The sequence below is a fragment of the Streptomyces sp. CA-278952 genome (genome assembly GCF_028747205.1).
Lineage (GTDB): Bacteria > Actinomycetota > Actinomycetes > Streptomycetales > Streptomycetaceae > Streptomyces.
Genome location: NZ_CP112880.1, coordinates 1887939 through 2810684, shown reverse-complemented (window position 1 = coordinate 2810684; position 922746 = coordinate 1887939). Strand labels below are relative to the sequence as shown.

807 protein-coding genes, 8 tRNA genes, 12 pseudogenes and 2 riboswitches (2 of these 829 running past the window's edge) are annotated in these 922746 nt (G+C 71.6%); of the genes and pseudogenes, 477 read left to right on the top strand and 350 right to left on the bottom strand.

Going from position 1 to position 922746, the window contains the following annotated elements; all coding sequences use genetic code 11:
* Positions 1-711, top strand: partial view of an aminoglycoside N(3)-acetyltransferase gene (locus N7925_RS12220; protein WP_274343876.1) — the 3' portion only. It extends 99 nt beyond the left edge of the window; the window shows 711 of its 810 coding nt (coding positions 100-810); the start codon falls outside the window, past its left edge; it ends in the stop codon at positions 709-711.
* A gap of 190 nt (positions 712-901) precedes the next feature.
* The gene (locus N7925_RS12215) at positions 902-1069 is read left to right on the top strand and encodes a hypothetical protein (RefSeq protein WP_265599681.1); all 168 of its coding nucleotides are present in this window, start codon (positions 902-904) and stop codon (positions 1067-1069) included.
* A gap of 12 nt (positions 1070-1081) precedes the next feature.
* On the opposite strand, the gene N7925_RS12210 is transcribed toward N7925_RS12215, so the two are convergent.
* Positions 1082-1558 carry an RDD family protein gene (locus N7925_RS12210; RefSeq protein ID WP_274346441.1) on the bottom strand — a complete coding sequence of 159 codons (477 nt, stop codon included), beginning with the start codon at positions 1556-1558 and terminating at the stop codon, positions 1082-1084.
* A 514-nt stretch (positions 1559-2072) separates the two neighbouring features.
* On the opposite strand from N7925_RS12210, the gene N7925_RS12205 reads away from it, so the two are divergent.
* The 4 genes from N7925_RS12205 (at position 2073) to N7925_RS12190 (ending at position 5290) form a co-directional block, all read left to right on the top strand.
* The gene (locus tag N7925_RS12205) at positions 2073-2255 is read left to right on the top strand and encodes a hypothetical protein (RefSeq protein ID WP_274343875.1); all 183 of its coding nucleotides are present in this window, start codon (positions 2073-2075) and stop codon (positions 2253-2255) included.
* Between the two features lie 336 nt (positions 2256-2591).
* Entirely contained in the window at positions 2592-3980 is a 1389-nt protein-coding gene (gdhA, locus tag N7925_RS12200) for an NADP-specific glutamate dehydrogenase (RefSeq protein WP_265599679.1), read from the top strand.
* A gap of 153 nt (positions 3981-4133) precedes the next feature.
* Positions 4134-4706, top strand: coding sequence for a hypothetical protein (locus N7925_RS12195; RefSeq protein ID WP_274343874.1), 573 nt, complete (start codon positions 4134-4136; stop codon positions 4704-4706).
* Positions 4707-4840: 134 nt separating this feature from the next.
* Positions 4841-5290: a helix-turn-helix domain-containing protein gene (locus N7925_RS12190; RefSeq protein ID WP_274343873.1), complete on the top strand. Its 450-nt coding sequence runs from the start codon at positions 4841-4843 to the stop codon at positions 5288-5290.
* Between the two features lie 280 nt (positions 5291-5570).
* Here the strand turns inward: N7925_RS12190 and N7925_RS12185 are convergent, their stop codons facing one another.
* A complete protein-coding gene (locus tag N7925_RS12185; protein WP_265599676.1) occupies positions 5571-6485 on the bottom strand; it encodes an alpha/beta fold hydrolase in 915 nt (304 codons plus the stop codon).
* Between the two features lie 105 nt (positions 6486-6590).
* Between N7925_RS12185 and N7925_RS12180 the strand changes: the two genes are divergently transcribed.
* Complete coding sequence (locus N7925_RS12180) at positions 6591-7298, top strand: TetR/AcrR family transcriptional regulator (RefSeq protein WP_265599675.1); 708 nt, start codon at positions 6591-6593, stop codon at positions 7296-7298.
* Between the two features lie 10 nt (positions 7299-7308).
* Here N7925_RS12180 and msrA read toward each other — a convergent pair whose 3' ends face one another.
* Both msrA and N7925_RS12170 read right to left on the bottom strand, forming a co-directional pair.
* Positions 7309-7974, bottom strand: a complete 666-nt coding sequence (gene msrA / locus N7925_RS12175) for a peptide-methionine (S)-S-oxide reductase MsrA (RefSeq protein WP_274343872.1) — start codon at positions 7972-7974, stop codon at positions 7309-7311.
* 77 nt (positions 7975-8051) lie between these two features.
* A complete protein-coding gene (locus N7925_RS12170; RefSeq protein ID WP_274343871.1) occupies positions 8052-8951 on the bottom strand; it encodes a LysR family transcriptional regulator in 900 nt (299 codons plus the stop codon).
* 98 nt (positions 8952-9049) lie between these two features.
* On the opposite strand from N7925_RS12170, the gene N7925_RS12165 reads away from it, so the two are divergent.
* Positions 9050-10267, top strand: coding sequence for an MFS transporter (locus N7925_RS12165; RefSeq protein ID WP_274343870.1), 1218 nt, complete (start codon positions 9050-9052; stop codon positions 10265-10267).
* A 97-nt stretch (positions 10268-10364) separates the two neighbouring features.
* Here the strand turns inward: N7925_RS12165 and N7925_RS12160 are convergent, their stop codons facing one another.
* Positions 10365-11468: a hypothetical protein gene (locus N7925_RS12160; protein ID WP_265599673.1), complete on the bottom strand. Its 1104-nt coding sequence runs from the start codon at positions 11466-11468 to the stop codon at positions 10365-10367.
* A 67-nt stretch (positions 11469-11535) separates the two neighbouring features.
* On the opposite strand from N7925_RS12160, the gene N7925_RS12155 reads away from it, so the two are divergent.
* Positions 11536-12681: a cystathionine gamma-synthase gene (locus tag N7925_RS12155; RefSeq protein ID WP_265599672.1), complete on the top strand. Its 1146-nt coding sequence runs from the start codon at positions 11536-11538 to the stop codon at positions 12679-12681.
* Between the two features lie 73 nt (positions 12682-12754).
* Here the strand turns inward: N7925_RS12155 and N7925_RS12150 are convergent, their stop codons facing one another.
* From N7925_RS12150 to N7925_RS12135, 4 genes are all read right to left on the bottom strand, one after another.
* On the bottom strand, positions 12755-12946 hold the full coding sequence (locus N7925_RS12150) for a DUF1059 domain-containing protein (protein WP_265599671.1): 192 nt from the start codon (positions 12944-12946) through the stop codon (positions 12755-12757).
* 70 nt (positions 12947-13016) lie between these two features.
* Positions 13017-13274: a hypothetical protein gene (locus tag N7925_RS12145; RefSeq protein WP_274343869.1), complete on the bottom strand. Its 258-nt coding sequence runs from the start codon at positions 13272-13274 to the stop codon at positions 13017-13019.
* A complete protein-coding gene (locus N7925_RS12140) occupies positions 13271-13795 on the bottom strand; it encodes a sigma factor-like helix-turn-helix DNA-binding protein (RefSeq protein WP_265599669.1) in 525 nt (174 codons plus the stop codon). The genes N7925_RS12145 and N7925_RS12140 overlap by 4 nt, the downstream gene beginning before the upstream one ends.
* A gap of 207 nt (positions 13796-14002) precedes the next feature.
* Complete coding sequence (locus N7925_RS12135) at positions 14003-14356, bottom strand: PRC-barrel domain-containing protein (protein WP_265599668.1); 354 nt, start codon at positions 14354-14356, stop codon at positions 14003-14005.
* A 337-nt stretch (positions 14357-14693) separates the two neighbouring features.
* On the opposite strand from N7925_RS12135, the gene N7925_RS12130 reads away from it, so the two are divergent.
* On the top strand, positions 14694-14873 hold the full coding sequence (locus N7925_RS12130) for a hypothetical protein (RefSeq protein WP_274343868.1): 180 nt from the start codon (positions 14694-14696) through the stop codon (positions 14871-14873).
* A 224-nt stretch (positions 14874-15097) separates the two neighbouring features.
* On the opposite strand, the gene N7925_RS12125 is transcribed toward N7925_RS12130, so the two are convergent.
* Positions 15098-15628: a MarR family winged helix-turn-helix transcriptional regulator gene (locus N7925_RS12125; protein WP_274343867.1), complete on the bottom strand. Its 531-nt coding sequence runs from the start codon at positions 15626-15628 to the stop codon at positions 15098-15100.
* Between the two features lie 157 nt (positions 15629-15785).
* On the opposite strand from N7925_RS12125, the gene ilvA reads away from it, so the two are divergent.
* The 4 genes from ilvA (at position 15786) to N7925_RS12105 (ending at position 19891) form a co-directional block, all read left to right on the top strand.
* Entirely contained in the window at positions 15786-17015 is a 1230-nt protein-coding gene (gene ilvA / locus N7925_RS12120; RefSeq protein ID WP_274343866.1) for a threonine ammonia-lyase, read from the top strand.
* Between the two features lie 147 nt (positions 17016-17162).
* Complete coding sequence (locus N7925_RS12115; RefSeq protein ID WP_265599664.1) at positions 17163-18185, top strand: ATP-binding cassette domain-containing protein; 1023 nt, start codon at positions 17163-17165, stop codon at positions 18183-18185.
* Positions 18182-19045: an ABC transporter permease gene (locus N7925_RS12110; protein ID WP_274343865.1), complete on the top strand. Its 864-nt coding sequence runs from the start codon at positions 18182-18184 to the stop codon at positions 19043-19045. Before N7925_RS12115 ends, N7925_RS12110 begins: the two co-directional genes overlap by 4 nt.
* Positions 19046-19075: 30 nt before the next feature.
* The gene (locus tag N7925_RS12105) at positions 19076-19891 is read left to right on the top strand and encodes a DUF899 domain-containing protein (protein ID WP_274343864.1); all 816 of its coding nucleotides are present in this window, start codon (positions 19076-19078) and stop codon (positions 19889-19891) included.
* Positions 19892-20058: 167 nt separating this feature from the next.
* On the opposite strand, the gene greA is transcribed toward N7925_RS12105, so the two are convergent.
* Both greA and N7925_RS12095 read right to left on the bottom strand, forming a co-directional pair.
* Entirely contained in the window at positions 20059-20556 is a 498-nt protein-coding gene (greA, locus tag N7925_RS12100; RefSeq protein WP_265599661.1) for a transcription elongation factor GreA, read from the bottom strand.
* A gap of 184 nt (positions 20557-20740) precedes the next feature.
* A complete protein-coding gene (locus N7925_RS12095) occupies positions 20741-21157 on the bottom strand; it encodes a DUF4307 domain-containing protein (RefSeq protein ID WP_265599660.1) in 417 nt (138 codons plus the stop codon).
* 235 nt (positions 21158-21392) lie between these two features.
* On the opposite strand from N7925_RS12095, the gene mca reads away from it, so the two are divergent.
* Together mca and N7925_RS12085 are read left to right on the top strand one after the other, a co-directional pair.
* The gene (mca, locus tag N7925_RS12090; protein WP_265599659.1) at positions 21393-22274 is read left to right on the top strand and encodes a mycothiol conjugate amidase Mca; all 882 of its coding nucleotides are present in this window, start codon (positions 21393-21395) and stop codon (positions 22272-22274) included.
* Position 22275: 1 nt separating this feature from the next.
* Positions 22276-22515, top strand: a complete 240-nt coding sequence (locus N7925_RS12085; protein WP_018956094.1) for a hypothetical protein — start codon at positions 22276-22278, stop codon at positions 22513-22515.
* A gap of 243 nt (positions 22516-22758) precedes the next feature.
* Here the strand turns inward: N7925_RS12085 and N7925_RS12080 are convergent, their stop codons facing one another.
* From N7925_RS12080 to N7925_RS12070, 3 genes are all read right to left on the bottom strand, one after another.
* Positions 22759-25980: a tetratricopeptide repeat protein gene (locus N7925_RS12080; protein ID WP_274343863.1), complete on the bottom strand. Its 3222-nt coding sequence runs from the start codon at positions 25978-25980 to the stop codon at positions 22759-22761.
* 156 nt (positions 25981-26136) lie between these two features.
* The gene (locus tag N7925_RS12075; protein WP_274343862.1) at positions 26137-27192 is read right to left on the bottom strand and encodes a DUF4190 domain-containing protein; all 1056 of its coding nucleotides are present in this window, start codon (positions 27190-27192) and stop codon (positions 26137-26139) included.
* Positions 27193-27576: 384 nt separating this feature from the next.
* Complete coding sequence (locus tag N7925_RS12070; protein WP_274343861.1) at positions 27577-27843, bottom strand: hypothetical protein; 267 nt, start codon at positions 27841-27843, stop codon at positions 27577-27579.
* 380 nt (positions 27844-28223) lie between these two features.
* On the opposite strand from N7925_RS12070, the gene N7925_RS12065 reads away from it, so the two are divergent.
* From N7925_RS12065 to N7925_RS12055, 3 genes are all read left to right on the top strand, one after another.
* Complete coding sequence (locus tag N7925_RS12065) at positions 28224-30272, top strand: type I restriction-modification system subunit M/S (RefSeq protein ID WP_274343860.1); 2049 nt, start codon at positions 28224-28226, stop codon at positions 30270-30272.
* Between the two features lie 143 nt (positions 30273-30415).
* Positions 30416-30817 carry a DUF4357 domain-containing protein gene (locus N7925_RS12060; protein ID WP_274343859.1) on the top strand — a complete coding sequence of 134 codons (402 nt, stop codon included), beginning with the start codon at positions 30416-30418 and terminating at the stop codon, positions 30815-30817.
* A 122-nt stretch (positions 30818-30939) separates the two neighbouring features.
* Positions 30940-31191 carry a hypothetical protein gene (locus N7925_RS12055; RefSeq protein ID WP_274343858.1) on the top strand — a complete coding sequence of 84 codons (252 nt, stop codon included), beginning with the start codon at positions 30940-30942 and terminating at the stop codon, positions 31189-31191.
* Positions 31192-31288: 97 nt separating this feature from the next.
* Here N7925_RS12055 and N7925_RS12050 read toward each other — a convergent pair whose 3' ends face one another.
* Positions 31289-31855, bottom strand: coding sequence for a Uma2 family endonuclease (locus N7925_RS12050; protein ID WP_274343857.1), 567 nt, complete (start codon positions 31853-31855; stop codon positions 31289-31291).
* A 172-nt stretch (positions 31856-32027) separates the two neighbouring features.
* Between N7925_RS12050 and N7925_RS12045 the strand changes: the two genes are divergently transcribed.
* Positions 32028-34049, top strand: coding sequence for a thioredoxin domain-containing protein (locus N7925_RS12045; RefSeq protein ID WP_274343856.1), 2022 nt, complete (start codon positions 32028-32030; stop codon positions 34047-34049).
* A 90-nt stretch (positions 34050-34139) separates the two neighbouring features.
* On the opposite strand, the gene trhA is transcribed toward N7925_RS12045, so the two are convergent.
* Positions 34140-34832 (bottom strand): PAQR family membrane homeostasis protein TrhA, encoded by a 693-nt coding sequence (gene trhA, locus N7925_RS12040; protein ID WP_265599654.1) that lies wholly within the window; start codon positions 34830-34832, stop codon positions 34140-34142.
* 223 nt (positions 34833-35055) lie between these two features.
* On the opposite strand from trhA, the gene N7925_RS12035 reads away from it, so the two are divergent.
* Complete coding sequence (locus N7925_RS12035) at positions 35056-36891, top strand: phosphoenolpyruvate carboxykinase (GTP) (RefSeq protein WP_274343855.1); 1836 nt, start codon at positions 35056-35058, stop codon at positions 36889-36891.
* A gap of 157 nt (positions 36892-37048) precedes the next feature.
* Here N7925_RS12035 and N7925_RS12030 read toward each other — a convergent pair whose 3' ends face one another.
* From N7925_RS12030 to N7925_RS12000, 7 genes are all read right to left on the bottom strand, one after another.
* A complete protein-coding gene (locus N7925_RS12030; RefSeq protein ID WP_265599652.1) occupies positions 37049-37699 on the bottom strand; it encodes a hypothetical protein in 651 nt (216 codons plus the stop codon).
* A gap of 49 nt (positions 37700-37748) precedes the next feature.
* Positions 37749-39368 (bottom strand): substrate-binding domain-containing protein, encoded by a 1620-nt coding sequence (locus N7925_RS12025; RefSeq protein WP_274343854.1) that lies wholly within the window; start codon positions 39366-39368, stop codon positions 37749-37751.
* An 84-nt stretch (positions 39369-39452) separates the two neighbouring features.
* Positions 39453-40733, bottom strand: coding sequence for a toxic anion resistance protein (locus N7925_RS12020; protein WP_274343853.1), 1281 nt, complete (start codon positions 40731-40733; stop codon positions 39453-39455).
* Between the two features lie 68 nt (positions 40734-40801).
* A complete protein-coding gene (locus N7925_RS12015) occupies positions 40802-41890 on the bottom strand; it encodes a hypothetical protein (RefSeq protein WP_416222982.1) in 1089 nt (362 codons plus the stop codon).
* Between the two features lie 158 nt (positions 41891-42048).
* Positions 42049-42447: an SCO4983 family protein gene (locus tag N7925_RS12010; protein WP_265599648.1), complete on the bottom strand. Its 399-nt coding sequence runs from the start codon at positions 42445-42447 to the stop codon at positions 42049-42051.
* A 115-nt stretch (positions 42448-42562) separates the two neighbouring features.
* Positions 42563-43774: a pyridoxal phosphate-dependent aminotransferase gene (locus N7925_RS12005; RefSeq protein ID WP_265599647.1), complete on the bottom strand. Its 1212-nt coding sequence runs from the start codon at positions 43772-43774 to the stop codon at positions 42563-42565.
* Positions 43775-44047: 273 nt separating this feature from the next.
* The gene (locus tag N7925_RS12000) at positions 44048-44860 is read right to left on the bottom strand and encodes an arylamine N-acetyltransferase family protein (RefSeq protein ID WP_265599646.1); all 813 of its coding nucleotides are present in this window, start codon (positions 44858-44860) and stop codon (positions 44048-44050) included.
* A 181-nt stretch (positions 44861-45041) separates the two neighbouring features.
* Here N7925_RS12000 and N7925_RS11995 point away from each other — a divergent pair, with 181 nt between their 5' ends.
* From N7925_RS11995 to N7925_RS11985, 3 genes are all read left to right on the top strand, one after another.
* Positions 45042-45371: a hypothetical protein gene (locus tag N7925_RS11995; RefSeq protein WP_274343852.1), complete on the top strand. Its 330-nt coding sequence runs from the start codon at positions 45042-45044 to the stop codon at positions 45369-45371.
* A 156-nt stretch (positions 45372-45527) separates the two neighbouring features.
* Entirely contained in the window at positions 45528-46001 is a 474-nt protein-coding gene (locus N7925_RS11990; RefSeq protein ID WP_274343851.1) for a winged helix-turn-helix transcriptional regulator, read from the top strand.
* A gap of 140 nt (positions 46002-46141) precedes the next feature.
* Positions 46142-47002 carry a S1 family peptidase gene (locus N7925_RS11985; RefSeq protein WP_274343850.1) on the top strand — a complete coding sequence of 287 codons (861 nt, stop codon included), beginning with the start codon at positions 46142-46144 and terminating at the stop codon, positions 47000-47002.
* A gap of 74 nt (positions 47003-47076) precedes the next feature.
* On the opposite strand, the gene N7925_RS11980 is transcribed toward N7925_RS11985, so the two are convergent.
* Positions 47077-47946 (bottom strand): TetR/AcrR family transcriptional regulator, encoded by an 870-nt coding sequence (locus tag N7925_RS11980; RefSeq protein ID WP_274343849.1) that lies wholly within the window; start codon positions 47944-47946, stop codon positions 47077-47079.
* 85 nt (positions 47947-48031) lie between these two features.
* Between N7925_RS11980 and N7925_RS11975 the strand changes: the two genes are divergently transcribed.
* On the top strand, positions 48032-48892 hold the full coding sequence (locus tag N7925_RS11975; RefSeq protein ID WP_274343848.1) for a siderophore-interacting protein: 861 nt from the start codon (positions 48032-48034) through the stop codon (positions 48890-48892).
* Positions 48893-48908: 16 nt separating this feature from the next.
* Here N7925_RS11975 and N7925_RS11970 read toward each other — a convergent pair whose 3' ends face one another.
* Positions 48909-50552, bottom strand: a complete 1644-nt coding sequence (locus N7925_RS11970; RefSeq protein WP_274343847.1) for an N-acyl-D-amino-acid deacylase family protein — start codon at positions 50550-50552, stop codon at positions 48909-48911.
* Between the two features lie 51 nt (positions 50553-50603).
* Entirely contained in the window at positions 50604-51941 is a 1338-nt protein-coding gene (locus N7925_RS11965) for an alanine racemase (protein ID WP_274343846.1), read from the bottom strand.
* A 134-nt stretch (positions 51942-52075) separates the two neighbouring features.
* On the opposite strand from N7925_RS11965, the gene N7925_RS11960 reads away from it, so the two are divergent.
* The 5 genes from N7925_RS11960 (at position 52076) to N7925_RS11940 (ending at position 57743) form a co-directional block, all read left to right on the top strand.
* Positions 52076-53305, top strand: coding sequence for a sugar kinase (locus N7925_RS11960; protein ID WP_274343845.1), 1230 nt, complete (start codon positions 52076-52078; stop codon positions 53303-53305).
* Entirely contained in the window at positions 53302-54060 is a 759-nt protein-coding gene (locus N7925_RS11955; RefSeq protein WP_265599637.1) for an IclR family transcriptional regulator, read from the top strand. The genes N7925_RS11960 and N7925_RS11955 overlap by 4 nt, the downstream gene beginning before the upstream one ends.
* Positions 54061-54066: 6 nt before the next feature.
* Entirely contained in the window at positions 54067-54477 is a 411-nt protein-coding gene (locus N7925_RS11950; RefSeq protein ID WP_265599636.1) for a RidA family protein, read from the top strand.
* A gap of 344 nt (positions 54478-54821) precedes the next feature.
* The gene (locus N7925_RS11945) at positions 54822-56297 is read left to right on the top strand and encodes a GntP family permease (protein ID WP_274346440.1); all 1476 of its coding nucleotides are present in this window, start codon (positions 54822-54824) and stop codon (positions 56295-56297) included.
* 126 nt (positions 56298-56423) lie between these two features.
* Entirely contained in the window at positions 56424-57743 is a 1320-nt protein-coding gene (locus N7925_RS11940) for an Nramp family divalent metal transporter (protein WP_274343844.1), read from the top strand.
* A 194-nt stretch (positions 57744-57937) separates the two neighbouring features.
* Here N7925_RS11940 and N7925_RS11935 read toward each other — a convergent pair whose 3' ends face one another.
* Positions 57938-59668 (bottom strand): chitinase, encoded by a 1731-nt coding sequence (locus N7925_RS11935; protein ID WP_322784786.1) that lies wholly within the window; start codon positions 59666-59668, stop codon positions 57938-57940.
* A gap of 731 nt (positions 59669-60399) precedes the next feature.
* Between N7925_RS11935 and N7925_RS11930 the strand changes: the two genes are divergently transcribed.
* The 16 genes from N7925_RS11930 (at position 60400) to N7925_RS11855 (ending at position 75824) form a co-directional block, all read left to right on the top strand.
* Positions 60400-61266, top strand: a complete 867-nt coding sequence (locus tag N7925_RS11930; RefSeq protein WP_274343843.1) for a hypothetical protein — start codon at positions 60400-60402, stop codon at positions 61264-61266.
* Positions 61267-61576: 310 nt separating this feature from the next.
* Positions 61577-62284, top strand: coding sequence for a Flp pilus assembly protein CpaB (cpaB, locus tag N7925_RS11925; RefSeq protein WP_265599633.1), 708 nt, complete (start codon positions 61577-61579; stop codon positions 62282-62284).
* 7 nt (positions 62285-62291) lie between these two features.
* The gene (locus tag N7925_RS11920) at positions 62292-63605 is read left to right on the top strand and encodes an AAA family ATPase (RefSeq protein WP_265599632.1); all 1314 of its coding nucleotides are present in this window, start codon (positions 62292-62294) and stop codon (positions 63603-63605) included.
* A 189-nt stretch (positions 63606-63794) separates the two neighbouring features.
* Entirely contained in the window at positions 63795-64136 is a 342-nt protein-coding gene (locus tag N7925_RS36165; protein ID WP_416222981.1) for a septum formation initiator, read from the top strand.
* Positions 64133-64540 (top strand): TadE/TadG family type IV pilus assembly protein, encoded by a 408-nt coding sequence (locus N7925_RS11910; protein WP_265599630.1) that lies wholly within the window; start codon positions 64133-64135, stop codon positions 64538-64540. The genes N7925_RS36165 and N7925_RS11910 overlap by 4 nt, the downstream gene beginning before the upstream one ends.
* Positions 64541-64638: 98 nt before the next feature.
* A complete protein-coding gene (locus tag N7925_RS11905) occupies positions 64639-65976 on the top strand; it encodes a CpaF family protein (RefSeq protein ID WP_265599629.1) in 1338 nt (445 codons plus the stop codon).
* A 10-nt stretch (positions 65977-65986) separates the two neighbouring features.
* A complete protein-coding gene (locus N7925_RS11900) occupies positions 65987-66931 on the top strand; it encodes a type II secretion system F family protein (protein WP_265599628.1) in 945 nt (314 codons plus the stop codon).
* Between the two features lie 21 nt (positions 66932-66952).
* Positions 66953-67840 carry a DUF5936 domain-containing protein gene (locus tag N7925_RS11895; protein WP_265599627.1) on the top strand — a complete coding sequence of 296 codons (888 nt, stop codon included), beginning with the start codon at positions 66953-66955 and terminating at the stop codon, positions 67838-67840.
* A 133-nt stretch (positions 67841-67973) separates the two neighbouring features.
* Complete coding sequence (locus N7925_RS11890) at positions 67974-69410, top strand: sensor histidine kinase (protein WP_265599626.1); 1437 nt, start codon at positions 67974-67976, stop codon at positions 69408-69410.
* A 14-nt stretch (positions 69411-69424) separates the two neighbouring features.
* Positions 69425-70459: a response regulator transcription factor gene (locus N7925_RS11885; protein WP_265599625.1), complete on the top strand. Its 1035-nt coding sequence runs from the start codon at positions 69425-69427 to the stop codon at positions 70457-70459.
* Positions 70460-70663: 204 nt separating this feature from the next.
* The gene (locus N7925_RS11880; protein ID WP_097866639.1) at positions 70664-70894 is read left to right on the top strand and encodes a hypothetical protein; all 231 of its coding nucleotides are present in this window, start codon (positions 70664-70666) and stop codon (positions 70892-70894) included.
* Entirely contained in the window at positions 70894-71502 is a 609-nt protein-coding gene (locus N7925_RS11875; RefSeq protein WP_265599624.1) for a pilus assembly protein TadG-related protein, read from the top strand. The genes N7925_RS11880 and N7925_RS11875 overlap by 1 nt, the downstream gene beginning before the upstream one ends.
* A 29-nt stretch (positions 71503-71531) precedes the next feature.
* Positions 71532-72152: a hypothetical protein gene (locus tag N7925_RS11870; protein ID WP_274343841.1), complete on the top strand. Its 621-nt coding sequence runs from the start codon at positions 71532-71534 to the stop codon at positions 72150-72152.
* Positions 72153-72181: 29 nt separating this feature from the next.
* Positions 72182-72802 (top strand): OmpA family protein, encoded by a 621-nt coding sequence (locus N7925_RS11865; RefSeq protein WP_274346439.1) that lies wholly within the window; start codon positions 72182-72184, stop codon positions 72800-72802.
* A gap of 345 nt (positions 72803-73147) precedes the next feature.
* Entirely contained in the window at positions 73148-74734 is a 1587-nt protein-coding gene (locus N7925_RS11860) for a hypothetical protein (protein ID WP_274343840.1), read from the top strand.
* A 169-nt stretch (positions 74735-74903) separates the two neighbouring features.
* The gene (locus N7925_RS11855) at positions 74904-75824 is read left to right on the top strand and encodes an aldo/keto reductase (protein WP_265599621.1); all 921 of its coding nucleotides are present in this window, start codon (positions 74904-74906) and stop codon (positions 75822-75824) included.
* Positions 75825-75878: 54 nt separating this feature from the next.
* Here the strand turns inward: N7925_RS11855 and N7925_RS11850 are convergent, their stop codons facing one another.
* Entirely contained in the window at positions 75879-76604 is a 726-nt protein-coding gene (locus N7925_RS11850; RefSeq protein ID WP_274343839.1) for a haloacid dehalogenase type II, read from the bottom strand.
* Between the two features lie 298 nt (positions 76605-76902).
* Between N7925_RS11850 and N7925_RS11845 the strand changes: the two genes are divergently transcribed.
* Both N7925_RS11845 and N7925_RS11840 read left to right on the top strand, forming a co-directional pair.
* Positions 76903-77496 (top strand): hypothetical protein, encoded by a 594-nt coding sequence (locus tag N7925_RS11845; protein WP_274343838.1) that lies wholly within the window; start codon positions 76903-76905, stop codon positions 77494-77496.
* Between the two features lie 87 nt (positions 77497-77583).
* Positions 77584-78783: a hypothetical protein gene (locus N7925_RS11840; RefSeq protein WP_274343837.1), complete on the top strand. Its 1200-nt coding sequence runs from the start codon at positions 77584-77586 to the stop codon at positions 78781-78783.
* A gap of 29 nt (positions 78784-78812) precedes the next feature.
* Here the strand turns inward: N7925_RS11840 and N7925_RS11835 are convergent, their stop codons facing one another.
* On the bottom strand, positions 78813-79217 hold the full coding sequence (locus N7925_RS11835; protein ID WP_265599617.1) for a DUF192 domain-containing protein: 405 nt from the start codon (positions 79215-79217) through the stop codon (positions 78813-78815).
* Between the two features lie 104 nt (positions 79218-79321).
* On the opposite strand from N7925_RS11835, the gene N7925_RS11830 reads away from it, so the two are divergent.
* The 3 genes from N7925_RS11830 (at position 79322) to N7925_RS11820 (ending at position 81874) form a co-directional block, all read left to right on the top strand.
* The gene (locus N7925_RS11830) at positions 79322-80347 is read left to right on the top strand and encodes a prepilin peptidase (RefSeq protein WP_274343836.1); all 1026 of its coding nucleotides are present in this window, start codon (positions 79322-79324) and stop codon (positions 80345-80347) included.
* An 80-nt stretch (positions 80348-80427) separates the two neighbouring features.
* The gene (locus N7925_RS11825) at positions 80428-81279 is read left to right on the top strand and encodes a class I SAM-dependent methyltransferase (RefSeq protein WP_274343835.1); all 852 of its coding nucleotides are present in this window, start codon (positions 80428-80430) and stop codon (positions 81277-81279) included.
* A gap of 148 nt (positions 81280-81427) precedes the next feature.
* A complete protein-coding gene (locus N7925_RS11820; RefSeq protein WP_274343834.1) occupies positions 81428-81874 on the top strand; it encodes a hypothetical protein in 447 nt (148 codons plus the stop codon).
* A 191-nt stretch (positions 81875-82065) separates the two neighbouring features.
* Here the strand turns inward: N7925_RS11820 and N7925_RS11815 are convergent, their stop codons facing one another.
* Positions 82066-83259, bottom strand: coding sequence for a winged helix DNA-binding domain-containing protein (locus tag N7925_RS11815; protein ID WP_274343833.1), 1194 nt, complete (start codon positions 83257-83259; stop codon positions 82066-82068).
* Positions 83260-83614: 355 nt separating this feature from the next.
* Positions 83615-84664: an L-glyceraldehyde 3-phosphate reductase gene (mgrA, locus tag N7925_RS11810; protein ID WP_274343832.1), complete on the bottom strand. Its 1050-nt coding sequence runs from the start codon at positions 84662-84664 to the stop codon at positions 83615-83617.
* A gap of 262 nt (positions 84665-84926) precedes the next feature.
* Here mgrA and N7925_RS11805 point away from each other — a divergent pair, with 262 nt between their 5' ends.
* From N7925_RS11805 to N7925_RS11790, 4 genes are all read left to right on the top strand, one after another.
* On the top strand, positions 84927-85688 hold the full coding sequence (locus tag N7925_RS11805) for an isoprenyl transferase (protein ID WP_073741104.1): 762 nt from the start codon (positions 84927-84929) through the stop codon (positions 85686-85688).
* A gap of 393 nt (positions 85689-86081) precedes the next feature.
* Complete coding sequence (locus N7925_RS11800; RefSeq protein WP_026290223.1) at positions 86082-87404, top strand: PhoH family protein; 1323 nt, start codon at positions 86082-86084, stop codon at positions 87402-87404.
* A 389-nt stretch (positions 87405-87793) separates the two neighbouring features.
* The gene (locus tag N7925_RS11795; protein ID WP_274343831.1) at positions 87794-88519 is read left to right on the top strand and encodes a transglycosylase SLT domain-containing protein; all 726 of its coding nucleotides are present in this window, start codon (positions 87794-87796) and stop codon (positions 88517-88519) included.
* A gap of 167 nt (positions 88520-88686) precedes the next feature.
* On the top strand, positions 88687-90069 hold the full coding sequence (locus N7925_RS11790) for an AI-2E family transporter (protein WP_274343830.1): 1383 nt from the start codon (positions 88687-88689) through the stop codon (positions 90067-90069).
* 76 nt (positions 90070-90145) lie between these two features.
* On the opposite strand, the gene N7925_RS11785 is transcribed toward N7925_RS11790, so the two are convergent.
* Together N7925_RS11785 and N7925_RS11780 are read right to left on the bottom strand one after the other, a co-directional pair.
* Positions 90146-90679, bottom strand: a complete 534-nt coding sequence (locus N7925_RS11785) for an alkyl hydroperoxide reductase (protein WP_265599609.1) — start codon at positions 90677-90679, stop codon at positions 90146-90148.
* A 12-nt stretch (positions 90680-90691) separates the two neighbouring features.
* Positions 90692-91246, bottom strand: coding sequence for a peroxiredoxin (locus N7925_RS11780; RefSeq protein ID WP_007452441.1), 555 nt, complete (start codon positions 91244-91246; stop codon positions 90692-90694).
* A 133-nt stretch (positions 91247-91379) separates the two neighbouring features.
* On the opposite strand from N7925_RS11780, the gene N7925_RS11775 reads away from it, so the two are divergent.
* Positions 91380-92366 (top strand): hydrogen peroxide-inducible genes activator, encoded by a 987-nt coding sequence (locus tag N7925_RS11775; protein WP_274343829.1) that lies wholly within the window; start codon positions 91380-91382, stop codon positions 92364-92366.
* 64 nt (positions 92367-92430) lie between these two features.
* On the opposite strand, the gene N7925_RS11770 is transcribed toward N7925_RS11775, so the two are convergent.
* The 5 genes from N7925_RS11770 to N7925_RS11750 all read right to left on the bottom strand — a co-directional run bounded on the left by N7925_RS11770 (position 92431) and on the right by N7925_RS11750 (position 97432).
* Entirely contained in the window at positions 92431-94818 is a 2388-nt protein-coding gene (locus N7925_RS11770; protein WP_274343828.1) for an ABC transporter permease, read from the bottom strand.
* Positions 94815-95501, bottom strand: coding sequence for an ABC transporter ATP-binding protein (locus tag N7925_RS11765; protein WP_274343827.1), 687 nt, complete (start codon positions 95499-95501; stop codon positions 94815-94817). The genes N7925_RS11770 and N7925_RS11765 overlap by 4 nt, the downstream gene beginning before the upstream one ends.
* Positions 95498-96022: a PadR family transcriptional regulator gene (locus tag N7925_RS11760; RefSeq protein ID WP_018956160.1), complete on the bottom strand. Its 525-nt coding sequence runs from the start codon at positions 96020-96022 to the stop codon at positions 95498-95500. The genes N7925_RS11765 and N7925_RS11760 overlap by 4 nt, the downstream gene beginning before the upstream one ends.
* Positions 96023-96179: 157 nt before the next feature.
* Positions 96180-96464, bottom strand: coding sequence for a hypothetical protein (locus N7925_RS11755; protein ID WP_274343826.1), 285 nt, complete (start codon positions 96462-96464; stop codon positions 96180-96182).
* On the bottom strand, positions 96461-97432 hold the full coding sequence (locus tag N7925_RS11750; protein WP_274343825.1) for an SPFH domain-containing protein: 972 nt from the start codon (positions 97430-97432) through the stop codon (positions 96461-96463). The genes N7925_RS11755 and N7925_RS11750 overlap by 4 nt, the downstream gene beginning before the upstream one ends.
* Before the next feature lie 239 nt (positions 97433-97671).
* On the opposite strand from N7925_RS11750, the gene N7925_RS11745 reads away from it, so the two are divergent.
* Positions 97672-99906: a transglycosylase domain-containing protein gene (locus N7925_RS11745; RefSeq protein ID WP_265599602.1), complete on the top strand. Its 2235-nt coding sequence runs from the start codon at positions 97672-97674 to the stop codon at positions 99904-99906.
* Positions 99907-100002: 96 nt separating this feature from the next.
* Here the strand turns inward: N7925_RS11745 and N7925_RS11740 are convergent, their stop codons facing one another.
* The 3 genes from N7925_RS11740 to N7925_RS11730 form a co-directional block, all read right to left on the bottom strand.
* On the bottom strand, positions 100003-101910 hold the full coding sequence (locus N7925_RS11740) for an ATP-binding SpoIIE family protein phosphatase (protein WP_265599601.1): 1908 nt from the start codon (positions 101908-101910) through the stop codon (positions 100003-100005).
* A 384-nt stretch (positions 101911-102294) separates the two neighbouring features.
* Positions 102295-102981: a cytidylyl-2-hydroxypropylphosphonate hydrolase gene (gene fomD / locus N7925_RS11735; protein ID WP_265599600.1), complete on the bottom strand. Its 687-nt coding sequence runs from the start codon at positions 102979-102981 to the stop codon at positions 102295-102297.
* Positions 102982-103127: 146 nt separating this feature from the next.
* A complete protein-coding gene (locus N7925_RS11730; RefSeq protein ID WP_265599599.1) occupies positions 103128-104543 on the bottom strand; it encodes a class II fumarate hydratase in 1416 nt (471 codons plus the stop codon).
* 105 nt (positions 104544-104648) lie between these two features.
* Here N7925_RS11730 and N7925_RS11725 point away from each other — a divergent pair, with 105 nt between their 5' ends.
* Positions 104649-106202 (top strand): ricin-type beta-trefoil lectin domain protein, encoded by a 1554-nt coding sequence (locus N7925_RS11725; protein ID WP_265599598.1) that lies wholly within the window; start codon positions 104649-104651, stop codon positions 106200-106202.
* Positions 106203-106327: 125 nt separating this feature from the next.
* Here the strand turns inward: N7925_RS11725 and N7925_RS11720 are convergent.
* From N7925_RS11720 to N7925_RS11695, 6 genes and pseudogenes are all read right to left on the bottom strand, one after another.
* Positions 106328-106624 (bottom strand): annotated as a pseudogene (locus N7925_RS11720) (AMP-binding protein); the annotation flags it as partial.
* A gap of 40 nt (positions 106625-106664) precedes the next feature.
* Entirely contained in the window at positions 106665-107399 is a 735-nt protein-coding gene (locus N7925_RS11715) for a thioesterase II family protein (protein WP_265599597.1), read from the bottom strand.
* Between the two features lie 82 nt (positions 107400-107481).
* Positions 107482-108783: a M18 family aminopeptidase gene (locus tag N7925_RS11710; protein ID WP_265599596.1), complete on the bottom strand. Its 1302-nt coding sequence runs from the start codon at positions 108781-108783 to the stop codon at positions 107482-107484.
* Entirely contained in the window at positions 108780-114599 is a 5820-nt protein-coding gene (locus N7925_RS11705; protein WP_274343824.1) for a MupA/Atu3671 family FMN-dependent luciferase-like monooxygenase, read from the bottom strand. The genes N7925_RS11710 and N7925_RS11705 overlap by 4 nt, the downstream gene beginning before the upstream one ends.
* Positions 114596-117877, bottom strand: a complete 3282-nt coding sequence (locus N7925_RS11700) for a type I polyketide synthase (protein ID WP_274343823.1) — start codon at positions 117875-117877, stop codon at positions 114596-114598. The genes N7925_RS11705 and N7925_RS11700 overlap by 4 nt, the downstream gene beginning before the upstream one ends.
* Positions 117822-119312: an MFS transporter gene (locus tag N7925_RS11695; RefSeq protein ID WP_274346438.1), complete on the bottom strand. Its 1491-nt coding sequence runs from the start codon at positions 119310-119312 to the stop codon at positions 117822-117824. The genes N7925_RS11700 and N7925_RS11695 overlap by 56 nt, the downstream gene beginning before the upstream one ends.
* Positions 119313-119394: 82 nt before the next feature.
* Between N7925_RS11695 and N7925_RS11690 the strand changes: the two genes are divergently transcribed.
* Positions 119395-120396, top strand: coding sequence for a LuxR C-terminal-related transcriptional regulator (locus tag N7925_RS11690; RefSeq protein ID WP_331616551.1), 1002 nt, complete (start codon positions 119395-119397; stop codon positions 120394-120396).
* Between the two features lie 62 nt (positions 120397-120458).
* On the opposite strand, the gene N7925_RS11685 is transcribed toward N7925_RS11690, so the two are convergent.
* A complete protein-coding gene (locus N7925_RS11685; protein ID WP_274343821.1) occupies positions 120459-122129 on the bottom strand; it encodes a fumarate hydratase in 1671 nt (556 codons plus the stop codon).
* Between the two features lie 194 nt (positions 122130-122323).
* Here N7925_RS11685 and N7925_RS11680 point away from each other — a divergent pair, with 194 nt between their 5' ends.
* Both N7925_RS11680 and N7925_RS11675 read left to right on the top strand, forming a co-directional pair.
* Positions 122324-123016, top strand: coding sequence for a DUF1707 SHOCT-like domain-containing protein (locus tag N7925_RS11680; RefSeq protein WP_265599591.1), 693 nt, complete (start codon positions 122324-122326; stop codon positions 123014-123016).
* A 194-nt stretch (positions 123017-123210) separates the two neighbouring features.
* Entirely contained in the window at positions 123211-123585 is a 375-nt protein-coding gene (locus tag N7925_RS11675; RefSeq protein ID WP_265599590.1) for a WhiB family transcriptional regulator, read from the top strand.
* A gap of 105 nt (positions 123586-123690) precedes the next feature.
* Here the strand turns inward: N7925_RS11675 and glpX are convergent, their stop codons facing one another.
* The gene (glpX, locus tag N7925_RS11670) at positions 123691-124722 is read right to left on the bottom strand and encodes a class II fructose-bisphosphatase (protein WP_265599589.1); all 1032 of its coding nucleotides are present in this window, start codon (positions 124720-124722) and stop codon (positions 123691-123693) included.
* A 158-nt stretch (positions 124723-124880) separates the two neighbouring features.
* Here glpX and N7925_RS11665 point away from each other — a divergent pair, with 158 nt between their 5' ends.
* Entirely contained in the window at positions 124881-125429 is a 549-nt protein-coding gene (locus N7925_RS11665; protein WP_265599588.1) for a DUF4245 domain-containing protein, read from the top strand.
* Positions 125430-125573: 144 nt separating this feature from the next.
* On the opposite strand, the gene N7925_RS11660 is transcribed toward N7925_RS11665, so the two are convergent.
* From N7925_RS11660 to N7925_RS11645, 4 genes are all read right to left on the bottom strand, one after another.
* Positions 125574-126164: a malonic semialdehyde reductase gene (locus N7925_RS11660; RefSeq protein ID WP_265599587.1), complete on the bottom strand. Its 591-nt coding sequence runs from the start codon at positions 126162-126164 to the stop codon at positions 125574-125576.
* 229 nt (positions 126165-126393) lie between these two features.
* Positions 126394-126639: an exodeoxyribonuclease VII small subunit gene (locus N7925_RS11655; protein ID WP_274343820.1), complete on the bottom strand. Its 246-nt coding sequence runs from the start codon at positions 126637-126639 to the stop codon at positions 126394-126396.
* A 246-nt stretch (positions 126640-126885) separates the two neighbouring features.
* On the bottom strand, positions 126886-128097 hold the full coding sequence (xseA, locus tag N7925_RS11650) for an exodeoxyribonuclease VII large subunit (protein ID WP_274343819.1): 1212 nt from the start codon (positions 128095-128097) through the stop codon (positions 126886-126888).
* A gap of 207 nt (positions 128098-128304) precedes the next feature.
* Complete coding sequence (locus tag N7925_RS11645; RefSeq protein ID WP_274343818.1) at positions 128305-129804, bottom strand: APC family permease; 1500 nt, start codon at positions 129802-129804, stop codon at positions 128305-128307.
* 93 nt (positions 129805-129897) lie between these two features.
* Between N7925_RS11645 and N7925_RS11640 the strand changes: the two genes are divergently transcribed.
* Both N7925_RS11640 and ppgK read left to right on the top strand, forming a co-directional pair.
* On the top strand, positions 129898-130887 hold the full coding sequence (locus N7925_RS11640) for a 4-hydroxy-3-methylbut-2-enyl diphosphate reductase (protein ID WP_199787771.1): 990 nt from the start codon (positions 129898-129900) through the stop codon (positions 130885-130887).
* Between the two features lie 38 nt (positions 130888-130925).
* Positions 130926-131675 carry a polyphosphate--glucose phosphotransferase gene (gene ppgK / locus N7925_RS11635; RefSeq protein ID WP_274343817.1) on the top strand — a complete coding sequence of 250 codons (750 nt, stop codon included), beginning with the start codon at positions 130926-130928 and terminating at the stop codon, positions 131673-131675.
* 52 nt (positions 131676-131727) lie between these two features.
* Here ppgK and N7925_RS11630 read toward each other — a convergent pair whose 3' ends face one another.
* Positions 131728-132288: a DUF6542 domain-containing protein gene (locus N7925_RS11630; RefSeq protein WP_265603835.1), complete on the bottom strand. Its 561-nt coding sequence runs from the start codon at positions 132286-132288 to the stop codon at positions 131728-131730.
* 319 nt (positions 132289-132607) lie between these two features.
* Between N7925_RS11630 and ychF the strand changes: the two genes are divergently transcribed.
* Positions 132608-133696: a redox-regulated ATPase YchF gene (ychF, locus tag N7925_RS11625; RefSeq protein ID WP_010063336.1), complete on the top strand. Its 1089-nt coding sequence runs from the start codon at positions 132608-132610 to the stop codon at positions 133694-133696.
* Positions 133697-133828: 132 nt separating this feature from the next.
* Here the strand turns inward: ychF and N7925_RS11620 are convergent, their stop codons facing one another.
* Positions 133829-134221, bottom strand: coding sequence for a hypothetical protein (locus N7925_RS11620; protein ID WP_053930387.1), 393 nt, complete (start codon positions 134219-134221; stop codon positions 133829-133831).
* Complete coding sequence (locus N7925_RS11615) at positions 134221-134472, bottom strand: hypothetical protein (protein ID WP_187742185.1); 252 nt, start codon at positions 134470-134472, stop codon at positions 134221-134223. Before N7925_RS11615 ends, N7925_RS11620 begins: the two co-directional genes overlap by 1 nt.
* A gap of 166 nt (positions 134473-134638) precedes the next feature.
* On the opposite strand from N7925_RS11615, the gene N7925_RS11610 reads away from it, so the two are divergent.
* Both N7925_RS11610 and N7925_RS11605 read left to right on the top strand, forming a co-directional pair.
* Complete coding sequence (locus N7925_RS11610; protein ID WP_274346437.1) at positions 134639-134914, top strand: type II toxin-antitoxin system VapB family antitoxin; 276 nt, start codon at positions 134639-134641, stop codon at positions 134912-134914.
* Positions 134911-135326: pseudogene (locus N7925_RS11605) on the top strand (PIN domain nuclease). The gene N7925_RS11610 and the pseudogene N7925_RS11605 overlap by 4 nt, the downstream one beginning before the upstream one ends.
* A 2-nt stretch (positions 135327-135328) precedes the next feature.
* Here N7925_RS11605 and N7925_RS11600 read toward each other — a convergent pair.
* Positions 135329-135595 (bottom strand): annotated as a pseudogene (locus tag N7925_RS11600) (type II toxin-antitoxin system RelE family toxin); the annotation flags it as partial.
* Positions 135596-135649: 54 nt separating this feature from the next.
* Positions 135650-136414, bottom strand: a complete 765-nt coding sequence (locus tag N7925_RS11595) for an alpha/beta fold hydrolase (RefSeq protein WP_274343816.1) — start codon at positions 136412-136414, stop codon at positions 135650-135652.
* Positions 136415-136764: 350 nt separating this feature from the next.
* On the opposite strand from N7925_RS11595, the gene N7925_RS11590 reads away from it, so the two are divergent.
* On the top strand, positions 136765-137754 hold the full coding sequence (locus N7925_RS11590; RefSeq protein WP_274343815.1) for a LuxR family transcriptional regulator: 990 nt from the start codon (positions 136765-136767) through the stop codon (positions 137752-137754).
* A gap of 34 nt (positions 137755-137788) precedes the next feature.
* Here N7925_RS11590 and N7925_RS11585 read toward each other — a convergent pair whose 3' ends face one another.
* From N7925_RS11585 to N7925_RS11545, 9 genes are all read right to left on the bottom strand, one after another.
* A complete protein-coding gene (locus N7925_RS11585) occupies positions 137789-139150 on the bottom strand; it encodes a uracil-xanthine permease family protein (protein ID WP_274346436.1) in 1362 nt (453 codons plus the stop codon).
* Positions 139151-139272: 122 nt separating this feature from the next.
* Complete coding sequence (locus tag N7925_RS11580; RefSeq protein WP_274343814.1) at positions 139273-140496, bottom strand: ATP-grasp domain-containing protein; 1224 nt, start codon at positions 140494-140496, stop codon at positions 139273-139275.
* A 50-nt stretch (positions 140497-140546) separates the two neighbouring features.
* Positions 140547-141833 carry an ATP-grasp domain-containing protein gene (locus N7925_RS11575; protein ID WP_265599577.1) on the bottom strand — a complete coding sequence of 429 codons (1287 nt, stop codon included), beginning with the start codon at positions 141831-141833 and terminating at the stop codon, positions 140547-140549.
* A 3-nt stretch (positions 141834-141836) separates the two neighbouring features.
* The gene (locus N7925_RS11570; protein ID WP_274343813.1) at positions 141837-143072 is read right to left on the bottom strand and encodes an ATP-grasp domain-containing protein; all 1236 of its coding nucleotides are present in this window, start codon (positions 143070-143072) and stop codon (positions 141837-141839) included.
* 87 nt (positions 143073-143159) lie between these two features.
* Positions 143160-144461, bottom strand: coding sequence for an MFS transporter (locus N7925_RS11565; protein WP_265599575.1), 1302 nt, complete (start codon positions 144459-144461; stop codon positions 143160-143162).
* A gap of 141 nt (positions 144462-144602) precedes the next feature.
* On the bottom strand, positions 144603-145655 hold the full coding sequence (locus N7925_RS11560) for an isopenicillin N synthase family dioxygenase (protein WP_265599574.1): 1053 nt from the start codon (positions 145653-145655) through the stop codon (positions 144603-144605).
* Between the two features lie 17 nt (positions 145656-145672).
* Entirely contained in the window at positions 145673-146233 is a 561-nt protein-coding gene (locus N7925_RS11555; RefSeq protein WP_265599573.1) for a TIGR00730 family Rossman fold protein, read from the bottom strand.
* A 35-nt stretch (positions 146234-146268) separates the two neighbouring features.
* Positions 146269-147069 carry an FAD-dependent thymidylate synthase gene (thyX, locus tag N7925_RS11550; protein ID WP_265599572.1) on the bottom strand — a complete coding sequence of 267 codons (801 nt, stop codon included), beginning with the start codon at positions 147067-147069 and terminating at the stop codon, positions 146269-146271.
* A 74-nt stretch (positions 147070-147143) separates the two neighbouring features.
* On the bottom strand, positions 147144-147335 hold the full coding sequence (locus tag N7925_RS11545; RefSeq protein ID WP_265599571.1) for a hypothetical protein: 192 nt from the start codon (positions 147333-147335) through the stop codon (positions 147144-147146).
* Between the two features lie 214 nt (positions 147336-147549).
* Here N7925_RS11545 and N7925_RS11540 point away from each other — a divergent pair, with 214 nt between their 5' ends.
* Positions 147550-147987 carry an NfeD family protein gene (locus N7925_RS11540; protein ID WP_274343812.1) on the top strand — a complete coding sequence of 146 codons (438 nt, stop codon included), beginning with the start codon at positions 147550-147552 and terminating at the stop codon, positions 147985-147987.
* Positions 147988-148058: 71 nt separating this feature from the next.
* A complete protein-coding gene (locus N7925_RS11535) occupies positions 148059-149168 on the top strand; it encodes an SPFH domain-containing protein (RefSeq protein WP_265599569.1) in 1110 nt (369 codons plus the stop codon).
* Positions 149169-149419: 251 nt separating this feature from the next.
* Here N7925_RS11535 and N7925_RS11530 read toward each other — a convergent pair whose 3' ends face one another.
* The 3 genes and pseudogenes from N7925_RS11530 to N7925_RS11520 form a co-directional block, all read right to left on the bottom strand.
* Positions 149420-149668, bottom strand: coding sequence for an SCO4226 family nickel-binding protein (locus N7925_RS11530; protein ID WP_265599568.1), 249 nt, complete (start codon positions 149666-149668; stop codon positions 149420-149422).
* Between the two features lie 198 nt (positions 149669-149866).
* Positions 149867-152575 (bottom strand): glycosyl hydrolase family 65 protein, encoded by a 2709-nt coding sequence (locus N7925_RS11525; protein WP_274343811.1) that lies wholly within the window; start codon positions 152573-152575, stop codon positions 149867-149869.
* 215 nt (positions 152576-152790) lie between these two features.
* A pseudogene (locus N7925_RS11520) lies at positions 152791-153036 on the bottom strand (threonine synthase); the annotation flags it as partial.
* Positions 153037-153264: 228 nt separating this feature from the next.
* Between N7925_RS11520 and N7925_RS11515 the strand changes: the two are divergent.
* Complete coding sequence (locus tag N7925_RS11515) at positions 153265-154851, top strand: S8 family peptidase (protein WP_265599566.1); 1587 nt, start codon at positions 153265-153267, stop codon at positions 154849-154851.
* 127 nt (positions 154852-154978) lie between these two features.
* Here the strand turns inward: N7925_RS11515 and N7925_RS11510 are convergent, their stop codons facing one another.
* The gene (locus tag N7925_RS11510; RefSeq protein WP_274343810.1) at positions 154979-156409 is read right to left on the bottom strand and encodes a glycoside hydrolase family 18 protein; all 1431 of its coding nucleotides are present in this window, start codon (positions 156407-156409) and stop codon (positions 154979-154981) included.
* Between the two features lie 380 nt (positions 156410-156789).
* Between N7925_RS11510 and N7925_RS11505 the strand changes: the two genes are divergently transcribed.
* The 5 genes from N7925_RS11505 to N7925_RS11485 all read left to right on the top strand — a co-directional run bounded on the left by N7925_RS11505 (position 156790) and on the right by N7925_RS11485 (position 162013).
* Positions 156790-157542: a GntR family transcriptional regulator gene (locus tag N7925_RS11505; RefSeq protein WP_274343809.1), complete on the top strand. Its 753-nt coding sequence runs from the start codon at positions 156790-156792 to the stop codon at positions 157540-157542.
* A 289-nt stretch (positions 157543-157831) separates the two neighbouring features.
* Positions 157832-158032 carry a hypothetical protein gene (locus tag N7925_RS11500; protein WP_047178584.1) on the top strand — a complete coding sequence of 67 codons (201 nt, stop codon included), beginning with the start codon at positions 157832-157834 and terminating at the stop codon, positions 158030-158032.
* Between the two features lie 192 nt (positions 158033-158224).
* Positions 158225-158629, top strand: a complete 405-nt coding sequence (locus N7925_RS11495; RefSeq protein ID WP_274343808.1) for an NUDIX hydrolase — start codon at positions 158225-158227, stop codon at positions 158627-158629.
* 149 nt (positions 158630-158778) lie between these two features.
* Entirely contained in the window at positions 158779-159222 is a 444-nt protein-coding gene (locus N7925_RS11490) for an ATP-binding protein (RefSeq protein WP_274343807.1), read from the top strand.
* A 223-nt stretch (positions 159223-159445) separates the two neighbouring features.
* Positions 159446-162013: a SpoIIE family protein phosphatase gene (locus N7925_RS11485; RefSeq protein ID WP_265603833.1), complete on the top strand. Its 2568-nt coding sequence runs from the start codon at positions 159446-159448 to the stop codon at positions 162011-162013.
* Between the two features lie 76 nt (positions 162014-162089).
* Here N7925_RS11485 and N7925_RS11480 read toward each other — a convergent pair whose 3' ends face one another.
* A complete protein-coding gene (locus N7925_RS11480; protein ID WP_274343806.1) occupies positions 162090-162803 on the bottom strand; it encodes a PspA/IM30 family protein in 714 nt (237 codons plus the stop codon).
* 100 nt (positions 162804-162903) lie between these two features.
* Positions 162904-164943: a TPM domain-containing protein gene (locus N7925_RS11475; protein ID WP_274346435.1), complete on the bottom strand. Its 2040-nt coding sequence runs from the start codon at positions 164941-164943 to the stop codon at positions 162904-162906.
* A gap of 467 nt (positions 164944-165410) precedes the next feature.
* On the opposite strand from N7925_RS11475, the gene N7925_RS11470 reads away from it, so the two are divergent.
* Positions 165411-166988, top strand: a complete 1578-nt coding sequence (locus N7925_RS11470) for a glycosyltransferase (RefSeq protein WP_274343805.1) — start codon at positions 165411-165413, stop codon at positions 166986-166988.
* 8 nt (positions 166989-166996) lie between these two features.
* Positions 166997-168508, top strand: coding sequence for a DUF6056 family protein (locus tag N7925_RS11465; protein ID WP_274343804.1), 1512 nt, complete (start codon positions 166997-166999; stop codon positions 168506-168508).
* 7 nt (positions 168509-168515) lie between these two features.
* Here the strand turns inward: N7925_RS11465 and N7925_RS11460 are convergent, their stop codons facing one another.
* The 3 genes from N7925_RS11460 to N7925_RS11450 form a co-directional block, all read right to left on the bottom strand.
* Positions 168516-169340, bottom strand: coding sequence for a tyrosinase family protein (locus tag N7925_RS11460; protein WP_274343803.1), 825 nt, complete (start codon positions 169338-169340; stop codon positions 168516-168518).
* Positions 169341-169356: 16 nt separating this feature from the next.
* The gene (melC1, locus tag N7925_RS11455; protein ID WP_265599557.1) at positions 169357-169788 is read right to left on the bottom strand and encodes an apotyrosinase chaperone MelC1; all 432 of its coding nucleotides are present in this window, start codon (positions 169786-169788) and stop codon (positions 169357-169359) included.
* A 358-nt stretch (positions 169789-170146) separates the two neighbouring features.
* The gene (locus N7925_RS11450) at positions 170147-170833 is read right to left on the bottom strand and encodes an SDR family NAD(P)-dependent oxidoreductase (protein WP_274343802.1); all 687 of its coding nucleotides are present in this window, start codon (positions 170831-170833) and stop codon (positions 170147-170149) included.
* Between N7925_RS11450 and N7925_RS11445 the strand changes: the two genes are divergently transcribed.
* Together N7925_RS11445 and N7925_RS11440 are read left to right on the top strand one after the other, a co-directional pair.
* A complete protein-coding gene (locus N7925_RS11445; RefSeq protein ID WP_274343801.1) occupies positions 170832-171206 on the top strand; it encodes a TetR family transcriptional regulator C-terminal domain-containing protein in 375 nt (124 codons plus the stop codon). The genes N7925_RS11450 and N7925_RS11445 overlap by 2 nt on opposite strands.
* Positions 171207-171475: 269 nt before the next feature.
* Positions 171476-172171, top strand: coding sequence for a DUF4232 domain-containing protein (locus N7925_RS11440; protein ID WP_274343800.1), 696 nt, complete (start codon positions 171476-171478; stop codon positions 172169-172171).
* 49 nt (positions 172172-172220) lie between these two features.
* Here N7925_RS11440 and N7925_RS11435 read toward each other — a convergent pair whose 3' ends face one another.
* The gene (locus N7925_RS11435) at positions 172221-173231 is read right to left on the bottom strand and encodes a TY-Chap domain-containing protein (protein WP_274343799.1); all 1011 of its coding nucleotides are present in this window, start codon (positions 173229-173231) and stop codon (positions 172221-172223) included.
* A 106-nt stretch (positions 173232-173337) separates the two neighbouring features.
* Here N7925_RS11435 and N7925_RS11430 point away from each other — a divergent pair, with 106 nt between their 5' ends.
* On the top strand, positions 173338-173787 hold the full coding sequence (locus N7925_RS11430; protein WP_274343798.1) for a PaaI family thioesterase: 450 nt from the start codon (positions 173338-173340) through the stop codon (positions 173785-173787).
* A 48-nt stretch (positions 173788-173835) separates the two neighbouring features.
* Here N7925_RS11430 and N7925_RS11425 read toward each other — a convergent pair whose 3' ends face one another.
* A complete protein-coding gene (locus tag N7925_RS11425) occupies positions 173836-174351 on the bottom strand; it encodes a TetR/AcrR family transcriptional regulator (protein ID WP_265603831.1) in 516 nt (171 codons plus the stop codon).
* Between the two features lie 147 nt (positions 174352-174498).
* Here N7925_RS11425 and N7925_RS11420 point away from each other — a divergent pair, with 147 nt between their 5' ends.
* Positions 174499-175362: an alpha/beta fold hydrolase gene (locus tag N7925_RS11420; RefSeq protein WP_274343797.1), complete on the top strand. Its 864-nt coding sequence runs from the start codon at positions 174499-174501 to the stop codon at positions 175360-175362.
* A gap of 134 nt (positions 175363-175496) precedes the next feature.
* Here the strand turns inward: N7925_RS11420 and N7925_RS11415 are convergent, their stop codons facing one another.
* Entirely contained in the window at positions 175497-176279 is a 783-nt protein-coding gene (locus N7925_RS11415; RefSeq protein WP_265599551.1) for a D-Ala-D-Ala carboxypeptidase family metallohydrolase, read from the bottom strand.
* A gap of 355 nt (positions 176280-176634) precedes the next feature.
* Between N7925_RS11415 and N7925_RS11410 the strand changes: the two genes are divergently transcribed.
* Entirely contained in the window at positions 176635-177546 is a 912-nt protein-coding gene (locus tag N7925_RS11410; RefSeq protein WP_274343796.1) for a MerR family transcriptional regulator, read from the top strand.
* A gap of 82 nt (positions 177547-177628) precedes the next feature.
* Positions 177629-177754 (top strand): annotated as a pseudogene (locus N7925_RS36080) (IS630 family transposase); the annotation flags it as partial.
* 16 nt (positions 177755-177770) lie between these two features.
* Here N7925_RS36080 and N7925_RS11405 read toward each other — a convergent pair.
* A complete protein-coding gene (locus tag N7925_RS11405; RefSeq protein ID WP_274346434.1) occupies positions 177771-178148 on the bottom strand; it encodes a nuclear transport factor 2 family protein in 378 nt (125 codons plus the stop codon).
* Positions 178149-178733: 585 nt separating this feature from the next.
* Between N7925_RS11405 and N7925_RS11400 the strand changes: the two genes are divergently transcribed.
* Positions 178734-179327 (top strand): hypothetical protein, encoded by a 594-nt coding sequence (locus N7925_RS11400; RefSeq protein ID WP_274343795.1) that lies wholly within the window; start codon positions 178734-178736, stop codon positions 179325-179327.
* A 129-nt stretch (positions 179328-179456) separates the two neighbouring features.
* On the opposite strand, the gene N7925_RS11395 is transcribed toward N7925_RS11400, so the two are convergent.
* From N7925_RS11395 to N7925_RS11375, 5 genes are all read right to left on the bottom strand, one after another.
* Positions 179457-180128 (bottom strand): class I SAM-dependent methyltransferase, encoded by a 672-nt coding sequence (locus N7925_RS11395; protein ID WP_274343794.1) that lies wholly within the window; start codon positions 180126-180128, stop codon positions 179457-179459.
* Between the two features lie 118 nt (positions 180129-180246).
* Positions 180247-181122, bottom strand: coding sequence for a Vgb family protein (locus tag N7925_RS11390; RefSeq protein WP_274343793.1), 876 nt, complete (start codon positions 181120-181122; stop codon positions 180247-180249).
* Between the two features lie 40 nt (positions 181123-181162).
* Positions 181163-182071, bottom strand: coding sequence for an alpha/beta fold hydrolase (locus tag N7925_RS11385; RefSeq protein ID WP_274343792.1), 909 nt, complete (start codon positions 182069-182071; stop codon positions 181163-181165).
* A gap of 143 nt (positions 182072-182214) precedes the next feature.
* Positions 182215-182433 (bottom strand): DUF397 domain-containing protein, encoded by a 219-nt coding sequence (locus N7925_RS11380; protein WP_265599544.1) that lies wholly within the window; start codon positions 182431-182433, stop codon positions 182215-182217.
* Entirely contained in the window at positions 182430-183269 is an 840-nt protein-coding gene (locus N7925_RS11375; protein WP_274343791.1) for a DUF5753 domain-containing protein, read from the bottom strand. Before N7925_RS11375 ends, N7925_RS11380 begins: the two co-directional genes overlap by 4 nt.
* Positions 183270-183362: 93 nt before the next feature.
* Here N7925_RS11375 and N7925_RS11370 point away from each other — a divergent pair, with 93 nt between their 5' ends.
* From N7925_RS11370 to N7925_RS11355, 4 genes are read left to right on the top strand one after another with little or no spacing between them, the layout of a single operon-like run.
* Positions 183363-183623, top strand: a complete 261-nt coding sequence (locus N7925_RS11370; RefSeq protein ID WP_265599542.1) for a hypothetical protein — start codon at positions 183363-183365, stop codon at positions 183621-183623.
* The gene (locus N7925_RS11365; RefSeq protein WP_274343790.1) at positions 183620-184081 is read left to right on the top strand and encodes a hypothetical protein; all 462 of its coding nucleotides are present in this window, start codon (positions 183620-183622) and stop codon (positions 184079-184081) included. The genes N7925_RS11370 and N7925_RS11365 overlap by 4 nt, the downstream gene beginning before the upstream one ends.
* Before the next feature lie 4 nt (positions 184082-184085).
* Complete coding sequence (locus N7925_RS11360) at positions 184086-184562, top strand: hypothetical protein (RefSeq protein WP_265599540.1); 477 nt, start codon at positions 184086-184088, stop codon at positions 184560-184562.
* 22 nt (positions 184563-184584) lie between these two features.
* Positions 184585-184968, top strand: coding sequence for a hypothetical protein (locus tag N7925_RS11355; protein WP_274343789.1), 384 nt, complete (start codon positions 184585-184587; stop codon positions 184966-184968).
* A gap of 105 nt (positions 184969-185073) precedes the next feature.
* On the opposite strand, the gene N7925_RS11350 is transcribed toward N7925_RS11355, so the two are convergent.
* From N7925_RS11350 to N7925_RS11320, 7 genes are all read right to left on the bottom strand, one after another.
* Positions 185074-185286 carry a hypothetical protein gene (locus N7925_RS11350; RefSeq protein WP_274343788.1) on the bottom strand — a complete coding sequence of 71 codons (213 nt, stop codon included), beginning with the start codon at positions 185284-185286 and terminating at the stop codon, positions 185074-185076.
* A 153-nt stretch (positions 185287-185439) separates the two neighbouring features.
* Positions 185440-185661, bottom strand: a complete 222-nt coding sequence (locus N7925_RS11345; protein ID WP_265599536.1) for a hypothetical protein — start codon at positions 185659-185661, stop codon at positions 185440-185442.
* Between the two features lie 281 nt (positions 185662-185942).
* The gene (locus tag N7925_RS11340; protein ID WP_274343787.1) at positions 185943-187403 is read right to left on the bottom strand and encodes a glucoamylase family protein; all 1461 of its coding nucleotides are present in this window, start codon (positions 187401-187403) and stop codon (positions 185943-185945) included.
* 329 nt (positions 187404-187732) lie between these two features.
* The gene (locus N7925_RS11335) at positions 187733-188953 is read right to left on the bottom strand and encodes a glycoside hydrolase family 1 protein (protein WP_274343786.1); all 1221 of its coding nucleotides are present in this window, start codon (positions 188951-188953) and stop codon (positions 187733-187735) included.
* Positions 188954-189047: 94 nt separating this feature from the next.
* Positions 189048-190001: a carbohydrate ABC transporter permease gene (locus tag N7925_RS11330; RefSeq protein WP_274343785.1), complete on the bottom strand. Its 954-nt coding sequence runs from the start codon at positions 189999-190001 to the stop codon at positions 189048-189050.
* Positions 189998-190969: a carbohydrate ABC transporter permease gene (locus N7925_RS11325; protein ID WP_274343784.1), complete on the bottom strand. Its 972-nt coding sequence runs from the start codon at positions 190967-190969 to the stop codon at positions 189998-190000. Before N7925_RS11325 ends, N7925_RS11330 begins: the two co-directional genes overlap by 4 nt.
* A gap of 2 nt (positions 190970-190971) precedes the next feature.
* Complete coding sequence (locus N7925_RS11320) at positions 190972-192216, bottom strand: sugar ABC transporter substrate-binding protein (RefSeq protein WP_274343783.1); 1245 nt, start codon at positions 192214-192216, stop codon at positions 190972-190974.
* 279 nt (positions 192217-192495) lie between these two features.
* Here N7925_RS11320 and N7925_RS11315 point away from each other — a divergent pair, with 279 nt between their 5' ends.
* The 3 genes from N7925_RS11315 (at position 192496) to N7925_RS11305 (ending at position 194735) form a co-directional block, all read left to right on the top strand.
* Complete coding sequence (locus N7925_RS11315) at positions 192496-193521, top strand: acetylxylan esterase (protein WP_274343782.1); 1026 nt, start codon at positions 192496-192498, stop codon at positions 193519-193521.
* A gap of 304 nt (positions 193522-193825) precedes the next feature.
* A complete protein-coding gene (locus N7925_RS11310; RefSeq protein ID WP_032793318.1) occupies positions 193826-194011 on the top strand; it encodes a hypothetical protein in 186 nt (61 codons plus the stop codon).
* Positions 194001-194735, top strand: coding sequence for a hypothetical protein (locus N7925_RS11305; protein ID WP_274343781.1), 735 nt, complete (start codon positions 194001-194003; stop codon positions 194733-194735). The genes N7925_RS11310 and N7925_RS11305 overlap by 11 nt, the downstream gene beginning before the upstream one ends.
* Before the next feature lie 89 nt (positions 194736-194824).
* Here N7925_RS11305 and N7925_RS11300 read toward each other — a convergent pair whose 3' ends face one another.
* Entirely contained in the window at positions 194825-195895 is a 1071-nt protein-coding gene (locus tag N7925_RS11300) for a LacI family DNA-binding transcriptional regulator (protein ID WP_265599528.1), read from the bottom strand.
* 380 nt (positions 195896-196275) lie between these two features.
* On the opposite strand from N7925_RS11300, the gene N7925_RS11295 reads away from it, so the two are divergent.
* From N7925_RS11295 to N7925_RS11235, 13 genes are all read left to right on the top strand, one after another.
* Positions 196276-198717: an ABC transporter family substrate-binding protein gene (locus tag N7925_RS11295; RefSeq protein ID WP_274343780.1), complete on the top strand. Its 2442-nt coding sequence runs from the start codon at positions 196276-196278 to the stop codon at positions 198715-198717.
* 389 nt (positions 198718-199106) lie between these two features.
* The gene (gene typA / locus N7925_RS11290) at positions 199107-200981 is read left to right on the top strand and encodes a translational GTPase TypA (protein ID WP_265599526.1); all 1875 of its coding nucleotides are present in this window, start codon (positions 199107-199109) and stop codon (positions 200979-200981) included.
* A 680-nt stretch (positions 200982-201661) separates the two neighbouring features.
* Positions 201662-203281 carry a peptide ABC transporter substrate-binding protein gene (locus tag N7925_RS11285; RefSeq protein WP_265599525.1) on the top strand — a complete coding sequence of 540 codons (1620 nt, stop codon included), beginning with the start codon at positions 201662-201664 and terminating at the stop codon, positions 203279-203281.
* A 128-nt stretch (positions 203282-203409) separates the two neighbouring features.
* Positions 203410-204339, top strand: a complete 930-nt coding sequence (locus N7925_RS11280) for an ABC transporter permease (RefSeq protein WP_265599524.1) — start codon at positions 203410-203412, stop codon at positions 204337-204339.
* A complete protein-coding gene (locus N7925_RS11275; RefSeq protein ID WP_265599523.1) occupies positions 204332-205285 on the top strand; it encodes an ABC transporter permease in 954 nt (317 codons plus the stop codon). Before N7925_RS11280 ends, N7925_RS11275 begins: the two co-directional genes overlap by 8 nt.
* Positions 205286-205296: 11 nt before the next feature.
* Positions 205297-206355, top strand: coding sequence for an ABC transporter ATP-binding protein (locus N7925_RS11270; protein ID WP_265599522.1), 1059 nt, complete (start codon positions 205297-205299; stop codon positions 206353-206355).
* Entirely contained in the window at positions 206348-207490 is a 1143-nt protein-coding gene (locus N7925_RS11265) for an ABC transporter ATP-binding protein (protein WP_265599521.1), read from the top strand. Before N7925_RS11270 ends, N7925_RS11265 begins: the two co-directional genes overlap by 8 nt.
* 164 nt (positions 207491-207654) lie before the next feature.
* On the top strand, positions 207655-209289 hold the full coding sequence (locus tag N7925_RS11260) for a peptide ABC transporter substrate-binding protein (RefSeq protein WP_274343779.1): 1635 nt from the start codon (positions 207655-207657) through the stop codon (positions 209287-209289).
* 107 nt (positions 209290-209396) lie between these two features.
* Positions 209397-210320 (top strand): ABC transporter permease, encoded by a 924-nt coding sequence (locus tag N7925_RS11255; protein WP_018956260.1) that lies wholly within the window; start codon positions 209397-209399, stop codon positions 210318-210320.
* Positions 210313-211290: an ABC transporter permease gene (locus tag N7925_RS11250; RefSeq protein WP_265599519.1), complete on the top strand. Its 978-nt coding sequence runs from the start codon at positions 210313-210315 to the stop codon at positions 211288-211290. The genes N7925_RS11255 and N7925_RS11250 overlap by 8 nt, the downstream gene beginning before the upstream one ends.
* 13 nt (positions 211291-211303) lie before the next feature.
* Positions 211304-212281 (top strand): ABC transporter ATP-binding protein, encoded by a 978-nt coding sequence (locus tag N7925_RS11245; protein WP_274343778.1) that lies wholly within the window; start codon positions 211304-211306, stop codon positions 212279-212281.
* Positions 212271-213479 carry an ABC transporter ATP-binding protein gene (locus N7925_RS11240; protein WP_274343777.1) on the top strand — a complete coding sequence of 403 codons (1209 nt, stop codon included), beginning with the start codon at positions 212271-212273 and terminating at the stop codon, positions 213477-213479. The genes N7925_RS11245 and N7925_RS11240 overlap by 11 nt, the downstream gene beginning before the upstream one ends.
* Positions 213480-213719: 240 nt before the next feature.
* Positions 213720-214142: a hypothetical protein gene (locus N7925_RS11235; RefSeq protein WP_274343776.1), complete on the top strand. Its 423-nt coding sequence runs from the start codon at positions 213720-213722 to the stop codon at positions 214140-214142.
* Between the two features lie 33 nt (positions 214143-214175).
* Here the strand turns inward: N7925_RS11235 and N7925_RS11230 are convergent, their stop codons facing one another.
* Positions 214176-216302: a prolyl oligopeptidase family serine peptidase gene (locus tag N7925_RS11230; protein ID WP_265599515.1), complete on the bottom strand. Its 2127-nt coding sequence runs from the start codon at positions 216300-216302 to the stop codon at positions 214176-214178.
* 182 nt (positions 216303-216484) lie between these two features.
* On the opposite strand from N7925_RS11230, the gene N7925_RS11225 reads away from it, so the two are divergent.
* From N7925_RS11225 to N7925_RS11210, 4 genes are all read left to right on the top strand, one after another.
* A complete protein-coding gene (locus tag N7925_RS11225) occupies positions 216485-216679 on the top strand; it encodes a hypothetical protein (RefSeq protein ID WP_097870105.1) in 195 nt (64 codons plus the stop codon).
* Positions 216680-216767: 88 nt separating this feature from the next.
* Entirely contained in the window at positions 216768-217733 is a 966-nt protein-coding gene (gene mshB / locus N7925_RS11220; protein ID WP_274343775.1) for an N-acetyl-1-D-myo-inositol-2-amino-2-deoxy-alpha-D-glucopyranoside deacetylase, read from the top strand.
* A complete protein-coding gene (locus N7925_RS11215) occupies positions 217730-218203 on the top strand; it encodes a DUF6113 family protein (RefSeq protein WP_274343774.1) in 474 nt (157 codons plus the stop codon). Before mshB ends, N7925_RS11215 begins: the two co-directional genes overlap by 4 nt.
* A gap of 175 nt (positions 218204-218378) precedes the next feature.
* The gene (locus N7925_RS11210; RefSeq protein ID WP_265599512.1) at positions 218379-220520 is read left to right on the top strand and encodes a hypothetical protein; all 2142 of its coding nucleotides are present in this window, start codon (positions 218379-218381) and stop codon (positions 220518-220520) included.
* Positions 220521-220735: 215 nt separating this feature from the next.
* Here the strand turns inward: N7925_RS11210 and N7925_RS11205 are convergent, their stop codons facing one another.
* Positions 220736-221320 (bottom strand): sugar O-acetyltransferase, encoded by a 585-nt coding sequence (locus tag N7925_RS11205; RefSeq protein ID WP_274343773.1) that lies wholly within the window; start codon positions 221318-221320, stop codon positions 220736-220738.
* Entirely contained in the window at positions 221317-222555 is a 1239-nt protein-coding gene (locus tag N7925_RS11200; protein WP_274343772.1) for an MFS transporter, read from the bottom strand. Before N7925_RS11200 ends, N7925_RS11205 begins: the two co-directional genes overlap by 4 nt.
* A gap of 212 nt (positions 222556-222767) precedes the next feature.
* Between N7925_RS11200 and N7925_RS11195 the strand changes: the two genes are divergently transcribed.
* The 5 genes from N7925_RS11195 to N7925_RS11175 all read left to right on the top strand — a co-directional run bounded on the left by N7925_RS11195 (position 222768) and on the right by N7925_RS11175 (position 230626).
* The gene (locus N7925_RS11195) at positions 222768-223745 is read left to right on the top strand and encodes an ArsR/SmtB family transcription factor (RefSeq protein WP_265603829.1); all 978 of its coding nucleotides are present in this window, start codon (positions 222768-222770) and stop codon (positions 223743-223745) included.
* A 277-nt stretch (positions 223746-224022) separates the two neighbouring features.
* Positions 224023-226722 (top strand): class III lanthionine synthetase LanKC, encoded by a 2700-nt coding sequence (gene lanKC / locus N7925_RS11190; RefSeq protein WP_274343771.1) that lies wholly within the window; start codon positions 224023-224025, stop codon positions 226720-226722.
* 42 nt (positions 226723-226764) lie between these two features.
* A complete protein-coding gene (locus N7925_RS11185) occupies positions 226765-226896 on the top strand; it encodes a SapB/AmfS family lanthipeptide (protein ID WP_018956281.1) in 132 nt (43 codons plus the stop codon).
* 74 nt (positions 226897-226970) lie between these two features.
* On the top strand, positions 226971-228794 hold the full coding sequence (locus tag N7925_RS11180) for an ATP-binding cassette domain-containing protein (protein WP_274343770.1): 1824 nt from the start codon (positions 226971-226973) through the stop codon (positions 228792-228794).
* Positions 228794-230626, top strand: a complete 1833-nt coding sequence (locus tag N7925_RS11175; protein WP_274343769.1) for an ATP-binding cassette domain-containing protein — start codon at positions 228794-228796, stop codon at positions 230624-230626. The genes N7925_RS11180 and N7925_RS11175 overlap by 1 nt, the downstream gene beginning before the upstream one ends.
* On the opposite strand, the gene N7925_RS11170 is transcribed toward N7925_RS11175, so the two are convergent.
* The 3 genes from N7925_RS11170 to N7925_RS11160 all read right to left on the bottom strand — a co-directional run bounded on the left by N7925_RS11170 (position 230595) and on the right by N7925_RS11160 (position 233482).
* Complete coding sequence (locus N7925_RS11170) at positions 230595-231200, bottom strand: response regulator transcription factor (RefSeq protein ID WP_265599506.1); 606 nt, start codon at positions 231198-231200, stop codon at positions 230595-230597. The two genes, N7925_RS11175 and N7925_RS11170, sit on opposite strands and share 32 nt — an antisense overlap.
* A 271-nt stretch (positions 231201-231471) precedes the next feature.
* Positions 231472-232353, bottom strand: coding sequence for a transglutaminase-like domain-containing protein (locus N7925_RS11165; protein WP_265599505.1), 882 nt, complete (start codon positions 232351-232353; stop codon positions 231472-231474).
* Between the two features lie 100 nt (positions 232354-232453).
* Positions 232454-233482 (bottom strand): GNAT family N-acetyltransferase, encoded by a 1029-nt coding sequence (locus N7925_RS11160; protein WP_265599504.1) that lies wholly within the window; start codon positions 233480-233482, stop codon positions 232454-232456.
* Between the two features lie 117 nt (positions 233483-233599).
* On the opposite strand from N7925_RS11160, the gene fdxA reads away from it, so the two are divergent.
* Both fdxA and dapC read left to right on the top strand, forming a co-directional pair.
* Positions 233600-233920 (top strand): ferredoxin, encoded by a 321-nt coding sequence (fdxA, locus tag N7925_RS11155; protein WP_007446848.1) that lies wholly within the window; start codon positions 233600-233602, stop codon positions 233918-233920.
* 165 nt (positions 233921-234085) lie between these two features.
* Entirely contained in the window at positions 234086-235180 is a 1095-nt protein-coding gene (gene dapC / locus N7925_RS11150; protein WP_274343768.1) for a succinyldiaminopimelate transaminase, read from the top strand.
* Positions 235181-235282: 102 nt separating this feature from the next.
* Here the strand turns inward: dapC and N7925_RS11145 are convergent, their stop codons facing one another.
* On the bottom strand, positions 235283-235738 hold the full coding sequence (locus tag N7925_RS11145; protein ID WP_274343767.1) for an ATP-binding protein: 456 nt from the start codon (positions 235736-235738) through the stop codon (positions 235283-235285).
* A 290-nt stretch (positions 235739-236028) separates the two neighbouring features.
* Complete coding sequence (locus tag N7925_RS11140) at positions 236029-236955, bottom strand: hypothetical protein (protein WP_265599501.1); 927 nt, start codon at positions 236953-236955, stop codon at positions 236029-236031.
* 61 nt (positions 236956-237016) lie between these two features.
* Here N7925_RS11140 and dapE point away from each other — a divergent pair, with 61 nt between their 5' ends.
* Both dapE and N7925_RS11130 read left to right on the top strand, forming a co-directional pair.
* Entirely contained in the window at positions 237017-238096 is a 1080-nt protein-coding gene (gene dapE / locus N7925_RS11135) for a succinyl-diaminopimelate desuccinylase (protein WP_274343766.1), read from the top strand.
* 107 nt (positions 238097-238203) lie between these two features.
* Positions 238204-238989 (top strand): TIGR00730 family Rossman fold protein, encoded by a 786-nt coding sequence (locus N7925_RS11130; RefSeq protein WP_265599499.1) that lies wholly within the window; start codon positions 238204-238206, stop codon positions 238987-238989.
* Between the two features lie 367 nt (positions 238990-239356).
* Here N7925_RS11130 and folP read toward each other — a convergent pair whose 3' ends face one another.
* Positions 239357-240229 (bottom strand): dihydropteroate synthase, encoded by an 873-nt coding sequence (folP, locus tag N7925_RS11125; protein WP_265599498.1) that lies wholly within the window; start codon positions 240227-240229, stop codon positions 239357-239359.
* Positions 240230-240304: 75 nt separating this feature from the next.
* On the opposite strand from folP, the gene N7925_RS11120 reads away from it, so the two are divergent.
* Together N7925_RS11120 and N7925_RS11115 are read left to right on the top strand one after the other, a co-directional pair.
* On the top strand, positions 240305-240757 hold the full coding sequence (locus N7925_RS11120) for a DivIVA domain-containing protein (RefSeq protein WP_274343765.1): 453 nt from the start codon (positions 240305-240307) through the stop codon (positions 240755-240757).
* Entirely contained in the window at positions 240754-241350 is a 597-nt protein-coding gene (locus N7925_RS11115) for a DNA-3-methyladenine glycosylase I (RefSeq protein WP_265599496.1), read from the top strand. Before N7925_RS11120 ends, N7925_RS11115 begins: the two co-directional genes overlap by 4 nt.
* 7 nt (positions 241351-241357) lie before the next feature.
* Here the strand turns inward: N7925_RS11115 and N7925_RS11110 are convergent, their stop codons facing one another.
* A complete protein-coding gene (locus N7925_RS11110) occupies positions 241358-242170 on the bottom strand; it encodes an enoyl-CoA hydratase/isomerase family protein (protein WP_265599495.1) in 813 nt (270 codons plus the stop codon).
* A gap of 315 nt (positions 242171-242485) precedes the next feature.
* On the opposite strand from N7925_RS11110, the gene N7925_RS11105 reads away from it, so the two are divergent.
* Positions 242486-242653 carry a DUF3117 domain-containing protein gene (locus N7925_RS11105; protein ID WP_003966491.1) on the top strand — a complete coding sequence of 56 codons (168 nt, stop codon included), beginning with the start codon at positions 242486-242488 and terminating at the stop codon, positions 242651-242653.
* 144 nt (positions 242654-242797) lie between these two features.
* Here the strand turns inward: N7925_RS11105 and N7925_RS11100 are convergent, their stop codons facing one another.
* Positions 242798-243463: an O-methyltransferase gene (locus N7925_RS11100; RefSeq protein ID WP_265599494.1), complete on the bottom strand. Its 666-nt coding sequence runs from the start codon at positions 243461-243463 to the stop codon at positions 242798-242800.
* 250 nt (positions 243464-243713) lie between these two features.
* Between N7925_RS11100 and sigE the strand changes: the two genes are divergently transcribed.
* The 5 genes from sigE (at position 243714) to N7925_RS11075 (ending at position 248852) form a co-directional block, all read left to right on the top strand.
* Positions 243714-244403, top strand: a complete 690-nt coding sequence (sigE, locus tag N7925_RS11095; protein WP_003966488.1) for an RNA polymerase sigma factor SigE — start codon at positions 243714-243716, stop codon at positions 244401-244403.
* Complete coding sequence (locus tag N7925_RS11090) at positions 244400-245449, top strand: anti-sigma factor family protein (protein ID WP_274343764.1); 1050 nt, start codon at positions 244400-244402, stop codon at positions 245447-245449. Before sigE ends, N7925_RS11090 begins: the two co-directional genes overlap by 4 nt.
* A gap of 89 nt (positions 245450-245538) precedes the next feature.
* Positions 245539-247446: a S1C family serine protease gene (locus N7925_RS11085; RefSeq protein ID WP_274343763.1), complete on the top strand. Its 1908-nt coding sequence runs from the start codon at positions 245539-245541 to the stop codon at positions 247444-247446.
* 119 nt (positions 247447-247565) lie between these two features.
* Positions 247566-248066 (top strand): sec-independent translocase, encoded by a 501-nt coding sequence (locus N7925_RS11080; RefSeq protein ID WP_265599491.1) that lies wholly within the window; start codon positions 247566-247568, stop codon positions 248064-248066.
* A gap of 126 nt (positions 248067-248192) precedes the next feature.
* On the top strand, positions 248193-248852 hold the full coding sequence (locus N7925_RS11075; RefSeq protein WP_274343762.1) for a hypothetical protein: 660 nt from the start codon (positions 248193-248195) through the stop codon (positions 248850-248852).
* Positions 248853-248909: 57 nt separating this feature from the next.
* Here the strand turns inward: N7925_RS11075 and N7925_RS11070 are convergent, their stop codons facing one another.
* From N7925_RS11070 to N7925_RS11060, 3 genes are read right to left on the bottom strand one after another with little or no spacing between them, the layout of a single operon-like run.
* Entirely contained in the window at positions 248910-250043 is a 1134-nt protein-coding gene (locus N7925_RS11070; protein WP_265599489.1) for an Mrp/NBP35 family ATP-binding protein, read from the bottom strand.
* A 43-nt stretch (positions 250044-250086) separates the two neighbouring features.
* The gene (locus tag N7925_RS11065; RefSeq protein ID WP_274343761.1) at positions 250087-250647 is read right to left on the bottom strand and encodes a DUF1003 domain-containing protein; all 561 of its coding nucleotides are present in this window, start codon (positions 250645-250647) and stop codon (positions 250087-250089) included.
* On the bottom strand, positions 250637-251923 hold the full coding sequence (locus N7925_RS11060) for a magnesium transporter MgtE N-terminal domain-containing protein (RefSeq protein ID WP_274343760.1): 1287 nt from the start codon (positions 251921-251923) through the stop codon (positions 250637-250639). The genes N7925_RS11065 and N7925_RS11060 overlap by 11 nt, the downstream gene beginning before the upstream one ends.
* A 245-nt stretch (positions 251924-252168) precedes the next feature.
* Between N7925_RS11060 and N7925_RS11055 the strand changes: the two genes are divergently transcribed.
* A complete protein-coding gene (locus N7925_RS11055; protein WP_265599486.1) occupies positions 252169-252939 on the top strand; it encodes a hypothetical protein in 771 nt (256 codons plus the stop codon).
* Between the two features lie 28 nt (positions 252940-252967).
* Here N7925_RS11055 and N7925_RS11050 read toward each other — a convergent pair whose 3' ends face one another.
* Together N7925_RS11050 and N7925_RS11045 are read right to left on the bottom strand one after the other, a co-directional pair.
* A complete protein-coding gene (locus N7925_RS11050; RefSeq protein WP_274343759.1) occupies positions 252968-253504 on the bottom strand; it encodes a hypothetical protein in 537 nt (178 codons plus the stop codon).
* 34 nt (positions 253505-253538) lie between these two features.
* Complete coding sequence (locus N7925_RS11045) at positions 253539-254666, bottom strand: magnesium and cobalt transport protein CorA (RefSeq protein WP_274343758.1); 1128 nt, start codon at positions 254664-254666, stop codon at positions 253539-253541.
* 445 nt (positions 254667-255111) lie between these two features.
* Between N7925_RS11045 and N7925_RS11040 the strand changes: the two genes are divergently transcribed.
* Positions 255112-255696 carry a suppressor of fused domain protein gene (locus N7925_RS11040; protein ID WP_265599483.1) on the top strand — a complete coding sequence of 195 codons (585 nt, stop codon included), beginning with the start codon at positions 255112-255114 and terminating at the stop codon, positions 255694-255696.
* Positions 255697-255709: 13 nt separating this feature from the next.
* Here N7925_RS11040 and N7925_RS11035 read toward each other — a convergent pair whose 3' ends face one another.
* Entirely contained in the window at positions 255710-256948 is a 1239-nt protein-coding gene (locus tag N7925_RS11035; protein WP_274343757.1) for an MFS transporter, read from the bottom strand.
* Between the two features lie 180 nt (positions 256949-257128).
* Here N7925_RS11035 and N7925_RS11030 point away from each other — a divergent pair, with 180 nt between their 5' ends.
* The 3 genes from N7925_RS11030 to N7925_RS11020 all read left to right on the top strand — a co-directional run bounded on the left by N7925_RS11030 (position 257129) and on the right by N7925_RS11020 (position 259619).
* Positions 257129-257806 (top strand): DUF6758 family protein, encoded by a 678-nt coding sequence (locus N7925_RS11030; protein WP_274343756.1) that lies wholly within the window; start codon positions 257129-257131, stop codon positions 257804-257806.
* Between the two features lie 163 nt (positions 257807-257969).
* The gene (locus tag N7925_RS11025; protein ID WP_274343755.1) at positions 257970-258836 is read left to right on the top strand and encodes a PHP domain-containing protein; all 867 of its coding nucleotides are present in this window, start codon (positions 257970-257972) and stop codon (positions 258834-258836) included.
* A gap of 177 nt (positions 258837-259013) precedes the next feature.
* Positions 259014-259619 carry a MarC family protein gene (locus N7925_RS11020; protein WP_026290252.1) on the top strand — a complete coding sequence of 202 codons (606 nt, stop codon included), beginning with the start codon at positions 259014-259016 and terminating at the stop codon, positions 259617-259619.
* A 119-nt stretch (positions 259620-259738) separates the two neighbouring features.
* Here the strand turns inward: N7925_RS11020 and N7925_RS11015 are convergent, their stop codons facing one another.
* Positions 259739-259891 carry a hypothetical protein gene (locus N7925_RS11015; protein WP_097870088.1) on the bottom strand — a complete coding sequence of 51 codons (153 nt, stop codon included), beginning with the start codon at positions 259889-259891 and terminating at the stop codon, positions 259739-259741.
* A gap of 207 nt (positions 259892-260098) precedes the next feature.
* Between N7925_RS11015 and N7925_RS11010 the strand changes: the two genes are divergently transcribed.
* The gene (locus N7925_RS11010; RefSeq protein ID WP_265599479.1) at positions 260099-261010 is read left to right on the top strand and encodes an NYN domain-containing protein; all 912 of its coding nucleotides are present in this window, start codon (positions 260099-260101) and stop codon (positions 261008-261010) included.
* Positions 261011-261079: 69 nt separating this feature from the next.
* Here N7925_RS11010 and N7925_RS11005 read toward each other — a convergent pair whose 3' ends face one another.
* Together N7925_RS11005 and N7925_RS11000 are read right to left on the bottom strand one after the other, a co-directional pair.
* On the bottom strand, positions 261080-261937 hold the full coding sequence (locus N7925_RS11005; RefSeq protein ID WP_274343754.1) for an alpha/beta fold hydrolase: 858 nt from the start codon (positions 261935-261937) through the stop codon (positions 261080-261082).
* A gap of 161 nt (positions 261938-262098) precedes the next feature.
* Positions 262099-264354, bottom strand: a complete 2256-nt coding sequence (locus tag N7925_RS11000; protein ID WP_274343753.1) for a DEAD/DEAH box helicase — start codon at positions 264352-264354, stop codon at positions 262099-262101.
* A gap of 450 nt (positions 264355-264804) precedes the next feature.
* On the opposite strand from N7925_RS11000, the gene N7925_RS10995 reads away from it, so the two are divergent.
* A complete protein-coding gene (locus N7925_RS10995; protein WP_274343752.1) occupies positions 264805-265551 on the top strand; it encodes a ferritin-like fold-containing protein in 747 nt (248 codons plus the stop codon).
* 7 nt (positions 265552-265558) lie between these two features.
* On the opposite strand, the gene N7925_RS10990 is transcribed toward N7925_RS10995, so the two are convergent.
* From N7925_RS10990 to N7925_RS10975, 4 genes are all read right to left on the bottom strand, one after another.
* Positions 265559-265831 (bottom strand): hypothetical protein, encoded by a 273-nt coding sequence (locus tag N7925_RS10990; protein ID WP_265599475.1) that lies wholly within the window; start codon positions 265829-265831, stop codon positions 265559-265561.
* 211 nt (positions 265832-266042) lie between these two features.
* Positions 266043-266270 (bottom strand): DUF3107 domain-containing protein, encoded by a 228-nt coding sequence (locus tag N7925_RS10985; RefSeq protein WP_010061602.1) that lies wholly within the window; start codon positions 266268-266270, stop codon positions 266043-266045.
* Between the two features lie 140 nt (positions 266271-266410).
* Positions 266411-267052 carry a TetR/AcrR family transcriptional regulator gene (locus N7925_RS10980; protein WP_265599474.1) on the bottom strand — a complete coding sequence of 214 codons (642 nt, stop codon included), beginning with the start codon at positions 267050-267052 and terminating at the stop codon, positions 266411-266413.
* 167 nt (positions 267053-267219) lie between these two features.
* The gene (locus N7925_RS10975; RefSeq protein WP_274343751.1) at positions 267220-267435 is read right to left on the bottom strand and encodes a hypothetical protein; all 216 of its coding nucleotides are present in this window, start codon (positions 267433-267435) and stop codon (positions 267220-267222) included.
* A 111-nt stretch (positions 267436-267546) separates the two neighbouring features.
* On the opposite strand from N7925_RS10975, the gene N7925_RS10970 reads away from it, so the two are divergent.
* The 7 genes from N7925_RS10970 to moeZ all read left to right on the top strand — a co-directional run bounded on the left by N7925_RS10970 (position 267547) and on the right by moeZ (position 276617).
* Positions 267547-268512 carry an alpha/beta fold hydrolase gene (locus N7925_RS10970; RefSeq protein ID WP_274343750.1) on the top strand — a complete coding sequence of 322 codons (966 nt, stop codon included), beginning with the start codon at positions 267547-267549 and terminating at the stop codon, positions 268510-268512.
* Positions 268513-268520: 8 nt separating this feature from the next.
* Positions 268521-269975 carry a DUF3152 domain-containing protein gene (locus N7925_RS10965; protein ID WP_274343749.1) on the top strand — a complete coding sequence of 485 codons (1455 nt, stop codon included), beginning with the start codon at positions 268521-268523 and terminating at the stop codon, positions 269973-269975.
* Between the two features lie 231 nt (positions 269976-270206).
* Positions 270207-271991: a DUF3492 domain-containing protein gene (locus tag N7925_RS10960; protein ID WP_274343748.1), complete on the top strand. Its 1785-nt coding sequence runs from the start codon at positions 270207-270209 to the stop codon at positions 271989-271991.
* 97 nt (positions 271992-272088) lie between these two features.
* The gene (locus tag N7925_RS10955) at positions 272089-273255 is read left to right on the top strand and encodes a hypothetical protein (protein ID WP_274343747.1); all 1167 of its coding nucleotides are present in this window, start codon (positions 272089-272091) and stop codon (positions 273253-273255) included.
* Positions 273256-273507: 252 nt separating this feature from the next.
* A complete protein-coding gene (locus N7925_RS10950; protein WP_003966459.1) occupies positions 273508-274473 on the top strand; it encodes an NAD-dependent epimerase/dehydratase family protein in 966 nt (321 codons plus the stop codon).
* The gene (locus tag N7925_RS10945) at positions 274461-275339 is read left to right on the top strand and encodes a spherulation-specific family 4 protein (protein ID WP_274343746.1); all 879 of its coding nucleotides are present in this window, start codon (positions 274461-274463) and stop codon (positions 275337-275339) included. The genes N7925_RS10950 and N7925_RS10945 overlap by 13 nt, the downstream gene beginning before the upstream one ends.
* Positions 275340-275438: 99 nt before the next feature.
* On the top strand, positions 275439-276617 hold the full coding sequence (moeZ, locus tag N7925_RS10940; RefSeq protein ID WP_265599467.1) for an adenylyltransferase/sulfurtransferase MoeZ: 1179 nt from the start codon (positions 275439-275441) through the stop codon (positions 276615-276617).
* 100 nt (positions 276618-276717) lie between these two features.
* On the opposite strand, the gene N7925_RS10935 is transcribed toward moeZ, so the two are convergent.
* The 3 genes from N7925_RS10935 to N7925_RS10925 all read right to left on the bottom strand — a co-directional run bounded on the left by N7925_RS10935 (position 276718) and on the right by N7925_RS10925 (position 283081).
* A complete protein-coding gene (locus N7925_RS10935; RefSeq protein WP_265599466.1) occupies positions 276718-278313 on the bottom strand; it encodes an alpha/beta hydrolase in 1596 nt (531 codons plus the stop codon).
* A 117-nt stretch (positions 278314-278430) separates the two neighbouring features.
* Positions 278431-280023 carry an alpha/beta hydrolase gene (locus N7925_RS10930; protein WP_274343745.1) on the bottom strand — a complete coding sequence of 531 codons (1593 nt, stop codon included), beginning with the start codon at positions 280021-280023 and terminating at the stop codon, positions 278431-278433.
* A 208-nt stretch (positions 280024-280231) separates the two neighbouring features.
* Complete coding sequence (locus tag N7925_RS10925; protein ID WP_274343744.1) at positions 280232-283081, bottom strand: lysylphosphatidylglycerol synthase transmembrane domain-containing protein; 2850 nt, start codon at positions 283079-283081, stop codon at positions 280232-280234.
* Between the two features lie 221 nt (positions 283082-283302).
* Here N7925_RS10925 and N7925_RS10920 point away from each other — a divergent pair, with 221 nt between their 5' ends.
* The 5 genes from N7925_RS10920 (at position 283303) to nudC (ending at position 293744) form a co-directional block, all read left to right on the top strand.
* Positions 283303-283893 (top strand): MGMT family protein, encoded by a 591-nt coding sequence (locus tag N7925_RS10920; protein ID WP_274343743.1) that lies wholly within the window; start codon positions 283303-283305, stop codon positions 283891-283893.
* Between the two features lie 231 nt (positions 283894-284124).
* Positions 284125-287646 (top strand): ATP-dependent helicase, encoded by a 3522-nt coding sequence (locus tag N7925_RS10915; protein WP_274343742.1) that lies wholly within the window; start codon positions 284125-284127, stop codon positions 287644-287646.
* 55 nt (positions 287647-287701) lie between these two features.
* Positions 287702-291187 carry an ATP-dependent DNA helicase gene (locus tag N7925_RS10910; RefSeq protein WP_274343741.1) on the top strand — a complete coding sequence of 1162 codons (3486 nt, stop codon included), beginning with the start codon at positions 287702-287704 and terminating at the stop codon, positions 291185-291187.
* 10 nt (positions 291188-291197) lie between these two features.
* A complete protein-coding gene (locus N7925_RS10905) occupies positions 291198-292592 on the top strand; it encodes a dipeptidase (protein ID WP_265599460.1) in 1395 nt (464 codons plus the stop codon).
* Positions 292593-292787: 195 nt separating this feature from the next.
* Positions 292788-293744: an NAD(+) diphosphatase gene (nudC, locus tag N7925_RS10900; RefSeq protein ID WP_274343740.1), complete on the top strand. Its 957-nt coding sequence runs from the start codon at positions 292788-292790 to the stop codon at positions 293742-293744.
* 79 nt (positions 293745-293823) lie between these two features.
* Here the strand turns inward: nudC and N7925_RS10895 are convergent, their stop codons facing one another.
* On the bottom strand, positions 293824-294078 hold the full coding sequence (locus tag N7925_RS10895) for a glutaredoxin domain-containing protein (protein ID WP_006127421.1): 255 nt from the start codon (positions 294076-294078) through the stop codon (positions 293824-293826).
* A gap of 260 nt (positions 294079-294338) precedes the next feature.
* Between N7925_RS10895 and N7925_RS10890 the strand changes: the two genes are divergently transcribed.
* The 5 genes from N7925_RS10890 (at position 294339) to N7925_RS10870 (ending at position 298263) form a co-directional block, all read left to right on the top strand.
* Complete coding sequence (locus N7925_RS10890) at positions 294339-296564, top strand: ATP-dependent DNA helicase UvrD2 (protein ID WP_274343739.1); 2226 nt, start codon at positions 294339-294341, stop codon at positions 296562-296564.
* A 167-nt stretch (positions 296565-296731) separates the two neighbouring features.
* A complete protein-coding gene (locus N7925_RS10885; protein WP_274343738.1) occupies positions 296732-297061 on the top strand; it encodes a hypothetical protein in 330 nt (109 codons plus the stop codon).
* Between the two features lie 176 nt (positions 297062-297237).
* Positions 297238-297606, top strand: a complete 369-nt coding sequence (locus tag N7925_RS10880; protein ID WP_007460056.1) for a WhiB family transcriptional regulator — start codon at positions 297238-297240, stop codon at positions 297604-297606.
* Complete coding sequence (locus tag N7925_RS10875; protein ID WP_274343737.1) at positions 297603-297962, top strand: hypothetical protein; 360 nt, start codon at positions 297603-297605, stop codon at positions 297960-297962. The genes N7925_RS10880 and N7925_RS10875 overlap by 4 nt, the downstream gene beginning before the upstream one ends.
* A gap of 97 nt (positions 297963-298059) precedes the next feature.
* Complete coding sequence (locus N7925_RS10870) at positions 298060-298263, top strand: hypothetical protein (protein ID WP_265599455.1); 204 nt, start codon at positions 298060-298062, stop codon at positions 298261-298263.
* 20 nt (positions 298264-298283) lie between these two features.
* On the opposite strand, the gene N7925_RS10865 is transcribed toward N7925_RS10870, so the two are convergent.
* Positions 298284-299747, bottom strand: coding sequence for an ABC1 kinase family protein (locus N7925_RS10865; protein ID WP_274343736.1), 1464 nt, complete (start codon positions 299745-299747; stop codon positions 298284-298286).
* Positions 299748-299811: 64 nt separating this feature from the next.
* Complete coding sequence (locus N7925_RS10860) at positions 299812-300972, bottom strand: ThiF family adenylyltransferase (RefSeq protein ID WP_265599453.1); 1161 nt, start codon at positions 300970-300972, stop codon at positions 299812-299814.
* Positions 300973-301234: 262 nt separating this feature from the next.
* Between N7925_RS10860 and N7925_RS10855 the strand changes: the two genes are divergently transcribed.
* From N7925_RS10855 to N7925_RS10840, 4 genes are all read left to right on the top strand, one after another.
* A complete protein-coding gene (locus N7925_RS10855; RefSeq protein WP_274343735.1) occupies positions 301235-301858 on the top strand; it encodes a M48 metallopeptidase family protein in 624 nt (207 codons plus the stop codon).
* Positions 301859-301978: 120 nt separating this feature from the next.
* Positions 301979-303616, top strand: coding sequence for a TerD family protein (locus N7925_RS10850; protein WP_274343734.1), 1638 nt, complete (start codon positions 301979-301981; stop codon positions 303614-303616).
* 11 nt (positions 303617-303627) lie between these two features.
* A complete protein-coding gene (locus tag N7925_RS10845; RefSeq protein WP_097935650.1) occupies positions 303628-304308 on the top strand; it encodes an AIM24 family protein in 681 nt (226 codons plus the stop codon).
* A gap of 19 nt (positions 304309-304327) precedes the next feature.
* A complete protein-coding gene (locus N7925_RS10840; RefSeq protein WP_265599450.1) occupies positions 304328-305083 on the top strand; it encodes an AIM24 family protein in 756 nt (251 codons plus the stop codon).
* Between the two features lie 79 nt (positions 305084-305162).
* Here N7925_RS10840 and N7925_RS10835 read toward each other — a convergent pair whose 3' ends face one another.
* Together N7925_RS10835 and N7925_RS10830 are read right to left on the bottom strand one after the other, a co-directional pair.
* Positions 305163-305702 (bottom strand): NUDIX hydrolase, encoded by a 540-nt coding sequence (locus tag N7925_RS10835; protein ID WP_265599449.1) that lies wholly within the window; start codon positions 305700-305702, stop codon positions 305163-305165.
* Positions 305699-307180 carry a zinc-dependent metalloprotease gene (locus N7925_RS10830; RefSeq protein ID WP_274343733.1) on the bottom strand — a complete coding sequence of 494 codons (1482 nt, stop codon included), beginning with the start codon at positions 307178-307180 and terminating at the stop codon, positions 305699-305701. The genes N7925_RS10835 and N7925_RS10830 overlap by 4 nt, the downstream gene beginning before the upstream one ends.
* A 190-nt stretch (positions 307181-307370) precedes the next feature.
* Between N7925_RS10830 and N7925_RS10825 the strand changes: the two genes are divergently transcribed.
* From N7925_RS10825 to N7925_RS10815, 3 genes are all read left to right on the top strand, one after another.
* A complete protein-coding gene (locus N7925_RS10825) occupies positions 307371-308522 on the top strand; it encodes an SDR family oxidoreductase (protein ID WP_265599447.1) in 1152 nt (383 codons plus the stop codon).
* A 106-nt stretch (positions 308523-308628) separates the two neighbouring features.
* Positions 308629-309090: a molybdenum cofactor biosynthesis protein MoaE gene (locus N7925_RS10820; RefSeq protein ID WP_215104556.1), complete on the top strand. Its 462-nt coding sequence runs from the start codon at positions 308629-308631 to the stop codon at positions 309088-309090.
* A gap of 399 nt (positions 309091-309489) precedes the next feature.
* Positions 309490-310605, top strand: coding sequence for a YlbL family protein (locus N7925_RS10815; RefSeq protein WP_274343732.1), 1116 nt, complete (start codon positions 309490-309492; stop codon positions 310603-310605).
* Between the two features lie 48 nt (positions 310606-310653).
* Here N7925_RS10815 and N7925_RS10810 read toward each other — a convergent pair whose 3' ends face one another.
* Positions 310654-311214: a PPA1309 family protein gene (locus N7925_RS10810; RefSeq protein WP_265599446.1), complete on the bottom strand. Its 561-nt coding sequence runs from the start codon at positions 311212-311214 to the stop codon at positions 310654-310656.
* A gap of 135 nt (positions 311215-311349) precedes the next feature.
* Between N7925_RS10810 and N7925_RS10805 the strand changes: the two genes are divergently transcribed.
* The 4 genes from N7925_RS10805 to N7925_RS10790 all read left to right on the top strand — a co-directional run bounded on the left by N7925_RS10805 (position 311350) and on the right by N7925_RS10790 (position 316984).
* The gene (locus N7925_RS10805) at positions 311350-314385 is read left to right on the top strand and encodes a UPF0182 family protein (protein WP_265603828.1); all 3036 of its coding nucleotides are present in this window, start codon (positions 311350-311352) and stop codon (positions 314383-314385) included.
* 42 nt (positions 314386-314427) lie between these two features.
* Positions 314428-314501: transfer RNA gene (locus N7925_RS10800), tRNA-Met, on the top strand.
* 226 nt (positions 314502-314727) lie between these two features.
* On the top strand, positions 314728-316800 hold the full coding sequence (locus N7925_RS10795; RefSeq protein WP_274343731.1) for a tetratricopeptide repeat protein: 2073 nt from the start codon (positions 314728-314730) through the stop codon (positions 316798-316800).
* A 110-nt stretch (positions 316801-316910) separates the two neighbouring features.
* Positions 316911-316984, top strand: a tRNA-Met gene (locus N7925_RS10790).
* 104 nt (positions 316985-317088) lie between these two features.
* On the opposite strand, the gene N7925_RS10785 is transcribed toward N7925_RS10790, so the two are convergent.
* Complete coding sequence (locus N7925_RS10785; protein WP_265599444.1) at positions 317089-317508, bottom strand: Fur family transcriptional regulator; 420 nt, start codon at positions 317506-317508, stop codon at positions 317089-317091.
* 171 nt (positions 317509-317679) lie between these two features.
* On the opposite strand from N7925_RS10785, the gene N7925_RS10780 reads away from it, so the two are divergent.
* On the top strand, positions 317680-319149 hold the full coding sequence (locus N7925_RS10780) for a catalase (protein WP_265599443.1): 1470 nt from the start codon (positions 317680-317682) through the stop codon (positions 319147-319149).
* Between the two features lie 142 nt (positions 319150-319291).
* Here N7925_RS10780 and N7925_RS10775 read toward each other — a convergent pair whose 3' ends face one another.
* Together N7925_RS10775 and hisN are read right to left on the bottom strand one after the other, a co-directional pair.
* Complete coding sequence (locus N7925_RS10775) at positions 319292-319690, bottom strand: CBS domain-containing protein (RefSeq protein WP_265599442.1); 399 nt, start codon at positions 319688-319690, stop codon at positions 319292-319294.
* Between the two features lie 198 nt (positions 319691-319888).
* The gene (gene hisN / locus N7925_RS10770) at positions 319889-320689 is read right to left on the bottom strand and encodes a histidinol-phosphatase (RefSeq protein ID WP_018959156.1); all 801 of its coding nucleotides are present in this window, start codon (positions 320687-320689) and stop codon (positions 319889-319891) included.
* Positions 320690-320813: 124 nt separating this feature from the next.
* Here hisN and N7925_RS10765 point away from each other — a divergent pair, with 124 nt between their 5' ends.
* A complete protein-coding gene (locus N7925_RS10765) occupies positions 320814-321434 on the top strand; it encodes a TetR/AcrR family transcriptional regulator (RefSeq protein WP_265599441.1) in 621 nt (206 codons plus the stop codon).
* On the opposite strand, the gene N7925_RS10760 is transcribed toward N7925_RS10765, so the two are convergent.
* From N7925_RS10760 to N7925_RS10745, 4 genes are all read right to left on the bottom strand, one after another.
* A complete protein-coding gene (locus N7925_RS10760; protein ID WP_010061553.1) occupies positions 321391-321714 on the bottom strand; it encodes a DMT family transporter in 324 nt (107 codons plus the stop codon). The genes N7925_RS10765 and N7925_RS10760 overlap by 44 nt on opposite strands.
* Positions 321715-321873: 159 nt before the next feature.
* A complete protein-coding gene (gene rsgA, locus N7925_RS10755) occupies positions 321874-322890 on the bottom strand; it encodes a ribosome small subunit-dependent GTPase A (RefSeq protein WP_274343730.1) in 1017 nt (338 codons plus the stop codon).
* 3 nt (positions 322891-322893) lie between these two features.
* A complete protein-coding gene (gene aroA / locus N7925_RS10750; RefSeq protein WP_274343729.1) occupies positions 322894-324246 on the bottom strand; it encodes a 3-phosphoshikimate 1-carboxyvinyltransferase in 1353 nt (450 codons plus the stop codon).
* Between the two features lie 104 nt (positions 324247-324350).
* A complete protein-coding gene (locus tag N7925_RS10745) occupies positions 324351-325064 on the bottom strand; it encodes a M50 family metallopeptidase (RefSeq protein WP_274343728.1) in 714 nt (237 codons plus the stop codon).
* A 53-nt stretch (positions 325065-325117) separates the two neighbouring features.
* Between N7925_RS10745 and N7925_RS10740 the strand changes: the two genes are divergently transcribed.
* The 7 genes from N7925_RS10740 to N7925_RS10710 all read left to right on the top strand — a co-directional run bounded on the left by N7925_RS10740 (position 325118) and on the right by N7925_RS10710 (position 330893).
* Positions 325118-325933 (top strand): SOS response-associated peptidase, encoded by an 816-nt coding sequence (locus tag N7925_RS10740; protein WP_265599437.1) that lies wholly within the window; start codon positions 325118-325120, stop codon positions 325931-325933.
* Between the two features lie 63 nt (positions 325934-325996).
* The gene (locus tag N7925_RS10735; RefSeq protein ID WP_265599436.1) at positions 325997-326638 is read left to right on the top strand and encodes an alpha/beta hydrolase family protein; all 642 of its coding nucleotides are present in this window, start codon (positions 325997-325999) and stop codon (positions 326636-326638) included.
* 324 nt (positions 326639-326962) lie between these two features.
* Positions 326963-327619 (top strand): sigma-70 family RNA polymerase sigma factor, encoded by a 657-nt coding sequence (locus N7925_RS10730; RefSeq protein ID WP_007458152.1) that lies wholly within the window; start codon positions 326963-326965, stop codon positions 327617-327619.
* Positions 327616-327936, top strand: a complete 321-nt coding sequence (gene rsrA / locus N7925_RS10725) for a mycothiol system anti-sigma-R factor (RefSeq protein WP_265599435.1) — start codon at positions 327616-327618, stop codon at positions 327934-327936. The genes N7925_RS10730 and rsrA overlap by 4 nt, the downstream gene beginning before the upstream one ends.
* A 298-nt stretch (positions 327937-328234) precedes the next feature.
* Complete coding sequence (locus N7925_RS10720; protein WP_018959149.1) at positions 328235-329230, top strand: tetratricopeptide repeat protein; 996 nt, start codon at positions 328235-328237, stop codon at positions 329228-329230.
* Between the two features lie 115 nt (positions 329231-329345).
* Positions 329346-329984 (top strand): peptide deformylase, encoded by a 639-nt coding sequence (def, locus tag N7925_RS10715; RefSeq protein ID WP_018959148.1) that lies wholly within the window; start codon positions 329346-329348, stop codon positions 329982-329984.
* 171 nt (positions 329985-330155) lie between these two features.
* Positions 330156-330893, top strand: coding sequence for a D-Ala-D-Ala carboxypeptidase family metallohydrolase (locus tag N7925_RS10710; protein ID WP_265599434.1), 738 nt, complete (start codon positions 330156-330158; stop codon positions 330891-330893).
* Between the two features lie 61 nt (positions 330894-330954).
* Here N7925_RS10710 and N7925_RS10705 read toward each other — a convergent pair whose 3' ends face one another.
* Positions 330955-331935 carry a helix-turn-helix domain-containing protein gene (locus N7925_RS10705; protein ID WP_265599433.1) on the bottom strand — a complete coding sequence of 327 codons (981 nt, stop codon included), beginning with the start codon at positions 331933-331935 and terminating at the stop codon, positions 330955-330957.
* 81 nt (positions 331936-332016) lie between these two features.
* On the opposite strand from N7925_RS10705, the gene N7925_RS10700 reads away from it, so the two are divergent.
* A complete protein-coding gene (locus tag N7925_RS10700; RefSeq protein WP_265599432.1) occupies positions 332017-332232 on the top strand; it encodes a hypothetical protein in 216 nt (71 codons plus the stop codon).
* Here the strand turns inward: N7925_RS10700 and N7925_RS10695 are convergent.
* The 7 genes from N7925_RS10695 to N7925_RS10665 all read right to left on the bottom strand — a co-directional run bounded on the left by N7925_RS10695 (position 332229) and on the right by N7925_RS10665 (position 340987).
* Positions 332229-333245, bottom strand: a complete 1017-nt coding sequence (locus N7925_RS10695; protein ID WP_018959144.1) for a ribonucleotide-diphosphate reductase subunit beta — start codon at positions 333243-333245, stop codon at positions 332229-332231. The genes N7925_RS10700 and N7925_RS10695 overlap by 4 nt on opposite strands.
* On the bottom strand, positions 333245-335659 hold the full coding sequence (locus tag N7925_RS10690) for a ribonucleoside-diphosphate reductase subunit alpha (protein ID WP_265599431.1): 2415 nt from the start codon (positions 335657-335659) through the stop codon (positions 333245-333247). The genes N7925_RS10695 and N7925_RS10690 overlap by 1 nt, the downstream gene beginning before the upstream one ends.
* A gap of 136 nt (positions 335660-335795) precedes the next feature.
* A riboswitch (cobalamin riboswitch) is annotated at positions 335796-335919 on the bottom strand.
* A 64-nt stretch (positions 335920-335983) separates the two neighbouring features.
* Positions 335984-336493 (bottom strand): GNAT family N-acetyltransferase, encoded by a 510-nt coding sequence (locus N7925_RS10685; RefSeq protein WP_265599430.1) that lies wholly within the window; start codon positions 336491-336493, stop codon positions 335984-335986.
* 87 nt (positions 336494-336580) lie between these two features.
* The gene (locus N7925_RS10680) at positions 336581-337258 is read right to left on the bottom strand and encodes a hypothetical protein (RefSeq protein ID WP_265599429.1); all 678 of its coding nucleotides are present in this window, start codon (positions 337256-337258) and stop codon (positions 336581-336583) included.
* Positions 337259-337393: 135 nt separating this feature from the next.
* Positions 337394-337597 (bottom strand): YbdD/YjiX family protein, encoded by a 204-nt coding sequence (locus N7925_RS10675; RefSeq protein ID WP_265599428.1) that lies wholly within the window; start codon positions 337595-337597, stop codon positions 337394-337396.
* On the bottom strand, positions 337594-339819 hold the full coding sequence (locus N7925_RS10670) for a carbon starvation CstA family protein (protein WP_274343727.1): 2226 nt from the start codon (positions 339817-339819) through the stop codon (positions 337594-337596). Before N7925_RS10670 ends, N7925_RS10675 begins: the two co-directional genes overlap by 4 nt.
* 175 nt (positions 339820-339994) lie before the next feature.
* A complete protein-coding gene (locus N7925_RS10665) occupies positions 339995-340987 on the bottom strand; it encodes a helix-turn-helix transcriptional regulator (RefSeq protein WP_265599426.1) in 993 nt (330 codons plus the stop codon).
* A 479-nt stretch (positions 340988-341466) separates the two neighbouring features.
* Here N7925_RS10665 and N7925_RS10660 point away from each other — a divergent pair, with 479 nt between their 5' ends.
* From N7925_RS10660 to N7925_RS10610, 11 genes are read left to right on the top strand one after another with little or no spacing between them, the layout of a single operon-like run.
* Positions 341467-341877, top strand: a complete 411-nt coding sequence (locus tag N7925_RS10660; protein WP_265599425.1) for a hypothetical protein — start codon at positions 341467-341469, stop codon at positions 341875-341877.
* Positions 341874-342875 carry a glycosyltransferase family 2 protein gene (locus N7925_RS10655; protein ID WP_274346433.1) on the top strand — a complete coding sequence of 334 codons (1002 nt, stop codon included), beginning with the start codon at positions 341874-341876 and terminating at the stop codon, positions 342873-342875. Before N7925_RS10660 ends, N7925_RS10655 begins: the two co-directional genes overlap by 4 nt.
* Complete coding sequence (locus N7925_RS10650) at positions 342872-343945, top strand: lysylphosphatidylglycerol synthase domain-containing protein (protein WP_274343726.1); 1074 nt, start codon at positions 342872-342874, stop codon at positions 343943-343945. The genes N7925_RS10655 and N7925_RS10650 overlap by 4 nt, the downstream gene beginning before the upstream one ends.
* Positions 343942-345390, top strand: coding sequence for an aspartate aminotransferase family protein (locus tag N7925_RS10645; RefSeq protein WP_265599423.1), 1449 nt, complete (start codon positions 343942-343944; stop codon positions 345388-345390). Before N7925_RS10650 ends, N7925_RS10645 begins: the two co-directional genes overlap by 4 nt.
* Positions 345378-346424 carry an NAD-dependent epimerase/dehydratase family protein gene (locus N7925_RS10640; RefSeq protein ID WP_265599422.1) on the top strand — a complete coding sequence of 349 codons (1047 nt, stop codon included), beginning with the start codon at positions 345378-345380 and terminating at the stop codon, positions 346422-346424. The genes N7925_RS10645 and N7925_RS10640 overlap by 13 nt, the downstream gene beginning before the upstream one ends.
* A gap of 17 nt (positions 346425-346441) precedes the next feature.
* Positions 346442-347566: a UbiA prenyltransferase family protein gene (locus N7925_RS10635; protein WP_274343725.1), complete on the top strand. Its 1125-nt coding sequence runs from the start codon at positions 346442-346444 to the stop codon at positions 347564-347566.
* 28 nt (positions 347567-347594) lie between these two features.
* Positions 347595-348626, top strand: a complete 1032-nt coding sequence (locus tag N7925_RS10630) for a glycosyltransferase family 2 protein (RefSeq protein ID WP_274343724.1) — start codon at positions 347595-347597, stop codon at positions 348624-348626.
* Positions 348623-349771 (top strand): endonuclease/exonuclease/phosphatase family protein, encoded by a 1149-nt coding sequence (locus N7925_RS10625; protein ID WP_274343723.1) that lies wholly within the window; start codon positions 348623-348625, stop codon positions 349769-349771. The genes N7925_RS10630 and N7925_RS10625 overlap by 4 nt, the downstream gene beginning before the upstream one ends.
* A complete protein-coding gene (locus N7925_RS10620; RefSeq protein WP_274343722.1) occupies positions 349768-350925 on the top strand; it encodes a glycosyltransferase family 4 protein in 1158 nt (385 codons plus the stop codon). Before N7925_RS10625 ends, N7925_RS10620 begins: the two co-directional genes overlap by 4 nt.
* On the top strand, positions 350922-352073 hold the full coding sequence (locus tag N7925_RS10615) for an endonuclease/exonuclease/phosphatase family protein (protein WP_274343721.1): 1152 nt from the start codon (positions 350922-350924) through the stop codon (positions 352071-352073). The genes N7925_RS10620 and N7925_RS10615 overlap by 4 nt, the downstream gene beginning before the upstream one ends.
* Complete coding sequence (locus tag N7925_RS10610) at positions 352030-353040, top strand: aldo/keto reductase (RefSeq protein ID WP_274343720.1); 1011 nt, start codon at positions 352030-352032, stop codon at positions 353038-353040. Before N7925_RS10615 ends, N7925_RS10610 begins: the two co-directional genes overlap by 44 nt.
* A gap of 91 nt (positions 353041-353131) precedes the next feature.
* On the opposite strand, the gene N7925_RS10605 is transcribed toward N7925_RS10610, so the two are convergent.
* Entirely contained in the window at positions 353132-353896 is a 765-nt protein-coding gene (locus N7925_RS10605; protein WP_274346432.1) for a GntR family transcriptional regulator, read from the bottom strand.
* A 279-nt stretch (positions 353897-354175) separates the two neighbouring features.
* Between N7925_RS10605 and N7925_RS10600 the strand changes: the two genes are divergently transcribed.
* The 4 genes from N7925_RS10600 (at position 354176) to N7925_RS10585 (ending at position 358996) form a co-directional block, all read left to right on the top strand.
* On the top strand, positions 354176-355474 hold the full coding sequence (locus N7925_RS10600; RefSeq protein ID WP_265599415.1) for a sugar ABC transporter substrate-binding protein: 1299 nt from the start codon (positions 354176-354178) through the stop codon (positions 355472-355474).
* A 115-nt stretch (positions 355475-355589) separates the two neighbouring features.
* Entirely contained in the window at positions 355590-356597 is a 1008-nt protein-coding gene (locus tag N7925_RS10595) for a carbohydrate ABC transporter permease (protein WP_265599414.1), read from the top strand.
* Complete coding sequence (locus N7925_RS10590) at positions 356594-357457, top strand: carbohydrate ABC transporter permease (protein ID WP_265599413.1); 864 nt, start codon at positions 356594-356596, stop codon at positions 357455-357457. Before N7925_RS10595 ends, N7925_RS10590 begins: the two co-directional genes overlap by 4 nt.
* Before the next feature lie 9 nt (positions 357458-357466).
* Positions 357467-358996 carry a glycoside hydrolase family 3 protein gene (locus tag N7925_RS10585; protein ID WP_274343719.1) on the top strand — a complete coding sequence of 510 codons (1530 nt, stop codon included), beginning with the start codon at positions 357467-357469 and terminating at the stop codon, positions 358994-358996.
* A gap of 337 nt (positions 358997-359333) precedes the next feature.
* Here the strand turns inward: N7925_RS10585 and nagB are convergent, their stop codons facing one another.
* Complete coding sequence (nagB, locus tag N7925_RS10580) at positions 359334-360119, bottom strand: glucosamine-6-phosphate deaminase (protein ID WP_274343718.1); 786 nt, start codon at positions 360117-360119, stop codon at positions 359334-359336.
* 246 nt (positions 360120-360365) lie between these two features.
* Here nagB and N7925_RS10575 point away from each other — a divergent pair, with 246 nt between their 5' ends.
* Positions 360366-361448 (top strand): SIS domain-containing protein, encoded by a 1083-nt coding sequence (locus N7925_RS10575; RefSeq protein WP_265599411.1) that lies wholly within the window; start codon positions 360366-360368, stop codon positions 361446-361448.
* 557 nt (positions 361449-362005) lie between these two features.
* The gene (locus N7925_RS10570; RefSeq protein ID WP_265603826.1) at positions 362006-363472 is read left to right on the top strand and encodes a sensor histidine kinase; all 1467 of its coding nucleotides are present in this window, start codon (positions 362006-362008) and stop codon (positions 363470-363472) included.
* Between the two features lie 171 nt (positions 363473-363643).
* Here N7925_RS10570 and N7925_RS10565 read toward each other — a convergent pair whose 3' ends face one another.
* Complete coding sequence (locus N7925_RS10565) at positions 363644-363901, bottom strand: WhiB family transcriptional regulator (RefSeq protein ID WP_003953983.1); 258 nt, start codon at positions 363899-363901, stop codon at positions 363644-363646.
* 319 nt (positions 363902-364220) lie between these two features.
* A complete protein-coding gene (locus tag N7925_RS10560) occupies positions 364221-365189 on the bottom strand; it encodes a diacylglycerol/lipid kinase family protein (protein WP_274343717.1) in 969 nt (322 codons plus the stop codon).
* A gap of 405 nt (positions 365190-365594) precedes the next feature.
* On the opposite strand from N7925_RS10560, the gene N7925_RS10555 reads away from it, so the two are divergent.
* Complete coding sequence (locus N7925_RS10555; protein WP_274343716.1) at positions 365595-366044, top strand: hypothetical protein; 450 nt, start codon at positions 365595-365597, stop codon at positions 366042-366044.
* Between the two features lie 22 nt (positions 366045-366066).
* Here the strand turns inward: N7925_RS10555 and N7925_RS10550 are convergent, their stop codons facing one another.
* The 5 genes from N7925_RS10550 to N7925_RS10530 form a co-directional block, all read right to left on the bottom strand.
* Positions 366067-367023, bottom strand: a complete 957-nt coding sequence (locus N7925_RS10550) for an RNA polymerase sigma factor SigF (protein ID WP_416222885.1) — start codon at positions 367021-367023, stop codon at positions 366067-366069.
* Positions 367020-367433 carry an anti-sigma regulatory factor gene (locus N7925_RS10545; protein WP_003966375.1) on the bottom strand — a complete coding sequence of 138 codons (414 nt, stop codon included), beginning with the start codon at positions 367431-367433 and terminating at the stop codon, positions 367020-367022. Before N7925_RS10545 ends, N7925_RS10550 begins: the two co-directional genes overlap by 4 nt.
* A gap of 335 nt (positions 367434-367768) precedes the next feature.
* Positions 367769-368698 (bottom strand): 1-aminocyclopropane-1-carboxylate deaminase/D-cysteine desulfhydrase, encoded by a 930-nt coding sequence (locus N7925_RS10540; protein ID WP_274343715.1) that lies wholly within the window; start codon positions 368696-368698, stop codon positions 367769-367771.
* Positions 368699-368763: 65 nt separating this feature from the next.
* Positions 368764-369960 (bottom strand): globin domain-containing protein, encoded by a 1197-nt coding sequence (locus tag N7925_RS10535; RefSeq protein ID WP_274343714.1) that lies wholly within the window; start codon positions 369958-369960, stop codon positions 368764-368766.
* A 95-nt stretch (positions 369961-370055) separates the two neighbouring features.
* Positions 370056-370502, bottom strand: a complete 447-nt coding sequence (locus N7925_RS10530; RefSeq protein WP_274343713.1) for an RrF2 family transcriptional regulator — start codon at positions 370500-370502, stop codon at positions 370056-370058.
* Between the two features lie 176 nt (positions 370503-370678).
* Here N7925_RS10530 and N7925_RS10525 point away from each other — a divergent pair, with 176 nt between their 5' ends.
* The 6 genes from N7925_RS10525 to N7925_RS10500 all read left to right on the top strand — a co-directional run bounded on the left by N7925_RS10525 (position 370679) and on the right by N7925_RS10500 (position 376178).
* Positions 370679-372085: a family 2B encapsulin nanocompartment shell protein gene (locus N7925_RS10525; protein ID WP_265599405.1), complete on the top strand. Its 1407-nt coding sequence runs from the start codon at positions 370679-370681 to the stop codon at positions 372083-372085.
* A gap of 91 nt (positions 372086-372176) precedes the next feature.
* The gene (locus N7925_RS10520) at positions 372177-373220 is read left to right on the top strand and encodes a family 2 encapsulin nanocompartment cargo protein polyprenyl transferase (protein WP_265599404.1); all 1044 of its coding nucleotides are present in this window, start codon (positions 372177-372179) and stop codon (positions 373218-373220) included.
* 89 nt (positions 373221-373309) lie between these two features.
* Entirely contained in the window at positions 373310-373966 is a 657-nt protein-coding gene (locus N7925_RS10515; protein ID WP_274343712.1) for a GNAT family N-acetyltransferase, read from the top strand.
* On the top strand, positions 373963-374631 hold the full coding sequence (locus N7925_RS10510; protein WP_265599402.1) for a DUF6304 family protein: 669 nt from the start codon (positions 373963-373965) through the stop codon (positions 374629-374631). The genes N7925_RS10515 and N7925_RS10510 overlap by 4 nt, the downstream gene beginning before the upstream one ends.
* Before the next feature lie 219 nt (positions 374632-374850).
* A complete protein-coding gene (locus N7925_RS10505; RefSeq protein WP_274343711.1) occupies positions 374851-375819 on the top strand; it encodes a DUF1648 domain-containing protein in 969 nt (322 codons plus the stop codon).
* A 2-nt stretch (positions 375820-375821) separates the two neighbouring features.
* On the top strand, positions 375822-376178 hold the full coding sequence (locus N7925_RS10500) for a GntR family transcriptional regulator (protein ID WP_265599400.1): 357 nt from the start codon (positions 375822-375824) through the stop codon (positions 376176-376178).
* 173 nt (positions 376179-376351) lie between these two features.
* Here the strand turns inward: N7925_RS10500 and snpA are convergent, their stop codons facing one another.
* A complete protein-coding gene (gene snpA / locus N7925_RS10495) occupies positions 376352-377005 on the bottom strand; it encodes a snapalysin (protein ID WP_274343710.1) in 654 nt (217 codons plus the stop codon).
* Positions 377006-377320: 315 nt separating this feature from the next.
* Here snpA and N7925_RS10490 point away from each other — a divergent pair, with 315 nt between their 5' ends.
* From N7925_RS10490 to N7925_RS10470, 5 genes are all read left to right on the top strand, one after another.
* On the top strand, positions 377321-378274 hold the full coding sequence (locus N7925_RS10490; RefSeq protein ID WP_274343709.1) for a LysR family transcriptional regulator: 954 nt from the start codon (positions 377321-377323) through the stop codon (positions 378272-378274).
* Between the two features lie 173 nt (positions 378275-378447).
* Entirely contained in the window at positions 378448-379446 is a 999-nt protein-coding gene (locus tag N7925_RS10485; RefSeq protein ID WP_274343708.1) for an NAD-dependent epimerase/dehydratase family protein, read from the top strand.
* A gap of 115 nt (positions 379447-379561) precedes the next feature.
* Complete coding sequence (locus tag N7925_RS10480) at positions 379562-381196, top strand: choice-of-anchor A family protein (RefSeq protein WP_274343707.1); 1635 nt, start codon at positions 379562-379564, stop codon at positions 381194-381196.
* 33 nt (positions 381197-381229) lie between these two features.
* The gene (locus N7925_RS10475) at positions 381230-381580 is read left to right on the top strand and encodes a DUF952 domain-containing protein (RefSeq protein ID WP_274343706.1); all 351 of its coding nucleotides are present in this window, start codon (positions 381230-381232) and stop codon (positions 381578-381580) included.
* Positions 381577-382458, top strand: a complete 882-nt coding sequence (locus N7925_RS10470; protein WP_274343705.1) for an SDR family oxidoreductase — start codon at positions 381577-381579, stop codon at positions 382456-382458. The genes N7925_RS10475 and N7925_RS10470 overlap by 4 nt, the downstream gene beginning before the upstream one ends.
* Before the next feature lie 15 nt (positions 382459-382473).
* Here N7925_RS10470 and N7925_RS10465 read toward each other — a convergent pair.
* The 14 genes and pseudogenes from N7925_RS10465 to sodN form a co-directional block, all read right to left on the bottom strand.
* Positions 382474-383300: pseudogene (locus tag N7925_RS10465) on the bottom strand (DUF1266 domain-containing protein).
* Positions 383301-383343: 43 nt separating this feature from the next.
* On the bottom strand, positions 383344-384018 hold the full coding sequence (locus N7925_RS10460) for a response regulator (RefSeq protein WP_265599393.1): 675 nt from the start codon (positions 384016-384018) through the stop codon (positions 383344-383346).
* Positions 384015-385349, bottom strand: a complete 1335-nt coding sequence (locus N7925_RS10455) for a sensor histidine kinase (RefSeq protein WP_274346431.1) — start codon at positions 385347-385349, stop codon at positions 384015-384017. The genes N7925_RS10460 and N7925_RS10455 overlap by 4 nt, the downstream gene beginning before the upstream one ends.
* Before the next feature lie 28 nt (positions 385350-385377).
* Positions 385378-386562: an acyltransferase family protein gene (locus N7925_RS10450; RefSeq protein ID WP_274343704.1), complete on the bottom strand. Its 1185-nt coding sequence runs from the start codon at positions 386560-386562 to the stop codon at positions 385378-385380.
* On the bottom strand, positions 386559-387524 hold the full coding sequence (locus N7925_RS10445; protein ID WP_274343703.1) for an alpha/beta hydrolase: 966 nt from the start codon (positions 387522-387524) through the stop codon (positions 386559-386561). The genes N7925_RS10450 and N7925_RS10445 overlap by 4 nt, the downstream gene beginning before the upstream one ends.
* 245 nt (positions 387525-387769) lie before the next feature.
* A complete protein-coding gene (locus N7925_RS10440) occupies positions 387770-388642 on the bottom strand; it encodes an alpha/beta fold hydrolase (protein ID WP_274343702.1) in 873 nt (290 codons plus the stop codon).
* 213 nt (positions 388643-388855) lie between these two features.
* Positions 388856-389059 (bottom strand): DUF397 domain-containing protein, encoded by a 204-nt coding sequence (locus N7925_RS10435; RefSeq protein ID WP_265599389.1) that lies wholly within the window; start codon positions 389057-389059, stop codon positions 388856-388858.
* A gap of 5 nt (positions 389060-389064) precedes the next feature.
* Entirely contained in the window at positions 389065-391686 is a 2622-nt protein-coding gene (locus N7925_RS10430; RefSeq protein ID WP_265599388.1) for an ATP-binding protein, read from the bottom strand.
* Positions 391683-392096, bottom strand: a complete 414-nt coding sequence (locus N7925_RS10425; RefSeq protein WP_274343701.1) for a hypothetical protein — start codon at positions 392094-392096, stop codon at positions 391683-391685. The genes N7925_RS10430 and N7925_RS10425 overlap by 4 nt, the downstream gene beginning before the upstream one ends.
* 463 nt (positions 392097-392559) lie before the next feature.
* Positions 392560-392871, bottom strand: a complete 312-nt coding sequence (locus N7925_RS10420) for a hypothetical protein (RefSeq protein ID WP_265599386.1) — start codon at positions 392869-392871, stop codon at positions 392560-392562.
* The gene (locus N7925_RS10415; protein ID WP_265599385.1) at positions 392843-393421 is read right to left on the bottom strand and encodes an RNA polymerase sigma factor; all 579 of its coding nucleotides are present in this window, start codon (positions 393419-393421) and stop codon (positions 392843-392845) included. Before N7925_RS10415 ends, N7925_RS10420 begins: the two co-directional genes overlap by 29 nt.
* Before the next feature lie 249 nt (positions 393422-393670).
* The gene (locus N7925_RS10410; protein WP_274343700.1) at positions 393671-393850 is read right to left on the bottom strand and encodes a hypothetical protein; all 180 of its coding nucleotides are present in this window, start codon (positions 393848-393850) and stop codon (positions 393671-393673) included.
* An 86-nt stretch (positions 393851-393936) separates the two neighbouring features.
* Entirely contained in the window at positions 393937-394245 is a 309-nt protein-coding gene (locus N7925_RS10405; protein ID WP_265599383.1) for a hypothetical protein, read from the bottom strand.
* Between the two features lie 242 nt (positions 394246-394487).
* Complete coding sequence (gene sodN / locus N7925_RS10400) at positions 394488-394883, bottom strand: superoxide dismutase, Ni (protein ID WP_003966342.1); 396 nt, start codon at positions 394881-394883, stop codon at positions 394488-394490.
* 188 nt (positions 394884-395071) lie between these two features.
* On the opposite strand from sodN, the gene sodX reads away from it, so the two are divergent.
* The gene (gene sodX, locus N7925_RS10395; protein WP_265603824.1) at positions 395072-395500 is read left to right on the top strand and encodes a nickel-type superoxide dismutase maturation protease; all 429 of its coding nucleotides are present in this window, start codon (positions 395072-395074) and stop codon (positions 395498-395500) included.
* Here sodX and N7925_RS10390 read toward each other — a convergent pair.
* The gene (locus N7925_RS10390) at positions 395413-396033 is read right to left on the bottom strand and encodes a CGNR zinc finger domain-containing protein (RefSeq protein WP_274343699.1); all 621 of its coding nucleotides are present in this window, start codon (positions 396031-396033) and stop codon (positions 395413-395415) included. The two genes, sodX and N7925_RS10390, sit on opposite strands and share 88 nt — an antisense overlap.
* An 88-nt stretch (positions 396034-396121) precedes the next feature.
* On the opposite strand from N7925_RS10390, the gene N7925_RS10385 reads away from it, so the two are divergent.
* The 3 genes from N7925_RS10385 (at position 396122) to N7925_RS10375 (ending at position 398389) form a co-directional block, all read left to right on the top strand.
* Positions 396122-396883 carry a class I SAM-dependent methyltransferase gene (locus N7925_RS10385; protein WP_265599381.1) on the top strand — a complete coding sequence of 254 codons (762 nt, stop codon included), beginning with the start codon at positions 396122-396124 and terminating at the stop codon, positions 396881-396883.
* A 214-nt stretch (positions 396884-397097) separates the two neighbouring features.
* Positions 397098-397586, top strand: a complete 489-nt coding sequence (locus N7925_RS10380; protein ID WP_274343698.1) for a SigE family RNA polymerase sigma factor — start codon at positions 397098-397100, stop codon at positions 397584-397586.
* Positions 397583-398389 (top strand): hypothetical protein, encoded by an 807-nt coding sequence (locus N7925_RS10375; protein ID WP_274343697.1) that lies wholly within the window; start codon positions 397583-397585, stop codon positions 398387-398389. Before N7925_RS10380 ends, N7925_RS10375 begins: the two co-directional genes overlap by 4 nt.
* 90 nt (positions 398390-398479) lie before the next feature.
* Here the strand turns inward: N7925_RS10375 and N7925_RS10370 are convergent, their stop codons facing one another.
* The 3 genes from N7925_RS10370 to N7925_RS10360 are packed head-to-tail and all read right to left on the bottom strand — an operon-like array spanning position 398480 to position 401200.
* Complete coding sequence (locus tag N7925_RS10370) at positions 398480-399244, bottom strand: amino acid ABC transporter ATP-binding protein (RefSeq protein ID WP_274343696.1); 765 nt, start codon at positions 399242-399244, stop codon at positions 398480-398482.
* Positions 399241-400209 carry an amino acid ABC transporter permease gene (locus N7925_RS10365; RefSeq protein ID WP_265599378.1) on the bottom strand — a complete coding sequence of 323 codons (969 nt, stop codon included), beginning with the start codon at positions 400207-400209 and terminating at the stop codon, positions 399241-399243. The genes N7925_RS10370 and N7925_RS10365 overlap by 4 nt, the downstream gene beginning before the upstream one ends.
* 28 nt (positions 400210-400237) lie before the next feature.
* Complete coding sequence (locus N7925_RS10360; RefSeq protein WP_265599377.1) at positions 400238-401200, bottom strand: ABC transporter substrate-binding protein; 963 nt, start codon at positions 401198-401200, stop codon at positions 400238-400240.
* 526 nt (positions 401201-401726) lie between these two features.
* On the opposite strand from N7925_RS10360, the gene N7925_RS10355 reads away from it, so the two are divergent.
* The 6 genes from N7925_RS10355 to N7925_RS10330 all read left to right on the top strand — a co-directional run bounded on the left by N7925_RS10355 (position 401727) and on the right by N7925_RS10330 (position 407036).
* Entirely contained in the window at positions 401727-402980 is a 1254-nt protein-coding gene (locus N7925_RS10355) for an NAD(P)-dependent malic enzyme (RefSeq protein WP_265599376.1), read from the top strand.
* A gap of 223 nt (positions 402981-403203) precedes the next feature.
* Positions 403204-404172: a zinc-binding dehydrogenase gene (locus N7925_RS10350; RefSeq protein WP_274343695.1), complete on the top strand. Its 969-nt coding sequence runs from the start codon at positions 403204-403206 to the stop codon at positions 404170-404172.
* Between the two features lie 88 nt (positions 404173-404260).
* On the top strand, positions 404261-405694 hold the full coding sequence (locus tag N7925_RS10345) for a cellulase family glycosylhydrolase (protein ID WP_274343694.1): 1434 nt from the start codon (positions 404261-404263) through the stop codon (positions 405692-405694).
* Entirely contained in the window at positions 405672-406211 is a 540-nt protein-coding gene (locus tag N7925_RS10340; RefSeq protein ID WP_274343693.1) for a GNAT family N-acetyltransferase, read from the top strand. Before N7925_RS10345 ends, N7925_RS10340 begins: the two co-directional genes overlap by 23 nt.
* Positions 406212-406242: 31 nt before the next feature.
* Complete coding sequence (locus N7925_RS10335) at positions 406243-406452, top strand: sigma factor-like helix-turn-helix DNA-binding protein (protein ID WP_006127526.1); 210 nt, start codon at positions 406243-406245, stop codon at positions 406450-406452.
* On the top strand, positions 406452-407036 hold the full coding sequence (locus N7925_RS10330) for a Clp protease N-terminal domain-containing protein (protein WP_274343692.1): 585 nt from the start codon (positions 406452-406454) through the stop codon (positions 407034-407036). Before N7925_RS10335 ends, N7925_RS10330 begins: the two co-directional genes overlap by 1 nt.
* Before the next feature lie 225 nt (positions 407037-407261).
* Here N7925_RS10330 and N7925_RS10325 read toward each other — a convergent pair whose 3' ends face one another.
* Both N7925_RS10325 and N7925_RS10320 read right to left on the bottom strand, forming a co-directional pair.
* Positions 407262-408326 carry a PadR family transcriptional regulator gene (locus N7925_RS10325; protein WP_274343691.1) on the bottom strand — a complete coding sequence of 355 codons (1065 nt, stop codon included), beginning with the start codon at positions 408324-408326 and terminating at the stop codon, positions 407262-407264.
* Position 408327: 1 nt separating this feature from the next.
* The gene (locus N7925_RS10320) at positions 408328-409185 is read right to left on the bottom strand and encodes a DUF4097 family beta strand repeat-containing protein (RefSeq protein ID WP_265599370.1); all 858 of its coding nucleotides are present in this window, start codon (positions 409183-409185) and stop codon (positions 408328-408330) included.
* A 162-nt stretch (positions 409186-409347) separates the two neighbouring features.
* On the opposite strand from N7925_RS10320, the gene N7925_RS10315 reads away from it, so the two are divergent.
* Positions 409348-410175: a hypothetical protein gene (locus N7925_RS10315; protein WP_274343690.1), complete on the top strand. Its 828-nt coding sequence runs from the start codon at positions 409348-409350 to the stop codon at positions 410173-410175.
* Positions 410176-410203: 28 nt separating this feature from the next.
* Here the strand turns inward: N7925_RS10315 and N7925_RS10310 are convergent, their stop codons facing one another.
* The 5 genes from N7925_RS10310 to N7925_RS10290 form a co-directional block, all read right to left on the bottom strand.
* Complete coding sequence (locus tag N7925_RS10310; protein ID WP_003966321.1) at positions 410204-410389, bottom strand: DUF6104 family protein; 186 nt, start codon at positions 410387-410389, stop codon at positions 410204-410206.
* 116 nt (positions 410390-410505) lie between these two features.
* Positions 410506-414306 carry a multifunctional oxoglutarate decarboxylase/oxoglutarate dehydrogenase thiamine pyrophosphate-binding subunit/dihydrolipoyllysine-residue succinyltransferase subunit gene (locus N7925_RS10305; protein ID WP_274343689.1) on the bottom strand — a complete coding sequence of 1267 codons (3801 nt, stop codon included), beginning with the start codon at positions 414304-414306 and terminating at the stop codon, positions 410506-410508.
* Between the two features lie 281 nt (positions 414307-414587).
* On the bottom strand, positions 414588-415664 hold the full coding sequence (locus tag N7925_RS10300; protein WP_274343688.1) for a HAMP domain-containing sensor histidine kinase: 1077 nt from the start codon (positions 415662-415664) through the stop codon (positions 414588-414590).
* On the bottom strand, positions 415661-416398 hold the full coding sequence (locus N7925_RS10295; RefSeq protein WP_003966317.1) for a response regulator transcription factor: 738 nt from the start codon (positions 416396-416398) through the stop codon (positions 415661-415663). Before N7925_RS10295 ends, N7925_RS10300 begins: the two co-directional genes overlap by 4 nt.
* Positions 416399-416631: 233 nt before the next feature.
* Positions 416632-417360, bottom strand: a complete 729-nt coding sequence (locus tag N7925_RS10290) for a spermidine synthase (protein WP_416222978.1) — start codon at positions 417358-417360, stop codon at positions 416632-416634.
* A 326-nt stretch (positions 417361-417686) separates the two neighbouring features.
* Between N7925_RS10290 and lon the strand changes: the two genes are divergently transcribed.
* Positions 417687-420107 (top strand): endopeptidase La, encoded by a 2421-nt coding sequence (lon, locus tag N7925_RS10285; RefSeq protein ID WP_265599366.1) that lies wholly within the window; start codon positions 417687-417689, stop codon positions 420105-420107.
* Between the two features lie 101 nt (positions 420108-420208).
* Here lon and N7925_RS10280 read toward each other — a convergent pair whose 3' ends face one another.
* The gene (locus tag N7925_RS10280) at positions 420209-420961 is read right to left on the bottom strand and encodes a polysaccharide deacetylase family protein (RefSeq protein ID WP_274346430.1); all 753 of its coding nucleotides are present in this window, start codon (positions 420959-420961) and stop codon (positions 420209-420211) included.
* 367 nt (positions 420962-421328) lie between these two features.
* Between N7925_RS10280 and N7925_RS10275 the strand changes: the two genes are divergently transcribed.
* Positions 421329-421811 (top strand): MarR family winged helix-turn-helix transcriptional regulator, encoded by a 483-nt coding sequence (locus tag N7925_RS10275; protein ID WP_265599365.1) that lies wholly within the window; start codon positions 421329-421331, stop codon positions 421809-421811.
* 28 nt (positions 421812-421839) lie between these two features.
* Here the strand turns inward: N7925_RS10275 and N7925_RS10270 are convergent, their stop codons facing one another.
* Positions 421840-422634 carry a protein phosphatase 2C domain-containing protein gene (locus N7925_RS10270; protein ID WP_274343687.1) on the bottom strand — a complete coding sequence of 265 codons (795 nt, stop codon included), beginning with the start codon at positions 422632-422634 and terminating at the stop codon, positions 421840-421842.
* Between the two features lie 363 nt (positions 422635-422997).
* On the opposite strand from N7925_RS10270, the gene N7925_RS10265 reads away from it, so the two are divergent.
* The 5 genes from N7925_RS10265 to N7925_RS10245 are packed head-to-tail and all read left to right on the top strand — an operon-like array spanning position 422998 to position 429084.
* Complete coding sequence (locus tag N7925_RS10265) at positions 422998-426258, top strand: sensor histidine kinase (RefSeq protein ID WP_274346429.1); 3261 nt, start codon at positions 422998-423000, stop codon at positions 426256-426258.
* Positions 426255-426746 carry a roadblock/LC7 domain-containing protein gene (locus N7925_RS10260; protein ID WP_026290733.1) on the top strand — a complete coding sequence of 164 codons (492 nt, stop codon included), beginning with the start codon at positions 426255-426257 and terminating at the stop codon, positions 426744-426746. Before N7925_RS10265 ends, N7925_RS10260 begins: the two co-directional genes overlap by 4 nt.
* Positions 426743-427159, top strand: coding sequence for a DUF742 domain-containing protein (locus N7925_RS10255; protein WP_003966308.1), 417 nt, complete (start codon positions 426743-426745; stop codon positions 427157-427159). The genes N7925_RS10260 and N7925_RS10255 overlap by 4 nt, the downstream gene beginning before the upstream one ends.
* Entirely contained in the window at positions 427140-427790 is a 651-nt protein-coding gene (locus N7925_RS10250) for a GTP-binding protein (RefSeq protein WP_265599362.1), read from the top strand. The genes N7925_RS10255 and N7925_RS10250 overlap by 20 nt, the downstream gene beginning before the upstream one ends.
* Positions 427791-427848: 58 nt before the next feature.
* Positions 427849-429084: a styrene monooxygenase/indole monooxygenase family protein gene (locus N7925_RS10245; RefSeq protein WP_274343686.1), complete on the top strand. Its 1236-nt coding sequence runs from the start codon at positions 427849-427851 to the stop codon at positions 429082-429084.
* A gap of 71 nt (positions 429085-429155) precedes the next feature.
* Here the strand turns inward: N7925_RS10245 and N7925_RS10240 are convergent, their stop codons facing one another.
* From N7925_RS10240 to N7925_RS10220, 5 genes are all read right to left on the bottom strand, one after another.
* Complete coding sequence (locus N7925_RS10240; RefSeq protein ID WP_274343685.1) at positions 429156-430499, bottom strand: C40 family peptidase; 1344 nt, start codon at positions 430497-430499, stop codon at positions 429156-429158.
* Positions 430500-430676: 177 nt separating this feature from the next.
* On the bottom strand, positions 430677-433472 hold the full coding sequence (locus tag N7925_RS10235; RefSeq protein WP_274343684.1) for an outer membrane protein assembly factor BamB family protein: 2796 nt from the start codon (positions 433470-433472) through the stop codon (positions 430677-430679).
* 103 nt (positions 433473-433575) lie between these two features.
* The gene (locus tag N7925_RS10230; protein WP_265599358.1) at positions 433576-433863 is read right to left on the bottom strand and encodes a hypothetical protein; all 288 of its coding nucleotides are present in this window, start codon (positions 433861-433863) and stop codon (positions 433576-433578) included.
* 4 nt (positions 433864-433867) lie between these two features.
* Entirely contained in the window at positions 433868-434644 is a 777-nt protein-coding gene (locus tag N7925_RS10225) for a TetR/AcrR family transcriptional regulator (RefSeq protein WP_265599357.1), read from the bottom strand.
* Positions 434645-434738: 94 nt separating this feature from the next.
* Entirely contained in the window at positions 434739-435674 is a 936-nt protein-coding gene (locus N7925_RS10220) for an AurF N-oxygenase family protein (protein WP_265599356.1), read from the bottom strand.
* A gap of 265 nt (positions 435675-435939) precedes the next feature.
* Between N7925_RS10220 and N7925_RS10215 the strand changes: the two genes are divergently transcribed.
* From N7925_RS10215 to N7925_RS10205, 3 genes are all read left to right on the top strand, one after another.
* Positions 435940-437052, top strand: coding sequence for a ferritin-like domain-containing protein (locus tag N7925_RS10215; RefSeq protein WP_274343683.1), 1113 nt, complete (start codon positions 435940-435942; stop codon positions 437050-437052).
* Positions 437053-437144: 92 nt separating this feature from the next.
* Positions 437145-438044 (top strand): ADP-ribosylglycohydrolase family protein, encoded by a 900-nt coding sequence (locus tag N7925_RS10210; RefSeq protein ID WP_274343682.1) that lies wholly within the window; start codon positions 437145-437147, stop codon positions 438042-438044.
* A gap of 114 nt (positions 438045-438158) precedes the next feature.
* The gene (locus N7925_RS10205) at positions 438159-439040 is read left to right on the top strand and encodes a hypothetical protein (RefSeq protein WP_265599353.1); all 882 of its coding nucleotides are present in this window, start codon (positions 438159-438161) and stop codon (positions 439038-439040) included.
* Positions 439041-439147: 107 nt separating this feature from the next.
* On the opposite strand, the gene N7925_RS10200 is transcribed toward N7925_RS10205, so the two are convergent.
* The 9 genes from N7925_RS10200 to ligD all read right to left on the bottom strand — a co-directional run bounded on the left by N7925_RS10200 (position 439148) and on the right by ligD (position 449852).
* Positions 439148-440251: an amidase family protein gene (locus tag N7925_RS10200; RefSeq protein WP_274343681.1), complete on the bottom strand. Its 1104-nt coding sequence runs from the start codon at positions 440249-440251 to the stop codon at positions 439148-439150.
* Between the two features lie 38 nt (positions 440252-440289).
* Positions 440290-441747: a penicillin-binding transpeptidase domain-containing protein gene (locus tag N7925_RS10195; protein WP_265599351.1), complete on the bottom strand. Its 1458-nt coding sequence runs from the start codon at positions 441745-441747 to the stop codon at positions 440290-440292.
* Positions 441744-443123 carry an FtsW/RodA/SpoVE family cell cycle protein gene (locus tag N7925_RS10190; RefSeq protein ID WP_274343680.1) on the bottom strand — a complete coding sequence of 460 codons (1380 nt, stop codon included), beginning with the start codon at positions 443121-443123 and terminating at the stop codon, positions 441744-441746. The genes N7925_RS10195 and N7925_RS10190 overlap by 4 nt, the downstream gene beginning before the upstream one ends.
* A 169-nt stretch (positions 443124-443292) precedes the next feature.
* Entirely contained in the window at positions 443293-443793 is a 501-nt protein-coding gene (locus N7925_RS10185; RefSeq protein ID WP_265599349.1) for an SH3 domain-containing protein, read from the bottom strand.
* A gap of 92 nt (positions 443794-443885) precedes the next feature.
* Positions 443886-445268 carry a sensor histidine kinase gene (locus N7925_RS10180; RefSeq protein ID WP_274343679.1) on the bottom strand — a complete coding sequence of 461 codons (1383 nt, stop codon included), beginning with the start codon at positions 445266-445268 and terminating at the stop codon, positions 443886-443888.
* 17 nt (positions 445269-445285) lie between these two features.
* Positions 445286-446011 (bottom strand): hypothetical protein, encoded by a 726-nt coding sequence (locus N7925_RS10175; RefSeq protein ID WP_274343678.1) that lies wholly within the window; start codon positions 446009-446011, stop codon positions 445286-445288.
* A gap of 226 nt (positions 446012-446237) precedes the next feature.
* Positions 446238-446555 (bottom strand): zinc-ribbon domain-containing protein, encoded by a 318-nt coding sequence (locus N7925_RS10170; RefSeq protein ID WP_265599346.1) that lies wholly within the window; start codon positions 446553-446555, stop codon positions 446238-446240.
* Complete coding sequence (locus N7925_RS10165) at positions 446552-448738, bottom strand: HEAT repeat domain-containing protein (protein ID WP_274343677.1); 2187 nt, start codon at positions 448736-448738, stop codon at positions 446552-446554. Before N7925_RS10165 ends, N7925_RS10170 begins: the two co-directional genes overlap by 4 nt.
* A 223-nt stretch (positions 448739-448961) precedes the next feature.
* Entirely contained in the window at positions 448962-449852 is an 891-nt protein-coding gene (ligD, locus tag N7925_RS10160) for a non-homologous end-joining DNA ligase (protein ID WP_274343676.1), read from the bottom strand.
* A gap of 78 nt (positions 449853-449930) precedes the next feature.
* On the opposite strand from ligD, the gene ku reads away from it, so the two are divergent.
* Positions 449931-451109 carry a non-homologous end joining protein Ku gene (gene ku, locus N7925_RS10155; protein WP_274343675.1) on the top strand — a complete coding sequence of 393 codons (1179 nt, stop codon included), beginning with the start codon at positions 449931-449933 and terminating at the stop codon, positions 451107-451109.
* A gap of 213 nt (positions 451110-451322) precedes the next feature.
* Entirely contained in the window at positions 451323-453353 is a 2031-nt protein-coding gene (locus N7925_RS10150) for a serine/threonine-protein kinase (RefSeq protein ID WP_274343674.1), read from the top strand.
* On the opposite strand, the gene N7925_RS10145 is transcribed toward N7925_RS10150, so the two are convergent.
* From N7925_RS10145 to N7925_RS10125, 5 genes are all read right to left on the bottom strand, one after another.
* A complete protein-coding gene (locus N7925_RS10145) occupies positions 453322-454995 on the bottom strand; it encodes a hypothetical protein (RefSeq protein WP_274343673.1) in 1674 nt (557 codons plus the stop codon). The two genes, N7925_RS10150 and N7925_RS10145, sit on opposite strands and share 32 nt — an antisense overlap.
* A 130-nt stretch (positions 454996-455125) precedes the next feature.
* Complete coding sequence (locus N7925_RS10140; protein WP_274343672.1) at positions 455126-455752, bottom strand: hypothetical protein; 627 nt, start codon at positions 455750-455752, stop codon at positions 455126-455128.
* A 314-nt stretch (positions 455753-456066) separates the two neighbouring features.
* Positions 456067-458481: a UvrD-helicase domain-containing protein gene (locus N7925_RS10135; RefSeq protein WP_274343671.1), complete on the bottom strand. Its 2415-nt coding sequence runs from the start codon at positions 458479-458481 to the stop codon at positions 456067-456069.
* Positions 458478-465587, bottom strand: a complete 7110-nt coding sequence (locus tag N7925_RS10130) for a DEAD/DEAH box helicase (protein WP_274343670.1) — start codon at positions 465585-465587, stop codon at positions 458478-458480. The genes N7925_RS10135 and N7925_RS10130 overlap by 4 nt, the downstream gene beginning before the upstream one ends.
* A gap of 188 nt (positions 465588-465775) precedes the next feature.
* Positions 465776-466018, bottom strand: a complete 243-nt coding sequence (locus N7925_RS10125; RefSeq protein WP_274343669.1) for a GntR family transcriptional regulator — start codon at positions 466016-466018, stop codon at positions 465776-465778.
* Between the two features lie 362 nt (positions 466019-466380).
* Between N7925_RS10125 and N7925_RS10120 the strand changes: the two genes are divergently transcribed.
* The 3 genes from N7925_RS10120 (at position 466381) to N7925_RS10110 (ending at position 467511) form a co-directional block, all read left to right on the top strand.
* On the top strand, positions 466381-466557 hold the full coding sequence (locus N7925_RS10120; RefSeq protein ID WP_274343668.1) for a hypothetical protein: 177 nt from the start codon (positions 466381-466383) through the stop codon (positions 466555-466557).
* Between the two features lie 346 nt (positions 466558-466903).
* Entirely contained in the window at positions 466904-467182 is a 279-nt protein-coding gene (locus N7925_RS10115; protein ID WP_274343667.1) for a hypothetical protein, read from the top strand.
* Positions 467179-467511 carry a hypothetical protein gene (locus tag N7925_RS10110; RefSeq protein ID WP_274343666.1) on the top strand — a complete coding sequence of 111 codons (333 nt, stop codon included), beginning with the start codon at positions 467179-467181 and terminating at the stop codon, positions 467509-467511. Before N7925_RS10115 ends, N7925_RS10110 begins: the two co-directional genes overlap by 4 nt.
* 98 nt (positions 467512-467609) lie before the next feature.
* On the opposite strand, the gene N7925_RS10105 is transcribed toward N7925_RS10110, so the two are convergent.
* From N7925_RS10105 to N7925_RS10095, 3 genes are all read right to left on the bottom strand, one after another.
* Positions 467610-473165: an Eco57I restriction-modification methylase domain-containing protein gene (locus tag N7925_RS10105; protein WP_274343665.1), complete on the bottom strand. Its 5556-nt coding sequence runs from the start codon at positions 473163-473165 to the stop codon at positions 467610-467612.
* Between the two features lie 52 nt (positions 473166-473217).
* Complete coding sequence (locus N7925_RS10100; RefSeq protein WP_274343664.1) at positions 473218-476322, bottom strand: DEAD/DEAH box helicase; 3105 nt, start codon at positions 476320-476322, stop codon at positions 473218-473220.
* 190 nt (positions 476323-476512) lie between these two features.
* Entirely contained in the window at positions 476513-477856 is a 1344-nt protein-coding gene (locus N7925_RS10095; protein WP_274343663.1) for a serine/threonine-protein kinase, read from the bottom strand.
* Positions 477857-478171: 315 nt separating this feature from the next.
* On the opposite strand from N7925_RS10095, the gene N7925_RS10090 reads away from it, so the two are divergent.
* The 4 genes from N7925_RS10090 (at position 478172) to N7925_RS10075 (ending at position 482403) form a co-directional block, all read left to right on the top strand.
* Positions 478172-480019 carry a DUF262 domain-containing protein gene (locus N7925_RS10090; RefSeq protein WP_274343662.1) on the top strand — a complete coding sequence of 616 codons (1848 nt, stop codon included), beginning with the start codon at positions 478172-478174 and terminating at the stop codon, positions 480017-480019.
* On the top strand, positions 480003-481034 hold the full coding sequence (locus N7925_RS10085) for a CBS domain-containing protein (protein ID WP_274343661.1): 1032 nt from the start codon (positions 480003-480005) through the stop codon (positions 481032-481034). The genes N7925_RS10090 and N7925_RS10085 overlap by 17 nt, the downstream gene beginning before the upstream one ends.
* Positions 481035-481260: 226 nt before the next feature.
* The gene (locus tag N7925_RS10080; protein ID WP_274343660.1) at positions 481261-481584 is read left to right on the top strand and encodes a hypothetical protein; all 324 of its coding nucleotides are present in this window, start codon (positions 481261-481263) and stop codon (positions 481582-481584) included.
* A gap of 255 nt (positions 481585-481839) precedes the next feature.
* Complete coding sequence (locus N7925_RS10075; protein WP_265599336.1) at positions 481840-482403, top strand: hypothetical protein; 564 nt, start codon at positions 481840-481842, stop codon at positions 482401-482403.
* Positions 482404-482526: 123 nt separating this feature from the next.
* On the opposite strand, the gene N7925_RS10070 is transcribed toward N7925_RS10075, so the two are convergent.
* A tRNA-Arg gene (locus N7925_RS10070) sits at positions 482527-482598 on the bottom strand.
* A gap of 211 nt (positions 482599-482809) precedes the next feature.
* Between N7925_RS10070 and N7925_RS10065 the strand changes: the two genes are divergently transcribed.
* From N7925_RS10065 to N7925_RS09940, 26 genes are all read left to right on the top strand, one after another.
* Positions 482810-483223, top strand: a complete 414-nt coding sequence (locus N7925_RS10065; protein WP_050360406.1) for a response regulator — start codon at positions 482810-482812, stop codon at positions 483221-483223.
* Positions 483224-483361: 138 nt separating this feature from the next.
* Positions 483362-484642, top strand: coding sequence for an ArgS-related anticodon-binding protein NrtL (gene nrtL, locus N7925_RS10060; RefSeq protein ID WP_274343659.1), 1281 nt, complete (start codon positions 483362-483364; stop codon positions 484640-484642).
* Between the two features lie 33 nt (positions 484643-484675).
* On the top strand, positions 484676-486067 hold the full coding sequence (gene lysA, locus N7925_RS10055; protein WP_265599333.1) for a diaminopimelate decarboxylase: 1392 nt from the start codon (positions 484676-484678) through the stop codon (positions 486065-486067).
* Positions 486068-486215: 148 nt separating this feature from the next.
* Positions 486216-487571: a homoserine dehydrogenase gene (locus N7925_RS10050; RefSeq protein ID WP_265599332.1), complete on the top strand. Its 1356-nt coding sequence runs from the start codon at positions 486216-486218 to the stop codon at positions 487569-487571.
* Positions 487572-487577: 6 nt separating this feature from the next.
* On the top strand, positions 487578-488648 hold the full coding sequence (thrC, locus tag N7925_RS10045; RefSeq protein WP_274343658.1) for a threonine synthase: 1071 nt from the start codon (positions 487578-487580) through the stop codon (positions 488646-488648).
* A gap of 413 nt (positions 488649-489061) precedes the next feature.
* On the top strand, positions 489062-489979 hold the full coding sequence (gene thrB / locus N7925_RS10040) for a homoserine kinase (protein ID WP_265599330.1): 918 nt from the start codon (positions 489062-489064) through the stop codon (positions 489977-489979).
* 391 nt (positions 489980-490370) lie between these two features.
* Positions 490371-492440, top strand: coding sequence for a transcription termination factor Rho (rho, locus tag N7925_RS10035; protein ID WP_274343657.1), 2070 nt, complete (start codon positions 490371-490373; stop codon positions 492438-492440).
* A gap of 245 nt (positions 492441-492685) precedes the next feature.
* Positions 492686-494413: a trypsin-like serine protease gene (locus tag N7925_RS10030; protein ID WP_265599328.1), complete on the top strand. Its 1728-nt coding sequence runs from the start codon at positions 492686-492688 to the stop codon at positions 494411-494413.
* A gap of 265 nt (positions 494414-494678) precedes the next feature.
* On the top strand, positions 494679-495782 hold the full coding sequence (locus N7925_RS10025; RefSeq protein ID WP_274343656.1) for an LCP family protein: 1104 nt from the start codon (positions 494679-494681) through the stop codon (positions 495780-495782).
* A 153-nt stretch (positions 495783-495935) separates the two neighbouring features.
* Entirely contained in the window at positions 495936-496160 is a 225-nt protein-coding gene (rpmE, locus tag N7925_RS10020) for a 50S ribosomal protein L31 (protein ID WP_018958997.1), read from the top strand.
* A gap of 155 nt (positions 496161-496315) precedes the next feature.
* Positions 496316-497392 carry a peptide chain release factor 1 gene (gene prfA / locus N7925_RS10015; protein WP_265599326.1) on the top strand — a complete coding sequence of 359 codons (1077 nt, stop codon included), beginning with the start codon at positions 496316-496318 and terminating at the stop codon, positions 497390-497392.
* 46 nt (positions 497393-497438) lie between these two features.
* Positions 497439-498284, top strand: a complete 846-nt coding sequence (gene prmC, locus N7925_RS10010) for a peptide chain release factor N(5)-glutamine methyltransferase (RefSeq protein ID WP_265599325.1) — start codon at positions 497439-497441, stop codon at positions 498282-498284.
* A 52-nt stretch (positions 498285-498336) separates the two neighbouring features.
* Entirely contained in the window at positions 498337-498984 is a 648-nt protein-coding gene (locus tag N7925_RS10005) for an L-threonylcarbamoyladenylate synthase (RefSeq protein ID WP_007447713.1), read from the top strand.
* Positions 498981-499622, top strand: coding sequence for an arsenate reductase/protein-tyrosine-phosphatase family protein (locus N7925_RS10000; protein WP_228924070.1), 642 nt, complete (start codon positions 498981-498983; stop codon positions 499620-499622). The genes N7925_RS10005 and N7925_RS10000 overlap by 4 nt, the downstream gene beginning before the upstream one ends.
* A gap of 151 nt (positions 499623-499773) precedes the next feature.
* Positions 499774-501060 (top strand): serine hydroxymethyltransferase, encoded by a 1287-nt coding sequence (gene glyA, locus N7925_RS09995; RefSeq protein WP_274343655.1) that lies wholly within the window; start codon positions 499774-499776, stop codon positions 501058-501060.
* Between the two features lie 132 nt (positions 501061-501192).
* Positions 501193-502581 carry an MraY family glycosyltransferase gene (locus N7925_RS09990; RefSeq protein ID WP_265599322.1) on the top strand — a complete coding sequence of 463 codons (1389 nt, stop codon included), beginning with the start codon at positions 501193-501195 and terminating at the stop codon, positions 502579-502581.
* Positions 502582-502848: 267 nt separating this feature from the next.
* Positions 502849-503289, top strand: coding sequence for a hypothetical protein (locus N7925_RS09985; protein WP_274343654.1), 441 nt, complete (start codon positions 502849-502851; stop codon positions 503287-503289).
* 200 nt (positions 503290-503489) lie between these two features.
* Entirely contained in the window at positions 503490-504317 is an 828-nt protein-coding gene (atpB, locus tag N7925_RS09980; RefSeq protein WP_274343653.1) for a F0F1 ATP synthase subunit A, read from the top strand.
* A gap of 94 nt (positions 504318-504411) precedes the next feature.
* Entirely contained in the window at positions 504412-504648 is a 237-nt protein-coding gene (gene atpE, locus N7925_RS09975; RefSeq protein WP_003966254.1) for an ATP synthase F0 subunit C, read from the top strand.
* A gap of 37 nt (positions 504649-504685) precedes the next feature.
* Positions 504686-505222, top strand: a complete 537-nt coding sequence (locus N7925_RS09970) for a F0F1 ATP synthase subunit B (RefSeq protein WP_003966253.1) — start codon at positions 504686-504688, stop codon at positions 505220-505222.
* Positions 505219-506034 carry a F0F1 ATP synthase subunit delta gene (locus tag N7925_RS09965; RefSeq protein ID WP_265599319.1) on the top strand — a complete coding sequence of 272 codons (816 nt, stop codon included), beginning with the start codon at positions 505219-505221 and terminating at the stop codon, positions 506032-506034. The genes N7925_RS09970 and N7925_RS09965 overlap by 4 nt, the downstream gene beginning before the upstream one ends.
* Before the next feature lie 135 nt (positions 506035-506169).
* Entirely contained in the window at positions 506170-507741 is a 1572-nt protein-coding gene (atpA, locus tag N7925_RS09960) for a F0F1 ATP synthase subunit alpha (protein WP_265599318.1), read from the top strand.
* Between the two features lie 3 nt (positions 507742-507744).
* Entirely contained in the window at positions 507745-508662 is a 918-nt protein-coding gene (locus N7925_RS09955) for a F0F1 ATP synthase subunit gamma (protein WP_265599317.1), read from the top strand.
* Positions 508662-510104 carry a F0F1 ATP synthase subunit beta gene (atpD, locus tag N7925_RS09950; protein ID WP_265599316.1) on the top strand — a complete coding sequence of 481 codons (1443 nt, stop codon included), beginning with the start codon at positions 508662-508664 and terminating at the stop codon, positions 510102-510104. Before N7925_RS09955 ends, atpD begins: the two co-directional genes overlap by 1 nt.
* 109 nt (positions 510105-510213) lie before the next feature.
* Positions 510214-510588: a F0F1 ATP synthase subunit epsilon gene (locus N7925_RS09945; RefSeq protein WP_003966248.1), complete on the top strand. Its 375-nt coding sequence runs from the start codon at positions 510214-510216 to the stop codon at positions 510586-510588.
* A 133-nt stretch (positions 510589-510721) separates the two neighbouring features.
* The gene (locus N7925_RS09940) at positions 510722-511168 is read left to right on the top strand and encodes a DUF2550 domain-containing protein (protein ID WP_026290719.1); all 447 of its coding nucleotides are present in this window, start codon (positions 510722-510724) and stop codon (positions 511166-511168) included.
* A 246-nt stretch (positions 511169-511414) separates the two neighbouring features.
* Here N7925_RS09940 and N7925_RS09935 read toward each other — a convergent pair whose 3' ends face one another.
* From N7925_RS09935 to N7925_RS09925, 3 genes are all read right to left on the bottom strand, one after another.
* Positions 511415-513286: a glycoside hydrolase family 18 chitinase gene (locus N7925_RS09935; protein ID WP_265599315.1), complete on the bottom strand. Its 1872-nt coding sequence runs from the start codon at positions 513284-513286 to the stop codon at positions 511415-511417.
* Positions 513287-513439: 153 nt separating this feature from the next.
* Positions 513440-514102, bottom strand: a complete 663-nt coding sequence (locus N7925_RS09930) for a response regulator (protein WP_265599314.1) — start codon at positions 514100-514102, stop codon at positions 513440-513442.
* Positions 514099-515304, bottom strand: coding sequence for a sensor histidine kinase (locus N7925_RS09925; protein ID WP_274346428.1), 1206 nt, complete (start codon positions 515302-515304; stop codon positions 514099-514101). Before N7925_RS09925 ends, N7925_RS09930 begins: the two co-directional genes overlap by 4 nt.
* Before the next feature lie 150 nt (positions 515305-515454).
* Here N7925_RS09925 and N7925_RS09920 point away from each other — a divergent pair, with 150 nt between their 5' ends.
* On the top strand, positions 515455-516027 hold the full coding sequence (locus N7925_RS09920; RefSeq protein WP_274343652.1) for a hypothetical protein: 573 nt from the start codon (positions 515455-515457) through the stop codon (positions 516025-516027).
* 2 nt (positions 516028-516029) lie between these two features.
* Here the strand turns inward: N7925_RS09920 and N7925_RS09915 are convergent, their stop codons facing one another.
* Positions 516030-516602: a cob(I)yrinic acid a,c-diamide adenosyltransferase gene (locus N7925_RS09915; protein ID WP_265599312.1), complete on the bottom strand. Its 573-nt coding sequence runs from the start codon at positions 516600-516602 to the stop codon at positions 516030-516032.
* A gap of 266 nt (positions 516603-516868) precedes the next feature.
* Here N7925_RS09915 and N7925_RS09910 point away from each other — a divergent pair, with 266 nt between their 5' ends.
* The 3 genes from N7925_RS09910 (at position 516869) to N7925_RS09900 (ending at position 521148) form a co-directional block, all read left to right on the top strand.
* Entirely contained in the window at positions 516869-517717 is an 849-nt protein-coding gene (locus N7925_RS09910; protein WP_274343651.1) for a 3-hydroxyacyl-CoA dehydrogenase family protein, read from the top strand.
* Positions 517718-518009: 292 nt separating this feature from the next.
* Complete coding sequence (locus tag N7925_RS09905) at positions 518010-518333, top strand: STAS domain-containing protein (protein WP_003966237.1); 324 nt, start codon at positions 518010-518012, stop codon at positions 518331-518333.
* 298 nt (positions 518334-518631) lie between these two features.
* Positions 518632-521148, top strand: a complete 2517-nt coding sequence (locus N7925_RS09900; protein WP_274343650.1) for an ATP-binding protein — start codon at positions 518632-518634, stop codon at positions 521146-521148.
* Positions 521149-521229: 81 nt separating this feature from the next.
* Here the strand turns inward: N7925_RS09900 and nucS are convergent, their stop codons facing one another.
* A complete protein-coding gene (gene nucS / locus N7925_RS09895) occupies positions 521230-521901 on the bottom strand; it encodes an endonuclease NucS (protein WP_265599309.1) in 672 nt (223 codons plus the stop codon).
* A gap of 274 nt (positions 521902-522175) precedes the next feature.
* On the opposite strand from nucS, the gene N7925_RS09890 reads away from it, so the two are divergent.
* The gene (locus N7925_RS09890; RefSeq protein WP_018958973.1) at positions 522176-522568 is read left to right on the top strand and encodes an SCO5389 family protein; all 393 of its coding nucleotides are present in this window, start codon (positions 522176-522178) and stop codon (positions 522566-522568) included.
* A 132-nt stretch (positions 522569-522700) separates the two neighbouring features.
* On the opposite strand, the gene N7925_RS09885 is transcribed toward N7925_RS09890, so the two are convergent.
* Positions 522701-523750, bottom strand: a complete 1050-nt coding sequence (locus N7925_RS09885) for an LLM class flavin-dependent oxidoreductase (protein WP_265599308.1) — start codon at positions 523748-523750, stop codon at positions 522701-522703.
* A 212-nt stretch (positions 523751-523962) separates the two neighbouring features.
* On the opposite strand from N7925_RS09885, the gene N7925_RS09880 reads away from it, so the two are divergent.
* Positions 523963-524292: an ATP/GTP-binding protein gene (locus tag N7925_RS09880; RefSeq protein WP_265599307.1), complete on the top strand. Its 330-nt coding sequence runs from the start codon at positions 523963-523965 to the stop codon at positions 524290-524292.
* A 60-nt stretch (positions 524293-524352) separates the two neighbouring features.
* On the opposite strand, the gene N7925_RS09875 is transcribed toward N7925_RS09880, so the two are convergent.
* The 7 genes from N7925_RS09875 to mce all read right to left on the bottom strand — a co-directional run bounded on the left by N7925_RS09875 (position 524353) and on the right by mce (position 534028).
* Positions 524353-525207, bottom strand: coding sequence for an ABC transporter permease subunit (locus N7925_RS09875; RefSeq protein WP_274343649.1), 855 nt, complete (start codon positions 525205-525207; stop codon positions 524353-524355).
* Positions 525204-526340 (bottom strand): ABC transporter ATP-binding protein, encoded by a 1137-nt coding sequence (locus N7925_RS09870; protein ID WP_274343648.1) that lies wholly within the window; start codon positions 526338-526340, stop codon positions 525204-525206. The genes N7925_RS09875 and N7925_RS09870 overlap by 4 nt, the downstream gene beginning before the upstream one ends.
* A gap of 130 nt (positions 526341-526470) precedes the next feature.
* Positions 526471-527250, bottom strand: coding sequence for an ABC transporter permease subunit (locus N7925_RS09865; protein ID WP_265599304.1), 780 nt, complete (start codon positions 527248-527250; stop codon positions 526471-526473).
* 5 nt (positions 527251-527255) lie between these two features.
* Positions 527256-528260 (bottom strand): ABC transporter ATP-binding protein, encoded by a 1005-nt coding sequence (locus N7925_RS09860; RefSeq protein WP_274343647.1) that lies wholly within the window; start codon positions 528258-528260, stop codon positions 527256-527258.
* An 84-nt stretch (positions 528261-528344) separates the two neighbouring features.
* Positions 528345-529283 carry a cellulose-binding protein gene (locus N7925_RS09855; RefSeq protein ID WP_018958966.1) on the bottom strand — a complete coding sequence of 313 codons (939 nt, stop codon included), beginning with the start codon at positions 529281-529283 and terminating at the stop codon, positions 528345-528347.
* A 220-nt stretch (positions 529284-529503) separates the two neighbouring features.
* Positions 529504-533397, bottom strand: a complete 3894-nt coding sequence (scy, locus tag N7925_RS09850; RefSeq protein WP_265599302.1) for a polarized growth protein Scy — start codon at positions 533395-533397, stop codon at positions 529504-529506.
* A 202-nt stretch (positions 533398-533599) separates the two neighbouring features.
* Positions 533600-534028, bottom strand: a complete 429-nt coding sequence (gene mce, locus N7925_RS09845) for a methylmalonyl-CoA epimerase (RefSeq protein ID WP_265599301.1) — start codon at positions 534026-534028, stop codon at positions 533600-533602.
* Between the two features lie 175 nt (positions 534029-534203).
* Here mce and N7925_RS09840 point away from each other — a divergent pair, with 175 nt between their 5' ends.
* Both N7925_RS09840 and meaB read left to right on the top strand, forming a co-directional pair.
* The gene (locus N7925_RS09840; protein WP_265603817.1) at positions 534204-535379 is read left to right on the top strand and encodes an acetyl-CoA C-acetyltransferase; all 1176 of its coding nucleotides are present in this window, start codon (positions 534204-534206) and stop codon (positions 535377-535379) included.
* A gap of 82 nt (positions 535380-535461) precedes the next feature.
* The gene (gene meaB / locus N7925_RS09835; protein ID WP_265603816.1) at positions 535462-536406 is read left to right on the top strand and encodes a methylmalonyl Co-A mutase-associated GTPase MeaB; all 945 of its coding nucleotides are present in this window, start codon (positions 535462-535464) and stop codon (positions 536404-536406) included.
* Positions 536407-536565: 159 nt separating this feature from the next.
* On the opposite strand, the gene N7925_RS09830 is transcribed toward meaB, so the two are convergent.
* Both N7925_RS09830 and N7925_RS09825 read right to left on the bottom strand, forming a co-directional pair.
* Positions 536566-536985, bottom strand: coding sequence for a DUF7919 family protein (locus N7925_RS09830; RefSeq protein ID WP_274343646.1), 420 nt, complete (start codon positions 536983-536985; stop codon positions 536566-536568).
* Positions 536986-537091: 106 nt separating this feature from the next.
* The gene (locus N7925_RS09825) at positions 537092-537832 is read right to left on the bottom strand and encodes a PepSY domain-containing protein (RefSeq protein WP_274343645.1); all 741 of its coding nucleotides are present in this window, start codon (positions 537830-537832) and stop codon (positions 537092-537094) included.
* A 117-nt stretch (positions 537833-537949) separates the two neighbouring features.
* Here N7925_RS09825 and N7925_RS09820 point away from each other — a divergent pair, with 117 nt between their 5' ends.
* On the top strand, positions 537950-538612 hold the full coding sequence (locus N7925_RS09820) for a response regulator transcription factor (RefSeq protein ID WP_265599298.1): 663 nt from the start codon (positions 537950-537952) through the stop codon (positions 538610-538612).
* On the top strand, positions 538609-540063 hold the full coding sequence (locus tag N7925_RS09815; RefSeq protein ID WP_274343644.1) for a sensor histidine kinase: 1455 nt from the start codon (positions 538609-538611) through the stop codon (positions 540061-540063). Before N7925_RS09820 ends, N7925_RS09815 begins: the two co-directional genes overlap by 4 nt.
* Positions 540064-540076: 13 nt before the next feature.
* Here N7925_RS09815 and N7925_RS09810 read toward each other — a convergent pair whose 3' ends face one another.
* From N7925_RS09810 to N7925_RS09795, 4 genes are all read right to left on the bottom strand, one after another.
* A complete protein-coding gene (locus N7925_RS09810; RefSeq protein WP_265599296.1) occupies positions 540077-540553 on the bottom strand; it encodes a MarR family winged helix-turn-helix transcriptional regulator in 477 nt (158 codons plus the stop codon).
* 149 nt (positions 540554-540702) lie between these two features.
* The gene (locus tag N7925_RS09805; protein WP_274343643.1) at positions 540703-541467 is read right to left on the bottom strand and encodes an AIM24 family protein; all 765 of its coding nucleotides are present in this window, start codon (positions 541465-541467) and stop codon (positions 540703-540705) included.
* Positions 541464-542114: an AIM24 family protein gene (locus tag N7925_RS09800; protein WP_265599294.1), complete on the bottom strand. Its 651-nt coding sequence runs from the start codon at positions 542112-542114 to the stop codon at positions 541464-541466. Before N7925_RS09800 ends, N7925_RS09805 begins: the two co-directional genes overlap by 4 nt.
* Complete coding sequence (locus N7925_RS09795; protein WP_265603815.1) at positions 542114-542746, bottom strand: AIM24 family protein; 633 nt, start codon at positions 542744-542746, stop codon at positions 542114-542116. Before N7925_RS09795 ends, N7925_RS09800 begins: the two co-directional genes overlap by 1 nt.
* Positions 542747-542969: 223 nt before the next feature.
* Here N7925_RS09795 and N7925_RS09790 point away from each other — a divergent pair, with 223 nt between their 5' ends.
* The 4 genes from N7925_RS09790 to N7925_RS09775 all read left to right on the top strand — a co-directional run bounded on the left by N7925_RS09790 (position 542970) and on the right by N7925_RS09775 (position 547559).
* The gene (locus N7925_RS09790) at positions 542970-543320 is read left to right on the top strand and encodes a DUF3817 domain-containing protein (RefSeq protein WP_003966215.1); all 351 of its coding nucleotides are present in this window, start codon (positions 542970-542972) and stop codon (positions 543318-543320) included.
* Positions 543317-543610: an MTH1187 family thiamine-binding protein gene (locus N7925_RS09785; RefSeq protein WP_265599293.1), complete on the top strand. Its 294-nt coding sequence runs from the start codon at positions 543317-543319 to the stop codon at positions 543608-543610. The genes N7925_RS09790 and N7925_RS09785 overlap by 4 nt, the downstream gene beginning before the upstream one ends.
* Positions 543611-543791: 181 nt before the next feature.
* Positions 543792-545600, top strand: coding sequence for a glycosyltransferase family 2 protein (locus N7925_RS09780; RefSeq protein WP_274343642.1), 1809 nt, complete (start codon positions 543792-543794; stop codon positions 545598-545600).
* A 3-nt stretch (positions 545601-545603) separates the two neighbouring features.
* Positions 545604-547559, top strand: a complete 1956-nt coding sequence (locus N7925_RS09775) for a galactose oxidase-like domain-containing protein (protein ID WP_274343641.1) — start codon at positions 545604-545606, stop codon at positions 547557-547559.
* Between the two features lie 24 nt (positions 547560-547583).
* Here N7925_RS09775 and N7925_RS09770 read toward each other — a convergent pair whose 3' ends face one another.
* Entirely contained in the window at positions 547584-548633 is a 1050-nt protein-coding gene (locus N7925_RS09770; RefSeq protein WP_265599290.1) for a glycoside hydrolase family 6 protein, read from the bottom strand.
* Positions 548634-548761: 128 nt separating this feature from the next.
* Entirely contained in the window at positions 548762-549745 is a 984-nt protein-coding gene (locus N7925_RS09765; protein ID WP_265599289.1) for an ArsR/SmtB family transcription factor, read from the bottom strand.
* 83 nt (positions 549746-549828) lie between these two features.
* Here N7925_RS09765 and N7925_RS09760 point away from each other — a divergent pair, with 83 nt between their 5' ends.
* The 4 genes from N7925_RS09760 (at position 549829) to N7925_RS09745 (ending at position 554019) form a co-directional block, all read left to right on the top strand.
* On the top strand, positions 549829-551313 hold the full coding sequence (locus N7925_RS09760) for an MFS transporter (protein ID WP_274343640.1): 1485 nt from the start codon (positions 549829-549831) through the stop codon (positions 551311-551313).
* A 10-nt stretch (positions 551314-551323) separates the two neighbouring features.
* A complete protein-coding gene (locus tag N7925_RS09755; protein WP_007448021.1) occupies positions 551324-551833 on the top strand; it encodes a MarR family winged helix-turn-helix transcriptional regulator in 510 nt (169 codons plus the stop codon).
* 67 nt (positions 551834-551900) lie between these two features.
* Positions 551901-552227: a DUF3817 domain-containing protein gene (locus N7925_RS09750; protein ID WP_026290710.1), complete on the top strand. Its 327-nt coding sequence runs from the start codon at positions 551901-551903 to the stop codon at positions 552225-552227.
* Positions 552228-552318: 91 nt separating this feature from the next.
* Positions 552319-554019 (top strand): acyl-CoA mutase large subunit family protein, encoded by a 1701-nt coding sequence (locus N7925_RS09745; RefSeq protein ID WP_265599287.1) that lies wholly within the window; start codon positions 552319-552321, stop codon positions 554017-554019.
* A gap of 7 nt (positions 554020-554026) precedes the next feature.
* On the opposite strand, the gene N7925_RS09740 is transcribed toward N7925_RS09745, so the two are convergent.
* Complete coding sequence (locus N7925_RS09740) at positions 554027-554653, bottom strand: TetR/AcrR family transcriptional regulator (protein WP_265599286.1); 627 nt, start codon at positions 554651-554653, stop codon at positions 554027-554029.
* 452 nt (positions 554654-555105) lie between these two features.
* Here N7925_RS09740 and N7925_RS09735 point away from each other — a divergent pair, with 452 nt between their 5' ends.
* The 4 genes from N7925_RS09735 (at position 555106) to N7925_RS09720 (ending at position 559368) form a co-directional block, all read left to right on the top strand.
* A complete protein-coding gene (locus N7925_RS09735) occupies positions 555106-556077 on the top strand; it encodes a tetratricopeptide repeat protein (RefSeq protein WP_274343639.1) in 972 nt (323 codons plus the stop codon).
* Positions 556078-556742: 665 nt separating this feature from the next.
* Positions 556743-557396, top strand: coding sequence for a DUF6230 family protein (locus tag N7925_RS09730; RefSeq protein ID WP_274343638.1), 654 nt, complete (start codon positions 556743-556745; stop codon positions 557394-557396).
* Between the two features lie 96 nt (positions 557397-557492).
* The gene (locus N7925_RS09725; RefSeq protein ID WP_265599283.1) at positions 557493-558044 is read left to right on the top strand and encodes a DUF6114 domain-containing protein; all 552 of its coding nucleotides are present in this window, start codon (positions 557493-557495) and stop codon (positions 558042-558044) included.
* Positions 558034-559368, top strand: a complete 1335-nt coding sequence (locus tag N7925_RS09720) for a hypothetical protein (protein WP_274343637.1) — start codon at positions 558034-558036, stop codon at positions 559366-559368. Before N7925_RS09725 ends, N7925_RS09720 begins: the two co-directional genes overlap by 11 nt.
* Before the next feature lie 102 nt (positions 559369-559470).
* Here the strand turns inward: N7925_RS09720 and pyk are convergent, their stop codons facing one another.
* The 3 genes from pyk to pta form a co-directional block, all read right to left on the bottom strand.
* Positions 559471-560898, bottom strand: a complete 1428-nt coding sequence (gene pyk / locus N7925_RS09715; protein ID WP_265599281.1) for a pyruvate kinase — start codon at positions 560896-560898, stop codon at positions 559471-559473.
* A 104-nt stretch (positions 560899-561002) separates the two neighbouring features.
* Entirely contained in the window at positions 561003-562214 is a 1212-nt protein-coding gene (locus tag N7925_RS09710) for an acetate kinase (protein WP_274343636.1), read from the bottom strand.
* A 53-nt stretch (positions 562215-562267) separates the two neighbouring features.
* Positions 562268-564349, bottom strand: a complete 2082-nt coding sequence (pta, locus tag N7925_RS09705; RefSeq protein ID WP_265599279.1) for a phosphate acetyltransferase — start codon at positions 564347-564349, stop codon at positions 562268-562270.
* A 330-nt stretch (positions 564350-564679) separates the two neighbouring features.
* On the opposite strand from pta, the gene N7925_RS09700 reads away from it, so the two are divergent.
* Positions 564680-565705 (top strand): ATP-dependent 6-phosphofructokinase, encoded by a 1026-nt coding sequence (locus N7925_RS09700; RefSeq protein ID WP_265599278.1) that lies wholly within the window; start codon positions 564680-564682, stop codon positions 565703-565705.
* Between the two features lie 76 nt (positions 565706-565781).
* Here N7925_RS09700 and N7925_RS09695 read toward each other — a convergent pair whose 3' ends face one another.
* From N7925_RS09695 to N7925_RS09685, 3 genes are all read right to left on the bottom strand, one after another.
* Positions 565782-566486 carry a helix-turn-helix domain-containing protein gene (locus N7925_RS09695; protein WP_274343635.1) on the bottom strand — a complete coding sequence of 235 codons (705 nt, stop codon included), beginning with the start codon at positions 566484-566486 and terminating at the stop codon, positions 565782-565784.
* Positions 566487-566667: 181 nt separating this feature from the next.
* Complete coding sequence (locus tag N7925_RS09690; RefSeq protein ID WP_265599276.1) at positions 566668-567342, bottom strand: response regulator; 675 nt, start codon at positions 567340-567342, stop codon at positions 566668-566670.
* Positions 567339-569087: a sensor histidine kinase gene (locus N7925_RS09685; RefSeq protein WP_274343634.1), complete on the bottom strand. Its 1749-nt coding sequence runs from the start codon at positions 569085-569087 to the stop codon at positions 567339-567341. Before N7925_RS09685 ends, N7925_RS09690 begins: the two co-directional genes overlap by 4 nt.
* A gap of 161 nt (positions 569088-569248) precedes the next feature.
* Between N7925_RS09685 and N7925_RS09680 the strand changes: the two genes are divergently transcribed.
* The 4 genes from N7925_RS09680 (at position 569249) to N7925_RS09665 (ending at position 573536) form a co-directional block, all read left to right on the top strand.
* The gene (locus N7925_RS09680; RefSeq protein WP_265599274.1) at positions 569249-570613 is read left to right on the top strand and encodes a cation:dicarboxylate symporter family transporter; all 1365 of its coding nucleotides are present in this window, start codon (positions 569249-569251) and stop codon (positions 570611-570613) included.
* Positions 570614-570884: 271 nt separating this feature from the next.
* On the top strand, positions 570885-572183 hold the full coding sequence (locus N7925_RS09675; protein ID WP_265599273.1) for an LAETG motif-containing sortase-dependent surface protein: 1299 nt from the start codon (positions 570885-570887) through the stop codon (positions 572181-572183).
* 69 nt (positions 572184-572252) lie between these two features.
* Positions 572253-572579, top strand: a complete 327-nt coding sequence (locus N7925_RS36160; protein WP_265599272.1) for a MerR family DNA-binding transcriptional regulator — start codon at positions 572253-572255, stop codon at positions 572577-572579.
* Positions 572580-572630: 51 nt separating this feature from the next.
* Positions 572631-573536, top strand: a complete 906-nt coding sequence (locus N7925_RS09665; RefSeq protein ID WP_265599271.1) for an NAD(P)-dependent oxidoreductase — start codon at positions 572631-572633, stop codon at positions 573534-573536.
* A gap of 93 nt (positions 573537-573629) precedes the next feature.
* On the opposite strand, the gene glgB is transcribed toward N7925_RS09665, so the two are convergent.
* The 4 genes from glgB to N7925_RS09645 all read right to left on the bottom strand — a co-directional run bounded on the left by glgB (position 573630) and on the right by N7925_RS09645 (position 581498).
* Positions 573630-576053, bottom strand: a complete 2424-nt coding sequence (gene glgB / locus N7925_RS09660) for a 1,4-alpha-glucan branching enzyme (RefSeq protein ID WP_274343633.1) — start codon at positions 576051-576053, stop codon at positions 573630-573632.
* A gap of 69 nt (positions 576054-576122) precedes the next feature.
* The gene (locus tag N7925_RS09655) at positions 576123-577544 is read right to left on the bottom strand and encodes a maltokinase N-terminal cap-like domain-containing protein (RefSeq protein ID WP_265599269.1); all 1422 of its coding nucleotides are present in this window, start codon (positions 577542-577544) and stop codon (positions 576123-576125) included.
* Between the two features lie 232 nt (positions 577545-577776).
* Positions 577777-579483 carry a maltose alpha-D-glucosyltransferase gene (treS, locus tag N7925_RS09650; protein WP_018958927.1) on the bottom strand — a complete coding sequence of 569 codons (1707 nt, stop codon included), beginning with the start codon at positions 579481-579483 and terminating at the stop codon, positions 577777-577779.
* Positions 579480-581498, bottom strand: coding sequence for an alpha-1,4-glucan--maltose-1-phosphate maltosyltransferase (locus N7925_RS09645; protein WP_274343632.1), 2019 nt, complete (start codon positions 581496-581498; stop codon positions 579480-579482). The genes treS and N7925_RS09645 overlap by 4 nt, the downstream gene beginning before the upstream one ends.
* Before the next feature lie 700 nt (positions 581499-582198).
* On the opposite strand from N7925_RS09645, the gene glgP reads away from it, so the two are divergent.
* Positions 582199-584868 (top strand): alpha-glucan family phosphorylase, encoded by a 2670-nt coding sequence (glgP, locus tag N7925_RS09640; protein ID WP_265599266.1) that lies wholly within the window; start codon positions 582199-582201, stop codon positions 584866-584868.
* A 157-nt stretch (positions 584869-585025) separates the two neighbouring features.
* Here glgP and N7925_RS09635 read toward each other — a convergent pair whose 3' ends face one another.
* Positions 585026-587071, bottom strand: a complete 2046-nt coding sequence (locus tag N7925_RS09635) for a M4 family metallopeptidase (RefSeq protein ID WP_274343631.1) — start codon at positions 587069-587071, stop codon at positions 585026-585028.
* Between the two features lie 364 nt (positions 587072-587435).
* The gene (locus N7925_RS09630; protein WP_274343630.1) at positions 587436-588056 is read right to left on the bottom strand and encodes a TetR/AcrR family transcriptional regulator; all 621 of its coding nucleotides are present in this window, start codon (positions 588054-588056) and stop codon (positions 587436-587438) included.
* A gap of 155 nt (positions 588057-588211) precedes the next feature.
* Between N7925_RS09630 and N7925_RS09625 the strand changes: the two genes are divergently transcribed.
* A complete protein-coding gene (locus tag N7925_RS09625) occupies positions 588212-589363 on the top strand; it encodes an FAD-dependent oxidoreductase (RefSeq protein WP_274343629.1) in 1152 nt (383 codons plus the stop codon).
* Positions 589364-589559: 196 nt separating this feature from the next.
* A pseudogene (locus N7925_RS09615) lies at positions 589560-589784 on the top strand (isochorismatase family protein); the annotation flags it as partial.
* A gap of 78 nt (positions 589785-589862) precedes the next feature.
* Here N7925_RS09615 and N7925_RS09610 read toward each other — a convergent pair.
* Positions 589863-591743, bottom strand: coding sequence for an ABC transporter ATP-binding protein (locus N7925_RS09610; protein ID WP_274343628.1), 1881 nt, complete (start codon positions 591741-591743; stop codon positions 589863-589865).
* Positions 591740-593704, bottom strand: coding sequence for an ABC transporter ATP-binding protein (locus N7925_RS09605; protein ID WP_274343627.1), 1965 nt, complete (start codon positions 593702-593704; stop codon positions 591740-591742). The genes N7925_RS09610 and N7925_RS09605 overlap by 4 nt, the downstream gene beginning before the upstream one ends.
* A gap of 164 nt (positions 593705-593868) precedes the next feature.
* Here N7925_RS09605 and N7925_RS09600 point away from each other — a divergent pair, with 164 nt between their 5' ends.
* The 4 genes from N7925_RS09600 to N7925_RS09585 are packed head-to-tail and all read left to right on the top strand — an operon-like array spanning position 593869 to position 597602.
* Positions 593869-594786, top strand: a complete 918-nt coding sequence (locus N7925_RS09600; protein WP_274343626.1) for an ABC transporter ATP-binding protein — start codon at positions 593869-593871, stop codon at positions 594784-594786.
* A 1-nt stretch (position 594787) separates the two neighbouring features.
* Entirely contained in the window at positions 594788-595588 is an 801-nt protein-coding gene (locus tag N7925_RS09595) for an ABC transporter permease (RefSeq protein ID WP_274343625.1), read from the top strand.
* A gap of 14 nt (positions 595589-595602) precedes the next feature.
* On the top strand, positions 595603-596955 hold the full coding sequence (locus N7925_RS09590) for a sensor histidine kinase (protein ID WP_274343624.1): 1353 nt from the start codon (positions 595603-595605) through the stop codon (positions 596953-596955).
* Positions 596952-597602: a response regulator gene (locus N7925_RS09585; RefSeq protein ID WP_274343623.1), complete on the top strand. Its 651-nt coding sequence runs from the start codon at positions 596952-596954 to the stop codon at positions 597600-597602. The genes N7925_RS09590 and N7925_RS09585 overlap by 4 nt, the downstream gene beginning before the upstream one ends.
* Positions 597603-597616: 14 nt before the next feature.
* Here N7925_RS09585 and glgX read toward each other — a convergent pair whose 3' ends face one another.
* Positions 597617-599875: a glycogen debranching protein GlgX gene (glgX, locus tag N7925_RS09580; RefSeq protein WP_274343622.1), complete on the bottom strand. Its 2259-nt coding sequence runs from the start codon at positions 599873-599875 to the stop codon at positions 597617-597619.
* Between the two features lie 152 nt (positions 599876-600027).
* Between glgX and N7925_RS09575 the strand changes: the two genes are divergently transcribed.
* From N7925_RS09575 to N7925_RS09540, 8 genes are all read left to right on the top strand, one after another.
* The gene (locus N7925_RS09575) at positions 600028-601269 is read left to right on the top strand and encodes a L,D-transpeptidase (protein ID WP_265599255.1); all 1242 of its coding nucleotides are present in this window, start codon (positions 600028-600030) and stop codon (positions 601267-601269) included.
* A gap of 216 nt (positions 601270-601485) precedes the next feature.
* Positions 601486-602733, top strand: a complete 1248-nt coding sequence (locus N7925_RS09570) for a L,D-transpeptidase (protein WP_274343621.1) — start codon at positions 601486-601488, stop codon at positions 602731-602733.
* A 95-nt stretch (positions 602734-602828) separates the two neighbouring features.
* Positions 602829-603596 (top strand): enoyl-CoA hydratase/isomerase family protein, encoded by a 768-nt coding sequence (locus N7925_RS09565; RefSeq protein ID WP_274343620.1) that lies wholly within the window; start codon positions 602829-602831, stop codon positions 603594-603596.
* A 275-nt stretch (positions 603597-603871) separates the two neighbouring features.
* Positions 603872-604387, top strand: coding sequence for an ATP-binding protein (locus N7925_RS09560; protein ID WP_265603814.1), 516 nt, complete (start codon positions 603872-603874; stop codon positions 604385-604387).
* A 416-nt stretch (positions 604388-604803) separates the two neighbouring features.
* Entirely contained in the window at positions 604804-605676 is an 873-nt protein-coding gene (locus N7925_RS09555; protein WP_274343619.1) for a polysaccharide deacetylase family protein, read from the top strand.
* 39 nt (positions 605677-605715) lie between these two features.
* On the top strand, positions 605716-605931 hold the full coding sequence (locus N7925_RS09550; protein ID WP_265599251.1) for an EF-hand domain-containing protein: 216 nt from the start codon (positions 605716-605718) through the stop codon (positions 605929-605931).
* Between the two features lie 175 nt (positions 605932-606106).
* Positions 606107-607174 (top strand): CopD family protein, encoded by a 1068-nt coding sequence (locus N7925_RS09545; RefSeq protein WP_274343618.1) that lies wholly within the window; start codon positions 606107-606109, stop codon positions 607172-607174.
* A gap of 93 nt (positions 607175-607267) precedes the next feature.
* The gene (locus N7925_RS09540) at positions 607268-607924 is read left to right on the top strand and encodes a ScbR family autoregulator-binding transcription factor (RefSeq protein ID WP_274343617.1); all 657 of its coding nucleotides are present in this window, start codon (positions 607268-607270) and stop codon (positions 607922-607924) included.
* Positions 607925-607959: 35 nt separating this feature from the next.
* On the opposite strand, the gene N7925_RS09535 is transcribed toward N7925_RS09540, so the two are convergent.
* The 12 genes from N7925_RS09535 to N7925_RS09480 form a co-directional block, all read right to left on the bottom strand.
* Entirely contained in the window at positions 607960-609435 is a 1476-nt protein-coding gene (locus N7925_RS09535) for a carboxylesterase/lipase family protein (RefSeq protein ID WP_274343616.1), read from the bottom strand.
* 41 nt (positions 609436-609476) lie between these two features.
* The gene (locus N7925_RS09530) at positions 609477-611771 is read right to left on the bottom strand and encodes a peptidoglycan recognition protein family protein (protein ID WP_274343615.1); all 2295 of its coding nucleotides are present in this window, start codon (positions 611769-611771) and stop codon (positions 609477-609479) included.
* A gap of 231 nt (positions 611772-612002) precedes the next feature.
* Positions 612003-612869, bottom strand: coding sequence for a terpene synthase family protein (locus tag N7925_RS09525; protein WP_416222884.1), 867 nt, complete (start codon positions 612867-612869; stop codon positions 612003-612005).
* A 582-nt stretch (positions 612870-613451) separates the two neighbouring features.
* A complete protein-coding gene (locus N7925_RS09520) occupies positions 613452-614873 on the bottom strand; it encodes an NADase-type glycan-binding domain-containing protein (RefSeq protein ID WP_443032341.1) in 1422 nt (473 codons plus the stop codon).
* A 4-nt stretch (positions 614874-614877) separates the two neighbouring features.
* Positions 614878-615453 (bottom strand): phage tail protein I, encoded by a 576-nt coding sequence (locus tag N7925_RS09515; protein ID WP_265599245.1) that lies wholly within the window; start codon positions 615451-615453, stop codon positions 614878-614880.
* Positions 615450-617411 (bottom strand): putative baseplate assembly protein, encoded by a 1962-nt coding sequence (locus N7925_RS09510; protein WP_274343613.1) that lies wholly within the window; start codon positions 617409-617411, stop codon positions 615450-615452. The genes N7925_RS09515 and N7925_RS09510 overlap by 4 nt, the downstream gene beginning before the upstream one ends.
* Complete coding sequence (locus N7925_RS09505; RefSeq protein ID WP_274343612.1) at positions 617411-617860, bottom strand: GPW/gp25 family protein; 450 nt, start codon at positions 617858-617860, stop codon at positions 617411-617413. Before N7925_RS09505 ends, N7925_RS09510 begins: the two co-directional genes overlap by 1 nt.
* The gene (locus tag N7925_RS09500) at positions 617857-618174 is read right to left on the bottom strand and encodes a PAAR domain-containing protein (protein ID WP_265599242.1); all 318 of its coding nucleotides are present in this window, start codon (positions 618172-618174) and stop codon (positions 617857-617859) included. The genes N7925_RS09505 and N7925_RS09500 overlap by 4 nt, the downstream gene beginning before the upstream one ends.
* Positions 618175-618271: 97 nt before the next feature.
* A complete protein-coding gene (locus N7925_RS09495; RefSeq protein WP_265599241.1) occupies positions 618272-620053 on the bottom strand; it encodes a VgrG-related protein in 1782 nt (593 codons plus the stop codon).
* Positions 620050-620772, bottom strand: coding sequence for a CIS tube protein (locus N7925_RS09490; RefSeq protein ID WP_274343611.1), 723 nt, complete (start codon positions 620770-620772; stop codon positions 620050-620052). Before N7925_RS09490 ends, N7925_RS09495 begins: the two co-directional genes overlap by 4 nt.
* Positions 620773-620821: 49 nt before the next feature.
* Positions 620822-621247: a phage tail protein gene (locus tag N7925_RS09485; RefSeq protein WP_265599239.1), complete on the bottom strand. Its 426-nt coding sequence runs from the start codon at positions 621245-621247 to the stop codon at positions 620822-620824.
* 91 nt (positions 621248-621338) lie between these two features.
* On the bottom strand, positions 621339-621854 hold the full coding sequence (locus N7925_RS09480; protein WP_265599238.1) for a hypothetical protein: 516 nt from the start codon (positions 621852-621854) through the stop codon (positions 621339-621341).
* Positions 621855-622959: 1105 nt separating this feature from the next.
* Here N7925_RS09480 and N7925_RS09475 point away from each other — a divergent pair.
* The gene (locus N7925_RS09475) at positions 622960-623088 is read left to right on the top strand and encodes a hypothetical protein (RefSeq protein WP_274343610.1); all 129 of its coding nucleotides are present in this window, start codon (positions 622960-622962) and stop codon (positions 623086-623088) included.
* Between the two features lie 1506 nt (positions 623089-624594).
* On the opposite strand, the gene N7925_RS36070 is transcribed toward N7925_RS09475, so the two are convergent.
* From N7925_RS36070 to N7925_RS09450, 5 genes are all read right to left on the bottom strand, one after another.
* Positions 624595-624753 (bottom strand): DUF6760 family protein, encoded by a 159-nt coding sequence (locus N7925_RS36070; protein ID WP_003966147.1) that lies wholly within the window; start codon positions 624751-624753, stop codon positions 624595-624597.
* On the bottom strand, positions 624750-625256 hold the full coding sequence (locus N7925_RS09465; protein ID WP_274343609.1) for a hypothetical protein: 507 nt from the start codon (positions 625254-625256) through the stop codon (positions 624750-624752). Before N7925_RS09465 ends, N7925_RS36070 begins: the two co-directional genes overlap by 4 nt.
* Entirely contained in the window at positions 625253-625693 is a 441-nt protein-coding gene (locus N7925_RS09460; RefSeq protein WP_010060032.1) for a phage tail protein, read from the bottom strand. Before N7925_RS09460 ends, N7925_RS09465 begins: the two co-directional genes overlap by 4 nt.
* Positions 625694-625755: 62 nt before the next feature.
* Positions 625756-627300, bottom strand: a complete 1545-nt coding sequence (locus N7925_RS09455) for a phage tail sheath family protein (RefSeq protein ID WP_265599235.1) — start codon at positions 627298-627300, stop codon at positions 625756-625758.
* A gap of 703 nt (positions 627301-628003) precedes the next feature.
* Positions 628004-629305, bottom strand: a complete 1302-nt coding sequence (locus N7925_RS09450; protein ID WP_265603812.1) for a COG1470 family protein — start codon at positions 629303-629305, stop codon at positions 628004-628006.
* Between the two features lie 241 nt (positions 629306-629546).
* On the opposite strand from N7925_RS09450, the gene N7925_RS09445 reads away from it, so the two are divergent.
* The 5 genes from N7925_RS09445 to N7925_RS09425 all read left to right on the top strand — a co-directional run bounded on the left by N7925_RS09445 (position 629547) and on the right by N7925_RS09425 (position 637707).
* Positions 629547-630311 (top strand): helix-turn-helix transcriptional regulator, encoded by a 765-nt coding sequence (locus tag N7925_RS09445; protein ID WP_265599234.1) that lies wholly within the window; start codon positions 629547-629549, stop codon positions 630309-630311.
* A gap of 169 nt (positions 630312-630480) precedes the next feature.
* The gene (locus N7925_RS09440) at positions 630481-633774 is read left to right on the top strand and encodes a hypothetical protein (RefSeq protein ID WP_274343608.1); all 3294 of its coding nucleotides are present in this window, start codon (positions 630481-630483) and stop codon (positions 633772-633774) included.
* Positions 633771-634475, top strand: coding sequence for a DUF4255 domain-containing protein (locus tag N7925_RS09435; protein WP_274343607.1), 705 nt, complete (start codon positions 633771-633773; stop codon positions 634473-634475). Before N7925_RS09440 ends, N7925_RS09435 begins: the two co-directional genes overlap by 4 nt.
* Positions 634472-636598, top strand: a complete 2127-nt coding sequence (locus N7925_RS09430; protein WP_274343606.1) for an ATP-binding protein — start codon at positions 634472-634474, stop codon at positions 636596-636598. Before N7925_RS09435 ends, N7925_RS09430 begins: the two co-directional genes overlap by 4 nt.
* A gap of 116 nt (positions 636599-636714) precedes the next feature.
* A complete protein-coding gene (locus N7925_RS09425) occupies positions 636715-637707 on the top strand; it encodes a DUF389 domain-containing protein (RefSeq protein ID WP_265599230.1) in 993 nt (330 codons plus the stop codon).
* Positions 637708-637914: 207 nt separating this feature from the next.
* Here the strand turns inward: N7925_RS09425 and N7925_RS09420 are convergent, their stop codons facing one another.
* Positions 637915-639909, bottom strand: a complete 1995-nt coding sequence (locus tag N7925_RS09420; protein WP_274343605.1) for a heavy metal translocating P-type ATPase — start codon at positions 639907-639909, stop codon at positions 637915-637917.
* Positions 639910-640004: 95 nt separating this feature from the next.
* Between N7925_RS09420 and N7925_RS09415 the strand changes: the two genes are divergently transcribed.
* Complete coding sequence (locus N7925_RS09415) at positions 640005-640391, top strand: ArsR/SmtB family transcription factor (RefSeq protein WP_265599228.1); 387 nt, start codon at positions 640005-640007, stop codon at positions 640389-640391.
* A 644-nt stretch (positions 640392-641035) separates the two neighbouring features.
* Here N7925_RS09415 and N7925_RS09410 read toward each other — a convergent pair.
* The gene (locus tag N7925_RS09410) at positions 641036-642538 is read right to left on the bottom strand and encodes a SulP family inorganic anion transporter (RefSeq protein WP_274343604.1); all 1503 of its coding nucleotides are present in this window, start codon (positions 642536-642538) and stop codon (positions 641036-641038) included.
* 396 nt (positions 642539-642934) lie between these two features.
* Here N7925_RS09410 and N7925_RS09405 point away from each other — a divergent pair, with 396 nt between their 5' ends.
* Positions 642935-643372, top strand: coding sequence for a MerR family transcriptional regulator (locus N7925_RS09405; RefSeq protein WP_265603811.1), 438 nt, complete (start codon positions 642935-642937; stop codon positions 643370-643372).
* A 264-nt stretch (positions 643373-643636) separates the two neighbouring features.
* Positions 643637-645898 (top strand): excinuclease ABC subunit UvrA, encoded by a 2262-nt coding sequence (locus tag N7925_RS09400; protein ID WP_265599226.1) that lies wholly within the window; start codon positions 643637-643639, stop codon positions 645896-645898.
* A 43-nt stretch (positions 645899-645941) separates the two neighbouring features.
* On the opposite strand, the gene N7925_RS09395 is transcribed toward N7925_RS09400, so the two are convergent.
* Genes N7925_RS09395 through N7925_RS09375 form a run of 5 tightly spaced genes read right to left on the bottom strand, consistent with a single transcriptional unit; the run spans position 645942 to position 651062 of the window.
* On the bottom strand, positions 645942-647222 hold the full coding sequence (locus tag N7925_RS09395; RefSeq protein WP_265599225.1) for an activator-dependent family glycosyltransferase: 1281 nt from the start codon (positions 647220-647222) through the stop codon (positions 645942-645944).
* Between the two features lie 27 nt (positions 647223-647249).
* On the bottom strand, positions 647250-648563 hold the full coding sequence (locus N7925_RS09390) for a cytochrome P450 family protein (protein WP_274343603.1): 1314 nt from the start codon (positions 648561-648563) through the stop codon (positions 647250-647252).
* A 14-nt stretch (positions 648564-648577) separates the two neighbouring features.
* Positions 648578-649474 carry an alpha/beta fold hydrolase gene (locus N7925_RS09385; RefSeq protein WP_274343602.1) on the bottom strand — a complete coding sequence of 299 codons (897 nt, stop codon included), beginning with the start codon at positions 649472-649474 and terminating at the stop codon, positions 648578-648580.
* Between the two features lie 27 nt (positions 649475-649501).
* Positions 649502-650572 carry a methyltransferase gene (locus N7925_RS09380; protein ID WP_265599222.1) on the bottom strand — a complete coding sequence of 357 codons (1071 nt, stop codon included), beginning with the start codon at positions 650570-650572 and terminating at the stop codon, positions 649502-649504.
* A 52-nt stretch (positions 650573-650624) separates the two neighbouring features.
* Positions 650625-651062, bottom strand: a complete 438-nt coding sequence (locus N7925_RS09375) for an ester cyclase (protein ID WP_274343601.1) — start codon at positions 651060-651062, stop codon at positions 650625-650627.
* A gap of 181 nt (positions 651063-651243) precedes the next feature.
* Between N7925_RS09375 and N7925_RS09370 the strand changes: the two genes are divergently transcribed.
* On the top strand, positions 651244-652104 hold the full coding sequence (locus N7925_RS09370) for a class I SAM-dependent methyltransferase (RefSeq protein WP_274343600.1): 861 nt from the start codon (positions 651244-651246) through the stop codon (positions 652102-652104).
* On the opposite strand, the gene N7925_RS09365 is transcribed toward N7925_RS09370, so the two are convergent.
* The 5 genes from N7925_RS09365 to N7925_RS09345 all read right to left on the bottom strand — a co-directional run bounded on the left by N7925_RS09365 (position 652082) and on the right by N7925_RS09345 (position 657095).
* A complete protein-coding gene (locus tag N7925_RS09365; protein WP_331618197.1) occupies positions 652082-653071 on the bottom strand; it encodes an acyltransferase domain-containing protein in 990 nt (329 codons plus the stop codon). The genes N7925_RS09370 and N7925_RS09365 overlap by 23 nt on opposite strands.
* Positions 653072-653105: 34 nt before the next feature.
* Complete coding sequence (locus N7925_RS09360) at positions 653106-654161, bottom strand: ketoacyl-ACP synthase III family protein (protein ID WP_265599218.1); 1056 nt, start codon at positions 654159-654161, stop codon at positions 653106-653108.
* Positions 654158-655372 (bottom strand): ketosynthase chain-length factor, encoded by a 1215-nt coding sequence (locus N7925_RS09355; RefSeq protein WP_274346427.1) that lies wholly within the window; start codon positions 655370-655372, stop codon positions 654158-654160. The genes N7925_RS09360 and N7925_RS09355 overlap by 4 nt, the downstream gene beginning before the upstream one ends.
* A 71-nt stretch (positions 655373-655443) precedes the next feature.
* Positions 655444-656712 carry a beta-ketoacyl-[acyl-carrier-protein] synthase family protein gene (locus N7925_RS09350; RefSeq protein WP_265599217.1) on the bottom strand — a complete coding sequence of 423 codons (1269 nt, stop codon included), beginning with the start codon at positions 656710-656712 and terminating at the stop codon, positions 655444-655446.
* Positions 656709-657095 (bottom strand): antibiotic biosynthesis monooxygenase family protein, encoded by a 387-nt coding sequence (locus N7925_RS09345; protein ID WP_265599216.1) that lies wholly within the window; start codon positions 657093-657095, stop codon positions 656709-656711. Before N7925_RS09345 ends, N7925_RS09350 begins: the two co-directional genes overlap by 4 nt.
* Before the next feature lie 183 nt (positions 657096-657278).
* On the opposite strand from N7925_RS09345, the gene N7925_RS09340 reads away from it, so the two are divergent.
* A complete protein-coding gene (locus N7925_RS09340; RefSeq protein ID WP_265599215.1) occupies positions 657279-658064 on the top strand; it encodes an SDR family NAD(P)-dependent oxidoreductase in 786 nt (261 codons plus the stop codon).
* Positions 658065-658094: 30 nt separating this feature from the next.
* Positions 658095-659036 (top strand): aromatase/cyclase, encoded by a 942-nt coding sequence (locus N7925_RS09335; protein WP_265599214.1) that lies wholly within the window; start codon positions 658095-658097, stop codon positions 659034-659036.
* Positions 659037-659145: 109 nt separating this feature from the next.
* Here N7925_RS09335 and N7925_RS09330 read toward each other — a convergent pair whose 3' ends face one another.
* From N7925_RS09330 to N7925_RS09315, 4 genes are read right to left on the bottom strand one after another with little or no spacing between them, the layout of a single operon-like run.
* The gene (locus N7925_RS09330) at positions 659146-659901 is read right to left on the bottom strand and encodes an SDR family NAD(P)-dependent oxidoreductase (RefSeq protein ID WP_265599213.1); all 756 of its coding nucleotides are present in this window, start codon (positions 659899-659901) and stop codon (positions 659146-659148) included.
* Between the two features lie 9 nt (positions 659902-659910).
* Positions 659911-661275 (bottom strand): activator-dependent family glycosyltransferase, encoded by a 1365-nt coding sequence (locus tag N7925_RS09325; protein ID WP_274343598.1) that lies wholly within the window; start codon positions 661273-661275, stop codon positions 659911-659913.
* 7 nt (positions 661276-661282) lie between these two features.
* Complete coding sequence (locus N7925_RS09320; protein ID WP_265599211.1) at positions 661283-662782, bottom strand: NDP-hexose 2,3-dehydratase family protein; 1500 nt, start codon at positions 662780-662782, stop codon at positions 661283-661285.
* Positions 662783-662784: 2 nt separating this feature from the next.
* Complete coding sequence (locus tag N7925_RS09315; protein ID WP_274343597.1) at positions 662785-663231, bottom strand: nuclear transport factor 2 family protein; 447 nt, start codon at positions 663229-663231, stop codon at positions 662785-662787.
* 225 nt (positions 663232-663456) lie between these two features.
* Here N7925_RS09315 and N7925_RS09310 point away from each other — a divergent pair, with 225 nt between their 5' ends.
* The 6 genes from N7925_RS09310 to N7925_RS09285 all read left to right on the top strand — a co-directional run bounded on the left by N7925_RS09310 (position 663457) and on the right by N7925_RS09285 (position 668935).
* Complete coding sequence (locus N7925_RS09310; protein ID WP_265599209.1) at positions 663457-663711, top strand: acyl carrier protein; 255 nt, start codon at positions 663457-663459, stop codon at positions 663709-663711.
* Positions 663712-663770: 59 nt separating this feature from the next.
* Entirely contained in the window at positions 663771-664568 is a 798-nt protein-coding gene (locus N7925_RS09305) for an SDR family NAD(P)-dependent oxidoreductase (RefSeq protein WP_274343596.1), read from the top strand.
* 92 nt (positions 664569-664660) lie between these two features.
* On the top strand, positions 664661-665488 hold the full coding sequence (locus tag N7925_RS09300; RefSeq protein WP_265599207.1) for a VOC family protein: 828 nt from the start codon (positions 664661-664663) through the stop codon (positions 665486-665488).
* 53 nt (positions 665489-665541) lie between these two features.
* The gene (locus tag N7925_RS09295; protein ID WP_265599206.1) at positions 665542-666753 is read left to right on the top strand and encodes a cytochrome P450; all 1212 of its coding nucleotides are present in this window, start codon (positions 665542-665544) and stop codon (positions 666751-666753) included.
* 228 nt (positions 666754-666981) lie between these two features.
* Positions 666982-667800, top strand: a complete 819-nt coding sequence (locus tag N7925_RS09290) for an AfsR/SARP family transcriptional regulator (RefSeq protein WP_265599205.1) — start codon at positions 666982-666984, stop codon at positions 667798-667800.
* Positions 667801-667822: 22 nt separating this feature from the next.
* On the top strand, positions 667823-668935 hold the full coding sequence (locus tag N7925_RS09285; RefSeq protein WP_265599204.1) for a DegT/DnrJ/EryC1/StrS family aminotransferase: 1113 nt from the start codon (positions 667823-667825) through the stop codon (positions 668933-668935).
* 2 nt (positions 668936-668937) lie between these two features.
* Here N7925_RS09285 and N7925_RS09280 read toward each other — a convergent pair whose 3' ends face one another.
* From N7925_RS09280 to N7925_RS09270, 3 genes are read right to left on the bottom strand one after another with little or no spacing between them, the layout of a single operon-like run.
* A complete protein-coding gene (locus tag N7925_RS09280; protein ID WP_265599203.1) occupies positions 668938-669861 on the bottom strand; it encodes an NAD-dependent epimerase/dehydratase family protein in 924 nt (307 codons plus the stop codon).
* 7 nt (positions 669862-669868) lie between these two features.
* Entirely contained in the window at positions 669869-670507 is a 639-nt protein-coding gene (locus tag N7925_RS09275) for a dTDP-4-dehydrorhamnose 3,5-epimerase family protein (RefSeq protein ID WP_265599202.1), read from the bottom strand.
* 58 nt (positions 670508-670565) lie between these two features.
* Positions 670566-671786 (bottom strand): acyl-CoA dehydrogenase family protein, encoded by a 1221-nt coding sequence (locus tag N7925_RS09270; protein ID WP_265599201.1) that lies wholly within the window; start codon positions 671784-671786, stop codon positions 670566-670568.
* Between the two features lie 162 nt (positions 671787-671948).
* On the opposite strand from N7925_RS09270, the gene N7925_RS09265 reads away from it, so the two are divergent.
* Both N7925_RS09265 and N7925_RS09260 read left to right on the top strand, forming a co-directional pair.
* Positions 671949-672728, top strand: coding sequence for a cyclase family protein (locus N7925_RS09265; protein WP_265599200.1), 780 nt, complete (start codon positions 671949-671951; stop codon positions 672726-672728).
* Positions 672729-672781: 53 nt separating this feature from the next.
* A complete protein-coding gene (locus N7925_RS09260) occupies positions 672782-674011 on the top strand; it encodes a class I SAM-dependent methyltransferase (protein WP_265599199.1) in 1230 nt (409 codons plus the stop codon).
* Positions 674012-674089: 78 nt separating this feature from the next.
* Here N7925_RS09260 and N7925_RS09255 read toward each other — a convergent pair whose 3' ends face one another.
* The 3 genes from N7925_RS09255 to drrA all read right to left on the bottom strand — a co-directional run bounded on the left by N7925_RS09255 (position 674090) and on the right by drrA (position 677581).
* Entirely contained in the window at positions 674090-675634 is a 1545-nt protein-coding gene (locus N7925_RS09255; RefSeq protein WP_265599198.1) for an FAD-binding protein, read from the bottom strand.
* Between the two features lie 106 nt (positions 675635-675740).
* Positions 675741-676592, bottom strand: a complete 852-nt coding sequence (locus N7925_RS09250; RefSeq protein ID WP_265599197.1) for an ABC transporter permease — start codon at positions 676590-676592, stop codon at positions 675741-675743.
* Positions 676589-677581, bottom strand: a complete 993-nt coding sequence (drrA, locus tag N7925_RS09245; RefSeq protein WP_274343595.1) for a daunorubicin/doxorubicin transporter ATP-binding protein DrrA — start codon at positions 677579-677581, stop codon at positions 676589-676591. Before drrA ends, N7925_RS09250 begins: the two co-directional genes overlap by 4 nt.
* Positions 677582-677814: 233 nt before the next feature.
* Here drrA and rdmE point away from each other — a divergent pair, with 233 nt between their 5' ends.
* Positions 677815-679434 carry an aklavinone 12-hydroxylase RdmE gene (gene rdmE / locus N7925_RS09240; protein WP_274343594.1) on the top strand — a complete coding sequence of 540 codons (1620 nt, stop codon included), beginning with the start codon at positions 677815-677817 and terminating at the stop codon, positions 679432-679434.
* On the opposite strand, the gene N7925_RS09235 is transcribed toward rdmE, so the two are convergent.
* On the bottom strand, positions 679403-680428 hold the full coding sequence (locus N7925_RS09235; RefSeq protein ID WP_265599194.1) for a helix-turn-helix transcriptional regulator: 1026 nt from the start codon (positions 680426-680428) through the stop codon (positions 679403-679405). The genes rdmE and N7925_RS09235 overlap by 32 nt on opposite strands.
* 317 nt (positions 680429-680745) lie before the next feature.
* Here N7925_RS09235 and N7925_RS09230 point away from each other — a divergent pair, with 317 nt between their 5' ends.
* Complete coding sequence (locus N7925_RS09230) at positions 680746-681336, top strand: response regulator transcription factor (RefSeq protein WP_265599193.1); 591 nt, start codon at positions 680746-680748, stop codon at positions 681334-681336.
* Here N7925_RS09230 and rfbB read toward each other — a convergent pair.
* The 3 genes from rfbB to N7925_RS09215 are packed head-to-tail and all read right to left on the bottom strand — an operon-like array spanning position 681315 to position 684650.
* Positions 681315-682328: a dTDP-glucose 4,6-dehydratase gene (gene rfbB, locus N7925_RS09225; RefSeq protein ID WP_265599192.1), complete on the bottom strand. Its 1014-nt coding sequence runs from the start codon at positions 682326-682328 to the stop codon at positions 681315-681317. The genes N7925_RS09230 and rfbB overlap by 22 nt on opposite strands.
* Positions 682325-683392, bottom strand: a complete 1068-nt coding sequence (locus N7925_RS09220; protein WP_274343593.1) for a glucose-1-phosphate thymidylyltransferase — start codon at positions 683390-683392, stop codon at positions 682325-682327. Before N7925_RS09220 ends, rfbB begins: the two co-directional genes overlap by 4 nt.
* 25 nt (positions 683393-683417) lie before the next feature.
* Positions 683418-684650: an MFS transporter gene (locus N7925_RS09215; RefSeq protein ID WP_274343592.1), complete on the bottom strand. Its 1233-nt coding sequence runs from the start codon at positions 684648-684650 to the stop codon at positions 683418-683420.
* Between the two features lie 78 nt (positions 684651-684728).
* Here N7925_RS09215 and N7925_RS09210 point away from each other — a divergent pair, with 78 nt between their 5' ends.
* Positions 684729-684995, top strand: coding sequence for a BTAD domain-containing putative transcriptional regulator (locus tag N7925_RS09210; RefSeq protein WP_274343591.1), 267 nt, complete (start codon positions 684729-684731; stop codon positions 684993-684995).
* A 57-nt stretch (positions 684996-685052) separates the two neighbouring features.
* On the opposite strand, the gene N7925_RS09205 is transcribed toward N7925_RS09210, so the two are convergent.
* The 4 genes from N7925_RS09205 to gcvT all read right to left on the bottom strand — a co-directional run bounded on the left by N7925_RS09205 (position 685053) and on the right by gcvT (position 689597).
* Positions 685053-686438, bottom strand: coding sequence for an L-serine ammonia-lyase (locus tag N7925_RS09205; RefSeq protein WP_265599186.1), 1386 nt, complete (start codon positions 686436-686438; stop codon positions 685053-685055).
* A gap of 256 nt (positions 686439-686694) precedes the next feature.
* The gene (gene glyA / locus N7925_RS09200) at positions 686695-687954 is read right to left on the bottom strand and encodes a serine hydroxymethyltransferase (RefSeq protein ID WP_265599185.1); all 1260 of its coding nucleotides are present in this window, start codon (positions 687952-687954) and stop codon (positions 686695-686697) included.
* A 19-nt stretch (positions 687955-687973) separates the two neighbouring features.
* Positions 687974-688351: a glycine cleavage system protein GcvH gene (gcvH, locus tag N7925_RS09195; RefSeq protein ID WP_007457159.1), complete on the bottom strand. Its 378-nt coding sequence runs from the start codon at positions 688349-688351 to the stop codon at positions 687974-687976.
* A 130-nt stretch (positions 688352-688481) separates the two neighbouring features.
* Positions 688482-689597 (bottom strand): glycine cleavage system aminomethyltransferase GcvT, encoded by a 1116-nt coding sequence (gene gcvT / locus N7925_RS09190; protein ID WP_274343590.1) that lies wholly within the window; start codon positions 689595-689597, stop codon positions 688482-688484.
* Positions 689598-689770: 173 nt separating this feature from the next.
* Positions 689771-689868, bottom strand: a riboswitch (glycine riboswitch).
* Positions 689869-690044: 176 nt separating this feature from the next.
* Between gcvT and N7925_RS09185 the strand changes: the two genes are divergently transcribed.
* The 10 genes from N7925_RS09185 (at position 690045) to N7925_RS09140 (ending at position 700467) form a co-directional block, all read left to right on the top strand.
* A complete protein-coding gene (locus tag N7925_RS09185; RefSeq protein ID WP_274343589.1) occupies positions 690045-690737 on the top strand; it encodes an AAA family ATPase in 693 nt (230 codons plus the stop codon).
* Between the two features lie 70 nt (positions 690738-690807).
* A complete protein-coding gene (locus tag N7925_RS09180; RefSeq protein WP_274343588.1) occupies positions 690808-691578 on the top strand; it encodes an enhanced serine sensitivity protein SseB in 771 nt (256 codons plus the stop codon).
* Positions 691579-691760: 182 nt separating this feature from the next.
* On the top strand, positions 691761-692588 hold the full coding sequence (locus tag N7925_RS09175; protein ID WP_416222883.1) for an enhanced serine sensitivity protein SseB C-terminal domain-containing protein: 828 nt from the start codon (positions 691761-691763) through the stop codon (positions 692586-692588).
* Positions 692589-692840: 252 nt separating this feature from the next.
* A complete protein-coding gene (locus tag N7925_RS09170; protein WP_274343587.1) occupies positions 692841-694511 on the top strand; it encodes an ABC transporter substrate-binding protein in 1671 nt (556 codons plus the stop codon).
* A gap of 85 nt (positions 694512-694596) precedes the next feature.
* The gene (locus tag N7925_RS09165) at positions 694597-695601 is read left to right on the top strand and encodes an ABC transporter permease (RefSeq protein ID WP_265599180.1); all 1005 of its coding nucleotides are present in this window, start codon (positions 694597-694599) and stop codon (positions 695599-695601) included.
* Between the two features lies 1 nt (position 695602).
* On the top strand, positions 695603-696565 hold the full coding sequence (locus N7925_RS09160; RefSeq protein ID WP_265599179.1) for an ABC transporter permease: 963 nt from the start codon (positions 695603-695605) through the stop codon (positions 696563-696565).
* Positions 696566-696571: 6 nt separating this feature from the next.
* Positions 696572-697564, top strand: a complete 993-nt coding sequence (locus N7925_RS09155) for an ABC transporter ATP-binding protein (RefSeq protein ID WP_265599178.1) — start codon at positions 696572-696574, stop codon at positions 697562-697564.
* On the top strand, positions 697561-698814 hold the full coding sequence (locus N7925_RS09150) for an ABC transporter ATP-binding protein (RefSeq protein ID WP_274343586.1): 1254 nt from the start codon (positions 697561-697563) through the stop codon (positions 698812-698814). The genes N7925_RS09155 and N7925_RS09150 overlap by 4 nt, the downstream gene beginning before the upstream one ends.
* 29 nt (positions 698815-698843) lie before the next feature.
* Positions 698844-699515: a trimeric intracellular cation channel family protein gene (locus N7925_RS09145; protein WP_274343585.1), complete on the top strand. Its 672-nt coding sequence runs from the start codon at positions 698844-698846 to the stop codon at positions 699513-699515.
* A 79-nt stretch (positions 699516-699594) separates the two neighbouring features.
* Positions 699595-700467: a thioesterase family protein gene (locus N7925_RS09140; protein ID WP_265599175.1), complete on the top strand. Its 873-nt coding sequence runs from the start codon at positions 699595-699597 to the stop codon at positions 700465-700467.
* 9 nt (positions 700468-700476) lie between these two features.
* Here N7925_RS09140 and N7925_RS09135 read toward each other — a convergent pair whose 3' ends face one another.
* Positions 700477-701298 (bottom strand): MerR family transcriptional regulator, encoded by an 822-nt coding sequence (locus N7925_RS09135; protein WP_274343584.1) that lies wholly within the window; start codon positions 701296-701298, stop codon positions 700477-700479.
* Positions 701299-701342: 44 nt separating this feature from the next.
* Positions 701343-702227, bottom strand: a complete 885-nt coding sequence (locus N7925_RS09130) for a DUF2268 domain-containing protein (protein WP_274343583.1) — start codon at positions 702225-702227, stop codon at positions 701343-701345.
* 345 nt (positions 702228-702572) lie between these two features.
* On the opposite strand from N7925_RS09130, the gene N7925_RS09125 reads away from it, so the two are divergent.
* Positions 702573-703742 (top strand): cysteine desulfurase family protein, encoded by a 1170-nt coding sequence (locus N7925_RS09125; RefSeq protein ID WP_265599172.1) that lies wholly within the window; start codon positions 702573-702575, stop codon positions 703740-703742.
* Between the two features lie 41 nt (positions 703743-703783).
* Here the strand turns inward: N7925_RS09125 and N7925_RS09120 are convergent, their stop codons facing one another.
* Positions 703784-704521 (bottom strand): N-acetylmuramoyl-L-alanine amidase, encoded by a 738-nt coding sequence (locus tag N7925_RS09120; protein WP_265599171.1) that lies wholly within the window; start codon positions 704519-704521, stop codon positions 703784-703786.
* A 61-nt stretch (positions 704522-704582) separates the two neighbouring features.
* Between N7925_RS09120 and mnmA the strand changes: the two genes are divergently transcribed.
* The gene (gene mnmA / locus N7925_RS09115; protein ID WP_274343582.1) at positions 704583-705719 is read left to right on the top strand and encodes a tRNA 2-thiouridine(34) synthase MnmA; all 1137 of its coding nucleotides are present in this window, start codon (positions 704583-704585) and stop codon (positions 705717-705719) included.
* A 63-nt stretch (positions 705720-705782) separates the two neighbouring features.
* Here the strand turns inward: mnmA and N7925_RS09110 are convergent, their stop codons facing one another.
* Positions 705783-706586 (bottom strand): alpha/beta fold hydrolase, encoded by an 804-nt coding sequence (locus N7925_RS09110; RefSeq protein ID WP_274343581.1) that lies wholly within the window; start codon positions 706584-706586, stop codon positions 705783-705785.
* Between the two features lie 74 nt (positions 706587-706660).
* Positions 706661-706996, bottom strand: a complete 336-nt coding sequence (locus tag N7925_RS09105; protein ID WP_265599168.1) for a DUF427 domain-containing protein — start codon at positions 706994-706996, stop codon at positions 706661-706663.
* 89 nt (positions 706997-707085) lie between these two features.
* Here N7925_RS09105 and N7925_RS09100 point away from each other — a divergent pair, with 89 nt between their 5' ends.
* The 3 genes from N7925_RS09100 (at position 707086) to N7925_RS09090 (ending at position 708833) form a co-directional block, all read left to right on the top strand.
* Positions 707086-707625, top strand: coding sequence for a TIGR00730 family Rossman fold protein (locus N7925_RS09100; RefSeq protein WP_274343580.1), 540 nt, complete (start codon positions 707086-707088; stop codon positions 707623-707625).
* A 230-nt stretch (positions 707626-707855) separates the two neighbouring features.
* The gene (locus N7925_RS09095) at positions 707856-708434 is read left to right on the top strand and encodes a hypothetical protein (RefSeq protein WP_265599166.1); all 579 of its coding nucleotides are present in this window, start codon (positions 707856-707858) and stop codon (positions 708432-708434) included.
* Positions 708435-708563: 129 nt separating this feature from the next.
* The gene (locus tag N7925_RS09090; protein WP_265599165.1) at positions 708564-708833 is read left to right on the top strand and encodes a hypothetical protein; all 270 of its coding nucleotides are present in this window, start codon (positions 708564-708566) and stop codon (positions 708831-708833) included.
* A gap of 141 nt (positions 708834-708974) precedes the next feature.
* Here the strand turns inward: N7925_RS09090 and N7925_RS09085 are convergent, their stop codons facing one another.
* Complete coding sequence (locus N7925_RS09085; protein ID WP_265599164.1) at positions 708975-709589, bottom strand: pyridoxamine 5'-phosphate oxidase family protein; 615 nt, start codon at positions 709587-709589, stop codon at positions 708975-708977.
* Entirely contained in the window at positions 709586-710770 is a 1185-nt protein-coding gene (locus N7925_RS09080) for a globin domain-containing protein (RefSeq protein ID WP_274343579.1), read from the bottom strand. The genes N7925_RS09085 and N7925_RS09080 overlap by 4 nt, the downstream gene beginning before the upstream one ends.
* Positions 710771-711319: 549 nt before the next feature.
* Here N7925_RS09080 and N7925_RS09075 point away from each other — a divergent pair.
* From N7925_RS09075 to N7925_RS09000, 16 genes are all read left to right on the top strand, one after another.
* Complete coding sequence (locus tag N7925_RS09075) at positions 711320-712840, top strand: PP2C family protein-serine/threonine phosphatase (RefSeq protein ID WP_274343578.1); 1521 nt, start codon at positions 711320-711322, stop codon at positions 712838-712840.
* Positions 712837-713208: an STAS domain-containing protein gene (locus N7925_RS09070; protein ID WP_265599161.1), complete on the top strand. Its 372-nt coding sequence runs from the start codon at positions 712837-712839 to the stop codon at positions 713206-713208. Before N7925_RS09075 ends, N7925_RS09070 begins: the two co-directional genes overlap by 4 nt.
* Positions 713209-713394: 186 nt before the next feature.
* Entirely contained in the window at positions 713395-714084 is a 690-nt protein-coding gene (locus N7925_RS09065; protein ID WP_265599160.1) for an SDR family oxidoreductase, read from the top strand.
* Between the two features lie 64 nt (positions 714085-714148).
* Positions 714149-715177 (top strand): methionine synthase, encoded by a 1029-nt coding sequence (locus N7925_RS09060; RefSeq protein WP_274343577.1) that lies wholly within the window; start codon positions 714149-714151, stop codon positions 715175-715177.
* Between the two features lie 32 nt (positions 715178-715209).
* On the top strand, positions 715210-717441 hold the full coding sequence (ligA, locus tag N7925_RS09055) for an NAD-dependent DNA ligase LigA (RefSeq protein ID WP_274343576.1): 2232 nt from the start codon (positions 715210-715212) through the stop codon (positions 717439-717441).
* Between the two features lie 350 nt (positions 717442-717791).
* On the top strand, positions 717792-720038 hold the full coding sequence (locus tag N7925_RS09050) for a putative bifunctional diguanylate cyclase/phosphodiesterase (RefSeq protein ID WP_274343575.1): 2247 nt from the start codon (positions 717792-717794) through the stop codon (positions 720036-720038).
* 105 nt (positions 720039-720143) lie between these two features.
* Positions 720144-720440 (top strand): Asp-tRNA(Asn)/Glu-tRNA(Gln) amidotransferase subunit GatC, encoded by a 297-nt coding sequence (gene gatC / locus N7925_RS09045; protein WP_003966094.1) that lies wholly within the window; start codon positions 720144-720146, stop codon positions 720438-720440.
* Positions 720441-720445: 5 nt separating this feature from the next.
* Positions 720446-721948 (top strand): Asp-tRNA(Asn)/Glu-tRNA(Gln) amidotransferase subunit GatA, encoded by a 1503-nt coding sequence (gene gatA / locus N7925_RS09040; RefSeq protein WP_265599156.1) that lies wholly within the window; start codon positions 720446-720448, stop codon positions 721946-721948.
* Between the two features lie 5 nt (positions 721949-721953).
* Positions 721954-722187 carry a hypothetical protein gene (locus N7925_RS09035; RefSeq protein ID WP_030589646.1) on the top strand — a complete coding sequence of 78 codons (234 nt, stop codon included), beginning with the start codon at positions 721954-721956 and terminating at the stop codon, positions 722185-722187.
* A 17-nt stretch (positions 722188-722204) separates the two neighbouring features.
* Entirely contained in the window at positions 722205-723713 is a 1509-nt protein-coding gene (gene gatB / locus N7925_RS09030; RefSeq protein WP_274343574.1) for an Asp-tRNA(Asn)/Glu-tRNA(Gln) amidotransferase subunit GatB, read from the top strand.
* A gap of 191 nt (positions 723714-723904) precedes the next feature.
* Positions 723905-726013 carry a phosphocholine-specific phospholipase C gene (locus tag N7925_RS09025; RefSeq protein WP_274343573.1) on the top strand — a complete coding sequence of 703 codons (2109 nt, stop codon included), beginning with the start codon at positions 723905-723907 and terminating at the stop codon, positions 726011-726013.
* 194 nt (positions 726014-726207) lie between these two features.
* The gene (locus N7925_RS09020; protein ID WP_274343572.1) at positions 726208-728469 is read left to right on the top strand and encodes an MMPL family transporter; all 2262 of its coding nucleotides are present in this window, start codon (positions 726208-726210) and stop codon (positions 728467-728469) included.
* On the top strand, positions 728447-729004 hold the full coding sequence (locus N7925_RS09015; RefSeq protein WP_274343571.1) for a GNAT family N-acetyltransferase: 558 nt from the start codon (positions 728447-728449) through the stop codon (positions 729002-729004). Before N7925_RS09020 ends, N7925_RS09015 begins: the two co-directional genes overlap by 23 nt.
* Positions 729005-729075: 71 nt before the next feature.
* The gene (locus N7925_RS09010) at positions 729076-729780 is read left to right on the top strand and encodes a hypothetical protein (protein ID WP_274343570.1); all 705 of its coding nucleotides are present in this window, start codon (positions 729076-729078) and stop codon (positions 729778-729780) included.
* Positions 729781-730006: 226 nt separating this feature from the next.
* Complete coding sequence (locus tag N7925_RS09005; protein WP_215104823.1) at positions 730007-730183, top strand: hypothetical protein; 177 nt, start codon at positions 730007-730009, stop codon at positions 730181-730183.
* A gap of 95 nt (positions 730184-730278) precedes the next feature.
* On the top strand, positions 730279-733428 hold the full coding sequence (locus tag N7925_RS09000; protein ID WP_274343569.1) for a helix-turn-helix transcriptional regulator: 3150 nt from the start codon (positions 730279-730281) through the stop codon (positions 733426-733428).
* 15 nt (positions 733429-733443) lie between these two features.
* Here N7925_RS09000 and N7925_RS08995 read toward each other — a convergent pair whose 3' ends face one another.
* The 3 genes from N7925_RS08995 to N7925_RS08985 all read right to left on the bottom strand — a co-directional run bounded on the left by N7925_RS08995 (position 733444) and on the right by N7925_RS08985 (position 736132).
* Entirely contained in the window at positions 733444-733764 is a 321-nt protein-coding gene (locus N7925_RS08995; RefSeq protein WP_274343568.1) for a DUF6191 domain-containing protein, read from the bottom strand.
* Positions 733765-733802: 38 nt separating this feature from the next.
* Positions 733803-735014 (bottom strand): PQQ-dependent sugar dehydrogenase, encoded by a 1212-nt coding sequence (locus tag N7925_RS08990; protein WP_274343567.1) that lies wholly within the window; start codon positions 735012-735014, stop codon positions 733803-733805.
* A 161-nt stretch (positions 735015-735175) separates the two neighbouring features.
* Positions 735176-736132, bottom strand: a complete 957-nt coding sequence (locus N7925_RS08985) for an aldo/keto reductase (protein WP_265603808.1) — start codon at positions 736130-736132, stop codon at positions 735176-735178.
* 330 nt (positions 736133-736462) lie between these two features.
* Here N7925_RS08985 and N7925_RS08980 point away from each other — a divergent pair, with 330 nt between their 5' ends.
* The 10 genes from N7925_RS08980 to N7925_RS08935 all read left to right on the top strand — a co-directional run bounded on the left by N7925_RS08980 (position 736463) and on the right by N7925_RS08935 (position 751252).
* Positions 736463-737410 (top strand): 2-hydroxyacid dehydrogenase, encoded by a 948-nt coding sequence (locus N7925_RS08980; RefSeq protein WP_265599147.1) that lies wholly within the window; start codon positions 736463-736465, stop codon positions 737408-737410.
* A gap of 466 nt (positions 737411-737876) precedes the next feature.
* A complete protein-coding gene (locus N7925_RS08975) occupies positions 737877-740699 on the top strand; it encodes a putative bifunctional diguanylate cyclase/phosphodiesterase (RefSeq protein ID WP_274343566.1) in 2823 nt (940 codons plus the stop codon).
* 217 nt (positions 740700-740916) lie between these two features.
* A complete protein-coding gene (locus N7925_RS08970) occupies positions 740917-742788 on the top strand; it encodes an acetolactate synthase large subunit (RefSeq protein WP_274343565.1) in 1872 nt (623 codons plus the stop codon).
* Positions 742789-742810: 22 nt separating this feature from the next.
* Entirely contained in the window at positions 742811-743338 is a 528-nt protein-coding gene (gene ilvN / locus N7925_RS08965; protein ID WP_003966072.1) for an acetolactate synthase small subunit, read from the top strand.
* Between the two features lie 110 nt (positions 743339-743448).
* On the top strand, positions 743449-744450 hold the full coding sequence (gene ilvC / locus N7925_RS08960; RefSeq protein ID WP_265599145.1) for a ketol-acid reductoisomerase: 1002 nt from the start codon (positions 743449-743451) through the stop codon (positions 744448-744450).
* Positions 744451-744743: 293 nt separating this feature from the next.
* A complete protein-coding gene (gene serA, locus N7925_RS08955) occupies positions 744744-746336 on the top strand; it encodes a phosphoglycerate dehydrogenase (RefSeq protein WP_265599144.1) in 1593 nt (530 codons plus the stop codon).
* A gap of 219 nt (positions 746337-746555) precedes the next feature.
* Positions 746556-749036: a Tox-REase-5 domain-containing protein gene (locus N7925_RS08950; protein ID WP_274343564.1), complete on the top strand. Its 2481-nt coding sequence runs from the start codon at positions 746556-746558 to the stop codon at positions 749034-749036.
* Between the two features lie 125 nt (positions 749037-749161).
* Positions 749162-749860: a hypothetical protein gene (locus tag N7925_RS08945; protein ID WP_274343563.1), complete on the top strand. Its 699-nt coding sequence runs from the start codon at positions 749162-749164 to the stop codon at positions 749858-749860.
* Positions 749857-750387: a hypothetical protein gene (locus N7925_RS08940; RefSeq protein ID WP_274343562.1), complete on the top strand. Its 531-nt coding sequence runs from the start codon at positions 749857-749859 to the stop codon at positions 750385-750387. The genes N7925_RS08945 and N7925_RS08940 overlap by 4 nt, the downstream gene beginning before the upstream one ends.
* Before the next feature lie 82 nt (positions 750388-750469).
* Entirely contained in the window at positions 750470-751252 is a 783-nt protein-coding gene (locus N7925_RS08935) for an isoprenyl transferase (protein ID WP_097872023.1), read from the top strand.
* A 19-nt stretch (positions 751253-751271) separates the two neighbouring features.
* Here N7925_RS08935 and N7925_RS08930 read toward each other — a convergent pair whose 3' ends face one another.
* Positions 751272-752420, bottom strand: coding sequence for a PucR family transcriptional regulator (locus tag N7925_RS08930; RefSeq protein ID WP_274343561.1), 1149 nt, complete (start codon positions 752418-752420; stop codon positions 751272-751274).
* Positions 752421-752611: 191 nt separating this feature from the next.
* Between N7925_RS08930 and N7925_RS08925 the strand changes: the two genes are divergently transcribed.
* Both N7925_RS08925 and pruA read left to right on the top strand, forming a co-directional pair.
* Positions 752612-753538: a proline dehydrogenase family protein gene (locus N7925_RS08925; RefSeq protein WP_274343560.1), complete on the top strand. Its 927-nt coding sequence runs from the start codon at positions 752612-752614 to the stop codon at positions 753536-753538.
* A gap of 80 nt (positions 753539-753618) precedes the next feature.
* A complete protein-coding gene (gene pruA, locus N7925_RS08920; protein WP_274343559.1) occupies positions 753619-755250 on the top strand; it encodes an L-glutamate gamma-semialdehyde dehydrogenase in 1632 nt (543 codons plus the stop codon).
* A 171-nt stretch (positions 755251-755421) separates the two neighbouring features.
* Here the strand turns inward: pruA and N7925_RS08915 are convergent, their stop codons facing one another.
* Positions 755422-756132, bottom strand: a complete 711-nt coding sequence (locus N7925_RS08915; protein ID WP_274343558.1) for a nitroreductase family protein — start codon at positions 756130-756132, stop codon at positions 755422-755424.
* Between the two features lie 201 nt (positions 756133-756333).
* Here N7925_RS08915 and N7925_RS08910 point away from each other — a divergent pair, with 201 nt between their 5' ends.
* Both N7925_RS08910 and N7925_RS08905 read left to right on the top strand, forming a co-directional pair.
* A complete protein-coding gene (locus N7925_RS08910) occupies positions 756334-757404 on the top strand; it encodes a S1 family peptidase (RefSeq protein ID WP_265599135.1) in 1071 nt (356 codons plus the stop codon).
* 170 nt (positions 757405-757574) lie between these two features.
* Positions 757575-758126 carry a GNAT family N-acetyltransferase gene (locus N7925_RS08905; RefSeq protein WP_265599134.1) on the top strand — a complete coding sequence of 184 codons (552 nt, stop codon included), beginning with the start codon at positions 757575-757577 and terminating at the stop codon, positions 758124-758126.
* Positions 758127-758141: 15 nt separating this feature from the next.
* Here N7925_RS08905 and N7925_RS08900 read toward each other — a convergent pair whose 3' ends face one another.
* Positions 758142-759125 (bottom strand): MDR family NADP-dependent oxidoreductase, encoded by a 984-nt coding sequence (locus N7925_RS08900; protein ID WP_274343557.1) that lies wholly within the window; start codon positions 759123-759125, stop codon positions 758142-758144.
* Here N7925_RS08900 and N7925_RS08895 point away from each other — a divergent pair.
* The 4 genes and pseudogenes from N7925_RS08895 to N7925_RS08880 form a co-directional block, all read left to right on the top strand.
* Positions 759054-759492: pseudogene (locus N7925_RS08895) on the top strand (LysR family transcriptional regulator substrate-binding protein); the annotation flags it as partial. The gene N7925_RS08900 and the pseudogene N7925_RS08895 overlap by 72 nt on opposite strands.
* A 230-nt stretch (positions 759493-759722) precedes the next feature.
* On the top strand, positions 759723-759854 hold the full coding sequence (locus tag N7925_RS08890; RefSeq protein ID WP_274343556.1) for a hypothetical protein: 132 nt from the start codon (positions 759723-759725) through the stop codon (positions 759852-759854).
* 110 nt (positions 759855-759964) lie between these two features.
* Positions 759965-761008, top strand: coding sequence for a 3-isopropylmalate dehydrogenase (locus N7925_RS08885; protein ID WP_274343555.1), 1044 nt, complete (start codon positions 759965-759967; stop codon positions 761006-761008).
* A 256-nt stretch (positions 761009-761264) separates the two neighbouring features.
* Positions 761265-762368: a branched-chain amino acid aminotransferase gene (locus N7925_RS08880; protein WP_274343554.1), complete on the top strand. Its 1104-nt coding sequence runs from the start codon at positions 761265-761267 to the stop codon at positions 762366-762368.
* 99 nt (positions 762369-762467) lie between these two features.
* Here the strand turns inward: N7925_RS08880 and N7925_RS08875 are convergent, their stop codons facing one another.
* Positions 762468-762974 carry a hypothetical protein gene (locus tag N7925_RS08875; protein WP_274343553.1) on the bottom strand — a complete coding sequence of 169 codons (507 nt, stop codon included), beginning with the start codon at positions 762972-762974 and terminating at the stop codon, positions 762468-762470.
* Positions 762975-763135: 161 nt separating this feature from the next.
* On the opposite strand from N7925_RS08875, the gene N7925_RS08870 reads away from it, so the two are divergent.
* The 6 genes and pseudogenes from N7925_RS08870 (at position 763136) to N7925_RS08850 (ending at position 771115) form a co-directional block, all read left to right on the top strand.
* Entirely contained in the window at positions 763136-764179 is a 1044-nt protein-coding gene (locus N7925_RS08870) for an agmatine deiminase family protein (protein ID WP_274343552.1), read from the top strand.
* Entirely contained in the window at positions 764176-764823 is a 648-nt protein-coding gene (locus N7925_RS08865; RefSeq protein ID WP_265599129.1) for a TetR/AcrR family transcriptional regulator, read from the top strand. The genes N7925_RS08870 and N7925_RS08865 overlap by 4 nt, the downstream gene beginning before the upstream one ends.
* 308 nt (positions 764824-765131) lie before the next feature.
* Positions 765132-766739, top strand: a complete 1608-nt coding sequence (cimA, locus tag N7925_RS08860) for a citramalate synthase (protein ID WP_274343551.1) — start codon at positions 765132-765134, stop codon at positions 766737-766739.
* A 222-nt stretch (positions 766740-766961) separates the two neighbouring features.
* Positions 766962-767108: pseudogene (locus N7925_RS36155) on the top strand (ABC transporter ATP-binding protein); the annotation flags it as partial.
* Between the two features lie 83 nt (positions 767109-767191).
* Positions 767192-769675: a glycoside hydrolase family 3 N-terminal domain-containing protein gene (locus N7925_RS08855; protein ID WP_274343550.1), complete on the top strand. Its 2484-nt coding sequence runs from the start codon at positions 767192-767194 to the stop codon at positions 769673-769675.
* 57 nt (positions 769676-769732) lie between these two features.
* Positions 769733-771115, top strand: a complete 1383-nt coding sequence (locus N7925_RS08850; RefSeq protein WP_274343549.1) for a hypothetical protein — start codon at positions 769733-769735, stop codon at positions 771113-771115.
* 172 nt (positions 771116-771287) lie between these two features.
* Here N7925_RS08850 and N7925_RS08845 read toward each other — a convergent pair whose 3' ends face one another.
* The 3 genes from N7925_RS08845 to N7925_RS08835 are packed head-to-tail and all read right to left on the bottom strand — an operon-like array spanning position 771288 to position 773310.
* On the bottom strand, positions 771288-771968 hold the full coding sequence (locus N7925_RS08845) for an SMI1/KNR4 family protein (RefSeq protein WP_274343548.1): 681 nt from the start codon (positions 771966-771968) through the stop codon (positions 771288-771290).
* On the bottom strand, positions 771952-772278 hold the full coding sequence (locus N7925_RS08840) for an SCO4225 family membrane protein (RefSeq protein WP_443032144.1): 327 nt from the start codon (positions 772276-772278) through the stop codon (positions 771952-771954). Before N7925_RS08840 ends, N7925_RS08845 begins: the two co-directional genes overlap by 17 nt.
* Before the next feature lie 27 nt (positions 772279-772305).
* Positions 772306-773310, bottom strand: a complete 1005-nt coding sequence (locus tag N7925_RS08835) for a YdcF family protein (RefSeq protein ID WP_274343547.1) — start codon at positions 773308-773310, stop codon at positions 772306-772308.
* A gap of 27 nt (positions 773311-773337) precedes the next feature.
* Here N7925_RS08835 and N7925_RS08830 point away from each other — a divergent pair, with 27 nt between their 5' ends.
* Positions 773338-773628, top strand: a complete 291-nt coding sequence (locus N7925_RS08830; RefSeq protein WP_274343546.1) for a hypothetical protein — start codon at positions 773338-773340, stop codon at positions 773626-773628.
* Between the two features lie 61 nt (positions 773629-773689).
* Complete coding sequence (locus N7925_RS08825) at positions 773690-773923, top strand: hypothetical protein (protein WP_274343545.1); 234 nt, start codon at positions 773690-773692, stop codon at positions 773921-773923.
* A 149-nt stretch (positions 773924-774072) separates the two neighbouring features.
* On the opposite strand, the gene N7925_RS08820 is transcribed toward N7925_RS08825, so the two are convergent.
* Positions 774073-775071 (bottom strand): ornithine cyclodeaminase family protein, encoded by a 999-nt coding sequence (locus N7925_RS08820; protein WP_274343544.1) that lies wholly within the window; start codon positions 775069-775071, stop codon positions 774073-774075.
* A gap of 111 nt (positions 775072-775182) precedes the next feature.
* A complete protein-coding gene (locus N7925_RS08815; protein ID WP_265599119.1) occupies positions 775183-775797 on the bottom strand; it encodes a TetR/AcrR family transcriptional regulator in 615 nt (204 codons plus the stop codon).
* 94 nt (positions 775798-775891) lie between these two features.
* On the opposite strand from N7925_RS08815, the gene N7925_RS08810 reads away from it, so the two are divergent.
* On the top strand, positions 775892-776959 hold the full coding sequence (locus N7925_RS08810; protein ID WP_274343543.1) for an NAD(P)-dependent alcohol dehydrogenase: 1068 nt from the start codon (positions 775892-775894) through the stop codon (positions 776957-776959).
* Between the two features lie 29 nt (positions 776960-776988).
* Here N7925_RS08810 and N7925_RS08805 read toward each other — a convergent pair whose 3' ends face one another.
* Positions 776989-777576, bottom strand: a complete 588-nt coding sequence (locus N7925_RS08805; RefSeq protein ID WP_265599117.1) for a TetR/AcrR family transcriptional regulator — start codon at positions 777574-777576, stop codon at positions 776989-776991.
* A 140-nt stretch (positions 777577-777716) separates the two neighbouring features.
* On the opposite strand from N7925_RS08805, the gene N7925_RS08800 reads away from it, so the two are divergent.
* The 3 genes from N7925_RS08800 (at position 777717) to N7925_RS08790 (ending at position 780038) form a co-directional block, all read left to right on the top strand.
* Positions 777717-778598 (top strand): NAD(P)-dependent oxidoreductase, encoded by an 882-nt coding sequence (locus N7925_RS08800; protein WP_274343542.1) that lies wholly within the window; start codon positions 777717-777719, stop codon positions 778596-778598.
* Between the two features lie 130 nt (positions 778599-778728).
* Positions 778729-779601, top strand: coding sequence for an AraC family transcriptional regulator (locus N7925_RS08795; RefSeq protein ID WP_274343541.1), 873 nt, complete (start codon positions 778729-778731; stop codon positions 779599-779601).
* 194 nt (positions 779602-779795) lie between these two features.
* Positions 779796-780038, top strand: a complete 243-nt coding sequence (locus tag N7925_RS08790; protein ID WP_274343540.1) for a hypothetical protein — start codon at positions 779796-779798, stop codon at positions 780036-780038.
* A gap of 73 nt (positions 780039-780111) precedes the next feature.
* On the opposite strand, the gene N7925_RS08785 is transcribed toward N7925_RS08790, so the two are convergent.
* Together N7925_RS08785 and N7925_RS08780 are read right to left on the bottom strand one after the other, a co-directional pair.
* On the bottom strand, positions 780112-780390 hold the full coding sequence (locus N7925_RS08785; RefSeq protein ID WP_274343539.1) for a DUF397 domain-containing protein: 279 nt from the start codon (positions 780388-780390) through the stop codon (positions 780112-780114).
* Between the two features lie 89 nt (positions 780391-780479).
* Positions 780480-781226 (bottom strand): annotated as a pseudogene (locus tag N7925_RS08780) (helix-turn-helix domain-containing protein); the annotation flags it as partial.
* Between the two features lie 113 nt (positions 781227-781339).
* Here N7925_RS08780 and N7925_RS08775 point away from each other — a divergent pair.
* On the top strand, positions 781340-781753 hold the full coding sequence (locus tag N7925_RS08775) for an ATP-binding protein (protein ID WP_274343538.1): 414 nt from the start codon (positions 781340-781342) through the stop codon (positions 781751-781753).
* 75 nt (positions 781754-781828) lie between these two features.
* Positions 781829-782812 (top strand): NAD(P)/FAD-dependent oxidoreductase, encoded by a 984-nt coding sequence (locus N7925_RS08770; protein ID WP_274343537.1) that lies wholly within the window; start codon positions 781829-781831, stop codon positions 782810-782812.
* A gap of 21 nt (positions 782813-782833) precedes the next feature.
* On the opposite strand, the gene N7925_RS08765 is transcribed toward N7925_RS08770, so the two are convergent.
* Positions 782834-783004, bottom strand: coding sequence for a hypothetical protein (locus N7925_RS08765; protein WP_265599110.1), 171 nt, complete (start codon positions 783002-783004; stop codon positions 782834-782836).
* Between the two features lie 354 nt (positions 783005-783358).
* Between N7925_RS08765 and N7925_RS08760 the strand changes: the two genes are divergently transcribed.
* A complete protein-coding gene (locus N7925_RS08760; RefSeq protein ID WP_018960114.1) occupies positions 783359-783625 on the top strand; it encodes a GlsB/YeaQ/YmgE family stress response membrane protein in 267 nt (88 codons plus the stop codon).
* A 157-nt stretch (positions 783626-783782) separates the two neighbouring features.
* Complete coding sequence (locus tag N7925_RS08755; RefSeq protein WP_265599109.1) at positions 783783-785306, top strand: catalase; 1524 nt, start codon at positions 783783-783785, stop codon at positions 785304-785306.
* Positions 785307-785463: 157 nt separating this feature from the next.
* Here N7925_RS08755 and N7925_RS08750 read toward each other — a convergent pair whose 3' ends face one another.
* Positions 785464-785937 carry an NUDIX hydrolase gene (locus tag N7925_RS08750; RefSeq protein ID WP_265599108.1) on the bottom strand — a complete coding sequence of 158 codons (474 nt, stop codon included), beginning with the start codon at positions 785935-785937 and terminating at the stop codon, positions 785464-785466.
* Positions 785938-786044: 107 nt separating this feature from the next.
* Between N7925_RS08750 and N7925_RS08745 the strand changes: the two genes are divergently transcribed.
* Positions 786045-786662, top strand: coding sequence for a GNAT family N-acetyltransferase (locus tag N7925_RS08745; protein WP_274343536.1), 618 nt, complete (start codon positions 786045-786047; stop codon positions 786660-786662).
* Between the two features lie 145 nt (positions 786663-786807).
* Positions 786808-787224 (top strand): VOC family protein, encoded by a 417-nt coding sequence (locus N7925_RS08740; RefSeq protein WP_274343535.1) that lies wholly within the window; start codon positions 786808-786810, stop codon positions 787222-787224.
* A 298-nt stretch (positions 787225-787522) separates the two neighbouring features.
* On the opposite strand, the gene N7925_RS08735 is transcribed toward N7925_RS08740, so the two are convergent.
* Positions 787523-788095 carry an MSMEG_1061 family FMN-dependent PPOX-type flavoprotein gene (locus N7925_RS08735; protein ID WP_274343534.1) on the bottom strand — a complete coding sequence of 191 codons (573 nt, stop codon included), beginning with the start codon at positions 788093-788095 and terminating at the stop codon, positions 787523-787525.
* A 247-nt stretch (positions 788096-788342) separates the two neighbouring features.
* Here N7925_RS08735 and N7925_RS08730 point away from each other — a divergent pair, with 247 nt between their 5' ends.
* The 4 genes from N7925_RS08730 (at position 788343) to N7925_RS08715 (ending at position 792572) form a co-directional block, all read left to right on the top strand.
* The gene (locus N7925_RS08730) at positions 788343-789410 is read left to right on the top strand and encodes a FecCD family ABC transporter permease (protein ID WP_274343533.1); all 1068 of its coding nucleotides are present in this window, start codon (positions 788343-788345) and stop codon (positions 789408-789410) included.
* Positions 789407-790495 (top strand): FecCD family ABC transporter permease, encoded by a 1089-nt coding sequence (locus tag N7925_RS08725; RefSeq protein WP_274343532.1) that lies wholly within the window; start codon positions 789407-789409, stop codon positions 790493-790495. The genes N7925_RS08730 and N7925_RS08725 overlap by 4 nt, the downstream gene beginning before the upstream one ends.
* An 85-nt stretch (positions 790496-790580) precedes the next feature.
* Positions 790581-791432 (top strand): ABC transporter ATP-binding protein, encoded by an 852-nt coding sequence (locus N7925_RS08720; protein ID WP_265603806.1) that lies wholly within the window; start codon positions 790581-790583, stop codon positions 791430-791432.
* A 108-nt stretch (positions 791433-791540) separates the two neighbouring features.
* Positions 791541-792572 carry an iron-siderophore ABC transporter substrate-binding protein gene (locus N7925_RS08715; protein WP_274343531.1) on the top strand — a complete coding sequence of 344 codons (1032 nt, stop codon included), beginning with the start codon at positions 791541-791543 and terminating at the stop codon, positions 792570-792572.
* Between the two features lie 105 nt (positions 792573-792677).
* Here the strand turns inward: N7925_RS08715 and N7925_RS08710 are convergent, their stop codons facing one another.
* The 3 genes and pseudogenes from N7925_RS08710 to N7925_RS08700 form a co-directional block, all read right to left on the bottom strand.
* Positions 792678-793298 carry a YceI family protein gene (locus N7925_RS08710; RefSeq protein WP_274343530.1) on the bottom strand — a complete coding sequence of 207 codons (621 nt, stop codon included), beginning with the start codon at positions 793296-793298 and terminating at the stop codon, positions 792678-792680.
* Between the two features lie 239 nt (positions 793299-793537).
* Positions 793538-794704 carry a DNA gyrase subunit B gene (locus tag N7925_RS08705; RefSeq protein ID WP_274343529.1) on the bottom strand — a complete coding sequence of 389 codons (1167 nt, stop codon included), beginning with the start codon at positions 794702-794704 and terminating at the stop codon, positions 793538-793540.
* 365 nt (positions 794705-795069) lie between these two features.
* A pseudogene (locus N7925_RS08700) lies at positions 795070-795207 on the bottom strand (mycothiol transferase); the annotation flags it as partial.
* Between the two features lie 195 nt (positions 795208-795402).
* Between N7925_RS08700 and N7925_RS08695 the strand changes: the two are divergent.
* Complete coding sequence (locus N7925_RS08695; protein WP_265599099.1) at positions 795403-795927, top strand: hypothetical protein; 525 nt, start codon at positions 795403-795405, stop codon at positions 795925-795927.
* An 83-nt stretch (positions 795928-796010) separates the two neighbouring features.
* Here the strand turns inward: N7925_RS08695 and N7925_RS08690 are convergent, their stop codons facing one another.
* Positions 796011-796682, bottom strand: coding sequence for a peptidoglycan-binding domain-containing protein (locus tag N7925_RS08690; RefSeq protein ID WP_443032143.1), 672 nt, complete (start codon positions 796680-796682; stop codon positions 796011-796013).
* 165 nt (positions 796683-796847) lie between these two features.
* Entirely contained in the window at positions 796848-798059 is a 1212-nt protein-coding gene (locus N7925_RS08685; protein WP_274346426.1) for a glycoside hydrolase family 64 protein, read from the bottom strand.
* A 386-nt stretch (positions 798060-798445) separates the two neighbouring features.
* Here N7925_RS08685 and N7925_RS08680 point away from each other — a divergent pair, with 386 nt between their 5' ends.
* From N7925_RS08680 to N7925_RS08670, 3 genes are all read left to right on the top strand, one after another.
* On the top strand, positions 798446-802315 hold the full coding sequence (locus tag N7925_RS08680) for an endo-alpha-N-acetylgalactosaminidase family protein (protein ID WP_274343527.1): 3870 nt from the start codon (positions 798446-798448) through the stop codon (positions 802313-802315).
* A gap of 265 nt (positions 802316-802580) precedes the next feature.
* The gene (locus tag N7925_RS08675) at positions 802581-804164 is read left to right on the top strand and encodes an acyl-CoA carboxylase subunit beta (protein WP_274343526.1); all 1584 of its coding nucleotides are present in this window, start codon (positions 802581-802583) and stop codon (positions 804162-804164) included.
* A gap of 70 nt (positions 804165-804234) precedes the next feature.
* Positions 804235-804438, top strand: a complete 204-nt coding sequence (locus tag N7925_RS08670; RefSeq protein WP_030076048.1) for an acyl-CoA carboxylase subunit epsilon — start codon at positions 804235-804237, stop codon at positions 804436-804438.
* Positions 804439-804515: 77 nt separating this feature from the next.
* On the opposite strand, the gene N7925_RS08665 is transcribed toward N7925_RS08670, so the two are convergent.
* From N7925_RS08665 to N7925_RS08630, 8 genes are all read right to left on the bottom strand, one after another.
* Positions 804516-805097, bottom strand: a complete 582-nt coding sequence (locus N7925_RS08665) for a GTP-binding protein (protein ID WP_014048542.1) — start codon at positions 805095-805097, stop codon at positions 804516-804518.
* Entirely contained in the window at positions 805078-805734 is a 657-nt protein-coding gene (locus N7925_RS08660) for a DUF742 domain-containing protein (RefSeq protein ID WP_265599095.1), read from the bottom strand. Before N7925_RS08660 ends, N7925_RS08665 begins: the two co-directional genes overlap by 20 nt.
* Positions 805735-805824: 90 nt before the next feature.
* Positions 805825-806238: a roadblock/LC7 domain-containing protein gene (locus N7925_RS08655; RefSeq protein ID WP_030125847.1), complete on the bottom strand. Its 414-nt coding sequence runs from the start codon at positions 806236-806238 to the stop codon at positions 805825-805827.
* Between the two features lie 10 nt (positions 806239-806248).
* The gene (locus tag N7925_RS08650; RefSeq protein WP_274343525.1) at positions 806249-809494 is read right to left on the bottom strand and encodes a sensor histidine kinase; all 3246 of its coding nucleotides are present in this window, start codon (positions 809492-809494) and stop codon (positions 806249-806251) included.
* Positions 809495-809855: 361 nt separating this feature from the next.
* On the bottom strand, positions 809856-810437 hold the full coding sequence (locus N7925_RS08645; RefSeq protein ID WP_003966011.1) for a GTP-binding protein: 582 nt from the start codon (positions 810435-810437) through the stop codon (positions 809856-809858).
* Complete coding sequence (locus N7925_RS08640) at positions 810418-810825, bottom strand: DUF742 domain-containing protein (protein ID WP_003966010.1); 408 nt, start codon at positions 810823-810825, stop codon at positions 810418-810420. The genes N7925_RS08645 and N7925_RS08640 overlap by 20 nt, the downstream gene beginning before the upstream one ends.
* Before the next feature lie 135 nt (positions 810826-810960).
* Complete coding sequence (locus tag N7925_RS08635) at positions 810961-811374, bottom strand: roadblock/LC7 domain-containing protein (RefSeq protein ID WP_006127850.1); 414 nt, start codon at positions 811372-811374, stop codon at positions 810961-810963.
* Between the two features lie 9 nt (positions 811375-811383).
* Positions 811384-815202 carry a sensor histidine kinase gene (locus N7925_RS08630; protein ID WP_274343524.1) on the bottom strand — a complete coding sequence of 1273 codons (3819 nt, stop codon included), beginning with the start codon at positions 815200-815202 and terminating at the stop codon, positions 811384-811386.
* 584 nt (positions 815203-815786) lie between these two features.
* Here N7925_RS08630 and N7925_RS08625 point away from each other — a divergent pair.
* From N7925_RS08625 to N7925_RS08585, 9 genes are all read left to right on the top strand, one after another.
* Positions 815787-815969, top strand: coding sequence for a hypothetical protein (locus N7925_RS08625; RefSeq protein ID WP_265599092.1), 183 nt, complete (start codon positions 815787-815789; stop codon positions 815967-815969).
* A gap of 94 nt (positions 815970-816063) precedes the next feature.
* Positions 816064-816849 (top strand): fumarylacetoacetate hydrolase family protein, encoded by a 786-nt coding sequence (locus tag N7925_RS08620; protein WP_265599091.1) that lies wholly within the window; start codon positions 816064-816066, stop codon positions 816847-816849.
* Positions 816842-818356: a glutamate--tRNA ligase gene (gene gltX, locus N7925_RS08615; RefSeq protein ID WP_274343523.1), complete on the top strand. Its 1515-nt coding sequence runs from the start codon at positions 816842-816844 to the stop codon at positions 818354-818356. Before N7925_RS08620 ends, gltX begins: the two co-directional genes overlap by 8 nt.
* A gap of 98 nt (positions 818357-818454) precedes the next feature.
* Positions 818455-819174, top strand: a complete 720-nt coding sequence (locus tag N7925_RS08610) for an HAD family hydrolase (RefSeq protein WP_265599089.1) — start codon at positions 818455-818457, stop codon at positions 819172-819174.
* A gap of 87 nt (positions 819175-819261) precedes the next feature.
* A tRNA-Gln gene (locus N7925_RS08605) sits at positions 819262-819333 on the top strand.
* A gap of 38 nt (positions 819334-819371) precedes the next feature.
* A tRNA-Glu gene (locus N7925_RS08600) sits at positions 819372-819444 on the top strand.
* A gap of 62 nt (positions 819445-819506) precedes the next feature.
* A tRNA-Glu gene (locus tag N7925_RS08595) sits at positions 819507-819579 on the top strand.
* A gap of 12 nt (positions 819580-819591) precedes the next feature.
* Positions 819592-819663: transfer RNA gene (locus N7925_RS08590), tRNA-Gln, on the top strand.
* 20 nt (positions 819664-819683) lie between these two features.
* A tRNA-Glu gene (locus N7925_RS08585) sits at positions 819684-819756 on the top strand.
* Between the two features lie 198 nt (positions 819757-819954).
* Here N7925_RS08585 and ndgR read toward each other — a convergent pair.
* Positions 819955-820671, bottom strand: coding sequence for an IclR family transcriptional regulator NdgR (gene ndgR / locus N7925_RS08580; RefSeq protein WP_003966003.1), 717 nt, complete (start codon positions 820669-820671; stop codon positions 819955-819957).
* A gap of 174 nt (positions 820672-820845) precedes the next feature.
* Here ndgR and leuC point away from each other — a divergent pair, with 174 nt between their 5' ends.
* The 4 genes from leuC (at position 820846) to N7925_RS08560 (ending at position 824015) form a co-directional block, all read left to right on the top strand.
* Complete coding sequence (leuC, locus tag N7925_RS08575) at positions 820846-822273, top strand: 3-isopropylmalate dehydratase large subunit (RefSeq protein ID WP_274343522.1); 1428 nt, start codon at positions 820846-820848, stop codon at positions 822271-822273.
* Positions 822274-822275: 2 nt separating this feature from the next.
* Positions 822276-822869 (top strand): 3-isopropylmalate dehydratase small subunit, encoded by a 594-nt coding sequence (gene leuD, locus N7925_RS08570; RefSeq protein ID WP_274343521.1) that lies wholly within the window; start codon positions 822276-822278, stop codon positions 822867-822869.
* Positions 822870-822973: 104 nt separating this feature from the next.
* Positions 822974-823201: a hypothetical protein gene (locus N7925_RS08565; RefSeq protein WP_026291031.1), complete on the top strand. Its 228-nt coding sequence runs from the start codon at positions 822974-822976 to the stop codon at positions 823199-823201.
* Positions 823202-823343: 142 nt separating this feature from the next.
* The gene (locus tag N7925_RS08560) at positions 823344-824015 is read left to right on the top strand and encodes an HU family DNA-binding protein (protein WP_265599086.1); all 672 of its coding nucleotides are present in this window, start codon (positions 823344-823346) and stop codon (positions 824013-824015) included.
* 119 nt (positions 824016-824134) lie between these two features.
* Here N7925_RS08560 and N7925_RS08555 read toward each other — a convergent pair whose 3' ends face one another.
* Both N7925_RS08555 and cofC read right to left on the bottom strand, forming a co-directional pair.
* Positions 824135-824338 carry a hypothetical protein gene (locus N7925_RS08555; protein WP_265599085.1) on the bottom strand — a complete coding sequence of 68 codons (204 nt, stop codon included), beginning with the start codon at positions 824336-824338 and terminating at the stop codon, positions 824135-824137.
* A gap of 10 nt (positions 824339-824348) precedes the next feature.
* A complete protein-coding gene (gene cofC / locus N7925_RS08550) occupies positions 824349-825035 on the bottom strand; it encodes a 2-phospho-L-lactate guanylyltransferase (RefSeq protein ID WP_274346425.1) in 687 nt (228 codons plus the stop codon).
* A gap of 149 nt (positions 825036-825184) precedes the next feature.
* Here cofC and N7925_RS08545 point away from each other — a divergent pair, with 149 nt between their 5' ends.
* From N7925_RS08545 to N7925_RS08535, 3 genes are read left to right on the top strand one after another with little or no spacing between them, the layout of a single operon-like run.
* Complete coding sequence (locus N7925_RS08545; RefSeq protein WP_274343520.1) at positions 825185-825937, top strand: lysophospholipid acyltransferase family protein; 753 nt, start codon at positions 825185-825187, stop codon at positions 825935-825937.
* A complete protein-coding gene (locus N7925_RS08540) occupies positions 825934-826944 on the top strand; it encodes an NAD(P)H-dependent glycerol-3-phosphate dehydrogenase (RefSeq protein WP_265599083.1) in 1011 nt (336 codons plus the stop codon). The genes N7925_RS08545 and N7925_RS08540 overlap by 4 nt, the downstream gene beginning before the upstream one ends.
* Before the next feature lie 34 nt (positions 826945-826978).
* On the top strand, positions 826979-828154 hold the full coding sequence (locus tag N7925_RS08535; RefSeq protein ID WP_274343519.1) for a D-alanine--D-alanine ligase family protein: 1176 nt from the start codon (positions 826979-826981) through the stop codon (positions 828152-828154).
* A 19-nt stretch (positions 828155-828173) separates the two neighbouring features.
* On the opposite strand, the gene N7925_RS08530 is transcribed toward N7925_RS08535, so the two are convergent.
* Together N7925_RS08530 and N7925_RS08525 are read right to left on the bottom strand one after the other, a co-directional pair.
* Complete coding sequence (locus N7925_RS08530) at positions 828174-828662, bottom strand: DUF3515 domain-containing protein (RefSeq protein WP_265599081.1); 489 nt, start codon at positions 828660-828662, stop codon at positions 828174-828176.
* A gap of 20 nt (positions 828663-828682) precedes the next feature.
* Positions 828683-828916 (bottom strand): Lrp/AsnC family transcriptional regulator, encoded by a 234-nt coding sequence (locus N7925_RS08525; protein WP_006127869.1) that lies wholly within the window; start codon positions 828914-828916, stop codon positions 828683-828685.
* Between the two features lie 219 nt (positions 828917-829135).
* Between N7925_RS08525 and N7925_RS08520 the strand changes: the two genes are divergently transcribed.
* Positions 829136-830116, top strand: coding sequence for a thiamine-phosphate kinase (locus tag N7925_RS08520; protein WP_265599080.1), 981 nt, complete (start codon positions 829136-829138; stop codon positions 830114-830116).
* A 36-nt stretch (positions 830117-830152) separates the two neighbouring features.
* Complete coding sequence (gene thiD / locus N7925_RS08515) at positions 830153-830974, top strand: bifunctional hydroxymethylpyrimidine kinase/phosphomethylpyrimidine kinase (RefSeq protein ID WP_265599079.1); 822 nt, start codon at positions 830153-830155, stop codon at positions 830972-830974.
* 85 nt (positions 830975-831059) lie between these two features.
* Here thiD and rpmB read toward each other — a convergent pair whose 3' ends face one another.
* Complete coding sequence (gene rpmB / locus N7925_RS08510) at positions 831060-831245, bottom strand: 50S ribosomal protein L28 (RefSeq protein WP_003965989.1); 186 nt, start codon at positions 831243-831245, stop codon at positions 831060-831062.
* Positions 831246-831501: 256 nt separating this feature from the next.
* Here rpmB and N7925_RS08505 point away from each other — a divergent pair, with 256 nt between their 5' ends.
* The 9 genes from N7925_RS08505 (at position 831502) to mutM (ending at position 840846) form a co-directional block, all read left to right on the top strand.
* Entirely contained in the window at positions 831502-833202 is a 1701-nt protein-coding gene (locus tag N7925_RS08505) for a DAK2 domain-containing protein (protein ID WP_274343518.1), read from the top strand.
* Positions 833203-833259: 57 nt separating this feature from the next.
* Positions 833260-835536, top strand: coding sequence for an ATP-dependent DNA helicase RecG (gene recG / locus N7925_RS08500; protein WP_274343517.1), 2277 nt, complete (start codon positions 833260-833262; stop codon positions 835534-835536).
* 138 nt (positions 835537-835674) lie between these two features.
* Positions 835675-836259: a 16S rRNA (guanine(966)-N(2))-methyltransferase RsmD gene (rsmD, locus tag N7925_RS08495; protein WP_274343516.1), complete on the top strand. Its 585-nt coding sequence runs from the start codon at positions 835675-835677 to the stop codon at positions 836257-836259.
* Positions 836260-836285: 26 nt separating this feature from the next.
* A complete protein-coding gene (coaD, locus tag N7925_RS08490; protein WP_007448181.1) occupies positions 836286-836765 on the top strand; it encodes a pantetheine-phosphate adenylyltransferase in 480 nt (159 codons plus the stop codon).
* 117 nt (positions 836766-836882) lie between these two features.
* Positions 836883-838013, top strand: a complete 1131-nt coding sequence (locus N7925_RS08485) for an ATP synthase F0 subunit B (protein ID WP_274343515.1) — start codon at positions 836883-836885, stop codon at positions 838011-838013.
* Positions 838014-838173: 160 nt separating this feature from the next.
* Positions 838174-838845 (top strand): YceD family protein, encoded by a 672-nt coding sequence (locus N7925_RS08480; RefSeq protein WP_265599074.1) that lies wholly within the window; start codon positions 838174-838176, stop codon positions 838843-838845.
* A gap of 2 nt (positions 838846-838847) precedes the next feature.
* Entirely contained in the window at positions 838848-839021 is a 174-nt protein-coding gene (gene rpmF, locus N7925_RS08475; RefSeq protein ID WP_003965982.1) for a 50S ribosomal protein L32, read from the top strand.
* A gap of 19 nt (positions 839022-839040) precedes the next feature.
* Positions 839041-839865 (top strand): ribonuclease III, encoded by an 825-nt coding sequence (rnc, locus tag N7925_RS08470; RefSeq protein WP_274343514.1) that lies wholly within the window; start codon positions 839041-839043, stop codon positions 839863-839865.
* A 120-nt stretch (positions 839866-839985) separates the two neighbouring features.
* Entirely contained in the window at positions 839986-840846 is an 861-nt protein-coding gene (mutM, locus tag N7925_RS08465) for a bifunctional DNA-formamidopyrimidine glycosylase/DNA-(apurinic or apyrimidinic site) lyase (protein ID WP_274346423.1), read from the top strand.
* Here mutM and N7925_RS08460 read toward each other — a convergent pair.
* Both N7925_RS08460 and N7925_RS08455 read right to left on the bottom strand, forming a co-directional pair.
* Positions 840819-841205 carry a winged helix-turn-helix transcriptional regulator gene (locus tag N7925_RS08460; protein WP_265599071.1) on the bottom strand — a complete coding sequence of 129 codons (387 nt, stop codon included), beginning with the start codon at positions 841203-841205 and terminating at the stop codon, positions 840819-840821. The genes mutM and N7925_RS08460 overlap by 28 nt on opposite strands.
* 86 nt (positions 841206-841291) lie before the next feature.
* The gene (locus N7925_RS08455; RefSeq protein ID WP_274343513.1) at positions 841292-842245 is read right to left on the bottom strand and encodes a CAP domain-containing protein; all 954 of its coding nucleotides are present in this window, start codon (positions 842243-842245) and stop codon (positions 841292-841294) included.
* Between the two features lie 232 nt (positions 842246-842477).
* Between N7925_RS08455 and N7925_RS08450 the strand changes: the two genes are divergently transcribed.
* The 4 genes from N7925_RS08450 (at position 842478) to N7925_RS08435 (ending at position 849155) form a co-directional block, all read left to right on the top strand.
* Entirely contained in the window at positions 842478-842759 is a 282-nt protein-coding gene (locus N7925_RS08450; RefSeq protein ID WP_026291025.1) for an acylphosphatase, read from the top strand.
* 437 nt (positions 842760-843196) lie between these two features.
* Entirely contained in the window at positions 843197-843409 is a 213-nt protein-coding gene (locus tag N7925_RS08445) for a hypothetical protein (protein WP_003965973.1), read from the top strand.
* Positions 843410-843731: 322 nt separating this feature from the next.
* On the top strand, positions 843732-847520 hold the full coding sequence (locus N7925_RS08440) for an AAA family ATPase (RefSeq protein ID WP_274343512.1): 3789 nt from the start codon (positions 843732-843734) through the stop codon (positions 847518-847520).
* 216 nt (positions 847521-847736) lie between these two features.
* On the top strand, positions 847737-849155 hold the full coding sequence (locus N7925_RS08435) for a sugar porter family MFS transporter (RefSeq protein ID WP_265599068.1): 1419 nt from the start codon (positions 847737-847739) through the stop codon (positions 849153-849155).
* A 42-nt stretch (positions 849156-849197) separates the two neighbouring features.
* Here the strand turns inward: N7925_RS08435 and N7925_RS08430 are convergent, their stop codons facing one another.
* Positions 849198-850175, bottom strand: coding sequence for an LLM class flavin-dependent oxidoreductase (locus N7925_RS08430; RefSeq protein WP_274343511.1), 978 nt, complete (start codon positions 850173-850175; stop codon positions 849198-849200).
* A gap of 215 nt (positions 850176-850390) precedes the next feature.
* Here N7925_RS08430 and ftsY point away from each other — a divergent pair, with 215 nt between their 5' ends.
* Positions 850391-851599 carry a signal recognition particle-docking protein FtsY gene (ftsY, locus tag N7925_RS08425; protein WP_265599066.1) on the top strand — a complete coding sequence of 403 codons (1209 nt, stop codon included), beginning with the start codon at positions 850391-850393 and terminating at the stop codon, positions 851597-851599.
* Between the two features lie 88 nt (positions 851600-851687).
* On the opposite strand, the gene N7925_RS08420 is transcribed toward ftsY, so the two are convergent.
* Entirely contained in the window at positions 851688-852335 is a 648-nt protein-coding gene (locus tag N7925_RS08420; protein ID WP_265599065.1) for a bifunctional DNA primase/polymerase, read from the bottom strand.
* 452 nt (positions 852336-852787) lie between these two features.
* On the opposite strand from N7925_RS08420, the gene nsdA reads away from it, so the two are divergent.
* The 5 genes from nsdA to ffh all read left to right on the top strand — a co-directional run bounded on the left by nsdA (position 852788) and on the right by ffh (position 860495).
* Positions 852788-854263 carry a transcriptional repressor NsdA gene (gene nsdA, locus N7925_RS08415; protein ID WP_265599064.1) on the top strand — a complete coding sequence of 492 codons (1476 nt, stop codon included), beginning with the start codon at positions 852788-852790 and terminating at the stop codon, positions 854261-854263.
* Positions 854264-854649: 386 nt separating this feature from the next.
* A complete protein-coding gene (locus tag N7925_RS08410; RefSeq protein WP_265599063.1) occupies positions 854650-856002 on the top strand; it encodes an ammonium transporter in 1353 nt (450 codons plus the stop codon).
* A complete protein-coding gene (locus tag N7925_RS08405) occupies positions 855999-856337 on the top strand; it encodes a P-II family nitrogen regulator (protein WP_007452846.1) in 339 nt (112 codons plus the stop codon). The genes N7925_RS08410 and N7925_RS08405 overlap by 4 nt, the downstream gene beginning before the upstream one ends.
* Positions 856338-856366: 29 nt before the next feature.
* Positions 856367-858826, top strand: coding sequence for a [protein-PII] uridylyltransferase (locus tag N7925_RS08400; protein ID WP_274343510.1), 2460 nt, complete (start codon positions 856367-856369; stop codon positions 858824-858826).
* A gap of 121 nt (positions 858827-858947) precedes the next feature.
* Complete coding sequence (ffh, locus tag N7925_RS08395) at positions 858948-860495, top strand: signal recognition particle protein (RefSeq protein ID WP_265599061.1); 1548 nt, start codon at positions 858948-858950, stop codon at positions 860493-860495.
* A gap of 76 nt (positions 860496-860571) precedes the next feature.
* Here the strand turns inward: ffh and N7925_RS08390 are convergent, their stop codons facing one another.
* Positions 860572-861456 carry a methyltransferase domain-containing protein gene (locus N7925_RS08390; protein WP_274343509.1) on the bottom strand — a complete coding sequence of 295 codons (885 nt, stop codon included), beginning with the start codon at positions 861454-861456 and terminating at the stop codon, positions 860572-860574.
* Between the two features lie 451 nt (positions 861457-861907).
* Between N7925_RS08390 and N7925_RS08385 the strand changes: the two genes are divergently transcribed.
* From N7925_RS08385 to N7925_RS08305, 17 genes are all read left to right on the top strand, one after another.
* On the top strand, positions 861908-862501 hold the full coding sequence (locus N7925_RS08385) for a hypothetical protein (RefSeq protein WP_265599059.1): 594 nt from the start codon (positions 861908-861910) through the stop codon (positions 862499-862501).
* A 157-nt stretch (positions 862502-862658) separates the two neighbouring features.
* Positions 862659-863099 (top strand): 30S ribosomal protein S16, encoded by a 441-nt coding sequence (gene rpsP, locus N7925_RS08380; RefSeq protein ID WP_018960735.1) that lies wholly within the window; start codon positions 862659-862661, stop codon positions 863097-863099.
* Positions 863100-863101: 2 nt separating this feature from the next.
* Positions 863102-863341: an RNA-binding protein gene (locus tag N7925_RS08375; protein ID WP_003965959.1), complete on the top strand. Its 240-nt coding sequence runs from the start codon at positions 863102-863104 to the stop codon at positions 863339-863341.
* 121 nt (positions 863342-863462) lie between these two features.
* Positions 863463-864053 carry a ribosome maturation factor RimM gene (gene rimM / locus N7925_RS08370; RefSeq protein ID WP_274343508.1) on the top strand — a complete coding sequence of 197 codons (591 nt, stop codon included), beginning with the start codon at positions 863463-863465 and terminating at the stop codon, positions 864051-864053.
* Entirely contained in the window at positions 864053-864874 is an 822-nt protein-coding gene (trmD, locus tag N7925_RS08365) for a tRNA (guanosine(37)-N1)-methyltransferase TrmD (protein ID WP_265599057.1), read from the top strand. The genes rimM and trmD overlap by 1 nt, the downstream gene beginning before the upstream one ends.
* 130 nt (positions 864875-865004) lie before the next feature.
* Entirely contained in the window at positions 865005-865355 is a 351-nt protein-coding gene (gene rplS / locus N7925_RS08360) for a 50S ribosomal protein L19 (RefSeq protein WP_265599056.1), read from the top strand.
* 65 nt (positions 865356-865420) lie between these two features.
* Positions 865421-866191, top strand: coding sequence for a signal peptidase I (gene lepB / locus N7925_RS08355; RefSeq protein ID WP_265599055.1), 771 nt, complete (start codon positions 865421-865423; stop codon positions 866189-866191).
* A complete protein-coding gene (lepB, locus tag N7925_RS08350; RefSeq protein ID WP_274343507.1) occupies positions 866184-867260 on the top strand; it encodes a signal peptidase I in 1077 nt (358 codons plus the stop codon). The genes lepB (N7925_RS08355) and lepB (N7925_RS08350) overlap by 8 nt, the downstream gene beginning before the upstream one ends.
* The gene (lepB, locus tag N7925_RS08345) at positions 867163-868065 is read left to right on the top strand and encodes a signal peptidase I (RefSeq protein WP_274346422.1); all 903 of its coding nucleotides are present in this window, start codon (positions 867163-867165) and stop codon (positions 868063-868065) included. Before lepB (N7925_RS08350) ends, lepB (N7925_RS08345) begins: the two co-directional genes overlap by 98 nt.
* A 50-nt stretch (positions 868066-868115) precedes the next feature.
* A complete protein-coding gene (gene lepB, locus N7925_RS08340) occupies positions 868116-868871 on the top strand; it encodes a signal peptidase I (RefSeq protein ID WP_274343506.1) in 756 nt (251 codons plus the stop codon).
* A complete protein-coding gene (locus tag N7925_RS08335) occupies positions 868868-869356 on the top strand; it encodes an NUDIX hydrolase (protein ID WP_274343505.1) in 489 nt (162 codons plus the stop codon). The genes lepB (N7925_RS08340) and N7925_RS08335 overlap by 4 nt, the downstream gene beginning before the upstream one ends.
* A 64-nt stretch (positions 869357-869420) precedes the next feature.
* The gene (locus N7925_RS08330; protein ID WP_003965949.1) at positions 869421-869729 is read left to right on the top strand and encodes a DUF2469 domain-containing protein; all 309 of its coding nucleotides are present in this window, start codon (positions 869421-869423) and stop codon (positions 869727-869729) included.
* Between the two features lie 158 nt (positions 869730-869887).
* Entirely contained in the window at positions 869888-870247 is a 360-nt protein-coding gene (locus tag N7925_RS08325) for a YraN family protein (RefSeq protein ID WP_265599051.1), read from the top strand.
* Positions 870247-871869 (top strand): YifB family Mg chelatase-like AAA ATPase, encoded by a 1623-nt coding sequence (locus N7925_RS08320; protein WP_274343504.1) that lies wholly within the window; start codon positions 870247-870249, stop codon positions 871867-871869. Before N7925_RS08325 ends, N7925_RS08320 begins: the two co-directional genes overlap by 1 nt.
* A 299-nt stretch (positions 871870-872168) precedes the next feature.
* The gene (gene dprA / locus N7925_RS08315) at positions 872169-873281 is read left to right on the top strand and encodes a DNA-processing protein DprA (protein ID WP_416222976.1); all 1113 of its coding nucleotides are present in this window, start codon (positions 872169-872171) and stop codon (positions 873279-873281) included.
* 254 nt (positions 873282-873535) lie between these two features.
* Positions 873536-874372 carry an RNA polymerase sigma factor WhiG gene (gene whiG, locus N7925_RS08310; protein WP_265599049.1) on the top strand — a complete coding sequence of 279 codons (837 nt, stop codon included), beginning with the start codon at positions 873536-873538 and terminating at the stop codon, positions 874370-874372.
* 105 nt (positions 874373-874477) lie between these two features.
* Positions 874478-875035, top strand: a complete 558-nt coding sequence (locus N7925_RS08305) for a TetR/AcrR family transcriptional regulator (RefSeq protein WP_018960723.1) — start codon at positions 874478-874480, stop codon at positions 875033-875035.
* Here the strand turns inward: N7925_RS08305 and N7925_RS08300 are convergent.
* Positions 875025-875714: a murein hydrolase activator EnvC family protein gene (locus N7925_RS08300; protein ID WP_265599048.1), complete on the bottom strand. Its 690-nt coding sequence runs from the start codon at positions 875712-875714 to the stop codon at positions 875025-875027. The two genes, N7925_RS08305 and N7925_RS08300, sit on opposite strands and share 11 nt — an antisense overlap.
* A 323-nt stretch (positions 875715-876037) precedes the next feature.
* Here N7925_RS08300 and rpsB point away from each other — a divergent pair, with 323 nt between their 5' ends.
* From rpsB to N7925_RS08255, 9 genes are all read left to right on the top strand, one after another.
* The gene (rpsB, locus tag N7925_RS08295; RefSeq protein ID WP_274343503.1) at positions 876038-876994 is read left to right on the top strand and encodes a 30S ribosomal protein S2; all 957 of its coding nucleotides are present in this window, start codon (positions 876038-876040) and stop codon (positions 876992-876994) included.
* 99 nt (positions 876995-877093) lie between these two features.
* Positions 877094-877930, top strand: a complete 837-nt coding sequence (tsf, locus tag N7925_RS08290; protein WP_265599046.1) for a translation elongation factor Ts — start codon at positions 877094-877096, stop codon at positions 877928-877930.
* Positions 877931-878091: 161 nt separating this feature from the next.
* Positions 878092-878868, top strand: a complete 777-nt coding sequence (gene pyrH, locus N7925_RS08285) for a UMP kinase (protein ID WP_265599045.1) — start codon at positions 878092-878094, stop codon at positions 878866-878868.
* Between the two features lie 122 nt (positions 878869-878990).
* Positions 878991-879548 (top strand): ribosome recycling factor, encoded by a 558-nt coding sequence (gene frr, locus N7925_RS08280; protein WP_018960718.1) that lies wholly within the window; start codon positions 878991-878993, stop codon positions 879546-879548.
* Positions 879548-880633: a phosphatidate cytidylyltransferase gene (locus N7925_RS08275; protein ID WP_265599044.1), complete on the top strand. Its 1086-nt coding sequence runs from the start codon at positions 879548-879550 to the stop codon at positions 880631-880633. Before frr ends, N7925_RS08275 begins: the two co-directional genes overlap by 1 nt.
* A gap of 109 nt (positions 880634-880742) precedes the next feature.
* The gene (rlmN, locus tag N7925_RS08270; protein WP_018960715.1) at positions 880743-881849 is read left to right on the top strand and encodes a 23S rRNA (adenine(2503)-C(2))-methyltransferase RlmN; all 1107 of its coding nucleotides are present in this window, start codon (positions 880743-880745) and stop codon (positions 881847-881849) included.
* 285 nt (positions 881850-882134) lie between these two features.
* A complete protein-coding gene (locus N7925_RS08265) occupies positions 882135-883229 on the top strand; it encodes a thiamine ABC transporter substrate-binding protein (protein ID WP_274343502.1) in 1095 nt (364 codons plus the stop codon).
* Positions 883230-883309: 80 nt separating this feature from the next.
* Positions 883310-884962, top strand: a complete 1653-nt coding sequence (locus tag N7925_RS08260) for an ABC transporter permease (protein ID WP_274346421.1) — start codon at positions 883310-883312, stop codon at positions 884960-884962.
* Positions 884963-884967: 5 nt separating this feature from the next.
* Positions 884968-886017 carry an ABC transporter ATP-binding protein gene (locus N7925_RS08255; protein ID WP_274343501.1) on the top strand — a complete coding sequence of 350 codons (1050 nt, stop codon included), beginning with the start codon at positions 884968-884970 and terminating at the stop codon, positions 886015-886017.
* Here the strand turns inward: N7925_RS08255 and N7925_RS08250 are convergent.
* Positions 886014-886265, bottom strand: a pseudogene (locus tag N7925_RS08250) (response regulator transcription factor); the annotation flags it as partial. The gene N7925_RS08255 and the pseudogene N7925_RS08250 sit on opposite strands and share 4 nt — an antisense overlap.
* Positions 886266-886744: 479 nt before the next feature.
* On the opposite strand from N7925_RS08250, the gene N7925_RS08245 reads away from it, so the two are divergent.
* The 3 genes from N7925_RS08245 (at position 886745) to N7925_RS08235 (ending at position 889061) form a co-directional block, all read left to right on the top strand.
* A complete protein-coding gene (locus N7925_RS08245; protein WP_274343500.1) occupies positions 886745-887296 on the top strand; it encodes a hypothetical protein in 552 nt (183 codons plus the stop codon).
* The gene (locus N7925_RS08240; RefSeq protein ID WP_274343499.1) at positions 887293-888501 is read left to right on the top strand and encodes a glycosyltransferase family 4 protein; all 1209 of its coding nucleotides are present in this window, start codon (positions 887293-887295) and stop codon (positions 888499-888501) included. The genes N7925_RS08245 and N7925_RS08240 overlap by 4 nt, the downstream gene beginning before the upstream one ends.
* 104 nt (positions 888502-888605) lie before the next feature.
* Entirely contained in the window at positions 888606-889061 is a 456-nt protein-coding gene (locus tag N7925_RS08235) for an SRPBCC family protein (RefSeq protein ID WP_018960709.1), read from the top strand.
* Between the two features lie 43 nt (positions 889062-889104).
* On the opposite strand, the gene N7925_RS08230 is transcribed toward N7925_RS08235, so the two are convergent.
* The 4 genes from N7925_RS08230 to N7925_RS08215 form a co-directional block, all read right to left on the bottom strand.
* The gene (locus tag N7925_RS08230) at positions 889105-890265 is read right to left on the bottom strand and encodes a hypothetical protein (RefSeq protein WP_274343498.1); all 1161 of its coding nucleotides are present in this window, start codon (positions 890263-890265) and stop codon (positions 889105-889107) included.
* Positions 890247-890984: an ABC transporter ATP-binding protein gene (locus tag N7925_RS08225; protein WP_274343497.1), complete on the bottom strand. Its 738-nt coding sequence runs from the start codon at positions 890982-890984 to the stop codon at positions 890247-890249. Before N7925_RS08225 ends, N7925_RS08230 begins: the two co-directional genes overlap by 19 nt.
* A gap of 215 nt (positions 890985-891199) precedes the next feature.
* Positions 891200-892579 (bottom strand): aspartate aminotransferase family protein, encoded by a 1380-nt coding sequence (locus tag N7925_RS08220; protein WP_274343496.1) that lies wholly within the window; start codon positions 892577-892579, stop codon positions 891200-891202.
* Positions 892564-893055, bottom strand: a complete 492-nt coding sequence (locus N7925_RS08215; RefSeq protein WP_228923198.1) for an Lrp/AsnC family transcriptional regulator — start codon at positions 893053-893055, stop codon at positions 892564-892566. Before N7925_RS08215 ends, N7925_RS08220 begins: the two co-directional genes overlap by 16 nt.
* Before the next feature lie 177 nt (positions 893056-893232).
* On the opposite strand from N7925_RS08215, the gene N7925_RS08210 reads away from it, so the two are divergent.
* Together N7925_RS08210 and N7925_RS08205 are read left to right on the top strand one after the other, a co-directional pair.
* On the top strand, positions 893233-894672 hold the full coding sequence (locus N7925_RS08210) for a gamma-aminobutyraldehyde dehydrogenase (protein WP_265599037.1): 1440 nt from the start codon (positions 893233-893235) through the stop codon (positions 894670-894672).
* 191 nt (positions 894673-894863) lie between these two features.
* A complete protein-coding gene (locus N7925_RS08205; RefSeq protein ID WP_265597406.1) occupies positions 894864-896027 on the top strand; it encodes a polyamine ABC transporter substrate-binding protein in 1164 nt (387 codons plus the stop codon).
* 35 nt (positions 896028-896062) lie between these two features.
* Here the strand turns inward: N7925_RS08205 and N7925_RS08200 are convergent, their stop codons facing one another.
* The 6 genes from N7925_RS08200 to N7925_RS08175 form a co-directional block, all read right to left on the bottom strand.
* Complete coding sequence (locus tag N7925_RS08200; RefSeq protein WP_265603799.1) at positions 896063-897277, bottom strand: serine hydrolase domain-containing protein; 1215 nt, start codon at positions 897275-897277, stop codon at positions 896063-896065.
* Positions 897278-897427: 150 nt separating this feature from the next.
* Complete coding sequence (locus N7925_RS08195; RefSeq protein ID WP_274343495.1) at positions 897428-898090, bottom strand: response regulator transcription factor; 663 nt, start codon at positions 898088-898090, stop codon at positions 897428-897430.
* Positions 898087-899286, bottom strand: coding sequence for a sensor histidine kinase (locus N7925_RS08190; protein WP_265599035.1), 1200 nt, complete (start codon positions 899284-899286; stop codon positions 898087-898089). Before N7925_RS08190 ends, N7925_RS08195 begins: the two co-directional genes overlap by 4 nt.
* Complete coding sequence (locus N7925_RS08185; protein ID WP_274343494.1) at positions 899286-900083, bottom strand: SAM-dependent methyltransferase; 798 nt, start codon at positions 900081-900083, stop codon at positions 899286-899288. Before N7925_RS08185 ends, N7925_RS08190 begins: the two co-directional genes overlap by 1 nt.
* A gap of 81 nt (positions 900084-900164) precedes the next feature.
* A complete protein-coding gene (locus N7925_RS08180) occupies positions 900165-900878 on the bottom strand; it encodes a glycerophosphodiester phosphodiesterase (RefSeq protein ID WP_274343493.1) in 714 nt (237 codons plus the stop codon).
* A 22-nt stretch (positions 900879-900900) separates the two neighbouring features.
* Complete coding sequence (locus N7925_RS08175; RefSeq protein WP_274343492.1) at positions 900901-901935, bottom strand: adenosine deaminase; 1035 nt, start codon at positions 901933-901935, stop codon at positions 900901-900903.
* 120 nt (positions 901936-902055) lie between these two features.
* Between N7925_RS08175 and N7925_RS08170 the strand changes: the two genes are divergently transcribed.
* Positions 902056-902766: a DUF4190 domain-containing protein gene (locus N7925_RS08170; protein WP_274343491.1), complete on the top strand. Its 711-nt coding sequence runs from the start codon at positions 902056-902058 to the stop codon at positions 902764-902766.
* A 212-nt stretch (positions 902767-902978) separates the two neighbouring features.
* Here N7925_RS08170 and N7925_RS08165 read toward each other — a convergent pair whose 3' ends face one another.
* On the bottom strand, positions 902979-903536 hold the full coding sequence (locus tag N7925_RS08165; RefSeq protein WP_265599032.1) for an NADAR family protein: 558 nt from the start codon (positions 903534-903536) through the stop codon (positions 902979-902981).
* Between the two features lie 207 nt (positions 903537-903743).
* Between N7925_RS08165 and N7925_RS08160 the strand changes: the two genes are divergently transcribed.
* The 8 genes from N7925_RS08160 to N7925_RS08125 all read left to right on the top strand — a co-directional run bounded on the left by N7925_RS08160 (position 903744) and on the right by N7925_RS08125 (position 913571).
* Positions 903744-905258, top strand: a complete 1515-nt coding sequence (locus N7925_RS08160; protein WP_274343490.1) for a gamma-aminobutyraldehyde dehydrogenase — start codon at positions 903744-903746, stop codon at positions 905256-905258.
* A 62-nt stretch (positions 905259-905320) separates the two neighbouring features.
* Positions 905321-906568 (top strand): ABC transporter substrate-binding protein, encoded by a 1248-nt coding sequence (locus tag N7925_RS08155; protein ID WP_274343489.1) that lies wholly within the window; start codon positions 905321-905323, stop codon positions 906566-906568.
* 131 nt (positions 906569-906699) lie between these two features.
* Complete coding sequence (locus tag N7925_RS08150) at positions 906700-907854, top strand: ABC transporter ATP-binding protein (protein WP_274343488.1); 1155 nt, start codon at positions 906700-906702, stop codon at positions 907852-907854.
* Entirely contained in the window at positions 907851-908792 is a 942-nt protein-coding gene (locus N7925_RS08145; RefSeq protein ID WP_265597398.1) for an ABC transporter permease, read from the top strand. The genes N7925_RS08150 and N7925_RS08145 overlap by 4 nt, the downstream gene beginning before the upstream one ends.
* Positions 908792-909595, top strand: coding sequence for an ABC transporter permease (locus N7925_RS08140; protein WP_265597397.1), 804 nt, complete (start codon positions 908792-908794; stop codon positions 909593-909595). The genes N7925_RS08145 and N7925_RS08140 overlap by 1 nt, the downstream gene beginning before the upstream one ends.
* Positions 909596-909618: 23 nt before the next feature.
* On the top strand, positions 909619-911037 hold the full coding sequence (locus N7925_RS08135; RefSeq protein WP_274343487.1) for an NAD(P)/FAD-dependent oxidoreductase: 1419 nt from the start codon (positions 909619-909621) through the stop codon (positions 911035-911037).
* Between the two features lie 147 nt (positions 911038-911184).
* Positions 911185-911679 carry a hypothetical protein gene (locus N7925_RS08130; protein WP_274343486.1) on the top strand — a complete coding sequence of 165 codons (495 nt, stop codon included), beginning with the start codon at positions 911185-911187 and terminating at the stop codon, positions 911677-911679.
* A gap of 68 nt (positions 911680-911747) precedes the next feature.
* Positions 911748-913571 carry a chitinase gene (locus N7925_RS08125; protein ID WP_274343485.1) on the top strand — a complete coding sequence of 608 codons (1824 nt, stop codon included), beginning with the start codon at positions 911748-911750 and terminating at the stop codon, positions 913569-913571.
* Here the strand turns inward: N7925_RS08125 and N7925_RS08120 are convergent.
* Both N7925_RS08120 and gabT read right to left on the bottom strand, forming a co-directional pair.
* Positions 913522-914376, bottom strand: a complete 855-nt coding sequence (locus N7925_RS08120; RefSeq protein ID WP_274343484.1) for a phosphatase PAP2 family protein — start codon at positions 914374-914376, stop codon at positions 913522-913524. The two genes, N7925_RS08125 and N7925_RS08120, sit on opposite strands and share 50 nt — an antisense overlap.
* Positions 914377-914534: 158 nt before the next feature.
* Positions 914535-915875, bottom strand: coding sequence for a 4-aminobutyrate--2-oxoglutarate transaminase (gene gabT, locus N7925_RS08115; protein WP_274343483.1), 1341 nt, complete (start codon positions 915873-915875; stop codon positions 914535-914537).
* 253 nt (positions 915876-916128) lie between these two features.
* Between gabT and N7925_RS08110 the strand changes: the two genes are divergently transcribed.
* The 4 genes from N7925_RS08110 to N7925_RS08095 form a co-directional block, all read left to right on the top strand.
* Positions 916129-918525 carry an ATP/GTP-binding protein gene (locus N7925_RS08110; protein ID WP_274343482.1) on the top strand — a complete coding sequence of 799 codons (2397 nt, stop codon included), beginning with the start codon at positions 916129-916131 and terminating at the stop codon, positions 918523-918525.
* Positions 918526-918752: 227 nt separating this feature from the next.
* Positions 918753-920327 (top strand): PucR family transcriptional regulator, encoded by a 1575-nt coding sequence (locus tag N7925_RS08105; RefSeq protein WP_265599023.1) that lies wholly within the window; start codon positions 918753-918755, stop codon positions 920325-920327.
* 217 nt (positions 920328-920544) lie between these two features.
* Positions 920545-921990 (top strand): aldehyde dehydrogenase family protein, encoded by a 1446-nt coding sequence (locus tag N7925_RS08100; protein ID WP_274343481.1) that lies wholly within the window; start codon positions 920545-920547, stop codon positions 921988-921990.
* Between the two features lie 260 nt (positions 921991-922250).
* A protein-coding gene (locus N7925_RS08095) for an acyl-CoA dehydrogenase family protein (RefSeq protein WP_274343480.1) crosses the window boundary here: on the top strand, positions 922251-922746 show its 5' end (the start). The gene runs 1460 nt beyond the window's last position; 496 of the gene's 1956 nt are visible here — the first part of the coding sequence; the start codon lies at positions 922251-922253; its stop codon lies off the right edge, out of view.

Below are 922746 nucleotides of genomic sequence, written 5' to 3'. Positions count from 1 at the left end.
CACTCCTCCCTCAGCTCGCTCGGCTGGGTCTGCGGCGGTCCCGTTGCCGTTGTCATGGCACTGCTCGATGTTCTCGGCGACGAGGGCACCCTGGTCGTTCCCACGCACTCGGGAAACAACTCCGATCCGGCGTACTGGGAGAGCCGGCCCGTGCCCGAGGCGTGGTGGGCGGACATCCGTGCGGCGATGCCGCCCTTCGACGCGCGCACCACACCCACCCTTGGCGTCGGTGTGGTCCCGGAGACCGTCCGGACCTGGCCGGGCGCTCTCCGCAGCCGCCATCCGCAGACGTCCTTCGCCGCCGTGGGTCCGAGCGCCGCCGACATCGTGGACGGCCACGCGCTCGACTGCCGGCTCGGCGAACGCAGCCCCCTCGCACGGCTCGAGGAGCGCGGAGCGCGGATCCTGCTCCTGGGCACGGACTTCGCGTCGTGTACGGCGTTTCACCTTGCCGAATACCGGATTCCAGGGCTCAAGGTCGACAACTCCTTCGCGGTCATGACCGCCCAGGGTCGCCGTTGGATGACGGTGCGCGACACCGCGGTCTCCGACGACCGCTTCGATGAGCTGGGGGCGGCCTTCGAGAGGGACAACACGGTGGGCAGAGGAGAAGTCGGCGGTACTGTAGGCCACTTGTTCGGACTGGCTGAAGCGGTTGCCTACGCCGAGGAGTGGCTCGCCGGGCATCGGCCGCGTGCCGCCAGGGTCTGACCGCCGCGTTCCTCGTCACCCGGTCCGTGGAACACTCCGGCAGGTGTCTCACTGGATAAGCTGGATAACTCCGCGCCGCCTGGGTGCCACCGCCGCCCTGTACGCCGTCTTCGTCTGCGGTTGGTACCTCGGTCAGCCTCTCCCTCATGTGGGCTGCCACGATGAACCGCCGGCCGCGTTCGATGAGCCGATGACGATCGGGGAACCCGGGGACTTCTCCGACGGCTTCACCCGAGCGGCCCGCGACGTCGGGCAGGTCGTCACCTCCGATCTCGTCTCGATCAGCGTGATCGCCCAGTGCGACCCGTACACCGCCGACCCCCGCCTCGTCGCCTGGATCGTCGGCGACTGGCGCTGAAGGGAAGCCTTCTCACCTGAGGGTTCGACGCAGCAGGCTCAAGTCCGTACGCCCCCGCATCGCCGCCCGGTACGACCGCAGATCGCTGCGTCGGACCTGGCGTACGCCCGCGAGGTCCTCGGGCGTCTCGGAGCGGCGGCCCGGGGCCCGGTCGGGGGCGTCGGCCGCCGCCGGGCCGCGGAGCAGGTGCCAGGGCCGGCTCGGCAGCCAGAGGAGCCCGTACAGCCACCGTCGCACCAGCAGGCGGAATCCCGGCCTCCCCGCGTCGGGCAGCCGGATCACCCGCACCCCCATGATCAGCTTTCCGGCGCTCGCCCGGACCGCCATCGTCAGCAGCACCTGGTTGGCGAACGACAGCGTGACCAACTGGACGACCAGCAGGGCGACCGCGTGTCCTGTTCCGCCCGAGTTCAGGCAGGACCGCACCAGGAGTCCGACGGCCAGCAGGCAGAGGTAGCTGTCGAGGCCGACCGCCAGGTAGCGCCGCATGCCGCTCGTGCCCTTGGGGACGCGCGGCTGCCCCCGGGGTGCGGGGGTGGCGTACGCCGAGCGGGCGTACGCCGGGTACGCCGCCCGGGGAAGCGTGCCCCCGTGCAGGGGCCGGCCCGCTGTCGTGGGCGGGGCCGGCCGGGGGCGAACGGCGCCGCTCCCGGCCGGGCGTACGCCGTACAGCGCCCGCAATTCGTCAGGAGGCTGCCCTCGCCGACGCCCCCACGGCTTCGTCATGGGGGCATCATGACTGATCGTCAGTCGGGGTGTCCCTGTTCCTGGCGGGTAACTCCGCTGCCCCGGTTTCGTTTTCACGGGACCCTTACGGTCGCCTCCCACCGGCCGCACGCGCGCCTTCCCCGTGGCCCGGGCCATGGTCCCGTTCGCCCCCGGCCCGCCCGCTCGCGGGGGCGGGGTGCAGCCTGCTGCACCCCGATACGGGGGCCTGCTCCCTCCTCGCGGCGCGCTCCGGCCGACAGGCTGGACGCATCACCGAACACGGAGGCATCCCATCATGAAGTCCTTGCTCTGGCTCATCCTGTCCGCCGCGCTCGTCGCCAACGTCTTCCTCGGTTTCGCGGTCGACAGGAACGGCCTCGAAACGGCCCTGAGCGTCGTCTCGGGCGTGGTCGTGCTCGCCTCCGGGGGCGGGCTCTGGGTGCTGCGAGGCTCCCGCGAGAGTCGACCCGGAGTGTGACCTTGGCCACCCTGAGGGAGGTGGCGGGGGCGGTGCATCCGAGCCGCTAGGGACGCCGGAACGCTGGGCCGGGGCCTGCTCCGGGTCCTGCGCGGCGGCCCGGGCGCTGATCAAAACGGCTGAACATGGCCAATATATGGATGGTCCTCGAAGATCATCGGACCGCACGGGACAATCGGATCGTACGACGGTCCTGCGTATCACCCTGCCGGGCGTCGGCCGCGTGGTCCTCCCGGGAGGGAGTCCATGGGGCTCCGGCGGGGGAGGCGGACCGGTGGCGTTCCCCGGGGCGGGGGCGTCGACGCGCACGAGCCGACCACGGAAGGTCTTGATCAGATGCCGGTCATCCCCGACTCGCCCGACTCCACCCGCACGCACGATGCCGCGGCCCGCGTCATCGAGCCGCTCTACGCCGAGATCCTGCGCCGCAACCAGGGTGAGCAGGAGTTCCACCAGGCGGTCCGCGAGGTCCTGGAGACGCTCGGGCCGGTGCTGACCCAGCGCCCCGAGTTCATCGACGCGCGCATCATCGAGCGCGTATGCGAGCCCGAGCGCCAGCTGATTTTCCGGGTGCCGTGGTCGGACGACTCCGGCGACATCCACGTCAACCGCGGCTTCCGGGTGGAGTTCTCCAGTTCGCTCGGCCCCTACAAGGGCGGGCTGCGCTTCCACCCCTCGGTCAACCTCGGCATCGTGAAGTTCCTCGGCTTCGAGCAGATCTTCAAGAACGCCCTCACCGGCATGCCCATCGGCGGCGGCAAGGGCGGTGCGGACTTCGACCCCAAGGGGCGGTCCGACGCCGAGATCATGCGGTTCTGCCAGTCCTTCATGACCGAGCTCCACCGTCACCTGGGGGAGTACACCGACGTCCCGGCCGGTGACATCGGCGTGGGCGGCCGCGAGATCGGCTACCTCTTCGGCCAGTACAAGCGGATCACCAACCGTTACGAGTCCGGCGTCCTCACCGGCAAGGGCCTCGGCTGGGGCGGCGCGCAGGCCCGTACGGAGGCCACCGGCTACGGCACGGTCCTGTTCACCGCCGAGATGCTGCGCAGCCGTGGCGAGTCGCTGGAGGGCCAGACCGTCGCGGTCTCCGGCTCCGGCAACGTGGCCATCTACGCGGTCGAGAAGGCCCAGCAGCTCGGCGCGACCGTGGTGACCTGCTCGGACTCCAGCGGCTACGTCGTCGACGAGAAGGGCATCGACCTCGCCCTCCTCAAGGAGATCAAGGAGGCCGGCCGGGGCCGGGTCTCGGAGTACGCCGAACGGCGCGGCGCGCACGCCCGGTTCGTCCCCGGCACGGGGGTGTGGTCGGTCCCCGTGGACGTGGCCCTGCCCTGTGCCACGCAGAACGAACTCCACGAGGCCGACGCGCTGGCCCTCGTGCGCAACGGGGTCAAGGCGGTCGCGGAGGGCGCCAACATGCCCACCACCCCGGAGGCGGTCCGGGTGTTCCAGGAGGCGGGCGTCGCCTTCGCCCCCGGCAAGGCGGCCAACGCGGGCGGGGTCGCGACGAGCGCGCTGGAGATGCAGCAGAACGCGTCCCGGGACTCGTGGACCTTCTCCCACACCGAGGAGCGGCTCGCCGAGATCATGCGGCACATCCACGACTCCTGCTACACGACCGCCGAGCGGTACGGCAGCCCCGGCAACTACGTGGTGGGCGCGAACATCGCGGGCTTCGAGCTGGTCGCGGACGCGATGCTGGCGCAGGGTCTGATCTGACCGTACGGGGCGAGGCGTCGGCGCCGATGTGGTCGCCGCCGCAACCGCTGCCCCGCCCGGGTGAGGCCGCCAAGTGCGGTCTCCCCCGGGCGGGGGAGCAGGTTGGCTCGCTCGGGGGATTCCGCGTCGTGCCTGCTCCGCGAGGGTGGAGTCATGACGATGAAGATCGTGCACCGGCCCCCGTCCGTCAGTGATACCGAGCGGCCCGTTCCGCGCTGGGCGATGCGCCTGGCCTACGCGTTGCCGCTGCTTCTGCTGCCGGCGTGCCTGTGGCGGCTGCCCTTCGCTCTGCACTTCACGATGGGGCAGGAGGCTCAGGAGGGCAGTCTGCCTGCCTACTGGCTGAGCATCCCGTACGTTCTCGGGCTCAGCGTGCTGACGGAAGTGATCGCGCTCCTGACGATCGGGCTGGTCCGGGGCTGGGGAGAGGTTGCGCCCGCCTGGATACCGCTCATCGGCGGCAGACGCGTCCGGCCGATGGCGGCCGTCGTCCCCGCCGTGCTCGGCGGCCTGATCCTCACCTTCCTGTTCACCGCCGTCCCGCTGGGCGACGGCCGCGACCTCACTCTCTACGGCGTCGTCGACTCCGTCGGGTACTCCAACGGAGTCTGGGAGGCTCTGGCGACGGCGTGCGTCACCCCCATCGCCGCTTGGGGGCCCATCACCATCGCCCTCGCGATCGCCTACTACCGGCGACGTCGAACCGCCGTCGCTGTGGCGGGGTGACCGCGCATCGTCTCCTCGAACCGTCCGTCCCCCGGTGTCGGCCGTCTGTCACGCGACTTCACCACCAGCAGATCCGCCCGGAGCGCAACGCCCGACCCGTGCCGGGGCGGCGCCGCGCTCCTAGGCTGGGGACGGTGAGCATCCGAGCGACGAACCAGGCCGACGTGATCCCTCTGCGCCCGCTCCCGGCGGCGGCACCGGCTCTGCCCCGGGAACCGCTCTGGCGTGACCTCGTCGGGGAGGTGCTGCGCCGCGAACGCCAGGCCCAGGGGCGGACGTTGAAGGACGTCGCCGAGGCGGCCCGCATCTCCATGCCGTATCTCTCCGAGGTGGAGCGGGGGCTCAAGGAGGCCTCCTCGGAGGTGCTGGCCGCCGCGGCCCAGGCGCTCGGCCTGAGCCTTGCCGACGTCCTGGCGCTGGCGGGAGAGCGGCTGGTCAGCCTCACGGCCGCGCGGTCCCGGTCGCGTTCGCTCGGGTCGGGTGTGGCCGGCGGCCGCCGGTCCGTACGGTCGACCGGTCCGGCGGGTTCGGTCGGTGCGATGCGTCCGTCGGGCCCGGTGGGCGGCGTACTGCTGGCCGCCTGAGCCGAGTGGGCGTTGCGCGGTCGCCTGGCCCGAGAGGAGGCTGCGCGGACGTCTGCGCGAAGGGACGTTGCGCGGTCACCTGGCCCGAGAGGGTGTTACCCGGTCGTCTGACCCGCGGGGTGTTACGCGGTCGCCCGCCCCGGGGGCATGGGGTGCTACGCGGTCGCCCGCCCCCGGGGGCATTGCGGGCGGTCGCCCGGGCCGGGAGAGGGTTGGTGCGCGGAGCCGTCGGGCCCCGGGGAGGGCCGGTACGCGGAGCCATCGGACCCGGGTAGGCCCGTTACGGGCGGTCGTCGACCCTCGCGGCCCGGTCCGCGAGTGCCCGTACTTCGGCGGCCACGGCGGCGTGCCGCTCGCGCGGGATGTCGTGGCCGACACCGGGCTGGAGGACGAGTCGGGCGTCGCGGATCGCCGCGGCGGTGGCCCGGCCCGCGGAGGGCTTGAGCACCGGGTCGTCCGTGCCGTGCAGCACCAGTGCGGGGACGCGCAGTTCGGCCAGGGGCGGACCGTTCCAGGGCGCCCCGATCTGGCGGGACTGGGCGTCCGGGTCGGCGATGCCGGTGTCCACGTCAGCGGTGATCCGCTCCAGGGCCTCCGCCTCGTCGAACGGGTAGCCGGGCGACGCGACGATCCGGGCCACCGCGAGCCCGGCCGCGATCCGTTCCTCCCGGTTCCGGGCGGGCTTGATGCGGGCGAACTTCGCGAGCGTGCCGAGCCGTACATGGCGGAAGGCTCCCAGCCCGCCGACATCGCTGGGGAGGGCGGCGGACGAGGTGAGCGTGCGCACCCGGCCCGGGTGGCGCAGGGCGACGCGCTGGGCGACGACGCCGCCCAGTGATTGCCCGAAGAGGTGCGCCGACTCCCAGCCGAGCGCGTCCATGACGGCGACGGCGTCGTCGGCCAAGTCCTCGGCGGTGTAGGCCGCACTTCGGCCGGCGGCCAGGGCGGCGAAGGGGTTGCCCCGGGCGGTGCGCTTCGGCACCCGGGTGGACTCTCCCGCGTCCCGCTGGTCGTAGCGGGCGACGGCGAATCCGGCGTCGGCGAAGGCCGCGCACAGCTCCCCGGGCCACCAGTGCCGGGAGACCGCGAGACCCATCACCAGGAGCAGCGGTTCGCCGTCCGTGCCCTCCCGGAGCCGGTCGTGGGCGAGCTCGACCGCACCGTTGCGGGCGAAGCGGCGTTCGGTCCAGGTCATGGCGGGCTCCTCCGGTGGACGACATTACTGCGAACGATGTTCGCGGTATTAGACTACAGCCAGTTCCGGAGCCCGGACGAGGGCACTGAGGGAAGGTGGCGGACCGTGGCCGATCGCGAGACCCGGCCGACGACCGTCTGGTCGCGTCCCGAGCGGGGTGCGCGCGGCCCCGCACCCGAACGAAGCCGCACCCAGATCACGGCGGCGGCCCTCGCCCTCGCCGACGCGGAGGGCCTGGCTGCCGTGTCGATGCGCGCGCTCGCACAGCGGCTGGGCACGGGGCCCGCCTCGCTCTACCGCTACGTGGGGAGCAGGGACGAGCTGCTGGACCTCATGGCGGACGCGGTCGCGGGCGAACTGGACCTCTCCGGGCCCACCGGCGGCGACTGGCTGGACGATCTCGTCGGCCTGGCCCTCCAGTCCAGGGACGCGCACGTCCGGCACCCGTGGCTGGCCGATCTGAACGACCGGCGCGGCGAGGTGCTGGGCCCGCACGCCATCGACTACCTCGACCACGCGCTCGGGATTCTGGCCCCCGCGCCGGGCACGGCCGGGCAGAAGCTGGAGGCCATCGGTCTCCTCGGCGGCCTGGCCGTTCTCTTCGCCCGCCGCGCGACCGGCGCGACGGGCGGCGGCGACCCGTCCGCCCAGGCGGCCCACCTGGCCGCCGTCGCCGCCGAGGGCCGCCACCCGCACCTGCTCGCCGCCCTCACCTCGGCCGGCGCACCGCCGGCCGACCGGGACGCGCTGTTCGTCACGCTGCTGCGGCGGCTGCTTCCGGCGATGCTCGGCCAGGGGGCGGCGCAGGAGTAAGGTCCCGGGATCAGCCCTCGGCCGGGGCCACGCCGATCGGGCACGAGACGCCCGTCCCGCCGATGCCGCAGTAGCCGCCCGGGTTCTTTTCCAGGTACTGCTGGTGATGCGCCTCCGCCGGCCAGAACGGGCGGCCGTCGGCCGGAAGGATCTCCGTGGTGATCTCCTTGTGGCCCGACGCCGTCAGGACCTTCTGGTACGCCGCACGGGAGGCGTCGGCGGCCGCTGCCTGGGCGGGGGAGTGGGTGTAGATCGCGGAGCGGTACTGGGTGCCCACGTCGTTGCCCTGGCGGAAGCCCTGGGTCGGGTTGTGCGACTCCCAGAAGAGCTTCAGCAGTTCCTCGTACGTGACGACGGCCGGGTCGAAGACCACGCGTACCGCCTCCGTGTGCCCGGTCAGACCCGAGCAGGCCTCCTCGTACGAGGGGTTCTCCGTGTAGCCGCCCTGGTAGCCGACGAGCGTCGTCCAGACGCCCTCGGTCTGCCAGAACTTCCGCTCCGCACCCCAGAAACAGCCCAGTGCGAAGTCCGCCACCTCCAGGCCCTCCGGATACGGGCCCACCAGGGGGTTGCCGAGGACCGTGTGGCGGGAGGGGACGGTGAATTCGGGGACGGGGCGGCCGCGCAGGGCCTGCTCCGGGGTGGGGAGCTCAGGGGTGCGGTGGTTCAGGAACATGCGGGGGCTCCTCCGGGGGGTCGGTGTTCGGTATGTACAACACGGGAGCGGCCGCCGGGATTCCGGGCGGTGGCCGCTCACCCGGCGGCACCGGCGACGTCCGCCAGCGCCCGGGCGAAACCACGCGTCCGGGCCGTCTCGTGGTTCCGGTGCCACACCAACGCGAGTGAGGAGTCCGGGAGGCCGGTGACCGGGACGAAGGCCACCGCGTGACTGCCGTAGTAGTCCGCCGTCGGGTCGCACAGCAGCATGGCGCCCCGGTCCGCCCGCACCAGGGCCAACGCCTCCTGCAGGCTGCTCACCGCGGGCCCGGCCGGGATCGCGCGGCCGCCGGGCGTGACGACCGGGGCCTGGGCCAGCCGCCAGTACTCCGGGGCCGCCCCGGCGACGCCGATGAGCGGGCAGCCCGCCAACTCCTCCGCTTCGATGCCGGGGCGGCGCGCGTACGGGTGCCGGTCGGAGACGGCGAGGGTCAGCGGCCGGGCCGAGAAGACCGGACCGATCACCAGCGCGTCGTCCCGGACCGGCATCAGCACCACCGCCGCGTCCACCTCACCCCGGTGCACCGCGCCGAACGGGTCGGAGAGCGGGATCTCCACGATCTCGGCTGCGCAGTCGGGATGCCCGTCCCGGAAGGCCGTGACCGCCCGCAGCAACGCGTCGTTCGCCGTGCCCTGGAAGCCGACCCGGAACACGCCCCCCAGACCCCGCGCCACCTCCCGCACCTCGTCGATCGTCGTGACGATCGCGTCGAAGGCGGGACGCAGACCCGTGTGGAGCTGTTCGCCGAGCGGGGTGAGCCGGACCCGGCGGCTCGTCCGGTCGACCAGCCGGCCGCCGATCCGGCTCTCCAAAGCCCGCAGCAGCTGGCTGATCCGGCTTTGGGAGAGGTAGAGGCGCTCTCCGGCCCGGCCGAAGTGGAGCTCCTCGGCCAGCGCGAGGAAGGCCTCCAGCTCCCGGATCGCCGGGTTGCTCATGCGCCCCCGCCTCCCCGGTCCACATCGATGAGTCCAGCTCATAGAAGGATGAGAGTCCGGTCGTTGTTCCCGTCCACCGCCCCCGGTTGGCTGGAGGCATGACACAGGCTCACGCATCCTCGACCGCCCCGGCCGCCCGGCCGGCGCCCGCACCCAACGGCTGGCCGGGGGTGGTGGCCCTCGCGCTCGGCACGTTCACGGTGGTCACGTCCGAGATGCTGCCCGTCGGGCTGCTCACGCCGATGGGCCGCTCGCTCGACGTCCCGGAGGGCGTGGCCGGTCTGACGCTCACCATCAGCGGTCTCGTCGCGGCCCTCTCGGCCCCCGCCCTTGTCCCGCTGCTCGGCCGCGCCGACCGGCGTGCGGCCCTGTGCGTGCTGGTCGCGGTGCTGGTCGTCGGCAACCTCGGTGCGGCCTGGGCACCGGACTTCGGGACCATGGTCGCCGCCCGCGTCCTGGTGGGCGTCGGCATGGGCGGCGTCTGGGCCGTCGCGGCCGGGCTCGCGGTGCGCCTGGTCCCGGCGAAGTCCGCCGGCGCCGCCACCTCTCTGGTCTTCAGCGGCATCGCCGTCGCGTCCGTCCTGGGCGTACCCGCCGGAACGTACCTCGGCGATCTCGCGGGCTGGCGTGCCGCGTTCCTGGCGGCCGCCGCGCTCGGGGCCGTGGTGCTGGTCGCGGCGGCGGTCCTGCTGCCCCGGCTGCCCGCCGAGCGGGCGGTTCCGCTCGGCGGGGTGCTGCGGCTGACCCGCGACCCCCGGCTGCGGACCGGTCTCCTCGTCGTCGGCTTCCTGGTCACCGGGCACTTCGCCGCGTACACCTACGTCAGGCCGGTCCTGGAGGACGTCTCCGGCGTCGGCGCGGGCACGATCGGCGCCCTGCTCCTGGTGTACGGGGTCGCCGGCGTGGCCGGGAACTTCCTTGCCGGGGCCGGAGCCGCCCGCACACCGCGCACGACGCTGCTGGTGATCGGCGCGGTCCTGGCGCTCACCCTGGCGGCTCTGCCGTGGCTGGGCGGCTCCCCGGCCCTCGCGGCCGTACTGATGGCGGTCTGGGGCCTCGGCTACGGCGGTGTCTCGGTGGCCACCCAGACCTGGGTGCTGCTCGCCGCGCCCGACGCCCGCGAGGCGGCCTCGTCGCTCTTCGTCGCGGTCTTCAACGGCGCCATCGCGCTCGGGGCGCTGGCTGGTGGGCTGGTTGCGGACGGCATCGGCGTCACGGCGGCCATGGGGACTGGCGCGGCTCTCGTGGCCGGTGCGCTGGTGACCACGGCGGTCGGCAGGGCCCCAGCACCCGGACCCGCACCGGCCGGGCCGTGATCCCGTACGGATCGATCCGCGTACGGGGTGACCACCAGGAGAGCAGGGGACCAGGACCGGGAGACCAGAGGACCAGGAGACCAGGGGACCTGGAGTCTCAGTGCGGCAGCGTCGCCGGGCTGCCGCCGTTCGCCTCGTAGCCGGCGACCGCCAGCGCCCGGTAGACCGTGTACTGCGCGGCCGGGTCCGCGTCCGCCGTCCACGGCAGCGCGCCCACGTGGCCGTCGATCCGGATCAGCTGGTGCATCGCCTCCGACCAGCGCTCCATGTGGACCAGGAACAGCACCAGCAGGTGGCGCACATGGGCCAGCATCGGGTCGTCCGGGCGGGCCGCGTGCACCGCGAACATCGCGCCCTCGACCGCCTTGGTGACCACCTGGCCCCGGTAGAAGCCCTGCACGAGGTTGACCTCCGGCAGGTGCTCGTACACCGCGAACAGCGGCAGCGCCGCGAGCAGCGAACCCCGCGGGGCGCGGGCGGCGGCGGCCGTGGCGAAGGCCTCGGCGTCCTTGCGGGAGCCGTGCCACCTCTCGGAGTGGAAGTGCAGCGCGGCGATGTGCGCGCCCATGTGGGCCGGAGCCCGGTCGATGATCTTCGCCCAGAGCTGGTCGAACTGCTCGGGGGTGTAGCCGAGTCCCCGGGCCACCGCCAGCTCCACGATGTACGGGACGGGGTCGCCCGGCGCGAGGAGGGCCGCCTCGCCGCAGACCGTACGGGCCTCCTCCAGGATGATCCGGAAGTCGTCGCTCCCCGCCGCCGAGGACCGCCACGCCTGCTGCACCAGGAACTCCGCGTGCACCGCCGCACCGCCCGCGTCCTTCGGGGACTCCGCGCGCCAGTTCCGCAGCCACGCGCCGCCCTCCCCGGGCCGCCGCGCCAGCTCCAGCGAGGCCGCGCCCGCGAAGGCCTGGATCCGCTGCCAGCGCACCTCGCCGTCCTTCGGCGTCCCGGCGAGCAGCTGGGCGGCGGCCCGCCAGTCCTGGGTGCCCTGGACGACGTCGAGCACGTCCAGGAGGTCCTGGTCGGGTCCGGGCATCCGGACGTCCAGCTCCTCCTGGCGGGCGAAGCCGTACGTGTCCGGGTCGGCGGCGTCCGGCGAACCGGGGGCGACCTGACGGATACCGCCCCGGCGGCGCATGACCCAGGGGCCGATGACCGCCGCGAACAGGCACATCGCGAGCAGGAACAACAGAATCTCCATGACCCCATTGTCACCGGAGCGGCGAGTGGCCGGTAAGGGCCCTCTCCACGAACTACGCTCGGGCCTCATGAGCGACCAGCACAGTTTCGAAACCCTCGCCATCCACGCGGGGAACACCGCGGACCCCCTCACCGGCGCGGTGGTTCCGCCGATCTACCAGGTCTCCACGTACAAGCAGGACGGCGTGGGCGGACTGCGCGGCGGCTACGAGTACAGCCGCAGCGCCAACCCGACCCGCACCGCCCTGGAGGAGAACCTCGCGGCCCTCGAAGGCGGCCGCCGCGGCCTCGCCTTCGCCTCCGGCCTCGCCGCCGAGGACTGCCTCCTGCGTACGCTGCTGACCCCCGGCGACCACGTGGTCATCCCGAACGACGCCTACGGCGGCACGTTCCGGCTGTTCGCGAAGGTCGCCTCGCGGTGGGGCGTGGAGTTCTCGGTGGCGGACACCTCGGACGTGGCCGCCGTACGGGACGCGCTCACCCCGCGGACCAAGGCGATCTGGGTGGAGACCCCGTCCAACCCGCTGCTCGGCATCACCGACATCGCCGCCGTGGCGCAGGTCGCCCGGCAGGCCGGGGCCCGCCTCGTCGTCGACAACACCTTCGCCTCGCCCTACCTCCAGCAGCCCCTCGCGCTCGGCGCCGACGTCGTCGTGCACTCCACCACCAAGTACATGGGCGGCCACTCCGACGTCGTCGGCGGCGCGCTCGTCGTCAGCGACCCGGAACTCGCCGAGGAACTGGCGTACCATCAGAACGCCATGGGCGCGGTCGCCGGACCCTTCGACGCCTGGCTCGTGCTGCGCGGCATCAAGACCCTCGCCGTCCGCATGGACCGGCACACCGAGAACGCCACCAAGGTCACCGACCTGCTGACCCGGCACCCCAAGGTCTCCCAGGTCCTCTACCCGGGCCTGCCCGGACACCCCGGCCACGAGGTCGCCGCCAAGCAGATGAAGGCGTTCGGCGGCATGGTGTCCTTCCGCGTCGCGGACGGCGAGGAGGCGGCGGTCGAGGTCTGCAACCGGGCGAAGCTCTTCACGCTCGGCGAGTCCCTCGGCGGAGTGGAGTCGCTGATCGAGCACCCGGGGCGGATGACGCACGCCTCCGTCGCGGGCTCCCTGCTGGAGGTCCCGGCCGACCTGGTGCGGCTCTCCGTCGGCATCGAGAACGGCGACGACCTGATCGCCGACCTCACCCAGGCGCTGGGCTGACCCGGCAGAAGTGAAGCCGACCCGGCAGAAGTGAGAGGGGCGCCCACCGGAACCGGTGGGCGCCCCTCATGCGTCAGACGCCCACCTTCTCGTCCTTCAGCATGGCCCTGACCTGCTCACGCAGTTCGGGGCCGTCCTCGTGCCCGTGGACGGACGCGGCGTGCTCGCTCGCGGCCCGGACGACCTCGTCCTCCTCACCGGAGAGGGTGAGGGTGCAGTTCATCTCGCTCGGATACTCGCGGCAGTCCGCGATCTTCCTCGTCATCACGGCCTCCTCGGCTCGTTCGACGGCCGACCCCACCAGCGTAGGCCCGCCGCCCCCGGACCCCAACGGCTCACCAGCCCTCCAACGGGGGAGTGACCTGCGCGGGCTCGGTCTCCCACGGCTGCTCGACCCCGGCCCAGACGAGGAACGCCGCGAACGCCACGGCCAGCAGCCAGAACGCCGTCCGCCGCACCGCCCGGCGCAGCCGCAGCCGGCGCCCGCCGCGCCGCACCGCCCGCGCGGCCAGGCCGGGCGGCAGGGCCGGGTGCGGGCCGTCCAGCATCCGGCGGACCTGCTCCTCGCGCGGGTCCCGGCGGTCGGCGCTCACGGTGCCGCCCGGGAGCCCGGGGCCGGCCGCGGCCCGGCCGTACCGTGCGAGGGCGCCCGCCCCGGGCCGACGGCGCGCCGCGGCGCGCGCAGCGCCGCCACCGCCCGGGCGCACACCGCGCGGATCCGGTCGCCCGGCAGCCCGAGCAGCGCCGCCGTCTGCTCCTCGCCGACCTCCTCGTACACCCGCAGGACGAGAACGAGCCGTTCGACGGGGGTCAGCCCGTCCAGCGGACCGCCGCGCGGTCGCTGGTGGCGCCGGGCCTCCCGGGCGAACCGGAGCACCAGCTCCCGGCGGGCCAGGTCGTAGGGGTCACCGCCGCGCAGCCCGTCCCAGTCGGCGTACGTACGGGCGAGCGCCGCGTGCAGCAGCCGCTCGGCCCGCCCATACGCGCCCGGCGGGTGCGACGGTTCGCCGGTGAGCAGCGTCGCCGTGTGCAGCAGACGACCGCCCGCGCCCGCCACGAAGGCCTCGAACTCCAGGGCGCGGAGCCGGTCCCGGTGGGTCGCCCGCTCTGCCATGGACCACATACGAGCCCCGGCGCACCGCCCCGGTCAAGAGTCCGGACGCGGTCGGGGCGGGAAGGGCCGGGTTCGCGGCCCCCCCCGGGGCACTGCACGCAGACCCTTCGTCGCAACGAGTGGTGACGGGTGGCGTACTCGGCGGACGGCGGGCGGGGCGGGACGCCTGATGCGTCCCGCCCCGCCCGCCGTGCGTACTGCGTCGCGTCAGACGCGGCGGTGGCGGCCGTAGTACTCGCCGGTCGTGCGGTGAAAGTCCGTGTCGCCGATGTGCTTGTCCTTGTCGAATTCCGGAGAGTCCTTGACCTGGTCCTTGGTGAGGTCGAGGTAGACCTTCTTCTCATCGCTGTCGATCCGGTTCACCGTGCCCGCCGGGAGCAGAACGTGCTTACCGAGAATCCACACGCCGGTGTCGACCACCAGATACGAGGACGTGACGTCGTCGGAATGCTTGTCGACCTTGCCGATGCTGCCGTCCGTCGCCTCGACCTTGTAACCGATCAGGTCGGTGCCGACGGTGTGGCCGACGCTCGGCTGATAGCCCCACAGGTTCTCGCTCATGGGAAGCTCCTTCGTTCGTAGAGAAAACAATGAACGTATTCAGGGCGGCCTTCAGGAGCGTGCCGAAACGGTTCGCTCTCTCGTTCCGGCGAAATTCCTTTGCTTCAGCAACCGCTGATCAGCCTCGTGCCCCGGGTCGTCCGGGATACACCTCCGAAATCGGTTGTTTTCCGGTCCGGTTTCAGGGAAGCCGGGCGCCTGCTCGAAGTCTGTTCACCGGATTACCGGACTCGTTGATCGACTCCGACGCGCGGTGAGCTTTTCTCCAGGGGGCGTCGGGGCCTACCTCTCCCGATGTCGGGCACACGGAGGAAACCGCTCGGAAGGAGCCACTCACATGCTGGGTATAGCCGCCGCAGTACTGTTCTTCATCGCGTTCCTCATCAACGCGGCCGACATCTCCACCAACGACGTGTTCGCGTCGGGCAACGTGATGCTGCTCGGCCTCCTGCTCCTGGCCCTGCACGTCGCGGGGGTGGGCGCCGGCAGCCGGATCGGCGGTTCGCGCAGGCGCTGAGGCACCCCGCAAGGCACGGCCGGCCCGGCCGCACGGCCAGAACTCTGGACCGTGCGGCCGGGCCGTGCTGTTCCTTCGGCCAACCGAAACGCCCGAGTGCGCTCACCGGACAGTGCTCTGCCGGTCGCCTTCCTGCTGGCACGCGAAACTCATCGAGGGCGAGGGCGAGGACGACGCGCCTGACGCTCGGGTGCCCCCCGGGGCTGACCGCCGCCCGCGCCCCGTCAGTCGGACTGCGGCGGCTGGTACGCGGCCTGCCGGGCGGCCAACGACCCGTTGAAACGGGTGAGCAGGGCGCAGAACGTGTCCCGCTCCTCCTGCGACCAGCCGTCCGTCACCTGGGACATCAGCTCGCGCCGCGAAGCCCGGACCTCTTCCAGCCGGGCCTGACCGCGCGGCGAGAGCTGGAGCACCACGGCCCGGCCGTCCTCCGGATGCGACGTGCGTTTCACCAGACCGGTGTCGACGAGCGGAGCGACCTGTCGCGTCACCGTCGAGGAGTCGATGCCCATCCCGGCCGCCAACGCCTTGACGCCCATCGGACCTTCCCGGTCCAGCCGGTTCAGCAGCAGGTACGCCGCCCGGTCCATCGAGTTGCGGACCTGGCCGACACCGCCGAGGCGGGTCTGCTCGGCACGGCGGGCGAAGACCGCCACCTCATGCTGGAGGGAGTCCAGCAGGCGGTCGGGGCCCGGGTGTTCGGGGACGGCGCCCCCGGAAGGAGGCGCAGCAGTCGTCATGTCCTGAGGGGGCATGGCCGGGGGCTCTCTTCGTGCGGTGTCGGATGGGTGGGGGACAGAGTACGCGGCCCCGGGGCAACGCGTACCAGTGCCGCACAAACCTGCGGACACCACCGCAGGCCGCCATGAGACAAGTCTGCCGCGCCCGGTCGGAGCTGCAAGACTTGCGGACATGAGCTTCCGCGCGACCGCCCGCCACCCGGCCCTGATCCTCGACGACGTCCGGGGCGCGCAGAAGATGCTGTCCGGGGTGGCCCGGGTGACCGCGCTGGAGGGCAGCCGCCATCTGACCGAGCTGGTCGGCTCCCCGGTGCACCTCAAGTGCGAGAACCTCCAGCGCACCGGCTCCTTCAAACTGCGCGGCGCGTACGTCCGGATCTCCGGCCTCACCCCGGTGGAACGAGCGGCCGGGGTGGTCGCCGCCAGCGCCGGGAACCACGCCCAGGGCGTCGCGCTGGCCTCGTCGCTCCTCGGCGTACGCTCCACGGTCTTCATGCCCGTCGGGGCGCCCCTGCCCAAGGTCGCCGCGACCCGGGAGTACGGGGCCGAGGTGCGGCTGCACGGCCAGGTCGTCGACGAGACCCTCGCCGCCGCCCGGCGGTACGCGGAGGAGACCGGCGCGGTCTTCATCCACCCCTTCGACCACCCCGACATCATCGCGGGCCAGGGCACCGTGGGGCTGGAGATCCTGGAGCAGTGCCCCGAGGTCCGCACGATCGTCCTCGGCGTCGGCGGCGGCGGGTTCGCCGCGGGCGTCGCCGTCGCGGTGAAGGCCCTGCGCCCCGACGTCCGGATCATCGGCGTCCAGGCCGAGGGGGCCGCCTGCTACCCGCCGTCCCTGGCCGCCGGGCACCCCGTCTCCCTCGACTCCCCGGCCACGATGGCCGACGGCATCAAGGTGGGCCGGCCCGGCGACGTACCGTACCGGCTGATCGAGGAGCTGGTCGACGAGGTCCGCACGGTCACCGAGGACGAGCTGTCCAGTGCGCTGCTGCTCTGCCTGGAGCGGGCCAAGCTGGTCGTCGAACCGGCCGGGGCCAGCCCGGTGGCGGCGCTGCTCAGCGACCCGAAGGCGTTCCGGGGGCCGGTGGTGGCCGTGCTGTCCGGTGGCAACGTCGACCCGCTGCTGATGCAGCGCATCCTGCGGCACGGGATGTCCGCCGCGGGCCGCTACCTGAGCCTGCGGCTGCGCCTCACCGACCGTCCGGGGGCGCTGGCCTCCCTGCTGGCCGCGCTGACCGTGGCCGACGCCAACGTCCTCGACATCAGCCATGTGCGCACCGACCCGCGCCTCGGCCTGACCGAGGCGGAGGTCGACCTGCATCTGGAGACCAAGGGGCCGCAGCACTGCGCGGAGGTCGAGGCGGCGCTGCGGGCGGCGGGCTTCCGGGTGATGGGCTGAGGCGGTCGCACGGGGGACCCACCGCGCGCCGGGCGCCGGGGATACGCCCGTTCACCGGGCGGCGGCGGCCCGACGATCCTAGGATCGGACCGGAAGGCCGCCGCCGGCGACACCATCACCATCCGCGAGTGACGGGGGAGCCCCTCCATGCCAGGTGCGATCCACGCCGAAGGTCTGGTGAAGACCTTCGGTGACGTACGAGCCCTCGACGGCGTCGATTTCGACGTCCCCGAAGGCACGGTCCTCGGACTGCTCGGGCCCAACGGCGCGGGCAAGACCACCGCCGTACGGGTGCTGACCACGCTGCTGCGCCCGGACAGCGGCACCGCCGTCGTGGCCGGCATCGACGTACTGAAGAAGCCCAACGAGGTACGCCGCTCGATCGGGCTCTCCGGGCAGTTCGCCGCGGTCGACGAGTACCTGACCGGCCGGGAGAACCTCCAGATGGTCGGGCAGCTCTACCAGCTCAGCGCCCGGGACGCGAAGGCCCGGGCGGGCGTCCTGCTGGACCGGTTCAACCTCGGCGACGCCGCCGACCGCACCGCCAAGACGTACTCCGGCGGTATGCGCCGACGCCTCGACCTCGCGGCGGCGCTCGTCGTGTCGCCGCCCGTGATGTTCATGGACGAGCCGACGACCGGCCTCGACCCGCGCAACCGGCAGCAGCTCTGGGACGTGATCGAGGACCTGGTGGCGGGCGGCACGACGCTGCTGCTGACCACGCAGTATCTGGAGGAGGCCGACCGCCTCGCCCACGACATCTGCGTCATCGACCACGGCAAGGTCATCGCCCGCGGCACCTCCGACCAGCTCAAGGCCCGCACCGGCGGTGAGCGCGTCGAGGTCGTCGTGCACCGCCCGGACGAGATCGAGCGCGCCCGGTCCGTGCTGACCGCCCTCGGCAAGGGAGAGGTCGCCGTCGCCCAGCTCTCCCGCAAGCTGACCGCCCCGGTCAGCGGCGGGGCCAAGCTGCTGGCCGAGATCATCCGCGACCTGGACGCCCAGGGCGTGGAGATCGACGACATCGCCCTGCGCAGGCCCACCCTGGACGACGTCTTCCTCTCCCTCACCGGCCACGCGGCCGAGGTGCGCGAGAACGGGGACGAGGAGCCCGACGGAGCCGTAGCGGAACGTTCCCCCGACTCCCGGAGCAAGGAGGACACCCGGTGAGCGCGATCGCCAAGGACGCCCCCTCGTTGGTCCCCCGCCCCGCCGGGGGCGTCACGCAGTCCGTGAAGGACTCCCTCGTCGTCGCCAAGCGGAATCTGATCCGGATGACCCGGATCCCCGAAATGGTGATCTTCGGGCTGATCCAGCCGATCATGTTCGTGGTGCTCTTCACCTACGTCTTCGGCGGCTCCATCAGCATCGGCGGCTCGACCGACCCGCAGCTGTACAAGGAGTTCCTGATGGCGGGCATCTTCGCCCAGACCGTCACCTTCGCCACCGCGGGCGCCGGCGCGGGTATCGCCGACGACATGCACAAGGGGCTCATCGACCGTTTCCGGTCGCTGCCCATGGCCCGGGGCGCGGTCCTCACCGGACGGACGCTCGCCGACCTCGTACAGACCACGCTCACCCTCGTCGTGCTCGCGCTAGTCGCCCTGATCGTCGGCTGGCGCACCCACGAGAACATCGGCAAGGTGATCTGCGGCTTCCTGCTGCTGCTCCTGCTCGGCTACGCGTTCTCCTGGATCGGAGCGCTGATCGGCCTGTCCGTGCGCACCCCGGAGGCGGCGACCTCCGGCGGTCTGATCTGGCTGTTCCCGCTGACGTTCATCTCGAACGCCTTCGTGCCGGTCACCGGCATGCCGACGTTCCTCCAGCACGTCGCCGAGTGGAACCCCTTCAGCGCCACGGTGGCCGGGGCCCGCGAGCTCTTCGGGAACACGATGCCGGGCGTGCCGAGGTCCGTCACCGGGGCCTGGCCGATGGAGCACCCGATCCTCGCCTCCATCATCTGGTCCGTGCTGATCATCGTGGTCTTCCGCACCCTCGCGGTCCGCAAATACCGCTCGGCCGCCGTCTGACGCCCGCCACGCGACCCCACGGAGGCAACCATGACCAGCACTCCGGACGACCCGGCCACCGGCCTGCCCGGCGCGCCGCCCGTCGTCGACCGGGCCACCTGGCAGGCGGCCCGGGACGAGCTCCTGGTCCGGGAGAAGGCCCACACCCGCCAGGGCGACGCGCTCGCCGCGGCCCGCCGCCGGCTGCCGATGGTGGAGGTCGACGGGACGGCCGAGGTCGTCGGACCCGAGGGCCCGGTCCCGTTCCTCGACCTGTTCGAGGGCCGCCGGGAGCTCGTCGTCTACCAGCACATGTGGTACGACGGCGCACCGCACCAGGGCCAGTGCGAGGGCTGCACCGACGCGGTCTGGCACATGAGGGACGCCGTCTACCTCAACGCCCGGGGCGTCTCGTTCGCCGTCGTGACCACGGGCTCCTGGGACGAGGTGGCCGCCTTCACCGCGTTCATGGGCTATACCCAGCCCTGGTACTCGGTGCGGGGCCTGGACGCGCCGATCGGCGGCGAGATGGGACACCTCGCCTGCTTCCTGCGCGACGGCGGGCGCGTGTTCCTCACCTACTCCACCACGGGCCGCGGAATCGAGGCGGCCAACGGCTCCTTCGGCCTGCTCGACCTGACGCCCTACGGCCGCGGCGAGGCGTGGGAGGACCGGCCCGAGGGCCGGCCCGCGATCGGCCGGGTCCGCGACGGCTATCCGGGCGAGGCCGGCCAGGCCTGCTGGTACTGGCGCACCGACGCGGACGGGACCGCGAGCTGGGGCCCGGCCAGCCGCCCCACCCCGCAGTGGACCCGCCCCGGCGCGACGCCCGAGAAGACCCTCGGCCGCACCGGCGACTGCTCCTGACCCGGCCCGCGGGAACGGCCCGGGTGCGGACGGCGGGGGCGGGGAGCCCCGTCCCCGCCGTCCGCACCCAGGCCAGGGGACCCCGGCCGTCCGGCGTACACGACGCACGGGAGCCCCGGCCGTCCGTGGCCGGGGCTCCCGTGTCGTTCCGTCGTGATGCGGCCGGATCAGCCGGTGTAGGGCTTCGCCGCCAGGATCTTCACCGACGCCGTCTTGCCGTTCGGCAGCTCGTAGTCCGCGTCGTCGCCCGTCCGCTTGCCGTTCACGCCGAGGCCGAGCGGGGACTGCGGGGAGTACGTCTCGATCTCCGTGCTGGCGTACTCACGGGAGGCGAGCAGGAAGGTCAGCGTGTCGCTCTCATCGCCGTCGAAGGCGATCGTGACGACCATGCCGGGCTCGACCACGCCGTCGTCGGCCGGCGCCTCGCCGACCTTCGCGTGCTCCAGGAGCTGGGTCAGCTGGCGCACCCGCAGCTCCATCTTGCCCTGCTCCTCCTTGGCCGCGTGGTACCCGCCGTTCTCCCGGAGGTCACCCTCCTCACGGGCCGCCGCGATCTTGACGGCGATCTCCGTGCGCGCGGGACCAGACAGGTGCTCCAGCTCGGCCTTGAGCTGGTTGTACGCCTCCTGCGTGAGCCAGGTGACGTTCTCGCTGGTCTGGGTCACAGGTGCTCCTCGTCGGTGCTGGGAATACAAAGCATCGCCCTACCCAGAAGCATGTGCTTCTCCGGGTGGGCGAAACCACGAGCCTAACAATTCCGCAGGAAAAGGGGGAGAAGGTAAACCGTCACACCCCTCAACCGGCCGATACGACCCGCGTCGCCGCAGGTCACAGGGGGTGCGAAAGGGATCAGCCGGTCGGGCCGTCGTCGGCGGTGCAGCCCATCGGCTCGACCGCGGTCGCCCTGGACCGGGTCACCACGGTCACGACCTCGTCGATCCGGTCCTCGGCCCGGTCGAAGCGGACCTCCTTGCGGCCCACCTCGGAGCCGTCCTCGCTGAGCGCCCGCACCAGGCAGTAGCCGTGGCCCTCGCGGTCCTTGCGGACCTCCAGGTGGACATCGGCCCGGGCGTCGGAGACGACCTTGAACTTGATCATCTCGGCGCTGATGCCCTGGCCGCCGACGTAGTCGAAGCCGATCCACCCGATCACGCCGAGCATGGCGACGCCCAGGACCGATCCGACGATCTTCAGCTTGCGGTCCGCACGCTGATCCTCGGTCCGGCCGTACCGCCCCTCGGGCAGGGCCTCGCGAACCGTCGTCATGATCGTTCCCTCCGGACCGGGCATCGAGGAATTTTCCGGCCCCTCGTTCAGTCACTATAGAAGCCGCCCGCCCGGCGTCCGACCTCGCCCCACACCGATGCCGCGCGGGCGCGGCATCTCTTGAGACAGAGACCCGACCGGCTTCGACAGCGATCCGGACCGGCTTCCGCAGCGACCCGGATCGACCTGACCGACCCATGATCGACCAGAGCGACCAATGACTGAGGATCGAGCTTTGACTGAGCAGCTGCGACTGATGGCCGTTCACGCCCACCCCGACGACGAGTCGAGCAAGGGCGCGGCCACCATGGCCAAGTACGTGTCCGAGGGGGTGGACGTGCTGGTCGTGACCTGCACGGGGGGCGAGCGCGGCTCCATCCTCAACCCGAAGCTCCAGGGCGACGCGTACATCGAGAAGAACATCCACGAGGTGCGCAAGAAGGAGATGGACGAGGCCCGGGAGATCCTGGGCGTCCAGCAGGAGTGGCTCGGTTTCGTCGACTCGGGGCTGCCCGAGGGCGACCCGCTGCCGCCGCTGCCCGAGGGCTGCTTCGCCCTGGAGGACCCCGAGGTCGCCGCGGGGCGCCTGGTGGCGAAGATCCGCGCGTTCCGGCCGCAGGTCATCACCACGTACGACGAGAACGGCGGCTACCCGCACCCCGACCACATCATGACGCACACGATCTCGATGATCGCGTTCGACGGTGCGGCCGACGCGGAGCGGTTCCCGGAGGACGAGTTCGGCCCCGTCTGGGAGCCGAAGAAGCTCTACTACAACCAGGGCTTCAACCGGCCGCGCACCGTCGCCCTGCACGAGGCGCTCCTCGCCCGGGGCCTGGAGTCCCCGTACGGCGAGTGGCTGGAGCGCTGGGAGGAGTTCGAGCGCGTGGAACGCACGCTGACCACGCACGTTCCCTGCGACGAGTTCTACGAGATCCGCGACAAGGCGCTCATCGCGCACGCCACGCAGATCGACCCCGAGGGCGGCTGGTTCCGGGTCCCGATGGACATCCAGCGCGAGGTGTGGCCCACCGAGGAGTACGAGCTGGCGAAGTCTCTGGTCGATACCTCCCTCCCCGAGAGCGACCTCTTCGCGGGCATCCGCGACAATGCCTGATATGTACGCGACCCAGGCACTGACGCACCTCGTCCCGCTCGCCGCCGAAGAGCTCGACAAGAACAAGGTCACCCCCGGCGTCCTCGGCTTCCTCGTCTTCGCGGCGCTCGCCGTCGGCGTGTGGGCCCTGATGAAGTCGATGAACCGCCACATGGGGAAGGTCGACTTCGAGGAGGCCCCGGACCCGGACGCGGTGGCCGCCGAGCCCGCCGCCGACGGGGCGGCCGCGACCCGGAAGTAACCCGCGCCGGGGCCGCGCGTACGGAAAGGGCGTCCGGCCCCGGTGCCGGACGCCCGTCGGCCCCTGACGGGCGGGCGCCGGTCTCCGACGCCCGCCCGTGCAGGTCCGCCCGTGCAGGTCCGCCTGCGTAGGTCCGCCTGCGTAGGTCCGTCCGGGCCGTCCGCCCCGTCATGCCCGCCGGTCATGCCCGACCGGGCCACGGCCGCGTCGTGACATGACAGGCGTGGCGTCACGGGGGTGTCGTCACGGCCGGGCCGGCTCCGACGCGACGCCCATGATCTGGCCGGCGGCGCGGGTCGGGGTCAGCCCGAGCCGCCACGCCTGCCAGCCGTCCTCCAGGTCCACGCCCCGCTCCAGCGCCACCGCGAACGCCGCCGCGGACTGCTCCAGCCTGCCGTCCCGCGCCGGATGCCGGGCCTCCATCAGCTCGGCCAGCTCCTGCTGCGCCACCACCGTGCCCACCTCGATGCCCCCGGGCGAGGCGTACGGCAGCAGCGTGCAGCGCAGGAACCGGGCCCAGTCGCCGCCCCGCGCGTCCCCGTACGAGGCGAACAGCTCCGCCGCCTCACCGCACAGCTCCAGCGCCTGCGGCGCCCGCCCGTTGCCCGCGTCGATCAACGCCAGCTCCACGCACGCCCACGCCTCCCCGTACGGCACCTTGATCCGCCGGAAGTCGGCCCGCGCGTCCATCAGCAACTGCCGGGCGAACCCCGAATTGCGCAGGTTGCCCGTCTGCGCGGCCCGCTGGTCCCGGGTGACCCGGCCCGAATGGTGCCGGGCGCACGCCAGCCCGTACACGTCCCGCATCCGCGAGAACATCGTGCGGGACCGCTCCAGCTCACGCACCGCCTGATCGGTGTCCCCCTCCTCCTCCAGCGCCTGCCCCAGGTAGTACAAGGTCCAGGCCTCGCCGCGCGCGTCCTCGTTGTCCCGGTGCCGGCCCAGCGCCTCGCGCAACTGCTCCAGGGCGGCCCCCGGATCGCCGTCCACCAGCCGGGCCCGGGCCAGCTGGGTGAGCGCCCACGCCTCGCCGCGTCCGTCGCGGGTGCGCCCGTACAGCCCCAGGGCGATGTTCAGCGCCTCCTCGGCCGGGCCGACCTCGCCGGTCCGCAGCCGCACCTGCCCCAGCTGGAACTGCGTCCAGGCCTCACCGTGCAGCGACTCGCCCTCCCGGTGCAGCCGCAGCGCGTCGGCCAGCAGGGTCAGCGCCCGCGCCAGATCGCCCCGGTCGCGCTCCACGGCCGCCAGGGCGTGCAGGCTCCAGGCCCGGTCCTCGGCCTGCGCGTCGGACGACTGGAGCGCCAGCGCCTCGCCGAGCCGGGCCGCCGCCTCCGTCAGATTGCCCTGGTGGTGCAGGGTGATGCCCAGCGAGCACAGCGCCAGCGCCTCGCCCGCGTCGTTCTGCGCCTCGTGGTACAGCCCGACTACGGACGACAGCGTGGTGCGGGCCTTGTCCAGCTCGCCGAGCTGCCGGGCCGCGATACCCGTACGCCACTGCACCGACCGCTCCAGCAGACCCTGGTCCACGGCCTGCGTCAGCTCGCTGATCTCACCCAGGCGGTACAGGTCGCCGCGGAGCAGGCAGTAGTCGCACAGCGCGCCCAGCAGATGCAGCACCGTGCCCTGGTCGACGCCCTCCGTGTGCCGCAGCGCCGCCGTGATGAAGCTCGACTCGTCGTCCAGCCAGCGCAGCGCCGAGTCCAGCGAACCGAAACCGTGCGAGCCGAACTGCCCGGCGCGGGTCGACATCTTCCCGTCGACCATCCGGATCACCGCGTCGGCCAGCTCCGCGTAGTTCGTCAACAGCCGCTCCTGGGCCGCCGCCCGCTCGGCCGGTTCCTCCTCGTCCAGCAGCCGGGCCAGCGCGAAGGCCCGCACCAGATCGTGCAGCCGGTAGCGCGACCCCCGTACGCGGGTGAGCAGCCCCGCCCGGGCCAGCACGGTGAGCAGCCGCTCCGCCTCCTGCTCGTCCGCCGCGAGCAGCGACGCCGCCGCTGCCGCCCCCAGGCTCGCCCGGCCCGCCAGCGCGAGCCGCCGCAGCAGCCGTCGGGCCTGTTCCCCCTGGTCGGTGTAGCGCAGCCACAGCGCCCGCTCCACCGGGTCCACCGGACCGTACGCCCCCAGGTCCTCCGCCAGCGTGTGCCGGCTACGGGCCCCCAGCGCGGAACCGGCCACCCGCAGCGCCAGCGGCAGCCTGCCGCACAGCTCCACGACGGCGTCCGTGGACGGGTAGTCGTACGGTCCGGGCTCCTCCTCATCGGCCACCTCGCGCAGCAGCTCCTCCGCACCCGCCGCGTCCAGCGGGCCGACCGGCAGGTGGTGCACCCAGGCCGGCAGGTCCTCGGGCAGCTCCAGCGGCTCCCTGGCGGTGACGATCACCAGGCTGTCCGAGCGCTCCGGGACCAGGGTGCGGACCTGCCCGGCGTCCGTGGCGTCGTCGAGCACGATCGTGACCGGCGTCCCCGCGAGGTGCTGGTGGTACAGCTCGGAGAGCCGCCGCACCTGCTGCTCGGCCGAAGCGCCTTCCCTGAACAGCAGCTGCTCGCGCGGCGCGCCCAGCCGGTTCAGCAGGTGCAGCAGGGCGTCCCGGGTCGGCAGCGGGCTCTCGCCGACGACCTGGCCGCGCAGATCGACCACGCACGCGCCCCGGAACTGGTCCTTGAGCGCATGGGCGGCCCGCACCGCGAGCGCCGTACGCCCCGCCCCCGGCTCACCGTGCAGCACGACGACCGTCGGCCGGGTCTGTGTCGAGGCGCGGGCCGCGTGCACCCACTGGGCGATCCGCGCCAGCTCGGCCCGCCGTCCGGTGAACGGCCCCTCCGCCTCAGGGAGATGCCCGAAGGACTGCTCCAGCACCACCCGGGTGCGGGCCGCCGCGCTACGGTCCCCGCCGCGCAACTGCCGTCCCGCCGCGGCGGTCCGCTTCTTCGGGGCGCGCGCGGCGGGTGTCAGCATGCGCTGCTGGTCCAGGTACGGGCGGATGCCCCGTACCTCCAGGGCGGTCAGCCACTGGAGACGCAACTGCTCGGCCCCGCCCGGCTGTCCGGCCGCTCCGGCACGGCGGTGGGCGGCCGGCCAGTGCGAGGCGGTCGCCCTCGCCACGGTCGTCGCCGTGCCGGCCACCGCGACCGCCGCGCCCGCGCCGAGCGCCAGGCCGGTGTTCGCGCCGAGCGCCAGATCCGCGCCGAACGCGGCAGCGGCGGCGACTCCCGTCACCAGCAGCGGCGTTCCGAGCGTCGCTCTGCTGAACCGCTCCGAGAGGGGGCGCTCACCCGCCGCCACCGAATCCAGCGCCCGCGTGTACGCGGCGTACTCCTCGCCCGCGCCGGCGGCGATGGTGTCGAGCGCGGCCCGCGCCCGCGACATCAGCGCCCCGGCATCGGTCCGTCCGCCGGTGCGCCGCGTCTCCTCCTCCACGGCACGCACCAACAGCCTCTCGGCTTCCGCCCGATGGCTGTCCCGCATATGTGTCCCCCTCCGAGTGCCGCGCTCCGGACCTCGGGTTCCGGAGCGTCGGATACCAAGCGCCAGATACCGAGCGTCGGGGTCAAGTGTCCTGCGTGGCGCTCCCCGGCGCGAGGGGCACAGGGCAAGGGGAGGGTCAAGCCGTGGGCGGACGGCTCATCCCCGCTGCTCCCCGCCGTCCCCCTCCTCGTCCTCCACCGGCAGCCCCAGGACGAGGCGGGCCTCCCACTCCTCCCCGGAAGCGTCCTCGTCGCCGCCGTTGTCCCAGCGCTTGTCGAACTCCGTCAGGGTGGGGGCCCTCGATGCGGACCGGTGGATGCCGGAGAGGGCGTCGAGCCGGTTCGCGAGCGCGATGACCGGGCCGCGTGCCCGGGCCGGGAGGCCGTCGATCGCGCGCAGCAGCTTCGCCGATTCGGCCCCGCCTTCCGCCATCCGGACGGCCCACGCGGTGGCCGCGGCGAGGTCGGTGTCCACCTTCTCGGAGGCGCTGAACCAGGCTTCGGACGAGGGCCGCATCGCCTCCAGGTACGCCAGTTGACCGGCGTCCCAGGTGCCGGGGTCCTGCCGCAGCGAAGCCTCCGGCAGACCGGCCTCCGAGCCCAGCCAGCACCGCACGGTCCGGTCCCCGCCGGTCGTGCTGACCGACTCCGGGTAGTAGAAGGAGAATTCGACGGCCGGCAGGGTCCAGGTGTCCGGCGCGAAGTCGTGGAGCAGAGGCACGCAGCCCTCGAAGGCCTCCGCGGCGATGGCGACGGGGTCCGAGATGGCGTAGTCGCCCTTCAGCCGGAACGTTCCGTACACCTCGGCCGGATGAGGTCCGTCGCACGGCACGATCTCGACGGACGGGTCCGTCATCCGCTCGTCCCCGCGCTCCTGGGTGGAGAACAGCCCGCCCGCCGGTGCGAAGCAATCCCCGGCCTTCAGGTCGAACAGGGTTCCGGTCTTCGGAGCCCGGGGGCCGAAGAGGCTCCCGCCCTCCTCCGTCCACGCGGTGAACCGCACCCCGCCGATCACCAGCAGCAGGGCGGTCAGCGTGACCACCGCCCCGCCGACGGCCGTTCCCGCAACGGCCATCCCCTTGCCGCGCTTGCCGCTTCGGGAGATGCGCACCAGTGCGACGATCCCGAGGACCAGTCCCAGCGGCGCGAGGCAGACGAGCAACGACAGCACGAGCGAGGCGACGGCGAGGCCGCTGAGCGGGGGCCGGGGCACCGGCGGGCAGGGCGGCCCGTGCGGGCCCGGCGCGGACGGCGTGGATGGCCCGGAGGGCAGTGGGGAAAGCGGCGGCACGGTCATGGTCCTGTGCCCTTTCGTCCGGTAGGCAGCGCAGGCATCCGTGTGGGGCCGGGGTGCCGGAACGGTAGCACCGCGCACCTCCGCGTCCGTGTCCACCCACCCCCTGCCACCAGCGCATTCCCGCCCGGGGCGTTCGAGGGGGCGAGGAAGGGGGACGTGCCGATGCTGCTCAGCGTCGAGTACGCCGGCTGTCACGGGCGTCAGTGGACTCGCGAACCCGATAGCCGGGGCCGCGCTCACACTTCTTTGATGATCACGCCTTCCCCCAGAGCTTTCGACCAGTCGTCGTCGGCTGCTCCCTCACGCGGCGCCCCGCTCGATATCCTTCACGTCTCCGAACAGCTCGCGACGTGCGGCGTCGATCTCCTGCTCCGTGAGCGCGCCGTGCTCTTCCTCGTGGGACGCCACGATCTCGGCGAGCCCGTCCATGGCGAGCTGGTGCCGGACGGCCTCGGTGACGTAACTGGACAGCCCGCAGCGGCCGGTTCCGGAGCGGAGCTCGCTGACCAGCTCGGCGGGCATGGACACGGAGATGTTCTCGGTAGCCCACGCTCGGGTCGGCTTCATGCTCCAAGCGTAGGACGAGCTCTCTCTTACATCGGGAGGACTGTTGAGGCGGTGTCTTGGCTCCCGTGCTCTCCACCCCGGGTCCCACTCACGGGGGTGACCTGCGTCACGTGCTGCCCTTTCGTCGACGCCTTGTCGCCGCAGCTCCGCCGAGCGGGTCGACGTCTGGACCTGCCCTTTGCCTTGCAGGTAGATGCGCAGCCTGACTGCGCACAGAGTCGATCAGAGGTTCACCGGGCGAGTTCTTCGCCTGGTTCGGCACAGTTGGCGGCTACTCTGAGAGCCATGCCGCACCTCGACACATTGGGGCTGGCGACTGGCGGGTGAACGAGGAGTGCGCAGTTTCGCTGCGCATTTGGTCGGCGAGAGAAGAGGTATTCGTGAGCGAAGAAGGTGCAGACCCGGCGGCAGAGGTCGCCGACCGGTTGTGGCGGGCGTACGCGCCTTACCGGCGCGGCCGGGGTACGACCGGCGACCTCGACGCGATGCTGGCGATCCTGATGCTCGCCGCATTCGCGGAGGAGGAAGGTCAAGCTGAGGACGATTTCGTGAAGCGGTGGAAACGAGCCTCGGCGGAGGCCGTCGTCGGCTTCTCCCCGGCGACCGACCTGCGGGGGGCTCTGCGGGAGGCGGCCCGGCGTCCGGGTTTTCCGCTGCTCTCGTCGGCCGACCTCGACATCGACTTCGGGAGCGGGCCGGACGATGCCGCCTGGATGACGGCTTTCGTCGCGGCACTGAGCCGGAGCCCCGGCCTCGGAGAGGTCACGGTGGCCGACGTCTGTGAGCTGTTGCTCCAACGGCACGCGGAAGAAGGGGCTTTGCCGGGAGGGGAGTTCTACACGCCGCGCGGCGTCGCTGATCTGCTCGTGGATCTGGCCGCCCCCCGTCCGGGAGACCGGATCATGGACCCGGCCTGTGGTGCCGGAAGCGTGCTCGCGGCTGCCGCTCGGCATCTGGCCGAGCAAGGGCCGGTCGGTGACAACTCGTTCGAGGCGTACGCGGTGGATCGGGGCAACGTGCGCCCGGCCATGCTGAACCTGGCCCTGCACGGGGTGAGCGTGCCGCAGGTGGAACCGGCCGATCCCGCGAAGCTGTTGCGGGACCGGAACCTGGGGCGTGTCGACCGGGTGCTGAGCAATCCGCCGTTCAATCAGCGAATCGACGCGTGGGAGCAGCGGCAGTTCATCGTGCCACTGGAGTCGAGTGCCGCCTTCGCGTGGCTGCAGCTTGCCTGGTCCCAACTGAAGGAAGGCGGGATCGCGGCGGTGGTGATGCCCGCGCGGGCGGCCTGGGCGGGAGGAGCGGAGGCGCTGATCCGCCGGGAGATGGTGGCCCGGGGTGCGGTTCTCGCGGTGATCGCCCTGCCGGCGTGTCTCTTCGCGGGAACCAACATCGCCGTGCACATCTGGGTACTCGGCCGAGGGCGCAGGTCCCGTCCGGTACACCGAAGCGACTCCGTGATCCTCGTCGATGCGCGCGGTGTGGGACGCCGGTTCTCGGAGCGGCACCGTGTGCTGTCGAGCGAGGACGTCGGTCGCATCGCGGAACGCTTCCGGCTCTGGTCCGAAACCTCGGAGGAGGTGGACGAGCCGGGTTTCTCCCGATCGATCGCCTACGCCGAACTCATCGAGAACGCCGGCAATCTGGATCCGCGGTCCTACCTCAGAACGGAGAGTGGACCGGGTGGAGCCACGGACCTCAGCGCCGTACTGGCCGACTTCGAGCGGCGCAACCGCGAGACATCGGAACTCGGGGCGGAACTGGCGCAGATCGTCGGCGCACAGGACCAGCTGGCGCAGGACGGCTTCCGACGCCAGAACCTGCTGCTGAAGGACGTGGTGAGCGGAGAGGCGACGGTCGCCGGTCGTTCCGTACGCCTGCTCGCGGGGCCTTCGGGGAGCCTTATCCGGGCCCAGGACTACGTGGAGGCCGACGGGGTTCCTGTGGTGATGCCGAAGGACATCACGGACATGGGCTTCACCGTGGGCGGCATCAAGCGCATCTCCGAGCAGCATGCCGAACGGCTTGACCGCTTCCGGCTGCACCGGGGTGACGTCGTGGTCGCCCGACGGGGTGACCTCGGGCGATGTGCCGTGGTCGGAGAAGAACAGCAGGGCTGGGTCTGCGGCACCGGCTGCTTCGTGATCAGCCCTCCCGACACCGTCGACTCCCGCTACTTGGCGGCGTTCCTGCGCAGCCCCGAAGCTCGGGAGTGGCTCGACACGCATGCGACGGGGAGCCTGGCGCTGCGGACCATCTCGCTCGATGTGCTCGGGACGCTACCTGTCGCCCTTCCCGATCTCGACACCCAGCGGTCCATCGGCGAAGCCATGGCGAGCTTCGACGCCCATGAGCGGAGGCTGCTGGACCAGTTGGCGACGACGCGGGACATCCGCAGCAGGGCGCTGAGCAGCTTCCTGGTGAGATGAGGCGCCCTGACCTCCGTCCAGCACCTCCAACACTTCTCCTTAACCGCTTGCGATCGAAGTGGACCTAAGTCGCTCGTACTGCTTAACATCGAAGCGAAGTCAAGGCGTCCCGCTGGGGGAGGCCGTCAACGTCAGGACTGCACATGGCCACGCTGAGTATCCACTTCGACCCCGCCGTCATCGCCCGACTCGTGAGCGCGAGCGGTGACGACGCCATTCACGTCACCCTGTCCCTGGGCGAAGGAGCTGTTTCTGCGCAGGCCGCTCCGGTGATTCCCCAGGGACCCCTGGCCGGGCTGATGCGCGCCGGCCTGCTCGAACCGGGGACGGTGCTCACGTTCCGTCAGCGTCGCGCCAACAGGCTGGGCCGTGCCGTCGTCACTGCCGAAGGTCAGCTCGTCGTCGACGGGCACTCCTCCCCCTTCCCCTCGCCGTCGAAGGCCGCGGAGGCCGTGACCGGCAACGTCATCAACGGCTGGACCCTGTGGCGGACGCCCGAAGGTTCCACGCTGGATCAGCTGCGACAGGAGCTGGATGCCGAGTAGCCGTCCACACGGCCCCGACCACGGGGCGTCGAACTCGTTCGTGAACCATGCCGTTTGCTTGCACCCGCCGCCGAGGCATCTCGTTCCGGCAGCGGGCTTCGAACCCGGGGGGCTCCTTGTACGTGACCTTTGACCTGATCACCGCCCTCGTCGTTGCCGGGGCCTTCACGGCCGCGGCGCTCGTCTACCGGCGGACCGCGCCGCCGGAGGGTGCGACGACCGCTCTGTCGAGAGGCGAACGGCTGGCGCTCGCCCTTGGCGCGGCGGCGACCGTCATTGTGATCGGCGGCTACCTCGGGAGCGGGTTCCGAGGTATCGAGCACGCCGTGGACACACAGTCGGCGGGAGCCGTGAAGTCCGGGGCCGGCCGGTAGGTGGCGCCGACGGCCGGAGGGCGCCCCGGGCCAAAAGCTTGCCCGGGGCGCCCTCCGGCCGTCGTTTCTCCCGCTGCATGCCGTGAGCAGAGTGACGTCACATGACCCCGAGATCGACCGTGACGGAGAAAGGTGCGGTGGCCTTCACCGAGCCGGTAAACATCTCGCCGTCCCTGTACGCCTTGGTCGCGGGGTCGAGGACGTAGGTGTAGACGATCGGGATCCCGGTGGCGGCCTGCTCGACCCGCCAGTAGAAGGGGATGCCGGCCTTGGCGTACTGGTCCACCTTCACGATCCGGTCGGTGGTCTCCGAACCGGGCGACACGACCTCGACGACCAGGAGTACGTGCTCGGGGCGGGTAGGCGTGAGATCGATGGTCTCCGCCCGGTAGACGATGACGTCCGGGCGGCGGTTGGTGAGGGGAACGTCCTGCAGGCGGACGTCGAAGTCCGTGTCGGCGTTCCAGTCCGGGCCCGCGGCGGCGTCCAGGGCATTGGCCAGGATCCGGGCCAGCCGGTTGTGTCGCTTGGAGGCGCTCGGGCTCACGACGACCATTCCGTCCACGATCTCGATGCCGGCGCACTGCTCCTCGGACCAGGAGTCGTACTGCTCCGCGCTGATCTGGGTGTGCATCCATGCGGGCGCCACCATCTCGGTGGTCATGGTCCACCTCCTTCGAGAAGCCTCGGCAGTCCCTGCACTGCTGCGCCCAGCCTACTGTTCCGAGGTGTCGACCCGCCCGGCTTCGGAAGCGCACCCCTGTCCCACCTGCCCGTTCGCTCCCCGCCCCGTGGCGCGCGGGTGTCGCGGAGGAGGGTGCGCGAGGATTGGGCCCATGGCCAACCGACTTGCGCAGACCACCTCCCCGTACCTCCGCCAGCACGCCGACAATCCCGTCGACTGGTGGCCCTGGTCGCCCGAGGCCTTTGAGGCGGCCAGAGAACGGGATGTGCCCGTGCTGCTCAGCGTCGGGTACGCCAGCTGCCACTGGTGCCATGTGATGGCGCACGAGTCGTTCGAGGACGAGACCGTCGCCGCCTACCTCAACGAGCACTTCGTGCCGGTGAAGGTCGACCGGGAGGAGCGGCCCGACGTCGACGCCGTCTACATGGAGGCCGTCCAGGCCGCGACCGGGCACGGCGGGTGGCCGATGACCGTCTTCCTCACGCCGGACGCCGAACCCTTCTACTTCGGGACCTATTTCCCGCCCGAGGCCCGGCACGGCTCGCCCTCCTTCCAGCAGGTCCTGGAAGGTGTGGTGGCCGCCTGGACCGACCGGCGCGAGGAGGTCGCCGAGGTCGCCGGGCGGATCGTCGCGGACCTGGCGGGGCGTTCGCTGGTGCACGGTGGTGACGGGGTGCCGGGGGAGCAGGAGACCGCGCAGGCGCTGCTCGGGCTGACCCGGGAGTACGACGAACAGCACGGCGGGTTCGGGGGCGCGCCCAAGTTCCCGCCGTCCATGGCGGTGGAGTTCCTGCTGCGGCACTACGCCCGTACGGGGGCGGAGGGGGCGTTCCAGATGGCCGCCGACACCTGTTCGGCGATGGCCCGGGGCGGGATCTACGACCAGCTCGGCGGAGGCTTCGCGCGCTACTCCGTGGACCGGGAGTGGGTGGTGCCGCACTTCGAGAAGATGCTGTACGACAATGCGCTGCTCTGCCGCGTGTACGCCCATCTGTGGCGTACCACCGGGTCGGACGAGGCCCGGCGGATCGCCCTGGAGACCGCCGACTTCATGGTCCGGGAGCTGCGGACCGCCGAGGGCGGCTTCGCCTCCGCGCTGGACGCGGACAGCGAGGACGAAGACGGCAGGCACGTCGAGGGCGCCTTCTACGTGTGGACGCCCGCCCAGCTCCGTGAGGTGCTGGGCGAGGACGACGCCGCCTTCGCCGCCGCGTACTTCGGGGTGACGGAGGAGGGGACGTTCGAGGAGGGGTCCTCCGTGCTCCGGCTGCCGGGGAACACGGGGCCCGTGGACGCCGCCCGGGTCGCGGACGTACGGACCCGGCTGCTGGCGGCCCGCGAGGAGCGGCCGCGCCCGGGGCTGGACGACAAGGTGGTCGCCGCCTGGAACGGGCTCGCCATCGCCGCGCTCGCCGAGACCGGCGCCTACTTCGACCGGCCCGACCTGGTCGAGCGCGCCACCGAGGCCGCCGACCTGCTGGTCCGGGTGCACCTGGGCGAGGTGGCCCGGCTGACCCGCACGTCCAAGGACGGGCGCGCCGGCGACAACGCCGGGGTGCTGGAGGACTACGCCGATGTCGCGGAGGGTTTCCTCGCGCTGGCGGCGGTGACCGGGGAGGGCGCCTGGCTGGAGTTCGCCGGGTTCCTGCTGGACATCGTGCTGGAGCAGTTCACCGGCGAGGGCGGGCAGCTCTACGACACCGCGCACGACGCCGAGCAGCTCATCCGCCGGCCCCAGGACCCCACCGACAGCGCCACCCCGTCCGGGTGGACGGCAGCCGCCGGCGCGCTGCTCTCGTACGCCGCGTACACCGGGTCCGAGGCCCACCGAACGGCTGCCGAGGGCGCGCTCGGTGTGGTGAAGGCGCTGGGGCCGCGCGTGCCCCGGTTCGTCGGCTGGGGCCTCGCGGTGGCCGAGGCGCTGCTGGACGGGCCCCGTGAGGTCGCCGTCGCCGGGCCGGTCGGCGGGGAGCTGCACCGGACGGCGCTGCTGGGGCGTGCCCCGGGCGCGGTGGTCGCGGCCGGCGAGGGTCCGGGGGCGGGGGCCGAGTTCCCGCTGCTGGTGGACCGGCCGCCGGTGGGCGGGGAGCCGACCGCGTACGTCTGCCGGCACTTCGTGTGCGACGCGCCGACGACCGACGCCGGTGAGCTGGCGGCGAAGCTGGGCGGCTAGGCGTCTTTCGAAAGTCCCGCCTGTGAGCAGAAGGGGAGGGGCCGGTCGGCGATGCGACCGGCCCCTCCCCCCCCCGTACCCCCTCCGTGCTCATCCGTGCTGGTACGCCACCATCGAGATGCCCACGTAGTGCGCGACGAAGGCCGCCAGCGTCAGTGAGTGGAAGACCTCGTGGAAGCCGAACCAGCGCGGCGACGGGTTCGGCTTCTTGATCCCGTAGATCACACCGCCCGCGCTGTACAGCAGCCCGCCGACCACGACGAGGACCAGAACCGCGATGCCGCCGGTCCGCATGAAGTCGGGCAGGAAGAAGACCGCCGCCCAGCCCATCGCGATGTAGCACGGGGTGTAGAGCCAGCGCGGTGCGCCGACCCAGAACACCCGGAACGCGATGCCCGCCGCCGCGGCCGCCCAGACCGCCCACAGCAGGGGCCGGGCGGTGGACTCGGGGAGCAGGAGCAGCGTCAGCGGGGTGTAGGTGCCCGCGATGATCAGGAAGATGTTCGCGTGGTCCAGGCGGCGGAGCACCGCCTCGCCGCGCGGCCCCCAGGTGCCGCGGTGGTAGACCGCGCTGACGCCGAACAGCAGACAGGCGCTGAGAACGTAGACGCCGCAGGCGATCCGGCCCACCGTGCTGTCGGTCAGGGCGATCAGGGTGATCCCCGCGATCACCACCGCTGGGAACATTCCGGCGTGCAGCCAGCCGCGCATACGCGGTTTGACGGGGACGGGGTCGAGTACGACGGGGCCCGGGGTCTGCGCGCTAGCGGCGGCGTCAGTCATATCCGCATGCTACCTACGCCACCGTAAGTAGTGGATTTGGGGCGCAAATGAGTGGCGATGCTCACGTGTGAGCCCCCCTGGACATATGGGCGGAACGGCCGGATGATCAAATGAGTGCAGTCGGCACCGGATGAGCGCCAGGGGAATTCGAAGGGTACGAAGCATCCGGGTCGCAGCCCCCACGGGGCCCCTCGACAACTGACACCCTCAACTAGGAGCGATCGTGGCGCGCGACATCGCGGCTCCCCTCACTGTCCCCACCCACCACCAGGAGCTGGTCTCCTGGGTCGACGAGATCGCAGCGATCACCCAGCCGGACCGGGTGGTCTGGTGCGACGGCTCCGAGGCCGAGTACGAGCGCCTGTGCGGGGAGCTCGTGGCCAAGGGCACGTTCACCAAGCTGGACGAGATCAAGCGGCCGAACTCGTACTACGCCGCGTCCGACCCGAACGATGTCGCCCGCGTCGAGGACCGTACGTTCATCTGCTCCAAGGAGGAGAACGACGCGGGTCCGACCAATCACTGGAAGGACCCCGCCGAGATGCGGGACGTCTTCACCGGTGGAGACGGTGTCTTCCGCGGGTCCATGCGCGGCCGCACCATGTACGTCGTGCCCTTCTGCATGGGGCCCGTCGGCTCGCCGCTCTCCGCGATCGGCGTCGAGATCACCGACTCCGCGTACGTCGCCGTCTCCATGCGCACCATGACCCGCATGGGCCAGGCCGTCCTGGACGAGCTGGGCACCGACGGCTTCTTCGTGAAGGCCGTCCACACCCTCGGCGCCCCCCTGGCCGAAGGCGAGCAGGACGTCCCGTGGCCCTGCAACACCACCAAGTACATCTCGCACTTCCCCGAGGACCGCGAGATCTGGTCGTACGGCTCCGGCTACGGCGGCAACGCCCTGCTCGGCAAGAAGTGCTACGCCCTGCGCATCGCCTCCGTCATGGCCCGCGACGAGGGCTGGCTCGCCGAGCACATGCTCATCCTGAAGCTCACGCCGCCGCGCGGTGAGGGCGAGGCCCCCAAGTACATTGCGGCCGCGTTCCCCTCGGCCTGCGGCAAGACCAACCTCGCCATGCTGGAGCCGACCATCCCCGGCTGGACCGTGGAGACCATCGGCGACGACATCGCCTGGATGCGGTTCGGCGAGGACGGCCGCCTCTACGCGATCAACCCCGAGGCCGGCTTCTTCGGCGTCGCGCCCGGCACCGGCGAGCACACCAACGCCAACGCCATGAAGACCATGTGGGGCAACTCCGTCTTCACCAACGTGGCGCTCACCGACGACGGCGACGTCTGGTGGGAGGGCATGACCGAGGAGGCGCCCGCGCACCTCACCGACTGGAAGGGCAACGACTGGACCCCCGAGTCCGGCACGCCCGCCGCCCACCCCAACGCCCGCTTCACCGTCCCCGCCGGACAGTGCCCGATCATCGCGCCCGAGTGGGAGGACCCCAAGGGCGTGCCGATCTCCGCGATCCTCTTCGGCGGTCGCCGCGCCTCCGCCGTCCCGCTGGTCACCGAGTCCTTCGACTGGCAGCACGGCGTCTTCCTCGGGGCCAACGTCGCCTCCGAGAAGACCGCCGCCGCCGAGGGCAAGGTCGGCGAGCTGCGCCGCGACCCGTTCGCCATGCTGCCGTTCTGCGGCTACAACATGGGCGACTACATGAACCACTGGGTCAAGGTGGGCGCCGACAAGGCCGATCAGTCGAAGCTCCCGAAGATCTACTACGTCAACTGGTTCCGCAAGAACGAGGCGGGCAAGTTCGTCTGGCCCGGCTTCGGCGAGAACAGCCGCGTCCTGAAGTGGATCGTGGAGCGACTGGAGGGCAAGGGCGAGGGCGTCGAGTCCCCGATCGGCATCCTGCCGGCCAAGGGCGCGCTCGACACCGAGGGCCTGGACCTCTCCGAGGCCGACCTCGACTTCCTCCTCACGGTCGACAAGGAGGTCTGGCGCGAGGAGGCCGCCCTGGTCCCCGAGCACCTCAACACCTTCGGCGACCACACGCCCAAGGAGCTGTGGGACGAGTACCACGCCCTGGTGAAGCGCCTGGGCTGAGCCCGGCAACCCCACCGAACCCCGCGGCCGGGTCCGTCGGACATCCGCCCTGACCTGTGGGGCCGAACGACCCGCCGCGGTACGGGGCCCGTCCTCGCCGACAGCCCCGGAGGGCCTGTCCCCGACCAAGGACACCCTCCCGGCCCCCGGAACCCCCTCACGGTTCCGGGGGCCGCCCCATTCCCGCGGGAGGCGTGCGCCGCAGGCCGCCCCCGCCCCGGTCCTCCAGGTACTTGGTGTGGGACCGCTGGCGCAGCTCCTCCGCCTCCCGCAACCCGTCCACCAGCCCCTCGGCCTCCCCGTGCAGCAGCTCCACCTGCCGCTCCAGCTCCTCCTCCGGAGCCCGCGCGCCCGGCGCGAGCCGCGTCCACCACCGGGTCCGCAGATACGCGTCGACGGACTCCGGAACGTCCCTGCGCACCGCCCGCGCCACCACGTGCAGGCCCTCCGGATCGTCCGCCAGCGCCTCCGCGGCCCAGCCGGGGGCCAGCAGCCCGTCCAGCAGGCCGGTCAGCGCGGTGAGCCGTTCCGTTGCGGCGGCCGGCAGGTCCACCCGGTCCAGATACGCCCGCAGGGTCACCAGGTCGGCCCGGAGTTCGTCCAGCCGGGACGACGGGTCATCGAACGCGGGGGCGGGCGGCCGGGGCGGCGGGGCGAGCAGCGCGCCCGCCCCGTACAGCCCGCCGACCACCACCGGCCAGTACGCCCCGGCGAACCCGGTGAAGGTGAGGACGAGACCGACGAGGGCCGCGGCGCCACCGGTCAGATTCCGGGTCGATTCCAGATAGCCGACGACCCGGGCCGCCACGGATCGGCCTGCGCCCCTGCTCCTCCTGGTACCGCCCCTGCTCCTGCTCCTACTGGTAGCCACGGAGCTCCTCGAACGCCCCGTCCAGCGAACCGGGACCCTCCTCCTTCGTCCCGTCGAAGAGCCGGCCGCCGGTCAGAGCCGCGATCGACTCCAGTTCCGAGCGGTCGGAGTCGCCGAAGACGATCGGGAACACCGGGGTGACCCGACGGGCGGCGGGCAGCGCCCGGTAGAACGCCGCGAACTCCGCCGCCGACCGTCCCGCCGTGTTCTCGCCGTCCGTCATCAGCACGATGGAGGTGAACGCGGACTCGGTGTCCGGGCCGAGGTGGTCGTAGGCGGCGGCGAGCGACGAGTAGATCGCGGTGTCCCCCTCGGCCGTCAGCGCCGCGGTGTCCGCCCGGATCGCCGCCGGGCCCGCCTTCGGGTCCGCCGGGTCGACGGTGTGCGTGCGGACCTGTTTGACGGAGGACCCGAACGGCAGCAGCGTGACCTGTTCGCGCTCCCGGAAGCCGCCGGTCAGCCCGTTGAGCGCGGACTTCAGCCGGGCCAGCCGCGCGCCCTCCATCGACCCCGAGGTGTCCAGCACGTACACGGTCCGCGACGGCCGCCGCAGCCGGTGCTCGTACGAGGACAGCAGCCCGTCCGCGACCGACCGCGTACCGGGGAAGGGCAGCTCGCGGCGCTGCTCGGGGGAGAGCGGATCGGCGGGGCGCGCGCCGGCGACGACCGGCCGGCGCAGCGTCAGCGCGGTGATCTCCCGCTGCACGGCGGTGGACCGGAAGTGCTCGGTCAGGGTGCGCACGGCGTCCCGGGCGTCGGGTGTGGCCCCGGTGAGGGCGCTCAGCGGGTAGTCGGCGGTCACCACCCCGTCGCGGGGGCGGATCACCGTCAGCCCGGCGCCGGTGTCCCGGTTCAGGGACAGCAGCACCGACTCGTAGTTGATCAGCGCGTCCACTGTGGAGCGCCGGGCGTACGCGGAGGCCAGCCACCCCGAGGAGCCGGAGGTCAGCCGCTGCCCGGCGAAGAACTCCTTCAGCTTCGGCCCGGCCTCGCGGACGTCGGCGTCGGTGAGCGCCGCCTGTGCGCCGGAGAGCCCGGACGCCACCGAGATCAGCGCGGCGAAACCGGAGTTGGAGCGGCTCGGGTCGGTCATCCCGTACGTCAGGTCCCCGGCCGCGACCGCCCGGTGGACCTGTGCCCAGCTGACCGTCCCGGCATCCCAGCCGAGCCGGCGTACGGTCTCGGGCCGCACCCCGAGGGCGACCGGAGAGGCCATCAGCGGGGTCTCGGAGGCGATCCTGCGGGCGGCCTCCGGGTCGAGCCGCAGATAGTCGTTGGACGACAGCCACACCGCGTCGAACGCCCCGTCCGCCTTCCCGGACGCCAGGCGCTCCACGGCGTCCAGCGTGCCCGCCCAGGTCGGCCGCACGGTGATCCCCGTCGCCTCGCGCGCCTTCTCCAACAGGGGTTCCATGTCGCTGAGTTCGCTGGAGGCCAGCACTCGGACGGTCCCCGTGCGGGGCCGCCCGTCGTCGCCGCCCCGGCCGGTGTCCCGCCCGTGGTCCCGGTCCGTCGTGCAGGCGGCGAGCGGGGCGATCAGGGCCGCGGCCAGCAGCGTGAGGAACGCGCGCCGGACCGGGGAGCCCTTCTTCGGCCGGCTGTTCATGAGTGGCCCCCGTCCGGCGTTGCATCCGTCGCGTGGCTGTTCATGAGTGGCCCCCGTCCAGTGCCGGATCCGCCGCGCGGCTGTTCATGAGCGGCCCCCGTCCAGCGTTGCGTCCGTCGCGCGGCTGCGCTCCAACCGGACGCCGGCCTGCTGGAGTTCGGTGGTCAGTGACTCCACGGTGGCCGCCATGGCGCCGGTCGCCCGCGCCTTGTACGTGTCGATGGCGTCGAGCGTCGCGTAGATCTGCCCGAACGCGGTGCGCAGGGTCTCGACGCCGACCGCGGGGTCGGCCGCGATGCGCTGGATCTCCCCGCTCTGCGTGGCGAGCATCTCCGCGTTGCCCCGGATGAGGTCCTCGGTGGTCGAGCGCAGCACCTGCACCTGCTCGGTGACCCGGCGCTGGTTCTCCAGCGCCGAGGACAGCATCACCGCGATCCGCAGCGCGGACACGGTGGTGGTGGCCGCCCGGTCGACGCCCTTGATCAGCTCGTCGTTGTTGCGCCGCACGACGTCCATCGCCAGGTACCCCTGGGCACAGACCGCGATCTGGGTCAGCAGGTCCTGGTGTTTCTGCCGCACGGGAAAGAGGACGTCGGCCCGCAGCGCGTCCGCCCGCGCCGTCTCGCCCGCCGCCTCGGCCTCCGCGACGCGCCGTTCCACCACGCCGTCGAGGGCCTCGGTGAGCACCGCGTACTCCTGGAGCTTGCCCATGGATTCCCAGAGGCGGGTGCGCTCGGTGTGCAACGCGGCGTTGTCGCGCCGCAGTTCGTCCTGGCCGCCGCGGAGCGAACCGACGATCCGGTCGAGAGTCCCCCTGGCGGAGGCGTACTTCGCGACGTGGTCGCGCAGCCGGCGCCCGCCCGGCAGCCGGGACAGCAGCCGACGGGCCCCGCGTCCCGGGGTGTCGCGCGGATCGAGGTCCTCCACCGTGCGGCGCAGCTCGACCAGCGAGGCCCCCACCCGGGCCGGGGCGTCGCCCTCGCCGGAGGCGAGCGCGCGGACGGTGCGGTCCAGCATCCGGTTGGACTGCTGGGCGGCGCCGCGGATGTCGCCCTGCCCGAGCGCGGCGATCTCGCCGACCCGGGCGCCGAATTCGGGGGAGCGGGCGTCGAGTTCGGCGAGGCTCTCGACGTACTCCTCGGCGCGCCGGACCAGGTCGGCGCGCACGGCCTCCGCGACCGGGACGAGCCCGGCGGCCTGCTCGGCGCGGATGGGGGTGACGGGTGCGGGCGGGGTGAGCACGAGCGGGGTGGTCGGCGGGTCGTACGGCTGTCGAGGGTACTGGGGTCCGGTGTGCTGGGATCCGGCGTCCTGGGGCCCGACGTTCTGAGATCCGGCATTCTGGGATCCGGCGTTCTGAGGCATGGTGGAGGTCTCCTGTGCTGCGGGTGCGATACCGGGGGACAGGGCGCGTGCCGCGGGGCCGGGCGTCGTCAGCCGCGCGCCCGCCGTGCCATCGAGCGCAGCACCTCCGCGGTGGGCACGGGTGCCTGGCGTACGCCGGTCAGCCGCTGGTCGATGTAGGCGGTGTGATCCGCGGTCGCGGTGATGAACTCGGCCGCCGCGCCCTGGGGCCGGAAGCCGTGCCGTACCGCCAGCTTCCGCAGCCCGGCGTCGGTGGCCAGCAGCTCGCCGAGCTCACGGCCGTGGTCCGTCAGCGGTACGAGGGTGTGGTCGCTGGACACCGTGGTGTCCGGGTAGAGGACGACGAGGTCGCCGATCTCCTGCCGCTGACTGCTCATCAGGAGCGACGCCACCTGCGACTCGTAGACCAGCACGAGGGGGTTGCCCACTCCGCTGATGAAGTCGCGGAACGGTGCGTCGCTGCTCGTCTGCTGCGCGCCCTGTACCTGGACGAGCTTGCGCATGAGGGGTGCGGTGCGCTCCACGGACTTCGCGTCCGCGGCGACCCGGCCGCCGTCGGCGACGTAGGAGGCGGCGGCGAGGTAGAGCGCGCCGGAGTTGGAGGTGACGGGGTCGGTGCTCGTGATGAACACCGTGCCGCTCAACTCGGCGTGACCGGAGGCTCCCTCGAGCTGCTGCCAGGTCCGGTCGTCCTCGGCCGCCGCGAGGTAGGGGCCCATGAGCAGTGTCCCCTGCGTGGTGAACTTCGACCCGCCGGCGGCCCGGAGCCGGGCCAGCCCGTTGTCCGCGAGGACCTCGGCCGCGTTGCGGTGGGCCACCACGACGAGCGGCGAGTAGAACGGCCGCAGCGGGCCGCCCAGGGCATCGGCTCCCCGACGCAGCTCGTCGGCCGGGGCCTTGGAGCCGGGGAAGGCGAAGTCGTGGCCCTTCAGGGGCAGTCGGTCCATCGCCCAGGACCCGGAGGTCTCCGTCCGAACGGTGAACCCCTTGTCCGCGAGGGCCTTCACGGTGTCGGGGTCGGCGAAGAACTCGGCCTTCTCCGACCCGATCACTCCGCGCACGGTCCTCACGGCGGTGCCGCTGTCCCCGCTGTCGCGGCCCAGGGCGACGGCCGCTGCCACACCGGCGATCAGCACGACCGCCAGGACGATTCCCACGATGCGTCTCACCCGCGCAGCGTGCTCGCGGAAACCCACATTCCGGACCGAGTTGGGTGGACGGAAGATGAAGGGGTCATCCCAGAACGCAACGGCCCCGGCGGAGCAGGGCCGTGGCACCCGGTCCGCGCGCCTCGACGGCACGCGGACCGGGGCCGTCAGTGGGCGCCGACCAGCTGCCCGGAGAGGGCGGGGTCGGCGAGGGCCGCCGTGTGGGCGTCCATCCGTAGCGCGGAGAGGATGGCGGCGGTCGTGTCGGCGCGGGACGCCGCCACCAGCAGGGCGCGGCCCGCGAGGGCGTGCGCGCGGCGGTGGAGGGCTGCGGGGGCGGCTTCGGTCAGGCCGGCGTGCCGGGCGGGCGGGGCGCCGCGCAGCCGGGCCACCTGCTCGGCGATCCGGTCGCCCGCCGGGGCCAGGCCCAGCTCGTCGGTGACCGCGAGGAGGGCGGCCAGGTGCCCGGCGAGCTGGATGTCCAGCTCCTCCTCGCGGCTGCGGTGCGGAAAGTCCGCTTCGTCGGCCGGGGTGTGGACCGAGGGGCTGCGGATCGGCTCGTACATGGATGGCCTCCCGATGGTGCGTGGATCCATCCTACATTGGAATGAGTCTAAAGTTGTGCACGTTCCGGAGGGGTGGTGGTCCTCCGCCCCCCCGACATGATCCAAACGAAAGACCCTAGGGCTGGCCGTAACCGTCCAGGAAGGTACCGATCCGGGTCACCGCGTCGGTCAGGTCCTCGACCGTCGGCAGCGTGACGATCCGGAAGTGATCGGGCTCGGGCCAGTTGAAGCCGGTGCCGTGCACGACCATGATCTTCTCGGCCCGCAGCAGGTCCAGCACCATCTGCCGGTCGTCCTTGATCTTGTAGACCTTGGGGTCGAGCCGGGGGAAGAGGTACAGCGCCCCCTTCGGCTTCACACAGGTCACCCCGGGGATCGAGGTCAGCAGGTCGTACGCCACATCCCGCTGCTCCAGGATCCGGCCGCCCGGCAGCACCAGGTCCTGGATCGACTGCCGGCCGCCGAGCGCGGTGGCCACCGCGTGCTGCGAGGGCATGTTGGCGCAGAGCCGCATGTTGGCGAGGATCGTCAGCCCCTCGATGTACGAGGTGGCGTGCGCCTTCGGTCCGCAGACGGCCATCCAGCCGGAGCGGTAGCCGGCCACCCGGTAGTTCTTGGAGAGCCCGTTGAAGGTCAGCACCATGAGATCCGGGGCCAGCGCCGCCGTCGGGGTGTGGGTCGCGCCGTCGTAGAGGATCCGGTCGTAGATCTCGTCGGAACAGACGATCAGGTTGTGCCGCCGGGCGATCTCGGCGAGACCGCGCAGCATCTCGTCGTCGTACACCGCACCGGTCGGGTTGTTCGGGTTGATGATCACCAGGGCCTTGGTGCGGTCGGTGATCTTCCGCTCGATGTCCGCGAGGTCCGGCATCCAGTCGGCCTGCTCGTCGCACCGGTAGTGCACGGCCGTCCCGCCCGCCAGCGAGACGGAGGCGGTCCACAGCGGATAGTCGGGGGCCGGTACGAGCACCTCGTCGCCGTCGTCCAGCAGCGCCTGCATCGACATCTGGATCAGCTCGGAGACGCCGTTGCCCAGGTAGATGTCCTCGACGTCGAGGTCGATCCCCTTGGTCTGGTAGTGCTGCACCACCGCGCGGCGCGCGGACAGCAGGCCCTTCGCGTCACCGTAACCGTGCGCGCCCGCGACGTTGCGCAGGATGTCCTCGAGAATCTCCGGCGGGCACTCGAACCCGAACGCGGCGGGGTTGCCCGTGTTCAGCTTGAGGATGCGCTGACCGGCCGCTTCCAGCCGCATCGCCTCCTCCAGCACGGGACCCCGGATCTCGTAACAGACGTTGGAGAGCTTCGTGGACTGGATGACCTGCATGTCCGCGAGCTTACGGCGGCGTTTCGCGAGGTGCGCGGGGATTGCTCCCGGCGTACTCCCTTCGGGGAGCCTCCCCGGCCCGCCCCGTCTTCCATCGCCATGCCCGCCGCCGCCCCGGACCGTGGGATCGCCCGGTCGGGGCGGCGTCGCGGCTTGGAAACGGGGCGTGGGCGGCCGGAACGGGTGAGATGCGCCACGCGGGTGCCCGCGCCGGGGCCGGGACCCTGTGCCGAGCCCGACCGGGCCGGCGCGACCGTTCCGGCCGCCGGGTCGTCACTCCGGCAGCCGCGTGCCCTCCGGGAGCCGGATGCCGAAGTCGTCCGCCAGGACCCGCAGCGCCTCGTCGCCGTCCCTCAGCTGCCGCTCCGTGATCGTGCCGTCGTCGGCCGTCTCCACCAGGTCGAGCCCCGACAGTGCCAGGTGGGAGCCGATCCGGGTGCGCTGCGCGTACACCGCCTGCCGGAACGGCGAGCGCGGGTGCGTCGCGATGTGCCAGTTGATCACCTCGTAGTCCGGCGCCTCGAACGGCTCCAGGGTGAACGAGTACTGCGGCTCCCACGAGCCGCCCTTCTCCGCCCGGAGCTCCCACATCGGCAGCGGGCCGTCGTGCGCGACGTGGACGAGCCGGTGGTGGCGCGGGGCGTCGAACAGCTCGGCGTTCTCCACCAGCTCGATCGGCTCCAGCAGGGCGCCGGTCGCCCCGAACCCGACGTCCGCCAGATACGGGTGCGGCTCGCCGGCCACATCCACCCGCATCAGCATGTGCGTACGGGGCCGGATGTCGCCCGGGGCGGCACCCAGCACCACTCGGGCCGTCAGCGGCGTCACGGAGAAGCCGATCTGCCTCAGCGCGGCGGAGAAGAGGGTGTTGTGCTCGTAGCAGTACCCGCCGCGCCCCCCGTGCACGAGCTTCGCCTCCAGGTCGGCGAGTGCCAGTGACGGGGCCGAGCCGAGGACGGCCTCCAGGTTCTCGAACGGGATGCCGATCAGGTGGGCGCGGTGCAGGGACCGCAGAACCTCCAGCGTGGGGCGGGGCTTTCCGGTCCAGCCGATGCGGGCGAAATACGCGTCCAGGTCGAGAGTCATACCCCGACCGTACGCAGCCGGGGGGCGGGCGCGCCTCCGACCACGGACCGAGGTGCGCGACCGCACGGCCTCGGTCCCGGGACCCGGGACCCCGGGTCCGCGCAGGTGGCGGGAGGTGCGGCTCGCTCAGATATTGCTCAACTCGGGTGAGAGCCGGGCCGGGCCGGGTAGCGGTGGCCATATGAGCATGTTCCGGAAAACCCAGCCCCTCGCCGTACTCGTCCTCCGAGACGCCCCCGATGTCGTCGCCGGGCTCCGGCGCGCGCTGGAGACCGCCACGGACTCCGAGCGCCCCGGACTGGAGCATGCCCTCGTCCTGGCCGAGGACGCCGCCGCGCGCCCGGACGCGGAGCTGCGCGGCCGGTGGGTGCGGCAGCGGCTCGCCGCCGCGGGACACGAGGGGCCGGTGGGCTCCGTGGAGGCCATCAAGGTCCTGCGCCGGGCCGAACCCGGTCTGACGCTCCTCCAAGCGGTGACGTACGCCAGGGAGGCGGAGGCGGCGGAAGCCTGAGGCGAACGGGGTGGAAACCTGAGGCGGGCGGGGCGGAAGCGGCATGGTTGTCGGACGTGCCGCTTAGGCTGGTCGAAGGTGCCGGGGGGCGACAAGTACCCACTGCGGAGTGGGTGGTCACCTCGCGGCCGGCGACCAGGCAGGGGAGGGGGGACGATGCGGATCGTACGGAGGCCGGGGGCTTTCGTCTGCGGGATCGACGCGGCGATGGACGTGATCGGCGGCAAGTGGAAGGTGCTCATCCTGTGGGCGTTGAACGAGCGGACCTGCCGCTTCGGTGAGCTGCGCCGGGCCGTGACCGGGGTGACCGAGAAGGTGCTCAGCTCCCATCTCAAGGAGTTGGAGGACGACGGCATCGTGCACCGCGAGGTGTATGCCGAAGTGCCACCGCGCGTGGAGTATTCGCTCACCCCTCTGGGCCTCTCGCTGAACGCCGCGCTGGAGCCGCTGGGGCAGTGGGGGCGCGACCACATCCGTCGCGACGCGGAGGAGGCCCGAGACGACGGCTGTCTCGGCGCGGAGGAGGCCGGAGTCGATACGGGAGTCGCGGTCGCGGTCGAGGCCGGAGTCGGCGCCGGGGCCCGGGCCCGTAGCGGCGCCGCTCCCGAGGCCGTGGCGGGGCTGAGGTAGCGACAGCCGCGGCTGCGGCTGTCGCCCGGAACCGGCCCCTGGCGAGGGGCCCCTTGTGATGGCCTGACATCTGCGCCAACATGCGCATGTCAAAAGCCGGAAGATCTCCGGCCCTTGGCATCACTGGAGGGGACCCCCACATGAACAAGCCTCTCGTCGGTGCGTTTCTCGCTGCCCTGCTCCTGGGGGCGGGTGCCGCGCCCGTCGCCGCAGCCGCACCCGCGCCGCAGACACAGGAAGCCGCGCCCAAGGCCGGCCCCGCGGCGAAGGCCGTGACCTTCGCCGGGACCGTAGCGCTCAGCAACTGCTCGGGCTCGGTCGTCCGTTCCCCCGACGCCGCCCCCACCGACCCCGCCCTCGTGCTCTCCAACGGGCACTGCATGGAGTCCGGCTTCCCGGGTCCCGGCGAGGTCGTGGTCGACCAGCCGTCCTCCCGGACCTTCACCCTGCTCAACGCCTCGGGCAGGGGTGTCGGCACCCTGAAGGCGAGCAAGATCGCGTACGGCACCATGACCGACACCGATCTCTCGCTCTACGAACTCACCAGCACCTACCAGCAGATCGAGAACAACTACGGCATCCGGGCGCTGGAGCTGGAGACCGCCCACCCGACTGCGGGTACCGCCGTCACGGTCGCCTCCGGCTACTGGAAGCGCACCTACAGCTGCGACATCGACGGCTTCGTCCACCAGCTCAAGGAGGGCCGGTGGACCTGGAAGGACTCGGTCCGCTACACCCCGGAGTGCCGGACCATCGGCGGTACGTCCGGCTCGCCGGTGATCGACGACGCCACCGGCAAGGTGGTCGCCGTCAACAACACCGGTAACGAGAGCGGCCAGGAGTGCACGGACAACAACCCGTGCGAGGTCGACGAGAACGGCGAGGTGACCGTCCGCGAGGGCATCAACTACGCGCAGCAGACGTACAACATGGTTCCGTGCATCGGGGCCGGCAGCACGATCGACCTCACCCGTGAGGGCTGTGCGCTGCCCAAGCCGTAACCGGAGCGACGGCAGCGGTCAACGGTGAATCCGGCGCGCGCCGGGCGGCCCCGACCCCTTGAACCCGGGGCGCACTATCGGGGCCGCCGGGCGCGCGCCGCCTCGATCCCGTCCAGCAGCACCCCGAGCCCCACCCGGAACGCCTCCCGGGCCTCCCGCTCCGGATACGGCATGGCCCCCGCGCCCTCTCCTGCGCCCGCGCCCTCTCCTGTACCCGCGCCCTCTCCCGCGCCCGAGCTCTCTCCCGTCCCCGGGTACGGCTCCACCGGCCCGTCCGCCTCCAGCCGGCTCACGGCGGGGAACCGCTCCGCGAAGTCGGGGACCAGCTCCATCAGGGCCGCCGAGCGCGCCGCCCACCACTCCTCGTCGGAACTCCCGGTCGCCGCCGCGGCCAGCCGTGCGTCGGCCACCACCTGCGCCGACCCCCGTAGATACGGGTACAGGGTCCCCACCAGCCGCCGCAGCGACCCCGCATCGAGGCCGGTCGCCCGCAACAGGACGACCAGCGCGTCCAGGCCCGCGTACTCGTGCGGTCCCAGCACCGGGCGCGCCTGCGAGACCTGGAGTACCCAGGGGTGCCGGACGTAGAACTCCAGGATCTCCCCGGCCCAGGCGGTGAGCGCCGCCCGCCAGTCCGCCGGCTCCGGCCGGGCGGCGGGGAGTTCGGCGTGGACGGCGTCGTACATCAGGTCCAGCAGCTCGCTCTTGCCGGGGACGTAGGTGTAGAGCGCCATCGCCGTGCGCCCGAGCCGGTCGCCGACCGCGCGCATCGACAGGGCCCCCATCCCCTCCGCGTCCGCGAGCGCCACGGCGGCCGTCACGATCGCGTCGACGCTCAACCGGGGCTTGGGGCCCGGGGCGCCGTGCGTGGGGGGCGGGGTGTCCGCGCGCCACAGGAGGGAGAGGGAACGGTGCGGGTCGCCCTGCCCGGCGAAGACCACCACTTGCGACTCCTTACGGCGTAAAGTAACGTCCGGCGGGTAATCCATTACGCCGTAAGCTATCAGCGTGGGAGAGAGGTCGGGCACGATGAGCCAGGCACTGCCGGTCACCTGGGTGCGGGTCACGGACGTCGAGCGGATCACCCCCGCCACGGCCAGGATCGGCTTCACCGCCGACGAACTTCCCGGCCTGCTGGAGGACCGCCCCGACCAGCAGCTGAAGCTCTGCCTGCCGCGCGCCGGGCAGACCGTGCCCCGGCTGCCGGAGCCCGAGCCGGAGCCGGACGCGGATGACCCGTACGGCATGCGCTGGTACGAGGCGTTCCTCGCGATTCCGGAGGCGGAGCGGCCCTGGATGCGCAGCTTCACCGTCCGCTCCTACGACCGGAGACGCAACGTGATGACCGTGGACTTCGTGCTCCACGGCGACGGCGGCCCCGCCTCCCGCTGGGGTGCGGCGGCCCGGGCCGGCGACGTCCTCGGCATGGTCGGCCCGTCCTCCCTCTACGCCCGCCCGCTGCCCGCCGCCCGGCGGATGCTCCTCGCCGGGGACGAGACGGCGCTCCCGGCGATCGCCACGGTGCTGGAGGCGCTGCCCGCCGGAACCGCGGCCGTGGTCTTCGCCGAGGTGGCGGAGGCGGAGGAGGAGCGGGAGCTGCCGTCCGCCGCCGGTGGGTCCGAGGTCCGGTGGGTGCACCGGGACCGGGGCGGCTCGCTGGTGGCGGCGGTCCGGGAGGCGGGACCGGAGCTCGACGGGGTGGACGCGGCCTGGGTGGCGGGCGAGTCCTCCGCCGTCCGGGCGCTCCGCCGCCATCTGGTGGAGGAGCGCCGACTGCCCAGGGCCGCCGTCGAGTTCAGCGGCTACTGGCGCCGCGCGCTCACCCAGGACGACGCCCCCACCGAGGAGGACCTCGCCTGGGCGGCGGAACGCGCGGCGGACGCTCCGTAGACGTCGCGAGGAGCGCTCAGGCGGCCCCGGCCCCCGCCCCCGCCCCGGCCCCCGCTCCCCGGACCGCCCGGCCCGCCAGCACCGAGGTCCGCCTGCCGTCCTCGATGACGAACCGGCCGTCGATCAGCACATGCGGGATGCCGACCGGGAGCACGCGCGGCTCCTCGAACGTGGAGCCCGCCGCCACCGTCTCCGGGTCGAACAGCACCAGGTCCGCGCGGTACCCCTCGCGCACCAGGCCCCGGTCGGTGAGCCGCAGCCGGGCCGCCGGGCGCGAGGTCAGATGGGCGACGCACTCCTCCATCGAGAGGATGCCCAACTCCCGGACGTACCGGCCGAGATACTGCGGGAACGTGCCGTACGCCCGGGGGTGCGGCTTGTCGCCCTGGAGGATGCCGTCGCTGCCCCCGGTGTGCACCGGGTGCCGCATGATCTGCTGGACGTTCTCCTCGTGGCCCACGTGCTGGAGGATCGTCGTCCCGAGCCGGTCCTCGGTGAGCAGCCGCCGGGCGGTCACCCAGGGCTCCTCGCCCCGCAGCGCCGCCGACTCCGCCACCGTGCGCCCCACGTACGCGGCCAGGTGCGGTGCGCCGACGCCGGAGATCTCGATGGTGTCCCACTCGATCGGCACGCCGTGGCAGCCGTCCGAGCCCAGCACCTCCAGGTGGTGCCGGATCCGCTCCGTGCTCTCCGCGTCCGCGAGCCGGGCGAGGATGGCGTCCGGCCCGCCCTCGCTCGCCCAACTCGGCAGCATGGCCACCAGCGTCGTGCAGCCCGGGGTGTACGGGTAGGTGTCGAGCGAGATGTCGGCCCCGGCGGCGAGCGCCCCGTCGAGCAGGGCGAGGAGATCGGGGGCCCGGCCCTTGTTCACGCCGAAGTTCATGGTGGCGTGGGCGAGATGCAGGGCGCACCCGGCGCTGCGGGTGAGCCGCACCATCTCCTCGTACGCCTCCAGCGCACCGGCCCCGTAACTGCGGTGATGCGGGCAGTAGTAGCCGCCGTGGCGGGCCACCACCCGGCACAGCTCGGTGAGTTCGGCATCGTCCGCGTACATCCCGGGCGTGTAGGTGAGGCCCGAGGACATGCCGACCGCTCCCTCCCGCATGCCCTGGTCCACCAGCTCCTTCATCCGGGCCAGTTCGGCGTCGGTGGCGGGCCGGTCGTCCCAGCCCACCGCGTACATCCGGACCGTGCCCTGCGGGATGAGGTAGGCGGCGTTCACCGCGATGCCCCGGCCGCCGAAGTTCCGGTCGAGGCGGTCCAGATAGCCGCCGACGGTGCGCCAGTCGAAGTCGATGTCGCTGCCGTCGCCGTTCCAGCCGGTGATGGAGCGCCGGACCTCGGCGAGGGTGCGGTCGTCGGCCGGGGCGTACGACAGCCCGTCCTGGCCCAGCACCTCCAGGGTGACGCCCTGCGCGGCCTTCGCGCTGTGGTCGGGGTCGCGCAGCAGCGCCAGGTCGCTGTGGGCGTGCATGTCGATGAAGCCGGGGGCGAGCGCGAGGCCGTCCGCGTCCACGGTCCGGGTGGCGGTGGGGCGGGGGCCGGGGGAGCCCTCGGGGTGGATCTCGGCTATGCGGCCGCCGTCGAGGGCCACATCGGCACGGTAGGAGGGTGTGCCGGTGCCGTCGACGACGAGCGCGTCACGCAGGACCAGGTCCATGGGTCGCCTTTCCGATCGGGGAGGGGGCAGGGATGTCTCGGGCCCGCGGCTCTAGAAGAACGTGCGGATGTAGTCGGTGACCGTGCCGTCCGCCGTGACCAGCGGGATCAGCTGCCACTTGTCGAAACTGGTGCAGGGGTGCGAGAGACCCATGCCGACCCAGTCGCCCACCTCCAGCTCCGTGCCCGCCTCCGTGCGCACCCAGGTGTGCTGATCGGAGAGGCCGGTGACCGTGACCCCGGTGGCGGTCCTGACCGAGCCGTCCCGGCCGGAGCGGACCACCTGCGCCTCGGGCAGATCGAGGTCGTACGCCGCGTCGCGCTTGCCCGCGTTCAGGAACGCCTGCTCGCCGGAGGGGCGGGAGACGACCTGCGCCCAGAGGCGGAAGGCGGGCTCCAGCGCCCCCTCCTCGGGGACGCGGTTGAACGGGGTGAGGTGCTTGTAGTGCCCGTCGTCGTGCGAGACGTACGCGCCGGAGCGGAGCAACTTCAGCACCGGGGCGCTCAGTTCGGGGATCTCCGCGAAGGCGTCCGCGACCGCGTCGAACCAGGCGCTGCCGCCCGCGCTGACGACGATCTCCTCGGCGCCGGAGAACCGGCCGGCCGCGTCGAAGTCGGCCGCGAGCCCGACGAGTCGCCGCAGCCACTCCCGTACCCGCTCGGGGGAGGCGTCCGGCACCTCGCCCTCGTACCCGGCGACGCCCACCAGCCGCAGCGAACCGGCCGCCGCCACCGCGTCGGCCACCGCCGCGCAGTCGGCCTCGGTGCGGGCCCCGGTGCGCGCGCCCACGCCCGCGCCCAGCTCCACGACCACGTCGACCGGGCGGGTGGCGCCCGCCGCGCCGAGGGCCGTCTCCATCAGCTCGACGCCGCGCACGGAGTCGACGTAACAGACGAAGCGGAACCCCGGGTCGGCGGTCATTTCGCCGGCCAGCCAGCGCAGGGCGACGGCGTCGACCAGCTCGTTGGCGAGGAAGATCCGCCCGATGCCGTACGCCCGGTAGACCCGGGCCTGGTGGGGCACGGCCGCCGTGATGCCCCACGCGCCGCGCTTCAGCTGGTCCACGAAGAGCTGCGGGGACATGGACGTCTTGCCGTGCGGGGCGAACGCGAGGCCGTGGCGCTCGGCGTACGTCTCCAGGAGGTCGAGGTTGTGGGCCACCGACTCGGCGGAGAGGGCGAGGACGGGGGTGGTGAACCCGCCGGTGAAGAGGTTGCGGCGTTCGGCGGCCAGCGCCCCGACCGTCAGGCCCTCCGCGTCCGGCGGCAGGGCCTTGAAGCGGTGGTCGACGCGTTCGTCGGCGAGGCCGGACGCCAGGGACGCGGGGGAGACGCCGGGGGCGGAAGGCGCGGGGGCGGCGGTGTGGCCGGTGGGGCGTTCGGCTGCCAAGGGGAGCTCCTCGAAGTTCGTTGCAACATATGCAACACCCATTGCGTATATCGCTCAACGCTGTCTAACATCCGAGCCGATGCCCGGTCAATGGTGACCACCGGCCCGCACGCCGATCAGTGAGGAGCCCTCCAGTGCCCGGACCCGCAGCAGGGACGGCCGACGCCGCCACGAGCACCGATGTCGTCTGTCTCGGTGAGTCCATGGTGACGTTCCTGCCCTCGCAGCCCGGCCGCCTCGCCGACGTGCCCTCCTTCGGGCGCGGGATCGGCGGCGCCGAGTCCAACGTGGCCTGCGCGCTCGCCGCCGCCGGGCACCGGGCGGCCTGGGTCGGACGGGTCGGCGCGGACGGCTTCGGCGACCACCTCGTCGAGACGATCGCGTCGTACGGGGTCGACACCTCGGCCGTCCGCCGGGACCCGGTCCGTCCGACCGGCATCTACTTCCGCACGGCGACGGACCGCGGGACCGACACCCACGAGGTCGCCTACTACCGGGCCGGGTCCGCCGCCTCCGCGATGTCCCCGGACAACGTGCCGTACGAGGACCTCCTCGCGGGCCGCGTCCTGCACCTGTCCGGGATCACGGCCGCGCTGTCCGCCGACTGCCTGGCGCTGCTGCGGGAGCTGACGGCCGCGCGGCCGGGGCGCCCGTTGGTGTCGTTCGACGTGAACCACCGGCCGCATCTGTGGCGGGGCGGCGACGCGGACGCGTCCGTGCTGCTGGAGCTGGCCCGCCGCTCCGACCTCGTGTTCGTCGGCGAGGACGAGGCGGAGGAGGCGTGGGGGATCGTCGGCGCGGAGGCGATCCGGGCGGCGCTGCCGGAGCCGGCCGTGGTCGTCGTGAAGCGGGGGAGCGCGGGCGCGACGGTGTTCGCCTCGGGGCTCCGCCCCGGACCCCGCTCCTCAATCGCCGGAGGGGCTGAGAATGCCCCGGCCTCGCGCTCCGCGGAGGGCGGAGTGGCTGAGAATGCCCCGGCCTCGCGCTCCGCGGAGGGCGGCGGGGCCGGGAATGCCGCCGGGGCAGGCTCGACGGGTGCCGGCGGGGCCGAGTCCGCCGCCGACACCGTCACTCTCGTCCCCGCCCTCCGCGTCGACGTCGTGGCCGCCGTCGGGGCCGGGGACGCGTTCGCCGCCGGGTTCCTCTCCGCCACCCTGCGCGGGCTGCCCGTGCGGGACCGGGTCCGGCACGGGCACCTCATGGCCGCCGCCGTCCTCACCGTCCCCGGCGACCTCACCGACCCGCCCGCCCGCGACCACGCCGACCGCCTCGTGGCCCTCGACGACGAGGGCTGGGGGAGACTTCGTCTCGGCCCCGGCTGGACCGCAGCCGACCGGGCCGCCGAGGAGGTACGCACACCATGAGCCAGACCGTCGACCGGGCACTCAGCATCCTGCCGCTGCTCGCCCAGGGGCCCGCCGACCTCGGCCAGGTCGCCGAGCGGCTCGGGGTCCACAAGTCCACGGCGCTGCGTCTGCTGCGTACGCTCCACGAGCACGGCCTCGTCTACCGCCAGGAGGACCAGCGCTACCGCCTCGGCGCCCGGCTCTTCGCGCTCGCGCAGGAGGCCGTCGAGAACCTCGACGTACGCGAGATCGCCCACTCCCACCTGATCGCGCTGAACGACCGGTGCGGGCACACCGTCCACCTCGCCGTGTACGAGGAGCAGGAAGTCCTCTACATCGACAAGGTCGAGAGTCGCTACCCGGTCCGGATGTACTCACGGATCGGCAAGCCCGTCGCGATCACTGTCGCGGCCGTCGCCAAGCTGCTGCTGGCCGACCTCACCGAGCCCGAGCGGCGCGTCATCGCCGAGAAGCTCGACTACCCCATGTACACGTCCCGTTCGACGCCCAACGCCGCCGCGTTCCTCAAGGAGCTCGCCGTCGTCCGCGAACAGGGATGGGCCACCGACCTCGGTGGCCACGAGGAGTCCATCAACTGCATCGGCGCCCCCATTCGCGGCGCGGACGGGCGGGTCGTCGCGGCCATGTCGGTGTCCGCACCCAATGTGGTCGTCACGGCCGAGGAACTCCTCACCCTGCTCCCGCTGGTCCGGCGCACCGCCGAGACCATCAGCCGGGAGTACTCCGGCACCACCCGACCCAAGAAAGCCTGATCAGCCATGACCGAGAAGACCGCCCTCACCCCCTCCACCCACACCGCGCCGCCCGCGAAGTTCTCGCACGGCGTGAAGAAGGGGAACATCCTCCAGGTCGCCGGCCAGGTCGGCTTCCTCCCTGCCGTGGAGGGCCAGGCCCCGACGCCCGCCGGCCCCACGCTCCGCGAGCAGACCCTCCAGACCTTCGCCAACGTCAAGGCGATCCTGGAGGAGGGCGGCGCGAGCTGGGACGACGTGATGATGATGCGCGTCTACCTCACGGACGTGGACCACTTCGCGGAGATGAACGAGATCTACAACACGTACTTCTCCGAGCAGAACCTCAAGGAGGCCCCCTCGGCCCGCACGACGGTCTACGTCGGCCTGCCCAAGGGTCTGCTCATCGAGATCGACGCCCTCGCGGTGCTCAGCTGACCACCCGGGTCCGCCGACCACTCGGTCCGCCGACCACCCGGGTCCGCCGACCACTCGGTCAGTTGACCACTCGGTCCGCTGACCACCCGGGCCCGCTGACCATCTCGGTCAGTTGACCACCCCGGCCACGCCGTCCCCTCGGTCGGCCGACCCCTTCGGTCGGCCGACTGCCCCGGCCCGCCGACCGCCCCGGCCCGCCGACCCCCGCCCCCTGATCGCAGGCCCCCGCTGATCGCTTCGCCCCACCCGCAGGACCGCTCCAGCACGCCGTACGGCACGGCGCCCCGCTCCCCGGGGGCGCCGTGCCGCGCTCCCCCCTGCCCTCCAGCACCACCGGAGTCCCCATGCTGCTCGCCGCCACCCCGCCGCCGGTCGAGGCGCCACCGCACACCGGTGGCCTGCTCCTCCTGATCGACGGCACCGCCGGACTGCTGACCATCGCCGCCCTCGGCATCGCCCTCCTGCTCTTCCTGATCATCAAGGTCAGACTCCAGCCGTTCGTCGCCCTGCTCGCGGTCTCCATAGCCGTCGGCCTCAGCGCCGGACTCTCGGTCACCGAACTCTTCGGCACCGTGCAGAAATCCGCCGCCGTCTCGGTCATCGAGTCCGGCATGGGCGGCATCCTCGGCCACGTCGCGATCATCATCGGGCTCGGCACCATGCTCGGCGCGATCCTCGAAGTGTCCGGCGGAGCGGAGGTGCTGAGCGCACGCCTGCTGAACGCCTTCGGCGAGAAGCGCGCCCCGCTCGCCATGGGAATGACGGGCCTCGTCTTCGGCATCCCGGTCTTCTTCGACGTCGGCATCTTCGTCCTCGCGCCGATCGTGTACGCCGCCGCCAAGCGCTCCGGAAAATCGATCCTGCTCTACGCGATGCCGCTGCTGGCGGGTCTGTCGATGACCCACGCGTTCCTGCCGCCGCACCCGGGGCCGGTGGCCGCCGCCGGACTCTTCAACGTCTCGCTCGGCTGGGTCATCCTGATGGGCGTCGTCGTCGGCATCCCGTCGGTCATCGCCGCCTGGGCGTACGCCGCCTGGATCGGCAAGCGGATCTTCGTCGACGTACCGCAGGACATGGTGGAGGCCGCCGCGGAGGCCAAGGCCGCCGTCGCCGCCGAACAGCGCGCCGCCGGGGTCACCCCGCACGAGAAGCCGGTCCCGCTCGGCACGGTCCTCGCGATCATCGGCACCCCGCTGATCCTGATCCTCGCCGCGACGTTCTCCTCCATCGCCCTGGACCCCTCCACGCTCCGCTCGGTGGTCGAGTTCTTCGGCAACCCGTTCGTCGCCCTGACGATCGCCCTGTTCCTCGCGTACTACCTGCTGGGCATCCGGCGCGGCTGGTCCCGCAAGTCCCTGGAATCGGTCTCCACGTCCTCGCTCAAGCCCGTCGGCAACATCCTGCTGGTGGTCGGCGCGGGCGGCATCTTCGGCGCGGTCCTCAAGGGCAGCGGTATCGCCGACGCGCTGGCCGACACCTTCAACGACGTCGGCCTGCCGGTCATCCTGCTCGCCTGGCTGATCTCGGTCGTCCTGCGCGTCGCCCAGGGCTCGGCCACCGTCGCGATCGTCACGACGGCCGGCATCGTGGTCCCGCTGGTCGAGGGCCAGGGCCTGTCCCAGCCCCACCTCGCGCTGATCATCATGGCGATCTCGGCGGGCTCGATCTTCGCCTCGCACGTGAACGACGGCGGCTTCTGGATGGTGTCGAAGTACTTCGGCATCAGCGAGCGCGACACCCTGAAGTCCTGGACCGTCCTGGAGACGGTGCTCTCGGTCGCGGGCTTCGTCGTCGCGGCGCTGCTCAGCCTGGTCATCTGATCCCGCCGGGACAGGCGGGACAGCCCTTGGCGAACCGGCACACACGGGGTCGTTCCCCCTCCCCGTGTGTGCCGGTTCCGTGCGCGCCCCTTGTGCTGTCCCGCCGATTACGCTTCCTTGATCGGCATGGCGGAGACAAGCGCAACCACAGGGACAGGGGAGCCGGCCTCCCGACCACGTAAGTCCAGCTGGAAGTACATCGGCCCCGGCATCGTCGTCGCGGCGACCGGGGTCGGGGCCGGCGACCTGGTCGCGACGCTGATCGCGGGCAGCAAGTTCGGATACACCCTGATGTGGGCGGCGGTGATCGGCTGCGTCGTCAAGATCTCGCTCGCCGAGGCGGCCGGCCGCTGGCATCTGGCGACCGGCCGGACGCTCTTCGACGGCTGGCGCAGCCTGGGCCCCTGGACCACGGTGTACTTCGCGGTCTACGTCGTGCTCTGGGGCTTCATCTACGGGGCGACGGCCATGTCCTCCAGCGCCCTGCCCATCGTGGCACTGTTCCCCGACGGTCCCGGGCTGAAGTTCTGGGCGATCGTCACCGGGCTGATCGGGCTGGCCTTCGTCTGGTTCAACCGGTACGCCGTCTTCGAGAAGGTCATGACGGTCCTGATCGGCATCATGTTCGTGGTGGTCGTCTACGTGGCCGCCCGCGTCGTGCCGGACGTCGGGGCCTCCTTCGCCGGGCTGCTGCCCGTGCTCCCGGACGGCTCGCTCCTCTACACCCTCGGGCTGATCGGCGGCGTCGGCGGCACGATCACCATGGCCGCGTACGGGTACTGGGTCAACGCCAAGGGCTGGAGCAACTCCTCCTGGATGAAGGTGATGCGGCTCGACAACCGGGTCGCCTACATCACCACCGGGGTCTTCGTCGTGGCGATGCTCATCGTCGGCGCCGAGCTGCTGCACGCCTCGCAGGTCGCCCTCACCTCCGGCGACCGCGGGCTGATCGACCTGGGCAAGGTGCTGGAGGACCGTTTCGGCGCGGGCACCGCCAAGCTCTTCCTGGTGGGCTTCTTCGCCACGTCGTTCTCGTCGCTGATCGGCGTCTGGCACGGGGTCAGCCTGATGTTCGCCGACTTCGTGGAGCGGTTCCGGGCTTCGGCGGTCGGTGCGGCGGAGACCGAGGGGCACGAGGGGCACGAGGGTCCGGGTGTCGCGGAGCGTCGGCAGCGGTCGCTGCCGTTCCGCGCGTACCTCCTGTGGCTGACCTTCCCGCCGATGACCCTGCTCTGGCTGGACGAGCCCTTCGGTCTGGTCATCGCCTACGGGGTGCTCGGCGCGTTCTTCATGCCGTTCCTCGCACTGACCCTGCTCTGGCTGCTCAACTCCTCCCGTACGCCCGGGGAATGGCGCAATGGATGGCTCAGCAACGGGATGCTCGCCCTGTCCGGGCTGCTGTTCGTCGTGCTGTGCGTCCAGCAGGTGCGCGAACTGCCCTGGTGATCCCGGGCCCTGGTGATCCCGGGCCCTGGTGATCCCGGGCCCTGGTGATCCCGGGCCCTGGTGACCCCGGGCCCTGGCGACCCCGTGACCGGTGACCCGGTGGCCTGGCCCTGGTGACCGGGTGGTCGCCGACGTAACGCCGCAGCGCCGCCGGGGGAGCGGCGGCGCTGCGGGTTCCGGGTGGTGCGGTGTCGCTACGGCAGGCTGCGGACGTGCGGTCCGACCGCCTTCGACCAGGCGAACCCGGCCGTCGCGTCCCAGTTCGTCGACCAGGTCATCGCACCGCGCAGCGACGGGTAGGTCTTGGACGGCTTGAACGAGCCGCAGTTGGTGCCCTTGGTGAGGCAGTCCAGCGCCGCGTTCACGATCGACGGGGAGACGTAGCCGCTGCCCGCGCCGCGGGTGGAGGCGGGGACGCCGATGCCGACCTGGGACGGGTCGAGACCGCCCTCCAGCTGGATGCAGGCGAGCGCGGTGAGGAAGTCCACCGAGCCCTGCGAGTAGACCTTGCCGTCGCAGCCGAGCATCGAACCGCTGTTGTAGTACTGCATGTTGACGACGGTCAGGATGTCCTTGACGTTGAGCGCCGTCTTGAAGTACTCACCCGACGTCGACTGCATGTCGAGGGTCTGCGGGGCCATCGTGAGGACCAGCCCGGGGCCCGCCTTTGCCGACAGCTGGCGCAGCGCCTTCGTCATGTAGGTGGCGTTGAGGCCGTTCTCCAGGTCGATGTCGACCCCGTTGAAGCCGTAGTCCTGCATCAGTGCGTACACCGAGTTGGCGAACGCGGTGGCGGAGGCGTCGCTGTCGACGCGGACCGTGCCCAGCTCGCCGCCGATCGAGATGATGACGTTCTTGCCGGCCGTCTGCTTGGCCTTGATGTCCGAACGGAACTGGGCGTCGGTGTAGCCGTTCAGCCCGGCGGTGTCCAGGTTGAAGGTGACCGCGCCCTGGGTCGCCGTGGCGTCCGCGAAGGAGACCGCGATGATGTCGTAGTCGGCCGGGACGTCGCTGAGCTTCTGGACGGCCGCGCCGTTGTTGAAGTTCTGCCAGTAGCCGGTCACCGCGTGCTTGGGCACGGAGGGCCCGGGGCCGGGGCCCGTACCCTCCTTGGCCGTACGGGCGCTGACGGCGGCCGACTTGACCGACTCACCGGCTGCGTTGGTGGCGCTCACCGAGAACTGGTAGGCGGTGTCAGCGGTGAGCCCCGTGACGGTCGCCGAGGTTCCGGTGGAGGTGGTGGCCTGCACACCGTCCCGGTACACCTTGTAGCCCGTGGCGCCGGAGACCGCGTTCCAGGTCAGGGCGACGGAGGACTTGGTCGTGGCACCTGCCGCGAGGCCCCCGGGAGCCGCCGGGATGACCGGGCCGGGCTCCTCGCCGCCACCGCCGTCGGGGCCGGTCACCTCGAAGTCGTCGGCGAGGTAGGCGGCCTGCCCGTACCAGCCGTGGGTGTAGACGGTCACCGAGGTGGTGTTCGCGCCGGTCTTGAAGCTGGTGGACAGCTTGGTCCAGGTGGCGGAGCCCGGCGTCCAGGTGGAGACGTCGGTGGTTCCGGTGCCGCTCACGCCGAGGTAGGCGTAGCCGCCCTGCACCCAGGAGGAGAGCGCGTACGTCGAGTTGGGCTTCACCTTGACGGCCTGCGAACACTTGGCGTTGTCCTGGCCGGCCGGGGTGGCCTTCAGCGCCGACGTACCCCCGTGCACGGGGGAGGAGACGACGGTGCCGCTGTTCCCGGCGCAGGTCCAGTTGGCGAGGCCCGACTCGAAGCCCGCGTTCTTGGCGTTGTTGACGTCGGCGGCCTGGGCGGTGCTGACGAGTCCCGTGACGGTCAGGGCCGCGGCGGCGATGACGGCCATGGTGCCGCCGAGGACGGGACGGGAGCGACGACGCCTTCTGCGACTGCTGCCTGCGGAGCGTTCCACTGGTTCCTCCGTGGGGAGTTGGTGGCCTGGCGGGGGTCGTGCAGGAGTGCCGGACGGACGACGGGCGGCCGGGGCTGCACGGGGTGGGCCGGGCGGGTAGCGGGGATGTCGTACGGCGGTGGTGCAGGGGGTATTGAACCGGGGACGTTGAACACGGGGTGTCCGGCCGGGGGCGGTGGCCACCGCTTGGCGCATAAAACTGGTCCAGACCAATCAAGTTGTCAAGACCTCTGGCGGTAAAACGCCTTGAGCGAACGTGGGTGCGAGGTCGCGCCGCGGGGCGCCCGAGGCTCCGGCAGGGTGCCGGGGCGGTTCCCGGCGGGGTTCTCTCCGCCGGGAACCGCCCCCGCGACCGCACATCGCCCCCCGCACGGGTGATCTTGTGGGAGATCTTCCGGCGGTCACGGAAACGCCCTTACGAAAACGAGGCCGACGCCTCGGAATCCAGGCTGACGTGCGCGAATGGATACCTGATCGAGAACCGGACACAGGCTTCGGTAACGCTCCGCAATGACAGCGGAGTTGGACGGAATCGATTTCGTCCCGTTTAGCACCCGGGCCCCGTAGGAACGGTGTTCGTATGATGCCGTACTGGTCTCCGATAACTGTTCTCTGCCTGGTGAGACGTGGCTAAAGTGCTGGGTCAGGAGCACGGAGCAGGAGCGATTGCGGCCGACGTCCCCACGTCGACCGGAGCCGAAACGGGGAAGAGCGTGCCGACCGCAATAGCAGTGACGAGCGCAGACCTGGTGCTGCCGCCCACCGACCAGCAGACGCCGACCGCCGCTCTGCTCCAGGCCCCCGAGGCCCAGGCGCTGGAGCTGGCGATCGGCGACATGCACCTGCTCCTGGAACAGCACGGGTATGTGATCGCCCTCTATCCCTCGGGCATCCGGCCCGAGCACGAGCGTCGCCTCCACTCCATCCGCTCGGTGCTGGAGAGCGACCGGATCGCCCTGGTCAAGGTGGACCTCCCGCCCCTCGGCCTCGCCGTACTGGTGCGCCAGCTCCGACAGTTGTCCATCTGCGACTTCAGCCCCGGGGTGGTCGCCTCCGCCGCCCGGCTGCTCTCGCACTACATCTACGCGGGTGCACTCCTCAACTCCGTCGCCCGGCTCGACCGGGTCCCGGTCAGCCTCAAGAGCCACGCCACGTCCTGGGTCCCCGGATCCCAGTTCGCCGTGCTCGCCGGTCCCGAGTCGCAGTTGGTGAAGGTGGGCCCGACCGTCGAACCGCCGACGGGACCGGATTTTGGTACGCATCTTCTGGTCGCCAAAGGGAATCTGCAGTCGGACTGGGTACGGGAGACCCTCGCGCCCGCCTGGAAGGTCCAGGCCATTCACGATGCCACGGTCCCGTCCGACTCACCGCGCTGGTGGGGCACGGGAAAGCTGGTGGAGTTCGCCGCCCATCTCCCGGACCTCGCCGTGCTCTACCAGTTGGTCTCCTCCGTGCGTCGGGAAAAGTGCCACTGGTGTGCCATGGAACTCATCGGCGACCGCTGCGCATTCTGTTCCGCTCCTCTCGCGGCTTCGGAGAACCGCGCGCTCCCCACCGGTGTCCTCCACCACGGGGCCGGCGAATCACCGGGCCCCTAGCGAGACCGCTCCTCCCCGCAGGACCCGCTCCTCCCGGTTCCTGCCCGCACTGCCCGTACCCGTTGTACCGCCCGTACTGCCCGTACTGCCCGTACGAGACCGCCCCCGCTCCGATCGGCCCGCAGCAGCGCTCCACCGCAGATGTAAGCGCGTAACCGCCCCACTTCCACCGTTCCACCGCTCCACAGCGCCACCGCAGATGTATGCGCGTAACCGCTGCACCGCGCAGCACCGCACAGCACAGCACCGCACCGCTCTCTCTGTCCGCAGTCCGTCCCACGCATCCGATTCGAACGAGGTTGTCCGGACCATGAACTCCCGCCAGCGCCGCGGCGTGATACTCCTGCTCCTGTCGGTCCTGTGTGCCTTCGCGGCCTTCGCCGGCGTGCTCTCGGTGATCAGCGACGTCAACTCGAAGGTCGGGCCCGAGGTGACGGCGTACCAGCTGAAGACCAACGTGGCTCCGTACACAGCCCTGAACAGCGGCCAGTTCGAGAAGATCAAGATGCCCAAACGCTGGCTCTCGGAGAACGCCGTGACCGACCTGCGGGAGGTCGAATCGAAGATCGCGGTCACCGAGCTCCGCGAAGGCTCCCTGCTCCAGTCGGACATGATGGTCCGCAAGCCCGAACTCCGCGCCGGTGAGCAGGAGATCGCCATCATGATCGACGCATCGACCGGCGTCGCGGGCAAGATCACACCGGGCGCGACGGTCAACATCTACGCCACGTTCGCCGGTGAGGAGCAGGGCGACGCGGCCCAGTCCAAGGTCATCGTCTCCAACGCCAAGGTGCTGGACGTCGGCGAGCTGACCGCCCTGGACCCCAGCGCGGACGACCGGGGTACCCGGGCGACCGAGGCCGTGCCGATCACCTTCGCCCTGAACACGCTGGACACCCAGCGCGTCGCCTACGCCGAGTCCTTCGCGGAGCACGTGCGTCTCGCGCTCGTCGCCCCGGGCAGCGACGGCACCATCCGTCCGGGGGACCGCACCTACACGCTCGACAAGGACAAGTGAGGATGGGATGACCACCAGAATCCTCCCCGCCGTCGGTGACCTCGACGCGGCCCGATCCGTCACCACCCTGCTCAGCCAGCTGCCCGACGCCGAACCGGCGACCCCGGTCGGCGACTCCACCCAGCTCATCGACACGCTGGCCCGCCTCGCGGGCGAGGCGATCGACGAGCTGCCCGAGGTGGTGCTGGTCCACGAGCGGATCGGCCCGGTGCCGGCTCTGGAGCTGATCCGGGAGGTGTCGATGAGGTTCCCGTCCGTCGGCGTCGTCATGATCACCGCGGACGCCAGCCCCAGCCTCTTCGCCGACGCGATGGACTCCGGGGCGCGCGGCCTGGTCACCCTGCCGCTGAGCTACGAGGAACTGGCCAACCGCGTCCAGGCGGCCGCCCAGTGGTCCTCCGGCGTCCGACGCCACCTCACCTCCGCGAACGACGTCTTCACCGGCCCCGGCGGCACGGTGGTCACGGTCACCGGCGCGAAGGGCGGCGTCGGCGCGACCGTCACCGCCATCCAGCTCGCCCTGGCCGCCCAGGCGTCCGGCAACACGGTGGCGCTGGTGGACATGGATCTCCAGACCGGGGACATCGCCTCGTTCCTCGACGTCCAGTTCCGCCGCTCCCTGGTCGACCTCGCCCTGATCACCGACATCTCGCCCCGGGTGCTGTCGGACGCGGTGTTCTCCCACTCCACCGGCCTCGCCCTGCTCCTCGCCCCCGGCGAGGGCGAACGCGGCGAGGAGGTCAGCGACCGCTCGGCCCGCCAGATCGTCAGCGCGCTCCGTACCCGCTACGAGATCGTCGTCATCGACTGCGGCGGCCAGATGAACGGGGCCAACGCCGCGGCCATCGAGATGGCGGACGTGGCCCTGCTGGTCACGACCCCGGACGTGATCGCGGTGCGCGGCGCGAAACGCATCGTACGGATGTGGGAACGGCTCCAGATCCGCAAGGCCGAGGAGACGGTCACCCTCGTCAACCGCTTCACCCGCAACACGGAGATCCAGCCGCAGCTGATCCAGAAGATCACCGGGACCCGGGTCGCCTCGGCGGCGATTCCCGCGAACTTCAAGGAGCTCCAGGCGTCCATCGACTCCGGACGCCTGCACGAACTGGACGCCAAGAGCACGGTCAAGCAGGCGCTCTGGGGCCTGGCCGGAGAGCTGGGCATCGTCAAGGAGAGCGCGACGGCGAAGAAGAGCGGCAGCGCCCTGGTCAAGCGGAACAGCGGCGCTCCGAAGAACGACCGGGGCTCGATCGGACGCCCGCGCCGCCGGCGCGACGGCTCCGGCCGCGGACTCGGAGACTCCGAGGGGACACGTTGAGCGATGACCACCACAAGGACGGCACGAAGCGGCATACGGGGGCGGATCGCCGTCCTACGTGACCGCCGGAACGGGAACGGGAACGGGAAGCGGACCGGCGACGGGGCCGGGAACGGGACCGGGAACGGGGCCGGGGCCGGGACCGGGCACCGGACCCGAAGGCGGGACTGGGACCGCGGACAGACCGCGATCGAGTTCCTGGGCATGACCCCCTTCATCATCCTGATCATGCTCGTGCTCTGGGAGTGCGCCCTGATCGGCTACACATTCAGCCTCGCGGGCAACGCGGCCGACGTGGGCGCGCGCAAGGGCAGCGGGGCGGAGTACGGGGCGAGGGCGGCGTGCCGGGAAGGCGCGATGAAGGACCTCCCCGACGCCTGGGCCGACGAGGCGTCGGTGCGGTGCGGCGGCGGCAGCGGCCTGTACGAGGCCACGGTGAAACTGAAGGTCCCGGTGCTGGTGCCGGGCCTGTTCGACCTCGACACCGAGATCACCGGCAAGGCCGGATCCCCGAGGGAGGATCAGCGATGACGACGCATCCGTACAGCGGGCGCGCCCGTTTCGCGCGCGCGAGGGGCGACCGGGGCCAGGTCGCCATGGAGTACCTCGGCTTCCTCCCCCTGCTGCTCCTCGTCGCGATGGCGGCCATCCAGCTGGGCCTGGCCGCGTACGCCGCCAACCAGGCGGGTACGGCCGCACGCGCCGGAGCCCGTACGGAAGCCAGCGTGGACGCCCGGGGCAGCGGTCGGTCCAACGCCCGCGACGCCGTGAGCGACTGGGTGGAGGAGGGCGGATTCCGCTACCGCAGGAGCGGCGGCCAGGACATCACGGTCACAGTCCGGGTCAAGGTGCCCTCCGTGGTGCCCGGACTGGACGACTGGTGGGCCGAGCGGAGCACGACCATGCCCAACGAGAAGTCCCGGACCGGTTTCTGACCTCCCACCCCCACCCCCACCTACGGCCCTGACCGGGGCCGGACCGACCGCACCTGCCGGACCAGCACCGTCCGTGAACACCGAGGAGAGTTACGCCGATGAGCCTGCGGGCACGCATGACCGCTCCTGAGGAACAGGCCGGGGCACGGGAGGACGGCCACCTGGTGGCCACCTACCGGGCCAAGCTGCTGGAGGAGATCGACCTCGCGGAGATGTCCTCGCTGGCCGCCGCCGACCGGCGGGCCCGGCTGGAGCGCGTCCTCGGCCACATCATCAGCCGCGAGGGCCCGGTCCTCTCCACCGTCGAGCGCTCGCAGCTGATCCGCCGCGTCGTCGACGAGGCGCTCGGACTCGGCATCCTGGAACCGCTCCTGGAAGACGCGTCCATCACCGAGATCATGGTCAACGGCCCCGACCAGATCTTCGTCGAGCGCAACGGCAAGGTCGAACAGCTCCCCATGCGCTTCGGTTCCCACGAACAGCTGATGCAGACCATCGAGCGGATCGTGTCGACCGTCAACCGCCGGGTCGACGAGTCCAACCCGATGGTCGACGCCCGCCTGCCCAGCGGTGAACGTGTCAACGTGATCATCCCGCCGCTCTCGCTGACCGGTGCGACGCTCACCATCCGGCGGTTCCCGCGCTCCTTCACGCTCCAGGAGATGATCGGCTTCGGCTCGCTGGACGAACAGATGCTGGTCCTGCTCGCCGGACTGGTGCAGGCCAAGCTCAACATCATCGTCTCGGGAGCCACCGGCACCGGCAAGACGACCCTCCTCAACGCGCTGTCCGGGCTGATCCCGAACATCGAGCGCATCGTCACGATCGAGGACTCCGCCGAGCTCCAGCTCCAGCAGAGCCACGTGATCCGGCTGGAGACCCGCCCGGCGAACGTCGAGGGCAAGGGCCAGATCACCATCCGCGACCTGGTCCGCAACTCGCTGCGTATGCGCCCCGACCGCATCGTCGTCGGTGAGGTCCGAGGCGGCGAGTCCCTCGACATGCTCCAGGCGATGTCCACCGGTCACGACGGTTCGCTGGCCACCGTGCACGCCAACAGCGCCGAGGACGCGCTGATGCGTCTCCAGACCCTCGCCTCGATGTCGGAGGTCGAGATCCCCTTCGAGGCACTGCACGACCAGATCAACAGCGCCGTCGACGTGATCGTCCAGCTCACCCGGCACGCCGACGGCACCAGGAAGATCACCGAGATCGCCGTCCTCGACTCGCACGGCCGCGACCCGTACCGCATCGTCACGGTCGCACGGTTCAACGCCCAGCCGATGGCCCCCGACGGCCGCATCTACGGCGACTTCCAGTACCTCCCGCTGCCCCGGAAGCTCGCCGAGCGCCTCTACCTGGCCAGTCAGCCCATCCCGCAGGCGTTCGGCGTCGCCCAGTCCGCCGAACAGCTCGCCACCCGAGAGGCCAACTAGGTACCGAGCCATGGACAACGTCAACCTCCCCCTGGTCACCGTCGGCGTCACGCTGCTGGCCTGCGTCCTCGGCGTGATCGGCCTGCACGCCTACTCCGGCGGCAAGGCCGACCGCGACGCCCTCGTCGACCGGCTCTCCCACGTCGGGCAGATCCCGGAGACGGGCCGCCGCCGCCGCTTCAAGGGTTTCGACCGCAGACTGCGCGCCACCGCGCTCGGCCGGAGACTGGAGCTGAAGCTCGCGGCGACCGGCATGGACATCACACCCGGCGAGTTCTTCGTCTACGCGCTCGTCGCGATGGCGGGGCTCTGGATGATCGCCTCCTCCCTGCTCGCCGCGTTCTTCGGCCCGGTCGCCGCCCTGATCGGTCTCTGGGGCACCAACGCGTTCCTCAACTGGCAGCGGGTCAAGCGCACCGAGCGCTTCATCAACCAGCTCCCCGAGCTCTCCCGGATCCTCGCCAACGCGACCCAGGCGGGCCTGGCCCTGCGTACCTCCCTGTCGATGGCGGCCGAGGAACTGGAGGACCCGGCCGGCGAGGAGCTGGCCCGGGTCGCCAGGCGGCTGGCCGTCGGCGAGCCCCTGGAGGACGCGCTCAGCGAGCTGACCGACCGCCTGCCGTCCCGCGAACTCGTCGTTCTCGTCACCACGCTGGTTCTCTCCAACCGGGCCGGCGGTACGGTCGTCAGCTCGCTGCGCAACCTCACCGAGACCCTGGAGGAGCGCAAGGAGACCCGCCGCGAGGTCAAGACCCAGCTCTCCCAGGTCACCGTGACCGCGTACGCGGTACCCCTCTTCGGAATCGGGGCGATGCTGCTGATGAACGCGGTCATGCCCGGGGCGCTGGACCGCATGACGGGGGCGTTCTTCGGCCAGGTGGCGGTGGTCGTGGCCATCGCTCTGTACGCCATCGGCTTCATGGTTATCCGCCGCCTGTCCCGTATCGACGTCTGACGAGCTGGGAGAAGAACCGCCATGGACCTGCTGCTAGCCCTGGTCGTCGGCCTCGCCGTCTACGGGGCCATCCACGGCATCCGGATGTACCGGGCCGACGCCAAACTCCCCAGCGATTTGGCCGTCGCCCTGGAGTCCGGGGCCTCCCGCACCAGTGCGGTCGGCTCCGGCATCGACCGCCTCGGCATCCGCTGGGCCCCCTTGGTGCTGCGGATGATGGGCCCCAAGGCCGTCAACAAGAAGCGCCGCCAGATCGACCTGGCGGGCAACCCCGGCGGCCTCACCCTCGACCGTTACGCGGCCCGCCGCGCGGTCTACGGAGCGCTGGGCCTCCTCGGCGCGTTCTCGATGCTCCTGCGCGGCCAGTTGTTCCTGGCCCTGCTGATGGTCGCCTTCGGCCTGTTCTGGGTGGAGGCCGGGATCTGGTCGGCGATCCGAGTGCGCCGTGAGCACATCGAGCGGACCCTGCCGGACTTCCTCGACGTGCTGGCCGTCGTCGTCTCCGCCGGGCTGGGCTTCCGGCAGGCGCTGGACCGGGTCGCGGAGAAGTACGAAGGCCCCTGGTCGGACGAGCTGCGCATCACCCTCCGGCAGATGGACATGGGCGTCAGCCGCCGCCAGGCCTTCGAGGAACTGCGCAGACGCAACGACTCCGAACAGGTCGCCATGTTCGTCACGACGCTCCAGCAGGGCGAGGAGCTGGGCGCGCCGATCGTCGAGACGCTCATTCAGATCGCCAACGACATGCGCCGCACCGACGCCCAGAACGCCCGCCGCAAGGCGGCCAGGGCGATCCCGAAGGCCACGTTCGCGGTGACCACGTTCCTCCTTCCCGGCACTCTCGTTCTTCTCACTGTCGGATTCGTCTACGGAGCCAACGTCGACTTCTCGTTCCTCACGGGGGGCTGACATGAACGACGGGCGGGATGGGGACGGAACTCCTACGTTCCGGAACGCCCGCTGAAGCCGGAGGCCGGACTTACGGAGCACGAGTGATCCGGTGCACGAGTGATGCGGGGCACGAGACGGAGGTGACAGGCACATGGCATACCAACTCAGCAACGCCCAGCCCGGACTGGCCGCCGAGCTGGCCCGCGCCCACGCCGGCACCCCGGCCCGCCCGGCCTTCGCCATCCAGGTCAACGCGCTGCAGGCGATGTGCCGCCAGGTCTTCGGCTTCCGCCTGGCGATGATCGCCATAGCGACCCCGTACGCCATCAGCCGCACCGCCCCGGGCCTGCCCACCTGGTTCGTCGGTTCGGCGATCCTGGTCACCTTCATGGGCTCGTACCTGCTGTTCCGGGACTGGGAGCGGTTCGGCCCGGTGCTCCTGCGCCACCCCTGGCTCCTGGCTGTCGACGTGTCCTTCGGCGCACTGCTGCTGATCACGGCGACCCCCGAGTCGACCCTCGCGTACGTCACCGTCTGCACCCCGCTGCTGGCCGGCCTGGTCCAGGGCTGGCGCGGTGCGGCGGTCTTCGCGGCGCTCCAGGTGGTCATCGTCTTCGGCGTGTACGCGAGCGTCCCGAAGCTGGAGCCGGGCGGGGCGCCGGCCCTGCTCCTGCCCGGTTTCTGCGTGATCGCCGGGGCGGTCGGTGTCACCCTGCGCAATCTCCTCCTGCGCTTTGGGACAGCCACCCAGGCGCTCACCGAGACCCGGGCGCGGCTGGCGGTGAACGAGGCGGTGGAGGGCGAGCGCACCCGCCTGGCCCGGGAGATGCACGACTCGGTCGCCAAGACCCTGCACGGTCTGGCGCTGGCCGCCGACGGGCTGGCGGGCTCGGCCGGCCGCATGGACCCGCCCACCGTGAAGCTCCAGGCGGAACTGGTCGCCCGCGCCGCCCGCCGGGCCGCCGCGGAATCCAGGGAACTGCTCACCGACCTGCGCCGGGAGCAGGGCCTGGAGGGCGGCGTCGACCTGGTCGCGGAACTGGCGGCCCAGGCCCAAGACTTCACCGACCGCCACCCGGTCACGGCCACCTTCCGCCGCCTCGCCGAGGAGACCCCGGTCCCGCCCGTGCCGCAGGCGGTCGCCCGGCAACTCCTCACCGTTGCCTCCGAGGCACTGGAGAACGCCCACCGCCATGCCGGCCCCTCGTATCTGATCGTCCTCGCCGGCGTGAAGGGCGACATGCTTCGCATCAGCGTGTACGACGACGGGCGCGGCCTCCCCGCCGGAACGACGCTCGACACCCTCCGCAGGGCCGGCCACTTCGGCCTCGTCGGCATGGTGGAGCGGGCCGCCTCCATCGGGGCCCGCATCCGGATCGGCCGAGGGAACGCGGAGAAGGGCACGGAGGTGCGGGTGGAGCTCCCCCTGGCGGCGCTGACGAGCCCGGCCGCCGGGGAGAACACCCCGTCGGCCTCCCTGCCCACCCCGGCGCAGTCGCCCGCCCCACCGCCCGCGTCTTCGCCACCGCCCTCGCCGTCGTTTGTGCCCGAGAGCGTCTCGACCCCCCGCCCGTCACAACGACCCTGAGAGGAGGTCGCAGCATGCCGGACGATGTCTCCACTGCGCCGAACCACGGCGGGGCGGCGGCTCACCACCCCGCCCCCCAGCACACGTCGTCGTACATCCCACTCACCCCGGCCCCCGGCCCCGCCGGAGAGCCCGGACACCAGCACACTGCGATCCAGCACCCGGCCGCGCCGACTTCGTACCCCGCGTTCGGAGGGCCCACGGCATCCCCCTTCCCGCAGGCGCCTGCAGCTCCCGAGTCAGCCCGGCTCCGGGTGGTGATCGCGGACGACAACCCGGTGGTCCGGGCGGGACTGGGCGTCCTGCTCTCCGGCCGGGCCGACATCCAGGTCGTGGCAGAGGCGGAGGACGGCCGCGAGGCCTACGAGAAGACGTTCCAGCACCGCCCCGACGTGGTCCTGCTCGACGTCCGGATGCCCGGCGTGGACGGCATCTCGGCTCTGCCTCACCTGGTCGGCATCGCGCCCGTGCTGATGCTGACGTACAGCCGCGAGAGCGAGATCGTCCACGAGGCGCTGCGCCTGGGCGCGGGCGGCTATCTGGTGCACGGCGAGTTCACGGCGGACCAACTCGTGCGGGCGGTACGCGACACGAAGGACGGCCGCGCGAACTTCACCGCCACAGCGGCCGACGCCCTGCTGGCCCACATGCGCACGGGATCGTCCCCGCCCCGGGGCGCCCTGCCCGAGGGGCTTGGACCGGCGCTGACGGCAGCGCCCGTACCCGTGCACGCACCTCCACGCCCCCTCGAAACTTCGGGAAGTCTTTCGCAACTGCAACCTTCTGTGGGACAGTCTTCTCTGTCCGGGGGGTCGGCGCTCGCCCCCAATAGGCAACAGTACAAGCTGAGTTCGCGGGAGGTGGAGGTCATGGACCTGATTGCGTCCGGAATGAGTAATCAGCAGATCGCCGCCACCTGCTTCATCAGTGAGAAGACGGTCAAGAACCACATCAACCGCATCTTCACGAAGCTCCACAGCACCACCCGCAGCGAGGCGATCGCCCACTGGCTCGGCACCGCGTCCCGGACCTCCGGGGGGCAGCCATGACCGAGCGATCGCGCAACGAGGCGAAACTGAACGCCTTTTGGGCCCGGAAATGGGCCCACGGGCCCTCTGGGCGAGCGATAATTCCCCCCTATGTTTCTCGCGTCGCCCACGGTACCGGCCGGGAGGAAGCCGGTACCGAGGACGGCACCGCAAGAACGTGCGAGTCGGCCGGCAATCGGTCGGCCGAACCCGGAGGGGAACACCATGTCGGACATCACACTGAAGACCGTCATCCGCGTCAACGGCTGGGCCAACACCGCCGTCAGCAGCATCCAGAAGCGCTACGCGGCGAAGGACCGAGGTCAGACGGCGTTCGAGTACCTGGGCATCGTCCTGGTAGTCGTGGCGATCATCGGGGCGATCGTGGCGACGGGCATCGGCGGAGCGATCTCGGCGCGTATCCGTGGACTGGTGGATTCCATCACCGCCCAGTGATGACCGGTCGTTCCCACCGCGACGGAGGGCAGGCCTTCCCCATCTACATCATGATGGTGGCGACCCTGCTCTTCCTTGCGTTGGCCTTCTTCGCCGTCGGCAAGGCCTCCGCTCTGCGCAACAGTTCCCAGGGAGCGGCGGACGCCGCCGCACTGGCCGCCGCCCAGAAGGCGCGGGACAATTTCGGGACGGGATTCTACGCCTCGCTCCCCGGCAACACCCTGGACATCTTCCTGGGTGTGTCCTTCGTTCCGCCCTGCGCCGCCGCGGAACGGCTGGCCACCGCCAATGAGGCCGACACGACCCTCTGCGAGCCGGCGTACGGGTACCTGCGCGACCTGATCAAGGTCGAGGTCGAGGGCCGGAAGCCGGTGAACTCGTCGGTGCTCCCCGGTTCGGAGAACACGTTCGCCAAAGCCGAGGCGACCGCCCTGATCGAGTTCCGCTGCCCCAATCCAAAGGCCATCGACGCTAACAGCGACGGAGTCCAGGACCTCTTCATCTTCACGTGCCGAAACGGCGAGATCGTCGAGATCCCGCCCGCCAGCCCTCCACCGTGGGAGAGCGTGAGCAGGACTCTCTTCGACGTGCGTTTGGCCGACCAGTGACAGCGAGCGATGAGTAGAGGAAACGGATCATGAGCATTCGGCACACCACGACGGGCCGGAGGGCGCTGGCGGCTGCCGCCCTGATAGCTGTTTTCGGCCTGGCCCTCACTGGCTGCGGCGACGACGCCAGCAGCGACGAGGCCAAGCAGGGTGGTGAGAACTCTGCGGCACCATCCGCACCGGCCTCTCCTTCCGAGGCCGAGGATGGCGACCAGCAACCGGACACGGCTGTCGGCGAGAACGTGAACCCGAATGCCAAGCTGGCGGAAGTCCGCAGCAGCGGACTCGTCATGACGATCCATCATGTCCAGCGCGATGCGGGTGGCTTTGTCACGCTGCAGGCCTCGATCACGAACGAAGGCACGGAGTCCAGGAACACGACCGCGTGGGCCGGCACGGAGTCGGCGCTTCTCGCGAAGAACCCCAACTCGGTCGCCGGAGCCACGCTTGTCGACAAGATCGGCAAGAAGCGCTACTACATCCTGCGTGACACCGAGAGCCGCTGCCTGTGCACGACCGGCATTCCGCCTCTTCTGGCCGGGAAGACCACTTCTGTGTTCATGCAGTTCCCCGCACCGCCGAGTACGACAACCGAGGTCGACTTCACTCTGCCAACGTTCGCCACCACGTCGGTAAAGATCTCCGGGTGACGGCGGACATGACGCACACACGCACCCGCATGGGGTCGGCCGGGCTGACGGCTGCTTCGTTTCTCGTCGCTGCGAGTCTCACGCTGTTCGGAAGCACCCCCGCCCTGGCCGACGACAACCCCAGCGTCCCTCCCGGCACGGAGGCCCAGTCCGTCCCACCGGTACAGGTGGATCCCAATGACCCCGACTTGAAGATGCCGGACGGGGGCACGCTCGGACCGTCGAAGGTCCTCGACATTGTCCAGGTCGTCGAGGACCTCGGAGGCGAGGAACGCCGCGAGGACAGCAACGCCGACATCAAGTTCGCGCTCCAGGCCGAAGTCCTCTTCGGCAAGGACAGCGCGAAGCTCGGCTCGGCGGCCAATGCGCGTATCGCCGCGATCGCCGCCGAGATCAAGAAGCAGAACGCGACCAAGGTCCGCGTCTTCGGCTTCACCGACGACCTCGGCTCCTCGGCCCACGGCGACGTCCTGTCCAAGCAGCGCGCCGACGCCGTGCACGGGGTCCTGTCGAAGGAGCTCGGCGCCACGATCACGTACGAGATCCGGGGCTACGGCGAGCAGTACCCGATCGCCAGCAACAGCAACGAAGAGGGCCGCAAGAAGAACCGCCGCGTGGAGGTCTCCTTCCCGCGCGGCGCGGGGTCCTGACCTCCTCCGCACCCCACGGGAGACGGCCCGGCCCGGCACGCGACGACCATCGTGTGCCGGGCCGTTCGTCGTCACGGCGGACGGCCCGGCCGGAGGTCCGTCAGGGCCGTAAACCGGCCACATTCTCTCCGAGCCCGTCACCCGAACGGCGGACCGTCGTTTGCGTTGTGGATCAAACACATCCCCTACGGACAAGAACACGGTGGGCCCGTTGTGCGGCCGGGCCGTAATCAGGACCGGCGGCAGGTGCGGCGGGATGGGACACGCCGTGCGCCACGGACACATGGGCCAGCGGGGGTGCCGGGTGCCGGGGTGCCGGACGAAACAGGCGTCGAGGAGGGTGTGATGGGTGTGGAGGCCCACGCGACGAACGAGCGGGTGACGGGACGCACATGGACGGTGCGGCTGGACCCTGTCGGCCGCGGCCGGGCGGACGTACGCGTTTCGTGCAGCCGTCCGGCCTGCGCCGCGCAGGTGCTGCCCTCCGCGGCCGTCGGCCGTACGGCGGCGGTCGAGCACCTCAAGGCCCACCTGCGCGCGGACCCGGCCCCCCGCCCGTCGGCGTACTGCGCCTGCCGGGCCACGGAATGCCACACCCACATCCGCCCCGCCGGACCGCGTGAGCGCCCCGCGCCCTGGAGGTGCGGCGGCGCGGTCGTCCTGGCCGTCGTCACGGACCGGGAAGGGCGCTGGTGGCAGGTGATGGAGTGCTGCTCGCGCTGCGCCGCCGCGCATCCCACCGCGAAGATCGCCGCCACCGCCCCGGCCCCCGACCGGACGGCCCCTGCCGGCGCCTCCCGGGCTGCGGCGGTCCCCGCGCCGGCGGTGTCGGCCGTCGGCCCCCACTTCTCGCACACCGCTTCCGGGGCTTTCGGGGCTTCCGGGGCAGTTGCCCCGCACGAGGTGCCGGCTCCCCGGTCCGAGAGGCCCCCACGGCCCCCGAGGCCGGCGCGGCAGCGCGCCCGGCGGGGGAGGATCGCGCAGCGTTTCGTCCCGCACGACCTGCGGCCCATCACGCTGCGGGACGAACTCACCGAACTCGGCGAGCTCTTCCGCGCCTACCAGCAGCGCGCCGAACCCGACCTCGCGATGCTCGCCGACCTCCACGCCCGCAAGGCGAAGGCCTTCAGCGCCTGGGCCGAAGTCACCGCCGACACCGGACTGCGCCTCGACGCCCAGCGAGCCGAACAGGCCGCCGCCACCGCCCGTCTCCAGCATCTGCACCGCATCGGGGAGGCCCCGGAAGGCGAAGAACCGGCTGTGGCCCGGCTGCTGACCGCGCCCGCCCAGTGGGATCACGCACGGGCCGTCCTCGCCCACGTGGCCGACGACGCGCCCCTGCCGGGGTCGGAGGCCCGCCTGCTGGTGGTGATGCTGACGCTGCGTACCGCGCAGTCCGGTACCGGCAACCTCGTCGGGCAGGACCTCAAGGGGCTGCCCCTGACGGAACCCGAGGACCTGGTGGAGCAACTGCTGGAGTGCGGCTGGCTGAAAATCGCCGGTACGGTCGAGGAGCTGATCGCCTCCCGCCCGGAGAACCCCACCCGCATCGACGTGCCTTCCCTGACGCCCGACGAGAGCGACCCGGGCCCGTTCACCTTCGGCAGGAAGATGCGCCCCAAGCTCAGCGGCTGGGCCCAGCGAGTCGTCGGCGAGAAGAAGCTCCGCAAGGCCAAGACCACGGCCGACGCCCGCCTGCTCGCCCTGGCCCTGGCCACCGGCGTCACGGCCGACGGCCGACTGGGGCCCGAGGGCGAGGGCCTCGGCGTGGAAGCCCTCTCCTCCTGGTGCGCCATCGCCCCCGGCGACCTTCGGGAGCTGGTGGACCGGCTGACCGCGGCGGACTGGCTGACAGAGGCGGTCGCCACCGACACCGTCCTCACCGGCCGGCTGACCGAACGCGTCCTCCCACTCACCTGCCCGTTGGTCTGAGAGCGGAAGCAGCCCACGGCTTCGCCCCCTGCGCCGGCCCCGGCCTCTCCTCCGGCGCGGACGCCGCGACGCCCGCCGGGCCCTCCGGCCCCGGGGCGACTTCCAAGGCGGCGTTCCGCGCTCCGCTGAACCATCGCCGGCGCCACCCACTCCCGGAGATCATCCAGGCATGACATCAGAGACGATCACCGCCGCCGCTTCGGGCACCTGGACCCTGGGCGACCTCGTGGTCAACCGGATCGGGCTCGGGACGATGCGGTTGCCGCAGCAGGGCGAAGCGTTCGACGTCGACGCGGTGCCGGGCGACCGGAACCGTGCGCTACAGGTGCTGCGCCGAGCCCGCGAACTCGGCGTGAACCACCTCGACACCGCCGCGTTCTACTTCTCGCGACTCCGCTCCGCCAACGAGCTGATCAACAGCGCGCTCGCCCCGTACCCCGACGACCTGGTCATCACCACCAAGGTCGGACCGTGCCGCGACTCCTCGGGCGAGTGGCAGACCCACGCCACGCCGGGACAGCTGCGCGGGCAGGTGGAGGAGAACCTCCGGCAGCTCGGCCGCGACCACCTCGACGTGGTGAACCTGCGCATCGTGGGCGCCGATTCGATCGCCGAACGGTTCGGTGCCCTGGCAGAACTGCGCGAAGCTGGCCTGATCCGTCACCTCGGCCTTTCCAACGTCGGCCCCGCACAGCTCGCCGAAGCGCGCGCCATCGCCCCGGTGGTCTGCGTGCAGAACATGTACGGGCTCGGGTCCCCGCCGGACCAGGACGCGTTCCTGCGAGCCTGCGGCGAGCAGGGGATCGCCTTCGTGCCCTTCTACTCCATCGCGGGCGCCGGGCGCGACGCGGGCGCCTCTCCGGACGCCGCCGACGACGACACGCTGCTCACCGTCGCCCGCACGCACGGCGCGAGCACGGCGCAGATCCGGCTGGCCTGGGCGCTCCACCGCGGACCCCACGTGCTCGCCATCCCCGGCACCGGCAACCCGGACCACCTGGCCGCCAACGTGGCCGCCGGAGCCCTGCGGCTGTCCGACGACGAACTGACCGCCCTGGAAGCCCTCCACCGCAACGGAGGCACTGGCTGACCGGCACTGCCTGACCGACCCTGATCGACGGGCCCCGCACCCCCCGGGACGTCCTTACGACACCCCCAGTTGTCCCGCCAGATCCGCCAGACCCTCCGCGTACAGGTCGAACCGGTCCGCGGAGGTGGGCGGGTCGCCGACCGGGCGGGCCACATAGGCCGTGCGCAGGCCCAGCGCCTGCGCGCCGCGCAGGTCCCAGGAGTGGGCGGCGACCATCAGCAGGCGTTCCGGCGGCGCCCCGGCGACGGTGACGGCCAGCCGGTAGACCGCCGGGTCCGGCTTGTAGGCGCGGGCGTCCTCGGCGGACAGCGCCTGGTGCCAGCGCAGTCCGGCGTGGGCGTTCAGCTCCAGCAGCGCCGTCCGGCTCGCGTTGGAGAGGCCGATGAGCGGGAAGCGCCCGCCGATCCGGGCGAGCCCCGCCACGGTGTCGGGCCACGGCGGGAGGCGGCGGGCCGCCCGGGCGAGCGCCTCCACCGCTGCCGGATCCTCGACCCCGGCGGCCTCCGCGACGAGCCCGGCGGCCTCCCGGTCGAGGAGATCGCTGGGCAGGTAGGGCCGGTCGCCGTAGAGGACGCGGCGCTGCTCCCGCTCGATGTGCCGCTGCCACAGCAGCAGGAGCCGCTCGGTCCCGGCGGCGTCCGGGGCGTCCGGGGCGTCCGGGGTGCCGGGGGTGCCGGGGGACGGGTCGAGCGCACGGATGCCGGCGCGGAGTCCGGCAGGTTCGTCGACGAGCGTGCCGAGTACGTCGAACACGACGGCGTCGATCTTCAGCTCTGCCATGGTGAGGGTCTCCTCCAAGGTGGGCGTCGGTCCGAACAACACCACAAGCCCCGCATCACATGCCCTGGTGAAGGTGAAGGTGCAGGTGGAGGTGGAGGTGGAGGTGGAGGTGGAGGTGGCGTGGGGTGCCGGGTCGTGCCGGCCGTTCCGCTTGGGGCCGCCGGTGGGCCCGTGGGCCCACGCCGCCACGGCCGCGGCTCGGTACGCTCGGATGTGACGGTGGTCGCCGACCACGACGCCGCGAAGAATCGCGATGGAAGAACCGCGATGGAAGAACCGCGATGGGGGTGGGGCGTCGATGGATGCCGGATTCTTCTACTCGTACCACCTGGGCTGGACCCCGCTGGACGCCCGGACGCTGCTGGGCGACCTGGAGGCCGAGGGGCTCCGCCCGACGCACCCGGTCTCCGGCCGCACTGTGCTCGTCAGTCTCGACTCCGCGTCCCTGGGCGCCCGTTCGCCCGTCACCCGCGAGCAGTTGCTGTCGATCGCCGGACTCCAGCGGCTCCGCGAGGTCGGATTCCGGTTGTGGACCGACGGGGGCCTCGACCTCCTGGTGCGCATCCGGCAGGCCCGGGCCGGTGTCGTCGCCGTGGAGTTCTCCGTGGGGGAGCTGCCCGAGCCGGAGCGGGAACACGCCGTGAGTGCCATCCGGCGGACCGTCGGACGGGCCTCCGTGCTCTGCATCGGCTTCGTCGTCGACCGGAGCGGGGCGACGGCCGCCACCGACTGGGACGGCGTCGTCATCGAGGGCGACGCGCACCTCCACTCCTGGCCGGACGCCGTCGCCGTACGGGACGAGACGGCCGCCCGCCACCCGCAGCTGGCCGTCATGGACGGGGTGGAGATGTCGCCGTGGAAGGTGTACGGGAACGAGGTGCTCGGCGTCTGAGCCGGGCCGCCGCGCACCCCCGGACGCTCCCCGGGCCCCGGCCCCCGGTGCGGAGGGATGCCCGCCGCCGACGTCATAATCGGCCGTATGTCCGATCACCAGCTCCGCGCCCGGCCGCCCGCCGGTCCGGCCCCGGGCCCCCGCACCCCCGGGTCCCGGGCCGCCGCCGCGCTCCGGGCCGCCGCGCCCGCGCTCGCGGTCTACGCCGCCGCCCGGGCCCTGGGGCTCCTGGCCTTCTGGGCAGCCGCGTCCGCCGCCGGCAAGGACCCCCTGGGGCCGCTCAGCGGACGCTGGGACTCCGTCTGGTACCAGCGCATCGCCGAGAACGGCTACCGCTACACCGTCACCCTCCCGGACGGCTCCGTCCACTCCGACCTGGCGTTCTTCCCCCTGCTCCCGGCCCTGGAGCGATCCATCTCCGAGGTGGCCCCGCTCACCCTCGGCGGCGCCGGACTCCTGGTCGCCTGGACGGCCGGGCTGCTCGCCGCCTGGGGCATCTACGCCGTCGGCGCTCAGCTGCGCGGACGGCGTACGGGGGTGGTGCTGGCCGCCCTCTGGGGGGTGTACCCGACGGCGTTCGTCCAGTCGATGGCGTACACCGAGACCCTGTTCACCGCGCTCGCCGCCTGGGCGCTGTATGCCGTCCTCACGGGCCGCTGGATCGTGGCGGGCGCGCTCTGCGTCCTGGCGGGGCTCACCCGGCCCACGGCGGCGGCGCTCATCGCGGCGCTGGCGATCACCGCGGCCGTCACCCTCGTACGGGAGTACCGCGACGAGCGCCGCGCCGGCCCGGTGCTGCGCCGCAACGCCCGGATGATCGCGGGCGTGGCGCTCGCACCGCTGGGCTGGCTGGCGTACGTGGTGTTCGTGGCCGTCCGCGAGGGCAGCCCGTTCGCCTACTTCGACGTCCAGGCGCAGTGGGGCAACAACATCGACGGCGGCCGCGCGCTCGCCGCCTTCATCGCCGGCCTCCCGTGGCCCGCCGCCCTCGGCCTCTGCGCGGCGCTCGGGCTGCTGGGGTGGCTGGTGGTGCTGTGCGTACGGCAGCGGCAGCCGCTCCCGGTGCTCGTCTACGCCCTCACGATCGTCGTCATCTCGCTGATCGGCGCCGGGTACTTCGGCTCCCGGCCGCGCCTGATGATGCCCGCGTTCCCCCTGCTGCTCCCGCCCGCCGTCGCCCTGCTGCGGCTGCGCACGACCGGGCGTACGGCCGCCGTCCTCGCCGTCCTGGCCTGCGCGTCCGCCGCCTACGGGGCCTGGACCCTGCTGGGCGCGGGCCCGCCGTAGCCCGCTCCCACCGGCGTCGCGCCGCGTTCTCAGGCTCCAGAACCTGACGCCCCGGGCGCCCCGGAGGCGGGGGCCGTCGCCCGCAGCTCCACCCGTACGCCCGGCCGCACCCCCCACCGCTCCATCGCCCCGGCCTCCGCCTCCACCACGTGCCGGGCCCGGGGCCGGGGCAGCCCGAGGCGGCCGGGCTTCATCGTGCGGACGGCCAGGACCGTGAACCTCCGGTCCAGGTACGCCACATCGATGGGGAACCGCATCCGGAAGGTGTGCACACTCCCGCACGGGGTGAGCATCATCGCCCCCTCGATCCCGTCCCGCCCGAGCAGCCCTTTGCTACGGGCCCGGTACGAGGCCGCTATCCGCAGCGGCACCTCCCGGGCCCCGGAGTCCGTGCCGACCGTGAGCGTCCCGTCGCCATCGCGCCATGTCCTCATGGGCACCGACCGTAGCCCCCGGCGGACCCGCCCGGGTCCGATACGGCCGCGCTTGGGCCCCCGGACCCAAGACCCCTGTTACCACGGCCCATTAGGGTCGTTCCGTGGACGCCGTGCTGCTCGCCCTCGCCGCGGTCTGGGGTGCCGTCACCGGACTGCTGATCCCGCGTGCCGCGTACCGGTTCGCCGTCGAGCCGGAGGAGCCCTGGCGTACGGCGTGCCCCGCCGGGCATCCACTCACCGGCCCGGTCCGCGGCTGGCTGGGACCGGCCCGGTGCGCGCCCTGCGCCGCCGCCCCGGGTACGCCGGGCGCGCCCGGGGCCCACACCGGCACGGGCCCCGAGAGCGGCCTGCCGAGCAACGACCGACCGGGCACCGGACCCGGGGCGGCCTCCGCCGAGGCGGGCCGCGACATCGGGCCCCCCGCCTCCGGTGAGGCGGGCCGCAGCACGGGGACCTCCGCCTCCGCCGAGGCGGGCGGCGGCACGGGGGCCTCCGGGCCCACCGAGGCGGGCCGCGACACCGGAACCTCCGTTCCCGCCGAGGCGGGCCGCGACACGCAAGCCCCCACTCCCGCCGCGTCCGCCGCGTACGCCCCCGGTGTCCTCGCCCCCCTGGTCACCGTGGCCGCCTGCGTCGCGCTCGCCGCCGCCACCGGGGGCAGGCCCGAGCTCGTCGGATGGCTGGCGCTGACCCCCGTCGCCGTGCTCCTCGCCGTCGTCGACCGGCGGGTCCACCGGCTGCCCGACCCGCTGACCCTGCCCCTGGCGGCCGCGGCCGTCCTGCTGCTCGGCGGCGCCGCACTGCTTCCCGGGCACGCAGGCTCCTGGACCTCCGGCCTGCTGGGCGGTCCGGCCCTCGGCGGCTTCTACTTCCTGCTCTTCCTGATCAACCCGAACGGGATGGGCTTCGGCGATGTGAAGCTCGCCCTCGCCCTGGGCGTGGCCCTCGGCTGGTACGGCTGGACCGTGCTGTTCGTGGGCGGGTTCGCCGGGTTCCTGTTCGGGGCGGCGTACGGACTCGCCCTGGTGCTCCTGCGCCGGGCGGGGCGCAGGACCGGCATCCCGTTCGGCCCGTTCATGATCGGCGGGGCGCTGACCGGCCTGCTGCTGGGAGCCCTGGCCGGGTGAGAACGGCCCGCCTCGTGCGGGCGCCCGCACGGGCGCGGAATCCGTTCGCGTGCTCCGGGGCCGCCTGACACGATTCCCGTATGTCCGAACCATCCGAACCTGTCCCCGGCCCTGCCCCCGTTCCCGGCCCTGCCCCCGTCCCCGCACCCCTCCCCTTCGACTCCGCGGCCTCCCGCGACCGGTTCGAGGCTCTCGTCGCCGAGGCCGACGCCGTGTCCGTGGACGGCTGGGACTTCTCCTGGCTGGAGGGCCGGGCCACCGAGGAGCGCCCCTCCTGGGGGTACGCCCGTGCGATGGCCGACCGCCTCGGCCGGGCCCACGCCGCGCTCGACCTCCAGACCGGGGGCGGCGAGGTCCTGGCCGCCGCACCGAAGCTCCCCCCGGTCACCGTGGCCACGGAGGCCTGGCCGCCCAACATCGCCCGCGCCACCGCCCTCCTGCACCCGCTCGGGGCGGTCGTCGTCGCCGACGAGGACGAGCCGCCGCTGCCCTTCGGGGACGCCGCCTTCGACCTCGTGGTCAGCCGCCATCCGGTCACCACGTGGTGGGAGGAGATCGCGCGGGTCCTCACCCCCGGCGGCACGTACTTCTCGCAGCAGGTCGGCCCGGCCAGCGTCTTCGAACTCGTCGAGTACTTCCTCGGCCCCCAGCCGCCCGAGGTCCGCCGCGGCCGGCACCCGGAGGACGCACGGGCCGCCGCTACGGCGGCCGGACTCGACGTGGTCGACCTGCGCTCCGAGACCCTGCGCACCGAGTTCCACGACATCGGCGCGGTGGTCTACTTCCTGCGCAAGGTGATCTGGATGGTCCCCGGATTCACCGTCGAGCGGTACCGGCCCCAACTGGCCGCACTGCACCGGCAGATCGAGGCGGAAGGACCGTTCCGCGCCCGCACCGCCCGCTTCCTGATCGAGGCCCGCAAGCCCCGGTGACGGCGGCCGGGACCCATCCGCCGGTCAACCCGCGTCCCCCGTACGCCAGTTCAGCCTTGCCCCGGAGGCAACGGGATCGTGCGGGCGGCCGTCCTACTCGACGGGACGCACGCACAGCGGAGGGCACAGCGAAGGAGGAGGAGTGGTCATGACCCTGGAGAGGGAAGACTGCGCGGCGACTGCCGGGCGGGCGCGGCACGGCAACGCCGACTGGCTCACGGGGGCCAGGATCACCGCCGTCCTCGGGGTCTACTACCGGCCCGAGGGCCGGGCGGGCGAGCCGGAGGCCGTCGAGTTCGTCCTCTCGGACGACCAGTCCGTCCTGCTGACCTGCGCCTCCGACCGGACGCTGCACGTCACCCCGGGCGCCTGGCCGAGGCTGCCCGACTGGTGCGTACCGGCGAGCCGGTGGCAGCACGCCCCGCCCGCGCTCCTCCCGCCGGTGCCGCCCGGGGGAGCGTGGACGGTCGTGGGCACCCAGGAGCTGAGGGATGCCGGCGGGGAGGTGCTCCAGGCCGTCATCCGGTGCGAGGAAGGGGACTTCGTGGTGGTCGCCGGGGACACGATGGCCATCCGCTTCGAGCCCCGGCCCTGACCCGCGAGCCCGCCCCTGACCCGCGAGCCCCGCCCCTGACCCGCGAGCCCCGCCCCTGACCCGTGAGCCCATCCCTGACCCGTGAGCTCCGCTCCTGCCCCGTGAGCCGCGATCCTGCCCCGCGAGCCGCACCCCCGACCCGCACACGCCCACGCACCCCCGTACACCCCGAGTGGACCCCGCCCCGGCGTCTACGCGTGGGGCCCCACCGTCACCGGGCCGACCGTCAGCTCCGCCGCCCCCTCCATGATCGCGGCGACCCGCTCCACCTGCTCCTCCAGCGCGCGCAGCCCGGCCGGCGGCAGGGGCTCCAGCGGCTCCACCGTCACCGCGATCCGGCGGCCCGAGCGGCGCAGGTGCCAGACGCCGGCCACCGTGCCGTCCACCAGCAGCACCGGGAAGTTCCCCGCCTGCCCGCCCGCGAGAGCACGCTCGTACGCCGCCCCCGGGAACAGCCGCTCACGGGGCTGGGAGGCGATGGTGAACGCGTCGAAGTACGGGAGCAGGCGCACGCCGCGCACCGGTGACGCCGGGAAGTCCGTGTCGCCCGCGACCACCCACGCCGGACCCGCGTCAGCGAACATCACCTCCTCGATCGCCCCCGCCGCCGCCAGCGCGGCGAACTGGTCGGCCGCCCAGGGCTTCGGCGCGGCGAGCCAGCGGGCGAAATGGGCGGAGGTGGCCGGCCCGTACGCGCGCAGATACCGCTCGATCAGGGCGGCCGGCGCCCCCGGGCCGGGCAGCGGGGTGCACCCGGGGTTGGTGTACGTCGCCTTCCGCCCCCGGTTCGGGGCGTAGACGAGGGCGCCGCGGTGGCCGGCCAGGTGCAGGACCTGCCGCCAGCGCGGCCACATCGTCTGGAATCCGGGCATCACCAGGTCCCCGGCCCACGGCCCGGTCCGCGCGACGACCTCCTCGGAGAGCTCGTCGATCGTGAGCTCCGCCCCGGTCAGCGTCTCCGCGACGGCCGCGACGACGGCCTCCACCTGGTCCGGGGTCATCCGGGCGTCCTTGGAGAAGGGGTTCGTGGCCGCCGGCACGGCGGACAGGGCCCCGGTCCACAGCGGCAGGTCCGCCGCGGGCAGCAGGTGGACCGTGCCGCGCGGTCCGAACGTCTTGACCAGGGTCCGGTCGGTCCACAGGGCCGTACGGACGTCCGTGCGGGTCAGCCCATCCCCGCGCAGCCCCACGGACAGCTCGGCCGCCGAGAGCACCTGGGCGTGCGCGCCGAGCATCGAGGCCACCGCCGCGCCGGGGGTGGCGCTGGGCGACGCGGTGGCGGCGGCATCCGGGTGGAGGTGCTGGCGGCCCAGCCTCCGGGCGTTCGCCCCGGTCCAGCTCACGGTCGCTGTCGCTGTCGCTGTCGTGCGGGATCGTGTCGTCATGCCGTCGAAGGTAGAGCCCTCAGAGGTCAGGTTCCGTCTTTTACGACTTCGGCGGCGTCAAGTCGATGCCGTACCGCGACCCCTCGATACCGGGGCCGATATCGGGGCCGATAACCGGGGCCGATACCGGGCCGACACCGGCGCCGATATCGGGCGGCTCCAGGGGCTCGACCGACGTCCGCAGCCCTGCCCGAGCGCAGTCCGGTGAATCCGGAGAGTAATGGTGGAGTGGCGCGGCACGCGACAGTACTTACGAAGGGTTATGGTGGAAGCCCCCCCTCGGGCCGGTCCGTATCCCCCCCACGGACCGGCCCGTTTTTTTACGGGCGGACCGGCCCGTCTTTACGCGCCGACGTCAGCTGCGACCGGCCCAGATGTTCGTGCCCGCCGTGTCCACGGCGAAGGCGTCGATCTCCTTCAGCTCGTCGGCGGTCAGCGCCGGGCCCGCGAGGGCGGCCACGTTCTCCTCCAGCTGTTGCACGCTCGACGCGCCGATCAGCGCCGAGGTCATCCGGCTGTCGCGCAGCACCCACGCGATGGCGAGCTGGGCGAGCGACTGGCCGCGGCCCCGCGCGATGTCGTTGAGCCCGTTCAGGCGGCGGACCACCTCGTCGGAGAGCAGGCCCGGGTCGAGCGACTTGCCCTGGGTGGCGCGCGAGCCCTCCGGAATGCCCTTCAGGTACTTGTTCGTGAGCAGGCCCTGTGCGAGCGGCACGAAGGAGATGCAGCCCATCCCGGCCGCCTCCAGGGTGTCGAGCAGCCCGTCGTCCTCGATCCAGCGGTTGATCATGGAGTAGGACGGCTGGTGGATCAGCGCCGGCACGCCCATCTCCTTGAGCAGGCCGGCCGCCTCGGCGGTCTGCTCCGCGTTGTACGAGGAGACGCCCACGTACAGGGCCTTGCCCTGCTGAACGGCGGACGCCAGGGCGCCCATCGTCTCCTCGAGCGGGGTGTGCGGGTCGAAGCGGTGCGAGTAGAAGACGTCGACGTAATCGAGGCCCATCCGCTTCAGGGAGGCGTCGAGCGAGGACAGCAGATACTTCCGGGAGCCCCACTCGCCGTACGGGCCGGAGTGCATCAGATAACCGGCCTTGGTGGAAATGACCAGTTCGTCACGGTACGGGGTGAAGTCCTGGGCGAAGAGCTTGCCGAAGTTCAGCTCGGCCGAGCCGGGCGGCGGGCCGTAGTTGTTGGCCAGATCGAAGTGGGTGACCCCGAGATCGAAGGCGCGGCGCAGGATCGCCCGTTGGGAGTCCAGGGCCCGGTCGTCGCCGAAGTTGTGCCACAGGCCCAGCGAGAGGGCGGGCAGCTTGAGGCCGCTGCGCCCGGTCCGGCGGTACTCCATGGAGTCGTAGCGCGAACCGGCGGCGCGGTAGGAGAGGTCGGGGGAGAGGTAATCAGTCACGTTTCATTCCTTATCACGGAGTTGTGACAGACCGGGTTGGGCCCTCGTGACCCGATCGCAGTAATGTGGCGGCTTCGGGGAATGCCGATGTGCGGCGCGGCGAAGGCCCGCGCGGCCGTGCCAGTGGTAGGGGCGCGGACCGCCGAGGGATCGCGCGGGCGGCGCAGACCGCGCGGCGATCCCCTGCGGGGGACGGCCCCCGGACCCCCGGCGACGGGGAGGGCGGGCCCCTGGCCCGTACGGAACCGAGAGGGTGAACGCAGTGAACTTCCGCGACCTGGTGTACAGGCTCTACGCACGCCGGGTGGGAGGCCGCCTGGACCACGACCAGGTGCCGAAGCACATCGGGGTCATCCTCGACGGCAACCGTCGCTGGGCCAAGGCGTCCGGCGGCTCGGCCGTGCAGGGCCACCAGGCCGGTGCGGACAAGATCTCCGAGCTGCTCGGCTGGTGCAGCGAGACCGATGTCGAGGTCGTCACCCTCTGGATGCTGTCCACGGACAACTTCGACCGCCCCGAGCACGAGCTGAAGCCGCTGCTCGGCATCATCGAGAACACCGTGCGCAACCTCGCCGCGGACGGGCGCTGGCGCGTCCACCACGTCGGCACGCTCGACCTGCTTCCGCCGGAGACACAGTCGGTGCTCAAGGAGGCACAGGAGGCGACGTCCGACATCGACGGAATAATCGTCAATGTCGCGGTCGGCTATGGCGGCCGCCAGGAGATCGCGGACGCGGTGCGCTCCCTGCTCCTGGAGCACTCGGAGAAGGGCACGACCTTCGAGGAGCTGGCCGAGGTCGTCTCCACCGACCTGATCTCCGAGCACCTCTACACCCGGGGCCAGCCCGACCCCGACCTGGTGATCCGGACGAGCGGCGAGCAGCGGCTCTCGGGCTTCATGCTCTGGCAGAGCGCCCACTCGGAGTACTACTTCTGCGAGGTGTTCTGGCCGGCCTTCCGCAAGGTCGACTTCCTCCGGGCGCTGCGCGACTACGCCGCACGCCACCGCCGCTACGGGGCCTGAGGCTTCCTGGAACACGCCTCCTGCCCCGCGTCCCCGATGGCTCCCCTATATAGGGGAGCCATCGCGTATGTGAGGGGGTCACCCCGCGTCCACCGGGACTTCTCCACACCGTGTCATATGCGGCGGCATGGCTTCGCGCGGAAGAGGGAATACCCCTGTCAGGTCGACATCCGGTCATCAACCAGGCGGATGTCGCAGCCAAGTGAGCGGTGCCAAGACCGCTCGCCCGGGAGGCCCTTTGCACACGAAGGACCGTAGACAGTCTGCGGCCGACGCGGTGGCCGTGGTCCGGCCCGCGCACAGGGGCCCGATCCCGGTCCGTCCTCTCCCTTCGGGAAGCTCCGCGACCGTCTGTCGCACTCCCCGACCTCGTCCGAGGGGGTACGTCCTTCCGTGGTGACCAGCAGCAAGCGCCGCATGCCCGACCGGCGCACATACGTTCTCGACACCAGCGTCCTGCTGGCCGATCCCGGTGCCATGGCCCGCTTCGACGAGCACGAAGTCGTGCTCCCGATCGTGGTGGTCACGGAACTGGAGGCCAAACGGCACCACCCCGAGCTCGGATACTTCGCCCGGCAGGCCCTGCGCCTGCTGGACGATTTCCGGGTCCGGTACGGCCGGCTGGACGCCCCGATCCCGCTCGGGGATCTGGGCGGGACGCTCCGTGTCGAGCTCAACCACTCCGATCCCGGCGTCCTGCCCGCCGGCTACCGGTTGGGGGACAACGACTCACGGATCCTCGCGGTCGCACGCAACCTCCAGGCCGAGGGGTACGACGTCACGGTCGTCTCCAAGGACCTGCCGCTCCGGATCAAGGCCTCCTCCGTGGGCCTCCTCGCCGAGGAGTACCGCGCGGAGCTCGCCATCACGGACTCCGGCTGGACCGGCATGAGCGAACTGTCCCTCGCCGGGGAGCAGATCGACCTGCTGTTCAGCGAGGAGACGCTGTACGTCCCCGAGGCCGCCGAACTGCCCGTGCACACCGGTCTGGTCCTCCAGTCCGAGCGCGGCAAGGCGCTCGGCCGGGTGACGGCCGAGGGCAACGTACGGCTCGTGCGGGGCGACCGGGAGGCCTTCGGCATCCACGGGCGCAGCGCGGAGCAGCGGATCGCCCTCGACCTCCTCCTGGACGCCGACGTCGGCATCGTGTCGCTGGGCGGCCGGGCCGGCACCGGCAAGTCGGCGCTGGCCCTCTGCGCGGGCCTGGAGGCGGTGCTGGAGCGCCAGCAGCACAAGAAGGTGATGGTCTTCCGCCCGCTGTACGCGGTGGGCGGGCAGGAGCTCGGCTATCTCCCCGGCAGCGAGGCCGAGAAGATGAGCCCCTGGGCGCAGGCGGTCTTCGACACGCTCTCGGCGGTCGCCGGGCGCGAGGTCATCGAGGAGGTGCTCGGGCGCGGAATGCTGGAGGTCCTGCCGCTCACCCACATCCGCGGCCGGTCCCTGCACGACGCTTTCGTGATCGTCGACGAGGCGCAGTCGCTCGAACGGAACGTCCTGCTGACCGTGTTGTCCCGCATCGGGGCGAATTCGCGTGTCGTGCTCACCCACGACGTCGCCCAGCGGGACAACCTCCGGGTCGGCCGGTACGACGGAGTCGTCGCCGTCGTCGAGAAGCTGAAGGGCCATCCGCTGTTCGCCCACGTCACGCTCACGCGGTCGGAGCGTTCGCGGATCGCCGCGCTGGTGACCGAAATGCTGGAGGAAGGCCACATCTGACGCGCATGCCCCTTTGATGCCGCCCGGCGAGCCAAGGAGCTTAGCCGGGCGGCATGGTGCTGCGCCGTCATTTCCGAAAAACCGAGGGGCCAAACGGGGTGTGACCTTTCCCACGCGAGACAGAATTGCCTCCCGGCGCTCCCGTCCGGCAGAGTCTTGCTTCCGTCAGGCCCCGCATACGGCACTTGGGCACCTCCAGAGGCGCCACGCACCACACAACTCAACACGAGACGTCCGTATGCCGCCCGCGAGCACCACGCGGCAGCCCCCTCACCGGGGTTGCCCATCGGGCCCGTGCCTCCCGTGACCCACGCAGTAGGGAGGCCAGTGTCAGGGGCACGAACGCGCCCGCGAGGTCACCTAAGCGGGCGATGCTGGAAGGACACCATGTGAGCCGGATCTCGGTCCGGGGGTTCGCCGTGGCATCCGCCACCGCGGTCACCACCGTTGGCGCCGTCGTAGGCGTTGCTGCGGGCGGCACACCTGCCGCCGACGACAACAACAACTTCGAGGCGGCCGCAGCCGACACCACGCTGCTCGCAGACATCCCCGCGGGCCAGCAGGCCCAGGTCCAGACCGCTTCGCTGACGCAGCAGGCCGATGCACAGGCCTCCGCCGCCGACGCCGCCGCGAAGAAGTCGGCCGAGGAATCGGCCCGCATCCAGGCCGCCAAGGACGCCAAGTCCAAGAAGCAGGCGGCCGAGGACCGGGTCGAGGCCGAGCGCGAGGCGGAGAAGAAGAAGGCGAAGGAGAAGGAAGACGCCGAGCGCGCCAGCCGTTCTTCCACCCGCGACGCCGCCTCGTTCTCCGCGCAGGGCTCCTACAGCGTGGCCGACGTGAAGGCGATGGCCCGTCAGATGGTCCCCGCGGACCAGTTCCAGTGCTTCAGCAACATCGTGAACCACGAGTCGACCTGGAACTACCGCGCGAGCAACCCGTCCTCCGGGGCGTACGGGCTCATGCAGGCGCTCCCGGGTCACAAGATGTCGTCCGCCGGCGCCGACTGGCAGACCAACCCGGCCACCCAGATCAAGTGGGGCCTCAGCTACATGGACAACCGTTACGGCAGCCCGTGCGGCGCCTGGTCCTTCTGGCAGGCCAACAACTGGTATTAGAGGGAGCGGGCGAAGTCCACGGACCCGCCCTCTCAACCCCGCGAGGCCCCCCACCGTCCGGACGGTGGGGGGCCTCGCGCGTGTACGGTCGCATCCTGGCGGTACCGGGGAGCGTGGGGAAACGCTGAGGAGCGCTGGGTGGCGAAGATGGGGGAAGGAAAGCAAGCATGTCGAAACTACCGGGATGGCTGGGCCGCTTCGGGTCCAAACTGACGGAGCTGGGTGCGCGGCTGGACGAGCGGCGGGCGCGCGCCGCCGCCGATGACGACGACGACCCCCTCGCGTCGCGAGGGGGGCCCGCCGCCCCGGAGGCCGACGACGCCGGGCAGGTGCCCGCGCCGCCCTCGTACGCCCCCTCGGTCGCCGCCAAGCCCGATCCGGTGGCGGCGATCCCGTGGGGGATGCGGGTCGCCGCCGAGGCCGGCTGGCGCCTCCTCGTCCTCGCGGGGACGCTCTGGGTGCTGATACGGGTGATCAGCGCGGTCCAGCTCGTGGTGCTGGCCTTCGCCGCCGCGCTGCTCGTCACCGCGATGCTCCAGCCCACCGTGGTCCGGCTCAAGCGGTTCGGGCTGCCCCACGGGCTCGCCACCGCCGTGACCGCCGTGCTCGGGTTCGTCATCATCGGACTGGTCGGCTGGTTCGTGGTGTGGCAGGTGATGGAGAACCTCGACACGCTCTCCGACCGGGTCCGCGACGGCATCGACGAGCTGAAGCGCTGGCTGCTCGACAGCCCCTTCCACGTCACCGAGTCGCAGATCAACGACATCGCCAAGAACCTCAACGACACCATCGGCACCAACACCGAGGAGATCACCTCCGCCGGACTCCAGGGCGTCACCGTGATGGTGGAGTTCCTCACCGGGCTGCTGCTGGCGATGTTCTCCACGCTGTTCCTGCTCTACGACGGCCGGCGCATCTGGGAGTGGTCGCTCAAACTGGTGCCCGCCGCGGCCCGCCCCGGGGTCGCCGGCGCCGGACCGCGCGCCTGGCGCACCCTGACCGCGTATGTGCGCGGCACGGTGCTCGTCGCCCTGATCGACGCCCTCTTCATCGGCGCCGGCCTCTACGTCCTCAATGTGCCGCTCGCCGTGCCCCTGGCCGTCTTCATCTTCCTGTTCGCCTTCGTCCCGCTCGTCGGCGCCGTGGTCTCCGGGGCGCTCGCGGTGGTCGTGGCCCTGGTCACCGAGGGAGTGTGGACCGCGCTGTGGGCGCTGGTGGTGGTCCTGGCGGTGCAGCAGATCGAGGGCCACATCCTGCAGCCGTTCATCCTCGGCCGCGCCGTCCGGGTGCATCCGCTCGCGGTGGTCCTCGCCGTGGCGACCGGCGGGCTGGTCGCGGGCATCGGCGGCGCGGTGGTCGCCGTACCGCTGGTCGCCGTGGTCAACACGGTGGTCGGCTATCTGCGCTCGTACGCGGAACCGGGCGAGCGGGGCGGCCACCACGGGGCCACCGCCCTGTCGATGAGCCCGGCGCAGGCCGCGCCCGCGCCCCCGGGGCCGCAGAACCCTCCGGGGGAACCCGCGCCGGAGAAGAAGCCTCCGCAGGAGTAGGGAGACGAAAAGAAGAGCCCCGGGGACGGTCGGTCGTCCTCGGGGCTCTTCTCGTATCAGGGGTGGTGCGGTGTCACTACTCGGCGAGTACGGCCTCGGCGTCGAGGGTCACACCGACCGCCTGGATCACCGAAGCGACCTTGACGGCTTCCTGAATGGTCTCACGGTCCACGCCGGCCTTGCGCAGCACCTGCTCGTGGGAGTCCAGGCACTGGCCGCAGCCGTTGATCGCGGAGACGGCGAGCGACCACAGCTCGAAGTCGACCTTCTCCACGCCCGGGTTGCCGATGACGTTCATCCGCAGACCCGCGCGGAGCGTGCCGTACTCCGGGTCCGACAGCAGGTGCCGGGTCCGGTAGAAGACGTTGTTCATCGCCATGATCGCGGCCGCCGACTTCGCCGCGGTGTACGCCTCGGCGGAGAGGTTGGCCTTCGCCTCGGGCTCCAGCTCGCGCAGCACCTTCGGCGAGCGCGAGGCGATCGCGCAGGCCAGCACGGTGCCCCACAGCTGCTGCTGGGGGAGGGCGCTGTTGCCGATGACCGAGCCGAGGTTCAGCTTCAGGTCCTTGGCGAAGTCCGGTATGGCGGACTTCAGTTCGTCGAGAGCCATGTCGGTATCAGCTCACTCGCCCGAGAGGAGCGCGACGGGGTCGAGGGTGTTCTCGCCCTTGGTCCAGTTGCACGGGCACAGCTCGTCGGTCTGCAGGGCGTCGAGGACCCGCAGGACCTCCTTGGGGTTACGGCCCACGGAACCGGCGGTCACCATCGTGAACTGGATCTCGTTGTTCTGGTCGACGATGAAGACGGCGCGCTGGGCGAAGCCGTCCTCGCCCTCGATGCCGAGGTCACGCATGAGCTCGTGCTTCGAGTCGGCCAGCATCGGGAAGGGCAGGTCGGTCAGGTCCGGGTGGTCCTTGCGCCAGGCGTGGTGCACGAACTCGGAGTCACCGGAGAAGCCGAGGACCTGGGCGTCGCGGTCCGCGAACTCCTCGTTCAGCTTGCCGAAGGCGGCGATCTCGGTGGGGCACACGAAGGTGAAGTCCTTCGGCCACGCGAAGACGATCTTCCACTTGCCCTCGTAGGTCTTGTGGTTGATCTGCTCGAACTCCTTGCCGCTCTCCAGCGAAACACAAGCAGTCAGGTCGAACTCGGGGAACTTGTCACCGACAGTGAGCACGCGCTCTCCTTGCAACGTCTGGAATTCCCCTTTTGGGGGCGTTCCTGAGGGTTGGACGAACCCCACCATGGCACAGAGTGCATTGATCACGGAAATAGCTACACTCGGTCGAGATGATCGGAGGTGCCTATCAGTGGGCCAGGGTAATCAGGGCATACGCCCCAAGCAGTCCGGTAAGCCGGCCGGCAAGCAGCCGAGCCTGTCGCAGCTGCGTGCCTTCACGGCGGTGGCGGAGCATCTGCACTTCCGGGACGCGGCGGCAGCAATCGGGATGAGTCAGCCCGCACTCTCCGGAGCGGTGTCCACCCTGGAGGAGGCACTGGGTGTCCAGCTCATCGAGCGTACGACGCGCAAGGTGCTGCTCTCACCCGCGGGGGAACGGCTCGCGGTGCGGGCCGGAGCGGTGCTGGAGGCCGTCGCCGCGCTGATGGAGGAGGCGGAGGCGGTCCGGGCCCCGTTCACCGGAGTGCTCCGGCTCGGCGTGATCCCGACCGTCGCCCCGTACCTGCTGCCCACCGTGCTCCGCCTCGTCCACGAGCGTTACGCGGACCTCGACCTCCAGGTGCACGAGGAGCAGACCTCCTCGCTGCTCGAAGGGCTCGCCGCCGGGCGGCTGGACCTGCTGCTGCTCGCCGTGCCGCTCGGAGTGCCGGGAGTGACCGAGATCCCGCTCTTCGACGAGGACTTCGTGCTGGTCATGGAGCAGGACCACTGGCTCGGCGGGCGGGCGGACATCCCGCGCGACGCGCTGCGCGAACTGCCGCTGCTGCTCCTGGACGAGGGGCACTGCCTGCGCGACCAGGCCCTGGACATCTGCCGTGAGGCGGGCCGCACCGAGGGCGCGCCGGTGACCACGACCGCCGCCGGGCTCTCCACCCTGGTCCAGCTGGTGGCCGGCGGGCTCGGGGTGACGCTGCTGCCCCGGACCGCGGTGACGGTCGAGACCGGCCGCAACGAGGCGCTGTCCACCGGGTACTTCGCGGAGCCGGCGCCCACCCGGCGGGTGGCGCTGGCGATGCGGACGGGGTCGGCGCGGGGCGGCGAGTTCGAGGAGCTCGCGGCCGCCCTGCGCGAGGCGATGGAGCCGCTGCCGGTGCGGCTGGTGGCGGAGGGCGTTTGAGAGCGCGCGTACGGCCGGGGCCCCTGTTCCCAGGAGCCCCGGCCGTACGCGGATCAGGCGGGTGTCACTCGGTGCGCAGTCCGTCCGGGCGCATCATGCGCCACAGCGGCGGCAGCGACAACAGGGTGACCAGCAGGATCAGCGCGCCCCCGACCCCCGCCATCGGCCAGAACAGCCACCAGTCGGAGACCTCCTTCTCGATCAGGCGGACGAGCATCGCCCCGAGGCCCAGGCCGCCCGCGACCGCCACCGCCAGACCGAGCGCCACCGGCACGGCGGTCTGCCACAGCACCGACCAGCCGAGCGTGGAGCGCCGGGTGCCGAAGGCGACGAGCACCGACAACAGCCGCCTGCGCTCACGCAACTGCTCCACCTGGGAGACCAGCATCGACAGGGCGATCAGCAGCAGCACCGCGCTCGCGCCCACCTGGAGTCCGGTCTGGATGCTGGCGTACTGGCGGTCGCGCTCCACCGACTGGATCGTGACGAAGCGCATTCCGGGATCGATCCTGGCCGCCGTGTTGCGTACGTGCTCGGCGACGTCCGGCACGCTCCGGTCGACCCGGATCTGGCTGGTGATCGTCGCTCCGGGCAGCTTGCCCGCGTCGATCGCACCGGTGGTGGCCATGATCCCGTAGTGGGTCTCGCCCATCGGGTCCTCGCGGCCCTGCACGGTCGGGGAGCCGGCGGGCAGCGTCCACCGCACCAGCTTGTTCCCGTAGCCGATCTCGACCTCCTCGCCCTTGCGGGCGGTCTCGTCGATCCAGGCGGTCATGTCCTTGTCGCCCGGCGGGTGGACGACGAACGTGTCGCCGTCCACGCAGGCGTCGATCCGGGCCAGCTCGCGCAGGGTCTCGCAGGTGCCGACGGTCAGCGAGGTGGTGGGCTGCACGTCCTCGTCGGCGTAGACGCCGGGCTTGGACGCGTACGCCGCCACCGATCCGATGACCACCTCCACGCCCTTGGTGGCGCGGAACTGCTCGACGGCCGAGGTGGCAGCCTCGCCGGTGACGTCCTCGGAGTACCCGGCGAACTGGGCCCGCGTCGGGTCCTGGCCGGTCATCCGGTTGAAGTCGGCGTTCATCGAGGCGAACAGCATCTGGAGGGCGACCGCCCCCGCCACCGCCACGGTGACCCCGCTGACCGCGCGGGACGCGGCCCCGCTGCTCAACTGGAGCCTGCGGGTGGCGAGCTGCCAGGGCACCGGGCCGCCGCGCAGCCGGTGCACACACGCCTCGACCAGCCAGGGCAGCAGCAGGGCGAGCCCGAACAGCACCAGCACGGCGCCCGCGGTGATCGGGAACGGGTTCACCGGGGCGTACTCCTCGACCCGGCCCCAGAGCGCGAGCACCACGAGACCCGCCAGCGGCACCGGCAGCCGCCACCACAGGCGGCGTCCCCGCTCGCGCCCCCGGCGCACGACGCCGAGCGGCTCGATCACCACGGACCGCATCGCCACCAGGGTGACGAGGACCGCCGTCAGCGGCACGGCCACCGCGATCAGCGACGCCAGTCGGAGGTCGGGCGCCAGGTCGGCCGGGAACGCGCTGACGTCCCAGATCTCCACCGCGCCGACGAACTGCCGGCCCACCAGGAAGAACGTCAGGCCGAACAGCAGCCCGAGCAGCGCGCCGAACAGCGCCTCCCCGGCGGCGATCCGCCGGGTCGTCCGGATGTCCGCGCCGACCAGGCGCAGCGCGGCCAGCCGCCGGTCGCGCCGGTCGCCGCCGAAGCGCACGGCGGTGGCGATGAAGATCGCGACCGGGGCCAGCAGCACGACGCAGACCATGATGACGAGCACGATCAGCAGGGGCGGGAGGGGAACGCCCTGGCGCTCGTCGCCGTACGCGGCGATCCGGTGGCCGCCGTTGGCCGGCGTCAGGGTGTCGCTGCCCGCGTAGTAGAGGAGTTCACCGGGGGAGAGCAGCCCGGCGTCCCCGACCGTGCCGGTGATCCTGTACGGCAGCCGCTCCCGCAGCAGCTCGTTGCCGGGCTCGTCGAGCAGCTCCCGCAGGGCGGGGGAGACGACCATCGTGTCCGGTGCGGGGAAGCGGTCGAGCCCCGGAGGCAGGACGGGCTTCGAGCCGTCGGGGCGCATCAGATAGCCCGAGACGGTCCGGTCGTGGTACTCGGTGGACGTGTCGATCCGCAGCACCGAGCTGTCCGACTTCGGGGCGTTCGCGTCGGGGAAGTCGGAGATCCGGGCCTCGCTGCGGGTCTGGTCGCGCGCGTTCCGCTCGTCGAGCAGATGCGGTACGGAGGAGGCGAGCAGCAGGAGGGCGACGCCGAGGCCGACGCCGACGGCGGTCAGCAGCGTACGGACCCAGCCCTCGCGGCCCCCGGCGGCGGCGAACCGGATGCCGAGGCCGAGGTCGCGGAGGGTCACCGCGCCCCGCGAGGGCGCTGCCGGACGCGGTGGCGCCACGGGCCGCTTCTCTTCGAGCAGCGTCATACGGCGTGCTCCATGTCGCGGGCCCGGCCGTCGCGCACGGTGACGTCACGGTCGGAGTAGGCGGCGACGCGGGCCTCGTGGGTCACCAGAACCACGGCGACGTTGGCGGAACGGGCGGCCTCGGTGAGCAGCTCCATCACCCGCTCGCCGTTGAGGGAGTCCAGCGCGCCGGTCGGCTCGTCGGCGAAGATCACCTTCGGCGACGCCGCCAGCGCACGGGCCACGGCGACCCGCTGGCCTTGTCCGCCGGAGACCTCGCCGGGACGCTTGGCCCCGAGGCCGTCGACCTCCAGGCGCTCCATCCACTCCAGGGCGGTGCGCTCGGCGGCCTTGCGCCTGACGCCGTTCAGCCGCAGCGGCAGGGCGACGTTCTCCACACAGGTCAGCTCCGGGACGAGCTGGCCGAACTGGAAGACGAAGCCGAAGTCGCTGCGCCGCAGGGCGCTGCGCTCGGCGTCCGACATCGCGGACAGCTCGCGGCCCGCGTAGGTGATGGTGCCGGAGTCGGGCGTGATGATCCCGGCCAGGCAGTGCAGCAGGGTCGACTTGCCGGAGCCGGAGGGGCCCATCACGGCGACGACCTCACCGGGGTGCACGGAGAACGACGCGCCGTCCAGGGCGGGCGTCGAGCCGTAGGTCTTGCGCAGACCGTGCGCGGCGAGAAGGGAGCCTGCGGGAATCACGGGGCCACCACCTTGGCGAGCTGGTCGAGACGGGCGGAGGTCAGTTCCAGCCAGCGCAGATCGGCTTCCAGGTGGAACAGGGCGTGGTCGCAGATCAACTGGTCGGCGAGGTCGCCCTTGCGCTTGCGGTCGGTGAGGACGCGCATCATCCGCAGGTGCGCCGAGCGCTGGGTGTCCAGCAGATCGGCCGCGCTGCGGCCGGTCAGGAGCGCCAGGACGACCTTGGTGTAGAGCGTCGACTGGAGGTAGGGCTCCGGCTTCTCGGGCTGGGCCAGCCAGTGCGAGACATCGGTGATCCCGGCGTCGGTGATGGCGTACCGCTTGCGCTCGGGGCCTCCTTCGCTTTCGACGCCGTCGACCTCGACGAGTCCGTTCTTCAGGAGCCGGGACATCGTCGAATAGACCTGGCCGTAGTGGAGCGGGCGGTCCTGGCCGAACTTCTCGTCGAAGGTCCGCTTCAGGTCGTAGCCGTGTCGGGGGCCGGACTCCAGGAGCCCGAGGAGGGTGTGACCGATAGACATGAGCGGAACTGTACACGGTGTGTATACCTGCCGTGTATACGCGTCCGGAAAGCGACCCCGGCCCTTGGGCGGGACCGGGGTCGAGGTGCTACGGGGTGCCTTGGGCGGTCGCTCCCGGGGGTTGCGGCGCGCTCGCCCCCGGCAGCGGAGCGTCGCCCTACGGTGTGCTCGCTCCGGGCTCCGGCGGGCCTGCCGGCCCCTCCGGCGGCTGTTTGGGCGGCCGCCCCCGGCGGGCGATCGGACGCGCGGCCCCCGGCAGCCGGCCCGCCTCCGCGAGCGCCCGGCGCAGCAGGAACTCGATCTGCGCGTTGGCGCTGCGCAGTTCGTCGGCGGCCCAGCGGGCGAGTGCGTCGTGCACCGCGGGGTCCAGCCGCAGCAGCATCTGCTTGCGCTGCCGCGACCGGGACGCGGGTGTCCGCGGGGGAGGCGTCTGGTCGGTCACTGGTAGAGGGAGCCCGTGTTGAGGACCGGCTGGGCCGCGCGGTCACCGCACAGCACCACCATCAGATTGCTGACCATGGCCGCCTTCCGCTCGGAGTCCAGCTCCACGATGTCCTGCTCGGCGATCCGGGCCAGGGCCATCTCGACCATGCCCACCGCGCCCTCGACGATCTGCTGGCGGGCCGCGACGACCGCGCCGGCCTGCTGGCGCTGGAGCATGGCGGAGGCGATCTCGGGGGCGTACGCGAGGTGGCTGAAGCGCGACTCGATGATCAGGACGCCGGCGGCCTTCACCCGGGCGGTCAGCTCGACGGCCAGCTTCTCGGTGATCTCCTCCGCGTTGCCCCGCAGGGAGAGGCCGTCCTCCTCGTGGGCGTCGTACGGGTACTCGATGGCGATGTGCCGTACGGCCGCCTCGGTCTGGGTGGCGACGAACTCCAGGAAGTCGTCGACCTCGAAGAGCGCCTGGGCGGTGTCCTCGACCTTCCACACGACGATCGAGGCCAGCTCGATCGGGTTGCCGTAGGCGTCGTTGACCTTGAGGACGGCGGTCTCGTGGTTGCGGACACGGGTGGAGATCTTGCGGCTGGAGGTGAGCGGGTTGATCCAGCGGAGCCCGTCGGCGCGGATGGTGCCGACGTACCGGCCGAAGAGCTGGATCACCCGGGCCTCGCCCGGAGCGACCATCTTCACACCGCTCATGCAGAAGAACGAGGTGATCACCACGAGCACCCCGGCGATGAAGAGCGGGACGCCGACCGCGTTGTTCCCGCCGGCCCCGATCACCCCGCCGACGATGGCGAGACCGACTCCGGCGAACACCCCGACGACGGTCAAAAGCAGACCGACGCCGCCCGGGATGGAGTGTGCGGTGACCTCCCTGACCTGGGGTGCGGGCAGGTCGGGGGCGTCGATCGCGAGATCGTCGGCCGGTGCGCCCAGGCGGTGGTCGTCGTGCTGTGCGGTCATGGGATCCCCCGTTCGGCGCGGTCTCGTGCCGCGCTATCAATGTGATTACACATTAATGGTTCTCGCAACCTTGTCCACCTCTGGGGAGTCGGTTCCTAGGGAACGGGTGCTGATTCTCACGTCCGTAAAAGACCGGATCGCTTGTCTTTTGTCCCCGTCGGCGGTGTTAGCTGGCAGGTCTGAGCGAACTGAGGAAACCGAGCGAGCCGGTCGAGCAGAGAAGCGGGAGCAACACACCAATGGGTCGAGCGGATGCGCGACGAGCCCAGGCGCGGGAGTCGCGCCGGGCCCCGAAGAGCGGCGGCATACGCAGACTCTTCACGTGGAAGAAGCTGCTGGGCGCGGCCTTCGGGATCGTCCTGCTGGGCATGGGAGCCTTCGGGGCGCTCTACGTGTACGTCGACGTCCCCGCCGCCAACGCCATGGCGGAGCGGCAGAGCAACGTCTACCAGTACAGCGACGGCACGGTCCTCGCCCGGACCGGCAAGGGCGTCAACCGCCAGATCGTCGACCTGGACGAGGTGCCCCAGAAGGTCCAGCACGCCTTCGTCGCCGCCGAGAACAAGTCCTTCTACAAGGACCAGGGCGTCGACCTGAAGGGCACCACCCGCGCCCTCCTCAACACCGTCAGCGGCAAGGGCAAGCAGGGTGGCTCGACCATCACCCAGCAGTACGTGAAGAACTTCTACCTGACGCAGGACCCCACCGTGAGCCGCAAGCTCAAGGAGCTGGTGATCTCGCTCAAGGTCGACCAGCAGGAGTCCAAGGAGAAGATCCTCGCCGGGTACATCAACACCGCCTACTACGGGCGCGGCGCGAGCGGCATCCAGGCCGCCGCCCAGGCGTACTACGGCGTCGACGCCAAGGACCTGAACGTCTCCCAGGGCGCCTACCTCGCCTCCCTCCTCCAGGCCCCCAGCCAGTACGACTGGAACACCGCGACCGACACCGGCAAGAAGCTGGTCAAGGAGCGCTGGGCCTACACCCTGCGCAACATGGTCGAGATGAAGTGGCTGACCGAGTCCGAGAAGGCCGGCCTGGAGTTCCCCGTCCCCCAGAAGCCCAAGCCCGCCCAGGGCATGGAGGGCCAGGCCGGCTACCTCGTCGAGGCCGCCAACAAGGAGCTGGACAAGCAGGGCGTCTCCGCCGCCGACCGCGACGCGGGCGGCTGGACCTTCACCCTCACCGTCGACAAGAAGCGCCAGAAGGCGCTGGAGAAGGCGGTGGACGACCAGCTGGAGTCCAAGCTCGACCGCGAGGGCAACAAGGTCGACGCCACCGTCCAGGCCGGCGCCACCTCCGTCGACCCGAAGACCGGCAAGGTCGTCGCCCTGTACGGCGGCGAGGACTACATCAAGCACTACATCAGCAACGCCACCCGCCAGGACTACCAGCCCGCCTCCACCTTCAAGCCGCTGGTGCTCGCCTCCGCCCTGGAGAACGAGTCGAAGACGCAGGACGGCAGCCTGATCGGGCTCAACACGGTGTACGACGGCACCAGCAAGCGGCCCGTCGTCGGCAGCGACACCCCGTTCGCCCCGCAGAACCAGGACGACCGCAGTTACGGTCCGGTCTCCGTCCAGAAGGCATTGAACAGCTCGGTCAACTCCGTCTTCGCGCAGATGATCGTCGATGTGACGCCCGCCGCCGTCAAGGAGACCGCGCTCGCCCTCGGCGTACCGGACAAGAACTTCCCCGAGCGCCCCGCCGTCACTCTCGGCACCATGAACGCCTCGACCTGGGACATGGCCGGCGTGTACGCCACGCTCGACAACCACGGCCGGAAGGTCACCCCGCACATCCTCCAGTCCGCCGAGCACCGCGACCGCACGGTGAACGCCGAGAAGCCCAAGCGGGAGCAGGCCATCAGCCGCGCCTCGGCCGACACCGTGACCAAGGGGCTCACCGGGGTCGTCGACGCCGGTTCCGGGGGCGCGGCCAACAGCCCCGCCTACGACGCGGCGGCCAAGACCGGCACCTCCGAGGACAACAAGTCGGCCTGGTTCGCCGGGTACACCCCGGAGCTGACCACGGTCGTGGCCCTCTTCGGCGAGGGCGACGGCGGCCGCAAGCAGGTCTCCCTGACCGGTACGGCCAACTCCGGCCGCGCCAGCGGCAGCGGCTTCCCGGCCAGGATCTGGGCCGACTACACCCTCGGCGCCCTCGGCGGCGGGTCCGACAAGACGTTCGACCTCCAGGACGTGGAACGCGGCGAGGTGCCCGCCCCGCCGACGCCGTCCGACACTCCCTCCGAGGAGTCCACCCCGTCCGAGGAGCCGTCCCCGTCGGACAGGCCCTCCGAGACGCCGAGCGAGACGCCCAGCGACACCCCGTCGTCGTCGACGCCGCCGCCTCCGCCCAGCAGCACGCCCCCCACCTCGCCCTCCACGAGCCCGGAGGTGCCGCCCCAGCCCGGGGAGGACGACGGCCGGCCGGGCGAACGGCCGAGCGGCAACGGACTGCTCGGCGAGTGAGCCACTGACGGCAGGACGACATGACGGTATGCGTGTGGGGCGGGCCCGGAGGCCCGCCCCACACGCATACCGTCGGCCGATTCGCGACGGAGGCGGTTACTGCCCCCGGGTCGCCATCTCGAACCAGACGACCTTGCCCGTCGAAAGGCGCGTCGCCCCCCACCGCCGGGCCAGCCGGTTGACCAGGAACAGCCCGCGCCCGCCCTCGTCCGTCTCCCGCGCCCGGCGCTGCCGGGGCAGCTGCGGGGAGTCGTCGCCGACCTCGCAGCGCAGGATGTCGGTCCGCAACAGCCGCAGCGTCACCGGCCGCTCCGCATAGCGCACCGCGTTGGTGACGACCTCGCTGACCAGCAGCTCCACCTCGTCCGCCAGGTCGTCAAGGCCCCAGCGGCTCAGCGCCCGCCGGGCCAGCCGGCGGGCCCGGCCCGGAGCCGCGTCCTCCGGCTCCAGGTACCAGTACGCCACGTCGCTCGGCGCGATCCCGTCGAAGCGGGCGGCGAGCAGCGCGATGTCGTCGTCCCGGTCACCCGGGCCGAGCATGTCCAGCACGTCGTCGCAGAGGGCCTCCAGCGGCGGCGAGTGGTCCGGGCCGGTGAGCTGCGCGGTCGCCGCGAGGCGCTCCCGCAGCTGCTCGATGCCCGTCCACACGTCCCGCAGCCGCGACTCCACCAGACCGTCGGTGTAGAGGAGCAGCGTGGCGCCGGCCGGGGCGTCCAGCTCGACGGCCTCGAAGTCGACGCCGCCCACCCCGATCGGGGCGCCCGGCGGCACCACCAGCACCTCGGCCCGCCCGCCCAGGTGCAGCAGCACGGGCGGCGGGTGTCCGGCGTTGGCGATGGTGATCCGGTGGGCGACCGGATCGTAGACCGCGTACAGGCAGGTCGCCATCCGGTCGCTGCCCAGGCGCTGCGCCTGCTCGTCCAGGTGGTGCAGGACCTCCTGCGGCGGCAGGTCGAGCTGCGCCAGGGTCTGCGCCGTCGTCCGGAGCTGGCCCATGATCGCCGCCGACGTCATGGAGTGGCCCATCACATCGCCGACGACCAGCGCGACCCGGCTGCCGGGCAGCGGGATCGCGTCGTACCAGTCCCCGCCGACCCGGGCCGTCTCGGCCGCCGGGAGGTAGCGCGAGGCAAGCCGGACGCCGGTGGGCTGGGGGAGCGAGTCGGGCAGCATCGTGCGCTGCAACTCGTCGGCGATGTAGGCCTCGCGCCCGTACAGCACGGCCTTGTCGATGCCGAGCGCGGTGTGCGTCGCCAGTTGCGCCGCGACCAGCAGATCGCTGGCCTCGAACGGGGTGCGCTCGGTGCCGCGCACGAACACCGCGGCCCCGATGACCCGGCGCCGGCCGCGCAGCGGGGCGAGGATCGCCCGGTGCCCGGTGGGGACGGACCGGCCGGGGCCGAGCAGCTCCGGCAGGGCGGCCCGCGCCGCCGCGGAGTCGCCGAAGACCGGCCGCACCCCGCGCAGCACCTCGGCCAGCGCACCGCCCGCCCGCACCTCGCACAGCTCGGCGGCGGGCATCAGGTCGGCCTGCGGGTCGAGGATCAGCGGACGCAGCCGCTCGGTCTCGGAGCCGGACGCCTCGCCGCCCTCCTCGCCGCTGACGCGCAGCCGGTCGCTGCGGCGCAGCCGCAGGACGAACGGGCTCACCGGGCGCTCGTCGCCCACCGGGAGCGGGTCGCGCAGATAGACCAGGATCGCGTCGGAGAACGTCGGCACGCTGGCCCGGCACAGCCCGAGGACGATCTCGTCCAGGTCTATGCCCCGGGCGATCCGCCGGGTCGCCGCGCCGACGAAGCGCAGCCGGTCGCCCTCGCGGCGGGTGGCCGCCTGCGCCTCGGAGACGGCGGCCGCTCCTGGACCGGGGTTCGGCGCCGCGGCCGGAGCCGGGACCCCGGCAGCGGAGGCCGCGGCCGCGGCGTCCTGCTGCCGGGGCCGGGTGCGCTCCTGCTGCCGGGCCGCCAGAGGCTGCCGGCCTTCGTGGGAGGTGGGGTGCTCCGTCACGCGTGGGATTCCGTCCGTCCGGGCCGGTTGTATGAGGCAGTCACCTCGTGGGGCGCTACTGTGCCCCGGCAAGCGCGGGAAGAACAACGGCTGTCACCGGATGCCCCCGATGAAGGGGCCGAAACCGAGCGTCTCGGAGATGGCCGACAGGCGACCCCTCCGGCGGCGGACGCGGCGAGAGGGCAGCGGACAGCGTGCACGTCTCCACCCCCTCGTAGTGGCTTCCGCGACCGAGCGGAACGTCCGGGTCCGTGGCCCGTCCCTCCGCGCGACCGGTGTGGTGACTTGTGGTCAGTTCCGGTGTGGTGCCCGCTGGTTGCGGCGATCAGCCCTCCGTACGACCGGACCTGCCGACCGGACCGCCCGAAGGGTCTCTCCAGGGTCTCACGACGGCATACGGGCAGGGGTGCGGTCCCAGTCATCCGGCAGCGGCGGCACCTGCCACCGGGGATCAGGCCGCCAGTGCTCCCAGCCGTCCCGGAACGGCGCCCCCCACCCGGTGATCACCTCGACCGCCGCGCGGCCCGCCTCCCGGACCCGGGCCGCGGTCTCCGGGTCCATGAGACCGACGCGCTGAGCCTGGGCGAACTCGTCCTCGTCGAGCCATTTCCAGCTCCGGTCGGGGTTCACGGAGATGTCGAGAAAGTGATCCTCGGAATCCACCCCTCCGGACCACCGGGTCCGGGGCTCCTCCAGATTCACGTACCAGTTGCGGAACATCCAGCCCCGGTCCCAGAACAGCCACACCGACCACGGGTCCCCGGGCCTGGCCAGCTTCAGCACCCCTGAGCCGAACCAGGTCGAGCGGGCCGTGGTGCGCGGCGCGGTGTAGCGGGTGGCCAGCGGCTCGGCGTGCACCTGGGTGCCGTCGGCCAGCACCGGCCGCACGCATTCGGTGCCGGGCGCCATCCAGACGGCGAGCAGCTCGTCGGTGTCCTGGACGACGGTCACCGGACGGCAGATGTGCACGGGCGGGACGCCGGCCGTCCGGTGGGCCCGGCCGTTGTCGCGGTAGCGCCAGAGGATCTGGTCCCCCGGCGCCCAGCGTGCGCACTCTCCCGTACCTGTCATGGAGGGATCTTACGAAGGGCTTCCCCCGGCCCGCTGCGACTCGGGTCACCCGGCCCGGTCCCGGTCCGCCGGACACTCTCAGATCGCACCGGGCACTCCCGGGCGGCGCCGGGCCCCCAGGGATCACCCGGCGCCCCGCCCCGCGCTCACGGGCGCGTCATCCGCAGCACGTCCAGCGCCTCGTCGAGCTGCTCCATCGTCAGGTCGCCGCGCTCGACGTACCCCGAGGCCAGGACCGTCTCGCGGATCGTCGTCCCGTCCTTGAGGGACTTCTTGGCGACCTTCGCCGCCTCCTCGTAGCCGAGGTACTTGTTCAGCGGGGTCACCACGGACGGCGAGGACTCGGCGTAGGCGCGGGCCCGCTCCACGTCGGCGATGATGCCGTCGACCGTGCGGTCGGCGAGCAGCCGTGAGGCGTTGGCCAGCAGCCGTACGGACTCCAGCAGGTTCTTCGCGATGACCGGGAGCATGACGTTCAGCTCGAAGTTGCCCGCGGCGCCGGCCGTGGCGACCGTCGCGTCGTTGCCGGTGACCTGGGCGGCGACCATCAGGACCGCCTCGGGGATCACCGGGTTGACCTTGCCCGGCATGATGGAGGAGCCGGGCTGGAGGTCGGGCAGCGCGATCTCGGCGAGGCCGGTGCGCGGGCCCGACGCCATCCACCGGAGATCGTTGCAGATCTTCGTCAGCGAGACGGCGATGGTCCGCAGCTGGCCCGAGGTCTCCACGAGCCCGTCCCGCGCGCCCTGCGCCTCGAAGTGGTCGCGGGCCTCGGTGAGCGGCAGCCCGGTGGCCTCCGCGACCTCCGCGATCACGGCGGCGGAGAAGCCGGGCGGGGTGTTGATGCCGGTGCCCACCGCCGTACCGCCGAGCGGCAGTTCGGCGAGCCGGGGGAGGGAGGCGCGCAGCCGCTCCACGCCGTAGCGGATCTGGGCCGCGTAGCCGCCGAACTCCTGGCCGAGGGTGACCGGGGTGGCGTCCATCAGATGCGTACGGCCGGACTTCACGACCTCCGCGAATTCGGCCGATTTCCGCCCCAGGGATTCCGCCAGGTGGTCCAGGGCGGGGATCAGGTCGGCGGTGACGGCGGCGGTGGCCGCGATGTGGATGGAGGACGGGAAGACGTCGTTGGACGACTGGGAGGCGTTCACATGGTCGTTGGGGTGGACCTCGCGGCCGAGGCGCTCGGTGGCGAGGGTGGCGATCACCTCGTTGGTGTTCATGTTCGACGAGGTGCCCGAACCCGTCTGGAACACGTCGACCGGGAAGTGCTCGTCCCAGCGGCCCGAAGCGACCTCGGCGGCGGCCTCCTGGATCGCGGCGGAGATGTCCGGATCCAGCACCTTCAGCTCGGCGTTGACCTTGGCCGCCGCGCCCTTGATCCGGGCCAGCGCCTCGATGTGCGCCCGCTCCAGACGCTGCCCGGAGACGGGGAAGTTCTCCACCGCCCGCTGGGTCTGGGCGCGCCACTTGGCGCCCGCGGGGACCTTCACCTCACCCATCGAGTCGTGCTCGATGCGGAAACCGCTGCCACCGGGCATGTCACCTGACGTGTCGACCATGGTGTTTAAACCTCCTGAAAAAGATGAGCACTTCTCTTGTTCCATGTATTCCCAAGTCGCCTACCGACCAGTAAATACCGGGGGTAACCACTACCGGGAGGCGCAATGAGGCGCACCAGCACCAGAGTTCGAGGGCTCGGAAGCCTTCGCCGGCTTCGCTGTACGGTCGCGGCCGCAGTCGCTCTCGCGGCCGCCGTCGGCGGTATGGCCGCCGCCGGCCCCGCGGGCGCGACGGAGTCGGGTACCAGCTCTATCGCATCCACCCCTCTCCCGCCCGCGCTGGAAGCCGTCCGGGCCGCCGAGGCCACCCAGCTGTACGGGAGCCCCGCCGAGCGGCCGCTCGGCGACCGCAGGACCGGGCTGATCTCGCTCGGCGACAGCGAGATCTCCGGCGAGGGCGTCGGCACCTACGACCCCGGCACCAACGGGCCGGACAACTGGTGCCACCGCTCACCGGACGCCGCCATCCACCGCACGGGCATCGCGGCGGACGTCACGTACAACGTCTCGTGTTCCGGCGCCCATACCGGAAACATCAAGATCGGCGGAAACAAGCAGTACGCCGATGAGCTCGTGCAGAGCGACAGCCTCGCGATCAAGGCCCGCAACACCCGGATCAAGATGATCGTCCTGGTCGCCGGGGCCAACGACGACCTCCAGTTCGGCCCGGTCATGACCGACTGCGTGGTCCGCTACATCAGCCTCCAGGGCCCCTGCGAACCGAAGTACGCGGGCGGCTGGCAGGCCCGCGTCGACGCCCTGGTCCCCAAGGTCGAGCAGACCGTCCGCGACCTGCGCACCGTCATGACGGACGCCGGGTACGGAGACGGCGACTACAAGCTCGTCCTGATGGGCTACCCGAGCCCGATCGGCCCGGACTTCCGCGACAACCCGAAGTTCCCCGGCAAGCTCATCTGCGGCGGACTCGGCTACGACTCCGACACCGCCTGGGGCCGCAACACCGCCGTGCCCGCCTTCCAGGTCGGCATGCGCAAGGCCGCCGCCGCCACCGGAGCCACCTACCTCGACAACTCGCGGCTCTTCCACGGCCACGAGGTCTGCACCGAGAACACCTGGGCGCGCGGGCTCTTCATCGACGTGAGCAAGCCGGGGCTGCCCGACGAGAACTCCGTCCGGCAGTCCTTCCACCCCAACGCGGCCGGCCACCGGGCCTTCGCCTCCTGCCTCACCCAGCTGTACGACTCCGGGCTGCGCGAGGCGGGCTGCGCCGACCCGGCGAGCACGGGGAACCCGGTCCTGACGCGAGCGGCCTTCGACGACCTGTTCACCCCGCTCAGGAACGAGGCGACCGGGACCTGCGTGGACGTCCCCGCCTCGGTCACCCGTAACGGCACGGCGATCGGCGGCTGGGACTGCCACGGCGGGCGCAACCAGAACTGGTGGTACGACGCCGGTACGCAGACGGCCCGCACCGCGCTCAGCCACGACCGCTGCCTGGACGTGCCGGGCGCCGAGTACGACACCGGCGCCACGCTCGTCGTGTGGGACTGCTCGGGCGCGGCCAACCAGAAGTTCGTCCGGCAGGCGGACACCCTCCGCCCGGCCGCCGCGACCGGCCTGTGTCTGACGCTGGCGGGGGCCAAGGACCCGCTCAGGCTCCAGACGTGCGACGGCGGCGCGAACCAGCGCTTCGTGTAGCCACCGCGTGCGAGGGGGCGGCCGGCGCGGTGCGGTCGCCCTCTCGTCACCCGGGCGAGCGTGCCGATCCGGATCGCGTACAGCGAATGGCCGCCCAGGTCCCAGAAGCCGTCGTCCGGGCCGATCCCGGCCGGGTCCAGGGGATGCGGGACGAAGCGTTCGGCGGTCAGGGTGGGCCGGTTCGGATACCCCAGCGCCACGCCCGCCCCGCCCCCATGGATCTCCCCGGGCGCACCCGGCGGCACCGGCCGCCCTTACGTGTCCAGGACCCGGTCCAACCAGCCCACCAGGGGCCGCCCCACCGACCGGGAACCGGCGAGCGCCTCGCTGCGGGTCACCGTGGCCGCCGTGACATGGACCGTGGTCTCGGTGATCCCGTACATGTTGACCAGCCGGCAGCGGTCCTCCGGGTGCCGGTCGAATCAGCCCAGCAGCGGGCGGGTGTTCCGCCGCCGGCGCCCGTCACCGGCCCCTTGCCGCCCGCACCTCGGCGGCCACCAGCTCCAGCAGCTCGCCCGGCCGCTCGGTGAGATACATGTGCCCGCCAGCCGGCTCGGCCACGGTCAGCTTCCCCGTCGTCGCCCGGCCCCACTCGGCGGCCTCCGCCGCCCCGACCAGGGTGTCCTCCCGCCCCCGGACGGAGATGACCGGGACGCCCAACGGCCGCTCCGTGGACGGTACATACGTCTCGTGGAGCCGGACGTCCGCCCGGAGCGCCGGCAGCAGCAGCTCCCGCATCTCCGGGTCGGCCAGCGCCGGGTGGTCGTACCCGGCGAACGCCCGGACCCGGGCGGCGAACTCCTCGTCGGGCAGCCCGTCCGCCCGGTCCGTGCGCGGCGTCCACGGGCCGGGCGCACCGCTGACCACGAGCGCGGCCAGGCGGACCGGCCCGCCCGACCGCTCGATCCGGTGCGCCAGTTCGTACGCGAGGACCGCACCCATGCTGTGCCCGAACAGGACCACCGGGCCGCCGCTCCCGTCCTCTCCACCGAGGGCCGCTGTCACCTGCGCGTACGCGTCGTCGACGGCCGGGGCCGCCGAGGTGTGGGCGGGCTCGGGGAACCGCTTCTCGCGGCCCGGCAGCGACACCGGGAGGATCCGCAGACCCTCCGGGGCCAGCTTCTGCCAGGGCGTGAAGAAGGAGGGACCCGCCCCGGCGAAGGGCAGGCAGATGAGGACGGTCTCTTCGTCGGCCACGGTCGTTCCTGTTCTCTTCTCTTCTGTTCTTCTCTTCTGTTCTTCCGGATGCCGCGCCCGTCGGTGGGGCCGGGCGGGCCTGTCAGTCCCCGACCATGATCGTGGTGAGGATCGCGGCGAGGTAGCCCGGGTCGCGCACCCCGCACAGCTCGCGCGCCGAGTGCATCGACAGGCCGGGCACCCCGACGTCCACCGTGGTGACGCCGAGGCGGGCCGCCGTGAGCGGGCCGATCGACGTGCCGCAGGGCATCGCGTTGTTGGAGACGAACGGCTGCCAGGGGGCCCCGGCCCGCTCGGCCGCCGCCGTGAACACCGCGAAGCCGGTGGAGTCGGTGGCGTACCGCTGGTTGACGTTCACCTTGACCGTCGGGCCGCCGTTGGGGATCGGGCGGTGGTCGGGGTCGTGCCGCTCCGCGTAGTTGGGGTGGACCGCGTGCGCCATGTCGGCGGAGACGCAGAACGCGCCCGCCAGCGCCCGCGACCAGTCTTCGTCGCTGCCGCCGCGCGCCGACACGGACCGCGACAGGATCCGCTCCAGCAGCGGGCTCTGCGCACCCGTCTCGGAACCGCTGCCGACCTCCTCGTGGTCGAAGGCGGCCAGCACCGGTACGAAGGAGGGCTGCGTGGCCCCCGTCGCCGCGTCCACCAGCGCGGTCACCCCGGCGTGCACCGAGACCTGGTTGTCCAGCCGGGACGCCACCACGAATTCCTGGTCCAGGCCCAGATATCCGGGCGGCTGGACGTCGTGCAACATCAGGTCCCAGCCCAGCACATCCGCCGGGTCCTCCCCGGCGGCCGAAGCGACCCGGCGCAGCAGCTCGCCCTCCCGCGGGTCGCCCAGCGCCCAGATCGGCGCGATGTGCCGCTGCCGGTCCAGGGCCACGCCCTCGTTCACCGAGCGGTCCAGGTGAATGGCCAACTGGGGCACCCGCAACAGGGGTTCGTCGATCTGTACGAGCCGGCTGCGCGGGGCGCCGTCGGGGCCGCGCAGGGCGAGGCGGCCGGAGATGCCCAGGTCCCGGTCGAGCCAGGTGTTCAGCGGGACCCCGCCGTAGATCTCCACACCGATCTGCCGCCACCCCGAAGTCCCGGTGTCCGGCGCCGGTTTGATCCGCAGATTGGGGGAGTCGGTGTGGGTGCCGACGATCCGGAACGGGGTGTGGGCGGGCGCGCCCTCGGGGACGTACCAGGCGATCAGCGCACCGGCGCGGCTGACGAAGCAACCGCCGGTCGCCCCCGTCCAGTCGTCCGTGCCGCGCAGTTCGCGGAACCCGGCCTTCTCCAGACGCTGGGCCGCACTGGCCACCACGTGGTACGGGGAAGGGCTGGCGGCGATGAAGGCGAGCAGGTCGTCGGTGTGGCTGCGGTGGGGGGCCGGAGTCATACGGCGTCCGCCTTTCCGGTGTTCGGCAGTGACTGGGAGGGTGACGGTCCGCCGGGCTGGTCGGGCCCGGCGCTGGCGTCCCCGGCTGAGCCTCCGGAGCCTCGGCCCGGAGGCCCCTGCCGGGGGCGCTCCCCGAGGAGTTCCCGCACCGGCCGGTCGGGCCGGGCGCTGAACTCCGCGAGCAGGTCGGTGTACGACGCGAGAAGGTCGTGGGCGGTCGTGTGGTCCCACAGGTCGGTGGAGAATTCCAGGAACGTTCGATAACCCTTCGCGGGGTCCCGTCGCGGCGCAAGTCCGAAGCACAGTTCGCTGCGGGAAAGCGGCGGTGCCAGATCGGCCACCTCGACCCGGAGCCCCGGGATCTCGATGTCCGTGTCGACGGAGTTCTGGAACGCCAGGACGTGCGGAACCCGGTCGGGGACGCTGACTGCGCCAGCGTCCCGCATGGCCTGCATGATGCGCGCGGTGGGCAGCACGTGCGCCATGGCACCGAGCGCGCCCGCGCCCGTACGGACCGCGAGCTCCGCGCAGGTCTCGTCAAGATTGGCTGAATCCAGTCGTACGCGGACCATCACCGCGGTGGACGTCATCGCCACGAGCGACTCCGAAGCGGTGCCCTCGCGGTTGGCGTACGGCACGCTCAGCAAGGTGTCCTCCTCTCCCGACAGCCGGGTTAGGAACACCCCGAGGGCCGCCGCCGCGACCGCGAACGGGGTGGTGCGCCGTTCGGCCGCCAGCTTCTCCACCGCCGCCCGCACCTCACCCGTCGCGATGCCGCGCACGGTGTCCCCGTGCCCGCTCAGCTTCTGCGGGCGCGGCCGGTCCGTCGGTACGGGGACGGCGGACGGCACCCCGTCCAGGTAACGGGCGCAGAACGCGGCCCGCTCCGCCTCGGCGCCGGGATCGTGCCGCTCCCGCTGCCACCGGGCGTACCCGGGCGCCTGCATCGCCGGATCGGGCAGACCGTGCGGGACGCCCGCGGCGGCCGCCGTGTAGAGCGCGGCGATCTCCGCGAGCAGCAGGGACAGCGACCAGCCGTCGGCGCAGACGTGGTGCAGAACGAACATCAGCTCCCAGCGGTCCTCCTCGACCCGCAGCAGCCGCGTCCGGGGCTGGAGCGACCGCCCCAGGTCGAAGGGGGCCGCCGCGTCGGCCCGGCACAGGGCGTCCGCCCGGGGCCGCCGCTCGCCGGCGGGCAGCCCGGTCAGATCCTCCACCGGCAGTGCCACCGGCTCCGGTGCCAGCACCTCCTGCCACCACGTCCCGTCCGGCGCCCCTTCCTGCACGAACCTGGTCCGCAGCCCGTCGTGCCGGGCGACCAGCTCGGTCACGGCGGATCGCAGGGCCGCCGGGTCCAGCGCCCCGGTGAACGTGATGCGCGTCGGCACGTTCCATACGGCGGGGTCGGGCATGGCGTGGTGCCCGGCGATCATCCGGGCCTGCTGGTCGCTGACGCGGGCACGGTCGACGACGGCCACGACGCCCGTGTCCGGCCCGCCTGTGTCCGGCCCGTCCGTGTCCGGCCTTTCCGTGTCCGGCCTTTCCGTGTCCGGCCCGTCCGTCTCCTGGTCGCCCGCCAACTGCTCGGTCATGGCCCGCAGGGTGGCGTCGGCGAAGAAGTCCGCCAGCGGGTAGTCGACGCCGAGCGTGTCCCGGACCCGGTTCACCAGGCGGATCGCGGCGATGGAATTGCCGCCCAGGTCGAAGAAGTTGCCGTCGGCGGCGAAGCCCGGCCGGCCGAGGACGGACTCCCAGACCTCGCGGAGGAGCACGGCGGTGCCGGAGGCCGTCCGCGCGCCCGGCTCCGTCCTGTCCGGCTCCACCGGGTCCGGCTCCACCGGGTCCGGCTCCGTCATCGTGTCCAACCGCTCGTCCAGCTCGGCGAGATACCCCTCCGCCGTCGCCGCGTCGAACAGGTCCGCGTCGTAGCGCAAGCGCAGCCGCAGGCCCCCGTCCTGCACGTGGGTGGCCATCAGAGCCAGCTCCAGCGGTGCCGACTCCGTCCCGGCCGCCACGCCCTCGGCCCGCAGGCCCGGCAGGTCGATTCCGGCCAGCGCCGCCCGGTCGAGGTCGACCGAAACGGTCACCAGGGGGCGCGGGTTCCCCGGGTCGGGATGTACGGCCGCCAGGAGCGCGTCCAGGTCGACCCCACTGTGCTCGTCCGCCGCGAAGAGCGCCTGCCCGGTGGCCCGTACGGCCTCCGGCGGCGAGGTCGCGTCGGTGGCGGACAGCGGCAACGGCAGCAGCGCCACATGGAACCCGACCGTGTCCGCCGTCGCGGGCGGCCGCCGCCCGAACGTCGTGCCGAGCAGGAACGCGTCCTGCCCCGACCGCCGTCGCAGCACCAGCTGCCAGGCCGTGCACAGCGTGGCGAAGAGGGTCACGCCCTGCTGCCCGCTCCACTCCCGCAGCTCGTCGGCCCGCTCCCGGCCCACGGTCCGGGCCACCGCCCCGCCGCGCCCCGCCACCCGGCGACCGCGCGGCCGGTCCGTGGGCAGGACCAGCACCGGCGGCCGGTCGCCCAGCAGCTCGCGCCACCAGGCCAGGTCGGCCGCGTCGGCCGGAGGCTCGGGGGCTGTGACGGTCGTCCCGGCGGGACGGTCGAAGGCCGGCGTCCGGCCGGCGCGGGCCGCCGTGTACAGCTCCTGGAGGTCCCCGGCGATCAGCGCCGCCGAGTGCGCGTCCGTGATGATGTGATGCGTACCGAGCACCAGGACGTGGTCGTCCTCGGCCAGCCGCAGCAGCCGGGGCGTGAACAGCGGCCCCCCGGCCAGGTCGTAGGCCCGGCCGCTCTCCTCGGCGAGCAGCGCCCCGATCGCCCGCTCGGCGTCCTGCCCCCGGGCGTCGGTCACCGTCAACGGGATGCGGAGCCCGTTCCGCACGACCTGGACGACGCCCGTCTCCTCCTCGGCCCGGAACACCGTCCGGAGCCCCGCGTGCCGCTCGACCAGGCCGTCCACCGCCGCCCGCAGCGCCGCCACGTCCAGCGGACCGCGCAGCCGTACGGCCCCCGTCTCGTTGTACGCCGCAGGGTTCTCCATCAGCTGCGCGGCCAGCCACAGCCGCCGCTGCGCCGAGGTGGCGGGCGCGACCGTGTCCTCGGGCCGGGCGTCGCGCTCCTTCGTGCGGCGGCGCAGCACGTCCAGGCGCTCCAGCCCCGACCGCAGCCGCTCCCGGTCCATCCCGAAGTCGACCAGCGCGGCGATCTCGTCCACCCCGGCCCCGTGCAGCGCGTCGACGAACGGGGCGACGCTCGACGGCGTGCCGATCAGCGCCCGCTGGTCGCAGTAGCGGTCGTACGCCCGGCGGAACAGATAGTCCAGGTCCTCCTCGCCCGCCGCCGCCACGTCCTCGCGCCGGGACCCCGCGGCGGTGGCCGCCGAGCGCATCAGCAGCGAGGACCGCAGATACCGCACCATCGGCTCCAGCGCCTCGGCCCGGGCGGTGGCGTGGTCGTCGCCGAGATACGTGTGCACCAGCACCGTCACCCGCCCGGCCGCCGGGTCGAGCCCGCACTCCGCCCGCGTACGCCGGTAGTGCGCGATGTTCGCGGCCAGCTCGTCCACGGTCTGGCTCATCAGGTTGGTGACGACCCCGAGGCCGCGCCGGGCCGCCTCCTCGTACGATGCCCGCTGCCCGGAGGTGGCCAGGAAGAACGGCGGCTCCTGCTGCACCGGGCGCGGCCGGATCCGGATCTCCGCCTCCGCGCCCTCGCCCGTGCGCCGGCGCACCGCCTCCCCGCGCCACAGCCGGCGCACCTCGTCGAGGTGGTCGAAGGCGATCCGCCGCCGGTCCGTGAACCGGTCCGGGTGCAGCACGAAGTCCCGGGCGTGCCAGCCGGTGGCGCAGCCGATGCCGACCCGGCCGCCGGAGAGGTTGTCCACCACCGACCACTCCTCGGCGACCCGCACCGGATCGTGGAGCGGCAGCACCACCGAGCCCGCGTTGATCCGGATCTTCCCGGTCTCCCGGGCCACGGCGGCGGCGAGCACGGCGGGGTTCGGGAAGATCCCGCCGAAGGAGTCGAAGTGCCGCTCGGGCAGCCAGACGGAGGAGAAGCCGTGCTCGTCGGCGAAGCGCGCGGTCTCCAGGACGGTGTCGTACGCCTCGGGGACGCCGCTCCCGACGGCCTCGCCGCTCCCGTCGCTCTCGCCGGCCTCGCCGGTCTCCGGATAGTCGCCGAAGAAGTAGACGCCGAAGTCGGGTGCGGGACGCCGTGCTTCGGCCCGCTTCACCGCGGCCGGACGGGCGGACCGGGGGAAGAACCCGCCGTCGCGCAGCTCCCGCAGCGAGCCCTCCACCGCCTCCGCGACCCGGCTCACGTCCTCCTCCGTGTGGGCGGTGGAGAGGTAGAAGCTGCGCCACTCCCATACGTACACGCCGCGCAGTTGGAGATGGTGGTAGAGCAGCTCCAGGTCGGCACGGTGCCTGAAGCGGAACATCGACCCGAAGTGGGCCAGCTCCAGCGGGAATTCCTCGTCGCGGAAGAAGGCGTTGAGCCGGTCCGCGAGCGCTTGGGTGCGGGCGTTCAGCCCGCTCTGGAGCCCGGGCCCCCGCTCGGTGAGGTGGGTGAGCACCGCGCGGGCCGCCGCCATCGACAGCGGATGCTGCATGTACGTGCCGCCGATGAACGTGGTCTCGCACGAGGGGCCGCCGGGCTCCCCGTACCGCCAGAACCCGCCGTCCACCCCGTCGAGCAGATCCGCCCGCCCCGCCACCGCGCCGATCGGGAAGCCGCCCCCGAGCGCCTTGCCGTACGTGGCGAGGTCCGGCACCACCCCGAAGTGCTCCTGCGCGCCGCGCGGGTGGGGGCGGAGCCCCGTCAGCATCTCGTCGAAGAGCAGCACGATGCCCCGCCGGGCGGTGAGTTCGCGCAGCGAGCGGACGAACTCCACCGGCCGCAGGCCCGGGTTGCGGCACTGCACGGGCTCGACGAGGACGGCCGCGATGCCGTCCCCGAGGGCGTCGATCGTCTCCAGGGACTCCTGGGCCCCGTACTCCAGCACGATCAGCTCCGCCACCGCGCTGGCCGGGATGCCCCGGGAGACGGGCACGGCGTGCTGCCCGGGCCCGCCCGGCCGGCCGAGGACGGAGTCGATGTGCCCGTGGTACGAGCCCCGGAACATGACGACCTTGTCGCGCCCGGTGGCGGCGCGGGCCAGCCGGATCGCGGCCGAGTTCGCCTCCGTACCGGACGAGGCGAAGGCGACCCGGTCCAGGCCGGTCAGCGAGGCGAGCAGGGCCGCGGCCTCCCCGGTGTCGGGGGACCGGGGGCCGAAGCGCAGCCCGTCGACGAGGTGGCGGCGCACGGCGTCGGTGACGGGCTCCGCCTCGTGGCCGAGGAGGAGCGCGCCGAACCCCATGGTGATGTCGGTGTAGGTGTTGCCGTCCACGTCGGTGAGCCGGGAGCCGTGCGCCGAGCGGGCCGCGACCGGGTAGAGCATCTCCTTGGTGGCGTCCCGGAACCCCACGACGGCGCGGCTGTCGGCCAGCACCGAACGGTGCCGCTGGGCCAGCTCCTTCGAGGTGCGGGTGCGCTCGGTGAACCGCCGGACCAGGGAGGCGGTGTGGGCCCGCTGGGCCTCGTCGGCCCCCGCCCCGGCCATCCCGCCCGCCGCGTCCACGACCAGACGGGGGCCGTGGGCGGCCTCCCCGGCGGTGGGCTTCGTGTCCTCCGGCGCGACCTGGCGGCGGGCTTCCGCGAGCCGGGCGGTGAGCGCGCGGGACAGCTCCGCCGCCCGGGCCACGGCCGCGGCGGCGGCCCCACCGATGGCGGCGTCCGGACCGGCGGCGACTTCGGGAATCTCCGCGCTCATCGGGCGTCCGTCCCGGTGGTGCGGGCGGTCAGCAGAGCGACGGCGTCGGAGAGCTGGGTGAGCATCGCGGTCTGGGTCTCGGCCAGTTGGCGTATCTGGTCGGACAGGGCGGCGACCTCGGCCCGGGTGGCGTAGACGGGTGCGTCGGTGACCGGCGCGGGCGTGGGGGCAGGCGTCGGCCCCACGGACACGGGTGCCGCCGGAGCTCTCCGCCCGGCTATCAGCGCCGCCGTCAGCCGGGGCGTGCCCGCCTCCTCCAGGACCTCCCGCATGCTGATCTCCGTGGAGAACTCGGCCTCCAACTGCCGCACCATCCCGATGAGCTGGAGCGAGTCCGCGCCGAGGCCGACGAAGGTGCGGTCGGCGGCGACCTCGTCGGGCCGGTGGCCGAGATGGCGCGCGGTCAGCTCCAGCACCCTGTCCAGTACGGCCTGTTCGGTCATGCGGTCCTCCGGGGAGCGTGGGGATGAGTGAGCGGCCCCGCCGGTCGGCGCGGGCAGCTCCGTGCGCCAGGTGGGCGACGTGGGCGAGGTGGGCGAGGTGGGCGGGCCGGGCGGTGCCGGGGGCGTGTACGGGGCCGGGCCCCTCCAGTGCGACCGGCGCTGGAAGGGGTACGTGGGCAGCCGCACGCGCCGGCCGCCGCAGCGGTCGAGCAGCGCGGCCCAGTCCACCCCGGCCCCACCGCAGTGCAGCGCGGCCACCGCCCGCTCCCACCGCAGCGTCGGTACGCAGACCGCGTCCGGCAGCGACCGGCGGACCAGGCCCGTCAGCACGGCCGACGGGCCCAGCTCCAGCAGCAGCGGGGAGCCGGCCTGCGGCGAACCGTCCTCGGGCGCCCTGGCCAGCCGGTCCAGGACGGCGGCGAAGTCGGCCGTGCGGCGGGCCTGTGCGACCAGGTGAGCGGCGTCCGGCCGCCACCCGACGGGGCGGACCGTGCCGTCGATGCCGTCGACGAACTCCGTCCGCAACGGCCGCAGTTCCGCCTTGTCGGCCAGCACCCGGAACTCCTCCAGCGCCGGGTCGAGCAGCGCCGTGTGGAACGCCCGGTCCACCGCCAGCACCTCGTACGCCTCGCCTCGCGCCGCCAGCAGCACCCGTGCCGCGTCCACCGCCTCCGGCGGGCCGCCCAGAACGTGGTGCCCGACGCCGTTGACCACGGCGAGCTCCAGCCCGGGGACGGCGGCCAGCAGCTCGCGCACCCGGGCCCGGGGGACGAACGCGGAGACCATCGCGCCCGGGGCCGCCCGCTCCAGCATCAGCCGCCCGCGCCCGCAGACCAGCCGCATCGCGTCCTCGGTCTCCAGCGCCCCGGCCACGCACAGCGCCGCGTACGCGCCGACGCTGTGCCCGGCGACCCGGGCCGGGGTGATCCCGAGCCGTTCCCACAGCCGGGCCTGGGCGATCTGGAGGGCGAACAGGGCGGGCTGCGCGAAGGCGGTGTCCCACCGCTCGGGGCCCTGCCCGCCGACGATCCGGTCCAGGAAGTCGTTCTGCCCGGTCTCCTCCTCGTACACCCGGGCGCAGACATCGAGCACCTCGGCCACCACCGGGAAACGCGCGGCGAGTTCCGTGCCCATGCCCGGATGCCCGCCGCCCTGGCCGCTGAAGAGGAACACCGGCCGCCGCTCCCGTACGCCGTCGGCGACCCCGGTCGTGTACGTCTCGCCCTCCGGCGCCCCGGACAGGAACGCGTCGAGACCGGCCACCGGGTCCGCACCCGTGACGACCAGCCGGTGCGGCAGGAGCCGCCGCCCGAGGGCGGTGGTGGTCAGCAGATCGGCGGGGGAGGGGGGCGACCCGCCCGCCAGCCGGTCCCGCAGGGCGGCGGCGTACGCCCGGAGCGCGTCCCCGTCCGCGGCCGAGAGCGGCAGCAGTGCGGGCACGGGCACATCGCCGGATGCCGACGCGTTGCGCGGGGCCTCCGGCGCCTGTTCCAGGATCACATGAGCGTTCGTACCGCCCATGCCGATGGAGTGCACACCGGCTCGCCGCACCCCCGCCAGCGGCCAGGCCCTTTCCCGAACCGGCAGCAGGAACGGGCTGTCCTCCACCGCCAGCGCCGGGTTGGGCCGGGAGAAGTTCACCAGCGGCGGGACCACCCCGTGCCGCAGCACCTCGACGGCCTTGATCAGCCCCGCGAGCCCCGCCGCGCTGTCCAGGTGGCCGATGGCCGGTTTCGTCGAGCCGAGCGCGCAGAAGCCGGTCCGGTCGGTGTGCGCGCGGAACGCCTCGGTCAGGGCGGCGAACTCGATCGGGTCGCCCTTCAGCGTGCCCGTGCCGTGCGCCTCCACGTAGCCGATCGACGCCGCGTCCACGTCCGCCGCGCGCAGCGCCCCGAGCACCGCGTCCCGCTGCCCGGCGACCCCGGGGGCGGCGAAACCCCCTCTCCCCGTACGGTCGTTGGTCGTCTTGTCCGAGCCGTCGTTGGTGACCGCCGAGCCCAGGATCACCGCGTGCACGGTGTCGCCGTCGGCCAGCGCCCGGGCCAGCGGTTTGAGGAGGACGGCGGCGGCCCCGTTCCCTCCGACCGTGCCGTCCGCGTCCGCGTCGAAGGCCCGGACCGTGCCGGTGGGGGAGAGGGTGGAGCCCTTCACCGGGACCTGGCCGGTGACTTCCGGCAGATGCAGGGCGGCGGAACCCACCAGCATCAGCTCCGCGTCCCCGGCGCGCAGCGCCTGGCAGGCCAGATGGACCGAGACGAGAGCGCTGGAGCAGGCCGTCGAGACGGTCAGCGCGGGGCCGGTCAGACCGAGCCGGAAGGCGGCGCGGGTGGCGGTGAAGTCGGGGTAGTTGCCGACCTGGACCTGCTTGGCGGTCATCCAGTCGCACGAGCCGGCCTCCGCCGCCAGGTTCTCCGCCAGATAGCTGTGCAGTGAGTACAGGCGGTAGCCGGAGCTGCCGTACACCCCGATCCGCAACGCGCCGCCGTCGCCGCCCGCGCAACGGCCCTCACCGCCCGCGTAACCCCCGTCCTCCAGGGCGTGGAAGCAGCACTCCAGGAAGAGCCGCTGCTGCGGATCGGTCAGCTCCGCCTCCCGCCCGCTCATCCGGAAGAACCCGGCGTCGAAGCCGTCCACGTCCGCCAGGAGCGCGCTCGCCCCGCCGAACCCCGGTCGCTCGTACTCCGCCGCCGGGACCCCCGCCGCGGCGAACTCGGCCCGGGTGAAACGGCGTACGTGGCCGGTCCCCGCCCGGATGTCGCGCCAGTACGTCTCCGGGGTGTCAGCCCCCGGAAACCTCAGCGCCGTCCCGATCACCGCGATCCGGTCGTCCCTCAACGGCCTCTTCCTTTCGCAACCCCGCACGCCCCGCACGCCCCACCCGTCCCGCCCGCCGCACTCCCGCCACCCTCAGCAGGAACACCACGGCGACGACGATGGCGGCGCCATGGGACCAGCCCACCACGGCCAGCGGGGAGAACCGGTCGAGGGCCGCCGCCACAAGGATCATGCCGACGCCGAAGCCGAGGTTCTCGAAAGTGGCCGAAAGACCGAAGGCGTGGCCGCGCAAGGTGGCCGGAAGTGTCTGGAGATGCGAGGTGTACGCGACCTCGGTGAGGCCGTCCGCAGCCCCCGCGATCAGCGCGATCACCGCGGTCACGGCCAGCGGGAACCCGGCGAACGCCGCGATGAACGCCGCCGACATCACCACCGTGCCGTAGCCGAATCCGAGCGCCCCCACGGAGCGTCCGGTGCGCTGCGCGTACCGCTGGATCACCTGCTGGGCCCCGATGTTGCCGAGCGCCCACACGCACCAGAACGCGCTGACGAACACCGCGGGGTTCGACGTGTCGAGCGAGGTGGAGTAGATCGGCAGCGCCGCGTTGTGGGACGAGGAGCCGAACGCGTCGACCCCGCGCAGGGCCACCATCAGGCCCATCCCGGGTGCGGCGGCCAGCGCGAGGAAGGCCACGGGCCGCCAGCGCCTGCCGCCCTTCGCGGACGCGGCGCCCGGGGCGTCCTTCCCGGCCCCGGAGCCCTCGGCGGCGGTGCCGTCCGCTCCCTTGCCGTCCGCTCCCTTGCCGTCCGCTCCCTTGCCGTCCGCTCCCTTGGCGGCGTCCGCTCCCTTGCCTCCGGCGATCGGCAGCAGGGCCACCGTCACCGCGCAGGCCACGAACGTCGCCATGTCGACGACGAAGGCCGCCGTGTACCCCACGAGGGACACCACCACGCCCGCCGAGGCGAACCCCGCCACCATGGCCAGCGAACGGCCGGTGATCGAGAGGGAGTTCGCCCAGGCCCTGCGGTCCTCCCCGACCATCTCCGGGATCGAACTGCGCAACGCCACCATGAACAGCGTCCCGCACGCCCCGATCACCACCGAGACGGCCATCAGCGCCCCGGTCAGCAGACCGTCCGGCGCCAGGATGAGCACCAGCATCACGGAGCCCTGCCCGACATTGGCCCACAGCATGATGCTTTTCGCGCTGAAACGGGCGAGCAGACCGCCCACGACCAGACCGGCGACGAATCCGGAGGCGAGCCGCACCGCCATGAACAGCCCCATGGCCAGCGCCCGGCCCGTCGTCTCGTAGACGAAGAGATTCAGCGCCACCATATTCAGGAAAGTGCCGTAGGAAGACACCGCGTATCCGGCGACGAGGAATCGAAAGCGGCGCTCGGAGACCGCGGTATCCCGGGCCTCCTGAGCTTCCCGGGACTTCCGGGCACCGCCGTCCGCCTCGTCCGCCTTCGGCCCGTCCGCACTGCCCATTCCAGATGTCACCCGGACATACTCGTCGAGCACGGACGCCGGACGGGGGCCTCACGATTGCACAAAGGTAATCTGCATCCTTGTGAAGGACGATCATTCCCCCTCACCGGTATGTGATTGCCGTGAATCACCCTCGGACCGGTCGATACCGGAACAACCCTGCGAGGCGGCGCTCGCGGCCTATCGCCGTGCGCTGACGGAGGGCTGCCTCCCGGCCGGCGCCGCGCCCCCCTGCCTGCGGTCGCTGCACCTGGTGGTGGCCGACCAGGAGTCACCCGGCTACCTCATCCCCGTACCGCCGGAGACCGCCTCGTTCGCCGCGCTCGCCCCGATCGAGGAGGCGATCGTCGAGCAGCGCCGCACCCTGCGCTCCGCCCGCGCCACCCTCGCCGCCTTCGAGGGGCTCTACGCCGAGATGCACCGGCAGGAACGCCCCGTCCTCACCCGGCTCTCCGGCACGGCCGTCATCGGCAAGGCCCTGGACGCCGGGGTCAGCGGCTGCCGCACCGAGGTCCGCACCGCCCACCCCGGCGGCGGGCGGCCCGCCCACGTCCTGGAGCAGTCGCTCCCGCGCGACCTGGGCAACCTGCGCCGCGGCATCCGGCAGCGCACCCTCTACCAGCACACCGTCCGCTCGGATCGCACCACGCTCGCCTACATCGAGCAGGTGACCGCCGAGGGCGCCGAGGTCAGGACCCTCGCCGAGGTCGCCGACCGGTTCATCGTCTTCGACCGGGACCTCGCCCTCATCCCGTTCTCCGACGAACCGCACACCGCCCTGCGCGTCCAGCACCCGTCGCTGGTCCGCTTCCTGGTCCGCCACTTCGACGAGGCGTGGTCCCGCGCGGTGCCGGTCCGCCCCGAACGCGCGCCGCTGCGTACCCCCGTCGTCACCTCCGACCTCCAGCGCACCATCCTCCAGGCCGTCGTCAACGGTGAGACGGACGCCGCCATCGCCCGCCGGATCGGCATGAGCCGCCGCAGCGTCGCCGAGCACATGCGCAAGGTCTCCGAGCAGCTGGGCAGCAACAGCCGGGCGCAGCTGGGGTATCTGGTCGCGACATCGGGTCTGCTGGACGGCTGAGAACGCGCGGGAGGGCCCGTCCGCGCGGACGGGCCCTCCCGGTGGCGTCCACGGAGCGTGGGTCAGCCGAGACCCGGCCCCCGCACCGGAATGCTGGTGAACGTCGGAGCGGGGGCGGGCTCGGTGAAGAAGTCGTTGCCCTTGTCGTCGACGACGACGAACGCGGGGAAGTCCTCGACCTCGATGCGCCAGACCGCCTCCATGCCGAGCTCCTCGTACTCGACGACCTCGACCTTCTTGATGCAGTCCTGCGCGAGGCGGGCCGCGGGGCCGCCGATCGAGCCGAGGTAGAAGCCGCCGTGCGCGCCGCAGGCGTCGGTGACCTGCTTGCTGCGGTTGCCCTTGGCGAGCATCACCTTCGAGCCGCCCGCCGCCTGGAACTGCTCCACGTAGGAGTCCATCCGGCCGGCCGTCGTCGGGCCGAAGGAACCGGAGGCGTACCCCTCGGGCGTCTTCGCCGGGCCCGCGTAGTACACCGGGTGGTCCTTCAGGTACTGCGGCATCTCCTCGCCCGCGTCCAGCCGCTCCTTGATCTTGGCGTGCGCGATGTCGCGGGCCACGACCAGCGGCCCGGTCAGCGAAAGCCGGGTCTTGACCGGGTACTTGGTCAGCTCGGCCAGCACCTCGTCCATCGGCCGGTTGAGGTCGATCTCCACGACGTCCCCGCCCGCCCCGTCGAGGTGCTCGTCGGTGGTGTCGGGGAGGAAGCGCGCCGGGTCCGTCTCCAGCTGCTCCAGGAAGACGCCCTCGGCGGTGATCTTCGCGGTGGCCTGGCGGTCGGCCGAGCAGGACACGGCGATGGCGACCGGCAGCGAGGCCCCGTGCCGGGGCAGCCGCACCACGCGCACGTCGTGGCAGAAGTACTTGCCGCCGAACTGCGCGCCGATGCCGATCCGCTGCGTCAGCTCGAAGACCTTCTCCTCCAGCTCCTTGTCCCGGAAACCGTGCCCGGTGGGCGAGCCCTCGGCGGGCAGCTCGTCCAGATAGTGCGCGGAGGCGTACTTGGCGGTCTTCAGCGCGAACTCCGCCGACGTGCCGCCGACCACGATCGCCAGGTGGTACGGCGGGCAGGCCGCGGTCCCCAGCGAACGGATCTTCTCCTCCAGGAACGTCATCATGGAGGCCTCGTTCAGGACGGCCTTCGTCTCCTGGTAGAGGAACGACTTGTTGGCCGAGCCGCCGCCCTTCGCCATGAAGAGGAACTTGTACGCGCCGCCGTCGGTCGCGTACAGCTCGATCTGGGCCGGGAGGTTGGAACCGGTGTTCTTCTCGTCCCACATGGTCAGCGGGGCCATCTGCGAGTAGCGCAGGTTGAGCTTGGTGTACGCGTCGTAGATCCCGTGCGACAGGGCCTCCTCGTCACCGCCCTCGGTCAGCACGTTCTGCCCGCGCTTGCCCATGACGATCGCCGTACCGGTGTCCTGGCACATCGGCAGGACACCCGCGGCGGCGATGTTCGCGTTCTTCAGGAGGTCCAGCGCCACGAACTTGTCGTTGGAGGACGCCTCCGGGTCGTCGACGATCCGCCGCAGCTGCGCCAGGTGGGCCGGGCGCAGGTAGTGCGAGATGTCGTGCATCGCCTCGGCGGCCAGGGTGCGCAGCGCCTCCGGGGCGACCTCGAGGAACGTCCGGCCGCCGGCCTCGAAGGTGGAGACACCCTCGGCGGTCACCAGACGGTACGGCGTGGTGTCCTCCCCCAGGGGGAGCAGATCGGAGTACGCAAACTCTGCCATGACGGCCATTCCTCACTCGGTGACGGCGGCTGACCTCCCTCGGGCAGCGCATCCACCAGGGTAGAGCGCCGCCCCCGGGAGGATCCTGTGAGGTAAGGCTCACCTGGATCCCGCCCCCGGAAGGCGGGTGCGGGGCCGGGGCGCGCCGGTTGGAGGGGTAGTCGCGATCTATCGCGTTTGGGTACGCTGGGGCGGTGGACCTAGAGAAGCAGCCCCAGCAGCCCCACGCGCCGGCCGCCCGGCCGCCCGCCGAAGCCCTGGACGGCGATGGCATCCGCGCCTCCGACGCCGACCGCGACCGGATCGCGGACATCCTGCGGGAGGCGATGGCCGAGGGTCGTCTGACGGCGGACGAGCACGCGGAGCGGATCGACCTGGTCTACCGGGCCAAGACCGTCGGCGAACTCCAGCCGCTGGTCCGGGACCTGCCCGCCGCCTCCGGCTCCACGGCCCGCCCGGACTCCCAGCCGTACGCCTACGGCCCCGAGGCCCCCGACGGCCCCGCGGACAATCTCGTCGCGGTCTTCAGCAGCGCCAACCGCAAGGGCCGTTGGCGGGTCGGCGGCCGGACGAACGCCTTCGCGCTCTTCGGCAGCGTGGAGATCGATCTGACCGAAGCGCTTTTCGGCCAACGCCTCACCGTTATCAATGCGACGTCCATCTTCGGCAGCGTCGACGTCCGGGTGCCGGAGAACATTTCCCTGCGCGGCAACGGCACGGGCGTCTTCGGCAGCTTCGAAGTGCGGACGCTCGAATCGCCGGACCCGGAAGCACCGGTCGTCGTGGTCAACGGCTATTCCGTGTTCGGCAGCGTGGAAGCCAGGCCGAAGCGGGGCAAGTTCGTCGCTGACCTCCAGCAGCGGCTGCGCAAACATCTCGGCCACTGAATACGGCGGGGGCGCACGACATACGGCGCATACGGCGGGGCGCACGACCTCCGGTAATCGGCCATAAAGCCGCGGGGGCGCATTCCGGTGCACCGCGCGCTGGTGCCACGCAGTGCATAGGCGTACGCACAGCGGGTAGGGAGTGCTGCATCGACTCTCGCTCGCGAAGCCGTAGCCGTCGTCAGGAGTAGACCGTGCTGCAACCGTCGCATCAGCCTCTGCAGTTCGCCGCCGTTCCGGCCCAGCGGACCCCCGCCCGGGAGGACGACGCGGGCCCCTGGCATTCCGATGCGGCCTGCCGCCGCGACGAGGCCGGCCTGTTCTTCGCCCCGTCGAAGGAACCGACCGCTGCCCGGCTGGCCCGCGAGGAGGCCGCCAAGCGGGTCTGCGCCCGGTGTCCGGTCATGGTGGAGTGCCAGGAGCACGCGCTGATGCAGCCCGAGCCGTACGGGGTGTGGGGCGGGCTCACCGCCGCGGAGCGCCGGGTGGCGCTGGCCCGGCGGCGACGGCGGGACGTCGAGCTCACGGCCGCCGCGACGGCGCCGGAACACATAGCGGCGGCGGGCTGAGCCGGTCCCCGCCCGCGGGATTCGCGCACGTACGGGGGGAGGGGTGTGGGGAGCGATGGCCCGCTCCCCACACCCCTCCCCGTTCCGGCAGCCGTTCTGGTGGGACTACTTCGCGCGGTCGAAGTCGATGGCGCTGTAGGCGCGCAGCTTCGACAGCCGGTGGGTCGAGGAGATCGACCGGATCGTGCCGGACTTGGAGCGCATCACGATCGACTCGGTGGTCGCCGTCTCCGCGCGGTACCGCACACCGCGCATCAGCTCACCGTCGGTGATCCCCGTCGCCACGAAGAACACGTTGTCGCCGCTGACCAGGTCGTCGGTCGACAGCACCCGGTCCAGATCGTGGCCCGCGTCCAGCGCCCGCTGCCGCTCCGCCTCGTCCTTGGGCCAGAGCTTGCCCTGGATGACGCCGCCGAGGCACTTTATGGCGCACGCCGAGATGATGCCCTCGGGCGTCCCGCCGATGCCCATCAGCAGGTCGACGCCGGTGCCCTCGCGGGCCGCCATGATCGAGCCCGCGACGTCGCCGTCGGAGATGAACTTGATCCGCGCGCCCGTCTCCCGGATCTCCTTGACGATGCCCTCGTGCCGGGGCCGGTCGAGGATGACGACCGTGACGTCCTCGGGCGTGGAGTTCTTCGCCCGCGCCACACGCCGGATGTTGACCGACACGGGCGCGTTGATGTCGACGAAGTCCGCCGCCTCGGGCCCCGTCACCAGCTTGTCCATGTAGAAGACCGCGGACGGGTCGAACATCGCGCCCCGGTCGGCCGCCGCCAGCACGGCGATGGCGTTCGGCATGCCCTTGGCGTTGAGCGTGGTGCCGTCGATCGGGTCGACCGCGATGTCGACCTCGGCGCCGGTGCCGTCGCCGACCCGCTCGCCGTTGAACAGCATGGGGGCTTCGTCCTTCTCGCCCTCGCCGATGACGACGACGCCGTTCATCGAGACGGTCGAGACGAGGGTCCGCATGGCCTTCACGGCGGCGCCGTCGGCGCCGATCTTGTCGCCGCGGCCCACCCAGCGCCCGGCAGCCATGGCGGCGGCCTCGGTGACCCGGACCAACTCCAGGGCCAGGTTGCGGTCGGGGGCCTCCGGGGAGACCTCCAGGTGGGACGGCAGATGATGCTCGGACATCGGAGCGCACCTTTCTGTACGGCGACGACCGGATATGAGGGTGCTGTGACTCTATCGGTAGGTCGATAAAATGAGCAGGCCGGGTCACGCATGAGCGCTTCCGGGGGTGCTGCCCCGAGCGGCACCCTGCGGCCGGGCGTGTCAGGCCGCGTGCCACCATGGATCCCGTGGCAAGCAAGCGAGGCAAGCAGACAGTCCGGGACATGCTCCTGTCGACCTTGGTGATCGCCGCCTGCGCGGGCGTCATCTACCTGTTCATCCCGAAGGACGAGCACGCCGATCCCCTCAAGGCCGTCGACTTCACCGTGGAGCTGGCGACGGTGCGGACCGCCGCCCCCTACCCGGTGGCCGCGCCCGAGGGGCTGCCGAAGGAGTGGAAGGCGACCTCCGTCAGCTACGACGACGCCGCGGGCGACGCCTGGCACCTGGGCTTCCTCGACGCGGACCGCAGGTACGTCGCGGTCGAGCAGTCCACCGCTGCCGCGGGCACGTACGTCCCCGAGGTCAGCAGGAAGGCCAAGGACACCGGGCGCACCGAGACGGTGGCCGGCGCGGAGTGGCAGTACTGGGAGGGCGCGAAGTACAACGCCCTCGTCCTGCCCGGCAAGGGGCACACCACGGTGGTGACCGGCTCGGCTCCGAAGGAGAGCCTGGTCGAGATGGCCGCCGCACTGAAGACGACGCCGCCCGCCGCGCCGGCTTCCTGACGCGCGACCCGCGCCGAACCGCGTACGCGAAGGGCCCGGAACACCAAGTGCACTTCCTGGTGTTCCGGGCCCTTCGCATGCGGGCGGCCAGGCTCGGCCGCCAAGGATCCGGACGGAGTCGTCGACTCGGGCGGAGTCGGGGACTCAGACGGTCGTGACGACCTCGTCGAAGGAGAGGCGCGGGCTGCGCGGGAACCAGGCGTCCTCGCCCGGCTTGCCGATGTTGACGACCATCAGCGGGGCGTGGTCGTCGTCCAGGAACTCCTTCTGGATGCCCGCGGCGTCGTAGCCGGTCATCGGGCCGGCGGCCAGGCCGGCGGCGCGGACGCCGATGATGAAGTAGGCGGCCTGGAGCGCGGCGTTGAGGCCGGCGGCCGACTCGCGGACCGGGCGCTCCGAGAAGAACATGTCCTTGGCCTGCGGGAAGTGCGGGAGCAGCGCCGGGAGCTCCTCGTGGAACTCGTTGTCGGCGGCCAGGATCGCGACCAGCGGGGCCGTGGAGGTCTTCGGCCGGTTGCCCTCGGCCATGTGCTGCACCAGGCGCTCGCGACCCTCGGCGGAGCGGACCAGGACGACGCGCAGCGGCGACTGGTTGAAGGCGGTCGGCCCGAACTTGACCAGGTCGTAGACCGCCTGGATCTGCTCGTCGGTCACCGGCTCGTCGGTGAAGGTGTTGGCGGTACGGGCCTCACGGAAGAGGAGGTCCTGGGCGGCGGGGTCGAGAACGAGGGACATCTGGTGCAAACCTTCCGAACGTACGCGGTGGGGACAGGACCCGAACGTACGCCAGAGATAGGTTAACTTTCAACTAAAACTGGCCGGGAGTGATCCATTGCACAGTACATCTGTCTTGCGCGACGGCCCCGGGCCGGAACGCGGACGCCCGCCCCCGCACCGGGCCGCCACCACCGCGCCACGGCGGACCATCACCGCGCGACCGCTGGGCACGCGGGCGTTCGCTCGCTCAGCCTTGGTCGTCGTCCTCCTGCGGGCGGGCCAGGGCCGCGTCCAGCCGGGCGCGGGCGCCCTCCAGCCAGTGCCGGCAGACCTTCGCCAGCTCCTCGCCCCGCTCCCACAGGGCCAGCGACTCCTCCAGCGTCGTGCCGCCCGCCTCCAGCCGGCGTACGACCTCGATCAGCTCGTCCCGCGCCTGCTCGTACCCGAGCGTGCCCGTGGCGGCAGCCGCCGTCGTCCCGTCGTCGTCCGTCATGTGATCCACCCTAAGCGTGAGCTGTTACGACACTGTGGGCGCTGCGGCCCCTGCGATACGGCCGCCCGGCCGCCCTGTTTCCCGGTTCCGGCGGGCGTGGCGCCCGGGCCGTCCCGTTTCCCGGTTCCGGCGGGCGCGGCTCCCGGGCCGTCCCGCTCCCCGGTTCCTCGCGGGCGCGGCTCCCGGGACGCCCCGGCCCCCGGCCCCTCGCGGGTGCGGACGTCCGGCCTTCCCGCTCTCCCGGCCTCATCCGTCCACCCGCACCGTGAACTCGCCCTCCGACACCCGCGCCCGCAGCGGCTCGCCGGGCGCCCCGGCCTCCTCGGGGGAGCGGACCACGTGCCCGTCGGGCCGCTGGAGCACCGCGTAGCCCCGCTCCAGGGTCGCGGCCGGCGACAGCGAGACGACCCGGGCGAGCGTGTGCGACAGCTCCGAATCGGCCCGGTCCAGCAGATGGCCCAGCACCCGGCGACTGCGCCCCAGGAGCGCGTCCACCTCGGCCTCGCGCTCGTCCACCAGCCGGTGGGGCCGCTCCATCGCGGGGCGGCCCAGCGCGTGCGCGAGCCCCCGCTCCTCGCGGTCCAGCAGCCCCCGTACGGTCCGCAGAGCCCGGTCCCGCAACTGCCGCACCCGCTCCATCTCCTCGCCCACGTCGGGGACGACCTTCTTGGCCGCGTCCGTGGGCGTGGAGGCACGCAGATCGGCGACCAGGTCCAGCAGCGGCGAGTCGGGCTCGTGGCCGATCGCGGAGACCACCGGCGTACGGCAGGCGGCCACCGTCCGAATCAGCTGCTCGTCGGAGAACGGCAGCAGATCCTCGACGCTGCCGCCGCCCCGCGCCACCACGATCACGTCGACCTCCTCCAGCGCGTCCAGCTCCTCGACCGCCTGGACCACCTGGGCGACCGCGTGCACCCCCTGCACGGCGGTGTTGCGGACCTCGAAGCGCACGGCGGGCCAGCGGCGGCGGGCGTTCTCCAGGACGTCGCGCTCGGCGGCGGAAGCACGCCCGCAGACCAGCCCGACGAGCTGCGGCAGGAACGGCAGCGGCTTCTTGCGGTCCAGCGCGAAGAGCCCCTCGGCGGCGAGCGACTTCTTCAGCAGCTCCAGCCGCACGAGCAGCTCACCGATGCCGACCGGCCGTATGTCCGTCGCCCGCAGCGACAGCTGCCCCCGGGGCGCGTACCACTCGGGCTTGGCCAGCACGACGACGCGCGCGCCCTCCGTCACGACATCGGCGATCCGGTCGAAGACCTGCCGGAAACAGGTCACGCTCACCGAGATGTCGTGGGACGGATCGCGCAGCGTCAGGAAGACGACCCCGGCACCCGGGCGCCGCGACAGCTGGGTGATCTGCCCCTCCACCCAGATGGCGCCGAGCCGGTCGATCCAGCCGCCGATGAGCCGGGACACCTCACCGACGGGCAGCGGCGCTTCCGCGGACGTGTTGAGAGCCATACGGGCGAGCGTATCGGCAGCCACCGACAGGCCCCTGCCCCCGCGCGGAGGCCAGCGTCCGCGCACCACGCGAAGCCGCACGGAACGCGAGCCGTACAGAACGCGGAGCCGCGCACCACGCGAAGCCGCGCACCACGCGAAGCCGTACAGAACGCGAAGCCGTACAGAACGCGAAGCCGTACGGGGCACGAAGTCCGAGCAGCCGCCCTACGGGACCGGGACCCCCTTCCCCGCGCCGCCACCACCCGGGCCCTCCGTACCGCCCCGGCGGCCCGTCCCCTGCACCGCCAGCACCACGAGCCCCACCCCGAGCCAGCAGACACCCACCACCTGGGAGGACGTCGTCGCCTCCACGATGACCGCGACCAGCACCCCCGCCCCGACCACAGGGATCAGCACGTGCCGCCACCACACCGGCGGGCCCTCCATCCGGCGTACGGCGAACCAGCCGACCACCGACGCGTGCAGCAGGATGAACGCCGTCAGCGCGCCGATGTCCACGACGGAGACCAGATGGTCCAGGCCGTCGTCGCGCCGGGCCGCCCACACGGCGGCCACCAGCGTCACGATCGCCGCGCACAGGATCGCCACCCGCGGCACACCCGACGACGGGTCGACCTTCGCGAGGAAGTGCGGCAGGCGCCGCTCCCGGGCCATCGCGAAGACCAGCCGCCCGGCGGCGGCCTGCCCCGCCAGCGCGGCGAACGCGGCGCCGATCGCCTTGCTGACCGCCACCAGGTCATGCAGCCAGGTGCCCACCGAGGCGTCCACCGCGTCGTAGAACGCCGACCCCTGCGCCGCCGGGTCCGCCGCCAGCTCCGCCGAGCTCACCGGCTCCAGCAACGCCGCCAGATACGACTGCGCCACGAACAGGACGCCGGCCAGCACCAGACAGAACAGCACCGCCCGCGCCACCTTCTGCGAGCCGCCCGTCACCTCCTCGGCGAACGAGGCGATGGCGTCGAAGCCCAGATAGGAGAGCACGGCGATCGACACGGCCCCCAGCACCGCCGTCATGGAGAACCCGGAGTCCCCTGTCAGCGGCGTCAGCCAGCCGCGCTGCGCCCCGTCCCGTACGAGGACGACCGCGGCCGAGACCATGAAGACCAGCAGCACCACGATCTCCATGGCCAGCACCGCGAAGCCGACCCGGGCGGCCGCCCGCACGCCCCACAGGTTGAGCAGGGTGGTCACGAGCACGGCGAGCGCGGTCCACACCCACCGCGAGACCTCCGGGACCAGCGCGTTCATCGCGATCCCGGAGAAGAGGTAGGCGACGGCCGGGATCAGCAGGTAGTCGAGCATGGCCATCCACCCGGCGATGAACCCCGGCCCTTCCCCGAGCCCCTTGCGGGCATACGTGAAGACCGATCCGGCGAAGGGGGCGACCCGCACCATCTGGGCGTAACTGAAGGCGGTGAACCCCATGACCACCGTGGCCACCACATAGACGAGTGCGACCGCGCCCTCGGACTTCGCGTCCAGGGTGCCGAACACCCCGACCGGGGCCATCGGGGCGATGAAGAGGAGCCCGTAGACGACCAGATCCCGGAATCCCAGCGTCCGCCGCAGCCTGCCCGATTCCGTACTGCTGCCCTCACCGCCGCCCGAACCGTTCCCAGCCCCGCTGCCTGAGCCGTTCCCAGCCACGCCGCCAGAACCGCTCCCCGTTCCGCTGCCCGAACCGCTCTCCGGCACCGACGCCATCGCCCCTCCATCACCATCCGTCATTTCTCACGAACGCAACGTGACCAGTCTCCCGACCCGGCCGTCCTCGCGCCTGTTCGCCACGGCCTTACGATGGGACGCATGACTGCAACTCCTGCCCGCCGTGTCCTGCTCGCCGCTCCCCGTGGCTACTGCGCGGGCGTGGACCGTGCCGTGATCGCCGTCGAGAAGGCCCTGGAGCAGTACGGGGCCCCGATCTACGTCCGCCACGAAATCGTGCACAACAAGTACGTCGTGCAGACCCTGGAGAAGAAGGGCGCGATCTTCGTGGACGTCACCGCGGAGGTGCCCGAGGGCTCCATCGTGATGTTCTCCGCGCACGGAGTCGCGCCCACCGTCCACGCGGAGGCCGCCGAGCGCAAGCTCGCCACCATCGACGCGACCTGCCCGCTGGTCACCAAGGTCCACAAGGAAGCCGTCCGTTACGCCAAGGAGGACTACGACATCCTCCTGATCGGCCATGAGGGGCACGAGGAGGTCATCGGCACCTCCGGCGAGGCCCCCGACCACATCACGCTGGTCGACGGCCCCGAGGACGTCGCGAACGTCGAGGTCCGCGACGAGTCGAAGGTCGTCTGGCTCTCCCAGACCACCCTGTCCGTCGACGAGACGATGGAGACGGTCGACGCCATCAAGGCGAAGTTCCCCAACCTCCTCTCGCCGCCCAGCGACGACATCTGCTACGCCACGCAGAACCGCCAGATCGCGGTGAAGAAGCTCGCCGAGGACGCCGAACTGGTCATCGTGGTCGGCTCCAAGAACTCCTCGAACTCCATTCGCATGGTCGAGGTCGCCCTGGACGCCGGAGCCCCCGCCGCCCACCTGGTCGACTTCGCCGACGAGATCGACGAGGCCTGGCTGGAGGGCGTGACCACGGTCGGTCTGACGTCCGGCGCCTCCGTCCCCGACGTCCTCGTCGACGGTGTCCTGGAATGGCTCCAGGAGCGCGGTTACGCGGACGTGGAGACGGTGAAGACGGCCGACGAGTCGATCACGTTCTCCCTCCCCAAGGAGCTGCGCCGCGACCTGCGCGCCGAGGCCGCCGCCCTTTCCGCCGAGTAGCCGGGCAAGGGGCCCGGGCTGCCCGTACCGTGGGTTCCATGGAGATCTTCGGCGTGGACATCGGCGGATCAGGGATCAAGGGCGCTCCCGTGGACCTGGACCGCGGAGACCTGGCGCGGGAGCGCCACAAGGTGCTGACACCGCACCCGGCCACGCCCGAGGGCGTGGCCGACGGCGTGGCCGAGGTCGTAGGTCACTTCGACTGGACGGGCCCCGTCGGCATCACCTTCCCCGGGGTCGTCACGGACGGCATCACGCGTACCGCGGCCAATGTCGACAAGGGCTGGATCGACACGGACGCCCGCAGGCTGCTGGGCGAGCGGATCGGCCAGCCCGTCACCATCCTGAACGACGCGGACGCGGCCGGGGTCGCCGAGATGACCTTCGGAGCGGGCAAGGGCCGCGCGGGCACGGTCATCATGCTGACCTTCGGCACAGGCATCGGCAGCGCGGTCTTCACCGACGGCCTGCTCGTCCCCAACACCGAGTTGGGCCACCTGGAACTGCACGGCCACGACGCGGAGAAGCGCGCCTCCACGAAGGCCAAGGAGGACGAGGACCTCAGCTGGCAGCACTGGGCGCACCGGGTCCAGAAGTACCTGCTGCACGTGGAGATGCTGTTCTCGCCCGAGCTGTTCATCATCGGCGGAGGGGTGAGCCGCAAGGCGGAGAAGTTCCTGCCGCTGATCGAGAAGGTCCGGGCCGAGATGGTCCCGGCCCAGCTTCAGAACAACGCGGGCATCGTGGGAGCGGCGATGGCGGCGGGCCAGGCACACAGCCAGGGCTGAACGGACCGGACGGCGCCACGGGCACCGGCAGCGGAGACGGGCCGAGCGCCGTTCAGGGCCGCTGAGGAGGACGGGCCACCGCGCCCGCTCCGCTCGCCCCGGCCTGTACGGGCTTCGCCGCCGCGGCCCCGGCGGCGGCCCGGGGCTCCCGCTCGGGTGCGGCGCCACGCCCCTGCGCCAGCACGTACCGTCGCCGGGCCCGCATGTGGCGCACCTTGCGTACGGAGGCGATGAGCCCCGCGACCAGCGTCCCGCCGTACAGCCAGCCGGCGTGCACGGCGAGGGCGGTGACGAGGCCCATGGTCTGCCCGCCGAACCCTTCGGACCCCCCGGAAATCGGGAACACTCCGACGGCGAAGGCGATGGGCACGCTGATCGGCGCGGTGACCAGGTCGGCGGGCCGGACCCAGAGGGCGGTCAGAGCGCTGACGGGCAGGAAGAGCAGCCCGAAGACGAGCTCCGAGCTGTCGAACAGCAGCCGGTCGACGCAGGCGAGCACGAACATGGTGAGGGCGGCGAACAGCCCGGCCCCGATCCCGGTGAGCCGGGGGTTGGGGAACCGCCGCAACGCGAGAACCACGGGCGGCACGCTGCGCACCCGTACCCGGTACACGGCGGAACTCTCGCCGCCCGCCCGGCCCGGCGCGGGCGGGGCGGGCGCGGCCTGCGGGGGCTGCCTGCGCTGCGGGGGACGTGTCCTGTGCTGCTCCACCTGCACAACGTAGGTCGCGGGGGGCGGGGAATCAGGCGTTGGACACGCGCTTTGGCCGACCTTGGCGTTGCGTTCGATGTCACACGGCCGAAAGGCGCACTGTCCGGGCCCGCGGGGCAGGCCCGTAAACTGGAGAATCGGTCCACTCCGGGACCCGGCCGAACAGCCGAGCCGGACCCGGCCGCCCCTGACCCCCTCCTCACTCCAGGAAGTCGCCAAAGTGTCGCTCACGATCGGAATCGTCGGTCTGCCGAATGTCGGCAAGTCGACCCTGTTCAACGCCCTGACCAAGAACGACGTGCTGGCGGCCAACTACCCGTTCGCCACGATCGAGCCGAACGTCGGCGTGGTCGGCGTCCCGGACCCGCGCCTGAACAAGCTCGCGGAGATCTTCAGCTCCCAGCGGCTCCTCCCGGCGACGGTGGACTTCGTCGACATCGCCGGCATCGTCCGGGGCGCTTCGGAGGGCGAGGGCCTGGGCAACAAGTTCCTCGCGAACATCCGCGAGTCCGACGCGATCTGCCAGGTCATCCGGGCCTTCAAGGACGAGAACGTCGTCCACGTCGACGGCAAGGTCTCGCCGAAGGACGACATCGAGACGATCAACACCGAGCTGATCCTCGCCGACCTCCAGTCCGTCGAGAAGGCCGTCCCCCGCCTGACGAAGGAATCCCGCCTCCAGAAGGAGAAGGTCGCGGTCCTCGCCGCGGTCGAGGAGGCCCAGAAGATCCTGGAATCCGGCCAGACCCTGTTCGCCGCGGGCATCACGGCGGCCACCGAGAAGGGCCGGCTCCTCCACGAGCTGCACCTGCTCACCGTCAAGCCGTTCCTGTACGTCTTCAACGTCGACGAGGACGAACTGGTCGACGAGGACTTCAAGAACGAGCAGCGCGCCCTGGTCGCCCCCGCCGAGGCGATCTTCCTGAACGCCAAGATCGAGTCCGAGCTGATCGAGCTCGACGACGACGAGGCGCTCGAACTGCTCCAGTCCATGGGCCAGGAAGAGCCCGGCCTCGCCACCCTCGGCCGCGTCGGCTTCGAGACCCTGGGCCTCCAGACCTACCTCACGGCAGGCCCGAAGGAAGCCCGCGCGTGGACCATCAAGAAGGGCGCCACGGCCCCGGAGGCGGCCGGTGTGATCCACACCGACTTCCAGAAGGGCTTCATCAAGGCGGAGATCGTCTCCTTCGCCGACCTGGTGGAGACCGGCTCGGTCGCCGAGGCCCGCGCCAAGGGCAAGGCCCGCATGGAGGGCAAGGACTACGTCATGCAGGACGGGGACGTGGTGGAGTTCCGCTTCAACGTCTGACTGGCAGTCAAGGGATGCGCCCGGCCCGCTCGTTGGTGGGTCGGGCGCAGGTGTACGTCCGCGTGGAGTCCTTGTGCCGCGAAGCGCTGAGGTGTTGGTGACGGGTCTGGTTGGTGCGACTGCGGTCGGCGTTCAGACTTTGACGACCTCTACGGCGGGGCCGCACAGGAGCGTCAGGTCCTCGGGATCGGAGGTCAGGACGGTGACCGGCTGGGGTGCGGTGCGGGCGATGACGGCGAAGGCGGCGTCGATGGCGTACTTGTGGCCGTGGAGGCGGTGGCTGCGCAGGAGGGCTGCGGCCTGATCGGTGATCTCCTTGGTGACGTCGTGAACGTCGACGCGGGAGAGGACCCACTTGATCCGGGCGGGGTGAATGCGCTCGTAGTCGGCCTCGAGGGTGGTCATGGCGCTTGTGGCCACGCGGATGCCTTCCTCCGATGCCGCTTGGATCAGGGCCATGACGGTGCGGTCCTTGCGGTAGAGCTTGGAGAGGCCTTCGCTGTCGAGCAGTAGGGTGCCGGGCATCAGGCTGCGGCCCCGCCGACCTGCCGGTGGTCATGGCGCAGCAGCGCGCGGGCGGCTTCGACCTCCTCGCGGGTGAGCTCGTCATTGTCGGTCGCGAAGTCGGCGACGATCTCCCGGAGCTTGTCCATGGCGACCCGTTGTTCGAGGGCTTCGGCGACGTAGGAGGAGAAACCACCGGGCCCGACGTGGGCGCGTACGGCTTCGGCGAGGTCCTCGGGCAGGCTGATCGAATACTTCTTGCTACTGCTCATGGTGCCCATGCTACCGGTGGTCGTAAGTCTCTGGGTGTACATGGTCGTGGCCGCGCGGACGGGTATCCGTCCGGTCCGCAGAGAGTCCGCAGGACACCCGTAAGCACGCGGATGCGCCGCCGGTGCCTGGTTCCACTCTGATGGGCCCTCCTGGGACTGCGAGCCGATCGTCGCGGGGAGCGCAGTCGGCCGTGCCCGGGTTCGTTCTTGCCGGCACGAGGAGATCGTCGAGCAGGCGATGCGGGTGTATGGGGCGAGGACGAAGGCCGCCGCAGTGCGGGCGGCCATGCAGGAGGGGGTGAGGCTGCGGCTGCGCCGGGAGCTGTTCGATGCCCTGGACGATGGTGAGTTTGATGACGTGTTCGCGGAGATCCGGTCGCAGACGGGGCCGCGGAATCCGGACGGCTCGCTTAAGCGCGAAGACGGGGCTTCGGCGGCGTGAAAGGGCGCTACCTCATCGACAAGTCTGCGCTGGCCCGCCGGGTCAAACCGGCAGTGCGGGCGCGGCTGGATGCACTGGACCGCGATGGACTCCTAGCAGTGTGCGCCCCGACCGAGTATGAGGTTCTGTACTGGGCGCGTGGAAAGCCCGAGGCGCTGCGCCTGCGTACCCTGCTCCGTGGCTTCGACTACTTGCCCTGCAACGACGAGGAGTTCGAGCAGGCGCTCGCGATCCAGGCGCTGGCGCTGAACGCTGGCTTTCACCGGGCGCTGTCGCCGGCCGACGTCCTCATCGCGGCAACCGCAGAACGGCATGGGCCACGGTCCTGCACTACGACGGCGACTTCGACATGATCGCCTCGGTGAGCGGGGTGCAAGCCGAGTGGGTCGTGGAGCCCGGCACCGCCGACTGACCAGTGTGGTACATCGTGGAACGGTGACCGACGCTGATGACCCACACGAGCACTTCGCCGTTGTCCACGGTGTAGATGTAGATGATGCGGTAGTCCCCGACTCCGAGGTGGCGGCGATCGGGCTGGGAATCGAGCGCGGTGGTGTCGAAGCCGAACGGGTCGCTTTCCCGTTCCGTCAGCTTGGTCAGGATGCGGAGCGCGGTGTCGCGCGGAATTGTGCGGAGTTCGGCTAGGGCTTCCGGGTGGAAGACGGTGCGGTACTCACTCACTTGCCAGGCTCGGTCCGGCCCCCGGTGCGTCCTCCGCGGCCCCGCCCATCCCGGCTATGCCGCGAGCGCCTCCGCCGTGGCGCGGGCGAACGCCTCGTGGTTGTCCAGCATGATGTTGTGCCCGCAGTCGGGAATCGCTACCACTCTCACGCCCGCCGCTTCGAGCAGCTCCGCTCCGCGCAGCGGGCCGATGCTTTCGGGCAGCACATAGGTGCGCGGGATCCGCAGGTCGGTGAGCAGTGTTCGCAGGGGCGGGACACCGCCGCGTGCGAGGTGGACCGCGCTGCGGTGCAGGGCCTCCAGGCCCGCCAGGCGCATCGTGGACCACCAGTGGGCGCCGACGGCATCCCGGACCTCCTGCCAGCCGCCCGCCAGGAACTCCTCCTCCGTGAAACGGGCGATGCCCGCGCTGCCCGGGCCCGGGGCGGGGGTGACCGGGTCGAGATTGGCGTCCACGAGGACGAGTCGGGAGACCAGGTGCGGGTGTCGGGTGGCCAGGACGATGGCCACCGAGCCGCCCATGCTGTGCGCGATCAGCTCGGCCCCCACCACGTCGGCGGCCTCCAGCGCCGCGGCGAGCGCGTCGGCGTGCGCGTCGAGTGTGTAGGCGAAGTCGCCCGGGCGGTCGCTGATCCCGAATCCGAGCATGTCGATCAGGAGAGAGCGGCGCCCCGCGAGCAGGGGGTGCGCCGCGCTTTCCGCGAAGTAGGCGGGTGAGGTGGCGCCGAGCCCGTGCACGTAGACGCGGGAGGGCTCCGCCCCCGGCAACTCGACCCACCGTATCCGGTCACCGCTAGGTGTCGCACTGGCGCTACGCACAGCCTGGATCTCCCGCACTCGAACTCGTTGGAAAAGGCGAGGCTACCCGTCGGGCGCCGCGTCCGTCGTGGATCGTGCGGTGCTTGCCGCCCGGATTCCGCCCCCCGGCCGGTGAATGATTCGGTCAGGACGGCAGCCACGGTTCGTTCAACATTCATAAGTCGCCCTGCGCGATCCACGGCCGGTCCGGTGGGCCACCTTGATCCGAGGGCGTCAGAGGGATCTTTTACCAGCTCCTAACCCTTGGTCGGGGAAAGTGCAGGCACCCTGTGGGAATCACGTGTCAACGATGTTGCGACATATGTTTCCGATGAGGAGTAAACGTGCGTCATCCCTCCCCGATAACCGCGGTGGACACGGAAGTCATCGCTCTGAGTGATGAAGCCCGTGCCCTGTACATCGGACTGCTGAGGCAGGACGGGGTGGAGCGGGGTCCGTCCCGGGGGCCCGGGGAGGAGGCGGTGAGCGGTGGCGGGGCGGCGCAGGAACTGGTCGCCCTGGGGCTGGTGGCCCGCTCCGAACTGGGTCCCCAGCGGCTCAGCGTGGTGGATCCCCAGATCGTCGAGGCGCGTATGGGTTCCGCGTTGCGGTCGAAGGCGCTGCTTCTGCTGGAGCAGGCGGCCGACCTTTCGGAATTTCTCAGTCCGCTTATCGCGGTTGCCCAGGAATCCGCCGTTGCGCATTCCGGTGAGCCAATTGTCCACCTCGAGGGGAAGGCGGTGATCAGCGCCTTCATCAGCAGTACCGTGAATCAGTGCGGCGAGGAACTCCTCACCGCGCAGCCGGGTGGCGGCCGGGCGAAGGCCACCCTGTCCGCGATACGGGCGGAGACGGCCTCCCTGCTCGACCGGGGAGTATCCGTACGGACGCTGTATCAGCACACGGCCTGGCATGACGGTCCGACCCGGGACTACGTCTCGGATATGACCGAACTCGGGGCGGAGGTGCGGACGTTGGACGAATTCTTCGATCGTCTCGTCATCGCGGACCGACGTATTGCCTTCATCCCCGCGGACGCGGGCAGGGATCGCGCGGTTATCATCCGCGACCCCGCCATCGTCCGTTTCCTGTCGGATGTGTTCGACAGGAATTGGCTGCGCGCCAAGGTGTTCATGGGATCCCGCACCCCGCAGGAGTCCATGGAGATCAGTTCCGCGTTGCGCGAGACCATCATCCGGTGCCTCGTCGACGGAGACAGTGACAGCGAGATAGCCAAGCGGATCGGGTTGAGCACCCGCGCTTACGCCTCGCATCTGGCGAAGCTGAAGGAGGAGTTCGGCGTGGAGACGCGCTTTCAGCTCGGCTACTCCCTGGCCCTGAGGGGGAGGGGCGATGCCTGAGACCCGCCCCGGACAGCTGGCCGGCCACGGAGGATCAGGCGGAGATCCTTTCCTTTGCGGGGGTGGGGGCGGGGGTGGGGGCGGGTTCGGTAGCCGTGGTCGCGTACGGCGGCGGTACGGCCGGGACGTCCACCGGTCGAGCGGGGGGCCTGCGTCGAGCCAGGGCCATCGCGTGATAGCCGACCACGGTCACCACGGTGCCGAGCGCGATGCCACTGACGGAGAAGCCGTCGGTCACCTGGATCGACACCCCTCCGATGCCGACGATCAGACCCGCTGAGATGGGGACGAGGTTCGCCGGGACGGCGAAGTCCACGCCCGCCTTGATCCAGATCCTGACGCCGAGCAGTCCGATCATGCCGTAGAGCACGACGGTGATGCCGCCGAGCACTCCACCGGGGGTCGCGGCGATGAGCGCGCCGAACTTGGGGCAGAGACCGAACAGCAGAGCGGTGATCGCGGCCATCCAGTAGGCGGCGGTCGAGTACACCCGCGTGGCCGCCATCACCCCGATGTTCTCGGCGTAGGTCGTCGTCGGCGCACCTCCCACGGAGGAGGCGACAGCGGTGGCCAGGCCGTCCGCGAAGATCGCTCTGCCCAGGCTCCGGTCCAGGTCGGCACCCGTCATCTCGCCGACCGCTTTGACATGGCCGGTGTTCTCCGCGACGAGCGCTATCACTCCGGGCAGGACGAGCAGGATCGCCGAGGTGGTGAAGGTCGGCGCGTGCAGAGTGGGGAGACCGAACCAGTCGGCGGACGAGACGCCCGTGAGGTCCACCCGGACGTGCTCGGTGACCTTCCCGGTCGGGTCGGCGGCGGTGATCGGACCCGAGACCCGGTCCAGTACCCACGACAGGGCGAAGCCCAGGACGAGGCCGATGAACACGGCCAACCTGCCCCAGAAGCCGCGCAGCAGCACACCGGCCGCGATGACCGCGGTCATGGTCGTCAGCGCCACCCACTGGTCCTGCGGCCAGTAGATGTCGGCCACCACCGGAGCCAGGTTGAGCCCGATGAGCAGGACCACCGCGCCGCTGACCACGGGCGGGAACACGCGGTTGACCGCCGTCGGCCCGGCGAGGTGGACCAGTACGCCGACGAGGGCGAGCACCAGGCCGGCGACCAGGATGGCGCCGGTGACGGTGGCCGTGCTGCCTCCGGCCGCCTTGATGGCCGCGACGGCGCCGACGAACGACGCGCTGGTGCCGAGGTAGCTGGGGATCTTGCCCTGGACGACGAGCAGGAAGATGATCGTGGCGACACCGGACATCAGGATGGCCAGGTTCGGGTCGAGCCCCATGACCACCGGGAAGACGAAGGTCGCGCCGAACATCGCCACCACGTGCTGGGCTCCGAAGCCCAGTGTGCGGGGCCAGGACAGCCGTTCGTCGGGCATGACCGCCGCCCCGGGCCGCGGGGCGCTTCCGTCGCCGTGCAGACGCCAGCCGAGCCCGAGTCTCTCTGTCAGCTTCACCAGTTGTCCCTTGTCGAGGATGTCGGTACCGATCGGTTGCGCGGTCATCCCAGCGGGTGGCCGCTGACCGTGACCTGGGCCGCCACCTGGGCCAGCCGCCGGTCCACGGTCGGCACGTCGTCGCCCACCACGATCCCGAACCCGGCCCGGCCCAGGAACTCACGGGGCGGGAGACGGAGCTGTGCGCCCGGTTCGCGGACCTGCCGTACGGTGCGCAGCCACGCGGAGTCGGCGAGCTCGCCCGCCACGCTGATGCCGTCCAGCACCAGGTCCCGCTGTGGGTAGAGGAACTGGATGCCCACCAGTTGGTCGGTGGGCCGCACGGATCGCGGAGCGGAGCCGCAGGCCACGGAGGCGGCGATCTCCCCGGCGGAGAGACCTGGCGCGGACAGCTCCGCGAGGTAGGGGATCAGTTCGCCGCCGAGCCGGCCGTTCACCTCGATGACCTTGGGGCCGTCGGCGGTGAGCATCAGCTCGGTGTGGGTCAGGGACCGGTCCACTCCGAGGGCCAGGTTGGCCCGTTCCACCACATCCCGTACGGCACGCCGCGTCGCCGGATCCAGCACCGGGCCCGCGACGTGTCCGACCTCTTCGAAGAAGGGCGGGTAGCCCGTCCGCTTGAGAGCGGTGACGTACGGGTGCACCTCGCCGTCGAGCACCCAGCTGTCGACGCTGATCTCCTCGCCGACCAGGAACTCCTCGATGAGCACCTGCCGGTCGACGACCGAGCTGAACTCCGAGTCCTGGGCCAGGGTCACCGCGGCGCGCAGATCGGCCTCCGAACGCACCACCTGCACACCGATGCTGGCTGCCTGGGCGCGGGGCTTGACGACCACCGGGTAGCCGAGCTCCGACGCGGCCCGGAGCGCCTCCTGTGCGGTGGAGACCAGCTGGAACCTGGCGGACGGCACGTTCTGGGCGGCGAAGACGGTCCGCTGCACGGCCTTGTCCCGGCAGGCTTGTGCGGCCTCGACGGGCATGGTGGGCACACCCAGTTCGGCGCCGACCGTGGCGGCGAGCACGACGAGCTTCTCCTCCCAGGTGAGCACGCCCGCCACGGTGCGTCCGTGTACGAGGTCACGGACCGCCTCACCGACGGCCTCGGGGTCGTCGAGGTCGGCGACGCGGTGGTCGGTGACGAACGGAAGCTGCCAGTCCACCTCGCCGCGGTTGAGGAGCAGCACGTCGCAGTGGTGCGCCAGCCCCTTGAGTACGTACTGCCGGAACTCCTGGTAGCCGGATCCGATGACGAGCACGGTGTTGCGCACGCTGAGACTCCTGTGGGTCGAGTAGGGCCCGGCGAGCAGCCGGGGTGATGTCAGACGGCTGCCGGAGTCGCGGCGCGCGGACGCTCGCGGTGCACCACGGAGACGATCTGGTCGAGCACGGCGGGTTCGAGGAAACCGTGCTCGGCGTCCAGCGCCTTCAAGATGGGCGGCAGCCGGTGCGCTTCGCCGAGCTCACTGGTGATCACGATGTTCGGCAGGACGGCGTCGCCGATGTGGTAGCTGATCGCGCGGACCAGACAGAGGTTCTCCGCGATGTCGCGGTGGAGCTCTTCCGTGAAGGCCCGTACGGGGAACTGCAGCGCCATCCTGCGCGTGGCTCCCGGGTCCTCGGGGAGGGACGCGGGCCAGTCGCCCTGTGCCATCGAGACCAGGCAGTCGTAGGTGTTGAGCCCGGATCCGGCGATCGACAGGGTGGTGGCGCCGGACACGCGCGGGTTGATCTCCAGGACGTGGTACTCACCGTCGACGTAGATCATGTCGAGGTCGATCGCGCCGGTGATGCCGAGCGTCTCGCACAGCCGCACGAGCGAGGCGGCGACGGGCCGGAACGCCTGGTCCGCCTCCTCGCGCGGTGCCACGTAACGCAGTCGGCCGAAGGTGGCCGTCGGTCCGTCGCCCGCGGGGCCCATCCATAGCATGGGCTGGACCACGTAGCGTCCGGGGGCTCCGACGATCTCCACGGAACACAGTTCGCCGGCGACGAACCGTTCCAGCATGAGGTTGCCGTCGTAGGGGCGGTCCAGATACGCGCGGAGGTCCCGCGCGTCCCGCAACACCTGCATGCCGTTGCCCAGACAGTCCCACAAGGGCTTGGTGATCAGCGGGAATCCCAGGGCCCGCGCCCGCAGCAGGACGACGTCGCGGTAGGCGGGGACCACGAGATTACGGTCGTTCAGGAGGTCCCCGTCGGCGAGGATCGCCGGCGGGGTGGTCAGTCCGTGCGCGGCGAGGAGCTGCTTGGTCTCCCATTTGTTGGACAGGAGATTGACGGTCTCCAGGTCGTGCATGACCATCGGGATTCCGTGCTGGGCGAGCTGCCGCTTGACGACGGCGTCCCGCAGGGCGTTCTCGTCCGGGATGGACAGGGAGATCACCGCGTCCGGGCGCCACTCCAGGAGTGCGTCGACCAGCGCCCCGGGGGATATGGCGGGGTCCACCTTCTCCGATTCGCCGGGGAAGTCACCGGGACCGCAGTGCCCGTCGGTGTAGAAGATCTTCACCTGGATCGCATCGCGTGCCAGCCGGGCCCGCAGCTCGTTCAGGTAGGGGTCTGCCTGCTGGATCTCGATGGAGCGCAGGAAGGCGATGCGTGACATGTCTCAGTTCTCCAGATCGATGGAAATTCCAGCGACTACGTCGTCGGCGAGCTGGTTGGCCTGCGCGGGCGAGCTCGCCCTGACGATCACGTGCCCGATGCGGGTGAACCTCTCGTAGTCGTTGCCGATCCGGTCGCCGGGCGCCGCGTAGGACTGCAGGGCGACGACCCCCTTGGTGGGGTGGGCGCCGCTCAGGCCGCTGAACACCCCGTGCTCCGGGGTGCTGATGAAGCGGATCGCGGCGGCGCCGGTCCGCAGGGGGCGGGTGTCCGGCCGGCGGCCGATGGCGGCCTGGACATAGCTGCGGGCTTCGCTGATCCCGGTCGCGTGTTCGACGACCTTCATGATGTGTCCGCCGGGCGGTCGGGCCCCGACCTCGATGATCCGGGGGCCGTCCGGGGTCACCTTGAGCTCGGTGTGCGTGACGCCGTTACGTACACCGAGCGCGGTCAGCCCCTGCTCGACGACGTCGAGGACCGAGGCCCGGGTCGCGGAATCGAGCTGGGCCGGCACCGTGTGCCCGGTCTCCTCGCAGATCCCGCCGCCGGTGGTGAACTTCTGAACGATCGCGAGGTGGTCGAAGGCGCCCTCGAACGCCACGGTCTCGATGCTGAACTCCGGTCCTTCGAGGTACTCCTGGACCAGCACCGTCGTGTCGAGGGGGATGCCGTAGGGGAATTCGAGCGACCACTGTCGTGCCCGCTCGAATGCCTCCGGCAGCTCGTCGAGGGAATCGATGACCGCGACGCCCACCGACCCCGCGTTCTCCGCCGGCTTCACCACCAGCGGGAACGCGAGCCGGCCGGCACGGATGCCCGCGGCCGCGGCGTCGACCGACGTGGCCGCGACGCAGAGCGGGCTGGGTACGGCGTACTTGCCGAACAGCTCCGCCATGCTGCCTTTGTTGCGTACCGCGTCGGCACGATCCACATCGTGACCGGGCAGCCCCAGCCGTGCGGCCAGTCGCGTGGCCAGCGGAGAGAGGAACTCCCAGCCGACGAGCACCCCGGAGATGCCCTGGGTGGTGCAGTAGAGCTCCAGCTCCTCCAGTGCTGTCTGCGGGGAGCGGAAGTCGGTGAAGACGGTGCCGGTGAACTTCTTCCTCAGGCCGTCGGAGTAGCGGTCGTACACCTCCGAGTGGGTGGCCAGGTGGACGGACACCCCCAGGTCACGGGCAGCGTCGACGACGTCTTCCGCCGCACTGCTCTCCGCTCCGAAGAGCAGGACACCTCTGGTCACGATGGGTTACCCCAGTTCCGGGATCGGTTGGATGGATTACGGACGGGTCCGGGTGGATGGATGTGCGGGCCGTCCGGTGCTGTCGCGCTAGCCGGCCGCGCCGGACGGAACGGCGTCCTGTCCGGCGGGCTCCCCCTGCGGGGCGAGTTGCCGCGGCAGGCCCCGGACGGCCGGGATCGCGATCACGCTGAGCGCGCAGAGCACCAGCCAGGGCGTCCTCGGCCCCGCGCTCAGCAGCGTGGTGAACAGCCACGGGGCCAGTGCCATGCCGAGCGTCCAGGAGAGCTGAAACACCGCCAGATAGCGCCCGAGTGCGTGGGGCGGAGCCAGCGCGACGCTGAGCTCTCCCAGGCCGGGCGAGGCCAGGATCTCTCCGGCCGTGAAGATGATCATCCCCAGGAACAGGCCCGCGATGACGGCCCCTTGCGGCATACCGTCGAGCAGGGCGTAGATACCAAAGGCCAGCGCGTCCAGTGCGGACGCGACAGCGATCACCTTCGTCAGCGGGTGGCGTTCGATCAGCCGGGTGGCCACCGACTGCCCGCCGATCACCAGCGCGCTGTTGACGATGAGCAGGACGCCGACGAGCCAGGTGGGGGCGGAGAGCGCGTCCACGACGTAGATGGCCAGCAGGAAACTGAGCACCATCGCGGCCAGGACGAAGACCACGTTCACCGCGACCAGGCGCAGATAGACATGGTCCCGCAGGACCAGGCGGTAGCTCGCCTTCGGCGTCTGCTCCGCGCCGTGCGCGCCCGCCACGCCCTGCCCCTTCTCCCGCGGATGCCAGGTGGCGATGAGAACGCCGGCCACGGCGTAGGACAGTGCGCAGCCGATCACCAGGACGCGCAGGCCCGCGGTCCCCGAGGTGCTGGTGGCCAGCGCCGCCACCGCACCGCCCACGCCCAGCCCGACGTTCCGGATGACCCGGATCAGGCCGAACCACCGGGTGCGGTCCCCCTGGTGAGCGGCCAGGGAGACCAGGGCGCTGTTGGCGGTCCAGAACATCGCGGTGCCGAACTGCACCGCGACCCCGGTCGCGACCACCTGCCAGGAGTTCTCCACGAAGAGGAAGGAGAAGAAGGCCACGGCGCACAGGGCGTTGCCGACGATGACGACGCGTCGTGCCCCGTACCGGTCCATCAGGGGCCCCACCACAGCCGGTGCGGGGAGCGTGAGCAGTCGGGAGAGGGTGAGCGCGGTACCGACCGCCACCGCGGACATGGCGGTGGTGGCGGTGAAGTAGACCAGTTGGAAGGCGAGCAGCAGGCCGTTCCCGGTTCCCTGGATCAGGCTCGCCAACAGGAAGTTTCCGGAACCGCGGATCTCGGGGAACCCGAACCGGGACAGTCTGCTCGCAGCGGGCGGGGCGGCGGCGGCCGAGGGCATGGCGAAGGCCTTTCTGGTGACAGGAGGGATGGGCCGGGCCTGGCACGGCGTGGCCGCCGCCGTTCCCGGCGGATACGGAGACGGATACGGGAGCGGAAGCGGAAGCGGATGCGGAGACGGATACGGGAGCGGATGCGGGAGCTACGGGGCCCCGTAGGCCTTGCGGAACTTCCCGGTGATGTACGCGCCCGAGCGCACCGGCAGGTGCCTCGGCGGGTTCTCCGGTCCGGTGCACGTCGGAATGCATTCGATGACCGCGTCGAAGTTGGGCTGGTGGAAGAACGGGATCGAGTACCGTTCGGTCCCGGCGAGCTCCGCGGGCGGGTTGACGACCCGATGCACCGTGCTCACCCACTGGTTGTTGGTCCAGTTGGCCATCAGGTCGCCGATGTTCACCACGAACGAACCGTCGATGACGGGGACGTCGAGCCAGTCCCCGGTCTTCGACTGGACCTGTAGCCCTCCGGTGCCGTTGTCCTGGTACAGGATGGTGAGGCTGCCCCAGTCGCTGTGGACGCCCTTGCGCAACTGCCCCGGCTCGGGCGGCGTCTCCTGCGCCGGGTAGTAGTTCGCCGTCATATTGGTCATGTGCTGGTCGATCTTGTCGTCGAACCAGTCCTCCGGAAGGCCGAGGCCCAGGGCGAAGAGCCGCATGATGTGCCCGGCGAGGTCCTCCATCGCCGCGTAATAGGCCAGATAGGCATCGGAGAAGCCGGGCAGCGCCGGCCAGCGGTTCGGGGACCGCAGCGCGGGGTCGGCGTGCGCGGGCAGGGACCGCGCCCCGTGGCTCTCGCCGAGACGATTGACCGTGTACGTCTCGGAGATGTCCGGCAGGGCCCGCTCCCGCTCGACCGCCGCGTCCTCGTTCGAAGCGGCGAGGCTGCCCTTCCGGCCGAAGCCCCGCATCAGCGGATCCCCGGGATCCGCCAGCAATTCCGCCTTCTCGTGGGCCGGCAGCGAGAAGAACTCCCGCGTGGCCCGGTACATGTCGGAGATGGTCGTCCCAGGAACTCCGTGCCCGACGATGACCAGGAATCCGCTGGTGCGGCACACCTTGTCGATGGTCGCGGCCAGTTGTTCCCGGGAGCCGGCGGATCCCGAACGGGATCCGCTCAGGTCGAGGACCGGAACGTACCCGTCCACGACGGTGATGAGCGCTGCTGTATCGCGTATCTCTTCTTCCATGACGGACATCGCTGCCACCTCTCAGATCATCCCCACCGGGGCGGCGGGGCTTTCCACTGCTGGATCACTTCGAACAATTCCGCGGAATCGGCGACGGAAGCGAGCGTCCCGGCTTCCTCGGGGCGGAGGAATCCGCTGACCGACATGCGGTTCGTCATCCGCACCAGGCGGTCCCAATAGCCGTCGGTGTTCAACAGCACGACGGGTTTGTCATGGTGACCGAGGACCAGCCAGGCCCATACCTCGAGGATTTCCTCGATCGTCCCCACGCCGCCCGGCAACGCCACGAAGCAGTCGCCCAGGTCGGCCATGAGCTGTTTGCGTTCATGCATGCTGTCGACGACACGCAGGTCGGTCAGTCCGAGATGGGCGACCTCCGCGTCCACGAGGGACTGGGGAATGACGCCGGTCACCCGTCCGCCCGCGGCCAGGGCGGCGTCGGCCACCACGCCCATCAGGCCGACGGCCCCGCCGCCGTAGACGATCTCGTGCCCGGCAGTCGCCAGATCCCGGGCGAACCGTTCCGCGGCTTCGCGGTAGACGGTGCGGTTGCCCAGCGCCGATCCCGCGTACACAGTGATGCGCATACGACCATTCCTCCGTCTGTCAGGGGCCGGCAGCGTCAGGGGCTGACGCGTCCGCAGCGCTCGTAGGACGCGTGTGTCAACGGCATGAGCCGCGCGAACTCGGCCTCCATCTGCTCCGCCACGATCTCGATCTCGCGCTGAGGATGGGATACGTACGTGGCGTCCGCGCGGTTGGTGCGGAGGCCGAGGAAGTGCATCAACGACCGCGCGTTGCAGGTCGCGTATACCGTCGAGAACGTGGCCACCGGAAGAACCATGCGGGCCAGTTCACGGGCGATACCGGCATCGAGCATCTGCTGGTACTCGCGGAACGCGGCCCGATAGGCGGTGCTCGCCGACAGCGACAGCAGCTCGTAGTCCTCCTCGCTGCCGGGCACGTACTTGTAGTGCCCCGGCTTTCCCTCCTGCTTGAGAAGCCGGTCGCTGTCCGGAACGTAGAAGACGGATTCCAGATTCTTGTAGCGCGCGCTCTCCTCGTTGAACGACCACATACGGTGACGCATCATGTGCCGGATCACGAAGATCGGGGCGTTCACCAGGAACGTCATCGAGTTGTGCTCGAAGGGGCTGCCGTGCCGGCTGCGCATCAGGTACTGGATGAGCCCGGCCATGTAATCGTCGCCGCGCTCCTCCCGGTGGGCCTCCTCGCCGGCGGTGGAAACGCGGGCCGCCCGGATCACGCCGAGGTCCGACGCGGTGTGATCGACGAGCTCCACGGAAATCTTGCTCCGAAGCTCGATCTCCGGACCGATCTCCGGACCGATCTCCGGACCGATCTCCGAGCCGATTGCACGGTCAGCGGCGAATTCAGCCGGGGTGAGTGAACTGATCGTCATGGTGATGCTCCTCCTGGGAATTCCTACGGAAGCGATCTACGGCACCTACGGGAGCGTTCAGAGTTCGTCGGTGGTCACGGAGCCGGTGTGTCCCAGCCGTGATCGGCGGGCGTGGTGCTGATCCGTACCGATGCCGGCGCCGACATGGCCGACGTCGCTTCGCTCCCGCCGGTGGCGCCCCCCGCCACCAGCAGCGCGCTCATCACGGCCACGCTCGCGGCCGCCAGGGCCGCACTGACCACTCGTACGTATCTCTGCTGACGCATCTTTCGGTCCCCCCTCGAATACTTCGCACGGGGGCTGTCCCCCCGGCCTTGATTCTTCGGCAGGCAGAGAAGATCAATAAGGTCACACCTGTGCAGTGCACAGATCGGAACCCGTCTCCGACGCGTTCCGGTCGCAGATCGGGCGGGGCGAACGGTTCCCTGCGGGGCAGAAGGGGTAAGTAGCTGAATAAGTCCCCTTGGGGAGGCTGATTCGATGCCGTGGTTCGCTTGGCTGCTGGCCGCCGCGGCGCTGGGCGCTGCGGAGTTCTTCACTCTCACACTCGTTTTCGGATTGCTGGCCGGCGCGGCGCTGGTCACCGCCGTCGTGGCCGGAGTGGGCGTCGGCCTGCTCGGCCAGCTCGTGGCGCTCGGACTGGCGGCGGCAGCGGGCCTCGCCCTGGTCCGCCCTGTCGCGCTGCGGCACCTGGCGCAGGGGCCCCTGACCTACGAGGGCACCGACGCGCTGATCGGCAAGCGGGCCGAGGTCATGCAGGAGGTCACCGCGACCCACGGCCTGATCAAGGTCTCCGGCGAGGAATGGTCCGCCCGCGCTCTCGACGAGAGTCTGGTGATTCCGGTGGGCGCTCTGGTGGACGTCATGGAGATCGAAGGCGCTACAGCCGTCGTGTATCCCCGCGAGCTCCTTCCGTGAACGGCTGAAGCGCGGTGCGGGTGTACGCGGGAGAGGATCGTGGGGGGACGTAGAGGGACGTAGGAGGAAGAATGGATCCGGTTGTCATCCCGATTCTTGTGGCGGCGATCGTCGTCGTCTTTCTCGTGGCCGCCACCGTACGTATCGTCCCGCAGGCGCGCCGCTACAACATCGAGCGGTTCGGCCGGTACCGCCGGACGCTGCAGCCCGGCCTGAACTTCGTCCTGCCGGTGGCGGACCGGATCAACACCAAACTCGACGTGCGCGAGCAGGTGTATTCGTCCGACCCCAAGCCGGTGATCACCGAGGACAACCTCGTGGTCAACATCGACACCGTGCTCTATTACCAGATCACCGACCCGCGGGCGGCGGCCTACGAGGTCGCCGACTATCTGCACGCCATCGATCAGCTCACCGTGACCACCCTGCGGAACGTCATCGGCAGCATGGACCTGGAAGGGACGCTCACCTCGCGTGAGGAGATCAACGCCCGGCTCCGTGCCGTCCTCGACGACGCGACCGGGAAGTGGGGCATCCGGGTCAACCGCGTCGAGATCAAGGCCATCGATCCGCCGAACACCATCAAAGAGGCGATGGAGAAGCAGATGCGGGCCGAGCGTGACAAGCGCGCGGCCATCCTGCACGCCGAGGGCGAGCGGCAGGCCAAGATCCTCACCGCCGAGGGCACGAAGCAGAAGGACATCCTGGAGGCGCAGGGTACGCAGCAGGCCATGATCCTCCGGGCGGACGGCGAGTCGAAGGCGGTGGAGCTCGTCTTCCAGGCCGTCCACCGCAACAACGCCGACGCGAAGGTCCTGGCCTACAAGTATCTGGAGACGCTCCCGCATCTGGCGCAGAGCGACAACAACACCTTCTGGGTGATCCCGGGCGAGCTGACCGAGGCGATCCGCACCGTCACCAGCGCGTTCGGCGACCAGGCGTCGGGCACCGGCCCCCCGCCGGGTGCGCAGCGCGAGGACGCGACCGACGCCGACGCCTCCGACAAGGACCATGTCGGGGCCCCGGAGGTCGAGGCGAACTCCACGCTCGCGCTGGACGCCGTCGCGGCCGCCGACGAGGCCGCGAAGCAGGCAGCCGTCGCCGTGAGCGACGCGAAGGCGGAGGCGGAGGCCGCGGGAGAGACGCGGTTGCCGGGGCGGGGGCAGGCTTCCGGCGATTGAGTTCGGGCCGAGGCGGAAAGTGGTGCCGGAAAGTGGTGATCGGTCGGGCAGGGCGTGCTGGTGGCGGGAGACGAGAGACGCGGTCCGGCGTCATCCGTGCCGAACCGCGTCTCCGCTTCGCCGCCCGAGGACCCCGGCGCACGTCGCCGCCCGAGGACCCCGGCGCACCCCGTCGCGGCTCATGCCGCCGGACCTCATGCCGCGGGACCCGGGACGGAGGGTGTCCCCGTCATCGGCGTCGCGCGTCCTGGTCACACCGCCAGCGGCACCGCGTGGATCTCGTCCGCCGCGTGGCCCGCGCGCTCGTGGATGCGCTGGACCGCTTCCGCCGAGGGCGCCGTGGACAGGCAGTAGACCGTGCCGGATCGCGGGTCCGCCCAAGCGTTCTCGAAGTGCACGCCCTCCTCCTTCTCGATCGCGGCGTCGGCCGCGTGGGCTTCCTTCAACTGCTCGGACGTGATGCCCTTCATGCCCCGATGGACATCCATGTACATGCCCATGATGCGTACACCTCCGGATGCTCGGTTCTGGCCCCTCTTCCATGCTGCACCTGATGCCGGGCACGGGCGCGCGGGGGCTCACCGGTGCGTCGTCGCCAGGACCGCCAGGCGGATCCTGCTCGGGAGGCCCGTCCTGGTCATCACTGCCGCCACCTGCGAAACGGCCGCCCGGGCGTGACCTCGTCGGGCCTGCGCGCCCTACCGCCCCTGCGCCGCCACCCGCAGTTCCGCCAGGCCCGCCGGCTTCTCCGGGTCCTCCGAGCGGACCGTCACGCGGACCTTGCGTGCCGTGTCACCCGCCAGGTAGGGACGCCAGAAGCGGCCGTCGAGAGAGGTCTCCACGGTGTGCGAGGCGGGGGCGGTGTCGCTCCAGGCCGGGGTCACGGAGGCGAGCCGGAGGGGCCTGGCCCCCAGGTCAACCGTCAGGGCTCCCTCCGCGCCGTCGGGGGACCAGGACGTCGCCGGCGCCCCGTCCACCGCCGCCTCCGCGTACAGGCCCGGGGCCTCGGACGTCGCCGACACCGGGCGGCAGCGCGCCACGTCGGCCGTCGGGGTCAGGTCGGGGCGCCGGGTGGGAAGCTCCAGCGTCGAGGAGAGGCGGCGCGGCCCCTTCGCCGTGTGGACCGTGAACGGGGCGCCCGACGTCAGGCGGATGGTGGTCGTCCGGGGGCCGATCGCCACCTCGTACACGGCGTCCCGGTACCGCAGGCCCTTCAGCGTGACGCCCTCGTGCAGTTGGGGCGGCAGCGTCGGATCCAGGCGCACGCCGTCCTCGCGGAGCCTGAGCCCCGTCAGGCCGTGCGTGAACACCTGGAGGAGTCCGCCCTTCCCGGTCAGGAAGTCGTCGGCGGGGAAGCCGGACAGCGGGTCCTCGGCGCCCGCCTTGTCGCCGCGCGCCTCGGAGAAGAGCTCGTACGGACCCCGCATGAAGGGGCGTACCGCGCGCTGGAGGTAGGTGTACGCCGAGCAGCCCGGCTCCCCGATCGCCGCCGCGTCGATCGCGTGGACCGAGTCCGTCATCGCCGGTCCGTCCGGGTCGGTGCGGGCCGCGTAGTAGTCCAGGGTGGCCGCGGCGGCGCCCGGCTCCATCGGCCACTCCAGCGGGTAGGTCAGCAGGACGGTGTCCGCCTGCTTGATCGTGGAGCCGTTGTAGCCCGCGTACTGGAGGAAGACCTTCTTCTCCGCGTCGTACGGGATCCGCAGGCCGTCCGCCACCCTGTTCCAGGCGGCGGGCGGGCTCTGGCCGAGGATGCGGGCGGCGCGGGTCGCGTTGCGCAGCGCGGTGGCGGCGACCGCGTTGGTGAAGACGCCGTCGTCGACACCGTTGCTGTACTCGTCGGGGCCCGCCACGTCGTTGACGGAGTAGCTGCCGTCCGCGTTCGCCGTGGCGCGCGACTCCCAGAACTCGGCGATGCCCCGGAGCAGGGGCCAGCCCCTCGACGCCAGCCAGTCGCGGTCGCCGGTGGCGAGGTAGTACTGCCAGACGGCCAGCGAGACATCGCCCTGGAGGTGGTTCTGGGTCAGACAGTGCGGCGGGTCCCAGCTCTGGCACTCGGAGTCGAGGCGGCCCCGGCTCGCGCTGGTCCAGGGGTAGAACAGGCCCCGGTAGCCCAGCTTCTCGGCGTTCGCGCGGGCCGCGTCCCGGGTGCGGTAGCGGTATTCGACGACCGAGCGCGCCAGCTCCGGTCGGGTGGCGAGGAGCCCCGGGAACATCCATGTCTCGGCGTCCCAGAACACCATGCCCGCGTAGTTGTCGCTGGTCAGACCGGCCGGGGCGATGCTGTCGGAGGAGCCGCGCCGGGTGCTCGCCAGCAGGCCGTACTGGGCCGAGCGCAGCCAGCCCTGGAGCCGGCGGTCCCCCGGGACCAGCACATCGGCGGACCAGGCCTCGCGCCAGGCGGCCTCGTTGGCCGCGAAGACCCGGTCCCAGCCGCGCCGCGCCGCCCGGTGTGCCGCCTCGCGGGCGTCCTCGGCCGGGGCGCGGGAGGTCAGGGCGGTGTCGACGCCGACGTACTTCTCGAACGTGTACGTCCGGCCCGCGCGGACCGGGGTCGCCGCCGAGGGCGTACGGCCCCCCGGCCGCAGGCTCTCGACCACGCCCGAGCCGCGCCGCATCGTCTGGGCGACGGCCCCCTCGATCCCGGTGCCCCGTGTCCGGAACGTGCCGTCCTCGCGGAGCGTGATCCGGCGCGCGCCCCGGTCGTCGAGCCGGCCGGTGACGGTCGCGGTGCCGCTCCAGCGCGGCGTCATCCGCAGCCGTACGGCTCCGGTGTGGACGTCGGACCGGTCGGCCAGCACCTCGTACACGAGGTCGCTGGCCCGGCCGTCCGCCGTCGTCCACCGCAGGGAGGTGCGCACGAGGCCGCAGGAGAGGAAGACCGTCTGCCGGTAGTGCGAGACCCGGCCGGCCGGAGTGTCCGGGCCGAGGGTCTCCTCGCCCACGCCCACATCGATGTTCGTCCAGCTCGGCAGCGCGGCGATCACCTCGCGGCCCTCGGAGACGGCCTTGTCCCGGGCGTAGAGCCCGGAGACGAACGCGCCGTCGTAGCGGGGGGTGTAGAGCGGCCAGCCGGTCTTCTCGCCGGTGGCCGCGTAACCGGCGCCGGCCGGGGGGACCCGGTGGCCGAGGTAGCCGTTGCCGATGTACGGGTCGTAGCCGGCGGCCTCCCCGAAGCGGGTGGACGTCGGCGCCCAGGAGGTCCCGGGGCCGCCCTGACCGGCCGTCATGCCGCAGGCGGGCACCGCCGGGTGCGGGGACGGGGGCGGTGCGGGGGAGCCGGACGGGTGGGCGGGGCCCGGCAGCGGTACGGGGCCGGGGGTTCCGGTGGCGCCGGCGAGGGGCGGCAGCGGTGCGATCAGGGCGGCCGCGACGAGGGGCGCGAGGACGGAGATGCGCGAGAGGCTCACAGGACGAAGGTAGGGACGCACGGGTGCGGTCGGCCGTCACGGCACGCACGGCCCCCGCACCGGGCGTCCGTCCGACCGCCGGATGGAGCAGATCCCGCGCGCGCCCTCACCCCGCCGTGTCCGTTCTCGGGTCGGCGGAGGGGCGTGGTCTTCCCACCCCGATCCGGGTGGTCTTCCCACCCCGATCCGCCGGGCGCGCGGCGGGCGGGGGATGGCGTGAGCGGGACGAGCGGGGTGCGACCCTCGCCCAGGGAGATCGGCGGGGCGGCGAGCGGCAGGAATTCCTCGTAACGCCACAATGAATCGGCCCGCCCGGACAGCGCGTTCGGCGCCACGCCCCGCGCGGGGGTGAAGTCGAGGTCCCAGGGGCCCCGGCAGACCGGGCAGCACCAGGTCAGGGCGGTGATCTCGGACCGGGTCCCGTCCCGCGGGCAGTGAGCGGCCGTCAGGCCCGCCGGCATGTCAGGCGTATGACAGATGAATGACACGCGTACGGAACTCCTCAAGGCACCCTTGTGAGTTCGCCATGGATCGGTCAATCTTTCGCTGGCAGCAGGGCACGCGGCTCACCGGACGACGCAGAAAACGGGGCGTTCGGCCGACTGATTTGTCATGCCCCTGTCGGGAGTCGTCGTGTGGCTCCGGCACCACCCCCCACCAGAGCACCGCCTATGAGGAGGACCCCTCAGATGTCAGTGACGCGTCACACCCCCCAGGCCCGTCGAAGACTCGCCGCAGCGACCGTCATAGCCACCGCAGCCGCTGTCGCACTGGCCACAGCCGCCCTCCCGGCCACCGCGGCCGAGCGCGCACCCGAAGGCGTGATCCTGAACGCGGACGCCCCCGGCACCATCAGCGACAGCTACATCGTCACGCTGAAGGACTCGGCCGCGAAGTCCGACTCCGCCCAGGGCAGGGCCCTCGCGAAGAAGTACGGTGCGGGCATCGAGCGCACCTACCGCTCGGCCCTCAACGGCTACGCGGTCGAGGCCTCGGCCGCCGAGGCGAAGAGGTTCGCCGCCGACCCGGCCGTCGCGTCCGTCTCGCAGAACCGCACCTTCACGGCTTCCGCCACCCAGAACAACCCGCCCTCCTGGGGCCTCGACCGGATCGATCAGCGGAGCCTGCCGCTGGACCAGCGCTACACCTACCCCGACAAGGCCGGCGAGGGCGTCACCGCGTACATCATCGACACCGGGGTGCGCATCAGCCACAGCGACTTCGGCGGCCGGGCCTTCAACGGCTTCGACGCCGTGGACAACGACAACGTGTCGCAGGACGGCAACGGCCACGGCACGCACGTGGCGGGCACCGTCGCGGGTACCGCGCACGGCGTGGCCAAGAAGGCCAAGATCGTCGGCGTGCGGGTGCTGAACAACAGCGGCTCCGGCACCACCGCAGGGGTCGTCGCGGGCATCGACTGGGTGACGGCCAACGCCGTCAAGCCGGCCGTCGCCAACATGAGCCTCGGCGGCGGTGCGGACTCGGTGCTCGACGCCGCCGTGCGCCGGTCCGTGGCCTCCGGCATCACCTACGCCGTCGCGGCGGGCAACGAGTCGACCAACGCGAGCACGAAGTCCCCGGCTCGCGTCGCCGAGGCGATCACGGTGGGCTCGACGACCAACACCGACGCCCGCTCCAGCTTCTCCAACTACGGCTCGATCGTGGACATCTTCGCCCCCGGTTCCTCGATCACCTCGTCGTGGCACACCGGCGACAGCGCCACGAACACCATCTCCGGCACGTCGATGGCCAGCCCGCACGTAGCCGGCGCCGCCGCCATCTACCTCGCCGACAACCCGGGCTCCACCCCCGCCCAGGTCTCCGCCGGACTGGTCGCGGCCTCCACTCCCGGGGTCGTCACCAACCCGGGCACCGGCTCGCCGAACCGGCTCCTGTACGTCGGTCCGGGCGGCACCACCCCGCCCCCCGGCAAGAAGTTCGAGAACACCACCGGGTACGCGATCAACGACAACGCCACCGTCGAGGCGCCGGTCACCGTCACCGGAGTCACCGGTAACGCCCCGGCCGCGCTGAGCGTCCCGGTGAACATCTCGCACACCTACATCGGCGACCTGAAGATCGACCTGGTCGCGCCCGACGGTTCGGTCTACAACCTGAAGGCGTACGGCTCCGGCGGCAGCAGCGACAACGTGGTCACCACGTACACCGTCAACGCCTCCTCCGAGGTCGCCAACGGCACCTGGAAGCTCCGGGTCAGCGACAACGCGAACGCCGACACCGGCCGGATCAACAGCTGGGCGCTCCAGTTCTGAACACGCTCGTCGAACCACTGAACCACTGAACCACTGAACCGCTGAGTCCCGGAAGTCGGGCCGGGGCGGCCGCGTGACGCGGCCGCCCCGGCCCTCTTCGGTGTCAGCGCCGGTGTCAGCGGCGGTCTCAGCGGCGGTTGAGCCCGCGGTCGACCGCGGTGATCAGCTCACCGTTCTCGGTGTCCCCGTCCAGAGACCAGAACATCGCCCCGCCGAGACCCTTGTCCCGGATGTACTCGGCCTTCGTGCGGAGCACCTGGGGGTCGTCGTACGTCCACAGCGTCGTGCCGTCGAACAGCCACGCGTGGCCGTTCTTCACATCACGGTGGACCTTGTACGTCCCCGACGCGGCCAGCTGCTTCAGGACCTTGTAGTCCTCGTAGCCCGCCGCCCAGGTGGCCGGAGCCGGGCCCGTGGCCGGCCGGCCCATGCCCGTGCCGCCGCCGCTGACTCCGGTCCAGCCCTGACCGTAGGTCGGCATGCCCATCACGAGCTTGTGCCTGGGCGCGCCGCGGCGTACCCAGTCGCGCACGGTCTGATCGACGCTGAAGTCGTTCTTCGCGTACAGGGCCGACTGCTGGGCCGTCTTCTTCTCGCCGGAGACGTGGTAGTCGTAGCCCTGGATGTTGACGAAGTCGAAGTCCTTCATGAGGCGCTTCACGTCGAAGCCCGCGTCGATTGCCTTCGGGTTGGCCGCTACGTAGGCCGACAGGTCGTAGTGGACCGGCTTCGGTTTCCCGTGGCCGTGGCCGTGGCCGTGGCCGTGCCCGCCCTTGCCCTTGGCCGCCTTCTCCTTGGCCTTCGCCTGGCTCTTCGCGTAGGCGTCGAGCTGGGTGCGGAACTCGTGGATCAGGGCGGTGAAGTTCTTCTTGTCCTCCGGGCGGAAGACGGTGCCCTCATTGCCCGCCGAGCCGGGCCACTCCCAGTCGACGTCGATGCCGTCGAAGAGGCCGGCCGCGGCGCCCTGGCCGCCGCGGGCCCCGTCCACCGGGAGGTTGCCCTTGATGTACAGGTCGAGGCAGGAGGCGACGAGGGCCTTGCGGGAGGCCGCGGTGCGGGCCGCGTCGGAGAAGTGGGTGGAGTAGCTCCAGCCGCCCAGCGAGATCATCACCTTGAGGCCGGGGTGCTTGGCCTTCAGCTCGCGCAGCTGGTTGAAGTTGCCCGCGAGGGGCTGGGTGTCGGTGTCGGCGACGCCGTCGACCGAGCCCGCCGCGTCGAGCGGACGGGCGTAGTCCGCCCAGGCGTCGGCCTGGCCGGGGATGTTGCCGGTGAAGCACTTGCCCTCGGCGTTGACGTTGCCGAAGGCGTAGTTGATGTGGGTCAGCTTGGCCGCGGCCCCGCTGGTGTCCAGGTCCTTGACCTGGAAGTCCCGTCCGTAGACGCCCCATTGGGTGAAGTAGCCGATGCTCTTGTACGCGGGGCGGTGGTGGCCCTTGTCGCGGTCGCCGCCGTTGCTCCGGTCGTGGTCGGCGCTGGCCGTGGCCGCGGGTGCGATGCCGCCCAGCAGGGCCAGGGCGACGCCGGCGGTGGTCATTCGGGACAGGTTTCTTCGGCGCATGAGGCTCGTTCCTGTGCGTGATCCGGTGCGGAGGGAAGGCGGGAGGGAGCAGAAGGACAGCGGAGGGAAAGCGGAAGGAAGTGCGGCGGCCGTGCTGTGCACAGGAATGTATTGGTCTGGACCAGAAATGTTCAAGAGTCCGGGAGTTGTGGCCTTCGGCGGTGGCGTCGGTGCGGGGATGTCGGCGCGGCCGTGTCGGCGGGTGCGGCGGTGGGCAGGGTCGAGTCGGAGAACGTCCGGGACTGATCTGGTGTCCGTGCTCGATGTATGCGTGGACCGTCATAAGGTCATCACAATGAGTGAAACTATGGCCTATGCTTGCGGTGCACAACCCACGGTTGTCAGGCTGTCGCAGACTGTCAACCTGTTGGGAGTGGCCTGTGGCTTTCGGTGAGCAGCCCGCCTATCTGCGCGTGGCGAGCGATCTCAGGGAGAAGATCGTCAACGGCGCGCTGCCGCCCCATACCCGCCTGCCGTCGCAGGCTCGCATCCGGGAGGAGTACGGGGTCTCGGACACCGTCGCCCTGGAGGCGCGGAAGGTCCTGATGGCGGAGGGGCTGGTCGAGGGGCGCTCCGGCTCCGGCACCTACGTGCGCGAGCGTCCCGTGCCCCGCATGATCGCCCGCTCCGGCAATCGGCCGGACGGAGGGGCCAGCCCGTTCCGGCAGGAGCAGACGGCGGAGGGGGCGCGTGGGACGTGGGAGTCCCGCAGCGAGCAGGAGGGGGCGAGCCCCGAGACCGCCGAGCGGCTGGGCGTCGAGCCGGGTGACCGGGTCATGCGTACGCACTACGTCTTCCGGGAGGCGGGGGAGCCGGTCATGCTCTCCACCTCTTGGGAGCCGCTCGCCGTCACCGGCCGGACGCCGGTGATGCTGCCGGAGGAGGGCCCGTTGGGCGGCTGCGGGGTGGTCGACCGGATGGCCGCGATCGACGTCGTCGTGGACAACGTCGCCGAGGAGGTCGGCGCGCGCCCGGGGCTTGCGGAGGAGCTCCTGGCGCTGGGTGGCGTGCCCGGTCATGTGGTCATCGTCATCGGGCGTACGTACTACGCCTCGGGCCGGGCCGTGGAGACGGCCGACGTGGTGGTGCCGGCGGACCGGTACCGGGTCGCCTACCACCTGCCGGTGCGATGAGGTGAGTCGCGTACCGCCTGCCGCGGGATGAGGTGGGTCGCGTACCACCTGCCGGTGCGATGAGGTGAGATGACGCCCCGTCGGGCCGGCCCAGGGGCGCCGGCCGGGGGGCGTTGGGTCACGAGGGGGCGCATTCTGCGGGTGCGCCCCTTTCGTGATGGCCGGATGTGTATCTCTTTGTGTAAACCCGCCTGCACTGAGTGAAGGTCAGGCGTACGCTCGGGCATATGCGTACTGCGGTTTCCTGGGGATCCTTAGAGACGTGCACGCCGGTGGGGAGAGGGGCGATATGCGAGGGAGCGACACGATGAGCGACAGCGGCGCCGTGCTCCCTTGGCAGGTGATACGGCAGGACGACGGCGGCAATCGCTACCGCGTGGGCAGGTACGCCACGCAGGCCGAGGCGCAGAAGGTCGCCGACGGCCTCGACGACCGCCATCGCCACCAGGTCTACCGGGTGGAGCGCGTGGGGCAGGGCACCAGACCCTGACGCGGTGGACGGCCCGTGGGGCCCCGGGAGGCCGTTCCGTGGCTCCCGGGGCCCCACGGCCTCCCCCTGGGTGCTTGCGCGCCCCCTCTGCCCCGCCTCCGCCCCCGCGTTCCGTGCTCCGGCGGTCCGGGCGGTAGGGTCCCGCCCGGACCGGGGCGCGGAAGCCGCCGGAGGCGCGGCGAGCGGGGCGGAGTGGTGACGGTGCTGATCGACACGGTGGCGTGGGTGCGGATCGAGGGCGGCAGGATCCTCTGCGCGCGGCCCCGGGGCAAGGACGTCTTCTACATCCCGGGCGGCAAGCGCGAGGGTGCGGAGACCGATCTGCAGACCCTCCTGCGGGAGATCGAGGAGGAGCTGACGGTCGGCCTGATCCCGGAGACCGTCGTCCACGCCGGGACGTACGAGGCCCCCGTGGACGACCGGTGCGGCGCCGCCGTCGTGCGGATGAGCTGCTATTACGGCGATTACCGCGGGACGCTCGCCGCGAGCAGCGAGATCGAGGAGATGGCGTGGTTCTCCTTTGCCGACCGGGCCCTCGTGCCGCCCGTGGACCAGTTGCTCTTCGACGACCTCAGGGCGGCGGGTGCGCTCAACTGATCCCCGGCCGTGGCGCGCGTGAGAACTGCCCCGCCTCTGCACCCGTCTGCATCAAACGGCGGGTTGCGCGGTAGTGAGCAACAAATGGTGGGTATGGGCTATTTAGTCCCCATTTGCATAAGGGGTGAGCCCGTGGTCGTCCCTGGGAAGTGATCGGCGTGATCGATACCGAAGGCGATTGCGCCGAGTGGGCCTTCCCCGCCGAACCCGGCTCCGTGCGGAGCGCCCGGCACGCCGTCCGGGGTGCGCTGGGTTCCTGGGGCCTCGACGCCGCGGTGGGTGACCTGGCGGTCCTGCTCGTCAGCGAGCTGGTGACCAACTCCCTCCGGTACGCCTCCGGACCCATCGGCGTACGCCTGGTCCAGTCGCCCGCGGACGGGGGCACTCCGCCCGCCGACTTCGCTCCCCCGGCCCCGGTTCTGCGGGTGGAAGTCTCCGATCCGCTTCCGGACCCACCCACCGAACGCAGTGCGGGACCCGACGACGAAGGCGGCCGAGGACTCCAGCTCGTGGCCTGTTCCGCGCGTCGCTGGGGGACCCGGCGCGGAAAGAGTGGCAAGATGGTGTGGTTCGAGCTGGCTCTCCCTGGTTAGGAGAGTGGAGGGACGCACAGCGATCACCAGAGGTCGGGCAGGACCTGGCTGAAAGGGACTGAGACCTTGCTGTGATCGTGAACGCCGTGTCGGTCGGGGCCGTAGTGCTGAATACTGCGGGCAGGACCGGTCCGGTGTGTGAGCTGGAGGGGACGGTCGCGTGAGCGAAATACCTGGGACAACGGGTCAGGTCGGTGATGTCGTCGGGACCACGGGCGACGTCGTGTGGCAGAGCAGCCCGCCCGGCTCGATCTACGACTACATCAGGGTCGCCTCCTTCTCGATCGGCCCCGACGGTCTGATCGAGCAGTGGAGCAGCCGGGCCGCCGGTCTGTTCGGCATGTCCTCGACCGAGGCGATCGGTCGCGACCCGGTGGATGCCTTCATGCCCGCCGAGCTGCGCTCGGACGGTCATCGGAGGGTCGGCGAGATCCTCGACGGCAAGGAGTGGACGGGTCTCGTCCCGTTCCGGGTGCCGGGTGAGGGCGGGGCGCACGGCGTCGCCGAGGTCTATGTGATGCCGAGCCTGACGGGCCAGAGGGAGCGGGCCGCGCTCTGTATCGTCGTGGACGTCCGGGCCCTGCGGCGCATCGAGACCGACCTCGCCGCCTCTCAGGCCATATTCGGCCAATCTCCCTTCGGCTTCGTGCTGTTCGGCACGGACTTCGCCGTCGTCCGGGCCAACCAGCGGTTCGCCACGGTCTTCGGCGGCGCGGCCGACGACCACCGCGGCCGCACGGTGGAGGACTATCTGCCGCGGGCCGAGGCCGACCGGCTGTCCGCCACGCTGAAACGGGTCCTGGAGACCGGGGAGTCGGTCACCGACCTCCAGCTCGTCGGCCCCGCGCCCGGCGGCACCGAACGCCGCCACTGGTCCATGAACCTCTACCGGGTGCACAGCGGGGCCGGCCGTCCCGTCGGCGTCGCCGGCCTCGCCACCGACGTCACCCGCCGGCACATCGCGGCCCGCGAGGCGGCCAGCGCCCGCCGCAACCTCGCCCTCCTCAACGAGGCCAGCGCCCGCATCGGCAATTCCCTGGACCTGGAGACCACCGCCCGCGAGCTCCTCGACGTGGCCGTCCCCGGCTTCTGCGACCTCGCCGCCGTCGACCTCTACCAGGGGCTGCTCACCGGCGAGGAGGCCGCTCCCGGCAGTTGGGCGCCCGCCCACCGCGAATCCGCCGGAGGCTCGGCCGAGCTGCGCCGGGTGGCCCACGCCAGCGCGGTCGCCGACGCCCTGCCCACCGCCGTGGCCGGCAGCGGGCCCCCGGGCCCGGACGATCTGCCGCCCGCGCTCGGCTCCGTCCACCGCTTCCCGTTCGGCTCACCGTGCGCCATGGCGCTGCGCTCCGGCCGGGTCGAGGACGTCCCCGGTGACGAGATGGGCTTCGTGCAGTCGACGCTCGCCGTGCCGATGGTCGCGCACGACACCGTCGTCGGCCTCGTCCAGTTCTCCCGTACGAAGGGCAGCGAGCCGTTCGGGGAGCGCGACCGGGCCCTGGCCACCGAACTGGCCGCCCGCGCCGCCGTCTGCATCGACAACGCCCGCCTCTACCGCCGCGAGCACGAGCGCGCCCTGATCCTCCAGCGCAGCCTCCTGCCCCCCGGCGACCCGGAGGCCGCCGGCCTCGACATCGCCTGCCGCTATCTGCCGGGCAACACCGCCACCGAGGTCGGCGGCGACTGGTTCGACGTGATCGAGCTGCCCGGCCACCGCACCGCCCTCGTCGTCGGCGACGTCATGGGCCGCGGCCTGCGCGCCGCCGTCGCCATGGGCGAACTGCGCACCGCCGTGCGGACCCTGGCCCTCCTCGACCTGGAGCCCGCCGAAGTGCTCTCCGCCCTCGACGAGGTCGCCCGCGGCCTCGGCTCCCCGGGCGCCGGCGAGCGCAGCGCGGGACTCGGCGGCAGCGGGGGAGCGCAGTGGCCCTCCCGCGCCGCGCAGAAGTCCCGCGAGGCGGACCTCTCCGAGGTGTATCTCGCGACCTGCGTGTACGCGGTCTACGACCCGGTCACCCGGCGATGTACGTTCGCCAACGCCGGGCACCTCCCCCCGGCCGTCGTCGAGCCCGGCCGGCCCGCCCGGCTCATCGACGTACCGCCGGGCATGCCGCTGGGCGTCGGCGGCGAGCCGTTCGAGGAGGTCGAGGTCGAGCTGGCGGAGAACGCCCTGCTCACCCTCTACACCGACGGCCTCGTGGAGTCCCGCGACCAGCCCCTGGACGAGGGCCTGGACGCACTGCGGGCGGTCCTCACCGGTCCGCAGATGGAGCTGGAGGACGCCTGCGACCACGTCCTCAGCACCCTCGACACCCGGCACGGCGAGGACGACATCGCCCTGCTGATGGCCCGCATCCAGGGGCTCCCCGAGGAGGCGGTCGGGGACTGGACGCTGCCGCGCGAACCCCGCTCCGTGGGGCGCGCCCGCGAGCTGGCCCGCTCCCAGCTGGTCGCCTGGGACCTCGACGACCTGGTCGACACCACCGAACTCCTCGTCAGCGAGCTGGTCACCAACGCCCTGCGCTACGGCGAGGGCGAGATCAGGCTCCGGCTGCTGCGCGACCGCACCCTGGTCTGCGAGGTGTGGGACGCCGGTCTCGTCCAGCCGCGCCGCCGCCGCGCCCGCGAAACCGACGAAGGCGGCCGCGGCCTCCAGCTCGTCGGCCTGCTCAGCGCCGCCTGGGGCTCGCGCCGCACCCCGCGCGGCAAGACCGTCTGGTTCGAACTGGCCCTGCCGGACGGGGCCCCGGCCGCCGAACTCTCCGTGGAGCAGCTCCTGAGCATGTACTGAGCCCGGCGAGGCTCGGGAGGGCACGGGACCCGTCCGGACCGCCAGGGGCACTCGGCCGCTCCCGGCGCACCCCGCGTCACGCGCCCGTCTTCAGGGCCGCCAGCCGGGCCTCGACCTCCGCGCTGTCGCCCAGGCTGTCCAACTCCTCGAACTGGGCGTCCAGCGAGGAGGCCGCCAGCTCCTGCTTCCCCAGCGCCTTCGCCTCCTCGCGCCGCACCTTGTCCTCGAAGCGGCCCAGCTCGCTCGTCGGGTCCAGGACGTCGATGTTCTTCACGGCGTCCATCATCTGGTTCTGCGCCTGCGCGGACTTCGAACGCGCCACCAACTCGTCGCGCTTGGCCTTCAACTGGGAGAGCTTGCCCTTCATCTGGTCGAGCCCCGACTTCAGCTTGTCCACCACCTCGCTCTGCGAGGCGATCGTGGGCCCGGCCGTCTTCGCCTCCTGCTCGGACCGGAGCTGGCGGCCGAGCGCGACCTTCGCCAGATTGTCGAACTTGTCGGCCTCCGCGACCGACCCCGCCCCGCGCAGCTCGTCGGCCTTCCGGCTGGCGGCCAGCGCCTTGCCGCCCCACTCGGCCGCCGCCTCGACGTCCTCCTTGTGGTCCTGCTCCATCAGCCGGAGGTTGCCGATGGTGGACGCGACCGCCTGCTCGGCCTCCGCGATGTTGTTCGTGTAGTCGCGGATCAGCTGGTCCAGCATTTTCTGCGGGTCCTCGGCCTGATCGATGAGAGCGTTGATGTTGGCCTTCGCGAGCTGGGTGACGCGGCCGAGGATGGTCTGCTTGGACATGGGATGGCTCCTTGGAAATCGATGCGGGTCATGTGCTGTGGTCCTGCCTGCCTGCCTGCCTGCCTGCCTGCCGGTCGTTCGGACCTGCCCTGCCGGTCGTTCAGAAGCGGCCGCCACCGCCCCGGCGGCCCCGTGTTCCGCCCCCTCCGAAGCTGCCCGGCCCGCCCCCGAACCCGCCGGACCGGCCGCCGCCGAAGCCGCCGCCGAGGCCCCCGCCCCGACCGCCGCCCCCGAACAGCCCGCCGAGGAGGATGCCGCCGAGCACGGCCCCGCCCATGCCGCCACCTCCGCCGTGCAGGGAGCCGGGCCCCTGCATACCGCCGAAGCCCCGGACGTCCTGCTCGGCCAGGCTCATCGCCTGCCCGGCCAGCGCGTCCGCCTGCCGCGCCTCGGCCAGCGCTCCCTGCGCGTCCGTGGCCGACAGCTCCCGGGCCCGCTCCCACCGCCGCTGCGCCTCCGCGAGCCGGGTACGGGCCTGGCTGCCGACCGCACCCCGGTGGGTCGTGATGTAGTCGGCCGCTGCCCCGATCGCGGACCGGGCGGTGAGCATCGCCTGATCGAGGAGGGAGCGGGCCTTCGCCTCGCCCCGCTCCTGGTCGCGGGCCCCCGCCAGCGACTCGTCCAGGGCCGCGTCCGCCTCCTCCACCCGGCGCAGCGCGTCGATCGGGTCGTACGGTCCCGCGGCCGTCGCGGCCCGGACATCGCCGAGCACGGCCTGGGCGCGGGCGATCCGGCCGCGCAGATCGGCGGTCGACGCGCCCTCGGCGGTCCCTTCGAGCAGCCCGCCCGCGTCCGCGAGGTCGGTCTCCGTCTCGGTCAGCGCGGCGGGCAGCTTCCGCGCGGCCTCGCCCAGCTCCGCCGCCCGCCGGTCCACCGAGTCCAGCAGCGTGCCCGCCTGGCCCACCGCGCCCTCGGCTCCCCGGATGTACACGGCGGCCCGGGAGTTCTCGCCGCCGTCGACCGCCGTACGGGCCTGCTCCACGGCCGAGGCCGCGAAGACGAGCCGGTCCTTCGCCTGCTCGACGTCGGCCGCCACGGGTGCGGCGGCGCCCTCCCCGTACCGCGCGCGCAGCCCGGCGGTGCCCGACTCGGCCGCCGCGACCCTCCCGGCGAGGTCGCGGTGGGTGGCGTCCACGGTGGCCAGGGCCTGCGGAGCGGTACGTTCCAGGGCGCGCAGCCGGTCGAAGTCCTCGGCGACGGTGTCCAGGCCCTCGTTCGCGGTCGCGCACCGTCGCAGGATCTCCTCCAGCATCCGGCGGCGGGTCGCGTCGTCCTCGGGGAAGGCGTCGTCGAGCTGCTGACGCAACCGGAACGACCGCGTCAGCTCGTCCTTCGCCCGCGTGACCGCCTCGGTGAAGGGCTTCGCCGCCTCCTCGCCGAACTGGGCGGTGGCGAAGCCGAGTTCCTCCTCGCTGGTGCGCACCGCGTCGTCGGTGTCCACCAGCACCTCCTTGGCCTGCCCGTCCAGCTCCGGCAGCGGCGTCGGCGGCTCCGGCGCACCGCCCGCCTCCGCGCCCCGGCCCCAGCCGGTGGCCGCCGGGGTGGTGCGGGTCGCCGTGCGCCGTCTGCGCCGGGCGTACGCGTAGGCGCCGACCGCGCCCACGCCCACCACGACGGCCACCGGAAGAAGGAAGTCGCGGGCGCCGGTGGAGTCGGAGCCGCTCGTTCCGGGGTCGGCGGGCCCCGGCGTGATGGCGGGGGCGGTCACCGGGCGTCCTGCCAGTACGGAGCCGTAGCCGTCGGCCGCGCCGATCGCGGCCCCCGCCCAGTCGTTCTCCCGCAGCGCGGGTTCGATCGCGGTGCCCGCCACGTTCCGCAGCTGTTCGTCGGTGAGCAGGGAGCCGGCGTCGACGGAGTAGGCGTACTGCCGGTCGTGGGTGGCGACGGAGAGCAGCACGTCGTCCTGGCCGAGACCGTTGCGGTTGGCGGTCTCGTCGCTCCACGTCTGTCCGGACCGGCCGGAGAAATCACGTACGTACACCACGAAGAGCTGGACGCGCTCGTCGGCGTACAACCGGTCGAGTGCGTCCCCCACCTGCCCCGTCCGGTCGCCCAGCGCCTCCACCCGGTCGGTGATCTGCCCGTCGCGGGACAGCTCGACGGGGTCGTCGGCGCGGGCGGTCGCGGCGGCGGGGAGCACCAGCCAGCACACGGCGGACAGCAGGGCGAGGAGGCCGGCGAGGGGCCCGGCGAGCAGGCCGGTGAGGCGTGGTCCCGTGGGAGACCCGGCGAGAGGACCGGTGAGCAGGTCGGTGGGAGACCCGGTGAGAGGCCCGGTGGACCGGCCGGGAAGCCGGGCCCGGCCCGGAAGCCGGGCGCTGCCGGGGGCGGTGCTCCGAATCCGTGGCAGTCGAGGAGATGTCACCTTTGCGAGGCTATGTGCGCTTTTTCACCCCCGCGACCCGGCGTTCTGCCGACCAGCGTCGGCTGTTCGCATGAATGGGCGAGGGAAAGAGACACCCCCGCGCGTGTACGGAGAGACGGAGGTCGCCGCCCGTCGTCAGATGGGGCGGACGTGGCGCGTTCCGGGGCCCGGTGCCGGAGGCCGCCGGTGCCGCGCCGGGGAGGCCCGGCACCCACGAGGGGCCCGAAGTCCGGAGGTGGTGTGTGACTGGCCTTCAGCTGTCGGTCGTGGTGCCGTGTTTCGACGAGGCCGAGGTGATCGAGGCCTTCCACGCCGCCCTGATCGGCGTCCTGGAACCCCTCGGGGACAGTTTCGAGATCTGTTACGTGGACGACGGTAGCCGGGACCGCACCCGCCTCCTGCTGAGCGCTCTCGCCGCGCGCGACCCACGGGTCCACTACACCGCCTTCAGCCGCAACTTCGGCAAGGAGGCCGCCATGCTCGCCGGCCTCCGCATGGCACGGGGAGCGGCTGTGGTGATCATGGACGCCGACCTCCAGCACCCGCCCGAGCTGATCCCCCGCATGCTGGAACTGCACCGGCTCGGCTACGACCAGGTCATCCCGCGCCGCGACCGCGCGGGCGAGGGCATGCTCCGCACCACCCTCAGCCACACCTACTACGCGCTCGTCCGCCGCTGCATGGACGTGGAGCTCATCGACGGGTCGGGGGACTTCCGGCTGCTGTCCCGGCGGGCGGTGGAGAGCGTCCTGTCCCTTCCCGAGAGCAACCGCTTCTCCAAGGGGATCTTCTCCTGGATCGGCTTCGACACGGTCACCTTCCGCTACCGCAACAGCGAGCGGGTGGCGGGCCGGTCGAAATGGGGCAGCAGACGGCTGCTGAACTACGGCATCGACGGACTGCTCTCCTTCAACAACCGTCCGCTCCGCCTCGCGATCTACACCGGCTTCTGGGTCTTCGTCTCGGCCCTGGTCTACGCCCTGTGGACGGTCGTGGGCGTCGCCCTGCACGGCGCGGACACCCCCGGTTACGCCACCCTCCTCACCGCCGTCGTCGCCCTCAGCGGCATCCAGCTGGTGACGCTCGGGGTCATCGGCGAGTACGTGGGCCGCATCTACCACGAGGCGAAGCACCGCCCGCCCTACGTCGTGCGGGAGACCGACGCGACCCGACGGGCGCTGCCGGACAGCCCGCCGCCGCGCCCGCGACTCACCGGAGGTCCGGGCGAACGGGCCACCACCACCACCGCCACCACCGCCACCACCGCCACCACCGCCGCCCCCGCCCCCGTCGCGGCGGCCGGAGCCCCCGCCCCGGCCGTCGTGACCGGAGCCCCCGCTACCGGAGCCCCCGGCCGGTCCCGCACCGCCCGCCAGTTCGGCAGCTTCGTCCTCATCGGCTGCGTGAACACGGCCGTCTACCTCGGGATCTACGCCTCGCTGAACCGCTGGATGCCCTACCTGACGGCCCATGTCATCGGCTACGCGGTCAGCATCGTGTGCTCGTTCCTGCTCAACTCCTACGTCACCTGCCGGACGAGGCCGACCTGGCACGCGTTCGTCCGCTATCCCCTCTCCAGCCTGGTCAACCTGGTGGCGTCCGGAGCGCTGCTCTACGGGGCGGTCAGCGGTCTCGGGATGGACAAGAACCTCGCCGCGCTGGCAGCGGGCGTCCTCGTCACCCCGGTCTCGTTCCTGCTGGCCCGATGGGCGATCACCTCGGGCCGGTCCAAGGCCGCCACGGCGGTGCCGAAGACCGAACCGCTGCCCGGCCGTCCGGCACCGGAACCGCTGCCCACCCGCTCGTCCCAGGAGGGGTGACGTCCGCGATGTCCGACGACGTTCCCGTGACCGCCGCCCCGGAGAGACCCCGGAGGGGCGAGGAGACGCCGGACCCGGCCGGGCGCCCCTCGGACCGCCCCTGGACCGCCCTCTGGGTGAGCGCCCTCGCGCTCCCGCCCCTCGCCCTGCTCGCCGCCGCGTCCTGGTTCGGGCGGTGGGTGAGGCCCGGCGCGGACGACTGGTGCTTCCTGCCCGCCGTACGGGACGACGGCATCACCGGCCTCGTGGGGAAGTTCTACTTCGACGACAACGGGCGGGTCGCCAACGCCCTCCTGGTCGGCGCGTACGCGAAGTTCCAGGTCGCCGGACACCAGTGGTTTCCCCTGATCAGCGGGGTTCTGGTGCTCGCGGTCCTCTGGACGGTGGCCGCTGCGGCCCTGCGCCGGGCCCGGCTGCGCACCCCGCGCGGGCTGCCGCTCCTGCTCGCGGCCCTGACCACCGCGCTCTTCCTGTTCGTCACGCCGAACACGTACAAGACGTTCTACTGGCCTGCGGCGTCCGTCTCGCACACCCTGCCGCCCGTCCTGGCCTGCGCCGCCCTGATCCCGTTCCTGCTCGCCCGCTCCCGCCGGGGGCAGGCCCTCGCGCTCGCCGTCGCCGCGCTCATGGGCGCCTTCCTCGCCACGCTGTCCGAGGAGACGGCGATCGTCGTCGTGACGGTGCTCGTGACCGCGCTCCTGCTGTCCGGCCGCGTCGTCCCCGCCCCCGACCGGAGGTTCGTCCGGCGCTGGTGCGCGGCGGGGATCGCCGGGACGGCGGCCGGGGCCGTCGTCCTCATCACCTCACCCGGCTCCCTGCGCCGAAGGGAGCGGTTCGGCGCGGAGACGACCTCCCTGCTCGCTCCCGACTCCCTCGCCGCGTCGCTGCGCGCATTCGCCGAGATCGCCGTCACCGTGGCCACGACCTGGCAGTACGCCGGGGCTGTCGCGGCCGGCGTACTGCTGGGGCTGCTCTGCCGACGGGCGGACGGGACACCGCCCCGCCCGCCCGCGCACAGCCCCCTGCTCGCCGGCGCCGGAGTGCTCGCGATCCTCGTCTCCGGCTACCTCTGCACGGTCATCGCCTATCCGGTGTTCGGCGACCGGGTCAGCGACCCGGGCGCCAACCGGCTGTGGAACGACTACCTCCTGCTGTACGTGATCCTGCTCGTCGGCGCGGGTGCCCTGCTGGGCCTGGCCCTGCGCCGGCACACCCGCCGCACCGCCCCGGCGAAGGCGGTGTGCGCCGCGCTCTGCGTCCTGGTCTGTGTCGGCCCGGCCGTGGCGCTCACCGACCTGGAGACCGCGATGCGGGCCCGGGCCGAGAAGTGGGACGCCCAGGACCGCCGGCTCCGTGAGGGAGCGAAGGCAGGGAGCCGCGTACTGCCGTACGAGCGCCAGGTGATCAGCAACATGCTGGAGCCGTTCAGCCAGGGCGGGCGTTCGTACTGGCCCGGCGGCTGCGTCGCCGACCTCTACGGGCTCGACCGCGTCACGGACGGGTCGAGGGACGCTCCGTGACGAGGGCTCAGGCGTACGTGTAGAACTGCGTGTGGTCCAGCATGCTCTGCGGGGTCGTGTTCGGCCAGGGCGGCATGGTGTCGTTCAGGTCGATCACATCGACCGTCCCGCCGGCGGGGAGGTACTCGGCGCTCGCCGGATGGAGCGCGTGCCAGTCCGCCCAGAGCTTGTCGACGAACGAGTGGTGCAGCCAGAACACCGGATCGTTCGGGGAGACGCTCGTCTCCATATGGCCCCAGACCCAGGTGTGCACACGGTTGTGCATGCTCATGTATCCCGCGGACCCTTCCAGCGTGGAGCGGAAGCCCGCCGAGCCGTCACGGAAGGGCGGGGAGTCGTACGTGGGCATGGCGAGGGCGGCGTCGACGTCCGACCGGGGCGGGAGCGAGGGAACGCGGTAGGCGAGGTTGCGGGCGAGGAAGGCGCGGCTGTCGACCGAGACGTTGATCGTCCAGTCTCCGCCGGAATGCGCGAAGGGCCCGTCCATCACCTGGTCGTCCAGGGGGCGTCCGGTGCCGCCGAGGAAGTCCGGCGCCCAGAGCGAGGAGCCGACGGTGTTGTCGGCGGTCCAGTCCCAGTAGGGGATCGAGACCGACGCGTCGATCTTCTGGAGCTCGTTCTCGAAATCGATGAGGAACTTGCGGTGCCAGGGCAGGAACGACGGCCCGAAGTGGCCCACGTACACACCGGAGTTCATGTCTATCGCGAACCGCGTGCGATGGGCGAGGACGAATTCGTCGTACACCCCTGTGCGTTTGACCTCCAGTACCGCGTCGACGAAGGCCTTCTTCTCGGGGGCCGTGAGGTTCGCCTGGTTCTTCCGTACGGTCATGGCTGCTGCTCCCGAGTCAGGCGGTGGGGTCGAACGGAACGACGACGGCGCCCTTGAGCGAGATGACCGCGGTGCGAGCGGCCTCCAGCGGGGTCGCGAATCTCTCGTAGTGGTTGATCGTGCTGCTCCAGCCGCTCTTCCCGTGCCGCATCACGGGAAGCTCGCGGCCGTCGATCATCACGCGGTAGTCGGCGTCGTGCCCGCCGTGCCCGCCGTGCCCGGCGTGCGCGGGGGAGTCGGCGTTGGCGCCGGCCTCGGCGGGCGTGCCCTGGATGCGGCGGCCCTTGAAGACCTCGTCGAAGGAGCCGGGTGCGCCGGTCCCGCCCCCGGAGCTTTGGGCCTCGGCCGCCACGGTGTCCGTGGACGCGGCGGCCATACCGACGAGCGCTCCGCTCGCGGCGACGCCGATGGCGGCCCCGAGGGCCTGACGGCGGGTGGGTCTGAGCATGGCGGATGTACCCCCGGAACATGGTGGAGGCGGCCCCCCTGGTCGTTGTCCGGGGCCGCCGTGACCATGTCTACACGGGGGTGACCGTCCGCATAAGCAGGGAAAAAAGGGTTGGGTCTCATACGGACACGTCTTCACGGACATAGGGCGGACTCAGCGGGACGTGGAGGTGTCACCTGCTTCCCGTTCCGCTCCGCGTCGGTGCCTGAGGCGTCGGAGGGCGCAGGACTTGCCGCGCAGGTGCCCTGCCTGTGAAGGATTTGCGGTATCCGTCGCGCCGTCGCCCAGCGGAACGATCATCTGCGCATGGCTGGAAGTAGGAGTGCGCGCTCGCTCCGGGGAGGGTGTTCTCGCCCGCCTACCAGGGCAGTTCCCCGGTCTCGTCCTGGAGGGTTCCGGTCGGGCCGTCCGCGTCGAGCGTCGCGAAGCGCACCACGACACCGGCGCTCTCCTCGGGAGAGCGTCCGATGCCGAACTCCGCGGGCATGTCCGTGGCGGTGGGGCCGGGCTCGACCGCGTTGAACTTGATCCCCGGCTGGGACTTGGCGTACTGGACCGTCAGCATGGTGGCCGCCGCCTTCGAGGCGGAGTAGAGCGTCAGCGGCAGGCCCGACTCCGGCCGGTCGGGGTTGTTCACGGCCCAGAACGACCCCGCGCTGCTGGAGACGGTGACCACGGTGGGGTTCGAGGACTCGCGCAGCAGGGGGAGCGACGCCTCCGTGACGCGGACGATCCCGACCGCGTTGGTGTCGAAGACGCGCAGGGCCTTGGGGCCGTCGATGTCTCCGTGCCCCAGGGCTCCTGCGTTGTGCACGAGGACGTCGAGCCGCCCCTCGGCCGAACCGATCTTCGCCAGCGCGCCGTTCACCGAGGCGTCGCCGGTCACGTCGAGTTGGACGAACCGGCCGCCGAGGGTCGCCGCGGCCTTCTCGCCCCGCTCGGCGTCACGCGCGCCGATGTAGACGGTGTGGCCCAGCGCGAGAAGCTGCTTCGCCGTCTCGAAACCGATGCCCTTGTTGGCTCCGGTGATCAGGGTGACGGTCATGAGGCTTCCTCCAGGGAGAGGCGGTCCCGAGCGGGCCGCCGGAATCCTCCAGGGCACTCTGCGGACCACCACCCGCCCGGCCGGCCCGCAGGGGTGTCTGGGCGTCCGGGGCGCGCTGGTCGCGAGCGACGCCGGGCAGGAGGTCCGCGACCTTCTCGCCGCCTGGCGCAACGACAGCTGCGGCCGCGTCCAGGAACGGTTCCGGCGAGCCGTCGACGAGGGAGACCTGCCTCCGGAGGCGGACCCGGGGCTCTTGGCCCGCTATGTGACCACCCTGGCGTTCGGCATCGCGGTGCAGGCCGCGAGCGGAGTCTGCCGCGACGAGCTGCGGGAGATGACCGAGGCCGCCCTGCGGGCCTGGCCGCCTGCATGAGGGCGGCCTTCGCGACGGCCGCCTCCGGGGCGGCGGTGGCCGCGGGGTCCGGGCAACCGGACTCGTTCCGTCCGTCGGGTGACGGTTGCGTGCGGACCGAGCGCCCACGCCGTGATCATGTCTTCGGTCTGTGACAGCGCTGTCCTGGAACGGCACACGGGGGCCCCTTTGGCTTTTCGACCCCTCATAGTGATCAAGGAACACCCGGGCGGTCGCACTCGCTTCGGTGCCACGGCCACTCTCACGCTCACGACCCCCAAGGGGATCTCATGTTCGGCAACCGTCGCAAGTCCTTCATCGTCTCCGCTGCCCTCGTGGGCGGCGCCCTGTTGATGACGGCGTGCCAGGACACGGAGGACGGCGCGGCGGCGGGTCCCTCCGCCACCAACGTGCCCGCCGCGGACGTTTCCGGGGCCGACGCGGCCGGGACCGACGCCTCGAAGGGTGCCGACAAGGGCGCCGAAGAGGGTACGGAGCAGGGTGCCGACCAGGGGTCCGGCGCGAAGGACGGGGGCAGCGCGGAGGGCTCCGGCGCCGACGCGGGCGACGGCACGAAGGTGCCGGTCCAGCAGACCTGCGGCGCCAACGACATCTCCTGGAGCACCCGGTCCGAGAGCCAGGCCGGCGGTTACATCCTGGTCATGGCGAAGGCCAAGCAGGGGATCACCTGCATCCTGCCGGCCGCGCTCCCGACGGTGGCGTTCGGCTCCGACGGCACCCAGGCGGGCCCCGCCGAGCAGGCCGTCGGCGACGCGGTCACGCTGAGCGGCTCCACCACCGCCTACGCCGGGGTGAACCCGAAGACCACCAACACGGACGGCGGCAAGGAGCTGGACTCCATCATCGTCGGCGTCGGCAACGAGGACCCCGACCCGGTCTCCCTGAAGGTCGGCACCATCACGGTCGACAAGCCGGTCGTCACCAACTGGCACACCGCCCCGGCCGACGCCGTTCCCTCCGCCTGAGAGAACGGACGCCGGGCCGGAGCGTTGATCGGGAGACGTCGATCCGCTCCTACTCGGCGGGCTGGTGGACGCGGCGGAGTCCCAGGTCCGGCAGGTCGAGGTGGAAGCCGCGCCCGCGACCGGTCATGGTGCCGTCGTAGGAGAGGTCGTCCAGGCCGACGCCCAGGTGCCGCAGTTCCTCGACGAGCATGCGGGCCCCCGTCGCGGCGTGCGCCGGTTCGTCCATGGCGTCGGGGAAGCGACGTTGCCAGACCGAGGCGGAGGAGTCCCAGCCGCTCCGCGCCAGCCGGTCGGGGTCGGCCGCCTCCGGTTGGTGCAGATAGCCGGTGGCTTCGATGACGAGACCCAAATCCTGGCTCCAGCACTGGACGAAGCGCTGCGGATCGTCGGCGGATCCGAGGTGCAGGATGAATGCACCGGGGAAGAACGGGGTGTCGTGGTCGAGGGAGCGCAGGGTTTCCGCCAGGCGCTTCTCCACGTCTTCCCATGTGGTGCCGGAAGCGGGCGGCACGGTCGGCAGGCCCGCCTGCTCGGCGGCGCGCCAACGGCCCCGGGAGTAGCCGCTTCCGGCGGCGTCGGCGTCCGCGTCGGGAGGCAGGAGTTCGAGGCTCACCTCGCCCTCGTCGTGCGTGTGCACGAGGAGGCAGGCGCCGGGGAGTCGCCACAGCATCCACGGGCCCGAGTCGCCTCCCCACATCGTGGGCGGGCCCAGCTCCTCCTCCATGACCCACCAGGCGGCGCGGACGAGGCCGGCGGCGGAGCGTATGTCCTCGGCGGGCAGGTCGACGACGCGTACGTTCACTTTGCGCACCTGCTCGGGTGTCGAGGCGTCGGCGATCACCGTGCCGTAGCCGCCCCAGGGCCCCTTCCGGGGAGCGAATCTGCGCCAGACCTGGCCCACGACCTCCTTGGGCTCCCGGAGTTGCCAGCCCAGCTCCGATGTGGCGTGCTCGAAATCCGACAGGCTCCACGAGCCGAAGCGGAGCGGAGTGACCTCGCGCACCAGCTCGCGGAAGATGTCGTCGTCGAGCCAACTGCCCCGGGGGATCGTGTTCTCCATCCGGCAGACAGTAGTGGCCCGGTGGTGACGGGGCTCCGAGAGGCCGATGTTGACGGATCGGTTCCCGGGAGGCGACGCTCACCGCAACAGGGATGAGAGGTGAAGCATGGAGGCACACGCCTCGCAACTCGCGTTCGGGCAGCAGATTCTGGATGCCCAGCCCTTCAGCGTCCTGCTGGGCGCGCGGCTGACGGCCTTCGGCGACGGGGCGGCGGTCCTGGAGCTGGACGTACGGGACGAGCTGCGCCAGCAGAACGGCTTCGTCCACGGCGGCGTCCTGAGCTACGCGGCCGACAACGCCCTCACCTTCGCGGCGGGCGCGGCCGTCGGCCCGTCCGTCCTGACCGCCGGCTTCACCATCGACTATCTGCGCCCGGCCCGGGGCGAGGCGCTGCGCGCGCGGGCCCAGGTAGTCCGCCCCGGCCGTACCCGGGTCGTCTGCCGCTGCGATCTGCTGATGGTGGACGCCGAAGGGGTGGAGACGCTCTGCGCGGTGGCCCAGGGCACGATCGCCGTCGCGGCCGAGAGGCCGCCGGAGCCGACCGCGGCCGGGTGACCCCGGCGTACCCCTTTCCGTTCGGATCGCCGCAACGGGATATCGAGATCAAGGAGTGGCGGGGCCGAACAGCTCGTCCAAGTGATGGCGCAGGACGTCCAGAGCCGCCTTGCCGGTGCGCTGGCCGCCCAGCACGCTGGAGCCGAGGCCGTTGACCATGGCCATCAGTCCGGCCGCCACCATGGCGGGATCCTTCTCGGGGCCGACAGCGCCGGCTTCCTGCGCCAAGCGGAGCTGCTTGGCGAGGAAGCCCTCCAGCAGGGCGGGTTGGGGGGTGGCGTGCTCTTCCAGCGAGCTGTCACCGAGGACGAGCACGTAGTAGGCGGCGTAGATCCGGGTGATCCGACGGCTCTCCTCGTCGGTCGGCAGGACGCTGGAGAGGATGGCAGTGACCGTGGAGCGTGGTCGCGGCGGAGAGCCCGCCTCGCGGACCCACCGGTCCATACGGGCCTGGAGCTGGGTGCCCAGCCGGGCTAGGGCGTCCAGCACCAGGGCTTGCTTGGTCGTGAAGTAGTACTGCACCAGTCGAAGGGAGACGCCCGCCTCGGCGGCGACCGCCCGCATGCTCACCGACTGGAGTCCCTCGGTGGCGGCGATACGCAGCAGAGCCTCCGCGATCTGTTTCCGACGTTCCTCGTGATCGACGCGCGCGGCGATGGTCCGGCCTCCCGGTAGTGGTACACGTGTACCAAGTCATGATACGTCTGTACCATGAGCATAGGCGAGTTCAGGAACGACAAGACCCGCGAGCGTTTCCACGCCGTTTACGGACGCCTGCTCGGCCAGCTCTGGCCGGGCCCCAGGGACGCCTTCGACCTGCCGACATCCTTCGGTACCACCCGCGTCCACCGCGCCGGGCCACCCTGCTCCGACCCGGTCGTCCTGCTGTCGGGCGCCAACGGCAACTCCCTCATGTGGCACCGGTACATTGAGCCGATCGCCCGCCATCACACGGTGATCGCCGTTGACACGGTCGGTGAGCCGGGCGCCAGCATCCAGAGCGCGCCCCTGACCGGCGCCGAGGACGGCGCCCGCTGGCTGGAGGAGGTACTCGCCGGGCTGGAGGCCACCGCCGCCCATGTCGTCGGCTGCTCCTACGGGGGCTGGCTGGCGCTCGGCCATCAGATGCACCACCCCGGCCGCGCGGCCGCCCTCACCCTGGTGGAACCCGCCGGATTCGCCGACCCCGGGCGTCGCTTCTACGCCTGGCTCATCGCCGGCGGTCTGGCGGGCATGGCGCCCCACATGCTGAGGCCCAGGCTTTCCCGCTGGGTCGGCAACAGCGCCATCCTGGAGACCGAGCTGATGGAACTGGGACGGGCCTCCATCGGGTTCCGGCGCACCCTTCCACCGGCTCGGGTCTTCACCGACGAGGAGGTGCACCGGGTGCGCGTCCCCTCGCTCTTCCTGCTGGGGGAGCAGAGCTCGCTGCACGACGCACGCCGGGTCGCGGAGCGGGTGGGAGCCCTCGTACCCACAGCCGAGGTGGAGGTCGTGCCCGGTGCGAGCCACGCCCTGCCGACCGACGATCCGGAGCTGGTGGCCGCCCGTATCCTGCGGCGCGCGGCGGAATGACAGCGTTTCCTCCGCGGCAGCAGAACTGGAAGTGACCGAGCGCTACTAGTAGCCCGGCACGAGGTACGGGCACGAGTGCGGGGGCCTCCGGTCCGCTGACCGGAGGCCCCCCGGGCTTCATGGGACCGCGGGCCTCAGATGCCGCAGCTGGGCGCGGACCAGAAGCGGCCGCTGCCCCCGGCGACGTGGGTGTGGTCGTTGTGACCGGGGTAGCCCGGGCCGAGGATCTCGGTGAAGCCGTGGTTGCGCGCCGCCTGGGCGAGGGCGCAGAAGCCCTGGGCGCCCGCGCCGAGGTCCGCCGCGTGCCCGTACAGGTGGCGGCTGTTGGTGGCCCCGCCGACCGCGCTGTTGCAGGACACGCTGCGGAAGCCGCCGTTGACGGTGATCGGCCGGTCCCCCATCGCGTGCCGCATGGCCTGGAGCTTCCACATGGTCACCAGGGCGTTGGCGCGTGCCGTGCCGGCGCTGACCTTGCCGCCGGACCAGTCGGAGTTGCAGCGGTTCAGCTCGGCGTAGGTGAAGTTGACCGGGGTGCAGTCGTCGTCCTGCAACGCGTAGATCTTGCTGAACGTCTGGGCGCCGGCGATGCCGTCGGCGGCCAGCCCGTACGCGGCCTGGAAGCGCTGCACGGCCGCCTTCGTGGCCGGGCCGAACGCCCCGTCGATGGCGATCTGGTTCCCGGTGCCCGGATAGCCGGCGACCCGGATCTGGAGCTGACGTACGGCTTCGCCGCTGGAGCCTTCCTGGAGCGTGCCGCTCCAGGTGTAACAGGCGTCGGCCGTACCGACGTCACCGGCCGACGCGGAACCGGGGGCCGGGGTCGTGGACGGGGTCGCGGAGGCGGTCGCGGTGCCGCCGAACGCGAGGGCCGCGCCCGCGAGGGCCGAGAGGAGGAATCCGATGGGGCGTGATCGCATGGGGGCTACACCTCATTGTCGTCAAGCTGTGCAGGGGGATTCCGAGCCTCGGACGCAACGCGGAGGGTGTCAAGGTCATGTCAACATGCTGCCAGGGGTCCGGCCTCGTGGCGGGGTGACAGGATGGGAGTATGGCGATAAATCGACCATGGGCGGGGCTTCGCGCTGACCTGCGGGTAGCGGAGTCATCGGTGTACGACCGGCCGGCTTCGAGGTAGTCCTCGCCCAGACTGCTCAGCCCCCCCGCACGGGACGCAGAGGCAGACCGGAGGCTGCGGTTGCACCTTCCGTAGCGGTATGTGGTCCGGTGGGTCTACGTCCCGGTACCGGTCCCTCGCGAAGAAGGTCCCTGCTCATGCATTCGTCCTTTATGCCACCCCGCCGGATCAAGATCGGTGACGCGGCGGCCTTCGCCGGCAGCACTCCGCGGGCGATTCGCCACTACCACGAGATCGGCCTGCTCCCGGAGCCCGAGCGGGGCGGCGACGGCCGCCGCCGCTACGGCTACGAGGACATGATCAGCCTGCTGTGGATCCGCAGGACGGCCGACGCGGGGATCGCCCTGGACGACATCCGTGACGCCTTCACGACCGGCACGGCTCCCGCCGGTGCGGAGAGCGGAGAAGGCATCGCGGGCATCCTGGAGCGGTTGGAGGAAACCCTCGCCGAGCGGGAGGCGGAGCTGCGGCGGCAGCGGGCCGCCGTGCAGCGGATGCGCACCGAAGGCAGCCGGATGGGCCTGCTTTCCGACCTTGTCACCGGCCGCCTCAAGAGCCTGCCCGAAGGCTCCCTGCGCCCGGCGGACCTGGACACCCTGCTGGTCACCGAGCGGATCTTCGGCCCACTCGGCGCGGCGGTCCAGGCCACCCGCTTCATCGCCCTGGCCACGCATCCCACCCTGCGGCAGGAATCCGACCGCGTCGACGACGCCGAGGAAGCACTCGACGACAGCGTCGCCGTCGATGATCCGCGGGTGGCTCACGTCGCCGCCGAGCGACACGCCTTCGAGTGCGCGCTGGACGCCTTCATCGAGGAGTCCGGCCTGAGCGAGGAGGACGAGGCCCTCTGCGACGCCTGGGAGGCCGCGCACCCCGAAACCGCTGACGGTGGCGAGAGCGAGGCCGATCCCGGCTCCGGGGGGCGGGAGGCCGACTCCATGAGCGTGCTGGACGCCGTCGGCAAGATGCCCTACGACTTCTCCCCGGCCCGCCTGCGCAGTATGGAACTGGCCGTAGAGCTCTCCGCGCACGACGCCCCCGGTGCCTAGTGCTGTGACCGCGTAGGTTCGCCGGGTTGGTGGTCGTGACGGTCCGATGCGTGGTGACGTCCAAGCGGCTGCTGGAGGCGCGGTGGCTGAGCCCGCCCGTGTGCGCAGCCTGACCGGCAAGGAGGGGCAGCGGCTGAAGCAGATCGTGCGCCGGGGCAGCGCGAGTTCGGTGCGCTACCGGCGGGCGGCGATGCTGCTCGCTTCGGCGGCGACAGAAGGGCGACTCAGGAGGCGGACGGCTCGATCTCCCCCGCGAAGACGATGACCTGGTCGATGAGGCTCCGCCGCAGATGCACGACGTCCGTTCCCGCCAGGCGGGGGCCTCCATCCGGCGTCGTGAAGACCCACTGGTACCGGGCCCATTCGTCCGGCATGTCCACCGCTGAGCAGCGCACCATCGTGCCGGTTCCCGCCGGGTGGCGCCGGATGTCCAGCACGAACTGCTCGACCGCCGCGATTCCTTCGCTGCGACCCAACGGCCCCCAGAAGACCACGTCCGAGGTCAGGGCCTGGGAGAGCAGGGCAGTCACATAGCTGTCGTCCGAGGCGTTGAACGCGGAGATGAACGTGTCGATCGCGGAGCGTGCCGTCTCTTCCTGCATGCCCCAGTAATACCAGCCGCCGTTGCGCATGCGCTCGTCCCGCGAGCCGCCTTCCGATCGCGGTGGACCATCCCGGTCACGGGACCAGTGCCACATCAGGCAACCCTCGCCGGGCAGTTCACGACGCGTGAACTGATTCCCGCACAGGGGCGGGCTGGTGAGGCATACGCGTCGTGTCATGCGCCCAGTCGCGCGCGAATGAGGGTGTCGAGTCGCTGCCATGCCGGGGACGAGGCGTTGATGGTGCTCTGGTTGAGGGCGGGGATCTCGGATGCCGCGCCCAACTGGGGCGGTTCGTCGGATCCATAGCGTTTGCGCGTCGCCTTGGTGATCCGGCGGGCGAGGGCGTCGAGGCGGGGATCATCGGTGTCGAGGTCGTGTGCGTGGTCGTAGTCAGGAAGAGCTGCCGTAGCGCCGGGTCGGCCAGGATCTCGGTCTGGTCGCGGAACAGTGTGATCGCACGGTCTGGGTGGGGGGCGAACAGGGCCCGCCCCGGGCCGGAGGTCGCCGGAGCCGTGATCTGATCGACGGAAGTCACCGGGCAGCTCCTGCCGTCGCCAGGGGACCGTGGTCCAGAATCGAGGCATGGACGTCCCCGAGCTGCTGGAAGCCGCATCCCTGCTGGTTCCTGAGAGGATCGCCACCGAGAACGACATCACGGTGAACGACGTCTGGGAGTACCTCGTTCACGACGAGTGGGAAGTAGCCCTCGATCTGCTGGAAGAACTCGGCGACGTCCACCAGCTTTCGCTCAGCTTCTGGGAAACCCTGGCCACCGCAGCCGAACAGATGCGACTGGAGAAGAGCGCGGCCTGGTGTCACTGGCGCGGTTACGAGACCCGCCACGGGATCATCCGAGCCGATCTCACCCTCCGCCCGGCCGCTGAAACACGACGACAGACGCCCATCTCCGGCGCCGGCGTCCTGCGGCCGATGTGGAACATCGGCCACCGAACCGCGACCGGCGCACCGGCTCTCAACACCGCCCGGCTCTGGGCGGAGTTCACGCCCTTCCTGGAGCCCGGGGGACACGCCGCGGTACGACTCGCACCCCTGGACCCCTCGCAGTGGCAGCACCTTCAGCCCGGCCAGGTGATCACCATGCACGAGAACCGATCCGTGGCAGGCGCGGCAGTTGTCCTGGAGATCCAGCGTCCCTCGGCCACGGTCACCACATAAGAACGAGCGCCGTTGACTCGTGCCGTTGGCGCGGAGAACGTCCAGCTTCTTCCACGCGCTGTCCGGCCGGTTCGACTCGGGCAGCCCACGACCACCTCTCGGCGTGGAGGGCGAGGGGCCCGGGGTGGCTCAATCCGTAAGGGGCAGGCGCTGATTCCAGACCAAGGTGTAGCGCCAGAACAGCCGCCGGCGCAGCCGCGCGCCGGGCAGCACGCGGCGGGCCTCGCGAACGATGTCCGGAAAGGCGGTGGTCGCCGGTCGGGTCGGTGCGGTCATGGCGACGGGGCGCGGCGCTCTGCGGCCCTTGTTCTTGAACCAGGCCATGGCGATGTTCGACGGTACGGCGACCGCGTCGATCAGGTAGTCGCTCCAGGACTGCGGGCGGTAGAGGCCGACGACGATCAGAGTGCCCCCGGGAGCCAGGTGCTCGCGGAAGCGGGTGAGTGCGTCGGTCAACGGCATGTGGTGGATGGCGGCGACGCAGGTGATGACGTCGTACAGGCCGGACGGTACGTCCTCCAGCGTGTCCCCGACGGAGAAGGTCACCGGAACCCCGGGAGCGGTGCGCTCCCGCGCGCGGTCGACGATGGCGGGGTCGGCGTCGATGCCGTGCGCCGCTTCGGCCCGGGTGGCCAGCAGCCGGGCGAGGTCGCCACTGCCCGATCCGACGTCCAGGGCGTCGGCGAAACGCCCGGGGAGCCGGCGCAGGATCCACCGGTGGTAGTGGGCGTTGTGATCCCACGGGTGGGCGGCGTGGAACCGGTCGAGTGCGCGCAGGACGCGGGGGAGTACGGCCGTCATGAGGTGAGTCCATCAGAGCCGAGCCGTGGCCCGTGGCGGGGGAGCGCCGTCAACCGCTCGACCGGGGCACCGGCCGACCCGGGGGTCGGTAGACGTCAGGACGTCCTTCCTCCTGTGGCTACGGTTCAAGCCGCGCGACCCCTCCCGTTTCGAGGGCCGCCCACAGAGCGCCGTCGGGACCCAGGGTGATGCCGTGCGGCTCTGACGACGGTGACGGCAGACCGTACTCGGTGATCTTGCCGCTCCCGGTGATGTGGCCGATGCTGTTGGTTCCCCATTCGGTGAACCAGCAGTCTCCGGTGGAGGCCGCGACGATGGCGTGGGGCTTGGCTGTGCGGTCGGGCAGCGGGAACTCCTCGACCGTGCCGTCCACCGAGATCCTGCCGATCTGGCCTGCCGCGATCTCGACGAACCACAAGGCGGTGCCGTCGCTGGTGATACCCACGGGTGCAGCGCTCGGGGTGGGGAGCGGGTGGATGACGATGTCTCCGTGGACAGTGATGCGGCCGATCGCGTTCGCCTGGTTGAGGGTGAACCACAGGGCCCCATCAGGGCCTGCGGTGATCGCCGAGGGATAGGCGCCGACACAGCGAAGGGCGTACTCGGTGATCTCTCCCCCGCTGGTGATGCGGCCGATCCGGTCGGTGTTCATCTCCGTGAACCACATCGCGTCGTCCGGGCCGGCGGTGATCCCGAAGGGGCCGCTGTCGGGCGTAGGCACGGGGAAGGACTCCGTTTCACCGTCGACGGTGATCCGGCCGATCCGGTGGTCCTGGGACCGGGTGAACCACAGTGCTCCGTCGGGCCCGGGGGTGATGACCGTAGGGCGACACCCGGGCGATTCCAGGGGGTACTCGGTGAGTTCGCCGTCGAGGGTGAGGCGTGCGATGCGGCCGCTGTGCGCGAAGGTCAGCCACAGTGCGCCGTCGGGTCCGGTCGCGATGCCGTACGGACCGGCGCCCTCGTCTGCCACGGACATCTCGCTTACGGCCACGACAACTCCTTGGAGGGGCGGGGTGGGGATGGGCTGGGGATCAATCGACGTTCCCGACCGATGCCGCAGCTCGGTCCGGCAGCAGGTCGAGAATGATCGCGGCGAGGTCGGCGGGCCGGGTCATGGGGATGTTGTGGTTCGAGCTGATGTCGGTCAGCCGGCGGCCGGGGGCGGCGTCGACGACGGCACGCACTTCGTCGCGTCGCGAGGCGTAGAAGCCATCCTCGGCCAGCACGATCGTCGTCGGACAGGTGAGGCGGTCATACACCTCGATGCTCGGGAAGATCTCCGCGTCGGGTTCCACGGCGGTGACGGTCGCGATCTCCTCGATGGCCGGTCGCCGTACCCACCGGTGGCCGCGGCGCAGGAAGGAGCGCCGCGTGACCTCCTCGACGAGTCCGTGCCGTGCTCCGGCGTTGAGCCAGTCCCCTCCGGCCTCCCGCGCGCATCGCTCGACATAGGCGTGCATCTGGTCGTCGTCCGCTTCCCAGCCGTAGCGGAACATCGCCCGCAAACGGTCCGCCGCCTCGGTGGTCCGGGCGGCGGCGTGCTCGGCGAGTGACGCGTTACGGTCATCGAGCACCACACCGTCCACGATGCAGAGGGCGGCCGGTTCCACGAGGCCACTGGCAGCGGCGGCCGTCACGGCGTACCCGCCGGTGGAGTGGCCGACCAGCACGGGGTGGTCCCAGCCCAGGGCGGTGACGACGCCACCGAGGTCTCGCCAGTACTGCTCGGGTCCGGTCGAGTCGAGCAGGGTCTGCCCGTGGCCGCGCAGGTCGATGGCGACCGGGTGACACGCGCTCACCAGACGGGACGCCACATCGGCCCAGGCGGCGGCGTTCTGTCCGCTGCCGTGGACAAGTAGCACCCCCTCGCCGTGGCCGCCGAAGTCCACACCCGAGAGAACGCCGTCCACGACGGGGAGTTCGATCTCCGTTCCGATCATCACCGCACCCTTCTTACCGGAAGCCAACGAGTGCAACCGCTTTTCCGCCAGGAGGTCCGCGCGGGGCGGGGCAGGTTGCCTGCCCGGACAGCGGGACGCCCCACCGCGCGGGCACGGTGGGGCGTAGCCAAGCGGGGAGGCGGTCAGGCGCGGGTGTCGAAACCCCCGGCCTTGACGCCCGCCACGAAGGAGGAGAACGCCTCGGCGGCGACGGCCAGGGCCGGGCCGCCCGGGTTCTTCGAGTCGCGTACGGGGACGGTGCCGGTGGCGGACGCGGTGCGCGGGGCCCACTCAACGCAGGTGCCGCCGTTGTCACTGTAGGAGGACTTGACCCACTGCGGGGTCGTGGATTCGGTCGTCACGGGGTGCCCTTTCGATGCTGGTGGATCATGTCCACCGTATCTGTCTGCGACAGAGACACGGCCTGCAACTGATGGTAGGACCTCACCATCGGGATGACAGAGCTGAGTTCACGGTCCAGGTGCCCCTGCGTCTCGGACTCGACGTACGAGACCACGGACCGGTCCTGAAGTGTCAGCAGATTCACCGCGCGATTGAAGGGCCGCTGCTCACCGATGCCGAAAGGGGCGATCTGCAGCATGGTGTGGGACTGCGCGGCGAAGTCGATCAGATACTGCAACTGGGCATCCATCACGGCAGGACTGCCGATCGGTCGGCGGATGCAGCTCTCGTCCAGCACCGCGATGAGCATCGGCGGCACAGTGCGTAACAGGGCGCCCTGGCGCTCCATGAGTAACGAGACGCGCTGATCACCCTGTTCGGGGGTGATGACCCCTCGATCGACGGCCCCGCTCGCCAGCGCCTCCGCGTACTCCCGGGTCTGCAACAGCCCCGGGATGACGCCCACCTCGAACAACCGGATCTCCGCCGCCCGGCCCTCCAGCGCCACGTACTCCGGGAAGCCCTGCAACAGCACGCCGTGCTTGATCTTGCGCCACTCGCGCTCGAACGAATCAGCGGTCCCCGTAAAACTCATCGCCACGTCAACAGCGATCGAGAACTTGCGGGTTGGGGACTTGTGGCACAATTCCACCCCGGAAACATGCCGCCCCGTGTAGCCGATGCGCGCGCCGAGGTCGTCCTGTTTCCAGCCCCGCGCTTCGCGCTCCCTACGCAGACGTGCTCCGTAGGCCGCCTCCGGGCCCCCGTCAGGGTTGACTTCCTTGCGGTTGACCAACGTATCCCCCAGGTTCGAAACGTTGAAGACGTCTCCACGCTAGGCCACGCTGAGTCGCCCCGGTAGTCATTCGGCTACAGAGAGGAGCGAACGGTGTACGGCGAGAACGCCAGCTCGAATACGGAGCCATCCCCACACGTCCCGGCCCCCGGGACCCTCCTCGTGGACACCAGTCGCGGTGACCGCGTGGGGGAGTTCCGGGGCGTCGCCGGTCCGTACTGGTCCCTCCGGCCGGTCGCCGGTGGACGCGAGTGGGAGGTCGAACCGCGTTACGTTCGCCCCGCGTTGCTCATGGAGCAGCTACGGGCCCGCACCGCGCGGCTCAACGCCCGCAGCCGGGGCGAAGTGCTGTGAGGGCGACGGTTTCGGCCCCGGGCCGCGAGAGGAATCCGGACTACGTCGCGGCCGTCACGGTGACGGTCAGCGGCCGGGCTCTCCCGCTCGGCGGAGTCGCCCTGCCGAACCGCCGGCTCGTTCTGCGCTGGCTCCGGCGGCAGGCCCTGCGGCTGGCGGACGGGCACGGGCGCGATCCGGCCCCGGCCGCTGCGTGGCACGGTGCGAGGGACGTCCGGCCGGTCACCTTCCACGGTTCCGATGCCCCCGAGGCGCTCCGGGCGTGGGCGGGCGGCCACGGCAGCCAGGACCACGCCATGAGCGCGCTGGCATCCGGGCTCCCTGCCCTGCTCACCGTGGTCGACCCCTTCGTGGGGCTGCGCGTCACCCTCGGCGGGTGGCCCGTGGATCTGTGCGGGTGGGCGGCGGCGGCAGCCTCGGTGTACCGCCCGTGCCCGCCCCGTACGGAAGGGGTCTGACCCCGTGCTGCAATGCACCGCCGTAACTCAAGTACCTTACGCCGAAGCTCTGCTGGCGCTCGCCATGATGGAGGGCGGGCCCGTGCACCCGCCCGATGTCCTCGACCAGGACGACTTCCTGCTCTGCGAGCTGGCCGACCACGACGAGACGGCCGAGCACGCCGCGCACCTGTGGACGGCGGACGTGCTGGACGACCGGGACCTGTGGTTCCTCTGGTCGGGGACCGGCGCCCACCGCGTCCACCGGCTCGACACGGTGCGGCTGTGCCCCGCCGTGCTCCGCGAGCTGGCGGCCCGCACGGTCACCACGTGCGCGTACTTCGACCACCACCCCGGGCCGCACTCCTTCTCCGTGAGCGACCCCCTCGGCGACCTCATCGCCGACCACGTCCACAGCGAGGTCCGGCGACTCGTCTCCGAGGACGACGCTCCCGGCGCGGCGCCCGATGCCCCCGACGTACCCGACACCGACGCGCCGTGACGGCGACCGGAGGTTCCACCCCATGAACCAGTGCACTGCCGTGGCCCTGCTGCCGCCCCCGGAGTTCCTGATCCGGCTCGCCGCTCCCGGCGGCAGCCGCCCGGAGGCCGGATACCTCCTCTGCGAGCTGGCCGCCGACCACGAAGGCGACGACCACGCGACGGTGCTGTGGGACGACGACGCGAACCGCACGGCCGTCTGGGCCCGTTGGAGTGGCGAGCGGGCGACTCTGTCGGAACTGGCCTGGTGCGGCGCGATCGACCCCCGGGGCGAGGACGCGTGCGGACTGTTCGCCGGTCACCCCTCCGCCCATGCCTGGGACATCGTCGATCCGACGCTCGCGGCAGTGGACGCGGTCCTCGCTCAGGAGTGCCCGCATCTCCTGCGGCGGCGCGGTGTTGTGTGATGGGCCGTCATCGCGGGCTTTCCCTGAAGGAGGCTCCTGCGGCGACGGCCCGGGCCGTGGGCCGAGGCCGTCGCCGGGTCGCCGGAAGCGGGGCCGGCTTCGGGATCAGGCTCGGCCGGTGATCTGGCCGACCCTCTGCTTCATCGCCTTGTCGTCGTAGATGGTGATCGTCACCGTTCTGCCCTCCGGGATGTCCAGGTTCACCTTCTTGACGTCCCAGGCGTTGGACGTGCCCGGAGGCGAGTACAGCCCCCACTTTCCGCCGCCAGGATCACCGAGGGCCGGGTCGGGGACGCGGCCCGGGTCGAGGGGCAGCACGACCACTCGGCCGCACGCGCGATCACGTACGACAGGGACACCTACTCACCCATGGTCGAAGCCCCCTACCCCGCTGCACCTTACTTATCGTTGCCTTCTCGTTGGTCATGCGGCAATACCTTTCCGGTCATCTCGCGCCAACTCGGCTGGCTGTCAAGCGCGCCCACTCTTCCCTCTTTGAATGAAGAAGTAGCCGATGACGGAAACGCATCCGATGATCGCCAGCAGTCCCCACCCTCCGCTGTTGCCGGAAGCGATCAGGAAAACAGAAAGGGCGATACCCGCGACTGCGAATGCGGCGGCGAACTGAACATACCGCTTGACGACGGCGCGCTGCTCCGTCGTCCATCCGACGTGCGGCTCTGACATCTTCATTCCCCGCGTGTGCCCTCGGGTTCGCTGGTGAATCCCATGTCCACTCCGGACGTTGAGATGGCGGACAGGCCGAGGAGTCCGTTGGGGAGAAAGGTGCCGCCCTGGGACGGAGCCGTTCACCGCGGCCGAGTGGCCGGACTGCCGGGTGGGCCTCGAACAGCGCATCGCTCGTGACCCCGCACACCGGCAGCCGGCCCCCGTGACGCGGTAGCGCGCCTCTCGCTCGGCCGGCTGCCGTCATCCGGCCCGCTCTCCTCGTGAAGGACAGGCCGGCCGCGACCTCAGATCGAGAACCGCTCCCGCTCCAGCAGCGGCCGCACCCGGGACCGGAAGCCGCCCGTGCGGAACGGCTGCTGGAGCAGGCCGGGCCGCAGCTCCTGGGCGAGGGCCGCGACGATCATTCCCTGGTCCAGGGCGAGCATGAAGTCGCTGACCCGGCCCGTGGACACGTTCACCGAGTCCCGGAAGCCGAGTCCGTCCGCGTACGCGCCGAAGTCCCGCTCCAGCGCCCGCAGATTGGCCACCGCCTCCCGGCCCGCGAACGGCAGGGCCAGGAAGGAGGCGTGCGGGGTGACGACGCCGTTGGTGAACGCCGAGGGCGGCGGCAGGGGTTCGCCGTCCGTGGTGTGCGTGCGGTCGGTGTTGGAGGCGTAGCCGTCGACCGCCATGCCGAGCGCGTCGACCCCGTACTCCTGGTAGCCGTCCTCGGGAACGTTGGCGGGGGAGAAGCCCCAGTAGCCGTACTCCGCCTCCCGCAGCCCGTGGTCGATCTGGCCGCGTACGTAGCGGTGGTGGGTCGCGCCCCACGCGCGCGGCGACCACTGCTGCTCCGGTACGAACAGCGGCACCATCAGCGCCTCGAACATCGAGCCGCCCCAGGTGGGGACCACCTTGCGGCCGCGGTGGGTGTAGTGCCCGTTCCAGACGCGTACGCCGTCGACCGTGACGTAACCGCCGCCCGGCTTCTGCTCCTGCTCGTGCTCCGGCAGCATCGTCCGCAGCAGGTGCCAGTAGTGGTCGCCGGGGAGCGAGCCGTCCGCGATGCCGAGGTAACTGGCCATGCGAGGCTCGGTGTTGAGCGCGCCGTAGTGGTGCGGGGTCGGCTCGTCCGTGTCGGTCCAGACGCCGCCGCGCAGCTGGCCCGGGCCAGCGACCGGGTCGGCCGGGTCGTAGGGAGTGTAGAAGAAGGACCAGTCGGCCGTGGCCAGGATGCGGTTGATGCGGGGGCGCAGCGCCGGGGCCGCGTCGGCGGCTATCCGCAGGCCCGTCACCAGCCAGGCGTTGTCGACGGATGACAGGAACGGGCGGACCGGGTCGCCGGTGCCCGGCCACTGGGTGAGCACCGAACCGTCGTGCGCGTCGTACCAGTTGAGCCAGAAGCCGTGGTGGCGTTCCAGCTTCTCGACGGCGGCGACGGTACGGGTCAGGGCGCGGGTCATCGTGCTCTCGCGGATCACGCCGAGGCCCGCGGCCGCAACCGTCGACCACAGGCCGCAGCCGATGTTGGTCGGTGAGGTCTGGGTGGACTGGGCGGGGGCTCCGGGGCCACTGAGGTCGATCTTGTCGGTGACGAGGCCGAAGTCGGTCGTCATCGCCTCGATCGAGCGGTACGTGTCGCGGAACCAGGTCTTCAGGAGGCCTGGGTCGGCGGGGGCGGCGACAGCCGCCGGGGCGGTTACGGCTCCGAGCGACAGGGCCGCGGCCCCGGTCCCTGCGGCGGTGAGAAACGTGCGACGGTCCATCGTTCCGGCTCCTGGTGGCAGAAGGGGGAGGGGAAGGGCAAGTCGTGGTGTTCGGCCGTGCGGAGATACTGCGGGGGACGCGAAATCGTGCGGGCGTCCGGAGTCGGGCGGGCGCGCGTGAGGTCGCGCCGGGCTTCGGGGGTGTGCGGGCGCGCGTGAGACCGCGCCGGGCGGGCTGGGTTGTGCGCGGGATGCGAGGTCGCGCCGGGTGTGCGCGGGCGTGGTGCCGGGGGGGCCGGGGCCGGCGGTCGTCAGGATCCGCCGGCCCCCGCCCACCCGAGGGAGCCGTCAGGTGGCTCCCCGTACGGAGGGGCAGCCCCGGGGGTGAATCAGGCTGCCGTGCGCGGGAGTTCGCGGGTGCGGCCGAGCGAGCCCAGCCACTTCGCCGAGTCGCGCGGGGTGCGCTCGAAGGTCTCCCAGTCGATGGCGATCAGGCCGAACGTGGCCCTGTACGTGCCCCATTCGTAGTTGTCCAGGGCGCTCCACGCCAGGTAACCCCTGATGTCGATGCCGTCGGCCAGCGCGGCGGCGACCTCGTCCAGCGCACCCGCGTAGTAGTCGACGCGGCGGCTGTCGTCGGCGGTGGCGATGCCGTTCTCCGTGACGATCAGCGGGACGTCGCCCACCACCTCGGCCGTGTGGCGCAGCGCCTCGCCGACCGCCGTCGGGTAGTACTCCCACGTCGTCAGCGTCCGCTCGACGTCGTCGGCCGCCGGGATCGGTCCGTCGGGGCCGATCCGCGTACGGGTGTAGGACTGCACGCCGATCCAGTCGTCGCCGCGCGCCGCCTCGATGAAGACGTCCTCGCGCGGGTGGCGGTAGGCGGCGGTGACGTCCTCCGCGCCGGGGAGGGCCTGGTAGACCTGGTTGGCGATGGTCCAGCCGACCTGGATGCCCGCGTCCAGGGCCCGGACCTCCTTGACGGCCGCGTGGTGGGCGGCGATGACGGCCACGGTCGTCTCGTCGTCGGGGGTGGGCAGGCCGGCGGGCGGGAAGCTGTTGTCGCCGCGCTTGGCCTGGCCCGCCATCACGGCGACCATGTTCGGCTCGTTGATCGTGCAGACGTGCGACACGCCCTCGGAGATGACGGGGGCGCAGGCCGCCACGTACCGGGCGAACAGCTCCACCGCGCCCTCGGCCGTCCAGCCGCCGCGCGCCTCGAACCACTGCGGGACGGTGAAGTGGTGCAGGGTCACCATCGGGCGCAGGCCGCGCGCGATCGCACCCTCCACCATCCGCCGGTAGTGGGCCAGTTCGGCGCGGGAGAAGCGGCCTTCGACCGGCTCGATGCGGGCCCATTCGAGGGAGAAGCGGTAGTCGGTGAAGCCGAGGGAGGCCAGCAGGTCCATGTCCTCGGGCCAGCGGTGGTAGCTGTCGCAGGCGTCCAGGCTCGGCTCCGCGATGTGGGTCCCCGCGGCGTGCTCCTTGACCCACCAGTCGCTGTTGGTGTTGTTGCCCTCGATCTGGAAGGCGGCCGTGGAGGCGCCCCAGAGGAAGCCCTCGGGGAACGGGACGGGGTTCTTCTGGTTCGGAGCAGGGGTGTGTGTCATCGCGACATGTCTTTCTGGTGGTGGTGAGGGGTGTGGCCGCGCTCTGTTACGGGGCGGGGTGCGGCCTCGTACGTGAAGTGCCCGGGCGGACGCGTTACTTCATGCCCGCCGTGGCGATGCCCTGCGTGAAGTGCCGTTGCAGCGCGATGAAGACGACCAGCACCGGCAGCACGATCAGGAAGGCCCCGGCCATCAGCATCCCGTTGGAGCCGCCGGCCTTGTTGGGGTCGGTGGCGAAGGTCGCCAGGGCCACCGGGAGGGTGTATTTGTCGGGGTCGTTGGTCGCGATCAGCGGCCAGACGAAGTTGTTCCAGGAACCCAGGAACGTGAAGATCGACAGGGTCGCGAGGGCGGGCTTCACCAGCGGCATCACGATCCGCCAGAAGATGTACCACTCGCTCGCGCCGTCCATCCGGGCCGCCTCCAGCAGCTCGTCCGGGATCGACTGCATGAACTGGCGCATCAGGAACACCCCGAAGGCCCCGGCGGCGAACGGCAGCACCAGACCCGCGTAGCTGTCGATCAGCTGGAGCTTGCTCATCAGCACGAACAGCGGCAGCAGCATCAGGTTGCCGGGCACCATCAGCGCGCCGAGCACCAGGCCGAAGACCTTGTTGCGGCCGACGAAGTTCAGCTTGGCCAGGGCGTAGCCGAGCATCGAGCAGAAGACCAGGTTCGAGACGGTCACCAGGACCGCCACGATCACCGAGTTCATGAAGTACAGCGGCAGGTCCAGCTTGTCGAGCAGCTGCCGGAAGTTCTCCAGGGTCCACTCGGTGGGGATCCACACGGGCGGGCTGGCCGACAGCTCGCTCTGCGTCTTGAAGGCGGAGAGACCCATCCAGAGGAAGGGCGCCGACATGACCAGCAGGCCGAGCGAGAGCAGGACGTAGACCAGGCGGCGGGAGACGTTCCGCTGCCCGCCGTTGTTCTTCTTCCCGCCGTTGTTCTTCCGGTCGTTGGTCGTCCCGCCGTTGTTCTTCGGGGGAGTCGGCGGTGCGTCGCTCTTCAGGGGCTCGACCGCCGCGTTGCCGCTGGTGGCGCTCATTTCGTGTTGTCCTTCAGCAGTCGGAGCTGGAGCACCGTGATGCCCATGATCACCACGAAGAGGACGTACGCCATGGCGCTCGCGTAGCCCATGTGAAAGAAGTTGAACCCTTCGCGGTACATGTTCAGCGAGACCGTGAGGGTCGAGTCGGACGGGCCGCCCTGGGTCATCACGAACGGCTCCTCGAACACGTTGAGATAGCCGATCGTCGTGATCACGGTGGCGTAGAGGAGGGTCGGACGCAGGAGCGGGACCGTGATGCCCCGGAACTCCTGCCAGACGCTCGCGCCGTCGAGCTTCGCGGCCTCGCGCACCTCGGTGGGGATCGCCTGGAGGCCCGCGATGAACAGCACCATCACCGTGCCGACGTTCCGCCAGACCGCCATGACGATCAGCGACGGCATCGCCAGCGTCTCGGAGCCGAGGAAGTCCGGTGCCGTCCAGCCCACTTCGGAGAAGAGGCCCGCGATCAGCCCGTCGCTCGGATCGAGGACGAACCGCCAGACGACGGCCACCGCGACGATGGTGGTGACCACCGGGGCGTAGAAGCCGACCCGGAAGAACGTCCGCGCCCGGTCGATGCCGTTGTTCAGCAGAACGGCGACGACCAGCCCGATGCCGATGGTCAGCGGTACGCCGACGACGACGAAGTACCCTGTGTTGAAGAGGGACTTGAGAAACTTCTCGTCGCCGAAGAGGTTGACGTAGTTCTCGAACCCGATGAAGTTCGCTTCCCACGGGCGCGTCACGTTGCGCAGCCCGAAGTCGGTGAAGCTCATCACCAGCGTGGCGAGGATCGGGAACGCCATGAAGACGGTGAACAGGACGAGGAACGGGGTGGAGAACAGCCAGCCCGCCGCGTTCTGCACGCCCATCGACGGCTTGCGGCCCCGGCTGCCCCCGGTGGCCGGGGACGGTGCGGTCCCGGCCTTCCGGGGCCCTCGGGCCTTCTCGGTCGTGGTGCTCATGGCTACTGCTTCACGAGGCCTTCGATCTCGGACTGCGCGGTCTTCAGCGCGTCCTCGGCGGAAGCCTTGCCCTGCGTCACCTTGGCGATGGCCTGGTCCACCTTGTCGGTGATCTCGGTCCAATTGGCCAGGGACGGGGAGGACTTGGCGGTGTCCATCTGCTTCTTGAAGATCTGGAGGTCGGCGTCGTCGGCGAGCGCCCCGGACTCCCACGCCGAGGTGTTGGCGGGCAGGTCCTTCGTCCGCTCGTACCAGTCGGCCTGGCCCTTGGTGTCGGTCAGGTACGTGATGAACTCGGTGGCCGCGGCCTTGTGCTCGCTGTCCTTGGAGACGACGAGGGAGGAACCGCCGGCCATGGAGGTGGAGGAGGCGTCCGCCGGGACGTTGGCGATGGCCCATTTGCCCTTGAGCTGCGGCTGGCCCTCGTTGAGGAGCGTCACGTGCCAGGGGCCGCCGAAGAACATCGGGACCCGGCCGTTGCCGAAGTCCTTCACCACGTCGTAGCCGGGCTGCACGGACTTGTTGGAGAGGCCCTTGTCGAAGTACGAGCCGTACTCCTTCAGCGCCTTGACCGCCTCCGGGCTGTCGACGACGGCCTCGCCCTCGTCGTTGACGATCTCGCCGCCCGCCGAGTACAGGAAGGAGTAGAAGTTCTGCACGGTGTCCAGGCCGCTGGGCTGGATGGACAGCCCCCACTTCGTACCGGCCTTCTCCTGGTACGCGGTCGCCAGGTCCTTCAGGCCCTTCCAGTCGGTCGGAGCCTTCGTCACGCCCGCCTTCTCGGCCAGGTCCGTGCGGTAGTAGAGGACGCGGGTGTCGACGTACCACGGCACGCCGTAGGCGGTGCCGTCCACCTCGCCCTGCTCCCAGCCCGCCGGGAAGAAGTCCTTCTTGTCGAAGGCCTTGGTGTCCACCGGCTCCAGCACGCCGAGCTCGGCGAACTCGCCCAGGTAACTGCCGCCCATCTGCGCCACGTCGGGCAGGGTGCCCGCCGCCGCTGCCGAGACGAGCTTCTGGTGGGCGACGTCCCAGCCGATCGGGGTCACCTTCACCGTGATGTTCGGATTGGCCTTCTCGTAGACCTCGGCCACCTCGGCGAGCTTCTCGCCCTCGGCCCCCATGGCCCACACGGTGAGCGTCTGCTTCTCGTCCGCCGCGACGTCGCCGCCGGAGGAGCCGCAGGCGGAAAGGGTCACGGCGAGCGCGAGCGCTATGCCGGCGGGGGCGGTTCTGGCGATGCGGGACATGGGAGGGCTCCTCCTTGAGCAATCCGGATGCTGCGCGATGTATGCGCTGCCTGTAAGCGCATACATCACTCTGCGCCAGTCCTTCGGGAATCCGCAAGAGGGTGCTGGGTCACACTCGTGCAACGTGCTCGACACCCTGACGCCTTGTGGTTGAACCGTAAACGCACTGTTTGTGGAAGAACAGGCGATGTGACCGATTCGTCGTTGGGGGTCGACGTCGTGGGGGCCGATGCCGGGGGCACACCCGGCGTCGGCGTGGTCGGCGTCTACCCTCGCGGCATGGCCTCATCCGTCGCCTTCTCCCACGGCTTCCCGTTCGACCCGGCCTACGGGTACGACGCGCCGGACGCCCTGCTCGACATCCCCGCCCCGCCCGCCCCCGTCGACTTCGACGCCTTCTGGCGGGGCCGGTACGCGCGAGCCCGCGCCGTCGACACGCGGCCGGTCCTCGGCCCGGTCGAGGAGGAGCGCGACGGCCTCCGGATCCACGGCGTGACCTACACCTCCGTGGGCGGCGTCCGGCTCGGCGGCTGGCTCGCCCTGCCCGCCGAGGGGCCCGTCCGGTACGGCTTCGTCGTCGGGCACGGCTACGGCGGCCGCCAGGCGCCCGGCCGCGACCTTCCGGCGCCGCTGTCCGGGGCGGCCGTGATCCTGCCGTGCGTACGGGGCATGGGGGAGCGGGGCCGGGCCGACTCCCTCCCGGACCTGGCCGACGCGCACGTCCTGCACGGCATCGGCTCCCGCGAGTCGTACGTCATCGGCGACTGCGTGGCCGACCTGTGGTGCGCCGCCTCCGCCCTCACGGCGCTCGCCCCGGAGCTGGCGGGGGCCGGCCTCCCGGGCGGACCCCGCCTCGGCTACCTGGGCGAGAGCTTCGGCGGCGGACTCGGGGCCCTCGCGCTGCCCTGGGACGACCGCTTCGGCGCGGCCCAGCTCACGGTCCCCACCTTCGGCAACCACCCGCTGCGGCTGACCCTGCCCTGCGCGGGCAGCGGCGAGGCGGTCCGGGCGCACCACCGCGAGCACCCCGAGGTCACGGATGTCCTGCGCTACTTCGACGCGGCGACGGCGGCGACCCGGCTCACCCTGCCCACGCTGGTCGCGGCCGCGCTGTTCGACCCGTGCGTGCCGCCGCCGGGGCAGTTCGCGGTGCACAACGCGCTGGCCGGCGAGCGGGAACTCCAGGTGCTGACGGCGGGGCACTTCGCGTACCGGGGCATGGTGGCCGAGGCGGCGGAGCTGGACGCGAACCGGGCGCGGTTCTTCGGGGAGCGGCTGACGGCGGGGCCTGATCCGGTGGCCTGAGGACCCGGTCGCCCGGTCGCCCGGCGGGCCCGGCTGACTCATGGGCTGGTGCGTCGTCCGATGACGGCCGTCAGCGGGGGCCCCGACCATGAGGGCCGTGTCGTGTCTTCGTGCCAGGTATGGCGGCGCAGTCGCCTGCCGGAGCGCCCCGCAGCTCCGAGCAGCGTCCCGCCCTCACATTGCGGACGGCAGGGGTTACGGGTTGCGGAAAGTTCGGCTCTTGTGGGTGACTTTGCCCCAGAGAGACAGCACAGCTGTCAGTGGTCCCTGCTTGACTGAGGCCATCGAACCCAGGGAGCGAGTTATGCCGACTGTGATCCATAGGACGCGCAGCGAGCTTGAGGCCCAGCGTGAGCAACTGTTGGCCAGCGTGAACATGACCTACGACGAGCTCGCGGAACGTGCTGCCACCTACAGCCTCAGCATGAACGAGCTGGACGTGTGGCACACGATCGAAGGTCTCGACTACCTTCTCGAAGGTGACTGCTGAAGAGGCCAAGGCCCTCGACGTGTCGGCGGCGGATTTCGCTGACCAACTGACTGCCCTGACGCGGGGTGTCCTCGGCGAGGACACCCCGCGTTTTCATGCAATCAACACGGGTTCCAAGATCAGGGTCTCGCCGATACGGGAGGACGAAGTTCTTCAGCGCATCCCGGTCAGTATCGGTGGGGAGCAGCGTCTCAGCCTCATGGTCCGGTTCTCCTGCTGTTGGGACGGGTCCAGCACGTTCATGGCTACCGACCAGGCCGACGTGCACGTCTTCTACGCCGGGAGCCCCGACCCGTTGTTTCGCTTTGAATACGTGCGGCGGAGCAAGGAGCCGCCGGGCGCTCACGTGCAGGTGCACGCGCATCGCGATGAGGTCGCATACCTTTTGCGGCTGGCGGTGAAGGGGCGTCCGAAGCAGAAGTTCAACAGGCTCCCGCGCTTGGCGGAGTTGCACTTGCCGGTTGGCGGGCACAGGATGCGCCCGGCGCTGGAGGACGTGTTGCTTTTCCTGAAGCGGGAGTTCGCGATCGACACGGTCGACGGCTGGAAGGCCGTGATCGATGAACATCTGCGCAGTTGGCGGCTGATGCAGCTGAAGACGGCAGTCAGGGATGCCCCTGACTCGGCCGCCCAGGTTCTGCGCAGCCTTGGGTACACAGTGGTCGAGCCGGTGGTGCCTGGCGCGCGCCAGGCGTCGGACGAGGTCAAGCTGTTCTGGCCCTGACGCTCAGGCATGCCGTGCGGAGCCGCTGAGTACCTGCTCGATCCCGGCCGCCCGCCCCGGGCGCGGCGCCTGCGGGGCTGCCGGGCGGCTCAGCCGCAGCCGCAGCTCGCGCGGCGGGTCACGGAGACCGGCAGCTCCAGCGAGACCGGGGCGCGGCCCGGGTCCGCCAGGCGCTGCACCAGCAGTTCCACCGCCTGCTCGCCCAGCTGCCGGATCGGCTGCCGGACGGTCGTCAGGGGCGGGCGGACGATCCGGCTCAGCGGAATCCCGTCGAACCCGGTCACGGCAATGTCCTCGGGCACCCGCACGTCCCGCCGCTCCAGCGCCTGGAGCGCGCCGACCGCCATCTGGTCGTTGGCGAACAGCATCGCCTCCGGCCGCTCCACCCCCGTACCCTCCGACCGGTCCAGCAGAGTGCCCGCCGCCAGCGCGCCCTCCGCCTGCGTCATCATCCCGGCGCGCAGCTCCGGCCGGGAGGGCACCGGAAGGCCCGCGTCCCGGCACCCCTCCTGGAACCCCCGGAACCGGGCCTCGGCGTCCGGTGAGTTCTCCTCGCTGCCGATGAACGCCAGCCTGCGCAGCCCGTGGTCCTCGATGAGGTGGCGGGTCAGTTCCCGTTCGCCCTCGGCGTTGGCCACCACGATGTGGTCCAGGTGGTCGATCTCGCGCGGCCCGGCGAGCATCACCACGGGCAGCCGGCGCGATATCACCTCCAGGTCCTCGGTCGGAACGGTCCGCGCCAGTACGGCGAACCCGTCGACCCGCCCCGCGACCTTCGCCACCAGGCTCTCCGGCCCGCCGTCCAGCGAGGCGGCGATCAGCAGGGCGTAGCCGTGCCGGCGGGCCGCCCGTTCCATGCCCCGGATGATCTGGTCGGAGTAGAGCATGACGGCCTGGTCGTCGTCCGCGTCGCTCGCCGCCGCGGCGGTCTCGGCGTCCGGGTCCGCGTAGTCGGGGAAGCAGAGCCCGAGCACGCCGGTCGTCCGGCTGGCCAGGCCCCGGGCGCTGCCGGACGGTACGTACCCCAGTTCGCGGGCCGCCTCCATGACCTTCTCGCGGGTCTGGGCGCGTACGGAATCGGGGTTCCGGTAGACCCGGGAGACCGTGGCAATGGAGACGCCCGACCGCTCGGCGACGTCGTACACCGTGGGGGCGCTCACTCGACCGACCGTCCGCTTCTTCTTCCGTAGCGCCGCGCCTGGCGCGTGTGCTGATACCGGGCCGGCGGCCTGCTCGCCTGCCGATGCGATCACGAAGCCCGTGAAAGCGCATTCACCCTAGAGCGTGGGCCGCAGGGGGAGCAAGGCCGTCCGCAGTCGCGCCGAGCGTGCGCAGGGTGCCGCGCGACCCGCGGGAGCGAAACGTTCCTCCGGCCGGGTGAGCTTGCGCCCGCCGCCCGCCGTGTCTGCGCCCCCTCGCGCGAGGGGGCGTTTCAGTGGGTGGAAGGAATCAGTGTGATCAACTGCAAATGCCACCACATACGCACTATCCGGTCCATTCCGGTACGGGGTGGTCCGGGCCGGCCCCGGAGGTATCAGCCATGTCCCACGTCGGCGTCCCGCGCGGGACGGTTCGAAAGCGTCGATCACTCGCGCTCCTCACGACGGGGGTGCTCACGATCCCCGTGCTGGCCGGCTGCACCTCCGCCAGCGAGGAGACCTCCCGGGGCGTGCCCCAGGACATCGCGCCCACCGCCCGTCAGGCGGTCGCCGACGGTTCGACGGTGAACTGGGCGGTCGACGCGCTGCCCGCCACCTTCAACGTCTTCCAGGCCGACGCGGACAGCGCCACCACCCGGATCACCGGAGCCCTGCTCCCGACGCTCTTCCCGATGGACAGGTCCGGGCAGCCGAAGCTCAACCCGGACTACCTGGAGTCCGCGAAGATCATCGAGCGCGAGCCGAAGCAGGTCGTGCTCTACAAGCTCAACCAGCAGGCGGTGTGGAGCGACGGGCGGGAGATCGGGGCCCCCGACTTCGTCGCCCAGTGGCGCGCGCTCCGGGGCAAGGACTCCGCTTTCTGGACCGCCCGCAACTCCGGATACGAGCGGATCGAGAAGATCGAGCGGGGCGCGGACGACCTCCAGGTGCGGGTCACGTTCTCCAAGCCGTACGCGGACTGGCGCTCGCTCTTCTCGCCGCTCTACCCGAAGGAGGTCACCGGCTCGCCGGACGCCTTCAACGACGGCGCGCGCACCACCCTGAAGAACACCGCCGGGCCGTTCGTCCTGCGCGGGGTCAGCAAGGCCAAGGGCACCGTCACGCTGGCCCGCAGTCCGCGCTGGTGGGGCGACAAGGCCAAGCTGGACACCCTCGTCTTCCGGGCCGTCGCCCCCGAGGACCGCACCGAGGCCCTCGCCGACGGCACGGTGGACGTCGCCGACATCGACGCCGCGACCGCCGACCGCATCGCGCTCGCCCGCCGCGACCGGGGCAGCAACGGCCAGCCGCTCGCCCACGGCCCGGGCTCCGAGACCACGCCCGCCGCGGCCCTGCGCTCCTGGGCCCTGGCGCACGGTTCCGACGAGGAGGCCGCGGAGATCGCGCAGGCCGCCCGGGAGAAGAACCGCAAGGCCGTCGTCGCCTACACCGCGGAACAGAAGGCCCTGCGCGACTTCGCGGTCCGCAAGTCCCTGGAACCCGCCTACACCCAGCTCGCGCTGAACGGCGAGTCCGGCCCCCTCGCCGACGACCGGGTCCGGCGGGCGGTGGCCCGCGCCCTGGACCGCGAGGAGCTGGCCCGGACGGTGCTGGGGCCGCTGGGCCTTCCGGCGAAGCCGCTCGGCAGCCACCTCGCCCTCGCGGGACAGCCCGGCTACAAGGACGGCAGCGGGGCGCTCGGCGACCAGAACACCAAGGAGGCCCAGGCCCTGCTGGCGGACGCCGGCTGGACGAGGGGCGGCGCGGCGCAGCCGCCCAAGGACACCAAGGCAGGCAGCGAAGCGGAGAAGAAGGGCGACCAGGGCGAAGAGGGCGACGCCGAGGGCGCGAAGGAAGGCGCGGAGAAGAAGACCGCCGAGGGCGCGAAGAGCGAGAAGGCCGGGCAGGACACCGAGGAGAAGGCCGAGAAGAAGGAAGCGGAGAAGGGGAAGACGGAAGCGGAGAGGGAGAGGGCCGACCAGGCCTCCGAGGACAGCGCCGCCTCCCGTGACGAGGGCCTCTACATCGTCGGCCAGGACAACAAGCCCGGCGCCCACGCCCCCGCGCAGGCCGCCTCCACCGGCGGCGCCTCCGCCGTCCACGTCCTGGCTCCCGGCCGGACGGCCGCCGCCCAGAGCACCGCCCTGCGCCGCCAGGCCGGCGCCCTCGGCGAGGACGGCGCCGTCGCCGCCCAGGACAAGCAGCCCGGGGGAGCCGCCGGGGCGTACGCCCCCGTCGGCACCGCGGCCCCGGCGCCCGCCGCGGCCAAGGGGCAGCTTGGCAAGGACGGCAAGGCGCTGACCCTGCGCTTCGTCCTCCCCTCCGGACCCGGCTCCCAGTCGCTGCGCAGCGTCGGCGACAAGATCGCGGTGATGCTGGAGAAGATCGGCATCGGCACGGAGATCACCAAGGTTCCGGACGAGAGCTACTTCAAGGACCACGTCGCCTCCGGCGCGTACGACCTGGCGCTCTACTCGTGGCCCGCCACCGCCTACCCGGCCACCGACGGACGCCCGATCTACGCCAAGCCGGAGCCCGCGACCGACGGGTCGCTCCTCGTGGAGCAGAACTACACCCGGGTCGGCACCGACCACATCGACCAGCTCTTCGACCAGGCAGCCGCCGAACTCGACGAGAAGGCGGCGCGGGAGCTGCTGAAGCAGGCGGACGCCCGGATCTGGGCCGCCGCCGGATCGATTCCGCTCTTCCAGCGCCCGCAGCTGGTCGCGGTCGACAAGAAGCTCGCGAACGTCGGGGCGTTCGGTTTCGCGGCCCCCCGGTACCAGGACATCGGGTTCAAGAACCGGCAAGCGGCAGGTTCCCCCGCAGACCGCAAGAAGTAGCGGTCAAATACCACACCCCCGCGCCGCCAAGCTCAGATGCACCTCAAAACCCTTGCCCGCCGGTTCGCCCGGCGGGCAGTCTGGTTTCAACCCTGACCCGGGCCGTTCATCGCTTCACCGCTCCTCACCCCCCCACCAAGCTCCACCACAGCTCCACGACAGCTCCGCCTGAATCCGGCCACGACGATGGCCCGGTTGCACCTTGACAGCGGCTGAATATCGTCTGAATCACACGGGAAGACCGCGTCCGCGGATCGGTCCGGGAAGCCCGGTCTGCCCCGGGCCCGTACGATGGGACGAGCCGTGGCGTGCCGCCCGGCGGGCGTACGAGGACTCGAAGACCGACTGAGACGCCTGATCCCACGATCTGAGAGAAGCGCAAGCCACCCATGCCCACGCGCCACGACATCCGTAACGTAGCCATCGTCGCCCACGTCGACCACGGCAAGACCACGCTGGTCGACGCCATGCTCAAGCAGGCCGGAGCGTTCGCCGCCCACGCCGCCGAGCACCTCGACGACCGCATGATGGACTCGAACGACCTGGAGCGTGAGAAGGGCATCACGATCCTCGCCAAGAACACGGCGGTGAAGTACCACCCCAAGGAGGGTGGGACCCCGATCACGATCAACATCATCGACACCCCCGGCCACGCCGACTTCGGCGGCGAGGTCGAGCGCGGTCTGTCGATGGTGGACGCGGTCGTGCTGCTCGTCGACGCCTCCGAGGGCCCCCTGCCCCAGACCCGCTTCGTGCTGCGCAAGGCGCTGACGGCCAGGCTGCCGGTCATTCTCTGCATCAACAAGACGGACCGCCCGGACTCCCGGATCGCCGAGGTCATCGACGAGACGTACGACCTCTTCCTGGACCTGGACGCCGACGAGGACCAGATCGAGTTCCCGATCGTCTACGCCTGCGCCCGTGACGGCGTCGCCTCGCTGACCAAGCCCGAGGACGGCACCTCCCCGCCGGACAGCGACAGCCTGGAGCCGTTCTTCAGCACGATCCTCTCCGCTGTCCCGGCCCCGGAGTACGACGAGGACGCCCCCCTCCAGGCCCACGTCACCAACCTGGACGCCGACAACTTCCTCGGCCGTATCGCGCTCTGCCGCGTCGAGCAGGGCGAGCTGCGCAAGGGCCAGACCGTCGCGTGGATCAAGCGTGACGGCACGATGTCCAATGTCCGCATCACCGAGCTGATGATGACCGAGGCGCTCACCCGCAAGCCCGCCGAGAAGGCCGGCCCGGGCGACATCTGTGCCATCGCCGGTATCCCGGACATCATGATCGGCGAGACTCTGGCCGACCCCGAGAACCCGATCGCGCTGCCGCTGATCACGGTCGACGAGCCTGCCATCTCGATGACCATCGGTGCGAACACCTCGCCGCTCGTCGGCAAGGGGGGCAAGGGCCACAAGGTCACCGCCCGGCAGATCAAGGACCGTCTGGACCGCGAGCTCGTCGGTAACGTCTCGCTCCGTGTCCTGGAGACCGAGCGCCCGGACGCCTGGGAGGTGCAGGGCCGTGGTGAGCTCGCTCTGGCCATCCTCATCGAGACCATGCGCCGCGAGGGCTTCGAGCTGACGGTCGGCAAGCCCCAGGTGGTCACCAAGCAGATCGACGGCAAGACGCACGAGCCGATCGAGCGCATGACCATCGACTCGCCCGAGGAGCACCTCGGCGCCATCACGCAGCTCATGGCGACCCGTAAGGGCCGCATGGAGACGATGACGAACCACGGTTCGGGCTGGGTCCGCATGGAGTGGATCGTCCCGTCCCGCGGCCTCATCGGCTTCCGTACGGAGTTCCTGACCCAGACCCGCGGTACGGGCATCGCGCACTCCCTGTTCGAGGGCCACGAGCCGTGGTTCGGCGATCTGCGCACCCGGCACAACGGTTCGCTGGTCGCGGACCGCGCGGGCGTCGTGACGCCGTTCGCGATGGTCAACCTCCAGGAGCGCGGTGTCATCTTCACCGAGGCCACCACGGAGGTCTACGAGGGCATGATCATCGGCGAGAACTCGCGCGCCGACGACATGGACGTGAACATCACCAAGGAGAAGAAGCTCACCAACATGCGTGCGGCATCCGCGGACACCACCGAGAACGTGGTGCCCGCGCGCAAGCTCTCCCTGGAGCAGTCCCTGGAGTTCTGCCGCGACGACGAGTGCATCGAGGTGACCCCGGAGACCGTGCGCATCCGCAAGGTCGTCCTGGACGCCAAGCAGCGTGGCCGCACGGCCTCGCGCGCCAAGAACGGCTGACACCACCGGACCGAACGGCTGACGTCAGGTCCGTAGTACGGCTGACGTCAGGCCCTTACGGCTGACACGTGCCCCCTGGGCCGTGAGGACCGCCCGGAAGCCCCCTGAGGGCTTCCGGGCGGTCCTGTGTGCCCCGACCGGGAGCCGAGGGAGTCCCGGGGAGTCCCGGGGGAGTCGAGGGAGCCGCAGGGGGTTCCGGAAGGCCCCGCGCTTCCCGGAGCCGCGCACTCCGTATGAGGAGACGCCCAACGCCCTCCCGAGGTCCGCCGGACGGCCCGTCAGCACAGGCATTGACAGGAGGCCCGGCTCACCACGGACACTGTGGTGGGCCGGGCCTTCGTCAATCTCTTTTTCTGACCAAGGTGTCCGGATATCGGGGGTCGCTCTCCGGAACATGTGTTAACAGTCCGTTTCGGGCGTGTCTGTCTGGGATCGCTTTGTCCGGATTTCGGGCACGCAGAGGGTGCTGATGTTGTCAAACCGAGACCCTTTAAGTGTGGTTTACAGCCCGGCCGTACTCAATAGTTGGCTCCATTGAGCTCGGGTCAATGGGTCACGCACTGTGGGGAGTGCCGACTCACGAGCACACTCGGGGCACTGAACGATCACCGTCAGGGGTGTCGGTGAATCTCTCCAGTGCCCCTCTTGTAGTCAAAAGTGGACTCATGAGGAGGAAACCCATGCGCGGTGCCAAGAGCGCCAAGTGGGTCGCGGGAGCGGCCGTCATCGCCCTGGCCGCGACTGCCTGTGGCGGAAGCGACAGCAGCGACGAAGGCAAGAAGAGCACGTCGGGCCAGCCCGCCGGTTACGTCTCGATCGACGTCGGTGAGCCCCAGAAGCCTCTGATGCCGGCCGACACGAACGAGAGCAACGGCTCCTACGTCATCCAGTCGCTGTTCACCCAGCTGCTGGACTTCGACGACAAGGGCGAGATCGTTCTCACGAACGCCGAGTCCGTCGAGTCCGAGGACTCCAAGACCTGGACCGTCAAGCTCAAGGCCGGCTGGAAGTTCCACAACGGCGAGGCCGTGACCGCGCAGTCGTACATCGACGCGTGGAACTGGTACGCCAACATCGAGAACAAGCAGCAGAACGCGTTCTGGTTCTCCGACATCGCGGGCTACGCGGACGTCCACCCCGAGAAGGGTGCGCCGAAGTCCAAGGAGATGTCGGGTCTGAAGGCCGTGGACGACACCACGTTCACGATCGAGCTGGCGGAGAAGGTTCCGTACTTCAACTACAAGCTCGGTTACGCGACGTTCGCGCCGCTGCCCAAGGTCTTCTACGACGACCCGAAGGCGTTCGGCCAGAAGCCGATCGGCAACGGCCCGTACACGTTCGAGAAGTGGACCCACAAGAAGCTCATCCAGGTCAAGGCCTGGGACGAGTACCAGGGCCCGAACAAGGCTGCCAACAAGGGCATCCAGTTCAAGAACTACTCGACCGTCGAGGCCGCGTACTCCGACGTCATCTCCGGCAACCTGGACATGATCCGCCAGGTCGGCCCGCGTGACCTGCCCAAGTACAAGACGGACCTGGGCGACGGCGCGATCGAGCAGCCCTACGCCGCGATCCAGACGCTGGTCCCGGCGTTCTACAACGCCACGTTCAAGGACATCGACCCCAAGGTCCTCCAGGGCCTGTCCATGGGCATCGACCGCGACACGATCACCAAGACCGTGCTGAACAACACCCGTACCCCCGCGACGAGCTTCACGCCGCCGCAGGTCAAGGGCAACCAGCAGCTCGAGTCGGACTTCCTGAAGTACGACCCGGTCAAGGCCAAGGCCCTCATCAAGGAGGGCGGCGGTGTTCCGGAGAACAAGTTCACCATCCAGTACAACGCCGACGGCGGGCACAAGGAGTGGGTGACCGCGGTCTGCGAGTCCATCCGCAACGCCACCGGGGTCGACTGCGTGGGCGACGCGAAGCCGGACTTCCCGACCGACCTCGAGGCTCGTGACAACAACCAGGTCAAGGGCATGTACCGCGGTGGCTGGGTCGCCGACTACCCGGTCAACGTGAACTTCCTCAAGGAGCTCTACCACTCCAAGGCGGAGTCGAACAACGGTCGCTTCGCCGACAAGGAGATCGACGAGCTGATGGCCAAGGGCGACAAGGCGGACTCCCTGGAGGAGTCGGTCGCCGCCTACCAGGAGGTCGAGAAGGCGCTCGTCGAGAAGATGCCGGCGATCCCGCTCTGGTACTACCGCATCAACGGCGGCCACGGAAAGAACGTCGACAACGTCAAGGTCGACTTCCACGGTGACCTCGAACTGACCGGCGTCACCACCAAGTAACGCCTGCGGGTCATTCCCCAACTGGCCGTCATCCGCCCGTGCTGCCCCTCAGCACGGCCGGAGGCGCGGGGGTCGCCTCTGCGAAGAGGCGGCCCCCGCGCCGCAGTTATCCCCACACGGAGGCACCCATGGGGCGCTATGTCGCACGACGACTGCTCCAGATGATCCCGGTCTTCCTCGGGTCGACCCTGCTGGTCTTCCTGATGATGTACGCACTGCCCGGCGACCCCGTCAGAGCACTTGCCGGTGAACAGCACGTAGATGCATCACAGATCGCCGCTCTGAAGGCCCAGTACGGCCTCGACCAGCCGATCTGGCAGCAGTATTTGAACTACCTGGGCAATCTGTTCCAGGGTGACCTCGGCGTTCAGATCGGGACACAGCGTCCGGTCGCCGAAGTCATCTCCGACGCCTACCCGATCACCGTCAGACTGGCGATCTTCGCCTTCGTCTTCACGGTCGTCGCCGGGATCTCGCTCGGCATCGTCGCGGGCCTCAAGGCCGAGTCCCTCCGGGACCGCGGTCTGCTCGGTCTGACGCTGGTGCTGATCTCCATGCCGTCCTTCGTGCTGGGCTTCCTCGTTCAGTACCTCTTCGCGTTCCAGCTCGGCATCGCCAAGCCGAACGTGAGTCTCGAACCGACCAGCACCGAGTTGATCATGCCGGCCATCGTGCTGGCATCGCTGTCACTCGCGTACGTCGCCCGCCTCACCCGTACCTCGGTCGCCGAGAACATGCGCGCCGACTACATGCGTACGGCTGTCGCCAAGGGCCTGCCGCGCCGCCGCGTCATCGGCGTCCACCTGATGCGCAACTCGCTCATCCCGGTCGTCACCTTCCTCGGCACCGACATCGGCGCCCTGATGGGCGGCGCGATCGTGACCGAGGGCATCTTCAACATCAAGGGCGTCGGATCGCTCGTCTTCGAGGCTCTGGGCAAGCGTGAGGGTGCCACCGTCGTCGGCGTCGTGACGCTGCTCGTCGTCGTCTATCTCATCTGCAGCCTGCTCGTCGACCTGCTCTACGCGGTCCTGGACCCGAGGATCCGGTATGCCTGACACCACCGCACTCAAGAGCACCGACGCCTCGGCCACCCCGGTCGACGCGCCGCCCGCCACGGACGCCGGCCCCGCGCCGGGCAAGCCGCGCAGCCTCTGGTCGGACGCCTGGCACGACCTGCGGCGCAACCCGCTCTTCATCATCTCGATGGTGCTGATCCTGCTGCTCGCCGTGATGTCGATCTTCCCCGGGCTGTTCACCAGCGCCTCGCCGAGGGAAGCCAACCTGGCCGAGCACTACCTCCAGCACCCGAACTGGGGCCACTTCTTCGCCCCCGACTGGCTCGGCTACGACGGACAGGGACGCTCGATCTACGCGCGTCTCGTCTACGGCGCCCGCGCCTCGATCACCGTCGGCGTCGTGGTGACCCTCGCGGTCACCATCACCGGCCTGGTCATCGGCATGCTCGCCGGTTACTTCGGCGGCTGGATCGACACGATCCTGTCCCGCATCACCGACGTCTTCTTCGGCGTCCCCTTCATCGTCGGCGCCATGGTCATCCTGACCAGCTTCGAGAAGCGCTCGGTGTGGGTCGTGATCCTCTCGCTGGCCTTCCTCGGCTGGACGTCGATCGCCCGTGTCGCCCGTGGCTCGGTCATCACGATCAAGCAGGCCGACTACGTGGTCGCCGCCAAGGCGCTCGGCGCCTCCACCTTCCGGATCCTGACGCGGCACATCCTGCCGAACGCCATCGCTCCGGTGATCGTGGTCGCCACCATCGCGCTCGGCGGTTACATCGCCGCCGAGGCCACCCTGTCGTTCCTCGGCATCGGCCTCGCCGAGCCGACGGTCTCGTGGGGCATCGATGTGTCCGCTGCGAAGGACCAGCTCCGCAACGCGCCGTACGTCCTGGTCATCCCCTCGGTGATGGTCTCGATCACGGTGCTGTCCTTCCTGATGTTCGGCGATGCGGTCCGCAACGCCCTCGACCCCAAGATGCGCTGAGGGAGGCGTTCGTGACCACCATCGACAAGACGGCTCACGTCCCCGCACCGCGGGAGTCCGTGAGTGGCGACGGTCCACTGCTCGACGTCCGTGACCTGCACGTGGAGTTCCACACCCGCGACGGTGTGGCCAAGGCGGTCAACGGTGTGAACTACACCGTCAGCGCCGGCGAGACGCTCGCCGTGCTCGGCGAGTCCGGCTCCGGCAAGTCCGTGACCGCGCAGACCATCATGGGCATCCTCGACATGCCGCCGGGGAAGATCACGCAGGGCGAGATCCTCTTCCGCGGCCAGGACATGCTGAAGATGTCCAACGAGGAGCGCCGGAAGATCCGCGGCCGCAAGATCGCGATGATCTTCCAGGACGCGCTGTCCTCGCTGAACCCGGTCCTCTCCGTCGGCTACCAGCTCGGCGAGATGTTCCGTGTGCACCAGGGCCTCTCCAAGAAGGAGGCCAAGACCAAGTCCATCGAGCTGATGGACCAGGTCAAGATCCCGGCGGCGGCCGCCCGTATCGCGGACTTCCCGCACCAGTTCTCCGGCGGTATGCGCCAGCGCATCATGATCGCCATGGCGCTGGCCCTGGAGCCGGACCTGATCATCGCGGACGAGCCGACCACCGCGCTCGACGTGACGGTGCAGGCCCAGGTCATGGACCTGCTGGCCGAGCTCCAGCGCGAGTACAACATGGGGCTCATCCTGATCACCCACGACCTCGGCGTCGTCGCCGACGTCGCGGACAAGATCGCCGTGATGTACGCGGGCCGGATCGTGGAGACGGCCCCGGTCGGCGAGCTGTACAGCCGCCCGGCGCACCCGTACACCAAGGGCCTGCTGGAATCGATCCCGCGCCTGGACCAGAAGGGCCAGGAGCTCTACGCGATCAAGGGCCTGCCGCCCAACCTGACGCGTATCCCCGCGGGCTGTGCCTTCAGCCCGCGCTGCCCCATGGCACAGGACATCTGCCGCACCGACGTCCCGCCGCTCACTCCGGTGACCGAGCAGGACGGCCTGGAGCTCGTCGGCCGCGGCAGCGCGTGCCACTTCTGGAAGGAGACGATCCATGGCTGAGCTCAAGAAGGAGCCCGTGGACGCCACCCCGAACGTCTCCGACGTGGAGACCGTGGACGCCGTGACCGAGGCGGAGGCCGTAGCCGCCATCGACGCGCCCGTCAGCCAGGGCGAGCCGATCCTCCAGGTGCGGAACCTCGTCAAGCACTTCCCGCTCACCCAGGGCGTCCTCTTCAAGAGGCAGATCGGCGCGGTCAAGGCCGTCGACGGGATCTCCTTCGACCTGTACGCCGGTGAGACCCTCGGCATCGTGGGGGAGTCCGGCTGTGGCAAGTCCACGGTCGCCAAGCTCCTGATGACGCTGGAGCGGGCCACCGCCGGCGAGGTCTTCTACAAGGGCCAGGACATCACCAAGCTGTCCGGCCGCGCGCTGAAGGCCGTGCGCCGCAACATCCAGATGGTGTTCCAGGACCCGTACACCTCGCTGAACCCGCGGATGACGGTCGGCGACATCATCGGGGAGACCTTCGAGATCCACCCCGAGGTGGCCCCCAAGGGCGACCGGCGCCGCCGCGTCCAGGAGCTCCTGGACGTCGTCGGGCTGAACCCGGAGTACATCAACCGGTACCCGCACCAGTTCTCCGGCGGTCAGCGCCAGCGCATCGGCATCGCCCGCGGCCTCGCGCTCAACCCGGAGATCATCATCTGCGACGAGCCGGTCTCCGCGCTCGACGTGTCGGTGCAGGCACAGGTCATCAACCTGATGGCGAAGCTCCAGGACGAGTTCAACCTGTCCTACCTCTTCATCGCGCACGACCTGTCCATCGTCCGGCACATCTCCGACCGGGTCGGCGTCATGTACCTCGGCAAGATGGCCGAGATCGGTACGGACACACAGATCTACGACCACCCGACGCACCCCTACACCCAGGCGCTGCTGTCGGCGGTCCCGGTCCCCGACCCGTCGGCCCGTGAGGGACGCGACCGGATCATCCTGACCGGTGACGTTCCGTCACCGGCGAACCCGCCCTCGGGCTGCCGCTTCCGCACCCGGTGCTGGAAGGCGGAGGAGCGCTGCGCGACGGAGGAGCCCCTGCTGGCGATCCCCGAGCGTTTCGTCGCGGGAACCACTCCCGCCACGCACGAGTCGGCGTGCCACTTCGCCGAGGAGCGCGACGTCGTGCACGCGGCGTGATCGCCGGCGGTTCCTGAACGGCGGATGCCCGGTTCCCCGAGGGGGACCGGGCATCGTCGCGTCCGCTTCGCGTCCCGCCCGTACGGGGTAAGCCCGCATGCGATACATGGCGTCATGGGGTGGTATGAGGCATTGAGCTACTCGATGACTCTAGGAGGCACTTCATGCGCGGAGCCACACAGGTCAGGTGGGCCGCATGTGCGGTGGCCGTCGCCCTGACAGCCACGGCCTGCGGTGGCGGTGGCGGTGACGACGGCGGCAGCGGCGGCGCCGACGGCATCGTCAGCTCCTCCTGGGGAGACCCGCAGAACCCGCTGGAACCCGCCAACACCAACGAGGTCCAGGGCGGCAAGGTCCTCGACATGGTCTTCCGCGGCCTGATCCGCTACGACCCGAAGACCGGCGAGGCCGAGAACATGGTCGCCGAGTCCATCGACTCGACGGACTCCCAGAACTTCACGATCAAGCTCAAGGACGGCTGGACGTTCTCCAACGGCGAGAAGGTCACCGCCAAGTCCTTCGTCGACGCCTGGAACTACGGGGCCGCGCTGAAGAACAACCAGAAGAACGCCTACTTCTTCCAGTACATCGAGGGCTACGACAAGGTCCACCCGGAGTCCGGCTCCGCCTCCGCCGAGACCCTGTCCGGCCTGAAGGTCGTCGACGACCTGACCTTCACCGCCAAGCTCACCCAGAAGTTCTCCCTGTGGCCTGACACCCTCGGCTACTCCGCCTTCGTCCCCCTGCCCAAGGCGTTCTACGACGACCACGACGCCTGGCTCTCCAAGCCCGTCGGGAACGGCCCGTACACCATCGAGTCGTACGCCAAGGGCTCCTCGATGAACCTGCGCAAGTGGGACGACTACCCGGGCGACGACAAGGCCAAGAACGGCGGCGTCGACCTCAAGGTCTTCACCGACAACAACACCGCCTACACCGACCTGACGTCGGGCAACCTCGACCTCGTCGACGACGTGCCCGCCTCCCAGCTCCGCAACGTCGAGGCGGACCTCGGCGACCGGTACATCAACACCCCCGCCGGCATCATCCAGACCCTGGCCTTCCCCTTCTACGACAAGGAGTGGGACACCGACGACGCCCGCAAGGTCCGCCAGGGTCTCTCGATGGCGATCAACCGGCCGCAGATCACCGACCAGATCTTCCAGAAGACCCGCACCCCCGCCTCCGACTGGACCTCCCCGGTCCTCGGCGAGGAGGGCGGCTTCAAGAAGGGCCTCTGCGGCAAGGAGTGCACGTACGACAAGGCCGCGGCCAAGAAGCTGATCGACGAGGGCGGCGGCATCCCCGGCGGCCGGCTGAAGATCTCGTACAACGCGGACACCGGCTCCCACAAGGAATGGGTCGACGCCGTCTGCAACAGCATCAACAACGTCATGGGCGACAACAAGGCCTGCGTCGGCGGCCCCGTCGGCACCTTCGCCGACTTCCGCGCCCAGGTCTCCACCCAGAAGCTGAAGAGCGCCTGGCGAGCGGGCTGGCAGATGGACTACCCCCTGATCCAGAACTTCCTCCAGCCGCTCTACTACACCAACGCCCCGTCCAACGACGGCAAGTGGAGCAACGAGGAGTTCGACGGCCTGATCGACAAGGCCAACGCCGAGACCGACAAGGCGAAGGCCGTCACCACCTTCCAGGACGCGGAGAAGATCCTCGTCACGGAGATGCCGGTCATCCCGCTCTGGTACCAGAACGGCAGCGCCGGCTACTCGGACCGGGTCGACAACGTCGCGCTGAACCCGTTCAGCGTCCCGGTCTACGAAGAGATCACCGTCAAGTGACGCACTGAGCGACGCGGACGGCCGGGACGCCCGACACCAGCGCCCCGGCCGTCCGCGCACCCGCACCCCTCGCCCGGACCCGCAAGCCCCAACCCCCGGAGCCCCTCATGGGACGTTATGTGATCCGGCGGCTGCTGCAGATGATCCCCGTCTTCTTCGGCACCACGCTGTTGATCTTCCTCATGGTGAACGTGATGGGCGACCCCATCGCGGGCCTCTGCGGCGACCGCCAGTGCGACCCGGCCACCGCCGCCCAGCTGCGCTCCGAATTCGGCCTCGACAAGCCGGTCTGGCAGCAATACCTCACCTACATGGGCAACGTGTTCACCGGCGACTTCGGCACCGCGTTCAACGGGCAGAAGGTCACCGAGCTGATGGCCACCGCCTTCCCGATCACGATCCGGCTCACCGTCGTCGCGGTCGTCTTCGAGGTCGTCATCGGCATCAGCCTCGGCGTCGTCACCGGACTGCGGCGCGGCCGCCCCGTCGACACCACCGTCCTCATCCTGACGCTGGTCGTCATCGCCGTCCCGACCTTCGTCACCGGCCTGCTGCTCCAGCTCCTCCTGGGCGTCAAGTGGGGCATCATCAAGCCCTCGGTCTCCGCCGACCCCACCTTCGACGAACTGCTCGTCCCCGGGCTGGTCCTCGCCTCGGTCTCGCTCGCCTACGTCACCCGGCTCACCCGGACCTCGATCGCCGAGAACGCCCGCGCCGACTACGTACGGACCGCCGTCGCCAAGGGCCTGCCCCGCCGCAGGGTCGTCGTACGGCACCTGCTGCGCAACTCGCTGATCCCCGTCGTCACCTTCATCGGCACCGACGTGGGAGCCCTGATGGGCGGGGCCATCGTCACCGAACGGATCTTCAACATCCACGGCGTCGGCTACCAGCTCTACCAGGGGATCCTGCGCCAGAACTCCCAGACCGTCGTCGGGTTCGTCACGATTCTCGTCCTCGTCTTCCTGGCCGCCAACCTGATCGTCGACCTCCTGTACGCCGTACTCGACCCGAGGATCCGCTATGCCTGAGCCGCAGTCATCGGACGGAGCGATCTCCCCGGCGGGAGCCGGCGGCCCCACGGACCTCGCCATGGCGGAGGGCGCCAGCCTGGAGAAGAACCCGGCCGGCCCCGACGGCACGGGCCCGGCCGGCAAACCCCGCAGCCTCTGGTCCGACGCCTGGCGCGACCTGCGGCGCAACCCGGTCTTCATCATCTCCGCACTGGTCATCCTCTTCCTGGTGACCATCTCCATCTGGCCCTCGCTCATCGCGAGCGGCGACCCCCTCCAGGCCAACCTGGACGACGCCCAGAAGGGCTCCGAGCCCGGCCACCCCTTCGGCTTCGACCCCCAGGGCCGCGACGTCTACACCCGGGTCGTCCACGGCACCCGCACCTCGGTGACCGTCGGCATCTGCTCCACCCTCGGCGTCGCGATCCTCGGCAGCGTGCTCGGCGGCCTCGCCGGCTTCTTCGGCGGCTGGTGGGACTCGATCCTCTCCCGCCTCACCGACGTCTTCTTCGGTATCCCCGTCGTCCTCGGCGGCCTGGTCTTCCTCTCCGTCGTCACCAGCTCCACCGTCTGGCCCGTCGTCGGCTTCATCGTCCTGCTCGGCTGGCCCCAGATCGCCCGCATCGCCCGCGGCTCGGTCATCACCGCCAAGCAGAACGACTACGTCCAGGCGGCCCGCGCGCTCGGCGCCTCCAACTCCCGCATGATGCTCCGCCACATCACCCCGAACGCCGTCGCCCCGGTCATCGTCGTGGCGACCATTGCGCTCGGCACCTACATCTCGCTGGAGGCGACCCTCTCGTTCCTCGGGGTCGGCCTGAAGGACCCGGCCGTCTCGTGGGGCATCGACATCTCCGCCGCCGCCAACTACATCCGCAACGCCCCGCACATGCTGCTCTGGCCCGCCGGGGCGCTGGCGGTCACCGTGCTCGCTTTCATCATGCTCGGCGACGCGGTGCGCGACGCCCTCGACCCCAAGCTGCGCTGAGGAGCCGGTTGCCATGTTGCTCGAAGTGCGCGATCTGCACGTGGAGTTCCACACCCGCGAAGGCGTCGCCAAGGCCGTCAACGGGGTCAACTACTCGGTGGCCGAGGGCGAGACGCTCGCCGTCCTGGGCGAATCCGGCTCCGGCAAGTCCGTCACCGCCCAGGCGATCATGGGCATCCTCGACATGCCGCCCGGGAAGATCGCCGACGGGGAGATCCTCTTCAAGGACCGGGACCTGCTGAAGCTCAAGCCGGAGGAGCGGCGGAAGATCCGCGGCCAGGAGATGGCCATGATCTTTCAGGACGCCCTGTCCTCGCTCAACCCGGTCCTCACCGTCGGCCAGCAGCTCGGCGAGATGTTCGTCGTGCACCGCGGCATGTCCCGCAAGGACGCGAAGGCCAGATCGGTCGAGCTGATGGACCGGGTCCGCATCCCGGCCGCCAAGGAACGGGTCGGCAACTACCCGCACCAGTTCTCCGGCGGGATGCGCCAGCGCATCATGATCGCCATGGCGATGGCCCTGGAACCGTCCCTGATCATCGCCGACGAGCCGACCACCGCCCTCGACGTCACCGTCCAGGCCCAGGTCATGGAACTCCTCGCCGAACTCCAGCGCGAGCTGAACATGGGCCTCATCCTGATCACCCACGACCTCGGCGTGGTCGCCGACGTCGCCGACAAGATCGCCGTCATGTACGCGGGCCGCATCGTCGAGACCGCCCCCGTGCACGACATCTACAAGGCCCCCGCCCACCCGTACACCAAGGGCCTCCTCCAGTCGATCCCGCGCCTGGACCAGAAGGGGCAGGAGCTCTACGCGATCAAGGGCCTGCCGCCCAACCTCACCCGCATCCCGCCCGGCTGCGCCTTCAACCCCCGCTGCCCGCAGGCCCGGGACGTATGCCGCAGCGACGTGCCGCCGCTCTACGAGGTGGACGAGCGGCGCCGGAGCGCCTGCCACTTCTGGAAGGAGACGCTCGATGCACGCTGACCGCGACGAGAGTGCGGGGACCGGCGGCGGCGCGGCCGGCTCCACCCTGCTGTCCCAGGCCCGGCAGGACGCCGTCACGCCGTACACGGAGGGCGACCCGATCCTCCAGGTACGCGGCCTCGCCAAGCACTACCCGCTGACCCGGGGCGTCCTCCTCAAGCGGCAGATCGGCGCGGTCCGGGCCGTCGACGGCGTCGACTTCGACCTGTACGCCGGCGAGACGCTGGGCATCGTGGGGGAGTCGGGCTGCGGCAAGTCGACCGTCGCCAGGATGCTCGTCCACCTGGAGCGCCCCACCGCCGGCGCGATCCGCTACAAGGGCGAGGACATCGCGAAGCTGTCCGGCCGGGCGCTGAAGGCCGTGCGCCGCAACATCCAGATGGTGTTCCAGGACCCCTACACCTCGCTGAACCCGCGGATGACGGTCGGCGACATCATCGGGGAGCCGTACGAGATCCACCCCGAGGTCGCCCCGAAGGGCAGCCGACGGCAGAAGGTGCAGGACCTCCTGGACGTCGTCGGGCTCAACCCGGAGTACATCAACCGCTATCCGCACCAGTTCTCCGGCGGTCAGCGCCAGCGCATCGGCATCGCCCGCGGCCTCGCCCTCAACCCGGAGATCATCGTCGCCGACGAACCCGTCTCCGCGCTCGACGTCTCCGTCCAGGCGCAGGTCGTCAACCTGCTGGACCGGCTCCAGGCGGAGTTCAGCCTCAGCTTCGTCTTCATCGCCCACGACCTCTCGATCGTCCGGCACATCTCCGACCGGGTCGGCGTGATGTACCTGGGCCGGATCGTGGAGATCGGCTCCGACGCGGAGATCTACGACCACCCCACCCACCCGTACACCCAGGCGCTGCTCTCCGCCGTCCCCGTACCGGACCCGACGGCCCGCGACCACCGGGAACGGATCATCCTGCACGGCGACGTCCCCTCGCCCGCCAACATCCCCTCGGGCTGCCGCTTCCGCACCCGGTGCTGGAAGGCGCAGGAGCGGTGCGCACTGGAGGTTCCGCTGCTGGCGGTCCCCGCGGAGTTCCGGCACGTCGACACCCCGGCCCGGCACGACTCGGCGTGCCACTTCGCGGAGGAGAAGCGCGTGGTGCCGCCGGAGGGCAAGCGGGAGGCCCCGGGGCCCGCGCGGCCGGGACCGGAGCCCGGGGAGAGGCCGGGGCGCACCGAGGGTGAAACGTCATGAGGTCGCGTCGGACGCGTTAACAAGCAGGCAACTCCGCCGTCGCCGCACCGATATACGAACGCCCCATGCTGAACAGCGTACGGCCGTGCGGGTGCCGTGGTCCGGCCGGAGCGTCGTCTTGTCGCTCCGGCCGGTCGCCCGCCGCTTCCGGCCCACCCCTCCGAACGCCTTGTTCATCCGGGTTCATCGGCCGGGCCCCTGACCGGCCCGCTGACCGAGGGACCTCCCGGCTGGGTCTCCGTGACGCACGTCCTGGTGTTCCTGGCGGCGGCCGTCGGCGCAGTCGCCGGTGCGGCACACGCGCGCCCCCTCGGCCTGCTCGCGGGCGGGTTCGTGCTCTCCTCGGGCGTGCTGGGCACGGCGCGCATCATCCACTACGAGATGTACGAGCACTTCCTCGACGCGGACATCGAGGCGCAGCTGAACATGCTGACCTCCTTCTCCGCGCTCCTCGCCGGACCCCTCGTGCTCCTCGTCCTCGCCCGTAAGGGCGTCGGGCGCACCCCCGCCGGTGGTGCCCCGGGCCCGTGGGGCGGCAGCGGACCGTGGGGCGCCCAGCCCCCCCGGCAACCCGCCGTACGGGGCTCCTGGTCAGCCGCCCGCCCAGGCTCCCGGCTTCGGGCCCCCGCCCGCCTCCCCGCCGCCCCGCTGGTGAGCGGATGACGGGGAGGACGGGCCGGGCCGGCCGGGTGCCGCTCAGGCTCCGGTCAGTCCCAGCGACCGCTTGAGGAAGTCGACCTGGAGCAGGAGGAGGTTCTCCGCGACCTGCTCCTGCGGCGTCATGTGCGTCACCCCGCTCAGCGGCAGCACCTCGTGCGGACGCCCGGCGGCCAGCAGCGCCGAGGACAGCCGCAGGGCGTGGGCGACCACCACGTTGTCGTCGGCCAGGCCGTGCACGATCATCATGGGCCGGACCTCGGCGGCGGGCTCGGAGAGACCGTCGTCGGTGAGCAGCGAGTTGTACGCGTACACCTCGGGCTGCGTCGCCGGGTCGCCGAGATAGCGCTCGGTGTAGTGGGTGTCGTACAGCCGCTGGTCCGTCACCGGAGCGCCCACCACGGCCGCGTGGAACACGTCGGGCCGCCGCAGCACCGCGAGCCCCGCCAGATAGCCGCCGAAGGACCAGCCGCGGATCGCCACCCGGGACAGGTCGAGCGGGAACCGCCCGGCGAGCCCGTGCAACGCCTCGACCTGGTCCTCCATCGTCATCACGAGGTTGTCCCGCACCGCCTTCTCCCAGCCCGGCGAGCGGCCCGGCGCGCCCCGCCCGTCCGCCACGACCACCGCGAAGCCCTGGTCCGCGAACCACTGCGAGGTCAGATGAGCGTTGTGCGCGGCGACGACCCGGCGGCCGTGCGGACCGCCGTACGGATCCATCAGGACCGGAAGGGGACCATCCGCCTCCTGGTAGTCCGAGGGGAGCAGCACGGCGCACGGAATCCGCCGTGCGCCCCCCTCGGTGAGCGTCACGCGGGCGGAGAGCACCGGCTCCTGGGCGAAGCTCGGGATCCGGGCCAGCCGCTTGCCGTCCCGCACCGCCCACGCGGCGGCCCCGGGCTCCTCGGGAACGGCCGAGACCAGGACCGCAAGATTGCCCGAGCGGACCGCGGAGTGCACACCCACCCCTTCGGAAATGCGCTCGATTCCCAGTTCGTTCACCCGGTACACATGGATCTGCCCGATCTCCGGCTCGACCGCGTCCTCACCGGCCACCGCCGAGACCAGGATGTCGGACTCCCCGATGTCCAGCACCGACTGGACGTGCAGCTGCGCCCCCGTGAGCAGCCGGTCCCCGACCGCCAGCACCCGCGCGCCGCCCTCGTCGACGATCCGCACCAGCCGCCCGTCCGGCGCCCACGCGGGCACCCCGGGGAAAAGATCCAGCCACACCGGATCCTCGTCGACATGCACGATGCGGGTCGCACCGCTCTCCGGGTCCACCGCCAGATACTGCTGGCTGCGCTGGTCCCGGGCCTGGACCAGCAGCAGCGGGGCGCCCGCGGAGGACCAGTGCACCTGGGCCAGGTACGGGAACGCGGCCCGGTCCCAGACCACTTCGGTACGGGCCCCCTCCAGGTCCATGACGAAGAGCCGCACCTCGGCGTTGGGCGTGCCCGCCGCCGGGTAGGCGATCTCGGCGGGCCGGCGCTCGGGATGCGCGGGATCGGCGATGTACCACCGCTGTACGGGGCTGTCGTCGGCCCGCGCGACCAGCAGCCGGTCCGACTCCGGCGACCACCAGAAACCCCGGTAGCGGTGCATCTCCTCGGCCGCGATGAACTCGGCCAGACCGTAGGTGACATGAGAGTCCTCCGGCTCGGCCAGCGCCCGGTCACCCTCGCCCCCCGCGCCCACGACCCGCAGCGCGCCCTTGGCCACGTACGCGACGTGCCGGCCGTCGGGGGACGGGCGGGGGTCGATCACCGGGCCCGGCACCGGCAGCGCCCGCGCGGTCCCGGCCCGCAGTTCGGCCACGTACACCTTTCCGGACAGGGCGAACGCGGCCAACTCCGCGGCCGCGTCCACCGCGTAGGAGACGATGCCCGACGAACCCTCCCGGGTCCGCTCGCGCCGGGCCCGCTCCTGCGCCGACAGCTTCTCCGCCGCGCCGCCCAGCAGGACTTCGGGATCGGCCGCGACGCGCTCCTCGCCGGTCGCCGGATCGAGGACCCAGAGCCGGGTGGTGCGGTCCGTTCCGGACGTCGACCGGAGGAAGATCACACGTGTCTCATCCGGTGAGACGGTGAAGGCGCGAGGTGCGCCGAGAGTGAAGCGCTGGGTCCGTGCTTGCTGGCGGGGAAAGGACAGCTTCTGCGAGGTCATGACTCCGAACTTAGCTCCGAACTCCCCTGTGCGGCGCGGTTCGTGCGCCCCTCGTGCTGCTGTGCCCCGACCAATGCGTTGGCACGGAAAGTTATGATCCGTAGCGCTAGGTGGGTAGGAACCTGCTGACTTCGCATACCCCCGTTCCGACCGTCCGAACGTACCGATGGAGGTGAACCGCCGTGGCGCTCTCGATTTCGGCGGTAGTGCTGCTGGCGATCATCGTCTTCCTGCTGATCCGGAAATCCGGGCTGAAGGGAGGGCACGCGGTGGTCTGCATGCTGCTCGGGTTCTACATCGCGAGCTCGTCGGTCGCACCGACCATCTCGGACCTGACGACCAACGTGGCGGGGATGATCAGCAGCATCAAGTTCTGACCGCGCCGGGGCGGGCCGGGGGGCCGAGGAGGCGCGGGGCACGGGGCGCGGGGGCACGGGGGGCCTCGGGGCTCGTAGGGTGGTCCCCATGAAGGACCTCCCCGCCCGCCGTCTGCTGCTGGTGCACGCGCATCCCGACGACGAGTCGATCAACAACGGCGCCACCATGGCCAGGTATGCCGCCGAGGGCGCCCACGTCACCCTGGTGACGTGCACGCTCGGCGAGGAGGGCGAGGTCATCCCGCCCGCGCTCGCCCGCCTCACCGCCGACCGGGACGACGCGCTCGGCCCCCACCGCGTCGGCGAGCTGGCCGCGGCGATGAAGGAGCTCGGCGTCGACGACCACCGCTTCCTCGGCGGGGCCGGCCGCTACCGGGACTCCGGAATGATGGGCGCCGAGCAGAACGGCCGCCCCGGCTCCTTCTGGTCCACCCCGGTGGACGAGGCGGCGGCCCACCTCGTCGAGGTGATCCGCGAGGTCCGCCCCCAGGTCCTGGTCACCTACGACCCGGACGGCGGCTACGGCCACCCCGACCACATCCAGGCCCACCGCGTCGCGATGCGCGCCGCCGACCTGGCCGCCGACCCGGCGTACGGTACCGACGCGCCGCACGCCATCGCGAAGATCTACTGGAACCGGGTGGAGCGCGCCGTGGCCGAGGCCGGCTTCGAGCGGCTGCGCGCCACCGCCCCCGGGGCCTTCCCCGGCATCGCCTCCGTGGACGACGTCCCGGGCGTCACCGACGGGGAGCGGATCACCGCGGAGATCGACGGATCGGCGTACGCCGGGGCCAAGTCGGCGGCGATGCGCGCCCACGCCACCCAGATCGCGGTCGACGGCCCGTTCTTCGCCCTCTCCAACGACCTCGGTCAGCCCCTGCTGACGACCGAGTACTACCAACTGGTGCGGGGCGCAGCGGGCGTGCCCGCGGGGACGCGCGAGGGCGACCTCTTCGCGGGCCTGTCTTCCGCCACGGCCGCCACGGCCGCCACGGCCGCTGCGGACGTTATGGACTTTACGGACGCCCCGGGTGCTGCGGGAGGCACCGAGTGAGCGGGAACCCGGGCAAGGGCCGCGTCCGCGCGGGCTCCTCCCCCGCGCCGCGGCGGAACGCGCCGCCCAGGGAGTCCGAGCCCACCGGTATCGCGGCCCGGCCGAACCCGGCCCGGATCGCCGCCTACGCGGGCCTCGCCGTCCTCGGCGTCCTGGTCGCGATCGCCGGCGCACTCGTCCAAGCCGCCTGGTTCCCGGGCGGGTTGATCATCGCGCTGGCGGCCGCCGCGGGCCTCTTCTACGGCGGCCGGATCCTGACCCGCACCCAGATCGGCGCGCTCGCCCCGGCGGGGGGCTGGTTCATCACGGTGTTCCTCCTGCTGAGCGGGCGGCCGGAAGGCGACTACGTCTTCGGCGACGAACTCGGCCTGGTGCTGTTCATGCTCGGCGGGACGGCCGCCGCTGTGATGTGCGCCACCACGTCCAAAGTGCCGCAATCGGCCATCCACAGCGGCCGGTCCGGTACGTGAAGTGCCAAGTCCGGGTCGGGAGAGACCCCCACAGGTGTGATGCACGGGTGGAGGTTTCACCCGGTCGAGGAGTGTCCGACGGCGGCGGCCAGTATGGTGGTGCGCGCGCCGAGCCGTCCCCTGGCCTGCGGCATGGGGGAAGTACGGGCGGCGGAGCCAATCGGGAGAACCTGCTTTGAGTCGTGAAACTGACAGTTCGTCCTCCGGGCCCCAGGGCCGCGGCGGAGCCGCGTATCCCTCGGGTACGCCGCCGTACGGATCCCGCCAGTATCCGTCGCTCCATCCGTCGCAGGACGGCTCTGACGAGAACCCGGAATCCGTGGCTCCGCCCCGGCCCGAGGAACCGAAGACCGAGACGACGCTGACGACGCGCATCCGGATCAACATCCCCGGGTCGCGTCCCATCCCGCCGGTCGTGATGCGTACGCCGATGGCGGAGAGCGACATCACCGGCGGCCGTCCCGACGCGGAGCGCACCGGCGCCACCCCGCGCCCCGGCACGCCGCCGCCCGCGCCCGGACCCGCGGACCGTTCCGCGGGCCCGAACGGCGCGGCGGCCGCGGACCGGCCCCGGGACGGCGGCCCTTCCGCTGACCCGACGCGCGGCGAGAAGCCGGGCCGGGAGAAGAGCGGCAGCGACTGGTTCGCTCCGCGCAAGGCCCCGGCCGCCGGGCCGGGAGCAGCCGCTCAGGGCACCGGAGCGCCCGGCGCCCCCGGCGGCGCTCCTTCCGGCCCCGGCGGTGCCCAGGCCCCCGGCATGGGCGGCCCCGGCGGCCCCGGTGGCGGGTCCGACGGTGACGCGGGCCGCTCGCGCCCCGACCTGCCGTACTTCTCGGACGCCCCGCAGTCCGGCGGCGGTCCGGGCACACCCGGCCCCGGCCCCGACCGCAGCGCGCTCGACGGCTACGGCACGGAGCCCCCCGGCGGAGGCCCGCGTTCCACCCCCGGCCTCGGGGTGCGTCCGCCCGGCCCCTCCAGCCCCTCCGGCCCCACCGCGGGACCGGTCACCGGCAGCTCCTCGCTGACCCCGAACCTCGACGGCGTCCCGGGCCACGGCGGCCCCGGCCCGATGGTGCCGGGCGTCCCCGGCGGGGTACCGCCCCGGATGTCCGACGACACCGCGATCCTCACGCGCCAGGCGGCCCCGACGCCCGAGTCCGGCCCCGGCCATGTCTCGGGCTCCACACTGACCAGCGGCATCCCCGTGGTGCCCAGCGAGCCCCGTGTCGCGTTCCCGGGCGGCCCCGGCGGCCCGGTGGCCGGCGGACCTCCGGGCGGCCCCGGCGGTCCGGGCGGACCCGGTGTTCCCACGCCCGGCCCCGCCGCCCCGCGTCCCGCGTCCCAGGCCGCCGCCCCGGCCCCCGCGAAGAAGGGCCGCTCCAAGCTGGTCCTCCTCGGGGTGCTCGCGGTCGTGCTGCTCGGCATCGCGTACGGGGCGGGCCTCCTGCTGAACCACTCCGAGGTGCCCAAGGGCACCACGGTGCTCGGCGTCGACATCGGCGGCGGCACGAAGGAGGAGGCGGTCACCAAGCTCGAAGCCGCCCTCGGTGAGCGGGCCAAGACGCCCCTGACGCTGTCGGTGGACGGCAAGGAGGAGAAGCTCGACCCCGAGAAGGCCGGTCTCACCCTGGACAGCCAGGAGACCGTGCGCGGCGCGGCGGGCAGCGACTACAACCCCGTCTCGGTGATCGGTTCGCTGTTCGGCGGGGAACGTCCCGCCGACCCGGTGATCCCGGTCGACGAGGAGAAGCTCGGCGTGGCCCTGACCGATCTGGCGGGCGCTTCCGGCTCGTCCAGTGACGGCACGATCCGCTTCGAGCCGAACAAGGCCGTGGCGGTGCCGGGCAAGCCGGGCAGGACGCTGGACGCCGGCCAGTCCCTGATCTCGGTCCGGGACGCCTACCGCGCCCAGGTGCAGACCGGGCAGGGCCGGCTGGTCGAACTCCCCGTCACCACCAGCGAGCCCACCATCACCAAGGCCGAACTGGACCGGGCGATGAAGGAGTTCGCCGAGCCCGCCATGTCCGGCCTGATCACGATCAAGGCCGGTCCCAAGGAGATCCAGTTCGGCCCGGCCCGGTCGCTGCCGCAGATCCTCTCCATGAAGCCCGTGGACGGCCGACTGGTCGACGTCTACGACAAGCAGGCGATCGACAAGCTCCTGGACGGCGTCTTCGACGGCATCATGGCGGTCAAGGGCGACGGCAAGAAGCACCAGGTCGGCGCGGACGACGTGGCCCAGGCGATGAAGACCGCCCTGGCCGGGAAGACCCCCGCCGAGCGCACGGTCACCATCGACCTGACCGGCCAGGGCTGACGCCCGGACCGGACAGCCGCGCTCCACCCCTCCGCCCCCGCCCGGGAACGTATCCGGCCGGGGGCGGAGCCGTCGGGGGGCGGGCTCCGGGCCGGTTCCGGGCCGGTCCCGGGCCGGTCCCGGGCCGGTCCCGGGCGGGGCTTCTCCCCGACTTCGTCATCTCCGGGCCCCGTAGCGCCCGGGTGCGATGTGCGCCCCGCGCAGCGCCCGACGGGTTACGCCTCCGTCTCGCCGATCTTCCGGATCACCCGGGCCGGGTTGCCGACCGCCACCACGTTTCCGGGCAGGTCCTTCGTGACGACCGCCCCCGCCCCGACCACGGTGTTCTCGCCGATGGTCACCCCGGGGCAGACGATCACCCCGCCGCCCAGCCAGACGTTGTCACCGATGGTGATCGGCTGCGCGGCCTCCCACTTGGCGCGGCGCGGCTCGGGGTCGATCGGGTGGGTCGGGGTGAGCAGCTGGACGTTCGGGCCCATCTGGACGTCCGCGCCGATGGTGATGCGGGCGACGTCCAGGAGGACCGCGCCGAAGTTGATGAACGTCCGGGGGCCGATGGCGGTCTGGTAGCCGTAGTCGACGCGCAGCGGCGGCCGGACCTCGGCGCCCTCGCCCAGCTCGCCGAGGAGCTCGGCGAGGGCGGCGCGCCGGGCCTCGGGGTCGGCGGCCGAGGTGGCGTTGAAGCGCTCGCTGAGCACGGCCGCGTGCCGGGCCTCCGCCGCCAGTTCGGGGTCGTCGGCGAGGTAGAGCTCGCCGGAGAGCATGGCTTCCTTCTGGCTGCGCCTGGTCTCGTCGCTCATGTCGTCTCTTCCGTGCGGGGTGTACGGGACGCTCGCGGTGATCCGTCCGCTACCGGCAGTCTGCCCCCGATGTCCCCGGACCGGTCGCGCAGCCCCGGGGCCAGGGCCAGCGTCACCGCCACCGAGAACCCCGCGACCGCCGCCATGCCCGTTGCGGGGGAGGTCAGCTGGGCGATGCCGCCCGCCACGGCCGCCCCCACGCCCTGCATCGCGAGCATCCCCGAGGAGCTGAGCCCGAGCGCCTGGCCGCTCAGCTCCTGCGGGGTGAGGGCCATCAGCCGTTCCTGGAGCAGCAGACTCGCGGCGAAGCCCACGCTCGCCAGGACGACCGCCGCCAGCGCGAGGGGCAGCTCCGGACGCAGCGCGAAGAGCAGATAGGGCGCGGCGAGCAGCAGCCGGAGCGGGGACCCCAGCCGCGCCCGCCACCGTGCCGAGACGAACCGCCCGACCAGCGTGTCCCCGGCCAGCATGCCCAGGGCCCCGCCGGCGAAGAGGAGCCCGGCGTGCCCGGGCGCGTACGCGACGTACAGGGACTCGGCCCCGACGACGAGCCCGTTGGGCACCCACAGCGCCAGGAACACGTACCGGCGCGGCGTGGACGACCAGAGCAGCGCGTTCGTCCGCCGCGTCTCCCGGACCGACGGGCGGCCGGTGGCCCGGGGCGGCCGGGCGGTCAGCCCGAAGCGGGTCACGGCCGCCGCGACGACGTACAGGCCCGCCCCGATCAGCAGCGTGCCGCGCGCCGAGAACACCGTCACCAGCAGCCCGCCCACCGCGAACCCGCAGATCTGCATCGCGCCGCCCGTCATGTTGAGCACGGAGCGGCCGAGCAGGAACCCCTCGCGCGGAACGATCTCGTTGAGCAGCCCGTACCGTACGCCCCCGCCCGGTGACGAGGCCGCGCCCACCACCAGCAGGACGGCGAACGCGGCCCACAGCGGCAGTCCGGGAGCGGCCTGGACGCAGGCGGCCCCGGCGGAGAGCAGCGCCAGGGCGGTCAGCGCGGCGCGCGGCGGCAGCCGGTCCGCCGCCGACAGCAGGGTGAGCGCCCCGGCCACCTGGGCCAGCGACGGGCCGAACATCGCCAGGGCCGACAGCAGGGGCGAGCCCGTCCGCGTGTACACGAGGGTGCCCAGCGCCAGACCGGTCGCGGTCTGGGCGGCCGTCTGCACGGAGACGGCGGCGAAGAAGGGGGAGAACTCCGGGGTCCGGAACAGTTCGCGGTAGGTGCGCATGGGGTGGAGTCTCCGGACACCGTCGCCGGGAGCGTTACTGTTTCGCGCGGACGCGAAAGCCCGGACGGGCGGGCGGCGCGGCGGCGGTGGAGCTGGAGGCCGACGGAGAGCGGGGCGGCGCGGCGGCGGTGGAGCCGGAGGCCGAGTGAGACTGGGGCGGCGCGCGACGGCGGTGGAGCCGGAGGCCGACGGAGAGCGGGGCGGTGGGGCGCGTGGGCTGGTGGCAGGTCGGTGCGGACACGCTCGCGAACAGTCGGTTCGTCGTCTCGCCCCTCGCGGAGGCCGTCGCGAGTCTGCTGGTCCTGGAGCGGGCCACCGCCGCGCATCCGGGTGAGCGCGCCTGGCTGGAAGCCCACCTGCCCGCGTACCGGCGGTGGAAGGCCGACCACCCGGTCTCCGCGCTGGTGATCGGCTCCGCCCTCGCGCCCCGGTGGAACGCCGACTTCCTCGTCCCCGCGCCGGCCCCCGCCCCGCCCGGCCAGGCCCCGCCCTCCTTCGCCGACGAGCTGGTGCCGGTCCGGGCCACCCCGCCCGGCCGGGCCCGCTCCGAACTGGCCGAGGCGGTGGGCGGGCCGCTGCCCGCCGCGCTGGACCGGGACGACCTGGCCGAGCGCGCCGCCGACGCCGTGGAGTGGGTCTGGACGCACACCGTGCTGCCCGACTGGCCGAGGCGGCGGCAGGTTCTGGAGGCCGATGTGGTGGCCCGTTCGGCCCAGTTGGGCCGTGGCGGCTGGGCCGAAGCGGTGAACGGCATGCGCCCCGGAATCCGTTGGCTGGGCGGCAGCCGGCTCCAGATCAACACCCACGACAATCCGCCCCGCGAACTGGGCGGCGCCCAACTGCTGTTCGTTCCGGTGACCCCGTACCAGTCCTGGGTCTGCTGGGACATTCCACGCCGGTACGGGCTGGTGTACCCGTGCTCCGGCGCGCTCGCCGAGGCCGGGAGCGTTCCCGTGCCCGCCGCCCTGGGCGCGCTGATCGGGCCGGCGCGGGCGGTCGTCCTGCTGCTGCTCGCCTCCCCGCTCAGCACGACGCAGCTCGTCGCGCTGACCGGGCAGGGGCTGGGATCGGTCGGCCGCCATCTGCGGGTCCTGCTGGACGCCGGACTGGTCCGCCGCCGTCGCGCGGGCCGCTCCGTGCTCTACTTCCGCACGGAGGCGGGGGACGTCCTGGTGCGCGGCGCGGGCTGAGGTGGGGGACGTGCTGCTGCGCTGCCCGGCCTGAGCGGGGGACGTCCTGGTGTGCGGCGCGGGCTGAGCGGAAGGCGAGTGCGCTCCCTGCACGCCCCCGCGCGCCCCTGGTCCGCACCCGCCCCGGGCTGGGTGGCAAGCGGATACCCATCAGTACGCGATGCGCTCCGCATGGTTGGCGCGCACGTACGAGTCGTGACAACAGTGACTATGGGCGCCACTCATCGTTGTGACAACTTCTCTCTCGCCACGAAAGAACCGAGCGAGGGGACCGTGCGTGAATCCGGAGTACGCCGCGTACTGCCAGGCGGACCGCCGCTTCTACGACGCACCCCACCGCTCCCCCGGACCGGGCGGAGCCGCCGACGAGGAGCGCTCGTTCTACGCGCCGCTCCGTGGCGACGTACCCGACGGCTGGACACGCACCCGGCGCGGCGACTGGCTCGCGTACAGCCCCGACGGCCTGCGGCTGCCGCCCCAGGGCTGGAAGATCCACGTCTCGGCCGCCCTCGACAACGCCGTTTCGGTACTGGAGCGGGTCGTCGCCCACTGCCTGGAACACCGGCTGGCCTTCAAGTGCGTGCCCAGCGCGGGACTGTTGACCCTGCGGAACGCCAAGTACGCGGACCGGGCCGGCAGCGGGAAGTTCATCACCGTCTACCCGCCGTCCGACGAGGCGTTCCCGGAGGTGTGCACCGCCCTCATGCGGCTGCTGGAGGGCGAGCACGGCCCGTACATCCTGAGCGACCTGCGGTGCGGGAACGGGCCCGTGCACACCCGGTACGGGGCGTTCGCCGCCCGCTTCTGCTCAGGTCCTGACGGGCGGCCCGTGCCCGCCGTCGCCGATCCGCAGGGCCGGCTCGTCCCGGACGACCGGGGCCCGTCCTTCCGCGTCCCCTCCTGGGTGACCCCGCCCGCCTTCCTGGTGCCGCACCTCGAAGCCCGCGCCGCCGTGGGCCTCGCGGACCTCCCGTACACCGTGGAGAAGGCGCTGCACTTCTCCAACGGCGGCGGGGTCTACCTCGGCCGCGACACCCGCACCGGCGAGCAGGTCGTCCTCAAGGAGGCGCGGCCGTACGCCGGTCTGGCCGCAGACGGGGCGGACGCCGTGGCCCGGCTGGAGCGCGAACGGGCGGCCCTGGAGCAACTGGCCGGACTGGACTGCGTGCCCGCCGTACGGGACGTGTTCGAGGTCGGCGACCACCACTTCCTGGTCCTCCAGTACATCCCCGGCGCCACCCTCAACACCGTCTTCGCCCGCCGCTTCCCGCTCGCCCGGCAGCACCCGTCACCTGAACTGCTCGCCGAACACGCGTCCTGGGCGGCGGAGTTGTACGGGCAGGTCGAGCGCGCCGTCGAGGCGGTGCACGACCGCGGCATCGTCATCAGCGACCTGCACATGAGCAACGTCATGGTCGACGAGGAGAACGCGCGCATCGTCCTGCTCGACTTCGAGGCAGCCTCCCCGGCCGCCGAACGCCGCCGCCAGATCGTCGCCAACCCGGCCTTCGTCGCCCCGCCCGACCGGCGCGGCGCCGACATCGACCGCTACGCGCTGGCCTGTCTGCGGCTCGCCCTGTACCTGCCGCTCACCACCCTGTTCGGCATCGACCGCAGCAAGGCCGCCGGTCTCGCCCGGGACATCGCCCGCGTCTTCCCGGTCACCGAGGAGGAACTGAGGCCCGCCGTCGCGGAGATCCTGCGCGACACGGGACAGCCCGGGGCCGGCGTCACCGCCGTGCCCGCTCCCTTGGCCGCATCCGCATCCGCATCCGCATCCGCATCCGCATCCGCATCCGCATCCGCATCTGTATCCGTTCCCGTCCCCGGCGACTGGCCGCGCAGCCGTGACGCGATGGTCCGGGCCATCACCGCCTCCTGCACACCGGAGCGCGAGGACCGCTGCTTCCCCGGGGACATCGCCCAGTTCGCCACCGCCACCGGCGGCCACTCCTTCGCGTACGGGACGGCCGGAGTGCTCTACGCCTTCCACGAGACGGGTGCCCCGCCGTGCGAGGAGGCCGAGGACCGGCTCCTGCGGCACGCCAAGGACCCGGCGTCCGGCAGCCCCCTCGGCTTCTACGACGGGCTCACCGGCATCGCCTGGACCCTGCACCGGATCGGCCGTACCGCCGAGGCCGCCGACCTCCTCCGGATCATCCTCGACCAGCCCCTGGAAGGCCTCGCGCCCGGCCTCCACAACGGGTACGCGGGCATCGGCCTCGCCCTCGACGACCTGGCCCGCACCGCCTCCGCCACCGACGCCCCGGCGCTGTCCGCCGCGGCCGCCCGCTGCACCGCCCTCGCCGTCAGCGCGCTCGTCGACGGACCGCCGTCGCCCCGCACCGGGCTGCTGCACGGCGCGAGCGGCATCGCCCTGCTCCTGGTGCGCCGGTACGCGACCACCAAGGACCCCGCCCTGCTCGACCTGGCGGCCACCGCCCTGCGCCGCGATCTGGAACGCTGCCGGACCGGCGACGAGGGCGAACTCCTCGTCGTCGAGGGCAAGCGGCTGATGCCGTACCTCGGTTCGGGCAGCGCCGGCATCGCGGCCGTCATCGACGCCTTCCTGGCCCACCGCCCGGACCCCGCGCTCGAAGCGGCCGGCCGCGCCCTCCTGCCCGCCGCGCTCTCCGCCTTCTACGTCCAGCCCGGACTGCTCCGCGGCTCCGCCGGCCTCCTGCTGCACCTCGCGGCCACCCCGCTGTGCGACGAGGCCGACCGGCAGCGCGCGATCGCCCGCCACACCGGCCTGCTGGGCAGCCACGCGCTCGCGTACGGAGGCGGACTCGCCTTCCCGGGCGAGCAGTTGATGCGCCTGTCGATGGACCTGGCCACCGGGACCGCCGGCATCCTCCTCGCCCTGGGCGCCGCGCTCGGCACCACCACCGGACTTCCCTTCCTGCCCGCCGCCCCGGCGGCGCACCCCGGCCGCGCGAGCGGCCCCATGAACCGGCCCCACCAGGGGTCGTCGTAGCACCACCGTTCAGCACCACCAACGTCCCCGAAAGGACACATCATGGCGCTTCTCGACCTTCAGGCAATGGAGACCCCGGCCGAGGACTCCTTCGGCGAGCTCGCCACGGGCAGCCAGGTCTCGCTGCTGGTCTGTGAGTACAGCTCCCTCAGCGTGGTCCTCTGCACCCCGTGACCCGCACCGGCCGGCCCATCGGTGATCCTCACCGGTGGGCCGGCCGGCCCACGTGCACCCGGAAAGGCCACCCCGTGCGGCTGCACCCACGCCCGGGCACGGAGTCCGGCACCCGGCGGCTCGCCCGGCAGCACCCGGCGGCCCTGCTCGGGCTCCTCCTCTGCTCCACCGGCGGGGCGCTCGCCGCCCTCGCCCTGCCCGCCGCCCTCGGCCACACCGTCGACCGGCTCGTCGCCGGCGGCCCCGTGCCCTGGTCGGGACTGCTGCTCTGCGCGGCCCTGACCCTCGCCGAGACCGGGTTCGACGCGACGGCCGCGGTGACCGGCACGACCACCACCGCCAAGCTCACCGCGTCCCTGCGCACCCGCACCGCCGCCCGGATCCTGGCCGCCGAACCCCGCCGCGCCCTCGCCCTGCCCACCGGCGACCTCACCGCCCGGCTCACCGCCCGCACCGCCGACGCCGCCTCCGCGCCCGTCACCGCGGCCGGAGCCGTCTCCGGCGTCCTGCTGCCGCTCGGCGCGATCGTCGGCCTCCTCCTCATCGACCTCTGGACGGCCGCCGCCCTCCTCCTCGGCGCCCCCCTCCTCGTCGCACTGCTGCGCGCCTTCACCCGCCGGACCGCCGACGCCGGGGCCGACTACCAGCGCGCCCAGTCGCTCATCGCCCACCGGCTCACCGAGGCCCTCGACGGCGCCGACACGATCCGTGCCGCCCGCACCGGCGCACGCGAGCACCGCCGTGTCCTGGAACCCCTGGCCGCCCTCGCCGTACACGGCAGGCGCACCTGGTCCGTGTACGGGCGGGCCGTCGGCACCAGCGGCCTCCTGCTGCCCCTGCTCATGCTGCTGGTCCTCGCGGTCGCCGGCCTCCGGCTCGGCGCGGGCGCGATCGGCGTCGGCGACCTGGTCGCCGCCTCCCGCTACGCGAGCCTCGCCGTCGGCATCGGCGCCCTGACCGGAGCCCTCGGCGCCCTCGCCCGCAGCCGCGCCGCCGCCCGGAGCCTGGAGCCCCTGCTCACCCTCGCACCGCTGCCGCACCGCGGCCTGGGCCCGGCGCCCGGCGCCCCCGGACACCTCGAACTCCGGGACGTCGGGGTCGAAGTCGAACAGGACGGCAGCCCGCTGCTGACCGGTGTGCACCTCACCGTCCCCGGCGGCACCTCCCTGGCGGTCGTCGGGCGTTCCGGCTCCGGCAAGTCGGTGCTCGCCGCGGTCGCCGGGCGGCTGCTCGACCCGGACACCGGAAGCGTGCTGCTGGACGGCGTCCCGCTGGACGGCATGGAACCGGACCGGCTGCGCCGCGAGGTGGCGTACGCCTTCGCCCGCCCGGCCCTCCTCGGCGCCACCGTCGAGGACACGATCGCCTACGGGCCCTGGACCGCCTCGCCCGAAGCCGTACGCGACGCCGCGCGCGCGGCCCGCGCCGACGGGTTCCTCGCGCTGCTCCCGTACGGCTACGCCACCCCGGTCGCCGACGCCCCGCTCTCCGGCGGCGAACGGCAACGCCTGGGTCTGGCCCGCGCGTTCGCCCACCCCGGCCGCCTGATGATCCTCGACGACGCGCTGTCCAGCCTCGACACCGTGACCGAACACCACGTCCGGCGCGCGCTCGACGCGCGGGCCGGGCACTGCACCCGGATCATCGTCGCCCACCGGCTGTCCTCGGCCGCGCGGGCGGACCGGGTCGCCTGGCTGGAGGACGGCCGGATCCGCGCGACGGGCCGCCACGACGAACTCTGGGCGGACCCGGACTACCGGGCGGTCTTCCGCACGGACACCAGCACGGATACCAGCACGGACACCAGCACGGACACCAGCACGGACACCCCCGCCGAGGGCGCCGCGCCCGCGGGCCGCACACCCGTGACGCCGACCGCCGGAGCGGAGGCCCCCTAATGGCCGACAGCGCGCACCCCCGGCGCGACGGGCGAAAGCACGGCGCACGCCCCCGGCGCGAGACGTCGCTGCGGCGCGTCGGCCGTGAGGCCCGGCCCTTCCTGCGGGCGAGGACCGGTGTGATCCTGCGGTTGGCCGGCTGGTCCCTGCTGGAGTTCGCCCAGACCTTCCTCGGCGGCTTCGGGGTCGCCCGCGCGCTCGACGACGGCTTCCTCGCCGGACGCCCACCTACCGGCCTCCTCTGGCTGGCCGTCGCCGCGGTCGCCGTGCTGCCGTCCGTGCCCGCCGCCCGAGGAGTCTTCGGCCGGCTCGCGGACCTCGTGGAGCCGCTGCGCGACGGGCTGGTCCGGCGCGCCGTGTCCCGGGCGCTGTCCGGCGCGCTCGACCGGGCCGGCGACGTCAGCACCCGGTCCCTGTCGCAGGTCACCCATCAGAGTGAGATCGCCCGCGACGGCTGGGCCGGACTCGTCCTGACGCTGCGCTCGTTCGTCTTCACGGCGGCCGGGGCCGTCGCCGGCCTGCTGGCCCTCTCGCCCGCCCTCCTCCTGATCGTGCTTCCCCCGCTGGTCCTCGGGGCCGCCCTGTTCCTCGGCACGCTGCCGCCGATGGCCGCCCGTCAGCGCGACTACCTCGCCGCCGACGAGGCGTACGCCGCCCACGCGGGCCTGCTCGCCGCCTCCGTACGCGACATCGCCGCCGCCGGGGCCGCCGAACGGTCGGTGGCCGAGTCCCGGGCCCTCGCCGAGGCGCAGCTCGTCGCCTCCCGTTCGCTGGCCCGCTGGTCGGGCGTACGGGTGCTGGCCCTCGCCGTCTGTGGCCGGTTCCCGCCGCTCCTGCTGCTCCTGGGCGCGCCCTGGCTGCTGCGGAACGGACTCACGCCGGGCGCGCTGGTCGGCGCGCTGACCTATCTCACCCAGGCGCTCGCCCCCGCCGTCCAGGCGCTGATGACCATGCTGGGCACCGCCGGGGGCCGGCTCGTCGTGGTCCTGGACCGGTTCACCGACGCGCCGCCACCGCCCGCCGACGACCCGCCGCCACCCGCCCGGGAGGCCGCCCCGCCGCCGCGCGGGACCCCGGTCGCCGAGCTCCACGAGGTCAGCTTCGCGTACGGGCCCGGCGCCCGGCCCGTCCTGGACCGGCTCTCCCTGACGATCGGGGCGGGGGAGCACCTCGCGGTCGTCGGCCCGAGCGGCAGCGGCAAGTCGACCCTGGCCGCCGTCCTCGCCGGGACCGAGCGGCCCACCGGGGGAGCGGTGCGATGGCGGGGGCGGCCGGTGCGTCCGGCCGACGCCACCTCCGTACGCGTCCTGCTGCCCCAGCACGCCTACGTGTTCAGCGGCTCGCTGCGGGACAACCTCCGCTACCACCGCCCCGACGCCCGCGACCGGGAGATCGCGGCCATGGCGGACGCGCTCGGCCTGGACGGGCTGCTCTCCCGGCTCGGCTCCCTCGACGCGGCCGTCGAACCGGACCGGCTCTCCCAGGGCGAACGGCAGCTGATCGCCCTGGGCCGGGCCTACCTCGCCGCCCCGCCGCTGCTGATCCTCGACGAGGCGACCAGCCGGCTCGACCCGGCCGCCGAGACCCGTGCCGAGCTGGCGTTCGGGGCGCTGCCGGGCGCGCTCGTCGTCGTCGCCCACCGGCTCAGCTCGGCCCGCCGCGCGGGACGGACCCTGGTGATGGACGGCCCGCGCACCCAGTGCGGCACCCACGGTGAACTCCTGGGCTCCTGCACCCTCTACCGGGACCTGGCCGGCCTCTGGGAGCCGGAGGACGAGGAACGGAAGGGGCGGCGCGGCATCAGATCCACCCCGCCTCCTTCGCCCGTCTGATCGCGTCCAGCCGATTGCGCGCCCCGGACTTCCGTATGGCGGCGGCCAGGTAGTTGCGGACCGTCCCCGGCGTCAGGTGCAGCCGACCGGCGATCCCGGCCACGGTCTCGCCCCCCTCGGCCATCGAGAGCACGCTCAATTCCCGCGGCGATAACGGCATGTCGGCCACCTGGAGAAGGCTGAAGGCCAGCGACTCGTCGATGTGCCGCCCCCCGTCCGCCAGTTTGTGCATCACCTCGGACAGGTCGTCCACCGGGCGGTACTTGTCGATGTAGCCGAGCGCCCCCGCCTCGTACGCCCGCCGCAGGCCGCTCGGCCGGTCGCTGCGGGTGAGCACGGCGAGCGGAAACGGCTCGCCGTGCGGCGTGGTCACCGTCTTCACCTCGTCGAGGACGTCCAGTGCGCCCGGACAGTCGAGGTCGGTGAGGAGTACATCGGGGCCCGGCCCGCTCAGCGCGGCACGTATCGCACCGCGTTCGGCGGTGCGGACCTCTATCCCCCGCCCCGTGCCGAGGAGCGACGCCAGCGACGCGCGCCACAACGGCACGGTGTGGACCAGCAGCACGGTAGTCATCAGTCTGCCCTCAGCTTTTCTCTTCCGGCCCCGCCCGACGCGGAATGCGACGGGCCGTACGCATCCGGTGACGGGTATCCAGTTGAGCGCATGGGCATTCGCGTAGGACGACAAACGGGCTGAATACCGCTCCCGTTGGGCGCGGAAGGGGGCGTGCGGATGTAGAACGGGAGCGCACATCGCTCACGGACCCATCCGTCTCGCCACCGCACGGACACCGGAAGGGCCGGCGGCGGGCAAATTTCCGCCGCATTCCCGCCGGACGGCCGGTTCAGTTCAGCAGGGCGCGCGCGGCGTGGGCCTTGCGCCGGATGTTCTCGGCCGTCGTCGGCTCGATGCCGTCGAGGATCTTCGCGTATTCCTCCATCTCCGCCGCCCCGCGCAGGAATTCACCGCGCTGGACCAGGAGCTGGGCGCGCTCGAAGCGGAGCCGGGCCGGATGCGAGGGCAGGAGCAGCGACAGCTCTACCGCCCACAGGGCCACATCCGTGCGTTCGGGCCGGGCCGCCGCCCACGCCCGGACGTTGTTCAGGATCCGCAGCACGATCTCCAGTGGCCGCGCGGGCGTCATCATCGACGGCTCCAGGGCCGCTCCGGTGGCCCCGGTGACCAGCAGCTCCGCGTCCTGACCGGTCAGCGGCGCGCCCCCGGCGAACGGATCGGCCAGCACCGGGTGCTCCCGGTCGCCGAAGCCGACCACGAAGTGACCGGGCAGCGCCACCCCGTACACCGGTGCGCCCGCCCTCCTGGCGACCTCGATCCAGACGACCGACAACAGGATCGGCAGGCCCCTGCGGCGGCGCAGCACCTGCTGGAGCAGCGAGGAGTCCAGCCGCTGGTAGTCGACGGAGGAACCGCCGAAGCCGCAGCGTCCGCCCAGCAGTCCGGCCAGCGCCGAGGCCCAGGCGGCGGGGGAGCGGGAGCCGTACGGCAGCAGTCCCGCCAGCCGGTCCAGCTCGATCTGCGCGGCGTCGATGCCGTACGGGTCGGGGACGGCCTCCCCCGCAGTCACCGGGCGGACCTCGGCCGGGCCCACCGGTCCGGCCTCCGCGCCCAGCAGCAGACAGAGGAGGGCGAGGTCCGGCCGCTCGGACCGGGCCTCCTCGGCGAACTGCCGCCGCCGCTCGGCCGTTCCGGAGTCCAGCGCGCTCATATGCGACCCATGTCCCTGTCCCTCGTCCCTGGCCCTGTTCCTGTCCCTGCTCATGCGCGTCGATCCGCCGGAGGGCCCGGCGCGGGGCCACCGGCGCCCGTCACGCCGAGCGGTAGTGGTGGTAGCGGTGGTGGGCCGCGAAGCCCATGCCGTCGTACAGCGCCCGCGCCCCCTCATTGTCCTCCTCGACCTGGAGCCAGGCCGCCGAAGCGCCCTCGTCCAGCGCCCGGCGGGCCAGCGCGGCCATCACGGTGGTGGCGAGACCTTGCCGCCGCCGCTCCGGGGCGACCTCGACGGCCATGAACCCCGCCCACCGGCCGTCCACGACACACCGCCCGATCGCGGCCGGCGGGGCGGCCGGATCCGTGTCCGGGGCCCCTGCGTCCCCGGTGGACCCCGGCAGCGTGGCGAACCAGACCGAAGGGCCGCTGCCCAGCACCCGCGGCACATGGGGGCCGGGGGTGGAGAAGCGCTGGTAGCGGGCGAGCCAGGCCGCGTCCGGTTCGCGGGCCAGACGGACCGCCCGCACCTCCGCCCGAAGGTCACCGACCGGCGCCAGCGCGGCGATCCGCACCTCCGCCGAGACCTCGCGGCGCCAGCCGTGCCGCTCCAACTCCGCGCACAGCAACTCCTGCGTGCCCTCGGCCCCGGTCGCCGTCTGGACGTACGCGGGCAGGCCCCGCTCCTCGTACCAGTCCCGGACCCGTCCGAGCGCCTCGCCCACCGGCAGCCCCGGATCGCCGAGCGGCAGCGCGGAGTTGGCGCGCCGGGTGAAGCCCCCGGCGGCGCGCAGCCGCCAGTCGCCCAGCGCTTCGCTCTCCACGGGCTGCCAGGCGCGCGCGGTGACGGGGGCCAGCTCCCCGAAGGAGGCGGCGGGACCGCGGCGGCGGGCCGGGGCAGGGGGAACGACCTTGCCCGCGACCAAGGAGGATTCCACGATGTGGACGGATTCTCCGCTCTTTCGTGTGATCGAGAGCACATCGCTGTTCCATGATGTGAGCACCCCGACCACGTCGGTGAACTGCGCGTCCGTACCCCCGCCGTCCGTCCGGCGTCGAACGGACACGCGTTTGCCCACGTCAGCGGGTGTGATGCTGACTTCCAGCCGTCCGCCGATGGTGAATTCCACAGCTCTGTCCGCCCCTCCTGTTCGGATCGTGCCCGAGAACGGAGATACTAGAGGCGGGCATCGACGACGCCGCGCTCCCGCGCGAGAGCCAACGCCCTACCGAGGAGGAACGACAGCGTGACCTACGTCATCGCGCAGCCTTGTGTCGACGTGAAGGACAAGGCCTGCATCGAAGAGTGCCCCGTCGACTGCATCTACGAGGGTCAGCGGTCCTTGTACATCCACCCGGACGAGTGCGTCGACTGCGGAGCCTGTGAGCCGGTCTGCCCGGTCGAGGCGATCTTCTACGAGGACGACACTCCGGAGGAGTGGAAGGACTACTACAAGGCGAACGTCGAGTTCTTCGACGACCTCGGCTCTCCGGGCGGTGCTTCGAAGCTCGGTCTGATCGAGCGCGACCACGCGTTCATCGCCGGACTGCCGCCGCAGAACCAGTAAGCGGCGGCACCACGCGCGCGGCCCGGTCCCGTACGGCTTGTCACCGTGCGGGACCGAGGCGTTTCCCGTACGTCCGGGGCCGTTGCCGCCGCGCGTCCGTTCCGCCGCCCCGTCCGTTCCGCCGCCCCGCCGCCCCGTAGAGAACACCCGAGAAAGCAGAGCGCCGTGTCCGCAGTCTCCTCCCGCCTCCCGGTCTTCCCCTGGGACAAGCTCGCGCCCTACAAGTCGACGGCCCAGGCCCATCCGGACGGCATCGTGGACCTGTCCGTCGGCACCCCGGTCGACCCGGTCCCCGAGCTCATCCAGCGGGCGCTCGTCGCCGCCGCGGACAGCCCCGGCTATCCGACGGTGTGGGGCACCGAGGCCCTGCGGGACGCCCTCACCGGCTGGGTGGAGCGCCGCCTCGGCGCGGTCGGCGTGAGCCACGCGAACGTGCTGCCGGTCGTCGGGTCCAAGGAGTTGGTGGCCTGGCTGCCGACGCAGCTCGGGCTCGGAGCGGGCGACAAGGTGGCCTACCCCCGGCTCGCCTACCCGACGTACGAGGTCGGCGCCCGGCTCTGCGGAGCGGAGCCCGTCGTCTACGACGACCCGACCGAGCTGGACCCGGCGGGGCTGAAGCTGCTCTGGCTCAACTCGCCCTCCAACCCCACCGGCAAGGTGCTGTCGAAGGACGAGCTGACCCGGATCGTCGCCTGGGCGCGCGAGCACGGCGTGCTGGTCTTCAGCGACGAGTGCTACCTGGAGCTGGGCTGGGACGCCGAGCCGGTGTCGGTGCTCCACCCGGACGTCTGCGGCGGCCACTACGACGGCATCGTCGCCGTCCACTCGCTCTCCAAGCGCTCCAACCTGGCCGGATACCGGGCCGCGTTCATCGCGGGCGACGCGGCCGTCCTGGGCGAGCTGCTGCTCATCCGCAAGCACGGCGGGATGATGGCGCCCGCCCCCGTCCAGGCCGCGGCCGTCGCCGCGCTCGGCGACGACGTGCACGTGTCCGAGCAGCGCGCCCGCTACGCGGACCGGCGCCTCGCCCTGCGCGCGGCGCTGGAGGCGCACGGCTTCCGGATCGAGCACAGCGAGGCGAGCCTCTACCTGTGGGCGACCCGCGACGAGCCGTGCTGGGAGACCGTGGCGTACCTCGCTGAGCTCGGCATCCTGGTGGCGCCCGGCGACTTCTACGGCCCGGCGGGCGCGAGTTTCGTCCGGGTGGCGTTCACCGCGACCGACGAGCGGGTGGCGACGGCGGTCAAGCGCCTGTCCTGACCTCGGTCGCCGCCGCGCGGCGGCGCGACGCGCCGAGGGCCTCGGGAGTGCGCACTCCCGAGGCCCTCGGCGCGTTTCCGGTGCTGCGGGTGCTGCGGTGGATCAGCCGCCGATCGGCAGACCGCCCAGCGGGAGGCCGCCCTTGGTCAGGGAGTCGGTGGGCAGGCCGCCGCCGAGCGCGTCCGTGGGCAGGCCGCCGCCAGCGGCCTCGGCCACGCCGCCCACGGCCTGGCCCGCGTTGCCCGCGGCCTGGCCGGCGGTCTCCTGGGCGGCCGGGATGGCCACCCCGGCGGACTTGCCGATGGTCTTGCCCGCGGCCGGGACCGCCGTGCCGACGAGGCGGCCGCCGGTGTCGCCGGCCGCCTGGGTGCCCTGCTGGACGGTGCTGTCCACGGTGCTGCCGAGACCGGCGCCGTCCAGCGCGGTCAGTCCGCCCAGGTCCGGGGTCGCCGGGAGCTCTGCGGCGCTCGCGGCGCCGGCCGCACCGACCACGGGGGCCGCGCCTGCGGCGATCAGCAGCGCGGCACGAGCGATCCGACGGGTCAGGGGGAGGGACATGATGCTCCTTCAGCGGGTTGTGCACGGATCTGTCTGTCCGGTGATCGGACGCAGTGACAACCGCTTGGGGGGAGGGGGAGGTTGCGGTGGGCGAAGGTAAAGACTGCGTAATGGGTCCGATTATCCGCAGCGGAAGAACCCGGGCAAACGATCCATACCGCCGCAGCCCGATGAACCGTCACTTCCCTTGCGCGGCAAGGGAACGGGGGCAGGTCCCCGAGGTTGCGCGGAGTCGCCCGGGACACGTCCGGGGCCATGCCGACCAGGGTCCCTACGGGTGACGGGGCGTACTACTGAACGACCCGGATCCTGACCGCCGTCGTGCCCGATTCCTTACCCTTCGCGCGTTCCGTCCGCCAGCCCGAACCGGCGTCCCAGACCCGGTCCGCGTAGCTCACGCGCTCGATCCGCAGGGCCTCGGACTGTGCCACGGCCCAGTGCGCCAGCTCCCAGCCCCGCTGCGGAGCGCCCTTGTCCTCGGACCGCGCCGAGGCCGCCGGGACCGGCACCGAGACGGTCGACGCCGCGGACGCGCCCGCGGCCACCGCGCCGGGCAGCACATCCTTGCCGAAGGCGCGCACCAGCTCGGTCCGCACCCGCGCGGCATCCCCCGGGCCGTCCGCCGTGGCCGTCGACGGGGTGCAGTTCAGCGAGGCCGGCCTGCGCCCGGTCAGCGCGGCGGCCAGCAGGGCGGCGTCCGGCTCGTGCTTCGCGTACGCCTGCGGGAACCCACTGCGCTGCACGCGCTGCGCGGCCACGGTCAGCGGGAGGCGCGAATAGCCCGGCACCTCGGCCAGGCCCTCGTAGAACTTCTCCGACGAGTAGACCGGGTCCATGATCTGCTCCACGGTGCCCCAGCCCTGCGAGGGCCGCTGCTGGAACAGGCCCACCGAGTCCCGGTCCCCGTAGTCGATGTTGCGGAGCGTGGATTCCTGGAGCGCGGTCGCCAGCGCGATGGTCACCGCCCGCTCGGGCATGCCCCGGGTGGTGCCGACCGCGGAGATCGTCGCCGCGTTGACGGCCTGGGCGAGGCTCATCTCGTAACGCTGCGTCCCGTCCCCGTCCCCGTCCTTCGCCTCCACCACACAGCGCGGCGGATTCTTCGACCCGGACGAGTCGTACTGCACGGCCAGATAACCGCCCAGCGCCGCGAGCACGGCGAGGGCGGCCCCGTAGCGGAGGAGGCGTCGTCGGCGAGGGCTGGCTGTCCTGGGCACGGGCCCACCGTACTGGAGGGTCCGGCCCGGGCCGCCACCCAAGTCCCTTAGGGTCGGGCCCATGGCCGACAGCACCCTTGACCTCACCCTGGACGGACCGGCGCTCACCGCCCGGCTCGTCGACTTCCCCTCGGTCAGCGGGGAGGAGAAGGCCCTCGCCGACGCGATCGAATCGGCCCTGCGCGCCCTGCCCCACCTCACCGTCGACCGCCACGGCAACAACGTCGTCGCCCGCACGGACCTGGGCCGCCCCGAGCGCGTCGTCCTCGCCGGGCACATCGACACCGTGCCGATCGCCGACAACGTCCCCTCCCGCCTCGACGGGAACGGGATCCTCTGGGGCTGCGGGACCTCCGACATGAAGTCCGGCGTCGCCGTCCAGCTCCGGATCGCCGCGACGGTCCCCGAGCCCAACCGCGACCTGACGTTCATCTTCTACGACAACGAAGAGGTCGCCGCGCACCTCAACGGCCTCGGCCACATCGCCGACGCCCACCCCGAATGGCTCGCCGGGGACTTCGCCGTGCTGCTGGAGCCTTCCGACGGCGAGGTCGAGGGCGGCTGCCAGGGCACCCTCCGGGTCCACCTGCGGACGGCGGGGGAGCGGGCCCACTCGGCGCGCAGTTGGATGGGCTCCAACGCCGTCCACGCCGCCGCCCCGATCCTGGCGAAGCTCGCCGCGTACGAGCCCCGCCGCCCGGTCATCGACGGCCTCGAATACCGCGAGGGCCTCAACGCCGTCGGCATCGAGGGCGGCGTCGCCACCAACGTCATCCCGGACGCCTGCACCGTCGTCGTCAACTACCGATACGCCCCGGACCGCACCGAGGAGGAGGCCGTCGCCCACGTCCGCGAGGTCTTCGCCGACTGCGGCGTGGCCGAGATCGTCATCGACGACCACTCCGGCGCCGCCATGCCCGGCCTCTCCCACCCCGCCGCCCAGGCGTTCATGACCGCCGTCGGCGGCACCGCCCGGCCCAAGTTCGGCTGGACCGACGTCTCCCGCTTCGGCTCGCTCGGCGTCCCCGCGGTCAACTACGGACCCGGTGACCCGATGTACGCCCACAAGCGCGACGAGCACGTGGCGGTCGCGAAGATCACCCACTGCGAGGACCGGCTGCGCTCCTGGCTGACCGGCTGACCGCCCGACGCACGGCATTCCCCCGTACGTAACCTCCGCCGATCTACGCTGGCCGTACGCAGTACGACACGACCCAGCGCGACGCGGGTCGGTGGAGGGAGCGGAACATGGGCAACGCCGAAGACGCACGGATCCCCGAGGGTGCGGAGGTTCCCGAGGGAGCGGTCAGCCCCGAGGAACAGTGGCTGGGCCCGGTCCTGCGCCGCAGGGAGCAGGTCCAGCCCGGCACGACCGACCAGCGGCTGCTGGACTCCGAGGGCGACTCCGAGTGGGTGCACACCGACCCCTGGCGGGTGATGCGCATCCAGTCGGAGTTCGTCGAGGGCTTCGGCGCACTCGCCGAACTGCCGAGCGCGATCAGCGTCTTCGGCTCGGCCCGCACCCCGGACGGATCACCGGAGTACGAGGCCGGCGTCCAGCTCGGCAAGGCACTGGTCGACGCGGGCTTCGCGGTGATCACCGGCGGCGGCCCGGGCGCGATGGAGGCCGCCAACAAGGGAGCCCGGGAGGCGAAGGGCGTCTCGGTCGGCCTCGGCATCGAGCTGCCCTTCGAGTCGGGCCTCAACCCGCACGTCGACATCGGCGTCAACTTCCGCTACTTCTTCGTCCGCAAGACGATGTTCGTGAAGTACGCCCAGGGCTTCGTGGTCCTCCCCGGCGGCCTCGGCACCCTGGACGAACTCTTCGAGGCGCTGACCCTCGTCCAGACCGGCAAGGTCACCCGCTTCCCGATCGTCCTGTTCGGCACGGCCTACTGGGGCGGCCTGATCGACTGGCTCCGCGACACGGTGGTGGCCCAGGGCAAGGCCTCGGAGAAGGACCTGCTGCTCTTCCACGTGACGGACGACGTGGAGGAAGCGGTGACGCTGGTCACGAAGGAGGTCGGCCGCTGACCTCAGCCCCCGGCACCCCGAGCCCGCCAGGCCACCTCAAGCCGACCCGGCCACTTCAAGCCCGTCCGGCGATTGAGGACATCTTTCGACCTGGGGGCACCTCCGGGTCGAGCCGGCCACACTCAGCCCGCCCGGCCATACCTAGCCCGCCCGGCCACCCCAAGCCCGCCCGGCGCTTGAGGGCATCTTTTCGGCCGATCCGGCCACCTCGAGCCTGCCCGGCGCTTGAGGGCGTCGTGTCGGCCAGTCCGGCCGAACCCAGCCCGCCCGGCGATTGAGGGCATCCTTTCCAGCCCCTCCGGCGCTTGAGAAGCGGGGCCCGGGGGCAAGCGCCCCCGGACCCCGCCCGCCGCGGGCAGGCGGCGACCTACGCCAACCCCCTCCGCGCCACGGCCGGCGCCCGATGCCCGGCAACGGACGCCACCATGTCCAGGACCTGCCGCGTCTCCGCCACCTCGTGCACCCGGTACACCCGCGCCCCCAGCCACGCCGAGACCGCCGTCGTCGCCAGCGTGCCGATGACGCGCTCCTTCACCGGCCGGTCCAGCGTCTCGCCCACGAAGTCCTTGTTGGACAGGGACACCAGCACCGGCCACCCGGTCTCCGCCATCTCCCCGAGCCGCCGCGTCGCCTCCAGCGAGTGCCGGGTGTTCTTCCCGAAGTCGTGCCCCGGATCGATCATGATCCCGTCCGGCCGCACCCCGAGCTCCACCGCCCGCTCGGCCAGTCCCACGGTCACCCGCAGGATGTCCGCCATGACGTCCTCGTACGCGATCCGGTGCGGCCGGGTCCGCGGCTCCGCGCCGCCCGCGTGCGTGCACACGAGGCCCGCCCCGTACCGCGCGGCGACCTCCGCCAGCTTCGGGTCCACCCCGCCCCACGCGTCGTTCAGCAGATCGGCCCCGGCCTCGCAGACCGCCTCGCCCACGTCGTGCCGCCAGGTGTCCACGCTGATCACCACGGACGGGTGGCGGCGGCGGACCTCGGCGACGAACCCGACCGTGCGGCGCGCCTCCTCCTCGGCGCTCACCTCCTCGCCGGGGCCCGCCTTCACCCCGCCGATGTCGATGATCGCGGCACCCTCGGCCACCGCCTGCTCGACCCGGGCCAGCGCCGGCTCGTCCCCGAACGTGGCGCCCTGGTCGTAGAAGGAGTCCGGGGTCCGGTTCACGATCGCCATGATCACCGGCTCATGCGGACCGAACTCCCGCCGCCCCAGCCTGAGTGCACCGCTTCGCATCCCGTGTTTCCTCCTCAGATAGCCCGCTTGCGACCCTAAGGCCTCACCGGGCCGGCCCCGACTTGTCCGTGCCGCATGGCACGATCGGAGCCGGACGAGGTTTCCGCCCCCGGGGAGATGCGCGTGTTCTGGTTCTTGCTGCTCACGATGGTCGTGGTCGTCACCGCGGTCACCCTCGCGGTGGTCGGAGGCGGTGGGAGCGCCGTGCTGCAGGACGTCCCGCCCGACCGGTTCACCGATCCGCTGCCCGCGACCCGCCCGGTCGGCCGGGCGGACATCGAGGCGCTGCGCCTGCCCATGGCCCCCCGCGGCTACCGGATGGCGGACGTCGACGAGGCGCTGTCCCGGCTCGGCGCCGAGCTGGCCGAGCGCGACGCCCGGATCGCCGAGCTGGAATCCGCCCTGGCCGGGGTGCAGGCCGCAGCGGTGACGACGGGCACCGACCTCTTCAAGCAGCCGGGCGACCGGCCCGCGGAACCGGGCGGCCACGCGAACAGCTCGGGCCGCGCCGAGGAGGACGGGCGATGAGCGGCGCGGCCCTGGCCGCCCCCGACGGCGGGCTGCGCTGCCCGTGGGGCCTGTCCGCCGAGGACTACCTCGCCTACCACGACAACGAGTGGGGCCGGGCCGTCCACGGGGACGACGCCCTGTTCGAACGGCTCTGTCTGGAGGCCTTCCAGTCCGGGCTCTCCTGGATCACGATCCTGCGCCGCCGCGAGACCTTCCGTACCGCGTTCGAGGGCTTCCGGATCGAGGCGGTCGCGAAGTTCACCGACGCCGACCGGGAGCGGCTCCTGGCCGACCCGGGGATCATCCGCAACAAGGCCAAGGTCGACGCGACCCTCGCCAACGCCAAGGTGCTCGCCGACTGGTCGGAGGGGGAGCTGGACGAGCTGATCTGGTCCTACGCCCCCGACCCGGCCGGCCGGCCCGCCCCGCGCGGTCTCTCGGACGTCCCGGCCGTCACGCCGGAGTCCACCGCGCTCGCCAAGGCGTTGAAGAAGCGCTCGATCCGCTTCGTCGGCCCCACCACCGCCTACGCGCTGATGCAGGCCTGCGGACTGGTCGACGACCACCTCGCGGACTGCGTGGCGCGCGGCGGCGGGGCGGCGCCGCGCTGAGCCGCGGCTACTTCCCGAGGTAGACCGGCTTCTCCTTGGCCAGGAACGCCTCCACCGCGATGGTGTGGTCCTGCGACGCGCCCGCCCGGGTCTGGAGTTCGTCCTCCTTCTCCAGCGCCTCGGCGAGCGTGTGCCCGGCGCCGTACGCCATCGACTCCTTCAGCGCCGCGTACGCCACGGTGGGACCGTCCGCCAGGGCCCGGGCCACCGCCGCCGCCTCATCGGCCAGCTCGGCCGCGGGGACGACCCGGTTGACGATCCCCAGCTCGTACGCGTCCTGCGCGGAGACCGACCGCGGGAAGAACAGCAGATCGGCGGCGCGGCTCTGCCCGATCAGCCGGGGCAGCGTCCAGGACACGCCCGAGTCGGCGGTGAGTGCGACGCCCGCGAACGAGGTGTTGAACGAGGCGGTGTCGGCGACCACCCGGTAGTCGGCCGCGAGCGCGAATCCGAACCCGGCCCCCGCCGCGACGCCGTTCACCCCGGCGACGACCGGCTTCGCCATCCCGGTGATCGCCCGCACGATCGGGTTGTAGTGCTCCCGCACCGTGCTCAGCGCGTTCCCGGCGCCCGCCTCGCGGGTGGCCGAGAGCGTGGCGACGTGCTCCTTGAGGTCCTGGCCGACGCAGAAGGCGCGCCCGGTGGCCGTGAGCAGCACCGCCCGGACCCCCGCGTCCGCCGAAGCCGCCAGCAGCGCGTCCCGCAGCGCGATCTTCGCCGCGGTGTTCATGGCGTTCATCGCGCCGGGTCGGTTGATCGTGATCGTCGCGAGACCTTCGCTCACGTCGTACAGGACGGTGTTCGCCGGCTCGTCGGCCATTCCGGTATCCCCTCGCTGCTCGGGCATCGTTGCCACTGCAGGCAAGCATGGCCGATCCTGAGCTGGGCAGAGATGTGACCTGCGTCTAACAATTGGCTCTCACCTGGGGGTCCGGGGCGGCGCAGTATCGCAGCCGGATCGCCGAATTGGGTGGTTTTGAGAGAGCGCGTTGCGCAAGCGATGCACACCGATGTTGGTCATCGGGGTCATTGATGCGGGATAATGGCGAAGAAGCAATGTGTTCGATGCCGGTGAGGCAGCGCCTGTCATGGGGCCGCCGGTTGCGATGAGCTGGTTTCAGGAAGGGGAACGAGCATGGCGGCCATGAAGCCGCGGACGGGCGACGGCCCGCTCGAGGTGACAAAGGAGGGGCGGGGCATCGTCATGCGCGTTCCGCTCGAAGGCGGCGGTCGGCTTGTTGTCGAGCTGACTCCGGACGAGGCCGATGCCCTCGGCGACGCGCTGAAGAAGGTCGTCGGCTGACGCGGAACGCCCATCACCTTCACCACTGCCCGGTACGGATTCCGTACCGGGCAGTGGTGCGTTCTGACGAGGATCTACGCGCTCACCGCGGGGGTCTCCGCGCTCGCCACAGGGTCTCCGCGCTCACCGCGGGGGTCTCCGCGCTCAGCCGCGCCGGACCGCGCAGAGCAGGCCGTCGCCGACCGGCAGCAGGGTCGGCATCAGCTCCTGGCTCTCGCGCACCGCCCGCAGGAGGTCCCGCAGCCGCAGCACCTCGGCCGGCTGGGCCGCGGAGTCGACCGTGCGGCCGTCGGCGAAGACGCCCTCGAAGCAGACCAGCCCGCCGGGCCGCAGCAGGCGCAACGATTCAGCGAGCACATCGAGACTCTCCAGCCGGTCGCCGTCGCAGAAGACGAGGTCGTAACCGCCGTCCGCGAGCCGGGGCAGGACGTCCAGGGCGCGGCCGGGGATGAACCGGGCCCGGTTGGTGGCGAAGCCCGCCTCGCGGAACGCCGCCCGGGCGAACTGCTGACGCTCGGGCTCGGGGTCCACCGTGGTCAGGACACCGTCCGGCCGCATTCCGTGCAGGAGATAGATGCCGGACACGCCGGTGCCCGTGCCGATCTCCGCCACCGCTTTGGCGTCCGCGGCGGCTGCCAGCAGGCGCAGCGCAGCGCCGGTGCCCGGTGACACCGAGCGAAGCCCCAGCTCGCGAGCCCGCTCCCGGGCCCCGTGCAGTGCTTCGTCCTCGGCGACAAAGGCGTCGGCGAACGCCCAGCTCGTCTGCCGGTTGGCGGTAATGACCCTCTCCTGACCCCGTAGTTGGCGCAACGGTGACTGTATCCGCTGGACCCGGGAACCCGCAGATGGGACCGGGCGTTGTGCAAGCAGTGGGGAAAGCGCAGTGACCGGGTCCGCGGATCGGACCGGCGAGCTGCGGGAAAGTCCCGGGCGACGCCCGGCCCCAGCAGGGAAAAAGGCTTATCCGGAGCTAACGGGCGAGGTGGCTATGGTAGGGGCTCCACTGGACACCACCAGAGCCGATAGGGGAGGTGCGGCTGCGCCTGTGGACCGGGGAGGGATGCTGCGACGTCTTCTCAGGTCGGCCGGTGAGCCGAAATCCGTGACCAACATTGCTGACCGTTCTTCCGAAGACTCCGCACCGACCGCGACCTTCGCCTCTGATGCGGATTCTCAGGCGTGGACCCCGCCCTCATGGGAAGAGATCGTCAGCACGCACAGCGGCCGTGTGTACCGCCTCGCCTACCGGCTGACGGGAAACCAGCACGACGCCGAGGACCTGACCCAGGAGGTCTTCGTCCGGGTGTTCCGCTCGCTGTCGACGTACACACCCGGCACCTTCGAGGGCTGGCTGCACCGCATCACGACCAATCTCTTCCTGGACATGGTCCGGCGCAAGCAGCGCATCCGCTTCGACTCGCTCGGCGACGACGCGGCCGAGCGCCTGCCGAGCCGTGAGCCGTCCCCGCAGCAGGTCTTCAACGACACCCACTTCGACGCCGACGTGCAGCAGGCGCTGGACACCCTCGCGCCCGAGTTCCGTGCGGCCGTGGTCCTCTGCGACATCGAGGGCCTCAGCTACGAGGAGATCGCCGCGACCCTGGGGGTGAAGCTCGGCACCGTCCGCAGCCGTATCCACCGCGGCCGCTCGCACCTGCGCAAGGCGCTCAAGCACCGTTCGCCCGAGGCCCGCGCCGAGCAGCGCTCCCTGGCGGACGCGGTCCTGGCAGGGGAGGGCGGAACGGCGTGAGCGGCACAGGACCCACCCCCGCGGAAGCGCATCTGGGGGACCGACTCGCCGCGCTGGTCGACGGCGAGCTGAAACACGACGCCCGTGAGCGGGTCCTGGCCCACCTGGCGACCTGCGCCAAGTGCAAGGCCGAGGCCGATGCCCAGCGCCGCCTCAAGAGCGCCTTCGCCATGTCCGCCTCACCCTCGCCCTCCGAGGGCTTCCTGGCCCGGCTACAGGGCCTTCCCGGGGGCTCTGGCGGTGACGACACCGGCTCCGGCGGACCGTTCGGCGGCCGAGGGCCCTTCGCCGACGAGTTCTTTCCCGGGCTGCGGCCCTCCGGCGGCAGCACCCGCGCCGACACCGCGCCCTCGCCCCTGGACGGCTTCGGATACCTCCCCGCCACCCACGGCTCGACCGCCGTGCTGCCCGGCGGCCCCGCTTCCGGTTCGGTCTTCCGCATACACGAGGTGGCCCGCGACGCGGACCGCTCGCCCTGGCGCGGGCGGCGCTTCGCGTTCGCCGCGGCCAGCGCCGTCTCCCTCGCGGCCATCGCGCTGGGCGGCACCCTGCCGCTGGACTCCGGCCCCGAATCCTCCCTGCGCGCCGAGGGCGCCGGGAACAACGCCACCCCGCTCGACGCCGCGACCCGCGCCGAGAACGGCGCGAAGGCGGTCAGCCGCCGGGGCGGCGGCGCCCTCGTGGTGACCGGCGACGGCCGGGCGGCCGAGCGGCCCGCGTCCGGCACGGCCCCCGCCGGGACGAACCGGGTGCCCTCGACACTCACCGGTGCGACACCGGTGGTTCCGGCCGCCACCCCTCCGGCCGACCGGCAGGGGCCGCCGACCGCCCCGCCGCTGTTGGGCGTCCAGACCACGGGCGGGCACCCGTTCACCTTCCCCGTGCTGAACGTGTCCGTGTCGCCGCTGATACGCCCGGCGGTGTCCGGCACCCCGCTGCTGGCGGCTGCCCTCGGCAGCGGCCAGGCGCCGAAGACAGGGCTCTCCCCGGTTCCCTCGGGGCCGCCCGCCAACGATCTGGCGAGCCCGCTTTCCCCCCGGCCCTGACCGGACCCTGCGCGGGGATTCGCAAACCTGGTTGAATTCCGGAGAGGGACGCCTCGGTGGGGCGTACAGAGGCCAGTTGCGGGGAGAGCATGGACGACGGGAAGCCCACCGGGCCGCAGGCGAAGTGGTGGAGCCGCCCCACGGCGGGGCGCGCCGACCGCACGGAGCCGGACAGCGGGCCGGCCCCGTCGGACGCTCCGCCGGCCGAAAACCGGGAGCCGACGCCCCCGGCCCCGGCCACGCCCCCGGACGCCGCCTCGCCCCCGGCCCCGGACAGCATGACCCCGGCTCCGCCTTCCGACGCCGCCGACCGCCCGGCGGTCCACGGCGGCCAGGAGGTTCCGCGTCCCCGCCCTTCCGGGGCACCGCTGCACGAGCCCGACGAGTACAGCACCCCGCCCTACGGCGGCCCCGGCCCCTGGGCGCCCGCCCCGCCGGTGCAGCGGCCCACCCCCGCCCACGGCACCGTCGTACCGCCGGGGGCCGGAGCACCGGCCCCGCAGTACGCCGCGACGAACGGCGCCGGAACCCCGGCCCCCGCGTCGGCCCCCGCCCCGGCCCCGCAATCCGCGCCCGCCGACGGCTTCACGCCCCCGCACGCCCAGCCCGCCGACGGCTTCGCACCCCCGCAATCCGCGCCCGCCGACGGCTTCACGACCCCGGGGCCCCATGCACAGCCCCAGGCACACGCCGCCCACGCACCGCACCCGCCGCAAGGAGCCCCCGGGCAGCCACAGGGAGCCCCCGAGCACCAGGGGCAGCACCCCGCAGCGCAACCGCACGCGCAGCAGCACACGCAGTGGCTCCAGTACGACCCGTGGGGCGCTCCCGGACAGCCGCTGACCCGGCCGGGACCCCCCGAGGGCACCGAACCCGGCCGCAGGAAGAAGCGCCGGGGCGGAGCCTTCATGGGGGTGCTCCTGCTGACCCTGGTCGCCAGTGGCGTCGGCGGCGGCGTCGGCGCGTACATCGAGCGCAACGGCGGCCTGACCACCGTCGAGCTGCCGCAGGCGGGCCGCGACACCGGCGACCGGGCCCCCGAGAGCGTCGCGGGCATCGCCGCCAGCGCCCTGCCCAGCGTGGTCACCCTGCACGTCAGCGGCACCGCCGAGTCCGGCACGGGCACCGGCTTCGTCCTCGACGGCCAGGGCCACATCCTCACCAACAACCACGTCGTCGCCCCGGCCGGGGCGAGCGGGGACATCACCGTGACGTTCAGCAGCGGCGAGACGGCCTCCGCCGAGCTCGTCGGCAAGGACAGCGGCTACGACCTCGCGGTCGTCAGGGTCCGCGGGGTCTCCGGGCTCAAGCCCCTGCCCCTGGGCAACTCCGACAACGTCCAGGTCGGCGACCCGGTGGTGGCCATCGGCGCCCCCTTCGACCTCTCCAACACGGTGACCTCGGGCATCATCAGCGCCAAGCAGCGGCCGATCACCGCGGGCGGCGAGAAGGGCGACGGCAGCGACATCAGCTACGTCGACGCCCTCCAGACCGACGCCCCGATCAACCCGGGCAACTCCGGCGGGCCGCTGGTCGACACCCAGGCCCACGTCATCGGCATCAACAGCGCCATCCGCGCGGCCGACAGCGCCCGGGGCCCCGAGGCGGGCGGCCAGTCCGGCTCCATCGGCCTCGGCTTCGCCATACCCATCAACCAGGGCAAGCGCGTCGCCGAGGAGCTGATCAGCACCGGCAAGGCCACCCATCCGGTCATCGGCGTCACGCTGGACATGAAGCACACCGGCGACGGGGCCAAGGTCGGCACCGAAGGCGCAGACGGCGCGCCCGCCGTCGCGAAGGACGGCCCCGCGGCCAAGGCGGGCATCCGCTCCGGCGACGTCATCACCCAGGTCGAGGGCCAGCGGGTGCACAGCGGCGAGGAGCTGATCGTGAAGATCCGGGCCCACCGCCCCGGCGACGAGCTCGACCTCAAGCTGACCCGCGGCGGCGAGGAGCGGACGGTGACCCTGACGCTCGGCTCGGCGAGCGGCACGTGACGTCCACCGCGAGGTACCGCCCGGACACCTTCGACAGGTACCTTTGAGCGGTCCGGGCGGCTGGGAGACCCGGGCCGCGATCGCACGGAGAACACGCGGAGAACACGAGGAGCAACAAGGTGTTCAATGACATTGGCGCACTGGAGCTGTTGACGCTCGGGGTGCTGGCCGTGCTGGTCTTCGGCCCGGACAAGCTGCCCAAGCTGATCCAGGACGTCACGCGCACCATCCGTAAGATCCGCGAGTTCTCGGACAGCGCCAAGGAAGACATCCGCTCGGAGCTGGGCCCGCAGTTCAAGGACTTCGAGTTCGAGGACCTCAACCCCAAGACGTTCGTCCGCAAGCAGCTGATGGACGGCAACGACGACCTGGGGCTGAAGGAGATCCGCGAGAGCTTCGACCTGCGCAAGGACCTGGCCGACGTCACCGACGCGGTCAACGGGCGCACCCCGACCACGTCCGATACCGCCAACAGTGCGGCGAACGGCTCGGCGGGCGCGTCGGCCGACGGCTCGGTGACCAGCCTCACCAAAACCGGCGACACCGCCCCTGACCTGCTGAAGAAGACCCCGCAGCAGACGCAGCCCGAGCGCCCGCCGTTCGATGCGGACGCCACCTGACCCCCGGTCAATCCCGACTCGTCCGGACGGTATGGCTATTCTCCATCTGTCCGGTTGCGAGGATGCCCAAGCCCGCGGGGGGCGGGCCGCTCCGGATCCTGACTGATCGAGGAGGCGGCCGCGCAGATGGAGACGACGAGTCGGATTGATACGGACGGTGTCCCGGGCACGGCCACGGCGGAGGAGGTGCCGGCGACGCGGCGTACCGTCGACGGCTACCGGGAAGCGACCTTCCCCTGGTACGGCCTGGACGAGGCCTTCACCGGCCCGCGCTGGCTGATGCAGGTCGGCACCGCGGCGGACGGCACGGTGCAGCACGGTGCGACGGGGCACGGCGACGAGCCGTCGGTGAAGTCGGACGGCTCCACCGACAAGGAGCGGTTCGCCGCGGTGATCACCGTGGCCGCGAGCCCGGTGAGACGCAGCGGTGACGGCACGGGCGTGCTGGACGCCACCACGGTGTCCTCGGCGGCCTGGCTCGCGGGCTCCGGCCTGCTGGCGTACACCTGGCCGCCCCAGATGGACCACACCCTGCGCGACGACTGGCTGGACCAGCAGACGGAGACGGCGTTCACCCTCGCCGACGACCTCGGCAGCGCGCCCTGGTCGACGCTCTCCCTCCCGGTGGACGGGGTGCCGGTGGAGTTCCACTACCGCGAGTCCGAGTTCGGCTGGATCCTCGCCGGATCCGCCCACGAGGGCGTGCACATCGGGGCGTACGGGCGGGGGATGAGCGCGTACGGGCTCGGCTTCGCGGCCATCAAGGACATCGAGACGTACGCGTAGCGACGCACACGGGGCGGGCCGGTCGACCACCGGACCGCCCCGTGTTCCGTACAGGCGTCAGAACTTGTTGCGCGGGGTGATCCCCAGCGACATGCCCGACAGGCCGCGCTGGCGGCCGCCCAGCTTCTGGGCGATCGAGCGCAGCGCGCTGCCGGCCGGGGAGTCGGGGTCGGACAGGACGACCGGCTTGCCCTCGTCGCCGCCCTCGCGGAGCCGCAGGTCGATCGGGATCGAGCCGAGCACCGGCACCTCGGCGCCGACCGTGCGGGTCAGCCCCTCGGCCACCCGTGCGCCGCCGCCCGAGCCGAACACGTCGACCATCTCGTCGCAGTGCGGGCACGGCATGCCCGACATGTTCTCCACCACGCCGACGATCTTCTGGTGGGTCTGCACGGCGATCGAGCCGGCCCGCTCGGCCACCTCGGCCGCCGCCTGCTGCGGGGTCGTGACGACCAGGATCTCCGCGTTCGGCACGAGCTGCGCGACCGAGATCGCGATGTCGCCGGTGCCCGGCGGCAGGTCGAGCAGCAGGACGTCCAGGTCGCCCCAGTACACATCGGCGAGGAACTGCTGGAGCGCCCGGTGCAGCATCGGACCGCGCCAGACCACGGGCGCGTTGCCCGGGGTGAACATGCCGATGGAGATGACCTTCACGCCGTGTGCGGACGGCGGCATGATCATGTTCTCGACCTGGGTGGGCTTGCCGTCCGCACCGAGCATCCGGGGCACGCTGTGCCCGTAGATGTCCGCGTCCACGACGCCGACCTTCAGTCCGTCGGCCGCCATCGCCGCGGCGAGGTTCACCGTCACCGAGGACTTGCCGACGCCGCCCTTGCCGGAGGCGACCGCGTACACCCGGGTCAGCGAGCCGGGCTGGGCGAAGGGCACCTCCCGTTCGGCGGTGCCGCCGCGCAGCGAGCTCGCCAGGTCCTTGCGCTGTTCGTCGCTCATGACGTCGAGGGTCACCTCGACCCGCGAGACGCCCTCGACCCGGGCGACCGCCTCGGTCACGTTCCGGGTGATCGTCTCGCGCATCGGACAGCCGGAGACCGTGAGATACACCGTGACAGCGACTACACCGTCAGGATCGATCTCGACCGATTTCACCATGCCCAGCTCGGTGATCGGGCGGTGGATCTCCGGGTCGTTCACTGTCGCCAGTGCCTCAAGCACCGCGTCTTCCGTAGCCATACGGACGATGTTACGGCGCGGAGCACTACGGGCGGGTAGCCCTTCAGCGGTCGCCTTCGTCACTCTCGGCCGGGGACAGCACCTGCCGGTCCTCCATGTCCCTCACCATGTCCTGGAGTTCCGAGCGGATCCAGTCCCGGGTGGCGACCTCGCCCAGGCCCATACGCAGGGCCGCGATCTCCCGCGTCAGGTACTCGGTGTCGGCGATGGAGCGCTCGTTCTGCTTCCGGTCCTGCTCGTGCGTGACCCGGTCGCGGTCGTCCTGCCGGTTCTGCGCCAGAAGGATCAGCGGCGCGGCGTAGGAGGCCTGGAGCGACAGCATCAGCGTCAGGAAGATGAACGGGTACTGGTCGAAGCGCAGGTTTTCGGGCGCGAAGATGTTCCACAGCACCCAGAGGATGATGATCAGCGTCATCCAGACGATGAACCGCCCGGTCCCCAGGAAGCGCGCGATCCGCTCCGAGAACCGGCCGAACGCCTCCGGGTCGTACTCCGGCAGCAGCCGCCGACGCGGGTCCTTCGGCTGGTCCAGCCGGGTGCGCGGGGGCCGCACCAGGCCCGAGGCGCCGGTCGACGCCGCCTTCGCCCGATCCTCACCCGCCATGAACGATCCCCTCCTCCCCGTGCAGATCCGTCTCGCGCCAGTCGTCCGGCAGCAGGTGGTCCAGGACGTCGTCCACGGTCACCGCGCCCAGCAGCGAACCGGTCTCGTCCACGACGGGCACCGAGACCATGTTGTACGCGGCCAAGTAGCTGGTGACCGTCGGCAGCGGGGTGTCCGGCGGCAGCGGCACCAGGTCGCTGTCGACGATCGAGCTGACCAGGGTGAACGGCGGGTCGCGCAGCAGCCGCTGGAAGTGCACCGTGCCCAGGTACTTCCCGGTCGGGGTGTCATCGGGCGAGCGGCACACGTACACCTGCGCGGCGAGCGCCGGGGACAGGTCCGCCTGCCGCACCCGGGCCAGCGCGTCGGCCACCGTGGCGTCGGGCAGCAGCACGATCGGCTCGGTCGTCATCAGACCGCCCGCCGTCCGCTCCTCGTACGACAGCAGACGGCGGACATCGGCGGCGTCGTCCGGCCGCATCAGCGCCAGCAGCCGTTCCTTGTCCTCCTCCGGCAGCTCGGAGAGCAGGTCGGCCGCGTCGTCGGGGTCCATCGCCTCCAGGACGTCGGCGGCCCGCTCCTCGGCGAGCTTGCCGATGATCTCCACCTGGTCGTCCTCGGGCAGCTCCTCCAGGACGTCGGCGAGCCGGTCGTCGTCCAGGGCGGCGGCGACCTCCGCCCGCCGCTTCGGCGAGAGGTGGTGCAGGGCGTTCGCCACATCGGTGGGCCGCAGCCGCTCGAACGTGGCGACCAGACTCTCCGCACCCTGGCCGTGCTCGTCCAGCGAGAAACCGCTGACCGCCGACCACTCCACCGTCAGCGTCTCGCCCTTGCGGCGCAGCGCCCCGCCGCGCCCCTTGCGGACGAAGTACTTGTCGATCTCCCAGTCGCGGCGGGCCGGCAGCTGCTGGATGGCCACGTCCAGGACGGTGACCTCCTCACCGTCCTGGTCATGGCCGTCCACCAGCCGCACCCGCCGGTCCAGGAACTCGCCGAGGACGAGACGTTCGGTGGGCCGCTGTTCGAAGCGCCGCATGTTGACGACGCCCGTGGTGATGACCTGGCCGGACTCGACGCCCGTCACCCGGGTCATCGGCAGGAAGATCCGCCGGCGGCTGATCACCTCGACCACCAGGCCCAGGATGCGCGGCGGGCGTCCGCCCACCCGCAGCATCGCCACCAGATCGCGGACCCGGCCGACCTGGTCCCCGTTCGGGTCAAAAACGGGCACGCCGGAGAGGTGCGAGACGAAGACCCTGGGGGTGACCGCCGCCATCCTCGGCCTCCTTCGTCCGTCCGTGTCCACTGTGTCGTCCTGTGCCGCGGGACGGTCCGCGCCCGGCCGTCCCGGCCCGACGCCGCCGACCAGCGGATTTCGCCGGTACGCCGGGATCAGGCTAGCCCTTAACCCCGCACCGCGCCCCGGCGGACCGGTCCGTACGGCTGGCTGCCGGGAGGCAGGCGCCGCCCGGGTACGCTGCCGTCTGCCACCCCTGATCGCAGTTGAGAGGCAGTGCGCCCGTGACCTCTTTCGCCCCGGCCGTGCGGAACCATCGCCGGACCGCTCTCGCTCTCGTGCTGTGCGGGGGGCTCACCGCGGCCCTGGCCGCCTGCGGCACGGAGGAGGACCCGGACAAGGGGACCAACGGCGTCGCCAGACTCTCCGCCGCCGAGATCGACGAGAAGGCCAGAGCGGCGGCCGGAGCGGCGAGCGCCGTACGCCTGTCGGGCACGCTCGTCAGCAAGGGCGGCACCTACCGGCTGGAGATGAGGCTCAACGCGGAGGGCGGCATGGGCTCGGTGACCTCCAAGCAGCAGAGCTTCGCCCTGCTGCGGGTCGACGACGAGCTCTACCTGAAAGCCCCCGCGGAGTTCTGGACCCACGAGGAGAGCGGCGGCGGCGAGGGCGGCTCCTCCGACGTTACGGCCGCCGACAAGCTGGGCGGCAAGTACGTGAAGGTCCCCGAGGGCGACCCCAGCTACCGCCAGCTGCGCGGCTTCACGGACAAGAAGGTCCTGCTCGACGGGCTCCTCGCGCTGAACGGAAAGGTCAGCAAGGGCGGCCGGGACACGGTAGCCGGGCAGCGCACCATCCAGATCCTGGGCGGCAAGGGCGAGGGCGGGGCGTTCGACGTCTCGCTGGAGGACCAGCCGTACCCGGTCCGGGTGGCCCGGGGCGGCGGCGGGGGCACGGTCACGCTGGCCGACTGGGGGCAGGCCTTCCCGCTGGAGGCACCCCAGGAGGACGACACCGTCGACTACGGCGGCCAGCTCCCCAAGTCCTCCGGCTGAGCTGGGACCCGGACCGCGGGGCCCTGGCTCAGCGCTTCCCGCGACGCTTCAGCAGCAGCCGGGGGAGCGCCGCGGGGGCCGGCCGGCGGGTGGTGGCCCCGGTCGGCAGCGGAACGGCCGCCAGCGAGGTGTCCGGCAGCGCGGTGCTGACGGTGTCGGGCGTCAGCCGCACCACGGTGCACTCGCGCGCCCACCGCTCCGTCATCGACTCGGCGTCCGGCGCGTTCAGCCGCTTGCCCTTCAGCTCGGCGACCGCCGCCTCCCACTCCTCGGAGTGCGGCGGGAGGAAACGGCACACCGCACTCCAGGCGACGATCCGGCCGCCCTTGTCCTTGCTCCGTACGGTCACCTCGGCGCGGCCGCCGTCGGCCAGGCCCTCGGGCAGCGGCTGCTCGCCGGGGCCGCCGCCGACCAGATGCGCCGCGCCGTCGTGCCAGACGTGCCAGACGGCACGGGCCGGCCCGTCGCCCCGCACCCAGACGAGACCGGACTTTTTCGTGGCCTCCTCGACGAGGGCCCTCTCCAGCAGGTCGGCGGCGGCATCGGGCGCGGCGGCGTCAGTCATGGGCGCGAGCTTACTCAGCGGCCGGCCCGGGGACTCAGAGCCATCCGTTGCGCTTGAGGATGCGGTGGATGGAGAAACAGACCACCCCGATGACGCCGAGCACCAGCGGATAGCCGTACTTCCACTGGAGCTCGGGCATGTGGTCGAAGTTCATGCCGTAGACACCGCAGATCATCGTCGGCACGGCGATGATCGCCGCCCAGGAGGTGATCTTGCGCATGTCCTCGTTCTGCGTGACGGTCGCCTGCGCCAGATTCGCCTGGAGGATCGAGTTCAGCAGTTCGTCGAAGCCGAGGACCTCCTCCTGGACCCGGGCGAGGTGGTCGGCGACGTCGCGGAAGTACTTCTGGATGTCGGGGTCGATCAGCCGCATCGGGCGCTCGCTCAGCAGCTGCATCGGCCGCAGCAGCGGCGAGACGGCCCGCTTGAACTCCAGCACCTCGCGCTTGAGCTGGTAGATCCGGCCCGCGTCCGAGCCGCGTGGGCTGCCCTTGGCCGGGGTGGAGAAGACATCGATCTCCACCTCGTCGATGTCGTCCTGCACCGCCTCGGCCACCGCGATGTACCCGTCGACCACATGGTCGGCGATGGCGTGCAGCACGGCGGAGGGGCCCTTCGCGAGCAGCTCCGGATCGTCCTGGAGGCGGTGGCGCAGGGCACGCAGGGAGCCCTGGCCGCCGTGCCGGACGGTGATGACGAAGTCCCGCCCGGTGAAGCACATCACCTCGCCGGTCTCCACGACCTCGCTGGTCGCGGTCAGTTCGGCGTGCTCCACGTAGTGGATCGTCTTGAAGACGGTGAACAGCGTGTCGTCGTAGCGCTCCAGCTTGGGCCGCTGGTGGGCGTGGACGGCGTCCTCGACGGCCAGCGGGTGCAGCCCGAACTCCCGGGCGATGCCCGCGAATTCGGCCTCGGTCGGCTCGTGCAGGCCGATCCACGCGAAGCCGCCCTCCTCCCGCACCTGGAGCATCGCCTCGTGCGGCGTCGGGGTCGCGGGCGTCACCAGCCGGCGGCCGTCGCGGTAGACGGCGCAGTCGACGACGGCGCTGGAGGCGGACGGGTCGCGGGTGGTGTCGTACGCGCTGTAGGGGGTGCTGTTCTTACGGAGGGACGGGCGCAGGGACGGGCGCACGGCGGCGCGCAGGTCACGGATCATCGACATGGCTGGCTCCTTCACGGAGGGCCGTCGGCGAGGGCGTGGAACAGCCCGGAACGAGGACGTGTGCTCACGTCCGCAAAGCGGGCGGCACCGCGCGGGCGCGATGACGGCGTTCGCTACAGACAGGCAAAAACGAAGGGCTCTTCCGTCGCGCGAACTGCTGTCGGGGAGTCATCCGGATACGACGGCGATGTCGGCACCGGGCGACCGACGAGGCGTCGGATCAACGGGAAATACGAGGCGCGGAAGAGCGGTTGGTACTGCACGGTCGACTTGGATCCATAGCAGTCCCCACCTCCTCCGGCCGGTCCCCCGTGGGGGACGACATGTCGTCGGGACGAAGAAGAGCAACGCTTCTGCGTGCTGTCCCGACCGGCGGCCAGGCTATCAGCCGCCCAAGGCCCAATCCCGTACTTTGCCCGTTCCCTACGCGATCTATGCTCGCGGGATGGCAGAAATTCTCGCTCTGGTCGAGGCCCGGCTCATCTCCGCCCTCGGGGAACCGGACGCCCGCGCCGACGTGACGTTCCTGGGCACCGACCGCATCGAGGTGCTGCGCTTCCTCGACGGCGACGTGGTCCGCTACGCGACGCTCGGCATGTCCGGCCGGCCGATGGCCGATCCCACCTCCCCGCTCGCCGACCCGGTGAAGGGCCCCCGCGCCGAGCTGATCCTCTCGGTACGGAGCGGCCTCGCCGACACCGACCAGGTGCTGCGCCCGCTCGCGGTGCTGGCCGCTTCCCCGCAGGTCGAGGGGTTGATCGTGGCCGCCGGCGCCTCGCTGGACCTGGGGGAGCCGCTGTGGACCGGGGCGCCGTTCACCTCGGTGCTGGTCGCGGAGTCCGGCGGGCTGGTGGAGGACCTGGAGCTGGACGAGCCGATGGACCCGGTGCGCTTCCTGCCGCTGCTGCCGATGACGCACAACGAGGCCGCCTGGAAGCGGGTGCGCGGCGCGCAGGAGCTCCAGGAGCGGTGGCTGACGCACGGTACGGACCTGCGTGACCCGCTGCGCACGTCCGTACCGCTGGACTGACCGGCCCGGCAGGTCAGTCGGCGAAGACCGCCACGCCGTCCTCCCGCGCGTGGACCGGCTCCAGCTCCTCGGCCTCGTGGGTCAGCGCCGTGCGCCGTACGCCCACGACGGCCGCTCCGACGAGGGCGGCGAGGGCGGCCACCACGAACGGGATGTGGCCGTCGGTCCACTCCTCGATCTTCGGGGCGAGGAAGGGGGCGGCCGCCGCGGCGAACCAGCGGACGAAGTTGTATCCGGCGCTCGCCACCGGGCGCGGCGCGTCCGAGACCCCGAGGGCCAGTTCGGTGAAGACGGTGTTGTTCATGCCGATGAACGCGCCGGAGACGATCGTGGCGACGACGGCCGTGCCGTGGCTGCCGTATCCGAGGACCAGCAGGTCGACGGCGAGCAGCACCAGGGAGGCCCCCAGCACCTTCAGGGAGCCGAAGCGGCGCTGGAGAGGCGGGGCGACCAGCACGGAGAAGACCGCCAGCAGCAGGCCCCAGGCGAAGAAGACCGCGCCGGACTTGTACGGGGTCATGTCCAGCACGAACGGCGTGAAGGCCAGGATCGTGAAGAACGCATAATTATAGAAGAACGCCGAGGCCGCGACCGAGGCCAGTCCGCCGTGCCCCAACGCCTTCACCGGGTCGAGCAGTGAGGTTTTACGGGCGGGCTTCGGCTGCTCCTTGAGGAACGCGGCGATGCAGAGGAAGCCGATCGCCATCAGCGCCGCCGTGCCGAAGAAGGGGTAGCGCCAGCTGGCGTCCCCGAGCAGCGCGCCGAGCAGCGGCCCGCATGCCATGCCGAGGCCGAGCGCCGACTCGTACAGCAGGATCGCTGCCGCGCTGCCGCCCGCCGCCGCCCCGACGATCACCGCGAGGGCGGTGGAGACGAACAGGGCGTTGCCCAGGCCCCAGCCGGCCCGGAAGCCGACCAGTTCGGCGACGGAGGACGAGGTGCCGGAGAGCGCGGCGAAGACGATCACGAGGGCGAGGCCGGCCAGCAGGGTCCTGCGGCCGCCGATGCGGCTGGAGACGAAGCCGGTGACCAGCATCGCCAAGGCGGTGATCAGGAAGTACGAGGTGAACAGCAGCGACACCTGACTCGCCGAGGCGTCCAGCCCCTGGGCGATGGACGGCAGGATCGGGTCCACCAGGCCGATGCCCATGAAGGCCACCACCGAGGCGCCCGCCGTGGCCCAGACGGCCTTCGGCTGGCGCAGAATGCCGCCCCTCGTCGCTCCTTCGTCGAACGGATCCACTCCCTGCACGGTTTCTCTCCTTCTCCTCCGGCCCTCCGGAGTTCTTCGGCTCCGGATCGATGATTAGGCACAGAATAAGTTAGGCAAGCTAATAAGTGCAAACTACATCTATTCTTCCCGGTCAGGACCACGCTGCGGACGGGTGATCGTCCTTGACGCGAAGACCGGCGGGGAGGACGGTTGGTCCCTATGAGGGGCGAACCCAGTTGCCCGAAGTGCGGTGGCCGGGTCAGGGCGCCCGGTCTCTTCGCCGACGCCTGGCAGTGCTCCGTGCACGGCCAGGTCCACCCGATGCAGCCGGTCATCCCGCCGAGCGTCGAAGGCCTCGGCGTCGTGGTGCACCGTGCCCAGGTCCCCGTCTGGATGCCCTGGCCGCTCCCCGTGGGCTGGCTGTTCACCGGGGTCGCCAGCGCGGGCGACGACCGCAGCGGCGGCCGCGCGAGCGCCGTGGCCTGCTCCGGGCCCGGACCGCTGGGCGGAATGGGCGAGCTGCTGCTGGTCGCCGAGGAGCTCGGCGTCGGGCTCGGCGCCCGGTACGCCGGGATCGACGGCCCGGACCCCGGCCTCCACCTGGACGTCGACTCCGCCCCCGACGCCAAGGTCCACGCCGCCGGCCGCCCCACCCCCCTCTGGCACGTCAGGAACGCTCCGTCCGACCGCGCCGTCTTCGCGGGCGAGGCGCGCGGGCTGTGGCTGTGGGCGATCCTGTGGCCCGAGCAGTCAGGGCTGCTGATGTACGACGAGCTGGTGCTCACCGACCTGCGGGACGCCGGGGGAGAGGTGGACCTCGTCCCCTGCGGCGCCCTCACCCCCCGCCTGCTCACCGCCCCCGAGACGCCGCCCCGGCAGGCGACGGGCGAACGATAGCGGCGGCGAGCTCGGCAGGCAGCGGGCGCGGCCGGCGTCGGGCGCTGCCGGCCTCGGGCTCGGCGCGGGCCGAGAGCGGGGTCGTGGGCGGCCGGAGGCCCGGCGCGCGGCGGTTATCCTTGAGCGGTCCCCCGTCCGCCCGCGAGCCCCGGAGTCAAGCGTCGTGCGCATCGACCTGCACACCCACTCCACCGCGTCGGACGGCACGGACACCCCCGCCGAGCTGGTCGCGAACGCCGCCGCCGCGGGGCTGGACGTCGTCGCGCTCACCGACCACGACACCGTGGGCGGACACAAACAGGCCATCGACGCGCTGCCCGAGGGGCTCACCCTCGTCACCGGCGCCGAGCTCTCCTGCCGCGTCGACGGCGTGGGCCTGCACATGCTGGCCTACCTCTTCGACCCCGCCGACGCCGAGCTGGAGCGCGCCCGGGAACTCGTCCGCGACGACCGGGTGCCGCGCGCCCAGGAGATGGTCCGCAAGCTCCGCGCCCTCGACGTCCCCATCACCTGGGAGCAGGTCGCCCGCATCGCCGGGGACGGTTCGGTCGGTCGCCCGCACGTCGCCGCCGCCCTCGTCGAACTCGGCGTCGTACCCACGGTCTCCGACGCCTTCACGCCCGACTGGCTGGGCAACGGCGGCCGGGCGTACGCGGAGAAGCACGAGTTCGACCCCTTCGAGGCGATCCGCCTGGTGAAGGCGGCGGGCGGCGTCACCGTCTTCGCCCACCCGGCCGCCGTCAAACGCGGCGCGGTGGTCCCCGAGTCCACGATCGCCGCCCTCGCCGAAGCCGGCCTCGACGGCGTCGAGGTCGACCACATGGACCACGACGAGCCCACCCGGGCCCGACTGCGCGGCCTCGCCCGCGAACTGGGGCTGCTCACGACCGGCTCCAGCGACTACCACGGCACCCGGAAACCCGTCGAGCTCGGCGCGTGCACCACCGACCCCGAGATCTACGGCGAGATCACCCGGCGCGCCACGGGAGCCTTCCCGGTGCCGGGCGCCGGCGGAGCCGGTCTCCGCTAGGCGGCTCCGGCGCGTCACGACCGGACAGCCGGCTCCTGGGCCCCGCCCCCTTTCACCGCACCACCTTCCGCACTCCCCGCGCGCTCCTGTGCGTACCGCCGCGTGCCCGACACGGCGACGGCCGCCGCCCGGACCCCGCGCTCCCGTACCGCCCGCTCTTCTCTCGCAAGGCTCACTGTGTTCGACGTCGCTGTCTTCGGATCCCTTTTTCTCACCCTATTTGTGATCATGGACCCGCCCGGGATCACGCCGATCTTCCTCGCGCTCACCGCGGGCCGCCCCGCCAAGGTGCAGCGCAAGATGGCGCTCCAGGCGGTCATGGTCGCGTTCGGCGTGATCGCCGTCTTCGGTCTGCTCGGTCAGCAGATCCTCGACTATCTGCATGTCTCCGTGCCCGCCCTGATGATCGCGGGCGGACTCCTGCTGCTGCTCATCGCGCTCGACCTGCTGACCGGCAAGACGGACGAGCCGACGCAGACGAAGGACGTCAATGTGGCGCTCGTACCGCTGGGCATGCCGCTGCTGGCCGGGCCCGGCGCGATCGTCTCGGTCATCCTCGCGGTCCAGCACGCCGACGGCGTGGGCGGCCAGCTCTCGGTGTGGTCCGCGATCGTCGCCATGCACGTGGTGCTCTGGCTCGCCATGCGCTACTCGCTGGTCATCATCCGCGTGATCAAGGACGGGGGCGTGGTGCTGGTGACCCGGCTCGCCGGCATGATGCTCTCCGCCATCGCCGTCCAGCAGATCATCAACGGCGTCACCCAGGTCATCCAGACCTCCTGAACCCGCTCCCCGCGCACCACAGCGCCCCCGCACGGACGTTCCGTGCGGGGGCGCTTCGTCTTTAGCGGCGCAATGCGGTGAGGCGCGGGGCCTCGTCAGGCGTCATGGGCCCAGATGCGTTACGAAGCCGAGCTGTCGGCCGGCCGGATGTAGAGGCGCTGGCCTGTCGCTGCGGCCTGCTGCACGATCCGGTTGACGGAGGCGGCGTCCACGACGGTGCTGTCCACGGCGGTACCGTCGACGTCGTCGAGTCGCATGATCTCGAAGCGCATAGGGCTTCCCTTCGTCTGATCCTCCTGCTGGAGAACTGCTGGCGCCGGTGGGGCGTCCCACCGGCAAGACTAGGAACGCGAGGCTTCCCTCGCGTTCCACGTGGGTTACAACGGCTTGCCCGCTGCAAACATTCCCTACGCTAAGGAAATTTTTTGGATGTCTAAGTACCCGTCGGTAGTCACACCACCACAGACCATGAGGTTCGCATGAACGAGGCGGACCCGCGGTCCGTCGGCGGAGCCGGTATCGGCGCCCGCCTGGACCGCACCAACGAGCTGCTCCAGCGGATGCTCATCGAGGTCTCCAAGACCCCGTCGACGCACGCCATCTTCGTGGACGCCGGCTATGTGTACGCCGCGGCCGGGCTGCTCGTCACCGGCACCGAGGACCGGCGCTCCTTCGACCTTGACGCGGAAGGGCTGATCGAGGCCTTCATCGACAAGGCCCGCACGATTTTCGCCGACAGCAGGCTGCTGCGCGTCTACTGGTACGACGGGGCCCGCCGCCGCATCCACACCACCGAGCAGCAGGCCATCGCCGAACTCCCCGACGTCAAGGTGCGGCTCGGCAACCTCAACGCCAACAACCAGCAGAAGGGCGTCGACTCGCTCATCCGCACCGACCTCGAATCCCTCGCCCGGCACCGGGCCATCAGCGACGCGGCGCTCGTCGGCGGCGACGAGGACCTGGTCTCGGCGGTGGAGGCCGCCCAGGGCTACGGGGCGCGGGTGCACCTCTGGGGCATCGAGGCCGCCGAAGGGCGCAACCAGGCCGAACCGCTGCTGTGGGAGGTCGACAGCCAGCGCACCTTCGAGCTCGACTTCTGCCGCCCCTACGTCACACGCCGGCCCGTCACCACGTACGAGGACGACAGTCCGGCCCCCTCCCGGGAGGACGTCCGCTTCGTCGGCGCACAGATCGCCGCCGCCTGGCTCGCCGCGCGCGGCCGGGAGTCCCTGGCCGACCTGCTGCCCGGCCACCCCTATCTGCCGGGCTCCGTCGACCAGGACCTGCTGGTGGAGGCGGAACGCCTGCTCCAGCACTCGCTGCGCGGCCACGCGCACCTGCGACGGGCGCTCCGCGACGGCTTCTGGCAGCACCTGCAGTCGCAGTACTGACGGAAGCGGGGCGGCCGGTGGCGGCGCCTCCGACGGCCGGCGGGACGCGTCGGGGGCGCCGTCGGCGCGTCAGGCGGCCGGCAGACCGTCCCAGAACGCGGCCAGCGCCTTCGCGGTCTCCCGTGGGCGGGCGGTGTTGGGGGAGTGCTCGGCGCCGGCGATCGTGGTGCGGTGGGCACCGAGACGCCGCGCCATGGAGTCGAACAGCTCCACCGGCCACACGTCGTCGCGCTCCCCGGACAGGACGTGGACGGGCAGCCCGACGGCGGCCAGCTCGTCCACCCGGTCCGGTTCGGCGGCCAGCTGGGCCCCGGTGGCGATCAACTGGGCCGGGTGGTGGGCGAGCCAGCGGTGGCGCATGTCCGCACCGTCGCCGGTGTCCGCGTCCTGCGGCGGATCGAGCGCCCGCATCGCCTCCCACACCTCGTCCATGGACAGCACGGACAACGCGTCGCTCAGCATCTTCACCTTGTCCCGCTGGGCCGCGACGACCGCAGCGGGCCCCGAGGACATCAACGTCAGCGAGCGGAACGGGGTGGCGTCCAGCAGCACGGCGGCGCGGGCGATCTGACCGCCGAGCGAGTGCCCGAGCAGATGCGGCCTGCCGTCCCCGCCGCCCAGAGCCGCCGCCTGGGCCAGCACGTCGCGGGCCAACTCGGACTGGGCGTAACTCTCCTGGCGGTCCGTCCCCTTCGATTCGTACTGCCCCCGGCCGTCCACCGCGACCACCCGGTAGCCCGCCGCGCACAGCGGCTCCAGCAGCGCGATGAAGTCCTCCTTGCTGCCGGTGTATCCGGGCAGCATCAGGGCGGTTGCCCGCTCCGGGGTACGCGGTACGGCGTCCAGGACGGCGAAGTCGCCGCGCTCGGTCTCAAGGACACGGGCGCGGGCACAGGGCGGCGGGGCGAAGGTGGGCGGGCGGCTCATACGACGAGGCTATCCCCGCCGCACTCGTCCACGCCTCACCGGGCAGCTCATCCGGCGAGAGCGCCGGGAGGCCCTCACGGCGGCACCGGGCAGCGGAAACGGCTCCGGCCCCCGCGTGTGCGGGGGCCGGAGCCGTAGGTGGTGCCGGGTCGCCGTGAGCGTCAGCTCTCGGTCGTCGTCGCCGACGCCTTGCCCGCCGGGCGGGTGGCGCGACGGCGGCGCGGCTTCGTCTCGGCGGCGGCCTCGCTCACCACGGCCTCGGCCTCGGAGACCACGGCGGCCTCCTGGGTCGCGGTCGAGGTGACGCTGCGGGTGGCACGGCGGCGGCGCGGCTTGGCGTCCGCCTCGGCGGCCGGGGCCTCGACGGCGGGCTGCTCGGAGGCGACCGCCTTCGCGGTGGCCTTCTTCGCCGTGGCCTTCGCGGTGACCTTCTCCGTGGTCTCCTCGGTCTCCGCGGTCTCCGCCTTCGCCCGGGACTTGGTCGTCCTGGCCGCCCGGGCCTTCGGCTCGGCCGACGTGGCCGCGGCCTTCGGCTCCGACTTGGCCTTCGTCGTGGCGCGGGCCGGACGACGACGCGTCTTCACCTCGGGCTCCGGCTCGGCGGCCGGGGCGATCTGGAAGTCGACCTCGTCGGCCGGCTTCACGATCCGGGTGCGGCGGCGCGGCTTGAGCGCCTTCGGCTCGGCGACCGGCTCCGCGACGCCCGCGGCGACGGCCACGGTCTGGAACTCGGCCGCGGCCGGTGCGGCCGGAGCCGCGGCGACGGGCGAAGCCGTCTCCTCGGCCACCGGCTTCACGGCGGCGCGGCTGCGACGGCGGCGCGGCTTGGTCTCCGGCTCGGCCTCGGCGACCGGCTCGGCCACCTGGGCGGCCACCGGAGCGGCCTCGATCACGGGCGCGGCCTCGACCACCGGAGCGGGAACCACCGGAGCCTCGGCGACCGCCACGGCCGCCTCGGTGACGGCCTCGGGGACGCTGACGCGGGTACGGCGGCGACGGCGCGGCGTACGCGGCGCCTCGTCGGACGCCCCGTCACCGGCCGGTGCGACCGGAGCGGCCTCCTTGGCGGGTGCGGGCACCGTCGCGGCGCCCTCCTCCGCGGAGCCGCCACGGGTGCGGCGGCGCTGCCGCGGCGTACGGGTGCGGGGCTCGCGCTCCTCACGGGCGGGGGCCGGTGCGGCGGCCTTGCGGCCGCGGCCGCCGGTCTCGCCGAGGTCCTCGACCTCCTCCGCCCGCAGACCGGCACGGGTCCGCTCGGCGCGCGGCAGCACACCCTTGGTGCCCGCCGGGATGCCGAGCTCCTCGAAGAGGTGCGGCGAGGTGGAGTACGTCTCGGGCGGGTCCGGGAACTTCAGGTCCAGGGCCTTGTTGATCAGCTGCCAGCGCGGGATGTCGTCCCAGTCGACCAGCGTGATCGCGATGCCCTTGGCGCCCGCGCGGCCGGTGCGGCCGATGCGGTGGAGGTAGGTCTTCTCGTCCTCCGGCGACTGGTAGTTGACGACGTGGGTCACACCCTCGACATCGATACCGCGCGCGGCGACGTCGGTGCAGACCAGCACGTCGACCTTGCCGTTGCGGAAGGCGCGCAGCGCCTGCTCGCGGGCGCCCTGGCCGAGGTCGCCGTGGACCGCGCCGGAGGCGAAGCCGCGCTTCTCCAGCTGCTCGGCGATGTCGGCGGCCGTGCGCTTCGTACGGCAGAAGATCATCGCGAGCCCGCGGCCGTCGGCCTGGAGGATGCGGGAGAGCATCTCCGGCTTGTCCATGTTGTGCGCACGGTAGACGTACTGCGCGGTGTTCTTGACGGTCGTGCCCTCGTCGTCGGGCGACGTGGCGTTGATGTGCGTCGGCTGCGACATGTAGCGGCGGGCGAGACTGATGACGGCACCGGGCATGGTGGCCGAGAACAGCATCGTCTGGCGCTTGGGCGGCAGCATCGTGATGATGCGCTCGACGTCGGGCAGGAAGCCCAGGTCCAGCATCTCGTCGGCCTCGTCGAGGACGAGCCCGCGGATGTGGGAGAGGTCGAGCTTGCGCTGGCCCGCCAGGTCCAGGAGACGGCCCGGGGTGCCGACGATCACGTCGACGCCCTTCTTGAGGGCCTCGACCTGGGGCTCGTACGCCCGGCCGCCGTAGATCGCGAGAACGCGGACGTTACGGACCTTGCCGGCCGTGAGCAGGTCGTTGGTGACCTGCTGGCACAGCTCGCGGGTGGGGACGACGACGAGCGCCTGCGGCGCGTCGGTCAGCTGCTCGGGCTTGGCGCGGCCCGCCTCGACGTCGGCGGGGACGGTCACGCGCTCCAGGAGCGGGAGACCGAAGCCGAGCGTCTTGCCGGTGCCGGTCTTGGCCTGGCCGATGACATCGGAGCCGGAGAGCGCTACGGGGAGCGTCATCTCCTGGATGGGGAAGGGGGACATGATGCCGACAGCCTCAAGGGCTTCGGCCGTCTCGGAAAGAATACCGAGGTCGCGGAACGTAGTCAGGGTGCTGCCTCTTCTGTGAGACGCGGTCCGAGGCGAACGCTGGGGGTCGTACCGTGCCGGGGTTGGTCATCCGGCCGTGGATGGGCCGGGTGGCGCGGGACCACTGCCGTCGCTCGAGCGCTCGTGCCGCTGAGGGGGCCCCTCAGCTGCGGTCGCACGTGTCGTACGCACCGCGTGGAGGGCTGTCGGGTCGGAGCCGATCGGGCCACCGACCGGGCATCCTCATTCAAGGGCGCGCCTCTGGCACAGCAGAGTGCTCAGTAAGCGCAATACCACTGTACCCCGGATTCGCGCATGTGTGTTGGACGAATTCATCGGAACGGTATGAGGGCCCCGGCCGACCAGGCCCTTCCGCCCTGCGCCGAGCGGGCTATCGTTCCGTTCATGGAGACGCCTGACCACGCCATTGAGACCCCCGCCGAAGCTTCCGCAGCCACCGGGATCGCCGCCCAGGACTGGGCCACCGCGGCAGCCGACCCGCAGTACCGCGCCGCGGTCGTGGACCTGCTCGGCGCCCTCGCCTACGGGGAGCTGGCGGCCTTCGAGCGGCTGGCGGAGGACGCGAAGCTCGCGCCGACCCTCGGGGACAAGGCGGAGCTGGCGAAGATGGCCACCGCCGAGTTCCACCACTTCGAGCAGCTCAACCAGCGGCTCGCCGCCGTGGACGAGGACCCCACCGCCGCGATGGAGCCGTTCGCCAAGGCGCTCGACGACTTCCACCGCCAGACGGCGCCGTCCGACTGGCTGGAGGGCCTGGTCAAGGCGTACGTCGGCGACTCGATCGCGAGCGACTTCTACCGTGAGGTCGCGGCCCGGCTGGACACGGACACCCGGTCCCTGGTGCTGTCCGTGCTCGACGACACGGGCCACGGGAACTTCGCCGTGGAGAAGGTGCGCGCCGCGATCGAGGCCGACCCGCGGCTCGGCGGACGGCTCGCGCTGTGGGCGCGCCGGCTGATGGGCGAGGCGCTGTCGCAGGCCCAGCGGGTGGTCGCCGACCGCGACGCCCTCTCGACGATGCTGGTGGGCGGCGTCGCGGACGGCTTCGACCTGGCCGAGGTGGGCCGGATGTTCTCCCGGATCACCGAGGCCCACACCAAGCGGATGGCCGCGCTGGGACTGGCCGCGTAACACCCCGCTACTGGGCCGCCGCCGACCGGGCGAGGCGGCGGCCGCGTGGTCGGATCAGGAGCGACAGCGTCACCGCCCCGACGGACACGGCTCCGATCAGCGTCGTCAGGACATGGCCGGTACCCAGTGCGGCATGCGTCAGATACGCGCCGAACAGGGCACCCAGCGCGCCGGTGAGATAAACCGCACGGCCGGACGGCAGTCGGTCGGCCAGTGATCGGAGCGCCGCCCAGGACAGGGCGAGTCCGAGGACGGCGGCGCCGAAGGATTCCCAGATCACGGAGGATCACCTCGCGGGGGTGTGCGGGGCGGGCAAAACGGTCGTAGGCGGTACTACCCCCAGCCTGTGGGGAGCAACCCTCCAGCGGACCGTTCCGACCCGTACGGGAACCGGGGCGGGCGGAGGCCCGCACCCGAAGCACCCGACGCGGGAGCGGCCCGGCGGGGACTTCCCCCGCCGGGCCGCTCCTGTGATCCATGCGTTCGGTGGACTACAGCGCCCCGAACCCCACCCGCCGGGTGGTCGGCTCACCGATCTCCACATACGCGATCCGGTCGGCCGGCACCAGGACCTTGCGGCCCTTGTCGTCCGTGAGGCTGAGCAGCTCCGCCTTGCCGCCCAGTGCCGCGGCGACCGCGCTCTCGACGTCCTCGGCGGAAAGCCCGCTCTCCAGAACGATCTCGCGGGGCGTGTGCTGCACCCCGATCTTGACCTCCACGGCTATGTCCCTCCGACGGTCAGTCCTTGCGCGGCGAACCGCGCCGTACGCAGCCACATTAGCCCGGCGGGAGCAGCGCTCACGGCCCGACCGGCAACGCCCGCAGCGAACACGGCGTCAGGCGTTCCCCGCCGGAGGGCTCACATCTGCTCGGCGCCGTGCAGCGGGAAGCCCGCGATGCCCCGCCAGGCCAGCGAGGTGAGGAGCTGGACGGCCGTGTCGCGGGGGATGGTGGACCGGCTGGAGAGCCAGTAGCGCGCCACCACCTGGGAGACGCCGCCGAGGCCCACGGCCAGCAGCATGGACTCGTCCTTGGACAGGCCGGTGTCCCCGGCGATCACGTCGGAGATGGCCTCGGCGCACTGGAGGGAGACCCGGTCGACCCGTTCGCGCACGGCGGGCTCGTTGGTCAGGTCGGACTCGAAGACCAGCCGGAACGCGCCGCCCTCGTCCTCCACGTACGCGAAGTAGGCGTCCATGGTCGCCTCGACGCGCAGCTTGTTGTCCGTCGTGGAGGCCAGCGCCGTGCGCACGGCCTGGAGCAGGGACTCGCAGTGCTGGTCGAGCAGGGCCAGGTAGAGCTCCAGCTTTCCGGGGAAGTGCTGGTAGAGCACGGGCTTGCTGACTCCGGCCCGCTCGGCGATGTCGTCCATCGCGGCGGAGTGGTAGCCCTGCGCGACGAAGACCTCCTGTGCGGCGCCCAGCAGCTGATTGCGCCGGGCGCGGCGGGGAAGGCGTGTACCCCGCGGGCGCGCGGCCTCTGTCTGCTCGATGGCTGTCACGCCGCCTCCCAAATATGTGTTCCAGCACAGCCGGTCCGTGCACGCTGCGCCGTACAGCCATCGTACTTTTGGGTAACCCGGGTGTGCGCGGCGCGGACGCAGAATTTCATGGACCGGACGGCTGTGGAAGCCACAGTTCTCCCTGGTCGTGAGCAAACCGGGGCGTACTACCGGTAATCGTCCTCATCCAAGGGAATCACCCTGCGCTGTTCCGCCACATCGGCCTCATTGGCGGTGTCCGGATCGACGCTCTCCGCCCGTTCGTCGTCCTCGGGCAGGACATCCGTACGCTGCTCGGCGGCGTCCGCCTCCGGGGCCTCGGGCCCGGCCGCTTCCGGTTCGGCGTTCTCGAAGGTTTCCGGGTCGCTCGGGTCGACCGTCATGTCGCAGCTCCCTTCCTTCCCTGAAGCGTAGGAGCTACCCGCCTGCCCCGCGATGCGGCCTGTGATGGCGAACACATGAATGGTGGCGTGATCGTCTCGTAACATTGCCGCATGTCTTCGACCGAGCTGCCGGGTGCCCAGGCCGCCGCCGCCGCGGTGGCTCCCACGGTCAGTGCCGTCCGGGTCGCCGACGGTGAGCGGCTGCGCTCCGTGTCGCTGCCGGGGATCGGCCTGAACGTCCGCTGCCGGCCGGGCGACCGGACCGGACTGCCCCCCGCGCTGTACGTGCACGGGCTCGGCGGCTCGTCGCAGAACTGGTCCGCGCTGATGCCGTTGCTGTCCGACCTGGTCGACGGCGAGGCGGTCGACCTGCCCGGATTCGGGGACTCGCCGCCGCCGGACGACGGCGATTACTCGGTGACCGGACACGCGCGTGCGGTGATCCGGCTGCTGGACGCGGAGGAGCGGGGGCCCGTCCACCTGTTCGGCAATTCGCTGGGCGGCGCCGTCGCCACCCGAGTCGCCGCCGTCCGCCCCGACCTGGTGCGCACCCTCACCCTGATCTCGCCCGCCCTGCCGGAGTGGCGGGTGCAGCGACCCGCCGTCCCGACCGGTCTCCTCGCGGTGCCGGGAGTCGCATCCCTGTTCGCCCGGCTGACGAAGGGCTGGACGGCGGAGCAGCGGACGCGCGGAGTCATGGCACTCTGTTACGGCGATCCGGCACAGGTCTCCGACGAAGCCTTCCGCAACGCGGTGGCCGAGATGGAGCGACGGCTGGAGCTGCCGTACTTCTGGGACGCGATGACGCGTTCGGCCCGGGGCATCGTCGACGCGTACACCCTGGGCGGCCAGCACGGACTGTGGCGCCAGGCCGAGCGGGTGCTGGCACCGACCCAGCTCGTGTACGGCGGACGGGACCAGCTCGTCTCGTACCGGATGGCACGCAGGGCGGCCGCGGCCTTCCGCGACGCCCGGCTGCTGACGCTGCCCGACGCGGGGCACGTGGCGATGATGGAGTACCCGGAGGCGGTCGCCCAGGCGTTCCGGGAACTGCTGGACGATTGCGGCGGGAGCTGATCCGGGGCGTGGGACGACACAGTCGAAAGGGCTCCGGGGCGATCCGCCCGGACACGGCCGCAACGGAACCGGGCGGCGAGCGCGCCGCGGCGAGGCCCCTACCCGGCGGCGGCCGGCGCAGGCGGACCGCTCCCGCGCCGACCGGTGACGGGCAGGGCCCGTTCTCCCCCGACGCCCCGCAGGTGCGCGGCGGCCACCCCGAACAGCGTGAGCAGGGCGGCGGCTGGGGCACCGGATCGGTACCCCGCTACGGCCGGGAGTCCGGCGCCCCCGCGCCCCGCAGCGCCCCCCATCCCCGTCCGCCCCACCAGGACGAGGGCCGGTCCTCCGGTCCGGACAGCCGACCCGCCGACGCCCGGCCGTATCCCGGCGGGCCCGCCGGGCCCCAGGACGCCGCCCGGCAGCAGGCCGTGGCCCGCCAGGTCTCCGCCCAGCGCGCGGCCCAGCGCGCCGCGGACGGCCGGGCGGCGCGGCAGCCGACGCCCGCCGGCGCCTCGGTGCCGGGCCCGCGCCGGGAGTTCGTCGACGCCTTCGACGCCGACGCGCCGCCGGCCGGAACTCCGGACGGCGTGGACGGCACCGACACCGGCACCGGCGCCGATGCCGGGGAGCCGGACGAACCCGCCGCGCCCCGGGGCGGCAGGGGGCGGACGTTCACCGGCATCGCCGCCGCCGCGGTGACCACCGTGCTCGCGGTCGTGGTGGCCGGACAGGTCGCCGAGGACTCCGGCGACCGTGCGGCCGCCGCGCGCGCCGCCGATGCGGAGCGGCAGGACCCGGGCGCCGACGCCTCGCGCTCCGACGCCCGCCCGACCCCGGGCCGGCCCAAGCAGCCCTCGGCGAAACCCGAGGTCAAGCCCTTCTCGTACGCGGAGAAGATGGCGCAGCCGTTTCCGCTCGCCGCGGACCTGAAGGCGAGCGGCACGTTCGAGGCGGTGCCCGGGCTCGCGAAGGCCCCGGGGAAGGGGCAGAAGCACCGCTACCGGATCGATGTGGAGAAGGGCCTCGGCCTCGACGCCGGCCTGTTCGCCGAAGCCGTGCAGAAGACGCTCAACGACGACCGGAGCTGGGCGCACAACGGCGCGATGACCTTCGAGCGCATCTCGTCGGGGACCCCGGACTTCGTGATCACGCTCGCCAGCCCCGGGACCACCGGCGACTGGTGTGCCAAGTCGGGTCTCGACACCACCGTCGACAACGTCTCGTGCGATTCCGCCGCGACCGACCGCGTCATGATCAACGCCTATCGCTGGGCGCAGGGCGCAGCCACCTTCGGCCCGGACAAATTGCTGCCCTACCGTCAGATGCTCATCAACCACGAGGTCGGCCACCGGCTGCGCTACAACCATGTGAACTGCCGCACCCCCGGCGCCCTGGCTCCGGTCATGCAGCAGCAGACCAAGACCCTTGAGATCGACGGCATCAAGTGCAAGCCCAACCCCTGGGTTCACCCCACCGGTTGACCTGGCACGCGTCGGCCCGTGAGGGGCTGGCCCGGGCCTGACTCTCCGTAACAGCCGACCGCTGTATCGCGACGCAACGCGACCGGGGCGGGAAAGTTACGACGGTTCACCCCTTTCGGTGGTGCGACGGACAACCGTCCGTCGCACCACCGGCGTATCCGCTTACGGTCGTCCCGCTGCGAGTCGCCATTTCAACGGCGGCCGCCCACAAGGGAGATCGGGGGTGTATTCGTGCGGATCGGACTGCTCACCGACGGTGGTTATCCGTATGCGACCGGTGAGTCCGGACTCTGGTGCGACCGACTGGTGCGCGGGCTGCCGCAGCACGAGTTCGACCTGTTCGCACTGAGCCGCTCCGCCCACCAGGAGGGCCAGGGCTGGGTCCGGCTGCCGCCCCAGGTCGGCCGGGTGCGCACCGCGCCGCTGTGGACCCCCGAGGACGGCACCCTGCGCGGCAGCGGCGAACGCGGCCTGCTGGCCCGGCTGGTGACCGGGGGCGAACAGTCCTACGGGCGGCGCGACCGCCGGCGATTCACCGACCGCCTCACCGCCCTCGCCACCGCGATCTGCGCCCCCGACGAGCCCGGTACGGGCGCGGGCGAGGGCCCCGGCGCCGGGCTGTTCGCCGAAGGGCTCTACGGCCTCGCCGAGCTGGCCCGCGAGCGCGGCGGACTCCATCTCGCCCTGCGCTCCGAGGACACCGTCCGGATCCTGGAGGCCGCCTCCCGCGCCCGGGGCGCGGGCCGCACCGTGCAGAGCGCCACCGTCCCCGACCACCTCGCCTTCGCCGCCGAGCTGGAACGCGCGCTGCGACCCCTCTCGCTGGACTGGTACGACCAGGAGAGTCTCGGGGCGGTCGACCTCTGCCATGCGGCCTCCGGGGGAGCGGCCGCGCTTCCGGGGCTCCTGGCCAAACGCTTCTTCGGGGTGCCGCTGCTGGTCACCGAGCACGGCGTCCCGCTGCGCGCGCACTACCTGGCCGCCTGCGACACCCCGTACGGAACCTCCGTGCGCGCCCTCCTCGCCGGATTCCACGGCCGTCTCACCACCGAGGTCTACCGGCAGGCCGCGATCGTCACCCCCGGCAACACCCACGTCCGCCGCTGGCAGCAGCGCTGCGGAGCGGACCCCGCCAAGCAGCGCACGGTCTACCCGGGCATGGCGGCCGAGCGGTTCGGCCGGGTCGGCGAGGACGCCGAACGCCTCGCCGCGGCGGACGGGGGCGCCGGCGGCCCCGACACGCTGGTCTGGGTCGGCCGGATCGAGCCCGCCAAGGACCTGATCGCCCTCCTCCACGCCTTCGCCGAGGTCCGCCGCGCCGAGCCCGGTGCCCGGCTGCGCGTCTTCGGCGCCCCGGCGGACGGCGACGAGGCCACCACCTACCTCGCCCACTGCACGGCCCTGGCCGCCCAGCTCTTCCCGGACGAGGCCGCCGGCGCGCACACCGAGGGCGTCAGCCCGGTCACCTTCGAGGAGATCGGCGGCCCCGAAATCCCCGACCTCGCCGAGGCCTACGGCGCGGGCGGCGTGATCGTGCTGTCCAGCGTCGTCGAGGGCTTCCCGGTCAGCCTCGTCGAAGCCATGTTCTGCGGTCGGGCCACCGTCTCCACCGACGTGGGAGCGGTCGTCGAAGTCATCGGCGGCACCGGCCTGGTGGTGCCCCCGCGCAACCCCAAGGCGCTCGCCGACGCCTGCGTCGCACTGCTGCGCGACCCCGAGCGTCGAGCACGCCTGGGGGCCGCCGCAAGGGCCCGCGCGCTCGAACTCTTCACCGTCGAACAGAACCTCGCGGCATTTCGCGGCATTTACCTGGAGCTGATCTCGCGCACCCCGGTGCGCCGCGAGGCCGACTCCGTGGACGCCGACGGCAACCCGCTGCCCTTCGCCACCCCGCCGGAAGCCCGCCTCCTCGGCCACTGGACCCAGCCCGGGCGGCACCTCCGTCCACGGCCGGCCCCGGAGCCCGCGGGCGTCTGCGCGATCGCGTCCGGACCGGTGGGAGGCGGCGATGCGTGACTACCCGGCCTTCCACGAACCGGCCTTTCACGAACCGGTCCTCCATGAAGCGAGCTTTCCCGGCCCCGGAGGCCGCCCCGACCACGGAGACCCCTCGATGACCCGTCCGGACGACCCGGCGAATCCCGCTGCCGCCCCGGAACGCCCTGCGGAGATCCGGCCCCGCACCCCGGCGCGCCGGGCGCCGGGCGCCGCCGCCCGCCGGGGTCCGGCCGACCCGGTGAAGTTGCTCCTCCACCACCACCGCGACCTGTGCGAACGGGCCGTGGACCCCCTGGACATCGCCGCCGGACTGGAGGCGCACGGCATCACCGACCGCACCGCCGCCCGCTACCGCCACCGCGACGTCTTCGCCCTCGCCGAGGAGCTGTACGCCCGCATGCCGCCCCGTACGCGGGAGCCCGCAGCCGGCGGGTCCCCCGGCCCCGGTCCCGACACCGACGCGCGGGCCACCTGGACGCTCCTCGCCCTGCTCCCGGGCGCCGCCTGCCTGGCGACCGCCGGGGTGCTCCGGGTCACCGAGGGCGTCCTCGGCGACGGGACGCGGGCCCTCGTCACCGTCGTCGGCGCCGTCCTGGCCTGCCTGGCGCTCCGGGCGTGCCTGGGCCGCGGCCCCCTGCGCGCCCCCGAAGGAGCGGGCCGCGCCGGGATGTACGGCTGCTGGCTGCTGAGCTACGCGGTCTACGGCGAGGAACTGCTCGCCCAGGTCATGACCGGCGGCCCGGACGGTCCGTGGGACGGCACCCCGGCCCCGCTGCTCGGCCTGGGCGCCGCCGTCGCCCCGGCCGCCTGGTGCGCCCATCTCTTCACCGTCCACGCCCACCGCAGACTGACGGGCTCCCGCGCCCTGGAGGAGTTCGGCGCGGGCGTGCGGCCCCTGCTCCTGGCGGCCGTCACCCTCTTCGTCGCCGCGCTGCTGCCCCTGCTGTACCTGGCCGACCTCGGTCTCGGCGGAGGCACGCCCGTCGCGGCCGCCGCCCTCGGGGTCCTGTTCTTCGTGGCCCGGCTGCTCGCCGCGCACGGGCTGCCCGAGCCGGGCACGGTCGCGCTCGCCGCCGCCTGCGCCGTCGAGGCCGGGGCCCTGGCCCTCGTCCTCGCCGCCCGGCTCCCCGGACTCGAACCCCTCGCCCAGCCCGTGAACGCCCTCGTCTCGGCGGGCGGGATTGGAGCCGTCTCCGCCCTCGCCTGCGGCGGGGCCGCCGTCGGCCTGCTGCTGCACGCGGCGTTCGCGCTCTCCCGCGCCTCCGCCCACACCCGGACCTGAGCCGGCCCCACCGACGTACCACCGCACGACCCACCCACGAACCACCGCACGACCCGCCCACCGACCACCGACCACCGCACCAGCCACTCCGACCGTTCCACCGCTTCACCGCTGCACCGTCCCACTCCCGCGGAGCCGACGTCGCGGGAGAGTCCAGCACCGCACGACCGACTCGATGACCTAGGAGAAACCCGCCATGACCCCCCAATCCCCCGCACCGGCAGTGAGCCGTCGGCACCGAGGCGGTGCGCGATGAGGGTGCTGCTGCTCGGAGCCAACGGATTCCTCGGCCGCTTCGTCGCCGACCGTCTGCTCGCCGATCCGGCCGTCCATCTCACGGCTCTGGGCCGCGGCGACGACGCCGACGTCCGGTTCGACCTCGCGGGCGGCAGCCCCGGGGCGCTCACCCGCTTCCTCGACGCCGTCCACCCCGGAGTCGTCGTCAACTGCGCGGGCGCCACGCGCGGCGGTGCCCGCGACCTCACCCGGCACAACACCGTCGCCGTCGCCACCGTCTGCGAGGCCCTGCGCCGCAGCGGCTGCGGGGCGCGGCTCGTCCAGGTCGGCTGCGCCTCGGAGTACGGGCCCTCGCAGCCCGGGTCCTCCACCGCCGAGGACGCGGTCCCGCGCCCCGGCGGCCCGTACGGCGTCAGCAAGCTCGCCGCTACCGAACTGGTCCTCGGCTCCGGCCTCGACGCCGTCGTCCTGCGGGTCTTCTCGCCCGTCGGCCCCGGCACCCCCGCCGGCTCGCCGCTCGGCCGGCTTGCCGAGGCGATGCGCCGGGCCATGCAGTCCGGCGACGGCGAGCTGAAGCTCAGCGGTCTCGGCGTGCAGCGGGACTTCGTCGACGTACGGGACGTGGCGCGGGCCGTCCACGCCGCCTCGCTCTCCGCCGCCCAGGGCGTCGTCAACATCGGCACCGGGCGGGCCGTCCGCCTCCGCGACGCCGCCGCCGTCCTGGCGAGAGTCGCCGGGTACGCGGGCGCGCTCCACGAGCTGGACACGCCCCCCGCGCGCCTGCCCATCGGGGCTCCGCGCACCTCCGCCGAGTCCGTCATGGAGCACCTCGCCGCCACCCCGTCTCCCTATCCCGACGGCTGCGGCGCTTGGCAGCAGGCCGACGTCCGCACCGCGCGGGACCGGCTCGGCTGGCGGCCCCGGATCAATCTGGAGGAGTCTCTGGCGGACATCTGGATGGAGGCGGCGTGCCGTATCTGACCGCTCCCACCGCCGCCCGCCGCACCGCGGGCGGTGAACAGCTCGGCTTCGGCGTCCCCGGCTACGCCCACCCGCTGCTCGCCCCCGCCGAATGGGCCGAACTGGCCCGCCCCGGCACCCCGTTGCACTGGGCCGTCCTCAACATCGCGGACGGCCCCGGCTCCCGGCCCGACCCGCACTGCCTGGAGGCGGCGGGCAGGCTGCGCAACGCCCGCGAACGCGCCCTGCACGGCGGCTCCCCGGACGACACCGTCCGGGCCTCCGGCGGGAGGCTGCTCGGCCACCTCGACCTGGCCTGGGGCGAGCGGCCGTTCGAGGAGCTGATCGCGGACGCCCGGTCCTTCATCGACTGGTACCGGATCGGTGGCTTCTACCTCGCGCGCTGCCCCGCCGAGCGGGCCGAGCTGCCGGCCGTCCGCAGGCTCACCGGTACGCTCCACGCCCTGCTGGCGGCCGGCGACAGCGCCGACGACGGGGGCCGCCTGGTGCTGGGCCACGGCACGCACCCGTATCCCGGGTACGCGGAGGCGGCCGACCAACTGGTCACCTTCCAGGGCCCGTGGACCGACTACCGCTGGTCCCAGGTGGCCGAGTGGACGGCCGACTACCCACCGGAGCGGTTCGCCCACCTCGTCCACGGGGTGCCGCGCACCCACCTGGAAGAGGCCATGCGCATCGCCCGCTGGCAGGGCGCCGGGACGATCTTCTTCACCGACCGGAACGACCGGAACGACCGGAACGACCGGAACGACCAGGAGGGCCGAGGCAACCGGGACGGCCGAAGCGGACAAAGCGACCCATTCGCGGCGCTGCCCAGGTACTGGGACGAAATCGTCTCGCGGATCGGACCTGGTATCTCGGAATGAGAAGGGGCGTGGCAGTGTTACGGGGAGAACAACCGTACGTAGTCGACCGTAAGAAGTCGGTCTACGTAGAATCCGACCACCTGCATTGTTGAGGTTCCTGTGTCGCTGCCACCCCTGGTCGAGCCAGCTGCTGAGCTCACCGTCGACGAGGTCCGCAGGTACTCCCGCCACCTGATCATCCCGGATGTCGGGATGGACGGACAGAAGCGTCTGAAGAACGCCAAGGTGCTGTGTGTCGGCGCCGGCGGCCTCGGCTCGCCGGCCCTGATGTATCTGGCCGCGGCCGGTGTCGGCACGCTCGGCATCGTGGAGTTCGACGAGGTCGACGAGTCGAACCTGCAGCGCCAGATCATCCACAGCCAGGCCGACATCGGCCGGTCCAAGGCGCAGTCCGCCAAGGACTCGGTGCTGGGTATCAACCCGTACGTCAACGTGGTCCTTCACGAAGAGCGGCTCGAAGCCGAGAACGTGATGGAGATCTTCGCGCAGTACGACCTGATCGTGGACGGCACGGACAACTTCGCCACCCGCTATCTCGTCAACGACGCCGCGGTGCTGCTGAACAAGCCGTACGTCTGGGGCTCGATCTACCGCTTCGACGGCCAGGCCTCCGTGTTCTGGTCCGAGCACGGCCCCTGCTACCGCTGCCTCTACCCGGAGCCCCCGCCGCCGGGCATGGTTCCCTCCTGCGCCGAGGGCGGCGTGCTGGGCGTGCTCTGCGCGTCCGTCGGCTCCATCCAGGTCACCGAGGCCATCAAGCTGCTCGCCGGGGTCGGCGACCCGCTGGTCGGCCGCCTGATGATCTACGACGCCCTGGAGATGCAGTACCGCCAGGTCAAGATCCGCAAGGACCCCGACTGCGCGGTCTGCGGCGAGAACCCCACCGTCACCGAGCTCATCGACTACGAGGCCTTCTGCGGCGTCGTGTCCGAGGAGGCGCAGGAGGCGGCGCTCGGCGCGACGATCACTCCCAAGCAGCTCAAGGAGTGGATCGACGGCGACGAGAAGATCGAGATCATCGACGTCCGCGAGAAGAACGAGTACGAGATCGTCTCGATCCCCGGCGCGAAGCTGATCCCGAAGGGCGAGTTCCTCATGGGCACCGCCCTCCAGGACCTCCCGCAGGACAAGCGCATCGTCCTGCACTGCAAGACGGGCGTCCGCAGCGCCGAGGTCCTCGCGGTCCTCAAGTCCGCGGGCTTCGCCGACGCGGTGCACGTCGGCGGCGGCGTGATCGGCTGGGTCAACCAGATCGAGCCCGAGAAGCCGGTGTACTAGCACCGTCCCGTACGGGAGAGGGGCCCGGTCCGCGCACTGCGGACCGGGCCCCTCCGTGTGCCGCCTCTCCGTGTGCCGCCCCTCCGTGTGTCCGGCCGGGCTAGGAGCAGGTCTTCCCGTCCTCGGGGACCTTCCCGTCCAGGAAGTAGTCGTCGATCGTCGAGGTCACACAGTCGTTGCCGCCATAGGCCCCGTGCCCCTCGCCCTTGTTGGTCAGCAGGATGCCGACGCCCTTGCCCAGCTCGTCCGCCATCCGCCGCGCCCCCTCGTACGGGGTCGCCGGGTCGCCGGTCGTCCCGACGACCAGGATCGGGCCCGCGCCAGGCGCGCTGGTCTCCGGTGTCTCGTGCTCCCCCTCGACCGGCCACTGGGCGCACCAGCCCACGGTGTCCCAGGCCAGGAACGGGCCGAAGACCGGTGACAGCTTCCGGAACTCCGGCAGCAGCGCACGGGCCTCGTCCACGGTGGGACGGGACGCCGAGTCGGCGCAGGAGATCGCCCGCTGCGAGTGGCTCTGGGTGTCGTAACGCCCCTGCTCGTCACGGCCGTTGTACGAGTCGGCGAGCCGGAGCAGACCATTGCCCGTTCCGGCGTTCTCCGCCTCGTCGAGCGCGGCCGTCAGGGCGGGCCAGCCCGACTCGGAGTACAGCGGGGTGACGATGCCGGTGATGGCGAGCGATTCGCTCAGTTCGCGGCCCGAGTCGGTCGGCAGTGGGCTCCGGTCGATGCGGGCCAGCAGCCGGGCGATGCGCTCGGAGCCCGCCTCCGGGTCCTGGCCGCGGTCCTCGAGGTAGTTCTCCAGGGCGCGTTGGAAGCCCGTGGTCTGGTTGCGGGCGTGCCCGGTTCCGTCGGCCGTCGGGTCGACGACCGCGTCCAGCACGGTACGTCCCACCGTGTGCGGGAAGAGGTGCGCGTACGTTCCGCCCAGCTCCGTACCGTAGGAGAAGCCGAAGTAGGACAGCTTCTCGTCGCCCAGGACCTCGCGGATCAGGTCCATGTCGCGGGCGGCGTTGACCGTGCCGACGTGCGGCAGGATCGCGCCCGAGCGGCGCTCGCAGCCGGCGCCGAAGTCCGCGGCGTCCTCGATGAACGCCGTCTCCTCGGCCGCCGTGTCCGGAGTCAGGTCGACGCTCCGGTGGGCCTGCTCCTGCTCCTTGTCGGTGCGGCAGCGCACCCCGGCGCTGGCCGCGACCCCGCGCGGGTCGAAACTCACCAGGTCGTAGCGGGAGTTGAGCTTCGCGTACGTGTCGGCCGAGCGCGGCAGTGTTCCGACGCCGGATCCGCCGGGGCCGCCGAAGTTGAAGAGCAGCGAGCCGAGCCGCCGCCCCTTGTCACGGGCCTCCTTGCGGACCAGCGCGACGGAGAGCGTCTCCCCCGACGGCTCCGCGTAGTCCAGCGGTACGTCCACGCTCGCGCAACGCCAGGCGGAACCGGGGGCCTCGCCGGCCCCCGGGGCCGGGCAGCGCTTCCAGTCGAGGCGCTGCGAGGTGAGGGCGGAGGGCAGCTCCGGTGTCCTGGGGGCGTCCTTGAGGTCCGTCGGCCCGGGCGCGGCGGAGGCGTCGGCGGGACGGCCGCCCGCCGGATCGCTCGCGTCCGGCTCCGAACGCAACAGGCCGCAGCCGGCGAGCACTCCCACCGCGAGGAGGGCTGCTCCTGTCGAGACGGCGGCCCGCTGGGCACGACGGTGCGCACGCATGATCCGGCTTCCCTCCCCTGGGGGGCGTCCTGCCCGAAGCCGGTGGTGACGCGTCGGGCGGCTGTGATGTGCGGCCATGCTAACCGCCTTGCGAGACACGGGAGTCGGGGGCCGGGGTCACCCGCAGACGGTGCCGGACTTCGGCACCGTACCGTTCAACAGATAGCCGTCGACCGTCCGTTGGACACACGCGTCCTTGCTGTTGTACGCCCCGTGCCCCTCGCCCTCGTAGGTGAGCTCGACGCCGACGCCCTTGCCCAGCTTCTCCACCATCGCCTTCGCGCCCGCGTACGGGGTCGCCGGGTCACCGGTGTTGCCGATGACCAGGATCGGGGCGGAGCCGGGGGCACGCACGTCCGGGGTCTTCCAGGCGCCCGCCACCGGCCAGCCGGTGCAGCTCATCAGGCCCCAGCCCAGGTAGTCCCCGAACAGCGGGGACGCCTTGCGGAACGCGGGCAGCGCCGCCTTCGTCTGCTCCAGGGAGAACCGCTGCGAGCTGTCCGCGCAGTTGATGGAGATGTTGGCGGCGTTGGAGTTGTCGTACTGCCCGTCCTCCGAGCGGCCGTTCAGCGAATCGGCCAGGGCGAGGAGCAGCCCGCCGTTCCCGCCGCCCGCCTCGTCCAGGCCCTGTTCCAGCAGCGGCCAGGTCTCCTTGGAGTACAGGGCGGACGCGATGCCGGTGGTGGCCAGCGTCTGCGTCAGCGCCCGGTCGCCGAGTCCGTCGACGGGCTCCTCCTCCAGCTCGGCCAGCAGATCGGCGATGCCCTGCTCGACCTCCTGCTGGGTGGCCCCGGGCAGCGCGCAGTCGTCGCGTTCCGCGCAGTCCTTCGTGAAGTTGTCCAGGGCCAACTGGAAGCCCTGGGCCTGGCCGATGGCGGACTGCTCGGCGTCCTTCGTGGGGTCGACCACCGCGTCGAAGACCGCCCGGCCGACCTTGTCGGGGAAGAGGTGGGCGTAGACGCCGCCCAGCTCGGTGCCGTACGAGATGCCGAAGTAGTGCAGCTTGTCGTCGCCCAGCACCGTGCGCATCAGGTCCATGTCGCGGGCGGCGTTCGTCGTGCCCACGAAGGGGAGTTCGGGGCCGGAGTTCTCCTCGCAGTCCGCGATGAAGTCCTTCTGCCCCTGGACGAACTGCTTCTCCTCGGCCGCGTCGTCCGGGGTGGAGTCCTCCTGGTAGAAGGCGTCGAGCTGGGCGTCGTCGGCGCACTCGACGCCCTCGCTGCGGCCGACCCCGCGCGGGTCGAAGCTCACCAGGTCGTACCGGGTGCGGAGCTTGTCGTACTCGGTGCCGAACGCGGGCAGCGTAGCGACGCCGGACGCGCCGGGTCCGCCGAAGTTGAACACCAGCGAGCCGATCCGCCGCTTCTGCTCCTTGGCCTTCGCCCGCACCAGCGCCAGTTCGATCGTGCGGCCGTCCGGCTCCGCGTAGTCGAGGGGCACGTCCATGAAGGAGCACTCCCACACCACACCGCCGGGCAGCGGCGACGGCGACTCGCCGCCGCCCTGGGCCGAGTTCGGGGGCGGGCACGGGGACCATTCGAGCTGCTGCGAAGCCAGATCGTCGGCGGTGGAGGACGGAGAGGCGGTCGAGGCCCCGGTGGGCGTCGAGGACCCCTCCCCGTCACCGTCGTCCGAACAGGCGGCCAGCGGCAGCAGCACGGTGGCGGTGGCGGCGAGGGCGGCGGCACGCAGGGCGGGGGAAGTCCTCATGTCCCCATCGTGCGGCGGGGCGCCGGGGAGCGCGGCCGGGCACGGTCCATGCGGGTGGCGGAGGCCCGCTCCCGCCGCCGGGCCACGCTCGGCCACAGCTCGCCCGCGGGGGCCCGGCGGCGGGTCCGCTCACCCGGCCCGGGCCTCCGGCTACAGCTCGCCCGCGGGGGCCCGGCGGCGGGTCTGCTCGCCCGGCCCGGGCCTCCGGCTACAGCTCGCCCTTGCGGGTGAGCTGGTTGAAGGCGATCCACCCCGGCAGCACCGGCAGCCACAGGGTCATCACGCGGTAGAGCAGCACCGCAGGCGCCGCGACCTCCGCCGGCAGGCCGACCGCGATCAGGCCGAGCGTCAGCGCGCCCTCGACCGCGCCCATTCCGCCCGGGGTCGGGGCCGCCGAGCCGATCGCGTTCCCCGCCAGGAAGACCACCGCGATGCTCGCGTAGCTCAGCTGGGGCACGTTTGGGCCGCTGAACGCCCGGATCGAGGCGTCCAGACAGAGCACGAACAGGCCGGTCAGCAGCAGCATGCCGCTGATGCCCGTCAGCAGCTTCTGCGGCCGCTGCACCACGTCCAGCATGCGCGGCACGACCCCGGCGAACAGCGAGCGCACCCGCGTCACCACGAACTTCCGCAGGAACGGGACCGCCGTCACCACCAGCACCAGCACCGCGACCGTCAGCAGACCGGCGATCACCGTCCGGGACGGGGTCAGCGAGTCCGGGGTCCGCTCCGTCCCGGTGAGGTATCCGAACAGCGCCAGCAGCATGATGTGGGCGCCGAGCCCGAAGAGCTGCGAGGCCCCGACGCTCGCCACCGCGAGCCCGGGGCGCACCCCGGCGCGCTGGAGGAAGCGGGTGTTCAGGGCCACGCCCCCGATGGCGGCCGGCGCGACGATCTTCACGAACGAGCCGGCCACCTGCGCCTGCACGGTCTTCGAGAACGGCACCCGCTCCGGGACGAAGCCCAGCAGACTCATCGCCGCCGCCACGTAGCTCAGCGCCGAGAAGCCGAGGGCGGCCGCCACCCAGCCCCACTCCGCCTGCTCCACGACCACCCCGAAGTTCGCCTGGGTGACCTGCGAGATCAGGAAGTACGCGGCAATGGCCCCGGCGATGAAGCTGAACAGGGTGCGCGGTTTGATGCGCTCCAGGCGGACCGGTTCGACCGGGGCCTGCGGACGGATCAGCAGCACCTGACGCCGGATCTGGGCGAGCAGATCCTCCTCGCGGGCCTCCTCCAGCGCGTCGTCCACGGCGCGCTTCTCGGCCTGCTTCTCGGTGCGCAGCGACTTGCGCTCCGCCTTCTGGTCCGCCTTGAGGTCTGCCTTGGGGCTCGTCCTGGGGCCCGCCTTCTGCTCGGCCTTCGGGTCCGCGCCGAGATCCGGGAGAGTCCCCCCGGCGGACTCCGCCGCGGACTCCCCATCGGACTCCGCGGCGGCCTGCGCCTTCGCCTGCTTGGCCGCCTGCGAGGCCTCCACCGCCGCTTCCCGCTCGCGCTGCGAACGCTCGCGGGCGATCCGGCGCAGCGTCGCCCGGGTGGAGCGGCTCAGCGCGATCGGCTGGAGCAGCGGCAGACAGTCCGCCACCGCGTCCGGGCCGAGCACGGCCAGCGCCCCGGCGACCGACCGCTCGGCCCCCACCCGCAGCCCCAGCGTGGTCAGCAACTGGGCCACGTCCATCCGCAGCACCAGATCACCGGCGGCGATCTCACCGCCGCGCAGATCCGTCACGAACGCCCTGCCGGAACGATCCACCAGGAGCGCGTCACCGGTCAGCCTGCGGTGGGCGATCCGACGTGACTGGAGGGCCTTCACCTGACGCCAGGTGCCGCGCACCAGATCGTCGGTGATCTCCTCGTCCTCCATCGAGTCCAGCGTCCGGCCGCCGATGTGCTCGTAGACGAGCATCACCGCGTCGGGGCCCAGCTCCGAGGTGGCGATCAGCTTGGGGGCGTTCGCCCCGGCGGCGATGGCCGCGTACGCGAGCAGCGCCTCCTGCTCCAGTGCCTGGCGCAACGACTGGATCGAGCGCCGCTGGGTGATCCCGCGCAGCGTGAGCCGACGCCAGGCCCGGTAGAAGAACCCCTGGGCCTGCTGTTCCCGGTCGACGACGGTGACGTCCAGCGGGGGGCCGTCCTCCAGGGTGACCAGATAGCGCCGCCCCCGGTCGTTCTGGTCGGCGTGGTCCTGGGCGTCCTCGGTACGCATCGCCGCGACCGGACGGAAGCCCACGTGCCGCAGCCCCGCCATCAGGTGCTGGCCGGTGGGGCGGACGTTCGGCGAGCCGACCGCGTACAGCGTCCCGTACGCCACGGTCCAGCCGATCAGCACGGTGAGGATGATCGAGAACGGGGTGGTGTACCCGCCCACCAGCATCGCGAACGCGTCGAGCAGCAGGACCACCCACAGCACCACGCGCCAGCGAGGCCGCCGTGCCATCCCGACCGCCGTCATGTACGCGATGACCGGCGCGAGATAGCCGTGCACCGGGTCGGTCAGCCCGCCGGCCGTCTGCGGCTGGGTCAGCGCGTCCTGGATGGTGCCGGGCGCGGACCGCGAGACCCAGAGGTCGGTGGCGAGCGTCACCCCGTGGGCGAGCACGGCCGCGAGCACACCGTCCGCGATGCGCAGCCCGTCGCGTTTGATGAGGCGTTCGATGGCGAAGGCGACGGGCACCAGCAGCACGGCGATGCTGGACACCAGACCGGCGATCTTGATCAACAGATCGGGCGCCTGTTCGGTGCCCTTGGAGATGTCGTCCTCCAGGCCGGTGGTGGTGCCCTGGGCGAACGCGGCGATCGAGAACAGGACCGCGATCGCGAGCACCCCGATGAGCAGCCGCATCAGGTCGGAGGGGCGGTGCACCCGGGCGGGGAGCAGCGGCTCGTCGCCGGAGACCCGGTCGGTCAGAGCGGCCTCGGCCGAGGCCAGGGTGGAGCCGGCCGGATGTCCGGTGGTGGACGCCGTGGGGCCGTCGGCACGGGGCGCTCCGGAGGACTCGGAATCACCCTGAGGGCGCTCCCCGGCATCGGAGGCGTCCGCCGCCTTCGGTGGCTGCACGCCCTGCTCCTTCATCGCCTCTGGTCCGTCTTCGTGTTCTGGTATCACCGGTCACCGCCCGCATGATGGTGGCACGGCCCGTAGACAGAGGAGGGCATCAGGGTGCATCGCACGGGCGCGGGAAGCGCAACATACGCTCCTTTCCACCCGTGCGCACGCGGTGTGCCCGGACGGTTACCGTTCCGGCCGGGCTGTCGGTGGCGTACGGCAGGATGGGGCGGATGAGCCAGGACCAGACGGACGAGGGCGGGTCCGGCACCGCCCCTACCGGCACCGCCCCTACCGGCGCCGAACTGCCGGAGTACGCGGAGCGCGTCCTCGATGTGACCGACCTGATCCCACCCGGCCGGGTGATGACGTACGGCGACATCGCGGAGTGGCTGGGCGAGGGCGGACCCCGCCAGGTCGGCCGGGTCATGGCGCTGTACGGATCGGCCGTGCCGTGGTGGCGCGTCGTCCGCTCCGACGGGACCCTGCTCCCCACCCACGAGCTGCGGGCGCTGGACCACTACCGCGCCGAGGGCACCCCGCTGCGCGAGGCGTCGCACCGGGCGGAGGGCCATATCCCGCGCATCGACATGCGGCGCGCCCGCTGGGACGGTGGCGTGCGACCGGACGGCGGCGGCGGTGAGAGCGGGCGGACGGGGGCCGCGCCTGACGAAGGGCGCGGTGCGGGCGGTGACGCCGGCGGTGACGTCAGCGGTGACCCGCGTGGTGCGGGGGGTGAGGCGCGTGGTGCGGGCGGTGACGTCGGCGGCGCGGGCGGCCGGGGCGGCCGTGCGGGCGGTCGGGGCGAGAAAGCTCACACCTGACAGCTTCCGCCATCGGCCCCCGGCGGATACGGCCCCACGCGGCAGCGCACGTGACGGCGGCAGCGCACGTGACGAGCGACGCGGCACAGCCGCTGCCTCCCGTGCCGTCGCTGGCGTAGCGTCGTCATCGCGCGGCACGCTCCGCCCCTCCCCTCTTTCCCGTCTGCACCGACCCCGTCCCTCATCCATCACTCGTACACCCGCGTACACCCACCAGGACCGGCGATCCACGTGAGCTCCTCCTCCACCCGGCACAGTCCGCACCGTGAGTCACGGCCGCGGACCACGGGTGCGTACCGCCTGGTCCGCACTCCGCCCGGTTCCGTGGATCCCCCCCTCCTGGACGCAGGCCAGCGCACGGTGGTTGACCACCCGGGCGGCCCGCTGCTGGTCCTCGCCGGGCCCGGCACCGGAAAGACCACCACCCTCGTCGAATCCGTCGCCGCGCGGGTCAACCGGGGCACCGACCCCGCCCGCATCCTTGTCCTCACCTTCAGCCGCAAGGCCGCCGTCGAGCTGCGTGACCGGATGGCCGCCCGCCTCGGGGCGGCCCGGGGACCGCAGGCCACCACCTTCCACTCGTACTGCTACGCCCTGGTCCGGGCCCACCAGGACGCCGATCTGTTCGCCGATCCGCTGCGCCTGCTGTCCGGACCCGAACAGGACGTCACCGTCCGCGAGCTGCTCGCGGGCCAGCTCGACCTGGAGAAGGAGGGCCTGGCCCACGTCCGCTGGCCGGACGAGCTGCGGTCCTGCCTGACCACCCGCGGCTTCGCCGACGAGGTGCGCGCCGTGCTCGCCCGCAGCCGTGAACTGGGCCTCGGCCCGGACGCGCTGGCCGCCTTCGCCCGCCGCACCGGCCGCCCGGACTGGACGGCGGCGGCCCAGTTCCTCGCCGAGTACCTCGACATCCTCGACGCCCAGGGCGTCCTGGACTACGCCGAGCTGGTGCACCGCGCGGTCCTGCTCGCCGAGCGCCCCGAGGTGGCGGAGCGGCTGGCCGGGAGCTACGACGCGGTGTACGTCGACGAGTACCAGGACACCGACCCGTCCCAGGTGCGCCTGCTGCACGCGCTGGCGGGCAACCGGGGGCGCGCGCCGGGGTACGCCGAGGAGCGCGGGGCGACCGCGCGCGGCGGGCGGACGCTGGTCGCCTTCGGCGACCCCGACCAGTCGATCTACACGTTCCGGGGCGCCGACGTGAACGGCATCCTCGACTTCCCGGACACCTTCCGCCGGGCGGACGGGGGGCCAGCGCCCGTGGGCGTCCTCACCACCTCCCGCCGCTCCGGGGCCGGACTGCTCGCGGCGACCCGGCTGCTCACCCGCCGGATGCCGCTGACCCGGCTGCCCGCCGACATGGTCCGCGCCCACCGCGACCCGGCCGCCGTCCGGGACGGCGGCCAGGTCGAGACGTACACCTACCCGACCGCGTCCACGGAGCTGGAGAACATCGCGGACCTGCTGCGCCGCGCCCACCTGGAGGACGGGGTGCCGTGGCGGGAGATGGCCGTGCTGGTACGGGCCGGAGGCCGCTCGCTGCCCGCCGTGCGCCGCGCCCTCACCTCCGCCGGAGTCCCCCTGGAGGTCGACGGCGACGACCTGCCGCTGCGCCATGAACCGGCCGTCGCCCCCCTGCTGACAGCGCTGCGGACGGTGGCCGCGGCGGCGCTGCACACTGCCCGCGCCGACAAGGAGCTGCACACCGTCCGCGGCGGCGAGGAGCCGCACACCGTCCGCGCCGACAAGGAGCCGGACACCGCCCGCGCCGACGAGGAGCTGCACACCGTCCGCGGCGGCGAGGAGCTGCACACTGCCCGCGGTGACGCGGAGCCGGACACCGCCCGCGCCGACGAGGAGCCGGACGAAGCGGAGGCCCCCTGGCTCGACTCCGAGACCGCCCTCACCCTTCTCACCTCCCCGCTCGGCTCCATGGACGCCGCCGACCTGCGCCGCCTCGGCCGGGCCCTGCGCGACGAGGAGCGCGCCGCCGGGATCAGGGTGCCCGCCCCCTCCGACGCACTGCTGGCCCGCGCCCTCGCCGAGCCGGAACGACTCGTCACCCACGACCCGGCGTACGCCCACGGCGCGCAGCGCCTCGGCGCGCTCCTGCGCAAGGCCCGCGAACTCCTCGAAGGCGGCGGCACCGCCGAGGAGGCCCTGTGGGCCCTGTGGAACGGCACCCCCTGGCCCGGCAGGCTGGAGCGGGCCGCGCTGCGCGGCGGGGCGGGCGGGCGCAACGCCGACCGCGATCTCGACGCGGTGTGCGCCCTGTTCGAGACGGCCGCCCGCGCCGAGGAGCGCACCGGCGGGCGCGGGGCCCTCAACTTCCTCGAAGAGGTCGACGCCCAGGACATCGCCGCGGACACCCTCTCGCGGCGGACCGCCCGCCCCGACGCCGTACGCCTGATGACCGCCCACCGGTCCAAGGGCCTGGAGTGGCGGCTCGTCGTCGTCGCCGGGGTCCAGGAAGGCGTCTGGCCCGACCTGCGCCGCCGGGGCTCCCTCCTGGAGGCCGACCGGATCGGCCGCGACGGACTCGCCGAACCCCTCACGCCGGGGGCCCTCCTCGCCGAGGAACGCCGGCTTTTCTACGTCGCTGCCACCCGCGCCCGCGACCGCCTCGTCGTCACCGCGGTGAAGGCCCCCGCCGACGACGGCGACCAGCCCTCCCGCTTCCTGACCGAGCTGGGCGTCGAACCCCGCGACGTCACCGGCCGACCCCGCCGCCCCCTCGCCGTCGCCGCGCTCGTCGCCGAGCTGCGCGCCACCACGGTCGACCCGGCCGCCTCCGACGCGCTGCGCGAGGCCGCCGCCCACCGCCTCGCCCGGCTCGCCGCGCTCACCGACGACGAGGGGCAGCCGCTGGTGCCCGCGGCCCACCCGTACCGCTGGTGGGGCCTGGAGGAGCCGACCCGCTCCGCCGTTCCCCTCCGCGACCGCGACCAGCCCGTCACCCTCTCCGGCAGCGCGCTGGACCAGCTCGCCAACACCTGCGCCCTCCAGTGGTTCCTGGGCCGCGAGGTGAAGGCCGACGCCCCGGCCACCGCCGCCCAGGGGTTCGGCAACGTCGTCCACGTACTCGCCGACGAGGTCGCCTCCTCCCGTACCCCCGCCGACCTGGACGTCCTCATGGAACGCCTGGACTCCGTGTGGAACGGCCTCGCCTTCGACGCCCCCTGGAAGTCCGAGCAGGAGAAGGACCACGCCCGCGCCGCCCTGGAACGCTTCCTGCACTGGCACGTCCTGGACCGGGGCGGCCGGACGCCCACCGCGAGCGAGCACGACTTCGACGTGACGCTGGAGGCGGGCGAGTACACCGTCCGCATCCGGGGCTCGATGGACCGGGTCGAACAGGACGCCGAGGGCCGGGCGTACGTCGTCGACTTCAAGACCGGCAAGGGCGCGCCCACCAAGGACGAGGTCGCCGCCCACCCCCAGCTCGCCGTCTACCAGCTCGCCGTCCGCGAGGGCGCGGTCGACGAGGTCTTCGACGGCCACCGCCCCGAGCCGGGCGGAGCCGAGCTGGTCCAGCTCCGTCAGCCCGCGCCCAAGAAGGAGGGCGGCGACGCCTTCCCCAAGGTCCAGGCCCAGGAACCGCTGGCGGGGGAGTGGGTCTCCGGCCTGCTCGCCACCGCCGCCGGAAAGGTCCTGGACGAACGCTTCACCCCCACCACCGGCACCCACTGCGCCCACTGCGCCTTCCGCGCCTCGTGCAGCGCGCAGCCGGAAGGCCGGCAGGTGGTGGAGTAGGGCCTTTCGTGGGCATCGGCCCGGGTTGTCAGTGGCTCCGGTTACCGTTTCTCACGTGTCCCCACGTATCACCGATCCCGAGCAGCTCAAGGAGCTCCTCGGGATCCCGTTCACCCCGGAGCAGACGGCCTGCATCACCGCGCCGCCCGCCCCGCAGGTGATCGTGGCCGGGGCCGGGTCGGGCAAGACCACGGTGATGGCGGCCCGCGTGGTCTGGCTGGTCGGCACCGGACAGGTCGCGCCGGAGCAGGTCCTCGGCCTCACCTTCACCAACAAGGCAGCCGGCGAGCTGGCCGAGCGCGTCCGCAGGGCGCTCATCGCCGCCGGGGTCACCGACCCCGACGTCATCGACCCGGACAACCCCCCGGGCGAACCCACCATCTCCACCTACCACGCCTTCGCCGGCCGCCTCCTCACCGAGCACGGCCTGCGCATCGGCCTGGAGCCGACCACCCGCCTCCTCGCCGACGCCACCCGCTACCAGCTCGCCGCGAAGGTGCTGCGCGAGGCCCCGGGCCCCTATCCGGCGCTCACCCGGTCCTTCCCCACCCTGGTCAGCGATCTCCTGGCGCTCGACGGGGAGCTGTCCGAACACCTCGTCGGGCCCGGCGCGCTGCACCGCCACGACACCGAGCTGCTGAGCGCCCTGGAGCACACGAAACTCAGCAACGCCGACCTCCGCAAGATCCCCGAGGCCGCCGAGGCCCGCCGCTCCCTCCTCGGTCTCACCGAGCGCTACCGAACCGCCAAGCGCAGCCGCGACCTGCTGGACTTCGGCGACCAGATCGCCCTCTCCGCCGAGCTGGCCCTGACCCGGCCCGAGGTCGGGAAGATCCTGCGCGAGGAGTTCCGGGTGGTCCTCCTCGACGAGTACCAGGACACGTCGGTGGCCCAGCGGCTGCTGCTCTCCGCGCTGTTCGGAGCCGGCCCGGACACCGCCGCCACCGGCCACGCCGTCACCGCCGTGGGCGACCCCTGCCAGGCGATCTACGGCTGGCGCGGCGCGTCCGTCGCCAACCTCGACGACTTCCCCGAGCACTTCCCGCATGCCGACGGTACCCCCGCCACCCGCTACAGCCTCAGCGAGAACCGGCGCAGCGGCGGCCGGCTCCTCCAGCTCGCCAACAGTCTCGCCGGACCCCTGCGGGCGATGCACGAGGGCGTCGAGGCGCTGCGCCCCGCCCCGGGAGCCGAGCGGGACGGCATGGTCCGCTGCGCCCTGCTGACCACGCACACCCAGGAGATCGACTGGCTCGCCGACTCCCTCGCCCACCTCGTGCGCACCGGCACCCCGCCGGGCGAGATCGCCGTCCTGTGCCGCACCGCCGGGGACTTCCCCGAGATCCAGGCGGCGCTGGTCGCCCGGGACATCCCGGTCGAGGTCGTCGGCCTCGCCGGGCTGCTCCACCTGCCCGAGGTCGCGGACCTGGTCGCCGTCTGCGAGGTCCTCCAGGACCCGGGGGCCAATGCCTCCCTGGTCCGCCTCCTCACCGGACCGCGCTGGCGCATCGGCCCCCGTGACCTCGCGCTCCTGGGCCGCCGCGCCCGCCTCCTCGTGCACCGGGCCGGCCACGCGGACGACGCCGACCCGGACCAGCGGCTCGCGGACGCGGTCGAGGGCACGGACCCGGCCGAGGTGATATCGCTCGCGGACGCGCTGGACACCTTCCTGGTCGTGGGGGACGCGGCCGACGACGGGCTGCCGTTCTCCGCCGAGGCACGCGTCCGCTTCGCCCGCCTCGCCCGCGAGCTGCGCGACCTGCGACGCTCGCTCGCGGACCCCCTGATGGACGTCCTGCACCGGGTCCTGGCCACCACCGGCCTCGAGGTCGAGCTGTCCGCGTCCCCGCAGGCGCTGGCCGCCCGCCGCCGGGAGACCCTCGCCAACTTCCTGGACACCGCGGCCCGGTTCGCCTCCCTGGACGGCGAGGCGACCCTGCTCGCCTTCCTCGGCTTCCTGCGGACCGCCGCGCAGTACGAGAAAGGCCTCGACAACGCGCTGCCCGGCGGCGAGAACACCGTCAAGGTCCTCACCGCCCACAAGTCCAAGGGCCTGGAATGGGACGTCGTCGCCGTACCCGGACTGGTCACGGGCCAGTTCCCGAGCGACCGGGCCCGCGAGGCGTGGACCGCCCAGCCCCAGGTGCTCCCGCACGCCCTGCGCGGCGACGCGGAGACGCTCCCGGCCCTCGACACGCACGACGGCCTCGACGCCAAGGGGATCAAGGCGTTCAAGGCGGAGATGAAGGAGCACCAGCACACGGAGGAACTGCGCCTCGGCTACGTCACCTTCACCCGCCCCCGCACCCTGCTCCTCGGCTCCGGCCACTGGTGGGGCCCGACCCAGAAGCGGACGCGGGGCCCGTCCGCCTTCCTCGACGCGCTGTACGAGCACTGCGCGGCGGGCCACGGCGAGATCGAGGCCTGGGCGGACGAGCCCGCGGAGGACGAGGAGAACCCGGCCCTCGCGGACCGGGACGCCGACCTGGCCTGGCCGCTCCCGCTGGACGCCGACGCCCTCGCCCGCCGCCGCGCCGCCCGGGACACGGTGCTGGCCCACCTGGAACGGCTGGCCACCGGTGAGCCTGCGCACGAGCCCGATGAGGCACCGGCCGATGACACACCGGCCGACGAGGAACTGCCCGACGAGGAGCCGTTCGACGCGGAGCCGCTCGACGAGGAGCCGCTCGACGAGGACTGGGACTGGGACGCGCTCCCCACCGAACGCCCCCCGGGCGCACCCGGGACGGCACCGGACCCGGCACCTGACACCGCACCGCACCCGCCCCCGCACATCCCGGCCGCCCGCCACCCCCAGGAGGCTGGTCCCGCGGAACGGCTCACCCCCGAGGAGGCCCGCACCCTCGCCTCCTGGGACCGGGACCTGGACTCCCTGGCCGGGGAGCTGCGCCGCGCCCGCGCCACCGTGCGCGAGGTCCTCGTGCCCGCCGCGCTCTCCGCCACCCAGCTGCTGCGCCTGGCCGAGGACCCCGACGCCTTCGCCCGGGAGCTGGCCCGGCCCATGCCCCGCCCGCCCCAGCCCGCCGCCCGCCGGGGCACCCGGTTCCACGCCTGGGTGGAGTCGCGGTACGAGGAACTGCCGCTGCCCATGCTCGGCCCCGACGAACTGCCCGGGGGCGACGAGAGCGACGCGGAGATCGCCGACGAGCGGGACCTCGCCGAGCTGAAGGAGGCGTTCGAGCGCACCGCGTACGCCCGGCGCACGCCGTACCGGGTGGAGACCCCGTTCCAGATCACCCTGGCGGGCCGCGTGATCCGGGGCCGGATCGACGCCGTCTACCGCACGGGCGACCAGTACGAGATCGTCGACTGGAAGACCACCCGCCACCGCACCGCCGACCCGCTCCAGCTCGCCGTCTACCGGCTGGCCTGGGCCGAACTGCACGATCTGCCGCTCGAAGAGGTCACCGCCACCTTCCTCTACGTACGCAGCGGGGAGACCGTCCACCCGCAGGGACTGCCCGGCCGGGCCGAGCTGGAGCGGATCCTGCTGGACGAGCCGGCCCCCGGGGACGGATAGGCTCAAGAGCATGAGCGAGACCCCGGACAGCGCCGTCCGTACGTACACCGAACAGCACCGCGCAGCCTTCCTCGACGACCTCGCGGAGTGGCTGCGCATCCCGTCCGTCTCCGCGCAGCCGGAGCACCACGGGGACGTACGGCGCAGCGCGGAGTGGCTGAGCGCCAAGCTCGAGGAGACCGGCTTCCCGGTCACCGAGATCTGGGAGACCCCCGGAGCGCCGGCGGTCTTCGCCGAGTGGCCCAGCGAGGACCCTCACGCCCCGACGGTCCTGGTCTACGGCCACCACGACGTGCAGCCCGCCGCCCGCGAGGACGGCTGGGCGACCGACCCGTTCGAGCCGGTGATCCGGGACGGCCGTATGTACGGACGCGGCGCGGCCGACGACAAGGGCCAGGTGTTCTTCCACACCCTCGGGGTCCGCGCCCACCTCGCGGCGACCGGCCGCACCACCCCCGCCGTCCACCTCAAGCTGCTGATCGAGGGCGAGGAGGAGTCGGGCTCCCCGAACTTCCGCGCCCTGGCCGAGCAGCGGGCGGACCGGCTCGCCGCCGACGCGGTGATCGTCTCGGACACGGGCATGTGGGACGAGGACACCCCGACCGTCTGCACCGGCATGCGCGGCCTCGCGGAGTGCGAGATCGAGCTGTACGGCCCCGCCCAGGACATCCACTCCGGATCGTTCGGCGGAGCCGTCCCCAACCCGGCCACCGAGATCGCCCGCCTCGTCGCCGCCCTCCACGACGCGGACGGCAAGGTCGCGATCCCCGGCTTCTACGACGGGGTCACCGACCTCACCGACACCGAGCGGGCCCTCTTCGCCGAGCTGCCCTTCGACGAGGCCACCTGGCTGCGCACCGCGAAGTCGGGGGCCGCGGCCGGCGAGGCCGGGTACTCCACGCTGGAGCGCGTCTGGGCCCGCCCCACCGCCGAGGTCAACGGCATCGGCGGCGGCTACCAGGGCGCCGGCAGCAAGACGATCATCCCCTCCTCGGCCCTGGTGAAGATCAGCTTCCGGCTGGTCGACGGCCAGGAGCCCGACCGCGTACAGCAGGCCGTCCGGAGCTGGGCCGAGTCCCGTATCCCGGCGGGCGTCCGCCACCGGATCGCCTTCCAACCGTCTACCCGCCCCTGCCTCACCCCGCTGGACCACCCCGCCCTGAAGGCGGTGGCCCGCGCGATGGGCCGGGCCTTCGGGAAGAAGATCCTCTTCACTCGCGAAGGAGGCTCCGGGCCCGCCGCCGACCTCAGGGACGTGCTCGGCGCGCCCGTCCTCTTCCTCGGCATCTCCGTACCCTCCGACGGCTGGCACGCCCCCGACGAGAAGGTCGAGCTCGACCTGCTGCTCAAGGGTGTGGAGACGACCGCCCACCTGTGGGGCGAGCTGGCCACGGCACTGCGCTGAAATGCCCGCAACTGCTGAACGCTCGGAACCATCGAACGCCCGGGGAACCGCTGAACGCCCGGAACCGCCGAATGCACGGACCCGCCGCATGCCCGGACCTGCTGAACGCCCGGAACCGGAACTCCGCTGAATCCTCTGCACACCCTCCACGTACCTGTGCACACCCGATCCACCCAGGGGGAGTAGGAAGCACCTGTGAGCACCTTCGACAACGCCACCGCAGACCGCCCGATCGGCCTCACCGCGCCGAGCGGCATCGACCGCGCGGCACACCACCGCCTCGACGAGGCGTGGCTGGCCGTGGCGTGGAGCCACCCGACGACCCGCGTCTTCGTCGTCTCCGGCGGGCAGGTGCTGATCGACGACACCCCCGACGGGGGCACCGAGATCGTCATGACCCAGGCCTTCGAGGCCCCGGTCACCGAGACCCACCGGTATTTCCTCGGCACCGACGAGAACGGCGTCAGCTACTTCGCGCTCCAGAAGGACTCGCTGCCCGGCCGCATGGACCAGTCGGCCCGGCCCGCGGGGCTCCGCGAGGCGGGACTGCTCCTCGGCCCCCGCGACGCGGGCCTGATGGCGCACGCCGTCGCCCTGGAGAACTGGCAGCGGCTGCACCGCTTCTGCTCCCGCTGCGGCGAGCGCACCGTCATCGCGGCGGCCGGCCACATCCGCCGTTGCCAGGCGTGCGGCGCCGAGCACTACCCGCGCACCGACCCGGCGGTCATCATGCTGGTCACCGACGACCAGGACCGGGCCCTGCTGGGCCGCCAGGTGCACTGGCCGGAGGGCCGCTTCTCCACCCTCGCCGGGTTCGTCGAGCCGGGGGAGTCGATCGAACAGTCCGTGGCCCGCGAGGTCTACGAGGAGGCCGGGGTCACCGTCGGCGAGGTCGAGTACATCGCCAGCCAGCCGTGGCCGTTCCCCTCCAGCCTGATGCTCGGCTTCATGGCGCGGGCGACCACCTTCGACATCACCGTCGACGGCGAGGAGATCGAGGAGGCCCGGTGGTTCTCCCGCGAAGACCTCACCGCCGCGTTCGAGTCCGGCGAGGTCATGCCCCCGTTCGGCATCTCGATCGCGGCCCGCCTGATCGAGCTCTGGTACGGCAAGCCGCTCCCGAGGCCCGGCAGCGCGAAGCGGACCGACTGAGCACCCCCGGACACACCACTGCCCCCGGCGGTGCCGGGGGCAGTGGTACGCGCGACGGGCGGTCGTCCATCGGCCGGGATCAGGCGGCGAGCGCCTGCTTCACCTGGGCGAGGGACGGGTTCGTCATGACCGACTCGGTGCCCGAGGGGGCCACGATCAGCAGCGTGGGGACCGTCTGGTTTCCGCCATTCGCCTTCTCGACGAACGCGGCCGACTCCGGGTCGTGCTCGATGTTGACCTCGTTGTACGCGATGCCCTCGCGGTCCATCTGGCTCTTCAGCCGACGGCAGTAGCCGCACCAGGTGGTGCTGTACATCGTCACAGTGCCCGCCATGTCGCTGGCGCTCCTTCGTCTCGTCCGTACGCTGCGCGGCCGGCAGCGTCACTCGCGGTCAGGCCGCTGTCGCGGCCCTTCCGTATGGATAAGGAACGTACGGGACGCGGCCACCATTCCCACCACGCCCCCGTACCGGCCGTCCGGCCCTCGTACCGGCCCTCGTACCGGCCCCCGTGCCTCGGTAGCCGGTACGACGAATACCTCACCCCTGTGGACAACCGCCGCATCCGCCCCCTGGGACCTGGCAGCATGGCGGGGTGACAGCAGCAACGCACTCCACCCTCTTCCCTCAGGTCCCCGAGACCCCGGACGCCGTGCTCGACGGGCTCGACCCCGAGCAGCGCGAGGTGGCTCTGGCCCTGCACGGACCGGTGTGCGTGCTGGCCGGAGCCGGTACGGGCAAGACCCGCGCGATCACGCACCGCATCGCGTACGGGGTGCGTGCGGGCATCCTCCAGCCGGCCACCGTGCTCGCCGTCACCTTCACCAACCGGGCCGCCGGAGAGATGCGCGGCCGCCTGCGCCAGCTCGGCGCGACCGGCGTCCAGGCGCGGACCTTCCACTCCGCCGCCCTCCGCCAGCTCCAGTATTTCTGGCCGAAAGCAGTCGGTGGCGAGCTGCCCCGGCTGCTGGAGCGGAAGGTGCAGCTGGTCGCCGAGGCCGCCGCCCGCTGCGAGCTCCGGCTCGACCGCAACGAGCTGCGGGACGTCACCAGCGAGATCGAGTGGGCCAAGGTCACCCAGACCGTCCCCGCCGACTATCCGGCGGCCGTCGCCAAGACCCAGCGGGACGCCCCCCGCGATCCGGCGGTCCTCTCCCAGATCTACTCCACGTACGAACAGCTCAAGCGCGACCGCTCGGTGATCGACTTCGAGGACGTGCTGCTGCTCACCGTCGGCATCCTCCAGGACCGGAGCGACATCGCCGAGCACGTGCGCGGCCAGTACCAGCACTTCGTCGTCGACGAGTACCAGGACGTGAGCCCGCTCCAGCAGCGGCTGCTCGACCTCTGGGTCGGGGACCGGGACGATCTCTGCGTCGTCGGCGACGCCAGCCAGACGATCTACTCCTTCACCGGGGCCACCCCGGACCACCTGTTGAACTTCCGCACCCGCCACCCCGGGGCGACCGTGGTCAAGCTGGTGCGGGACTACCGCTCCACCCCCCAGGTCGTCCACCTCGCCAACGGCCTGCTGAGCCAGGCCCACGGCAAGGCGGCCGACCACCGGCTGGAGCTGGTCTCGCAGCGCGACAAGGGGCCCGAGCCCGTCTACGCGGAGTATTCCGACGAGCCCACCGAGGCCGAGGGCACCGCCCGGCTGATCCGCGATCTCGTCGCCGCGGGCGTGCCGGCCGGCGAGATCGCCGTCCTCTACCGCGTCAACTCCCAGTCCGAGGTCTACGAGCAGGCACTCGCGGACGCCGGGGTGCCCTACCAGCTGCGCGGCGCCGAGCGGTTCTTCGAGCGGGCCGAGGTCCGCGAGGCGGGCACCGCCCTGCGCGGCGCGGCCCGCGCCGGAGGCAACGACTCGCTCCTCGACGGTGCGGAGGACCTGGCCGCCCAGGTGCGGGCGGTGCTCTCCACCAAGGGCTGGACCAGCCGGCCGCCCGCCGGGTCGGGAGCCGTGCGCGACCGCTGGGAGTCGCTGGCCGCGCTGGTGCGCCTCGCGGAGGACTTCGAGACGGCCAAACCGGGGGCGACCCTGACCGACCTGGTCCGGGAGCTGGACGAGCGGGCGGCTGCCCAGCACGCCCCGACGGTCCAAGGGGTGACCCTGGCCTCGCTGCACTCGGCGAAGGGCCTGGAATGGGACGCCGTGTTCCTGGTCGGCCTCACCGAGGGCATGATGCCGATCGCCTACGCCAAGACCGACGAGCAGGTCGAGGAGGAGCGGCGCCTGATGTACGTCGGCATCACCCGCGCCCGCGTCCACCTCTCGCTCTCCTGGGCGCTGTCCCGGTCACCGGGCGGCCGCGCGAGCCGACGGCCGACCCGCTTCCTGAACGGGCTGCGCCCGGGCTCGACGGCCTCGGGCGCGCGGAGCGGGGCCGGCGGGGCCGGCGGCGTCGGAGGGATCGACCGGGGGACCGGCCGGTCCGCCGTCGGGCGGACCCCGGCCGTCGAGCGCAAACCCAGGAGCCCGGTGCGCTGCCGGGTCTGCGGACGCACGCTCACCGACGCGGGCGAGATGAAGCTGATGCGCTGCGAGGAGTGCCCCTCGGACATGGACGAGGCGCTGTACGGGCGGCTGTACGACTGGCGCGCCGCCCAGGCGGCCCTGCTGGGGCAGCCGGACTTCTGCGTGTTCACCGAGAAGACGCTCATGGCGATCGCCGAGGCCGTGCCGTCCACCGAGGGCGAGCTGGTCGTCATCGCCGGCGTCGGCAACCGGAAGCTGAGCCGCTTCGGCACCGATGTTCTGGCCATCTGCGCAGGTGAGGCGATGGATGGCGAGTCCGAGGAGGGCGCGGACGAGACCTGAGTGAAACTCGTCCAGAAAATAGTTTGCGCCCGCCCCAGTCGTCACCATAGGTTCTTAACCACGGGAACAGCGACTTCTCTGAAGCCCTGAATCCGTGCTGTACTTATCCGAATACGCAGGACCGGTCCCGGCCGGTCCCCCTGAGACGCCGAGAGGAGGCGATTGAAGTGATCAGCATCATCGAAACCCAGAAAATGACCGATCTCTCGGTCGTCTCCGCCTGCTCGCTCGGCCTCACCCGCTCCTCGGTTGCCTCGCTTCGCGCCACCGGTCTGTCCGGCGTCTCCGCCGTCCGTCCGCTGTCCCTGGTGAGCCTCCCTGTGACGCGGGAGCGTAATGAGCGACCGATCGAGGCACCGGCGGCAGCAGTAGCGAAGGCAGCACAGGCTCAGGCCTATGCCTTTGCGGCAGCCGGTGCCGGAGCCGATAAGCAGACGCAGCACCACCGCACGATGTGGGCCTTCCGTGGGCCTGAACCCTGGAGCGATCCAGCCTGATCCAGCATCAGGCCGGCGCCTTCAGGGCCGCGGAACCCCACTCGGGATCCGCGGCCCTTTTGTTTTGTCCGAACGGACGGGACGGAGCGAAGGAGCCTCGGGACAAGCAGGACCTGGTACCAGCAGCCGCCAACCGGCCAACAGGCCGGCACGACCAGACGAGGACACCACCCACCGTGCACATCGAAACGCACGCCCCGTCAGTACCGCTTTCCACCCCGATCTCGCCGCCCGGCTCCACGGAGGACTCCGCCTTGACCCCGCTCACCACGCTCACCGCGCTCGACGACGCCATCGAGAACCTCGGCGTACCCGTCCCCTGCCGTTCCTACGACCCGGAGGTCTTCTTCGCCGAGTCGCCCGCCGACGTCGAGTACGCCAAGTCCCTCTGCCGCACCTGCCCGCTCGTCGAGGCCTGCCTCGCCGGGGCGAAGGACCGCCGCGAGCCGTGGGGCGTCTGGGGCGGCGAGCTCTTCGTCCAGGGCGTCGTCGTGGCCCGCAAGCGTCCGCGTGGCCGTCCGCGCAAGAACCCGGTCGCAGCGTGACCGCGACCTGTGGGGTCCCCGCCCCCCCACGCAGGCTCCGCCTCGGAACGATCGACCGTCCCCAGACCCATGACCCCCGGAATCAGGCACCGATGATCACCCCCACGAAGGAGCCCGTCGGCTCCGCCACCCCCGACGTCACCATCATCGGCGCGAACGACTCGCGTCAGAACAGGACCCGCGAAATGCAACTCATCCCAGAAGCCATGGCGCGTGCGCATATGCGCGACCGCCTGCGGGAGGCCCAGGAGGACCGCCAGTCGGCCCGCCTGATCGCCGCCCGCCGGATGCAGCGCCGAGCGGAGCGCGCCTCGCTGCGCGCCCGCCGCGCGCTGGCCATGGCGGTCATGCACTGACCGTGCACCATCACGTCACCGCGGGGCCGTCCGGACACGGACGGCCCCGCGGTGCGTTGTACCGCCGCCCATCCGGTCACGGGGATATCGTCAGAAGGTGGACGAGGAGACCCATCCCCCCGAACAACCCGCCGCACACAGCGTGGTGTGCGCCCGCTGCGGCACCGCAGCCGAGGGCGACGCAGCCCCTTTGACCTGGCTCTGTTCCGTGGAGGACGGACATCGTCTCCTCTTCTGCGAGGGCTGCGCCCGCCTCCACCTCCGCGCGATCGAGAGCCGCCTCGACTCACTCTGGTGGTGACCGAGGCTCCCTGACCTCTCCTACCCCTGAACGGGCTCCCCCTCCGGCTCGCCCTCCTCCTCGGCGTACTCCGTCCCCTCCACCTCGGCGTCCTCCTCGGCGTCCTCCGCGAGGAACCCCGGCAGCCACGCCTCGAGCTCGTCGCGCAGCCGGACCGTCGCGCCCAGCTGGCACAGCACCCCGATCGTGCTGAGCGTCACCCGGTGGATGAGGACGTAGGAAGGCGGGAGATTCAGCTGCCGGCCGAGCTGATGGGCGGGGGAGCGCGGATCGGCTATCCGGGCCGCCTGTTCACGGATCCAGCCCCGGCTGAAGGTGAACTCCTCCACCTGCGTGGGCTCGATGATCGGGAGCAGATAGTCGAGCACCGCGTCCGGGTCCAGGTCGATCGACTCCTTCACGAAGCCCTCTTCCCGCAGCAGCCCGTAGACCCCCGCCGCGTCGCCCTCCAGCGTCAGCCGCAGGGAGTCGCCGATGGTCCGCGGCAGCCCGCCCGGCAGCCGGTCGACCGTGCCGAAGTCCAGCACCCCCAGCCGCCACGACCCGAACGAACCGCCGGCCCCCTCCGTATGCTCCGCGCCCTCCGTATGCTCCGCGCTCTCCGGCGCCGGGGGCAGCAGCCGGAAGTTGCCCGGATGCGGGTCGGCGTGCAGCAGGCCGGTGCGTGCCGGACCGGAGAAGAGGAAGCGGGCCAGCAACTGTCCCGCACGGTCCCGCTGTTCCGCCGTCCCCTCCGCGATGACCTCGGACAGCGGGATCCCGTCGATCCACTCCGTCACCAGCACCTGGTCGGACTGGTGCACCACCTGAGGAACCACCACATCCGGGTCATCCTCGAACTCCGCCGCGTGCTCCTGCTGCGCCCGGGCCTCCAGCTCGTAGTCCAGCTCCTCCGAAACCCGGTTCCGCAGCTCCTTGATCAGTGGCTTGACGTCCATCCCCGGGACCAGCGGGCCGAGCAGCCGGGCGAAGCGGCTGAGCTGGGCGAGGTCGGAGAGCAACGCTTCTCCCGCGCCGGGATACTGCACCTTCACCGCGACCTCGCGGCCGTCGTGCCACACCGCCCGGTGCACCTGCCCGATCGAGGCGGCAGCCGCCGGCGTGTCCTCGAACTCCAGGAAGTACTCCCGCCAGTCCTCCCCGATCCGTGTCGCGAGAACCCCGTGGACCGTGCGCGCGGGCAGTGGCGGCGCGGCCTCCTGGAGCTTGGTCAGCGCGGCCCGATACGGGCCGGCGACCTCCTCGGGCAGGGCCGACTCGAAGACGGAGAGGGCCTGGCCCAGCTTCATGGCCCCGCCCTTCAGCTCGCCCAGGGTCTTGAACAACTGGTCCGCCGTGCGCTGCTGCACCTCACGGGCGACCAGCTCGGCCGACTTTCCACCGATCCGCTTGCCCAGACCCCATGTGGCACGGCCGGCGAAGCCGAGCGGAAGCGCGGCCAGCTTGGCCGTACGCGTAACCGCCTTCCGGGGAAGATCAGACATGTGCCCCTCCAGTTCCCAGACTGCCGTGCCGCTCGTGCCTCCGGGATCTCTCCGGCGACGGCGGTCACCCCGCCATTGTGTCCTGCGCCGGAAGAGCCCCGGAGGGCCGTTCCCTCATAGCGCCCCCGGCCGCCCCGCAGGAGCAGTCCGCATGCGGGCCGATCGGCTCGGAACGCCAGTCCAGCAAGGGCAGAGCGGCCTCCCAGCGAGCTCCGGTACAGGCGGGGAGGTCCCCGTCCAGAAAGGCCAGGGCATGTGCCGCGGCGAGACCGGCGACCGCCGTCGCGAGCCCCAGATCGCAGGCGGGCACGGCTCCCCGCCGCCCGGAACGCCACTGCGCCAGCATCCGGGGCCACTGCGGATCCCGGTCCGCGCGGTGCAGCTCCAGGCAGCCCGCGCACCCGGTGCCCCCGGGGAGAACGAGAGGCCCGACCACCCCGGTGGCCTCGATCACACCCGCATAGAGATGGGGAGTGCCCGACGCGATCCAGGGACCGGCCGTGTCCGGGACGGGCGCGTACACCGCGAGGCCGTCCCGGGGAGCGACGACGATCAGGGACAGACCGGGCTGCCCGGCGCTCCCCGGCAGGTCGGCCGCCGCTCCGTCCGTCCTCGCCTGCCGGGGAGCGGGCCCGGGCGCGCACCGGCGGACGAGCCGGCGGGCCGCCACGTCGCGCCGTTCCCCCACGGCTGCCGGGGGAAGCCCCCCGGGCGCCACGTCCCAGTGCTCGGCCCGGCCCCCGTCGAGCACTTCCACGTGCCCCACTCCGGCGCCCGACAGCACCGAGGCGATGGAGGCCCCGACCCGGCCCGCTCCCCGAACCTGGACCCTCATCGCCCGCCGGGCCGCCATCCGGCGCGTGCCGCCGCCCGGCTCGGGACGGACGACGGACAGGGAGGCCACATCCGGACGCTGGCGGTCCATCACCTCGGCGCGCCGGCACAGGACATCGGCCCCCGGACCGGCCGACCGCGGGTCGTCCAGGAGCCCGGCCTCCGCCAACCGAGAGAGCAGAGTCTCCACATGACGCTCCGACAGGTCCAGGGCGCGGGCCTCCTCGTGCAGCAGCGGCAGCCCTCGCGTGCCGTCGAGCAGTTCCAGGAAGCTGCCCGTGGCGAGGTCCACCGGCCCGAGCGTCACGGCATGTGCGGGTGTCACACCGAATTGCACGGTGTTCCGTCCGCGCCAGGCGCGGCGCAGTGCGGGCTTCAGCATCGGATACATGACTTCTCCCCCCGAGCGGTGTCGCGGGCACAGCTGTGCCCACAGACCGGTTGATCCACGGGTCTATCCGCGGGACCTCTGCCAGAATGCGGGTCCGCCCCGAACCGCGCCCGGAGTTGTCCACAGGCGCAGGTCATTAGTCATTCAAGCCTTTGGTCGTTCAAGCGTGTGGTTGTGCGCCTGGTGCGTGCCGGGGCGCGGATCTCCGCGAACCGTTCCCGGGGGCGGGACTTCCCCCACGGACAGCGGGTAACGTCGTGGCGTGTCCGCCGACCCGTCGTCCGGCTTCGCCGGGGAGACCCCCGTGCCCAGCGCCGGAAGCCATCAGCGCAGCGCGGCAGCCCCTGCGGCCCGCGCTTCGGCGACGAGCGCGGTCGAGGTCCGCAGGAGCACCCGGCGCAGGAGAACGGTCTCCGCGTACCGCGAGGGCGACCGCACGATCGTGCTCATCCCCGCCCGGATGTCGGAGGCGGAGGAGCGGCGCTGGGTGGGCGTGATGCTGGACAAGCTCGCCGCCCAGGAGAACAAGCGCGTCCTGGGCGACACCGAACTCGTCGAGCGTGCCGGGCGGCTGTCCGCCCAGTATTTCGACGGTCGCGCCAGGCCCGTCTCGGTGCGCTGGGTGACCAACCAGAACACCCGCTGGGGCTCGTGCACCCCTGCCGAGGGCAGCATCAGACTCTCGCACCGGCTGCAGGGCATGCCGGAGTACGTGATCGACTACGTACTCCTCCACGAACTGGCACATCTGCTCGTTCCCGGACACGGTCCCGGGTTCTGGCGGCTGCTGGAGGCCTATCCGCGCACCGAGCGCGCCCGGGGGTACCTGGAGGGCGTCGTGGCGGCCGATCGGCTGCCCCACCTGCCCGCCGCCCGCGAGGAGTGACCGGGGCCGGTCGCTTTCGCCGATTCTGTACCGGGTGTGTACCGGCTTGGTCCGATGTCGTCGTTTGCGGTTAGCCTGACGCGACGCATTTACCTTCTGGATGGGGGACGGTCGTTACGCATGGCCAGGGAATTCCAACGCGGCCACAAGGCCAAGATCAGTGATCTCACGCCGGGGACGGATCTGTACGTAGGCGTGCAGATCGCGGCCCCGGGGCTGACTTTCGACATCAGCTGCTTCGGCCTCGACGCCCATGAGCAGCTCTCCGACGACCGGTACTTCATCTTCTTCAACCAGCCGAAATCGCCCGAGGAGTCCATTCAGCTCCTCGGCGCGCAGTCCGGTGACACCGAGTCCTTCCGCGTCACGCTCGACCGCATTCCGGCAGCCATCCAGAAGCTTTCCTTCACCGCGACGCTCGACGGTTCCGGGCAGATGTCCCAGATCGGTCCGGGATACATCCGCATCGTCGCGGGCGGCGAGGAAGTGGTGCGATACGCCTTCACCGGGTCGGAGTTCACCACCGAGCGCGCTGTGATGCTCGGTGACTTCTATCTGAAGGACGTCTGGCGCTTCGCCGCCGTCGGCCAGGGCTTCGACGGCGGTCTCGACGCGCTCCTGAAGAACTTCGGGGGCGAGGTCGCCGAGGAAGAGGCGCCGCCCGCCGCCGCCCCGGCCGCCGTTCCGGGATTCGCCCCGCCGGCCCAGGCCGTAGCGCCCCCCGCCTTCGGCGCGCCGCCGGCCGCCCCGGCTCCGCAGCCCGCACCGGCCTTCGGCGCCCCGTCCGCGCCCACGCCGCCGCCCGCACCGCAGCAGCCGATGCACGCGGCGCCGACGATCGCGGCCCCGCTGGCTCCCCAGACGCCGCGGGCGCCCCAGGCCCCGTCCCCGTACGGCCAGCCCCAGCAGCCGCACCAGCCGCACCAGCCCCAGTGGGGTCAGGTCCCCGGCCAGGGTGCGCCGCCCGCCGCTCCGTTCGGCCAGCAGGCCCCCGCTCCCTACGGCCAGTCGGCGCCGGCCCCGTACGGCCAGCAGCCCCCCGTCGGCATGCCGCCGGGTGTCCCGCAGGGCGTGCCCCAGGGAGTACCGGCCACGGGCGCGGGCCTCCAGGCGGCTCTGCAGCCGTACAAGGAGACCGCGACCGGGCAGCGCTGGACCCCGCAGAACCAGCAGCTCATGCGGGTCGACCTGACCATGGGCGGATCCGGGGTCCTGGCGCGCCAGGGCAGCATGGTGATGTACCAGGGCAAGGTGGACTTCGGCTACAAGAGCGCCGGGTTCGTCGGCCGCGCCGTGGGCAATGCCACCGGCCAGGAGATGCAGCTGATGCGCTGTACCGGCCGCGGCCAGGTCTTCCTCGCCGAGGAGGGCTCGCACCTGCATCCGATCGAGCTGCAGGGCGATGCCATCTGCGTCTCCGCCGAGAGCGTCCTCGCCTTCGACGAGTCCCTCCAGTACGAGGTCCGCAGGGTCGAAGGGCACGGCATCCCCGGCGGAGCCCTGTTCACCATGCAGTTCCAGGGCACCGGCACCGTGATCGTGAAGACCCACGGCACCCCGGTCGTCCTGCCGGTCACGCCCACCACGTTCGCCGACTGCAACGCGGTGGTCGCCTGGTCGGCCGCCTCCCAGGTGATCGTCTCCAGCCAGGTCCGGCTGCGCCGCAACGCCTACCCCGGGCACAGCGGGGAGACCGTGAACCTCCAGTTCCGGGGAGCCCCCGGCAACTTCATCGTCGTCCAGCCCTACGAGGTCTGAGGGAGCCCGTCATGAACCAGCAACTCGCGGGCTTCGCCCCGACCCCTGTCACTGCCCGTATGGAGAACCACGGCAAGACCATGCTCAAGGTCGCCATGGCCTCCGGGCAGGACCTCTTCGCGCGCACCGGCTCGATGGTGGCGTACGAGGGCTTCATCCAGTACGAGCCCAACCCGCCCGCCGCCCGGCAGATCGCCTCCCAGTGGATCACCGGCGAGGGCGCGCCCGTCATGAAGTGCTCCGGCGACGGACTGCTCTACCTCGCCGACTACGGCGCCGACGTGGTCGTCATCAACCTCGACAACGACTCCATCTCCGTCAACGGCACCAACCTCCTCGCCTTCGACGCCCACCTCACCTGGGGCGTCGAGAAGGTCAAGGGGCTCGCCAAGTTCGCCGGACAGGGTCTGTGGAACGTCGTCGTCCAGGGCACCGGATGGGTCGCCATCACCTCGCGCGGCACTCCGATCGTCGTCGACTGCGGACGCGGCGAGGACGAGACGTACGTCGACCCGGACGCGCTCGTCGCCTGGTCCCCGAACCTCAAGGTGAAGGGCAAGCGGAGCTTCAAGGCCGGATCGCTGATCGGCCGCGGCAGCGGCGAGGCGTACCAGATGGCCTTCTCCGGCCAGGGCATCGTCGTCGTCCAGCCGAGCGAGGACAGCACGGACCGGCTGCGGATCCGGAACTGACGGGGAGGGAGAACACATCATGCAGAGTCCGCTTTTCAGCCACACCGAGCAGCAGACCCAGGACCGCTACGCGATCCAGAACCCGCAGCTCCTGCGCGTCTCGCTGACCGGCCACGACGACGTGCTCGCCCGCAAGGGCGCCATGGTCGCCTACCAGGGCCTGATGGACTTCGACGGGGAATACCAGTCCCAGGGCCAGCGCCGCGCCCGCGCGAACACCGGCGAGGGCCTCGACCTGATGCGCGTGTCCGGCCAGGGCACCGTTTACCTCGCCAACCTCGCGCAGTACATCCACGTCGTGGACGTCGACCGCGAGGGGATGACCGTGGACAGCTCCTACGTCCTCGCGCTCGACTCCTCCCTGCATACCGAGGTCATCGCGGTGGACAGCCAGTACGGGATCTCCGGCAGCGGCAAGTATCAGCTCAACATCTCCGGCTCGGGCAAGGTCGCCCTCATGACCTCGGGCCAGCCCCTGATGATGCAGGTCACGCCCGAGAAGTACGTCAACGTCGACGCGGACGCGATCGTCGCCTGGTCCAGCTCCCTGCGTGTGCAGATGCAGGCCCAGACGCACTCCTCGGGGGTCATCAGGCGTCGCGGCAACACCGGAGAGGGCTGGGAGCTGAGCTTCCTCGGCCAGGGCTTCGCCCTGGTCCAGCCGAGCGAGGTCATGCCTCCGCAGAACGCCCAGATCGGCCAGGGCGCCCGCGCCCAGCTCGGCATGGGCCAGCAGGGCTCCCACGGCCAGAACCAGAACAACGCCTGGAACTGATACCGGCGCCCACAGGGCACAGCGGTAAGGGGCGGCCTCCAGAGAGGCCGCCCCTTACGCATATCCATGCGGCCTGCCGCTACAGCCGGGACCGCGTCGCCTCCAGGAGGCGCACGACGGACGCGTCGGCGACACCGGGCACGTCCGCGTAGCCGAACCAGCGCAGCTCCAGGGACTCCTCGCTGATCCGCTCCGCCGCTCCGGGCGGGGCCAGCGCGGCGTACTGCACATCGAGGTGCCAGTTACAGGGAGACGGAATCGGGTGCCGGTCCAGCCGGACCGGTCCGCCGGGCAGCAGGGTGAGCCCCGTGATGCCTGACTCCTCCGTCGCCTCACGGAGCGCCGCCGCCTCCAGGGTGGCGTCCTGCTCCTCGCAGTGGCCGCCCATCTGGAGCCACATCCGGAGCTTCCGGTGCAAGGTCAGCAGAACCTTCCCCCGCTCCGGATCGATCACCAGGGCGCTCCCCGTCAGATGCCCGGCCCGGCACGCCTTCCCCATGCCGTCCTCGTGCTGTGCCAGGTGATCCAGATAGGCCTGACGCAGCTCGGCCTGGTCACCTGCCTCGTCCCCGGGGGCGTACGCCTTCAGTACGAGGGTGGCATCGTCGTGCAGGGTCACTGGTCGCGGCCGTCCTTGCCGTCCTCGTCGCGCTTGCCCTCGCCCTGATCGTCGGCCTCGGACTCGGCGGCCTCCGGGGCCTCGGAGGCTTCCGGGGCCTTCGGCTTGCCGGAGCGCCCCTGTGCGGCCTCGCCGAGCATCTTGTCCAGCTCGGAGAAGTCGGCCTGCTCGTGATGGACGAAGCCGTCCGGGTCGTCCAGATCGTGGGCCGTCGGCAGCATGTCCGGGTGGGCCCAGAGCGCGTCCCGCCCCTCCAGACCCCGGGCGTCCGTGAGCGAGGCCCACAGGCGCGAGGCGTCCCGCAGCCGGCGCGGGCGCAGCTGGAGACCGATGAGCGTGGCGAACGTCTGCTCGGCCGGACCACCGGAGGCACGGCGCCGGCGCATCGTCTCGCGCAGCGCGTCGGACGAGGTCAGCCGGGACTTCGCAGCCTCGTGGACCACCGCGTCCACCCAGCCCTCCACCAGCGCGAGAGCCGTCTCCAGACGGGCCAGGGACGCCTTCTGCTCGGGCGTGTCCTCCGGCTGGAACATGCCCTGCTGAAGGGCGTCCTGCAACTGCTCCGGCTGTGAGGGGTCGAACTGGCCGACGACATCCTCCAGCTTGCTGGTGTCGACCTTGATGCCGCGGGCGTACGCCTCGACGGCGCCGAACAGATGCGACCGCAGCCACGGCACATGAGCGAAGAGCCGCTGGTGAGCGGCCTCGCGCAGGGCCAGATACAGCCGGACCTCGTCCTGCGGGACGCTGAGGTCCTTGCCGAACTTCTCCACGTTCAGCGGGAGCAGCGCGGCCTTGCCCGCCGGTCCCAGCGGCAGCCCGATGTCGGTGGAACCGACCACCTCACCGGCCAGCACGCCCACGGCCTGCCCGATCTGCTGGCCGAACATGGCGCCGCCCATCGACCGCATCATGCCGATCAGCGGGCCCGCCATGGCCTGCATCTCCTCGGGCAGCACATCGCCCATCGCCAAGCCCACCCGCTCGGCCACCGGGTCGACCAGCTGCTGCCAGGCCGGCAGCGAGGCCTCGACCCACTCCGCGCGGCTCCACGCCACGGTGGAGACCGAACCGGACGGCATCGACGTCACGCCGTCCAGCCACAGGTCCGCCAGCCGCAGCGCCTCGTCGACCGCCGTGCGCTCGGACGGGCCCACACTGGCGTCCTTGGAGCCGTCCGGGGCGCCCTGTGAGACCGTCTGGCGGGCGATCTGCTTGGCCATGTCCCAGTTCACGGGACCGCCCTCGTAGCTCAGCATCTGACCGAGCTGCTGGAAGGCGGCGCCGAGATCGTTCGGATTCATCGAGCCGAACATTGCGGCGAACGGGTTGTCCCCGCCAGCTCCCGGCCCGAATCCGAACGGGCCCCCGGGCCCGCCCGCGCTCTGCCCACCTTCGGTGGGGTCCTTCTTCTTGCCCTCGTCGCCGTTCTCCGGCTCCTCCGGCGGAAGGCCGAATCCGAATGGGGTGTCACTCACGGGTTTCCTCGGCTCGTAGGGCCGCCGGCTCGAACCGGCGGCGACTGCCCGACATCACCATCCAGCGTAGACACCACGCCCGCTTCGGGCCTCAGTGCTCCGCCGACTCCCGGCCTGCGGCAGGATGGACGCCACCTGGTACGTACGCGTCATTCGGGTACGTACTGAAGACAACCGCTGGAGACGCCCGGTGAGTTCCCCAGATCCGCAGGTTCGCGCAGCGCGAAACCTGACCGACCCCTCGCCCGAGAGCACACCCGAAACGAAACGCCCCAGGACCCCCAGAAACCGGGGCCCCGTCGTCGCGGTCACCGGTGCCGCCACCGGCATCGGCGAACTGCTGACCGCCCACCTCGCCGCATCCGACGCGATCAAGCAGGTCATCGCGATCGACGAGCGCCGGGGAGAGGTCTCCGAGGCGACCTGGCACATTCTGGACGTACGGGATCCGGCGATCGCCGAGAAGCTGCGCGGCGCGGACGTCGTCGTCCACCTGGCCCTCGATCTCGACCTGGAGACCGACCCCGCCGCCCGCAGCGCGTACAACGTACGCGGCACCCAGACCGTGCTCACCGCCGCGGCCGCCGTCGGGGTCCACCGGGTCGTGCTGTGCACCTCGGCGATGGTCTACGGGGCGCTCGCCGACAACGATGTGCCGCTCTCCGAGGACGCCGAGCTGCGAGCCACCGCCGAGGCCACCGGGGTCGGCGACCTCCTGGAGATCGAGCGGCTCGGCCGCCGGGCCCCGCGCGCCCACCCCGGGCTCAATGTCACCGTCGTGCGTCCCACCGTCCTGGTCGGCGGCACCGACACCGCCTTGACCCGCTACTTCGAGTCTCCGCGCCTTCTGGTCGTCGCCGGATCGCGCCCCACCTGGCAGTTCTGCCATGTCGAGGACCTGGTGACGGCGCTGGAGTACGCCGCCCTGGAGAAGATCGACGGCGAGTTCGCGGTCGGCTGCGACGGCTGGCTGGAGCAGGAGGAGGTCGAGGAGCTCAGCGGGGTGCGCCGGATGGAGCTGCCCTCCGCCGTCGCGCTCGGGGCCGCCGCCCGGCTGCACCGGATCGGCCTCACCCCGTCCCCGGCCGGTGACCTGGCGTACACGATGCACCCCTGGGTGGTCAGCGTCAGCAGGCTCCACGACGTGGGGTGGCGGCCGAAGTGGACGAACGAGGAGGTGCTCGGAGCCCTCCTCGAAGAGGTCGAGGGCCGCCACACGCTCGCCGGGCGCCGCCTCGGCCGCAAGGACGCCACCGCCGCTGGAGCGGCCGGAGCGACGGTCGCCCTGCTCGGCGCTGCCGCCGTGGTGCGCCGTGCCCGCAAGGCCCGCCGCCGCATCTGACCGCTCGGCCGCGCCCGAGGCCCTGTAGGAGGCTCCAAAGCGGCCGGCCGGCCGCCGGAAGAACAAGCAATTCCGGGATGTCGGAGCCGTACGGCACGATGGGAGCATGGCACCCACCCACGACCACCCCGGCGAGCACGCGGCGGCCGATCCCATCCGGCTGCTGGCGATCCGGGACACCCCGCTCTCCGTCGACGAGGTCTTCCGCGCGGTCGGCGACGACGCGGCGGGCGGCATCGCGCTCTTCGTCGGCACCGTGCGCAACCACGACGCGGGGCAGGACGTCGGCGCGCTCGGCTATTCCTGTCACCCCTCGGCCGAGGACGAACTGCGCCGAGTGGCGGAGAAGGTCGTCGCCGACCACCCGGTCCGCGCACTGGCGGCCGTCCACCGAGTGGGTGAACTCGAGGTGGGCGACCTGGCCGTGGTCGTCGCCGTCGCCTGCCCGCACCGCGCCGAGGCCTTCGACGCCTGCCGCAAGCTCATCGACGACCTCAAGCACGAGGTTCCGATCTGGAAACACCAGCGCTTCTCGGACGGTACGGAGGAGTGGGTCGGAGCCTGCTGAGCGCAAACCGGACCGGGGCGCATCAGCCCCGATTTGCGTAACCGCACCCCCGCCATGAGCGTTGGTCTTCCGGATCGTTAATCTGCTGATCGGGCATCCGGTCGCTCATGGGGTAGGGAGGTCGTGATGGCGGCACTCGCTTGGCTGTTGATTCCACTTTTCGCTGCTGTCGGTGGTGCGATATGGGCGAGTTGGGCTGCCCGCAATCGCACGACCGGCGATGTCACCGAACTCGCCGGCTACGCCAGGTTCCGTGACGCGATGGAGAAATCGCACTCCGGTTCCGGGGCTCTCTGAAGACCGACGCACGCCGCGTGACCACCTTCCGCCGCGTTCCGGTCTCCCCGTACGGACCGGCCCCGGCGGTGCACTGACAGGCCCTTCCCGTACTGTCGTTCCATGCCACGCAGCACCGCGACGATGCTCGCCTCCGCCCTCGTCCTCATCGCGCTGCTCTGCGCAGGCGTGCTGATCAAAGTGCCGTATTCGGAGATGTCCCCCGGACCGACGGTGAACACGCTGGGCGACGCGCGTGGCGAGCCCGTCCTGCAGATCTCCGGTCGCAAGACGTACCCGGCGTCCGGGCACCTCAACATGACGACGGTCCGCGTCACCGGGGCGGAGTACCGGATGAACATCTTCGAGGCCGTCTACGGCTGGCTGGCCCACGACAGCGTCGTGGTGCCGCACGACACGCTCTACCCGGACGGCAAGACCGAGGAGCAGTCCACCCAGGAGAACGCCGAGGAGTTCAGCCAGTCCCAGGAGAGCGCCAAGGTGGCCGCCCTGGAGGAGCTGGACATCCCGGTCGCCACCCAGGTCGTGGTCTCCACGGTGGTCAAGGGCAGCCCCTCCGAGGACAAGCTGCACGCGGGCGACGTGATCAAGGCCGTCGACGGCACCGCGGTCAAGGAGCCCGGCGACGTCGCGAAGCTCGTCACCAAGCACCAGCCCGGCGAAGACGTCACCTTTACCATCATCCCGGCGAAGACCGCCGCCGCGGCCGAGAAGGCCGGGCGCGCCCCCGAGGGCGGCGAGGAGATCACCATCAGGACCGCGAAGGCCCCCGCCGCCGAGGGCGACGGCGAGGGGGGCGGGAAGGACCGGGCGATCGTCGGGATCAGGGCCGGGACGGACCACACGTTCCCGTTCGAGATCGACATCAAGCTCGCGGACGTCGGCGGGCCGAGCGCCGGCCTGATGTTCTCCCTCGGCATCATCGACAAGCTCACCCCGGGTGACCTGACCGGCGGCAAGTTCGTCGCGGGCACCGGCACCATCGACGACGCGGGTACGGTCGGCCCGATCGGCGGCATCAACATGAAGCTGGTCGGGGCCAGGAACGCCGGCGCCCGCTACTTCCTCACCCCCGACGACAACTGCGTGTCGGCCGCCGCCGACACGCCTGACGGGCTCACCCTGGTGCGGGTCAAGACCATCGAGGACGCCACGAAGTCGATGGAGCAGATCCGTACGGGGAAGACCGCGGGCCTGCCGAGCTGCTCGACCGGCTGACGGCCGCGCCGCCCGGGAACCGTACGGCGGCCCCGGGCAGCGGCCCGATCAGGACTCGAACGTCGCCGCCAGCGCCTCGGCCAGGCCGGGCACCAGACCGGAGCCGGTCAGCACCTCGGTGGGGGAGTCCTTCTCGCGCAGCCGTACGGCGGACTCGCGGGCCCCGTCCCGCAGGACGGCCACGGTCATCCGCACCTCCTGCCGGTCGGGGTGCTTGGCGACCCACTGGGTCAGCTGCTTGTCGTTCAGACCCTCCGGCACGGAGGTCTCGGCGGACGGCGGCAGCATCAGCCGTTCCACCGTCATGGCGCAGCCGACCACGGCGTCGGGCCAGGCGATCGTGCCGAGGAAGTCGTCGAGCGCGGTGCCCGGCGGAAGTTCGTCCTGCTCGATCGGGGTGAGTGCGGCGACGGAGGAGCTGGGGTCCTCCAGGCCCAGCTGACGGGCGAGACCGGGCTCCTGGACCCGCAGCTGTGCGGTGTCGACCAGGGCGAACAGCCGGGCGGGCTGGTCCCAGCCGAGGTTGGAGGCATAGGCGTCGATTTCGAGGACGGCGACGGTGAGCGGACTCGCGGCCATCGGGGGTCCTGCGGGGGAAACGTTGGGCATGGGCAATATCCTGCCTCCTTCCGCCCCGGGAACGGGAACTAGGTAAAGCCTCAGTAAGTTGCATAGGTGGGCTCCAGGATCGCTGGGCCCGTCCACACGACCGCGAACTACGAGGTGCGCACGTTGGCTTTCCAGATGCCGGACCGCGGCGGAGGCCCGACCGGGCCACGGATCAGAGTCGGCCGCCCGTCCCGGCGCGCCCGTACCCTGCTCATGACTTTGGGTGTCCTGGCGGTTCTCGCCATGGCCTTCGTCATGTTCGCCGGGTTCTGGACGGACTGGCTCTGGTACAGGTCGGTCGCGTATTCATCCGTCTTCACCACCACCCTGTGGACCAAGATCGGGCTGTTCCTCGTCTTCGGACTGCTGATGGCGATCGCCATCGGTGTGAACATCTGGCTCGCGCACCGGCTCCGGCCGCCGCTGAGCGCGATGTCTCTGGAGCAGCAGAGCCTGGACCGCTACCGGATGAGCATCGCCCCCTACAAGAAGTGGGTGCTGCTCGCCGTCACGGCGCTCGTCGCGCTGATCGCCGGAGCTTCCGCCTCCGGCCAGTGGCGTACGTGGCTGCTGTACGTCAACGGCGTGCCGTTCAACCAGAAGGACCCCCAGTTCGGGCTGGACGTCGCCTTCTTCGCTTTCGACCTGCCGTTCTACCGCTTCCTGCTGGGCTTCGGCTTCGCGGCGACCGTGCTCTCGCTGATCGCCGCCGCGCTGACCCACTATCTGTACGGTGGGCTGCGCATCACCAGCCCCGGCGCCCGCGCCACCGGGGCGGCCACCGGCCACCTCTCGGTACTGCTGGGCATCTTCGTCTCCCTGAAGGCCGTGGCGTACTGGCTCGACCGGTACGGGCTGGCGGTGAAGTCCAGTGACTTCAAGGCCGCGGACAACTGGACGGGCCTGCGGTACGTCGACGCCAACGCCTACCTCCCGGCGAAGACCATCCTGTTCTGCATCGCGGCCATCTGCGCCGTGCTGTTCTTCGCGACGCTGTGGCGCCGCACCTGGCAGCTCCCGGTCATCGGCTTCGGCCTGATGGTGCTCTCGGCGATCCTGATCGGCGGGCTCTACCCGGCGATCGTGCAGAAGTTCCAGGTCCAGCCGAACGAGCAGGCCAAGGAAGCGGAGTTCATCAAGAAGAACATCAATGCCACACGCGACGCGTATGACATCGATGACGCCACGGTGGACGACTACGAGGGCCAGGCGACGACGGAGGACGACACCAAGCTGCGGGCGGCGGCCAGCACGGCCGCCAGCTACCGGGTGATGGACCCCAACGTCGTCTCCCCGGCCTTCCAGCAGCTCCAGCAGCGGAGGAACTACTACCAGTTCCCCAAGACACTGGACGTCGACCGCTACAAGGACAAGGACGGCAAGGAGCAGGACACCGTCATCGGTCTGCGTGAGCTGAACATCCAGGGCCTGCCCAAGCGGAACTGGATCAACGACCACTTCACGTACACCCACGGCTACGGCGCCATCGCGGCCAAGGGCACCACCACCGGGACGAATCCGACGGGGTCTCCGGACTTCAGCGAGTCGGGGCTGCCCACCACCGGTGAGTTCGGCAAGTACGAGCAGCGGATCTACTACGGCGAGAACACCCAGCAGTACTCCATCGTCGGCGGGCCCCAGAAGGAGCTCGACTACGAGGAGGACGGCGAGAAGACCACCAGCTACAAGGGCGACAGCGGGGTCAACCTCTCCAACACCTTCAACCGTGCCGCGTACGCGGTCTCCTTCAGCGAGCCGCAGATCATGTACTCGGGAGCCATCGGTGAGGGCTCGCGGATCCTGTACAACCGCACGCCCAAGGAGCGCGTCGAGGCGGTCGCCCCGTGGCTGACCATCGACGGCGACGCCTACCCGGCGGTCGTCGACGGCCGGATCCAGTGGATCGTCGACGCGTACACCACGAGCAACGGCTATCCGTACGCGTCCCGGACCACGCTCGGCGACACCACGGCCGACTCGCTGACCACCAACCAGCGCGCGGTCGTCGCCCAGCAGAACCAGGTCAACTACATCCGCAACTCGGTTAAGGCCACCGTCGACGCCTATGACGGCAAGGTCAAGCTCTACGAGTGGGACACCAAGGACCCGGTCCTCAAGACCTGGCGCAAGGCGTTCCCGGGGACGGTCGAGTCCCGCGGGGAGATTCCGCAGGAGCTCATGGACCACCTGCGGTATCCGCAGGACCTCTTCAAGGTCCAGCGCGAGCTGCTCACCCGCTATCACGTCGAGGACCCCGCGCAGTTCTACAGCGGCAGTGACGCGTGGCAGGTGCCGGACGACCCGACCAACAAGGAGCCCGGCTCCGTCCCGCCGTACTACCTGAGCATGAAGATGCCGGGCCAGGACGAGCAGCAGTTCTCGCTGACCACCACGTTCACTCCCCGAGGGCGCCCCAACCTGGGTGCCTTCATGGCGGTGAACGCGGACGCGGCCAGCAAGGACTACGGCGAGATGCGGCTGCTACGGGTCACCTCCACGGTGAAGGGCCCCGGCCAGGTACAGAGTGAGCTCAACGGCAACGAGGACGTCGCCACGTTCGTGCGGGACCTCAAGGGCACGGACTCCGACATCGAGTACGGCAACCTGCTGACGGTGCCGCTCGAAGGCGGCTTCCTCTACATCGAGCCCGTCTACACGCGCGGTGGCAACCAGAACTACCCGCTGCTGCGCAAGGTGGCCGCCTCGTACGGTTCGAAGATCGTCTTCGAGAACAGCCTCGGGGAGGCGCTCAACGCCGTCTTCGGGGTCGAGGACGACGGGGCCACGCCACCGCCCGACACCGAGGAGCCGCCGGGCGAGACCGATGAGCCCCCGGCCACCGGCAGCGCGGCGCTCAAGAAGGCCATCGCGGACGCCCAGAAGGCGTACTCGGACGGTGAGAAGGCGCTGCAGGAGCAGGACTGGCCGGCCTACGGCAAGGCCCAGGAGGCTCTTCAGGACGCCCTGGAGCGAGCCGCCGCCGCGCAGCCCAAGGCGGGCAGCGAGGGGGACAAGGCCGACGGCGCCGAGAAGCCGGCGGACGACGCCAAGCCGGACAGCTCGGCCGAGCCCGCGAGCGCCGGGAAGCCGGCGGACGCGGAGAAGGCGGATCCGGCGAGGAAGCCGGATGCGGCCGAAGGAGCCGAGAAGGGCTCCGACCAGGGCAGCTGAGAAGAGTCCACCCCGCGTCGTGGTACGGTTTGAACACAACGACGCGGGGTGGAGCAGCTCGGTAGCTCGCTGGGCTCATAACCCAGAGGTCGCAGGTTCAAATCCTGTCCCCGCTACGGAAAAGACGAAGGCCCGGATCCCAAGGGATCCGGGCCTTCGTCGTGCCTGTTGTGCGTGCAGGCCGTGTCGGTCCCAAGCTGGGGGCGTGAAGTGCGGTTCGCTGGGCACCAGTTGCTTCCGAACGTGTTTGACTTGTCTCCCTGTGGGCATGTCGACAAAACGCTGTAGTGACCTTACTGCCCGCGATATACCAGGTGTACGCGGGTTACAGGTGGTGCGACGATGGTATTTATGGGGGACAGGGCAACTCTGTTGGAGACAGGGCGGTTTGTGCAGCAGCGCGGCCAAGATGGTGAAAGCGCGGTAGACGCGGCTTTCGCTGCTGCCATCGCCGGGGCGGGCGCACCGGTCCAGCGGACCGGCGCCATCGACGCGAGCGCCATCGTGACCGCGTCCGACGAGGACACCACGGACGCGGTCGACGCCGCGGACAGCGCCGAGAGCGAGGCGCGCCACCGGCGCGCCGCCGACGCGGGGGACACCGCGTCCATGAGCGTCCTGGGCGCGCTGCTGCTGCGCCGTGGCGAGCTGGACGGCGCCGAGCGGTATCTGCGCGCCGCCACCGCCGACGGGGACCGCGCCGCCGCGAACAACCTGGGCGTCCTGCTGCACCAGCGCGGCTACCCGGACGAGGCCGCCGGCTGGTGGCGCATCGCCGCCGTGGCCGGATCCGCCGCCGCCGCACACGCGCTCGGCCGGCACTTCCGCGAGCGCGGCGACGAGCCCGGCGCGGAGTACTGGCTGCGCCAGTCCGCCGAGCAGGGCCACGCGCTGGGCGCGTACGCGCTGGCCGACCTGCTGGAGCACCGCGGCGACGTCGGCGCCGAGCGCTGGCTGCGCGCCGCCGCGGAACAGGGGCACCGTGAGGCCGCCTACCGGCTGGCCCGCGCCCTGGAGCGGAAGGCCGTCAAGGACCCGCACGAGGCCTTCGGCCTGGGCAGGGGCACCGCTTCCGGGCGAACCGGAACGGGCCTCGGCCTCCCCGTCGCCCCGCCCGCACCCCCGTATGACGGACGGGCGACGGGTACCGCGGGCACCAGGAGCGCGGCCGACGGCGACAGCCCCGTGGCGGGACCCGCCGCCGGCCGGGTCGGCGAGGCCGAGCAGTGGTACCGCCAGGCCGCAGCCCGGGGCCACCGGCGCGCCGCCCTGCACCTCGGCGCGATCCTGGAGCAGCGCGGCGAGCTCAAGGAGGCCGGACGCTGGTACCTCACCTCGGCCAAGGACGGCGAGCCGCGCGCCGCCTGCGCGCTGGGCTTCCTGCTGCGCGACGCGGGCGACGAGGAGAGCGCCGCCGTGTGGTGGCTGCGGGCCGCCCAGGACGGCGACGGCAACGCCGCCAACGCGCTCGGCGCGCTGCACGCCGCACGCGGTGAGCAGCAGACCGCCGAGCGCTGGTACCGGGCCGCCATGGACGCGGGCGACGTCAACGGGGCGTACAACCTCGGGCTGCTCTGTGCCGCCCAGGACCGCACCCCGCAGGCCGAGCAGTGGTACCGCCGCGCCGCGTACGCCGGGCACCGCGAGGCCGCCAACGCGCTCGCGGTGCTGCTCCTCCAGGCCGGCGACCACGCCGGGGCCGAGCCCTGGTTCTCCAAGGCGGCCGAGGCGGGCAGTGTCGACGCGGCCTTCAACCTCGGCATCCTGCACGCCGGGCGCGACGAGGACCGTACGGCGCTGGGCTGGTACGAGCGCGCCGCGGCTGCCGGGCACACCGACGCCGCACTCCAGGTCGGCATGGCCCTGCTGCGCGACGGCGAGGACCGGGAGGCCGAGCGGCACCTGCGCTGCGCCGCGGGCGGCGGCAGCGCCGAGGCCGCGTTCCGGCTGGCCGGGGTGCTGGACGCCCGCCAGCCGCCGCCGGGACCGCCCGCCCTGGGCGAGCCGATGCCGGAGAAGACCGAGTGCGAGGAGTGGTACGAGCGGGCCGCCCAGCAGGGGCACCGCCGTGCCCAGGTCCGGGTCGGCATGCTCGCCGCCGCCCGCGGGGACGTGGAGAGCGCCGCCCACTGGTACCGGGAGGCCGCCGAGGCGGGCAGCCGCAACGGGGCCTTCAACCTCGGGCTGCTGCTGGCCCGTGAGGGCAGCGAGCGCGAGGCCGCCCTGTGGTGGAGCCGTGCGGCCGCCGCCGGACACGGCCGTGCCGCGCTGCGCCTGGCGCTCCTCGCCGCCCGCCGGGGCGAGCTGACCGAGGGGCAGCGCTGGTGCGCCCGGGCGGTGGAGCTGGGCCCGGCCGAGGTGGCCGAGCGGGCCGCGCGGCTGCGCGAGGCGCTGCACCAGGAGCTGACGGCGTAGGGCGTGTCCGGCGGATCAGCACCGGACAGGGCCCAGCCCTGTCGGATCCACGGGTCGGCGTGAATGAATTTGCGCCGCCCGACCTGCTGACGTAATGTTGCATTCACCGACGCGGGGTGGAGCAGCTCGGTAGCTCGCTGGGCTCATAACCCAGAGGTCGCAGGTTCAAATCCTGTCCCCGCTACTGAAAAGACGAAGGCCCGGATCTCATCGAGATCCGGGCCTTCGTCATGTCCGGTGACCGTGCAGAAGCCGGGCCCGCCCGGAGGCGGGCCCGAAGGGGCCGGGTCAGGCGGTGGTGGCGCAGCTGGGGCAGACGCCGCGGTACGTCACCTCGACGCCGGAGACCATGAAGCCGTAGCGCTCGTCCGTCGGCAGGTCCGCCAGCGGGTTGCCCGCGGGGTGCACGTCCCTGATCGCGCCGCACCGGGCGCACACCAGGTGGTGGTGCGGGTGGTGCGCGTTCGGGTCGTAGCGCTTGGCCCGGCGGTCCGTGGATACCTCCAGCACCTCACCGAGGGACACCATCTCGCCGAGGGTGTTGTAGACGGTGGCGCGCGAGATCTCGGGCAGCCGGGAAACGGCCCTCGCGTGGACCTCGTCCGCCGTCAGGTGTACGTGGTCCCCGTCGAGGACCTCGGCCACGACACGCCGCTGCGCCGTCATACGCCAGCCGCGTCCACGAAGTCGTTCCAGCAGGTCGCTCATGCAGCCCAGCCTAACAGTGGGGGAACCGAGTCCCGATCGGGTGTGACTTTGGATGCTCGCTTGACTTAGACAATGTCCATTGTAGGATCGAGACCGGCATACGCCAAGGGACAGGCTGTGCGGAAACATCGGACCGACGATCGAGGTCGGCCGATCACTGATGTGCAGGACATGACGCAGGAGGCGCACGTGACGCAGGGACCGCTCACTACGGAGGCCGGCGCGCCGGTAGCCGACAACCAGAACAGCGAGACCGCTGGCGCCGGCGGTCCGGTTCTGGTCCAGGACCAGGCGCTGCTGGAGAAGCTCGCCCACTTCAACCGCGAGCGCATCCCGGAGCGGATCGTGCACGCCCGCGGCGCCGGTGCCTACGGCACCTTCACGCTGACCCGCGACGTCTCGCAGTGGACCCGGGCGAAGTTCCTCTCCGAGGTCGGCAAGCAGACCGAGACCTTCCTGCGCTTCTCCACCGTCGCGGGCAACCTCGGCTCCGCCGACGCCGTGCGCGACCCCCGCGGCTTCGCGCTGAAGTTCTACACCGAAGAGGGCAACTACGACCTCGTCGGCAACAACACCCCGGTGTTCTTCATCAAGGACGCCATCAAGTTCCCCGACTTCATCCACACCCAGAAGCGCGACCCGTACACCGGCTCGCAGGAGGCGGACAACGTCTGGGACTTCTGGGGGCTGTCGCCGGAGTCGACGCACCAGGTGACCTGGCTCTTCGGCGACCGCGGCATCCCGGCCACGCTGCGCCACATGAACGGGTACGGCTCGCACACGTTCCAGTGGAACAACGAGGCCGGCGAGGTCTTCTGGGTCAAGTACCACTTCAAGACCGACCAGGGGATCAAGAACCTCACCACCGAGGAGGCCGTCCGGCTCTCCGGTGTCGACCCCGACAGCCACCAGCGCGATCTGCGCGAGTCGATCGAGCGCGGTGACTTCCCGTCCTGGACGGTGCAGGTCCAGATCATGCCCGCGGCGGACGCGGCCGGCTACCGCTTCAACCCGTTCGACCTCACCAAGGTGTGGCCGCACGCGGACTACCCGCCGATCGAGATCGGCAAGCTGGAGCTCAACCGCAATCCGCAGAACGTCTTCGCCGAGGTCGAGCAGTCGATCTTCAGCCCCGCGCACTTCGTGCCGGGCATCGGCCCCTCCCCGGACAAGATGCTCCAGGGTCGCCTCTTCGCGTACGGCGACGCCCACCGCTACCGCGTCGGCATCAACGCCGACCACCTGCCGGTGAACCGCCCGCACGCCACCGAGGCGCGGACCAACAGCCGGGACGGCCTTCTCTACGACGGCCGTCACCAGGGCGCCAAGAACTACGAGCCGAACAGCTTCGGCGGCCCGTTCCAGACGGACCGCCCGCTGTGGCAGCCGCTCCCGGTCACCGGCACCACCGGTAACACCGAGGCCCCCGTCCACGCCGAGGACAACGACTTCGTGCAGGCGGGCAACCTCTACCGGCTCTACTCGGAGGACGAGAAGACCCGGCTGATCGAGAACCTCGCCGGGTTCATCGCCAAGGTCTCGCGCGACGACATCGCCGAGCGCGCGATCAACAACTTCCGCCAGGCGGACGGCGACTTCGGCAAGCGGCTGGAAGCCGCGGTCCAGGCCCTCCGCGGCTGACCGGACGCCTGCCGTCGACCGTGGGTCGGATCCCCTCGCGGGGGGACCCGGCCCACCGGTCGTTCCGGCGCCGGACACACGCCGGGGGCGGACACACGCCGGGGGCGGACACACGCCGGGGGCGGACACACGCCGGGGGCGGTCAGCCGGCGGCCGCGACCGTACGCCGGACGGGCGCCCAGCAGCGGATGATGTCGCGCACCGACACGATGCCCACCGGCCCGTCGCCGTCCAGCACGATCAGATGCCGGAATCCGCCATGCGTCATGGCCTCCGCGGCCTCCTCCAGGGTCCAGGCCGGGGCGGCGAACACCACGTCGGTGGTGGTGTGGGCGGACGCGGTCTCCCGGTCGGGGTCCAGCCCCGATCCGATCGCATCGAGGATGTCGCGCTCGGTGATGATGCCGAGCCCGCAGGTATCCGGATCGTGGACGACGGCTGCCCCGATGCGGCGGGCCGACATCAGTCGGGCCGCCTGGCGGAGCGTATGGGCGGGACCGATGGTGAGGACCACCGTGCTCATGGCGTCACGGACGAGCATGAAACGAGCCACCTCCTCGGCGAGCCGACTCTGTGAGTCGATTCACAAGTTCACAAGTGGGGGGCTCTCAGAGTTGCACCCTTGGGGCGGGTCGACAAGGGGTGGGTGAAGCGCGGGGAGGGCGCCCGAAAAGCACACAACGCGCCCCCGGCACGTTTCACGGACCGTACGGTTTCGGACGGACCCGAAAGGGTGCGGTCAGTACCGCTGGTTCAGATAACCCAGCAGCTCGTCGTGGAGCGGCCCGTTGGAGGCCGCTGCGTTTCCGCCGCCCGGACCGTCCACCCCGTCCAGCGAGGTGAACCGGCCCCCCGCCTCCTGCACGATGATCGCGGTCGCCGCCATGTCCCACAGCGACAGCTCCGGCTCCGCGCAGATGTCCACGGAACCCTCGGCGACCATCATGTACGGCCAGAAGTCCCCGTACCCCCGCGTACGCCAGCAGGCCCGGGTGAGGTCCAGGAGGCCGTCGAGTCGGCCCTGCGCCTCCCAGCCGGCCAGCGAGGAGAACGCGAACGAGGCGTCGGCGATCCGTTCCACCTTCGACACGTGCATCCGGGTCGCGGAGGTGAGGCTGCGCCCGGTGAAAGCGCCCGCGCCCTTCGCCGCCCACCAGCGCCGGTTCAGCGCGGGCGCGGAGACCACGCCCATGACCGGCTGGAACCCTTCCTCGCCCGCCTCCATCAGCGAGATCAGCGTCGCCCACACCGGGACACCGCGCACGTAGTTCTTGGTGCCGTCGATCGGGTCGATCACCCAGCGCCGAGGTCCGCTGCCCTCGATCCCGTACTCCTCGCCCAGGATCGCGTCCCTCGGCCGGGCCCGCTGCAGGTGGCCCCGGATCAGCTCCTCGGCGGCCTTGTCGGCCTCGCTCACCGGCGTCATGTCCGGCTTGGTCTCCACCTTCAGGTCGAGAGCCTTGAACCGGTCCATCGTCACCGCGTCGGCGGCGTCCGCCAGTACGTGGGCCAGGCGCAGATCATCGTGGTAGTCGGGCATGCCGTCACAGTATCCAGCGCCGCCGGGCGCGGGCTACAGCGCCCCCGCGCCGCCCGGCACCCTTGACAGCCCCCGGGAGCGCGTCAACTCTGAACCGCAGGGTCCCGGGGCGGGGGAGGCGACGATGCCGACAGCGCGGCAGGCACTGCTGGACGCCGCCCTCAGGGCGCTGGACGAGGGGCCCTGGCGCACGGTGCGCATGGTTGACGTCGCGGCCCTGGCCGGCGTCTCGCGGCAGACCCTCTACAACGAGTTCGGCACGAAGGGCGGACTGGCCGGGGCCCTGCTGCGACGGGCCGCCGACGGCTATCTCGCCGGGGTGGACCGCGCCCTGACCGCCCCCGCCCCCGACCGTCCGGCCGCCGTCGCGCTCTGGACCGTGCGGGCCGCCCGCCAGGACGCGCTGGTCAAGGCGCTGCTCACGGGGTGCTGGGCGGAGGGGCTGCCCCGCCCGGAAAGTCGGCCGAGCCCCCGGGGACGTACGGGCGGGAGACCGCCGCCGGCCCCCGAGGAGCTGCTCGCCCTCGTACGGGACCGGATGGTGGCGGTGTCACCCGGGGCCGCCGCCGGGCGTTGCGAGATCGCGCTACGCCTCGCGCTGTCCTGCGTGCTCGTCCCGGTGCCGGGCGACGACGCCGCGGACAGCCGTGCGCTCGGGCTCGTCAGGGAAGGGGCGCGGGCTGCGGTTCCGGCGGGTGGTCTCAGTGGGCCGAGCCGGACAGCTGGAGGCCGATCACCCCGATGATCACCAGCGAGATCGACACCAGCTTCAGCGTGGAGACCACGTCACCGAGGAAGATCATGCCGTAGATCGCCGTCCCGGCCGCCCCGATCCCGGTCCACACCGCGTACGCCGGACCGACGTCGAGCTTCTTCAGCGCCAGGGTCAGCAGACCGAAACTGCCCAGCGCGAACGCGGCGAACGCGATGGTCGGCCAGAGCCGGGTGAATCCGTGGGAAAGCTTCAGACACACGGCGAAGCCGGTCTCCAGCAGTCCTGCGACCACGACCAGCAGCCAGGGCATCGTCAGTTGCCTCCCGCATAGGTGACCGGCATCGGTTCGGGAACGTACCCGGTGGACGGCATGATCGCACTGCCCACTCGGTGCGATTATGCCTTTACCAGTCGTTGAAGCCCGCAAACATGCCCGCGCTGCCCCGGCCGATTCCGGCCGGATGAGCCGTCAGTCGCCCTCGCGCCGTTCCCGGGTCGCCAGCAGCCGGCGCAGGGAGTCCAGCCGTGCCGGGTCGGCGTGCCCCTCCGCCACCCAGGCGTCCAGCGCGCACTCCGGCTGGTTCTCGTCGTGGGTGCAGCCGCGCGGGCAGTTCTCGGTGCCCGGCTGCAGGTCCGGGAAGGCGTTGATGACCCGGGACGGGTCGACGTGGTGCAGCCCGAAGGAGCGCACGCCCGGGGTGTCGACCACCCAGCCCCGGTCGCCGGGCAGCGGCAGCGCGAGGGCCGAGGTGGTGGTGTGCCGCCCCCGGCCGGTGACCGCGTTGACGATGCCGGTGGTCCGTCGCCGCTCCGGGGGCACCAGGGCGTTGACCAGCGTCGTCTTGCCGACCCCGGAGTGCCCGACGAAGGCGGTGACGCGGTCGTTGAGGAACTCGCGCACCCGGTCCGCCGAGTCCCCGCTCTCCAGCTCCTCACGGCTGGTCACGATGTACGGCACGCCGAGCGGGGTGTACGCCTCCAGCAGCGCGTCCGGAGACGCCAGGTCGGACTTGGTCAGCACCAGGAGCGGGGTGAGCCCACCGTCGTACGCCGCCACCAGACAGCGGTCGATCATGCGCGGGCGGGGCTCCGGGTCGGCCAGCGCCGTGACGATCGCCAGCTGGTCCGCGTTGGCGACGACCACGCGCTCGTACGGATCGTCGTCGTCCGCCGTGCGGCGCAGCACCGTACGGCGCGGGGAGATCCGCACGATCCGGGCCAGGGTGTCCTTCTCGCCGGAGAGGTCGCCGACGATGGAGACGGTGTCGCCCACCACGGCGGCCTTGCGGCCCAGTTCGCGGGCCTTCATCGCCACCACGGTCCGACCCTCGACGAGGCAGGTGAGCCGGCCCCGGTCGACGGTGAGGACCATGCCGTCCTCGGCGTCCTCGTGCTTGGGCCGGATGTGCGTACGCGGCCGGTTGCCCTTGCGGTTGGGGCGGAAGCGGATGTCGTCCTCGTCGGGATTCTTCCCGTAACGGCGCATCTTCTAGGCCTCGAGCATTCCGGTCCACATGTCCGGGAAGTCCGGCAGGGTCTTGGCGGTCGTGCCCACGTTCTCGATCTCCACGCCCTTCACCGCCAGGCCGATGATCGCCCCGGCGGTGGCCATGCGGTGGTCGTCGTACGTGTGGAAGACGCCGCCGTGCAGCGGGCGCGGGCGGATGTGCAGCCCGTCGGCCGTCTCGGTGACATCGCCGCCGAGCTCGTTGATCTCCTTGGTCAGCGCGGCCAGCCGGTCCGTCTCGTGCAGCCGCAGATGGGCGACGCCGCTCAGCGTGGAGGGGGAGTCGGCCAGCGCCGCGACCGCCGCGATGCCCGGGGTCAGCTCGCCGACCTCGCCGAGGTCCACGTCGATGCCGTGGATACGGCCCGTACCGGTGAAGGTCAGCCCGCGCTCGGTCAGCTCGCAGCTGCCGCCCATCGCGGTGAAGATCTCGCGCAGCGCGTCGCCCGGCTGGGTGGTGCGCTCGGGCCAGTCGGGGATCGTGACCCGGCCGCCGGTCACCAGGGCGGCGGCCAGGAACGGCTGGGCGTTGGACAGGTCCGGCTCGATCGTCAGGTCGCGGCCGAGCAGCGCGGAGGGCGAGACCCGCCACACATTCGGCTCGCCGCCCGTCTCCGGTTCGTCCACCTGCGCGCCGACGGCCCGCAGCATGTCGACGGTCATCCGGATGTGCGGCATCGAGGGGAGCGTGGACCCGGTGTGCCGGACCTCCACGCCCTGGTTGAAGCGCGGTCCCGACAGCAGCAGCGCCGAGACGAACTGCGAGGAGGACGAGGCGTCGATGGACACCGGGCCGCCCTCCAGGGCCCCGCCGCCGTGCACGGTCAGCGGCAGCGCCCCGCGCCCGTCGTCGTCGATCCGCGCGCCGAGCGCCCGCAGCGCCTCGATCACGCCGGTCAGCGGGCGCTCGTAGGACCGGGGGTCGCCGTCGAAGCGGACCGGACCGTCGGAGAGTGTGGCGACGGGCGGCAGGAAGCGCATGACCGTGCCGGCGTTGCCGACGTCGACCGCCGCCGGGCCGTGCAGCCCCGCCGGGATGACCCGCCAGGCCTCGCCCGAACTGTCCGGGGAGGCCGCGGCGGACGGGCTGGAGGCGGACGAGGAGGAGACGGTCTCCTCGATCCCGACGCCCATGGCGCGCAGCGCGTCAGCCATGAGCAGGGTGTCGCGGGAGCGCAGCGGGCGGCGCAGCCAGCCCGGCTCGGCGGCCAGCGAGGCCAGCACGAGTGCGCGGTTGGTGACCGATTTGGATCCGGGCACGGTGACGGTCGCGTCGACGGCTCCGCTCGCGTGGGGGGCGGGCCAGAGGGCGGGGTGCACGGAACTCTCGGTCATGGCCCTTACTTTAGTGGCTCCCCGCAAACCCGGATCGTCACCAAAAGGGCGGAAACCGCCTCGTAATGAAGGAGTGGTACGGACCGGGGCGGCTCAATCGGCCCTCACCACCCCAGCAACCACCGCCCGCCGCCGATCAGCGAGCACAGCGACACCGCGTGGAAGAGGAAGAGCCACAGCACCGCCGGGGCGTGGGTCAGCCGGGCCAGCTGGTCCGCGTCGGAGTCCGGGGCGCCGCCGTGGCGCCGCTTGGACTGGAGCTCGAACGGCGGCCGCACCCCGCCCAGCAGCAGGAACCACACCACCGCGTACGCGAACGCCGACTGGACGTCCGAGGAGGCCAGCCAGGACACCAGCAGGAACGCGGTGCCGGTCAGAATGACGGTGAGGGCCCCGTACACATTGCGGATCATCACCAGCATCACCGCGAGCAGGGCCGTCGCCACCCACAGCAGGAGGGTGATCCTGCCGTTGGTCAGGAGCCAGGCACCGCCCAGGCCCAGCAGCGAGGGGGCCGTGTAGCCCGCCGCCGCCGTGAGGATCATGCCGATCCCCGTCGGCTTGCCGCGGCTCACGGTCAGGCCGCTGGTGTCCGAGTGCAGCCGGATGCCGGAGAGCCGGCGCCCGGTGAGCAGCGCCACCAGCCCGTGGCCGCCCTCGTGCGCGATGGTGATGGTGTTGCGCGCGAGCCGCCATATCGGGTTGGGCACGACGGCGATGAGGGCGAGCGTGGCCGTCACCACCACCAGCCACTGCTCGGGAGCGGACTGGGTTCCGGTGACGCGATCCCACAGATCGCCCAATTCGGTGCTGTTCATCGGCCGGGCGGCTCCTTGCGGTCGGGGTGGGCGGTCGTGGCAGTCTGGCACCTATGTGCGGACGGTATGCGGCGAGCCGGAACCCCGAGGACCTGACCGGGCTCTTCGGCGTCGAGAAGTGGGAACCCACCGAGACCCTGGAGCCGGACTGGAACGTGGCGCCGACCAAAGAGGTCTACGCGGTTCTGGAGCGTCCTGTTAAGGACGCCGACGACCAGCGTCCGGTTCGCCAGCTGCGTGCCCTGAAATGGGGACTCGTGCCGTCCTGGTCGAAGACCCCCGAAGGCGCCGCCCGGATGATCAACGCCCGCGCGGAGACCGTGCACGAGAAGCCTTCCTTCCGCCGCGCCTTCGCCCAGCGCCGCTGCATCCTGCCCGCCGACGGCTACTACGAGTGGGTCACCGGTTCGGAGGAACGGCAGCTGGAGGAGAAGAAGGGCAAGAAGCGGGCTCGCAAGCAGCCCTACTTCGTGACCCCCGCCGACGGGTCCGTATTCGCGATGGCCGGACTGTACGAGTTCTGGCGCGACGCGACACTGCCCGGCGACCACGGACACGCCTGGTGGGTGACGTGCTCGGTGATCACCACCGAGGCGGAGACCACCCCGCTGGCCGTCGCCCCCGCCGAGGGGCCCGGCGCGCTCGCCGACATCCACCCCCGGATGCCGCTGATGCTCACCCCCGACCGCTGGGACACCTGGCTGGATCCCACGCACACGGGTGTCGAGGAGCTGCGCGCGCTGCTGGAGCCGCCGCCCGGCGGGCTGATGCGCGCCTACCCGGTCGCCACCACCGTCAGCAACGTGCGCAACAACGGGCCCGAACTGCTGGAGGAGCTGGCCGCGCCGGAGGAGTCCACGCTGTTCTGAGCGGCGCGCGGGAGCGTGGGTGGCCGGCGGGAGCTGGGCGGCCGCCCGGGAGAGGATGGCGCGGTGAGCCGTCAACCACGTACGCAGAACGTCACCACCGACGCCGGTGAGGCCCGGATCACCTGGGTCCCAGCGCCCGCGCCCCGCCTCGTGCTGGCCGTGAGCCACGGGGCGGGCGGCGGCATCGAGGCCCGCGATCTGAAGGCCCTGGCCGCGGCCCTGCCCGGGCACGGCGTCACCGTCGCCCTGGTGGAGCAGCCGTGGCGGGTGGCCGGAAAGAAGGTCGCCCCCGCCCCGAAGACCCTGGACACCGGCTGGCGCGGTCTGTGGCCCGCCCTGGCCGCTCCCGGCCTTCCCGTCGTCTCCGGGGGCCGCAGCGCCGGGGCCCGGGTCGCCTGCCGTACGGCGACGGAGCTGGGCGCGGCGGCTGTCCTCGCGCTCAGCTTCCCGCTGCATCCCCCGGGCAGGCCCGAGAAGTCCCGCGCCGACGAACTGCTCGGCGCCGGAGTGCCCACCCTGGTGGTGCAGGGCGGCAACGATCCGTTCGGCCGTCCCGACGAGTTCCCGCCCGGCCCGTACGAGCTGGCCGAAGTGGACCGCGGCGACCACGGGTTCGCGGTGCCGAAGAGGTCGGGGCGGACCGAGGAGGAGACGATGCGCGTCCTCACCGACGCGGTGGCCGGGTGGATCGCGTCACTCGGATGACCGGATCCGCCCCGGAGTGACCCGGGCCTCACGCACGTGGCACAGGCCCCGGGAATGCTCCGCCGGGGGGCGCTGTTGTTCGGGACGTCGGTACAGATACGTGGTACCCCCGAACAACGTGGAGAGGGAGTCCGTCGCATGGGTTCGACCATCTGCCCCAGCCGCTCGAACGCCGCTGACCTGGAGTGGACCGTGCTGCCTGCGGCGAGGACCAGCCACGAGCGGCCGGCGGGCGGTGCTGATCGAGCGCCCGTCTCGAAGCAAGGTCGACTATTCTCCGATGCGAGCGGGTCCGGTTTCGGCTCCGCCACATCGTTGGAGGAGGTGGGTCCGGTCACTGGGACCGACACAGGGACCGACGACGGCCGTGCACCCGAGACGTCCGCCGAGCGCAACGCGCGCTTCGAGCGGGACGCCCTCGGCTTTCTCGACCAGATGTACTCGGCCGCACTGCGCATGACGCGTAACCCGGCCGATGCCGAGGACCTGGTCCAGGAGACCTACGCCAAGGCGTACGGCTCCTTCCACCAGTTCCGTGAGGGTACGAACCTCAAGGCGTGGATGTACCGCATTCTGACCAACACCTTCATCAACTCGTACCGCAAGAAGCAGCGGGAGCCCCAGCGCAGCGCCGCCGAGGAGATCGAGGACTGGCAGCTGGCACGGGCCGAGTCGCACATGTCGACCGGTCTGCGTTCGGCGGAGTCCCAGGCGCTCGACCATCTCCCGGACTCCGACGTGAAGTCGGCGCTCCAGGCGATTCCCGAGGAGTTCCGCATCGCCGTGTATCTCGCCGATGTCGAGGGCTTTGCCTACAAGGAGATCGCGGACATCATGGGGACTCCCATCGGTACGGTGATGTCCCGGCTGCACCGTGGCCGCCGCCAGCTGCGCGGCATGCTGGAGGACTACGCCCGTGAGCGCGGGCTCGTCGCGGCCGGCGCCGGTGACTCGGACGATCGGAAGGGCTCGGCCTCATGAGCTGCGGAGAGCCGCACGAGACGGATTGCTCGGAGGTCCTCGACCATCTCTACGAGTTTCTCGACCGGGAGATGCCCGAGGGCGACTGCACCAAGTTCGAGGTGCACTTCGAGGAGTGCTCCCCGTGCCTGGAGAAGTACGGCCTCGAACAGGCCGTGAAGAAGCTGGTCAAGCGCTGCTGCGGGCAGGACGACGTCCCGGCCGACCTGCGCTCCAAGGTGATGGGCCGGATCGACCTGATCCGGGCCGGCGAGGCCGTGCCCGAGCAGGATCTGACCGTGCAGGACGCCGACCGGTCGGCGTCCGCCGCCGAGTAGTCCACCCGCAGATGCACCGGCGGATCCCCGAGGTCCGGTGCGACGGCCGCTGTGCCCCGATCGCCCGGGCACAGCGGCCCACGCATGTCCGGGGCAGCGCTGGAGCGGCTCGGCCCCGGCACCGGGCGGGGCCACCGGCAACCGGTGGCCAAGGCGTGGGGACGCGCCTTCGCGCGGGCGGTCTGACCCCGGCCGGAGCTGGGTAACCCATGGGTAATGAGCGGGCGTCCGGCCGGGCATGGTTGGATGCGAAAGCAGAGCGAATGACGAGGGTGTCCAGTCGGGACAGGCGGGAATCGTGAGGATCTTCGGGAAGGTACGGCATCGGCCGTCCGCCTCTTGGCGGCAGGCCACGGACCGCGCGTTCACGCTGATCGGCGACGGCCGGTACGAGGACGCGGGGGCGCTGCTGACGCGCGCGGCGGATCTGGAGCCCTGGCTCTCGGAGTCCTGGTTCAATCTGGCGCTGCTGCACAAGTTCCGGCACGACTGGGAGCAGGCGAGGGCGGCGGGACTGCGGGCCGTCGCGCTGCTCGACCGGGAGTCGGGCGCCCCGGACTGGTGGAACGTCGGGATCGCGGCCACCGCGCTCCAGGACTGGCCGCTGGCGCGGCGGGCCTGGCAGGCGTACGGACTGAAGGTCCCCGGCGGCGGTCAGCACAGCGCGGCCACCACCGAGCCGACCGGTATGGAGCTGGGCAGCGCCGCCGTGCGGCTCTCGCCGGAGGGCGAGGCCGAGGTGGTCTGGGGCCGCCGGCTCGACCCGGCCCGGATCGAGGTGCTCTCGATCCCGCTGCCGTCCTCCGGGCGGCGCTGGGGCGAGGTCGTCCTGCACGACGGGGTGCCCAACGGCGAGCGGGTCACCGCGGCCGGGCCCTCGTATCCGGTGTTCGACGAGATCGAGCTGTGGGCCCCGTCCCCGGTGCCGACCTGGGTGGTGCTGCTGGAGGCGGCGACCGAGGACGACCGGGACGCGCTGGAGAAGCTGGCCTCGGACGCCGGGTTCGCCGCCGAGGACTGGTCCTCCTCCGTACGGCTGCTGTGCCGGGCGTGCTCGGAGAGCCGGATGGAGAGCGACGAGGGCGACGGGGAGCACCTGGACCCGCACGATCACAGCGAGCCGGGCCATCCCGGGCCGCTGGGCCACCGCACCGCGGGCGCCGGAGACCTGTGGGTCCCGGAGCGCGAGTGCGGTCTCGCGGCCCCCGCCGGGCTGGTGCGCGGCCTGCTGGACGGCTGGGTCGCCGACAGCCCGGACAGCCGCGAGTGGCGGGATCTCGAAGAAGTCTGCTGACCTCTGCCCGTAGGCTGTACGCGCACCGATCGCGGTGCTGTTCCTCCGAGCGCCCGGGTACCCGGGGCTCTCGGGTCACCGACTTTGAGGTTTTGCAGGAAGGCGTACGGCGGACATGTCGCAGCAGGAGACGGACGGGCGGATCGGAGTGGACGACGAGGGGTTCCTCGTCGACACGGAGGACTGCGAGGAGCGCGAGGCGGCCTACCGCGAGCGTGGCACCTCCCGTCCGATCACGGTCGTGGGCAACCCGGTGCTGCACAAGGAGTGCAAGGACGTCACCGCGTTCGACGACGAGCTGGCGCGGCTGATCGACGACATGTTCGCCAGCCAGAAGACGGCCGAGGGCGTCGGCCTGGCCGCCAACCAGATCGGCGTGGACCTGAAGGTCTTCGTCTACGACTGCCCCGACGACGACGGGGTGCGCCACACCGGCGTCATCTGCAACCCGGTCCTGGAGGAGCTGGCTCCCGAGGCGCGGGTGCTGGACGACTCCAACGAGGGCTGCCTCTCGGTCCCGACCGCGTACGCCTCGCTCGCCCGCCCGGACTACGCGGTGGTGCGCGGGCAGGACGCGCAGGGCAATCCGGTCAAGGTGCGGGGCAGCGGCTACTTCGCGCGGTGCCTCCAGCACGAGACGGACCACCTGTACGGCTACCTGTACATCGACCGGCTCTCCAAGCGGGAGCGCAAGGACGCGCTGCGGCAGATGGACGAGGGCACTCCGCGCTACGAGGTCGTCCCGAACGCCTGAGGACGGACGCCTCCGCAGGGACCCGTTACCGGTTCGCCGGTGCCGGGTCCCTGTCGGTTTCCGCTCCTCCCCTGGCAGATAACTGCAGTTTCCCCAGACGTAGTTGACGCGCGTAGCTGTCTGCGCCAGGCTCGCGTGCACATCGACCGTGACGTTCAGAGGGAGACCCCTGTGCTGAGACGCACCGCACGTGTTCTGCTCGGACTTGTCATGACCATTGCGTTCGCGCTGGGGGGTGCGGTGCTGACCGCCGGCACCGCCCAGGCCGACGGCTGCTACACCTGGAACCGCACCCTGAAGGCCGGGGCCACCGGCAACGATGTCACCCAGCTCCAGATCCGGGTGGCCGGCTACCCGGGCTACAACGCGGTGCTCGCCATCGACGGTTCCTACGGCCCCGCTACCACCGCCGCCGTCAAGCGGTTCCAGGCGGCCTACGGCCTGGCCGCCGACGGGATCGCCGGGCCGGCCACCCAGTCCAAGCTCTACGCGCTCCAGGACAACGACTGCACGCCGATCCACTTCACGTACCCCGAGCTCAACAAGTGCAACAGCACCTGGGCCGGCGGGAAGGTCGCGGCGGGCACGGCCAAGGCCAACGCGCTGAGCAGCATGTGGAAGCTGGAGGCACTGCGCCACGCGCTGGGCGACCAGTCCATCCGGGTCACCAGCGGCTTCCGCTCCGTCTCCTGCAACGCGGCCGTGGGCGGAGCCTCCAACAGCCGCCATATGTACGGCGACGCGGTCGACCTCGGCGCCTCCCCGCACTCGCTGTGCACGCTGGCCAAGCAGGCCCGCTACCACGGCTTCCGGGGCATCCTCGGCCCGGGTTACAGCGGCCACAACGACCACGTGCACGTCAACCAGGGCCCCAGCCGCTTCTGGTCGGCGCCCAGCTGCGGTATCTGACTCTCCCCGGGTCTCCTCGTGGGTCCGGGCCTCCCTCCAGGCCCCTCCGTGCCCGGTGCGCTCAGGCGACGTCGGGCACGGAGGCGGTCGCCGGACCCCGGAAGGTGCGGCGGTAGGCGTTCGGTGTCGTGCCCAGCGACCGCACGAACTGGTGTCGCAGGGTCGCCGCCGTACCGAAGCCCGTCTGCCCCGCGATCGTGTCGATCGTCAGCTCGGACGTCTCCAGCAGATGCTGGGCCAGCAGCACCCGCTGCCGCAGCAGCCACCGGTAGGGCGTGGTCCCGGTCTCCTGCTGGAACCGCCGGGCGAAGGTGCGCGGCGACATGTGCGCCAGCGCCGCCAGCTGCTCCACGCTCATCTCCTGGTCGAGGTGCTGCTCCATCCAGGCCAGGGTCGAGCCGACCGTGTCGCAGGAGCTCCGGGGCAGTGGGCGGCTGATGTACTGCGCCTGCCCGCCGTCCCGGTGCGGCGGCACCACCATGCGCCGGGCGAGGGTGTTGGCCGCCTCCTGGCCGTACTCCTGCCGGATCAGATGCAGACACGCGTCGATCCCGGCGGCGGTGCCCGCCGAACTGATCACCGCGCCCTCGTCCACGTACAGCACGTCCGGCTCGACGATCGCCTTCGGGAAGCGCCGCGACAGCTCCGCCGCGTGCCGCCAGTGCGTGGTGCAGCGGCGGCCGTCCAGCAGTCCGGCCGCGCCGAGGACGTACGCCCCCGAGCAGACGCTCAGCACCCGTGAGCCGCGCGCCACGGCCCGGCGCAGGGCGTCGAGCACCTCCTCGGGATACTCCCGCCGCACGAAGTGGCTGCCCGCCGGCACGGCGATGAGGTCGGCCTCCTCCAGCCGCTCCAGGCCGTGCGGCGTGGAGATGGTGAAGCCCGCGTGGGTGTTCAGGACCGGGCCCTCGGCGGAGACCACCGCGAAGTCGTGCACCGGCAGGCCTTCCTCGCTGCGGTCCAGGCCGAACACCTCGCACAGGACGCCGAGTTCGAAGGGATGGACCTCGTCGAGGAGGAGGGCGGCGACATTGGTCAGCATGGTGTGAGTGTGGCAGCTATTTGATGCCTCATGGCAGTCCTGCCACTGATGATTTTCGTTCCGGCGGTCCAGAGTAGAGGCATGAACACAATCCTGAACTACCTGGTCGTAGCCGTACTTTTCGCCCTCGTCCTGGCGCCCGTGGCCCTCGGCGTCGCCCGCGAACGCCGCATCGACCGCCAGCTGCGGGAGGCGGAACGCGGGCGGCGCGCGGCCGGACCCCCGGAAACGCAGAGCGCCGCGCGACCGGTGACGGCCGCGCGGCGCCCCTACCTCAGGAACTGGGCGAGGGTCTAGAAGTCGTCGTCGAACCCGACCGATCCCTCGACCGCCACCTGGTAGGCGGACGGGCGGCGCTCGAAGAAGTTCGTCAGCTCCTGGACGCCCTGGAGCTCCATGAAGGAGAACGGGTTCTCCGAGCCGTACACCGTCGGGAAGCCGAGGCGGGCGAGCCGCTGGTCGGCGACGCACTCCAGGTACTGGCGCATCGACTCGGTGTTCATGCCCGGCAGGCCCTCGCCGCACAGGTCGCGGCCGAACTGCAGCTCCGCCTCGACCGCTTCCCGCAGCATGTCGGTGACCTGCTGCTCCAGCGCGTCGTCGAAGAGCTCCGGCTCCTCCTTGCGGACGGTGTCCACGACCTCGAACGCGAAGTTCATGTGCATCGTCTCGTCACGGAACACCCAGTTGGTGCCCGTGGCGAGACCGTGCAGCAGACCCCGCGAGCGGAACCAGTACACGTACGCGAAAGCGCCGTAGAAGAACAGCCCCTCGATGCAGGCCGCGAAGCAGATCAGGTTCAGCAGGAAGCGGCGGCGGTCGGCCTTCGTCTCCAGCCGGTCGATCTTCTCGACCGAGTCCATCCACTTGAAGCAGAACTGCGCCTTCTCGCGGATCGAGGGGATCTCCTCGACCGCGTCGAACGCGGCCGCCCGGTCGTCCGGGTCGGGCAGATAGGTGTCCAGCAGCGTCAGATAGAACTGGACGTGCACGGCCTCCTCGAAGAGCTGCCGCGACAGGTACAGCCGCGCCTCGGGGGAGTTGATGTGCTTGTACAGCGTCAGCACGAGGTTGTTGGAGACGATCGAGTCACCGGTCGCGAAGAACGCCACCAGCCGGCCGATCATGTGCTGCTCACCCGGCGACAGCTTGGCGAGGTCGGAGACGTCCGAGTGGAGGTCGACCTCCTCCACGGTCCAGGTGTTCTTGATCGCGTCCCGGTAGCGCTCGTAGAAGTCCGGGTAGCGCATGGGACGCAGGGTCAGTTCGAAGCCCGGGTCGAGCAGGTTCTTGTGGTCGTTGGTGCTCATTACTGGCAGGCCTCGCAGGACTCGGGGTTTTCCAGGGAGCAGGCGAGGGCGTCCGCGTCGGGAGCCGACGCCTGCTGTACGGGGATCGGGGCGGCGGCCGACGCCTGGCCGGACGCGGCACGGGCGATCCGGGTCGCCGGGCGCGAACGCAGGTAGTACGTCGTCTTCAGCCCCTGCTTCCAGGCGTACGCGTACATCGAGGAGAGCTTGCCGATCGTCGGCGTCTCCAGGAACAGGTTGAGCGACTGGCTCTGGTCGAGGAACGGCGTACGGGCCGCCGCCATGTCGATCAGGCCGCGCTGGGGGATCTCCCACGCCGTGCGGTACAGCGCCCGCACATCCTCGGGGATCCAGCCGAAGCCCTGCACGGAGCCGCTCGCCTCGCGCAGCGCCTCGCGGGTGCGGGAGTCCCACACGCCGAGCTTCTTCAGCTCGTCCACCAGGTAGGCGTTGACCTGGAGGAACTCCCCGCTGAGCGTCTCGCGCTTGAACAGGTTGGAGACCTGCGGCTCGATGCACTCGTACACCCCGGCGATCGAGGCGATCGTGGCGGTCGGCGCGATGGCCAGCAGCAGCGAGTTGCGCATGCCGGTCTTCGCGATCCGGGCGCGCAGGGCGTCCCAGCGCTCCGGCCAGTTCAGCTCGGTGTCGTAGTGGTCGGGGTGCAGCACCCCGCGCGCCGCCCGGGTCTCGGACCAGGCGGGCAGCGGGCCCGACCGCTCCGCGAGGTCGCAGGACGCCTCGTACGCGGCGAGCATGATCCGCTCGGAGATCCTCGTGGAGAGCGCGCGGGCCTCGGGGGAGTCGAAGGGCAGCCGCAGCTGGAAGAAGACGTCCTGGAGGCCCATCGCGCCCAGGCCGACCGGCCGCCAGCGGGAGTTGGAGCGCCCGGCCTGCTCGGTCGGGTAGAAGTTGATGTCGACGACCCGGTCGAGGAAGGTCACGGCGGTCCGCACGGTGGCGTCCAGGCGGTCCCAGTCGATCGAGCCGTCCGCCACGAACGCGCCCAGGTTGACCGAGCCCAGGTTGCAGACGGCCGTCTCGCCGTCGTCCGTGACCTCGAGGATCTCCGTGCACAGGTTGGAGGAGTGCACAACCCGGCCCGGCTCGGCGGTCTGGTTCGCGGTCCGGTTGGAGGCGTCCTTGAACGTCATCCAGCCCTGGCCGGTCTGCGCGAGGGTCCGCATCATCCGGCCGTACAGCTCACGCGCCGGAATCGTCCTGCGGGCCAGGCCCTTGGCCTCGGCCGCCCGGTAGGCCGCGTCGAACGCGTCGCCCCACAGGTCGACCAGCTCGGGCACGTCGGCGGGGGAGAACAGCGACCACTCGGTGTCCGCGTCGACCCGGCGCATGAACTCGTCCGGGATCCAGTGCGCCAGGTTCAGGTTGTGCGTACGCCGCTGGTCCTCACCGGTGTTGTCGCGGAGCTCCAGGAACTCCTCGATGTCCGCGTGCCAGGTCTCGAGGTAGACCGCCGCCGCGCCCTTGCGCCGGCCGCCCTGGTTCACCGCCGCCACGGAGGCGTCCAGCGTCTTCAGGAACGGCACGATGCCGTTGGAGTGCCCGTTGGTGCCCCGGATCAGCGAACCCCGGGCGCGGATGCGGGAGTACGACAGACCGATGCCGCCCGCGTGCTTGGAGAGCCGCGCCACCTGGTGGTAGCGGTCGTAGATCGAGTCCAGCTCGTCCTTGGGCGAGTCCAGCAGGTAGCAGGAGGACATCTGCGGGTGGCGGGTGCCGGAGTTGAAGAGGGTGGGGGAGGAGGGGAGGTAGTCCAGCCGGCTCATCAGTCCGTAGAGCGCGGCGACCTCGTCCAGCGCCCGCACCGACTCGTCCTCGGCGAGCCCCGCGGCCACGCGCAGCATGAAGTGCTGCGGGGTCTCGATGACCTGCCGGGTGATCGGGTGGCGCAGCAGGTAGCGGCTGTGCAGCGTCCGCAGACCGAAGTAGCCGAAGCGGTCGTCCGCGCCGTCCGCCAGGGCCTGCTCGACGAGCTGGTCGAGGGCGGCCGAGTGGAGCGCGACGAACGCGGCGGTGCGCTCCGCGATCAGGCCCTCGCGGTGTCCCACGGCGACCGAGGCGGAGAAGGACGTCGCGCCCTGGCCCGCGGCCTCGTCCGCGATCGTGCGGGTCAGCAGCCGGGCTGCCAGCCGGGAGTACGCCGGGTCCTCGGAGATGAGCCCCGCGGCGGCCTCGGTGGCCAGCGAGCGCAGCTCGGCCTCGTCGGAGCGGGCGTTGCGTCCGCGCAGCGCGGCGGCGGCGACCCGTCCGGGGTCGGTGTCGGGAAGATCGACGGTGAGGTCGGTCAGGGTCCGCAGCAGAGCGGTCCCGGGTCCGTCGTTCGTGCCTGCTCCGGACGTGGTGGAGGCAGCGGATTCGGTAGCTGAAACCGGATCGGCGGGCGCGATGGTCACTGGGCTTTCCCTCGCTCGGCAGGGGCCGGCGGCAGGCGGGGAAGCCGGGCAGCGCGAAACCCGGGGCAGGGCAGCACAGCTGACGGCGTCCACCGGCCTATCCGCGAGACCCGGACGTCTGGCGTCCGGTTCGGTCGAGCCGGACGCGCTGTCGACAGGTCTTCGGACTTGCGGGTGTGCAAAAGCACACCGATCACACCGTTGCGGGACAGTTCCGGATTCGCACCGGATTCCCCTGCGGCGACAGCGAGGTCGAGCATACATGTGGGGGCCGCCGGATGAAGCGGCCCCCACATGTTGTGTCGCGACGATTCAGCGCGCCCCTCAGGAGGGCGCCTCCAGCTCCAGCCGGAAGGTCATGAGCCGTAGCCCCGGCACCGGTTCCCAGTCCCGTTCGGGGGTCCGTACGAAGCCGAGCCGACGGTAGATCCTATGGGCTCCGAGCATGGCCGGCTGCGTCGACAGCACCAGGGCCCGCACGCCGTCGGCGGACCGGGCGCGCTCGGCGCACGCCCGCACGAGAGCCTCTCCCACGCCCCGCCCACGCCCCTCGCGGGCCACCGCCAGCATCCGGAACTCGGCCTCGTCCGCGCCCGCGATGTCGCGCCACGGGGTGCCGGGTGCGGCATACGTCACGCCGCCGAGCACGGCCCCGTCCACGTCGAGCGCGACGAGGACCTCGGCCTCGGCCGCGCGCTGCTCCACCGCCCGCAGTCTGAGCAGATACGGGTCCTGCGGGCCGTCCAGCAGACCGTCGCCGAGATACGCCTCGGCGATGATCTCGCCGAGGACGGTGTACTCGCCGGGCTCCGCCGCCCTGATCGTCAGATCCATCAGCCATTCGCTCCCACGTCAGCTCCCGCGTCGGCCGCTCGTTCCCGCGTCGGCCGCTCGCTCCCGCGTCAGCCGCTCGCTCCCCTGTCAGCCGCTCGCTCCCACGTCGTTGTTGGGCGCGCCGTCGCCCACCGGCGGCAGGTCGCCGCGCTCGACCGGCTGCCGCCCCCCGGTCTCGTCGGCCGGCGGCAGCACCTGGTCCAGCTCGTGGTCGTCGGCGCGGTGGGCGGCCCGCGCCGCCGATCGCAGCGTCGCCCGGTCCACCTCCTCGGGCGCCCCGCTCACGGTGACCACGACTCCACCCCGTTCCCGTGCGTACGCGTGGCCCGACTCCGTGGCCCGGTACCACTGCTCGCCGTCCCGCTCGCACGTCACCAGCGGCTCCTGGCCGCCGGCGGGCGCGGGGTCCTTCGTACAGTCGGCCCCGGCGTGCACCCGGCGCTCCACCCGCAGCTGGATCTGCCCGCCGTCGGGCGCGGTGTAGACGCTGCCGAACCCGTCGTCGCCGATCACCCCGACCGACTGGCGGGCCAGGGTGAACCCCGGGACTTCGGTCACCCACACGTGCTCCGCCACGGTCTGCACGGCCAGCGCCCGCGCCTCCAGCTCCGCCCGGTCGGGCGCCGGCTCCGCCGATCCGCTCCGCGCCGCCCCCGCGTCGGGCGCCACCTCGGTGCCGCAGCCCGTCGCCGCCGCCAGGCTCAGGGCCAGCGCCAAGGTCGTGAGTACGGGACGGAGCCGGGGCGGCCGGGGATGCGATGTCATGGGCACATCCTTTCGTACGGCGAGGGCTCCGCGCACGGAGAATGCGACCGGCGACCGGGCCCGCGCGAGGGCGCGAAAAGAGGCCGCCGCGTCCCTGGCAGGGGTGCGGCGGCCCCGATCGGCCGGTGGTGGTGCTCAGCAGCAGCGGAAGCCCTCGCGGGGGTCCGCCTCGCGGGCGTCCATGCGGCTGCGTTCGAAGGCACGACGGGTCATCACCGGCGTGTCCGGATCGTGGGTCCTCGCGTGCGCCACATAGCGGTCGTACGTGGACTCGCCGGTCAGCTCACGGACGTACCAGCGGATCCGTCCGGCCACCCGTCGTACGTCCCCGACCGTCATGTCCGGCTCCCCGTCTCCGCCGCCTCCTTGCGGATGCCGCCCTCGGGGCCGACTCCGGCGGCGGCCAGTTCGGCCTTCTCCTCCTTGGTCGCGAAGAGCGAGGCCGGGGCGACGAGCCTGGACTCGACGTAGGGGGTTTCGTGGAGTTTGACGCTCTCCGGGTCGCGGATGGCCTTGTAGCAGACCCGCCCGGCGTCCACGAGCACCACGATGATGAGGAGCGCGAAGAGCGCGCTCAGCACCCCGTCGACGGTGGAGTTGGTGACGACGGTCCGCATGTCGTCCATGCTCTTCGCGGGGGCCAGCACCTCGCCCGCGTCGATGCCCGCCTGGTACTTGTCGCGCTGGGCGAAGAAGCCGATCTTGACGTCGTCGGAGAAGATCTTCTGCCAGCTCGCGGTGAGGGTGACCGCCACGTCCCAGGCGAGCGGGACCGCGGTGACCCACGCCCACTTCAGGCGGCCGGACTTGACGAGCAGGGTGGTGCAGACGGCCAGCGCGACGGCCGCCAGTAGCTGGTTGGCGATGCCGAAGAGCGGGAACAGCTGGTTGATGCCGCCCAGCGGGTCGTGCACGCCGACCCAGAGGAAGTAGCCCCAGCCGCCGACCACGACGGCGCTGGCGAACCAGACGCCCGGCTTCCAGCTGACCTCACGGAACGGCTTGTAGACGTTGCCCAGCATGTCCTGGAGCATGAAGCGCCCGACCCGGGTGCCGGCGTCCACGGTGGTGAGGATGAAGAGCGCCTCGAACATGATGGCGAAGTGGTACCAGAACGCCTTCAACGCGGTCCCGCCGACCACCGCGGAGAAGATCTCCGCCATGCCGAGCGCGAACGTGGGCGCGCCACCGGTCCGGGAGAGCAGACTCGCCTCCTCGACGTCCTTGGCGGCCTGGGCCAGGGCGTCCGGGGTGATGGTGAAGCCGAAGTTGGCCACGGCCTGGGAGGCGGACTGGACGCTGTCGCCGATCACGCCGGCGGGTGCGTTGATGGCGAAGTAGAGACCGGGGTCGATGATGCAGGCGGCGATCATCGCCATGATCGCCACGAACGACTCGACCAGCATGGCGCCGTAGCCGATCATCCGGATCTGCGTCTCCTTCTGGACCATCTTCGGCGTGGTGCCGGAGGCGACCAGGGAGTGGAAGCCGGAGAGCGCGCCGCAGGCGATGGTGATGAAGACGAAGGGGAACATCGAGCCGGCGAAGACCGGGCCCGAGCCACTGGTCGCGAAGTCGGTGACCGCGGGCATCTTCAGGGTCGGCAGGGCGACGACCACGCCCAGGGCCAGCAGCCCGATCGTGCCGACCTTCATGAAGGTGGAGAGGTAGTCGCGCGGGGCCAGCAGCAGCCAGACGGGAAGCACGGAGGCGAAGAACCCGTACACGATCATCCAGATGACCAGCGTGGCCGGCTCCAGCGTGAAGAAGTCCGCCCACGACGACTCGGCGACCCAGCCGCCCGCGACGATCGCGAGAAGCAGCAGCGCGACGCCGATGAAGGAGACCTCGCTGACCTTGCCGGGCCGCAGGGTGCGCAGATAGACGCCCATGAAGAGGGCGATCGGGATCGTCATGCCGATGGAGAAGACGCCCCACGGCGAGTGTGCGAGCGCGTTCACGATGACCAGCGCGAGGACCGCGAGCAGGATGATCATGATTATGAAGACCGCGACCAGGGCGGCGATCCCGCCGACCGGGCCGATCTCGTCGCGCGCCATCTGGCCGAGCGAACGGCCGTTGCGGCGGGTGGAGAAGAAGAGCGTCACCATGTCCTGGACGGCGCCGGCGAAGATGACGCCGACGACCAGCCAGATCGTGCCGGGCAGATAACCCATCTGCGCGGCGAGCACCGGGCCGACCAGGGGTCCGGCCCCGGCGATGGCGGCGAAGTGGTGACCGAACAGGACCCGGCGGTCGGTGGGGTGGAAATCGACGCCGTTGTCCAGCCGTTCGGCCGGGGTCGCGCGGTTCTTGTCGGCCTTCAGGACCCGGTTGGCGATGAACCGGGAGTAGAAGCGGTACGCGATGGCGTACGAGCCGAGGGCCGCTGCCAGCATCCAGGCGGCGGAGACCTCCTCACCCCGCGAGAGCGCGAGGGTGGCCCAGCCGGCGGCGCCGACCAGGGCGACCAGGCTCCAGACCACGACGGCCCTGGGGGAGATGCCCCGTTTCCCCGACACCTGCGGTGCCGATGGTGCTGGTGTGGGCGTTTTCGCCATGTGGTGACTCCGTCCCCTCGCTGATCACCGGTGCAATGGGCAGGAAATCTAGGGGACGCGTCCGCCCAGCGTCACCCCCCGTCCGCATTGCGGTCCGGCAACGGTGATGTATCGCACGGGGACACGGGCGCCGACGCGTTTCGGTTCACCCCGGATGCGCAGGCTTTCCGGCCGGTCAGATCCAGCCCCGGCGCGCTGCCTCCGCGCCCGCCTGGAACCTGCTGCGGGCCTGCATCCTGGCCGTCAGCTCCGCGTTCATCCGGCGCACCGTGCGCAGGGACACCCCCAGCCTGCGGGCGGCCGTCGCGTCCGTGTGCCCCTTCGCCAGCAGGGACAGCAACTCGTCCTCCTGCGGGGTCAGCCCGTTGCCGTCGCGGCGGGGAGCGGGGCCGAGCGGGGTCGCGGTGGCCCACAGCTGCTCGAACAGGAGCCGGGCCACCGCGACGGCCCCCTTGCTCCGCAACTCCAGCGCGCCCGCCCGGCCGTCGTCGGGGTCCAGCGGCACCAGGGCCACCTCCCCGTCGACCACGACCATGACCAGCGGCAGGGTGGGCAGCGTACGGCTCTCCGCGCCGAGCAGGCCCAGCCGGGTCACATAGCGCAGGGTCGAAGGATCGTTGCGGAAGCTGTCCTGATAGATGCTGCGGAGCCGCACGCCGCGCTCCAACGCCCGCCGGTCCAGCGGACCGCTGGCCTCCAGCGTGTCCGGGGACTGCGCGCCGCCGGGCAGCAGCGAGAGGCACTCCGTCCTGGCCAGCTCGGCCAGTTCGGTCAGCCGCTCACGTACCGCGTCGAGCCCCTCCAGCCGTTTGACGACGTCGAAGCCCCCGCCCGCCCGACGCCCCCGGTCCGTCGTGAGGGCCGACATCGCGTCCCGCGCGATCTCGAGCCCCCGTTGCTGCCGGGCCAGTTCGGCTTCCCGGCGGGAGAGGAGGAACGGCAGACTGGCGGCCGGGTCCAGTGCGCGGAAGACCGGCGGGCCCTGCTCCGTACCGCGAGGACCGTCATCCAGCAGGCACAGCTCGGCCAGTTGGTCGAGAGCCCGGCGCACATCGTCCTCGCTCCGCCCGAGCCGCGCCACGATCTCGTCCAGCCGCAGCTCCGGCTCCTCCAGAACGAGCCGGTACACCAGCTCCGTCCGTGCGTCCAGCCCCAGTACCTCTAACATCTCTGGCTCCCCCGCAGATGTCACGCCGTCCACGCACTCCCGCACGGGACGCCACTTCAGCACCGGGCGCGAGTGTAGGGCCGACGTGTTGTGAAGGTATAGACCAGGTCCACGGGATGGATGGGCTCCGAGAGGCCGCACGTGGCCGGAAAGGCCGAGGCGGGCGGCGGCCGGAACGGTCGCCGCCCGTGGAGCCAATGGCCGCAAGGTGCCTGGCAGTTGACTGCCACCACCGCATCGTCCCAGGCAGCGGGCCCCGTACGGCCGCCCGCGGAGCTGGCACCCTGCTGCCCCGCAACTCGCGGCCACCCGGAGACCGTGGCCTCCGGGGCGGCGATGGGGACAGGATCAGGCCGTCACAAGTCATCCACACACCGCTACATCTTCGAGGAGTTCCCGATGCGTGCGTTCCGTTCCCCGACCCGCCGCCCCTCGCCGGCCGCACTCGCCGCCACGGGCCGGGAGGGCTTCTCCTGGGGGTGACCCCGGGAGAACGGGACGCCCCCGTGTTCCTGGTGACCGCGCTCCTGGTGCGTGCCGAACCCCCGCACCCCGACCGGTGGACGGCACGGGACCTTGCCGGGCGGCTGCGCGCCCACCGCGTCGGGGCCTGCGTCCGCAGCGCCGGACCGCACCCCGGGGGCCCGGTCCATGTGTACGTCTCCGAGAGCCCGGACGGCTCGGTCCGCGCCGCGCTCTACATGGAGAGCCCCGACTCCGTGCATGCCGAACTGGCCGCGCTGGGCTTCCTCCTGACCCTCCTGAGCGCCGCGCGCCCCGCCTCCCTCGGCTGGCGGCCCGCGGCCCTGGGAGGTCCGGATCCGCACCGACTCCCCGAACCGAAAGGACCGGACCCGCCATGCCACGGGAGCGCCCCACCGTGTCAGTGATCATCCCCAACCACAACTACGAGAAGACCCTGCGGGCCTGCCTGGAATCCGTCTATGCCCAGACGCTGCGCCCTTGTGACGTGGTCGTCGTGGACGACGCCAGCACCGACCGCTCGCGCGACATCGCCCGCGAGTTCCCCTGTGTGCTCGTCGCCCGCCCGGACAACGCGGGGGTCTCCGCCGCCCGCAACCTCGGCGTCGCCGCCTCCGCCGGCCAGGTGCTGTTCTTCCTCGACTCCGACATCGCACTGGCCCCCGACGCGATCGAGAACGCCGTCGACCTGCTGATGGACGACCCGGAGACCGGCTGCGTCCACGGCGTCCTGGACCCCGAACCGCTCTTCGACGACGGCCCGGTGGAGGTCTACCACTGCCTGCACGCGCACTTCTGGCGACACCGCAGCGCCGGAGTCGTCGGCACCGCCTTCTTCGCGCTGGCCGCGATCGAGCGCCGCGTCTTCGAGGCGACCGGGCCCTTCGACGAGAACCTCCGCGACTCCGAGGACGTCGAGTACAGCGACCGCCTCGCCGCCACCCACCGTATCCGCCTCAGCGAGCGGGTGACCGGCCGCCACGACGACGTGGACCGGCTGCTGCCGATGCTCGCCGAGCAGTACCGCCGCTCCCAACTGCTCGTCCCCGTCGCCGCCGTCGAGCGCCGGCGCGGCGGTGGGCTGCGCGCCAACCGCACCGGCGGCGTCCTGGCCGCCGGTCTGGTCCCGCTCACCCTCCCGCTCGCGCTGCTCACCCCCTGGCTGCTCGCCGCGCCCCTGGCCTGCGCCGTGGCCTTCGCGCTGGCGGACATTGGGCTGTCGCGCTTCGTGGCCCGCCGCAAGGGGTGGCCCTTCCTGCTCCGCTTCACCGCGCTGCACTTCGCGGTGCACCTGGCGCTCGTCCTCGGCGCTGTGGTCGGCGGGCTGCGCTGGCTGGTCGACCCCCGCTTCGGCCCCTCCGTCCGGGGCCGCCGCGACCGGCCCGCCCCGGTGGCCGCTCCGTGAGCGCCGGAGTGGACCAGGGGCCCGGGGTCGCCGGGGCGGGGGCGCCCGAGGCCGGGCCCGGGACGCCAGAGGCCGGGCCACCCGAGGCCGGAGCGGAGGTGCCCGAAGCCGCGGCCCGTCCCTCCCGCCGCGCCCGGCTGCTGCGTACGGCCGCCGCCCTCGTGCTCATCGCGGCGACCTGCTTCGCCGTGGGCGGTTCGCTGCGCGGCGCCGGTACGGAGATGGCCGAGGCCGCAGGCCGGCCCGGGGGAGTGCTGCTGCTCGCCGCCGCCCTCCTCGCCAACGCGGCCGGGCTCGTCCTGTCGATGCTGTCCTGGCGGGTCCTCGTCGTGGACGGCGGCTCCACGGCCCGTACCAGCGACACCGCCCGGATCTTCTTCATCGGCGTCATCAGTAAATTCGTCCCCGGCCGCATCTGGGGCGTCCTCGCCCACATCCAGCTCGGCAAGGCCCTCGGCATCGCCCCCGAGCGGATGATCGCCGCCTTCGGCCTCGGCCTCGTCATCGGGATGACCACCGGGGCCGCCGCCGGACTCCTCGTCGCACCGGCCGTGTTCGGCACGGGCGCCTGGGTCTTCGCGCCGCTCGTCCTGCTCGCCGCCGCCGCCGTGGCTCGGCCCGGCTGGGTGGGCCGCCTCGTCGCGTGGACGATGCGGCTGGCCCGCCGCCCGGACGGAGCCGCCGAGGGCTCGCCCCGGGCCCTGCGGCTCTCCATCGGCTGGGCCTGCGCCTCCTGGGCCGTCTCCGGACTCCACCTGTGGGCGATCGTCGTGCTCCTCGGCGCCCCGCCGCTGCTCTCCCTGCCGGTCTGCGTCGGCGGCTTCGCCCTGGCGACCGTCGCCGGAAGCCTCGCCTTCGTCCTGCCCGACGGCTGGGGCGCCCGCGAACTCGTCCTCCTCGCGCCCCTCGGCGCGGTCATGCCGCTGTCCGCCGCCACCGCGGCCGTCATCGCCAGCCGGCTGGTCTGCGTGCTCAGCGAGGTGGCCGCCACCGGCGCCGCACTCGCGTGGGCCCGCGCCGCCGGACCCCTGCCCACCCCCCGACCCGCGCTCCAGGAAGGAGCCGCATGACCTCCGACGCCACCCCCCTGCTCACCGTGGACGACTGCGAACAACTGTCGACGAGCCAGGTGCACGAGCTGTACCGCTCCCACGTCAACAAGAGCCAGGTCTCCCTGATGACCTCCTTCGGCTTCGGCCGGGAACTCGTCGACCACGCCGAGGGATCCTGGATCCACACCCGCGACGGCCGCCGCATCCTCGACTTCACCGGCGGCGTCGGCGTCCTCAACCACGGCCACAACCACCCGCGGATCCTCGCCGCCCGCCGCCGCTTCCAGGAACAGCGCCGGATGGAGGTCCACAAGACCTACTTCTCGCCCTACATCGCCGCCCTCGGCCACAACCTCGCCCAGCTCCTCCCCGGCGACCTGAACCTCTCGTTCTTCCCCAACTCGGGGGCCGAGGCCGTCGAGGGCGCGGTGAAACTCGCGTACAAGTACCACGGCGGCCGCCGGCAGCAGATCCTGCACGCCGACATCAGCTTCCACGGCAAGCTGCTGGGCTCCGGCAGCCTCACCGGCAGCGCCCAGAACAGCTTCGCCTTCCCCGGCATACCCGGCGTCTCCGCCTTCCGCTACGGCGACCTCGACTCCGTACGGGAAGCGGTCGCCGCAGCCCGGGACGCCAAGGGCCGCTGCGACGTCTACGCACTCCTCATCGAACCCTTCTCCGCCTCCACGATGACGGAGTGCTCCGAGGAATTCCTGCGTGGCGTCAGGGAGTTGTGCACCGAGGAGAAGATCGTGCTGATCTTCGACGAGATCTACACCGGCTGGGGCAAGACGGGCAGCCTCTTCCACTTCATGCGCTACCCCGGGCTCGTGCCGGACGTGGTGACCACCTCGAAGTCCTTCGGCGGCGGCAAGTCCTCCGTCTCCGCCTTCGTCGCCCGCGAACCCGTCTTCCGCAAGGCCTACGACAGCCTCGGCGACGCCATGCTCCAGTCCACCAGCACCACCTACTACGGCTTCGGCGAGGAGACCGCCACCGCGCTGGAAGCCGTCAACATCGCCGTCGAGGACGACTACCCGGCCCGCGCCCGGGCCATCGAACGCGTCCTCGCCCCGGGCCTGGAGCGGCTGCGCAAGCAGTACCCCGACATCATCGCGGACGTCCGGGGCGCCGGAGCGCTGTACGGGATCTTCCTCGACGGCGGCCCCCGCCTCCTGGACCTCGCCGCGAAGATCGCCCCCGGCGGACTGGCCCGCGACCCGCTGCTGCGCACCAAGGTCATCACCTGCGCGGTCGTCAACGCGATGTACCACGACCACGACGTGTACATGTACTACACGCTCAACGGCCGCAGCCCCCTGGTGGCCGCGCCCTGCCTGGTCGCCGGAGCCGACGAGGTGGAGATCTTCCTCGACGCCTTCGACAAGACCCTGGCCAAGGGCATGAACCGGCTGCTCACCGCCTTCCTCAAGGACAAGGCGGTGTCGCGATGGGCGGCCTGACCATCGCCGTCACCGGAGCCGCCGGCATGCTCGGCTCCCACCTGGTGGCCCGGCTCGCCGCCGACGGCCACGACGTCGTCGGCGTCGACCTGCGAGACGACCCCCGCCCGCCCGCCGGCGCCCGCCACATCGTCGCCGACATCCGCGACGCGGCGGCGCTCGCCCGCGCCTTCGACGGGGCTCACGCGCTGGTGCACTGCGCCGCCGCCCTGCCCAGCTACCCCGTCGACCAGATCCGCTCCATCACCGTCGACGGCACCCGCACCGTCCTGACCGCCGCGCACCGGGCCCGGATCGACCGGGTCGTGCACATCTCCTCCACCGCCGTCTACGGGCTCCCCAAACAGGTCCCCACCCCGGAGGAGCACCCCCGCGAGCCCGTCGACCCGTACAGCAGGGCCAAGGCCGAGGCGGAGGAGGTCTGCGAGGAGTTCCGGGCGCGCGGGATGTGCCTGCCGGTGCTGCGCCCCAAGACCTTCCTCGGGCCCGGCCGCATGGGCCTCTTCTCGATGCTCTTCGAATGGGCCGAGGAGCGCCGCAACTTCCCGGTCCTCGGCCGGGGCGACGTCCGCATCCAGATGTTCGGCATGGCCGACCTCGTCGACGCCGTGGTGCTCGCCCTGAACGCCCCGCCCGAGATCGCGAACGACGTCTACAACCTGGGCGCCGCCGAATTCGGCACCCTGCGCGAGGACTTCCAGGCCGTGCTGGACGCGGCCGGGCACGGCAAACGCGTGGTCCCGCTGCCGGCAGCACCGGCACTCGCGGTCCTGCGCCTGCTGGAGCGCACCAAGCTCTCCCCGGTCTACGGGCGGCTGCTCTTCAAGCTCCTCGACGACAGTTACGTGGACATCGGCCGGGCCACCGAACGGCTCGGCTTCCGTCCCGCGCTCTCCAACCAGGACGCCATCCTCGGCACGTACGCGTGGTGGCGCACCCAGCGGGGGGCCGGTACACCCGCTCCCGGAGCCGGCCGGACCAGCCGGGACCCGTGGCGCCAAGGGGCGCTCGGCCTGGCCAAGGTCTTCTTCTGATCCCCTGGAGCCCTGCCGTGGACATCACCCGGTCCTCACCCGCGCCCGTGCGCGTGGTGGCAGTCCCGCCCGAGCCCGAACCCGCCGACCTCACCGCCCTGCCCGAACCCATCGCCGTAGAACCGCTTCAGCCGCTTGAGCCGCTACCGACCGTGACCGCGACCACGAGCGCGAGCGCGATCATCACGACCACGACCACGACCACGAGCGCGACGACGACCACGACCACGAGCGCGACCGACGTACGGGGCCGTCGCCGCCGCAACCGCCCCCGCGACCTCCTCGCCCTCCTGCGCCCCGGCCAGTGGGTGAAGAACCTGGCCGTCGTCCCGCTGGCCCTGCTCGACACCCACCCCTGGGGGACCGCCGCCTTCCTGCGCACCGGCTGGGCCGTCCTCGGCTTCACCCTCGCCTCCGCGCTCGTCTACGTCGTCAACGACCTCGCCGACCGGGAGCGGGACCGGCTGCACCCGGTCAAACGCCACCGCCCGATCGCCTCCGGCCAGGTGTCCACCGCCGCCGCCGGAGCGCTGACCGGCGTCCTGGCCCTGTCGCTGACCGGCTGGGCGGTGGCCGGGCCCGCCTGGCTGTGGTGGCCCACCGCCCTCTACCTGGCGCTGAGCCTCGCCTACTCCCAGGGGCTCAAACACGTACCGCTGGTGGACGCGTTCATCGTGGCGACCGGCTTCGTGCTGCGGCTCGTCCAGGGGTCGCTGCTCGTCGGCGCCCGGATGTCCGAATGGCTGGCGCTGTGCGTCTTCTCGCTCTGCCTGATGCTGGCGCTCGGCAAACGCCGGCACGAGATGACGGCGGCGGGCCGCGCCCACCGCCCCGCCCTGCGCGGCTACACGCTCGCCTTCCTCGACCACCTCGTCGTCCTGGTCGCCGTGCTGACCGCCGTCAGTTACGTGCTCTACCTGCGCGACGACGCGGCCCTCGCCGCCGGGGCCTCCCTCGTCACCCTGCTCTCCGCCCCCTGCGCCGTCTTCGGCCTCGCCCGCTACCTCCAGCTCCTCCTCGTCGAGGAGGGCGGCGGCAACCCCGTCCACGTCCTCTTCCGGGACCGCGCCACGCTCGTCAACGCGGCGCTGTGGGCGGTGCTCGTCGCCCTCGCCCTCCTCCTCCCGCAAGCGTCCGCATGACCCACCGACCGCCCGAAGGCGCCGCCCCATGAACCGGAAGCAACCGCTCGTCTCCGTCGTCGTCCCCAACTACAACTACGGCCGCGCGCTGGAACTCTGCCTGCGCGCCGCGCTCGCCCAGACCTACGAACCGCTGGAGGTGCTGCTGATCGACGACTGCTCCACCGACGACTCGGTCGCCGTCGCCGAGGCCTGCGGCGTCCGGGTGATCAGCACCGGCGTCAACAGCGGAGTGGCCACCACCCGCAACACCGGGGCGGCCCACGCCCGGGGCGAGATCATCGTGTTCGTCGACTCCGACGTGGCGATGGAGCCGGACGCCATCGCGAACGCCGTCGCCCTGCTCGACTCCGACCCCCGCATCGGCGCGGTCTGCGGCACCTACGACGCCGAACCCCTCATCCGGGACAGCCTGATCGAGGAGTACCGCTGCCTCCACCAGTTCTACTGGCTCGCCGAGACCGAGGGCCGCATCGGCACCCTGCACACCGCGATCTGCGCCATGCCCGCCCGGGTCTTCGCCGAGATCGGCCCCTTCAACCCCCGGCTGCGGCACACCGAGGACGGTGACTACGCCGCCCGGATCTGCCGGAGTTACGAGGTCCACAGCTCCACCACCGTGCGCGGGCGGCACGACCACGACGACACCTGGCGCGTCGTGCTGCGCAAGGTCTTCCACCGCACCCGGCTGCACATCCCGCTGTACGTCCGCCGCGGCGACCTTCCCGGCGGCATCGCCACCGGACCGCGCGCGTCAGCCAGCGTCGCGGCCCTGCTCGCCCTGCTGACCCTGCCGCTCGGCCTGATCGCCCTGCCCTGGCTGCTCGCCCCCGCCGCCCTGCTGGCCTTCACCCTGCTGGCGGACACCGCCCTCCACCGCTTCGTCCTGCACCGCCGGGGCCCCCTGTTCGCCGCCTACTTCGCCTGCACGCACACCGTGGTCAACGCGGTCATCGCGGCGGGCGCGGGTATCGGCGTCCTCCAGTGGCTGACCTCCCGCCGCTTCCGCCGGCTGTACGAGCCGGGGGAGCACCTCGCGCCGGTGCGGGCCGCCACATGACCGGGACCCTCACTCCGGGACCGGTGGCAGATCCGGCCGCGCCGCCCGAGCCCGCAGGGCCGCCCCGCCGCTGGCCCGGCCGGCTGCTGCTCGCCGTCGCCGTCCTGTGGGCCCTGTTCGTCGCCGCCCGCGCCCTCCTCAGCGGCCGGTGGTGGGCGTGGAACGGTCTCGGCCTCGCCCCGCCCGTCCTCCATCTGCTGGTCCCGCTCGCCCTGCTGATCCCGGCCGCCCTGATCCGGCACGGCAGGCGGGCCGCGGTGAGCGTCGTCCTGCTCTCGTTGCTCCTCGGCTCCTGGCAGACCGGGCTGCATCCCGGGGCGCTCCTGCGCGGGCAGCCCGCCGTCCCCCCGGACGCCCTGAGGGTGGTCAGCTGGAACACCTTCTTCTGGGACCAGGACAGCGACACCGACGCGTTCTACGCGTACCTCAAGTCCCGCTCCGCCGACGTCTACCTCCTCCAGGAGTACCAGAACGCCCGGGGCGACGAACCCGCGCCGATCGACGACCTGGCCAGGCTCCGTAAGGAGTTCCCCGGCTTCCACATCGCCACCGAGGGCGAGTTCCTCACCCTGTCCCGCTTCCCGATCACCTCGGCGCGGGCCCTGCGCCCGGACGGGCTCGCCCCGCCCGACACCTCCTGGGCCGACTACTGGAACGTCCGCGTCCTGCGCACCGACATCGACGTCGACGGCCGGACCCTGTCCCTCTACAACACCCATCTGCCCGATCTGCTGAACGTCGACCGCAACCCGCTGACCCCCGCCTACCACCGCTCCGTACGACAGCTCTCGGAGCGCCGCGAGAGGCACTTCGAGGCGCTGCGCGAGGACCTCGACGCCAACGGCCACCCGGTGGTGCTCGCCGGGGACCTCAACGTGCTGCCGGGCACCGGGGACCTGCGCTGGTTCGACGGGCTGCGGGACGCCGCCGACGCGGGGGACTCGGTCTACCCGGCGACCTTCCCGGTGAGCGGCCCGGCGCTCTGGCGGCTCGACTGGGCGTTCGTCTCGCCCCGGATCGACCTGCACCGGCAGTCCGTCCAGGACCCGCCCGCCGCCCTCTCCACCCACCGGCTGATCGATCTCCGCCTCTCCCTGCCCGCCCCCGGGGCCTCCGCCCCGGCCACCGAGAAGGACCGGTCATGACCCGGCGCTCCGCGCGCTCGCCCCGCTTCGACGCGACGATCGTGCTCACCTACTACCTCCCGTACACCAGCGGGCTCACCGAAGTGGCCCGCACGGTCGCCGAGGGGCTGGCCGCGCGGGGCCGCCGGGTCGCCGTCGTCGCCTGCCGGCACGATCCGGACCGCCCCGCGCGGGAGACCGTGAACGGCGTCGAGGTGTTCCGCGCCCCGGTCGCCGCCCGGCTCGGGCGCGGGGTGATCAGCCCCGGGTTCGCCCCGCTCGCCGGGCGGATCGCCCGCGCCTCCCGGGTCGTCAACATCCACCTGCCGATGCTGGAGGCGGGGCTCGTCGCCCGCCTCGCCGGGGACACCCCGGTGGTCGCCACCCACCACGACGACGTCTGGCTCGCCGGGGGCGCTCTCGCCCCGCTCCAGGTGAAGGTGGTCGACGCCTCGGTGGCCGGGGCGCTGCGCCGCTCGGCCGCCGTGGTCGTCAACAACGTGGACCACGCGGAGCATTCGCGCCACTGGCCCCTGATGCGCGGGCGCCGGCTGCTGGCCATCGCCCCGCCCTGCCGTGAACGCGAGCCCGCCCCGGCCGCCTTCCGCGAGACGGCGGGCCCGCACTTCGGCTTCCTCGGCCGGATCGCCCCGGAGAAGGGGCTGCACCACCTGGTCGACGCGTTCCGGACGATCCCGGACCCCGAGGCCCGGCTGCTGATCGCCGGCGACTACTCCAAGGTCGCGGGCGGCAGCGTCGTCGGGGCCCTGCGCGCACGGGCCGGCGACGACACCCGTATCCGGTTCACCGGCTTCCTCGCCGACGACCGGGTGGCGGGCTTCTACGCCTCGCTGGACGCCTTCGCCCTGCCGTCCGTCGCCGAGGAGTCCTTCGGCATCTCCCAGGCCGAGGCGATGATGCTCGGCGTCCCCTCCGTCGCGAGCGACGCGCCGGGCATGCGCGTGCCGGTGTCGGAGACCGGTTTCGGCCGCCTCTTCCCGCCCGGCGACGCCCGCGCCCTGGCCGGGGCCCTCCTGGAGGTGGCCGCCTACGCCCCGGAGCGCCGAGCCGAGGGAGGCCGTGACGCCCGCGCCCGGTACGGGACCGACAGCTGCCTGGACGCCTACGACGCGCTGTTCCAGGAGGCCGGGGCCGTACAGGGAGCCCCCGCGTGAGAACGGCCGGCGTCCTGGCGGCGGACGGCGGGGCGAACGCCGCCTGGCCGGGCGGCGGATGGGTGGTGTGGGCGGCCGGTGCCTGGGCGGTCTTCCTGGCCGCGCACCTCGTCCTCAACGGCCGCTGGTGGTTCTGGCTGCTGCCCTCGCTGCTGCCGCCGCCCGTGTTCGTCGCCCTGCCCGGCCTGCTCCTGCCGCTCTCCTGGGCGACGGAGGACCTCACGGCCGCCGTAGTGGCGGGCGCGGCCCTGGCGCTCGGGGCCCGGCAGTCCGGCCTCGTGCCGGGCGCGCTCGTACGGGGGAAGCGCCGCCCGCCACCGCCGCCGGACGGGGCGGTGCGCGTCGTGTCCTGGAACACCCAGCACTGGTGCCAGTCCACCGACCCGGAACCCTTCTACGCCTTTCTGCGCGGGCTCGACGCCGACGTCTACCTCCTCCAGGAGTACCACCACGACGAGTTCGACGGCACGTACCGCCTGATCGACGACGAGCGGCGGCTGCGCGAGACCTTCCCCGGCCACCGGGCCGTCATCGCCCGCGGTCTGATCACCCTGTCCCGGCTGCCGGTCGCCGCGACCGTCGAGACGGCCGCCCGGCGGACCCTGCGGGTGGACCTGGAGATGCCGGGTGACGGTCGGATTCTCGCCACCTTCAACGTCCACATCCCGGTACAGCTGCGACTCATCAGCCCGTTGCGCACAGACTTCTACCGCGCGGTCCGCTCCCGGGCCGCCGACCGGGCACGGGAGTACCGGGGGCTCGTCGGGGACGTCGCCGGCTGCCCCCATCCGGCCCTGATCGCGGGGGACTTCAACACCACCGCCGCGATCGGGGACGCCCGCCGCATCGCCCGGCTGGGCTCCGACGCGGTCGCCCTGTCCGGACGCCTCTGCCCCACCTCGTGGCAGGCCCGTCCGGGCCTGCGCTGGTGGCGGCTGGACTGGGTGCTCACCACCCCGGGCGCCCGGGTCCACCGCTACCGCTTCCGCGATCCGCGCGGCCTGTCCGACCACAGCGTCCAGGAGGTGTCCGTCTCGCTCGCCGAACCGGGCCACCGGACGCTCGCCGACCACCGATCCCGCCACCACGACGAAGGAACTCACCATGCGTTACCGCTACCTGGGAAAGACCGGCCTGCGGGTCAGTGAACTCTGCCTCGGCGCCATGACGTTCGGCCGTGAGGCCGACGAGACCACCAGCCACGCCCTGCTGGACCGCTTCACCGAGGCGGGCGGCACTTTCGTGGACACCGCCGACATCTACTCCGCCGGGGCCTCCGAGGAGATCCTCGGCCGCTGGCTGAAGAGACAGCGCCGCGACGACGTGGTGATCGCCACCAAGGTGCGGTACGGCACGGGGGAGGGCCCCAACGACCGCGGCCTGGGCCGCAGCCACCTGATCGCCGGGGTCGAGTCGAGCCTGCGCCGGCTGGGCACCGACCACATCGACCTCTACCAGGTGCACGCCTGGGACCCGGGCACCCCGCTGGAGGAGACCCTCGCCACCCTGGACGCGCTGGTCACCTCCGGAAAGGTGCGCTACATCGGGGCCAGCAACTTCTCCGGCTGGCAGCTCCAGAAGGCGGTCGACCTGAGCCGGGGACACGGCTGGGAGCCCTTCACGGCCCTCCAGCCGCTCTACAACCTGCTGGACCGTTCCGCCGAGTGGGAGCTGATGGAGGTCAGCCGCAACGAGGGCCTGGGCGTCATCCCCTGGAGCCCGCTGCGCGGCGGCTGGCTGAGCGGCGCGATCCGGCGCGGTGCGGAGCGGCCGCCCGCGGGCACCCGGGTGGAGACCGCCGAGCGGCTCGGCTGGGGCGAGTCGTGGAGCGCCTACGAGGGGGACGAGCGCACCTGGCGGGTGCTGGACGCCCTGCACGAGGTCGCCGGACGCACGGGCCTCGCGGTGCCGGTGCTGGCCCTCGCCTGGCTGCTCGGCCGGCCCGGGGTCACCGCCCCCATCGTGGGCGCCCGCACCCTTGAGCAGCTGGAGACCAACCTGGGCGCGGCGGACCTGGACCTCGACCCGGCCGACGCCGCCCTGCTGACCGCGGCGAGCGACCAGACGCTCCCATACCCGTACAGCGTCATCGAGACCGACCCCGAGCTGCGCTGACGCACCCCGCGTGACCGAAAACGGGCGGTGGCCCGGGGAGTTCGTCCCCGGGCCACCGCCCTGTGCGTACCGCGCCGTGCCGTGGTGGTGCTCAGTCCGTCGGCCGCTTCAGGCGGGCCACGAACTTGTAGCGGTCGCCCCGGTACACCGAGCGCACCCACTCCACCGGTTCCCCCTGGCCGTCCACCGAATGGCGGGACAGCATGAGCATCGGCAGCCCCACGTCGGTGCCCAGCAGCCCCGCCTCGCGCGGGGTGGCGAGCGAGGTCTCGATGGTCTCCTCCGCCTCGGCGAGGCGCACGTCGTACACCTCGGCGAGCGCGGTGTAGAGCGAGGTGTACTTGACCAGCGAACGGCGCAGCGCCGGGAAGCGTTTGGCCGAAAGGTGCGTGGTCTCGATCGCCATCGGCTCCCCGCTGGCGAGCCGCAGCCGCTCGATGCGCAGCACCCGGCCGCCCGTCGAGATGTCCAGCAGACCGGCGAGCGTGTCGTCCGCCGTCACATAGCCGATGTCCAGCAGTTGGGACGTCGGCTCCAGTCCCTGGGCGCGCATGTCCTCGGTGTACGAGGTGAGCTGGAGGGCCTGGGAGACCTTCGGCTTGGCTACGAAGGTCCCCTTGCCCTGGATGCGTTCCAGCCGGCCCTCGACGACCAGCTCCTGGAGCGCCTGGCGCACGGTGGTGCGCGAGGTGTCGAACTCGGCGGCCAGGGTGCGTTCGGGCGGCACCGGGGTGCCGGGCGGCAGGGTGTCCGTCATGTCGAGGAGATGCCGCTTGAGCCGGTAGTACTTCGGTACGCGCGCTGTGCGCGTACCTGCACCGGTCTCGCTCCCCGTACTGCCCCCGTCGGAGCCCATGGCCCGCCTTCCCGACTGCTGCGTTGCTGCCGTCACCGGCTCCTCCGTCTGTCGCGGCTCACATGGTGGCACGGTCCGGTCACGGGTCGTCGCCCTCCCTTAGGTGTCGGTCCTATAACGGACGCGAGTGCACTTCTTATACACCCTTGACACCCCTAAAGGTCTAGGCCAAGCTCCCGGTACTGGTCTAAACCATTAAAGACCAGGTCCAGCCCCAGCAGAACTCGTCGAATGTCTTCGCGGTGGGTGGGGTTGCAGCATCCCTGAGGAGGGTTTGACGTGAAGCGCAAGCTCATCGCGGCTATCGGTGTCGCGGGCATGTTGGTTTCGGTCGCGGCGTGTGGATCGGACGACTCGAAGTCGTCCGCAGCCCCGAAGGACCGCAAGGAAACCCTGACCGTCTGGCTCATGGGCGAGGCCCAGTCCACCTGGCCGGAGTTGGTCAAGGACGTCAACGCCGAGTTCAACAAGAAGTACCCGGGCGTCACGGTCAAGGTTCAGTACCAGCAGTGGGCCGACAAGGTCAAGAAGCTGGACACCTCCCTCGGTGGAGATAAATTCCCGGATGTCGTGGAACTCGGCAATACCGAGACCATGCAGTACATCCTCAATGGTGCGCTCGGAGAAATCGACCCCAAGAAGTACGAGAATTCGGACACCTGGATCAAGGGTCTGAAGGACACGTGCTCCTTCGAGGGCAAGACGTACTGCGTTCCTTACTACGCGAGCGCCCGTCTGGCCGTGTACAACAAGGACATGCTGAAGGCCGGCACCGGCAGCGACGCCCTCCCGCAGACCGAGACCGAGTTCCTCGCCGCGATGGACAAGGTCTCCGCCGAGCTGGGCAAGAAGGACAAGCGCGCCTCCTCCCTCTACTTCCCGGGCCGCTACTGGTACGCCGCGATGTCCTACGTCGCCGCCTTCGGTGGCCAGATAGCCGAGTACGACGAGGGCAGCAAGGAGTGGAAGGCCGCGCTCTCCACCCCGGAGGCCCAGAAGGGCATCCAGCACTACGTCGACCTGGTCAAGAAGTACAACAAGGCCGACGTGACGAAGGACGAGCAGGACCACGCCAACGTCATGGCCAACGAGAAGGCCGCGGTCATCTACGGCCAGGCCTGGGAGGCCGGCAGCGTCACCACGGGCGAGAACGGCAACCCGAAGCTCGAGGGCAAGATCGCCACGGCCGGTATGCCCGGCCCCGAGGGCAAGGCCCTCCCGTCCTTCATCGGCGGCTCGGACCTCGCCACGATCTCCAAGTCCAAGGTCCAGGACCTCGGCGAGGAGTGGATCTCCCTCTTCACCAACGCGAAGTCCATGGAGGTCCTCGCGTCGAAGAACATCCTTCCCAACAACGAGAAGCAGCTCGAGCCGCTGAAGGCGAAGCCGGAGACCGCCGCCATCGCCAACGCGGTGCCGGACGCCTGGTTCACGCCGATCGCGCCGGGCTGGGCCTCCGTGGAGAAGGAGGAGATCCTCCAGAACATGCTCCTGGAGATCGTCAAGGGCGCCTCCGTCGCCGACGCCACCAAGAAGGCCGACGAGAAGATCGACGCGCTGATCAACAAGGAAGCCTGACCTTCCGATCGCCAGGCAGGGGCCCGGCGCCAGCGCCGGGCCCCCGCTCCTTTCCCGCAAGTGAACGCCGTGAATTCCGGGGCCCGCCCCGGACCCGCGATGGAAGGTCAGCCACGTGTCTGCCGCTGATACCAAGGCCGCCGGGCCGCCGGTCCCCGTACCACCCGACCCGCAGACGACCGGGAAGTCGTCCTCCCCCGACGATGCGCCCCGGGTGCAGAAGAGGAAGCGGAAGAAGGGTGAACTCCTCCCCTACTTCCTGATCCTCCCGGCGGTCCTGGCGATCGCCGCCGTCTACCTCTACCCGCTCAGCAAGACGGTCATCATGTCCTTCCAGGACATGGGCCGCCGTGAGCTGTGGTCCGGCGAGCCGGCGCCATGGGTCGGCTTCGAGCAGTTCACCAACATCCTCGGCGACTCCGAGTTCTGGTGGGTCACCTTCCGCACCGTCGTCTTCATGGTCATCTGCGTGACGCTGACCATGGGGATCGGGCTGCTGGTCGCCCTCCTGATGCGCAAGCTCTCCACCTGGGTCCGGCTGGTGCTCACCGCCTGCCTCATCGCCGCCTGGTCGATGCCGCTGATGGTCGCCGCCTCGATCTTCCGGTTCATGGCCGACTCCGACTACGGCCTGATCAACACGCTGATCGCCAAGGTCGTCGGCGAGGACTGGCTCGGACACAACTGGTACCTCGACCCGATCCAGGGCTTCGGCATCATCACCCTGCTGGTCGTCTGGGGCGCCATCCCGTTCGTCGTCGTCACCCTGTACGCCGCCCTCACCCAGGTCCCCCAGGAGCTGGAGGAGGCCGCCGCCCTCGACGGCGCCAGCGCCTACGGCGTCTACAGGTTCGTCACCTGGCCGGTCATCAAGCCGGTCTTCACCATGGTCGCCACTCTCTCGGTGATCTGGGACTTCAACGTCTTCGGCCAGATCTGGCTGCTGCGCGGCAACAAGCCCGAGCCGGAGTACGAGACCCTCGGCCTCTACTCCTACTCCAAGGCGTTCGAGTCCACCTCCTTCAGCCAGGGCACTGCGATCGCCCTGATCACGGTGCTGCTGCTGTCCGGCGTGGCCGTGTACTACCTGCGCCAGCTCATGAAGACGGGAGAGGTCGAATGAGCAGCTCGACCCAGACGACACAGGCGCTGCGGCCCGACCGCAAGAAGAGCCGGCTGCATTTCGACCTGATCGGCCTCGGTATCGCCCTGGTCATGGTCTTCCCGGTCTACTGGCTGGTCATCAGCGCCCTGCGGCCCAACCGGGAGATCCGCAGCTACGACCAGACCTTGTGGCCCACGTCGATCACCTTCGACAACTTCGTCCGGGCCACGGAGCAGCCGAACTTCGGCACCGCCATCCAGTCCAGCCTGATCGTCGCGGTCACCGCGGTGGTCGGCGGCATGATCATCGCGACCCTGGCGGCCCTGGCGATCGGCCGGTTCCGGTTCTTCGGCCGCAAGGCCCTGGTCCTGATCATGATCCTGGTCCAGATGCTGCCGCCGACGGCGATGCTCATCCCGATCTACGCCCAGCTCAACGCGATGGGCGGGATCGACGAGTACTGGGGCCTGATCGTCGTCTACCTCGTCTCGACGCTGCCCTTCGCCACCATCATGATCCGCGGCTTCGTCGTGAACATCCCGGTGGAGCTGGAGGAGTCCGCGATGGTGGACGGGTGCACCCGCTTCCAGGCCTTCCGCCGGGTGATCTTCCCGCTGCTCGCCCCCGGGCTCGCCGCCGCGTCGATCTTCGCCCTGGTGAGCGCGTGGAACGAGTACCTCTTCGCGTACATCCTGATCAACGACAACTCCAAGTACACGCTCAACGTATGGCTCATGACGTTCACGACCGAGCGCGGAACGGACTACGGCGCCCTCATGGCGGCGTCGACCATGATCGCCCTCCCTGTCGTCGTGTTCTTCATGATCATCCAGAAGAAGATGGCCGCAGGCCTCACTTCCGGCGCTGTGAAGGGATAGTGCGGGCCCATGACCACCCTCGTTTCCACCACGGACACCGTGACGCGCGACGCGCTCGCCGTGCTCCAGCCCGGGTTCACCGGCACCACCGCCCCGGACTGGCTGCTGCGCCGAGTCGGTGAAGGCCTCGCCTCCGTCGGCCTGTTCGGCCGCAACATCACCTCACCCGAACAGCTCACCGCCCTCACCGAGCGGCTGCGTTCCGAGCGGGAGGACGTCCTCGTCGCCATCGACGAGGAGGGCGGCGACGTGACCCGCCTGGAGGTCACGCACGGCTCCTCCTTCCCCGGCAACTTCGCCCTCGGCTCGGTGGACGACGTCCACCTCACCCGGGCCGTCGCCGAGGAACTCGGCCGCCGGCTCGCCGAGTGCGGCGTCAACCTCAACTGGGCGCCGTCCGCCGACGTCAACTCCAACCCGGGCAACCCGGTCATCGGCGTGCGTTCCTTCGGCGCCGACACCCGCCTGGCCGCCCGGCACACCGCCGCGTACATCGAGGGGCTCCAGGCCGCCGGCGTCGCCGCCTGCACCAAGCACTTCCCCGGCCACGGCGACACCGCGGTCGACTCGCACCTGGCGCTGCCCCGCATCGACGTGGACCTCGACACCCTGCACGCCCGTGAACTGGTGCCCTTCCGGGCGGCCATCGCCGCGGGTTCCAAGTCGGTGATGAGCGCGCATATTCTGCTTCCCGCACTCGACCCGGACCGCCCGGCGACCCTGAGCCCGCAGATCCTCACCGGTCTGCTGCGCCAGGAGCTGGGGTACGACGGCCTGATCGTCACCGACGCCGTGGAGATGGACGCCATCGCCGGTACGTACGGCATCGAGCGCGGGTCCGTCCTCGCCCTCGCGGCGGGCGCCGACGCCATCTGTGTGGGCGGCGGGCTGGCCGACGAGGAGACCGTGCTGCGGCTGCGCGACGCCCTCGTCGCGGCCGTGCGCGGCGGGGACCTGACCGAGGAGCGGCTCGCCGACGCGGCCGCCCGTGTACGAGCCCTGGCGTCCTGGACGCAGAGGGTTCGGGGGGACATCCGGGAGTCGGGCGCGGCAGTGCAGGAGGGGACCGCGCCCGGCACCGGAGTCAGCTCCGACATCGGTCTGACCGCCGCCCGCCGCGCGGTCCGGGTGACCGGCTCCGGCGACCGGCTGACCGGGGCGGCGTACGTCGCCTCGTTCAGCGCGGTGGCGAACATCGCGGTCGGCGACGAGACCCCGTGGGGCATCGCTGCCGAGCTGGACAGGATCCTGCCCGGCACCAGCACGGACACCTACACCGACCAGAGCGCCGCCCCGGCGGACGCGATCCTGGCGGCAGCGGGGGAGCGGCGCATCGTCGCCGTGGTCCGCGACGAGCACCGGCACGCCTGGATGGGCGCCGCGCTCGACGCACTGCTGGCGGCCCGCCCGGACACGATCGTGGTCGAGATGGGCCTGCCCCAGTCGGACCCGCGCGGCTCGCTGCACATAGCGACCCACGGAGCGGCCCGGGTCTGCGGCCTGGCAGCAGCGGAAGCGATCACCGGCACGAGGGCCTGACCCACTTCAAGGCCCCGGGCCGGCCACACCAAGCCCGTCCGGCGATTGAGGACAAGGCCTCACGCCGGACGGGCCCGCAGGCCGGCCACACCTATCCCGTCCGGGCCTGCGGGGCCAAGCCTCGGGCCGCCACACCAAGCCCGTCCGGCGATTGAGGACAGGACCTCAGGTCGGACGGGCCTGCGGGGCCAAGCCTCGGGCCGCCACACCAAGCCCGTCCGGCGATTGAGGACAAGGCCTCACGCCGGACGAGCGGCGACACCAGGCACGACACACCACGGCAGAGGGCCGGGACACCGACAGGCGTCCCGGCCCTCAGCCGTGCGAGGGACGAGCCCTACAGCCCCTGCCACCCCGGCTTCGCCGCATACGTGGCGCGGAAGTAGTCCGCCAGCTTCAGCTTCGACGCAGCGGCCTCGTCCACCACCACCGTCGCATGCGGATGCAGCTGGAGCGCCGAGGCCGGCACGATCGAGGCGACGGGCCCCTCCACCGTCTGGGCGACGGCCTCCGCCTTGCCCTCACCGGTGGCCAGCAGGATCGGGTGGCGGGAGTCCAGGATCGTCCCGATGCCCTGCGTGATCACGTGGTGCGGCACCTGCTCGATGTCGTCGTCGAAGAAGCGCGCGTTGTCGACCCGGGTCTGCTGCGTGAGCGTCTTGATCCGCGTACGGGAGGCGAGCGAGGAGCACGGCTCGTTGAAGCCGATGTGCCCGTCCGTGCCGATGCCCAGGAGCTGGAGGTCGACGCCGCCGGCCTCGGCCAGCGCCAGGTCGTAGGCCTCGCAGGCCGCCTGGACGTCCTCGGCCGACCCGTCGGGGCCCATGAAGGAGGCCTCGGAGAGCCCGAGCGGCTCGATGACCTCGCGCAGCACTACGGAGCGGTACGACTCCGGGTGGCCCGCGGGCAGCCCGACGTACTCGTCGAGCTGGCAGATCCGGGCGCGCGACGCGTCGACCGCGCCGGCGGCGACCTTCGCCGCGAGCGCGCGGTAGATGGGCAGCGGGGTCGAGCCGGTGGCAACGCCGAGCAGGGCGTCGGGCTTGCGGGCGATCAGCGCGGCGATGGCCTCCGCGATCAGTTCGCCGCCTGCCGCGGCGTCCGGGACGATGACAACTTCCACGCTGTGCCTGCCGATCTGACTAGGGGAGGAGGTGGTATAGACCAATCAATCTCCCAATTTAGCAGAATTGGGCAGCCGTACGGTGAACAGTCCGCCCACCGGCACGCACGCGCACACGCCCGCCCCGGCCCGCTGGCGGCACACCGCATTGCCTGGTCGACTGGGGAGGCCCGACCGGAACGGCGCGGATCGCGCACCCCCGCGCACGCGCCCTTCCCGTACGCCGACAGCGCAGGAGGCCCCCACATGTCCGCCACCCCTCCGGCCGGCCCGGGCGGCCAGGGCGACGAGCCCGGCCGCATCATGTCCGGCGAGATGGCCGAGCAGCCCGCGATGCTCCGCCGCATCCTCGAACAGGGCGCGCCCCGCATCCGCGAGGTCGCCGCCGAGATCGCGGCCCGGAAACCGCGGTTCGTGCTGCTCACCGCCCGGGGCACGTCGGACAACGCGGCGCTGTACGCCAAGTACCTGCTGGAGATCCGCCACGGGCTGCCCTGCGGGCTGGCCTCGATGTCCACCACGACGGCCTACGGCGCCCGGCCGGACCTGCGGGACGTCCTGGTGATCACCGTCAGCCAGTCGGGCGGCTCGCCGGACCTGGTGGCCTCCACGAGGGCCGCCCGGGAGGCCGGGGCCGTCACCCTCGCCGTCACCAACAACCCGGACTCCGCACTGGCGGCGGTCTCCGAGTATCACATCGACATCCTGGCGGGCCCGGAGAAGGCGCTCCCGGCCACCAAGACGTACACCGCCTCCCTGCTCTCCCTCTACCTCTTCGTGGAGGGCCTGGGAGGCCGCGACGGCACCGACGCCGCCGCGGGTCTGCCCGACCTCGCGGGCGCGATCCTGGGCCGCCGGGCCGAGGTCAAGGCACTGGCCTCCCGCTACCGTTTCGCCGAACGCATGGTGATCACCTCGCGCGGCTACGGCTACCCGACGGCCAAGGAAGCGGCCCTGAAGCTGATGGAGACCAGCTACATCCCCGCTCTCTCCTACTCCGGCGCGGATCTGCTGCACGGGCCGCTGGCGATGGTCGACAACATCTCCCCGGTGATCGCCGTGGTCACCGACGGCCGGGGCGGTGAGGCCCTCCAGCCGGTGCTGGACCGGTTGCGCGGACGCGGCGCGGACCTCTTCGTGGTCGGCCCCAAGGCCCAGGTGGAGGCGGCCTCGGCCGGCTTCTCCCTGCCCACGGCGGGCGTCCCGGAGGAGTTGCAGCCGATCCTGGAGATCCTGCCGCTACAGCTGCTGGCGTACGAGGTGACGATCGCCCGGGGCCAGGACCCGGACGCGCCCCGTGCCCTGGCCAAGGTCACCGAGACCCGCTGAGGCCCTGGGACGGCACAGCCCCGGAAGCACCGGCGGCCCCGGAAACACCCGCGGGCCGCGGCACCGGAGCGGGACCCTCAGCCCACCCGGCACCGCAGCCCGGAGCTGCGGGCCTGCCTTTCGGAACCGGCCGGGCTCGCGGGCCCCGGCACGCACATCCGCGGCGTTGTCGTCGGTCATCGACGCTCCGCGTCGACTCCCTCCTCCGCCTTGCAGCTGCACGCACCGGCCCCCGCTCGCTGATCCGGCCTGTTCCAAAAGGCAGGCCCTACCTGGCCGGCGGTGTGCGGTGCCTCCGGCCACAGGAGGCACCGGCGCAGTCAGGGCAGAGAGTGCCGGAGCCTCGGTCCGCTCTCCTGTGCGGGGAGAGCGGAGGTCGTGATGTATTCATTGTGGACTAGACCAATTGCCCGTGTCCATCCATGTGCACGACATTCTCGGTCGGCCCCGCACCTGTCTGACCGCACCCGTCCATCGTCGTACCCATGGCACGGCCCGGCGGGCCGATCGGTTCGAACGCCGCCGGTAACCCCAGGTACGCTCCACACGTGCCCTCCATGAACGACCTCGTCCGCCAGCACACCGCTCTGAGCGACACCGACCTCGAGTGGCTCCATCTGCTGGTCTCGGAGTGGCAACTGCTCTCCGACCTGTCCTTCGCCGACCTCGTGCTGTGGGTCCCGACCCGCGACGGCACGCGGTACGTCTCCGTCGCCCAGATGCGCCCCAACACCGGGCCCACCTCCTACCAGGACGACATGGTCGGCCACCTGGTGCCGCGCGGCCGCCGCCCGCTGCTGGACGCGGCCCTGGACGAGGGCCGGATCGTGCGCGAGGGCGACCCGGAGTGGCGCGAGGAGGTGCCCGTACGGGTCGAGTCCATCCCCGTACGCCGCGAGGGCCGGGTGCTCGGCGTCATCGCCCGCAACACCAACCTGCTCACCGTGCGCACCCCCTCCCGGCTGGAGCTCACCTACCTCCAGTCCGCCTCCGACCTGGCGCAGATGATCGCCGCCGGGTCGTTCCCCTTCCCCGGCCAGCAGGTCGACATGGACGCCTCCCCGCGCGTGGGCGACGGCCTGATCCGGCTCGACGCCGACGGAATCGTCCAGTACGCCAGCCCCAACGGCCTCTCCGCCTACCACCGCCTCGGCCTCGCCTCCGACCTGGTCGGCCACCACCTCGGCACCACCACCGCCGAACTGGCCCCGTCCCGGGGGCCGGTGGACGAGGCCCTGGTCAAGGTGGCCAGCGGTTACGCGCCCCGCGAGTTCGAGGTCGAGTGCGCGGGCGGGGTGATCCAGCTGCGGGCCATCCCGCTCAAGCCCAAGGGTGTCCGCATCGGCTCCCTGGTCCTGCTCCGCGACGTCACCGAACTGCGCCGCCGAGAACGCGAGTTGATCACCAAGGACGCGACCATCCGGGAGATCCACCACCGGGTGAAGAACAACCTCCAGACGGTGGCGGCCCTGTTGCGGCTCCAGGCCCGCCGGATGGACTCCGAGCAGGGCCGCGAGGCGCTCAACGAGGCGGTCCGGCGCGTCGGTTCGATCGCCATCGTCCATGAGACGCTGTCCCAGAATCTGGACGAGCGGGTCGAGTTCGACGAGATCGCCGACCGGGTCATCGCGATGGTCTCGGAGATCTCCCCGGGCAAGGTGACCTGTCGGCGCACCGGACGCTTCGGCATTCTCGACGCCGAGGTCGCCACCCCGCTCTCCATGGTGCTGACCGAGGTTCTGCAGAACGCCCTGGAACACGCCTTCGCCGTGGCCGACCACGGAACGGTGGAGGTCTCCGCCGTGCGCGGCGGATCGCCCACCGACGGACGACTGCTGATCACCGTCACCGACGACGGGCGCGGGCTGCCCGAGGGATTCGACCCGAAGCGGGCCGGCAACCTCGGGCTCCAGATCGTACGGACACTGGTGGAGGGGGAGTTGGGCGGCACGTTCGGCATGGTCCCGGCGCCCGGACGCGGTACCCAGGTGGTGCTGGACCTCCCGGTCAGCCGCGACAAGTAAGAAGAACGGGAGCACACAGCAGAGCGGGCCCGGACCGTGGTGACGGTCCGGGCCCGCTCCGTGATGCTCACGTTGCGATGCGCTTCGGGGTACTGCGCGCTGCGACTCGAAGGCGGGGCTGTGCGTACGCTCTGTACGCGCCGCCGGGCTGAGGCTTGGTGCGGTTCTCGCTCAGGCGCTTGCGTTGCGCGCCCGGTTGCGAGCGGCGCGGCGCTTCATCGCGCGGCGCTCGTCCTCGCTGAGGCCACCCCAGACGCCGGAGTCCTGGCCGGACTCGAGCGCCCACTGCAGGCACTGCTCCATGACGGGGCAGCGGCGGCAGACAGCCTTGGCTTCCTCGATCTGCAGCAGCGCAGGACCGGTGTTGCCGATGGGGAAGAAAAGCTCAGGGTCTTCCTCACGACAAACGGCGTTGTGACGCCAGTCCATGGCTGCTACCTCTCCTTGGTATTACACGCTGTTGCTTGTGAATGTGAACGCTTTCACGAATCCCCCCGTAGATGACGGGCCGACCCCCAGGAGGACTGGGTGTGGTCTGTGATGGTGAGGAGGGGTTCTGGCTCTCAGTGGAGGCCGGTGTTGCGGGCCGTCTCGATCGCCATGTAGAGATTCGCAAACCTCGGCGGCGGATACAACCCCTTCTGGAAAGTTTTTTTTGATTCCTCGGTGTCGACTAGGTCACAGGCGCACTTCTTAGGGGTGGGACCCAGTCCAAACGTTCGAGTTAAAGGACTTTAGGCCCTTCCACTCACACAATCACACGCAGTGCACGGCGTACGCCTGTGAACGTCACGCTCGTACGCAGTCCCAGGTGGTCGCCGTCCATCTGGAAGGGCAGTGGAACCTTTGAATGCAAGGTGAAGTCCGTGAGGTCATGCCGTGAAACGGCGTGCTTGCCGCGCGGCCCCTTCTCGGGGCTCGAAGTGAGCAGCTGGGTGCCGTAGAGGGCCACCGCCGGGGTGGACAGACGCTTCAGTCCGAGGACGTCCAGCGCGGTGTCGAAGGAGGCCTTCGGAGAGGCGTACATCGGGCGATTGCCCAGGTAGGTCCAGGGGGCGGTGTTGCAGATTATGGAGAGCGCGAGGTCGGTCACCGGGTCCTGGCCGGGCACGTCGAGCGTGATCTGCCCGTGTCTGCGGTGGGCCTCGTTCAGGAACTGCCGCACCACCTGGCGCACATACAGGGCGTGGGTCGAACGCTTCCCGTTCTCGCGCTTCTGTTCGACCCGGCCGATGACCCCGGCGTCGAATCCGAGACCGGCGCAGAAAGTGAACCAGCGTTCGGGCACTGACTCGTCCTCGGTCCCCGGGGTGCCGACCGCCAGACCGAGCCCGACCGTGCGTTCGGTCCGGTTCTCCAGGGCGTCCAGGATCGCGCCGGTCGCCTCCACCGCGTCGTTCGGCAGCCCCAGGGCGCGCGCGAAGACATTGGTGGACCCGCCGGGGACCACGGCGAGCTTCGGGAGGCTGTCCACGTCCGGGCCCCGGTGCAGCAGCCCGTTCACGACCTCGTTCACCGTGCCGTCGCCGCCGAGGGCGACCACCAGATCGATGTCGTCGCTGTCCGCGGCCCGCCGTCCCAGATCCCGTGCGTGCCCCCGGTACTCGGTGGTCACCGCCTCCAGCTTCATCTCGCTGGCCAGCGCGTGGATGAGCACGTCACGGGTGCGGGCACTGGTGGTGGTAGCAGCTGGGTTGACCACGAGGAGTGCGCGCATGACGGCCAGCCTACCTACCGGGCGATTCGGTACCGTAGGGCCTCTCGTTTGGATCAGGTCGGGCTCGCGGGGTCCGGTGCGCGCTCTCCCAAGCTCTCGGCTTCGCTCGAGCAGGGAGGGACCCCCTCCGGCGTTGTCGTCAATCACCAACTTCCCCGAGCTCTCGGCTTCGCTCGAGCAGGGGAGACCCCATCCGCGTTGCCTCAATCCTCCGCCTTGCAGCTGCACGCACCGGACCCCGCTCCCTGATCCGACCTGATCCAAACGAGAGGCCCTAGCCCCGGTTCGCTGCGCTCCGGGCCGGTGACGGAACGTGACCCCCCGCCCCGCCGTGCGCCCGGACGGGCGAGGCCCCTCCGCACCCCGGCTTCACTTCCGGGACCCCGGGATGCCAACCTGAAAGGCGTGAGTACTCAAGCGACCCCCTCCATGCCGTCCCCCTCCGCGGCGGAGCGCCCGGCCAGGATCACCGTCCTCGCCGGGGTCAACGCCCTCGAAGGCCTGGCGCTCGCCCTCGGCGGCGTCTACATGCTGGTCATGGGGCTGCTCGGGAAGCTGGAGAGCACGCAGCAGGCGGAGACGGTCGGGATCACGCTGGTCGCGCTCGGCGCGATCCCGCTGATCGCCGCCCGCGGACTGCTGCTGCTGCGCAGCTGGAGCCGGGGGCCCGCGCTGATCACCCAGATCATGGCGCTGCCGGTGGCCTGGACGCTGCTGCGCTCGCAGGGCGCGCTGATCCCCAGCGGGATCGTCCTGGCGGCGGTCGCCGTCACCGGCCTCGTGCTCGTCCTCAAGCCGGCGACCACCCAGGACCTGGGCATCCGCCGGGGCGCCGGGGCGACCCCCGAGGCCTGAACCGGCGGACGTCCTCCTCGCCCTACTCCTCGACGAGCAGCCGCTCGCGCAGCTGCGCCAGGGTCCGGGCCAGCAGCCGGGAGACGTGCATCTGCGAGATGCCGACCTCCTGGGCGATCTGCGACTGGGTCATGTTCCCGAAGAAGCGCAGCAGCAGGATGCGCTTCTCGCGCGGCGGCAGGTCCTCCAGGAGCGGCTTGAGGGACTCCCGGTACTCCACGCCCTCCAGCGCCTCGTCCTCCGAGCCCAGCGTGTCCGCGACCGCCGGCGACTCGTCGTCCGTGTCCGGCACGTCCAGCGAGAGCGTGCTGTAGGCGTTGGCCGACTCCAGGCCCTCCAGCACCTCCTCCTCGGAGATGCCCAGCCGCTCGGCCAGCTCGTGCACCGTCGGTGAGCGGCCGTGCTGCTGGGAGAGCTCCGCGGTGGCCGTGGTCAGCGACAGCCGCAGCTCCTGGAGGCGGCGCGGCACCCGCACCGCCCAGCCCTTGTCCCGGAAGTGGCGCTTGATCTCGCCGACCACCGTGGGGGTGGCGTACGTGGAGAACTCCACGCCCCGGTCCGGGTCGAACCGGTCCACGGACTTGATCAGCCCGATCGTGGCCACCTGGGTCAGGTCGTCCAGCGGCTCCCCGCGGTTGCGGAAGCGGCGGGCCAGGTGCTCCACCAGCGGCAGGTGCATCCGCACCAGCCTGTTGCGCAGCTCGGCCTTCTCGGCCGAACCGTCGGGCAGCTCCCGCAGCTCGAAGAAGAGGGCCCGGGCCCCGCTGCGGTCGTGTGGATCGTGGTGCCCGTGCTCGCTCATCTGGCCCGCCCGCTCTGCCTGCGACTGCTGCTCCACCGCGACGTCGACACTCTCGGGCCCGTCCGCTCCGTCCACCGGATGCGGCCGGGCCTCTTGCTCCGGGATGGCTGCTGGGCGCACCACCCCCGATCGGATCGTCTCGTCCCGCACAGGACCGTCCCCGTTCCCGTCGCTCACGCCGGCCCGGGGCCCGCGCCGCGCTGTTTGTAGAGGCTGATGCTGACCGTACGGTCGTCGGCGACCGTGGAGTCGACCTTGCCGGCCAGTGCGGAGAGCACCGTCCAGGCGAAGGTGTCGCGCTCGGGCGCCCGGCCGTCCGTGGTGGGCGCCGACACCGTCACTTCGAGGGAGTCGTCGACGAGACGGAAGACGCAGCTGAGGACGGAGCCCGGCACGGCCTGCTGGAGCAGGATCGCGCAGGCCTCGTCGACCGCGATACGGAGATCCTCGATCTCGTCGAGAGTGAAGTCCAAACGCGCTGCGAGACCGGCCGTGGCCGTTCGCAGCACCGACAGGTAGGCACCCGCAGCGGGCAGTCGGACTTCTACGAAGTCCTGATTCCCGGGCTCGCCTGCGATCTGGGACACCCTCACCTCCAAGGTGGCACAAACTCTTTCGAGGTTCCGGGAAGGGTGGCCCGGAGCCATGCGGTCCGTCGACGGTTCTTCGGCTCGGCGACGTTATCGGATCCATGATGCCGTGTCGTACGGACCCCATACCCCAACCGTCACTCATGGTAAGCCCATGGGTACACACAGTGGCTAGGGGTCTGCGGCGTCCAATTGCGAAGAACCGGCGCCGCATTGACGTACCCAGGCGCCAGACGATCGAACCGTCCCCGAAGCACCGGCGCCGGCGCCCGCTGTATTGACCCGCTGGGCACGGCGCCACGCCGGCCTGGCCTGGAGGGAGAAGCGGCTGCCTACCGGGAGACGGGCGGCTCCCGAACGGGCCGCGCGTCGGGGGTGCCGGTGATCACGGCGCTCACCCGCGTGCCCGGCGCGAACGCCCCCTCCCCGGCCAGCGTGGTCAGCGCGAACAGCAGCTTGGCGACGTACACCCGTTCCACGGGCAGCCCGTGCCGGTCCTCGAAGTCCGCGGCGAAGGCCTCCAGCCCCGGGGTGGAGCGGGCGTAGCCGCCGAAGGCGAAGCGTTCGTCCAGCGACCAGTTCCCGGACGGGCCGCCGAACGCCTCGTGCTGGAGCCGCTCCACCTCCCGCCCGAGGAAGCCGCCGCGCAGCACCGGGACGCCCAGGGCCTGTCGCCCGGCGCCCAGGCCGGCGGCGAGCCCGGCCAGGGTGCCACCGGTCCCGCAGGCCACGGCCGCCACCTCGCACTCCCCGGCCAGCTCGCGCCCCAGCGCCGTGCAGCCCTGTGCGGCCAGCGCGTTGCTGCCGCCCTCCGGGATGACCTCCACGTCCCCGAACAGGCTCAGCAGCCCCTCCAGGACCTCGGAGGAGGCCTTCGCCCGGTACGTCGTACGGTCCACGAAGTGCAGGCGCATGCCGTCGGCCGCGCACCGGGCGAGCGACGGGTTGAGCGGCCGGCGCGCCAGCTCGTCGCCGCGGACGACGCCGACGGTGGGAAAACCCAGCAGCCGCCCGGCCGCCGCGGTGGCCCGGAGGTGGTTGGAGTACGCGCCGCCGAACGTCAGCACGGTGCGCCCGGCGGCGGCCTCCAGGTTGAGGGCCAGTTTGCGCCACTTGTTGCCCGGCAGGTCGGGGTGGATCAGATCGTCCCGCTTCAGGAGCAGCGTCACCCCGTGGCGCGCGAAGCGTTCGTCGTGGACCTCCCGCAGCGGAGAGGGCACCCGGGGCCGCAGGAGGGCATCGATGCGGGGCGGGCTGTTCACCCGCCCATTGTCGCCTCTCCGTCGCTTCAGGAAGAGGCTTCAGGAAGGGGCTTCAGGAAGAAGCTTCAGGAAGAGGCCAGCCAGAGGTCCGGGCCGAACACCTCGTAGTGGACGTCGGCGGGCCGGACCCCCGCCTCCAGCAGCTGGGCCCTGACGGCCCGCATGAAGGGGAGCGGGCCGCACAGATAGGCGTGCGTCCCCGGTCGTACGGTGACGCCGGCCAGGTCGACGAGGCCGGTGCGGCTCGCCGGCAGCCCGGCCTCCGGGGTCTCGTACCAGAAGTGCGCCTCGGCGTCCGGGAGCTTCTCCGTCAGCCGGACGTGGTCGGTGCGCAGGGCGTGGTCGGCCGGTGAGCGGTCACCGTGCACGACGGTGACCGGGCCGCTGTGGCCCTCCTGGGCGAGGTGTTCCAGCATCGACAGCATGGGAGTGCAGCCGATGCCCGCCGACGCCAGCAGCAGGGGTCCGTCCAGATGGTCGAGTACCAGGTCCCCGTAGGGGACGGAGAGGCGCAGCAGGTCGCCCGCGCGGGTGTGCTCGTGCAGGTGCCGGGAGACCTCGCCGTCGGGCGAGCCCTGGCCGCGCACGCGCTTCACGGTGATCGACCGCAGCCGGGAGCCGGGGGCGCTGGACAGGCTGTACTGGCGTATCTGGCGGGCGCCGTCCGGGAGGCCGACCTGTACGGAGACGTACTGGCCGGGCCGGAAGGCGGGCGGGGGCGTGTCCTCGGCCGGGCGCAGCAGGAAGGTGGCGACGTCCTCGGTCTCCTCGACCCGGGCGGTCACCTCCCAGGTGTGCCACACATCGCCGGCCAGGACGCCCTGCTGGGCGTAGAGACGCTCCTCGACGGCGATCAGGGAACCCGCCATCAGCCAGTAGACCTCGTCCCAGGCGGCGGCGACCTCCGGGGTGACCGCGTCGCCCAGGACATCGGCGATGGCCGCGAACAGATGCGTGTGCACCACCTCGTACTGCTCCGGAGTCACCCCGAGCGAGGCGTGCTTGTGGGCGATGCGGTCCAGCATCACGTCGGGCCGGGTGCCGGGGTGCTCGACCAGCGCGGTCGCGAACGCGGCGATGGACCCGGCCAGGGCCTTGCGCTGGTCGCCGGAGGCCTGGTTGCCCCGGTTGAACAGGTCCCGCAGCAACTCCGGGTGGGCGGCGAAGAGCTTCTCGTAGAAGAGGTCGGCGATGTCCCCGATGGCCGCGCCGACGGCGGGAAGGGTGGCGCGGACAGTGGCGGTGGACCGGTCGGAGAGCATGACGGACTCCTTAATGGAATGTGCGATGCATATTTAGCGGGAGAGTGGCGCCCCGCCGGCGCGTGGGGGAAGTCCGCGCGCCGACGGGGCGGGGTTCAGTCGGACGGTGGGCCGCTGCCGATGCCCAGCAGCAGAGGGCCGGTGGGGGAGGCGACGAGATCGGTGACGGTGATCGGGTCCAGTGCGGCGTAGAAGGCGTCCTGGGCCCCGCGCAGGGCTCCGCGCAGTCGGCAGGCGGAGCGGAGCGGGCAGGGGGTGTCCCCCTCGCACTCGACCACTTCCTCCGGCCCCTCCAGTTCCCGCACCAGTGAACCGATCGACGCGGAGCGGCCGGCCGAGGTCAGGGTGAGTCCGCCGCCCCGGCCGCGACGCGCGTCGAGGAGGCCGAGGTGCTGGAGCCTGGCGACGACCTTCGCGGTGTGTGTGTACGGGACCCGCATGGTGGCCGCCACCTCGCGGGTGGTCGGCGGCTCCCGGCCCTCGGCGACCGCCAGTCGCATGAGGACGCGGAGCGCCACGTCGGTGAATCTCGTCAACCGCATGGCCCCACCGTAGATAAGTTGCATTAGGGATGCAAATTAAGCGGTGCGCCGGGCGACGAGGAGCAACGTGCCCCGACCGAAGGCGGATTAGTCGCACTCTTTTGTGTAATGGCGACCGGGTCCTCCTGCTGAAAGGCTTTTGCACGCAGGTCAGCCCAAGATCGAAAGGACGTCAGATGTCCGTTGGTGAAGAGGTTCGCGACACGCAGGCGCCGCCGCAGCAGAGTCTGGGGACGGCAGCTGCGCGGAACCTCGCGACGACCACCAAATCCGCGCCGCAGATGCAGGAGATCACCTCGCGGTGGCTGCTGAAGATGCTGCCGTGGGTGCAGGTACAGGGCGGTACGTACCGGGTGAACCGTCGGCTCAGCTATTCGGTCGGCGACGGCCGGGTGACCTTCGTCCAGACCGGGGGCCGGGTGTCCGTGATCCCCGCGGAGCTGGGGGAGCTGCCCGCCCTGCGGGAGTTCGGGGACGAGGAGGTGCTCGCCGAGCTCGCCCGCAGGTGCGAGCAGCGGGACGTGGCCGCGGGGGAGGTGCTCGCCGCCTCGGGGGACGCGGCGGACCGGGTCTTCCTGCTGGCGCACGGCAAGGTGGCGAAGGTCGGATCGGGCCCCTACGGGGACGAGACGGAGCTCGGAGTCCTCGCCGACGGCGCGTACTTCGGCGACCAGAGCCTGATCGACGGCGACGCCGTCTGGGAGTACACCGCTCGCGCGCTCACCCCGTGCACGCTCCTCACCCTCAGCCGCGCCGACGTGTACAACCTCGCGGAGCGCGCGGCACCACTGCAGGACCATCTCGCCGGTCTGCTCTCCATCCCGCAGCAGCGGACCAACCACTACGGCGAGGCGGCGATCGACCTCTCCGCCGGCCATGTGGGGGAGGCGGTCGTCCCGCACACCTTCGTCGACTACGACGCGGCGCCGCGCGAGTACGAACTGAGCGTCGCCCAGACGGTGCTGAAGGTGCACAGCAGGGTCGCCGATCTCTACAACCAGCCGATGAACCAGACCGAGCAGCAGTTGCGGCTCACGGTCGAGGCGCTGCGTGAGCGCCAGGAGCACGAGCTGATCAACAACAGGGAGTTCGGACTGCTCAACAACTGCGACTACGGGCAGCGGCTCCAGCCGCACGACGGGGCGCCCAGCCCGGACGACATGGACGAGCTGCTCTCGCGCCGCCGCGGATCCAAGCTCTTCCTCGCCCACCCGAAGGCCATCGCCGCCTTCGGCCGCGAGTGCAACCGGCGCGGACTCGTCCCGGAGAGCGTCGACATCGGCGGCCACCACGTGCCCGCCTGGCGCGGGGTGCCGATCTTCCCGTCCAACAAGATCCCCGTCTCCGACGCCCGCACCACCTCCATCATCTGCATGAGGACCGGCGAGGCCGAGCAGGGCGTCATCGGCCTCCAGCAGACCGGTATCCCCGACGAGATCGAGCCGAGTCTCTCGGTCCGCTTCATGGGGATCGACGAGCAGGCGATCATCTCCTACCTCGTGACGGCGTACTACTCCGCCGCCATCCTGGTACCGGACGCCCTGGGCGTGCTGGAGAACGTCGAGGTCAGCCGCTGGCACTGACCCCGGTTCACCCCGGGGGCCCGGGCGGCGGCTGCCGCCCGGGCCCCCGGGCCCGCGCCCCATCGCCTCGCCCCAGGGAGTGACCGTGACCATGACCAGTACGGACGCAGCGACGGAAGGGCACGAGGCCGCGGCGCTCCTGGAGCGCACCCGTGCCGTCGTCGACCCGCATCTGCGATCGGCCGTGGAGTCGCTGCCCGGCGGCATACGCCGCATCGCGATGTACCACTTCGGCTGGGAGAACGCCGACGGAACCCCGGCCGCAGGCCAGGCGGGCAAGGCCATCAGGCCGGCCCTGGTGCTGGCCGCCGCCCGCGCGCTGGGCGGCGATCCGGAACGCGCCGTCCGGGCCGCCGTCGCCGTGGAGCTCGCCCACAACTTCACCCTGCTCCACGACGACGTCATCGACGAGGACACCACCCGCAGGCACCGGCCCACCGCCTGGGCGGTCTTCGGCATCCCGGACGCCATCATCACCGGCGACGCCATGCTCGCCCTGGCCCAGCGGCTGCTGGCCGAGGATCCGCACCCGGCCGCCGCCCTCGCCGCCGCCCGCCTCTCCTCCTGCGTCATCGAGCTGTGCGCGGGCCAGCAGGCGGACTGCGCCTTCGAGGAACGCGCCCCCGACGAGGTCACACTCGACGAATGCCTCGCCATGGCCACCGCCAAGACCGGCGCGCTGCTCGGCTGCGCCTGTGCGCTCGGAGCCCTCTACGCCGGGGCGGAGGACCGGGCGGTCCGCGCGATGGACGGGTTCGGGCGGGAGGCGGGCCTCTCGTTCCAGCTCATCGACGATCTCATCGGCATCTGGGGCGACCCGGACCGCACCGGCAAGCCCGTCGGGGCCGACCTGTCCGCCCACAAGAAGTCCCTGCCCGTGGTCGCCGCCCTCACCTCGGGCACCCCGGCCGCCGCCGAGCTCGCCACGCTCTACCGGGGGCCCATGACCACCTCCGGCGAGGTGAGCCGGGCGGCCGACGCGGTGGACCGGGCCGGCGGCCGGGACTGGGCCCAGGTCTGCGCCGCCGACCGGATGGCCCGCGCGGTCCACCACCTCTCCCGGGCGGTCCCCGACCCGAGCGCCGCCGGCGACCTGTTGGCACTGGCCGAATTCGTCACCCGCAGGACCAGCTGACCCATCTCGTGTGACCGGCGCCGTCCCAGCAACTCTAGTATTCCGGAGGCGGGTTGAGCGAAAGTGGTACGGAGGGGCGGTAGCCGGTCATGGGCATACGGATTCAGCAGGCGGCGAAGCGCGACCGGGAGCTGGTCGTCTCGGTCATGGAGGAGGCGTTCCACCACGACCCGGTCAGCAGCTGGGTGTTCCCCGACGAGGCGCACCGACGTGCCGTCCACGGCAGGTTCCTCGGCGTCTTCGTCGACGTCGCCCTCGCCGAGGGCCGTATCGACATCGCCGAGGACGGGGCCGCGGTGGCGCTCTGGCTGCCGGTGCCCGCCGGGGCCCCCGAGGAGGAAGACCCCACGCCCGCCCTGATGCGGCGGACCGCCGACCCCGGCAACGAGCGGTGCGAACTGGTGGGCCGACTCACCGGGGCCGTTCACCCGCACGACCGGGCACACGCCTATCTGCTGATGATCGGCGTCTCCCCCGACCGCCAGGGAGAGGGCATCGGCGCGGAGCTGATCGGAGTGGAGCTGGAGCGCTGCGACCGGGAAGGGCTGCCGGCCTATCTGGAGGCGAGCAGCGCCCGGAGCCGGGCGCTGTACGAGCGGCTCGGATTCCGCTTCCTCGGCCGTGCCGTCGACCTGCCGGACGGCCCACCGATGTACCCCATGTGGCGCGAACCCCAGGCAGTTGGAACTCCGGTGGAGGGTGGTACGGAAGCCGTCCGGGGCAGGGGCTACAGTCCCTGCTCATGACAGATGAGTCGTGGGCCGGCTGGTACCGGGACGCCAAGGGTTCCGACGCCGTCGTTCTCACCACGGACGGGCGGCAGCTCCGGATCCGGATCAGAGGGGTCGACTTCGAGGGTGAGAGCTTCGACGACCTGGAGCCGGTCGCTGGCATGCCGCCGGAGAGCGGGATGTTCGCTCTCGCGGACGGCGCGCTCACCGACTGCGTACTGGAGTGGGACATGCCGCTGCCCCTCCTCGTGGCGGGCGCGCTCCGCCACGCCACGCTCAGCTGCCTGCTCTCCCTGCGCCGGGCCGACCCCGACCTCCACCTCGCGCTCCATCTGGACGGCGCGGTGTACGAATCGGCCCGCGCCGAGCGCGACTTCAACGCCGCCCTGACCGCTGTCCAGCGCCTCCTCCCGGACGGCGTCCGGATCCAGACCTGTATCGCCTGCGCCTTCTCCGACTACTTCCCGGCCCCCGGCCGGGGCCTCTCCGGTGGGCTCGCCTGTTTCCGGGGCGCCAAGGACGCCTACCGGGGCTCGGCGGGCGAGGATGACGTGCTGGATCTGTGGGACCAGCGGTCCGGGTTCGTCCAGGAGGTCTGGAGCTGCCGCGAGTTCGAGGTGCGCCCGGCCGACGGCGCGGGCACCGGCCACCGAGGCGCCTTCCCGCTGGAACTCGCCTGACGGACCGGCCTGAGGCGCCCGCCGCCACCTCCGGCCTGCCCCGGCCCGGGGTGCCCGCCGCCGCCGGAATCGCCAGCATCCCCCGTACCGCATCCGTTCCCTACCACTCCGCCCTGTACCGCTTCCGCCCCGTACCCATCCCGGTACGGGGCGGACGTGCGTAACCCCCGTTGCCCTCGCCTCATTGTTCTACTAGCATGCGAACAACGGAGGTTTTCCATGACAAGCAAGAACCTTGGCCGCGCAACGCTCGCTGCCCTGCCCTTTGTGCTCGCTCTCCTCGCCGACCTCGTGGTCCATGTCACCGTCAAGGACCGGCTGCCCACCCGGCTGGCCGTCCACTTCGACGCCGGCGGCTCCGCCGACGGCTACATGGGCCTCACCGCTCATCTCCTCTACACCGCCACATCGCTGCTCGTGCTCGGCGCCCTGTGGGCCTTCGTCGCGGTCAACGGCAGGCTCTACGGCCGTGCCCAACGGTGGTTCACCGGCGGGGGCTTCGCCGTCGCCGGGTTCCTCGGATACCTGTTGACCGCCGTCCTGTTGGTCAACGTGGACGCCTCCGAGGGCGGACCGGCGGACGGCTTCCCGCTCCGGCATATCGCCGTGGCCCTCGGGGTGGCCGTCCTCGCCGGAGCCCTCGGCCTGCTGGCGTACCGGCTCGTCCCCGCACCCGACGACCCCCGCGACCGGGATCCGGCGAGCCGGGAGCGGATCGCGCTCGCCGACGGCGAGGTGGCCGGCTGGGCGCGCGGGATCGGCGCGTGGTGGGTGCCGGTCGCCGTGCTGGTGTTCCTGGCGGCCGGTGTCACCCTCGGCCTGGAGCAGAGCTGGTTCATCGGGGGCCCGCTCCTTCTCCTCGGTCTGGTGGCGCTCACCTTCTGCCGCCCCCACGTCACCGTGGACCGGCGGGGCCTCACCGTCTCGGGCCTGCTGCCCCGGCCACGGGTGCGGGTGCCGCTGGAGCGGATGGCGGGGGCGGACAGTCGCCGCGTCAGCGCGCTCGCGGAGTACGGCGGTTGGGGCTACCGCATCCGCCCCGAGCGCAGCGGTGTCATCACCCGCTCGGGCGAGGCCATCGTCGTCAGCCTGGTGAGCGGCCGCGAGTTCGCCGTCACCGTCGACGACTCGGCCACCGGCGCGGCCCTGCTCAACACGCTGCTCGACCGGCAGCGGACGGGGCGCTGACCATGCTCTTCCGGGTCGATCCGACCTCCACCGTCCCGCTCGGCGACCAGATCGCCGCCTCGGTCCGGCGTGCGGTCGCCGAGGGCGCGGTGGCCCCGGGCGAGCGGCTGCCCGCCGCCCGGGTGCTCGCCGAATCCCTCGGCGTGAACGTCCACACCGTGCTGCGCGGCTATCAACGGCTGCGCGAGGAAGGGCTCATCGAGCTCCGCCGAGGCCGGGGCGCGGCGATCACCGCGGGCGCCTCGCCGCAGCGGGCCCGGCTGCTGGAGCGCGTCCGCGAAGCCGTCGCGGACGCCCGGGACCTCGGTATGACCGAGGACGAACTGCTGACCCTCGTCCGCGGCGAGTTCGACGCCTGACCGGCGCACGGGCGCGCACGGGCGCACCGCCCGGCCGGCCCGACCGGCACGGGCACGGACCGCGCGGAGGACCGTTCCGCGCGCGGAACGGTCCTCCGTCGTGTGGGGGGTGCCGGCCGGTCCCGGGACACGGGACCGGCCGGCCTCCGCCGGACTGCCGGTGCGAGCCGGCGTCAGGAGGCGGAGCGGGCGAGCGCGGCCAGGCCGTTCTGCCAGAGCTGGTTCACCCGGGCCCGTTCGTTGGCGTCCGGCTGGGCGTTGGTGCAGGACGGGCCGGGGCCGCCGCCGGACATGAGCTGGCTGCACGGTCCGGAGTAGTTGTCCGGCAGGCCGAGCACGTGTCCGGTCTCGTGCGTGGTGACGCGGGTCGAGTCGTACTGCTGGTTCTGGGCGTAGTCCAGGAAGATGTACCCGCGACCGTGCCCGTCGGTGCTCGCGTAGGAGCCCCGGGGGTCGTTGCCCTCGCGGTAGGTGAAGTCGGCGTTGGAGCCTTCCTGGAGCTGGACGTTGGAGACCGAGCCGTTCCAGATCCGCGTGCTGTTGGCTATCTCGCCCCGGAAGGACGGTGCGCTCGACGCGTTGTAGGTGACCGTGACGGCCTTGATGCCCGGGTTGGCGGCGCGCTTCTCGGCGACGGACTTCATGACCGCGTCGAGGAAGGCGCGGTTCGCGGCGGTGTTCTCGCCCGAGCCGTTGTACGCGGCGATGGTGGTGGAGGAGGGGGCGGCAGGGGCCGGAGCGGCGGCGGCCGCGGGTGCGGTGCCCAGCGCGGCGACGAGGCCGAGCCCGGCGGCGGCGGTGGCGACAGCGGTCCTGAGGTGTCTCATGGGGGGATTTCTCCTACCTGTCTGATCCGAACCCGCGCCGTGGGGGTGTCCGCTGGGCGGACAGGGCGTGGGGCGGTACGGGGAAGAGTGTGGTGCCGCGCACAGTCGCGGGGATGATGTCGAACGGCGATAGCGCCGCCCTATCGCCGCCCGGGCCCTCTCTCGCCGCACGTCAGCCGTCCATGGGCATGCCATGCTCACGTCACGGGCACGGCATCGTCACATGGCTCAGAGCCCAACACTCACTGAATTGCAGCTGTTTGGTGGGGTTGCGACGTCTGGTGCACGGCGTGCGGCGGTCATAGTCTCCGCTGCATGGAGCTGGAGGTGAGGCACCTCAGGGCGCTCTGCGCCATCGCCGACGCGGGCAGCCTGCATCAGGCGGCCCGACGCCTCGGTGTGAGCCAGCCCTCCCTGACCACCCAGCTCCGGCGGATCGAGAACGTGCTCGGCGCCGAACTGTTCCGTCGCGAACGGACCGGCTGCCGGCCGACCTCCCTGGGACGGGCCGTCCTGAGCCGGGCCCGGCCCCTCGTGGACGGCATGAACGACCTGGTCACCGCAGCGCTGGCGGAGGCCGAGGCCGCCCGGCCGCGCGGCTCCCGGCTGCGCATCGGCTGCACCGCGAGCCGGGTCATCGGCGGCTGGCTGCGCCGGCTGCGGGTCGCCCTGCCCGGCACCGACATCTCGCTGCGGGTCGACGTCTCCGCCCACGCACTCCTGCTCTCGGTCGAGGCCGGGCGCCTGGACGTTGCCTTCGTGCACGAGGTGGAGGGCTCCTCGCTCGCCGTTCCGGAGGGCCTGGAGCAGCGCGTACTCGTGGAGCGGGAGCCGCAGTTCATCTCCCTCTCCCGGGACCACCCCGCCGCCCGCCGCCGCGTGGTGGAACTCGGGGACCTGGCGGGCGACCCGTGGATGGTCGATCCGACGGTGGACGGCGAGTGGGACGGGGTGCGCCGGGTGCTCGGCGCCGCCGGGCTCAACCCGCCGGTCCTGCACGGCGACTACCTCACCGCCGCCTCCCTCGTCGTGCTCGGCGAGGCCGTCGCGCCCTGCCAGCCGACGTCGGGCCCGCGCGACGACATGGTGATCCGCCCGCTGGTGGGGGACCCGCTCGCGGTGCGGCTGCTCCTGGTCTCCCGGCCCGGGACGGACGTCGCGGTGGTGTACGCGCAGTTGGAGGACGCCTACCGGGACGCGGCGCGCCGGGCCGGCGGCTACCACGAGTGGCTGCTGCGCCACCGCTCCCCGCTGGCCCGCACACCCTGATCCTCCGCCGTTCCGCTCGCGCCGGTGACGCCCCGCCGGCCCGCGCCCCGGCCCCGCGACGGCCGCGCCCTGGCCCCCGACGGCCCACCGACGGCCTCGCGACGGTGAGTTCCCCGTTCTGCTGAGAGCGTGCTCGTGTTCCCCCGCCGCCTTCCGGTGGGCAGAGTCGTCCCATGAGGCTTCTGATGCTGGGCGGTACGGAGTTCGTCGGACGGGCCGTCACCGACGCCGCGCTGGAGCGGGGCTGGGACGTCACGGTGTTCCACCGGGGCCGCCACGCGCCCCCGCCCGGCGTGCGCGCACTGACCGGGGACCGGACCGCGGGCGAGCGCGGACTCGCGGCACTGGCGGAGAGCGGGCAGGACTGGGACCTGGTCGTCGACACCTGGAGCGGCGCCCCCGCAGCCGTCCGGGACGCCGCCCGTCTGCTGTCCGGCCGGGCCGCGCACTTCAGTTACGTCTCCAGCCGCTCGGTGTACGCCCATCCGGCCGCCCCTGGGCTCGACGAGGACGGCCCGCTGGTGGCCGGCGCCTCGCCCGACGACGGCGCGGACGTGCCGTACGACCGGGCCAAGCGCGGCGGTGAGCTGGCCGCCCTCGACGCCTTCGGGGACCGGGCCCTGCTGGCGAGGGCCGGGCTGATCATCGGCCCCGGGGAGAACATCGGCCGGCTGCCCTGGTGGCTGTCGCGGATCGCCCGGGGCGGACCGGTGATAGCCCCCGGCCGGCCCGGGACCGAGCTCCAGTACATCGACGCCCGGGACCTGGCGGACTGGATCCTGGACGCGGCGGCGGGCGGGCTGCACGGCCCGTACAACACCGTCAGCCGCCCCGGCCACACGACCACGGGCGAGCTGCTGGAGGCCTGCGTACGCGTCACCGGGTCCGACGCCGAACTGCGCTGGACCGATCCGGAGGTCCTGCTGGCCGCCGGGGCCGAGCCCTGGAGCGACCTGCCGATCTGGCTCCCGCCGGGCGAGCTGTACGACACGCTCCACCGGGGCGACCCCACCAAGGCGTACGCCGCGGGGCTGCGCTGCCGCCCGGCCGGGGAGACCGTCGAGGACACCTGGGCCTGGCTGCGCGCCCTCGGTGGCGTGGCACCCCAGCGCCCCGACCGCCCGGCCGTCGGCCTCGACCCCGCGCTGGAGGCGAGGCTGCTGGCTCTCTGACGCACCGCTTGCGCCTGCGTGTCGCGGCGAAGAAACCTCCTATAGGCCTACACGAAGGGGCAAGAGCGGCGTGTCATACAAAATGACTAAGTGTTAACCATGCATATTGCGCGGCATGGAACAGAAGGCGCGCAGGCGCGGCAACGCAATCCGGGCAGCAGTGACAGTGGCCACGGCCGCGGCGATGGTGGGCGTGCTGGCCCCGGCCGCGGGTGCCGATCCGCTGCCGGGCGGACTGGGACCCTGCCTCGGCAGCTCCTGCCCGCCCAGCTGGAACGACCCCAACAACGGCCCGGTCACCAACTTCGACAGCAACATCAACGTCTACGTCGGCGGGGACTTCCTGGTCCGGGAGGCAGCGGCCGAGGCGGAGGGGAAGGTCGTCACCCTCGGCAACTTCGACATGGACAAGCGGGACGGGGTCTCGCAGGTCTACAACGTCGGTATCGCGGGCGTCGGTTCGCGGGTGCCGCCGCCGGACGGCTCCGACTACCTGACGGCGGGCGGCGACGTGACCATCGCCGCCGGCGAGCGCCTGCTCGCCGAGGAGGGCACGCACTCCGGCCGCGTCGCGTACGCGGGTGACCTCACGGGCACGGTGAACCCCACCACCGCCCCGCGCTTCGACGAGGACGCGGCCGCCCCGTACACCGGGCTGCGCCCGCAGCTCACCGAGGCCAGCCAGTGCTACGCGTACGACGGCGACGAGCACCGGGAGGCGACGGGCACCTGGGTGAAGACCGGTGACGTCATGACGTTCACCGGTGACGGCTCGTCCGCGATCCAGATCTTCGACGTGGACGCGGACCTGGAGTCGGAGGCGGGCGGCAATACGGGGTTCGTTTTCAACGGCATCCCCGAGGGCGCGACGGTCCTCGTCAACGTCTACGGCGACACCCGCAGCGTCGCCACGTTCATGGGCTCGTTCCCCAACGAGGGCCTCCGCGAGAACCTGCTGTGGAACTTCCCGGACGCCACCGACCTGTCCATGAGCGGTCCGGCCCAGTTCGAGGGAAGCGTGCTGGTCGGGCAGCCGACGAGCACCACCGTGCTCAGCATGAGCGGCACCAACGGCCGCTTCTACACGGCGGGTTCGCTCACCCACACCTCGGCGGGGGCGTCGGGCGGCCAGGAGATCCACGCGTACCCCTTCGACGGCGACCTGCCGACCTGCTCGCCCGACCCGACGCCGACGCCGACGGACCCGACGCCGACCCCGACGGATCCCACGCCGACGCCGACGGATCCCACGCCGACGCCGACGGACCCGACGCCGACGCCGACGGACCCGACGCCGACGCCGACGGACCCGACGCCGACGCCGACGGATCCCACGCCGACGCCGACGGATCCCACGCCGACGCCGACGGATCCCACGCCGACGCCGACGGACCCGACGCCGACGCCGACGGACCCGACGCCGACCCCCACGGATCCCACGCCCACCCCGACCGACCCGACGCCGACGCCGACGGACCCCACGCCGTCTCCCACGGACCCCACGCCGTCTCCCACGGACCCGACGCCCACGCCCACCGACCCGACGCCCACGCCCACCGACCCGACGCCCACCCCCACCCGCACCGGCCACCCGCCGCACCCCACGCACTCGCCGAGCCACCCCGGTGAGCTGCCCGACACCGGCTCCCGGGGCGGCGAATGGATCATCGGGTCCATCGCGGCCGCGCTGGTCGCCGCCGGCGGCACGGTTCTCGTGGCCACGCGCAGGGCTCGTCGCCGCACCTTCTAGCAGGCGCCAACCACCGCCCGCTAGCGTGGTCCGATGACCGAACCGCTGCTGCACCTGGCCGAAGTACCTCTCTGGGAGGCGGCCCGCGGGACTGGGACGTACGAGATGTCCACCCGCGGCCGCACTCTCCAGGAGGAGGGCTTCATCCATCTCTCGCTGCCCCACCAACTCCCCGGTGTGGCCCGGACGCTGTACGGGGACGACGCCCGGGACCTCGTGGTCCTGGTCGTCGACCCCGCCCGCCTCGCCGACCCCGTCCGGTACGAGGCGATGAAGCCCGGCGGCGAGGAGTTCCCGCACCTGTACGGACCGCTCCCGGTGGGCGCGGTCGTGGAGGTGCGGCCCTGGGACGGAGGACGACGAGAGGAAGACGAACCCCAGTGATCGGCCCCCTCATCGCGGTGACCGGAGCGACCGGAGCGGTCGGCGGCCGGGTCGCCCGACGGCTGGCCCGGGCCGGCGTGCCCGTACGGCTCCTCGGCCGCGACCCCGCCCGGCTGCCCGACCTGCCCGGCGCCGACCACGCGCCCGCCGCCCGCTACGGCGACGCGGAGGCCATGCGCCGGGCCCTCGACGGAGCCCACACGTTGTTCCTGGTCTCCGCCCACGAAAGCCCCTACCGGGTCCGCGAGCACACCACGGCGATCGACGCCGCCGTGGCGGTGGGCGTGGAGCGGATCGTGTACGTGTCCTTCCAAGGGGCCGCGCCCGACGCCACGTTCACCTTCGCCCGCGACCACTGGGACACCGAGGCCCACATCCGTACGGCCGAGATCCGCCACACCTTCCTGCGGGACAACTGGTATCTGGCGGGGCTGCCCGCGATGACCGGGACCGACGGGGTGCTGCGCGGGCCGGGCGGCGACGGACGGGTGGCGGCCGTCGCCCACGAGGACATCGCCGACGCGGCGGCGGCCGTGCTGCTGGACGAGGGCACGGACCACGACGACCGGGTCCACGACCTCACCGGACCCGAGGCGTTCACCCTCGCCGAGGCGGCCGACGAACTGAGCCGGGTCACCGGGCGACCCGTCGTCTACGTCCCCGAGACGCGCGAGGAGGCCTACGCCTCCCGGGCCGGCCACGGGGCGGAGGAGTGGGAGGTGGCCGGCTGGGTCACCTCGTACGAGGCCATCGCCCAGGGCGAGCTGGCCGCCGTCTCCGACGCGGTGCCCACGCTCACCGGACACCCGGCGAAGAGCTTCGCGCAGTTCCTCGTGGAGAACCCGGACAGCTACCGTCATCTGCTGCCGGGCGGCTGACCTGGAGGCCCCGCCTCACCGCCACGGGATGTGACGCCACGGACTGCCCTCGCTCTCCGCCAGCAGGCGGTGGGCGAGGACGTTCTGTTCGTAGAACGGCCCGTACTCCTCCTCGTCGAACCGCAGGACCCGCCCCAGCGCGTACCCCGCCGAGAAGTCCTCCCAGGAACGGTGGGCCGACTTGCCGAGCGCCCCGGCGTACACGATCGCCTGTTCCGCGTCCGCCGGTGTGCAGTAGCGCGCCGACAGCCCCCAGCGCGCCAGGTTCACCGCCCGCCCGTAGTCGTACGCGACCGTCGTGCGCACCCGGCCGTCCGGCCTGTGACGGCCAGATGGGCGCCGAGCGCCAGCCCGTGGGCGAGCGGTCCGTGCAGCGGCCCGCCGTCGCCGGTGAGCAGGACGCCCCGCCGGGCCCCGCCGGAGTGCTCGTCCGCCCTCGCCCAGGCCTTCAGCCGCCTGGGCCGGGCGTCGACCATCGCCGCGTACGGGGTGCCGTGGTCCACCGCGAGCCGGCGCTCGTCGTACGGCCAGATCCGGGCCAGCTCGCCGAGACTCACCTCGCGGAAGACCCACTCCGGGTGCCAGGGCGGCAGCATGCCCGGGGTCAGGACCGTGACACAGGCCCGCCCCGAGGCCTCGTCGCGGATCGCGGGCAGAGGGGCTGTCCAGCCGGGGATGTCCGCGTGCAGCCGGGCGACGAGCACGTACAGCCGGGTCCGCGCGAGCAGCTCCACGACCGCGTCGGCGCTGCCGCCCGCGACGGCCGCGGACAGCGCGCGCTCGATCCCGGTGGGCGCCACCGCTGTGCCGCCCGCTGTTCCTGCCCCGTTCCCCGTCGTCACGGAGCCGATCCTACGAAACGGGCCCCGCGCCGGGCACGGGAGGTCAGAGCCCGGCCGGGCGCACCAGCCCCGACTCGTACGCGAACACCGCAGCCTGGGTCCGGTCGCGGATGCCCAACTTGACCAGGATCCTGCCCACATGGGTCTTCACCGTCTGCTCCGCCACGACGAGCTGCCGGGAGATCTCCGCGTTCGACAGGCCGCCCGCGATCAGCGTCAGCACTTCCGTCTCGCGCTCCGTCAGCTCCCCGACGCGCGCCTTGAGCGGTGGGCGCGGGGCCCCGGCCGTCCGGGAGAACTCCACGATGAGCCGCTTGGTGATGTTCGGGGAGAGCAGCGCGTCGCCCGCCGCCACCACCCGTACCGCGTGCGCCAGTTCGTCGGCGGAGGCGTCCTTCAGCAGGAAGCCCGAAGCGCCCGCGCGCAGCGCCTCGTAGACGTACTCGTCGAGATCGAAGGTGGTCAGCACGAGCACCTTCACCGTGGAGCCCTCGGGGGAGGTGATCCGCCGGGTCGCCTCGATACCGCCCAGCTCCGGCATCCGGATGTCCATCAGGACGACGTCCGGGGCGAGTTCGGCGACCTTGTCGACCGCGTCGAGCCCGTTGACGGCCTGCCCGACGACCTCGATGTCCGGCTCCGCGTTCAGCAGGACCGTGAAGCCCTGGCGGACCATCATCTGGTCGTCGGCGATCACGGCGCGGATGGGTGGTGTCATGGGGCGTCCTCGGTCGTCTCGGTTGTTCCGGTGGGCAGGAGCGCGGTGACTTCCCAGCCGCCGTCGGGCGTGGGGCCGGTGGCCAGCTCGCCGCCGAGCATCGCCGCGCGTTCCCGCATCCCGAGCAGGCCGTGGCGTACGCCGGGGGAGGGGGCGGCCGGGCGATCCGGCGGCGAGTTGACGACCCGGACGGTCAGCCCGGTGGGCCGGTGGCCGATCACCACCTCGGCGCTCGCGCTGGGCGCGTGGCGCATCACGTTGCTCAGGGCCTCCTGCACGATGCGGTACGCGGACAGCTCGACGCCCGGCGGGAGGGGGCGGGGATCGCCGGTCGTGGAGCAGGTGACGGCGAGACCGGCCGAGCGCACCGTGGCGAGCAGGCCGTCGAGGCCGTCGAGGCCCGGCTGCGGGGCATGCCGCGCGCTCTGCGACGGCGCGTCCTCCGAGCGCAGGACGCCCAGCACCCTGCGCAGCTCGGTGAGGGCTTCCAGGGCGTTCTCCCGGATGCCGGTCAGATTCTCCCGCAGCTCCTCGGTGGGGTGCTCCACCAGATGCGGGGCGACCTGCGCCTGGATGGAGATCACCGACATGTGGTGGGCGACCACGTCGTGCAGCTCGCGGGCGATCCGGTTGCGCTCCTCCAGCAGGGTGCGCCGGGCCCGCTCCTCGGAGGTCAGCTCGGCCTGGACGACGAGGTCCTTACGGGCCAGGCGCAGGCTGCGCAGTGCGGCGCCGAGGACGAGGGAGGTGGTGAACACGAGCACGGCCACGGCCGGAGTCACGTGCGGCAGCGGCGGCGTGCGCAGGGCGACGGACAGCGCCGCCGCCAGCGAGATCGCCAGCGCGGCCACCGCGCGGCGCGGCCGGACACGCAGCGCCAACAGGAACAGGGCGCCGCCCTGCAGGGCCGCTCCCGCGAAGGGGCTGGGATACAGGAACTCCAGCCCTGGGTACGGAGGGTGGCCCGGCGGGGCGGCGGCCACGGTGGCCGGCACCGACACGATCGCCAGCGCGGTCGCCGCCCACCAGGCGCCCACCGGACGGATCATGCCGGCCACCAGTGCCGCGGACTGCGCGACGGCCACCAGAACCGCCAAGCCGCTGACCGCGGTGCCGTACGGGGTGAGCTCGACGGTACGGATCACCGTGACGCCGACCGCGATGAGCACCAGCAGCACCAGGAACACCGGGCGCCACACCGGCGCGTTCGGCTCTCCCATGCGCGGCACCCGGTCGGCGGGCGCGGCCCACAACTCCTCGTACAGGGCGCGCGGCGCACGGCGCACCGCCGCCCGTGCCCGTACCGCCCTCGATGACGTCACCGCCCCCACCGTCCCCTCGGCTCCCTTGCTGCTCAGACTAGGCACGACGTGCGTGTCCCTTCCGCTCGGGGGAGGACTCCCGTAGGGACTCCTTGACGACGAGGGAGCCCCCGCCGTGACGTCGGCCGCCCTGCTCGTGACCCCGGAACGCGGCCCAGCACACCAGCAGGGCCAGCGCGAACACCGGCAGCCAGAGCAACCGGGCGAGCACCCAGCCGGCGCCCTCGGGCACGGTGTGCAGGCCCGGCAGCGGCCCGTCCGCGAGCAGCGCCGCACTCGTCGTGACGATGATCATCGCGGTCTGGTGCCACAGGAAGACGGTCATCGCCGACAGGTTCACCACCGCCACCACCGCCCAGAGGACGGGCCTCCGCAGCGCCCGGCGCAGGGGCCCGAGCAGCAGCAGCGCCGCTGCGCACTGCGCCAGGCCGAACGCCACGGCGGCCAGGCTCGGCGGATCAAGATTGGACATCCGGCCGCCCGGAACGCCGACCATGGCCGCCGGATACCCGGCCCACAGGACGAGCGCGACGGCCGCCGCGGCCCCGCCGAGCAGCAGAGCCCAGCGGCCCGTCCGCCCCCGCACCCCACCCCGGGCCACCAGCGCCCCCAGGCAGTAGGGCACCAGCCAGCCCGCGACCACGTTGATCCACCCCAGCTCGCGAGGACCGCCGAGGCCCAGGCGTACGAGGTCGACGTGGAGCACCAATACGAACGGCCACAGTGGGTGCAGCCGCGCCACCAGCGGAGTCAGCGCCGTCAGCGCGGCGAAGACCAGCAGGAACCACAGCGGGGACCAGACCAGCTTGACCAGCGCCCGGACCGTCGACTCGCCCACCCCGGCCACCAGCATCGCGGCCGCCGCGAGCGCCCACACCACGAGCACCGCCGCCACCGGCCGGAACAGTCGCCCCAGCCGGCCGCGCACCCACCGCCCGTACGGGACGCCGCGCTGCCGGGCCGATGCCCAACTCCCCGCCGCCACCTGCCCGCCCACCAGGAAGAACACCGCGAGGGTCTGGAACACCCAGGAGACCGGGGTGAGGTGAGGCAGATACGTCAGCGGGCTCGCCCCGCGCACCGTGCCGCTGTCGGTGACCAGCGCGGTCACCAGCCAGTGCCCGCCCACCACGCCGAGGATCGCCAGGGCCCGCAGGGCGTCGACGGCCCGGTCCCGGCCCGGCGGGGTCGCGGCCTCGATCCGTGCGACGAGACCAGTCATCGGGAGGCCTCCAGCGGTTCGGCGCCCGCCGTGATCCGGGCCAGGTTCGTCAAGGAGCGCGAACCGGGCAGCAGATAGTCGCTGTGGCCGCCGCCGCCCGCGTCGAACACCTCGGCCCCGAACCGGTCCGCCACCGGATCGGCCCCGAAGCCGACCGTCGCGAGGAACGGCACCCGCACCCGGGTATGGGGCACTTGGGCGATCCAGTCCCCGTCGCTCCGGCCCGCCCACACCCGGGCCCCGGTGCGCAGCGAGGCGGCGTCCGGGGCTCCGACCCCGGGGCTGCCGTAGAGGACGAGGGCATCGGCCGCCGTCCCCGGCGCGGACCGGGCGCAGATCACCGAACCGTAGGAGTGGCAGAGCAGGCTGATCCGGGCGCCGGGGAGCACCACGCGCAACCCGTCCACCAGTGCGCGCAGCGCCGGCGCGGCCTCGTCGGCCCGACCGGTGGTCAGCGCGGCCGGGCTGACGGTGGCGGGCGAGCGGTAGCCGAGCCAGACGACGACGGCCGCGCCCTCCCCCGACTCCCGGTGCAGCGCCCGGGCATCACGCCGCAGCCGCCAGTACGCGTCAAGACCGACGCCGGCACCGGGCACCAGCACCGCGATCCGCCGGGCCGTGGACAGGTCCCCGACGACCTCCGTGCTCCGGCCGCCGTCCCGCCCGTCGAAGCCGAGGAACTGCCGCCCGGGCTCGGCCATCTCCCGCAGCGAGGCCGCCCGCCGGAGGTCCCCGTGCTCCTCCGCCGCCCCTTCGGCCGCCCGGATGTCCTGCCGGCTCACCGCGTACCGCCGGGCGAGCGCCGCCGGCCCCGCGTCCCGCAGCGGCCCATGAGCGGTCGGCGCGGGGGCGGGCACGGCGGCGGGCCGGGCCGCTCCGGACACCGGCACGGCCACCGCGAAGGTGACGAGTGCGGCGAGTAGGGCGCGGAGCCGGCGGGGGCTGCGCGGGCGGTCGGGCATGGGGTGAGGTCCTTCCGTACCAGGGGCATCGGTTGCTTCCGGTACAGAAGTTATGGACGGGGGCCGGTAGTCGGCGTCCCGCTGGAGGGGGCACCTGCGGGGTGGCTCTCAGGTATGACGCGGGGGACGCGGGCGGGGGCGGGTCGGCCGGGTCCCGCCGGTGGGGCGCGGTGCGAGCGGTGCGTGCCCTGCGGTGTCGGCCCGGCCGGAGGGCGGCAGTCAGCCCCGGCCCGTGCGGCGCGGCGTCAGCCCCGGCCGGTGTGCTCCAGGATCGCGCCGACGAGCGGGGCGTGCACCTCGCGGGGGAGCGCGTGGCCCATGCCCGGTATCTCGACGAGCCGCGCGCCGCGGATCGCCTGGGCGAGGTGTTCGGCGTGCGGGGGCGGGAAGACGGGTTCGGCGCGGGCCGAGACGACCAGGGCGGGCACGCGGGTCCTGGCGAGCTGCTCGGTGCGGTCCATCCCGGAGTAGTCGGCGCGGGCGTGCGCGGAACCGGCGCGGTGATGCCCGGTGTGCTCGATGATCCGGCGCTCCAGGGCCCGGGCGCGATCGGCGTCGAAGGGGATCACGCTGCCGCCGAGCGCCCGCCAGTGCTCCACGCGCCGCTCCAACTCGGCCTCGGGCCCACGGTCCTCCACGGGCCGGGCCCACAGCTCCAGCAGGGCGGGGGCGACGCCGGGAAGCTGCTCGGGCGGGACACGGGCGCCGTCCGGGGCGGTGTAGGGGACGGAGCTGAGCGCTCGCGTCCCGAACACCGTGGCGCTCAGCAGCCGCTCGGGGTGGTCGGCGATCAGCAACTGGGCGAGCATGCCGCCCAGCGACATCCCCACGATGTGTGCGCGCTCCACACCGAACGCGTCGAGCACGGCCACGGCGTCCTCGGCCAGTGCGGTGAGCGGGTAGGGCCGCTCGTCGAAGGCCCAGGTGGACCGGCCGGTGTCCCGGTGGTCGTAACGGATCACGCGATGCCGGGCGGCGAGCAACTCCACCAACTCGTCGGGCCAGCCGAGCCCGGACGCCTGCGCACCCATGACCAGCAGCAGGGCGGGGGCGTCGGGTGCGCCGTGCTCCTGGGCCCACAGGCGCACGCCGGGGGCGACTTCGACGAAGCGTTCCATGGTGGACCTCGCTGTCCTGGTGAATCGACAGAAGAGACGAAACGTTGCGTCTCGCTATGAGAGTAGTGCATCGCCGGGTGCGAGGCCAGTGGCGGCAGAAGGAAGGACCCGGCAGTCCAGCCGCACGCGGGCCGGGCTGCCGGGGTCGTGCACCGCCGGTCGACGGGCCTGATAGTGCTCGGTGAACCGCCGGGTCGTCCCGGACTGACCGGACTAAGGAGTGTCGCTCCTCGTCATGGAAGTGAAGGCACTCCACGCTGTTCCGGAGAACCGCAGTACGGATCCGCCTGGTTCCTTCGAATCACGTATCGCTATTCCTTCTCCTTCGAGTGTGGCGGCCTCCACGCATCCCTGAGACCCTCCTGGCCCAGGAGGCTCACTCCTGGAACTCTTGAACCAATTGAGCTCCGTGTTCATGTCCGTCACCTTCTCTTCCGCTCCTCGGGTGCCTCTGGTTCGGAGAATTCCGCTTCCAGCTCCGCACGGAAGGCGTCGGCTGATGCCGCTTCCGCGACGCCGATCGTGCGATAGATTTTCAACGCCTGCCGGATGGTAATGAGTGCGGACCGGCGGTCGCCGAGGTGCGCCTGGCATCGGGCGGTGCCCTCGATCGCCTCTGCCTCGGTGAACGGGTTGCCGACCTGCCGGGCGAGGCGTCGAGCCCGGCTGAAATTGCCCAGCGCCTCGGTTGGATCCGTCTCGGCCCGGAGTGTCCCCATGCTGTACACGACTTGGGCTTCTCCATCAGGATCCCCTGATGCACGGAAGAGTTCCCACGCCCGTCGGTACAGGTCGGCGGCGGCAGGGCTGCCGGCCGCCTGCTCCAGGCGGCCGACGGCGTGGAGTGTATTCGCCTGTCCGAGCCGGTCACCGACCGAGTCGTAAAGGGTCAGGGCTCGCTGGAGGAATGCGGAGGCCGCGATACGATCGCCTGTCGTCTCCGCCAGGCGGCCCAGGTCGTGGGACGTGTTCGCCTGTCCCAGACGGTTGCCGACCGTTTCGTAGAGAACCAGTGCCTGCCGGTGTGATGCGAGGGCCGCGGCATTGTCCCCGACCACCTGTTCCGCACGTCCGATGTCGTGCAGTGCGTGCGCCTGGCCCAGGCGATTCCCGATACTCGTGTAGAGCAGCAGAGCCTTCTGGTGAAGATCGGCCGAGAGGCTGTACTCACCTGTTGCGTAGCGGGCCTGCCCAAGCATATTGAGAGCGTTCGCCTGTCCGATGGGGTTTCCCGTCTGCCGGTATAAGCTCAACGCCCTCAGGTGCAATTCCGCCGCCCCCGCATAGTCTCCCGTGGCCTGCTTTATCCGCCCCAGGCCGAAGAGGCTGATCGCCTGCCCCAGTCGACTTCCGAGCTGTTCGTGAAGCGCCAGCGCCTTCTGTTGCAGTTCTACGGCTTCGGATCCGCGCCCCGTGATCTGCTGTGCATTGCCCAGCATATTCAGGGCGTTGGCCTGCCCCAGTGAGTTTTCGAGTGTCCGATAGAGGTCCAGTGCCAAGCGAAGGGTGTCCTCGGCGGTCGCGTAGTCACCCATAGCGGATTCAATCCGCCCGAGGTCGAACAGGGCGTTCGCTTGTTCGAGGGAGGCGCCGGAGTCCCGCGCCGATTCGGCAGCCGCTCGATGAAGCGACGCGGCTTCCGGCCAAGGGCCCTCTTGCCGCAGGTGAGACGCCAGCGCGGCCGTAAGCCCTCTTCTGTGCCGACTCGCGTTCTGGGATTCCGTTTCCATGCAAGCCAGCAGGTTGGCACGTTCGGTGCGCATCCACTCCAGAGCCTGTTCATGGCTGTGCACGTCCGGGACGGCGAAGGTGGAGGGGCAGGAAGGCCCGGGGCGTTCGACGTCGGTGAGATATCGGTCCGCCGATTCCGCCGCCTGCTGATAGTAGGCCTGCATGCGTGCGATCGTTCGGTCCTGCTCAAGTGTGGGATCTCCGGACGAGAGTGTCCGGGCGAACGCGCGGATGAGGTCATGGAACCTGTAGCGGTAGGTGGATATTTCGTCGACGAGGTGTTCCGAGTGCAGGAAGTCCAGCATGCGCCGTGCCTGAGCCACTGAGATGTTGCCCAATGCCGCCGCGGCGAAGGGGTCGATATGTACTCCGGCATGCATGCCCAGGCAGCGGAAGAAGCGCTGCCTGTCGGCGGGAAGCGCACGGTAGGACAGGTCGAACGCGGCGGCCACCGCACGGTTGCCGGCCTGGAGCTCGTCCAGGCGGTCCAGCGCTGTGGTGAACTCGCCGACGAAGGCCGTGAGCTCACGGTCCGGGTGATGCGCCAGACGAGATGCGAGCAGGTTGATCGCGAGGGGCAGGTGACCGCACGCGGCGACTGCGTCGCTGATGGTGTCGCTGTTCGAGTCCGTCCGCTCGCGCCGTGTGAGGCGGACGAAGAGGTCGCTCGCCTGGTCGGGGGGCAGCGTCCCCAGGGACGTCAATGCCGCCCCGTCCAGGCCCAGGAGGCGTCGGCGGCTGGTGATCAGGACCAGGTTGGCACGGTGGGACGGCAGGAGCGGTTCGACCTGGGCCACGTCGGCGGCGTTGTCCAGGACGAGCAGTACGCGGCGACCGGCGAGCCGGTCGCGCCACAGTGATGTGCAGGCCTCCAGGCTGCCCGGTACGTCCTTGGGGGCAATACCGAGGCCGACGAGAAGGGTGGTCAGAACCCCTTGTGGGTCCGCCGGCTGGCGCCCGGGAGTGTGTGCGTGCAGGTCGACGAAGAGCTGCCCGTCCGGATACCGGTCGGCAAGGATATGGGCGATACGGGTGACCAGAGCCGTCTTGCCGACTCCGGGCATGCCGTCGATTGCGTGCATGGTCAACGCCCCGGAGGACACGGTGTCCGCGCGCATGATGCGCAGGAGTTCACTGTCGCGGCCGGTGAAGGCCGCGATGTCACGGGGGAGCGTGCGCAGTGCGACGACGGCGTCGGGCGGCGGTGGGGCAGCGAATGTCGCGTGCATGTCGTTGCCCGCGACAAAGATCTGAGCATGTCCCTCGCCGTGGATCTCCTGCCGAACCCCGGCATCGCCGCTCAGCTCGCTCATGAGCCAGTGATGTGCTGGTCCCGTCCGGCCATGAAAATCCGCGCGTTGTCCCGTGCGTCCGCCTTCATGGTGACCACTGGAGTATCCCGGTCGTTGGCGGAGGAGGCTGCCGGAGTGAGCCGGTCAATCAACTCTCGTATTTCGGACGCCATGTGAGGGTCTGAGTCGAGCAGCCGCTGAAAACGTTCTCCCCATGCCACGGTCAAGGCGTCCTCACCCGGCTGATCTCCCTCCTGACCTGTGGCCAGGACCTGGGTGCGAAGGTGATCAAGGGCGGCATCCAGGCCGTCTGTTCGATTCGCGTGACGTTGCCTCCACCAGTCGGCCACGGTGTCACGACAGTGCTGCCAGCTGTCAGTGGCCATTGCTGCGACAAGTGCGCTGCCTGCCGCCAGCGTAAGGGGATCCATACCCTTCACCTCCCCTGCGAGTGCGGAGACGCGATCGGCCTCAGAACGATCGGTGTTAGCGCGCTACCTACCCAACCAGGCCCGAAAATAAGCCTGACGAGAGGTGATCGACAACGTCAGCGGGGCGCAGGAAAGGCGGCTTTCCGCCGGGACCGAGCCGGCTGGGAACGCAGCGTGGGGGGTGCGTCAGGGCCTCGTCGGTCTCGCGGTTGCGCGCGGTTTGATCACCTGACCCCGAGGAGAGCCGGTGGGCGGCGAGATCGCGGGCGCGGTGCCGCAGGGCGGCGGCGATGTTGTCGATTCGTCACCGCCGCAGCATCCCGGTCGCCAGGTTCCGCAAGGGTCGAAAGACCCGGCATGTTGCCGGTGCCCGCCTTCGTGGGGGTCCCTGCCGGCCGGTGGCCGGTGCAGTGTCCTCGGCGGACGCGGTGTCCCGGACGCAGGCACCGAATCCACGGCTCTGCTATAGCGAGACCGATGCGGTCGGGCGCTCCTCGTGGTCCCGATCCGCGACGGTCAGCTTGCACTGGCCGTCCTCGCAAGCGCGCTGCAGGCGGCCCCGCGAGATGGTCTGGATCAGGCCGATGGTCCAGCACATCGGGCAGCCGCGCAGTGCCAGTACGCCGACCGGCAGGAGCAGCAGGCCGGCCGGGCCGACGGTCGGGATGCACGCGACCGAGCCGATCAGGCTGCCGAATCCGATCACGCCCCGGACCAGGTGGCGGGGCAGGGACGAACTCGCGAAGTCAGGGCCGTCGGCTTTGGTTGTCGTCATGGGTGTCTCCAGGCGCGGGTTCGGGTGGGACACGGAGGGACTGCTGAACCGCAGTGCGGGCGCGGTGCAGACGGGATTTCATCGCGGCGGTACTGAGGCCGAGCGCCTCGGCGACCGTTCGTCCGCTGTAGCCCTGAATGTCCCGCATGATCAACACGCGGCGCTGCTCGGCCGGCAGAGCGGCGATGGCCGCCGCCACCTTGCCCGCCTCGATGCGTTGCAGAACCACTTCCTCGGCCGAGCGCACGGCGGCATCCGGCAGGGGTGCGTGGGCCCGCATCGTCCGCGCACGGCGCAGGCACTCGTTGCGGACGATGCGGAACATCCACGACGCCAGTGCGCCGGACGCCCGTAGCATCCCGATCTTCCGATAGAGGATGATCAAGGCTTCTTGCGTCGCGTCCTCGGCATCCTCAGGAGTGGCGCAGAGCGAGCGGGCGAATCGCCGCACGTTCGGGTGCGCATCCGACACCAACGCGGTGATCGAATCGGCGTCGCCGCGCTGGGCGGCGACAATCAGCTGCTCACCGGGCCAGGACGAGTCAGCCACGGGCTTGCTTTCGCTTGCGCATGACGAAGTAGCTGCACGTGCAGAGCAGCACGGCTCCGGCGGCGATGGCGATACCTATGATCATGACGACCTCCTGATCCCGTCCCGACGTTTGTCGGCCCATGTATAGGAGGCGCGGGCCCGCCGAAAGGATTCGGCCTGCGCCCGGAAAAGTTGATCGCGTCGTGCAACATCAGCTTCAGCACAGGGGCAGGGCTCCGTCGTTCCCTCGCGACCGGCGCGGAGTGGTCACGTGAGTCCGGGGGGCGTCGGCGGCCGGGCCATGTCCCGGCCGTGGCGGCGCAGGCCTTCGGCGATGTTTCCGCAGCCCGTCATCCGAAGAGCGCCGATCTCGAGGTTGCGCAGGGAGGCCATCGCCCGCGGCGCGCTGCCGGTCCGTACCCGTGAGGCGTCCTCTCCGAACGTCACATCCCGCACATGGTGCTCTCGATTCTCCATGGCCCAGCGCCCGCGCGCGCGTTCGGCCGGGTCAGCAGCTGTTGCCTGGTGAACCGTCAGACGGGGGACGGCGTAGACGCGTTCCAGCGTGACCTTCCCGGTGCGCACGGTGCGTGCCGCCGCACGATCTGCAAGGCCTGGTCGGCGTGCGGGAAGGGCAGGCCGGGCACGGCGATGGCCGCCCGCGGCGGGAGGGCTGCCGAAGGGCGGGCCCGGCCGCGTCGCGGGTCGGGCAGCAGGGCGAGAGTGTCCAGCAGGCCGGGAAGGTGCTCGGGGGCGTCGGCAGGGAGCTGGCGAGTCGGTCCAGCACGGCGGGGATGGGCGACGATGGTGCGGTAGGCACGGCCTTCCGTTGCAGTGATCATGGATTTCGACACTCAATGATCACCGGGAACCATGCCTGTTGCTGTGCCTGCCGCTCGGAGGAAGGCAAGCCCTCGACTACCTCCGCGCTCATCTCCGGCGGGGTGAGCGCCAAGCCGCTGCCCGGGCGAAGAAGACCGCACCCGGCCCACCGTGGACGCCATGCTCGGCGGCCTGCGGACCGGGTGCGGACAGTTAAGCGGCATGACCCGCGAAAACACAGGTCAGGCCGCCTAGCTGTAGATCAGGCCTTCTTGGTCTCCCAGAAGATCCGGTCGACCTCGGCGATGAGGTCCAGAGCCTTCTGACCCGTCTTCGGGTCGTTCGAGCCCTTGGCCGCGGAGAGCGCCTTCAGGGTGTCGTTGATCAGCTGGTGCAGCTCCGGGTACTTCTCGAAGTGCGGGGGCTTGAAGTAGTCGCTCCAGAGCACCGAGACGTGGTGCTTCGCGAGCTCGGCGCGCTGTTCCTTGATCAGGACGGCGCGGGTGCGGAAGTCCGCGTCCTCGTTGGCCTGGTACTTCTCCTGGACGGCCTTGACCGACTCGGCCTCGATGCGGGCCTGGGCCGGGTCGTACACGCCGCAGGGCAGGTCGCAGTGGGCGCTGACCTTCACCTTGGGGGCAAACAGGCGGGAAAGCATGGAGCTGTCCTCCTCGTGATCGTCTTCTCAGGTGGGACATTACTCCGTGGAGCGCCGCTTTCCGTGGCTGCCCCAGGGGCTTAGGTCAAAAGTCCGGTGTGAGAATCGGGCCGTCGGCCGAACGTACGGAGTGACGCTCGGGCGATGTGCTGACGATGTGGTGGAGGAGGAACCGGGAGGTGCCGGAGATGCCGGAGCGGCGACAGGTGTCCGGAGGCGCGCGGGTGACGCGGCGTCCGTTGCGGGTGGTGGAGGTGACGGGCCCCTCCATGGTGCCCACGCTCTACCACGGCGACCTGCTGCTCGTGCAGTACGGGGCGCCCGTGAGCCCCGGTGACGTGGTGATCCTGCGACACCCCTTCCAGCAGGACCTGCTGGTGGTCAAACGGGCCACCGAGCGGCGGCCCGGCGGCTGGTGGGTGCGGGGCGACAACACCTTCGCGGGCGGGGACAGCACCGACTACGGGACCGTGCCGGAGGAGCTGGTGCTGGCCCGGGTGCGGGCGCGCTACCGGCCCCTGGCGAAGGGTCAGCGGTCGGTGACGGCGGTGCTGGGCTGGGCGGTCTCCGCGCTGCGGCCGGTGCGCTCGGCCTCCTCGCGCTTGCGGGCCCGGTAGGCGGCCACGTTCGCGCGGGTCGCGCAGCGGTCCGAGCAGTAGCGCCTGGAGCGGTTGGTGGAGGTGTCCAGGTAGGCGTTGCGGCACGGCGCCGCCTCGCACAGGCCGAGGCGGTCCACGCCGTGCTCGGTGAGGTGGAAGGCCAGGCCCATCGCCGCGATGGCCGCGTAGCCGGCGGTCGCGTTCGACGGGTGGTCGGCCAGATGCATGTGCCAGTCCGGCCTGCCGTCCTGGTCGCGTGCGTCGTGCCCCGAGATCTGCGGGCTCACCGGGAACTCCAGCAGCAGCGAGTTCAGCAGGTCGACCGCGAGCGTCTCGTCGTCGCCGTCCGCCGCCTCGAAGACCGCGCGCAGCCGTGCCCGTACGGAACGGAACCGGGTCACGTCCGCGTCCGTCGTCCGCCGCGCCGCCTGCTGATTGGCTCCGAACAGCTCCCGGACCGCCTCGACGGAGGTGAGGGCGTCCTTGTTGCGGGCCGGCTCCTCGGTGTTGACCAGGCGCACGGCGTAGTCCGAGTAATAGGCCAGTTCCACTTGTAGTCCTTACGGGGTCGGTCTAGAGTCGGGGTGTCGGCCAGTGTAATGGTCGATTGACGTAAACGGGCATTACGTGGAGGTTGGCGTGACGGAGACGGCTACGGGCACCGACTGGCAGTCCTGGCAGGAGAGCTGGGACCGGCAGCAGGAGTGGTACATGCCCGACCGCGAGGAGCGGTTCCGGGTGATGCTGGACATGGTCGAGGCGGTCGTCGGACCGGAACCGCGGGTCCTCGACCTCGCGTGCGGTACGGGAAGTATCACGGACCGGCTCCTCAAGCGGTTCCCGAACGCCACGAGTACCGGAGTCGATCTCGACCCCGCGCTCCTGGCCATCGCCCGCGGCACCTTCGACGGCGACGACCGGGTCGCCTTCGTCACCGCCGATCTCAAGGACCCCGACTGGACGGCCGGGCTGCCCCACACCTCGTACGACGCCGTCCTCACCGCCACCGCCCTGCACTGGCTGCACAGGGACCCGCTCGCCACGCTCTACGGGCAGCTCGGCGGCCTCGTCCGGGACGGCGGGGTGTTCATGAACGCCGACCGTACGATCGACCCGGCCACCCCCCGGATCAACGCCGCCGAACGCGTCCACCGGCACGCCGCGATGGACCGCGCCAAGGCCGCCGGGGCGCTGGACTGGGCCGAGTGGTGGGCCGTCGCCGCGAAGGACCCCGTCCTGGCCGCGCCCACCGCCGAGCGGTTCGCGATCTACGGCGAGCACGCGGACGGCGACATGCCCTCCGCCGACTGGCACGCCCGCACCCTGCTGGCCTCGGGCTTCGGTGAGGCCCGCGCGGTCTGGGCGTCCCCCTCGGACACCCTGGTCCTCGCCGTGAAGTAGCCGCCCGAAGCAGCCGCTCGCGAACAGCGGCAGCCGCACGGCGGTGAGAGGGGCGGTACGGGCTTCGGGCCCGTACCGCCCCCTTTTTCTTCGTCGATGCCCGCAACCTCCGCCGGGGCCCGGCGCACTGGAAGGGTGAGACGGTCCGCCTCCGCGGGCCGGGGAGTGCGGAGCGAAGGGGGCAGGGAATTGTCAGTTCCGGGGAGGGGTCCGTATGCGGGCCGATGACGACGCGGCGCTGCACGACTTCGTCGAGGGCCGGCGCACCGCGCTGTTCCGCAGCGCCTACCTGCTCTGCGGCGACCGGCACGAGGCCGAGGACCTCGTCCAGAGCGCCCTGGTCAAGGTCGTCCTCGGCGGCCGGAGGCACGGGCGGCTCGACAACATCGAGGCGTACGCCCGTAAGACGCTGGTCAACACGTTCATCGCGAGCCGGCGCAGGTTCTGGCGGCGGGAGCGGGCGTACGGCGAACTGCCCGACCGCCCGGGGAACACGGCCGACACGGACACCGGTCTGGTCGTCAGGGAGGCGCTCGCCCGGCTCACGGCCAGACAGCGGGCGGTGCTGGTGCTCCGTTACTGGGAGGACCTGAGCGTGGAGGCCACGGCCGAGGCGCTCGGGATGCGGACGAACACGGTCAAGAGCCACACGGCTCGGGGCCTGGCGGCGCTGCGCGCCGGGATGGCGGAGGAATTGGTATGAACGACGTCCGAGAACTGCTCGACCGAGCCGCCGAGGGAGCGGGGAAGCCCACGCTCTCCGCCGGGGCCGTGTACGCGAAGGCCGCCCGGATCCGCAGGCGCCGCCGCGTCGCCGCCTCCACCGCCGTCCTCGCGGTGGTCGCCGCCGGGGCGTTCGCCCTGCCCCGGACGGGCGGCGACGAGGACGCCGCGCACACCTCGGTGGCGTCGGCCGGGCCGTCCGCCTCCCCGACGCCGTCGGCATCGGCATCGGCTCCCGCGTCGGACAAGGCCGAACGGCTGGCCGCGCTGCTGCCGCCGGACGTGGGGGAGATCGAGGAGGTCTCGCTCGCCGTGCTCATCAAGAAGGCGACACCCGAGCAGGCGCACACCACCTACCTCGGTCCGCTGGACGGGCACTACGCGTTCCGCCGGGACGGCGGCGTCGGCTATCTGGTGCTCGCCCTGGAGGACCGGGAGGCAGTGGAGAAGAAGATGGGCCGCCCGGCCGATCCGGACGAGGATCTCTGCGTCCGGGTGGGCCAGGAACCGTCCCGTTCCGACTGCGAGCGGGAGGTGCTCCCCGACGGCCGGACCCTGACGACGTGGCACGACACGATGGACGTCGAGGGTGAGGACAGCGTCGACTGGGGGCCCGAGCTGGTCGGCCGGCTCATCCAGCGGGACGGCTCGCAGTTCCTCGTACGCTCCAGCACCGGCTTCGAGGGCGACGGCACCCAAGGGCCGCTGCTGTCGGAGCCTCCGCTCTCCCGGCAGCAGCTGAAGCAGCTGCTCACCGGCCCGGAGGTGCTGCCGACGGGCTGAGGGTGCGCACGCGCGGGAGCGCGGCGGGCGGCCGGACGCGCGGGAGGGCGGTGCGGGACCACGGTCCGCACCGCCCTCCCGTACGCGGGCCTACAGCACCTTGGACAGGAACGACTTCGTCCGGTCGTGCTGCGGGTTGGTCAGCACGTCACGCGGGTGGCCCGACTCGACCACCACGCCGTCGTCCATGAAGACCAGCGCGTCTCCCACCTCGCGGGCGAAGCCCATCTCGTGGGTGACGACGATCATCGTCATACCGTCCTCGGCCAGACCGCGCATGACGTCCAGGACGTCGCCGACCAGCTCCGGGTCGAGCGCGGACGTCGGCTCGTCGAAGAGCATCAGCTTCGGCTCCATCGCCAGCGCGCGGGCGATGGCCACACGCTGCTGCTGCCCGCCGGAGAGCTGGGTGGGGTAGCTCCCCGCCTTGTCGGAGAGGCCCACCCGGTCCAGCAGCTTCTCGGCGCGGGCCCGGGCCACGGCCCTGGACTCGCCCTTGACCTGGACCGGGGCCTCCATGACGTTCTCGATGGCCGTCATGTGCGGGAACAGGTTGAAGCGCTGGAAGACCATGCCGATGTCGCGCCGCTGGAGGGCGACCTCGCTGTCCTTCAGCTCGTAGAGCTTGTCGCCCTTCTGCCGGTAGCCGACCAGCTCGCCGTCGACCGAGAGCCGGCCGGCGTTGATCTTCTCCAGGTGGTTGATGCACCGCAGGAAGGTCGACTTGCCGGAGCCGGACGGGCCGATCAGGCAGAACACCTCTCGCGGGGCGACCTCCAGGTCGATGCCCTTGAGGATGTGGGCCGCGCCGAAGGACTTGTGGACGCCCTCGGCCTTCACCATGGGGGTGGTCATGCGGAGACACCTCCGGAGGGCCGGTTACTGAACGCGGCGAGGTTGACCTTGACGCGCTGGAGCGGCGTGAGCGGCAGCGAGCGGAGCGCGCCGCGGGCGAAGCGGCGCTCCAGGTAGTACTGGCCGACGCTGAACACGCTGGTCATCACGATGTACCAGATGGACGCGACGAACAGCATCTCCATCACCGCGTACGACGTGGAGCCGATCTGCGAGGTGGAGCGGAGCAGTTCGTTGTACGTGACGGCGTAGACGAGCGACGAGGTCTTCAGCATGTTGATGAACTCGTTGCCGGTCGGCGGGATGATCACGCGCAGCGCCTGCGGGAGGACGACACGGCGCATGGTCTTGCCCTGGGTCATGCCCAGCGCGTGCGAGGCCTCGGTCTGGCCCTCGTCGACCGACTGGATGCCGGCCCGGCAGATCTCCGCCATGTAGGCGGCCTCGTTCAGCGCGAGCCCCAGCAGGGCGCACATGAACGGGGTCATGACGTCCGTCATCTCGTCCTTGTAGATGAACGGGATGTTCAGGACCGGGAAGATCAGTGCCAGGTTGAACCAGAGCAGCAGCTGTACGTAGACCGGGGTGCCCCGGAAGAACCAGATGTACAGCCAGGCCACCCAGCTGGTGACGGGGTTCTTCGACAGCCGCATCACGGCCAGCACGACGCCGAGGATCACGCCGAGCACCATCGCGAGGACGCTGATCAGCAGGGTGCGGCCCGCACCGGCGACGACCGTGCTGTCGAACAGCTTGTCGCCCACGGCGTGCCACTGGATGTTGCCCTGCGAGAAGGCGTACCCGAGGGCGACGAGGAGGCCGATGACCACGACGCCGCTGATCCAGCGGCCGACATGGCGGACCGGAATGGCCTTGATGCTCTCCGGGGCCGGGGTGGCGCCCTTGGAGACGGACACCGGGCCGGCCGGTGAACCGGCGGGTGTCTTGTCGAACTTGTCAGTCATGGTGACTGCCCTTCAGTGGAGCGTCCGGTCACTTGCCGCCGTTGATGGCGGCCTTGTCGATCGCTCCCGTACCGGCGCCCCACTTGTCGAGCACCTTCTGGTACGAACCGTCGGCGATGATCGCGTCGACGGCCTCCTTCAGGGCGTCGCGCAGCCCGGTGTTGTCCTTCTTGACGGCGATGCCGAACGGGCCGGCGTCGACCTGCTCGCCCACGACCTCGAACGCCTTGCCGCCGTCGGCCTTGCGGGCCAGGTCGACCGCGACCGGGTAGTCGTTGACGCCGGCGACCGCACCGCCGGACTTGACGCGGGTCTGCGCCTCGGTGTCGTTCTCGAACGACTCGATCTTGACGGCCGCCTTGCCACCGTCCGTACAGGCCTTCGACTGCGTCTTGAGGGCCTTCTCGTACGTGGTGCCGCGCTGCACGGCCGCGGCCTTCCCGCAGAGGTCCTCGATGGACTTGATGTTCTGCGGGTTGCCCTTCTTCGTGTACACGGCGGTGCCGGCGAGGAAGTAATCGACGAAGTCGACGCCCTCACCCAGCTTCTTGCCCGATTCGTCCAGGCCCTCCTGGCGCTGCTTGTTGTCCGTGATCGACGACATCGCGATGTCGTGACGCCCACTGTTCAGGGCGGTGATCAGGCCGTCGAAGGAACCGGAGGTGAACTCGAACTTCACCCCGAGCTGCTTGCCGAGGGCCTCGGCGAGATCGGGGTCGACACCCACGATCTTTCCGTTCTCGACGGACTCCATCGGGGCGTATTCGGCATTCGTGCCGACCTTGATCACACCGGACTTCTGGTACTTCTCGGGCAGCTTCGAGAAGAGCGGCGCGCCGCTCTTGGTCTCCTTGCCGCTGCCTCCCTCCTGGGAGGAGCTGTCTGTCTGGTCGCCACAGGCGGTGAGCAGCAGGGAGCCGGCGACCGCGATGGCGCCGATCGCCGCAATCCGGGACTTCGCGGTCGTACGACGCGTGATGCTTGCGGTCATGTCGGGATCCTCCGGCAGGTGAGGGTGAGGTGCTGGTGGGCGGCTTGGCACGCACCTTCGAGTGTCGCCACCTTGTGTGATGACGGCATCCTGCCATTTGGACTGGCTCATTCAGGGGTCCGGCCATGTCAAAATCGGATAACGGGCGACCCCCGAACATCAACGGCCGGTGCGCGAGGACCGGACCATCTGTGGGGATTCATTCCCTCTGCCGGAGAATCTTCGGCTTGTCTCGACTAGTGGGCGGCATTTATGCCGGTTTGCCGACTTGTCCAGATATTCGACTATGAGTCACGTCACCGCGTCGATATGGACTCGTCCGTAACACCGTTCGTCCGGTAAGAAAGACGTTTACACCCCTCATCCGGGGCTCAGGGCGCGTGTGCGGCGCGCCCGCGCGTATGTACCTCATTCCCTGCCGGGGCGGGCCGACCGCCCGGTGCGGGGCACGTACGCGGTGCCCGCCCACCCCTCCTCAACCAGGAGTGGCCACCCTCAAACGATGAAGACTTAAGGGGTCAACACCATGGCAGCGGAGATCGTCAATCCTCGCAGCGACAGCACCATCGACAGCACCGCGGACAGCGGCATCCAGCGCACGAGCGCCGTGGACACCGGGGCCGACGAGCCCTTCGATCCGGCCTTCGCCCTCCACCGGGGCGGGAAGATGGCCGTGCAGGCCACCGTCCCGATCCGGGACAAGGACGACCTTTCCCTGGCGTACACGCCCGGTGTGGCGAAGGTGTGCAGCGCCATCGCCGACAACCCCGAGCTCGTCCACGACTACACCTGGAAGTCCCAGGTCGTGGCCGTCGTGACGGACGGCACCGCCGTGCTCGGCCTCGGCGACATCGGGCCCGAGGCGTCCCTCCCCGTCATGGAGGGCAAGGCCATCCTCTTCAAGCAGTTCGGCGGCGTCGACGCGGTGCCGATCGCGCTCGCGACCACCGACGCCGACGAGATCGTCGAGACCGTCGTCCGGCTCGCCCCCTCGTTCGGCGGGGTGAACCTGGAGGACATCTCGGCGCCCCGGTGCTTCGAGATCGAGCGCAAGCTCCAGGAGCGGCTGGACATCCCGGTCTTCCACGACGACCAGCACGGCACGGCCGTCGTCACCCTCGCCGCCCTGCGCAACGCCGCGAAGCTCTCCGGGCGGACGCTCGGCGATCTGCGCGGGGTCATCTCCGGCGCGGGCGCGGCGGGCGTGGCCATCGCCAAGTTCCTGCTGGAGGCGGGGATCGGCGACATCGCGGTGGCCGACCGCAAGGGCATCGTCAGCCGCGACCGCGACGACCTCACCGAGGTCAAGCGCGAGCTGGCCGAGCTGACCAACCGGGCGGGCCTCTCCGGCTCGCTGGAGCGGGCGCTCGCCGGTGCGGACGTCTTCATCGGCGTCTCGGGCGGTACGGTCCCGGAGGCGGCGGTGGCCTCGATGGCCCCCGGCGCGTACGTCTTCGCGATGGCCAACCCGAACCCGGAGGTCCACCCGGACGTCGCGCACAAGTACGCGGCGGTCGTGGCGACCGGGCGGTCGGACTTCCCGAACCAGATCAACAACGTGCTGGCGTTCCCGGGCATCTTCGCGGGCGCGCTCCAGGTCCGGGCCTCCCGGATCACCGAGGGCATGAAGATCGCCGCGGCGAACGCGTTGGCCGACGTGGTCGGCGACGAGCTGGCGGCGGAGTACGTGATCCCGTCGCCGTTCGACGAGCGGGTCGCCCCGGCGGTCACCGCTGCGGTGGCCGCGGCGGCCCGTGCGGAGGGTGTGGCTCGGCGCTGATGCCGCGTTGAGCGGTTGTGGGTGGCGGGGCCTGTACGCGTACGGGCCCCGCCCGCTTTCTGCCTGCATTTCAAGCCCCTGCGGCGATTGAGCAGCGGGGGTCTGGGGGCGGAGCCCCGGGGCGCTGCCCCGAACCCCGCTCCTCAATCGCCGGAGAGGCTTGATGCGCGCGTCACACATGTAGGCGGTTCCGTGGCCGCCCCACCGCGCCTATCGTCGAGCCATGTTCGCCGCCTACGCAGCCCGCATCGATCCCGACCAGCCCCTCGACGGCCTGGAGCTGGGGGACCGCCCGGCCCCCGAGGCGCGTCCCGGGTGGACCACCGTCACCGTCCGGGCCGCCTCCCTCAACCACCACGACCTCTGGTCCCTGCGGGGCGTGGGCCTCTCGCAGGACCGGCTGCCGATGATCCTCGGCTGCGACGCGGCCGGCGTCGACCCGGACGGCAACGAGGTCGTCCTGCACTCCGTCATCGGGCAGTCGGGGCACGGCGTCGGGCCGAAGGAGCCGCGCTCCATCCTCACCGAGCGCTACCAGGGCACCTTCGCCGAGCAGGTCACCGTCCCCACCTGGAACGTCCTGCCCAAGCCGAAGGAGCTCAGCTTCGCGGAGGCCGCCTGCCTGCCGACCGCCTGGCTCACCGCGTACCGGATGCTGTTCACCAACGCCGGGGTACGGCCCGGCGATTCCGTGCTCGTCCAGGGCGCCGGCGGCGGGGTCGCCACCGCCGCGATCGTGCTCGGCAAGGCCGCCGGGCTGCGGGTCTTCGCCACCAGCCGGGACAAGGCCAAACGTGAGCGGGCGGTCGAACTCGGGGCGCTGGAGGCGTACGAGCCCGGCGTCCGGCTGCCGCAGCGGGTGGACGCCGTCATCGAGACCGTGGGGGCCGCCACCTGGTCCCACTCCGTGAAGTCGCTGCGCCCGGGCGGCACCCTCGTCATCTCCGGGGCCACCAGCGGAGACCGGCCCGCCCACGCCGAGCTGACCCGGATCTTCTTCCTGGAACTGAAGGTCGTCGGCTCCACCATGGGTTCCAAGGACGAGCTGGAGGACCTGCTCGCGTTCTGCGCGACCACCGGGGTGCGCCCGGTCATCGACGAGGTGCTGCCGCTGGACCGGGCCAGGGAGGGCTTCCGGCGGCTGGAGTCGGGCGACCTGTTCGGGAAGATCGTGCTCACCCCGGGCTCCTAGCTCCCCCACCAACGCGTCGACAAGGCGTACTTGAACAAGTGTCAACTTTGCTGATGGGATGCCGCCCATGCGAATGGGCAGAGCACTCATGGCAGTCGTCGTCGCGTCCGTGCTCGCGGCGGGGGCCCTCGCCCCCGCCGCCTCGGCGCGCCCCGCCCCCGTAGCCGTACCGGCATCCGAATCCCGTGAACGTGCCATCCCGCCACTGACCGACGACCGGGGGCGCACCCTCACCCTGCGCGGCTGGAACGTCGAGGACAAGGCGAACCGCGGCGAGGCCGCCCTCACCGCCATCACCGAACGGCACTTCCGCGACCTGCGCGCCAACGGCTTCAACTTCGCCCGGCTGCTGGTCTTCTGGGACGACCTGGAGCCCACGCGCGGCCAGTACAGCGAGCGCTACCTCCGGCGCGTCGAACGCGTCCTGGACTGGGCGGCCAAGCACCGCGTCCACGTCCTCATCGACGCCCACCAGGACGTCTTCGGACCCGCGTTCGGGCATCGGGGCATCCCCGCCTGGGCCACCAGGACCGACGGGCTGCCGTTCACCCCGAACCCCGACGACTGGTTCTCCGAGTACTTCGAACCGGCCGTCCAGCGGGCCTTCACCCACCTCTACGAGGACCCCGACCTCCAGCGCGCCCAGGCCGCCATGTGGCAGGTCATCGCGGAACGCTTCCGCGACCACCCGGCCGTGATCGGCTACGACCTGATCAACGAGCCGATGGGGGAGCTGCGCCCGGGCGAGGACCTGCCGACCGCCGCCCGCCGGATCGAGGCCCAGCACCTCACCCCGATGTACAACCGGCTGGCCCGAGCCGTCCGGGCGAAGGACCGTGACACCTGGCTCTTCGTCGAGCCGACGCCCATCGTCGGCGAGGGCGTCCCCACCGGGCTCGGCCGGATCGAGGACCGCCGGACCGTGTACGCCCCGCACTTCTACAACACCGCCATGGAGGCGGGCGCGGACTACGACCCGTCGGCCGGCTGGATCGAGGCGTACGAGGCCGCGGTCATCGCCTATCCGGCCCGCCACCGGATGCCCGTGGTCGTCGGCGAGTGGGGGCCCCTGAACAACTCCCTCCCCGCCATGGGCCGCTTCTACCGCGAGGCCGTCGACTCCCTGAACCGCTACAGCTCCGGCTGGGCCGGGTACGTCTGGTGTTACGGCGGCGGCTACTGCGCGGTCGACGAGCGGGGCCGCTTCCGTACGAACAAGGAGCGGACGGCCACCCCGTACGCCCCGGCCGTCGCGGGGACCGTCCGCTCCGAGGCCTACGACGCCGACACCCGCTCCTACCGCCTCGCCTACCGGGCCGCCGCCCGCCCCGGGGCGACGGAGCTGTCCCTCCCGCCCTCGCCCCGGGGCTGGCGTGTCTCCGTCACCGGCCCGGGGGTGGTCGCCGGCGGCCCCGGCACGTCGTCGCGCGGGAGTTGGCCGGTCGTACGGGCGTGGCCCGGGGGCGAAGTGGTGGTGACCGTGCGGGAAGGTGGTCCGTATGGACGAACTGACCACCCCTGAAGGGTTTCTGCTGCGCCCCTGGGAGCCCGCCGACGCCTCGGCGGTGCTCCGCGCCTTCGCCCCGGCCGAGATGGACCGCCAGACGGACCGGCCGGTGTCCGACCGGCCCGGGGCGCTGGCCTGGATCGCGGACCGCACGCGCGAACGGGGAGCGCGCACCGGCTACTCCTGGGCCGTCGTGGGGGAGGCGGGCGAGGCCCTCGGCTGCGTCTCCGTCGACGCCGTCAACCTGACCCACGACACCGGCTGGGTCTCCTACTGGACCACACCGGAGGCGCGCGGCCGGGGTGTCGCCCCGGCCGGGGTGCGGGCGTTGGCGCGCTGGGCCTTCGACGAGCTCGGGCTGTACCGGCTGGAGCTGGGCCACCGCACCGACAACCCGGCCTCCTGCCGGGTCGCGACCCGGTCCGGATTCGCGACCGAGGGCATCGAGCGGGCCAAACTGCGCTACGGCGGCGTCCGGTACGACGTCGAGCGGCACGCTCGCCTGGCCGACGATGATGTCAACTTTGATTGACGGAGGGTGCTTGTCAATGTAGGTTGACGTCATGACCGAAGCAACGGATCTGGCCGCACGCGCCGGTGACCGCGACCCGCGCGTCGGGCTGCGGGCGGTGGCCGCGCTGCGGCGGCTGCTGGAGCAGCTCGAAGCCGTCCAAGTCAGAAGTGCCCGCGTCCAGGGCTGGTCGTGGCAGGAGATCGCCGCCGAGCTGGGCGTCAGCCGGCAGGCCGTGCACAAGAAGTACGGGAGGCGTTGATGTTCGAGCGATTCACCCCAGGGGCCCGCGCCACCGTGAAGGGCGCGGTGGTGCAGGCCGAGCGCGTCGGGGCCGACTCGGTCACCGAGGAACACCTGCTGCTCGCGCTGCTGGAGCAGGAGGGCGGCCGGGCCGCGTTCGCCGTCACCGCGCTCGGCCTCCACGACCGCCGCGCCTCCCTGGACGCCGCCTTCGCCGAGGCCCGCCGCCGCGGCGGCCTGACCAAGGCCGACACCGACGCGCTCGCCGGTATCGGGATCGACATCGGCGCGATCGTCTCCCGGGTCGAAGGGGCCCATGGCGAAGGGGCCCTGGCGACCGGCCGGGCCGGCCGCCGGTGGTGGTGGTCGGGGCACCGCCCCTTCACCTCGGGAGCCAAGACCGTCCTGGAGAACTCGCTGCGGGTCGCCCTGGGGCGCGGTGACCGCTTCATCGGCGAGGAACACCTGCTCCTGGCCCTCACGGCGAAGCCCGGAGTCGTCGCCGACGTCCTCGCCGAGCACGGCGCGACCCACGCGACCGTGCAGCGCGCGCTGTACGGCCCCGACGCCGACGGGAGCCAGGGGCACGCCGAGGCTGGGTGAGGCGGGCGAGACGGGCCTACGGAACGGGGCGGGGAGGGCGACAGGGAACGGGCGGGCCGGCCCCGAACAGCACGGGCCGCCCGGAAAACAGGGGCGGCCCGAACAGGGCGGACACTGCTGGGGCCACAGTGTCCAACAGGACGGGGCGGCCCCCGAACGGAAAACAGGGGCGGGCGTCCGGCACCGGACGCCCGCCCCTCCCGTTTCCACCCGAGCCGTGTCGGCTCAGGCCTTCCGCTCGCCCTCCGTCGTCAGCAGCGCCTCGATCCGCGCCGTCGCCGCCCCCAGGTGGCGGCGGGCCTCCGCGAGCTGGGCCTCCGTCACCCCGTGATCGCGGGCCGTGTCCCGGATGCCGTCGCGGAAACGGTCCAGCAGGCGGTCCAGGTCGCGCACCGGATCGCCCGTGGCCGGCGCGTCCTCGGCCCAGTCGGAGCCGTCGTCGGGGACCGGGGCCGCCGGGGCGGAGTCCGCCTCGGGCTTGCCGAACGGCGGCCAGGCTCCGGAGCGCGCGAAACCGCCGAGCTGGCCGGTGATCTCCGCGAGGCCCTCCCGCACCCCGGAGGGCCAGTCGCCCCGCGCGAAGTGCTCCTGGACCTGGCGGGCGGCGGTCTGCATCTGCTCGTGCGCCTTCTCCTGGGCCTCCCTGGCCTGGCGGCGGGCCTGCTGGGCGTCCTCGCGGGCGCGCCGGGACTCGTCCTTCGCCCGGCGCGCCTGCTCCTTCCACAGCTGCTTGGCCCGGTTCAGCTCCTCCTTCGCCGTGCGCCACGTCTCGCTCTCGCCGAGGTCGCCCAGACGGCCGAAGTCGCCGAAGTCCCCGAAGTCGTCGAAGGGGGAGGCCGGTTCGCCCTTCGCCCGGCCCTTGCCGCTCCCGGCCCCGCTCCCGGCCCCGGCCTTCGTGCCCTGCCGGGACTCCGACGCCGCCGCCCGCATGTCGCTGCGGAGCCGGCCCGCCGCGCCCCGTACGTCGTCGCGTATCTCGGCGGCCAGCTCGGAGACCGAGTCGCGGATCTCCAGCTCCAGGTCGGCCAGTTCGCCGCCCCGGCCCGCCAGCTCCTCGCGCCCCGCGTCGGTGATCGAGTAGACCTTGCGGCCGCCCTCGGTGGCGTGGGTGACCAGGCCCTCGGCCTCCAGCTTGGCCAGCCGTGGGTAGACCGTGCCGGCGGACGGGGCGTACAGGCCCTGGAAGCGCTCCTCCAGCAGGCGGATGACCTCATAGCCGTGGCGAGGAGCCTCGTCCAGGAGCTTGAGGAGGTACAGCCGCAGACGGCCGTGGGCGAATACGGGGGGCATGTCAGAGAACCTTTCCGGTCGGCTCGGCGGCGTACGCGTCGTCCTCGGCGGGTGGCCTGCGCAGCAGGGCGATCGAACCGGACACGGTCGTCGCCCGCAGGGTCCCCGTCCCGGCGCCCAGCGTGCCGGTGATCTTCTTCGCGCCCCACTGCCCGCCGACCCGCAGGTCCTCGAAGGCGTTGGAGACGGTCCCGCTCGCGGTGTTCGCCTCGACCCTGGCGTCGGCCGGGTGCGGCAGCCGGATCGCGATCTCGCCCGTCACCGTGGCCAGCCGGATGTCCGTGGGCTGCCCGGACGGGTCGACGTCCAGCACCATGGCACCGCTGACCGACTCGGCCCGGACCGAGGTCCCGGCCCCGTCGACCACCGTCAGATCGCCGGAGACGGAGTGGAAGCGCAGGTCCCCCGTGACGCTCTGGGCCTCCAGGCTGCCCGACACGGACTCCCCGCGCACCGCGCCGGTCAGCCCGACGAGCGTGGAGTCGCCGGTGATGCCGCGGACCTCCGTGCGGCCGCTGATGCCGGAGACGACGGCCCCGGCACCGATCACGCCGACCTCGACCGAGGAAGCGGCCGGCACGACGAGCGTGACCACGGCGCTGCGGCGGCGGTTCTTCGGGTCGAACCAGCGCAGGAGGTCCTGCCAGGGCAGGTCCTCGTAGGCCACGGTCAGCCGGCCGTCCTCCTGGGTCACGATCAGCGGCGGGCCCTCGATCGCGGAGATCTCCAGCCGGGCTTCCGGCTCGTCGGTCCCGACCACGTTGACCGTGCCGTCGACGATGCGCACGTGGAGGGCCGTCACCGGATCCTCGAAGGCGAGCTTCCGCGGCTCGGCGATGGTCCATGTCGACACAGGCATGGATGTGACCTCCCGGGAAGCGTGGCAACGCAATATATCGCGTCTCGTTCGGAACACGATATATCGCGGATGGAGGAAGTCAAAGAGGGCGGGAGGAGGCAGCGAGGGGGTAAATGCGCACAAAGAAGCCAGACACGGGCAAATTGGCCTAGCGTGTGAGCCATGAACGCGACACCCACCGGGGCCCTCCTGCTGTGCCGGGCCGACCCCGAGACCGTACGGCCGCTCGCCCACCTGCTGCGCGAGCAGATGCTGCTGGCGCGCGCGGGTGAGGAGTGGAGCGTGCTCGTCCCGGAGGGCAAACCCTGGAACGGGGGCGCCGGACAGGACCCCGAGCCGGTGGACCGGGTCCTCGGCGGCTGGGCCACCGCGCTCGCGGTCGGCTCCACCTGGCCGGTGCTCGCCCTGTGGTGGGACGCCGACCGGGCCGGGTTCACGCTCGCCGCCGGATTCCGCCGGCCCGTGGGCTATATCTGGCTGACCGACGGCACCCCGGTGGGCGAGGACGAGGCGATGCGCACCTTCGCGGTCCGGCTCGGCCTCGACCCGGTGCTGGACGTACAGGCGCTGGAGGAGCTGACCCGCCCCGATCCGGACGTCGACGCGGACGCCCGGCTGCGGGCGCTGCTCGCCGTTCTCACCCGCACCGGGCTGACCCTGCCCGCCGGGCTCTCACCGGGCGAGAGCGCGGACCGGCTGCGCAGCGTCGCGGCGGTGCAGCGCGGGGTGGACCGCGTCGAGTGGGCAGGCTGGCGCGATGCCGTACGCGTCGAACTGGACGCGGTCGAGAGCAGCAGGATCGGCCCGTGGGTACGCGGCCCCCGCGCCCGTGCCGTCGCCGCCGTCCAGCTCGCGGCCGGGCTCCCGCTCCTGCTGTGGGGCGCCCGTCGCCGCAGTGGCGGCTGGGCGGCGGCCGGGGCGGTGCTGCTGGCGCAGGGCGCGCTGGGACTCGCGTACGAGCGGGCCAGGGCGGGCGCGGAAGCCTCCTAGGCGCCTCTCCCTCCCTGGAACGGGCGGGTCACGCGTCCTCGTCGTCCTCGTCGTCCAGCCGGGCCAGCCAGGTCGCGAGGCGCTCGACCGGCACCTCGAAGTCGGGGTTGAGATCGACGAACGTCCGCAGCTGCTCGGCGAGCCACTCGAAGGTGACCTCCTCCTCGCCGCGCCGCTTCTCCAGTTCCTCGATGCCACGGTCCGTGAAGTACATGCGCCCAGGATATCGAGGGCGTGAGGACCCCCGGAACGCCGGGGACCCGGCCCCGCGACGAGCGCGGAACCGGGTCCCTGTGGCGTACGGGCAGCTCGTACGGCTGCCGCGTGGTCCTAGGCCTCGAAGACCTCTTCGACCAGCTGCGCCTGCTCCGCCTGGTGACGCTTGGCCGAGCCGACCGCCGGGGACGAGCCGTGCCGCCGCGAGATGCGGCGCAGGCGCTCGCCGTGCGGCACGTCCGAGCCGACCGCGAGGTCCAGGTGGTCGATCAGGTTGAGCGCGATGAACGGCCACGCGCCCTGGTTCGCCGGCTCCTCCTGGGCCCACAGGTACTTCGCGGCGTTCGGGTACTTCGCGATCTCGGCCTGGATCTCCGCACCCGGCAGCGGGTACAGGCGCTCCAGCCGGATGATCGCCGTCTCCGTGTCGCCGCGCTTCTCCCGCTCGGCGTCCAGGTCGTAGTACAGCTTGCCCGCGCAGAAGACGACCTTGCGGACGTTCTCGGGCTTGACCGACGCGTCGCCGATCACCGGGCGGAAGCCGCCGGTGGTGAACTCCTCGATGGACGAGGCCGCGGCCTTCAGACGCAGCATCGACTTCGGGGTGAAGACGATCAGCGGCTTGTGGTGCGGGTTGTGCACCTGCCAGCGCAGCAGGTGGAAGTAGTTCGACGGCAGGGTCGGCATCGCGACCGTCATGTTGTCCTGCGCGCACATCTGGAGGAAGCGCTCCGGGCGGGCGGAGCTGTGGTCCGGGCCCTGGCCCTCGTAGCCGTGCGGCAGCAGCAGCGTGACGCCGGAGGTCTGGCCCCACTTCTGCTCGGCCGAGGAGATGAACTCGTCCACGACGGTCTGCGCGCCGTTGACGAAGTCACCGAACTGGGCCTCCCAGATGACCAGCGACTCCGGACGGGCCAGCGAGTAGCCGTACTCGAAGCCCATCGCCGCGTACTCCGAGAGCAGCGAGTCGTAGACGTTGTACCGGGCCTGGTCGTCGGCCAGGTACAGCAGCGGGGTGTAGTCCTCGCCGGTGACCTGGTCGACCAGGACCGCGTGGCGCTGGCCGAACGTGCCGCGGCGGGTGTCCTGGCCGGCGAGCCGGACCGGGGTGCCCTCCATCAGCAGCGAACCGATGGCCAGCGTCTCGCCCATGCCCCAGTCGATCGTGGCGTTGTCCACCGAGGCCGCGCGGCGCTGCATCTGCGGCATCAGGCGGGGGTGGACGGTGATCGAGTCGGGGATGTTGACCTGCGACTCGGCGATCCGCTTGACGACCTCGGCGGAGACGGCCGTCTCCACGGTCACCGGGAACGCGGCCTGCGGCTCCGGGACGTGCGGGGCGGCCGGCTGCGAGGTGGCCTCGCGGACCTCCGCGAACACCTTCTCCAGCTGACCCTGGAAGTCCTGGAGCGCCTGCTCCGCCTCTTCCAGCGTGATGTCGCCACGACCGATGAGGGACTCGGTGTACAGCTTGCGCACCGAGCGCTTCTTGTCGATCAGGGTGTACATCTGCGGGTTGGTGAACTCCGGGTTGTCGCCCTCGTTGTGACCGCGGCGGCGGTAGCAGATGAGGTCGATCACGACGTCCTTGTTGAACGCCTGCCGGAACTCGAAGGCGAGCCGCGCGACGCGGACCACGGCCTCCGGGTCGTCGCCGTTGACGTGGATGATCGGCGCCTCGATCATGCGGGCCACGTCGGTGGCGTACATCGAGGAGCGCGAGGACTCCGGGGCGGCGGTGAAACCGACCTGGTTGTTGATCACCACGTGCACGGTGCCGCCGGTGCGGTAGCCGCGCAGCTGCGACATGTTGAGCGTCTCGGCGACGACGCCCTGGCCCGCGAAGGCCGCGTCGCCGTGGAGCGCGACCGGCAGGACCGTGAAGTCCGTGCCGCCCTTGTTGATGATGTCCTGCTTGGCGCGGGCGATGCCCTCCAGAACCGGGTCGACCGCCTCCAGGTGCGAGGGGTTGGCGGCCAGCGAGACCTTGATCTGCTCGCCGTCCAGACCGGTGAAGGTGCCCTCGGCGCCCAGGTGGTACTTGACGTCGCCGGAACCGTGCATCGAGCGCGGGTCGAGGTTGCCCTCGAACTCGCGGAAGATCTGCGCGTACGACTTGCCGACGATGTTCGCCAGCACGTTCAGCCGGCCGCGGTGGGCCATGCCGACGACGACCTCGTCGAGGCGGGCCTCGGCGGCGGAGTCGAGAACGGCGTCCAGCAGCGGGATGACGGACTCGCCGCCCTCCAGCGAGAACCGCTTCTGGCCGACGTACTTCGTCTGCAGGAACGTCTCGAACGCCTCCGCGGCGTTCAGCCGGCGCAGGATGCGCAGCTGCTCCTCGCGCTCGGGCTTCGGGCGCGGACGCTCGACCCGGTCCTGGAGCCACTTGCGCTGCTTCGGGTCCTGGATGTGCATGAACTCGATGCCGGTGGTGCGGCAGTACGACTCACGCAGCACACCGAGGATGTCGCGGAGCTTCATCATCGTCTTGCCGGCGAACCCGCCGACCGCGAAGTCCCGCTCCAGGTCCCACAGGGTGAGGCCGTGCTCGGTGATGTCCAGGTCGGGGTGCTTGCGCTGGTGGTACTCCAGCGGGTCGGTGTCGGCCATGACGTGGCCGCGGACCCGGTAGGAGTGGATCAGCTCGAAGACCCGCGCGGCCTTGGTGACGTCGTCGTCGTGCGAGGCGTCGATGTCCTTGAGCCAGCGGACCGGCTCGTAGGGGATGCGCAGCGCCTTGAAGATCTCGTCGTAGAACTCGTTCTCGCCGAGCAGCAGCTGGGACAGGACCCGCAGGAACTCGCCGGAGGCGGCGCCCTGGATGACCCGGTGGTCGTAGGTCGACGTGAGCGTCATGACCTTCGAGATGCCGAGCTTGTTCAGGGTGTCCTGCGAGGTGCCCTGGAACTCCGCCGGGTAGTCCATCGCGCCGACGCCCATGATGAGGCCCTGACCGGGCATCAGGCGGGGCACCGAGTGGACGGTGCCGATGCCGCCGGGGTTGGTCAGCGAGGCGGTGACGCCGGCGAAGTCGTCCATGCCGAGCTTGCCGATGCGGGCGCGCCGGACGATGTCCTCGTACGCCTGCCAGAACTCGAAGAAGTTGAGCGTCTCGGCCTTCTTGATGGCCGCGACGACCAGCTGGCGGTCGCCGTTCGGCTTCACCAGGTCGATGGCCAGACCCAGGTTGATGTGCTCCGGCTTGACCAGGGTCGGCTTGCCGTCCTTCGTGGCGAAGGAGTAGTTCATCGACGGCATGGCCTTGAGGGCCTGCACCATCGCGTACCCGATGAGGTGCGTGAAGGAGATCTTCCCGCCGCGGGCGCGCTTGAGGTGGTTGTTGATGACGATGCGGTTGTCGAAGAGCAGCTTCACCGGGACCGCGCGGACGGATGTGGCCGTCGGCAGCTCCAGCGAGGCGTTCATGTTCTTCGCGACGGCGGCCGAGGGGCCGCGCAGCGTCACGTACTCCGGGCCGGCCGGGGCCTCGGTGGACTCGTCCGCCTTGGCCTTGGCGGGGGCGGCGGCGGGCTTCGCCGCCGCGGGCTTCGCCGGAGCAGGCGCCGGGGCGGCCTTGGCCGGGGCCGGCTGCGCGGGAGCCGCCGGAGCGGCTGCGGGCGCGGCCTTCGCCGGAGCCGGAGCGGCCGCCGGGGCGGGCGCGGCCGGGGCGGCGGGCGCCTCGGTCACCGGTGCGGCACCGGGAGCGGGCTTGTCCGCCGTGCCGGAGGCTCCCGGCTTGTAGTCGGCGAAGAAGTCCCACCAGGCGCGATCGACCGAACTGGGATCCTGGAGGTACTGCTGGTAGATCTCGTCGACGAGCCATTCATTGGCGCCGAACGCGGCGGCCGGGTTCGTACCCGGGCCGGCTTGATCGGTCGAGATGCTCGAGTTACTGGGGGACTGAGACGACACGGCGGCAACCGCCCTCTTCCGCTTCACAAGGTGATGGACAGCGGAAATCAAGGCTACGCCCCCCGAACCGTTCCTTGCAGGCCGGGCCGGTGCTTCGTCGTGCACATCACATCGGAAGGCGGGTTTCGGCGCAGGAAATGGCGGGAAACAAGCGAGGTTCCACTGCACTTCGGGTACGCAGGACCGAGGATACGGCCATCCGGCCGCATCCCTTTGAGGCCCCTGCTGGCAGGACACGGGTGAACATGCCCTTCCGGTTCGACCCTATGTCAACCGCGCCGTCAACCGCGCGGCTCGGGGCTTCCCGGGAGCGTGACCTGGATGCGGCAGCCCTTCGCGGATTCGGCCACCCCGATCCGACCGCCGTGCAGTTCGACCGCCCAGCGGGCGATGGCCAGCCCCAGCCCCGTACCGCCGTCGCTTCCCGGGCCGTGCGGGGAGGGCGCCTGGCCCCGGTTGAAGCGCTCGAACACCCGGTGGCGCTCCGCCTCCGGGATGCCGGGCCCCTCGTCGACGACCTCCAGCTCCAGCGACTCGGGACGGTCCCCGCGCCGCGCGAGCACCGTCACCCGGCCGTGCGGCGGGCTGTGCTTGACCGCGTTGTCGATGAGGTTGGCGACCACCTGGTGCAGCCGCTCCGCGTCCGCGTGCGCGGTGAGCTCCGGCGGCGAGACGTCCAGATGCAGGTGGACGTCCGTACGGGAGTGATTGCCCGAACCCGACGACAGGCGTCGGTGGGAGGCGGCGAGATTGGCCTCTTTCAGTACGCCCGACAGATAGGGCCAGACCTCGAAACGGCGGGCCTTGAGCGTCACCACCCCGTTGTCCAGCCGCGACAGGTCCAGCAGCGTCTCGACCAGCCGGCCGAGCCGCTCCGTCTGCTGCAGCGCCGTGCGCATCGTCTCCGGATCGGCGGCGGACACCCCGTCCACCACGTTCTCCAGCACGGCTCTCAGCGCCGCGATGGGGGTGCGCAGCTCATGGCTGACATTGGCGACCAGCTCTTTTCGATGCCGGTCCTCCGCCTCCAGATCGTCCGCCATGCGGTTGATCGTCTGCGCCAGGTCCCCCAGCTCGTCCCGCCGCCCGGCGCCGCTCACCCGGCGGGTGTAGTCGCCGTGCGAGATGGACCGGGCCACCGCTCTCATCTCATCCAGCGGCGCGGTCAGACCGTGCGCCACGAACTGGGTGATCAGCAGCGTGGCGATCACCGAGAACACCGTGATGAAGCGGAATTCCGTACGGGTCCGCAACGCGACGATCAGCAGCCCCGTGGTGATGAACACCGACACCACGACGAGCGTGCCGAGCTTGGCCTTGATCGAGAAGGGACGCAGTCCGGACCCTGGCCCCGTCATGGGGCGGGAGTCTCCAGGGCGTAGCCCACGCCGTGCACGGTACGGATCCGCTCCGCGCCGATCTTCCGGCGCAGCGCCTTGATGTGACTGTCGACCGTGCGGGTGCCCGAGGCGTCCGCCCAGTCCCACACCTCGGCCAGCAACTGCTCCCGGGAGAGCACCGCGCGCGGGGTGTTGGCGAGACAGACCAGCAGGTCGAACTCGGTCGGCGTGAGGTGGACGTCCTCGGCGCGCACCCGGACCCGGCGCTGCGCGTGGTCGATCTCCAGCTCACCCAGACGCAGGATTCCGCTCCGCGGGGTGACGGCGGCCAGCGCGGCCCGCTCCACCCGGCGCAGCAGCACGTGCACCCGGGCGGCCAGCTCCCGCATGGAGAACGGCTTGGTCATGTAGTCGTCGGCGCCGACCCCGAGCCCGACCAGCATGTCGGTCTCGTCGTCGCGCGCGGTGAGCATCATCACCGGTACCGGGCGCTGCGCCTGTACGCGGCGGCAGACCTCCAGGCCGTCGAAGCCGGGAAGCATGATGTCGAGCACCATCAGGTCGGGCTGCCAGGCCTCGGCCGCGTCCACGGCCGCGGGGCCGTCCAGCGCGGTCTGCACCAGGAAGCCCTCCGCCCGCAGCCGGGCGGAGATGGCGTCGACGATCGTGGGGTCGTCCTCGACCACCAGCACCCGGCGCTGAGCCCCCGGGGTGGCCGCGACGCCGTTGTGGGTGGTGTGTGTCTGTTCCATCGCCCCGCCCCTGCCCGTTCTCGCGGGAGCCATTCCCGGAGGCACGGTTTTCGCTTGTGGATTTCGGTGGGTGATCCCGTGTGCCGGTCAGCAGCGTAGAGGCAGCGGAGGGCTCTCGGCTACGCAGGGTGTTGCCCCGGACGTGCGCGTCCACGCCGGCCGGGCGGTCGGATCGTCGGCCTTGTGCCGGTTGACCCGTGCCACGGCCGGTCCGCGTATACCGGGAGGGGGGTTCAGATCGCCCGCAGTGCGAGATGGACCACGTCGGGCACACCTCGGGCAACAGCCACCTCTTCCGTCCGAACCCCGCTGAACCCGGCATTCCGCAAGGCCTGTTCGAAGGCCGGTGACGGCCGCGCGGACCAGACGGCGAGCACTCCGCCCGGGGTCAGCCGGTCGTGGCAGTGCGCCAGTCCGGCGGGGGAGTAGAGGCTTCCGTTGCCCTCCGTGACGGTCCAGTCCGGCCCGTTGTCGATGTCCAGGCACAGGGCGTCGTAACGCTCCGTGGTGGTACGGAGGTGGGCGACGAGATCCGTGGGGAGGATTCCGGTCCGGGGGTCGGCCAGCGCCGGTCCGGAGATCCGGTCCAGCGGCCCGGCCAGGTGCCAGTCCACGATCGCCTGCTCCCGCTCCACGACCACGATCCGGCCCCAGCGCTCCTCCTCGACGGCCCGCACCAGCGAGAACCCGACGCCCAGGCCGCCGATCAGCACCGAGGGGCCGGTCCGCGCGGCGGGCAGGGCGGCCAGCGCGGCGTCGATCAGCAGCCGCTCGGAGCGCCCGTCGGAGGTGTCCATCAGGAAGCAGCCGTTGGCGATGATCTCGAAGTGCTCCCCGCGCTCCCGCAGCACGACTTCGCCGAAGGGCCCCTCGCGGCGGTCGAGGACGACGGGGGTGCCGGCGGAACGCGTCGGCATCGGGTCGGGGGCGGGCATCGCACGCATCGGGGGCATCGCGGGCATCGTGTGTCTCTCCGGTCTCCGGTCGTAGCGGTCGGTGTCCGTCATCCTGTCCCGCCCCCCGCCCGAGGGCCAGCGAGTTCCCCCTTGCGGGGATGCTCCCGGGGGGTGCTCCCGGGGGATGGGGAACAACGGTCCGCCCGGTGGCGCTCCCGTATACGGAGGACCGCCCCGGGACCGCCTGCCGGTAGGGCGTGAAGGACGGTCCGGAGCCGACTCGGGAGCGGCTGATCGGTGTGATCGCTCAGAGCGAACAAACGGTGGGGAACATTCGGCGGCTCAGGAGCATTGAGTCCACATAGCTCAACTTGCCTGCCGAAGGGGAGATCATGACTAACGAGTCCGAGGCGTTCACACCGATCGACCTGCCCGTGCTGCCGCTCGACGACGAGGTCGTCCTGCCCGGCATGGTGGTACCGCTCGACCTGTCCGACACCGAGGTGCGCGCCGCCGTCGAGGCCGCGCAGGCCGCCGCCCGTCCCGGTGGGGGCAAGCCCCAGGTGCTGCTGGTCCCGCGGATCGACGGGACGTACACGGGGACCGGTGTCCTCGGTACCGTCGAGCAGGTCGGGCGCCTGTCGGACGGCGACCCGGGCGCACTCATCCGGGCCCGCGACCGGGTCCGCATCGGCGCCGGGACCAGTGGGCCCGGCCGGGCGCTCTGGGTCGAGGGGGCCGTGCTCGAAACCGCCGCCCCCGACCCCCTGCCCGGATCCGCCGCCGAGCTGGTCAAGGAGTACAAGGCGCTCGCCACCAGCTGGCTGAAGAAGCGCGGCGCCTGGCAGGTCGTGGATCGGGTCCAGCAGATCGACGACCTCTCCGCGCTCGCCGACAACTCCGGATACTCGCCGTTCCTCACCACCGCCCAGAAGGTCCAGCTCCTGGAGACCGTGGACCCGATCGCCCGGCTGAAGCTCGCCATCCAGTGGCTGAGCGAGCACCTCGCCGAGCAGGACGTGGCCGAATCCATCGCCAAGGACGTGCAGGACGGCGTCGACAAGCAGCAGCGCGAATTCCTGCTGCGCCGCCAGCTGGACGCCGTGCGCAAGGAGCTCTCCGAGCTCAACGGCGACCCGGAGGACGAGTCCGACGACTACCGGGCCCGGGTCGAGGCCGCCGACCTCCCCGAGCACGTCCGCGAGGCCGCGCTCAAGGAGGTCGAGAAGCTGGAGCGGTCCAGCGACCAGTCGCCCGAAGGCTCCTGGATCCGCACCTGGCTGGACACCGTCCTCGAACTGCCCTGGACCGAGCGGACCGAGGACGCCTACGACATCCGCGGCGCCCGGGCGATCCTGGACGCCGAGCACGCCGGCCTCGCCGACGTGAAGGAACGCATCACCGAGTACCTCGCGGTGCGCAAGCGCCGTGCCGACCGGGGGCTGGGCGTGGTGGGCGGCCGCCGCGGCGGCGCGGTCCTGGCCCTCGTCGGCCCGCCCGGCGTCGGCAAGACCTCCCTCGGCGAGTCCGTCGCGCACGCCATGGGCCGCAAGTTCGTCCGCGTCGCGCTCGGCGGTGTCCGGGACGAGGCGGAGATCCGAGGCCACCGGCGTACGTACGTGGGCGCGCTCCCCGGCCGTATCGTGCGGGCCATCAAGGAGGCCGGTTCGATGAACCCGGTCGTCCTGCTCGACGAGATCGACAAGGTCGGCTCCGACTTCCGGGGCGACCCGGCCGCCGCCCTCCTCGAAGTCCTCGACCCGGCCCAGAACCACACCTTCCGCGACCACTACCTGGAGGTCGAGCTGGACCTCAGCGACGTGGTCTTCCTCGCCACCGCCAACGTGCTCGACGCCATCCCCGAGGCCCTGCTCGACCGCATGGAGCTGGTCCGCCTCGACGGCTACACCGAGGACGAGAAGGTCGTCATCGCCCGGGACCACCTGCTCCCGCGCCAGCTGGAGCGGGCCGGCCTGGAGAAGGACGAGGTCGCCCTGGAGGAGTCGGCGCTGCGCAAGCTGGCCGGCGAGTACACCCGCGAGGCGGGCGTACGAAATCTGGAGCGGGCCGTGGCCCGGCTGCTCCGCAAGGTCGCGGCCCAGCACGAACTGGGCGACCGCGAGCTGCCGTTCGCGGTGACCGACGCGGATCTGCGCGGCCTCATCGGCCGGCCGCACCACGTGCCCGAGTCCGCCCAGGACCCGGCCGGGCGCCGCACCGCCGTGCCCGGCGTGGCCACCGGGCTCGCCGTGACCGGGGCGGGCGGCGACGTCCTCTTCGTCGAGGCGTCGCTCGCCGACCCGGAGACCGGGGCCTCCGGACTGACCCTGACCGGTCAGCTTGGGGACGTCATGAAGGAGTCGGCGCAGATCGCGCTGAGCTTCCTGCGGTCGCACGGAGCGGAGCTGGAGCTGCCGGTCGCGGACCTCAAGGACCGGGGCGTGCACATCCACTTCCCGGCGGGCGGCATCCCCAAGGACGGCCCGAGCGCCGGCATCACCCTGACGACCGCCCTGGCCTCGCTGCTCTCCGGACGCCTCGTCCGTACGGATGTGGCGATGACCGGTGAGGTGTCGCTGACCGGGCGGGTGCTGCCGATCGGCGGCCTCAAGCAGAAGCTGCTGGCCGCCCACCGGGCGGGGATCACCACCGTGGTGATCCCCCAGCGCAACGAGGCCGACCTGGACGACGTCCCGGCCGAGGTGCTGGAGAAGCTGGACGTCCACCCGGTCACCGACGTCCGCCAGGTGCTGGAGATCGCCCTCGCCCCGGCGTCGGCCCGGGTGGAGGACAGGATCCCGGCCGCGGCCTGACCGTCACGCTGTGACGGGCGCGGTGGCAGGCACGCGACCGGTACGGACGGCCCGCTCCCGAGTCAACGGGGGCGGGCCGTTCCGCGTGCCGCGCGGGCCGGTCAGGGGCGGTAGATCGTGCCCGGCTCCGGCACGGCCGGGGCCATCAGCTCGGGGACGGTCACGAAGGTGTAGCCGTCCTTCTGGAGCGCGTCGATGATCCCGGGCACGGCGGGGACGGTGCCCTTGTAGATGTCGTGCAGCAGGATGATGCCGTCCTTGCTCGCCTGGTCCAGGATCCGCTTCTTGATCAGCGCGGAGTCGTTCGTGGAGTAGTCCTTGGCGGTGGCGCTCCACAGCACCTGGGAGAGCCCCAGGTTCTTGCTGATGTCCGAGACCGTGTCGTCGGTGCGGCCCTGCGGCGGGCGCATCAGCCGGGGCTTCTTGCCGGTGATCTTCTCGATGGCCAGCTGCGTCTTCTCCAGCTCGGCGCGTATCTCGTCCGGCTTCTGGTCGGTCAGCACCTTGTGCGTCCAGGTGTGGTTGGCGACCTCGTGGCCCTCGTCCTCGATGCGCTGCACCACGTCGGGGTGCTTGATGACGTGGTGCTTGCCCAGCAGGAAGAAGGTGGCGTGCACCTTCTTCTCCTCGAGGATGTCCAGCAGCCTCGGCGTGTCCTTGCCCGGACCCGCGTCGAAGGTCAGGGCGATGCACTTGGCCTTGCGGCAGTCCACCGGCCCGAACGAGCCCTTGGCGTCGGAGGCCGCCTCGCCGCGTGCCGAGCCCGGCGCCGTGGTGTCCATGGAGCAGCCGCCCAACGTCAGTGTGAGCGCCGTCACCAGCGCGGCGGTCAACCCGATCTTGGACAACGGCATCTCTCTGGGCACGACGCATCACTCCTCTGTGCGGGAAGTCCCGCACAGGTGTGCGGCACGAAGAGGACTATACCTAACGTGTATACATGGAGTGTATAGAGGGGGAGTGGCCCCTACTCGGCCGGCGGCTCACCGACCGACGGTCGTGTTGTACCGGGCCACCCGCAGCGGTTCGGGGCTGCCGAAGCCCGCGTTGTTGCCGGTGCACCCCTTCCGCCCGTCGCCTGGCCGAGGCCGGGACCCGGGGTGCGGAAGAGGGCCAGGCCGCCGCCGTTGGTCTACTCCTGCGAAATACTGGCCGAACTGCGGCGTTGACCGGTCGCGGAAGAGACTTTCATCGGCAGGAAACCGTACGAGGGGTACTGACGTGCGCGGGAACGACAGCGGGCCGGAGCCGGGCGCGACGGACGGAAGTGGTGTGGACCACGAATTTCTGGCACTGGAGCGCGAGTTGGCCGTGTTCCTGCGCCGGGCGCGCGCCACCTCGGGCGACATGGCCCGGGAGGTCCACCCCGAACTGGAGCCCGCCGCCTACGGCCTGCTCGTCCGTCTGGAGGCGGCGGGCCGTCAGCGGGCCACCGAGCTGGCCGCCTACTTCGGCGTCGGCAAGGCCACCATGAGCCGCCAGTTGCACTCCCTGGAGAACCTCGGGCTGGTGACCCGCGAACCCGACCCGGCCGACGGGCGGGCCTGGCTCGTCCACCTCACCGACGACGGCCTGGCCCGCTTCCGCAGCGTCCGGGACGCCCGCCGGGGGCGCTACGTGCGCAAACTGGCCGACTGGGACCGGGCCGAGGTCGCCGAGCTGGCCCGGCTCCTGCACCAGCTGAACGCCCGCGCCGAGAGCTGAGCCCGCCCGCCGCCCGCCGCCGTCGCGCTCAGCCCAGCTCCACCAGGAGCGCGGTGGCGTCGTCGTGCGTCTTGCCGTGCCGCAGCCGTACGCGCCCGGCCGCCGCGTCGGCGTCCTCCAGCTCCCGCACCCGGTCGATCAGGCCCTGCGGCCCGGCCTTCCGCAGCAGCCCCAGCGCGTCCGTCCAGTCGCCCTCGCCGAACACCTCCGTCCACCGGGTCGCGCCGTCCGTGAGCGCGGCGAGGGCCCGGACGCCGGCCGCCGGGGTCCTGCCCGTCACCGCGCGCGCCGCCACCGACGGATCGGCGGCGGCGGTGAAGAAGCCGCCCTCCTTGTTGCGCACCGTGGCATCGGCGATCTCGTTCGAGGCGAGCGAGCCCGGCGGCAGCCGGTCCAGCCGGTCGTCGAGGACCGCCCGGACCGTGCCGTCGGGGGACTCCAGCAGCAGGGCCGAGTCGGAGAGCACCAGGTGCTCGACCGCGTGTTCGTCCCAACGTGCCAGAATCACGGTCGCCTGAGGCGTACGTACGTGAGAAAGGTCACAGGTGACTCGATGCGTGTCGGCTGTACGGGAGATGGCCTCGGCCAGGACCTCTGTCAGGGTCAGGTCGGGGCGGGAACCGGACAGTTCCACCAGCGCGCCGCCGAGCCGTGCGGTGAACCACGGGACCGAGTGCACACAGCCGTCGTCCCCCGGCGGCGGGGTGACGCCGTCGAGCAGGACCAGCACACCGCCCTGGCCGGACGCGGGAAGGGCTCCGGAGACCCAGTCCTCGTTGGGGCGTTCGGGGCTTCCGGGCGCGGTGGCGAGTTCGATGCGCATACCGCCAGTCTGCACGAGCCCTTCACCTTCTCCCCATGCGACCGGAAATGGCCTGTACCAGCAGGTCAACGCGGGCGCGCGGGGCGGAAGGGGCGGCTCCGGACCGATGCGGGCGGGCATCCTGCCAAAGGCGGAGCGGAAGTTCCACCCCACGGTCCACGCATGGTCAGGGGCGCACCAGGGGAGACTTGTTCGCCAACTCCAGAGTGATGTTCACTCCTTCGAGTGGCGGAGCGGTTGATGCGCGCCCCCCTCGCAAAAGCGCTGGAATGGTCAGAAGCCGTACCAGGAGCGGGGCGCCCTTCCATGTGACCGTGCGTCACCTCTGCTTCAAGGGTGGACGAGTCAAGATTGCGAGCACCGGTGCAGAAGAAGCGGCCGCGGAGCAAGGGCACGACGCGCGACGGTTCCGGGGCGACGCCTCCGGCTCCGGGCGCGGACAAGCGGACCGTGCGGGTGCGCAGCCGACTGGTCGCCGGAGTCGCGGTCGTCGGCGTCATCGTCATAGCGGCGGGCGCCCCCGCCGTGCTCGGGGCCTCCGCCGATCTGACCGAGTCCCAGCGGCTGGTCACCCTCGCCGAGCTGAACCAGCAGGCGGTCGTCCTCGGGCACTCCCTCGCCGACGAGCGCGACGCCGTCACCGCGTACATCGCCGACGGCCGCGACGAGAAGGATGACGACGGCGCGAAGAACCGCACCGCCCGCACCACCCGCGTCGACCAGCAGATCGACGAGATCCACGAGGCGGCCTCCGCGGCCCTGCGCCGCGACCTCTCGGCGGTTCCCTCGCTGCGCCGTGAAGCGCTGACCGGCAAGGGCTCGGCCCTTCAGGCGCACCAGGCGTACTCCGACGTCATCGCCAAGCTGCACGGCATCGCCGCCGAACTGGCGGAGAAGACCCCGCCGCGCGCCGCCGACGCCACCCGGGCCCCGGTGACCCTCGGCGGCGCGTCCGAACAGGCCTCCGCCACCCGCGGGCTCCTCCTCGCCGCGCTCGCCGTGCCGAGCCCCGAGCCGACCACTCAGCCGGACCCCTTCACCGGGCTCCCCGTGGCGACCGAGGACGAGGGCGACACCCGGGCCGGCCGCGAACGCGACGAGCTGAGCGCCGCCGCCCAGCAGGCCCGCGTCCGGGAGCTGGCCGCGCTGGCCGACTTCGACCAGGCGGCGGACCCGGAGGCCCGCGACAAGCTCTCCGCCACCGTCACCGGATCCGAGGTCAACAACGCGGAGAAGTACCTCACCCGCCTCACCGACCGCCCCGAGCTGTCGGAGGCGGAGCGCGGGATCAGCCCCAAGAAGCTGGAGGCCGCGCTCTCCGCCCGCGTCGACCGGATGCGCAGCGTCGAGTCGGCCCTGACCACCGGCCAGGTCCAGCACCTGGAGGGCCTCCGCGACGACGACGTCACCGCCCTGGAACTGAGCATCGCCCTGCTCGGCGGCTGCTTCCTGCTCGCCGTCGGAGTCTCCACCGCCGTCGCCCGCACCCTCACCCAGCCGCTCGCCGTCCTGCGCATCGGCGCCGCGCGCCTCGCCGAGGACCCCGAGGGCGCCGAACCGGTCCGCTACACCGGCCGCAACGACGAGTTCGCCCAGGTCGTCCGGTCGATGAACTCCCTGCACGGCAGGCTCACCACCCTCCACCAGGACCTCGGGGGACGCGTCGAGAGCCTGTCCGGCGAACGCTCCAAGCTGATCGAGGGCCGCGAGACGCTCGTCGCCCAGCGGGCCGGACTCCAGACGCAGGCCACCGAGCTGGCCACCCAGCTGGAGCAGCTGCGGAACACGGTCAACCACACCTTCGTCAACCTCTCCCTGCGCACCCTCGGACTGGTCGAGCGGCAGCTCGGCGTCATCGAGGGCCTGGAGGAGCGCGAGCAGGACCCGGAGCGCCTGGCCACCCTGTTCAAGCTGGATCACATGGCCACGGTCATGCGCCGCCACAGCGAGAACATGCTCGTCCTCGCCGGCGCCGAGCACGGCCACGGCCACGCCGGGCCGATCCCGCTGGTCGACGTGGCGCGCGCGGCCGTCAGCGAGATCGAGCGGTACGAGCGGGTCACCATCCAGTCCCTGCCGCCGCACGCCCAGATCGCCGGGTTCGCCGCCGACGATCTCAGCCACCTCCTCGCCGAACTCCTGGAGAACGCGACCTCCTTCTCGCCGCCCGACTCACAGGTCGAGCTGTCCGGCTGGCTGCTGGAGAGCGGCGAGGTGATGCTCTCCGTGTCGGACGCGGGCATCGGCATGTCGACGGTCCGGATGGGCGAACTCAATGCCAGGCTGGCCGACCCGGCCTCGTTCGAGCCGGGCGAGCGGCACATCGACATGACCGGGGCCGGACTCGGCCTCCAGGTCACGTCGTTGCTGGCCGCCCGGCACGGAGTGCGGGTCCAGCTGCGCGAGCAGAAGGGGAGTGGTGTGACGGCCGTCGTCGTTCTGCCGGGCGCCCTGCTGCCCAACTCCTTGCCCGCCTCCTCGCCGCCCGCCGTGCAGCTTCCCGGTGACGCGCCCACGCTCAACCTCCCGGGCTCGGTGGCGGAGGCGAACTCCAACGCCCTGCCCAGCCGTTCACCGCTGCCTCCCTCGGCGTCCACGCCCGGTACGCCCGCCGAAGCCGAGCCGACGCCGGCCACGGCACCGACTCCGGAGCCCGGGGCGGCGTCGGACCCGGAAGCGGAGAGCGCCCCCGAGGCGGACGCCGAGCGCCTGCCCGCCGTCGACCCGCTGATCGTCGCCGCCGAGCGGACGATCCGCGAGAACGCGGCTGCCGAGAACGCGGCTGCCGAGGACACGGCGCCCGACGAGGACGCGGAAGCCACCGCCGTACCGCCGCAGGAGCAGGAGCAGCAGCAGGACGCGCGGCAGCCGGTCGCGGAGGCCGGGGCCGGGGCCGAAGCCGGTACCGGTACCGGTACCGGTACCGGTACCGGTACCGGTACCGAAGACGGGTCCGGAGCCGACCCGGACTCCGAGATCACCTTGCAGGTCCGGCTCCCGAAGCCTCCCCCCGCCCCCGCCGACCCGGTGGCCCCCACGGCTCCGGACATCCCGGCCGGAGTGGACACCCCCGCCGTGCCGGGCGCCGCCGGCCCGTACGCGATCGGCCCGGACCGCCACGAGCGCCCCGCCGAGACCGGCCCGGGGGACCAGAACCCGGAGGGCCCCGCGGTCCGCCCCGCGCCCCACGCCGAAGCGGCCCCCGCCCCCGCCCCCGCCGACACCGTCCCCGGCCCCCGCCGCCCCGAGGCGGCGCGGATCACCGACAAGGGGCTGCCGAAGCGCACCCCCAAGGTGGTCCGGCCCGACGCGACCCCCGCCCCCGGGCGCACCGGCAGCCTCGACCGGGACGCCCTGCGCCGCCGGCTCGGCAGCTTCCACCAGGCGGCCAACGAAGGCCGGCGCGACGTCGAGGCGGAGATCGCCGAGACCGGCGGGATCACCGTCGCCGGCCCCGGGGGCGTACCCACCGGGCGTACGGGGCACGAGACCACCACCGCACACGCCACAGGCGCCGCACAGGATCCACGTGACGCAAGGACCGCACGGGCCGCCGAGACCGGCGGCCGGGCGGACGGCCGGAACGAAGAGACGGGGGACACAGTCGAGGAGGCACGCAGTTGACTGCGCCCAGCACATTCGGGCTGAGTACCGAAGCCCGGAACCTTCACTGGTTGCTGAGCAATCTCGTGGAGGAGGTGCCAGGGGTCCACTCGGTCACCGTCGTCTCGTCCGACGGTCTGATGCTGCTCTCCTCCGACCCCGGCCATCTGACCGCGAAGGCGGCCGGACCGGCCGCCGGGACGTCGGACGGGCCCAGGGGTTCCAGCGCCGACCTGGCCACGATCGTCTCCGGCATCGGTTCGCTGACCGTCGGAGCCGCGAAGCTGATGGACGGCGGCGGCGTCAAACAGACGATGGTCGCCATGGACGAGGGCAGCGTCTTCGTCATGTCGATCAGCGACGGCTCCCTCCTCGGCGTCCACGCCGCCCCGGACTGCGACATGAGCGTCGTCGCCTACCACATGGCCCTCTTCGTCGGCCGGGCCGGACACGTACTCACCCCCGAACTCCGCAGTGAGCTGCGCACATCGATGGAGAGCGCCCTGTGACCACCGCCGCCGCAGAACCCGCCCCCCGGCTCCCCGTCCGGGGGGCGGACAAACGCCCCGCCCGGGTCCGCCCGTACTCCCTCACCGGCGGTCGCACCCGGTTCGGGCACGTCCTGCTGGTCGAGACGTTCGTCGCGGCCCTCGAAGCACCCGACGAGCGCCGGGAGCTCACCAACGGGAACCTCGCCTCGCGCGTGATGCCCGAGCTCCGGGCCATCGTCGAACTCTGCCGCCGGATGCGTACGGTCGCGGAGATCTCGGCCCTGTTGAAGATGCCGCTCGGAGTCGTCCGGGTGCTGCTCAGCGACTTGGCCGACCAGGGAAAGATCCGCGTGTACGGAACCGGCCACGGCGCCGGTCAGCCCGACCGCGCACTGCTCGAAAGGGTTCTCAATGGACTCCGCCGTCTCTGAGGCGCCGCTCTTCGCCCCGCGCCAGCCGGGGCCCCGGGAACAGGCCGAGGAGTCCCTCCAGGCCTGGCAGCTCGACCACACCCGCGCGCCCACCGCCACCAAGATCGTGGTGGCGGGCGGATTCGGCGTCGGCAAGACGACGTTCGTCGGCTCGGTCTCCGAGATCACGCCGCTCCAGACCGAAGCGCTGATGACCCAGGCCAGCGAGGAGACCGACGACCTCTCCGCGACGCCCGAGAAGACCACCACCACCGTGGCCATGGACTTCGGCCGGCTCACGCTGGAGGACGACCTCGTCCTGTACGTCTTCGGCACCCCCGGCCAGCAGCGCTTCTGGTTCATGTGGGACGACCTGGTCCGCGGGGCGATCGGCGCGGTCGTCCTCGCCGACACCCGGCGGCTGGAGGACTGCTTCCCCGCGCTCGACTACTTCGAGAGTTGCGGGCTGCCGTACATCGTGGCCGTCAACCACTTCGAGGGGACGCCCGGTTACGAGGCGGAGGACGTCAGGGAGGCCCTGACCGTACCCCCGCAGGTCCCGATAGTGATCATGGACGCTCGTAACAGGATCACGGTCGTCGAGTCGCTGCTCGCCCTGGTGGGCCACGCTCTCGACGCCACCCCCGTCTGAGGGCGGTCCCCCGGACCTCCTCCAGACCTCCTCGAATCAGAGACAACGGAGAGCCGCGATGCGGAAGATACTCATAGTCGGAGCCGGCCAGTCCGGGCTCCAGCTGGCCCTGGGGCTTCAGTCCAGAGGCTACGAAGTCACCCTGATGTCCAACCGCACCGCCGACGAGATCCGCACCGGCCGGGTCATGTCGACGCAGTGCATGTTCCACACCGCGCTCCAGCACGAGCGGGACTACCAGCTGAACTTCTGGGAGTCCCAGGCCCCGAAGATCGAGGGCCTCGGCGTCTCCGTCGCCGCCCCCGACTCCTCGCGCGCCGTCGACTGGGTCGGCAAGCTGGACGGCTTCGCCCAGTCCGTCGACCAGCGCGTGAAGATGGCCGGCTGGATGGAGACCTTCGCCCAGCGCGGCGGCCAGCTCGTCATCCACGGGGCCGCCGTCTCCGACCTGGACTACTTCTCCCGCACCTACGACCTGGTGATGGTCTCGGCAGGCAAGGGCGAGCTGGTCTCCATGTTCGGCCGGGACGCGGCCCGTTCACCGTTCGACGCCCCGCAGCGCGCGCTGTCCGTCGCCTACGTCCACGGCATGGGCCCGCGCCCCGAGCACCCGGAGTTCGACGCGGTCCGCTGCAATCTGGTCCCGGGCGTCGGCGAGCTGTTCGTCATGCCGACGCTCACCACCTCCGGCCGCGCCGACATCCTCTTCTGGGAGGGCGTCCCGGGCGGACCGCTCGACGCCTTCCAGGGCATCAAGGACCCCTCCGAGCACCTGGCGAAGACGCTGGAGCTCATGGAGAAGTTCACGCCCTGGGAGTACGCCCGCGCCACCAAGGTCGAGCTGACCGACGCCAACGGCACCCTCGCCGGCCGCTACGCCCCCACGGTCCGCAAGCCGATCGGGCGGCTGCCCGGCGGCGGCCTGGTCCTCGGCGTCGCGGACGTCGTCGTGGCCAACGACCCGATCACCGGCCAGGGCTCCAACTCGGCCTCCAAGTGCGCGAACGCCTACCTGGACTCGATCGTCGAGCACGGCGGGAAGGAGTTCGACGCGGCGTGGATGCAGTCCACGTTCGACCGTTACTGGGAGACCGCGCAGCACGTCACGAAGTGGACCAACGCCATGCTCGGCGTCCCGCCGGAGCACGTGCTGAACCTGATCGGGGCCGCCGGCGAGCTCCAGCCGGCCGCGGACCGCTTCGCCAACGGGTTCAACGACCCGGCGGACTTCGAGAACTTCTTCTACGAGCCGGAGAAGACGAACGCCTACCTGGCCTCGCTCACCGGCGCCTGAGCGAGCCGCCCACCGCTTCGGCGGCCGGACCAGCACCGCCGGTCCGGCCGCCGAGCCCCGTCCGCACAGGTCTACGGGGTGGCGTCCGGCGCCGCGTCCGTGCCGTACCCGGTGTCCGCGCCGTCGCGTGCGCCCTCGGGTAGCTCCGGGGGCGTGTACGTGGACAGCGGGGCGCCGCCGGGGTCGGGCCGGACGGCGCCCAGCAGCGGGTTCGACGCGAGCGGCGAGGCCTTGACCTCGGTGCCGGGGCGGGGCGCCTGCACGACCAGACCGTTGCCGATGTACAGCGCCACGTGGGTCGCCTTCGGGAAGTAGATCACCAGGTCGCCCGGGCGGAGCGCGGAGACCGGCACCTTCGGGAGCCGCTTCCACTGTTCCTGCGAGGTGCGCGGGATCGTCCGCCCCGCCGCCGACCAGGCCCGGGACGTGAGCCCGGAGCAGTCGAAGGAGTCGGGGCCCTCGGCCCCCCACACGTACGGCTTGCCGATCTGCCGGACCGCGTACGCGACGGCGTCGCCGCCCTGCCGGGTGGGCGGCCGGGTGGAGCTGAGCGCCCCGGAGGCCACCAGGTCGCGCTGCGCCTTGTCCACGCCCCGCTGTTCGAGAGCGGCGAGCTGGGTCATCTGCTCCTCGGAGAGCGTGGCCAGCAGCCCTTCGACCTCCTTGAGCTTCCCGCGCACGGTGTCGCGCTGCTTCTTCTGCCGGTCGGCCAGCTTCTTCTGCTGGTCCAGCGCCTTGCGGGAGGCGGCGGCCAGCTTGTCGGCCCGCCGGGCGTCGTCGGTCAGCCGGTCCACCGTCGCCGCGCGGTTCGCGGCCAGCCGCCCCACGACGTGGGTCTGGTCCAGGGCCCGCAGGGGATCGCGGGACAGCAGCAGCCGGAGGTACGCGGAGAACTCGGTACGCCCCTGGTACTGCTCCCGGGCCAGCCGCCCGGCGTCCCCGCGGCTGCGCTCCAGCGCGGCCCGCGCCTTCGCCAGGTCCGCGTTCACCTTCTTCACCTGCGCGGTCCGCTGTTTCAGCTTCTCGGCGGTGGCGTTGTAGGTCTCGCTCGCCTCCTCCGCCACCTGGTAGCGGGTCTGTAGCTCGCGCAGCAGGGCGGCGACGCTCCTGGGCGCCTCGGGCGCGCCGAGAGCGGACTCGGCGTCGACCTCCTCGGCGTCGGTCTCGGCGTCGGGGTCCGCCGCGTCGACCTCGGCCGCGTCGGATCCGTCGGATGCCCGGGCCGGGCCGGGGTCGTCCGATTCCTCCGCCGGGCCGGACGCGGCGGATTCCTCCGGCGCGTCCGGATCGGCCGTTCCGGAGGCCTCCTCGGACGGTACGGGGCCCGGCTCGGCTGCCGCCGGGGCGGCGGGGGAGACCGTGAGCGCCGCGGCCAGCGCGGTCGTGCAGACCACGCGCAGGAGCCTGCCTGACACGACAACACCTCCGTGACGGAGACGTAGCCCGGCTACGGGCACGGGCTCGTCCATAAGTGGGCGAATCCGATCATCCGGTCACGTGGTGTCGGGTGACGCAAGCACCGGGCGGCGCGCCGTCCGGGGGACCCCCCGGACGGCGGTGGTGAGAGGGAAAGAGGCCGTACGGGCCGGGCCTCAGGCCACCGGGAAGGCGTAGAAGGCCCTGTCCCGCTGGACGACGACGGTCCCCCCGGCGGCGAGCGACCGGTACGACGCGCTCACCGTCGCCCCCTTCGGATCGGCCGACCCGATGTCCTGGAACTTCCACAGCCGCTCGCCGTCGGCCGCGGAGAACGCCGTGACCTGGACGGCGTCGGCGGCGATCAGGGTCTTCCCGCTGCCGCTGAGCGTGAGCGACGGGGCGTTCCCGACGCCCGGCACCTCCGTGGAGCGCCGCCACACGAGCCGGCCGCTCTCCCGTTCGACGGCGCCGACCAGTCGGCTGCGCTCGGTGGTGTGGATCAGGGACCCGGCGACCAGCGGGGTACCGAACACCGAGCCGTCGCTGCCCTCGACGCGCCACAGCGGCTTCGCCGTGTCCGTCTCGAAGGCCTGGAGATCCGTGCCGACCGCCGCGTACAGCGACCCGTCCTCGTCGCCTGCCGTGGCGGACTCGGGAGAGGCCGCGCCGTACTGCTTGGTCCACAGCAGCTTGCCGGTCTTCTGGTCGAACGAGCGGACGGAGCCCTTCCCCTTGGCCGCGCCGACCTCGGCCGCCGTCAGGCTGACCGCATCCTGCCGTACGAGGACGTCGGCGGAGCGTTCCACGACCACCCGGTAGGCAGGGGTGCCCGGGGCGCGGCCCGCGGGCACGGGAGTCCGCCACAGCTCCTTGCGCTGCACGAGGTCGTACGCGAAGAAGTAGGCCTGGACGACCTCTTTGTCCTTGCCCTTCTTCTTGCCCTTCTTCGGCTTCGGGGCCTTCACGGTGACCGTGTGCGAACCGGTGAACCAGATGACCGGCCCGGAACTCCCGGCCAGCCGCCCGACGGCGAGCCCCGGCAGGTCGCCGAAGACGTCCGTGTAGCGCTCACGGTGCACGACCTTGCCGTTCTCCGGGGACAGCCACAGGAACTCCGTCGGGCTCGCCACGAAGACCAGATCGGCGCCCGCCGCCAGCGCGGCCTGCCCCTTCGCCGCGTCCGCGCGCTGCCACAGCCGCTTGCCGGTGCGCAGGTCCACGGCGCTCGCCCGGCTCTCGCTGGTCACCACGAGGAGCTTGTCCCGCCATACGGCGGTGGTGAGCGGGGGCGCCTCGGAGGCCGGGTGAGCGTAGATCCAGCGTGGCTCGGGGGGCTGCCCGGGGAGCGTGCGGCGGGGCTTCGGCGCGGGCTTGTCGTCCGTCGCCACCGCGGTGTCCCCGGACCCGAGAGCGGCGACCGAACCGCCGCCCACGATCAGCCCGCCGACGGCCGCCGCCGCGATGGTCAGCAGGGTCCGGCGGCTCGCGGCGGGATCGGGCGCCGGGGCCGGCGCGGGAGGCAGCGGCAACGACACCATCGGGCCCCTGCCCGCGCCACCAAGTCCGGCGGGCCCGGCGGGGAGCGCCGCCGCGGGGTACGGGGCGGGTCCGCCGTGCGTGTGGCCCGGCTGCTGCTGCGGGGCGGCGGGCAGGGCGGGCGGCAGCGGGTGGGGCGTCGGGGCGGGGGCGGCCCCCGGGGGTGCGGTGAGTTCGTGGGGGAGCGAGAGCTGGGTCGTCGGGCGGTCGCTCTGCGGCGGCCTCGGCCCGGTGTTGAGGAAGCGGGTGGTACCCCGGTCCTCCCCGATGTCCTCCCCGACGCCCCCGCCGCCCGCGGACACCGGCGCGGCGGACGCCTGCGACGCGGGCGCGTCCACCGCCGGTGCGGGCAGCGGCCGGGCGTCCTGAACCGCCGGTGAGGGCAGCGGCCGGGCGTCCTCCGGTTCCGGGGCCGTAGGGGCGTCCTCCGGTTCCGGGCCGCCCTCCGGCTGAGCGCCCTTCTCCGGCGCGGCCGCCCCGTCAGCCCGCTCCGGGCCCTCCTCCGGCACCTCCAGGGCCAGGACCCGCGCCTCCTGGTCCGCGACCGCCGCCGCGAGCCGTTCGGGGAGCCAGCCGCCCCGGGCGAGGCCCGCCGCGCCCTCCAGGGCCAGCTCGGCGGCGACCGTGCCGGCGGTGGGCCGCTCGGCCGGGTCCTTCGCCAGGCAGTCGGTGATCAGCCCGCGCAACGCCTCCGGTACGGCGGCGAGTTCGGGCTCGTCCCCGGCGATCCGGCGGGCGGCCTCCTCGGCCGGGCCCTCCGTGAACGGGGTCGTCCCGGTGGCCGCGTACGCCAGCAGCAGCCCCAGCACGAACAGGTCGGAGGCGGCGGAGACCTCCTTGCCCTCGATCTGCTCGGGCGTCAGATAGCCGAGCCGCACCGCGAGCTGGCCGCCCGGCCGGGCCTCGGCCGACGCGGCCGCGCCCAGCGGGCCGAAGGCGGTGAGGCGGGGCCCGTCGGCGGCCAGCAGCACCGTGCCGGGGGCCAGCCCCTGGAGTACGGCCCCGGCGGCATGCACCCGGGAGAGGATCTCGGCGATGCCCGCGCCCAGTATCCGCAGGGCCCGCTCGTCCAGCGGGCCGGCGATCCCGATCGCCTCGGCCAGCGGCAGCGCGGGGACGTAACCCGCCGCCGTCCACAGGGGTTCCGGTTCTTCCGCCGGCCCCTCCTCCAGGGTCTCCGGCTCCTCGCCGGTCTCCAGGGGGGCGGCCACCCAGCCGCCCGCGAGGCGTTCGGCGGTGCGCGCCTCGGCCTGGAAGCGGCGGCGGTACGCCGGTACGCCGGCCAGCTCCGGGCGCGCGGCGGTGATGAGGGCCACCTCGCCGGAGGCGGTGTCCCGCGCCACGTACCGCACCGCGCTCGCGCCTTCGTGGAAGCGGGCCAGCGCGGTGAAACGGCCGAAGCGGCGTGGATCGTCCTGACGCAGCGCCTCCATGGCGCACCCCCCTTGTGACCGTCCTGCGGCGACCGGGCGACCCGTCCTCCGGCGCCTGACCGTCGATCTTAGGGCCTGTGCCCCACGGGCGGTCGCCCGCCGCTCAGTCGCGGTCCCGGGGGCTCGGGGGAGTCCTGGACCAGGGCCACTTGAGGGCGCGGTGCTCGCGGCCCCCGGGGGCGTACTCGTACACCCAGCCGCGCTGGAGCCCGAGCCGCTTGGTGTAGCCGGCCGGGACCCGCTGGTAGGCGTACACGGTGGCGGGGCCGCCGTCGGGCGAGGGGACCGGGACCTCGTACCACTTCGGCGGATGGCCGGTCGGGCCGAGCAGGATCGGCAGGACCCGGCCGTCCAGGGGGCCGCCTCGGAAAGGGGTGTTCTCGCTCTTCACCCGGTCAGTCTGACGCAGCGGCGGCGGGCAGCAGGTGCGCCGCCTCCGCGACGACCGGAATCACCCGTTCCGCCAGCTGTCCGGCCGGTCCGTCCGAGGTCTCCAGGGTCAGCAGTTCGTTCACCACCGCCGCGGTCTCCGGGTCGGTGGCGGCGGTCGCGGCGAGCAGGGCGATCAGGTGGTCGACCAGCCAGCCGCGCAGCTCGGCCGCGGCCGGCCGCTTCCCGTCGTCCAGCCAGATCAGCGAGGCCGCCTCGACGGCGGCGATCCAACTGCGCACCATCATCCGCAGTCGCGGCCCGGTGGGCTGCTCCCCGGCCCCGCCCATCCGCCCCAGGTGGCGCAGGATCTCGTCGGCCGCCGCCCGCCGCACCCCGTCCACGATCGTCGTCGTGCGGGAGGTCTCCACGACGCTGCCGCCGCGCAGCAGGGCGCTGAACCCGGTGTCGTGCTCGTCGACGAAGCGCAGATAGCGGTCGAGGACCCGGGCGACCCGCTCGGTGGGCGGGCCCACCGGCGGTTCGGTGAAGCACAGCGTCAGCTCGTCGGCCGCCGAGCCGAGCGCGGCCTCGTACAACTGCTGTCGCCCGCCCGGGAAGTAGCGGTAGACGAGCGGCCGGGACACCCCGGCCGCCACCGCCACCTCGTCGAGCGAGACCTCGTCGGGCGCCCGGTGGGCGAAGAGGCCGAGCGCGGCGAGCAGCAGCTGGGCGCGGCGCTCCTCGACGCTGAGCCTGCGGTACGTCGCCCGGGGCGGCGGGACTGCGGCGGTGGAGGTCATGCCACCGAGCCTAAGGCCTCTCGTTCGGATGATGCCGGGCCCGCGGGCCCGGCGCTCCCGGCGTGCACGGCTCTCGTCTCCGTCCGCACGGCTTTCACGCCAGCAGCCCGGAGCTGCGCCACAGCCGGCGGCCGACGCCGTTCAGCAGGCCGATGTCGTCGAAGAAGTCGGTGAGCCGTTTCGCGCCGGACTGCATCACCTCCGCCCGGTGGCCACTGGCCCTCACCTGGGCGACGGCCTCACGGCGGTCCAGGCCGACGTTCTCGTACACCTGCGGGTGCACGAAGCAGGTGGAGAAGACCCGGGCCGCCTCGCCGCAGCTGACCTTGGTGAGTTCCCGCTCCCAGCGCGGGGCGGTCACCATCTGGCGGCGCAGCTCCTCGCGGGCGTACCGGACGTGCCGGGCTTCCTCGATCACATGGATCCGGGTCACACCGCGCACCAGGGTCTGCACGCGCTCGTCCGGGAAGGTCAGGCGCTGCATCCAGTCGAGGATCTCCTCGCCGAGCAGGGTCGCGGCGAACGAACCGGGGGTGGTGGAGACGGTCTTCAGGACCCGCGCGAGGTTGTGGTAGACGCGCGGCACGGGATACGTCGGGGCGCCGCCCCAGTCGATCATGCGGCCGAACATCATCGAGTGCCGACACTCGTCGGCTATCTCCGTGAGGGCGTAGCGGACGTGGTTGCTGGTCACCGGCTTGTCGTAGACGTGCCGGACCAGCAGCTGCATCAGGATGATCTCGAACCAGATGCCGAGCGAGGCGAGCGCGGCGCCCTCGTGCCGGGAGAGGTCCAGGCGCTGCTCCTCGGACATCCGGTCCCACAGGGGGGTCCCGTACAGCGAGAGCAGCTCCGGCGGCCAGAACCACTTGCCCTCCTCGACGGCCGCGTCCCAGTCGAGCTCGGTGTCGGGGTCGAAGGAGTGCTTGGCCGAGGATTCGAGCAGCCGCACGGCTACCTGCTCGCGGTCGCGGAGCGGGCCGAGTGCGTCGCGGAGCACGGTGGCGTCGCGAGCGGTGACGGGTGTCATGGCGGGAGCACCTCACACGGGGGTTGCCGGGAACGGGTGTTACCGGCGGTCACCTCTTATGAGACTGTCTGTCAGCAAGGCCGTCAATCCCTTGGACGCGACTCCGTACGACTTGTTGACCCGGTGTCTACCAACGTGTGAACCTGCCGGGGAGGCGGTCGGCGCATCTGCTCGTGCGCACTCAACTGCCTTCGGTGTCATGGAACTTGCCCATCGGGTCGAGCCAGTCGAGCCAGTCGAGTCAGTCGAGGCGAAGGAGCCGTCCGTGTCCACCCATGACCTCTACACCACTCCACCCGCCGAGCCGGTCTGGCAGGTCCCGGCCACCGGAGCCGCCCGGTTCAGCTGGGACTACGACGACGGCCGCGAACGCCTCCTCGCCCTCTACCAGAAGGGCAAGGACAAGCAGTGGGACGGCAACAAGCGCATCGACTGGTCGCTGGAGGTCGACCCCGCCGACCCGCTCGGCACCCCCGACGAGGCGCTCACCCTGTACGGCACCCCGTACTGGGCGAAGATGACGGAGAAGGACCGGGGCGAGCTGCGCACGCACTACACCTCCTGGCAGTTCAGCCAGTTCCTGCACGGCGAGCAGGGCGCGATGGTGTGCGCGGCGCGCATCGTGGAGTCCGTCCCCGACCTGGACGCCAAGTTCTACTCCGCCACCCAGACCATGGACGAGGCCCGGCACGCCGAGATATACGGCCGCTTCCTGCACGAGAAGGTCGGCATGCTCTACCCGGTCAACGACAACCTCCAGGGACTGCTGGGCGACACCCTGCGCGACTCCCGCTGGGACATGCCCTACCTCGGGATGCAGGTCCTGATAGAAGGCCTGGCGCTGGCCGCCTTCGGGATGATCCGCGACACCACGACCAAGCCGCTGCCCAAGCAGATCCTGGCGTACGTCATGCAGGACGAGGCCCGGCACGTCGCCTTCGGGCGGATGGCGCTGCGCGACTACTACAAGCAGCTGAGCGACGCCGAACTCCGCGAGCGCGAGGAGTTCGTCATCGAGGGCTGCTACCTGATGCGCGACCGGCTCAGCGGCGTCGAGGTCCTGGAGAACTTCGGCATCGGCAAGCAGGAGGCGAAGGACCTCTCGGAGCACTCCGAGTTTCTCCAGCTCTTCCGCAAGCTCCTGTTCAGCCGGATCGTCCCGTGCGTCAAGGACATCGGCCTCTGGGGCCCGCGGCTTCAGAAGGCGTACGTCGACATGGGCGTCCTCGAACTCGGCGACTCCGACCTCGACCTGCTGATGTCGCAGGACGAGGCGATAGCCGAGGAACTGGACCGCGAACGCTTCGCCGCCGAGGAGGGGGCCCGGGTGGCGGAGGTCGCGGAGGCGATCGAGGAGGGCGCGGCCGACGCCGCCTGAGGGGGGCTCGCGGCGGGGCGGTGCGGCGCCCCGGGGGCCCGGAGGCCGATAAGGGATGTACGCCACCGGGTCCCGGCGGTCACGATGCGGGTATGACGACGAACCCGCCCGCAGCCACCGCCGCCGGTCGCGCCGCCGCCCGGCGCAGCCTCGAATCCCTCGCGCTCGGCGACGCGTTCGGGGAGCGCTGGTTCCCGCTCTTCCGCGAGCCCCGGCAGGCCGTGAACGAGATCCGGGCCCGCCGCACCCCGCCGGAGCCCCGCTGGCACTGGACCGACGACACGGCCCTGGCTCTCGCGCTGAACCGCTCCCTCGACGAGCACGGCCACGTCGACCAGGACCACCTGGCCCTCTGCTACGCCCTGGCCTTCGACGCCGACCAGGCCCGCGGCTACGGCCACGGCATGCACCTCCTGCTGCCCCAACTGCTTCAGGCCCCCGCCGACTGGCGCACCCTGGCCCCCGGACTCTTCGACGGCGGCAGCCTCGGCAACGGCGCGGCGATGCGGGTCGCGCCGCTCGGGGCCCGGTTCCACGAGGACCTGGGCCAGGTCGCGGCACAGGCGGCGCTCTCGGCGGAGGTCACCCACGCCCACCCGGACGGCATCGCGGGCGCGGTGGCCGTCGCGGTGGCGGCGGCGCTCTCGGTGCGCGGCGAACTGACCCTGGACGCGGTGGCGGACCGGACGCCCGAAGGGCCGGTGCGCGACGGAGTGCGGCGAGCCGCGCGGACGCCGTTCACCACGGAACCGTGGAAGGCCGCGGACCTCCTCGGCAACGGGCAGCGCATCCGGGCCGACGACACCGTGCCCTTCGCGCTGTGGACCGCCACCCGCCACGGGGGCGACCTGGAGGCGGCGCTCTGGGCGACCGCGGAGGGCCTCGGCGACGTCGACACCACGTGCGCGATCACCGGGGGCGTGGTCGGGGCGTCGACGGGGACGGCCGGGGCGCCGGAGGACTGGCTGCGCAGGCGCGAGCCGTTGGGCTGAGGCGGCGGCCCTGAGCGCCGGGAGGGGCCAACCGCTCGGGGCCGATGCTCTCGACCTGATACCGATACCGGGCGCATCGAAATTCCGTTCGCAAACGTGTCGTACGGTGAGCGCATGACCACCCCGCCGCACCCGCCGCAGGGCCCGTACGGGCCGCCGTCCCCGCAGAACCCCTACGGCCAGAACCCCTACGGCGCGCCGCCGGCCGCGCCCGGGTCCGTGCCGCCCCAGCAACCGCCCTACGGCTACCCGCAGCAGCCCCCGGCACCGCCCCAGCAGGGCGGGTGGGGCCGGCCCGGCATACCCGGCGGAGGCGGCGGCCCGGACGCGGCCGGCGGCTGGCCGCCCCAGGGCCCGCAGCCGCCGCGCGGGAAGCGGACCGGCCTCATCGTCGGGATCGCGGTCGGCGCGGTGGTGGTGGCGGGGGCGATCGTCTTCGGCGTCACCCAGCTCGCCGACAAGGGGACCGACCTGGCGTACCCGAAGGCGGAGTACCGGCTCCTCGTGCAGCAGAAGCTCCTGGACGGCGAGTTCAGCCTGGGCCAGGACCTGTCGGAGACCGAGGGCAAGGAGATCGAGGACACTCCCGACCCCAGCATCCGGGACGGCGAGGCGGTCGTCGCGCACTACACGTCGGACAAGGGCGGCGCCCTGGTGCTCTCGGGGATGTACGGGCGGCTGGCCAGCCCCGGCTTCATGCGCGGCAAGATCATGGAGGGAGCGGCGACGGCCGACGGCGCGAAGCTCGTCGTGCCCGCCAAGAAGTTCACGCCCGAGGGGTACGACATCACGATCGAGTGCCAGATCGTGCAGTCGAACGAGGGCGGCGGCGTCGCGAACATCCCCATGTGCGCCTGGGGCGACGACAACACCGCCGCGATGATCGCGGTGATCCGCCCGGAGAGCGTGCTCAAGGACGCCAAGTCCATCGACCTGGCCGCGGTCGCGGCGGAGACGGCCAAGGTCCGCGAGGAGGCCCGCAAGCCGATCGGCTGACCGGTGGCCGGTCTCTGGTCTCCGGTGGCCAGTGGCCAGTGGCCGGAGACCAAGGACCCGAGACCGGAACCGGGGCCGGTCGCCCGCCCGTCAGCGCCGCCCGGCCGTCAGCGCCGCCCGGCGGCGGGCGGCGTCGGTGGGGCGGGCAGGGCCTCCTCCACCGCGCGGGCCGCGGCGAGCAGCCGGACGTCCGCGCCCCGTGCCGCCGCCAGTTGGAGCCCCACCGGGCAGCCGTCCCCGGTGAACCCGGCGGGCAGGCTCGCCGCAGGATGCCCGCTCAGGTTGAACGCCCAGGTCAGCGCCGTGGAGTAGAGGTCTCCCGGGCCCTCGTGCCCATGTGGCCGGTTCGGGGTGGCCGGGGTCAGCAGCAGGGCCCCGCCGGTGAGCAGCCCCGCCAGCCGCTCGTCGTTCGTCCGCCGCACCCGCACCGCCTCCGGGTCGTCGGGCGAGCCGCCCCGTATCGCCGTCCAGGCGCCCACCGGGTCGAGCAGCGCGGCCTCGCGCCCCAGCAGGCGTACGGTCCCCGCCGCGACGAGCCGGTCCACCGCCGCCCGGACGACGGCCGCCACCTCCGGGTCCACCTCCGCGTAGCCGAGGTCCTCGCTGTACACGGCGGGCAGCGGCAGGGCGGGGGCGGCGACCGGTTCGTACCCGTCCAGCACCTGGCGCAGATACGGCTCCGCCGCGGCCGCCGACCGGGCCAGCACCCCGGCCGAGGCCAGCCCCGTCCGGTCGGGGGAGGGGAGCAGCCCGTTCGTCGTCTTCAGCCCGAACACCCCGCACCAGGCGGCCGGGATGCGGACCGACCCGGCCCCGTCGCTGCCCGTCGCCAGCTCCGCCATCCCCGCCGCCACCGCGACCGCCGACCCGGCCGATGAGCCGCCCGGGGTACGGTCCGCCCGCCACGGGTTGACCGTACGGCCGTGTGTGCCCAGGCCCCAGGTCTGCCAGTGCGTGCCGGGCCCGGGCACCGAGGTCGCACCGACCGGGGACCCGCCCGCCGCGATCAGCCGACGGGCCGCGAAGGACCGGATCCCCCAGGGCCCCTTCACGGCGAACGGCAGCCCGCCCAGGGGGAGCCGGCGCGCCACGGCCTCCCGCTCCCGGGCGAGCGCCTCGTCCGGCCAGACCTCGGTGAACGCGTGCAGCGCCGGGTCCAGCCGGCCGATCCGCTCCAGGGCCCGCGCCACCGGGGAGATCGTCGGTGTCATGGGCCCAGTCTGCCGGTGGGGCCCTTCGCGCGCCCCGGTTATTCCTCCAACGCCGCTTCCATCACGGCCCGGGCGATCGGGGCCGCGCTGCCGCCGCCGCTGATGTCGTCCCGGTCGGCGGCGGCGTCCTCCACGACCACTGCCACCGCGACGGCCGGGCGCCCGGAGTCGGGGGCCTGGGCCCAGGAGATGAACCAGGCGTACGGCAGCCCGGAGTTGTCGACGCCGTGCTGGGCGGTACCGGTCTTGCCGCCGACCTTCACCCCGTCGATCGCCGCGTTCGCCCCGGTGCCGTTCTCCACCACGTCGACCATCATCCGCTGGAGCTGCACGGCCGTCGACGGGCTCATCGGCCGCTCGTACGGGTCGGCCCCGTCCCGCCGGACCGTGTCCCCGTCGTTGGTGGTCACCCGGTCCACCAGATGGGGGCGGCGCAGATCCCCGCCGTTGGCCACCGCCGACGCGACCATCGCCATCTGGAGCGGGGTCGCCGTCGTGTTGAACTGCCCGATCGAGGAGAGCGCGAGCTGGTCGTCGCTCATGTCCGTGTCGAAGTTGCTCCTCGCCACCCCGGACGGGATGCGCAGCCCGGTGTCGTTGAAGCCGAACTTCTCCGCCGCCTCCACCATCCCCTCCAGCCCGACCTCCACGCCGAGATGGGCCATCACGGTGTTGCAGGAGACCCGGATCGCGTCCGCCAGGGACGCCTGTTCGCAGCCTCTCGCCTCGTTCGGCAGTGTCGTCGTCGTACCGGGCAGGACGTACGGCGACGGGGTGTCCGTGGGCGCGTCGGCGTCCGTCGCCGCCCGGGCGTCCAGGGCCGCCGCCGCCGTCACGATCTTGAAGGTGGAGCCCGGCGGATAGGTCTGGCGGATGGCCCGGTTGAGCATCGGCAGACTCTTGGCCGCGTTCAGCCGGGCCCACGCGTCGGTCACCGCGGAACCGGTCCCCGACAGCCGCTCGGGGTCGTACGAGGGGGTCGAGACCAGCGCCAGGATCGCGCCCGTCGACGGATCCAGCGCCGCGACCGCCCCCCGCCGCCCGCCCAGCCCGTCGTACGCGGCCTGCTGCATCGACGCCCTGATCGTGGTGACGACATCGCCGCCCGGCTGCCGGCCCCGCGTGAACTCGTTCCAGAAGGGCAGCGGCGCCAGCAGGGAGTCCGTACCGGACAGGACGGAGTCCTCGGCGTTCTCGATGAGCGTCGTGCCGTACGTCTGCGAGGCGTATCCGGTCACCGGGGCGTACAGCGGGCCGTGCAGATAGGTGCGCTCGAAGCTGAGCTGCTCGCCGGTCTCCTTGCTGCCGGTCACGGGCCGGTCGCCGACCAGGATGTTGCCGCGCGGCTGGTCGTAACGGGCGATGGTGTTGCGGCGGTTGGCCGGGTTGTCGTCCAGCTCGTCGGCCTCGAAGACCTGGATCCGGGCCGCGTTGACGAGCAGCGCCACCAGCAGCAGCAGACAGAAGGCGGCGGCCCGCCGGATGTAGCGGATCACCGGTCCTCCTCCACGGTCGCGGCGATGACCCCGGTCTCGGCCTGTTCCGGGTGGGGTCTGCGCGAGACGTCGCTGACCCGGATCAGCAGCGCCACGATGATCCAGTTGGTGACGACCGACGAGCCGCCCTGCGCGAGGAACGGCATCGCCATCCCGGTGAGCGGGATCAGCCCCATCACCCCGCCCGCGATCACGAACACCTGGAGCGCCAGGATCGACGCCAGGCCGATGGAGAGCAGCCGACCGAACGGGTCGCGCAGGGCGAGCCCCGCCCGGTAGCCGCGCGCCACGAGCAGCGCGTAGAGCAGGAAGACCGCGGTCAGCCCGCTCAGGCCCAGCTCCTCGCCCGCGGTCGCCAGGATGAAGTCGGACTTGGCGGCGAAGCCGATCAGGATGGAGTGGCCCGCGCCGAGCCCGGTCCCGAGCATTCCGCCCGCGGCGAAGGCGAACAGCGACTGGGCGAGCTGGCCCGGCCCCTGCCCCGCGTCGATCGAGGCGAACGGGTCCAGCCAGTCCTGGACCCGGCTGTGGACGTGCGGTTCGAAGGAGCCGACGACGAAGGCGCCGACGCCGGCCAGGAGCAGACCGACCGCGATCCAGCCGGTCCGGCCGGTCGCCACGTACAGCATGATGACGAAGAGCCCGAAGAACAGCAGCGAGGTGCCCAGATCACGCTCCAGCACCAGCACGCCGACGCTCAGCAGCCAGATCGCCACGATCGGCCCGAGCACCCGGCCGGCGGGCAGTTGCAGCTTCCAGAAGGTGCGGCCGGTGTACGCGAGCGCGTTGCGGTTGGCGGCCAGGTAGGCGGCGAAAAACACCGCGAGCAGGATCTTGGCGAACTCGCCGGGCTGGAAGGAGAGTCCGCCGATCCTGATCCAGATCTTCGCCCCGTTCACCGCCGGGAAGAAGATCGGCACGATCATGAGGACGAGCGCCGAGGCCACCGAGAGATACGCGTACCTCTGGAGCACGCGGTGGTCGCGCAGCAGCACCACCACGGCCGCGAACAGCGCGACGCCGAGCGTGGACCAGACGAGCTGGGTGGGCGCGGCCTGGTCCCTCGGGGTCTCCAGGTCGAGCCGGTAGATCAGCACCAGGCCGAGCCCGTTGAGCAGGACGGCGATCGGCAGCAGCAGCGGATCGGCGTACGGGGCCCGGAAGCGGACCGCGACATGGGCGAGCAGCGCGAGCGTGCCGAGCCCGGCACCGTACCCGGCGACGTCGGGAGGCACGGTGCCATCGTGGGCGAGGCCGACCGCCGCATAGCCGAGGACGGAGATCAGGACGCCCCCGACGAGGAGGGTGAGCTCCACCCCGCGCCGCTTGGGCAGGCGTAGCTCGGGCGGGGGAGCGTCCGCCGTCGTTGCGGTCATGCCCCGCAACGTAGCAAGAGGTGCGCGGTATTTCCCTTATGTCACACCTTTGCCTATGTCAGCGCCCACCGGACATGCGGCCGGCGCCCGTCGGACACGCGCCCGCCCGGGGAGCCGACGGCTCCACGGCCGGGCTCCACGGGCGGGCGGATGTGCGGGTGACGCGAGGTCAGCACCACTTCGGCGCGGCGCCGATGTTCTCGATGTAGCGGGCCGAACCCCAGGCCCAGGTGCCGTCGGTCAGCAGGTACCAGCGGTTGTTGCTGTCGACGTTGTCGCCCTTGGTCTTGCAGAAGATGTTGACGGTCTTGCCGTACTCGACCGAGCCGACGACGCGGCTGCTGCGGGTCGGCTTGTCACGGAGCAGCAGGTACGGCTTGGCGATGACGCGCCCCTTGTAGGTCCGCTTCGGCGCCTGGGGCTTGACCTGCCCCTGCTTCCCCGCCTCCTCGCGGGCCTGCTTCTGCTGCGCCTCGTGCTCGCGCTGCAGCGCCGAGGCGGAGAGCTCGTCGGACGTCGGGTCCGGAGCGGCGGCCTCCGCGCGCTGTCCGACGGGCTGGGGGTCGGCCGCCAGTGCGGCGGGAGCGGCGGCGGTGAGCGCCGCGAGCGTGCCGGTGGCGACGCAGAGGCCGAGCCGGCGGAGCCGCGAGGGGCGGGACAGGGGGGACATGCTGCCTCCATGCGATGAGGAAGGGGCCGTGGGGGACACGAGCTGGGCTCGTGCTCGTCACGCTAGATTCGCCACACACGGCCCGCAACGCGTCACGTTGCGTGAGGGTCCTCAGGTGTTGAGCCGTCCGGGTCGTCCTTGGGGCCCCGGCCCCCGCCACCGCCGGGATTCCCGTCGGCATCACCGTCGTCGAGGCGCACGTACTCCGGCAGGGTCACCCGGACGAGCGCCCCGCCGTCCGGCGGATTGCCGAAGTCCAGCCGGGCGCCGATGACCTGGGCCTGGCCGAGGGCGATGGTCAGCCCGAGACCGTGCCCCTTGCCCGCGCCGTCCGTGCGGAACCGCTGCGGCCCGCCGTCCAGCAGATACGCCGGGAACCCCGGGCCGTGGTCGGTCACGGAGACCACCGCACCGTCCACGCTCAGCACCACCGGAGGCCGCCCGTGCCGATGGGCGTTGGCCACCAGATTGCCGATCACCCGCTCCAGGCGCCGCCGGTCCGTCTCCACCCGGGCCGCGCCCTTCACTCGCACTTCGGTGTCGGTGCCCGACGCCCGGACGACCCGCTCCGCCAGGGGCGCGAGTTCGTGCACGGCGAGGTCGACCTGCTCGGTACGGGCGTCGAGGCGGGAGATCTCCAACAGGTCCTCCGTCAGCGCCCGCATCGCCCGCACCCGGTCGCGCACCAGCTCCGCCGGGCGGCCCGGCGGCAGCAGTTCGGCGGCGGCCGACAGGCCGGTCAGGGGAGTGCGCAGCTCGTGCGCCACGTCGGCGGTGAACCGCTGCTCGGTCTGGAGCTTGCGCTGGAGGGTCGAGGCCATGGTGTCGAGGGCGCCCGCCACGATCGCCACCTCGTCCTGCGCGCGGACCGGGCGCGCGGTCCGGGGGTCGTGCACCCGGGCGTCGAGATCGCCCGCGCTGATCCGGCGGGCCACCCGGGCGCTCTGGTGGAGCCTGCGGGTCACCCGGCCGACGGCGAACAGACCGACGAGCAGGGTCGCGGCGATGGCCAGCAGCGAGGAGCCGATGATCGCCCGGTCGAGGCCGCCGATGGTGCGGGCGCTGTGGCTGTAGTCCGTCCAGGTGGCGAGCGCCCGCCCGTCCGCCGGGCCCGCCGCCCACATGGCGGGGCCGCTCCACCCGCCCGGGGCTCCCGGCCGGGCGGGCGGAGCGTCCGCGACGACGGTGCCCCGCTCGCCGGCCGCGGCCAGGGCGCGCAGTGAGGCGGGCAGGCCCGGCGGGTCGATGCCGGCCCTCGGGGGCAGCGGCTCCCCGGCCTCGTACGCGTCGGTGACCATCTCCAGCCGGCTCAGCGTCTTCTCCCGGGCCTGTTCGACCGTCTGCCGGGTGACCGCCGTGTGCACCAGGAAGCCGAGGAGGGCCGCCAGGGTGCAGCACATGACGGTCAGGAAGACCGCGGACTTCCAGGTGAGGCTCGCGGTCCAGGGCGGCGAGCGGAACCCGCGCCGCCTCATCGCGTCCCCGCGCCGCCTCATCGGGTCCCCGCGGAGGGCGCGGAGGATTCCGGGGTGGGCTTCGGGGCCTTCCGGTGCTCGGGCGTCCGCAGGATCTCGTCCCGGGTGGGCAGCATCGCGCGCTGCCGGTCGTCCCAGGACCACGCGGTGCGGTATTCGTACCCCGGGATCACCGAGGGAGCCCGCATGATCAGGTCCCGGCCCGCCAGCTCCACGCTGATGACGGCGTCGTAGGTGGACATGATCCGGGTCAGCCGCCCCTCGTCCGGCATGTAGACGCGCACGGCGAGCTGCCGGTCGGGCATCCGGATGCCGAGCACCAGTTCGTCCCTGCCGTCGCCGGTCAGATCGCGGTAGTACGGCGGGAGGACCGGGCAGTCGTCCGGGGCGGTCCGGCACGCCTCGATCCGCCGGACCGTCCCGTCCGGCAGCTCGTCCAGACCGCTGCCCCGGTCCGTCTTCGCCTTCAGCCCGGCCTGCGCCACGGCCACCGGGTCCAGCCGCCGCACATCGCCGCCGGTCACCCGGATCCCCGGGATGCGCGCGGTCTCGCCCTCGCCGTAGTCGTACGGGGCGGCGGAGGCGGGCGGCAGTTCCGGCCAGAGGCTCTTGGGCTCCACGGCCGACGGCGCGTCCCCCGCGCTCTTCAGCCCGCCGGCCGCGCCGCAGCCGGACAGCAGGGTGACCGCGGCGAGGGCGAACGCGGAGGTACGGGTCGCCGCCGGGGCGCGGTGCGGGGGCAAGGCTCGCCTCCTCTTCGACGACGGACGACGGACGGTAGACGACGGACGACACAGCGGTCTCACACCCTAATCGGACGACCGTGCGCAATGCCGACTTCGTACCCCTGTGCAACGAACGCGGCCCCGCGGTCATGGGACCACGGGGCCGGAGCGGTCAGGAGGGCCGCGGGTCCATCGCCGGTACGGGCTCGAAGCCCGTACGGTTCGGTTTCTCTCCTGGTGCGGCTCAGCGCTGGTACGGGTTCTGCCCGGGAGGCGTGAATCCGGGCTGCTGCGGGGCCTGGCCGTGGGCGTTGCCGTCCTGCCCGGCCGCGGCCTGGGCGAGCAGCTGGTCCGCCTCCTCCTGGGGTATCTGCCGCTCCCCGCCGCAGAACGTGCACTGCGTAGCGTACTTCGTCGAGAACGGGAACAGGGGCACGAAGAACAGCGTGAACTTCGTGACCCGCTTGCGCAGGGTGTGCGCCGCCGGATTGCCGCACCAGCCACACACCATCGTCAGGATGGCCAGCTGCTGGAGGTAGCCCTTGGTACCGAAAATGATCATGCCGTGGTTCCTTTCCCCGTCCCCCGGAGTGCCCGTCGGCACAGTGCCAGGAGCTTCTCGTCCTCGTGGATGTCATGACTGCCGTACCCGCCGTCCATCGCGTTGTGACGGCGTACGGAGGCGAGTTCGCTCCGCAGGACGTGTGCTGCGGCCGACCCCTCCGGGACCGGCCCCATCCGTGCTACGCATTCTGCCACCCGGACCCGCACATGACGGCTCCGCTCCCAGCCGGCGAGCAACGCCTCGACGGTCTCCTGCGACCGGCCGGACACCTCCCACAGCGCGATCGCCGCGTCGACCCGCAGCCACAGCTCCTCGTGCGCCAGCAGCCCGCGCAGCCGGGGCGCGACCACCGCGGCGCGCGGCCCGAGGGACCCCAGCGCCACCGCCGCCGCCCGCCGCTCGTGCACCTGGTGCGACTGGAGGCCCTCGATCAGCGCCGGCAGCACCGCCTCGGCGTCCCCGGAGATCGCCCACAGCGCCTCGGCCGCCTCCGTCGCGGAGGCCGTCCCCGGCCGGCTGATCAGCGCCCGCAGCTCCGGGACGGCCTCCCGCGCCGCCGGCCCGAACGAACCCAGCGCCCGCAGCGCCGCCGTACGCAGCCACTCGCCCCGGTACTCCGGCGCCCCGCGCAGCACCCGCAGCACCTCGGGCGTCGCCTCGCCCGCCCGCAGCCCGGTCAGCCCGGCCAGCAGCGGACTCGCCCGGTCGTAGGCCCCCTCGTCCAGCTCGACCTCCGCGAGCCTGCTCCGCAGCGCCCCGGCGAGCGGCTGGGCCGCCGCCCCCAGATGGCCCACCGCGAACCCCACGTCGTGCGCCACCTGCGGCAGCTCCAGCGCCGCCGCGAGCGCGGGCACCGCCCGGGCGTCGCCGAGGCGGGCCAGGGCCTTCACGGTGGAGCCGAGCCCGGGCGGACCACTGGCCCAGGACTTCACCCAGTCCCCGGGACGGTCGGCCAGCCGGGCGGCCAGGGCGTCCGCGGCGGGCGCGGCGAGGCCGAACAACTCCTCCAGCACATGGGACGCGGCCTCCGCCAGCCGGGGCTCGGGGTCGGACAGCTGATCACCGACGAGCGCCACCAGCTCCTCGTAGGGGCCGCGCCAGGCCCGTATCAGCCCGCCGCTCATCCGCACGGCGTCGATGCGCTGCCGGCGGTCGGGGCTGCGCAACTGGTCGGCGAGCAGCGCCGTGCGGTCGCCCACCCGGTCGTCGAGGCCGACGTGCAGGGTGCGCAGCAGATCCGCGGCCCAGGGGGCGCCGCGCCCGGCGCTCTCCTGCGCGGACAGCGACCGCAACTGCCCCACGAGCGTCGGCGTCGCGACCTGCTCGCCCCGGCAGGTCTCCCCGGCGGCCAGCGGCTCCGCGTCCACCGGCTCGGCGTCCGGGTCCACCGGCTCCGCGTCCGGGTCCCGGTCGGGATCCGGTCCGTCCCCCTGAGCCGCGTCCCCCTCCATCGGGGAACGCATCTCACGCAGCAGCCCCGAGACCACCGGCACCACATCACCGGGCAGCCCCTCGGGCGAACAGCGCGCCAGCTGGGCCAGGGCCGCGAGCCGCAGCCCCGGGGAGTGGGCCCGCGACGCCAGCCGGCCCAGCCACTGGGCGACCCGTCCCGCCAGCGGCCGGTGCCGCAGCGCGACCCGCCCGGCCGCCTCCACGAGAGCGAGCCGCACCTCCTCGTCGGGTTCCATCGGCAGCCGTTCCCGCAGCAGCGCGAGCACCTGCACGGGGTGCCGGTGCAGCGTGGCGAGCGCCAGAGGGGCCGCGAGCCGCACCCCGGGGTCCTCGTCGGCGATCAGCTCGAAGAACACCCCGGCGCCCGCGGTGACCGCCGCCGCCGCCATCGCGTAGTTCGCTACGCCCTCGACCTCATCCTCGTCGATCTCCGCCTCGTCGTCCTCGTCGAGGTCGAAGCCGCCGATGCTGGTGAGCAGCTCGACCACGCTGCCGCGGTCCTGCACCCCCGGGTCCAGGGCCAGCTCGAACAGGAACGGGATGCAAGCGAGCGTGCACGCGTACACATCGCCCTGGTGGTGCACCGCGCCGTACATGCCGTCGAGCGCCGCCTCGCGCTCCGCCGGATCCTCGGACGCGAGCCCCCGCAGGAGCTCCGGCACGTCGTCGGCAGGCCCGTAGGCATGCTCCATCGAGGCCCAGTCGACCTCGTCGATCCCCGAGAACACGCCATCCCCTCCCCACGATCACGACAGCGCCCGGACCGGCGCGCCCCGTGGCGCGCCCTGTCCGTCACACCCCTCCCGGCGCGCCCTGGAGAAAGCGCCTGCGCAGAGTGTGCACCACGGGCCCGACAATCCACCCGCCACATGTGGCCTTTCCTCGCGCCGTAACCAGGTCATGACCCGGTCAAGACGATACGGCTGTGGGTTCCTGTGAACCGGGGGTGTGTCACGCGGGCAGCGGACGCGCTTGTCGCGGGTCGTTCAAGGGCGCGAGCAGATCGCCGTGCCGGTCCAGCCGGGCGGCCAGGTCGCCGGCCCGGAACACCAGGGCGCCCGCCTCCCGGCACTCGGCGATCTCGTCCCAGGTCACCGGAGCCGACACGGTGGGTTCGGGCCGGGCGCGCAGGGTGTAGGGCGTGGCCGTCGTCTTGGCCGCGGCGTTCTGGCTGAAGTCGACGAAGACCTTGCCCGGCCGCAGGGCGCGCTTCATCCGGTGCAGGGCCAGCCCCGGCAGGGCCGCCTCCGCCTCCACGGCGAGCCGCTTCGCGTACGCGGACACCTCGCCGGACGGGGTCGGCTCCAGCGGGACCAGCAGATGCATCCCCTTGGACCCGGACGTCTTCCCGTACGCGGTCAGCCCGTCGGCCGCGAGGCGCTCCCGCAACCAGAGCGCCACCGTGCAGCACTCCACGACGGTCGCGGGCGAGCCGGGGTCCAGGTCGAAGACCATCCGGTCGGCGATCTCCGGCGCGTCCTCACGCCACTGCGGGGTGTGGAACTCCACCACCAGGTTGGCCGCCCACATCAGGGAGGCCAGATCCCGCACGACCACCTGCCGGGCACCCGGGTCCTCGCTCCGGGGAACGGCGGTGGTCCCCACCCAGGCGGGCGTACCGGGCGGCGGATTCTTGGTGAAGAAGACCTGGCCGTCCGGCCCGTCCGGGTAGCGCAGGAAGGACACGGGGCGATCGCGCAGATGGGGCAGGATCACGCTGCCCGCGGTGGCCGCGTAGTAGTGCAGCACCTCTCCCTTGGTCGTCCCGGTGGCCGGATACAGGACCTTGTCGAGATTGCTGAGCGAGACCCGTCGCCCCTCCACCTCGGTGATCGGCGTCATACGATAAGAATCACACGAAATAGCAACGAAGCGTCTCCAAAGCCTCAAGAGTGCTCAACGGTCGGCAAGGGGTGAACGGTGAGGTCCATATGGAACGGTGCGATCTCCTTCGGGCTGGTCAGCATCCCGATCAAACTGATCAACGCCACCGAGAACCACTCGATCAGCTTCCGGCAGATCCACCTCGCCGACGGTGGCCGGATCCGGTACCGCAAGGTCTGTGAACTGGACGAGGAGGAGGTCTCCGGCGGCGAGATAGGCAAGGCGTACGAGGACACCGACGGCACGATGATCCCGATCACCGACGAGGATCTCGCCCAGCTCCCGCTGCCGACGGCGAAGACGATCGAGATCGTCGCCTTCGTGCCCGCCGACCGGATCGACCCCCTCCAGATGGACGCGGCGTACTACCTCTCCGCCAACGGAGTCCCGGCCGCCAAGCCGTACACCCTGCTCCGCGAGGCCCTCAAGCACAGCAACAGGGTCGCCGTCGCCAAGTACGCCCTGCGCGGCCGCGAACGGCTCGGCATGCTCCGCGTCGTGGACGACGTGATCGCCATGCACGGCCTCCTGTGGCCCGACGAGATCCGCCCCCCGCAGGACGCGGCCCCGGACGGCGACGTCACGATCCGCGACGCCGAACTCGACCTGGCGGACACCCTGATGAACACCCTCGGCGAGGTCGACATGGACAGCCTCCACGACGACTACCGAGAGGCGGTGGAGGAACTCGTCGCCGCGAAGGCATCCGGCGAGAGCGTGCTCCCGGCCGAACCCGAGGACACCGGCGGCGGCAAGGTCATCGACCTGATCGCGGCCCTGGAGAACAGCGTGCGGGCGGCCAGGAAATCCCAGCACGACGAGGGTGAGGGCGCGGGCGACGGCGGCAGCGGTGGGGACATGGCCGACGTCCACCCCATCAAGAAGACGTCGTCGAAGGCGTCCGGGAAGACCGCGCAGAAGGCCACCGAAGCCGCGGAGAAGACCACCGAAGCCGCGCAGAAGACCACCCACCGCACCCCGACCGGCAAGACGGTCACCCGCTCCGGAAGCTCCACGACGAAGAAGTCCGCTCCCAAGTCCACCGGCGCGAAGAAGTCCACGGCGAGGAAGTCCACGGCGAAGGAGTCCACCCCGAGGAAGCCCACGGCGAAGAAGTCCGATGCCAAGAAGCCCGCTGCGAAGAAGCGGACGTCGTCGAGCGGCGGCCCGGCGGGGAAGAAGACGGCGTCCTCCCGCAAACGCACCTCGGCCTGACGGGGACGCGACCTGACGGGGACGCGGCCCGAGAACGACGCGACCCGAGAACGACGCGGTCCGAGAACGACGCGGTCCGGAAGCGACGCGGCCCGACGTCGCCTCGCGAACGGATCACGGCCGATGGCCCGTCGCCGCCCGGCAGTCCGTACGGCCCTGCCGCCCCGCCGCCCCGCCGCCCCGTTGTCGTAAGGCCCCCGTACGCTACGGCCCATGAGCGCAGAGGCCCCCTCGGGACGGGTGATCGACGGCCGCTTCACGCTGGCGGAGCGGCTCGGCAGCGGTGGCATGGGCATGGTCTGGCGGGCCCGCGACGAGGCGCTCCACCGCGATGTCGCCCTCAAGGAGGTACGGCCCCCTGACCCGGCGCTTGCGGAGTACGACCCCGAGGGCGCCCGCACCCTGCGCGCCCGGGTGTTGCGCGAGGCCCGTGCCCTGGCCCGGGTCGACCATCCGAACGTGGTCACCGTCCACCACATCGTCGATCCCGGCGAGGACGGCTACCCGTGGATCGTGATGGAGCTGGTGGCCGGCTCCTCCCTGCACGACCGGCTCGCCCACGGGCCCATGGAACCCGCGGAGGCCGCCGAGCTGGGACGCGGCATCCTCTCCGCCCTCCGCGCCGCCCACGCCGCCGGCATCCAGCACCGCGACGTCAAGCCCGCCAACGTGCTGCTGCGCCCCGACGGCCGCCCCGTCCTCACGGACTTCGGCATCGCCGCCATCCGCGAGTCGACCAGCCTCACCATGACGGGCGCCCTCATCGGCTCGCCCGACTACATAGCCCCCGAGCGGATCCGGGGCACCGAGGGCGACCCGTCCTCCGACCTCTGGTCGCTCGGCATGATGCTGTACGTGGCCGTCGAGGGCCACCATCCGCTGCGCCGGGCCACCACCCTGGCCACGCTGGCCGCCGTGCTCGACGAGGAGATCCCGCCCCCGGCGCGGGCCGGATCCCTCACCCCGGTACTCAACGCGCTCCTCACCAGGGACATCCCGGCCCGCCCGGACGCCGAGACCCTCGACCGCCTGCTGGCCGAGGCCGCGCGCACGGGCGGGAGCAGCCCCGCCCCGACACCCACGGAGCCCGTACGGGAGCGGCCCGCGTCCGCGCACCCCGGGTCCGTGCACCCCGGGTCCGTGCACCCCGCGTCCGCGCACCCCGGGCCCGCGCACCCCGAGTCCGCGCACCCCGGGTCCGTGCACAGCACGCCCACGCAGACGGCCGCCACGACGCTGCCCCGGCCGGAACCCGCGTCCGGGTCGGTGTCGCCCCCGTCACCCGTGTCCGACCGGAAGGATCCGTCGTCCGCCCGGCCCGGCGGGTCCGCCACCCGGCCCGGCGGTGCCTCCGCCCCGCCCTCCTCGCCCGCGGGCCCGGAGGATCGCGCCCCGACGGGCTACGGCTCCCCGACTTCCGCCACCGCGCCGACCCCCGCCGCCGCGCCGACCCCCACACCCGGCGGCGACCCGTACCAGCGGCCCGCCACCGATCCCTACGGCGCGCCGCACGAGCGCGGCCGCCGCACCGAGCGTCGGGCCTGGCGGATCAGCGCCGCGTCGTCCGTCGTCTCGGCCGTGGTGATCGCGGGCGCCATCCTGTGGACGGCCGACCCGTTCTCCTCCCAGGGCTCCGACAACGACGACCGCCCGCGCGACCGGGCGAGCGCCCCACAGGTCTCCGCTCCGGCGCCGGACGCGGTGGCCGACGACACCGCCGGGTCCGGTGACACCGCCGGGTCCGACGACACCGCCGGGTCCGGTGACCCCGGGGAGAAGGCACCGGAGACCGTGGACCTGCTGACCCCGGACGGCGCACGGGCGGCGATCAAGGCGATGAAGCCGCTCATGGGCGGGACGAAGGTCACCGACTTCACCCTCTACGCCGAGCACGCCTCCGCCGACGCGCCGCTGAAGTCCAACGCCGCGCTGTACGACCGCTTCAGCTACCGCGACGGCCGGGCGAAGAACGCCGACATGGGCGGCACCCTGCCGTCCGGGTCCACGACGATCGACCTGAACTCCGTCGACTGGGACGCGCTCCCCGCCCTGCTGAAGACGGCGGAGAAGACGCTCAACGTCGACGAGCCGGAGAGCCGTTACGTGATCGTGGACCCCTCCTCGCCCTTCCACGACGACCGCCCGGTCCTGCGCGTCTACGTCTCCGACTCGCACGGCGGCGCCTTCCTCACCGCCGAGCTGGACGGCCGGGTCATCGAGAGGAGCCCGCGCCCCAAGGGCTGAGCGCCGGCTGGATCGGATCCGGAAGCTGCGGCAGGTCCAGGTCGAACGGGTTCCGCTCGATGACGTACGTGCAACTGGTGTAGGTGTAGCCCGGCTGGACCTTCGTCCCGGAGGAGTAGCTGTCCACCCGGGCGGTCGCGCCCGTGCCGTGCTTGTAGAGGAAGTGGTATTCACCGGCCGGAAGTTGAAGCCGGGCCTTCGGGTAGTTCCTGCCGCTCGCCCCGCAAGCCCGCCGCGAGCCCTCGGAGGCGCGGTACCGCTCACAGCCGGCGCAGGCCTTCAGCGTGACGGTGCCGGTGACCGGACCGGTGTAGAGCACCTCGACCGCGTTCGGCGCGTCATTGCTGATGACCAGTTCCATCCGGGAGCCGCCGGGCCGCTTCGACGGCGGCAGCCGCTTGCCCGCCGCCGGCCGATCGTCGGCGATCTCCGCGGCTATGGCGATGTTCCGCGCCTGCCGCACCCGCCCGTCGCTCTTGTACGTCCGCGCGAAGTCGGTCAGCGTCGTGCGCGCGTCGCCGAACTTCCCGTCCTCGAACTGGTCGACCCCGCAGGCGTACACCCCGTCCACGACACCCTTGTCGGCGTCACCGCGCAGCGCCTTCACCTCCTCGGCGGGGAGGCCGGACGCGGTGGCGCCGAGGCCCCGCAGCACCTCGGTGGCCGCACACGGCTCGGCCCCCTTCACCGCCGCGACCTGCTCCTCGATCCGCTTCCCGATCGCCGGCCCCACCTGCCGCGCGGAGGCGGAATCGGGGAACGTGCGCAACAGCTCTCCCAGCTCCGTGCCGCCGCCGCCCGGCCCGCCCAGACGCGACACACCGCACCCGTACAACGACACGGCGAGCGGTTCGTCGGGCCACGCGGCGAGCGCGCCCAGCAGCTTCTCGTCCACCGAGTCGGGAAGCGTCCGCAGATAGGTCAACGGCGCGACGGCCTCACAGAGCCGCTTCTCGGTGTACGGGGCGGAGACGGCGTCGTAGTACGTCTTCAGGCGGTCCGGGACGAGCTTCGCGGCCCGGGAGCCGGGATGGTCCTCACCGAGCGCGCGATAGGCGTCGAGCGCCCGCTCGTACTCGCCCTTCGCCGAGCCGAACGGCTGCCGCGAAGCCGCCGCGACCCGCTCGTCCCCGGCCGCCAGCCGGTCCAGCAGCATCTGCTCCCGCGCCTCCTCCCGCGCGGAGCCGTACACCACGGCCCCGCCCGTCGGCACGGCCAGCAACACCACGCCGAGCCCGACCGCCAGAACGGGCCGCCACGCCCCGCCCAGCGCCGAACGCCGGGCGATCCGCGCCCCGTCGGCGGCGGCGAGCACCAGCACGAGCAGATACCCGACGAGAACACCCCCGGGCACCCCGTCCGGATCGGCCGGCAGCGCCGCCCACAGCAGCACCGCCGTGGCCGCCCAGCACACCGCGGCCCGCACCCAGCGCCCCAACAAGGCGTAACCGAGCCCGAGTCCCGTCAGATTGAGCAGTGCCGCACCGACCGCCCGCAGGGGCGCGCCGGGCGGCGGCGGCCCGACGGCCGGCGCGTAGGAGGGCGGCGGCGGTGGCACAGGTCCGCCGAAGCCGGCCCCGCCGGCTCCCTGCCCCTGCCCGTGCTCCTGCCCCGCGGTTCCGTACCCATCGTCGGACTCCATAACGGTCCCCCCACCGTCGAGCCGAAAAAGTCACTTTGACTCTGCCCGGTTCTGTCCGGCTCCACGCGCGAGGGCCGCCGGTGCTTTCCGTACGGTCACCTCGAAGGCCGGCCCGGCCCGCCCGGCAGGCCTACGAAGCCTTGCTCACGGGAGGCGTCACGGATGGTTCGATGGTCGACCGGACATAGATCCGCGTGGTGCCCGCATCAAGCTCGTGGGCGAAGAGGTCGACGCAGCGCTGGAGGTACGTGCCCTCCGGGGTCATGAGGTCATCGGGGCACAGGCTGGTTCGCCGCAGCCCCTGCACGAGCGTCTCCGGCTCGGGAAGACCGAGGCGGCCGAAGGCGGCCGCGGGGCGGTACCCCTTCTCCTCGGGGTGGGAGTTCTCGACCATCACCGTGTCCTTCTCGATGAGCCGGCCGGTGTACGTCTCCGCTTCCTCGCTCGTCAGGACGAAGGAGAGCAGACCGGTGTCGTAGCGCTGTCCGACCTTGTAGCCCGCCCGCCGATCCGACGCCCCTGCCGGAATGCGGATGCCCAGCTGGCCGCTCATCCAGGCGGGCGTGGCTCCGTCCTCCCAGCAGCAGGTCATCTCCTGGTCCGTCAGGTCCGACGACACCTCGTCGGCGACCCAGGAGAACACGCCGATCGCGGCGGCGACGCAGGCGAGGAGCACGAGAGCGACGACGCCTGCGACCGGCACCCGACGGCGACGCACGGGCCGCACATCGGCAGTATTCTCACGGAAGGTGTCCACCGAAGAATCATCCCGCTTCCCGCGACCTTGATCCGTCCGGTCGCCCTCGCGCCCGGGTTCGTCCGGCTGCGGGTGGAGGATGCTGGTTCGGGACCCTATCCGAGCGCTGGCCTTGGGCACCGCCCACTCTTCGTCGAACATAGTCGCTGTACCCCTGATGGATGCCAACTTCTCATTCCGCAAATGAAGTTGCGACGTGATCCTCAGCTTCTCGCCGTTGTTCCGTCGAGGCAGCCGCACCGTTGCCGCGTCGCTCGAGGAGCAGCCCCTGGCGGCGGTCTGCTCTGCTTGGACGCCATGCTGTATTCCCTGGGTCAGGCCGCGTTCGAGCCTGATGGAGGGCCGTCGTCCGTCAGCAGGGATGCCGCACGGCCGGCGTCGCGGTCGGCATGCCGGGGCAGGTATCGGCTCGCTCTGCCGTGCCAGGTAACCACCAATTCGTCTCGTGCCCGCGTGGCCGCCACGAAGAGCAGGGAACGGGCTCGCTGTTCCTCCTGGCGGTATCGGTCGGGGCTGCTCAGACGGAAGGCCTCGATGCGTTGGTGCGGCACCATGCCTTCACTGACACCCGCCAGGAACACTCGCTGGAACTCCAGCCCCTTGAACCGGTGCATCGTGCCGATGTGCACTGCGTCGGTATTGCGGGGCCCCTCCCTGCCGATCTCGCTCGCCGGGATCAGGAACGGCTTGCACGCCAGGGTGTAGGCGAGTTGTGTGACGGCGGCCCTGTCGGGAACGCTGACGGCCATGGCCGCATACGGAGTGCCGTGGCGCTCATGGCGCTCCTTGAGCAGCGTGGCGACGGCCCGCATCTCGGTTTCCCAATCGGCGGCACGCCAGTACTGAGGAGCCAGCCCGGTCAGTACGGACCGGTAGCCGTCCAGGGTGTCCCGCCCGTCGTCGAGATCGTCGAAGCTCTCACCGTGCACCAGGCCGTGCGCGCTGCCCAGGATCTCCCGTGTCGTGCGGTAGTTCAGGGTCAGCCGCCGGGAGGCCCTGCCCGGGGTACTGATGCCGAGTCTGCCCAGCACGACCTGGTGCGCGTAGATGCGCTGGTGGGAGTCGCCGACCAGGAAGATGTCGTCCGGTCCGGCGGCCACCATCGCCCGCAGCATCCGCCAGTGCGAGGCCGACAGGTCCTGGGCCTCGTCCACCACGACGTGCCGATAGCGAGGCTTGAGCCACATGCCGCTGCCGGCCTCACGATGGACGAGGTCGAGGCCGCCGAGCTCCTCCTTGTACCGCGCCTGCTCGACGGCCTTGGCCATACGGCGCCCCTCGATTCGGGCTGCCTCGTCGGCGATCAGCGCGTACGTGGTGCGCCGGGGTGGTCCGTCCAGCAGAGTGCGGTACGTCTCCACCAGCTCCCACACCCGCTTCCGATCCACCCGTTGCAGCACGCCCCGGCCCCGTCGTTCGGCACGGAGGTAGAGCCGTTCGGTTCCGCAGCCCTGCGCAAGGATGACGTGCTTGAACTCCGAGTCGAGGAAGTCGGCGTCGTAGTCGAAAACACCTGCCTCCGCGCACGCCCGGTGCCAGAGCGCCATGGCCTCCTCGTCGCCCATGGGCGTACCGAACACGGATCCCGGATGTTGCTCGACCACTTCCCGGGCGAGCTGGTCCACGGACTTGACGTCGACCCGGCGTGCGACTGCGTCACCTCCGAGCTGGTACAGGCGCTCCCTCAGGTCGGCGGCGAGGTTCGTGTTGTACGTGGTCAGCAGTACGGGACGGGTCTGCCCCGACGGCAACCGGGCGACGAGGTGCCGGACCCGATGGAGTGCCACGACGGTCTTGCCGGTGCCCGGCCCACCCGTGACCTTCGCTGATCCCTTGAACGACGTGGTGGCGAGCCGGTACTGCTCAGGGTGGAGGAAGAGCCGCCAGGCGTCGAAACTGTCCCCGAGGGCATCCAGGACTGCCGCGTCCTCCGTACTCACCTGGGAGACGGGGCGGCGCGCCGCCCGGGCCCAGTCCTGCGGATCGACCTTCTCCTCGGCCCGCCACTGGTCGGTGACGAACGCGCGAACCTCGCGCGGCTCCATGCCGTCGTGCAGCGCCAGCAGCACCTCCCGGGTGAGCCCAGGGAGGTTGTGGCCGAGCACGGCCGTCAGTTGGTGACTGTCGGTGATCCGTCGCAGCGCAGGAAGCAGGGAGGCGATGACACCGAGCTCGATCAGCTCCTCGTCGCCGTAGCGGGCGAAGAGAGGCACTGGCAGCGCGACCGGAGTGGGAGTGGCGGTCGGTGCGGCCTGCACATCGGCCGAGGGAGTGGTGCGGGTGGCGGTCGTGTCGGCGACCGGGGACTCCTCCGGGCTGGTGCCCGGCTCCGGACCTAGTACCGGCCTGTCGGGCATCGCCACCACATTGGCGCTGACCTCGCTCTGATCGACGAGCTCGACACCGCCCGAGACCGCGTTGATCTCCACCGTCAGGCGGGCGAGTCCGTCCCGCGCCGCCGGTCCGACCCGGATGGCCAGCAGACTGAACCGGTTCTCTTCGGTCTCGAGAAGCAACCCCATGCGCCTGCCGTCGAGCGCGGCGAGGAACAGGCGCCCGTTTCCGCCCGCCTCGCGCAGGAAGGTGAGCCGCAGCGCCCGGTTGGACCGGTCGGCCCGCAACCGGCGGACGAAGTCGCCCACTGCGTTCTTCGTGGCCGCATCGAGGCGCCGGATGTCCTCGTTGGCCTGCGGCGTGACCGCGACCTGCGTCCTTACCCCGCTGCTCATCGCCGGTCCCCTCCCTCTCCGGATGCGTGTCGCTGCCGGTCGGCGAGCAGAGCGGCGAGCTCCTCCTCGTCCCAGGCGTCCGGGGCCCGGACCTGCCATCCGGCCTCCACACACTCGGCCATGTAAACGTCGTCGGCCGCGTCCTCGTCCAGGATCACCGCCAACTTACGTTCGGGCCATGCCAGTTCGAGGGGGAGGGAGACGCCGGTGGCATCCCAGCCCGCCTCGGCGGCCCGTACGTCCCCACGCTCCGCGAGCGCCTTGGCGAGAGCCTCGATCGCCGGATCACCCACGTACGACAGCTCGCGTAGGACGAGTTCCCAGGCAGTGCGCTCCAGCGCCGAGGGCGCTGTGTGCGCCCCGACGGCTTCGGGCGTGGCACGCGGAGTCCCCTCAGCGGCCACCTCCGAAGCAGCATCCTGGCCTTCCCGCTCCTGATCCTTCAGCACGAGCCCCGTGCCCGGCAACTCTTCACGCAGGGCGGTCAGAAGTCCGCCCGCCCGTACAGCCGTGGCCGCGAGCAGACCCGCGTCGAACGAGTCCAGCTCGCTGCGGGCGAGTTGCAGCCCGTCGGCACGCCCGGTCCCTGTCGGATCCAGGAACTGGATCATGTTTCCCCAGCACAGCCAGGCCTTCCAACGCCGCCGGTGCTCGTCACTGTCACCGGCGATGGCCTCGGAGCGGTCGTCGAGCACGGCCAGCGCGCTCAGCCCTTGCGGCTTCAGCCGGGCGTCGCCGATCAGCGCCAGGGACAGACCGGAGCCGTCGCGAACGGGATAGAGCTTCAGCCCCTGACCGCTCACCGACGGCCGGGTGTCGCCCCGCAGGGCCGCTTCTATCCACGGAACAGCGGCTTCGGGGGAGGCGTCGACGACCTCCTCCCGCTTCGCCAGCGGGAGCAGCCCGCCGACACAGAGCCGGGCCATCGCGTTCCAGCGCCGGAGATCCGGGTCTGCGAGGAAGCCGAGCAGAGCGGGGATGGCACCGGCGAACAATCGGTCGATCTCGGCCGGATTCTGCCGCTGCTGCGCCCAGCGAGCCCGGGCCCGGCCACCCGGTGTGGCATCACCTTCGATGGCGTACGGCGGCCACGCGGCCTGTGCCGACGGTCCGGCCAGGGCGGGGGTGAGCGCCTGCGCTGCCTCGTCCCCGTCCGCCGCCGCACCGCGCCCGGCCCGGGCCCGCAGCTCCTTCTCCCAGGCCATGACGTCGTCCCACGTGATCTGCCAGACCAATGTGCCGTCGGCACGCAGCCGGGCCCGCTTGGCGGCGTCCCCCGCGATCCGGTTCGTTGCCGCGGACGCGTGCCACCGGTAGCCGTCCAGGTAGATGGCCACCGGCATGGGCGGAGCGCCGTCCGATGTGGTCTCACCCGCTACGGGGCGCAGCAGCAGATCCGGCACTGTGCCCTGTGCGTACAGCGGCTTCTGCGCCACGGACTCCCAGCGGATCGGCGACCCGTCCCGTCGGCGCAGCGTGAACTGCTTGCCCTGCCGGCCGGTCGGGGTCTGCTCATGCTCCACGTCGGCTTGGTTGGCGGGATCGGTGAGCCAGCGGTCGAGGCAGTCGATGAAGCGCCGCTCCAGGTCGCTCTGGGCCTGCCGGGCGAAGCGCCTCCGGTCCTCGTCCTCGGCCTCCGCGCGGCCCGCCCGGTCCTTGCCGACGGGCTTGACGTGCCACCGGCTGCGACCGTCCTCACCGAGCACGTCGTCGAGCATCCACAAGGCCTCACGGCGGTCGAGGAGCGCGTACTCGCGCTCCTTCGCGTACCCCAACAGACACAGGTGGCACGCACGCCGGGACCCGTCCTGGCACGGGCAGTCGCGCAGGTACTCCTGGGCAGCGGCCAGGACCGCCCGGAACTCCTCGCCCACCCCCTCGACGAGCCGCTGGAGATACCCCGTCCCACCGGGCAGCGAGTCGTAGAGCACCAGGTAGTTGCGGGTCAGTCCGCTTTCGCGGTCTGGTTCGGTGCTCGGGGTGGACCGGATGTGGGCCGGGTCACCGCCGTAACGCAACGCGAGCCCCAGGTGCAGGGCTGCGGAGAACGAGGCCAGCCGCTCCGGCACATGCAGGGTCGCGGCGGGCAGCAGGATGCGCAGCGCCTCGGTGCGGTGCTCGGTGGCGGTGATCACCCGTCGGTCCTGGGCCTGCACGGCCCGGCCACGGCGCCGTGTGGGACACCACGGGCGGTGGTGGGCCAACTCGGGCCGTGATGCGAGGGATTCGGACAGCTCCTCCTGTACGGGGGCGTGTCCGGGCTCGCGATCGGTCGCGCCGCCGCACAGCGGACAGAGCACGAAGGGCGTGATGGTGACCTCGGTGCCGGCGAAATACGTGTCCGGGCGGCGGCTCAGCCTGGCGGGGCCGAGGTTGAATCTCCGGATGAACGCCTCGCGCACGTGGTCGACGCCGAAGGTGGCCCCCGAGTGCCGCCAGCTCTCCTTGATCGCGGCCAGGTCGATGTCCACGGCCGTGGCCGTGGAGTAGTACCGCTGGTTGCGCGAGTCGTGGTCGTCGATGATCCGGGCGTCGTCCCGCTTGTCCCGGGAGGTGACCTTGTGCGGGACGATCACGTGGTGCAGTGCGGCCCGGCCGCCGATGCCGGGTCCGGCGCAGCGGGGGCAGGGCGAGGTGTCGGCCTCGGCGTTCTTCGTGCGGACGTGTCCGCACTCCCGGCAGACCCGCCAGGCGACCACGGCCGAACGAGGGTCCTCCTCGTCCCCCTTGGGGCGGGGGCCGAGATCGAAGCCGTCGATCTTGTGGTGGTAGCCGAGGACGTAGTAGGAGTTCCCGGGGGCGAGCTCGGTGAGCGCCGACTCGGAGGGCCGTGTGTACGTCCGGGTCTCTGTGCGCCACTGCGAGGCGGGTGGTTTGTCCGTGGCGGCGGAGCCCCGTGCGCGCCGGGGCGGCTCCTTGCGGGTCAGCGCGGCCTCAAGGCGTACACCGTCCTCCACCAGGCTGTAGTTTGGCAGCAGGCCCCATTCGACCAGGAACGCCTGGGCTCCGGCCTGCGCGAACTCCTGGAGCTGCTTCCCGACGGACATCGCCTCCCGGGCGAGGTTCCGCTTCTCCCGGGCCTCGTCCTCCACGTTCTCGTGCAGCGCGTCCGCAGCCTCGTTGATGAAGGCGCGGCGGTCCACGAGTTCGGCCCGTTCGGCCTCCCATGCCTGCTCGGCGTCCAACAGGGTCTGGGCCAACTTCCCCGCCGCGAAGCGATGGAGCGAGCCTCGGGTATCCCGGGAGACCCCCGAGTCCGGCACGCCGTCGATCTCGGGGAACAGCTTCAGGAAGTCCTCGACCAGGTCCCGGCGGCCCGTCACCGCCTGGGAGAACCGGTGCAGCCAGCCGACCCGCCCGAACAGGGCGGTCACCCGGTCGGGCAGCGGGATCACACCCTCCAGGCGCCCGCGTGCGGCCAGGTCGATGAGGTGGGCGACGTACTGGCGGCGCAGCAGCTCACCCGCCGACAGGAAACAGCCGGGGGGCAGAATGCGCCCCGCGATCAGCTGCCGGGGCTCGGCCAGGTGGTAGAGGGCGCGCGGGCTGGTGTCGGCCAGCGAAACCATGAGCGCGTTGCCCGTCGAACGGCCGGCCCGGCCGACCCGCTGGACGTATCCGGCGGTGCTCGGCGGCAGCGAGGCGAGGACCACGGCCTCCAACTGGCCGATGTCGATGCCCAGCTCCAGGGTGGGCGTGCAGGAGAGAACGTTCGGGTCGGTGTGCCGGACACCCTGCCGGAAGCCCTTCTCGACCTCCTCGCGCTCCTTGCGGCCGAGCACACCGGTGTGCTCGGCGGCGACCACGCTGTACGGTCCCGCCTCCCGGTACAGCCGCCGGTAGTAGTCCGACCGGAAGTCGCGCCCGGCCCGGCCGGGCGCCTGCGCGGGGGGCACGGCCAGCAGGCCGGTGCAGCCCTTGAGCGGACAGGGCAGGTCCTCCCATACCCTCACCCGCTCCGGCGGCACGGTCTGCGTCCAGCCGCACTCCTGACAGGCCAGTGCCGCGTGAGCCGTCTGCTCGTCGGTCAGCGGCCGCACCCGGACGTGGCCGGGCGTGAGCCCGTAGACCCCGTGGTCCTGGCTGTTGCCGCCCGCCCTGCCCTCCTCGGTACGCCGGCGGGCCAGCGCGCCGACCGAGGGGTCCGCGAGGCGCGGCAGCAGCTCCGCCAGGTAACCGGCGGCGAGGGAACGGTCCATGCCGAGGCAGCGCTCGGCGAAGTCGGCGTACCAGCTTTCTCTGGTGTCGACCCGCTCGAAGTCCGTCCTGCCCGGCCGAGACCCGACCAGGACAAAGGCCGGCGCGTTCGTGTTCCACCCGAAGGCCTGCATGCCCTCCGGACGCCCACCCCAGATCGTGAACCGGCTGCGCCCCTCGGCGTCGATGAACTTGTCCAGCCACAGGTGCCGGATACCGCCACTGATCCGCACATGCTCCAGGAGCCCACGCACGAACCCCTCGAAGCGGCGCAGCCGCTCCGGCCCGGGGGCGGGCAACACGGCTGGCTCGGATCCGTCGGCGGAAAGGCCGGGCCGCTCGGATTCTCCGGCTACCTCCTCATCCTCCGGGGCCTCCTCGGGGTCCACGGGCAGCTGCCGCCGCAGGTGCTCCTTGTACAGTCCTTCGGCGAGCTGCGCCGCGCGCTCCGGATCCGGCAGATACACCTCGGCCGCCACCGTGCGGGTGAGTTCCAGTGTCCGACCCATCCGCGAGTTCAGCCCGAACTCCAGCAGGGTGTTGAACGCCAGCCGCTCACCGACCAGATCCCACGTCCCCCCGGGCAGCCGCTTCTTGCCCGCGAGGAGCCGCTTCACCCGGTCCACGTCGTGCAGGTCGGGCGGCACGACCGAGGCCAGCAGCTTCTCCTTGTCCACGGACGCCCGTGTCACCAGTGAAGCGATCAGCTCATTGAGTGGTACGCCTTCGGAGGCGAAGTCCGGGTCCTCCGCCGCACGCTTCACCAACTGCTCCTGGACGAGCGACCTCAGCGAGAACTTCCAGGCCCGCGACGCGACGAACCCGGCCCGGTGGGCCGCGTCCTGCACGGAGTCGTTGAAGATCAACGTCTTGCGCCGGTCGTTGCCCTCGTCGTCCTCCTTGGGCAGCTCCCCGCCGGTGAACAACTGGGTGACGGCTACCGAAGCGAGCGGGGCCACACCGGCACCGAGAAAGCGGATGCCTTCCGCCTGCCCGCAGGCCGGACAGCGGTCCTGCTTCGCGTACTCGTCACGGTCGGCGTTGTCGTACCACGCCTTGACGAACACCCCGTTCTCCGGGGTCCTGGCAATGGAGCCGTCGGCCCGGAGCACCTCGTCGGGGTCGACCGGGCGCAACGCTTCCCCGTTGTCCTCCAGGACCAGCACGCTCGCCTCACGGACCGCCGCACGCTTTCCGCGCCGCATGCTCCGGCCGAGCGCTCGTCGGGCCTGCTGCGCCGCCTCGGCGGGAGTCGCCGCGATGAGCGCCCGGACCCGGGCCTTGCCGGTGCCGCCGCCCACGCTGAGGCGGTAGATGTCGTCGGGCGAGGAGACGAGCGCGCCCGGGTTCCGCTCGGGGCTGATGGCGCTCCAGCCGGACCGTCCGCAGTGCCGACAGTACGTGGACGGCAGCCGTCCGGCCCGTGCCACGGCTCGACGCCGGTCCGCCTTCGCGGCGGAGGCGACGGCGGCGTTGGCGGCCTGGTCGGCGTCCGTCCAGGAGAAGACGGGCTCCGGTGCGACGGACCGCAGGACACGGGAGAGCGAGCGCACCCACAGGTGCGTCTCGACGAGCAGCAGGGGCCGCTCCTGATCGTCGGGTGCGTCGGGGGCACGCGCCACGGAGATCAGCGCGATGAACCGGGCCAGTGCCTCGGCAGCGGTCTCCGGATCCTGCGCCGCTGTCACCCGCCACGCAGAGCTGGTGGGAAAGGCCGCCAGGATCTCCTCGGCCGTGAGCGGCTGGTCGACGTCGGCGGTCAGCAGATCGTGGGTGAGCGCGTGCGCGAGGAGGCGGCGCCCCATCTCACGGGCGTCGGAAGTGTCACAGCCGAGCACCAGACGGGAAACCTCGTCGAGCCCGCCGGCGCCGGCGGGCGGATCGGGCAGCTCCATGAGGTCGTCGGGGGAGGGCAACGGCAGGGACAGGTCGACGGGGGAGAGGAAGGAGTTCAGATCCCGCCGGTCCTCCCCGATCACCGCGTCGTCGGGGAACCGCACGCCGAACACCTGCGAGGCCACGTCGAGCATGGCGCGGGAACCGCCCGCCCCGCCTTGGTCCTGCCGGTCGCGCACGGGCGACTCGCCGAGGGTTGCCGAGGTGGCCACCGGGCAGATCGAGCCCAGCGGTCGGCCTTCCTCAGCGGCCCCGACAACCGCGCCGAGCCGTCGCAGCAGCATGGCGACGTCGGTTCCCTGGGCGCCGTCGTAGGTGTGGAACTCGTCGATCACGATGTACGCGAGATCCGCGTCGGCCCACAGGGGGGCGTCCTGCTGCCGCTGGAGCAGCAGGTCCAGCATCTTGTAGTTCGTGATCAGGATGTCCGGCGGATTCCGCCGGATCTCGGCCCGGTCCACCGCGACCCGCCCGTAAGGGGAGCCGTTCTTCGTGGAACTCGCCTCACCGATGAAGAGCCCGGCGGTGACGTCTTCGAGCCGGACGTCCTCCAGCAGCTTGCCGATGCGGTCGGCCTGGTCTCCGGCGAGTGCGTTCATCGGGTAGAGCAGCACGGCCTTGATCCCGTGCTTGCCGGCAGACTTGGCGCGGCGGCAGTGGTCGATGACCGGGACGAGGAACGATTCCGTCTTGCCGGAGCCCGTACCGGTGGTGACGAGTGTGGGCTGGGGGACGTGCCCGTCCTTGGTGGTCAGACGGGCGAAGGCCTCGGCCTGGTGCGCGTACGGCCTGAAATCGTCCTTGTACCAGTCGAGGTGGCGCTGCCAGCCGTCCTCGGCACCCCGGAACGGCCGCCGGATCCGGTGGTACGGCCCGCGGAACAGCCCGTCGGCCGGGTCGGTGAGGAAATCGGTCAGCGCTGCCTGGGTGGCGGGCTCGGCCAGCGCGAAGGTGGTGGTCAGATACTCGACCGTGGTGTCGCGCAGCGCCTGCGCGGCGAGTGTGGGTCTCATGGCGCCCCCGGCCTCCCCCGTTGTTCTGCTCCGGTTCCGCCCCGGACTTGTGTCACGACGTGCGTCTCGGCTCGTGTCACCGATCGCGGGTGATCGCTTCGCCCCCGATCTCGACCACTTTACGTGCGGGGTCCGACAGCGGGGCCGGATCCAGCCGGAAGGGGCAGGTGGGAGGGGCTACGGGCGCGTCAGCTGGCGGACGGCAAAGGGTCGACGACGAACGTTCCCAACCCGACCTCGCCCCGCGTCCACCCTTGCTCCCGCACGTGCCGCATGGCCTTGGCCGCCGTCGCATTCACCACGCCGAACTCCTGGGCGATCTCCAGAGTGGACGGCACGCGGCTCCCGGGCGGGTAGGTGCCGGTCTGGATGCGCCGGACGAGCTCGGCTGCGATCTGTCTCCACAGCGGGCGAGTGCGATCAAGGTCCATGCCGTCAGCGTGGGTTACCGCAGCTTTCTGCGCATCCCTAGATAACCGTGGATAACTGCGGTTACAGTGGCGACGAACACAGAAACGCCCCCAGGGCGGCCGGGCAAGGGCCGATCCCCAGGGGCTCACCGAAGAATGGAGCTTCGGATATGCGAAACCCTATCGCCGCGCTGCTTGCGTGGCTGTTGAGCGTGCTTGCGCCTGGTTCCGGGAGGCGCAGGGTCGGCGCGCTGCCGGCCGCTTCTTCCGTCCGGCGGGCGGAAGAAGCTGGCCCGGCCGGTACCCCTGCCGGACAAGAGCTCGGCGGGCGGTCCCGTCCAGTTCGGGGGCGGACCGCGCGGCCCAGGTCACCGTACGGGCTCGTGGAAAGGCTTGATGGGGAGGCCACGGCCATTGTCCGCCCATACCTGGTCGAGTGCGAGAGGGAAGAGGAGCACGCTGCCCGCCAGCGGTTGCGGCGCCTCAGCCTCGTGATGGCGGCGGACTTCGGCATTGACCTGGACACCCGGGACGTGCACGCGATGGGGATGGCCTGGTGAGCGAATCGACCTCTGGCGCGTCGGCGCGGAAGCCCGTCCGCATGTGCGTGCGCTGCCACTACGTCACGGATGCGCCCGTCGTCGTCGCCGAGGTGCACCAGAACTCCGGGCCGGGGTGGAACATGTACGCGTGTCCGGAGTGTGCCCCACACTTTCCGCCGGTGCCCGACGTGATCGACCTTTTCCCGAGCAGGCACGACCGATGTGGGGACGGTGCCGAGTGAGTGCGCGCGGCACAGTGACGGTGCTCGCGTTCCATCGCGGTTGGGCCAAGGCGCCCCGCGTCGCCCCCGACGCGTCCACGGCTTCGCCGGATACGCTGGCGGGGCCCACCCTGGAGGTCACCGTGAGTACGCAGCCGATCCACTCCGGCCCGCAGTCGATCCCGCGCACGCAGAACGCCGTGGCCGCCGCGTTGCCCCCTGCGCAGCGCATGGAGTTCTACCGCGAGATGGGCGAGGCCACCCCCGAGACGATCGGCCACATCCTGACGAACTGGTGGCTTCTGGTCCAGGTGGCAGGCGACCCACAGACCGCGCGTACATCCGCTGCGGTGAAGGCGCGCACTGCCCCTGGCCGCTCGGCGTCCACGGTCATGCGGGAGCTGCGGGAGCGCGAACGGTGAGTGGCGGGGGTGACCCGTACGAGGGGCCGGAGGAGGAAGACCCGCTGAGCCTCTCGCCCCAGGCCGAAGAGGTCCTCTTCAGCCTCGAGACCCCTGCCGACGTGATGTCGGCTGTCTCCTCTGTCATGGTCGAGATGCGCGAGGCCCTGGAACTGGGCGTGCTCCCGCCGAGCGGCCGGCCGCTGCCGGGCGTCCCTGGGGCGTATGTCTCGGCCATGCCGCGTGGCCTCGGCCTCATCGAATTCCACGAGACCGCCACGGGCAAGGGGGAGCGTGGGTTCTACCTCGCTCGCGTGATCAGGATCGACGACTATCCCGCCGAGTTCTGACCCGGGCCCACCGTGATGATCGCGCATCCGGTTCCGTAGGGCGGCCTTTTTGTCCGCCCCGTTCTCCCTGAGGGGAAGCGGGGCGGACGACGTTCGGCCTACTGCTCAGCGGACTCCGGCGGCTCCGTGTCCCCGGGCTCCCATCCGACGGCCCGCATCCGCCGCGTGAACTCCGCGTGCGCGGCCCGCATTTCCTCGACCCGGTTCGCCTGGTAGAGAGGCCCTTCGTACCCGTCGGGCACGTTGGCTTCGAGCGGGAAATGCTCATGGGAGCTGAGCTGCTTCCAGGCGTCCTTCGGCTGCCCGTACCCGTGCTGCTGGTGCGCCTTGGCGATCCGCCGCCCGGTCGCGTCGAACCACATCTTTTCCTCGTACTGCTGGAGCACGGGGAAGCGGGCCCGGTACATGGCGACGAGCTCGTCAGCGCTGATACCGAGCCAGACTGCTACCAGGGCGTCGATCTCTACGAGGGCGGCGCGGCGCGCGAATTCCGAGCGGAGCGGAGTGTCGCGGGTCCAGGTCGGACCGATGCTCTCGGTGAGCGGAGGCGTGTTGCTGGGCCAAAGCGCGGCAGCGGCCCAGGTGTCTTCCTGCCACGGGGAAGCATAGAGCTCGTCCCAGAGGGGAGCGTAGGCGTTGGTCTGCGCGCTGAGGCGAAGGGTGCGGAGAAGGAGTGCCTGCTCCAACGGATGGCAGGAAGTGGGGGCAGGAAGTGTTTTGGCTTCCCCTACACGAAGGTCCCCTCGTCCTGTGACTCTAAGGTAGTAGTCGAGTGGGAGAGCGGCCATGAAGCCAGCCGCAAGTACCGTTTCAATGTTGTTGGCCAACGCCATGGAATTCAAGAGATCTACGTGAACTGGTCCGGGTGGCACCAGCACGGCGTAGAGGCTGCGCTCTGTGTCTGAAGCGATCTGGCGCCGCCACGCAACGCGTGGGAATTCCGAGTACGGCCGCAAACTCGCCGCTAGCAGCAGTGCGTCAACGGCCTGCTCGCAGGCACCTTCGTCCAGCTCGGGATCTGCGGCCCTCACGTCCTCCTCTGCAGCCGTTACGGCTGCAAGATTGCCCTGCATTTGCGTCAGCCGACCGTGGTCCACCCAGCGGTCTTGCGCGGCAACATACTTGGCACGGCTGCCTGCCGGGCGATAGTTCGTGTGCTGGACGGCATCCTCTTCCAATGCCCCCGAGTTCCATGCCCCCAGCTTGTTGGTCGCTACGGCCTTACGGAGGAACGGCGTCGCAACCCCGAACATGGGCCCCTGAAGAATGACGTCCGCCCACGTATCCGCCGGGCCGGGCTCCCACGTGAAGTAGCCCGCCGTGCGGTCGTTCTTCTCGTGGAAGCCGGGGCTGATGCGCGGATCGAGAGAGCCAAGCCGGTACGGCCAGCGGGCGAGTGCAGCGATGGCTGCCTTCTCAGCCGTCGTTACAGGGAAGAGCAACTTGGTCTCTTCCAGCGGCGCCGGGCTCTCCTCGCTGGCCAGCTTGCGCCAGTCTGCGAGAACGCTTTTGTCTACTGTCAGCACACGGCCCTTGTGCGGACGGATGTCCCACTTTCCGTCTCGCTTGAGCCCGGGAAGCGGTCGACCCTCCTTCTTGTCGCGGACGGACTCGCTCAGCACCTCAGGTGCGAACAGCCAGCTGAGGTGCTGGAAGCGGATCTCCTGCTGGGGGCGTCCGTACACGTTGACACTGAAGTGCCGACTGTGACCGACAGGCTTCGCGAACAGAGAGCGCTGGTTCTCGAAGTCGGCGTGCAACCGCAAGTGTCGGTACGTCGACTTCCGCAACATGCCCTCCTTCGCCCCCGTCAGGTGTGACGATGGATGGATCAGCCCCGCCGTTCCTCGCTCTCCCACCGCCCGCCACACCAGCAGCATGAACGCCCGATACAAATCAGGCTGCGTCCCCACCAGCTCAGGATTGGCATCCACTGACGCCAAGTACCCCGAAGTCGCCGCGGCCTCCGCCAGCTCCCCCATAAATTCCGACCGCGCCACCTCCCCACCCAGTACCGCGGCCTTCCGCTCCGCCCAAGCCTCGTTGCTCGGCTTCTCCGCCAGCTCGAACCACGGCTCGGACTCCGCGAGGACCCCGCTCTCCTTCCACTCCTGCTTGACCCACGGCGGGTTCCCCACCATCAGGTCGAACCCACCCCCCGCAAACACATGCGCGAAGTCCAACTCCCAGTGAAGGAAGCCCTGGTCCCTGGCGATCCGGACCGCCGTCCCGTGCCATGGGAAGAGGTCCCCCAGGCTCAGGAAGTCCACCCAGCCCGAGATCTCGCTCATCTTGTCGTCGAGAGACCGCTCGAACTCATCCAGTCCCTCAAGCCCGTTGACCTCAGGGACCTTGAACAGCGAGCCGGTGTCCTTACCCGGCTCCACATCCACACGCCCGACGACCGCCTCCGCGAACTCGATCCACTCGTCCAGGTTCCGCAGCGCCACCTTCCGGTCGCGGCCGCCCTTGCTGAGCTTCTTCAGGTCCTGCGCCCCGTTGAAGTAGTCCGGCGCCGTGCCGTCCAGGAGCGAGACCTCCTCCAGCGGCCAGAACCACAGGGCGCACCACGCGTCCATGACCTGCTTGAGCCGCCAGTACGGACTGCCCTCCATCTGCAGAGCGTCGAGTACCGCTTCCCGGTCCATGACAGGGGCCGACCGCTTGCCCTCACGCTTCGCACCCCACACGGGGATGTCACGCGAGATCTCCTGCTCCGACAGCTCCAGCCTCAACTGGACCAGCTCCCACAGGTACTCCACCCGCTCGGCCAGCGCTCGCAGGCGCCCCGCCTGCCCGTAGGAGCCGTCATCCGCACCCGCGCCCGCCCTACGCCCCGCCCGGGCGGCACGCTTCGCGGGAGCCGGCACCGCAGCCCCGCCCGCCGACTCCTCCGGCTCCGCCGCCCGTGCCGAGAAGTCGAAGCCCGACTGCTCCCAGATCTCCAGGCCCAGATCGAGCGCGCCCTGCCCACTCCGCACCTCCCGCGCCAGGACGGTGGCCTGGCTGGTCGGGGCCTTCTCCGACGCCGACGGAGACGACTTCTTCTCGCCCTTCGGTGCCCGGCGGATACCCGAACGCCACTTCTTCATCGCCTCGATCAGCTCGGGCTCCAGCCAGTCCGCCTCCGCCCCGGCCACCACGCTCTTCCCCGTGGCCTTCCGCACCGACACCGAGTCGCCGACCGAGCCCCACCCGAGCGCGGGCAGCAGGAACTGGTGCACCGGCCGATGAACGCCGACACCCCCCAGCTTCTCGGTCAGCGGGACCGCCTTCGGCGCCTGCTGGCCGGAGGCCTTCAACCAGCCACCGTCACCCAGCGACTGCCCCGGATACACCTTCCGCGCCGCACCGATCAACGAGTTGCCCCGGTGGAGGTGCAGCCCGTACCAGGGCGCCCGCATCCCCGGGTACATGGTGTTGAGCCAGAGCGAGATCTCCGCCAGCTCCACCGCAGTCTTGTTGAGGTCGACGCCGTACGCGTTGTGCAGGGCGATGTACGCCTTGACCTTCTGGAGTTCGCGCGGGTACTCCTCCGGGTCGATCTGCTCGCGCTCCTCGTGCTGCGCCAGCTTCAGGTACAGCTCGGCCAGCTGGTTGACCGCCTCGTTAAGGAACGCGCCCGAGCCGAGCGCCGGCTCGCACACCCGCCAGCGCAGCACCTCCGCCGCCGTGACGTCGGACTTCTCCGGCTCGCGCGGGTCCACGCGGCCCTCGTCGTCCAAGCGGAAGCGGAGCGTCTGCTCCACCGTGGCCTGCGTCAGGGACTCCGGCGTGTAGTACGAGGCGCTCGTCTGCCGGTCCCGGCCCGCCAGCCGGTACACGTACGAGCCGACCGGGTGCACCACCGAGTCCGGCTCGCCCGTCTCCGGGTTGATGCCGTCCTCCTTGACGAAGACACTGGTGCCCGGCACGTCCGAGTACAGGCCGGATTGGACCTGTTCGGTCTTGATCAGCCAGGACCCGCCCTCCGGATTGCCGCCCTTCGCAACCTCGTACATCGGCTCGGTGGCGATGAACCCGGTGTACGACATCAGGCCCTCGTACACCGCGCCCAGGTGGTTGATGCTGAGGTTCGCATAACTGATGAACCCACCCCGGCCCTTGCCCCGGCCCTCGACGAGGGTCAGATGGCGGAGGACCTGATGCAGCACCTTGTTGCGCAGCCGCAGATCCAGGGGCTTCGCCGGGGCCGGCGAGCCGTCGCGGCGGGTCGGCTCCGGGTAGGGGATCTTCTGCCCGACCAGCCCTATCGACTCGGGGTCGAAGAGCCGTGAGCGCAGAGCCTCGATACGTACGCCCTCATGCCCGTCGTCCTCGACCAGCTCGGGCGCCTCCTCGATCGGCGCGTTCCGGTCGGTGACCGTCCTCGCCACCGGGTGGCCCGTGAACACCTTCTCGAAGAGCAGGGCCAGCGAGTCGTGGAAGTGGAACCGGTCCCGGGACGCGCTGCCGAGCTTCTCCTGGACGACGAGCTCACGCAGCCGGGCCACGCTGTACCCGGTCGCGTACTCCTCGCTCCTCACCGGCAGGATGGCGAGCTCCGGCCGGGCCTCCGCGTACAGCAGGAACAGGATCCGGTACAGATAGCGCAGCGACTCCTCGGTCAGGAGATGCGGCAGGTCGCCGGGTTCCGGCAGAGCGTCGGGCAGCCATTCCGGCAGGTCCTCGGGGTGGACGCCGGACTCCTCGCGGGCCCGCAGCAACACCTCGTTGGCGATGAGCTGGACGGACTTCTGGAGCCCGACGCGGAGTTCGGCGGTCACGCCCACCGAGTGGTCCCGGGACTCGGCGACCAGCTTGGCGATCTCGTCGTCCGAACCGTCCTCGCCGGGCCGCAGGGACGAGGCCGCGAAGATCGCCGCGATCAGGTCGATCTCGTTGGCCTTCGTGCCCTTCGCCGCCTTGCGGGGCAGGGCGGTGTCCAGGTTCACCGCCAGATAGCGGCCGCGGGAGAACGCCTGCCGGTCGGCGAGGATCATCACTCCGCCGAAGAGGAGTAGCGCGTAGCGCGGGGCGTTCTCCGCGTTCAACACCCAGGAGGCCAGTTCGCGGACGGTCGTCAGTGTCTTCGAGGCCGAGACACGGACCGGGGAGGGGAGGAGATTCGCGGGACCGTCGCCGCGCGTGGCGTCCAGGTCCTCCGCGAAACCACCGGTCAGGACGAGGACCCCGGGCTCAGAATGGGCCACGGGCACGGCGATCGGGCCGGTCGGGGTGCGGACGGTGAAGTGCCCGGGGCGCGGGGAGAAGTCCAGGGCCTTCAACAGGCGTTCGTGCCACTCGGCCAGGGCGGCCCGCCATTCGCCCTCGGGGGTGGTATCGGCCTCGGTCTCCGGCAGCGTCGGCTGGAAAGTGGGCGGTTCTATGTCCGGCCCCGCTGCTTTGAGTACGGCGGCGGCTGCCTCCTGCGCCGCGACGGCCGCGGAGTACGGCAGCCCGTTGTACTTCTCGGAGTCCGGACCGAGTACCGCCCGTGCGTCCATGTAGGAGCGGGTCAGGTCGCGCAGGTTCTGCCGGGGAGTGGCCTCGCCCTGGCGTTCGCGCGCCGACCACTCCTTGAGGGGGCCGCTCGCGAGCTGTTTCGGCAGGATGTCGTCGAGGTAGAAGGACGGGAAGTACTCGCGCTCGTTGATCAGGGAGTCGAACGTCACGCCTGCTGCTCCTGCTCGCTGTTCATGGGGGTGGGGCCGAGGGGACGGTGACTCATGCGCCGGGCTCCAGAACGGCCAGGACCCGGATCATCGGCTCGCCCGCGGTCCGCAGCCGGGCGGCCGCCTCGGCCAGGTGGTCCGCCGCCTCGTCGCGGGTGGACCGGGTGAAGCCCGGAAGCAGCTCCTGCCGCCAGTCGCCGATCTGCTTCTCGTACGCGCGCAGTGGGGCGTCGACCTCCCGGTCGGCGATCTCCCGCAGGCCTTCAAGCTCGCGTCGGGTCTCGGCCACGGCCTTGGGGACAAGCGCCTGAAGGTCTTTCAGGGCGCCCGGAGTGTAGTGGTCGGGCATGTCCGGGCCGATGCGCAGTTCGGAGAGAAGCTCCGGGGTGAGTTCCCGGAGACGCGGCTCCGGCTCGTCGAGCCGGTCGATCGCACGCCAGGCGACCAGGGTCGGGCGCCCCTCGGCGTTGGACCACACGCCCTGGGTGAGGATCACCGGGGTGGGCGCGTAGCGGGGATCGACCTGGAGTACCTGGGCCTGCTGACGGCCCAGCTGGACGAGCACCTTGTCGGTGATCCACTCGACGACCGGGTGGAGTTCGCCGACGTAGTGGGCGTCCGGCCAGAGCGAGGACGAATGGGAGTCCTCGCGTGCCCTCTTGAGGGAATCGGCCGCGTCCTCACGGCTGAAGGTCAGCTTCATCCGGCGGGCGATGTTCTGGTCACGCAGATAGCCGGGCGGCAGCACGTCGAGCCGGTCGGCCAGATCCTCGGGGGTGTCGAAGCTCAGGTCGGTGCCGGTGAACGAGGCGTCGAGGTGGAGCGCCTCCAGCTTGGCCAGCTCCTCCAGCCCGGTGCGTACGTACAGGAGGCGGTTCCGCTCCGGAGCAGTGTCGAACAGGCGCAGCTCATTCACGGTCGGTATGCCGGATCCATCCGTGGTCGAGTCCGGTCCGTCCTGTGCCGGAACGGGCTCGTCCTGTGCGTCGGACCCGTAGTCGTCCAGATCCACGTCCAGATCGAAATCGAAGTCGGCGTCGAAGCCCGCGTCGACTTCCGCGTCCGACCCGGAGGCGTCGGCCTCCGGCTCCACCGGGGCCGGGCCGGTGCCGAACTCACTCATCGTCCGGCGCGCCACGGAGAACTCGGCGCCCAGGCCGCCGCCTTCGGCGAGGGCGTCCACATCGAAGGCCTGAAGGTCAGCGACCGCCTCCTCGGGCGGGGCGTCCCGGAGCAGCGCCTCCATCACCCGGCGCTCCTCCTTGTCCCAGTCGTCCTCCTTCGTTGCGGCTTCCACCGCACCCAACACCTCGTGGACCCGGGCCTCGCGGGCGAGGACCTTCTCCGCGACGGTCCGGTCATCCAGGGCGCCCTCGACCGCGCTCCGCAGGATCAGCGCCCGGAACTCGGGGTTCTCGGTCTGCCCGTAACGGTCGATACGGCCGTTACGCTGCTCGACCCGGATCAGGCTCCAGGGCAGGTCCCAGTGGACGAGGTGGTGGCACTGCCGGTGCAGGTTGACACCCTCGGAGGCGCCGTCGCCGGTCAGCAGCAGCCGCACGTCGCTGCCGGCCCGCGCGAACTCGTCCACGTAGTCCATCTGGACCGTGTCGGAGACCTCGCTGTGCATCACCTTCACGGCGGCCTTGCCGTCCTTGGGCTTCTTCCAGCCCAACAGCGCGGGCAGTGCCATGCCGAGCCAGTTGAGGGTCTCGCGCCGCTCGGAGAACACGACCGCACGGGTCGGGCCGCCCGGACCGACGTCGATCTGGCGGAGGTAGGCGACGAGGGCGGCGAGCTTGGCCGTGGCCCCGGCTCCCGTCGCCGACGCACGCTCGATCTCGCGCGCGAGCTCCGTGAGGCGCAGCAGCGAGGCGACCTGCGGCACCGCCGAGTGCGTCTCCCCACCAATCAAGGGCGGATCGGTGACGTCCTTGTGCCCTTCCGGCAGGGCATGGCCCATGCCGGACAGCTTCTTGCGGGCTGTCGCGAACAGCGCCCGGTGCGAGGAAAGGAACGACTTCAGCAGCACATACGGGAAGAGGCGATCGGCCGCGTGGGGGGCCGGATTCCCGAGCCAACTCTCGGTGAGCTCGGTGAAGACACGCTCTTCCAGCTCACCCGCTGTGCAAGGGATCGGCTCCGAGGTGCCGCGAGGAGCCCATGCTCCCTCCAGCGCCTTGGCCACCTCCTCGCTCACCTTCGTACGCCGCAGCATGAGGTGGTGCAGCTCGGACGCTTTGGGGTTCTGCTCATCCTTGACCGCCATCGGGTCCAGGAGCCGGACCAGACCGGTGAAGTCCCGCATCACACCGTTGTGCGGGGTGGCGCTCGCGAGGATCAGCGCGTCGGTCTGCTTCGCGAGCAGCTCGGCCAGGACGCGGCGGTCGCTGCCCCGGTTGATCAGGTTGTGGGACTCGTCGATCACGACGGCGTCCCATTCGATGCCCTGGAGCCAGGTGCCGTAGCGCTTGGCGTTCTTCAGGGTGTCCATGGAGATGATGACGCGCTTGTAGTACGTGAACGGGTTCCGGCCGACCGGGATCTTCCGCTCGATCCGGGAGATGCCCACGCTGTCCAGGCGGACGAGAGGCAGGGAGAAACGGGTCCACATCTCGTGCTGGAACTGCTCCAGCACCGGTGCCGGGGTGACCACGAGAATGCGCTCTCCGCGCCCGCGGCGGATCAGCTCACCGAGGAGGATCCCGATCTCCAGCGTCTTCCCGAGGCCGACCACGTCACCGATCAGCAGGCGCGGCCGCAGCGGATTGGCGAGAGCCTTCTCGGCCGGCCGGAGCTGGTAGTCCATGCGATCGAGCAGAAAACCCTCGGTCAGAGCGAGACGGCGCTCGATCTGGGGAAGCGGGGTCTTGCGCAGCACCGCCTCCAGGAACAGCCTGCTGAGGCGGTAACCCTCGGACGTGTCGTGCACGAGCCGGGTGTCCTCGGGGCGCAGGACACGGGGCGTGCCGTCGAGCGAGGTGAGGAAGCGTGCATGATGCCCGCGGACCAGTTCGGAGGCACCGGTCGCCTCGATCAGGATTTCACCGGTGCGGACCACGCTGCTGCTGCGGACCAGCCACTCCTCGTCCCGTACCTCGATCACCGTGCCCGCCGGGGGCGGGCCCGAGGGGAGGTCGGACGCTGCGTCGGGCATGAGGAGCGGTTCCTTTCGATGAGACGGTCCGGGGTGCACGCCGGACTTGGATGCGCAAAAAATCTATGGTGTCCACTGGTGACAGCGGCGACGCGAACGCCTTTCGTAGCCTAAACGGACAAAGCAGCCCCACGATCCGGGGGCTATACGCTGTCTCCGCAGCTCTGTCCGAGACCTACGCCGCAGCGGGTTAAAGGCACCCGCTGTGGGCGTAGGCCTTTCGCAGTTCGTCGGCCGCACGCAGGGCGATGGCCGGAGCCAGCGCGGGCTCGGGCGCCGCGGGTGGTTTCGGCGGCGCGAGCGGGTAGCTGGTCGCGGTCGCCTGTGCGGGGACGGGCGGAACAGCTGCCGAGACCGGCTGAGCGTTCAGGTCCACTACGGTCGGTACGTATTCGCCAGGGGCTGCCACGGGCTCGGCTGCCGCGTCCAGGGGCTCCAGGTCCTGCCCCTCGGCCTCCAGGAACTCGTCGAACAGGTCGGGTGCCCACGGGCTGTCCGGATCGGCGCCGTCGTCGACGGCCTGCTGGGCCGCGTGCTGGACCTCGGGGTTCGGGAGATCGGAGAGGGCTTTCGCAGGAAGCTCGGGGACCAGCCCTGCCTCTGTCACGAGGACCCGCAGTTCCTCCGCAGCAGCTTCTTCGGTCAGCCCGTGACCGGCGAGCAACTGTCGAAGGTCGCTCTCGATCTCGTCGAGTGACGGCCGCTGCGTCTCCACCTGCACCAGGATTCGGCCCAGCAGCGGCAGGTACGGCGCGTGGACGCCGTCCCACTTGGGGGCGGTGAGCAGGGGAGTGAGCGGATACGGCGCTCGCTTGGCGGCCGCGAAGAACAGCACCGCGCCCAGCGAGTAGATGTCCGCCGACTCCGTCACGTGCTTGGTGTCCGTCGCCTGTTCCAGCGACATGTAGGACAGGGTGCCGATGCCGACTCCCGTCTTGGTGAGAGCCGCCCCACTGTCCCGCTCTGTGAGAACGGCCAGACCGAAGTCGAGCACGACGGGGCCGTCGGGTCCGACCGCGATGTTCCCCGGCTTGAGATCCCGGTGCAGCAGTTTGGCCCCGTGGATAGCGCGCAGGGCGTCCACCAGGGCGAGACCTAGTGCGCCGTACGGCCCCACGGCCAGCGGGCCGCAGGTATGGACGAGCTTGTGCAGGGTCGGGCCGTGGACGTAGTCCATGGCCAGCCAGGGCTGTTCGGCGTCGGCGTCGGCACCGAGCAGCGCGGGTACCCGCGCGCTGGCCACCGTACGCATGGTGTCGATCTCCTGCGCGAACCGTGCCCTCGCCTCCTCCTCGGAGTGCTCGGAACCGTCCCGCAGCTTCGACGGTCTGATCACCTTGACCGCCGCCAGGGTAGGCTCGGCCGACTCCCTGGGCTCGGCCAGGTGGTAGCCCGTCTCCAGTTCGGGGCCGAGGTTCTCCAGGGGGAGCCTGCGTCCGAGATACGTGCGGCCCATCCCGCCCTGCCCGAGCACGGCGAGCAGTTCGAACGGACCCAGTACCACCGGATCCTTGTCCTCGTTCAGCTCGTACACGGCTCGTTCCCCCACCTCTGTCGAACCCGGTCGCGTCGTCGGCGGTGCGTGCGGCCCTGGAGGACCGGGCGCACGGGAGGCCGCGTCCGGCCGACGGCGCACACAGCTCCCGGCCAGTTTAGGACGGGAGAGGCCCTTCTCCGCCGGGGTCGGAGCAGGCCAGGGAGCTCAGCGGCCGGATCGGGCCAGGAGCTGGCCGAGAACCGACCTATGGGCCTCGGGTGCTGACGGGAGCTCCCGGTTGGAGGGCGGGCGGTGCCGCTAGCATGTCTCCCCTGTGACGCAGGGGAGCGTCCTTGATGCGGGGGGTGAGGGATGGCGCTCGACGGGCCCAGCCTGGGCAAGATGTTGGACGATGTCGCTGTCGGCAGGATCCAGCTTCCCGACTTCCAGCGGCAGTGGAAGTGGGACGACGACCGGATCAGCGCTCTGCTGGCGACCGTGACGCTCGACTACCCCCTGGGTGTCGCGATGACGCTGGAGACGGGCGGTGAAGCCCAGTTCAAGGCGCGCCCGTTGCACGGCACCGAGGTGGGCCCGCAAATCATCCCGGAGCAGCTGTTGCTCGACGGTCAGCAGCGGCTGACGTCCTTGTTCCAGGCGCTCAGGTCGGAGCGTCCGGTGGAGACGACGGGCGCCCGGAACAAACCGCTCAAGCGCTGGTACTACATCGACATCGCGAAAGCCGTGGACGACACCGCGGACCGGGACGAGGCGATCCTCTCCGTCCCCGAGGACCGTGTTGTGCGGGGTGCGTTGGGTCGGGGCGCTCCACGTGACCTGACCACACGGGAGAAGGAGTGCGCCAGTGGCCTCTTCCCGCTGAACCTGATCTTCGAACCGGACCAGACAGGGAAGTGGCAACGGGTCTACGTCAGTGGTGCCGAAGACCGCTGGGATCTGTGGTCGGCCTTCCAGGCCAGGGTGATCGACACCGTCAAGGGGTTCAAGGTGCCGCTGATCCGGCTACCCAAGGAGACCCGCAAGGAAGCGGTGTGCTCGGTGTTCGAGCGGGTGAACACCGGCGGCGTCGTCCTCAACGTCTTCGAGTTGCTCACGGCGACCTACGCCGGTGACACGCAGTATGCGGAGAACAACGGGGGCGAGGACTTCAGCCTCATCGAGGACTGGCGGGCCATCAAGGGCAAGCTGTGCTCGGAGCACCAGGTCTTCGGAACGACGGACAGGGACGGCGGTCAGGAGACCGGGCTCAGCAGCTTGGACTTCCTTCAGGCCATCGCGCTGGTTCGTACGCATCAGCGCAAGCAGGCGTTTCTGGCGGAACATCCGGGGGCGACGAACGCGCCGGCCGTGAGCTGTAAGCGCCGCGACCTGCTGCACCTGCCGCTCACCGACTACACACGGATCGCGCCGAAGGCCGCTGAAGCGCTGTCATGGGTCGGCCGGTTCCTCGGGGCACAACATGTCTTCCGTGAGCGCGACCTGCCGTACGGCTCCCAGATCGTGCCACTTACGGCGATCGGTGTCCTCCTCGGGAGCCTCGTGGAGGACCGGGACGTTCAGGACAAGCTCGCGCGCTGGTATTGGTGCGGTGTGTTCGGCGAGCTCTACGGAGGCGTCACGGACACCCGTTTCGTCCGGGACGTCGAGCAGGTGGTCGGTTGGATCAAGGAGGGCGGTCCGGAGCCCGACACCATCACGGAGGCGACGTTCCAGGAGCAGCGCCTGCATCGGCTCACTTCGCGCAACAGTGCTGCCTACAAGGGAGTGCACGCTCTGCTCCTCAAGGAAGGAATGATCGACTGGTTCTTCCACGAGGAGCCGATCAACGAGCAGTTTTTGATCGGGCAGTACGTGGACATCCGGCAGGTGTTCCCCAAAACCTGGTTCGAGCAGAACGGTGCGGACGGCACACGTATGACCAGCATCGTCAACAAGACGCCGCTGTCCTACAGGGCGCTGCAGGCGATGGGTTCCAGCGTGCCGTCGGCATACCTGTCCTCCTTCGAACGGCTTACCGGCAGCCCAGGTGACTGGTTCGACGACATCGTCGGCACGCACCTGATCGATGCCAAGTCTCTGCGCGCCGACGACTTCGAGGCGTTCTACCGGAACCGGACGGCCAGGCTTCTGGAACTTGTGGATCGTGAGATGGGCAAGGTCGCGGTGCGTGAGGGGGCGGACGATGCCCACGCCGGATGACGCCACCGTCACGAGCTTGGAAGGCACGACCGTGTCGATCCGGGATCTTCTGTCCCGATGGGGCTTCCGGATCCGTGACCACGCCTCCGTGCCACAGATCCGAATCGATCTGACCAACGTCGGACTGACCACGGTGCCGGACTTTGCGACCGGCCCGCTCGACGATGAGGTCGAAGTCGTACCGATCGCCCTCAGGCGTGCCGCCGGTGACGGTACGGACCATGGCGATGGCGGTGCCGAGAAGGACCCGGCGGACACCCCTGAAGAAGCTGTCGGCAAGTTCCCGCAGGCCGCGATGCGGGTTCAGGACCTGCAGTGTGCCGACAGGGTCACATCGGTCACACCCGACGAGACTCTGTCCGTCGCGATGGGCAGGATGGCGGAGTTCGGGTACTCACAACTTCCCGTGATCGATGCTTCAGGGACTCTTCATGGGGTTATCACCTGGGCATCGATTGCTCACATACATGCGACCGGGCGCACGATGTGTCTGGCCAGCGCGATCAGCAGTGAGTACGAGACGGTCAACGCCTCGGCGCATTTGCTGCCTGTTCTGCCGACCATCCGTGCACACGAGTTCGTCCTCGTCCGAGCCGCAGATGGACGGGTGACCGGCATCGTCACTTCAGCCGACCTCGCCGGCGAGTTCGGCACGGTAGCCCGCCCCTTCTTCACCTTGGGCGAGATCGAGCGGAGGCTGCGGCGGTGCCTGGGACGGGTCTACGACGATTCCGACGTCCAGAAGGTGCACAAGAAGAGGACGTCCGTCGACGAGTTGATGTTCGGCGAGTACATCCGCCTTCTGGACGACGAAGAACGCTGGGCCAAGCTCGGGTGGCCTCTTGTCGATAGGGACCACTTCGTCGGGCTGCTCGGCAGAGTGAAGGATGTGCGCAACACGGTCATGCACTTCAACGCCCCGGCGCTCAGGCCCGAGCAGCTCGACCTGCTCGACAGTTTCGTCTCCATGCTGCGCCTCTACGACCCGGATTACGGAGTCGCCCCCACGGCCTGAGGGCCCTCGTGCACGGCCTGTGGCACTTGTCCCAATCCACCTGACCGAGTGTCGTAGGTCGATCCCGCGGCGTCCTCAACACGGTTGGGCCGCAACGGAAACGGGGCGCGCACGAGGCGCTCCGTACGCCATCTTCACCTGTTCTCCGCCCTCCGCCCCGCACGGTGTGGCACCGTGGATCGACTGATGCCCCGGGCGTCCGGGCATCCGCGTAGGGGGGACCTTCATGCGACTTCGTACCGCCACGGCCTCGGCCGCGCTCGTCCTGTACGCCGCGGCGGGCGCAGTGGCCTGTTCGTCCTCGCCGGACGCCGTGGACGCCGAGCGGCCCACCACCCGCACCGAGCCGGCGTCCGTGGAAGGCCTGGCGGAGAGCATCGAGACGGGCAAGCGTCAGACTGGCTCGCCCGAGCTGAACGGGCAGAGCGTGCCGGGCCCCGAGAAGTGCGCCACCTCCATCGCCGAGATCCCGGCGGATTGCGTCGTCGACCCGTCTTTCGCCGAGTTCACCGAGGGGGAGCGGGCCGCAGAGCCGCCCATCCTGCCGTGAGACCCCGCCCGTGAACGGGTGAGACAGCCGCCACAGGAGGGCGGGCACACGCCGGTGTGCCCGCCCTCCTGTTCTGCGTCCGCACCGACTGCGCGACCGACCGCGCGGGCACGGCCCGGATCACCGGTGCACCACAGGCCACCTGCGTCACAGAAGCCCCTTCCATCCGTCACAGCGATCTCTTAGTCTCACACCCTGTTCACATGTGATAATTGATGATCTCGCCACAGAGGTCAGGCGCGGGGGTAGTGAAGCATGCGTGAAAACTGGCGCTCGAAGTTGAGCGTGCTCGCCGGGGCGTCGGCCCTCGCCCTCGCGGCCGTCACCGCGACGCCGGCGCTGGCCGACGACGCTCCCGAGGCCCCCCTGGAAGTGCAGCTGCCCGCCGACGTGAGCATCGTCGAAGGCATCACCCCGGAGCCCGGCCTGGAGATCCCCTTCCCGGTGGACGGGAAGGGGACGACGGGAGCGCCGGACGCGGTGGTGTCCGCCAAGGCCGCTCCACCGTCCAACACCTGCCTCGGCGCGACCGCCGCCTACGGCTCCACCGGGTGCTTCCAGCACAACGGCGACATCATCTGGGCGGGCGACACGAACAAGGACGGCATGTCCGCGGCCGTCGGTGTCTACACCGACTACGGGCGCGCCGAGGAGGTCTGCCTCAACAAGCTGGGCGTGGGCACCTGGGCGACCTGCAACAAGGACTACCGCGAGGGCGGGAACGTACGTCTCCGGGTCCTGCGCTACGACGGCGACACGGGCAAGTTCTACCAGCCCGAGGCCTGGTCCGGCTGGATCCCGGTCGACGGGAAGTTCTGACCGCTTACCTCGCGGGGGCGAGCCGGACCGCGTTCCGCTCGCCCCCGCGAGGGCGCGGCACACGCGCGGCGCACACGAAAAAACCGGACCAGCCTCTGCTGGTCCGGTTCTTCAATCCGGAAGTGCCCCCGGCAGGATTCGAACCTGCGCACCCGGCTCCGGAGGCCGATGCTCTATCCCCTGAGCTACGGGGGCGTATCGCGGTGCTGCTCTGCGACGGGTGAAACACTACCAGCTCCCACGGGGTGTCCGTGAACAGGTATTCCGCCGTGCCTCCGCGCCCCTTCCTCCCGGTCGGGCGGCCCGTGGGAGCGGTGGCCACCCGTCCGGGGTGGAAGTGGACAAAACCCGGACGCCGCACCTCCGGCCGACCTACTCTCGAAGGGTGCCAGGGGTGTACGGCCGCGTGCTTGTTGTCGACGACAACAAGGTCATCCGGCAGCTGATCAGGGTCAATCTCGAGCTGGAGGGCTTCGAGGTCGTGACCGCGGCCGATGGTGTCGAGTGCCTGGACCTGGTCGAGCGGGTCCGCCCCGACGCGATCACCCTCGATGTCGTGATGCCCCGGCTGGACGGTCTGGAGACCGCCACCCGCCTGCGCTCCGATCCCCGGACCCGTCGTCTTCCCATCGCCGTCATCAGCGCCTGTACGCCCTACGAGGTCGACGCGGGGGTGGCGGCCGGGGTCGACGCGTTCCTGGCGAAGCCGTTCGAGCCGAGCGAGCTGGTGCGCATCATGCGCCGGCTGGTGACGGGGGAGGAAGAGCCCTCGGTGGACGGCCGGCGCGGTGCCGGGCGGGCGGGGAGTGCCACCGGCTGACCTGGGCGGCGAACCGGGGCCGGGTCGACCGGGGCGGTGCCGCCGGGTCCGGCCGGCCCGGGCGTCGGGCGGGGTCCGGCCGACCGGATGGCGAAACCGGGTCGCGAAGTGCCCCCCTCTCTCACCTACGCTTGACCCGTGACCCCCGCCGACCTCTCCCGGACCGTGCTGCACGCCGTGCGCCGCGCGGTCGACGAGGATGCCTTGCGCGCACCCGTGCCCGCGCGCGTGCGGGTGGAGAGGACCCGGCCCGGCGGCAGCGGGGACTACGCCTGCGCCGTCGCGCTCCAGCTCGCCGGGCCCGCCGCGCTGCCCCCCCTGGAGGTCGCCCGCATCCTGCGGGAACGCGTCGTCGGCGAACCCGGCGTCGGGCGGGTCGAGATCACCGGACCCGGGTTCCTGAGCTTCACCCTCGACGCACCGGCCGCGGGCGACCGGGCCGTGCTCGATGCCGTACGGGAACAGGGCCTCGCGTACGGCCACGGGGACGCGCTCCGGGACGAGATCCTCCAGTTCCATCACGCGCGGGAGGTCCGCGCCGCCGTCACCGCCCACGCCGTCCGCCGGCTCGTCATCTCCCAGGGCGCCCGGGTCCGGGTCAGCTGCGAGGAGGCGTCCGACCCGGACTGGGCCCGCCTCGGCGTCACCGTCGACGCACACGGGACGCCCCCCGTACCGCTCACGGGGATCCGGCCCGTCCCCGCCGGGGCCACCGCGGGGGAGCTGCTGGAGCGGCTCGGGCCCGACGCCGCCCGCTGGGGGCTCCTGCGGCCCGCCGGGCACGACCGTGCGGCCCTCGGCCCCGGACTGCTCGTCCAGGGCGAGGCGAACCCGCTCTTCCGGGTCCGTTACGCCCACGCCAGGGCCCGTGCGCTCACCCGCGGGGCCGCCCTCCTCGGCTTCACCGCCGAGCCCGCCGAGCCCGCCCTGTACGCCGCGTACGCCGCGTACGCCGGGCCCGCCGCGCCCGGCGGAAGCCACCCCGCGCACGCCCCGTACTCCGGGCCCGCCGCGCCCGGCGGAAGCCACCCCGCGCCCACCCCGCACGCCCCGTACACCGGGCACGGCGGAAGCCACCCCGAGCCCGCCCCTTACGGCCGGCGTGCCGAGCCCGCCCCCGGCGCCGAAGGCCCCGTCCCTCACGACCGTGCGGCCCGCCCCCTCCTCGACCTCATCGCCGACCACCCCGGCGTCCTGCTCGCAGCAGCCCGTCACCGCGCGCCCGACCGGGTCGCCCGGCAGCTGGAAGCCGTCGCCCAAGCGTTCTTCGACTTCCACGACTCCTGCCCGTCCCTGCCCTCCGGTGACGAGAAACCCTCGGCCGCCCACCGTGCCCGGCTGGCTCTCGCCGAAGCCGCCGGAACGGTGCTGGCAGGCGGCCTGTCCCTGCTCGGCATCCGCGCGCCCGAACACCTCTGACGCGATCAGAAGAGACCCGAAAGAACCATCACGATGAGCCGCTCCGCACACCCCGCAGGACCCCGTCACGCCGACGTCCTCACCGAGGGGCACTACTCCGCGCCCGCCGCCGACCTCAACGTCCTCGACGAGAAGGTCTGGTCACGCACCGTCACCCGTGACGCGGACGGTGCCCTCACCGTCGGCGGGATGACCGTCGCCCGGCTCGCGGAGGAGTTCGGCACCCCCGCCTACTTCCTCGACGAGAGCGACTTCCGGGCCCGCTGCCGCGCCTGGTCCGACGCCTTCGGGCCGGACGCCGACGTCTTCTACGCCGGGAAGGCCTTCCTCTCCCGCGCCGTCGTGCGCTGGCTGAAGGAAGAGGGGCTGAACCTCGACGTGTGCTCCGGCGGGGAGCTGACCACCGCGCTCGACGCCGGTATGCCCGCCGAACGCATCGCCTTCCACGGCAACAACAAGACCGTCGCCGAGATCGAGCGGGCCGTCGAGGCGGGCGTCGGGCGGATCGTGCTCGACTCCTTCCAGGAGATCGTCCGCGTCGCCCACATCGCCCGGCGCCACGGCGTCCGCCAGCGGGTGCAGATCCGCGTCACCGTCGGCGTCGAGGCCCACACCCACGAGTTCATCGCCACCGCGCACGAGGACCAGAAGTTCGGGATCGGGCTCGCCGACGGGCAGGCCGCCGAGGCGGTGCGCCGGGCCCTCGCCCTCGACGGCCTCGAACTCATCGGCGTCCACTCGCACATCGGCTCGCAGATCTTCGACATGGCCGGCTTCGAGGTCTCCGCCCGCCGCGTGGTGCAGCTGCTCGCCGAGATCCGCGACGAGCACGGCGTCGAACTGCCCGAGATCGACCTCGGCGGCGGCCTCGGCATCGCCTACACCTCCGAGGACGACCCCCGCGAACCGCACGAGATCGCCAAGGCGCTCCGCGACATCGTCACCCGCGAGTGCGAGGCCGCGAGGCTGCGCACCCCCCGGATCTCCGTCGAGCCGGGGCGCGCCATCGTCGGCCCCACCGCGTTCACGCTGTACGAGGTCGGCACGATCAAGCCCCTGGAGGGGCTGCGGACGTACGTCAGCGTCGACGGCGGCATGTCCGACAACATCCGCACCGCGCTGTACGACGCCGAGTACAGCGTCGCCCTCGTCTCCCGCACCTCGGACGCCGAACCGATGCTGGTCCGGGTCGTCGGCAAGCACTGCGAGAGCGGCGACATCGTGGTCAAGGACGCGTTCCTCCCCGCCGACCTGGCCCCCGGCGACCTGATCGCCGTCCCCGCCACCGGCGCGTACTGCCGTTCCATGGCCAGCAACTACAACCACGCACTGCGCCCGCCGGTCGTCGCGGTCCGCGACGGAGAGGCACGCGTCATCGTCCGGCGCGAGACGGAGGAAGATCTCCTGCGTCTCGATGTCGGCTGATGAAATAGTCATCTCAGGATCCGGACGTGGGTCAGAAACTCCCGTCCGGTGAGTGAGACTGGTCCCCAATGAGCATGGCCCTCCGGCGGCTGGGGGTGCGACGCCGCCCCCCGTCGCCGGAGGGTCCAGGTATGAGAAACGAGGTCGGATGATGCGTACGCGTCCGCTGAAGGTGGCGCTGCTGGGCTGCGGTGTGGTCGGCTCAGAGGTGGCGCGCATCATGACGACGCACGCCGACGACCTCGCGGCGCGCATCGGCGCGCCCGTCGAGCTCGCCGGCGTGGCCGTCCGCCGGCCCTCGAAGGTGCGTGAGGGCATCGACCCCGCACTGATCACCACCGACGCGACCGCGCTCGTGCGGCGCGGCGACATCGACGTCGTCATCGAGGTCATCGGGGGCATCGAGCCGGCCCGGGCGCTCATCACCGCCGCCTTCGAGAACGGCGCGAGCGTCGTCTCCGCCAACAAGGCGCTGCTCGCCGAGGACGGCGCCTCCCTGCACGCCGCCGCCGAGAAGTACGGCCGCGACCTGTACTACGAGGCCGCCGTCGCCGGGGCCATCCCGCTGGTGCGGCCGCTGCGCGAGTCGCTCGCCGGGGACAAGGTCAACCGGGTGCTCGGCATCGTGAACGGCACGACCAACTTTATCCTCGACAAGATGGACACCAGCGGGGCCGGCTACTCCGAGGCGCTCGACGAGGCCACCGCCCTCGGGTACGCCGAGGCCGACCCGACCGCCGACGTCGAGGGCTTCGACGCCGCGGCGAAGGCCGCGATCCTCGCCGGGATCGCCTTCCACACCCGCGTGAAGATCGGCGACGTGCACCGCGAGGGCATCACCGAGGTCACCGCCGCCGACATCGCCTCGGCCCGCCGGATGGGCTGCACGGTCAAACTGCTGGCCATCTGCGAGCGCGCCGCCGACGGGGCCTCCGTCACCGCCCGCGTCCACCCCGCGATGATCCCGCTCAGCCACCCGCTGGCCTCGGTCCGCGAGGCGTACAACGCGGTCTTCATCGAGGCCGACGCGGCCGGGCAGCTCATGTTCTACGGGCCCGGCGCCGGCGGCTCGCCGACCGCCTCCGCGGTCCTCGGCGACCTCGTCGCGGTCTGCCGCAACAAACTGGGCGAGGCCACCGGCCCCGGTGAGTCCGCCTACACCCGCCTGCCGGTCAGCCCCATGGGCGAGGTCGTCACGCGGTACCACATCAGCCTCGACGTGGCCGACAAGCCGGGCGTGCTCGCCCAGGTCGCGACGGTCTTCGCCGAGCAGGGCGTATCCATCGATACCGTCCGCCAGCAAGGACGAAGTTCAGGCAGCGGCGACGAAGGCGCCATCGAGCAGGGTGGCGGCGGGCGACGGGTGGGCGGAGGCGGCGAGGCGTCCCTCGTCGTCGTCACCCACCGCGCGCCCGACGCCGCCCTCTCCGGGACCGTCGAAGCGCTGCGCAAGCTCGACACCGTGCGCGGTGTCGCCAGCATCATGCGTGTTGAAGGGGAGTAAGGACCCATGACCAGCAAGGGCACCCACCAGTGGCGCGGCATCATCGAGGAGTACCGGGACCGGCTTCCGGTCACGAGCACGACTCCGGTCGTCACGCTTCGTGAGGGCGGTACGCCGCTCGTTCCGGCGCAGGTCCTCTCCGAGCGCACGGGCTGCGAGGTGCACCTCAAGGTCGAGGGCGCCAACCCGACCGGTTCGTTCAAGGACCGCGGCATGACCATGGCCATCACCCGGGCCAAGGAGGAGGGGGCGAAGGCCGTCATCTGCGCCTCCACCGGCAACACCTCGGCCTCCGCCGCGGCGTACGCCGTGCGCGCGGGGATGGTCTGCGCCGTCCTCGTACCGCAGGGCAAGATCGCGCTCGGCAAGATGGGACAGGCGCTCGTGCACGGCGCCAAGATCCTCCAGGTCGACGGCAACTTCGACGACTGTCTGACCCTGGCCCGCTCGCTCTCGGACAACTACCCGGTGGCGCTGGTCAATTCGGTCAATCCGGTCCGTATCGAGGGCCAGAAGACCGCCGCGTTCGAGATCGTCGACGCGCTCGGCGACGCCCCCGACATCCACGTCCTGCCGGTCGGCAACGCGGGCAACATCACCGCGTACTGGAAGGGGTACACCGAGTACGCCGGTGACGGCGTCTCGACCCATTCCCCGCGCATGTGGGGCTTCCAGGCCTCCGGCTCCGCGCCCATCGTGCGCGGCGAGGTCGTCAAGGACCCCTCCACCATCGCCACCGCGATCCGCATCGGCAACCCGGCCTCCTGGAACTACGCACTGGCCGCACGCGACGAGTCGGGCGGCTTCATCGACGAGGTGACGGACCGGCAGATCCTGTCCGCGTACCGGCTGTTGGCCTCCCAGGAGGGCGTCTTCGTGGAGCCCGCGTCGGCGGCCTCCGTCGCCGGCCTGCTCAAGGCCGCCGAGGAGGGCAAGGTCGACCCCGGCCAGCGCATCGTCTGCACGGTCACCGGCAACGGCCTCAAGGACCCCGACTGGGCCGTCGCGGGCGCACCGCAGCCGGTCACCGTCCCGGTCGACGCGGCCACCGCCGCCGAGAAGCTCGGCCTCGTCTGATCCGGTCCCGGGCCGGCCGTCGGCGCGCGCCGACGGCCGGCCCGGGAAACGCGACAACCCGCTCAACCAGCCCCTTTCCGGGGCGGAGAGCGCATGGGAGGCGGGCGACACGCATCGTGCGCCTCCTGTGCGCCCTATGTCGCGACAGAACCTTCCTTCGATAAGCTGTATCCCATCCGCCCGGCATCCGCCCGCCGGACCGCCACGCCTGCGGTCCCCGTCGTGGCCGTCGGGCCGGTCGCCGGATTCCCGCATCGATTCGGAGCCCTCCGCACAGCCGCGGCCCCCACCGCCATGACCCCCGCCGATCGCCCCCGCCCCTGAACACCACCCCTCAGCACCGCCCTCACGCCCCGCCGCCGCAGAGCCACCCGCACTGCATCCCCGCCGCCTTACAAGGAGTGGTCCGACCGATGGCCGGTCCCGCGTTCCGAGCCGCCGCCGTCAGGGTGCGCGTCCCCGCAACCAGCGCCAACCTGGGGCCGGGGTTCGACGCCCTGGGCCTCTCGCTGGGGCTGTACGACGACGTCGTCGTCCGGGTCGCCGACTCCGGGCTGCACATCGACATCGCAGGTGAGGGCAGTGACACGCTGCCCCGCGACGAGAGCCACCTGCTCGTGCGCTCCCTGCGCACCGCGTTCGACCTGCTCGGCGGCCAGCCCCGCGGGCTGGAGATCGTCTGCGCCAACCGCATCCCGCACGGCCGCGGCCTCGGCTCCTCCTCCGCCGCCATCTGCGCCGGAATCGTCGCCGCCCGCGCCGTGACGACGGGCGGCGACGCCCGCCTCGACGACGCGGCCCTGCTGGAGCTGGCGACCGAGATCGAGGGGCACCCCGACAACGTCGCGGCCTGTCTGCTCGGCGGCTTCACGCTCGCCTGGATGGACGGCGGCGCGGCCCGGGCGATCCGGATGGACCCCGCCGAATCGGTCGTCCCGGTGGTCTTCGTACCGGGGCGCCCGGTGCTCACCGAGACGGCGCGCGGCCTGCTCCCGCGCACCGTCCCGCACGTCGACGCGGCCCTCAACGCCGGCCGGGCGGCCCTGCTCGTCGAGGCCCTGACCCGCCGCCCGGAGCTGCTGCTCGCCGCCACCGAGGACCGGATCCACCAGGAATACCGGGGTCCCGCCATGCCGGAGAGCGTGGAACTGGTCAACCGCCTGCGCGCCGACGGCGTGCCCGCGGTCATCTCCGGCGCGGGGCCCACGGTCCTCGCGCTGGCGGAGGAAGGCTCGGCCGACAAGGTCGCCCGACTGGCGGGGGAGGGCTGGGCGGCGAATCGGCTGGCCCTCGACGCGACGGGCGCCAGTGTGCTGCCGCTGGCCGCGTAACCGCATGTGATTACCGGTGAGCGAGAGGGGGAATGTTTGTTGGAGCCGGTAGTGTTAACCTCAAGTCTGCAACCGACGTCTTTGAGGCGCGTTGCTTCGTGTCCCCCTCCGGGACCACCATTCTTCCGGGAGCCTCCCCAACTGCCTGAGCAGCCTGCCTGAGCAGTTTCGAGCACGCTCCGGAACCGGCACGACACCCCTCGCTGGTCCAGGAGTGGGCCGAGCAGGGGGATCTCGCGCCGGACCCCGCACGTTCATCTCTCCGCCGTACACCCGGCGGACCACCGCCCCGGCAAGGTCCGCGATCCAGCAAGATCAACAGACCGCAGTCGGACAGCACAACCGGTCGCCGAGCCAGAAGGCCGACGTCCGCTCCAGGGAAGGACCCTTCGTGAGCGACACCACCGATCTGATGGGCGTGACTGCCGACAAGAGCGTCGACAGCGCCGCGCCCGCCGAAGGTGCTGCCACTGGCACCACCGCACGGCGCCGCCGCTCCGGCACCGGCCTCGAGGGCATGGTCCTGGCCGAGCTGCAGCAGGTCGCGTCCGGCCTCGGCATCAGGGGCACTGCGCGGATGCGCAAGAGCCAGCTGATCGAGGTCATCAAGGAGGCGCAGGCGGGTGGCGGATCTGCCGCCCCCAAGGCCTCCTCCAAGGCCGCAGAGGCCCCCGCCGAGGCGGAGAGCAAGCCGAAGCGCCGCGCGACCTCGAAGGCGCGCACCGGGGACGAGCCCGCTGCCGCCGCCGCCGAGAAGGACGCGGCCCAGCAGCAGATCGACATCCCCGGTCAGCCGGCCAGCGACGAGCAGCCCGCGGGCGAGCGTCGTCGCCGTCGTGCGACCGCGCAGGCGGGCAGCCCCGACACCAAGACCGAGGTCACGACCGAGGTCAAGGCCAAGGCGGAGCCCCAGGCCGAGCAGAAGACCGAGGAGCGGGGCGAGCCGAAGGGCGACGCCAAGGCCGAGGCCGCCGCCGACACGGCCGAGGGTCGTCGCGGCGACCGTCAGGGCCGCGGCGAGCGTGGCGACCGCGGTGAGCGGCGTGAGCGTCAGCGCGACCGCCGCGGCAAGGGCGACGACCAGGGCCAGCAAGGCGGTGGCGGGCAGCGCCCGCAGCGCCAGGGCCAGGGCCAAGGGCAGGGCCAGGGCGGTGGCGGTCAGGGCCAGGGGCAGGGCCAGCAGAACCGTGACAACGGTCCGCAGGACGACTTCGACGACGAGGCGGGCGGCCGTCGCGGGCGTCGCGGCCGCTACCGCGACCGCCGTGGCCGTCGCGGGCGCGACGACTTCGCCAGCGATGTGCAGGTGGCCGACGACGACGTCCTGATCCCCGTCGCGGGCATCCTGGACATCCTCGACAACTACGCGTTCATCCGGACCTCCGGCTACCTGCCGGGCCCGAACGACGTGTATGTCTCGCTCGCCCAGGTCCGCAAGAACGGCCTGCGCAAGGGCGACCACGTCACCGGCGCGGTGCGCCAGCCCAAGGACGGCGAGCGGCGCGAGAAGTTCAACGCGCTGGTCCGCCTCGACTCGGTCAACGGCATGGCCCCGGAGTCGGGCCGCGGCCGCCCCGAGTTTCAGAAGCTGACCCCGCTCTACCCGCAGGACCGGCTCCGTCTGGAGACCGACTCCAACATCCTGACGACGCGGATCGTCGACCTGGTGGCCCCGATCGGCAAGGGTCAGCGCGGGCTCATCGTGGCCCCGCCGAAGACCGGCAAGACCATGATCCTTCAGGCGATCGCCAACGCGATCACGGTCAACAGCCCCGAGTGCCACCTGATGGTCGTCCTGGTCGACGAGCGTCCGGAAGAGGTCACCGACATGCAGCGGTCGGTGAAGGGCGAGGTCATCTCCTCCACCTTCGACCGTCCCGCCGAGGACCACACCACCGTCGCCGAGCTGGCCATCGAGCGTGCCAAGCGTCTCGTCGAGCTGGGTCACGACGTGGTCGTCCTGCTCGACTCGATCACCCGTCTGGGCCGCGCGTACAACCTCGCGGCGCCGGCCTCCGGCCGCATCCTGTCCGGTGGTGTCGACTCGACCGCGCTCTACCCCCCGAAGCGCTTCTTCGGTGCCGCGCGCAACATCGAGGACGGCGGCTCGCTGACCATCCTCGCCACCGCGCTCGTCGAGACCGGCTCGCGCATGGACGAGGTGATCTTCGAGGAGTTCAAGGGCACCGGTAACATGGAGCTCAAGCTCGACCGGAAGCTCTCGGACAAGCGGATCTTCCCGGCGGTGGACGTCGACGCGTCCTCCACCCGTAAGGAAGAGATCCTGCTCGGCACCGACGAGCTGGCGGTCGTCTGGAAGCTGCGCCGGGTGCTGCACGCGCTCGACCAGCAGCAGGCGATCGAGCTCCTCCTGGACCGGATGAAGAAGACCCAGTCCAACGCGGAGTTCCTGCTCCAGATCCAGAAGACGACGCCGGGCAGCGGAAACGGCAACGACTGACGTTCTCCCGCTGTTCCGCTGTTCCGCTGTTCTGTGAAAGCGCCCCGTTACCCCGGTGACGAGGGCGTTTTCGCGTTATACGATCAGCGGCAGTAGGTGGGGGGGAACGTATTTTCTATACGCCCACTGTGATGTCTCCAGTGGGGAGAACTCTCTCCTTCGCACGCACGTACGCGGCACGGTCACCGAGGTGTGCCGTGTCCATCGAGGGGAGTCCTGTGACATCTGGCAGACGGAGGGGTTTCATGACCCTCCCCGTGGCAACTGCCGTGCTCGCTCTGGCAGCGGGGGCACTCGCCTCCGTTCCCGCGCAGGCCGCGGACACGGTCCCGCTTCCGGGCAAGCAGAACACCCAGAAGCGGTCCGACGTACCGCAGGCCGAACTGCTCGACACCGTCAAGGGGTCGGCCGCCAGACTGGCGGAGGGCGAGTCGGGTGCGCCCGCGCCCGGCGGAACCACGGAACCGGCGCCGGAGCGCACCGCCGATCCGAAGATCATCGGGGGGTCCGAAGCCCTGATCTCCGAGGCGCCGTGGATGGTGCAGCTGCACTACTACGACGACAAGGGAACCTCCGGCACCGCGGACGACGAGAGCTACTTCTGCGGTGGCACGCTCGTCGCACCCGCCAAGGTCCTGACCGCCGCGCACTGCGTGGACGGACTGGACTGGAACAAGAACGGCGCCGTCCTGGGCGGCACCGCCAAGCTCCCGGTCGGCGATGACCTGAACGGCGGCCAGGCCGTGGGCGTCTGGCGTCAGTGGGTCCACCCCGCTTACGACGACGCCGAATTGAGCAGCGACGTCGCCGTGCTGACGCTGGGCGCGGCCCTCCCGTACAAGACGCTCCAGCCGGCCTCCGGCGCCGATACGGCGCTGTACGAGCAAGGCACCCGCGCCACCGTCTACGGCTGGGGCCGCACCAGCTCCACCAGCGACGCCATCTCGCCGACGCTGCGCAAGGCCACGGTGCCGGTCAACGCCGACTCCACCTGCTCGTCCTTCTACGGCTCCGAATTCGTGCCCGGGAAGATGACGTGCGCGGGGGACCCGGCCGTCGGCCAGGACGAGGGCACCGTATCGCCGTGCAACGGTGACTCGGGCGGTCCGCTCGTGGTCAACGGCCGTATCGCGGGCGTGGTTTCGTGGGGCGTGCGGGACTGCGTCGCCACCGGTGCGTACAGCGTCTATTCCAAGGTCAGCTCGTTCTTCGGGGAGATCAACCCCCGAGTGGACGACGCCAACCTGAACTTCGACGCGACGGCGGACCTGTTCGCCCGGAAGTCGAATGGCGAGGCGTTCGAGTACTACTCCACCGGCCAGGCATTCGGCTCCTCCGCCGCACTCGGCAACTGGGGCGCGGTCGACCTGATACGTCAGGTCGACTGGGACCGTGACTACTTCCAGGACTACATCTACCGCGTCGACGGTGACCTCTACTGGTTCTACTTCGACGGGACCGAGTGGGCGGAGAAGAGGATCGGCACGGGCTGGTCCTCCTTCAAGAACATCCTCTTCCCCGGGGACGTCACCGGGGACGGCAACCCCGACCTCGTCGGTATTGACGGCACCGGCACCCTGGTGACCTACCCGGGCAAGGGCGACGGCACCTTCGGGTCCAAGAGCGAGGCCGGTACCGGCTGGGGCTCGCTGAATGTGTTCGGCAAGGGCGACTACAGCGGCGACGGCATTCCCGACCTGCTGGCCCGTGACGGGAAGGGCCAGCTGTGGCTCTACGCGGGCCGGCACAACGTCGCCTCGCCGTTCGCCAACAAGATCCTGGTCGGCACCGGCTGGAACTTCTCGGCCTACATCGCCACCGGGGACAACACCGGTGACGGCAAGGCGGACCTCACCGTCCGTGACAGCGCCGGGACGATGTGGTTCTACCCGACCAGCGGTTCGGCGACCAAGCCCTTCGGGCCGAAGCTGCAGGCCGGCACCGGCTGGAGCGGATTCGACCTCTTCGGCTGACCTCGGCCGGCCCGAGACCTTGGCCACACCGGCCCCGGTCCCCGGACCGTCCGCCACATCGCGGTACCGAGCACGAATCCCCAGGTGAACGCCGCCTCAAGGCCCGTTCGCCCGAGCGTCCTGTGGCCCCCGTCCTCCGACGGGGGCCACAGCCGCGTATGCAACCCTTCTTGCTGCTTCGGCCGTCCGTCAGGAGAGGCCGACCGCGCGTGGAACACCACCACGGCAGGGGGGCAGACGGGCCACAGGAGTGACGAGGAGACGCGTGAGCGAGCAGAGCAGGAGCGCCGGCCGCATACGCGGCACCGGCAGCCGACGGAGGAAGCCGTCCCGCCGGCACCGGGCCAAGGTCGTCGCGGCCTGGACGGCGGCGGGTGTCGTGGTCGTCGGCGGGACCGGACTCGGATACGCATACCTGGCGCTCGACGGCAACCTCTCCAGCATCGACATCGACGCCAAGCTCGGCACCGACCGTCCCGACGACGTGGACGACGGCTCGCAGGACATCCTGGTGCTGGGCTCCGACTCGCGCTCCGGCGACAACGGGAAGTACGGCGAGGACGAGGGCGCGGCCCGCTCGGACACGGCGATGGTCCTGCACGTCGACAAGGGCCACAAGTCCGCGAGCGTCGTCTCGATACCCCGCGACACCCTGATAGAGCGCCCCGCCTGCGAGAGCGACACCACCGGCGACGAGGTCCCCGCCGAACACCGGGCGATGTTCAACACCGCCTACGAGGTCGGCGGGCCCGCCTGCGCGGTGAAGACCGTCGAATCGATGTCCGGCATCCGCATGGACCACTACCTGGAAGTCGACTTCACCGGCTTCAAGGAGCTCATCGACGAGCTCGGCGGCGTGGAGATCACCACGAGGACCGCGATCGACGACTCCAAGAGCCACCTGGACCTGGAGCCGGGCACCCACACGCTGAACGGCGAGGAGTCCCTCGGCCTTGTCCGTACGCGCAAGAGCGTCGGCGACGGCAGCGACCTCGGGCGCATCCAGCTCCAGCAGGCGTTCATCAAGGCGCTGATGGAGCAGGCGAAGAGCGTCGGGGTGTTCACCAGCCCCACCAAGCTCTACGGCCTCGCGGACGCCGCCACCCAGGCCGTCACCACCGACTCCGGGCTCGGCTCCGTCAAGAAGCTCACCGGTTTCGCCAAGGGCCTCAAGGGGCTGAACGCCAAGAGGGTCCACATGGTGACCCTGCCCGTGGAGTACGACCCGGCCGACCCGAACCGGGTCCTGCCGCAGGAGAAGGCCGGCCGGCAGGTCTGGGCCGCCCTCGCACACGACCGGCCGATCCCCGCCTCCGCCACCGAGAAGTCGGCCGGTGACAAGGGCGACGCCGCCGAGGTCGTCGAGTAGCGACCACCCGTCACGCTCCGTCCGGGAATACCTGCGCTCCGCCCCCGGTTTTGGGAGATACGGCCGGTCCTGGCAGACTGGTACGTCGGCCCCGGTTCACGGCCGCGCAATCCGCGCGGACGACCCGGCGCCCTCCCGAAACAAGGAGACACCTTGAAGCGCGACATCCACCCCGAGTACGTCGAGACGCAGGTCAGCTGCACCTGCGGTGCGTCGTTCACCACCCGGAGCACCATCGACAGCGGCAACATCCGCGCCGACGTCTGCTCCGAGTGCCACCCGTTCTACACGGGCAAGCAGAAGATCCTCGACACCGGCGGCCGCGTGGCCCGCTTCGAGGCCCGCTTCGGCAAGGCTGCCGGCTCCGCCAGCAAGTAGCGAGCCACTGCGCCGGTTCTCGGCGCCCTCTTCCCGGGGGCGTCGGAACCGGCGTTTTTTCCGGTCGGGTGCCCGGGGGAGCCCTGCCGGACGCCCCACCCGGCAGTACGCCCTCCAGCAGGCCCGCAGACGTGAAACCAACCAGGAGCCCCCGAATGTTCGAGGCGGTCGAGGAATTGATCGGTGAACACACCGGTCTCGAGAAGAAGCTCGCCGACCCGTCGGTCCACGCCGACCAGGCCAACGCGCGCAAGCTGAACAAGCGCTACGCGGAGCTGACCCCGATCGTCTCCACGTACCGGGCCTGGAAGCAGACCGGCGAGGACATCGAGACCGCCCGCGAGTACGCCGCGGACGACCCCGACTTCGCCGCCGAGGTCAAGGACCTGGAGAAGCAGCGCGAAGAGCTCACCGAGAAGCTCCGCCTCCTCCTCGTCCCGCGCGACCCCAGCGACGACAAGGACGTGCTCCTGGAGATCAAGGCGGGCGCCGGCGGCGACGAGTCCGCCCTGTTCGCGGGCGACCTGCTGCGCATGTACCTGCGCTACGCCGAGCGCGTCGGCTGGAAGACCGAGATCATCGACTCCACCGAGTCCGAGCTCGGCGGCTACAAGGACGTCCAGGTCGCCGTGAAGACCAAGGGCGGCAACGGCGCCACCGAGCCCGGCCAGGGCGTCTGGGCCCGGATGAAGTACGAGGGCGGCGTGCACCGCGTGCAGCGCGTGCCCTCCACCGAGTCCCAGGGCCGCATCCACACCTCCGCCGCGGGCGTGCTCGTCACCCCCGAGGCCGAGGAGGTCGACGTCGAGATCCACGCCAACGACCTGCGCATCGACGTCTACCGCTCCTCCGGCCCCGGCGGTCAGTCCGTCAACACGACCGACTCCGCCGTCCGCATCACGCACCTGCCCACCGGCGTCGTCGCCTCCTGCCAGAACGAGAAGAGCCAGCTCCAGAACAAGGAGCAGGCCATGCGCATCCTGCGCTCCCGGCTGCTGGCCGCCGCCCAGGAGGCCGCCGAGCAGGAGGCCTCCGACGTACGCCGCAGCCAGGTCCGCACCGTCGACCGCTCCGAGAAGATCCGGACGTACAACTTCCCGGAAAACCGCATCTCGGACCACCGCGTCGGCTTCAAGGCGTACAACTTGGACCAGGTGCTCGACGGAGAGCTGGACGCCGTCATCCAGGCATGCGTCGACGCCGACTCCGCCGCCAAGCTCGCCAACGCGTAAGCGACCCGCCCGCCCCGCACACCCGTAACCCGTACGGAGAACCGCGATGAACCTGCTGCTCGCCGAGGTGGCCCAGGCCACCCAGCGGCTGGCCGACGCCGGTGTCCCCTCACCGCGATTCGACGCCGAGGAACTCGCGGCCTTCGTCCACGGGGTGAAGCGGGGCGCGCTGCACACGGTGCCCGACACCGACTTCGACGCCCGGTACTGGGAGACGATCGCCCGCCGCGAGGCCCGCGAACCCCTCCAGCACATCACCGGCCGCGCCTTCTTCCGCTACCTGGAGCTCCAGGTAGGACCCGGTGTCTTCGTGCCCCGCCCGGAGACCGAGTCCGTCGTCGGCTGGGCCATAGACGCGGTGCGCGCGATGGACGTCGTCGAGCCCGTCGTCGTCGACCTGTGCACCGGATCGGGCGCCATCGCCCTCGCCATGGCCCAGGAGGTTCCCCGCTCCCGGGTGCACGCCGTCGAGCTCTCCGAGGACGCCCTCAGGTGGACGCGGAAGAACGCCGAGGGGTCCAGGGTCACCGTGCACAAGGGAGACGCCCTGAGCGCCCTTCCGGAGCTCGACGGCCAGGTCGACCTGGTGATCTCCAACCCGCCGTACATCCCGCTCACCGAGTGGGAGTACGTCGCCCCCGAGGCCCGCGACCACGACCCGGAGATGGCCCTGTTCTCGGGCGAGGACGGCCTCGACACCATCCGCGGCATCGAACGCACCGCCCACCGTCTGCTGCGCCCCGGCGGCCTCGTCGTCATCGAGCACGCCGACACCCAGGGCGGCCAGGTGCCGTGGATCTTCACCGAGGAGCGGGGCTGGGCGGACGCCGCCGACCACCCCGACCTGAACAACCGGCCCCGGTTCGCCACCGCCCGCAAGGCCATGCCGTGACCGGCCCCCGGCACCACCACCCGTACCCGTACCCGCTCCAGGAGGCCGGCTGATGGCTCGGCGATACGACTGCAACGACGCCACCGACCGGACCACGGGCCTGCGCGAGGCCGCATCGGCCGTCCGCCGGGGCGAACTGGTCGTGCTGCCCACCGACACCGTGTACGGGATCGGTGCGGACGCCTTCACCTCGGAGGCCGTCGCGGATCTGCTGGACGCCAAGGGCCGGGGCCGCAACATGCCCACCCCCGTCCTCATCGGCTCGCCGAACACGCTGCACGGCCTGGTCACCGACTTCTCCGAGGAGGCCTGGGAGCTCGTCGACGCCTTCTGGCCCGGCGCCCTCACCCTCGTCGCCAAGCACCAGCCCTCCCTCCAGTGGGACCTCGGTGACACCCGCGGCACGGTCGCCATCCGGATGCCCCTGCACCCGGTCGCCATCGAGCTGCTCACCGAGGTCGGCCCGATGGCCGTCTCCAGCGCCAACCTCACCGGACACCCCTCGCCCGAGGACTGCGACGCCGCCCAGGGGATGCTCGGGGACTCCGTCTCCGTCTACCTCGACGGCGGCCCGACGCCCGGCATCGTGCCGTCCTCGATCGTGGACGTCACCGGCGCCACCCCGGTCCTGCTGCGCGCCGGCGCCCTCTCCGCGGAGGAGCTGCGCAAGGTGGTCCCCGACCTCGAGGTGGCCAATTGACCGCCCCCGAGGGGCGTGGCATAGCGGGGCGGACCGATACCTTCCGCATCCTCCACGTCAGCACCGGCAACGTCTGCCGCTCACCGATCACCGAGCGGCTGACCCGCCATGCCCTGGTGGACCGCCTCGGCGACCCGCTCAGCGGCGGCCTCATCGTGGAGAGCGCCGGCACCTGGGGCCACGAGGGCGCGCCCATGGAGGCCAACGCCGAGGTCGTCCTCGCCGACTTCGGAGCGGACGCCACCGGCTTCGTCGGCCGCGAACTGCTGGACGAGCACGTGATCCGCGCCGACCTGGTCCTCACCGCCACCCGCGACCACCGTGCCCAGGTCATCTCGATGGGCCACTCCGCCGGCCTGCGCACCTTCACGCTCAAGGAGTTCACCCGGCTGGTGCGGGCCATAGACCCGGCCACCCTGCCCGACGCGCGCGACGAGGGCGTCGTCGAGCGCGCCCGCGCCCTGGTGCGCGCCGCCGCCGCGCTGCGCGGCTGGCTGCTGGCCCCGACCGCCGAGGCCGACGAGGTCTACGACCCCTACGGCGCCCCCATCACCTTCTTCCGCTCCATCGGCGACGAGATCAACCAGGCGCTCGACCCCGTAGTCACCGCCCTCACCGGCGTACGCGCCCCGCACTGACGAGGAGCCGGCCGCGCCGTACCGGGGGCGGGTGCGCCGACCGGCGTACGGCGCCCCGCGACAGCGGGCACGGCGCCCGGCCCCGGCCTACATTGGAACGGACACCGGCACCCCTCGCCGGCGCACCCACCTCCAGGCCCGGAGCCGTCCCATGCCGGTCACCTCTCCCGCCGCACCCGCACCCGCAGCCGTGTCGCCCGCGCCCGCCGCCCTGCCCCAGGACTTCGACGCCCTGCTCCGCCAGGACCCGGAGGTCGCCGGAGTACTGCTGGCGGAGACCGGCAGACAGGCCGCCACCCTCCAGCTGATCGCCGCCGAGAACTTCGCCTCGCCCGCGGTCCTCGCAGCCCTCGGCTCCCCGCTCGCCAACAAGTACGCCGAGGGGTACCCGGGCGCCCGCCACCACGGCGGCTGCGAGCACGCGGACGCCGCCGAACGCATCGCGGTCCGCCGGGCCACCGCCCTCTTCGGCGCCGAACACGCCAACGTGCAGCCGCACTCCGGCTCCTCGGCCGTCCTGGCCGCCTACGCCGCGCTGCTGCGCCCGGGCGACACGGTGCTCGCGATGGGGCTCCCGTACGGGGGACACCTCACCCACGGGGCGCCGGGCAACTTCTCCGGCCGCTGGTTCGACTTCGTCGGCTACGGGGTCGACCCGGAGACCGGGCTCATCGACTACACCCGGCTCCGCGCGCTGGCCCGCGCCCGCCGCCCCGAGGCGATCGTCTGCGGCTCGATCTCCTACCCCCGCCACCCCGACTACGAGCTGTTCCGGGAGATCGCCGACGAGGTGGGCGCGTACCTGATCGTGGACGCCGCCCACCCGATGGGGCTGATCGCCGGGGGAGCGGCGCCGAGCCCCGTCCCGTACGCCGACGTGGTCTGCGCCACCACGCACAAGGTGCTGCGCGGTCCGCGCGGCGGCATGCTCCTGTGCGGCGCGGAGCTGGCCGAGCGGATCGACCGGGCGGTGTTCCCGTTCACCCAGGGCGGCGCGCAGATGCACACGGTGGCGGCGAAGGCCGTCGCGTTCGGGGAGGCGGCGACCCCCGCCTACACCCGCTACGCCCACCAGGTCGTCGCCCACGCCCGGGTGCTCGCCGCCGGCCTGGAGGCGGAGGGCTTCGAGGTCACCACGGGCGGCACGGACACCCACATCGTCGTCGCGGACCCGGCCCCGCTCGGCGTCGACGGCCGCACCGCCCGGGAGCGGCTGGCGGCGGCCGGGGTGGTCCTGGACACCTGCGCACTGCCGTACGGGGACGCCCGGGGCATCCGGCTGGGCACGGCCGCCGTCACCACCCAGGGGATGGACGACGGGGACATGGCCCGGATCGCGGCCCTGTTCGGAGCGGCCGTACGGGAGCCGGGCGATGTGAGCCCGATCGCGGCGGAGGTCCGTGAACTGGCCGCGCGCAATCCGCCGTATCCCGGGTAGCGGAGTCCGCGGTACCCGGAGCGGATCGCTCCGCCGTATTCGGGGCACCCGAACCCTGTGCAACCATCACCCGTACCGTGGAGTCCTTGTTTCAGAGACTAGGGTGTGGTTTTTGGATGGCCGGCGAGTTCTGTGGGGCAGCCCGTGCGTGATTACCTGCTGACGCTCTGTGTCACGGCAGCGGTGACCTATCTGCTGACCGGACCGGTGCGTAAGTTCGCCATCGCGGTCGGGGCGATGCCCGCGATCCGTGCGCGCGACGTCCACCGCGAGCCGACACCCCGGCTCGGTGGGATCGCCATGTTCGGCGGACTGTGCGCGGGACTGATCGTCGCGGACCACCTCTTCAATCTGCAGGGCGTCTTCGAACTCTCCAACGAGCCGAGGGCGTTGCTCTCCGGCGCCGCCCTGATCTGGTTGATCGGCGTCCTCGACGACAAGTTCGAGATCGACGCCCTGATCAAGCTCGGCGGCCAGATGATCGCCGCCGCCGTCATGGTCATCCAGGGGCTCACGATCCTGTGGCTGCCGATCCCCGGCGTCGGCACGGTGGCCCTCACCCAGTGGCAGGGCACGCTGCTCACGGTGGCGCTGGTCGTCATCACGATCAACGCGGTCAACTTCGTCGACGGCCTGGACGGGCTCGCGGCGGGCATGGTGTGCATCGCGTCGACGGCGTTCTTCCTGTACGCGTACCGCCTCTGGATGGGATACGGGATCGAGGCGGCGGCCCCCGCGACCCTGTTCGCGGCGATCCTGATGGGGATGTGCCTCGGCTTCCTGCCGCACAACATGCATCCGGCGCGGATCTTCATGGGCGACTCGGGCTCGATGCTGATCGGCCTGGTGCTGGCTGCGGGCGCGATCTCGATCACCGGCCAAGTGGACCCGGACCTGATGAAGATCTTCGAGGGCAGCGAGCGCGAGGCCACCCACGCGCTGCTCCCGGTCTTCATCCCGCTGGTGCTGCCGCTGACGATCATCGCGATCCCGGCCGCCGACCTCGTCCTCGCCATCGTCCGGCGCACCTGGAACGGCCAGTCGCCGTTCGCCGCCGACCGGGGCCACCTGCACCACCGGCTGCTGGAGATCGGCCACTCGCACAGCCGGGCCGTGCTGATCATGTACTTCTGGTCGGCCCTCATCGCCTTCGGCGCCGTCGGCTACTCGGTGCACTCGGCGTCCTCGTGGATCGTGTTCGTCATCATCGCGGCGAGCGCGGTGGGCCTCGTCCTGCTGCTGATGCCGCGCTTCACCCCGCGTGCCCCGCACTGGGCCAACCGCTTCGTGCCGCCGCGCTACCGCCACCGTGGAGCGGAGCAAGATCCGGCCATCCCGTACGAGGAGAGGCCGGCGCCCGTGGCTTCCGGGGCCCAACAGGGCCCGTCGGACGCGCGGATGGACGAGGAGGCCGCCGAACGGGCCCCCGTGGCGGTCGGAGTGTCCGGCGTCAACGGCGCTACCGCGATCGGCGCTCGTTCGCGCTTCCCGGATCGCCGCTCGATCGACTCCTCGCACTGACGATTCGGAACTCGCGGTGCATTACCAGACATTGCGCCGTCTTGTCGTGCACACACGCGCGGACTCACTCTCATGTGTGACAGTTGGCACACCTTTGAGGTAAAGACCTCATCAAATAGTTTGTGATACCGTTCACGAGACCCGGTGACGGAGCCGAAGGACCCTTGCAGGACGGTCCATTGGCCCGAAAATCCGCCTCGCGGACCGGGCCTACGCTCGTCCATGACGACGCCCCATTCCTCCCCTCAGACCAGTGGAGCTGCCGCCATGCAGTCCGACATGCGCGAACTACTGCGCATCGCCACCCCTACCGCCGCGGTGGGAGCCATCGCCACGCTCGTCGGCGGTCTGCTCGCCGGCGGCGAGGGGGCGATCGGTGCCGCAGTGGGCTGCGTGGTCGTGATCGTCTTCATGGCGCTCGGACTGCTGGCACTCAACTGGGTCGGCAAGACCATGCCTCACCTGTTCCAGGGCATGGGGCTGATGATTTACTCGGCTCAGCTCGTGCTCCTGCTCATCTTCATCCTGAGCATCAGGAACACCTCGCTCTTCGATCTTCAGGTCTTCGCCCTCTCGCTGGTCGCGGCCGTCATCACGTGGATCACCACGCAGGCCGTACTGCACTCCCGGAGCAAGACCCTTTACGTCGACGCCGAAGCGGACACCCGGAACCGTCCGGGCGGCCCTGGGGGAGATCGTGATGAGTAGGGGCGGAATAAAGCCATGTTCGACGTGCTGCTATCGTCCGGTCTCGGTTGCGGTAGTGCGAGCGCGGGCAACAAGGCGGTCGCTTGATTCATCGCGAGGCTTCGGGCCCGGCCGCCGCCTCCTCACCGTAAGAACCAGTCCGGTGCCGACCTGCGGCCACCCGCCGCTCCGACACAACGAGGTAGCCGCATCCATGCGCCATGCAGAAGGAGCTCTTGGTGACTGACGCCCAGACGCTCGCCTTCGAGACGAACTGCCACCTGTTCAAGGACTGCGGGTTCCAAGCTCCCAGTGTGTGGTCGTTCATCTTCGAGCCGCTCTTCACTATTGGGCCTGTCGAGTTCAACAAGCCCATGTTGCTCGCGATCATCGGTACCTTCGCGATCCTGGCCTTCTTCTGGGTCGGCTTCTCGAAGTCGAAGGTCGTCCCGGGCAAGCTGCAGATGGTCGCCGAGGCGCTGTACGACTTCGTCCACCGCGGTATCGCCAAAGAGGTCATCGGCAAGAAGGGCGAGCCCTTCGTTCCTCTGCTGGTCTCCCTGTTCTTCTTCGTCTGGATCCTGAACCTCTGGGCACTCATTCCCCTCGCCCAGTTCCCGGTCAGCTCCGTCATCGCCTACCCCGTCGGCCTCGCGCTGGTCGTCTGGGTGACGTACATGACGGTGACGTTCCGGACGAACGGATTCGTCGGGGGCATTCGCAACCTCTGCGTCCCGAGCGGTCTGCCCAAGCCGATCTACGTGCTGCTGACGCCGCTGGAGTTCGTCTCCAACGTGCTCGTCCGCCCGTTCACGCTGGCGGTTCGACTCTTCGCGAACATGTTCGCGGGCCACATCCTGATCCTGATCTTCACGATCGCCACCTGGTACATGCTCGGCACGGTCCTGGGCACGGTCTACGCCGGAGCGTCGTTCATCCTGACGCTGGTCATCACCGTGTTCGAGATCTTCATCCAGGCCCTTCAGGCCTACGTGTTCACCGTGCTGACCGCCACGTACCTCTCCCAGGCGCTCGAAGAAGCCCACTGAGGACCTGCCGGCCCCCGGCTCCCGCCCTCAGATCCCCAGTCGCCCGGTGCGAAGACCATTTCCACCGGACCCACCAAGAGAAGGAACCACAGACATGTCTGCTGCTTTCGAGACCCTCGCGGCCGTGAACGGCAACGTCGGCACCATCGGCTACGGCCTCGCCGCGATCGGCCCCGGCATCGGCATCGGCATCATCTTCGGTAACGGTGTGCAGGCCATCGCCCGCCAGCCCGAGGCTGCCGGCCTCATCCGCCAGAACATGCTGCTCGGCTTCGCCGTCGTCGAGGCCCTGGCCCTGATCGGCTTCGTCGTTCCGTTCATCGTCAAGTGACGTTGTGGCTGTAGCCCCATTCGACGAAAGGTCCACCATGATGTACCTGGCAGCCGAGGAACCGCAGATGCCTCTGCTCCCGGTCTGGCCTGAAGTCGTCATCGGCTTGATCTGCTTCGGCATCGTCTTCTTCGTCTTCTCGAAGAAGCTGCTTCCGGTGATCAACAAGACCCTGGAAGAGCGCCGCGAGGCGATCGAGGGTGGCATCGAGAAGGCCGAATCGGCTCAGATCGAGGCTCAGAGCGTTCTTGAGCAGTACAAGGCTCAGCTCGCCGAAGCCCGCCACGAGGCCGCTCGTCTGCGCCAGGAGGCGCAGGAGCAGGGTGCCGTCATCATCCAGGAGATGAAGGCGGAAGGTCAGCGGCAGCGCGAAGAGATCATCGCCGCCGGTCACACCCAGATCGAGGCCGACCGCAAGGCCGCCGCCTCGGCGCTGCGTCAGGACGTGGGCAAGCTCGCCACCGACCTGGCCGGCAAGCTCGTCGGCGAGTCCCTCCAGGACCACGCCCGGCAGAGCGGCACCGTCGACCGTTTCCTCGACGAGCTCGAGGCGAAGGCCGAGGCAGCCCGATGAACAGCGCGAGCCGCGAAGCACTGGCTGCCGCACGCGAGCGTCTCGACGCGCTGACCGACAGTACGTCGGTCGACGCGGCGAAGCTCGCCGAGGAGCTGGCATCGGTCACCGCGCTGCTCCACCGCGAAGTATCCCTGCGCCGGGTCCTCACCGACCCGGCCCAGAGCGGCGAGAGCAAGGCCGAGCTGGCCGCGCGTCTGCTCGGCGGACAGGTGGGCGGCGAGACCGTCGACCTGGTCTCCGGTCTGGTCCGGTCCCGCTGGTCGCAGTCGCGTGACCTGGTGGACTCGGTCGAGGAGCTGGCGAACACCGCAGACCTCACCGCGGCCCAGCGCGGCGGCCGCCTCGACGACGTCGAGGACGAGCTGTTCCGGTTCGGCCGGATCGTCGGCTCCGACAAGGAGCTGCGCTCCGCGCTCACCAGCCGTACGGCCACGGCGTCCGCCAAGGGCGAGCTGCTGCGCAGCCTGCTCGGCGGCAAGGCGCAGCCGGTCACCGAGCGGATCATCGTCCGCCTGGTCACCCAGCCCCGTGGACGTAGCCTGGAAGCAGGGCTGGACTCGCTGTCCAAGCTCGCCGCGGAGCGCCGGGACCGCATGGTCGCCGTCGTCACCTCGGCGGTGCCGCTCAGCGACCGGCAGAAGCAGCGCCTCGGCGACGCCCTGGCGAAGCTCTACGGCCGGCAGATGCACCTGAACCTGGACGTGGACCCCGCGGTCCTCGGCGGGATCTCGGTGCGCGTCGGTGACGAGATCATCAACGGCACCGTCGCGGAGCGCCTCGAAGAGGCGACCCGCCGCATGGCCGGCTGACACAGCGCAGAGCAGAAGAACAAGCAAGACCAGCGGCCCGGTTGGGCCGTGCAGAAATTGCAGAAGATTCCTGGGGGTCGGCCCCCAGACCCCCTTAAGAAACTTCGGGCCCAACAAGGAGAGCAGGGAACCCAGATGGCGGAGCTCACGATCCGGCCGGAGGAGATCCGGGACGCACTGGATAACTTTGTCCAGTCGTACCAGCCGGACGCGGCCTCGCGCGAGGAGGTCGGTACGGTCAGCGTTGCCGGCGACGGCATCGCGAAGGTGGAGGGTCTTCCCTCCGCCATGGCGAACGAGCTGCTGAAGTTCGAGGACGGCACCCTCGGTCTCGCCCTCAACCTCGAGGAGCGCGAGATCGGTGCGATCGTCCTCGGCGAGTTCAGCGGCATCGAGGAGGGCCAGCCGGTGCAGCGCACCGGTGAGGTGCTCTCCGTCGGCGTCGGCGAGGGTTACCTCGGCCGCGTCGTCGACCCGCTCGGCAACCCGATCGACGGTCTCGGCGAGATCGAGACCGACAGCCGCCGCGCCCTCGAGCTGCAGGCCCCTGGCGTCATGGTCCGCAAGTCGGTGCACGAGCCGATGCAGACCGGCTACAAGGCCGTCGACGCCATGGTGCCGATCGGCCGCGGCCAGCGTCAGCTGATCATCGGCGACCGTCAGACGGGTAAGACCGCTCTGGCCGTCGACACGATCATCAACCAGCGTGACAACTGGCGCTCGGGCGACGTGAACAAGCAGGTGCGCTGCATCTACGTCGCCATCGGTCAGAAGGGTTCCACCATCGCCTCCGTGCGTGGTGCGCTCGAAGAGGCCGGTGCGCTGGAGTACACGACCATCGTCGCCGCCCCGGCGTCCGACCCGGCCGGCTTCAAGTACCTGGCGCCGTACACCGGTTCGGCCATCGGCCAGCACTGGATGTACGCCGGCAAGCACGTCCTGATCATCTTCGACGACCTCTCGAAGCAGGCCGACGCCTACCGCGCCGTGTCCCTGCTGCTGCGCCGCCCGCCGGGCCGCGAGGCCTACCCGGGTGACGTCTTCTACCTGCACTCGCGTCTGCTGGAGCGCTGCGCCAAGCTCTCCGACGAGATGGGCGCCGGTTCGATGACGGGCCTCCCGATCGTCGAGACCAAGGCGAACGACGTGTCGGCGTTCATTCCGACCAACGTCATCTCCATCACCGACGGCCAGTGCTTCCTGGAGTCCGACCTGTTCAACGCGGGTCAGCGTCCGGCGCTCAACGTCGGTATCTCGGTCTCCCGCGTCGGTGGCTCCGCCCAGCACAAGGCCATGAAGCAGGTCTCCGGCCGGCTTCGCGTGGACCTCGCCCAGTACCGCGAGCTGGAGGCGTTCGCCGCCTTTGGTTCCGACCTGGACGCGGCCTCGAAGGCCTCGCTGGAGCGCGGTAAGCGCATGGTCGAGCTGCTGAAGCAGCCGCAGTACGCCCCGTTCCCGATGGAGGAGCAGGTCGTCTCGGTCTGGGCCGGCACCACGGGCAAGATGGACGAGGTCCCGGTCGAGGACATCCGCCGCTTCGAGGGCGAGCTGCTCGAGTACCTGCGCCGTGAGCGCAAGGACCTCCTGACCAGCATCGCCGAGGGCGGCAAGATGTCCGACGACACGCTGCAGTCGATCGCGGACGCGATCGCCGCCTTCAAGCAGCAGTTCGAGACCTCGGACGGCAAGCTCCTGGGCGAGGGCTGATCGATGGGCGCTCAGCTTCGCGTTTACAAGCGCCGCATCCAAGCCGTCACCGCGACCAAGAAGATCACCAAGGCGATGGAGATGATCGCCGCCTCGCGCATCGTCAAGGCGCAGCGCAAGGTGGCGGCGTCCAAGCCGTACGCGACCGAGCTCACCCGTGCGGTGACCGCGGTGGCGACCGGTTCCAACGCCAAGCACCCGCTCACCACCGAGGTCGAGGCCCCGACCCGGGCCGCGGTCCTGCTCGTCACGAGCGACCGCGGTCTGGCCGGCGGCTACTCCTCCAACGCCATCAAGGCCGCGGAGCGACTGCGCGAGCGCCTTGCCTCCGAGGGCAAGGAGGTCGACACGTTCATCGTCGGCCGCAAGGGTGTCGCGTACTACGGCTTCCGCGAGCGCAAGGTCGAGGACTCCTGGACCGGCTTCACCGACAACCCGGCGTACGGAGATGCCAAGCGCATCGCCGCCCCGTTGATCGAGGCCATCCAGAAGGACACGGCCGAGGGCGGCGTCGACGAGCTGCACATCGTCTTCACGGAATTCGTGTCGATGATGACGCAGAACGCGGTCGACGACCGGATGCTGCCGCTTTCGCTCGACGAGGTGGCGCAGGAGAGCACCCGCAAGGGTGAGATCCTTCCGCTGTTCGACTTCGAGCCGTCGGCCGAGGACGTCCTCGACGCCCTTCTGCCGCGCTACGTCGAGAGCCGCATCTACAACGCACTGCTGCAGGCGGCCGCTTCCGAGCACGCTGCCCGCCGCCGCGCGATGAAGTCGGCCACCGACAACGCCGGGGACCTCATCAAGAGCCTGTCCCGGCTTGCCAACGCGGCCCGACAGGCCGAAATCACCCAGGAAATCAGCGAGATCGTCGGCGGTGCCAGTGCTCTGGCCGACGCGACCGCGGGGAGTGACAAGTAATGACGACGACAGTTGAGACGGCCGCTGCCACGGGCCGCGTCGCCCGGGTCATCGGCCCGGTCGTCGACGTGGAGTTCCCCGTCGACGCGATGCCGGAGATCTACAACGCCCTCCACGTCGAGGTCGCCGACCCGGCCGAGGACGGCGCCCGCAAGACGCTGACCCTGGAAGTCGCCCAGCACCTGGGTGACGGCGTGGTCCGCGCGATCTCGATGCAGCCCACCGACGGCCTGGTCCGCCAGGCCCCGGTGACCAACACCGGCAAGGGCATCATGGTGCCGGTCGGTGACATCACCAAGGGCAAGGTGTTCAACACCCTCGGTCAGATCCTGAACGACCCGGAAGCCGAAGCGCAGATCACCGAGCGCTGGCCGATCCACCGCAAGGCCCCGGCCTTCGACCAGCTCGAGTCGAAGACCGAGATGTTCGAGACCGGCCTGAAGGTCGTCGACCTGCTGACCCCGTACGTCAAGGGCGGCAAGATCGGTCTCTTCGGTGGTGCGGGCGTCGGCAAGACGGTCCTCATCCAGGAAATGATCATGCGTGTGGCGAAGCTGCACGACGGTGTGTCGGTGTTCGCCGGTGTCGGTGAGCGCACCCGTGAGGGCAACGACCTCATCGACGAGATGACCGAGTCGGGCGTTCTGGAGAAGACCGCGCTCGTCTTCGGCCAGATGGACGAGCCGCCGGGGACGCGTCTGCGCGTGGCCCTGTCCGCCCTGACCATGGCGGAGTACTTCCGCGATGTGCAGAAGCAGGACGTGCTGCTCTTCATCGACAACATCTTCCGCTTCACGCAGGCCGGCTCCGAGGTCTCCACGCTGCTCGGCCGCATGCCGTCCGCGGTGGGTTACCAGCCGACCCTGGCCGACGAGATGGGTGTGCTCCAGGAGCGCATCACCTCGACGCGTGGTCACTCGATCACCTCGATGCAGGCGATCTACGTCCCCGCGGACGACCTGACCGACCCGGCCCCGGCCACCACGTTCGCCCACCTCGACGCGACGACGGTTCTCTCCCGTCCGATCTCCGAGAAGGGCATCTACCCGGCCGTGGACCCGCTGGACTCCACGTCCCGCATCCTGGACCCGCGTTACATCTCGCAGGACCACTACGCCGCGGCCAGCCGCGTCAAGGGGATCCTCCAGAAGTACAAGGACCTCCAGGACATCATCGCGATCCTCGGTATCGACGAGCTGGGCGAGGAGGACAAGCTCGTTGTCCACCGTGCCCGTCGCGTCGAGCGCTTCCTGTCGCAGAACACCCACGCCGCCAAGCAGTTCACCGGCCTGGACGGTTCGGACGTTCCGCTCGACGAGTCGATCTCCGCGTTCAACGCGATCTGCGACGGGGACTACGACCACTTCCCCGAGCAGGCGTTCTTCATGTGCGGTGGCCTGGACGACCTCAAGTCCAAGGCCAAGGAGCTCGGCGTCTCCTGAGCCTCCGGCTCACCGAGGGGGGTGGGTGTGTCCCGCCCCCCTCACCACGCCCCGTAGAATTGAACCGACACCCGGCCGGGCGGCCGGGTGGTGACCCGAGGAGCCACCCTTGGCTGCTGAGCTGCATGTCGAGCTGGTCGCCGCCGACCGAAGCGTCTGGTCCGGCGAGGCCACCCTGGTCGTCGCGCGCACCACGTCCGGCGACATCGGCGTCATGCCCGGTCACCAGCCGCTTCTCGGTGTGCTGGAATCGGGCCCGGTGACGATCCGCACGAGTGAGGGCGGCACCGTCATCGCCGCTGTGCACGGTGGATTCATCTCGTTCGCGGACGACAAGCTGTCGCTGCTGGCCGAGATCGCCGAGCTGGCCGACGAGATCGATGTCGAGCGCGCCGAGCGGGCGCTGGAACTCGCGAAGTCGGATGCGGACGCCGCTGCCCAGCGGCGCGCCGACGTACGACTGCGCGCGGTGGCGGTGCGCTAGCACCCCCACTGACAGATGTCTTTACTCAGCCGCGGCCCGAGCTGGAGCGATCCAGCCGTGTCGCGGCTGAGGCGATGCAGGTGCAATACGGTTTCGGTGTTCGTTACTCGACGATGCGAGGAGGTCGGTGGAGATGGTCCTCGCGTTGTGGGTGGGCGCGTCCGTCATCGTCACGGTCCTGTTGGGACTGTTCGTCTTCGGCTTGCGCCGGAGGCTGATCCAGCGGTCCGGAGGGACCTTCGACTGCAGCCTGCGCTGGGACGTGTCGGAGGAACCCGATGCGCTCGGCAAGGGCTGGGTCTACGGGGTCGCCCGCTACAGCGGTGACCGCGTCGACTGGTTCCGGGTCTTCTCCTACGCTCCTCGCCCCCGCCGGGGCCTGGAGCGTTCTGCGATCGAGGTGATCGCCCGCCGGCTTCCGGAGGGGGAGGAGGAGCTCGCGCTCCTGTCCGACTCCGTCGTGCTCGGCTGTCTCCACCACGGGACGCGCCTGGAGCTGGCGATGAGCGAGGACGCCCTGACCGGCTTCCTCGCCTGGCTGGAGGCGGCACCGCCCGGCCAGCGGGTCAATGTGGCTTAACAGGCAGCCCCGCTGGAAGGGGGTCCCCCCGGACGAAGTCTGGGGGAGGGTCAATGTGGCTTAACAGGCAGCCCCGCTGGAAGGGGGTCCCCCCGGACGAAGTCTGGGGGAGGGCCGATGTGGCCTGACAACGTCGCATAAGCGTGCGTACACAGCGAAAAACCGGGGAGACGGGGGGCGGACCCGTCTCCCCGGTGCTTTTCCGGGGTGGTGCTTGCCGTTATGGCGTGGGGAGCACCGTGGTGCTTACTGGAGGCCGGTCTTGATGGCGTTCACCAGTTCACCGTTGTTGGTGTCGCCGGAGAACTCCCAGAAGAACGCGCCACCGAGGCCCTGGTTCTTCGCCCAGGTCATCTTGGTGCCGATGGTGGCCGGGGTGTCGTAGCTCCACCAGTTGGTGCCGCAGTGCGCGTAGGCCGTGCCGGCGATGGTGCCGGTGGCCGGGCAGGTGTTCTTCAGGACCTTGTAGTCCTCGTTGCCCGCCTCGTACGTGCCCGGGGCCGCGCCGGTCGCCGTGCCGCCGGGGGCGGACTGGGTGACGCCGGTCCAGCCGCGGCCGTAGAAGCCGATGCCGAGGAGCAGCTTCTTGGCGGGGACGCCCTTGGCCTTCAGCTTGGCGATGGCCTCGGAGGAGGAGAAGCCGGCCTGCGGGATGCCGGTGTACGGGGTCAGCGGCGAGTGCGGGGCCGTCGGGCCCTTGGCCGCCCAGGCGCCGAAGAAGTCGTACGTCATCACGTTGTACCAGTCGAAGGACTGGGAGGCGCCGCCGTAGTCGGCCGCGTCGATCTTGCCGCCGTTGGAGCCGTCCGCGGTGATGGCGGCGGTGACCAGGTACTTCGGGCCGAACTTCGCCCGCATGGCGTCGGCCATGGTCTTGATCGAGGCCGGGCCGCTGGTGTCACAGGTCAGACCACAGGCGTTGGGGTACTCCCAGTCGAGGTCGATGCCGTCGAAGACATCGGCCCAGCGGGGGTCCTCGACCAGGTCGTGGCAGGACTGGGCGAAGGCGGCGGGGTTCTGCACGGCCTGGCCGAAGCCGCCGGACCAGGTCCAGCCGCCGAACGACCAGAGAATCTTGATGTGCGGGAACTTGGCCTTCAGCTTGCGCAGCTGGTTGAAGTTGCCGCGCACCGGCTGGTCCCAGGTGTCGGCGACGCCGTCGACGGACTGGTCGGCGGTGTACGCCTTCTCGTAGTCGGCGTAGGCGTCACCGATGGTGCACTTGCCGTTCTGCACGTTGCCGAAGGCGTAGTTGATGTGCGTGATCTTCGCGGCGGAACCGGACGTCACCAGGTTCTTGACGTGGTAGTTGCGCCCGTAGACGCCCCAGTTGGTGAAGTAGCCCAGGTTGACCTTGTCGCCGCCGGGCTGCTCGCCACCGCCGCCGGTGGTCCGCACGGAGACGGCGCCGGAGGCCGGGCCGGTCTGGTCGGCGGTGTCCCGGGCCTGAACGGCGTAGGAGTAGTCGGTGCCCGCGGTCAGACCGGTGTTGGTGTACGTCGTGCCGGTGACCGTGGCGACCTTCGCGCCGTCCCGCAGCACGTCGTAGTTCTTGATGCCCTTGTCGTCGGTCGCGGCGCTCCAGCTGAGCTTCACCGAGGTGTCGGTGACGTCGCTGGTGGTGGGGGTGCCGGGGGCCGAGGGGGCGTTGTCGCCGGGGACGCTGCCGCCGTCACAGGAGGCGCCGTTCAGCTTGCAGCCCGTGGGGGAGCCGGAGCCGGTGCCGTTGAAGCCGAAGCTGATGCTGGCGCCGGGCGCCACGGACCCGTTCCAGGAGAGGTTCTTGGCGGTGTAGTGGTTACCGCTCTTGGTGAGGGCGGCGTCCCAGGCGGAGCCCGCCGAGGTGCCCGAGGGGAAGTCCCACTCGATGGTCCAGGAGGAGAGCGCGGTGGTGCCGGTGTTCTTCACCGTCCACTGGCCCTCGAAGCCGCTGCCCCAGTCCGACTTCTTGGTGTACGTGGCGGTGGCCGACGTGGCTGCCGTGGCGGGGGTCGCGAGCCCCACCATCGCGGCCAGCGGCACGACCAGCGCGGTCAGGCCCGCGATGACCTTGGACCGGCCGCTGCGTGCGGCGACCCATCGAAATCTGGATCGGCGTTGGGGGGATTCTGTGCTCAACGGAGCTCCTCGGGTGAGGTCCAACAAACGGGGATGATTCGTGGACTGCAAACCCTGCGCCGCCCTGAGTACAGGTGTTCTCGTACTCACCGCAGTGTGTGACGGTGACAGTAGGAAGGTCTGGACCAATCGTCAAGAGGTCTGGACCAAAGATCAGGACGTGGCTCGAAACCCCAACTCCTGCGCCAGAACCGCCGCCTGAACCCGGCTGCGCAGCTCCAGCTTGCCCAGCACCCTGCTGACGTGGGTCTTCACCGTGGCCTCGGCCATCGAGAGGCGCAGCGCGATCTCCGCGTTCGACAGGCCCTCGCCCAGGCACCCCAGCACCTCGCGCTCGCGCCGGGTGAGCGCGTCCAGCACCGCCGGATCGGCCGCCCCCCGGCCGCGTACGGCTGACGCCCCGGCGAACTCCGCGATCAGCCGCCGGGTCACGGCCGGGGCGATCAGCCCCTCGCCGCGCGCCACCGTCCGTACCGCCTCCAGCAGATCGCGGGCGTCGGTGTTCTTCAGCAGAAAGCCGGAGGCCCCCGCGCGCAGCGCCCCGAAGACGTACTCGTCCAGATCGAACGTGGTCAGCACCAGGACGTCCGCGAGCCCCTCATCGACCACCTGCCGCGTCGCCGCCACCCCGTCGAGGCGCGGCATCTGCACATCCATCAGCACCAGGTCCGGGCGGAGTTCACGCGCCAGGCGCACCGCAGCCTCGCCGTCCCCCGCCTCTCCGACGACCTCGATGTCCGGCGCGCTGGAGAGGATCAGCACCAGCCCCGCGCGCACCGCCGACTGGTCCTCGGCGACCAGTACCCGGATCGTCATTCCCGCATCGTTCCTTCCGTCGCGGGCAGTTGAGCCCGCACCCGCCAGATCTTGGTTCCGTCGCCGTCGTCGCCCGGCTCGGCCCCGGCGTCGAACGCCCCGCCGAGCAGCGCCACCCGCTCCCGCATGCCCACCAGGCCCGCTCCCGAACCGGGCGCCGTCGGACCGGGGCGGCTGCCGAACACACTGGTCACCTCGATCGTCAGCACCCCGTCGCCGTGGGCGAGCCGCACCACGACCGGGCCCGGCGCCGCGTGTTTGAGGGCATTGGTCAGGGACTCCTGCACGATCCTGTACGCGGCCAGCTCGACCGGCGTCGGCAGCGCGGCGGACACCGCCTTCCCGGCGTCCTCCAGGGTGCAGACCAGCCCGCTGGACGTCCCGTTGACGTTCGTCTGCTCGACGAGCACGTCCAGGGACGCGAGCGTCGGGGCCGCCGCCGGGGCGTCGTCCTCGCCGCCCTCCCGCAGCAGCCCGATCAGCCGGCGCATCTCCGACAGCCCCTCGACGCTGTTCTCCCGGATCACCTTCAGGGCGTTCCGGGAGGTATCCGGGTCGTCGATGGAGAGGGCCGCCGTGGAGTGGATCGCCACGGCGGAGAGGTGGTTGGCCACCATGTCGTGCAGCTCCCTCGCCATCCGGGCGCGCTCTGCGACCACCGCCTGCGTCCGGTCCATCTCGGCGAGCCGCGCGGTCTGGCGGGCGGCCAGCCGGGCGGCCTCGGCGGCGACGCGGTGGTTGCGCACGACGACGCCGGTGATCGCGGGCATGAAGGAGACCAGCCCCGTGACGACGCCGATCAGCAGCGCCTCGGGCCGGCGGAACCAGGACAGGAAGCCGACCGTGCTCGCGACGGTGATCAGGAGCGTGGCCACCGGGATCCGGCGGGCCGCGGCCGGGGTCCCGTACAGCACGGCCGCGTACATGATGTCCGAGAACATCAGGATGGTCACCAGATTGCCCCGGGTGAACTGGTCCGCGACGAGCATGACCGTGCCGACGGTCAACGCGGTCCGCGGGGCGCTGCGGCGCAGCAGCTCCATCGCGGCCATCACGGTCATCGGTACGAGGGAGACCCAGGGGGCGGCGAAGGGGCGGCCGCCCTGGGTGTGCAGGCCCAGCAGCCACAGGAGCAGCCCGCCGAGCAGCCCGGAGACGGCCAGGGCCACCGCGTCGCGGTCGGGGCGGATCGAGGTGAGCACCTCTCCATCCAACACGCACCGCCGCCCCCGGACCTCCCTTCGCGGGCCGATCCGCGAGTACATCGAAGGATGCAGTCCCGTTTCGTCACTGCCGACGACGTGTCCGCGCCCGGCGGCCGGGAGGCTGGAAGGGAACGGGAGGAGAGAGTCGTGATCGCCCTACTGGTCGTGGCCTGCGAGGTCGCATTCTGGGTTCTGCTGGCCGCCGGGCTCGCCCTGCGGTACGTCGCGAGGAAACCGAAGCTCGGCGCGGCGGTGCTGCTGTGCGAGCCGCTGCTGGAAGTCGTGCTGCTGGTGGTGACGGCCATCGATCTGAAGAACGGGGCCGAACCGGACTGGAAGCACGGCCTGGCCGCCGTCTACATCGGCTTCACGGTGGGTCTGGGCCACTCCACCATCAAGTGGGTGGACGCCCGCGTCGCCCACCGCTGGTTCGGCGGCCCGCCGCCGGTGAAGCCGCCGAAGTACGGCATGGCGCGCGCCGCCCACGAGTGGCGCATCGTCGCCCGCTGGATCCTCGCCGCGGCGGTCGCGCTGGGCCTGCTCCAGGCAGCCGTCTGGTACGTCGGCTCCGGCGGGGAGATCAGCTCGCTGCGTGGCTGGCAGCAGAAGATGGGGCTGGTCATCGGCATCAACCTGATCATCGCCGGGGGCTACACGCTGTTCCCGAAGCAGGCTCCGAAGGACGCGGTGACGGAACGGGAGCCGGCCGACAGGCTGTAGGCCTACCGCTCGCCGCCCGGCACCCACAGCACGTCCCCGACCTCCTTGTTCGCGCTCCGCGCCAGGATGAACAGGAGGTCGGAGAGGCGGTTGAGGTAGGTGGCGGTCAGGGTGTTCATCGACTCCCCGTGCACCTCCAGCGCTGCCCAGGTGGACCGCTCGGCGCGCCGCACCACGGTGCACGCCTGGTGCAGCAGGGCCGCGCCGGGCGTACCGCCGGGGAGGATGAAGCTGCGCAGCTTCTCCAGCTCCTCCAGGAAGGTGTCGCAGTCCGCCTCCAGCTTGTCGATGTAGGACTGCTCGACCCGCAGGGGCGGATACTTCGGGTCCTCGATCACCGGGGTGCACAGGTCCGCGCCCACGTCGAAGAGGTCGTTCTGGACGCGTACGAGGACCTTCACCAGCTCCTCGGGCAGCTGCCCCAGCGCGATGGCCGCGCCGATCGCCGCGTTGGCCTCGTTGGCGTCCGCGTACGCCGAGATCCGCAGATCGGTCTTGGCGGTGCGGCTCATGTCGCCGAGGGCCGTGGTGCCCTGGTCGCCGGTCCGGGTGTAGATGCGCGTCAGATTGACCATGGGCCCAGCGTAGTTACGCTCCGGCCCGCCGGGAGGCCCGTGTGCCCACTGTCACGGCCGCGGCGGCGGCTGCTCGGCGACCAGGCCCTCAACTACGCGCGAAGCGGAGCCGAATGACGCGTCCCGGTGTGATGTCCGTCATCTGAGACGTGACGCGCATCTCTTCGCCGCCCCAGCGCGCCCGACGGGTACTAACCTCCGCCGGAGAGCATGTGAACCGCCGTGAACAATCGGGCACGGGCGAACAGAGACCAAGGGGTGCGAACGTGGCCAGGAAGCTTGCCGTCATCGGGGCCGGACTCATGGGATCCGGGATCGCGCAGGTCTCCGCCCAGGCGGGCTGGGACGTCGTGCTGCGGGACGTCACCGACGCCGCGCTGACCCGGGGCCGTGACGGCATCAAGGCCTCGTACGACAGGTTCGTCTCCAAGGGCAAGCTGGACACGGCCGACGCCGAGGCCGCGCTCGCCCGCATCACCACGACCACCGACCTCGACGCCGTCGCCGACGCGGACGTCGTCGTGGAAGCCGTCTTCGAGAAGCTGGAAGTCAAGCACGAGATCTTCCGGGCCCTGGACAAGGTCGTCGGCGAGAACACCGTCCTCGCGTCCAACACCTCCGCCATCCCGATCACCAAGATCGCGGCCGTGACGGAGCGTCCGGAACGCGTCGTCGGCGTGCACTTCTTCTCGCCGGTCCCGATGATGCAGCTCTGCGAGCTGGTGCGCGGCTACAAGACCAGCGACGAAACCCTCGCCACCGCCCGGGAGTTCGCCGAGTCGGTCGGCAAGACGTGCATCGTCGTCAACCGTGACGTGGCCGGCTTCGTCACCACCCGGCTGATCTCGGCGCTCGTCGTCGAGGCCGCCAAGCTGTACGAGTCGGGCGTCGCCTCGGCCGAGGACATCGACATCGCCTGCAAGCTGGGCTTCGGCCACGCCATGGGCCCGCTCGCCACCGCGGACCTGACCGGCGTCGACATCCTCCTGCACGCCACCGGCAACATCTACACCGAGTCGCAGGACGAGAAGTTCGCCGCTCCGGAGCTGATGCGCCGGATGGTCGACGCAGGTGACATCGGACGCAAGAGCGGGCAGGGCTTCTACACGTACTGACCGGACCCGGCTCCTCGGCCCGCCGGCCCGCCACCGTCCGGGCCGGGGGAGCCGGGGATTCTACCCGGCGGGTACCGGTCCCCGGCGAACCGGAGTCACTCCACCGAGTGAATTCGATATCGGTTCGCTTACAGACGGCAACTTCCCTGTCGTCGCGACAGTCAGTGGTGGCAGAGACAGGGCGCCACGCATGGCGGAGGCAGCGCCTTCGACACAGGGCCGACGGCGGCACGGTCGGCCGACGGCAGAGCAGACAGACGGATCTTCTACGGAGCATGACCGGGGAGCGCATATGCACATCAGGGGCGACCACGCCGAGCTGGTCGTCGGGGGCCGCCTCGACGTCCGAAGCGCGGCGGACGCCCGTACGGTCCTGCACTCGGCCGTGGACGACGGAGTCGGCGACCTCGTGCTGGACCTGACCGAGCTGGACTCCTGGGACGCCACCGGACTCGGCGTCATCATGGGGGCCCACCGCCGGGCGGGACGGGCCGGACGCCGCCTCGTGCTGCGCGGCGTGCCGCCACAGATGCAGCGCCTCCTGGTGGCCACCCGGCTGCACCGCATCCTGGCCATCGAGGGCGGCATCGCCGCCGAGTCGCTGCCGCGCGTCTGAGGACGTGCGGGCGGCCGCCCGCCCCGCCGGGATCCGGACGGCCGCGCGCCGTCCGCAGGGTCCCGGACGGCCGGACGGACCGCACCCGGCGGAAGAAGTCACGCAATCCTCACCGGAACGTGACGTCCTGGACGGCGTGGCACCCCGGCGGTTCGTGAATACTGTGCCAAGGTCTAGGGTTCGGCCGTCCGCCGAATGACAACGAACCCATGGGCGGACACCGGACCGGAAGCGACAGCGGGGCGCGTGTGAGGCCGGGAGGGGCAACCGCGCACGACGCGTCTTGGGGGACTTTGCGATGGACCCGACACACCGGGCACCCGATGAGTACGGGCAGGGCCACGACCGCTCCGGCGGTGAGCCCGGCCACCGCCGGCCGTCCCGCGAATCCGGCGGCGCCGACTTCGGCCCGGGGACACCGCAGCAGGTCCGCGTCGTCCAGCTGACCGTCGGCGACCTGCTGCTCACCGTCAACCCCGTCGACGGCAGCGAGGTCGAGTCCTGCCCGCCCGGCTCGGGCCCCGACGCCCCGGTCCGCCGCACCCCCGCCGAACGCGCCGACCACGAACGCGCCGGAGCGCCCCCGGTGCCCGCGGGGCCGCCCGCCCCGCAACCGCCTCTCCTGGAACGCGAGGAGGAGCGCGAACGGCTGGTCCGCCTGCTGGCGCGCGGTCGCAGCGTCCGCCTCACCGGTCAGGCCGGGTCCGGCCGCACCGCGCTGCTGGACGCCGTCGCCGCCGACTGCGCGGAGCTGGCCCCCGACGGAGTCGTCCGGCTCAACGGCCGGGGCCGCACCGGCGCCGATCTGCTGCACGCCCTCTTCGACACCGTGTACAAGGCCCCGAACCACCGCCCCGACCGCGACGAACTGCTCGCGCTCGTCCGGTCCATCGGCGCCGTCGTCACCATCGACGACCTGGAGATCGGTGGAGCGGCCCTCGACGAACTGCTCGCCGCCACCCCCGAGTGCGCCTTCCTGCTCGCCGCCACACCGGACGGCTCCACCTCCGGCGTCACCGCCCCCGGCGTCGACGCCCATCTGGAGGAGGTGCTCCTCGCCGGCCTCGGCCGCGGCGCCTCGCTGGCCCTGCTGGAGAAGGTCGTCGAACGCCCCCTCACGGAGGATGAGCGGAACTGGGCGGGCGACCTCTGGTTCGAGTCCGAGGGCCTGCCGCTCCGCTTCGTCCAGGCCGGATCGCTCCTCGTACAGCGCGACCGGCTGCGCGCCGGCCCCGAAGCCTTCGACGAGTACGACTACTTCGAGCCACGCGCGGACGACGCGCCGCCGGCCCCCGCGACGCTCGCCGCCGAAGCCCTCGACGTCCCGCTGCCGAGCCTCGGTGAGGGAGCCGCGCCCGCCGCGCTGCTCGCCTCCCGGCTCAGCGAGGCGGCCCGTGCCACCCTGCGCTTCGCCGTCGCCCTCGGCGGCGAGGTGCCCCACCAGGCCCATCTGCCGGCGCTCGTGGGCGACACCCACGCGGACGCCGCGCTCGGCGAGCTCGCGGGCTGCGGCCTGCTCTCGCCGGCCGGCCCCCGCTACCGCCTCGCCGCCGGAGTCCTCGCCCAGCTCGCGGCGGCCGGATACGAGGACGACGCGGCCGCCCACGCCCGTACCGCCGCCCAGCACTACGCCTGGTGGGCCTCGCACCCCTCGGTCACCCCGGAACGGGCCGTCGCCGAGGCGGACGCGATCGTCGCCTCCCTGGGCCGGCTGGTCCCGGGCGACGAGGCGGGAGCGGCCAGCGCCGCCGTCCTGCTGGCCCGCGGCGCCTCCCCGGCCTTCGCGGCGGGCCTGGGCTGGGGGGCCTGGGAGCGGGCCCTCAGGATCGGCCAGGAGGCCGCCAGGATCGCCGGCGAGGTCGCCGAGGAGGCCTATTTCCACCACGAGTTGGGCGTCCTCGCGCTCTGCACCGGCAATCCGGACCGGGCCAGGACCGAGCTGGAGACCTCGATCGGGATGCGCGGCGCCCTCGCCGACAGGTCCGGGGCCGTGGCCGGACGCCGCGCGCTCGCCCTGGTCGCGGACCGCTCCGGCGACTTCGCCCCCCTCGGCCGCACCGCATCGGGCGACGAGGTGCCCGCGGTGCGCCAGGACGGTCCGGGCACACCTCCCGGCGGGTTCCCGGGCGCACCGGTGTTCCTGCGGCAGCCGGCCGAGGAGCAGCCCACGGTCGTCTCCTCGCTGCCGCCCGGCCCCGCCGCCCGCAAGGGGACCGGCCGGGCCGTCCTGGGCGGCGCCCGGCGCAACCTGGCCGCCGCGGGCGCGGGCGCCGTGCTGATCGCGGTGCTCGGCACCGTCGTCACGCTCGGCGTCACCGCGGGCGACGGCGACGAGCCGGGCAGCCGCAACGTCACCACCGAGCAGACGGCCACCGAGGACCCGACCGACGACGGCCTGCCCCCCAAGGAGTCGGAGGACGGCTCCGTCCCGGCCGGGGAGACCACCGGCGGTGAGACGGCCGCGACTCCGAGCGCCTCGGACTCCGCGAGCCCGAGCACCTCCGGCTCCCCGTCCCCGAGCGCCTCCACGTCGGACGGTACGCCGCCGGGGACGGACGACCCGACGGACGACGGGAGCAGCTCCCCGAGCGAGCCGACGCCGAGCGGCGAGCCGACCGAGCCCACCAAGCCGCCGACGACTCCGCCCACCACCCCGCCGACGACTCCGCCCACCGAGACGCCGACGACCCCACCGACCGAGACACCCACCGACGACCCGTCGGACCCGGAAAAGGGCTCTTCCTCCTCGGCGGCCGGCCCCGCCGAGGAGGCGAGCGCCCCGGAGTCCGAGGCGGCCACCGACCCGGCGGTCTGAGCAGGCCGGACGGCTGAACGTACGAGGGCCGGGCGGCTCACGCTTCCGCGTGAGCCGCCCGGCCCTCGTTGACGCCGTCGCTCAGAACAGCCGCAGCTTGTCGTCCTCGATGCCCCGCATCGCGTTGTAGTCCAGGACCAGGCAGCCGATGCCGCGGTCCGTCGCCAGCACCCGGGCCTGCGGCTTGATCTCCTGCGCGGCGAAGACGCCCCGGACCGGCGCGAGGTGCGGGTCGCGGTTCAGCAGCTCCAGATAGCGCGTCAGCTGCTCCACGCCGTCGATGTCACCGCGCCGCTTCAGCTCCACGGCCACCGTCTGCCCGTTCGCGTCCCGGCACAGGATGTCCACCGGCCCGATGGCGGTGGGGTATTCGCGGCGGATCAGGGTGTGACCCTCGCCGAGGATCTCCATCCGGTCCGCGAGCAGCTCCTGGAGGTGCGCTTCCACGCCGTCCTTGATGAGCCCCGGGTCGACGCCCAGCTCGTACGACGAGTCGTGGAGGATTTCCTCCATCGTGATGATCAGTTTTTCGCCCGCCTTGTTCACCACGGTCCAGACGCCTTCCTCACCGTCGGCGCCCTCCTTCAGGGTGCACGGCGGGGACATCCAGTTGAGCGGTTTGTACGCCCGGTCGTCGGCGTGGATGGAGACGCTCCCGTCCGCCTTCACCAGGATCAGTCGGGGGGCGGAGGGCAGGTGGGCTGTGAGCCGGCCCGCGTAGTCCACGGAGCAACGGGCGATGACGAGACGCATGGTCGGCAACGCTACTCGACGACGGGGGCTCGACGCGATTTCCCCAGCCGTCGCCCCTGTCACTCGGTGCACACCGCGACACGGTGATGCGGGCTTGCCCCTCTTTGCGCCCCTTCGTTATTGGCCGGTTGTGTTCCCAATCTCCTGGTGCGGCCCCGACTGCGCGCTTACCGTGGAAGCAGGAGGTCGCCGTCCGTGCACGCTGCGTCGTCGCCGCCCCCCTTCCCTGCCCGTAAGGCCCCGGCCATCGCCCGGGGTCGCGAGAGGAGAACCCATGTCGCTCGACGTCTCACCGGCGCTGTTGGAACAGGCCGAGCGAGGCGAGGTCGACGAAGCCGACTTCGTCGACTGCGTCCGGACCTCCCTGCCCTTCGCATGGGAGATGATCAGCTCGCTGGTGGCTCAGCTGAAGGTCGACGGCGGACAGTTCGCCGACAACCAGACGCCGCCGCCGGACGAGCAGGCACGTGGTCAGCTGCTGCGCGCGCTCGCGAGTGATGCGATACGCGGCGCGCTCCAGCGGCACTTCGGAGTGCGCATCGCATTCCAGAACTGCCACCGCGTAGCGGTGTTCCCGCTGGACGCCTCGGTCGACGACCGACTGGCCAAGTTCACCTCGGTGAGGGGCCAGTTGCTCAACCAGTCGCCCGGACTTCGGGACTGCTGAACGCTTCTGCTGCCGTCCCGGGCCGCAGGAGGTGCAACTGGCCCCGGGGCGGCGGCTCCCGCACCACCGCACCACCCGTCCAGTAGATCCCAGCTGTTCGGACGGCTCGGAGGAAGCACCGGCATGCGCAGGTCAGGTGAGCAGTGGCAGTACGTCGGCGCCCAGCCGCCGGACGTTCTCCTCGGTCGCCGCGAGATCGCCCGACCCCTCGACCAGGAGGGCGAAGCGCGTGATCCCGGTCCGCTCGGCGGTGGCCGCCAGCCGGTCGGCCGCCAGCCGCGGCGGGCCCACCGGGTGCAGCCCGCAGAGCAGTTCCGTGTACGCGACCGGGTCCCGCATCACGCGGCGCCTGCCGTCGACCGTGACATGGGCGTCGAGCCCCTGGCGCAGCCAGCCGGGCATCGACTTCACCAGCAGCTCCGTGGCCTCCCCGGCGCCGTCCTCGATCTGGGCCACCCCGGCGGACACATGTGCGGCCCCCTCCACCACCTCGGGCGGATGGCCGGCCTCCCGGGCGGCCGTGCGCCACAGGGCGACCATCTCCGCCTTCTCCTCGTCCCCGCAGTGCATCCCCAGCAGCATCGGCAGCGCCTGCCGGGCCGCGAGCCGCACGCTCTTCGGCGAGGTGCACGCCACGACGACCTCGGGCCCCGCGCCACCCGGCCCCGCGTCCGCCGGGCCCTCCAGCAGCTCGTCCGGGCGCGGCACCACCGCCACCTCGCGGAAGCCGAACCGCTCGCCGCGCCCCGCGACGCGCGGCTCCCGCAGCCAGTCGAGCACCAGGTCGAGCGCCTCGGGGAAGCCGTTCTCGTACGCGTCGAGACCGCCGCCGAACACTTCCAGGTCCACCCAGGGCCCGCCCCGCCCCACCCCGAGCGAGAAGCGTCCGCCGCTGGTCAGGTGCAGCAGCGCGGCCTGCTCGGCGAGGGCGACCGGGTGGTGGTTGGGCAGCACGCTGACCGCCGTGCCGACCTGGATTCTGCGGGTGCGGCCCAGCAGCAGCGCCGCCAGCGTGGTCGCGGACGGGCAGACCCCGTACGGCACGAAGTGGTGCTCGGCCAGCCAGACCGAGTCGAGACCGCTCTCCTCCGCGGCCTCGGTGGACCGGACGGCCCGGTGCAGAGCCTCACCCGGCCCCTGTCCGGGGAACTGGGCTGCCAGAACGAACGTTCCGATGCGCATCGCCTATTGCCTCCTTGCGGCCGACGCGTTTCTCCCCCACGGGCAACAACGTCTGACACGTGCCAAAGGCACGGTCCCGGCGGAAGTTGTTGCGATTTTCCGCTAACTCACCCCACTGCCGAACAGGGCCGCCGGACAGCCCGGCCGTCACCCCCGATGGCAGGCTCTAGGCTTGAGCGAAACCGCGTCCGATCCGCCCCGTGAGGTGTCCCGTGTCCCCGCGCCGTAACCGCCCCCGTGGCGGCGAGAGTCACGACGAACGCCCCGGCCCGGCGTACGGCAGGTACGGCGGGGGAGGGGCCACCGAGAGCTGGCAGGGCGAGGAGTGGTCGGTGCGCCCGGTCAGCGGCGCGAGCGCCCAGGGCAAGCGGTACCGCTGCCCCGGCTGCGACCAGGAGATCCCCTCCGGGGTCCCGCACCTCGTGAGCTGGCCCGAGTTCGGCGGCATCGAGGACCGCAGGCACTGGCACAAGGCGTGCTGGAACGCGAAGGACCGCCGCACCACCAGGGTGCAGCGGTCCCGGAACGCTCCGCGTTACTGAGGGCGACCGACCCCGTCGACCTCAGCCCTCGCGTGGCCCCTTCCGACCTCGCGCGACCCCTCAGACGTCGCGCCGGTTCAGTATCGCGACGGCTCCGCACAGAACCGCGGCGGCCAGGCCCAGCATCAGCAGCGGCGGCTCCCAGCCGGTCGGACCGGTACTGGTCATCGTCGTGCCGTATATCCCGCCGATCTGGTTGGGGATCGAGTAGTCGATCAGGAAGTGCCGAAGGCCCCGCAGGCTGTCGTCGAACATGAACAGCGCGAGGACCAGGGGCGCCAGCACCACGCCGATCATGATGGTGATCGCACCCGCCGAGTGCCGCACAATCGCGCCGACCCCGAGCGACAGCAGGCCGAGGGCGGCGAGATAGAGCCCGACACCGGCCGTGGCGAGCGCCCAGTCGCCGCCCGACGCGACGGGGCCGTCCAAAATCAGGGTCTGGAGCCCCGCCACGACCGCGGCGGTCACCGTCGTGACGGTGAAGGTCAGCGAGGAGAATACGATCGCCTTCGCCGCGAGCACCCGGCCCCGGCTCGGACAGGCCGTCAGCGTCGTACGGATCATGCCGGTGCTGTACTCGGACCCGATGGTCAGCACACCGAGCGTGATCACACAGATCGAGCCCAGCAGCACCCCGAAGAAGCCGAGGGCCAGGGCCGGCTCGTCCGGCATACCGCCGCCGCTGCTGTCCGCTGCCAGCAGCAGCGCGGTGCCCGGCCCGACCGTCAGCATCAGCGCGATCATCACGCCGAGCGTCCAGACCGTGGCGCGCACGGAACGGATCTTGGTCCACTCCGCGGCGACCGCGTCGCCCAGGGTGGCGGGCCGGATCGGGATCGGCGACTCGTAGGAGGCCGGCGGGCCGGCGTCCGACGCCTGCTCGTGGGCCCGCGGGGTGGCCGGCGTCGTCATCGGAGGTCCTTGCTCGTCTGCTCTCCGGCCGTGGCGGCGGGAGAGGGATCGGCTGCGGGGGAGGGCGCCGCGGGCGCGGGGCTCCGGCCCGGCACGGGCGGCGGCGGGGCGTACCAGCCCTCCTGCGGCACCACCACCGGCTCGGGGTACGCGAAGCTGTCGGCGCTCCCGTACGCGTCCTGGGGCAGCGGCTCCACGAGCCCCGCCTTGGCGTCGTCCGTCGAGCGGTAGTCCACCAGGCCCTGTGTGAGGCGCATGTACGCCTCCTCCAGGGAGGCCTGGTGCGGCGACAGCTCCCAGAGCCGTACGTCGCAGCCGTGGGCCAGGTCACTGATCCGCGGCAGCGGCAGCCCGGTGACCCGCAGGGCTCCGCCCGGCTCCGTCATGACCCGGCCGCCCGCCTCGACGAGCGAGGCCGTCAGCTTCTGCCGCGCCTCGGGGCCGTCGTCCGGCACCCGGACCCGGGCGAAGTCGGCGGAGTTCGCGGAGATGAAGTCCGTGACGCTCATGTCGGAGAGCAGCCGGCCGCGCCCGATCACGATCAGATGGTCGGCGGTGAGGGCCATCTCGCTCATCAGGTGGGACGAGACGAAGACCGTGCGTCCTTCGGCGGCGAGCGCCCTCATCAGATTGCGGACCCAGTGGATGCCCTCCGGGTCGAGACCGTTGACCGGCTCGTCGAACAGCAGCACCTCCGGATCGCCGAGCAGCGCCGCCGCGATCCCGAGCCGCTGCCCCATCCCGAGCGAGAAGCCCCTGGAGCGCTGCTTGGCGACGTCCTGGAGGCCGACGACGCCCAGCACCTCATCGACCCGGGCCGCCGGGATGCCGGCCAGCTGGGCCAGGGACAGCAGGTGGTTGCGGGCGGTGCGTCCGCCGTGCACGCCCTTGGCGTCCAGCAGGGCGCCCACCTGGCGCGGGGCGTTCGGCAGGTCGCGGTAGGGGTGGCCGCCGATCGTGACGCGACCTGCGGTGGGGCGGTCCAGGCCGAGGATCATGCGCATGGTCGTGGACTTGCCCGACCCGTTGGGACCGAGGAACCCGGTGACGGCCCCGGGCCGCACCTGGAAGGAAAGGTCGTCCACGGCCGTCTTCGCGCCGTAGCGCTTGGTCAGGCCGACTGCCTCGATCATTCTCCAGCCCCATCGACTCACTCTGTCGTTCGGGGCTCGGGCCACCCGGCCGCGCACCCCCGTAAGAGTTAGGAGGATAACCAGGCGGTGACGGTTCCGGCCAAGTTGCGCACTGCGTGCGAGCGGGCCGTTACGCGTCCCGCTTCTTCAGGACCAGGAAGCCGCCGAGCACCGCCGCCAGCACCCAGAGCACCATGATCCCGAGCCCCGCCCAGGGGCCGTACGGGGCCGGGTCGGTGTTCAACGCGTCCGGGACGACCTGCATGATCTTCGAACCGGCCTGGTCGGGGAAGTACCGGGCGACGCTCTTGGCGCCCGGCACCGCCGCGAGGATCTGCGAGACCAGGAAGAAGAACGGCATCAGGATGCCGAGCGACAGCATGGAACTGCGCAGCATCGCCGCCACCCCCATGGAGAAGATCGCGATCAGCCCCATGTAGAGCCCGCCGCCGACGACCGCGCGCAGCACGTTCTCCGCGCCGATGTCGGTGCCCCGGTCGCCGAGCATGGCCTGGCTCAGGAAGAAGGAGACGAAGCTGGTGAGCAGCCCCACGGCGAGGGCCAGTACACCGGCCACCGTGATCTTGCTGAGGAGGAAGGTGCCGCGCTGGGGCACCGCCGCCAGCGAGGTGCGGATCATGCCGGTGCTGTACTCGGTGCCGACCACGAGCACTCCGAACACCACCATCGCGAGCTGGCCGAGAACGGTCCCGGAGAAGCTGACGAAGGTCGGGTCGAACGTGGCCTGCTCCGCCTCGGAGAGGTCGTCGAACGTGGCGTTCAGCAGGGCGCTCAGCGCCGCTCCCATCACGACCGTGACGGCGAACGCGGCGATGAGGGTCCAGATGGTCGAGGAGACCGACCGGATCTTGGTCCATTCCGAGGTGAGAACCGCGGGTACCGATGCCATGGCCGTCACGCCCCCTTGCCGTCGGTGTCGTCGGTGCCCCCGGGTTTGTTCCAACTCTCGCCCCAGCCGGCTCCCACCGCGGGCGGTTCGACGGCCGGGTCCCGTTCCGCATGGGCGTGGTACTCCACCGAACCGGCGGTCATCTGCATGAACGCCTCCTCCAGGGAGGCCCGCTGGGAACTCAGCTCGTGCAGCACCAGCTGGTGCCGGGCGGCCAGCTCACCCAGCTCCTCGGTGGTGGCGCCGTCGATCTCCAGGACGCCGCCCGCCGTCTCGACGACGGTGAAGCCCTCCTGGTGCAGCACGTCGCGCAGCCGCTCCTGCTGCGGGGAGCGCAGCCGCGCGTAACTGCGGGAGTTCTCGTGGATGAAGTCCGCCATCGAGGTGTCGGCGAGCAGCTTGCCCTGGCCGATCACGATCAAATGGTCGGCGGTCAGCGCCATTTCGCTCATCAGATGGGACGAGACGAAGATCGTCCGGCCCTCCGACGCGAGCGCCTTCATCAGATTGCGGATCCAGTGGATGCCCTCGGGGTCCAGCCCGTTGACCGGCTCGTCGAACATCAGGATCTCTGGGTCGCCGAGCAGTGCGGACGCGATGCCGAGCCGCTGGCCCATGCCGAGGGAGAACCCCTTGGACTTCTTCTTCGCCACCACGCTCAGCCCGACCATGTCGAGCACCTCGTCGACCCGGCTGCTCGGGATGCGGTTGCTCTGCGCCAGGCACAGCAGGTTGTTGTACGCGCTGCGGCCGCCGTGCATCCCCTTGGCGTCCAGGAGCGCCCCGATGTACTTCAGCGGTTCCTGGAGCTCGCGGTAGTGCTTGCCGTCGATGCGCACCGTACCGCTGGTCGGGTTGTCGAGATCGAGCATCATCCGCATCGTGGTGGACTTGCCCGCCCCGTTCGGGCCGAGGAAACCGGTCACGATGCCCGGTCTGACCTGACACGACAAATGGTCGACGGCGATCTTGCTGCCGAACCGTTTGGTGAGTCCCTCGAGCTCGATCATGCGTTCACGCTAGAACGCCAGAGCGCCCGGCGCCACCACAAAGGCGGAACCGGGCGCACACGGGGGTATTACCCGCGCCGGGGGTCAGCGGGTCTGCTGGGCCGGGACACCGCGGGTGGCGGGCTCGTCCTCCACCGGGGAGCCGGCGGCGGCCACGGCGGCGCCGGTCAGCGTCGCCAGCATCTCGCGGACGTTGGTCAGCTGCGCGTTGATCGAGTCGCGGCGGTTGGTGAGCGCCGCCAGCTCGCGCTCCGACTCGCTGCGGATCCGGTCGGCCTTGGCGTTGGCGTCGGCGACGATGTCCTCGGCCTGGCGCTGGGCGGTCTCCACCGTCTGGCGGGCCCGGCGCTCGGCGTCCGTGCGGAGCTTCTCGGCCTCCAGGCGGAGCTGCTCGGCGCGGTGCTCGATCTCGGCGAGACGCTTCTCGGCCTTGGCCTGGCGGGACGCGAGGTCGCGCTCCGACTGCTCGCGGCGCTTGGCGAGGTTGGTCTCGAAGTCGGCCGCGGCCTGGGCGGCCTTGGCGCGGGTCTCCTCGAAGAGGGCGTCGGCCTCCTCGCGCTTCTGCTGGGCGTCCTTCTGGGCGTCGGTGCGGAGCGTGTTCGCCTCGCCCTGGGCCTTCTCGACGATGCGGACGCCCTCGTCCTCGGCCTTCGCCTTGCGCTCGGCGGCGAAGGACTCGGCGTCGTTGCGCACCTGCTGGGCCGCCGACTCGGCGAGCTCCCGGTGCTGCTCGGCCGCGCGACGGGCCTCCTCGCGCAGGTCCTTGGCCTCCTCCTCGGCGAGGCGGAGAATCTTCTCGACACGGGCGCCGAGACCGGCGTACGACGGCTCGGCGTCGTTTACCTGGGCCTGGGCGTTCTGCGTCTCGAGGTGCAGCTCCTCGATGCGCTTTTCCAGAGAGGTGATTCGGGCCAGGGCACTATCACGGTCGGCGACGAGCTTGGTGATGCGGTCGTCCACCTGACCGCGGTCGTAGCCTCGTCGCACGAGCTCGAAGCCGAAGGGGGAGGAAGGGTCACTCATGGGGTTCCTGTCGAATGAGACCGGTGAGGTGATAGAGGGAATCCTAGGGGCCATGGCGGCGTGTCAGCGTGAAGATGCCGGTTTGATCTGGAGAATGACACCCCTTTTGAGTGGCTGACCCCCGGAGTGCTTGCCACTCGAAGGTTTGAATGTCCATGACGATGCACGGAACGCCGCGGATCGGCCAGGGGGCGTCCGGCCCTGATCCGCCGGACATCTCCTAGCGGTCGGACGACTTGCCCCCCGACCGAGTGCCCGCCGCCGCCGGAGCCTTGGCGCCTCCCGCGGAACCGCCGCCCGGTTTCCCGCCCCCGGTCGGAGCCTCGAAAGACTCCAACGCCTCCAGCACGTCCTGGACACGGGAGATCTCCGCATTGATGTCCTCGCGCCTGCGCACCAGGACGTCCAGCTCGCGCTTGCCCTCGTCGACCGTCTGCTTGGCCTCGGCCTCGGCGTCGGCGCGCAGCTTCTCCGCCTCGCGGATCAGCCCGGCCTTCTTCGTCTCGGCCTCCTTCAGCAACGACTCGGCCCGTTTCACCGCGGCGATACGGACCTTGCTCGCCTCCGAGTTGGCCTGCGCCATCAGCTCCTTGGCCTTCGCCTCGGCCTCGTCGCGCTGCTCGGTCGCCGCCTTCATCAGGTTGTCGACACGCTCGCCGGCGGTCTTCATCTGCTCGGAGGTCTCCCGGCGGGCCCGCTCGTGCAGCTCCTCGATCTCGCTCTCCAGCCGGGCCCGCAGCTCCTCGGCCCGCTCCCGGATCGCCGTCGCGTCGCGCCGGGCGCCGACCAGCAGTTCGTCGGCGTCGGTACGGGCGCGTTCGACCAGGGTGTTGCCCTCGACGGTCGCCTCCGAGGTGATGCGCACGGCCTCCTTGCGGGCCGCGCCGACCATCGTGTCGGCCTGCCCCTCGGCCTCGGTGGCCGTACGCAGCGCCTCTTCCCGCGCCTTGTTGATGAGCTGGTCCGCCTGCTCGGCCGCGTCCGCCCGACGCTTGGCCGCCGCCTCGCGGGCCTCGTCCAGCAGCCGGTCCGCCTCCTGGCGGGCATCCGACCGCATCTCCTCGGCCGCCGACTCCGCCTCCGCGTGCAGCCGTGCCGCCTCCTCGCGGGTGCGGGCCGCGTGTTCCTGCGCGGAGCCGAGCCGCTCGGCCGCCTCCGCGCGCAGCCGCTCGGACTCGCCGGCCGCCTCGGCCAGCATCCGGTCCGCCTGCTCGGTGGACTCGGCCCGGCGGCGGTTGGCCTCCGTGGTGGCCTCGACGACGAGCTGCTCGGAGGCCTGGGCCGCCTCGTTGCGGATGCGTTCGCTCTCGTTGGACGCCTCGGCCATCAGCCGGTCCGACTGGGCCGCCGCCTCCGAACGGATCCGGTTGGCGTCCTGCCGGGCCTCGGCACGGGCCTTCGACGCGTCCTGCTCCGCCGACGCCAGCGCGTCGGACGCCTCGGTGCGCATCCGCTGGCTGTACTCGGAGGTGTCCGCGCGCAGCCGCTCCGACTCGCCGATCGCGTCGGAGACCGTCCGCTCGGCCAGCGCCTTCGCGGCGTCGGTCTCCTCCTCGGCCTCCCGCCGGAGACGGGCCGCCTCCTCGTTCGCCTCCCGGCGCAGCCGGACCGCGTCCTCGGCGGCCCGCTCCCGCTCCGCGTGGGCGTCGGAGCGGACCCGGTCCGCCTCCTCCTGCGCCTCGCTCCGGGTGCGTTCCGCGACGTGCTCCGCCGTCGAGCGCAGCCCGGCGATCTCCTCCTCGGCCTGCTCCTGGAGACCCGCGACGGAGTCCCGTACCTGCTGGGCCGTCTGCTCGGCCGTCGCGACCAGCTCGGTCGCCCGGGCGTCCGCCTCCTCGACCAGCCGGTGCGCCTCGGCCTGGGCCTCCTCGACCCGCTTGCGGGCGGAGGCGAGCAGTTCCTCGCTCTGCTCGCGGGCCCGCTCGCGCTCCTGCTCCGCCTCGGTCCGGGCCGCGCCGAGGATCTCCTCGGCCTCCCGGCGGCGGCGCGTGGCCTCCTCCTGGGCGGCGCTCAGCGCCTCGGCGGCCTCGGCCGCGACCCGCTCGGCGGTGGCCGCTGCCTCCGCACGCACCCGGTCGGCGCTCTCCTGCGCCTCGGACTTGAGCCGCTCCGCCTCGGCGGCTGCCTCACCGCGCAGCCGTACCGCGATGTTCTCGCCCTCGGAACGGGCCTGGGCGGCGTCGGCGGCGGCCTCGTCGCGCAGCCGCTCGGCCTCCGCCCCGGCCTGCTCGGTCAGCGCCCGCGCCCGCTCGGCGGCCTCGGCGCGCTGCCGCTCCGCCTCCACGTTCGTCTCGCGGCGGATCCGCTCGGCCTCGCCCCGGGCCTCACCGAGCGCCTCCTCGGCGGCGGCGAGCCGGGTCTCGGCCTCGGTGTGCAGCCGTGCCAGCTCCTCGGCGGCCTCGGCCTGCCGCGCGGCGACACCGCGCTCGCTCTCCTCACGCAGCTCGGTCGCGGCCCGCTCGGCCGCCTCCGTGACGGCCGCCGCCTGCTCCTCGGCCTCGGTCCGCAGCCGGTCGGCCTCGGTCCGGGTGCGCTCCAGCGTCTCCTCGGCCTGCTTGCGCAGGGTCGCGGCCCGCTCGGCGGCCTCGGCGCGGATGCGCTCGCTCTCGCCGTTCGCCTTGGTGCGCAGCTCGTCCGCGTCGGAGCGGGCCTCGGTCAGCAGCTCCTCGGCGGTACGGGCGCCCTCCTCCAGCTGCTGGACCGCCTCGCGACGGGCCTCGCCCCGGATCCGCTCGCCCTCGGCGACCGCCTCGGAGCGCAGCGTCTCGGCCTCGCCGCGCAGCCTGCGGGCCTCCTCCTGGAGCTCGACCGTCTTGGCCCGGTACTCCTTGGTGTCGTCCTTGGCCGCGCCCTTGAGCTCGTCGGCCTGTTCGGCGGCCTCGCCGCGCAGCCGGTCCGCCTCGGCCTCCGCCTCGCGGCGGATCCGCTCGGCCTCCTCGCTCGCCGCCCTCGTCGTCGACTTCGCGTCCTCGGAGGCCTTGGTGAGCACCTCCTCGGCGCTGCGGGCCGCCTTCGCCAGCTGGGCGGCGGCGTCCTCGGCGGCGACCGTACGGGCCTTCTCGCCCGCCTCGGCGACCAGCCGCTCCGCCTCGGCGCGGGCGTCGACGAGCGCCTGTTCGGCCTCTTCCTTCAGCGCCTCGGTGCTCTTGGTGGCCTCGCCGACCAGCCGGGCGATCTCCGACCTGGCCGTACGGGTGCGCTGTTCGTTCTGCGACTCGGCGGCGGCCAACTGCCTGGCGGCGGCGTCCTTCGCCTCGGAGAGGAGCTTCTCCGCCTCCAGACGGGACTCGCGCAGCCGGGTCTCGGCCTCCGAGAGACGCTGCTCGGCGGACCGGTTCAGCTCGGCGGTCTGCTGGCGGGTCTGGTCGGTCTCCGCGGTCGTGCTGGAGCGCAGCTGCTCCGCGTGGCTGGTGGCCTCCTGCGCCTGGGCGGAGGCGGCCCCGAGGAGCCGCTCGGCGTCCTTGCGGGCGCGCAGCAGGATCGCCTCGGCCTCGGCCCTGGCGGTCTCGGTCTCCGAGCCGGCGCGCCGACGGGTCTCCTCCGCCAGCCGGGCGGCCTCGTCGCGGGCGGCGGCCAGCGCCTGCTCGGCCTCGGCACGGGACTCCTCCAGCAGCCGGCGGGCCTGTGACTCGGTGCGGGCGCGCAGCTGTTCGGCCCAGGCGACGTTCTCGTTGACGTGCGACTCGACGGTCTGGCGGCGTTCCGCCAGCTCCTGGTCGAGCCGCTGCCTGCGCTGGACGGCCTCGGTGTGCAACTCGGCCTGCAGGCGCGCCTGGTGTTCGGCGTGCTCCTGGAGGATCCGCTGCGTCTGGGCACGGGCCTCGCGCAGCTCGCGCTCGGCGTCGCCGCGCATCTGCTCGGCCTGGACCTGCGCGTTCCGCAGCATCTGCTCGGCCTGGTAGCCGAGGTCCGCGCTGTCGTAGGCGGGACGGGTCGCGAGATTGCGCCGGGCCTCGTGCAGCTTGGCACGCAAGACCTCGACCTGGTAGCCGAGGTCCTCGGCGTGCTGGACAGCCTTCTCCCGGTCGGTCTTCAGCCGGTCCATCTTGGCTTCGAACCGCGAGAGATGGTCGTCTTCAGCGAGGTGGCTCTCCTGGCGTTCGTAGCCCCGCACTGCGCGGTCCCATCCTTCCCCGAGCTCTCAACTTAGTTCGAGCGGGGGAGACCCCAACCCTGGTCGGAACTCGCCGTACGCATACCGCTCGTCGGCGAGTTGTCCCCGGGGAATGGTGACAGACAAACGACGAGGACGTGGCACGGCCCCGACCCGGCCCCGGCCCGGAACCGCCCACTCTACCGGGCCGGGTATGCGGTGGTCAGTGCTCCGTCCTGCTCGTGACCAGTTCGGTGAGGACGCCGTGGCAGTCCTTGGGGTGCAGGAACGTGATCCGGGACCCCATCGATCCCGTCCTGGGCTCGTCGTACAGCACCCGGACGCCCTTCTCGCGGATGTCCGCGGCGTCCCCGTCCACATCCTCCGTACCGAAGGCGATGTGGTGCACGCCCTCCCCGTTCTTCGCCAGCCACTTGCCGACGGCCGAGTCCTCCCGGGTGGGCTCCAGCAGCTGGAGGTACGAAGCACCGCCGTCCGAGGTCCCGTTGATCTTGAGCATGGCCTCCCGGACCCCCTGCTCCTCGTTGATCTCGCTGTGGAACACCTCGAATCCGTACGTGGCACGGTAGAACTCCACCGTCTTGTCCAGGTCGAAACAGGCGATCCCGATGTGGTCGATGCGCGTCAGCATGGGTTCAGCATGGCCGCGCTCCCAGGCTCCCGCCATGGTTACGCAACGTGCGCGCCGTCACACCGGTTGCCGGATGACGGGCGCGGTACCTCTCAGTACATTCAGGTAAACCCTCGTTCACATCCGATCCCAAGGGGCCGTGCCCATGCCAGCAACGACCGGTACCACCACCTCAGTGATCGTCGCGGGCGCCCGGACGCCCATGGGCCGCCTCCTCGGCTCCCTCAAGAGCTTCTCCGGCGCCGACCTCGGCGGCTTCGCCATCAAGGCCGCTCTGGACCGGGCCGGCATCGGCGGTGACCAGGTCCAGTACGTGATCATGGGTCAGGTGCTCACGGCCGGCGCGGGCCAGATGCCCGCCCGGCAGGCGGCGGTCAAGGCAGGCATCCCGATGAACGTCCCCGCGCTCACCGTCAACAAGGTGTGCCTGTCCGGGCTCGACGCCATCGCGCTGGCCGACCAGCTCATCCGCGCCGGGGAGTTCGACGTGGTGGTCGCGGGCGGCCAGGAGTCCATGACCAACGCCCCGCACCTGCTCCCCAGGTCCCGCGAGGGCTACAAGTACGGCGCGATCGAGATGCTGGACTCGATGGCGCACGACGGTCTCACCGACGCGTACGAGAACATCCCGATGGGAGAGTCCACCGAGAGGCACAACGGCCGCCTCGGCCTCGACCGCGCCGCCCAGGACGCGATCGGCGCGCAGTCCCACCAGCGGGCCGCCGCCGCCCAGAAGAACGGCCTCTTCGAGGCGGAGATCACCCCGGTCGAGATCCCGCAGCGCAAGGGCGACCCGGTCCTCTTCGCCAAGGACGAGGGCATCCGCGCCGAGACGACCGCGGAGACGCTCGGCAAGCTGCGCCCGGCCTTCGCCAAGGACGGCACGATCACCGCCGGGACCTCCTCACAGATCTCCGACGGCGCCGCCGCGGTCGTCGTGATGAGCAAGGCGAAGGCGGAGGAGCTGGGCCTCGACTGGATCGCCGAGATCGGCGCCCACGGAAACGTCGCGGGCCCCGACAACTCCCTCCAGTCGCAGCCCTCGAACGCCATCCGGCACGCCCTGAAGAAGGACGGCCTGGGCGTCGAGGACCTCGACCTGATCGAGATCAACGAGGCGTTCGCGGCCGTCGCCGTCCAGTCCGTGAAGGATCTGGGCGTCACCTCGGACAAGGTCAACGTCAACGGCGGCGCCATCGCGCTCGGCCACCCCATCGGGATGTCCGGCGCCCGGATCGTCCTGCACCTGGCCCTGGAGCTGAAGCGGCGCGGCGGCGGCACCGGCGCGGCCGCGCTCTGCGGCGGCGGGGGTCAGGGCGACGCGCTGATCATCCGCGTTCCGGGCAAGTAGTACCCGTACGGATTCCGGGCCCGGACGGGCTCCGGGGCAGAGCAGGAGATACGGAGCGGTGAACGTGGACGTGGATGTCCCCATGCTGGTCGAGCAGGCGCGAGCAGGCAGGCCGCGTGCGGTGGCCCGGCTGATCTCGCTGGTGGAGGGGGCCTCCCCGCAGCTGCGGGAGGTGATGGCCGCGCTGGCGCCGCTGGCCGGCCACGCCTACGTCGTCGGGCTCACGGGCTCGCCGGGCGTCGGCAAGTCCACCTCCACCTCGGCCCTGGTCTCCGCCTACCGCCGGGCGGGCAAGCGGGTCGGCGTCCTCGCCGTCGACCCGTCCTCGCCGTTCTCCGGCGGGGCGCTGCTGGGCGACCGGATCCGGATGGCGGACCACGTGTCCGACCCGGGCGTGTACATCCGCTCGATGGCGACCCGGGGCCACCTGGGCGGCCTCGCCTGGTCCGCGCCGCAGGCCATCCGGGTGCTGGACGCGGCGGGCTGCGACGTGATCCTCGTCGAGACGGTCGGCGTCGGCCAGTCCGAGGTGGAGATCGCCTCCCAGGCCGACACCTCCGTCGTGCTGCTCGCCCCGGGCATGGGCGACGGCATCCAGGCGGCCAAGGCCGGGATCCTGGAGATCGGCGACGTCTACGTGGTCAACAAGGCCGACCGGGACGGCGCGGACGCCACCGCCCGCGAGCTGAACCACATGCTGGGCCTGGGGGAGGCCCGGGGCCCCGGCGACTGGCGCCCCCCGATCGTGAAGACGGTCGCCGCCCGGGGCCAGGGCACGGACGAGGTCGTCGAGGCCCTGGAGAAGCACCGGGCCTGGATGGAGGAGCACGGCGTGCTGGCCGAGCGCCGCACCGCCCGCGCCGCGCACGAGGTCGAGACGATCGCCGTCACCGCACTCCGCGAGAAGATCGCCGACCTGCGCGGCGACCGCCGGCTGCACGCCCTGGCCGAGCGCATCGTGGCGGGGACCCTGGACCCGTACGCGGCGGCCGATGAGCTGGTGGCGGGGCTGACGGGGAGCTCCTGAGCACGTGCTGAAGGCCCCCGGGGACGGCGTGGGTGCCACCCCGGGGGCGTTCTCGCGTACGGGCCCGGCGGCGCGCCCACCGCCCCCGTCCTCGGGGCAGAGGTGGCGCCCGGGGCCGCGCCCGGTCGTCGTGGGGCGACCAGGCGCCGTCCGAGGGTGCTACTCGACCAGACTCAGCGGTCCGGGCGCATCGATTCCCGCCGCTCCGACCGCCGCACGGCAGAATTTCTCGGGCGGGCGGTAGCGGTGCGCGGTGATGTAGTGGATGACCAGGTTCGGAGCGGCGTAGAGGGTTCCGTCCTCTCCCTTCACCCGGATCTCCGCCGAGCCGAGCCATACCCGGGTGTCCCCGTTCGGCCCGCCGGAGACGGAGACCCGGTCCGTGTCGCAGAACTCGCACCTGTGAAAGCCGCGCATCTGGTTCTCGTAGGCGGAGCTGAGGATCACCAACGCCTGCACCACCCGCTCGTCCACGACGCCGGTGGCGTAGCCGTGTTGGGGATGCAGCCATCCGACGTTGAGCATGGCACGGGGTGACTCGTCGTAGGAGTACGGTGACAGATCGGGGTAGTGGCTCATGTGCTGTCCCCCTCAGCGTCGCGGGTCGCAGTGTTTCCGGCGGATCGCCGGATGGACCGGGCCCCTATTCTCTGCCCCTGCCGCGCTCACGGCGCTGGACGGTGGGTCAGCCGTCGTCGCCGTCCCGGTCATCCCGGTCGTCGTCCCGGTCGTCGTCCTTGTCGTCCGCGCGGTCGTCCCGGTCGTCGTCGCCGTCGTCGTCGTGGTCCACGGTGACCTTGCCGGTCTTCGCGTCGACGCGCAGCTCGTGCTGCTTGCCGTCCTTGCCCGCGATGTCGATGTCCCAGCGCAGGACGGTGCCCCGGTTGTCGTCGTCGTCATCGTCGTCGTCCAGGTCGATCGACGTGACGCTGCCCGGCGCGGTCTTCAGAGCCGCGTCCACCGCCTGGTTCAGGGTGATGGCGGAGGAGCGGGGCGCGTGGTGGTCGCGGTCGTCGTTGTCGTCGTCATGGGTCTTCAGGACCTTGCCGTTGCCGGCGTCCACCGTCACGTCGTGCCACTTCTTGTCGGAACCGCGGACGTCCAGCTCCCAGACCGCGCGGTCGTTGTCGTCGTCGTCATCGTCGAGCTCGGCCTCGGTGACCGTGCCCGGGACGCTCTTCAGGGCGGCGGCGACGGCCTGGTCGAGGGTGATCCGGGTGGTCTTCGCGGCGGCCGGGGTCCGGTCGTCGGAAGCGTCGTCCGTGCGGTCGTCGGAGGCGTTGTCGTCGGCGAGGCTCACGGCGCTCACGCTCCCGGCGGGCGTACGGTCGCCGTCCCCGTCGTCCGCGAAGGCGACGGTGGCGGCGGTGGTGCCGCCGATGAGCACGGCCGCGGTGATCGCCGCGATGGTGACGTTGCGCTTCATGAGGGTTCCTCCCGAGAGCTGCTGCTGTTCGACGTGACCCACACTGCCGGTCGGTAGCTGAACGCAACCTGAAGCCACCTGAAGGCGCCTTCAGGTTGAGTTTGCGAGGCTGTGCGCATGCGCCTGTTGATCGTGGAGGACGAGAAGCGCCTCGCGGTGTCCCTGGCCAGGGGACTGACCGCCGAGGGCTTCGCCGTGGATGTCGTGCACGACGGCCTCGAAGGGCTGCACCGGGCGAGCGAGGGCGTCCATGACCTGGTGATCCTCGACATCATGCTGCCCGGCATGAACGGCTACCGCGTCTGCTCGAACCTGCGCGCCGCCGGACACGAGGTGCCGATCCTCATGCTGACCGCCAAGGACGGCGAGTACGACGAGGCCGAGGGACTGGACACCGGCGCCGACGACTACCTGACCAAGCCCTTCAGCTACGTCGTCCTCGTCGCCCGGGTCCGCGCCCTGCTGCGCCGCCGGGGAGCCGGCACCGCCGCGCCCGTCCTGACCGTCGGGTCCCTGCGCATCGAGACCGCCGCCCGCCGGGTGATCCGCGGCGAGGTGGAGATCGCGCTCACCGCCAAGGAGTTCGCGGTGCTGGAGCAGCTCGCCCTGCGCGCGGGCCAGGTCGTCAGCAAGGCGGAGATCCTGGAGCACGTCTGGGACTTCGCCTACGACGGCGACCCGAACATCGTCGAGGTCTACATCTCCACCCTGCGCCGCAAGCTCGGCGCGAGTGCCATCCGTACCGTGCGCGGCGCGGGCTACCGGCTGGAGGCGCAGTGAGGTCCGTACGGGCCAGGGCCGCCATAGGAGCCACCCTGGTCGTCGCCGTCGCCCTGGTGGCGGCCGGCCTCGCCGTGCTCCTGGTCCTGCGGGCCAACCTGATCGACCAGGCGGACCTCCAGGCAGAGGTGGCTGCCCGCGAGGTGGCCGGACAGCTGGCCACGGACACCCCGTACGCCGAACTGGAACTGGACGACGAGGAGGACCACCCGGTCCAGGTGACCGACGAGGAGGGCCGGGTCGTCATCGTTTCCAAGGAACTGCGGGCCGTCACCGGCACCGGCACGAGTGGCGTCACCCCGGTGCCCTCGGCCTCGGCGGGGGCCTCCCCGTCGCCCGGCGAGGGGGACGGAGACGACGACAGCGCCGACGACGACGATGACGGCAGCCGCCCCGGCCGCGGCCAGGTCTCCTCCGACGACCCGGACTTCTCCGACGGCACCGCCACCGTCGACCGCACCACCGCCGACTACCGCTTCGCCGCCGTCGAGGCGACGACCCCCCGCGGCGTCACCCTGACCGTGCACGCGGGCGCACCGCTCGCCGCCGAGCAGGAGGCGGTGAACACGGTGCGCGGGGCGATGCTCACCGGGCTGCCGGTGCTCCTGGTGGTCGTCGCCGGGGTGACCTGGCTGGTGACCCGCCGGGCCCTGCGGCCGGTCGAGGGCATCCGCCGCGAGATGGCGGCGATCACCGCCTCCGAGGACCTGGCCCGCCGGGTTCCGGAGCCCGGTTCGCGGGACGAGATCGCGGCGCTGGCCCGGACGACGAACGAGACGCTCACCGTCCTGGAGGCGTCCGTGGAACGCCAGCGCCGGTTCGTCGCGGACGCCTCGCACGAGCTGCGTTCCCCGATCGCCTCGCTGCGCACCCAGCTGGAGGTGGCCGAGGCCCATCCGGAGCTGCTGGACCTTCCGGGCGCGGTCGCCGACACCGTACGGCTCCAGGTGCTGGCGGCGGATCTGCTGCTGCTGGCCCGGCTGGACGCGGGGGAGAAGCCCGGGAGCGCGACCGTGGAGCTGGGCGCGCTGGTCCGGGAGGAGGTGTCGCAGCGGACCGGGGACCGGATCGCGGTGGGCGTCGAGGCGCCGGAGGGCGGCGCGTTCGAGGTGAGCGGGTCGCGCGGGCAGCTGTCCCGGGTGATCGGCAATCTGCTGGACAACGCCCAGCGGCACGCCGAGGGGAGCGTCGCGGTGTCGGTGGCGGCCGACGGGCGCGGCGTACGGGTGGAGGTCAGGGACGACGGGGCGGGCGTTCCCGAGGACGAGCGGGAGCGGATCTTCGAACGGTTCGTCCGGCTCGACGACGCCCGCAGCCGGGACGACGGCGGCGCTGGACTGGGCCTGGCCATCGCCCGGGACGTCGCCTCGCGCCACGGCGGGACGCTGACGGTGCACGCGGCGGCCGAGGGCGGTGCGGCCTTCCGGCTGTGGCTGCCCCGCTCCGCCTGACGGTCCCGGACCCCTACAGCTTGCCGCGCTTGCCGCGCAGGTGCTCCGCGATCGGGGTCAGCGCGGCGTTCAGGTCGGCGAGCGCCTCGGGGGACAGCAGGTCCATGAAGTGCTGCCGCACCGAGGCGACGTGGTGCGGGGCGACCTTGCGCATCGTCTCCGCGCCGTGCTCGGTGAGGACCGCGAACAGTCCGCGCCGGTCCGATTCGCAGTGGGTGCGGCGGACCAGCCCGGCGGTCTCCATCCGGGTGATCTGGTGCGAGAGCCGGCTCTTGGACTGAAGGGTGGCGGCGGCGAGGTCGCTCATCCGCATGCGCTGGTCGTCCGATTCGGAGAGGTTGACCAGGATCTCGTAGTCGTTCATGGTCAGTCCGAACGGCTGGAGGTCCTTCTCCAGTTGGTGCATCAGCAGCCTGCTGACGTCCAGGTGGGTGCGCCAGGCGCACTGCTCCGCGTCGCTCAGCCAGCGGGTGGCCGTCTCGGTCTCCATATGTGGATTCTACCTAAGAAGTTGAAAGCCGGACGAAATTGGGGGGTGTGACGACGGGCACTCCCGGCCCGCGGTTGTGCCGAGGGGCCCGTCGGCAAGCACCGACGGCTGGGCGCAGGCGTTCGACGTCACACTCCGCAGACTACCGCTCACAACCCGAAGCGACGCTGGAGGTCCCCCAGCTGGCCGGGCATGCGCGGAGCGGATCCGGGTTGACCCCCGCCACCCGGAACGCCCGGCTCGTTCGGGACCGCTCCCGCCGCCTGCTCCGCCATCAGCGCCTCGCTCGACTGGAGCAGCACCGTGCCCGCCCCGACGAACTCGAACTGGTGCTCCTCGCCCGATGTCCCGCCGATCCCCGTGAGGGACCGGATACCGCCCATCACGCCCGTCATGTAGCCGTGGTCGTAGTGGTGGCACGGGGAGGGGCAGTCGGCCCAGCCCACCAGTGCCTGCGGATCCACCCGCAGCGGCGGCTCCATGAACACCACCGGGCCGTTCGAGGCGGCCACGAACTTCCCCGTGCCGATCAGCGTCACGAACCCCGGCACGATCGACTGCTTCAGCGCCATCGTCGGCTGGTACGCCAGCAGGTTCCCGGACCGGATGGTGAGGTTCCCGTCCTCCAGGTTGAAGGAGTTCACGTCGAACGCCCGGTCCGCCAGCAGCATCTTCCCGCTGCCCTCGGCCAGCACCCAGTCGCTCGCGTGCAGCGGCGAGTGGAAGCCGGCGCGCACCAGCCGCTCGAACCGGCCGTGTCCGATGCCGTCGAACTGGATCTGCCCGTAGTAGGCGATCATCTTGCCCTTCTGCAGGAACCACCGGCTCCCCTTGAGCTCCACGCAGAAGGTGTAGGAGTTGACGTTGTCGTCCGACGGCAGCGTCATCGGATCGAGGACCGGGGGCGTGCTCAAAGCTTCTCCTCCGACGCCTGGACGTACACCGCACCACTGCCGCTCAGCTCCAGCTGGAACGCCTCGCCGGAGCCCCGCCCCACCATGTCCCGCCAGCCGACCGCCGTGGACAGCTTGTTCCGGACCTCACCGTGGTGGGCGACGTAGGCCTGCGGGTCGACGTGGACGTCCCGGCCCGGGGTGATCGGCAGTTCGATCACCCCGCCGTGCGCCATCACCGCGACCGCGCCGTGCCCCTTGAGGGTGGTGGTGAACAGGCCCTGGCCGGTCACCTGGCCGCGCACCATGCCCATCACCCCGCCCTGCGCGCCCATGAACATCGTGCCCTGCTGGAGCGTCCCGTCGAACGCGAGCAGCCGGTCCGCCTCCACGTACAGGGTGTCGCCCGCCAGCTCGATCACCTGGATGTGGTGGCCGCCGTGGCCGAACATCACCGTGCCCGAGCCCTCGACCGTCATCAGCGGCGTCGACTCGCCCGCCACCCGGCGGCCGATCATCGACGCGACGCCGCCCTGCCCGCCCTGGAGGTTCGGAGTGAAGGACACCTCGCCCCGGTACGCCAGCATCGCGCCGCGCTGGCTGAACAGCTTCTGGCCCGGGGCCAGGGTGGCCTCGACCATCTTGGAGTTGATCTCCCGGAACGGCATCAGACATCGCCCCCCACGGTGTTGCGCTCGCTCGGCTGCACATAGACCACGCCGTCGCCCTCGAAGCGGATCTGGAACGCCTCGCCGGAGCCCTCGCCCATCAGCGTCCGGAAGTTCACCCCCGCCTGAAAGCTCTGCTGGAGCCGGCCCTGGTGGGCGATGTACGCGCCGGGGTCGACCATCAGCGGATACTGCGCGGACACCCGCAGCAGGACCGCCGTGCCGTCCGACATGATCGCCGCCTGCCCGGTGCCCTCCACCGTGGTGGTGAACAGGCCGTTGCCGCTCGCCCCGCCGCGCAGCCCGGTGAACGTCGTGCCCGTGCGCAGCCCGGCGTCGGTGGCCAGCAGATTGCTCGCCTCCACGTACAGGGTGTCGCCGCGCAGCGAGACCAGGTTGATCTCGCTCGCCCGGTCGGCGAAATAGCAGGTGCCCTGCCCGGACACCTCCATCACCGTCATCTGCTCGCCGGTCAGCCGGCGGGTCACCATGCCCCGGAGCCCCTCACCGCCGCCGGACATCTTCTTGAAGGACATCCGGCCGTCGTACGCGACCATCGAGCCGTTCTTCGCCTTGACCGCATCGCCCGTCAGGTCGACGGCGAGCGTCTTGCTGCCTTGGAGTCGGAACATCGCCACGCGACGACGGTAGCCGTCCGCGCCGCACCCCGGCCAGAGGCTCCGGAACCGTTACGTCCCTGATGCGCACGCGGACCGGCCCTGATATGCGGCGATACGCGCACCGGCGGACGGGGCGGCCCCCGCCGCCGGGGACGCGCCGGCGCGATGCCACAATGGGGACGGCTTGTGCGTGTCTTCACAAGCTCACGCGACCCTCCCACTCGAAGGTGCCCTCGTGGACATCAAGACCGCTTCCGCCCTGCACCGGCTGCGCCTCATCTCGCTTCCCGAGGCGCTGTCCTTCCCGGCGCTGCTCATCTTCGGCTCGCTCCTCATGCGCGTCTCGGACATCGACTTCCTGATGCCGCCGCTGGGCGCGCTGCACGGCCTCCTCTTCACGATCTACGTGGTGTTCCTGCTGGACGTCTGGGTCAAGGCCAAGTGGCCGCTCAAGCGCGTCGCGCTGTTCTTCGTCCTCGCGGTCATCCCCTTCGGCGGGCTCTACGGCGACAAGCTCCTCAAGAAGTACGAGGCCGACGGCGTCATCGCCGCCCGCGCCCGCCGCGAGGGCACGGTCAGCGCATGATCGTCGCGTTCTCCGTCTCCCCGCTCGGTGTCGGCGAGGACGTCGGGGAGTACGTCGCCGACGCCGTGCGGGTCGTGCGGGAGTCCGGGCTCCCCAACCGCACCGACGCGATGTTCACCTCCATCGAAGGGGAGTGGGACGAGGTCATGGACGTCGTCAAGCGCGCCGTGGCCGCCGTCGAGGCCCGCGCCGGCCGCGTCTCCCTGGTACTGAAGGCCGACATCCGCCCCGGCGTCACCGACGGCCTGACCTCCAAGGTCGCGACCGTGGAGCGTCACCTCTCGTCCTGACGCACCGTCCGCGCGGACGTCCCGCCTTCGCCCGCGTTCACCCGAAAAGCCCCCGCCGCCACACGGTCGGGGGCTTTTCCCGCTCCGGACCAAAAACCGCTCACTCGGACCCGCCAAGTCGACACGCCGTTAGCCGTCCCCTTCTGTGGGGATATCAACCCGTTCGACAGTGGGAGGCACGGTGCGGTCGGAGGGCTACGACTACGACACCTACAGCCGGCTCGCGGGTCCGCTCACGGAGCCGGAGCCGACGGGGTACCGGGTGCGGTACAAGAGCCTGCTCTCCACGGAGAAGCACCGAATAAGAGCCGTCCTGCTGATGACCCTCGCCCCGGTGCTCACGGGCGTCCTGCTGCTGTACCTGGTCTGGCCCACGCACTGGACCGAGCGGGAGAACGGGGAACGCTGGCTGGTCGTCGCCGACACCGTGATGCTGGTGTCGATCGCGCTGATCGAGCTGTTCATGCTGGTCAACGTGGTCTCCATCGCGCACGCCACGCTCGTCGCGCGGGACCCGGTACCGGTGACGCCCGAGCCCGGCACCAGGGTCGCCTTCCTGACCACGTACGTCCCCGGCAAGGAACCGCTCTCCATGGTCCGCGCCACCCTCAAGGGCGCCGTACGCCTGAAGCACCCCGGCCCGCTGGACGTCTGGCTGCTCGACGAGGGCGACGACCCCGGCGCCCGGATGCTCTGCGCCGAACTGGGCGTCCACCACTTCACCCGGCGCGGCGTCCCCGAGTGGAACCGTGACAAGGGCGTCCACAAGGCGAAGACGAAGCACGGCAACTACAACGCCTGGATCGCCCTGCACGGCGGCGACTACGACTTCTTCGCCTCCGTCGACACCGACCACGTGCCCATGCCCAACTTCCTGGAACGGATGATGGGCTACTTCCGCGACCCGGACGTCGCCTTCGTCGTCGGACCGCAGGTCTACGGGAACTACGACTCGGCCGTCACCAAGGCCGCCGAGTCCCAGCAGTTCCTCTTCCACGCCCTGATCCAGCGCGCGGGCAACCGCTACGGCGCCCCGATGTTCGTCGGCACCAACAACGTCGTGCGCATCGCCGCGCTGCGGCAGGTCGGCGGCCTGTACGACTCGATCACCGAGGACATGGCCACCGGCTTCGAGATCCACCGCCGCCGCAACCCGCACACCGGGCACTACTGGCGTTCGGTCTACACCCCCGACGTGCTCGCCGTGGGCGAGGGGCCCGCCTCCTGGACGGACTTCTTCACCCAGCAGCTGCGCTGGTCCCGGGGAACGTACGAGACGCTGTTCAAGCAGTACGGCAAGGCGCTGTTCCGGGTGCCCCCCGGCCGCCTCCTCAGCTACACGCTGATGCTCGTCTACTACCCGATGACCGCGGTCAACTGGCTGCTCGGCGTGGGCAGCTGTGTGCTGTTCCTCTGGTTCGGGGCGTCCGGCACCCAGGTCGCCGCCTCCATCTGGCTGATGCTCTACAGCGACGCCGCCGCCCTCCAGATCGGGCTCTACCTCTGGAACCGCCGGCACAACGTCTCCCCGCACGAGCCCGAGGGCTCCGGTGGTCTCGCCGGCATGGCCATGTCCGCGCTCTCCGCCCCGATCTACCTGAAGTCGCTGGGCTCGGCCGTGCTGCGCACCGACGGCCGGTTCGTCGTCACGCCCAAGGGCGGCCAGACCTCCCCGGACCGGCTGCTCACCTTCCGTATCCACCTCTGCTGGGCGGCGGTCCTGCTCTCCTCGCTCGCCGCGTCGGTGTATCTGGACCACACCCATGTGGCGATGCGGACCTGGGCGACGCTGGGTCTTGCGATATCCCTCTCCCCGGTCGCCGCCTGGGCCTGGACCGTCCGGCAGGACAGGCGCGCCGAGGCCGCGCGCGCCGTCCCCGTACCGGCGCCCCCGCCGCTCGAACCGGTCTACGTCGCCGGCCCGGCCCCGTCGGCGACCACCGCGGCGAGCGCCGGCACCACCGCCACCACCACCGCAGGAGGGAACTGACCCATGGCCTACCGGCCCTCGAAGCAGATGAGGAAGACGCTCCTGGGAGGCGGTGCGGTGCTGCTGCTCGCCGGGCTGAACGCTCCCGCGGCCCTGTCCTTCGCCGAGGACAGATATCACGCGTACAAGATCGACCAGCCGGAGTACAAGGCGGAGTACGGCTCCTGGGACCGGGTGGACATCCCGAAGGAGTACCGGACCAACGCCATCCACGCGGCGCTCCTGCACACCGGGAAGGTGCTGATCGTCGCGGGCTCCGGCAACGACGAGGCGCACTTCGACGAGGGCACCTTCGACACGGTGCTGTGGGACCCGGCCGAGAACACCTTCCAGAAGATCCCCACCCCCGAGGACTTCTTCTGCGGCGGCCACGCCCAGCTCCCCGACGGCCGCCTCCTGATCGCGGGCGGCACCGCCCGCTACGAGGTGCTCGACGACAAGGTGAAGCGGGCCGGCGGCGGTATGCGGGTCAAGAACGAGAACCCGGACAAGCCGCTGAAGCTCGAGAAGGGCACGGTCTTCCGCTCGCCCTCCGGCGTCGAGTACGCGGCCAAGTTCGACGTCACCGTCCCCAAGGCCAAGCGCGAGTTCGAGGTCGACTACTTCGAGAGCGGCCAGATGAAGCCGTGGAAGACGAAGGTGACCGCCTCCGAGCAGCGGGTCTTCGTCGAGGCGGTGGACGAGGGACCCGAGGCGGTGGCGGCGGACGCAGCCCAGTACGAGATCGTCGGGCTGAAGGGCAAGGCCGCCGACAACGCCTACGGCCTCGCCGAGAAGATCACCATGGACAAGCAGGACTTCCAGGGGATCCGCGCTGCCTACGAGTTCGACCCGACGGCGGAGAAGTACATCAAGGTCGACCCGATGAAGGAGGCCCGCTGGTATCCGACGCTCGTCGGGCTCGAGGACGGCCGGGTGCTCTCCGTCTCCGGCCTCGACGACGTCGGCGCGATCCTCCCCGGCGACAACGAGGTCTACGACCCGAAGACGAAGAAGTGGTCCAAGGGCCCCTTCCACTACTTCCCGACCTACCCGGCGCTCTTCCTGACCAAGGGCGGCAAGCTCTTCTACCCGGGCGCCAACGCCGGTTACGGCCCGGCCGACAAGGGACGCGAGCCGGGGATCTGGGACATCAGGAAGAACACCTTCACCAAGGTGCCCGGACTGACCGACACCGACCAGCTGGAGACGGCGGCCTCGCTGCTGCTGCCGCCCGTGCAGGACCAGAAGGTGATGGTCCTCGGCGGCGGCGGGGTCGGCGAGTCCAAGAAGTCCACCGCCCGCACCGCGGTCATCGACCTCAAGCAGGACAGCCCGGCCTTCGAGCCGGGCCCCGACCTGCCGCAGGGCACGCGCTACCTGAACAGCGTGATCATGCCCGACGACACCGTCTTCACCAGCGGCGGATCCGAGGACTACCGGGGCCGCGGGGCGAGCAACATCCTGAAGGCGCAGTCCTACGACCCGAAGACCAACACCTTCAAGGAGGCGGCCGAGCCGACGGTGGGGCGCAACTACCACTCCGAGGCGCTGCTGCTGCCCGACGGGCGGGTGGCGACCTTCGGCTCCGACTCGCTCTACGGCGACAAGGACAACACCAAGCTCGGCAAGTTCGAGCAGCGGATGGAGGTCTACACCCCGCCCGCCCTGCACCGGGGCGGGGACAAGCGGCCGGTGATCGGGAACGGCCCCGAGAACGCCGAGCGCGGCGCGACGGTCACCTACGAGAGCGCCGACGCCGACCGGATCGCCACCGCCCGGCTGATGCGGCCGAGCGCCGTCACCCACACCACCGACGTGGAGCAGCGCTCCATCGAACTGGGCCTGAAGAAGGACGACGGCAAGGTGAGCGTGACCGTGCCGGACGACCCCACGCTGGTGCCGCCCGGCTGGTACATGCTCTTCGTCACCGACACCGACGACGTGCCCTCCGAGGCGAAGTGGGTCAAGGTCGCCTGACCCCGGGGGCGCGCCGCGACCGGCTCAGGAGGCGGCGCGCCTCGCCAGGCCGAGCGCGTACTCCGGCCACCAGTCGCCGGCCGGCGGGCCGCCCCGGCAGGGGCCGTCGGAGTCGCCCGGCCGCTTGATCCACAGATAGGCGTCGAGCCGGTCGTCGCCGGTGTCGGTGGTCGGCGGCGTGCCGAGCCCCCGGCCCGGTGGATTGCACCAGGCCTCCTCGCGGCCCCCGGACAGGGGGCCGTTGCCGTTGCGGCTGGTGTCGATCACGAAGTGCGAGCCGCCCACGGCGTCGGAGAGCCGCTTCGCGTACGTCTTCACGCTCTCGTTCGACTGAAAGTTGGAGACGTTCAGGGAGAAGCCGTCGGCCCGGTCGATGCCGGCCTGCCGCAGCGGCTGCGCCATCTTGGACGGCTCATCGATCCAGTCCGGGTTGCCCGCGTCCAGGTAGACCTGGGTGCTGGGCAGGGCCTTGAGCGTGTCCACCGCCTCGGAGAGGAGCTGGTAGCGCTCGGCGTGGTGCTCGGGCGGGGTGCAGCCGTCCGTGATGTGGGGGAGGGCGTCCGGCTCCAGGATCACGGTCGCCGGGGCGTTCCCGATGGCGTCGGCGAACTCGCCGATCCAGGAACGGTAGGCGTCCGCGTCCTTCGCGCCGCCCGCGGAGTAGAGCCCGCAGTCGCGGTGCGGGATGTTGTACGCCACCAGCAGGATGGTCTTCTTCGTGCGGGCGGCGGACTTCGCGGCGGCCCGGATTCCCGGGGCCGGGTCGTCCCACGCGGGCCAGTCGGCCACCGGCCGGCCGGAGATCCGCCGCAGGATCTTCGCCTCCGCCTCGCGCCCCTCCTTCTCCCAGGCGCGCACCTGGCGGGCCGCGTCGCTGTTCGGGTCGACCCAGTACGGGGAGGCGGCGCTCGGGGCTGGCTCCCCCCGGACGAGTTCGTCCGCCGCCTCGGCGGTCCGGGTGACGCGCGGCTCCGGTGTCGAGCAGCCGGCGGTGAGGACGGTCGCCAGGGTGAGGGCGGCCAGGACGGGGACGGTACGGGGGAGAGCGCGGGGGACGATTCTGCGGCCGGACATCCAGACCCCTCGGACGGTGGTGACTCGCGGACACGGAGCACAGGGAGCGTGGGCCATCGTGACACGACGGTCACTGAGAGTGCTGGTGCGACACCGTCCGTGACCCGTACGCCGCGACGGCCGGCGCGTCAGTCCGAGGCGGCCAGCGCGATGCCCAGCGGGGTGCGCTCGTACAGCACCTGGTGTCCGTAGCGCCGCGAGGCCAGCAGCCCCGCCCCGCGCAGCACGGACAGATGGGCCGACACGGACGAGGGGGCGAGGCCGAGCCGGTGCGCCAGCGCGCTCGTCCCGGCCGGTTCGTCCAGCGCGCACAGCACATCGGCCCGGACCCGGCCGAGCAGCCGGGCGAGGCTCTCCGGGGTCCGGTCGGCGGACTCGCTCCACAGCCCGCCGATGCCACGGGCCGGGTAGATCAGCCCCGGTCGCCACGGCTCCTCGTGGCCGCCCACCACCTCCGGCCAGACGAAGACGCTCGGCATCAGGACCAGCCCCTGCCCGCCCAGCACCCGCTCGTGGTCGCCCTGGGTCCCGGCCACCGTGAGCGTCGAGCCGTTCCAGCTCAGCCGGGGGCTCAGCTCACCCAGCAGCTGTTCCAGCCCGCTGTCCGCGAGCCGCCGCGAGTGGTAGGCGATGTCCGCCTCCAGCAGCGCCCGCAGCCGGGGCCAGTACGGCTCGATCAGCGCCTGCCAGGCCCGCTCCAGCAGGTCGGCGAGCTCGCGCACGGCCCGCGCCGGATCGGCCAGCAGCCGCCGGCCCGTCGTCGACGCGGTCCCGCCGGGCCGGTCCGCCAGGGCCAGCGCCATGTCGGCCCGCGCCACCTCCGGATCGACCGCCCGGACGGCCGCGATCTCCTCCTCGAACGTCGCGAGCGGCCCGATCGGCGGCGGGCAGATGAAATCCGGGTTGTGGCCGATGGTCGGCATCAGCAGCCACAGCGGCTCCAGGTCCAGCGCCCCGGACGCCTCCCGGATGCGGCGGAGCCACGGCAGGTGGTAGCCGTGGCGGCCGGTGCGGTGCAGGGTGCGCACCGCCTCCTGGGTCTCGAACAGCGGTGACAGCGCGAACCGGCAGCGCAGCAGATCGCTCTCGCCGAAGTGCAGCTGGAACGGCATGCCTCCCCCTCGCCCCGCGGCCCGGACATTCGTCTCCAGCCGAAAGTCTAGGGCCGGCCGCGCTCCGGCCCCAGGCTCGTCCCATGCCGACCGACAGCCCCGCCCCGGCGGACACACCCCGTACTCCGCCCGCCCCGGCGGCGCCGGTCCCGGCTCCGCCCCCGGAGCGTGCCGCCCGCCCTGACCCGGGCCCCGGGCCCACGCTCCGGGAGCCCACCGCCTCCGGCCCCGACGCCCCGGCGTCCGCCGCCTCCGGCCCCGACGCCCCGGCGTCCGCCGCCTCCGGCCTCGATGCCCCGGCGTCTGCCGCCCCGCGCGGTTACCGGGCCGTCTTCGCCGTCACCGAATTCCGGGCCGTCTTCGCCGCCCACCTGCTCTCGCTGCTCGGCGTCGTGGTCAGTGAACTGGCGCTCACCGTGCTTGTCTACGACCTCACCGGCTCCCCGCTGCTCAGCGCGCTGACGTTCGCGCTCGGGCTGCTGCCGTACATGGTCGGCGGGACGCTGTTCGCGGGGGTCGCCGACCGCTACCCGGCCCGCCGTGTCCTGGTCGTCTGCGACCTGCTCTGCGCGGCCTGCGTCGCCGTGATGCTGGTGCCCGCCACCCCGGTCGCCGGACTCCTCGCCCTGCGCTGCCTGGTCGCCGCCATCGCGCCCGTCTTCACCGGGACCCGGATGGCGGCGCTCACCGACATCCTCGGCGAGGGCGACCTCTACGTACTGGGCCGTTCGCTGCTGCGGATCGTCTCGCAGAGCGCGATGCTCATCGGGTTCGGCGCCGGCGGGGTGCTGCTCACCGTGCTGTCGCCGCGCGGCGCGATCACCGTCACCGTGGTGACCTTCCTCTGCTCGGCCGCCCTGCTCCGCTTCGGGACCCGCGACCGCCCCGCCCGCACCGGCGCCGGTGACGGCGGCGGCGGAACCCTGCTCAAGGAGTCGCTCTCCGGGGCCCGTCTGGTGCTGGGCGACCGCCGCATCCGGGCGCTGATGCTGCTGTTCTGGCTGCCCGCGATGTTCGTGGTGGCCCCGGAGGCGCTCGCCGCCCCGTACGCCGACGCGATCGGGGCCCCGCCCGCCGCGCTCGGGCTGCTGCTCTGCGCGATGGCCGCCGGGCACATCGGGGCCGAACTGTTCGTGGGCTCCGCGCTCAGCCCCCGTAACCGCTCCCGGATCGTCCTGCCGGTCGCCGCCGCCGGCCTTCTCCCGCTCCTCATGTACGTGGTCCGTCCCGGGCTGCCGCTCGCCCTGGCGGCCCTCGCCCTGGCCGGCGCGGGCGCCGCCTATGTGATCGGACTCGACCAGTGGTTCGTCGACGCCGTGCCCCAGGAGCTGCGCGGCCGGGCCATGACGCTGCTCACCGCCGGGCTGATGACCGTGCAGGGGTTCGGAATGGCGCTGGCGGGGCTCGCGGCCGAGTTCTTCCCCGTGCACCAGGTGGTCGCCGGATCCGGAATCATCGGTACCGTCCTTACGCTCCTGGTGGTCGCCGAGGTCCGCAGGACAGCCCCCGGACGCATGTCCGATACCGAGGCACGAGACGGGGCTGACCGGCATGTGGCCAGTCGGTAAGGTCGATGCCGTGCCGAAGCCGCTCAGCCTTCCCTTCGATCCCATCGCCCGCGCCGACGAGCTCTGGCAGCAGCGCTGGGGGCCCGTGCCCTCGATGGGGGCGATCACCTCGATCATGCGGGCCCAGCAGATCCTGCTCGCCGAGGTCGACGCCGTCGTCAAGCCGTACGGGCTGACCTTCGCCCGGTACGAGGCGCTGGTGCTGCTCGCCTTCTCCAAGGCCGGTGAGCTGCCGATGTCCAAGATCGGGGAGCGGCTGATGGTGCACCCCACCTCGGTCACCAACACCGTGGACCGGCTGGTCAGGTCCGGTCTCGTCGGCAAGCGGCCGAACCCCAACGACGGCCGCGGAACGCTGGCGTCCATCACCGACAAGGGCCGAGACGTCGTCGAGGCGGCCACCCGGGACCTGGTCGCGATCGACTTCGGCCTCGGGGTGTACGACTCCGAGGAGTGCGCCGAGATCTTCGCCATGCTGCGTCCGCTCCGGGTGGCGGCCCAGGACTTCGAGGAGAAGTGAACGCGGGCTTCCGGTGAGGCCGGGGCCGCGCGAAGATCGCGCCGCTCGTCCCGTTACGCTCGTAGCCATGAAACAGAACGTGCTCACCCGCTACCGGGTGATGGCCTACGTCACCGCCATCTGGCTGCTCGTCTTCACTGTGGCGATCATCGCGAAGTACGGCTTCGAGACCGGCGACACCATGCTGATCTCGCAGATCCACGGCGTGCTGTTCATCGTCTACGTCGTCTTCGCGTTCGATCTCGGCTCCAAGGCGAAGTGGCCCTTCGGCAAGCTCCTGTGGGTGCTGGCCGCCGGCTGTATCCCCTTCGCCTCGTTCTTCGTCGAACCGAAGGTCAGCCGCGAGGCCCGCGCCCTGGTCACCGACCCCGCACCGGTGACCGCCAAGGCCTGAGAGGCTGTCGGACCACCCGAACCGCCCCGCGCGAAAAGCGCCGGGCGGTTTGCCATCGACATTTACTAGGACGTCCTAGTAAATTCGAGGTATGGACGCTGACGCGATCGAGGAAGGCCGCCTCCGCTGGCAGGCCCGTTACGACAAGGCCCGCAAGCGTGACGCGGACTTCACCACGCTCTCCGGTGACCCGGTCGAGCCCGCGTACGGGCCACGCCCCGGTGACACGTACGAGGGATTCGAGCGGATCGGCTGGCCGGGGGAGTACCCCTTCACCCGCGGGCTGCACCCCACCGGCTACCGGGGCCGCACCTGGACGATCCGCCAGTTCGCCGGCTTCGGCAACGCCCAGCAGACCAACGAGCGCTACAAGATGATCCTCGCGGCGGGCGGCGGCGGCCTCAGCGTCGCCTTCGACATGCCGACGCTCATGGGCCGGGACTCCGACGACCCGCGCGCGCTCGGCGAGGTCGGCCACTGCGGCGTCGCCATCGACTCGGCGGCCGACATGGAGGTCCTCTTCGGTGACATCCCCCTCGGCGACGTCACCACCTCGATGACGATCAGCGGCCCGGCCGTGCCCGTCTTCTGCATGTACCTGGTCGCCGCCGAGCGCCAGGGCGTCGACCCGGGCGTGCTCAACGGCACGCTCCAGACCGACATCTTCAAGGAGTACATCGCGCAGAAGGAGTGGCTCTTCCAGCCCGAGCCCCACCTGCGCCTCATCGGCGACCTGATGGAGCACTGCGCCCGCGACATCCCCGCCTACAAGCCGCTCTCCGTCTCCGGCTACCACATCCGCGAGGCCGGAGCGACGGCCGCGCAGGAGCTGGCCTACACCCTCGCGGACGGCTTCGGCTACGTGGAGCTGGGCCTCTCGCGCGGCCTGGACGTGGATGCCTTCGCCTCCGGGCTCTCCTTCTTCTTCGACGCGCACCTGGACTTCTTCGAGGAGATCGCCAAGTTCCGCGCCGCCCGCCGCATCTGGGCCCGCTGGATGAAGGAGACGTACGGCGCGAAGACCGACAAGGCGCAGTGGCTGCGCTTCCACACGCAGACCGCCGGCGTCTCCCTCACCGCGCAGCAGCCGTACAACAACGTGGTGCGCACCGCCGTCGAGGCGCTCTCCGCCGTGCTCGGCGGCACCAACTCGCTCCACACCAACGCCCTCGACGAGACCCTCGCGCTCCCCTCCGAGCAGGCCGCCGAGATCGCCCTGCGCACCCAGCAGGTGCTGATGGAGGAGACAGGCGTCGCCAATGTGGCCGACCCGCTGGGCGGCTCCTGGTACGTCGAGCAGCTCACCGACCGCATCGAGGCCGAGGCCGAGAAGATCTTCGACCAGATCAAGGAGCGCGGCACCCGGGCCCACCCCGACGGGCAGCACCCCATCGGGCCGATGACCTCCGGCATCCTGCGCGGCATAGAGGACGGCTGGTTCACCGGCGAGATCGCCGAGTCCGCGTTCCAGTACCAGCGGGCCCTGGAGAAGGGCGACAAGCGGGTCGTCGGCGTCAACGTCCACCACGGCTCGGTCACCGGCGACCTGGAGATCCTCCGGGTCAGCCACGAGGTCGAGCGCGACCAGGTCAGCCAGCTCGCGGACCGCAAGGCCGCCCGCGACGACGCCAAGGTGACCGCCGCCCTCGACGCGATGCTCGCCTCCGCCCGCGACGGCTCGAACATGATCGCCCCGATGCTGGACGCGGTACGGGCCGAGGCCACGCTCGGCGAGATCTGCGGGGTGCTGCGCGAGGAGTGGGGCACCTACACGGAGCCGCCGGGGTTCTGAAGCCCCGCTATCCGGCCTGCGCGCCCGCCAGCCCCAGCAGGAGCAGCGAGGTGAAGCCGCTCGCCCACGCGGAGTCCACCGGCTCCGCACTCACCAGAGTGCGGTGCACCACGGCTCCGGCGATCACGTCGAAGATCAGGTCCGCGTTGCGGGCGGCGGTCGAGGAGTCGTCCTCGTACCGCAGCTCGCCGCGGGCCTGGGCGCGTTCCCGGCCCAGCAGCACCAGCCGCTTCTGCCGGTCCACGATCGCCGAGCGGATCCTCAGGCGCAACGAGTCGTCACGGGTGGACTCGGCGACCACCGCCATCAGCGCCGTACGGGCCTCCGGCCGCTCCAGCAGGGCGGCGAACTGAAGCACGACGCCCTGGACGTCGGCGGCCAGGCTGCCCCGGTCGGGCAGCTCCAGCTCGTCGAAGAGGACGGCGACCGCGTCCACGACCAGCTCGTTCTTGCCCGCCCAGCGCCGGTAGAGGGTCGTCTTGGCGACGCCGGCCCGGGTCGCCACATCGCCCATCGTCAGCTTCGACCAGCCGAGATCGACCAGGGACGCCCGCGTCGCTTCGAGGATCGCGGCATCGGCCGCGGTGCTCCGCGGACGTCCTGTTCGGGTGGCTCGGGGGTCGCTGTCGTTCATGATGCGGCGACCATACCGGCCGGTAGGGGAGACGGTTGTGCTCCGGTGCCCGTGAGACAGATCACCGGGAGCACCTGTCCGGGCGGGGTGATCGGCAGTTACGCTACGGGTCGTAGCGTAAGGAAGGCAGCCGCATCGCCCCCTGCGCCACGGAACGAACGAGCGACAGCCACCGGGGCCCCCACGGGGACCCCAGGCGCCGGGTGGGGACCCGGAGCCGCACGGACCGGCCGGATGGGGATCCGGAAGGTCCACCCGGGCCCTTCGGGGTCCGGTCAGTTCCAGCCAGGGTCTTTCAGGGGCCCGACCGGTTCCTCGGGGCCCTACGGGCGCTTCGGGGGCCGGGGCCGCGTCGGCCCGTCCGCCCCCGCACACCGGTGGGGGCGCCCGGGCCGGTCCGGTTTTTCGCACTCGCTTTCCGGAACGGTGCGCTCAGGGGGGAGGATGTACGCATGCAGCCTAGGAACATGTCCATGAGCGGCGTTGTCGACCTCGCCGCTGTCAAGGCGGCCGGAGAGGCCAAGGCCAAGGCGGAGCAGGCCCGCGCGGAGGCCGCCCGTACCGGGGGCGCCGGCGCCGTCGCGCCCACCGCCCTGGTGATCGACGTCGATGAAGCCGGTTTTGAGCGCGATGTCCTCCAGCGCTCCGCCGAAGTCCCCGTCGTCATCGACTTCTGGGCCGAGTGGTGCGAGCCGTGCAAGCAGCTGGGCCCCCTGCTGGAGCGCCTGGCCGTCGAGTACAACGGCCGCTTCCTGCTGGCCAAGGTCGATGTCGACGCGAACCAGATGCTGATGCAGCAATTCGGCATCCAGGGCATCCCGGCGGTCTTCGCCGTCGTCGCCGGGCAGGCCCTCCCGCTCTTCCAGGGCGCGGCCCCCGAGGCCCAGATCCGCGAGACGCTGGACCAGCTGATCCAGGTCGGCGAGGAGCGCTTCGGGCTGACCGGCATCGCCGTCGACCCGGACGCCGCCCCGGCGGACACGGTCCCGGCCGAGGCGCCGGCCGGCCCGTACGACGCCGTGCTGGAGGCCGCCGCGTCCGCCCTCGACGCCAATGACTTCGGCGGCGCGGTCCAGGCGTACGAGAACGTCCTCGCGGACGACCCGGGCAACCCGGAGGCCAAGCTGGGCCTGGCCCAGGCGGAGCTGCTCGGCCGCGTCCAGGGCCTGGACCCGCAGGCGGTGCGCAAGGAAGCCGCGGACAGTCCGGACGATGTCGACGCCCAGCTCGCCGCCGCCGATCTCGACCTGGTCGGCGGACACGTGGAGGACGCCTTCGGTCGGCTCGTCGAGGCCGTCCGCCGCACCGCGGGCGACGACCGCGACGCCGCCCGGCTGCGGCTCCTGGAGCTGTTCGAGGTGATCGGTCCGGAGGACCCCAGGGTCACCGCCGCGCGCACCGCGCTGGCCCGCGTCCTGTTCTGAGCCCGGGTCTTCCGTTTACACCAGGTCCGCTCCGGACGCACCCGATTGTGCCGATGTGACAAGACGGCCGCACCGCCCGCCGGGCGGCGCGGCCGTTTTGCCGTCCTGACGCCAAAGAGGGACGCGAGAAGCCCTCGCTTTACCAAATCTTGACAAAGATGCAAGCTGTTACTCGCAGTAAGGCGGGTCGGTGATTCTGTCCGGTTTCCATGAAGTTTCCCGCCATTCGGATGTCCCTTTCGTGCCACCCTGTGTCGCCGTGTGATGCCGCCCTGTCGTCCTGTGGTTATCGAGCCGTTACTAGCCAGTAACGATCCCTCTTGTGTCACGGCCGTGAATGCACCACGATCGGCCACGCTCGGTCCCTTACCTTCAGCCCGGTCTCCAGCCGGTGCCCGAGGGTCTGTTGGGTCCCCACCGAGTGGTCGGCGGCAGTGGCGCCGACCTCGGACAGGGGGGTTCCCGCCCACGGGCGGGGCCTGTCCGACCGGCCGCGCGGACAGCGCGGCCAGTGGTTGTCGCTCGGGGGTGAACGCCGGTGGATCGGATGCGGGACACGTCTCCGAGTGCGGGCGCTCTCCTTCCCGAGGACGTAGCACTTCTCCCATCCCAGGACGGGCACGACGCCCGGACCGGAGATGTACGTCCGAGAAGAAGGAGCAAGTATGAGTTCCCAGGTTCGCGGTGGGACGAGATGGAAGCGGTTCGCTCTGGTCATGGTGCCGAGCGTCGTCGCCACGGCGGCGGTGGGCGTCGGCCTCGCACAGGGCGCGCTCGCCGCGTCGTTCAGTGTGTCCGGGCAGAGTTTCAAGGTCAGCACCGACAGGCTGGACGGCCACGACTTCGTCCAGTACGGCAGTGTCGCGGTCGGCAAGGACCTCAAGGGCAACAAGGCCGCGCACCCGGTCGCGGTGTCGGGCTTCAGCAGGGCCACGATCACCAACATGTGCCAGTCGGTGGTCACGCCGGAGGTCCCCTTCATCGGCAAGAGCGTCAGTCTTGAGCTGACGGCGGGCACCGACCCGGACCGTCCGGTCGAGGCCACCAACCTCTACCTGGACGTCGCGCAGCTGGACGCCGACGCCGACTTCCAGAACATCGACATCGGTGTCGCGGCCGGTTCGCTGAAGAAGAAGGACCGGCCGAACGGGATAGGCATCCAGCCCGGCACCAAGGCCAGCAAGGCGGGCTTCGCGCAGCGTGCCGACCGGGCCATCCTGACCAAGGTGAAGCAGACGGCGTGGGCGACCACCGCCGGAACCTTCAAGCTCAGCGACCTGAAGCTGAAGCTGCACACGGGCGTCAAGGAGTGCTTCTAGCACTCCGGCCAGGGTGACCGGAACGTCCCTTCCGGGACTTCCGGTCACCCACTCTCCCCATCTCACGGCAGTACCGGTTCCAGGGAGCTGTTTTCCATGAGCCCCGAGTCCACAGGGCAGAACGAGCACTACATCCGCGTCGTTCGGCGACGCTTCCGCGCCTGGCGGGGTCACCGGCCGTTCTGGGCCGGACTGTTCACCATGGCCGGCGGGATCCCCATCGCCTACTTTCCGTACGCCAGCATGACGCTCGGCAACATGACGCTGGCCATGTCCACCACGGCCGGCGCCGGGTCCCTGATCATCGGGGTCCTGCTGATCACGCTCGGCCTGACGATGTGGTACCACAGCATCGTGCGGGTCTTCGCCGGTGTCGCGGCCATCCTGCTCGCGCTGATCTCCATCCCCGTCGCCAACATCGGCGGCTTCGTCATCGGATTCGCCCTCGCCCTCGTCGGCGGAGCCATGTCCATTTCCTGGGCCCCCGGCAAGCCGGAGGACGCCGAAGGGACCCCGCTCGCCGAGCACCGCGACGTGGAGCGCTCCGCGGGGGAGTCGCACGCCACCGCCGCGACCGTGCCGCAGCAGCAGGGCGCCGGGTACGAACTGGCAGTCGACGGCGACGGCGGGAGGAACCGTGCGGGGTGACGACGGACAGCAGCTGAACGCCCACCCCCGCGACGACCTCCGCGAGCGCAGGGGCCCCCGTCACGCGGCCCCCAGGAAGTCGCTGCTGACCAAGCTCCACCTGCCCAGCGGCAAGAAGGCCCTGGCGCTCGCCGCGATGCCGACGGCGGTCTTCGTGGGCATGGGGCTGACGCCCAGGCTGGCCCTGGCCGACGACCGCGCCGACATCCCGTTCGCGCCCGGACCGTGCGTCACCCGGTCCGACGAGCCGAGCGAGTCCGAGTCGCCGGAGGCCACCCCGTCCCCGTCGGCCACGGCGAAGGACGGGGCCGGCGAGGACGCGAAGCCCGGCGACGACGCCACCGCCATGCCCACGCCCACGCCCTCGGCCGGCGGTTCCGCCGACGGGACGAAGCCCGACGCGGACGCGGCCAAGTCGGCGCGGTCCGCCGGGGAGACGCCCGCCGAGGCGCCCTCCGCGACGCCGACGCCCACGCAGTCGAAGAACCCGCTCGACCCGCTCGGCGTCGGCGACGCGCTCAAGGACCTCTTCGACGGGCCGGACGACGAGGCCGGGACCGAGAAGCCGGCGAGTCCGTCCCCGAGCCGCACGACCGAGGCCCCGAAGCCCTCCGACGAGCCGTCCGACGCGACGAAGGACCCGGCGAAGGAGCCGGCGAAGGACCTGGCCGGGAGCGCCGCGGACAAGGCGAAGGAGGCGTCCGACAAGACGGCCGACGCCATCCGCGAGGCGGCCGGGAAAGCGGGCAAGGGCGTCGAGGAACTCGACGAGGACGTCAAGGGACTCGACCCCAAGAAGGACGAGGAGATACCGGACGGCGCCAAGCCCCGCTTCCCGTGCCCCGAGCCCGACCCGGACGCGCTCGCCGCGGCCGAACTGGAGCCCGGCATCCCGCTGCTCCCGTCCGACCCGTGGGTCCTGGAGTCGACGCTGCTCACCCTCAACGGTCTGGACTACCACGGCATCGTCGAGGTGAGGAAGGCGGACGGCAGCATCAAGAAGGTGCTCAAGTTCACCGCCGCCTCCATCGACATCAAGGACCTGCACCAGCTGACCGTCGGCCCCGCGGGCACGACCGGCCACGTGAGGTCGCGGCCCGGTTCCACGTCGACGATCCGCGACGGCGAGGTGACGATGTACACGGAGGAGCTGAAGGGCAACCTCTTCGGTCTCATCCCGATCACCTTCAGCCCCCGGACCCCGCCCCCGCTGAACGTGCCCTTCGCCTTCTTCACCAAGGTGAAGGTGGTCCAGGCCGGCCAGTTCGGCGGCACGCTCACCGTTCCGGGGCTGAAGAACTACCTCGACGGCGGCAACGGCTGACAGCCGCCCGCCCCCCCGATCCCGTCCGGGAGCCGCACAGGGCCGTGGGCCGTACTCCTCGCCAGGAGTACGGCCCACGGCCCTGTCGGTGCGGGGTGCGGGTCAGGCCCGCTCGCCGCCCAGGTGGTGCACCCGGACCATGTTGGTGGTGCCGGGGACGCCGGGGGGCGAGCCGGCGGTGATGATCATCGTGTCGCCGTCGTTGTAGCGGTTCAGCTTCAGCAGCTCCGCGTCGACCAGGTCGACCATCGCGTCGGTGTTGTCCGCGTGCGGGACGACGTGCGACTCGACGCCCCAGCTCAGGGCGAGCTGGTTGCGGGTGGCCTCGTCCGTGGTGAAGGCCAGGATCGGCTGGGCCGTGCGGTAGCGGGAGAGGCGGCGGGCGGTGTCGCCGGACTGGGTGAAGGCGACCAGGGCCTTGCCGTCCAGGAAGTCCGCGATCTCGCAGGCGGCGCGGGCCACCGAACCGCCCTGCGTACGGGGCTTCTTGCCCGGGACCAGCGGCTGGAGGCCCTTGGAGAGCAGCTCCTCCTCCGCCGCGACGACGATCTTCGCCATCGTCTTGACCGTCTCGATCGGGTACGCGCCCACCGAGGACTCGGCGGAGAGCATGACCGCGTCCGCGCCGTCCAGGATCGCGTTGGCGACGTCGGACGCCTCGGCGCGGGTCGGTCGCGAGTTGGTGATCATCGACTCCATCATCTGGGTCGCCACGATCACCGGCTTGGCGTTGCGCCGGCACAGCTCCACCAGGCGCTTCTGCACCATCGGGACCTTCTCCAGCGGATACTCGACGGCCAGGTCGCCGCGGGCCACCATCACACCGTCGAACGCCGCGACGACGCCCTCCATGTGCTCGACGGCCTGCGGCTTCTCCACCTTGGCGATGACGGGGACCCGGCGGCCCTCCTCGTCCATCACCTTGTGGACGTCCTTGACGTCCTCGGCGTCCCGGACGAAGGAGAGGGCGACCAGGTCGCAGCCCATCCGCAGCGCGAAGCGCAGGTCCTCGACGTCCTTCGCGGACAGGGCGGGGACGTTGACCGCCGCGCCGGGCAGGTTGATGCCCTTGTGGTCGGAGATGACACCGCCCTCGATGACGATGGTCCTCACCCGGGGGCCCTCGACCGCGACGACCTTCAGCTCGACGTTGCCGTCGTTGATCAGGATCGGGTCGCCCTTGACGACGTCACCGGGCAGACCCTTGTAGGTCGTGCCGCAGATCGACTTGTCGCCGGGGACGTCCTCGGAGGTGATGGTGAACTCGTCCCCGCGGACCAGCTCGACCGGGCCCTCGGCGAACTTCGCCAGCCGGATCTTCGGGCCCTGGAGGTCGGCGAGCACGCCCACCGCGCGGCCGGTCTCGGCGGCCGCCTTGCGGACACGGTCGTAACGGCCTTGGTGTTCCTCGTGGGTACCGTGACTGAAGTTGAAACGGGCCACGCTCATGCCGGCCTCGATCAGAGCGACGAGCTGCTCATGGGAGTCGACGGCGGGACCGAGGGTGCAGACGATTTTGGAACGGCGCATGAGGCGGATCCTATCGGTTTGTTTCGCTGCGGAATATTCCGTCTGGTGGAAGGTACAAAGGGGCGCGGGGGTGCTCAGTTGTCGACCCCTCCGATCCCCGCGGGCTACGGTCGGCCGACGAGCGCGAACGTCTGGTCGGCGATCTCCAGCTCCTCGTCCGTCGGCACCACGGCGACCGCCACCCGCGCGTACTCCGGCGAGATCAGCCGTGGCTCCGCGGACCGTACGGCGTTGAGCGAGGCGTCCACCGCCATGCCCAGTTCCTCCAGGCCCGCGATGGCAGCTTCCCGCACCGGGGCCGCGTTCTCCCCGACCCCCGCCGTGAACGCCACCGCGTCCACCCGGCCGAGCACCGCCGTATACGCGCCGATGTACTTCTTCAGCCGGTGGATGTAGATGTCGAACGCCAGCGCGGCCCGCTCGTCGCCCTCGTCGATCCGGCGGCGGATCACCCGCATGTCGTTGTCACCGCAGAGGCCGACCAGCCCGCTCTTCTTGTTCAGCAGGACGTCGATGTCGTCGGCCGACATGCCCGCCACCCGCTTCAGGTGGAAGGTGACCGCCGGATCGATGTCCCCGGAGCGCGTACCCATCACGAGCCCTTCCAAGGGCGTCAGCCCCATGGAGGTGTCCACGCACCGCCCGCCCGCGACCGCCGAGGCGGACGCCCCGTTGCCCAGGTGCAGCACGATGACGTTCACGTCCTCCGGCGCCCGGCCCAGCAGCTCGGCCGTCTTCCGCGAGACGTACGCGTGCGAGGTGCCGTGGAAGCCGTAGCGGCGGATGCGGTGCGCGTCGGCGGTCTCCACGTCGATCGCGTACCGCGCGGCCGCCTCCGGCATCGTCGTGTGGAACGCCGTGTCGAAGACCGCGACCTGCGGCAGGTCCGGCCGCAGCGCCCGCGCCGTGACGATGCCCGTGATGTTCGCCGGGTTGTGCAGCGGTGCGACCGGGACGAGGCGCTCGATCTCCTTCAGCACCTCGTCGGTGACCACGGTCGGCGCGCTGAACCGCAGCCCGCCGTGTACCACCCGGTGCCCGATCGCGGCGAGTTCGGGGGAGTCGAGGCCGAGGCCGTCCGCCGCCAGCTCCTCGGCCGCGGCCTTGAGCGCCGCGGCGTGGTCCGCGATCCGGCCCGTACGCTCACGGGGCTCCGCGCCGTCGCCGGTCAGCGGGGTGTGCACCAGGCGTGAGGTCTCCTCGCCGATCCGCTCGACCAGGCCCGAGGCGAGCCGGGAGCGGTCGCGCATGTCGAGGAGCTGGTACTTCACCGACGAGGAGCCGGAGTTGAGGACGAGGACGCGGTGCGGTTCCACAGGGGCTGCCGTGCTTTCGTTTCCGGAGTCAGTGGCTGGGGGAGTGGGTGTCGTCATGCGGGGCGCTCCTCGCCCTGCGCCTGGATCGCCGTGATCGCCACGGTGTTGACGATGTCCTGGACGAGCGCGCCGCGCGACAGGTCGTTGACCGGCTTGCGCAGCCCCTGGAGTACCGGGCCGACCGCCACCGCGCCCGCCGAGCGCTGCACGGCCTTGTAGGTGTTGTTGCCGGTGTTCAGGTCCGGGAAGATCAGCACGGTCGCCTGGCCCGCCACCTCGGAGCCGGGCAGTTTCGTCGCCGCGACGGACGGCTCGACCGCCGCGTCGTACTGGATCGGCCCCTCCACCCGCAGCTCGGGCCGCTCCGCCCGCACCCGCTCGGTGGCCTCGCGCACCTTGTCGACGTCCGCGCCGGAGCCGGAGGTTCCGGTGGAGTACGACAGCATCGCGATCCGGGGCTCCACGCCGAACCGGGCCGCCGTCACCGCCGACTGCACCGCGATGTCCGCGAGCTGCTCCGCGTTCGGGTCCGGGTTGACGGCGCAGTCGCCGTACACGAGGACCTTGTCGGCCAGGCACATGAAGAAGACGGACGACACGATCGACGCGTCCGGCTTGGTCTTGATGATCTCGAACGCCGGGCGGATGGTGGCCGCCGTGGAGTGCACCGACCCGGACACCATCCCGTCGGCAAGACCCTCCTGCACCATCAGCGTGCCGAAGTAGTTCACGTCCGCCACCACGTCGACGGCCAGCTCCACCGTCACCCCGCGGTGCGCGCGCAGTTCCGCGTACCGCTCGGCGAAGACGCCCCGCAGCTCCGAGGTGTGCGGGTCGATCAGCTGGGTGTCCGCGAGGTCGATGCCGAGGTCGGCGGCCTTCTTGCGGATCACGTCCACGTCGCCGAGCAGGGTGAGGTCGCAGACGTCCCGGCGCAGCAGTACGTCGGCGGCGCGCAGCACCCGCTCCTCGGTGCCCTCCGGCAGCACCACGCGCTTGCGGTCGGAGCGGGCCTGCTCCAGCAGCTCGTGTTCGAACATCATCGGCGTGACGCGTCCGCTGCGGGCCACCGAGATCCGGTCGAGGAGGGCGGCGGTGTCGACATGTCGCTCGAACAGGCCGAGGGCGGTCTCCGCCTTGCGGGGGGTCGCCGCGTTCAACTTCCCTTCGAGGGCGAAGAGTTCGCCGGCGGTGGGGAAGGAGCCGCCGGCCACCGACACGACCGGGGTCCCCGGTGCGAGCCGGGCGGCCAGGGTGAGTATCTCTTCGCCGGGGCGCTCGTTCAGGGTCAGCAGGACGCCCGCGATGGGCGGGGTGCCCGCGCTGTGCGCGGCCAGCGAACCCACCACCAGGTCCGCCCGGTCCCCGGGGGTGACCACCAGGCAGCCGGGGGTCAGCGCGTTCAGCAGGTTCGGCAGCATGGCCCCGCCGAACACGAAGTCCAGCGCGTCGCGCGCGAGCCCCGAGTCGTCGCCGAGCAGCACCGTGCCGTCCAGCGCCGCGGTGATCTGGGCGACGGTGGGCGCCGAGAGCGCCGGGTCGTCCGGCAGGACGGAGACGGGCACCGGCAGCCGGGCCGCGAGCCGCTCCGCGATCGTCTCGCGGTCCTCGGCGGCGACCCGGTTCACCACCATGGCCAGCACGTCGCAGCCGAGGCCCGCGTAGGCGCGGTAGGCGTTGCGGGTCTCGGCGCGCACGGACTCCGCGTTCTGCCCCTTGCCCCCGACCACGGCGATCACCGAGGCCCCGAACTCGTTGGCCAGCCGGGCGTTCAGCGCCAGCTCGTCGGGGAGCTGGGTGGCGGCGAAGTCGCTGCCCAGGACCAGGACCACCTCGTAGTCGCGGGCCACCTGGTGGAAGCGCTCGACGAGCCGGGATACCAGCTCGTCCGTGCCCTTCTCCGCCTGCACGGCGGAGGCCTCGTGGTAGTCCAGGCCGTAGACGGAGGCCGGGCTCTGGGAGAGCCGGTAGCGGGCCCGGAGCAGCTCGTAGAGCCGGTCGGGTCCGTCGTGGACCAGCGGACGGAAGACGCCGACCCGGTCCACCTGACGCGTCAGAAGCTCCATGACTCCCAGCTCGACGACCTGCCGGCCGTCCCCCCGGTCGATCCCGGTCACGTACACGCTGCGCGCCACGCGTGCTCTCCCGTCCTTGTGTTCGGTGCCGCGGCCCGTGGGCGTCCGGACGTGCGGTGATGCCCCCGTGCCCGCCCGGTGATCCGCCGGGTGCGGCATTGGCCTGCATTGCCTCTTGACGATACCTGCGGGGGCCGCTATACCGCCCGCCGGAGGCCTCGACCCGGCCGGGGCCCACGCCCGCGCCCGAGAGGGGCTCCTACCCCCTGAGCACGGCCGAAAGCGCGGGGCCCGTGCCGGGCGTGGGACAATCGCCTTGGTTCAGGGCACGGAGGCCGCCTCGGTCGGCCTCCCGGAAAAGCGCGACTAGCGAGCAGGAGACACACCTCGATGCGCATCGGAATTCTCACCGCGGGCGGCGACTGCCCCGGCCTGAACGCAGTGATCCGGTCGGTCGTCCACCGGGCCGTGGTCGGCCACGGCGACGAGGTCATCGGCTTCGAGGACGGCTTCAAGGGGCTGCTCGACGGCCACTTCCGCCCCCTCGACCTCAACGCGGTCAGCGGCATCCTCGCCCGCGGCGGCACCATCCTCGGCTCGGCCCGCCTGGAGCGCGACCGGCTGCGCGAGGCCGCCGAGAACTGCGAGGAGCTGTCCCGCCGCTACGGCATCGACGCGCTCATCCCGATCGGCGGCGAGGGCACGCTCACCGCGGCCCGCATGCTCTCCGACGCGGGCATGCCGGTCGTCGGCGTCCCGAAGACCATCGACAACGACATCTCCTCCACCGACCGCACCTTCGGGTTCGACACGGCGGTGGGCGTCGCGACCGAGGCCATAGACCGCCTCAAGACCACCGCCGAGTCCCACCAGCGTGTGATGGTCGTCGAGGTCATGGGCCGGCACGCGGGGTGGATCGCGCTGGAGTCCGGGATGGCCGGCGGCGCCCACGGCATCTGCCTGCCCGAGCGCCCCTTCCAGGTCGACGACCTGGTCAGGATGGTCGAGGAGCGGTTCGCGCGCGGCAAGAAGTTCGCCGTCATCTGCGTCGCCGAGGGCGCGCACCCGGCGGAGGGCTCCATGCCGTACGCCAAGGGCGCGATCGACCAGTACGGCCACGAGCGCTTCCAGGGCATCGGCAACCGTCTGGCCATCGAGCTGGAGACCCGGCTCGGCAAGGAGGCCAGGCCGGTCATTCTCGGCCATGTCCAGCGCGGCGGCACGCCGACCGCGTACGACCGGGTGCTCGCCACCCGCTTCGGCTGGAACGCCGTGGAGGCCGTGCACCGCGGCGACTTCGGCCGGATGACCGCCCTGCGCGGCAACGACATCGCCATGGTTCCGCTCGCCGACGCCGTCACCCAGCTGAAGAGGGTGCCCGCCGAGCGGATGTACGAGGCCGAGTCGGTCTTCTAAGGCCGTCTTGTAAGGCCTTCCGGCAGGGGCGGGCCCCTCCGGAACCGCACGGGCCGCACGGGCGGCCCGTGCGGGGTCACACCCCGGCGGTCCGCCAGAACTGGTCCACCACCCGGGCCAGGAACGCCCGGCCGGCGTCGCCCGTCGACCCGGCGCGTTCCTGGCCCGTGCTGCTCCAGCTCAGCGTGGAGACCATCAGGGCCTGGTAGTCGGCGTGCAGCTGCTCCAGCACGTCCTGGACCAGCGCCCGGTCCAGCGGGACGATCTTGGCGACCGGGCGGACGTACGCCTGCCAGCGCGTGGTGACCGCGCTGCTCAGCAGCTCCGCCAGCTCCGCGTCGCGGCCCGTCGCCGTCAGGAACTGCGCGGCCGTCAGCTCCAGCGCCCGGCACAGGGCCGCCGACTGCTTCTCGTTGCCCCGCCAGCGCCCCGACTCCTCCATCCGCAGGTACGAGGCGCCGGTCATCCCCAGCAGCCGGGCCAGGTCGTCCACGGTCAGTTCCCGCGTCATCCGGTGCTCGCGCAGCGTGGCGGCGGCCGCCAGCAGCTCCCCGGGGGCGCACCAGAGGACGCCGGCGAGGGCGGTCAGCTCGCGTTCCCCGGGCGTCGCGAGGCCGCGCTCCCAGGCGATGACGGTCTCTGCGCTGATCCGGAGTCCGTACTGGGCGGCGAGCCCGTAGGCGACATGGCCGGGAGCCATCCCCAGAGCCTCACGGAGACGGCGCGCGGCAGGGGCGTTGAATGGCGGGGTGGGGTGCACGGGCCCACCGTAGAAGTCCATTTCCGCCCTGGCTACGGTAGGTTCCCCACAGATCACGCTTCGTAGGAACCTCCAGCCGCGAACCGGGCGGGCGGTACGCGAATCCCGCCCCACCAGCGCTTTCTTCTGCCCCTCCGGAAGGGCGCGCCACGGCCGTGAAACCGACCGGCAAGCGCTTGTCGGCCATTCCGGCGGCGACCGGTCAGCGCCCCGAGGCCAGCCAGCGGTAATGCAGTTCCGGTCGGCCGACCTGCCCATAATGCGGACGCCTCGCGGCGCTGCCCACGGTCACCAGGTGCTCCAGATACCGCCGTGCCGTGATCCGCGACATGCCCAGCCGCTCCCCGGCGGCGGCCGCCGTCACCCCTTCCGGCGACTCCTTCAACACCCGGGTCACGGCCTCCAGCGTCGGGCCGCTGAGCCCCTTGGGCAGCGCGGCCGGATGCGCGACCCGCAGCGCGCCCAGCGCCCGGTCCACCTCCTCCTGCCCGCTCGCCTCCCCGGCGGCGCCCCGGAACTCCGCGTACCGCACCAGCCGGTCCCGCAGCGTGGGGTACGTGAACGGCTTCAGCACGTACTGCACGACGCCGAGCGACACCCCCTCCCGCACCACCGCGAGATCGCGCGCCGAGGTCACCGCGATCACGTCCGCCCCGTGGCCGGAGGCGCGCAGCGAGCGCAGCAGCCCGAGTCCGTGCCCGTCGGGCAGATAGAGGTCGAGCAGCAGCAGGTCCACCGGCGTCCTCTCCAGCGCCCGCACCGCCGCCGCCCGGGTGTGCGCCACCGCCGTGACCGTGAAGCCCTCCACCCGCTCGACGTACATCTGGTGGGCGTCGGCGGCCACCGGATCGTCCTCCACCACCAGGACCCGGATCATGCCGTGACCTCCTTGTGCGCGGACCCGGGCGTGGACCCGGACCCGGACCCGGACCCGGACCCGGGCGTGGGCCGCGAACCCGTCGGCGGCCGGGCCGGAAGCGGCAGCCGTACGGTGAACCGCGCGCCGCCGTCCGGACCCGCGTCCAGCCGCACCGTGCCCCCGTTGCGGCACGCCGCCTGCCGCACCAGCGCCAGACCGAGCCCGCGCCCCGCCCCGTGCGTCGACCAGCCGCGCCGGAACACCTCGTCCGCCGCCTCCGGGCCGATGCCCGAGCCCGTGTCCGTGACCCGCAGCAGCAGCTCCCGCTCGTCCGCGAGCGCGGTCACGGTGACCCGGGCCCGCCCCGCCGGACCTCCGGGCGCCCGGGGCGCCGGCACCGTCGCGGGACCGTGGCCCGATCCGCCGTCGGCCCCTTCCGAAGCCGCCTCCACCGCGTTGTCGATCAGATTGCCCAGGATCGTCACCAGATCGCGCTGGGCCAGCGAGGGCGGCAGCGCCCCGTCGTCGATCAGGCTGTCCTCCGCGAGCACCAGCTCCACGCCCCGCTCGTTCGCCTGGGCGGCCTTGCCGAGCAGCAGCGCCGCGAGCACCGGCTCCTCCACCGCCCCCACCACCCGGTCGGTCAGCACCTGCGCCAGCTCCAGCTCCGCCGTCGCGAAGTCCACCGCCTCCGCCACCCGGCCCAGCTCGATCAGCGACACCACGGTGTGCAGCCGGTTCGCCGCCTCGTGGGCCTGGGACCGCAGCGCCTGCGTGAAACCGCGCTCCGAGTCCAGCTCACCGGTGAGCGCCTGCAACTCGGTGTGGTCCCGCAGGGTCACCACCGTGCCGCGCCGCTCACCGCCCACCACCGGACGGGTGTTGACCACGACGACCCGCTCCGCCGTCAGGTGCAGCTCGTCCACCCGCGCCTCGGACGCCAGCAGCGCCCCCGTCAGCGGCGCGGGCAGGGCCAGCTCGTCGACCGTACGGCCGACCGCCTCCGCGTCCGGCTCCAGACCCAGCAGCTCCCGCCCGGCGTCGTTGATCAGCGCGATCCGCCGCCGCCCGTCGAGCATCAGCAGCCCCTCGCGCACCGCGTGCAGGGTGGCCTGGTGGTAGTCGTGCAGCCGGCTCAGCTCGGTCGCGTTCATCCCGTGGGTGTGCCGCCGCAGCCGGGCGTTGACCACGTACGTGCCCATCCCGCCGAGCGCCAGCGCCCCGCCCGCCGCCAGCGCGAGCGCGCCGAGCTGGTCCCGTACCTGGGAGGAGACCCGGTCCACGGTGATGCCCGCGCTGACCAGGCCGACGATCCGCCCGTTGTCGCGGATCGGGGTCACCACCCGTATCGAGGGGCCCAGCGTGCCGGTGTACGTCTCGGTGAAGGTCTGCCCGCGCAGGGCCTTCGCGGTGTTCCCGAGGAAGGTGTCCCCGATCTGTTCGGTGTCCGGGTGCGTCCAGCGGACCCGCTCGGTGTCCATGATCGTGATGAAGGCGATCCCGGTGTCCTCGCGCACCCGTTCCGCGTACGGCTGAAGCGCCGCGGACGGGTCCGGGGTGCGGATGGCCTCCCGTACGGAAGGGGAATCAGCCACCGCCAGCGCCGCCACCCGCACCTGCCGCGCGGCCGTCTCCTCGGCCTGCGCGCTGCCCGAGGCGTACGCGAACACGGCGCACCCGGCCACCACCGCGGCGATGAGCACGACCTGCATGGCGAAGAGCTGGCCCGCCAGGGATCGGGGGAGGGTACGGGGGAGGCGCATACCCCACAGTCTGCCTGGCGCCCCCGGGGCTGGTTCGGGTGGCCGGAAATCGACCGTGAACGATATGAACGCAAGGGTGACCGGGGTCACAGCGCAGTGGATAGTCACCGAAGCCCCCAGGGACGGGGGCACACGCTATGACCGAGCCGAGGAGCCCCACCATGGCTGTGGCAGCCAAACAACGGGACCGCACCCACTACCTGTACATCGCCGTGATCGCCGCCGTGGCGCTCGGCATCCTGGTGGGCTTCGCGGCCCCCGGGGTGGCCGTCGAGCTGAAGCCCATCGGCGCCGGCTTCGTGAACCTGATCAAGATGATGATCTCGCCGATCATCTTCTGCACGATCGTCCTGGGCGTCGGCTCGGTGCGCAAGGCCGCCAAGGTCGGCGCGGTCGGCGGTCTCGCGCTGGGCTACTTCCTGGTCATGTCGACCGTGGCCCTCGCCATCGGCCTGCTCGTCGGCAACGTCCTGGAGCCCGGCTCCACCCTCCACATCACCGAGCAGGCGCGGGCCGCCGGCGAGGCGCAGGCGTCGGGCGCGAGCGAGTCCACCGTGGACTTCCTGCTCGGCATCATCCCGACCACGATCGTCTCCGCCTTCACCGCGGGAGAGGTCCTCCAGACCCTGCTCGTCGCGCTGCTCGCGGGCTTCGCGCTTCAGGCGATGGGCTCGGCCGGCGAGCCGATCATCCGCGGCATCACCCACATCCAGCGCCTCGTCTTCCGCATCCTCGCCATGATCATGTGGGCCGCCCCGGTCGGCGCGTTCGGCGCGATCGCCGCGGTGGTCGGCGAGACGGGCCTCGACGCCCTGAAGTCCCTGGCGATCATCATGATCGGGTTCTACGTCACCTGTGCGCTGTTCGTCTTCGTGGTGCTCGGCGCGATCCTGCGCCTGGTCGCCGGGGTCAACCTGTTCTCGCTGCTGAAGTACCTGGGCCGCGAGTTCCTGCTCATCCTGTCCACCTCCTCCTCCGAGTCGGCCCTGCCGCGGCTGATCGCGAAGATGGAGCACCTCGGCGTCAGCAAGCCCGTCGTCGGCATCACCGTGCCGACCGGCTACTCCTTCAACCTCGACGGCACCGCGATCTACCTCACGATGTCCTCGCTGTTCATCGCCAACGCGATGGGCGACCCGCTGAGCGCGAGCGAGCAGATCTCGCTGCTGGTCTTCATGGTCATCGCCTCGAAGGGCGCGGCGGGCGTGACCGGCGCGGGCCTGGCGACCCTGGCCGGCGGGCTCCAGTCGCACCGCCCCGAGCTCGTCGACGGCGTCGGCCTGATCGTCGGCATCGACCGCTTCATGAGCGAGGCCCGCGCGCTGACCAACTTCGCGGGCAACGCGGTCGCCACGGTGCTGGTCGGCCACTGGACCAAGGAGATCGACAAGGACCGGGTCAACGAGGTGCTGGCCGGCCGGGTCCCGTTCGACGAGAAGACCCTCGTCGACGACCACGCCCCGGCGGGCGGCTCGGGCGAGGTCCCCGAGCAGCGGGACACCGAAGGGCAGCCCGTAAAGGTCTGACCCGCTCCACGCCCCCACACACACAGGCACACGCCGCAGGCACGGCGCGCCCCCGCATCCCCGGATCCCCCACAGCCACGGCGGCGCCCCCCACCCGAGGACACCCGTACCCCCCGGTACGGGTGTCCTCGGCTTCCGTGTCCGGTACTGGCCCCTTGTGTCCGTGTTCTGTCACGACTGCCCCGGCCGGCACAACCCTGCCTCTCCCGCACCGGTCTTGAGGGGTGAAGGACCGCAGTCCGCCCCCGAGCCCCACGACCGAAGGACTCCCATGCGCATCCCCCCTTCCCGCAGCCGTACCCTGCGCGGTGGGACCGCCGCCGTGGCCGCCACCGCGCTGGTGGCGCTGGGCGCCGCGCCGGCGCTCGCCGCCGAGCCGGAGCCGGACCTCGGCGTCGGAACGATCGCACCGATCAAGGGGGTTCAGGCCGGAAGCGCGTTCTCCACACCCCTGACCTTCCTCAACAAGGGGACGGAGGAGGTGCCCGTCTCCTATGTGACGTACGCCGTGTCACCCGGTCTCCAGGCCGACGAGATGTACAAGAACTGCAGCTACTACACGATCCCCTCCTACGACGAGATGCCCGACTCCCACGTCGCCGCCTGCAAGATCGACCAGCCGCTGAAGCCGGGCGTCGTCTACGGGACGGAGAAGCCGCTCTCCCTCAAGGCGCTCGACTCCGCGCTCAACGACGACCTGTGGGTGACGCTGGGCGTCACCGAGCCGGACCCGGACCAGGGCGACAGCGGCTCCACCGATCCGGTCCAGGGCACCGGCGACCCGCTCACTCTCGTGGAGAAGGGCCCCGCCACCGACGCCGACCGGAAGAACCACCCCGAACCGGCCGCCTCGGCGGACGTCACCGCGGCGAACACCGCCGACTTCGGCCTGACCGGTGCCGAGCTGAAGGGCAAGGTCGGCGACAAGGTCACCGCGACGGTGAAGTTCGCCAACAAGGGCCCCGCCCGAGTGCAGGGGAAGATCGACCGGAGCGTGACCACCGTCGACATCCGCATCCCGAAGGGCACGTCCGTCGTCAAGGCGCACGGATACTGCGACGCGGTCACCAAGACGCACTACAGCTGCGGGACCTCGCAGTCCTGGGTGGATGTGGACGGCGGCGAGAGCTACCCCTTCGTCCTGCGCGTCGACAAGGCGGTCGGCCGCACCACCGGCGAGGTCTCCTTCAGCGGACAGGAGCGCCCCTTCGACCGGAACGCGGCCAATGACACCGCGCAGATCGTGATCGACACCGGCAAGGCACCGGACACCTCGGGCTCCACCGGTTCCACCGGCGGTACGGGGGGCACGGGCGGTTCCCCGTCCACCGGAGGCTCCGGCTCCACCGGCTCCACGAGCACCACCGGCGGGACCGCGACCACCGGTGGCTCCGCCGACACGGGCGGCTCGACGGCCGGCGGCGCTACCCCGCAGACGACCGGCGGCAACCTCGCCGCGACCGGATCGGACTCCACCGCGCCGCTCGTCGGCATGGCGGCCGCGGCGGTCGCCGCGGGCGGCGGCATCATCTGGGCCGTGCGCCGGCGGTCGGCGACCCGCGCCAACTGACGGCGCGGCGCCGACGCCCTTGCGTTGCGCCCTTGCGTTGACGTCGGCGTCAAGGAATACGTTCGTCCCATGCGCATCGGGGAGCTGGCGAGACGAGCCGGGACGACGACGCGGACGCTCCGCTACTACGAGTCGCGCGGACTGCTGCCCGCACGGCGCGCGGAGAACGGCTACCGCAGCTACGACGAGGGCGACACGTCGGTGCGCGCCGAGGTCGGCACACAGCCCGCCCGAGCCGACCTGATGGTCTTCCGGGCGGGTGAGCCGGTGAAGTCGATCGTCGGCGCCCGGCCGAAGCGGAGGCTCCTCCAGGAGCTGGAGGACGTCCTCGCCCCGGCCGGCCCCACCGAGCCGCACCGCACCGACCTGGACGCTTTCCCGGAAGTACGTATCTGACAGTCAAGTGGGCTCTGGTCAGACGCTGTTCACCCGCCCAGCATGATCCCCATGACGCGAGCGAACACGACCACTGCCCCCACCTCCGACCTCACCCCTGTCACCGTCCTCGGCCTCGGCGACATGGGCCGCTCCCTGGCCCGCGCCTTCGTGGCCGCCGGCCACCCCACCACCGTCTGGAACCGTTCTCCCGAGAAGGGCGAGGACGTCGTCTCCCTGGGCGCGGTGCGGGCCGCGTCCGCCGAGGAGGCCGTGCGGGCGAGCGGGCTCGTCGTGGTCTGCCTCGTCGACTACGACGCCTCCGACGCGGTCCTGGAGCCGCTGGCCGGGGCGCTGGAGGGGCGGGTCCTGGTCAACCTCACCTCGGACACCCCGGCCCGGTCGCGGGGGACCGCCGCCTGGGCCGAGAAGCACTCCCTGGCGTACCTCGACGGGGCGATCATGGTGCCCGTCGACGTGGTCGGCTCGGCGGACGCGCTGGTGTTCCACTCCGGCGACCGGGCCGCGTTCGAGGCGCACGAGACCACCCTCAAGGCGCTCGGCGCGCCCGCCACCTTCCTCGGCGAGGACCACGGGCTCGCCGCCGCCTACGACATGGCGATGCTGGACTTCTTCTACGGGGCCATGGGCGGCCTCGTCCACGCCTTCGCGCTGGCCCGGGCAGAGGGCATCGACGGAGCGTCGCTCGCCCCGTACCTCAACACGATCGCGGGCATCCTGCCGCCGATCGCCGCGTACACGGCGCAGGACATCGACACGCGCTCGTACACGGGCGAGGGCGCGAACCTCGCCATGATGGCGGCCAGCGTCGACCACATCCTGCACACCGCGAAGGACCGTGGCCTGGACGTCTCGCAGCTCGCCGCGCTCAAGGGCGTCACCGACCGGGCGATTGCCAAGGGCCACGGCACCGATTCCTGGTCGAGCATCGTCGAGGTGATCGCCGCCGATCACTGACCTGCCGTCAACGGGGGAGGGGCCCGCGCCACGTCGTCACCGACGCGGTACGGGCCCCGGCCGTTCACCTCGGCCCCGCTCACCCCGGCCGGACTACGCCGGGCGGAACCACACCGTGGCCAGCGGCGGCAGCGTGAGCGAGATGCTGCACGGGCGGCCGTGCGCGGGCACCGCCTCCGCCTTCAGCGGCTCCTCGTTGCGCACGTCGCCACCGCCGTACCGGGCGGCGTCGGTGTTCAGCACCTCCACCCAGCCCTCCGTACCGGTCTCCGGCACCCCGAGGCGGTAGTCGCTCCGGACCGCCGGGGAGAAGTGGGAGACTGCCAGCAGCGGGGAGCCGTCCGCGTCGTACCGCAGGAACGCGAACACGTTGTCCTCGGCCGCCCCGCCGTCCACCCAGCTGAACCCCTCCGGCACCGTGTCCCGCTGCCAGAGCGCGGGCACCGCCCCGTACACCGCGTTCAGGTCGCCGACCAGGTCCCGCACCCCGCGGTGGTCGCCGGACGCCCCGTAGGAGGGGTCCAGCAGCCACCAGTCCGGCCCGTGCCCCTCGGACCACTCGGCCCCTTGGGCGAACTCCTGCCCCATGAAAAGGAGTTGCTTGCCGGGGTGGGCCCACATGAAGCCCAGGTAGGCGCGGTGGTTGGCGCGCTGCTGCCACCAGTCGCCGGGCATCTTCGCCACCAGCGCCTGCTTGCCGTGCACCACCTCGTCGTGCGAGATCGGCAGCACGTAGTTCTCGCTGTACGCGTACACCATCGAGAAGGTCATCTCGTTGTGGTGGTACTTGCGGTGGACCGGCTCCTTGGCGATGTACTGGAGCGAGTCGTGCATCCAGCCCATGTTCCACTTCAGCCCGAAGCCCAGGCCCCCGCCGTCGGTGGGCCGGGTGACGCCGTCCCAGGCGGTGGACTCCTCGGCGATGGTGACGACACCGGGGTTGCGGCGGTAGACCGTCGCGTTCATCTCCTGGAGGAAGGCGACCGCGTCCAGGTTCTCCCGGCCGCCGAACTCGTTGGGCGACCACTGGCCGTCCTCGCGGGAGTAGTCGAGGTAGAGCATCGAGGCCACCGCGTCGACCCGCAGCCCGTCGATGTGGAACTCCTCGCACCAGTAAGTGGCGTTGGCGACGAGGAAGTTGCGGACCTCGGTGCGGCCGTAGTCGAACTCCAGCGTCCCCCAGTCCGGGTGCGCCGCGCGCTGTGGGTCGGAGTGCTCGTACAGCGGCCGGCCGTCGAACTCGGCCAGCGCCCAGTCGTCGCGCGGGAAGTGCGCCGGAACCCAGTCCATGATCACGCCGATGCCTGCCCGGTGCAGGGCGTCCACCAGGAAGCGGAAGTCGTCCGGGGTGCCCATCCGCGAGGTCGGCGCGTAGAAACCGGTGACCTGATAGCCCCAGGAACCGCCGAAGGGATGCTCGGAGACCGGCATCAGCTCGACATGCGTGAAGCCCAGATCCTTCACATAGGCCGGGAGCTGCTCCGCTAGTTGACGGTACGTCAGCCCGGGGCGCCAGGAGGCGAGATGGACCTCGTACACCGAGAACGGGGCCTCGTGGACAGGCCGGTCGCCCCGATGGGCCATCCAGTCCGCGTCCTGCCACGCGTGGTGCGACGCGGTGACGATCGAGGCCGTCGCGGGCGGCACCTCGGCGCGCCGGGCCATCGGGTCGGCCCGCACCGTGTGCGAACCGTCCGGGCGGCAGATGTCGTACTTGTACAGCGCGCCCTCGCCGACCCCGGGCAGGAACAGCTCCCACACCCCGGTCGAGCCGAGCGAGCGCATCGGGAAGCCCGTGCCGTCCCAGTAGTTGAAGTCACCGGTGATCCGCACGCCGCGCGCGTTCGGCGCCCAGAGGGTGAACCGGGTGCCGGCCACCCCCTGGTGCTCCATCGGCTCCGCGCCGAGCGCCCGCCACAGCTCCTCGTGGCGGCCCTCGCCGATCAGATGCAGATCGAGCTCGCCGATCGCGGGCCAGAAGCGGTACGCGTCCTCCACCTCGATGACGTTGTCGTCGTACGCCACTTCGAGCCGGTACGCGGGGGCCTCCGGCACCGGCAGCACACCGGAGAAGAAGCCGTCCCCGTCGTCGTGCAGTTCGGCCCGCAGCCCGGTCGCCAGCACCGTGACCGACCGGGCGAACGGCCGCAGCGCCCGGACCAGCACCCCGCCGGGGATCGGGTGGGCGCCGAGCACGTCGTGCGGCGCGTGGTGGTCGCCGGCCAGCAGCCGGCCGCGGTCCGCGCCGTCCAGGGCCGGTGCGGGACGCGCGCCCTGGCCGTCCCCGGCCTGCCGGGGCCGCGGCGGGCCCGTGTCGGCGCGCCGGGGCCGGGCACCCCCGGCGGTCGCGGTCTTCGTGGTGGTCGCGGCGGGCGCGGGCGTCGGCGCCGCCGCCACGTCGACGGCGGCTTCGACGGGTGCCTCGACCGGCGTTTCGGCGGGGATCTCGACGGGCAGTTCGGCGGGGACTTCGGCGGTCTTGCGGGATGCCTTGCGGGACGGCTTGCGGGCGGTCACAGGGACTGCCTCCTCGGAGAGTGAAGGGGGAAGAGCGCGGGGTCGAGGGGAGGTGCGTGGGGGTACGGCTCAGGCCGCTGCGGACTGGGCCAGTCGCTGGATGGCCGCCATCGGAACCGGCAGCCAGTCGGGGCGGTGCCGGGCCTCGTACAGCACCTCGTACACGGCCTTGTCGGTCTCATGGGCGCGCAGCAGCTCCGGTTCGCAGCGCGGGTCGCTGCCCGACGCCTGCGCGTAGCCCTCGCAGTAGGCGGCACGGCAGCGGGCCGCCCACTCCGGGTTCCACGGGCGGTGCGAGCGGGCCGCGTAGTCGAAGGACCGCAGCATGCCCGCGACGTCACGGACCGGGGGCGCGGGCATGCGGCGCTCGGGGAGCGGGCGGGCCGGTTCGCCCTCGAAGTCGATCAGCGACCAGAACCCGTCGGCGGAGCGCAGCGTCTGTCCGAGGTGGAGATCGCCGTGCACCCGCTGCTGGGCCCAGCCGCTGCCCCGGACCCCGAGGTCGGTCACCGCCTCGAACGCGGCGCGCAGTCCGGGGACGTACGGCACGAGCGCCGGGACCGCCTGGGCGGCGGCCTCCAGCCGTCGGGTCATCTCCGCGACGAGCTGCCGCGTCTGGGTGCCGCGAAGCGCCGGGGTCGGCAGCGCGGCGGCGAGCGCGGTGTGGACCTCGGCGGTGGCCCGGCCCAGCGCCCGGGCCTCGCTGAGGAAGTCGCGGCCCGCGGCGAGCGCGCCCAGCGCGAGCTGCCAGCCGTCGCGTGCGCCGTGCAGGAAGGGCTGGAGGACGCCGAGGGTGAGCGGTTCGGGTCCTGGCGCCTCGAACCAGGCGACCGGGGCCGGTACCCGTTCGCACCCCTCGCCGCTGAGGGCGAGCGGCAGTTCCAGGTCCGGGTTGGTGCCCGGGAAGACGCGGCGGAAGATCTTGAGGATGTACGCATCCCCGTAGACGAGCGAGGAGTTGGACTGTTCGGCGTCGAGCACCCGGGGCGCGAGACCGGCCGGGATCGCGGCGGTCCGCTCGAAGCGCAGGGAGCCGAGACTCCCGGGGCGGCGGAAGCGTTCCAGCAGCAGATCGGCCAGCCGCGGGTCGTGCAGCGCGTCGTAGACGGCCCGTCCGGCGAGCGGGCCCCGCTCGACCCGGCCGATAAGGGCGCCCGCGAGGAGCGGTGGAAGTGACGTTCTTGCACCGAGGAGCAGTTGGTAGCAGTCCTCGGCCGGGCGGGTCTGCTGGGCGGGCTGCTCGACCCGCACCAGCAGGTGCAGCAGCCCCGGGCCCGCCGTGCCGTCCAGCGGCAGCATCTCGGTGGCCGAGACCAGGGAGAAGCCGGTGACCGGCCGGCCCTTTCCGGCGAACCACCGCTGCCTGGGCAGCCAGGCATGGAGCAGCGGGGCGAGGGACGGGAGCAGATTCCCGTCCTTCGTCACCCCGGCCGTTGCGCTGTTCCTCGTGCTCTTCGCCAGGGCGACGTGAGTGGATGCAGCCTCCGACATGGCATCGCGTCCTTTCCCCGGGCACACCACAGGATGCGAAGAGTGTCCCGGATTGCGGCAATGGCTGTCCGGCTGTGCGGGACGTGTCGGGTCAGGAGCGTCTCTACGGACTCGAACGGCGGAACGGTGAAGGCCGAAGGCGCCGGAAGGGTGAAGGCCCAAGGCCTTGCCTAGGGGTCAGGGTGCCCCGTGCGGGACGGCGGAAACCGTCCCGCACGGGGCGGGGCCGGCATCAGGCCGGCGGCGCGTCCTTGCGCAGCCGGAACCAGTAGAAGCCGTGTCCCGCGAGGGTCAGCAGGTAGGGCCACTGGCCGATGGCCGGGAAGCGTACCCCGCCGATCAATTCCACCGGATGACGTCCGTTGAACGATCGCAGGTCCAGTTCCGTCGGCTGCGCGAACCGCGAGAAGTTGTGCACGCACAGGACGAGATCGTCCCCGTACTCGCGGGTGAACGCCAGCACCGCCGGGTTGGACGAGGGCAGTTCGGTGTACTCGCCGAGACCGAAGGCCGGATTCTGCTTACGGATCTCGATCATCCGACGGGTCCAGTGCAGCAGCGAGGACGGCGAGGCCATCGACGCCTCGACGTTGGTGACCTGGTAGCCGTGGACCGGGTCCATGATCGTGGGGAGGTAGAGCCGCCCCGGATCGCTGGAGGAGAACCCGGCGTTGCGGTCGGGCGTCCACTGCATCGGGGTGCGCACCGCGTCCCGGTCGCCCAGCCAGATGTTGTCGCCCATCCCGATCTCGTCCCCGTAGTAGAGGATCGGGGAGCCGGGCAGCGACAGCAGCAGGGCGGTGAACAGCTCGATCTGGTTGCGGTCGTTGTCCAGCAGCGGGGCCAGCCGCCTCCGGATGCCGATGTTGGCGCGCATCCGCGGGTCCTTGGCGTACTCCGCGTACATGTAGTCGCGCTCTTCGTCCGTGACCATTTCGAGGGTCAGCTCGTCGTGGTTGCGCAGGAAGATGCCCCACTGGCAGTTCTTCGGGATCGCCGGGGTCTTCGCCAGGATCTCGGAGACCGGGTAGCGGCTCTCACGGCGCACCGCCATGAAGATCCGCGGCATCACGGGGAAGTGGAACGCCATGTGGCACTCGTCCCCGCCCTGCTCGTAGTCGCCGAAGTAGTCGACGACGTCCTCCGGCCACTGGTTGGCCTCGGCGAGCAGCACGGTGTCCGGGTAGTTGGCGTCGATCTCCTTGCGGACCCGCTTGAGGAAGTGATGGGTCTCGGGGAGGTTCTCGCAGTTGGTGCCCTCGCGCTGGTAGAGGTAGGGCACCGCGTCGACCCGGAAGCCGTCGATGCCCAGGTCCAGCCAGAAGCGCAGGGCCGCCAGGATCTCCTCCTGGACCGCCGGGTTCTCGTAGTTGAGGTCCGGCTGGTGCGAGAAGAAGCGGTGCCAGTAGTACTGCTTGCGCACCGGGTCGAAGGTCCAGTTGGACGTCTCGGTGTCGACGAAGATGATCCGGGCGTCCTGGAACTGCTTGTCGTCGTCCGCCCAGACGTAGTAGTCGCCGTACGGCCCGTCCGGGTCGGTGCGGGACTGCTGGAACCACTCGTGCTGATCGCTCGTGTGGTTCATGACGAAGTCGATGATGACGCGCATGCCCCGCTGGTGCGAGGCGTCCACGAACTCCACGAAGTCGGCGAGATCGCCGAACTCCGGCAGCACGGCGGTGTAGTCGGAGACGTCGTAGCCTCCGTCGCGCAGCGGCGACTTGAAGAACGGCGGCAGCCAGAGGCAGTCGACGCCGAGCCACTGGAGATAGTCCAGCTTGGCGGTGATGCCCTTGAGGTCGCCGATTCCGTCGCCGTTGGAGTCCTGGAAGGACCGGACGAGCACCTCGTAGAAGACGGCGCGTTTGAACCAGTCGGGATCGCGGTCCTTGGCGGGAGTGTCCTCGAACGTGTCGTGGACAGGCTCATTGACGATCATGGTGTGGGTGACCCTCCGGTCGGCGGGGACGGTCGCAGGACGGCGATGTGCGCGGGCGTGATGCCCGGCTCTAGGCGCACATAGAAGGCCCTGCCCCAGTGGTAGGTATCGCCGGTGAGCTCGTCGCGCACCGGTACGCGCTCGTGCCAGGAGAGGCCGAGCCGCTCCATGTCCAACGAGACCGTGGCCTCCTGGGTGTGGTGCGGGTCGAGGTTCACGACCACCAGGACGGTGTTCGTTCCGGAGCGCTTGCTGTAGGCGATCAGCGCTTCGTTGTCGGTGTGGTGGAAGTGGACGTCGCGCAGTTGCCGCAGAGCGGGGTTGCGCCGGCGGATCCGGTTCAGCGAGGTGATCAGGGGCGTCAGCGTGCGGCCCTCGCGTTCCGCCGACTCCCAGTCCCTCGGGCGCAGTTCGTACTTCTCCGAGTGCAGGTACTCCTCGCTCTCCGGCTTGGCCGGGGTGTTCTCGCACAGCTCGAATCCCGCGTACACGCCCCAGGAAGGGGCCAGCGTCGCGGCCAGGACCGCCCGTGTCTCAAAGGCCGGGCGGCCGCCCTCCTGGAGGTAGCCGGGAAGGATGTCGGGGGTGTTCACGAAGAAGTTGGGCCGCATGTACGAGGCGGCCTCGCCGGACAGCTCCGTGACGTACTCGGTGAGCTCCTGCTTGGTGTTGCGCCAGGTGAAGTACGTGTACGACTGCTGGAAGCCGACCGTGCCCAGGGTGCGCATCATCGCCGGGCGGGTGAACGCCTCCGCCAGGAAGATGACGTCGGGGTCGGCGCCGTTGATCTCGGAGATGACCTTCTCCCAGAAGACCACCGGTTTCGTGTGCGGGTTGTCGACGCGGAAGATCCGCACCCCGCGGTCCATCCAGAAGCGCAGGATGCGTACCGTCTCCGCCACCAGACCGCGCATGTCCTTGTCGAAGGCGATCGGATAGATGTCCTGGTACTTCTTCGGCGGGTTCTCGGCGTACGCGATCGAACCGTCGGGGCGGTGGTGGAACCAGTCCGGGTGCTCCTTGACCCACGGGTGGTCCGGCGAGCACTGGAGCGCGAAGTCCAGCGCGATCTCCATCCGCAGATTGCGGGCCACCGACACGAAGTGGTCGAAGTCCTCCAGCGTCCCCAGCTCCGGGTGGACCGCGTCGTGCCCGCCGTCCGGTGAACCGATCGCCCACGGCACGCCCGGGTCGTGCTCCCCGGGCGTCAGGGAGTTGTCCGGGCCCTTGCGGTGGGTCGTCCCGATCGGGTGGACCGGCGGCAGGTACACGACGTCGAACCCCATCGCGGCGACCGCGGGCAGCCGCTCGGCGGCCGTCCGGAAGGTGCCGCTGACCAGCCGCGTCTCCGCGTCCGGCGAGGTGTCCGCCGGGTCCACCGGCACCCGCTCCGCGCCCTCCGAGCGCGGGAACAGCTCGTACCACGACCCGAACAGCGCCCGCTCGCGCTCCACCCGCACCGCCAGCGGCTTGGAGCGGGTGACCAGTTCGCGCAGCGGATACCGGGCCAGGACCGCGTCGGCGGCCGGGGTCAGGGCTGCGGCCAGCCGGGCGGCCGGCGGGTGGGCCGTGTCGCGCAGCGCGTCCACCGCCGCCAGCACCGCCTCCCGGCCGTGCTTCTTCGGGACGCCCGCCGCGGCCCGCTCCAGCAGCGCCGCGCCCTCCGCCAGCACCAGGTCCGTGTCGATGCCCGCCGGGATCTTGATCGCGGCGTGGTGCCGCCAGGTGGTGACCGGATCGCTCCAGGCCTCCACCGTGTACGTCCAGCGGCCCTCGGAGGCCGGAGTGACATCCGCCTCCCACCGGTCCGTGCCCTGCGCCGCCTCGCGCATCGGGGTCCACGCCCCGACCCGTCCGCTCGGATCGCGCAGCACGACGTTGGCGGCCACCGCGTCATGGCCTTCACGGAAGACGGTGGCGCTGACCTGGAAGGTCTCACCGACGACGGCTTTCGCCGCCCGTCTGCCGCAGTCGACGAGAGGACGGACGTCCAGGACGGGAATACGACCGATCATGGAATCACCTGAGGGCTGGAGGAGCTCGGTGTGCACGGGGGACGGCACGGGCGCGGAGGACCGACCGCGTGTGCCGCGAAGACGGGGATCTGTCCTTTGTAGCTGCTCGGCTGTCTGCTGACGGGCTGTGGGCATGGCCGCTCCTGTCCGCGTTCACTCGAATGGCACTCGAATGGATGGGTCGCGGGGGTTTCGTGCATGTTTCCGGATGCACGGAGAACGTCTGCGGGCCGGGTCGTGCCGCGTACCGGGGAAGCCTTCCCCGCGTCCGCGGGTGGGAAATCCGGCGCTGTGTTAACTACTCGGTCGTAGTCGACCGCCCGGGCCCCGCCGCACGCGGCGCGCACGCCCCCGCCGGGAATTGCGGGACAGCCCTTGGGGGAGCCCGGAGCGCCTCCACGGGTTCCGGATACCCGCTCTGCGGCGCCACACGGCAGCCTTCCTTGTGGCAGGGAGGTCCACAAGGCTGCGTACGGGGTGAAATCGGCCAAACCCCCAGGTAAGCGGAGTGACGGGGGATCACGGGCGGGACGCGCGGGGCCCCTGTGGGAGGCGCGTACCGGCCGCGCCGGGACCTCGCGCGCCGTCCGCGCGCCGTGGCGGACCGCCACGGACGGCCGCTACCTTCAGGGGTGACGGAAGGGACGCACACCGTGGTGCGTCCGCCCGGATGCGCAAGTCCCCTGTAAAGGTGGAGTACGTGAAGGCCATTCGTCGATTCACCGTGCGTCCTGTCCTCCCCGAACCCCTGCGACCTCTCCACGACCTCGCGCACAACCTGCGCTGGTCGTGGCATACCGAGACCCGTGAGCTCTTCCGGTCCGCCGACCCCGAGGGCTGGCGGCCCGCGGACGCCGACCCCGTACGCCTGCTCGGCTCGCTGTCCGCCGGGCGGCTCACCGAACTGGCCGGGGACGAGGAGTACCTCGGCCGCCTCGCCGAGGCCTCCGCCGATCTGGCCGAATATCTGAACGGCCCCCGCTGGTACCAGGAGCAGCGGGCCGCCGGAGCGGAACTGCCCTCCGGCGTCGCCTACTTCTCACCCGAGTTCGGCGTCACCGCCGCACTGCCCCAGTACAGCGGCGGCCTCGGCATCCTGGCCGGCGACCACCTCAAGGCCGCCAGCGACCTCGGCGTCCCGCTCATCGGCGTGGGCCTGCTCTACCGGCACGGCTACTTCCGCCAGAGCCTCTCGCGCGAGGGCTGGCAGCAGGAGCACTATCCCGTCCTCGACCCCAACGAACTCCCGCTCGAACTGGTCCGCGAGGCCGACGGCGCCCCTGCCCGGGTGGTGCTGGCCCTGCCCGGCGGACGCTCGCTGCACGCCTGCATCTGGCTGGCCCGGGTCGGCCGGGTGCCGCTGCTCCTGCTCGACTCCGACGTCGAGGAGAACGCCCCGGGCGAACGCGACGTCACCGACCGGCTGTACGGCGGCGGCAGCGACCACCGCCTGCTCCAGGAGATGCTGCTCGGCATCGGCGGAGTGCGCGCGGTGCGCACCTGGTGCCGGCTGACCGGCACCCCGGAGCCGGAGGTGTTCCACACCAACGAGGGCCATGCGGGCTTCCTCGGCCTGGAGCGTATCCGTGAACTGATCCCCACCGGTCTTGACTTCGACGCCGCCCTGGAAGTGGTCCGGGCCGGGACGGTCTTCACCACCCACACCCCGGTGCCCGCCGGGATAGACCGCTTCGACCGGGGGCTCGTCGCCCGCCACTTCGGCGACGACGGCGAGCTGCCCGGCGTCGGTGTCGAGAAGATCCTGCGGCTCGGCACCGAGACCTACCCCGGCGGTGAGCCGGAGCTGTTCAACATGGCGGTGATGGGCCTGAGGCTCGCCCAGCGCGCCAACGGCGTCTCCACCCTCCACGGGGCCGTCAGCCGGGAGATGTTCTCCGGGCTCTGGCCGGGCTTCGACCCCGCCGAGGTGCCGATCACCTCCGTCACCAACGGGGTCCACGCACCGACCTGGGTCGCCCCCGAGGTGTTCCGCCTCGGCGCGGGCCAGGTCGGCGAGGACCGCGCCCACCAGGTGCTGGCGGGCGGCCCGGTGGATGGCGAGGACTCCTCGCGGAGCGGCGCCCCGCGCCGCTGGGACGCGGTGGGCGGCATCGGCGACCAGGAGATCTGGGAGCTGCGCCGGGATTTGCGCGGCCAGCTGGTCACCGAGGTCCGCCGCAGGCTCTACGCCTCCTGGCGCCGGCGCGGCGCGGGCACCGCCGAACTGGGCTGGATCGACGGCGTCCTCGACCCGGACGTCCTGACGATCGGCTTCGCCCGGCGCGTTCCCTCGTACAAGCGGCTCACGCTGATGCTGCGCGACCGCGACCGGCTGCGGGCGCTGCTGCTGCACCCGACCCGCCCGATCCAGATCGTCGTCGCGGGCAAGGCCCACCCCGCCGACGACGGCGGCAAGCGGCTGGTGCAGGAGCTGGTGCGGTTCGCGGACGACGCGGGGGTCCGCCACCGCATCGTCTTCCTCCCGGACTACGGGATGGGCATGGCCCAGAAGCTCTACCCGGGCTGCGACGTCTGGCTCAACAACCCGCTGCGTCCGCTGGAGGCGTGCGGCACGAGCGGGATGAAGGCGGCGCTGAACGGCTGCCTGAACCTGTCCGTGCGTGACGGCTGGTGGGACGAGTGGTTCGACCCGGACTTCGGCTGGGAGATCCCCACCGCCGACGGCTCGGCGACCGACGAGGACCGCCGCGACGAGCTGGAGGCGAACGCCCTGTACGCCCTGATCGAGGACCGCGTCGCCCCGCGCTTCTACGACCGGGGGGCCGGGGGACTGCCCGACCGCTGGATCGAGATGGTCCGCTCCACGCTGGTCTCCCTGGGACCGCGGGTGCTCGCGGGGCGGATGGTGCGCGAGTACGTGGAACGCCTGTACGCCCCCGCCGCGCGGTCCCGGCGGGCCCTGGATCCCGGGGCCGCGCGGGACCTCGCCCAGTGGAAGGCCAAGGTCCGGGCGGCCTGGCGCGGGGTCTCCGTCGACCACGTGGAGTCGGTGACCGACACCGCGGCGGGCGGCTCGGCGGAGCTCGGCGCCACCCTGGCGCTGCGGGTGCGGATCGCGCTCGGCGGCCTGGACCCGGACGACGTGGAGGTCCAGGTGGTCGCGGGCCGGGTCGATTCGGGCGACGCCATCGCGGACGCCCAGACCTTCCCGCTGAAGCCGGCGGGCGGCCAGGACCTGGAGGACCGCTGGCTGTACGAGGGGCCGCTCGCGCTGGACCGGACGGGACCGTACGGCTACACCGTGCGCGTCCTGCCCGCCCACCCGCTGCTGGCCACCAGCGCCGAACTGGGCCTGGTCGCCCTGCCGGCCGAGGCGGCGGGGGAGGGCGCGGGCGTGCTGCTGCGCTGAGCGCTCGCCCCGGGGACCCCGCGCATGCGCTGGTCCCCTCGTCCACGCCATGGCGAACGGCCCGGGAGGGGCGGACCCCTCCCGGGCCGTTCCGTCTGCGCTCCGCGCGGGCCGGTGGGCCCGGTGGGTCAGAAGCGGGCCGGTGGGCCCGGTGGGATCAGAAGGTGAGCTTGAAGCTGTTGATCCGCCCGGTGTCCTGGCGTGCGACGTCCTGGACCTTCAGCTTCCAGACCCCGTTGGCCACCTCGGACGAGGCGTTGACCGTGTAGGTCGCCACCACGTTGTCCGCGGAGTCGCCGGAGGAGGAGTTCTTCAGCCGGTAGGCGGTGCCGTCCGGGGCCACCAGATCGACGACCAGGTCACCGCGCCACGTGTGCGTGATGTTCACGTCCGCCTTGAGGGTGCTCGGCGCGTTGCCGGTCACACCGGAGACGGTGACCGCGCTGGTGACGGCGGCGCCGGCGTCCGGGATGGCCACCGCGGTGGTGTTCTCGAACACCTTGCCGCCCGGGTCGGGGTCGCCGCCGCCGGGGCGGGCGCCCACGTTGATGCCGGCCCAGGCGTGGGCCACGGCCGCGTACTCGGGGCTGGTGGTCCCGTACAGCTCACCGGCGACCGCGAGCGTGCCGGTGCGGGCAGCCGCGTAGTTGGTCGTCGAGGTGAACTTGGTGGTGAGCGCCTTGAACCAGATCTGAGCGGCCTTGTCCCGGCCGATGCCGGTCACCGGGAGCCCGTCGGAGGTCGGCGAGTCGTAGTTGACGCCGTTGACGGTCTTGGCGCCGCTGCCCTCGGAGAGCAGGTAGAACCAGTGGTTCGCCGGGCCCGAGGAGTAGTGGACGTCGACGTTGCCGATGCCCGAGTACCAGTAGTCCTTGGACGAGCCGTCCTTGGAGGGCTTGTCCATGTAGCGCAGCGGGGTGCCGTCGCCGTTGATGTCGATCTTCTCGCCGACCATGTAGTCGCCCGGGTCCTGGGCGGTGTCGGAGTAGAACTCCACGCCCGCGGCGAAGATGTCCGAGGTGGCCTCGTTGAGGCCGCCGGACTCGCCGCTGTAGACCAGCTTGGCCGTGACCGAGGTCAGGCCGTGCGTCATCTCGTGGGCGGCCACGTCCAGGGAGGTCAGCGGCTTCACGTTGCCGCTGCCGTCGCCGTACGTCATGCAGAAGCAGCTGTCCTGCCAGAACGCGTTGACGTAGTTGTTGCCGTAGTGGACGCGGGAGTACGCGCCGACGCCGTCACCGCGGATGCCGGAGCGGCCGTGCACGTTCTTGTAGTAGTCCCACGTCTCGGCCGCGCCGTAGTGGGCGTCCGCGCCGGCCGTCTCGGCGTTCTGCGGAGTGCCGTCGCCCCAGATGTCGTCCGGGCCGGAGAACAGCGTGCCGGTGCCGGAGCTGCCCCGGTTCAGGTTGTACGTCTTGTGGTTGCCGCGCGTGGTGTCGGTCAGGGTGTACGAGGGCGCGGTGCCCAGGGTGACCTGGCCGTTGTACTGCGTGTTGCCCGTGCCGTTGTGGACGGCCTGCCACTCGTAGAGCTTCTCGCCGGAGGCGGCGTCGGTGACGACGTGCAGCTCGTTCGGGGTGCCGTCGTGCTGGAGTCCGCCGACCACGGTCTCGTACGCGAGCTGCGGGGAGCCGCTGCCCAGCCACACCACCTTGCGCGGGGCCTCGCTGGCCTTCTTCGCCTTCGACCCCTCGGCCTTCGCCGCGCCGAGCGCCTGCTTCTCGGCCGCTGCCGGGGCCACGTCGGCGGTGAGTCCGACGGCCTTCAGCTGCGCGCTGGTCGCCTTCGACGCCTTGCTGACGCCCTCGGTCGCTCCGGCCGCGGACGCCTTGACCACGAGGTCGCCGCCGAGGACGGGAAGCCCGTTCAGGGTGCGCTCGTAGCGGGTGTGCGTCGTGCCGTCGCGGTCCTGGACGACGTCGCGGACCACGAGCTTCTCCGTGGACCCGAGGCCGAGCTCCTTGGCGGTGGCCGCCTTGGTGGCGTTCGCCTCGCTGAGCAGCTCGGCGCGCTGGGCGGGGGAGAGCTTGACGGGCAGGGCGCCCGGGTCGGCCTTCGTGCCGGCGGTGATGCCGCCGAGCGGGGCCGAGGAGGGAGCGGAGGTGGCGGTCGCGGCCCCGGACGGAATGGCGACGGCTATGAGGGCTGCTGCGGCTATCAGAGCGCCGGTCGCGGTGGCGCGACGGCTGGGCGTGGATCTCACGCGGACTCCTTCTGCGAGGGGGGTACCGGCGGCGCTGGACGGGCCGTCCGGACGGTGCAGGCGGTGCGCAGAACGGGGTGAAGAGTCTCAGCAGATGACCGCACCTGTCAGGACCGCGTCAACATGTTGGCCGGTTTTCGTTCGTTGCCGGAAAGGTCATGTTCGTTAAGCGGACGTTTCGCCGATCATTGCCGCAGCGTTACCGGGCGTGGTGGAGCCCGGCATTCACAGGGTGGTCACAGGTTTCGCGCCCGACGGGCACCGCGCCGTCGCGGGCGGGGAGGGGTGGGGTGACCGCCTGGTGAGACGGCGTCGGGTTCTGGCCAGATTCGCATGCCGGAACGCGCCGGGACCCGGCGGCCCGTCAGGGGGCGGCGTGGGGTGGCCGAGACGCTCGGGCGGTGGCCCCCGGCGGGTACACCGCGTCCAGGAGGTCACGCACGAAGCGGTCCACGTCGTCCAGCCCCGACGCCGCGAGCGTGGCCGGCCCGTCCGTCAGCAGATGCGGGATCGCCGCGTGCAGAGCGAGGGTGACGACGGCGGCCCGCTGCGGGGTGACAGGCAGCCCGGCGGAGCGCTGGGCCAGTTCCATGCCCACGAAATCCCCGCTCGCCATCGGGTCGAGGATGGAGGACAGCCAGGGGCGCCGGGTCGCCTCGGCCTGGAGCTCCAGCACCGCCAGCAGCCGGGAGCGGCCCGGCCCCGCGACGTTCTCCAGGAGTGAGCGGAAGAGGGCTGTCAGGCCCTCGCGGTCCGCCGGCCCCGGAGCCGCCGCCAACTGCGCGGTGAGCGCGAGGTACTGCTCCAGGCACCGCTCGGCCGCCGCGCGGAGCACCGCGTCCCGGGTCGGGAAGTAGTTCTTGGTGGTCCCCGGCGGCACCTCGGCGGCCCGGTCCACGGCCCGGTGGGTCAGCCCGCGCCCGCCGTCCCGGGCCAGCACCTCGACGGCCGCGTCCCGCAGTCGGTCCCGGCGGTCCGGATTCACGCGCGCTCCCTCACTCCCGTACGGCTGCCGCCCGCGAGGGGGTGCCCTTGCCGATGCTACCCCAGCCGTGGTACCACAGGTGTGGTGGTACCACAGGTGTGGTGGTACTCCGTGCGGTCTCCTCCGTGCGGTCCGAACGAGCTCGGGAGCGCGACATGACAGGAACGGCGACGGTGGTCGGCGCGGGCATCGGCGGTCTGGCGACCGCGATCGGACTCCGCCGCGCGGGCTGGACGGTGACGGTGCTGGAGCGGCGCACCGAACTGGAGCGGTACGGTGCGGCCTTCGGCATCCACCCCACCGCACAGTCCGCGCTCGACCGGCTCGGCGTGGGTGACGCGCTGCGCGACCACGCCGTGCCCTACCGCGACGCGCACATCCGCACCCCGGACGGGACATCGATCGGCCGCCTCCCGCTGGAGCGGATCGAACGCAGGGCGGGCCGCCCCGAACTCCTCATCTCCCGGTCCCGCTTGCTCGACGCCCTGCTCGCCGCCCTCGAAGCCTTCGGCGACGTCCCGCTCAAGCTCGGCGAGCGGGTCACCGGCCTCGACGCGCCGGCCGCCGGACAGGACCTGGTGGTCGGCGCCGACGGCATCCGCAGCGCCGTTCGCACCGCCCGCTTCGGCGACCGCAGCGGCCCCCGCAGGATCGGCACCGTCGCCTGGATCGGCGTGGCCGACCTCGAGAGCCCGGTGCACGGCGAGACCTGGGGCAGCGGCCGCTTCTTCGGGATGACCCCGGTCGAACCGGGCCGCACCAACTGGTACGCCACCGTGCCCGAGGCCACAACCGCCGAGAAACTGCGCGCCTCCTTCGCCGGCTGGCACGACCCGATCCCGCGCATCCTGGACGCCACCGACCCGGCCACCTGGATCCGCTACGAGATGCTCCACCTCTACCCGGCGCTGCCCACTTTCGTCTCCACCGGCACCCGGGCCGCCTCCCCCGCCTCCTTCGGTGCCGGGCCCGCCTCCCGTATCTCCTCCGGCACCCGGGCTGCCTCCCGTGTGTCCTCCGACGCCCGGCCCGTCCCCGTCGCCCTGGTCGGCGACGCGGCCCACGCCATGACGCCCAACCTCGGCCAGGGCGCCTGTACCGCGATCCTGGACGCGGACGCCCTGAGCCGTGCGCTGGCCGCCGCGCCCCCGGGCCCCGCGGGCATCGAGGGCGCCCTGCGCGCCTACGACCGCGAACGCCGCCGCAGCGTCCAGCGGACCGCCTTCGGCTCGCGGACCCTGCACCGCTTCATGAGCACGGAGCGCACCCGGCTGCGGGACGCGGCGGTGCGGCTGCTGCCGGGCTGAGTTTCGGGGGCTGCGAATCCGTTCGCCCGGGCCTGCCCCGGCCCCGTCCGCGGGTTCGCATCCCGTCGGCATCGCACCCGGCCCTCAAGGCGGAGTGATTTTCCTGGAGCTCCTGCTTCCGCTCGGGGCCGGTGCCGGGGAGGCGCTGCTCCTCGTGCAGCTTGTGCGTGGCTTGCCGGGCCTGCTTGCTGGCGGGGCCCGCGATATCGACAGCCTTGTTCTCACCGGCATCGCCACCAGCGCTGTAGTGCTGGCCACTCTGTGGCGCGCCATCGACCTGGACTTCGGCCTCACCGTGCTGGCGGATGGCTGCCTCGACACCGACCCCGAGGTGCACCGGATGCTCACCGAGAAGCTGTTCCCGCAGTGGGCGGATGTCGTCGCGGTCGAGGACTGGCTTCTTCGAGGAGACCGGGAGTGAGGAGGGGAGGTGGCAGCTCCTTCCGGCAGTGAGGAGGGGAGGCGGCAGCTCTTTCCGGCAGTGAGGATCACCCTCCCCTCAGGCCAGGCTGTCCTTCCACGTCCGGTGCAGCCCCGCGAACCGCCCCGTCCCGCCGATCAGTTCGGCGGGTGCGCCGTCCTCCACGATCCGGCCGTGCTCCATCACCAGCACCCGGTCCGCGATCTCCACCGTGGAGAGCCGGTGGGCGATCACCACCGCCGTGCGGCCGTGCAGCACCGTGTCCATGGCCCGCTGCACGGCCCGCTCGCCGGGGACGTCCAGGGAGCTGGTCGCCTCGTCCAGGATCAGCACCGCCGGGTTCGCCAGCAAGGCCCGGGCGAACGCCACCAACTGCCGCTGGCCCGCCGAGATGCGCCCGCCCCGCTTGCGTACGTCCGTGTCGTAGCCGTCCGGCAGGGCGGCGATGAAGTCGTGCGCGCCGATCGCCTTCGCGGCGTGCTCGATCTCCTCGCGGGTGGCGTCCGGGCGGCCGATCGCGATGTTCTCCGCGACCGTCCCGGAGAACAGGAACGCCTCCTGCGTCACCATCACCACGCCCCGGCGCAGCTCGGCGGTGTCCAGGTCGCGCAGGTCGGTGCCGTCCAGCAGGACCCGGCCCTCGGTCGGGTCGTAGAAGCGGGCCAGCAGCTTGGCCAGCGTCGACTTGCCCGCGCCCGTGGACCCGACGACCGCCACCGTCCGGCCCGCCGGGATGTGCAGGTCGAACGTGGGCAGCACCTCGCCGCCCGTACGGTAGGCGAACCGCACCCCGTCGAACGTGACCTCCCGGCCCGGGAGCCCGCCCGCGCGTGGCGGCAGTTCCTTCGGCCGGTCGGTCTCCGGGACGTTCGGCGTCTGGGCCAGCAGACCGGCGATCTTCGCCAGCGAAGCGGCCGCCGACTCGTACGAGTTGAGGAACATCCCCAGCCGGTCGATCGGGTCGTACAGGCGGCGCAGATACAGCACCGCCGCCGCCAGCACCCCGAGCGCCAGCGTTCCGTCCGCCACCCGGTAGGCGCCCCAGAGCACCATCCCGGCCACCGCCGTGTTCGCGATCAGCCGTGAACCGATGACATAGCGGGCCATCTCCAGCATCGCGTCGCCGTTCGCCCGCTCGTGGCGGGTGTTCAGCGCCGTGAACACGGTGTCGTTGCTCCGCTCGCGGCGGAAGGCCTGGACCGGACGGATGCCGTTCATCGTCTCCGCGAACTTCACGATCACCGTGGCGATCGCCGTCGACCGCGCCGCGAACGCGACGGACGCCCGCCGCCGGTACAGGCGCACCATCAGATACAGCGGTACGAAGGAGAGCGTGGCGATCGCGCCGATCCCCAGGTCCAGCCAGAGCAGCACCAACGCGATCGACACGAACGACAGGACCACGCCGATCAGTTCCTGGAGCCCTTCGCTCAGCAGCTCCCGCAGCGACTCCACATCCGTCGTGGAGCGCGAGATCAGCCGGCCCGAGGTGTAGCGCTCGTGGAAGTCGACGCTGAGCGCCTGCGCGTGCCGGAAGATCCGGCCCCGCAAGTCGAGCAGCACGTCCTGGTTGATCCGCGCCGCGGCCCGGATGAAGGCGTACTGGAGGACGCCCGCGCCGACCGAACACACCGCGTAGCCGATCGCGACCGCGATCAGCGGCCCGTAGTCGTGGTCCCGGAACGCCGGAACCCCGCTGTCGATGGCGTACGCCACCAGCAGCGGGCCCGCCTGCATCGCGACCTGCTGGACGAGCAGGAGCAGGGCCGACACCGCGACCCGGCCGCGCATCGGGGCCAGCAGCGAGAACAGCAGCGCCCTGGTCGCCCCGGGCGGCGCGGGCAGGTCGTCCCGGTCGAACGGGTCGTCCGCGCGCCCGGGCGCGGGCGCGACCCGGCTCGACGGCGGGCCGTCGTCGTCGGCGGCCGGGAGCGAGGCGTCGTCGGTGGTCGTGGTCATCGGGCACTGCCCTCCTCGGCGGGGACCTGCTGTACGGGAGCGCTCACCGGAGTGGCCGGGGGCGGTGCGGTGGACGCGTCCACCGGTGCGTCGGGCTCGTCCACCGGCGTCGCGGGCGTGTCCCTTGGTGCGGCGGACGCGTCCACCGGTTCGGCCGGCGTGTCCACCGGGCCGGCGGGAGGCCGTGCGGCGGGCTCGCCGCCCGCGCCCGACATCAGCCAGGCGTACTCCGCGTTGGCGCGCAACAGCTCCTGATGCGTGCCGACCGCGGCGATCCGGCCCCCGGACAGCAACGCCACCCGGTCGGCCAGCATCACCGTGGAGGGGCGGTGCGCCACGACCACCGCGGTCGTCCGCTCCAGGACCTGCCGCAGCGCGGCCTCCACCAGCGTCTCCGTGTGCACGTCCAGCGCGGAGAGCGGGTCGTCCAGCACCAGGAAGCGCGGCTCCCCGACCACGGCGCGGGCCAGCGCGAGGCGCTGGCGCTGGCCGCCGGACAGGCTCAGGCCCTGCTCGCCGACCTCGGTGTCCAGCCCCTGGGGCAACCGGTGCACGAAGTCGGCCTGGGCCACCGACAGCGCCCGCCGCACCTGTTGCTCGTCCGCGTCCGCCGCGCCCATCGTCACGTTCTCGCCGACCGTCGCGGAGAACAGCGTCGGCTCCTCGAACGCCACCGAGACCAGCTCCCGCAGCCGGGAGCGCTCCATCGTGGCGATGTCCTCGCCGTCCAGCGTGATCCGCCCGCCGGTCACCTCGTGCAGCCGGGGCACCAAGGCGGTGAGCGTCGTCTTGCCCGACCCCGTACCCCCGACCAGGGCCAGCGTCTCACCGGGCCGGATGTGCAGATCGATCCCGGCGAGGACCGGCGGCGAGCCCGGGTCCGCGTCCGGGTAGCGGAACTCGACGCCCTCGAACACCATCCCCGGGGCGGTGTCCGGCGCGCCCTCCCGTACGGCGACGGCCCCGGGCTCCTCCGCCACGTCCATCACCTCGAAATACCGGTCGGTCGCGGTCGCCGACTCCTGGCTCATCGCCAGCAGGAAGCCGATCGACTCCACCGGCCAGCGCAGGGCGAGCGCCGTGGACAGGAACGCCACCAGCGTGCCCGCGGACAGCGTCCCGTCCGCCACCTGGATGGTGCCGAGCACCAGCGCCGCTCCGATCGCCAACTCCGGGATGGCGGTGATCAGCGCCCAGATCCCGGCGAGCAGCCGGGCCTTGCCCAGCTCCGTGGTGCGCAGCCGGTGCGACATCGCCCGGAACGCCCGCGCCTGACTGCGGTGTCGGCCGAAGCCCTTGACGATGCGGATGCCCAGCACGCTCTCCTCGACGACCGTGGTGAGGTCGCCGACCTGGTCCTGGGCCCGGCGCGCGACCACCGAGTACTCCGTCTCGAACAGCGAGCACAGGATCATCAGCGGCACCGCGGGCGCCAGCAGAACCAGGCCGAGCGTCCAGTCCTGGGCGAACAGGATGACGAACCCGACCAGGATCGTGGCCGCGTTGACGACCAGGAAGGTCAGCGGGAACGCCAGGAACATCCGGAGCAGCATCAGGTCCGTCGTCCCGCGCGACAGCAGCTGACCCGAGGCCCAGCGGTCGTGGAACGCGACCGGCAGCCGTTGCAGATGGCGGTAGAGATCCGCCCGCATCGACGCCTCGACCCCGGCCAGCGGGCGCGCCACCAGCCACCGCCGGAGCCCGAACAGCAGCGCCTCGGCGATGCCCAGCACCAGCAGGTACAGCGCCCCCAGCCACACCCCGCCCGGATCGCGGCCGGCGACGGGACCGTCCACCATCCACTTCAGGACCAGCGGGATCACCAGCCCCAGGCAGGACGCCAGGATCGCCACGAGGGCGGCCGTGAACAGGCGCACCCGCACGGGTCGGACATAGGGCCACAGGCGCAGGAGGGAGCGCACGGCGGACCGGTCCGTGCGCTCGGCAGGCTTTTTGGGCATCAGGGGCGACTTTACGTTTCACCACTGACATCGGTCCTGCCAATTTCCGCCGTGCCGGACTCGCCCGCGGCGGCGGTCGTACTCCGGGTCAACCGATCGGCTGATGCGCCGTCGAGCGTGACGGCGGATACCGCCCGCGCCCGCCCGCCGGAACCCTGGTGGACATGGCAATCATCGAAGTCAACGGGGTACGCAAGACCTACGCCGGCCGTGCCGTGGTCGACGGCGTCTCCTTCTCCGTCGACGAGGGGGAGATCTTCGGCATCCTCGGCCCCAACGGGGCGGGCAAGACCACCACCGTCGAATGCGTGGAGGGCCTGCGCCTCCCCGACGCGGGCACCATCAAGGTCGCCGGGCTCGACCCCGTCGCCGACCACGACCGGGTGACGCGACTGCTCGGCGCCCAGCTCCAGGAGAGCGACCTCCAGGCCAAACTGACCGTACGGGAGGCGCTGGAGCTGTACACCGCCTTCTATCCGGCCCCCGCCGACTGGCGGCCGCTCGCGGACCGGCTCGGACTGGCGGACCGGCTCACCACCCGCTTTGCCAAGCTCTCCGGCGGCCAGAAGCAGCGCCTGTTCATCGCCCTCGCCCTGATCGGCAACCCGAAGGTCGTCGTGCTCGACGAGCTGACCACCGGCCTCGACCCGCGCGCCCGGCGCGACACCTGGAAGCTCATCGAGGAGATCCGTGACGGCGGGGTGACCGTCCTGCTCGTCACCCACTTCATGGAGGAGGCCCAGCGCCTCTGCGACCGGATCGCCGTCATCGACCGGGGCAGGGTCGTCGCCCTGGACACCCCGGCAGGGCTGATCCGGCAGGCCACGGGCTCCACCGTCGTCTCCTTCGTCCCCTCCCGGGCGCTCATCGGCCCCGACCTCACCCGGCTCACCGCGCTTCCCGGCGTCGTGACCGTGACCCCGCCCGACCGCGAGGGGGCGCTCACGCTGCACGGCACCGACGAGACGGTCACCCCGTTCGTCGCCCTGCTCGCCGAACTCGGCGTCACCGCCCAGCGGCTGCGCATCACCGAGACCAGCCTCGACGAAGCCTTCCTCGACCTCACCGGACAGGACCTCTGACATGCCGACCGAGACCACCACCGCACCGGCCACCGCCCCCGGGCCCCGCGGCGCCCGGCGACGCGGCCCCGCGGCCGCCGTCCTGATCGCCGAGAGCCAGCTCTTCCTCCGCGAACCGGGCAACCTGTTCTGGATCTTCGCCTTCCCCTCCGTTCTTCTGGTGATCCTCGGCTTCATCCCCGCCTTCACGGAGGCACAGGACGACCTCGGCGGACGGCGCGTCATCGACCTGTACGTCCCCATCTCGATCCTGCTCGCCATGATCACGGCGGCGGTCCAGGCGATGCCGCCGGTCCTCACCGCCTACCGCGAGCGCGGAATCCTGCGCCGGATGTCCACCACCCCGGTGCGGCCCTCCGCCCTGCTCTGGGCCCAGATCCTGCTGCACGGCGCGGCCTGCCTCGCCTCCGCGCTCCTCGTCACCGTCGTCGGCCGGATCGCCTACGGGGTCGCGCTGCCCGAACAGCTCCCCGGCTATCTGCTGGCGCTGCTGCTCGCCGTCGCCGCCGTGCTGACCCTGGGCTCCATGATCTGCGCCCTGTCCCGGACGACGAAGGCGGCCACCGCGTTCGGCACGGGCACCTACCTCGTGATGATGTTCAGCGCCGGGGTGTGGCTGCCCGTCCAGACGATGCCCGACGCCCTGCGCCGCATCGTGGAGATCACCCCGCTGGGGGCCGCCTCCCAGGCGCTGGAGCAGGCCGCGTCCGGGAGCTGGCCGGGCTGGATCCACCTCCTGGTCCTCGCCCTGTGGACCGCGGCTCTCGGCATCGCGGCCGCTCGACTCTTCCGGTGGCAGTGACGGAGACTGCCGGAATGACGTTGCCGCCCCGCTCCTCGTACCCGTCGGGTGCGACAGGGCCCCGCACCATAGAGGACCGCTGGGAGCAGTTCTACCGGTACGGCCCCCACGCCGTCCTCACCCTGTCCGTCCTCGTCGGGGCCGTCGCCGCCGACCTGATCATGACCCGTGCCGAGATGTACGTGGCCGGCGCCCTGGCCGTCGCTGCGTACGGGCTCCAGCTCTGGTGGGGCCGGGCCCGCCCGCGTACCGCTCCGGGCGCCCCGGCCGGGGTGGCCTACTACGGGGCCCGGACCATCCTGGCCTTCGGGCTGTCCTGGCTCAACCCCTTCTTCGCGATCTACGCGGCGCTCAACTACTTCGACGTCGAGCCTCTGCTGCCGAAGCGCTTCGTCCGCGTCGGGCTGCTCACCACCGCCGTCACCCTGGCCGGTTCGCAGAGCGGGGGACTGCCGCCCGCCTCGTTGCTGAACTGGGTCGCCTTCTGCGTGCTCTACATCGTCAACGCCACCCTCGCCCTCTTCTTCTGGTACGTCGGGATGCGGGAGGAGGAGAAGGCCCGGATCCAGGTCGAGACCATCGCCGAGCTGGAGCGCACCAACCTCCGGCTGGAGGAGGCCATGGCGGAGAACGCGGCCCTGCACGCCCAACTCCTCGTCCAGGCCCGGGAGGCCGGGGTCGACGACGAGCGGCGGCGGCTCGCCGCCGAGATCCACGACACCCTCGCCCAGGGGCTCACCGGGATCATCGCCCAGCTCCAGGTCGTCACCTCCCTGACGGACCGCGATCCGGCAACCGCCCGCGGCCACCTGGAGCGGGCCGCCGCGCTCGCCCGTCACAGCCTCGGCGAGGCCCGCCGCTCCGTGCACAACCTCGCCCCCGTCGCCCTGGAGCACGACGAGTTGGCCGGAGCGCTGAAGAAGACCGTCGCCGACTGGGCCGAACAGCACCGCGTACGGTCCGACTTCACCGTCACCGGCACCGTCGAACCGGTCCACGACGAGATCGCCGCCACCCTGCTGCGCATCGCGGGCGAGGCCCTCGCCAACGCCGGGCGGCACTCCGGAGCCTCCCGGGTCGGGGTGACGCTGTCCTTCATGGACGACGAACTGACCCTGGACGTACGGGACGACGGGCGCGGCTTCGACCTCGCCGCCGCCACTCCGGCCGACCGCACCGGCGGCTTCGGCCTCGGCGGGATGCGGGCTCGCGCCGAGCGGATCGCGGGCGCGGTCGAGGTGGAGTCGGAACCGGGCGGCGGCACGGCGGTTTCGGCCAGGGTCCCCCTGGTCAGGCACCCCGTGAACAGCACCGCGGCGGCCCCTGGCCGGACACCTCCGGCGGCTCGCCGTACGGTGCGGTCATGACCGAGACCACCGCCCGCAGCATCAGCCTCGTCGTCGTCGATGACCACCCGGTCGTCCGGGACGGGCTGCGGGGCATGTTCGCCGCCGCACCCGGATTCGAGGTCCTCGGCGAGGCGGCGAACGGCGTGGACGCCCTCGCGGTCGTCGAGCGCCTCGACCCCGACGTCGTCCTGATGGACCTGAGGATGCCCGGCGGCGGGGGAGTGGCGGCCATCGCGGAGCTGACCCGGCGCGGCGCCCGCTCGAAGGTCCTGGTGCTGACCACGTACGACACCGACTCCGACACCCTGCCCGCGATCGAGGCGGGCGCGACCGGCTACCTCCTCAAGGACGCCCCGCGCGAGGAGCTGTTCGCGGCCGTCCGGGCCGCCGCCGACGGGCGCGGTGTCCTGTCGCCCGCCGTCGCCTCCCGGCTGATGACCCGGGTCCGCACCCCCGCCGACCCCGCCGGGGCCTCCCTGTCGGCCCGCGAGCGCGAGGTGCTGGTCCTGGTGGCGCGGGGCACCACCAACCGGGAGATCGCCGCCGAGCTGTTCATCAGCGAGGCGACCGTGAAGACCCACCTCACCCACATCTTCGCCAAGCTGGGCGCCAAGGACCGGGCCGCGGCCGTCGCCGTCGGCTACGACCGGGGCATCCTCGGCTGATCCGGGCCCTCCCCCTACGCCGTCACCCGCAGCAGCAGCACCGAACGGGCCGGCACCGCCATCTCCGCACCGCCGTCCAGGACCGTGCCGGGAGCCTCGGCCTGCTCCTCCCGCGAGGTGTCCAGGACCAGTTCGTAGGCGATGGCCCACGGCGCTCCCGGCAGGGCGAAGACCGTCGGCTCCGCGCCCGCGTGCAGGACCGCCAGGAAGCTGTCGTCGGTGACCGGCTCGCCCCGCGCGTCCCGCCCCGGGATGTCCCGGCCCGAGAGGTACAGCCCGAGCGTGGCCGCCGGTGCGTACCAGTCGCCCTCCGTCATCTCCCGGCCGTCCCGGGCGAACCACGCCAGGTCCCGCAGTCCGTCCGGGGCCTGTGCCCGGCCGGAGAAGAACGCGCGGCGGCGCAGCACCGGATGGGCCCGGCGAAGCGTCAGCACCCGGGCCGTCAGCTCGGTCAGCTCCCGCCACGCGGGCTCCTTCAGGAGCGACCAGTCCAGCCAGCCGGTCTCGTTGTCCTGGCAGTAGGCGTTGTTGTTGCCGCCCTGCGTCCGGCCCATCTCGTCGCCCGCCACCAGCATCGGCACCCCGGTGGAGAGCAGCAGGGTGGTCAGCAGGTTACGGAGCTGACGGCGGCGCAGCGCGTTGATCCCCGGGTCGTCGCTCTCCCCCTCCGCCCCGCAGTTCCACGCCCGGTTGTCGTTCGTCCCGTCCCGGTTGCCCTCCCCGTTGGCCTCGTTGTGCTTCCGCTCGTAACTGACCAGGTCGCGCAGGGTGAAGCCGTCGTGCGCGGTGACGAAGTTGACCGAGGCGTACGGGCGGCGGCCGCCCCAGGCGTACAGGTCGCTGGAGCCGGTCAGCCGGTAGCCGAGATCCCGTACGTCGGGGAGCGCGCCGCGCCAGAAGTCGCGCACCGCGTCGCGGTAGCGGTCGTTCCACTCCGTCCAGAGGGGAGGGAAGGCTCCCACCTGGTAGCCGCCGTTGCCCACGTCCCACGGTTCGGCGATGAGCTTGACCCGGCGCAGCACCGGGTCCTGGGCGATCACCGCGAGGAACGGGGAGAGCATGTCGACGTCGTGCATCGAGCGGGCCAGCGCCGCCGCCAGGTCGAAGCGGAAGCCGTCGACGCCCATCTCGGTGACCCAGTAGCGCAGCGAGTCGGTGATGAGCCGCAGCACCTGCGGCTGCACCACGTGCAGCGTGTTGCCGCAGCCGGTGTAGTCGGCGTATCGGCGCGGGTCGTCCCGCAGCCGGTAGTAGCCCCGGTTGTCGATGCCGCGCAGTGACAGCATCGGGCCCAGCTCGCCCGCCTCCGCGGTGTGGTTGTAGACGACGTCGAGGATCACCTCGATCCCGGCCTCGTGCAGCGCGTGCACCATCCGCTTGAACTCGCCGACCTGCTGGCCCGCCGTCCCGGAGGCGGAGTAGCCGGCGTGCGGGGCGAAGTAGCCGATGGAGTTGTAGCCCCAGTGGTTGCGCAGCCCGCGCCGCAGGAGATGGTCCTCGTGGGCGAACTGGTGCACCGGGAGCAGTTCGACGGCGCTCACCCCGAGCCGCGTCAGGTGCTCGATCGCGGCCGGGTGCGCGAGCCCCGCGTACGTGCCGCGCAGCTCGGGCGGGATGTCGGGGTGCAGCTTGGTGAAGCCGCGCACGTGCAGCTCGTAGATGACGGAGTCCGCCCACGGGGTCTTGGGGCGGCGGTCCTCCACCCAGTCGTCGTCGTCGCGGACGACGACGCCCTTGGGCACGAAGGGCGCCGAGTCCCGGTCGTCCCGCACGGTGTCGGCCACATGCTGGTCCGGCCAGTCGCGTACGTGTCCGTAGACCTCCGGCGGCAGGGCGAAGGTCCCGTCGACCGCACGGGCGTACGGGTCCAGGAGCAGCTTCGCCGCGTTCCAGCGGGCGCCCGTCCACGGGTCCCAGCGGCCGTGCACCCGGTAGCCGTAACGCCGGCCCGGCCGCACCCCGGGGACGAAGCCGTGCCAGATCTCATGGGTCAGTTCGGTCAGCGGACAGCGGGTCTCCGCGTCCCGCTCGTCGAAGAGGCACAGCTCGACCGCCTCCGCCCCGCCCGCCCACAGCGCGAAGTTGGTCCCCGCCACCCCGTCCGGGCCGACCCGGAAGCGGGCCCCCAGCGGCATCGGGGCCCCGGGCCAGACGGCGGGGGACGACACCCCGGCCCGGGCGGCGTCGGCGCGGCGGGCCTCCGCGATCTCCGCCCCGGCGCCCGCCACCGCCTCCCGGTTCTGTACTGCCTCCTGCTCGGCTGCGCTGGACACCGTGTCGCCTCCCGCGGCTCGTGGGACGGGCACCTGCGAGGGGCGCGCGGCGTCCCGGCCACGGCCTCTTCGGGTAGTCCTCCCCTCTGTTCTGCCCACCGGACGGCCCGCACTCACGTTTCCCCCGACCGGCCCTTGTCGTTGGGGGGAGCGTGAACCAGACAGCGAAGAGCGCACGGGCCGGCTCGGCCGCCGTGCTGACATGGGCAGGACTGCTGACCGTGCTGGCCCTTCTGACCGGCTGCACCGAAGCCCGGGACGCCGTGTTCAACGGCAAGGCGCGATCCTCCGGCGACGCGATCAGCGTCTTCCCCGAGGACGGCGCCGAGGACGTCGACGAGGAGACCCGCATCGCGGTGAAGGTCCCCGACGGGCGGCTGGAGAGCGTGAAGGTCATGCGGATCGAGGACGCGCAGCAGCAGACGGTGGCCGGGCGCATCACCGACGACGGGAGGTCCTGGAAGCCGGAGCGGGCCGCGGGACGGCTCGCCCTCGCGGCGAAGTACAGCATCGACGCGGTGGCCGTGGACGGGGCGGGCCGCCGCTCCGCCCGGCACTCCACGTTCACCACGCTCGTCCCCGAGCACCGCTTCATCGGGTACTTCAAACCGGAGAACCGCTCCACCGTCGGCACCGGCATGATCGTCTCCTTCTCCTTCAACCGCCCGATCGCCGACCGGGCCGCGGTGGAGAAGGCCATCCGGGTGACGTCCGACCCGGTGGTGGAGGTCGCCGGCCACTGGTTCGGCAAGGACCGGCTCGACTTCCGCCCCAAGACGTACTGGAAGCCGGGCACCGAGGTCACCGTCGACATCGGGCTGCGCGACGTCGAGGGGGCCCCGGGGGTCTACGGCAGCCAGGACAAGAGAGTCGTCTTCACGGTCGGCCGCTCCCAGGTCTCCCTGGTCGACGCGGAGGAGAAGACCATGGAGGTGCGCCGGGACGGCGAGCTCGTGGACACGGTCCCGATCACCGCGGGGGCGCCGAAGACGACGACGTACAACGGGAAGATGGTGGTCACCGAGATGCACGAGGTGACCCGGATGAACGGGGCCACGGTCGGCTTCACGGACAAGAAGGGCAGGGGTGAGTACGACATCAAGGACGTGCCGCACGCGATCCGGCTCACCGAGTCCGGCACCTTCCTGCACGGCAACTACTGGGCCGACGAGTCCGTCTTCGGCGAGGAGAACGTCAGCCACGGCTGCGTCGGGCTGCGCGACGCCAAGGGCGGCAGCGGCTCCACGCCCGGCGGCTGGTTCTTCGACCGGACCCTGATCGGCGACGTGGTCGAGGTGGTCAACTCGAAGGACAAGAAGGTCGCACCGGACAACGGGCTCAGCGGCTGGAACCTCGGCTGGAAGAAGTGGAAGGCCGGCTCCGCCCTGCGGTGAGCCCCCGGACCCGTCGCGTTCCGCCCGCACCCCGCCGCTCCGCCCCGGCACCCCGCGCCACCTGCACAGCTCCCCGGACCACTGGTACGGAACGGTGACATTCCGGAGGGAGTTCACCCCGCTCGCGATGTGATTATCTTGCGGCGGCGCGCATGTTCGGCGCGCGGGGGTGCGGGCCTTGGCGGGAGCCGGGCCCTGCGAGGGGAGACGACCACAGTGAACGGGCAGCCGATATCGGGGGCATCGGCCGGGGCGAGCGGGAAGCGGCGCGGCGGGCCGGGGCTTCTGGCCCTGGTTCTGGGAGCGCTGCTGTTGCTGGTGACGGCGTGCGGCGGCAGTGGCACCGGCGCGGGGGACACGAAGGGGCCGGCGGGCAGCGCGAAGAAGGAGGACACGACCGCCTCGCAGGCGGTGGTGACCATCGCGCCCAAGGACGGTGCGGAGTCCGTGGCGACCAGCGGCGCGCTGAAGATCGGCGCCACGCAGGGCAAGCTGACCACGGTGAAGGTCTCCGACCCCAAGGGCAACGAGATCGAGGGCGAGATCGCGGCCGACGGCGCGAGCTGGACGCCCGAGCGGCACCTCGCCGCCGCCACGAAGTACGCGGTGCACGCGGTGGCGAAGGACGCGGAGGGACGTGAGTCGGCGAAGGACACCACCTTCACCACGCTCGTCCCGGCGAACACCTTCATCGGGCACTACACGCCGGAGGACGGGTCGACCGTCGGGGTCGGCATGCCGGTCTCCATCAACTTCACCCGGGGCATCACCGACCCCGACGCGGTGGAGCGGGCGATCAAGGTGACGGCCGAGCCGGCCGTCGAGATCGAGGGCCACTGGTTCGGCAACGACCGCCTCGACTTCCGCCCGGAGAAGTACTGGGCGGCGGGCACCAAGGTGACCGTCGACCTCAACCTCGACGGCGTCGAGGGCCGGCCGGGCGTCTACGGCAAGCAGGCCAAGAAGGTGTCGTTCACCATCGGCCGCAGCCAGGTCTCCACCGTCGACGCTCGCGCGAAGCGGATGAAGGTGGTCCGCGACGGCAAGCAGATCAAGGACATTCCGATCTCCGCGGGCGCCCCGGCGACGACCACGTACAACGGTCAGATGGTCATCAGCGAGAAGCTCAAGGTGACCCGGATGAACGGCGACACCGTCGGCTTCGGCGGCGAGTACGACATCAAGGACGTGCCGCACGCCATGCGGCTGTCCACGTCGGGCACCTTCCTGCACGGCAACTACTGGGGCGCCTCCTCCATCTTCGGCAACAGCAACACCAGCCACGGCTGCGTCGGGCTGCGGGACGTGCGCGGCGGCTACGACAACCAGACGCCGGCGGCCTGGTTCTACGACAAGTCGCTGATCGGCGACGTGGTCATCGTGAAGAACTCCCACGACAAGACCATCCAGCCCGACAACGGCCTCAACGGCTGGAACATGGACTGGGAGGAGTGGAAGAAGTAGCCCCTTCCCTTCCGCTCCCCGACCGACCCGGCGGGCCCGGTGCTGTGACCAACGGCACCGGGCCCGCCCATTTCCGGTGGGTCTAACCTGCCTCCATGACTGTGACCCTCGAAGTATGCGACGGCGTCGGCACGATCCTCCTGGACCGGCCGCCCATGAACGCCCTGGACGTGGCGATCCAGGACCGGCTGCGGGAGCTGGCCGAGGAGGCGACCCGGCGCGAGGACGTGCGGTCGGTGATCCTCTACGGCGGCGAGAAGGTGTTCGCGGCGGGCGCGGACATCAAGGAGATGCAGGCGATGGACCACACGGCGATGGTCCTCCGCTCCAAGGGCCTCCAGGACGCCTTCACCGCCGTCGCCCGCATCCCCAAGCCGGTCGTGGCCGCCGTCACCGGCTACGCGCTCGGCGGCGGCTGCGAACTGGCGCTCTGCGCCGACTTCCGGATCGCCGCGGACGACGCCAGGCTCGGCCAGCCGGAGATCCTCCTCGGCCTGATCCCGGGCGCGGGCGGCACGCAGCGGCTCGCCCGGCTGATCGGCCCCTCCCGGGCCAAGGACCTCATCTTCACCGGCCGCATGGTCAAGGCCGAGGAAGCGCTGACGCTGGGTCTGGTCGACCGGGTGGTCCCGGCCGCCGAGGTCCACGAGCAGGCGCACGCCTGGGCCGCCAAGCTGGCCAAGGGGCCCGCGCTGGCCCTGCGCGCGGCCAAGGAGTCGATCGACGCCGGGCTGGAGACGGACATCGACACCGGGCTCACGATCGAGCGGAACTGGTTCTCCGGTCTGTTCGCCACCGAGGACCGCGAGCGGGGCATGCGCAGCTTCGTCGAGGAGGGCCCGGGGAAGGCCACGTTCGTCTGACCGGTAGTCAGGACGGGTGGCCCGGTAGTCGCCTCGGGTGGGCCTCGCGCGGGGAGTTCATCCGTCAGAGCGGATTATCCGGACCTTAAGGCAACCTTAAGGCCCGGAGCTGTCCTTGGCCGGGCAGCCCTCGTCGGGAAGGGCATCACCGCAGCTCAGAGGGGCCGTTCGCGGAACTGTTCTGCCAGAGGCATATGCCAAATGCCTTCTGTGTCATGGGCTGTTCCGGGGTGCGGATTCCTCCGGAACGGCCCCGGGGGGCGATGCGTGCGGCCATGATGGTGGGCATGGCGGGCCTGGAGGGTGTGGATCAGCCGCGACCGCGCAGCAGCGCGACCGCGGCACGCTGGACGTCGACCATGGATGACGAACAGGCGTTCAAAGCGCTGGAGTTGTTCGGAAATCCGACCGAGGGGGAGGTGCGGCTGCCGTCCCTACCGGAGTCGGCGGCGACGGCCCGGCGCATCACTTCCTGCGTCGTGCTCCGCCAGTGGGGCCTCTCGGCCCAGACCGCCGAGTACGCGGTGCTCCTCGTCTCCGAGCTCGTGGGGAACGCGGTGCGCCACACCGGGGCCCGGGCCTTCGGGTTACGGATGGTCCGCCGCCGGGGCTGGATCCGGATCGAGGTGCGCGACCCCTCGCGTGGGCTGCCGTGCCTGATGCCGGTGCGGGAGATGGACATCAGCGGCCGCGGGCTCTTCCTCGTCGACAAGCTCTCCGACCGCTGGGGGGTGGATCTGCTGCCGCGCGGCAAGACCACCTGGTTCGAGATGCGCATCTCCGACCGCTGACCGCCCGGCCCTCGTCGCGCCGGATGCGTCGTCGCGCCGGATGCGCAGAAGCCCCCGGTCGGCCGGGGTGCGGCGCTGCGGGGGCTTCTGGCGGGGGCCGTGAAATGGGGGGTGTAGTCCACGGCCGCTTGTGAACGACCTGTGCCCGGGTCAATGGGGGTCGTGGCTCCGACTATGGCAGACGGGCGACCCCGGTGACAAAGCGACTTGTCTGGATATTTATGGAACAAACGGGCATTCGCTGGTTGAATCGCAGGTGTGTTGGGTCACTCGCCTGGCATTCCGTGCATCTTTATGGCAATGCCTGAATGATTCATTGATCATCTGATGAATTGCTCAATCAACTCATTTCGCCCATCGCGCCTCTACTGTGTCCCGGGAACCGAGGGAACCCGTGGAACGCGAGGTGGTCGGGCATGGACGGACACAGGCCCCCGATGGGCCGCCGGAACGCACTGGGCGCGGGGGCCGGGGCGCTGGCCGCCCTCCTCGCCGCGGGATGCGCCCGGAGCGACGGGCCGGGCGGAGCCGCCGGACCCGCGGCCGTCACCCCTCCTCCCGGCGAAGTCCCCGCCACCGCTGCCTCCGGCGCCCCGGCCCCCCACGCCACCGCGACCCCGCGCCCCGCCGCCCCCGCCCCGCACCGCTTCCCCCGGATGCCCTTCCGGATCGCACACGGCCCCCGCGACCGGCCCCGCGTCGCCCTCACCTTCGACGGGCGCGGCGACCCGGACCTCGCCCACGCCGCACTCGCCCGGTGCGAACAGGCCGGGGCGCGCGTCACGGTGCTCGCGGTCGGCGCCTGGCTCGCCGAACACCCCGGCCTGGCCCGCCGGATCCTCGACGGGGGGCACGAGATCGGCAACCACACCGAGCACCACCTCGACCTCGCGTCCCTGGACGAACGTGCCGCGTACGAGGAGATCGCCGCGTGCGCCCGGCGACTGCGCCGGCTCACCGGGTCCATCGGCACCTGGTTCCGCCCCTCGCCCACCGCGTACGCCTCCCCGCTCCTCCAGCGTCTCGCCCAGCGGGCCGGCTACCCCCATGTCCTCGGCTGCGACGTGGAGTCGCTCGACCACGCGGCCACCCGCGTCGCCGCCGTCACCCGCAAGGTCGCGGGGGAGCTGCGCAACGGATCGGTGGTGGAGCTGAGCCTCGGCCGGCCGGTCACCGTCGACGCGCTGCCGCTGCTTCTCGCCGAGATCGGCCGCCGCGGACTGCGCGCGGTGACGGCCACGGAGTTGATCGGCCGACCGGCCGCAGATGTCACCCGGACGGCCCGATAATCTGACCCCTGACATTCGGCATCACGAAGGGGCGGAACTGTGGCGGACATCGAGTCGGCGCGGACGGCATTCGAGCGGTTCGACAATAACGGCGACGGGCTCATCACGGCCAACGAGTACAAGAGCGCGATGGCCCAGCTGGGCGACCCCTTCGTCACCGAGACGGTGGCGCAGGCGATCATCAACGCCCACGACGCCAACGGTGACGGCCTGCTCACCTTCGACGAGTTCTGGGCCTCGCAGAACAAGGCCTGATCCACCGCGGCGGCCGGTCCCGCGCCCATCGGGACCCGGCCGCCGCCGGACACGTCCCAAGAGCCCTTTCCGCCCCCTTCCGGGTGCCTTCCGGCGCTTCCGGGTGCCTTCCGGCGCTCGGGCCCACCGTGCGCGGCTTGCTGTGTCTTTGTCCACCGGCGAGGATCGGGCCGTGATGTTCTCCGGACCCCCCGCCGACCCGGCCGCGCCGACCGGGCCCGGCCTGCCCGCGGCGGCGACCGTACCGGCGCGCACGGACGACGCGCCCTTCGCCGACGGGATACCCGGGGGACCCTCCGGGCGGCCGGGCGGACGCTCCTGGACCACCCCGCTCCTGTTCTGCGCGGCGGGCACCCTCGCGCTCCTCGTGGCCCTGCTCGGCCCCGGCCTCGTGGCACGCGGCACCGGGGAGCTCCGGATACCCGGCGCGGGGCTCACCACCGTGCTCCGCACCGTCCTGTTCTCCGCGCTCGCCCTCCACCTGGGCGAGCTCCTCGCCCCGCAGCTCATCCGGCCCGTCCGGGGCCGCCCCCGTACCGCCGTACGGAGCTGGGCGGTGTACGCCTCGCTCGCCGGGGCGGCCGCCGCGGCCGGGCAGATCGTCCGGCTCGCCGCCGTCAGCGATCTCGGGATCACCGAGACCTACGGCACCCGTGAGGGCGGACTGCTCCTCCTCATCGCCAACGGCCTGGTCCTCGCCGCCTTCTGCGCCGCGAGCAGGCGCCCGGCCCTCGCGCTCGCCCCGCTCGCCCTCGTCATCGGCGCGGAGGCCCTGCGCGCCCACCCGGAGGCGTACAGCCCCGAGTTCGGCGCCGCTCTCACCGTCGTCCACCTGACCGCCGCGTCGCTGTGGACCGGCGGCCTCCTGTACATCCTGCGCACCATGTGGCTCTGGCGCGGCTCGCCCGTCGCGGCCCGCGCACTGCTCGGCCGGTACGCGCGCCTGGCGATCTGGCTGTACGTCGCCCTCGCCGCCACCGGTACGGCGTCGACCCTGCGCCGACTGCCGCTGGACGTGGTGTTCACCTCCGCCTACGGGCGCACCCTGCTGGTCAAGCTGGCGCTGATGGCCGTGGTCAGCGTGCTGGCGGTGGCGGCCCGGCGGCGGATGCTCCGGGACGCCGACCCGTCGGTCGCCCACCTGCTGGCCCGCCGGGAACAGCTCGTGCTGGGCCTGGTCGTGGTGGTCTCGGCGATCCTCACCGTGGTCCCCGACCCGCACTGGATCTCCCTGCGGCCTTGAGAAGGACGGATGCCTGACATCCGGCCGCGTACCGGGAGCGTGTCGCCGTGCCCCCGGGTAGCGTCGGAGGCGACCGAGGGAGGCGTCACGGCGATGCAGGAGCACGGGGAGAGCCCAGACCGCGGCGAGCAGACGGTCCGGCGGCTCGTCGAGGCCGCCGGATTCGTGATCGATCGGGCCGGGTACGCCGGTGCGTCGACCCCGGAGATCCTGCGCCGGGCCGGAGTCTCCCGCGGCGTCTTCCACCACCACTTCGAGGGCAAGGAACAGCTCGGCAACGCGATCCTGGACCGCCAGCACGCGTTTTTCCAGCAGATCTCCGAGCAGGCGGATGCGGGCCCGGCACCCAAGGTCTGGCTCCAGGCGCTGATCGACATCAGCCACCTCTACACCGCCGGCATCCTGGAGGACCCCGTCCTGCGGGCCGCCGTGCGCCTGTCCATCGAACCGGGCCCCTACCTGACCGCCGAAAGCTACGCGGGCCCGCTCGGGGCCGTGGCCGCCGTCCTCGAATCCGCCCGTGCCGCCGACGAGCTCCAGGACCACGTCACCCCGGAGGAGGCGTCCCGGACCATCGTCGGCTGCTACAGCGGAGTGCAGCTGCTCGCACTCGCCCTCGACGAGCGCGACGCCCTGCACCAGCAGGTCAGCGCCATGTGGGCCCTGATCATGCCCGGCCTCGCCCGCCCCGCCGTCCTCACCCGGCTGCGCCTGAGCGCACCACCCGCGGACACGGCGCGGCAGCGCTGACCCCGGCCCGGTCCGTACGGGATCTCCGCGCGGCCTCAGCGCCTGTACGGTTTCCAGCCGCGCAACTCGTCGTCGCGCGGGGCCAGGACCAGCGCCGGTGCGCCCGGGCCGAAGACTTCCACGGGCCGCCGCGCGTCCCAGGACGGCCACCCCGGGTCCCCGCCCGTCGCGAAGTCCACCCAGGCCCGGTGCATCGCGTCCGCCAGCTCCTGCGGGGCGTCCGGGCCGGTCAGGGCCATCGTGTCGGGGTGGGCGAGCGTGTCGAAGACGAAGCCCAGTTCCAGCGCGTGACAGGCGCCGAGGTGCTGTACGGGGGTGGGCCAGCCGAACTCGTACACGTACGTGGCGCCCGGCGCGTCCGTCCGGGCGTCGGCCAGCCGGTTGAGCGGGACCCGCAGCAGCAGGTCCGTCGCCAGCGCGCCGAGGATCTCACCGGGGGTGGCGTCCGGGCGGTTGGCGCGGTAGGCGCGGGCCGTGGCGCCCGGCACCTTGAACTTCAGCAGGGCGAGGCGGAGCCGCAGCGCGCCGATCCTCTCGGTGAGCCCGCCGGGCACCAACCAGAGCCGGTACTCCTCGGTGTTCGTCCCCAGCAGCAGGTCGATCCCGGCGGACGCGCCCGCGTGCAGCGCCTCCACGGGGTCGTGGGGCAGCAGTTCGCCGTCCACGACCGGCTGGAAGGAGTTGCGGCCGGTCAGCGGATTCCCGCCGCCGGTGACCTCGGTCTGCGCGGTGAGCAGCGCCTCCGGGTCCACGGCGGCCAGCGCGGCGGCCGTCGCGGGGACCCCGAGCCGCTTCGCGATCAGCTCGGTCGTCCCGCGCGCGGCGGCGGGCGGCAGCGCGGCGGGCGCCCCGCTCTGGAGCACCGCCCGCCGCAGCAGCCCCGCGGACCGGGGCGAGGCCAGCAGGGCGGCGATGCTGACCGCCCCCGCCGACTCCCCGGCCACCGTCACCCGGTCCGGGTCGCCGCCGAACGCCGCGATGTTGTCGCGCACCCACTCCAGGGCGGCCAGCTGGTCCAGGAGCCCCCGGTTGGCGGGCGCGTCCGGGAAGACGCCGAAGCCCTCGACGCCCAGGCGGTAGTTGACCGAGACGAGGACCACCCCGTCCCGGGCGAACGCGGATCCGTCGTACACCGGCACCGCCGAGGAGCCGTGCAGCAGCGAGCCCCCGTGGATCCACACGAGCACCGGCAGCCCGGCCGTACCCCGCTCCGGCGACGGCGTCCACACGTTCAGGTTCAGGCAGTCGTCGCCCGGCACCGCCGGATCCGGCAGCAGCCGGTCCAGCGGCGGGGCGTAGGGCCGTTTGGGGGCCGTCGGGCCGTACGCCACGGCCTCGCGCACCCCCGTCCAGGGCTCGGGGGGTCCGGGTGCGCGGAACCTGCGCGCGCCCACCGGCCCAGCCGCGTACGGGATGCCGCGGAAGACCGCGACGCCCCGCTCCACCGCACCGCGCACGGTGCCGTGCACGGTCCTCACCTGCGGGGGAGTCCCCGCCACGATGTCGGACACGGTGCCTGCCCACCCTTCTCGCGGTGCGGTGGTCCGGGCGGCTACTTCAGGTAGACCAGCCCGTCCGTGGTCAGCGCCGGGCGGCCCTTCGTACCGACGACCACGATCTTGACCGTGTGCTTGGCGCTGGACGACCAGGACTTCGTCCAGATCGCCTGTCGGTACTTGGTGGCCGAGGACTTCAGGTCCACCGTGGCGGCCTTCTTCCCGTCGACGTAGACGTATGCCTGCCCCGAAGTGGCGGCCCGCGACACCACCCAGGCGGCTGACCGGCCGGTGAACGTCCAGGTCAGACTCGCGCCCTTGGCGCTGCTGGAGTACGACTTGCCGCCCAGGTAGCTGCCGGAGGACTTCGTGGTCCACTTGCCGCCCTTCTTGGCGGCGGACTCCTGGAGGATCACCGGGGTGCCGGAGACCGAGGCGGCGGCCGTGTTGCCCGCGCGGTCGTACGCCGTCATCTTCCAGGCGGTCGCCCTGGCGGGCTTCGCGGTGTGCGAGGCGCTGCTCGTGGTCGGGCCGTAGGTCTTCGTGACGGGGGCGGTCAGCCGGACCTCCTTGAGGGAGGCTGCGTCGGTCGCCTTCCACTTCAGGGTGAGCGGGACCGAGGTGGCGTTCACCTTGCCGGAGCGCAGGGTGAGGGCCGGCTTGGTGGAGAAGACCGGCGGTGCGGTGTCGGCGACCACGGTCGCGACCGGCGACAGGGAGGTCTTCCCCGACTGGTGGGTGGCCCGGACCTGCACGGAGTGCTTGCCGGCGGCGAGGGTGGCCGTCGCAGAGGTGACGTTGCCCTTGACGGTGGCCACCGGCTTTCCGCCGACGAGCAGTTCGTAGCCCTTGACGAAGGCGGAGGAGGTGGTCGCCTTCCAGCCGACGGTGATCTTCGACCGGGTGTAGTACGTGGAGCCGGAGGCGCTCGCCCCGGTCACCGAGGAGATGGTGAGACCGGTGACGGGGCCGGCGGCCAGGGAGCGGATGGCGGGGAGCTGGTGGTAGAGGGAGAGGCCGGGGCACTCGGTGGCGAACCCGTCCCGGTGCCCGGAGATCCGGGGGAAGGCGTACTGCTCTCCGGCGACGAACTGCTTGTGGGCCATGTTCTTGCCGTTCGCCCCGGCGGTGAGCTGGACGGAACCGGCCGGATCGCCCCCGTACTGGCCGAGCTTCCACGCGGCGACACGGGCCACCGAGGTGGTCGCGGCGGTCGCGGCCTTGGTGTCGGTGTACATGCCGATCACGGCGATACCGGTGGTGTCCCGGTTGAACCCGTAGGTGTGCGCTCCCATGACGGGCCGGTCCGCACCGCCCTTGCGGCCCTCGAAGACCGTGCCGCACTTGTCGACGATGAAGTTGTAGCCGAGGTCCTTCCAGCCGTTCGACTTCACGTGGTAGGTGTGCAGACCGCGCACGATGGCCGCCGAGTCGGCGCAGGAGTACGCGTTCGTCTGCGCCGTGTGGTGGACGAAGACGGCCTTGACCCCGTCCAGGTAGTCCGGCGCCTCGGTGCTGAGCGACTCGTCGGCCTTCCAGGCAGCCCGGGAGACGATCGGCGGCTGGGGAACGGTGGACGGCGGGACGGGCGGGAGCGTCGGCGACGGGGAGCCGGTGGGCGGCGTCGGCGGAGCGGACGGCGTCGGGGACTTGGTGCTCGGGCTCGGCGTGGGGCTCGGCGGAGCCGGGGTCTCGGTGGTCGGGGTGGGCGAAGGCTCGTCCGTGGGCTCCTCGGCCGGCTCCTCCGTGGGCGGGGTGACCGGGGGCTCCTCGCCGGGTGTGGGCTCCTCGGCGGGGGTCTCCTCGACGCTGAACGCGGCCGGTTCGGCGGCGAGCGGGGTGGTGTCGCCGCCCGGGTCGACCGTGTCGAGCCGCAGCCCCTCGGGCAGTCCGGCCCGGGCGCCGTCACCGGCGCGGACGCGGACCTCGACGCCGTTGGAGGGGCCGACCCAGCGGGGTTCGGTGGTGCCGCGCACGCCGGACCGGCCGGTCTCGGTGCGGCCGTCGATCTCGGTGTCCAGGGGCAGCCAGCCGGTCCAGTCGCCGGTGGCGGCGGAGCGGGTACGGGCCTCGACGCTCCCCGTCACCCGGGCGGCGGGATCGGTCCAGGTGACGCCGAGCAGACTGAACGGTTCGGTGTCGCGCCGCGCGAGCGTCGCGGAGCCGCCGTCGGGCGAGGTCTTCAGCGCGGTCCTGTGCACATCGGCCTTCACCGGGGCGGACTTGGCGTCCGCCGCCCGCCCGTCGCGGTCGGTGTCGGAGGTGCCGGTCACGCCCTGGAAGACCAGGACACCCGCCACGGCCGCCGTCGTGACGGCGGCCGTGGCCCAGACTCTTCGTTCTGCTCTCACGTGTGATTCCCCGGGGACGACGTTGGCTGGAAGGCAGGGCATTCCGGCCGGTCAGTCGCTGACCGGGGGCACGGCGTCTCCGTCGGCCCGGCCGGTGGGGCGACCCGGGACATGCTTGCGGGCCTCAGTCTTCCATGCGATCGGACCCGGACCCCACTCCGCCCTGCCGTCGTCCGGCAGGAAACGTCCGGGCCGAACGGCGGGGCGGAGTGGGGTCGTCGCGCCGGGGCCTCAGGCGGCGAAGTGCTGGGACAACGAGTCCCGTTCGTCCAGTTCCACCAGATCCGGGCGGGTGTAGCGCTCGGCGCGCGCGTGGTAGTCGAAGTCGCCCCGTACGAGTCCCCGGTAGTCCTGGACACAGCGCTCCAGGGCCGCCCGGGTCGGGCCGCCGATGCCCGCCGCCTCGATCTCCTCGATCAGTTCCCTTTCCGCCCGCTGCACCCGCTCGGCGATCCGGGCCAGTTGGACACCGGCCTCGTCGACCGCTTCCTGGAGGGTGCAGCCCCGGTCGCGCTGAATCAGCCGTACGGCGTTGTGCTCGTATCCGAGAGCGGCTTCCTTCTCGAAGGAGCAGATGTCGTTGCAGAGACCGGAATGATCGGTGACCGCGTTCCGCAGGGCGATATACGCGGGCAGGCTCCGGGCGGAATCCGGGAGGTCGATTCCGGCGGTGATCTCGTGCAGGCAGAGAAAGGGCTGCATGGCGACCGAATCCCGCCGGTGCTTGGCGAATTCTGCCCGGCTCGGCACCTGCCCGGCGGCTCGCTCGACGGCCTCGGCGTAGTACGTCCACAGCCAGGCGGCCGTATCCCGTCGGAACTGCCGGTTCCACTGCGGCGACCGGCCACGGCAGGTACGGTCCCGCAGCCCGGCGAGCGACCGCTCCATCGGCCCGCTCGGCGCGGCCCCGTCGAGGACGTCCACCAGGCGGGTGATCGCCGTCTCGCACATCAGCGGATCGCGTCCGGCCGGGCCGTCGTCGAACTCGTCGTCCACGAGGAAGGCCCAGAAGAGCCATTGACAGAAGAGGTCGAGATGCTCCTGTGTGGCCTGCGGGAAAATGAGCGAAATCCATAGTTCCGGGCGTGTCCGGATCATTTTCTTCCGGGCCGGCAGGGACAGGTGGAGCCCTTCGGATTCGGCCCATTCCCAGGCTGCTCCGCGGGTTTCCGCCAGGCCTGGATGACATCCAGCACTCTGGAACGGCATGTGAAACGCCGGTAACGTGATCTGGCTCATTGCAGCCCCTCGTCTGATGAATGCGGGCGGATGATGTGAACGACGCATTCCGGGTGATCGGGCAAGGGGACGGGCCTGCCCGGAGGCGGCTGCCGCGAGCCCGGCGACCGGGCGGCGGGGCGACATACGAGGTCGGAGTGCCATTGCCGGCTTCCTTCCTCCGCCGGGAGCCCGGGGCGTCGGGGCAGGGGGCGGCGAGCCGGTGGGCAGGCACGTCACCATGGGTGATGACCAGTCAACCTCGGGTGGGGGCGCGGAGGGAAGCCATTTGTGACCGAAAATGTTTGATCGTCAATAACTCTCTGATCGCTACTGGGCAGTTGGTGACCTCGCGGGGCCCTCGGTGCGGCAGTGTCGGGAGTGGGGCCGGGAGTGTCGTGCGATGGGCGGAGTGACGGCTTACGGCTCGGGGTGCGCCTGCCACGGCTCGGGCGCGCCCGCTCAGGTGCGCTGGAAGAACTCCACCTCGCCGACCGCGATCGGCCGCCCCTCGCCCTGGCCGGTGGCCTCCCGCAGCACCAGCTCCACGGAGACGACGTCGCTGATGCCCAACCGTGTCTCCTGCTTGCCGGGCTTGTCGTTGAAGGTCACCGTCTTCTTGTGCACCTTGTCGTCCTTCGTCGTGACGATCAGCTCAGCCCGGGTCGGCCGCGCGCCCCGCCGGAACTCCTGCGGCTCCTTCGACACACCGGTGTACACCACGACGCCGACCAGCCGGAACGGCGTCCGGAACGAGGAGGTCAGCGACGCGCCGAGCGCGGGGGCGCCCCAGTACTTGTTCGTCAGGCTGTCGACGGCCGCGCTCGCCGGGTGACCGGGAGCCGAAGCGCTGGCGGTCACCCCGGTGGGGCTGACCTCCCGCGTGCCGCCGAGCTTGTCCCGGACGTCCTCGTAGACGTAGCGCCCGAGCGGGAAGAACAGGAAGCCCGCCACCAGCAGTCCGGCCACGACCAGGACCAGCAGCGTCCGCCGCAGCGCCCGGCCCGAACCGCCGCGCACCCGGCGGCGGAACGGCCACACCGTGCGCCACCACGGCAGGGCGGCGGGCTGCTCCCGGGTCCGGAGCGGAGCGGCGCACCGCCGGCAGAACTGCCGCCCCGGCAGGTTCGGCGTGCCGCAGGCCGGGCAGGGCGGACCGTCCGGCGTCTCGTCCGCCTCCACCGGCCGCACGACGGGCCGCCGGGCCACGGGCTTGGCGGGCCGGACCGCCCCGATGGGTTCGTCTCCCCCGTCCCCATCGGACGTACTTCTGGAAGCCGGAGCGGCGACCGCTGCGGATTTCGGGATTCCGGGGCGTACGGGAGCGGGAGCGGGCCGCACCGGAGGCACGGGCGGAGTCGCCGGCACGGGGGCCGCCGGGGGCGCGGTGGGCTGCGGCGGTACGGGGGTGGGCGCGGGAGCGGGAAGCTTCGCGGGCGCGGGCGCGGGAGCAGACCGGGGCGGCGCCGGCGGCTGTTCGGGGCGCGCGGGGGCGGGGTGCGCGGGAGGCTCGGGGGGCTCCGAGAGCGCCGGTTCGGGACGCTCCGGGGCGTCGGGCGCGGGCGGACCCGGGTCCGGGGCGGGCGTCGGCGGCCCGGCCGGCTTCGGGGCCGGGGCCGGGTTCGGGTTCGGCACGGGCTCGGGGCCGGTCTCCGCCACCGGTGCTTCCGCCGCCGGCGCAGCAGCCGGCTCCGGCTCTGGTTCCGGCTCTGGCTCCGGCTCTGGCTCCGGCTCTGGCTCTGGCTCTGGCTCAGGGTCCGGCTCCGGAGCCGCCGCTCGCTTCGGCCGCGCCGGCTGGGAGGACCAGCCCAGGTAGCCGCCGCAGTTGCCGCAGAAGTCGTCACTCTCGCCGTTGGCCGTACCGCACGCCGGGCACGAACGCATCACGTCAGCTTCCTGTCTGTTCGGGCTCTCCGGGCGGGCCCGGCAGGACCTCCACCCGGCAGGTGAGGTGGACGGGGCACGAGGCGGTGGCGACGTCCAGGACGCGGAGGGCGTCCACCGCGACGCCTTCGCGCACCGGCCAGACCCGGACGAGCAGTTCACCGGTCGGCGGCGGCGGGAGAGCCGCGCCCGGCTCGGCCGACCAGGTGGCGCCCCCGCCGTCCCGGACGTCCGCGTGCACACCGCAGCAGAGCCGCAGCCGCTCGACGAGACCCCGCCGCGTGCCGCGCCACCGGTGCAGCTCCACGGCGCGGGCGACGACCGCCCGGCGCAGCTCGACCGGCCACGCCGGATCGGCCTCGACGCCCACCCAGGACGCCAGCCAGGGCAGGAAGTCGGCCGGGGCCAGCGACGGGTCGAAATAGGCGGGCAGGTTGTCCAGGGTGGACAGGACCGGGGCCAGCACCGTGTCCAGGCCCGCCGTGAACCGCTGGGCCAGGTCGTCGTCCGCGTACAGGGCGGGCAGCAGTTCGCCGATCGGGTACCGGCTGGGCAGCCCGGGTATCGCGGCCCGCGTCATACGTCCTCACCGGCCCCGTTCGCGGTGACCACCACCTGGTGCTGGTGCGAGAAGACCAACGCCCCCGGCGCCACGTCGACATGGTCCACCGCCGCCCCGCGCCGTCCGGTGATCGGGTCCGCCGGGAAGAGCCGGACGTCCTCCACCAGACCGGCCCCCTCCACCCTCTGGAGTACGGCGAAGACCTCCCCGTACTGCACGGGCCTGCCGAACGGCCACCCCTGGCCGTCCGCCCCGCCCCGCAACGGGTCGATGTGCCGGAACAGCGCCTCCAGCGCCTCGGCCCGGACCCGGTCCACGTCGCCGGGTGCGGCCACCAGCCGGGCGACGACCGTGACGCCCTGATAGGCGGGGGGTTCCACGACCAGCCGGGTGCCGACCAGCCGCCGTTCGTCGAGCCGCTCGGTGACCGCCGCCAGCACCGGGTCCGAGGGGATCAGCTGCTCGAACCGCAGCCGGCCGTCCTCGTCGGGGGTCGCGTCGGGCACCACCAGCACCCGTACCGCGCCGGCCTCGCCCGCCACGGCCGGCAGACACCGCACCCGGCGCAGCGACGGCGCGGCCTGGCGGGCAATGGCCTCGTAGTCCTCGGCCGTCACCGCCCGCTCCTGCACCCGCAGGATGTTGGGCGCGCGCACCTTCGCGTTCTCCACGGTCTCCCCGTCGACGCCGCCGGTCGCCGCCTCGCGGTTGTTGACCCCCGCGATGTACGGCACCGAACTGCGCAGCACGGAGATCGCGCCCCGGGCGACGTTGCCCGCCGCGCCGCCGCCGGTCCGGTAGCGCGGGACGCGGAGCTGTGCGCCCTTCTCCGGCACCGCGCCGTACGCGCGCATCGTGCCGTCCGGCTCCCGCACCTCCGGCGGGAACGCGAACTCCCCGGCGACGGCGTCGATCCGCACATGCCGGTCACCGGGGCCGGACGCGCCGAAGTGCTCGACCGGGGTCCACACCTGCCAGCCCTCGTCCGTCGAGACCTGGACGACCGGCGGCTCCCCGTCCAGCAGCAACGGCGCCCGGCTCACCGTGAACCGCTGCCCGGCGACGCCCTCGGACACCCCGAGGGGCACGTCGAGGACGGTCTCCGCGTGCTCCGCGGCCGCCGTGCCGCCGACCGTGAACACCTCGGCCTCCCGGATCGTCGGTGACTCCGAGTAGAACGGCTGGCCCGGCTCCGGGGCGGTGACCCGGCAGCGCAGCCACCCCGCCCGGGTCCCCGCCACGACGGACGCGGTGTGCCCGGCCGGGACGAACACGACGACCTCGCCGGGCCTGTTCAGCCCACCGGTGCTGTCGGTGCCGGTCGCACAGGTCACCCAGCGGGCCCCGTCCCACGCCTCCCACACCAGCGGCGGCTGACGCGGGTCCACGCCCACGCCCTCCACCCGGCTGTCGAGGCGGACGGCGACGATGCACCGGGGCACGGCCGTCGGCAGCCCGAACAGCAGGGAGTCGCCGGGCTCCGGCCGGGCCTGGAAGCACGGGATGTCCTTGCCCGCGCCGAGCGGTCCCGTCCGGTCCGTCTGCTCGCCCGACACCGGCGCGGTGACCAGCCGGACCAGCGAACTCGGCACGATCGGCAGGTCGTCGGAGGTGGAGAACACCACCGGCTCCTCGGCCTCCCCGCGCGCGGTGGCGACCTCGGTGCCCGCGATGAGGTGCACGGTCTCCGGCTGCGGCGCGGACAGCCAGAAGTCGATCTCGGCCCGCGCCACGGCCGGCGGGAACAGGGTCACGCCCAGCAGGTCGAGGAAGGCCGCGTAGTTCTTGTCCGGTACCCGGTTCAGCCGGTACAGGAGCTGGTCGACCAGGTAGGCGAACGTCTCGATCAGCGTGACCCCGGGGTCCGACACGTTGTGGTCGGTCCACTCGGGGGAGCGCTGCTGGACGTACCGCTTGGCCTCGTCGACGAGCTGCTGGAAACGGCGGTCGTCCAGATTGGGCGAAGGCAGGGCCATCAGCGCACTCCCGCTTCCCGAGCGTTCCCGGACGAGCTCTCGGAAGAGCCCTCCGGCGACGGGATCGTGTAGAAGGGAAAGACGAGGTTGCGCAGGTCGTTGGTGGCCCGCACGGTGTAGTGCACGTCGATGTAGAGCGTGCCCTCCTCGATGGCGTCGAACGCGATCACCACGTCCGTCACCTCGATGCGCGGCTCCCACCGCTCCAGCGAGGTGCGTACCTCCTGCGCGATCCGCCCGGCCGTCGCCCCGTCGCCGGGCGCGAAGACGTAGTCGTGGATGCCGCAGCCGAACTCCGGGCGCATCGGCCGCTCGCCCGGCGCGGTGCCGAGGATCAGCCCGATCGCCTCCTCGATCTCCCGGTCCCGCTCGACCAGCGCGATCCCGCCCGTCGCCCCGACCCGCAGCGGGAAGCCCCAGCCGCGCCCGATGAATCCGCCGCCGCTCACATCGGACCCCCGATCAGGACGTTCGGCGCACCGCTGATGATGGGCGCGCCGCAGCTGGTTCTGTCCATCATCCGGGCTGCGGGCAGCCCGCCTATGAGCACCTGACCGGTGAGCGCGCCGGCCGGGTTGGGCATGATCACGTTGCCCGGCCCGAGCAGGGCGTGCGGAGGGATGACGCACACATGGAGGCTCCCGGTGACGGCCGCCGGCCGGCCGCCGATGAACACGGTGGCCACGGCCACCGCACCCGGGGGCGGGGTGCCGATGAGACCGCCGTGGGCGGTGCTGTCGCCCGTGCGGGCTGCGGGGGGCATGGCCGGGGTTCTCCTTGCTGGGAAAGGGGTTTCGGAAAATCGGGGATTCGGGGGCGGGCGGTCGGTCCAAACGGGTGGACGGGCGGTCGGACGGCGGTCAGTTGATCCTGATGAGCTTGGCCTTGAGGACCGCGAGCAGCCCGCCGTCGACCGTGACCCCCGTCCTGCCGTTGACGGTCACCGAGCGGCCCGTGATGTTCACGTCGCCCGTGGCCCCCGCGTCGAGCGTGATGCCCGACGCGGACAGCGTCACCGAGCTGAGCTCCCGGGTGCCGCCCCGGGCCTTCACCGTCAGCGTGATCTCGCCCGTCTTCTCGTCGAGCAGCACGTCGAGCCGCTTGTCACCGCTGGCGATGCGCACCCCGGACGGGCCGCGCGGGGCGTCCAGCAGCTCCAGTCGGTTGCCCGAACGGGACACCAGAGAACGGCGGTTGACCTTCCCGCTCGTCGGATCGACCAGCGGAACGTCGTGCGGCGAGGGCTTGTCGACCCCGTTGTAGAGACCGCCGAGCACATACGGGCTGTCCAGCAGCCCCTGCTCGAACCCGACCAGCACCTCGTCGTTGACCTCGGGGCTGAAGACCCCGCCGCCGCCCTGGCCGCCCCACTGCACCGTACGGACCCAGTCGGTGACGTACGTGTCGTCGAGCCACGGGAACTTGAGCCGCACCCAGCCGCGTTGGCCCCGGCCCTCCTCGCGGATGTCGGTGACCACCCCGATCGCCAGGCCCGGCATGCGGGGGCCGCGCGAGGGGGCGTTGCCGCCGGACGCCAGGCCCGAGAGCGACCGGTCCGGCGAGGCGCTGACGATCACCGTCGTGCGGTAGCCGGTGTCCGGTTCGAGGACGTGGTGCGCGGCGGTCGCGGTGTAGCGGCCGGAGAACGCGGGCCCCACGTTGCCGAGGGCCACCGGCATACCCGCCCGCAGCTGCGGGTTCCCGTAGGCGACCGCCTCGATCTCCCCGAAGCCGGCGCTGACGGAGGCGGCGAGCGCACCGGCCACGGCACGGGTCTCCGCCTGGGTGCGGTACGGGGTGTCGGCGATCGTGGTCCGGGAGCCCGAGCCGAACATCCTGGCCGCCGTCGACGGGCTCATCCCCGGGACGACGGTGTCGCTGCGGACGGACTGCTGCCGGGCCACCAGCCGGGTCTTGGTCTCGACGTTCCAGCCGCGCACCTCGACGTTGTCCGCCCCGTCCGCACCGGTCAGCACCGCGCGCAGGGCCAGCAGGTTGTTCCCGTACTCCAGGACCATCGGGTCGCGCGTGGCGGAGGTGGTGGGCGAGGGCGCCGAGGAGGCGGGATCCGGCTTGGTGAACTGCAACCGGCCCTTGTCGTCCACCCGCACCGTGGCCCCGCTCTCGGCCGCGAGGTGCTGGAGGAACTCCCAGTCCGACACGTTCGGCTGGGTCACCTGCTTGTACGTGACCGGCGCGGCCTCGATCCGCCCGCAGGCCAGGCCCGCGCCGGCGGCGACCTTGCGGACGATGTCCGCCGTCTTCATGTTCCGGTACGCCATGACCTTCCGGCCGCGCTGGAGCCGGTGCGCCTTGGAGAACGCCCGCACGACGGTGAACGATCCGGTGGTGTCGGTGTCCAGCTCGACCGCGGTGACCTCCCCGGTGAACAGCCGCTCGCGCGCCCGGTCCTGCACGGTGACCACCGAGATCTTCAGCGGCGTGCCCATGCCGATGCCGGTCTTGGCGAGGAAGGTGTGGTCGGGGTCCCGGTACATCAGTACGGCGGTGTCCGGCAGGCCCACGTTCTCGTCCACCACACAGCTCACCAGCTGGGTGGCCCAGGCGGCGGGCAGCTCGGCGGGCGCCTCGACGATCGGGTCGGCGGCGAAGGAGCGGCCGGGGGATTCCTTCCCGCTCATCGGCTCTCCTCCGCCAGGTGGTCTTCCCGTCCGGGCACCAGGAGCTCCCTGCCCGGGGTCAACTGCATCGGGTCGTCGATGTCGTTGGCGTGCGCGATGGTCCGCCAGGCGGTGGCGTCGCCGTACTCCCGCCAGGCCAGCAGCGGCAGGCTGTCCCCGGCCACGACCCGGTGGGTGCGCCGCGCCTCCTTCGAACCCGAGGTGGGGTTCTGTCCGGCCGGGTCGACGCTCGCCTCCTCGATCGACAGGGAGCAGGTGGCGCGCAGCGGCTTCCCGTCGACGTCGAACAGGGTGTAGGAGACCGAGAGGTTGGAGAGCACCCCGTCGAACGAGGTCGTCTTGGACGTCCCCCAGTCGAAACGCACCCAGGGGCTGGCGGGCGTCTTGCGGGCCAGGCTCTTGGGGGTGGGGACACACGCGGTCATCAACTGCTCCACCGCCTTCTCCACGGAGTTGTCGTGCGTGGCGGTGGCGTCCAGGAAGATATCCAGGGACAGGGACCGCGGCCCGCTGCCGACGAACTCGGGCAGCGCGGACTGCCCGGCCATCCGGGACGGAGTGCGCCGCCACTCGGTGGTCTTGCTCAGCGACAGAGTCGACGGGTTGAACTGCAACGTGAGACGGGCGAGCGCCCCGCCGGGCTTGGCGCCGACCGTCGACGGCGGCTCCATGATGGTCAGCTGGGCGCGAGCGCGGCTCGCGCGGAGAGCCGGTGACATTGCGTTCCTCCTTCCTTCGTCCGGTTCCTGGCATGTGTGGTGGTGCCGGTCAGGAGGGCTCCAGGCCCTCGTGCGCGATCTCCAACGTCTCGATCGCCGCTTCGGAGTTGGCCGGATCGAAGGAGGGCCCCTGCCAGCGCACCGGCACGATGCCGTGCACCTGCCAGCTGATGATCCGGCTGAGGTCGGGGCGCAGCGCCACGATCTCGCCGTCCTTGGGCTCGACCCGCTGGATCGTCTCGTTCAGCCAGCGCGCGATCTTGAGGGTGTCGGCGGTCACCGGGCGGGTCAGCGTGATGTTCGTCCAGGTGATCCGGCCCGGCAGCTGCCAGGTGAATCCGTTGTTGCCGCCCTCGGCGTACGTCTCCATCTCCACCTCGGCGCCCAGGCCGGAGCAGGTGTGGAACGCGCCCAGGTCGCTGCCGCCGATCGCGAGCTTGAAGAACACGCTCGTCGCGAAGATGTTGTCCGTCATGCGTCTCTCGTCTTCTCTGCTGTCTCTCGTGCGGGGAGTGCGGGGCGTGCGAGTGTGCCGGGTGTGCGCGGGTGGGCCGGGGCGGTCGCCGTCAGCGGCGGCCGTCGTGGAGCCGCCCCGTGCGTTCCCGGCCCCGGCGCAGATCGGCGCGGATGAGCCGGCTCACCGGGTCGAGGAGTCGGCGGGCCAGCTCCTCGATCTCCGTTCCGCTCAGCCGGTTCGCCGACGGAGCGTCGGAAGCGCCGTCGGAGCCGGTGGCCGCGCCCGTCGCCCCGGCGGCGGGCTTCGGCGGGGCGGCCTGCACCGGAACCCCGGTGATCCCCGCCTTCGCCGCCGCACGCTGGACCGCCTGCGCCCTGCTCTCCGGGCGGCCCGCTCCGGCGGCCTGTGCGGGCGCGCGGGGCGGGACCCGTACGGAGAGTCCGGGCGATGCGCCGGGAGCGGCGCCGCCCGCGGGGGCGGGTCCGGTGAGCGGTGGACCGGCGCGGTCGGGCGCCACCGGCATGGCCAGCCGCTGTACGGGTACGGCGGCTTCCGGACGCGCCGCTTCGGGCGGATGCGGCCGGACGACGGGAACGGGGCGCGTGGCGGCGGCGGTCGCGGACACCGGAGGCGTCGGCGCGGCACCCGGCATCCCCGGCCGGGAGGGCCGGGCGTGCGGGAGCGGTGCGGCGCGTTGGACGACAGGGGCGGGGGCAGAGGGAGTGACCGGGGCGGCACCCCGGTCCGGGGCCGGCCCGGCGTGCCGTGCGGAAACCTGCTGCGGACTTTGGTGGGACGCCGGCTCGGAAACCCGCCGCGGAGCCTGGCGGGGCGTCGGCCCGGAAGCCTGCTGCGGCGAGGATGTGCCGGGCGGCGTGGGCGGTGTGGCCCGCCCGGACCGACGTACGAGTCGCTGGAGTACGTCGCCGGCGGACGGACCGCGCCCGGCGGGGGCGGCCGTGGTCCCCGGTGCGCGACCCGGTGCGCTCCCGCCGTGCCGGTCGGTGGCTACGGCGCTCCGGTTCGCGGTACCTCGTGCCGGGCCGGTGGAGGCGTCGCCACCCCGGTGCGCCGGGTTCGCGGTCGCCGAGCGCTGGACCGGGGGACCCGGAGCCGTACCGGAGGACGCCGGCCGCTGGGGGCCGGCGCTCGTCCTGGCACCGGTGCGCCCGTCGGCGGGGCCCGGTGGGGGAGCTCCGGTGTCCGGCTGCCGCACGTCACGCCGCCAGGTGGCCGCCACGACCGGGCGCGCGGTGCCGCCCCCCGCCGTCGCCGTCGTCGGAGGTGCCGAAAACCCCTCGGCGGAACCGGTGTTCACTGTCAGAGCGCGGCCGGAGAGCAGAGTCCGTGACCGCTGGACCACGGGCGACGGCGTCGCACCGGCGGAGCCCCGGGCCATACGGCCCCGAGCGATCGGCCGGACGCGTACGGGCGGCGGGGGAGCGGTGGAGGCCGGGCCGGTCGGGGTGCGGGCGGGGTCCGCCACGCGCTGGACGGCCGCGCTTGCGGACGACGACCCGGCGGGTGCTGAGGGTACGGCGGGCGGGACGGAAGCCGCCCGCACCGGCATCGCGGAGGGTGCGCCCGGCGGCGCCGGATCGGGGGCCGGAACAGCGGGTCCGGTGCCCGGGGGCCGACCCGGATCCGGCCGCGGACCGGCGGGCGCGCGGTCACCGAGCAGGGGCGCGTCGCCGCCGAGCCGGGCCGTGGGCGGAAGCGAGGGAAGCGGCGTGCCGATCCCGCCCCGTGTACGGGACCGTGCGCTGCCGGAAGCGTCGGCCCGCGGTGCCGGCTGCACCGAAGGGGAGGGCCCCGACGGCGTCGACGAACCGGACGGCCGGGTGCTCCGGGACGGCTGAGGTGACGGGGACGACCCGGTCGACCGGGGCGTACGGGAACGGTTCTCCGGCGACGAGGGCTGCTGCTGCGGCGCCCGCGAAGGCGAAGGCGAAGACGAAGGAGAAGACGCAGGTGTCGCTGCCTTGGCCGAGCCGGTCGAACGGGGCCGCGGTGTCGCGGGCGTCGCGGGCGTCGTGGTCGGAAGGCCCGGCGATCTCGGCGGAGTCTGCGGGTCCGACGACGCCTGGCGCTGGAGCACCGGCATCTCCGCCGGGTGGGCCGTCGCGGGGGTGGACGGAACGGTGCCCGCCGGTCCGTCGGCACCGGCCGGCCTCGCTCCGGCGGGCATCTCGCGCAGCGGCTTGCCCAGGGCCGGGCGCACCACATCGGCGGAGGGCCGGCCGGAGTCACGGCCGGGAGACGGAGCGTCGCCCTCCAGAACCGCACGGTCCGGACCGCTCCGCCGCTCGGACCCGGCCCGCTGGACGGCGGGGGCAGCAGCTGCTGCGGACGGCGCGGTCGCGGAGGAAGAGGCCGAGGAAGAAGAGGGGGATGCGGAGGAGGAAGGGGCCGAAGGGGCGGTGGGCGTGGCCGGCACGAGCCCGGCGATCTGCCGCAGCGGCATCGCCGGACGCCGGGCGACGATCAGCGGCGGGGCGATCCGCTGCGGACGTACGGCGGCGGGAGTGCGCGCACCGGAGGACACCGACGACCCGGATGGAGCCGTGGAGCCGGACGGGGCCGTGGCGGAGGACGGATCGGCCGGGCCCGACGCGGCCGACGTACCCGGTGTACCGGACGTGCGGGGACGACCCGGCCCGCCCGACGTGCGCGACCCGCCCACCGGCGACCGGTTCGCGGTGTGCGTGGAAGCGGACGGGGCCGGGGACGAGCCGCGGGACGGGGCACGGGCCGCGCTCGACCGCTGGACCGTCGGCGAGCCGGGGCGCGGCGCCCCCGTTCCCGTACCGCTGTTCGTCCTGCTGCCCCTGCCCGCCACCACCCGGCTCACCGAGGCGGGCGGCAGGTCCGTCGTGGGCGCGGCGGGCTCGTCGGCGCCCGGGGGCCGGACCGCACGCAGCAGCAGCGGCGGTCCGCCGGGGGACGTGGTCCGCGCGCCGCCCGGGCGGGCGACGCCGTGGATGAGACCGACCGGGGCCGACGGCAGGACCGAGTGGCCGAGTTCGCCGCCGAGGGCCGGGTTCTGCCAGGAGGCCAGCCGCGAACGGAACCGCAGCCCGTCGCTCACGCCGATCGAGGACCGGGCGACGGTCACCGTCGGCGGGGCCACGCGCCGCCAGCCGCCGTCCCAGCCACCGCCGTCCCCGCCGGAAGCCGCCGACGCATCGGAAGCCGCCGAGGAACCGGAAGCCGAACCGGAATCGGTTGCGGGGCCGTGGTCCGGGCCGGAGTCCTGGACGGACGGGGGTACGGCGGACACGCCGATGTGCCCGGCGCCCTCTCGCGAGGGTGCGCCGGCGCGCTGCCGGTCCGCCCGGCGCAGCCAGTCCCCGAACCCCACACGATCACCCGCCTTCGTTGACGCGGGTGTTGATCCGCGCTATCTCCCGCACCCACTGCTGACGTTCGCCGTGGGTGAGGTCGAGAATGTCCTCACGCTGCCAATGGAAGTGGTAGGCGACGTACGCGATCTCCTCCCGCAGCCGGGGAAGCGCGTACGTCACGATTCCCCCAGGCGCCCACCCGAGAGGTCCACCTCGAACGACCCGTGGCACAGCGGGCAGGTCACCGCGGCATGCGTGTGGCCCTCGCTGTTGATCCGGCGGTAGAAGTCCTGGAGGAACGCCACATCGGTCGCGTACATCCGCTCGACGATCCCGGCGTGCACATCGGTGACCGTGCCGAGCTGGGTGATCACCTGGCTCAGCAGCACCACGGACAGATACGCCGGGTTCTCCTTCACCCGCAGGTCGATCTGCGGGCGCAGCTCGTCCCGGGCCGTCGCGAGCCGCATGGTGCCGCTGCGGTGCACACGGCCCTCGTCGTCGACGTACCCGCGCGGCAGCTCGAAGCCGAACTCCGTCTGCAACGTGTCCCGTTCCCGTTCCCGTTCCCGGGGGCGGGCGGGCGCGGGCGCGGCGGCCTCCTCGCGTGCGGCGGGCGCCGTGGCGAGGTTGTCCAGGACCTCTTCGAGGCCGCCGCCCGGCGTAACGGTCCGACGCCTCATTCGACCACGATCTCCTCGAAGGTGATGGTCACCGTCTCGGTCGCCGCGCTGGACTCGCCGGCCTTGAGTGACGGGCCCTCCCACTTGGAGGCCCAGCCCTGCATCAGCTGGATGCGGCGGACGGTCTCACCGGTCGAGTCCTTGATCTCGATCGTGAGGTTCTGCCGCGCGGTGTCGACGGCCCCGTTGTTGAGGGTCTCCTTGATCCAGGTGGTGAACTCGCTGCTCTTGTCGAGCCCGCGGGTGATCGTCACCTCGCCCGCCTGGCGGGCGCCCGGCTGCTTGCGGATGATCTGCTTGCCGTCGGCGGTCACCTGACGGACCTCGACGACTTCTTCCTCGACGGTCATGCCGCTGATCTCCTGGATGGACTCCACGAGATAGCCACCGAGCTGTACGCCGAAGATATGGGTGGAAAGAGCGTCGCCCTCTGCCATGACTCTGTGTCACCTGTTCCGATCGATGCTGAAAGTGAAGGGGTCGGGGAGGACCGGGAGGGTCACTCGTCGACGAGGCTGGTGCTGTCGGAGAACTGCGAGAGACGGAAGATCACGAACTCCGCGGGCTTCACCGGGGCCACCCCGATCTCGCAGACGACCTGACCGAGGTCGATCGACTCCTGCGGGTTGTTGCTCCGGTCGCAGCGGACGTAGAACGCCTCCTCCGCTGTGCGGCCGAACAGCGCACCGCGTCGCCACTCCTCCGTGAGGAACGCCGTGACGTTGCGCCGGATGCTCGACCAGAGGCGGTCGTCGTTCGGCTCGAACACCACCCACTGGGTGCCCAGGAGGATGGACTCCTCGAGGTAGTTGAACAGGCGGCGCACGTTGAGGTAGCGCCAGGCCGGGTCGGACGAGAGGGTACGCGCGCCCCAGATGCGGATGCCGCGGCCGGGGAAGGCGCGGACGCAGTTCACGCCGATCGGGTTGAGGAGGTCCTGCTCGCCCTTGCTGAGGCGGATCTCCAGGTCCACCGCGCCCCGGATGACCTCGTTGGCGGGGGCCTTGTGGACGCCGCGCTCGCTGTCGCTGCGCGCCCAGACGCCGGCCACGTGACCGCTCGGCGGGACCAGGGAGTTGCGGCCGCTCGCCGGGTCGAAGACCTTGACCCACGGGTAGTAGAGAGCCGCGTAACGCGAGTCGTAACCGGCGTCCTCGTTGCGCCAGGTGCGCACACGCTGGGCGTTCATGCCCGGCGGGGTGTCGAGGACGGCGACCCGGTCGCCCATCTGCTCGCAGTGCGAGATGACCGCCAGCTGCACGGTCTTGACGCCCTCGGCGTCGATGTCGCCGCGCTGGTAGGCGCTCATCAGGTCCGGGACGGCGACCATCGTGATCTCGTCGATCGCCTCGAGGCCGGAGAACCCGGTACGCGCGGAGGCGTCACCCACGTACTCCGAGGCGTCGAGCCGTGCCACACCGGAGCCGGGGACGCCCGCGGCGGCCGGGGCGAGGGCGACGGTCTGCTTCTCGGGGCGGCTCTGCGCCGTGCCGGGCTGCTCGGTGATCTGGACGAGCCGGGAGTCGCGGGCCTGGGTGACCAGGTAGCCCTTGACGTTCTTGCGCGTGGAGACGTCGTACGTCTCCACGGCCTTGCCGCCCTGGCGCACCAGCAGCCGGAAGCGGTCCTCCGGGGGGTTCTCGCCCTCGGCGTCGGCGATCTCCACGGAGAGGCCGTCGCCCGTGCCGGGCTTCGCGGAGACCAGGAACCCGCCGAGCGCGACCGGGGCGGGGGCCTGGGCGACCGAGCCCTGAGCGGTGCTGCTCTCCGCGCCCTGTGCGGGACCGCCGATGCGGACGACGTAGGCCGCGCCGCCGCCGTTGGCGAAGAAGCCGTAGACGGCGTGCGCCAGATAGGTGTCGGCGGTGAAGGCGCCGAACGTCTGCACGTACTGGTCCCAGTTGGTCACCAGCGTCGGCTGGTGGAAGGGGCCCGTCCCGGCGAAGCCGACGAAGGCTGCGACCGCGGTGCCGACACCTTCGATGGGCCGCGCTCCGGACTGCACCTCCTCCACGTAAACACCGGGGGTGAGGTACGACGGCATGCTCGCTCCTTCTGGACGGTCACTCGATCACTGCCCAGTCTCGACCGTCCGGCCGGGCGGGGAGTAGGCCCCAGAGTCCTGGACGCGGGGCAACGAGGCTGCCTTTCCGGGCCCCTGTACGCCGGGTAACACTGCCCTTGGCGGGCCGGGCGGACCGTCGCCGTATTCGCGGAGCCGGCCCGCATTCCCCGGTTGACATGAAGAGAACGAGAACAACGTGTTACGGAACGGGCCGAAGTCACCGCCCTCCGCCGTGAGGTTGAGCGAAGGGCGGACGCCGTGCCAGGGACCCGATGTGTTTGGTATCTCTTTTTTCCCGGTAAACCCGGCAAGGCCGATCGCCGTCCGAGGCTCCGGGGGAACGGGCCGACGTGACGCGATTCGGCCAGAATGCGCCGAGAAGGTGGGTGGATTCGGTCGTATACGGGGGCGGAAATCGGGCACGGGAACGCTCCGAACGGGCATCCGTCGTCCGTCTCCGGGCCGTCAGGACCAGTCCTGAGCAGGCACGTTCGTGCCCGCGGCCATCGGGTGCGGATATTCTTCCGATGCTGTCGTCGCCGTGGCCGACCGAGCTGGTCGAGGCCTCTGGTGTACCGGGGAGGGCGAATCCGCCACCCCCCGGCACGCCGGGTTTCCTCTCGACCGGGTTTCTGCTGTTGTCTCGTCGACAGACGAAGCAGAACGCTCGGCGTCGCTGTTTCTATCGTGCGAGATCGCTCAGTTCGCCGCTGACATTCAGAACCTGATGGCACCCGGAAGCCTGCGTACCGGTGGCCGGAGTGCCGGGCTTGGCACAGGTGACGGAGGCGGTGACGGTGGCGTTCTCCGGAACCTGAATGGGGGTGACCCAGTGATAGTCCTGGTTGCGGAAGGTTTCCAGCGCGATCGTCGTGATCTTGTTCTCTCCGAAGGAGATCGTCACGATGCCCTCGTCCCCCTGGAAGTTCGCCACCACGATGTCGGTGACGCCGAACACCTTCCCGGCAGGAACCTTGTAGACGCCCTCTCGCGAGCTTCCCGCCGGGGTCTTCACGTCGATGGTCTTGGAGTGCTGCGCCCCCCCACCGCCACCGCCACCGTTCCCGCCGGTGCCCCCGCCTCCGCCGGAGCCGGCCGGGCCGGAACCGCCCGTACCGGGGCCCGTTCCGTCCGGACCGGCGCCCTCTCCCTGGCCGCCTGCCGGGTTCTCCGCGCCGCCGGGCGGCGTCGACCCCTGCTCCTTGCCCCGCTGGGTCTCCTTCTGCGCGGCCTTCGTCGCCGCCTGCTCGGCCGTGCTCTTCACCGCGGGCCGCACCAGCGCGAACCACGCGAGCAGCAGGGCCAACAGTGCCGCCAGCACGATCAGCAGCCACTTGGGCAGCACCGGTATCTGGGCGAACTCCCCGGGCAGCGGCTCGGGTCCACCGGGCTGCTCGACCTCGGCCTCCCCCTCGGCGCCCTCGGTCGCCCGGACCTCGAACGGCCAGCTGACGGGCTCCCCGAACCAGATCAGCTTCCGGGCCCGGACCTTCAGCCGGACCTCTGCCGACTCTCCCGGCTCCAGTCGCTTCTTGTCCGGCGTGAAGGTGAGCCGCAGATCCTCCCCCGCCTGCTTGCCCGCGAGGGTCACATCGACCGGGGTGTTCCCCTTGTTCTGCACCGCGGCGGCGAAGCGTGCGCCCAGCCAGCCCCGGCGGCGGCGCGGTTCCAGCTCCGTGCGGAGCTCGTGGAAGGGCTCCACGGTCACCGTGCCCTCGGGGACCACGACCGACTCGGGCCGCTCCGCGGGCAGGACCCGTACGGCGAGGGGGGTGTCACCCGCCCGGACCTCGTGGGAGCGCGGCGGGGCGAAGGTCAGCGCCACCGTCTCGGAGGTGCCCGGGTACAGCGACACACGCGCCGGCTCGACGGCACTCCAGGCGGCGCAGTCGCCGACCACCTCGAGTGTGTAGGCCTCGACGATGTCGCCGTCATTGCGCACGGTCAGGGTGGTCGTCGCGGTACCGCCAGGCGACACCGTCACCGTGGGGCTTTCGAGTTCGGCAGATGTGGTCACTCTGCGACGTTAGGCCGCCCGCACCGCTCGGCAGCAGAGACGCGAGGGCAACAAGCGGGCAGGGGTGGTGCCCCGCGGGCCCCTCGGCACGGTGTCCCCGCGCCCCCTCCGCGCGCCCGCGGGCCGTGCTCCCGGCCGGCGGGGGAGGCGACATGAGGACGAGCAGGCATATCGGGCTGAAGTACCTGAGGAAGACGGGCACGGAACGATGACGATCACGGACACGACGAACAGCACGGCGAACGCGACCGCGAACGGCAGGGCGACCGCCAACGGCGCGGCGGCGCGCGGACACTACCGCAGGCCCGACGCGGCGCACCGCCGCACGGCCGGCCCCGGGGGAGCGCCCGGCGGCAGGGTCTCCGTGGCGGTGTACGCGGAGGACCTGATCCTGCAGACCGGCATGATCCACCAACTGCGCGTGCGGCCCGAGATAGAACTGCTGCCGGAGGCCGAGGCGGACCGGGCCCAGGTCTCGCTGGTCGTGGTGGACATGGTCGACGAGCCCACCATCCAGCTCCTGCACCGCCTCCAGCGCAACACCTCCACCCGCACCGGACTGGTCGTGGGGTTCTTCGAGTCGGGCGCCCTCCAGACCATGATCGAGTGCGGGGTCGCCGCCGTGCTCCGGCGCGGCGAGGCCGATCAGGACCGGCTCGTCCACCTGGTCCGGGCGATGGCCAACGGCGAAGGCGTCCTGCCCGGCGATCTGCTCGGCAAGCTGCTCGACCACGTCAGCTCCCTCCAGCGGACGGTCCTCGACCCCCGGGGGCTCACGCTCTCCACCCTCACCGCGCGCGAGGCGGAGATGATCCGGCTGGTCTCGGAGGGCTGCGACACCGCGGAGATCGCGCAGAAGACCTCGTACTCCGAACGCACCGTCAAGAACGTGCTGCACGAGGTCGCCACCCGGCTCGAACTGCGCAACCGGGCCCACGCGGTCGGCTACGCGATGCGGCACGGGCTGATCTGAGGACCCGTCGCCCGCGTCCGGCCGGGCGCCCCGGCCGGACCCGGTGGCCCCACCGCCGCAAAGGGCAGCGATCCCTTCCCCCGTCCCGGGTACTCGCGGCCTGTCCTTCGCCCCCGCGCGGGGGCGAAGCTGGGCGGTGGAGAGTCATCGACAGACTGTGAGGTGGGCCGTGACCGGCACTGCTGGCCCGGCAAAGCATTCCCGGCTGGGCCGACTGACCGGTGCGGTGGTGCTGTTGGCGCCGCTGCTGCTGGTCGGCTCGGCCGCCGCCCCGTACGCGGCCGCCGAGGCCGTCGCCGCCGTGGCGGACGCGGAACCGCTCCAAGCGGGGCGCGTCGCCTTCGCTGGCACCGAACACCGCAGCCTGGGGCAGGCCAACGACAAGGACACCACCGACCCGCTGTTCGGCGACGGCCCCGCCCACTACGACCAGGACCCCTCCGCCCGGGGAGACGTCCTGGTCTTCACCAGCCTGCGGGACAGCGCCCGGCCCCAGGTGTACCTGCGCGGCGCGGACGGATCGGTGAGCCGGCTCACCACCGACCGGGACGCGGCCCACCCCGAACTCTCCCCGGACGGCCGGACCGTCGTCTTCGACTCGGCGGAGCGCGGACCGGGCGGCACGGTCCAGCGCGACCTGTGGTCGATCGGCGTCGACGGCGAGGGCCTGCGCCGGCTCAGCAACACCCCGGAGAACGAGGAGTCCCCGACCTGGTCCCCGGACGGCAAGAAGATCGCGTACGCCTGCGACGGCGACGCCCTGGGCAGGTGGCACATATTCGTGCGGGACGTCGCCGGCGGCCCGCGCACCCGGATCAGCGACGCGCCGGCCGGTGACGCCACCGAGCCGTCCTGGAACCCGGTGGAGGACGACGCCCGCCGGGGCCTCGTCGCGTACACCCTCACCACGAACCCCGACCCGACCGTTGACGACGGCAGGAAACTGCGGGCCACCCAGGGCATCGGGACCGACCGCGAGCTGCTGGTCGGTACCCACGCCGCGTGGGGCACCCGCTCGGCCTCCTGGCTGCCCGACGGCAAGGACATCGTCTTCCTCAGCCCCTACCACACCTGCGGCTGCGACGACTTCGACCACGCCTACCGGGTGACCGCGTTCGAGGGCGACGCGCCGCCGGACCAACTGGTCAACGAGAACCGCGAGGTGGGGCCGCCCACCTGGTTCGCCCCGGCCGGGACCGTCATCGTCCCCCGGATCACCCCGGACCCGGAGACCGTCAAGAAGCCGGGCGAGCTGCTGGCCGCCGCGCAGATCGTGACGCTCCAGGACGTCCGCCAGGACGGCTCCGACCCCCGCGACCTGGGTCTCACCATCCTGAAGGAGGACCCGAAGGCCCGCACGAACACGGACCACACCAAGAACCCCCTGTTCAGGCCGGATCCCGGGTTCGACCCGTGGCACGAGCGGCAGAACTACACGCCCGACGGCCGGCGCCTCGTCGTCACCCGCTTCGAGGACGGCGCCGAGGGGCGGATCGAGCGGATCTGGATGGCCGACGCCGACGGCAGGAACGCGGAGGTGCTGGAGCTCGACGGGCGCGCCCCCACGGACTGGGACACCGACCCCACCTTCTCGCCCGACGGCACGAAGCTCGCGTTCACCCGGACCTCGCCCGGCGGCGTCGGGGACAAGGGGGGCCGGAGCCGCATCTTCATCGCGGACGTCGCCACCGGCGCGATCCTCGACGAGATCCCGCCGCCCCAGGGGCAGGAGGCGGGCGACGTCGCCCAGCCGACCTGGTCCTCCGACGGCGTCAACCTCGCCTTCACCCGCAGCCAGGTCATCAACGGCAACGGCGGCAACAAGCACATCTGGGTCGTGCCGGTGGCGGACCTCGACCGCCAGCGGGACCTGAGCGACACCATCTGCCCCGGCGACTGCGACGTCATCGACGACAGCCCAGCGTTCTCGCCGGACGGCAAGAAGGTGGCCTTCAACCGCAAGGACGGCGGCGGCCGGGTCAACCATCAGGCCGGGGTCCTCATCAAGCCCCTGCGCGGCGGCGGCTGCCGGGTCGTGCTGCCCTCCGTCCAGAAGGACAACCCCGACGGCTGCGACCTGCCGATCCCCGACACCTCCGTGACCGGCCCCCACCAGCCCCGTGACGTGGCCTGGTCCCCGGACGGCAGCAAGCTTCTGTTCACCTCGCGCCGGGAGTTCCCGGCGAACTCCATGGAGCAGCTCTCCGTACTCGACATCGCCTCCGGCGACGTGGCCCCCGTCGACAACACGCACGACGGACGGCAGAAGGAGCCCGCCTTCCAGCAGTCGGTCGACCTGTCGCTGACCGCACCGCCCACCGGCGACCCGGTGGAGGTCGGCTCGTCCACCGAAGTGGCGATCACCGTCACCAACCGGGGACCCTCGCCCTCGCCCGGCACCCTCCTCACCGTCGACGCCCCGCCCGGCGTACGGCTGGAGGAGCTGACCACCGACGCCGGGGCCTGTGCGGCCGGTACGCCCCAGTGCGACCTCGGCATCGTCCCGCCCGGGACCGACGTGACGATCACGGCCCGGCTGACCGGCGTGACCACCGGCGACCAGCGGATCAACTGGTCCGTCACCGGGGCGGTCCTCGACCCCAACCCCACGGACAACGCCACCGGAACGATCGTCCCGGTCGAGGACGTGCCGCCGCCGACCCCGACGCCGACCCCGACGCCCTCTCCCACTCCCACGACGCCGTCCCCGACCCCCACCACGCCGTCCCCGACCCCGACGACGCCCACCCCCGCCCCGCCGCCGACGACCACGCCGCCCCCGCCGCCGGCCCCCGCGCCGCCGCCGCCCGCGCCCGAGGCCGGGCCCGGCGTCACCGTGCGGGCCCAGCCCAGCCCCGGCTACGTCGGCGGCAAGGTCGTGGTGACGTACACCGTGCGCAACGGCAGGAACGCGCTCGCCACCGGACTCCGGCTGAAGCTCGGACTGCCCGGACGCATCCCCGCCGGACCGCTCCCCGCGGGCTGCACCGGCGGCGGCACATGCACGCTCCCCGACCTCGCACCCGGCGCGTCCACGGTCCTCAGCGTCGTCCTCTCGCCCGACAAGGCGCTGCGTACGACGATCACCGCGTCGCTCACCACCACGGGCACCGACGCCAGCCGCCGCGACAACGTCTCCCGGATCCCGCTGCGCATCCTCCAGCCCCGCATCATCGCGGTGCCCGCCGTCGGCAAGCCCGGCTTCGTCACCTCCGTACGGGGCAAGGACTTCCCGCCCGGGGCGCCCGTCACCCTCAGCTGGAAGCCCGGGATCACCGCCGCCGCGGCCCCGACCCGGCCGCTGGGCGACGGCACGTTCATCGCCCAGCTCCTCATCGTCGCCAAGGACCGGACCGGGCCGCGCACGATCACCGCGAAGGGCCCCGGCTTCAGCCCCGTGAAGACCGACTTCCTCGTGGTGCTCGGCACCATCACCCCGCCGGACGAGGTGATCCGCCGATGATCCACGAAGTCGACGAGGGGCTGCGGCTGCTGCTGGCCGAGGCCGGGCTCGAGGACAGCGGCGTCGACCTGGTCTTCGACGCCCCGACCAAGGACTGGTCCGCCCGCCGCAACGCCCCGACCATCAGCGTCTTCCTGCACGGCATCCGCGAGGACGCGGGCAGGCGGCGCAGCGGCACGGCCGAGACGCACGACGAGGAGGGCGTGGTCACCGGCCGGCGGACCCCGCCCCGCTGGTTCGAGCTGACCTATCTGGTCACCGCCTGGACCAACCGCCCGCAGGACGAACACCGCCTGCTCTCCGAGGTGTTGCGCGCCCTCGTCCGCTCCGAGGTGCTGCCCGCCCGGATGCACACCGGAAGCCTCGCCGAACTCGGCCTGACCGTGGAGCTGGAGGCGGCGGGGCCGGGAGCAGGCGGCCCCTCCGCCTCGGACGTGTGGTCCGCGCTCGGCGGCGAGCTGAAGGCCGCGATCGATCTGCGGGTCGTCGCACCGCTGGCCGGTGAACGCACCCCCGCGGGCCCGCCCGTCACCGAAGGACTCGTGATGAAGGCCGCACCCCACCTGGACGGCAACGACGACGGCCCCGGCCGGCGTCTGCGCTACGAGGGAGCGTCCGACCCGGGCGGGGAGGGCTTCGCCGCGCCTCGCGAACGGCGGTTGCCGCCCGGCCGACGCAAGCGGGGGAACGCCGCGCGATGACCCTGGCACCACAACAGCTCCACGGTCACGGCCCCCTGACCGGCGTCGAGGAGCTCTGGGAGCGGCTCGGCCGCGTCGAGCAGCGGGTCCGGGAGGCCGTCGCGGCTCGCCGGGCCGTCGACCCGGACCCCGACGATCCCTACCGGGGGCAGTACCTCACCCCCGAGGGCGCGGCACGGCTCCTGGAGACCCGCGACGCGTTCACGCCCGTACCGGCGTACGAGGACGGAGCCCTGCCGGACGCCGCCCCGGCCGGGAGCCGGCTCGGCCGACTGGCGGACCGCTTCGGTCTCGCCCCGCTGGACGTCGAACTCCTGCTGGTCGCCGTGGCGCCGGACATCGACAGCCGGTTCGAGCGGCTGTACGGCTACCTCAACGACGACCTCACCCGCCGCCGGCCCACCATCGGCCTGGCCCTGGAACTCTGCGGGCTGCCCACCGCCGGCCCCGGCCGCTTCCGGTTCACGCCGGCCGCCCCGCTCGTCGCGGGCGGGCTGCTGGAGATCACGGACGGCGAACGGCCGCTGCTCTCCCGGACCCTGCGCGTACCGGACCGGGTCACCGCGCACCTCCTCGGAGACGACGGGACCGACGGCCGGCTGCGCGGGATCGTCCAGGAGGCCACGCCCTCCCGGGAGCCGGACGGGCGCCCCGAGGTCTCCCTGATCGCGGCGGCCCTCGGCACGGGCAGCGGCCTGGTGCACCTGCTCGACCGGGGCGGCGACCCGCGCGGCCTCGCCGTCGAGGCGCTGGCGGCGGCCGGCCGCCGCCCGCTGGTCGTCGACGTCGCGGCGCTCACCACCGCCGCCGAACCGGCCCCGCTCGTACGGGCCCTGGCGACCGAGGCCCGCCTCGGCCGCGCCGGGGTGATCCTCGGCCCGCTCGAAACGCTCGCCCCCGAACGCCCCGAGGGGGCCCGGGTGCTCGGGTCCCTGTGCGCGGCGCTCGGCTCCACGCCCCTGATCGCGTACGGGAAGAAGAACTGGGACCCGCTGTGGACGGCGGAGAGCCCGGTGCCCGTCACCGTCCCGCCCCCCGGCCCGGGAGACGCCGGGCGCCAGTGGCGGCGCGCGCTCGCCGACGCGGGGCGGACGGTCGGCCTGTCCGCCGCGCACGCGTCCGCCGACGACGCCCTCATCGAGTCCGCCGCCGCCTACCGGCTCGACTCCGGCCAACTGCGCCGGGCGGCGACCGTCGCGTCCCGGCTGGCCGCCATCGGGCAGCGGCCGGTGACCCCGGAGGACCTGCGTACGGCGGTCCGCGCCCAGAACGGCGCGGGCCTGGAACGGCTCGCCCGCCGCATCGAGCCCGCGGTCGGCTGGGACGATCTGGTGCTGCCCCCGGCGACCCGCACCCAGCTCGGCGAACTCGCCCTGCGCGCCCGCCACCGCGAGACGGTCCTCGGAAAGTGGCGGATGCGGCCGGGCGGCGGCCGGGGGAGGGGCGTCATCGCCCTGTTCGCCGGGGAGTCCGGCACCGGCAAGACCATGTCCGCCGAGGTGATCGCCGCCGGACTGGGCATGGAGCTCTACGTCGTGGACCTGTCCACGGTGGTCGACAAGTACATCGGGGAGACCGAGAAGAACCTGGAGCGGATCTTCGTCGAGGCGTCCGACGTCAACGGCATCCTCCTGTTCGACGAGGCCGACGCGATCTTCGGCAAGCGGTCCCAGGTCAAGGACGCGCACGACAAGCACGCCAACGTGGAGTCGGCCTACCTCCTCCAGCGCATGGAGTCCTTCGACGGCATCGCCGTGCTCACCACCAATCTCCGGGCCAACCTCGACGAGGCGTTCACCCGCCGCCTCGACGTGATCGCCGAGTTCCCGATGCCCGACGCCCGGCAGCGCCTGGCCCTGTGGGACCGCTGTCTGGGCCCGGCGATCCCGCGCGACGCCACGCTCGACCTGGAGTTCTGCGCCGACCGGTTCGAGCTGGCCGGCGGTTCGATCCGGGCCTGCGCGGTGACCGCCGCCTACTTCGCGGCCGAGTCGGGCGGGCCGCTGGACATGGACCAGCTCGTCACGGCGGTGCTCCAGGAGTACCGCAAGCTCGGACGGCTGGTGCTGGAGAGCGAGTTCGGGCCGTGGCTGGCGAAGGAGCGGGGGCGCGGCGTGCGGTAGTGGACCATCCGGCCGTGATCGGCAGGACGGCCGGCGAGGTGCCGCGCTGAGCCGATCGGATGACGCCACGCGGGTGGCTGCCGCCCCCGCCGACGCCCGGCTCCGATACTGATCCGATGATCACAGGGGTGCGCGCGTGGGTGCTTCCGGAGCGTCAACGGAGGTCGCAGGCCGAACTCGCCGAGGACCTTGACCTCTCGTGCGGGGACGCCCGCGCCAAGCAGTCGGCCTTCTGGACCATGCTGTTCTTCTCCGCGGTGATCGCGGCGGGCGGTGTCCTGACCGATTCCACGGCCACCGTGATCGGCGCGATGATCATCGCGCCGCTGTCCACCCCGATCATGGGCATCGCCATCGGCGCCGTACAGGGCCGGCGCGGCACGGCGGGCCGGTTCGTGCTCGCCGGGGTGCTCCTGGTGGTGGCGGTCGGCGCCGTGGGTTCGCTGGCCGTGCCGTCCCACTACGACCTGCTGTCGGACGGTCAGATCGCCGGCCGGACCTCGCCCGGCCTGCTGGACCTGGTGGCCGCCCTGGCGACCGGCTTCGCCGGGGCGCTCGCCCTGTCCCGCAAGGACGTCGCCGCGGTGCTGCCCGGCGTGGCCATCGCCATCTCGCTGGTGCCGCCGCTGGTCGTGGTCGGCGTCTGCGCCGGGCAGGGCGCCTGGTGGCTCGCGCTCGGCGCGCTGGTGCTCTTCGTCTCCAACCTGCTCGCCCTGGTCTTCGCCGGCATGGTGGTCTTCGCCGCGCTCGACCACACCCAGGAACGCCCGGCCCGCGCATCGCGCCGTGCCTACGCGGCGCTCGGTCTGCTGTTCGCCGCGGTGGGCCTGGTCCTCGCGGCCAGCACCACGGTGACCGTACTGCTCCACGTCTGGACCACGCGCACCTCCGCCGCCGCGACCGCCTGGCTCTCCGGTACGCCCGGCGCGCAGGTCATCGACGTACAGACACGCTCCCGGACGCTGTACATCGCCGTGCGCACACCGGCCGACCTCCCACCGCTGGACCGGCTCCTGGCCGACCTCGGCGGGAAGGTGCCCGACGGGGTGCCGGTCGCGGTGGTGACGACCCAGGGCAGGCAGCTCCAGGTCGGCCGGGTCGGGGACTGACCCGCAGGGCCGTACCGGCGGAGCATCCCCCGCCGGTACGGCCATGGGGAGCGTCCCCCGCCGGTGCGGCCCGACCGGTTCGGTTCGTCCGGCTGCTCAGGTAGGCGTCGATCGCCCGTCCCGGTGCGCTCGGGCCGTAGACCCCGTGGCCCACGGTGTCCACCGTGGGCCACGGGATGTCCTGGGAAAGGCGTCCGTCGCGTCCGCTCAGGCGGTGTCCTCCGTGGGCCGGGGCCAGGAGGCCTCCCGCAGGAGGCGCAGGCCGTTGAGGCCGACGATGACGGTGGAGCCCTCGTGCCCGGCGACGCCGAGCGGCAGCGGAAGGGTGCCGATCAGGTCCCAGGCGACCAGGGCGGCGATGAAGGTACCGGCGATGACCAGGTTCTGGACGACCAGCCGGCGGGCGGTGCGGGAGAGGGCCACGACGGCGGGGACGGCGGCGAGTTCGTCGCGGACGACGACGGCGTCGGCGGTCTCCAGGGCCAGGTCGGATCCGGCCCCGCCCATCGCGATGCCGGTGTGCGCGGCGGCCAGCGCGGGCGCGTCGTTGACCCCGTCACCGACGACCAGCACCCGCAGGCCCTCCGCCTCCCACGCCCGGACGGCGGCGACCTTGTCCTGCGGGAGCAGCCCGGCACGGACGTCGCTGATCCCGACCTCGGCGGCCAGTCGGCGGGCGGCGCGTTCGTTGTCACCGGTGAGCAACACCGGGGTGCGGCCGGTCAGTTCGGTGAGCGCGGCCACCGTCGCCCGGGCGTCCGGGCGCAGCCGGTCCGCGATGCCCAGCACGCCGACCGGGGCCCCGTCGCGGAGTACGAGGACCGCGGTACGGCCCCCGTCCTCCAGCGACCGGACCGCCTCGGCGAGGCCGGGGCCGTCGGCGGCGAGGCGGGGGCCGTCGGCGGCGAGGCGGGCCGGGGACCCGACCCGGACAGTGCGGCCGTCGACGGTCGCGGTGACGCCGGCCCCGGGGGAGGAGGCGAACCCGGTCGCCTCGGCGAGGACGAGGCCGCGGTCGCGGGCGGCCCGGACGACGGCGCGGGCGAGGGGGTGCTCGCTCGGGTGCTCGGCGGCCCCCGCCAGCGCCAGCAGCCGGTCCTCGTCCAGGCCCGACGAGGGCAGGGGGAGGACGTCGGTGACCCGGGGGGTGCCCTCGGTCAGGGTGCCGGTCTTGTCCAGCGCCACCGCGTCGACCTGGCCCAGCCGCTCCATCACGACCGCGGACTTCGCGAGCACGCCGTGGCGGCCCGCGTTGGCGATCGCGGACAGCAGCGGCGGCATGGTCGACAGGACCACCGCGCACGGCGAGGCGACGATCATGAAGGTCATCGCGCGCAGCAGCGCCGACCGGAGATCGTCGCCGAGGACGAGCGGGATGCCGAAGACGGCCAGGGTGGCGATGACCATGCCGATCGAGTACCGCTGCTCGACCTTCTCGATGAACAACTGGGTCGGCGCCTTGGTCTCGGAGGCCTCCTCGACCATCTTCACGATCCGGGCGATCACCGAGTCCGCCGGATCCCGCTCGACGCGCACCCGCAGAGCACCGGTGCCGTTCACCGTGCCGGCGAACACCTCGTCGCCCGCCTGCTTGGCGACCGGCAGCGGCTCGCCGGTGATCGTGGCCTGATCGACGTCGCTCGCCCCGTCCACGACCTGCCCGTCCGCGCCGACCCGCTCACCGGGGCGCACCAGGATGACGTCCCCCACCGCCAGCTTCTCGGTGTCCACGGTCTCCTCGACACCGTCCGCACGGAGCCGGGTCGCGACGTCGGGCGCGAGATCGAGCAGGCCGCGCACGGAGTCGGCGGTGCGGGCGGTCGCGACCGCCTCCAGGGCGCCGGAGGTGGCGAAGATGACGATCAGCAGAGCCCCGTCCAGGACCTGCCCGATCGCGGCGGCGCCGAGCGCGGCGACGACCATCAGCAGGTCCACGTCCAGCGTCTTCTCCCGCAGGGCCTTGAGCCCTTCCCACCCCGGCTCCCAGCCGCCGGTGACGTAGCAGGCGGCGAACAACGGGCCCCACGTCCACGCAGGAGCACCCAGCAGATACACGGGGAGCGCCAGCAGGAACAGCACCAGGGAGGCCAGCGCCCACCGGGCCTCCGGCAGCGCCAGGAGACGCGTACGCCGCCTCGGCGCCACCGCGCGCGGAGCCCCCGCGACCGTCGGCTCGGGCCGTTGATCCACGACAGAAGACATGACAAATCAACCCTTCACGGGTGGACGACGGGCAACACGCTCACCATACAGGAATACCTGAACAGGTCTTCATGTGTCGCGCGTATGATGACGGTATGGGCCACGGAGCAGACGCCAGGAGCAGCGCCACCACCCGCGAACGCCTCGACGCGGTCGGCGCCACCGACGTCGCCGCCACCCTCCAGGCCCTCGCGACCCCCTCGCGGCTGCACATCCTCGCCCGCCTCCAGGAAGGCCCCTGCGCGGTGGGCGACCTCGCCGACGCCGTGGGGATGGAGGCCTCGGCCTGCTCCCACCAGCTGCGCCTGCTGCGCAACCTCGGCCTGGTCACCGGCGAACGCCACGGCCGCTCGATCATCTACGCCCTCTACGACGACCACGTCGCCGAACTCCTCGACCAAGCCCTCTACCACGTCGAACACCTGCGCCTGGGCGTCCGCGACCTCCCGGCCGAGGCTGCCGAGTCCGCCGTCACCGGCTGACCCCTGCGCGGGGCGGCTTCCCGGCAGGCGGACCCGCTGGTCGCGGTAGCGGCGATCGGCGCGTCCGCACAGGCGTCCGAGGTGCCCCCGGGCATGACCGTACCGACGTCGGACCCCGAAGGAGATCGCCCGGCCGAGTCGGCACACGCGAACTCACGCCCACCGTGATCGGTGGAGAAACGACTTCTCCGACCGCGGAGCGCCGGCCGGCCGGCCCGATCCATCGACCACCTGCCCGCCGACTCACGGCGATGCGCCGCCCTGACGAGCCTCGTCGTCCACGTCCTCGACAACCCGGACGGCCCCACCGCACTCGCGCGTCTACTGTCCAACTCCCGCCAGGCAGGTCCGGGCGCCTGAGAACCCTCACCCCGTCCACATGGTGAGCGATGACGTGGACGCGGTGCACCGGCGGGTCGTCGCGGCTGGGGGCGAGGTCCTCGAACCGCCGCACGAGACCCGGCTCGGGTCGGGTGCTGCGGCGTAGGTGTGCACGGTGCGGGATCGCGAGGGCAACCTGTGGACCTCCGGCACCTACCGCGGACCTTCGCCGGAGTAGAGCCTCGGGAACACCCTGGGCCCGGCGCTGCCAGAGCCCCGGCGCTGCCAGGGCCCCGGGCTGTGAGGTGTGTGGGTGTGTGGGGTCAGTGGCTGGTGAGTTCGCCGGTGAGCTTGGAGTGGAGGTCGGCGCTCGGGTCGTTCAGGCCGATGATTTCCACGGTCTTGCCGCGTTGCTTGTACTTGGTCTCGATGGCGTCGAGGGCGGCGACGGAGGAGGCGTCCCAGATGTGGGCGGCGGAGAGGTCGACGATGATCCGGTCGGGGTCGTCGTTGTAGTCGAACTGTCCGACGAGGTCGTTGGAGGAGGCGAAGAACAGCTCGCCGGTCACGGAGTACACAACGCTGCTGCCGTCGGGGTCGGTGACGGCGTGGACGCGGGAGAGGTGGGCGACGCGCTTGGCGAAGATGGTCATGGCGGTGACGGTGCCGACGACGACGCCGATGGCGAGGTTGTCGGTGGCGACCACCATGATCACGGTGATGGCCATGACGGCGATCTCGCCGGCGGGCATGCGCTTCAGTGTTTTCGGGGCGATGGAGTGCCAGTCGAAGGTCGCGAAGGCCACCATGACCATGACGGCGACGAGGGCGGCCATGGGGATGTCGGAGACGACCGGGCCGAAGACGATGCACAGCACCATGAGGAACACCCCGGCGAGGAAGGTGGAGAGACGGGTGCGGGCGCCGGAGACCTTCACGTTGATCATGGTCTGGCCGATCATGGCGCAGCCGCCCATGCCGCCGAAGAAGCCGGTGACGATGTTGGCGATGCCCTGGCCGATGGACTCGCGGGTCTTGGAGGAGGGGGTGTCGGTGATGTCGTCGACCAGTTTCGCGGTCATCAGCGATTCCATGAGCCCGACCAGGGCCATCGCGAAGGCGTAGGGGGCGATCGTGGTCAGGGTGTCCATGGTGAAGGGCACGTCCGGCAGCCCCGGCACCGGCAGCGACGAGGGGAGTTCGCCCTTGTCGCCGACGGTCGGCACGGCGATCCCGGCCGCGATCGTGATGACGGTGAGGATGACGATGGACACCAGGGGGGCCGGGATGACCTTGGTGATCCTCGGGAAGAACACCATGAGCGCCAGCCCGCCGATGATCAGCGGGTACACGGCCCAGGGGACGTCCCGCATTTCGGGGACCTGGGCCATGAAGACCAGGATGGCGAGGGCGTTGACGAAGCCGACCATCACCGAGCGCGGGACGAACCGCATCAGCTTGGCCACGCCGAGGGCACCGAGGGCGATCTGGATGATGCCGGCGAGGATGACGGCGGCGATCAGGTAGCCCAGGCCGTGTTCGCGGTTCAGGGGGGCGATGACGAGCGCGACGGCGCCGGTGGCGGCGGAGATCATCGCGCGGCGGCCGCCGACGATCGAGATGACCACGGCCATGGTGAACGAGGCGAACAGGCCGACCGCGGGATCGACACCGGCGATGATCGAGAACGAGATCGCCTCCGGGATCAGAGCCAGGGCGACCACCAGGCCGGCGAGGATCTCGGTGCGCCAGACTTTCGGGTTGTTCAGCCAGTCCGGGCGCAGGCCGCGCAGTCGTCCGGCGGGAGTCAGTACGGAAGTGGACAAGGAGGCAGGCACCTGTCGTGCTCGGGCACAGTCCGCGGGCAGGCCGGGGCGTGCGGGAAGGACACGCAGGGGCCGGAGCGGAACCCTGCGGACGGCCCGTGGGGCGGGCCGGAAGTCGTAGGAGGATGGGTCCCTGGCGCGGGTGTGCGGCCGGCGGGTCACATCGGGGTGTGAGGAGTCACGGCGGGCAGGCGGCGGCGATCGGCGTCATGGGCTCGCGCACGCTCTCTCCTGCGATAATCGGAATCTTCGCCGGGGGCGTCCTCGGCCCCGGGAACGGCGGCAACGGTGCGGATCAGCCGCTCCCGCACCAGCAACTCTACCCTAACGTTAGAGTGGGGTTCGGTGGATCGTACGGATACGGCCGCCGCGACGAGAAGGGTCAGGGCCACAGGCGTGGACGACGAGCACATGCAGATCGGCGAAGTCGCCGCGCGGACCGAACTGTCCCTGCGCACCATCCGCCACTACGAGGAAGTCGGGCTCGTCATCCCCTCCGCCCGCTCCCGGGGCGGCTTCCGTCTCTATACGGAGGCCGACGTCGCCCGGCTCATGGTCATCCGCCGGATGAAGCCCCTCGGCTTCACCCTGGACGAGATGCGCGACCTCCTTGACATCACCGACCGCCTCGACACCGCCCCGTCGGCCGAAAGCGACGAACGCGAAGCGCTCCTGGAACGCATGGGCGTCTACGAGCAGGCCGCCGCCCGGAAGATCGAGGACCTGCGCACCCAGCTGACCCGCGCGGAAGACTTCGCCGCCACCCTCCGCACCCGCCTCCGGAACGCTCCCGGCGAGGACACCGCTGCCCGCGCCGCGGCAGCCCGCACGTGACCTGAAGCCTCCCGGTTGTACGCATCGCGGCGTCGGTGGCGTTGGCCAGAGCCGACGCCGCGCGGCGCGCAGACGCCGAGCCTGCGGCCAAGGCGCTGATGACGTTCGCCGCCACCCTGCTGACGGTGGTGGAACGACCGGTTGGAGAGAGACGGCCGACCTGCCCGTCCGCGATGAGAGGGAAGAAACTATTGAGGTCAGAAACTGGCCTCAATAGTCGATAGCGTGGGGAGCGGTCAGCTTCTTTCGACGTTAGGGTACCCAGTGCAGCACAAGGCTATCCAGATCATCGGTGCTCGCGAGAACAACCTGAAGAACGTCTGCGTCGAAGTGCCGAAGCACAAGGTGACGGTATTCACCGGGGTGTCGGGGTCGGGAAAGTCCTCCTTGGTATTCGACACCATCGCGGCGGAATCGCAGCGTCAGCTCAACGAGACGTTCACGGCGTTCGTGCGCAATCGGCTGCCCAAGTACGGGCAGCCCGACGCGGACGTGATCGCCAATCTGTCGACGGCGGTGATCATCGACCAGAAGCGGATCGGGGGCAACGCGCGGTCCACCGTCGGGACGATCACCGACATCTACGCGCTGCTTCGACTGCTCTACTCGCGCGTGGGCACGCCTTGGATCGGGTTCTCGAACGCTTTCTCCTTCAACGAGCCCGCGGGGATGTGCGCCGACTGTGAGGGGCTCGGGCAGCGGGTGCAGGTCGACCTCGACAAACTGCTCGACAAGTCGAAGTCCCTGAACGAGGGAGCCATCCGGCATCCGGCCTTCAATGTGGGGGGCTGGTTCTGGAAGCTGTACGCGCATTCCGGCCTCTTCGACAACGACAAGAAGCTGCGTGACTATACGGAGAGCGAGGTTCAGGCGTTTCTCTGGGGGTCCGATGGGTCGGTCACCCTGGACTGGAAGGGCGGCCAGATCAACTCCAAGTTCGAAGGGCTGATGCAGAAGTTCGACCGGCTCTACGTCCGCAAGGAGCCCGACGAGATGAGTGCCAAGAACCGAAAGGCTCTGGAGCGGGTCGTGACGCGAGGCCCCTGCTCCACCTGTAAGGGGCTGCGGCTCAGCGAGCGGGCTCTGAACTGCCTCATCGACGGCCGGAACATCGCCGAGCTCGCCTCCCTGGAGGTCGCCGACCTGATCGAGGCGATCAAGAAGGTGGACTCGCCCCAGGTGGCCACCCTCACGGCGAGCCTGCGGGAGCGGCTGGAGCACCTCATCGAACTGGGGCTCGGCTACCTCAGCCTCAACCGTGAGACCTCCACGCTCTCCGGCGGGGAGTCTCAGCGGATCAAGATGGTCCGGCACCTCAACAGCTCGCTCGTCGACATGGTCTACATCTTCGACGAACCCACCATCGGCCTGCACCCGAGCGATGTGCGCAGGCTCAGCGGGCTGCTGACGGAGCTGGCGGAGAAGGGCAACACGGTGCTGGTGGTCGAGCACGACCGGGACATCATCGACATGGCCGAACACGTCATCGATCTGGGCCCGGCCGCCGGACGCGACGGCGGTGAGATCGTCTACGAGGGTGATGTGCGGGGCCTCACCGAAGCCGACACGCTGACCGGGCGTTTCATGCGGCGGACCCTGCCCGTGAAGGAGGACTTCCGCGAGCCCAACGGATTCCTGGAGGTCACGGGGGCCAGCCTGCACAACCTGCGGGACGTCACCGTACGGATTCCCCTCGGCGTGCTGACCGTGGTGACCGGCCCGGCGGGCTCGGGCAAGAGCACGCTCATCCATGATGTGCTCCTTCAGCAGCATCCCTCGGCCGTCGTCATCGACCAGTCAGCGGTCAGCACGAACCGGCGCTCGAACCCGGCTACCTACACCGGCATCATGGACGAGATCCGCCGGGTCTTCGCCCGTGAGAATCAGGTCAGTCCCTCGTTGTTCAGCTTCAATTCCGAAGGGGCCTGCCCGAATTGCCAGGGCCACGGCATCATCTACACGGACCTCGCCTTCATGGACCCCATGATCACGACCTGTGAGGTCTGCGCGGGCATGCGCTTCACCGAGAAGGTACTGGGGCTCACCCTGCGCGGTCGCAACATCCACGACGTCCTGTCGATGAGCACCGCCGAAGCGGCCGAATACTTCACCGAACCCAAGGTCGCTGCGACCCTCCGGGCGCTCGGCCAGGTCGGCCTCGGATACCTCCAGCTGGGACAGCCGCTCAACACCCTCTCCGGGGGCGAGTGCCAGCGCATCAAGCTCGCCACCGAGCTGGGCAAGAAGGGCAGTCTGTTCGTCTTGGACGAGCCCACCACCGGCCTGCACATGTCGGACGTCGAGAGCCTCGTCCACCTGGTCGACGGCCTTGTCGAAAAGGGCAATTCGGTCATCGTCATCGAGCACAACCTCGATGTCGTCAAGCACGCCGACTGGGTCGTCGACCTCGGCCCCGGTGGGGGCAGCGAGGGCGGCCGGGTGGTCTTCGAAGGCACCCCCGCCGATCTGGCGGAGGCCGAGCACTCCGTGACCGGCCAGTTCCTCGCCGCGTCGCTGCCCCGCTGAGACGGTCCCGGCGGAGCGGGTGGTCCCGTTCCGTCCGGGCGGATCAGCCCGCCGCGGTGCGGTGGCGAGCGGTCAGACGTTCCAGCCTCGGCACCACCGCGTTGGGCGAGGGGGTGCGCAGCATCTCCGTGCGGATCCGCCCCGCTCCCTGCCGGAAGGACGGCTCGGACAGCACCTGCCCCAGCCGGTCCCTGACGCGTCCTGCGGAGGCGCCCTCGGCACGGGGCGAGAGGAAGACGCCCGCGCCCAGCTTCTCCAACTGCCCCGCGCGGTGGACATCGTCCCACTGCCAGGCCAGGGCGAGTTGTGGTACGCCGTACAGCGCGGCCGTCGCCCAGGTGCCGGCCCCGCCATGGTGCACGACGGCCGTGCACGTCGGCAGCACGACATGCAGGGACAAGCTGTCCACGACCCGGACATTCGCGGGCAGCGGCGGCAGATCGGGTTGCTCCTCCGCCTTTACCGTGGCGACCACCTCGACGTCCAGCTCCGCGATCGCCGCCAGCAGTTCAGCTGCCCCGGGCAAGCCCGCGAAACCGGTCGAGCGCTCCGTGATGCCCTGGGTGAGCAGTACCCTCTGCCGCTGCGGGGCCCGCCGCAGCCACGAGGGCACCACAGCGGGGACCGGGCCGTTGTACGGGACGAAGCGCATGGGTACGGTCGGCCGGGTCGTGGGGAGCCGGACGCTCGGCGGCATCTGGTCGATCGTCCAGTGCCCGCTCACCACCTCGGTACGGAAGGCCGATCCGTGCCGCTCCAGCGTCCACGTCAGCCATTCCTTCAGGGAGTCGTCCCGGAGCTCGGCCGGTACGTCCTCCAGCGCCTGCCGGAAGCGGTCGTGCACCCGCAGAAAGAGGTCCGGGCCCCAGAGCAGACGGGCGTGCGCGGCTCCCACGACCTGTGCCGCCACCGCGCCGGCGAAGGTGAAGGGCTCCCAGACCACCAGGTCGGGACGCCACCAGCGGGCGAAGTCCACCAACTCGTCGATCATGGAGTCGTTGTTGATCTGGGCGTAGAACGCCGCGGTCAGCATCGAGGTCGACGCTTCCAGGAAGTCCAGGCCGAGCAGCTCGGGCCGGTTCTCCAGGTAGTCGGGATTGCTGTGCAGGGCGAACACTCCGGGCGCCATCGCCCCCATCGCGGACTCGACCTGGTGGTCCGTGCCCACCGGCACCGCGGTGAGACCCGCCCGGGTGATGCTCTCCGTGAGGGAGGGCTGGCTCGCCACCCGGACGTCGTGTCCCGCCGTCCGCAGCGCCCACGCCAGCGGCACCACTCCGTTGAAGTGCGCGTCCATGGCGAACGCCGTCAGCAGTACCTTCATCGGGGCTGCCTTTCCGAGGTCACCGGTCTAGTCCTTCGCCAGGGACTGGGAGAGTGGGGCGCGGACCACGGGGGAGCGTCCGCGCCTCACCGTGTCCCCCTTCGTCCGCAGCGCCGGCAGCCGCTCGGCCAGTGCCCGTACGGCGGCCGTGCACTGCACACGGACGAGCGGCGCGACCAGCCGCGCGTGCTCCCGGTCGGTGAGGGCCAGGTGCGAGAACCCGGGATCGCGGGGCCGGTCGATGCGGAAGCTGTCCGGGTCCTTGTACCGCTTCGGATCCCGCTGGGCCGCGTCCACCACCACCACCACGTGCTCGTCCGCCTCCAGTACCTCGCCGCCGATCTCCAGCCGGCCCTGGGTGACAAGGCTGCGCAATGTCAGGGGCGGCGCCCAGCGCAGGGTCTCCTCGACCGCGTCCGCCGCCCTGCTCGGATCGGCGCACACCATCGACCACTGGTCACGGTGGTCCAGGAGCGCCAGGACGGAATTGGCCACGGTGGTGGCCGTGATCTCGGCGCCCACCACGGCGCTCAGCACGCCGGCGGTGGCCACGTCCCCGGGGCCCCCGTCGGAACGCACGGCCAGCAGCGCGCTCAGCGCGTCGCCGGCCGGAGTACGGGAGCGGGCCGCCACGGCCGCCTCCATCAGCCCCCGTACGCGTCCGATCGCGTCCGTCAGCGCGCGGGCCGCGGGGAGACGGGGCGGGCACAGGGGGGAGTCGAGTGCCGGGCCGAACGCGGGCATCAAGTCCAGCAGTTCGGCACGGGCGGAGTCCGGAAGACCCAGAATCGCGGTCAGGGATCCGATGGCCACCGGCCGGGCCAGATCCCGTACCAGGTCGAAGTGGGACGGCAGGTCGTCCAGCACCCGGTGGACCGCGCGCTCGGCGTCCGGCCGCCAGGCCCCGCATGTGCGCGGACCGAGCACCGGGCGGAGCAGGTCCGCGAGGCGGTCGCAGTCGGCGGGGCGCCGGGACGGGAAGTCCTCGCCCAGCGGAGTCGTGTGACAGGTGCGCCACGTCTCCCACACGTTCTCGTGCACATGGCTGCCGGGGGCCGCCGGCCCGGCGTGCACGCCGGAGAGCAGGGGGGCCTCCAGCAGGCGGGCGGCGAGATCGGCGTCCGCGGTCACCCAGGTACCCAGCGAGCTGCGGTGGAGGGCGCCCCGGGCCCGGATGCGTTCACCGAGAAGGAGATGGTCCTCCTCGCCGCGCAGCCGTTCGGCATAGGGGTCGCCGAGCGCGCCGAAGACGAAGTGCAGGCCGCGCAGGGTCAGCAGGTGACGGCCCAGCTCGCTGTCGGTCGGGTCGGCCGCCGGTGCGGAAGGAGGGGGCGTGGACATCGTGGTGCTCCTCGTCATGTCGTCGCGATCCGGGTGTGCGCGCAGATGGCCTCGGCCAGCGGCTCGTGGACGGCGAGGGGCAGGGCGTGGCCCATGTTCTCCACCTCCACGACCCGGGCGCCCGGGATCAGATCGGCGAGGTGCTGGGCGTGCGGCGAGGGAGCAGCCGGGTCGCGCATGGCCTGGATCGCGAGCACCGGTGTGGTGACGCGGGCCAGTTCCGCTCCACGCGCGACGGGCGGCTGCGGAATCATGTGGTGCACGATCGGCTCCTCGAAGGTTCCCGCGTGTGCTGCCGCCTGGAGCTCACGGCGTCGGAACTCGTCCGCGTCGAAGGGCACCCCCTCCCCGTTCAGCAGGCGCCACTTCTCCACCCGGAGTTCCAGCCGGGCCTCGTCCGTCTCGGCCGGCTGCTGCACCAGAGCCACCATCTCCAGGAACCGCGCTGTGGGCAGCGGCAGCCCGTCGGCCGAGGGGGCTCCGGCGACCGCCGCCTCGATGGCGGCGTCGAAGTCGACGTCCAGCGCGCCCCCGAGCATGACGGTGAGGGTCAGCAGACGCTCGGGTGCGTCCAGGGCGAGAAGCTGGCCGATGGTGTGGCCCAGGGACATCCCCACCACATGGGCGGCCTCGATCTGCCAGCCGTCCAGGACGGCCAGCGCGTCGGCGGCCAGTTCGTCGAAGCCGTACGGTCGGCGGGCGAAGACGCCCTGCGAGGAGCGGCCGGTGTCCCGGTGGTCGTACCGGATCACGAAGTGCCCCGCCGCCACGAGCCGTTCGACGAACTCGTCGGGCCAGGACACGGCGGTGAGGTTGCCCCCGGCGATCAGGAGCATCGGAGAGTCGGCCGGGTTTCCGAGCCCTTCGCTCCACAGAGTTGTCTCTCCGTGCGAGATCGTGCGTGCCGTCATCGTCGAGCCCTTCCCTTCGTACGGTGTTCAGGAGAGGTCGGGCGCGGGGGCCAGAACGAGGAGCGAGAGGTCGAACGGAATGGTCGGCGACGGTAGTTGGCGCACGCTCTCCACGACCAGGCCCGCCGACGCGGCCAGCCCCTCCCACTTCTCCCGAGTGCGCAGGGCGCCGCCGAGGAAGACCAGCATCCGCAGGTCCAGCTCGGTGAACTGCTCGTTGAAGGAGTTCTCATGGGTGTCGTCGCGCTCGTGGACGAGGATCCGCCCGCCGGGCTCCAGAGCGTCGGCGCAGCGGCTCAGAATCCGAACGGCGTCCTCGTCGGGCCAGTTGAGCAGCACGAAGGAGAGGATGATCGCGTCCGCCTTGCGGGGCAGCGGGTCGAAGAAGTCACCCTCGACGGCATCGACCCGGTCGGTGAGACCCTCGCCCTTGAGGTAGGTGCGGGCGGCGTCCACGGTGCCCGCCATCTCCAGCACCGTGGCTGATACGTGCGGAGCCCGGCGCGCTACGGCGGCGGCGAAGCCGCCCTTTCCGCCGCCCACGTCCAGGACGTGCCGGACGCCCGTCCAGTCGTACGCCGCCGCCGGGGCGTCGAACGCGACGTCCTGGTCGCAGGCGAGGAGCGAGTCGAAGGACTCCCGCAGCTGCGGACGTTGGGCGAGGTCCTCGTAGAACGTCGTGCCGTAGATCGATTCGTAGGTGGGGCGGCCGGTCCGCACCGCGTCGAGGAGACGGGTGAACGACATGTCGGCGTGCGCCACCGTCTGGGTGAGGTCGTGCCAGGCCCGCTGCGAGGCCGGGTGGTCGTCCGCGAGCAGCCCCCCGGTCTCGGTCGGGACGAACTCCCCGGGTGCGGACTCCTCCAGCAGCCCGATCGCCACGAGATGGCGGATCAGCCGCAGGAGCGGTCCGGGCCGGGTGTCGGTCCTGGCCGCCAGGGCTTCGATGGAACGGGCGCCGTCCAGAATGTGGTCGACCAGCCGCAAGGTGGCCGCCACCCTGACGACCATGGGTGTGTGCAGGCTCCCGAGGCGTATCAGGGTCCTGAGTGCGTCGATCTGCTGCGGTCGGCCATCGTGCGTCGGTTCGGCTGTCATGAGGTGTCCGTGCTCCTGTCGTGAGGTCGGCGGGAGGGGGAACGCGCGGGTGTCAGGAACGCCAGCCTTCGTCAGCGGGCCAGGGCTCGCCGAGCTGGCGGTACGTACCGAGGTAGTCGGGCCAGTCGCGGTGGTCGCGGATCCTGCCGTCGACGATGCGTAGGAGGTGGATCTGCTCGCCGGAGAACCGGCGCCCGGTGGGAGGCATGCCGACGAGGTTGCCGACGTGCCGGCCGTAGAGGGCCAGCTTCGCCCGCACCCAGGAGCCGTTCTCCTCGTACGAGATCTCTTCGAGGTGCGCCTCCTCGGAGAAGGCGTACTTCAGCCAGGTGACCGCGGTGGCGAACGCCTCCGGACCGCGCATGTCCGGGTTGTGCTCCAGCGCTCCCGGGTTCAGATATTCGGGATGGATGAACTCCGCCGCGGCGTCAGTCTTTCCGGTGTTGTACGCCTCGACCATACGCCGGACGAGATCGATCTGTGGGCTCATCAAATGTCCCTCCGTAGAGAAGGCGGCGCCTGTGGTGACCGCTGGGGTAATTCTTGTTTCCGGCGGCCGTGACATGCAAGAACCTGATGGGTGTCTCGAAGGGAACTCCACCGCTCCTCAAGCGTGAGTCGAATACTGGAAACCAGGAAGCGGAATCACTTTGCAGAGGCAGGAGTCGACGTTGCGGGATTCGTCCTACAAGGATCAGGTTGCGCGCGCCTTCGATCAGTCTTCTTCGACCTACGACCGGCTGGGGGTGGAATTCTTCACGCCCATGGGCCGGCGACTGGTCGACATCGCGGCGCCGGCCCCCGGTGAACGGGTGCTCGACATCGGATGCGGCCGCGGAGCATGCCTTTTCCCGGCTGCGGAGAGGGTGGGGCCCGAAGGGAGAGTCGTCGGAATCGATATTGCTCCCGGAATGATCGAGGAGGCCCGGAAGGAGGCGGTGGAGCGCAAACTGCGTAATGCCGTACTACAGGTGATGGACGCCGAGATGCCCGACCTTCCGGCGCGTTCATTCGACCTCGTCACGGGAAGCTACAGCGTCATCTTTCTGCCGCACGCGACCGATGCGCTGACGCGATATGCTGGGATTCTGGACAGTGGCGGCAGGATCGCCTTCACCAGCCCGGTTTTCCGCGCGGGAATCTTTCCTTTCCTGCCGCCGGAATTCACTCCGCTCATTCCACGGTCGCTGCTGGAACACCTCCCCGAGCAGTGGCGGCCCGAGGCGCTGGTCCAGCGGTTCAACAGCTGGCTGGAAAGGCCCGAGGACCTCGTGCGCACGCTGGAGGGCTGCGGATACGACTCGGTGGCCGTCGTGGACGAACCGGTGCGGATGACCGCCGTGTCGAGCGAAGCGTGGGTGGACTGGTCCCACACCCAGGGCATGCGACTGCTGTGGCAGAACCTGCCCCCGGCCCAGCGGGCGGAACTGCGCTCGCGCCTTCTCGAGGGGCTCGACGAGCTGAGTGACGACACCGGGGCGCTCGCCATCGACGTCCCCGTCCGCTTCGTCACCGCCCGGGTCGCCCGTTGAGTACGGCTTCCCGGTCGCGCACGGAGGCCAGCGCGGCCGCGACGGACTCCCGGTCCGCCGCGGCCGGGCCCTCCCCGGGCGGCAGGAGCGCCACCACGGCGTTCTCTCCGCGACGCACCGTCGGATGCCGCCGGGCCAGGGCGCTCAGCCCCTGCCCCGGGCCCGCCTCCACGCAGACCACACCCGAGCGCGAGGTGAGAACGGAGTCCAGCGCGGGCCAGAACCTGACCGGCTCCACTGGATGACCGGCCCAGTACGACGCGTCGGCGGCCAGGCGTCCGGTGAGCAGCCCCGCGCGGTAACCGGAGTGGACGGGGATGCGGGGCGCCGACACGGGCGTGGCGGCGAACCGCTCGGCCGCCCCCGTCGCGTACGGGGCCAGCGCCGGGCTGTGGAACGCGGTGAGCGAGGGAATCCGCCGGCACGTCAGGCCCGCCTCGTGGAGCGCCCCGGCGACCTCGGCCAGCGACTTGTCGGGTCCCGCCAGAATGGTCTGCCGGGGCGAGTTGAGCGCGGCGACCACGACGCCGTCCCGTACGTACGGCTCCAGCGCCGAGGCCTCCGCCGCGACCGCCAGCATGCCGCCCGGCGGGGCAGCGGCGAGCCGCCGCACCCGGTCCAGTACGAGACCCGCCGCCTCCCCGGGGGTGAACACCCCGGCCAGCGCGGCGGCCGCCATCTCACCGATGCTGTGTCCCAGGAGGGCCGAGGGCCGCAGCCCCCGCGCCATCACCATCCTGCCCAGGGCGTAGTCCACCGCGAACAGCAGCGGCTGGGAGCGGGTGACGTGCGGCAACGGGACCTCGGGGTGCTCGGCCAGCCAGTCGGTACGCAGCCGCCCGCCCTCCCCGCGCGCCTCCGCGTCGTACGCGTCGAACACCTCGTCCAAGGCCGAGGTGAAGGCGGGCTCATGCCCGTACAGTCCGGCTGCCATGCGCGGATGCTGCGAACCCTGTCCCGGAAACATCAGGAGAATCGCGGACGCGTCCATGACGGGCTCCTCACCGGGCGGCCGACGAGGCCGCCCACGACGGGTACTCCAACAGTTCCACGACGGCGCACGACCAGCTGAAGCCGGCCCCGACGCTCACGAGCAGGCACAGTTCGCCGGGTGCGATGTCGCCGGAGGCGACCAGGTGATCGAAACCGGCGATCGGGTCACCACCCCCGAGATGGCCGGTGCGCCGCCCGAACTCCCACGTGGTGTGCTCCGGTTCGATATCCCACTTGGAGAAGAAGGCCGCGTTCAGCCGCCGTCTGCCCATGTGCGGCAGCACCACCCTGTCGATGTCGGCCAGTGTCACCCCAGCCGCCTCCAGCGCGCCGGTGAGCGCCGCCTCCTGGCCCGCCGAGACCCGGGCGACGCTGAACGCGGAGCCGGCCTCGGCCACGTACGCCCGCTTGTGCGCGCCCAGGTCCACGGTGCCCGGCTCCTCCTCCACGGACGGCGGGCCGAACGGGTGGCCGCCCCTGTGCATCCCCTCCAACTGCGGTTCGGAGACCGTCACCAGGCTGCGCAGCCTGGCGAAGCCCTCGCGCCGGGACAGCACCAGGGCCGTACCGCCGTCGGCGTACACCGTCCCCGGGTCGCTGCGCCAGCGATCGAATCCCGGCAGGTGCATGCGGTCACCGGTGGTGATCAGCGCGGCATCCCGGTCCGGGGAGGCCAGCAGGTAGCCCCTGGCCAGTTCCAGGGCGGCCATACCGCCGTTGGAGACCTGCCCCACCTCCACGGCCGGGCAGCGGTTGCCGACCGCCACCCGCTGGACGTAGGACGCGGGAGCCCACAGCGGGTGGCCCTGGAAGTACAGGCCGGAGTGGAGCACCAGGGCGATGCGGGCCGGACCGACGCCCGACCGGTCCAGGGCGACGCCGGCGGCCAGGGCCGCCATCTGGGCCGGGCCCTCCTTGTCCGCCACCGCCACCGCCAGCATCGCGGTCGAGGTGGCGAGTGCCCGCTCGCAGTACCCGCCGGCCAGGGCCTGTTCGGTGGTCATGGCCGGCGGGAGCCAGGTGCCGCAGCCCGCTACGTAGAGGTCCTGGGACTCCGCACTCATCGCACCCCCCTGACCACCAGCGCGCTGTTGAACCCGCCGTAGCCGCGGGCGACCACCAGCGCGGCCCGGCCGGCGCGCGCGCCGCTCGCCTCGGGCAGCGGCCGGGGCCGTCCCGTCACGAGGTCCAGTGGCAGCTCCGGGTCCACCTCCACGAGGGCGGTCGCCGGCACCACCGAGTCACGCAGCGACAGCAGGGCGGTCGCCACGTCCAGCGGCCCGGCCCCCGAGTACAGCCGGCCGGTGAGGGTCTTGGGCACGGTCACCGGCACCCCGCGCGGCCCGAAGACCGCCGCCAGGGCTTCCGCCTCCGCGGCGTCCAGCCCGGGAACGGCCGCGCCGTCGGCGAACACCACGGCCACGTCGTCGGCGTCCAGCCCCGCGTCGGCGAGCGCCGCTTCGATGGCGCGGACGAGCGACGAGGGCCGGCCGGAACCGGGGGGCGGGTCGAAACTCGCGCCGTATCCGGCGATCTCCCCGTAAGACGGTGCGCCCCGGGAGGCGGCCCGCCCGGCATCTTCGAGGGTGAGGATCGCCCCTCCCTCACCCGGCACGTGCCCGGCCGCCCGCCGGTCGAAGGGCAGATACGCGGTGGCAGGGGCGTCCGCCCCGCTCAGCCGTCCCGACGCCAGCTGGGCCGCCATTCCGTACGGGCACAGCGACGAGTCGACGGCCCCCGTCACGATCAGTTCCGCGCCGCCCCTGACCTTGCGCCGGGCGTGCCCGAGGGCGTCCAGGCCGCCTGCCTGCTCGGCCACCAGCACGCCGACGGGGCCGCGCAGGTCGTTGCGGATGGCGATCTGCCCGGTGTTGACGGCGTAGAACCAGGCGAACGACATGTAGGCGCTGACATGGGCCGGTCCCTGGCCCCAGAGGTGTTGCAGCTCCCGCTGGCCGAAGTCGAACCCGCCGGAGGCGCTGGCGGTGATCACGCCCGCCGCCAGCGCCGATGAGGGGGTGCAGCGGGCCTCGGCGAGCGCCCAGTCGGCGGCGGCCAGCGCGTACTGGGTCATCCGGTCGGTCTGGACCAGCAGCGGCTTGGGCAGATGGGCCCGGGCGTCGAAGTCGTACACCTCGCCGACGAGCCCGCCGAGCCTCCCGTCGTCCGTGGCACTCCGGAGCGGACCGATGCCGCTGCGGCCCTTCAGCACGGCGTCCCAGTACGCACGCGTGCCCAGGCCGTTGGGGGCCACGACGCCGATGCCGGTCACCACGGCCCGGCCCGGGGGAGCACTCCGCGCGGGCGGCCGGGAGGGGGCCGGGGCGTCGCGGACCACGGGGCCCGTCACGACGCCGCCACTTCGTACCTGCTCAGCAGCATCGCGCTCTGGAAGCCGCCGAATCCGCTGCCCACGGTCAACGCGTGCCGCACGTCCCGTTCACGCGCGGTCAGCGGTACGTAGTCCAGGTCCAGTTCAGGGTCGGGGTCGTGCAGATTCGCTGTCGGCGGGACGGCCCCGTACTCGATGGCCAGCGCGGTCGCCGCGACCTCCAGGGCGCCGACCGCGCCGAGGGAGTGCCCGATCATCGACTTGATGGAGCTGATCGGCACTCCGTACGCGTGCGCCCCCAGGGCCCGCTTGAACGCGGCGGTCTCGTGCAGGTCGTTCTGTTTCGTCGCGGTTCCGTGGGCGTTGACGTAGTCCACGTCGGAGGGGTCACGGCGGGCCTCGTCCAGCGCCGCGGTGACCGCCGCCGCCAGCTCCGCCCCGTCGGCCCGCAACCCGGTCATGTGATGAGCGTTGCTGCGGGAGGCGTACCCGCCGATCTCCGCGTAGATCCGCGCGCCCCGCCGCCGTGCGGATTCGGCCTCCTCCAGCACCACGATCGCGCCGCCCTCGCCCAGCACGAACCCGTTGCGGCTGCGGCTGAAGGGGCGCGAGGCGGTCTCGGGGGTGTCGTTGTGGTCGGAGGTGGCCCTGATGGCGTCGAAGCAGGCCACGGTGATCGGTGCGACGGGGGCGTCCACACCGCCCGTGATCATGGCGTCCACCGAGCCCTCGCGGATCAGCTCGCAGGCGTACCCGATGGAGTCGATCCCCGAGGTGCACCCGGCGGAGACGACGGCGGCAGGCCCCTCGGCCCCCGCCAACCAGGCGAGTTCGGCGGCGATGGAGCTCGGCACGAAGTAGTCGTAGAGGGCCGGTGACCCCCGGTCGGCGTCCAGGAACCAGTTCGCCCCGCCGTTGCTGAGCGCGACGTACTCGGACTCCAGCCGCTGAGTGCAGCCCACCGCTGTGCCGACGCACACTCCCATCCGGTGCGCGCGCTCCTCCTCGATCCGCAGCCCGCTGTCGACGAGCGCCTCCTGCCCGGCGACCAGCGCGAACTGGCTGACGCGGTCGAGCGATCCGATCTGCTCCCGGGACAGTCCCGCTGCCAGCGGATCAAAGTCGCACTCGGCGGCGATCCGGGAACGGAAGGGCGTGGCGTCGAACGAGCGGATGGCCCGGGTGGCGGTGGTCCCCGACAGCAGGAACTCCCAGAACGGCTTGGTCCCGGTGGCGCCGGGAGCCACCACGCCGATCCCGGTGATGACGACCCTTCGGTTCATGTCTCCCGCACCCCTGATCCCTCTGTGCGCGCCGAGCGGGGAGCCACGCGCACCTGCCGGGCCCGGTACAGGGCCGGCTCGCTGGTGGCCAACGCCCGCAGAGCCTTCGCGTGGGCGGGGAACTCCGGATGCGCCAGGGCGTCCCGGAAGCACGCCTCGTCGTCCCAGACGGCGATGTTGACGTAGTTCGGGGGCCCCTCGGTCGCACCGTCGTCCGCCGCCGGCGCCAGCAGGCTGTGGCTGCGGAATCCGCGCCGCCGGCACAGGAATTCCGCCGTCTCGGCGAAAGCCGCCTCGAACTCGGCTGCGGATCCCACCAGCGTGAATCGGTTGACGAACGTCACCGACCCGGAGTCGGGGTCGTTCGGTTCTGGCAGAGGCATCGTTGCTCCACAGGTCCATCGGTACGTGGGTGGGGAGGGGTGCGGCTGTGGCCTTTCCCGCTTCTGGAGTTGTCCCTCGGATTCCGAGGCTGTGCGGCGGAACTCGCGCGCCGGTGGAAGGCGGGTTGTCAAGTGCGGTTCGAGCAAACGTTGTGAGATTTGCCCTCCGACGAAGGGAGGGCCATGTCCGACGTAAGCGATCGGGTCGCACTCGTGACCGGAGGCACCAGCGGCATCGGTCTCGCGGTGGTGCGCAAGTTCGCCGGAGACGGAGCACGGGTGTTCCTGTGCGCGCGCGGCGAGGAAGCCGTCACCCGGACCGTGAAGGAACTGCAGGCAACGGGGCTGGAGGTGGACGGCAGGCCGTGCGACGTGCGGAGCACTGCCCAGGTCGACGAGCTGGTCGCCGCCGCGAGGCACCGCTTCGGGCCGATCGACATCGTGGTCAACAGCGCGGGCCGGGGTGGCGGCGGGGCCACCGCCGAAATCACCGACGAGCTGTGGACGGACGTCATCGACACCAATCTCCACGGGGCCTTCCGGGTCGTCCGCGCGGTCCTGGCCACAGGCGGCATGCCGGAGCACGGCTGGGGGCGGATCATCAACATCGCCTCCACGGGCGGCAAGCAGGGCGTCGCCCTCGCCGCCCCCTACTCCGCCTCCAAGAACGGGCTGATCGGTTTCACCAAGGCCGTCGCACTCGAGCTGGCCAAGACCGGCATCACCGTCAACGCCGTCTGCCCCGGGTACGTCGAGACGCCCATGGCCGAGGGCGTCAGGGAGCGCTACGCCGCGTTCTGGGGTATCACCGAGCAGGACGTACTGGAGAAGTTCCAGGCGAAGATTCCCCTCGGGAGGTACTCCACCCCCGAAGAAGTGGCCGCGATGGTCCACTACCTGGCCTCCGAGAGCGCCGCTTCGATCACCGCGCAGACGCTCAACGTCTGCGGTGGCCTCGGCAGCTACTGATCTCCCGCGACCCCGATTTCAGGAGGGCAGATGACCGAGTCACCCGTACAGGAGACCGAGCACGAGATCCGCATCGCGGCACCGCCCCAGGCCGTGTTCGCCGCCCTGGCCGATGCCCCGGGCTGGCCCGCGGTGTTCCCGCCGAGCGTCCACGTCGAACAGCTGGAACGCACGGGCTCCACCGAGCGGATCCGCGTCTGGGCCACCGCCAACGGCTCCCCGCGCACATGGACGTCGCGGCGCGAGCTGGACGAGCGGGCCCGGCATATCCGCTTCCGGCAGGAGGTCTCCGCCAGTCCGGTCGCCGCGATGGGCGGTGCGTGGATCGTCGAGGAGACCGACGCCGGCGGCTCCCGGGTGCGGTTGACGCACGACTTCCGGGCGGTGGACGACGATCCGGCGGCGATCGAGTGGATCCACCGGGCGGTGGACCGCAACAGCGAGGCGGAACTGGCCTCCCTGCGCGCCGCGCTGGAACGCCCCGACGGGACCGCGCCGACGACCTTCGAGGACACCGTCCTGGTCCGTGGCCGGGCCCAGGACGTCTACGACTTCCTCTACCGCGCCGACCTCTGGCCGGAGCGGCTGTCCCATGTCGCACGGGTCACGGTCGAGGAGGAGGACCCGGGGCTCCAGCATCTGTCGATGGAGACGCGTACGGCCGACGGCTCGGTACACCACACCGAGTCGGTGCGCGTCTGCTTCACCGAACGGCACGTCATCGCCTACAAGCAGCTGCGCACCCCGCCGCTGCTCTCGCTCCACCTCGGACGCTGGTCGATCCGTCCGAGCGGCGACGCCGTCGCGGTCACCTCGGCGCACACCGTGTCCGTGGTCCCCTCGGCGATCGAGAAGGTGCTCGGGAAGGGGGCGACCGAGGCGGACGCCGTCGAGTACGCCCGTAAGGCCCTGGGCCGCAACAGCCTGCTGACGCTCGATGCGGCGGGGCAGTACGCCGAGTCCCGCGTCTGAGACCAAAGTCCGGTGCGAGGCGTCTCGGGCGCCCCGCACCGGGCTCCGGAGCCGCCGACTGCCCGAGGGTGCCCTCCGTTCACCGGAGGGCACCCTCGCGCAGTCGGCGTCAGGTCAGCGACAGCCCTCCGTCCACCGCCACCGTGGTGCCGGTGATGAACGAGGCCTCCGGGTCCGCGAGTTGTACCACCCACCGGGCGATCTCCTCGGAGGCTCCCGTACGGCCGAGCGGCGTGCGCTGCCCCATCGCCTCCAGGAACCCGTCGTAGGCCTCCTGGGACATTCCCGCCCGCACCCCCGTACCCGTGTCGATCACTCCCGGGGCCACGCCCACCACCCGGATGCCCCGGGGCCCGAGCTCCACCGCCCACGAGCGGGTGAACAGGTCCAGGCCTGCCTTGGTGGCTCCGTACACCGAGTTCCCCGGCCAGGCACGCAGACCGAGTGCTCCCGCCGAACCGATGTTCACCACCACCCCGCCGGCGGTCTCCAGCGGACCGAGCACGGCCTGGGTAAGGAGCGCGGGGGCGACCAGGTTCGTCGCGACCTGGGCCTCGACCGCCTCCCGTGTCAACTCGCCCAGCGTGCCGAAGGCGGCGGTGGCGGCGTTGTTGACCAGCACGTCCACCGCGCCGCCCCACCGCTCCCGGACCTCGTCGGCGACGGCGGTGAGGCCCGCCCGGTCGGTGATGTCCACGGCCAGCGCGTGCGCCTCCTTGTACCCGTCCACCGTCTCGGCCAGCGTGCCGGGCGTCCTGCCTACGACGAGTACGCGGTCTCCCCGGTCGGCGAATGCGCGGGCGACGGCCCGCCCGATGCCGGAGCCGCCGCCGGTCACGATCACGGATCGTTGCGTGTTCTTCATGGAGCGAGGCTAAAATCCGCCGGTCGAGGTCGGCTTGAGCGTCTCCGCCCGCCGCGCACGGACGCTGTCGGGAGAGCGTGCGGCCTGCGGACCGGCCGCCCGGTGTTCCGCCGTCAGCCGCTCCAGCACGGGCACGATGTCGTTGGGACTCGGTGTCCCGATGAGTTCGGTTCGCACGGTGCGCGCCCCCGCCGCGTACGAGGGATCGTCGAGCAGCGCCAGGACGCGCTCGCGCAGCAGAACCGGTGAGACGTCCGCGGCATCCACGAACATGCCCGCCCCGCTGCGGTCCAGGGCGTGTGCCTTCTCCATGGCGTCCCACATCATGTCGGGCACGATCAACTGCGGTACCCCGTGTGCGAGGGCCGTCATGAAGGTTCCGGAGCCTCCGTGGTGGACGATGCCCGAACAGGAAGGCAGCAGCGCGTTGAGCGGGACGAAATCGACGGCGCGTACGTTGGGCGGCAGGGTGCCGAGCTCCGCACGCAACTCCGCGGGGAGCGTCGCGACGACCTCGACGTCCAGCCCGTCCACGGACGCGAGGATGTCGCGGGCCGCGAGCGTCCCGGCGCCGGCCGCCTCTCCCAGGGAGACTCCGAGCGTCAGGCACAGGCGCTTCGGCCGGCCGGGCGGTTCGCGCAGCCAGTCCGGCAGCAGTGAGGGCCCGTTGTACGGCACGTAGCGCACCGGCACACAGGGCAGGTCCAGGGGGATGCGCATCGAGGTGGGGGTGGGGTCGATGGTCCACTGCCCGAGGACGAGCTCCTCGCTCATGTCCTCCGCGCCGCCCCCGCACCGCTCCAGTGTCCAGGTGAGCCACTCGGCCAGCGGGTCGTCCCGCAGTTCGGGGAGTCGCCGGTTCAGCATGGCGCTGAAGGCCGTCCGGTTCCTGCCCATCTGGTCGGGGCCGAACAGCAGCCGGGCGTGCGCCGCCCCGGTGAGCCGGGCAGCCACCGGTCCGGCCAGGGTGAGTGGGTCCCAGATGACCAGGTCCGGCCGCCAGTCGCGGGCGAGGCCGACCAGGTCGTCGACCATCGGCTCGGGGCATACGTTCTGGAAGACCATGGCCGTCATCGCGGTGAACATGCCGAGCGCGTGGTCCCACGGGTAGGGGTCGTAGCGGGAGTTGCTCATGGCGAGACCGCCGAGGTTGCGGTCGTCCTCGAAACTGGCGTTGGCGTCCCGGGTCTCTTCCTCGATGTTCAGGGTGGCGCCGATCCGAGCGGCGGGCAGGCCCGCCCGGACGATGTCGTCGAGCACGTCGGGCTGGCTGGCCACGAGCACCTCGTGTCCCGCGCTGCGCAGGGCCGATGCGAGCGGGACCTGGGCGTAGACATGGGAGCGCGCGGCCATCGTCGTGAACAGGACTCGCACAGGTGACTCACTTCCGGGAGGGGGCCGATGGCGCGGCCGAGCGGGTGGAGGGCGCCCCCAGCGACAGGCTGTGCAGACAGGCGATCAGTGTGCGGGCCTGGATGTTGACGTAGTGGGAGTGCCGCAGCAGGTCGGTGAACTGGTGGAGCGTCATCCAGCGGTAGTCGCCGCCGTCCGGTATGTCCTGGTCGGCCTCGACGATCATGTACGTGTTCACCGCCCGGTAGAAGCGCCCGCCCTCCTCCGAGAGTGCCGTCGCGTAACGCACCCGTTCCGGCGGCGCTTCCAGGACGGCGTCGAGGAAGCGGGGTCTGGCCTCCGGGGGGAGCGTTTCCAGGCTGGCGGGGGTGCACTGCACGGTGGGCGCGATCTCCACGATGTCGACGTAGCCCGGCTCCACCCTGGCGTGGGCCAGGATGTGCAGGACGCCGTCGAGCTTCCTGGTGAGGAAGGCGGTGACCCCCTGGTCGGTGGGCTCGATCATGGGCTGACACCACCCGGAGACCTCCCGGGAGGCGGCCGTCACGTCGACGCCCATCACCTCCAGGAAGTGTTTGCTCTCGTGGGCGATCACGCCATCACGTTCGAGCCAGAGCGGCAGTGCGTTGAGGGCCGCCGGACGGGTGTGAACCTCGGTGCGGCTGCGCAGGTCCGCGATCCAGCTGACGATGTCCACGGTGCTGTGCAGGCTGCCCTCCGAGGCCGCGCACGAGCGCACGACGGACCGGTGGAACGCGGCGTCGGCCCCGGCCGGTTCCACGTCGGCGAGCGGATGCGGCCCCTGGCTCGCGAACGGCATGCAGGCCAGGACCGTCCGGGCGTCCATGTTGACCAGGTTCTCCACGCCGAGCAGCTGATGGAGCTGGCCGATGGTCAGCCAGTGGAAGTCCTGGTGGGGCGGAACGTCGCCGTCCACCTGAACGATCATGTTGCGGTTGCGCTTGCGGTAGAACCAGGACCCCTGCTCGGACTGGAGCACATCGGCGACCACTCGCCGGCCCGTGACGTCGCGGAAGTGCTCCAGGTACGGGACGGCCTTGCCGCCGTGCAACCGCGTGTAGTTGCTCCGGGTGGCCTGGACGGTCGGGGAGAGCTGGAGACCGCCCGGATTGCCGGGCTCGAACTTGGCCTGTACGAGACAGTGCAGGGTGCCGTGGAACTCCTTCGTAAGAAAGCCGAGGATGCCGACCTCGGGCTGGTTGACGATCGGCTGGTGCCAGCGGGGGACAGGCGCACCGGGGATGTGGACGGCCAGGCCCTCGACGGTGAAGAACCCTCCCGTGCGGTGGGCGATGGTCCCCGTGGCGGGGTCGCGCTCCCACCCTTCGAGGGCATCGAGCGGGATGCGCTCGGTGCGGTGGACCACCCGCTCGGAGCGGTCGGCGTACCAGGACCAGAAAGGGGCCATGCCGTCGAGGCCGTCGCGGGCGCGTGCCGAACGGGCGATCTGCTCGGTCAGCGGTGCGCCGCTGTGCAGGCGTATGGTCGAGGCCGGAAGCGCGCCCACCGTCAGTCCAGCCCGTCGCGGGTGACCGTCCGGTGCCTGACGCGCCACTCGCCCGCCTCCCGCACCAGGAGGTCGGCGCAGACCGTGCTGCGGCGCAGCACCGGGTCCCCGCCCCGCGGTGTCTCCAGCACCACCGCGTAACTCCGGGCGCCGACCTCGTCCTGTTTGCCGTCGACGGTCAGCATCCCCAGCCAGTGCCTGCGGGTGATCCCGTCGGCGTCGAAGCGGTCGACCGTCTGCCGTGCGGCTCGCGCGATGTCGGACGCACCGCGGACTGCCTCACCGCCCACCTGGAAGACGCCGTCGTCCGTGAAGGTGCGCGCCCATTCCTCGGCTTTGCCGTCGTCCAGGAGTTGCATCTGCCGTGCGTAGAACTGCTGTACCTGAAGGTGGATCCCGGGGTCGGCCGGGCCGTCCGCCCGCCTGTCGTCCGCCGCGAACGCGTTCATGGTTGCCTTTCGGATCGCCGTGGGGGCCTGGTCGCCCTCCGGTGCCGGACCGCACGCCCGCCGCCCAGCGTGTCGGGCCCACCGTCGGCCTCCCGTCTTGAGGTGAGGCTGACAACGACCGGACCACTGTCGCTCCAGCCCGACTCCACGCCCCGCGCCGAGGGTGGTCGTCGCGGTCGCGGCAGAGCGGCACGCGAGAGCGGCCACCGGTGCGAAGGAGTGGGAATGGCGGAGTTCGGCCAGGCGGAACTGGAAGAGATCATGAGACAGAGCATGGGGGAGGACGAGCCGGTCAATCTGTCGGCGGAGGACACCCGGACGTTCGAAGAGCTCGGCTACGACTCGCTGGCCGTCCTGGAGGTGGTCAACCGCATCGCGCGGACGTACGAGGTGCAGCTGCCCGAGGAGGACCTGGCGGAGGTCAGGACCCCGATCGGTCTGCTGGCGTTCGTCAAGAAGAGGTTGCGGACAGCGGCATGAGGCCGGACCATCCCGGGCGGGGGAGTACCTACGGTGGGCTGGCGGGCCGGACCGCACTGGTGACCGGAGCCACGTCCGGCATAGGCCGGGCGGCGGCCCTCGCCCTCGCCCGCCGGGGAGCCCGTCTCGTGCTCGTCGGCCGCGACCCCGGGCGCCTGAGCAGGATCACCCGGGAGATCGCCGAAATCTCCGGCGCGGCCCCGGACGCCTTCCGGGCGGACTTCGCCGAGCTGCGGCAGGTACGTGACCTGGGGGAGCGGCTGCGAGAGGGGTACCCGCGTATAGACGTCATGGCCGCCAACGCGGGCGGCATGTTCTGGTCGCGCAAGACGACGGCGGACGGATTCGAGTCGACCTTCCAGGTCAACCATCTGGCGGGGTTCCTCCTCGCGTCGCTCCTGCGGGACCGGCTGGAGGGAGGCCGTCTCGTCCTCACCTCCTCCGACGCGTACACCGAGGGCAGGATCGATCCGGGCGAACTCGCCGGCGACGGCCGCCGCTACAGCGCGGGCGAGGCGTACAGCACCTCCAAACTGGCCAACCTCCTGACCGCCTCGGAGGCCTCTCGACGCTGGCCCGGCGTCCTGGCGGCGAGCTACCACCCGGGCGAGGTCCGTACCCGTATCGGACGGGGCACCATCGCCTCGACGTACTTCCGGTTCAATCCCTTCCTGCGTTCCGCGGAGCAGGGCGCCGACACCCTCGTATGGCTGGCGACGACGCCGTCCGACGGGCTGTCCCCAGGCGGCTACTACGCCGACCGGCGGCTGGTGCCGGTCAGCGGCCCGGCCGCGGACGCGGGGCTGGCGGCGAAGCTCTGGGAAGCGAGCGCGGCCGCCGTGGGCGCCGCCGGCTGACCTGCTCCGCGCCGCCCTTTCCGGGCCGCTCCGCGGCCCCGACCATCGAGCGCACGGACGTGCGCACAAGGATTCACCGAGAGGAACCCACTGTGAACAGGTTCGCCCCCGGCACTCCCGCGTGGTTCGACCTCGGCTCACCCGACGTCGCCGCGTCGGCCGACTTCTACAGCGGCCTCTTCGGCTGGAGCGCCACCGTCGTGAGCGATCCGGGCGCCGGAGGCTACACGACGTTCACCTCCGGCGGGCAGCTGGTCGCCGCGGTCGCCCGCCACCAGATCGACACCCCTTACCACCGTTCGTACGGGCCGGACAACGAACAGCACGGCATGCCCGCCATCTGGACCGTGTACTTCGCCACCGACGACCCCGAGGCGCTGACCAAGCGGGTCGAGGCGGCGGGCGGTGACGTGATCATGACCCCGATGGACGTTCTCGGACTCGGACGCATGGCTGTCTTCGCCGACCCGGCGGGCGCCGCGTTCGCGGTCTGGCGCAAGGGGATGATGGAGGGCGCCGAGGTGACCGGGGTCCCCGGCTCGGTCGGGTGGGTCGAGCTGGTCACCGGTGACTTCGCCGGATCCCGCGCCTTCTACCCGGCGACCCTGGGCCTGACCCCGTGGGACACCGGCGTGCCGGGGGTGTCCGACCCGGTCTGGCAGATCGGAGGCACTCCGGTCGCCGGGAGCAGGCAGCTGGGCGTCACAGGTGCCGTACGGCCGCACTGGGCGGTGTCGTTCGCCGTGGACGACTGCGACGGGACGGCGCAGCGGGCCGTGGCACTCGGCGGCGTCGTCGAGAACGAACCGGCGGACACGCCCCGCGGGCGGCGCGCGGACCTGGTCGACCCGCACGGCGCCGGGTTCTCGGTGGTGGAACTCCGCGAGGACTTCCCGGCGGCACCGGGCGGTTCCTCGTGAGCGAGGCGGCACCACGGGTGGGGCTCGATCCGTTCGGCTGCCCGGTCATGTCCATGAGGCGCAAGCCCGAGCTCCACGACACCTTCCGCCGCGCCGGGGCGATCGTCGAGGTGGAAGCTCCCGCGGGCGGTCCCGCCTGGGTCGTCACCGACGACGCGCTGGCCCGCGAGGTGCTGGCCGATCCACGCTTCGTCAAGGACCCCGAGCTGGCTCCCGAGTCGTGGCGGGGGGTGGACGACGGGCTCGACCGGCCGGCCCCGGAGCTGCGGCCCTTCACGATCATCGCCGTGGACGGCGAGGACCACCGGCGGCTGCGCCGCGTCCACGCGCCCGCGTTCAACCCGCGCCGGCTCGCCGAGCGGACGGACCGGATAGCCGCCGTCGCCGGCCGGCTGCTCGGCGAACTCGCCGATGCCTCCGGCCGGTCCGGCGAACCGGCCGAACTGATCGGCGGGTTCGCCTACCACTTCCCGCTCCTGGTCATCTGCGACCTGCTCGGCGTCCCGGTGACCGACCCGGTGATGGCGCGGGAGGCCGTCGGCGTACTCAAAGCACTCGGCCTCGGCAGTCCCCAGGACGAGAAGAACGGGGACGGCGGCGCCGAAGAGGCCGTCCCCGACACCTCGGCGCTGGTGGGGCTCCTCTCCGCCGCCGTGCGGGCCGCAGGTGAGGACGGCCCGCCGAGCATGACCCGCGTCCTGCGCGAGCGGGCGACGGCGGAGTTCGGCTCCGTCTCCGACGACCAGCTCATCTACATGATCACCGGACTGATATTCGCCGGTCACGACACGACGGGATCCTTCCTCGGGTTCCTGCTCGCCGAGGTCCTGGCGGGGGGCCTCGCGTCCGACGCCGACGACTCCGGCGTCACCCGGTTCGTGGAGGAGGCGCTGCGCCACCACCCGCCGGTGCCGTACACACTCTGGCGGTTCGCTGCCACCGAGCTACGGATCGGCGGGGTGCTGCTGCCCCGGGGAGCTCCGGTGCTCGTGGACATCGAAGGCATCAACACCGACGGCCGCCACCACGAGGAGCCGCACGATTTCCGGCCGCAGCGCCCGTCGAACCGGAAGCTCACCTTCGGCGACGGACCGCACTACTGCATCGGGGAGCAGCTCGCCCAGCTGGAGTCGCGCACGATGATCAAGGTGCTGCGCAGCACCTTCCCCGCCGCCCGACTGGCCGTACCGTACAGCGAGTTGAGGTGGACCCGGACGGGGGCGCAGACGGCGAGACTCACAGAACTCCCCGTCTGGCTGCGCTGACACGCCCACCATCACCCGCACCGGAGCAGCCGGCGGCTCCGACCGTGCATTCCTCATGGCTGGATGTGAGGGATCAATCCCAGCACATGCCCCACGCACTTTCGCGGCGTACCACGCGATTGCCAGGATGGCCAGGAGTACACGGGGGACATCGATGAGATGTCTCCCGCCGCTGGGACGCGATTCCACCTGCTGACGCATCAGAACGCCACAGAGGGAGAACCGGCAATGCAAATCGACATGTTGGGTCCACTGGTCGCGCTCCAGAACGGGGTCTCGGTCACCCCGATCGCCCGGAAGCCACGCCAGGTGTTCACACTGCTCGCGCTGCACGCGGGAACCGTGGTCACGGTGCCCGCCCTCATCGAGGAACTGTGGAGCACCCAGCCCCCGGCCAGCGCGCTGACCACGCTCCAGACCTACATCCTCCAAGTGCGACGAGGCATCACCGTCGCCCTGGGAGCCAGCCACAATGGCCCTGCCAAGGACGTGCTCCGTACCTCCTACGGCGGCTACCAGCTGGACGTCGACCCCACCTGCACCGACGTGTACGCCTTCGAGCACCTCACGGGGGAGGGCAAGTGGGCGCTCGAACAGGGCGACCTCACCAGGGCGTCCGCCCGGTTCCGCCAGGCGCTGGGCCTGTGGCGGGGCGACGCGCTCGTGGACGTGCACGCCGGCATGCGCATCGGGATGGAGGTGGGCCGGCTGGAGGAGAGCAGGCTCGGCGTCCTGGAGGACCGGGTGGAGACCGATCTGAAGCTGGGCCGGCACGCGAGCCTGCTCCCCGAGCTGTCGGCGCTGACCGCGCGCTACCCCATGCACGAGAACCTGTGGGCCCAGTTCATGATCGCCCTGCACCGGGCGGGCCGAACCAGCCAAGCACTGGAGACGTTCATCAAGCTCCGCAGGACGCTGGTGCACGAGCTGGGCGTCGAACCGTCCGCCCGCCTCCAGCACCTCCAGTACGCGATCCTGCGTGCCGACCCCGGCATCGACCGGACCGGCCTGGCCATCCCGGCGGTCGCCACAGCCACGACCGCTTGACCACTACCCGAACGGGAGTCAGGTGTCCACCTACGTGTGGCAGTACCTCACCGAGTACCAGAACGAGCGGGCCGACATTCTGGACGCGGTGGAGACCGTGTTCGATTCCGGCCGTCTCATCCTCGGGGACAGTGTCCGCGGCTTCGAGGAGGAATTCGCCGCCTACCACGGATCACCTCATTGCACCGGCGTCGACAACGGCACCAACGCACTTGTCCTCGGCCTGCGCGCGCTCGGCATCGGACCCGGTGACGAGGTGGTGACCGTCTCCAACACCGCCGCCCCGACCGTGGTGGCCATCGCGGCTGTCGGCGCTACCCCCGTCTTCGTCGACGTGTCCGAGGAGAACTACCTCATGGACACCGGGCTGTTGAGCTCGGCGATCGGCCCGCGTACCCGCTGCCTGCTGCCCGTGCATCTGTACGGACAGAGCGTGGACATGGCCCCCGTCCTCGAACTCGCCGCCGAACACGGCCTGAAGGTGCTGGAGGACTGCGCGCAGGCGCACGGCGCCCGCCGCCACGGGCAACTCGTCGGCAACGCGGGACAAGCTGCGGCCTTCTCGTTCTACCCGACCAAGGTCCTCGGCGCCTACGGTGACGCCGGCGCGGTCGTCACTCCGGACATCGAGACGGACCGACGGCTGCGGCAGCTGCGGTACTACGGCATGGAGGAGCGCTACTACGTCGTCAGCTCGCCCGGCCACAACAGCAGGCTCGACGAGGTGCAGGCCGAGATCCTGCGCCGCAAGCTGCGCCGCCTCGACTCCTACATCGAGGGCCGCCGCGCCGTGGCCCGTCGTTACGAGGAAGGACTCGGCGACCTCGGCGAGCTGGTCCTGCCCGCCACCGCGCCGGGCAACGACCACGTCTACTACGTGTACGTCGTCCGCCACCCCGAACGCGACCGGATCATCAAGGCGCTGGCCGCCCGGGACATCCACCTCAACATCAGCTACCCGTGGCCGATCCACACCATGAGCGGCTTCGCCCACCTCGGCTACGGCAAGGGCGACCTGCCGGTGACCGAAGGGCTCGCCGAGCAGATCTTCTCCCTGCCCATGTACCCCTCGCTCGCCGTCGACGAGCAGGAGCGGGTGATCGAGGCGGTACGGGAGGTCATCGGCTCCCTGTGAGATCAGCACCGGGGGCCTTGGTCCGTGCGCCACATGGCGTGCACCGAGTCCCGCAGGCCGATCTGCGGTGACCACGACAGCAGCCGCAGGGCCTGCCCGATGTCCAGCCGGGTCCAGTCACCCCCCTTGCTCCGGACAGCGGCCGCCCGCCGGTCGACGCGGCTCGGGGGGAAGCTGGAGGCCTCGATGAGCCAACCGACCACATCGCCGACCGGCACGGCCTCCCCCCGCCCGATGTTGACGACCGAGCCGCCCACCCGGGGACTCCGGCCCGCCAGGAACACGGCGCGGGCGACATCCCGTACGTCGACGAAGTCCCGCCGGGCGTCGGCGACGGTCAGCTCCAGCCGCCCGCCGTCCGCGAGGGCGGTCCGTATCCGGACCAGCAGGGCAGCCAGAAAGCTCTCCTGCGGCGGGTGGGGGCCCGTCATGTTGGCGGCCCGCAGCACCACGGCTTCCACCAGGCCGGCCCGCGCGGCGTCCAGCACCGCTGATGACGTCTCCAGTTTGATCCGCGCGTAGGGCGTCACCGGCGCCGGCGGCCGGTCCTCGCGCAGCAGCGTGTCCGGCGGGACAGGGCCGTACTCGTGCACGGACCCCAGGTGCACCAGGCGCGGCCCGTCGGGGACCAGGGCCAGGGCTTCCAGCAGCCGGTGGACCAGCCGCAGGTGCGAATGGGACATCTCCTCCTCGGTGTCCCCCCAGCCGCCGGCCGCGTTCACCACCACGTCCGCGGGCGGAGCGCCCACCAGCTCGGCGATGCGCTCCGGCGCGGCCACCGCCAGGTCGAGTGCGGTGAAGCGGTGTCCGTCCGGCCGGGCCGGGGGGTGCCGGGCCACACCGTGCACCTCCCATCCCCGTGCCGCGTACGTCGCGCACACCTGACGGCCGACGCTGCCCGTCGCACCGAGGACGACGACCCGCATGCCCACCTCAGCCCTCGCCGCGGCGGGGCGCGGGGTTCTGCGTCCGCGGCCACAGGAGCGACTCCGCCTCGCGGCACGCGGCGTAGTCCGGCAGCGTCCCGGCGGCCCGGGCGGTGGCGAGGTCGGGCGCTACGCGGTCACGCTCGGACAGCAGTGGCTCCGTATCGGTCGGTACGGGCAGCCCGAGCGCCGGGTCCAGTGCGGAGACCGCCAGCTCGTGCGAGGGGACGTACTCGCCGGACAGCATGTAGGACATGACCGTGTCCTCCTCCAGGGCGACGAACGCGTGGCCCACCCCGACCGGGAAATACACCGCCCGGAATTCCCCGGGATCCAGCTCGACGGCGTCCCACCGGCCGTACGTGGGGGAACCGACCCGCACGTCGACGATGATGTCCAGCGACCTGCCGCGGGCGCAGTACACGTACTTGGCCGTCCCCGGTGGGGTCACCGTGTAGTGCACTCCCCGCACCACCCCGCGTCCCGACAGACTGTGGTTGGTCTGCCGTACGGGGAAGAGCGGGTGGCCGACCACCTTCGTGAACCCCTGCTCGCGAAACGGCGAGACGAACAGCCCGCGATCGTCCGGGTACACCTCCGGGGCGAAGGTGTACGCCCCTTCCACCGCGAGCTCCCGAGCCTTCATCGCCCACCTCCCGATCCTGGGGTCCGAACCTGTCCGGCGGTTCCCGTCCGTGCGGCGGTCACCGTCCCAGCGCCACTTCGCTCAGGTACTCGACGCCGTCGGCGAAGTTGTAGGGGTGCATGAACCCGCCCGCCCGGACATCGCGGTACTTCCGCGCCAGCGGGTGGGAGTTGCCGTAGGACACGCCGCCCAGCAGCGTCACACAGTCGTCCACCAGTCCCACGGCGTCTCGGTTGACCAGCAGTTTGGCGTATTGGAACGACGTCATCATCGTGCGACCGCGCACCGCGAGGTCGCCGCTGAGGTCGGGGGCGAGCCGGTCGGCGGTGGCCAGTGCGCCCGCCGCCGCGGTGTGCAGTGCGAACAGCCGCGCGTCGATCTCGGCCACCAGGGTCCGCACCGCGGCCGGCGGGCTGCCTCCGCGCTTGCGCAACGCGTCCACCGTGTACCGGCGGGCGGACTCCGCGATGCCGACGTAGATGCCGAGCATGGCGACGGAACTGATCGTCTGGCCGGCGAGCGCGGCGTCGTCGCGGACGTCCGGTGCTCCGCGCGGAAGCACCCAGTCCTCCTCCAGAGGACATCCGTCGAAGACCACGTCCACGCTGCCCGAGGAACGCATCCCCATGCCGTCCCAGTTGTCCAGGACCGTCAGGCCCGGGGTGGTGCGGCGCACCACCGGCGCGGCGCGGCGGACGGGACGGCCCTCCTCCTCCAGGCGTGCCGAGACCACGAAGTGCGTGCCGATCCCGGCCATGCTGACGAGCGTCTTGCGGCCGTCCAGGCGGTAGGACCCATCCGGCGTGCGGGTCAGCACGGTTGTGCCCCGCACGTCCTTCACGGCCCCGCAGATCACCGCCTCGCCCGAGCCCATCTGCCGCAGCAGGTCGTGAGCGAGCCGACGCGTCCCCTCCGCCCCGTGCCGCTCCTCGAAGCTCAGCGTCAGGCCCCTGCTGAACTGCATGTGCAGGGCGAGTGCCACCCCCGCGTCGCTCGCCGCGACCCTGGCGAGGGCCAGCGCGATGTCGTGCAGGGAACCCACTCCGAGCCCGCCGAGCTCCTCCGGGACGGTGGCCCCCAGCACGCCGTCCTTCCGCATGCGGCCGAACAGGTCGAGGGGCAGGGCCGCCTCCCTGTCGTTCTCCTGGCTCTCCGCTTCCAGGTGCGGCCGGTGCCGCTCCAGGAGTTCCAGCAGCCGTTGTCCGGCCGCGGTGGTGGGCTCGCACAGGCCGTTGTCGACCCGGAAACCGGCTCCTTCGTACACAGCTGCCTCCGTCATGGCTCCTCGTACGGGGTGGGGACGACACTCGAGGATCCAGGCTCTTGTCCGGGCTTCGAGAATCGCTGGAGACCAGGTGCCGGGCACATGGACCACCGGCGCTCCGTCGCGGTTCGAGGGGCTCGGTGTGCTGTTGGGGCCCGAGGAGAAGGAGGCGACGGCATGCGGATCATCGACATCTCCACCGCGGTGGATGCGTCGGCGTGGGAACCCGATCCGGTGCGGCACGAGGTGCTCGGCCCCCGGGAAGGCGCCGTGCACATGAGCGAGGAGATGCGCCGGCACTTCGGCGTGGAGTTCGATCCGGATGAACTGCCCGACGGCGAGTTTCTGTCCCTGGACCGGCTCTCCCTCACGTCGCACACCGGTACGCACGTGGACGCCCCGTCCCACTACGGCTCGCGGGCGCACTACGGCGACGGCCGGCCGCGGAACATCGACGAGCTGCCGCTCGACTGGTTCTACGGCCCCGGCCTGCTGCTCGACCTCACCGGGGTCGAGGGTCCGGTGGCCGGGGTCGCCGAGCTGCGCAAGGAGTTCGACCGCGTCGGCCGCCTCCCGGAGCCGGGCACCATCGTGCTGCTCCGTACCGGCGCCTCGGCCTGGGCCGGAACCGAGCGGTACTTCACCGATTTCACCGGTCTGGACGGTCCGGCGGTGCACTTGCTGCTCGACCACGGGGTTCGGGTCGTCGGAACCGACGCGTTCAGCCTGGACGCACCGTTCGGCGTCATCGTCGAGCGCTACCGGGAGACGGGCGACCGGTCGGTCCTCTGGCCGGCCCACGTCACCGGCAGGTACCGGGAGTACTGCCAGATAGAGCGGCTGGGAAATCTCGCCGCGCTGCCGGATGGCGACAGCTTCCACGTCGCCTGCTTCCCGGTGAAGATCGCGGGCGCGGGGGCGGGCTGGACCCGCGCGGTCGCCTTGCTCGACGAATGAGCGTTCCGGGCGGTGGCCCGGGTCCTGTTGGCCACCCGGCAACGAGAGGGATCATGGAGCCGAACGAATCGACATGTCGTATCTGTGGCGGCCGCGTGCGGGCGTTCTTCGACTTCGGACGTCAGCCACTGTCCGACCACTTCCCCACGGAGGAGGAGGTCGACCAGGAGTTCTTCTTCCGGCTCGCGGCCGGAATGTGTGCCGAGTGCACCATGGTCCAGCTGCTGGAAGAGGTGCCCCGTGACCGCATGTTCCGGTACGACTACCCGTACCGCTCATCCGGTTCGGAGTACATGCGGGAACACTTCCGCGACACCGCCCGACGCCTGATCGAAACCGAACTGGGCGGGCCGGACCCGTTCTGCGTGGAGATCGGAAGCAACGACGGGGTGATGCTCCGGACCGTGCGGGACGCCGGAATCAGGCACCTGGGCGTGGAGCCCTCGGGCGCAGTCGCCGAGGTGTCCCGGGCGAAGGGGGTGCAGGTGCGGACCGCGTTCTTCGAGGAGGCCACCGCGCGTGAGATCGTCGACGAGTACGGACCGGCCGACGTCGTCTACGCGGCCAACACCCTGTGCCACATTCCTTATCTGGACTCGGTCTTCCGCGGTCTCGACGTTCTGCTCGGCCCGGACGGGGTCTTCGTCTTCGAGGATCCCTACCTCGGTGACATCGTGGAGAAGAACACCTTCGACCAGATCTACGACGAGCACTTCTACCTGTTCACCGCCCGCTCGGTGGAGACCGCCGCCAGCCGCTTCGGATTCGAACTGATCGACGTCGAGCGGCTCTCCGTACACGGGGGCGAGGTTCGGTACACCCTGGCCAGGCCGGGGCGACGGCAGCCCGACCCCCGGGTCGCCGAACTGATCGCCGAGGAGAACCGGCGCGGACTCGGCGACCCGATGGTTCTCGAGAAGTTCGGAACCGAGGTCAAACGGGTGTGCTGGGACCTCGTGGCACGTCTGCGCGAACTGCGCGACCACGGGTACTACGTCGTCGGCTACGGGGCGACCGCCAAGAGTGCCACGGTCCTCAACTACACGGGGATCGGCCCTGATCTGCTCCCGTGCGTCTACGACACCACCCCCGAGAAGATCGGCCGGATGCTCCCCGGGTCGCACATCCCGATCCGCTCGGCGGAGGAGTTCCGGACCTCCGGGGCCCACTACGCGCTGCTCTTCGCGTGGAACCACCTGGAAGAGGTCCGGTCCAGGGAAGCCGCGTTCACGGAGCAGGGGGGCCGCTGGATCCTGTACGTTCCGCAGTTCCGGCTCGTCTGAGGACGGCGTCCGGCCCCCGGCCCCCGGTTCTGCCGGGGGCCGGACGCCGTCGGCGGTACGTCCGGGAGTTCCCCCGCATCAGGCGGAGTCGTCGGCCCCGGGCAGCCGGACGGAGAGCGCGTGGCGAAAGGTGTCGCGGGGGTCCCAGCGCTCCTTGGCGCGCTGCAGCGCAGGGTAGTTGTCCCGGAAGTACAGCCGGTGCCAGGGCACCCCGCTGTCGTTGAGTGCCGGATCGGTCAGATCGGCGTCGGCGTAGTTGACGAAGGCCCCGCCGTAGCCGCGGCCGGGGTCGGGCACTCCGCCGGCGTCGGCGAAGAACTCCCGGTAGGACGCCCGGATCCAGTCCAGGTGAAGGGCGTCCTCCCTCCCGTCGAACCAGAACACGGACCAGTACGTCTTGAGTACGGCGTCGCGGTGGGCCGTGGCCGTGTCGGCCGGCCCGGGCCCGTTCACCTGAGCCCCGTGCGAAAGGAGGTACACCGTCGCCGCCGGGTTGCCGTACGACGAGGTGTCGGTGAGCCGCCGGTGCACCAACCCGGCCTGCCGGTCGGTCCATCCGGTGCGCAGGAAGGCGGCCTTGGACTTGAACCGGCCCTTCACCCCGGCGAACTCGTCCGGGACGAGCGTCGCCGCGAGCCAGGGCAGCGTCGTCTCCGAGACCTCCGGGGCCACACCGACCTGCCGGGACACCGCTGCGACGAACGCGTCGGTGATCTCGCCGGCATCCGGACGGGTCGCGTCCACGGCCGTCTCCAGGGTGATCTGCCCGCCGCCGGCCCGAGGCAGGGCCAGACTGTTGTCCAGACCGGCCCCGGGTCCGCCGGGCTCCGCGTGCTCCTCGTGCCAGGCGCCGAAGTTCTGCACCAGCGTACGGAAGGCGGTCTCGTCGATGTCCGCCCAGTCCCAGCGCGCCGTCTTGCGGAGCACCGCGGCAGGCGGCCTCGGCAGCAGCGCCCCCGGATCCGCCGCCCCCGGCCGGGCATCGGCCTCGGGCGAGCGGAAGAGATAGCGCGTGACCAGGCCGAAGCTTCCCCCGCCCCCTCCCGTGCTGGCCCACCAGAGGTCACGGTGCGGGTCGTCCGGCTCCCGGGTCGCCCGTACGAGCCTGGCCCGTCCGTCGGCGTCCACCACCACGGCCTCCACCCCGTACAGGTGGTCGACCGACAGCCCGAACCGGCGGGAGAGCGCACCGCCCCCGCCGCCCGCGACATGGCCGCCGACCCCCACCTCGGGGCACCGCCCGGCCGGGACGGTCACACCCCATGCCAGGTACAGGGTCCGGTACATCGTTCCCAGGGTGGCCCCGGACTCGACGGAGACGGCCTGGAGCTCCCTGTCGAAGGAGACCGACCGCATCTCGGACACGTCGATGACGGTGGCGATGGCGGGATCGTCCACCAGGGACTCGAAGCAGTGACCCCCGCTGCGCACCGCGAGCCGTGTGCCCTCCCGCGCGGAGTCCGCCACGGCCCGCAGCGCCTGCTCCGCGCTGGTCACCACCCGTATCGTGTCCGGATCGGGCCGAAAACGTGCGTTGATGCCCCGGCCGACGAGATCTGCGTAGCGGGCGCCGCCGCGGCCGACGACCGCCGGCGGTGGGGACAGAGGGAGTTCTCGCGTCACGGGTGCCGCCCCTTCGGGATGTGCGGAAGCTGTCCCAGGACGTTAGGCATGCCGCCCGTGCCCTCTCAATGGTGCTCCAGGGGGGCACGAGCGCCACTCCGGCGGCTCAGTGAGCGTTCTTGTTCCGGTACAGCCGCATGGTCAGCGGAGCGAACACCGCCACCAGGCCCGCCGAGATGATGAGGACCAGGCCCACGTCCCAGAAGTCGGCGGTGCCGTGCATGAGCGCGCGGGAGGCAGTGGCCGCGTGGCTCATCGGATTGGCGTCGACCACGTTCTGCATCCAGCCCGGCATGGTCTCCGGCATGACGAAGATGTTGCTCATGAACAGGAGCGGATACATCACGATCATGCTCGTACCCGAGACCCGCTCCGGCTCGCTCGCCACCACGCCCAGGGCCGCGAAGATCCAGCTCACGCTGAACCCGAACACGATGAGCACCAGTGCCGCCAGCAGGACACCCAGGAATCCGCCGTCCGCCCGGAACCCGAGGAGCAGCCCGACGCCCACCGTGGTCGCCAGGGCGATGGCGTAGCGCAGCACGTCCCCGAGGAGGTTTCCCGCCAGCGTCGCGGGCTGCCAGAAGGGGAGCGTCCTGAACCGGTCGAAGACGCCCTTGTGGATGTCCGTGTTCAACGACGTACCGGTGTACACGGTCATCATGACGACCGCCTGCACGGCCACACCGGGCAGATAGAACTGCAGGTATTCCTCCGTGGAATCGGCGAACGCGCCTCCGAACAGGTAGGTGAACATCAGCAGGAAGATCAGCGGCATCAGCACGATGTCGATCAGCTGCACGGGGAAGTGCTTGAACGCCATCAGAGCGCGCCACAGATGCGTCATGGTCGCGGAGACCGCCGAGATGCGGGGCGGCCTCTCTCCCGCGGACAGCGCGGTCCGCAGCCGGTCCTCACTGGTGGCGGACGTGGTCAGGGTCTGTTGCTCCGTGGTCATGCGGCCCTCTCCTCCTGCGACGCTTCACCGTTGCTCTGGGATTCGGTCGTGTGACCGGTCAGGGCCATGAACACCTCGTCGAGGCTGGACTGGCCGAGGGAGAAGTCGCGTACCTCCACCGCGGTGCGGGACAGCGCGGCCAGAGCGCGCATGACCTCGCGTGAGTCGGAGACGCGGGCGGTCAGCGTCGTCGGGTCGGAGCCGAGGTCGACCATGACACCCAGTTCCTTGCTCAGGACCCGTTCCGCCTCGGCGCGCCCGGCGGCATCGTGCAGCCGCAGCCGCAGGACGTCCGAGCCCAGCGAGGACTTCAGCTCCCCGGTGGTGCCCTCCGCGATCACCCGGCCGTGGTCTATGACCGCGATCCGGTCGGCGAGGTGGTCCGCCTCGTCGAGGTACTGCGTTGTCAGCAGCACCGTGGTGCCTGCGACGACCAGGGCCCGCACGATGTCCCAGACCTGGTTGCGGCTGCGGGGGTCGAGGCCCGTGGTCGGCTCGTCCAGGAACAGCAGGTCCGGGGTGACGACGATGCTGGCGGCGATGTCCAGCCTGCGTCGCATGCCGCCGGAGTAGGTCTTCAGCAGCCGGTCACGGGCGTCACCGAGTCCGAACGTCTCGACCAGCTCGACGGCCCGTGCCCGGGCCCGGGCCCAGGAGTAGCCCTGCAGCCGGCCCATGAGAACAAGGTTCTCCAGGCCGGTCAGCCCCTCGTCCACGGAGGCGTACTGTCCGGTGACACTGATCAGGCGGCGGACCGCGTCGGGATCGCGCGTCACATCGTGGCCGAAGACCCGAGCGGTGCCGCCGTCGGGACGCAGCAGCGTGGCCAGCATGCGGACGGTGGTCGACTTCCCGGAGCCGTTCGGCCCCAGAATCCCGTAGACGACGCCGGCGGGTACCCGTACGTCGAGTCCGTCCACCGCTTTGACCCCGTTGAAGGCCTTGATGAGGCCGGATGTTTCGATGGCCCAGGTCGGCTGCGTGGTCACAGGGTGCCCTCCGTACTCGCAGGAAGTGGGCGAAGTGGGCATGTTAAGAGTTCTTGGTCATTCGCTTTCACCTCGGCACCATAGCCCCCAACGCGGACACTTAATGGCCGCAATTGACCTGCCGGAACGATCGCTTTCACCAGGTGTTCCAGCAGCCTTCGTGACGGTCTCAAGCGGCCCCCCGCAGGCTGGCTCCGTGGTCGGCAACGGCCGCGGAGCCAGGGAGGCACGAGGTGGGTCAGTCGAATGTGCAGTGGGACGTACTCGTGGTCGGAGGGGCCCTCGGAGGCCTGTCCACCGCGATGTTTCTCGCCCGACGCGGTGTCCGGGTCCTGCTGGTGGAGAGGCACGCGGCCACCTCCCTGCTGCCGAAGGCGGCGGGGCAGAACCCGCGCACCATGGAACTGTTCCGCTTCGGCGGGGTCGCCGACGAGATTCTGGCCGCGGACGACATCCGCGGCGCCCAGGGCGACTTCACCATCAAGGTGGTGGAACGGGTGGGCGGGCCGGTGCTGCACAGCTTCGCCGAGAGTTTCGAGGAGCTCGTCAGCGCCACCGAGCGGTGTACCCCCATGCCCTGGGCGCTCGCTCCCCAGGACCGGGTCGAGCCCGTCCTGCTGGCCCACGCGGTCAAGCACGGTGCGGAGGTACGGTTCGCCACCGAACTCTCCGGGTTCGAGCAGGACGACGCGCATGTCACCGCCTTCCTGCGCGACGTGGTGACCGGGGAGGAGCAGACCGTACGAGCCCGCTACCTGGTCGCCGCCGACGGGCCCCGCAGCGAGGTCCGCGAACGCCTCGGCATCACCCGGCACGGCCAGGGTGTCCTCGCCCACTTCATGGGTGTCATCTTCGAGGCCGACCTCACAGCAGTCGTCCCGCCCGGTTCGACGGGCTGGTACTACCTGCAACACCGGGACTTCACGGGCACGTTCGGTCCCACTGACCGCCCGAACCGGCACACCTTCTATGTCCGGTACGACCTCGAACGCGGCGAAACGGTCCAGGACTACACGCCGGAGCGGTGCGCCGAGCTGATCCGGGCGGCCGTGGACGCACCCGGGCTCGTCCCCGACATCCTGGACATTCAGGCTTGGGAGATGGCCGCGAGCATCGCCGACCGCTGGCGTGACGGCCGGATCCTGCTGGTGGGCGACGCGGCCAAGGTCACCCCGCCGACCGGGGGCATGGGGGGCAACACCGCCATCGGCGACGGCTACGACGTGGCCTGGAAGCTGGCTGCCGTACTGCGGGGCGAGGCCGGCGAGGGACTCCTCGACAGCTACGAGGCGGAACGGTCCATCGTGGCCCACCTCGTCGTGGACGAATCACTCGCCGTCTACGCCCAGCGGATGGCGCCCCACCTGCTGGGCAGCGTCCCCGAGGAACGCGGCACGGCCGAAGTGCTCCTGGGATTCCGCTACCGGTCGGACGCGGTAGCCATCGAGGACGACGACCCCGCACCCACCGAGGACCCGCGCTCGCCGTCCGGCCGCGCCGGCTTCCGGGCGCCGCACGTCTGGATCGAACAGGACGGCGTGCGGCGCTCCACCGTGGAGCTCCTCGGCGACGGCTGGGTGCTCCTCGCGGCGTCGGCGGGCGGCGAGTGGGCGGTGCAGGCGGACCTTGCCGCCCAGCGCGCGGGCTTTCGGCTCGCGGTGCACCGAACGGGCCAGGAACTCACGGACGCATCCGGTGAGTTGGCGCGCTCGTACGGTATCGGACGAGCGGGTGCCAGCCTGATCAGGCCGGACGGCGTTGTTGCCTGGCGGACGGCCGGGGAGGCTGGGCCCGATGCCCGGGACCGGCTCGACGCATTGTTCAGCCGGTTGCTGGCCCGCCGGCGGGAATGACGGTTGGGGAGGCTCCGGGGCTGGGTGACCGGGGCTCGCGCGGCGTCGCCGCGCGAGCCAGCCGGTCCGACAGCTCACGGACGTAGGCCACCAGTTCCGGCGGTTCGTGTACTTCGAAGTCGATGCCGAACATGCCGATGGTGAGTGCGAGCCACTCGAGAGTGTCGGCGGCCGTGCGCAGTTGGCACGTCCGCTCGTCGAGCACGGTGAGGATTCCGTCGCGCGGGCGAATCCGCTCTGCCACGACCTCGAAGGGTGCGTACAGGGTTACCAGCGCACGGTGGTTGGCCAGCGAGGAAGTGATGGACTGTGCCACGTATGCCGCGGCGTCCTCGGCCGGCAGTTCGCGCTGCTGGAAGCGGACACCCGTGATGAGCGGCGCGTCCATCCGGTCCATACGGAAGGTGCGCCAGTCCTCGCGTTCGGTGTCCCAGGAGAGCAGATACCACTTACGGTTCACATGGACCAGGCGGTACGGCTCCACCAGGCGGCTGCGGGTTTCTCCGTCCCGCTTGCGGTAGGTGAACCGGAGCCGTTGCCGGTCACGGCAGGCCTGGGCCACCGATGCGAGGTAGCCGGGGTTCGCGGTCGGGCCCACTCCGAACATGGGAACGGTGTACATCTGCAGGGCGTTGACCCTGCTGCGGAGTCGTTTCGGCAGTACCTGTTCGAGTTTGGCAAGGGCCCGGATCGAGGTTTCCTCGATGTCCGCGACACTGCCACCCGCCGCGGTCCGCAGGCCCACCGCGATGGCGACGGCCTCGTCGTCGTCGAGCAGGAGCGGCGGCAGGTCGGCGCCCGCCTCCAGCCGGTAGCCCCCGCCCACCCCCGGAATGGCGTTCACCGGATAGCCGAGGTCTCGCAGCCGCTCGATGTCGCGGCGCAGCGTGCGCGGACTGACGTCGAGCCGTTCTGCCAGCTTCCCTCCCGGCCAGTCCCGGCAGTTCTGCAGAAGGGACAGCAGACGGAGCATGCGGGACGGTGTCTCGGCCATGCCGACAGGATGACACGTATTGCGGCCACCTAGCGGCCGCAATACGCGAGACGGTGGGGGGTGACCTCGGTATCCAGCCATTCGCGGACGGCTGTAGCCACAAAGGCAATCGCCTCTTATAGTCGCATGAGGGTCTGCATTTAAGGTTTTCTGGCAAAGTGGATGTAAAGGCGCGATGCCGGGGGGCTCGTGTTTTTCGTGTCCCACCGATCGCGGGGGGACTTCGGTCCAGAAGTGCAATTTTGAACCAAGGGTAGTAGGCAAGCGCAAGCGAGTGCCATCCGCGACCATTTGTGGGGGAATGTGCGGTGATACGAGTGGTTCTGGCCGACGGTTTGAAAATGGTCCGCGACGGTTTGGTCGCACTTCTGGAACGTGAATCGGGCATCAAGGTTGTCGCTGCCATCGACACCGGTAGAGATCTGGTCCAGACCGTGTTGGAGTTCAGCCCCGATGTGGCCGTCATCGATGTACAAAACCATGAAAGCCTTCTCGCCGCCGTGGCTATTCAGGAGCACCTCCCGGATTGCCGGACGCTGCTCCTCGCAGGCTCCGCCCGACTCCGCACGGTGCGAGAGTCCGTGGCGTCAGGCCTGGGTGGCTTGGTACTGAAGAGCTCTTCCCCCGCCCACCTGTGCGCAGGCATAAAGGACGTGTACGAGGGGCGTCGCGTATTCGACCCCGACATGACCCTCGCCGCCTGGGGGAACGGTGGCTGCCCGCTCACGGACCGCGAGCTGGACGTCCTGCGACTCACCGCCGGAGGGGACGGCACAGAGGAGATCGCACTCAAGCTCTCGCTCAGTCCCGGAACCGTCCGCAACTACCTGGCGACGGTCGTGCGCAAGGTGGACGCACGCAACAGGATCGATGCGGTCCGGATCGCCTACGTGGCCGGGTGGATCTGACGCCCCGGGCGGGCGAGCCCGGAGGCGGCAGAGTACTCCCACCAGTCGCGGTTCTCCCGGTACCAGTCGACGGTCCGGGCGAGTGAGCTGGAGAAGTCCCGGCGCGGGCGGTAGCCGAGCTGTCCGGAGATCTTCTCGTGGTCGACGGCATACCGCCGGTCGTGCCCCTTTCGGTCCGCGACGAACTCCACGGCGTCGGGACCGAGACCGAGGGCATCGACCAGGATGGCGGCGAGTTCCTTGTTGGGCAGCTCCGTTCCACCGCCGACGTTGTAGATCTCGCCCGCCGAGCCGCCGTTCCTGACCAGCTCCACCGCATCGACGTGGTCCTCGACGTGCAGCCAGTTCCGCCGGTTGCCGCCGTCACCGTAGAGCGGCACCCGACCGCCGTTCAGCAAAGTCGTCACGAACCGCGGAATGACCTTCTCCGGGTGCTGGTGGGTGCCGTAGTTGTTCGAGCATCGAGTGATGCGGACGTCCAGTCCGTGTGTGTGGTGGTACGACAGGGCCAGCAGGTCGCTCGACGCCTTGGTGGCGGCGTACGGAGAACTGGGCCGCAAGGGGTCACTCTCTCTGCTGGCTCCGATTTCGACGGAGCCGTACACCTCGTCCGTGGAGATGTGGACGAACATCCTCGGAGCGTGTCGCAGAGCCGCTTCGAGCAGCGTCTGGGTCCCCACGACATTGGTCCGCACGAACGCCGCGGCCCCGAGTACCGAACGGTCGACGTGGGACTCGGCCGCGAAGTGTACGACCTGGTCGTGGCCGGCCATCAGTTCCTCGACGAGCGGGGCATCACAGATGTCGCCCCGCACGAAGGAGAACCGGTTGTTCCCGTGCAGCGGAGCGAGGTTGGCCGGATTCGCCGCGTAGGTCAGGTTGTCCAGTACGGTGACCGTCACCGAGGGGTCACCGTACGGGCCCAGCAGGGTGCGGACGTAGTGCGAGCCGATGAAGCCGGCACCGCCGGTCACCAGGACGTTGGTCGTCATGACGTGAACTCCACCCTGCTGTCGTCGCCGAGGATGAGACGGGCGCACGCGGGCACCCGGGGAGCTGGTGTGACGGTCACGTTCCGCCCGATCAGCGACCGCTGGACCCGGCGGGTGCCGGAGAGCCGGGAGTTGCCCAGCACGATGGAGAACTCGATCTCGCTGTCCACGATCCGGCAGTTCTCGGCGATCGAGGTGTACGGCCCGACGTAGGAATTCTGCACCAGCGTTCCGGTTCCTATCACGACGGGACCGACGATCCGCGACTCCCGGATCCGGGCGCCCGCCTCGATCCGGACCCGGCCGACCAGTTCGCTCGACGCGTCGGTATCACCCTCCGTGCCCTGCTCCATCCCGTCCAGTACCAGACGGTTCATCTCCAGCATGTCGGCGGGGTTCCCGGTGTCCTTCCAGTAGCCGGAGATGGTGGTGGACCGCACGTCGTACGGGCCTTCCAGCAGCCACTGGAGTGCATCCGTGATCTCCAACTCACCGCGCGCGGACGGGCTGATGGCGCGGACGGCCTTGTGAACGACCGGCGTGAAGAAGTAGATCCCGACCACAGCCATGTCGCTGCGGGGGAACTGTGGTTTCTCCTGCAACGAGATGACGCGGCCGTCGGGGCCGATCTCGGCCACCCCGAAGCACGACGGGTCGGAGACCCGGGTGAGCATGATCTGGACATCGGGACGCTGGTGGCGGAACCTGCCGACGAGATCCGCGATTCCCCCGACCACGAAGTTGTCGCCGAGATACATCACGAAGTCCTCGTCGCCCAGGTAGTCGCGGGCGATCAGGACGGCGTGCGCGAGCCCCAGCGGCTTCTCCTGCGGCAGGTAGGTCACCCGGAGGCCGAACCTCTCACCGTCGCCGACGGCCTTGCGGATCTCGTCGGCGGTCTCCCCGACGACGATCCCGACCTCCGTGATTCCGGCGCGGGCGATGTCCTCGAGGACGTAGTACAGGACCGGCTTGTTGGCCACCGGCACCAGTTGCTTGGGGGTCGTGTGCGTGAAGGGCCGCAGGCGCGTGCCCGAACCCCCGGACAGAACTAGAGCCTTCATGCCGCCGGAGCCTAGGACGAGCCGCTCAAGCCCGACTGGTGTACAGATCGTGGCCGGGGGCCGATGACGGCCCGGTCCGGGCGCCGCCTCCACAGCGGCCCGGCGCCCGCAGGACGGCGAGCGCGGCCAGTGCGGCCGAGGCCAGGGCGAGCAGGCCGGTGAGGGGCAGCGGAAGCAGGGACAGAGCCAGGGAGCCGAGACCGAAGCCCAGACCCTGCGCCGTGTTGATGAGGGCGAACCCCTCCGACCGCCGGTGCTCGGGCAGGATCGCCTCGGCGAGCAGCGAGTTCATGTTGATCAGAGGGCCGAGGCAGACACCGGCGAGTACGGTCCCGGCGATGACGACGGGCCAGGAGTGGCCCAGACACACCACGAGGGCGGCCCCCGAACCGTAGAGGAGAAGCAGGGCCGCGACCGTGCGCGGCGTTCCCTTCCGGTCGAGGCGCAGGAAGACGAACCCGCCCAGGGTGCTGGCCACACAGAGCACACCGACGATCAACGTGGCGGCGGCGGTTCCGCCGCCCAGCCGTTGCGCGATCGGGAGCACGGCCACCTCGATCCCGCTCGCCACGTGCCCTACGGCGAAGGCGCAGGCGATCCAGCCGAGCAGCGGCAGCAGGAGGGCGCCGCTCCTGGCCGGCCGTACCGCTGGCTTCGCCTCCCTCGTACCCGCGGAGTACACCAGCGGTGCCGCGAGTACGGTGGCGACAGCCATCGCCACGACCGGCCCAAGGGCGGACAGCGTGGCCAGCAGGCCCACCAGCAGCGGACCGCCGACGATGACCACGTCGACCATCATGGTGTTGACCGCGACGGCCCGGGTCAGCAGCGCGGGCCCGACGATGTCCGTGAGCAGGGCCCGCAGTCCGCCGAGCAGGCCGCCCCCCAGGCAGCCGACGAGAGCCGCCAGGGCGAGGCAGACGGCGGAAGGCGCCCCCTGCCACAGCGCGAACAGCACCGTCAGACAGGCCGGCCCCCGCAGGACGAGCAGGACCCGCAGGGCGAGGACCGGGCCGAAGCGGTCCAGCATCCGGCCCACCGGTACGGCGCACATCACTTCGGCCACCACGATCGTGGCGACGATGGCGGCGCCCAGCTCGTAGGTCCCGGACAGGGCGACGCTGAGTGAGGTGAAGGCGAGGGGCGCCATGGCGATGGGGAGTCTGGTCAGCTGTGCGCTCGCCGACCAGCGCCAGTAGCCACCGCACCGGGCCAGGCCCGGTGTGGTGGCCCGGGGGGACTGAGGGGGCGCAGCCACGTCGGATCCTCCGTCGTCCGGTGTTCCTCGGTCCCGTCACGTTGCCGGTCGGCACCGTCGCTCCGCTATCGGTATCCCGTGGGACGTGTCGTACGCTCCCTGGGCGACATCGGACTCGGCGGGAGGATCTGTACCAAGGAGCCGGGTTACGAGATCCGGATCGAGGAGGACGAGCTGGATCTCACCGCCTTCGAGCGGGAGGTCGTGGCGGGCATCGAGGCCGCGGGGGACGGTTCGTCGGCCGACTGCGTCCTGTATCTGCGCAGGGCTCTCGCGCTGTGGCACGGCGAGCCCAGGACTTTCCTGTCTGTCCCAGGGAGGTTCCAGGGACTTTTCGCCGCGTGAGCGGGGGAGGCCCTGACAGCGCAAAAGACACGAACGCGCTGCTCAGGGCCCGTCCGCCTAGCACTCGATGATGTTGACCGCCAGCCCGCCCCGGGCCGTCTCCTTGTACTTCACGCTCATGTCGGCCCCGGTCTCCTTCATGGTCTTGATGACCTTGTCGAGGGAGACCTTGTGGCTGCCGTCGCCCCGCAGCGCCATCCGCGCCGCGGTGACCGCCTTCACCGCCGCCATGCCGTTGCGCTCGATGCAGGGGATCTGGACGAGGCCGCCGACCGGGTCGCAGGTCAGGCCCAGGTTGTGCTCCATGCCGATCTCGGCGGCGTTCTCCACCTGCTCGGGGGAGCCGCCGAGGACCTCGGCCAGGGCTCCGGCCGCCATGGAGCAGGCGGAGCCGACCTCGCCCTGGCAGCCGACCTCGGCGCCGGAGATCGAGGCGTTCTCCTTGAACAGCATGCCGATCGCACCGGCCGCGAGGAGGAAGCGCACCACGCTGTCCTCCTTCTCCGTCTCGGTGCAGCCGCCGGCCGCGAAGTTCATGTAGTAGTGCAGAACGGCGGGGATGATGCCCGCCGCGCCGTTGGTGGGGGCGGTGACCACGCGGCCGCCCGCCGCGTTCTCCTCGTTGACCGCCATCGCGTACAGAGTGATCCACTCCATCGCGTGGGCCTGCGGGTCGCCCTCGGCGCGCAGCTGGCGGGCCGAGTTCGCGGCGCGGCGGCGGACCTTGAGGCCGCCGGGGAGGATGCCCTCGCGGGACATGCCGCGCGAGACGCAGGCCTGCATGACGCGCCAGATGTCCAGCAGCCCGGAGCGGATCTCCGCCTCGGTGCGCCAGGCCAGCTCGTTCTCCAGCATCATCGAGGAGATCGAGAGACCGGTCTCCCCGGAGAGCCGCAGCAGTTCGTCGCCGGTGCGGAAGGGGTGCTTGAGGACCGTGTCCTCCGGGACGATCGGATTCTCCCCGGCCACCGCGTCCTCGTCGACGACGAAGCCGCCGCCGACCGAGTAGTAGGTCTTCTCCAGGACAGGGGCGCCCTCGGCGTCGTACGCGAGGATCGTCATGCCGTTGGCGTGGTACGGGAGTGCCTTGCGGCGGTGCAGGACCAGGTCCGCGTCGAAGTCGAACGGGATCTCGTGCATGCCCAGCAGGTTGATCCTGCCGCTGCCGCGGATCTCCTCGACCCGGCCGTCGGCGGACTCCACGTCCACGGTCTGGGGCGACTCGCCCTCCAGGCCGAGCAGCACCGCCTTGGGCGTGCCGTGCCCGTGGCCGGTCGCGCCGAGGGAACCGTACAGCTCGGCCCGTATCGAGGCGGTGTGCGCGAGCAGGCCCTCGTTCTTGAGGCGGCGCGCGAACATCCGGGCGGCGCGCATCGGGCCCACCGTGTGGGAGCTGGACGGGCCGATGCCGACCGAGAAGAGGTCGAAGACCGAGATGGCCACGGGAGTACTCCTTGGGGTTGGAAGACGCCGTTGTCTGCCTGGGTGGTGCGGGAACGGGCCGGGTGGTGAGTGGTGCGGGAACGGGCCGGGGTGTGGCCCGCGGGTCAAGCAGGTCGAACGGGTCAAGCAGGTCAAGCAGGTCAAGCGGGTCAAGAAAGGCAAAAGGTGGAGCGGGGGACACGGGTCGGGGCACCGCGCTCACTCTCCTCAGTGTGCGCGGTGCCCCGTCCGAACGTGCAGAACCGCAGGCCAGGCGTTACTTCAGGCCGGGGTACAGCGGGAACTTCTCGGCCAGCGCGACCACGCGGGCCTTGAGGTCGTCCGCGTCGTAGGACGGCTTGAGGGCGGCGGCGATGATCTCCGCGACCTCCGTGAAGTCCTCCACGCCGAAGCCGCGGGTGGCCAGCGCCGGGGTGCCGATCCGCAGGCCCGAGGTGACCATCGGGGGACGCGGGTCGTTCGGGATGGCGTTCCGGTTGACCGTGATGCCCAGCTCGTGGAGCCGGTCCTCGGCCTGCTGGCCGTCCAGCTCCGAGTCGCGCAGGTCGACCAGGACCAGGTGCACGTCCGTGCCGCCGGAGAGGACGGATACGCCCACCTCGGTGACGTCCGGCTGGACCAGGCGCTCGGCCAGGATCCGCGCGCCGTCCAGGGTGCGCTGCTGGCGCTCCTTGAACTCCTCGCCCGCCGCGATCTTGAACGAGACCGCCTTGGCCGCGATCACGTGCTCCAGCGGGCCGCCCTGCTGACCCGGGAAGACCGCGGAGTTGATCTTCTTGGCGAGCTCCTGGGTGGAGAGGATCACGCCGCCGCGCGGACCGCCGAGGGTCTTGTGCGTGGTGGTGGTGACGACATGGGCGTGCGGCACCGGGTTGGGGTGCAGACCGGCCGCGACCAGGCCCGCGAAGTGCGCCATGTCGACCATCAGGTAGGCGCCGACCTCGTCCGCGATGCGGCGGAAGGCGGCGAAGTCCAGCTGGCGCGGGTAGGCGGACCAGCCGGCCACGATGAGCTTCGGCTGGGACTCCTTGGCGAGGCGCTCGACCTCCTCCATGTCCACGGTGCCGCTCTCGTCGACGTGGTACGGGACCACGTTGTAGAGCTTGCCGGAGAAGTTGATCTTCATGCCGTGGGTCAGGTGACCGCCGTGGGCCAGGTTCAGGCCCATGATCGTGTCGCCCGGCTTCAGCAGCGCGAACATCGCGGCGGCGTTCGCCTGGGCGCCGGAGTGCGGCTGCACGTTCGCGGCCTCGGCACCGAACAGGGCCTTGATCCGGTCGATCGCGATCTGCTCGACGACGTCGACGTGCTCACAGCCGCCGTAGTAGCGGCGGCCCGGGTAGCCCTCGGCGTACTTGTTGGTGAGGACGGAGCCCTGTGCCTCCATGACGGCGACCGGAGCGAAGTTCTCCGAGGCGATCATTTCGAGGGTGGACTGCTGACGGTGGAGCTCGGCGTCGACGGCGGCGGCGACGTCCGGGTCCAGCTCGTGGAGGGAGGAGTTCAGAAGCGACATCAGGGGGTCCCTTAAGGTCTCAGTTGCCGGAGAACGCGGTGTACTCGTCGGCGGAGAGCAGGTCGGCCGGCTCCTCCGCGACGCGCACCTTGAACAGCCAGCCGCCCTCGAAGGGAGCGGAGTTCACCAGCGAGGGGTCGTCCACGACGTCCTGGTTGGCCGCCGTCACCTCACCGGTCACCGGCGAGTACAGATCGCTGACGGACTTGGTCGACTCCAGTTCGCCGCAGGTCTCGCCCGCGGTCACCGTGTCGCCGACCTCCGGGAGCTGGGCGAAGACGACGTCACCGAGCGCGTTGGCCGCGTACTCCGTGATGCCGATGGTGGCCACGCCGTCCTCGAGGGCCGACAGCCACTCGTGCTCCTTGCTGTACCGCAGCTGCTGGGGGTTGCTCATGACCTGAATTCTCCTGTACGCGGGGGAGTGCTGATGAACGGTGGTCTTACGGTGTGAGACGGAGGTACGTCACTTCCGTGACGTCTGCGCGCGGCCGGAAGGGCCCGGGAGTCCCGGTCCTTCCGGGAGATCACTTCTGGCGCTTGTAGAACGGCAGCGCGACGACCTCGTACGGCTCGTGCGTGCCCCGGATGTCCACGCCCACGCCCTCGGTGCCCGGGGCGGCGAAGGCCGCGTCCACGTACGCCATGGCGATCGGCTTGCCCAGGGTCGGGGACGGGGCGCCGGAGGTGACCTCGCCGATCACCTTGCCGTCGGCCACGACCGGGAAACCGGCGCGCGGGACCCGGCGGCCCTCGGCGATCAGGCCCACCAGCTTGCGCGGCGGGGCGGTCTCGGCGCGCTCGGCGGCGGCGGTCAGGGCCTCGCGCCCGACGAAGTCGCCCTCCTTCTCGAACTTCACGACCCGGCCCAGGCCCGCGTCGAACGGGGTGAGCGCGGTCGTCAGCTCGTGCCCGTACAGCGGCATGCCCGCCTCCAGGCGCAGCGTGTCCCGGCAGGAGAGCCCGCAGGGGATCAGGCCGTGCGGGGAGCCGGCCTCGGTCAGCGCCCGCCACAGCTGCTCGGCGTGCTCGGGCGCGACGAAGAGTTCAAAGCCGTCCTCGCCGGTGTAGCCGGTACGGGCGATGAGCGCCGGGACCCCGGCGACCGTGCCCGGCAGGCCCGCGTAGTACTTCAGCCCGTCCAGGTCGGCGTCGGTGACGGCCTTCATGATGGCGGGCGATTCCGGACCCTGGACCGCGAGCAGCGCGTACGCGTCCCGGTCGTCGCGCACCTCGGCGTCGAAGCCCCCGGCCCGGGCGGTCAGCGCGTCGAGCACGATCTGCGCGTTGCCCGCGTTGGCGACGACCATGTATTCGGCCTCGCCCAGGCGGTAGACGATCAGGTCGTCCACGATCCCGCCGTCCTCCTGGACGATCATCGTGTAGCGGGCCCGGCCGTTGCCGACGGTGGCGATGTTGCCCACCAGCGCGTAGCTCAGGAAGGCAGCGGCCTCGGGCCCGGTGACGGTGATCTCGCCCATGTGCGACAGGTCGAAGAGACCGGCCCGGGTGCGCACGGCGTTGTGCTCGTCGCGCTCACTGGCGTACCGCAGGGGCATGTCCCAGCCCGCGAAGTCGGTCATGGTGGCGCCGAGCGAGCGGTGCGATGCGTCGAGGGCGGTAAGACGGGGGGCAGTGCTCATGGAACGGCTCCAGGGCATGACGACGTCAGGACGAATCCTCCCCATCTGTCATCGGAACCTGAGAGGTTCGCCGATAGCCCCCGACGGGGTATGCCCCTGGAGGGCGCCCCGGATCAGGGGGCTCGGCTTGCACCTTGGGTGGAGCCGCGGAACGGCTCGCTTTTCAGATCTGCCTCATCCACGCGGTACGGGGCCTGAGAGATTCAAGGGAGGATCTTGCTCCTTCGGCGCCCGGCTCACACTGTGGCCGGAACTCTCCCGCGCGGATTCGAACGGCCGGTATGCAGTTGGCGGGGTCATCATCGCATGCATTGCGGGAGAGTGGGGGGGTCCGGCCCCCGCGCAGGTGAAGACGGCGACGACAGGCCGCGGGCCGCTTGTGCCGCATTGCCTTTTCTTTACACTTCAGGGGCAGGCGTGGGGGACACGACGGCAGGGGGATGGGCGATGACGTTGCAGCGGTCGGCACCGACCGCGGGGGTCGCGCACGGCGCGATGCCCGCACAGCCCGGAGCTCCCGCGCGGGAGCTGCTGACGCAGGGCGCGCCGGTGGTACGCGACCTGCGCGGGCGCACCGCCTGCGGCCCGTACAGCCTCGACCTCACCGCCGGTGACGTCGTCGTGGTCTCCGGACTCCCCGGCAGCGGGAAGTCGACCCTCATCCGGCGGGCCGCGCAGGGCCGCGCGATCGACTCCCAGAACACCCGCGACAGCTGGGCCGCCGCCCTGCCCCGCTTACTGCCCTACGCCCTCTACCGCCCCCTGGTCCGCGCCGCGCACTACCTCGGCCTCTGGAGCGCCCTGCGCTCCGGTGAATCCGTCGTCGTGCACGACTGCGGCACCCAGACCTGGGTACGCCGCTGGCTCGCCCGGCACGCCGTGAGCCGGGGCCGCACCCTCCATCTGGTCCTGCTCGACGTGACGCCCGAGGTGGCGCGGCAGGGGCAGCGCGAGCGTGGGCGCGGCGTCTCCGGCTACGCCTTCGCCCGCCACCGGCACGCGGTCGCCCGGCTGCTCCGCGACACCGAACAGGGGCTGCTGCCCGCCGGCTGCACCTCCGCGGTGCTGCTGGACCGCGAGGCCGCAGGAGCGCTCGACCGGATCTCCTTCACGGCCGCCGCGGCCTCCACCGCCCGCTGACGGTTAAGGTGCTGGCCGGAGCAGAGGCCGCCGGGCGCGGCCGAGGCGGTGGAGAGAGGGCACAGAGGCAGTGGACATTCCGGCACCCGCACCGGCACACCCCCAGCAGGGGTGGCCCGCCAACGAGCTCGAAGAGGTGCTGACGGCCTCGCTCGGCGTCCCCGACGCGGGCGGCCGCCTCGTCGAGGTGCTCGGCCGCAGCTCCGTCTGGGTGCCGCTGCCGAACGGCGGCACCCCCGCCAGCGCGGACCTCGACCTGCCGATGATGGAGATCGACGGCGCGGCCTTCGTCCCCGTCTTCAGCTCCGAGGCCCAGTTCCTCAGCTGCGTCGGCGGCCACATGTCCTTCACCGTCGCGCCCGCCCGCGACTTCGCCCGGGGCCTGCCCCCCCAGGTCGGCATCGCCGTGAATCCGGGCGGCGCGGTCGGCATACCGCTTCCGCCGCCCGCCGTCGCCGAGCTCTGCCGGGCCGGCCGCACCGCCCTGGACGGGCCCGCCACCGGCGGCCGGGTCCGGCTGTTCGAGCCGGACTGGCAGCACGACCCGGTCGACTTCCTCACCGCGGTGTCCGAGGAGTTCGAGGCCACCGGAGTGGTGAGCACCGCACGCCGGGCGCTGGCCAGCATCGAGGGCGGCGACCCCGTCCTCTTCGTCGGCGTCGAGTTCGCCACCTGGGACGGCGCGGGACAGAGCGCGCCCATGGACGCCATCGGCCGCGCGCTCGGCCGGGTCCAGGTGCCCTGGCCGGTCAACCTGGTCCTTCTCGACGTGGCGGAGGACCTCGTCGGCGACTGGATGCGGGAGAAGGTGCGCCCGTTCTACCGGCGCGAGGGCCACTGACCCACCGCCGTGAGGACCGCTGACGGCAGAGGGACCCGGCACCGCCGGACCAGGGCGTCAAGTCGGTGCCGGAATCGGCGCATAAGCTGGTTTGATGGCGTGGTCGATCCCGTGCGCCCGGGAGCGGTGGCGCGAACGCGACGGATCGACACGCGACGGATCGACGAGGGGCGGAACCCAGGGTGAGTGCGTCAGGCACCGCGGCGGCCAGTGGGGCCTTCCCCGATCGGGCGGAGTCGAGTGCCTCGGGGAAGGTCGAGCACCTGCTGCGCCAGGTGACCCCGGGGCGTTACGACGCCTACGAGGCGCTGCTCGCAGCGGTCGCCGAGGGCCGGGTCCGGATGCTCCTCTGGCACGGCACGGCCGGCTCACCGGACGCCCAGTACGGGAACATGGAGATCGACGGCCTGGGCTACGCCCCCTGCGTCACCTCCGCCCAGGAGCTCTCCGCCAGTGGCTGGAACCGGGCCCACGAGCTGGTCACCGGACGCGACATCGCCCGCGCCCTGTTCCCCGACCGCTGGGGCATCTGGCTCAATCCGCACGCCCCCGGCGGCGGCGTCGGCATTCCCTGGCTCGACCTGCGGCGCATCGCCACCGGCCTGGACCGGCTGCCCGCCGGACCGCTCCGGCTCTCCGACCCCGCCATCGAACTCCCGCAGTTCTACGCCCTGCTCACCCAGAACGCCCACCGCACCCCCGCGATCCGCTCCCTGCGCCGCGCCTGGGTGCACCCCGCGGTCGGCGTCCCGTATCTCGCGATCGGCCTGGACCTCTACGACACCGGCCGCGCCTCCGTCGCAGCGGTGCGGGAGATGATGCGGCAGTCGGTCGGCGCGGTCCCCGAGGGGCTGCCCGTCTCCACCGTCGCCCTGTCCGACGAGTACGACCCGGTCGGCATGTGGCTGCGCGCGAACGCCCGCCCCTTCTACGACCGCGAGGCCCACGCCCCCGCCGGTCCGCCGCCCCTCGCCGCCCCCGGATACGGCTACCCGCCCCAGCCCCGCTGACTGCTCCGGGCGGGACCCGGGCTTCCGTCCGAAACATGCGGGGCCCGCGGGGTCCTGGTCACCCTCCGTCGAACACCCCACGATGCCGGGTTTGTTGACCGCCCACGTGAGGATGTCCCGGAACTGGACGGTTTGGTAACTGTCCGGGTCTCGACTAGGTCTCACCGCTATCCGGACTGTTCTCTTGCGGCAGGCACCGTCTGTAGTGTGCGGCCATCAAACCTCACCACATGGCGAACCAGGGGTGGACCCATGCGCATATTCAAGTCCCGGGCTGTCCGGGCGGTCACGACAGCGGTCGCTGTCGCTCTGATCGCCACGGGCTGTTCCAGCGAGCGGGACGAGGGCGGCTCCAAGGGGGGCGAGAAGGACACCTTCGTCTTCGCCGGAGCCGGTGACCCCGGTTCCCTCGACCCGGCCCTCGCGAGCGACGGCGAGACGTTCCGCGTCACCCGCCAGGCCTTCGAGGCGCTCCTGGAGCACGAGCCCGGTGGGAGCAAGCTCATCGGCGGCCTCGCCGAGAAGTGGTCGAGCGACCCGGCCGGCAAGGTCTGGACGTTCAACCTGCGCCAGGGCGTGAAGTTCCACGACGGCGAGGCGTTCAACGCCGCCGCGGTCTGCGCGAACTACGACCACTGGTTCAACTGGAAGGGCACGTACCAGTCCAGCGCGGTCTCCTACTACTGGCAGACCATCATGGGCGGGTTCGCGAAGAACGAGGACGCCGAGGCGCCCAAGCCCAACTACAAGTCCTGCACCGCCAAGGACGACAACACGGCCGTCATCGAGGTGAACGAGCCCTCGGCGAACCTGCCGGGCGGGTTCTCCCTCCAGGCGCTGGCGATCCACTCGCCGAAGGCCATCAAGGAGTACGAGAAGCAGGACGCGAGCGCCAAGGGCGACGCGATCACGTACCCCAAGTACAGCCAGGAGGCCGGCACGGTCGCCGGCACCGGCCCGTACAAGATCACGAAGTGGAACAAGGGCAACAAGGAAGTCTCCCTCACGCGCTTCGACGGCTACTGGGGCGACAAGGCCAAGGTGAAGAACCTGGTCTTCCGCACCATCTCCACCGAGGAGACCCGCCGCCAGGCGCTCCAGGCGGGTGACATCGACGGCTACGACCTGGTCGCGCCGGCCGATGTGACGACGCTGGAGAAGGAGGGTTACGAGGTCCCGACCCGTGACGTCTTCAACATCTTCTACCTCGGCATGAGCCAGTCGGCGAACCCGGCGCTGAAGAAGCCCGAGGTCCGTCAGGCGATCACGCACGCCATCGACCGCGAGAACCTCGTCAACACCCAGCTGCCCGAGGGCGGCAAGGTCGCGACCCAGTTCATGCCCGACACGGTCGCCGGCTACTCGGACAAGGTGAAGACGTACCCGTTCGACACCGCCAAGGCGAAGGACCTCCTCAAGCAGGCCGGTGCGGAGAAGCTCACCATCGACTTCTGCTACCCGACCGAGGTCACCCGCCCGTACATGCCTGCCCCGCAGGACATGTTCGAGCTGATGAAGGCCGACCTGGAGAAGGCCGGCATCACCGTCAAGCCGAAGGCCATGAAGTGGGCCCCGGACTACCTGGACGCCACCGAGGCGGGCTCCTGCGCCCTGCACATGCTCGGCTGGACCGGTGACTTCAACGACGGCTACAACTTCATCGGCACCTGGTTCGCCGGGCCCGACAAGCAGTGGGGCTTCAAGGACCAGAAGGTCTTCGACGCCGTGAACGCCGCCTCCGAGGTCACCGACCCGGCCGCCCGCACCGCGGCGTACCAGAAGGCCAACGAGGCGATCGCGGAGTACGTCCCGGGCGTGCCGATCTCGTCGTCGCCGCCGGCCATCGCGTTCGCCAAGAACGTCAACCCGCCGAAGGTCTCCCCGCTGACGCAGGAGAACTTCGCCGAGGTCTCCTTCAAGTAATCGCACACCAGCGGGTCCGCCCGGCCACAGCAACCAGGTGGCCGGGCGGACCCGCATCGACGCACGTGAGAAAGGGGCATGCGGGGTGCTGCGACTCGTCGTCAGAAGACTTCTCCAGCTCATTCCCACCCTGCTCGGCCTGTCGGTCCTGCTGTTCCTCTGGCTGAACCGACTGCCCGGCGGACCCGCCTCAGCGATCCTGGGCGAGCGGGCCACCGAAGCCGAAGTAGCGAGAATCAACAGGGCACTCGGGCTCGACGAGCCGGTCCACGTCCAGTACTGGCGGTTCCTCAAGCGCATCTTCGAGCTCGATCTCGGAACCTCCACCCAGACCGGCCAGCCGGTGTGGGACGAATTCACCCTGCGCTTCCCGGCCACCGTGGAGCTCAGCGTCGCCGCGATCCTGATCGCCGTGGTCGTGGGCATCCCGATGGGCTACCTGGCGGCCAAGCACCGCGGTGGCTGGCTGGACGTAGCCTCCGTCTCCGGATCGCTGCTCGGCATCTGCATCCCGGTCTTCTTCCTGGCCATGCTGCTGCGCGGGATCTTCTCCGTGGAGCTGGGCTGGTTCCCGAGCCAGGGCCGGCTCGACACCGGCATCAACGCCACCGACGTCACCGGATTCGCGGTCCTCGACGGCCTGTTGACGGGCGAGTTCGACGCCAGCTGGGACGCGATCATGCACTTGGTCCTGCCCTCCGTCGCCCTCGCCTCGATCCCGCTCGCCGTCATCGTCCGGATGACCCGCGCCAGCGTCCTGGAGGTACTCGGCGAGGACTACATCCGCACCGCCGAGTCCAAGGGCCTCGACAAGAGGACCGTCCGCGGGCGCCACGTACTGCGCAACGCCCTGCTGCCCGTGATCACCGCGGTCGGCCTGCTGACCGGCAGCCTGCTCTCCGGTGCGGTGCTCACCGAGTCCGTCTTCGACTTCGGCGGCATCGGCTCCTTCATCCGTACCGCGATCGACGGCCGCGACTACCCGGTCCTCGTCGGGTTCATTCTCTTCATCGCGATGGTGTACGTGCTGATCAACCTGCTGGTCGACCTCGCGTACAGCATCATCGACCCGAGAGTGCGGGTGCACTGACGTGACGATCCTGACCAACAAAGCAGACAAGATCGACCGTCTCGCCGAGCTCACCCAGAGCTCCGAGACCGTCACCGGCACCAGCCTGTGGCGCGAGGCGTTCCGCCGGATGCGCTCCAGCAAGATGGCGATCATCGGCGCGGCGATCATCGCCACGTTCGTTCTCGTCGCCGTCGTCGGACCGATGCTGGCCCCGCACGGAGCCACCGCGCAGAACTGGCGCAGCGAGGTCTTCCCCAACCAGGGCAAGTTCATCGGCATGCGCGGCGAGAACTGGTTCGGCCTGGACCACCTGGGCCGCGACATGTTCTCCCGCTGGCTCGTCGGGGCCCGGCAGACGCTGCTCGTCGGTGTCGTCTCCATGCTCATCGGGCTGATCATCGGCGCGCTGGTCGGTGTGGGCTCCGGAGCCGCCGCCACCCTCGGCGGCAAGGTCGGCCAGCGCGTCGACACCGTGATCATGCGTTTCACCGACATCATGCTGTCGCTGCCCTCGCTGCTGCTCGCGGTCTCCATCGCCGCGGTCCTCGGCCAGTCGCTGACCACCGTGATGATCGCCGTGGGTGTCGTCCAGATCCCCATCTTCGCCCGCCTGCTGCGTGGTTCGATGCTGGTCCAGGGCGGCGCGGACTACGTGCTCGCCGCGAAGGCGGTCGGCATCCGGCGCAAGCGGATCGTGCTCACGCAGATCCTGCCGAACTCGCTGAGCCCGGTGATCGTCCAGGCCACGCTGAGTCTGGCCACCGCGATCATCGAGGCCGCGGCCCTCTCCTACCTGGGGCTCGGCAACCCCGACCCGGCCATTCCCGAGTGGGGCGTGATGCTCTCCCAGGCGCAGCGCTTCTTCGACAACGAGCCGATGATGGCCGCCTACCCGGCCGTCGGGATCATCATCACCGCCCTCGGCTTCACCCTGCTCGGCGAGGCCATGCGCGAAGCCCTCGACCCGAAGTTGCGAGGCTGAAGTCCTATGTCACTGCTCTCCGTTGAGGAACTCAGCGTCACCTTCACCGCCCGCGGCCGCAAGGACGCCACGGCCGTGGACGGCGTCTCCTTCGAGGTCGACCAGGGCCAGGTCGTGGGCCTGGTCGGCGAGTCGGGCTGCGGCAAGTCCGTCACCTCCCTCGCCCTGATGGGGCTGCTGCCCCGCAAGGGCGCGCGCGTCGGCGGCCGTGCCGAGTTCGACGGCCAGAACCTGCTGACCATGAACGAGCGCAAGCTGCGCGATCTGCGCGGCAGCCAGCTCGCGATGATCTTCCAGGACCCGCTCTCCTCGCTGAACCCGGTCGTCCCCATCGGGATCCAGGTCACCGAGATCCTCCAGCGCCACCGCGGGCTGAAGGGCGAGAAGGCCCGCAAGGAAGCCGTTTCCCTGCTCGACCGGGTCGGCATCCCCGACCCGGACCGGCGGCTCAAGGAGTACCCGCACCAGCTCTCCGGCGGTATGCGCCAGCGGGCGCTGATCGCCATGGCGGTCGCCTGCGCCCCCCGTCTGCTGATCGCCGACGAGCCGACGACGGCACTCGATGTGACCATCCAGGCGCAGATCCTGGAGCTCCTGAAGGAGCTGGTCGACCAGGAGGGCACCGCCCTGCTGATGATCACGCACGACCTCGGCGTCGTCGCCGGCCTCTGCGACGAGGTCAACGTCCTGTACGCGGGACGGGCGGTGGAATCGGCGGGCCGCCGCGAGCTGTTCGCCCACCCCACCCACCCGTACGCGCACGGGCTGCTCGGCTCCATCCCGCGGCTGGACGCGCCGCGCGGCGAGCCGTTGCACCCGATCCGCGGGTCCATCAACGACAAGATCGCCTGGGCCGACGGCTGCGCGTTCGCGCCCCGGTGCGACCACTACACGATGGAGTGCCTCACCGGCACTCCCGAACTGACCGAACCACGCACGGCCGGACACCAGGTGCGCTGCGTCAACCCGGTCCTGCCCGAGGCGGAGGTCCCGGCATGAGCCTTCTCGAACTGGACGGCGTCAAAGTCCACTTCCCGGTCAAGAAGGGCCTCTTCTTCGACCGTACGGTGGGCCACGTCTACGCGGTCGACGGCGTCTCGCTGAGCGTCGAGGCCGGTCAGACGTACGGGCTGGTCGGCGAGTCGGGCTGCGGCAAGACGACGCTCGGCCGCGCGGTCCTGCGGCTGAACGACATCACCGAGGGCGCGGTCGTCTTCGACGGCACCGACCTGGCGAAGCTGCCCTCCGAGGAGATGCGGACCTTCCGCCGCCGCCTCCAGATGGTCTTCCAGGACCCGCTGGGCAGCCTCAACCCCCGGCAGAACATCGAGTCCATCCTCGCCGAGGGCATGGCCGCCCACGGCATCGGGAAGGACGCGGCGGAGCGCCGGAAGAAGATCGAGTCCATCCTCGCCAAGGTCGGCCTGCCGTCCAACGCGATGTCCCGCTACCCGCACGAGTTCTCCGGCGGCCAGCGCCAGCGCATCGGCATCGCCCGCGCGCTGGTGCTGGAGCCGGACGTGATCATCTGCGACGAGCCGGTCTCCGCGCTGGACGTCTCGGTCCAGGCGCAGGTGATCAACCTGCTGGAGGAGCTCCAGGAGTCGCTGGGTCTGACCTACCTGGTCATCGCGCACGACCTCGCCGTGGTCCGGCACATCTCGGACGTCATCGGGGTGATGTACCTCGGCGGGCTCGTCGAGGAGGCCCCGAGCGACGCGCTGTACGCGGGGCCCCGGCACCCGTACACCAAGGCGCTGATGTCGGCGGTCCCGGTGCCCGACCCCGAGGTCGAGGACCGCCGCGAGCGGATCCTCCTCCACGGCGACCTGCCCTCGCCGGCGAACCCGCCGACCGGCTGCCGGTTCCACACCCGCTGCCCGTGGGTGCAGGAGACCAAGTGCGCCACGGAGCGTCCGCCGCTGCTGGACACCGGCGACGGGCACAAGGTGGCCTGCCACTTCACGGCCGAGATCGAGGCCGGGACGGTGACGCAGACCCTGGCCACCGGCATCGAGGCGGTCACCGGCACGGAAACGGTGGCGGCCGAAGCGGTGGAGACCGCGGAGGGCGAGGCCGAGGCTCCGGCGAAGGAGCCCGTGACCGTACCGGCCCAGGCCCACGCGGGCGCCACGGAGAAGGCGGTGGACGCCACGGAGAAGGCGGTGGACGCACCGGAGAAGGCTGCGGACGCCCCGGAGAAGGCGGTGGACGCCACGGAACAGACGGAGGCCAGCCCGAAGGCCTAGGGGGCGCCCGGCACCGGCACAATTGCCCGGTGCTCACCGAACTGTTCACGCCCTCCGTCCAGCATGCGCTCGACCTCGTCGGGATCTTCGTCTTCGCGATCTCGGGCGCCCTGCTCGCCGTCCGCAAGAACTTCGATGTCTTCGGCATCGCGGTTCTCGCGGAGGTGACAGCGCTGGGCGGAGGGCTGTTCCGTGACGTGATGATCGGCGCGATCCCGCCCGCCGCCTTCACCGACCTCGGCTACTTCACCACGCCGCTGTTCGCCGCCGTCCTGGTCTTCTTCCTCCACCCGCACGTGGAGCGCATCCAGGTCGGCGTCAACGTCTTCGACGCGGCGGGGCTCGGCCTGTTCTGTGTGACCGGCACGGTCAAGGCGTACGAGTACGGCCTCGGGCTCACCGCGTCGGCGGCGCTGGGCCTGGCCACCGCGGTCGGCGGCGGTGTGCTGCGCGACGTGCTGGCCAACGAGGTGCCCTCCCTGCTGCGCTGGGACCGCGACCTGTACGCGGTGCCCGCGATCGTCGGCGCGACCATGGTCGCCCTGTGCATCCGCTTCGACACCCTCAACGCCCTGACCAGCGGGATGGCCGTGATCGCCGCGTTCGCCCTGCGGCTGCTGGCGCTGCGTTTCCACTGGCGGGCGCCCCGCGCGTACAACCGCTCCTCCGCCCGCGCCGAGAAAGGATCGGCGGCCACCTAGCTGGCTGGAGTCTTCCGCGCGGTGATCCGACCCACAAAAAGCTACCGCTCAGTAGCGAGGTCCATGTACCGTGCATGCCATGGCACAGGCAGCGACTGAGGCGGCGCAGACCGCGCGGGCAACCATCGGCGACAGCGAGTTCGACCGGGACACCGCGGTCACCCCGCGCGAGGAGGGCGTCTACGACGCCGAACTCTCCGCCGGCTGGACCATCATCCACGCCGTCAACGGCGGTTACCTGCTGGCCCTGCTCGGCCGGGCCCTGGGCCAGGCGCTGCCGCACTCCGACCCGTTCTCCGTCTCGGCGCACTACCTCACCGCCTCCGCGCCCGGCCCGGCCGTGATCCGCACCCAGGTCGTCCGCACCGGCCGCACCCTCTCCACGGGCCAGGCCTCCCTCTTCCAGTACGCCGAGGACGGCAGCGAGATCGAGCGCATCCGCGTCCTGGCCACCTACGGCGACCTGGACGCGCTCCCCGACGACGTCCGCACGACGGCCCTGCCGCCGGCCATGCCCGACCGGGACCACTGCCTCGGCCCGAGCGACGGCGCGCCGAACATTCCCGGCAGCTCCGCCATCACCGACCGCCTGGACATCAAGCTCGACCCGGCGACCGTCGGCTGGGCCGTCGGAGCCCCGTCCGGCAAGGGCGAGATGCGCGGCTGGTTCGGCCTGGCCGACGGCCGCGACCCGGACCCGCTGTCGCTGCTGCTCACCGTGGACGCCCTGCCGCCGACCTCCTTCGAGCTGGGCCTGGCCGGCTGGACCCCCACCGTCGAGCTGACCGCCCACATCCGCTGTCGCCCCGCCCCGGGCCCGCTGCGCGTCTCCATCACCACCCGCAACCTCGCGGGCGGCTTCCTGGAGGAGGACGCGGAGGTCTGGGACAGCGCCGACCGCCTCGTCGCCCAGTCCCGCCAGCTGGCCAAGGCCCCGCGACACACGGGCTGAGGGCGCGCTTCACTCCCAGACCGCGGACTCCGGATCGACGCCGTTGGCCTCGGCGTTCGCGGCGATCACCTCGCACAGCCAGCCGCCGAGCCCCGGCGCGATCGCGTCGTAGTGCGCGACGTAGCCGGGGTCGGTGGCATACGTCCGGCCGATGCAGACCTGCAGGGCGTACGTGCAGTCGAAGTACGTCGAGATCTGCGCGCGATGCCGCTCCGCGAGGGCGTCCGCGACCTCTGACCCGGGAGCGACGCCCGTACGGTACGCGGTGGCGAGGTCGGCGGTCAGGGCCTCGACCGCCGCCGCCACGCCCTTCCAGTCCTCGCGGCTCATCCGGGCCGCCCGCTCCTCGTACTGCGCCCACTGCGCCGTGCCGCCCCAGCGCTCCTCGGCCACCTCGGTCCGGGCGGGCTCCCAGTCGGCCCCGAAGATCTCCACCTGTTCCTCGGGCGTCAGACGGATCCCCGGCTTCGACTCCAGCAGCATGCGGTCCACCGCGCCGACCATCCGCTCCAGCCGGGAGATCCGCTCCGCTAGCTGCCCCCGCTGCCGCCGCAGATGCTCGCGCGCGTCGACCTCCGGGTCGTCCAGGAGGCGCCCGATCTCGGCGAGCGGGATGCCGATCTCCCGGTAGACGAGGACCCGGTGCAGCCGGGCGACGTCGTCGTCCCCGTACACCCGGTACCCGGCCCTCGTACGCCCGCCCGGCCGCACCAGCCCGATCCCGTCCCAATGGTGCAGCGTCTTCACACTGACCCCGACGAGCCCGGCCGTCCGGCCGACGGTCAGGCCGTCGGCGGGAGGTTCCTCGGGTCCCCGCTCCTCGCTCCTCATCGGTCCAGTCTCCCGGAACCGGAGGCAAAGGCCCCCGGGCCGGGTCACGCGGCGGTCGGCACGCCCGCGTGTCCGAGAACCTCGCGCGCCGGCAGGGCGACGCTCGCGGCGGCGGTCAGCCCGGAGGCCGCGAGGTGGGCGTCGGCGAAGCGCAGCCCGGCCGCGTACCCGGCGAAGTCCGGCAGCCCGACCGGCTCCTGCCCCAGTCGGCGGGCGGTGCGGTCGCCGAACACGTACGGGGACAGGTTCCGCATGCCCGCGACGTCGATCCCGGCCGCCACCTTCGCGCAGGCGTCGTCCAGCTCCGCGCCGGACAGCGAGGTCGCCCAGGGGCCCATGGCGTCCTCGCCCGCCAGCTCCCGCACGAAGGCCTCGGCCAGCCCCTCGGCCACGACCTGCTCGCCGACGGTGACCGCCATCGGGTCCCAGTCCACATTGGCGTAGCGGACGTTGTGGTGCAGCTCGTGGGCGGCGGCGTGCTCGATCTTGGCGAGGGCAGTCGCGGTGGGCCACATCATCAGCAGGATCGCGCCCGGGATGCCGCCGAGGCCGAAATAGCCCTGGTTGAGGCGCATCATCGGGTCGTCCGGGTCGCCGAGCACCAGAACCACGTGCACGGTGCCGGCGGTCCGCGCACTGGGCGCCGCCGCGCTCAGCCGCTCCCGCGCGGCGGCGAGGGAATCCTCGATCCGCTGCCACACCCGGGCCTCCCGCATCCGCTCCAGGGCCTCCCGGTGGCGGGAGTCGTCCCGGTCGAGGGGGAACCCGCTGCCCGCGCGGTGCCTCTCGACCAGGTCTCCGACCCCCACCAGGGACATCACCTCCTGCAACGGGGCGAGCATCTCGCGCAGGGCGTCGGATCGTTGGGCCGCGGGGCGGCGCAGGAGGTCGAGGAGTGCGGAGGCGGTGTCATGGACGACGATCTTCATACCCGGGGACCGTAGGGCCTCCTGTTACGGGAGGGTCAAGGGCGGTCGCACCAGCCGCCCGGGGCGCGCCCCGGGCATCGCCGACCTCGCCGACCTCGCCGTGCTCGCCGTTCCGGGTCACCGTCAACGGCACGGCCTCCTGGAGTCCCGGCGGCGGACGCACGGCCCCGACGCGGCCCCGCGAGCCGCCCTGCCCGTACCGGATCGGGCTCCGGGCGGGGCTTTTGGCCGGCCTCCGAGCCGGTCCACGGCACCCAGGGCCGGGCGTCCGGGGGCGTGCGCGGGGGTCCGGCCGTGACGCGCCCGGCATGCGCCCCACCCCGGGCTCGTAGAATCGGCTCCACCATGGCTTACCTCGACCACGCCGCGACCACCCCGATGCTTCCCGAAGCGATCGAGGCGATGACCGCCCAGCTCTCCGCCACCGGCAACGCGTCCTCACTCCACGCCGCCGGCCGCCGGGCCCGCCGTACCGTCGAGGAGTCCAGAGAAGCCCTCGCCGACGCCCTCGGCGCACGCCCCAGCGAGGTGGTCCTCACCTCCGGAGGCACGGAGGCCGACAACCTCGCCGTGAAGGGCCTCTACTGGTCCCGGCGCGACGCCGACCCCCGCCGCACCCGGGTCCTCGCCGGTCCCGTCGAACACCACGCGGTCCTGGACGCCGTCGACTGGCTCGCGGAGCACGAGGGCGCGACCGTCGACTACCTCCCGGTCGACCGCCACGGCCGGGTCCACCCCGAGGACCTGCGCGAGGCGATCCTCCGCGACCCCGACGACGTCGCGATGATCACCGTGATGTGGGCCAACAACGAGATCGGCACCATCATGCCGGTCCGCGAACTGGCAGCGGTGGCGGCCGAGTTCTCCATCCCCATGCACGCCGACGCGGTCCAGGCCTTCGGTCAGCTGGAGGTCGACTTCGCCCGCTCCGGACTGGCCGCGATGACGGTCAGCGGGCACAAGATCGGCGGCCCCTTCGGGATCGGCGCGCTGCTGCTGGGCCGCGACCACACCCCCGTACCCGTCCTGCACGGCGGCGGCCAGGAGCGGCACGTGCGCTCCGGCACCCTGGACGTGCCCGCCGTCGCCTCCTTCGCGGTCGCCGGACGGCTGGCGGCCGAGCGGCGCGAGCAGTTCGCCCGGCGCGTGGGCTCCCTGCGCGACGACCTCGTGGCCGCCGTGCGCCGGGCCGTGCCGGACGCCGTGCTCGGCGGCGACCCGGAACCGGCCGGACGCCTCCCGGCCAACGCCCACTTCAGCTTCCCGGGCTGCGAGGGCGACTCCCTCCTCCTGCTGCTGGACGCCCAGGGCATCGAGTGCTCCACCGGCTCCGCCTGCACCGCCGGGATCGCCCAGCCCAGCCACGTCCTGCTCGCCACCGGCACCGATCCGGAGCTGGCCCGGGGCACCCTGCGCTTCTCGCTCGGCCACACCTCGACCGAGGACGACGTGAAGGCGCTGGCCGAGGCGATCGGCCCGGCGGTGGAGCGGGCGAGGACGGCCGGGCTCAGCTGACGGCAGGGCTCAGCCGGACGCCCGGGAGCCGTCAGGCGCCGCTACGCCTTCGCCGACGGCGTGGGGGAAGGGCTGGGCGGCGCCGTCGCGGCCCGGCGCACCAGCTCCAGATAGCGGTCCCAGTCCCAGTGCGGGCCCGGGTCCGTGTGGTCGGTGCCGGGCACCTCCACGTGCCCGATGATGTGCTCCCGGTCGACGGGTATGCCGTGCCGCGCGCAGATCGACGCCGTGAGCCGCGCCGAGGACTCGTACATCGCCTTCGTGAGGTCCTTCGGCCGGTCCACGAACCCCTCGTGCTCGATGCCGACACCGCGCTCGTTGTACGCGCGGTCGCCCGCCTGGTACGCCACGTCGAGCTCGCGGATCATCTGCACCACCCGCCCGTCCTGCCCCACGATGTAGTGCGTCGCGGCCTGGTGGGCGGGGTCCTGGAACACCCGCACCGCACTGGCGAAGCTGCCCTGGGTGACATGGATGATCACGCGGTCGATCGTGAAGTCGTCCGGCCGGTCCGCCCGCCGCCAGTTCGCCTCCGACGCGGCCACCCAGGTCGCCCCCGCGTAGTCCAGCTCGCCCGGCTTCCGGGGCTTCTCGACCCCGGGCACCTGCCACCACAGGCGCTTGACCTGGTCGTGCGCGAGCACGGCGGCGGTACCGGCGGCCGCCACCGCACCGCTGCCGATCAGCAGCGCGCGCCGGCTGACGCCGTTCGCCGGCTTCTTCCGCGAAGACGAGCCCGAAGACTTTCGCGCGCCCCGGGTACTTCCGTTGTTCCCCATGTGATCGTCAACGCATATCCGCGAGCGTTCGGTTCCCGGCGACCCGTACCCTGGAGGAGCTATGACTCAGACTTCCCAGCGCCCCCTGCGTGTCCTCGCCGCGATGTCGGGCGGCGTGGACTCCGCCGTCGCCGCGGCCCGTGCCGCCGAGGCGGGCCACGACGTGACCGGTGTCCACCTCGCCCTGTCCGCGAACCCCCAGTCCTTCCGGACCGGGGCGCGCGGGTGTTGCACCATCGAGGACTCCCGGGACGCCCGCCGCGCGGCCGACGTCATCGGTATCCCCTTCTACGTCTGGGACCTGGCGGAACGCTTCCGCGAGGACGTCGTCGAGGACTTCGTCGCGGAGTACGAGGCCGGGCGCACCCCCAACCCCTGCCTGCGCTGCAACGAGAAGATCAAGTTCGCCGCGCTGCTCGACAAGGCCCTCGCCCTCGGCTTCGACGCCGTGTGCACCGGCCACTACGCCACCGTCGTACTCACCGAGGACGGCAGCCGCGAGCTGCACCGCGCCTCCGACATGGCCAAGGACCAGAGCTATGTGCTCGGCGTCCTGGACGAGAAGCAGCTCGCCCACGCCATGTTCCCGCTCGGCGACACCCTCACCACCAAGGACGAGATCCGCGCCGAGGCCGAGCGCCGGGGCCTGGCCGTAGCCAAGAAGCCCGACAGCCACGACATCTGCTTCATCGCCGACGGCGACACCCAGGGCTTCCTGGCGAACCGCCTCGGCGGCCCGGCCGAGGGCGACATCCTCGACGAGTCCGGTACGAAGCTGGGCACCCACGAGGGTACTTTCGGCTTCACCATCGGACAGCGCAAGGGCCTGAAGATCGGCCACCCGGCCCCCGACGGCAAGCCGCGCTACGTCCTCGACATCTCCCCGGTGAACAACACCGTCACCGTCGGCCCCGTCGAGGCCCTCGACGTGACCGCCCTGACCGCCATCAAGCCCCGCTGGTGCGGAACGCCCCCGTCCGGCCCCGGCACGTACACCGCCCAGCTCCGCGCCCACGGCGGCGAGACCGAGGTCACGGCCGAGCTGGTGGACGGCACGGAGCTGAACGTCACCTTCACCGAGCCGGTCCGGGGCGTGGCCCCCGGCCAGGCGGTCGTCCTGTACGACGGCACGCGCGTGGTCGGCTCGGCCACCATCGCCACGACGTCCCGGCGTGAGCGGGTGGCGACGGGCGGCTGACGCCGGGGCCCCCGGCCGGACCGGCCGGAGGGCAGCCCCGCGCCGGCCGGCGCGGGAGAAGGCCTACGACGCCTGCCGGTACGCGTACACGTCCTTGGCGAAGAACTCCGCCAGCACCGGCGCGAGCACCTGGGGCGCCACCTCGCGCATCTGGCCCGTCAGCGTGCGGTGCCGGCCGCGCGGCAGCGCCTCGGCCAGGGCCCGGGTCGCCGCACGCGCCGGGGGGCTGCTGAAGCCGCCGCAGATCACCAGCGTCCGGGCCGCTACGGCCGCGAACCTCTCGACCGGGACCGCCCCGTCGCCCAGCAGGGCGTCGTCGTAGGCCAGGGTGTGCGCCATCGCCTCCAGCTCCGTCCACAGCGGGGTGCGCCGCATCCGGGCGGCCGTCTCCTCCGCGACACCCGTCATCGACAGGAACAGCTCCACCGCCCCGCCCCGGTCCCCGGCCGCCAGCAGCCGGTGCAGCCGGGCCGTGCAGCGGGCCTTGAACAGCAGCCCCGACGCGCCCGGCGTATAGGGCGGCTCGTACACGGCGAGCAGCTCCACCGGCAGCCCGGCGGCGACCGCCTCCAGGGCCAGTGCCCCGCCCGACGACATCCCGAACACCGAAGCGCCCGCCCCGGCGGCCCCGACGACGGCGGTCAGATCCTCGACCTCCCGCGCCACGGAGCCGCGCCCGGCGTCACCGCTGGCGCCCCGGCCCCGGCGGTCGTAGGTGAGCACCATGAAGCGCGGAGCGAGCAGAGCGGCCAGCGGCGCGTCGGCAGCCGACGCGCTCAGCGCGCCGCCGACCAGCACCAGCGGCGGGCCGTCGCCCTGGCGTCGGTAGGCGATCGGCGTGCCGTCGGCGGAGAGAATCCTGTCCATGGGAGAGGAGACCGGGTCGGTCCGGCAAACTCATCGCTCCACCCGAAAAAACTTTACGGGCGAGCGTCCGGCAGTCAGTCGGCCACCGTCTCCGCCGCGTAGAAGCAGAAGTGGTCCTTGATTGTCGCGACTTCGGGCTTCGGGTCCGGGTAGGCCCAGACGAGATCGTCGGCCCCGGGTCGGGACCAGTAGGAGGCGTCCCCCTTGAACGGGCAGTGGGTGGAGGTGTCCGACGGGGAGAGGAGGTCGGTGCGGACGTCCTCGGGCGGCAGGTAGTAGCGGACCGGACAGCCCGTCTCGCGGAGCACGAGCGGGCGGCGGCTCTCGGCCAGAAGCTGTCCGTCGTGCACCACCCGGACGTGCTCGGTGCCCGGCTCGACGGTGATGCGGTGTCCTCGCGTGGCAGTCATGCCTGTTTCAGCGGTGTACGAGGCCGTGTTCTTCCCCGTACGCCGAACCCTCCCCCCAACGGGTGGCCGAGGAAGTCTACGGTTGCCCCATGAACATCTGCGTCTTCCTCTCCGCCGCCGACCTCGACGACCGCTACACCGTGCCTGCCCGGGAGTTCGCCGAGCTGCTCGGCAGGGGCGGGCACACCCTCGTCTGGGGCGGATCGGAGCGCGGGCTGATGAAGGTCGTCGCGGACGGCGTGCAGGCGGCGGGCGGACGGCTCGTGGGCGTATCGGTGGAGTTCCTCGCCGCGAGCGCCCGGAAGAATGCCGACGAGATGGTGATCGCCCGCGACCTCGCCGAGCGCAAGGCGCTCCTCCTGGAGAAGGCCGACGCCGTCGTGATCATGGTCGGCGGAACCGGGACACTCGACGAGGCCACCGAGATCCTGGAGCTGAAGAAGCACGGCAAGCACACCAAGCCGGTCGTCCTGCTGAACACGGCGGGCTTCTACGACGGGCTGCGCCAGCAGTTCCAGCGCATGGAGGACGAGGGCTTCCTGCCCATCCCCCTGACCGACCTGGTCTTCTTCGCCAAGGACGGCGTCGGCGCGCTCGCCTACCTGGAGGAGTCCGCCGGCCACCAGTGAGGAGCGGCGGCCGCCAGACGGCTGCCGCACCCGCCCCCAAGCGCACCGTGCTGCTGTCGACGACATGGGCGCCCGTGGCCGAGCCCGGCATCCAGCACGCACCGGGGAGAGGATCGTGGGCCGCGTGCGTAGCCCGCCTGCGCCGTCTCGGTGGCGCTCCGGTTCGACTGCGGCGAGCGTGGAGACGGCTTGTGGAACCCTGCGGGCCGTCTCGCGGTGAGGAGCAAACGATGTCGGAACGCAATACCGTCCTGCGCAGTGTCCACGATCTGGGCCTGGCGGCCTGGTTCGGCGGGTCGTTGATGGGCGCTGTCGGTCTGAACGGCGCTGCCGGGAACGAGGGGCCGGGAGAGGCCTCCAGGATCGCCGGCGCGGGCTGGGCGAAGTGGACACCGGTGAACGCGGTGGCCATCGGCGCGCACCTGATCGGCGGCACCGGGCTGCTGGCCGCCAACGCCGCCCGGGTGCAGAACCAGCAGGGAGTCGCAGCCTCGACACTGGCCAAGACCGTGCTGACCGGGGCGGCGCTGGCCGCAACCGCCTACAGCCGAGTGCTGGGCAAGAAGATCGAGCTGTCCGCGTCCGGGGACCCGGAGGACCTGGAGAAGGCGAGCAGTCACCCCGTAGACCTGGACAAGGCCCGCAGCCACCTGGCGCTGATGCAGTGGGCCATCCCGGCCCTGACCGGTGCCGTCGTCGTGCTCAACGCCCTGCACGGAGAGCAGCAGCGCCCCCTCCAGCAGAAGGTCGGAATGATGCAGAGGGCCGCGTCCCAGGTGCATGTGCCGCACCTCGGCCACCGCTGCTGACCCTGCCTCCGGCCCGCCGCACCCGCGGACCTGACCCGGTCGGCGTTCCGCCCGCGGCGCGGGTGAGCCCAAGGCCGAACCACCGGGCAAGCCTGCGCCCTGTCGGCAGAGCGTGGAAAGCTGGGGCACATGCACGGAAACGAAGAGGTGCCGCGCGGCCGGATCTACGGACAGGACCATCCGCGGTCCGGTCCGGTACCCGGCCGCGACTACGCCGAACTGGTCGGCGGCCCGCTGGACGGCGTACTGCTCGACATCACCGGCTGGACAGCGGACGAACTCCAGACCGGCGCCGCGCTGATGACCGAGGCGGGTCGGTTTGGACCCGGCGGCCGCGCCCTGTACGGTCCGCGCTCCGGCGAGCGGAACCGCTGGGACTGGTCCGGCGACACACCCTGACGGCCGGCCTCTCGCACCGGCGCACCAGGTTGGGAGAACAGCCACCCTGCGTGCGCCGTTCGTTCGCGCTCACGCCCGGAGGGAGAAGCCCGAGCCCCCGGGGGAGGCCGGGGAGCTGACCGGCATGGTCCACCATGCCGACTACCGGGCGGGCATGCTGGGTGTCGGGGCCGGCTCGGTGAAGTAGTCGGCGTCCTTGGGACGGGTGCGGGTCGGTCCCGTGGGCCGGGGGGCCGGTTCGAGGTGGGGGATGTGTTTGGAGCAGTGCACGTAGGCCTCGTGGAGGGTGACGTGCGTCCACAGCACGGGGTGCCGTCCGGGGGCGGCGTCGGCGGGTATCCAGGGGTGCGTGGTGCGTAGCTGCTGGTCGTCGACGAGCTGGGCGGAGCCGTTGACGTGCAGTCCGATGTGCTCGTGGGTGAAGTCCATGAAGAGCAGTCCGATGTGCGGGTTCTCGGTGATGTTGCCGGCGCTGGCCAGGACGCCGTTTCCGCGGTATTCGGGGTAGGCCAGGGTGCGGTCGTCCAGCACGGCGACGAACCCGGGAGGGCCGGCGCGGAAGGTGGCGTCGCAGTGCCCTCGGGAGTCGGCTGTGGAGAGGAAGACCATCGACTGGCGGCCGATGAAGTCACGCATGGCCGTGGTGAGGTAGGGGTGGACCTGCCGACTGTAGAAGGCGTCGGCGCGTTCTCCGGTGCCCAGGTGGGACTGCAGCAGACGTTCTCCCCGCGAGGGGGTGGTGTGGGGGCGGGTCACAGCTGGTCGAACTCCTGACTGGGCTGGGGTGGAGCGAGGGGGGCGTCGAGAACGGGGGTGTCGAGTGGGTCGTGGTGGATGTGCTGTGGGGGTGTGCCGTGGCGCAGAAGCGTGTGCACCGTTGCGGCGACCATGTCGGGGGGGCCGCACAGGAAGGCCTCGTGCTGGTCCCAGGGGCCGAACTCCCGCAGGACCTGCGGAAGTGTGCCCTGCTGCCCGGCGATCTCCTGGTGCGAAACGGCCGCTCGGACGGACAGCCAGTGGTGACGCTGGGCCAGGCGCAGCATGTCGTCGAGGCCGTACAGCTCCTGGGCGGTCCGCGCTCCGACGAAGAGGTCGGCGTAACGGCGCATGCCGGAGGCGGCCGCTTCCTCCAGCAGAGCGCGGATGGGCGCGAGGCCGGTCCCGCCGGCCACCAGCAGCAGGTTGCGGTCGCCCGCAGACGCCAGGGTCATCTCGCCCTGGGGCGGTCCGATCCGCACTCGATGCCCCGGGGCGGCGTGGTGGACCAGCGCGTTGCTGACCAGCCCCCGGTGGACGGCCCGGACGTGGAACGTGAGCGTGTGGTCCGTGCGCGGCGGGTGGGCGGGGGAGAAGTGGCGCCAGGCGCGGGGGTACCAGGGGGTCTCCACGCTCACGTACTGGCCGGCGACGTATGGGTAGGGCAGGTCGGGCTGCACGGTTATTTCGGCGATGCCGTGTCCGCGGTACTCGTGGCGGACGATCTCCGCCTCCCAGGAGGCCGGCCGTAGTCGGGTGTCGTCTGCGGCGGCCGCGATCATGACCTGGGCGGCGACGGTGTACGCGTGTGTCCAGGCGGCGGCGATCTCAGGGTTCCACGCGGTTCCCGCATAGCGGGCCAAGGAGGCCACCAGGCACTCGCCCACCGCCGGGTAGTGGGCTTCCAGGGTTCCGAACTTCCGGTGGTCCCGCCCCAGGCGCGAGCAGAACCGCACGAGGTTGTCGATGTCGTCGACGAGGTCGATGATGCGCAGCAGCCCGCGCAGCAGCCGGTCGCGCTGGACGTCCATGTTGTCCGGAAAGAGTTCTCGTACCCCGGGATAGCGGGCGAAGAGGATGGCGTAGAAGTAGACGGTCATTTCCGAGGCCTGCGGAGCGACCGCGGACAGGCTCGTTCGGACCAGGGAGATTTCCCGGTCGGTGAGCGGGGAGGGCGTCACGGCCGCCTCTCGGACAGGGGCAGGCGGCGCAGCTCACTTATCTGTCGGGCAGGAACGGTGTGGGGGGAGCCAGGTGTCCTGTGTGGGGAGGGGGCCACCGGGCATACCAGATGTGCTGACAAGAAAGACATTCGCAATCGTAGTGGGGAGTTCCAATCGGCTCAGGTCCAGAGCCTCGAGTTGTGGTCTGTGAACGAGCCATTGTGCACGGCGGGAAACGGGACCGGAGCCCTGCCCCCCGGGGAAGCCTTGCATGAGCGTGGGCCACAGCGAGGGTTGGCGACTGGCCCGTTCCAGGACGGCGAAGTGGGGCGCAGTGCTGCGGCGGCATTTGCTGATCCCCGCCGGGCCCCCGCGGTGACAGCTCGCTCAGCACTGCGGCGCAACCCGGCCGATGCGCCGCCGAGTTACGCCGCTCCAGCATCGACGGCATCGACGGCCCCGGCGGACCACCAGCGGGAGACGCGGCCCCCCGCCCGGCCGGACGCGGACACGCTCGTCGCTCGTCGCCGAATGGGGTGGCGCGGGGGCGTTCGGTAGGGTTCCGGGGTGCTGACTGTCCGGTCGGTGCCTTGCTTGGGGGAAGACGAGACGAGGGACATGCCGGAACAAGCGATCCTGCCTGCGATAGCACCGAGCGAGCCTTCGGCCGTGTCGGTCGAGACGGCGCGGATGGCGGCGGTGCACCGTTATGACATTCTCGACACTCCTCCGGACGGCGCCTACGACAGAGTCGCGGCGCTGGCGGCGCGATTGTTCGAGGTGCCGGTGGCGACGGTGACGATCGTGGATGAGGATCGGATCTGGTTCAGGGCCGCACACGGGCTGGAAGGCGTCAGCGAGATCGGCCGCGATCCCGGACTGTGTGCCTCGGCGGTGCTCATCGATGAGGCCACTGTGATCCCCGACACCTTGCTGGATTCCGTGGCCTGCTCCAACCCGCTGGTCGCCGGCCCGATGGGGGTGCGCTTCTACGCCGCTGCTCCGATCACCACCGCCGACGGGTACCGGCTGGGCACGGTGAACATCCTCGACACCCGACCTCGTGAGATCAGCGAGGCCGATGCCTCCATCCTCGGGGACCTGGCCTCGATGGTGGGTGATCAGCTGGAGCTGAGGCTCTCCGCGTTGAAGGCGGTACGTGCCGAGCAGGAGCGCCGCCGGGTCGAGGAGGAAAGGCGCCAGGCGGAGGAAAAGGCCCGCCGGCGTGCGGAGCGGGACAAGGCGGCCATCGCCGCGTTCGCGTCCACCCTGCAGCGCACCCTGGTGCCTCCCGCGCTGCCCGCGGTACCGGGGCTGGAGCTGGCCTGTCACTACAAGACGGCCTCACCGCAGGAGGTGGGCGGTGACTTCTACGACGTCTTTCCCGTGAGCGGGGGGCAGTGGGCGTTTTTCCTGGGCGATGTGTGCGGCAAGGGTGCCGAAGCGGCCTCGGTCACCTCGCTGATCCGCTATACGCTGCGGGCCGCGGCCCTGGTCGACGCCGACCCGGTGGCCGCACTGAAAGCCCTGAACACGACGCTGCTGCTGGACGCGGCGGTCGGTACGCGCTTCTGCACCGCCGTCTTCGGCCTGCTGGACCCGGCCCGAGGCGGCGGTTTCACGGTCACACTGGCCACCGGCGGTCACCCGCCCGCCTACCACCTCAGTCCCGTCGAGGGGGGCGATGTGCGGGTCGAGGCTGCCCGCGCCCACGGTGGCATGCTGGTCGGCGCGTTCGCCGAAGCAGCCTTCGCCTCACACACCCTGCACCTGGCACCCGGCGAGGGGTTGCTGCTGTACACCGACGGGCTGACCGAGGCCCGCACCGCCGATGGCCACATGCTCGACGACACCGGCCTGACGGAATTCCTGGCCCAGCGGCCGGCACCGGTCAGCGCCGGCGCCCTGATCGACGACACTGTCGCGCTCCTGGACACACTCCCCGACACCGAGCGCGACGACGTCGCGTTGCTGGCTCTTTCCGTCCCCACCCCCGATGCCGCTCCCGCAGGCATCACCACCACCGCTCACATCGCCGCCGCCCCGACCGCCGACGTCTCCGTCAGGCAGGAGAACCGACGCCCATGACCGACGCGTTCCACATCGACGTCCCGCACACCGACGGCACCCTGGCCGTGATCGCACTGTCCGGCGATTTCGACAACACCACCGCACCCGCAGTGCGGGCCCGCGCCCTGGAGCTCATCGCGGCCGGCCACCCCGACCTGGTGGCCGACCTGGCGGGCGTCACCTTCTGCGACTCCTCCGGCCTGGGCGCACTCGTGGGCATCTGGCGCTGTGCCGAGGACGCCAACGGTTCCCTGACTCTGGCGGCCATCCCCGGCCGACTGGGCCGCCTGCTCAGCGTCACCGGCATGGACACTTTTCTGCCCGCTCACCCCAGCGCCGAGGCCGCGCTCGCCGCCCGCCAGGGCAACCGCACCACCGCCGCCTGAGCACAGTCCGCAGCTGGGAGGGATCGCGGCTGTCGGACTCGGCCGGCCCGCGGCTGATCACGTAGCCGGGGGTCAGGATCACGACGCACCACCACGCCCTCGCCGCCGACAGCCAGTCGGCCGCCGTGCAGCAGCCTCACGGGCCGGAGCACCAGGACGGAAAGGAGCGGGTCCTAGGATCGCCCCATGTCTACCCACCTCATCACCGGCGCCGGTTCCGGCATCGGGGCCGCTGTCGCCCGCCGTCTCCAGGAGCGCGGCGACGATGTCGTCCTGCTCGCCCGCGACGCCGGCCGCGCCAAGGAGTTCGCCGACCGCTACCCGGGCGCGCGCACCCTCGTCGGCGACCTCGGCAACCCCGACCGGCTGTCCTGGGCGTTCGGCCAGCAGTCCATGCCCGAGCGGATCGACACCCTGCTGCACATCGCGGGCGTCGTCGAGCTCGGCGAAGTCGGCGAGCTCACCCCCAAGGCCTGGCACTTCCAGCTCAACGCCAACCTGATCGCCCCCGCCGAGATCACCCGCCTTCTGCTCCCCCAGCTCCGTGTCTCCCAGGGCCAAGTCCTGTTCGTGAACTCCGGGGCAGGGCTCGCCGCCCACGCCGGGTGGAGCGCGTACGCCGCGAGCAAGCACGGCCTCAAGGCGCTCGCCGACTCCCTGCGCCACGAGGAGCACGGCAACGGGGTGCGCGTCACCACCGTCTACCCGGGCCGCACCGCCAGCCCCATGCAGGCCAAGGTGCACCAGCAGGAGGGCAAGGAGTACGACGCGGCCCGCTGGATCGACCCCGAGTCGGTGGCCACCACGATCCTGATGGCGATCGACCTGCCGCGCGACGCCGAGGTCAACGACCTCACCGTCCGCCCCGGCCGCTGACGTCCCGGGGAGCCGCTGACATCCCGGGGAGCAGGTCTCCCGCCCCGGACCGTAGGCTTCCCGCGTGAGCGAGAAGAGCAAGTTCAGCGGGTGTCCGGCGACCGGCATCGGGTCGATGCCCGGAGGAGACGCGAGGGAGGCGGCGAAGACCGTCACCGGCTCCTTCGCCGACGGGCAGGGCATGCCGTACCTGGCGGAACTGCCCGCGCGCGGGCCGGGCGCCGACATGATCGGCCGGACCATCGGCATGCTCGTCGAGATGTACGGACACGTCGAGCCGAGCGGCTGGCGGATCAGCGACCGGCCCGGCCGCGACACCCGCCGCGCCCGCTCCTGGCTGGGGGAGGACCTGGACGCCCTGGAGGAGTTCACCCAGGGGTACGAGGGCCTGCTCAAGGTCCAGGCCGTCGGCCCCTGGACCCTGGCCGGAGCACTGGAGCTGCGCGGCGGCGAGGCCATGCTGGCCGACCCCGGCGCCTGCCGCGACCTGGCCGGGTCCCTGGCCGAGGGGCTCCGCTCCCACCTCGCGGAGGTCCGCCGCCGCATGCCCGGGGCGCGGGTCGTCCTCCAGCTGGACGAGCCCTCCCTGACCGCCGTCCTGCTGGGCCGGGTCCGCTCCGCCAGCGGGTACCGCACCTACCGGGCCGTCGACCGCCAGGTCGTCGAGGGGACCCTGCGCGACGTCCTCGCCGCGGCGGGCGAGGACGGCACGACGCTTCTCCACTCCTGCGCCCCGGAGGTGCCGTTCGCGCTGCTGCGCCGGGCCGGGGCCGACGGCATCTCCTTCGACTTCTCCTTGCTCACCGAGCGTGAGGAGGAGGCGATCGGGGAAGCCGTCGAAGGCGGCACCCAGCTCTTCCTCGGCGTCGTGCCCTCCACCGACGCCGCTTCGGACGGATTGTCGGACCCGGGCGGTAGCGTCATGGGAGTCAGGACGCTGTGGAGCAGGCTGGGGCTGAATCCGGGGACTCTCGCCGAGTCCGTCACGATCACCCCGTCGTGCGGTCTCGCGGGTGCGTCGCCCGCGTACGCCCGCACCGCGCTCGCCCACAGCGCCCGGGCGGCGAGGTCGCTCGCGGACAACCCTGAGTGACGGGGACGACGGGTACACAGGAGGACGGGACGATGGCGGGCGAAGAGCGGGTGGAGCAGGAGAGCTCGGTTCCGGCGGACGTGCGGGAGAAGCACGCGCTGCTGGCCGAGCAGATCGAGGAGCACCGCTTCCGCTACTACGTGAAGGACCAGCCGGTCGTCAGCGACGGCGAGTTCGACCGGCAGCTGCGCTCCCTGGAGGCCCTGGAGGAGGAGCACCCGTCGCTGCGCACCCCGGACTCCCCGACCCAGAAGGTCGCCGGTCCCTACCGCACGGAGTTCACCTCCGTGGTCCACCGCGAACGCATGCTCTCCCTGGACAACGCCTTCGACGACGAGGAGCTGGCCGCCTGGGCGGACCGGGTCGCCAAGGACGTCGGCACCCCGGACCACCACTTCCTGTGCGAGCTCAAGGTCGACGGCCTCGCCGTCAACCTCACCTACGAGCAGGGCCGCCTGACTCGGGCGGCGACCCGCGGCGACGGCCGCACCGGCGAGGACATCACCCCCAACGTCCGGACCATCGCCGAGATCCCGCACCGGCTGAAGGGCGAGGACATCCCCGCTCTCGTCGAGATCCGCGGCGAGGTCTTCTTCCCCATGGAGGACTTCGAGGAGCTGAACGCCCGGCTGGTCGCCGCCGACGACAAGCCCTTCGCCAACCCGCGCAACGCGGCGGCCGGATCGCTGCGCCAGAAGGATCCGAAGGTCACCGCCGTCCGGCCGCTGCACATGGTGGTGCACGGCATCGGCGCTCACGAGGGCCTCAGCATCGACCGCCTCTCCGAAGCCTACGAACTGCTCCACGCGTGGGGCCTGCCCACCGCCCAGCACAACAAGGTCGTCGACTCCCTCGCCGGCGTACGGGAGTTCATCGCGTACTACGGCGAGCACCGGCACTCCGTGGAGCACGAGATCGACGGCGTCGTCGTCAAGCTCGACGAGATCCCGCTCCAGGGCCGCCTGGGCTCCACCTCGCGCGCCCCGCGCTGGGCCATCGCCTGGAAGTACGCCCCCGAAGAGGTCAACACCAAGCTGGTCAACATCCGCGTCGGTGTCGGACGCACCGGCCGCGTCACCCCGTACGCCCAGGTAGAACCGGTCGAAGTGGCCGGCTCCGAGGTCGAGTTCGCCACCCTGCACAACCAGAACGTGGTGAAGGCCAAGGGCGTCCTCATCGGCGACACCGTCGTCATCCGCAAGGCGGGCGAGGTCATCCCCGAGATCCTCGGCCCCGTCGTGGACCTGCGCGACGGCACCGAGAAGGCCTTCGAGATGCCGACCCACTGCCCCGAGTGCGGGACGGAGCTGCGCCCGATGAAGGAGGCCGACATCGACCTCCGCTGCCCCAACGCCCGCACCTGCCCCGCCCAGTTGCGCGAACGCGTCTTCTATCTCGCCGGACGCAAGAGCCTGGACATCGACCACTTCGGCTATGTGGCCGCCGCCGCCCTGACCCGGCCCCTGGAGCCCGCCGAGCCCGTCCTGCGCGACGAGAGCGACCTGTTCTCCCTCACCGTCGACCAACTGCTGCCGATCCGGGCGTACGTCCTGGACCAGGACAGCGGGCTGCCCAAGCGCGACCCGAAGACCGGCGAGGAGAAGATCGCGACGGTCTTCGCCAACCAGCAGGGCGAGCCGAAGAAGAACGCGGTGGCCATGCTGGAAGGCATCGCAGCCGCCAGGGAAGCCCCGCTCGCCCGGATCCTCACCGGGCTCTCCATCCGGCACGTCGGCCCGGTCGCCGCCCAGGAGCTGGCCCGTCAGTTCCGTTCCATCGACCGGATCGACGAGGCGAGCGAGGAGGAGCTGGCCGCCGCCGACGGCGTCGGGCCGACCATCGCGGCCTCGGTCAAGCAGTGGTTCGCCGAGGACTGGCACCGCGAGATCGTGCGCAAGTGGCGCGAGGCCGGAGTGCGCATGGCGGACGAGGGCTCCGAGACGGACGAGGGCCCCCGCCCCCTCGAAGGGCTCACCGTCGTCGTCACCGGCACCCTCGCGGGCCACACCCGCGACGGTGCGAAGGAGGCGCTCCAGGCACGGGGCGCGAAGGTCGCCGGATCGGTGTCGAAGAAGACCGCGTTCGTGGTCGTCGGCGACAACCCCGGCTCCAAGTACGACAAGGCGATGCAGTTGAAGGTGCCCGTGCTGGACGAGGACGGATTCGCGATCCTGCTCGAACAGGGACCCGAACGTGCGAAGGAGGCGGCCCTGCCCGCCCCGGAGGCCGCGCCCGGCACCGACCCGGAGGACAGCGGGGAGTAACCACCCGCCGGACCCGCGTTCGCCCACCGTTCTCCGGATCGAGACGCCTTCGAGACGCTGCCCCGGCGTGGCGCGGCCCGTACGGGGAAGGAATCGGGGCAGAGGGGTGAAGAAGGGGCCGCTGTTCCCCGAATGGCCCTGCCGCGCCACCCGTTCGGGTCAATAGCAGATGGTGACGGGTGGTCGGTTCGCATTCGGGCAAGAGCTGTAGAGCGCTGCCCCTGGAAGCCTTTCGCGGCCTACTGTTGAGAGGTGCGCCCAGCCGTGCACGGCTGCTCGACCGGGCCGTGGCGCCACAGGAGCGGGCGCCACCGAGGGACATCGGCACCGCCGGCTGTGAGAGGGACGGAATGAAACCGACCGAGAGCGCCGCACCGGTGTCGCGGCTGCAAGGTTTCGTCGGCCTCACGCCCCCCGTGGGCGCCGCCGTCGTGGGGTTCGCCGCGGTGCTGCTGGCGGTCGGGTCCTACCGGACCGTCCAACAGGGGCACGCGCTCTTCCCGGACGGGGCGGTGGGCTGGTCCCTCGCCGTGCTCACCGGGATCATCGTCGGCCATCTGGTGGCGCTCGGCCGCGACCGGTGGTGGGGCGGCACCGGCTCGGGCGCCGCCCTCACCCTCGCCGTGCTGCTGCTGTTCGGCTGGCTCCCGGCCGTGCTGGTCAGCCTCGCCGTCGTGGTGCTCGTCGGGACCGCCCGCAGACACCGCTGGTGGCAGGGGCTCCTGCACGGCGGGGTGGACATGCTGGGCATCGGCGCGGCGGCCCTCGTGCTGGCCGCCTTCGGCGAGGTGCCCACCGTCGAGGAACCCTGGCGGCCACTCGACTGGGGCATCGCGGCCGTCCCGGAACTGCTCCTGACGGCATCGACGTATCTGCTCGTCACCCGGGTCCTGCTGTGGTACGCCCAGGCCCCGCACAACGGCGGCCTGCCCACCATCGCCCGTACCGCGATGCTGCGGCAGGGACTCGTCGCCGTCGCGCTCCTCGGGCTCGCCCCGCTGATCTGCGCCGTCGCGATGTCCATGCCCGTCCTGCTGCCGCTCTTCGCGGTGCCGCTGATCGCCCTCGACTCCACGCTCTGGATCGCCCGCGCCCGCGCCGAGGAGCAGCTGCGCGACCCGCTGACCGGGCTGCCCAACCGTCAGTGGCTGCTGGAGCGGACCTGGTCGGCGCTGGAGGACGCGGAGTCCATCGGCACCCGCTCCGCCCTCGTCCTCATCGACCTGGACCGCTTCCGCGCGGTCAACGACACCCTGGGCCACCTGGCCGGCGACCGGCTCCTGCTGCAGATAGCGGAGCGCCTGCGGCTCGCCCTGCCGCGCGGCGCGGAGGCCGCCCGGCTCGGCGGTGACGAATTCGCCGTGCTGCTCCCGCACACCGACTCGACCACCAGCGCCCAGCAGGTCGCCCGCCATCTGGCGGCCGAGCTGTCCTCCCCGCTCGACCTCGACGGACTGACCCTCGTCCTGGAGGCCAGCGCGGGGGTCGCCGTCTACCCCGACCACGCCCTGGACGCCGAAGGCCTGCTGCGGCGGGCGGACGTCGCGATGTACCAGGCCAAGCGGGACCGCACGGGCGTGGAGGTCTACGAGTCCAAGCGGGACAGCAACACCCCCGACCGGCTCGGGCTCCTCGGCGATCTGCGCCGGGCGCTGGACGCGAGCGAGGTCGAGCTGCACTACCAGCCCAAGGTCCGCTTCGACGGGCAGGTCGCCGGTCTGGAGGCGCTGGTGCGCTGGGTGCACCCGGAGCGCGGCCGGGTCCCCCCGGACGAGTTCATCGCGATCGCCGAGTCCTCCGGACTGATGCCGCACCTCACGGAGTACGTCCTGGAGACGGCGCTCGCCCAGGTCGCCCGCTGGCGGGCGCAGGGCCTGTTCGTGCCCGTAGCGGTCAACGTCTCCCCGCGCGACGTCCACACCCCCGGCTTCGCGGGGAGCGTGGCGGCCCGGCTCGCCCGTCACGGTGTGCCCGCGGGAGCGCTCCAACTGGAGATCACCGAGCATGTGCTGCTGGAGGACCCGCAGCGCGCCGCCGACACCCTGGCCGGGCTGACCGCGCACGGCGTGAAGATGTCCCTCGACGACTTCGGCACCGGCTACTCCTCCCTGGTCCACCTGCGCAGACTGCCGGTCAGCGAGCTGAAGATCGACCGGTCCTTCGTGGCCCGGCTGGCGGTCGACCACGAGGACGCGGAGATCGTGCGCTGCACCATCGACCTGGCCCACTCGCTCGGCCTGGTCGTCGTCGCCGAGGGTGTCGAGGACGACGAGACGTGGGAGCGGTTGCGTGACCTCAGGTGCGACGCGGTGCAGGGCTGGCTGGTGGCGGCCGCGATGCCGCCGCAGGAGACGACGGCCTGGCTGCGGGCGCGCGGCGAGCACGGCTGGCGCAGGCCCGCCGAGCTGAAGGCCCAGGCGGCCGCCGCCACCGGCTCGGCCACCGGCTCGATGAACGCGTCGCTGAACGGCGTGGTGAACGGCGTGGTGAACGGCGCGGTGCAAGGCGCGGTGAACGGCGCGGTGAACGGGACGGCGGAGACCGAGAGCCCTGAAGGGCGCGCGCTCGGACAGGGCCGCGCCGCCGGAATGGCGTAGGCGGATCGGGGTGGGGCACCCGCTCTCGAGTGACCCCATAGGATTGGGGGCCGGTGGCATACCGGCCCCCAGCCAAACCACACACCAACCCCTGAGGATCGCTGCATGCCTGGCATCACGCGCGAGGAGGTCGCCCACCTCGCCCGGCTGGCGCGTCTGGAGCTGAAGGGCGAAGAGCTCGATCACTTCGCCGGCCAGCTCGACGACATCATCGGCGCGGTCGCCCGCGTCTCCGAGGTCGCCGACCAAGACGTACCGCCGACCTCCCACCCGCTGCCGTTGACCAACGTCATGCGCGCGGACGAGGTCCGTCCGTCGCTCACCCCCGCGCAGGCGCTCTCGGGCGCCCCGGCCCAGGAGCAGCAGCGTTTCAAGGTGCCGCAGATCCTGGGGGAGGACTAACCGCCATGACGGACATCAGTAGCATCATCAAGCTCACCGCGGCCGAGATCGCCGGGAAGATCGCCTCCGGCGAGCTGACCGCCGTCGAGGTCACCGAGGCCCACCTGGCCCGGATCGACGCGGTCGACGAGAAGGTCCACGCCTTCCTGTACATCGACCGCGAGGGCGCCCTCGCCCAGGCCCGTGCCGTGGACGCCAAGCGGGAGGCGGGCGAGAAGCTCGGCCCGCTCGCCGGCGTCCCGCTCGCGCTCAAGGACATCTTCACCACCAAGGACATGCCGACCACCGTCGGCTCCAAGATCCTCGAGGGCTGGGTCCCGCCGTACGACGCCACGCTCACGCAGAAGCTGCGCGCCGCCGACGTCGTCATCCTCGGCAAGACCAACATGGACGAGTTCGCCATGGGGTCCTCCACCGAGAACAGCGCCTACGGCGCCACCGGCAACCCCTGGGACCTCACCCGCACCCCCGGCGGCTCCGGCGGCGGCTCCTCCGCCGCCCTCGCCTCCTACGAGGCCCCGCTCGCCATCGGCACGGACACCGGCGGCTCGATCCGCCAGCCCGCCGCCCTCACCGGCACGGTCGGCGTCAAGCCCACCTACGGCGGCGTCTCCCGCTACGGCATGGTCGCCTTCTCGTCCTCCCTCGACCAGGGCGGGCCCTGCGCCCGCACGGTCCTGGACGCGGCGCTGCTGCACGAGGCCATCGCCGGGCACGACCCGCTGGACTCGACGTCCATCGACGCGCCGGTCCCGCCGGTCGTCGAGGCCGCCCGCAACGGCTCCGTACAGGGCATGCGCGTCGGCGTCGTCAAGCAGTTCCGCGGCGAGGGCTACCAGGCCGGTGTCCTCCAGCGGTTCGACGAGTCGGTCGAGCTGCTGAAGTCGCTGGGAGCGGACGTCGTCGAGCTGGACTGCCCCTCCTTCGACCTGGCGCTCTCCGCGTACTACCTGATCGCGCCGGCGGAGTGCTCCTCCAACCTGGCCCGCTTCGACGCCATGCGCTACGGCCTGCGGGTCGGCGACGACGGCACGAAGTCGGCCGAGGACGTCACCGCGCTCACCCGCGAAGCGGGCTTCGGCGACGAGGTCAAGCGCCGCATCATCCTGGGGACGTACGCGCTCAGCTCCGGCTACTACGACGCGTACTACGGCTCCGCCCAGAAGGTCCGCACCCTCATCACCCAGGACTTCGAGAAGGCCTTCGAGCAGGTCGACGTGATCGTCTCCCCGACGACACCGACCACCGCCTTCCCGATCGGCGAGCGCGCCGACGACCCGATGGCGATGTACCTCGCGGACCTGTGCACCATCCCCACCAACCTGGCCGGCAACTCCGCCATGTCGCTGCCCTGCGGCCTGGCCCCGGAGGACGGTCTGCCGGTCGGACTGCAGATCATCGCCCCCGCCACGAAGGACGACCGGCTCTACAAGGTCGGAGCGGCCGTCGAGGCCGCCTTCGTGGAAAAGTGGGGGCACCCGCTGCTTGAGGAGGCTCCGTCGCTGTGAGTGCCATGGCAAAGAAGGCCAGTAACTTCAAGAAGTCCAAGACCGGGCTGTACATCTCGCTCGGCAGTACCGCGTTCGGCGCGATCACCGTCGCCAAGCAGGCGAGGCTCGCGCGCGAGGACAACGACGTGCTGCGGCTCGTCGACGCGGCGGTCTCCGCGGCCGCCATCGTCACCGGACTCGCGATCCTCTATCGCGAACTGAAGCGTCTCGGCGACGACGACGTTCTGCTGGGCTGAGAGGGATAAGTTTCACCGTGACTGTCACTGACCTGGTGTCGTACGAGGACGCGCTCGCGTCCTACGACCCCGTCATGGGCCTCGAAGTCCATGTCGAGCTTGGCACCAAGACGAAGATGTTCTGCGGCTGCTCGACGGAGCTGAAGCAGGACGCCAACTCCCAGACCTGCCCGGTCTGTCTCGGACTGCCCGGCGCGCTGCCGGTCGTCAACGAGATCGGCGTGGAGTCGGCCATCAAGATCGGTCTCGCGCTCAACTGCGAGATCGCCGAGTGGTGCCGCTTCGCCCGGAAGAACTACTTCTATCCGGACATGCCGAAGAACTTCCAGACCTCGCAGTACGACGAGCCGATCGCCTTCGAGGGCTATCTGGACGTCCAGCTGGAGGACGGCGAGATCTTCCGGGTGCAGATCGAGCGCGCCCACATGGAGGAGGACACCGGCAAGTCGACGCACGTCGGCGGCGCCACCGGCCGCATCCACGGCGCGTCGCACTCCCTGCTCGACTACAACCGGGCCGGCATCCCGCTCATCGAGATCGTCACCAAGCCGATCGAGGGAGCCGGCGCCCGCGCCCCCGAGGTCGCCAAGGCGTACGTCGCCGAGCTCCGCGAGCTGATCAAGGCCCTCGGGGTCTCCGACGCCCGCATGGAGATGGGCCAGATGCGCTGCGACGTCAACCTGTCGCTGCGCCCGCACGGCCGCGAGGCGTTCGGCACCCGCTCCGAGACGAAGAACGTGAACTCGCTGCGCTCCGTCGAGCGGGCCGCGCGCTTCGAGATCCAGCGGCACGCCGCCGTGCTGTCCTCGGGCGGCACCATCGTGCAGGAGACCCGGCACTTCCACGAGGAGGACGGCTCCACCACGGCCGGCCGCATCAAGGACAACGCCGAGGACTACCGCTACTTCCCCGAGCCGGACCTGGTGCCCGTCGCGCCCGCGCGCGACTGGGTCGAGGAGCTGCGCAAGGGCCTCCCCGAGCTTCCCCGGCTCCGCCGGGCGCGGCTCAAGGAGGAGTGGGGCGTCACCGAACACGACATGCAGTCCATCCTCAACGCGGGCGCGGTCGACCTGATCGTCGCCACGACCGAGGCGGGCGCACCGTCGGACCAGGCCCGCAAGTGGTGGATGGGCGAGCTGGCCCGTAACGCGAACGAGACCGGCCGCGGCCTGGACGAGCTGCCGATCACCCCGGCGCAGGTCGCCCGGGTGGCCGCGCTCGTCGCCGCGGGCGATCTCAACGACAAGCTGGCCCGCCAGGTCATCGAGGGCGTCCTCGCGGGCGAGGGCGACCCGGACACCGTCGTCGAGAAGCGCGGCCTGAAGGTCGTCTCCGACGAGGGCGCGCTGTCCACGGCCGTGGACGAGGCCATCACGGGCAACGCGGCCATCGCGGACAAGATCCGCGGCGGCAAGGTCGCGGCGGCGGGCGCGCTCGTCGGCGCGGTCATGAAGGCCACCCGTGGCCAGGCGGACGCGGCGCGCGTGCGCGAGCTGATCCTGGAGAAGCTCGGCGTCGAGGGCTGATCACAGAAGCGTCCCCGAAGGGGCGGTGCACCTGTGCGTACTCACGTACGTGCGGGTGCACCGCCCCTTCGCGTGCTTGGACTTCCGGTACGGCCTCTTGGACGTTCACCACCGGTGCGTGCGCAGTCCTTCCCGACGCCACCTGGGCTGACTAGCTTCCCGGCTGTAACCATCGCAACCAGGAGGCTCTTTTGACCACGGACATGTCACGGCGACGGCTCTTCGCGCTGGGCGGCGGCGCGCTCGGCGCCGCTGCGGCCGGATCGTTCCTGCCGCCGTCGCTCCAGGCCGCCATCGCCGCGCAGCCCGCCCACGCGGGGTCCGGCGGGGGAGGCCTCGGCGCCATCAAGCATGTGGTGATCCTCATGCAGGAGAATCGTTCCTTCGACCACTACTTCGGCACCCTGCGCGGCGTACGCGGCTTCGGCGACCGCAACGCCATCGAGCTACCCACCGGCGGGACGGTGTTCGAGCAGCCCGCCGCGGCCGGCTCCACCGTGCTGCCCTTCCCGGTGCGCGGGGCGGCCGAGGCGCAGAAGAAGGACCTCCAGTACATCGGCGCCCTCGACCACTCCTGGAACGGCGGCGCGAAGGCCTGGGGCGGCGGCTGGATGAACGGCTGGATCAGCGCGAAGACCGCGGCGACGATGGCGTACTACGACCGCCGCGACATCCCGCTCCACTACGAGCTGGCCGACACCTTCACCGTCTGCGACGCCTACCACTCCTCGGTCCACACCTCCACCAGCCCCAACCGCAACCACCTGTGGAGCGGAAAGACCGGCTTCGAGCCGAACGGGAAGCGGGCCGTCGGCAACGACGCGTACAACGAGGGGACCCACCCCGGCTACGACTGGTCCACCTACGCCGAGCGGCTGGAGAAGGCCGGGCGCAGCTGGCGCACGTACACCGAGTGGGAGAACTTCACCGACAACCAGATCGAGTTCTACGCCACCTTCAAGGCGATCGCCCGCAAGGCGCTGGCCAGGACCGGCGGGCACACCTACATGGAGGCCTTCTACGCGAAGGTCCGGGGTGCCTCCGAGACCGAGCGCACCCGGCTCCTCGGGCTGCTGGAGGAGGGGGTCGCCACCCTCGACCGGCGCGAGCGCAGCCTGTTCGAGCGAGGGCTGCGCCGGGTTCCGACCGGGACGCTGGCGGACGAGTTCGCCAAGGACGTGGCGGCCGGGACGCTCCCCGCGGTCTCCTACCTGGTCCCCTCGGCGATCGACTCCGAGCACCCGAGCGTCTCCTCGCCGGTGCACAGCGCCACCGTCGTCTACAAGATCCTCGACGCGCTCGGCAAGCATCCCGACGTGTGGCGGCATACCGCCGTGCTGATCAACTACGACGAGAACGACGGCTTCTTCGACCACGTCCCGCCGCCCGTCGCACCCCCCGAGGTCACCGACGAACAGTGGGAGGGCCGACCCACCGGCCTCGGGATCCGGGTGCCGCTGCTGGTCGTCTCGCCGTGGACCGTCGGCGGGTACGTCTGCTCCGAGGTCTTCGACCACACCTCCGTCATCCGCTTCCTGGAGCGCTGGACCGGCGTGAAGGAACCCAACATCAGCGACTGGCGGCGTCGCGTCACCGGCGATTTGACCTCCGCCTTCGACTTCACCCGGGCCCGCCGGCAGCCCGCCGTCGAGCAGCCGGGGGCGATCCCGCCGCTGAGCGGACGCTGGCAGCCGAAGCCGCCCGCCGTCCAGCACCTCCCCGAGCAGGAACCCGGCGCACGCCCGGCGCGCCCGCTGCCGTACCAGCCGGACGCCCGGGCGAGGCGGTCGGGCGGCACCCTGCGCGTGGAGCTCGCCAACACCGGCCGGTCTTCGGCGCACTTCGCGCTGTACCCGTACGCCGGTGAGTTCCCGGCCCCGCAGCACAAGGACGTCCGGGATACCGCGCACTGGACCGTCCCGCTGACCGGGGAGGCGTACCGCTTCACGGTCACCGGGCCGAACGGCTTCCGGCGCGAGTTCGCCGGGCCGGCCGACGGGGGAGCGGAGGTCGCCTCCCGCATCGACCACCGCGACCGCGACCTGCACCTCACCCTGCGCAACACCGGCCGCCGGACTCTGACCTTCCTGGTGCGGCCGCTCGGCTACGTCGACGAGGACGACGTACGGGACTGGACCCGTCGGGTCACGGTCAAGCCGGGCCGCAGCCGGGCGCTCGTGCACTCGGCGGCCGACGCCCACGGCTGGTACGACCTCGCCGTCACCGTCGATGGGGAGGAAGGCTTCCGGCGGCGGCTCATGGGTCACATCGAGAACGGCCGCGCCAGCGTCTCCGGCTGACCCGGGCGGACCCAGGGGCGCAGGGCCTGGTCTGTCGCGTGCGGTGAACAGATCAAGCCCTGTGACCATGGCCACGAAACGGACAAAGGATCACCTTCTGCTGTCAGAGTGGCGATCGCAAGGTCGTGAGGCGTTTACGGGCAGATAACGTCATCTGTGGGTAAATGTTCCTACACCCACAGGGAGCTCATCCGTTGGCTGCCATCGCCCGCTGGTGCATCAGGCACCGCCTCGTCGCCGTTCTCCTCTGGCTCGCCGCCCTCGGCGGGGCCGCCGCCGCGGCGGGCTTCGCGGGTTCCGCGTACTCCAACGACTACGAGGTCCCCGGCACCGAGTCCGGCCGCGCCACCGAACTGCTCTCCCGCGGTTTCACCGACCTCGGCGGCGACACCGACACCGTCGTGTGGCACACCACCGGCTCCACGGTCCGGGCCGCCGACGTCGAGCAGACCATGACCCGGACGCTCCACGCGATCGAGGAGCTGCCGGGCGTCGGCGCGGTCACCGGCCCCTACGGAGGCACCGGCCCCGGCCAGATCAGCGAGGACGGCCACACCGCGTACGCCACGGTCACCTTCGACCACCCCGTCGACGAGATCCCCGCCTCCCAGGCCCGCGCCCTCGTCGACACCGCGAAGGGAGCCGAGGCCGACGGGCTCCAGGTCGAGCTGGGCGGCACCGCCGTCGCCCTCACCGAAGCCCCCTCCGTCCACCTCGCCGAAGGCGTCGGCGTCGTCGTCGCGGCCGTCGTGCTCTTCCTCGCCTTCGGCTCGCTCGCCGCCAGCCTGCTGCCCATCGCCACCGCCCTGGTCTCCGTGGGCACCGCCTACGCGGGCATCGTGCTCCTCGGCCATGCGATGACCGTGGCGGACTTCGCCCCGATGCTCGGCATGCTCATCGGGCTCGGCGTGGGCATCGACTACGCCCTCTTCATCGTCACCCGGCACCGCAGAGGCCTCCGGCGCGGCATGTCCGTCGACGAGGCCGCGCAGAACGCCGTCACGACCACCGGCCGCGCCGTCGTCTTCGCCGGGGCCACCGTCTGCATCGCCCTGCTCGGCATGCTGATCCTGCGGCTCGGCTTCCTCAACGGCGTTGCCATCGCCGCCTCGCTCACCGTCGTCCTCACCGTGATGGCCTCGGTCACCCTGCTGCCCGCGCTGCTCTCCCTCATCGGAATGCGGGCGCTCAGCCGCCGCGAGAGGCGACAGCTCGCCGAACACGGACCGCGGCCCGAGCTGCCTACCGGCTTCGCCGCCCGCTGGTCCGCCTTCGTGGAACGGCACCCGAAGCTCCTCGGCTCCATCGCGGCCGTCGTCATGCTGGTGCTCGCCCTGCCCGCCCTCGGCCTCCACCTGGGCACCTCGGACCAGGGCAACAACCCGGCCACCGCCACCACCCGGCAGGCCTACGACCTGATCGCCGACGGCTTCGGGCCAGGCGTCAACGGCCCCCTCACCATCGCCGCCCAGCTCGACGGCGCGGACGACCGGCTCGCGCTGGACTCGCTGCCCGAGAGACTGCGCACCACCGAGGGCGTCGACTCGGTCAGCCCGGTCACGTACAACAGCGCCGGCGACACCGCCTTCCTCACCGTCGTCCCCGCCTCGTCCCCCCAGTCACAGGACACCAGCGAGCTGGTCGACCGGATCCGCGACGACGTGCTGCCGCCGGTCCGGGACAACACCTCGCTGGAGGCGCACGTCGGCGGGGTGACGGCGAGTTACGACGACTTCGCCGAGATCATCGTCGGGAAACTGCCGCTCTTCGTCGGGGTCGTCATCTCACTCGGCTGTCTGCTCCTCCTCCTGGCGTTCCGCTCCATCGGCATCCCGCTCAAGGCCGCCGTGATGAACGTGGCCGCCGTAGCCTCCTCCTTCGGCGTCGTCGTGGCCGTCTTCCAGTGGGGCTGGGGGAGCGAGCTGCTCGGCCTCGGCAGCGCCGGGCCCATCGAACCCTTCCTCCCCGTGATCATGGTCTCGGTCCTCTTCGGCCTCTCCATGGACTACCAGGTCTTCCTCGTCGGCCGGATGTACGAGGAGTGGCTGGAGACCGGCGACAACCGGCGGGCCGTACGGGTCGGCCTCGCCGAGACCGGGCGGGTCATCAACTCCGCCGCCGTGATCATGATCTCCGTCTTCCTCGCCTTCGTGCTCAGCGGCGACCGGGTCATCGCCATGTTCGGCATCGCGCTGGCCACCGCCGTCGCCCTGGACGCCTTCGTCCTGCGCACCCTGCTGGTGCCCGCCCTGATGCACATGCTCGGCGGGGCGAACTGGTGGCTGCCGGGCTGGCTGGAGAAGCGGCTGCCCAGGATCAGCATCGAGCCGCCCGACTGCGTACCGCTCCGTGCGAAGATCCCGGAGACACGCGGTACGGGGGCGGAAGAGGGCGCCGGACCGGTGACGGGCCGCCCCGCCGAGAAGGAGCACGATGTTCGCCGTATCCCTGGGTGACGACGGGGCGGAGCTGTGCCCGCTGGAGGTCTGGCAGGCCGAGGAGCTCCTCGCCCACATGGACCGGGCCCGGGAGCTGGTCGACGCCTGGATCCCGCTCGCCGCGTCCGTCACCGACCTGGACTCGGCGCGGGCCCTGCTCCAGCGGTACGCGGAGAAGCAGGCGGCGGACACCGGGCGGCTGTACGGCATCAGGCTGGACGGCGTCCTCGTCGGCAGCGTCCTCTTCCGGATCTTCGACGCGGAGTCGGGCAACTGCGAGATCGGCGTGTGGCTGGAGCCCGCCGCCCAGGGCCGCGGCCTGATCACCCGCGCCGCCGAGCGCCTGATCGACTGGGCGGTGCAGATGCGCGGCATGCACCGCGTGGAGTGGGTCGCCTCCGCCGCGAACACCAGGTCGATCGCGGTGGCGCAGCGGCTCGGCATGACCCGGGACGGGGTGATGCGGCAGAGCTACCTCCACCGGGGCGTACGCCACGACACCGAGATCTGGTCGGTCCTCGCCCCGGAATGGCGGGCCCGCAGCGGGCGCTGAGCCCCGTCCTCGGCCCGCGCGCGGCCCCGGCGTTAAGCGGGCTCTCATCCGGGCCCTCTAGCGTGCGGCGAATGAACACCACCCCCTCCAGGACGACGACCCCGTCCACGACCAACCCGCCCGCCGGGACGACCGACCCCGCCGACGGCACCCCCGACACCGTCACGGAGGAGGCGGCCGCCAAGGACCCCCTGGTGAAGGACTCCGCGAAGGACCCCGTGACGGACTCCGCCACGGAGGACGCCACCGGTACGCAGACCGACGCCGCGCACTCCGGGACGGCGGCCCCCGAGGACCACGCCGGGCAGTCGGACGACGAGGACGATGACGACGCCCTGGAGCCCGACCCCTTCTACGAGGCCCGGCACGGCGTCGGCGCGGGCGCGGCGGCCGTCGTCTCCGCCGCCCTCGGCATCGTCGCCCTGACCGGCGCGTGGACCGGCCGGGTCGCCGCCGAGCGCGAGACGCTCATCGGCCAGATCCAGACCTCCGGCGGCGGCAGCGCGGCCCAGCAGATCTCCGAGATCTACGGGGACGCCTGGCACACCACCGCCCTGGTCAACGGCGTCTTCGCCGTCCTGGCCCTGCTCGTCGGCGTCTTCGTCCTGGTCCGCCCCGCCTTCGGCACCCCCTCCGAGCGTCCGCAGCCCACCTGGATCCGTGCGGTCGCCCTGGCCGGTGTCGCCCTAGGCGCCCTCGGCGTGCTGATCTCCGCGGGCATGTACTTCGACCTCTTCGTCTCCCTGCCCGCCGCGGGCGCCCCGGCCGGCGGCTGACCCCCCTGCTCACCGCCCCGTACGGCACGGGCCTAAGGCGTCCGCCCACCCCTCGGACACCCGAGGGCAGGTTCTAAGGCCCCCACCGCCACGAAGATGCGGAACTCGCCCGATGCGGCGCCCCCTCCTGGCCGACGACAGTGGACACACAGCGAACACAAGGTCCCGGCCGACCGGCCGGGCACCCCGCCGGTCCGCTGCCACGACCAGGAACCAGGGGCACCCCATGTACGAGTACGAGCTCTACCGCTCCACCTCCGCCGAGCTGATCCGCCGGGCCGACGCCGAGCGTGAGCTCGGCCGGGCCCGCCTCGTCCGCCGGGCCGCCCGCCGCTCCGGACGCGGTGATCCCGAAGGGAAGGTGGTGGAGGGCGACCGCACCCGCTTCGCCCCGGCCGCCTGACGGTGCCCGGGACCGGGAGCGCCCCCGCACCGGTCACCGGGCCCGCCGACGCCCCCTGCGGATCGGGCGCGGCGGGCCCGCACCGCGCCCGGAGCATGATCACCGTGCGCGAAAAGCCTCCCGCCGCCTCGTACGCGTATGCGATGCTCGGCGACGTGGAGACCAGGTCAGTCAGCCCCGTGTTCATCGGGCGCGCCGAGGAGTTCGCCGCGCTCACCGAGGCGCTCGCGCGGGCCGCGTCCGGCGACCCGCAGGCACTGCTGATCGGCGGCGAGGCCGGCGTCGGCAAGACCCGCCTGGTCGAGCAATTCGTCACGGCGGCCGAACGGCGCGACGCCGTCGTCGCCGTCGGGTCCTGCGTCGAGATCGGGGCCGAAGGACTGCCGTTCGCCCCCTTCCCCACCGCCCTGCGCGCCCTGCGCCGGGCCCTGCCCGAGGAGATGGCCGCTGCCTGCGCCGGCCAGGAGGGCGAGCTGGCCCGGCTCCTGCCCGAACTCGGCGAGGTCCACCGGGACGCGACCGACGAGCACAGCATCGCCCGCCTCTTCGAACTCACCGTACGGCTGCTGGAGCGGATCTCCGCCGAACGCGTGGTCGTCCTCGTCCTGGAGGACCTGCACTGGGCGGACGCCTCCACCCGGCACCTGCTCGCCTACCTCTTCCGCACCCTCGGCAGCGGCCGCCTCATGGTCGTCGGCACCTACCGCGCCGACGACATCCACCGCCGCCACCCCCTGCGCCCGCTCCTCGCGGAGCTGGACCGGCTGCGCACCGTCACCCGCGTCGAACTCGACCGGTTCAGCCACGACGAGGTCGGCCGCCAGCTCGCCGGCATCCTCGCCGAGACCCCCGCGGCCGCACTCGTCGACGAGATCTTCGACCGCTCCGACGGCAACGCCTTCTTCGTCGAGGAGCTGGCCCGCTCCCTGGAGTGCTGCGGCGACAGCTCCGGCCTGACCGAATCGCTCCGCGACCTCCTGCTCGTCCGCGTGGAGGCGCTCCCCGAGCACGCCCAGCGGATCGCCAGGCTGGTCGCCGAGGGCGGCTCCTCCGTCGAACACGAACTGCTGGCCACCGTCGCCGGCCTCGCCGAGGCCGACCTCGACGAGGCCCTGCGCGCCGCCGTCGGCGCCAACCTGCTGCGACCCTCGCCCGACAACGACGGCTACCGCTTCCGGCACTCCCTGGTCCGCGAGGCCGTCAGCGACGACCTGCTCCCCGGTGAACGCACCCGCGTCAACCGCCGGTACGCCGAAGCCCTGGAGGCCGACCCCTCCCTCGTCCGCGACGACGAACGCGCCACCCGCCTCGCCAGCTACTGGTACGCCGCCCACGACGCCGCCAAGGCCCTGCCCGCCGTGCTCAGGGCCGCGGTCGAGGCCCGCCGGCGCTACGCCTACTCCGAGCAACTGAGACTGCTGGAGCGGGCGATGGAGCTCTGGGACGACGTCCCCGACGCGGTGCTCGCCACCCTGCGCCCCTTCGACTACGCGGAGGTCTACCCGGCCTCCGGCTGCGACCCGGAGAACACTCCGCTGCGCTACCTGGACGTGATGGCCGAGGCCACCGTCGCCGCCCATTTCGGCGGCGACCGCAAACGCGCCCTGGCCATCTCCAAGAAGGCGATGCGGGTCCTGGCGTCCGAGGCGGACCCGCTGCGCGAGGCCTGGTTCTGGGTGCAGCGCAGCCGGCTGGTGCAGGGGCTCGACAAGGGGGACGGCTGGGAGGAGCTGGCCACCGCACAGGAACTGGTGCGCGGGCTGCCGCCGTCCCCGGTACAGGCCGACGTGCTGACCAACGTGGCCAGTTGGCGGGCGCTGCACCAGCCGGGCCCGCAGGCGCTTGCCGACAGCGACCGCGCGGTGGAGTACGCCCGGCTCGTCGGCGACGAGTACATCGAGCTGCACGCCCGCCTCACCCGGGGCTGGCTCACCGCGGACGCGGGCGGCGTCGAGGACGGCCTCGCCGAGATGTACGCGGTCCGGGACCGTGCCGAGAAGCTGCACCTCATGAACCTGCTGGGCCGGGTCAGCGTCAACCTGCCCTCCTCGCTCGAAGCGATGGGCCGCTCGCTGGAGGCCGTCGCCGCCGCCGACCACGGCATCGAGATATGCCACAGCCACGGCCTGGCCGACTCCGGGGCCTGGGTGTACGCCAACCAGTCGCAGTCCCTGTTCTCCCTCGGGCACTGGGCCCAGAGCGAGGCCGCCGCCGCGTCCGCCGCCCGCCTGGCGCTGGGCCCCCGGGCCAAGGGCGTCGCCACCCTCCGCCGTACCGAACTGGCCGTCGCCCGCGGGGACTTCGCCGAGGGCGAGGAGCTGCTCGCCCTGACCCGCAAGCACTTCGGCCAGCGCGATCCGCAGCCCCAGCACCTGATCGCCCCCGTCCGGCACACCATGCTCCTGGCCGCGGCCCAGGGCAGGCTCGCCGAGGCGCGGGACGCGTTCGGGGAGCTGGCCCGGCACGGCTTCCCGCCCGGCACCCAGCGCTACGCCCTGCCGCTGCTCCAGACCGCCGCCATGATCGAGGCGGACGCCCGCGGGCTGCCCGCCGCGGAACCGGGCCGCCCGGAGCTGCTCGCGCTGATCCGCCGGTGCGCGAAGAGCCTCCCGATGCTCGTCCCCGTGTGGGCGGCCCACGGCGTCCTCGTCGAAGCGGAGCTGGCCCGCGCGGACGGCACGGACACCCCCGGACACTGGGCGCGCGCCGCCGAGGCCTTCGGTCCGCTGAGCCGCCCCTACGAACTGGCCCAGATCCACCGCCGCTGGGCGGAGTCCCTGCTCATCGCCCCCGGCGACCGGTCCACCGCCACGGCCCTGCTCCACCGCGCCCAGGAGGCCGCCCACCGGCTCGGCGCCCGCCCGCTCGCCGAGGCCGTCGAACAGCTGGCGGCCCGCGCCCGCATCACCCTGGACGGCTCCGGCACGGCACCCGGCCCCGACGCCGGGATCCACCCGGCCGTCCTGACCGCCGTATCCGCCGGCGGGAGCCCCGAACCCGCGGCGGCCGACGGACAGGACCCCGCCATCGCCGCCGTGGCGTCCTTCGGGCTGACCCCGCGCGAGCAGGACGTGCACCGGCTGGTCGCGGCCGGGCACACCAACCGCAGGATCGCCGAGGAGCTGTTCATCTCGCCGAAGACCGCGAGCGTGCACGTCTCCCACATCCTGGCCAAGCTCGGCGTCTCCAGCCGCGGCGAGGCGGCGGCCCTCGCCCACCGCCTCCGCCTCTACCCGGCCGCGTAGGCCGTGGTCACGTCCTTACGTCCGGGGCTCCTCGTCCGCGCGCCGCTCGGACCCGCTCACCGGCTTCCCGGGTCCCGGCCGGTCCAGGACGGCATCCTGCTCGGGCGCGGCCGGAAGCACGCGGCCGTTCCGCGGGCCGGCGGCGCCGTCCGGGGCCATGCCGGGAGCGGGGCCCGGGGCGGGAGCACGGACGGTCACCTTCCCCGCGGTGAGGTCTATCGGCCCCCGGTTCGGATCGCCGATGCCGAGATCCACCCGGCTCAGCTCCAGCCGCCTCTGCTCGTCGGAGACGTGCTTGCGCCCCGGGGCGAAAAGCTCCTCGAAGAAATTGAACACCGGCCGTGCTCCCTCCCGCATGCCGCGCGGGCGGAGGGCTAGCCCACTTCCACCTGGAGGATCCTGTCGTCCCCGGGCTTCCGCGTACCCCGTCCGTCCGTGTTGCTGGTGACCAGCCACAGGCGGTCGCTCCCCGCACTCACCACAGTGCGCAGGCGGCCGTGCTTCTCCTCCAGGAACGACTGGGGGTCGGCATAAGGTTCCTCCGCCTTCTCGCCGGACAGCGGAATGCGCCAGAGCCGCTCGCCGCGCAGCCCGGCCATCCAGATCGAGCCCTCCGCGTACGCGATCCCGCTGGGGGAGGCCTCGGAGGTCTTCCACTGCGCCACCGGGTCGATGAACCCGTCCCCGCCCTCCCGGCCCTCGGCCTCGGGCCAGCCGTAGTTCCCGCCGGGCTCGATCAGATTCAGCTCGTCCCAGGTGTTCTGGCCGAACTCGGCGGCCCACAGCCGCTTCTCCGCGTCCCAGGCGAGCCCCTGCACATTGCGGTGCCCGTACGAATACACTACCGAGTCCGCCTCCGGATTGCCGTGCACCGGCTCCCCGTCCGGGGTCATCCGCAGGATCTTCCCCGCCAGCGACTCCTTGTCCTGGGCCAGCCCGGTGTCCCCGGTCTCGCCGGTGCCCGCGTACAGCATCTTGTCCGGGCCGAAGGCGATCCGGCCCCCGTTGTGGACGCTGCCCTTGGGGATGCCCCGCAGGATGGTGTCCGGGGCCCCCAGCTGCTGTCCCGCCGGACGCTTCTCGTCGTAACTCATGCGGACGATCCGGTTGTCGGACGTGGTGGTGAAGTAGGCGTACACCAACTGGTCCGCGCCGAACGTGGACGAGACGGCGAGCCCGAGCAGCCCGCCCTCGCCCGCCGGGGAGACCCCGGGCACCGAGCCCAGCAGCGTCTGCTCCCCGCTCTCGCCGTCGATCCGGTGGACCGTGCCCTCGTCGCGCGAGGAGACCAGCAGGTCACCGCCCGGCAGCGCGGCCAGGCCCCAGGGCGACTTCAGGCCCTCGGTCAGCGTCGAGACCACCTTCGCCGAGCCCTTCGCCGGCGGCAGACCGGCCGACCGGCTCGGGGAGGCCGGGGGAGCGGAGCCCCCCGAGGCGCTCGGGGAGCCGGCGGGCTGCCCGGACGGGCCCCCGTCCCCATCGCCGGAACACCCGGCGGTCAGCAACAGCGCGGCCGACGCCAGCACGGCCACCACCCCCCTGCGCATCGCCGGGGACTGCACAGGTCCGAACAGAGCACCACGCACGGAACCGATCCTTTCGACGGTTGCCCGACTACCTGCTCCTACACCTTGTTCCTACACCGTGGCCGGCCCAGGAGTTCCCGATGCGCCCATTCTCCCGCCGGGCGCCGGACGGCGCCCCTTCCCCCCCCCCGACCACCCCCCGACCACCGCTCCCGTGACGCTCAGTCCCACGACTCGCGGGCGGCGGGGAGGCCGTCGATCTCCGCCAGGTCCCGGTCGTCCAGGACCACCCGCGCGGCCCCGGCGTTCTCCACCGCCCACTGCTCCCGCTTCGCCCCCGGCACCGGCACCACATGCGGCCCCTGGCGCAGTACCCACGCCAGCGCCACCTGGGCCACGGTCGCCCCGCGCCGCTCCGCAACCCGCCGCAGACCGGCCACCACCGGCTGGTTCGCCGCCATCACCTCCGCCGTGAACCGCGGATGCCTGGCCCGCAGATCCTCCGGCTCGAACCCCTGGCCCGGCTTCAGCGTCCCGGTCAGATAGCCGCTGCCCAGCGGCATCGCGGCCAGCAGCCCGACCCCGCGCGCCACACACCACGGCAGCAGCTCCGCCAGCGCCTCGCGCGACCACACCGACAGCTCCGCCTCGACGGCGCTCACCGGGAAGACCTGCTGGATCCGCTCCAACTGCCGGATCGTTCCCTCATGCGGTCCCGCACCCGACCGGCGCGGGGCCCGCGCCCCCACCGCGCACAGCCCGAGCGAGCGCACCTTGCCCGCGGTCACCAGCTCCGCCATCGCACCCCAGGTCTCCTCCACCGGCACCTCGGGGTCGGCACGGTGCAGCTGGTACAGGTCGATCACATCCGTCTGGAGCCGCCGCAGCGAGGCGTCACAGGCCCGCCGGACATACCCCGGCCGGCCGTTGGCGACGATGTGCTGATCGCCCACCAGCAGCCCGCACTTGGTGGAGACGAACGCCTCCCGGCGGCGACCCTTCAGCGCCCGCCCCACCAGCAGCTCGTTGGTGAACGGTCCGTACATGTCCGCGGTGTCGAGCAGCCGGACGCCCGCGTCCAGCGCCGCGTGCACCGTCCGCACCGAACGGTCTCCGAGCCGCTGCGACGCGCTGTAACCCCAGCTCATCGGCATACAGCCGAGACCGACCGCCCCCACGGCAAGCCCCGCCGCCCCGATAGTCCTGCTCTCCAACTCCCCGAACCCTTTCCTGGACGAGCCCTTCCGCCCTCCCGTCCGCCGCGGTCCACGGGCGGCTCTTCCGGAGACGGCGCGAGAGCACGGTCCCGGACCCGGACTCTCACGCCCGCCCGATCCACGACGCAGGTCCCTGTCGGGGGAGTTCGGTGAGTGATTGACGGAAGCGTTTGGGCGATGTGACGATACGCCGATGCCCGGCCTACCCGCACGGATGGCTGCTCGCGGTGGTGACCGCACCGCCGGCGCATCCCTGGAGCGCTCGCACATCTGTCGCATAGCCTCCTGACCATGACTGCGACGACTCACGACGTGTGGCTGCCCTACCCGGCCGACGAGATCGACGGCCTGCCCGAGGGCCTCAACTATCTCTTCTGGGACGGTGAACCGGACTACCCGGGGGACCCGGCCGACTGTGCCTACTACGTCGTTCCCTACCTGAAGGGTCCCGAGGTCGCGGTGCGCCCGTTCGCCTCGATGAGCGCCGTCCGGGTGGTGCAGACGCTCTCCGCGGGCATCGACCACGTGGAGCCGGGCCTCGGACTGCTTCCCGCCGGCGTACGCCTCTGCAACGCCAAGGGAGTGCACGAGGCGTCCACCGCCGAGCTGACGCTCGCCCTGATCCTCGCGTCCCTGCGCGGGCTCCCCGCCTTCGTCCACGGTCAGGACAAGGAGGAGTGGCGGTCCGGCTTCTACCCGGCGCTCGCCGACAAGTCCGTCCTCATCGTGGGGTACGGATCCATCGGCTCGGCCATCGAGGACCGGCTCGCCCCCTTCGAGTGCGCGCGGGTGGCGCGCGTCGCGCGCTCCGCACGGACCACCGCACGCGGTCCCGTACAGGCGCTCGACGATCTGCCCGCCCTGCTGCCCGAGGCCGACGTCGTGATCCTCTCCACCCCGCTGAACCCGTCCACACAGGGGCTGGTGGGCGCCGACTTCCTCGCCGCGATGCCTGACGGAGCCCTCCTCGTCAACGTCGCCCGAGGCCCGGTCGTCGACACCAAGGCCCTGCTGTCCGAACTCGCATCCGGACGGCTGCGGGCCGCACTCGATGTGACCGACCCGGAACCCCTGCCCGAGGGCCATCCTCTCTGGCATGCTCCGAATGTCTTGATCACGCCTCATGTGGGCGGCAGCACCTCGGCGTTCGAACCGCGTGCCAAGCGGCTGCTGGCCGCACAGCTCACCCGGTTCGCCGCCGGAGAGCCGGTGCGCAACGTCGTGACCACCACCGGCTGACCCCGCCGTAGCGGCCACGCTACGGCGCGGTCCGGATGCACGCAGTGCCGCTCACCTCGCACTTCGTCACGGAGCGTAGAGAATCTATGGCCCTGAGTGACGGATCTGGTGTATCGTCCGGTCCGGGGGGCTGCGCCGTGGAAGGGACGGCGCGGGGGGAGCACCGGAACGCGAGGGGGCGACGGGCGATGTGCTGGCCATGGAGAGACGATCCGACGCGGACGGGCGGACGGTTGCGGCCGCCCGCGCCGATGGAGCACAGCACCCGCCGATGGCCGGATTCCTGCCCCGGACCGGCCACGCCGAAGCCGCGGCCGGGCCGGAGCGAGCGGTGCCGGCGAACCCCCGCGAAGAGCCGCGCGCCTCGGCGCCGAGTACCTCCGTGCCCGGCTCCTCCGTGCCGTGCGCCGGGGTGCCAGGCGCCGGGGAGCACGTGCCCGGTGGGCCCGGGGCGGGGAGCCCTCCGGTGAGCGCGCTGGGGGCCCTGCTCGCCCCGCGGTCCGCCACCGGCACCACGGGGCTGCGGTCCCGGATCCTGCTCGGCGTCGTCTGCGCCGGATATTCGGTGGGCGCCGCCCTCGGCTGGGGCTCGCCGCGGGTCGCCGTCATCATGGGGGACTTCGGTCTCGCCGCGGCGGCCCTCATCGCCGCTGTCTCCTGTTTCCTCTACGCGCGAGCGGTCAGGGGCCGGCTGCGCCCCGCCTGGCTGCTGTTCTCGCTCTCCTCCGCCATGGCGGCCTGCGGAAACGCCGTCTGGGGCTGGTACGAGGTGATCCTCGGCGTCGCCGTGCCCACCCCCTCCCTCGCCGACGTCTTCTTCCTCTGCTTCGCGCCGCCCGCCATCGTCGGACTGCTCGTGCTCGCCAAACGGCCCGTCACCCGCGCGGGCTGGGTGTGCCTGGCCCTGGACGCGTGGCTGATCGGCGGCTCCCTGCTGACGCTCGCCTGGAGCCTCGCCCTCGCGCACACCACGCACCTGGCGGGGGCCCAGGACACCAGCGTCGCGCCTGCGGCCCTCTCGCTGGCCTATCCGCTGCTCGACATCGTGCTCGTCTCGATGGTGCTCGCCCTGCACTTCCGCCGGGCCGGTGTGAACCGCTCCGCGGTCAACACCGCCATCGCCGCCCTGGCGCTCACCGTGCTGAGCGACGCCGTGTTCACCTCGCCGCTGCTGCGCTCCACCTACCACTCGGGCCAACTCCTCGACGCCGGCTGGTTCGCCGGGTCGCTGCTCCTCGCCTACGCCCCCTGGGGCGCCCGCCCGGGCGCCCGGCCGTCCGCCCGCCCCGGGCCCCCGCGGGCCATCGCCAGCCGCCCGATCGCCGGCTCGCTGGCCGCCCTGACCCCGTATCTCGCCGCCGCCGTCTGCACCCTGGGCATCCTGTACAACGTGGTCGACGGCCGCCGGGTGGACCGCGTCGTCATCTTCACCGGCTGCACCGTCGTCCTGGCACTGGTCGTCCGGCAGGGCATCATGCTCCTCGACAACATCTCCCTCACCCAGGAGCTGGCCCAGAAGGAGAACCACTTCCGCTCCCTGGTGCAGGGCTCCAGCGACGTCATCATGATCGCCGCGCCCAACGGCACCCTGCGCTACGTCAGCCCCGCCGCCGCCGGGGTCTACGGGCGCGAGGCGGAGGGCCTCGTCGGCTCCGAGCTGTCCTCGATCATCCACCCCGAGGATCTCGGCCGGTTCGTCCACGAGGTGCGGCGCTTCCTGGCCGCACCGCCGCACGAGGAGCCCACCACCCGTATCGAGTGCCGCTTCCGCTCGGGCACGGGCGACTGGCTCCACGTCGAGTCCACCGTCAACCGCCACCAGGGCGGCCTCCTCCTCAACAGCCGGGACGTCACCGAACGGGTCAGGCTCCAGGCCCAGTTGCAGCACAACGCCGAGCACGACCCGCTCACCGACCTGCCCAACCGGGCCCTGTTCACCGCCCGGGTCCGCCAGGCGCTCGGCGGCCGCCGCTCGGGCGACCCCGGCACCGCCGTCCTCTTCATCGACCTCGACGGCTTCAAGGCGGTCAACGACACCATCGGCCACCAGGCGGGCGACGAACTGCTCGTCCAGGCCGGCCGCCGCCTCCAGGACTCCGTCCGGGCCGGCGACACCGCGGCCCGGCTCGGCGGCGACGAGTTCGCCGCGCTCATCATGGGCGACGGCACCCGCGACCAGGGCGCCCGGGAATACCAGGTCCACGAGATCGCCGACCGGCTGCGCCTCACCCTCTCCCAGCCTTACCGGATCGGCCCCAGCGAGGTCAGGGTGGCCGCCTCCATCGGCGTGGCCTTCGCCGAGCCCGCCATCAGCCCCACCGACCTCATGCGCAACGCGGACCTCGCGATGTACCGCGCCAAGGCCGGCGGCAAGGACCGGGTCGAGCTGTACGCCCCGCAGATGCAGGCCGACGTCGTACGCCGCTCCGAGCTGGCCACCCGGCTGCGCACCGCCCTGCGCGAGGGCGAGTTCGCCCTGCTCCACCAGCCCGTCGTCCATCTCGCCAGCGGGTCCGTCGCCGCCGTCGCCGCCCAGGCCCGCTGGCGTTCCGCCCAGGGCATCCTGTTCACCCCGGCCGAGTTCCTCCGGGTCTCCGGCGACGACGACCGCACCGCCGAGCTCGGCCGCTGGCTCCTGGAGGAGGCGGTGGCCCAGGCCGCCGACCGGGCCAGGGCCGGGCACCCCGTCGCCGTCTCCGTCCGGCTCTCCGCCGCCCGGCTGCTGGAGGCGGCCTCGCCCCCCGGCTCCATCGAGGCGCTGCTGACCCGCCACGGCCTGCCCTCGGGCGCCCTGATGATCGAGGTCGCCGACAGTGACCCGCGCGTCTCGTTCGACGCCCTGGAGCAGCGCCTCGTGGCCCTGCGCCGCCTCGGCGTACGGATCGCGCTCGACGGCTTCGGCAGCGGTTTCGCGGCGATCAACGCGCTGCGCCGGCTCCCCATCGACGTGCTGAAGCTCGACCGGAACCTGGTCGAGGGGGTGGTCGAATCGGCCAGGCTGCACAAGATCACCAGCGGTCTCCTGCGGATCGCCTGCGACCTCGGTCTCCAGTCCGTCGCCGACGGCGTCGACGTCCCCGAGCAGGTCCTCGCCCTGCGCGCCATGGGGTGCACCCACGGCCAGGGGATGGCCTTCTCCGGCCCGCTCGACGAGTACCGGCTGCGACGCGCCCTGGTCCGCGGGGAGTTCCCCGTACCGGGCATCCCGAGCCCCCGGCCGGTGATGGCGGGCGGCTCGATCCCGCTGCTCACCGGATCACATGCTGAGACGCCCGTCCCACCTACTTGACACGTCATGCGTGCCGGAGAGAGGGTCAATGCCATGCGCACCCGAATTCTCGTACTTGGAAAGCGCGTCGGCTGAAGCGGAGTCACTCCACGACACTCTGCGACCGCACCCGGCGCGCTCCCCTCGCTTGCCTCACGGCACGAGGGGTTTTTTGTTGCACTGACACCTCTCAAATCGCTGCAAAACACCCGCGAAAACCCTCAGCTTCGAGAAGAGAATGCCGATGACCGAGCAGGCCACCGGGGCCCACCACCCGCAGCCGCGCGCCCGTAACGGCGGACAGCCGTCCGTCACCGTTGAGCACGTCACGGGCGCGCAGTCCCTCATCCGTTCTCTCGAGGAAGTCGGCGCCGACACGGTATTCGGCATTCCCGGCGGCGCGATCCTCCCCGCCTACGACCCGATGATGGACTCCACCCGCGTCCGTCACGTCCTGGTCCGCCACGAGCAGGGCGCCGGCCACGCCGCCACCGGGTACGCGCAGGCCACCGGCAAGGTCGGCGTCTGCATGGCCACCTCGGGCCCCGGCGCCACCAACCTGGTCACCCCGATCGCCGACGCCCACATGGACTCCGTGCCGCTCGTCGCGATCACCGGCCAGGTCGCCGCCAAGGCGATCGGCACCGACGCCTTCCAGGAAGCCGACATCTGCGGCATCACGATGCCGATCACCAAGCACAACTTCCTGGTCACCAAGGCCGAGGACATCCCGCACACCATCGCCGAGGCCTTCCACATCGCCTCCACCGGCCGCCCCGGACCGGTCCTCGTCGACATCGCCAAGGACGCCCTCCAGGCGAAGACCACCTTCAGCTGGCCGCCCACCCAGGACCTGCCCGGCTACCGCCCGGTGACCAAGCCGCACGCCAAGCAGATCCGCGAGGCCGCGAAGCTGATCACCCAGGCCAAGCGCCCCGTGCTGTACGTCGGCGGCGGCGTCATGAAGGCCGGCGCCACCGCCGAGCTGAAGGTCCTCGCGGAGCTGACCGGAGCGCCCGTCACCACCACCCTGATGGCGCTCGGATCCTTCCCCGACAGCCACCCGCTGCACGTGGGAATGCCGGGCATGCACGGCGCGGTCACCGCCGTCACCGCGCTGCAGAAGGCCGACCTGATCGTCGCCCTCGGAGCCCGCTTCGACGACCGCGTCACCGGCAAGCTGGACAGCTTCGCCCCGTACGCCAAGATCGTCCACGCCGACATCGACCCGGCCGAGATCGGCAAGAACCGCATTGCGGACGTGCCCATCGTCGGCGATGCCCGCGAGGTCCTGGCCGACCTGGTCCAGGCCGTCCAGGCCGAGCACACCGAGGGCCACATCGGCGAGGCCGCCCGAACGGGATACGCGGCCTGGTGGAAGGACCTCAACCGCTGGCGCGAGACCTACCCGCTCGGCTACGACCTGCCCGAGGACGGCAGCCTCTCCCCGCAGCAGGTCATCCAGCGCATCGGCAAGCTCGCCCCCGAGGGCACGATCTTCGCGGCGGGCGTCGGCCAGCACCAGATGTGGGCCTCCCACTTCATCGACTACGAGCAGCCCGCCACCTGGCTCAACAGCGGCGGCGCCGGAACGATGGGGTACGCGGTCCCGGCCGCCATGGGCGCGAAGGCCGGCATGCCCGACCGCACGGTCTGGGCCATCGACGGCGACGGCTGCTTCCAGATGACCAACCAGGAACTGACCACCTGCGCGCTCAACAACATCCCGATCAAGGTCGCCGTCATCAACAACGGCGCGCTCGGGATGGTCCGCCAGTGGCAGACCCTCTTCTACAACCAGCGCTACTCCAACACCGTGCTGCACTCCGGCGCGGACACGGACGGCGTCCCGGCCAAGGGCACCCGCGTCCCGGACTTCGTCAAGCTGTCCGAGGCCATGGGCTGCTACGCCATCCGCTGCGAGGACCCGGCCGACCTGGACAAGGTCATCGAAGAGGCCAACTCCATCAACGACCGCCCCGTCGTGATCGACTTCATCGTCCACGAGGACGCCATGGTCTGGCCGATGGTCGCGGCGGGCACCTCCAACGACGAGGTCCAGGCCGCCCGCGGCGTCCGCCCCGACTTCGGCGACAACGAAGACGACTGAGAGACAGAGAGAGACCGACTCCATGTCCGAAAAGCACACGCTCTCCGTCCTGGTCGAGAACAAGCCCGGTGTCCTCGCCCGGATCACCGCCCTGTTCTCCCGACGCGGCTTCAACATCGACTCGCTCGCGGTCGGTACCACCGAGCACCCCGACATCTCCCGCATCACCATCGTCGTGAATGTCGAGGGCCTGCCCCTGGAACAGGTCACCAAGCAGCTCAACAAGCTGGTCAACGTCCTGAAGATCGTCGAACTCGAGCCCGCCGCCGCGATCCAGCGGGAGCTCGTCCTGGTGAAGGTCCGCGCCGACAGCGAGACCCGCTCCCAGATCGTCGAGATCGTCCAGCTGTTCCGCGCCAAGACCGTCGACGTCTCACCGGAGGCCGTCACGATCGAGGCGACCGGAGGGGCCGACAAGCTGGAGGCGATGCTCAAGATGCTGGAGCAGTACGGCATCAAGGAGCTCGTCCAGTCCGGCACCATCGCCATAGGGCGCGGCGCGCGCTCGATCACCGACCGGTCCCTGCGCGCCCTCGACCGCTCCGCCTGACCGGCGGCGGGCCGCGCGCCCGCGCCGCTCGCATGGCGAGACCCGATCACATACACGACGCCCCCGCCGTACGGTGGGACGTAACACCTGCACACCAAGGAGAAGACCCAGTGGCCGAGCTGTTCTACGACGACGATGCCGACCTGTCCATCATCCAGGGCCGCAAGGTCGCGGTTCTCGGATACGGCAGCCAGGGCCACGCCCACGCGCTGTCGCTCCGTGACTCCGGCGTCGACGTCCGCGTCGGTCTGCACGAGGGCTCGAAGTCCAAGGCCAAGGCCGAGGAGCAGGGCCTGCGCGTGGTGACCCCGGCCGAGGCCGCCGCCGAGGCCGACGTCATCATGATCCTCGTCCCGGACCCGATCCAGGCCCAGGTCTACGAGGAGTCCGTCAAGGACAACCTCAAGGACGGCGACGCGCTGTTCTTCGGCCACGGCCTGAACATCCGCTTCGGCTTCATCAAGCCGCCGGCCGGCGTCGACGTCTGCATGGTCGCCCCCAAGGGACCCGGCCACCTGGTCCGCCGTCAGTACGAGGAGGGCCGCGGCGTCCCCTGCATCGTGGCGGTCGAGCAGGACGCTTCGGGCAAGGGCCTGGAGCTCGCCCTCTCGTACGCCAAGGGCATCGGCGGCACCCGCGCCGGCGTCATCAAGACGACCTTCACCGAGGAGACCGAGACCGACCTGTTCGGTGAGCAGGCCGTCCTCTGCGGTGGCACCGCCGCCCTGGTCAAGGCCGGTTTCGAGACGCTGACCGAGGCCGGTTACCAGCCCGAGATCGCGTACTTCGAGTGCCTGCACGAGCTGAAGCTCATCGTCGACCTCATGTACGAGGGCGGCCTGGACAAGATGCGCTGGTCCATCTCGGAGACCGCCGAGTGGGGCGACTACGTCACCGGCCCGCGCATCATCACGGCCGACACCAAGGCCGAGATGAAGAAGGTCCTCACCGAGATCCAGGACGGCACCTTCGCCAAGGCCTGGATGGCGGAGTACCACAACGGTCTGCCCAAGTACAACGAGTACAAGAAGGCCGACAGCGACCACCTGCTGGAGACCACGGGCCGTGAGCTGCGCAAGCTCATGAGCTGGGTGAACGACGAAGAGGCCTAGGCCTTTTCGGGAGCGGGGCGGGTCCTCGACGGACCCGCCCCGCTCCGCGGTAACCGGAGAAGCCGCTCCGTACGGGGGTACCGGAGGGGCAGTTCCGTACGGGTGTACACCACGTCCACCCTCGTGCGGGTGATCCTTCCACCGGGGCGCAGTACGAGGCGCGTCGCATGACTACACTTCTCAACAGATACACGCGTCAGGGCCCACAGTGTCGTGCGTCTTCCACGCGGCTAGCCCCTCCACCGCCTGCGGCCGTCGGGACGGCCGTCCGCACTGGACTTGTGAGGACTCACGTGAGCTCGAAACCTGTCGTACTCATCGCTGAAGAGCTGTCGCCCGCCACGGTCGACGCCCTGGGTCCGGATTTCGAGATCCGGCACTGCAACGGCGCGGACCGCGCCGAGCTTCTCCCCGCGATCGTCGACGTCGACGCCATCCTGGTGCGCTCCGCCACCAAGGTCGACGCCGAGGCCATCGCCGCCGCCAAGAAGCTCCGGGTCGTGGCCCGCGCCGGCGTCGGCCTGGACAACGTCGACGTCTCCTCGGCCACCAAGGCCGGCGTGATGGTCGTCAACGCCCCGACCTCCAACATCGTCACCGCGGCCGAGCTGGCCTGTGGTCTGCTGGTGGCCACCGCGCGCAACATCCCGCAGGCCAACAGCGCGCTCAAGAACGGTGAGTGGAAGCGCTCCAAGTACACCGGTGTCGAGCTCAGCGAGAAGGTCCTCGGCGTCGTCGGCCTCGGCCGCATCGGCGTCCTGGTGGCCCAGCGCATGTCGGCCTTCGGCATGAAGATCGTCGCCTACGACCCCTACGTCCAGCCGGCCCGCGCCGCGCAGATGGGCGTCAAGCTCCTCAGCCTGGACGAGCTGCTGGAGGTCGCCGACTTCATCACGGTGCACCTGCCCAAGACCCCCGAGACCCTCGGTCTCATCGGTGACGAGGCGCTGCACAAGGTGAAGCCCTCGGTCCGCATCGTCAACGCCGCGCGCGGCGGGATCGTCGACGAGGAGGCCCTGGCCTCCGCGCTGAAGGAGGGCCGCGTCGCGGGCGCCGGCCTCGATGTGTACGCGAAGGAGCCCTGCACGGACTCCCCGCTGTTCCAGTTCGACCAGGTCGTCTGCACCCCGCACCTCGGCGCCTCCACCGACGAGGCGCAGGAGAAGGCGGGCATCGCGGTCGCCAAGTCCGTCCGCCTCGCCCTGGCCGGCGAGCTGGTCCCGGACGCGGTCAACGTCCAGGGCGGCGTCATCGCCGAGGACGTACGCCCCGGCCTGCCGCTCGCCGAGAAGCTCGGCCGGATCTTCACCGCGCTCGCGGGCGAGGTCGCGGCCCGGCTCGACGTCGAGGTGTACGGCGAGATCACCCAGCACGACGTCAAGGTGCTGGAGCTCTCCGCCCTCAAGGGCGTCTTCGAGGACGTCGTCGACGAGACCGTCAGCTACGTCAACGCCCCCCTGTTCGCGCAGGAGCGCGGTGTAGAGGTCCGCCTCACCACCAGCTCCGAGTCGCCCGACCACCGCAACGTGGTCACCGTGCGCGGCACCCTCTCCGACGGCCAGGAGGTCGCGGTCTCCGGCACGCTGGCCGGCCCGAAGAACCTCCAGAAGATCGTCGCCATCGGTGAGCACGACGTCGATCTGGCGCTCGCCGACCACATGGTCGTCCTGCGCTACCAGGACCGTCCCGGCGTGGTGGGCGCGGTCGGCAAGATCCTCGGCGAGGCCGGGCTGAACATCGCGGGCATGCAGGTGTCCCGGGCCGCCGTGGGCGGCGAGGCGCTCGTCGTCCTCACCGTCGACGACACCGTCCCGCAGCCGGTGCTGACCGAGATCGCCGAGGAGATCGGCGCCTCCTCGGCCCGCTCGGTGAACCTCACCGACTGACGCAGGCGCTCAATCGCACGACCCCGCTCCGTACCCGGTAGCAGGCCCGCTCGTCCCGTACGAGCGGCCCCGCTGCCGGGTACGTTGCTTATCCGTGTCCCGGTCAACCCCGCGAGGTGGGCCCGGGGTTGGGTCCTGGGGCCCACGACGTGAGCGGGTCCTCGCCCCTAGGGTGACCGGTTGTCATGTCACTCATGGGCGCCGGGGGTCGGATCACGTATGTCTGCTGTCGGTGGCATACCCGTAGCGGGAGGCCCGGCTCCGGCCGTCGCCCCGCGGCGTGAACTTCCGCGCCCGCTCGTCCTGGTCCGCGTGCTGCTCCTCGTGCTGTTCGGGGCGACGCTGCTGGGGGCGATCGGCCTGTCCGGCTCGGCCCTCGCCGCGGACGCGATGGGCGCCGAGGTGCTCGGCATCCTGCTGTACGCCTCCGCGCCCGGGGTGCTCGCGGCGCTGCTGGCCCGGCACGTACGGACCGGCGGCACACGGGTGCGGTGGGGCATCGTCGCCGTACAGGTGTGGCTGATCCTCGGGGGCCTCGCCAACCTCGGGGACGGGTCGCCGGACGGGCTGACCCAGCTGGTCCTGCCGATCCTGATCACCGTCCTGATCAGCCGCGCGGGGAGCCGGGCGTGGTTCCGGCTGCCGTCCGGCGAACGGGGGCAGCCGCCGAAATTCTCGCTCCCGCACATGATCACCTGGAAGCGGGACCGGGGGCAGACCGCCCTGGAGTACCTGGGCCTGGTCCTGATCGTCGTCGCGCTGATCGGGGCCCTGACCGTGGGCGGCCTCGGCGGCCGGATCACCGAGGGCCTCCAGTCCGCGATCTGCTCGCTGACCGGCAGCTCCTGCCCGGTCTCCCCGGGCAGCGGCTCCGTCGAGGCGGGGGACCGCCCGGGCGGCGGTACGGGCGGGGGTACGGACGGGGCAGCTGACGGTGGCGCGGACGGGGGAACCGACGGCGGTACGGACGAGGGAGCCGACGGCGGTTCGACGACCACGGGCGGCGTCACCGGAGGATCCACGGAGGGGGCCACCGGTGGTGAGGGCACCGGCGGTACCGGAGGCACCGGCTCCACCGGAGGCACCGAGGGCTCGGGCGGATCCGAGGGCTCGGGCGGGCCCGAAGGCTCGACCACGACCGGCGGCGGCACCGGCGGCCCCGACGACACCGGCCGCCCCGGCACCGGCGAGGACACCTTCCCCGAGGACGACGAGGAGCCCGAGGCCGCCCACGACGTACAGGCGTCCGACGACGGTGAGGGCGAGGGCGAGGAAGGGGGCGAGCAGGCCGAGGAGCAGGAGGACTGCGGCGGCTGGGGTTTCTTCGGCTGCGCCTGGGACCGTACGACGCAGGTCGTCAAGGGCCTCGTGGTCGACGGGCTCTGGGGCGACATCACCGGGATCATCGACCTGTTCAAGCCGGAGACCTGGTCGGGCCTGGCCGACTACGGCAAGCAGCTCGGCGACCAGTGGACGAAGGACTCCGCGGGCGCCGGCGACAAGTGGGCGGACGGCGACTACCTGGGCGCGCTCCTGGACTGGGGCAGGGCGTCCGTCGGCACGGTGGTCACGGTCGGCGACGACGTGTTCGTCGGGGACGAGGTCCGCGAGCGCTGGAACAACGGTGAGAAGACCCGGGCCGTCACCGACGTGATCTGGAACATCGGCTCGATCTTCATCCCCGGCTACAACGTCGGGAAGGTCGTCGGCAAGGTCGGCAAACTCGGTGCGCTGGGCAAGGTCGCCGGAGCCGTGGCGAGGGCCGCTGACGATGCGGGGGCGGCGGCCCGCAGGGCCCGCAAGGCGGCCGAGGCCGGCGACCTCGACGGCGTGCGAAAGGCGGCGAAGGAGGCCGACGACGCGGCGGACACCGCCGAGGACGCGGCCCGCCGGACCGGCTGCGCCATCGCCTCGGGCCCGCCGCGCGTGCGGTACGGCGGGGGCGGGGCCACCGGAGTCCCCGGCTCGGGCACCGGCGTGCTGGCGGGCGGCTCCCCGGACCGGATCGTCGCCGCGAACGGCGGGTGCGACGAGGCCGCCAAGGCGGCCGCCGCCCAGGCGCGAGCAGCCGAGCGGGCCGCCCACCTGGAGCGGAAGAGGCTGGAGGAGCCCGAGAGGGCACGCAAGGCCGAGGTGGACAAGAAGAAGTACCCGCAGGCGCAGCGCAACGACACCTCCGACCCGCGCAACTACAACCCGCCGTCCTGGGCCGACGACCTGGAGGACCGTACGCTCGGGGACGCCGACGCGGGCGACGGCTACTGGGCGAGCCGGGACCGCAACCCCGCGCCCAACTGGAAGAACGAGTCCTGGCTGCGCTACCAGGAGCAGGTGACCGGTACCAACCGGGGCCAGGAGTACGTCGTGCCGCATCCCCGGGAGGGCAAGCCGGCGGTGGAGTACGACGGCTGGGACTCCTCCCGGCAGACGTTCCTGGAGGCCAAGAACGGCTACGGCAGCTATCTGTCCACGTCCGGCAGCGGCGCTCTCACCCCCTCGGGCAAGGACAAGTTCGTCACCGAGGCGCGCGCCCAGGTGGAGGCGTCCGGCGGCCGGAGCGTGGAGTGGCACTTCTCCGACCCGGAGGTGGCCAAGGCCGCCCGCAGGGCCTTCCGGGACGAAGGGCTGCCGGTCAAGGTGGTCCACAGCCCGACGAAGCCCAACGACAGCACCAGGAAGCCGGGGGCGTTCGACGAGTAGGCCGCGCCGGGACGCATGCCGTCCTCGTCCTGGGGGCGCCTTGTAGCCTGCACGCGTGGTGATCCCGGCCGCCGTCCGGCCGGGGGACCGTGCGCTGTGGCCGGGCCGACGGAGGAGAGATGAGCATGCGACGTGTAGTGCGGGGCTTCTGGGGTCCCCGGCCGGAGCCGGCCGAGGCGCTTGCCGAACGGTGGCTGCGGACCCTCGACGGGTTCGCCGAGCTGGTCCCGCAGGCGGCCGACGCCTGGAGTCAGGTCCATGGGAACGGCCCCGCCACCGCGTTCACCCCCGACGGGGACGCCCTGCTCGACGCGGTCCGCACCGCCCAGAGCGCGGCCGACTGGTCGGACCTCACCGGCACCGGGCTGCGGCTCGTCGGCACCGGGGCGCGCGGCTGGGAGGCCGAGGTCAGCGGACTGGCCGGCGGGGCGCCGGAGTTCCTGCTCCAGTCGCTCGCGATCATCCTGCACGCCCCGGACGAGGCCGTGGTCCCCGAGGAGGCGCTCCTGTCGCTCGTCGCCCGGGTGTGGGAGCCGGACTTCGGCGACGTGAGCGACGACGACGTGCTGGACGCGCTGGAGGACGACGCCGGCTACTCCGTCGGCGACCCGGTCGTCGGCCGGACCGGCTATCTCTCCCCGGCCCGCGCCGCCCTCGTCCCCGAAGACCTGGGGGTCGTCCGTGAACCCCAGCCCGGCGGCGGGGAGTTGCTGAGCATCGCGGCCCCGGGCGACAGTGCGGGCGTGGTGCGGGTGTACCGGCGGCTGCTCGAGGCGGGGGCGTTGGCGCCGCTGCCCCGCCCGATGGACCGGGCGGCCCTGTGAGCTCCCGGGCGGGCGAGGAGTTCGACGCGGAGCGCGCGGCGGCGGAGGTGGCCGGGCTCCTCGCCGCCCCCGTACCGGCGACCGGCCCCACCGCCGCCGAGAGCGACCCGGCCACCGACGAGTGGACGGTCACCGTCGGGGAGGGCTTCCGGATCGTGCCGCTCTGGGAGGGGCACTCACTCACCGGTGTGTACGCCCCCGAGTGGAACGAAGCCGTGGAGGCCGCCGAGGGCCATCTGGCCTTGCTGGCACGGATGTTGGACGACCACTGGGGCCCGCACCGGCCGGTGCGGCTGCACGTGGCGCTGCTGCGGTGGGAGGCCGGGGCGCCCGTGGAGCCTCTGTTCGAGGCGCTGTTCACCGCAGACCTGTACGGAGACCTGGTGGTCTGGGGGCCTCTCGCCCCCGACGGCCGGTGGATCGCCCTGACCGTGGGGCACAGCGACGGCGACGCGCCCCTGGTGCTGGCCGCCCTGGTCAGCGACCGTCCGATCACCGAACCGGACGACGAGGACAGCCCGTTGTGAGGACCGGCCGGAACACGCCCGAGGCGTCCGGGCCCGCCGGCGGGGTCCTCCGGCACGGGCGGTCCTGTGATGGAGTGGGCCCATGAAGCTGCTTCCCCTGTTCCTCCGACGGCCGATCGAAGCGGTGTACGAGCGTCGGCTCGCCGCCACCCTGGTGGGCCTGCCGCGCCCCCAGCACGTCGGGATCATGGTCGACGGCAACCGGCGCTGGGCCCGGAAGGCCGGGCACACGGACGTCCGGGAGGGCTACCGGGCGGGCGGCGCCAAGGTCACCACGTTCCTGGGCTGGTGCACGGCCGCCGGGATCGAGCACGTGACCCTCTTCATGCTCTCCGACGACAACCTGGGCCGCCCCGCCGAAGAGCTCGGCCCGCTGATCGAGGTCATCGAGGAGACCGTCCGGGACATCACCGCCGAGGGCCGCGACTGGGAGGTCCGGGCGATCGGCTCGCTCGACATGCTGCCCGGCGCCAGCGCCCGGGTGTTCAAGGAGGCCACCGCCGCCACGGCCGGGCGCGGCGGCCTCAAGGTGGACGTGGCGGTCGGCTACGGCGGCCGGCGGGAGATCGTCGACGCCGTGAAGAGCGCCTTCGAGGAGCACATCGCGGCCGGCGGCGACCCGGCCGAACTGGTCGCCCGGTTCGGGATCGACGACATCTCCCGGCACCTCTACTCGCCCGTCGCCGACCACACGGACTTCATCATCCGCACCTCCGGGGAGCAGCGGCTGTCCGGCTTCCTGCTCTGGCAGTCCGCCTACGCCGAGATGCACTGGGTGGACTGCTACTGGCCGGCCTTCCGGCACGTGGACTTCCTGCGCGCGCTGCGCTCGTACGCGAACCGGGAACGCCGCTTCGGCAAGTGACGGGCCCGCCGGGCGCCCCCTACAGCCGGGCCCGCTTCACCGCCATGTGCAGCAGGAGCCGGTCCTCGCCGTCGTTCAGGTCGAGGCCGGTGATCTGCTGGATCCGGGAGAGCCGGTAGTAGAGCGTCTGGCGGTGGATGCCCAGCGCGGCGGCCGTCCGGCCCGCCTGGCCCGCGCAGTCCAGGAACACCTCGGCGGTGTGCGCCAGCTCCCGGTGCGGCGAGGTCAGCAGCGGGGCGACCGCCGGGTCCCCGGGGGTGTCGCCGGTGCCCGGGAGGGCGGTCAGCAGACGGTACGGGCCGATCGCCGACCACCGGGCGACCGGGCCGAGGCGGCTCTCGGCCCGTGCCGCGCGGGCCGCCGCCGTGGCCTCGCGCCAGGAGACCGGCAGCTCGTCCAGGCCCCGGCGCGGCGTGGCGATCCCCCCGGTGGCGGCCGGGCCGGCATCGGTGCGCAACCGGTCCGCGGCGCTCAGGGCCGGGTCGAGGCGGTCCGGCGCGCGCAGCCGGACGAGCGCGGCCAGCGACAGTGGCCCGGCTCCCCCCGGCGCGGCGACCGTCGCCAGGGCGGCCGCCGAGCCCACCCCCCGTACCGAGGGCGTGTCGTCCGCCCACGGGGTCACGCAGACCACCGTGTGCAGCCCCGCCGCGTCCGGCCCCAGGGCCTCGCCCAGCGCGGCGACGGCGGTGTCGCGCTGCCGGCCGGGGCCCGCCGTGAGCACCGCGCCGAACTCCCGCGACAGGTCGGCGCCCGCCCGCGCCTCGTCGGAGAGCAGCGCCCCGATCCGGGCGGCGACCTCCATCGCGGCGGTCAACTGCTCGTCGGTCGGGCCGGGGTCGGCGTCGAGGAGCCAGACGTAACCGAGGACGACGCCCCGATGGCGTACGGGAAGGCAGACGCGGTCCCGGAACACCCCGGCCTCGGGGGCGGCGGGGATCCGGACGGGCCCGGTCGCCCGGGTGATGCCGAACCCCTCGAACCAGGCGCGCACGGCGGGCGTGGAGCGCCGGGTCAGGATCGACCGGGTGCGGACCGGGTCCATCGCGGAGTCGTCGTCGCTGTCGTGGGCTCCGAAGGCGACCAGGCCGAAATCCCGGTTCTCCAGGGTGGCCGGGGCGTCGAGGAGGGCCGAGATCTCGTCGACCAGTTCCTGGTAATCGCCTGTCACTCCGCCATTCTGCACCCCTTCGCACCTTTCTTCAGACAGATGTCTGAGATGGCGGCCACGGATGCGTGACAGGTGTCGATGGCACAGGATCGGAGCGGTCCCTAGATTTCACGGTGGTTATCCGTGCCGTACCGGTCCGTTCACGTTCGTACCGTTACGGCTCTTCGTCCGTACATTCGTGGAGGTGCCCCGTGCTGGGTCCCGTGATTCTCGCCGCATCGCGCAGCGACAAGATGCGCCGGTTCGTCTCGGCCGCGCCCGGCACCAAGCAGGTCGTCGACCGCTTCATCGCCGGGGAGACCGTCGACCAGGTCGTGCCCATCGTGGAGGACGCCGCGGACAAGGGCCTGGAGGTCACGCTCGACGTCGTCGGCGAGGACATCACCACCCCCGCGCAGGCCGAGGCCGCCCGTGACGCGTACCTGGAGCTCGTCGAGCGTCTGAAGGACCTCGGCCTGGGCACCCGCGCCGAGATGTCCGTGAAGCTGTCCATGTTCGGCCAAGCGCTGGAAGGCGGCCACGAGCTGGCCCTCGCCAACGTGCGCCCGGTCGTCGAGGCGGCGGCCGCCATCGGCACCACGGTCACCCTGGACGCCGAGGACCACACCACCCTCGACTCGATGTTCGCCATCCACGAGGAGCTGCGGAAGGACTTCCCGGAGACCGGCTGCGTCATCCAGTCCTACCTGTTCCGCACCGAGGACGACGCCCGCAGGCTCTCCGCCGCGGGCAGCCGGGTACGCATCGTGAAGGGCGCCTACAAGGAGCCCGCCTCCGTCGCGTACCAGGACAAGGCCGAGATCGACAAGGCGTACGTCCGCATCACCCGGATCCTGATGGAGGGCGAGGGCTACCCGATGATCGGGTCCCACGATCCCCGTCTCATCGCCATCGCCCAGGAGCTGGGCCGCCAGGCCGGGCGCAAACTGGATGAGTACGAGTTCCAGATGCTGTACGGCATCCGCAGCGACGAGCACGTCCGGCTCGCGGCCGAGGGCCACCGGATGCGCGTCTACACGGCGTACGGCACCGACTGGTACGGATACTTCATGCGCCGCCTCGCGGAGAAGCCGGCCAACCTGCTGTTCTTCGGCCGCTCGATCCTCACCAAGGGCTGAGCGCCCGGCCCCGACCCGGGGCTGAACCGGCCACGGCCGACACACCCATCCCCGCCGACACCAAAGGAGACAAGGCAACCATGGACGCCGTCACCCAGGTCCCCGCGCCGGTCAACGAGCCGGTTCACTCCTATGCCCCGGGCTCCCCGGAGCGCGCCCGCCTCGAGCTGAAGCTCAAGGAGCTCGCCGAGAACCCGATCGACCTGCCGATGACCATCGGCGGCGAGAAGCGGATGGGCGGCGGCGAGCGTGTGAACGTCGTACAGCCGCACAACCACCAGGCCGTCATCGGCACCTTCGCCGGCGCCACCGAGCAGGACGCCCAGGACGCCATCGACGCGGCCCTGGCCGCCGCTCCGGCCTGGCGCGCGATGGCCTTCGACGACCGCGCGGCGATCATCCTGCGCGCCGCGGAGCTGCTGGCCGGCCCCTGGCGCGAGACGCTGGCCGCCTCCACCATGCTCGGTCAGTCCAAGACCGCCCAGCAGGCCGAGATCGACACCCCCTGCGAGCTCATCGACTTCTGGCGCTTCAACGTGCACTACGCGCGCCAGATCCTCGCCGAGCAGCCCCCGGCGAACTCCCCGGGCGTGTGGAACCGCATGGACCACCGCCCGCTGGAGGGCTTCGTCTACGCGATCACCCCGTTCAACTTCACGGCCATCGCGGGCAACCTCCCCACCGCCCCCGCCCTCATGGGCAACGTCGTGGTGTGGAAGCCGTCCCCGACCCAGACCCACGCCGCCGTGCTGCTGATGCAGCTCCTGGAGGAGGCCGGGCTGCCCAAGGGCGTCATCAACCTGGTCACCGGCGACGGCATCGCCGTCTCCGAGGTGGCGCTGAACCACCGCGACCTGGCCGGCATCCACTTCACCGGCTCGACCCCCACCTTCCAGCACCTGTGGAAGACGGTCGGCAACAACATCGCCAAGTACCGCACCTACCCGCGGCTCGTCGGCGAGACCGGCGGCAAGGACTTCGTCGTCGCGCACCCCAGCGCCGACCGCGCCATTCTGAAGACCGCGCTGACCCGCGGCTCCTTCGAGTTCCAGGGCCAGAAGTGCTCGGCCTCCTCGCGGGCGTACGTCCCGGCCTCCATCTGGAACTCCGGTTTCAAGGAGGAGTTCGCGGCCGAGGTCGACTCGATCACGATGGGTGACGTCACCGACCTGACGAACTTCATCGGAGCCGTCATCGACGAGCGCTCGTTCGCCAAGAACAAGGCCGCGATCGACCGCGCGAAGTCCGACCCGGCGTGCACCGTCGTCGCGGGCGGCACCTACGACGACTCGGTGGGCTACTTCGTCCGTCCGACCGTCATCGAGTGCTCCGACGCCGGGAGCGAGGTCTTCACGACCGAGTACTTCGGCCCGATCCTCGCGATCCACGTCTACGAGGACGAGAAGTACGACGCCATGCTGGAGCAGATGGAGTCGGTCTCCGACTACGCGCTGACCGGCTCGGTCATCTCGGGCGACCGCGCGGCGGCCGCGTACACGATGGACAAGCTCCGCTACGCCGCGGGCAACTTCTACATCAACGACAAGTCGACCGGCGCCGTCGTCGGCCAGCAGCCCTTCGGCGGCGGCCGTGCCTCCGGCACCTGCGACAAGGCGGGCGCCCCGCAGAACCTCCAGCGCTGGACCCTGACCCGGGCCATCAAGGAGACGCTGGTCCCGCCGACCGACTACACCTACCCCCACCAGGGCTGACGCCCTCCCGGGGCGCCGCAGCACGACGCCCCGGACCCGGGGTCTCCCGGCGACGGAAGACCCTCCAGAGCACCGCCCCCCGACCGGCCCCCCTGCCGGCCGGGGGGCGGTTTCCATGTGTCTCCTGTTATCGGGGCCGGGCCGGGCCGGTCCGGGCTTCTCCGCTGCTTCTCAGATCTCCACCAGCACCTGGTCCAGCGACTTGCGCACCAGGTCGGGGACCTCGCAGTCGTCGGCGGGATAGCCGACGGGGATCACGGCGAACGCCTTCTCGTTCTCGGGCCGGTTCAGGACCTCGCCGAGGAAGCGCATCGGGCTCGGGGTGTGGATCAGCGCGGCGAGTCCGGACAGGTGCAGCGCGGAGAGCAGCATGCCCACCGCGATCCCGACCGACTCGTCCCCGTAGTAGTGCTTGCGCTTCGTGCCGTCCTCACCCAGCCAGTAGCGCTGCTGGAACACCACGATCAGGGCGGGCGCGTCCGTCATATGGGCCTTCACCGCGTCCGTGCCCAGCGGGCGCAGCGCCGCGAGCCACTCCTCGCCGAGCCGCCCGTCGTAGCTCACCTTCTCCTCGTGCTCGGCGGCCTCCCGGATCCGGCGGCGGACCTCGGGGTCCTTGACCAGGGCGAAGGTCCACGGCTGCTGGTGCGCGCCGGAGGGGGCGGTGGCCGCGCACGCGATGGCGTCCCGCACCACCTGCTCGGGGACAGGGTCGGGGGAGAAGGCGCGGACGGTCCTGCGCTCGTCCATGCGTTCCCGCAGCCGGGCGGCGCGGGCGAGCGACTCCTCCGGGGCGATCCGCTCGGGGCGGTAGGGCGCGGGACGGTACGGATCGCCATGGATGGGCGACCACTGCCGGGGCGTGGGCGTCGAGTCGGACATGGCCGCAGTGTGCGCGGTGGGGGAGGCCCGGGGGAAGCGGGGCTTCGGACAGGCGCGGGACCGGTCCCGGTCAGTGTCCGCTGAGCGGGACCGGCTGTCCGCCTCCGGCGCCCCGGGCACGCGGTCTTGTGGGATAAGTAATGAGCATGTCAAATTTCTTCTCGGTACGTCCCCACACGTCACCCAGAAGGAGCTCCCCCCATGAGACGCAACTCCCGCGCGCGCCTCGGTGTTTCCCTGCTGCTCGTCGCCGGCGCCCTCGGACTCGGAGCCGCCCCCTCCACCGCCGCCGACGCCCCGGTGGCGCCCATCCCCTCGGCGATCCCCGCGCCGTCCGCGTACGCGCTCGACGCCGCCGTCGAACGGCAGCTCGGGGCCGCCGCCGCCGGCACCTACCTCGACGCGAAGACCGGGAACCTGGTCGTCACCGTCACCACCGACCGGGCGGAGGAGCAGGCCCGCGCCACCGGGGCCACCGTCCGCCGGGTGGCCCGCAGCGCCGCCCAGCTCGACGCCGCGATGGAGACCCTGGAGGCCGAGGCCAAGATCACCGGCACCTCCTGGGGCGTCGACCCGCGCACCAACCGGGTCGCCGTCGAGGCCGACTCCTCCGTCTCCGCACGGGACATGGCCCGTCTCGAAGCCGTCGCGGAACGGCTCGACGGCGCGGTCGACATCAAGCGCGTACCGGGCGTCTTCCACCGCGAGGTGCTGGGCGGCGGAGCGATCTACGGCGGCGGCAGCCGCTGCTCGGCGGCCTTCAACGTCACCAAGGGCGGGGCCCGCTACTTCGTGACCGCCGGACACTGCACCAACATCTCCGCCAACTGGTCGGCCGGCTCGGGCGGTTCGGTCGTCGGCGTCCGGGAGGGCACCAGCTTCCCGACCAACGACTACGGCATCGTCCGCTACACGAACGGCTCGTCGCCCGCCGGGACCGTCGACCTCTACAACGGCTCGACCCAGGACATCTCCTCCGCCGCCAACGCCGTCGTCGGCCAGGCGATCAGGAAGAGCGGATCCACCACGAAGGTGACCTCCGGCACGGTCACCGCCGTCAACGTCACCGTCAACTACGGCGACGGGCCCGTCTACAACATGGTCCGCACCACCGCCTGCTCCGCCGGCGGCGACAGCGGCGGCGCCCACTTCGCCGGATCCGTCGCCCTCGGCATCCACTCCGGCAGCTCCGGCTGCTCGGGCACCGCGGGCTCGGCCATCCACCAGCCGGTCACCGAGGCGCTCTCCGCGTACGGCGTGACGGTGTACTGAGCCGTCACCGTCACCGCTGGTGCCACGTCACCGCACCCGCACCGCCACCGCACCGGCACTGCCTCACCCCGCCCGCCCGGACCCCCGCGCACCCCGGTCCGGGCGGGCCCGTGCGTGGCGGCGGCGCAATTCGGTGTCGGGCGGGGGAGGGGCCCTGGCAGGCTGGGGCCATGGACCCGTCCCCCGCAGTGCGCGTCGCCCACACCTCCGAGCTCACCGCCTCCGAACTGGGCCGGATCCGCGCCCTGCTCGACACCGCCTTCGACGGCGACTTCGCCGACGAGGACTGGGAGCACTCCCTCGGGGGCGTCCACGCCCTGGTACGCGCCGGAGACGGCCTCCTGATCGCCCACGGCAGCGTCGTCCAGCGCCGTGTCCTGCACGCGGACCGTTCCTACCGCGCCGGATACGTCGAGGCCGTCGCCGTCCGCGCCGACCACCGCCGCGCGGGCCACGGCCACCGGGTGATGGCCGCCCTGGAACACGTCGTCGACACGGCCTACGACTTCGGGGCCCTGTCCGCCTCCGACGCCGGCGCGGCGCTCTACGCGGCGCGCGGCTGGCAGGTCTGGCCCGGCAGGCTCGGCGCCCTCGGCCCGGCCGGCCCCGTACCGCTGCCCGAGGAGGAGGGCACCACCTATGTCCGTCCCGCGGCCGGGCGTCCCCTGCCCGCGCCCGGCGACCCGCTCCACTTCGACTGGCGGGACGGCGACCTGCTGTGACGGACGGGGCGGGTCTCAGTCGGCGATCCGGATCAGCATCTTGCCGGTGTTCTCGCCCCGCAGCATCCCGAGGAACCCGTCCACCGTCCGCTCGAAACCGTCCACGACGGTGACGTCGGGCACGACCAGCCCACCGCGCAGACGCGGCACCACCAGCGCGTCCAACTCCGTCTGCGCGTCCGGGTGGTTGCGCACCAACACCCCTTCCAGGCGCAGGCTCTTCTCCACGATGTCGAAGAGGTTGCGCGGAGCGGCGGGCGGCTCGTGCGCGGAGTGGTACTGGGAGATGGCGCCGACCCAGGCGATCCGCCCATGTTCGCGGAGGGCCGAGATCGCGCCCTCCAGATGGTCCCCGCCGACGTTGTCGACATAGGCGTCGATGCCGTCCGGGGCCGCTTGCGCCAGCAGTTCGCCGACCGGGCCGTCGTGGTAGTCGAAGGCGGCGTCGAATCCGAGCTCCGCGGTCAGCCGGGCGACCTTCGCAGGTGTTCCCGCACTCCCGATCAGGCGTCCGGCGCCGAGCAGTCGCGCGATCCTCCCCACCGCGGTGCCGACGCCGCCCGCCGCCGCCGAAACGAAGAGGTCCTGACCGGCCCGGAACTCCAGCGTCCGGGTGAGTGCCACATAGGCCGTGAGCCCGGTGCCGCCGAGTATCGAGAGGTGGGCGGTGAGCGGGACCCCCTCGTACGCGGGCACCGGACGCGTTCCGCGTCCACCGGGTGTCACCAGGGCGTGGGTCCGCCAGCCCGCGCGGTGCAGGACGAGGTCGCCCTCCGCGATGCCGGGGGCCCGGGAGGCCGTCACCCGGCCGTGGGCACGGCCCTCCAACGGGTCCCCCCGCTCCCAGCCGCCGTCCATCTCCTCGCGGTGGTACGGGTCGACCGAGAGGTAGAGGTTCTCCACCACCGCCGTACCGGGAGCCGGTTCCGGATTGCCGCTTTCCGCAGCGCCGCCTTGCATCTGCTGCCACCGGTGCTGGCGCGGCTCACGGCCCGCCACCCCGGGATCGAGCCGGTGGTCCGGATGGTCCGCGAGGTGGGGCCGGGGCACGGCCGGCGAGGTGCTGGACGGCCGGGCGGACCTGGCCCTCGCGACGCTCGGGGCCGCCTCGCCGGTACCGCCGGGGCTGGTCGGCGGCGTACTGCTGGAGGAGGAGTACGCCTTGGTGCTCATGCCCGGTCTGTCCCTGTACGGAGCACCCGACGGAACGGAGATCACCGCTCTGGGACCTGACCGTCCCACCCGCCGGGTGGGCTATGTCACCACCCCTGAGCAGGCACGATCGCGCGTGGTGCAGGCGCTGATCCGGGAGCTGCGGGCGGAGCGCGCGAGGGCGGCCGTCTCAGATAGTAGGAAGTCCGAGTAACTGTGGAGACAGGACGGCCCGGCTGTCCTAACTTGGTAGGAGCCGAACGACTCGCTCGATCGAGCGACTGAGGCGGTTGTGCGCGCACGCCCCGAAGCAGGTAACCCCTGCGGCGTACGCTCCCCGCTCCTTACGGCACCTCGAAATCCGATCCCGGCCCGGCCTCGGCGCCGCACCGCGATGTGCGGCCCGCCCCCGGCATCCATGCGATCTCAAGGAGTCGATCCATCATGGCCACCACCACCACCGCCCGTCGCGTCCGTCACGCTCCCCGTCAGTCCGAGTCGGACCGCAAGAACGCCGCCGCCGCTCTCCAGCGCGCGCTGGACCGCCGTGACAACGGCGGCTCGACCGGCCACTGAGCCGGCCTCGTACCACTCGACCCCACCCAGCACGCCCGAACCCCCTTGCGCCTCGTCCGTATGGTGGACGCCGGATGTCATGGGGTGGGACGCACCGTTAGGCTTCCGCCATGTCTCGCAGCATCGATCTCGCAGTGATCCCCGGTGACGGAATCGGCCAGGAAGTCGTGGCCCAGGGCCTCAAGGTCCTCAACGCTGTCCTCCCGCAGGATGTGAAGCTGGAGACCAAGGAGTACGACCTCGGCGCCCAGCGCTGGCACCGCACCGGCGACACCCTCCCGGACGCGGAGCTGGAAGCCCTCAAGAACCACGACGCCATCCTCCTCGGCGCGATCGGTGACCCGTCCGTGCCGTCCGGTGTCCTGGAGCGCGGGCTGCTGCTGAAGCTGCGTTTCGCGTTCGACCACTTCATCAACCTGCGGCCCTCCAAGCTCTTCCCGAACACCGCGACCCCGCTCGCCGGCCGCCCCGACATCGACTTCGTCGTCGTCCGGGAGGGCACCGAGGGCCCGTACACCGGCAACGGCGGCTCGCTGCGCACCGGCACCCCCGCCGAGGTCGCCACCGAGGTCAGCCTCAACACGGCGTACGGCGTCGAGCGCGTGGTCCGGGACGCCTTCGAGCGTGCGGCGGCCCGCCCGCGCAAGAAGCTGACGCTGGTCCACAAGAACAACGTCCTCGTCTACGCCGGCCACCTGTGGAAGAACACCTTCGACCGGGTCGCCGCCGAGTATCCGCAGGTCAGCACCGACTACCTGCACGTCGACGCCGCGACGATCTTCTTCGTCACCCAGCCGGAGCGCTTCGACGTCATCGTCACCGACAACCTCTTCGGCGACATCCTGACCGACCTCGCCGCCGCCGTCTCCGGCGGTATCGGCCTGGCCGCCTCCGGCAACATCAACCCGACGGGCGCGTTCCCGTCGATGTTCGAGCCGGTCCACGGCTCCGCCCCCGACATCGCGGGGCAGGGCAAGGCCGACCCGACCGCCACGGTCCTCTCCGTCGCCCTCCTGCTGCGCCACCTCGGCTATGAGACCGAGGCCGCGCGCATCGAGGACGCCGTCTCCGCCGACCTCGCGGAGCGCGATGAGGCCGCCACGCGTACGACCGACGAGATCGGCGACGCCCTCGCGGTACGCGTAGCGGGCTGACCCGACGACTCCACTTCGAAGCCGCCGGGTCGCACTCAGCGCCCGGCGGCTTCACCTGTGCGGCCCCCGGGTGCCACCATCGACCCCCGGACCGCATTCACCCATTTCGTGCACGGCCCCCCGCAAGTGATAATCGAACGCGGGGCCGTGGCTCGCGGTAAAGCTCGGACGTCCTAGGACCTGACCGAAAAGCGTCGGGCACGAACAGGCGTGAGCGCGGTCCATCACACACAAGACCGGTGAAGGACACGCACTCATGACGACGCCCACGATCGAGCTCAAGCCCTCCTCGAACCCGCTGTCCGACGCGGAGCGCGAGGCGATCCTGGCCAACCCCGGATTCGGCCGGCACTTCACCGATCACATGGTGACCATCCGCTGGACCGAGGGCCGGGGCTGGCACGACGCCCAGCTGGTCCCCTACGGCCCCCTGTCGATGGACCCGGCCAACATGACCCTGCACTACGCGCAGGAGATCTTCGAGGGTCTCAAGGCCTACCGCCAGCCCGACGGCACGGTCGCCTCCTTCCGCCCCGACGCCAACGCCCGTCGCTTCCAGCGCTCGGCCGCGCGGCTGGCCATGCCCGAGCTGCCCGTCGAGACGTTCATCGCGGCGTGCGACGCGCTGGTGCAGCAGGACAAGGCGTGGGTCCCGGCCCACGGCGGCGAGGAGTCGCTCTACCTGCGCCCCTTCATGATCGCCACCGAGGTCGGCCTCGGCGTGAAGCCGGCCAACGAGTACCTCTTCCTGGTCATCGCCTCGCCCGCCGGCGCCTACTTCCCCGGCGGGGTGAAGCCGGTCTCCATCTGGCTCTCGGAGAACCGCGTCCGCGCCGTCCCCGGCGGCATGGGCGACGCCAAGACCGGCGGCAACTACGCCGCCTCCCTCCTCGCCCAGGCCGAGGCCGCCGCCCACGGCTGCGCCCAGGTCGCCTACCTCGACGCGGTCGAGCACAAGTGGGTCGAGGAGCTCGGCGGCATGAACCTCTACTTCGTGTACGCCCAGGAGGACGGCTCGAAGAAGATCGTCACGCCGTCCCTCACGGGCTCGCTGCTCGCCGGCGTCACCCGCGACTCCCTCCTCAAGGTCGCCCGCGACCTCGGTCACGGCTCCGAGGAGGGCCGGATCTCCATCGACCAGTGGCGCGACGACACCGCCAAGGGCACCCTCGTCGAGGTCTTCGCCTGCGGCACGGCCGCCGTCATCACCCCCGTCGGCCTGGTGAAGTCCGAGGGCGGCGAGTGGACCCAGAGCGACGGCGAGCCCGGCGAGGTCACCCTGAGGCTCCGGGAGCGTCTTCTCGACATCCAGCGCGGGGTCGTCGAGGACACCCACGGCTGGATGCACCCGCTCGGCTAAGGACTGTCCTCCCCGGACCGTCGGGGCCCGCTTGCTCCGGCACGCGGGCCCCGCCGGCAGGCTGCATGCGCTGGAACGTGAGAGGTTGCGCCTCCAGGGCTACGTGAGCCACGCAATGTCGTTGAGGTTGGTCGACAGCGGGACGGATTCCCAGAAGTCGACGAGGTCTTCCGGAACCTCTCCGGAGTTGCCGAACGTCACCGTGACTCTGAGCGATCCCTGATCGCGGTGGAGCGTTTTGCGTCGGTCTCCCTCGACCAGGCAGCCGGAAGAGCTGTCGCGGAATTCGACGCACATGGTCTGTACGGGTGCGGCAGCACGGGCGCCCCTGAACAGGGTGGAGCGCAGAACGGCCTTCCGGTTCTCGAAGCGCGTCGATTCATGGCCAAGGAAACGGACACCTTCGGGCAATCGTGCCGGAAGTAATGACGGTATGCCCGGATTCTGCGCCACATATTCTCTCATATAAGACTCTCCGTACGGAGGATCTTCATTCTCGTCGGGCAGGAGAAGATATCCAGCGCCGATGAGCGCAATGATGAAGAGGAAAATCTGCGGCGCCCTCGCGTGAGATGTCGACATCTCACGAACTCTCGGCTTGGTCAACTGGAGTTCCTTGCCCTTCTCGTGCCGAGTTCGTCCGCGACGCCGGGTGACGCGCGCCCCTCGGAGAATAGAGTCCCGCTCGAACCATAGGCGAGACGTCTTCCGCCCGACCTTGACCTGTCGTTAGAGTGGCACTCTAAACCCCTCGACCAGGAGCCCCCATGTCCGTCGCCCCCGCCCCCTTCCGCATGCCCCCCGAGTGGGCCCCCCACGAGCGCACCTGGATGGCCTGGCCGGGGCCCAACCCCACCTTCGCCTCCGACGCCGAGCTGGCCGAGGCCCGCCGTGCCTGGGCCGGTGTCGCCCGTGCCGTGCGGCGCTTCGAGCCGGTGACCGTGGTCGTCGGGCCCGGCCAGGAGGAGGGTGCCGCAGCGCTGCTCGGGCCCGACGTGGAGCTGGTCGTCAGGCCGCTCGACGACGCCTGGATGCGGGACATCGGCCCCACCTTCGTCACCGACGGCCGGACGCTCGCCGCCGTCGACTGGACGTTCAACGGCTGGGGCGCCCAGGGCTGGGCCCGCTGGGAGCACGACCAGCACATCGCCCGGGCCGTCGCCGAGCTGGCCGGGGCCCCCGCCCACAGCTCCCCGCTCGTCAACGAGGGCGGCGCGATCCACGTGGACGGCGAAGGCACCGTCCTGCTCACCGAGACCGTCCAGCTCGGCGCGGAACGCAACCCCGGCTGGAGCAGGGAGAGAGTCGAGGCGGAGGTCCACGCCCGCCTCGGCACGGAGAAGGCCATCTGGCTGCCCCGGGGACTGACCGGCGACTACGGGACGTACGGCACGCTCGGCCATGTCGACATCGTCGCCGCGTTCGCCCGCCCGGGCACCGTGCTCGCCCACGTCCAGCCGGACCCGGCCCACCCCGACCACGAGGTCACCCGGGAGACCCTGGCCGTCCTGCGGGCAGCCACCGACGCCCGGGGGCGCCCCCTGGAAGTCGTCGAGGTGCCCGCGCCCACCGTGCTCCGCGACGAGGACGGGGAGTGGGTCGACTACTCCTACATCAACCACTACCTCTGCAACGGTGCCGTGATCCTCTGCGCCTTCGACGACCCGCGCGACGAAGAGGCCGCCGCGATCTTCCGGGGCCTCTTCCCGGACCGTACGGTGACCCTCGTCGACGCCCGTACGATCTTCGCCGGCGGTGGAGGCATCCACTGCATCACCCAGCAGCAGCCGAAGGTCCGAGCGAACCCATGACCCGCGCCCCCCGTCGCACCCACCACGCCGCCCCGCCCCGCGAGGACGTCCTCGCCGCCGCCATGGCCACCGTCGCCGAGCGCGGCCTCGACGGGCTGACCATGGCCGGGCTGGGGCGGCAGGTGGGGATGAGCAGCGGGCACCTCCTCTACTACTTCCGCACCAAGGACGAACTGCTCCTCCAGACCCTGGAGTGGAGCGAGCGGCGTCTGGGGGCCGAGCGCGGCGCCCTGCTCGCCCGGCCGGGGACGGCCCGCGAGCGGCTGGACGCGTACATCGACCTCTACCTGCCCGCCGGGCACCGCGACCCCCACTGGACGCTCTGGCTGGAGGTCTGGGGCCGTTCGCAGAACGCCGACGACGACGCCCGCTCCCGGCAGGCCGCGATCGAGGGTGTCTGGCACCGTGACCTGGTGGCGCTGCTCGCCGAAGGGGTCTCGCGCGGCGAGTTCCGGCCGGTGGACGCCGACCGGTTCGCCGCCCGGCTGCGCGCGCTCCTCGACGGGTTCAGCATCCATGTGACGGTCGGGATCCCGGGGACGGGCCGTGAGCAGGTGCTGACGCAGGCGGCGGAGTTCCTGGACGAGACGCTGGCACGGGGAGGCTCACCGGGCGGTGCGACCAGCGTCACGACCGCATCCTGAGACACCGCAGTCACGGGGCCGTCGCTGTGCGAGACTGCTCCCGTGTCCTCGTTCGTCATGATTATTGGCAGCAGGCGCGCCGGTCCGCAGTGACCGCCCCGTACCATCCCGTACGGCGCGGCCATCGTGCCCCAGACCCGCGCGCAGACCTCTCGCACCCGCGAGGGGTTTTTTCGTTTTCCGGCCCGCACCCGGGCCGGGGCGAGGCGCGCGGGATGATGGGGGCAAGTGGAGCTGGGGCCTGTTCCGGGTTCCCCGAACAGGCCCAGACCGTCCGGATCCACTCATCCGACAGGAGTCAGACCAGCATGACCACCAAGGCCAACGCCACCGACGACAGTTTCCATGTCTTCGACACCACACTGCGCGACGGTGCTCAGCGTGAGGGCATCAACCTGACGGTCGCCGACAAGCTGACCATCGCCCGTCATCTGGACACCTTCGGTGTGGGGTACATCGAGGGCGGCTGGCCGGGGGCCAACCCGCGCGACACGGAGTTCTTCGCCCGCGCCCAGCAGGAGATCGCGTTCGAGAACGCCCAGCTCGTGGCGTTCGGCGCGACCCGCAGGGCCGGCGGCAGCGCGGCCGAGGACCCCCAGGTGAAGGCCCTCCTGACCTCCGGCGCCCCGGTGATCACCCTGGTGGCCAAGGCGCACGACCGGCACGTGGAGCTGGCCCTGCGCACCACCCTGGAGGAGAACCTGGAGATGGTCCGCGACACCGTCTCCCACCTCCGCGAGCAGGGCCGCCGGGTCTTCGTGGACTGCGAGCACTTCTTCGACGGCTACCGCGCCAACGCCGAGTACGCCAAGTCCGTGGTCCGCACCGCGTACGAGGCCGGCGCCGAGGTCGTCATCCTCTGCGACACCAACGGCGGCATGCTCCCCGCCCAGGTCCAGGCCGTCGTCTCCACGGTCGTCGCCGACACCGGCGCCCGCCTCGGCATCCACGCCCAGGACGACACCGGCTGCGCCGTCGCCAACACCCTGGCCGCCGTGGACGCCGGCGCCACCCACGTCCAGTGCACGGCCAACGGCTACGGCGAGCGGGTCGGCAACGCCAACCTCTTCCCGGTCGTCGCCGCCCTGGAACTCAAGTACGGCATGAGGGTGCTGCCCGAGGGCGCGCTCGCCGAGATGACCCGCATCTCGCACGCCATCGCCGAGGTCGTCAACCTCACCCCCTCCACCCACCAGCCGTACGTCGGCGTCTCGGCCTTCGCCCACAAGGCCGGGCTGCACGCCTCCGCGATCAAGGTCGACCCCGACCTCTACCAGCACATCGACCCCGAGCTGGTCGGCAACACCATGCGGATGCTGGTCTCCGACATGGCGGGTCGCGCCTCCATCGAGCTGAAGGGCAAGGAGCTCGGCATCGACCTCGGTGACGACCGCGCCCTGGTCGGCCGGGTCGTGGAGCGGGTCAAGGAGCGCGAACTCCAGGGCTACACCTACGAGGCCGCCGACGCCTCCTTCGAACTGCTGCTGCGCGGCGAGGTCGAGGGCCGGGCCCGGCGCTACTTCCGTACGGAGTCCTGGCGGGCGATCGTCGAGGACCGCCCCGACGGCACCCACGCCAACGAGGCCACCGTGAAGCTCTGGGCCAAGGGCGAGCGGATCGTCGCCACCGCCGAGGGCAACGGCCCGGTCAACGCCCTGGACCGGGCCCTGCGCGTCGCCCTGGAGCGGATCTACCCGCAGCTCGCCAAGTTGGAGCTGGTCGACTACAAGGTCCGCATCCTGGAGGGCCGCACGGGCACCGAGTCCACCACCCGCGTGCTCATCACCACGGGCGACGGCACCGGCGACTGGGCGACCGTGGGGGTCGCCGAGAACGTCATCGCCGCTTCCTGGCAGGCGCTGGAGGACGCGTACACCTACGGCTTGCTGCGCGCGGGCGTCGAGCCGACGGAGTAGCCCGACCGGACCGGATCCGACCGGATCCGACCGGATCCGACCGGACCCGACCCGACCGGACCCCGGACCAGTCCGGGGTCCGCATCGCTCGTGGGAGCCGCCGCCCGCCACCGGGCGGCGGCTCCCACGCGTTCGAGAGGGAGCGCTCAACCCTCCCTGCCCGGTGGGCGGGTGGAGCGGGACCGATCTCGACGTGAGGTGTCGTGAAGTACTGACGGACCGGCGCTCGATGTCGTCATGCGGCGGCAGATCCCGCGACGGCTCGTCCGGTCGAGGGAACAGCCGGACTTCTCGGTCGTGTTCATCACCCACGCAGTCCCGCTCCTGATCGAATTCCCGGGCCGGATCGCGATCGTGCAAGGGGGCCGGCCTCGACCACAGGAAGAGAGAGCGCCCCCATGCCCCGCACACCGCACCCCCGCTCCCGGCTCCGGAAGGACGGAGCGGGACCCGTGACGGCCGCTCTCGCTGCCGGGGCCGTGCTGGCCACCCTGCTCGTCGGCCCGCCCACCGGCCCCGCCGCGGCGGCGGACCCGGCCCCCACCCCGGGCGTCGTCACCGACACGGCGGTCCACCCGGTGAAGAACGGCGACAGCGCGGAAGTCGGCCTCTCCGTGACCACCGCCGGCTCCGTGCCCACGGAGGAGCCCGTCACCGTCACATACACCACGAAGGGCGGCACGGCCGAGGCCGGGGAGGACTACACCCCGGTCACCGGCCGCCACACCTTCCCCGCGGGCACCGCCTCCGGCACCACCCACCGCATCACCGTCCGCACGGCGAAGGCGCCGAAGCCCGCCGGGGCGAAGACGATCCCGCTGGAGGTGACCGTCACCGGTGCCAAGGCTCCCCCGGAGAACCCGCAGGTCGTGATCGACGCCCACGGACTCCCGTACCAGAACGCGAAACTGCCCGTGAAGCAGCGGGTGGCGGATCTGCTGGGGCGCATGTCGCCCGCCGAGAAGGCCGGCCAGATGACCCAGGCCGAGCGCGGCGCGCTCCGCGCCCCCGGCGACATCGCCGCCTACGGCCTCGGCTCGCTGCTCTCCGGCGGCGGCTCGGCCCCCACCCCCAACACGGCGGCAGTCTGGGCGAGGATGACCGACGCCTACCAGCTGCGCACCCGGACCACCCGCTTCCAGATCCCGCTGATCTACGGCGTGGACGCGGTGCACGGACACAACAACGTGGTCGGCGCGACGATCATGCCGCACAACATCGGCATCGGCGCGGGCCGCGACCCGCAGAGCGCGGAGCGGACCGGCGCGATCACGGCGAAGGAGGTCCGCGCCACCGGCGTCCCGTGGGACTTCGCACCCTGCGTCTGCGTCACCCGCGACGAACGCTGGGGCCGCTCCTACGAGGCGTTCGGCGAGGACCCCGCCCTGGTCGAGGCCATGGAGACCGTCATCCAGGGCATGCAGGGCAGCCCGTCCGGCAAGGACCTGCACCGCAACGACAAGGTTCTCGGCAGCGCCAAGCACTTCGTCGGCGACGGCGGCACCGCGTACGGCTCCTCCACCACCGGCTCGTACACGGTCGACCAGGGCGTCACCGAGGTCACCCGCGAGGAGCTGGAGGCCGTACACCTGGCGCCGTTCGAGGCGTCGGTGAAGCGGGGCGTCGGCACGGTCATGCCGTCGTACTCCTCGCTGGACATCCTGGGCGACGGCGAGGGCCCGGTGAGGATGCACGCCAACGCCGCGATGATCAACGGCGTCCTCAAGGACCGGATGGGATTCGAGGGCTTCGTCGTCAGCGACTGGCAGGCCATCGACCAGATTCCCGGCGACTACGCGAGCGACGTCGTCACGGCGGTCAACGCCGGACTCGACATGATCATGGTCCCGACCGCGTACCAGGACTTCACGAAGACCCTGAAGGACGAGGTGGCGGCGGGCCGCGTCCCCGAGGCCCGGATCGACGACGCCGTCGCCCGCGTCCTCACCCAGAAATTCCGCCTCGGCCTCTTCGAGAAGCCGTACGCGGACACCACCCACCTGGATCAGGTCGGCTCGGCCGAGCACCGCGCGGTGGCCCGTGAGGCGGTGGCCAAGTCCCAGGTGCTGCTGAAGAACGAGGGAGCCGTCCTCCCGCTCGAACCCAGCCAGAAGGTGTACGTCGCCGGGTCCAACGCCGATGACCTCGGCAACCAGGTCGGCGGCTGGACCACCAGCTGGCAGGGGTCCTCCGGTGAGACCACCAGCGGCACGACGATCCTGGAGGGCATGCGAAAGGCGGCGCGCACCCCCGAGTCCGTGACGTTCTCCCAGGACGCCTCCGCCGCCACCGACGGTTACGACGTGGGCGTGGTCGTCGTCGGCGAGACCCCGTACGCCGAAGGCATCGGCGACGTCGGCAACGGGCACGACCTGGCACTGACGGCCGCCGACCGGGCGGCGGTCGACAAGGTCTGCGCCGCCATGAAGTGCGCCGTCCTCATCGTCTCCGGCCGCCCGCAGCTCATCGGTGACCGGCTCGGGGAGATGGACGCCCTGGTGGCCTCCTGGCTGCCGGGCTCCGAGGGCGACGGCGTCGCCGACGTCCTCTACGGCAGGCGGGCCTTCACCGGACAGTCCCCGGTGACCTGGCCGAAGTCGGAGGCCCAGCTCCCGATCAACGTGGGGGACACCGCCTACGACCCGCAGTTTCCGTACGGCTGGGGCCTGACCACCCTCACCAAGCCCCCGGCCGGCGGTGAGCCGGCCCTCGTGGCCATCGCCGCCGCCGCCCGGGCCGCCGAGGAGGCGCACCTGGGGAAGACCCCGGCGGGCAGGGCGATCGTGGACCGGGCCCGGCTGCTGGTCCAGCGGAAGATCGACGGGACGTTCACCGAGGAGGTCTCGAAGCCGTTCGCGGAGGCGGACCACCTGCTGCTCACCGGTGATCTGACCGGTGCGGTGGCCAGGCTGCGTACGGCCTACCGAGCAGCGTAGAAAAAGCGCTCCCAGACGGGCGACGGCGTTCGTCGCCCGTCTGGAGTAGCGTTAAGTATGAGGAAAAGGCTCTTTCCCGCGCTGCTGGCGGGCCTGCTGCTCATCATCGCAGCGGCGGCCCTCGCCCTGACCTCCCCCGCGTCGGCCGCGCCCGCCGCGACCATCCAGGACGCCGCCCAGGCCCTGCGCGACGACCCGGTCTACGTGGACCCGGGCGCTCGTGATCAGCTCTCCGTCGCTGACGAGAAGGCCCTGGAGAACAAGATCACGGACGCCGACAAGCCGGTGTTCGTGGCCGTCCTCCCCGATACCCCGGCCTTCCCCGAGGAGCGCCTCCTCCAGACCCTGCGCAGCGACACCGGCATAACCGGCGTCTACGCGGTCCGCCTCGGCGACGGCTTCGACGCGGGCGCCGACCCGCAGGTCATGCCCGTCCGGGCGGTCGACAACCTCACCGCCGCCGTGGAGAACACCACCACCGCCGGCGACGCCGACACCCAGCTCAACGCCTTCGTCGACCGCGCCGTCGAACAGGCCCGGGGCAGCGCCCCCGCCTCCTGGTCCGGCGGCTCGGGCGCTGAGGACGGGGCCGGAGCCCCGGTCGGCGGCCTGATCACGCTCGGCGCGCTGGTCGCGGCGGGCGGCGCGGGCGCCTACGCCATCTCCCGCCGCAACAAGCGCCGCAAGGAGGAAGAGGAGCGCGCCGCGCTCGACAAGCTCCGGGTCGTCGTCGACGAGGACATCACCGCGTACGGCGAAACCCTGGAGCGCCTGGACTTCCACCCCGCCGAACCGGGCGCCGACGACACCATGCGCGCCGACTACGAACGGGCCCTGGACTCCTACGAGAGCGCCAAGTCGAAGATGGACAGGGCCGGACACCCCTCCGACGTACGCGAAGTCACCCGGTCCCTGGAGGACGGCCGCTACTCCCTCGCGGTCCTGGAGGCCCGCCGCACCGGCGCGGAGATCCCGGCCCGCCGCCCGCCGTGCTTCTTCGACCCGCGCCACGGCACGGCGGTCACGGAGGTTCTGTGGACCCCGTCCGGCGGCGCGTCCCGGGAAGTCCCGGTCTGCGGCGCGGACGAAGCGCGGCTCGCCCGGGGCGAGGACCCCATGAGCCGTACGGTCGACGTCGGCGACGGCAACCGCCGCCCGTACTGGGAAGCGGGCCCGGCGTACGGCCCCTGGGCCGGCGGCTACTTCGGCGGCGGCCTGCTCCCCGGCCTCCTGGTCGGCACCATGCTCGGCTCGATGCTCGCGACCCCGGCGTACGCCTCCGAGTACGGCGGCGGTGACTTCGGCGGCGGCGCGGGCGGCGAGTGGGGCGGCGGCGACTTCTCCGGCTCCGACTTCGACGCCTCGGGCTTCGGCGGGGGCGGCGGTTTCGGCGACGGCGGAGGCTTCGGGGGCGGCGGCTTCGACGGCGGCGGGTTCTGAGCGTCCAGATCCTCCCGCGACGCCCCGGGTTCCGGCGGATCCCCTCAGCCGGGGCCCGGGGCCCGGCCCGGGGCGGGCCGACGTGCAAGGGCTGAAGCTCGGAGTCGATCCGCTCCTGGCCCCGCCATCAGGGCATTTCGTACACGATGCCAGACGGGGCCGACGGGCCGACTCAGTTGTCGTCCTCCTCGTCCTCCTCGTCCTCCTCGTCCTCCTCGTCCTCCTCGTCCTCCTCGTCCTCCTCCATGCTCGCGTACCCGGAGTGGAACAGCGCTGAGAAGCTGGGGTACTCCGTGGTGTCGCCGTACTTCGGTGTGAACTCGTAGGCGGCCCACTCGCCGTCCGGCCCGACGTCGGTCGGATCGAGCAGCCAGAAGTCCTCTCCCCGGGCGATCTCGACGGACCGGCGGAACAACTCCACGTCTTCCTCGTTGCCGGGTATCGAGGCGTAGATCTCGGTCACGCGTCCGCCGGCCTCGCTGTCCCGCATCCACACGACGCGGTCGCACGGATGGACGCTGTCCACCCAGCCGTCGAGGCGCTTCCACCCGTCGCTCGCCAGGAAGAATCCCCGCAGGCCGGGCGGGAACCGCACTCCGAGCCGCTCCTCGGACGCCGCCAGAGCTTCCTCCCGAGCAGGGGCTTCGCCCAGCCACGGCTCAACCCGCTCGTCCTGGTCCAGAGCCTCCAACTGATCCTCGTCCAGCAGGTCGACCAACTCTTCCTCGTCGGCACGGACCTTCACGTACAGCTCGCCGTACCGCTCCAGAAAGACACGCCATTCCTCCGGCGTGGTCGGGGCACCGGCAACTTCATTCTCTTCAGGCTCAGTTGTCTCAGTCACGCCGATCATGGTGCCAGGTGGCTCTGACAAGGGGACCGGCGACGAGGAACACCATCGAGGTCGGCGCGGTGGCCTGGACGGCCCACAACCCGGCGAAGCCGGCGTCTCCGGAGGAGGAAGCGGAGACGGCATCCACGGTCACCCACAGACACACCGCGAGGACAACGCTCGGATACCCCAGAGCCAGCGGGTCGACCAGGTAGTGGCGGAGCTTCTGGGGGCGTCCTTCGGGGGTGACGTGAGGGTCCGGGCCGCACCGAGCCGTAATCGACGACCTGGCACCACATCGGATCCTCCGTCGCCCTGGCAGCTTGATCAACTTCCGGAGGGTTTCCAGCGCCGACCATTAGGCCGCGTACCAGGCGGCCACCCCGCCGAGGATGATGATCACGCACAACACCGTGTTGCTCCGCCGGTAGTCCACGAGGATCGCGGTGAACTCGCGGAGCGTCGCGTTGGGCCAGAAGTACGCGGCCGTCGGCGAGCCCACCACCTGCCCCCGGATCCGGACCCGCCGGGCGGTGAGGGCGGCGCGGAAGGCGTGGTAGTTGTTCGTGACGACGACGCACCGGTAGTCGGGCTTGGCCTCCTCCATGATCGCCTTGCAGAACCGCAGGTTCTCCTCGGTGTTCGTCGACCGGTCCTCCCGCTCGATGAGGTGCGCCGGAAAGCCCTCGGCCACCAGGTGGTCGGCCATCGCGTGGGATTCCGGCAGGTCCTCGTCGGGCCCCCGCCCGCCCGAGGTGATGAGCACGGGGGACCCTCCGCGCCGGGAGAGCCGTGCGTGCACCTCCCGGCCGCGCTTCAGCCGGCTCGCCAGCAGCGGGGGCACGGTGGAGCCGCCGACGAGCCCCGAGCCCAGTACGACCACGAAGTCGGCCTTGCGGCGCACCCGCAGCCGCCCGTAGAGGAACGCGTAACAGACGAAGCACAGGAACAGGAACGAGAAGTAGAGCGCCAGCCCGCCGGCCGCCGTCGCCGCGCCGATCAGTACCGGTGTCCGCAGGGCGGCGGCGGTGGCGAGCAGGGCGACCACGGCGAGGACGGCCAGGGCGGCCAGCAGGGAGAGCAGATTCGACGGGCTCCTGCCCTCCTTGCGCAGCATGCGTACGCCGTTGAGGAAGAGGAAGCACGTCAGTACGAGCACCGCCACCGCCCCCAGGCCCAGCAGCGACCACACCACGACGGGCGCGGAGGCGGAGCCGGAGTCGACCAGCCGGTACAGCAGGCCGGCCAGCGCGCAGAGCGCGGCGAGCCCCAGGATGACGGCGTTGCTGAACTTGCGGCGCTCGCGCAGCACGCTCACACAGAAGACGAGGAAAAGGAGCGCCGCCGGGGCGTAGACCACCATGCGCACAGACTAGGCAGAGCTCAGGGAGTGGTTGACAGCGAGGTGGCGGGTGCGGCCGTCGTCGGACTCGATGCGGCGGGGGACCAGCTGTTGCAGGACGCGGAGGTGCGCCAGGGCCGGTACGTCGCCTACGACACGTCGGTGACCACCGACCGGGCGGTCGAGCTGACGCGGGACGCGTACCTCGCCCTGTCGCCGAGCAGCCGCCGGTTGATGTTCGCGATCGCGGGCCTCATGGCCACCGGGGTCGCCGCCGGCGTGCTGACGGTGGGCGAGCTGCGCCGCGCGGACACCGCCTCCGTCACGTGGGTGCCGTGATGGAGACGGTGGTCCTCGATCGGGGCGTGCCCTTTGCGGGGGTCGAGCCGTTGAACCCGGCATGAAGAAGCGAAGCGTACTCGCCGCCGTCACCCTCGCCGCCGGAGCGGTCATCGCCGCCATCTCCCCGCCCCCGGGAGGCGGGGACACGGCGCACGCCGCCGAGCCGCCCGTCAGCCTGGGCGCGCTGGACAACGTCGGCGAGCTCGGCACGCTGATCGACGGCGCGGCGGGGGCCACCACCTCCACCGCCGGCACAGTCACCAGCACCGTGGAAGGCGCCCAGCTCAGCTGAACCGGCTGGGGACGGGGATGGGGACGACCGAAGAGGGTCGTCCCCATCCCCTTTTCCGTTGCCGGCGCCCCGCCGCCGGGCCGGGCCACCGGTCAGGCGGCCGTTCCCGGCGCCTGGCCGCCGTTCCCGGCCGATCGTGCGGCCCCTGGTCAGGCCAGGAAGTCGACCTGCGGGCAGGCGCCCGCTCCGGCGGCGGCCCGGTAGACGGGCCAGGCCAGAGCCAGGTCCTGCCAGGGCAGACCGACGGGGGCGTAGACCGTGATCTGGTCGCTGCTCTCGCGACCGGGCCGCTCACCGTGGAGCACCTGCCCGAGCGAGGCGTGCGCGGCGTCCGCGCCCAGCCCGCTGTTGCCGAGGGCCCCCATGGCGACGGCGAGTTCGAGGTCGTCGACCACGGTGAGGGCGTGTCGCAGTGCGTCGGCGGCGAGTTCGACCTTTCCGGGTTCATCGGCGCCGAGCGTGGTGACGTGCATGCCGGGGCGTAGATCGGAGGCGTCGAGCAGCGGGCTGCGTGACCATGTGGCCAGGACGACGATGTCCCCGCGAGAAGCGGCGCGCCGAGGCTCGGCAGCCGTCTCGACCGGGATACCCAGAAGGCGTTCGTGTTCCGCGGCGAACGCGGCCGCCCGCGCGGGGTCGGTGTCGCACACGGTCAGCCTGGTCAGCTCACGCAGCCGGGCGAGACCCTGCAGCACCATCCGGGCCTGGGCGCCCGCACCGACGACGCTGACCGATCCCGCGTGGCCGGCGGCGAGTGCGTGCGTCGCCAGAGCCGCGGCCAGCCCGGTGCGCCAGGCCGTGACCGTCGCCGAGTCGAGCACGGCCAGCAGCTCTCCGTCCGCCAGGTCGTGCAGACAGACGAGCCCGCGCAGCGCGGGAGTCGCGTCGGGGAACTTCGCGTTGACCTTCACCGTGTAGGCCGGGATGCCGTCGATCACTCCGGGCAGCAACGCTGTCGCCGTGCCCGGCCCGGGAGGAGTCGCCGCGCCCGGCCGGGGAGTCGCTGTGCCCGGCCGGGGAAGATCCGTCCGCACCCGCAACGGCCGAACGTCCGGACCGGCCGCGAGGAAGCCCGCGTGCAGTCCGGCCATCACGGTGTCGGGGTCGAGCAGCTCGGTGATCAGGGAACGAGTCAGTAGCAGGGTCACCCGGCCACCCTCGCTCGTCGGCCGTGGCCAGGGCAACTATGCGGAGCACGGAGTATCTCCATAGCTGCCCAGGCAACGTGCGTGAGCGTCACCAAGGGGTGTGGGTGACAGTCACCAGGGAGATACGTCGCCCCTGCCCCGGTCGGCCGCGGTGGCGCTGTGGACGCAGTCGCGGAGCAGGGCACGGCGCTGTTCATGCACGGCATCGGGTTCTTGGCTGCTGGCCGCATAGACGTTGCTGACCGGTGACCAGGCCATGGACATGGCGATGACCATGGCCATGATGTCGAACGGGTCGCCCGCGCGGACCCGCCCGGCGTCCTGGGCCTCGGCGATGGCCCCGAGCTTGCGGTCGTCGTACTGCTGGTGCCTCTCGACGAGATGCCCGTCAGGGCGGCGCTCCAGTCGCGTCCAGGTCGCCAGCCGGATGAGATCGGGGCGGCGCAGGTATTCGTCGTAGAGACGGACGGCCCAGTCCGCGAGATCGTCGGCGTCGATGGGCACGACGTTGGTGATGCGCTCCAGCGAGCTGAGGAAGATCGCGTCGAAGAGTCGTTCCTTGTCGCCGAAGTAGGCGTAGAGCTGTGCCTTGTTGGTGCGCGCCGCCGTCACGATGCGTTCGATGCGCGCCCCGGCGATGCCGTGCTGGGCGAACTCTTCGGTGGCGGCGTCCAGGATGCGCTGGTAGGTCGCGGCGCCTCGCGAGGTCTGGGGCTGTTCCGGCATGCCCGCACTCTACCAAACAGAACAGTTGGTTTGCCCTGAGGGGAGGTCGCCCCTACGCTGCAACAGACAGAACAGTCTGTTTAAGGAGTCACGTATGCGAACGACCACCGGATGGCGGGCGGCCGGCCCGACGGCGCTGCGGCGCGTGTCCATCGAGCGCCGCGACCTGCGCCCGGACGACATCGCGGTGCGGGTCGACTACTGCGGCGTGTGCCACACCGACCTGCACGCCCTGAACGCCTATGACCAGCACGCGGATGCGCTCCTGGTGCCCGGTCATGAATTCACCGGCGTGGTGGCCGAGATCGGGCGGGAGGTGACCGCCTTCTCGGTCGGCGACCACGTCGCGGTGGGCAACATCGTCGACTCCTGCGGCGTGTGCGCCATGTGTGAGGCCGGACAGGAGAATTTCTGCCACGCCTTCCCGACGCTGACCTACGGCGGCACCGACCGGCAGGACGGATCGGCCACCCTGGGCGGCTACTCCCGCGAGTACGTCGTGCGCGACGCCTTCGCCTACCCGCTCCCCTCCGGCCTCGACCCGGCCGCAGCCGCTCCGCTGATGTGCGCCGGCGTCACTGTCTGGGAACCCCTGCGCTCCCTGGGCGTGGGCCCCGGCAGCCGCGTCGCCGTGGCCGGACTCGGCGGTCTGGGCCACCTCGCGGTCAAGATGGCCGTGGCTCTCGGCGCCACGACGACCGTCATCAGCCGAAGCCGGGACAAGCGCGACGACGCCCGCAAGCTCGGTGCACACGACTTCATCGCCTCCCCGGACCCCCAGCAGATGGCCGCGGCACGCGACACCTTCGACGTCGTCATCGACACCGTCTCCGCCCCTCACGACCTCGCCCCGTACCTGAAGCTGGTGGCGATGGACGGCACCCTGAGCCTCCTCGGGCACCTGGGCCCCGTCACGGTCGAGGCCATGGATCTGCTCATCGGCCGGAAGCGGCTCAGCTCCGCGGGCAGCGGAGGGCGCGGTGCGACAGCCGAGATGCTCCGGTTCTGCGCCGATAACGGCATCGCCGCCGACATCGAGGTCCTCCCGTCGTCACAGGTGGACACGGCGCTCGACCGCCTCCGGCGAAACGACGTCCGCTACCGCTTCGTGCTCGACCTGTCCGACCTGTCCGACCTGTCCGACCCGTCCGACCTGGGCTGAGGAGGCGGCCGGCAGTGCTGGTCCGGGCCTCAGTGGCCGGGTGCGTCGACCCCGTACGACCTGATGAGCCGGGCCAGCTGCCGGCCCGCCGCCAGGAGGGGGTCCTCGCTCCGGTTGACCTGGGCGGTGACCTCGGCGCCCTCCATGGCGCTGACGACGGTGGTCGCCAGCTCGCGGGCGTCCTCCGCCGGGAATCCGCAGCCCAGCAACTTGTCGCGGACGAGCCGCTCCCAGCCGTTCAGCGCGTCGGCGCAGACCTGCTGGAGCTCCGAATCGGTCCCGAGCGTCTCCAGGGCCGCAGCCGTCACCGGGCAACCGTCGATCCAGCCCGACTCCTTGAGCCCGGCGGCCAACTGGCGGGTGGAGGAGAGCACCGCCTCCGCCGGATCGGGCTCGCTGTCCAGAGCTTCCTTCAGGAGTGTTGCGAACTCCTGCGCGCTGTACCGGATCGCGGCGACCGCGACGGCCTCCTTCCCGCCCGGGAAGAAGTGGTAGATCGATCCCAGCGTGGCCTGCGACTCCGTAGCGATCTGCTTAATGCCGGTGCCGACGTAGCCCTGCCGCTGGAGAAGGCGCGCGGTCGCCACGACGATCCGGTCCCGGGTGCTGGTCTGCATGCCGCCACTGTAGCGGGTGCTAAGTAGAGCGTTCGTTCTAGAGCTGTGCTAGCTTTTCGGCATGCTCTGAATAGAGCGATCGTTTTAGTCGGGGGGAGAGGTCTGGCTCTCTGCCCTGACCGACTTGTCGGAGGCAGGCAATGAACAGCGCACAGAACGCGGTCACCGTCATCGGACTGGGCCCCATGGGCCGGGCGATGGCCGCGGCCTTGCTCGACCGCGGATACGCGGTCACCGTCTGGAACCGCACCGCCTCCCGCGCGGACGACCTGGTGGCCCGAGGGGCGACCCTCGCGCAGAGCCCCGCCGACGCCGTCGCGACGAACGAGGCGGTCATCATCAGCCTCACGGATTACGCAGCCGTCAACGCCGTACTGGAGCCCGCGACGCAGGCCCTGAACGGCCGGGTCCTGCTCAACCTCACCTCCGCCACGCCCGAGGAGGCCCGCGCCGGAGCCGACTGGGCGGCCGGGTACGGTGCCGTCCAGCTCACCGGCGGCCTCAACGCGTCGCCCACGGGGATCGGGCAGCCCGAGTCGTACGCCTTCTACAGCGGACCGCGCGAGGCGTTCGACCGGCACCGGCCGGTGCTCGAAGCGCTGACGGGACGGGTCGACCACAAGGGCGAGGATCCGGGGCTCGCCGCGCTCCACTACCAGATCGGCATGGCCGTGTTCTGGACCTCGCTGCTGAGTTTCTGGCAGGCGATCGCCCTCGCCCGCGCGAACGGTCTGACAGCGGCCGACATCCTGCCCAGTACCGCGGAAACGGCGAACTCGCTCTCGGAGACCTTCGCCTTCTACGCCGAGCGCGTCGACGCCGGAGTCCACCTGGGCGACGTCGACCGCCTGGCCATGGGGCTGGCGAGCGCCGAGCACGTCCTGCACACCAACGCCGACGCGGGCGTCGACACGGTCCTCCCGGCCGCCGTCGTCGACCTGTTCCGGCGGGGCGTGGCAGCGGGGTACGGCGCGGACAGCTGTTCGGCCCTGGTGGAGCTGATGGCGAAGCCCGGGAAGTAGCCCTGCGCCGGACCTGGCCGACCCGACCGACCCGACCGACCCGACCGACCCGACCGACGCGGGCACGGACGGTCGGGTCCGGCACCCTGGTTCCTTCCTACGGTGAACGAGCAAGGGAAGGAGTCAGCGGTTGCTGGAACGACTGAACGACGCGATGGAGCACATCGAGGCACACCTCGGTGAGCGCATCGAGGCGGCGGAGCTGGCCCGTATCGCGATGACGTCGGAGTATCACTTCCGCCGGATGTTCTCCGCACTCGCGGGGCTCCCGCTGTCGGAGTACATCCGCCGCCGCCGCATGACGGTCGCGGGAGCCGAGGTGCTCGGCGACCCCGACCGGACGCTGCTGGACGTGGCGGTGCGGTACGGCTACGACACGGGGGAGGGCTTCGCCCGCGCCTTTCGGGCCGTGCACGGCATCGGCCCCGGGGAGGCCCGGCGTGCCGGCGCGGTTCTGCGGTCGCAGCAACGGCTGACCTTCCGACTCGTCGTCGAAGGGAGTACGGCCATGCAGTACAAGCTGGTGGAGAAGGACGCGTTCCGGGTGGTGGGCAGGAAGGCCCGCGTCCCGCTCGTCCACGAGGGGCCGAATCCGGCCATCGCGAAGTTTATCCGGGGGATCGGCCGGGAGGAGCTGGACCGCATCGCGGCCCTCTCGGACCAGGAGCCGGCGGGGATCGTCGGGGTGAGCGACCAGCTCGACCCGAGCCGCGCGGAGGGCACCGAACTCGACTACTACCACGGGGTGGTGCGCGGGGCGGAGCCTCCGGAGGACCTGGACGCCCTGGACGTACCGGCAGGGGCCTGGGCGGTCTTCGAGAGCGAGGGCGAGTTCCCACAGGCCCTCCAGTACCTCTGGCGGGATGTGTTCACCCAGTGGTTCCCGTCGAACCCGTACGCCTCCCGGCCCGGCCCGGAGATCCTGCGGGTGCGGCTGACGGAGGAGGGGAAGCGGGCGGAGGCGGAGCTGTGGATCCCGGTGGAGCGGACCGCCGAGGGCTGAGCGTGCCGCAGGAAATATGCGGCACGGCACAGGTTTACGGCCATGGGGCATATGCGATGCCTTATTGGTCCAGACCTATTGTGCGGGCGCGTCCGGCTCGCTAGCTTTCTCTCGGCGGCGCGCGCTGATCGGTTCGGCTCTGACCATTCACTGATGCACAGTCATGTGCGTTGACTGAAAAGGGAGTTACCGACATGCACAGACGTATCGCCGCTCTCGCGGTGACCGTGGCGACCGCCGGGGCGATGCTGCTCGGCACCGCGTCGACCGCCTCCGCGACAGGTCCCGGCTTCTTCCTCCGCAGCCATCACGGCAGCGTGGCGGAGTGCCAGGCCGTGGGGAACGCCGGCGCTGACAACGCTCTCTGGAGCCGCGTCTTCATCTGCAACCCGTTCGCGGGCAAGCCGGGTGTGTACGAGCTGTGGGTGCGCTACTGATCCCGTCCGCGCGGACGGAAACCGCCCCGCGTCCGGCCGCGTTGGTGGCCGGGGGCGGGGCGGGGTCAGCTGCTCAGCGGGCGGTGCTGCCGCCGCTGCCGTGGACGAAGGCGCTCCAGGCGGCGGGCTCGACGGTGAGGACGGGGCCGTCGGTGACCTTGGAGTCGCGGATGTGGACGGCGGAGGGGTGGGTGGCGACCTCTACGCAGTCTCCGCCCTGGTCGCTGCTGTAGCTGGACTTGCGCCAGTGGTAGGCGACTTCGATGCAAGCGCCCCCGTCGCCGTTGCTGTGGCTGGACTTGAACCAGTGGAGGGCCGTCGGGCCGGGGGCGGGGTGTGCTGCGCGGGACATGTCTCTCCAAGCAGTGCGTCAAGCAGTGCGTCCAGTAGCCGGGTGCTCTCCGCGACGGTGAGCGCCTGGGAACGCAGCATCCCATACCTCTGCATAAGTGCGCTGACGTCGGCGGGCTCGTCGTACAGCTCGCCGCGCAGTTGGCCGTCGACGTAGGCGAGTCCGTCGTGGTCGGGCGTCTCCAGCAGAATGAGCGGCCCCGAGAGCCCGGCGTGCCGAGGGGTGTTCCGGGGCATGATCTGAATGCTGACGAAGGGCAGATCCATGCAGCGCCGCAGGTGAAGAAGCTGCTCCCGCATGACTTCGGGATCGCCCATCTCGGTGTGGAGGATGCTCTCCTCCAGGATGAAGTGGAGGATCGGCCGGGGCTGGCGCTCCAGGATCTTCTGGCGGTCGAGCCGGTCTGCCACCCGCTTCTCGATCTCGTCCTCTTCGAGCGGTGGGTAGTTGCAGCCGAAGACGAAGCGCGCGTACGCCTCGGTCTGGAGCAACCCTGGTACGAGCTGGGACTCGTACCAGAGCAGGCTCGCCGCGTTCTGTTCGTACTGGACGTAGTCCTTGACCAGTGCCTGATAGCGCTCCTTTCGCGGAATCCGCTCCACCGCGACACGTAGCACGCCCTTCGTTTCCAGTAGTTCATCGAGCTGGACGGCCATGTCCAACTGAAGCGCGCGTCGCCCCTGCTCGATCGAGGCGATCGTGTCCTCGCCCACTCCGGCCTGCTCGGCGAGGGCAGCCTGTGTCAGCCCGGCGAGTTTGCGGAAGTGGCGTAGCTGCGCCCCTACCAGCTGCCACGAAGTAACTCGCCTGATGCCGCTCTGCTTTCCCGGTTGCATGACCTAGCTCTCCCCGTTCCGGCTCCGCTGTCAACCCGTCAGAACCCGTACAAAAGCTTTTGTACGTCTCTCCGCTCTGCTGAAGCGTAGTTACAGCGTGTGAGCGTGGAAGCATGAACGAGACAACTCAACTCCCCTACTTCCGCGCCGCCTTCTACTGCCGTGAGCGCAGGTCGATCCCGGTCGTACGCAAGTTCGCCCGTAAGGCGCTGGTCGAGTGGGAGTGCGAGAAGCGCACGGACGATGTACTGCTCTGCGTGACCGAACTCGCGACCAACGCCCTCCGTCACGGCGTCCCGCCGGGGCGTGGCTTCAAGGTCCACATTTACCTGGAGCGGATCGAGAACGCGCTCCGCGTCGAGCTGCATGACAGTGGTGACGGCGAGGTGCGCCCGGCGGACGGGATGCCGGGGGCCGACGACGAGGGTGGGCGCGGGCTGCTGCTGGTCCAGGCGCTGGCGGACAAATGGGGGGTGGGGGAGCGGAACCCCGGCAAGATCGTGTGGTGCGAGTTCGATCTCTCCTGACTTGCCAGTTCGGCAAGGATGTTTGTCGTTTCGGCCTCATGGGCGCACGCTCTTCATCAACAGGAGGTGGTCCGCATGGAGAGCAGGAGTGACGACATGAAGCAGCAGCGGTACGACGTGGTGATCGTGGGCGGCGGTGCGGCCGGCCTGAGCGGGGCGCTGACCCTGGCGCGGGCCCGGCGCTCGGTCCTGGTGATCGATGCGGGCGAGCCCCGTAACGCGCCCGCGTCCCACGTGCACAACTACCTGGGCCGGGAGTCGACCCCGCCCGGCGAACTGCTCGCGATCGGCCGGGGCGAGGCTGCCGGGTACGGGGCGGAGATCGTCGAGGGCCGGGTGGCCTCGGCCGAGCGGCTGCCGGGGGAGCGGGGCTTCCGGGTGGCGACGGAGGACGGCCGGAGCGTCGAGGCGCGCAGGCTGCTGGTGACGACGGGGCTCGTCGACGAGCTGCCGCCCGTGCCCGGCCTGGCGGAGCGCTGGGGGCGCGAGGTGCTGCACTGCCCGTACTGCCACGGGCGCGAGGTGGCGGACCGCCCGATCGGCGTACTAGCCACCGGGGCCCTCGCCGTGCACCAGGCGCTGATGTGGCGGCAGTGGAGCGAGGACGTCACCCTCTTCTGCCACACGGGCCCGGAGCCGACGGACGAGGAGTACGAGGAGCTGGCGGCCCGGGGCGTGGCCGTGGTGGACGGCGAGGTGACGGGCCTGGAGGTCGCGGACGACCGGTTCACCGGCGTACGGCTGGCCGGCGGCCGGGTGATCCCGCGCGAGGCGCTGGTGGTCCAGGCGCGCTTCGTCGCGCGTTCGGCCGTACTGGAATCGCTGGGGCTGGTCCCAGTAGCGCAGGAGATGGGCGGCGAGGTGATCGGCGCGTACGTCCCCACCGACCCGACCGGGGCGACGGAGGCCCCCGGGGTCTGGGCGGCGGGCAATGTCACCCGCCTCACCGAACAGGTCATCGGCGCCGCCGCGGCCGGCCTCATGGCGGCAGCGGCGATCAACGGCGACCTGATCGCCGCGGACACCCGTGACGCGGTGGAGGCGCGACGGCGGGGCTGACCGTCGCGCGTGCGGTCGCCGTTACGGGATCAGGGCCCCGAGGAGGTCGCGCGCCCACCCGAAGAACGTGTGCACCAGCACCGCCGGCAACACCAGAATCCCGAGGATCACGGCGGTGACCCAGGAGCAACTGCCCCCGGGTCCCGTCGAGGGCTCGTCCCGCCCGCCCAGCTCCGCATCGAACAGATCCATGGCTCGTCCCCGCCCCGTCCCGCCCCGCTCCGTCACCGTCACCCGCGACCGGGTGATCGGAGCCCCCCGGCTCCATGGGGTGCAGCCTGGCACGGTTCGGACGGGCCCGCGGAGCCGGTGCCGTACTCAGGGAGGGGAGCGAACGTACTCAGTCGGCTCGGCCTTCCCCGGTGCGGACGCCCGCCCGTGCCGGTCCACGCCCCTGCCCGTCCGGCGTAACGCAGGCAGGTCAATGACGGAGCTTCCGGGGGACGGGCGGGGCCCGGTGGATGTGTGAGTTCCGGTTGAGGGGATACGCGAAGGGTCCGGCACCACGAGGGTGGCCGGGCGTCGGCAACGTAAAGGGAGATTTCCGTGGGCATCATCGCCTGGATCCTCATCGGCCTGTTCGCGGGGCTCATCGCCAAGGCGCTGACGCCCGGCAAGGACCCCGGGGGCTGCCTCGTCACGATCGTCATCGGCATCGTGGGCGGGCTGCTCGGCGGCTGGCTGGGCAAGGTGATCTTCGGCGTCGACTCGATCGACGGATTCTTCAGCCTGTCGACGTGGATCGCCGCCGTCGTCGGCTCGGTGATCGTCCTGCTCGTCTACCGACTGGTCGCGGGACAGCGATCGCGCTGACGCGGCCCGGAGGACCGTCGGAAGCGATTCCTCGACGAGTCAATTCATCCATGTTTGCCTACCTTGGCAGAGGGCCAGCAGGGCAGCCGTAGACAAGAGCTATCGCCGACACGTCTGCGGAAGACGAAGCGGAAGACGAACAAGAGGGAACGACGACATGACCGACACCTCGCGCAAGCCGACCACCTCCGACTCCGGCGCCCCGGTGGAGAGCGACGAGCATTCGCTCACCGTCGGCCCGGGCGGGCCGATCCTGCTCCAGGACTCCTACCTGATCGAGCAGATGGCCCAGTTCAACCGCGAACGCATCCCCGAACGCCAGCCGCACGCCAAGGGAAGCGGCGCCTTCGGCAGGTTCGAGGTGACCGCGGACGTCTCCCGGTACACGAAGGCCGCGCTCTTCCAGCCCGACACCACGACCGACCTGGTCATCAGGTTCTCCACCGTCGCGGGGGAGCGGGGCAGCCCGGACACCTGGCGGGACCCGCGCGGCTTCGCGGTGAAGTTCTACACCAGCGAAGGCAACTACGACATGGTGGGCAACAACACCCCCGTGTTCTTCGTGAAGGACCCGATGAAGTTCCAGCACTTCATCCGGTCGCAGAAGCGCCGCGCCGACAACAACCTCCGCGACCACGACATGCAGTGGGACTTCTGGACCCTGTCGCCCGAGTCGGCCCACCAGGTCACCTGGCTGATGGGGGACCGCGGCATCCCGCGGACCTGGCGCCACATGAACGGCTACACCTCGCACACGTACATGTGGATCAACGCCGAAGGCAAGCGGTTCTGGGTGAAGTACCACTTCAAGACCGACCAGGGCATCGAGACGTTCACGCAGCACGAGGCCGACCAGATGGCCGCCGCGGACACCGACTACCACACGCGTGATCTCTTCGAGCACATCCGCGACGGGGAATTCCCGAGCTGGACGCTGAAGGTCCAGATCATGCCGTACGAGGACGCGAAGGACTACCGGTTCAACCCGTTCGACCTGACCAAGGTGTGGCCGCACGGCGACTACCCGCTGATCGAGGTCGGCCGGATGACGCTGGACCGCAACCCCACGGACAACCACGCCGAGATCGAGCAGGCGGCCTTCCAGCCGAACAACCTCGTCCCCGGCATCGGCCCGAGCCCGGACCGCATGCTGCTGGCCCGGCTGTTCAGTTACGCGGACTCGCACCGCTACCGCATCGGCGGCAACTACCAGCAGCTCCCGGTCAACGCCCCCGTCGTCCCGGTGCACACGTACTCCAAGGACGGGGCGATGGCGTACCGGAAGACCACCGACCCCGTCTACGCCCCGAACTCGAAGGGCGGCCCGGCGGCCGACACGGAGCGCTACGGCACCCCGCCGAGTTGGTACGCCGACGGCGACATCACCCGGGCCGCCTACGTCGACCACGCCGAGGACGACGACTGGGGCCAGGCGGGCACCATGGTCCGCGAGGTCCTGGACGACGCGGCACGGGACCGGCTGGTGGACAACATCGTCGGCCATCTGCTGAACGGCGTGACCGAGCCGGTGCTGAAGCGGGCGTTCCAGTACTGGACGAACGTGGACGCCACCCTCGGCAAGCGCGTCGAACAGGGCGTGCGCGCGAAGGCGGGCGAGAAGGACCCCAAGGCGGCGGAGCAGAGCAACCCCGCACGCTCGTCGATGCAGCGCAAGGCCTGAGGCGGCGGGCCCGGCCGTACGGACAGGCCCTCTCCCCGTCGGTTTGACGGGGAGAGGGCCTGTCCGTTTACTCACCGGACCGTGGGCGGGGCGCTCAAGGCGAAGGTGCGGCGGCCCGCCACCCACCGTGCTCCGGCCCCCTCCACAAGGGATCCGCTCAGTGCTGGATCAGGCCGCCGACCGGGACGGGGGCGACGTGCCCGGAGGGCGGAAGGATCCGCGCCAGGGTGAGCCCGACGTCCACCAGTGACGACCGGCGCAGTCGGGCGACCTCGGGCAGCGGGGTCCACACCGACTCGGCGGTGTCGCCGTTCGGCTCGGGCCTGAGCACGCCTCCGGTGACGCGTACGCGGTAGAAGACGCCGACGTTCTGCAACTCGGGGGCGCCGGGCCGGCGCCGCTCGGCCGCCGGAACCACCCGCGAGTCCACACCGAGCAGACGCTCGACGACGGCCTCCAGACCGGTCTCCTCGGCAACCTCCCGGACCACCGCGTCGTACGGATCCTCCGCGTGCTCGACCCGGCCGCCCGGAAGGGTCCACGTCCTCTCGCCGCCCGGACCCACGGCAAGCGCGAGCAGCACCCGCCCGTCCTCGATGCACACCGCGTACGCCGCCAGTCGTCGATCCATGCGGGGAGGCTAAGCCTGGGCGGGCACGGTCGGCCTTGGCCGGTCCGGCTCCGGGGGCCCGTAGTTCTCGCCACCCCCCTCACGGCTCAAGATCATCGCGGTGCAGAATGACCTGTATGTCGATAAAGAACACGCCTCGGGCGGCCACGCTCGACGATGCCCCGTCGATCAGCCGCATCCTGGCCCGCGCCTTCGCCGACGACCCGATGATGGGGTGGTTCTTCCCCGGCGGGGCCTCGCGCGAGCCCGACCTGGTCCGGTACTTCACCACGATCTTCACCCGGCAGTACGGCCGCCACGGGGTGTGCGAGCGCACCGGGTCGGCGGCCGCGTTCTGGGTGCCACCGGAGGGGCAGGAGAAGGCCGTTCCCGACGCGGAGACCGTCGCGGAGCTGGAGGAGATCCTGGGCGACCGGGCGCCCCTGTTCCGGGAGGCCGTCCAGGCCGCCGCCCAGCAGGGGCCCAAGGAACCGCACTGGTACCTCGCGGTCGTCGGCGCGGACCCGGCCGCCCGGGGCCAGGGGCACGGGGCGGCGCTGCTGCGTTCCGGGCTCGCCCAGGCGGACGCGGCGGGGCTGCCGGTCTACCTGGAGTCCTCCAAGCCGGACAACCTGCCCTTCTACGAGCACTTCGGCTTCACGACGCTGGGCGAGGCGGCACTGCCCGGCGGCGGCCCGACGCTGTGGGTGATGCGGCGGGAGCCGCGCCCGGCCGACGCGTCGTAGCGGGATCTGGGGCCCCGGGCCCGGGACTTGGGGCCCAGGGCCCCCAGGGCCGGCGCCCGATGCGCGCGCGATCGCTGTCTCCGTAAGGTCCGTGGACGAGCAGCCGGTCCAAACGAGGGCCGCGCGCCGAACCGGAAGGAACCCGATGCCTGCGGACGCCACGGCCCATGTGCGCATCGCCCGCCCGTCCCGCGACCTCGAAGCGGCGGAACGCTTCTGGGTCGCGGGGCTCGGTCTCGCTGTCCAGTACCGCCACGGGGCGGACGGCGCCCGCGGCCGTCACTCGCTGCTCATGGTCGGCCGGCCTGACGCCGCCTGGCACCTGGAGCTCGTCCGTGACCCGGCGGCCTCTGTCGAACCCCGCCCGACGCCCGAGGACCTGCTGGTGATCTACCTGGGTGAACCGGTCCCGGACACTCTCGTGGAACGCCTCGAACAACACGGCGGCACAAGGGCGCCCGCGCACAACCCGTACTGGGACACCTGGGGCGTCACGCTCCAGGAGCCGGATGGCTACCTGTTGGTGCTGTCCACCCGCACGTGGTCGTCGTCCGCCGACTGAGGGTGCGGCGTGCCGAGATGGGCCGGGGCCAACCTGTGCCTGAGGGCCGCGGGAATCACCGACCGCTACGGCCCGGCCAAGCTCGACGGCGCTGCCCCGTACTGGACGAGCCGCCGACCACCACGGCACCAGCAGCATCTCCACCGACGCCACCACTCAGGCCGTCACCAGGCAAAAAGGCGAATTCAACAGAGCTCGACTTTGATGACCTCGTAAACTTTCCGTACGACACGAGTGTTCTCCTGCACGATCCTCGTGGCGCGCTTGGGCTTACGTTGGCGAGCTCAGGGGAAGTGGCTCAGCTCGCCGATGTTCCTGAGCCCGCCCACGTCTCGGGCGCCCACACCCCCGACCGCTTCAGCGACGCCGGGCAGTGGCGGAAGATCTCGTCGATCTCGACGACCAGGGCGAGCTTCGGCCGCTGGCCCTGCACCGTCATCGCGTCGAAGAACGGGGCGTCCGTGACGATGTGGGCCCGGCCGTTGACGCGCAGGACGTCCATCGCGCCGGGTATCAGGTAGAGCAGGCCCACGCGCGGGTTGGCCAGGATGTTGTGGAAGCTGTCCGCGCGGCGGTTGCCCGGGCGGTCGGGGAGGGCGATGGTGCCCGGGTCCAGGACGTGGGTGAAGCCGGGGGAGCCGCCGCGCGGGGTGGCGTCGCAGTTGCCGGCCGCGTCCGACGTGGCCATGGTGCACAGCGGCGAGCGGGCCAGCAGCTCCAGGTCGTCCTCGGTGAGCCGGTCGTGGACCTTGTCGATGACGATCGGGTGCGGGGTCCCCAGCAGCTCGCGCAGTTCGTCCGCCGAGCCCAGGGGTACGGCCCCGGCCAGCGGACCGGTGGCGGGGGCGGAGGGGGCGGCGGCGTACGACAAGGAAGTGCTCCGGAGCTCGTGGGGTGCGGCAGCGCGCTGTCGAACAGGCGCTGTTAGGGTGACCTTACTTTGGGCCCCCTGGTGTTCCCCGTCCGGGGTGGACCGGGTGACGGGGGCGGCCCTCGCGCGAAGGCGTACGCGGGCGGGGAGCGTCCCCCGCGCGCCCGCGCCGACGACGCGGCCGACGAGTGAGGGTTGAGGAACGAACAGTGCACCACCGCATTCCGGCCGCCCCGGTGGCCGGGTCGTGAGCGGCCCGGCCCTCCTGGCGAAGGAGAAGCCGTCGGGCGGCGGCAAGGAGGCGCGGCGCAAGCGCAGCCGGCCCGTACTCGCCCTCGGGCTGCTCGCCGCCCTCGCCGTGCTCTTCCTCACCGTCGTCGCCAGCCTCGCCATCGGCTCCGGCGACGTGCCCTTCCGGGACGTCGTCGACGGGGTCCTCGACCCGGACGTCTCGGTCAAGGGCCAGCTCATCGTCCAGGAGGTCCGCATCCCGCGCACCGTCGCCGGGCTGCTCGCGGGTGCCGCGCTCGGCCTCGCGGGCACGGTGATGCAGGGCGTCGCCCGTAACCCCCTCGCCGACCCCCAGCTCCTCGGCATCAACGCGGGCGCGTCCGTGGCCGTGGTGTGCTCGATCACCCTGCTCGGGTTCACGGTCGCCACCCAGTTCATCTGGTTCGGCTTCCTCGGTGCGCTGCTCGCCGCCCTCCTCGTGTACGGGGTCGGCTCGCTCGGACGCGAAGGCGCCACGCCGGTGAAACTGGCGCTCGCCGGGGCCGCGACCAGCGCCGTGCTCACCTCGGTGACCAGCGCGATCCTCCTCCAGGACCGGGGCAGCTACGACCAGTTCCGGTTCTGGCAGCTCGGCGCGCTGACCGCCCGGTCCTCCGAGGTGCTGTGGCAGGTCTCGCCGTTCATCGCGGCCGGCGTCGTCCTCGCGCTGGCCCTCGGGCCGCAGCTCAACGCCCTCTCCCTCGGCGACGACCTGGCCCGCGGCCTCGGCCAGCGGGTCGGGACCATCCGGATGGTGTCCGCCCTCGCCGTGGTGATCCTCTGCGGCGCGGCCACCGTCGTCGCCGGGCCCATCGGCTTCGTCGGGCTCGCCGTGCCGCACGCCGCCCGGCTCATCACCGGCCCCGACTACCGCTGGGTGCTTCCGTACAGCATGGTGCTCGCCCCGGTCATGCTCCTCGTCGCCGACATCGTCGGCCGGGTCATCGCCCGCCCCGGAGAGGTCCAGGTCGGCGTGATCACGGCAGCCATCGGCTGCATCCCGTTCATCTGGCTGGTCCGGCGCAGGAAGCTGGTGGAACTGTGAGCCGGCCGGCCCCTGTCGCCGAGGACGCCGCGCGCGCGGACAAGGAGCGGCTCGCCGACGCCGTACGCCAGGTGTCCGCCGTACGAGGCCGGAGCCTGCGGCGTTCCGTCCTCGTCGGCTTCGCCCTGCTGGCCGCCGTGATCGTCATGTTCGGCGTCTCGCTCAGCTTCGGCGACATGGTGATGCCGATCGGGAAGGTCGTCGCCACCCTGTTCGGCGGCGGTGACGGCGGATCGCAGTTCGTCGTCCTGGAACTGCGGCTGCCCCGCGCCCTCCTCGCGATCCTCGTCGGCGCGGGATTCGGCCTCTCCGGAGCCGTCTTCCAGACCGTCCTGCGCAACCCGCTCGCCAGCCCCGACCTCATCGGCATCAGCGCCGGGGCCAGCGCGGTCGCCGTCACCGCCGCCCTGCTCTTCCAGGTCAGCGGGCTCGCCCTCTCCGCGAGCGCCCTCACCGGTTCGCTGCTCGCCGGGGCGGCCATCTACCTGCTCGCCTGGCGGCAGGGCATCGCCGGCCAACGCCTGGTCCTCGTCGGGATCGGCGTCGGCATGGGCCTTTCCAGCCTCGTCTGGTACGTGATGGCACGCTCCGAGGTCACCGACGCGCAGGAGGCGTTCCGCTGGCTCGCGGGCAGCCTCAACGGCCGTTCCTGGGGCCAGGTGTGGCCGCTGCTCGTCGCCCTCGGCGTCCTCGTCCCGCTCACCGTCCTCGCCGCCCACGCGCTGCGCCCCCTCCAGCTCGGTGACGACGCCGCCGCCGGGCTCGGCGCGAAGGTCGAGGGCGGGCGGCTCGCGCTGCTGGGCTGCGCGACCGCGCTCGCCGGGGTCGCGACCGCCGCCGCCGGACCCGTCGGGTTCGTGGCCTTCGTCGCCGCCCCGATCGCCCGCCGCCTGGTCCCGGGCCGGGGCGCGGCCCTGCCGCAGGCGGCCCTGACCGGGGCGCTGCTGGTCCTGGTCGCCGACTTCGCGGCGCAGCACGCGCTGCCCTCCGTGCAGCTGCCGGTGGGCGTGGTCACGAGCATCATCGGCGCCCCGTATCTGCTCCTGCTCCTGGCGCGCGCCAACCGCGTGGGCGGCGGGGGCTGAGATGGCGACGCAGCAGAAGGACCCGGCGGCGTATCAGCAGGACACATCGACGTATCAGCAGGACACATCGACGTATCAGCGGGACATGGCGGCGAATCAGCAGGACGACGAAAGGCGTGGCCCCCTCGTGGCCGATCACACTCTGGAAGCCCGGGACGTCCGGCTCGGCTACGGCGAACGCGAGATCGTCCCCGGCCTGAGCGTGGCGGTGCCGCCCGGCCGGATCACCGTCATCGTCGGCCCCAACGCCTGTGGGAAGTCGACGCTGTTGCGGGCGATGGCCCGGCTGCTGGCCCCGACCGCCGGGGCGGTGCTCCTGAACGGCCGGTCCATCCAGGAGATGCCGACCAAGGAGGTCGCCGCCGTGCTCGGGATCCTGCCGCAGAGCCCCACCGCCCCGGAGGGCATCACCGTCTCCGACCTGGTCGGACGCGGCCGCTACCCGCACCAGGGCTGGTTCCGCCGCTGGAGCGCCGAGGACGACGAGGCGGTCGCGCGGGCCCTGCTGTCCACGGACGTCCTCGAACTCGCCGACCGCTCCGTGGACGAGCTGTCGGGCGGCCAGCGCCAGCGGGTGTGGATCGCGATGGCGCTGGCCCAGCGCACCGACATCCTGCTGCTCGACGAGCCGACGACCTTCCTCGACGCCAGCCACCAGCTGGACGTCCTGGACCTGCTCACCGACCTCAACCGCGAGCAGGGCGTCACCATGGTGGCCGTGCTGCACGACCTGAACCTGGCCTGCCGGTACGCGGACCACATGATCGCCATGAAGGCGGGGCGGATCGTCGCGGAGGGCCGACCGGTCGACATCGTGACGGAGGAGCTGGTCGGCGAGGTCTTCGGCATGCGCTGCTCGGTGATCGAGGACCCGGCGTCGGCCACCCCGATGGTCGTACCGCTGGGCCGCCACCATGTGAAGGGCCCGGCCGCCTGAGACGGCGTACCCAGGTGGCCGTTCCCGGGAGGACCCAACCGGGAGGACTCAACCGGGAGGACCCACCCGATGGCACCGTTGTCATTAGGTGAGGCTAACCTAAAGGGCATGAACGCTTCCGCTCCACGCGCCCGGCGCCCTCGCCGCACCCCCTTCCTCGCGGCCGGCGCTGTCGCCGCCCTGCTCGTCGGCCTCTCGGCCTGTGGCTCGTCGGACGGTTCCGACAGCTCCTCCTCCTCCGCCTCCGGAGGGGCTCCCGCGGGCGCCTTCCCCGCGAAGGTGGCGACGAAGTTCGGCGAGGTCTCCGTCGACAAGCAGCCCAAGCGCATCGTCGCGCTCGGCTGGGGCGACGCCGAGACCGTGCTCGCGCTCGGCGGCCAGCCGGTCGGGGCCAGCGACTGGCTGCCGTTCGGCGGCGAGGGCGTCGGCCCGTGGGCCAAGGGCATGTACGACAAGAAGCCGGAGCTGATCGGCACGATGGAGCCGGAGTTCGAGAAGATCGCCTCGCTCCAGCCGGACCTGATCCTGGACACCAAGTCCAGCGGCGACCAGACCCGCTACGACACCCTGAAGAAGATCGCCCCGACCGTGGGTGTGCCCAAGGATGGCGACCAGTACAAGATCTCGTGGGAGCAGCAGACCACGATGATCGCCGCCGCGATGGGCGTGCCGGAGAAGGGCGAGAAGCTGATCGCGGAGACCGAGAAGAAGTTCGAGGCCGCCGCGAAGGCCCACCCCGAGTTCAAGGGCAGGACGATCACCCTCGGCTCGCGTACCTCGGAGGGCTTCGGCGTCTACGTCGGCGGCACCGGGCGCGTCGACTTCGTCGAGCGGCTCGGCTTCGAGAACAACCCGGAGGCCGAGGCCAAGGCCGGCGAGGGCTTCTCCGTCCCGGTCTCCAAGGAGAACCTGGACATGCTCGACGCCGACCTCACCGTCATGGCGCCGATCGGCATTCCGGCCACCGACATCAGCGGCGACCCGCTGTACAAGGCGGTCCCGTCGGTCAAGGCGGGCAACGACATCGTCTTCGACGACCAGGACATCTCGCAGGCGTTCGCCACCGACTCGGTCCTGTCCGTCTCGTACGCGCTGGAGAAGGTCGTCCCGCTCTTCGCGGAGAAGGTCGCGAAGAAGTAGCACCGAACGCACCGCGCGCCCCGTCCCCGGGAGAACCGGGCGCGGGGCGCTGCTGTGTACCGGGCGGCCGTGCTCGGCGGCCGGTCGTGTCGGGCTGCCGGGGCGTCAGGCCGCCAGGGCCGCGGCCTTGATCGCGGAGATGTCGAAGGTCAGCTTCACCTTGTCGCTCACCATCACGCCGCCGGTCTCCAGCGCCGCGTTCCAGGTCAGGCCCCAGTCGGAGCGCAGGATGTCCGCGCTGCCCTCGAAGCCGACGCGCTCGTTGCCGTAGACGTCGGTGGCGGAGCCGTTGAACTCCAGGTCGATGGAGAGGGGACGCGTGACGTCCTTGATGGTCAGGTCGCCGGTGATCCGGTACGCCTCGCCGCCCAGCTGCTCGGCCTTCGTCGAGCGGAACGTCATCAGGGGGAACGTCTCGGCGTCGAAGAAGTCGCCGCTGACCAGGTGGCCGTCGCGGTCGGCGATGCCGGTGTCGACACTGGCGATCTTCACGTCGATGGAGGCGGAGGAGTTCGCCGGGTCCGTGCCGTCCACCACCAGGGTGCCCTCGTGCTCGCCGAAGGAGCCGCGCACGTTCGTGACCATCGCGTGGCGCACGGTGAAGCCGATGCTGCTGTGCGAGGGGTCGATGGTGTACGTGCCGGTCAGGGCGGCCAGCGCCGGGTCCACCGCGGGGGCCTCGGTGACGGTGGGGGCGGCGGTCGACTTGCGGGTGAACAGAGCCATGGCTCCTCCTCGGGGATGCGCTACGGGGGACGGATCGAGTGGTGCCGAAGGTGTTGTTCAACCTTCAACAAGTTCGACTGTAACCCCATCTAGTTCAAAGTTCAACATCTGGGATCCGGGCATCCGCGTGCGCGGGCCGGGCTGAGCGCCGCAACCGGCCGGACAGGCCGCCTGCGGCGCTCAGCCGACTTCAGGCACGCGAACCCGTTCGCGCCGCCGCGCACGGCTCGGCGGGCTGTTCAGTCCCGGTGACCGGCCCGGAGGATCCGGTCGACGATCTGCGCGGCGCGCTGCGGCTGCTCCTCGAACCATCGGCCGAGGTGTTCACGGACAGCCTCCCCGACACAACCGCGCACCTCGGTGTTGCCCAGCAACTCGCGCGTGGCGCCGAGGTATTCGGGGTGGTCGAGTTTCACCGACACGACTGCCGTGAGGCCATCGCCGATCCGGTCGGCCCAGGGAGCGTCGTCCCCTGCCGGCAGCCCTCGTTCACGCGCGTACGCGGTGACCGCCGCCGCCACTCCGTCCCGGAAGCCGTCCACGTGCGTGCCGCCCTGGCGAGTGGCCCAGCTGTTGGTGAAGCCGCGTACGTGCTCCGGGTGGGAGCCGCTCCACAGCAGGGCCACCTCCATCGTCCCCGCCATCCGCGGATCCTCGTGCTCGAAGCCGATGATGTCCGGAGGGAGGAAGGGCCCGGTCTCCGCGTCGAGGGCGGCCACGAAGTCCCGCACGCCGTCCGGAAACCGGAAGCTGACCGCCCGGGCCCCGCCCGCCGGGCGCTCGTCGGTCAACGAGATCCCCAGGCCCCGGTTGAGGTAGGACACCTGCCGGAAACGCTCCGCCAGCACGGCGAACGAGCACCGCGTCGTCTCGAAGAGCTCCGTGTCGGGCCAGAAGGCGATGACCGTCCCGCTTCCGGCTGTCGGCTCCGTGGCGACGGGCCGGGCGACCGCGACGCCGCGCGCGTACTCCTGGACCCGACGCGTTCCCCCGTGCCGCACCTCGACCGTCAGCCTGCTCGACAGAACGTTGGGCACGAAGAGCCCCGCACGGTCGACAGGGCTCAGGTGCGCGATGCGCCGACCACCGCGTCCGGCGGCGGGCATACCGGTCAGCAGCGCTTCGAGACCGCTGCCGCCGGTCTTCCCGTCGGCCGCGAAGGGAACCTCGGGCCCCCCGTCGGCGACCCGCACTCCGCCGTCCTGGGTCAGCGTGACATCGACGGCGCCGCCTTCGCGGTCGGCCAGGACACGGTTCACGGACCAGCCCACGACCTGGAACACCAACTCGTGCAGCCCGTATGCGCCCGTCGAGCCAACCCACATACCGGGCCGCTTCCGAACGGCTTCCCGCCCCTCCAGCGCCTCGATCTCGACACCGCCGTACCCCGTCCTCTTCCCGCTCACGAAGACCCCTCCCATGGTGCTCGGTAGATGTCCGCAGCCTATGCAGAATCCATGAAAACGCCAGGTCACAGGTGTTTTGGTGAAGCCGTGAGCGGGTGGGTGGGAGCGTGCCGGGAAGCAGGCGGCCAGGCGGGCCCGGACCGCGCCCGGAGCACGGCCGCGGCCCCGCCGAAGCCGCGTACGCCCTCACTCCGGGCACCCCTGAGGCCGCTCGTTCCATCGTCGGCGGGTGGACGGGCACCGAGGCTCGACGCAGTGGACCACCGGGCGCGCATCAACCGCCGTGAGAGGCGCCGTGCCGTAGCGACACGACACGGCAAACTCGCGGTTCGCTGCGGAAAAGCTGGGCTCGGGGGGCGCGGAAACTATCTGCCGATGGAACCGTCGGCCTGCTCACGGAGGATGTCGGCGTGACCCGCGTGGCGAGCCGTCTCTTCGATCATGTGGATCAGCACCCATCGCATCGATCGCACGACGGCCGCTCTGCCGGCCGATCGAGCACAGGGGACGGCCGAGACACTCGGTCACGGTGGCGCAGGGCCCCGCCACCCCCAGCGGTCCCCCAGAAGTCCCCCAGAGGCTGAGGTGCCGCGCCCTCTGGCGGACGCGCGTAGAACTCGGGCACTATCTCCCTGCCCGGCGTGCGCAGCCCCGCGTCCGTACGCCCCCTGATTTGTCATGAGCAGGAGGAATCCCCCATGGTGACCCGTCCACGATTCCGCTCCGCCCTCACCGCCCTGGCTCTCGTCCTCGGCGCCCTCTTCGTGCCCGGTATCGGCGCTCTCGGCAGCGGTGCCACCGAGGCGCACGCCGTGACCAAGCTGACGCACGCGCAGGCGACCTCCCGGTTCAGCTCGTCCGGGATCACCTGGTCGTCCTCCGGTGGCTGCTCCAACCGGAACGTTTCCACGTGCACGTCGTTCGACCAGCTCAACCTGGCGAGCGCCCAGGGCGCGCAGACCCTCAAGAGCGCCACCGGCTGCGCGCTCAACATCACCGGCGGTACGGAGACCGGGCACGCCGGCGGCACGTACTCCCACTGGAACGGCTACAAGCTCGACTTCTCCAAGAGCACCTGCGTGAACAACTACGTCACCGGCACCTTCACCTACATCGGCACGCGGGGCGACGGCGCGCGCCAGTACCGGTCCGGCTCCGGCAACATCTACGCGGACGAGGGCAACCACTGGGACGTGACGTACTACAACTGCGGCGGCTGCTGACGGCGGAAGCCCCAGGGCCGCCCCACGCCGGGGCGGCCCCCACCGCCCCATGGAACCGGGTATTCCGCTGTTACGGGATCCGCCTACGGGATCGGGTCCGCGTCCGGGCCCTCCTGCTCCAGCAGGTCCCGGGCGAAGTCCTCCCACTGCGCGTACCGGTCCGGGTGCGCCGACCGCTGGACCGCCTGGCACACCTCGCCCGGCTCCATCGACTCCCAGCCGTCGATCTGGAGCAGCCCCGGGTTGGCGCTGGGCGAGGGCAGCCCGTAGAAGGACTTCGACGCGGTCGGCACATGGGTGATCTGCGCCGGCGTGCCCCAGCCCATGCTGGGACGCTGCTGGAAGACCCCGAGCGAGTCATGGTCGACCGCAGAGGTGTAGTTGACGAACTTCGACTCCTGCATGGCCGTCATCAGCGCGATGACCTGGGCCTCCTCGGAGAGCTCCGCTCCCTTCCCGACGCCGATGACCGTCCGGGCGTGGGCGAGCTGCTCCGGGCCGAGGTCGGCCACGGCGGCGAAGAACATCCGCAGCTCGCTGTCCGGGGCCGACCTGAGCAGCTGCGCGGTGGCGGTGTCCACCCGGCCCGTCGCGGGCAGGCCGTAGCTCTGCTGGAAGGCGCGCAGGCCGTGCGCGCCGGGGGCCTGTGGGGCGGGGGACGGCGGTGGCGCGGGGTCGGCGTGCGCCGGAGCCGCTGCGGTGAGCAGGAATCCGGCGGCGACCGCCGCGAGCATGCGGCGGGGGAGACGGTTCATTCGCATACGGAACCGTCCCGGGGCGCCGGAGCGAAGTCAAGGGCGCCACACAACATGTCAATTGATGAGGTATCGGATGGCCCGAAGGTGTCGGTCGGCCGGGCCTGCGTGTGCCCCCGCCCGCAGGAACAGGGGGCGGAGGCACACTCGCCTACCGGGCGGGCGTCAGGAGCCCACGGTCACCGTGAAGCGGCGCGGGTTCCCGTCGTGCGCCGCGCCCGAGACGTCCGGCTCACCGTCCGGGCGGACGTCGTCGTACGGGAACGCGTAACCGATCGGGCTGTTCGCGTGGACCACCCGGGACCAGTGGTTGGTGACGGTTCCCTTGTAGTAGTCCGCCGTCGACGTGCCGTTCGGCTGGCTCGGGTGGCTCAGCATGATCGAGCGGTTGAAGCCCGCCGCCAGCCGGGCCAGGATCGCCTTCTTGTCGTCGGAGTCGCCCGGGTTGTTGGTGAACGGGCCGTGGTTGCAGGTGAAGATGTCCCTCGTCTGCGGCTTGACGAAGGTGTGGCCGCCCTCGAAGGTCAGCGTGTCCCCGCTGACCCGGCCGGCCAGCGTGCCCCGGCCGCCCTGGAGGTCGATGCGCAGGTCCTCGGAGCGGTACTTCTCCCAGACCTCGTCGATCTGCGCGGTGAACAGGTCCCGGAACGGCATCTCGGCGGGCCGGTCGAAGTACGGGGCCATGATGTTCTGCGGCGAGACGACCCGCAGGACGCTGCCGTCGCCGCTCCGGGTGATCAGCTTGTCCCACGGCTGCCCGTCGGCGGCGGCCTGGGCGGTGAGGTCGTCCGCGATCCGCTGCACCGCTCCCTCGGGGTGCGGCGCGACGACGTGCGTCCCGTCGCCCTCCAGCGTGATCCCGATCGGGAGGGCGGTGATCAGGTCCACGTAACTGATGTTGGAGTACAGCTGCTGCGTGTTGAAGGTGAACTCGCAGAACGACCAGGTGCGCCCGTAGTTGGGGTCCGTGGGCGTCGCGAACGCGGGCTCCACCAGCGAGGGGCCCGGGTTGAGGTAGAAGTCCAGCTTGGCGTCGCGGACGAAGTAGACCCGCGCCCCGTACATCTGCGGCAGGGTCAGCACGACCGGGCCCGCGCCCGCGCCCTTGAGCGGGATCGCGCAGTCGACGGGCAGCGGCGTCTGCGGGGCGCCGGGCGAGTCGGGGCGGTAGACGCCGCCGTCCGGCCTGAGCAGCACCCAGCGGTCGGTGCCCAGCTCGCGGCCGGTCACATACGCGTGCGCCGTGCCCGGCAACGACTTGTTCTCCAGGGCCAGTTCGCAGGTCGCGGGGGCCGCGGAGGCGCGGGGGCTCAGAGCGGTGCCCCAGGCGGGGTACGTGAGCGCCGCGGCCGAGGCGGCGGCGCCGGTCAGGAACATTCGGCGTGAGATCACGAGGGGACTCCCGAGGTGGTGGGGGGCCGCAGGCGGGGGTGGGGGGTGGCGCGTGGAGGTGCGGGACCGTGGGGGTGCCTGCGGTGCGCACCACTCTCGCGAGGAGCGGAACGAGCGTCAAGACTTGTGACTGAGAGCGCTCTCAAAAATGCCGGGTCTTCACAACTCGACGCCCGGAAGCGGTACTTGCCGGAACCGAGCGGGTGCGAACCGTGACCGCCCGGGGGCGTCGGCGGCCAAGAGGTGAACGAGGCCCCGGCTCGCCGCGCACCGTCCTGACTTGGACTAACGCACCGGGGTTGTTGGACGGAGTCGGCCCCCGGAGCCGAAGTTCGTTGACGATGTCCGGACACGGCGACTACTCAGGGGCCATGTCGCCAAGATTCCCTCGCCCCGGCCTGGTCGCCGCGGCCTCAGCAGCCGTCCTGGCGCTCGTGGGGACCGCCCTCCCCGCCGCAGCCGCCGATCCGTCCCCCACCCCGGCCGGGGCGGCGGAGTCCGCCGGATCCGCCGTCATCGGATCCGACCGGCTCGCCGTCGCCGTCGCCGACGACTTCCCGCGCGTCCTGTCGTACACCGACCGGGCGAGCGGCGAGCAGCTGCTCGGCAGCGTCAGGCCGGTCACCGCCGTCACCCTCAACGGGACCGCCCGCCCGGTGAAGCTGAAAGGCAAGCCGAAGATCACCCGATCCGCCGCCCGCTACACGCTCGCCTTCGACTCCCTGCCGGGCGTCGAGATCGACGCCTCGCTCACCGTCTCCGGGCGGGCCACCACGTTCCGGGTGACCGCCGTCCGCGACACCGCGGCGTTCCGGGTCGGGACCATCGACATTCCCGGGCACGACCTGATCTCGGTCGGCTCCGCCGAGGCCGGGGCCGCCACCGCGTTCACGAAGCTCGACCCGGACTCCACCCGCACCGCCGACGTCTTCGCGAGGATCACCGGGGAGACGAAGCCCGATTCCGCGCCCGTCGGGGCCAGTTACGCGATCCTCAACAACGGCTCGCTCGCCGCGGCGATCGAGTCCAACTCCTCGTACGACAAGCCCGCCGGGGCCACCGGCGGCGACGACGCCCGCTTCTGGCACCAGGCGCGCACCGAGGAGGGCGGCGGCGTCCGGGTCGGCGTCTGGTCCGGCCAGTGGACCTACCGGGGCGAGGGCGCGCCGAAGCCCGAGAGCGGCGAGAACCTGCCGTGGGCCAAGGTCGTCGTCACCCCCGACGCCAACGGCGACAGGGCCGTCGACTGGCAGGACGGAGCCGTCACCTTCCGCACCATCGGCGTCACCGCGCCCGGCAGCGAGGAGACCGCGAACCGGGTCGTCACCCACATCCCGTTCAACTTCGCCAGCCAGGCCACCCACCCGTTCCTGCGCACCCTCGACGACGTCAAGCGGATCTCGAAGACCACCGACGGCCTCGGCCAGCTCGCCGTCCTCAAGGGGTACGGCTCCGAGGGCCACGACTCCGCCCACCCGGACTACGGCGGCAACTACAACAAGCGGGCCGGCGGGCTGAAGGACCTCAACACCCTGCTTGAGGACGGCGAGAAGTGGGGCGCCGACTTCGGCGTCCACGTGAACGCCACCGAGTCCTACCCGGAGGCCAACGCCTTTTCCGAGCAGCTCGTCGACAAGACGAAGCCCGGCTGGAACTGGCTCAACCAGAGCTACTACATCGACCAGCGCCGCGACATCAACAGCGGCGACCTGGAGAAGCGCTTCCAGCAACTGCGCGACGAGACCGACGAGAACCTCGACTTCCTCTACATCGACGTCTACTACAGCCACGGCTGGATCGCCGACAAGACGATCCAGGCCGTACAGAAGCAGGGCTGGACCGTCGGCACCGAGTGGGCCGACAAGTTCGAGCGCGCCTCGCTCTGGTCGCACTGGGCCAACGACCTCAACTACGGCGGGGCCACCAACAAGGGCCTGAACTCGCAGATCATCCGGTTCATCCGCAACGGCGAGAAGGACATCTGGAACAACCACCCGGTCCTCGGCCAGAGCGCCCTGGAGGACTTCGAGGGCTGGACCGGCGAGACCGACTGGAACGCCTTCACCGCCAACATCTGGCAGAAGAACCTGCCCGCGAAATACCTCCAGCAGCAGCGGATCACCCGCTGGGACGGCAACGACATCACCTTCACCGGCGGGGTGCGCGGCACGGTCGAGGACGGGAAGCGGACCTTCTACGACCAGGGCCGCAAGGTGCTCAGCGGCACCGACTACCTGCTGCCGTGGGACGGCGGCAAGAAGCTCTACCACTACAGCGAGACCGGCGGGACCAGCAGCTGGGAGGTGCCCGGCAAGGGCCCGTACACCGTCTACGAGCTGTCCGACAACGGCCGGAAGAAGGTCGCCACCGTCCGCCCGGCGAACGGGAGGATCACCCTCACCGCCGCCCCCGGACAGGCCTACGTCCTCTACCCCCACCGTGCGCCGAAGGAGGCGCAGGCCTCCTGGGGGAAGGGGACCGGGCTGAAGGACCCCGGCTTCAACGACCGTGACCTGAAGGGCTGGACGAAGACCGGCACCGCCGTCCGCGACACCGACGAGCAGGGCCGCAACAGCGCCGAGCTCTCCGGCTCGGGCCCGGCCGCGCTCTCCCAGACCGTCACCGGGCTCAAGCCCGGCAAGCGCTACACCGCCTCCGCCCTGATCGAGGTCGAGCCCGGCGCGAGCCGGCGCACGGTGGTGAGCGCGGGCGGGAACGCGGTGACCGTCGAGCGCTCCACGGCCGAGGACTTCGTCGCCGCCTCCGACTGGCACGGCACCTACTTCCAGCGAGCCAAAATCAACTTCACCGCCCCCGCGAACGGTCGCACCACCCTGCGCATCGAGGCGGCGGCCGGATCCACGGCGAAGGTCCGCGCCGATGACGTACGGATCGTCGAGAACGCCCCCGCGACCCGCACCGGCACGGTGGCGTACGAGGACTTCGAGGCCGTCGACCAGGGCTGGGGCCCCTTCCTCAAGGGCGACGCGGGCGGCTCCACCGACCCCCGCACCAGCATCTCGCAGCTCCACGCCCCGTACACCCAGTCCGGCTGGAACGGGAAGCTGGTCGACGACGTGCTCGCAGGGAAGGAGTCCCTCAAGGCCCACGAGGAGAACACCGGGCTCGTCTACCGCACCGCCCCCTGGACCGTCCCGATGAAGGACGGACACCGGTACGAGATCGCGTTCGACTACCAGTCCAGCCACGCCGGGGCCTACAGCTGGGTGGAGGGCTACGACCGGGCCGCCGACGGCAAGGCCTCCTCGACCGAGACCCGGGCCACCCCGATCGGGCAGCAGCACACCACCGGGAAGTTCAGCCGGACGCTCACCGCGGGCTGCGGCGACACCTGGACCGGGCTGCGCAAGCTGCCCGGAGCACCCGAGGGCGCGGACTTCGTGCTCGACGGCTTCACCGTGACCGACCTCGGACCGGCCCCCGCCGGACAGGAGGCCGTCTGCGGCACGCTCGCCGTGGCCGCCGCCGCCGAGACCCTGGAGCCGGGCACCCCGAACACGGTGAAGGCGACCTTCGGCAACGACGAGGCGAGCGCCGCCACCGGCGTGGAGCTCGCACTGACCGTGCCCGAGGGCTGGAAGGCCGAACCCGTGGGCCCGGTCGTCTTCGACTCGGTCGCCCCGGGCGCGAAGGCCACCGGCAGCTGGCGGGTCACCCCGCCGGTCGACGCCCCCTACGACACGTACGCGCTGGACGCGCAGGCCACGTACACCGTCGGGGGAGCGGCCAGGACGCTCGGCGCGGGAACCTCCGTCCGTACGCTCCCGCCGCCGCCCACCGCGGACAGCTGGGCCGGCGACCTCGACTGGACCGCCTCGCAGAACGGCTGGGGTCCGGTCGAGCGCGACCGCTCCAACGGGGAGTCCGGGGCCGGTGACGGCGGTCCCCTGAAGATCGGCGGCGTCGCCTACGCCAAGGGCCTGGGCACGCACGCCCCGGCGAAGATCCGCTACTACCTGGGCGGGAAGTGCACCTCCTTCACCGCCGAGGTGGGCGTGGACGACGTCCAGGCCACCCGGGGCAGTGTGCGGTTCTCGGTCACCGCCGACTCCACGGAGAAGGTGGCGTCGCCGGTGCTGGGGGCGGCCGACCCCGCCTGGAAGCTCACCGCCGACGTCACCGGCGCGAAGTACGTCGAGCTGATCGTCCAGGACGGCGGCGACGGCAACGGCAACGACCACGCCGATTGGGGCGACGCCCGCTTCCACTGCGGAGGCTGACCGCCGTCCGCCCGGCTTCCCGGGAACGGTGGACGGCAGGGGTGATGTGCCGCGTCATACTGAGGGGGCCCACGTGGGCCCCCTCAGGGGCATGTGGCCCCACGGCACACCCCCTCTTGTGGAGTCTTCACAACCGGAAGCGGCGTTTCGCTGGTGGATCGCGTGCACGGCAGCGTGGTTCTGTTCACTCCCACCACGAAACCGGCCAGGAGACTGTACGGAGTCGACGGCACGATTTCTGGGTCGGGGTTCGTAGGGTCAGTACATGACCGTTGTGGACGAAACCCAGGGCCGGCCGAACGACGCCCGAGGCCGGGTGGCCGAACTGCTGGCCCTGCGCGAGCAGGCGCGGCGCGGACCGAGCGAGCGGGCGACCGAGGCGCAGCACGCCAAGGGGAAGCTGACCGCCCGGGAGCGGATCGAACTGCTGCTGGACCCGGGTTCGTTCAAGGAGGTCGAGCAGCTGCGCCGGCACCGGGCGACCGGTTTCGGCCTGGAGGCGAAGAAGCCGTACACCGACGGTGTCATCACCGGCTGGGGCACGGTCGAGGGCCGCACGGTCTTCGTGTACGCGCACGACTTCCGGATCTTCGGCGGGGCGCTGGGCGAGGCGCACGCCACGAAGATCCACAAGATCATGGACATGGCCATCTCGGCCGGCGCTCCGCTGGTGTCGCTGAACGACGGCGCCGGGGCCCGTATCCAGGAGGGTGTCTCGGCGCTCGCGGGCTACGGCGGCATCTTCCAGCGCAACACCCGGGCGTCCGGTGTGATCCCGCAGATCAGCGTGATGCTCGGCCCGTGCGCGGGCGGCGCCGCCTACAGCCCCGCGCTGACCGACTTCGTGTTCATGGTCCGTGAGACCTCGCAGATGTTCATCACCGGACCGGACGTCGTGAAGGCGGTCACCGGCGAGGAGATCACCCAGAACGGACTCGGCGGCGCGGACGTGCACGCCGAGATCTCGGGCGTCGCGCACTTCGCGTACGACGACGAGGAGACCTGCATCGCCGAGGTCCGCTACCTCATCGGGATGCTGCCCTCCAACAACCGCGAGAACCCGCCGACTGTGGAGAGCGACGACCCCGCCGACCGGCGCGGCGACGTCCTGCTGGACCTCGTCCCGGCCGACGGCAACCGCCCGTACGACATGCACAAGGTGATCGAGGAGCTCGTCGACGACGGCGACTACCTGGAGATCCACGAGCGCTGGGCCCGCAACATCATCTGCGCGATGGCCCGCCTGGACGGCCAGGTCGTCGGCATCGTCGCCAATCAGCCGCAGGCGCTGGCGGGCGTGCTGGACATCGAGGCCTCCGAAAAGGCCGCACGTTTCGTCCAGATGTGCGACGCTTTCAACATCCCGATCATCACTCTTCTGGACGTCCCCGGCTTCCTGCCGGGCGTGGACCAGGAGCACGGTGGGATCATCCGCCACGGAGCGAAGCTGCTCTACGCCTACTGCAACGCCACCGTGCCGCGGATCTCGCTGATCCTGCGGAAGGCCTACGGAGGCGCGTACATCGTCATGGACTCCCAGTCCATCGGGGCCGACCTCACCTACGCCTGGCCCACCAACGAGATTGCGGTGATGGGCGCCGAGGGCGCGGCCAACGTCATCTTCCGCCGGCAGATCGCCGACGCCGAGGACCCCGAAGCCATGCGCACCCGCATGGTCAAGGAGTACAAGTCCGAGCTGATGCACCCCTACTACGCGGCCGAGCGCGGCCTCGTCGACGACGTCATCGACCCCGCCGAGACCCGCGAGGTGCTCATCGCCTCGCTCGCCATGCTCCGCAACAAGCACGCCGACCTGCCGTCCCGCAAGCACGGCAACCCCCCGCAGTAGTCACCTCCGCAGCGGTGCGATCCGCCGCACGGTCCACGACATCCTGCCGAGAAGACGGAGACACCCCACCATGAGCCTGACGTCCGCCGAGTCCGTCCTGCGCGTCGAGAAGGGGCACGCCGACCCCGAGGAGCTGGCGGCCATCACCGCCGTCCTGATGGCCCGCGCCGCCGCCCAGCCCGCCGCCCCCGCCCACCGCGGCCGTGACACCGCCGGCTGGCGGCGCCTGGAGCGCACGCCGGGCTTCCGTGCCCCGCACAGCTGGCAGGGCTGACCCCCTCGGGACCGTACGAAGAAGGGCCCCGCACTCCTCCGAGGAGTGCGGGGCCCTTCTCCGTACGGTCCGGCGGCCTAGCGCAGCCGCGCCATCAGCGCGTGCTCGACCAGCGTGATGAGCGCGCTCTTGGCGTCCGCGCGGTGCCGGGCGTCCGTCGTCAGGATCGGGGTGTCCGGCCCGATCTGGAGTGCCTCGCGTACTTCGTCGGGGGTGTAGGGCTGGTGCCCGTCGAAGCCGTTGAGGGCGATGACGAAGGGGAGCCCGCTGTTCTCGAAGTAGTCGACGGCGGGGAAGCAGTCGGCGAGGCGGCGGGTGTCGACGAGGACGACGGCGCCGATGGCGCCGCGTACCAGGTCGTCCCACATGAACCAGAAGCGGTCCTGGCCGGGCGTACCGAAGAGGTACAGGATCAGGTCCTGGTCCAGGGTGATGCGTCCGAAGTCCATGGCCACCGTCGTGGTGGTCTTGTCCCCGGTGTGGGTCAGATCGTCGATGCCCGCCGAGGCGGACGTCATCACGGCTTCGGTGCGCAGCGGGTTGATCTCCGAAACGGCACCGACAAACGTGGTCTTACCCACGCCGAAGCCCCCTGCCACCACGATCTTCGCCGAGGTAGTGGAGCGGGCCGCTCCGCCGCTAGAGCTTGCGAAGTCCACTGAGCACCCTTTCGAGCAGTGTCACATCTGGCTGGCCGCCGGCGGCCTCGTCGCCGCCGGGCTGATGGATAGCGACGAGTCCGGCCTCGGCCAGGTCGGCGACGAGGATCCGGGCAACGCCGAGAGGGATCGAGCAGAGGGCCGAGATCTCGGCCACCGACTTGATCTCGATGCAGAGCCGGCAGATCCGCTGGTGCTCGGGCAACTGCCCTTGCAGCCGGGACAGATCGGCCGTGGTGCTGACCAGCGCCTCGATGGCGAGCTGGTAACGCGGTCGGGTCCGGCCGCCGGTCATGGCGTACGGACGGACCAGCGGGTTGTGCGCGGCGGGCTTGGCGGGCTCGGGAGCCCGCCGCTGCGGCACCGGCTGACTGCGCGGCTGCGGGGGTGCGTCGTACCGCTGGGGCTGCTGCGGTTGCTGCGGCCACCCCGCCCCCGGCTGCTGCGGGGGCCACTCGGACCCCTGCGCGCCGTGAGCACCCTGCTGCTGCTGGTGGTGCTGCGGCTCCTGGTATGGCTGGTACTGGCCTGGACCCTGCCCGCCAGATGCGGCGGGGAAGCCGAAACGGTTGTCACCGTGCTCACCCGGAACCCTGTGGTCACCGTTGTATGGGTGCCCGCCTGTGGGTGCTGCCACGTCTCCTCCTCCGACTGCCGGTCACCGATCCCAGTGGGGCCGCGCCACCGCACTTTATGGCGCGGTGGCGAGAAACGCACTGTCTGTCTGCTAGTTAAGAAGACTTCCCTGAAGTTCGGCGCGGAGGTCCGGAGTCAGGACACTGCCCGCGCGGTCCACCAGAAGGGCCATTTCGTACCCGACCAGACCGATATCGGCATCCGGGTGGGCCAGGACCGCGAGTGAGGACCCGTCGGAGATGGACATGAGGAAGAGGAATCCCCTCTCCATCTCCACAACGGTCTGATTCACGGCGCCGCCCTCGAAGATCCGCGAGGCGCCCGCGGTCAGCGACGTCAGACCGGAGGCGACGGCCGCCAGCTGGTCGGCACGGTCGCGCGGGAACCCCTCGGACATCGCCAGCAGGAGTCCGTCGGCGGAGACCACCACCGTGTGCGACACCCCGGGGGTGTTGTCCACGAAATTGGTGATCAACCAGTTGAGATTCTGCGCCGCCTGGCTCATCGGGCTCACACTAACGCTCCTGGTTGTAGGTGGTACTGGTGTCCGAACCCTCGCTGCGGCCGCGCTGGACCCCCCGCCGCAGGTTGCTCAACCTGCCGCGGACGTCCTCGGGCGCGCGGGAGACCTGTGGGCCGCCCTGCTGGGTCTGCTCCGCCGTGCCCTCGACCAAGTTGGCCTTGGGTACGCGCCGGGGGAGGCCGGAGGGGGTGATTCCGCCCGCCTTCGGCTCACGGAGCTTCTCGGCCCGCTCCCAGCGCTCGTCGTTCGTCGAGCGCCAGTCGTCGGTGCCGTCCCCGTCCGTCTGCGGGTCCTGCCGCTGTTCCTGCGGCGGCTGGGGCCCCGGTGCCGGATCGGGCTGGTCGTCGCCGCGGCCGCCGGGGCCGGGCTGCCAGTGCTGCTGAGCGCCGCGGCGCGGCAGACCGGCTTCGGTCAGCTCGTGGCCGACGTTCGGGGTGGGCCCCGGACGGTCGAAGCCTACGCGCTCCGAAGGCTCTGCGGGCGTGCTCGCAACAGATTCCGATTCGGCGGGAGCGATCGGCTCATAAGTGTTCTGGAAACCACTCTGAACAGGCCAATCATCCTGGTGGGACTGGTCCGGCGAAGCCGCGTACGGGTCGGCGTACTGACCCTGCTGAGCCTGCTGATCGGCATATGCCGATTCCGGATAACCGTCTCCCGGGTGCTGCTGCGCCTGCTGATCCCGCTGCTGCGCGTAACCGTCCCCGGCACCGTACTGCTGCTGCGGGTACGTCTCCTGGTACGGCTGCTGTGCCTGCTGCTGCCCGTACTGGTCCTTGCCGTAGTGATCGTCGGCGTAACCCTGTTGCCGCTGTCCGCCGTACGGGTCGCCCGCGTACGGCTCCTGCGCGTAGCCCTGCTGTTCCGGGGAGTTGTCACCGAACGGGCCGCCCGGGCCCGTCTGGGCCTCCAGGGCCGCCCTGCGCTCCTCGCGCATCAGCGAGCGGTTGACCGGGTCCAGCTGACCCGGGTCCGCCGGGGCCTCGTAGCGCGAGTCGTCGAAGCCGAGCTCCGCCGCCGTGCGCAGGGAGGCCTGCTGCGGCGCCGGCTCGAAGGCCGGCTGCTGCTGCTGCTCGGGGATGATCGAGGAGACGGTGAAGTCGTCCTGCCCGGAGCCCGGTTCGCCACCGCCACCGTGGGTGATGGCGTCCGGCAGCATGACCAGCGAGGTGGTCCCGGCCTGCTCGCCCGAGGGGCGCAGCTGGACCCGGATCCCGTGCCGGTCGGCCAGCCGGCCGACCACGAACAGGCCCATGCGCTGCGACACCGCGGCGTCCACGGTCGGCGGGTTGGCCAGCTTGTGGTTGATGTCGGCGAAGTCCTCGGCGGTGAGGCCGATGCCCTTGTCGTGGATCTCGACCATGACACGGCCGTCGGGCAGCCGGGTCGCGGTGACCTTGACCTTCGTCTGCGGCGAGGAGAACGTGGTGGCGTTCTCCAGCAGCTCGGCCAGCAGGTGCACGAGGTCGGTGACGGCCTGGCCGTGGATCTCGCTCTCCGGCACGCCGGTCAGCTGGATGCGCTCGTAGGACTCCACCTCGGAGGAGGCGGCCCGCAGGACGTCCACCAGCGGCACCGGCTGGTTCCAGCGGCGGCCGGGCTCCTCGCCCGCGAGGACGAGGAGGTTCTCGCCGTTGCGGCGCATACGGGTGGCCAGGTGGTCCAGCTTGAAGAGGCTCTCCAGCTGGTCCGGGTCGGCCTCGTTGTTCTCCAGGTCGGTGATGAGGGTCAGCTGGCCCTCGATGAGCGACTGGTTGCGGCGCGAGAGGTTCGTGAAGATCGCGTTGACGTTGCCCCGCAGCATGGCCTGCTCGGCGGCGAGCCGGACGGCCTCGCGGTGCACCTGGTCGAAGGCGCGGGCGACCTCGCCGATCTCGTCCCGCGTGGTGATCGGGATCGGCTGTACCCGGGTGTCGACCCGGCCCGGGTCGGTGCGCGAGAGCTGGTCGACGAGGGAGGGCAGCCGCTGCTCGGCGATGGAGAAGGCGGCGGTACGCAGTTGACGCATGGAGCGGCTCATCTGGCGGGCCATGAGCCCGGCCAGGATGAAGGCGGCCAGCAGCGCGATGACGACGATCAGGCCGTTGACGATGGCGTCGGTCTTGGCGTCGGAGGAGATGCTCGCGGCCTCGTCCACCGCCTTGGTGACCAGCTCGTCCTCGACGGTGGCGTACCCCTCGAACTTCGCGGTCGACGCGGCCATCCAGGTCGCGGGCGTGATGCCCTTGGCCGCCAGCTCCTCGGGGTCCTGGCCCTGGCCGATCTCCCGCACCATGCCGTCGAAGACCGAGCCGTCGATGCTCGGCGGGGCCACGAAGGGCTCGCCCGCGGCCTCGGCCTGCTCCTTGGCCGCCTTGAGCTGCTTGGCGCCCTCGGCGGCCTTGCCGGCCATCACCTGCTTGAGACGGTCGACATCCGCCTGGGTGCCGCCGGAGTTGAACTCGCCCAGCGCGATCTGCTCCAGGTAGTTGTACGAGCTGAAGGCCTTGACCTGCTCGTCGTACGTGCCCGGCTTCTTGCTCGGGCGCACCAGCAGGTGCATGCCGATCGAGCGCTGAAGCGATTCTGCAGCTTTGGACAGCTCGATCGCGTAGACGGTACGGCCGTAACTGGTGATGTTGCCGGTGCCGAGGCCGAGCTCGTTGGCGAACTGCATCAGGGAGTGCTGGACCTCGGTGTAGCCCTGTTCGGTCTTCACCGGGTCCAGGGCACCCGCGTAGGCGGCCTTGCGCAGCTCGGGGAGTTTGGGCTCCTCGGCCTTGAAGAGCTTCAGACGGCGCTCCAGGCCCGGCTTCGCGGGCATCCCCTCCACCGCGACGTCGAACTTCCGCGCCGCCTCGTCCGTGGTGGCCCGGGTCTGCTCGACCACATCGGCGTCGCGGTCGCCCGAGAGCAGCGGCTCGGCGGTGAGGTCCCGCTCGTTCAGGAGCGCCTGTCCGTAGTCGGACGCGGCGCGCACGACGACCGCGATCTTCTCGGCGTCCTGCGCCTCGCTCCAGGTGTCGATGGAGCCCTTCACCTGGAAGCCGCCCATGACGAGGCCGACCAGCACCGGGACCAGGAGGATCGCGTTCAGCCGGGTGGCCACCCGCCAGTTGCGCGGGGACATCCGGCTGGTGCTGCCACCACCGGTGGGCTCCGTGCCGGGCCCGTCCGCGGGGGAGGGCATAGCGCGCGAAGGCGGGGTGAAGTTGCCCCGCTCGGGCTGCGCCGCGGAGCCCTCGTTGCTTCGCCTCACTCGACCAACAACCTCTCGGCGTCGGCACCTACGCTGTGCCGGATTATTCGTTCAGGGCGGTCCTACTGGGGAGTTCGTCGCATTGCAGCACGGGGACCGGTCCCGTTCCAAACAGTCGGAATCAGCGATTCCGCGTGGCCCAGACCTCAGATAAAACGGGCATAAAGAGCGAGCCCCGTCAAAAGGCGGGGCTCATGTGAGCGCAGTGGCACCGAGTGGATGCGTCGGGTGGCGGCGTGGAGTCAATTCTCTCTCGAAACGTTATGAACACGGGGGCGGATCGTGTCAAACGACACAGGCCGCCCCCGCGTGACTACTGCAACTTCCGTAGGCCGATATCGACTTGCGCCTGGCGGAAGAACTACTTCAGGCGTGCCATCAGCGCGTGCTCGACCAGGGTGATCAGGCCGCTCTTGGCATCCGCCCGGTGCCGGGCGTCCGTCGTGATGATGGGTGCGTCGGGCCCGATCTGGAGTGCCTCGCGTACTTCGTCGGGGGTGTAGGGCTGGTGTCCGTCGAAGCCGTTGAGGGCGATGACGAAGGGGAGCCCGCTGTTCTCGAAGTAGTCGACGGCGGGGAAGCAGTCGGCGAGGCGGCGGGTGTCGACGAGGACGACGGCGCCGATGGCGCCGCGTACCAGGTCGTCCCACATGAACCAGAAGCGGTCCTGGCCGGGCGTACCGAAGAGGTACAGGATCAGGTCCTGGTCGAGCGTGATGCGGCCGAAGTCCATCGCGACGGTGGTCGTCGTCTTGTCCCCGGTGTGGGTCAGATCGTCGATGCCCGCCGAGGCGGACGTCATGACGGCCTCGGTGCGCAGCGGGTTGATCTCCGACACGGCCCCGACGAACGTGGTCTTGCCCACGCCGAAGCCGCCCGCCACCACGATCTTCGCCGAGGTGGTGGCGCGGCCCGTACCGCCGCTAGAGCTTGCGAAGTCCACTGAGCACCCTTTCGAGCAGTGTCACATCCGGCGCGCCGCCGGCCTCTCCGTTGCCCGGCTGGTGGATGGCCACCATGCCGGCTTCCGCCAGGTCCGCCACCAGGATCCGGGCGACGCCGAGCGGCATCGACAGCAGCGCCGACACCTCCGCCACCGACTTGACCTCACGGCAGAGGTGGCAGATCCGCTGGTGCTCGGGGAGCAGGGTCCCCAGATGCGCGGGGTCTGCCGTCGTGCTGACCAGTGCCTCTATCGCGAGCTGGTAGCGCGGCCGGGTCCGGCCGCCGGTCATGGCATAAGGACGAACCAGCGGCTGGTCGCCTTCCCCGTCGTACGACGCGTGGTGCAGTGCGCCGTACGGATCGGGTGAGGCGGGTGGCGGGGTCATGAATCCTCCGGGCGTGACAGCAGGTTCTCGGCTTGCCGTCTGCAAGGGGCCGGTGAGGGGACTAAAGCGGCCTGACGGGTGAGGGTTATGGGCATTACCTGGGGGGATCGTGTCGTGAATCCGCTGGATGGCCGCCTAGTGGAGCAGACTTCCTTGGAGTTCGGCGCGGAGGTCGGGCGTGAGGACGGTGCCCGCACGGTCGACCAGGAGGGCCATTTCGTACCCGACCAGACCGATGTCGGCGTCCGGGTGGGCCAGAACGGCCAGTGACGAACCGTCGGAGATGGACATGAGGAAGAGGAATCCCCTCTCCATCTCCACAACCGTCTGACTGACGGCGCCGCCCTCGAAGATCCGGGACGCACCCGCGGTCAGCGAGGTGAGACCGGACGCGACCGCCGCGAGCTGGTCGGCGCGGTCGCGCGGGAAACCTTCGGACATCGCCAGCAGCAGGCCATCCGCGGAGACCACCACCGTGTGGGAAACCCCTGGGGTGTTGTCCACGAAGTTGGTGATCAGCCAGTTCAGATTCTGCGCGGCCTGACTCATGGGGCTCAACTAACGCTCCTGCTGGTGAGTGGGGCCGAGATGGATACTGCCGGTCTGCGGGCCGTTGTTGGCCTGCCGACCCTGCTGGATGCCCCGGCGGAGATTGGTCAGACGACCGCGCACGTCATCGGGCGCGCGCGAAACCTGTGGTCCGGACTGGTGATTCTGCTGCTGTGCGGTCCCCGGAACCAAATTGGCGCGGGGAACACGGCGGGGCAGCCCGGAAGTGGTGACCCCGCCGGCGGCGGGCTTCTTGACCCGTTCGGCCTGGCGTACGAGCTCGTCGTTGGGCGAGGCCCGCCACGAACTGGTGACCGAGGAGTCGGCCGCACCACGCCGAGGCATGGGCGGGACCGGCACATCGGAGGAGTCCGGAGCGGCCGGCGCCTGCGGTTCGGCGGGCGGCTGCTGGCCGCCCTGACCCGGACCGTGGAACCAGTTCGTCTCCAGGGTGTCGTACAGCGGCGTACGGCCGTCCCCGGGACCGGCCGGCGGCAGGGCCTCCGGCTGCTGGGGCTGGAGCGGCAGCGCCGGACGGTACGGCGGAGCCTCGCCCGCCGGGGAGGCGGACGGCAGCGGCGCACCGAAGTCGTTGCCCTCCGAACCGCGCTGACGCGGCGCGGGCAGCTGCTGCCCCTGGTCGTACTGCCCCTGGCCCAGCTGGTTCTGGCCCAGCTGGTTCGGGTCCTGCTGCTGCGGGACACCGAAGTCGGGCCGCGCGAACTGCGCGGTGCTCGCCGGGTCCTGGCCCTGCGGAACGCCCTGCGGGTACGACCGGTCCGGGGAAGCCCTCGGCGCCGAGAAGTCGGGCCGGGCGAACTCGGAGGTGGCGCCGGGGCCCTGGCGGTCGTCCGACGGCCGCTGGTTCGGCGGGGCGTTGAACGACCGGTCCTGGCCGAGGTCCGCCGGACGGGCGAACTGCCCGGTCGCGTCGTGCTCCTCGTGACCGCGCGGCGTGTCCGCGCCCCAGCTGGTGGCCGCCGGCCGCTGCGGCTGCGGGTTGCCCCCGGGCAGCTCGGCACGCGGTCCACCGGGCGGCGGCAGCTGACGGCCGGGGCCGCCGGGCTGCTGGAAACCACCCTGGGCGGGGCCGCCCTGCCCCTGACGGCCCTGGGGCTGCTGCGCTCCGGGGGCCTGCTGGTTCTGCTGGTTCGACTGGTTCTGCCAGCCGGACGGGTTCTGCGGGTTCTGCGGTGCGAACTGACCCGGGCGCCCGTTCTGCCCGGGGGAGGGCGGAGCGCCGTGCCCGAACAGGTTGGTCGCGTCACCGCGGCCCGGGGCCTCGCCCTGCGGGCCGCCCTGGCCGCCGCGGGCGCCGAGCCGGGCGCTGTTGCCGAAGGCGCCGGAGAGGCCGCCGCCCTGGCGCTGGGGCGCCGGACCCTGACCGGGGAAGTCCTGGCCCGGTCCGCCGTTGTCCGGCTGGCCGCCGCCCTGAGGGTCCTGCGGACGGCCCGCACCGGTCTCCCGGGCCGGCAGTGCCGCCCGGGGACCCGCGCCCGCGCCGACCTGGCCGCGCTGGGCGCCCGGTCCACCGCCGAGGCTCTTGGCGCCCGGACCGGCCGGTCCGCCGCCCAGGCCCGCGCGCTGGCCGTTGCCGGCGCCGTTCCCGCTGCCCGCGAGCAGACCGCCCGGGGCGCCGGGCTGCTGTCCGGGGCCCTGCTTGGACGGGGGCTGCTTGCCGCCGTGCGCGACGTCGACGGGCAGCATGACCAGGGCGGTCGTACCACCGGAGTCGGAGGGGCGCAGCTGGATCCGGATGCCGTGACGCAGCGACAGCCGGCCGACCACGAACAGACCCATGCGGCGGGAGACGGAGACGTCCACGGTGGGCGGCTGCGCGAGCCGCTCGTTGATCGCGGCGAGGTCCTCGGGGGAGAGGCCGATGCCGGTGTCGTGGATCTCGACGAGCACGCGCCCGTCGGGCAGCGCGTGACCGGTGACCTTGACCTTCGTCTGCGGCGAGGAGAACGACGTCGCGTTCTCCAGCAGCTCGGCGAGCAGGTGCACGAGGTCGTTGACGACCCGGCCCGCGACCTCGGTGGCGGGCACCCCGGACAGCTCGATGCGCTCGTACTGCTCCACCTCGGAGGCGGCGGCACGGAGCACGTCGACCAGCGGGACGGGCCGGGTCCACCGGCGTCCCGGCTCCTCGCCCGCGAGGACGAGGAGGTTCTCGCCGTTACGGCGCATACGGGTCGCGAGGTGGTCGAGCTTGAAGAGCGAGGACAGCTGGTCCGGGTCGGCCTCGCGGGCCTCCAGCTCGGAGATGAGCGAGAGCTGGCGCTGGATGAGGCCCTGGGAACGGCGCGAGAGGTTGGTGAACATCGCGTTGACGTTGCCCCGGAGGAGGGCCTGCTCGGCGGCGAGGCGGACGGCCTCGCGGTGCACGTCGTCGAAGGCCGCGGCCACCTGGCCGATCTCGTCCCGGGAGTGCACGCCGACCGACTCGACGGAGGTGTCGACGTCCTGCGGGTCGGTCTCGGAGAGCTGCTTGACGAGCTCGGGCAGCCGGTCCTGGGCGACCCGGGTGGCGGTGTCCTGCAGACGCCGCAGCGAACGGATCATGGAGCGGGCCACCACGAAGGCGCCGACGAGCGAGACGCCGAGCACGACGAGGATGACCGCGCCGTTGATGATCGCCTCGCGCTGGGAGGCCTGGCGCAGCTCGCGGGCCTTGGCCTCCATGTCGCTGAGGAGGGTGGCCTCGATCGTCTCCATGGCCTTGATCTTGATGGTGCTCTGGTCGTACCAGTCCAGGTACGACCGGACCTGCTTGCCCTCGATCCCGTTCGTGGTGTCCAGGATCCGCTTGGCGTACATGTTCCCGGCGTTGATCTCCGGGTTGCCGTTGTCCAGGGGAGCCATCAGCTCCTCGGCGCTCTCCCCGGTCGTCCCGTAGATCGTCTTGAACGAGGTGAGGGCCCGGGACTCCTTGGCGAGGGCGTTGGAGCCGAACTGCCGGTCGTTCGGGTTGAGGTGCGGTTCCTTCACCGGCCCGCCCGGCAGCGCCGCGGCGATGACCGCTCGCTGGACCGAGGCGTACTCCTTGGCGGAGGAGAACGCCGCCAGGGCCCGGGTCCGCTTGATCATGTCCGGGTTGCTGGTCGCCTGCGCCATGTCCTGCGAAAGGCTCAGCAGCGAGGTGATCAGCTGGTTGTACTGGTCGATGGTGTTGAGGCTCGGGGCGCCCTCTTCGTACGCCGTCTTGCGGATCGTACGGATGGTGCCGAGCTGGGAGGCGATCTGCGAGATGCTCGCGTGGATGCTGTCGAGCGCCTCGTCGCCCTCGGAGTCACCGATCGAGTCGGTCTCGTCGAGGAAGGCGTCCTTGGCCCGGTCGGTCTTGTCCCGGGGCCCGGCGACCTTGTAGTCGGTGGGCTTGGACTTGTTGGACAGCGGACCGGCCGACTGGTCGCGCTCCATCTGGAGCGCCTGGGCGAGCGTGGTCGCCTGCTTGGTCATCTTGGTCAGCAGCTGCATGTGCTGCAGCTGCTGGCTGTCGTTCATGGACTCGTTGATCCGCAGACCGCCCAGGCTGGTCGCGGCGACCACGGGAAGGGCGAGGAGCGAGACCAGTCGCGTGCTGATGCGCCAGTTACGGAGCGCTATGCGCGAACCCGTGTCGACCGGGCCGCGCGGTTGTGCGGGCGTGTTCGGCTCCGCGCCGCCGCTCGTCGTGGAGCCCGAGCGCTGCGCGCGGTCGCTGTTGTCGCCGGCAGCGGCCGGCCCGGGGTTCTGGGCGTGCTGGGGCGAGGAACCGCGGTCGGTCCCGCCGCGCGGCTCCTGTTCCGCCGGAGCGCTGCCATCCCTCTTGAAACGTCCCTGCACTAGCGTCGCAACCTCTGGACCAGGCGTCCCGCCCGCGTGTGCGGACAAGAACGGTGTCGGCGTCGTGGGGCGCTGGACGCGCCCCATGGGTGGTCGTGTGAGTGACCGGCGTACTTCCCCCTCCCGCCGCCACTCGGCGCTGCGTTGCGCCCCTGCGCGCCGGCCTGAAACCCGCGGCGGTGCGTGGAATTCCAGCACAGTGCAGGATCTCCAACAAGGGCCATGTACCGGGCTGTGACCTGCGTGACACGTTGTGATGGGCGGGTAACAAACGGTGGAGAGTGATCGTGGTTAAAACGGACTATTACGGAGGACTCACCTAGGGGCGGGGGGTGTCCCAGACGCGATGATCAGGAGCGGAATAGTGGATTCAGTGATGCATTGTCCGTTTTCTGGACCATGGCCTACTGTCCGTAATGGGTCAATTGTCGATTAGTTCGTGAGCAAACTCACATGATGATCGTCGCCTCATCCCGGCTCCGGCGGGGAATCGGATGTTTAGCCTGACGCTTTACAGGGATGGCGAATCCGACAAGCCGGCGCCGCGACGAGCGACGCCCTCACCGACAGGGTCCTGACGGCAGATGAAGACGACGACGATGTTCCGCAACATTGCCAACCCCCGGCGCACCACGCTGGCGCACCTCAAGGATGCCGAAGCGCTGCGGACGCCCCCCCAGCCGGAGCACGCCGCCGACCTGCCGACCGTGACGGCCAACCCGCGCCGCACCATCCTGATGGAAGCCCCGGTCACGGTCGCTCAGTAGCCGTCACCGGCAGACGCGAGCTGTGCCCCTCCCACGGCGTTAGCCTGGAGCGTCAGTCTTCAGTCAGCCAGCAAGTGAGGGGCGACAGCATCCCGTGCGCATCGCCAGGTTCTCCATCGACGGCAATGTCGCCTTCGGCGCCGTCGAGGGACAGGGCACCGTGGAATCCGGTGACCTCGTCCTCGACATCATCAAGGGCATTCCGTACGCCGACTTCGAGCTCTCGGGCACCAAGGTCCCACTGAACAAGGTCCGGCTGCTGCCCCCCGTGCTCCCCAACAAGGTCGTGGCCATCGGCCGCAACTACGCGGAGCACGCCGCCGAACTCGGCCACGAGGTGCCCGACGCGCCGATCACCTTCTTCAAGCCCACCACCTCGGTGATCGGCTCCGGCGACGCGATCGAGTACCCCTCCTTCTCGAACGACCTGCACTACGAGGCCGAGCTGGCCGTGGTCATCGGCCGCATGTGCCGCGAGGTCCCCCGCGAGCGCGTGCGTGACGTCATCCTCGGTTACACCTGCGCCAACGACGTCACCGCCCGCGATGTGCAGCAGCGCGAGAAGCAGTGGGCCCGCGCCAAGGGCTTCGACACCTCCTGCCCGCTGGGCCCCTGGGTGGAGACCGAGGTGGACCCCCACGACCTCACCATCCAGGCGACGGTCAACGGCGAGCAGCGGCAGCTCGGCCGCACCAGCGACATGGTCCGCTCCATCGAGGACCTGATCGTCCACATCACGGAGGCCATGACGCTGCTCCCGGGCGACGTGATCCTCACGGGCACCCCCGCGGGGGTCGGACCCCTGCACATCGGCGACGAGGTCGCCGTCACCATCGAAGGCATCGGCACTCTCACCAACAAGGTGATCAAGCGTGGCTAACGCACCTTTCCCCAAGCTCTCGGCTCCGCTCGACCAGGGGAGGCCCCATCGCGTCCGTTTCTGTCCCTCCCCGACCGGCAACCCCCACGTGGGCCTGGTCCGGACGGCGCTCTTCAACTGGGCCTTCGCCCGGCACCACCAGGGCACCCTGGTCTTCCGGATCGAGGACACCGACGCGGCGCGCGACTCCGAGGAGTCCTACCAGCAGCTGCTCGACTCGATGCGCTGGCTGGGCCTGGACTGGGACGAGGGCCCCGAGACCGGCGGCCCGCACGCCCCCTACCGCCAGTCGCAGCGGATGGACCTGTACAAGGACGTCGCCGAAAAGCTGCTCGCCGCCGGGTACGCCTACCCCTGCTACTGCACCACCGAGGAGCTGGACACCCGCCGCGACGCCGCCCGCGCCGCCGGGAAGCCGTCCGGCTACGACGGCCACTGCCGCGACCTCACCGACGAGCGCAAAGCCGCGTACGAGGCCGAGGGCCGCAGCTCGATCGTCCGCTTCCGGATGCCCGACGAGGCCATCACCTTCACCGACCTGGTCCGCGGCGACATCACCGTCCAGCCGGAGAACGTCCCGGACTACGGCATCGTCCGCGCCAACGGGGCCCCGCTCTACACGCTGGTCAACCCGGTCGACGACGCGCTGATGGAGATCACCCACGTCCTGCGCGGCGAGGACCTGCTCTCCTCCACCCCGCGCCAGATCGCCCTGTACCGGGCGCTCATCGAGCTGGGCATCGCCAAGGACACCCCCGCCTTCGGCCACCTGCCGTACGTCATGGGCGAGGGCAACAAGAAGCTCTCCAAGCGCGACCCGCAGGCCTCGCTCAACCTCTACCGCGAGCGCGGGTTCCTCCCCGAGGGCCTGCTGAACTACCTCTCGCTGCTGGGCTGGTCGATCGCCGAGGACCGCGACATCTTCTCGATGGACGAGCTGGTCGCCGCGTTCGACATCAAGGACGTCAACGCCAACCCGGCCCGCTTCGACCTCAAGAAGTGCGAGCACATCAACGCCGAGCACATCCGCATGCTGGATGTGAAGGCCTTCACCGAGGCCTGCGGCCCCTGGCTGCGGGCCCCCTTCGCCCCCTGGGCCCCGGAGGCGTTCGACGCGGAGAAGTGGACGCGGATCGCCCCGTACGCCCAGACCCGGGTCACGGTGCTCTCCGACATCACCGACAACGTCGACTTCCTCTTCCTCGACGAGCCGGTGGAGGACGAGGCGTCCTGGACCAAGGCGATGAAGGGCGACCCGGTGGCCCTCCTGACCACGGCCCGCGCCAACCTGGAAGCGGCCGACTGGAGCGACCCGGAGTCCCTGAAGAACGCCGTCCTCACCGCCGGCGAGGCCCACGGTCTCAAGCTCGGCAAGGCCCAGGCCCCGGTCCGCGTCGCCGTCACCGGCCGCACCGTCGGCCTGCCGCTCTTCGAGTCCCTGGAGATCCTGGGCCGCGACAGGAGCCTGGTCCGCGTCGACGCGGCGCTGGTCAAGCTGACCGCGTAAGCGACGAAACACCTTCGAGGAGGGCCGCAGCCGACCGGCTGCGGCCCTCCTCGGCTTTTCGCCTCCTCGGCCGACCGCCTGCGACTACCGTGAGATCCATGCCGATCCGCGCCGTGCTCTGGGACATCGACGACACGATCTTCGACTACGCGAATGCCGACCGCATCGGTATGCGGCAGCACCTGGAGCGTGAGGGGCTGCCCGAGGCGTACGTCTCGGTCGAGGTGGCCCTCGACGCCTGGAAGGCGCTGAGCGTTCGGCACTGGACCCGGATGACCGCCGGTGAGACCGACTTCCGAGGACAGCGGAGGGACCGGGTGCGGGAGTTCCTCTCCCGCGATCTGGAGGATGCCGAGGCCGAGGCGTGGTTCGGCCGTCACGCCGCCCACTACGAGGCCGCCTGGGCGCTCTTCCCGGACGTCCTGCCGGTGCTCGACCTGCTGGCCCGTGACTACCGCCACGGAATCCTGTCCAACGCCAACACCGACCACCAGCAGCACAAGCTGACCGCGCTCGGCATCCGGGACCGCTTCGAAGCGATGGTCTGCGCGGTCGAGCTGGGGATCTCCAAGCCGGAGGCCGGCGCCTTCCACGCGGCCTGCGAGGCGCTCGCACTGGAGCCGCACGAGGTGGCGTACGTCGGCAACGAGCCCGACATCGACGCCGGCGGAGCTGTCGCCGCCGGGTTGACCGGTATCTGGCTCGACCGGCGGAGCAGCGGCGGGAGGCCGGATCTCGTGACGATCACCGGGCTCGACCAGCTCCCCGGTCTGTTGGCGGGCAATACCCGTTTTGGAGCGCCGGACACCTTCGGGTAATGTTCTTTCTGCGCCGCCCGAGCGGGCCGAAAGATCCGGCCGGGAAGCGCAGACAGAGATCAATCCCCACCAGGGGTTGCATTTCAGTGGGCTATGGTGTAATTGGCAACACTACGGTTTCTGGTACCGTCATTCTAGGTTCGAGTCCTGGTAGCCCAGCGCAAGACCAAGCAGTACGAGCAAGATCAGCAAGACAAGCCCCCGTTGTGTAGCGGCCTAGCACGCTGCCCTCTCACGGCAGTAGCGCCGGTTCGAATCCGGTCGGGGGTACAGATCCTTCCCGCGAGAACATCATGGGTCGCACCCATCGCTCTCGATGCAGGATCGCTAGGGCCCCCGTTGTGTAGCGGCCTAGCACGCTGCCCTCTCACGGCAGTAGCGCCGGTTCGAATCCGGTCGGGGGTACTTGTCACACCATGGGCTATGGTGTAATTGGCAACACTACGGTTTCTGGTACCGTCATTCTAGGTTCGAGTCCTGGTAGCCCAGCGCAAGTCAGCAGTAAACACGCCCCCGTTGTGTAGCGGCCTAGCACGCTGCCCTCTCACGGCAGTAGCGCCGGTTCGAATCCGGTCGGGGGTACAACAGAGCAGTACGGGAAGGCCCTTCACTCCGGTGGAGGGCCTTCCCGCTTGTCCGGAGCGGGATGCCCCGTGCCAAGTGGCCCGCCCGGCAGCGTAGTTGCGCCCGGTGGGGAAGCCCCGGAAAAGGAGAAAGGGCCGCCACGACGCTGGGGCGGCCTTCGGGGAGTGCGGTCAGGAGGAAGGGGTGTGCCGCGGGTCAGCCCGTGCGGCGGAGAGCCTCGCTCAGCCGTGCCGCCGAGTCGATGACCGCCTGGGCGTGCATCCGGCCCGGGTGGCGGGTCAGCCGCTCGATCGGCCCGGAGACCGAGACCGCGGCGACCACCCGGTTCGACGGGCCGCGCACCGGGGCCGAGACCGAGGCGACGCCCGGCTCCCGCTCGCCGATCGACTGGGCCCAGCCCCGCCGCCGTACGCCGGAGAGCGCCGTCGCCGTGAACCTGGCGCCCTGGAGACCCCGGTGCAGACGCTCCGGCTCCTCCCAGGCCATCAGGATCTGGGCGGAGGAACCCGCCTTCATTGTGAGGGTCGAGCCGACCGGCACCGTGTCCCGGAGCCCGGACAGCCGTTCCGCCGCGGCCACGCAGATGCGCATGTCGCCCTGCCGGCGGTAGAGCTGCGCGCTCTCGCCGGTGATGTCGCGCAGGTGGGTGAGCACCGGTCCGGCCGTGGCCAGCAGGCGGTCCTCGCCCGCCGCGGCTGCCAGTTCCGACAGTCGGGGGCCGAGAATGAACCGGCCCTGCATGTCCCTCGCCACCATCCGGTGGTGTTCCAGTGCCACGGCCAGTCGATGGGCCGTGGGCCGTGCGAGCCCGGTCGCCGCGACCAGCCCGGCGAGGGTGGCCGGACCGGACTCCAGGGCGCTCAATACCAGAGCTGCCTTGTCGAGAACGCCGACGCCGCTAGAGTTGTCCATACGACGATACTCCCGTCTCACTCTGTGAAACGCAAGTTCAATTTTCGGCGGAAATTGCGAACCTGTACGGGCGGCCGCACAACGGCTCGTAGCCACCGCCCCGCACGGGGGTCCGGACGGAGGCGCACCGAATCTCTAGTTGGGCCGGCGAAGACGCCGGCCGGAGGGAAAGCGATGGGTAGGACACTCGCGGAGAAGGTCTGGGACGACCATGTCGTCCGACGCGCGGAGGGCGAGCCCGACCTCCTCTTCATCGATCTGCACCTGCTGCACGAGGTGACCAGCCCGCAGGCCTTCGACGGGCTGCGCAAGGCCGGACGTCCGGTGCGACGCCTCGACCTGACCATCGCCACCGAGGACCACAACACCCCGACCATCGACATCGACAAGCCGATCGCCGACCCGGTCTCGCGCATCCAGCTGGAGACCCTGCGCAAGAACTGCGCGGACTTCGGCGTCCGGCTGCACCCGCTGGGCGACGTCGAGCAGGGCGTGGTGCACGTGGTGGGCCCGCAGCTGGGTCTGACCCAGCCCGGCACCACCGTGGTCTGCGGTGACTCCCACACCTCCACGCACGGCGCGTTCGGCGCGCTGGCGTTCGGCATCGGCACCAGCCAGGTGGAGCACGTCCTCGCCACCCAGACGCTGCCGCTGGCCCGCCCGAAGACCATGGCCATCACCGTCGAGGGCGAACTGCCCGACGAGGTCACCGCGAAGGACCTGATCCTGGCGATCATCGCCCGGATCGGCACCGGCGGCGGCCAGGGCTACATCCTCGAATACCGCGGCTCCGCCATCGAGAAGCTCTCGATGGAGGCCCGGATGACCATCTGCAACATGTCGATCGAGGCCGGCGCCCGCGCGGGCATGATCGCCCCCGACGCCACCACCTTCGACTACCTCGAGGGCCGCGACCACGCCCCCGAGGGCGAGGACTGGGACGCCGCCGTCGCGTACTGGAAGACCCTGCGCTCCGACGACGACGCGGTGTTCGACGCCGAGGTCGTCATCGACGCCACCGAACTGGCCCCGTTCGTCACCTGGGGCACCAACCCCGGCCAGGGCGCGCCCCTGTCGGCCAATGTCCCCGACCCGGCTTCGTACGAGGACGCCTCGGAGCGCTTCGCCGCCGAAAAGGCCCTGGAGTACATGGGGTTGACCGCCGGGCAGCCGCTGCGTGACATCAACGTCGACACCGTCTTCGTGGGTTCGTGCACCAACGGCCGCATCGAGGACCTGCGCAACGCAGCGTCGATCCTGGAGGGCCGCAAAGTCGCGAGAGGGGTACGGATGCTGGTCGTGCCCGGCTCGGTCCGGGTCGCGCTCCAGGCCGTCTCCGAGGGCTTGGACAAGGTGTTCACCGAGGCCGGCGCCGAATGGCGGCACGCGGGTTGTTCGATGTGCCTCGGTATGAACCCCGACCAGCTGGCCCCCGGCGAGCGCTCCGCCTCCACTTCGAACCGCAACTTCGAGGGCCGGCAGGGCAAGGGCGGCCGCACCCACCTGGTCTCGCCCCAGGTCGCCGCCGCCACCGCGGTGCTGGGCCATCTGGCCTCGCCCGCCGACCTGTCCGACGCCCGTACCCCCGCCGGAGTCCGATAGCCATGGAAGCATTCACCACGCACACCGGCCGGGCCGTTCCGCTGCGCCGCAGCAACGTCGACACCGACCAGATCATCCCCGCGCACTGGCTGAAGAAGGTCACCCGCGACGGGTTCGAGGATGGGCTCTTCGAAGCCTGGCGCAAGGACGAGAACTTCGTCCTCAACCGCCCCGAGCGCCAGGGCGCCTCGGTCCTGGTCGCCGGCCCCGACTTCGGTACGGGCTCCTCCCGCGAACACGCGGTCTGGGCCCTGCAGAACTACGGCTTCAGGGCCGTCGTCTCCTCCCGCTTCGCCGACATCTTCCGGGGCAACTCGCTGAAGAACGGCCTGCTCACCGTGGTCCTGGAGCAGAAGGTCGTCGACGCCCTCTGGGAGCTGACGGAGGCCGACCCGACCGTCGAGGTGACCGTCGACCTGGAGGCGCGCCAGGTCCGCGCCGAGGGCATCACCGCCCCGTTCGAACTCGACGAGAACGCCCGCTGGCGACTGCTCAACGGCCTCGACGACATCAGCCTCACCCTTCAGAACGAAGCGGACATCGCCGCGTACGAGACGGCCAGGCCCGCCTTCAAGCCGCGTACCATTACGGCCTGAGCAGCGCTTTTCCAGGACTGCGCCCCCTGCCTCCCGGCAGGGGGCGCAGTCGCTTGTTGAGACCCCGTCGGGCGACAACTCGCCCCAGATGGCACAATCGGTGCATGGAACGCGACAGCCAACTCAAGCTCTATGGCCAAGTCGCCGACCGATTGAAGGAAGCGCACGCGAAGGTGCGTGCACTGCAAGTCCCGGAGAGCGTACGGATGGCGCTGACCCGGAAGCTGCTGGTCGTCACGGCCGCGGCGAAGCACGATCTCCCGGACGCGGCAAGGCGTCTGGACCGGATGATGAAGGACCTCGATGAGGGCCGATTCCCCGAAGGTGACTGACACGTGGAACTGCGCATCGGTCGACTTCGTTGCGGCACTAGGGTGATTAGCCCGTTTCGTGTTTGATTTGCGGTATATATCTGCCTAACGTGCGAAAAAGCTTGAACACTTTCGTTCTGGCAATGTCTCCGAAGGGGAAGACGTGAACAAGGCGCAGCTCGTAGAAGCGATTGCCGACAAGGTCGGCGGCCGTCAGCAGGCCGCAGACGCTGTCGACGCGGTACTCGACGCGATCGTCCGTGCCGTTGTCGCAGGGGACCGTGTATCGGTCACCGGCTTCGGCTCGTTCGAGAAGGTCGACCGCCCCGCCCGGTACGCCCGCAACCCGCAGACGGGTGAGCGCGTCCGGGTCAAGAAGACCTCGGTGCCCCGCTTCCGTGCGGGCCAGGGTTTCAAGGACCTGGTGAGCGGCTCGAAGAAGCTCCCCAAGAACGACGTGGCCGTCAAGAAGGCCCCCAAGGGCAGCCTCTCGGGCGGATCCTCCGCCGCCCGTACGACGGTGAAGGCCGCCGCCGCCAAGAAGTCGGCCGCCAAGAAGGCCACCGCGAAGAAGACCACCGCCAAGAAGGCGACTCCGGCGAAGACCACCGCCGCAGCCAAGAAGGTCACCGCGAAGAAGACCACCGCGACGGCCAAGAAGGCCTCTGCGGCCGCCAAGAAGGCGACTCCGGCGAAGAAGGCCGCGACGACCGCCAAGAAGGCCTCGCCCAGCAAGACCGCGCCCGCCAAGAAGACCACGGCGAAGAAGGCGCCCGCCAAGAAGACCACGGCGCGCACCACCACGGCCAAGAAGGCCACCGCACGCAAGAAGTGAGACCGGGCACCCGCTCGCTCAGCACAACGCGCCGGGCCGGGCTCCCCTCCGGGGGAGCCCGGCCCGCGGGCTTTCCGGGCCCCGTTCGGCCCAGCGGTCCCGCTCCGGTCGGGGCTGGGTCAGAACGTCTGCAGCGTCACCAGGGTGATCCGCAGGTCCGCCCCCTCGCCCTCGCCCTCGATCCGCACCCGCTGCCCCGGACGCAGCAGCAGCAGACCGCCCGCGTCGAAGGCCGGGGCGTCGAAGTCCACCGGGGTGCCGTCGTCCAGCAGCACGCTGCCGCTGCGGGTCCCGGGGTCGTATGTGTACGAGGTCGCCTGCATGGGCGGCAGCCTATCGGTCACGGGACAGGGCGCCCGAGGCCGCGATCCGCGCCGTGTGCGACCCCACCCCCAGGGCCAGGGCGACCCGCAGATCCTCGCCCGTATCCACGTCCCGGCGCACCGAGTCGACGCCGGACAGCGCTATTTCCACCGCCCCCGACGCCAGGTGCCGGGCCCCGGACGGACCACCGAAAGCAGGACGGAATTCCGCACCTCCCGCGGCGGCCAGAAATGTCGTTCCGATTCCCGCCGCGTCCCGGAGAAAAGCGCTGGGAAAAGCGGAAGCAAAATCGAGCACCCGCGCCAATTCGTCGGCGCGCAGTGCCGGCAGATCCGCGTTGAGCGCGGCCACCGCGGCGGCGGGCCGCAGGGTCCGCACGGAGTGTGCGCCGTGCGCGAGCGCGGCGTTGAGCCCGGCCCCCGGAACGTCCGGCACGATCCGCGCCCCGAGCGCCGAAAGAGCCGCCGCGGCCACGGCATCGTCCGTGACGACCACCACATCCCGGACCAGGGAACAGGCCAGCGCCGCGGCCACCGTGTCCTGGGCGAACGCCAGGGCCAGCCGGGGCCGCGCATCCTGCCCCGCCGCTTGCCCCAGGCGGCTCTTGGCCCGTGCGAGCGGCTTCAGCGGAACGACCAGGGACCAGGGCCCGGCCGGATCGGTGTTCGTGGCGATCTCCCCCTCCGTACGCGTCAGCACTTATTCTCGCCTGCCGGTACGACAACCTGGAGGTCCGCTACCGAACGTGAGGCGTACGGTGTTCTCGACAGAGCAGGGGCCTGGGGCGAGACTTGACCGCCAGTAGCCAGGCTGCAGGTCGAGAAATTCCTAAGGAAGGTGTCCGAGTGTCCCGCCGCAGAATCGGCTTCTGGTACCGCCTGGCGGCGGTCATCGCCAAGCCGCCATTGGTGGTTCTGTTCAAGCGCGACTGGCGGGGGATGGAACACATTCCGGCCGACGGCGGATTCATCACCGCCGTCAATCACAACTCCTATCTGGACCCGCTCTCCTACGGCCACTTCCAGTACAACACCGGGCGGGTGCCGAGGCTCCTGGCGAAGGCAGGCCTCTTCCGCACCCCGTTCGTCGGGATGATGCTGCGCGGCACCGGCCAGATCCCCGTCTACCGCGAGACCACCAACGCCCTGGACGCCTTCCGGGCCGCCGTGGATGCCATCGAGCGCGGCGAGTGCGTCGCCTTTTACCCCGAAGGCACCCTCACCCGCGACCCCGACATGTGGCCGATGGCCGGCAAGACCGGGGCCGCCCGGGTCGCCCTGATGACCAAGGCGCCCGTGATCCCCGTCGCCCAGTGGGGCGCCAACCTCGCGGTGCCGCCCTACGCCAAGGAGAACAAGTTCCGGCTGTTCCCCCGCAAGACGCTCCAGGTGCAGGCCGGACCGCCCGTCGACCTCAGCCGCTTCTACGGACTGGAGCCGACCCCCGAGGTGCTCCGCGAGGCGACCGAGGTCATCATGGCGGCGGTCACCCGGGAGCTGGAGGACCTGCGCGGCGAGAAAGCGCCCGCCGAGCTCTACGATCACCGCAAAGCCCGTGCTGAACAACGGCGCAGGGCCCAGGGAAAGGGACCCACGTGACGCACCCCGTAAAAGCAGCCGTCTTCGGAACCGGCTCATGGGGTACGGCCTTCGCCGTGATCCTCGCCGACGCGGGCTGCGAGGTCACCCTCTGGGGGCGCCGCGCCGAGGTCGCCGAGACCATCAACACCACCCGCACCAACCCGGACTACCTCCCGGGCATCGCGCTCCCCGACTCCATCCGCGCCACCACCGACGCCGCCGAGGCCCTGCGCGGCGCGGAGTTCGCGTTTCTCGTCGTGCCCTCCCAGACGCTGCGGGCCAACCTCGCCGACTGGGCCCCGCACCTGGAGCCCGACACCGTCCTGGTCTCCCTGATGAAGGGCGTGGAGCTGGGCTCCGCCGAGCTGATGAGCGAGGTGATCGCGGACGTCACCAAGGTCTCCGCCGACCGCATCGCCGTCGTGTCGGGACCCAACCTGGCCAAGGAGATCGCCGAGCGACGCCCCGCCGCGGCCGTCGTCGCCTGCGCCGACGAGTCCGTCGCCCAGCGCCTCCAGGCCGCCTGCCACACCTCGTACTTCCGGCCCTACACCAACACCGACGTGGTCGGCTGCGAGCTCGGCGGCGCCGTGAAGAACGTCATCGGCCTCGCCGTCGGCATCGCGGACGGCATGGGCCTCGGCGACAACACCAAGGGCTCCCTCATCACCCGGGGCCTCGCCGAGACCACCCGACTGGGTCTGGCCATGGGCGCGGACCCGTTGACGTTCTCCGGACTCGCGGGCCTGGGCGACCTGGTGGCCACCTGCTCCTCGCCGCTCTCGCGCAACCACACCTTCGGCACCAACCTCGGCCGTGGCATGACGCTCCAGGAGACGATCGCCGTCACCAAGCAGACCGCCGAGGGCGTCAAGTCCTGCGAATCGGTCCTCGACCTGGCCCGCCGGCACGGGGTCGACATGCCCATCACCGAGACCGTCGTCTCGATCGTCCACGAGGGCAAGTCCCCGGTCGTCGCCGTGAAGGAGCTGATGTCGCGGAGCGCCAAGGCCGAGCGACGCTGACGTCTCCCTTACCAGCAGGTACGCTCATCGCGATATGAGCAGCGAGAACCTCCCCCAGAGCCCTGAGCGCGCCGAGAGCCCTGTGCCGCAGCGCCGCAAGCCCCGCGTGGCTGTCGTGTTCGGCGGCCGCAGCTCCGAACACGGCATCTCGGTCGTCACGGCCGGCGCCGTCATGAAGGCCATCGACCGGACCAAGTACGACGTCCTGCCGATCGGCATCACGACGGACGGCCGCTGGGCGCTCACCGCCGACGAGCCCGAACGCATGGCCATCACCGACCGCAAGGTCCCCGACGTGGACGGGCTCACCGAGTCCGCCGAGGGCAGCGTCGTGCTCTCCGTGGACCCCGGCAGCCGTGAGGTCCTCTACAGCGAACCCGGCTCCGTGCCCAAGGCGCTGGGCGAGGTCGACGTCGTCTTCCCCGTGCTGCACGGCCCGTACGGGGAGGACGGCACCCTCCAGGGACTCCTCGAACTCTCCGGTGTGCCCTACGTCGGCGCGGGTGTCCTCGCCTCCGCCGTCGGCCAGGACAAGGAGTACATGAAGCGCGTCTTCCTCTCCTTCGGGCTGCCGGTCGGACCGTACGAGGTCGTCCGCCCCCGCGAGTGGGACAACGACCCCGCGGCCGCCCGCGAGCGGATCGTGGACTTCGCCGGCGAGCACGGCTGGCCGCTGTTCGTCAAGCCCGCCCGCGGCGGCTCCTCGATGGGCATCACCAAGGTCGACTCCGTCGAAGGACTCGACGAGGCGATCGAGGAGGCCCGCCGCCACGACCCGAAGTTCCTCGTCGAGTCGCTGCTGCGCGGCCGCGAGATCGAGTGCGGGGTGCTGGAGTTCGAGGACGGCCCGCGCGCCAGCGTGCCCGCCGAGATCCCGCCGGTCACCTCGCACGACTTCTACGACTTCGAGGCCAAGTACATCGACTCGGCCGCCGGGCTCGTGCCCGCACCGCTCACCGAGGAGCAGACCGCCGAGGTGCGGCGCCTCGCCGTCGCGGCCTTCGACGCCGTCTCCTGCGAGGGCCTGGTGCGCGCCGACTTCTTCCTCACCGAGGACGGCTCCTTCGTCATCAACGAGATCAACACCCTGCCGGGCTTCACCCCGATCTCCATGTACCCGCGCATGTGGCAGGAGAGCGGCGTCAGCTACCCGGAGCTGGTCGACCGGCTGATCCAGGCCGCGTTGAGCCGCTCCACCGGACTGCGCTGAGGAAGCCGGCGGCCGGCCTTCAGAACTTGCTCGGTACCGTCTTCGAGACCGGGCCGGCGAACGCGGCCAGCGGCGTGATGTCGTGGGCGTACGTCGAGTCCAGCGTGACCTCGACGTACGCCTTGCGGTACGTGGTGGTGAACCGCGGACCGGAGTCCTCGGGCTCCTCCAGCATCCACTGCACACCGTCCGCCTCGACGCCCTGTGACTGAGGGTCGTCCATCTTGGCGGGCCGGGCGACCCCGCAGCGCAGTACGATCGCCCCGTCCCCCCAGCCGGCGGTCAGCTCCGAATCCGGGGAGGGGTCGCTGCGTTCCAGTTCGAGGACGGTCTTCGGCAGCTCCTCGTGCAGGGCCTCGCAGTACGCGGCGGCCTCCGAGGACGGCGTGGGAACCGCGATCGAGGGCCCCGCGTCGCTGAGAGAACAGCCCGCCGCGGCCAGCACGAGCACGGCAGCGGACGGACCGAGGAATATCGAGCGGCGGGAACGGCGGGCGGATGACGTCACCGGCCCAGCCTAGACGGGGGTCAGAGGTGGACGACCGGGCAGGTCAGGGTTCGTGTGATGCCGTCCACCTGCTGCACCTTGGCGACCACCATGCGGCCGAGTTCGTCGACGGTGTCGGCTTGGGCCCGCACGATCACGTCGTACGGACCGGTGACGTCCTCTGCCTGGATGACTCCCGGGATCTTGGAAATGGTCTCGGCGACGATCGACGCCTTGCCCACCTCGGTCTGGATGAGGATGTACGCCTGTACCACGGAACCTCCAGGGCGGCCACGAGGATCATGTGGGGGAAAGGGACGCCACGTTATCGCGTTGCCGCGGGCCACGGGGAGACCTACGGGCCGGATGACGTCCACAGCGTGGCGTACAGAGCGCAGAAGTTGACGTATCTCTTGACGGTACCGACAGCACAGACGGCTCGCGACCGGGGGCCCGGACGGGTGTCCGGGGCGATAAAGGAGAGGTGAGACTCGGTGAAGGGAACCGTGGGCGAGTTGGGGGAGTTCGGGCTCATCAGAGAGCTCACGTCCCGGCTCACCACCACTCCGGCGGTACGGCTGGGGCCCGGCGACGACGCCGCGGTCGTGGCCGCCCCCGACCGCAGGGTCGTGGCCAGTACGGACATCCTGCTGGAAGGCCGGCACTTCCGGCGTGACTGGTCGACGGCGTACGACGTCGGCCGCAAGGCCGCCGCCCAGAACCTCGCCGACATCGCGGCCATGGGCGCCGTGCCCACCGCGCTGCTCCTCGGCCTCGTCGTCCCCGCCGACCTCCCCGTCACCTGGGCCGCCGAACTGATGGACGGGCTGCGCGACGAGTGCCAGGTGGCGGGCGCCGCCGTGGTCGGCGGCGACGTGGTCGGCGGCGACACGATCACCGTCGCGATCACCGCCCTCGGTGACCTGCGCAACCATGAACCGGTCACCCGCGGCGGCGCCCGCCCCGGCGACGTCGTCGCGGTCACCGGCTGGCTCGGCTGGTCCGCCGCCGGGTACGCCGTGCTCTCCCGCGGCTTCCGCTCGCCCCGCGCCTTCGTCGAGGCCCACCGCCGCCCCGAACCGCCGTACCACGCGGGCCCCGCCGCCGCCGGGCTCGGCGCCACCGCGATGACCGACGTCAGCGACGGTCTCGTCGCGGACCTCGGGCACATCGCGGAGTCCAGCAAGGTCCGCATCGACCTGCGCTCCGGCCTCATCGACATCCCCTCGCAGATGTCCGACATCGGCCAGGCCGTAGGCGTCGACCCGCTCCAGTGGGTGCTGACCGGGGGAGAGGACCACGCCATCGTGGCGACCTTCCCGCCGGACGTGAAGCTGCCCGCCCGCTGGAAGGTGATCGGCGAGGTCCTCAACCCCTCAGCCCTGCCCCAGGTCACGGTCGACGGCGCGCCCTGGACCAGCAAGGGCGGCTGGGACCACTTCGGCTCCATCGAGGACACCCCGCCCCGCGCGTGAGCCGGGGACCCGCGCGCGGGGATTAGATTGCTGCGTATGCCCATACGTACCGCTGTACCGCCCCGCGTGCTCACCGTCGCCGGATCAGACTCCGGCGGCGGTGCGGGGATCCAGGCCGATCTGAAGACGATGCTCGCGCTCGGCGTGCACGGCATGAGCGTGCTTACCGCTGTCACCGCACAGAACTCCCTCGGCGTCCAGGGCGCGTGGGAGCTTCCGGTGGACGCCGTACGCGCCCAGTACCGCAGCGTCGTCGACGACATCGGCGTCCAGGCCGTGAAGACCGGAATGCTCTCCTCCGCCACCCTCGTGGAGACCGTCGCCGAACTCCTCGCCACCACCGACGCCCCCGTCGTCGTCGACCCGGTCGGCGTCTCCAAGCACGGCGACGCGCTGCTCGCCGCCGAGGCCCTCGATTCCGTACGGACGAAGCTGCTGCCCGTCGCCACCGTCGCCACCCCGAACCTCGACGAAGTGGCCCAGCTCACCGGGGTCACGGTCACCGACGAGAGCGGGATGCGCCGGGCCGCTGAGGAGATCCTCGCCTTCGGGCCGCGCTGGGTCGTGATCAAGGGCGGCCACCTGCCCGGTGAGGCGGTGGACCTGCTCACCGACGGGAGCGCGGAACACTGGCTGCGCGCCCCCCGGCACGACAACCGCCACACCCACGGCACCGGCTGCACCCTGGCCTCGGCCATCGCCTCCGGGCTCGCGCTCGGTAAGGACGTGCCCACGGCGGTACGGGACGCGAAGACGTACGTCACCGGCGCGATCGAGGCCGGCTTCCCGCTCGGCGGCGGAATCGGCCCCGTCGACCACGGCTGGCGGACCCGCCCGGCTGCCGATCCGGCTTCCTGACCAGCCCCTGAGCACAGCAAAAAGCCGGTCCACCGAGGTGGACCGGCTTTTTGGGCAACCGGCAGGCTGCGCTACGACGGGGACGTCAGCGCGCGACCTTGCCGGCCTTGATGCACGAGGTGCAGACGTTGAGCCGCTTCGGCGTCCGACCGACCACGGCACGCACGCGCTGGATGTTGGGATTCCAGCGACGGGACGTACGGCGGTGCGAGTGCGAAATGCTGTTGCCGAAGCTCGGCCCCTTGCCGCAAACGTCGCAGTTGGCAGCCACGGGTCACTCCAAAGACTTCAGATGCACTTACAGTGAAATCCGGCGCGCCGGAATCATTTGACTGAAGTGGCGGTACCGGAGGAATGGCCCGACTCTCATCGGGCAACCGGAGCAGCATACAACGCCTGCTTCGGAGATACGAAACTACCACGGGTCGGCCCCCTGCCCCGCCCGCCCCCTGTCCGGCCCGGAACCCCGGCAGGCGGGCTAACCTGCGGTGCAGTCCGTCGCCACGGCCGATCGAGGAGGACCATCGGTGCCGCAGCTCCCCGACGATCTGAACGCCGTCGCGGTGCGCACGTGGTGCTCACTGGCCCTGGAGGCCCTGGGCCGGGAGCGCGCGGAGATCGACGCGATCAACGTCTATCCCATCGCCGACGGGGACACCGGCACCAACCTCTATCTGACCGTCGAGTCCGCCCACGCGGCCGTCGAAGCGGTGTTCGCCGCGCACGAGACCCGAGCCACCGCGCCCGCCACCGCCGACGTCGTACGCGCCATGGCGCACGGCGCCCTGATCGGCGCCCGAGGGAACTCCGGCACCATCCTGGCCCAGCTGCTGCGCGGCATGGCCGGGGTGCTGGCCGACGGGGGCGACGCGGCTCACCTGCGCCTCGCCCTCACCCGGGCCGCCGACGCCGCCCGCCGGGCCGTCGCCCACCCCGTCGAGGGCACCGTGCTCACCGTCGCCGCCGCTGCCGCCGAGGCCGCCGGGGGCGAGGAACCTGACCTGCGCGCCGTCGTGCACGCCGCGTACGCCGGAGCACTCGCGGCCCTCGCGAAGACACCCGAGCAACTCGCCGTCCTCGGCCGGGCGGGCGTGGTCGATGCCGGGGGCCGGGGACTGGTCGCGGTACTGGGCGCGCTGGTGGAGACCGTGACCGGGCAGGCTCCGGCACGGGGGCCCCGTACCGGGCCCGGGAGGACGCCCGCGCCCGTGGACGGCGGCTCCGTGGTGGGCCTGCCGGTGGGGGGCACCCCGGTGGAGGGAGGCGCTCTGCCGGGGGAGGGGGCGCTCGACTGTCCCGAGGACGGGGGCGCCGGGCCCGCGTTCGAGGTGATCTACCTCCTGGAGGCCCGGGACGAGCAGGTGGCCCGGCTGCGCACCCGGCTGGACGCGCTGGGCGACTCCCTGGTCGTGGTGGGCGGCGACGGGCTCTGGCACGTCCACGTCCACGTCGACGACGCCGGGGCGGCCGTGGAGGCGGGCGTCGAGGCCGGGCGGCCGTACCGCATCCGGATCACCCACTTCGCCACCGAGAGCGGCCACGACCTCCGCGTCCAGGCCGAACCCACCCAGCGCGCCGTCGTCGTCGTGGTTCCCGGCGACGGACTGGCCGGGCTCTGCACCGAGGCCGGCGCCACCACCGTGATCGCCCGCCCCGGCGAACCGCCCGCCAGCGGCGAACTGGTCGACGCCATCCGGCGCGCCCACGCCCGTGAGGTGGTGCTGCTGCCCAACGACGCGGCCCTGCGCCACACCGCCGCCGCGGCCGCCGAACAGGCCAGGACCGAGGGGGTCCGGGTCGCCCTCGTCCCCACCCGGGCCGCCGTCCAGGGCATCGCCGCCCTCGCCGTCCACGAGCCCGACCGGGGCTTCGACGAGGACGTGGTCGCCATGACCGCGGCCGCCGGCGCCACCCGGTACGCCGAACTGGCCGTCGCGGAGCGCCAGTCGTGGACCATGGCCGGGATCTGCCAGGCCGGGGACATCCTCGGCCTGATCGACGGCGACGTGGCCGTGATCGGCGCCGACGTCCCGGCCACCGCCCGCACCGTCCTCGACCGGATGCTGGCGGCGGGCGGCGAGCTGGTCACCCTCGTCCTCGGCGAGGACGTCCCCGACGCGCTGGCCGACGCGCTGGAGGAGCACGTGCGCGACGGCTACCTCGCCGTGGACACCGTGGTCTACCGGGGCGGGCACCAGCGCGCCCCCCTGCTCATCGGCGTCGAGTAGCCGAGTCGCCGCGGCACGGTCGCGCCCGGCGGACAGCTGTCAGTGCCGTGGTGTGCAATGGATCGCGTGTCCTCGTTCGATGAACCCCTCAAGAAGCTGCTCGGCGGAGCCACCGCGAAGGTGATGGCCGAACACCTCGACCTGCACACGGTCGGTGATCTGCTGCACCACTACCCGCGGCGGTACGAGGAGCGCGGCAAGCTGACCGCGCTGGCCGACCTCCCGCTGGACGAGCACGTCACGGTGCTCGCCCAGGTCGCCGACGCCCGGATCCTGATGTTCAACAACGGCCGGGGCAAACGCCTGGAGGTCACCCTGACCGACGGCAGCGGCCGCCTCCAGCTGGTCTTCTTCGGCCACGGAGTCCACAAGCCGCACAAGGAGCTGCTCCCGGGCCGCCAGGCGATGTTCGCGGGCAAGGTCTCCGTCTTCAACCGCAAGATGCAGCTCGCCCACCCCACGTACCAACTGCTCGACGCCTCCGACGCCGACGAGGCGACCGAGGCCGTGGACGCCTTCGCCGGACGGCTGCTGCCGATCTACCCCGCCTGCAAACAGCTCGACTCCTGGCGGATCGCCAAGGCCGTCGACGCCGTACTGCCCAGCGCGCGGGACGCGGTGGACCCGCTGCCCGCCTCCCTGCGCGAGGGCCGGGGCTTCACCTCACTGCCCGAGGCGCTGCTGAAGGCGCACCGCCCGCAGACGAAGGCGGACGTCGAGGACGCCAGGGCCCGGCTCAAGTGGGACGAGGCGTTCGTCCTCCAGGTCGCCCTGGCCCGCCGCCGGTACGCCGACACCCAACTGCCCGCCGCCGCCCGCCGCCCCGTCGTGGACGGCCTGCTGGACGCCTTCGACGCCAAGCTGCCCTTCACCCTCACCGAGGGCCAGCAGAAGGTCAGCAAGGAGATCTTCGACGACCTGGCCACCGAGCACCCGATGCACCGCCTCCTCCAGGGAGAGGTCGGCTCCGGGAAGACGCTGGTGGCCCTGCGCGCCATGCTCACCGTGGTCGACGCCGGCGGCCAGGCCGCGATGCTCGCCCCCACCGAGGTCCTCGCCCAGCAGCACCACCGCTCGATCACCGAGATGATGGGCGAGCTGGCCGGCAATTGGGGGCTGTGGCGCGAAGCGCCTCTCGATGAGGGGCGGCGGTCGGGCGACGGGCGGGCGCTCGGCGGCTCCGACCGGGGCACCAAGGTCGTCCTGCTCACGGGCTCCATGGGGATGGCGGCCCGCCGTCAGGCCCTGCTCGACCTGGTCACCGGCGAGGCGGGCATCGTCATCGGCACCCACGCGCTGATCGAGGACAAGGTCCAGTTCCACGACCTCGGCCTCGTCGTGGTCGACGAGCAGCACCGCTTCGGCGTGGAACAGCGCGACGCCCTCCGTTCCAAGGGCAAGCAGCCGCCCCACCTCCTCGTCATGACCGCCACCCCCATCCCCCGTACGGTCGCGATGACGGTCTTCGGCGACCTGGAGACCTCCGTCCTGGACCAGCTCCCGGCCGGCCGCTCCCCGATCGCCAGCCACGTCGTCCCCGCCAAGGACAAGCCGCACTTCCTCAGCCGTGCCTGGGAACGCGTCCGCGAGGAGGTGGAGAAGGGCCACCAGGCGTATGTGGTCTGCCCCCGTATCGGCGACGACGCGGAAGAGGCGGAGGGGAAGGAAGGGAAGAAGGCGAAGGCCAAGAAGCAGGCCGCCGACGAGGCCCCCGAGAAGCGGCCGCCGCTCGCCGTGCTGGAGATCGCCGACGAACTGCGCAAGGGCGCGCTGGCCGGACTGGGCGTCGAGGTGCTGCACGGGAGGATGCACCCCGACGAGAAGGACGACGTCATGCGCCGCTTCGCCGCCGGGGACGTCGACGTCCTGGTCGCCACCACCGTCATCGAGGTCGGGGTCAACGTCCCCAACGCCACCGCCATGGTGATCATGGACGCCGACCGCTTCGGCGTCTCCCAGCTCCACCAGCTCCGCGGCCGCGTCGGCCGTGGCTCCGCCCCCGGGCTCTGCCTGCTGGTCAGCGAGGCCCACGAGGCGAGCCCCGCCCGCGCCCGGCTCTCCGCCGTCGCCGCCACCCTCGACGGCTTCGAGCTCTCCCGCATCGACCTCGAGCAGCGCCGCGAGGGCGATGTGCTGGGCCAGGCCCAGTCCGGAGTGCGCTCATCGCTGCGGATGCTCACCGTCATCGACGACGAGGAGGTGATCGTCGCAGCCCGGGAGGAGGCCGTCGCGGTCGTCGCCGCCGACCCCGAGCTGGAACACCTGCCGGAGCTGCGCACGGTGCTGGCAGCCCTCCTCGACAAGGACCGCGAGGAGTATCTGGACAAGGGGTGAGGGCACGAGGGTGTGCTGCCGGCCGGGCCGGTGCGGGCCGCACGCCATATCGTGGACGCACGGCACGCGCACAGCGCGCGTACCGACCGCCGACGGCCCCGTGCGCCGTACGCCCCCGACCCCGAGGACCCGACACCCATGACCCGCGTGATCGCCGGCTCGGCCGGCGGACGCCGCCTGGCCGTCCCGCCCGGCACCGGCACCCGCCCCACCTCCGACCGTGCGCGCGAGGGCCTCTTCTCCACGTGGGAAGCGCTGCTCGGCACCCTGGAGGGGGCCAGGGTCGCCGATCTGTACGCCGGATCCGGCGCCGTCGGCCTCGAAGCGCTCTCCCGCGGGGCGGTCCACGCCCTGCTCGTCGAGGCCGACCCGAAGGCCGTCCGCACCGTCCGCGACAACGTACGCACCCTCGGTCTCCCCGGCGCCGAAGTCCGCACCGGCAAAGCCGAGCAGATCGTGACAGGAACGGCGCCCGCCGACCCGTACGACATCGTCTTCCTGGACCCGCCGTACGCCGTCACCGACGACGATCTTCGCGAGATCCTGGTCACACTCCGTGCTCAGGGGTGGCTCAGCGACGATGTGCTCGTCACCGTGGAACGCAGCACCCGGGGCGGAGAATTCGGCTGGCCCGCCGGATTCGAGCCACTGCGGTCCCGTCGTTACGGCGAGGGAACGCTTTGGTACGGTCGCGCCGCCGCTACGTGCGAAGACGCACGATGACCGGACCGGAGAGCGAGGGAATCACAGTGCGCCGCGCCGTCTGTCCGGGGTCGTTCGACCCCATCACCAACGGACATCTCGACATCATTGGCCGAGCCTCGAAGCTGTACGACGTGGTGCACGTGGCGGTGATGATCAATCAGTCCAAGAAAGGGCTGTTCACCGTGGACGAGCGGATCGAGCTGATCCGCGAGGTCACCGCCGACTTCGGCAACGTCGAGGTGGAGTCCTTCCACGGCCTGCTGGTCGACTTCTGCAAGCAGCGGGAGATCCCGGCGATCGTGAAGGGCCTGCGAGCCGTCAGCGACTTCGACTACGAGCTGCAGATGGCCCAGATGAACAACGGCCTCTCCGGCGTCGAGACGCTCTTCGTGCCGACCAATCCGACGTACAGCTTCCTGTCGTCCTCGCTGGTCAAGGAGGTGGCGACCTGGGGCGGCGACGTCTCCCACCTGCTGCCGCCGACCGTGCACGAGGCGCTCGTGAAGCGGCTGGGCGAACGCTGAGCCGCTGACGGCCCGTCACCAGGTTGTCTGGGGGCGGCCGACTGGCCTTACAGTCGTCCCGTCCGTCTCCAACGGAGCAGCAGCTTCAACAGAGCAGCAGAGAGTGGCGAGCACACGGTGGACGTGCAGAAGAAGCTCGACGAGATCGTCGAAGCGGTCGGGAGCGCCCGATCCATGCCCATGTCGGCCTCGTGCGTGGTCAACCGCGCCGAGCTGCTCGCGATGCTCGAAGAGGTGCGCCAGGCCCTGCCCGGCTCCCTCGCCCAGGCGCAGGAGCTGATCGGCGGCCATGAGCAGCTCGCCGTGCAGGCCCGGCAGGAGGCCGAGCGGATCATCGAGTCCGCCCACGCCCAGCGCGCCTCGCTGATCTCCGAGACCGAGATCGCCCGCCAGTCGCAGAGCGAGTCCGACCGGATCCTGTCCGAGGCCCGCCGCGAGGCCGAGGAGGTCCGGGCCGAGGCCGACGACTACGTCGACAGCAAGCTCGCCAATTTCGAGGTCGTCCTCACCAAGACCATCGGTTCCGTGGACCGGGGCCGCGAGAAGCTCCTCGGTCGCGGTCAGGGCCTGGACGAGCAGGGCTATCAGGACCCCGACTTCGCCGAGGCCCCCGAGCGCAGCGCCGACCCGGAGACCCTGCGGCAGCGGGCCGACGCCTATGTCGACGCCAAGTTCGGCGCCTTCGAGGCCGTTCTCGCGAAGACCCTGGAGGCGGTCGGCCGGGGCCGCCAGAAGCTGCACGGCCGGGTCGCCAGCGACGACCTCGGCGCGCACATGGCCGCCCAGGACGCCGCGGGCGACCAGGGGCACACCAGCGACGCCGATTACCTGGCCGGCCTCGCCGAGCTGGCCCCGGAACCGCAGCGGGCGCCCCAGCCGCCCCAGCCGCCCCAGTACCCCGCGCCGCCGCAGGGCGAGCCGAGCTACGCGCAGGCGGCGTACGGCTATCAGGAGCAGCCGCAGCAGCAGCCGCTCCAGCAGGGCGTCCCGGACGCGTACGGCTACCAGCAGCAGCCCGATCCGTACGCGGCGTACCAGCAGCAGGGGGGCTACGACCCGAACGGGTACCCGCCCCCGCCGGGGACCCAGCCGGACTACGGCTGGCAGCAGCAGGCCCAGCCGCAGCCCCAGCAGTCCCAGCCCCAGGCGGCCGACCAGCAGGGTGGGGGCGCGCTGGACGAGACCAGCCTCTTCGACACCAGCATGATCGACCTGGAACAGCTGCGCCGGTACGAGCAGGGCCGCTGATCCCGGGCGGGCCGACCCGATTGGGTGCTGAGCGGTCCGTCCAGTATCCTGAATCCTCGGTCGCACATAGGTCCGCGATCTCGGCTGCCCGTTTCGTCCACGGAACGGAGACGGTTCGTCCCCGGACCGTAGACGGCCCTCCCTTCGCAGGACGACACCCATGATTTCGAAAGCAGGAAAAGCCCTGAACGGCCACCTCGACCACCGCAATCCTCTCGTGTTCGATACGCACGAGCTGGGTCGGCGTCCCGGTGCCCTGAAGCGGCTGACCCGCACGGTGGACGCACCCGGTTCACCGGTCCTGGGCATCGACGGCGTCATCGGCGTGCCGGAAGGCGCACCCGTGGAGCTGGACCTCCGCCTCGAATCGGTCATGGAAGGGGTGCTTGTCACAGGCACCGCCCGTGCAACCGCCGAGGGGGAGTGCGTAAGGTGTCTGGAGCCGCTGACCGTAGAGGTCGACGCGGATTTCCAGGAGATGTTCTCGTACCCTGACGCCGATGACCGGGGCCGCAGCAGTGCGGCGGAACCGGCCGACGACGCCGAGGACGACGAGGACAGGTTCTTCCTCGAGGACGGCTTGTTCGACCTCGAGTCAATGCTGCGTGACGCGGTAGTGCTCGCACTGCCCATGCAGCCGGTGTGCAAGGAGACCTGCGCCGGTCTGTGTTCCGAATGCGGAATCAGGCTGGACGAGAATCCGGACCACCACCACGACGCCCTCGACATTCGTTGGGCGGCACTGCAAGGACTCGCCGATACCGTTCAGGCCGGCGAGAAGGACAACATGGGCGGCGCCGAACCGGGCGTCGACGAGAAGCAGGAGAAGTAGCCGTGGCTGTTCCGAAGCGGAAGATGTCGCGCAGCAACACGCGCCACCGCCGGTCGCAGTGGAAGGCTGCGGTCCCCACTCTGGTTTCGTGCGAGCGTTGCCAGGAGCCCAAGCTCCAGCACATTGCGTGCCCGAGCTGCGGCACCTACAACAAGCGCCAGGTCCTCGAGGTCTGAGCGGCTGGTGAGAGGCCCGATGTCTGAGTTGTCCAGCGCCAAGAAGCAGGCAGACAACGTCAACACAGCCTCGTCCCACACGCTTCTGGAAGGGCGGCTCGGGTATCACCTCGAGTCCGCCCTTCTGGTGCGTGCGCTGACCCACCGTTCGTACGCATACGAGAACGGCGGTCTGCCCACCAACGAGCGGCTCGAATTCCTCGGGGATTCGGTGCTCGGCCTGGTGGTCACGGACACGCTGTACCGCACCCACCCCGACCTGCCCGAAGGCCAGCTGGCCAAGTTGCGGGCCGCGGTGGTCAACTCGCGTGCACTTGCGGAAGTGGGCCGCGGCCTCGAACTCGGCTCCTTCATCCGGCTCGGCCGCGGTGAAGAGGGCACGGGGGGCCGGGACAAGGCTTCCATCCTCGCCGACACACTGGAAGCAGTGATCGGTGCGGTCTATCTCGACCAGGGCCTCAGCGCGGCCGCGGAGCTGGTCCACCGGCTCTTCGACCCGCTGATCGACAGGTCCTCGAACCTCGGTGCCGGCCTGGACTGGAAGACCAGCCTCCAGGAGCTCACCGCGAGCGAGAGCCTCGGAGTCCCCGAGTACCTCGTCACGGAGACCGGTCCGGATCACGAGAAGACCTTCACTGCTGCCGCTCGCGTCGGTGGTGTCTCGTACGGCACCGGCACCGGCCGTAGCAAGAAGGAAGCGGAGCAGCAGGCGGCGGAGTCCGCCTGGCGTGAGATCAGCGCCGCCGCGGAGGCACGGCTGGCCGCGGAGAAGTCCGCGGCCGACGGAGGGGTCGCCGACACCCCTGCCGATCCGTTGCCGAACACGGACGCCGCTCCGGCCTGAAGCGAAAAGGGAACCCCTCGGTGCCATGCGGCACCGGGGGGTTCTCCCTGTCCCGGGGGAGCGGGTTCTCCGAAGAACCGCTCCCGTACTACCGTCGTCATGTCTGGAGTACCGCACATCGTGCCTGAGCTGCCCGAGGTCGAAGTCGTCCGCCGAGGCCTTGAACGCTGGGTCAGCGGCCGCACCGTCAGCGAGGTCGAGGTCCTGCACCCGCGTGCGGTCCGCCGGCACCTCGCGGGCGGCGTCGACTTCGCCGCCCGGCTGCGCGGAGTCCGCTTCGGGGCGGCGATGCGCCGCGGCAAGTACCTCTGGGTGCCGATCGACGACGCCTCCGCCTCACTGCTGGGACACCTCGGCATGAGCGGACAGCTGCTGGTGCGGCCGACGGACGCGCCCGACGAGAAGCACTTGCGGATCCGGATGCGGTTCGACGACGTGCTCGGCACCGAGCTGCGCTTCGTCGACCAGCGCACCTTCGGTGGGCTCTCGCTGCACGACAACACCCCCGACGGCCTGCCGGACACCATCGCGCACATCGCCCGGGACCCCCTCGACCCGCTCTTCGACGACGCCGCGTTCCATGCCGCGCTGCGGCTGCGCCGTACGACGGTCAAGCGCGCCCTGCTCGACCAGTCGCTGATCAGCGGGGTCGGCAACATCTACGCGGACGAGGCGCTCTGGCGCGCCAGGCTGCACTACGACCGGCCGACCGCGACCCTGACCCGTCCCAGGTCCGCCGAGCTGCTCGGCCACGCCCGCGACGTCATGAACGCGGCACTCGCCCAGGGCGGCACCAGCTTCGACAGCCTGTACGTCAACGTGAACGGCGAGTCCGGCTACTTCGACCGGTCGCTCGACGCGTACGGCCGGGAGGGCGAGCCGTGCCACCGGTGCTCCACCCCGATGCGCCGCCGCGCCTGGATGAACCGCTCCAGCTACTACTGCCCGCGCTGTCAGCGTCCGCCGCGCGCCTCGTCGTAACGCGTACGGGCGGCCAGCACGTCGTCCATTCGCCCTTCGACGAACCGGATCAGCCCGAGGAGCTTCTCCGTGACCTCGCGGCCGAAGGGGGTGAGCTCGTAGTCCACCCGGGGCGGGTTGACCGGCTGGGCCTCCCGCAGGACGAGCCCGTCGCGCTCCAACGCGTGGAGGGTCTGGGAGAGCATCTTCTCGCTGACCCCGTCGACCCGGCGGCGCAGCTCGTTGAACCGGAGGCTTCCCTCGTGGAGTGCGCCGAGTGTCAGGCTGCCCCAGCGTCCGGTGGCGTGCTCCAGCGTGGAGCGCGAGGGGCACTCCCGGGAGAAGACGTCAAACGCGAGACGGTCCGTATCACTGGCCATGACAGAAGCTTACTCCCGTACAGCGCTCACCCCGAGGGAGCGCTGTACGGGAGCAAGTAGAGGGGGAGGCGGACTGTGGAGGTGGGTCAGAAGCCGAAGTTCTGGACCCACCAGGGGCCGCCGGATCCCTCGTGGACGCCGATGCCGATGGTCTTGTAGTCGCAGTTGAGCATGTTCGCCCGGTGGCCTTCGCTGTTCATCCAGCCTTCCATCACGGCCTGGGCGTCGGCCTGGCCGCGGGCGATGTTCTCCGCGCCGAGCCCCTGCACACCGGCCTGTGCGGCCCGGTCCCAAGGAGTGTCGCCGTCCGGGTCCGTGTGGTCGAAGAAGCCACGGGCCGCCATGTCCTCGCTGAAGTTCTGGGCGAGCGAGGTCAGTGGGGCGCTGGTGGACAGCGGGGAGCAGCCGGCCTTCGCGCGCTCCTGGTTCACCAGCGCCAGCACCTCGGTGCGCGCGGAGGCGTCGGTGGGGGAGGGGCTCGGCTTCTTGCTGGGCGGCGGGGCGGAGGAGGTCTTCGGCGGGGCCGGGGCCTTGCTCGCCGGGGCGCTGCTCTTCTCCGGGGCCTTCGGGGCGGCGGGCGCCTTCGCCTTGTCGGACGGGGTGGCCGCCGGCTTCTTCGACGTGGCGGGGGCGGCCGACTTCGACGGCGTCTTCGAGGGCGAGGCCGAGGGCGTCTTGGACGGTGTCTTCGACGGAGCCTCGCCCGGCGCCTCCGGGCGCTCGGAGCCCCGGCTGGTCGGGGAGGCGGACCGGTCGGCCGGCGCGGTGGAGCTGCCGCCCTGTGTCAGCAGGTCCGGAGCGCCGCCGCTGCGCACCTGGTCGGCGGCGGTGGTGTTGCCGGAGGTGTAGGTGTCGCCGCCGGGAAGCAGACCCGAGGCGACGGCGACCGCGCCGACGGCCACGGCCGCGGAGACGCCGAGGAGTCCGGTGCGGATCGGCACGGCGGACTTCTTGCGGCGCGTGCCCCGGCGCCGCGAGGCGCCCCCGGTCGCGGGTTCTTCAGCGGCGGGGCCTGCGGCGGATCGTCGATGGCGTCCCATGCGCTGTGCCTTCCTGGTACTCCGGACGCCCGTGCGACGTCGACTCGACTGCCCCGTTGATCGAATTCGGTGGCACGTGGAGTGAATGTCGCCGCTCGATCGACTTTCCGGTCGATACCCGACACCCATCCGATGCTCACCCGATCGAGTGAGGCTGTTCCGACGGGACTGTAGCCCATGGCCGAAAGAGGGCGACGTGCTTCACGAGCAATTGGCCGGTTAGCGTTCGGGCATGAACGAAGAAGCGCGCCTCGTCGTCTGGGTACGCGGCCGAGTACAGCAAGTAGGCTTCCGCTGGTTCACCAGGGCAAATGCTTTGGAGATCGGCGGTCTCATCGGGTTCGCCCTCAATCTGGACGATGGCAGGGTGCAGATCGTGGCCGAAGGGCCGCGTGAGAATTGCCACCGTCTGCTGGACTGGCTGCGGTCCGACGACACACCCGGGCGCGTGGACGGAGTCACTGAGATCTGGGACACCCCGCGCGGTGGATACGACGGATTCGCCATCCGCTGATCCCGCCCCGCGCGGGGCCTTCGGATCCGCTCGGTGAACGTCGCGCGCCGAACGGTCACCGGAACGCCCATGTGGCGCCCGCACCCGAAATGACCTGCGACGGGACCCGGCGGCGGCCGATGGTTGCCAGATGCGGGATGTCGTGCAAGGCTGCGGCATTGACGAAGATCCGCACACCCCTCGGGGTCCCGCAGGAGAGTCGCGCCGCATGATCGTCCGGCGGCGCACCCCCGGACGCCCGGGTACACAGGGTGTGATCGTGTTGACCGTCAAACTTTTTGGTGAGACGCTGAAAACCCCGCGCACCTTAGCTGTTCGGTAGAGCTGATTAGCAGCAGAACCGCAGTGGTGAAAGAGCCCTGCCGAGCACCGCGGGTGCGATCCCCAGACGACCCACACCGCATCGGTCGGTCACTCATTGTGGAGGACCATCCATCATGGCAAAGGCGCTTCTCGGTTACGTCGGCGGTTCCGACCCGCGACTCCTCGCCGAGATGCGACGGCTCCAGCAGCGCGTCCAGGACCTGGAATCCGAGCTCAACCGGATCCAGGACGAGAACGACGCGCTCAACGCCGCCGCCCAGCACCAAGAGTCGCTGCTCGACAGCATCGACATCGACGTACCCCAGGGCGAGCCTGCGCTGACCTGACCACCCTGGCCCCTCGGGCCGGTCGGGCCGGGCACGCTCAGTAGCCTCGGAACATCTCTGATTCGTCTCGCGTCACGGATCGCCGTCCCCGAACACCGGGGTCCCCGCACTGCCGGGGACGTCGTTGTCCGGTCGTTCTGCGGTGCACCGCGCGGGACCGGCAGCTGGCTTCACGCAGACACCAGCAAGATTCACAGGGACGCCTCGGCGTCCCTTTTTCTTTGCCCGACCCCCACCCCGGACGTACCGGCCTTCGCTTACCGTCTGATGTGCCCTGCACCTTCATCAGCGAAACCGAGAGTGAAAGGTAGAGTCCGGCGGCGTGCACCTCAAGGCCCTGACCCTGCGTGGTTTCAAATCGTTCGCGTCCGCCACCACCCTGCGGTTCGAACCGGGGATCACCTGCGTCGTCGGTCCCAATGGATCCGGTAAATCCAATGTGGTGGACGCGCTCTCCTGGGTCATGGGGGAACAGGGCGCCAAATCCCTGCGCGGCGGCAAGATGGAAGACGTGATCTTCGCCGGGACGACCGGGCGGCCCCCGCTCGGCCGCGCCGAAGTGTCGCTGACCATCGACAATTCCGACGGTGCATTGCCCATCGAGTACGCCGAAGTGACGATCACCCGGATCATGTTCCGCAATGGCGGCAGCGAATACCAGATCAATGGCGACACCTGCCGGCTGCTCGACATCCAGGAACTCCTCTCCGACTCCGGCATCGGCCGCGAGATGCACGTCATCGTCGGGCAGGGCCAGTTGGACTCCGTGCTGCACGCCGACCCGATGGGCCGCCGGGCCTTCATCGAGGAGGCCGCGGGCGTCCTGAAGCACCGCAAGCGCAAAGAGAAGGCGCTGCGGAAGCTGGACGCGATGGGCGCCAACCTGGCCCGGGTCCAGGACCTCACCGACGAACTGCGCCGCCAGCTCAAGCCGCTCGGCCGACAGGCCGCCGTCGCCCGCCGGGCCGCCGTCATCCAGGCCGACCTGCGCGACGCCCGGCTCAGGCTCCTCGCGGACGACCTGGTGACCCTGCGGGACGCGCTGCGCGACGAGATCGCCGACGAGGCTGAGCTGAAGAAGCGCAAGGACGCGGCCGAGGCCGAGCTGAGGACGGCGCTCGCGCGGGAGGCCGAGCTGGAGGGCGAGGTACGCCGGCTCGCGCCCCGGCTCCAGCGCGCGCAGCAGACCTGGTACGAGCTGTCGCAGCTGGCCGAGCGGGTCCGCGGCACGATCTCGCTGGCCGACGCCCGGGTCCGCAGCGCCTCCGAGGCGCCCCCCGAGGAGCGCCGGGGCCGCGACCCCGAGGACCTGGAGCGCGAGGCCGCCCGGATCCGCGAGCAGGAGGCGGAGCTGACGGCGGCCCTGGAAGCGGCCGAACACGCGCTGGAGGACACCGTCGCCCACCGCGCCGACCTGGAACGCGAGCTGGCCGCCGAGGAGCGCCGGCTCAAGGACGCGGCCCGCGCCATCGCGGACCGGCGCGAAGGGCTCGCCCGGCTGAACGGCCAGGTCAACGCGGCCCGCGGCCGGGCCGGTTCGGCACAGGCCGAGATCGACCGGCTCGCCGCCTCGCGCGACGAGGCGCAGGAGCGCGCGGCGAGCGCCCAGGAGGAGTACGAGCAGCTCAAGGCCGAGGTCGAGGGGCTGGACGGGGCCGACGAGGAGCTGACCGGCCGCCATGAGGAGGCCGAGCAGGCCCTCGCGGAGGCCCGGGCCGCCCACAGCACGGCGCGCGACGAGGCGACCGCCGCCGAGCGCAGGCGGGCGGCGGTCGCGGCGCGGCACGAGGCGTTGGCCCTGGGGCTGCGCCGCAAGGACGGTACGGGCGCGCTGCTCGGGGCCCGGGACCGGCCGGCCGGACTCCTCGGCCCGGCCGCCGAACTGCTGACCATCGAGCCCGGTTACGAGATCGCGGTCGCCGCCGCGCTCGGCACGGCGGCGGACGCCGTGGCCGTCACGGACCCGGCCACGGCCGCCGACGCGATCCGGCTGCTGCGCGAACGGGACGCGGGGCGCGCGGCGATGCTGCTGGGCGCGGACAGTGTTGGCAGCGCGGACAGCGTGGATGGTGCGGGCCCCGCAAACAGTGCGGGCAGTGTTGGCAGTGTTGGCAGTGCGGGCCCTGCGGACAGCGTTCCCGCCGCACCCCGTCACGTACCGGAGCAGGCACCCGTACGGGAGGCCTCGGAGAAGACCGCCTCCGCCGTGCTGCCCGCGCAGGGGGGCGTGGAACCCGGGTCGGCGGCGCGGAGCGGCACCGACGCCGCGGCACACCCGGCGGGCCGTGCCGGGACGGCCACCGTCCTCGCCGCGCCCGCCGTCGCCGACCTGGTGCGCGGGCCCACGGCGCTGCTCGGGGCCGTACGCAGCCTCGTACAGGACATGGTGGTCGTCGGGACGCTGGAGGAGGCCGAGGAACTGGTGGCCGCGCACCCCGGGACCACCGCGGTGACCGCTGAAGGCGACGTGCTCTCCGTCCACTTCGCCCACGGCGGGTCGGCCGGGGCGCCCAGCCTTCTGGAGGTGCAGGCCTCCGTCGACGAGGCCGCCGCCGAGCTGGCCGACCTCGCCGTGCGGTGCGAGGAGCTCGCCGAGGCCCAGCGCCTGGCGGGGGAGCGGCGCACGGAGCGGACCGCGCTCGTCGAGGAGCTGGCGGAGCGCCGCCGGGCGGCCGAGCGGGAGAAGTCCGGCTTCGCCCAGCAGCTCGGGCGGCTCGCCGGGCAGGCCCGGGGCGCGGCCGGCGAGGCGGAGCGCATGACCGCGTCCGCAGCCCGCGCCCAGGAGGCCCTGGAGCGGGCGACGGAGGAGGCCGAGGAGCTGGCCGAACGGCTGCTGGTCGCCGAGGAGGCCCCGGCCGAGGAGGAGCCCGACACGTCGCGGCGGGACCGGCTCGCCGCCGACGGGGCCAATGCCCGCCAGACCGAGATGGAGGCCCGGCTCCAGGCCCGTACCCACGAGGAGCGGGTCAGGGCGCTGGCCGGCCGCGCCGATGCGCTGGACCGGGCCGCCCGCGTCGAACGGGAGGCGCGCACCCGTGCCGAACAGCGCCGGGCCCGGCTGCGGTACGAGGCCGAGGTCGCCTCCGCCGTGGCCTATGGCGCCCGTCAGCTGCTGGCACACGTCGAGGTGTCCCTCGTACGGGCCGACCAGGAGCGGACGGCGGCCGAGGCGGCGAAGGGCGAGCGGGAGCGTGAGCTGGCCGTCGAGCGCGACCGGGGCCGGGGGCTGAAGGGCGAGCTGGACAAGCTCACCGACTCGGTCCACCGGGGCGAGGTGCTGGGCGCGGAGAAGCGGCTGCGGATCGAACAGCTGGAGGCCAAGGCCCTGGAGGAGCTGGGTGTGGAGCCCGCCGGGCTGGTCTCCGAGTACGGGCCGGACCAGCTCGTGCCCCCGTCGCCCGCCGCCGAGGGCGAGGAGCTGCCGGAGGACCCGGAGCATCCCCGTAACCGGCCGAAGGCGTATCTGCGGCCCGAGCAGGAGAAGCGGCTGCGGTCGGCCGAACGGGCGTACCAGCAACTCGGGAAGGTGAATCCGCTCGCCCTGGAGGAGTTCTCGGCGCTGGAGGAACGGCACAAGTTCCTCTCCGAACAGCTTGAAGACCTGAAGAAGACCCGGGCCGATCTGCTCCAGGTGATCAAGGAGGTCGACGAGCGGGTCGAGCAGGTCTTCACGGAGGCCTACCGGGACACCGCCCGCGAGTTCGAGGGGGTCTTCTCACGGCTCTTCCCCGGCGGCGAGGGGCGGCTCGTCCTGACCGACCCGGGGAACATGCTCGCCACCGGGGTGGACGTCGAGGCGCGTCCGCCGGGCAAGAAGGTGAAGCGGCTCTCCCTGCTGTCGGGCGGCGAACGGTCCCTGACGGCGGTGGCGCTGCTGGTCGCGATCTTCAAGGCCCGGCCCAGCCCGTTCTATGTGATGGACGAGGTCGAGGCCGCGCTCGACGACACCAACCTGCAACGGCTGATCCGGATCATGGCGGAGCTCCAGGAGAGCTCCCAGCTCATCGTGATCACCCACCAGAAGCGGACGATGGAGGTCGCCGACGCGCTGTACGGCGTGTCCATGCAGGGCGACGGGGTCTCGAAGGTCATCAGCCAACGGCTGCGCTGACTTTTTACCGAATCATCAGAAGTCCAACGCACCTTTCGCGCACTCCTGGGTACACGCGGATCGAGATCGGATCGACCCGCTGTTTGACTTCGCTTCTTGAACGCATAACCTCTGCAAAGTTGATTACGCCTTCAAGTGGTGGCGGGCCGAATGTTGTGCCCCACTGGGAAGGCTCATCCCCCACGTCTGACTTGCGGCCAGGCATCAGGAGTTCACGTGACCAGCACTGCGAACGGACCCGAGTCCGGGGCCCGGGCGGCCCATCCGGACCACCTCGGCCATGTCATCTTCATCACCGCCGCCGCGGCGATGGGAGGCTTCCTCTTCGGCTACGACAGCTCCGTCATCAACGGGGCCGTCGAGGCGATCCGCGACCGGTACGACATCGGCTCCGGCACGCTCGCCCAGGTCATCGCCATCGCACTGATCGGCTGTGCGATCGGCGCCGCCACCGCCGGCCGGATCGCGGACCGGATCGGCCGCATCCGCTGCATGCAGATCGCCTCGGTGCTCTTCACGGCCAGCGCGATCGGCTCGGCGCTGCCGTTCGCGCTCTGGGACCTGGCGATGTGGCGCATCATCGGCGGCTTCGCCATCGGCATGGCCTCCGTGATCGGCCCGGCCTACATCGCCGAGGTCTCCCCGCCGGCCTACCGCGGACGGCTCGGCTCCTTCCAGCAGGCCGCGATCGTCATCGGCATCGCCATCTCCCAGCTGGTGAACTACGCCGTCCTCCAGATCGCCGACGGCGACCAGCGCGGCGAGATCCTCGGCCTGGAGGCCTGGCAGTGGATGCTCGGCGTGATGGTCGTCCCGGCCATCCTGTACGGGCTGCTCTCCTTCGCCATCCCCGAGTCCCCGCGCTTCCTCATCTCCGTCGGCAAGAAGGCCGAAGCCCGCAAGATCCTCGAAGAGGTCGAGGGGAAGAACATCGACCTCGACGCCCGGGTGGCCGAGATCGAGACCGCCATGCACCGCGAGCACAAGTCCTCCTTCAAGGACCTGCTCGGCAACCGCTTCTTCTTCCTGCCCATCGTCTGGGTCGGCATCGGCCTGTCGATGTTCCAGCAGCTCGTCGGCATCAACGTCGCGTTCTACTACTCGGCGACGCTGTGGCAGTCCGTCGGCATCGACCCGACCGACTCGTTCTTCTACTCGTTCACCACGTCGATCATCAACATCATCGGCACGGTGATCGCGATGGTGCTGGTCGACCGGGTGGGCCGCAGGCCGCTCGCCCTCGTCGGCTCGGTCGGCATGGCCGTCGCGCTCGCGGTCGAGGCGTGGGCGTTCTCCGCGGACCTGGTCGACGGCAAACTCCCCGAGACCCAGGGCATCGTGGCCCTGATCGCCGCCCACGTCTTCGTGCTCTTCTTCGCCCTGTCGTGGGGTGTCGTCGTCTGGGTCTTCCTGGGTGAGATGTTCCCGAACCGGCTGCGCGCGGCCGCCCTCGGCGTCGCCGTCTTCGCGCAGTGGATCGCCAACTGGGCGATCACCGCCAGCTTCCCGAGCCTCTCGGAGTGGAACCTCTCGGGGACATACATCATCTACGCCTGCTTCGCCGTGCTCTCGATCCCCTTCGTGCTGAAATTCGTGAAGGAGACCAAGGGCAAGGCGTTGGAAGAGATGGGCTAGGGGCGTCCCGCTGCCCCTCTCCTCGCACCGCGCGGCCCCGGCTCACCGAGCCGGGGCCGCCGGCTTTTCCAGGGCTTCGCAGAACAGCCGCAGGCTGCGCCATCCCTCCTCCACCGGCATCCCGCCGCACAGCGGGTGCAGCACCAGGCTCTCCGCCTCCAGGGCCTTCAGCTCGTCCGGCGTGACGATGCGGTACACCCCCTCCTCGCGCAGCTCCGCCACCGTCGTCGCCGCCGAGCGGACGGCCGAGCGGATGTCCTCGGACTGCCAGGAGGCGTAGGTGCGCGCCTCGTGCAGCAGGTGCTCGCCGTGCTCCGCCCACGTACGGTCCGGGTCCTCGGACACGTGCAGCAGCGGCGTGCGCTCCGCGGGCATCATGCAGAAGCCCTCCGTCCCGTGGACCGCGCGCCGCTCGTGGTAGTACGCCTCCAGCTCCGGCAGATGCGCGCTCGGGAACAGCGGCAGTCCCAGCCGGGCCGCCCGCCGCGCCGCCGCCCGTGAGCTGCCGCCGACCAGCAGCATCGGGTGCGGGCGTGTGTACGGGCGTGGGGTGACGCGTACCGTACGGCCCCGGTACGAGAACGGCTCCCCGGTCCACGCCGCCAGCAGCGTCTCCAGCAGCTCGTCCTGGAGCCTGCCGCGCCGCCCCCACTCGACCCCGGCCCGCTCGTACTCCTCGGGGCGGTAGCCGATCCCCGCGACCGTCACCAGCCGGCCCGCGCTCAGCAGGTCCAGCACCGCGATGTCCTCCGCGAGACGCAACGGGTCGTGCAGCGGACCGATGATCGCCGAGACGGTCACCGCGATCCGGCGGGTGGCGCCGAAGACCGCCCCGGCGAAGGTGAACGGGGAGGGCAGCCAGGAGTTCGCCACCCCGTGGTGCTCCTCGGTCTGCACCGTGTCGACGCCGTGCTCGTCCGCGTACGCCGCCATCTCCAGGGCGGCGCGATAGCGGGCCGAGAGCGATACGGGTGCGGCTTCCGGATCGACGAGATTGAACCGGACCACTGTGAAGGCCATCGGAGGCGTCCCTTCGCCGAGGCGGGCAGTCGAGCAGTCGGGCAGGCAAGCAGGGGGATATCTGGTGGGCGGCGGCACCGTAGCTGACGTAGCGTCAGAAGGGTAGGGGGTGGCGTCCGCATTACCGCCAAAAGGTGCATATGGCCCCGATGGATCGCCGGGGGGCCAGCAGGGGCCGCGCCCGCGGCACGGCCGTGGCCGATACTGGACGGGTTATGGAACTCGTCGAAATCGTCATCCTCGCTGTAGTCATCGCCCTGGTCGCTGTCGGCCTGGTCGGCGGGCTCGTGGTCGGCAGCCGCAAGAAGAAGCTGCCGCCCCCGCCGCCGAGCGCGCCGACCATCACTCCTCCCGCCGAACCGCAGGTCGGCGAGGAGGCCGAGACGCCGCGCGACGAAGCGCGGCGCACCATCGACGAAGTCGGTCTCCCGGACGCCACCGCCCCCGCGGAGGAGGCCCCGGTCGCCGAGGCCCCCGCGCCGCCCGCGCTGGAGGTCCCCGAACCCACCGCCGGCCGGCTCGTCCGCCTGCGGGCCCGGCTCGCCCGCTCGCAGAACTCGCTGGGCAAGGGGCTCCTCACCCTGCTCTCCCGCGACAACCTCGACGAGGACACCTGGGAGGAGATCGAGGACACCCTCCTCACCGCCGACGTCGGCGTCGCCCCCACCCAGGAACTGGTCGAGCGGCTCCGTGAGCGCGTCCGGGTGCTCGGCACCCGCACCCCCGAGGACCTGCGCACCCTGCTCCGCGAAGAGCTGATCACGCTGCTCGGCCCGGACTTCGACCGCGAGGTCAGGACCGAGGGCGGCGCCGAGACCCCCGGCGTCGTCATGGTCGTCGGTGTCAACGGCACCGGCAAGACCACCACCACCGGCAAGCTGGCCCGGGTGCTCGTCGCCGACGGCCGCAGCGTGGTGCTCGGCGCGGCCGACACTTTCCGCGCCGCCGCCGCCGACCAGCTCCAGACCTGGGGCGAGCGGGTCGGCGCGCGCACGGTCCGCGGGCCCGAGGGCGGCGACCCGGCGTCGATCGCCTACGACGCGGTCAAGGAAGGCATCGCCGAGGGCGCGGACGTCGTCCTCATCGACACCGCGGGGCGGCTGCACACCAAGACCGGCCTCATGGACGAGCTGGGCAAGGTCAAGCGCGTCGTGGAGAAGCACGGCCCGCTGGACGAGATTCTGCTCGTCCTCGACGCCACCACCGGGCAGAACGGCCTCGTCCAGGCCCGGGTGTTCGCGGAGGTCGTCAACATCACCGGCATCGTCCTCACCAAGCTCGACGGCACCGCCAAGGGCGGCATCGTCATCGCGGTCCAGCGCGAGCTGGGCGTACCGGTGAAGCTGATCGGCCTCGGTGAGGGGGCGGACGACCTCGCCCCGTTCGAGCCGGGCGCCTTCGTGGACGCCCTGATCGGCGACTGACCCCACCTCGCATCCGAACGGCGGACGGGCGGCGGCTCCGGTGAGGAGCCCGCCGCCCGTCCGCCGTTTCCGTGCCCGCCGCGAGCGGCTACGAGCGGTGGCAGACGTACGCCAGTGTCCCCAGCAGCAGCCGCGCCTGCGGGGGAGCGGCCGCCGTGTCGAGCAGCGGGGGCCGCAGCCAGCGGACCGGGCCGAGGCCGCCGAGGTCGGAGGGCGGGGCGGTGATGTGCGACCCCGGGCCGAGGGCGCGCAGATCGAGGGCCGCGTCGTCCCAGCCCATCCGGTAGAGCAGCTCGGGCAGCTCGGCGGCGGCCCCGGGGGCGACGAAAAACTGCGCCCGCCCGGTCGGCGTCACCGCGACCGGTCCCGACGGCAGCCCCATCCGCTCCATCCGTACCAGGGCGCGTCGCCCGGCCCCCTCCGCGACCTCCAGGACGTCGAAGGCGCGGCCCACGGGCAGCAGCATCGCCGCTCCCGGCGTCTCGGCCCAGGCGTCCGACGCGCGGTCCAGGCCGGTGCCCGCGGGGACCTCCCGGGCGAAGTCCAGCGGGTGGGCTCCCGGGGCCGGGCAGGCCGACTCGCCGCACGAGCAGGAGCCGGCCCCGGCCCGTGCTCCGGGAGTCACCGCCCAGCCCCACAGCCCTGTGTACTCGGCCACGGCCGTGCCCTCGGTGCCGCGGTGGCGTCGCCGCGCACCGGACCGCATCTCCCGGATGCCGCCGATCGTGAAGCCCATGCCGCCTCCAACGGGTCCGGCTCGTCGGTGGTTACGACCCGCGTTGCTCGGGTAACCCTCCGTCGCTGAAACTCGATCGAGTGGCGTGCGCTGTAGTGCGAAAAGGAGTGCGCCACGGAGTGCGCGCCCCCGAGTGGATCCGTCCGCTCGCCCTCGGTCCTGGTGGCCCAAGTCAAGCGCGCCCGGCGGCAGTCGGGTTCATTCGAAGGGGTGGCGAATGGTGGCGTTTCTTCAATCCCCCTCGCGGGAGGGGTGATCGTAGGATTACCGTCGGTACACGAACCCTGGGAGTATGTGCACCCACGGGTATGCCGCGGGCAACTCGATTTCCTGTTCGATCATGTCGGTGACGTCGATGGGGATGAGTTTCAACTCCCGTACGGGCAGCACCGATGCACGGCATTCTGATAATGGTTCGCGCGATGAGGTTTCGGCGGGATGGGGGCGTTCCAGTGAGTGGCAGCGGCGCAGGCGACACGGATGCCGGGAAGCGCCCCAACGGGCAGTTGGGGTCGTGGTTCGTGCGCAGTGGCTGGTCCAAGGGCGAGCTGGCCCGTCAGGTGAACCGGCGGGCGCGGCAGATGGGCGCCCTCCACATCAGCACCGACACCTCCCGGGTGCGGCGCTGGCTCGACGGGGAGCAGCCCCGCGAGCCGATCCCGCGCATCCTCTCCGAGCTGTTCTCGGAGCGCTTCGGCACCGTCGTCGCCATCGAACAGCTCGGTCTGCGCACCGCCCACCAGTCACCCTCGGTGGCCGGAGTCGACCTGCCCTGGGCCGGCCCCCAGACCGTCGCCCTGCTCAGCGAGTTCTCCCGCAGCGACCTGATGCTCGCCCGGCGCGGCTTCCTCGGCAGCTCGCTGGCGCTGGCCGCGGGGCCCGCCCTCATCGAGCCGATGCAGCGCTGGCTGGTGCCCGTCCCCGCCCAGAGCCCCGGCGAGCCGGAGTCCCCGGCCGCCGCCCACCGCCCCTCCCGGCTCTCCCGGCCCGAGCTGGACCTGCTGGAGTCGACCACCGCGATGTTCCGGCAGTGGGACGCCCAGTGCGGCGGCGGACTGCGCCGCAAGGCCGTCGTCGGGCAGCTGCACGAGGTCACCGACCTGCTCCAGGAGCCCCAGCCCGGGCCCACCGCCCAGCGCCTCTTCCGCTGCGCCGCCGAACTGGCCGAGCTGGCGGGCTGGATGAGTTACGACGTCGGCCTCCAGCCCACCGCCCAGAAGTACTTCGTGCTCGCCCTGCACGCCGCCAAGGAAGCCGGGGACAAGCCGCTCGGCAGTTACATCCTGTCCAGCATGAGCCGCCAGATGATCCACCTGGGCCGCCCCGACGACGCCCTGGAGCTGATCCACCTCGCGCAGTACGGCAGCCGCGACTGCGCCACCTCCCGTACGCAGGCGATGCTGTATGCGATGGAGGCCCGCGCCTACGCCAACATGGGCCAGCCCAGCAAGTGCAAGCGGGCCGTCCGGATGGCCGAGGACACCTTCCTGGACGCGGGTCTCGACGGCGAACCGGAGCCCGACTGGATCCGCTTCTTCTCCGAGGCGGAGCTGAACGGGGAGAACGCCCACTCCTACCGTGACCTCGCCTATGTCGCCGGCCGCAGCCCCACGTACGCCTCGCTCGCCCAGCCCGTCATGGACAAGGCCGTGGAGCTGTTCGGCGAGGACGACGAGCACCAGCGCTCGTACGCGCTCAACCTCATCGGCATGGCCACCGTCCATCTCCTCCAGCGCGAGCCCGAGCAGTCCACCGTGCTCGCCGCCCGCGCCCTGAAGATCGCCAAGAAGGTCCGCTCCGAGCGGGTGAACACCCGCCTGCGCAAGACCGTCGACACCGCTGCCAGGGACTTCGGCGACGTCGCCGACGTCGCCCGGCTCACCGAGCTGCTCCACGAACAGCTGCCGGAGACCGCCGAAGCGGTCTGACCGGTACCCCTCGGCCCCGGCCGCGGCGCCCCTCCCGTACAGCCCGACTCGGCTCCCCCATCGCCTGGTCACACGGAGGGGCCGCCGTGGCCGGTTTCGTGCATTCCGGCTCCCGGACGTTTCAACCGCACCGTATGCGGCGTGCGCCGCCGGCCAGGCAGTGCACCGGACGCGCCACCCCGGCTTCATACCGCCGTAACACGCGCTCCCTCTTCGTCACGCTCGCGAAACACCGTGCGGCATCCCCGGAAACGGCGCTCGGCCAATCTCATGGCCCATAACCGGCCCGCACCTGCCCCATCAGCCGGCCCGCACCCCGCACCTTCCCAGTGGTCCCGCAGCATCCCCCCGCACGCCGCGGCCGCACCGACGACGAGGAGACGCCGATGCCCCCAGGCATCACGACGCTTGCCGCAGACGCCCCCGAGCTGTCTGCCGCCAACACCGGGTTCATGCTCATCTGCTCGGCCCTGGTGATGCTCATGACCCCCGGCCTGGCCTTCTTCTACGGAGGCATGGTCCGCGTCAAGAGCACCCTCAACATGCTGATGATGAGCTTCATCAGCCTCGGGATCGTCACGATCCTGTGGGTGCTCTACGGATTCAGCCTCGCCTTCGGCACCGACGTCGGCTCGGTCATCGGCTGGAGCTCCGACTACGTCGGCCTCAGCAACATCGGCGTCACCGAACTCTGGGACGGCTACACCATCCCGGTCTACGTCTTCGCCGTCTTCCAGCTGATGTTCGCCGTCCTCACCCCGGCCCTGATCAGCGGCGCCCTCGCCGACCGGGTGAAGTTCACGGCCTGGGCGGTGTTCATCGTCCTGTGGGTCACCGTCGTCTACTTCCCCGTCGCCCACTGGGTCTGGGGCGCCGGCGGCTGGCTCTTCGAGATGGGCGTCATCGACTTCGCCGGCGGCACGGCCGTCCACATCAACGCCGGTGCCGCCGCCCTCGGCGTCATCCTCGTCATCGGCAAGCGCGTCGGCTTCAAGAAGGACCCGATGCGGCCGCACAGCCTGCCGCTCGTCATGCTCGGGGCGGCCCTCCTGTGGTTCGGCTGGTTCGGCTTCAACGCCGGATCCTGGCTCGGCAACGACGACGGCGTCGGCGCGGTCATGTTCCTGAACACCCAGGTCGCCACCGCCGCGGCCGTCCTCGGCTGGCTCGTCTACGAGAAGCTGCGCCACGGCTCCTGCACCACCCTGGGCGCCGCCTCCGGCGCGGTCGCCGGACTCGTCGCCATCACCCCGGCGGGCGGCTCCGTCAGCCCGCTCGGCGCCATCGCGGTCGGCGCCATCGCCGGTGTCCTGTGCGCCATGGCGGTCGGCCTGAAGTACAGGTTCGGCTACGACGACTCCCTGGACGTCGTCGGCGTCCACCTCGTCGGCGGCATCATCGGCTCCCTCCTGGTCGGCTTCTTCGCCACCGGCGGCGTCCAGTCCGACGCCAAGGGCCTCTTCTACGGCGGCGGCCTCGAACAGCTCGGCAAGCAGGCCATCGGCGTCGTCGCCGTCCTCGCGTACTCTCTGGTCGTCTCCGCCCTCATCGCCCTCCTGCTCGACAAGACGATCGGGATGCGGGTCTCCGAGGACGACGAGATCTCCGGCATCGACCAGGTCGAGCACGCCGAGACGGCGTACGACTTCAGCGGCGCCGGCGGCGGCACGGTCTCCCGCACCACCGCCCCCGCGACGGACCCGACGGCAGCACCGAAGGCAAAGAAGGTGGACGCATGAAGCTCATCACCGCGGTCGTGAAGCCCCACCGGCTGGACGAGATCAAGGAGGCCCTCCAGGCCTTCGGCGTCCAGGGGCTCACCGTCACGGAAGCCAGCGGTTACGGGCGGCAGCGCGGCCACACCGAGGTCTACCGGGGCGCCGAGTACACCGTCGACCTGGTCCCCAAGATCCGCATCGAGGTCCTCGTCGAGGACGAGGACTCCGAACAGCTCATCGAGGTCGTCGTCAAGGCCGCCCGTACCGGCAAGATCGGTGACGGGAAGGTCTGGAGCGTCCCGGTCGAGACCGCCGTCCGCGTACGGACCGGCGAGCGCGGCCCGGACGCCCTCTGACCTACGGCCCGCAAACGGAAGGCAGCTGGGTGACGAGTACCGAAGTGACCACCGGAACCGAAGACCCGGGACCCAGCGGCTACGCGGCGGCCCGGCTGCGCCTCCTCCAGCAGGAGACGCGGTCCGGGCCGCCGCGCCGTGCGGCCCTCGCCCGCCTCACCGACGACTGGCTCACCGGCCTGTTCACCGCCGCCGCGGCACGCGCCGGGGTACGGGGCGCGGCCCTCGTCGCCGTCGGCGGCTACGGCCGCGGCGAGCTCTCCCCGCGCAGCGACCTCGACCTGCTCCTCCTGCACGACGGGCACGCCGACGCCGCGGCGCTCGCCGCCCTCGCCGACTCCGTCTGGTACCCGGTCTGGGACCTGGGCCTGGCCCTCGACCACTCCGTACGCACCCCCGGCGAGGCCAGGAGGACCGCGGGCGAGGACCTCAAGGTCCAGCTCGGCCTGCTGGACGCCCGTCCCGTCGCCGGCGACCTCGGCCTCGTCGCCTCCCTGCGCACCGCGATCCTGGCGGACTGGCGCAACCAGGCCCCCAAGCGTCTCCCCGCCCTCCACGCGCTCTGCCAGGAGCGCGCCGAGCGGATGGGCGAGCTCCAGTTCCTCCTGGAACCCGACCTCAAGGAGGCCCGCGGCGGCCTCCGCGACGCCACCGCCCTGCGCGCCGTGGCCGCCTCCTGGGTCGCCGACGCCCCCCGCGAAGGCCTCACCGAGGCCCGCCGCACCCTCCTGGACGCCCGCGACGCCCTCCACCTCACCACCGGGCGCGCCACCGACCGCCTCGCCCTCCAGGAACAGGACCAGGTCGCCCAGGCACTCGGCCTCCTCGACGCCGACGCCCTGCTCCGCAAGGTCTACGAGGCCGCCCGCACCGTCTCGTACGCCACCGACGTCACCTGGCGCGAGGTCAACCGGGTCCTGCGCGCCCGCTCCGCCCGCCCGAGGCTCCGCGCCATGCTCAGCGGCGGGCTCGGCTCCAAGGCCGCCCCCGAGCGCACCCCGCTCGCCGATGGCGTGGTGGACGCGGACGGCGAAGTGGTCCTCGCCCGCGCCGCCCGCCCCGAACGCGACCCGGTCCTGACCCTGCGCGCCGCCGCTGCCGCCGCCGAGGCCGGGCTCCCGCTCTCCCGCTACCTCGTACGCCACCTGGCGGCCACCGCCCAGCCGCTGCCGGTCCCCTGGCCCCCCGAGGCCCGCGAGGAACTCGTCACCCTGCTCGGCGCCGGAGAGGCCACCGTCGGCATCTGGGAGGCGCTCGAAGCGGAAGGGATCATCACCCGGCTGCTGCCCGACTGGGAACGCGTCCACTGCCGCCCCCAGCGCAACGCCGTCCACACCTGGACCGTCGACCGGCACCTCGTGGAGACCGCCGTCCGCGCCTCCTTCCTCACCCGCCGCGTCCACCGCCCCGACCTCCTCCTGGTCGCGGCCCTCCTGCACGACATCGGCAAGGGCTGGCCCGGCGACCACTCCGTGGCCGGCGAGGTCATCGCCCGGGACATGGCCACCCGCATCGGCTTCGACACCCACGACGTGGGCGTCATCGCCACCCTCGTACGCCACCATCTGCTGCTCGTCGAGACCGCCACCCGACGCGACCTCGACGACCCCGCCACCGTGCGGTCGGTCGCCGAAGCCGTCTCCAGCACCTCCACGCTGGAACTGCTGCACGCCCTCACCGAGGCCGACGCGCTCGCCACCGGGCCCGCAGCCTGGAGCTCCTGGCGCGCCTCCCTCGTCACCGACCTCGTCGGACGCGTCGCCGCCGTCCTCACCGGAGAGCTTCCCGACGAGCCCGAGGAGGCCGCGCCCAGCGCCGAGCACGAACGCCTCGCCATCGAGGCCCTGCGCACCGGCGAACCCGTCCTCGCCCTGCACACCCGGCCCGAGGAACCCGCCGAGGACGGCGAAGTGGAACCCGTCGGCGTCGAACTCCTCATCGCCCTGCCCGACCGCCCCGGCGTCCTGCCCGCCGCCGCCGGGGTCCTCGCCCTGCACCGCCTCACCGTGCGCGCCGCCGACCTGCGCGCGGTGGAGCTCCCCAACGAGCTGGGGGAGCGGGCGGACCTGCTGCTGCTCAGCTGGCGGGTCGCCGCCGAGTACGGGTCCCTCCCGCAGGCCACCCGCCTCCGCGCCGACCTCGTACGCGTCCTCGACGGCTCCCTGGACATCCGCGCCCGCCTCGCCGAGCGCGAGGCCGCCTACCCGCGCCGGCGCGGCGTGAAGGCCCCGCCGCCCCGGGTGACCGTGGCCGCCGCCGGCTCCCGCCGCGCCACCGTCATCGAGGTCCGCGCCCAGGACGCCCCGGGCCTGCTCCACCGGATCGGCAACGCCCTGGAAGGCAGCGCGGTACGGGTGCGCAGCGCCCATGTCTCCACCCTCGGCGCCAACGCCGTCGACGCCTTCTACGTCACCGGGACCGACGGTGAACCACTGTCCCAGGACCGGGCCGCCGAGGTCGCCCGGGAGGTCGAGAAGGCCCTGGGCTGACCGCGTACGACCAGCCCTCGTCCGGCAGGTTCCGGGCGAGGGCTTGGCGTTGCCCGGGGGACGGATACCCTGGAGGGCGACTGACCTGCCCCGCCCCCGACCCTGAGGACCGACGAGCGCCGTGTTCGATACTCTCTCCGACCGCCTTAGCGCGACTTTCAAGAACCTCAGGGGCAAGGGCCGCTTGTCCGAGGCGGACATCGACGCCACGGCACGCGAGATCCGTATCGCCCTGCTGGAAGCCGACGTCGCCCTGCCCGTGGTCCGGGCCTTCATCGCCAACGTGAAGGAGCGGGCGCGCGGCGTCGAGGTCTCCCAGGCGCTGAACCCCGCCCAGCAGGTCGTCAAGATCGTCAACGAGGAGCTCGTCTCCATCCTCGGCGGCGAGACCCGGCGGCTGCGGTTCGCCAAGACCGCGCCCACCGTGATCATGCTCGCCGGTCTCCAGGGCGCCGGTAAGACGACGCTGGCCGGAAAGCTCGGCCTCTGGCTCAAGGGCCAGGGCCACTCCCCGCTGCTCGTCGCCTGCGACCTCCAGCGCCCCAACGCCGTCAACCAGCTGAGCGTCGTCGCCGAGCGCGCCGGCGTCGCGGTGTACGCCCCCGAGCCGGGCAACGGCGTCGGCGACCCGGTCCAGGTCGCCAAGGACTCCATCGAGTTCGCCAAGGCCAAGGTCCACGACATCGTCATCGTCGACACCGCCGGCCGCCTCGGCATCGACCAGGAACTGATGCGGCAGGCCGCGGACATCCGCGACGCCGTCAGCCCCGACGAGATCCTCTTCGTCGTCGACGCGATGATCGGCCAGGACGCGGTCAACACCGCCGAGGCCTTCCGCGACGGCGTCGGCTTCGACGGCGTGGTGCTCTCCAAGCTCGACGGCGACGCCCGCGGTGGCGCGGCCCTGTCGATCGCCCACGTCACGGGCAAGCAGGTCATGTTCGCGTCGAACGGCGAGAAGCTGGAGGACTTCGACGCGTTCCACCCGGACCGGATGGCCTCCCGCATCCTCGACATGGGTGACCTGCTCACCCTGATCGAGCAGGCGGAGAAGACGTTCAGCCAGGAAGAGGCCGCCGCAATGGCCTCGAAGCTCCAGTCGAGCAAGGGTGGCAAGGACTTCACCCTCGACGACTTCCTGGCCCAGATGGAGCAGGTCCGCAAGATGGGCTCCATCTCCAAGCTGCTCGGCATGCTGCCCGGCATGGGGCAGATCAAGGACCAGATCAACAACATCGACGAGCGCGACATCGACCGCACCGCCGCGATCATCAAGTCGATGACCCCCAAGGAGCGCGCCGAGCCGACGCTCATCAACGGCTCGCGCCGCGCCCGTATCGCCAAGGGTTCGGGCGTCGAGGTCTCCGCGGTCAAGAGCCTGGTGGAGCGCTTCTTCGAGGCCCGCAAGATGATGTCGAAGATGGCCCAGGGCGGCGGCATGCCCGGGATGCCGGGCATGCCCGGCATGGGCGGCGGCCCCGGCCGTCAGAAGAAGCAGGTCAAGCAGGCCAAGGGCAAGCGCAAGAGCGGCAACCCCATGAAGCGCAAGGCCGAGGAGGCCGCCGCCGCGGAGCGCCGCGAGCAGGCGGCCCAGGGCGGCGCGTTCGGTCTGCCCGCCCAGGAGGACAAGAACTTCGAGCTGCCGGACGAGTTCAAGAAGTTCATGTAACGCGAGCAGATCACCACGCGTAAGGGGCGCCCTCTCTCAAGGGCGCCCCTTACGCGCGTCGTGCCTCCCCGCGGGCTCAGGTCAGGCAGACCAGATAGCGGAAGACGTTCGGCATCCACACCGTGCCGTCCTGCCGCCGGTGCGGATGCAGAGCCTCCGCGACCTCCTTCTCCACCTGGGAGCGGTCCGTGGCCCGTACGGCGGCGTCGAAGAGACCGGTGGACAGCAAGCCGCGCACCGCGCTGTTCACGTCCGCGTAGCCGAACGGGCAGGACACCCGCCCCGAACCGTCCGGCTTCAGCCCGGCCCGCGCCGCCACGTCCTCCAGATCGTCCCGGAGCGTCGGCCGCCACCTGCCCGGGTCGGTACGCGGCGGCCGCGCGGACTCCGCCAGCCGCGCGGCCACCCGCAGCACCGCGGCCGTGGCGCAGCGCTCCGGCGGCCCCCATCCGGTCAGCACCACCGAGGCGCCCCTGACCGCCAGCGGCACGGCCGACCGCAGCGCCGGGACCAGCCCCTCGGAGTCCCCGGCCGCACAGCCGATCGGCTCGAAGACCGTGATCAGGTCGTACGGGGCGCCGTCCGCGCCGGCGGGCGCGGGCAGCCCGTCCTCCAGCAGCCGGGCCCGACGGCGGGCCGGATGCGCTGAGTGCGCGGGCGCGTCGTCCCAGCCCGCCTCGGGCAGCAGCCGTGCCCGGGCCAGGGCCAGGCGCTCCCGGTCGGAGTCCACACCCGTGACGTGGGCCCCCCGGGCGGCCGCGACGAGCATCGCGAGGCCCGAGCCACAGCCGAGGGACAGCATCCGGGTGGCGGCCCCGACTTCCATCCGGTCGTACACCGCCTCGTACAGCGGCGCGAGCATGCGTTCCTGGATCTCGGCCCAGTCGCGTGCGCGGGTACCGGCGTCCGCCGGTGCGGATCCATCCGCGGCCGGCTGGTGCCGGACGAGCGTTGGTGTCATGGAAAGTGCCCCAATCCGCCAAGAGGTCGGTCGTGCCCGAGTGGACGTCCCCCGTGTGCGTGTGTTCCGCACCCCCGTAGCCAGAGAACTGCGCATCCGCCGTTCCGTCCAGGGGGTGTGGAGCAGTGCTCGCGTGCCCCGTTCGTGCGCCCCGTCCCACGTCTGCTCTCCGACCAGTCTTACCCGACACCCCGCGCCGGGCACGTCGAGGGGAGGGGCGGGTAGGCTCTCGGGCGGATTCGTCAGGAGCGCGGGCCGCTAGGCCCTCACCTCCGGAGCCCCGGGGCGTACCGCACGCTGTGCACCACCTTGGTGTGAGCTGTGCGTCTTCTCCACAGTTCTGCGCACCCGCCCTCGTCCGGACGCATCAAGGGCAACTGACTGGTACGTGCAAATTATTTGGGATGCCCCGGAATAGGAACACCGGGGCCCTCGGGCTCGTTGTCACGACGTGAGCACGACACCACCTGTACTTGCCGCAGAGCTGGCACAGGCGTGGGCCGACATTCAGCGGTACCACCCCGAGCTGCCCGATCTTGCCGCGCCCGAGTCCCTGATCGGAGAGTCCTCGTCCGCCTGTGGCGCCGAGCTCTCCTTCGAGCGACTGCTCCATGAGGCAGTCCATGGCATCGCCGCCGCGAGAGGAGTCCGAGACACCTCCCGCGCCGGCCGTTACCACAACCGACGCTTCCTCGCGATCGCCGAGGAGCTGGGCCTCGATCATGCCGAGGAACCCCACCCCAGCAGCGGATTCTCGCTGGTCACGCTGGTTCCGGAAGCCAAGCGCCGGTACCGCCCGACCATCGAACGGCTGCAGCGCGCCCTCAAGGCGCACACCGTCGCCACCGCCGCCGACACCAAGCGCTCCTTCCGCGGACCTGCCGCCCGGCACGGTTCCTCCGGGGGCGGTGTGCGGGTCAAGGCCGTCTGCGACTGCGGACGCAACGTCCGCGTCGTGCCGTCGGTCCTGGCGCAGGCGCCGATCGTCTGCGGCGGCTGCGGCAAGCCGTTCCGGATTCCGGAAGCGGCGGTCGCGGTGGGGTGAGCCGATGTGGTGTGGCACAATGGCTAGCTGTACTCGACAGTCGCACAGGACCCCTCTCTCCTCCGGCTGACGCGTCCATCGGGCACTCCGAGTACCGCAACCCCACGTGGCATCTAGTTGTGCCCAACCACGTCATAGACCAGGAGACACCACTTCCGTGGCAGTCAAGATCAAGCTGAAGCGTCTGGGCAAGATCCGTTCGCCTCACTACCGCATCGTCGTCGCCGACTCCCGTACCCGCCGTGATGGCCGGGCCATCGAGGAGATCGGCCTGTACCACCCGGTGCAGAACCCCTCGCGCATCGAGGTCAACGCAGAGCGCGCGCAGTACTGGCTGTCCGTCGGCGCCCAGCCGACCGAGCCGGTCCTCGCGATCCTGAAGCTCACCGGTGACTGGCAGGCCCACAAGGGCCTCCCGGCCCCCGCGCCGCTGCTGCAGCCGGAGCCCAAGGCTGACAAGCGCGCGCTGTTCGAGGCGCTGACCTCGGACGGCGACGAGGCCAAGGGTGAGGCCATCACCCCCAAGGCCAAGAAGTCCGACAAGAAGGCGGACGAGGCGGCTGAGGCCCCCGCGTCCACCGAGTCGACCGAGGCCTGAGCATGCTCGAGGAGGCTCTCGAGCACCTCGTGAAGGGCATCGTCGACAACCCCGACGACGTACAGGTTGCCGAGCGCACCCTGCGTCGCGGGCGCGTGCTGGAGGTCCGGGTCCACCCCGACGACCTCGGCAAGGTGATCGGCCGTAACGGCCGCACCGCTCGCGCTCTGCGCACGGTCGTGGGTGCCATCGGCGGCCGTGGGATCCGCGTCGACCTCGTCGATGTGGACCAGGTTCGCTGATAAGCGAGTTGAACACCGGCCAGGGCCGGGGAGGGCCTTCGGGCCGTCCCCGGCCTTTGTCGTCGGCCACCCGGACGTTTTCGACAGGTCGACGTCCCCACCCCACCAATCGGAGAACAGCGTGCAGTTGGTAGTCGCGCGGATCGGCCGCGCCCACGGCATCAAGGGCGAGGTCACCGTCGAGGTACGAACGGACGAGCCGGAGCTGCGGCTCGGACCCGGCGCCGTCCTGGCCACCGAACCGGCGGCGACCGGTCCGCTGACGATCGAGACGGGCCGGGTCCACAGCGGCAAACTCCTGCTGCGCTTCGAGGGTGTGCGCGACCGCACCGGCGCCGAGGCGCTGCGCAACACCCTGCTGATCGCCGAGGTGGACCCGGAGGAGGTCCCCGAGGACGAGGACGAGTTCTACGACCACCAGCTGATCGACCTCGACGTGGTGCTCGCCGACGGCACCGGGATCGGCCGGATCACCGAAATCTCCCACCTGCCCTCGCAGGACCTGTTCATCGTGGAGCGCCCCGACGGCAGCGAGGTGATGATCCCCTTCGTGGAGGAGATCGTCACCGAGATCGACCTGGAGGAGCAGCGCGCGGTCATCACCCCGCCGCCCGGCCTGATCGACGAGAGCGAGGCCGTGGTCGCCTCCTCGCGCGATGAAGAGGAAGAGGCCGCCGGGGAAGCGGACGAGGCGCCGAAGGACGACGCCTGATGCGGCTCGACGTCGTCACGATCTTCCCGGAGTACCTGGAACCGCTGAACGTCTCCCTCGTCGGCAAGGCCCGCGCCCGCGGCGTGCTGGACGTCCACGTCCACGACCTGCGGGAGTGGACGTACGACCGGCACAACACGGTCGACGACACCCCCTACGGCGGCGGCCCCGGCATGGTCATGAAGACCGAGCCCTGGGGCGAGGCGCTCGACGAGGCCCTGGCCGACGGCTACGAGGCCGGGGCGCACTCCCCGGTGCTCGTCGTGCCCACGCCCAGCGGCCGGCCGTTCACCCAGGAACTGGCCGTCGGACTCTCCGCCGAGCCCTGGCTCGTCTTCACCCCGGCCCGGTACGAGGGCATCGACCGCCGGGTGATCGACGAGTACGCCACCCGGCTGCGGGTCGTCGAGGTCTCCATCGGGGACTATGTGCTGGCCGGCGGGGAAGCGGCCGTCCTGGTGATCACGGAGGCGGTGGCCCGGCTGCTGCCGGGCGTCCTCGGCAACGCCGAGTCCCACCGGGACGACTCCTTCGCCCCGGGCGCGATGGCCGATCTCCTGGAGGGCCCGGTCTTCACCAAGCCGCCCGAGTGGCGCGGCCGTTCCATCCCGGACGTCCTGCTCAGCGGCCACCACGGCAGGATCGCCCGCTGGCGACGGGACCAGGCCTTCGCCCGCACGGCACTCAACCGGCCCGATCTGATCGAGCGGTGCGAGGCGAGCGCCTTCGACAAGAAGGACCGCGAGATCCTCTCCATCCTCGGCTTCGCACCGGAGCCCGGCGGCCGATTTTGGCGCAGGCCCACCGCCGTGGAAGAATAGGCCGCTGCTGTACGTCCGGTGTGCGCCCCTGCCACAGGGGGAAAGACGTCCGCCCGACGCGATCAGCACTCCGAACTCTTCAACGATATTCCGTCGATGACCTGTGGCATCGGCGAAGAAAGCAGAAACCATGGCTTCCCTGCTCGATGGCGTCAACGCCGCCACCCTCCGTTCGGACCTCCCGGCGTTCCGCCCCGGTGACACCGTCAACGTCCACGTGCGCGTGATCGAGGGCAACCGCTCCCGTATCCAGCAGTTCAAGGGCATCGTCATCCGCCGCCAGGGCTCGGGCGTCAGCGAGACCTTCACGGTCCGCAAGGTCTCCTTCAGCGTCGGCGTCGAGCGCACCTTCCCGGTGCACAGCCCGATCTTCGAGAAGATCGAGCTCGTCACCCGCGGTGACGTCCGTCGCGCCAAGCTGTACTTCCTCCGTGAGCTGCGCGGCAAGGCCGCGAAGATCAAGGAGAAGCGCGACCGCTGAGCCGCCGCCGGGTCATCCCCCGGGGGTGACCCGTCCACAGCATGGCCGGATAAGCTTCGGCCGCGATGGACACGCAAGCACAGCACTCGGAGCGCGACCGCTCCTCGGAACCCGACGCGGGGTCCGGGGAGAGGTCGCGCTTTTCGCGTATACAGGACCGTGCCGTCTCCGTCCTGTCCTGGCGGCGTGTGCTCACCGGGGTGGTCCTCGCCACCGTCGCCCTGCTGCTGTTCAGCTCCTACGTGGTCCAGCCTTTCCTGATCCCCAGCCGCTCGATGGAGCCCACGCTGAAGGTCGGCGACCGGGTTCTCGTCAACAAGCTGGCGTACCGTTTCGGCGCCGAGCCGGAGCGCGGCGACGTGGTGGTCTTCGACGGCACCGGCTCGTTCGTACGGGAGGACCTCGAAGCGAACCCCCTGACCGGGCTGGCGCGCGGGGCGGCCTCCTCCCTGGGGCTCACGGAGCCCGCCGACACCGACTTCGTGAAGCGCGTGGTGGGTGTGGGCGGTGACCGCGTCGTCTGCTGCGACGCGCGGGGAAGGCTCGCGGTCAACGACGTGGCGGTGGACGAGCCGTATGTGTACCCCGGTGACACCGCCTCCCGGGTCCCCTTCGACATCGTGGTCCCCGCCGGCACCCTGTGGATGATGGGCGATCACCGCAGCCGCTCCAGCGACTCCCGGGACCATCTCGGATCGCCCGGCGGCGGGATGGTCCCCGTCGAGCGGGTGACCGGCCGGGTGGACTGGCTGGGCTGGCCGCCCGCCCGGACGGGTTCGCTGGAGGGGACCGGCGCCTTCGGCGGCGTACGGGCGCCTGGCGCGGCGCATGGGTAACCGCGGACGTCCGCGCGGCGCATCCGATCCCGACGCGGCCCTGCCGACCGGGACCAGGCCCACCGGGCCGCGCTCCCTGCCCACCCGGGCGGAACGCCGCCGGCTGGCCAAGAAGGTCCGGCGCAGGCGTCGCGGGTCCGCGGTGCGGGAGATACCCGTCCTCGTCGTCGTGGCACTGCTGATCGCGCTCGTCCTGAAGACGTTCCTGGTGCAGGCGTTCGTCATCCCGTCCGGGTCGATGGAACAGACCATCCGGATCGGCGACCGGGTGCTCGTGGACAAGCTGACCCCGTGGTTCGGGTCGAAGCCGCAGCGCGGCGACGTCGTGGTGTTCAAGGACCCCGGCGGCTGGCTCCGGCAGGAGAACCCGGGGGAGAAGGAGGACCCGCCGATCGTCGTCAAGCAGGTCACCGAGCTGCTGACCTTCATCGGGCTGCTGCCGTCCGACGACGAGCAGGACCTGATCAAGCGGGTCGTCGCGGTCGGCGGCGACACCGTGAAGTGCTGCGGCGAGGACGGCCGGGTCACCGTCAACGGCGTACCGCTGGCCGAGACGTACCTCCACCCCGACGACCGGCCCTCGACCATCTCGTTCGAGGTGAAGGTCCCCCGGGGCCGGCTGTTCATGATGGGGGACCACCGGTCCGACTCGGCCGACTCCCGCTTCCACCTCGACGAACCCGACCGGGGCACGGTCTCCGAGGAAGAGGTCGTGGGGCGGGCCGTCGTGATCGCCTGGCCGTTCGGCCACTGGAGCACCCTGGAACAACGCGACGCCTTCAGCGCGGTCCCGGACGCGCAGGCATCGGAGGCGGCGGCTCCGGCCCCGTCGAATAGTGTGGCACCTCCGGATCCCTATGGAATGGTCCGGCTCCCGACCCCTGCGGAACTCCCGCTCGTTATGGGAGTGGTGGGCCTGCACCGGATCGGGCGCGGGCAGTGGCACGTATTGAGGAGTGGATGTGGGGGATTTGGCGGTCGGCGCACGATCCGGACACGACGAACCCGAGGACCGGCCGGAGCGCGACGAGTCTCCCGCGGGCGGGGCGGCGGTCCCGCCGGAAGGTGAGGGCGACACCCCGGGCGGCGACGGCGACGGCGGCAGGCCCGCCAGGAGGCAACGTTCCTTCTGGCTGGAGTTGCCGCTGCTCGTCGGCATCGCGCTGGTTCTGGCACTGCTGATCAAGACGTTCCTGGTCCAGGCGTTCTCGATCCCCTCGGACTCCATGCAGAACACTCTGCAGCGGGGTGACCGGGTGCTGGTCGACAAGCTGACCCCGTGGTTCGGCTCGGAGCCGGAGCGCGGCGAGGTCGTGGTCTTCCACGACCCGGGCGGCTGGCTGGAGGACACCGTGACCCCGGAGCCCAACGCGGTGCAGAAGTTCCTGAGCTTCATCGGTCTGATGCCCTCCTCCGAGGAGAAGGACCTGATCAAGCGGGTCGTCGCGGTCGGCGGCGACACCGTGGAGTGCAAGGAGAACGGGCCGGTCACGGTCAACGGGAAGAGCCTGGACGAGAAGTCGTTCATCTTCCCGGGGAACACCGCGTGCAACGACAAGCCCTTCGGCCCGATCAAGGTGCCGGACGGCCGGATCTTCGTCATGGGCGACCACCGGCAGAACTCCCTGGACTCGCGCTACCACCAGGAGCTTCCGGGGCAGGGCACGGTCTCCACGGACGAGGTCGTCGGCCGTGCCGTCGTCGTCGCCTGGCCGCTGGGCCGCTGGTCGACCCTCCCGGTCCCGGACACCTTCGACCAGCCCGGTCTGAACGCGGCCGCCGCGATGGCGCCGGCGGCACTGGGTGCAGCCGGAGCGGTGCCCCTCGTGCTGTGGCGCCGCCGGAGGCTGACCGCCGGGCGTACCGCCGGGTAGGGTGCCCACTCGGATCAGCGATTGTCGATCTCCGACGGGGGAGCGCTGGGATGAGCGGTACAGGACGCAGGGAAGACGGCCGCGGCCGGCTCGGCGCCATGGTGTCTGGCTTGGCCGTGGCCGTCGGCTGTGTGCTCTTCCTCGGCGGTTTCGTCTGGGCGGCGGTGGTCTACCAGCCGTACACGGTCCCGACCGACTCGATGTCCCCCACGGTGAGGCCCGGTGACCGGGTGCTCGCCGAGCGGATAGACGGCGCCGACGTCCGGCGCGGTGACGTGGTGGTCTTCACCGACGAGGTCTGGGGCGCCACACCGATGATGAAGCGTGTCGTCGGGACCGGCGGCGACAAGGTGGCCTGCTGCGACCGGGACGGGCGGCTCACCGTCAACGGAACCCCCGTCGACGAGCCCTACCTCGACCGGGGCCCGGCGGCCCCGGGCAAGAAGGCGCCGGCCTCGCCCCAGCCCTTCTCCGCCACCGTGCCCCAGGGCCAGATATTTCTGCTCGGCGACGAACGGGCCACCTCCCTGGACTCCCGCGTCCACCTCCAGGACGGCGGCGAGGGCTCCGTGCCGCTGAGCGCGGTGCGGGCCCGGGTGGACGCGGTGGCCTGGCCGATGGACGGCATGATCGACCGGCCCTCCTCGTTCGCCGCGCTGCCCGGCGGGGTGTCAGCCGCCGGCCCGCTGCCGTTCCAGCTGGGCGCGATCGTGGTGGGAGCCGTACTGATCCTCGTCGGCGCGGTGTACGGGCCCGTGGCGGCGCGCCTCGCCCGCCGGTCCACACCCGCCGGAGCGGCCCGATGACCTCCGCGGCCCGCAGGGTCGCCCGGGTGGTCCTCCTGGACCCCGACGACCGCGTCCTGCTGCTGCACGGCCATGAGCCGGACGACCCGCACGACGCCTGGTGGTTCACCCCGGGCGGGGGCCTGGAGGGCGACGAGACCCGGGAGGCGGCGGCCCGCCGCGAGCTGGAGGAGGAGACCGGGATCAGGGACATCGAGCTGGGCCCGCTGCTCTGGACCCGGATCTGTTCCTTCCCGTTCGACGGGCGGCGCTGGGACCAGGACGAGTGGTACTACCTGGCCCGTACGACGCAGACCGCGACGGCCCCGCAGGGCCTCACCGACCTGGAACTGCGCAGCGTCGCCGGTCTGAGGTGGTGGACTTCCGCCGAACTGCTCGCGACGCGTGAGACGGTGTACCCGACCAGACTCGCCGAGCTGCTCCGCACGCTCCTCGACGAGGGTCCCCCGTGCGATCCGCTGGTTCTGGCCCCCGAAATCGTCTAATCGTCCAGGGGTGCCGGAGGCTGACGCACAATGGGGGCACGCACGGCTGAAGGGGAAACATGCCATGAGCGCCGAGGACCTCGAGAAGTACGAGACCGAGATGGAGCTGAAGCTCTACCGGGAGTACCGCGATGTCGTCGGTCTGTTCAAATATGTGATCGAGACCGAACGGCGCTTCTACCTCACCAACGACTACGAGATGCAGGTGCACTCCGTCCAGGGTGAGGTTTTCTTCGAGGTGTCCATGGCGGACGCCTGGGTCTGGGACATGTACCGGCCCGCGAGGTTCGTCAAGCAGGTCCGCGTGCTGACCTTCAAGGACGTCAACATCGAAGAGCTCAACAAGAGCGATCTGGAACTTCCGGGAGGCTGATCCCGCGCCGCCCGCTGCCGGGCCCCCGATACGCGCTTCGCGGATACGACCCGGTCACCCTTGCGGGTGGCCGGGTTTTCCACATCCGCGGAGTTGTCCACCAAGATCCACATCTTGCGGCGGTCCGGGTCACAGTCGGTGCCGGAGGTGGTGCCGATATGAACGCACGGGGGGCACTCGGGCGGTACGGCGAGGACCTGGCGGCGCGGCTGCTGGCCGAAGCCGGCATGGCGGTGGTCGAGCGCAACTGGCGCTGTCGCGCCGGAGAGATCGACATCGTGGCCAGGGACGGCGACGCCCTGGTCTTCTGCGAGGTGAAGACGCGCAGGTCACACGCGTTCGAACACCCCATGGCGGCGGTCGGCCCGGTCAAGGCGGACCGGCTGCGACGGCTCGCCGAGATCTGGCTCGACCGGCACGGCGGGCCACCGTCCGGCGGCGTCCGCATCGATCTGATCGGGGTGCTCGTGCCCCGGCGCGGAGCCCCGGTCGCGGAGCACGCCAGGGGGGTGTTCTGATGGGCTTCGCGCGAGCGTGTTCCGTGGCGCTGGTCGGCGTCGAGGGCGTGGTGGTGGAGGTCCAGGCGGACCTGGAGCCGGGCGTGGCGGCCTTCACCCTGGTCGGACTGCCGGACAAGAGCCTGGTCGAGAGCCGGGACCGGGTGCGGGCCGCCGTGGTCAATTCCGGTGCCGAGTGGCCGCAGAAGAAGCTCACGGTCGGCCTCTCCCCGGCCTCCGTGCCGAAGAGCGGTTCGGGCTTCGACCTCGCCGTCGCATGTGCGGTCCTCGGGGCTGCGGAGCGGATCGACCCCGCCACGATCGCCGACGTGGTGATGATCGGCGAGCTGGGTCTGGACGGCCGGGTCCGTCCGGTACGGGGCGTGCTGCCCGCCGTCCTCGCGGCGGCCGAAGCGGGGTACGAGCAGGTCGTGGTCCCCGAGCAGACGGCCGGGGAGGCGGCCCTGGTGCCGGGGGTCTCGGTCCTCGGCGTCCGGAGCCTGCGCCAGCTCATCGCCGTCCTGTGCGACGAACCGGTGCCCGAGGAACCGGTCGACGGCCAGGGACGCCCCGACGCCATGCTGGCCGGGCTCATGATCCCGGGCACAGGCCTCGGTACGGGGCTCGTGCCGGCCGCCGGGCGGGGGGACGGGCACCGGCCCGACCTGGCGGACGTCGCCGGGCAGCCGCGCCCGCGCCAGGCCCTGGAGGTGGCCGCGGCCGGCGGACACCATCTGCTGTTCTCGGGCCCGCCGGGCGCCGGAAAGACCATGCTGGCCGAGCGGCTGTCGTCGGTCCTGCCGCCGTTGACCCGGCAGGAGTCCCTCGAAGTGACGGCGGTCCACTCCGTGGCGGGCATCCTCCCCCCGGGTGAACCGCTCGTCTCCCGGGCCCCCTACTGCGCCCCGCACCACTCGGCGACCATGCAGTCCCTGGTCGGCGGGGGCAACGGGATGCCGAGACCCGGGGCGGTGTCCCTGGCCCACCGCGGGGTGCTCTTTCTGGACGAGGCCCCGGAGTTCTCGGGCAAGGCCCTCGACGCGCTGCGGCAGCCGCTGGAGTCGGGGCACGTGGTGGTCGCGCGGTCCGCGGGGGTGGTGCGGCTGCCGGCCCGCTTCCTGATGGTGCTGGCCGCCAATCCGTGCCCCTGCGGCCGGCACTCGCTCACCGGCGCGGGCTGCGAGTGCCCGCCCTCGGTCGTCCGCCGCTATCAGGCGCGGCTGTCCGGGCCTCTCCTCGACCGGGTGGACCTGCGGGTCGAGGTGGAGCCGGTCGACCGCGCGGACCTCCTGGGGCAGGGCGGCCGGGGCGAGTCGACGGCCGTCGTCGCCGCACGGGTGCGGGACGCCAGGGCGCGGGCGGCCGAGCGGCTGGCCGGCACCCCGTGGACCACGAACAGCGAGGTGCCGGGCCACGAGCTGCGGACCCGGCTGCTCGCGGCCCCGGGAGCGCTGGCGGCCGCGGAGCGGGATCTGGAGCGCGGGATCCTCACGGCCCGGGGACTGGACCGGGTGCTGAGAGTGGCCTGGACCGTGGCGGATTTGCGGGGAGCCGCCCGCCCGGACGCCTCCGACGTGGCGTCCGCCCTGGAGCTGCGTACGGGCATCCAGCGCGGGGTGCCGATGAGGGCGGGGGAGCGGTGACCGGGCTGGCGGGGGAGGGGCTGACGGGGCCGGGGTGCCCGCCGGGGCCTGGCCGGGAGCCGGTCCGCGAAGGTGGCCCGGGCGAGAGCCGGGGGCGCGGGTCGTACCGGGAGCGCGGGCCGGCGCCGGCCCGGGAGGGCGGCGCGGAGCTGGTCCGGGAGCCCGGGCCCGGGGCGGGCCGGGAGGGCGGCGCGCAGTCCGGCGGCCGGGGGCACGAGCGGGAGCCCGTCCGGGACGGCGGTGGGGACCTCGGCCGGGGCGGGGAGGCGGAGCGGCTGGCCAGGGCCGCGCTGACCCGGGTGCTGGAGCCGGGGGACGAGCGCGCGGGGCGCTGGCTCCGGCGGACCGGCCCCGTCGAGCTGATGCGGAGGTTCACCGCCGAGGACGGCTCCGCCGAGAAGCTGCCCGGGATGACCGCCGCACGGCTCGGGGGCTACCGGCTGCGGGCCGCCGGAGCGGAGCCGGGACGGGACCTGGCCGCGGTCGCCGCGGTGGGCGGGCGCTTCGTCTGCCCGGGGGACCGTGAGTGGCCGAGCCAACTGGACGACCTGGGCGACGCGCGGCCCGTCGGGCTCTGGGTGCGAGGGCGGCCCGATCTGCGGCTGTGGTCGCTGCGCTCGGTCGCGGTGGTCGGCGCGAGGGCCTGCACCCCGTACGGGGCGCACATGGCGGCGGCCCTCGGCTCCGGGCTCGCCGAGCGGGGCTGGGTGGTGGTGTCGGGCGCGGCGTTCGGGGTGGACGGGGCCGCCCACCGCGGCGCGCTGGCCGCGGGCGGAGCGACGACGGCGGTGCTGGCCTGCGGGGTCGACGTCTCCTACCCGCGCGGCCACGCCGAGTTGCTGGGGCGGCTGGCACAACAGGGCCTCATCGTCGCCGAGTTGCCCCCGTCCTCCCACCCCACCCGCAGCCGCTTCATCCTGCGCAACCGTGTGATCGCCGCGCTGACCAGGGGGACGGTCGTGGTGGAGGCCGAATACCGCAGCGGTTCGCTGGTCACCGCCCGCCAGGCCCAACGGCTCGGCCGCGTCGCGATGGGGGTTCCCGGCCCCGCCACCAGCGGACTGTCGGCAGGGGTCCACGAGCTGTTGCGCGGCGAGGGCGTGCTCGTCACCGACGCGGACGAAGTCGTCGAGATGGTCGGGGAGATCGGCGACCTCTCCCCGGTCCGCCGTGGCCCGGTGTTGCCCAGGGACCACCTGGACGCGGTCACCGCGCGGGTCCTCGACGCACTCCCCTACCACGGTCTCGCCCACCCCCGTGACCTCGCCCGCACCGCGGGGACGTCCGCCGACGAAACGCTCGGCCGCCTGTACGAACTGCACTCACTGGGGTTCGTCGAACGCGAAGGCGACGGCTGGCGGTTGACGCTTCCGTCGGCACGCAACGACGACGCGCGGCGAGGCGGTACTTGACCTGGAGCATTCGGGTGAAAAGGTAAGGCCGATGACCTCGCACGATCGATCGGTGACGTGTTCAGGGCCCGCGCCCACGGCGGCGGCCCCGGCCTCCGGCGGGCGCGGACGGCGTGAACGGCGGAACGCGATCAGGCGGCAGGGATCTCCCTTCCTGCGCGGACTGCGACGTTGCGGTCACGCTACGCTCACAAGGATTCCGCCCCAGACAAAAGTCCCCCAGCACTTCACGGCAGAACGGCTCAAGGCACCACATGCCCCAGCACACCTCCGGGTCTGACCGCGCGGCAGTACCACCGGTTGCGCGTGGCACTGTGCGCCCTCCCGCCCCCTCCTCCCTCGACGAGTTGTGGCGCTCCTACAAGGCCACGGGCGACGAGCGACTGCGGGAGCAGCTGATCCTGCACTACTCGCCGCTCGTGAAGTACGTCGCGGGCCGGGTGAGCGTGGGGCTGCCGTCCAACGTCGAGCAGGCCGACTTCGTCTCCTCCGGGGTCTTCGGACTGATCGACGCCATCGAGAAGTTCGACATCGAACGGGCCATCAAGTTCGAGACATACGCGATCACCAGGATCCGCGGCGCGATGATCGACGAACTCCGGGCCCTGGACTGGATCCCCCGGTCCGTCCGGCAGAAGGCGCGGAACGTGGAGCGCGCGTACGCCACGCTGGAGGCGCAGTTCCGGCGTACGCCGTCGGAGGCCGAAGTCGCCTCGGAGATGGGCATCGCACTGGAAGAACTGCACGCTGTTTTCAGCCAGTTGTCGTTGGCGAACGTGGTCGCGCTGGAGGAGCTGCTGCATGTCGGCGGCGAGGGCGGCGACCGGCTGAGCCTGATGGACACCCTGGAGGACACCGCCGCCGACAATCCGGTGGAGGTCGCCGAGGACCGCGAGCTGAGAAGGCTGCTGGCGCGGGCCATCAACACCCTCCCCGACCGCGAGAAGACCGTGGTGACCCTCTACTACTACGAGGGCCTCACCCTCGCGGAGATCGGCAACGTCCTCGGGGTGACCGAGAGCCGGGTCAGCCAGATCCACACCAAGTCCGTGCTCCAGCTCCGGGCCAAGCTGGCCGACGCGGGCCGCTGACGGCCCCTTCCCGGCACTCTCCGGCCATCCGATCGGCGGCCGTGCCCTTCCCCCGTACGCCTGCCGCCGTAGAGTGGAGGCGTGCCCAGGATTCGAGCGGCCTCCGTGGCCGAGCACCGGACCATGCAGCGCGGCGCCCTCCTGGACGCCGCGCGCTCCTTGCTGTCCGAGGGCGGTACGGAGGCGCTGACCTTCCCCGCGCTCGCCGAGCGCACGGGCCTCGCGCGCTCCTCCGTGTACGAGTACTTCCGCTCCCGTGCCGCCGTCGTCGAGGAGCTGTGCGCCGTCGACTTCCCCGTCTGGGCGGCCGAGGTCGAGAACGCCATGCAGGGCGCCGAGACGCCCGAGGCGAAGATCGAGGCGTATGTGCGCCGGCAGCTCGATCTCGTCGGGGACCGTCGCCACCGCGCGGTCGTCGCGATCTCGGCGAGTGAGCTGGACGCGGGCGCCCGGGAGAAGATCCGGGCCGCGCACGGCGGACTGATCGCCATGATCGTCGAAGCGCTGGGCGACCTCGGCCACACACAGCCGAGACTGGCCGCCATGCTCATGCAGGGTTCGGTCGACGCGGCCGTGCGCCGTATCGAACTGGGTGTCGCGGAGGAGCCGGGCGTCATCGCGGACACCGTCGTCGCGATGGTCCTGCGCGGCGTCAGCGGCTGACCCCGGCGGCGTCCGGCTCCGGCACCCCGAACACCGGCAGCAGCCGCGAGGGGCCCCTCCGCAGCAGTGAGGGCGGCAGCAGCGAGAGCGGGTCCAGATAGGCGCCCCCGCGCCGCAGCCCCCAGTGCAGACAGCCCCCGTCGCAGTGGAACGGCCCTTCCTCCAGCACCCCGACCGGCTGCCCGGCCCGGGCGCTCGCGCCCTCCTCGACCAGCGCCCGCACCGGCTCGTACGTGGTGCGCAGCGGCGGCGAACCGCTGCCGGCCACCTCGACGGCGACCACCCCGCGCCCCGCCACCCGCCCCGCGAACGACACCCGGCCGTCGGCGACCGCCAGCACCCGGGCGCCCGGCCCCGCCGCGAGGTCCACGCCGCGGTGGCCGGGCCCGTACGGACCGGCGGGCGGCTCCCACCCCCGTAGCACCGCGGGCCTCCCCGCCAGCGGCCAGCTCCGGGCGCCGCCGTCCGTGCCACCCTCCGTGCCGCCGTCCGCGCGGACGGCGGCCTCAGCGCCCGCTCCCGGCGAGGACGCGAGGGCTCCGGTCGGCACGACCGACCCACCCGGGGCCGATGGACCGGCCGGGAACAGCACGTGGAGCGGGAGCACAAGGAGCACCAGGAGCAGCGGGAACGGGGTGCGGCGGGTGGGGGAGCGGCGTGGGCCGGACTGAAGGCGCATGACCGCCACGATGGCCCGGAGGCCTGGATTCCGGGGACCAAGGACCGTTTCTGTGGACTACTCGCCGGTTGTGGACATCGCGGCCACCCGGCCGTGGACGTCACCGGCGCCCGGTTGTGGACATCGCCGTCACCAGGCACCCGACCGGTCCCGTACACTTCTTACGGCGATCCGGGTCACCGGGTCGACTTCGCACGCCCCGCCACCTCCCTCTTCTCGGAGGTGGCCGCGCTCCTCGGTCCCTCGTGGCACGGCGCGTCGGGGCGTCAGGCGCGAGCGCAAACCTGCGGTCGCGATAACCGAGCACCTCAAGGAGTACGGCCATGGCCGTCGTCACGATGCGGGAGCTGCTGGAAAGCGGCGTCCACTTCGGTCACCAGACCCGTCGCTGGAACCCGAAGATGAAGCGCTTCATCTTCACCGAGCGCAACGGCATCTACATCATCGACCTGCTCCAGTCGCTGTCGTACATCGACCGCGCCTACGAGTTCGTCAAGGAGACCGTCGCCCACGGCGGCTCCATCATGTTCGTGGGTACGAAGAAGCAGGCCCAGGAGGCCATCGCCGAGCAGGCGACGCGCGTCGGCATGCCGTACGTCAACCAGCGTTGGCTCGGTGGCATGCTCACCAACTTCTCCACCGTCTACAAGCGCCTTCAGCGTCTGAAGGAGCTCGAGCTCATCGACTTCGAGGACGTGGCCGCCTCCGGCCTCACCAAGAAGGAGCTCCTGGTCCTCTCGCGCGAGAAGGCCAAGCTGGAGAAGACCCTCGGTGGTATCCGCGAGATGCAGAAGGTGCCCAGCGCCGTCTGGATCGTCGACACCAAGAAGGAGCACATCGCCGTCGGTGAGGCGCGCAAGCTCCACATCCCGGTCGTCGCGATCCTCGACACCAACTGCGACCCCGACGAGGTCGACTACAAGATCCCGGGCAACGACGACGCGATCCGCTCCGTCACCCTGCTCACCCGCGTGATCGCCGACGCCGTCGCCGAGGGCCTCATCGCCCGCTCCGGTGCCGCCACCGGTGACTCGAAGCCGGGCGAGAAGGCCGCCGGCGAGCCCCTCGCCGAGTGGGAGCGCGACCTGCTCGAGGGCGACAAGAAGGACGAGACCGCGGCTGTCGCCGATGTCCAGTCCTCCGTCGAGACCGAGAAGGACGCCGAAGCCGACGCCGAGACGCCGGCCGAGGCCGTCGCCGAGGCCGAGGCCGAGGCCGCTGTCGAGGCTCCGGCCGCCGCCGAGGCCCCGGCCGCCGACGCGGACGCCGAGCAGGCCTGACACCCGTCACGGCTGCTGACGGCGGGGGCCGACGCCACAAGCGTCGCCCCCGCCGTTCACCCGTAGATCTTTCAGACTTCGAGAGAGACATACAGACTCATGGCGAACTACACCGCCGCTGACGTCAAGAAGCTCCGCGAGCTCACCGGCGCCGGCATGATGGACTGCAAGAAGGCGCTCGACGAGGCCGACGGCAACGTCGACAAGGCCGTCGAGGCGCTCCGTATCAAGGGCCAGAAGGGCGTCGCCAAGCGCGAGGGCCGCTCTGCCGAGAACGGTGCCGTCGTCTCCCTCGTCTCCGAGGACCAGACGTCCGGCGTTCTCCTCGAGCTGAAGTGCGAGACGGACTTCGTCGCCAAGGGCGAGAAGTTCCAGGCCGTCGCCAACACCCTCGCGGCTCACGTCGCCGCGACCTCCCCGGCCGACATCGAGGCGCTCCTCGCGTCCGAGATCGAGGCCGGCAAGACCGTCCAGGCGTACGTCGACGAAGCCAACGCCAACCTCGGCGAGAAGATCGTCCTGGACCGCTTCGCGCAGTTCACGGGCGCGTTCGTCGGTGTGTACATGCACCGCACCATGCCCGACCTGCCCCCGCAGATCGGTGTCCTGGTCGAGCTGGACAAGGCCGACGCCGAGCTGGCCAAGGGCATCGCGCAGCACATCGCCGCCTTCGCCCCGAAGTACCTGTCCCGCGAGGACGTCCCGGCCGAGGTCGTCGAGGCCGAGCGTCGCGTCGCCGAGGAGACCACGCGCGCTGAGGGCAAGCCCGAGGCCGCGCTCCCGAAGATCGTCGAGGGCCGGGTCAACGGCTTCTTCAAGGAGGCCACCCTCCTGGGCCAGCCGTACGCGCTGGACGCCAAGAAGTCGGTCCAGAAGGTCCTGGACGAGGCCGGTGTCACCCTGAAGCGCTTCTCGCGCATCAAGGTCGGCATCTGAGTCCGTCCGGGCGAACAGCACCGGACCCGATAGGGTCTGGTGCAGTCGACGGCCGCACCCACGCCGGACGACCGCAGATCTGACGAGGAGGCCATTGCCGCTGTAGGGACACCAGACCCACCGGCAATGGCCTTCTTCGTATGTGCACGAGGAGAATTTCCATGGACAAGGGCGCGGACGCCATTCAGGCCGACGACCAGCGCGACGACGACAAGGGTTCCGGACGCTTCATGCTGAAGCTCTCCGGTGAGGCATTCGCCGGCGGCGGCGGCCTCGGCGTCGACCCCGACGTCGTGCACACCATCGCCCGCGAGATCGCCGCCGTCGTACGCGACGGCGCCCAGATCGCGGTGGTCATCGGAGGAGGCAACTTCTTCCGCGGCGCCGAGCTCCAGCAGCGCGGCATGGACCGGGCCCGGTCCGACTACATGGGCATGCTCGGCACCGTCATGAACTGCCTGGCGCTCCAGGACTTCCTGGAGAAGGAGGGCATCGACTCGCGCGTCCAGACCGCCATCACCATGGGCCAGGTCGCCGAGCCGTACATCCCGCTCCGCGCCGTACGGCACCTGGAGAAGGGGCGCGTGGTGATCTTCGGCGCCGGTATGGGCATGCCGTACTTCTCCACCGACACCACCGCCGCCCAGCGTGCCCTGGAGATCGACGCCGAGGCGCTGCTCATGGGGAAGAACGGCGTGGACGGGGTCTACGACTCCGACCCGAAGGCCAACCCCGACGCGGTGAAGTTCGACGCACTGGAGTACGGCGAGGTGATCACCCGCAATCTGAAGATCGCCGACGCCACCGCCATCACGCTCTGCCGTGACAACCAGCTCCCGATCCTCGTCTTCGAGCTGACCGTCGAGGGCAATATCGCTCGCGCGGTCAAGGGTGAGAAGATCGGCACGCTCGTGAGCGACGAGAGCACCCGGGCCTGACGGCCCCCCAGGATGGACAACGGCCTGCCGGTCGGACACCGTGCAGGTGAGGACGCGACGCAGGACCCGCAGGGCCAGGCGATGACGACGCCCGGCCCACCCAAGACACGCAGGAGCACGTGGTGATCGAAGAAATCCTCCTCGAGGCCGAGGAGAAGATGGAGAAGGCCGTGGTCGTCGCGAAAGAGGACTTCGCCGCGATCCGTACCGGCCGTGCGCACCCGGCGATGTTCAACAAGATCGTCGCCGACTACTACGGCGCGCTGACCCCGATCAACCAGCTGGCCTCGTTCTCGGTTCCCGAGGCGCGGATGGCCGTCGTGACGCCGTTCGACAAGACCGCGCTGCGCAACATCGAGCAGGCGATCCGCGACTCCGACCTCGGCGTCAACCCGAGCAACGACGGCAATATCATCCGGGTGACGTTCCCCGAGCTCACCCAGGACCGCCGCAAGGAGTACATCAAGGTCGCCAAGACCAAGGCCGAGGACTCCAAGATCTCGATCCGCTCCATCCGCCGCAAGGCCAAGGAGACCCTCGACAAGCTTGTCAAGGACAAGGAGTCCGGCGAGGACGAGGTGCGCCGCGCCGAGAAGGAGCTCGACGACACCACCGCGAAGTACGTCGCGCAGGTGGACGAGCTGCTCAAGCACAAGGAAGCCGAGCTGCTCGAAGTCTGATGAACGACTCTTCCCGGGGTGCCCCGCAAGGAGCCGGTTACTGGGGCACGCCCGAGATGAGTGCTGCCCCGGCGGGTCCTGCCCACGATGTGCATGGCGCCCAGCAGACTCGGCCCATGCCCAACGTGCCGGACGTTCCCGACGCAGGTAGAGACGCACAGAGCCGCGACGACCGGGACAGGGAAGCCGCTCACGTCAGCGGCCCCCTGTTCCGTGACGAGAAGCCGCAGGAGCCCATGTCCACCCCGATGCCGCCTCCGCCGCAGAAGAAGCGCGCGGGGCGTGATCTGCGCGCCGCCATAGGGGTGGGCGTGGGTCTCGGCGCCGTCATCGGCGTCTCGCTGTTCATCGTGAAGGCCGCTTTCATCGGCGTGATAGTGGCCGCGGTCGTCGTCGGCCTTTGGGAGCTGACCTCCCGCCTCCAGGAACGCAAGGGCATCAAGGCGCCCCTGGTGCCGTTGGCTGTCGGCGGAGCCGCGATGGTCGTCGCGGGTTACGCGCGGGGGCCCGAGGGTGCCTGGATCGCCGTGGCCCTGACCGCCCTGGCGGTGCTGGTCTGGCGGATGACGGAGCCGCCGGACGGGTATCTCAAGGACGTCACGGCCGGGGTCTTCGCGGCGTTCTACGTACCCTTCCTGGCCACCTTCGTCGCCCTGATGCTGACGGCGGACGACGGGTCGTGGCGGGTCCTGACCTTCCTGATCCTCACCGTGGTCAGCGACACGGGGGCGTACGCGGTCGGCTGGCGCTTCGGGACGCACAAGCTCGCCCCGCGCATCAGCCCCGGCAAGACCCGCGAGGGCCTGCTCGGGGCGGTCGCCTTCGCGATGGTCGCCGGCGCCCTGTGCATGGAGTTTCTGATCGACGACGGCGCCTGGTGGCAGGGACTGCTGCTCGGCCTCGCGGTCGCGGCCAGCGCGACCCTCGGCGACCTGGGCGAGTCCATGATCAAGCGCGACCTCGGGATCAAGGACATGGGCACCCTGCTCCCCGGCCACGGCGGCATCATGGACCGGCTGGACTCGCTCCTGCCGACCGCGCCGGTCGTCTGGCTGCTGCTGGTGCTGTTCGTCGGCTCCGGCTGACCGCCTCGGCATCCCGGCACTCTGTCCCACCTGCACGTTTAACGAGTGAGGGTCCGTCGTCCACAGGGCGGCGGGCCCTCACCCGTCTGTCTGCGACACTGGATGAACCATGCCTAAGCCCGGAGAACTCACTTTCGTCGCGCCCCGCGGATCCAAGAAGCCGCCGCGGCACATCGCCGACCTCACGCCCGCCGAGCGCAAGGAAGCGGTCGCCGCGACCGGTGAGAAGCCGTTCCGCGCCCAGCAGCTCTCGCAGCACTACTTCGCGCGGTACGCGGCCGACCCGGCCGAGTGGACGAACATCCCGGCCGGATCGCGGGAGAAGCTCGCCGAGGCGCTGTTCCCCGACCTGATGTCCGTGATGCGGCACATCAGCTGCGACGACGACACCACGCGCAAGACCCTGTGGAAGCTGCACGACGGGACGCTCGTCGAGTCCGTCCTCATGCGCTACCCCGACCGCGTCACGATGTGCATCTCCTCACAGGCCGGCTGCGGTATGAACTGCCCCTTCTGCGCCACCGGGCAGGCCGGCCTCGACCGCAATCTGTCGACCGCCGAGATCGTGCACCAGATCGTCGACGGCATGCGCGCCCTGCGCGACGGCGAGGTGCCCGGGGGGCCCGCGCGGCTGTCCAACATCGTCTTCATGGGCATGGGCGAGCCGCTCGCCAACTACAACCGTGTGGTCGGCGCGATCCGCCGTCTCACCGACCCGGAGCCGGACGGTCTCGGCCTCTCGCAGCGCGGGATCACCGTCTCCACCGTGGGCCTCGTCCCGGCCATGCTGCGCTTCGCCGACGAGGGCTTCAAGTGCCGTCTCGCCGTCTCGCTGCACGCCCCGGACGACGAGCTGCGCGACACCCTGGTCCCCGTCAACACCCGGTGGAACGTCCGCGAGGTGCTGGACGCCGCCTGGGAGTACGCGGAGAAGTCCGGCCGCCGGATCTCCATCGAGTACGCCTTGATCCGGGACATCAACGACCAGGCCTGGCGGGGCGACCGGCTCGGCCGGCTGCTCAAGGGCAAGCGGGTGCACGTCAACCTGATCCCGCTGAACCCCACGCCCGGCTCGAAGTGGACCGCCTCGCGGCCCGAGGACGAGAAGGCCTTCGTCGAGGCCATCGCCGCCCACGGCGTGCCCGTCACCGTCCGGGACACCCGCGGCCAGGAAATCGACGGGGCCTGCGGGCAACTCGCGGCCTCCGAGCGCTAGCCGACTCCCGGGTCGGCGGACTCCGCGTGCCGGCCTCGCCCGGGCGTCCGAAATCCGCCGGTGTAGCCTGGGCTGGAAATCAACTTCATATTCCGACAGGGGAGCGCCACAGCGCTGAGAGTGCGGCACCAAGGACAGGTTGGCCGCAGACCCTCTGAACCTCGCCCGGGTCATTCCGGGTAGGAAGTTCGGACCTTACTCAAGCTGTTGCGCCCTGCCCGCTTCCGGTTCGCCGGACAGCGGGCGGGGCCGCGTCTCTTCCTGGTCATCTCCAGGAGGAATCACATGAACACCACCACGAAGTACGCGGCGACCGCGCTCGCCGCCGCTCTCGGCGTCACCGTGCTCGCGGGCTGCGGCGACGACGGTTCCGCCGGCCCCGGGGAGTCCAAGGGCCCGGCCTCGAAGACCGTGACCCTGGTCAGCCACGACTCCTTCAACGTGTCGGACAAGGTGCTGAAGGCGTTCACGAAGGAGACCGGCTACAAGGTCGAGATCCTCAAGAGCGGCGACGCCGGAGCCGCGCTCAACCAGGAGATCCTGACCAAGGGCTCCCCGCGCGGCGACGTCTTCTTCGGCGTCGACAACACCCTGCTCTCCCGCGCCCTCGACAACGGTCTGTTCACCGCGTACGAGGCCAAGGGCCTGGACACGGTCGCGGCGGACACACAGACGGACGAGAAGATGCGGGTCACGCCCGTCGACACCGGCGACATCTGCGTCAACTACGACAAGCAGTACTTCGCCGACAAGAAGCTCGCCCCGCCGAAGACCTTCGATGACCTGCTGAAGCCCGCGTACAAGAACCTCCTCGTCACCGAGAACGCCGCCGGCTCCTCGCCCGGCCTCGGCTTCCTCCTCGGCACCATCGCCGCCCAGGGCGAGGACGGCTACGAGGCGTACTGGAAGAAGCTGAAGGCCAACGGCGTCAAAGTCGTCGACGGCTGGGAGCAGGCGTACAACGAGGAGTTCTCCGGCTCCGCGGGCGGCAAGAAGGCCAACGCCGACCGGCCGCTCGTCGTCAGTTACGCCTCCAGCCCGCCCGTCGAGGTGCTCTACGCCGACCCGCAGCCGAAGGAGGCGCCCACCGGGGTCGCCACCGGCACCTGCTTCCGGCAGACCGAGTACGCGGGGCTGCTGACCGGGGCGAAGAACGAGGCGGGCGGCAAGGCGCTGCTGGACTTCATGATCAGCAAAACGTTCCAGGAGGACATGCCGCTGAACATGTTCGTGAACCCGGTCGTGAAGGACGCGGCCCTCCCCGAGCTGTTCACGAAGTTCGGCGAGAAGATCGACACGCCTCCCACCGTCGCACCCGAGAAGATCACCGCCAACCGTGAGCAGTGGATCCAGTCGTGGCAGTCGCTGGTCCTGAAGTAGAGCCCGGCGTGAAGACCGCCGAGGCCTCCCGGGAACGGCACCGGTCCGGGCGGCGCGGGGCCGCGCTGCGGCTCGGCCTGATGGCCGTGCCCGTCGCGTTCTTCGCGCTGTTCTTCGCCTATCCCGTGACCGCCATCGTCGGCCGCGGGCTCAAGGCGGGAGGCGACTGGCAGTTCGGGCGGATCGGCGAGGTGCTGGCCCGCCCGGACATCCTCGACGTCCTCTGGTTCACCACCTGGCAGGCCCTCGCCTCGACCGCGCTCACCCTGCTGATCGCCCTGCCCGGGGCGTATGTCTTCGCCCGGTTCGACTTCCCCGGCAAGCAGCTGCTGCGGGCGGTCGTCACGGTGCCGTTCGTGCTGCCCACCGTCGTCGTCGGTACCGCGTTCCTGGCGCTGCTGGGGCGGGGCGGGCTCCTCGACGAACTGTGGGGCGTCCGTCTGGACACCACCGTGTGGGCGATCCTGCTGGCCCACGTCTTCTTCAACTACGCCGTGGTCGTACGGACGGTGGGCGGGCTCTGGTCCCAGCTGGACCCCCGGCAGGAGGAGGCCGCCCGGGTGCTCGGCGCCGGACGGTTCGCCGCCTTCCGCCGGGTGACGCTGCCCGCGCTCGCCCCGGCCGTCGCCGCCGCCGCGCTGATGGTCTTCCTCTTCACCTTCACCTCCTTCGGCGTCGTACAGATCCTCGGCGGACCCGCGTACGCCACCCTGGAGGTGGAGGTCTACCGGCAGACCGCGCAGCTGCTGGACCTGCCCACGGCGGCCGTGCTGACCCTGGTGCAGTTCGTCGCGGTCGGCGCGATCCTGGCCGTGCACGCCGTGACCGTACGCCGCCGGGAGCGGGCGCTGAAGCTCGTCGACCCGGCGCAGACCTCGCGCCGGCCGCGTGGCGCCGGGCAGTGGGTGCTGCTCGGCGGCGTCCTGCTCACCGCGCTGCTGCTGATCCTGCTGCCGCTCGGGGTGCTCGTGGAGCGTTCCTTCGACGGAGCCGACGGAGCCGACGGAGCCGACGGGGCTGCCGGATCCGGCGGGTACGGCTTCGGCTACTACCGGGCCCTCCAGTCGGCCGGGTCCGGCGGCTCCTCCACCTTCCTGGTCCCGCCGCTGGAGGCCGTCGGCAACTCCCTGCGGTACGCGCTCGTCGCGACGCTCATCGCGCTCGTCGTCGGCGGGCTCGCGGCGGCGGCCCTGACCCGGCGGGCGGGGCCGCTGGTCCGCGGCTTCGACGCGCTGCTGATGCTGCCGCTCGGGGTGTCCGCCGTCACCGTCGGCTTCGGCTTCCTGATCACCCTGGACGAGCCGCCGCTCGACCTGCGGACCTCCTGGATCCTGGTCCCGCTGGCCCAGGCGCTGGTCGGCGTCCCCTTCGTCGTACGGACCATGCTGCCCGTACTGCGCGCGGTCGACGACCGGCTGCGGGAGGCCGCAGCCGTGCTGGGGGCCTCCCCGCTGCGGGCCTGGCGGGAGGTCGATCTGCCGTTGGTGCGGCGGGCGGTGCTGGTCGCGGCGGGCTTCGCCTTCGCCGTCTCCCTCGGGGAGTTCGGCGCGACGGTCTTCATCGCCCGGCCCGACAACCCGACCCTGCCGGTCGCCGTGGCCCGGCTGCTGGGCCGGTCCGGGGAGCTCAACTACGGGCAGGCGATGGCCCTCAGCACGATCCTGATGCTGGTGTGCGCGGTGTCGCTGCTGCTCCTCGAACGTATCCGCACCGACCGATCCGGGGAGTTCTGAACGAGATGCTGAGCTTGCGGGAAGCCACCGTGCGGTTCGGGAAGCGGACGGCGCTGGACGCGGTCGACCTGGAGGTCGCCGATCACCGGATCGTCTGCCTGCTCGGTCCCAGCGGCAGTGGGAAGTCCACCCTGCTCCGGGCCGTCGCCGGGCTCCAGCCCATGGACGGCGGCCGGGTCCTGCTGGCCGGACAGGACCAGAGCGGCGTCCCGGTGCACCGGCGCGGCCTCGGCCTGATGTTCCAGGACCACCAGCTCTTCCCGCACCGGGACGTCGGCGCCAACGTCGCCTTCGGGCTCCGGATGCACGGCGTCGGGCGGGCCGAGACCGGGCACCGCGTCCGTGAACTGCTGGAGCTGGTCGGTCTGCCCGGGGCCGAACGCCGCGCGGTCGCCGCGCTGTCCGGCGGTGAGCAGCAGCGCGTCGCCCTGGCCCGCGCGCTGGCCCCGCGCCCGAAGCTCCTGATGCTGGACGAGCCGCTCGGCCAGCTCGACCGCAGCCTCCGCGAACGCCTCGTCGTCGAACTGCGCACCCTGTTCCAGGAGTTGGGCACCACCGTGCTGGCCGTCACGCACGACCAGGGCGAGGCGTTCGCGCTCGCCGACCGGGTCGTCGTGATGCGGGACGGCCGGATCGCGCAGGAGGGCAGCCCGCTGGACGTCTGGCAGCGCCCCGCCTCGGCGTTCGTCGCCCGCTTCCTCGGCTTCGACAACGTCACCGGGGCGAGCGTCACCGGAGGGGCCGCCGCCACCGCCTGGGGCAAGGTCCCGGTTCCCGGGGGCTCCCCGCAGGGCGAGGTGGATCTGCTGGTCCGGCCCGCCGGCGTCCTGATCGGCGCTCCTGAGGACGGCCTGCGCTGCACGGTCGGCGTCCGCACCTTCCGGGGGAACCACGTGACCGTACGGCTGATACCCGAGAACGCGCCGGTGCTGGAGGCCGAGTGCGCCCTGCGGGACACCCCGGACGAGGGCGCGGTCGTGGGCGTCCGCTTCGACGCCGCGGAGACGGTGGTGCTGGCGACCGGGGCGGACGCTCCCGAGGCGGACGCCTCCTAGGGAGCCTGTGTCCCCGCCACCACCAGCCCCCGTTCGTACGCCAGGATCACCGCCTGCGCCCGGTCCCGCAGCTCCATCTTCGCGAACAGCCGGTTGATGTGGGTCTTCACCGTGTGGTCGGTGATGGTCAGCCGGTCGGCGATGTCCGCGTTGGACAGGCCCCGCGCGATCAGGACGAGCACCTCCGCCTCGCGCGCGGTCAGCCCGTCGATCGAGCGCGGCGGGGGAGTGCTGACCCGCTGCCGGGTCGCGGTGCTGCTGCCCCTGCTGGTGCTTCTCGCCGTGGACCGGGCGCAGTTGGAGGTCGATGTCGTCGCCCGCTCCGCGGGGCTCCTGCTCTCCGAGGGCACGCCCTACCTCGAACGGCCCGCCGTGCCCGAGGACTTCAACCCGTATCTCCCCGGCATGGCGGCCTTCGGGATCCCGGAGGCGGTGGCCGGGCCCGGGCCGTTCACCGACCCCCGGCTGTGGATGGGCGCCGCCTTCCTCGGCGCGTTCGCCCTCGCCCTTCCGGCGGGGGCCCGCCGGAAGGCGCCCCGGTGGCTCGCCGCCTGCCCGCTGGTGGCGCTGCCGCTCGCGGTCGGCGGCGTCGATCTGCCGGTGGCCGGGCTGATGTGCCTGGGGCTGGCCGGGGCGGGGCGGGGCGGGGCGGGGGCGGCCGGGCCGGGCCGGGCTGGCGCTCGGGCTGGCCGCCGCCCTCAAGTGGACCGCGTGGCCGGCGGTGCCGGTGGCCCTCGCCCTGCTCGCCACGGCCTCCCGCGACGGCCGCCGGAGTCACGCGGGCTTCGAGGACGACGGCCGCCGGGGGAGCCGCGCCGCCCTGCGCTGCGGGCTCGCCGCCCTGCTCACCGCCGCCGGGCTCGTCCTGCCCGCCGCCCTGCGCGACCCGGGAGCCTTCCGGACCCATGTCGTTGACTTCCCCCTCGGGCTCACCGGAGCGGTCTCGTCCGCCGCCAGCCCGTTCCCCGGTCATCTGCTCGCCGCCCAGGTCCCCGGTGGCCGGACCCTGGCTCTGCTGCTGCTCGGGGTGAGCGCCCTGCTCCTCGTCGGCTCCCTGATCGCCCGGCCCCCGGCGACGGCGTCGGCCGCCGCCGTACGGCTCGCCCTCGGACTGCTCCTGGCCATCGCGTTCATGCCCGCGAGCCGGTTCGGCTATCTGGTGCACCCGCTGGTCCTCGCGGCCTGGGCCCTCGCCCAGCACCCGCCCGCCCACCCCCATCGCATACGAGAACGGGTGCGCGCCGCACGCGTACCCCGACGGAAGCAGGCCTCCCGATGACACGCAGCCGCACTCTCGTGGTGACCAACGACTTCCCGCCCCGCCAGGGCGGCATCGAGACCTTCGTCCACGCCATGACCAGCCGGTTCCCCACGGACTCCGTCGTCGTCCACACCTCCGCCGAACCCGGGGCTGCCGCCCATGACGCCGCCCTGCCCCACCCCGTGGTCCGCGACCCGGCCCGCACCCTGCTCCCGGTCCCACGCGTCGCCGCCCGCGCGGTGGAGATCGCCCGCCACCACGGCTGCGACAGCGTCTGGTTCGGGGCCGCCGCACCGCTCGGGCTCCTGGCGGACCGGCTGCGCCGGGAGAGCGGGGTGCGGAGGGCCGTGGCCACGACGCACGGGCACGAGGTGTGGTGGGCCCGCACGCCCGGGACCCTTGCACTGCTGCGGCGGATCGGCGACCGTACCGACGTGGTGACCTATCTGGGCGAGGCGACCCGCGCGCCCATCGCCGCCGCACTCGGCCCGGCCGCCGCCCGCCGCATGGTGCGCCTGGCGCCGGGGGTGGACGCGGAGGCGTTCGGCGTACGGGAAGCGGCGCGCGAAGCCGTACGGGAGGAGGCGCGCGACGCCGAACGGTCCGGGGCGTGGGACGGCATAGGCCCTCCGGGGGCCGGCGTCCGCGAGCGGTACGGCCTGGGCGGGCGGCCCGTGATCCTCTGCGCGGCGCGGCTCGTCCCGCGCAAGGGCCAGGACACCCTGATCCGCGCCCTGCCCGCCGTGCGGCGCGCGGTGCCCGACGCCGTGCTCCTGCTGACCGGCGACGGACCCTACGCCCGGACCCTGCGCCGGCTCGCCGCGGACACCGGGGTCGCGGACGGGGTGGTCCTCGCGGGCGGGCAGCCGCACGCGGCGATGCCGGAGCACTACGCGGCCTGCGACGTCTTCGCGATGCCGTGCCGCACCCGCAGAGGGGGCCTGGAGGTGGAGGGGCTGGGCATCGTCTTCCTGGAGGCCGCCGCCGCCGGGCTGCCGGTCCTCGTCGGCGACTCGGGCGGCGCGCCGGACACCGTACGGGACGGGGAGACGGGGCACGTGGTCGACGGGCGCGACGTCGCCGCCGTCGCGGACCGGCTCGTGGCGTTGCTGCGGGACCGGGCGGGGTCCCGGGCGATGGGGGAGAAGGGCCGGGCGTGGGTCCGCGAGGCGTGGGGGTGGGAGCAGGCGTACGAGACCCTCGCGGAGCTGCTGGCCCCCTGACCGGCGTGGCAGGAGGGCGACGGGCGGGGCAAGCTGGAGGCGGACAACCCCGCGCCCGGCGCTCCGGCGGCGCGGAACGGCCGGATCGGACAAGGACCGTGATCATGACCGGTGGCACCCGTGAGGGCATCGACCTCACCCGCGTCCTGCACGCCCCTCAGCAGCGCGTCTTCGCCGCCTGGACCTCACCGGAGGACTTCGCCGCCTGGTACGGGGGTGAGGCGGACGTCCCCCTGGACCGGGTGGCGATGGACGTGCGGCCCGGCGGCGCGTGGAGCCTGGTCATCGTGATGCCGGGCGTGGAGATGCCCTTCCACGGGATCTACCGCGAGGTGAGCGAGCCCGACGGCCTCGTCCTCACGCTCAAGGACGCCTCCGCGCCCGAGGACGCCGAGGGCGAGATCGTCACCGTCACCTTCAGCGACCTCGGCGACGGGACCACCGAGCTGGCCTTCCAGCAGCGCGGCGGCAACCTCACCCCCGAGCAGTACGCGGCGGCGGAGGACGGCTGGGAGGCCTTCTTCGATGCCCTGGCCGCCCGCCTCGCCACCCATCCCTGAGCCGGCCCCGTCCCCGAACCTCCGGGAGGGAACTCCCGGCGGTTCACTTCGTCAGCGGAAGCGCCGCCAACTGCGCGATCACCCACGTCAGCGGCGCAAACAGGGCCAGCAGCGCGCCCGCCCGCAGCGCCGTCGCCCGGCGCAGCACGGCGGTCGGAGCGCCCATCCTGAGCAGCGCCTCGACCGTGTGCGCGCGGGCGTGCTTGGCCTCCAGCGCCGAGGTCAGCAGCGTCGCCGCCGTACAGCCGAGGACCAGCACCGCGCCGAGTGCGGTGAGCGGGCCGTACGGGCGCTCGTCGCCCCCGTACAGCGCCGAAGCGGCGATCGCCGCGGAGAGCACCGCGCAGACGACCCCGAGCGGGCGGCCGATCCGGCGCGCCTCGTCCATCAGGACCCGGCCCGCCAGCAGCCGTACGGCACCGGGGCGCACGGCTTGCAGCGCCCGCCCGCACAGATAGGTCAGGCTCGGCCCCGCCATCGCCAGGCCGACCGCCGTGAGCGTCCACCCGATCAGTACCGCCACCGGGGTGGAGTCGTACCGTCCGGGCAGCGGGAACGCGCTCCCGGCGGCACCCCGTGACGCGATCGCCTCGACCGCGAGTCCGGCAGCCGTCAGCGCCACGCCCCAGGGGAGCCCGGCCGGAGCCGGTGCGGGCTCCGGCAGCTCCTCGGAGCCGAAGGTGTCCCGGGCCGGGTCGGGCCGGGACCGCAGGGCCAGCGCGCTCGCCGTCGACGCGGCCACCGGTACGAGCGCCAGCAGCATCAGCGCGGCGGCCGGCGGCAGCGGGCTGCCCGCGCCGAGGAACTCCGCGGCGCCCCCGTCGAACGGCATCCCGGTGAGATCGCCGCGCAGATGCAGGAAGAAGAGCAGGGCCACCACGGAGCCGAGCGTGGTGGAGACGGCCGTGGAGACCGCGGCCAGCGCGGACAACCGGACCGGGCCGAGGCCCATGGAGGAGAGGCCCGGCCGGGGCCGGGTGCTCGGGTCGGCCCGGGCCACCGCCACGGCGAACTGCACGGTGGCGGCCAGCGGGACGAAGCACCACAGCAGCCGCAGCACCGAACCGGCGGAGGCGGGGTGCGCGGCGGCGTACCCGAGGGCGCACAGGAGGAGGAATCCGACGCCGGCCGAGGCGGCGGCCACCAGCAGCCGCCGGACCAGGACGAGGGGATGAGACCCGCGGGCTAGACGGAGAGCGAGCACGCCGCGCGGCCCTCCGCTTCCGGCTTCGCGGGCACGGTACCGGTGGCGACGCAGCGGCCGTCCAGCAGCGGGACGGCCCGGTCGGCGAGCGCAGCGACCTCGGCGTCGTGCGTCGCCAGCACGACGGTGATGCCGTGCGAGCGGGCCGCCGTGGTGAGGGTGCGCAGCACCTGGGTGCGGTCCGCGCGGTGGAGGGTCGCGGTGGGCTCGTCGGCGAAGATCACGGTCGGTGCGCCGCACAGGGCGCGGGCCACCGAGACCCGCTGGCGCTGCGCCTGGAGGAGCGCGTGCGGCCGCTTCTTGGCGAAGGCGGCGATGTCCAGGCGCTCCAGCCACTCTCCGGCCGCCTTCCTGGCGGCCCGGTGCGAGACACCGCGCAGCAGCAGGGGCAGCGCGGTGTTCTCCCAGACGGTCAGCTCCGGGACCAGCTCCGGATCGGAGGCGATCCAGCCGAAGCGCTCGCGGCGCAGTTGTTCGCGGACCCGGGGGGCCATGGTGTGGACGGGGACGCTGTTGAACCAGACCTCGCCCTCCTGGGGCACGAGCCGGCCCGAGAGGCAGTGCAGCAGCGTCGTCTTCCCGCTGCCGCGCGGGCCGGTCACGGCAAGGATCTCGGCGTCCCGGACGCCGATGGAGACACCGCCGAGACCGGGCGATCCGTTGTGGGAGTGGTGCAGGGAACGCGCCCAGATCACGTCGTTGTCCGGCGGGGCCACCATGGCGTACACCTCGGTTCAGGTCAGATTTCCCGTCCCCCGTACGGGGGAACGAAGACGCGGCCGATCGGTCACTCGGCACCGTAGATAGTCGGACCGGTGTGGGCGCACAGCACGCGGCCCGGATGCGCCCCTTGTCACTCGAAGGGGTGTATCCGGGCCGGAGAACCGTATGAAATGACCGCCGGTGGGCGATCAGCCGGGGGACCTGGTGTCGGTCAGAGCTTCGTCCAGGCCTCCGTGAGGACGGCCCGCAGAATGCCCTCGATCTCGTCGAACGTCGACTGGTCGGAGATCAACGGCGGCGCGAGCTGGATGACCGGGTCGCCGCGGTCGTCGGCCCGGCAGTACAGGCCGTTGTCGTACAGCGCCTTGGAGAGGAAGCCGTACAGGACGCGCTCGGTCTCCTCGTCGGTGAACGTCTCCTTGGTGGCCTTGTCCTTCACCAGCTCGATGCCGTAGAAGAACCCGTTGCCGCGGACGTCGCCGACGATCGGCAGGTCGTACAGCTTCTGGAGGGTCGTCAGGAAGGCGTTCTCGTTGTCGAGGACGTGCTGGGTGAGGTTCTCGCGCTCGAAGATGTCGAGGTTGGCGATGCCCACCGCGGCGGAGACCGGGTGGCCGCCGAAGGTGTAGCCGTGCAGGAAGGTGTTGCCGCCCTTGTAGAACGGCTCCGCGATCCGGTCCGAGACGATGCAGGCGCCGATCGGGGAGTAGCCCGAGGTCATGCCCTTCGCGCAGGTGATCATGTCCGGCACGTAGCCGAACTTGTCGCACGCGAAGATGGTGCCGAGCCGGCCGAAGGCGCAGATGACCTCGTCGGAGACGAGCAGCACGTCGTACTTGTCGCAGATCTCACGGACCCGCTGGAAGTAGCCGGGCGGCGGCGGGAAGCAGCCGCCCGCGTTCTGCACGGGCTCCAGGAAGACGGCCGCGACGGTCTCGGGGCCCTCGAAGAGAATCTCCTGCTCGATCTGGTCGGCGGCCCAGCGGCCGAAGGCCACCGGGTCGTCGCCGAAGAGCGGGGCGCGGTAGATGTTCGTGTTCGGCACCTTGTGCGCGCCGGGGACCAGCGGCTCGAAGGGGGCCTTCAGGGCCGGGAGGCCGGTGATGGACAGCGCGCCCTGCGGGGTGCCGTGGTAGGCGACGGCACGCGAGATGACCTTGTACTTGGTCGGCTTGCCCTGGAGCTTGAAGTACTGCTTGGCCAGCTTCCAGGCGGTCTCGACGGCCTCGCCGCCACCGGTGGTAAAGAAGACCTTGTTGAGGTCGCCCGGGGCGTAGTCGGCGAGCCGCTCGGCCAGCTCGACGGCCTTCGGGTGGGCGTAGGACCACACCGGGAAGAAGGCGAGCTCCTGGGCCTGCTTGTACGCCGTCTCGGCGAGCTCGTGACGACCGTGACCGGCGTTGACCACGAACAGGCCGGAGAGACCGTCCAGGTAGCGCTTGCCCTTGTCGTCGAAGATGTACGTTCCCTCGCCACGCACGATGGTGGGAACGGGCGCGTTCTCGTAGTCCGACATGCGGGTGAAGTGCATCCACAGGTGGTCGTACGCGGTTCGGCTGAGGTCCTTGCTCACGGCTATCGGGTTCCCCACATATAGGTCTGCTTCTTGAGCTTGAGGTAGACGAAGCTCTCGGTGGAGCGCACTCCGGGAAGGGTCCGGATGCGTTTGTTGATCATCTCCAGCAGGTGGTCGTCGTCCTCGCAGACGATCTCCACCATCAGGTCGAAGGAGCCCGCGGTCATGACCACGTACTCGCACTCGGCCATGGCCGACAGGGCCTCGGCCACCGGGTCGAGGTCGCCCTCGACGTTGATGCCGACCATCGCCTGACGCCGGAACCCCACGGTGAGCGGGTCCGTGACGGCGACGATCTGCATCACGCCCTGGTCGAGCAGCTTCTGGACGCGCTGGCGCACAGCCGCTTCGGAGAGGCCGACGGCCTTGCCGATCGCGGCGTACGGACGCCGTCCGTCCTCCTGGAGCTGCTGGATGATTGCGAGGGAGACGGCATCGACCGCTGGCGGTGATCCGTTCCCGGTCCTGGAGTCTGCGCTGCGACTGGCCACACACCCACCATGCACCGCTCCTCGTCTGTCTCGCAACCCCAGATCGATGAAATTCGTTGTCTGGATGCCTGGATCTGACTGAATCCGAAGTTGAGGGCGGGCGGGTATGTCGAAAGCGTCACCGGAACGATTAGGGTGGACGTCTCACCCATCGGACAGCCGACAGGAGGGGTGGTTGTGACCACCGAGGTGCGCCGTCTGCGCAACTACATCAACGGAGAGTTCCGGGACGCCGCGGACGGGCGGACCATCGATGTGGTCAGCCCGGTGACGGAAGAGGTCTACGCGACCTCGCCGCTCTCCGGTCAGGCCGACGTCGATGCCGCCATGGAGGCCGCCGCGGCGGCCTTCCCCGCTTGGCGTGACACCACGCCCGCCGAGCGGCAGAAGGCCCTGCTGAAGATCGCGGACGCGTTCGAGGAGCGGGCCGAGGACCTGATCGCCGCCGAGTCGGAGAACACCGGCAAGCCGCTCGGTCTGACCCGCAGCGAAGAGATCCCGCCGATGGTGGACCAGATCCGTTTCTTCGCGGGGGCCGCACGACTCCTCGAAGGCCGCTCGGCCGGCGAGTACATGGAGGGTCTGACCTCCATCGTCCGCCGTGAGCCGGTCGGCGTCTGCGCCCAGGTCGCACCGTGGAACTACCCGATGATGATGGCCGTCTGGAAGTTCGCCCCGGCGCTCGCCGCGGGCAACACCGTCGTCATCAAGCCGTCCGACACCACCCCGGCGTCGACCGTGCTGATGGCCGAGATCATGGGGCAGATCCTGCCCAAGGGCGTCTTCAACGTCCTGTGCGGCGACCGGGACACCGGCCGCGCCATGGTCGAGCACCCGACCCCGGCGATGGCCTCCATCACCGGTTCGGTACGGGCGGGCACGCAGGTCGCCGAGTCGGCGGCCAAGGACGTCAAGCGCGTCCACCTGGAGCTCGGCGGCAAGGCGCCCGTCGTGGTCTTCGACGACGCCGACATCGCCAAGACCGTCTCGGGCGTCTCGGAGGCGGGCTTCTTCAACGCGGGCCAGGACTGTACGGCCGCCACCCGCGTCCTGGTCCACGAGTCGATCCACGACGCGTTCGTCACCGCGCTCGCCAAGGCCGCCGCCGACACGAAGACCGGGATGCCGGACGACGAGGACGTGGCGTACGGCCCGCTCAACAACGCCAACCAGCTGAAGCAGGTCAGCGGCTTCATCGAGCGCCTTCCCGCCCATGCCAAGGTCGAGGCGGGCGGCCACCGGGTCGGCGACAAGGGCTACTTCTACGCGCCGACCGTCGTCTCCGGCCTGAAGCAGGACGACGAGATCATCCAGAACGAGGTCTTCGGACCCGTCATCACCGTCCAGTCCTTCACCGACGAGCAGCAGGCCGTCGACTACGCCAACGGCGTCGACTACGCGCTCGCCTCCTCGGTGTGGACGACGAACCACTCCCGTGCCATGCGCATGTCCAAGAACCTCGACTTCGGCTGCGTGTGGATCAACACCCACATCCCGCTGGTCGCCGAGATGCCGCACGGCGGGTTCAAGAAGTCCGGCTACGGCAAGGACCTCTCCGCGTACGGCTTCGAGGACTACACCCGTATCAAGCACGTCATGACGTCCATCGAGGACTGACGGCTCCTCTCCGACCGTGCACGGCCCCGGGCTTCGGTCCGGGGCCGTTCCCGTGCCGCCGCCGTGCCAGGCGTGCGGGACAGGCTGGACAAGGTGTGCGGGGCGGGCCCGCCCCGCTGGACGCTTGGTCCATTGTCCGCGGGAGCGCCGACCGGCATTCTGCGCGGGTGCGAGCGATCAGGAAGAACCCCATGTCCCGCCGTTCCCTGCTGCGCGCCCTCGGGGCGGGAGCGGCCGGCGCCACCCTGGCCGGCTGCGGGGTGCCCGCGGCCTATGTCGAGCCCGGCGACCGGGCCGGCCGCGACAGCTCCGCCACCGACCCCACCCTGCACTTCGCCAACTGGCCGCTCTACATCGACACCGACGACGACAACGAGTCGCGGCGGCCCACCCTGGACGCCTTCTCGCAGCGGACCGGGATCTCCGTCACGTACACCGAGGAGATCAACGACAACGACGAGTTCTTCGGGAAGATCAGCCCCGCGCTGATGAACGGCCAGGAGACCGGCCGGGACCTGATCGTCATCAGCGACTGGATGGCCGCCCGCTTCGTCCGGCTCGGCTGGGTCCAGGAGATGGACCGGGCCGAGCAGCCCAACGTCGCCAAGTACCTCGACCCCCTGCTGCGTGACCCCGCCTTCGACGAGGGGCGGCTCCACAGCGTTCCCTGGCAGTCCGGGATCACCGGCATCGCCTACAACCGCGAGAAGCTCGGTCGCGAGATCCGGTCCACCGGCGACCTGTGGGCGGACGACCTGCGCGGCCGGGTCACCCTGCTCTCCGGGCTCGACGAGTCGTTCGCGCTGCTCATGCAGGGCAACGGCGTCGACATCACCCGCTGGACGGCCGACGACTTCCACGAGATCTGCGAGCAGACACAGAAGCGGGTCCGCTCGAAGCACATCCGCCGCTTCACCGGCAACGACTACATCAAGGACCTCGCCACCGGCGACGTGCTCGCCTGCCAGGCGTACTCCGGGGACGTCATCCAGCTCCAGGCCGACAACCCCGACATCGAGTTCGTCGTCCCCGAGGAGGGGGCCGAACTGTGGGCGGAGTCCCTGATGATCCCCAACCTCGCCCGCCACAAGCGCAACGCCGAGCGGCTGATCGACCACTACTACGACCCCGAGGTCGCCGCCGAACTCGCCGCCTGGGTCAACTACGTCTGCCCCGTGCCCGCCGCCCGGTCCGTCCTGGCCTCCTCGAAGGACGAGGAGACCGCCGCGCTCGCCGAGGATCCGCTGATCTTCCCCGACGGCGCGATGCGCGAGCGGCTCGCCATCGCCCGCGACATCACCTCCGAGGAGCGGATGGGATTCGCCAAGAAGTGGAACTCCATCGTCGGCTTGTGAAGCTCTGGCAGGGGGGCCGTAAAGGGGCGACCGGATCAAGCGGCCGGCGGCGGTCCGAAGGCGGCCACCACGATGCCCATCGCCGTGGCGTTCATGTCCTTCCCCTTCGCGTCCGTCGCACCGACGCTGTAGACCAGCGTGCGGGAGAGGTCGCGGGTGGCCGCCACCGCCGTGTTGTACCCCCAGCGGCCGCCCGTCTTGCCCCACACCTGGCGGCCGCCCAGGGTGAGCACCGAGAGGCCGGCGCTGAACTGCGCCGGCTTCCCGGAGCCGTAGGTGCGCACCGAGGCGCCGGGCAGCGTGAACATCTCCTCCAGCAGCGGCCCGCGCACCACCCGCCCGCCGAACAGGGCGGTGGTGAAGCGCTCCAGATCGGCGGTGGTCGAGATGATGTCCCCGGCCGCCCACCCGTCGGTCGGCCCCCACACCGTGACATCCCGCAGCTCGTCACCCCCGTCCGGCGTCGCGAATACCTGGTAGCCCCGGTTGTGCGGGCCGCGGATCCTGGGGTCCGCGCCGGGGAAGTACGTGGACCGCAGGCCGAGCGGGCGCAGGATCCGGTCCGCCACCGCGCGCGCGTACGCCTGCCCGGTGACGCGCTCGATCAGCAGCCCCAACACCGTGTAGTTGATGTTGAGGTAGTGCTGGCTGACACCCGGCGCGAACTCCCGTTCCTTCGCCGTGGCGGAGGCCACCATGGAGCGCGGGGTGTGGACGTCGAAGCGGTGCGCGTACCACTCGTCCAGGTTCCTGCCCGGGAGGTCGGCCGCGGGGATGCCGCTGGTGTGGTCGAGCAACTGGCCTACGGTGACCTCCCCGTACGCGGCCGGGATCAGGTCCGGCAGATAGTGCCGGGCGGTGCGGTCCAGGGACAGCTTCCGTTCGCCCGCCAGTTGCAGCACCGTGGCCGCCGTGAACACCTTGGTCACCGATCCGGCGCGGAAGCGGGCCGCCGGATCCGCCGCCCGGCCCGAGGGCAGATCGTGCACACCGGCGCTGCCGCGCCACGACCCGCCGGTGCCACCGACCCGGACGAGCGCGGCGACGGCGTCCCGGCGCGGGAGGCCGTCGATCGCCGCGCGCAGGGCCCGGGCGTCCGGAGCGTCCTGGGCCCGGGGCGCTCCGGAGGCCGCCGGGCGGGAGGCCGCAGCGGCGTCGGCGGGGGCGCTCGCGGACACGGGCCCGGCCGCCCCGCAGACGATGCCGAGGACCAGGGCGGTGGCCAGGAGCGTGCGGACAGATCTGTTCAGCGGATTCACCGGATGCCTCCGAGAGGAGAGGATGTCGTCAACTGCTCGTGGACTTCATCCTGTTGGCCCGGCGCCCGCAGCGGATCGCCCGCCCGGGCGGTCCTCGGCGGGGGTCTCGCTCCCTCGCCCGGGGGAGGAAGCGCCGGTGGCTCACCCGGCCGAGGGAGCCACGAGCCCGGTCTCGTAGGCGCAGATGACGGCCTGGATGCGATCGCGCAGCCCCAGCTTGGACAGCACCTTGCTCACATGGGTCTTCACCGTGTGCTCGCTCACCACGAGCGCCGCCGCGATCTCCGCGTTGGACAGGCCCCGCGCCAGGTGCAGCAGGGTCTCCCGCTCCCTCACGGTCAGTACGTCCAGCCGGCCGGCCGACGGCGCGGCCCGGCCCGCCGGGCGCGAGGTGTACTCGGCGATCAGCCGCCGCGCCACCGACGGTGCCACCAGCGACTCCCCGGCGGCCACCACCCGCACCGCGTGCACCAGATCGTCCCGGCGCACGTCCTTCAGCAGAAAGCCGCTCGCGCCCGCGTGCAGCGCCTCGTACACGTACTCGTCCGCGTCGAACGTGGTCAGCATGACCGTCCGGCAGCCCCCTTCGGCGGCGATCTGCCGGCACGCCGCGATGCCGTCCAGCACCGGCATCCGGATGTCCAGCAGCGCCACGTCCGCCCGCAGCCGGCGCACCGCCGCCACGGCCTGGGCCCCGTCCCCCGCCTCCGCCACCACCTCGATGCCGGGCTGGGCGTCCAGGATCATCGCGAAACCGCTGCGCACCAGCTCCTGGTCGTCGGCGACCACCACCCGGACCGTCACGTCCGCGCCCCTTCGGCCGCGGGCGCGAGCGGCAGCCCGACGACCAGCTCGAAGCCTCGGCCGCCGGGGCCGCCACCGGCCCGCACCGTGCCGCCGTGCGCGGCGGCCCGCTCCCTGATCCCGATCAGCCCGAGCCCCTGGCCGGCCCCGGGCCCCTGCCCGTCGTCCCGCACCGTGATCGTCAACTCATCCTCCCCATGGCTCAGTTCCACGTCCACCCGGTCGGCCCGCGCATGCTTGACGACGTTCGTCAGGGCCTCCTGCACGATCCGGTACACCGTCGCCCCGGTGTCCTGCGGCAACGCGCGGACCGTCCCGGTCGTCGTCACGACCACCTCCGGGCCGCCGCCGCGCACCCGCGCCAGCAGCGCCGGCAGCTCCGCGAGCCCCGGCTGCGGCGAACGGGGCGCGGGAGCCTGGCCGGGGCCGTCCTCGCGCAGCACCCCGAGCATCCGGCGCAGCTGCACCATCGCGTCCCGGCCCGTCTCGGAGATCGCGTCGAACGCCGCCTCCGCACGCTCGGGGGCGGTCCGGACCGCCACCGGGCCGGCCTCCGCCTGCACGATCATCAGGCTCACCGCGTGCGAGAGGATGTCGTGCATCTCCCGTGCGATCCGGGCCCGTTCGCGCGCCGCGGCCTGCTCCGCCTCGATCCGCCGGCCCAGCTCCGCCTGCCGGGCCCGGTCCTCCACCGCCGCCACATAGGCCCTGCGGGTGTGGTTGAGCCGCCCGAAGGCGTACGCGGCACCGAACACGAACAGCGAGAACAGCAACTCCCGCGCCTCACCCGTGTTCCAGGCCACCGACGGGAACACCGCAGCGCCGACCAGCACCGCGACCGCGAGCCGTTTGCGCGGCGGGGACAGTTCGGCGACCGTGTAGAACGTCACCAGTCCGGCGTACGGCAACGGCTGGCCCGGACCGTCGAGGGCCAGCGTGTACAGCGCGCCACCCCCGAGCGCCGCCAGCAGCGCGGTGACCGGTGCGAGGCGCCGGGCGACCAGCGGCAGCACGGTCAGGGTCGTCAGACCGTACGCGCCCCAGGTCGCCTCCGGCAGGTCCGGTGCGCGCGGCACGACGAACGGCATGGTCACCGCGGCCTGCACCGCGAGCGTGATCCACAGATCGACGGCCCGCGGCCCGCGCAGCCGTGCCGACAGCCCGCGCAGCCGTACCGACCGGCCCGGGAAGCGCATCAGGGCTTCCGGGCCACCACCCCGAACTGCGCGACCTCCGGCTCCCGAGGGTTCGTACGCCAGCGGGAGCAGGAGACGATCCCCGGCTCCAGGATCTCCAGACCGTCCAGGAAACCGGCGAACTCCTCCCTGCTGCGCGCGGTGATGGGCGGTGTGGCGTTCTCGTTCCAGAAGCGCATCGCCGCCTCGTTGCCCTCGCCGCCCAGCTCCAGCGTCGGGTGGGTCAGCACCAGGTGGCTGCCGGAGGGCACGGCCGCCATCAGCGTCCGCACGATGGACCGCGCCTCGTCCGTGTCCAGCACGAAGTTCAGGATGCCGAGCATCATCACCGCGACCGGCCGGTCCAGGTCCAGGGTGGGCTCGGCGGCGCGCAGAATCTGCTCCGGACGGTGCGCGTCCGCGTCGACGTACTCGGTCGCGCCCTCCAGCGAACTGCTCAGCAGGGCACGGGCGTGGGCCAGCACGATCGGATCGTTGTCCACGTAGACGATGCGCGCGTGCGGCGCGGTGTGCTGGGCGATCTCATGGGTGTTGTTCACGGTCGGCAGCCCGGTGCCGATGTCGAGGAACTGGTCGATGCCCACGTCGCCGGCCAGATGACGCACCACACGGCCGAGGAACGCCCGGTCCGCGCGCGCCACTTCACCGATGCTCGGGTACATCCCGGTCACTCGGTCGCCCACCGCCCGGTCCACCGGGTAGTTGTCCTTGCCGCCCAGCCAGTAGTTCCACACACGGGCGTTGTGCGCGACGTCGGAGCGTATCCGGGCGGTGGCCGCCTGCGGTCGGGGGTCCATCACAGCTGCTCCTCGATGGCCAAGGGCCCGGCGCCCCGGAGCGGCGGCGGGCGGTGCGGGGTCCCCATCATGCCGGACCGATCAAGAACCGCCGCGACCGGGCGAGTTGGCCAGCAGCCGGTGCAGCGTGTCGATCCGGTTGGTGGTGATCGAGTCGACGCCCCGCTCGATCAGCCGGCGCATCGTGCGCTTCGTGTCGGCCGTCCACGCGGAGACGAGCAGCCCGTCCCGGTGCGCCCGGTCCGTCAGCTCCCGGCTCACCAGGCCGAAGCGGTAGTTCAGCCAGCGCGGCTTCACCGCGGCCAGCAGCTCCGGACGCGGCGGGGCCAGCGTGGTCCAGGTCAGGGCGATCTCCGCGGACGGATCGGCGGCGCGCACCCGCAGCATCGCGTCCGCGCTCGCGCAGTAGTACGCCCGGTCTCCGGCCCCGCACTCGCGGACCGTACCCACGATCTTCTTCACCGATCCGTCCGTGGAGCCGGGCAGGTCCACCATCACCCGGTGCGCCCCGACGGCGAGCAGCGCCTCGCGGAGCGTGGGCACCCCGCCGCCCGTCAGCTCCTCCAGCTCCGCGTGGTCCAGCCGGTCCAGCCGCCGGTCGTGGCCCCACAGCCGCTCCAGCGTCGCGTCGTGCAGCAGGACGGGCACCCCGTCGCGGGTCACCCGCACATCGATCTCGACCGCGTCCGCCCCCCGTTCGAGGGCGGAGCGGATCGAGGGCAGAGTGTTCTCGCGCGCGAGATACGGATCGCCGCGATGCCCCACGGCGGTGACGCTGGTGACGGTGTTGGCCATGGGGCCATTGTCGACGACCGGGTCAGCGGCCGGGAGTCCGGAGCCAGTTCGTCGTGTACGTGTCGATCTCCTCGGCCAGCTTCCGCTTGCCCGCCGGGTCGAGGAACGAGGCCTCCACGGCGTTCTTCGCGAGCTCCGCGATGCCGCGCTCGTCGAGCTCCAGCAGCCGGGCGGCCACCGCGTACTCGTTGTTGAGGTCGGTGCCGAACATCGGCGGGTCGTCGCTGTTGACGGTAACCAGCACGCCCGCCGCCACCATCTCCCGGATCGGGTGCAGCTCGATGTCGGTGACCGCGCGGGTGGCGATGTTCGACGTCGGGCAGACCTCCAGCGCGATGCGGTGCTCGGCGAGGTGCTCAAGCAGCCGGGGGTCCTGGACGGAGCTGGTGCCGTGGCCGATGCGCTCGGCGCGCAACTCGGTCAGGGCGTCCCAGATCGTCTGCGGTCCCGTGGTCTCCCCGGCGTGCGGCACCGAGTGCAGGCCCGCGTCGATGGCCCGGTCGAAATAGGGCTTGAACTGGGGGCGGTCCACCCCGATCTCCGGTCCGCCGAGGCCGAAGGAGACGAGTCCCTCGGGCCGGTGCTCCAGCGCGAGCCGGACGGTCTCCTCGGCCGACTCGAGCCCGGCCTCGCCCGGGATGTCGAAACACCAGCGCAGCACGGTGCCCAGCTCGGCCTCGGCCGCCCTGCGCGCGTCCTCGATGGCCTCCATGAACGCGTCCTCGGGGATGCCCCGGCGGGTCGAGCTGTACGGCGTCACGGTCAGCTCCGCGTACCGGATGTTCTGCCGGGCCATGTCCCGCGCCACCTCGAAGGTGAGCAGCCGGACGTCCTCGGGGGTGCGGATCAGGTCCACCACCGAGAGATAGACCTCGATGAAGTGCGCGAAGTCGGTGAAGGTGAAGTAGTCGGCCAGCGCCTCCGGGTCCGTGGGGACCTTGGAGTCCGGGTGGCGGGCGGCCAGCTCCGCGACGATCCGGGGCGAGGCCGACCCGACATGGTGGACATGGAGCTCGGCCTTGGGCAGCCCGGCGATGAAGGGATGCGGATCGGTCATCGGAAATCTCCCGTTCGGCGTGACGTCGGCCGGGCGTACCGGCCCCACCGATCATCGCAGGCGGGGTCCGGGACGTTGAGGCCTGGCCGTAGCATGACGGGACCACGATGGGGGAGGCCCATGTCAGACAACACAGAGCAGCCCGGGGGCGGGGCCGCGCCGCGCGATCCGTGGGCACCGCCGGACAGCAGGGTGGAACTGGGCAAGCCGGCCGCGCACACGCCGCCGCCCGCCCCGGTCCACGCCCAGCCGACCGTGACGTCGATGCCGAGCGCCGGACCGGCCGCGGGGGACGGCACCGGGCCGATACCCCGGGCCGGAGGCTTCGGTCCCGCACCCTCGGACGTACCGCCGCCGCCGATCGGCCCGAACGGCCCCGGCCACGCGGCCCCGCCGCCGGCCGCCGCGCACTACGGCTACCCGGCCCCGCCCCCGCAGCCGTACGGCGGCTACCCGGGCTACGGCGCCTACGGAGCAGGACCGGTCGGCTGGGCCCCCGCGCCCAACAACGGACTGGGCACGGCCGCGATGGTGATCGGCATCGTCTCGGTGGTCGGCTTCTGCCTCTACGGCGTCAACATCATCCTCGGCATCCTTGCGCTGATCTTCGGCATCATCGGCCTCGGCCGTGCCAAGCGCGGCGAGGCCACCAACCGGGGCATGGCGCTCGCCGGGGTCATCCTCGGCTCCGTCGGCATCGTCGTCGGCGCCGCGATCCTCGGCCTGATCATCTGGGCCGCGACGAGTGCCGACAGCGACAGCGACAGCGACTACGACGGCACCTACGACGACCCGTTCGCCACATCGCTGGTCGTCGAGGACCACCGCTAGGTCCTGGCACCGCCGGCACCAACGCCGCACACCTCGGCCGGGCACGGGGGACCGCTCCCCGCCCGGCCGAGCTTCGGTGGCCGCCTCAGCCGCGCCCCGTACGGGAGACGCCGGGCCACCTGCGTACGGGAACCGCCCCGGTCGCCCCCATGCGGGAACCGAGGCACCTGCGTACCGCAACCGCCTCAGTCGCCTCCCGTACGGAAACCGCCTCAGGCCCCCGCGCCCGCCCGCAGCCTCTCCCGCGCCTCCATCAGCGCGAAGCCCAGCAGATTCAGCCCCCGCCACTGCTGCGGCCGCTCCACCCGCTCGTCGTCCGCCGCGAGGCCGACGCCCCAGATCCGGTCCAGCGGGGACGCCTCCACCAGCACCCGGTTCCCGGTGCCCAGGAGGAAGCCCATCAGCTCCGGGTCCTGCCCGAACTTGTGCGTGCTGCCCGCCACCACCAGGGCGAACCGCTCCCGTATCCACACGTCCTCGTCGAAGCCGCGCACCAGGCGCCCCGCCTTCTTCGCCGCCGCCGGGCTCTTCGCCGACACCGCCGCCCGCTCCGCCTCCGGATCGCCGAAGAGCCGCGCCTTGCCGGCCATCATCCAGTGCTCGGCACTCGCGTAGGTCACCCCGTCCACCGAGAACGGCGACGGCCACCACTGGCTCAGACAACTCGGCCCCAGCCGCCCGTCCGGGCGCGGCCGGTGCCCCCAGAACGGCAGGTACTTCACCCGCTTGCCCTGCGCCACGTCCGCCAGTAGCTCATCGATCGGTCCCATGGCACGTGAGTGTGGCATCCGCCACTGACACTCCGTACGGGGATTTCCGCACCGACACGACACATGGTCGACAGATTCCGTCGCGTAACCAAAAGGCAACAACGGAATCACTTGTTGGGCTCGAACCCCTCTGTCAGGATCGGCACTCAATTCACGAAGAAGCTACGCCGACCCCGCCCAGCGGGTACAGCGGCGGAGGAGAGCGTCATGAGCAACGGCTTCCAGGTTCAGGACCGCTTCGCGGAAGGTGCGCAGTACATCGGCGGCAAGCTGCTCCCCGGCACCTCCGGCCATCACCACGAGGTGGTGAACCCCGCGACGGGCAGATGCGTGCTCCGCTACGAGCTGGCGGGCCCCGACGACGTGGACGCGGCCGTCGCCGCCGCCCGCGCCGCCTTCCCCAGCTGGTCCGGCGCCACCCCCGGCGAACGCTCCGAGGCGATGCACCGATTCGCCGCGGTCCTCGCCGAGCAGGCGGACGACTTCGCGTACGCCGAGTCCCTCCAGTGCGGCAAGCCGATCAAGCTCTCCACCGAGTTCGACGTCCCCGGCACCGTCGACAACGCCGCCTTCTTCGCGGGCGCGGCACGCCACCTGGAGGGCAAGGCCGCCGCCGAGTACGACGGCGACCACACCTCCTACGTACGCCGCGAGGCGATCGGCGTCGTCGGCTCCATCGCCCCCTGGAACTACCCCCTCCAGATGGCCGCCTGGAAGGTCCTCCCGGCCGTCGCCGCGGGCAACACCATCGTCCTCAAGCCCGCCGAGCCGACCCCGCTCACCTCGCTGATGTTCGCCCAGGCCGCCACCGAGGCGGGCATCCCCGACGGCGTCATCAACATCGTCACCGGCGCGGGCAGGGACGCCGGCGAACACCTCGTCGGCCACCCCGACGTCGTGATGACCTCCTTCACCGGCTCCACCGCCGTCGGCAAACGGGTCGCGGAGATCGCCACCGCCACCGTCAAGCGCCTCCATCTGGAGCTCGGCGGCAAGGCCCCCTTCGTGGTCTTCGACGACGCCGACCTGGAGGCCGCCGTCCACGGCGCGGTCGCCGGCTCCCTCATCAACACCGGCCAGGACTGCACCGCCGCCACCCGCGCCTACGTCCAGCGCCCGCTCTACGACGCCTTCGTCCGGGACGTCGCCGCGCTCATGGAGACCGTCCGGCTCGGCGACCCCTTTGACGCCGCCACCGACCTCGGCCCCCTGATCAGCCACGCCCAGCGCGACCGCGTCGCCGCCTTCGTCGAGCGGGCCCGCGGCTACGCCCGGGTCGTCACCGGCGGCGAGGCCCCCGGCGGCGACCTCGCCGACGGCGCGTACTACCGGCCCACCCTCGTCGCGGACGCCGCCCAGGACAGCGAGATCGTCCAGTCGGAGATCTTCGGCCCCGTCCTCGTGGTGCTGCCCTTCGACACCGACGACGAGGGCATCGCGCTCGCCAACGACACCCCGTACGGACTGGCCGCCTCCGCCTGGACCCGCGACCTGTACCGCGCGAACCGCGCCACCCGCGAGATCCAGGCGGGCTGTGTGTGGGTGAACGACCACATCCCGATCCTGTCCGAGATGCCGCACGGCGGATACAAGGCCAGCGGTTTCGGCAAGGACATGTCGGCGTACTCCTTCGAGGAGTACACGCAGGTCAAACACGTCATGTACGACAACACCGCGGTCGCCCGCAAGGACTGGCACCGCACGATCTTCGGGGACCGATAGCAGCTGCCGCACGATCAGGGCCGAGAGGCCCTGGCGGCCTCCCACCCGAAAGGGCAACGCGTATGGAGAGTTACGAGCCCGAGCGCCTCTCGTCCGCCCAACTGGCGGCCATGAGGCGGTCCCTGACCAGCGGACGGGGCGCCCTCACCCGCCGCTCCCTGCTGCGCGCCTCCGGCATGGGCGCGCTCGCACTGGGCGGCATGGCCACCCTCGGCGCGTGCGGCATCCCGCCCGCCAAACGCGCCGACGCCCAGGCGGCCTCCGACGACCACTCGGCCAAGGAGAAGGAAGTCACCTTCTCCAACTGGACCGAGTACATGGACGTCAGCGAGGACGAGAAGGGCCGCCCCACCCTGGAGGCCTTCACCAAGCGCACCGGGATCAGGGTCAAGTACACCGAGGACATCAACGACAACGTCGAGTTCTTCGGGAAGATCAAACCGCAGCTCGCGGCCGGCCAGAACACCGGGCGCGACCTCATATGCGTCACCGACTGGCTCGCCGCCCGCATCATCCGGCTCGGCTGGGCGCAGAAGCTCGACCCCTCGAACCTCCCGCACGCCTTCGCGAACGTCTCCGCCCAGTTCCGCACCCCCGACTGGGACCCGGGCCGCGCCTACTCCTATCCCTGGACCGGCATCCCGACCGTCATCGCGTACAACGTGAAGGCGACCGGCGGCCGCAAGGTCGACTCCGTCACCCAGCTGCTCGACGACCCGAAACTCAAGGGTCGCGTCTCCTTCCTCTCCGAGATGCGCGACACCATCGGCATGACCCTCCTGGACCAGGGCAAGGACCCGGGGAAGTTCACCGACGCCGACTTCGACGGCGCGGTCGGCCGCCTCCAGAAGGCCGTCGACAAGAAGCAGGTCCGCCGCTTCACCGGCAACGACTACACCGCCGACCTCAGCAAGGGCGACATCGCCGCCTGCGTCGGCTGGGCCGGGGACATCATCCAGCTCCAGGCCGACAACCCGGACATCAAGTTCGCGATCCCGGCCGCCGGATACATCACCTCCAGCGACAACCTGCTGGTCCCCGCGCAGGCCCGGCACAAGACCAACGCCGAGAAGCTCATCGACTACTACTACGAGCCGCCGGTCGCCGCCCAGCTCGCCGCGTACATCAACTACGTCTGCCCGGTCGACGGCGTACGCGACGAACTCGCGAAGATCGACGCGTCGATGGCCTCCAACACGCTGATCCTTCCCGACGAGGAGATGGCGGCGAAGTCCCGCTCCTTCCGCTCCCTGTCCTCGAAGGAAGAGACGGCGTACGAGGAGAAGTTCGCCAAGCTCATCGGCGCCTGACCACCGGACCCGCCGGACCCGCCGGACCCGCCGGACCCACCGGGCCCACCGTGGGACAACCCGCCCGCCCCGGCCCGCCCGAGGGCACCCCCTTCCCCGAACTCCCCCCGAACACACTGGGACTGCGACCCATGACACAGCAGCAGCAGACCGCGGGCGGCGACGTCCGCCTCGCCGGGATCAGCAAGACGTACGGCGCCTTCACCGCCGTGCAGCCGCTCGACCTGACCGTCCCCCAGGGCTCCTTCTTCGCCCTGCTCGGCGCGTCCGGCTGCGGCAAGACCACCACCCTGCGGATGATCGCGGGCCTGGAGGAGGCCACCACCGGCACGGTCTTCCTCGGGGAGAAGGACATCACCGACCTGCCCCCGTACAAGCGGCCCGTCAACACCGTCTTCCAGAGCTACGCGCTCTTCCCGCACCTGGACATCACCGAGAACGTCGCCTTCGGGCTGCGCCGTCGCGGCGTCAAATCGGTGAAGAAGCAGGTCGACGCCATGCTGGAGCTCGTCCAGCTCGGCGACCTCGCCCGCCGCAAACCGCACCAGCTCTCCGGCGGCCAGCAGCAGCGCGTCGCCGTCGCCCGCGCGCTCATCAACCACCCGCAGGTCCTGCTGCTCGACGAACCGCTCGGCGCCCTCGACCTCAAGCTCCGGCGTCAGATGCAGCTGGAGCTCAAGCGGATCCAGACCGAGGTCGGCATCACCTTCGTCCACGTCACCCACGACCAGGAGGAGGCCATGACCATGGCCGACACCGTCGCGGTGATGAACGGCGGTCGCGTCGAGCAACTCGGCGCGCCCGCCGACCTCTACGAGAACCCGCGCACCACCTTCGTCGCCAACTTCCTCGGCACGTCCAACCTCATCGAGGGCGAGGTCGTCTCCGCCGGCGGCGATCTGGTGGTGGCCGCGGGCGGCGGCAAGCTCACCCTGCCCCGCGCGCGGTGCTCCGCCCCCACGACGAGCGGCGGCCGGCTCCTCCTCGGGATCCGGCCCGAGAAGATATCCCTGGCCCACGCGGACGACGCGGACTCCATAGCCGCCGGCCGCAACCGCGTCACCGGCCGCGTCGTCGACTCCAGCTTCATCGGTGTCTCGACCCAGTACGTGGTCGAGAGCCCGGCGGGCAAGGCGCTCCAGGTGTACGAGCAGAACGTCGACAGGCGCGCGGGACTTCTTCCCGGCGCCGAGGTGATCCTGCACTGGAACCCCGCCCACACCTTCGGGCTCGACGCCGACCAGGACATCGACGCCGGCGTGGAGAGCGTGGAGGACGCGGCGTGAGCCTCACCGAGGCGCCGCCCGCGCCCGCTCCGCAGCCGGAGGAGCCCAGGGAGCTCAAGCTCCGCAAGCCCTCCACCCGCAAACGGCTCGTCCCTTACTGGCTGCTGCTCCCCGGCATCCTCTGGCTGGTCGTCTTCTTCGCCCTGCCGCTCGTCTACCAGGCCTCCACCTCCGTACAGACCGGCTCGCTGGAGCAGGGCTTCGAGGTCACCTGGCACTTCCAGACGTACGTGGACGCGCTGCGCGAGTACTACCCGCAGTTCATCCGGTCCCTGCTGTACGCGGGCACCGCCACGATCCTGTGCCTGCTGCTGGGCTACCCGCTCGCCTACCTCATCGCCTTCAAGGCGGGCCGCTGGCGCAACCTGGTGCTCGTCCTGGTCATCGCCCCGTTCTTCACCAGCTTCCTCATCCGTACGCTGGCGTGGAAGACGATCCTCGCCGACGGCGGCGCGGTCGTGGACGTGCTCAACACCCTGCACGTCCTGGACGTCACCAGCTGGCTCGGCTGGACCGAGTCCAACCGGGTCCTCGCCACCCCGATGGCCGTCGTCTGCGGTCTGACGTACAACTTCCTGCCGTTCATGATCCTGCCGCTCTACACCTCGCTGGAGCGGATCGACGGCCGGCTGCACGAGGCGGCGGGCGACCTCTACGCCACCCCCGCCACCACCTTCCGCAAGGTGACGTTCCCGCTCTCCATGCCCGGCGTCGTCTCCGGCACCCTGCTGACGTTCATCCCGGCCAGCGGCGACTACGTCAACGCCGAGCTTCTGGGTTCCACGGACACCAAGATGGTCGGCAGCGTCATCCAGAGCCAGTTCCTGCGGGTCCTGGACTATCCGACGGCCGCCGCGCTCTCGTTCATCCTCATGGCGATCGTCCTGCTGGCGGTCACCTTCTACATCCGCCGCTCCGGTACGGAGGACCTGGTCTGATGCCCGTACTGCGCTGGATACGCCGGAACCTGGTCGTCATCGCTGGTCTGCTGACCCTCGCGTACATGATCCTTCCGAACATCGTCGTGATGGTGTTCTCGTTCAACAAGCCCAACGGGCGGTTCAACTACGCCTGGCAGCGGTTCTCGCTGGACGCCTGGAAGGACCCCTGCGGCGTCGCCGACCTGTGCGGCTCGCTCTCCCTCTCGCTCCAGATCGCCTTCTGGGCGACGCTCGGGGCGACCGCGCTCGGCACGATGATCGCGTTCGCGCTGGTCCGCTACCGCTTCCGGGCGCGCGGCGCGATCAACTCGCTGATCTTCCTGCCGATGGCGATGCCCGAGGTCGTCATGGCGGCGTCCCTGCTCACGCTGTTCCTGAACATGGGCGCCCAGCTCGGCTTCTGGACCGTGCTCATCGCCCACATCATGTTCTGCCTCAGCTTCGTGGTCACGGCCGTCAAGGCGCGCGTCATGTCGATGGACCCGAGACTGGAGGAGGCCGCCCGCGACCTGTACGCGGGCCCCGTGCAGACCTTCCTGCGGGTGACCCTCCCCATCGCGGCCCCGGGAATCGCGGCGGGAGCGCTGCTCGCCTTCGCGCTCTCGTTCGACGATTTCATCATCACGAATTTCAACGCGGGCTCCACCGTGACGTTCCCGATGTTCGTCTGGGGATCGGCGCAGCGCGGCACGCCCGTGCAGATCAACGTCATCGGCACCGCCATGTTCATCATGGCGATATCGGTGGTTCTCGTCGGCCAGGTCATAGCCGCCCGACGGAAGAACAACGCTCGACCCTGAAAGTCCCGAAGGAGTTGGAAACCATGGCCCCAGCTGCCATGCGTACTGCTGCCGCACGATCGATCGCCGGCGCCAAGCCGGTCTCCTACTGGCTCGACGACCCGGCCAAGCCCGATCCGCTGCCCGCCCTCACCGGCGACGACCGCACCGACCTGCTGGTCGTCGGCGGCGGCTACACCGGTCTGTGGACCGCGCTCATCGCCAAGGAGCGCGACCCGGACCGGGACGTCGTCCTCATCGAGGGGCACGAGGTGGGCTGGGCCGCCTCGGGCCGCAACGGCGGCTTCTGCGCCGCCTCCCTCACCCACGGCCTGGCCAACGGCGTGGAGCGCTGGCCGGAGGAGATCGCGAAGCTGGAGGAGCTGGGGGAGCGGAACCTCGACGCCATCGAGGCCGCGGTGGCCCGCTACGGCATCGACTGCGAGTTCGAGCGCACCGGCGAGATCGACGTCGCCACCGAACCGCACCAGCTTCAGGAGCTGCGGGAATGGCACGAGGAGATCGTGGGGCTCGGCATCACGGGCGTGGACTTCCTGGACCGTGAGGCCCTGCGCGCTGAGGTCGACTCGCCCACCTTCCTCGGCGGGCTCTGGGACCGGCGCGGCGTCGCGATGCTGCACCCGGCGAAGCTCGCCTGGGGACTGAAGCGGGCCTGCCTGGAGCTGGGGGTACGGATGTACGAGCACACCCGGGGCCTGGACCTGGTCCGCTCCGGATCGGGAATGGCGGTCCGCACCCCGTACGGGCGGGTCCTCGCGCGCCGCGTCGCCCTCGGCACCAACGTCTTCCCGTCGCTCGTCAAACGGATCCGTCCGTACACCGTGCCCGTCTACGACTACGCGCTGATGACCGAACCGCTCACCCGCGAGCAGCTCGCGTCCATCGGCTGGAAGGGGCGCCAGGGACTCGGCGACAGCGCCAACCAGTTCCACTACTTCCGGCTTTCCGCGGACAACCGGATCCTGTGGGGCGGATACGACGCGATCTACCCGTACGGAGGCCGGCTCAGCGCCGATCTCGACCAGCGTCCGGAGACGTTCCTGAAACTCGCGGAGCAGTTCTTCACCTGCTTTCCGCAGCTTTCCGGACTGCATTTCTCGCACGCCTGGGGCGGTGCGATCGACACCTGTTCCCGCTTTACGGCGTTCTTCGGAACGGCCCATCAGGGGCGGGTCGCGTACGCCGCCGGATACACCGGTCTCGGCGTCGGATCGACCCGTTTCGGGGCCGATGTGATGCTCGATCTGCTCTCCGGCGAGGAGACGGCACGGACCCGCCTGGACATGGTCCGCTCCAAGCCGATGCCGTTCCCGCCGGAGCCCTTCGCCTGGGCCGGGATCGAGATCACCAAGCGGTCCCTGGCCCGTGCCGACAGCAACGGCGGGCACCGCAACCTGTGGCTGAGGGCCATGGACAGGCTGGGCCTCGGCTTCGACAGCTGAGCCGCTTGCGGCCCAGGTCGGATGCTGTGACCCAGCTCACTACCGATCAGTAGCACCAACCCGCGTCATAGTCGGCACCGAACCCTCTCTCGCAGGTGTACGCACCGGCGGAACCCCGCCGGTGCTCACGTCGACGGGAGGCCGGCCATGACTGGCTCGGAAACGAAAGCCGCGGTCGAGTGGCTCACATCGGTGGCACCGGACCCGGCCGCCTGCCGGTGGGAGTGGGAGCGCAGTTTGCGGGGGATCGCGCTCCTTCCCGCCGGCAGGCGCTGGGACGTTCTGATCCTCCCGGGCGAGCTGGGCTACCCGACGCTCGACGTCCTCACCCGCCTGATCGACCGTCCGGGCCCCGTTCTCGCCGACTCCGGAGAGTCGCGCACGGGCTTCTTCGTCCCGCCGGGCACCGTCTCCCGCTGGATGGGCACCGGGATCAGGGGGTGCGGCCAGGGCACCTGGATCGTCGTCCCGTACCCGGGGCGGGCCACCGGGGGAGTGCGCTGGCTGGTCCCGCCGGACGGTTCGGGGACCCTCACGGACGCCGGACTCCTCGAACTCGCGATGCACGAGGCGGCGGGCGCGGCCGCCCTGGACGCCCGCGGGGAGCGTCCGGAGCGCCGAGTCGGCCACCAGAGGTCTTGACAACCTGATTGGTCTGGACCATGTTGTGCGCACGCCAACCCCGAATTCCCCCCTGCGCGGAGGCTGTTGTGGAACGCACCGGACCAACCGTCAGATTTTCCGGACTTCTGGCCGTCTCCTCGGCCATCCTGCTCGCCGCCGGCGCCCTGGTCGCCACGGCCCCGGCGGCAGGCGCCGCCGATGTCGATCTGGCACGCAACGGCGGCTTCGAGGCGGGCCTGGACGGCTGGAACTGTGCGAACTCCAGCGGCGCGGCCGTCTCCACGCCCACCCGCAGCGGCACCTCCGCGCTCAAGGCGACCCCGGCCGGCAACGACCACGCCAAATGCTCGCAGAGCATCACGGTCAAGCCCAACTCCTCGTACACGCTGAGCGCCTGGGTGCAGGGCAGCTACGTCTACCTCGGCGCGTCCGGCACCGGCACCACCGACGTCTCCACCTGGACCCAGTCCCCCGGTGCGTGGAAGCAGCTCACCACCACCTTCAAGACGGGCCCCTCCACCACCTCGGTGAGCGTCTACACCCACGGCTGGTACGGCACCCCGGCCTACTACGCCGACGACCTCACCCTCGTCGGCCCCGGCGGCGATCCCGTCGTGATCCCCGCCGTGCCCGCCGGCCTGAAGACCACGGCGATCACCTCCTCCTCGGTCGCGCTCTCCTGGAACGCCGTCTCCGGCGCCAGCGGCTACCACGTCTACCGCGGCGGTACGAAGGTCGCCACGGCCACCGGTCCCTCCGCCACCGTGACGGGCCTGACCGCCTCCACCGCGTACAGCTTCCAGGTCACCGCCGCCAACGCGGCCGGCGAGTCCGCGAAGTCGGCCGCCATCACCGCGACCACCACGGCGGGCGGAGGCGGCGGCGACACCAAGCTCCCGCCCCGCGCCCTCGTCGGCTACCTGCACTCCAGCTTCGCCAACGGCTCCGGCTACACCCGGATGGCGGACGTGCCCGCCTCCTGGGACGTCATCAACCTCGCCTTCGGTGAGCCCACCTCCGTCACCTCCGGCGACATCCGCTTCGCGCTCTGCCCGGTCGCCGAGTGCCCGAACGTCGAGTCCGAGGCGGAGTTCAAGGCCGCGATCAAGGCCAAGCAGGCCGCGGGCAAGAAGGTGCTGATCTCGATCGGCGGCCAGAACGGACAGGTGCAGCTCGGCTCCACCGCGGCCCGGGACGCCTTCGTCACCTCCGTCTCGAAGATCATCGACACCTACGGCCTGGACGGCCTGGACATCGACTTCGAGGGCCACTCCCTCTCCCTCAACACCGGCGACACCGACTTCCGCAGCCCCACCTCACCGGTGATCGTCAACCTGATCTCCGCGGTGAAGTCCCTCAAGGCGAAGTACGGCCCGGACTTCGTCCTCACGATGGCGCCCGAGACCTTCTTCGTGCAGCTCGGCTACCAGTTCTACGGCTCCGGCCCGTGGGGCGGCCAGGACCCGCGCGCCGGCTCCTACCTGCCGGTCATCCACGCACTGCGCGACGACCTGACCCTGCTGCACGTCCAGGACTACAACTCGGGTCCGATCATGGGCCTGGACAACCAGTACCACTCGATGGGCGGCGCGGACTTCCACATCGCGATGACCGACATGCTGCTCGCGGGCTTCCCGGTGGCGGGCGACACCAGCAAGGTGTTCCCCGGCCTGCGCCCCGACCAGGTCGCCATCGGCCTCCCGGCCTCCACCCAGGCGGGCAACGGCCACACCTCACCGGCCGAGGTCAACAAGGCGCTCAACTGCCTGACCAAGAAGACCGACTGCGGCTCCTACCGGACCCACGGGACCTGGTCCGACCTGCGCGGCCTGATGACCTGGTCCATCAACTGGGACCGCTTCAATAACTGGGAGTTCTCGAAGAACTTCGACGCCTACTTCGGCAACTGACCCACCACAGGGGCGCGAGCACCCAAGGCCCCAGGCACCAGCTGGCCAGCACATCAAGCGGCCAGTGGTAGCCGTGCAGCACCAGACCGATGCCCGTCGCCGTGGTCAACAGGATCGCGGCGACGGGCATCATCCACGCCCGGAGCCAGGACGCCTCCCGGAGCCACGACGGGCGGGGGAGGGCCAGCAGCACCAGGGCCGACGCCCCGTACGCCACGGCCGCCGTCGCCGTATGACCGGACGGGTAGTAGTTGACCGCCTCCGTCAGCGGCCCCTGCCGGGCGGTCGCCACCTTCAGCGGGATCACCAGCGCGGGCACCGCCGCCATGGTGAGGGCCGCGTACACGGCGAGCCGCCGGGCGCCGCGCCACAGCGCGTACCCGAGCGCGCAGATCAGCGTCGGAAGCGCCACCGGCATCCCGCCGAGATCGGAGAGCACCTGCGTCAGCGGAGCCGGGCCGCGGCCGAACAGCTCCCCGCCCACGCGCTCGTCGAGCCGCAGCAGCGGACCCTCGACGGCGACCTGCCAGGTGATCAGCGAGAAGAGCACCGCGAGCAGGCCGAGGCCGAGGAGGCGGAGAACGAGAGGGGCCGGCCACCCGGGAACAGGGGGGGTTGTTCCGGGATGGCCGGCGAGATCGGTTCGCCGCGCGCCCCGGGGGGTGTGGGGCGGGCGGCCGTCCGATCGGTGAGAAGTCCCGGAGCCGGAGGCTCCGGTGTGCGCGAACGCACGCCCGGGACGGCGCGGGGGAAGCCCCGGCCCGGCGTCGGCCGCGGTTTCCCGCGACCGAGGTGTTTCTCTCATCCGCAGAAACCGTACGGCAGTGGAGGGGCGGCCGACAGCCGACACCACCTCCCGCCATCGCCCCCGCACACGTTCTTCACAGGCCATCACCCGGATGGCGGACGGAAGCGGCGAAAGGCCACCCGCCCCCGTCCGTTCCCGGGTTTCGGTTCGGAGGGTCAGAGCGTGCCGAATGCCTGCTCGATCACGTCGAGGCCCTCGTTCAGCAGGTTCTCGCCGATCACCAACGGCGGAAGGAAGCGCAGGACGTTGCCGTACGTACCGCAGGTCAGGACCATGACGCCCTCGGCGTGACAGGCCTTCGCGAGCGTGCCGGCCGCCTGCGGGTCCGGGTCCTTCGTGCCGGACTTCACCAGCTCGATCGCGATCATTGCGCCCCGACCGCGGATGTCGCCGATGATGTCGCCGTTCGGCAGCTTGGTCCGCATCTCGGCGAGGCGGCCCTTCATGACCTCCTCGATCCGCTTGGCCTTCCCGTTCAGGTCCAGCTCGCGCATCGTCTCGATGGCCCCGAGCGCACCGGCGCAGGCCACCGGGTTACCGCCGTACGTACCGCCCAGGCCACCCGCGTGCGCGGCGTCCATGATCTCGGCGCGGCCCGTCACGGCGGACAGCGGCAGGCCGCCGGCGATGCCCTTGGCGGTGGTGATCAGGTCCGGGACGATGCCCTCGTCCTCGCAGGCGAACCACTGGCCGGTACGGCAGAAGCCGGACTGGATCTCGTCCGCGACGAACACGATGCCGTTGTCCTTCGCGAACCGCGCGATCGCCGGGAGGAAGCCCTTGGCCGGCTCGATGAAGCCGCCCTCGCCGAGCACTGGCTCGATGATGATCGCGGCGACGTTGTCCGCGCCGATCTGCTTGGTGATCTCGTCGATGGCCTGCGCGGACGCCTCGGCGCCGGCGTTCTCGGGCCCGGTCGGCCAGCGGTAGCCGTAGGCGACCGGGACGCGGTAGACCTCGGGCGCGAACGGGCCGAAGCCCTGCTTGTACGGCATGTTCTTCGCCGTCATGCCCATGGTGAGGTTGGTGCGGCCGTGGTAGCCGTGGTCGAAGACGACGACGGCGGTGCGCTTGGTGTGGGCGCGGGCGATCTTCACCGCGTTCTCGACGGCCTCGGCGCCCGAGTTGAACAGCGCGGACTTCTTCGCGTGGTCGCCCGGCGTCAGCTCGGCGAGCTGCTCGCAGACCTCGACGTACCCCTCGTACGGCGTGACCATGAAACAGGTGTGGGTGAACTCCGCGAGCTGCGCGGAGGCCCGCCGCACGACGGCCTCGGCGGAGGCGCCCACGGAGGTCACGGCGATCCCGGACCCGAAGTCGATCAGCCGGTTGCCGTCCACGTCCTCAATGATCCCGCCGCCCGCACGGGCGGTGAACACCGGCAGGGTGGAGCCCACACCTGCGGCGACGGCGGCGAGGCGGCGAGCCTGCAGCTCCACCGACTTCGGGCCGGGGATGGCAGTGACGACGCGGCGCTCCTGCGGGATTGCGGTCATGAGGGGCTCCTGGGGGTGTTTCGGACGCTCTTCTCCTCGCAGGCTAGGGGCGGGGGAGGGGTGCGGGCATGCTCCGAACGGGAGTGGTGGGGGCGTGTCCTTGTCCTCGGCGGACAGATCGCGGGCGAGTGGCGGGCGGGTGGCGGGGCGAGGCGGTCCGGGAACCGTGAATGACCATGACGTACTGATTCCGAGTACTAGATTGAGCGACTGCACCGAGATACCGCCTTGGCACGTCAGGGGAGCAGTGGCAATGGGCACCGAGGGCACGTACGACTCGCAGCGTGAGCAGGGCGGGCAGGGTGCGGACGATCCCGGCGCGCGGTGGCTCGGCGGCTCCTACGGGAACGAGGCCGGTGCCGCCAGGGTGCCTCGTCCCATGCCGCCTCCGCCTCCCCTGCCCCCGCATCCGCCCCGGTCGCCCGCCGCGGTCCTCGATGTGCGGCAGTGGCTCCGGGCGCATCGGGCGGATGCCGAGCCCGGCCTCTGGCGGTACGGGTACCGGCCGAGGCCGGCGGGAGATTCGGCCGAGGTGCCCACCCGCGCCCTGGTCGTGGGTGCGCTCATCTCGATCGCCTGTGGGGTCTTCGCGTGGGCGGTCTGGCGCACCGACTACATCGCCGTGCAGCGGCTCCCCCTGAAGCTGTTCACCCCCTCCGACTGGTGGCGCGGCGAACCCGGACAGTCCGCGCGGACGGCCGGCGCCGTCTACAACAGTCTCTTCGCCGCCCTCCTGATCTATTTCTGCGGACGGCTCGGTAACTGGCCGGCGCTGTACCGAAGGCTTGTCCTGGACCGGCCGCAGCCCGGCCGGGCCCTTGCCGCGGCGCTCTCGGGACTCCTGGTGGTGTGGATCGTCCTGGGCACGAGCCTGCTTCCGTTCTTCTACGCCGTCCTTCACGCGCTGGTGCCGGTGTCCGTGTTCCGAGGCGATCCGGAGACGGCTGCCGTCATGGGGGTGGCCGTCTACGTTCTGATCGGGGCGGCTCTGCTGTGGCCGTTCGCCCGGACCGGCGGCTGGCTGGAGTTCTTCCGGAAGCCCGGCCCCGCCGGTGCCCCTCCGGAAGCCGAGCCCGAGACGGGGGAAGATCCCGCGGTGTGGCCGCAGCTGAGGGCTGCGGGGCAGCCCGGGGCCGCCGACCGGCTTGCCGCCGAGGTCGCCGCCCGGCGCATGAACGATGTCGACTGCGCCAGGATCGGCCATGCGTGGTCGCGAGTGGAGGCCGGGGCTCTTCCCACCGGAGTCTTCGTCGACGGAGTGGTGCAGCGCGGGGCGGCGGCCTGTCTGCATCCCTCGGGCGACCGCGATCTCCCGGTCCGCGCCGCCACCCACGATCTGCTGACCGCACAGGTGCGGATGGGCGCCTACGCGGAACACCCGCGCAATCCCGCCGCCCGGAGGGGTGCGGGAGCGGCTCTCGACCCTTCGGTCCTCGGTACCTCGCTTCTGGCGGTCGGCCCCCACGGCTCCGACCGGACTCGACGCCTGGTGAGGCCGGTGGTGGAGTCGCTCTCCCTCCAGGCACTGGCCGGGCGGGCGGCCGTGGTCGTCGTCTCCGCCGAAGGCGTCGAGCTGGGGCCCGAGGCCTCCTACGACGTCGTGGTGAAGATCGGCGACGCCGACTCGGTGTACGACCTCGACCTCTACGGCGGGATCACCGACCCGGACGAGGCCGCGATGCTCCTGTCGGAGGCCTTCACCGGCGATCTGCCGGATGTGGACAGCCGCCGGGCCGCCGTCACGCTGGGCCAGCTGATCGGTCCGTTCAACGCCGCCCGCGGCCGCTTTCCGTCGCTGCCGGAACTGCGGGAACTGCTCGACGGCGGTCGTCAGGTGCTGGACCTGCTCCGCGACGACCTCCAGCCCGAGGAACACCGTTCCTATCTGCGGGAGGTCGACGCACGCGAGCGCCAGCTGGGTACGTCCGCAGACCTCAGCGGAGTGCTCGCGGACCGGATCGCCTTTCTCGACAGGCCCGCCTTCAGTACCTTCTTCGACACCCGGGGTCGGTCCAGGCCCTTCTCCCTGCGCGCCCTGGAACACCCGGTGCGCGTCCGGATCGTGCTGCCGGAGCGGAGCCACCCCGAAGCCTCGCGCATTCTCACCCGTCTGGTCTTCGCCCAGTTCGTCGCCAGCGTCGGTGCGCGTCGAGACGCCTCGCTCTTCGCCGCGCTCGTACTGGACGATGCCGCGAGCGCGATGACCACCGACTCCGTCCGGGCGGTACAGCGTCTGCGGCAGCTGAACGCCGGGGCGGTCCTGGCCGTGCGGTCCCTCGACGACGTGGGGCCGCATCTGCACGCAGCGCTGCTCGGCGCGGTCGGTTGCCTGATGACGTTCCCCGGCATCACCACCTGGGAAGGCACCCGCTTCGCCGAAGCCTGGGGCAAGGAATGGGTCGAGACCCGCGAGGTCGCCCAGCACACCGTCTTCGCCGACCAGCCGTTCACCCGCGCCCTGCACGCCCTGCGCAAACTCGTCACCGGCAAGGCCGTGACCACGGACGCGGTGACCGTACGGCAGGTCGAGCGGGAGCGCTGGTCGGCCTCGGAGCTGGCGTACGCGGTGCCGGCCGGGCACGCCGTCCTCTCGCTCACCACCGTTCACGGCGAACACGCGCCCCCTCTCCTCGTCCACCTCGACGGCTGAGGGACCTAGCGGGAAACGCCTGGCGGGAAACGCCTACCGGGAAGTAGCGCGAAGGACGGCCGGGAGCGGTGGCCGAGAGCGGTTACCGGCACTCTGCCGCCCTGGCAGAATCGGAGGCGGCCGTTCATACGCGACGGCGAAATTCGGTGTCACCGATCCGGCCGGCGATCCGGCCGTCCGCACGGTGGCGCCGCGACCTCGTCCCCGACCTTGAGGGTTCCCGGCCCATGCCCCCCACGCTCGCCTCGCTCGTCCAGCACTCGGCGCTCAAGCTCACCGTGCGAGCGGGCGCGGACCGGCTCGGCACCCCCGTGCGCTGGGCCCACGCCAGCGAGCTGGCCGACCCCGTCCCGTACATGGACGGCGGCGAACTCCTCCTCGTGACCGCCACCAATCTCGACGCCGACGACCCCGAGTCCATGCGGCGCTACGTGCGGCGGCTGGCCGGGGCCGGGGTCGCCGGGGTGGGGTTCGCGGTCGGGGTGAACTACGACGACATCCCGGCCGCCCTCGTGGAGGCCGCCGAGGAGGCCGGGCTGCCGCTCCTCGAAGTCCCCCGCCGCACCCCGTTCCTCGCCATCAGCAAGGCCGTCTCCGCCGCCATCGCCGCCGACCAGTACCGCGCGGTCACCGCCGGCTTCGAGGCCCAGCGCGAGCTGACGAAGGCCGCGCTCGCCGGGGACGGGCCCGCCGACCTCCTCGCCCGGCTCGCCGCCCACATCGACGGCTGGGCCGCGCTGTACGACACCTCCGGCGCGGTCCTCGCCGCCGCCCCCGACTGGGCCGCCCGCCGCGCCGCCCGCCTCACCCCCGACGTCGAGCGGCTCCGGGACCGCCCCGCCCCCGCCAGCATCGTCGTCGGCGACAGCGAGGACCGGGTCGAGCTCCAGTCGCTGGGCTCCGGCCGCCGGGCCCGCGGCGCGCTGGCCGTCGGCACGGGAGCGGCGCTCGGGACCGCCGAGCGCTACGCCGTGCACTCCGCCGTCGCCCTGCTCACCCTGACCACCGCCCGCTCCCGCTCACTCCAGGGTGCCGAGCAACGCCTGGGCGCCGCCGTCCTGCGCATGCTGCTCGCCGGGCAGCCCGACCACGCGCGGGCGGTCGCCGGCGACCTCTACGGCGGGCTGCTCGACGCCCCGTTCCGGCTGCTCATCGCCGAGGCCTCCGCGCCGACCGGATTCGAGCTGCTCACCGAGACGATGGAGGCCGCCGCCGCCCGTACCGGCGAGGCGTTGCTCCTGGTCCCCGAGGCGGAGCGCGTCGTCGTGCTCGCCGCGGACGGCGGCTCCGCCGTCGCCGCCTGCGCCGCCTACGCCGAGGCCCAGGACGACCGCGCCCCGCGCGAGGGCGGCGCCGAGGACAGCGACGTCGTGGTCGGCCTCTCCGCCCCCTCGGGCCCGATCGCCGTCTCCGCCGCGTACAAGCAGGCCGAACAGGCCCTCTCCGTCGCCCGCAGGCGCGGCAGGGCGCTGGTCGAGCACGAGGAGCTGGCCACCGGCTCGGTGCTGCCGCTGCTCGCCGACGACGCGGTACGGGCCTTCGCCGACGGCATGCTCCGCGCGCTGTACGAGCACGACGCCAAGGGCCGCGGCGACCTCGTGGCCTCCCTGCGCGCCTGGCTCTCCCGCCACGGCCAGTGGGACGCCGCCGCCGCCGACCTGGGCGTGCACCGGCACACCCTGCGCTACCGGATGCGCCGCGTCGAGGAGATCCTGGGCCGCTCGCTGGACGACCCGGACGTCCGCATGGAGCTGTGGCTCGCCCTCAAGACGACCGAGGCGGCGGCGCCCGCCGGGGAGTAGCCCCAGGGCCCACCCGCGAGCCCTGGCCAAATCGGAGCAGCGGACGCCCGTCCCACTCCACCCCGGACAAACACGATCGCGGCCTCCCCGCCCTACCGTGGGACCACAGAGGGAAGCCTCCCGGGCGCCCACGACCTTCGTCACGACTTCGGTCACGACTTCGGTCACGACCTCCTCACGACAACCTCCTCACGACCTCCGAAGGGCCGGAACCTCCATGACTTCGCCCCACGCCTTCTGGGTGGCCGGCCGCCAGGCCACCGGTGCCGACAGCTTCGACGTCACCAACCCGTACGACGGACGCCTCGTCGGCACCGTCAGCGTGCCGACCGACGCCCAGGTCGAGGAGGCCGTCGCCGCCGCCCACGCGGTGCGCGACGAGTTCGCCGCCACCCCGGCACACGTACGGGCCGCTGCCCTCGACCACGTCGTACGGCGGCTGACGGAGCGCACCGAGGAGATCGCCCAGCTGATCTCGGCGGAGAACGGCAAGCCGGTCAAGTGGGCGCGCGGCGAGGTCGGCCGGGCCGTGTCCGTGTTCCGGTTCGCCGCCGAGGAGGCCCGCCGCTTCAACGGCGGCGAGGCCCAGCGGCTCGACACCGACCTCGGCGGCACCGGCCGCCTCGGGCTGACCCGGCGCTTCCCGCGCGGGGCCGTCCTCGGTATCGCGCCCTTCAACTTCCCGCTGAACCTCAGCGCCCACAAGGTCGCCCCGGCCATCGCCGTCGGCGCCCCGATCATCCTCAAGCCCGCCCCGGCGACCCCGATCTCCTCCCTCATCCTGGGTGAGCTGCTCGCGGAGACCGACCTGCCGGCCGGTTCCTGGTCCGTCCTGACGGTCCCGAACGACAGGATGCCCGCCCTCGTCCAGGACGAGCGGCTGCCGGTCATCTCCTTCACCGGCTCGGGCCCGGTCGGCTACGCGATCATGGAGTCGGTCCCCCGCAAGCACTGCACCCTGGAGCTCGGCGGCAACGGCGCGGCCGTCGTCCTCGGCGACTACGCCTCGGAGGCGGACCTCGACTGGGCCGCCACCCGGATCGCCACCTTCTCCAACTACCAGGGCGGCCAGTCCTGCATCTCCGTTCAGCGCGTCATCGCCGACGCCACCGTCTACGACCGGCTCGTCCCCAAGATCGTCGCCGCCGTCGAGGCCCTGGTCACCGGTGACCCGGCCGACGCCGCCACCGACGTCGGCCCCCTCGTCAGCGAGGACGCGGCCAAGCGCGTCGAGTCCTGGGTCGACGAGGCCGTCCAGGGCGGCGCCCACCTGCTCACCGGCGGCAAGCGCGACGGGGCCACCTACGCCCCGACCGTCGTCGCCGGCCTCCCCGACGGTGTGAAGCTCTCCCGCGAAGAGGTCTTCGGCCCGGTCATGTCCCTCCAGAAGGTGGACGGCGAGGCCGAGGCGTTCGCCGCCGTCAACTCCTCCCCGTACGGCCTCCAGGCCGGTGTCTTCACCCACGACCTCCAGACCGCTTTCCGCGCCCACCGCGCCCTGGAGGTCGGCGGCGTGATCATCGGCGACGTCCCCTCCTACCGCGCCGACCAGATGCCGTACGGCGGCGCCAAGCAGTCCGGCGTCGGCCGCGAGGGCGTCCGCTACGCCATGGACGACTACACCTACGAGCGTGTCCTGGTCCTCACCGGCCTCGCCCTGTAACCCCCCGGACGCCCCCCGCCCGCGCCCCCGCCTGGACAGCGGGTGCGGGCGGAGGCGCGAAACGGACGGCCCGAACCCGACTGTGCGGGGGTTCGGGCCGTCCGCGTTGCCGCGCGCGGACACTCGTGCGGGTGCCGAACCACGGGTACACGGGTTACATACGGACCAGGAGCAGCCCAGTAGCAGCAGCGACTAGCAGTCCGTGCGTCCAGGTCCCGGGGTCCATCCGTCCGGTGGCGCGCGGCGAGGTGAGGTCCCGCATGTCCGCACCGCACAACACCCCCCAGGCCCCCATGGCGCCCAAGGTCACCGAACGCGAGGCCCGACGGGTCGCCGAGGCAGCCCGGGAGCAGGACTGGCGCAAGCCCAGCTTCGCCAAGGAGCTGTTCCTGGGGCGCTTCCGCCTCGACCTGATCCATCCGCATCCCCTGCCGCCGCCCGACGACATCCGGCGCGGCGAGGAGTTCCTGGCGCGGCTGCGCACGTTCTGCGAGACGCACGTCGACAGCGCACGGATCGAGCGCGAGGCGAAGATCCCCGATGAGGTGATCGCCGGGCTCAAGGAGCTGGGCGCGCTCGGGATGAAGATCGAGACCAGGTACGGCGGGCTCGGCCTCACCCAGGTGTACTACAACAAGGCGCTCGCCCTGGCCGGCTCGGTCAGCCCCGCGATCGGCGCGCTGCTCTCCGCGCATCAGTCGATCGGCGTACCGCAGCCGCTGAAGATCTTCGGCACCCAGGAGCAGAAGGACGTCT

Coding starts and splice junctions, on each gene's coding strand:
- N7925_RS10030 (WP_265599328.1), top strand. CDS start 492,686: ATGACCCTCCCCGTGGCAACTGCCGTGCTCGCTCTGGCAGCGGGGGCA.
- ppgK (WP_274343817.1), top strand. CDS start 130,926: ATGGAGATCTTCGGCGTGGACATCGGCGGATCAGGGATCAAGGGCGCT.
- N7925_RS11435 (WP_274343799.1), bottom strand. CDS start 173,231: ATGGAGAACACGATCCCCCGGGGCAGTTGGCTCGACGACGACATCTTC.
- pyk (WP_265599281.1), bottom strand. CDS start 560,898: ATGCGCCGTTCCAAAATCGTCTGCACCCTCGGTCCCGCCGTCGACTCC.
- N7925_RS11835 (WP_265599617.1), bottom strand. CDS start 79,217: ATGAGGACATGGCGCGATGGCGACGGGACGCTCACGGTCGGCACGGAC.
- N7925_RS10515 (WP_274343712.1), top strand. CDS start 373,310: ATGGGCATACGGATTCAGCAGGCGGCGAAGCGCGACCGGGAGCTGGTC.
- N7925_RS09395 (WP_265599225.1), bottom strand. CDS start 647,222: ATGAAGGTACTGCTGACGGCGTTCGCCATGGACGCGCACTTCAACGGA.
- N7925_RS11665 (WP_265599588.1), top strand. CDS start 124,881: ATGGATCCCGTGGCAAGCAAGCGAGGCAAGCAGACAGTCCGGGACATG.
- N7925_RS11815 (WP_274343833.1), bottom strand. CDS start 83,259: ATGACGACACGATCCCGCACGACAGCGACAGCGACAGCGACCGTGAGC.
- N7925_RS09000 (WP_274343569.1), top strand. CDS start 730,279: ATGATCACCGTGCGCGAAAAGCCTCCCGCCGCCTCGTACGCGTATGCG.
- N7925_RS11855 (WP_265599621.1), top strand. CDS start 74,904: ATGACATCAGAGACGATCACCGCCGCCGCTTCGGGCACCTGGACCCTG.
- N7925_RS09740 (WP_265599286.1), bottom strand. CDS start 554,653: ATGAACGACAGCGACCCCCGAGCCACCCGAACAGGACGTCCGCGGAGC.
- pyrH (WP_265599045.1), top strand. CDS start 878,092: ATGGACAAGGGCGCGGACGCCATTCAGGCCGACGACCAGCGCGACGAC.
- N7925_RS11905 (WP_265599629.1), top strand. CDS start 64,639: ATGAGCCTGCGGGCACGCATGACCGCTCCTGAGGAACAGGCCGGGGCA.
- N7925_RS12140 (WP_265599669.1), bottom strand. CDS start 13,795: ATGGCAGAGCGGGCGACCCACCGGGACCGGCTCCGCGCCCTGGAGTTC.
- N7925_RS10130 (WP_274343670.1), bottom strand. CDS start 465,587: ATGAGACCCACACTCGCCGCGCAGGCGCTGCGCGACACCACGGTCGAG.
- N7925_RS11335 (WP_274343786.1), bottom strand. CDS start 188,953: ATGACACACACCCCTGCTCCGAACCAGAAGAACCCCGTCCCGTTCCCC.
- N7925_RS08565 (WP_026291031.1), top strand. CDS start 822,974: ATGGAACGCGACAGCCAACTCAAGCTCTATGGCCAAGTCGCCGACCGA.
- recG (WP_274343517.1), top strand. CDS start 833,260: ATGGATCGCGTGTCCTCGTTCGATGAACCCCTCAAGAAGCTGCTCGGC.
- N7925_RS08950 (WP_274343564.1), top strand. CDS start 746,556: ATGTCTGCTGTCGGTGGCATACCCGTAGCGGGAGGCCCGGCTCCGGCC.
- N7925_RS12095 (WP_265599660.1), bottom strand. CDS start 21,157: ATGACGACGGTTCGCGAGGCCCTGCCCGAGGGGCGGTACGGCCGGACC.
- N7925_RS08770 (WP_274343537.1), top strand. CDS start 781,829: ATGGAGAGCAGGAGTGACGACATGAAGCAGCAGCGGTACGACGTGGTG.
- N7925_RS09415 (WP_265599228.1), top strand. CDS start 640,005: ATGGGCCACGGAGCAGACGCCAGGAGCAGCGCCACCACCCGCGAACGC.
- N7925_RS09795 (WP_265603815.1), bottom strand. CDS start 542,746: ATGTTCCGACTCCAAGGCAGCAAGACGCTCGCCGTCGACCTGACGGGC.
- N7925_RS09270 (WP_265599201.1), bottom strand. CDS start 671,786: ATGACGGAGGCAGCTGTGTACGAAGGAGCCGGTTTCCGGGTCGACAAC.
- N7925_RS09585 (WP_274343623.1), top strand. CDS start 596,952: ATGACCGAGACCACCGCCCGCAGCATCAGCCTCGTCGTCGTCGATGAC.
- N7925_RS11745 (WP_265599602.1), top strand. CDS start 97,672: ATGGGTCGAGCGGATGCGCGACGAGCCCAGGCGCGGGAGTCGCGCCGG.
- N7925_RS11065 (WP_274343761.1), bottom strand. CDS start 250,647: ATGGCGGGTGAGGATCGGGCGAAGGCGGCGTCGACCGGCGCCTCGGGC.
- N7925_RS09345 (WP_265599216.1), bottom strand. CDS start 657,095: ATGCCTCTGCCAGAACCGAACGACCCCGACTCCGGGTCGGTGACGTTC.
- N7925_RS09825 (WP_274343645.1), bottom strand. CDS start 537,832: ATGAAGCGCAACGTCACCATCGCGGCGATCACCGCGGCCGTGCTCATC.
- N7925_RS10220 (WP_265599356.1), bottom strand. CDS start 435,674: ATGACACCCGTCACCGCTCGCGACGCCACCGTGCTCCGCGACGCACTC.
- N7925_RS11325 (WP_274343784.1), bottom strand. CDS start 190,969: ATGAGCACCACGACCGAGAAGGCCCGAGGGCCCCGGAAGGCCGGGACC.
- N7925_RS10570 (WP_265603826.1), top strand. CDS start 362,006: ATGAACGACCTCGTCCGCCAGCACACCGCTCTGAGCGACACCGACCTC.
- N7925_RS09335 (WP_265599214.1), top strand. CDS start 658,095: ATGACCGAGTCACCCGTACAGGAGACCGAGCACGAGATCCGCATCGCG.
- N7925_RS08130 (WP_274343486.1), top strand. CDS start 911,185: ATGACTGGCTCGGAAACGAAAGCCGCGGTCGAGTGGCTCACATCGGTG.
- ilvN (WP_003966072.1), top strand. CDS start 742,811: ATGTCCGAAAAGCACACGCTCTCCGTCCTGGTCGAGAACAAGCCCGGT.
- N7925_RS10370 (WP_274343696.1), bottom strand. CDS start 399,244: ATGACCACCCCCATGGTGAAGGCCGAGGGCGTCCACAAGTCCTTCGGC.
- lon (WP_265599366.1), top strand. CDS start 417,687: ATGACTAACGAGTCCGAGGCGTTCACACCGATCGACCTGCCCGTGCTG.
- N7925_RS12085 (WP_018956094.1), top strand. CDS start 22,276: ATGTACGCGACCCAGGCACTGACGCACCTCGTCCCGCTCGCCGCCGAA.
- cimA (WP_274343551.1), top strand. CDS start 765,132: ATGACCACCAAGGCCAACGCCACCGACGACAGTTTCCATGTCTTCGAC.
- N7925_RS11395 (WP_274343794.1), bottom strand. CDS start 180,128: ATGACGGCCGTACTCCCCCGCGTCCTGCGCGCACTCGACCGGTTCCAC.
- N7925_RS08745 (WP_274343536.1), top strand. CDS start 786,045: ATGACCTGTATGTCGATAAAGAACACGCCTCGGGCGGCCACGCTCGAC.
- N7925_RS10565 (WP_003953983.1), bottom strand. CDS start 363,901: ATGGACTGGCGTCACAACGCCGTTTGTCGTGAGGAAGACCCTGAGCTT.
- N7925_RS10820 (WP_215104556.1), top strand. CDS start 308,629: ATGGCACCCACCCACGACCACCCCGGCGAGCACGCGGCGGCCGATCCC.
- atpE (WP_003966254.1), top strand. CDS start 504,412: ATGTCTGCTGCTTTCGAGACCCTCGCGGCCGTGAACGGCAACGTCGGC.
- N7925_RS11420 (WP_274343797.1), top strand. CDS start 174,499: ATGAGCATAGGCGAGTTCAGGAACGACAAGACCCGCGAGCGTTTCCAC.
- N7925_RS09445 (WP_265599234.1), top strand. CDS start 629,547: ATGACGATCACGGACACGACGAACAGCACGGCGAACGCGACCGCGAAC.
- N7925_RS09155 (WP_265599178.1), top strand. CDS start 696,572: ATGTCACTGCTCTCCGTTGAGGAACTCAGCGTCACCTTCACCGCCCGC.
- N7925_RS11950 (WP_265599636.1), top strand. CDS start 54,067: ATGACCGAGAAGACCGCCCTCACCCCCTCCACCCACACCGCGCCGCCC.
- N7925_RS09865 (WP_265599304.1), bottom strand. CDS start 527,250: ATGGCATCGGTACCCGCGGTTCTCACCTCGGAATGGACCAAGATCCGG.
- N7925_RS08420 (WP_265599065.1), bottom strand. CDS start 852,335: ATGGGCTTCACGATCGGCGGCATCCGGGAGATGCGGTCCGGTGCGCGG.
- N7925_RS12020 (WP_274343853.1), bottom strand. CDS start 40,733: ATGCCTCAGAACGCCGGATCCCAGAATGCCGGATCTCAGAACGTCGGG.
- N7925_RS08750 (WP_265599108.1), bottom strand. CDS start 785,937: ATGGATCGACGACTGGCGGCGTACGCGGTGTGCATCGAGGACGGGCGG.
- N7925_RS11315 (WP_274343782.1), top strand. CDS start 192,496: ATGGCCTCATCCGTCGCCTTCTCCCACGGCTTCCCGTTCGACCCGGCC.
- N7925_RS09220 (WP_274343593.1), bottom strand. CDS start 683,392: ATGAAGGCTCTAGTTCTGTCCGGGGGTTCGGGCACGCGCCTGCGGCCC.
- typA (WP_265599526.1), top strand. CDS start 199,107: ATGCCCACGCGCCACGACATCCGTAACGTAGCCATCGTCGCCCACGTC.
- N7925_RS12125 (WP_274343867.1), bottom strand. CDS start 15,628: ATGCCCCCTCAGGACATGACGACTGCTGCGCCTCCTTCCGGGGGCGCC.
- N7925_RS10075 (WP_265599336.1), top strand. CDS start 481,840: ATGCGTGAAAACTGGCGCTCGAAGTTGAGCGTGCTCGCCGGGGCGTCG.
- N7925_RS09735 (WP_274343639.1), top strand. CDS start 555,106: ATGCAGCCTAGGAACATGTCCATGAGCGGCGTTGTCGACCTCGCCGCT.
- N7925_RS11850 (WP_274343839.1), bottom strand. CDS start 76,604: ATGGCAGAGCTGAAGATCGACGCCGTCGTGTTCGACGTACTCGGCACG.
- gcvH (WP_007457159.1), bottom strand. CDS start 688,351: ATGAGCAACCCCCAGCAGCTGCGGTACAGCAAGGAGCACGAGTGGCTG.
- sigE (WP_003966488.1), top strand. CDS start 243,714: ATGCTGCGACGTCTTCTCAGGTCGGCCGGTGAGCCGAAATCCGTGACC.
- N7925_RS09435 (WP_274343607.1), top strand. CDS start 633,771: ATGATCCACGAAGTCGACGAGGGGCTGCGGCTGCTGCTGGCCGAGGCC.
- N7925_RS10345 (WP_274343694.1), top strand. CDS start 404,261: ATGGCAGTCGTCGTCGCGTCCGTGCTCGCGGCGGGGGCCCTCGCCCCC.
- N7925_RS10670 (WP_274343727.1), bottom strand. CDS start 339,819: ATGGCGAAAACGCCCACACCAGCACCATCGGCACCGCAGGTGTCGGGG.
- N7925_RS10665 (WP_265599426.1), bottom strand. CDS start 340,987: ATGTTAGAGGTACTGGGGCTGGACGCACGGACGGAGCTGGTGTACCGG.
- N7925_RS08970 (WP_274343565.1), top strand. CDS start 740,917: ATGCCGATGACCGAGCAGGCCACCGGGGCCCACCACCCGCAGCCGCGC.
- N7925_RS10865 (WP_274343736.1), bottom strand. CDS start 299,747: ATGTCTGATCTTCCCCGGAAGGCGGTTACGCGTACGGCCAAGCTGGCC.
- N7925_RS10325 (WP_274343691.1), bottom strand. CDS start 408,326: ATGCCCCCCGTATTCGCCCACGGCCGTCTGCGGCTGTACCTCCTCAAG.
- N7925_RS11985 (WP_274343850.1), top strand. CDS start 46,142: ATGAACAAGCCTCTCGTCGGTGCGTTTCTCGCTGCCCTGCTCCTGGGG.
- N7925_RS12010 (WP_265599648.1), bottom strand. CDS start 42,447: ATGTACGAGCCGATCCGCAGCCCCTCGGTCCACACCCCGGCCGACGAA.
- N7925_RS11995 (WP_274343852.1), top strand. CDS start 45,042: ATGAGCATGTTCCGGAAAACCCAGCCCCTCGCCGTACTCGTCCTCCGA.
- N7925_RS09455 (WP_265599235.1), bottom strand. CDS start 627,300: ATGCCGTCGTACCTCACCCCCGGTGTTTACGTGGAGGAGGTGCAGTCC.
- N7925_RS10290 (WP_416222978.1), bottom strand. CDS start 417,360: ATGCCCGCGATGCCCCCGATGCGTGCGATGCCCGCCCCCGACCCGATG.
- N7925_RS08685 (WP_274346426.1), bottom strand. CDS start 798,059: ATGTTCCTGACCGGCGCCGCCGCCTCGGCCGCGGCGCTCACGTACCCC.
- meaB (WP_265603816.1), top strand. CDS start 535,462: ATGCTGGTCGAGCAGGCGCGAGCAGGCAGGCCGCGTGCGGTGGCCCGG.
- N7925_RS10380 (WP_274343698.1), top strand. CDS start 397,098: ATGCGGGCCGATGACGACGCGGCGCTGCACGACTTCGTCGAGGGCCGG.
- N7925_RS08910 (WP_265599135.1), top strand. CDS start 756,334: ATGAGACGCAACTCCCGCGCGCGCCTCGGTGTTTCCCTGCTGCTCGTC.
- N7925_RS09875 (WP_274343649.1), bottom strand. CDS start 525,207: ATGACGACGCCGGCCACCCCGCGGGCCCACGAGCAGGCGTCGGACGCC.
- N7925_RS11415 (WP_265599551.1), bottom strand. CDS start 176,279: ATGCGATCACGCCCCATCGGATTCCTCCTCTCGGCCCTCGCGGGCGCG.
- N7925_RS09235 (WP_265599194.1), bottom strand. CDS start 680,428: ATGGCCGAGACACCGTCCCGCATGCTCCGTCTGCTGTCCCTTCTGCAG.
- N7925_RS11895 (WP_265599627.1), top strand. CDS start 66,953: ATGGACCTGCTGCTAGCCCTGGTCGTCGGCCTCGCCGTCTACGGGGCC.
- N7925_RS10920 (WP_274343743.1), top strand. CDS start 283,303: ATGAGCCAGGACCAGACGGACGAGGGCGGGTCCGGCACCGCCCCTACC.
- N7925_RS11440 (WP_274343800.1), top strand. CDS start 171,476: ATGTTCGGCAACCGTCGCAAGTCCTTCATCGTCTCCGCTGCCCTCGTG.
- N7925_RS10605 (WP_274346432.1), bottom strand. CDS start 353,896: ATGGGCTCCGACGGGGGCAGTACGGGGAGCGAGACCGGTGCAGGTACG.
- N7925_RS11710 (WP_265599596.1), bottom strand. CDS start 108,783: ATGACTCCGGCCCCCCACCGCAGCCACACCGACGACCTGCTCGCCTTC.
- N7925_RS10950 (WP_003966459.1), top strand. CDS start 273,508: ATGAGGGTGCTGCTGCTCGGAGCCAACGGATTCCTCGGCCGCTTCGTC.
- N7925_RS12130 (WP_274343868.1), top strand. CDS start 14,694: ATGCTGGGTATAGCCGCCGCAGTACTGTTCTTCATCGCGTTCCTCATC.
- ftsY (WP_265599066.1), top strand. CDS start 850,391: ATGGAACTCGTCGAAATCGTCATCCTCGCTGTAGTCATCGCCCTGGTC.
- N7925_RS09605 (WP_274343627.1), bottom strand. CDS start 593,704: ATGCCCAAAAAGCCTGCCGAGCGCACGGACCGGTCCGCCGTGCGCTCC.
- N7925_RS10780 (WP_265599443.1), top strand. CDS start 317,680: ATGACGCAGGAGGCGCACGTGACGCAGGGACCGCTCACTACGGAGGCC.
- N7925_RS08865 (WP_265599129.1), top strand. CDS start 764,176: ATGACCCGCGCCCCCCGTCGCACCCACCACGCCGCCCCGCCCCGCGAG.
- N7925_RS12005 (WP_265599647.1), bottom strand. CDS start 43,774: ATGCAGGTCATCCAGTCCACGAAGCTCTCCAACGTCTGTTACGAGATC.
- N7925_RS10975 (WP_274343751.1), bottom strand. CDS start 267,435: ATGACGGTCGACCCGAGCGACCCGGAAACCTTCGAGAACGCCGAACCG.
- N7925_RS11655 (WP_274343820.1), bottom strand. CDS start 126,639: ATGACGGACGACGACGGGACGACGGCGGCTGCCGCCACGGGCACGCTC.
- N7925_RS11705 (WP_274343824.1), bottom strand. CDS start 114,599: ATGAGCGCGGAGATTCCCGAAGTCGCCGCCGGTCCGGACGCCGCCATC.
- glpX (WP_265599589.1), bottom strand. CDS start 124,722: ATGTCCGAGCATCATCTGCCGTCCCACCTGGAGGTCTCCCCGGAGGCC.
- gatC (WP_003966094.1), top strand. CDS start 720,144: ATGCCTGGCATCACGCGCGAGGAGGTCGCCCACCTCGCCCGGCTGGCG.
- N7925_RS10620 (WP_274343722.1), top strand. CDS start 349,768: ATGACCCGGCGCTCCGCGCGCTCGCCCCGCTTCGACGCGACGATCGTG.
- N7925_RS10430 (WP_265599388.1), bottom strand. CDS start 391,686: ATGAGCGAGCTGAGCGGCGATGCCGGGGTTCGGCAGGAGATCCACGGC.
- N7925_RS11130 (WP_265599499.1), top strand. CDS start 238,204: ATGGGCAACGCCGAAGACGCACGGATCCCCGAGGGTGCGGAGGTTCCC.
- N7925_RS09150 (WP_274343586.1), top strand. CDS start 697,561: ATGAGCCTTCTCGAACTGGACGGCGTCAAAGTCCACTTCCCGGTCAAG.
- N7925_RS08135 (WP_274343487.1), top strand. CDS start 909,619: ATGGCCCCAGCTGCCATGCGTACTGCTGCCGCACGATCGATCGCCGGC.
- N7925_RS11585 (WP_274346436.1), bottom strand. CDS start 139,150: ATGCCCGACGAACGGCTGTCCTGGCCCCGCACACTGGGCTTCGGAGCC.
- N7925_RS08945 (WP_274343563.1), top strand. CDS start 749,162: ATGCGACGTGTAGTGCGGGGCTTCTGGGGTCCCCGGCCGGAGCCGGCC.
- N7925_RS11645 (WP_274343818.1), bottom strand. CDS start 129,804: ATGGCGTCGGTGCCGGAGAGCGGTTCGGGCAGCGGAACGGGGAGCGGT.
- N7925_RS09135 (WP_274343584.1), bottom strand. CDS start 701,298: ATGAGGAGCGAGGAGCGGGGACCCGAGGAACCTCCCGCCGACGGCCTG.
- N7925_RS09375 (WP_274343601.1), bottom strand. CDS start 651,062: ATGAGCCCACAGATCGATCTCGTCCGGCGTATGGTCGAGGCGTACAAC.
- N7925_RS08100 (WP_274343481.1), top strand. CDS start 920,545: ATGACTTCGCCCCACGCCTTCTGGGTGGCCGGCCGCCAGGCCACCGGT.
- N7925_RS11355 (WP_274343789.1), top strand. CDS start 184,585: ATGAACCAGTGCACTGCCGTGGCCCTGCTGCCGCCCCCGGAGTTCCTG.
- N7925_RS11425 (WP_265603831.1), bottom strand. CDS start 174,351: ATGCGGGCGGTCGCCGCCGAGGCGGGCGTCTCCCTTCGACTGGTGCAG.
- N7925_RS11510 (WP_274343810.1), bottom strand. CDS start 156,409: ATGCGCCGAAGAAACCTGTCCCGAATGACCACCGCCGGCGTCGCCCTG.
- N7925_RS11970 (WP_274343847.1), bottom strand. CDS start 50,552: ATGGACCTGGTCCTGCGTGACGCGCTCGTCGTCGACGGCACCGGCACA.
- N7925_RS10585 (WP_274343719.1), top strand. CDS start 357,467: ATGACCACCCTCGTTTCCACCACGGACACCGTGACGCGCGACGCGCTC.
- N7925_RS10365 (WP_265599378.1), bottom strand. CDS start 400,209: ATGACTGACAAGTTCGACAAGACACCCGCCGGTTCACCGGCCGGCCCG.
- gdhA (WP_265599679.1), top strand. CDS start 2,592: ATGCCGGTCATCCCCGACTCGCCCGACTCCACCCGCACGCACGATGCC.
- snpA (WP_274343710.1), bottom strand. CDS start 377,005: ATGAGACACCTCAGGACCGCTGTCGCCACCGCCGCCGCCGGGCTCGGC.
- N7925_RS10490 (WP_274343709.1), top strand. CDS start 377,321: ATGGAGCTGGAGGTGAGGCACCTCAGGGCGCTCTGCGCCATCGCCGAC.
- N7925_RS09140 (WP_265599175.1), top strand. CDS start 699,595: ATGGCACAGGCAGCGACTGAGGCGGCGCAGACCGCGCGGGCAACCATC.
- N7925_RS10330 (WP_274343692.1), top strand. CDS start 406,452: ATGTTCGAGCGATTCACCCCAGGGGCCCGCGCCACCGTGAAGGGCGCG.
- thrB (WP_265599330.1), top strand. CDS start 489,062: ATGGCCGGTCCCGCGTTCCGAGCCGCCGCCGTCAGGGTGCGCGTCCCC.
- N7925_RS09885 (WP_265599308.1), bottom strand. CDS start 523,750: ATGCGCATCGGAACGTTCGTTCTGGCAGCCCAGTTCCCCGGACAGGGG.
- N7925_RS11870 (WP_274343841.1), top strand. CDS start 71,532: ATGAGCATTCGGCACACCACGACGGGCCGGAGGGCGCTGGCGGCTGCC.
- rpsB (WP_274343503.1), top strand. CDS start 876,038: ATGGCCGTCGTCACGATGCGGGAGCTGCTGGAAAGCGGCGTCCACTTC.
- N7925_RS11890 (WP_265599626.1), top strand. CDS start 67,974: ATGGCATACCAACTCAGCAACGCCCAGCCCGGACTGGCCGCCGAGCTG.
- N7925_RS11825 (WP_274343835.1), top strand. CDS start 80,428: ATGTCCGAACCATCCGAACCTGTCCCCGGCCCTGCCCCCGTTCCCGGC.
- N7925_RS09340 (WP_265599215.1), top strand. CDS start 657,279: ATGTCCGACGTAAGCGATCGGGTCGCACTCGTGACCGGAGGCACCAGC.
- N7925_RS08870 (WP_274343552.1), top strand. CDS start 763,136: ATGTCCGTCGCCCCCGCCCCCTTCCGCATGCCCCCCGAGTGGGCCCCC.
- N7925_RS09940 (WP_026290719.1), top strand. CDS start 510,722: ATGGTCCTCGCGTTGTGGGTGGGCGCGTCCGTCATCGTCACGGTCCTG.
- N7925_RS09290 (WP_265599205.1), top strand. CDS start 666,982: ATGCAAATCGACATGTTGGGTCCACTGGTCGCGCTCCAGAACGGGGTC.
- N7925_RS09665 (WP_265599271.1), top strand. CDS start 572,631: ATGACGCGAGCGAACACGACCACTGCCCCCACCTCCGACCTCACCCCT.
- fomD (WP_265599600.1), bottom strand. CDS start 102,981: ATGACAGGTACGGGAGAGTGCGCACGCTGGGCGCCGGGGGACCAGATC.
- N7925_RS09860 (WP_274343647.1), bottom strand. CDS start 528,260: ATGATCGAGCTCGAGGGACTCACCAAACGGTTCGGCAGCAAGATCGCC.
- N7925_RS09540 (WP_274343617.1), top strand. CDS start 607,268: ATGCAGGAGCACGGGGAGAGCCCAGACCGCGGCGAGCAGACGGTCCGG.
- N7925_RS10315 (WP_274343690.1), top strand. CDS start 409,348: ATGAACGCGACACCCACCGGGGCCCTCCTGCTGTGCCGGGCCGACCCC.
- N7925_RS10590 (WP_265599413.1), top strand. CDS start 356,594: ATGAGCAGCTCGACCCAGACGACACAGGCGCTGCGGCCCGACCGCAAG.
- N7925_RS10695 (WP_018959144.1), bottom strand. CDS start 333,245: ATGAGCACCAACGACCACAAGAACCTGCTCGACCCGGGCTTCGAACTG.
- N7925_RS10090 (WP_274343662.1), top strand. CDS start 478,172: ATGGCGCTCGACGGGCCCAGCCTGGGCAAGATGTTGGACGATGTCGCT.
- N7925_RS11320 (WP_274343783.1), bottom strand. CDS start 192,216: ATGTCCCGCATCGCCAGAACCGCCCCCGCCGGCATAGCGCTCGCGCTC.
- N7925_RS08460 (WP_265599071.1), bottom strand. CDS start 841,205: ATGGCCAGTGATACGGACCGTCTCGCGTTTGACGTCTTCTCCCGGGAG.
- N7925_RS11450 (WP_274343802.1), bottom strand. CDS start 170,833: ATGACCGTCACCCTGATCACCGGAGCCAACAAGGGCATCGGTTTCGAG.
- N7925_RS09645 (WP_274343632.1), bottom strand. CDS start 581,498: ATGATCGGTCGTATTCCCGTCCTGGACGTCCGTCCTCTCGTCGACTGC.
- N7925_RS09260 (WP_265599199.1), top strand. CDS start 672,782: ATGGAGCCGAACGAATCGACATGTCGTATCTGTGGCGGCCGCGTGCGG.
- N7925_RS08690 (WP_443032143.1), bottom strand. CDS start 796,682: ATGAACCGTCTCCCCCGCCGCATGCTCGCGGCGGTCGCCGCCGGATTC.
- N7925_RS08915 (WP_274343558.1), bottom strand. CDS start 756,132: ATGTCCGACTCGACGCCCACGCCCCGGCAGTGGTCGCCCATCCATGGC.
- N7925_RS09510 (WP_274343613.1), bottom strand. CDS start 617,411: ATGGCCCTGCCTTCGCCCAATCTGGACGACCGCCGTTTCCAGCAGCTC.
- N7925_RS08610 (WP_265599089.1), top strand. CDS start 818,455: ATGCCGATCCGCGCCGTGCTCTGGGACATCGACGACACGATCTTCGAC.
- sodX (WP_265603824.1), top strand. CDS start 395,072: ATGCCGGAGCGGCGACAGGTGTCCGGAGGCGCGCGGGTGACGCGGCGT.
- N7925_RS10760 (WP_010061553.1), bottom strand. CDS start 321,714: ATGCCCTGGCTGCTGGTCGTGGTCGCAGGACTGCTGGAGACCGGCTTC.
- N7925_RS09280 (WP_265599203.1), bottom strand. CDS start 669,861: ATGCGGGTCGTCGTCCTCGGTGCGACGGGCAGCGTCGGCCGTCAGGTG.
- N7925_RS10190 (WP_274343680.1), bottom strand. CDS start 443,123: ATGACCGCAACGACGGCGGACGCTCCCCCGCCCGAGCTACGCCTGCCC.
- N7925_RS08755 (WP_265599109.1), top strand. CDS start 783,783: ATGACCGACACCTCGCGCAAGCCGACCACCTCCGACTCCGGCGCCCCG.
- N7925_RS09120 (WP_265599171.1), bottom strand. CDS start 704,521: ATGGGGAACAACGGAAGTACCCGGGGCGCGCGAAAGTCTTCGGGCTCG.
- N7925_RS11575 (WP_265599577.1), bottom strand. CDS start 141,833: ATGTCACGCATCGCCTTCCTGCGCTCCATCGAGATCCAGCAGGCAGAC.
- N7925_RS10775 (WP_265599442.1), bottom strand. CDS start 319,690: ATGCTCGTCCGTGACGCCATGAGCACGGTGGTCCTCACCATCGGTCCC.
- N7925_RS11540 (WP_274343812.1), top strand. CDS start 147,550: ATGCCGTGGTTCGCTTGGCTGCTGGCCGCCGCGGCGCTGGGCGCTGCG.
- N7925_RS10480 (WP_274343707.1), top strand. CDS start 379,562: ATGGAACAGAAGGCGCGCAGGCGCGGCAACGCAATCCGGGCAGCAGTG.
- N7925_RS12025 (WP_274343854.1), bottom strand. CDS start 39,368: ATGAACAGCCGGCCGAAGAAGGGCTCCCCGGTCCGGCGCGCGTTCCTC.
- N7925_RS10280 (WP_274346430.1), bottom strand. CDS start 420,961: ATGCCGTTGTCCAAGATCGGGTTGACCGCCGCGCTGGTGACGGCGCTC.
- N7925_RS10500 (WP_265599400.1), top strand. CDS start 375,822: ATGCTCTTCCGGGTCGATCCGACCTCCACCGTCCCGCTCGGCGACCAG.
- N7925_RS10845 (WP_097935650.1), top strand. CDS start 303,628: ATGAACCAGCAACTCGCGGGCTTCGCCCCGACCCCTGTCACTGCCCGT.
- N7925_RS08810 (WP_274343543.1), top strand. CDS start 775,892: ATGCGAACGACCACCGGATGGCGGGCGGCCGGCCCGACGGCGCTGCGG.
- N7925_RS09785 (WP_265599293.1), top strand. CDS start 543,317: ATGATCGTCGCGTTCTCCGTCTCCCCGCTCGGTGTCGGCGAGGACGTC.
- N7925_RS08800 (WP_274343542.1), top strand. CDS start 777,717: ATGAACAGCGCACAGAACGCGGTCACCGTCATCGGACTGGGCCCCATG.
- N7925_RS11730 (WP_265599599.1), bottom strand. CDS start 104,543: ATGGTCGACACGTCAGGTGACATGCCCGGTGGCAGCGGTTTCCGCATC.
- N7925_RS09090 (WP_265599165.1), top strand. CDS start 708,564: ATGCACGGAAACGAAGAGGTGCCGCGCGGCCGGATCTACGGACAGGAC.
- rsrA (WP_265599435.1), top strand. CDS start 327,616: ATGAGCTGCGGAGAGCCGCACGAGACGGATTGCTCGGAGGTCCTCGAC.
- N7925_RS09830 (WP_274343646.1), bottom strand. CDS start 536,985: ATGAGCCACTACCCCGATCTGTCACCGTACTCCTACGACGAGTCACCC.
- rsmD (WP_274343516.1), top strand. CDS start 835,675: ATGACCCGCGTGATCGCCGGCTCGGCCGGCGGACGCCGCCTGGCCGTC.
- N7925_RS08265 (WP_274343502.1), top strand. CDS start 882,135: ATGAACACCACCACGAAGTACGCGGCGACCGCGCTCGCCGCCGCTCTC.
- N7925_RS11845 (WP_274343838.1), top strand. CDS start 76,903: ATGGATGCCGGATTCTTCTACTCGTACCACCTGGGCTGGACCCCGCTG.
- N7925_RS10210 (WP_274343682.1), top strand. CDS start 437,145: ATGACGACGAACCCGCCCGCAGCCACCGCCGCCGGTCGCGCCGCCGCC.
- N7925_RS12080 (WP_274343863.1), bottom strand. CDS start 25,980: ATGCGGGACAGCCATCGGGCGGAAGCCGAGAGGCTGTTGGTGCGTGCC.
- N7925_RS11230 (WP_265599515.1), bottom strand. CDS start 216,302: ATGACCTCGCAGAAGCTGTCCTTTCCCCGCCAGCAAGCACGGACCCAG.
- cpaB (WP_265599633.1), top strand. CDS start 61,577: ATGAACTCCCGCCAGCGCCGCGGCGTGATACTCCTGCTCCTGTCGGTC.
- N7925_RS09600 (WP_274343626.1), top strand. CDS start 593,869: ATGGCAATCATCGAAGTCAACGGGGTACGCAAGACCTACGCCGGCCGT.
- N7925_RS10675 (WP_265599428.1), bottom strand. CDS start 337,597: ATGACGGTCGGGGACGTACGACGGGTGGCCGGACGGATCCGCTGGTAC.
- glyA (WP_265599185.1), bottom strand. CDS start 687,954: ATGTCGCTTCTGAACTCCTCCCTCCACGAGCTGGACCCGGACGTCGCC.
- N7925_RS12155 (WP_265599672.1), top strand. CDS start 11,536: ATGAGCGACCAGCACAGTTTCGAAACCCTCGCCATCCACGCGGGGAAC.
- N7925_RS09430 (WP_274343606.1), top strand. CDS start 634,472: ATGACCCTGGCACCACAACAGCTCCACGGTCACGGCCCCCTGACCGGC.
- N7925_RS09295 (WP_265599206.1), top strand. CDS start 665,542: ATGAGGCGCAAGCCCGAGCTCCACGACACCTTCCGCCGCGCCGGGGCG.
- N7925_RS08405 (WP_007452846.1), top strand. CDS start 855,999: ATGAAGCTCATCACCGCGGTCGTGAAGCCCCACCGGCTGGACGAGATC.
- N7925_RS11620 (WP_053930387.1), bottom strand. CDS start 134,221: ATGCCCGGCACCCTACTGCTCGACAGCGAAGGCCTCTCCAAGCTCTAC.
- trmD (WP_265599057.1), top strand. CDS start 864,053: ATGCGGCTCGACGTCGTCACGATCTTCCCGGAGTACCTGGAACCGCTG.
- leuD (WP_274343521.1), top strand. CDS start 822,276: ATGGAAGCATTCACCACGCACACCGGCCGGGCCGTTCCGCTGCGCCGC.
- N7925_RS11955 (WP_265599637.1), top strand. CDS start 53,302: ATGAGCCAGACCGTCGACCGGGCACTCAGCATCCTGCCGCTGCTCGCC.
- N7925_RS08715 (WP_274343531.1), top strand. CDS start 791,541: ATGAACGCTTCCGCTCCACGCGCCCGGCGCCCTCGCCGCACCCCCTTC.
- N7925_RS09610 (WP_274343628.1), bottom strand. CDS start 591,743: ATGACCACGACCACCGACGACGCCTCGCTCCCGGCCGCCGACGACGAC.
- N7925_RS08170 (WP_274343491.1), top strand. CDS start 902,056: ATGTCAGACAACACAGAGCAGCCCGGGGGCGGGGCCGCGCCGCGCGAT.
- N7925_RS08450 (WP_026291025.1), top strand. CDS start 842,478: ATGAACGAAGAAGCGCGCCTCGTCGTCTGGGTACGCGGCCGAGTACAG.
- N7925_RS11385 (WP_274343792.1), bottom strand. CDS start 182,071: ATGATCGGAACGGAGATCGAACTCCCCGTCGTGGACGGCGTTCTCTCG.
- N7925_RS08535 (WP_274343519.1), top strand. CDS start 826,979: ATGAGCAGCGAGAACCTCCCCCAGAGCCCTGAGCGCGCCGAGAGCCCT.
- N7925_RS08120 (WP_274343484.1), bottom strand. CDS start 914,376: ATGAGAGAAACACCTCGGTCGCGGGAAACCGCGGCCGACGCCGGGCCG.
- hisN (WP_018959156.1), bottom strand. CDS start 320,689: ATGCCCGACTACCACGATGATCTGCGCCTGGCCCACGTACTGGCGGAC.
- mshB (WP_274343775.1), top strand. CDS start 216,768: ATGAAGGACCTCCCCGCCCGCCGTCTGCTGCTGGTGCACGCGCATCCC.
- N7925_RS10205 (WP_265599353.1), top strand. CDS start 438,159: ATGACCACCCCGCCGCACCCGCCGCAGGGCCCGTACGGGCCGCCGTCC.
- N7925_RS11615 (WP_187742185.1), bottom strand. CDS start 134,472: ATGAGCAGTAGCAAGAAGTATTCGATCAGCCTGCCCGAGGACCTCGCC.
- N7925_RS10485 (WP_274343708.1), top strand. CDS start 378,448: ATGAGGCTTCTGATGCTGGGCGGTACGGAGTTCGTCGGACGGGCCGTC.
- N7925_RS09095 (WP_265599166.1), top strand. CDS start 707,856: ATGTCGGAACGCAATACCGTCCTGCGCAGTGTCCACGATCTGGGCCTG.
- N7925_RS09390 (WP_274343603.1), bottom strand. CDS start 648,563: ATGTCCACGCCCCCTCCTTCCGCACCGGCGGCCGACCCGACCGACAGC.
- N7925_RS09765 (WP_265599289.1), bottom strand. CDS start 549,745: ATGCCGTTCCAGCTGCACTTCGGCGAGAGCGATCTGCTGCGCTGCCGG.
- N7925_RS08695 (WP_265599099.1), top strand. CDS start 795,403: ATGGTGACCCGTCCACGATTCCGCTCCGCCCTCACCGCCCTGGCTCTC.
- pruA (WP_274343559.1), top strand. CDS start 753,619: ATGGACGCCGTCACCCAGGTCCCCGCGCCGGTCAACGAGCCGGTTCAC.
- N7925_RS08185 (WP_274343494.1), bottom strand. CDS start 900,083: ATGGACCCCCGACCGCAGGCGGCCACCGCCCGGATACGCTCCGACGTC.
- N7925_RS09015 (WP_274343571.1), top strand. CDS start 728,447: ATGTTCGCCGTATCCCTGGGTGACGACGGGGCGGAGCTGTGCCCGCTG.
- N7925_RS11330 (WP_274343785.1), bottom strand. CDS start 190,001: ATGAGCGCCACCAGCGGCAACGCGGCGGTCGAGCCCCTGAAGAGCGAC.
- N7925_RS08805 (WP_265599117.1), bottom strand. CDS start 777,576: ATGCAGACCAGCACCCGGGACCGGATCGTCGTGGCGACCGCGCGCCTT.
- N7925_RS12000 (WP_265599646.1), bottom strand. CDS start 44,860: ATGACTCTCGACCTGGACGCGTATTTCGCCCGCATCGGCTGGACCGGA.
- N7925_RS08430 (WP_274343511.1), bottom strand. CDS start 850,175: ATGGCCTTCACAGTGGTCCGGTTCAATCTCGTCGATCCGGAAGCCGCA.
- N7925_RS11200 (WP_274343772.1), bottom strand. CDS start 222,555: ATGCGCACCTACCGCGAACTGTTCCGGACCCCGGAGTTCTCCCCCTTC.
- N7925_RS09745 (WP_265599287.1), top strand. CDS start 552,319: ATGGACGCTGACGCGATCGAGGAAGGCCGCCTCCGCTGGCAGGCCCGT.
- N7925_RS10145 (WP_274343673.1), bottom strand. CDS start 454,995: ATGGAGTCCGACGATGGGTACGGAACCGCGGGGCAGGAGCACGGGCAG.
- N7925_RS09315 (WP_274343597.1), bottom strand. CDS start 663,231: ATGAACGCGTTCGCGGCGGACGACAGGCGGGCGGACGGCCCGGCCGAC.
- leuC (WP_274343522.1), top strand. CDS start 820,846: ATGGGTAGGACACTCGCGGAGAAGGTCTGGGACGACCATGTCGTCCGA.
- N7925_RS10680 (WP_265599429.1), bottom strand. CDS start 337,258: ATGACATCGCATCCCCGGCCGCCCCGGCTCCGTCCCGTACTCACGACC.
- N7925_RS11975 (WP_274343848.1), top strand. CDS start 48,032: ATGAGCCAGGCACTGCCGGTCACCTGGGTGCGGGTCACGGACGTCGAG.
- N7925_RS08480 (WP_265599074.1), top strand. CDS start 838,174: ATGATTTCGAAAGCAGGAAAAGCCCTGAACGGCCACCTCGACCACCGC.
- N7925_RS11245 (WP_274343778.1), top strand. CDS start 211,304: ATGTTGCTCGAAGTGCGCGATCTGCACGTGGAGTTCCACACCCGCGAA.
- N7925_RS09680 (WP_265599274.1), top strand. CDS start 569,249: ATGGCTGTGGCAGCCAAACAACGGGACCGCACCCACTACCTGTACATC.
- N7925_RS12205 (WP_274343875.1), top strand. CDS start 2,073: ATGAAGTCCTTGCTCTGGCTCATCCTGTCCGCCGCGCTCGTCGCCAAC.
- N7925_RS11040 (WP_265599483.1), top strand. CDS start 255,112: ATGGCAGAAATTCTCGCTCTGGTCGAGGCCCGGCTCATCTCCGCCCTC.
- lysA (WP_265599333.1), top strand. CDS start 484,676: ATGAGCCGCTCCGCACACCCCGCAGGACCCCGTCACGCCGACGTCCTC.
- N7925_RS09490 (WP_274343611.1), bottom strand. CDS start 620,772: ATGTCACCGGCTCTCCGCGCGAGCCGCGCTCGCGCCCAGCTGACCATC.
- atpA (WP_265599318.1), top strand. CDS start 506,170: ATGGCGGAGCTCACGATCCGGCCGGAGGAGATCCGGGACGCACTGGAT.
- N7925_RS11920 (WP_265599632.1), top strand. CDS start 62,292: ATGACCACCAGAATCCTCCCCGCCGTCGGTGACCTCGACGCGGCCCGA.
- N7925_RS09330 (WP_265599213.1), bottom strand. CDS start 659,901: ATGAAGAACACGCAACGATCCGTGATCGTGACCGGCGGCGGCTCCGGC.
- N7925_RS12060 (WP_274343859.1), top strand. CDS start 30,416: ATGGCCACGCTGAGTATCCACTTCGACCCCGCCGTCATCGCCCGACTC.
- N7925_RS10625 (WP_274343723.1), top strand. CDS start 348,623: ATGACCGGGACCCTCACTCCGGGACCGGTGGCAGATCCGGCCGCGCCG.
- N7925_RS08710 (WP_274343530.1), bottom strand. CDS start 793,298: ATGGCTCTGTTCACCCGCAAGTCGACCGCCGCCCCCACCGTCACCGAG.
- N7925_RS10510 (WP_265599402.1), top strand. CDS start 373,963: ATGACAGATGAGTCGTGGGCCGGCTGGTACCGGGACGCCAAGGGTTCC.
- N7925_RS10355 (WP_265599376.1), top strand. CDS start 401,727: ATGGCAGCGGAGATCGTCAATCCTCGCAGCGACAGCACCATCGACAGC.
- N7925_RS11120 (WP_274343765.1), top strand. CDS start 240,305: ATGGCACGATCGGAGCCGGACGAGGTTTCCGCCCCCGGGGAGATGCGC.
- N7925_RS09460 (WP_010060032.1), bottom strand. CDS start 625,693: ATGGCAGAGGGCGACGCTCTTTCCACCCATATCTTCGGCGTACAGCTC.
- lepB (WP_265599055.1), top strand. CDS start 865,421: ATGGACACGCAAGCACAGCACTCGGAGCGCGACCGCTCCTCGGAACCC.
- N7925_RS10535 (WP_274343714.1), bottom strand. CDS start 369,960: ATGCTCTCCGACCGGTCCACCGCCACTGTCCGCGCCACCCTTCCCGCC.
- N7925_RS08765 (WP_265599110.1), bottom strand. CDS start 783,004: ATGGATCTGTTCGATGCGGAGCTGGGCGGGCGGGACGAGCCCTCGACG.
- N7925_RS10235 (WP_274343684.1), bottom strand. CDS start 433,472: ATGGAGGCGCTGCGTCAGGACGATCCACGCCGCTTCGGCCGTTTCACC.
- N7925_RS11250 (WP_265599519.1), top strand. CDS start 210,313: ATGCCTGAGCCGCAGTCATCGGACGGAGCGATCTCCCCGGCGGGAGCC.
- N7925_RS10840 (WP_265599450.1), top strand. CDS start 304,328: ATGCAGAGTCCGCTTTTCAGCCACACCGAGCAGCAGACCCAGGACCGC.
- N7925_RS09385 (WP_274343602.1), bottom strand. CDS start 649,474: ATGACGGCACGCACGATCTCGCACGGAGAGACAACTCTGTGGAGCGAA.
- N7925_RS08625 (WP_265599092.1), top strand. CDS start 815,787: ATGAAGACGACGACGATGTTCCGCAACATTGCCAACCCCCGGCGCACC.
- aroA (WP_274343729.1), bottom strand. CDS start 324,246: ATGACCGAGAGTTCCGTGCACCCCGCCCTCTGGCCCGCCCCCCACGCG.
- N7925_RS10520 (WP_265599404.1), top strand. CDS start 372,177: ATGACCAGTACGGACGCAGCGACGGAAGGGCACGAGGCCGCGGCGCTC.
- N7925_RS08105 (WP_265599023.1), top strand. CDS start 918,753: ATGCCCCCCACGCTCGCCTCGCTCGTCCAGCACTCGGCGCTCAAGCTC.
- N7925_RS09420 (WP_274343605.1), bottom strand. CDS start 639,909: ATGTCTTCTGTCGTGGATCAACGGCCCGAGCCGACGGTCGCGGGGGCT.
- N7925_RS10630 (WP_274343724.1), top strand. CDS start 347,595: ATGAACCGGAAGCAACCGCTCGTCTCCGTCGTCGTCCCCAACTACAAC.
- N7925_RS10930 (WP_274343745.1), bottom strand. CDS start 280,023: ATGAGGACTTCCCCCGCCCTGCGTGCCGCCGCCCTCGCCGCCACCGCC.
- N7925_RS08445 (WP_003965973.1), top strand. CDS start 843,197: ATGGCAAAGGCGCTTCTCGGTTACGTCGGCGGTTCCGACCCGCGACTC.
- N7925_RS10310 (WP_003966321.1), bottom strand. CDS start 410,389: ATGTACTTCACGGACCGTGGCATCGAGGAACTGGAGAAGCGGCGCGGC.
- N7925_RS11255 (WP_018956260.1), top strand. CDS start 209,397: ATGGGACGTTATGTGATCCGGCGGCTGCTGCAGATGATCCCCGTCTTC.
- N7925_RS08410 (WP_265599063.1), top strand. CDS start 854,650: ATGCCCCCAGGCATCACGACGCTTGCCGCAGACGCCCCCGAGCTGTCT.
- thiD (WP_265599079.1), top strand. CDS start 830,153: ATGCCCATACGTACCGCTGTACCGCCCCGCGTGCTCACCGTCGCCGGA.
- N7925_RS09725 (WP_265599283.1), top strand. CDS start 557,493: ATGAGCCCCGAGTCCACAGGGCAGAACGAGCACTACATCCGCGTCGTT.
- N7925_RS11840 (WP_274343837.1), top strand. CDS start 77,584: ATGTCCGATCACCAGCTCCGCGCCCGGCCGCCCGCCGGTCCGGCCCCG.
- N7925_RS09065 (WP_265599160.1), top strand. CDS start 713,395: ATGTCTACCCACCTCATCACCGGCGCCGGTTCCGGCATCGGGGCCGCT.
- N7925_RS09050 (WP_274343575.1), top strand. CDS start 717,792: ATGAAACCGACCGAGAGCGCCGCACCGGTGTCGCGGCTGCAAGGTTTC.
- N7925_RS10685 (WP_265599430.1), bottom strand. CDS start 336,493: ATGGATCTGACGATCAGGGCGGCGGAGCCCGGCGAGTACACCGTCCTC.
- N7925_RS11500 (WP_047178584.1), top strand. CDS start 157,832: ATGCGAGGGAGCGACACGATGAGCGACAGCGGCGCCGTGCTCCCTTGG.
- N7925_RS09010 (WP_274343570.1), top strand. CDS start 729,076: ATGAACACCACCCCCTCCAGGACGACGACCCCGTCCACGACCAACCCG.
- N7925_RS09310 (WP_265599209.1), top strand. CDS start 663,457: ATGGCGGAGTTCGGCCAGGCGGAACTGGAAGAGATCATGAGACAGAGC.
- N7925_RS10085 (WP_274343661.1), top strand. CDS start 480,003: ATGCCCACGCCGGATGACGCCACCGTCACGAGCTTGGAAGGCACGACC.
- N7925_RS09855 (WP_018958966.1), bottom strand. CDS start 529,283: ATGAGTGACCCTTCCTCCCCCTTCGGCTTCGAGCTCGTGCGACGAGGC.
- N7925_RS08880 (WP_274343554.1), top strand. CDS start 761,265: ATGACGACGCCCACGATCGAGCTCAAGCCCTCCTCGAACCCGCTGTCC.
- N7925_RS10460 (WP_265599393.1), bottom strand. CDS start 384,018: ATGACACCACCCATCCGCGCCGTGATCGCCGACGACCAGATGATGGTC.
- N7925_RS09070 (WP_265599161.1), top strand. CDS start 712,837: ATGACCGACGCGTTCCACATCGACGTCCCGCACACCGACGGCACCCTG.
- N7925_RS11310 (WP_032793318.1), top strand. CDS start 193,826: ATGCCGACTGTGATCCATAGGACGCGCAGCGAGCTTGAGGCCCAGCGT.
- N7925_RS10350 (WP_274343695.1), top strand. CDS start 403,204: ATGTTCGCCGCCTACGCAGCCCGCATCGATCCCGACCAGCCCCTCGAC.
- N7925_RS09915 (WP_265599312.1), bottom strand. CDS start 516,602: ATGGTCAATCTGACGCGCATCTACACCCGGACCGGCGACCAGGGCACC.
- N7925_RS10340 (WP_274343693.1), top strand. CDS start 405,672: ATGGACGAACTGACCACCCCTGAAGGGTTTCTGCTGCGCCCCTGGGAG.
- N7925_RS10475 (WP_274343706.1), top strand. CDS start 381,230: ATGACCGAACCGCTGCTGCACCTGGCCGAAGTACCTCTCTGGGAGGCG.
- whiG (WP_265599049.1), top strand. CDS start 873,536: ATGCCCCAGCACACCTCCGGGTCTGACCGCGCGGCAGTACCACCGGTT.
- N7925_RS10645 (WP_265599423.1), top strand. CDS start 343,942: ATGACCTCCGACGCCACCCCCCTGCTCACCGTGGACGACTGCGAACAA.
- N7925_RS10005 (WP_007447713.1), top strand. CDS start 498,337: ATGGCTCGGCGATACGACTGCAACGACGCCACCGACCGGACCACGGGC.
- atpD (WP_265599316.1), top strand. CDS start 508,662: ATGACGACGACAGTTGAGACGGCCGCTGCCACGGGCCGCGTCGCCCGG.
- N7925_RS11945 (WP_274346440.1), top strand. CDS start 54,822: ATGCTGCTCGCCGCCACCCCGCCGCCGGTCGAGGCGCCACCGCACACC.
- N7925_RS12215 (WP_265599681.1), top strand. CDS start 902: ATGACGATCGGGGAACCCGGGGACTTCTCCGACGGCTTCACCCGAGCG.
- glyA (WP_274343655.1), top strand. CDS start 499,774: ATGCCGGTCACCTCTCCCGCCGCACCCGCACCCGCAGCCGTGTCGCCC.
- N7925_RS08335 (WP_274343505.1), top strand. CDS start 868,868: ATGACCTCCGCGGCCCGCAGGGTCGCCCGGGTGGTCCTCCTGGACCCC.
- N7925_RS11110 (WP_265599495.1), bottom strand. CDS start 242,170: ATGGCCGACGAGCCGGCGAACACCGTCCTGTACGACGTGAGCGAAGGT.
- N7925_RS09465 (WP_274343609.1), bottom strand. CDS start 625,256: ATGAGGCGTCGGACCGTTACGCCGGGCGGCGGCCTCGAAGAGGTCCTG.
- N7925_RS08110 (WP_274343482.1), top strand. CDS start 916,129: ATGGGCACCGAGGGCACGTACGACTCGCAGCGTGAGCAGGGCGGGCAG.
- nucS (WP_265599309.1), bottom strand. CDS start 521,901: ATGCGTCTCGTCATCGCCCGTTGCTCCGTGGACTACGCGGGCCGGCTC.
- N7925_RS08670 (WP_030076048.1), top strand. CDS start 804,235: ATGAGCCTGACGTCCGCCGAGTCCGTCCTGCGCGTCGAGAAGGGGCAC.
- rlmN (WP_018960715.1), top strand. CDS start 880,743: ATGCCTAAGCCCGGAGAACTCACTTTCGTCGCGCCCCGCGGATCCAAG.
- N7925_RS11785 (WP_265599609.1), bottom strand. CDS start 90,679: ATGGCTCTCGACGAACTGAAGTCCGCCATACCGGACTTCGCCAAGGAC.
- melC1 (WP_265599557.1), bottom strand. CDS start 169,788: ATGCTCAGACCCACCCGCCGTCAGGCCCTCGGGGCCGCCATCGGCGTC.
- N7925_RS10335 (WP_006127526.1), top strand. CDS start 406,243: ATGACCGAAGCAACGGATCTGGCCGCACGCGCCGGTGACCGCGACCCG.
- N7925_RS10225 (WP_265599357.1), bottom strand. CDS start 434,644: ATGACCTCCACCGCCGCAGTCCCGCCGCCCCGGGCGACGTACCGCAGG.
- rfbB (WP_265599192.1), bottom strand. CDS start 682,328: ATGACGACCAACGTCCTGGTGACCGGCGGTGCCGGCTTCATCGGCTCG.
- N7925_RS12105 (WP_274343864.1), top strand. CDS start 19,076: ATGACCAGCACTCCGGACGACCCGGCCACCGGCCTGCCCGGCGCGCCG.
- gabT (WP_274343483.1), bottom strand. CDS start 915,875: ATGACCGCAATCCCGCAGGAGCGCCGCGTCGTCACTGCCATCCCCGGC.
- N7925_RS11070 (WP_265599489.1), bottom strand. CDS start 250,043: ATGGCTACGGAAGACGCGGTGCTTGAGGCACTGGCGACAGTGAACGAC.
- N7925_RS12170 (WP_274343871.1), bottom strand. CDS start 8,951: ATGAGCAACCCGGCGATCCGGGAGCTGGAGGCCTTCCTCGCGCTGGCC.
- N7925_RS10700 (WP_265599432.1), top strand. CDS start 332,017: ATGAACACAATCCTGAACTACCTGGTCGTAGCCGTACTTTTCGCCCTC.
- ligA (WP_274343576.1), top strand. CDS start 715,210: ATGGCGGGCGAAGAGCGGGTGGAGCAGGAGAGCTCGGTTCCGGCGGAC.
- N7925_RS10610 (WP_274343720.1), top strand. CDS start 352,030: ATGCGTTACCGCTACCTGGGAAAGACCGGCCTGCGGGTCAGTGAACTC.
- N7925_RS10815 (WP_274343732.1), top strand. CDS start 309,490: ATGCCACGCAGCACCGCGACGATGCTCGCCTCCGCCCTCGTCCTCATC.
- N7925_RS10360 (WP_265599377.1), bottom strand. CDS start 401,200: ATGACCGCAAGCATCACGCGTCGTACGACCGCGAAGTCCCGGATTGCG.
- N7925_RS09100 (WP_274343580.1), top strand. CDS start 707,086: ATGAACATCTGCGTCTTCCTCTCCGCCGCCGACCTCGACGACCGCTAC.
- N7925_RS11515 (WP_265599566.1), top strand. CDS start 153,265: ATGTCAGTGACGCGTCACACCCCCCAGGCCCGTCGAAGACTCGCCGCA.
- N7925_RS12070 (WP_274343861.1), bottom strand. CDS start 27,843: ATGAAGCCGACCCGAGCGTGGGCTACCGAGAACATCTCCGTGTCCATG.
- N7925_RS36160 (WP_265599272.1), top strand. CDS start 572,253: ATGCGCATCGGGGAGCTGGCGAGACGAGCCGGGACGACGACGCGGACG.
- N7925_RS11175 (WP_274343769.1), top strand. CDS start 228,794: ATGGCCGACAGCGCGCACCCCCGGCGCGACGGGCGAAAGCACGGCGCA.
- N7925_RS09750 (WP_026290710.1), top strand. CDS start 551,901: ATGAAACAGAACGTGCTCACCCGCTACCGGGTGATGGCCTACGTCACC.
- N7925_RS09130 (WP_274343583.1), bottom strand. CDS start 702,227: ATGAAGATCGTCGTCCATGACACCGCCTCCGCACTCCTCGACCTCCTG.
- N7925_RS11940 (WP_274343844.1), top strand. CDS start 56,424: ATGGCGGAGACAAGCGCAACCACAGGGACAGGGGAGCCGGCCTCCCGA.
- N7925_RS09380 (WP_265599222.1), bottom strand. CDS start 650,572: ATGACAGCCGAACCGACGCACGATGGCCGACCGCAGCAGATCGACGCA.
- N7925_RS11030 (WP_274343756.1), top strand. CDS start 257,129: ATGAGGGGCGAACCCAGTTGCCCGAAGTGCGGTGGCCGGGTCAGGGCG.
- N7925_RS08635 (WP_006127850.1), bottom strand. CDS start 811,374: ATGAGTCAGGCCGCGCAGAATCTGAACTGGCTGATCACCAACTTCGTG.
- N7925_RS09170 (WP_274343587.1), top strand. CDS start 692,841: ATGCGCATATTCAAGTCCCGGGCTGTCCGGGCGGTCACGACAGCGGTC.
- N7925_RS09125 (WP_265599172.1), top strand. CDS start 702,573: ATGGCTTACCTCGACCACGCCGCGACCACCCCGATGCTTCCCGAAGCG.
- N7925_RS10970 (WP_274343750.1), top strand. CDS start 267,547: ATGTCTTCGACCGAGCTGCCGGGTGCCCAGGCCGCCGCCGCCGCGGTG.
- gatA (WP_265599156.1), top strand. CDS start 720,446: ATGACGGACATCAGTAGCATCATCAAGCTCACCGCGGCCGAGATCGCC.
- N7925_RS11530 (WP_265599568.1), bottom strand. CDS start 149,668: ATGGGCATGTACATGGATGTCCATCGGGGCATGAAGGGCATCACGTCC.
- N7925_RS10200 (WP_274343681.1), bottom strand. CDS start 440,251: ATGACACCGACGATCTCCCCGGTGGCGCGGGCCCTGGAGCGGATCGGC.
- N7925_RS11010 (WP_265599479.1), top strand. CDS start 260,099: ATGAACGAGGCGGACCCGCGGTCCGTCGGCGGAGCCGGTATCGGCGCC.
- N7925_RS08140 (WP_265597397.1), top strand. CDS start 908,792: ATGCCCGTACTGCGCTGGATACGCCGGAACCTGGTCGTCATCGCTGGT.
- treS (WP_018958927.1), bottom strand. CDS start 579,483: ATGATCGTCAATGAGCCTGTCCACGACACGTTCGAGGACACTCCCGCC.
- N7925_RS09275 (WP_265599202.1), bottom strand. CDS start 670,507: ATGAAGGCTCGGGAGCTCGCGGTGGAAGGGGCGTACACCTTCGCCCCG.
- N7925_RS10135 (WP_274343671.1), bottom strand. CDS start 458,481: ATGAGCAGCGGGGTAAGGACGCAGGTCGCGGTCACGCCGCAGGCCAAC.
- thrC (WP_274343658.1), top strand. CDS start 487,578: ATGACCAGCAAGGGCACCCACCAGTGGCGCGGCATCATCGAGGAGTAC.
- N7925_RS09495 (WP_265599241.1), bottom strand. CDS start 620,053: ATGAGCGGGAAGGAATCCCCCGGCCGCTCCTTCGCCGCCGACCCGATC.
- N7925_RS11165 (WP_265599505.1), bottom strand. CDS start 232,353: ATGAGCGCGCTGGACTCCGGAACGGCCGAGCGGCGGCGGCAGTTCGCC.
- N7925_RS09930 (WP_265599314.1), bottom strand. CDS start 514,102: ATGACGATCCGGGTACTGGTCGCCGAGGACCAGTCGGCGGTGCGCGCG.
- N7925_RS10425 (WP_274343701.1), bottom strand. CDS start 392,096: ATGGATCCCCTTACGCTGGCGGCAGGCAGCGCACTTGTCGCAGCAATG.
- mce (WP_265599301.1), bottom strand. CDS start 534,028: ATGCTGACGCGCATCGACCACATCGGGATCGCCTGTTTCGACCTGGAC.
- N7925_RS09730 (WP_274343638.1), top strand. CDS start 556,743: ATGAGTTCCCAGGTTCGCGGTGGGACGAGATGGAAGCGGTTCGCTCTG.
- N7925_RS10320 (WP_265599370.1), bottom strand. CDS start 409,185: ATGCCTGTGTCGACATGGACCATCGCCGAGCCGCGGAAGCTCGCCTTC.
- N7925_RS11885 (WP_265599625.1), top strand. CDS start 69,425: ATGCCGGACGATGTCTCCACTGCGCCGAACCACGGCGGGGCGGCGGCT.
- N7925_RS11170 (WP_265599506.1), bottom strand. CDS start 231,200: ATGACTACCGTGCTGCTGGTCCACACCGTGCCGTTGTGGCGCGCGTCG.
- N7925_RS11990 (WP_274343851.1), top strand. CDS start 45,528: ATGCGGATCGTACGGAGGCCGGGGGCTTTCGTCTGCGGGATCGACGCG.
- N7925_RS11660 (WP_265599587.1), bottom strand. CDS start 126,164: ATGTCCCTCGTTCTCGACCCCGCCGCCCAGGACCTCCTCTTCCGTGAG.
- N7925_RS11820 (WP_274343834.1), top strand. CDS start 81,428: ATGACCCTGGAGAGGGAAGACTGCGCGGCGACTGCCGGGCGGGCGCGG.
- N7925_RS11340 (WP_274343787.1), bottom strand. CDS start 187,403: ATGGACCGTCGCACGTTTCTCACCGCCGCAGGGACCGGGGCCGCGGCC.
- N7925_RS11535 (WP_265599569.1), top strand. CDS start 148,059: ATGGATCCGGTTGTCATCCCGATTCTTGTGGCGGCGATCGTCGTCGTC.
- N7925_RS10805 (WP_265603828.1), top strand. CDS start 311,350: ATGCCGGACCGCGGCGGAGGCCCGACCGGGCCACGGATCAGAGTCGGC.
- N7925_RS11405 (WP_274346434.1), bottom strand. CDS start 178,148: ATGCAGGAAGAGACGGCACGCTCCGCGATCGACACGTTCATCTCCGCG.
- thyX (WP_265599572.1), bottom strand. CDS start 147,069: ATGACGATCAGTTCACTCACCCCGGCTGAATTCGCCGCTGACCGTGCA.
- gcvT (WP_274343590.1), bottom strand. CDS start 689,597: ATGAGCACTGCCCCCCGTCTTACCGCCCTCGACGCATCGCACCGCTCG.
- N7925_RS10530 (WP_274343713.1), bottom strand. CDS start 370,502: ATGCGGTTGACGAGATTCACCGACGTGGCGCTCCGCGTCCTCATGCGA.
- N7925_RS09675 (WP_265599273.1), top strand. CDS start 570,885: ATGCGCATCCCCCCTTCCCGCAGCCGTACCCTGCGCGGTGGGACCGCC.
- N7925_RS11640 (WP_199787771.1), top strand. CDS start 129,898: ATGGGACGCATGACTGCAACTCCTGCCCGCCGTGTCCTGCTCGCCGCT.
- N7925_RS09525 (WP_416222884.1), bottom strand. CDS start 612,869: ATGATCCGGACACGCCCGGAACTATGGATTTCGCTCATTTTCCCGCAG.
- N7925_RS08180 (WP_274343493.1), bottom strand. CDS start 900,878: ATGGCCAACACCGTCACCAGCGTCACCGCCGTGGGGCATCGCGGCGAT.
- N7925_RS09035 (WP_030589646.1), top strand. CDS start 721,954: ATGGCAAAGAAGGCCAGTAACTTCAAGAAGTCCAAGACCGGGCTGTAC.
- N7925_RS10850 (WP_274343734.1), top strand. CDS start 301,979: ATGGCCAGGGAATTCCAACGCGGCCACAAGGCCAAGATCAGTGATCTC.
- N7925_RS08165 (WP_265599032.1), bottom strand. CDS start 903,536: ATGGGACCGATCGATGAGCTACTGGCGGACGTGGCGCAGGGCAAGCGG.
- N7925_RS08205 (WP_265597406.1), top strand. CDS start 894,864: ATGTCCCGCCGTTCCCTGCTGCGCGCCCTCGGGGCGGGAGCGGCCGGC.
- rplS (WP_265599056.1), top strand. CDS start 865,005: ATGGCTTCCCTGCTCGATGGCGTCAACGCCGCCACCCTCCGTTCGGAC.
- N7925_RS10125 (WP_274343669.1), bottom strand. CDS start 466,018: ATGGACCTTGATCGCACTCGCCCGCTGTGGAGACAGATCGCAGCCGAG.
- N7925_RS12135 (WP_265599668.1), bottom strand. CDS start 14,356: ATGAGCGAGAACCTGTGGGGCTATCAGCCGAGCGTCGGCCACACCGTC.
- N7925_RS11880 (WP_097866639.1), top strand. CDS start 70,664: ATGTCGGACATCACACTGAAGACCGTCATCCGCGTCAACGGCTGGGCC.
- N7925_RS09700 (WP_265599278.1), top strand. CDS start 564,680: ATGCGCATCGGAATTCTCACCGCGGGCGGCGACTGCCCCGGCCTGAAC.
- N7925_RS09625 (WP_274343629.1), top strand. CDS start 588,212: ATGACAGGAACGGCGACGGTGGTCGGCGCGGGCATCGGCGGTCTGGCG.
- N7925_RS08720 (WP_265603806.1), top strand. CDS start 790,581: ATGGCGGCGAATCAGCAGGACGACGAAAGGCGTGGCCCCCTCGTGGCC.
- N7925_RS09590 (WP_274343624.1), top strand. CDS start 595,603: ATGACGTTGCCGCCCCGCTCCTCGTACCCGTCGGGTGCGACAGGGCCC.
- msrA (WP_274343872.1), bottom strand. CDS start 7,974: ATGTTCCTGAACCACCGCACCCCTGAGCTCCCCACCCCGGAGCAGGCC.
- N7925_RS11685 (WP_274343821.1), bottom strand. CDS start 122,129: ATGGCAGAGTTTGCGTACTCCGATCTGCTCCCCCTGGGGGAGGACACC.
- N7925_RS11050 (WP_274343759.1), bottom strand. CDS start 253,504: ATGACTGACGCCGCCGCGCCCGATGCCGCCGCCGACCTGCTGGAGAGG.
- N7925_RS10440 (WP_274343702.1), bottom strand. CDS start 388,642: ATGGAACGCTTCGTCGAAGTCGCCCCCGGCGTGCGCCTGTGGGCCCAG.
- N7925_RS11430 (WP_274343798.1), top strand. CDS start 173,338: ATGGAGGCACACGCCTCGCAACTCGCGTTCGGGCAGCAGATTCTGGAT.
- N7925_RS09565 (WP_274343620.1), top strand. CDS start 602,829: ATGACTGTGACCCTCGAAGTATGCGACGGCGTCGGCACGATCCTCCTG.
- N7925_RS12165 (WP_274343870.1), top strand. CDS start 9,050: ATGACACAGGCTCACGCATCCTCGACCGCCCCGGCCGCCCGGCCGGCG.
- tsf (WP_265599046.1), top strand. CDS start 877,094: ATGGCGAACTACACCGCCGCTGACGTCAAGAAGCTCCGCGAGCTCACC.
- ilvA (WP_274343866.1), top strand. CDS start 15,786: ATGAGCTTCCGCGCGACCGCCCGCCACCCGGCCCTGATCCTCGACGAC.
- N7925_RS11860 (WP_274343840.1), top strand. CDS start 73,148: ATGGGTGTGGAGGCCCACGCGACGAACGAGCGGGTGACGGGACGCACA.
- N7925_RS08160 (WP_274343490.1), top strand. CDS start 903,744: ATGAGCAACGGCTTCCAGGTTCAGGACCGCTTCGCGGAAGGTGCGCAG.
- N7925_RS08235 (WP_018960709.1), top strand. CDS start 888,606: ATGACCGGTGGCACCCGTGAGGGCATCGACCTCACCCGCGTCCTGCAC.
- N7925_RS11275 (WP_265599523.1), top strand. CDS start 204,332: ATGCCTGACACCACCGCACTCAAGAGCACCGACGCCTCGGCCACCCCG.
- prmC (WP_265599325.1), top strand. CDS start 497,439: ATGAACCTGCTGCTCGCCGAGGTGGCCCAGGCCACCCAGCGGCTGGCC.
- N7925_RS10505 (WP_274343711.1), top strand. CDS start 374,851: ATGACAAGCAAGAACCTTGGCCGCGCAACGCTCGCTGCCCTGCCCTTT.
- N7925_RS09965 (WP_265599319.1), top strand. CDS start 505,219: ATGAACAGCGCGAGCCGCGAAGCACTGGCTGCCGCACGCGAGCGTCTC.
- N7925_RS09905 (WP_003966237.1), top strand. CDS start 518,010: ATGCACATCAGGGGCGACCACGCCGAGCTGGTCGTCGGGGGCCGCCTC.
- N7925_RS10740 (WP_265599437.1), top strand. CDS start 325,118: ATGTGCGGACGGTATGCGGCGAGCCGGAACCCCGAGGACCTGACCGGG.
- N7925_RS11460 (WP_274343803.1), bottom strand. CDS start 169,340: ATGACCGTACGGAAGAACCAGGCGAACCTCACGGCCCCCGAGAAGAAG.
- N7925_RS12160 (WP_265599673.1), bottom strand. CDS start 11,468: ATGGAGATTCTGTTGTTCCTGCTCGCGATGTGCCTGTTCGCGGCGGTC.
- N7925_RS08790 (WP_274343540.1), top strand. CDS start 779,796: ATGCACAGACGTATCGCCGCTCTCGCGGTGACCGTGGCGACCGCCGGG.
- N7925_RS08225 (WP_274343497.1), bottom strand. CDS start 890,984: ATGGTGGCCCCGCCGGACAACGACGTGATCTGGGCGCGTTCCCTGCAC.
- N7925_RS11295 (WP_274343780.1), top strand. CDS start 196,276: ATGTCCCACGTCGGCGTCCCGCGCGGGACGGTTCGAAAGCGTCGATCA.
- N7925_RS12210 (WP_274346441.1), bottom strand. CDS start 1,558: ATGCGGCGCTACCTGGCGGTCGGCCTCGACAGCTACCTCTGCCTGCTG.
- N7925_RS09775 (WP_274343641.1), top strand. CDS start 545,604: ATGGCCTACCGGCCCTCGAAGCAGATGAGGAAGACGCTCCTGGGAGGC.
- N7925_RS08240 (WP_274343499.1), top strand. CDS start 887,293: ATGACACGCAGCCGCACTCTCGTGGTGACCAACGACTTCCCGCCCCGC.
- N7925_RS10250 (WP_265599362.1), top strand. CDS start 427,140: ATGGACTCCGCCGTCTCTGAGGCGCCGCTCTTCGCCCCGCGCCAGCCG.
- N7925_RS11760 (WP_018956160.1), bottom strand. CDS start 96,022: ATGTCTATCGGTCACACCCTCCTCGGGCTCCTGGAGTCCGGCCCCCGA.
- N7925_RS11260 (WP_274343779.1), top strand. CDS start 207,655: ATGCGCGGAGCCACACAGGTCAGGTGGGCCGCATGTGCGGTGGCCGTC.
- N7925_RS08275 (WP_265599044.1), top strand. CDS start 879,548: ATGAACGACTCTTCCCGGGGTGCCCCGCAAGGAGCCGGTTACTGGGGC.
- N7925_RS08155 (WP_274343489.1), top strand. CDS start 905,321: ATGGAGAGTTACGAGCCCGAGCGCCTCTCGTCCGCCCAACTGGCGGCC.
- N7925_RS09770 (WP_265599290.1), bottom strand. CDS start 548,633: ATGTCCGGCCGCAGAATCGTCCCCCGCGCTCTCCCCCGTACCGTCCCC.
- N7925_RS10405 (WP_265599383.1), bottom strand. CDS start 394,245: ATGATCACTGCAACGGAAGGCCGTGCCTACCGCACCATCGTCGCCCAT.
- N7925_RS10300 (WP_274343688.1), bottom strand. CDS start 415,664: ATGACGGGGCCAGGGTCCGGACTGCGTCCCTTCTCGATCAAGGCCAAG.
- N7925_RS09760 (WP_274343640.1), top strand. CDS start 549,829: ATGCCGACCGACAGCCCCGCCCCGGCGGACACACCCCGTACTCCGCCC.
- ligD (WP_274343676.1), bottom strand. CDS start 449,852: ATGACGCCGATCACCGAGGTGGAGGGGCGACGGGTCTCGCTCAGCAAT.
- N7925_RS10245 (WP_274343686.1), top strand. CDS start 427,849: ATGCGGAAGATACTCATAGTCGGAGCCGGCCAGTCCGGGCTCCAGCTG.
- N7925_RS11465 (WP_274343804.1), top strand. CDS start 166,997: ATGTCCGACGACGTTCCCGTGACCGCCGCCCCGGAGAGACCCCGGAGG.
- N7925_RS12195 (WP_274343874.1), top strand. CDS start 4,134: ATGACGATGAAGATCGTGCACCGGCCCCCGTCCGTCAGTGATACCGAG.
- N7925_RS11910 (WP_265599630.1), top strand. CDS start 64,133: ATGACGACGCATCCGTACAGCGGGCGCGCCCGTTTCGCGCGCGCGAGG.
- N7925_RS11400 (WP_274343795.1), top strand. CDS start 178,734: ATGGACGTCCCCGAGCTGCTGGAAGCCGCATCCCTGCTGGTTCCTGAG.
- N7925_RS11445 (WP_274343801.1), top strand. CDS start 170,832: ATGAGGCTTCCTCCAGGGAGAGGCGGTCCCGAGCGGGCCGCCGGAATC.
- N7925_RS10895 (WP_006127421.1), bottom strand. CDS start 294,078: ATGGCGGGCACTGTGACGATGTACAGCACCACCTGGTGCGGCTACTGC.
- N7925_RS09820 (WP_265599298.1), top strand. CDS start 537,950: ATGCGCCTGTTGATCGTGGAGGACGAGAAGCGCCTCGCGGTGTCCCTG.
- N7925_RS10185 (WP_265599349.1), bottom strand. CDS start 443,793: ATGTCCCCCCTGTCCCGCCCCTCGCGGCTCCGCCGGCTCGGCCTCTGC.
- N7925_RS11075 (WP_274343762.1), top strand. CDS start 248,193: ATGGAGACGACGAGTCGGATTGATACGGACGGTGTCCCGGGCACGGCC.
- N7925_RS11770 (WP_274343828.1), bottom strand. CDS start 94,818: ATGACGCTGCTCGAAGAGAAGCGGCCCGTGGCGCCACCGCGTCCGGCA.
- N7925_RS08775 (WP_274343538.1), top strand. CDS start 781,340: ATGAACGAGACAACTCAACTCCCCTACTTCCGCGCCGCCTTCTACTGC.
- N7925_RS08825 (WP_274343545.1), top strand. CDS start 773,690: ATGAAGAAGCGAAGCGTACTCGCCGCCGTCACCCTCGCCGCCGGAGCG.
- N7925_RS08850 (WP_274343549.1), top strand. CDS start 769,733: ATGAGGAAAAGGCTCTTTCCCGCGCTGCTGGCGGGCCTGCTGCTCATC.
- N7925_RS09690 (WP_265599276.1), bottom strand. CDS start 567,342: ATGATCCGGGTCCTGGTGGTGGAGGACGATCCGGTGGCCGCCGACGCC.
- N7925_RS10955 (WP_274343747.1), top strand. CDS start 272,089: ATGACCCGTCCGGACGACCCGGCGAATCCCGCTGCCGCCCCGGAACGC.
- N7925_RS12045 (WP_274343856.1), top strand. CDS start 32,028: ATGGCCAACCGACTTGCGCAGACCACCTCCCCGTACCTCCGCCAGCAC.
- N7925_RS08390 (WP_274343509.1), bottom strand. CDS start 861,456: ATGACACCAACGCTCGTCCGGCACCAGCCGGCCGCGGATGGATCCGCA.
- N7925_RS08935 (WP_097872023.1), top strand. CDS start 750,470: ATGAAGCTGCTTCCCCTGTTCCTCCGACGGCCGATCGAAGCGGTGTAC.
- N7925_RS09425 (WP_265599230.1), top strand. CDS start 636,715: ATGATCACAGGGGTGCGCGCGTGGGTGCTTCCGGAGCGTCAACGGAGG.
- N7925_RS11545 (WP_265599571.1), bottom strand. CDS start 147,335: ATGCGTCAGCAGAGATACGTACGAGTGGTCAGTGCGGCCCTGGCGGCC.
- N7925_RS09555 (WP_274343619.1), top strand. CDS start 604,804: ATGGACGGACACAGGCCCCCGATGGGCCGCCGGAACGCACTGGGCGCG.
- N7925_RS12115 (WP_265599664.1), top strand. CDS start 17,163: ATGCCAGGTGCGATCCACGCCGAAGGTCTGGTGAAGACCTTCGGTGAC.
- N7925_RS08555 (WP_265599085.1), bottom strand. CDS start 824,338: ATGCAGGCGACCTCGTACACATACGACCCCGGGACCCGCAGCGGCAGC.
- N7925_RS09800 (WP_265599294.1), bottom strand. CDS start 542,114: ATGCCGTTCCGGGAGATCAACTCCAAGATGGTCGAGGCCACCCTGGCC.
- N7925_RS11555 (WP_265599573.1), bottom strand. CDS start 146,233: ATGCGCATCACTGTGTACGCGGGATCGGCGCTGGGCAACCGCACCGTC.
- N7925_RS09970 (WP_003966253.1), top strand. CDS start 504,686: ATGATGTACCTGGCAGCCGAGGAACCGCAGATGCCTCTGCTCCCGGTC.
- N7925_RS11865 (WP_274346439.1), top strand. CDS start 72,182: ATGGGGTCGGCCGGGCTGACGGCTGCTTCGTTTCTCGTCGCTGCGAGT.
- N7925_RS11085 (WP_274343763.1), top strand. CDS start 245,539: ATGGACGACGGGAAGCCCACCGGGCCGCAGGCGAAGTGGTGGAGCCGC.
- N7925_RS11265 (WP_265599521.1), top strand. CDS start 206,348: ATGGCTGAGCTCAAGAAGGAGCCCGTGGACGCCACCCCGAACGTCTCC.
- N7925_RS10810 (WP_265599446.1), bottom strand. CDS start 311,214: ATGCCCAACGTTTCCCCCGCAGGACCCCCGATGGCCGCGAGTCCGCTC.
- N7925_RS12185 (WP_265599676.1), bottom strand. CDS start 6,485: ATGACCTGGACCGAACGCCGCTTCGCCCGCAACGGTGCGGTCGAGCTC.
- N7925_RS09695 (WP_274343635.1), bottom strand. CDS start 566,486: ATGGACTTCTACGGTGGGCCCGTGCACCCCACCCCGCCATTCAACGCC.
- N7925_RS08980 (WP_265599147.1), top strand. CDS start 736,463: ATGACTGCGACGACTCACGACGTGTGGCTGCCCTACCCGGCCGACGAG.
- N7925_RS09955 (WP_265599317.1), top strand. CDS start 507,745: ATGGGCGCTCAGCTTCGCGTTTACAAGCGCCGCATCCAAGCCGTCACC.
- prfA (WP_265599326.1), top strand. CDS start 496,316: ATGTTCGAGGCGGTCGAGGAATTGATCGGTGAACACACCGGTCTCGAG.
- N7925_RS08890 (WP_274343556.1), top strand. CDS start 759,723: ATGGCCACCACCACCACCGCCCGTCGCGTCCGTCACGCTCCCCGTCAG.
- N7925_RS10450 (WP_274343704.1), bottom strand. CDS start 386,562: ATGACTGGTCTCGTCGCACGGATCGAGGCCGCGACCCCGCCGGGCCGG.
- N7925_RS11345 (WP_265599536.1), bottom strand. CDS start 185,661: ATGAAGATGTCAGAGCCGCACGTCGGATGGACGACGGAGCAGCGCGCC.
- N7925_RS09110 (WP_274343581.1), bottom strand. CDS start 706,586: ATGGACAGGATTCTCTCCGCCGACGGCACGCCGATCGCCTACCGACGC.
- N7925_RS10935 (WP_265599466.1), bottom strand. CDS start 278,313: ATGCGTGCGCACCGTCGTGCCCAGCGGGCCGCCGTCTCGACAGGAGCA.
- N7925_RS08655 (WP_030125847.1), bottom strand. CDS start 806,238: ATGAGCCAGGCGGCGCAGAATCTCAACTGGTTGATCACCAATTTCGTG.
- ndgR (WP_003966003.1), bottom strand. CDS start 820,671: ATGGACAACTCTAGCGGCGTCGGCGTTCTCGACAAGGCAGCTCTGGTA.
- N7925_RS10080 (WP_274343660.1), top strand. CDS start 481,261: ATGCGACTTCGTACCGCCACGGCCTCGGCCGCGCTCGTCCTGTACGCC.
- N7925_RS10745 (WP_274343728.1), bottom strand. CDS start 325,064: ATGAACAGCACCGAATTGGGCGATCTGTGGGATCGCGTCACCGGAACC.
- N7925_RS10420 (WP_265599386.1), bottom strand. CDS start 392,871: ATGACGACAACCAAAGCCGACGGCCCTGACTTCGCGAGTTCGTCCCTG.
- N7925_RS11875 (WP_265599624.1), top strand. CDS start 70,894: ATGACCGGTCGTTCCCACCGCGACGGAGGGCAGGCCTTCCCCATCTAC.
- N7925_RS11185 (WP_018956281.1), top strand. CDS start 226,765: ATGGCGCTTCTCGACCTTCAGGCAATGGAGACCCCGGCCGAGGACTCC.
- N7925_RS08640 (WP_003966010.1), bottom strand. CDS start 810,825: ATGACCCCGCCACCCGCCTCACCCGATCCGTACGGCGCACTGCACCAC.
- N7925_RS10785 (WP_265599444.1), bottom strand. CDS start 317,508: ATGAGCGACCTGCTGGAACGACTTCGTGGACGCGGCTGGCGTATGACG.
- N7925_RS08785 (WP_274343539.1), bottom strand. CDS start 780,390: ATGTCCCGCGCAGCACACCCCGCCCCCGGCCCGACGGCCCTCCACTGG.
- N7925_RS08675 (WP_274343526.1), top strand. CDS start 802,581: ATGACCGTTGTGGACGAAACCCAGGGCCGGCCGAACGACGCCCGAGGC.
- N7925_RS09655 (WP_265599269.1), bottom strand. CDS start 577,544: ATGTCGGAGGCTGCATCCACTCACGTCGCCCTGGCGAAGAGCACGAGG.
- N7925_RS11750 (WP_274343825.1), bottom strand. CDS start 97,432: ATGACCGCACAGCACGACGACCACCGCCTGGGCGCACCGGCCGACGAT.
- mnmA (WP_274343582.1), top strand. CDS start 704,583: ATGACTCAGACTTCCCAGCGCCCCCTGCGTGTCCTCGCCGCGATGTCG.
- N7925_RS11790 (WP_274343830.1), top strand. CDS start 88,687: ATGTCGAAACTACCGGGATGGCTGGGCCGCTTCGGGTCCAAACTGACG.
- N7925_RS10100 (WP_274343664.1), bottom strand. CDS start 476,322: ATGCCCGACGCAGCGTCCGACCTCCCCTCGGGCCCGCCCCCGGCGGGC.
- N7925_RS09560 (WP_265603814.1), top strand. CDS start 603,872: ATGATGGTGGGCATGGCGGGCCTGGAGGGTGTGGATCAGCCGCGACCG.
- N7925_RS08815 (WP_265599119.1), bottom strand. CDS start 775,797: ATGCCGGAACAGCCCCAGACCTCGCGAGGCGCCGCGACCTACCAGCGC.
- N7925_RS10640 (WP_265599422.1), top strand. CDS start 345,378: ATGGGCGGCCTGACCATCGCCGTCACCGGAGCCGCCGGCATGCTCGGC.
- N7925_RS11205 (WP_274343773.1), bottom strand. CDS start 221,320: ATGAGCGACGAGACCAGGCGCAGCCAGAAGGAAGCCATGCTCTCCGGC.
- N7925_RS09185 (WP_274343589.1), top strand. CDS start 690,045: ATGACGTTGCAGCGGTCGGCACCGACCGCGGGGGTCGCGCACGGCGCG.
- N7925_RS10445 (WP_274343703.1), bottom strand. CDS start 387,524: ATGCCCGACCGCCCGCGCAGCCCCCGCCGGCTCCGCGCCCTACTCGCC.
- N7925_RS09485 (WP_265599239.1), bottom strand. CDS start 621,247: ATGACGGACAACATCTTCGCGACGAGCGTGTTCTTCAAGCTCGCGATC.
- N7925_RS09105 (WP_265599168.1), bottom strand. CDS start 706,996: ATGACTGCCACGCGAGGACACCGCATCACCGTCGAGCCGGGCACCGAG.
- N7925_RS08740 (WP_274343535.1), top strand. CDS start 786,808: ATGCCTGCGGACGCCACGGCCCATGTGCGCATCGCCCGCCCGTCCCGC.
- N7925_RS10270 (WP_274343687.1), bottom strand. CDS start 422,634: ATGCGCATCGAACTCGCCACCGCGCCCGGAAGCCCCGAACGCCCCAAC.
- N7925_RS10375 (WP_274343697.1), top strand. CDS start 397,583: ATGAACGACGTCCGAGAACTGCTCGACCGAGCCGCCGAGGGAGCGGGG.
- N7925_RS08150 (WP_274343488.1), top strand. CDS start 906,700: ATGACACAGCAGCAGCAGACCGCGGGCGGCGACGTCCGCCTCGCCGGG.
- atpB (WP_274343653.1), top strand. CDS start 503,490: ATGCAGAAGGAGCTCTTGGTGACTGACGCCCAGACGCTCGCCTTCGAG.
- N7925_RS10765 (WP_265599441.1), top strand. CDS start 320,814: ATGCCGACAGCGCGGCAGGCACTGCTGGACGCCGCCCTCAGGGCGCTG.
- N7925_RS08905 (WP_265599134.1), top strand. CDS start 757,575: ATGGACCCGTCCCCCGCAGTGCGCGTCGCCCACACCTCCGAGCTCACC.
- N7925_RS10860 (WP_265599453.1), bottom strand. CDS start 300,972: ATGTATCCGATGCTGAAGCCCGCACTGCGCCGCGCCTGGCGCGGACGG.
- N7925_RS10295 (WP_003966317.1), bottom strand. CDS start 416,398: ATGGAACAGACACACACCACCCACAACGGCGTCGCGGCCACCCCGGGG.
- lepB (WP_274343507.1), top strand. CDS start 866,184: ATGGGTAACCGCGGACGTCCGCGCGGCGCATCCGATCCCGACGCGGCC.
- def (WP_018959148.1), top strand. CDS start 329,346: ATGTCGCAGCAGGAGACGGACGGGCGGATCGGAGTGGACGACGAGGGG.
- N7925_RS10560 (WP_274343717.1), bottom strand. CDS start 365,189: ATGCGCGCACTCCTCGTGGTCAACCCAGCTGCTACCACCACCAGTGCC.
- N7925_RS09870 (WP_274343648.1), bottom strand. CDS start 526,340: ATGATCGAGGCAGTCGGCCTGACCAAGCGCTACGGCGCGAAGACGGCC.
- N7925_RS11560 (WP_265599574.1), bottom strand. CDS start 145,655: ATGTCCGTCATGGAAGAAGAGATACGCGATACAGCAGCGCTCATCACC.
- N7925_RS09595 (WP_274343625.1), top strand. CDS start 594,788: ATGCCGACCGAGACCACCACCGCACCGGCCACCGCCCCCGGGCCCCGC.
- N7925_RS10905 (WP_265599460.1), top strand. CDS start 291,198: ATGAGCGAGACCCCGGACAGCGCCGTCCGTACGTACACCGAACAGCAC.
- N7925_RS10050 (WP_265599332.1), top strand. CDS start 486,216: ATGATGCGTACGCGTCCGCTGAAGGTGGCGCTGCTGGGCTGCGGTGTG.
- N7925_RS08845 (WP_274343548.1), bottom strand. CDS start 771,968: ATGATCGGCGTGACTGAGACAACTGAGCCTGAAGAGAATGAAGTTGCC.
- N7925_RS11240 (WP_274343777.1), top strand. CDS start 212,271: ATGCACGCTGACCGCGACGAGAGTGCGGGGACCGGCGGCGGCGCGGCC.
- N7925_RS11565 (WP_265599575.1), bottom strand. CDS start 144,461: ATGCCCTCGGCCGCCGCCGCCCCGCCCGCTGCGAGCAGACTGTCCCGG.
- N7925_RS09500 (WP_265599242.1), bottom strand. CDS start 618,174: ATGCCCCCCGCAGCCCGCACGGGCGACAGCACCGCCCACGGCGGTCTC.
- N7925_RS09545 (WP_274343618.1), top strand. CDS start 606,107: ATGTTCTCCGGACCCCCCGCCGACCCGGCCGCGCCGACCGGGCCCGGC.
- folP (WP_265599498.1), bottom strand. CDS start 240,229: ATGCGAAGCGGTGCACTCAGGCTGGGGCGGCGGGAGTTCGGTCCGCAT.
- N7925_RS08330 (WP_003965949.1), top strand. CDS start 869,421: ATGAGCGCCGAGGACCTCGAGAAGTACGAGACCGAGATGGAGCTGAAG.
- N7925_RS11145 (WP_274343767.1), bottom strand. CDS start 235,738: ATGTCCCTCCCCCTGACCCGTCGGATCGCTCGTGCCGCGCTGCTGATC.
- N7925_RS08680 (WP_274343527.1), top strand. CDS start 798,446: ATGTCGCCAAGATTCCCTCGCCCCGGCCTGGTCGCCGCGGCCTCAGCA.
- N7925_RS09985 (WP_274343654.1), top strand. CDS start 502,849: ATGCAGTCCGACATGCGCGAACTACTGCGCATCGCCACCCCTACCGCC.
- N7925_RS10170 (WP_265599346.1), bottom strand. CDS start 446,555: ATGATCATTTTCGGTACCAAGGGCTACCTCCAGCAGCTGGCCATCCTG.
- N7925_RS09685 (WP_274343634.1), bottom strand. CDS start 569,087: ATGCGCCTCCCCCGTACCCTCCCCCGATCCCTGGCGGGCCAGCTCTTC.
- N7925_RS11900 (WP_265599628.1), top strand. CDS start 65,987: ATGGACAACGTCAACCTCCCCCTGGTCACCGTCGGCGTCACGCTGCTG.
- N7925_RS10435 (WP_265599389.1), bottom strand. CDS start 389,059: ATGAACACGGAGCTCAATTGGTTCAAGAGTTCCAGGAGTGAGCCTCCT.
- N7925_RS11045 (WP_274343758.1), bottom strand. CDS start 254,666: ATGTCGATGATCCGTGACCTGCGCGCCGCCGTGCGCCCGTCCCTGCGC.
- N7925_RS10180 (WP_274343679.1), bottom strand. CDS start 445,268: ATGAGGCGGCGCGGGTTCCGCTCGCCGCCCTGGACCGCGAGCCTCACC.
- N7925_RS08885 (WP_274343555.1), top strand. CDS start 759,965: ATGTCTCGCAGCATCGATCTCGCAGTGATCCCCGGTGACGGAATCGGC.
- N7925_RS08375 (WP_003965959.1), top strand. CDS start 863,102: ATGCTCGAGGAGGCTCTCGAGCACCTCGTGAAGGGCATCGTCGACAAC.
- N7925_RS09005 (WP_215104823.1), top strand. CDS start 730,007: ATGTACGAGTACGAGCTCTACCGCTCCACCTCCGCCGAGCTGATCCGC.
- N7925_RS09515 (WP_265599245.1), bottom strand. CDS start 615,453: ATGACGCGGGCCGCGATACCCGGGCTGCCCAGCCGGTACCCGATCGGC.
- N7925_RS12150 (WP_265599671.1), bottom strand. CDS start 12,946: ATGACGAGGAAGATCGCGGACTGCCGCGAGTATCCGAGCGAGATGAAC.
- N7925_RS08325 (WP_265599051.1), top strand. CDS start 869,888: ATGAACGCACGGGGGGCACTCGGGCGGTACGGCGAGGACCTGGCGGCG.
- N7925_RS08455 (WP_274343513.1), bottom strand. CDS start 842,245: ATGGGACGCCATCGACGATCCGCCGCAGGCCCCGCCGCTGAAGAACCC.
- N7925_RS09890 (WP_018958973.1), top strand. CDS start 522,176: ATGTCGCTCGACGTCTCACCGGCGCTGTTGGAACAGGCCGAGCGAGGC.
- N7925_RS09520 (WP_443032341.1), bottom strand. CDS start 614,873: ATGCGTTCGTGCCCGGCGTGCGGTACGGCCAACGGCGAGAGTGACGAC.
- N7925_RS08835 (WP_274343547.1), bottom strand. CDS start 773,310: ATGGTGGTCTACGCCCCGGCGGCGCTCCTTTTCCTCGTCTTCTGTGTG.
- N7925_RS08255 (WP_274343501.1), top strand. CDS start 884,968: ATGCTGAGCTTGCGGGAAGCCACCGTGCGGTTCGGGAAGCGGACGGCG.
- N7925_RS10150 (WP_274343674.1), top strand. CDS start 451,323: ATGAGCGCAGAGGCCCCCTCGGGACGGGTGATCGACGGCCGCTTCACG.
- N7925_RS10995 (WP_274343752.1), top strand. CDS start 264,805: ATGGAGACGCCTGACCACGCCATTGAGACCCCCGCCGAAGCTTCCGCA.
- rnc (WP_274343514.1), top strand. CDS start 839,041: ATGTCTGAGTTGTCCAGCGCCAAGAAGCAGGCAGACAACGTCAACACA.
- N7925_RS09900 (WP_274343650.1), top strand. CDS start 518,632: ATGGACCCGACACACCGGGCACCCGATGAGTACGGGCAGGGCCACGAC.
- sodN (WP_003966342.1), bottom strand. CDS start 394,883: ATGCTTTCCCGCCTGTTTGCCCCCAAGGTGAAGGTCAGCGCCCACTGC.
- N7925_RS11005 (WP_274343754.1), bottom strand. CDS start 261,937: ATGAGCCGCCCGCCCACCTTCGCCCCGCCGCCCTGTGCCCGCGCCCGT.
- N7925_RS08320 (WP_274343504.1), top strand. CDS start 870,247: ATGGGCTTCGCGCGAGCGTGTTCCGTGGCGCTGGTCGGCGTCGAGGGC.
- N7925_RS08175 (WP_274343492.1), bottom strand. CDS start 901,935: ATGACCGATCCGCATCCCTTCATCGCCGGGCTGCCCAAGGCCGAGCTC.
- N7925_RS08300 (WP_265599048.1), bottom strand. CDS start 875,714: ATGCGCCTTCAGTCCGGCCCACGCCGCTCCCCCACCCGCCGCACCCCG.
- N7925_RS12050 (WP_274343857.1), bottom strand. CDS start 31,855: ATGACCACCGAGATGGTGGCGCCCGCATGGATGCACACCCAGATCAGC.
- N7925_RS11015 (WP_097870088.1), bottom strand. CDS start 259,891: ATGCGCTTCGAGATCATGCGACTCGACGACGTCGACGGTACCGCCGTG.
- dapE (WP_274343766.1), top strand. CDS start 237,017: ATGGCCGACAGCACCCTTGACCTCACCCTGGACGGACCGGCGCTCACC.
- N7925_RS11060 (WP_274343760.1), bottom strand. CDS start 251,923: ATGGCGGCGGTCACCCCCAGGGTCTTCGTCTCGCACCTCTCCGGCGTG.
- N7925_RS08190 (WP_265599035.1), bottom strand. CDS start 899,286: ATGCGCTTCCCGGGCCGGTCGGTACGGCTGCGCGGGCTGTCGGCACGG.
- N7925_RS11285 (WP_265599525.1), top strand. CDS start 201,662: ATGCGCGGTGCCAAGAGCGCCAAGTGGGTCGCGGGAGCGGCCGTCATC.
- rsgA (WP_274343730.1), bottom strand. CDS start 322,890: ATGCGCCGTTACGGGAAGAATCCCGACGAGGACGACATCCGCTTCCGC.
- lepB (WP_274343506.1), top strand. CDS start 868,116: ATGAGCGGTACAGGACGCAGGGAAGACGGCCGCGGCCGGCTCGGCGCC.
- N7925_RS10575 (WP_265599411.1), top strand. CDS start 360,366: ATGTCCGCCACCCCTCCGGCCGGCCCGGGCGGCCAGGGCGACGAGCCC.
- N7925_RS09250 (WP_265599197.1), bottom strand. CDS start 676,592: ATGACCACGGAGCAACAGACCCTGACCACGTCCGCCACCAGTGAGGAC.
- N7925_RS11280 (WP_265599524.1), top strand. CDS start 203,410: ATGGGGCGCTATGTCGCACGACGACTGCTCCAGATGATCCCGGTCTTC.
- N7925_RS11115 (WP_265599496.1), top strand. CDS start 240,754: ATGAGCGGCGCGGCCCTGGCCGCCCCCGACGGCGGGCTGCGCTGCCCG.
- N7925_RS09810 (WP_265599296.1), bottom strand. CDS start 540,553: ATGGAGACCGAGACGGCCACCCGCTGGCTGAGCGACGCGGAGCAGTGC.
- N7925_RS11000 (WP_274343753.1), bottom strand. CDS start 264,354: ATGTCCCCCTTCCCCATCCAGGAGATGACGCTCCCCGTAGCGCTCTCC.
- N7925_RS09265 (WP_265599200.1), top strand. CDS start 671,949: ATGCGGATCATCGACATCTCCACCGCGGTGGATGCGTCGGCGTGGGAA.
- N7925_RS11410 (WP_274343796.1), top strand. CDS start 176,635: ATGCATTCGTCCTTTATGCCACCCCGCCGGATCAAGATCGGTGACGCG.
- N7925_RS09360 (WP_265599218.1), bottom strand. CDS start 654,161: ATGAGTGCGGAGTCCCAGGACCTCTACGTAGCGGGCTGCGGCACCTGG.
- N7925_RS10705 (WP_265599433.1), bottom strand. CDS start 331,935: ATGCTGACCAATGTCGCCGCCCTCCTCCTCGACGAGGTCCATCCCTTC.
- N7925_RS10525 (WP_265599405.1), top strand. CDS start 370,679: ATGTCCGTTGGTGAAGAGGTTCGCGACACGCAGGCGCCGCCGCAGCAG.
- N7925_RS11695 (WP_274346438.1), bottom strand. CDS start 119,312: ATGGGCAGTGCGGACGGGCCGAAGGCGGACGAGGCGGACGGCGGTGCC.
- trhA (WP_265599654.1), bottom strand. CDS start 34,832: ATGACTGACGCCGCCGCTAGCGCGCAGACCCCGGGCCCCGTCGTACTC.
- N7925_RS11480 (WP_274343806.1), bottom strand. CDS start 162,803: ATGTCCAAGCAGACCATCCTCGGCCGCGTCACCCAGCTCGCGAAGGCC.
- N7925_RS09365 (WP_331618197.1), bottom strand. CDS start 653,071: ATGTTTCCGGGACAGGGTTCGCAGCATCCGCGCATGGCAGCCGGACTG.
- N7925_RS11105 (WP_003966491.1), top strand. CDS start 242,486: ATGGCGGCCATGAAGCCGCGGACGGGCGACGGCCCGCTCGAGGTGACA.
- N7925_RS08260 (WP_274346421.1), top strand. CDS start 883,310: ATGGCCGTGCCCGTCGCGTTCTTCGCGCTGTTCTTCGCCTATCCCGTG.
- N7925_RS10795 (WP_274343731.1), top strand. CDS start 314,728: ATGGTATTTATGGGGGACAGGGCAACTCTGTTGGAGACAGGGCGGTTT.
- N7925_RS09350 (WP_265599217.1), bottom strand. CDS start 656,712: ATGAACCGAAGGGTCGTCATCACCGGGATCGGCGTGGTGGCTCCCGGC.
- xseA (WP_274343819.1), bottom strand. CDS start 128,097: ATGGCTCTCAACACGTCCGCGGAAGCGCCGCTGCCCGTCGGTGAGGTG.
- N7925_RS11725 (WP_265599598.1), top strand. CDS start 104,649: ATGAGGCGCACCAGCACCAGAGTTCGAGGGCTCGGAAGCCTTCGCCGG.